This window comes from Klebsiella sp. 2680 (genome assembly GCF_900198535.1).
In the GTDB taxonomy this organism is placed as follows: domain Bacteria; phylum Pseudomonadota; class Gammaproteobacteria; order Enterobacterales; family Enterobacteriaceae; genus Klebsiella; species Klebsiella indica.
Genome location: NZ_FZNJ01000001.1, coordinates 628,030 through 1,550,775 on the forward strand (window position 1 = coordinate 628,030; position 922,746 = coordinate 1,550,775).

Below are 922,746 nucleotides of genomic sequence, written 5' to 3' on the forward strand. Positions count from 1 at the left end.
CTGTTTGAACCCCCGGTTCTCTTCCTTAAGCTCTTCGACTTCGTTTTCTAGATTCACGATCCTATCAGCAGCAATGTTCAAACTAGCTGGACGCGGATTTTTGGGCTCCAGGCCTCTAAGCGCCTCTTTCTTCGTTTGATAGGCAGCCACTATTGCCTCATGTGCATTGAGGGACTGTCTTGAAGGCAATTTTCCGATCAAAGGCTCTGCCGACTCACAGATTGCTAACCAAGTTAGTTTTAGTTCCTGCCCCCCTCGAATCAGGTTCACTATGGTGTTAATATCTTTATTTACCAGATGATTAGCCACAACTATCTCCTAACAAATTTGTCACAGCTTCGTTGCTTTTATTGCCTTTTTGCACAATGGTATCAATATACTTTTATCGGCAACACATCGAAGCTGGCTAAAATCCTTTCCTCGAAGCTTTATCTGGGTACCATTCTCAATGTATGAATTCTCTAAGTTAGCGACTAACTCACGAAGCCGGGTGACAGTTTTCTTGTAGTACTGATACCAGCGATTCGCTCCCATCTCATCACTTTTCACCGAAGCATCAGCAAGCAAAAACAGTCGCTCCGACTTCACGAGACGTTTCTTGATTCGGTCCAACTTCTCACCTGCTCGGTGCAATTCACGCAATCTCGGAACTTCTCGCAGGGACTCATGATGTAATCATGCACAAAGTAGCCACACTCCCTCACATGGACTGCGGCATGCTCTAAGGTATTGAACTCCAGCATAGTCACAGGAAGGTGCTTTAGCACTGTGACCTGTCTGCTGCTAATTAACCCAGTCTCCAGTATAAGGCCCGGTACCCGCTCAAACTTTCTCACATTATTGGTCACCTTTGCGGCGCCGGCGGCAATGACGTGCGCGGCGATCGCCGTGTCGTTGGGGCCGATACTGACTCGAAAGCAAAGCGGAAATCATCAAATCACATGATTCTGGCACAATATTCGTAACCAATAAGTGCATACCCTGAATCACTCAAAAGTGTAACTCTCAGGGCTCGAATAACTACATCAGGCACCGAGCAGACTGCCCTTGTAGATATGATCATTGTAACGATCACCAAATGCACGAGACCGCTCAAATCAGTTTTATATAACCAGCTTCGATTGGTGGTCATTCTGGTGGTCTTGACAGAAAGGGGATTCTGATTTAGCTTACTTATTAGCCAGTTACTGGCGAAGGCGATCCCAGTCAGAGGAGCCAATTTCCTGTTTTCATGCATCTTTGCGAATCCTTATCTGATGTTGATTCAAGAGGTTAGCGTGAAAACTCTTCCCGGTGCATTTTGATTTTACCCTCCGCATCGGGAAAACCTGGTGGTCAGATTTGGGGTCAAGTTGGTTCGATGACGGAGTGCCCCCCAAATGTCTCTTAACGACTCAAAAATCCGCAACTTAAAACCATCCGCAAAACCCTTCAAAGTTTCTGATTCTCACGGTCTGTACCTGCTGGTTAATCCAGGCGGTTCACGTCTCTGGTATCTCAAATATCGTATTAATAGAAAAGAATCTCGTCTCGGCTTGGGTTCCTATCCCGCAGTATCTTTGGCCGATGCTCGACAGCAACGTGACGGTATCCGCAAGATGCTGGCGCTGAACATCAATCCCGCAAAGCAACGTGCCGCTGAACGCGGAGCCTGCACACCGGAGAAGTTGTTTAAAACCGTGGTGCTGGCGTGGCATAAAAGCAATAAGAAATGGTCGCAGAACACTGCCGACCGTCTGCTTGCCAGCCTGAACAGGCATATCTGCCCGTTACGGAGCTTAAACCCCGGCATTTCATTGACCTGCTGAAAGGGATTGAGGAATAAGGCCTGCTTGAAGTTGCGTCCCGCACGCGGCAGCACCTCAGCAATATCATGCGTCATGCAGTTTATCAGGGGTTAATCGACAGCAACCCGGCGGCAAACCTTGACGGTGTGACGGCTCCTCCCGTCAGACGGCATTATCCTGCCCTGCCCCTGGAGCGGCTGCCTGAACTGATTGAACGCATTGAGGCATATCACCAGGGACGGAAACTCACCCGGCTGGCTGTCCTGCTGACGCTGCATCTGTTCATCCGTTCCAGTGAACTGCGCTTTGCCCGCTGGTCAGAGATTGATTTCAGACACCGGCTCTGGACCATACCCGCCACACGTGAAGCTATTACCGGTGTGCGTTATTCCGGGCGTGGTGCCAAAATGCGCACGCCGCATATTGTTCCCCTCTCAGAACAGGCCATCGCCATTCTGAAACGGATTAAGGAAATATCCGATGCTTATGAACTGGTCTTCCCCGGCGACCATAACCCGTACAGGCCGATGAGCGAAAACGCGGTCAATAAAGCACTGCGCCTGATGGGATACAACACGAAACAGGATATCTGCGGTCATGGCTTTCGGGCAATGGCATGCAGTGCCCTGATGGAATCCGGTTTATGGTCGCAGGATGCGGTGGAACGCCAGATGAGTCATCAGGAGCGCAACACCGTGCGTCTGGCTTACATTCATAAGGCTGAGCATCTGGAAGCCCGTAAGGCGATGATGCAGTGGTGGTCAGATTATCTGAATACGTGCTGTGAATATTACGTCCCGCCCTATATTCAGTGCCGGGAAAAGCGCGATACCGCCGCCTGAATTTGTTCTTCGGGATAGCGGTTCTTGTTCATCGGCACCATCTTCGTTCAGAAGAGTCATTATCATGCCGGAATTCTGTTTCTAAATGGAGCAGGATTTCGGGTAAGGGTCAAGCTTATTAGCCAGTTACAGGGAAAGGCTATGCCAGTCAGATGAGCCAAATTTAGAAGAACCTGCTTTTGTAGCAGGTTGCCGCGATGACCGTCTGAATGCGCTCCGCTGACCAGACAGGTGACTCATCTCTGCCCCGGACCAGTGCCGAAGCTTTGTTTCTGTGTATGAAAACCTCTCGTTGCGCCTGGCCGTTTCTGGTGCTATGTATTGAGGGGCAGTTGTTCAATGGGCACAGGACACAAACTAACCGGTATTTCGGTGGCACGGGTCTACTCAGGGCTGAATTCGTCTGATTACAGTCTGCTCCATCAGGCCCTGATATCACATGCAGCCACCCTGACTCCCGTTACAGGCAAATGCAGAATTACGAGGACAGGTATAATGATTAATCAGCTTCGTCTTTATACAATAAACCCGGATTTACGTGATAAATTTCTGGCAAGATTTGAAAAACACGCTGCCAGAATCATGAGAGATAAGTATGGTTTTAATATACTGGCTATGTGGTTATCCGGTGAAAGTGCCAGACTCCGGTTTATATACCTGCTTTCATGGACAGACAAAACAGCCATGAACAACTCATGGGCAGAATTTATGGCAGATGAAGAATGGCGCACGATTAAAAAACAATTCTGGGAAACCACGCCTGAACCCGTGTTATCTATAGAGGATATTGTGCTGGAAGCGGCTGGGTTTTCATCTCCATTATAAACATTAATGAAACAATCTGTACAGTATGAAAATTACTTTCAGACTGATTCAGAGAATGGAAACCCCCATACGTCCGATGAGAAACAGTAATAGTATCAGGAAAAAAACTCTGATAAACCCACTGCCATACCGCAAGGCTAAAAATACGCCCGTAATCGCCCCTGCAACATTACAAATACCGACTATACCTCCGGTTATCCACAACACATTTCCTGACGGCACAAAAAAAAGCAGTGCAGCAGTAAAAGTCCCAAGATTTATTAATTTGGCTGATGCAGAAGCATTCAGAAAATCAAAACCAAAATATTTAACAAAGGCAAACAATAAAAGACTTCCGCTGCCTGCTCCGAATATACCATCATAGAATCCGATAAAAGCGCCTAACACTATCCCCAACAGTATCTCTTTCAGACCAATCCTGATATCAGTATGTAGTCGTCCCAGATCTTTTTTTATGAACGTATAGACTGCCATAATAATAAGGACTACAAAAACCAGATATTCCATAAACTCTCGTGGTATAAGAGAGACAGTGTATGCGCCAGCGAATGAAAAAACAAATGCAGCGCCCATTGTCGGAATAATAAGCTTCCATATAATCTTTACCCTGCGGAGATAACCTGAGACAGAAAATGCGTTCCCGAGCAGAACTGCCAGTTTGTTGGTGCCAAAAATAGTTGCCAGACTGGAGCCAGGTAGCGCATGAATAAGCGCAGGAATTTGAACAAGCCCTCCACCACCAACAGCAGCATCGATCAGACCACCACAGAAAGCGAAGCCTCCCAGAGCAAAAAGAGAAATATCAACATTCATAACTTATTACAGTCCCCCGCAAAAGCAATAAAGACATATTTTAAACTTATTTCTCTTGTAACACCTGAGGCATCATTACCTGCCCCATAACAGGCAACGAACAATAGGATAGCCAGTTCCGTATTTCAGTGAGTCAGAACGTTTTGTAATGCAGAAAAAGCCACGCCAACTCTCCTGTTATAATCAAGCATGACATGTTTAAGTCGTTCTGTATCGAATGACAGCCCCGCGATACGGCCAAAGGCTTGTAACGCGGCCAGCGCATGCAAGCCATGCCTGTTTTCCACCTCCCCGGCATGGCCCATGACATAACCTTTGGCGTTACGCAGAGTTTTAGTGTCCTCATTTAACGACGCATTGAAGGACAATAATTTCCCCTCTATAAACTGAGCAAGAAAATTGTATTCGCGTCCGTTCCAGAGTTCAGAAGCGACAGAGACCATCATGGCATCCATGACAGACTGCAGATATTCAGGAGAACGCATTGCAGACTTATGTTTTGCAATGCCAGTATTGTAGAGGAAATCAGAGAATTCATTACACTCATTGATTTTATATTGATCATCAACCCAGGCTGCGGCCCTGAAAGCATTTGTCATATATTTATACATTCCGTCATGCCCCTTCTGGCCAAGTCCAAAGTCATCTTTTGTTACTTCATGCATATGAGCCAGAACGTTATGATAGATAGCCTGATCTTCATGTGAAATATAAAGTGCATCAGCGGACAGGCGCATGATTATTTTTCCGGATACCAGGCTTGTCGTTTTGTGCGTTTCATTCCAGCCGTTAAAGAAGCTGAGGACACCGGGATCAACTTTATCCTTTTGCAGAAAGGCAAAAGAAGTCCCTTCCGCATAAGCCAGTGCCTCCTGGGTTATCTCATGACAAAGAACTTCATACATCATATTCTGAATGTCTTTGACATGATCAATATGCACGGGCACGGGTGACCTGCGAACATCTCCGGCTATCCAGCGACCAGGAATTTTTAACATTGCGATATGTTCAGGCAAACCATCGATGAATATCTCACCCAGTTCCTGCATAGAATAAGATTTTTTCGATATGTCATCACAGCCTTGCAAAGATAAGGAAGTCATATATTCACCTCTGTTATTCACGGACTGAAAGTATTTAAAGACTCCTGAACCATTCATTGGTAAATGAATGAAAAATTGACTATTTCCGGTTTTCATTACGGCGTTTAAAAAATAATGTCTGATTCCACCTGCTCCTGGCATTGTAGGATGATTGATTAACACACTACAACTGACTTATAGTGAGTTAATTATTCACTTTTAGTGAGGTGTGAAGGGATGGATTTATCTCAGCTGAAAATGTTTAAAACCGTCGCCGAGCAGGGTAGCATTGCCAGAGCATCCGAAATACTGCACTGCGTTCCTTCAAATATCACAAACAGAATCAAGCTCCTGGAAACGGAACTGGGTGTTTCTCTTTTCATCCGCAAGGGGCGCGGCCTGGTCATCACACCTTCGGGAGAAATACTGCTTGAGTACGCCAGCAAAATACTGACTTACTGCCAGGAAGCCCGCCGGGCACTTGAGCCCTCATCAGAACCTGCCGGGATCCTACGGATCGGAGCGATTGAATCTGCCGCAACAGGACGGCTACCAATGGTTCTCTCAAAATTCCACCAGAACTATCCTGCAGTCCAGGTGCAGTTCTGTACAGGGACATGGCAACAGTTAGTCAGTGATGTCGCCGGGCATAAACTCGATTGTGCTGTTATCGCGACAAAAGATGACCATCCGGATATCACTTATGTGAATGCTCACCAGGAATCACTGGTATTCATTGCCTCTCCTTTTACGGGAGAGATCTCTGCCCCTCAGGACCTGAAAGGTAAACGGATTTATATGTGGCCGCACGGGTGTCCTTACCGACAGGCCCTGGAGCGTTGGGTCAATCAGCATCAGGTCACGGTCGATATCACCAGCATTGCAAGCTACGGAACTATTCTTGGATGTGTCAGCTCCGGAGCCGGTGTCTCGCTGGTACCTGCTGGCTTTTTTGAGCAGTTCAAAAGAACAGGTAATATCAGGGGGTATACTTTTAACGAGTTATTTCCCGTACAAAATTACTTTATAAAAAATAGCAGAATAGACCTTCATCACTCACGTAATGCGTTTGAAACGTTATTGCGTGCTGAATTAAACGATGTATGACTTTTTTATGGCCATAATCAGCACATCACACCGCGAGAACGTGGCCGTAGCGTGTTTCGCAGCTCTAAAACACCTGATGGTGTAATACAATAAATTTTAACGAGGATCAATAATCACTGAATATGAACCAGTTAACGTGCCGTACCAGAATCATTTTTTTCCTCAATCAGTCGTCTGTAGTGCCTTATTGTCGCTCGGGAGAGGCTTGTCGCGGTATCCATGATGGCAAAGTTAAAAGAATTCCTCGATATCAGTGGGCTAAGATCTGTACATGCAATAAGAACAGCATCGGCCTGAGTGCTCCCCACCATCGACATTAAATTATGCCATCTGGCCTGAACCTCCGGGTCCCTGAAGCCTTTTGCTTTTACTAACCCAATTAACGATGTGGTTGTGGAACGAAGCTCCTGCGAATCAATCACCTCTCTGCCTGAATCTCTTATCCGTTGCTGATAAAAACCGGCTTCATGCGTTGGCCCGGTGGCAAGTATTGCGACTTTACCTGCTTCTGCTGGCAAGGATTCAAGCGCACTGTCAGTGAAGTGGTCAACAAAGCACATGTTACAGTATCATCGATTGTAAAAAATTCCTGTTTTAGATTTGGTTGCTCAGTTCTCAATTTGCTTCAGGAAAATCCAATTTCTCCGTCAGACAAATCGATAACAGGCTAGCGCTTTCGCTGCTTTCCCGTACAAAGGTGTGCGGCATGGTACTGTCAATGTAGGCGCTATCGCCTTTTTCCAGCGTCAGCGGTGTGTACAGTTGGGTATGCAGGCTGACTTTGCCAGATAACACATAGATAAACTCTTCACCCTCATGCTGCGACCATGCGCTCTGCGGTGGGATCTCTCGGGTGCCGATCTCCATCACCACCGGTGTCATGCCCTTCATCAGCAGCTCAGCTGAATGCACCTCATAATCAAACCAAGGGTTGCTGAACTTCAACCCTTTTCCAGACAGGGTCGAGGTTCGTCGGCCATGGATGGTCGGAATCATCACCGCCTGCCGCTGCGGCGGTAACTCTTCAGCAAACAGCTCCGCCAGAGAATAGTCAAAGGCTCCGGCGATTTTTGCGATGGTATCGAATGAGGCCGATACCTGTCCCTTTTCGATTTTGGAGAGCGTGGAAATCGACACGCTACTCAGCTCTGCTACCTGCTCCAGGGTTAACTCGCGCGTCAGGCGTAACGTTTTTATGCGCTGACCAAAATCCATCTCACTAGTCTGGGCCGCCCCTAGCCCGGTTTTTTCATGTTGTCTTGGCGTTTTCATCAGCGTCTTTTCCCTATTCGCGTGACCTTGAGATGTAGTTTCTCACATGCGATAAAAATTTTCATATAAGAAAAAAATATTAGCGAAAAGCTCTCCTTCATCGCAGTTTAAGAAAAAAGTCGGAGGAATTATGAGCCAGATCACAATCGCCAGCATAACCTTACCCGCTTATTATGATAAAGCTCGCAACCTCAGCAATCTGCTGAAGTGGATGAAACGCGCTGCTGATAGCAGTGCGGATCTGGTGGTATTTCCTGAACAGGTGTTGCAAGGCTATCTGCCCGACACGCTGAGCTGGAATGGTGATGTGGTCAGTTGGCAGATGGCGCAGGCAGAAGTCATCCCTCACGGCGAAAGCGTCCGGGCGCTACTGACAAAGGCACACAGCCTGAATATTCATGTTGTGTTCGGCATGACGGAACATCACCCACAGCATGACGAGGTGCTGTTCAACAGCGCGGTGCTGGCGGGGCCGGATGGTCTGATCGGTGTCTATCGCAAGGTGCATCAGCCTGGGGACGAAAAGCATGTTTATTATCCCGGCAGTGATTTCCCGGTATTTGACACCGCGCTCGGTCGTATCGGCATGCTAATTTGCTACGATAAAGTTTTCCCTGAGAGCACCCGTGAGCTGGCGCTGAAAGGGGCAGACATCATGATTATGCCTACGGCCTGGGGTTATAGCGGCGATGGTAGCCTCGGCGATGCCGATCCCATGGTCGACAGTTACACCCTGTTTGGCCGCATACGTGCACTGGAAAATCAATGCTGGATGATCGAATCCAATCTGTGCGGTCAGCACGGCAATCTGCATTACCATGGTCACAGCCGTATCATCAATCCTCGCGGCAACATCATTGCCGACAGCGGTAGCGAAGAAGGAATGGCCCTCGCCACTGTTGATGTGCGTGCCGACATTCGTGCCGCGCGCAGCACTGATTATCTCGGTTACTTCTTCCTGAAAGATTACGTTCCGGTCAGCGCACCCGCATCGCCGCTGACCGTTTTTAACCGTCACGCTCAGCCTTTGGGAGAGAGCTATGAGTAAAGTGCTGGAAGCGGTGGGAATACATAAAAACTATCCCGCGCCGAACGGGGATGTCACTGTGCTTCGTAACCTCAATTTCCACGCTAATCGTGAAGAGTTTGTGTCCTTTGTCGGGCCGAGCGGCTGCGGCAAGTCGACACTGTTCAATATCATCACCGGACTATTGATGCCAGACAGTGGCAGCATCCTACTGAAAAACCGCGAAACTACCGGTACACCATCGCCGGAATTGGGTTACGTGCTGCAAAAGGATCTGCTATTTCCCTGGCGTACCGTGGTGGACAACGTGATCCTCGGTCTGGAAGTACGTGGCACGCCAAAGGCCCAGGCCCGTGAACGCGCCCGGGTGCTGTTTGACCTTTATCATATGCAAGGTTACGAACAAAAGTACCCGTCTCAGCTCTCCGGCGGCATGCGCCAGCGCGTCGCACTGATGCGCACTATGGTTACCAACCCGGAAATCATCCTGATGGATGAAGCCTACAAAGCGCTCGATTATCCGTTGAAGATCTCGCTGGAGAGTGAACTGCTCGCGGTGGTGAAGCAGCAACATAAGACGGTAATTTTCATTACCCACGATATTGAAGAGGCGGTCACGCTCTCTGACCGGGTATATGTGATGAAAGCCCGTCCAGGCGAGATTGTGCAGGAGATTGAGGTCGATCTTGGTACTGACAGCCTCTCCATTCCTGAGCGCCGACTGTCGCCACGCTTTAACGATTATTACGAGCAGATCTGGCGCAGTATCGGCGCACAACCAACCACTGCAGGAGCAGCATCATGAGCGCCCTCTCCTCTCGTCCTGCGGTCGCCAGCCACGGTGGTCGCACGCCACACGAAGCCTTTTTCCGCACCCTCAATGCGCGGCGCTATACCTTGCTGGCTTTGCAAGTGCTGATTGTTGTTTGTCTGCTGGGTGGCTGGGAACTCGGCGTGCGCAGCGGCGGTATCAACCCTTTCCTGTTCTCCAGCCCGTCACGGGTGTGGGAGGTGCTGGTCACACGTTTCCAGTCGGGTGAAATGCTGAACGACATCCGTGTTACCGCCAGTGAAACGCTGATTGGTTTCGTGGTCGGGGCGGTAGGGGGTTCCGTACTTGGCCTGCTGCTGTGGTATTCGCGTTTTATCTCCGATCTCGCCGCGCCCTTTATCGCCGCCATTGGGGCCATCCCGGTTCTGGCGATTGCACCGATCACCATCATCTGGTTCGGTACCGACATGCTGTCCAAAGTGGTTATCGTCGCGTTCTCCTGCGTGGTGGTTTCGCTGACCACCTCCTATAAAGGCGCGTTGCGTACCGATCCGGATCTGATCAACCTGCTGCGTTCGTTCAACGCTGGTCGCGGCACCATTTTTATCAAGCTGGTGGTGCCCTCTGCAATGCTGTGGGTTCTGTCGGGTTTACGCCTCAACGTTGGCTTTGCGCTGGTAGGCGCGATTGTCGGCGAGTACATCTCTTCGGATAACGGTGTGGGTCATATGATCCTGCTGGGCAGTTCCAACTTCGGTATGAACACTGTACTGGCTGGCATCGTGCTGGTCATGCTGATGATGCTCTGTTTTAACGCTCTGGTTGCCTTTATTGAACGCCTCATTCTCTCCTGGGACAGGAAATAATCATGAAAACTTTTCGTCTTCGCCGTGTATGTGTCGCTCTCTCGTTGTTCACTCTGGCATCATCAGCTTTCGCTGCTGAAACGCCGGTCCGTATCAACCAGGCCTTTCAGTCATTACTTTACCTGCCGCTGTATGTCGCGCAGGAGCAGGGATTCTTTAAAAAACAGGGTGTAAATGTGAAGATCAGCACCGGCGGTGGTGGTGCGCAGTCATGGGCTGCGGTAATTGGCGGCTCGGCAGATTTTTCCATTCAGGATCCTGTGTTTGTGCCGAAATCACGGGAGAATGGTGGTAACGGCGTGGTCGTGGCCGGGGTGCAGAATGCCCCCACAATCTTTGTCTTCGGCAAAGACAGCACCCCGCTCCAGAACAATCTCGCGCATCTGTCAGGAAAACGCGTGGTGACCAGCCCGCAACCTGATACCACCTGGGCGTTTATGAGTTATCTGATCAAACAGCAGAACCTGAAAGACGTGAAGCTGGTACATGTGGCGATTGGTAACGAGATCCCGGCGGTGGCTGCAGGTCGTGCCGATTATGCGCTGGCGGCAGAACCGCAGGTCACTATGGCCGAGCAACAGAACGGCTTGCACGTTGTGTACTCCTTCTCGGCCGCGCAATCCTGGTATCCGTTCGCCTTCTCCAGCCTGACCACCACCCAAGCCTATATCGACAAAAACCCGCAATCAGCGCAAGCGGTAGTGACCGCATTTGAGCAAGCATCTCGCTTTATTTACAAGCATCCAGAAGAAGCGGTGACTATCGCCCATAAATACTTCCCGTCATTGCCAGTTGAAGTGGTGCAGAAAGCGGTACAACGCGAGATTGATGCCAAAGGGTATCCGGAAAACGTTCTGGTTTCTCAGCAGGCATGGGACAACAACATGAACATCGCGCTGTACGCGAAAAACATTAAAGCCTATCCCTCCGATGCCACCTCGTACCAGAACAACGTCAATACGGTGCTGGCAACCAAAGCCAAAGCGGTGGTTGACGCCATGGGCGATCAATAAGGAGCTGGTATGAATGATCCTGTCGCCCTGCGCCTCGCGTTAATTCAACATGCCTGCCCGGTGGAAGCCGGGTCCCTAACCTCATTACTGGAGGATAGTGAAAGGCGAGCGACGAGTGTTTCGGCATTTGCTACCCGGCATTTTACGCCGACCCTGCTGCCCGCAACGGCCTGGGTGTCTCCTCTGCATGCACCTGTCGCCACACTGATAAAAACGGAGGCGCAATGAATCTGCTTGATAACTCGATGCTGATGATCGGTCAACAATTACGTACCCGTCAGCTCAGTGTTCCCGAACTGGTCACCGCCTGCCTGACACGCGAGCGTGCCACCCGGGATCTGAATGCCTTTACCGAGGTGTATGAAGACAAAGCGCTTGCCCTGGCGGAAGCCAGCCAGAAGTTGCTGGATCAAGGATACGATATGGGGCCGTTGCATGGTATTCCGTTGGCAATCAAAGCGAATATTGACCTTGCGGGTGAAGAAATGCACGCCGGCAGCAAAATTCTGAGCGGGTCGATTGCCCAACAGGACGCTGAAGTCGTGGGCCGCCTGAAACAGGCTGGTGCCATCATCATTGGCAGCACCAATATGCATGAATTTGCCTGGGGTGGCACCACTGCAAATCCGCATTACGGTGCGTGCAGTAATCCATGGGATGAATCACGTATTCCGGCAGGCTCCAGCGGCGGATCGGGGGTTGCCGCCGCGGTGCGCAGTGCCATTGGCACGCTCGGAACGGATACTGGCGGCTCGATTCGCCTGCCCTCGTCAATGAACGGCATTACCGGACTTCGGCCAGGTGTGGGGCGCCTCTCCACCCAAGGAATATTTCCGTTGGCTACCAGCCTCGACACCGTCGGACCACTGGCACGTTACGCCGAAGAGTGTGAGCTGATGTTTAATGTGATGCTTGGCGTATCGGCCTCCACGTTGGCACCGCTGCCGCAGTTACGTGGTTTGCGTATTGGACTGTTACCGGAGGGCGAGATTGAAGTTCAACCCGGAGTCGCCAGAGCCTACCAGTCGATGATCCGCTGGCTGACGGATGCGGGTGCCGAGTGCAAAACCATCAATCTGATGGGCCTGGAACAAGCGGTAAATGCGCTGATGCTGATCAACCTTGCGGAACCCGCCGCGTTGCACACCGCCTGGTTGCAGGAGCGTCCGCAGGACTACGGCGATGATGTGCGCAAGCTGTTGCAGGCCGGGCTGGGCATCACGGCAGTAGAGTATCTTCAGGCGCAGCGTTTCCGTACCGGTATCCGACTGCAACTGATGCAACAACTTCAGTATGTTGACATGATCATGGTGCCGACGCTGCCCTTTACGGCACCGCCCAAAGATGTACATGAGGTACAGATTGGCGATCGTCACGACAACGTGCTTACCGGGAATATGCGCTACAACGCGCTCGCCAGTCTCTCCGCGCTGCCTGCCGTCAGTTTACCTGCCGGTTTTGACGAAAGCGGATTGCCGACAGGGATGCAGTTTATCGGCGCTGATGGCAGCGAAACACGTCTGCTGGCGCTGGCACGGCTGTTCCAGCAGCAGCATGACTATCATCTGCAGAAGCCAGCCCGGCTGGCGGAGTGATGGCACCCGGAACACGCGATGTGCTGATCCTGCTGTTGATCGTCTGTGGCTGGGCGTTTAATGTGATAGCCATGAAGTTTGGCCTGATGGAGCTGCCGCCATTGTTTATGCTGGCGCTGCGTTTTCTGTTAGTGGCGCTGTTGCTGGTGCCGTTTCATCCCGTGACGCGGCAGCAACTGCCCTGGCTGGTATTGTTGGCATTCACTTTTGGTTTTATTCACTTCGGATTAATGGTGCTCGGCATGCGCAGCACTGATGCAGGCAGCACCGCCGTGTTGATCCAGATGGGCACACCGTTTGCCATGATTCTTGCTGCGGTGTGGCTAAAAGAAACCCTGACACTGCGGCGCATCTTTGGAGTGTTGCTGGCACTGAGCGGGGTTATTGTCCTTGCAGGTAGTCCTTCTCTGGCATCCTGGCGGAGTGTGTTTCTGCTGCTTATCAGCGCCTCCGGCTGGTCCGTCACCACTATGCTGGTAAAGCTTGCGCCACCAATTAAGCCGATGGCGATGACCGGCTGGTTGTCGCTGTTTGCTTTACCGATGGTGGCACTGGCATCCGCGTTGCTTGAGACCAATCAGTTACCCTTGCTGTTGGCTGCGGGTTGGCGTGGCTGGCTCGGCGTGATTTATAGTGCGCTGGGATCTTCGCTGCTGGCCTATTCCTTATGGTATGGCTTACTGAAACGCTACCCCGCCAGCCAATTGTTGCCGTGGTCACTGCTTAGTCCTGCACTGGCGATGATGATGGGGGTATGGGTATTTAGTGAGCGACTTGATCACGCCAAGCTCGGTGGGGCTGCGCTGATTGTGGGTGGGATATTGTTTGCTATTCTGCCTCAAAGGGCTTTGCGGATTAGGTTGTCTGATAAGCAGCGAGTTTAAATCTGCGCAAACCAACAGTTACTTCAGCTCCCTTGTTCAGATAAATAAAAGCCAATGCGCCAGTGGGTGCGATGTTTGTCGAGGAAAATGTAAAATGACTCAGGTCGTTACCTTATTTTTCCGCCAACGGTGACACGAAGACACAATGCCCCCCTATTTCACCTCAGCCGAGCTTAAAAAGACCTACCGCTTGATAAATCATGGGCCAGCCACACTGGTATCTGCCATCCATGATGGCATTGAAAACGTTATGGCTACATCCTGGTTTTGTGGTCTGGATTTCACACCTGCCAAACTGACAGTAGTGCTGGATAAATCCGCCCATAGCAGTGTGGACAACTTTGCCCGCCATATTCGCCAACATCTTGACCAGCAAGGTTTTCACGATGTAGCAGTGGTGGCGCCGATAAACTGTTTTAAAGCCACGCGTATTGATCCTGACGATCCCCGGGTCGGCTGGAGTCTCGTCTCCATTCGGCGTTCAACTGGAAAGGAAGCCGCAGTGCTGCCAAATTTCGGCGGCAGCTTACCCAATGCCTGCTTTCTTGATACGTTTGATGTGCCCATATTGTGACTACCCCACTCGTATCCGACACGTTCCCAGCATTCACCCGATGAGCATCTGCTCGCCGATATCGCCTGCGAAGCGCTGCAAATCATGACTGGTCTGTATTGGGATCTGGCTGAGCAGGGCCGGAAAGTCATGATCGATCGGCAAGGCTGACATCATGGAGGCCCTGTGCACAACACTGAGATTCACTACTTTATGGCTGTGACCACCAGCTCGTTCAGCGCCGCCAACCAGCAACTGTTTGTCGCCAGTGCCATCTATTACGAAACGGTAAATTTCAGTGCAAACACTTACGCCGGACCTTTTATACGAGGCAATACAGTTTATTACATTTGATGGCGTGTTGTTACACATGCTGTTGCAAAGAAACAGTAATTGGTTTGATAATGATTTCTCTTTTCATTTAAATGCTATTTATCCATTTGCAGCACGGTATATCCGGCAATGAAAATACAGTTAACCAGAGTAGTCCTGTCCGCCTGCTTATTATTTGCAGGAACAACGGAGGCTGCAGATCGTGTGATTCTGACGTTAATGTTAACCAATAATGGCTTTTCCCCCGCGACATTAACGGCAAAACCAGGGCAACGACTCATGATACGGATGACGAATCAAACACAACGTGTAGCTGAACTGGAAAGCTATGACATGAAGTTTGAAAAAATAGCGACCCCCGGCAATACCATCACTGTTTTCGCCGGGCCACTTCAGAGCGGTAAATATAAATTTTTCGATGACTACAGCACCACAGGTGTGAGCGGTTGGTTAACTGTTAGCGGGAATTAATCTTATGCTGGCGACACTTTTAATCGTTTTTCGGGAAGTGCTGGAAGCAGGTTTAGTTATTTCTATTATTCTCGCTGCCTGTAAAGGGGTGACAATTAAAATGCAGATAATAACCGGTATTCTGGCCGGGATCTGCGGAGCTGTGTTGCTGGCATTATTTACTAACCAACTGGAAAACATGCTCTATGGTATTGGGCAGGAAGTTTTTAATGCGGTTATCCTTCTCCTTGCCGTTGTGATGCTTTCCTGGCAAGTATTGTGGATGTCAATTAAAGGGAAGCAACTGGCAAACGAGAGTCGCAGCGAAGCGGAGAAAATTCTGGCGCGCGGAGGCCGTTATTTTGCTATCACGGTTATTGTCGCAATAGCAGTATTACGGGAAGGTTCAGAGATTGTGTTATTTCTTTATAGCCTGTCACTGTCCTCTGGTATTTCTCACACCAGTATGCTGGCGGGTGGCATTGCAGGTATTGTCTGCGGCGCGCTGGTATCATGGGCGCTGTATTCTGGCCTGATACTGATCCCGTTACGTTATATTTTTATGGTGAGTAATTTTGTTCTGGTGATTATTGCCGCAGGCCTCGCCAGCCAGGCCGTGGGAATACTGGCCAGTGTTGACATATTGCCTGATCTGGGCGCTCAGGTCTGGAATAGCGCATTTCTGTTGTCTGATAACAGTTGGGCGGGGAACCTTGCGCGCACTATTTTTGGCTACACTGCCACTCCGATGGGGATCCAGATTTGTTCGTGGGTATTGGTTTTTGTCGTGGTTTACACACTACGTTTTTATTTAAAACGCAAATATTCAGTCACTCAATAAACAGGAGTTAGCGCTATGCAGAAGAAAATTATCGGCTGTGTGATGATAGCCGGGGGCATGATGGCAGGCAGTGCTTATGCAAAAGAGTACCCTGTCGGAGGACCTGTGTATAAAGATGGAATGGAAATAGCTTCCTCTTATCTGCTGAATATTGAAACATCGCCCATGCCGACTTCAATGGTGATGGGGAAAGATGTCGTGCATCTGGAAACAGATGTTCATGCGACTCAGGATAATAAATGGGGATATCCGCCTGATGCATGGATACCTTATTTGACCATCGATTATGTTGTTCAGAAAGTCGGAGACAGTAATTATATGGAATTTGGCCAGATGCTGCCGATGTCTGCTAAAGATGGCTCTCATTATGCGCATTCAGTACAAATGGCTGGTCCAGGGACATATAAAGTCTTTATTAAATACACGCCGCCAGATGAAAAAGGATATGCCCGGCATATTGATAAAGAGACGGGCCTGGGTCCCTGGTTTAAACCCTTTGTTGAGACATTTACTTTTAAATATCCCCAGGCGTAATAACACGGTGTGATTCAGGAGAAAGGTATTCCTGTCAGGCGTCTGCTGCATTAGTCCTGTTTCATGTCCTGTATCGGAAGTATTCGGTATCTGATTATCTACCGTTCATACTTCAGCTTGCAGATGTGTTGGTTTTTCTCGCCCCCCGGCCGCTGACGACAATCGGCTCCCGGGGATTTCTGCATTGCATACGTCCTGCAAGACGCATTATTTGGGGTATATAACGATATTTTCTCTCGAATGAACATACAAATTATGCCTGTTGTGGCAAGGTCTGAAATAAAATGCGCAATAAGAACCTCATTATTTTCATTGTGTCAATTACACCCGCATTGTTAAGTGGGTTTATTAATCTTTTTTTAATACAGGCGCAACATGGGGAGCCTCCTGTTCATTACCTGGTCACGTCTGTATTACCTTTTCTTGGCGCAATCGTCTCCGGCGCATTGCTATTTATCCTGGCCACGCACTGTTTTAACAGCTCTCACCCGCCGCAGACGCTGATCTATTGTGTTTTTATTATCGCGGCAATAACGCCGTTGACAACGCCACCCTGGCTGGTGTTGCTGGCAACCTTCGCCGGGTTTATTTTATCGTGTAAATCAGTCAACATCGGTGGGCTGACGCATTCGATTAATGCGGCAATTGCTGCCCGTTTTATTGTCTTTCTCTGCCATCTGCCACAGACCGATAATACGCTTTGGCAGCAGCATATTGAGGGTTATTCAGGTGCGACGCCGCTCCAGATGCAGCGTATATGTGCATTCTCACACCATCTCTGTCCTGCTGTGTCGCTCAAAACAGTACTACTGGGGACATGGAATGGCGCGCCCGGCGAAACGTCGAAAATTGCGATTCTGGCTGGCGCGCTGTTGTTGTTGTGGTGCGGGTCGCTACGGTTGCGCCCGATTATCTTCGGCCTGCTGGGGTTTACGATGACCTGGTCATTCTTCCGCGCCGATACAAATTTCTGGCAGGTTATCGGCCAACAGATGCTGATGGGAAGTTTTCTGTTTGCATTAATCTTTATGCTGCGCAACCGTTTTCTGAATCAACTGAGTCCTGGGTATCAATATGCGCATGCGTTCATTTTTGGTGTATTGTGCGTGTTGTTCAGACGGTATGGCCCGTTTGCAGAGGGAACCTTGCTGTCATTGATTGCTGCTCAGATAATTATCGCGGTGTGTTATGGTTTGCACCGTCAGTTGCCGGGCCGCAGGGTATCAATTTAGTTCTCAGCATGAGGGAGAATGGCCTCTTGCTTGTTGATCTGCCAGCAGGGTTCTACCTGTCGGGATATCAACTTTCTGGACTGATTAAAATCAATTCGTTATTTAGCCATATACTCTGTTTTCCGGTTTATACCCGTCATACTTTACGTTGCTTATGTGCTGGCAATAACGGGCGCCATTCCCGGACCGCCCCCTTCGTGAACAGCGCAATCGCTGTACAAAACGGTTAACAGTTTTGTTCTGCAACGCGAATTATTTAGGGTATATACTCTTGACGAACCGCAGCAACCGGAGTGAAAGCACGATGCGTAAGCTCATTTTTGCCCTGACCTTTGCGATGGTCATGCCCGTTATGGCGAGGCAGCCGCCAGAAATTGTGGTAGGCTTTTCACCCTCCACTTCTCATGATGCGCAGAACAACGTTTTAAGCATCATTAACAGCGCCCGACACAGCCTTGACGTGGCAGCCTACCTGTTCACCAGCAAACCAATCGCGATAGCACTGCTAAATGCCAGGCAGCGCGGTGTGTCGGTACGAGTTGTGGCGGATAAAAAAGCCAACAGCGATCGGTATACGGCAGCAACATTTCTGGCCAATCACCATATCCCGGTACGTCTTGACGGACATTACGCCACCATGCATAACAAATTTATTGTCGCCGACCGCCGGTCGGTAGAAACCGGCTCCTTTAACTACACCATCAGTGCAGACAAACACAACGCTGAAAATGCTTTGTTGATCCGCAATGCCCCCGAACTGGCGGCAAAATATCAGCAGGAATTTAACCGCCTCTGGAACGAATCCAGACCACTTAACCATCATGACTGATCTTCCCTCAGGGGCGCATTGGCTTGCGGCCATTTATCATCTGCTCATGCCTTTTCCCCGCATCGGGTGGGTTGTTGAATCATCTCTCACGGATGTCTGGTCTGCTTAATGAGGTCCTCAGCAGAAGCTCGCCGTATCAAAATGGAGACGTGGAAGAGCGATATTCACGAAGGAACGGAAGCTGCCCCTGATTCATCGTCCGAAATAGACCTTCGCCAATGGAAGCAGAAACAGGCGATCGTGTAATTGATTGTTTATCGTACAGGTGGGCCTGCCATGACTAAATGTTTATCACTGCGCAAAACGGTACTTACACCGGCCGTGAATCTCTCCTCCTCACCACTGTAAAAAGCTATTTATCTCACGATAAGCATCTGTGGTTTTCATGGCTGACGGTCCAGGTATCAAGCGATAAGAAACCCAACGAGCGGCGACACAATTACAAGCGCGTAGGCGACCATCCCTTTTTCACAAAAACGCCAGCCACTGACAATTTTTGTCATAAATCTTCAAATCACAATGACGTCATTCACAGAGCACGCAGCAGGCGGATTACAGCCGACTCCCTCTCCCTATACTCGCTACTGTTATTACTTACCTGAGCCCTGAAACTTAATGCGGAGTAGTTATGAATAGCAGCACAGCATCATTACAAAAAATAAGGCAATTCGATCTTCCGGTCGCCATACTGCTGGTATTATTGGGTTGCGTACTTTTCTTCTTTTCTTTTGACAGACAAATCGTTTCGATACTGAAAACCACCCTGATGCATCAAATGAATGTCAGCAATACCGATTATTCATTACTGATCACCGCATTTATGATACCTTATACCATCATGTATTTCTTCTCCGGTGTGCTGGTCGACAGATATGGCAGTCGATTTGTTATTACGGGGTTGATGGTATTAATGGCGACCGCCACATTAATTACCGGACTTGCAACTTCACTGACTGGTTTGTTAGCCGGACGGGTATTATTAGGTATTGCTGAATCCGGTGTCGTACCGGCATTAACCCTGGCGGTATTTACCTGGTTTAAAGCAGAACAGCGGGCCTTTGCCTTTCAGTTAACAAATATTATCCAGTCCCTTGGGCTTATTATTGCACCGCCCTTTGTCGCCTGGGTCACCCTTTCTACCGGTTGGCGTTGGGCGTTCTTTATTCCGGCCATCGCCGGGGTGGTTATTGGATTCTTGTGGTTTATGGCCAGTCGTCGCTCACCGGTTGCCGTAGACAATGCACCGGTTAGGCCTGACGAGACCCACATCACAATGGCTCAACGCTACAGGTTGGTACTCACTTCTAAACCTATCTGGGTACTGATTTTCGCCCGTCTGTTGACCGATCCATTCTGGTTTTTCTATCAGTACTGGCAGGTTGGATTTATGCAAGAAAAGCTAGGGCTCTCATTATCCCGTGTGGGGGAATTAATGTGGTTCCCACCGCTTGCCGCCGTATTTGGCGTACTTCTGGTGTGCAAAATTTCAGACCGTCTGGTGGCGCGTGGCATTGAGCCAACACGTGCGCGACTGATTATTATCTGGTCGGTCACCTGTCTTTCTCCACTGGTCTTCCTTTTACCTTCTGTCACCAATGACATTGCCGCAACGGGTATTATGACGGTTATCAATTTTATGTGTACGGCCTGGCTAAGCATGGCAACCATTATGATGGGCGGCCTTGCCCCAAGAATAGCCATTGCCACCGCTATTGGCATTATGAGTGCATTAGGTGGAATCAGTTCCATTATTTTCAATGGGTTTGTAGGGACAATTATTGACCACTTTGGTTATTCCGTACCGATTTATGCCGGCGCACTACTTCATCCCCTGGGAGCCATTATTCTTGCAATCTATTTTTTATCCAAAAAAAACACCTTAGTCCATCAGGAGCGTAGTTTATGAAACAAGATGTTATTCCCTCGCTAATTGGTGAGGCATGTGCAGATTTTACCGTTCTGTACTGTCTGGTTACGCATGAGGAATATTTGTTTGCCGCATGGTATGACCCGTCCCACCGTATAACCATTGGCTGTCGGGCACCGTTCGCTGAAGAATGGGAGACGTTCCAGCCGGAGGGCTTCTGGATTGAGGAGCGACATCGCTTCTCAAATATAACGGATTATGATTCACACAATTATCTGACACTGGCTATTGATGCTGAAGGTTATATTCATTTGGCCGGTAACATGCATGTCGATCCGTTAATTTATTATCGCTCACAAAAGCCGCTGGATATCTGCTCAATACAACCTGTGTTATCAATGGTGGGCGAGCGCGAAAATCGAGCCACCTATCCACTCTTTTTTAAAGACAGCAACGGACGATTGCTGTTTCGCTACCGGGATGGATGCAGCGGCAACGGCGATGATATATACAACCGCTGGGATGACCAGAGTAAAACCTGGGGCCGGTTGCTGGACACGCCGCTACTCAATGGTGACGGGGAACGTAATGGTTATGCCAGACCACCGGTAGTCGGGCCAGATGGTTACTGGCACATGATCTGGATGTGGAGAGAAACGCCCCATTGTGAAACCAACAACAATTTGTCCTATGCCCGCAGTCGGGATCTGCTGCACTGGGAAACCTCTGCTGGCAAGCCACTGACATTACCCATTTCCCGTTCAACAGGAGAAATTGTCGACCCTGCCGCACCGGAAGAGGGTCTGATCAATATGGTTCAGGAAGTGGGATTTGATAATCAGGGGCGTCCTGTGCTGATTTTCCATCGCTACGACGAACAGGGTTATTCCCAGGCCTGGCTCGCAAGGCCTGACGGTAAAGGTACGTGGCTGAAAAAACAAATCAGCCGATGGGATTTCCGCTGGGATTTCAAAGGCCCTGGCTCCATCCCCCCTGATGTGATCCTCTGTCCTCCGCGTCCGGTGGGGCATTCCCGACTGGAAGTTGAATGGCAGACAGCAAACGCTGGCCAGGGGATATGGATAATCGATGAAGAAACACTGCAGGTCATTGCTGATAAAGCAGTTTACCGGGCCATGTGCACTACGCAACGCCAGCCCCGACAGCATATTCACCCTGACGCGGTGGTTCAACTGGTTGCCGCTCTGGACAGCGACGGGCACGAACAACACCGCTACTGGCTACGCTGGGAAACGCTACCCATCTTCCGCGACGTTCCCCACCCTGTTGAAGTGGGTGCTACGCAACTGGAGTTGATTGATACCGGTATTGAGTAAGATGGAAACCCGTCCTTACGACGGGTTACTGACATTGATTCGGCGAAATACCGAACTGCTTACGAAACAGACGGGAAAAATAGCTAATATCCGTAAAACCACAATGTATCGCAACTTCTGAGACGGTCATCTGAGAAAACTGCAGGCAATATTTTGCCTGCAGCAGTTTGAGAAGAGAAAGATATTGCTGTGGGGAAATTCCGGTATATTCGGCAAAACCACGTTGCAGAGTACGACGGGATATCGCAAACATCTGACATAATCCATCAATATTCAGTGGTCGATCCCAGTGGTTATTTAACCAGATGATTATCTGGCTAATACGATCATCACTGGAGCTAAAATCGTGTGTTTTGTATCGCCATTCGCTGAGAATATGCAGCGCCTCAAGAAAAACCATCTCTTTATGACTCTCGGCAAAAAATTTATCCATAAACGCCCCCTCTTGATGAGCTGAAAGACGGCTAATGACATGTTTCATTATCCGCATATCTATTTGCCAGATATTTGTCTCATCCTCTGCGGGAAGTAAATGGTCTATCCCTTTGATAATATTAAACTGATCGCGCCCCAGATACAGGAGATTTACCTGGTTTAAATTATTCATATTCTCAAAGAGATGGTAGTCCTGTCGATTTAGATAGCAAAGTGTCCCAGCGGTCAACAAATACGGTTTTTCATTGATAACATGTACGCCGCTCCCACTCTCTACCAAAAAAAGCTCACAATATTCATGGGTATGTTCACGACTGATACTTTTCTCTGGCTGCCAGAAGTGGAATACCACCTTTTCCATAGGATGGTGGAAATGAGTATCCCTTGGAAGAACAAGTGTCATAACAAACCCTCTTTAGTCCCCGCGTCCCGGGCCTAACAGATAAGAAGTACATTTTATAATCTATGACCTTACGAGGCAGGATAAATTGATTTGCATCACGAATATGAAACATCATTTTATTTCATGGGATAATGCGTTTCTATAACATTATTGATAGTACAATTGACAGTGTACATAAATGCCATCCCCATGCATTTCCTGTCATAATAGTACAAATGGTATTGATATGTTTCACAGTCACATCGCCAGGGCCTTTCCACTATTTTACCCTTCGATAAAATCACACTTCGACAGCAACAGGTAGTATTAACACATTTTGTAAAATTAGTTCTGACAGTCCATCCAATGTTGGCTTAAACGCAACAACGTTGTGTCATGGTGAATTTAAAACACCCCATAACATTAATTCTGGAATAATAGAGATGATAATCAGAAAATTAACCCTGGCGGGCATGATATTCAGCATTTCCTTTCCGTTGTTTGCAGCTGAAATATACAATAAAGACGGTAATCAGCTACAACTTACGGGCGCTGTGCATGCGCGACATTATTTTAGTGATGATACGTCGTTGAACGGAGACAACACGTTTATTCGTTTCGGATTTAAAGGGCAAACACGAATTAATGAATGGTTATCAGGTTATGCCCAGTGGGAAGTTAACGTTCAGGCTAACCATACTGAATCTGGCAGCGATGCTCAAACCGGGAATGCCACGCGTCTGGCATACGCGGGGCTGAATGCGGGCACATTCGGTTCCCTCGATTATGGTCGTAACTGGGGCGTTGATTATGATCTGGCATCCTATACAGACTATGCGCCGATTTTTAACAATCTGACCTTTAGTGCGGGCGATAATTTTATGACCGGCAGGGGGACAGGATTATTGACATGGCGTAATCACGATACATTTGGTCTGATTGACGGTCTTGATTTTGCTGTCCAGTACCAGGGCGCTAACGACAGTTCAGAAACAACAGGCAGTAGTCGTTCAGCCATAAAACAGAACGGAGAAGGGTACGGGATGTCGCTGACATGGCATGCCACAGATGAAATCAGTATCGTTGGTGCTGGCTCATCATCTCGGCGTACGGCGGCTCAACAGGCGCTATCACTGGGTAAAGGCGAGTATGCTGATATGTGGGGGGGCGGTATTAAATACGCCGGTAAACAACTCTATCTGGCGACCATTTATGCGGAAACCCATAATCTGACGCCAATAAAATCACTGGGTTTTGCCAATAAAACCCGCGACTGGGAAGCGGTAGCCGGATATCAATTTAATAACGGAATCAGGCCTCAGGTAGGTTATTTTTGGTCACGTGCGTTTGACATTGAAAACACAGGAAATGTAGATTTAATTCGCTATCTTGATTTAGCCATGATGTATTACTTTAATGACAACATGGTCACTTATGTCGACTACAAAATAAACATGCTCGACAATAACCAACAATTTGGTATCACCAATGATGATGTGATTGGTTTTGGTTTAACGTATCACTTCTGATTGCCCCATTAAAAGCTGAGAAGGATCTTCGGCTTTTTTCACCGTATTGTACGAAAAAGAGGGAATATTCGCTGCGGCGTGATGAACCTTATCAGATTCTCTCCCGCACCAAATGCCCGCTTTGATGGGAGGCCGTTCGGCGTGCCGGGTGACATTCTTCATGCGTCCCGGGCAGGTAGTATTTGCCATCAGAGAATGGCCTCGTCCCTCCCGGGCAACCGTTCATGCCCGGCTGGCCATTTTTTCCGGAGAGTCCGGCCCCACCGTTAGCATCATCTGAGCGCCACAGTCTGTTTGCGCTACTCATGCCCCTCTCACCAGAGTAGCTCAATACTGAGCATACCAGGACAGACAACAGAATAAAATTTACTGCGTTGCCCATACCTTAACCTCTGCCGCGCCGTTTACCTGACGGTCATGGAATCAGCCTGCTGTTCAGTCACTTTCAACGCCGTTCCGGCGATTGCCTCATGGAGCGCCTCACGGATTGTCATCCGACCTTTAACCGGGTTTACCCTCACCGACGCCGTCCGGCTGAGATCCGTCCGGATAAAACACCCGGTTCCGTGCGCCAGCGCCTGGGCGGTTTCATCAAAGCGATAAAAATGGATATCGTAATCCGCCATAGCGTCGCATTTTCCCTGTGGAAAATGAACGTTCGGTGAAGTGCTGCATGCAATAATGAAAAAAGCCATGCTGGTACTTAAAATCTTCCAATAAACGGACCGCAAGGTTGATTCTATTACATTCACTCTGTTGACTCCTTCAGCAACGTCACGTAAAGATAGCGATGACAAAATCGTTAATCTACTATTTCAGCGAACCATTTTTATTTGAAATTTATCTGAAACAGAAAAGTTGTCAGGCCATAAATCATCCATCGTACTGACGACAAGCGGGTCCAGGCCCATGCAAGCCGATAAGACAGGGGAAACAACAGGTAACATTTTATTTTATTTAACAATTAATTATGTTAAGCATTGGCCTATGACGAAAATGCATCAGGAAATCTGGCACCTTTTCCCCATTCTTGCCCCATAATCAAAGGAAGAGGGTTCCCCCTCAAGATGTCGATACGCAATCAGGTTGTTCTCAGTGGATAACGTTCTATCACCATAAGCTGGAAAGTCGCCTTCCGGGCCTGAGTAAATACCCCCGCATTTTTCTACCCCCCAATTTTTTGGCAATGGTGCAACGGTAAAAATTAACATTCACGCTCTCTGCCCCCATCCAGCGTGTTCTGACAAGAGCGCTTCGCGCTTGATCATATTCCAGCGTCCATCACAAATGGTTCCGGGAGAACGCCTTACCAAGATCCGCATACAATCTATCCACTACCACCCGGATCCGGGGGGAGAGATTTCTGGAAACGGGCCATAGTGCCGTAACTGGGGCATCATGTTCGGGAGTCTTAACCGGTATTATCCTCAGTTCTCCTTTAGCGATTTCGTCTCCGGCCAACCAAGTTGACAGAAAGGCAATCCCCATCCCCCTGACCGCCGCATCCCTCAATGCCTCCCCGTGGCTGACAATGTAACGGATAGTGGGTTCAAGCAGGACCATGTGACCATTTTCATCCAGCACTTTCCAGGGCAAGACTCTGCCGTCCCTTGAAAAGCCAAGACAAGCATGTGAAAGCAACTCTTCTGCGCAGCCAGGCAATCCATAGCGATTAATGTATGCTGGCGAAGCACAAATGACAGAGCGCTGAGTGGCGATTTTTCGCCCGGCAAGACTGGCAGAGTTACCTGTATCACCGAGCCGTACAGCAAGATCGATATTTTCCTCGATAAGGTCGACCCGGCGATCGGTAAAAGTGATATCCAGTCTGAGCGCCGGATACTCAGCACACAGTGTAGCAAGGACAGGCATGACACAAATCCGGCCATATGAGACGGGGAGACTGATGCGCAGCGTACCTGAAACCACCTTTTTGCGCGACGCCAGAAGAGATTCTGTTTCATCAAGCTCATCCATAACTCTGAGGCAGCTCCGGTAATACAATTCTCCCTCTTCGGTCAGGCTGATGCTGCGGGTGGTCCGGTTCAGCAGTTTAACACCGAGCCGTTGTTCAAGTCGGGCAACATGTTTACCGGTTGCCGATTTTGATACCCCCATCCGGACTGCGGCAGCGGTAAAGCTACCTGTCTCCACCGTATGCACAAAAGCAGCCATGCTGAGTAACTGCGAATGCAGGATGAATGCCATTCGATTGTCTCCATTTGGGAGGAAATATGATTCATTTATATCGCAATACACGCCGTATTGTTGTCAATAAGATGATTTTCACCACTTACTGGAGAAATCACTATGGCTCAAATGATGAAACGCTGGCAGTTGTCGTCGTTCGGCACTGAAAACCTTCACCTGACTGAAGTCCCTTTACCGAAACCGGGATATAACGAGTTGTTGGTTAAAGTCTCTGCGGTCTCCCTTAACTACCGGGATAAACTGGTGCTGGAGGGGAAACTGTTGCCAGACCTGCCGGAAATGCCTTTCACGCCCGTTTCAGATATGGCGGGTAGGATTGTCGCAACAGGCCCCGGCGTGACCCGTTTCCGTACCGGGGACCGGGTCACCGGAAATTTCTGGACGCAGTGGCTGGATGGTGATGCACCGGATGATATGGTCAGGCACGGCCGATCGCTGGGTGGTCCACTCCCCGGAATGCTGGCTGAATATGTCATACTCGACGAAGATATTGCTGTCGCTTCTCCTGACTCACTGAGTGACGAGGAGGCCTCCACTCTCCCGGTTGCAGCCCTGACGGCCTGGTTCGCGCTTGTAGAAACAGGAAAACTCAAACAGGGGCAGCGAGTGCTGGTCCAGGGAACCGGCGGCGTGGCACTGGCAGGGCTCCAGTTGGCTCAGGCTCTGGGTGCGGAAGTCACCGTCATTTCGCGTAGTGAAGAAAAACTACAGCGCGCAAAGGCGCTCGGGGCATCAGGTCTGGTTAATACCCGCCTGACGCCAGAATGGGCATTGCGGGCTACTGAGTTGTCCGGGGGACGCGGATTTGACCATATCCTGGAGCTTATCGGCGGTGACAACCTGCGCCAGTCTGCAGAAGCCCTTGCACCGGGAGGGAGGATTGCTCAGATTGGTTTTCTTAAAGGTAGTGAGATGATTCTTCCTGCCGTGCCATTGATGCTTAAAAGAGCAAATATTCAGGGGATTACCGTGGGCCACCGACGCGCCCTTGAAGAGCTATGTCAGGCTGTTGACCACCATCAAATCAAACCGGTGATTGATAAAATCTACGATTTCTTCGATGCGAGAGCCGCCTTCACGCATCTGGAGAGAGGGCCGTTCGGGAAAATCGTCATCCGCATCAGTTGATGATTTAGCATATAAATAGAAAAGGCGACTCTCATCTGGCTGGGGGGGACATTGCCCCCTCATTTCCTGATGCTCTTTTAACCCGTTCGCATTCAATAAGAGACATACTGATGACCACTTACCTTACCCTGTCTTCAATTATTACCGCGGCTGAAAGGATTAAAAATGCCGTCATTCGTACCCCTACGGTTTTGTCACCGGGATTATCCGATATGCTGGGAAGAAAGGTGTTTCTCAAACTGGAAAATTTGCAGACTGGCGGCTCTTTTAAACCCCGGGGTGTGCTGAACCTGCTTTCCGCTTTCACCGGCAACCTGAAAGAGGGCTGTTTCGCTACCGTCAGTGGCGGCAACTTTGGTATCGCAGTAGCAGAAGCCGCAAAAGCGCTTGATGTAAATGTGACCGTCATTATGCCCAAAACGGCCCCGGCCTCATCAGTTGAAAAAATACGCCATTCGGGTAGCACAGTGCTTATTGAGGCAGATGTCAGTTCCGCGTTTGAACGGGCCAGGAAACTTGCAGAACAGGGATATCATGTTATCGATGACTGTAGCGACACTCTGGTCGCAGAAGGATATGGAACCCTTGCACTCGAACTTATTGCTGACTGCCCTTCATTAACCGATGTATTTGTTGCGGTGGGCGGTGGAGCCATGCTGGCTGGCATCGCAACGGTACTGAAATCCCGTAATCCTGACATCCGCATATGGGGAGTGGAAACCGAGGGGGCCAGTTCGATGTACCACGCGTTAACGGCAGGAAGGCCAGTAAACGTGGACATCACCTCCACCATTTCAACTCTGGGCGTTCCTCGGATCGATCCTCTGATGCTGGAACACGCTCAACGCTACCTTGAAAAGGTCATCCTTGTGTCGGATAGCGATGCTATACAAGGCATGATTTCTTTTGGCGAGAAAGCCAGACAATGGGTTGAACCTGCAACCGGGACACTTATTCCGGCCGCGCGCGCCGTTATCCCCACACTTCCCCGAAACGCGGTTATTGGACTTATCGTATGCGGGGGGAACGTGACATACCCGGAGATGCAGGTATGGACAAAACACGCAGGTATCAAGTAACAATAAAGATATAAAAATGTCATCGGTGATTTTCCCGGGGCACGAATTGTCAGCAATCAGAGCCGACGTCCCGAACGTCTGCTCTGGATTTTGTCCATGTCATGCCACCAGGCATATCTCAGACCGTGCGCCATCTCCGGGTCAACGGCTTTTCAACTTCCACAATCAGGAACATCATAAAACCGATAATGCGGATCCATCATCCCGGCAATCCCCAGCAAAATAACGCCCTGCTGCAAATCCTGATGGGTGAGTTCCGTTTGCCCGTCAGCGGCCGGTTTCCACGCCGCCACCATTCGTAAATAAACAGCGTTACCCACACTATCCGCAGACACCCTCGCATCGTTTTATCCTCAAAGAAAATCACCCTCTGTCATTCCGTCTGGAAGCAAAAACAGGCTTTGCAAATATCCGCAGGTAAAATTTCCCCATCAGATTCAGCTTATTGCCAGTACAGTTAGTGCCCCCTTCCAGGACAGAGAGATCCCCTGTAACGATTTCATTTCCTCTCCTCCGGGATTATGATGGCGGTAATTATCCTTTCTGTTCGCAGTGATTGAGAAATAGATGGACTTCATCAGCATTATTATGTCGGCGGGAAAAAGCTCCGTCGATGTGGCGCTTTACACGCTGCTGCCAATCATGGTTGTCATGCTCATCGTAATGAAATATCTGGAAGTACGCGGGGTGCTGGACGTCATCGTACGCTGGCTCGCGCCGCTGCTGAAGCCGTTCGGCTTAACCGGGATGAGCGCGTTTGCTCTGATCCAGATGAATTTCGTCAGCTTTGCCGCCCCGCTGGCGACGCTGGCCATTATGGATAAACGCGGTGCGTCGGATCGACAGATGGCGGCTACGCTGGCGATGCTTTTCGCCATGGGGCAAGGTAACGTTTTCTATCCGTTAACGCCATTTGGCCTGCACTGGCTGGCCTCTATTGTCATTTCGATCGCTGGCGGGCTGTGTGCCGCCGCGGTAACCTGGCATATTACCGGTCGCAAGCTGTCTACGATTGAGAATCCCCGGTCAGAAGCGCTCCCCAACGCCGAGCAAAATAATCGGGGGATTATCGCCGTGATCAACAGTGCCGGTTCCGACGCCATTCGACTGGCGCTTGGTGCGGTGCCAATGCTGATTTTGTCGCTGGCTATCGTGGGCGTTATGCAAGCCGCAGGCGTGATTGAGATGCTCCAGCACCTCCTGCTGCCGCTGCTGTTGTGGCTGAATATTCCCGTTAACTTCGTGCTACCGGCGCTGGTCAAGTGTGTTGCCGGGGGAACGGCTTATTTTGGCGTGATTTCTGAACTCATTCAGCAGGGTAAGGTGACCGTGAGCCAGATTAACGCCTCCGCCGGGCTGTTAGTTCAGACGTTCGATCTCCCAGGCATCGGTATCTTCCTGGGCGTCAGCTCGCGTTTCGTACGCCTGTTCCGTTTCGCCGCAACCGGCGCTATTGCCGGAATTATCATCCGCACGATTATGCACCTCACGCTATTCTGATCCTGCAGCCTGCGCACGGAGGCAGGCCACGACGTCAGCCTGAAAGCTACAGGCAATGTGATGGTCAACCCGGGCCATCATCCACGGGAAAAACGGATTGGAGGTGACGCGCATCAGCGTATCCAGCCCGATACTCAGGGTCGATGTTTCCCCGCGCAAAGAAATCGTGCCAATGCTGATCCCGTAGCGATTTTTCTCCGCCGGTTCCCGGCCATAGAGCGAATCGCTCAGCGGGAACGGCACCGCGACGTGCGACAATGAATACATATCCTGCGGCCAGGCAATATGCAGCGGCGTCACGGTTTCCGTCCGCGTGCCGGCAAGCGTTGTGCGGGCCACCGTATCATCGGTGTCAGCCGCGGCATTGGTGATAATCGTCGTTGCATAGGGCCGTGGCGCCGACGGTAGTAAGCTGCTCACCGCCGAATAAAGCGAGGGACGGAATAGCGCACGAAGGTTCGCCGCCTGATTAATATCAAAAATCACCAGTTCGCTGCCGTTATCCGGCAAATAGCGATAAAGCGAATCCACCACCGCGCGGGTGCTTACCGTTGAATCCATCACCGACTGAAAAGTTAACACCGGCGCTAATTCAGCCAGCCGTTTGTTCTGCGACGCTTTCACGATCTGCTGCTGCAACGCCTGAGACAACAGCCACGACTGCCTCGCCGCTTTGACCGGAAACGAATTGTATTTATAGGGATTGAATTCCGGGACAATATTAAGCCATGCGGCGCGGGCAAAGGCCGGAAAAATCGAGGGCAGGCCCGCAATCCCGGCAAAACGGGCAAACGCGGTGACGCCAATCATCGGCGACAGCAAAATTATCTGCTGAGGTCGGCGCAACGATTTATCATCCAGACTATCAAGCGCGTATTTCAGCGCCAGCGCCCCGCCGTTAGAGTAACCAATTACGTGCAATGGCACATCGGGCCCCGTCAGTCGCGTCGCTTCCCGTACCGCCAGACGGGTAGTCGCTATCCACTCATTCCGGTCAACGGCGGTCAGCGCGCCAGGTGCGGTACCGTGCCCCGGCAACCTCGGCACCACGGCAACAAATCCCTGCTGCTGATAACGCTGCGCCAGGTACCGTACGCTGTAAGGCGAATCCGTCAGGCCATGGAGCAGCACCGCCGCGCCGCGCGGCTTGCCCTGCGGCAACAGAATAAAAGAACGATTCCAGTTGGGATGAAACTTATCCGGATAGACCAGGCTTTGCGCATAAAAACGGTTAATCGTCGTTTTTTCATCATCATTCAGCGCATCGGTGATCGTGCTTTTCAGATCGCGGAAAATCGCCCCCTCCCGCGCCAGATATTGCGCAAAGGTGGCATGATCTATCTCGCTGGTCGTCATTTCATCTGCGGTCCAGGTATGCCAACGGTGTAGCGCGGGGCCACGCTGTGACTCGTAAATACGCCCAATAAAAAAGACCACCACCACGACCAGCAGGCCCATGAAACATTTTTTCGCCAAAGAGACCATTCTCACGCCCGACTTATTGAGAATCCGGGTAAAGCGCATCATTGCCATATTTTTGTCCGAACTATCTCTTTTGCACACCCGATTGGCAAATTACGCCGCCCGACGCCGATCCTGCAATTCACTTTTTAAACATAGAATAAACCAACCGTCCGTTGTGACGGTCAGAAAAGGGAACCAACATTCATTCTCTCGGGTGTAACGGATCTGCGCTAAACAAACCGCGCGGCGGGGTTAAAAAGAGACCATCCGCGACAAACACGGCCGCCATGGGCGTCGCTGAGGCGCAGTCATAGCCCTCCCCTGCGCCAACTGATTCTAATTTCAGTACTTTTCCTGTTGAAACGGTGAAATTCTCCACCGTCTTTTCCAGTCTGTGACATACTAAGCACAACGTCGGCAGAGCAAAACAAGGAGTAAGTCATGAACCAAAATGCCGCCAGGCTGACCCCAGAACAAGCCCTTACGCAACTTGAAACGCTGTATGAAAAATCGGTCAATGCGCTGCGTAAAGCCATCGGCGAATATATTACTCATAATACGCTCCCCGATGATAGCGCACGCGCGGAAGGCTTGTTCGTGTATCCGCAACTGTCAGTCACATGGGATGGCGCTGAACATAAAGCGTCAAAAACCCGCGCCTGGGGTCGCTTTACCCACACCGGTTGCTACACCACCACTATCACTAATCCCACACTTTTTCGCGCCTATTTGCTGGAGCAGCTCACCCTGTTGTATCAGGATTATGACGCCTGCATCACCGTCGGATTATCGCAGCATGAAATTCCCTATCCGTATGTCATTGACGGTTCTGAATTAACACTTGATCGTTCCATGAGTGCCGGGTTGACCCGTTTTTTCCCGACCACAGAGCTTTCGCAAATTGGCGATGAGACCGCCGACGGCCTGTTCCATTCGACCGCGTTCTATCCGCTTTCGCACTTCGACGCCCGCCGTGTGGATTTCTCTCTGGCCCGGTTGCGCCACTATACCGGCACCCCGGTTGACCATTTCCAGCCGTACGTGCTGTTTACCAATTACACCCGTTACGTCGATGAGTTCGTACGCTGGGGCTGTAGCCAAATTCTCGATCCCGATAGCCCTTATATTGCCTTATCCTGCGCGGGCGGGATCTGGATCACTGCGGATACAGAAGCCCCGGAAGAAGCCATTTCCGATCTCGCATGGAAGAAGCATCAGATGCCGGCCTGGCACCTGATCACCAAAGATGGTCAGGGGATCACATTGATTAATATCGGCGTAGGGCCTGCGAACGCCAAAAATATCTGCGATCATCTGGCGGTGTTGCGCCCGGACGTCTGGCTGATGATTGGCCACTGCGGCGGTCTGCGAGAAAGCCAGACAATCGGCGACTATGTGCTGGCTCACGCCTATCTGCGCGACGACCATGTGCTGGACGCGGTGCTGCCGCCGGATATCCCGATTCCGAGCATCGCCGAAGTCCAGCGTGCGCTTTATGACGCCACGAAACAGGTCAGCGGCATGCCGGGTGAAGAAGTTAAACAACGGCTACGCACCGGGACAGTGGTCACCACCGACGATCGTAACTGGGAACTGCGCTATTCCGCCTCAGCGCTGCGTTTTAATCTCAGCCGCGCGGTGGCCATCGATATGGAGAGCGCCACCATTGCCGCTCAGGGTTATCGCTTCCGCGTCCCCTACGGCACTCTGCTGTGCGTATCCGATAAACCGCTGCACGGAGAAATTAAACTGCCGGGCCAGGCCAACCGGTTCTATGAAGGGGCCATTTCCGAGCATTTACAGATTGGTATCCGGGCGATTGACCTGCTGCGCGCCGAAGGCGACCATATGCACTCGCGCAAACTGAGAACCTTCAACGAGCCGCCATTTCGCTAATCTCCGGCCCATTTCGCGGCAGATAAAACATCGGGTGCCATCCGGTACCCGAACTCAGCATCGCATGTTTCGTCACTCTGGCCTTGCATGCGGCTTTGGCCGCTGCCGATGGGCTATTGCGTGCGTGCTGCCCATTCAGTTTTCTCACACGACACCGCCCTGAATGCCAGATAATCCTTACCTCTTACTTTATTCTTCTGGCCCTGTTACGCCTCTAAAACCGCAATACGAATAAGAATTTACCGAAACACGAACCGTATTATCATTTCGCCTCGCACCCCTATAACGCCAGTATCGACTGGTCATCATCATTAACCAATAGTGCAATACGAATTTTGATGCCGAAGAAGAAAAAGTGATTTGGGTCACATTAATCACTCTTCCCTGAAATATGACTTTGTATCACCTTCCCGTCTGAGGCGAAGAAATGATACGGATGTCGATACCACGCAATAGGCCCCGTTGCTTTCCCCTCCAGAAAATGAATAAGAAAAATTCCGCCAGCGGAAAGTTGATGTATTTTATGCCAATTAATCAAATACTCTGCTAATTGAGATACGAGCAGTATTGACCATTACCGCATGAGCTTTCGCTTCAGACATCAGAAACGTGACCGGTGAACACCAACGACCAGAATGATCATTTTGCCCTCTCCCTCCGCGAAATTGCTTTTTTTGATAAAAATAAACCCAGAAAGTTGCTATGTTTTTTTTGCAGTACATATAACCCTAATATTATGCAAGCATTCCTTGTTTGCCCGGTAGCCACTGCCGGGCTTTTTTTATCGTATATTGTCCAGATGATTGATAAATTGACAAATTGATGAACGACTTTTTCTGGTAAAAATAATTGTCACAATTGCAATATCTTGACACACAGGATTCTGTAAGCATGCCGTGAATCCATAAGCAGAAAGTAGTGGTTATCTAAATCAATAAAAGGTACAAACAATGGATATTAAAAAAATAGCCGTAGTTATTACTGGGCTTATTATGTCTGGTTCCGCCGTCTCTGCTGAAGTATATAACCAAAACGGAAATAAACTGGACTTTTACGGAAAGGTAAAAGCGCAGCACTATTTCTCGGATGATAAAAACCAGGATGGTGATCAGACCTATGTTCGTATCGGCATTAAAGGTGAAACCCAGATCAACGATCTCATGACCGGGTATGCCCAATGGGAATACCAGTTCCAGGGTAACAATGATGAAGGGACCGGGGCAACCGGCGGGGATAAAACCCGTATGGCTTTTGCCGGGTTGAATTTCTCTGAGTTTGGTTCTGTGGACTATGGTCGTAATTATGGTGTCGCGTATGATATTAGCAGCTGGACGGATATGCTGCCGGAGTTCGGCGCTGATACCTCGACGCAGACAGACGTCTTTATGACTGGCCGTGCTACCGGGGTTGCCACCTATCGAAACAGGGACTTTTTTGGCCTGGTGGATGGGCTTAACTTCGCTTTACAATATCAGGGCAAAGCGGACGACAGCGATCGTTCTGTCCAGAAACAACATGGCGATGGTTTTGGTATTTCTGCTTCGTATGAGTATGCCGGGATTAGTGCCGGTGCATCTTATACCGCTTCAGACAGAAGTAATGAACAGGTCGAAAAAGGGAAAACGTCCGCCTTATACGCTTCCGGGGATAAAGCGGAGTTGTGGAACGTCGGTTTGAAATATGATGCTAATAATATTTACCTGGCTGCCACCTATGCTGAAACCAGGAACATGACCAGTTTTGGTGATGATTATATTGCTGAGAAGACACAAAACTATGAAGTCGTCGCACAATATCAGTTCGATTTTGGCCTCCGTCCGTCAATTGCGTATTTGAAATCTAAAGGCAAAGATTTCAGGAGTTATGGCGACCAGGACTTAGTTGAATATGTGGATGTTGGCACCTATTATTACTTCAACAAAAATATGTCGGCATATGTTGATTATAAAATCAACCTGCTTGACGATAACAACTTCACCAGAACAGCCAACATCAGCACCGATAATATTGTTGGCGTAGGCTTAACATATCTGTTTTAAACTAAGCTAATCGGATTGCCAGTTCCCGTGAACTGGCAATTTTGGAGGCATAATGGAAAATTACAGAGGAGAATGTTTTTGCGGGAGCGTTCATATCTCAATCAAACTCGGTTATCTGAACATATACTCCTGCTACTGCCATGAGTGCCAGAAACATACTGGCGGGGTATTTATGTTTGTTAAGGCAAAAAAACGCCCTGATGTGTATCCCGGTACGGAAAGTCTGAAATCATTTTACACAGCGTCTCATGGATATAGATTTTTCTGCGCCGAATGTGGCGGATTACTATTCATTCAAGGGAATAACGAAGCTGATTTTTTAATTCCTGTCTCTGTTCTGGATTTCACCGCCGAACAAAAATGCCGCATGATGTTGATCGATGAGCTGCAGCATCATTTAAGACCAACATTCTTCCGTTTGTATGGCAGATTTTTGTGATATCCCCGTCATACTTCAAGTTGTATCTGCGCGGACTTTGTTACCAGGCTCATCCATAAGCCTTGCCCTGACGGGTCGCCGCGTGATTCGGCCAACGGACTCATCCCTTGCGGGTTCCGCTCATCGGCTGCATCACCAGGCTCATCGCCGCAGGCAGAACCGTCAGCGTGACCAGCGTCGCCACCAGCAACCCGCCGATAATGGCATACGCCATCGGCCCCCAGAAAACTTCCGTTGAAATCGGGATCATACCCAGTATCGCGGCACAGGCCGTGAGCAAGATTGGCCTGGCCCGGTGTTCTGCCGCAACGATAATCGCCGCCTCGTAGTCCATACCTTTGAGAATATTGCTGTCCACTTCGCTGATCAGAATGACTGCGTTACGAATGATTATGCCTGCCAGCGCAATAATACCCAGTAATGCCACAAATCCCATCGGCGTACCGGTCGGCAGCATCGCCAGCACAATGCCGATGAGCCCAAAGGGTGCCATCAGCAGGGCCAGCAGCATGCGTGAGAAACGCTGCAGCTGTATCATCAACAATACCAGCATGACAAGCAGCGTCACCGGCAGCACGGCGTACACCGAATTGTTGCCTTTATTTGATTCCGCGACCGTACCCCCCTCCTCTATCTGATAACCTGGCGGCAGCGAGGCGCGTATCCGGTCGACGACCGGCTTCAGCTGTTGTGACACCGACTCCGCCCGCATCCCCGGCGCCAGATCGGTCTGCACGGTAATATAGGGCAGCCGTTGACGCCGCCAGATAACCGGGTCATCCACTCCCCATACCAGCGTCGCCACCTGGCTGAGCGGAATTTTCTCTCCCCGGTCATTGGTCAGCAACATATCAGACAGCGTCGAGATATCCTGACGCGCCTTATTATTCCCTCGCAGCACGACATCGATCAGACGGTTACGGTCACGTACCGTGGTTACGGTGGTGCCCGACCAGACAGTATTGAGCATCTGCGAAATACTCTGCGACGAAACACCGGCTGCCCGGGCAGCCGTCTGGTTAACCTTGAGGGTGATAACCCGCTCCGGCTCACCCGCCGTGAGGTTTACCTCGCGCGTGAGCGGACTGTCGCCCAGGGCCGATGCCAGGGAATGGGCTATCGCCTGAACGCGCCCGTAATCCGGTCCGGTGATGCGGTATTTCACCGGCCAGCCAACCGGCGGGCCCAGTTCCAGCGGCGAAACGCGGCTAGTGATGTCGCTAAACTGCCGGGCCAGCAGATCTTCGAGCTGCTTACGGAGACGATCGCGGGCCCGGAGATTTTTCGCCACCACCACCAGTTGGGCCGTATTTTCATTATCCAGCAGAACATCCATCGGCAGATAGAAACGTATTGCTCCGGAGCCGATGTAGCTGGAAAAATGGTCCACATTCGGGTTATGGATTAATGCCTGTTCCAGACGTGCGGTCTGTCGCCCGGTTTCCGTTTGCGAAGCGTTTGCCGGCAATGTCAGGCTGACCAGCAGTTCCGGCCTGTCAGACGTGGGGAAGAATTCCCCCTGCATAAAAGTGGTGCCATAGGCGGACAGCGCCAGCAGGCCAATCGCCGTTCCGAGCGTCAATAGTCGGTGACGCAGCACGGCAAGCAGCAGGCGATGATATCCGCGCCGCAGCCTGCCCGGGCTGCCGTTTACATGGCGGTTGTTCAGTTTTTCCGGCAAGATCCAGACCCCGGTCAGCGGGGAGAACAGGATGGCGACTCCCCATGAACAGAGCAGTGCGATCAGCATCACCGCGAAGAGGGTAAAACAGTATTCACCGGCGCTCGAAGCCGCAAAGCCGACCGGAATAAATCCGGCGATCATCACCAGCGTGCCGGTGAGCATCGGAAAAGCGGTGGTTTCAAAAGCGTACGTCGCCGCCTTCCACCGGGAGTCTCCGGCTTCCAGGCGAGAAACCATCGTTTCCACGGTAATCATCGCATCATCGACCAGTAATCCCAGCGCGATAATCAGTGCCCCCAGTGAAATACGCTGCAGGCCAATACCCGCGAACATCATGCAGGTAAAGGTCATGGCCAGCACCAGTGGTATGGCGGCGGCCACCACCAGACCCGCCCGCATACCCAGTGAGACAAACGACACGGCCAGCACAATAATGATCGCCTCAATCAGCACCCTGACGAATCCGCTGACCGCCTGCGCGACCACGGCGGACTGGTCCGCCACTTTCACCATCTCAATACCGTGCGGCAACTGCTGGCCGATCGCGCCCATACGCTCATTGAGGGCGCGGCCAAAGTCGGTCATATTACCGGTCGCGGCCATGGAGATCGCCAGCCCGATAGCTGGCTCGCCGTTTACCCGGAAGAGCGGCGTCGGCGGCTCCGCCGGTTCGCGCCGGATAGTGGCAATGTCGGTTAGCGGAATATAGCGCCCATTGATATGCAGCGTCACCGCGCGCAGGCTCTCCTCCGAAGTCAGCGCGCCGCTGACCCGCAGAGCCACATTCTCTCTGTCGGTACGCAGAATACCCGACGGCACAACATCGTTTTGTTCCTTCAGCGCGTCACTGACCTGCTGAAGATCAAGTCCCATACCGGCAAGTTTGCGCGGAGAAAAGGCAATGACCATCTGCTCTTCCTGCACGCCGATAAGCGTGATTTTGCCGATGTCCGGCAACGACATCAGACTGCGGCGGATATCCTCCACATGGTCGCGTAGTTCACGGGAAGTAAACCCCTCAGCGGTGAAACCGTAAATGGTACCGTAGGTATCATCAAATTCATCATTCACGGCAGGCCCCTGCACGCCAGAGGGCAGCGAGGATGCAATATCCTGCATTTTTTTACGCACCTGATACCAGATCCCGGCCACCTGACCGGGCGGGGTATCGTCACGCAGATTGACAAAAATTACCGACTGACCGGCGTGCGTGTCACTCTCCACATAATCCAGATAGGGGATTTCCTGCAGTTTTTTCTCCAGCGTATCGGTTACCAGATTAACCGTATCCTGGATGTTAGCGCCGGGCCATTGCGCCGATACCACCGCGGTTTTAATGGTAAAGGCAGGGTCTTCATTACGCGGTAATTGTTCATAACTCATGATGCCGGTGGCCATCACCAGCAGCATAAAGAAAGTCATAAGCTGCTGATGGTTCAGCGCCCAGGCCGACAGATTGAAGGCGTGCTTCAGGGATCCCTGGCTCATTCACGCCCCTCCCCGAAGATCACTTTTTCACCCTGACGAAGTTTGCTGACGCCAGCCGTGACCACCGCCTCTCCCGGATGGACACCTGACGTCACCAGAATGCCGGTTGCGGTATAGCCGCCGAGCGTCACCGGTCGCAGCTGCAATTGCTGACTGGTCCTGTCGACCACGAACACCGCGGGCTTGCCATTCTCCCTGGTCAGGGCCGAGGCCGGAAGCAACATCATGGCCGGTCCGCTGCCGGGTAATTCGACGTTGACGCTGGCGCCCAGCGCCATCGCCGGAGGAGGATTATCAAGGGTGATGCGAACGCGCCACGTCCGCGTCTGCGGATCCGCCTGCGGGCTGATATCGCGGAGGCGGCCGCTGGCGCGGATCGCCGGATCGGCGATTAACGCTACGCTGAATGTACCGCTATTGTGGGAAAACACCTGCGGATCCGCCACGTCTATAATGGCATCTCGTCCGTTGCTGGCCGCCAGCGTCACTACCGTCTGCCCGGCGCTGACCACCTGTCCCGGTTCCGCGCTCACCCCGGTCACGATGCCGGCTGACGGCGCAATCAGATGCGTCCAGTTCAGATTTTCCCTGGCCGTATTCAATGCGGCTTCGGCGCTCTGACGCCGTGAGACTGCCGTCTGCCAGTCCGAGCGGGCCGAATCCAGCTGCACGCGGGCAATGGCCCCGGAAGGCATCAGCGCACTCATTCGCCGTAGATTAAGCGCCGCCAGGCGCTCTGCGGCCCGGGCGCTGTCCAGATCGGCGCGAGCGCTGTCGAGCTGATTCTGAAAAGTGCCACTCTCCAGCGTGCCGAGCGTCTCGCCAGCCGTCACCGGGTCACCCACATCAACCGGGCGCGTCAGCAAACGTCCGTCAAGGCGAAACCCGAGCGTTACCTCATCGTGCGGACGGATTTCACCGGTCTGAGTGAAAATGCTGCTCCGTGAGGGTGGCGGCGCCAGAATAGTTCTGACCGGCCGCGGCGCAGGTGGCGTCTTTTGTGGCTTATCGCCGCAGGCGGTCAAAACCAGGATAACCGGCAGCGCCAACATACCGTAACAGAGCGATGCCGGAAGGTGCGGTGTAGAGAGGAGGCGAAATATCTGTCGCAGGCAGTCGGACAGACCGGGGAAATTTTTCGTCATGACGGCGCTCCTTAACAAAGTCACGGCCATTAAACCGAAACAGTGTCAGGATTGATCCCTGCATTCTGTCAGGAAACTGTCAGGACGCCAGGTTTATTCCCGCGCCTTTCCACCGGGCAGCGTAATAATAATAACCAGCCCGCCGCTTTCTCCCTGTCTGGCTTGAATACCGCCGCCGTGTGCCGCGCAGATCCCTCTGGCTATGGACAACCCCAGGCCGCTGCCGCCAGAGTGCCGCGCCCGCGAAGACTCTCCCCGGGTGAAGCGCTCAAACATCGCCGGCAGAAACTCTGCCGGTACGCCCGGCCCGTGGTCACGGAAAATCATCTCGCATCCTGCCGACGTCTTGCGGGCCACGGCCGTCAGCACGCCCCCCTCTGCCGCATAGCGCAGGGCGTTTTCCATCACAATCGTGACCACCTGTCCCAGCCGAACCGGATCAACCTCGCACAGGCACGGAGCCTGCGAGGCAACGGTGATAACCATACCCACGCTCTGCGCCTGTGGACTCAGCCAGATAGCCCGTTCACGCAGCAGCGCGGTAAGGTCGGTTACCGATTTATGCAGGCTAAGTTGACCGGCGTCGGCCAGCGACAACAAGTGCAGTTCATCCGTTAACTGGCGAAGGAGCTGCAGTTGCTTCATCACCATCGCCAGTTGCTTCGGTTCCGGAAGGAACACGCCGTCCATCATCCCCTGCAGACGACCAATGGCCGCCGTCAACGGCGAGCGAAGCTCATGGGCCATCGCCACGTGGGAAGCCCGCAGTTCCCGCTCGTAGCGGGCCAGTTGCATCATCATGGCATTGAAATCCTGGGTAAACCGCGCCATTTCCAGCGGCGTGTTATCCACTGGCGCCGCCCGGGCGGTAAAATCGCCTTTGGAGACCGACCCGGCAGCCGTAGCCAGGTGGCTGAACTGGACGGACAGCGGCCTGGCGGCGCGCAGCCCCAGCACCACAATGAAAGGAATGATGACCACCACCAGGATGCCCACCGTCAGCCAGTCCGCGGAAGCGATTGAGGGATCGGAATAACTGATCCCCCACCACGCATCGACAATTTCATGAAAGCGGGCCGGATTGGTTTCCGGATGCAGGCGTAACAGCGCAAACTCGGCGCGCAAGGCCGGTGGCATATGGTGCTGTATCCACAAGCTCTCCACGGCGAAACGCAGCCACATGCACAGCGCAATCACCACCACGGAACCGACAGCCAGCGCCAGAATTCGCACGCAAATCCAGCGCCACAGGGTCTGCTGCTGTAATGTCTTCATGGCTGACGGAACCGGTAGCCTACGCCCCGGACGTTCACCAGCACATGATGAATACCGGCCGTTTCCAGTTTTTTACGCAGGTTATAGACGTGAGTGTCGACCGCTCTTTCCAGCGCATCGCTTTCGGGCAGGCAGCGCTCCAGTAGCTCCTGACGTGAAAATGGGCGCACCGGCGCCGCCATCAGCGTCGAAAGCAGGCTGAACTCTGTCGGGGTGAGTTCCAGCGCCTGCCCTTCTCCGTCTGCTGAACGGATCATCGCCGTCATCATCGCCGTGTTGACCTCCAGACCCTGCCAGCGTAAAGCACGAACCTCAGGCTCCTGGGTCGCCCTTCTCAGCACCGCCTGCACCCTTGCCACGACTTCGCCCGGGTTATAGGGTTTGACCACATAATCATCGGCGCCGTAGCGCAGGGCGCCGATTTTATCCGGCGCATCTCCCATCGCTGTCACCATAATAACGGGGATATTGCCTTTGCGCCGTATGGCTGCCAGAACTTCGGTGCCATTCATCCCCGGCAGCATGACGTCAAGAAGAATAAGATCCGGAGTGAGTCGCTGGCTCATTTCCAGGCCTGAAGGACCGTCGCCCGCCACCCACACTTCATAGTTTTCACGTCGCAGATAGGCGTCGAGTACATCCGCCGCATCCGCATCATCTTCAATAATCAGTATTCGTTTTCCTGACATTGCTGGCACCCTGACCGTTTCTTCATAAAGCCCTGACAGTTTACTGACACTGCCTCTCTATACTCACCTGGCATTTACGGCCACCGCGGCTCACGGTCCGTTAACGATTCAGGTGTGGAGGAATGATGATGATAACCAGAAAAATAGTGTTGTACATGGTGTGTTTTACCCTGACCGGCACAGCCACTGTCGTCCAGGCTGATGAGAGCGATCCCGCGCAGCCCACTTTTTCACTGGGGCTGGCCGGACAAAGCCTGCCCCGTTATAGCGGTTCCGATCAGCGCCACTGGCAGGTGGTTCCCCTGATCCAGGGGCGTGACGGCGCATTTTTTGTCGATAGCCAAAAGGGGCTGGGTTACGACCTGCAGAGTGAAAATGGCTTTTACCTGGAACATACGCTGGGTTATAGCCTTGGGCGTGCGGATCGGAATTCGGACTGGCGCGACGGGAGCAACAAACTTAAAGGCATGGGAAACATAAAAGCGACGATCAATACCGCCTTCGCTCTGGGCTGGACGATCGCCCCCTGGTTGACGGTGGAAGGCAAAGCGACGCTCCCCCTGAGCGACAGTCAGGGCGTGAACTATCAGGCTTCCGCCACGCTGATTCCCCTACAGAGTGATACCGATACTGTCGCCCTGAGCGCTGCGGCGCTGTTTGGCGACAATCGCTATATGAACACCTTCTACGGCGTCAGCGCCCGGCAAAGTCGCGGCACAGGCTATGCGCAATATCATGCCGCCGGAGGGTTTTACGGGACAGACACCAGTCTGACCTGGAACCACCAGTTCACTCCTCACTGGAGCGCCCTGGTCAGCGCTGATTACGTCTGGCTGGATAAACATGCAGAAAACAGCCCGATTGTGTTTCGTCGTAACAACACGTCAGCGACCCTCGGCGTGCTCTATACTTTTTGATCCCGTTTGTTAGTCAGCGGCTGGCCTCTTCCACGCCGCAAATATGCTGATTTCCCCCCGGCGCAGCCCGGATACCTGATCTGCGCCGCATTTTCCTTTCGCAAAATAATGAGTTACGATCTCATCGCCGGATAGCGTTGGCGTAACGCGGCGAAGATTCTCGACATTTGCTCGCCGGGCACCTGATTTTGGTTTACTTCCGCCGCCACAGCTTTAAACACCTGATGTTTAAGAAAATGACGCCATCCTGTGGGTGCCTCAGCCAGAAATCGTGTCAGCAATTGGTAGCGTTCCGGGGTCCATACCGCTTCAAATGCCGTTCGCGCCACGCCAAAGTCAAAGTGACTGTCCGCTCGCTGTCTCATCGCTTTGCGTAAGCATGCTGTCCCGACATCATCAATATCCTCGCCATTGATAACCACACCGTACAGTGTGCGGGCAGCATCAACGCTGACAAATCCACAGCGCACATCCTGCAGCACCGCCTGATCACTACGCTCAACGGGCAGGCCATATCCCCCCGCGCCAGGCCCCCGAACCTCAACAATATCGCCTGGCTGGCAGCGAATGACATCGGTGTTACCGTGTTCGATCACCTCACCATCACGCCAGGTACGGAAGTGTGACAAGCCCCCCGCCGCGCCACCCAGCACGCCCGGTGAAGCAAATACCGAGCGATTGCGGTTGCGGGCGGTAACCAGCGTATCCGGCGCAAAAATCTCGAAAACCATTTCCGTGGCCAGGCCGCCGCGATAGCGCCCGGCGCCGGCGCTGTCAGGCACCAGACCATAGCGATGAAACTGAATAGGGACTTCGGCTTCGTTGATTTCAATCGGCGTGTTTTTCAGGAACGCGGATAAGCCGCCGGAACCGTCCGGGCCATCATGGCGCGGCGTACCGCCCGCACCACCGCCTACTGGCCCCAGAGACGCCACCACGCTGCGGTTTGCCGCATCGCTGGTACGAATGTTCATAATGGAGTTTCCCCCTGGCGAATTCGCGGGCAGACGTTCAGGTATCGCCTGCGAAAACACGCCGATAGTGGCTATCTGCGACAGCGCGCAGGTCAGGGAACGCATCCCTACTGCGGCTGGCGCTTCGCAGTTCATGACCGTACCAGGAGGCAGGATAGCGCGCGTAGGCCGTAGCGTACCGGCATTCAGCAGCAGGTTTCGATCCAACGTCGACAGGACATAAGTGACCCCTACCAGCGCCAGCGGGTGCCGTTCACGTCCGCCTGTCGGCATGTTCAGCGAAGAGGTCAGTTGCGGATCGCTTCCGGTGTAATCCAGCTCCAGCGTTTCGCCCTGCACCCGCAGCGTGATGGCTACCCGGCAGGGGAAGCCTCCTTCGCCATCTTCATCCGCAAAGTCGGCATAAAAATATTCGCCGTCGGGAATGGTGGCAATAATGCTACGCGCCTGACGTTCGGCATAATCAAGGATACCGTCGATCCCCTGGCGAAAATCCTCCACGCCAAAGCGGGCAAGAATGTCATGAATTTTACGTTCCCCGACATTCACTGAGGCCAGTTGCGCTTTGAAATCGCCCCAGTTCTGATCCGGAACGCGTACGTTAAGCCGCATAATGCGCGCCACTTCGTCGTTCAGCTCGCCATTGCGCACAATTTTCAGCGGCGGAATGCGTATGCCTTCCTGCACGATATCGGTAAGGGAACGCGAGAGCGATGCCGGTACCGCCCCGCCAACGTCAGTGTTATGAATATGACCAACAACGAAGCAGACGATCTCTCCCTGATGAAACACCGGTTTCCAGATATGAATATCAGGCGTATGGGTCGCCACATTACCGGCATACGAGTCGTTGGTGATACAGATATCCCCTTCATCATACTGGTCGATCAGCGCCAGCACCGGGCCGTAATCAATACCGCTGTACCAGGGTGCCCCAAAGCGACGCGGTGAAGCGAAGGCCAGCCCGTCCGGGCTGACAATCTGGCATGAGAAGTCTTCGGTTTCTTTAACAAACGTCGAGTGTGCGGTTCGCATCAGGGTAAACGCCATCGCATCGGCGGCAGCCGCGCAATAGTTAGCGAGAATTTGCAGGTTACGTCCGTCAATCGCCATCTTGGCTCACCTCCAGCGAAGTAATCAGTAAATTGCCAAATTCATCGACCCTTACCTGCATCTGCGGCGGCACACAGGTGGTGCAGTCGTCCTGGGCAATAATCACCGGGCCGGTCAGTTGATGCCCGGCCCCAAGAGTCGCGCGGGCGACCACATCGACCTGATGCTGCGCACCGTCGATCCAGACGTGGGTCTGTTTCGCCGCCACTACCGGTCCGCTGGCCGCGGGCACACGATTCAATGCGGGCTTCGGTGTGGGCGAGACGATAACCAGACGCAGGTTGATAATCTGCACCGGTGCGCTGACGTCACTGTGACCGAACATTTGTTGATGCTGACGATCAAAAGCGGCGTGCAGGGCATTGACGTTGGCTTGTGTCAACCATGCTTCTTCAAGCGCAACCTCAATTTCAAAGGACTGCCCGCGATAACGCATATCCGCGCTATAGTGCAAAGTGAACGGCATCTCCGCCCCGTGCTGCTCATGCAGCCAGCGCCGGGCTTGCTGATTCAGGGCTTCAGCTTCGGTCGCCAGCGAGTCCGCCAGGTTAGCATCCAGTTCGCCGTAGAGAGTGCGGATAAAGTCATTGCGGATATCCGCCACTAATCCGCCCAGTGCTGACAGCACGCCTGGCGTCGGCGGGACAATCACCCCTTTCATATTCAGTTCGCGCGCCAGGAAACACCCCATCATCGGCCCCGCGCCACCAAATGCAAGGAACCAGAATTCACGCGGATCGAGACCAAAGCGCGACAGCAATCCGTTGGTATCGCCGTACATGCTGGAGATCGCCAGCTCAATGGCGGTTTCCGCCGTCTCTTCTACAGTGATATTGAGGGCATCCGCCAGCGGCTGCCAGGCGGCGCGAGCCGCGCCAACGTCTACCTGCACGGCGTTGTAACCGAGATCGCCGTGACCAATCATTCCGCAGACGGCAAAAGCATCGGTGGCAGTTGGCTGCGTGCCGCCGCGCTGGAAGCAAACCGGTCCCGGCAAAGACCCCGCGCTGTCCGGCCCCATCTGCAATACGCCCTGGTTATCGATCCAGGCCAGCGTTCCGCCGCCTTGCCCGACGGAGGTCACCGCCACCGAAGGAATATAGATAGGGAAATCACCGATGATTTCACCGTTCCCCTGCGCCACCTTACCGTCAATGATCACCGCCACATCGGCGCTGGTGCCACCGATATCGAGGCTGAGAATTTTGTCAAAACCGCAGGTACTGGCGAAAAAACTGGCGCCGATCACTCCGGATGCCGTCCCCGACAGCACCATCTGCACGCATTCGCTTTTCGCCTGCTCAACCCCCATGACTCCCCCATTGGATTTGGTTATCCTCGGCGGTGGCGCAACACCCATGGTTTTTAAGGCGCGTTCAAACGATTCGAGATAATGGATAACCATCGGCTGCACATAGGCGTTGATGGTGGCGGTGATAGTGCGTTCATACTCGCGGATGATTGGCCAGATATCCGCCGAGCACGAGGTCAGTAGCTCAGGCGCCTGTGCATTAATGATCGCCTTGACCCGGGCTTCATTGTGGCGATTGCGATAGCTGTGCAGCAACGCCACCACAATTCCCTGACACCCCGCCGCTCTTGCGCCGGCAATGGCATCCAGCACACTCTGATGATCGACCGCTTGCAGCACGTTGCCGTGGCGATCGGTCCGTTCTTTGATGGCAAAAACCCGGTCACGAGATATCAGCGGGGTGGGTCGGCGTGAAAACAGATCGTGAATATGCGGTATTTTCAGACGCGCCAGTTCCAGCACATCGCAGAATCCTTCCGTCGCAAATAGCGCCAGTTTGACACCTCGTCGCTGGATCACGGCGTTGATACCTACCGTGGTGCCATGCGTGAAGTAGCTGACCTGCTGTGGGGCGATGCCGGCACGCTGCTCCAGTTGTGCCAACCCGGTAAGGATTTCACGCCCTGGCTGGTCCGGCCGCGATAACACTTTCAAAGTGTGGATCTGGTTCGTTTGCTCATCAAGGACGGCAAAATCGGTAAAAGAGCCACCAATATCTACGCCAACACGATACATAGTTTTTTCCGTTGTCAGGAGGAAGGAAATTCCATCAACTTGTGGGGATCCTGCACCACGCGCCAGCCGAGTCGCTGATACAGCTGGTGGGCATCATTGGTAGAAAGCATCCAGCGCTGCACCGTTTGTAATTCCTGATGCGCACGCACACAAGTCGCCAGCCAACGACCAAGACCGTGGCCGCGCCAGTGCTCGTCAATGATGACGTCACATAACCAGCCAAAACGTGTGTAATCGGTCACCAGCCGGGCAAAACCGATCTGCCGCTGCTGCTGGTACAGACCAAAGGGCAGTGACCCGGCGATTGCGCGTTCTGTTTTTTCCCGGGTCTGGCCTTTCGCCCAGTAGGAACACTCCGCCAGTTGATAATGAATCCAGTCGATATCAAGGCGCTGACGTTGGGTGGAGACAGTGAAGCCATTGCGCTGCCACATCTGGTCGGGAATGGTGAAGGCTGTCATAGCAACTCCTTGTAAAGTAATAGAATGAGTGTAACGGCTTCAGCACAAACGTCGCCGTTGAATCCACGGTCTGAACAGCGAAGATAAAGGGAATTTTGGACGACGGAGAAATTTTATGCTGTCCAGATGGAGGGACAGATCGGGGTGGCACGGTTTATCCGCGTAGGCAGAAGGCGGCGACCTCGCTCTTTTTGCGCGAATGCCGCACCGGAATATATCCATCTGCCTTTATGAACGAAATGAGATCCGGGCTGGCAACCCGATTAACGCAGAATCACCCGCCAAAATCAGCCGAATTCTGCTTCATGATCAGCGATCTCAACGGCACGCTACTTTTCATGATCGGCGACTTGATCACGATATAACTGAAATACTTATCAATACCGATTTGCGCATCCAGCAACGTCTCGATCACATCCTGGTAATGCTCAATGCTACGGGTAATAAAGCGCAGCAAATAGTCGTAGCCCCCGGTAATCAAATGACACTCCATCAACTCATCCACATCGCGCATCGCGTTTTCGAATTTCATAAAATCTTCTCGCCGGTGGCCGGAAAGCGTGACTTCGGTGAAAACCGTCACAGAGTTGGTGATTTTGGTCAAATTGATATGGGCTTCATACCCGGAGATAAAACCCGCCTGCTCCAGGCGTTTTACCCGTTGCAGGCAAGGGCTGGGAGAAAGTCCGACGGCATCGGCCAGGTTAACGTTGCTGATACGGCCATCTTTTTGTAGTTGCACCAGAATATTGATATCGATGCGATCTAGTTTCATTAAGCCGTTCATGGCCCCCCTCATTATTGACCAGGTGTGCAGGTTATCCCGATGGTATAGCACGCTTTAATGTGACAGCGCCAGTCCTGACGCAGGCCACATTTTTCGGAATACCTGAAAATAATTTGCTGCAATATCAATGAGGAAGCTGTGATTATTCGAGACGACCGCTTGCACGAGCCAGCGCAATATCAAAGATATGCAATGCTTCTTCCAGCTGCGCGTCAGTGGTGATCAGCGGCGCCAGGAAGCGAATTGTACTGCGGTGCAAACCACATTTAATCAGCAATAACCCTTCCTGGCAGGCGCAGTCGAGAATTTTCTGCGTCATCGCCGCATCAGAACGCCTGGTCTCAAAATCAATGATCTCCACCGCCTGCATAAAGCCGATGCCGCGCACATCGCCGATACACGCGTACTTGTCCGCCAGTTGATGCAGATGGGCATTAAGTTTCTCACCTAACTGGTTACTGCGTATCAGCAGATTTTCGTTTTCAAACAGGTCGAGCACGGCCAGTGCTGCCGCACACCCCAGCGCATTACCGCCATAGGTCCCGCCAAGCCCACCCGGTAATGGCGTATCCATAATGTCCGCTTTCCCCACGACACCGGAAATCGGCAATCCGCCGCCGAGACTTTTTGCCACGGTGATCAGATCCGGAGTAATGTCCGCATGTTGGAAACCAAACATTTTCCCGGTACGACCAAACCCGGTTTGTACTTCATCACAAATCAGCAGAATCCCGTGTTCCTCCGTGATACGGCGCAACGCCTGCAAAAAGTCAGCGCTCGCAGGCAGGAAACCACCATCGCCCTGAACCGGTTCGATGATAATCGCCGCGACGCGTTCCGGCACAATTTGTACCGCAAACAGTTGTTCCAGGGCTTGCAGACAGTCATTATCGCTGATGCCATAAAAGGTATTCGGAAACGGCAGGCGATAGATTTCCCCGGGGAAGGGGCCGAAATTCTGTTTATAAGGCTGGCTCATCCCGGTCAGAGCGCAGCCGAGTAAGGTGCGGCCATGAAATGCCCCGTCAAACGCAATGATGCCGGATCGCTGGGTATGCGCACGGGCAATTTTCACCGCATTTTCTACCGCTTCCGCACCGCTGGTGAAAAATACACTCTTAAACGGCTGGCCGTTACCCACCAGTTTATTCAGGCGCTGCGCCAGTTCAATGTAGCCCGGATAGGCCACGACCTGGAAGCAGGCATGCGACACCAGACCAAGCTGCTGCGTGACGGCATTAACCACCGCCGGGTGATTATGGCCGACATTAAGTACACCAATTCCGCCGACAAAATCGAGGTAGCGATTGCCCTCAACATCCCACACCTCGCTGCCTTTAGCCCGTTCGATCACCAGCGGATGCGCAGTGACCACGCCACGAGGCACCTGCTGCTCGCGCGCATCCAGTAACATACTGTTATCGGAAAATGTGTACTGTCCTACCATGGCATTCTGCATTTTTGCCCTCATCCACATAACGTTAGGTTGACTAAAGTATCGCAACCTGTTGGTTTCTCACGCTGCCGTAATTGCCGGGACAGCAGCATTTCCTGTTAAAATCGGCTGTCTTTCAGCGGGGAAATTCTGTACGCAGAGTATGACGAGCGATGGCCGTCAACGCCTGGATACCATATGGGATCACGGCATCATTAAAGTCATACGCTGAATGGTGCAGCGGCTGGCCAGGCGCCGACCCAATCCACAAATACGCCCCCGGTTTTGCCTGTAACATAAAGGCGAAGTCTTCCGAGGTCAGCGCCGGTTGTCCGGCCTGATTCGCTGTCATCCCCGCCTGTTGTAACGCCTCCAGCGCCAGCAAGGCTTCCGGGCCGCTGTTGATCGTCGCCGGGTAATAACGCAGGTAGTTGACCTCGGCATGCAGACCGTGCGCAGCGCTGATGTGTTGCGCCATTTCACGCATCCGTGATTCGATAATATCCTGCGCCGCCGGGCTGAAGGTGCGTACCGTGCCGGTAATGCTGGCTTCCGCCGGGATCATATTGTGCGAGAAGCCTCCCTGCATACGGGTGACGCTGAGTAACGCGGGTTCGCAAGGATCAAGCGCTCGTGCCACCAGAGCGTTGAGCGCCACCACCAGCTCGCTGGTTGCCAGTAAGGTGTCGCGCGTCAAATGCGGCTGCGCGGCATGACCACCGCCGCCGCGAATAGTGATATCGAAACGATCTGCCGCTGCCATAATGGCCCCAGGGCGCGTCTGTACTTCGCCCAATGGCAGATCCGGCCAGTTATGCAACGCGTAAACGGCATCACAGGGAAAGCGAACAAACAGGCCGTCATCGATCATCGCTTTTGCTCCCGCCAGACCTTCTTCCGCAGGCTGAAAGATAAACACCAGCGTGCCATCAAAATCACCCTGCTGTGCCAGCGTCATCGCGGCCCCAAGCAGCATTACCGTGTGCCCGTCATGCCCACAGCCGTGGCAAATGCCCTTTATGGTGCTTTTCCATGCCTGTGTACCGTTATCTGCCATTGGCAGCGCATCCATATCAGCGCGCAGCCCTATCATCCGGGCGCTGCTTCCGCGTTTCAGTACACCGACCACCCCCGTTCCTCCCAGACCGCGGTGCACCTCAATGCCCTGCTCCTCCAACACGCGCGCCACGATGTCGCTGGTGCGTGTTTCCTTATACCCCAGCTCGGGATGAGCATGCAGATCCCGTCGCAGAGCGACTAATTGTTCCAGTTGCATTTCAGTATCCCCGGTTACGATCGATCATGCCGATCATCGGTTCACCACGCTGATAGCGGCGCAGGTTATCAAGCAGCGCAACCACGGCGCTGCCGGTGTGTGTTTCACTGGCGATATGGGGTGTCAGCCAGATGGCCGGATGGCGCCAGAACGGATGCCCGACTGGCAGCGGTTCGGGAGCGGTGACATCGATTACTGCGGCACTGAGCTGCCCGCTATCCAGCGCCGCCAGGAGATGATCGTCATTAAGCTGTGGCCCGCGTCCAACCTGTACCAGCGCAGCGCCAGAAGGCAGTTGAGCAAAAAGTTCGGCATTCAACAATCCACGCGTATCGTCGGTCAGCGGCAGCAGACACACCAGGATATCGCTGCGTGCGAGAAATACCGCCAGTTGTTCGTCACCATGCCAGCAACGTACGCCGTCGATCTTATGTTGCGTTCGGCTCCAGCCCGCACAATCAAAACCAAGCGCCACCAGTTGTTTCAGACAGGCTTGCCCCAGTTCACCGAGGCCCATTACCCCAATACGACGCTCCCCGGCGGTATGAATTTTGTGGGGGTGCCACTGCTGCTCACGCTGTTGACGCAAGTAACGCGGTATATCACGATGCAAGCCAAGCACCGCGAAGGTGACGTATTCCACCATACCCTGCGTCAGACCCGGCTCAATCATGCGCACCACCGGCAAGTCCGGCGGTATCTCGCTGAGATCGAACTGATCGGCACCCGCGCCAACCGACATCAATGCTTTCAGGTTGGGAAAGGTTGCCAGCAGATTTTCCGGCAGTTGCCAGGCAATCAGCATCTCCACCTGTTCTGTCGGGCCGGTTTCCGGCCAGATATGCAACTGGATATCCGGCGCATGCTCGGCCAGCCAGCGTTGCCAGTGTGCGCCGCGTAGCGGATCAGATTTATAAACAATATGCATCACGCCATCGCCTGGGTCATTAACCCAAACGCCTGCATACCACCGTCCAGCGGCGACCAGACCGTTCCCCGAATCATCGTTACCGGTGCGTCAACCTGCGCCATTCCCAACGTTTCCAGCCATTCCGCCAGCGGCAATGCGCCATCGGTATCAATACGCACAAACTCGCCGCCCAACCCTTGCATCAGCACCGCAACCAGAGGTTGCGCCACCGACAAGGTTTCGGCAATCAACGGTCCAATCGCCCAACCGTGACCGAAACGACGCAAACTCGCGAAACCGTGGATGCGCTGCTGCGCATCTCGCGCTATCACGGTCTGATGCTCGCTAATTAGTTGATTTATCAAGTGTGGACGCCACATCCCATGTGCCTGATGATCGAGCTCGGTCAGCAGGCTGGCATCGCTGACGTCGGCTTTACCCAGCGTCAATTCGGTTGGCAGAGTCACAGCGGGCACGGTCGCCAGCGCGCGGGTCTGGTGCTGCTGGATATGCCCGGTCACGTTAAACCCCAATTTGGCATACAGACCTTTCCCCATTTCCGTAGCATGCAGCCGCACGTTGTAGCCGGGAAATTTTTCCAGTTGCGCCAACATCAGTTGTCTACCGATGCCACGCCCCTGATACTGGTCGTTAACCATCACCAGCCCAATAGTGGCAGCCTGCTCACCCCAACGCCAGCCAATAGCGCACCCGAGGAAAGCGCCCTCTTCTTCCGCCACCACGCCTTCTCCTAAAGATAGCGCCTGGGCCCAGTCTTCACGGCGATGTGGCCATTTCAGATGCTGTGTCATGGCAAACGCCGGTTCGATGTCATCCGTGATCATCGCGCGTAATGTAATATTCATGCGTGCTCCTCACATCATGCCTGGCGCGTCAAGGCCGCTGCCATCAACCAGACGGGAATAGCGATAAGGTGTGGGATCCACAACTGGCGTACTGTCGGTGGCAAGATCCGCCGCCAGGCGACCGGCGCCCGGTCCGATACCAAAGCCGTGCGCGCTAAAGCCTGCGGACAACACCAGCCCCGGCATTTTTTCCACCGTTGATATCACCGGGATCGCATCCGGCGTGCTGTCAATCATCCCTCCCCACGCCTGCGCCAGCTTCAGATTCGCCAACGCCGGATACTCTTTACGCATCGCTGCCAGGCCATCTTCTATGGTGCTGCGATCCGCTACGGGATCGAGAATGCGCACCCGCTCAAACGGCGACTGGCGATCAAACTCCCAGCTTCCCAGCGCCTCCGGGCCAGACAGGAAAGGCCTGATGCCAATATTGAGTTTCAGGTTCTTACGTCGACTTTTGAAAGTCGGATAGAACTGGCGCGCATAACGAAGGCCCTGTGCCCCAGGCTCCAGACGGCCACGGCCTGAAACCGAGACGGTATAGCTACCGTCAAGCTGCGGCCGACAGGCAAAGCCAGGGGTGTATAAGGGTATTGCAATCGCCTGCTCAATTGGCTGAGTACGGAAGGCTGTACCAATTACATTGCCGAGCGGCAGATCGATGCCGTGGCGGCGGCAGAACATCGACGTCCAGGCGCCGGCGGCGCAAATTACCCGGCTGGTTTTGATTAAGCCGCGTTCCGTCCAGACGCCGCTGACCCGCCCGGCTGCGATATCCAGACCACGTACAGCGCACTGCTGGAACACCAGCGCGCCCAGACGTTGTGCTCCGATCACCAGACCGGCAGACGCCAGCCGCGGCTCGGCATGACCGTCGGTGGGCGATGAGACGCCCCCCAGCCACTGAGTCGTGCTGCCCGGCGTCATCGCTTTTGCCTGTTCGGCACTGAGCATATCGCTGCGCACGCCATAGTTTTTCGCCATCTTCCCCCACGCCTCCCAGGCGGCGAGATCGTCCAGATTGCGTGTGGCGTACACCAGCCCGCTACGACGAAATCCCAGCTCTTCACCGGTTTCAGCGTTAAGTTCGCCCCAGCGTTGCAGGGCATGAATGATCAGCGGCAACTCGCGCTCGTCACGGTTTTGTTGGCGGCACCACCCCCAGTTGCGGCTGGACTGTTCGGCACCTACTAACCCTTTCTCTACCAGCACCACCTTTAACCCCTGTTTCGCCAGTTCCCAGATGGCGGCGGAACCGGCAATACCGGCGCCAATCACCACCACATCAGCAGACGCCGGGAAATCAGCACTGTCCTGTACATAACGAATCGGTGCAGGCATAACGTTACTACCTCGATGTTGTAAACATTAAATACCGCGCGGCAAATCGCACCGCAGCGGCGTGTACAATTTTTATTCTGCTTTCAGGATTTCTTCATGCTCATCAAGCCAGCCCTGGCGTAGCTCTGGCACCGCACGCTTCAGCCGCTCAAAATAGAGATCGCTGCCGGGTTTGTCATAGTCCGCACGCGCGATTTGCGTCATGATGCGACCGCTCTTCATCACCACGATATCATCACATACCGAACGCACCGCATGCATGTCATGGCTGATAAACAACACCGACAGGCCAAGTTCACGACGTAGTTCGCTTATCAGATCCAAAACCGCCGCCGCCACCACGGTATCGAGCGCGGAAGTGACCTCATCACACAATATCAAATCCGGTTCTGCGGCCAGCGCGCGAGCCAGATTGACGCGTTGTTTCTGACCACCAGACAGCGCCCCAGGACGCCGCCACAATACGCTGTGCGGCAGTTTGACCAGATCGAGCAACCGGTGCAGGCGCTGCGTGAGCGCCGCCCCCTGCAACCCGTGGAACAGTGCCAGTGGACGAGACAGAATGCGCTCAATGCTGTGTGCCGGGTTAAGCGCGGTGTCTGCCATCTGGAAAACATACTGAATACGACGCAGCTCATCGTCAGGCCGCTTATGCATATCACCGTCAATGTAGTGACCGTTAAACAATATATGGCCCTGACTCGGCGCGTTCAGCCCGGCAATGGCATGTGCAAGCGTCGTTTTTCCGGAACCGGATTCTCCGATAATGCCAATCGCCTGCCCTTTCCACAGCTTCAGGTTGATGTCTTCAAGGATGCGGATTTTCGGTTGTCCTTCTCTGTCCCGTGGACCATAACCGGCACACATATCGCGCACTTCCAGCAGCGGCTGCCGCTCAGCTGTGGCGGGGCACCAGTTACTCAGGCGTTCACTCTGGCGCGCGGCATCCATCAACAACCGGGTGTATTCCGCCTGCGGCGAACCAATCAACCGTTCAGTCGTGCCGTATTCAGCTATTTGGCCACGTAGCAGTACCAGAATGCGATCGGCCATTTGCGCCACCACAGCCAAATCGTGGCTGACGTAAATGGCGGTTACCCCACGCTGCGCCACCACCCGCCGGAAAGCTTTCAACACTTCCACCTGCGTGGTCACATCCAGTGCGGTAGTTGGTTCGTCGAGGATCACAACGTCAGGATCGCCAATCAATGCCATCGCCGTCATCAAACGTTGCAGTTGTCCTCCGGACACCTGATGCGGGAAACGGTCGCCGATGCTTTCCGGATCAGGCAACGCCAGTTCACGAAACAGGGCTATCGCTTTCTTTTTCGCTTCCTTACGCCTCATGGTGCCGTGGATCACCGCAGGCTCAATAACCTGATCGAGAATACGCATGCCAGGGTTAAACGAAGCCGCTGCGCTCTGCGCGATATAAGCCACCTTATTACCGCGAAATTCGCGCAATTGGCCCGGAGAGAGACGGTGCACATCGGTGCCGGCAACATGGATAATGCCATCAGCGATACGACAGCCATGGCGAGCATAGCCCATCAGTGCCATCGCGATGGTGGTTTTGCCAGAGCCGGATTCGCCAATCAGCGCCAACACTTCCCCTTTTTGCACGGTAAAACGTATATCGGAAACCAGATCGATCTCTTCGCCTTTGTCCGTATGCGCCGTAACGCGCAGATTCTCGACGGCGATCACTGGCAACGCGGTGTGTAGAGTCACGTTCATGCCCCCTCCTTCGCAAGGGTCAGCGGTCGCATCATCTGCAGGCTATCAATAAACAGATTGGCACCAACGGTCAGGCTGGCAATTGCCACCGCAGGCATCAGTACCGCTGGCGAGCCATCAAACAACCCCTGAATGTTTTCTCGCACCAGCGTTCCCCAGTCAGCATAAGGTGGCTGCACACCCAGGCCGAGAAAACTCAGGCCACTGAGCAGCAGCACGATATAGACAAAACGCAGACCAAAGTCAGTCAGCATCGGATGCACCATGTTCGGCAGGATATCGTGGACCGCGATATACCAACGGCTCTCGCCACGTAATTTCGATGCCCGCACGTAATCCATATTTCGCAAGCTGCTGGCCATAGCAAAGGCGATTCGAAATGCCCCCGGCCAGTAGGTGAAAACCGCGGTGAGGATCAGAATCGGCAACGAAGAACCAAATACCGCTACGATCATCAGCGACAACACTTTGCCCGGCAGCACCAGCAGCGCATCGTTAACACGCCCCAGCACTTCCTCCAGCCAACGGCCGGCAACGGCTGCCAGCAGAGCCAGCACGGTGCCAATCAGGCTGGCTCCTAGTGCGGCGGTTAACGCCAGGCCGATGGAGAACCTGGCGCCGTACAGAATTCGGCTGAGGATATCGCGCCCGAGATAGTCGGTACCGAGGATGTTATCCGCAGTCATGCCGCCGAGCATCGGACCACCGCCAATATCATCGATGCGGTGCGGTGCCAGTTGCGTACCGAATAGCGCCATCGCAATCCAGAACAGCGAGATCAGCAGGCCGATGCGTCCTGAGACCGATAGCGCCTGGAAAAAGCGCCAGGGAAGAAGCAAGCTATTCATCAGTTCCTCCATTTCGGGTTAAAAGCGATGGTGAGAATGTCGGCCGCCAACAGCAACAGCAGATAGCTTGCGGCAAACAGCATCACGCAGAACTGCACCACGGGCAGGTCACGGTTGCTCACCGCATCCACCATGGCACTGGCGAGGCCGGGATAACTGAAAATCGTTTCGATGATGATCACGCCGCCAAACAGATACGAGAGGCTAAGTGAAATGGAGTTAGCAATCGGCCCGACGGCATTCGGCAGCGCGTGACGCAGTACCGCACGCAATGGCGACACGCCTTTCAACCGCGCCATTTCCAGGTACGGGCTATCGAGCTGATTGATGATGGCAGCGCGCGTCATGCGCGCCATCTGCGCAGCCAGCACGCAGCATAACGTCAGCACCGGCAAGGCGTAAGATTTCAGATAGCTAAGCAAATCCATATCCGAGCTACCGAACGACATGGCCGATACCCAATGCAGCTTCACGGCAAAAATCAGCACCGCCACCGTCGCGACAAGAAATTCCGGAACAGCCACCGTCGCCATAGTGCTAACCACCAGAAATCTGTCGATCAGCGAGCCCCGGTTCATGGCGGCCGCAATACCGCTCACCAGCGCCAGCGGTACGCAGATCAGCGTGGTTATCGCCGCAAGTTCGAATGTGGCCGGAATGCGTCGGGCGACCAACTGCACGACCGGTAAATGGCTGGCAAACGATATCCCAAAATCGCCATGCAACATTCCGCTAAGCCAACTGAAATATCGCACCGGCAGCGACTGATCGAGGCCGAGCTGCTGACGTAACGCCGCCACCGTTTCCGCTGTGGCGTTTTGCCCCAAAATCATTTGCGCCGCATCTCCGGGCAGCAGGCTGGTGATAAAAAACACCACCGCCGAGACGATAAGCAAAGTTAGAATGCCCGCGCCGACGCGACGGGCAATCAGAAACATCATGTATCGGTTCATCGGCGTACTCCTCTATGAGGTTCAGATATCAGGCGGAAAGCCAGGCAAATTCATGGAAGCGGTATCCCATCATCATGCCTGTCGGCCAGGCTTCCACTCCTTTGACCTTCTTACTGTAACCATCGGTTGAGCTGATGAATGTCGGGATAATGGTGCCACAGTGGTCGTAAATCAGAGTCTGCATATCGCCGTACATCTGCTTACGTTTCGCCTGATCGCGTTCGCCCCGGGCTGCCACCACCAGTTGGTCAAACTGTTTATTCTTCCAACCCGACTCGTTATTGGCGCCATTGGAGAGATAGAACTGCGAGAACAACATATCCAGAGTAGGACGCGGGTTGATAGAGCCGTAACCAACCGGATCTTTGGTCCAGTGAGTTGACCAGTAGCCATCGTAAGGGACACGGCCTACCTTAAAATTGACGCCAGTATTGCGCGCGACCTGCTGAATCAATTGACCGCCCTCCACCGCGCCTTCGATATTCGGCGTGGTGATAATTTCGACGTTAGCGCCGACCATCCCCGCTTTCTTGAAGTGAAATTTGGCTTTTTCCACATCCAGCGGACGTGGTTTCAGATCGGCGTTGTACAGCGGATGCCATGGCGGAACTGGAGTATCGTTCGCTACGTCTCCATAGCCCTGAAGCACGGTTTTCACCAGCATCTCTCGCGGTTGCAGATATTTCATACCCAGGACGAAATCTTCGCTGCTGCCCGGTTTCATGTCGGTACGCACTATCAGATTGGTGTACATTCCGGACTTGCTCTCCAGAACGCCAAAATCAGAGGTGGCTTTGATACGTTTGCAATCAGCCGCGCCCAGCGTGGAGACCATGTGCAGATCGCCCGACATCAGTGCATTGACGCGCGCGGCCTGATCGGTCACGCCCAGCAGTTCCACTTCGTCGAGGTGCGGTAATCCGGGTTTGAAGTAGTCAGGGTTCTTCACCCCCACGGAACGCACACCCGGCGTGAATTCTTTCAGTTTGAATGGTCCGGTGCCGATACCTTTACTGAAATCTTTGGTGTTATCCTGCACGATCAGGAAAGGCGCTGTCGCCAGCATATAGGGGATGTCGAAGTTAGCCTGGCTCAGCACCAGTTGTACTTCGTTATCATTGATTGCACTTAAGTTGGAGAACTGTTCCGCCAGTTTAAACGCATTGGAGGCTACCGCCGGATCTTTGTGACGGCTCAGAGAATAAATCACATCTTTCGCGTTGAGCGGTTTACCATCGTGGAAAGTGACGTCTTTACGCAGCTTAATCTGCCAGGTGATACCGTCACTTGATTCAACGGATTCAGCCAGTGCCGGATGTACCTGCATGTTTTTATCCAGCTCAGTCAGGCCACTGTAAAACATAAACTGACGTGTGTAATCGGCACTGTTGTTGCCTTTGGCGGGATCGAGAGTATCGGTTGCCGAGGCATTGGACATCGCCGCACGTAACTTACCTCCCTTAACCGGCGTTTCGGCCGCAAAGCCCATTTCCGGGAAACCGATTACTCCGGTACTCATTACTGCTCCAGCGCACAACAACTTCATCAGGCTACGACGGGACAGCGAACCTTCGGTCAGCACTTGCGTCAGAGCCGGATTTACAGCGTCAGATTGTTTCTTGAATTTACTCATCTGCACACCCTCAATATGAACTGCTGCTATTTAGATAGTCGTTACTGACGCCCTGGCGCGGTCATCATCATGGTTCAATCAATCGCCTTGCGACAATGTCGCGTAACGGTTTGTCACGACACGATTTATCGCGTAACCAGAGCGCAGAAATAATCAGGAGATCCGATCCTTCGCTTTGTAGTACAAACCCGCGAGAGGTAAAAACCAGGGTTTCCCGTGGTAACCGGGCAACGCGGGCCATGCCTCGCGCAGCCAGGGATTTTCATTCCGTTTTTCTGCTATCACATCGGCCATTACCCTGCCCATCCATGTTGACATCTGCGTGCCATGCCCGCTGTAGCCAAGGGAATAGAACACGCCGTCGTGCTCACCGGCATGCGGCAGTCGATCGGCAGTCATATCCACCATGCCTCCCCAGCAGTAATCAATGTCCACATTGCCCAGTTGTGGAAACAGTGCCGTCATCGCGGCCCGTAACACCTGGCCGCTGCGGGTATCTGAGGTTGGATTGCTCACAGCAAAACGGGCGCGTCCGCCAAATACCAGGCGACGATCGGCGGTCGTGCGGAAATAGTTGCCGATATTCAGCGAGGTGACATAGGTGCGATCCCGAGGCAGTATCTGATTCAGCAGGCCATCGTCCAACGGTTCGGTCACTACAATGAAGCTGCCCACCGGCACAATACGACGCTGAAACCACCGGAATGGCCCTTCGTTAGAGACGCCTGTCGCCATCAATACTTTGTCAGCAATAATCTCGCCTTTGCGGGTGGTGATACGATGACGATATCCATCAAGGCGAGTCATATCGCTGACTTTATGGTGGGGGAAGATCTTTGCGCCACTACGCGCGGCAGCCTCCGCCAGACCGATGCCAAATTTTCCCATATGCATCTGACCACCACGTTTTTGCAGCAGGCCGCCGTGAAAAGCATCGCTACCGACTTCACGACGAATCTCGTCTTTGCTGATAAGCTCGATCTCCGGATCGACGGTATCGCGCATCAATTGCCAGGCGCTGCGTAGCCCAGAAAAATGCGTGGCTTTGCTGGCGAGCTTCAGCTTGCCGCACAGACGAAAATCACAATCGATCTGTTCTTCACGGACCAGTTGCTCAACGTAGCTCACCGCATCATCGTACGCGCGATAAAAGCGGCTGGCCTGCTCCAGCCCCTGGCTGGCGACCAGCGAGGCGAAGTTTTGCGCCACGCCGGTGTTGCAGTGGCCACCGTTGCGTGCCGACGCCTGACTCATTATGTCGCCACTCTCCAGCAGCACCACATCAATGCCAGCACGCGCCAGATTAAGCGCAGCCGAGATGCCAGTAAAACCGCCACCAATGACCACCACGGAGGCGGTTCCGGGCAGCGTCTCTCTTGCCGCACCATGAAATTGCGGTGCAGTTGCCTGCCAGAAGGATTCGAGTTTCATTGGGCTGCCCTCCCGGCTCAGAGGCCAACCACTGCGGGCAATCCGCCAATATCTTTAATCTCGGTGTAACCGTAAGCGGGGTTGGCCGGATCGTGACCGCGATTAACCCACACTTTGTGGGTAATCCCCATGTCATGACAGGTCATCAAGTCGTAACGCAGACTGGATGAGACATGCAGGATCTCTTCCGGGCCACAGTCGAGTTTTTCCAGCATGTACTCGAAGCCCTTCATTTGCGGTTTGTATGCCCCAACTTCTTCGGCGGTGATCGCCATATGGATCGGCGCGCCCAGACGAGGAATGTGATGCGACAGCAGGTCAGTCATTGAGTTGGAGAGCAGTACCAACGGAAACGCCTGGGCCACCTTTGCCAGCCCTGCGGGCACATCCGGGTGGGGGCCCCAGGTGGCGCAGTCGGTGTAGATAAAATCGCTGTCTGCCTTGTCCCAGTGGACTCCCCACTTTTTGCAGGTACGCTGTAGCGCATTGCTCACCACCTCGTAATATGGCTTCCATGCGCCCAGCACTTCATCGAGGCGGTAGCGGGCAAAATCGATGATAAAAGACGGCATAACATCCGGCGTCACACGCTCTTTGAAGCAACGCTCAGCTGCACCCGCCATGTCAAAGTTGATTAAGGTGCCGTAGCAATCAAAGGTGATGTATTTTGGTTTACACAATGCCATGACTCGACCTCGTCGTTGTCTGATACGTAAATTAAAAATCGATTAATACGCTTTTCTGGCGCTGACAGGCCTGAAATGCCTGGCGCCCCAGGTCTTTGCCGACACCGGAACCGAGAAAACCGCCGGTAGGGATGATAAAATCGCCGGAGCGACCATAGCGGTTGATCCAGACGGTGCCCGATTCAATGGCGCGCATGGCGCGCATCGCTCGTGGAAGACTCAGGGTGTGCACCCCGGCGCACAGGCCATAAGTTTCATGTGCGGCAAGGTGGAGCCCTTCATCTTCATCATCGAACTCCTGCACGGTGAGCACTGGACCAAAGATCTCCTGCTGCACTGCCGGGTTGTCCGGCGCAACACGGCATAACAGCGTTGGCTGCCAGAACCAGCCTTCGTCGGTGTCGGCAAAACGCTCGCCCCCCACCAGCACCTCCGCGCCCTCGGCTTGCGCCGCGGCAACCACGGACGCCACTTTATGACCCTGACGCTCATCGATCAGTGGTGAATAGCGGCTGTCAGCCCGCCAGGTGAGGCCTGGCCGCGGCTGCTGGCACAGCGCCACCAGTCTGTCGAGTAATGGTCCGGCGATGCCACGCTGTACGATCAGGCGCGTCCCGGCCACACAGGCCTGGCCGCCGTTAGCGGTAAAACCACGCAGAATGCGTTGCGCCACCACCTCGACATCCCCTGCATCATCAAACACGACCTGCGGACTTTTACCGCCCAGCTCAAGAGTCACCGGTTTCATACCATGCTGTGCCGCGTCGCTCATAATGCGCGAACCCGTGACAGTGGATCCCGTGAACGAGACTTTACGCACCAGCGGGTGCTTCACCAGCGCGCTACCGGTGACGGCACCACTACCCTGTACAATATTCAGAATGCCTGCGGGTAAACCGGCCTGTACCGCCAGTTCCGCCATACGCACGGTGGAGAAAGGTGTCAGCTCAGAGGGTTTCAGCACCACCGCATTACCTGCCGCCAGCGCCGGGCCACATTTCCACGACGCCATCGACAACGGGAAATTCCACGGCGTAATAGCGCCAATCACGCCATAGGGCTCGGAGATCAGCATGCCAAGACTGCTCTGCTGGGTGGGGAACAGATCACCACTGTATTTATCCGCACACTCGGCGTAGAAACGAATAGCCTCTGCAGTGAACGGAATTTCATGTTGCACCACGTCGCTGATGGGGCGGGTTGAACCGAGTGCTTCGAGTTGCGCCAGTTGCCGATCGCTCTCAATCAAATCTGCCCAGCGACGCAATACCTTGCCGCGCTCACGCGGTGGACAACTGCGCCAGCCACTGACGGTGAGCGCACGATGAGCGATACTGACGGCACGATCGACATCTGCCGCAGAGGCTTCGCTCAGCGTGGCGTAGACTTTGCCATCCGACGGACGCTTAACCGCAAACTGTACGCCCTGGCTATACTGGTGTTGACCATCGATATAATGCCCGGCGGGTAAAGAAACTTTTTCAGGGTCGAAACTTAACATGAAAAATCCTTATTTTTCACACCCATCATTAGTGTGTTAATTAAAATGCTCATAACCGTCACACTTCAAGTTGCATAAGTATTGGCCGCACTCTTTTCTCACTCCCTTCATATAACTCTCCGGGCTTCCGGGATTCACTTTCTTACTATCGTCCTGTAAAGCGAATTATTTCGGTATGATTACGCAGGATGTATGCTGCTAGTGTTCTAATGCAGAAAGCATGCCAGCACAGAAAAAAATATTAATGCATAAAAACAGCGCAAAAAAAATTTTCTGCCGAATTGGCAAGGGAAATCTCACGGAATTGCCGAGCGATTAAATAGATGATTTTATTAACAAACATGACGCATTACTTTGGTGCGATTTACCGGGATTTTGCACCAGAATGGAGAATTAGCAAAAATGTTTAAGGTTAAGTACAAAGTAAAAAATCGGGGTTACAGGTGGTATTGAGTCCGCCTCACTGGTGCGTACTAAATGCCCTGACAATAGGTCTCCGCCTGTTTTTAAAGATCTAAATCCGCAAAAATAAAGCACTGTTACTGGCCAGCTCGACAGGAGATATTTATGCAGATATAAAAACGCCTGTTACTAAAAGTAACAGGCGTTCGGATGGCTGTTGAGAATTTAATCAGAGATTGCCAATATGGAAAGTTTTTTGCTCCAGGTACTCTTCAATTCCATAACGTGATCCCTCACGTCCTAATCCGGATAATTTAATCCCTCCAAATGGCGCGGCATCCAATGAAATGGCGCCAGTATTAAATCCAACCATACCAAATTCCAGCGCTTCAGCTACACGCCAGGCCCGACGAATATTTTCGGTGAAGAAATAAGCGCCAAGACCGTAAGGTGTATCATTGGCCATTGCCAGCGCCTCGTCTTCTTCATCAAAAATAAATAACGGCACCACAGGGCCAAAAGTTTCTTCATGGGCGATACGCATTTTACTGGTGACATTACCAAGCACAGTTGGCTGGACGAAAGTGCCATTTGACTGGCTGACACCCCCTTTCAGCAAAATTGCGCCCTGACTCAACGCATCGTCAATATGGCTATTGACTTTTTCGACCGCGCGGTCATTGATCAGTGGCCCGATGGTGGTTTGCGCCTCAAAGCCGTCCCCCACTTTCAGGGCATCCACCGCCTCCAGCAAACGCTGGCTGAAACGTTCATAAATACCACGCTGCACCAGAATGCGGTTGGCGCAGACACAGGTCTGACCGGCATTACGGAATTTACTCGCCATGACGCCGGAGACGGCAATATCTAAATCAGCGTCATCAAAGATGATTAACGGCGCGTTGCCGCCCAGTTCCAGGCTCAAACGCTTTACGCTGTCGGCACTTTGTTGCATCAGTAATTGTCCGACCCGCGTAGACCCCGTAAAGGAAATTTTGCGCACCGTGCGGCTAGCCGTCAATGTCTTACCAATCTCGGTAGGCAGTCCGGTCAATATCTGCAGCACGCCACTCGGGAATCCCGCCCGTTCCGCCAGCACCGCCAGCGCCAGTGCAGAGAGCGGTGTCAGCTCAGAGGGCTTAACAATAATTGGACAACCCGCAGCCAGCGCCGGAGCCACTTTGCGGGTGATCATGGCAATCGGGAAATTCCATGGCGTTATCGCCGCTGACACCCCCACAGGTTGCTTCAGTACGATAATACGGCTGCCTTCAGCTGGTGCCGGAATGGTGTCGCCATAGATACGGCGAGCTTCTTCGGCAAACCATTTCACAAAACTGGCCCCGTACAGCACTTCGCCTTTGGCCTCCTGGAGTGGCTTACCCTGCTCGGCGGTCATAATGATCGACAGGTCATCTGCATTATCGAGGATCAACTGATGCCATTTCTCCAGCAGCGCGGCGCGGGTGGCATTCGGGGTTTTACCCCAACGGATACGTACCGATTCGGCATACTCTATCGCCTGTTCTGTTTCATCAGTGCCCAATGCCGGAATGGACGCCAGCATCTCTTTAGTTGCAGGATCAATTACCGTTAACGTCGATTCATCTCGCGCATCCTGCCAACGGCCACCAAATAGCGCCTGTTGGCGCAATAACTCCGGATCTTTCAGTTGAATTCGTGACATGCTCTGCCCCTGTATCTGTGTCACTTTACTTTAACGCGATGACACAGCGCAGGATGTTTTTCTGCGATAACGAAATAACATAGCCAGGTGTTTTGCGGCAGGAAAAGAAATTTTATGCTGTGGGGAGATATGCTGGCATCAAACAGACGCCAGAACAGGATTTACACGAGAAGGTTCTCATGTCGATGAGTCAGGGAGGCGGACGCGGGATCTGCACATCAATCTGTATGCTGTACTGAGGGCCGAACTTACAGTATCGGAATGGAAGATCAGGTAAATGACAATTTACACCGTCACTGCTCCGCCAGCAGTCCAGTTTGATTAAACCGAATAATCACCGGCTGGAAACAGCGAACAATGCAAATACCCGCCTGATTTATTTTCAGTCCACACTGGAGATTGCCGGTCACTGAAAGAGTCATGAGGCTGTTTAACAGATGTGAGTAAGCGTTGGAAAGGGAATAACCCTTTAATAAAAGGCAAAAAACCAGACGTCAGTAGACATCTGGTTTCTTTAAATTGGCTCCTCTGACTGGGATCGCCTTTGCCAGTAACTGGCTGTTTAGTAAGCTAAAGTAAAAATTATGGGTTGTCAAGACCACCAGAATGACCACCTATTTTTTCTGGTTTTTCCTTTCTGTATTTAAGTCGAGTACTATGGTTTGTACACCACCTTATCTATGCTTTCCTTCAAACTCAGATAAAGCGCAAAAAAGCTGCGGTAGATAAGCCAAGGATTGCTACATAACATCAGGAGCCAGATAAATGATGGAAGGTCAACTAATTTTCTGTTCGGATTCGATCCTGCGCTTTCGCTCTGACTATGATGAAACAACAGCACTTCCGTTGCTATCAATCCAGAAAACTATTTCAGATACCGATCCCTTTTTTCTTCTCAGGTTCTTTCGTCATACCGTGATGATTGAAGAAGGAACAACACTGGCGAATATCTTTTTTGCCATTGAGCCTTGGAAGGAACTGCTAACTGCTTATTTGGATCGGGATGTTGGGGCCTATATTGACGAAGTAAGAAAACCATCCAAACCCACCACATGGAATCTGGAGTGGATTGGCATTGATCGCCGAAGCTCTGTTTACCGCGCATATCAGCATCAGGATATGGGAGACGGTGAGGATTTTACAGCTTGGTTCAATCGTGAGCGGATCCCCACCGACGAGTTTGATATAGAAAGTAGCTGCGATGCTTCCGGTTTTATCAAAGGTGATAAAGAACGCTGGAGCCTTAGCGAAAATGTCCACGAAATTAAAAACCTACCTGTAATCCTCTACAACAAGCAAACGCTGATGACCTTGCAGAAGGATGAGTTGCTAAGAGAAAGTGTCTCTGGGGTGAATAGTACCGATCGTAGCCGTTTCGTTTATGGGGATACCTCTTTTTCCTTCTATGAAGTGATGGAAGCCATTTTCATTAGCGGTTTGTTCTTCTATACCCCAAGTGCTGCTACGAGCTGCTTTGACGGATTAAAAAATAGTCTCAATGGACTGGAAAGCGAGGTATCGAAGGAGACTGAATCTAATCTCACTGACGGTGGAGAAGATAAACAGCTAAAAATAGAAGTTGCCGATGGGGCCTTTGATTCCCTGATTACCCACATGGAGTCTGAAACCGAAAACTGGCAACTTATCAAAAAACGATGCCAAAATGAGAGTTCTTTGCCACTCAGGATTGGGGTTATTACACTGGCAGAGCCGCCGGAGTTGCGCTTATGTGGAGTGATTTGCCGGGATAGCAGCGGCGTTTAAGTTGTTATCGATTTCTGTAATGATCTTGAGGCAGAGGTTGAATTTATGTCACTGTTTCAGCGAGAAAAAAGGATCTCCAGCTATTAATCTGATATAACAGCATGGATACTGAACGAGAAAAGCCGAGGTGAGCTTTATCATGGACAATGTCACACCTACACCGCAGCAGTTTACTAGCCCACTAAGCTGCATATTGTTAAAAATCAGTAAATACCAGCCGAATTTGCATCTTACCCCTAATGAGTTTAGTTATCTGGCGGCGATGGCGATGTGGGGTATGGAGGAGTCAGGTGTCGAATCAAATAGTGAGCATTACTTTGTACAATCCGGCTACGATGAGGCCACATGTCACAGCATCATCCGTTACGTTGATGAAAGAATAAATGAGGATCCTAATACCTCCGATGTTCGGGTTAATAACTTTCTGAAACGAGCGCTGGAGCAGGGATTGTTGTCACTGGCCGGAATGTCTGTCGCTGATGTGGGTGGAACATATCGTCTGACTCAGTTAGCGCATGATTTGTTAAAACCTTTCCAACAATCTGATGAATTAGAGGATAAAGAAACATTAAGCCAACGTTATCTGAGAATTGATCAGGAACTGTCCAGTTTAAATGCTGCCAGCGATGGAGAAAAAATTACTGATAGTGAATGGTTGGTGAAGGTAGACCTTTTTTTACCGAGCTTGAAGGATCTGCTGACGGGCGTTTTTAAAAATCAGGAATTCCTTATCTCTAAATTTCATTCAATGCGCTCCGAGATACAAAATGAAATTGGTGTTTCTCTGGAAATGGAAATTCAGCAACTTCTGGAAATAATACGTACGCTGGCTGGTCAGATCAACGATTTGAGAATGTTAGTAATGAACCGTGCCGATGCGGTATTAATACAACTGGAAATTTTGCAAAATACAGTCGTAAAAAAAGGTGGGGCTCAGCGATTAAAAAATACATTATCCTCTTTGTTTGGTTCATTAATGGATGTCCGAGAATTCGCTAATCATTCCTTAAGGGATTTATCCGGATTCTTTAGCAGCGTACTGGACCGTATACGCATCCGTATCGCGTTAGATCCCAATGCTAATCTGGGGTATTTAATCGATCGTACTATCGAGTTGTTTGGTCGGTCATCATGGTCGTTAGCATTACCTTCGACCGTTAAGCTAATGCAATTACGTGAATGGGACACACCGCCGCCTCCGGCGGATAATGCGTTGTTCCTCGATGATAATGATGATGAAGAATTGGTGCGGGAGATGCCTGCGTTTCAGTTAGAGAGTTTCGCAAGGGAGTTTGTTGAAAAGGCATTAAGTGATAATAAACCGGTGAGTAACGTTTCTGTTATCAGAAATATTTTAAGTAAATTCCCATTCAATGAAACGGTTCGCTTTCGCTTGGCACAGTGTACAATAAAAGAACTGATGAAACAGAGTGACAATATCCAGGATGATATTTCCCCGGAATGGGTTTTAATGGATGAGTCAGCAAATTACGAAATCGAAGAGCAATGGCTAATTTCACAAGGTGATCTCAATGACTGAGCTTGAATCCACACAGGGTGATCAATTTAATACATTTCTGGATGTGATGAAATCACCTCTATTCCCCGTTGTAGATTATAAATTACGTAGAGGGGTTAATATATTACCTGCGGATTATATGCTGTATTCATTTGTTAATCAGGCATTTAATCCGCTTTGTGAATATTACGACTGCTTGTCTTTATCTCTATGCTTTTCCAATGAATCTGTTTATTACTTACTGCCTCAGCGCCGTGGGAAAATACCATTAGAGCGATTTAATGAGTTGCAGATGGTCACTGGTTTGATTATTGTTGCAATGGAACTCGAAAAACAGCTTAGCCAAAAAGAGTGGTTCACAACGAATCAACTACTGGAGCGAATGAGTAATCAATTATCTGAAACCAGAATGCTGGAGTTATTCCGCCGTCGTCCTGGGCAACAGACCCAATACGATTTATCTAAAATCCAGGATGAAATCAGAAAGGCGCTTATAGTATTCGATCGCTATGCTTTTATTCAACTCTCTAAGGATCGGCAATCCTTCCAGACAACACCCGCTATTTATCGTTTTATTGAACCGCTGCGAGGATTACAGCAAGAGTCAGAAATTCCACAACGCCTGGCTGAACTGATTCAAGAGGGTTATCTGGTCAATATTGATGAGGCAGCGCGGGATAGTGTAGATGAAGATTTGGCAGAGAGCGATCGTTTCTCTGCCGAAGAAGAAATGGATGCAACGGGTGATTTATTTGCTTCCGGGACTCATGAAGGGGAACAATTGTGAACCATTACCCTCTGATACGTAGCCTTAGTATTGTCAACATTAATGGCATTATGGCCCGAACGTTAAATCTGGTGAATCCTCACGCACTGCGTACATCGCGACAGTATGGTGGCACCGTTTCATTGTTGGGCAATAATGGTGCGGGAAAAACGTCTTTGTTGGGCGCGTTTATGTTCAGCCAGATCCCTGATATTCGCTACATTAGTTTAGGGACTAAGGATGATTTCAAAGTTTCAACATCAATAAAAGACAGCGAAATGTTTCCACGCTTAGGGCAGCCCAGTATTGTTGCTCTGGAGATTGAGGCCCGAGGGACAGGCCACCGGCATCTGTACGTCGTTAGGGCTGAAAAAAAGACAGGAACAACACTAGAAACCCAGCTATTTTGTTTGAAACTTCCCGATAGCGTTAACCCACTGGATTGTTTACTTGATCGTAAGGGACAAGTGGCTCACCCGGTAACAACAGATCAGTTACGCGATAAAGCAGCACTATTAGGATGCGCTATTCAGTCATTTAAAGACCCAAATGCCTACATGTTGGCACTGTTTCAGCATGGCATTTTACCCCGAGCCTGTCAGTCACCCGATGATAAATACCGTCTGGCCCAGATCCTTCATTCGGCAATGGCCGGGCGTCTGGATAAATCGATAGAAAAACATCTCAGCGCTTATTTAATGGCTCATACTCGCGGGAATATACATTCCGTAGTGAATATGGTGCATGAGTCCATGATCAAAGTCAGGCTTACGCAGCAAGACCTGCAAAGTTATCAAAAGGATTATCAATTTTTTAATTCATTACTTACGTTGAGCTTATCATTTTCAGCCAATACGTGGTCAGTTATTGAGAAAACGCTGGCGATGAATGATGAAGAGCGCACTATTATTCAGAAAGAAAAATATCGGATTGAACGTGAGCTGGAAAAAATTGAGGAAAGCCTGAGTTCCCTAAGGCGTAAGGAAGACGCCATAAAATCGGAACAGTCAATAGCGCAACAACAGATGAGTGATATTGAGCCCCGGCTGTTATGTGCTCGTGATGGTAGGATTTACTTTGATCACGAGCAAAGAGCAATTGGTGAACTGAATAAACTTGAACCTCAGTTAGAGAGTGCGGAAGAAACAAGCAAACTCCAGCAAGGCATTGTTGATGAGCTGGAAAGAAAAAAAAGTGAGAATGAAGAAAGCCAGCTACGCACAGCCAAACAGCTGTCTAATGTCGTGTCGCGTTATGACGTTGCTCAGAAAATGGCATCGCAATATAACCACGCAAAACAGCTCTATGATGAGATTAACCAATGGAATATGGCTTTTACGCTGTCTGAATTAACCACATTCATTGAACAGTTAGCGAATCAGGAAAAAGAGGCAGGGAATGCCCTCAACCATGCAGAGCGCCAATTACGATCTCATCAGGAAATCCTGAATGCTTATACTTTCGCCGCAAACAGCGCGCGAAAATTGGGGGATAATATCTCTCCTCCAGACGCTCAGCGCTGGTTTAGGGAAAAATGTGCTCAACTGGAAAAATGGCGTATCGAAGACGCTCAACTTAGTGGGCGACAACAGCATCATAAAACGTTATTGAGCGATCATCAAAAACAGCGGCGTCTCCAGCAGCGGCTTCGCGATGCAGGCATGCTATCGCTGCCATTGAGCGATGAGGATTTTGCGCAGCAACTGGTGATGCAACAAGAGCACGAATTGCGCTTAAATGAACAAAAGGAACAATTAGCGCAACGTCAGACCGAAGTACAGGAACAAATTAAGCAGCTTGATATCGATATTGCACGCTATGAGCAACAGAGTCAGCAGTGGCACCAATATCAGCCATCAGTTAGCTATTTACGTACTATTTTTCCTGATGATGATTTGACACCGCAACGCTGCGAACAACTTATTCTTGACCATGCGTTACGCATTAAATCACTTCGGCAGATAGTCATTGGCTACGAAACGGAAATAAAACAATGCCAGGGGCGTCGTGACAAACTGAGTGGAAGAGAAGCTGGGAGTCTTGAGTATTTACGGACTCTTGCCGCTGACGTATCGGGAATATCGGTTGCTGAACTGTACGCAGATATCGAAGTACAGGACGCCGGGTATTTTGAGGCGGCATTAGGGCCGTTAATGTTCGCTATACTTGTCAATGGTGATGTCGATGATGCCGCCAGACAATTGCTTACACAATACGATGAGCAATGGCCGCTTCCCGATATTTTGTTGATCAGTGTCACCCAGCCTATAGACGTTTTGCGCAACGAACCGTTCGAGTCGGAATTACTTTTTAAAGATATCACCGACCAATATAACACGGAGGAGAGTATCCTCCCGCCCTGGTGTGTTATAGATGAATCGCGTTACCGCCGTATCAGTCAGATACGTTCAGAGCCCGTATTAGGTGATAAAGCCCGCGAGGCGCTTATCCTTCAGTTGGACCAACAGATTCAACTGGCGGAAGAAAAGAGCGAGACGCTGGAACGTGAGATTGAAGACGTTGAACGCCACAACGAACATCTCAAGGCCGTTAGCGCGGCCCCCCCATTTATCTGGGATGACGAACCACCGCTGGAGGATACTCGCCGACAGCGAAGTCATCGTCATACCGCTCTGACAGATATTGAAGAAAAACAGAGAAGCGTGTCCAGTCAGTGGAAAAAAAGCCGGAATCTCTTACTGGCGCTACAGGAATGTGAACCAGAGAGTAAAATCCTGTTTCGGGATTTTCCACAGGAACTGACCGAGATTGGTGATCAGATAAAGCGGGCTGAAGCTGCCGGGCGTGATATTAAACGCTATCAGCCGTTAATTAATCAGATAGAAAAAGAGTATCCGTTACTACGGGAAGAATACCCGGAGAATATAGCGCAAGTACGTCAGCAGGTTGAGCAGAACGAGAAAGTCTGGCAAACCTCTGCAATGCGAGTTCGACTGGTGAAAGAGTTAGACAGTGTGCGTGCTCACCTTAACCAGGAATATGCTAATGCTCAGAAAATACTGGAAGATGAAGCCCAAGCGCAAATCCTCTTATCAGACGATCAAAAACGACTGGAACAGGATGGCGAACGGATTAAACAGGAACTCAGAAATGCAAAAAATGAGTTAGCTGAAAAAAATAAGTTTTATTCAGATATGATATCCGCGATTACTCGCTACCGCCAGAATCGTGATGAGGCTAAAAATGATCTGGATAATTTGCCATTTCCCTACACATTCGGTCTGGAAATTAAACTTGCCTCACAGCTCGCGCATTTACAGAGCCAACTTGAAAAACTGAATAACAATTTAAGAGAGTGCTATACAAAAACGGCTGCGTTGCATCAGCAACGCTCAAAAGAAGAATTAAACCTGACAAATCAAAATAACAAACTTACTGCCCTGACAGAAAAAATTGAACAGATAACTAAGCAGCGCAACGGAATTATAAGTGCATTAAAAGCCGATGGCTCTTATGGTGAGCTGGAACCTGTAATGCGCGAAATGCTGATCAATGGCAAAGTACCATCACCGGGAGCGCTTTTGCTAGTTGATCAATCATTGCTGACTCAACTGACCCGGTTAACTATTGAATATTCTATTTCTTCAGCCGACCCCTTTATGCGGCAATTAGCGTCCTGCGGTCAGGATACATCTGACATCGCTGAAGTCTGTGCCACGCTTTACAGCCGCGCAGTGGCGCTGTTTCGCCGCCGTGCACGGCAGGATATCCAGCGCACTACACAGCCAAGAGAAATGTTGCAGGCGTTATCTAAGGCGGCGAAAGACGCACAGATCATGTTGGTTGAAACCGAGGCTGCGTTCCAGATGCGCCGGGATGAACTGGCCGACGCTCTATCGCGCCGGATTAACGATGAAAAAAGGGCGATAAGCCGGTTAAGCGCTGAACTTACCGGAATTGGCTTTGGGCAGGTTGCCAGTGTGCGTCTGGAAGCCAGGACGGTTAAGCATTTTCAGGATACCCTGAACGCCCTGAAATCAGGCGGATATGGTATGGACGATCTCTTTTCCACGGCAGGAACCGTTACCGAAGCGCTGGCTGGCCTGTATAAAAAAATCAATCAACATGAAATTGATGGTTCACATTTGCTGGATCACCGTAATTATCTGGATGTAAAAACGCTAATACAGCGTCGTGGCGCAGAGCAGTTTGAACCACTGAACGCTTCCAGCCTGTCAACCGGGGAACGAATCGGCTCCGGGCTGGCGGTGCTGATTGCCGTGCTCAGGCACTGGGGACGTAGCTCTCACGGTAACAAAGAGCCTTTCACTTTGCCGCTGGTGATGGACGAGGTTTCCCGTCTGGATGCCGCCTCTCAGGCGACAGTCCATGAACTGGCGGTAAGAACCGGGTGCCAGATGTTGGTTGCGGCCCCGGAAACGTTAGGAAAAATTACCGGAACCGGCTACCAGTTGGTGCGCATAGTCAGGACAGAGGACACGGGAGCCAACGGGCAAAGTGTTACGCACCATCAGGTGAAAATTACCGGTGTCCGCGACGCCCAGCAGTTGCCATTTGACGTTGATAGCTATCTGGCTACAGCAGAGAATGCTGAAAGTGACGAGGTGAAAGCAATTTAATGCATAAGCAACTGTTTCAGTTAGGTTTCCCGGTCAGTGAACTTGGCGATATTCTTCAGCAACTGAAAGAACGGCAAATGATGTTCGAAAATGATAAGGAAAAGTTGCTACGAAATTATCTGGCTGAACTGGGTATTATCATCCCTTTCACGCGCAATCGCTGGCGGCTGGTGGAAAGTGAACGCCTGGAAATCCTGCTGGTGCAGGTGCAGCAACAGATACAACAACAGATCATTGGCAGAAAAGAGCATCGTCCGGCTATCCCACGGCGAATGCAGAGGATCCATCATAAATCAGCGTCGGCATGGCGAGGTAACAGTAAAGCAAGTCTGAGCCAACCCTTAGTCAAAGGGCAGACCGTTACCTATGATGATATCTTACGACTTCGTAGCCAGGGGACGGCGCTGCGGCTAACGTTTACCGGCAATAATAGGGAAAACGTTTTGTTTGCCGATGATGAAAGTCGATGGCGTTCGGAGTGTTGTTTGCCAGAACGAATGCTACTTGATTTACTCTCTGTGGACATGTCATCGGCACAACTGATCATGACCGTTGAAAATTTAGGTGCTTATGTTGATATGCCGCTTGTTGATGGTTTGATACTGATTTTTGCTCCCGGTCTGAATTATCAACCCGCCTGCCGGTGGATTTCGCAATACGGGCAGGATATACCTTGGGTACATTTTCCCGATCTCGATCCGAATGGATTGACGATTGCCCGACAACTATCCCACTCATTGGCCCGAGCCTGCCGGATCTGGTTACCGGACTTTTGGCCGTCAGCACACCAGGTTAATGAGGTGATTGGGGCCGGAAAACATGCCTGGGATACCGCGCCGGATTGTCCTCAACTTACGCAATTAAGGCAGGAACAGCGCTGGATTGAACAGGAGGTGCTGGTTGTGGACTATCGTTTTAATGCAGCGATGCAGAGGTTGGTTAATCATTCTGGTGATGAAATAGTACTTATCGAATCGACGGAAAGCTCAATTGAACAAGATGTGTAGAAAAAAGAAATTAGACTTGTAAAATTCATAAGGGATAATTTAATGATTGACAGATTAGAGCTTACAAAAAATGTCCAGTTCTATGACCTTAAAATTCCTCTCGATAATGAGGAGAGACAAATCACAAATAACGAAACTCTGAGCAACTTTCCGTTCCCTTCAACGCTGCCACGGATTTCACCGTACTGGCAGAACACTGCAAACAGTTCGCCGAAATCCTGATCGAACACGACGATCCCACGCTGAAAATGGCGCTCTGCGGCAGGCTTAACGCCTGTCTGAGGCTGCTCCAGCCCTCGCTGCTCGATCCGATCCCGGATCACATGATGGACAGTCTGACCGTTGATACACTCCCTGCCAGCTCACCGCGTTTCGATCCCGAATGTACCGAACTTTGCCACTACTGCCTTGCCCTGACGCAGGTGCTGACGGGACAGGGGCTATTACCGGAAACCCGAAATTACCTTGGCTGCCTGCTGTACGACCTGATCCACTATTTCTCTGATGAAATCACTGCTCCACGCTGGTTACGTACCGCCGACGGCGTGAAGTTTATTGACGGGGTGGAGGCCAAAGCATGATGCAGTCTGACTGGCATCCTGCCGACATTATCGCGGCCGTAAGAAAAAAGGGAACCTCACTGGCGGCACTTTCTCGTCAGGCGGGTCTGGCCTCTTCCACGCTGGAAAATGCACTCTACCGCCACTGGCCCAAAGGTGAAAAACTGATTGCCGACGCGCTGGGTGTCACGCCGGAACAAAACTGGCTTTCGCGCTACCGCTGATATCCCCCCGGCGCAGCCCGGATACGGAAGCTGCGCCGCATTTTGTTTATCCGATCCGTCATAATCCTTTGAATCGCAAAAACAGTTTCCTATTATCAGCCTTCTTTGTTACCCACTAAGCTCCCGCCTGCACGAAATGCTTCATGACCTGAAAGAAGCGCCTGAGGTATCAGGATGGTTGCCCTTTTACCGGCAATGTCGCCTTTGAAAACTGCCGGATCTGTCCTCTGATGGATTAAGGCTTTCTTCACGCTTTATTACGCTAAGGAAATCACAATGAATCTGATGAATAATTGTGCATCGCCTGCCGTAGATGTTATATTAAAATATAATATCCGGAGGTGCGCTATGTATACCACTCGTCTGAAAAAGGTTGGCGGATCCGTCATGCTGGCGGTTCCTCCCGCCGTGCTAAAAACGCTGGGGCTGTCGACGGACAGCGAAGTGGGCATGATCATTGATAATGGCTGCTTGATTATTGAACCTCAAAAACGTCCCCGCTATTCGCTCGAAGAACTGCTGGCGCAGTGCGATCCGCACGCCGAAATGAGTGAAGAGGATCGGGAATGGATTGATGCGCCTGCGGTGGGCAAGGAGATCCTGTAAATGGACAGAGGGGAAATCTGGCTCGTTTCACTGGATCCGATTGCTGGTCACGAGCAAAGCGGAAAACGTCCGGTGCTTATCGTATCGAAGGCATCGTTTAACAAGCTGACCCGGCTGCCCGTTGTTGTTCCCGTCACCAGCGGTGGAAACTTCGCCCACGCAGCCGGTTTTACCGTCTCACTGGACGGCGCGGGAACAAAAACAACGGGCGTTATTCGCTGCGACCAGCCCAGAACCATTGATATGGGAGCCCGTAACGGTAAGCGGCTGGAACGTATACCCGATGCTGTCGTGAATGAAGTACTGGCCCGACTGGAAGCCATTCTGAGCTGATGCTTTTTATGTAACCTGAACGAGGGCGCTGTCACATACCGCGCCCTCATTTTTTATAACGACAAGTGATTAAAAAATTTTTTGCAGGTAAAAACAGTTTCTCCTTTCCGCGCCAGCGGTACTGGCGTAGCCTCCCCCTTGCTCTATGCTGTCGTTGACAGCGCCACGCTTCACAACCTGAAAGAAGCGCCTGTTATCAGGAAGGTTGATCCGTTTACCGGTGCAGACCTCTGCAAACACCGGGTCGCAGAGCATCGCAACGGAGGCCCGAGTTTTAACACGATACGTCCTTTTACTGCGCCAGCCTGCTGGTCTGAATCTGCACCGCGCCGGAATTCTCCCGACTAACCTGTATCTGCTGACACCCTCAGCGCCTTTTACCTTACGGGCTGTGGCCTGCATTGCCGGAAGGCTTTGCTGCCGCGTGACCGTAAAACTGCACCAGTCTGTGATTTTAAAAACACTGCATCAGTCCAGTGCGTCACTTTAACCGCGCAAAGCGGGAAAGTGACGCACGCAGCCCTTTCGACCTGCACCAGACAACTCAACTGCGCCAGCTCATGGCTGGATTCTGACACTGCCTTTTCAGGCCATTTTACCCAATAAGGAGAACATGAACCGATACCGAGGCGGATCTGGACGATCCGGGGGATAACCCGTGCAAGCGGGCGGCTGCTCAGAGAGCACAACCGAAGCCCCACCACACCTCAACGGCTGCCGCCCCGGCGCTCAGGTATCGTTCGCAGCCCCGACAAAAAACAGGGGCTATCGGCCTGTGCGCCGGGGAAAGCTGTATCAGTGTTGGTTTTTTGGAGATGAGTTTGCGGCAATCATGAAAGGGGGAAAATATGGGGATTCTGGAGCAGGAAATGAAGCGGCTTGCGCAGCAGGCAGGCGGTAGCCATAAGACCGTTCACGACCGCGTTAAGCTGGCGCAGCGGTTTTGTGAACGTCTGGTACTGGCGCAGAATGTGCAAATTCGCCGGGTGGAGCAGCTTAAGGCGCGGCATATAGAGGGTTATATCCGTGAACGACTCGCGCAGGGCATTACAAAACGTTCCCTGCAAAACGAGATGGCGGCGGTGCGCTGCATTCTGGAACAGGCCGGACGTGACAGGCTGGCGCAGAGTGAGCGGCTGAACAACCGTTCTCTTGGTCTGTCTGGCGCATCCCGTAACGGTACAAAGCTGGCTATCACGCCGGAGCACTATCGCGACGTGCTGGAGACGGCCCATGCAAAAGATCCGGGGATAGCGGCAGCGCTGGAACTCTCAAGGCTGATGGGGCTGCGTTCGCAGGAGGCGGTGCAGAGCGTACAGTCGCTGAAAACGTGGCGGCAGGCGCTGGAGCGCTGTGATACCCGGTTAACCGTGGTGTTCGGCACCAAAGGCGGACGACCCCGCGAGACGATTATTCTTGATGCTGATGCTGTCAGAAAAGCGCTGGATAATGCGCTGACCGTGGCAGAAGATCGTCACGGCAGGCTGATCGATAAGCCGGACCTGAAAAGCGCTATGAAATACTGGCACAGTCAGGCGTCACGTCTCGGGTTAACGGGCGCATATTCCCCACATTCACTGCGCTATGCGTGGGCGCAGGATGCCATTCGTCATTATCTGGCGCAGGGATTTTGTGAGAAGGAAGCGCTGGCAATGACGGCGATGGATTTGGGTCACGGCGACGGACGTGGGCGGTATGTGGCGCAGGTTTACGGGCGGGAAGTTGACTGACAAACAATAATAGTTTTTAACTTGTAAAATATGCAGACAAGAGCGATTGATAGTCGTTGTCTTAAAAAATTGGGTGATTAATCGGTTTTCGTACAAAAAATTTCCACCCAGAAATTTTTTGTACGTTTTCCTCTCAATAACGATGATTCTGAACGGTATAGCCTATTATTCGTCTCTGGTGCAGCATCACAGTACTCTTGCTGATGATTGCGCCAGCAAAAGGAAAAGGCCCGGTAAAGGGTGACGAAGGGTAACAGCGCCAGACCGGAAAGGGCCAGGGACTGAAAGGGCTTTAACTGGTGCAGTCCTGATATTAACAGGCTACGGTAGACTGGTGCAGGTAAACGGTGACATTGAACTGGTGCAGTTATGGCGTATCGGTAAATCGGTTTCTGGTACAGATTATCTGGCAGTTATCGCCTGAAATTATTCGACGTGGAATAATTTTGTACGCTTTCTGATTAGTAACTATAAAATTGAAGTCAAATCCTCTCGATGCAAAAAGCAGATCCGGATTCAATCAGGATCTGCTTTTTCATTTTTAACAAATCATACTGCTACTGGCTCAGGCTGCCTCATGCCGCCGGGCATAAATATAGGGCGCAACGTATCCCTCGCGGCTGACATCCAGATAATCCGACCACCATTGCATCATAGCCTTGCGGGCGTCGAGGTGTTCGGCGCGGTGAATATATGCCGCCCGCACGCTGTTACGCTCCTGATGGCTCATCTGACGCTCCACCGCATCCCGCGACCAGAGTTCAGATTCCACCAGTGCGCTACAGGCCATTGCCCGGACGCCATGCCCGCAGATGTCGGTTTTGGTATCGTAGCCCATCAGACGTAACGCCCGGTTGATGGTGTTTTCACTCATCGGTTTGTAAGGATTGTGATCACCGGGGAACACCAGTTCCAGATGACCGGAGATTTCATTTATCTTCTTCAGAATGGCGATAGCTTGATGAGAAAGCGGCACAATATGCGGGGTACGCATTTTTGCGCCACGACCAGAGAAACGGACTTTCTCTATGGTCTCGCGAGTGGCGGGAATGGTCCAGATTTTGTTTCTGAAATCAATCTCGCTCCAGCGGGCAAAGCGCAGTTCGCTGGAACGGATAAACAGATGCAGGGTCAGCGCTACCGCCAGCCTTGTTAACTGCCGTCCCTGCTGATAGTCACCGATACGTTCCAGCAGCTCGGGCAACCGCTCCAGCGACAGGGCGGGATAGTGATTTTTAACCGGCGGCGCGGTGACGCCTTCCAGATGCATCGCCGGATTGTTTTCAGTCAGTCCCTGCTGTACGGCGTAACGCATGATGTTGCAAAGCTGTTGCCGGGTTCGGGACGCGACTTCCAGAAAGCCTTTATCCTCGATAACTTTCAGTAACGCCGTGAAATGCTGCGTTTTCAGCATTGTGGCAGGCACATGACCAATTGCCGGGAAGATATGATTTTTCATACTGGCGAGGATGCGCTCTGCATAGTCAGCCGACCATTTCTTGTTGGTTTTGTGCCATGCCACCGCAACGGCCTCAAAGCATTTTTCCGGTGACGCGGCGGCTTTTTCAGTTATGCGTTGTTGTGCAGGATTGATATTCTGCGCCAGCAGTTTACGGATACCGTCGCGCTGCCGGCGGGCGTCGGAAAGTGAAACCTGCGGATAGGCACCTAAGGCAATGCGGGATTCTTTTCGGTTGAAGCGATATTTAAGATACCAGAGGCGTGAACCGCCCGGATTGACAAGCAGATACAGACCATGAGAATCGGTCAGTTTAAAGGGTTTATCAGAAGGCTTGATACTACGGATTTTCGCGTCGGACAGGGACATATGGTGGTCACTCCATTATCGAACTGAAATGACCCCAAATCAGACCACCAATTTCGCCGGATGCGCAGGGAGAACCAGATACGCATCGGGAAAAATTTTCACGCTAACTTATTGAAACCTAATCGAATAGGGACTTATAAGCACGCATGAAAACAGGAATATGGCTCCTCTGACTGGACTCGAACCAGTGACATACGGATTAACAGTCCGCCGTTCTACCGACTGAACTACAGAGGAATCGTGTGAACGGGGCGCATATTAACGATGACGCCCCACCTTGTCAAAGGCTGATTTCACATTTCAAACCGTTTGCCGACTTTTTCTCCATATTGGACAAAAAGTCGCATTCGCCACCCGTCAGAACCTGGTTTTACTGCTTTAGGTCGCAGCATCCTCTGTGCGTATCTTGTTTCGCGGATACTTCCACAACCAGCGCCCGCTGACCATCCGACAATAAAACAGTACACCACGCACAGCCCAGTCGAGTACCATCCCCAGCCAGACGCCAATTACCCCCATACCGAGCACAATCCCCAGAGTGTAGCCCGCGACCACGCGACAGCCCCACATGCCCAGCATCGACACCCACATGGTATAACGCACATCACGCGCGCCTTTAAAAGCGCAAGGCAGTGTCCAGGCCATCGCCCAAATTGGCATAAAAAAGGCATTTAGCCATAACAGTTCCTTCACCACGACTTTGACATCATTTTCGCTGGTATAGAACGAGGCTATCAGGCCGGCAAATGGTGCGGTTCCCCAGGCAATGATCGTCAAAACGATTGTTGATAGCCAGAAAACGTGCCATGCCTGACGTTCCGCCTGACCAATTTGCCCTTTACCCAGTCGTTTGCCGGTAATAATTGTCGACGCCGATCCGAGCGCGTTCCCCGGCAGGTTGATCAGCGCCGCCACTGAGAAGGCAATAAAGTTACCCGCAATCACGTTCGTCCCCATTCCGGCAACAAACATCTGCGTCAACAATTTACCGCCATTGAACAAGACAGATTCAATACTGGCGGGAATACCAATCCCCATGACTTCCCAGATAATGGCGAAATTAAACGGCCTGAAATAGCTCTTTAGCGAAATCCGCAACGCCGGGTTAAAACCGATCATTAACACCCAGATGGTTGCCAGTGCGCCAATATAGCGGGCAATCGTTAAGCCAAGTCCTGCCCCGACAAATCCCAATCCAGGCCAGGAAAAAATGCCATAAATAAGAATACTGCTGATAATGATATTCAGAATGTTCATTCCACCATTAATCAACAACGGAATTTTAGTGGTTCCTGCCCCACGCAACGCACCGCTACCAATAAGGGCGATTGCCGCAGCCGGGTAACTTAGAGCCGTCAGTTCCAGATAGGTTAATGCCAGATCTTTTACTTGTGTGGTGGCATCTCCGGCAACAAAATCAATGATCTCTTCACCAAAAGCGTGAATTATTGCCGTCAGAACAACAGAAAACAGCGTCATTATTGCCAGCGACTGTCGGGCTGCCGCCCTTGCCCGACGGCGGTCTCGTTTACCGAGGCTAAAGGCCACCACCACCGTGGTTCCAAGATCGATGGCAGCAAAAAAGGACATGATCACCATGTTGAAGCTATCGGCCAGACCTGCTCCCGCCATTGCCTCCTTCCCCAACCAACTGACCAAAAATGTACTCAATACGCCCATCAGCAACACACAGGCGTTTTCCAGCAAAATAGGGACCGCAAGAGGGCTGATTTCACGCCAGTAGAGGACGCTGTAGCTCTTACGTTTTTTGAACCAGGACGTACGTTCGACGGACTGGCGTAATGTGGAAGTGACGTTCAAGGGAGACCTTAGTGAGAAAAGTTGAAACTACATTTCAAATGATGATAGAGAAAAGGTAATCCTGCAAAGCGTTTTTCCCGATAAATTGTTGGTAATAACGACAAATTGTTGATGGATACGCCAGTCAAACACCGGACGGTGAATTGATGTTTGACAAAAGTTTTTTCGCCGCTAAGATACGACTCCACAACGATTCCTCTGTAGTTCAGTCGGTAGAACGGCGGACTGTTAATCCGTATGTCACTGGTTCGAGTCCAGTCAGAGGAGCCAATTTCCTGTTTTCATGCATCTTTGCGAATCCTTATCTGATGTTGATTCAAGAGGTTAGCGTGAAAAGTCTTTCCGATGCATTTTCAGTTTACCCTCCGCATCGGGAGAATTTGGTGGTCAGATTTGGGGTCAAGTTGGTTCGATGACGGAGTGACCCCCAAATGTCCCTGTCCGACGCGAGAATCCGCAACTTAAAACCATCCGCAAAACCTTTTAAAGTCTCCGATTCCCACGGTCTGTATCTGCTAGTCAAGCCTGGTGGTTCCCGTCTCTGGGATCTCAAGTACCGTATAAACGGCAAAAGACCCGTATTGCGCTGGGTGCCTGGCCTGCCGTCTCCCTTTCTGACGCCCGCCAGCAGCGTGAAGGTATCTGTAAAATGCTGGCGCTGAATATTAATCCCCCCGCAACAGCGCTGCGGGATCCCCATAAATCAGCGCTAATAAACCTGCACCATATTTCGGTAGGTTCTGGTGAGGTGATTAAAAACGGTGCTCAACACCGTTCATTTTAAAAAGTGTCGAAGGACATTGTCGCTAATATCAGATATGAGCTAAAAAGCGGGGTCTTCAATTCATTCCTCGAACCAGGGTTCCATAGGGTCGGGATAATGCTGCCACTTTTGAGGCCCTTCCGCCATTTCAGCATCCGTTAACAGGGCGGAAGCCAGTTTGTTGCGCAGTTCTGATTCATTCATATCCATCCCAATAAAAACGAGTTCCTGACGGGCATCACCAATGCCATCTATCCAGTTAGACATGATAAACTTCAATGACTCAGCGTCCTCTGGCCAACGTTCTTTCGGCACACTTGCCCACCACATTCCCCCCAGTCCCTGCCGAGCGATACCGCCAGCCTGCGACCATGAACCAGCGAATTCCGGACGACTGGCCAGCCAGAAGTAACCTTTTGACCTGATAACTCCATCCAGCTTATTTTCCATCACCTGGCAGAAACGGGCTGGATGAAAAGGTCGGCGGGCGCGAAAGACAAAGCTGGTAATCCCATATTCTTCTGTCTCCGGCGTATGTTCGCCCCGGAGTTCTTTAAGCCAGCCAGGCGCCTGAGCGGCTTGCTCGAAATCAAATAGCCCGGTATTAAGTATATTGCCCAGCGGAACCTGTCCAAACTGTGAAACAACGATTCTTGACCGTGGATTAAGCGAACGTAAAACCGCCATCAGTTTTTCTTTTTGCGCTTCACTGATAAGATCAACTTTATTAAGGACCAGCACATCACAGAATTCAATCTGATCGATCAGCAGGTCAACAACGCGCCTTCCATCACCTTCACCTAACGATTCCCCGCGTGACTGAATGCTGTCTTTCGAACCGTAGTCTTTCAGAAAATTGTACGCATCCACCACGGTAACCATGGTATCAAGGCGAGCCACCGTCGAAAGACTCTCACCGTCATCCCCCGCAAAGGTAAACGTTTCAGCAACAGGAAGGGGCTCAGAAATACCTGTAGACTCAATGACTAGCTGATCAAAACGCCCTTCTTTTGCCAGACGATTAACTTCGAGAAGAAGATCTTCACGCAATGTGCAACAAATGCAACCGTTGCTCATTTCCACTAATTTTTCATCCGTACGGGAGAGTTCCGCACCACCTTCCCTCACCAGGGCTGCATCAATATTTACCTCAGACATATCATTCACAATGACGGCAACGCGACGGCCCTCCCGGTTGTTCAGAATATGGTTAAGCAGGGTCGTTTTCCCTGCTCCCAAAAATCCCGAAAGTACAGTAACCGGCAGGCGTTTATCTCCATGAAAACTTGCACTGACTTCAGACATTACCTTACATCTCCTCAAATATTCGTTGTGTCCGGATTAACCTGAATCGTTGCGCACGATGAGTTCTTCTTCTTTAATGGCGTTATCAAAACAACTCTGCTGACTGGTGCGCCACTCTCTGCAGTCAATAAGGTTTCATCAAGGGTCTGTTGATCCATCCAGGCAAGCATTCACACTTCTCTAATGTCTGTCATATTGCTGTGAAATTGCAGCGATCAATCCATGAGAATCCCCGTAGATTGATGCCAGAATATCTTCAAGTTTAAACACTGCACCTGCTTATGCTTTTCCAGTACGAAAACATGACCCTTCATTTTTATTGTTATGTTATAACATAACAACACTGATTTGCCAGTTCTTCTTTCTTACGCGGTACGCTCAAAACATCAGTAAATTTTCCTCGTTTCAGGACGAGAGAAGATACGGGTCTAACTGCCAGGCAATAAGAAAATGAGGGCCAGGCGGCTATGGACGTATGTTCGTGACGCCGGGCCAGCACTGCCAGCGGCAATGTGGTTCCCCGACTCTCCCACCAGACAGAAGAGGTATCCCCGGCAGCCCCATCTACCGGTTTCACCGCTGGGCTACAGATGGATGCATATGCCGGGGTTAATGAGCTATGCCGCAGTGGCCAGATAACAGAGGCGGCCTGCCGGGCACATGCCCGCCGTGAGATACATGATGCGCACATTCGCGGCCAGTTCCCCCTGACAGAAGAAGTACGGGAATGGAGCGGCGGACTGTACACCATTGAGGCGAATGTAAGAGAAATGCTTATGGAGCAGCGCCTTGCTTAACGTCAGCAGAAAACGAAACCGTAAGAGAGAAAAGACATCTGGATATATAGGGTCAAATCCAGCCTCTCACATAACGGAAAATCGCTGAAAGGCAAGGATGCGGTCAGCATAATGGATGCTCTCAGGTGCTGGATAACCGCGTGCCGGCACGGATTCAGACGGATAACAGCAGCGAGTGTATTCCAATAAGTCTGAGTGGCTGAAACGGGAAAAGCGCACACTGAATGACCAACACAAGGCGCCAGCAACATATCCGGCGCCTTTATTCTTGTCAAAAACAGTGAAATGACGGTGTTTTAATCGCCGCCGCTCAGGAAAGAAGTTCCGCCTCGCCGGACAATCCCTGCAGCGGGATGTGGACAAACACCTCGCCTGGTGTCGTATCGCACCTCATGGCAAGCGTTACAGAGCGGGTTCACCTTCATATGCCCGCCGATACAATTCAATGACTTCCTCTTTGGAGGCTTTACGGGGATTAGTCAACTGGCAAACATCCTTTTTAGCGTTATCGGCCATGATGGCGAAATCTTCCGGCCGCACACCAAGGCTCTTCAAATCACGCGGAATACCCACTTGTTTGCTTAATCGTTGGATAGCCACAATAGCTTTAACCGCGGCCTCATCCGTGGAAATGCCGTTGACATGTTCCCCCATTGCTTCGGCAATATCCCTGAACCGATTGAGATTACTCATTAAATTGAACGACTGTACATAGGGAAGCAATATGGCATTACAAACGCCATGAGGAAGATTATAGAAACCACCGAGCTGGTGCGCCATCGCGTGAACATACCCCAGAGAGGCATTATTAAACGCAATGCCGGCCAGATATTGCGCGTAGGCCATGTTGTCCCTTGCTTTCATATACTCGCCGTTGGCCACCGCTTTAGGGAGATATTGCGTGATCATCCTGATGGCTTTTAATGCCGCCGCATCGGTAAGCGGATTAGCCATAGTCGACACATAAGCTTCAATAGCATGCGTCAGCGCATCCATACCGGTTGCGGCGGTCAGCGAAGGCGGCATTCCTACCATCAGTTCCGGGTCGTTAATGGAAATCTGCGGTGTCACGCGCCAGTCAACAATGGCCATTTTCACTTTGCGCTCAGTGTCGGTGATAATACAAAAACGCGTAATTTCAGAAGCCGTCCCGGCGGTGGTATTGATCGCCATTAGCGGGATCATATCATTGCTGGATTTATCAACACCTTCATAGTCTTTGATATTGCCGCCGTTAGCGGCCACCAGACCGATACCTTTGGCACAGTCGTGAGAAGATCCGCCACCAAGTGAAACAATGGCATTACAGCCGTTCTCCCGATAAGAAATGATACCGGCCTCAACGTTTCTGTCCGTGGGGTTGGGTTCTGCCCCACCAAAAATATGGGTCTCTATACCAGCGTCATGGTAGATCCCCGCAACCCTTTCCGCCATACCGTTTTGCGCGAGGAATTTATCGGTCACAATCAATATCTTTTTAACATTTAGCGTCGCTGCCAATTGGCCAGCTTCTTTTACGCTGCCCTCACCGAAAACGTTTCTCGTGGGTAAAAAATAATATGTAGGCATTTTCCCCTCACCTGATTTAAGTAACGACCTGCTGCACCAGATCATCCTCTTGCCAGCGGTAAGCAATAGCCACTCATAGCACCAGTTATGCCTCTGCTGACTTGCGCGCTTGCAGACACCCGCAATTTGGATGATGTGGAATGGATAATTCTGTACGCTTTCCGATACTTTTTATGTAATCGCAAGACGTCTCTTATGCTACGAGAGGCGATAAGCGGCAGGTGTTAAATATTATGAGTATGGAACAGCCACAGGATTGCTGAATTCGTGTTAAATATTATCGAACATATAGAAAAATATTTGCGTTTTACATCACATTTTTTTTGCTATACATCCTATTTTTTTACAAATCAGATCAACAGTGGCAAAAAGAACCAAAAAAACAGCTTGTTACAGGCAGTGACACGTTAACCATGCACCAGCTATTGTTGACGTTTACTGGATCGCAAGCAACGTGTAATAATACCGTTCAATGAATATTTCATTTCAAAATTATTAATCATCATGATAATTCCCGGTTAATTTCTTTTCCGAATGTTGGTCATAGTTACGAATAACTGACGCAATATACAGGTAGAATTTATTCCAGACCTGTAGCTGCAGCAGAATAACGCGGCGGGATGTCTGACACGCCCTTTTCCAGCAGAGAAGAGCTCCATACCGCCGTATTGAGCGATGGAAAACGCTATTTCAGGGGTGAAAACGGTGCGGGAAGCAATGCCGTTGCCTCTACAGAAACGAAATCTGAAAAGTCAAAACCGGCCATGTCGGCCTGAAAGAGTTCACTTGCCATATAGCGCTCGGTAACGTCACCCGCTGACGCCCCTTCCTCATAGCTCACCAGGGCAATAACCCGTCGCGGATCGTCGGGCGCAGAGAAGACGCCATGAGTGGTAACGCCAAAGTGGTGAAGACTTTCTATATGTTTGAGCCAGATCGTCTGATAAGCCATCGCTGCGGCAGCAGACTTCAAGGTATAAGTACGTATTTCGAATGTGCTCATGCATCGGCTCCTCTATTGGCAGGAACAAGTGCCATCACAAGGCAACTCGGATATTGCCCACCTGTATGGATAATATGCCGCCCTGTATTACGGGTCGGAATGTTAAAACCCCCAGGCATACCGGGCAGCGCGTAACCACCAAGCGGCAGTCCGGCGATCTCCAGCCGTAACGTTTCTCCACAATGGATCTTCAGTGCCGTCGGCCAAATCGCGATATCCACAGGCACAATGTCACCGGGAACAAGGCGTTCCTCACGATCATGGCGGTGATGGGGTTGTAATGGCCCGGAAATCGTCTCATCGAGTGCGCGATGGGAAACACGCAGACGCCCCTCTGGCCCGGCATAGCTCAGCATGGCTGGCAAACGCCCATCCCGTTCCAGATGTCGAATGCCGGTCTGCGCTTCTTCGCCAGGGACGCAGATATGATAGCGCTTATGTCCATCAGCGCTGGTTTTGTAAAGCTGAACGAAGAGATCCATATCATCAGCCCCGTCCGACTCAACCCAGAGACGGAGTCGGGAAGATCCCAGTAACTCCATCTCCTCATCGACCGAAAATTCAAAAACCAGCGACTGCTGAATATCGCTGCTGAGGTAGTCGGCACTTGCCGATTCTGCCGCAGGTGTAGTGGTAAATGTTCTTTGCGCAGCATCGAGGAAGAAAGTTTGCGCGACTGCCCTTTCCGGTGGCCAGGCGGTTTCGATCCGCCCGATTTCATCTGTACCGCCCGGATCGAGAACCGACATCCGCACTTTCGGCGTTTCTTCCCAGCCGTTCTCTTCGCCTTTAAGGAAATGATCGAAAAAATGTGCCAGATCCTCAACATTGCGTGGGTCGTAGAGATCGGGCCATTCCATACTGTTATGAATACGTAACCATTTTTCCTGAGAGGCGATGCCGTTGAAGGCCTCCAGCGTACCGCGCGCATGCAGGGGATTAGTGTAGCTCGCGACAACATAGGCGGGTATATCGATAGCGCTAAGCTGCACGCGTTTGTCTGCCCAGTAATCATTCATCAGCGGATAGCGTTCGATCATCGCCGAGGGGTCTTCCATACGATTGAGTCCGTAAAGCCGGGGGTAGATTTCATCACGCTGAAACAGCGGATCAGGAATGCCGCCTTGCGCGAGATTATCCCTGTACATGTCAATCAATCCTTCCCACGGGGCAATCGCAGTCAGATGTGGTGGCCGGACAGCGGCCGTAAACCATTGCATAATCGCCAGTTGCGAATTACCCGACATACCAACTTTGCCCGTGCACCAGTCCTGTACGGCAATCCATTCAACCATATCGTGAGAGTCGGCCGCACCGGCTGCGCCCCACCACAACATATCACCGCCCGATTGCATGGAGCCTGGCGCATCAGCAATAACGACCGCATAGCCACGGTTTACCCAGAAAGCGGGATCGGGCGCTTCAAAACACTGCAATCCTGACACCGCGTTCGCAGGTACGCCAAATTTGGCTGGGGGCAGATTAACCGTCCACCAGCCTCCTGTCTTACCATACGGAGACCACACCAGAATAGCGGGAACCGGTCTGCTATCAACAGGTCGATAGATGTCGACATAAATATCAGCGCCGCTTGTCAGTTTGACCACCGCATCCCGATCCTGACGAATGGCGCATGGCAACGGCATAGCATCCGGTTGATGAACATACCCTTGCGGCAGGATTCGCGAATCCCGATGCAACGGTTCAGCATGAGAATCGGGCGTTTCCGGCGGATTTGCCGGGCGGTAGATAACATCAAGACCAAAACGATGATCGGGCAATATTGTGCTCATAGAACCATCCTGAAGTGTCTGGTTTTCATCAAGGGCCATTTAATATTATACTGATAATAGACTTTAAGAAAAAAATGTAAAGTTTAAGGGGATCGATGACAACCATAACCACCTCTATTTCGGGATCGACTCAAAGTCTCATCCTCGGCCTGCTGGGACTTTATTTGCTCGAACAACCGGCGCCGATTTTTCTTCCGACCCGCTTTTTTCTTGACGCACTGTCTCCAGCCAAGCTACCGGAAATCACCGTGCGCATGACGCTGACCCGCATGGTCGAACGCGGGCTGTTAAACCGTGTTAAACATGGCCGCACTGCCCATTATTCCCTAACCGACATGTGCAGAATGCAGTTGACCCAGGGACGGGATCGGATCTTCTCGACCACTCCCTTCGGTTGTGGCGAAGACATCTGGACCTTTTTGTTCTTCATGGACGCATCCTACAAGGAGACGTCCCGCTATCAGTTTCACACACGACTTGACTGGGCCGGGTTTAGTAAGATTGATCCTCGTTTATGGCTGGCGCCGGGACGGATTGACGCCGTTCGTTTGCTGACCGATATACTTCCTGTGGAAATACTGGACGATATTCAGTTCTTTCATGGCAAAGCGCCGGATGCCGGCCGCTTTTTCGCGCTGGTCCGGCAGACATGGGACATTGAAAGTATCCGGGCAGCACATCTGGATTTCCAGACACGCTGGGATAAGGCACCGCAGCAAAGCGATACGGCACTATTTCGGCTGATTGAACTGGTCAATGACTGGACGCTACTGCTGCGAAACGATCCAGGTCTGCCTGCGTACCCTACAGGGCCGGACCGGGACTCAGACCGTTCCAGAATAATATTCTGGCAATGTTATTCCCTGCTTCGCCCAGTGGCGGACCGGCAGTTTGCAGCACTTGCCTCCGAATGCAGGGTTGAGTCGGTGATAAGCACGCCTGGCCAGCATGACGGTTAATCAATAAAGGAACTATCGTTACAGAAAAAATAACGGTTGATATTCACCATGACGCGATCATTGTCATTCTGTCAGCTTTAATGCAGCGTTAAAACTCATTAATCAACTGGGAGCCTGTCAATTTGATTTACCAGGCATTCATCAAAAGCAGAGCATACCTTTTCATATAAGTCTGGTGAGAACATTAAATTCTGCCATATATTATTATGGCCAGCATCAGGAATAGTCAGAAGTTTTTTCTGTGAGGTGCGGGAGGCTGAAGAAACTAGTCTTTTCGGTATTTCAGATGGAATTATTGTGTCATTTTCGGCGGCAATAACAAGTAAATTCCCCGTGAATTCAGCGGCTATATCCCAGGCATCCGTCTCTTCCCAATTTCGGAACTGGCGTATGATTGCAGAAAAATCAGGACCAAAATTAACCTTATAAGCAGGCATTGAATAGACACCGGGCACCATGAGGATTAGAGATTGTAGTCGAACCTCTTTACTCAGTTGAAGTGCATTATACGCCCCCATACTTACGCCCATACAGCCTGTCAGCGCCAGCCCCTGATAAGCAATCACCGCCTTTGCTTGCATCGTACGACTAAAAAGAGAGGACTCATGCATGTCACCACCAGTCTCACCATGACCTAAAAAATCAAACACAGTCGTTCCAACGCCTAACTCATCCATAAGAACGCGGTACTTGTAGAAAACCTTTCGATCTTTACCGCCGCCATGAAGCATCAAGATATGTCCATTGCGGCCAAATGTACTTTCAGCATAGATAGTTTCACCATTAAAAGGCACCTGAAAAGACTGGATTAAAATCATAAGAGTAGCATCTTTGAATTAATAGTTTCTTTGTTCTGACAGACCAGGTAGCCCCATGCAATGCCAGGAACCCAAGGCATACAAGCTAGCGGAACTGCGAAGCCGTGACCCTCGCCTTTTAAGGGCGTTAACTCCCGTTACCGTTGCGCGACAAGTTTTCGACGGCGCTTATCCGTTCCACCACTACAGCCTCATGATTCCAGCCTTCAGGAATCGGTGTCGGACGCTCAAACAGGCAGTTGTCCAGCCGCAGCCCGGTCACGCCGCTGGCAAACAGCGCCGGCATACCGCCAGGGTAGCGTTCGACGCCGTAAGGCTCACCCGTTAGCGGATTGAGTAAAAAGGCGTTATCCAGACCGCTACCCGTCGGTTGTGCCGGGTTACAGGGAGGCCGGATATCGTAACTGCCCTGTTGCGCGTTTTCACTAAATCGCTGCTGCAGTTGGATCTCGCTGAAATGAATATCGTCGATTTCCCCTGCCGTTTCTGCATGCAGGTTAATCGCCCCCTGGGCATGTCCGCGCAACGCGCTGAAACGCACCTGGCTTATCGCGCCCGGCGCCACAACGGGGTCGCGACGTCGGCTGGAGATAAAAACAGGGTCGGCGCGTCCCCAGTGACAGGCGTTAACGTAGCGGCAGACAAAAGAGATATTGTGAAAATGCAGGCGCCGGAACCACCCGCCATCGCGGCTGATAATGCCAATCGCCCGGTTGCTGTCGATAATCGTGCAATCGCGCAGGGTGATATCTTCAATATCGTCAACGGTCTCAGTACCAATTTTAAACGCCGAGCTGTAAGAGCGCAGCGTGCAGTTCGTTATGGTGACATGGCGGGTCGGGCCGCGCAGGTTGCCAGGTTTGTTGGTGGTTTTCAGGCAAATGCCATCATCAGCGGCGCTAAACAGCGAATCGCTAATGTGCACAAACTGACAGCTGTCAATATCCAGCGCATCGGTGTTAGCCATGGTCATATCATTGTCAATCGTCAACTGGCTGACTACCACATGCTGGCAGCTGACCAGATGCACAGTCCACATCGGGGCGTTAAACAGGCGTATCCCGCGCAGACAAACATGCTGGCAGGACTCCAGCACGATCATCCTCGGGCGCTCCCTGGCCGGCATCCGGTACCCCTGCTCGTCGCGCACCGGAGAGAACCAGAAATCAGCGTTACCGTTGATCGAACCGGCGCCGCTAAGCGTGATATTGCACTGATCGTAAGCATAAATCAGCCCCCGTTGCGACTGCTCCGCTACCGTCAGCGTTTCCCCGGCCTGATAATCGGCATAATCCGGGCTGGCGATCAGTTCAGCCCCGCGCTGCAGGTACAGATGAAAATGCGAGGGCAGAACCAGCGCCCCCGTCACATAGCGGCCTGCGGGAAGGGTCAGCATCCCGCCTCCTGCTGCGGCAATATGATCTATCGCCTGCTGAATCCATGCCGTGACCGGCGCGTCATCGGGAACATCAGGCCGCTCGCTGAGCGTAATATGCATATTATTTCACCGCCCCTTCAGTAACGCCGCTGATAAATTTACGCTGAAAAATCAGGAAAATGACCACCAGCGGTAAAATAACGATCATCGCGCCCGCCATCAGCACAGGAATGTTAATGGTGTTTTTATTTTGAAAGAACATCATACCAATCGGCAGCGTCCGCAGCTCTTCCTGATTGACCAGAATCAGTGGAATAAGAAATTCGTTCCACGTCCAGATAAACAGCAGCAGCGCCAGCGTTGACAGGGTCGGCCAGATAGCCGGCAGCAAAATTTTCCACAAAATACGCTTACGCGGGGTGTTATCCATAATCGCCGCTTCAATCAGCTCCTTCGGCACCTGCTGCAGCGCCGTCGCCACCATCAGGGTGGTAAACGGGATCGACAGCGCGACCTGCGGTAAAATTAACGCAAGGTAGGTATTGGTCAGCCCCATCCAGCGCAATTCATGATACAGCGGGATAATGAACGACTCGGAGGGCAGGATCATTCCCAGCGCCATGAGTAAGGCAAAGAGCGTTTTCCCGGGGATGCGTAGAAATGCAAAGCCAAAGCCCGAAAGCACGCCGAGCAGGATACTCATTATCACAACCGGGAACACCACCAGCACCGAGTTAACAAAATAAATGCGGAAGTGACCATCTTCCCAGGCGGATACATAATTTTTAAAACTAAACGACTGAGGAAGGCTAAAGACCCCCTGAAACAGCTCCATCTGGGTTTTAAAAGAGGTCAGCAGCGCCATCAGGAAAGGGGCGATAGTCAGTAACGCCAGCAGCCAGAGAAAGGCACGCGAGAAAATGGGCGATCGCTGAGGCATTATTTTTTCTCCCGCATAACGATATGCAATATGCCGTTAATACCGAGCACAATGATCAGGCTGACGATAGCCACCGCCGACGCATAGCCAAAATGGCGTAAATCGAACCCTTGTTGATACATATACATATTTGTCACCAGTGTGGAGGTTCCTGGACCACCCTGGGTCATGACATAAACTAGATCGAACGCTTTCAGGCTGGCGATAATCGTAATAATCAGCGCGATACGAATCTCAGGCAACAGCGCAGGCAAGGTAATGCGGCGGAATTTCTGCCAGTGCGATGAGCCGTCCAGCTCCGCCGCTTCATGAATCGAGGGATCCATACGTTGAATGCCTGCCATGAATAAGATCAGACAAAAGCCAAAGAAGTACCAGACCGCCACCATCCCGGTGGCCGGCAGAGCCCAGTCGAAATCCCCCAGCCAGGCGAGAGCCAGATGGGGTAAACCGACAGCACGCAAAAACTGGTTAATTGGCCCCATCGCGGGGTTATACAACCAGCGCCACACCACCCCAAGCACTGCCATCGGCATGATATAGGGAAGGAAAAAGAGTACGCGGAGTACGGTAAGCTCTTTATTGTTGCGTAACTGGCTCAGAAAACTGCACAGTGCCAGGCCCAGGCTCACGGGCAACAACGTGTAGAACAACATGAAGATGACGTTGTTGCCAACCGCCGTCCAGAATTGACCGTCTTTGAAAATCTGCACGAAATTACTCAACCCGATAAACAGCGGTCGGGTACTGCCATCCCAGTCGGTAAAAGCAATCGCCAGCGAGGCGAGCAGCGGGAAAAGCAGAAAAATGGTATAAACCAGTAATGCCGGCAGAATATAGACCGTATTACTCAAACGTGAGCGATTGAGCATGGCGCAGTTTTCACCTCACCGTAATTAGTGTTTTAATGAAGCCAGATATTTTTGGTAGTCCTGATCGGCATTTTCAGTCAGCTGTTTTGGCGTGATTTTGTCAGCCATCAGCAACTGTACGTTCTGGTTCAGGGTGGTTAACATCGTCGGAGTCGCCCAGTCCAGATAATGCCCTAGCGCATCGTTTTTGTTGACGGTCACCCACGTCTGGTAGACATCGGCAAGCAGCGGATTGTCCTTCGGCAGCGTAGCGCTGGCTGAGGAGGTTGCTGGCAGAAAACCGGCTTTCAGCCACTCATTGGCGACGCTATCGGAAACAATATAATCAATGTATTGTGCAGCAGCCGCTTTTTGCTCCGCGGTTTTTGCCGTACTGGTGATGGAGAATGGCAGGTCGGTCCCGCCGACCATCAGCGGTTTATTGACCCCCGGCACCGTCGGCAGCGCGGCAAAATGGATATCTTTATTGGCCTTAAATTGCCCCATATACCAGGTCCCGCTGATAAAGAAGGCGGCCTGGCCACTCTGGAACAGCGTCGCCGCATCGTCATGACCAATCCCCTGGAACCCCTGGAAGAAATACCCCTTATGGTTCCACTCCTGCATCATTCCCGCCGCCTTAGCCAGCGCCGGATCTTTAAAGCTACCACCGACATCATAGATAAGCTTATCCAGAGCCTGACGTTTACTGCTATCGATCTGCACCTCCCATAAGGTGCTGAGCATCTGCTGCCCGGCGTTACCATCGAGTAATCCCAGCATCAGCCCAGGCGTGCCGGCCTGCTTCAGTTTTTCCAGCGCCTGATTAAATTCAGCCATGGTCTTCGGCACCGGGATCCCAGCTTTATCCAGCAAGGCTTTGTTGTAATACAGCCCCACCATCTCCCCCAGACTCGCGACGCCGTAAAGATGGCCGCTGCCAAAGTCCTGTTTCTCCGACCAGCGGTTACGTTTGAGAATGGAATCAGGAAAACGCGTGGTCCACTGGTACTTGGTCGCATACTCATCAAGCGGAGCCAGCAGGTGCTCTTTCACCAGCGCGCCCATATCGCCACCGCCCTGATTGACTTGCGCCACCTGCGGCCCGTCGCCGGAGGAGAGCGCCAGTTTTAGCGGGATGCGGGTATCTTCAAACGCATGTACGGAACGATCGATCTGAATACCGGGATGGGCAGCGGTGAACGTTTTAATCGCATTATCAATGACCGCGCTCTGTTCAGGATAGTTATAAATATCCCACGCAGAGAGCGTCACCGTCGCGGCGATAGCCGGGGACGAGAGCGCAGCGAAAACCAGCGTCGCGAGCGCGGTAATACCTGTCATACGGGAACGGCAAACCTTATATGAATCACACATAGGACTGGACTCTCATGGACACAAACAGGACAAACCTCCCTGCGAATCTGCCTTGAGTACTTCCCGCACTCGGCAACTGGCGATGCACAATTCAACATCACGAATACACTTACTTTATATAAAAAACAAAGTCAAACTCCATTTGCCACGGTTAGATCGCGGTCATAATCTGGTGAAGCCGTACCTTATCCGCTGATAATCAGAATAATAAACTGGTTAAAATTACGTCTTACCATTCCTGATAATCATAGTTGATTGAATAGTGGTTTTTCATGCTACACAAAATAATATTCATTAATCTCAAATAGATGGCATATGAAAATCGTATACTCACTCTCGGATAATGTTCCTGCAAACGGCAGCGGCAGTGGGAAAAGCAATAAATTCAGACAGATTTTACCCCGATCACAATTCGCGTCATAAGTGCGACTTCTCGCTGGTGAAACGGAAAAAATGTTCTACGGTCATTTAACGTCAAATGCCTAATTATTATTTCTTGAAAAAAAAGTGCGCTTTAATTAAGTTGGCGTAAATCTGTTCAACAATGAGCGAGCATCCATGAAGCCAGATCTGCGTGGCGTTATTCGCCCGGTGCGACCCGAAGATCGCGAAGCCCTGAGCCTTATTTGCCTGGAAACGGCCAATGCGGGTAAAAATGCCACCGGTTTATACAGCGACCCAGACTATCCCGGCCTGCTATATGTTGTGCCCTACGCCTTATACGAGCCTGATTTTGCGTTTGTCCTCGAACTGGACGGCGCGGTGGTGGGATATGTCGTGGCAGCACCGGATACGGAGGCGTTCGAAAACAAGCTGGCCAGCGAATGGTGGCCGGTGCTGCAAAAAAAATATGCTCAGCGGGAACCTCTGGCGGATCTGGATATGAAAGTCCTCGGACAGATTCGTCATCCTGCCCGCGCAAGCGAGGAACTTTCGCAATCCTGGCCCGCGCATCTGCATATAAACCTGCTGCCCGTCGCCCAGTCTGGCGGATGGGGACGGCGGCTGATTGCGCATCAGCTCGCCGCGCTGCGCGCGCGAGGAGTTAGCGGCGTTCACCTCGGCGTGAGTTTGCAAAATGAGACGGTGTGCGCGTTTTACGAAAAAATGGGCTTCCGGCATATTTTCCGCCGCAATGCCATCTATATGGGGCAGTTGCTGTAGTTGAGGGGGAAGCGAAATGACCAATCTGGTTCTGAGTAATGTAAAAAAACGCTGGGATCAGTTGACCGTGATCCACGGTCTTGATCTGACCATCAATAGCGGTGAATTTGTGGTCTTCGTTGGGCCTTCAGGGTGCGGTAAATCAACCCTTTTACGCATGATTGCCGGTCTGGAAGAGATTAGTGAGGGGCAATTGCTCATCGCCGGTGCCGACATGACCAGACAGCCGGCATCTGAACGCGGTATCGCGATGGTCTTCCAGTCATACGCTCTGTATCCCAATATGAGCGTGCGCGATAACCTGGCCTACCCGCTGATGATGGCCAGGCGGCCCAGGGAGGAAATCAACCAAAAAGTGGATGACATCGCACAAAAATTACACCTGAAGGAATATCTCTCCCGTCTGCCGCGCGCGCTTTCCGGTGGCCAGCGTCAACGTGTGGCTATCGGGCGCGCTATCATCCGTCAGCCTAATATATTTCTGTTCGACGAACCGCTTTCCAACCTTGATGCCGAGCTGCGTCTTAAGATGCGCATTGAGATTGCCCGTTTACATGAAACACTCGGCAGCACAATGATTTATGTCACCCACGATCAGTTGGAAGCGATGACGCTGGCGGATAAAATTGTGGTGTTACGTCAGGGGCGTATTGAACAGACCGGCTCGCCGCTGGCGATTTATCACGATCCGGATAACATGTTTGTCGCCGGCTTTATCGGCTCGCCTAAAATGAACTTTCTACCGGCGACGGTGAGAGCGGCCCGCGAAGGCGAAGTGCAACTGGAAATTCCGGCACTGAATATGGCGGCATTAGTCTGCCCACTTGGCTCTCAGCCAGCGGAAGGAAGTACGCTATGGGTAGGTATTCGCCCTGAACACGTTCTGCCAGGCCATCTACTGGAGCCACAGAACCGTTTTCACGCACAGGTCTCTTTTATCGAGAAACTGGGCCACACTAACTATATTTATCTGGATATTGGCCGCGAGGAGATGTTGGTCGTCGAACAGCGCCATGGCGAAAATATCGAAACCAGCCAGACGGTGGAGCTAGGGATCCCGCCAGCGCAGGTCCGTATTTTTGATCAGCAGGGCATCCGTATTCGCTAACGCAAAATGCGCCCGTAACGGGCGCATCAGATTGCTGACAAAGTGCGTTTTTCCGGAATTGCCCGGCGGCGCTTCGCTTGCGCGGGCCTACGAAAAATCCATAACATGATGATATTATTGGTTTTACATGCCAGGTAAGGCGATAGCAGCCACCCGGCAGAAATGCGAGCACAATATCTAAATCTAAATCAGGTTTGTCATCAGCCTCATGCGCCCGTAACGGGCGCATCTATTTTATATCAATTAATCAGCCCCGTTTTCGGCTGTTCTGTTCGTTATCATTTTCCTCTTCCATTGACAGCAAATCAATCAGACGATCGACGGCCAGCCCCGCTGCGCCCTGCGCCCACATACGGCTGGAATCGGTTAAAAACTGCAGCGGCGTCAGTTGGGGGGAGAGTTTAAGTCGGTAGGTCTGAAAAACCTGTGTAACTTCATCCAGCAGTATACGCGACGCCATATGCGGCTCCATCGCCAGATAAACGACATCGGGATCAAAGGCGGCGGCCAGATTAGCGAGGGAAACGCCAAGATGCTGCGCGGCATTTTTCAGCACCGCGAGCGTTTCTGGCGATGGACGCTCATCCAGTGCCAGCAGCGTCTTCGCAGCGGTCTGGCCTTTCAGCGCGCGTAAGATAGCTTTCGACGAGGCCACGCTTTCCAGGGTCTCTCCGGAACCGTCGCTCAGCAATACGTTGCCAATCTCTCCGGCAGTACCGTGGCGCCCTCTATACAGCTGCCGATCGAGGATAATACCTGCACCGATGCCTTTACCATAGGTGGCCACGACCGCCGATTTCGCCTGCCCCAGTTGACCGAAAACCTGTGTCGCCAGCGCCAGCGCGTTAGCGTCATTTTCGATAAACACGGGAATTTGAAAACGCGCGGATAACTGCTGTACGACAGGTACATTATCCCAGTTCAGCACGGTAGAACGAATGCAGTAGCCGCTTTGCGGATCCACCAGGCCGGACAGCGCGAGGCCAATCGCCCCGACATGACGGTCGCCCGGCGTTTTCAGGAATTTGGCCAGCGACTGCACCAGCTGCTGTGGCGTCAATTCTCCGGCCGGCATTTGCTGCTCGCCCACCAGGTTGCCCGCCAGATCGGTCATTACGATCAGGTTGCGTTCCGCATTCAGTTGCACGCCAATCACATTGGCATAATCGGGATTCAGCCCGAGCAGCGTTTTCGGCCGCCCCATCGATTCGCGACGCAACCCAAGTTCCTGAATAATCCCTTTCGTTAACAGCCTGTTAGTTGCCTGGGATACCGTAGACATACTTAATCCGCTGCGAACTTTCAGGTCTGACTGGCTCACTGGCGATAATTCAACAATCAGCCGGAGGATGCGGGTGGTTATGGAAGGCGCATTTATCATGACAGTTTTAACCAAAAAAAGACCGACGCAGCCCCATGCTCCACCGGACAGAATGACTAATAATTACGGGCCAGGGCCCATTGCAACGCTCCCGCCAGCGCATTTTGCGCCGGCGGGACAATCTGCCGCTGCACCTCTGGCGCAAGCCAGGGTAATAACGGTTCCGCCAGGCCACCCATCAATGCCACAGGATAATCCCCCTGATGAGTCAGATGGTTAATCAACAGTGTCGTCTCATCGGCACGCGCTTTGACCAGTGCGACACCATTGGAGTCGTTTTCAGCAGCGTGGGCGAAGATTAGCGGCGAGAACTGCCCCCACTGCGCCGGCGACGCACTCGCCGACCAGCTCAGCAATGATTGCGGAGAATGGTCAAACTGCGCCATCAGTGCGTGGGTAAGCGGCGTCATGGGTTGTAGCCCTTCATGCGCCTGCAGCGCCAGACGCAACGCCTGGTGGCCCAGCAGCGAGCCGGAACCGTGGTCAGACAGCAGCAGCCCCCATCCCCCGACGCAGTGAAACCCTGAGCCATCCCAGACCGCCCCCTGGCTCCCGGTACCGATGATCAACACCGCGCCAGGCTGGCCGGAATGGGCCCCCAGACAGGCGGTTTCCACGTCGGAGAAAACGTGCCAGCCGCCAAAATCGTGGGGCCATAACTGCGCCCGCTGCCGCGCAGAAAGCACATTCGCGCCGGCGAGCCCGAGGATCGCCGTGATGGCGGAATAGTGCTCTTTCCCCAGCCCCGCCAGCCGCAGAGTCTCGGCGATCAGTTGCGTCGCCTGCGTCATCGCGCCGGTAAAATCACTCCAGATGTTCGCGGAACCGCCGGTCAGACTTGCCAGGGTCTGGCCCTCTTTATTGATTAATTGCGTACGGCATTGCGTGCCGCCGCCGTCAACGCTGATGAAGTACTCAGAACGCAAGGCTGTCCTCCCGGTCGTGGGTCATCATACCCGTCGTCATACTTCAAATTGCAGGTGCGTTAGCTGTATGAGCCGGCATGCGGCCTTACCCCGGGGCTGGCGCAAGCGCTGTTCAATCACGCCCCGGGGGCAGTTGCCCTGCAACTCGAATGATTGGGGTGTTACCGTCAAATCCCGCTCTAATTCTGAGCGAAAAGATAGGGTAAAAAAACTTAAATCGCAATAACAAATAAATATGGAAAAGATTTAAAACTTAAAACCAATAAAATCAATAAATTAAAAGTTATTAATTTTTTTACCAACTTTTAATATTGACTTTAGTTTTTTTGGCGTAATAAGTTGATGGTGTTAAATTGAACAATGCGCCGTGGGATATCGTTAACCCACTCGCTTTTTCATCGGGCATATTTCTTAAGCAGGCAGGGTTGAACATGAAAGTAGGCATTGTTGGGTTAGGGTTCCGTATGTCCCACGTCGTGAAAGAGTTTAAGAAATCCGATCCGGATTTCACTATTGTGGGGTATGTCGATCCTGCGCCGGCAGGTTTGCCGAACCTAAGCACATTTGGTATTAAGCCGGGCAAAGCCTTTTCTTCACTGGAACAGATGCTGGCAAGCGGCGGCTTTGATTTGCTGATGATCGGTTCGCCGAATTTTATGCACCTACAACATATTGAGGCCGGCCTGCAGGCGGGTTACACCATCTTCACCGAAAAACCGGTGGTGATTGATGAAGCCCAGAGCATGGCGCTGGCACGGTTGATCGCGCGCTACGGCGAAGATAAAGTGATTGTCGGCCTGGTGTTGCGCTATTCACCGCTCTATCAGGATCTGGTCGCCGCAAAATCCAGCGGCCAGTTGGGAGAAATCACGTCTATTGAAGCGACTGAACATATCCCCCCTTATCATGGCGCGTTTTTCATGCGCGACTGGCGGCGCCTGGAGCGTTACGCCGGGCCTTATATTCTGGAAAAATGTTGCCATGATATCGATCTCTATCAGGGGCTGGTCGGCGAGCGTCCACGCCGTGTCGCCAGCTTCGGCGGCAAGAAGTCATTCACCCCGGCCCACACGCCTGACGGTGAGATCACGGCGCAATCGCCGGTTTATCATGAGAAGCCCAGCGGCTGGTCCAGTACCGACCACGTCTTTGACAGCGATGCGGATATTGTCGATTATCAGACGGCCATCGTGGAATATGCCAACGGCGGAACGATGGCGTTTCATGCCAATCTCAACGTACCTGACGAATTTCGCCGCTTTTGCGTGATCGGCACCGATGGCCAGGCAGAAGGGGATTTTGTGCGTAACTACTTCCGGGTTCACGACGCGCGTACGCGTGCCCGGCTTGAAGATAAAACCTATGCCGGAAATGCCTACGATGGCCACTATGGCGCGGATGCTTTGATGGCGGAAGAGATCGTCAAACATCTGAAGCAGGGCACTCCGCTGAAGGTTTCCGTCATTGATGCGCTGGAGGCCGGTCTGACCGCGATTAAAATCGATGAAGCCCGGAAAACCCATAGCGTTATCGATATGAGCAACTGCTGGGCAGAGTTCGATAAAGCACTCGGACGATAGTTATTTGTTCGATCTGAGGGAGCCAGTAACATTTCTGATGTGGTGATTATCTATCGCCACATATAAAGAACCGCTGCAAATAGCCACCAGTGATAAGTTGGATTGCCACATTTTGCTGAAGGAGCGGCAAATGAACCCTTTTCGTGTTCTCTTGCTAATCCTCTCTATATGTAGAGGTTTTACTTTACAACAAATGTAGACCATATCAACTTATGGGTTAAACGACAAAAGCAACAAGGGGTTACCTTTCGATAACCCCTTGTTTTATTTGGCGGAAGCGTAGAGATTCGAACTCTAGAACCCTTTCGGGTCGCCGGTTTTCAAGACCGGTGCCTTCAACCGCTCGGCCACGCTTCCGGTATGGGGCGCACTATAAACACCTCTGTTCAGCCTGTAAAGTACGATTTTGTTCAACCGCCTTAAAAATAAACAAAAATGCGCTATTCGTCTGAAATTCATGCGGTTCGCGCAAAATTTCGACGCAAACCGTCCTCTCCGCATTAGTGTTTTTTGATGTACATATCTTTGGTGTAGTAATACCCCAGCCTGTCAGGCGTGAATCCCCCGACCCACGGCTTCACCAGGTGCGTACGCACATAGTGATAAACTGGAATGGCTGGCACATCTTTGCCCAATATATCCTCCGCCTGCTGATAAAACTTGCCGCGCGTCGCCGTATCAGGCGCTTTCGCCGCATTACGCAACGCGTCATCATAGGCAGGGTTGCTGTACTGACTGGTGTTCTCGCTATCACCGGTACGGAAGTTATTCAGGAAGGTAGAAGCATCATCATAATCGGCAATCCACGCGTAGCGCACGGCATCAAAATTATGCGTATGCATCGTGTCCAGCATGGTCTTCCACTCCTGATTTTGCAGCTTTGCCTCAACGCCAAGGTTCTTTTTCCACATCGAACTGGCGGCTATGGCAATCCGCTGGTGCGATTCCGAAGTGTTATAAAGCAGATTAAACACCAACGGATGAGTATCGCTATATCCCGCCGCGTTCAGCAGTTTTTTCGCCTCGGCGATACGTTTATCGCGCGGCCAACTGGCATAATCCGGATTGTGCAGTTTCACGCCGCCGATATCAGGCTGACTGATAAGCCAGGCCGGGCGCTGCCCCTGCCCCAGCACCTTATCGGCGATAATGTTTTTATCGAGGGCCATATTCAGCGCCTGCCGTACGCGCGGGTCGTTAAACGGCGGCCTGGTGGTATTAAATTCGTAATAATAGGTCGCCAGTTGCGGTGAAACATTCAGTTGATCGCCCATGGTTTTTTTTAACTGAGCGAACTGATTAATCGGCACGGTATAAACTATGTCGATCTCCCCGGCTTTATAGCGGTTGACGTCAGCGGATTCAGAGCTTATCGGCAGATATGTCACCTTGTTGATCACGGTATGTGCATTGTCCCAGTAACGCGGATTACGCTCAGCGACAATGCGTTCATTCACCACCCACTGAGACAGCTTATAAGGCCCGCTGGTCACCATATGCTCCGGTTTGGTCCACTTATCGCCGTAACGGGATATCAACACTTTATCGAGCGGAACCAAAGACGGGTGCGCCAGCATCGAGAGAAACGCCGCATTTGGCTGGTTTAACGTCACTTCAAGGGTCGCGTCGTCAATTGCTTTTACCCCCAGTGTCTCAGGCGCTTTTTTACCCTGTGCGATATCTGCCGCGTTAACAATATGCATATTGCCGGGATAGCTTGCATAAGGAGACGCCGTAAGCGGCGATACCAGACGCTGCCAGCTCCAGACAATATCCTGCGCCGTAATCGCCGTGCCATCTGACCAGGTTATCCCAGGGCGCAGATGGAACGTCCAGACGGTGTTATCTTTATTCTCCCACTTCTCCGCCAGCCGGGGCTGAATCTCCCCAGTCGGTGAAACGCTGACCAGTCCTTCGAAGAGATCGCTGACAATATTGAATTCAACATCGCTTTCCACTTTCTGCGGATCCAGCGACGATGGCTCGCTACCGTTATTTCTGACTAACTCCTGCTTCTCTGCCAGTACCGTTCCCGGTGGCACCTGAGCGGTTAGTGCCGGCGTGGCCATTGAGAACAGGCCGACTGCCAGCAATACGCGTGTGATGTGATTATATTTTTGTGATTTCATGTCCTTGCCTTGATTATGTTTCGTTTGTACCCTATCCAGACTTAATCATACAATGGATATAACGCAATATTTTTCAGTAAGTTATCAGATTTAGATCTGGATTTAAGAAGATGAATGTATAAGCATGCTACTTACGCCATATAATCTGAAATAATATGCTGAATACAATCGCCAGGTTTTGAGTAAAGATGGGTAAAAGCACTATGGCGGCAGCCATGTTTTTTTTATGCTTCATTATTAATTACATCTGTCATAAGAGAGTGACTCATGGATCGTATAATTACATCGTCGCGTGACCGTTCATCGCTGCTCAGCACGCACAAAGTTCTGCGTAACACCTATTTCCTGCTTAGCCTGACGCTGGCATTTTCCGCTATTACTGCCACAGCCAGCACGGTGCTGATGCTGCCCTCTCCGGGTCTGATTCTGACGCTGGTCGGTATGTACGGCCTGATGTTCCTGACCTATAAAACGGCGGATAAACCAACGGGTATCATTTCTGCGTTCGCCTTTACCGGTTTTCTGGGCTATATCCTGGGGCCGATGCTGAATGCCTACCTGTCTGCAGGCATGGGCGATGTGATCGGCCTGGCGCTGGGTGGCACCGCGCTGGTGTTCTTCTGCTGCTCAGCCTACGTGCTGACCACCCGTAAAGATATGTCCTTCCTCGGCGGTATGCTGATGGCGGGCGTAGTGGTGGTGCTGATCGGGATGGTGGCGAACATTTTCCTGCAGCTCCCGGCTCTGCACCTGGCAATCAGCGCGGTATTTATCCTGATTTCTTCAGGCGCGATCCTGTTTGAAACCAGCAACATCATCCACGGCGGTGAAACTAACTACATCCGCGCGACCGTTAGCCTGTACGTCTCGCTGTACAACATCTTCGTCAGCTTGCTGAGCATTCTTGGCTTCGCCAGCAGAGATTAACGTACTTCCCGACTGTTCCGAGGCCCTGCTTATGCAGGGCCTTATTTTTTGCTACACTGCCGCGAGTAGTTTCAGCGGTATATGAAAATTATGTTTATCTTTGAAGGCAATGAAATCAAGACCGATAGCGAAGGTTATCTGAAGGATACGACCCAGTGGAGTGAAGCGATGGCGGCAGTTATCGCTGAACAGGAGGGCATCACTCTGTCCGTTGAGCACTGGGAAGTGGTGCGCTTTGTGCGTAACTTTTATCTGGAATTCAATACGTCGCCGGCCATTCGCATGCTGGTGAAGGCCATGGCGAACACGTTCGGCGAAGAGAAAGGCAACAGCCGTTATCTCTACCGCCTGTTCCCGAAAGGCCCGGCTAAGCAGGCGACAAAAATCGCCGGCCTGCCTAAACCGGTCAAGTGCATCTAATACAGAATGGCGAATTTTTGCCACTCTCTGGTGGGCTGATGGGGTTCAGTGAGAACCTTGTCAACCCGCGCGCTACGGGGCCCGCCTGCTTTCAACCAGGCAATCAGCTGTGCCACTTTCTCCGCCTCGCCACAGGCAAGAACCTCCACACCACCGTCGTCAAGATTGCGCGCGTACCCCGTTAGCCCGAGCTGTAGCGCCTCACGCTGAGTTGAGTAACGAAACCCGACGCCCTGAACAGAGCCGTATACCCACGCCATAGTACAGACAGTCGTCATTCTCACTCTCCTTTCCGGCTAATGACATAATGCTGAGGATAGCAAATACTTTCAGCGTACATGTTTTGGCAATAATCCATAATGCTGACGAAAACGTGCACTAAAGCGCGATCCGGAGAGATAGCCGCTGTTTTGCGCAATTTCGCCGATCGGCCTTGACGTCGACTGCAGTTGTCCCAAAGCATAGGCCATACGCACCTCTTCCACTATCTGGCGGAAACTGCGGGATTCCTGCCGTAAACGGCGGCGAAGGGTTGATTCGCCAACAAACAGCATCTTAGCCACTTTCGCAACACTCCACGACTCGCCGGGTGACAGCATAATAATTTGCCTTACCTGACCGGTTAAATCTTCATGCCGTTCTTTGAGAAGCGGCCATGCGTAACCCGCCTGGTACAGCGCCAATAGCAATCCCATCGCCTGATGATGCTGTAACTCTGCGGAAACCTCTTCACGCACGGCCTGCAAAACACTCTGCCACATAAACGCCAGTTCAGAAGCCAGCGGTGCGCAGAGCGAGGTCAGACGCCCGCCCTGCGGCTCGTTCATATAGCGAGCCTTAAAATCAGCTAACAATTCCGGGGTTAATAACAACAGCTCGGAGCAAAATAGTCCATTCTCCGGCTGGTTAATAACGTCAAGTTCAACCCCTGACGGCAAAATTATTAGCTGCTGCGGCGTAGCCAGCATCTGACTGACTCCCTGCACAATCACCTTACTGCCGCGCGTTACCCGACATAGCGCAGGAGAAAAAAGCGTAACACGGTGCAGCTTATATAAACGCCGGGAGGTAATTTCCGTCGCCGTTAAAGCCTTATGGTGAAAATGAATGTTCCGCATCAGACCGCCTTGTTAATTTATCGTCCAGCAATGGCGGTTAACTGCGCGCTGGCGATTGCATGGCTATGCAACATAAAACCGACTAACGCCCCGCCGGACCCGGTATCAATGGGCAATGTCGCCGTATCAAGCGCCCACACGGTAAAGCGGTAACGATGAGGTTTATCTCCAGCAGGCGGACAAGGGCCGCCAAAACCCGCATAGCCAAAGTCATTACGCCCTTGTACCGCCCCGGCAGGCAGTTTAGCGTTATCTTTGTCCCCGGCGCCAGCGGCTAAACGGGTTACCTGCCTGGCAATATTCACCACCGTCCAGTGCCACCAGCCGCTGCCGGTCGGCGCGTCCGGATCATAAACGGTTACCGCAAAGCTGCGAGTATCAGCGGGCGCGTTTTTCCATGCAATTTGCGGTGAAATATTACCACCGCTACAGCCGAATCCGCTAAACCAGTGCGTCAGGGCCAGAGGCTTGCCATCGCGCATATCCGTGCTGCTGATGCTAAATGGCGCAGCAGTCGCCGTACTGCTTATGATCGCCATCATCGCGACAGCTAATTTCAATCCTGTTTTCATCATATTTCCTCCGTTGGGTGAGAAAATACGGTAAGATCCCGGCGTGATTTTTATTATGCCAAAGCGCCTGCATTTTGTGCCGAAACGCTCACCTGTCAATGCCGATGGAATAGTGCTTGCCTCAGCCACTTGTGCTAACCTACGCGCCATTTTTTCGGTGCCGACATCCGTTACTTAAAGGTAGCTCCATGACAGATTCCATATTCCCCCGCTTAGTGTTAACTAAAGGACGCGAGAAATCCCTGCTGCGTCGCCATCCGTGGATTTTCTCCGGCGCCGTCGCGCGGATGGAAGGCAAAGCCCATGCCGGAGAAACTATCGATATCGTTGATTCTCAAGGGAAATGGCTGGCCCGCGGCGCGTACTCCCCTTCCTCGCAGATCCGCGCCCGCGTCTGGAGTTTTGACCGCAGCGAAGACATTGATAACGCCTTTTTTGAGCGACGCCTGCAGCAGGCGCAAATCTGGCGCCAGTGGCTGGCGACCCGTGACGGCCTTGACAGCTATCGTCTGATCGCCGGTGAATCCGATGGCCTGCCAGGCGTCACCATCGACCGTTTTGGTGACTTTTTTGTTTTGCAGTTACTGAGCGCCGGTGCGGAATACCAGCGTGCGCCGATTATCAGCGCACTACAAAAGCTGTTCCCGAACGGCTCAATCTACGATCGCAGCGATGTCGCCGTGCGTAAAAAAGAGGGGCTGGCGCTGACGCAGGGACCGATAGTCGGCGAACTGCCGCCAGCTTTGCTGCCGATTACCGAACACGGAATGCAGCTGCTGGTGGATATTCAGGGCGGGCACAAAACCGGCTACTACCTCGACCAGCGGGACAGCCGCCTGGCAACTCGCCGCTACGTTGCGGATAAACGCGTGCTGAACTGCTTCTCCTATACCGGCGGTTTTGCCATCTCCGCACTGATGGGCGGCTGCCGCCAGGTTGTGAGTGTCGATACGTCTCAGGAAGCCCTGGACGTCGCAAAACAGAATGTTATGCTGAATAAACTCGATCTGGCAAAAGCAGAGTTCGTCCGCGACGATGTATTCAAGCTACTGCGTAAATATCGCGATTCCGGCGAGAAATTCGACGTTATTGTGATGGACCCACCAAAATTCGTTGAAAACAAAAGCCAACTGATGGGGGCCTGTCGCGGCTATAAAGATATCAATATGCTGGCGATCCAGCTTTTGAACCCTGGCGGCGTGTTGCTGACGTTTTCCTGCTCCGGCCTGATGACCAGTGATTTATTTCAGAAAATCATTGCCGATGCCGCAATTGATGCCGGACGTGATGTACAATTTATAGAACAGTTCCGCCAGGCCGCCGATCATCCGGTGATTGCAACCTACCCGGAAGGGCTGTATCTGAAAGGATTTGCCTGTCGCATCATGTAACTTGAAAAGTGGAGAATCGGCCCGCATATATACCCCAACTGATTCAAGCCGCAGGACAAAACGTTGTTGGCCCTGAAGGGGAGCGCTCAGGGATGAGCCAGGTAATCCTGACCAATACACGTACAGCTTGAAGTATGACAGGTATAGCAGGGAATAATATCTCCCGGGAGGCGCTTATGATAGCCAGCAAATTCGGTATCGGCCAACAAGTTCGCCACACGCTTCTGGGCTACCTGGGCGTGGTAGTTGATGTTGATCCAGAGTACTCGCTCACGGAGCCGGAAGAAGATGAAATCGCCGCTAATGATAAACTGCGCATGGCACCCTGGTATCATGTGGTGATGGAAGATGATCTCGGTCGGCCGGTTCACACATACCTCGCGGAAGCACAGCTAAGCAGCGAATCCCGCGATGAACATCCGGAACAACCCTCAATGGATGAACTGGCAAGAACGATTCGCCAGCAGCTTCTGGCGCCAGCGCTGCGTAATTAATTTTAACAACGCGCGAATAGCCATATCTGGCTGATAAAAAAATCTCCCAACCCTGCATCCATGATGAAATAATGCCGGATGAAACAACCGACCTTCGACATATTAGCTTGCCCGACGGAGTTTTATTGGTCGACTCCGCGACAGTCTCCAGACATATCGGTTCTGGGTAAAAGCGTTGCCCCCAGGCCCGGGCTGATTTTCTCTGAACAAGCAGACGACGCCATAAAGTTATAGCGCCGCAGTTTAAGATGCGATCAACGGTTCCTGAACCGCCCTATATGACGGGATTTAGTCTATTTAGCCAGCCCCAAACGCGGGATCTCAATTGCCGGACAACGATCCATTACCACGTTAAGTCCCGCATCCCGGGCCAGGACAGCAGCCTGTTCATTGATCACCCCCAGTTGTAACCATAGCGTTTTCGCGCCGATAGCCACCGCCTCCTGCGCGACGCCCCATGCGGCTTCTGAATGACGAAAAACATCCACCATGTCGACTTTTTCCTCCACCTCTGCCAGCGTGGCGTAACCCTTTTGCCCCAGCAACGAGGTTCCCGCCACCTTCGGGGAGACGGGAATAACGTGATATCCTTGTTCCAGAAGATACTTCATCACCCGATAGCTTGGGCGATCGGGTTTGTCACTCGCTCCGACCAGGGCGATAGTTTTCGTTGAGGTCAGAATGCCTGCAATATCGTTCTCTTTCATCTTCATCCTCCAGCTATTTAGCCCAAGTGTATGCTAATCCGGATAAACCAGCATGGGTCCTGCCCGGCAGATGCGTCAAATTTTTTCATCCCGACACTTGCAGCAGCAGTCACTTCCAGTAATCTGTCTACAGGCTAAAATGTGGAAAGAAATAATGGAACTCACAACACGAACCTTGCCAGCGCGCAAACATATTGCGCTGGTTGCTCACGATCACTGCAAAGAGATGCTGATGAAATGGGTTGAGCGCCACCAGCAACTACTGGCTCAACATACTCTATCAGCAACGGGAACGACTGGTAATCTGGTTTCACGTGCTACCGGGCTGGAAGTTCGCGCCATGCTGAGCGGCCCAATGGGCGGCGACCAGCAGGTAGGCGCGCTGATATCAGAAGGAAAGATCGATGTATTGATTTTCTTCTGGGATCCGTTAAATGCGGTCCCTCACGACCCGGATGTTAAAGCTCTATTGCGTCTGGCAACGGTATGGAATATTCCGGTTGCCACGAATGCTTCTACAGCCGACTTTATTATCCAGTCTCCGGGCTTCAACGATTCTGTTGATATTTTGATCCCTGATTATCAGCGCTACCTCGCCGAGCGTCTGAAATAACCCACGCTGGCGGCAAAGCCGCCAGTCATTATGGTTTTCTCGCCACAGGCACATCGAGCGCCGCTAACATGTCAACAAACGGTGACGGTTGTTCTTTGTTAAACAATAGCCACACGCGTAAGCGAGCACGAGTGAGAGCAACATATAACAAACGTCGCTCTTCAGCATCGGGAAAATCCTCTGGTTGCGGTAATAATGCCTGCTCCATAATTGACTCCCGTGCCGGTGCCGGAAACCCATCATCCCCATCCTGAAGCCCCAAAATGATGACGTAATCTGCCTGCTGCCCTTTACTGGCATGGATCGTCATAAAATCGAGCTGCAGGTGCGGCCAGCGCGTGGCGGCTTTATCCAACGCCGCCGGTTTCAAATGATGGTAACGAGCCAGCAGTAAAATCCTCTGTTCCTGTTTTACATAACCACTCATCTTATCAAGCAGGTCATCAAGCTTGTTTTCCGCCAGCAGCGTTACCGCTTTTTTATCCCCGGCAACCAGACTGTTTAGCGGTTTCGTCAACTGATGGGGATTTTGCTGGATAAATCCGTTCGCTACCTCGCCTATCCGACGGTTAAATCGGTAGGTGGTATCCAGCGCACAGCAATCCCCTTCGCCAAAATAGTGATTAAAAGCAGTAGTCAGGGAGAGCTGAGCCCCACTAAAACGATAGATAGCCTGCCAGTCATCGCCAACGGCAAATAACGTGGTCTGACTATTTTGTCGGCGTAACGCAGCAAGTAAGGCGGCCCGCAGGGGAGAGATGTCCTGGAACTCGTCAACCAGAATATGCTTCCACGGACTGACAAACCGCCCTTTATCAAGAATATTAATCGCCTGATGAATCAGGCCGGAAAAATCGACGGCATTTTCATCCTTTAACGCCGTTTTCCACGTTTTAAGCAATGGCGCCATCAGCTTCACGCGCTTGCTAAAAAGGTCGCGCACCTCCTCCGGGGCGCCCGCGATCATCTCCGCCTGCGAGCCGCCATGCATACGCATCAGGCTAACCCAACGATCAAGACGACTGGCGATCCTGCGCTGTAGCTTTTGATCCTGCCAGAAAGCGCCTTCCGGGATTTGCCAGTTCATTTCTTCTTCCAGCCACAGACGCCACCCTTTAGCCTGCGCTTTCTTCTCCTGGCATTGCTGCTGCCAGCTCTGTACTAACAGTTTCTGTCGCGCGCCGCTGTCGCTCTCCAGCTTGCTAATTGTCGGAACCTTTTTACTCCCTTGCTGAATAATCTGCAGAGCCAGAGCATGAAACGTCCGCGCGGAAATTTCGTCTGTCCCCAGGCGTTCGCGGATACGTTCATCCATCTCCTGCGCCGCCTGGCGACCAAATGCCAGTAGCATGATCTGCTCAGGAGCCGCTTCTCCCCGCATCAATAGCCAGCCCGCGCGCGCAACTAAAACCGAGGTTTTACCACTTCCGGCACCGGCAAGGACTAACACTGAAGGTTCGCCATTCACTACTGCACGCGCCTGAGCAGGATTCAGCGGCGATGACTCCACACCGGCAAAAAAACCTCGATATTGTTCCAGCATTGATTCGGTAAATGACTGGTTATGAATGAGTCTGGCCTTTTCCGTATCGCTCAACCAACTCTGGCATTGCCGCCACAGCTCCCGACAGTTATCAAAAGTATCAAGGCGGCGTGTCGGCACCGGTAATCCACTGATAGCATGGCGTATTTTACTCTGAATACCTGAAACCTGCTCACGCGTCAGCCATTTACCATCAGCGCTGGAACGCGCCACCTCCGCCAGTTGCTGGCGAAGTACATCAGCGGCAATTTCGCTCATTTCCTTGCTCCACTGCTGCCAGAGCGTATTCATGTGGTGATAAAATCGTTGGGTTTCGTTCCATTCGGTGCCATGCAAACGCACAACTTTATCGTCGGGAAGGACAAATTCCAGCTCGCCCCATACCAGCCCGCGTTTACAATTGACAGACAATAACTGATTGAAAGGTATAAGATACTCATGGTTATCACCGGAAATCTTTACCCCGGCATTAAGCAGTTGCACCCGGTCATAAGGATGCTGCGCCATGCGTTTGCCCAATGTTGTCGCTTTAAGTTCCATATAATGTCGAATTTCAATCAGATTGGATGTTTTTAAGTTTAACCGCCAGCGACCGGGTGCTCCAGCGCAAAAAACGCTACAATGGTCGGGTCTTATTATCCACGGAATGAAACAGAGGGTTTATGCGTACCGTTCTGAATATTTTAAACTTTATCCTTGGCGGTTTCGCCACCACCCTCGGCTGGCTACTGGCAACGCTGGTCAGCATCGTGCTCATCTTTACGCTGCCGCTCACTCGCTCATGCTGGGAAATAACCAAACTTTCCCTGATTCCTTACGGGAATGAAGCCATTCATGTTGATGAACTTGATCCCCAGGGGAAAAATAACCTGCTAAACGCGGGAGGGACGCTGCTGAATATTGTATGGTTTATTTTCTTTGGCTGGTGGCTATGCCTGATGCATATTTTCTGTGGCATCACGCAGTGCCTGACGATCATCGGTATCCCTGTCGGGATCGCGAATTTTAAAATCGCAGCGATTGCTCTGTGGCCTGTGGGTCGCCGCGTGGTCTCTGTTGAAACCGCCCGTGCCGCACGTGAAGCCAATGCCCGTCGTCGATTTCAGTAATTGAATGGAACTCCGAAATGCTTAGCCCCCTGCTACGCCGCTACACCTGGAACAGCGCCTGGTTATATAACATCAGGATCTTTATTGCACTCTGCGGTACGACCGCATTCCCATGGTGGCTTGGCGAAGTAAAACTGACCATCCCTTTAACCCTCGGCGTGGTGGCTGCTGCGCTGACCGACCTTGATGACCGACTGACAGGACGCCTGCGGAATCTGGCTATTACCCTCGTGTGCTTCTTTATTGCTTCAGCGTCCGTGGAGCTTCTCTTTCCCTGGCCCTGGCTATTTGCACCAGGGTTAACGGCTTCAACGATCGGCTTTATTTTGCTTGGCGGACTGGGGCAGCGCTACGCAACAATCGCCTTTGGCGCTTTGTTAATCGCCATCTATACCATGTTGGGAGTGACCCTCTACAGTCAGTGGTACCTTCAGCCGTTGTTTTTGCTGGCGGGCGCAGTCTGGTATAATTTACTCACACTCGCCGGACATCTTATCTTCCCCATCCGTCCCTTGCAGGACAACCTCGCCCGTAGTTATGAGCAACTGGCCCACTATCTGGAACTCAAGTCACGCCTGTTCGATCCCGATATTGAAGATGAAAGCCAGGCTCCGCTATATGATCTGGCGATAGCCAACGGGCAGTTAGTCACCACGCTAAATATGACGAAAACCTCGCTACTGACGCGCCTGCGCGGCGATCGCGGTCAACGAGGAACTCGCCGTACCTTACAGTACTACTTCGTGGCGCAGGATATTCATGAGCGTGCCAGCTCATCGCATATTCAATACCAGACCCTGCGCGATCACTTCCGCTATAGCGATGTCATGTTCCGTTTCCAGCGGATGTTATCCATGCAAGCGCAGGCGTGCCAGAAGCTATCACGCGCTATTCTCTTACGTGAACCTTATCAGCATGATGCTCACTTTGAACGCGCATTTATGCATCTTGATGCCGCTCTCGATCGCGTCCGGGCTAGCGGAGCACCAGAAGAACAAGTCAAGGCTCTGGGCTTTTTGCTCAATAATCTGCGGGCTATTGATGCACAACTGGCAACCATTGAGTCCTCCCAAACGATCGTTCAGCCCGGCGCCAGTACAGAAAATCTGCTGGCAGACGATCAACCTAATGGGTTTAGTGATATCTGGCTGCGGTTACGCAGTAATATGTCCCCGGAGTCTGCCCTGTTTCGTCATGCGGTTCGGATGTCATTCGTGCTGTGCACGGGTTACGCTTTTATCCAGCTTACCGGCCTGAACCATGGCTACTGGATATTATTGACCAGTTTGTTTGTTTGCCAGCCAAACTATAACGCCACTCGCCACCGGCTGGCGCTCAGGATAATCGGTACCCTGATTGGCGTGGCGATAGGCCTGCCAGTACTTCTGCTTGTCCCGTCCATTGAAGGCCAGTTGCTGTTGATTGTTTTGACCGGCGTGCTGTTCTTTGCTTTCCGTAATGTACAATACGCCCACGCGACAATGTTCATCACGCTGCTGGTCCTGCTGTGCTTTAACCTACTGGGGGAAGGCTTTGAAGTTGCCCTACCGCGTATAGTGGACACGCTTATCGGCTGCGCCATCGCCTGGGCGGCCGTCAGCTTCATTTGGCCCGACTGGAAATTCCGCAATTTGCCACGCGTGCTTGAGCAGGCAATTAACGCCAACTGCCGGTATCTGGATGCTATTCTTGAGCAATATCACCAGGGACGGGATAATCGCCTTGCCTATCGTATCGCGCGACGAGCTGCGCACAACCGGGATGGTGAGCTGGCATCGGTAATATCAAATTTATCCACCGAACCGAGAGCGGACGCCGCAATGCGAGAAATCGCCTTTCGTTTATTGTGCCTGAATCATACATTTACCAGTTATATTTCGGCTCTCGGCGCCCATCGAGAAAAACTGACAACGCCAGATATGCTGGCGCTACTGGATGATGCCGTTTGTTATGTTGATGATGCTTTGCATCACACTCCCGCCGATGAGTACCGAGTCCAGCAAGCTTTGGCAAACCTGCAGACTCGGATCCAACATATCGAACCTCGCGCCGACAGCAAAGAACCTTTAGTACTTCAGCAGATCGGTTTACTTCTGGCATTACTGCCTGAAATCTGTCGGCTACGGCATCAGGTCAAAGTACAAACTGAGTAAATATCCCGCTTGCGCTGATGTTTGGTCGCCCACTCCTTAAGCTCCTGTCGACGCTGTACAGGGAGTGCGGCGACATGCACGCCCGCAACCGCGCCTTCTAACGAATAAAGCACTTTAACCGTCAGCGCTTTATTCGTTTTTAGCAGTTTCAGCCAGGCTTCTTTCGCGCCAATCTCACGTAGCGTTTGCTCATCCGTTATACCGACATTAATCAACTGTAGTTCCATATGGAAACTAATATTTGGCAAGTTTTTTAATCTTCCTGAATTGCGCAATTGTTGCTTTTCATTCCGCGCTGTCTGCAATGAAAAAGCCGACAGTTGGTACAGCATTTCTTTATCATCCCAAAGCGCTTCGTTTATATGATAATATTTTAGCGCAGTTAGCCGACCATTCTTCCGGATGACCAAAAGCGGGCTCTTATGTTCAACACGGTACTCTACGCTCTGCTCACAGACCCGAAGATAGATTTCGCCCTCCGTCATCATGGCAAAAACCGTATTATCTATCGACAAACTATAGCCGCCAAATAAAGGCCGACAACTTATTATCCCAAGAGGGGATAAGCACTCCCTGAACTGATGTATCCTTTGAGACGAAGTTTTCTTCATGATTATTCCCTTATTAATCATGTAAATATATATATCCCTTCAAATCGTTTCTTTGTTGTTTGCACCTTACCCGATCACATCCTTATCTGTGCTTCCGAAGAGTGTGTTGCTCGCGGTCACGATGCATCCCGAATGATTCTGCGTATAGCAGTAAAATTTGATTAACGAATCCATTAATCAAGAAAATAAGTGACTTTTCTCTGTGCAGCAACAGGAATCCTGTATTCATCTTAACCAGATTACTTTTTTGCGAGATGCTTTCAGGAAATTTCCTGCTGATGATGCCTCTCTCAGGCAAACGTCGCTCTTTTATTAATATAAATAACAAAAATGAACAGGATATTCAGCAGCAGAATCGAGAATAACATCACTCAACGTACAATATTAGCAACGATGAATTCACATTCAACAACTGTGGACATCACATTGTAACGGGCACTCAGTCGTCACGACATGAAGCGCAAATTTTGCACAGCAGAACAAAAATAAGGTTGATCTTTTCACCATCCGCATATACTGTATATGCATACAGTAACCCACAGGCGGGATAGACTATGTTTACTTCAGCGCACGCAAATCGTTTACCACTGACTTCTACTACCGTATGTCGTCGTTCTCATGACGCTGTCGAACAACCCGCTAACGGGCTGATCAGTGAAATAGTCTATCGCGAAGATCAACCCATGATGACGCAACTACTCTTGCTTCCTTTATTACAGCAGCTTGGGCAACAATCGCGCTGGCAACTCTGGCTAACGCCCCGGCAAAAGCTAAGCCGTGAATGGGTACAGTCCTCCGGTTTGCCGCTATCAAAGGTTATGCAGATCAGCCAACTATCGCCTCATAACGCACTTGAATCCATGATTCGGGCACTGCGTACCGGGAATTACAGTGTGGTCATTGGCTGGTTGTCAGACGAACTTAGCATTGAAGAGCACGAGCAACTGGTTGCCGCTGCAGAAGAAGGGCACGCCATGGGGTTCATCATGCGTCCAGTCAGTAATAACAGCCAGCCGGAGAGACAATTTTCTGGGTTAAAAATTCACTCAAATCTATATCATTAAGTTAATTTAGGATTAATCCTGGAACTTTTTTTATCCTGGCACGAGGCTTGCTTTTTTGATTTACGTTTTTGTTAAAATGCCTGTCTGATGCGGTCTCGCGACACTTTTTGTTTGATTAAATTCAACCTTATTTATTAAACATTACCTACACAACCCTTTTTTTTCATATGCCTGACGGAGTTCACACTTGTAAGTTTCTAACTAAGTTGTAGACTTTACATCGCCAGGGGTGATCGGCTGACGCTGCATGTATTGGCATGTATCAGCATAGTTAACAACAAGTCATGCCCCGGGTGAAGGATTTAACCGTGAGGTCTTTTGTACTTTCATGGCGAATTTTGGATGATAATGAGGCGCAAAAAATGAAAAAGACAGCTATCGCGATTGCAGTGGCACTGGCTGGCTTCGCTACCGTAGCGCAGGCCGCTCCGAAAGATAACACCTGGTATGCAGGTGCTAAGCTGGGCTGGTCCCAGTATCACGACACCGGTTTTTACGGTAACGGTTTCCAGGGCAATAACGGCCCGACCCATAACAGCCAACTGGGTGCTGGTGCGTTTGGTGGTTATCAGGTTAACCCGTACCTCGGTTTCGAAATGGGTTATGACTGGCTGGGCCGCATGGAATACAAAGGCAGCGTTGATAACGGTGCTTTCAAAGCTCAGGGCGTTCAACTGACCGCTAAACTGGGTTACCCGATCACTGACGATCTGGATATCTACACCCGTCTGGGTGGTATGGTCTGGCGCGCTGACGCCAAAGGCAACTACGCGTCTACCGGTGTTTCTCGTAACGAACATGATACTGGCGTTTCCCCGGTATTCGCTGGCGGCTTAGAGTGGGCCGTTACCCGTGATATCGCAACGCGTCTGGAATACCAGTGGGTTAACAACATCGGCGACGCTGGTACCGTTGGTGCCCGTCCTGATAACGGCATGCTGAGCCTCGGCGTTTCCTACCGCTTCGGTCAGGATGATGTTGCTCCGGTCGTAGCTCCGGCTCCGGCTCCAGCGCCTGAAGTAACCACCAAGCACTTCACCCTGAAGTCTGACGTACTGTTCAACTTCAACAAAGCAACGCTGAAACCAGAAGGCCAACAGGCTCTGGATCAGCTGTACACCCAGTTGAGCAACATGGATCCGAAAGACGGTGCTGCAGTGGTTCTGGGTTATACCGACCGTATCGGTTCTGATGCCTACAACCAGAAACTGTCTGAGAAACGTGCTCAGTCCGTTGTTGATTACCTGGTTTCTAAAGGTATCCCGGCTAGCAAAATCTCCGCTCGCGGTATGGGTGAAGCCAATCCAGTTACTGGCAACACCTGTGACAACGTGAAAGCACGTGCAGCGCTGATTGACTGCCTGGCTCCGGATCGTCGTGTAGAGATCGAAGTTAAAGGTTATAAAGAAGTCGTAACTCAGCCGCAGGCTTAAGTTATACTGTCAAAAAAACCCCGCTGATGCGCTGAGGGATCCCCACAAACTCAGCGCTAATAAACCAACACCATACTTCGGTAGGTTTTGGCGAGATGATTAAGAAGGGTGCTCAGCACCATTCGTCTTAAAATTAGCGGGGAGTGTCGCAGGACATTCTCCGCTAATGTCAAATATGAGATAACCCGCCGCGATTTAATACTGTTGGCCTGGTATCTCAGATGTAATCCTTTATTTTCAGCATGATAACCAATAAGCCACAGGACTATTATACTCAGTGTTGCCAGCAGACTCAGCGCAAGAAGACGTCCTGCTGAACGACTGTAACTGGCACGCAAACCGAACCCAAAACGCTCACTTTTCTCATCCCGGAAGTTTTGCTCTATCTGCATACGGCGACTGTATAACTTCATGATTTCCCGTGGCTTAAAGTCACCTGTGCTACTGAATATAAGCCAGGGTTCTTTTGCCGCTTTGCGGGCATCCCGGACCTGCGATTTACGATGAATTCGACACCGGGAATGTTTGTGCTTACGCCCACGAGTTTGTTTTTTGTGAAGATAAAAGTGTCCGTCACAGCGTGCATATTCTGCCCGTCCCAGAGTTCCAGACCCGAGATGTACCGGTCGTATGCCTGCCTTAATTTGTGAATGTTTTTCAGCTTTGATATCAGAGACATCGTGCCAGCATCCACCTGTTTTTTGTAACCTGAACTTTACCTTACCCCGGATACGACCAATGAAATCCCAGCCCAGCGATTTTATATGATTGAACCATGCATTCTGGAAGCCAGCATCAGTGACGATAAGTACCCTGGACTTCGGGTTTACCGCTCCGGCAAGCGCATCAAGGAACGCTTTTTGGATCTTTGCGTTCTGCTGTTTTTCTGAGGGAACGATCCAGCTCAATAACGGGAGCGAACGCCCGTCGCAAATCAGGCTGGCGCGGAGGACATGATATTCCTGAGACGGGTAGCCACTCCAGTCAACAGCAATGACGCACAAGGATAACTGGCGCGTCAGCATCGAAATAATATTATTGAAAATCAAAGGAATATCACGATGAAGTGATTCATTGCCGAGCAGACGATCAACGCGTTTGATTTTATTTTTAACCTGAGCAGGTCCGGGTAAATAACGACCAATACTGGTCAGCGTCAGCGATGCGCCATTAATGAGTGCAACAGTGGCATCCAGCAGGGCATTTTGCCGGTATTTGTGAAACGGAGCTAAGGCATCCTGGAAGAAATTCTGACATACTCGATAAGCAGGCATAGAGGTGATCTCATTGAATTGGTTGCACAATCAGTAGATCACAAAACTCTATGCCTGTCTTTTTTCACCCGCACATTACTGGGGATTCCTCAGCGCTGATGCGGGGTTTTTTTTACGTTAATACCAGTATCAGCGCCAAAGAACAATGAGCCCGGCGCCCGCTCTATAACATCACTCTTTGCCTAACAGCCGTTGCAGATCATGCTTCAGACTGGACATTGTGCTGGCATACTTCTCTTTATGTTCAGCATCTTCAATCAGTTGCACAATTGTTTCCGACAAAGTCTTACCCCGCCTTTGCGCAAGGCCAGCAAGACGCTGCCAGACCATAAACTCCAGGTCTATAGATTTTTTACGCGTATGCTGATGCTCCGCATTAAAATGACGCTTGCGTCGGGCGCGAATGGTCTGCTTCATGCGGTTGACTAACGCAGGACTCATATGCTGCTCAATCCAGGTATTCACCTGCACGGGTTCATTTTCGAGCGTCAGTAATACATCGACCGCAGCTTGTGCAGCGCTGGCTTCAATGTAACGGGTAATAAGTTCACCTTCCCGGTGTTTTTTTACCAGATATGCCCATTTCCAGCCGCTTTCAAGATTTTCCAGTTGTTGATATTTCATTGCGATCTCAATGTGACCGTGTAACTCGTTTCAGGATATCAGCTTTTTCTTGATGTGCTGAGAATAAATCATCTTTCGTGAAGTGGGTAGGTTCGTTATCACCGTGACAATCGTGATCCCCCGTGTGCTCAGGCGCTGCATAATGTATAATCGCCGGTTTTACATCTGACTAAAAACAGCGATTTTGACCATTACGAAACTTACCCGAAAAGACCTTGCACCTGATACGGAAAGTTATCAGGCGCTGTTTGCACAAACCGACCTGGCGCAAGCGGAGACATCCCTCAGCGGTGAACTGCAACCTCGTTTATTCTATGCCCTGGAGCAACTTCTGGTCACTCCAGCCATTTCATCGTTTATGTTGGTTAAAGCCCCGGAAGAGCCAGAATATCTGCAGTGGTTAGTGGACGAAACCCGAACTTTACATCATCCGTCAGACGCACTTTATGGTGTGCGCTATCAGGTTGACGGCGGCAGAATAACACTTACTCCGCCGCAAACGGCGGAAGATAACTTTGCAAGCAGCGGAACGGTCGAATCCGCAGACTGGATTGAATCGGAGCAGCTCTTTGGCTGCGTACGCCAGTTTAACGGTGAAATCACGCTACAACCCGGTCTGGTTCATCGTGCCAATGGCGGTGTATTGATTCTCTCCCTGCGTGCGCTGCTGGCACAGCCGCTGTTATGGATGCGGCTAAAAAATATGATTGCCCGTCAACGCTTTGACTGGCTGTCAAACAATGAATCCCGCCCCCTTCCGGCGAGCATTCCCTCCATGCCGCTTAATCTGAAAGTTATTCTGGTTGGCGAGCGGGAATCACTTGCTGACTTCCAGGAGATGGAACCCGAACTTTCTGCCCAGGCTATCTACAGCGAGTATGAAGACAACCTGCAGATCGACGATGAAGCGATCCTGAAGCAGTGGTGCCAATGGGTCTGGCAAAACGCCCGACATCTCGAACTCCCTGGCCTTGAGGCCGACGCCTGGCCGTTACTGATTCAGGAAGGCGCCCGCTATACAGGGGATCAGGAAAGCCTGCCCCTGTGTCTGCTCTGGGTGGCTCGCCAGCTTCGGGAGGCAGCCGCCTTCTGTGAAGGTAAAACGATCACCGCCGAAGAGATGCAAACCATGCTGGAACGTCGTTTGTGGCGCGAAGGCTATCTCGCACAGCGGATCCAGGACGAGATCCTGCAAGAGCAAATATTGATCGAGACCGAAGGTGAACGCATAGGACAAATCAACGCGCTGTCCGTTATTGAATTCCCTGGCCATCCACGTGCATTTGGCGAGCCTTCGCGTATTAGCTGCGTCGTGCATATCGGTGACGGCGAATTTATTGACGTTGAGCGTAAGGCCGAGCTGGGCGGCAACATCCACGCTAAAGGTATGATGATCATGCAGGCGTTTCTGATGTCCGAACTGGAGCTGGAACAACAGATTCCGTTCACCGCTTCATTGACCTTCGAGCAATCCTACAGCGAGGTGGACGGCGATAGCGCCTCCATGGCGGAACTGTGTGCATTAATCAGCGCCCTGGCCAATGTGCCGATTAACCAGAGTATCGCCATTACCGGCTCAGTCGACCAGTTTGGTCGCGTACAGCCAGTGGGCGGGCTCAATGAAAAAATTGAAGGCTTCTTTGCTATTTGCCAGCAACGTGGGCTGACAGGTAAACAGGGCGTCATTATTCCTTCTGCCAATGTGCGTCATCTCAGCCTGGCGCAGGAGCTGCAGCAAGCCGTAGAAGATGAACAATTCTTCATCTGGGCAGTTGATGATGTGACTGAAGCATTACCCATCCTGACCCAGTTGCTCTGGGACGGTGAAGGACAAACTTTACGGCAAACCATTCAGGAACGTATTGCGCAGGCGACCCAGCAAGAGAATCGTCATCGCTTTCCGTGGCCGCTACGCTGGTTATGCGGTTCAGGTTCGAACTGATCGGACTTGTTCAGCGTACACGTGTTAGCTATCCTGCGTCCCGAACTCAAAATAAGGCTTACTCAAAACATGGTAGATAAACGCGAATCCTATACAAAAGAAGACCTTCTTGCCTCTGGTCGTGGCGAACTGTTTGGGGCAAAAGGCCCGCAGTTGCCAGCGCCAAATATGCTGATGATGGACCGCGTCATCAAAATGACCGAAACCGGCGGCAACTACAACAAAGGTTATGTCGAAGCAGAACTCGATATTAACCCGGATCTGTGGTTCTTCGGTTGCCACTTCATTGGCGACCCGGTAATGCCTGGTTGTCTGGGTCTGGATGCCATGTGGCAACTGGTTGGCTTCTACCTTGGCTGGTTAGGCGGCGAAGGTAAAGGGCGCGCATTAGGCGTGGGAGAAGTGAAATTTACCGGCCAGGTACTGCCGACCGCGAAAAAAGTGACCTATCGTATTCACTTCAAACGGGTGGTAAACCGCCGTCTGATTATGGGTCTGGCGGATGGTGAAGTGCTGGTTGACGATCGTCTGATCTACACGGCAACCGATCTGAAAGTGGGTCTGTTCCAGGATACTTCTGCGTTCTGATTAAGCAGCAATGCGTTATAAAAGGCGAAGCCCCCGCCTGGCGGAGGCTTCATTTTTAAAGAGACAGTCAGGCAATCTGTACCCTGTCCTCCATGGCTTCTCGCCAGCCTCCTAGCCACCAGGACCTTTGGTTCAAGGTCTGATAAGGACACATTTCTTTCGACCTTCCGGCAATACCGGCTTGATATCCACGTTGATGTGCCCGTACCAGGCGATCTCGTTTTTGTCTCTTCATGCCTCGTTTCCCTCATTCTTTGATCTGGTGGAAAAGAAAACAATGGTCACTAAATGCGCAACCACGATTAACGAATATCGCGAATCGGAGAGAGCGTCAATGCGCAAAATTCACGCCATTGTCATATTTGTGAGCTACATGAAAGTTCATTTGTACAAAAAATGTGAACCAGCACAAGTAACAATCTGACGGTACAAACAAAAATGCCGCCGCGATTTTCGTTCTCGCGGCGGCAATTGAGCATTATTAATTCTACTTATGGCAGGCGATTCAGCTCGCTGGCGATTGCGATCGCTTCCTGGCGCCAGGCCTGAGCCAAGGTCTTCACCATCGCATCGTAGCCATCCTGCTGCTGCTTAAGCTCAATATTGAACGGACGCTTAATCAGTTGCCCCTGATGCTTCAGCAGCCACTCACCGCTGACAATCACCCGGCCATCGTAACGACCATGAAAACCGCTGACGGATACATTCAGCGTATCCTGCTCGCTACCCAGCGGTTGCGAGGCAATGACCCAGCCAGGTAGCTGCTGGCTAAGATTCGCCACTAGCGTAGTAAGCAGTTGCTGATCGAGCGGGCTTGCCCACAGGTTGTTATTCGCGATCACGTACTGCACATCGGTGGTTTGATAGACCACGCCGTTGCCGGCCAGATAGTCCGGAATGCTCACCTGCTCAACCCATAGCAATTTTTTACTCTGGTGAGCCGCGCTTTGCGCCCCCCCCTGCACCACCGGAAGCTGGTAGTAGGTTTTGCTCTCACCACCGCTGCTGCATGCCGTCAGCGCACACACCGCCGCCGCTATTAGCCACTTCTTCATTATTTCGCTCCCTTCGGCTGTGGATCTTTTTTATCCCTGGCCTCGAAAACCAGCGCATTGCTCTTATCATTAAGCGTTTTCAATACCGGCTGCAGTTCACGAAGAACCTGATCGAGGCGCTGCATATCCGCAACCATCTTATTGTATGCCGCCGAACCAGGCTGGAAGCCCTGCATACTGCGGTTAAGTTCACGCAACGTATTCTGCATGTCGCCCGGCAACTGCTGCATCGACTGACTTGAGGTTATCTTGTTCAGACTATCCAGCGTCGTTTGCACGTGTTGCATAGTTTTTTCACTTTGCGCCAGCGTACTGGTCGCCTGCTCCAGCAGCGGGTTAATGGGCAGGTTGTTAATCTTATCCAGCGCCTCCATCAGACGCTGCTGGATCTGTGCCAGCCCCCCACTTACGGTCGGGATAATCGGATAGTCGCCGAACTTCTGAATCTTGCCACGTGGAGGCGCATTCTGGTAGAAGTCGAGATCGATATACAGCGCACCGGTCACCAGGTTGCCGGTTTTAAGGGAACCACGCAGACCACGATTGATCAGATCGTCGATATGCCCAGGAACATCCGGATCGCTGCCTAATTGATTGATCAGCCGCTGTGGCTCAATACGCACTTCAACCGGGATACGGTAATCATCATTTAAGCTCTGCTTCAGCCCCGGAATAAAGAATGGCACTTTACCTACCGTCCCGAGACGAATGCCGCGAAACTCAACCGGTGCGCCGGGCTGCAGACCACGAATCGAATCTTTAAAGAACATCACATAATCAATGTGTTGAGTAAAGACAGAATCCTGGATACTTCGCTGATCGTCAAACAGATGATATTCGGTTTTATTGGCCACCGGCTCACCCAGAGGTAATCCTTCCGGCACATCAAAGCTGACCCCACCGCCAAATAGCGTCGACAAGGACCCCATTTCAACGCGCATTCCCGCGGCGGTCAGGTCCACGGCGATGCCGCTGTCTTTCCAGAAGCGCACGTTGTTGGTCACCAGACGATCGTTTGGCGCGCTGATAAACAGCTGATAGGTAATTTTGCGTTTTTGCGCATCAAAGGTACTGGTTTCAACGGAACCTACGCGATAACCGCGGAAAAGCACCGGATCGCCAGGTGACAGCTGACCGGCTTTACTGCTTTCCAGCAAGATACGAATACCTTTTGCATCCGGCGAAGCCAGCGGCGGCGAATCCAGCAGCGGATATTGCGCGGGCGCGGCTCCCTTCGTTCCTGGTTGCAGTTCAATATAGGCACCGGATAATAATGTTCCCAGACCGCTGATCCCTTCACGGCCAACCTGCGGCTTAACCACCCAAAATACTGAATCCTGATGCAACAATTTTTCCATGCCTGAATTCAGCCGGGCTTTTATTTCTACGTGGGTCAGATCGTCGGTCAGCGTGGCGCTTTCAATCACACCAACGTCAACGCTGCGACTCTTAATCCGGGTTTTTCCCCCTTCAATACCTTCAGCATTGGTGGTAATCAGGGTCACTTCCGGCCCCTGATGGCTGTAGTGATAAAAAAGGATCCATGCGCCAATAAGCGCAGTGACTATCGGGAAGATCCACACCGGTGACCAGTTCTTCACCTTTTGCACTTTCGCTTCTCCGCTCTTATTTTCCATGCTGTAGTCTTTCCTCATGGCTTGAATCTGGCTCACGATCCCACAATAAACGAGGGTCAAACGTCATGGCCGAAAACATTGTCATAACAACGACCAGCGCAAACATCACCGCCCCTATCGCCGGATAGATATTCATTAAACCGCCTATCCGCACCAGAGCTGAGAGTACTGCGATGACAAAAACATCAATCATTGACCACCGGCCAACAAATTCGACAACTTCATAAATCAGATGCATGCGCTCTGAATCGCGCTCACCTTTGCCGCTGGCGTTCCAGCACAGCCAGCCGATCGCGATCATTTTTAACGTTGGCACCATAATACTGGCGATAAATATCACCATCGCCACCGGATACGATCCTTCACTCCACAGCAGGATCACCCCAGCCATAATGGTGGAAGGCATCTTATCGCCCAGCAGATCGGTAATCATGATCGGCAGAATATTGGCGGGCATATAGAGGATCAGCGAAGTCACCAACAGCGCCAGCGTCCACTGCAGGCTGTTTTTACGCCGGGCCGTTCCCTTTGTATGACAACGCGGGCATACGGCTTCATCCACGGGCAACACCGCCGTACAGCACGAACATGAACGTAACCCCTGTCGTAAGCCAGAAACGCCAACTTTCAGCGGCTGCTTAATCGGCGGCATTGGTGCAATGTCATCCCAGAGCCAACGGCGGTCCACACACTGAAATGTTCTCAGTTGTAGTATGCAGAACATACACCAGGGAACAAAACTCAGGCCGATACCGATATCGCCGTAGGCCATCAGTTTAACGAAGCTGACCAGCACCCCGGCGAGAAAGATTTCCGCCATTCCCCAGGTTTTAAGATGAAACAGGATCCGCGCCAGAAACGCTTTCAGCCCGGAAGGCATGCGCACCCGGTTTACCAGCAGCAGTATGGTGATCAGACAAAAAGCCGGCACCAACTGCACAAAGAGTAAAAAGAAGGTCCCCAGACTGGCGTAATCCTCGGAAAACAACACATTGGGAATTTCCAGCATCTCTATTTCGCTACTGATCCCGCCAACCTTCATGTAAATAAAGGGAAACAGATTTGCCAGCAGCAGCATAAACAACGCAACCAACGCATAGGCCGTGGGACGCTGCCGGGGCGCATCCCAGGAAGTCGTTAATGTTGTTCCGCAGCGCGGACATGCAGCTTTCTGGCGATGCTCCAGCAGCGGCAGGGCCACCAGCAAATCACATTGTCGACACAGGATATGCCGTGCAGCATGATGATGATCGCACATGAAAACTCCTCTGCTTAAGCGCCGTTTTTTAAACCTTCGAGGTATTCCCAGCGTTCGAAGGCAGCTTCCAGCGCCTGCTCCGCGTCACTTAACTGAGTCAGCACCTGTTGCGTATGGTCATGCGGCTGACCAAAGAAAGAAGGATCGGCCACCTGTTCCTGCAAATTCTGCAAACTGGCTTCCAGCGCTTCCAGCTTTTGCGGCAACTGCTCCAGTTCGCGCTGCAGGTTATAGCTTAATTTGTTAGCGGTACGCTTGACACTTTCTGCTTTCGGTTGCGCTTCAACGGCCTTTTTGGCAACCGGCTGCTTTTGCGCCAGATACTGCGCTTGCTGACCGCGGGCATCATGATAGCCGCCGATATATTGGCCAATTTGCCCGGCGCCCTCGAAGATCCAGCATTCAGTGACGGTGTTATCAACAAACTGACGGTCGTGGCTAACCAGCATCACTGTACCCTGATAACCATCAACGAGCTCTTCCAGCAGTTCCAGGGTTTCAACATCCAGATCGTTTGTCGGTTCATCGAGAATCAACAGGTTGCTGGGTTTAAGGAACAGACGCGCCAGCAGCAGACGGTTACGTTCACCGCCGGAGAGCGCCCGTACCGGCGTCATCGCGCGTTTCGGATGGAACATAAAATCCTGCAGGTAACCCAGAACGTGGCGCGGCTTGCCGTTCACCATCACTTCCTGCTTCCCTTCAGCAAGGTTGTCCATCACCGTTTTATCCGGGTCAAGCTCCGCGCGGTGCTGGTCGAAATAGGCGACTTCCAGCTTCGTGCCCACGTGGATCCGCCCGCTATCCGCCTTTAGTTGCCCAAGCATCAGCTTCAGCAGCGTGGTTTTACCGCAGCCATTCGGGCCAATCAGCGCAATCTTGTCGCCACGCTGGATCTGAGCGGTAAAATCTTTCACCAGCACCTTACCATCAACCTGGTAGTTAACGTTCTCCAGCTCGAAGACAATTTTGCCCGAACGCGCCGCCTCTTCGACCTGCATCTTCGCGCTGCCCATCACTTCACGGCGTTCGTTGCGCTCGCGACGCATCGCTTTAAGGGCGCGCACACGGCCTTCATTACGGGTACGGCGGGCTTTGATCCCCTGACGGATCCACACTTCCTCCTGCGCCAGTTTGCGATCGAACTCCGCATTCTGTAACTCTTCTACGCGCAGCGCTTCTTCTTTATCCAGCAGATACTGATCGTAGTTCCCCGGATAAGTCACCAGCTTACCGCGATCGAGATCGACAATCCGCGTCGCCATATTGCGAATAAAGGAACGGTCATGTGAGATGAAAATAATGGTGCCTTTGAACATCTTCAGGAACCCTTCCAGCCAGTCGATAGTTTCAATATCAAGGTGGTTGGTCGGTTCATCAAGCAGTAGCACGCGCGGCCCGCTAACCAACGCGCGGCCAAGCGCCGCTTTACGCAGCCAGCCGCCGGAAAGCGAGGAGAGTTCGGCGTTGGGATCCAGGCTTAGCTGCTCCAGCACCTCATTAATTCGGCTATCCAGTTGCCACAGTCCTAAATTGTCGAGTTGCTCTTGCAAACGCGCCAGTTCGTTCAGGTTTTTGTCGCTCGGATCAGTCATCACCAGTTGCGAAACATCGTGATAGTCTTTGAGCAAGGCCGCCTGTTCGGCAATACCTTCCGCGACAAAATCATAAACGGTTCCGGTGACATCACGCGGCGGATCCTGCTGCAAACGCGCAACCACCAGATCCTGTTCATAGATGATGCGACCATCATCAAGACCCTGCTCACGGTTAAGGATCTTCATCAAGGTTGATTTGCCCGCGCCGTTACGCCCGACCAGGCACACCCGTTCGTTATCTTCGATATGCAGTTCTGCATTATCCAGCAGCGGCGCATCGCTGAAAGAGAGCCAGGCGCCGTGCATACTAATTAATGACATTATTTATTCCTTCAGGCTGCGGTAATCAGCCAGCAGTTGTGGATCTGACGATTGCGGGCAAAATCCAGAGACAGGGTTTTTTGCGTGATCTCCTGCGCCTTCAGGCCCAGTTGCGCCAGCCCGTCATGATCCATACGGAAACCGCGTTTGTTATTCGAGAACATAATCGTGCCGCCTTTACGCAGCAGACGTTTTAAATCGGTCATCAGACGCAAATGATCCCGTTGCACATCAAACGCGTCGTCCATACGTTTGGAGTTGGAAAAAGTCGGTGGATCGATAAAAATCAGATCAAACTGCTCGGTCGTCTCCCGCAGCCAGCCCAGCACATCAGCCTGCATCAAACGATGCGCGCGTCCGGTTAAACCGTTAAGCCGCAGATTGCGCTCAGCCCACTCAAGGTAAGTGCGTGACATATCAACCGTGGTCGTGGAACGTGCGCCGCCAAGACCCGCGTGAACGCTGGCGCTGCCGGTGTAGGAGAAAAGATTGAGGAAGTCTTTGCCTTTACTCATCTGTCCCAGCGTACGACGGGCAATGCGGTGATCGAGAAACAGTCCGGTATCCAGATAGTCTGTCAGGTTCACCCACAGGCGGGCGTCATACTCCCGGACCGTAATGAATTCTCCCTTCTCAGCCATTTTCTGATACTGGTTTTTCCCTTTCTGTCGTTCGCGGGTTTTCAGCACCAGCTTATTCGGCGCAATACCCAGCACAGCAATAGTGGCGGCGATGATATCAAACAGGCGCTGACGCGCTTTATGCGCATCTACGGTTTTCGGCGGCGCATACTCTTGCACCACCACCCAGTCACCATAACGGTCGATAGCCACGTTATATTCCGGCAGATCGGCATCATACAGGCGATAGCATTCAATCCCTTCCTGACGCGCCCATTTTTCAAATTTTTTCAGATTCTTACGCAGACGGTTAGCGAAATCTTCCGCCATCATCGTCGTTTTTCCACCTTCATTTTCTGCAAGGTGATAGTTTTTCTGCACGCAGTCCAGCGGGCCGTTCTTCGCTTTAAACTGTTTATCCGCCCGTAATTGCAGACAACTCAGCAGATCCGGCGAGGCGCTGAACAGCGACAGATTCCAGCCGCCAAACTGATTTTTCATCGTCCGGCCCAGCAGGCCATGCAGAGCAATCAGCGCCGGTTCACTCTCCAGACGCTCGCCATACGGCGGGTTGCTGATCACAGTACCGTATGGACCTTTCGGCAAAGGATTGCTCAGTTGAGCGACATCTTTAACGTCAAAGGTAATCAGTTCACCAATACCAGCACGGCGGGCGTTACGCTGCGCACGTTCGATAACCCGCGCGTCGACATCAGACCCGTAAAAGCGCGACGCATACCCCGCAAGACCCTGACGGGCGCGAGTTTGCGCGTCGGCTTTCACCTCTTTCCAGATAACCTCATCGTGCTGCGCCCAGCCGCCGAAGCCCCAATGACGACGATGCAAACCTGGCGCCCGATCGGTCGCCAGCATCGCAGCTTCGATCAGTAAAGTACCGGAGCCGCACATCGGATCGAGCAGCGGCGTACCCGCAGCCCAGCCGGAACGCATTACAATCGCCGCGGCAAGGTTTTCTTTGATCGGCGCCATTCCGGTACTATCCCGGTAACCACGCAGGTGCAGGCCCTCACCACTAAGATCCAGTGAAATATGGGCCGTTTCTTTATTCAGCCAGACGTTAATGCGGAGGTCGGGATTATCGCGATCGACATTGGGCCGCGGAAGATTTTTACGCGTGAAACTATCGACGATCGCATCTTTTACCTTTAGCGCGCCATACTGGCTGTTGCGAATTTCGTCGTTCAGCCCACTAAAATGCACGGCAAACGTTGCCCCGGGGTTGAACATCTCCGTCCAGGGTATCGCCTGGACGCCAAGGTAAAGATCCAGATCGCTGTATACATTACACTGGCTCAGCGGCAACATAATCCGTGAAGCCAGCCGACTCCACATCAGGCTTTGATACAGCAAGCGTGTATCCCCCTGAAAATGGACCCCGCCCTGGACCACCTGACACGCCACCGCACCAAGGCCTTCCAGTTCAGATTTTAACAGCTCTTCCAGCCCACGAGCCGTACTGGCAAACAGAGAATTCATATCGTCACTTTTACTAAAAGAAAATTGGTGCGCATTATAGCCAATATGTGCCCTATGTCATAAAGTTAAAGGCTTATTTTTACAGCCTGGGGCAGAGTATGGTAACGCTTTCGCGACTTTTTATTCATCCTGTTAAATCAATGCGAGGACTTGGCCTCAGCCACGCTTATGCTGATATCAGTGGGCTGGCTTTTGATCGCATATTTATGGTGACGGAAACCGATGGCACCTTCATTACTGCCCGTCAGTTCCCGCAAATGGTCAGGTTTACCCCCGCGCTGCGCCATGATGGTCTTCACCTGACCGCGCCAGACGGCAGCAGCGCACTGGTTCGCTTCAGTGACTTTGCTCCGCAACAGGAAGCAACTGAAGTCTGGGGCAACCACTTTACCGCCCTGATTGCGCCATCCCCGATTAATCAATGGCTAAGCGGTTTCTTTAACCGCAGCGTCCAGCTTCGCTGGCTGGGGCCGCAGCTAAGCCGTCGGGTGAAGCACCATGACGCCGTCCCCCTCTCCTTCGCAGACGGTTTTCCCTACCTTCTGGCCAATGAAGCCTCGCTGCGCGACCTGCAAAACCGTTGTCCGGCCAGCGTAAGCATAGAACAATTTCGCCCGAATCTGCTGGTCACCGGTGCAACAGCCTGGGAAGAAGATAGCTGGAAAGTGGTCCGTATCGGCGAGGTTGTTTTTGATGTCGCCAAACCGTGCAGCCGCTGCGTGTTTACGACCGTCAGCCCGGAGCGTGGGCAAAAGCATCCTTCAGGCGAACCGTTAACTACGCTACAAGGGTTTCGCACGGCGCTGGATAGCGGTGATGTCGATTTTGGTCAGAACCTGATCGCGCGTAATAGTGGTGTGGTGCGGGTTGGTGATGAGTTAGAGGTGCTGGTTCACGGCCCGGCTAAAGCTTACGGTGCGGGCGATAGCGATAACCTATTGACGCCCAAAGCCCAACAGAGCGCAACGGTGGCGATTGCATGGCAGGGGCTGAGTTTCACCGGTAACAATCAGCAAATCTTGCTTGAGCAACTGGAACAACAGGGTATTCGCATTCCTTACTCCTGCCGCGCGGGAATTTGCGGTAGCTGTCGTATTCGGCTGGAAGAAGGCGAAGTCAGCGCGCTGAAGAAAAACGCAGTGGCCGCTGATGGTACGATTCTGTGCTGCAGTTGCGTGCCGAAAACTGCCCTGCGGCTGGCGCCTTAAACCGCTTGTCCCAGGCTGTAGCTCACGCCTCCGGGCACCGGTAGCAGACGGTCGTTCATAATTTTAATTACATCGCCGAGCTGCATGACTCGCCCGGCAAGCGTCAGACTTGGCTGTGCTAACAGGCACAGCGCCGCGTTCTCGCCGGGCTCAACGACCAGCAGATTGACCTGCTGACCGGTATCGCTCAGCCAGGCGCTGGCCGCATCACCGGTAGCGGGCTGCCAGCTCTCTGCGTGAGTTGTGAAATGCCAGCTTTTCGGCATTTGCGGTTTAAGAAAGCGAACGGCGACCAGCGCATTAAGGACTAATTCAGCGCGCTGTTCTTTGGATAATTCAAAGTCGCGACATTTCTCTTCAAATGAAAAATAGAGTGCGGCATCATCCACGCAAAATCCGCAAGGGACAAAAGCGTCAGGCGTCAACATTCGGCGCGGGAAGCGCGACCTGAATAACATACCATTAGCCAGGTCAAGCATCATGCGGTCATGTTCTTCGTCGTAATACCAACGCCAGTTATCGTCAGGTTTAATCCGCATTTATCCCCCCGTCCTCTTTCACTTCCATCGCGAATAACATGTAAATTGCTACAGAATATTCCCAAAATTAAGAAAAGACTAAAATGTTTAAATAAGCAACAATGAAAGAATATAAAACAACCAGGGCTATAAATAAAGCCCTGGTGAAGTATCAGTAGAAGAAAAGATTAGATATGAGTAACAATTTCTTTAATCAGCGGCGGGCCTTTAAAAATGAATCCGGAATAAATCTGCAGCAGCGTCGCGCCAGCAGCTATCTTTTCCCGTGCCGCAATCACTGAATCAATACCACCAACGCCAATAATTGGCAGGCGGCCATTTAATTCCGCAGACAGCAGGCGAATAATTTCGGTACTCTTCAATTGCAAAGGACGTCCACTAAGTCCACCGGTTTCATCGCAATGTTTCATACCCTGAACCAGCGATCGATCCAATGTGGTATTGGTGGCAATCACACCATCAATATTATGCCGGACTAAACTGTCGGCAACCTGGATCAATTCTTCGGTGGAAAGATCCGGCGCGATCTTTACCGCCACCGGGACATATTTCTGATGCTTCTCCTGCAGCTCACATTGCTTATTTTTAATCGCCGAAAGCAAATCATCCAGCGCATCGCCGTATTGTAAAGTGCGCAGGCCTGGCGTATTCGGCGAGGAGATATTAATGGCAATATATCCGGCGTAAGCATAGATTTTTTCCATACATATCAGATAATCATCTTTGCCTTGCTCAACCGGGGTATCTTTATTTTTACCGATATTAATTCCCAGAACGCCATCAAAATGCGCCTTTTTTACGTTCTCAACCAGGTTATCAACCCCGTGGTTATTAAAGCCCATGCGGTTGATCAAACCTTCGGCATCGACCAGACGGAAGATCCTTGGCTTATCGTTACCCGGCTGCTGGCGCGGCGTCACGGTACCAATTTCGATTGAACCAAAACCCATTGCTCCGAGCGCATCAATACACTCGCCATTTTTATCCAGCCCGGCAGCCAGACCCAGCGGGTTCTTAAATTTGAGTCCCATACAGGTCACCGGCTTTGCAGGCACTTTTTGCCGCACCAACATTTCCAGTGGGGTTCCCGTAATACGGCGTAATTGTTGAAAGGTCACTTCATGAGCGCGCTCAGGATCGAGCTGAAAAAGGGCTTTACGAACGAAGGGGTAGTACATGAACTCTCCTGGATTCCCGGTGTGCAAACCGGGGGCGTATTATGTGCTATCCATCGCGGAAAGGGAATTGACCTGTGACAAAAAATCACCGGTCTGACGCAAACGTTTACTTTTACCACTTGTGTGACACCAGCAAAACGCACTCAGGCGCTGCTGGCGCGACACTGACGGAATTACCGTTTAACCGCCCGGATAAGGCCAGTGACGCCTTATCCGGGAATTACCCCAGCCTTACGCCAGCGCTTTACTGATTTTCTCGAACAGATCGCCGGAGAGATTCTCCAGCCCCTTCAGTTGCTCCAGCGCCGCACGCATCAGCGCCTGCCGCTTCTCATCATAGCGTTTCAGACGAATCAGCGGCTCAATCAGACGCGAAGCGACCTGCGGGTTACGGCTGTTCAGTTCGGTCAGCATCTCCACCAGGAACTGATAACCGCTACCGTCTTCAGCATGGAATGCCGACGGGTTACTGCTGGCAAAAGCGCCAATCAGGGAACGGACACGGTTCGGGTTACTCATGCTGAACGATCGATGATTCAGCAAACCGCGTACCACCTCCAGCACATTCTCTGCCGGGCTGGTGGACTGCAGGATAAACCATTTATCCATGACCAGACCGTCCTGATGCCATTTATCGTCATATTCCTGCATCAGTGCATCACGACACGGCAGTTGTGCCGCCACGGCAGCCCCCAACGCCGCCAGCGCATCTGTCATATTATCAGCATGATGATATTGTGCGCGCACCAGTTTATCCGCCAGTTCCGCATCACCAAATGCCAGATAGCGCAGGCAGGTGTTACGTAGAGAACGCTTACCGATGTCGGCATGTTCCACGCGATAGCTGGCAAGTTTGTTGGCGTTGTACACCACCAGGAACTCGTCGGCCAGTTCGTTCGCCAGTGTACGAGTGAGCGCGTCACGTACTGCGGCGATAGCGATCGGATCGATAATCTCGAACAGTTCCGCGATTTCATTGGCTGAAGGCAGAGTCAGGATCTCGGCTGCCAGTGCCGGATCAATCGTCTCATCCAGCAGTATTGCGCGGAACGCATCGGCAACATGGATCGGCAGCGACAGCGGTTGTCCCTGCTGGTGACGGTTGACGTTGAGCTTGATGTAGGTCGCCAGCAGGCTCTGCGCCGCATCCCAGCGAGAAAAATCGTTACGGGCGTGACGCATCAGGAAGGTGAGTTGCTGATCGCTCCACTTATATTCCAGTTTCACCGGCGCGGAGAATTCGCAAAGCAACGCCGGTACCGGCTGGAAGTAGACATTGTCAAAAACAAAGGTCTGCTCCGCCTGGGTTACATTCAGCACCTGATGCACCGGATGACCGCCCTTCTGCAACGGAATCACGTTGCCTTCGTTATCGTACAGCTCAATATCGAACGGGATGTGCAGCGGCAACTTCTCCGGCTGTTCCGCAGTCGGCAAAGTACGCTGGCTGATGGTCAGCGTGTACTGTTCCGTTTCCGGGTTATAGTCGTCATGCACGGTGACAATCGGCGTACCGGACTGGCTGTACCAGCGACGGAAGTGGGACAGGTCGACGTTAGAGGCATCCTCCATCGCCTGGACAAAATCGTCGCAGGTGGCGGCGCTACCGTCGTGGCGTTCAAAATAGAGCTGCATCCCTTTCTGGAAATTCTCTTCTCCCAGCAGGGTATGCAACATACGGATCACTTCCGCCCCCTTCTCATACACCGTCAGGGTGTAGAAGTTGTTCATTTCGATGACCTTCTCCGGGCGAATCGGATGCGCCATCGGGCTGGCGTCTTCGGCGAACTGCAGGCCGCGCATAGTACGCACATTGTTGATGCGGTTGACCGCCCGTGAGCCGAGATCGGAACTAAATTCCTGATCGCGGAAAACGGTCAGACCTTCTTTCAGACTGAGCTGGAACCAGTCGCGGCAGGTGACGCGGTTACCTGTCCAGTTATGAAAATATTCGTGTCCAATAACGCGCTCGATATCAAGGTAGTCTTTATCGGTTGCGGTATCGGTACGCGCCAGTACATATTTAGAGTTAAAGACGTTAAGGCCTTTATTCTCCATCGCCCCCATGTTGAAGAAGTCAACGGCGACGATCATATAGATGTCGAGATCATATTCGAGACCAAAGCGCGTTTCGTCCCACTTCATCGAATTTTGCAGCGAGGTCATTGCCCACGGCGCACGGTCAAGGTTGCCGCGGTCAACGTACAGCTCCAGCGCCACTTCACGCCCTGAGCGAGTGATGAATGTGTCGCGCAGGACGTCGAAATCACCGGCCACCAGCGCAAACAGATAGCACGGTTTAGGGAACGGATCCTGCCACTGGATCCAGTGGCGGCCCCCCTCCAGTTCCCCCTGCGCCACACGGTTGCCATTAGAGAGCAGGAACGGATATTTGGCTTTATCGGCAATGATTTTAGTGGTGAAGCGCGCCAGAACATCCGGGCGGTCCAGATACCAGGTAATATGGCGGAAACCTTCCGCTTCACACTGCGTACACAGCGCTTCGCCTGACTGATACAGCCCTTCCAACGCGGTATTGGCCGCCGGGCTAATCTCATTAACAATAGTCAGAGTGAAATGTTCCGGCAATCCGCTAATGACCAGATGGTTATTTTCTTCTTTATAGTCACTCCACGCTTGACCATCAATCCGCAGAGAAATTAACGTCAGGTCTTCGCCATCAAGACGCAATGGCACATCAGACGTAGCCGCATGGCGTGAGACCTTGCTCTCAGCCGTAACAATGGTTTTTGCGGCATCCAGGTCAAAGGTCAAATCGATATCGCTAATCAGATACTCCGGCGCACGATAGTCGTGGCGGTATTTGGCTTGGGGCTGTTGTGTCATAAAAAACCTTTCGCATCTCCTGTAAAGTGTCGACCCAGTCTATTCCTGTTGCGCAATTCTCGCTATGCAGAATCTTCATCTTTTCAATGCTAAACATGAAAATCGCCACATTCTGATAACATTAGTGGCACGAAATGCACTCGACCCGACGCAAAGCTTGTGGTGTTATCCGTGTTCAATATATTAAACTAGACCTCGCAAATGACCGTCAGCGTCGCTATCGACCGTCGCCGCGGGACAGAGTCGGGTAATACAGGTATACTCCGCCTCCTTTTTTACCGCTTTGGTTTTGATGGAAACGCTCCAGTGAGAGGATGCTACTGCGCACCATGACCCAATTCACTTCTCCTGTATTGCACTCGCTGCTTGATACGGATGCCTACAAGCTGCATATGCAACAGGCTGTCTTCCACCGCTACCATAATGTACAGGTTGCGGCGGAGTTCCGTTGCCGTGGGGATGATTTACTCGGCATCTATGCCGATGCGATTCGCAACCAGGTTGAGACGATGCACGACCTGAAGCTACAGGACGATGAATATCACTGGCTATCGTGCCTGCCCTTCTTTTCGCGTGACTATCTCGACTGGCTGCGCGACTTCCGCTACGACCCGCGCCAGGTATCCGTCAGTAATGACAACGGCAAGCTTAACATTCGCCTTTCCGGCCCCTGGCGCGAAGTCATCATGTGGGAAGTCCCGCTGCTGGCCATGATTAGCGAGCTGGTGCATCACTATCGTTCGCCAGAAATCCACGTTGATCTAGCGCTGGAGACCCTTGAGCATAAGCTGGCCGATTTCAACCGTCTTACGGCTGATATAGATATGTCTCGCTTCCGTTTGATGGATTTCGGCACCCGTCGCCGCTTCTCGCGTGACGTGCAGCAGACCATTGTAAAACGCCTCCAGCAGGAGCCGTGGTTCACCGGCACCAGCAACTACGACCTTGCGCGTCGCCTGAATCTGACGCCAATGGGAACCCAGGCGCACGAATGGTTCCAGGCGCATCAGCAGATCAGTCCGAGCCTGGCAGGCAGTCAGCGCGCGGCTCTCGCCGCCTGGCTGGAAGAGTATCCTGATCAGTTAGGCATCGCGCTGACCGACTGCATTACAATGGATGCCTTCCTGCGTGATTTTGGCCCGGAATTTGCCACCCGTTATCAGGGGCTGCGCCACGATTCCGGCGACCCGGTGGAATGGGGCGAGAAGGCTATCGCCCACTACAAAAAACTGGGTATCGACCCGTTAAGCAAGGTTCTGGTGTTTTCCGATAATCTCGATCTGACGAAGGCGGTCGATCTGTATCGCCACTTTTCTTCGCGGGTGAATCTGAGCTTCGGTATCGGGACCCGTTTAACCTGCGATATCCCGCAGGTTAAGCCGCTCAATATCGTCATCAAGCTGGTGGAGTGCAATGGAAAACCTGTGGCGAAGCTGTCTGACAGTCCGGGGAAAACCATCTGCCACGATAAAGCGTTCGTTCGCGCCCTGCGAAAAGCCTTTGATCTGCCGCCAGTTAAAAAAGCCAGCTAGGGCAGCGTCAGGAAAGAGATGACGGTGATGATTAAGCCTCTGTCCCAACAGCCGTAGCTGGCATCGCCAGTTTGCGCACCGCCTGTGCGCGGAAAGCAAAGCGGACACGCAGTACGTAAGGATTATGTGCTTCAGGCCACATGGAAGTGCGTTCAACACGCAACGCGTTTTTTCGGGTACAGTCCGGGGTAAAATGGCTCGTGAAACCATTCTAATGGGACAGGCCCGACATCGCTTTCTTCGATACCCTCAGGGGAAAACGGGCACTCTCGCCACTTTTATTGCTGAAACACCCCCTCTTCATACGAATTCTGCTTGTCTGATGGAAGATGGCAGGTAACATAGATATCCCCCGCTAAAAGGGGTTACAGATTTTTCTATTGGACTAAAAAGAGAGACTATTATGAGCGTTGTGCCTGTAGCCGACGTACTCCAGGGCCGCGTTGCCGTTGACAGCGAAGTCACCGTGCGCGGATGGGTGCGTACCCGCCGAGATTCTAAAGCTGGTTTTTCATTCCTCGCCGTCTATGACGGTTCCTGCTTTGATCCTGTACAGGCCGTTATTAGTAATTCTCTTCCCAATTACAAAGAAGAAGTGCTGCGCCTGACCACCGGTTGCTCGGTGATTGTGACGGGTAAAGTGGTGGCATCTCAGGGTCAGGGCCAGCGCTTTGAAATTCAGGCCAGCCATGTTGACGTCGCTGGCTGGGTGGAAGACCCGGATACCTATCCGATGGCGGCGAAACGCCACAGCATTGAGTACCTGCGTGAGGTCGCCCACCTGCGCCCGCGCACCAACCTGATTGGCGCAGTGGCGCGCGTTCGCCATACGCTGGCGCAGGCGCTGCATCGTTTCTTTGATGAGCAAGGTTTTTTCTGGGTCTCCACCCCGTTGATTACGGCCTCCGACACCGAAGGCGCAGGGGAAATGTTCCGCGTTTCGACGCTGGATCTGGAAAACCTGCCGCGCAATGACCAGGGCAAAGTCGATTTCGATAAAGATTTCTTTGGTAAAGAGTCATTCCTCACCGTTTCAGGCCAGTTAAACGGCGAAACCTACGCCTGTGCGCTGTCGAAAATCTACACTTTCGGCCCGACTTTCCGTGCCGAAAACTCCAATACCAGCCGCCATCTTGCAGAATTCTGGATGCTGGAGCCGGAAGTGGCCTTCGCCGATCTGGAAGACAACGCCCGCCTGGCGGAAGCGATGCTGAAGTATGTCTTTAAGGCGGTACTGGAAGAGCGTGCGGATGACATGCAGTTCTTTGCCGAGCGTGTCGATAAAGACGCTATCGACCGTCTGCAGCGTTTCGTTTCCGCTGATTTCGCGCAGGTGGATTACACTGATGCGGTGAGTATTCTGGAGAACTGCGGTAAGCCGTTTGAAAACCCGGTGTACTGGGGCGTCGATCTCTCTTCTGAGCATGAACGTTATCTTGCGGAAGAACATTTTAAAGCGCCGGTAGTGGTGAAAAACTACCCTAAAGAGATTAAGGCGTTCTATATGCGCCTTAATGAAGACGGCAAAACCGTCGCCGCAATGGACGTGCTGGCGCCGGGTATTGGCGAAATCATCGGCGGCTCCCAGCGCGAAGAGCGTCTGGACGTGCTGGATGCCCGTATGGCGGAAATGGGGCTGAATAAAGAAGACTACTGGTGGTACCGCGACCTGCGCCGCTACGGCACCGTACCGCACGCAGGATTCGGCCTCGGCTTCGAGCGTTTGATCGCTTATGTAACCGGCGTGCAAAACGTACGTGATGTGATTCCATTCCCGCGAACCCCACGTAACGCGACATTCTGATCCTTTTCCCGCAATAAGCACCAGGCCAGCGTGAGCTGGCCTTTTTTATGTCAATTCTCGTTAACAATTCTCAAGAATTCTAAACATCAACTATCAGGATTAACATTAATGTTACGCACTATTTCGTTCCTGACCGAAGATAAAAACCGCACTTTATGCTCATTAATTAGCAAACTCACTGAATAACTTGTTCATTTATTAACCACTCAGCGCACGCATTGCTAAAACAGACATTGAATAAAAAAAGAGCAAAATATTGACGCAAAATGCGCAAATGCTCTTTTAGGCAAATTAATCATAATTAATTCATATAGATATATAAAGCGCAGTAATTTTCACTTCAAACAGGAACGGAAAGTTGATTGAGTTCACAAAGTTCCCTAAAATACACATTTAGTTACATGATATTTCCTCTTGTTACTTATTTTAGACATTGGTAGCATTTTCAGGGTAGCGAAACGTTGTTCTGGATGGAAAGATGCCTCCAGACACCAAACTATCATCAATAGTTCTGTAAATTTTTATTGACAGAATTTATTGGCGGCAGTGGCAAGTGTTGATAAAAAAATATAAATGAGGGTAATAAATAATGATGAAGCGCAAAATTCTGGCAGCGGTAATCCCTGCCTTGTTGGTTGCCGGTGCAGCTAACGCTGCAGAAATCTATAACAAAAACGGTAACAAACTGGACTTTTACGGAAAAATGGTTGGCGAGCACGTTTGGACTACCAACGGCGACACCAGCAGCGAAGACACCACCTACGCACGTATCGGTCTGAAAGGCGAAACCCAGATCAACGATCAGTTGGTCGGTTACGGTCAGTGGGAATACAACATGGATGCGTCCAACGTTGAAGGTTCTCAGACCACCAAAACTCGTCTGGCTTTCGCAGGCTTAAAAGCGGGTGAATACGGTTCATTCGACTACGGCCGTAACTATGGCGCGATCTACGATGTTGAATCCGCAACCGATATGCTGGTTGAATGGGGTGGCGATGGCTGGAACTACACCGACAACTTCATGACTGGCCGTACCAACGGCGTGGCAACCTACCGTAACTCTGATTTCTTCGGTCTGGTTGATGGTCTGAGCTTCGCCCTGCAGTATCAGGGGAAAAATGATGCCAGCACTCGTGATGTACAGAAACAGAACGGCGACGGCTTCAGCACCGCGGCAACCTACGCATTCGAAAACGGCGTTGCGCTGTCCGCTGGCTATGCAAACTCCAATCGTAGCGGCGATCAGAAAGCTGACGGCCAGGGTAAAAAAGCGGAAGCATGGGCAACCTCTGCTAAATATGACGCCAACAACCTGTACGCTGCGGTCATGTACTCCCAGACTTACAACATGACGCCGGAAAACCAGGACACCTACTTCGCGAACAAAACCCAGAACGTAGAAGCTGTAGTTCAGTATCAGTTCGACTTCGGTCTGCGTCCGTCCATCGGTTACGTACAGACTAAAGGTAAAGACCTGCGCTCTCGCACTGGTTTCTCCGGCGGCGATGCTGACCTGGTTAAATACATCGAAGTGGGTAGCTGGTACTACTTCAACAAGAACATGAACGTCTATGCAGCGTACAAATTTAACCTGCTGGACGACAACGATTACACCCGTGCTGCCGGCGTTGCAACCGACGACCAGGCTGCTGTGGGTATCGTTTACCAGTTCTAATCTGCAGTACACCCCTTCGTGATATGCCTAAAAAGCAGGACTTCGGTCCTGCTTTTCTGCATTCCTGAGATAAAAATCGTAACTTTCGAAAACCTTCTCGCTTTTTGTCGCAAACGGTTGGCAATTTGTAGTTCTCCCGTTACCCTGATAGCGGATTTCCCTTCAGTTATCACAATGGAACCTCGTCATGTTTGAGAACATTACTGCCGCCCCTGCTGACCCTATTCTGGGCCTGGCCGATCTATTTCGTGCCGATGACCGCCCGGCAAAAATTAACCTTGGAATTGGTGTTTATAAAGATGAAACAGGTAAGACACCGATCCTGACATGCGTGAAAAAAGCAGAACAATATCTGCTGGAAAATGAAACCACCAAAAATTATTTGGGTATTGATGGTATCCCTGAATTTGGTCGCTGCACGCAGGAACTGCTGTTTGGCAAAGGAAGCGCGATTATTAATGATAAACGCGCTCGTACTGCCCAAACTCCGGGCGGTACCGGTGGTTTGCGCGTTGCGGCAGACTTCCTGGCGAAAAAAACCGACGCCAAACGCATTTGGGTCAGTAACCCGAGCTGGCCGAACCATAAAAGCGTGTTCGAATCAGCTGGGCTGGAAGTTCGCGAATACAGCTACTACGATGCAACCCACCATCAACTCGACTTCGACGGGCTGCTGGCGAGCCTGAATGAAGCGCAGGCGGGCGATGTCGTTCTGTTCCACGGCTGCTGCCATAACCCAACCGGTATCGATCCGACGCTGGAACAGTGGCAGCAGTTGGCTCAGCTTTCCGCCGGGAAAGGCTGGCTACCGCTGTTCGACTTTGCCTATCAGGGATTTGCCCGCGGTCTGGAAGAAGATGCTGAAGGTCTGCGTGCGTTCGCGGCACTGCATAAAGAACTGCTGGTCGCCAGCTCCTATTCGAAAAACTTCGGCCTGTACAACGAGCGCGTCGGCGCCTGTACGTTAGTGGCTGGCGATCAGCAAACCGTTGACCGCGCCTTCAGCCAGATGAAGTCCGTGATCCGCGCTAACTATTCTAACCCACCGGCCCACGGCGCATCGGTGGTGGCGACGGTTCTCAGCAATGATGCACTACGCGCGATCTGGGAGCAGGAACTGACCGATATGCGCCAGCGTATTCAACGCATGCGTCTGCTGTTCGTTAATACTCTGCAGGAAAAAGGCGCCAGCCGTGATTTCTCTTTCATCTCACAGCAAAACGGAATGTTCTCGTTCAGCGGTCTGAGCAAAGAGCAGGTACTGCGTCTGCGTGAAGAGTTCGCGGTTTATGCCGTCGCGTCCGGACGAATTAATGTCGCCGGTATGACCCCAGACAACATGGCTCCGCTGTGCGAAGCAATTGTCGCGGTGCTGTAACCCTCCTGTAGCGGGAAAAAACAAAGGGCCGCATCTGCGGCCCTTTGGCATTCTGTGGCCCATATCAATTATTACCAGACCGGCATTTCATCCTGCAGGAAAGGGTTGTGCAGACGCTCATAACCGAGAGTTGACTCGGGGCCATGACCGGGGATAAACGACACATCATCGCCCAGCGGCAATAATTTACGCTTTATAGCCTCTATCAGTTGGCCATGATTGCCGCGCGGGAAGTCGCTGCGCCCTACTCCGCCTTTAAAAATCACATCGCCAGAAATCAGCAGACGGGAAGTCTCATCAAAGAAGACGACATGTCCAGGCGTATGGCCGGGACAGTGCAGCACCTGTAGAGACACATTGCCCACGCTAACCACATCGCCTTCATTCAGCCAGCGATCCGGCTGCAACGGTGGACAATCTTCCAGACCAAACATCCGGCTTTGCGCGGGCAATCCTTCCAGCCAGAACTCATCTTCTTTTTCCGGACCGATAATCGGCACAGCATAGTGTTGCGCCAGCTCAGCCGCAGCGCCAACATGATCAAGATGACCGTGCGTAAGCAGGATCTGCGTCAGGCAAACGCCCGCTGCGGTAACCGCTTGTTTGATCCGTTCAGCGTCACCACCGGGATCGACCAGCGCCGCCAGCCGGGTTTGTTCACACCAGATTAAGGAACAATTCTGCGCGAACGCGGTAACCGGAATAATACGATAGTTCATGATGCTCCTTTCGTTACCAGTGCCGTACTGGACCAGTATCAATATGCACAAAGTTGCTACGTGGATAGTATCCTACACCACCAGCGCGCATAGATAACGCCGCTTTGCGAACATTGCTTAACGAAATACCTTCAATATGGAAATCCATGGCCTGGCCCTTAGTGTGGTAGCTATGTTTTGCCACACCGCGACTCCGTGCGCGAAGCTCATTATTGGTATCAACAGAACGATAACCAGAAATAAGCTGGACAGGTTTATTGGTGCCAAGTAATCCCTGCAAGCGATAGAGCTGATCGAACAAACCAGGATCGATAGATTTAATCTTATTCGCGCGATAATCGCGGAAAAAGTGGTTAAGTCTTGCTAATTCATCCTGAATATAGCCTCTGCCATCGAAAAACTCTGCCTTGAGTGATTCACCAGTATGCAGGTTATTCAGCGTCAAAATACGCGGTCGGGAGGTCGAGAGGGTGGCAAATGCCGGCGCAGGCAGAATGGCAGCAGCACCGAGGGCAGCACCACCTAACGCCAGCAGTTTGCGGCGATTAGCGTCAAATTTGTCCATGATAATCAGGTCTACAGGTAAATGAATCGTAATATATTTTTCCGCTAACTCCCCCGTTAGCCGCAGGCAGACAATGGTTCCGTTGGTGGCTAATAAATCTCAACCACAGAACATGTTCTGCATACCGCCGCAGCAGTTTGCGGAATGATATATATAGCCGTCATAGATCACGTTGCTGATACGTTAACTACACGCATTCACCCGAATATCTTACCGGAACACCTGCAACGCGAATTATTTTGGCTATATATGCACTTCTGGCGCACGAAAAGCACCTTACCGGGCATTATTGCCAACGTCAAGGCAGCCTCTCCCCAGTAAACACGGGCCTTACAGACAATAAGGCCCGTTTTCACACAGGAATAAGACAACCGAATTCGTTGAACTACTTCATTTATCTGATTAATTGTTCGGCTTTTGCCAGGATTTGTGCGCTGGATCGCGCGGTGAGATCGTAATTGTAAATATCTGTTCGATATTGTGTACGCCCGTCCGCGCCGACAAATGCGGTCAAATAATAGAGATTAACCGGAATGTTCTGACGAATATTAACGTAGCGCGTATTCCCCTGTTTGAGCGCATCTGAAATTCGTGCATCGTTCCAGCCCGCATCCTGCAAAAGCATATTCGCCAGCTCCGAGGCTTTATTTACACGCACACATCCTGAGCTTAACGCCCGTACATCTTTCTGGAACAGGTTATGGTTCGGCGTATCATGTAGATAAATCGCGTCCGAACTTGGCATATTGAATTTATATCGCCCCAGAGAGTTGTGCGCGCCAGGCGCCTGCTGGAAGCGGAACGGCAAATTCGACGCCGTTATCGTCTCCCAGTCAACCTGCCAGGGGTCGATCGCCTCTTTACTATTCCAGCCACGCAACACCGTATAACCGTGCTGTTCAAGATAGCCAGGGTTATTGCGTACCTTTGGCAGGATATCTTTGCGCGCCAGCGTTGGAGGTACATTCCACGGTGGGTTAACCACCACATTATTCAGCGCACTACTCATCATCGGCGTTTTGCGATCCGGACGGCCAACAATAACCCGCGATGCCAGCACCTGACTGCCATTCTGGTAATAAACCAGCGAGAAAGCAGGAATGTTCACCATAATGACGGTTGAAAGATTACCCGGCAGCAGGCGCAAACGCTGAATGTTCAGCGCCAGCACCCCGGCGCGCTGCGCGGGCGAAACGTTAAGCCAGTCGCGAGTAGACTGGCCAATCACGCCATCGACGCCCAATCCCTGCCACGCCTGAAAACGCTTAACGCCTGCAACTAACTGACGATCGTACACGCCACGATCGTTATTCTGCCTCTTTTTCCCGGCAGATGAACTGACCGCCTCGCCGGGCAAAACAATTTTGGCGGCATCATCCAGCATACCGGTGCGCTGTAAAATTTCACGCAGCGCACCGACATCATTGCTCCATTCACCGGGACGTAACGCTCTCTTGCTGATCAGCTGCGGCCATGGGCGGGAATCAGCAACCAGCGCCAGTAGCGCCTGGTGCATAGCGGCGTATTGCGGATGCTGCGGCGCCAGACCGGCAATAAACTGCGGCAACGAACCGTTATCCAGCGCCAGTTGCCACTGGTTAATGACCGACAGCGGCGGCGTCGACATCACGTAGGGTTTTGTACCATACAGCCAACGGTTGCCCTGAGTTGGAATGCCGCTAATAAAATACAGATAGCCCATCATGGCGTCTGATAGCACAATATCACGCGCCATGCCGTTCACCGAAGGATCGGTCAATAACTCGACCCAGGTGGTAAACTGCGGCTGAAATCCGGCGATAGCGACTTCAGCCAGCTGCTGTTGAAACGCCTGTACCGCCTCACGATTATCCCACATCGGCTTCATGCCTCTCGCTGCATACAGCGAGACCAGCGGATTGATAAATACGGGTTGATACCCGGATGGCAGCAGCGCCTGAATCTCGGCGCGGCTTTTTGTCGCCGCATCAGCAGGAAGCGTCTGCTCGCCAGCCATCTTCGCGACCGCCGCCGACTGACTGGCGCTCTGACTCAGCGCGGACGATATCTCGCCAATCGCCGCGGAGCTATCTGCTGGTACAACTTCAGGCTCTTCGGCCTGGACCTTAAACAGTGGAGCAAATGCAAAAACCAGGCTCAGGCTGAGCACTGATAATTGACGACCATACCGTTTCTTTAGCAACATCCCTTGCCCCCTGTTAACACATTGCTGCCCACAAAAATGGAGCTTAAATTCAGTATATGAAGATGAAAACGCGTTTGCCTTCCCAAATGTAAAGAAGTTAAAAGATTATACAATCCTAAAATCGCGTTACCGCTAACAAAAAGGGCGACATCGCGCCGCCCTTGTGTCTGGTCATTGAATAACCTTATGAAGCGTTTGCCGTTCCCGGCAGCGTTTCGGGCAGCTGTGGTGCAAAGCCGCGCAGCCCCACCACATGCACATGCTCGTGATTATTCACCACCTTACGCACCAGTTTATAGGTGGTGCCTTTTTCCGGGCTGATGTTTTCCGGCGCCGCGATAATTAACTGCATCTCCAGACGATCGCACAACTCAAACAGCGTGGCGATAGAGCGGGCATCCAGACGCGCCGCCTCATCAAGAAACAGCAGACGGCAAGGAGAGATATCCTTACCGCGCAGGCGCAGGGATTCATCTTCCCAGCTCTGCACCACCATCACCAGAATCGACATCCCGGTACCGATAGCCTCGCCGGTAGAAAGCGCTCCGGATTCCGCGCGCAGCCAGCCGTCTGAGCCACGGTTAACTTCCACTTCCATTTCCAGATAGTTGCGGTAATCCAGCAGCTCTTCGCCAATGGTTTGCGGCGTACGCTGCCCCATATCAATCTGCGGATTCAGGCGCTGATAAAGTTTCGCCAGCGCTTCCGAGAAGGTCAGACGGTTGCTGTTGAACAGATCCTGATGCTGTTCATGTTGTTCTGACAGCACGTCCAGCAGCATCGCGTGAGTTTCCCGCACGTTGACGTTCAGACGCACGCTGTTGACCTGACCGAAGGAAACGCTCTGTAGCCCCTGGTTGAGCATCCGAATACGGTTCTGCTCGCGCTGGATGGTCTTACGAATGATGTTGGCCACGCTACGGGAGCTGATGGCCAGCTTCTGCTCGCGGTTGGTCAGCTCTTCCGTCAGGCGGCTGAGTTCGATCTCCATCTGCTCAATCGCTTCCACCGGATCGTCGGTACGGATGATATCCTGACGAATACGTTCGCGCAGATGCTGATAAACAGCGACAAAGAACTGAATTTTGCGTTCCGGGCGCTTCGGATCTTCAGAAATACGCAGCACATCGCGCAAATGTTCGTTATCGGCCACCGCCAGACGCAGCGCGCCGAGCGCCTTATCCGACATTGAACGCAGTTCATCAGCGGAGAGGTAAGCCAGCTCGCGACGGTGCAGACGACGCTCCACACCGTTGTCTTTCACCAGCCGCATCACCGCACACCAGCCCGCTTTGGCGCTAACCACCTGTTCGCGCATCTCACAATAATCGCGCTCCAGCTTACGCAGCTTGCGGGTCAGGTTGTCCATTTCCGCTTCGCAGAAGGTTAGCGCTTTTTCTAACTGATTACGCCGCGCACGGTTGTTGCTGAGCTGCGCGTGGAGCTCATCGCGGCGCAGACGGGCACGCTCTTCGGCACCGGCGTCAGCGCGTACGCCGATATCCTGAAGCTCCTTATGCAGATCATTGAGCAGTTCTTTTTTGGTGTCATACGAGCTTTTCAGCGACGCCAGCACCTGATTGTACTGGTTGAGCTGCGTAGCGTGAGTACGCAGCGCTTCACGGGCGCGGGCGCGTTCCGCTTCCGCCTGCTCCAGACGCTGGCGCAGTTTCTCGTTGAGATCGCTATTACCGCTTAGCATCTCTGCAGAGTCAGAATAGCTAAAATGAGCCCGGCGCTGCACCACTTCACTCAGCGCAAACGCCTGTTGGCGCGCATCGCGCTGGGTCTGCTGCGAATACGCATAATCTTCTTTCAGTTGTTCAAACTGTTCCGGATCGCTCTGGAGAACAGAAACCATCGGCTCCAGCTTCGCCAGTTGATTGCCATGCTGCTGCACGAAACGCGCGGCTTCCTGCGCTTCATCAAGGCGCGCCTGAATTTCATCAACGCGCTCGGCCAGCGAGTCATCAGCCAGCAGATTCAGACGCGGCAGCAGGCGGTTCAAAGCGGAAACGCCCTCTTTTGCCTGCTCGTACTGCACGCGGTTCTGCTGATTATCGCTCTCGTGCGCGCTCAGCGCCCGCTCCAGCTCGCCGCGACGGGTATTGAGTTTGCGAATTTCTTCTTCCGGGTCGTCCTCAAAGGCTACCGCCAGATGATTGCCGATAAAACGGCTGAAAGCCTGATGCAGGCGCTGCGTTTTTTGCACATCAAACGACAGCGTCGCAAAACGCTCAGAGAGGCTTTCGCGCTCGGCGTGCAGCGTTTCAACGCGGCTTTCGCGAGCGGCGCGGCCAAACAGCGGCAGCGTCGGAAAACGTGAATAGCGCCACTGACGATCGGCAATTTTAACGACAACCGCTTTTTCCAGCTCATCGACACTGAATACGCTGTCATCAAATGACTGCGGATCTCCTTCGATCAAATAGAGATCTTCAGGACAATCTTCCAGCCCTTCCAGTTGTTCAGCGATGAGTGACAGATCCGGCACCACTATCGCGTGGCGCGACGGGCCATATAACGCGGAGAAGTACGGAGCATCATCGAGGCTAACGTCGTCATAGATTTCTGACAGCAGCACGCCGCCGAAACGTTCCGCAAGGGCATTCAGACGCGGATCTTCCGAACCGCCCGGCTGGCTGAGGCGCTCAATTTCTTCATCGATAGCACGCTTGCGGGCGCCCACGTCGTCACGCTCGACGATGGCCTCCCGTTCGCGCTCCAGCAGTTGCTGAAGATATTCGGTGACGTCCTGGCTTGATTCAAACTGCTCGCCGCTCTGCTCGCACAGCTGATTGAGGCTGTTCTGCGCCGCCAGCCAAATGGGCGCGCGACGCATCAGGGTTTGCGTGCGCGATTGCAGTTGTTCCAGTTCCTGACGCAGGGCCATCCGCCGTTCGCTGGCGGTGGAAACGCTGTCGGAGAGCGAGGCTATGCGGGCTTCCAGCTCCTGGTGCAGGGCTTCCAGTTCGTCAATATCGTAGCGTTTGCCCTGGCGCTTACAAAACTCATTCAGCTGGCGCTCGGCATCCTGCTGTTCACGCAGGCGCTGTTCCAGTTCCGTCAGACGGCTGCGCAGCCCGGAAGCTTGTTCTGCCTGATGCCGTTGATTGACGCCCTCGCGCAGCAGTTCGCGCGCCACGTCCCAGGCTTCATTACGCGCCAACGGACCGTTGATCTCCGCCACCAGTTGGTACGCCTGTTCAAACTGACTGTGCGCGGTCTGCGCCACGCTTATTTTCTGTTCCAGCGACAGCATTTTCTCCGTCGCTTCCTGCTCTTTCGCCTGGAAGGTTTCCAGCCACTGGTCGGCGCTCTCCGGAGTTAAATCCGGCAGGTGACACAGGGCTTTTGCCCGTTCCAGCGCCTGTAGAGCCTGATTGTACTGAATCGCACGGGTCTGCTGCACATCCAGCGCCTGCTGATAGTCGGCAAGCTGGTTTTTCAGCTCATCCACTTCCAGCTCGGCGGCCTCGGCGCGGGCTTCGTTCTCTTCCTGACGATCCGCCGCTTCGGCAACGACTTCATTTTGCTCTTCGAGACGAATTTGCAGTTCGTCAAGATCCGCCTCATAGCGCTCGATTTTTTCCTGCTGACGCAGCGCGGTCTGCACCAGGTTCAGATGGTCACTGGCCGCCTGATAATCGGCTTCCAGATCGCCTTCCGCACCGTTATGCTCCTGTAACTCGCGCGCCATATCAACGTGCTTGTACTGTTCAGCGGCAAGCTGTGACCGGGAGGTAAACAGCTCGCGACGATATTCCAGCGCTTTGTCGAGATGAATGCGTCGCTCATTGGCGTGACGCATATAATCAGCCGCGACATAGTTGGTGGCTTCGCTGATCAGATGTTTGAACAGATCGCGGTCAGACTGCGTGACGCGGATGGCTTCCAGCGTCATGCGGTTTTCACGCAGCGCCGCTTCCATATCCTGGAACGCTTTGCGCACGCCGCTGTTTTCCGGCAGCAGGTAGTCGCGCAACGAGCGGGTAATGGTGCTCGAAATCCCGCCGTACAGAGAAGCTTCAATCAGGCGATAGTATTTGCTACGGTCCGAGGCTGAGCGCAGACGGCGGGCCACCACGCCAAGATCGAACATCAGCGAGTGATACTCGGTAATGGAGTTAAACTGTTTGAACTGCACCCCTTCCATCGCTTCGAGCTTCTCTTTCAGCTCGTTGAGCGTCACCACCCGCGCCTGACGTTCGTTAAGGGTTTCGGTCAGCAACTGAGTTGGCTGAATGGCGGTGGGCAGACCCTGAATAGCAAAAGGCTTGATATCGACCTTGCGATCGCGACCGGCGACCTGCTGCAGACGAACCCCAACCACCACGCGCTGGTGGCGAGAATTAATAACGTCCAGCACCGAATAACAGACCCCGGCACGCAGCTTACCGTGCAGGCCTTTATCGCGCGAACCGCTGGTCGCACCGGCTTCCGTGGTATTGCGGAAGTGCAGCAGCGTCAGATCCGGGATCAGCGCGGTGACGAAAGCCGCCATCGTGGTGGATTTACCGGCACCGTTACCGCCGGAAAGCGTGGTCACTAATTCATCAAGATCAAAGGTACGGGCAAAAAAACCGTTCCAGTTAACCAGCGTCAGCGAGCGAAATTTTCCGCGTTCAATCATTACTCTTCCTCCCCGCTATCCGGCTGATTCTCTTCATTCTCGTCATTGAGCTGCAGGCGATTTTCCAGCGCCATGGCTTCACCATCGCGGATCATCCGCAGCTGCGCTTCGCGCGGATCGTCGCCGACGCGAACGTCAGCGCCGAAGCGGAAGACCGATTCAGTTATGCGGAATTTGCTGCTGTCGTGGCCCATAAACCACACCATGCCGAGACGACGTAAGCGATTGAGCGAGGCGCGCATCTTCTCCTGTAGCTTCTGCCGATCGAGATCGGAACCGGTGGAGCGGTTGTTAACCAGCTTCAGCAATTTGGCTTCATCCGCCAGGGTCAGCAGCTCGTCGTAAAGCTCCTGCTGAGTGAAGATACCTTCGTTAGCCAGACGCTCCGGGCTGAGGTAGAGGTAGCAAAGAATTTTGCCGACCATCATATCCAGCTCTGAAAGCACTGAGCGTGGGATCAGCGTGGTCGAACGCGGGCGCAGATAGAAAAAGCCCTCCGGCGCGCGAATCAGCTCAACGTTGTAGCGAGCATAAAACTCTTCCAGGTAATCCTGAAAATCCATTAAAAATGCGTGATTATCCAGCTCGTCAAGGCCGATATGACGGCCCGAGCGCAGGGCGCTATCCAGCGCCGGAAATAACGGATTAGCCAACGCTTGCGCCAGTTTAACCGGCATCACTTGTTCAATATTTGTCGATGACATGCGCCTGTACCTTGGCTCCGTAATCATTAATCGGCTGCCATTTTGCCGGCAGTCCGGTGAAATCTGCTTGCGCTACGCCCAGACGTACCGCCTGGTCGACAACAATTCGCGCAACATCAAAGTGGCGCGCACGCGGATACTGCGCCAGATATTCGCGAACCACCAGGCCGAGATCCAGCGGCACTCCTTTCTCTTTGTAAACCGCCAGTTGCCCTTCAATAAGCGCCGCAAGCTGTTCGCGAATTTCGTTAAACTCTTCGTACTCCAGATCCGCAGGAAGTTCCCCGGTCACCTCTTCATCGTGCAGCGCCATCTCTTCATCGCGCATATCAAGCAGACGATCGGCATTGGCATGGATTAGCGCCCATGGCGCGTCAAAGTAGGTTTGCACCGACTGACGCAGGCGCTGGGCGAAGACGCGATTTTTATCCATATCAATGGCGGTACGGATAAATTTATGCACATGGCGATCGTAGCCGATCCACAGGTCAATCGCCTGCTGGCCCCAGCTAACGATACGGTCCAGCTTACTTTGCAGATCGAACACCAGACGATCGATAAAATTCAGATCGTCACGCGCCATGGTTGAGTCCTGAATGCGCAGCAGGTTCGCCTGTAATTTATCGCCCGCGGCATCCAGCGTATCCTGCAGTTCACGCAGGGTACCAGACGTTTCAGACAACAGCAGCTCACAGCTGGAAATCGCCGCCCGCCAGTCTTTGTTCAACAACTGGGCAATATCATCTTTCACCAGTTGCTGCTGCTCATCCATGATCCGTTGAGTCAGGTCGATACTGTCAAAGATTTCCGCCACCGAGTATTTCAGCGGAGCGAAAACGTTGCGATGCCAGTGGAATTCATCGCCGCCCTCTTCCGCCGAGTCGGCGGCGCGTTTAAGCTCACCGGCAACGATTGATAGCTGCATCGACAGGCGCAGCGTGGAGAATTCGCGCTGGCGAATATAGTAATCGGTGATCCCGATCCCTAACGGCGTCAGGCGATAAATGGCATTCCCTTCGGTGATTTCGCTGGTAAAGCGGTTCAGCAGACGCTGGCGCACCATATCGTTAATCGCATTATTGGCGCGCTGGCTGATGGTTTCGCTGGTCTGCTCAAACGCATCACTGACGTGGCGGAACGCATCCACCAGTTCTCCCTCGGTCATTTCCCCTTCCATCCGCTCACCGTTCAGGGTGGCAATTGCCAGCAGGAAAGAGAGTCTGTCGACCGGCAGCGCAATAGAAAAATCATTTTTCCTGGCCCAGGCAACCAGTTCGGGGACTGTCTGGGAAAATTCACTCATAGTTTATCCTTGCATCTGCGGCTTAAGCGCGGTGACATGAATATAACGGCCTAAGCTAACATACGGCTCCTGACGACAGTAGCGCGTTTCCAGCTCCAGTAGCGCCGCATACTTGTCGTGCTGTTGGTGTTTTTCACGCAGATAATCATGAAACACCCGCACGCCGGTCTTACCGGTAATATGCCAGCCAATCTCCTCCAGCCAGCGGTAGACCTGCTGCGGATCGCGCGGATAGTCCGGCGACAGCGTGCGTTTTTTCTTTTTCGGCATGCCGATTTGCACATAGTCGAAATTTCCGGCCACCATATTGTGCATCAACAGGCCATTAGCATTGTAGAACATTAGCGACAACGCGCCGCCTGGGCGGAGTCGCGACCACAGCGCACGCAACACCGCCTGCGGCTCAGCCACCCACTCAAGTACCGCATGAAACAGTATCAGATCGACCGGATTTTCCAAATGCCGCGCAATATCCTGAGCCGCGCATTGTACAAAATGCATGTTAGCGATCACACCTTTATCAGCGGCCGCCTGCCGGGCGCGAGTGACCATTTCACCAGAGAGATCGCATAACGTGACATGATGGCCCATTTCCGCCACTTTGATCGCCGTCTGCCCCTGGCCGCCGCCCGCATCAAGAATCTGCAAAGGCCCCGGCCCCATCTGATTCAGCAATGGTTGCAAATCCTGCCAGAGGATTGCCTGCCGCAGCTGGCCTTTGGTGGTGCCGTATATATTGCGCGAAAATTTTTCAGCAATATCATCGAAATTACGATCCTGCACAGGTGACTCCGCAAGCCAACACAAAGTCGCTATTTTGTCATACCCACGCGGAGAATGAAGCGATCTGTTGTAAGATCGGGGCATATCTTTGGTTATATGGTTAAAAAAGGAACCATCTGGCATGCTTTTTACGCTGAAAAAGGTTTTAGGCGGTATGATGCTGCCGCTTCCCTTGCTGCTGCTGCTCATCGCATTCGGCATCGCGCTCCTGTGGTTTAGTCGTTTCCAGCGCACCGGCAAGCTCTGCGTCAGCCTCGGCTGGCTATTGTTGCTGCTGCTGAGCCTGCAACCGGTCGCCGACAGTTTGTTAAAACCAATCGAAGATAAATACCCGACCTGGCGCGGAACCGAGCGCGTGCAGTACGTCGTGGTGCTCGGCGGCGGCTACACCTGGAATCCAGACTGGGCCCCCAGTTCAAATCTTATCAACAACAGTCTGGCGCGACTGACGGAAGGGATCCGTCTGTGGTACGAGAATCCGGGTGCGAAACTCATTTTTACCGGTGCAGCAGCAAAAGCGAACCCGGTCAGCACCGCTGAAGCCGGGGCCAGAGTGGCGGAGAGTCTGGGAATACCGCGCAGCGAAATCATCACGCTGGATAAACCCAAAGATACCGAAGAGGAAGCCGCGGCGGTAAAAGCGGCGATAGGCAGCGCACCTTTTCTGCTGGTAACCTCCGCCTCGCACCTGCCGCGTGCAATGATTTTCTTTCATCACGTCGGGCTGAATCCTTTACCCGCCCCTGCCAACCAGCTGGCGATTACGTCTCCGCTTAACCCATGGGAGCGGGCGATCCCTTCGCCCGTTTGGCTGATGCATAGCGATCGGGTGGGATATGAAACGTTAGGGCGCATCTGGCAATGGTTAAAAGGCGCATCAGGCGAGCCAGGGCAAAATTGATTTTGCCGCCAGATCAAACCGGGTGCGGTCAAAGCGCCCGGTATTCACCAGATTTTCCACTTCATCCCACAACAGATACAGCCAGCGCCGCCAGAGAAACGCTTCCGCCACCGGCGCCCGACGCAGGTAGTGCCACAGCAGTTGTTCCTCCTGGCCACTATCGGCCAGACGGAATAGTTCATATTCCCGCGGCGCCCAAAGCATCATGCCCGGCCCAACCATCGCCAGCAGTTGATCGCTGCGCGGATCTTTCAGCATACTGCGCAACGTGAAGCTGCCGTGCACCAGCACACAGTTATCATTGAACTCTTTAAACAGCTGCGGCAGGCATTCACGAGTACGGAACAGTATACGTTTATCCTGCATTGTCAGGCCGGTATCCTGGTACAGGTTCAGCGTGCTCCAGAGCATCTCTACCCGCTGGCGATACCAGTGCGGCCAGAGATTTTCCTGAGTGCTGTCAACCCTTCCTACGCAGCCGCCGCTATCCTGTCGATGCCATGCCAACAGCGCCTCCACAATCTGTTCCTGCAGTTGTTCCCAGCGTTCTGGTGTGCGGGCAGGCGCTTCAACTGAAACGCCGCGTAGTCGTTCAATCAGCAAAACATCAGGCCCCGGATGCTCTTCGTGCGTCATCACGCCATAGACCACCGGCATACGTACGGTTCCACTGCGCGCAAGGGTCGATATTTTCCATGCCAGCTGACGGGCGACGCCAGGCGTCGTAAAACTCTTCGCCAATAACGGCAGAGGATTTCCCTGAGCATCATACAGCGACCATAGCGCCGTGGAGTTTTTCTCGCTAATGCACTCCACGCGACTTAATTTTTCCCCCAACAGGTGGCTCAATTCGGTACGCAGTTGTTCCATTCTTGATTGCCCCTATGAAAACTATCGGCTTCATAATGAGCGCCGACCGCAAGGTTGTCATCGGGTAAGATCAAAATTGCAACGGAAATAGGGAAAATTGGGCTGAGTGATATCCCCTCCTGATAGAGGGGAGAATAGAATTAACGCAGCTCTGCGCGTACGCGCTGCAGATCTTCCGGCGTATCGACACCGGTGCCAGGAACGACTTCCGCCACCGCGACATGGATTTTTTCGCCGTACCACAGTACGCGCAGTTGCTCCAGCATTTCAATCTGTTCTAGCGGGCTCGGCGCCCAACTGACATAACGGCGGATAAAACCGGCGCGATAGCCGTAGATACCGATATGCCGCAACAGCGAATCCCCGATGGTTGCGCGGGACCCGGCAAAACGATCGCGATCCCAGGGAATCGTCGCGCGGGAGAAATAGAGCGCGTAACCCGCGGCATCCATCACCACCTTTACCGCATTCGGATTAAATGCTTCTTCAGCATCGTGAATTGGCACCGCTAACGTCGCCATACCGCTGTCGCTGTTCGCCAGATTGTCTGCAACCTGACGCACTATCGCTGGCGGGATCATGGGCTCATCGCCCTGAATATTTACGATAATGGTATCGTCGCTAAAGGCGAATTTCTCAACAACCTCAGCAAGGCGTTCAGTACCTGAATGATGATCTTCACGCGTCATACAGACTTCACCACCGGCTGCTTTAACCGCGCGGGCAACATCCTGGTGATCGGTCGCCACAATGATACGCTCAGCGCCAGATTCACGCGCCCGCTCCAGCACATGGACAATCATCGGTTTGCCGTTAATATCCTGCAGCGGTTTGCCTGGCAGACGGGTAGAAGCAAAACGCGCCGGAATGATAACCACAAAACTCATGACTGGCTCTCTTCTGCAGCAAGCGAACGGGCTTCGGTTTCCAGCAACACGGGAATGCCGTCGCGCAGCGGGAAGGCCAGATTATCCAGTTTGCAGATCAGCTCTTGCTTATCCTGGCTGTAATACAGCTTACCGTTACAAACCGGACAGGCGATAATTTCAAGTAAACGATGATCCATGATTCCTCCAGATGGACCGAATAGATTCCGCAGCAGCATATCACAGCCTGGCTCAGGCGGCGTCAATTTCCCACCCCTGTCGTAGCCCGGTAAAGAGATCCGCCGGTCGCTGTCTGCAGACCACCTGTGTCATGTCCTGCCAGCGGGCAAAATCATCAATCGCCCGCTTTAGCCCCCTCTCCAGCCCCGACGTGATCTTCACGCCATTTTCCAGCCACAAAGCGATAATCTCCAGCACACCCGTTTTGCGATGCACTTTGCTATCCATCTTACCCACCAGTTTTCCCTGGTGCAGCAACGGTAAAACAAAATAGCCATACTGACGCTTTGACGCCGGCGTGTAGCACTCCAGGCGATAGTTAAAATTGAACAGCTGTTCTGCCCGTTTACGATCCCATACCACCGGATCGAACGGCGACAGCACGGCGCTATGAGTGGCTGTTAGCCTGCCGCCTGCCGCTGACTCCAGCTGTGACAGCACATCGCGATGAAGCCACATTTCACCCAACGCTTCCACATCCACCGGCACCACCAATCCCTCTTCCCGCCAGCTCGCCAGTTGCGTCGTCAGGGAAGGCTGGCGCAAACGATAATAATCCGCCAGCCATTGCGGACGAAAAATCCCCAGACTACGGGCGCTGTTGCGCAGCATTATCGCTTCAGCCTGCGCCTGCGAAAGTCCGTCCCGTTTATCATCCCAGTGGGGCATTACCCGCTGCGTTAAATCGTAAACCCGTTGAAAATTTCGCCGTTCGATAACCATCACTTTGCCGGCGGTAAACAAGCCTTCAAGATGGCGTTTGTGCGGTTTCCACGCCCACCACCCGCTGGCGCCTTTACGCGGGTGCCCGAAATCTGCCGAGCGGACCGGGCCATTTTCAGCAATATGGTTCAGGAGTTCCTGAATACCTGCAGCATGCTCGATCATCCACTCTTTGGGATACTTCCATCCCATGTTATCCGGCATCAGCATCCGGTGGCGAACAAGGGAAAAGTCGCTTCGCGGTAAAAAGCAGGCTTCATGGGCCCAGTATTCCATTAACTCACCTGCGCGTAATGACTCATCCAGCCAGACTTGCGGGTAATGACCCAGACGGCTAAAAAGTACAAGGTATGGACTACGGGCGACAACGTTGATGGTATCGATTTGCAGCAAAGACATTTGCTGAATAATCCGCAGAATATCTTCGGGCCGCGCACGGCGACGGGGCTTTTTCAGTAGCCCCTGAGCGGCAAGGTGGAGATGGCGGGCTTCTTGTAGCGAGAGGGACAATACCGACATGCAGGTTCTCCGTTAAGGGGCCAGTGCAGCGGTATAACAAAATTAGCGTTGCGCCAGCGTAACTAAGTCCGTGAGCAACCGCTGCGCGCGTTCGTCAGCCATTATGGCGTCAACTGGCAAATACCACCAGTTTGCCTGAGCAAATTTCCGGCATTTTACCGCATCTTTTTCGGTCATCAGCAGCGTTTGCTGCGACGTTGCCAGCGCGGCGACGTCGCGCGGCTGCAATGCCTGATGGTCGGCTAAAGCCACTGCTTTCACCGGCTGTACGCCACAGCTTTCGAGCGTGGCGAAAAAACGCGGGGGATGGCCGATCCCCGCCATTGCCACCACATTTTCCAACCTGGCGACATCCCGTTGTTCAGCAGTCAGCAAATTCACAGCCTGTCCGGGACGAAGCTGCATTGGAATTTCGCCAGAACGCGGGAGACCGCCATTAACGATAACCGCATCGACGCTGTGCAAACGCGAGGCACGTTCACGCATCGGCCCGGCAGGCAGCCACCAGCCGTTGCCAAAACGGCGCACGCCATCAATCACTACGATTTCTTTGTCGCGCGCCAGCCTGTAGTGCTGCAGACCATCATCAGTAATGATGATCTGCAGATCGTTGCCTGCAAGCAAGGCCTGGACCGCATCGCTGCGAGACGGTGAGACGGCCACCGGCGCGCCGGTACGCTGATAAATCAGCACCGGCTCATCACCCGCTTCAGCAGTATCGGTATCCGCATTCAGCAATAACGGATAGCTCGCCGCTTTACCGCCATAACCGCGTGAAACCACGCCGACACGAATACCGCGTTGCCGGAGTTGTTCCACTAACCAGATAACAACCGGCGTTTTGCCATTACCGCCAGCGGTGAGGTTTCCCACCACCACGACCGGTATCGGCGCTCGCCAGGCTTTTCGCCATCCTCGTTTATAGCTAAGCCGTATTAACCCGCTCACCAGGCCATATAGCCAGGAGAGCGGCAGTAACAACCGCCATAAGGGCGACTCACCGGACCAGATGCGAGCAATCATGCGCCAAATTGCATCTTATGCAGTTGGGCATAAACACCCTTGTGCTCAAGCAGATCGGTATGGCTGCCGCGTTCGACGATCTGACCGTCCTCCACAACCACGATTTCATCAGCCTGCTCAATCGTCGACAAGCGGTGAGCAATCACCAGCGAAGTGCGGTTTTTCTGCAGCTCGTCCAGCGCAGCCTGAATGGCGCGCTCGGATTCGGTATCCAGCGCCGAGGTGGCTTCATCGAGAATCAGAATCGGGCTGTTGCGCAGCAGCGCACGCGCAATAGCAATACGCTGGCGCTGACCGCCGGAGAGCATCACGCCGTTTTCGCCGATGATGGTATCAAGTCCATGGTCCATTTTATTGATAAAATCCATGGCATAAGCCATACGCGCCGCTTCTTCAATCTGCTCACGGCTGTACTCTTCAGTGCGCGCATAAGCAATGTTGTTAGCCACGGTATCGTTGAAAAGATGGACGTTTTGCGACACCAGCGCAACCTGATCGCGCAGGGAGCTCAGCGTGTATTCCCGCAGATCGTGGCCATCCAGCGTAATCTGGCCGTCATTAACATCATAGAAACGCGTAATAAGGCTGGCGATAGTCGACTTACCTGAGCCCGAACGGCCAACCAGCGCCACGGTTTTCCCTTCCGGGATAGTCAGATCGATGTTGCGCAGCGCAGCGACTTCGCGCCCCGGGTATTTGAAGGTGACGTTTTTAAATTCGAGGTTGCCCTTCGCACGATCAATCACCAGCGTGCCTTCGTCTTTCTCTTGTTCAGAGTCAAGTATAGCGAACAGCGTCTGACAAGCAGCCATCCCGCGCTGGAACTGAGCGTTAACGTTGGTCAACGATTTCAACGGACGCATCAGCGCAATCATCGAGGAGAAGACAACGGTGATCGTCCCGGCGGTCAACGTCTCCATTACGCTCGGGAAGCTCGCCGCATAGAGAACAAAAGCCAGGGCCAAAGAGGCGATCAGCTGAATAATCGGATCGGAGATTGAAGATGCTGACACCATTTTCATTCCCTGCAGGCGCATTTTGTTGCTGACCTTATCAAAACGTTTAGTTTCGACCGCCTGCCCGCCAAACATCAGCACTTCTTTATGCCCTTTCAGCATTTGCTCCGCGCTGGTGGTCACCTGCCCCATAGTATTCTGCATATTCTTGCTAATATTACGAAAACGCTTCGATACCACACGAATAGCGATCGAGACAATCGGCGCCAGGACGATCAGAATCACCGACAGTTGCCAACTGTAATAGAACATCATCGCGAACAGGCCAATAATCGATGCGCCTTCACGCACGACGGTGATCAGCGCGCTAGATGAGGAGGATGCAACCTGCTCAGAGTCATAGGTAATACGTGATAACAGCGTACCTGTGGACTGTTTGTCAAAGAAGGCGACCGGCATTCCCATCATATGACTAAATAAGCGGCGGCGCATCGTCATCACGACTTTACCGGAAACCCACGAGATACAGTAACTCGAAACGTAGCTGGTAATGCCGCGCAGAACCATTAACCCGATGACCACCAGCGGCATCCATATCAGCACTGAGCGCTCTGTTTTACCAAAACCATCATCCAATAACGGTTTAAGAAGCGATAGCATGAAGGTATCACTAGCCGCGTTAAGCACTAACGCTACCGCCGCAACGATTAGCCCGAGCTTAAACGGCGCTATAATCGGCCAGAGTCGGCGGAAGGTCTGCCACGTGGAAAGATCTTGATCGTTCTGCATTCAATAAACCAGCTTGTGTTGAAATAGCCGCATATTCTACCCGTTCTACGTCTTCCCGCCAAACCACTGATGATACCAACGCGGTAAAACTTGATCCCGTAAGCTATAGATATGCCAGTCGGTTGAAGAAAAAACGACCGTGATTTGCCCTTGATGCGCAGTGTCAAACCATTGATAACCTTGATTCTGGTAACGCTGAATCACTTTCGCTGATGGCATACGCCATGCGTTATAGCGCGAAACGGAAGCAAGCGCCGCCTTCCCGCCAACGCGACGCAACAAGCCCGCTCCCGACGACGTATTACTGCCATGATGCGGAACCTGAATGAGTGTAGACGCAAGATGTTGCCAGTAGCGGCTCATCATTGCCTGCTCCGCAGGCGCTTCAATATCTCCGGTCAGCAGAATACTGTGCTTACCGTCATCAATTCGTACCACGCAGGAGCGATCATTTCCCTGGGTTGTCGTACCAGGCAGCGGCCAGATAACGCGGATAGTTAATCCTCGCCACTGCCAGCTCTCACCGCGCTGACACGCTAAATGGCCTTCCCAACCTAACGGGCTGCGCACCCAGATATTGGGCCATGCTTTTAGTACAGAATTGAGTCCACCGCGGTGATCGAGGTGCTCGTGGCTGAGAACGATCCCCTCCAGTTGCAAATGATGCCAGCGCAGCCAGGGAAGAATAATCTGTTGGCCGCTGTCGCCGCCCGGCCAGGCGAGCCCGGTATCATAGAGCAGCGCCGCACCCTGCCGTTCAATAACCATAGCCAGCCCCTGTCCCACATCCAGCATTGTAACGCGCCATTCATCCGCCGGAATACTGCGCCAGAAAGGCCGGCTTAACAGGACCAGACAACTCAAACAGAGTGCCGGCAATGTACGCCAGACCTGAAAACGCCATGCGATCAACGCCAGCCACGGCAGTATGCTTATCCCCAGCCAACGCGCATCCAGACTCAGCCAGCCGGGTGGTAATTGGCGTAATGACCAGAATAGCGCGGCAAGAATATGGTCGGCTAAATGCCATATCGCCATCTCAATGATCAACGGCCCGCAAAGATGTAATAGCATTGCCGCCAGAATCAGCGGCACGACGACAAAGGTCACAAGGGGTACAGCAATAAGGTTGGCAATCACGGAAGTCAAACTGATGCCGTGAAAGAGCATAATCTGTACAGGGGCAAGCAGAAACATTAATCCGACCTGCAAATGGCCTAATCCGAGACTTTGGCGCAGTAACCAGTGCCTTGCGCAATGCGGCATCGGCGCCAGTTGATACCAGAAAATAAGCGCGGCAACAGCAAATGCCGATAGCCAAAGGCTCTCGGATAAAACCGCCAGCGGATCGGCAAACAGAATTGCGCCAAGACAGCAGCCCCATATTTGCCATGGCGACCAGCGTTTTCCTGACAGGCGTAGCGCGCAGCCAACGGCTAATGCGATGCTGGTGCGCAGGGCGGGAGGCTGCATGCCGGTTAACCAGGCGTAAAATAAAGCGCATGCCAGACCGGTCAGTAACGGTGCTCGCCAGCCAAGCCAGCGGCACGGGAAAAAGAATTGCGCACCTCTGAGCAGCAGCCAGCCCAGAGAAGCCCCTAATGCAATATGTAAGCCGGAAATCGCCATCAGGTGCGATGTACCGGTTTCCTGCATCAGGGCGTTAATCTCGCGGGGCACGGCCAGACGTTCCCCCATACCCAGGCCCAACATTACCGATTGCCACGGTAGCGCAGTTAGCCGCCGTTTTAACGATGCAAGATAGCGTGCCCGCAAACTACAGCGCTTGTCGCGTACTTCAGCGGAGAGAAATCGTCCGGTTAACGGCCGATGCTGTGCCAGTGCATAGCGTTGGCTATCGAACCCGCCGTCGTTAAGCTGCCCATGAACCGGACGCATGCGTAGCCGCATTGCCCATACCTGACCTGCGCAGGGCGGTTCCGGTAAAGCGTTGCCATAAAGGCTTACTCCTGGCGCGGGAAACAATCGCCGTCCATCCAGCCGTATAATCTTGCCCTGATGAGTTGTCTGCCCGTCTGTTGCGGTCAGCTCAATTTCAACCTGCCTGTTTCCGCCGGTTAACGCCTCCGTGGACCACAGGATCTGTCGAGCGCTAAGAATTCCCCAGAGCCAAAATAGCGTTATTAGCACCGCATATTTCGTCGCTTTACAGCGATATTGTGCAATAAGTAAAGCAAGAACAAAGATCCCCCAGATGAGAGATTTTTCCGGTAAGGCAGGCATCCAGAGTAGCGGCAGGATGCCGATAATCACACAGCCAGCAAGTTGTGGTAAACGCATTAACACCTCCCCGTTAGCGGAAGTGTTACTGTAAATAGAGGCGCGCGTCTCTCAGGAGGAAGATAATCTGTATCGTGTTATCCGGAGAATTGACGCCGTTACCGAAAAGCAAACGACATTTTGCGAGGTGAATCATAAAGGCACAAAAAAAGCACCCGCAGGTGCTTTTTTAACGTCTAAGTATGTTGTCGCTGCTCAGCGAAACTTACCCTTCATAAATATTGGCGCGGTCGCGTAATTCTTTGCCTGGCTTAAAATGTGGAACGTATTTACCTTCCAGTTCAACTTTGTCGCCAGTTTTTGGGTTACGCCCGGTGCGGGGTGCTCGATAGTGCAAAGAGAAGCTGCCGAAACCGCGGATTTCAATGCGCTCACCCTGAGCCAGCGTTGAGGCCATATGCTCCAGCATTTCTTTAACAGCATCTTCCACTGCTTTCGCAGGAATATGGGATTGCTGGCTGGCAAGTCTTTCTATCAATTCTGACTTGGTCATTATTCCTCCGGTTTCCTTTCAGGCAAAATTAGCTAACAGCTTAAACAAGGGCGACCGTAGCCGCCCTTTGTCATTGATTACAGGACGAATCCCGCAATCTGTCAAGTAAACTCGTCATAATTCAGGTTGTTGTAACCCGAAAGACTCAGATTACTCGCCTTTAGCTGCTTTGAAAGCTTCAGCCATTGCGTTGTTGGAGAAGTTTGCATCTTCCTGTTTGTTAACAGTTGCGATTGCATCTTTCTCATCAGCTTCATCTTTAGCACGAACAGACAGGCTGATTGCACGGTTTTTACGATCAACGCCAGTGAATTTAGCTTCAACGTTGTCGCCTACACTCAGAACCAGAGTGGCATCTTCAACACGGTCACGGGAAGCTTCAGAAGCGCGCAGGTAGCCTTCAACGCCATCAGCCAGTTCTACGGTTGCGCCTTTAGCGTCAACTGCAGTCACTTTACCGTTAACGATTGCACCTTTCTTGTTCAGCGCAACCCAGTTGTTGAACGGATCTTCTGCGAGCTGTTTAACGCCCAGAGAGATACGCTCACGCTCTGCGTCAACCTGCAGAACAACTGCTGCGATTTCGTCGCCTTTTTTGTATTCACGAACGGCTTCTTCGCCTGCAACGTTCCAGGAGATGTCAGACAGGTGAACCAGGCCATCGATGCCGCCGTCCAGGCCGATGAAGATACCGAAGTCAGTGATAGACTTGATTTTACCTTCAACACGGTCACCCTTGTTGTGGGTTTCCGCGAACTGCTGCCACGGGTTGTTTTTGCACTGTTTCAGGCCGAGGGAGATACGACGACGTTCTTCGTCGATATCCAGAACCATAACTTCCACTACATCGCCAACGTTAACAACTTTGGACGGGTGGATGTTTTTGTTGGTCCAGTCCATTTCGGAAACGTGAACCAGGCCTTCAACGCCTTCTTCGATTTCAACGAAGCAGCCGTAGTCGGTCAGGTTGGTCACGCGACCGGTCAGTTTGGTCCCTTCCGGATAACGTTTAGCGATAGCGACCCACGGATCTTCGCCCAGCTGTTTCAGGCCCAGAGATACACGAGTACGTTCGCGATCGAACTTCAGCACTTTAACAGTGATTTCGTCGCCAACGTTTACGATTTCGCTCGGATGCTTAACGCGTTTCCACGCCATATCAGTGATGTGCAACAGGCCATCAACGCCGCCCAGATCAACGAATGCACCGTAGTCAGTGAGGTTCTTAACGATACCTTTAACTTCCATGCCTTCCTGCAGGTTTTCCAGCAGCTGATCGCGCTCTGCGCTGTTTTCCGATTCGATAACGGCACGACGGGAAACAACAACGTTGTTACGTTTCTGGTCCAGCTTGATGACTTTGAATTCAAGCTCTTTGCCTTCCAGGTGCAGCGTATCGCGCACCGGACGAACGTCTACCAGAGAACCTGGCAGGAACGCACGAATACCATTCAGCTCAACAGTGAAGCCACCTTTAACTTTGCCGTTGATAACACCGACCACAGTTTCAGCATCTTCGTAAGCTTTTTCCAGCGTGATCCAGGCTTCGTGACGTTTAGCTTTTTCACGGGACAGCAGGGTTTCACCGAAGCCGTCTTCTACTGCATCGAGAGCAACGTCAACTTCGTCACCCACCTGGATTTCCAGCTCGCCCTGGGCGTTTTTGAACTGCTCTGCCGGAATGGCGGACTCAGATTTCAGACCGGCGTCAACCAGCACTACGTCTTTGTCGATAGCAACAACAACACCACGAACGATGGAACCCGGACGGGTTTCGATTTCTTTTAAGGATTCTTCAAACAGTTGAGCAAAAGATTCAGTCATGTTTAATCTTCAGGTTAATATTAACGTCCATCTGGCTCCGTGCCGGATGGGGTTGTTCCACATACCCGCCGTCAATCCATTGCAGCGGGGGTACTGCTAAATCGGTCGCACTTAAGCGAGTGCCAGTTTTTGGCGCGCATATTGTAGCGCTTTTTCAATCACTTGCTCGATGTTTAGTTCCGTCGAATCAAGAACTAACGCATCAGCAGCCGGGACAAGCGGGGCGACTGCGCGATTACGATCGCGGTCATCACGCTCTTTTATCTCGGATAAAAGGCGATCAAAGTTAACACTAATGCCCTTTTCCTGCAACTGAAGCATACGGCGGCGCGCACGTTCTTGCGCGGAAGCATCAAGGAAAATTTTCACCGGCGCATCCGGAAATACGACGGTTCCCATATCGCGTCCATCGGCAATCAGGCCGGGCAAGTCACGGAAAGCACGTTGCCGACGCAATAATGCCTCTCGCACCCGAGGGAAAGCCGCCACTTTTGAGGCGGTATTCGCCACTTCCTGCGTGCGAATCTCAGCGCTAACGTCTTCACCTTCAAGGATGACTTCCAGGCTGCCGTCAGTGGAAATAAAGCGAACATCCAGGTGCGCAGCCAGCGGCACCAGCGCGTCTTCAGATTCGATATCAACATGATGATGCAGCGCAGCGAGGGCAAGGACGCGATAAATCGCCCCTGAATCCAGCAAATGCCAGCCCAGCGTTTCCGCCATTGCCTTACACAACGTGCCTTTGCCCGCACCGCCAGGCCCATCAATGGTGATTACCGGAACAGTTGCCGTCATCTTTTTCTCCTTCAGCAAGGCGCGTAACTCTATAAATAAACGCAGCGCATTATACGCATCTATACGACGGAAAGTGAGCATTGCTTGCAAATTACGGACAACAGGAAATCCAGCGCGGAATAATGACTCAATTATAGCGGCTGACAGAACATCAGCCGGAAAGGCGACGAAGTTTTACTTTTCTCAGCAATTATGCGCCCGCAAAGATGGCATGGGGGACCTTTCGTGCTTGTCCCCCATTGCCCCGCTATTGCGCTGACGGGCTGGTGAGCGGTACCGCTTTACTCCAGACTTATCTGGTCGCTGAAGTTCATAAAAAATAATTCAGCGCAATCAGGCCAGCGTACTGATTCGCGCCAGTTGCTCGAAGTAATCAGGGAAAGTTTTCGCCGTACACTTCGGGTCGAGGATAGTTACCGGCGTGTCGGAAAGCGCCACCAGCGAGAAGCACATCGCCATACGGTGGTCGTTATAGGTGCCGATTTCAGCAAACTGCAATTTCGTCGGCGGAGTGATACGGATGTAATCCTCCCCTTCTTCCACTTCCGCGCCCACTTTACGCAGTTCCGTCGCCATCGCAAACAAACGATCGGTTTCTTTGACGCGCCAGTTGTAGATATTGCGCAGCGTGGTAGTGCCTTTGGCAAACAGCGCGGCGGTCGCAATCGTCATCGCCGCATCCGGAATATGGTTCATATCCATATCGACAGCGTTCAGTTCGCCACGCGTGCAGGCAATAAAATCATCGCCCCAGATAACGGTTGCGCCCATTTTCTCCAGCACATCGGCAAAGCGAATATCGCCCTGCATACTGTTACGGCCAATCCCCGTCACTTTCACCGTTCCGCCTTTAATGGCGCCTGCGGCAAGGAAATAAGAAGCAGATGACGCGTCGCCTTCCACCAGATATTGACCCGGTGAACGATACTGCTGCGCGCCTTGCACCACAAAACGCTGATAATTCTGGTTCTCAACCTCAACGCCGAATGTTTTCATCAGGTTCAGCGTGATGTCGATATACGGTTTTGACACCAGGTCGCCTTTAATTGCGATTGTCGTATCCTGCGGCGCCAGCGGCGCCGTCATCAACAGCGCGGTGAGAAACTGGCTGGAAACGCTACCGTCGACTTCAACCTGTCCGCCGCTGAAACCACCGCGCAGGCGCAAAGGCGGATAATTTTCCTGTTCCAGATAATCAATTTTCGCCCCCCCCTGACGCAGCGCATCAACCAGGTGGCCAATCGGTCGCTCTTTCATCCGCGGCTCGCCGGTTAACACAATATCATTGTTCCCAAGACATAGTGCCGCCGCCAGCGGACGCATCGCGGTTCCGGCATTGCCGAGGAACAGTTCTAATGCTTTCCCCGCCTGCAAGGGGCCGCCGTTACCGGTGACTTCGCAGCGAGTGCGATCGGATGACAAATTGTAATGAACTCCCAGAGCGCTAAGGGCATTCAGCATGTGGCGGACGTCGTCGCTGTCCAGCAAATTAGTCAGCACCGTCGTGCCTCCCGCTAATGCCGCCAGCAACAGGGCACGGTTAGAAACACTTTTGGACCCGGGCAGGTTAATCGTGCCATCTACGCGTGCAATGGGTTGTAACGTCAGGGATTCCATTAAACTCAACTCTCAAACAAACAGAATAAAAACCCCGCAGACCGGCTGCGGGGGATGAAAAACGGGGCAGCGATCAACCGTGACGGCGTTCGAAGTCCAGCATAAAGTCAGTCAGCGCCTTCACGCCCGCCAGCGGCATTGCGTTGTAGATGGAGGCGCGCATGCCGCCCACGACGCGGTGGCCTTTCAGCGCATGCAAACCAGCGGCGAAAGACTCTTCGAGGAACAATTTGTCAAGAGCGCCGTCCGCCAACTGGAACGGTATGTTCATGCGCGAGCGGTTTCCGGCGGCGACCTCATTGCGATAGAAATCACTGTTATCAATCACGCCATACAGTAAGTCGGCTTTCTGTTGGTTGATTTTATCCATTGCGGCAACACCGCCCTGCTCTTTCAGCCATTTAAACACCAGACCAGACAGATACCAGGCAAATGTCGGCGGCGTGTTAAACATCGAATCATTCTCAGCCAGAATGGAATAGTCGAGAATCGACGGACAGGCTACGTTAGCTTTACCCAGCAGATCGTCGCGCACGATAACCAGCGTCAAACCTGCGGGACCAATGTTTTTCTGCGCGCCCGCGTAGATCACGCCATAGCGGCTAACGTCAATTTGCCGCGACAAAATAGTCGACGAGAAATCCGCCGTGACAATCACATCGTTGCCAAAATTCGGGGTTTCATCAATAGCAATACCGTCGATGGTTTCATTCGGGCAGTAATGCAGATACGCGGCTCCCGGCGTCAGTTGCCATTCACTCATCGGCTTAACCGCGCGCAGACCGTCAACCGTAGTTTTAGCGTCAATCACGTTCGGATTGCAGTATTTACGCGCTTCTTTTACCGCGCTGGCCGCCCAGTAACCGGCATCAACATAATCTGCAGCGGTTTTATCGCCCAACAGGTTCAGCGGAACGCCAGCAAACTGCCCGCGCCCTCCCCCGTGGCAGAATAATACTTTGTAGTTGGAAGGGATATTAAGCAGGGAGCGAAAATCCTGTTCCGCTTCTTCCGCCACCTTAATGAACTCTTTACTACGGTGGCTAATTTCCATCACCGAAGTTCCCAAACCGTTCCAGTCACACAGTTCTTGCTGAGCCTGTTTGAGTACTTCCGCCGGCAGCATTGCCGGGCCTGAACTGAAGTTATAGACCTGAGCCATTTCCCCTCACCACTTGCTATGTTATTTACCCGCGAACCGTCGCGGGCATAAGTTATTCCTGTGGCTATCGGTTTTATCATTCAGTGACACACACCGCAATGGCTAAAACTGAGACGCAGAGAAATGCAGCCGCCTCCGGACAAAAGAATCTGCCAGCCCGACGTCATAAAACCGACATAATTGCTGTCAGGTAACTCTTTTTGCGCGACTGACCTTTGACCATTCTGCATTTGCGCAGCGTGGACATAATTGTTTATCACAGGCCCGCAGACTAAGAATCGCGCTACAGCGAACACAGGCATACTCGTCATTTCGGGGAATGGTGGTAAAACGTTCGTTAAAACGTGAAGGAAGAATGGAAAGCCCGGCCTTAACATCCTCATCGGCATAATAATAAAGGCTAATTTGGCCGTTGGTTTCCAGAATGGCCAATCTGACCTGTCCCAGTTGTTCAACCCCGCTAATCCGCAGTTCCATAAAAAACTCAAACTCGGTCATGTTTTCTGCCCGCAGTTTTTCCCATGCCAGCTCGCCGTTTTCGACGATCACAATTGGCTTACCTTCGAGTAAATCTTCCAGCGTTTCGCTATGGCCCATCAGCCACATAATCAATCGGTACAATATTGCGAGAGTAATAAAAACCACCAGCACCGGTAGCATGGGGACATCGTCGTAGAACGCGACGTCACCCGCCGCTGATCCAAGAGTCAGAATGATCAATACTTCAAACAGCGACATCTGGCGAACGCCGCGCCGCCCGGTTATTTTCAGGAAAATAAATACCAGTACGAAGGTATAAAGGCTGCGTAACGCCACCTCGGCCAGAAAGTCTACAGGCACTTTATCAAGCGCCATACGATGCCAGTCAAATGTCTTCATGGTTACCGCCTGAGCAGTTGTTAAGTCATCTTAAGCATAGCCAGACGATGGAGATGGCACCTGCCATCTAAAACCCGTATCATTGCGCGCTTTCCGTACGATAAAAGTGACTGCCATGACTCAAACATTTATTCCCGGCAAAGATGCCGCCCTGGAAGATTCCATCGCTCGCTTCCAGCAGAAGTTGCTCGACCTCGGATTTGATATTGAAGAGGCCTCATGGCTCAACCCGGTGCCGCACGTCTGGTCAGTGCATATCCGCGATAAAGAGTGCGCCCTGTGTTTCACTAACGGCAAAGGCGCGACCAAAAAAGCCGCGCTGGCTTCAGCGCTCGGAGAATACTTTGAGCGTCTCTCCACTAACTACTTCTTTGCCGATTTCTGGCTGGGCGACACTATCGCCAACGGCCCTTTTGTTCACTACCCGAATGAAAAATGGTTCCCGTTAACCAATGATGACGCCGTGCCGGAAGGGCTGCTGGATGCCCGCCTGCGCGCGTTCTACGATCCTGACGATCAGTTAACCGCCAGCATGCTGGTCGATTTGCAGTCAGGTAATGACGATCGCGGCGTCTGCGGTCTGCCGTTCACCCGTCAGTCCGATGGCGAGACGGTCTACATTCCGATGAATATCGTTGGCAACCTGTACGTCTCTAACGGGATGTCCGCGGGCAATACCCGCAACGAAGCCCGCGTTCAGGGCCTGTCAGAAGTATTTGAGCGCCATATTAAAAACCGTATTATCGCCGAAAGCATCAGCCTGCCGGAGATTCCGGCAGAAGTGATGGCGCGCTATCCGGGCGTTGTAGAATCGATCAATAAGCTGGAGGCGGAAGGCTTCCCGATTTTCGCCTACGACGGTTCGCTGGGCGGTAAATATCCGGTGATCTGCGTAGTGCTGTTTAACCCAACTAACGGCACCTGCTTCGCCTCCTTCGGCGCGCATCCTGATTTCGGCGTGGCGCTTGAACGTACCGTCACCGAATTGCTGCAGGGCCGCAGCCTGAAAGATCTCGATGTCTTCACGCCTCCCACCTTCGATGATGAAGAAGTGGCTGAACACGCAAACCTTGAAACCCACTTTATCGATTCCAGCGGCCTGATCTCGTGGGATATGTTTAAGCAGGATGCCGACTACCCGTTTGTGGACTGGAGCTTCTCCGGCACCACGGATGAAGAGTTCGCCACCCTGATGGCTATCTTTAAGGAAGAAGATAAAGACGTTTATATCGCCGATTACGAACATCTGGGCGTCTACGCCTGCCGGATCATCGTCCCGGGTATGTCCGATATCTACCCGGCGGAAGATCTCTGGCTGGCAAATAACAATATGGGCGCGCATCTGCGAGAAACCCTTCTTTCCCTGCCGGGAAGCGAGTGGGAAAAAGAAGATTATCTGGCGATTATTGAACAGATAGATGACGAAGGCCTTGATGATTTCACCCGCGTACGTGAACTGCTGGGCCTGGCGACCGGTAAAGACAACGGCTGGTATACGCTGCGCATCGGTGAACTGAAAGCGATGCTGGCGCTGGCGGGCGGCGATATTGAACAGGCATTGATCTGGACCGAGTGGACCATGGAATTCAACGCTTCAATCTTTAGCGCCGAACGCTCCAACTACTACCGCTGCCTGCAAACCTTACTGCTGCTGAGCCTGGAAGAGGAGCGCCAGCCGCTGCAATACCTGAACGCTTTTGTCCGCATGTACGGCGCCGAAACGGTTGAGGCCGCCAGCGCCGCGCTCAGCGGTGAAGCGCCATTCTATGGCTTACAGGCCATTGACGGCGATTTGCGGGCTTTCCCGGCTCATCAGTCATTGCTGAAGGCCTATGAAAAGCTACAGCGCGCAAAAACTACCTTCTGGAGTAAATAAGCATTCATTTGCAGCCCAGAAAACATGCCTTGTGGGGGCGGCGACGCCCCTTTTTTTTAACTTTTCCCACCTGCTCTGCATTATTTGTATCAATAAAGTTAATTAGTGGTGAGAAATAATAAAACAACACGCAAATATTGTTAATTTTAATAAAAATACCCCATTTTAATTAACCGAAAAACGGGAGCAAAATGAAAAAAATCAACATTATTTGTAAATTTTAAAATTTATTTTTTAATTAAAAAACAATAAGTTAATATCATTTACAGCCTATTCCACACACTAAAAAGGCCTATAGTTCCGGCCGGATATGATCTATATCAAATTCCCTTCTATAATGCTTTGTTAGTATCTCACCGCCAACTTACATAAAGAGAGAGTTAGTGTGAAAGCTGACAACCCTTTTGATCTTTTACTTCCTGCCGCAATGGCGAAAGTCGCCGAAGAAGCAGGTGTCTATAAAGCGACAAAACATCCGATAAAGACGTTTTATCTGGCTATCACCGCAGGTGTCTTCATCTCTATCGCTTTTGTTTTCTATATTACAGCAACAACCGGCACTGCCGGGATGCCTTTTGGTGTTGCCAAACTGATTGGGGGTATCTGCTTCTCACTGGGTTTGATTCTTTGCGTTATTTGCGGTGCCGACCTGTTCACCTCAACCGTACTTATCGTTGTCGCGAAAGCCAACGGGAGAATTACGTGGGGTCAACTGGCGAAAAACTGGCTCAATGTCTATGTTGGTAACCTGATTGGCTGCTTACTCTTTGTGTTGCTAATGTGGCTTTCAGGCGAATATATGGTTGCCAACGGTCAGTGGGGACTTAACGTCTTGCAAACCGCCGACCACAAAATGCACCATACTTTTATTGAAGCCGTATGCCTGGGTATCCTGGCAAACCTGATGGTCTGCCTTGCAGTATGGATGAGTTACTCTGGCCGCAGCCTGATGGATAAAGCCATGATTATGGTTTTACCGGTGGCAATGTTTGTTGCCAGCGGATTTGAGCATAGTATCGCGAACATGTTTATGATCCCGATGGGCATCATCACTCGCGACTTTGCGAGTCCGGAGTTCTGGACCGCTGTTGGTTCAACCCCGGAAAATTTCTCTCACCTGACCGTCATGAATTTCATCACTGATAACCTGATTCCGGTAACTATCGGGAACATCATCGGCGGTGGTTTACTGGTTGGGTTGACATACTGGGTGATTTACCTGCGTGGCGATAACCATCACTAAAGGTTGTTTCAGGCAGTAAATAAAAAATCCACTTAAGAAGGTAGGTGTTACATGTCCGAGCTTAATGAAAAGTTAGCCACAGCCTGGGAAGGTTTTGCGAAAGGTGACTGGCAGAACGAAGTCAACGTCCGCGACTTCATCCAGAAAAACTATACCCCGTACGAAGGTGATGAGTCCTTCCTGGCTGGCGCAACTGACGCGACCACCAAGCTATGGGACAGCGTAATGGAAGGCGTTAAACAGGAAAACCGCACTCACGCGCCTGTTGACTTTGACACCTCCGTTGCTTCCACCATCACTGCTCATGACGCTGGCTACATTAATAAGGCGCTTGAGAAAATCGTTGGTCTGCAGACTGAAGCACCGCTGAAACGTGCGATTATCCCGTTTGGCGGTATCAAAATGGTTGAAGGTTCCTGCAAAGCGTACAATCGCGAACTGGACCCGATGCTGAAAAAAATCTTCACTGAATACCGTAAAACACACAACCAGGGCGTGTTCGATGTTTATACGCCGGACATCCTGCGTTGCCGTAAATCCGGTGTTCTCACCGGTCTGCCGGATGCCTATGGCCGCGGCCGTATCATCGGCGACTACCGTCGCGTTGCGCTGTACGGTATCGACTACCTGGCGAAAGACAAATTCGCGCAGTTTACCTCTCTGCAGTCCGATCTGGAGAATGGCGTAAACCTGGAAGCGACTATCCGTCTGCGTGAAGAAATCGCTGAACAGCACCGCGCTCTGGGTCAGATTAAAGAGATGGCGGCTAAATATGGCTGCGATATCTCTGGTCCTGCGACTAACGCTCAGGAAGCAATTCAGTGGACTTACTTCGGCTACCTGGCTGCCGTTAAATCTCAGAACGGCGCGGCCATGTCCTTCGGCCGTACCTCCAGCTTCCTGGATATCTTCATCGAACGTGACCTGAAAGCCGGTAAAATTACCGAGCAAGAAGCTCAGGAAATGATTGACCACCTGGTCATGAAACTGCGTATGGTGCGTTTCCTGCGTACTCCGGAATACGATGAACTGTTCTCCGGCGACCCGATCTGGGCAACTGAATCCATCGGCGGTATGGGCGTTGACGGCCGTACTCTGGTCACCAAAAACAGCTTCCGCTTCCTGAACACCCTGTACACCATGGGGCCGTCTCCGGAGCCGAACATCACCATTCTGTGGTCCGAAAAACTGCCGCTGAACTTCAAGAAATTCGCCGCTAAAGTATCCATCGATACCTCATCTCTGCAGTATGAGAACGATGACCTGATGCGTCCGGACTTCAACAACGACGACTACGCGATCGCTTGCTGCGTAAGCCCAATGATCGTTGGTAAACAAATGCAGTTCTTCGGTGCGCGTGCTAACTTGGCGAAAACCATGCTGTACGCCATCAACGGCGGCGTTGATGAAAAACTGAAAATGCAGGTTGGTCCGAAATCTGCCCCCATCAAAGGCGACGTTCTGAACTTCGACGAAGTGATGGAGCGTATGGATCACTTCATGGACTGGCTGGCGAAACAGTATGTCACCGCGCTGAACGTTATCCACTACATGCACGACAAGTACAGCTACGAAGCCTCTCTGATGGCGCTGCACGACCGTGACGTTATCCGCACCATGGCGTGTGGTATCGCAGGTCTGTCCGTTGCTGCTGACTCCCTGTCCGCCATCAAATATGCGAAAGTTAAACCGATTCGTGACGAAGACGGCCTGGCTGTCGACTTCGAAATCGAAGGCGAATACCCGCAGTTTGGTAACAACGACTCTCGCGTTGATGACATGGCGGTTGACCTGGTGGAACGTTTCATGAAGAAAATTCAGAAACTGACCACTTACCGCGGCGCTATCCCGACTCAGTCTGTTCTGACCATCACCTCTAACGTTGTGTATGGTAAGAAAACCGGTAACACCCCGGATGGTCGTCGCGCTGGCGCGCCGTTCGGACCGGGTGCTAACCCAATGCACGGTCGTGACCAGAAAGGTGCCGTTGCCTCTCTGACCTCCGTTGCAAAACTGCCGTTTGCTTACGCGAAAGATGGTATCTCTTACACCTTCTCTATCGTGCCGAACGCACTGGGTAAAGACGATGAAGTGCGTAAAACCAACCTGGCGGGCCTGATGGATGGTTACTTCCACCATGAAGCGTCCATCGAAGGCGGTCAGCATCTGAACGTCAACGTTATGAACCGTGAAATGCTGCTCGACGCAATGGAAAACCCGGAAAAATATCCGCAGTTGACCATCCGCGTATCCGGTTACGCAGTGCGTTTTAACTCACTGACTAAAGAACAGCAGCAGGACGTTATCACCCGTACCTTCACTCAGACCATGTAATTGGTGTTACCCAATGGATTTCGGGTTGCATCATGGCGGCAAGTGAACAAATCCCGAAGAGCTTACGCCAGTAAGTGATTCGGGTAACTGAATGCAGCCAACAAAGATTCAACGTGAAAGACGAAGGGTATTGACTGAAATCGCACGGTAAAAAGCGTACAATAAAGGCTCCACGTAAGTGGGGCCTTTTTAACACCTAAGTCTCTTTCGGCAGCTATCTATACTCAATGGATGACTGCCAAAACAGACTCGACACAGTTAATAACTGTGCACTAACACGGCCCCGGACGGGCCGAATCTGGAGATATCACCGCAATGTCAACAATTGGCCGTATTCACTCCTTTGAATCCTGTGGCACCGTCGATGGCCCGGGGATCCGCTTCATTACTTTCTTTCAAGGCTGTCTGATGCGTTGTCTCTATTGCCATAATCGTGACACCTGGGATACCCACGCAGGCAGAGAGATAACCGTTGAAGAACTAATGAAAGAGGTCGTCACCTATCGCCATTTTATGAACGCGTCCGGCGGCGGCGTGACGGCATCCGGCGGTGAGGCCATTCTGCAGGCTGAATTTGTTCGCGACTGGTTCCGCGCCTGTAAGAAAGAAGGTATTCATACCTGTCTCGACACCAATGGCTTTGTGCGCCGTTACGATCCGGTGATCGATGAACTGCTGGAAGTCACTGACCTGGTGATGCTCGATCTCAAACAAATGAATGACGAAATCCATCAGAATCTGGTCGGCGTATCCAACCATCGCACGCTGGAGTTTGCCAGATACATCTCCGCAAAGGGAATTAAAACCTGGATTCGCTACGTTGTGGTGCCGGGCTGGTCTGACGATGACGACTCTGCTCATCGCCTCGGCGAATTTACCCGCGATATGGGTAACGTTGAAAAGATCGAACTACTGCCCTATCACGAATTGGGCAAACATAAATGGGTGGCGATGGGTGAAGAGTACAAGCTGGATGGCGTCCATCCGCCGAAAAAAGAGACCATGGAGCGCGTAAAGGGGATTCTCGAACTTTATGGTCATAAAGTCATGTACTAGGCTGTGTGTCCCGCAATAGGGCGGGACAATGCCCTGCACGGCATTCCCGATATACCCTGTGTGGCCAGGAATGCGTATTTTCCAGGGGATGGAGATCAGGACATAAAGTATTCCGACAACTTATTCGCCACGCTCTCAATCGAGAAAATCCGCTTCTGATGCGCTTTACGATATTCAGCATAGCGTTCATCCTGTTCTTCCAGCGCGTTAAGAATCCGATCAGCCACCATCATCGCCCCCGCAATTTCAGCAAATCCGGATTCCCCTTCCCCTTGCAACGCAACCGCCGCCTGAAGGTTCCAGTCGGACAAACGCGCCAATGGCGCAAACGTCCCGCGCGTCAGCGACAATATTTTCACCCCCTGCTGCTTTGCCATGGACAGAGCCTGCATCATATCCGCCGATGCCTGTTCGCTATGTACGACGATAATGCCGGTTTTTTGATTATCTGTTAACAACGGCATGGCGGCCGGATAGGAGCGATCGACAAAACTGGCCGCCTTCCCCATGTTGATTAAATTCATCTGCAGGAATAACGCCACCGGCACCGCGGTACCTACCGCATAAATCGCAATACTGTTCAGGCTATTAAGCCAGTCCGCCGCCGCTTTCAACTCCTGATTATCAACAATGGCATTACTGTCGCGGATGCTTGCCAGCACTGGAGCTATCTCTTCATTACCGCTGTCGTCCGAACGCGCGGCGCCCTGCTCCATCGCCAGCGCGGTTCGGAAATCCGAGAAACCTTTAAAACCAAAGGCCCGACAAAAACGGGTAATGCTCCCCTCACTGGTATCAATGGAATCGGCAAGTTCTGAGATCGTGTGTCGCATCACAAAGTCAGGATTTTCCGTAATGAAACGGCCAACTTTTTCCAGGATCGGGCTTAGTTCAGAAGCTCCGTTTCTTATGTTTATCAACAAATTAGTGTCTATCTGGCTCATATTTTGCCTTATTTGCTCAAAATGCAAACACAGTCACATCTTTCATTTCACCGCAAGGATAATAATTATTATCTCACATAAACAAATAAAAATAATTATTTTTACAAACAGGAGAACATCGAATGAAAGGTCTCATCGTCTGCCGTACCGGTATGGGCAGTTCCTTAATGCTCAAAATAAAAGCGCAAAAAATTATCGACAAACACGGCTGGGATATCGAACTGGAACACGATGTCCTCTCAGGTCTGCGCACCTGGCAAGATATTGATTTCGTCATCACTATGCGCGATCTCACCGAGGAAGTCGAAGCTGCCGGATTCAGGGCGGTCGGCATCACCGATCTGATGAACAGCGAAGAAATGGAATCTGCGCTCACTGACATCGTTCAAAGCAACTAACCTCTCCCGGAGGCAATATGGATTTCCTCAGATTTATTGTATTCGACATTCTGGGTGTAACCCCACTTTTAGTTGGCTTTATTGCATTAATCGGCCTGTTAATTCAACGTAAGCCGATTGAAAAAGTCCTTTCTGGCACCTTCAAAACCATTGTCGGCTTCCTGGTTTTTGCCGGAGGCGCAGGTCTGGCGGTGACCTCTCTGGGTAATTTCCAAACGTTATTCAGCGATGGATTTGGCCTGAAGGGCGTGATGCCACTGGCGGAGGCGTTAACCGGACTGGCACAAACCAAATTCGCAATGTGTGTCTCGCTGATTATGGTGATCGGCTTTGGCTGGAATCTGTTCTTTGCCCGCGTCACCCCCTTTAAATACATTTTTCTTACCGGGCAACATAACCTTTATCTCTCTGCCCTACTTACCGTCACGCTGAAGGCGCTGGGCTATAGCGATATGACCACCATCATTGTCGGCTCGGTTTTGCTGGGTCTCGCTGCCTGCCTTTATCCGGCAATTGCGCAACCATGGATGCGCAAAATTACCGGCAACGACGAGATTGCGATGGGACACTACGTCACGCTGGCCTATGCCGCATCAGGCTGGATTGGGTCAAAAGTTGGCGATCCTAAGCAATCCACCGAAAAACTGAACCTTCCCGGCTGGCTGGGGATCTTTAAAGATTACATCGTCTCGGTATCGATCTCGGTCAGTATTTTCTACTACATTGCCGCGTTTGCAGCCGGAAAAGCGGCGGTTACCGCAGCGGCAGGAGGCATGCACTGGCTGGTTTACCCCCTCTTCCAGTCGCTGACCTTCACCGCGTCGCTGTACATCATTATTACCGGCGTGAGACTGCTGCTGTCCGAAATTGTTCCGGCCTTCCTCGGCATTTCGGAAAAATTTATTCCCAACGCCAAACCCGCCCTCGACTGCCCGGTAGTCTTCCCCTACGCCCCTACTGCCACGGTACTGGGATTTATCTCGTCATTTGTCGGCGGACTGGTCGTTATGGGCTTTCTGGCGATTCTCGGACAAACCGTCATTATCCCGGTGGCGATCCCCTACTTCTTTATCGGCGCGACCGCTGCGATTTTTGGTAACGCCTCTGGCGGCTGGAAAGGCGCAATTGCCGGGAGCTTCATCACCGGGATCCTGATCGGCATCGGCCCCGCGCTGATTTACCCAATTATGGAGTCCGTCGGTCTGTCAGGCACCAGCTTCCCGGAAACCGACTTCGTCGCTCTGGGCCTGGTCGTGTACTACATCGGTAAAATGCTGCCATAAGAAGGAAAGAACATGAACATTGATGAACTGAAGTCCCACGCGCTTGCCGCCCGGCGCGAGATAGTCACTATGATCTATGAATCCGGGATTGGCCATCCGGGCGGAGCGTTGTCAATAATCGACATCCTTACCTGGCTCTACTACCAGGAGGTTGATCTGAGCACCTCCCCTCGCTCACGCGTGGTAATGAGTAAAGGCCACGCCGTCGCCGCGCAGTACGCCATGCTGTATCAAAAAGGCAGGATCGATCGCAGCGAATTTAATACGTTCCGCCAAATCAACTCACGCCTGCAAGGGCACCCCAGCATTAAATCCCTGCCGGAAGTCGATGCCACCACCGGTTTGCTGGGCCAGGGACTATCCATTGCATTCGGCATGGCGGCCGCCAAAAAGCGGCGTGACGATCCCCATCGGGTATTTGCCATTATTGGCGACGGTGAAATGCATGAAGGGCAAATCTGGGAAACCTTACAGCAAGCCGGACATATGAAAATGGATAATCTGGTCGCCATTATCGATTACAACGGCTTCTCTTCCCATGATCCGGTTAATGCCGTGGTTAATCTCGAACCACTGGCGGATAAAATTCGCAGCTTTGGCTGGCATGTGCTTGAACTTCACAACGGCAACGATATGCATCAGGTCGCCGATACCCTGATGTTGTCCCGGCACCTGAAAGGTAAGCCTGTTGCCATTGTCGCGCACACCACGAAAGGCGCTGGCATCAGCTATATGGAAAACAACGGCGACTGGCACTCAAAAACCCCGAGTAAAGAACAATATCAACAGGCCATGGAGGAGTTACAGTGATGAAAGCACCCCGTGATGAGATCGGTAATGCCCTGATTGCCCTGAAAGAAAAAGGCTATCCCGTCGTGGTGATTGACAGCGACCTGGCCAGCTCAACCCGCACTGACCAGTTTCAGGCCATCTATCCGGAAGCCTTTTTCGAAATGGGCATTGCGGAAGGTTCCGCCATGAGCTTCGCTGTCGGTCAGGCGCTGGAGGGTTTTATCCCCTTCTATGTTAACTTTGCGATGTTCGTAACCGGCACCGCCTGGACCCAGTTAAGGCAGGCCTGCTACGCCAAAGCCAACATTAAGCTTGTTGGCAGTCACCCGGGTATGGATGATGGCCCGGACGGCGCCTCCCATCATGCTCTGGAAGATTTAGCCCTGACCCGCGTACTACCTGGGTTAACGATCCTGACGCCAGCAGATGCAGAAGAGATTGCCGGTGCCTTCGAGCAGGCAACGAAAATAAAGGGGCCGGTGTACATCCGCGTCGCCCGGGAGCCGATGCCGGTTCGCGATAAAAGTATCATTCCACAGGTCAGCGATATTGCCGCCATCGCAGACAGCGGCAATGATTTTGCGATTCTGTTTGAAGGAACGGTGCTGGAACAGGCAACCGATGGCTATGAAAAGCTGATCGCCAGCGGTAAAAAAGGCAAACTTATCCATGTTGCTAAGCTCAAACCCTTTAATCAGCAAGAGTTTTATCGGCTGGTCGAAGAGTGCCCACTTATCGCTACGCTGGAAAATCATACCATTAACGGCGGACTTGGCGGATTGATCGCCGAAACCCTGGCGCAAACGGCTCATCCTGCCCGTCTGACGCGCCTGGGGACACAGGATACGTTTACTGAATCAGGTAACAGCAGACAACTAAAAACGAAATATGGCATATCGGGCGACGCGCTATACAACGCCCTTCACTAACCGCTGCGCGAGCCGGTCGCTTTGACGGCCGGCTCCCGAGTAAAGGGAGTTTTTATGGAAAAGACATTATTTTCCGCCTGCCAGTTCACCCGTCACCGTCTGAACTGGCGCAGTGCCATTCAGCTCGCCTGCCGCCCTCTGGAACAGCAAAAGAAAATCACAACAGAATATGTTCAGGCCATCATCCATGCCACGGAACAGGACGGCCCCTGGTACATACTGAGCCCGATGTTTGCGCTACCGCACGCGCGGCCGGAGAATGGGGTATTGAGCAAAAACAGCGTGCTTTCACTACTTTGCTGTCGTGAATACGTTGAGTTTCCCGGGCATCCGGATATTCGGCTGATCGTTGTGCTGGCAGCAGCAAACAGTGAACAACATATTCAGACAATCCAGCGCTTAGTCTGCTGGCTGGATGAGGGAGACAGGCTACAACGATTCACGACGGTGAAAAATAAAACCCAGTTTGCCGAGCTTATAGCTTCTCAGCTATAGCGGAAGGACAAGTCCTCCCGCTATTCTATTACAAAATCAGGCGTGAGCCACCGGCCCAGGATGGTGCCCTGCTTTGCGCAGCAGCGTCAGCAGATAAATGAATGACACGCTGGCGATCATGATAAACAACAAATTATCAGAGAAATTCTGCATCAGCATGGCGGTCAGCGTCGGCCCAAGCAGACTGCCCACGGTATAGCTCATTAACAGCGCCTGATTCATCGCCACCAGCTGGTGACGCTCTACTTTTTCACAGGCCCAGGCCATCGCGACCGGGTAAAGCGTGAACCCGGAGGCGCCAAGCACAAACAGCGCCGGTGCCATTGATGTCGGGCTCAACATCGCAAGGCATCCCAAAATCACCACAAACACCTGGACCCGAAGAACCAGCAGACGCCCGTAGCGATCGGCCAGCCGACCAATCGGCCACTGCCCAACAATACCCGCACTGACCATCACCGCCATCCAGAAACCAATGCCGGAATCGCTAACGCCCTGATGGTTCAGCCACAGCGGCATCAGCCCGTACAGAGAGCCGAGGACAATGCCGGAAATAATACAGCCATTCACGCCGTGGCGAGCCTGGCGTAGCCTTAACATCGGCCAGATACGGACAGCTTTCTGCGTCTCATCGCTCTCGTTAACCAGACGAGCAAACAGTAACGGTAGAATACCCGCCAGGGTCAGCGCCGTCACCCACGGCAGAACGCTCATCAAATTCGTCGGCAACTTGCTTACCATTAGCTGGCCCAGCACGGTGCCGACATAATAAATCATCATATATGCCGCCAGCAGACGACCACGGCTCCGCGAAGTGCCGCTACAGACCAGCGCGCTCTCAACCACCACCCAAATCATCGCGCAGCCTACCCCTGCGACAAAACGCCAGCTAAACCAGCTCCAGAAACCAATAGTGATACCAAGGCCGACACAGCCGACAGCAAAAATAATCGATGCCAGATAATAACTACGGTTAAAACCCAAATGCTTAATTACCCATCCGGCCAGCAAGGTTCCCGTCAGATTACCAGTAAAATAAGAAGACCCTACCATCCCGACCTGCCAGGTCGGCATATTTTCATGGGCAAGCCAAAGCGGGACGAGCGTATTTAAAACCGCTATCGCCAGGGTCAACAAAAGGAGGCCACAGAGCAACATTTGCACTGGCCGGGTGTAGATGGACATGGATATAAACCGTGATGGAGTTCAGATTGCGTGCGCATCATGCCACTGCTGCAAACATTGTCAATCCGGCAAAAATCAGGTGTGATGCGGTTTACGGGCACACGATTGAAGTTTTTTATCCAGCGAATGAGCAACTGAATGGTTATTTATATTATTCCATTGTTTTTATTAATTTATTGAAAAAAGAAGGTGGCAATATCAGTAGAAATATTTCATCAATCAACCGCATTTTTTATCGCGCCAGAATACACTTTTCTGGCGCGATAAATAGCGATCAGCTGACGATTGCCATTCCGACTGTCATATGCAGGCCATAGAAGACGCCGCGGCCAATCATTTCACCGACCAGAACCAGGACAAATGCCAGGCCCAGCAGCGGTAATGCCGGCCGATCGCCCTTAAGCTGCGGGGCGATCCAGCATACCAGCGCCAGCACCAGCGCAACAACGCGCCAGGCCATCAGCGAGCCGTAATCCGGCACCAGCGCCGAAGCCTGCTGAATGGAACTATGGATTGTCGCCAGCTCGCTGCCCTGCATCAGCACCACGATGACGCTCGCCACCAACGCCAGCAGCGAAATGGCGGGCAACAGACGCATCGCCCAACCGTCACCCCCCGCAAAACGCAGCAGCAGGTATCCCAACAACGGACCACCAATAAACATCGTCAGGAAAAAGCTAAACGGCGTCCATACCGTGTACCAGGTAGGCACCGTATCGATGGTGTTATAAACGCGCACCATCATCCAGACGAAGATAACCCCCAGCACCATCGTCAGGAGCAGCCAGAGATTACGCACGCCTGACGGCAGCTTATTGACCACCGCCAGCAGCCAGCCAATACCGCCAATCGCAAAGAACAGCGCCCCGACAGCGATTTCATTGCTAAGCGACGAGGCGCCAATGCGGTTTAACGAATTGAACGCCCGCATCGGCGACCCCAGATGCAAGGTCGAGGCAATAAAGCCCACGCCCATCAGCACCCACAGGCCGAACATGCTCCCTACAACACGCTGCTGCTGTTCGCCCGATAAATCCCCTTTGATTAACGCCAGGGCCAGTACAATAAATCCGCCCACCACGCATTGACCAAAGACCGTGAAAATCATTAAAGGCCATTCATGCCATCCACTGCCCATCTCACACCTCCTTCGGGTTGGCCAGATAGCCGGTGGTATCTCCACACGGGCGACTGTTGGCGTTGGGTTTAATCACAATACTCGGTTTCGTGAAGTGCGCGGATGGCAGCGGCGCAACGGCTGCCAGCTGACCGTATTTTTTACGCAACGCTTCAACAGGACCGAAATCAAGCGCGCGTAACGGACAAGATTCCACACAAATCGGTTTTTTGCCGTCGGCTACGCGTTCATAGCAGCCATCACACTTGGTCATATGCCCTTTCGTCGCATTGTATTGCGGGGCGCCGTACGGGCAAGCCATATGGCAATAGCGACAACCGATACAAACATCTTCATTTACGACAACAAAGCCATCTTCGCGTTTATGCATCGCGCCACTTGGACAGACCTTAACGCAGGCCGGATCTTCACAATGGTTACAGGCGATAGAGAGGTAGTAGGCAAACACGTTTTGCCGCCAGACGCCATTATCCTCCTGCCAGTCGCCGCCAGCGTATTCATAGATACGGCGGAAGCTCACCTCCGGCGTCAGGTTTTTGTAGTCTTTACAAGCCAGTTCGCAGGTTTTACAACCGGTGCAACGGGCGGAATCAATAAAAAATCCATATTGTGTTGTCATCGGTCACTCCTTACAGCTTTTCAACCTGGACGAGATTAGTATGCGATGGATTGCCTTTCGCCAGCGGTGACGGGCGTTGAGTGGTCAGCACGTTAATGCAGCCCGCCTGATCCACGCGACCTGCGTTCGGGTTATACCAGGCCCCTTCCCCCAGAGCGACAACGCCAGGCATCATTCGCGGTGTCACTTTGGCTTCGATATGCACTTCACCGCGATCGTTAAAGATACGAATCCGATCGCCATTCGCGATGCCACGCGTATTTGCATCAAGCGGGTTAATCCACATCTCCTGGCGGCAGGCAGCCTTCAGCACCTCAACGTTGCCGTAGGTCGAGTGCGTGCGAGCCTTATAGTGAAACCCGGTTAGCTGAAGCGGATATTTTTTAGCCAGCGGATCGTTGTAGTTTTCAAATCCAGGACTGTAAATCGGCAGCGGATCGATCACATCCCCGGCTTTTAGCTCCCAGGTTGCCGCGATTTCCGCCAGTTGCGCAGAGTAAATTTCAATTTTCCCTGATGGCGTGGTTAACGGATTGGCTGCTGGATCTTCGCGGAAAGCCTTGTAGGCGACATGATGCCCCTGCGGATCACGCTGTTTGAACATGCCCTGTTTGCGGAATTCATCAAACGGCAATAGTCCGGGAATCGCTTTACGTGACTGCTCATAAAGGTGGCGCAGCCACTCTTCCTGGGTACGCCCTTCGGTGAACCGTTGCTCAACGCCCATACGTTTCGCCAGCGCCGTTGTCATCTCATAAATGGTTTTGCACTCAAAACGGGGCTTAATGGCCTGGTCGGCAAAAATCACGTAAGACATATTGCCGCAGGAGGCATCCAGCGCAAAATCCATCTGCTCGGAGGCCGTACAATCCGGCAGCAGAATATCGGCATATTTCGCCGACGCGGTCATATGACAATCAATGACCACGATCATCTCGCACTTCTTATCGTCCTGCAGGATGTCATGGGTACGGTTGATTTCTGAGTGCTGGTTAATCAGGCAGTTACCGGCATAGTTCCAGACCATTTTGATGGGTACGTCGAGCTTATCTTTGCCTCGCACGCCGTCGCGCAGCGCGGTCATTTCCGTCCCGCGCTCAATCGCATCGGTCCACATAAACATTGAGATACTGGTTGCAACCGGATTATCCAGCGTCGGCATACGCTCAAACGGTAGATCGTAAGAACCTTCGCGCGCGCCGGTGTTCCCGCCGTTGACGCCAACGTTGCCGGTTAAAATCGCCAGCATTGAAATGGCGCGGGAAACCAGTTCACCGTTGGAATGGCGCTGCGGCCCCCAGCCCTGGGAAATAAAGGCAGGCTTAGCGCTGGCAATCTCACGCGCCAGTTGCACAATACGCGCCTGTGGAATTCCGGTAATCACCGATGCCCATTCCGGTGTCTTTGCGATACCATCTTTACCCTGACCAAGGATATAAGCTTTATAGTGGCCGTTGGCTGGCGCACCTTGCGGCAGCGTTTTCTCATCATAGCCTACGCAATATTTATCCAGGAAAGGCTGGTCAACAAGGTTCTCATTAATCATTACCCACGCCAGCGCGGAGACCAGCGCCGCATCCGTCCCCGGACGAATCGGGATCCATTCGTCTTCCCGTCCGGCCCCGGTGTCCGTATAGCGCGGATCGATAATAATCATTCTGGCATTGGATTTTTGCCGCGCCTGTTCCAGGTAGTAGGTCACCCCGCCACCGCTCATTCGGGTTTCCCCGGGGTTGTTGCCAAACAGCACCACCAGCTTGCTGTTTTCGATGTCCGACGGGCTATTACCATCAGCCCAACCGCCATAGGTATAGTTCAGCCCTGCGGCGATTTGCGCGGTGGAATAGTCGCCGTAATGATTGAGATAACCACCACAGCAGTTCATCAGGCGGGCAATCAGGGTTTTTCCTGGTGGCCAGGAGCGCGTGAGCGTACCGCCGAGAGTGCCGGTACCATAATTCAGGTAGATGGATTCGTTACCGTAGTCTTTGATCAGACGCTGCATATTACTGGTGATAGTATCAAATGCCTCTTCCCAGCTAATACGCTCAAACTTACCCTCACCGCGCTTGCCAACGCGCTTCATCGGATATTTCAGGCGATCTGGATTATAGACGCGCCGACGCATTGAGCGCCCACGCAGACAGGCGCGAACCTGATGCATACCGTCATAGTTATCGTCACCGGTATTATCGGTTTCTACATATTTAATCTCACCATCAACCACATGCATACGCAGCGGACAACGGCTACCACAGTTAACCGTACAGGCACTCCAGATAATCTTTTCGCTAGCGGAATTTGGGTTCTCTGCAGCATGGGCAATACGTGTGAAGGGTAAGGTAAATGCGCTGCTGGCCATCGCCAGTCCGCCAATCGCCGTGGTTTTCATCAAACCACGCCGACTCACCTCGGTAGCCAGTAAAGCATCGGGGGTTTTGGTTTTCATAGATACTCACTTTATTGCTCACAATTAACTTAAAATCGTTATATAGTTTTATATATAACGAAATCAGACTTTATTGGTTATTTATGCTGGTTAATCCAAAGAGAGTATCTGCGTATTCACTACGTTGATTATTGCCTGATATCAAGAAGGGGATAAAAAAAGCGCCCGGAGGCGCTTTTGAGAAGAGAGTCGAAAAATCAGCCGATAAATTCAAGGCCACGCATATACGGACGCAGGATTTCAGGGATCTCAATGCGGCCATCGGCCTGCTGGTAGTTCTCCATCAGCGCAACCAGCGTACGCCCGACCGCCAGGCCAGACCCGTTGAGCGTGTGCACCAGACGCGTTTTCTTGTCTGATTTGCTGCGGCAACGCGCCTGCATCCGACGCGCCTGGAAATCCCAGACGTTGGAGCAGGAAGAAATCTCGCGATAGGTGTTCTGCGCCGGTACCCACACTTCCAGATCGTAGGTCTTGCATGCGCTAAAGCCCATATCGCCAGTACACAACGCCACTTTACGATACGGCAGGCCCAGCAGTTGCAGAACTTTCTCCGCATGACCGGTCATCTCTTCCAGCGCCGCCATGGAATCTTCCGGGCGCACAATCTGCACCATTTCAACTTTGTCGAACTGATGCATACGGATCAAGCCACGCGTATCACGACCATAAGATCCCGCTTCAGAACGGAAGCACGGCGTATGGGCGGTCATTTTGATTGGCAGATCGTCTTCGTCGATGATCTCATCGCGAACCAGGTTAGTCAGCGGAACTTCCGCCGTCGGGATCAGCGCGTAGTTGCTGCTGTCCGCTTCTTCTTCCAGCGGACGGGTATGGAACAGGTCGCCTGCGAATTTCGGCAGTTGACCAGTACCGTACAGCGTGTCCTGGTTAACCAGATACGGGACATAGTTTTCGCTGTAACCATGCTGTTCCGTGTGCAGATCCAGCATAAACTGCGCCAGCGCACGGTGCAGGTGTGCCAGTTGGCCTTTCATGACCACAAAGCGAGATCCCGTCAGCTTCACAGCGGCGGCGAAATCCAGCCCGCCGTGCATTTCCCCCAGCGTCACGTGATCGCGCACGTCAAAATCAAACTCCCGCGGCGTACCCCAGCGGCTGACTTCAACGTTATCGTTTTCATCGCGACCAACAGGAACGTCGTCATATGGAATATTGGGGATAGTCAGCGCAATATCGCGAATTTCCGCCAGCAGCGTATCCAGCTCGCGCTTCGCGGCATCCAGTTGCTCGCCAAGTTTATTCACTTCCAGGCGTAATGGCTCGATGTCTTCCCCGCGCGCTTTCGCCTGGCCAATGGATTTCGATCGGGAGTTGCGCTCCGCCTGCAGGTTTTCAGTTTGAACCTGCAGAACTTTACGACGCTCTTCCAGAGCGCGAAGTTTATCTACATCCAGCTTAAAGCCCCGGCGTGCCAGTTTTTCTGCGACTGCGTCTGGCTCGGTACGCAGCAGATTGGGATCGAGCATGCTTATCCTGTGCTTATCGAATTAATAAAGAAAAATGGCCGCAGAGCGCGACCACGGAAATAGTGTGACAACCTTACCGCAACGCCTCAATTAGCGGTAGCGTTTTATCGGGCTATTTTGATCCTGTTCGGCCAACCAGGCGAGCTTTTCGCCTATTTTCCCCTCCAGCCCCCGGTTTGTCGGCTGATAATAGCGCGTTTGCGCCATTTCCTGCGGGAAATACTGCTCTCCGGCGGCGTAAGCGTTGGGCTCATCATGAGCATAACGGTAAGCCTGCCCGTAGCCCATCTCTTTCATCAGCCTGGTCGGCGCATTGCGCAAATGTACCGGAACATCGTAGTCCGGGCGCTCGCGGGCATCGGCCATCGCGGCTTTAAACGCGGTATAGACCGCGTTGCTTTTTGGCGCGCAGGCGAGATAAACAATGGCCTGTGCAATCGCGCGTTCGCCTTCCGCCGGTCCCACGCGGGTAAAGCAATCCCAGGCGGCGATAGCGACCTGCATGGCTCGGGGATCGGCATTACCGACATCTTCCGAGGCTATTGCCAGGCAGCGTCGCGCTACATACAGCGGATCGCCCCCGGCGGTAATTATCCGCGCATACCAGTAGAGCGCGGCGTCCGGCGCGCTCCCGCGAACCGATTTATGCAGCGCGGAGATTAAATCGTAGAAACGATCGCCTTTGTTGTCGAAACGCGCGCTGCGCTCACCGGCAATTTCAGTCAACAGTTCAACGTTCAACACGCGGTTACCGGAGGCATCGTTTTCGGCCATATCGGCCATCATTTCCAGCGTATTAAGCGCCCGGCGCGCATCGCCGTTTACCAGATCGGCGATCGCTTTGCGCGTCTCGTCTGGCAGCACAATGCTTTGCCCGCCGTAGCCGCGAGTTTTGTCGCTCATCGCCTGGTTAAGCACCTGCTCAATATCCTCGCTGGTCAGCGACTTCAGCAGATAGACGCGAGCACGTGAAAGCAGCGCGGAATTGAGTTCAAAAGAGGGATTTTCCGTCGTCGCGCCGATAAAAGTAATCGTCCCATCTTCAATATGCGGCAGAAAAGCGTCCTGCTGACTTTTATTGAAACGGTGAACTTCGTCGACAAACAGAATTGTACGACGACCCGCGTTACGGTTCTGCCGCGCGCGCTCAATCGCCTCACGAATCTCTTTCACGCCTGAAGTGACCGCAGAGATACGTTCGACATCGGCGCTGGCATAGCGCGCAATCACCTCGGCCAGCGTGGTTTTCCCGGTCCCCGGCGGGCCCCACAGGATCATAGAGTGCAGATGTCCGGCTTCAATCGCTCTCGGCAGAGGCTTGCCCGGCGCCAGCAGATGCTGCTGGCCAATGTACTGCGCTAAATTTTCTGGCCGCATGCGGGCGGCCAGTGGTTGAAACGCGTTGTCGGAAAAATCGAGCGACAGATTGCTCACGTTCGCCTCTACTTACGTTGATCGTCCACTGTCACGCCTTTCGGCGGCGTAAAGGTGAACTTAGATGCATCGACGGCGCCATTTTGTTGCGATTTCAGTTGATAGCTGCTGCGTTGATCATCCTGCTCCACGGCGGTGAACTGATGAATCGTGCCATCACGACCCACATTGATGGTGAACTGCTTCAGGTTACCGCTGCCGCTTTTCGGCGTCAGAACGAAATTATCGCCACTCTGTTTAATGTTGTAATTCTGCCAGTCGCTGGCCTGGTTACGAGCAATCAGCATAAACGGCGTGTTGCTGGTCGCATCTTTCAGCCAGGTGGCCGTGACCTGTTCAACAAACGGGTTGTAAAACCACAGCGTTTTACCGTCAGAAACCAGCACGCTTTCATCCGGCTGGGTCATATGCCAGTTGAACAGATTCGGACGCTTAACCCACAGGTCTCCCTGCCCGTCCTGCACAATATTACCGCTACCGTCGGTCACTTTCTGCGTAAAGCTGGAGTGGAAGCTGCTCACTTTATCAAGGCGGCTTTTTAAATCGCTGGCGGCATCCGCCCATACCTGACTTACAACAAAACCGGACAGTAAAGCGCAGGTGATTGCGAGTTTTTTCATTGTCATTCCTTAATGTGCGTCACTCCCGACGCGGGAGCCTGCTCTGCCCTAAATGTAGGACCGCTAAAAACGGTGGAACAGCAGAACAGGCTGATTTTCACTTATTTACCCAACTTGCCGTTACTCGAAGGGAGGCGGTGCCAGCACTTCGCGGTTACCATTGTGACCTTGTTCGCTGACAATACCCTGAGCTTCCATTTGTTCAATGATACGCGCGGCACGGTTATAGCCAATACGGAACTGACGTTGCACTCCGGAAATGGAAGCTTTACGTTTTTCCGTCACAAAGTTGACCGCCTGATCAAAGAGGGGATCAAGCTCTTCGCCGCCATCGTAGCCACCGCTGCCGCCTTCGCCCTCGCTATCGGAGGTGATGCCAGCAACATATTGCGGCCGCCCGCGCGCTTTCCAGTCCTGGACCACGGCATGAACCTCTTCATCGCGCACAAAGGCGCCATGTACGCGCACCGGGATCGTCGAGTTAGGCGCGGAATAGAGCATATCGCCCATCCCCAGCAGCGACTCAGCGCCGCCCTGATCAAGAATGGTACGCGAGTCAATTTTGCTTGATACAGTAAAGGCAATACGCGTCGGGATATTCGCTTTGATAAGGCCGGTAATAACATCCACTGATGGTCGCTGAGTTGCCAGCACCAGGTGGATCCCCGCAGCGCGCGCTTTCTGGGCCAGACGCGCAATCAGCTCTTCCACTTTCTTACCGACGGTCATCATCAGATCGGCGAATTCGTCGACCAGAACCACGATGTAAGGCTCTTTTTTCAGTACCGGATGCGTCGCATCCATGCTGTCGCCAGGCTTCCAGTATGGATCCGGAATTGGCCGCCCCATGCGCGCAGCTTCCGCAATCTTCTCGTTGTAACCCGCGAGATTACGCACGCCCAGCGCAGACATCAGTTTATAGCGGCGCTCCATCTCGTTAACGCTCCAGCGCAACGCATTGGCGGCATCTTTCATATCGGTAACGACTTCCGTTAACAGATGCGGAATCCCCTCATAGACCGACAGCTCGAGCATTTTCGGGTCGATCATAATGAATTTCACATCTTCCGGCTGCGCTTTGTAGAGCATGCTGAGGATCATGGCGTTGACCCCAACGGATTTACCGGAACCGGTAGTACCCGCCACCAACAGATGCGGCATCTTCGCCAAATCGGCGGTAACCGGTTCACCCGCAATATCTTTGCCAAGAACAACGGTAAGCGGTGACGGATTATCGCGAAATTTCACGTTATCCAGCACTTCTCGCAGATAAACGGTCTGACGCTTTTTGTTAGGCAGTTCCAGACCGACGTAAGGTTTGCCCGGAATAACCTCCACCACACGAACCGCTGCGGTGGACAGAGAGCGGGCCAAATCTCGCGACAAATTCGAAATCCGCGCCGCTTTCACCCCCGGTGCCAGATTAAGCTCAAAGCGGGTGATAACCGGGCCTGGCGAGTAGTTCACCACATCAGCCTTAATACGGAAATCGGCCAGACGCGCTTCAACCAGACGCGCCATCTGCTCAAGGGCAAAAGTATCTATCGGTTCGACTTCAGCTGGCGGCGGCGTGAGTAAGTCAAGCGACGGCAGAAGCGTCGTCGGCTTCTGTAACGGCCGACTATCGCCATTGCGCATCAATAGCGGATGAATCAGGCTTTCCTGCGGCTGCGCGGCTGGCTGCGACGGCACCTGCCCATGTGGCGTATGCGGTTGCGGCTGGCTGACAGGCGCCTGTTGCGGAGACGAAGCCGACGGCTGCTGTACGTGTTGAGCGGTGTGGTGCGGCGCATGTTGCGGCTGATGGCCCGCATGCTGATACGACATCGGCTGATGCGCCGACTGCGGCTGCGGGTGATGTGAAGCAGGTTGCTGCACTTCCGGCATCGGCATAAAGACGGGCTCACTCGGCGCATCATCAACTAACGCCTTCATTGGCGAAAATTCATAATCCGCGGCAGAGAACGGATGCGATCCCGGCGGCTGCTCGCTCGCGTAGCGTTGCTGTTGAGAAGCGGCAAACTGGCGGGCAAGCTCAGCTTCAGCGGCAGAATCTTCATCCGCGTTATCTTCTTCCGCCACATAATGTTCACCATAGCGCTGATTTTGCGAAGCGGCGAACTGACGCGCCAGTTCGTGCTGCTCAAGCTCTGCAGCTTCCTCGTCCGTCAGAGACGGATCATTATAATGCTGATGCTCTGCCTTACGCGCACGTTCTTCAGCTAATCGCTGTGAGGGAAGCTTAATACCATAGGACGCCAGTTCACGGCGCGTCGGCACGCGAACGCGGTTAGGTCGCGGCAGCTTCGGACCGATCCCTTCTTTTACCTGCGCACGAGGGCCGCCAGATGCCGGGCGGACGAGCGGCGCGGAACTGGCCGTTGCCGATACAGCGGAAGCCCCGGCAGCATTTGCGGAAACGGCTCCCGTCGCCTGGTGAACGCCAGCGGCCAGCGCGCCTGAAGCAGCGACACCAACCGACGATGAAGGCGGAGGAGAGATCGGTTTTGTCTCAACCGGGCTGACAGGTTCTGGAACAGGTTGATACCAGGCGGCAAGCTGCTCACGTTCACGCGCGCGTTTCTCTTCCACTTCTTCGAAATAGTACATGGGCGGACGCTGGGGTTTCACTTCCTCTTGTGGAACCTCAGGCTCAACGGGAGAAGTGGCAACGGGCTGTTCCGGCTGCTGTACATATTGTTGCGGCTGATACACATCTTCAGTTTGATAAACTGACGGCTGCTGCGGTGGCTGCTCCGGCTGATACTCATGCTGCGGCGGGTACGCAGGTTCAGCCTGATATACTGGCGGCTGCTGCGCTGCCTGCTGCTCCGGCTGATACCCATGCTGCGGCGGATACGCAGGTTCAGCCTGATATACTGGCGGCTGCTGCAGTGCCTGCTCCGGCTGATACCCATGCTGCGGCGGGTACGCAGGTTCAGCCTGATATACTGGCGGCTGCTGCAGTGCCTGCTCCGGCTGATACCCATGCTGCGGCGGGTACGCAGGTTCAGGTGGTTCTTCTGAACGAAACGCTTGCCCGACCTGCGGTTCAGACCAGGCCTGAGGAACGGCGGTATCCTGCGCGGCAGCATCTACAGGATCGGCAATGCGATGGCCATTGAGCAGCGGATCGTACGGGTCAAAATCGCCTGGCCGAGCGGCACGGGTTCCGGAGAATAAAACATCATCGGCATCCGCCGGACGCGCGGCGCTGGAACCGGAAAAAAGCACGTCATCAGCGGCAACAGGCGTACCGCCAGCGCTATACTGAAATGCTTCTTCAGCATCATCCATCCGCTTACCGGAGAACAACGCGGCATCGGTCTTACGCCCCATCGGGTTGGAAAACTTCTCTGCCAGCCGCTGACGGCGCGCTAAAGCACCGCGTAAAATCCGCGCGCGACGTGAACCTTGCGGTTTCGCAGGCGCATCGTCCACATAATCTTCTTCATCCTCTTCGTATTCGTCTTCATCGACCCAGGTATCATCACGACGAGTACGGTTGCTGGCAAAAGTCAGAACAGAAAGAATAATCCCGCCGAGTTTTTCAGCGATGGTAACCCAGGACCAGCCGGTAAACAGCGTCAGCCCTGCCGCCCAGAGACAAAGCAGCGCAATTGTCCCGCCGCTACTGTGCAGCAGCGGTTGCAGCGTGGTGCTCAGCAGGCTGCCAATCACCCCGCCGGAGGCAAAATACCAGATATCATCCGCATTGATAGCCGCCAGCCCACAGGAAGTGAGGATCAGCGCCAGCGCGCCAATCAACCGCAAAGAAACGGCAAAATAGTCGATGTACTCGTCATTTTCCTGATGACGCCAGGCAAACCAGCAGCCGCCGATAATAATCACCGGAATGGTATAGGCCATTACGCCGAAAATAAAAAATAGCGTATCGGCAAGCCAGGCGCCCGGCGCACCGCCGATGTTATGAATAGGCTCATGCCACGCCGTTTGTGACCAGCTAGGATCCGATGGATTAAAGCTGAGTAAGGCTACCATCAACCAGATGGCAAAAAGGGAGCAAAGGATAAGCAACGCCTCAAGGAGCCGGCGCCCGCTACTAAGCTTTGTAAATTTGACTTCTTTGTCTTCAGTATATTCCTGGCTCAAGAAAGGCTCTCCAGGTATCAGGCTGTTTCCTGCCTTCAGCTAAAACGGACAACAGCGCCGAGTCTCCCCGGCACTGTTGCTGTATGGATTAACAGGAGTGTAATCAAACTACGTCGATTTTGCACCTGTTCCGTGTTAGCGCGTCTTGATTACCAGACGATTACTTTGCTTGACTTCTTCCATTACCACGTAGGTACGGGTGTCATTTACGCCCGGCAGGCGCAGCAAGGTCTCGCCCAGTAGCTTACGATACGCGGACATATCCGGTACGCGAGTTTTCAACAAATAATCGAAATCCCCGGACACCAGATGGCACTCTTGAATTTCTTCAAGTTTTTGCACAGCGGAGTTAAATTGCTCAAACACATCCGGCGCGCCACGATTCAGAGTAATCTCAACAAATACCAGAAGTGATGCATCCAGATAATGTGGGTTAAGCAGCGCTGTATAACCCTGAATAAAACCCTGTCTTTCCAGACGACGCACACGCTCAAGGCAAGGCGTCGGAGAAAGTCCCACCCGTTTAGAAAGCTCGACGTTGGAAATACGCCCGTCTTTTTGCAATTCATTCAAAATATTGCGATCAATGCGGTCAAGATCTTTGCCAGGGCGCTTCTTGCTATCTACCATTATTATTGTCTCTCTGTATTCCTTCCCTACTCCTGTTCCGACTCTGAGCCTTCACTGCCAGAGTCCATCCTGTTATTACCCGTACGACATTGGGTAATCCAGGGGTACGTGAGAAGCCCGTTGCCTGACGGCAGCTACCGACATCACGCATGGCGTCTGTCCACACCATGCGTAGATTTCGCTAACCCGGATAAAAATGGCATTTGCGTGCATGAAAATTCGCCGCACACCAAACACTGCTTTTCTTCTTCCATGAATGTTTTCGCAAAAGCACAGGGGATTGTCAAAGCAAAACATCGTTTTTTAGTACAAGATGCCAGATATTCATTATCCTCACCCATTGATTCTCATGTTTTCCTCTTATAATTGTCCCGCTAACAGTAGAATTAGTTATATTCTCCGTTCGTTAAATCGCCAATTAATCGGCAGCCTCTATTGCACATATCGTTAACAAAACCGCCGCGCTCTTTTTTTACGACAACAAATTCCCTACAATCCAGCTCATGTATGCCAATAAATTATGAGGATCTCATGGGCACGGCCAAACACAGTAAACTGCTTATTCTTGGTTCTGGACCTGCGGGATATACCGCTGCGGTCTATGCCGCGCGCGCAAATCTGCAGCCGGTACTGATTACCGGGATGGAAAAAGGCGGTCAACTGACCACCACCACTGAAGTGGAAAACTGGCCAGGCGATCCTAACGATCTGACCGGACCGCTGCTGATGGAGCGTATGCACGAGCATGCCACCAAGTTTGATACCGAAATTATTTTCGATCATATCAACAGCGTCGATCTGCAAAACCGTCCCTTCCGCCTGGTGGGCGACAGCGGTGAATACACCTGTGATGCTCTGATCATCGCCACCGGCGCGTCCGCTCGCTATCTGGGTCTGCCATCGGAAGACGAATTTAAAGGCCGCGGCGTTTCCGCCTGCGCCACCTGCGACGGTTTCTTCTACCGTAACCAGAAAGTCGCCGTGATCGGCGGCGGTAACACGGCGGTGGAAGAAGCGCTGTATCTGTCTAATATTGCTTCCGAAGTGCACCTGATCCACCGCCGCGACAGCTTCCGTGCGGAAAAAATCCTTATCAAGCGCCTGATGGACAAAGTGGAAAGCGGCAATATCGTGCTGCATACCAACCGTACGCTGGAAGAAGTCACCGGCGACCAGATGGGGGTAAGCGGTTTACGCCTGCGTGATACGCAGAATGCTGACAACATTGAATCGCTGGAAGTCGCGGGACTGTTCGTTGCTATCGGCCACAGCCCGAATACGGCCATTTTCGCCGGTCAACTGGCGCTGGAGAACGGCTATATTAAAGTTCAGTCCGGTATCCACGGCAATGCCACCCAGACCAGCATACCGGGCGTCTTTGCTGCGGGCGACGTAATGGATCATATCTACCGTCAGGCCATTACTTCCGCTGGTACAGGCTGCATGGCTGCGCTGGATGCAGAGCGTTATCTGGATGGTTTAGCGGACGCTTGCAAATAATCTTTACAAGTCAGTAACAAAGGTAAATAAGGCGACGAAAAGTCGCCTTTATTTTTGCCTCGTTGTAACATTGTCGTGCCCAAAAAACCCATAACAACACCTGCTAAGCGCGCAATGAACAAAAGCCGTCAACAAGAGTTAACCCGTTGGTTAAAAGATCAAAGCATTATCTCCCGTCGCTGGGTGATGATTTCCCGTCTGTTGGGCGTCGTTAGCGGCTTGCTAATCGTTGCTCAGGCCTGGCTGCTGGCGCGGATCCTCCATCGCATGATCATGGAAAATATCCCCGCAACGGCGCTGCTGCTGCCTTTTACGTTACTGGTCCTGGTCTTTGTGCTTCGTGCCTGGCTCGTGTGGCTGCGTGAACGGGTTGGTTTTCAGGCTGGTCAATATATCCGCACCGAGATTCGCCGTCAGGTCCTCAATCGCCTGCAGCAGGCGGGACCGGCGTGGATACAGGGTAAACCTGCAGGAAGCTGGGCAACGCTGATCCTTGAACAGATCGACGATATGCATGACTACTATGCGCGCTATCTGCCGCAGATGACGCTGGCGGCCTGCGTGCCTTTACTGATTGTCATCACCATTTTCCCTGATAACTGGGCGGCGGCGCTTATCCTGCTGGGTACCGCGCCGCTAATTCCGCTGTTTATGGCGTTGGTCGGAATGGGGGCGGCAGATGCCAACCGACGAAACTTTCTTGCTCTTGCGCGTTTGAGCGGCCATTTTCTCGATCGTCTGCGCGGCATGGAAACGCTGCGAATTTTTCACCGCGGCAACGCGGAAACGGACAATATTCGCCAGGCCTCCGAAGATTTCCGCCAGCGGACGATGGAAGTGCTGCGCCTGGCGTTTCTCTCTTCCGGCGTGCTGGAGTTTTTCACCTCGCTCTCTATTGCGCTGGTCGCCGTTTATTTTGGTTTCTCCTATCTGGGCGAACTCAATTTTGGTCATTACGGCACGGGGGTGACCTTGATGTCCGGTTTTCTGGCCTTGATTCTGGCCCCGGAGTTTTTCCAGCCGCTACGCGACTTAGGGACTTTTTATCATGCCAAAGCTCAGGCTACTGGTGCCGCGGACAGCCTGAAAACCTTTATGGAAACGCCGCTGGCTCAGGCCGAACGTGGTGAAAAGATATTAAGCGATAATGAAATGGTTAGTCTGGAAGCTCGCGACCTGTTGATTAAATCCCCGGAAGGGAAAGTGCTGGCCGGGCCGCTGAATTTTTCATTACGCGCGGGTGAACGCGTCGTGCTGGTTGGGCAAAGCGGCTCGGGCAAAAGCTCGTTACTTAATACGTTAACCGGCTTTCTTCCCTATGATGGCTCGCTCAGCGTTAACGGCGTAGAGTTAAACAGCCTCGATGCCAACCACTGGCGAAGTCTCCTGAGCTGGGTTGGACAAAACCCGCAGTTGCCTGCAGCGACGCTACGCGAAAACGTGCTACTGGCATGCCCTGAAGCTACCGAGGCGCAGTTACAGCTTGCGCTGGATAAAGCCTGGGTCAGCGAATTTATCTCCCAGTTGCCGCAAGGGATCAACACACCGCCCGGCGATCAGGCGGGTCGGCTGTCGGTTGGCCAGGCGCAACGCGTCGCCGTTGCGCGGGCGCTGCTGATGCCGTGTCGCCTGTTACTGCTCGATGAACCCGCAGCCAGCCTGGATGCTCACAGCGAGCAGCGGGTTATGCAGGCGCTCACAGACGCATCAATGCAGCAGACAACATTAATGATCACCCATCAACTGGAAGATCTTGCGCAATGGGATGCCATCTGGGTTATGCAGGATGGCCAAATTGTCGAGCAAGGCAGTTATTCGCAGTTGGCTTCTGCTGGCGGCCCCTTCTCAAGACTGCTCGCTCATCGTCAGGAGGAGATTTAAATGCGCGCATTATTGCCTTACCTGGTGCTATACAAACGGCACAAATGGCTGCTGTTGCTCGGCATCGTGCTGGCTATTGTCACGCTACTGGCCAGTATTAGCTTGTTAACGCTGTCCGGTTGGTTTCTGTCTGCATCCGCCATTGTTGGCGTCGCGGGTCTCTACAGCTTTAACTATATGCTGCCTGCCGCTGGCGTACGCGGCGCGGCAATTATTCGCACCGCTGGCCGCTACTTTGAACGTCTGGTGAGCCACGACGCCACCTTCCGCGTCCTGCAACATCTGCGCGTGTTTACCTTCAGTAAACTGCTGCCGCTCTCCCCTGCCGGGCTGGCGCGCTTTCGTCAGGGCGAGTTGCTGAACAGAGTGGTTGCTGATGTCGATACCCTGGATCATCTCTATCTCCGCGTGATATCGCCGCTGGCAGGCGCTCTGGTGGTGATACTCGTTGTCACTGTCGGTCTGAGCGTACTGGATGTGACTCTGGCCCTGACTCTCGGCGGCATTATGCTGTTCACCCTGCTGGTACTGCCGCCGCTGTTTTATCGCGCGGGCAAGCCGGCAGGTGAAAGCATGACTCAACTTCGCGGGCAATATCGCCAGCAGCTCACCGCCTGGCTACAGGGGCAGGCGGAACTGATGCTGTTCAACGCCAGCGATCGTTATCGGCAGCAGATGGCAAAAACCGAAGTTCGTTGGCAGGATGCACAGCGTCGCCAGGCGGAGCTCACCGCGCTCTCCCAGGCGCTGATGTTACTGATTGGCGGTATTGCGGTTATCACCATGCTGTGGCTCGCCTCTGCGGACGTAGGCGGTAATACTCATCCAGGTGCGCTGATTGCGCTGTTTGTTTTCTGTGCGCTGGCGGCGTTCGAAGCTTTAGCACCGGTCACCGGCGCATTCCAGCATCTGGGTCAGGTGATCGCCTCGGCGCAGCGGATCACGCAAATCACCGAGCAGCAGCCGGAAGTGACCTTTCCCCAGGGAACGACGGCCACGCCGCAGCAGGTGGCATTGATCTTCAATCAAGTCACCTTTCGCTATCCTCAGCAGCCCGCCCCCGCGCTGGAGAATGTATCGTTACAGGTCAAGGCCGGGGAGCATATCGCCATTCTGGGACGAACAGGTTGCGGGAAATCGACCCTGTTGCAGTTGCTGACGCGTGCCTGGGATCCGGCTCACGGCGAAATATTACTCAACGACCAGCCTCTGGCACACCTTACTGAGGCGACGCTACGCCAGACAATGAGCGTCGTGCCGCAGCGCGTGCACCTGTTTAGCGCCACGCTGCGCGATAACCTGCTGCTGGCCTCCCCTCATGCCAACGATGCTCAGCTTTCAGCAACGCTTGAGCGCGTGGGTTTAGAAAAATTGCTTGAGGACAGCGGCCTTAATAGCTGGTTGGGTGAAGGCGGCCGCCAGCTCTCCGGCGGCGAGCTGCGCAGGCTGGCTATCGCCCGCGCCCTGCTTCATGATGCGCCGCTTATGCTGCTTGATGAACCCACCGAAGGACTGGATGCAACAACGGAAAGCCAAATCCTTGATTTACTTGCGCAAGTGATGCGTCAAAAAACCGTATTAATGGTGACGCATCGTCTGCGCGGGCTTGCGCGTTTTAATCAGATAATTGTCATGGACAACGGGAAGATTATTGAGCAAGGTAGTCACGCAGAACTGCTGGCTGAACAGGGGCGTTACTACCAGTTTAAGCAGCGCCTGTAAGTCATTATTGAATCTTTGCCTGTGATGTACTGAGGTAAAAATGCGCCTGGTTCAGCTCTCTCATCATTCCATCGCCTTCCCTTCCCCGGAGGGCGCTTTGCGTGAGCCTAATGGTTTATTAGCGCTGGGAGGCGATCTTAGCCCGGCGCGTTTGCTGATGGCCTATCAGCGCGGTATTTTCCCGTGGTTTTCGCCGGGTGACCCTATTTTATGGTGGTCCCCCGACCCGCGGGCGGTACTATGGCCGGAGAAATTCCATCTCAGCCGCAGTATGAAGCGCTTTCATCAGCGTTCGCCTTATCGTGTCACGTTGAATTACGCCTTTGGCCAGGTCATTGAAGGATGCGCCGATCACCGTGATGAAGGAACATGGATAACGCCGGGTATCGTTCAGGCGTATCACCAGTTGCATGAGTTGGGCCATGCCCATTCTATTGAAGTGTGGCAGGGAGATGAATTAGTCGGCGGCATGTACGGCGTCGCACAGGGCGCGCTATTTTGCGGAGAGTCGATGTTCAGCCGTGCGGCAAACGCCTCTAAAACGGCATTACTGGTCTTTAGCCAGATCTTTATGCAGAACGGAGGAAAATTAATCGATTGTCAGGTTCTCAATAAGCATACCGCCTCTTTAGGCGCGGTAGAAATCTCCCGCCGCGATTATCTCGACTATCTCTCAGTGCTGCGAACCTGGCGTCTGCCGGAGCGATTCTGGGTGCCCAGGTTGCTATTTGCAGGCGATGCATAAATGTTTTCAGCACATTTTTTGCTGGGATGGTATAATTGCGCGGTAGAGTAGCTTCTGCCCGTTGCCCCGTCGCCGTTTGGGAATAATAAGAGTCAGATAACGCCCATCGTTCTGTCACTCCCCTTTACGTTTGCGCCTGTCACCCGGTTTATCCGCGTGAATTGCGGGCAATGCGCCGAAACGACTTCGGCGATTTTACCCTAAATAATTCAAGTTGCGGGACACTGAATCCTCCAACGGCTACAGCAGGCGGCCGGGATAAACGACAATCTGCACGTTGTTCGCCACGAGGGCGATACTCAGGGATATTCCGGGTACATGCTGTCAACGCGCATGCAACTTGAAGGATGGCGGGTATATGTAAAACTTTACTTACTTGCTGAACTTCGGCATTATCTTGCCGGTTCAAAACTACGGTAGTGATACCCCAGAGGACTAGATGGCCAAAGAAGACAATATTGAAATGCAGGGCACCGTACTTGATACGTTGCCTAACACTATGTTCCGCGTAGAACTGGAAAACGGTCACGTGGTAACTGCGCATATTTCCGGTAAAATGCGTAAAAACTACATCCGCATTCTGACGGGCGACAAAGTGACTGTTGAGCTGACCCCGTACGACCTGAGCAAAGGCCGCATTGTCTTCCGTAGTCGCTGATCGTTTTTGCACCTGAGGTGCCAGATGCAGAAGGCCGGGATATCTCCCGGCTTTTTCGTTTATTTCCGATCATCCCGGGCTGATACTTGCCCCAATATTGGCTGCCTGTACGGCAGTGAACCTCATTGGTCTGGTAATACCCGGTGTAACTTTTTTCTAAGCTACCTGTACGGCAATGCATCCAACACGTTCCGCTCTACCATAAAGTTATCGTTAAAATTAACCGACCAATTCTATCGATCCCCCTAATATCCAAGGTTAAAAAACGTCCAGCACAAGGATGTAAAAAAACCGGCCCAAAGGCCGGTTATAGATGCACGACTATAAGATTAATGCGCCGCTTCCGGTTTGTGCTTCTGCGCACTCTGGAAGCCGTAGGTCAGCGCGTTTTTCTCTTTATCCAGTTTAACGGTCACCTGACCGCCATCAACCAGTGAACCAAACAGCAGTTCGTTGGCCAGCGGTTTTTTCAGATTGTCCTGGATCACCCGGGCCATTGGACGTGCGCCCATGGCCCGGTCATAGCCTTTCTCCGCCAGCCAGTCACGCGCTTCCTGGCTAACTTCAAGCGACACGCCTTTCTGATCCAGTTGAACCTGCAGTTCGACGATAAACTTATCCACCACCTGGTGAATAACCGTCGTCGACAGGTGATCGAACCAGATAATGTTATCGAGACGGTTACGGAACTCCGGCGTAAAGATCTTTTTAATCTCATCCATCGCATCCGGACTGTTGTCCTGATGAATAAGACCGATAGATTTACGCTCGGTTTCGCGCACTCCGGCGTTGGTGGTCATCACCAGCACCACGTTGCGGAAATCCGCTTTGCGGCCGTTGTTATCGGTCAGCGTGCCGTTATCCATCACCTGCAGCAGCAGGTTAAAGACGTCCGGGTGCGCTTTTTCAATTTCATCCAGCAGCAGCACCGCGTGCGGATGCTTAATCACCGCATCGGTCAGCAGCCCGCCCTGATCGAAACCAACATAGCCCGGAGGCGCGCCAATTAAACGGCTGACGGTATGACGCTCCATATATTCGGACATATCAAAACGCAGCAGTTCAATACCCAGAGACTTCGCCAGTTGCACGGTGACTTCGGTTTTCCCGACTCCGGTCGGCCCGGCGAACAGGAAAGAACCGACTGGTTTGTGTTCATGACCAAGCCCGGCACGCGCCATCTTGATGGCTTCAGTTAATGCCTCAATCGCCTTATCCTGACCAAAGACCAGCATCTTCAGACGATCGCCGAGGTTTTTCAGCGTATCGCGATCGCTGCGGGAAACGCTCTTTTCAGGAATACGCGCGATCCGTGCCACCACGGACTCAATATCCGCCACGTTAACCGTTTTCTTACGTTTGCTCACCGGAATTAAGCGCGCCCGCGCTCCGGCTTCGTCAATCACGTCAATCGCTTTATCCGGCAGATGACGATCGTTAATATATTTCACCGCCAGCTCCACCGCGGCACGCACCGCTTTGGCGGTATAACGCACGTCGTGGTGCGCTTCGTACTTCGGCTTCAGGCCGTTGATAATCTGCACCGTCTCTTCCACGGAAGGTTCGGTGATATCGATTTTCTGGAAGCGACGCGCCAGCGCACGATCTTTTTCAAAGATATTGCTGAACTCCTGGTAGGTCGTCGAACCGATCACCCGGATCTTGCCGCTGGAGAGCAGCGGTTTAATCAGATTAGCGGCATCGACCTGCCCGCCGGAAGCGGCTCCCGCGCCAATGATGGTGTGGATTTCATCAATGAACAGAATGCTACTGGTGTCCTGTTCCAGTTGCTTGAGCAGCGCCTTGAAGCGTTTTTCAAAATCACCGCGATATTTGGTGCCTGCCAGCAGCGAACCGATATCCAGAGAATAAATCGTACAATCGGCCATGACTTCCGGCACATCGCCCTGCACGATACGCCAGGCAAGCCCTTCGGCAATGGCGGTTTTACCGACGCCGGACTCTCCCACCAGCAGCGGGTTATTTTTGCGGCGACGACAAAGAACCTGAATAGCACGTTCCAGCTCTTTCTCGCGGCCGATCAGCGGATCGATACCGCCAACGCGAGCAAGCTGATTGAGGTTGGTGGTGAAGTTTTCCATACGATCCTCCCCGCCTGCTTGCTCTTCACTGCTGCCAGGCTGGCTGGCGCTGTTATCAGCAGATTGGCCTGGCTCATCTTTACGCGTACCGTGAGAGATGAAATTCACCACATCAAGGCGGCTGACTTCATGTTTACGCAGCAGATATGCCGCCTGGGACTCCTGTTCGCTAAAAATTGCGACCAGGACATTGGCGCCAGTGACTTCGCTACGTCCGGAGGATTGAACGTGGAAAACGGCACGCTGCAGCACGCGCTGGAAGCTCAGCGTCGGCTGAGTGTCACGCTCTTCTTCCGTTGCAGGCAGAACGGGCGTGGTCTGTTCGATGAAGGCTTCAAGTTCCTGACGCAGCGCGACCAGGTCCACTGAACACGCTTCAAGCGCTTCGCGGGCCGAAGGGTTGCTAAGCAGCGCCAGCAACAAGTGCTCGACGGTCATGAACTCATGACGGTGCTCGCGCGCTCTGGCGAAAGCCATGTTTAAACTGAGTTCCAGTTCTTGATTGAGCATAGGCACCTCCCCCAAGTTTTGTTGCCTGTATTCAGGCTTTTTCTAGCGTACACAACAACGGATGCTCGTTCTCCCTCGCGTATTGATTCACCATCGAGACTTTGGTTTCCGCGACTTCTGCGGTAAACACGCCACAAATCGCTTTACCTTGATAATGGACCATTAGCATCAGTTGCGTTGCACGTTCAACATCATAAGAAAAGAATTTTTGTAACACGTCAATAACAAATTCCATTGGCGTGTAGTCATCGTTGACTAATATCACTTTATACATAGATGGCGGTTTAAGCGCATCTTTAACTTCGTCCTCTACGAGCTGCTCGAAGTCCAGCCAGTCTTTCTTACTCATCGTCACTGTTCATCATCGGTTGCTGTAGCCAACAGGCGGTGGCCTGTCAATGACCAAAGGCTATGCACATCACAAATCTACAATAGATCATAGATAATTATCATCTATTACTTCCATCCGCGACGTCTGTCACATTCCCCGGCAATAGCGTTAACTGCTTCAAGTTTTGACGCATTTTTCACCGTCTCCCCACGTCAATCGCTTGACGCATTTCCTGATTTCTCTAAATTGTAGTGGCGAGAGTTGGCGAGCAATTGAACAACTCGTCACTCCACTATCGGTTCATTCCATCTTACTTATATAAGATTTACGAAGGATGTCGAAGTATGGAAATGGGTACTGTTAAGTGGTTCAACAATGCTAAAGGGTTCGGTTTTATTTGCCCTGAGGGCGGCGGCGAAGACATTTTCGCCCATTATTCTACCATCCAGATGGATGGTTACAGAACGCTAAAAGCCGGACAAGCCGTTCGGTTTGATGTTCACCAGGGGCCAAAAGGTAACCACGCCAGCGTGATTGTCCCTGTGGAAGCGGAAACGGCCGCATAACTCTTTTGCTTCATTGTGTACATCCCGCCAGCAAAATGCCAGTCCTTCTGACTGGCATTTTTTATCGTCACTCGCAGGCCCGGCGACATCACCGCCACCGGACCCAGCAACAACTGTAATCTACATGTGGCCCGTTCAGCGGTTTTCAAGGCCAGACCAGACATCACACGCCGCCGGTAAAACAGAGAGTAGCCGCAGAGTAAGCTAATCCGCCCGACCGCGCGCCAGCCACAGCACACGCGAAAACATTTTTTTCAACAGCGCCGGCACCGCATCCACGCCGCGACGGCCTGCCTCCATCGCCACCTCAATCGCCAGGTCCGGTTTTGACGAGCGATGAATCGCCTTGGTAATCACCCGCCGCATGTTCATTGGCAGATTCATTGGCAATTGCGCCACCCGGTGGTAAACATCATCGAACCCCTGACGATACATAAAATGTTCCATATCCATTGCCGGTAGTGCCGTCAGGTGATCGCGTTCCAGCATTTTATCGTCATTCAACAGCCCGCGAACCGTCGCCGCATATTTTTTCCCGGCCTCATCGCCATCGACCAGCACATGCCACTCAATGCCCATACGCCGCGCGAATTTAATAAGCGGTTTTAATCCCGACTGGGCGAACTCAATAACTTTCACCCCTTCCGCATCAAAGTGATGACCGCACTGACGGGCCAGCTCGTTAATAACCCAGGTTTCCGTTTCACCTTCGACCAACAGCCAGCAGCGGGCAAACAGCGATGACGCGCGGTTAAAACGGATATGAAAAGCGATACGCCGACTGTCTTCCGCATTCATCCCGCCGGGCCCGAGCCGCCAGGCTGACACCCGCGATGATTCACGCACCAGTCGGCAAACGTACTCAACGGGCGTCAGCGACAATAATTCACCGGAATTAGTGGTCGTCACTCTCTGTAACGGCAACAAATTGAGCAAATGCCAGGCCACAGACAACATAATAGGATGCAACCGGGTCTCAGGATCCTCAATCAGCAGTAACGGTCGCGCGTCGCGATCGAGCCGGACAGTTCCTTTTGCCTGCAATAGCGTAGCGAATAAACCCAGCAAAATGACCCGATGGCTGCGGCCGCCGGGCTTATCGATCATCCGGTTGATAATATCCAGATAACGCCAGCTACGTTGTTCATCGTGTGAATAGCGGCGCATCAGGCGGTTACGCGATTGCGCGCTGCTCTGCTCGGCAAAATAGTGTTCCAGTAACTGCACCATTGCCGACAGCCCTTGCCGTATCTGGCTATCGGTCAAATTTTGCGGGTGATGCACCAGCTCACGGGAGAGAAAGTCAAGCTGGCGGGCAGTAATCTCAATCTGTGGAGAATGCGGCACGGTACCGTTGTGGATCCGCCGCATAAATCGGGCATCGCGCAATCGCAGAACGGGCATTAATCTCACCAGGTGCCGGGCCAGCTCGTCAATATCCGCCAGTTTCAGGGCCTCCCCTTCGCCATTGATAAAACTACGCAGCGTCATGACGCCATCATCATCGGCAAGCTCTCCCTCCAGGCGATAAAAAATCCGCTGAAAACCATCATCACAGGGTACCCAGCAATGACTAAGGGGCCGATAACGACGCACCCGATAACGACCGGGGTCATTTTCACGGAAGGTCAGGATAATATGCAAATGACGCTCTCGCCCCTGAATATCACCGGGCGGAAACCAAAAATCCTCACGGACAAAATGGTAAAGTTCAGACTCTGGCGATAAGAGTAACGTCAGGGCATCCAGCAGGCTGGATTTACCCCATGCATTTTCGCCAATCAGCACGTTATTTTGCTCCAGCATCAACGATAAACGGTTGATACCGCGGAAGCCTACAATTTCGACGCGCTCAAGATGCATATCCCCTCCGCCCGCTAGCCACTTTATCCTTCAATTACCAGCAGTATATACCCGTCGGACTGCTTGTTGCAGATATACTGGCAATAACCCGGTGCCCCCCTGGTCTTCGCCCTTTCGTGACCAGCGCGAACCACATTCAAAACGGTTAATCGTTTTTGCCCTGCAAGACGAATTATTTAGAGTATATATCATTTAATCCAGATAATAATTCATCATCTATATGTTCATTTTTTAACCACACTTATTCGAAATTAAATAACATCACTTTTTTAGCTGGTCTCCGGATGAAAACATCCATAGAATAACGCTCCTTTATTTTTATCGTCGCATTTGTGCCGATAAATAAAAGCCGAGACGGCAACTTATGTTGGTTTACGTTTTTTATTGAGGTCGTTATGTTCAGAAAATTAGCAGCAGAATGTTTTGGTACATTCTGGCTGGTGTTTGGTGGTTGCGGTAGCGCTGTACTGGCCGCAGCGTTTCCGGAATTAGGCATTGGCTTTGCCGGCGTCGCGTTAGCCTTCGGTTTAACTGTATTAACCATGGCGTATGCCGTGGGCCATATTTCCGGCGGGCATTTTAATCCGGCGGTCACTTTAGGTTTGTGGGCTGGCGGCCGCTTCCCGGCAAAAGAGGTCATTGGCTATATTATCGCTCAGGTTATCGGCGGTATTATTGCCGCCGCTATTTTGTATGTTATTGCCAGCGGTAAAGCAGGTTTTGACGCGGCTGCCAGCGGTTTCGCCTCTAACGGTTATGGCGAGCACTCTCCAGGCGGTTTCTCAATGCTTTCCGCGATTGTGATTGAGATTGTCCTGACCTGCGGCTTTTTGCTGGTTATTCATGGCGCAACCGATAAGAATGCCCCGGCAGGCTTTGCTCCCATTGCCATTGGCCTTGCGCTGACGCTGATTCACCTGATCAGTATCCCGGTCACCAACACCTCGGTGAACCCGGCGCGCAGCACCGCGGTTGCGCTCTTCCAGGGCGGCTGGGCATTACAACAGCTGTGGCTGTTCTGGGTGATGCCGATTATCGGCGGTATTCTGGGTGGCGTGCTGTACCGCACCTTGCTCGAAAAGCGCGATTAATGGATTAAGATCCGGAGTATCGGGTGGCGGCTATGCCTCCCTGGCCTGCGGTCATAGAGCAATATGTAAGCCGGGTAAGCGTTAGCGCCGCCCGGTTTTTTTACACCTTTACCTGACAGCCTTTATTGGGTAGTGTCATTGCGCAGTTTCGCATACAAAGGACCCGGCTGTTCATGTTTTCAGGACTTTTCATCATTTTGGTTCCGCTGATTGTGGGCTATCTTATTCCGCTTCAGCATCAGGCCGCATTAAAACTGATCAACCGGCTGTTAAGCTGGATTGTCTATATCATTCTCTTTTTTATGGGAATTAGCCTGGCCTTTCTCGATAATCTTGCCAGCAATCTACTGGCGATTCTCCATTATTCAGCGGTCAGCATCGTTATTATCCTGCTATGCAATATTGCGGCCCTGATGTGGCTTGAGCAAAAAATACCGTGGCGAAATCATCACCGCCAGGAAAAATTACCTTCCCGTCTCGCAATGGCCATGGAATCTCTCCAGCTATGCGGCGTAGTGCTTATTGGTTTTTTGATTGGGCTGAGCGGCATCCCTTTTTTACAACACGCCACCGAGGCCAGCGAATATACGCTAATTTTCCTTTTGTTACTCATCGGTATGCAACTGCGTAATAATGGCATGACCCTACGGCAAATCATCCTTAATCGCCGTGGAATAATTGTGGCGGTCGTGGTCATGATCAGTTCGTTATTGGCTGGCGTCATCAATGCCTTTATTCTCGATCTGCCGTTAAAAACCGGTCTGGCAATGGCTTCCGGATTTGGCTGGTATTCGTTGTCCGGGATTTTACTGACCGAATCGTACGGGCCGGTTATTGGTAGCGCCGCGTTTTTCAACGATCTTTCCCGGGAACTGCTGGCAATTATGCTTATTCCCGGCCTGGTACGACGCAGCCGTTCAACCGCACTCGGCCTGTGCGGAGCGACATCAATGGACTTTACGCTACCGGTCCTGCAACGTTCAGGCGGCGTGGAAATTGTCCCGGCAGCTATCGTTCATGGCTTCATTTTGAGTCTGCTGGTACCCATTTTGATGGCCTTTTTCTCCGCATAATCCCTTTCTGGCGGTTGTTTTCGACCGCCAATTTTGCGCTAAATCAATCTCCCTGTAAGTTGTATCAGAAATACCTTTTCTCATCTCCCCCGCAGGCATAACCTTAAACATGTATATTAAATATAACTTTAAAAAAGGTGTGACCATGTTTTGTGTGCAATGTGAACAAACCATCCGTACTCCGGCGGGGAACGGCTGCTCCTACGCGCAGGGTATGTGCGGTAAAACAGCGGAAACGTCCGATCTCCAGGATCTGCTGATTGCGTCCCTGCAAGGTCTGTCTGCATGGGCTGTTAAAGCCCGTGAATATGGCATCATCGATCATGACGTTGACAACTTTGCCCCGCGTGCATTTTTCTCCACTCTGACCAACGTTAACTTCGATTCTCCGCGTATCGTCGGCTATGCCCGTGAAGCGATCGCCCTGCGCGAATCACTGAAAGCGCAGTGCCAGAACATCGATGCAAGCGCCACGGTAAACAACCCGATGGCCGACCTGCAACTGGTCAGCGACGATCCGGGCGATTTGCAACGTCAGGCCGCCGAGTTCACCCCGAACAAAGACAAAGCCGCTATTGGCGAGAACATCCTCGGCCTGCGTCTGCTTTGCCTGTATGGCCTGAAAGGTGCGGCAGCGTACATGGAGCACGCCCACGTTCTGGGCCAGTATGACAACGACATCTACGCGCAGTACCACAAAATCATGGCGTGGCTGGGCACCTGGCCTGCCGATATGAACGCTCTGCTGGAATGTTCTATGGAAATCGGCCAGATGAACTTCAAAGTGATGAGCATCCTGGATGCCGGTGAAACCACCAAATACGGCCACCCGACCCCGACTCAGGTTAACGTGAAAGCGGTTGAAGGTAAGTGCATCCTGATCTCCGGTCACGACCTGAAAGATCTGTACAACCTGCTGGAGCAGACCGAAGGGACTGGCGTGAACGTCTATACCCACGGTGAAATGCTGCCTGCGCACGGTTACCCGGAACTGCGTAAATTCAAACACCTGGTCGGTAACTACGGCAGCGGCTGGCAGAACCAGCAGGTTGAATTCGCCCGCTTCCCTGGCCCTATCGTGATGACCTCTAACTGTATCATCGACCCGACCGTTGGCGCGTATGATGACCGTATCTGGACGCGCAGCATCGTCGGTTGGCCGGGCGTGAACCACCTGGAAGGCGAAGATTTCTCTCCGGTTATCGCCCAGGCGCAGCAGATGGCAGGCTTCCCGTACAGCGAAATCCCGCATCTGATCACCGTTGGTTTCGGCCGCCAGACGCTGCTGGGCGCAGCAGACAGCCTGATCGACCTGGTCAGCCGCGAAAAACTGCGTCACATCTTCCTGGTGGGCGGCTGTGACGGCGCGCGTGGCGAACGTAACTACTTCACCGATTTCGCCACCAGCGTACCGGATGACTGCCTGATTCTGACGCTGGCCTGTGGTAAATACCGCTTCAACAAACTGGAATTCGGCGACATCGAAGGTCTGCCGCGTCTGGTTGACGCCGGTCAGTGTAACGACGCTTACTCCGCCATCATTCTGGCCGTCACGCTGGCAGAAAAACTGGGCTGTGGCGTGAACGACCTGCCGCTGTCTCTGGTGCTCTCCTGGTTCGAACAGAAAGCGATCGTCATCCTGCTGACGCTGTTGTCTCTGGGCGTGAAAAACATCGTGACCGGGCCGACTGCGCCAGGTTTCTTCACCCCGGATCTGCTGGCTGTCCTCAACGAGAAATTTGGCCTGCGTCAGGTCACCACCGTTGAAGAAGATATGCAGCAACTGTTGAGCGCGTAAGGAGTTTTAGAATGACGATGCCAACCACTCAGTGTCCGTGGCGAATGCAGGTACATCACATCCATCAGGAAACCCCGGATGTGTGGACTCTCTCATTACTGTGTCACGATCACTATCCGTACCGTGCCGGTCAGTATGCACTGGTGAGCGTTCGCAACGCTGCGGATACGCTGCGGGCCTACACCCTTTCGTCCACGCCGGGCGTCAGCGAGTACATTACGCTGACGATCCGTCGCATTGATGAAGGCGCAGGTTCACAGTGGTTAACCCGCGAGGTGAAACGCGGCGACTCTATCTGGCTGTCCGATGCGATGGGCGACTTTATCTGTGAAGACAAAGCCGAAGACAAGTTCCTGATGCTGGCGGCCGGTTGCGGCGTCACGCCAATTATGTCGATGCGTCGCTGGCTGGCAAAATACCGCCCGCAGGCAGATGTGCAGGTGATCTTCAACGTGCGTTCGCCGCAGGATGTGATTTTCGCTGAGGAATGGCGTCAGTACCCGGTCACGCTGGTGGCGGAGAACAATGCGACCCACGGTTTCGTGGCGGGTCGCCTGACCACTGAATTACTGAAAAACGTGCCGGACCTGGCATCGCGCACCGTCATGACCTGCGGCCCGGCGCCGTATATGGACATGGTTGAGCAGGAAGTGAAAGCGCTCGGCGTAACGCGCTTCTTTAAAGAGAAGTTCTTTACGCCAGTTGCCGAAGCGGCAACCGGGGGCCTGAAGTTCACCAAACTGCAACCGGCGCAGGCGTTTTACGCGCCTGTCGGCACCACGCTGCTGGACGCGCTGGAAAGCAATAAAGTTCCGGTAACCGTGGCATGTCGTGCTGGCGTATGCGGCTGCTGCAAAACCAAAGTGGTTTCCGGTGAATATACGGTCAGCAGCACCATGACGCTGACCGATGCGGAAATCGCCGACGGTTATGTGCTGGCCTGCTCCTGCCATCCGCAGGGCGATTTAGTTCTGGCCTGATTATTCAGCATTACCGATGTTATCCATGCCACCCGGCGGTTTGCCGGGTGGCATTTCTGCTTCTGCGCAACCCCGTCGGCGGTGAATGACAACCCAATATGCCCGTCCTATTCAAAGCGTATTTATACCCGTCATACTTCAAGTTGCATGTGCGTTGGCTTTCCTTGTTCACCCCAGTCACGTACTGGAGTACGCTCCCGGGGATTCACTGCGTCGCCGCCTTCCTGCAACCCAAATAATTTATGGCATAAAAATCAATAACTTAAAATCACCCTTTAAAAAGGGTTAAAGAACGGATAAGCAAACACCCTGGCGTACAGGACCCAACCAGGGTGAGCAGACTGGGTGATAAAAAAACGACATCCGACCTATCGCCAGGGTGAATTACCCGCTAACGAATATTTCCCGGCCCCCATAAAAGCGATCGCCAGCGCACCGACAAAGAAATAGACCAGGCTCTCAATCGCCCAGGCACCTACCGCATCCAGCGCAAAGGTTTTACCTGCGCCGACCATCAGCCAGGCCACAACCATAGTAAAAGCTATCACCAGCGCTGCCGGACGAGTGAGGATCCCCAGAATCAACAGACAAGGCGCAACCACCTCTCCCACCAGCACGCCATAAGCGATAAATCCCGGCAATCCTTTTGCCACCAGCATATTGCTGATACCGCCAACACCATCAAATAGCTTATGCAACCCGTGAAACAGCATCAGCCCGCCGACGGCAAGTCGTAATAAGAGTTTGCCGAAGTCGTCATGAGACAATATTCTATTAACGCTATTTAACAATAATTTAACCATCTGAAATGATTCCTGTTTACCGCTCTGTGAGAAGACAGATTATGCGGAATTTCCGAAGAATAAAACCAGTTGAAAATGAGAGATACGCAAACGTAACAGCCAGTTTCATCTAAGCTTGTAAGCGTTATCACAAAAAGGAGATGGAAAACCATGAAACAGACCGTTGCCGCTTACATTGCAAAAACACTTGAACAGGCTGGCGTGAAACGTATCTGGGGCGTGACGGGCGACTCCCTGAACGGCCTGAGCGACAGCCTGAACCGGATGGGGACGATTGACTGGATGGCCACACGCCATGAAGAGGTCGCCGCCTTCGCCGCTGGCGCTGAAGCACAACTCACCGGTGAACTGGCGGTATGTGCGGGCTCATGCGGGCCGGGTAACCTGCATTTGATTAACGGTCTGTTCGACTGTCACCGTAATCACGTCCCGGTTCTGGCCATTGCTGCCCATATCCCTTCCAGCGAAATCGGCAGCGGCTATTTTCAGGAGACCCACCCACAAGAGCTGTTTCGCGAATGCAGCCACTATTGCGAACTGGTATCCACCCCGGAGCAGATCCCGCAGGTACTGGCGATCGCCATGCGTAAAGCGGTCATCAACCGTGGCGTATCGGTTGTCGTGCTACCAGGCGACGTCGCGCTGAAACCGGCGCCGGAAAGCGCCAGTAGCCACTGGTATCATGCCCCGCAGCCGGTTGTAACTCCGGCTGAGGAAGAGCTGAAAAAACTGGCACAGATCTTACGCTACGCCAGCAATATCGCCCTGATGTGCGGCAGCGGCTGTGCGGGCGCGCATAACGAGCTGGTGGCATTCGCCGCCAAAATTAAAGCGCCCATTGTTCATGCGCTGCGCGGCAAAGAGCATGTGGAGTACGACAACCCTTACGATGTGGGCATGACGGGATTGATCGGCTTCTCTTCAGGCTTCCATACCATGATGAATGCCGATACCCTGATTCTGCTCGGCACTCAGTTCCCCTATCGCGCCTTCTACCCGACTGACGCCAAAATCATTCAGATTGATATCAATCCAGCCAGCATTGGCGCGCACAGTAAAGTCGATATGGCGCTGGTCGGCGATATTAAATCCACCCTCGCCGCGTTATTGCCGATGCTGGAAGCAAAAACCGATCGTAAATTCCTTGATAAGGCGCTGGAGCACTATCGCGACGCGCGTAAAGGACTGGATGATTTAGCGAAACCCAGCGATAAAACCATCCATCCGCAGTATCTGGCGCAGCAAATTAGCCGCTTTGCCGACGATGACGCCATTTTTACCTGCGACGTCGGTACGCCGACCGTCTGGGCCGCACGTTATCTGCAAATGAACGGTAAACGTCGCCTGCTGGGGTCGTTCAACCACGGTTCAATGGCTAACGCCATGCCGCAGGCCATCGGCGCGAAAGCCACCGCCCCGGACAGACAGGTGGTTGCCCTCTGCGGCGACGGCGGCTTTAGCATGCTGATGGGGGATTTTCTTTCGCTGGCGCAGATGAAGCTACCGGTGAAGATTATTATCTTCAATAACAGTATTCTCGGTTTCGTGGCAATGGAGATGAAAGCCGGGGGTTATCTCACCGACGGCACCGAGCTGCATGACACCAACTTTGCCCGCATCGCCGAAGCCTGCGGCATCAAAGGCATTCGGGTAGAGCGCGCAGCGGATGTTGATGACGCGCTGCAAACCGCCTTCAGCAGCGAAGGTCCGGTCCTGGTCGATGTGGTGGTCGCGAAAGAAGAACTGGCGATCCCGCCGCAGATCAAACTGGAACAAGCGAAAGGTTTCAGCCTGTATATGTTACGCGCCATTATCAGCGGCCGCGGTGACGAAGTAATCGAACTGGCGAAAACCAACTGGCTAAGGTAAAACAGACGGTATCCCCCTGAAGCAACTCAAGGAAATGCCGTGATAGATTTACGCAGTGATACCGTCACCCGTCCGGGCCGCGCCATGTTAGAAGCAATGATGGCCGCTCCGGTCGGGGATGATGTTTATGGCGACGACCCTACCGTTAACGCACTCCAGCGCTATGCCGCTGAACGGGCGGGCAAAGAAGCCGCGCTCTTCCTGCCAACGGGCACCCAGGCCAATCTGGTCGCCCTGCTCAGCCACTGTCAGCGCGGCGAAGAGTATATTGTCGGCCAGGGCGCCCATAACTATCTCTACGAAGCTGGCGGCGCGGCGGTACTTGGCAGTATTCAGCCGCAGCCCATTGATGCCGCCGCTGACGGCACGTTGCCGCTGGATAAGGTTGCCGCGAAGATCAAGGCGGATGATATCCATTTTGCCCGCACTCGCTTACTCAGTCTGGAAAACACCCATAACGGCAAAGTGCTGCCACGTGAATATTTAAAACAGGCATGGGAATTTACCCGCGAGCGCGGTCTGGCGCTACACGTTGACGGCGCGCGTATTTTTAACGCCGTCGTGGAATATGGCTGCGAGCTGCGCGACATCACGCAATATTGTGATTCATTTACGATTTGCCTCTCAAAAGGCCTCGGTACGCCAGTGGGGTCGCTACTGGTGGGGAGTGAGGAGTACATTCACCGCGCAATCCGCTGGCGGAAGATGGTCGGCGGCGGGATGCGCCAGGTCGGGATTCTGGCGGCGGCGGGCCTGTATGCGTTACAAAACAACGTCGCGCGCTTAAAAGAGGATCACCAGAATGCGGCGTGGATGGCAGAGCAACTGCGCGCCATTGGCGCTGACGTGACTCGCCATGACACCAATATGCTGTTTGTCCGCGTCGGCGAAGACGATGCCGCCGCGCTGGGCGAATACTTACGCGAACGTGACGTGCTGATCAACGCCTCGCCCGTTGTGCGCCTGGTGACGCATATTGACGTTACCCGTCAGCAGCTTGCCGAAGTGGTTGATCACTGGCAGGCGTTTTTAACGCGTTAAGGAGTCGGCGTGTTGCAACGCATCCTGGTACTCGGCGCCAGCGGTTATATTGGCCAGCATCTGGTGAATCGACTCAGCGAGCAAGGCTTTCCGGTGCTGGCGGCGGCACGCCATATCGACAGGCTGAAAAAACAGCGTCTCCCCGGCGTTGAGTGCTATCAACTTGATTTAAACCAGCCGGACGGGCTGCCCGAACTGCTGGCTCAGGCTGATACCGTTTACTACCTGATACACGGAATGAGCGAAAGCGGCGACTTTGTCCGTCATGAGCGACAGGTCGCCCTCAATATGCGCGATGCATTGCGTAAAGTTCCGGTCCGCGAAGTCATTTTTTTGAGCTCATTGCAGGTCGCGGAGCGAGAACAATCCGACCATCTGCGGGCCCGCCAGATCACCGGCGACCTGCTGCGCGAATCCGGCGTACCGGTAACGGAAATTCGCGCCGGCATTATCGTCGGCGCGGGTTCCGCCGCTTTCGAAGTGATGCGCGATATGGTTTACAACCTGCCGATGCTGACGCCGCCGCGCTGGGTGCGCTCGCGCACCACGCCGATTGCGCTGGAAAACTTACTCTACTATCTGCTGCAGTTACTTAATCACCCCACCAGCAAACACCGTGTTTTCGAAGCCGCCGGGCCGGAGGTTTTAAGCTATCAGCAGCAGTTTATCCGCTTTATGGCGGTCAGCGGCAAACGCCGCCCGCTGATCCCCATCCCTTTTCCCACAAGCTGGATTTCGGTCTGGTTTCTCAACGTCATTACCTCGGTACCGCCAACAACCGCCAAAGCGCTGATCCAGGGACTAAAGCACGATCTTATCGCCGACGATCGCGCCCTGCGGGCCCTGATCCCTCAACCGTTGATCGCGTTCGATGAAGCGGTACGCCGCACGCTAAAGGAAGAAGAGCAACTGGTGAACTCCGGCGACTGGGGCTACGACGCCCAGGCCTTTGCCCGCTGGCGGCCCGAGTATGGCTACTATGCGAAACAGGCCGGTTGTACCGTGAGCACTCACGCCAGCCTCGCCGCGCTGTGGAAAGTCGTCAATCAAATCGGCGGTAAAGCGGGGTACTTCTTCGCTAATATCCTGTGGAAGACTCGCGGGGCGATGGATCTGCTGGTTGGCCACCGGCTGGCAAAGGGCCGCCCACCGCGGGATTACCTGCAAACCGGCGACACTGTGGACAGCTGGAAGGTTATTATCGTCGAGCCGGAGAAACAGCTCACCTTACTGTTCGGCATGAAGGCACCCGGCCTTGGTCGCCTGAGTTTTACTCTGAGCGATAAAGGCGATCGTCGCGAACTGGACGTTCGCGCCTGGTGGCACCCGCACGGTATGCCGGGCCTGCTTTATTGGTTGCTGATGATCCCGGCCCATCTGTTTATTTTTCGCGGCATGGCGCGACGTATCATCCGGCGGGCGGAGCAAATCACCAGCAATTAGAGTATACCAACAGAATTCTTTCCTTATTCTCATTGCATCACAGTCAGAATCACGGAAAAATGCGCACGAAATTCTTTTGTGAAACAGTGGATCGATATGAAGGTACTGGTTACCGGTGCGACCAGCGGATTAGGCCGCAATGCAGTGGAATATCTGCGTAACAAGGGCATTAGCGTCAGAGCGACCGGGCGCAATGAAGCAATGGGCAAGCTTCTGAGCAAAATGGGGGCCGAGTTCGTCCCCGCCGACTTGACCGAACTGGTCTCCTCGCAGGCCAAAGTGATGCTCGCCGGTATCGACACGCTCTGGCATTGTTCCAGTTTCACCTCCCCGTGGGGCACCCAGCAGGCTTTCGATTTAGCCAACGTCCGCGCCACCCGCCGCCTCGGTGAATGGGCCGTCGCCTGGGGAGTACGCAACTTCGTGCACATCTCTTCGCCGTCGCTCTATTTTGATTACCACCACCATCGCGCTATTCAGGAAGATTTTCGCCCGCAACGTTTCGCCAATGAGTTTGCCCGCAGTAAAGCGGCGAGCGAAGAAGTGATCAACCTGCTGGCGCAGGCCAATCCGAACACCCGTTTTACAATTTTACGCCCGCAAAGCCTGTTTGGCCCTCATGATAAAGTCTTTATTCCGCGCCTGGCGCAGATGATGCAGCACTACGGTAGCGTCCTGCTGCCGCGCGGCGGTAGCGCACTGGTGGATATGACCTGCTATGAAAATGCGGTGCACGCGATGTGGCTCGCCAGCCAGCCGCAGTGCGACAATCTGCCCTCTGCCCGCGCTTACAATATCAGCAATGGCGAAGCGCAAACCCTGCGCTGCATTGTGCAGAAACTTATCGATGAGCTGGGGATTAAGTGCCGTATTCGCTCTGTGCCTTACCCGATGCTGGATATCATCGCCCGCAGCATGGAGCACTTTGGCAACAAGTCAGCCAAAGAGCCCGCCTTTACCCACTACGGCGTTTCTAAGCTGAATTTTGATTTTACCCTCGATACCACCCGCGCTCAGCAGGAACTGGGCTACCAGCCGGTGATTTCGCTGGATGAGGGCATTATTCGCACTGCCGCATGGCTGAAAGACCACGGCAAGCTACACCGCTAACCTCGCCCGTACTTCTCCAGCAGCGCCTCGGCAATCGCCAGCGTTTGGGCATCGGCAACGCCGTCCCAGCGCGCGGGGCGGAAGTGCATCTGGAAAGCCATAATCACCCGCTTCTGCTGTTCCGGGGTCATCTCCGGTGTGACCTGATAGCCATAGCGAGACAGCACGTCCAGCAGCTCGGCGGTATCTACCGGCTGGTATGAGGGACGCCCTTGCTGATAAAACGCGACCCGCTCCGCATCCGGCCACGCGCCAATCCCCTGCTCCGCCAGCCTGCGCCACGGAAAGCGCGGCCCCGGATCGTCTTTGCGCTGCGGGGCAATATCCGCGTGCGCGACGACGTTCTGCGGCGCAATGTGGTAGCGGGCGATAATATCTTTCGCCAGCGGGATCAGGGCATCAATCTGCGCCGGATTAAACGGCGTGAAGCGCTTCACGCCCGCCGTTTTTTGCCAGCCGCGGTTCTCCAGTTCAATACCAATTGACGTATCGTTAATGTGCGTACTTCCGCGCCAGTAACTGATCCCCGCATGCCAGGCCAGATCCGCTTCCGGCACCAGTTGCCAGATCCGCGGTTTGCCATGATACCGTGGCGGTTTCTCCGGGATCAGGTAGTGGGCGCTCACCTGATTGTCGGTCAGCGTCGCCAGCGAAACGTCAAAATCATCGGCGGTATAGTGAATAACCAGCACTTTGATGCGCGGATACGCCGCCTGCGCCGGATGGCGCGTATCCAGCTGATAACCATCGCGATCGATAATGCCGTTTTCCGTGGCGCAGCCCGCCAGCAGTAGCGCCAACAAGACGCCCGCCCGGCAAATTTTCATCGCCGGGTCTTCACCGCTGTGCCGCTGACGCTCACCATCAACATGCTGCTGTCCTTGCCGACGGTTTCATAATCAATATCAATCCCGACAACCGCGTCGGCGCCCAGCGCTTTCGCCTGTTCGCTGAGCTCTTCAAAGGCGATTTCACGGGCTTTACGCAGCTCTTTTTCATAGGCGCCGGAACGACCGCCGACAATATCGCGAATACTGGCGAAAAAATCGCGAAAAACGTTAGCCCCGAGAATCGCTTCCCCGGTAACGACGCCGCAGTATTTAATGATCGGCTGGCCTTCCAGAGTCGGTGTGGTTGAAAATTGCATGGTGAAACTCCTCCTTTAACGTTCAATGCGTTAGCTTTGCGGATCAAGCACAATCCCTATTTGATACACTATGCTTTAAAAGATATTCTAACGCAGCGAGCTTATAAGGAAATCATCATGCGCTACAACGTTCTTGCATTTGTCCTCCCCTGCGCGCTGGCGCTCAGCGCCTGTACCACCGTGACACCGGCCTACAAAGACAACGGCACCCGCAGCGGCCCTTGTATTGAGGGCGGCCCGGATGACGTGGCGCAGAAGTTTTACAATTACCAGATACAACATCACAACAGTGATTTGACGGCGCTGCGTCCGTACCTGAGCGATGGTCTGGCGAAACTGCTGAGCGACGCGCGTCACTCCCCGTCAAACCACGCCTTGTTGCAGTCTAATCTGTTCTCCAGCAACGCCACGCCGGCCGACAGCGCCGAAGTCGCCAGCGCTTCGACAATTCCAAACCGCGATGCACGCAACATTCCGCTGCGCGTTACGCTAAAACAGGGGACGCAAAGCTGGAAAGACGAGGTACTGATGATTCAGGAAGGCCAGTGCTGGGCCGTCGATGACGTACGTTACCTCAGCAATAACGCCCATGCGCCGGCAGGCACTCTGCGTCAGAGTCTCGAAAATCGCTAATCAAGGCGTATAACCCGGTAAAATGTCGGTATTTCCTCTGCTAATACCGACATTTACGCCCCCCGCCTTTACGAACCCATATTTTGTGCTAACTTTAACGCTAATCGTGGTTTACATTTAACTTTTAACGCATAAATATTGCATAACTATTCTGCCAAAGGTACTATTTGCGGCCTCAATTGCTATTAGTATCAGACTGCCCAGATGAGTATTAAACTAAACGGCATTAATTGCTTCTACGGCGCACACCAGGCGCTGTTCGACATCACGCTGGATTGCCCGCAGGGGGAAACGCTGGTGCTGCTCGGCCCCAGCGGTGCCGGTAAAAGCTCGTTGCTGCGCGTACTCAACCTGCTGGAGATGCCGCGTTCCGGCACGTTACATATTGCCGGAAATCATTTCGACTTTACCAGAACGCCTTCTGATAAAGCCATTCGCGAACTGCGCCAGAACGTGGGGATGGTTTTCCAGCAGTATAATCTGTGGCCGCACCTGACCGTGCAGCAAAACCTGATTGAAGCCCCCTGCCGTGTGCTCGGATTAAGTAAAGATCAGGCTCTGGCGCGCGCTGAAAAGCTACTTGAACGTTTGCGCCTGAAACCCTACAGCGATCGTTACCCGCTGCATCTTTCCGGCGGTCAGCAGCAGCGCGTCGCCATTGCCCGCGCGCTGATGATGGAACCACAGGTGTTGCTGTTTGATGAACCCACGGCGGCGCTCGATCCAGAAATCACCGCTCAGATCGTCAGTATTATCCGCGAACTGGCTGAAACCGGCATTACGCAGGTCATTGTCACCCACGAAGTGGAAGTGGCGCGTAAAACAGCGAGCCGCGTGGTGTATATGGAAAATGGTCATATCGTTGAACAAGGGGATGCCCGTTGCTTCACGCATCCGCAAACCGACGCGTTTAAAAACTATCTGTCACATTGATGTTTTCGGGGAAATGACGATGAAAAAAGTACTGATTGCCGCTCTTCTTGCGGGCATGAGCCTCTCCGCTACCGCTGCCCAAACTATTCGCTTCGCGACCGAGGCCTCCTACCCGCCGTTTGAATCGATCGACGCCAGTAACAAAATCGTTGGTTTTGACGTCGATCTGGCGAACGCCCTGTGTAAAGAGATTGATGCCACCTGCACCTTTACCAACCAGGCTTTCGATAGCCTGATCCCAAGCCTGAAGTTCCGCCGTTTCGATGCGGTCATGGCCGGGATGGATATCACCACGGAGCGTGAAAAGCAGGTGCTGTTCACGACGCCGTACTATGATAACTCCGCGCTGTTCGTCGCTCAGCAGGGTAAATTCACCAGCATTGATGCGCTGAAAGGCAAAAAAGTCGGCGTGCAGAACGGCACCACCCACCAGAAATTTATCAACGACAAGCACCCGGAAATCACCACCGTTCCTTATGACAGCTACCAGAATGCGAAGCTGGATCTGCAGAATGGTCGTATTGACGCGGTGTTCGGCGATACCGCCGTGGTCACCGAATGGCTGAAGAGCAATCCGAAGCTGGCGGCGGTGGGCGATAAAGTCACCGATAAAGACTACTTCGGTACTGGCCTCGGTATCGCAGTGCGCCAGGGCAATACCGAACTGCAGCAGAAATTTAACGCTGCGCTGGAAAAAGTAAAAAGCGATGGGACTTATCAGTCTATCTACAATAAATGGTTCCAGAAGTAACGCTGAATGAACGAATTTTTTCCCTTAGCAAGCGCCGCCGGGATGACCGTCGGCCTTGCCGTTTGCGCGCTGATCCTCGGCCTGGTGCTGGCGATGCTGTTTGCCGTTCTCGAGTCGGTGAAGCTGCGCCCGGTCGCCTGGCTCGCAACCGGCATTGTCACCCTTTTACGTGGGCTACCGGAAATTCTGGTGGTTCTGTTTATCTATTTCGGTTCCTCTCAGCTCCTGTTAACCCTGTCTGACGGCTTTACTATTCACCTCGGCTTTGCGCAGATCCCCGTACAGGTGCAAATTGAAAACTTCGACGTCAGCCCGTTCCTCTGCGGAGCCGTAGCCCTCTCTCTGCTGTATGCCGCTTACGCATCGCAAACCCTGCGCGGGGCGCTAAAGGCAGTCCCACAGGGGCAATGGGAATCCGGCCAGGCGCTGGGGTTATCGAAATCCGCTATTTTCTTCCGCCTGGTGATGCCGCAAATGTGGCGCCACGCGCTGCCGGGTCTCGGCAACCAGTGGCTGGTGCTGCTGAAGGATACCGCGCTGGTAAGCCTGATCAGCGTCAACGACCTGATGCTGCAAACCAAAAGTATCGCCACCCGTACCCAGGAGCCGTTTAACTGGTACATCATCGCAGCGGCAATCTATCTGGTCATCACCCTGGTGAGTCAGTACATTCTCAAACGTATTGACCAGCGTGCGACACGCTTCGAACGGAGACCTGGCTGATGCTTGATTATTTACCCGAACTGCTGAAAGGGCTGCACACCAGCCTGACGCTGACCGCGGCCTCGATCGTTGTGGCGCTGATTTTATCGCTGATCCTGACCATCATTCTGACCCTTAAAACGCCGGGGCTGGTGTGGTTTGTGCGCGGCTATATTACGCTGTTTACCGGTACACCGCTGCTGGTGCAGATCTTCCTGATTTACTACGGCCCTGGCCAGTTCCCGTCGCTACAGGCGTATCCATTCCTCTGGCATCTGATTTCCGAGCCCTGGCTGTGCGCGCTAATCGCCCTCTCCTTAAACAGCGCCGCTTACACCACGCAGCTGTTTTATGGCGCCATTCGCGCCATTCCGGAAGGCCAGTGGCAATCCTGCGGCGCGCTGGGGATGAGCAAAAAGGATACGCTGGCGATTCTGCTGCCGTATGCCTTTAAGCGCGCCCTCTCCTCCTACTCCAACGAAGTGGTGCTGGTGTTCAAGAGTACATCTCTGGCCTACACCATTACGCTGATGGAAGTGATGGGCCACAGCCAGCTGCTCTACGGCCGCACCTATGATGTGATGGTGTTCGGCGCCGCCGGGATTGTCTATCTTATCGTCAACGGTCTGCTGACGCTGCTTATGCGCCTGGTGGAACATAAAGCGCTGGCTTTTGAGCGACGGAACTAGTCTTTTCTTGTACTAAAAGTGCATAATTAGCAAACACCAGACGGATACGGCCAACAGCCTGTCCGTCTTTTTTATTTATGAAAAAATAATTATCCATATTTATTGAATATAAATTCATTTAGTGGCATTGTTAAACCCAGCCGCAGACACGGCACAACATCATAAGATTGACCGACGGGAGTTCCACCACGATGAAAAAGTTAGTTCTGGCCGCACTGCTTACCTCTTGCGCCTTTGGCGCCGCTGCCGCAGAAAAAATCAGCTTTGGCGTTTCGGCGACTTACCCACCGTTTGAATCGCTGGATGCCAGTAATCAGATCGTCGGCTTCGATATCGATCTGGCGAACGCCCTGTGCAAACAGATGCAGGCGGAATGTACTTTTACTAACCATGCGTTCGACAGTCTGATCCCGGCGCTCAAATTCAAGAAATATGATGCCGTTATTTCCGGCATGGACATTACGCCGGAGCGTAGCAAGCAGGTTGCATTTACCGCCCCGTACTACGCCAACTCCGCGCTGGTCATTTCGAAAAAAGATGCTTTCCACTCTTTCGACGATCTGAAAGGTAAACGTATTGGTATGGAAAACGGTACCACGCACCAGAAATATCTGCAGGATAAACATCCGGAAGTGAAAACCGTGGCTTACGACAGTTACCAGAATGCGTTTCTTGACCTGAAAAATGGCCGTATTGATGGGGTATTTGGCGACACCGCCGTGGTTAACGAGTGGCTGAAAACCAACCCGCAGTTGGGCGCGGCGACGCCGAAAGTGACCGATCCGCAATACTTCGGCACCGGCCTCGGCATTGCGGTGCGCCCGGATAATAAAGCGCTGCTGGAAAAACTGAATGCCGCGCTGAAGGCAATTAAAGCCGACGGCACCTATGAGAAAATCAGCAAACAGTGGTTCCCGGAGTAATCACGCCACAGGCGGCGCGATGCGTCTGTCCGGGCTGCCGGGCGGTGCCGCGCCGTACATCAGAAACCTTACAGCGGCAGGGTAAACTGGAAACAGGCCCCTGCCGGCGCTGCGATCAGGCGAATATCGCCGCCGTGCAGTTGCAGCATCCGCCGCACAATCAGCAGCCCCAGTCCCCCTCTTGATGCGCTTTGCGCACCGGACGCAAGTACCGAAGGCCGTTCAAACAGGGTTGCCCGTTGTTCATCAGCAATTCCCGGCCCGCTGTCCGCGACTTCAACAATCAGCGACCGCCCTGACTGACGCGCCGTCAGGCGAATAAGCCCGCCTTCCGGGGTATGACGAATGGCGTTATCGAGCAAATTGGTCAGCACCCGTTCAATCATCGATAAATCTGCGGTTATCTGCGGTAAACCCACCGCCAGATCCAGCTGTAAACCGATTTTGCGCGTGGCGATCGGCAGATCGAATTTTTGCGCCACATCCTGTACCAGTTCAGCCAGGGAAAATGTCTCCGGCTGCGGCTTGATCGCGCCATGCTCCAGACGGGCCAGTTCAAACAACTGCTGCGAAAGATGGCGCACTTTGTTTCCCTGACGCAGCGCGATATTCAGATACTGTTTGTTCTCTTCCGCCGTCAGCCTGTCGGCTTTAAGCGTTAACGTTTCCAGATATCCCAGCAACGAAGTAAGCGGCGTGCGTAAATCGTGGGAGATATTAGCGATAAATTCACGACGCTGACGCTCGCTATCCGCCAGGCGATCCCATTGCCCGGCAATCTGACGGGCCAGCACGATAAACCGTTTATGCAGTACAGCCACTTCATTACCCGGTTTCGCTTCCGGCGTTTGCGCCGCCAGCGCCTTAATTGCATCAATACTATCCTGCTGCTCCGTCGCCACCAGCGCGGTGAGCTGGCGTACCGGGCGGGTAACCCAATACCAGGCAAGCCAGCCCGCCAGCAGGCCAAGCCCCGTCACCAGTAGCAGGGTCCACAGTAGCAGGCTCGACAGCGTTTTCTGCCAGGCGCTGGCCGCCAGTTCGTTGAAGGTTTCCCCCTGCAAAATAATATACAGATAACCGCGCAACTGGCCGTCCAGCCGCAGCGGCGCTACGCTAAACACTTTTTGCCGATCTGCGCTGCGCGGATCGTCGCCATAGATCGGCCATCCGCCGCCTGAGAGGAAAGTGTGTACCGGCGCCAGGTTAACGCGCTGGCGCTTTATATGGCCCGGCGGCGCGGCATCGGCCAGCAGTTTCCCGTCGGGGGAGATTACGTACAACTCCACGCTGGGATTAAAGGTCATCAGCCGGTCAAAAAGCGGCTTCAGCTTCTGGCGGTCAACCTGTCCCCGGGGATCCAGCAGCGGTTCGCGGGCGGCGATTTGCGCTGCCAGCCCGGCGGAAAGACGCTGGACCATCGCATTGCCATATTGCGCGCTACTGTAGAGTTGGATCAGGCAAACGGCTATCGCACATAACAGGAGTAGTAAGGTGAAAACCAGCGCCAGACGCTGGCTAAGGCTGAGGCGGCGGATCATGGCTGCGCCTCTTTCCGCTCCACGGCAAATTTATAGCCTTTACCCCAGACGGTCAGAATGATGTCCGGCTCCGCCGGGTCGCGCTCAATTTTTCCGCGCAGACGATTAATATGGGTATTGACCGTATGCTCATAGCCGTCGTGCTGATAGCCCCATACCTGATCAAGCAGCGCCAGGCGGGAAAAAACTTCCCCTGGGTGACGGGCAAAGTAGTACAAAAGATCGAACTCACGCGGTGTCAGATCCACCGTCTCGCCGCGCAGCGTCACTTCGCGAGATAAAGGATCAATACTTAAACCATGGCTGGTAATACGCCCGGCATCCATCAGTAAATTCTGGCTCATCGCCTGCTGGCGCCGAAACACCGCTTTGACCCTGGCGGTCAGTTCAAGAATGGAAAACGGTTTGGCGAGGTAATCATCGGCTCCCATCTCCAGCCCCTGCACTCGCTGGGTTTCGCTGGCGCGGGCGCTGATAATAATCACCGGCAAATAGCGAGTTTGCTGACGAATGCGCCGACAGATTTCCAGACCGTCAACATTAGGCAGCATCAGGTCGAGGATCACCGCATCCCAGTTCGCTTTTTCCAGTTGCCGTAGCGCCTGCGCCCCGTCCGCCTCATGGATAATCTGATATCCCTCATCCTGCAGATTCAGGCGCAACAACGCGGCGATATCGTCATCATCTTCAACCAACAGAATTCTCTTTGCCACCGGCACTGCTCCGCTATTGTTAGATTTCGCTTAACCAGGTTTACCCGATCTTCGCCGCCAGAAAAATTCACATTTTATTTATATTTCGCGAACCAGCAGAGTCAACACTTCGTAGTGGGCGGTGTGAGGGAACATATCGAACAACTGAATACGCGCAATTTGATACCCGTCCAGTTGAGCGATATCTTTCGCCATCGTCCGGGCGTTACAACTGGAGTAGATAATATAAGCAGGCGCCATGCGGCTTAACCAGGCGCACAGCTCCTCGCCGATACCGCGTCGCGGTGGATTCACCAGCACCAGTTCGGGAACCTCCCCTTTGCCGGTGGCGAACTGCGTCGAATCAAGCGCCTGGAAATGCAGATTATGCAGCCCGAGTTCCGCTGCCGACTGCTTCGCACAGGCAATGGCCTCGGGAGCGATTTCAATGCCGGTCAGGCGCATTTGCGGCGTGGCGCAGTGCAGGCCAAAGCCTCCTACGCCGCAAAACAGATCCCACATATGCTTAACCGGCAGTTGGCGCACCCAGTCACGGGCGGTGGCATACAGCTGGCTGGCAACCACCGGGTTAGTCTGAAAGAAGCTTTGCGGACGGATCCACAGCGGCACGCCATTAAAATTTTCCGCCAGCGCCTGTTGGTCGGTCAGGAAGATCTCCTGCTCTCCCTCCATGATCGCCATATGTACCGGCTGAATATTGGCGGTGATCACTTTGAGCTGCGGCAGTTGCGCCCGCAGTTCCGGCAGGGCAGCGCGCAACTGGGCGAGTTTGCTCTCTGAACGCAGGACAAAACGCAGCATCATGCCGCCATCCCGCTGGCTTTCGCTAAGCAGAAGATATTTTAGCTCGCCGCGCCTGCGGGCGACGTTATAGGGCGTTAACCCGGCGCGGGCGATAAACGGCTTGAGGGCGGTAAACACCGGGGCGAAGCTCGCGGGGTATAACGGACAATCGGTGAGATCTTCCGCTGTGCCATCACGGTGCAGCATCCCAAGCAGCGGACGCTCAACGCTACCGCTGACCACCATTTTCGCTTTGTTGCGAAACCCGCTTTCCGGGCCGCAGACTGGCGCGCACCAGTGCGCTACCGGCGTATCCGCCAACAGCGTATGCAGGTCGGCCATTTTATCGGCAAGCTGTTGGGATACCGGCAGTTCCAGCCATTGACAGGAGCGACAACGGCCGGCGTCATAAAGTGCGCAGTGCATAACAAAACCTTCAAAAAAACAGGGGCGGGGATTGTATCACCGTTACTGTAAGCGGAAAAAGCGTCGGCACGGCGCAGGAATAAACAGAAGCGCCAGCATCAACAGCTCCGGTGATTTTTGCAGTATCAGCGAACGCAATATTTCGCGCTTCGATTCTCCGGCGATGCTAAACAACTCGGGGTAACCGTAGCCCAGCGATGCCGCCCACAGGTAGCCGATCACCATAACCTGGGTCAACAGATAGATCCAACGCGCCCGGTTGCTCCCTTTCACCAGCGAAAATGCGCACCAGAGCTCAACAAACACCAGCACCAGGCTCGAGAAGAAAACCAGCGTCAACGCCCATGTCTGTACGCTGCGATGGACAAATTCAACGATGCCCTCAACACCTAGCTGATTGAAGATCATCAGTAAATCCACACCACGGATCAGAATAATGGCGAAAGCGACCACCTGCACCAGCACAGGTACGTTAAGACGAGCATGAGATGCTCGCGTTTTAGTAAACAATCCCAACGTAAAGTCTTCCATGAAAACGGCGCCGCAAAGACGGCGCCGATGTTAACTCTACTGCAGATTTTAGGCGGTTCAGCCGCGTCTTGCACGCTGGATATCGCGCACCCGCTGTTTTTCCGCGCGGGCCATCACATACCAGGCGATAAAACCAACAACACCGACGACACCAAGGATGATGGTCGCCAGGGCGTTAATCTCCGGATTGACCCCCATACGTACGCTGGAAAAAACCAGCATCGGCAAGGTTGTCGCCCCCGGCCCGGAAACAAAGCTGGCAATCACCAGGTCGTCCAGCGACAAGGTAAACGCCAGCAGCCAGCCGGAAATCACCGCTGGCATAATCATCGGCAGCGTAATAACGAAAAAAACCTTCAGGGGCGCGGCGCCCAGATCCATCGCCGCCTCTTCAATAGAACGATCCAGTTCGCGCAGACGCGATGAAATCACCACCGCGACGTAAGCGGTGCAGAAGGTGACATGCGCCAGCCAGATGGTGAGCATTCCGCGTTCAGAGGGCCAGCCGATGGCGTGCCCCAGTGAAACAAACAGCAGCAGCAACGACAGGCCGGTGATCACATCGGGCATCACCAGCGGCGCGGTGATCATAAAAGCAAAGCCGTTGGAACCCCGGAAGCGGCCAAAACGCACCATCATCACGGCGGCAATGGTACCGAGGATCACCGCCGCGGTGGCGGCGCACGCGGCAATCGTCAGGCTTAAACCAACCGCGCTGATCATCGCGTCATCATGGAACAGTTCGTAATACCAGCGCGTCGACCACCCGGCCCATACCGTCACCAGCTTTGAACTGTTAAATGAGTAAATGACCAGCATCAGCATCGGCGCATACAGAAAGGTAAAACCAAGCACCAGAATTAAAATTCGCCACGGCGAACGCACTACCGGCAAATGATTCATCCATGTTCTCCCATCTGCTTTTGCTGATGTTTGTGGAACCACATGATCGGTACGATCAGCAGCAATAGCATCACTATCGCCACCGCAGACGCTACCGGCCAGTCGCGGTTGTTAAAGAACTCCTGCCACAGCACGCGGCCAATCATAATGCTGTCCGGCCCACCCAACAGTTCCGGGATAACAAACTCCCCGACCGCCGGAATAAATACCAGCATCGACCCGGCGATAATGCCGCCTTTGGTCAGCGGCACAATCACCTGGAAGAAGGTTTTCAGCGGTCGGGCCCCCAGATCGAGAGACGCCTCGACCAGGGAGTAATCGATGCGGCTGAGCGCGGTATAAATTGGCAGCACCATAAACGGCAGATAGGCGTACACAATCCCGATATAGACCGCCAGATTGGTATGCAGGATCTCCAGCGGCTGATCGATAACCCCCAGCCACAGGAGGAAATTATTCAGCACACCGTTACTTTTCAGTAACCCCATCCAGGCATACACGCGGATCAGAAACGACGTCCACGATGGCAGGATAACCAGCAGTAGCAGGATATTGCGCGTTGACGGCTTACTGTGCGCCACCGCCCATGCCAGCGGGTAGCCCAGCAGTAAACAGCAGAACGTCGAGATCCCCGCCACCTGCAGCGACTGCAGATACGCTTCAAAATAGAGCGGATCGTCGGTGAGCTGCAGGAAATTACCGAGATTTAGCGTCAGCGTCAGTTGACCATCCGCCCACTCCAGAAGATCGGTATACGGTGGGATCGCCCGCGCCATCTCCGCGAGGCTGATTTTAAAAACAATCAGGAACGGCAGCAGGAACAGCAGAATCAACCACACGTAGGGAAGCGCGATAACCAGCTTGCGCCCATGGGCCATCTGCAGACGCGCCAGCCACAGCGCGAAACCGCCCGGTTTTTTCACACCTGACGGGGGTTCTAATGTACTCATCACCCTCTCCTTACACCGTCAGCACGACGCAGCTATCCGCATCCCAGCACAAGCGGACCTCATCCCCCCAGGTCGGCGCCCCTTTACGATAACGATGTTCATTCTGCAACTGCGCGCTGATCATCTGCCCGCTTTTCAGGCGAACATGATAGATAGACAGGTCGCCAAGATAGGCAATATGGATAACCTCGCCCAGCGCAAAGTTGTAGCCATCGGCGGGCGGCGCTTCACAGAGCATGATTTTCTCCGGACGCAGGGCGACCCACACCGGTACGTTATCGACCACGGCAGCGTCCGGATCCACCTTCAACGGATGCGTCAGCCCCGGCGAATCCAGCACCAGACCATCGTCCTGACGTTCTTTCACCAGACCTTCAAAGACATTGACCGAACCGATAAACTCCGCGCTGTAGCGGGTAGTCGGGTGCTCATAAATTTCCTCCGGCTCGCCGATTTGCACAAACTTGCCGCGATTCATAATGGCAATACGCCCTGCCATCGTCATCGCCTCCTCCTGATCGTGGGTAACCATCACGCAGGTCACGCCGACACGCTCAAGAATATCGACCACTTCCAGTTGCATCCGATCGCGCAGCTTTTTATCCAGCGCCCCCATCGGCTCATCAAGTAACAGCAGCTTCGGCCTTTTCGCCAGGCTGCGGGCCAGCGCCACCCGTTGACGCTGGCCGCCGGAGAGCTGATGCGGCTTACGCTTCGCGAACTCCTGCATATGCACCAGCGCCAGCATCTCCTGCACTCTGCTGGTGATTTCGGCTTTCGGCAGCCTGTCCTGTTTAAGCCCAAAAGCGATATTTTGCTCTACCGTCATATGAGGAAACAGCGCGTAGGATTGAAACATCATGTTGATGGGACGCTGATATGGCGGCACCCGTGCCAGATCCACGCCATCCAGCACAATCTGCCCGGCAGTCGGCTGCTCAAATCCCGCCAGCATGCGCAGCAGGGTTGATTTACCGCAGCCGGACGCGCCCAGCAGGGCAAAAATTTCGCCTTTATAAATGGTAAGACTGACATCATCGACGGCATGCTGCCCATCGAAAGACTTGGTTAAATTACGGATTTCCAGTAGCGGGGTCAGCGCTTTAGGGGCCTTCGCCTGCGGGCGAGGGATTGCGTCATTCACGTGAGTGCTCTCCGGCAAAAATCAAAACCACGGCATGGCCCGGTTGCCATACAAAGTGCTTGTTGCTTGTTAGTGCAGTTGCACCATTTAGGGGCGCGCACTCGTCGGGTGCACGGTAATGTTCCCGCTGAGTTGATCCTTTTAGGCCCGGCGAACCGGGCCCTCCAGTCTTATTTTCCGCTTTTTACTTTCGTCCAGGCGCGAGTACGCACCCGGTCGATTTTCGGATCCTGAACTTTTAGCGTAAACAGCTTAGCGAAGACGTCCGCCGGTGGATAAATTGCCGGATTGTCGCGAATCTCTTTACTGACCAGCGGAAGCGAGGCCTTGTTACCGTTGGCATAATAGACGTGATCGCTGATATGAGCGATAACATCCGGGCGCATCAGATAATTGAGGAACTGATAAGCCTCATCTTTATTTTTTGCATCCGCAGGCATCGCGAAAACATCAAAGAACGCCAGCGCCCCCTCTTTCGGAATAAAGTAGGTGACGTTGACCCCGTTCTTCGCTTCTTTCGCCCGGTTCGCCGCCTGCCACACATCGCCCGCCCAGCCGATAGCAACGCAGATGTCGCCGTTGGCCAGGTCGTTAATGTACTGTGAGGAGTGGAAATAGCGGATATTCGGACGCAGCTTCAGCAACAGGTCAGTCGCCGGGCCTGTGTAGTCGCTGGCTTTACTGCTGTTAGGATCTTTACCGAGGTAGTTCAGCACGGTGGCGAAAATCTCTTCCGGTGCATCAAGGAACGAAACGCCGCAGCTTTTCAGTTTTTCCAGATTTTCCGGTTTCAGCACCAGATCCCAGCTGTCCAGAGGCGCATCTTTGCCCAGTACGGCTTTAACTTTATCGATGTTGTAGCCAATCCCGGTGGTCGCCCACAGGTACGGCATTGCGTATTTGTTACCCGGATCATGCTTGGCCACCAGCTTCAGCACATCAGGATCGAGGTTCTTCCAGTTGGGGAGTTTACTTTTGTCCAGAGGCTGAAAAACGCCTGCCGCCAGTTGACGCTCAAGGAAACTCGCCGACGGTACCACCAGGTCAAAACCGGTGCTGCCCGCCATTAATTTGCCCTCCAGCACTTCATTGGAGTCAAAAACGTCATACACCACTTTAATACCGGTCTCTTTTTCAAAATTTGCCACCGTATCCGGCGCAATATAATCAGACCAGTTATAAACATGCAGTGTTTTTTGTTCCGCTGCGAGCGAACCGGCCGAGACGGCCATCAGCGCGCCCGTCACCAGGCCTGTTAACCATTTTTTACCAAAGGCGGTCATATTTATTATTCCTTCTCAATGCCCGTTAGCCAACGGACTTAATATACGCACGTGTCCACATGCAATAATCATGCATGTTTTTATTGCCTAAGAAAAAGGAGAGAGGTTCTCTCCCGGGATGGTTGCCCGCAACGGGAAGCAGCGTCAGAATAACTGTAGCCAGAATAAGAGGCTATAGCCCAGGTAAAAAAACGCCTTTTATCAATTTTTTATGCCATAACGGTCTACGTGATAAACCGAAACTGGCAAGATGGCGGTGAAAAATGCTTTAAAGAAAGGGAATTGGCAGAATAAAAATGGCTAATACGCAGCGGCTATGGCAGCGGCTGCGCTCTATTTCCCGGGGCTTAGTGAAGAAAATGGTACTGAATATTTTCAGTCACCGGTTCGTCTTCCTCACTCTTATACAGCATCTGATTCGCGCTGGCTTCGAGAATAACCATCGAAATTTGCTCCTCACTCTGGCGGAAAAACCAGGCAAACTGATTGAGCGTGACGCCAACACCGACGCTCAACGCCTGGCACACAACCAGTTTAGGCAGATTATCATCCTGAATATCGAGGAAAGCTTTCACGGTTAACGAGCTGGCGTTAATCGCTGAAAGATCGGCAGAGAGCGGCAGTAGCGCGGAGGGTTTAACCTCAGCCAGCGCAGAAAACAGTACCACATTGTCAACCAGGTCAAGTTTGGCATCAAAAATGCCTTCGAAATTTTGCATATGCGGCAGGTGCAATGCCTGGCAGGAATCACACTCAAAAAAGCTGATGCCCAATTCGTCGAGCCATTGACGTAACGTATCAAGACCCGGAACGACCAGTGAATCCATATGACCTGTGACCTCTTACAGTTGAAAATGCGACGCCATAGCTTACGCAAAAAATGCGCCATATACCACGACAGCGTCGAGAAAGGGGATTATCCCCCCATTTTAAGACAAAATCCGGGCCTGGCCTGACGTTCGATCCAGGCGATCATTTTCCCCGCGATATCCACTCCCGTGGTGGTTTCCACCCCCTCCAGACCAGGAGAGGCATTAACCTCCATCACCAGCGGGCCGCGCGTCGCGCGCAGAATATCGACGCCCGCAACATCCAGACCCAATGTTTGCGTCGCTTTAATGGCCATCTCGCGCTCCTGTTCGCTAATGCTCGCCACCGTGGCCTGACCGCCGCGATGCAGATTGGAGCGAAAATCCCCCTCCTTCGCCCGCCGCTCAATCGCCGCCACCACATCATTCCCCACCACCAGACAGCGCACATCCCGGCCTTTCGCCTCAGCGATATACTCCTGCACCAGAATATGTGCGTTCAGGCCGCGAAAAGCATCAATGACGCTCTCTGCCGCCTGACGCGTTTCGGCCAGCACCACGCCGATCCCCTGCGTCCCTTCCACGAGCTTAACCACCAGCGGCGCGCCGCCCACCATCGCGATCAGATCGCTGGTATCGTCCGGCGAATGGGCAATTCCGGTAAGCGGCAGGTCAATCCCCTGACGCGCCAGCAGCTGGAGCGAACGCAGCTTATCCCGCGCACGAGTAATGGCGACCGATTCATTTAACGGATAACTGCCCAGCAGCTCAAACTGGCGCAGCGCGGCAGTGCCGTAATAAGTGATCGCCGAACCGATACGCGGGATAACCGCATCAAAATGCGGGAGCTGGCGTCCTTTGTAGTGAATTGATGACGCTACCGGACTGACGTTCATATAGCAGGAAAGTGGATCGAGGATTTCCACTTTGTGACCACGTTTTTGCGCGGCTTCGCGCAGGCGACGACATGAATAAAGCGTCCCGTCCCGGGATAATATGGCTATTTTCACCCTGCACCTCTGCAAAAAGACCCGCGCTGGCGGGCCCTGGTAGCAAACAACATTATCAATTAGCGCTGACCTGGCGCTATTTCCTTGTGTCAGACGGGACGCAGTTTACACGTAATCAACGCGTCGCCCATCCCTGCTTATGCAGATATTGCAGAATAAACGGACGGCTCTCTTTCACGATAGTCCGGCGGATATGCTCGCTCCAGGTATCGCGACGCGTATTGCTTCCGCGTGAAAGATAATATTGCGCCATCTGCTCGTCATATTCCGCGAGAGCGCTCTCGTCCAGCGGCTGATAGTGATTTTCATGTACCAGCATCGTCGGCGGCATACGCGGTTTCACATCCGGATTATCGGCGGGCCAGCCAAGGCACAGACCAAACAACGGCAGCACATGCAGCGGAAGCGCCAGCAGTTGGCTCACCGCGTCGATATTGTTACGCAATCCGCCGATATAGACCCCGCCTAACCCCAGGGATTCCGCGGCCACCAGCGCATTCTGCGCCAGCATCGCCGTATCGACGCACCCCAGTAGCAGTTGTTCCGCCCGCCCCAGTTGGGCATCCGGACAGATTTGCAGATGGCGATTAAAATCAGCGCAAAAGACCCAAAATTCCGCGGCCTGCGCCACGTGCTGCTGGCCACCGCTCATCGGCACCAGTTGTTGGCGCATCTCAGGATCGGTGATGCGAATAATTGAGGTACATTGTAAAAAACTGGAACTGGATGCGCTCTGCGCGCTGGCAATAATCGCCGCGCGTTGTTCGTCGCTGATCGGCGCGTCGGTAAAATGGCGAATGGAACGGTGGCTACATAGCAGCTCAATGGTTGGCGTCATCTCGTTTTTCTCTGTCAGGCAATGATGAAGGTGTATTTTTCGTTTGCGTCAACTGCGGAGCGATAATTTTCGCCAGCCGCCACGTTAGCGCCACGGCAGCCGGAAGCATCAGCAAAACCCCGGCAAAAATCATCAACAGCGCCGCCGTTGGACTGGCGAGCGGCGCTGGCAGGCTGACGTATTGATTAAGCGAAAGCCAGGCCAGGGTCAACAGCGCTACGCCGATAATCTCAATGACCAGAACACGTTTTGGCAATAGTGCGGGCGATCGCATCATGCTCCTCCGATCCAGATAGTTCGCATTATCACGCGAATACGACGCGCCTGTCGGGCCAGTATAGCGGTTTCATCAGCAAAATATTTATCAAACATAAGCATAAGCCATCAAAGCAAAAGGCAGAACCTTCTTTCCCTCACCGGCATAACACGGCATGATACGCGCCATTCGCCATCAGGCAGAGAATAAAGGAGAGAGACTATGTTTACCGTCATTTTTGGCCGTCCCGGTTGCCCGTATTGCGTTCGCGCCAAAGAGCTGGCAGAAAAACTGAGCAATGAGCGCGATGATTTTAACTATCGTTACATTGATATTCACGCCGAAGGCATCAGCAAAGCCGATCTGGAAAAAACTGTGGGAAAACCGGTTGAAACGGTACCGCAGATTTTTGTCGACCAGAAACACATCGGCGGCTGCACCGATTTTGAAGCCTGGGCGAAGGAGAATCTCGGCCTGTTTGCCTGAGACTCACTCTTCTGACGAGTGCCTGCGTCTGGTACTCAGCCAGGCGCAAATAAACAAGAAACAGAGGGCGCCCAGCGCACACCAGAATACCGCGCTGAACAGCCACGCCAGTTCCTGCCAGACAGAGCGCTGAGTTACAAAGAAAAGCCGCATTACCGTCAGACAGACAGGAACAGCCAGTATCGCCCCGAGCAGCGGGTAAAGTACCCGCTGCCCTGGAGAGAGGCCGCTTGCCACCGCGCCGGGCAGTAAAAAAAACAGCAGCCCGAACTCCGGATTCCCGGTCGTCGGAAAGGCGCCTTTCATATAAAACAGCAATGACAAACAGACCACGATAAATAGAAAGAACCCGCAGATAATACCCGCCCAGGCACGCTCAGCTTTCACCACATCCTCCTGATTTTACCTCTAGCTAACGTCCACTTCGTCCAGTCAGATAAAGATTCTGGCAATTCCTGCCAATATAAGATCCTGTAGATGCAAAAACGATTGTGACTAGCCGCAGTCCCCAGGAAAGATTAAACTAGCGGCTATATTTTACTGGTTATAATTGGGATGCCAGAATAGCGTTCAGGACAACAAGAACACTGGATCAACCTTAGATAAAATAACCATTTTCTTCAATAGCTTACTAGTAAATGAGAAGTTGGCTTTCGTGAATATAAACGTCGCAGATTTGTTAAACGGGAATTACATCCTGTTACTGTTCGTTGTGCTTGCATTAGGTCTCTGCCTCGGGAAACTGCGTCTCGGGCCGGTACAACTTGGTAATTCTATTGGCGTTTTAGTCGTTTCCCTATTATTAGGCCAGCAGCATTTCACAATTAACACTGATGCCCTGAATCTCGGCTTTATGCTGTTTATTTTTTGTGTTGGCGTCGAAGCAGGCCCCAACTTTTTTTCTATTTTTTTTCGCGATGGCAAAAATTACCTGATGCTCGCGCTGGTCATGGTGGGCAGCGCCATGCTGATCGCCATGGGGCTGGGCAAGTTATTTGGCTGGGATATCGGTCTGACGGCCGGCATGCTGGCCGGCGCCATGACCTCAACGCCGGTGCTGGTTGGCGCCGGGGATACGCTACGCCACTTCGGCATGGCCCGCGACCAGCTTGCCGTCTCGCTCGATCATCTCAGCCTCGGCTATGCCCTGACCTATCTGATCGGCCTGGTGAGCCTGATCGTCGGCGCGCGCTATATGCCGAAATTGCAGCATCAGGATTTGCAAACCAGCGCCCAGCAAATCGCCCGTGAGCGTGGTCTTGATACCGACTCCCGGCGCAAGGTCTATCTGCCGGTGATCCGCGCCTATCGCGTCGGCCCGGAACTGGTGGCATGGGCTGATGGTAAAAATCTGCGCGAACTGGGTATTTACCGCCAGACCGGCTGCTATATCGAGCGTATTCGCCGTAACGGCATTCTGGCCAACCCGGACGGCGATGCGGTGCTGCAAATGGGCGATGATATTGCGCTGGTGGGCTATCCGGACGCCCATGCCCGTCTCGATCCCAGCTTTCGTAACGGCAAAGAGGTCTTCGACCGCGACCTGCTGGATATGCGTATCGTCACCGAAGAGATCGTGGTAAAAAACCACAACGCCGTCGGTCGTCGGCTGGCGCAACTGAAGCTCACCGATCACGGTTGCTTCTTAAACCGGGTTATTCGCAGCCAGATCGAAATGCCGATTGACGATAACGTGGTGCTCAATAAGGGCGATGTTTTACAGGTCAGCGGCGATGCCCGTCGCGTTAAAACCGTGGCGGACCGTATCGGCTTTATCTCCATTCACAGCCAGGTGACCGACCTGCTCGCCTTCTGCGCTTTCTTTATCGTTGGCCTGATGATCGGCATGATCACCTTCCAGTTCAGCTCATTTAGCTTCGGTATCGGGAATGCTGCTGGTCTGCTGTTTGCCGGGATTATGCTCGGCTTCCTGCGTGCTAACCACCCGACGTTCGGCTATATCCCTCAGGGCGCGCTGAATATGGTGAAAGAGTTCGGGCTAATGGTGTTTATGGCCGGGGTCGGCCTCAGCGCCGGTGCGGGGATTAACAACGGTCTTGGCGCCGTCGGCGGCCAGATGCTGGCAGCCGGGCTTATCGTCAGTCTGGTGCCGGTCGTGATCTGCTTCCTGTTCGGCGCGTATATTTTGCGAATGAACCGTGCGATGCTCTTCGGCGCAATGATGGGCGCCCGTACCTGCGCTCCGGCGATGGAAATCATCAGCGATACCGCACGCAGCAACATTCCCGCGCTGGGATACGCCGGAACCTATGCCATCGCTAACGTGCTGCTAACCCTGGCGGGTACGCTGATTGTCATCATCTGGCCAGGGTTGCGGTAAATTTTTCAGAAAAAAAACGCACATACGCAGAACTTTTTTTCACGGCATCAGTCATAAGTAGTGCCACTGCTTTTCTTTGATGTCCCCATTTTGTGGAGCCCATCAACCCCGCCAATTTGGTTCAAGGTTGATGGGTTTTTTGTTTTCTGCGCCCCGCTCACTCCCCCGCCAGTCTGCCCACCATCAGGCGAATCGCCTCTTTTGAGAGCGGCGCGCTGTCGGTCACAAAGTGCAGCGTCATCCCCTCGATAAAGGCATCCAGCCCGCGGGCCGTCGCCGGTTCAAACCACTGCTCCAGGGTTTTCTGACTCCGTAGCATCCAGTTCTGCATCACCGCTTTTAACGTTGGCTGGCTGCTGCAAAATGCATAAAGCTGGTACATCAATTTCATATTGCGCGCAGTGGTGACCTGAGCGCTGAAAATCATCCCGGCAATAGCGTCACATGCCTGCTCGCGGGTACTGACAGCGGCAAAAAACTGCTGATACTGCGCCATCATCTGGTCAGTAAACAGACGGAACGCTTCTTCGACCAGTGCCTCAATACCGCTGAAATAGTACGTCAGCGAGCCCAAGGGCACACCGGCGCATGTGGCGATTTTCCGGTGGGTTACCGCATGGATGCCGTGGATAGCGATAGTGTCCAGCGTCGCCTGTAATATGCGCTCCCGGCGCTGCGGATCGTTCGGTCGACGGGCCATCAATTTTCCTCTTTCATGCAAATAAACGCCCAGTCACGCGGCGCGTTTAAAAAATTCCTCAGGGTAAATCAACACGCTACGGTCACGGAAAGACGGTCAGCGGTAAATCAGATTTATGTACAAATGTACACAAATTTGCTACTGTTGTCGCCATCTCTTTACTCACAGGCATTTACGGATGACAGCGCAAACCTCCCGTAGAGCCCTCCAGCTACGGCTGTGGGCGCTATTCACCTTCTTTTTTATTCCCGGATTGTTGATGGCCTCATGGGCAACCCGCACGCCGGCAATTCGCGATCGGCTTGCGCTCTCCACGGCAGAGATGGGCATTGTTCTCTTTGGCCTGTCAATAGGCTCCATGAGCGGCATTCTCTGCTCGGCGTGGCTGGTTAATCGATTTGGCACCCGTAAAGTCATTCGCGCCACGATGTCCTGCGCAGTGGCTGGAATGCTGGTGCTCAGCGCCGCGCTATGGGTCAACTCAGCCGTGCTGTTTGCGGCTGGCTTAGCTATCTTTGGCGCCAGCTTTGGTTCCGTCGAGGTGGCAATTAACGTCGAAGGCGCAGCCGTTGAACGTGAAATGAAGAAAACCGTCCTGCCAATGATGCATGGGTTCTATAGCTTTGGCACGCTGATTGGCGCCGGAATAGGTATGGCGGTGACGGGCTTCGGCCTGCCCGCCACGCTGCATATTCTGCTGGCGGCGCTGGCGGCTATCGCCCCTGTCGCTATCGCGATTCGCGCCATTCCTGATGGTACCGGCAAAAATGCCGCGGAAGCCGCACATCATGAAGGCAAAGGCATGCCGATATGGCGCGATATCCAGTTGCTGTTGATTGGCGTGATCGTGCTGGCGATGGCGTTTGCCGAAGGTTCCGCCAACGACTGGCTACCGCTGCTGATGGTTGACGGCCACGGCTTCAGCCCAACGTCCGGCTCCCTCATTTACGCGGGTTTCACCCTCGGGATGACCATCGGCCGTTTTACCGGCGGCTGGTTTATCGACCGCTACAGCCGGGTCGCGGTTGTCCGCGCCAGCGCCATCATGGGCGCGCTGGGCATTGGCCTGATTATTTTTGTCGATAGTCCGTGGATCGCCGGTCTCTCCGTATTGCTTTGGGGTCTCGGCGCGTCACTGGGTTTCCCGTTGACCATTTCCGCCGCCAGCGATACCGGCCCCAATGCGCCGAAGCGCGTCAGCGTGGTGGCGATTACCGGCTATCTCGCCTTTCTTGTCGGGCCGCCGCTGCTGGGTTTCCTCGGCGAACACTTCGGCCTGCGCAGCGCCATGATGGTGGTGCTGGCATTAGTGCTGATCGCGGCCATCGTCGCCCGGGCGGTGGCTAAGCCACAGCCTGAACCTGTTATCGAAAATGGTTAATCCGCCGCTGAGGGGACAATGCCTGTTGCGATGCCAACATCGCAACAGGTCAACAAGAGGATTACTGCGGCTCGCGAGAATTGCCCGCACGCTTATCCTTCAGGAAATAAGCCGTCATCACCAGCCACAACGCTCCGCTCAGCAGATTTAACAGGCTGAATAGCCCGCTGCCGCCGAATTCCCAGGCGTGTTTGCTGACTTCGATCCCTACGGTAAAAATCAGCATCTGCAGCATACCCATTGCCGCCGACACCGTCCCCTTGCTCATGTCGCTGGCGAAGAGCGTCAGGCGCACCAGCCCGGCGTTCGCCAGACCAATACCGAAGGCATAAACGCTCAGCCCTGCGGTCATCCACAGATAAGCATGCGCCGAAACCACCGTCGCCGCCGCCGAAATCAGCAGCCCGGTGATAATCGGCCAGCCGCCGAGGATAATCAGCGAGCGCACCGTCTTGCGCGATGTCTGGCGCGCCAGAACCAGATTACCGGCAATCAACGCGCCGAAAATCGGCACCTGCAACAGGCCATACTCGTAGCTGGTCGCCTGCTCACCGCTGATAATAATCACCGGCGATTGGGCGATCCATGCCAGCAGCGGCAGGCTGACAAAACCGGTCGCCAGCGCGCCAGCGACAAAGCGTCGGTTTTTCAGCACGTCGCGATAATCACGCCCCAGCGCTTTTACCGATAGCTTTTCGCCCTGCCGTGTGGCGGTTTCCGGCATCGCGCGCTGTAGCCCGACGAACGCGATCGTCGCCAGCACGGCGAACAGGACAAACATCATTTCCCACGGCAGAAAGTGAACCCAGGCGGCGCCTACCAGCGGCCCGAGTAGCGGCGCAATCAGCGCGACGTTCGCCATCAGGGCGGTGATCTTGATGCAAACCGCCTCTTCAAAAGACTCCTGAATTGCCGCATAGCCGACCGCGCCGATGAAACAGAGGCTGATGCCCTGCAAAAAGCGCAATAGCGTGAACTGTTCAATCGTTTGTGCCAGCAGCGTCGCCAGACAGGTCGCAATAAACCATACGACGCCGGTCAGCATCACAGGACGACGGCCAATGCGATCCGAAAGCGGGCCCAGCAGCCACTGTAAGAACATACCGCCCGCCAGATAGGCAGTCATTGAGGTCGGCACCCACTCATTGCCAACGCCAAACGCGTCCACGACCGAGAGCATTCCCGGCTGGATCATGTCGTTGCCGATATAAGTGGAGAATTCATATAACACCAGGCACAGCGGAAAGAGCAGCGCCTGACGTCCGAGGCGTTTGCCCGCAAGCGAATAATTGTGCATGAAATCTCTTATTTAAATAAAACCGCGCAAAGTTTAATGAAAGTCGTGCCCGGGAGATAGCGAATTGTGAGTAGCGATGAAAACTTTTTCCTCCGGGATAACGATGTCCTCTGCAAAGAAAAATTCCGCTGTGTATATTTCGTTTATGTTGCAATTAAATGACACGCTATATACTCCCTTCATCGGTCTGTTGATGAAGCTTACTGGCCGGTTTATGCATAACAGTCTGACAATTAAGACAATACTGCTTTACCTTATCGATACCGTTTTTTAAGGTGAGCGGTTTGTTGCTAACGAATTAAAGAGCCTGGATGTATGCTGGAAAATATTAACTACGCGCTGTTTGCCTTACTTAATGCAACCCCTGCTTCCCCCTGGTGGGCAATTGAAACCGCGACGTTTATCGCCAAAGACCTGATTATTATTATGCCATTATGGGTATTCGGCTTATGGTTCTGGGGGCCAAATCAGCGCCAGTTGGTATGTAAGGTGATAATGGCGCTGGCCGTTAGCCTCACGCTTTCCTGGCTATTTGGCCTTCTTTTTCCCCATCAGCGTCCGTTTGCCGCCGGTATCGGCTATAACTTCCTGCATCATTCGCCGAATAATTCCTTCCCAAGCAATCACGGTACACTCGGCTTTACCTTCGCGCTGGCGTTTATGTTCTGGCATCGGCTGTGGTCAGGCGCATTGCTTATCGGCATGGCCTGCGCGATTGCCTGGTCCAGAGTTTATCTCGGTGTTCACTGGCCGATGGATATGCTGGGCGGGTTACTTACCGCGATGAGTGCCTGTCTGAGCGCCCAGTTATTGTGGCAAAGCGGGGGAAATACGTGTTACCCACATCTGCAACGGCTGTACCACCTGTTATTTTCGCTACCGATTCGTAAAGGCTGGGTACGCGGATAAGCGCCTTTCGGACCAGGCGGTACTTACGGACGGACCCAGCGCCTGCGCGTGACTAACCCTTTTCCGGCAGGTAAAATCGCCGCTGACGCCCTGTCTGTGCAGGGCGCTTTCAGCGTAGAGGGAATATGGAAACTCGTCGTGACGAACGTATCAGTCAGCTTATTCAGGCACTCAAGCGCAGTGATAAACTCCATCTGAAAGAGGCGGCAACCCTGCTTGGTGTGTCGGAAATGACCATTCGTCGCGATCTCAACGGCCACAATGGCCCGGTAGTTTTGCTCGGCGGTTATATCGTGCTGGAACCGCGCAGCGCGACGCACTACCTGCTGAGCGATCAGAAAACGCGACTGGTGGATGAAAAACGCCGCGCCGCCCGCCATGCGGCAAAGCTGCTTAAGGCCCATCAGATGGCTTTTTTCGACTGTGGGACAACCACACCGTGGATAATTGACGCCATTGACAACGCCCTGCCCTTTACCGGGGTATGCTATTCGCTCAACACCTTTCTTTCCTTGCAGGAAAAACCCCAGTGTCGGGCAATTTTATGCGGCGGCGAATTTCACGCCAGCAACGCAATTTTTAAACCACTGAGCCTGCAGGATACGCTAAGCCATCTTTGCCCGGATATCGCGTTCTATTCCGCCGCCGGTATCGACTGCGAGCAGGGAGCAACCTGCTTTAACCTCGAAGAGCTGCCGGTGAAACACTGGGCGATGAAAAACGCCCGCTATCACGTGCTGGTCGTCGATCACAGTAAATTCGCTAAAGTCCGGCCCGCGCGGATGGGGGATTTATCACAGTTTGACGTGATTGCCAGCGATGTTTGCCCGAATGACGATTTGCTCGCGCTGGCGAAAGAAAAACAGATTTCCCTGCTTTACTAATCGCTAACCGCGCCCCGCAGGGCGCGGCCTGCCTGTTACGAGAACCAGCCACCAAACCAGCCGTGCAGTTTCATCAGCACGAAATCAAGCATCCGGCTGAAAAAACCGCCTTCTTTTACCGCTTCCATCACAATCAGCGGCCGCTGCTCAATGGTCTTATCATTGAGTTTGAAGTCAATCGTGCCAACAACCTGCCCTTTAGCCAGCGGCGCTGTCAGCTGCGCGTCATTCAGCGTGTAGCTGGCCTTGAGGTTTTTCAACTGGCCTTTCGGCAACGTAATAGAACCGGCGTCGCCCGCCCCCAGTTTCGCTTCATTGCTGTCGCCGAACCAGACGCGCTGGGTAATAAAGGTCGCATCAGGTTTAATCGGCGTCACGGTCTCATAAAACCGAAAGCCCCAGGTCAACAGCTTTTCCGATTCATTAAAACGGATGCGGTCAGTTTTGGTTCCCAGTACCACGGCAATCAGGCGCATGCCGTTTTGCGTCGCCGAAGAGACCAGGTTATAACCTGCGCCAGCCGTTGTCCCGGTTTTCACGCCATCGACATTGAGGTTAGTACTCCACAGCAGACGATTGCGGTTCGGCTGACGGATTTTATTGAAGGTAAACTCTTTCACTTTGTTAATAGCATACTCTTCCGGAACATCATGAATCATCGCTTTGGTGAGTAACGCCATATCGCGGGCGGTACTGAACTGCCCCGGCGCATCAAGGCCGTGTACGGTCATAAACGTGGTGTTAGTCAGGCCCAGCTTCTTCGCATAGCCGTTCATCAGGCTGATAAACGCATCCTGGCTGCCCGCGACATAATCAGCAATCGCGATACAGGCGTCATTACCGGACTGAACGATCACGCCCTTATTAAGATCGTCCACCGACACCTGCATGCCCGGTTTGAGGAACATCACCGAAGAACCGCGCAGCGCCGGATTTCCTGTTGCCCACGCATCGCGTCCAATCGTCACCATATCGGTAGACTTAATCTTACCCGCCTTTAACGCCTGGCCGACAACGTAGCTGGTCATGATTTTAGTCAGACTTGCCGGGTCCAGTTTTTCATCGGCATTGCCTTCGCTGAGCACTTTTCCGCTGTCATAGTCCATCAGGATCCAGGCGCGGGCATCAATTGATGGGGCATCAGGGAGTTGTTCAGCAGCCTGTAGCGCAGGCGCAGCGAAAAATAAAAGCGCGCAGCCTGTCACCATGCCGCGAAGGGAAAATGCATCATGCTTCATAAGAGCCACCCAAGTATCCATTCCAAACAAAAATATGCCGCCACACTCTTCCGCGCCGCTGCGATCGGTGAGTACAGCGTACAAATGACCTTAAAGAAACAGCGAGTTGCTAAAGTTTACGCAATAATCTCGCCTGTTGCTGCAAACCGAGCAATTTTTTGATCATGATGGCTAATACGCAAAATAATTCAAGTTACCTTACAAAACGGCTATCCGTTTGAACGGCCTCGCCTCGCCAGGATGCGTCATACCGGAACGATACACATATCCGGCGCGTACAACCAGGACGCAGACAGTAATGCCGTTCACTTAAGCAAATCATCGGTGTTGTCTTTTTTTATTTGCCTGTGGCAATCGCATTATCGGTGGTTTAAACGAAAATCTGATTCGGTTGATTCACTTACTGATCTGATACTACGGGCTGAAATATAAAGGATATAACTTTTTTTATGATTTTCAGCCTCTGAAAAGCCCCTGACGAATAACGGACTCACCGCATGGGGGTTGGGCGCATCAAGGAAACCTGGCGGGAACGCAGGCGCGCATCCAGGACTGGCCGCCAGGACGGCGGCCAGAGGGCGGGTCGAGACAGGGACAAAATTGCCGGGAGCAATTTTGAACAGCGCTTGCGCTGGCCCTGGAAGGGCGAGTCCCAGGGATGGGACGAGTAGCGTCGAGTCCCGCCCGGTCCGCCAGATGAAGCCGGAGTGGAGCGGACCGCGCAGCGGCAGGTTTTCAGCGCAATGCCGGGGGTGCAGGGGGACGGGCGAAACGTCCCCCTGCCCGTTCACACGCTGTGGATATAACGAATATCCGCGAATTTATCGTGAACGGAACAGACCACGGAATCTGAATGGGTGAAAACGAAAAATGCGTCATGCTCGCCAGAACCACCGATCGACAGAACCGCTCAGCCAGCCATAAACACAACTGACACCCCTTAACTGACCAGCATCAGGACGCAGGCAGGGCCTGTTCAGGCAGCGAACAAAGATGCAGCTTGAAGTATGATGGGTATATAGATTAACTTTATTGCAACATGAATGCTCACAACGCCGTAATGGCGACTTAATAAAAGGCATGTACCAATATGATTACGCTGTGGGGCAGAAATAACTCGACCAATGTGAAGAAAGTTCGCTGGGTACTGGATGAACTTGATCTCCCGTATCAGCAAATTCTGGCAGGCCTGGAGTTCGGCCTGAATCGTGATCCTGAATATCTGGCCATGAATCCTAATGGTCTGGTGCCGCTGCTGAAAGATGCGTCTACCGGCATTGTGCTCTGGGAATCGAATACCATTATTCGCTACCTGGCCGCGCAATATGGTCAGAATCGACTGTGGCTTGAGTCGCCAGCCGAGCGCGCGCAGGGCGAAAAATGGATGGACTGGGCCAATGGTTCGCTCTCTCCCGCCCATCGGCCGGTTTTAATGGGACTGGTAAGAACGCCGCCGGAAAAGCGCGATCCTGACGCAATCGACGCGGCTATCGCGCACTGCGAGACGCTGTTCGCTATTCTTGATGGCGAACTGGCGCAACATCAATGGCTTTCAGGCGACGCCTTCGGCCTGGGCGACATCGCCGTCGCACCGTTCGTTTATAACCTGCTGGAAACGGTGAAAACCTGGCAACCGCGCCCGCATCTGCAGCGCTGGTATCAGCAAATTAGCGCGCGTCAGTCCTGGCGCGATGTGATCGCGATCCCGGTGACCTGATTTAGCCCGTCGGGCTCACCTTCAGCAGTTCGCCGTTGGATTCGTCGGTTAAGACATACAGATAACCATCGGGTCCAACGCGCACATCGCGGATGCGTTTACCGCGATCGCGCAAAATTCTCGCCTGTTCAGTCACCTTATCGCCATCAACATTCAACACAATCAACGACTCATCCTTCAGCGCGCCGATAAACAGCTTATGTTGCCACTGCGGGAACCTCTGCGCATGATAAAAGGCCATACCGCTCACCGCCGGAGATTTTTCCCAGACAAACAGCGGCGCTTCGGTTCCCGCCACCACCTTGCCTTTCGCCTCCGGGATCGGCAAGCCGCTATAGTTAATGCCATGTGTCGCCAGCGGCCAGCCGTAGTTCTTGCCTTTTTGCGGAATATTAATCTCGTCGCCGCCGCGTGGCCCGTGCTCATTCAGCCATAGCGTATCGCTCCACGGATTCATCGCCATTCCTTGCGGATTGCGGATGCCATAAGCCCAGATCTCCGGCCTGACGCCGGACTGACCGACAAACGGGTTATCCGCCGGAACATTACCCTCCTCCGTCAGGCGCACCACTTTTCCCTGTAGCTTGTCCAGGTCCTGAGCGGTCGAACGCTGATTATTTTCCCCTAACCCGATAAATAAATGGCCATGACCGTCGAACACCAGCCGCCCGCCAAAATGATTTCCGGTTGACAGCTTCGGTTGCTGGCGAAAAACAACCCTGAAGTGTTCCAGGCTCAGGCGATCCTCGCTCAGTCGGCCATAGCCCACGGCGGTCCCGGCTTTCCCCTCGTTACCACCTTCGGCATAGCTTAGCCAGACCCGGCGTGACTGGGGAAAGTCAGGCGCCAGCGCCACATCCAGCAGACCGCCCTGACCGTGGGCCCACACCTGCGGGACGCCGGATAGCGGAGTTGAGAGGCCATTATCCTGCTGCCAGTGTCTGAGTTCTCCTCCACGGAGAGTAATCAGTATTCCCTGGTCATCGGGAAGAAAGGCCAGCGACCACGGGTGTTCAAGCTGGTTCTGCAGCACGTCAACCCGTTCACCGGCAGCAGCGGAAGCGGCGGGAAACAACAGCACGGAAAGAGCAATCAGGGTAACGGTCTGGCGCATGGCATACTCCTCGTGTCAGCGATGCTGATAAGAGTAGCCAGCGTGGGGAAACAGAAATAGATTTTTACATAACATTAATAAGGGGGAGCACGCTCCCCCCGGTTTCAGGCATGGGTAACTGGCGCTAACGCATTCAATTTATGAATATTTAACGTCAATACCGCCAGACAGCGTTCCAGCTTATCTACGTTGATAGCAATGTAAGCCGGGCAGTCATGATGCCCACTCATCAGGCATATGGCCGCAGAAGCAACGGCCTCACACGCAAGTCGCAAGGATTCCCTTTCCTCCGGCGTGACGGCGTACTGCAGGAGCGGTGCGTGTTCACGCATTTCATGACACAATTCAAACAAGTTATCACGCAGATGGTCGTTTTCGCTGACTGACATATAGCCTTTTGCTTTACGCAACTGCAGATAAGCATCAATGTCAATATTGGCGTTAATCAGCTTATTCATCAGGTTACGATATCGTCTGTCAACGGTCATCACAGGCCCTCCTCTGTCATCCTTTACCCTGTTTATAATATGGCTATTTTTTGTACAAAAGGATGCGTGAGATCAATAATCCTCAAGCCATTAACATCATTTACAATGTTGCAACGATGATAAAGCGTGTTTTTCCCGCTCGGTGTCGCGGTCAACGCAAAAAACGGGCCTCGCAAGGAGGTCTGCTATCCGTTGCAAACATTAAGTTGATATTCTTATTCGGGGGCCGATTAAGGAAAATCATCCGCATAAAAAGAAAAACTTATCGCGCGGCGCGAACAAGAAAACTAGTATAAACTTTCTGCCAATCCCGGTAGAATCCCTGCCCTCATCATCCCAATAACTGAACACTTTTTAAGCTATGAGCAATGTCACCCATCAGCCGAAAATCGGCTTTGTCTCTCTGGGCTGCCCGAAAAACCTCGTGGACTCAGAACGTATCCTGACAGAACTGCGCACCGAAGGGTATGACGTCGTTCCGACCTACGAAAACGCCGATATGGTTATCGTTAATACCTGCGGCTTTATCGATAGCGCCGTGCAGGAGTCTCTGGAAGCGATTGGCGAAGCGTTGAAAGAAAACGGCAAAGTGATTGTCACCGGCTGCCTGGGCGCGAAAGAAGATCAGATCCGCGAAGTGCATCCGAAGGTACTGGAAATCACGGGTCCGCACAGCTACGAGCAGGTGCTTGAGCATGTCCATCACTACACGCCGAAGCCGAAGCACAACCCGTTCCTGAGCCTGGTGCCGGAACAGGGGGTTAAGCTGACGCCGCGCCATTACGCCTACCTGAAAATCTCCGAAGGCTGCAACCATCGCTGCACCTTCTGTATTATTCCGTCAATGCGCGGCGACCTTGTCAGCCGTCCGATTGGTGAAGTGCTGGCTGAAGCCAAACGTCTGGCGGATGCCGGAGTAAAAGAGCTGCTGGTGATTTCTCAGGACACCTCTGCTTACGGCGTCGATGTGAAGCATCGCACCGGTTTCCACAACGGCATGCCGGTAAAAACCAGCATGGTGAGCCTGTGCGAAGCGCTGGCAGAACTGGGTATCTGGGTGCGCCTGCACTACGTCTATCCGTACCCGCACGTGGATGACGTCATCCCGTTAATGGCGGAAGGCAAGATTCTGCCATATCTGGACATCCCGTTACAGCACGCCAGCCCGCGAATTCTGAAGCTGATGAAGCGACCCGGCGCCGTTGACCGCCAGCTGGCGCGCATCAAACAGTGGCGTGAAATCTGCCCGCAGCTGACCCTGCGCTCCACCTTTATCGTCGGCTTCCCTGGCGAAACGGAAGAAGACTTCCAGATGCTACTCGACTTCCTGAAAGAAGCCCGTCTGGATCGCGTTGGCTGTTTCAAATACAGCCCGGTAGAAGGCGCGACCGCCAACGAACTGGCGGATCAGGTGCCGGAAGAGGTCAAAGAAGCGCGCTGGAACCGTTTTATGCAGCTTCAGCAGCAGATCTCCGCCGAGCGCCTGCAGGAAAAAATCGGCCGCGAGATTCTGGTCCTGATTGACGAAGTCGATGACGAAGGGGCGATTGGCCGCAGTATGGCTGATGCGCCGGAAATCGACGGCGCGGTGTATCTGAACGGGGAAAACAAACTCAGGCCCGGCGACATTGTGCGGGTAAAAGTGGAACACGCCGACGAATACGACCTGTGGGGCAGCCGGGTTTAATTCCGCTTTCTGAAATTATCCAGGGCGACAAAACGACGCCGCTCCCCAGGCCCGGTAAGCGCCAGTTAGCGCCGCCGGGCATATAAGCCACCGCATCCAGTGGTGGCTTATATCTTATCCGACCTGTGGTTCTGGCCGGGAATAACCCCGACGACAACCGCCCGCCTACTCAGCTTCCCGTTACCCTTTTATCTTCGGATCCAGCGCATCGCGCAGGCCGTCGCCAAGCAGATTAAACGCCAGCACGGTGAGAAAAATGGCAATCGCCGGGAACAGCGCTACGTGCGGCGCCATCACCATATCCGCCCGTGCCTCATTGAGCATCGCCCCCCACTCCGGGGTCGGCGGCTGCGCGCCGAGGCCAAGAAACGAAAGACTGGCGGCAGAGATAATCGATACCCCGATGCGCATAGTGAAATAGACCACAATCGACGATACCGTACCGGGCAGGATGTGATTAAACAGAATATTGGCATCGCTGGCGCCAATACTGCGCGCCGACTCGATAAACGTCTGCTGTTTAAGCACCAGGGTATTGCCGCGCACCAGGCGCGCGAATGCCGGGATCGAAAAGATCGCCACCGCAATGATCACGTTTGACATCCCGCTGCCCATCACCGCCACCACGGCAATGGCCAGCAAAATGCCGGGGAAAGCAAATAGCACATCGCAGATGCGCATAATGATACGATCCCACCAGCCTTCGTAATATCCAGCCAGCAGCCCGAGCACAGTGCCGATCGCTGCGCCAATCAGTACCGCCAGCACGCCAGCGGCCAGCGAGATCCGCGCCCCGACCAGTACCCGGCTAAAAATATCCCGCCCCAGCGAGTCAACGCCGAACCAGTGCGTCATCGACGGTCCATCATTGAGCCGATCGTAGTCAAAATAGTTTTCCGCATCGAACGGCGCAATCCACGGCGCAACGATCGCCACCGCAATCAGCAGCAGAACAAATATCCCCGCCCCCACCGCCACCGGTTGATGGCGGAAACGCCGCCAGAACTCATGCCACGGCGTACGTATCTGTCCAGGTTTCACCCCCGGCATCGCGTCGATAATCGCTTGTCTTCTCCAGTTGAGCAATCGCACCTTACTTATACCTGATAGCCGGATTAATGGCGGCATACAGTACATCCACCACTAAATTGATAAGAATAAATTCCAGAGAAAACAGCAGTACTTCCGCCTGGATCACCGGATAGTCGCGCATCTCCACTGAATCCACCAGCAAACGCCCCAGCCCAGGCCAGTTAAAGACCTTCTCCACCACGATTGAACCGCCGAGCAAAAAACCGAACTGCAGGCCCATCATGGTCACCACCGGGATCATCGCATTACGCAGGCCATGTTTAAGCACCACCAGCGTTTCGCGTACGCCTTTCGCCCTGGCGGTACGCATGTAGTCTTCATGCAGAACATCGACGAACGACGCACGGGTAAAGCGCGCCATCACCGCCGCCACCGCCGCGCCCAGCGTCAACGAAGGCAAAATATAATGCCGCCAGCTATCGGCCCCCACGGTCGGCAACCAGCCCAGTTCGACGGAAAAAACCTGCATCAGCAGCATACCGAGCGCAAACGCCGGAAATGAGATCCCGGTAACCGCCAGCGCCATGCCGAGACGATCCGGCCAGCGATTACGCCAGACCGCCGCCACAATTCCCGTCGCCATACCAAACAAAACCGCCCAGCTCATACTGGCGAGCGTCAGCCAGAGCGTGGGCATAAAACGGCTGGCGATTTCGCTGCTCACCGGACGGCGCGAAGCCATCGAGGTGCCAAAATCCCCTTGCAAAATATTGCTGATATAGTGCCAGAACTGAACATACAGCGGCTGGTCGAGCCCCAGTTGCTGGCGCACCATGCCCACCACCTGCGCATCCGCTTCCGGTCCGGCAATCAACCGCGCCGGGTCACCGGGCAGCATATGCACAAACAAAAACACCAGCACCGCCACAATCAGTAGCGTCGGGATCAGCCCCAGCAGGCGTTTAATTACATAATTGAACATGCTTCTCCTTGCGCAACCTACCCACAGCCTGTGTCAGGGAGCGATGGCTATCCCTGAACAGGTCATACTGCAGAATAGCGGTAAATGCGTAAATCCTGGTCACCAACGTAAGCAAGTGACCAGGACGGGCAACACACCGGCCTGAAACAGGTTTAGACATCCCAGAATGCGGCCCGTACTCATCAATCGACCGTCTATTTGTAGCCAATACATCTGCAATGTGAAATATCACGGGGAGACTACTGCAGATCCGCGTGATCGAAGCTAAATCCCGTATCCGGCTGGATATAGAACCCGGTCAAATTTTTACTGTGCGCCGAGACCAGTTTCTCCACCACCAGCGGCACCCACGGCGACGCTTTCCAGATGATGTCCTGCGCATCCTTATAAAGCCGCGCTTTTTCCTGCGTGTCAGTGGTTTTCAGCGCCTCCTTCAGATCTTTATCAACCTGAGGATTGCTGTAGAACGCGGTATTAAACAGAGTGGGCGGCCAGTTTTGCGAAGCAAACAGCGGCGACAGCGCCCAGTCGGCTTCGCCGGTCGACGCTGACCAGCCGGTATAGAACATCCGTACACCGCTCTCTTTCTGCCCTTTGTCTTCCACTTCCGCCGCGCGTTGCCCTGCGTCCATCGCCGTCAGTTGCGTTTTAATCCCCACCTGCGCCAGCTGCTGCTGGGTGAATTGCAGTACTTTCTGCGCGGTACTGTGGTTATGCGACGACCATAGCGTGGTGCTAAAACCATTCGGATAACCCGCTTCTTTCAGCAGCTCACGCGCTTTCGCCGGATTGTATGGCCAGGCGGGGAAGCTTACAGCATACGCAATCGATGGCGGCACCACGCCGGTCGCCGGGGTGGCATAGCCCGCAAAAGCCACTTTCACCAGCGCCTGACGATTGATCGCGTAATTAATCGCCTCGCGTACTTTCGGATTATCAAACGGCTTCTGCGTCACGTTCATGCTGATATAGCGCTGCATAATGGACGGGCTGGTCACCAGCTCCAGCTTACTGTTCTTCGCCAGCAGCGGGGCCTGCTCATAAGGGATCGGGAAAGCAAACTGCGCTTCGCCGGTCTGCAACATCGCCGCACGGGTGTTGTTATCCACCACCGGACGCCAGGTGATGGAATCCAGTTTTGGTAATCCCGGCTGCCAGTAGCCAGCAAACTTCTTCACTTTAACAAAATCGGTCTGATTCCAGGTGTCGAGCTGATACGGACCGGTGCCGACCGGATGAAAACCAATCTCTTTACCGTATTTCTTCAGTGCCGCCGGAGAAATCATCGCCGTCGCCGGATGGGCCAGGATATTAATAAACGCGGAGAAAGGCTGTTTGAGGGTGATTTTCACCGTTGTCGGGTCAACCGCTTCGGTGCTGGCGATATCTTTATACAGATTATAGCGCTTGAGGTGATTGTCCGGGTTGCTGGCGCGATCGAGATTGATCTTAACCGCTTCGGCATTAAAATCAGTACCGTCCTGGAACTTCACGCCCGAATGCAGCTTGATGGTATAAACCAGCCCGTCCGGGGAAACGGTATAGCTTTCCGCCAGCACGTTTTGCAGTTTCATGTCTTTATCAAGACCGAACAACCCTTGATAAAAGGACTTCGCCACCGCCTGCGATAACGTATCGTTGGCGTCGTACGGGTCGAGGGTCGTAAAGTTAGAACCGACCGCCACCACCACATCTTTTGCGGCAAACGCTGGCGTCGCGACCAGCGCCGAAGCGATGCTTATTGCCAACAGCCATTTACCTGAAACACGTTGAGTCATGTTGTTCTCCTGAAATGCTGCGTTATTGATGTCGTTGTTATCTTGCCAGTACGTCGGCGACAGGTTCTCTGGCCACAAAATGCCCTGGCCCGACCTGCTGTAACGGCGTACCGATCCCCGCTTCCCCTCGTTGGTAGATATTGCCCGGCAGTTCGTCGGAGAGCAGTATGCGCTGCGGATGACGATGCGCCGGATCGGCCACCGGAACGGCGGCCATCAATTTCCGGGTATAAGGGTGTTGCGGCTGTTCAAACACGGCGCGGCGCGGGCCAATCTCAACAATGCGCCCGCGATACATTACCGCCACCCGATGGCTGATTCGCTCAACCACCGCCATATCATGGGAAATAAACAGAAATGCGATGCCCATCTCACGCTGTAAATCGAGCATCAGGTTGATAATTTGCGCGCGAATCGACACATCCAGCGCCGATACCGATTCATCGGCGATAACCACCTTCGGATTGAGCGCCAGCGCGCGGGCAATACAGATGCGCTGCCGCTGGCCGCCAGAAAACTCGTGCGGATAGCGCCACGCGTGCTCCGGCTCCAGCCCGACGCGCTCCAGTAGCCAGGCCACGCGTTCACGGGCTGCATCACCTGCCAGCAGCCGATGCACGCGTAGCGGCTCCATAATCGAATAACCCACCGTTTTCCGCGGATCAAGCGAGGCGTAAGGATCCTGGAAAATAAACTGAATATCGCGGCGCAACGCCTGAAGCTGACTACCTGTCAGGCGATCGATTTGCTGGCCGTTGAAAGTAATACTCCCGCCCTGGGTTTCCACCAGCCGCAGCAGCGCCCGGCCGGTCGTGGATTTACCGCAGCCGGACTCCCCCACCAGGCTTAAGGTTTCGCCAGGCCATAAATCAAAGCTGACTTTTTCAACCGCATGCACCTCACGGGTAATACGATTGAGAATACCGCTGCGCAGCGGGAAGCGCGCCACCAGATCGCGGACTGAAAGAATCGGTTCACCGGCAACGACGGTATTCTGCCCCTCTTCCTCCACACTTTGGTTTGATAACGGAAAACGACGCGGCAGATCGCTGCCATGCATCGCGCCCAGTCGCGGCACAGCCGCCAGCAGCGCCTGAGTATAAGGGTGCTTCGGCGCGCGAAAAATGGCTTCAACGCTACCGGTTTCCACCGCTTCACCACGATGCATCACCAGTACGCGATCGGCGATATCGGCCACCACGCCCATATCATGAGTTATAAAGATAACGCCCATCGCCATCTCTTTTTGCAGGACGGCGATCAGCTGTAAAATCTGCGCCTGGATGGTCACGTCCAGCGCGGTGGTAGGTTCGTCGGCAATCAGCACCGCCGGACGGCACGATAACGCCATGGCGATCATCACCCGCTGACGCATCCCACCGGAGAGCTGATGCGGATAGCGCGAAAGCATCGTTTCCGCTTCTGGTATCCGCACCTGATCGAGCATCTTTTTCGCTTCGCGAAGCGCCTCATCATGCTTTAAGCCTTGATGCAGGCGGATCGACTCGGCAATCTGTTCGCCGATAGTGAACACCGGATTCAGCGACGTCATCGGCTCCTGAAAGATCATTGCCATATCCGCGCCGCGCACTCTGCGCATGGCCGCATCAGACTGTTCGCTGAGCGAAATCACCTGTCGGTTACGACGACGCAGCAACAGCGCATCACTGCGTACTTCGCTGGTCGTCCGATCGAGCAGGCGCATTAATGCCAGCGCGGTGACCGATTTCCCCGAACCAGACTCCCCGACAATCGCCAGCGTCTCGCCTCGCCGCAGAGTGAATGAGAGGTTGCGAACGGCGACAAAAGTCTGCTGCTGGTTAAACGCGACGTTCAGACCGCGCACCTGCAGAACATCATTAGCTTCGATTTCTTGACTCTGCAGCAACGCCCTTTCCTCTTATTCGCGATAAATACCAATCGTGGGCGTATCACCCGCATAACACCAGGCCCGGTACATGCCTTCGCTATTAAACGGCAGCGCAACGTTGCCTTCTCTGTCGATGGCAATCAGGCCGCCGCTACCGCCCAGCGCGGGTAGCTTCTCCATCACTACCCGCTCACACGCCTCCTGCAGACTAAGATGGCTGTACCCCATCAGCGCCGAAATATCGTAAGCCGCCAGCGCGCGTATAAAAACCTCGCCGGTGCCGGTACAGGAAACGGCAACGCTGGCGTTATTGGCGTAACAGCCCGCTCCCGGCAGCGGGCTATCGCCGACGCGCCCCGGTAGCTTATTGGTCATCCCGCCGGTTGAGGTCGCCGCCGCAAGGTTACCCGCCAGATCCAACGCCACCGCGCCGACGGTGCCCATTTTGTGCCGCTCATCCAGCGGAGCGGCGTGATGATCGAGCACGATATCGCCGCCCTCCTGCGCCCGCCGTAGCTGTAACAGGCGATCGGGCGTCGAAAACAGATCGTTTTCCACTCGCGTCATACCGTGGGAAGCGACAAAGTTTTCCGCGCCTTCGCCAATCAGCAACACGTGCGGGCTTTGTTCCAGCACCAGACGCGCCGCCAGCACCGGATTACGTAAATGTTTCACTCCCGCGACGGCTCCCGCCTGTAAACTGTAGCCATCCATCACGCAGGCATCGAGCTCATGAGTGGCATCGCGGGTAAACACTGAACCAATACCGGCGTTAAATAATGGGCACTCCTCCAGTAGTCGAACCGCCTCGGTCACCGTATCCAGCGCACTGGCCCCGGCAGCCAGCATTTTTTGTCCGCTATCGACAATCGCCGACAGCGCCGCCACATACTCCTGTTCGCGTTCCGGCGTCATCTGGGCGCGGGTAATCGCCCCCGCGCCGCCGTGAATTGCTATAACCGCCTTACCCATTGCGCCATTCCTTAACCATAAAGTGTATACACACAATCATTCGAGATGCATCAAAGCGACAAAGGAAGAAATCCCCAGAAGCATAGATAACTATGTAACAGGGAGTTCTGAGCTCAGCCGACAAAGAAGCAGCTTAAAAGATAACGTGTATAAATATCATTATCTTGCTGACAGTCCTATACAATTTTTGAATATAGAAAGAGCAGACATTGATGTAAAGCTTGTACTCAGATGGCATATAGCCCGCCTCTCTTTTCTGCCATAATAGGCGTTTTCGATGTTTGCCCGCAGGAGAAAACCATGGATTTTACCGCCGGACTGATGCCGCTCGACACAGCCCTGACCCAGATGCTCAATCGTATTACGCCGCTGGATGCGACGGAAAACGTACCGCTGTTGCAGGCCTTTTCGCGCGTGACCGCCCATGACATTATTTCACCACTTAACGTTCCCGGTTTTGATAACTCGGCGATGGATGGTTATGCCGTACGCCTGGTGGAACTCACCGACGGCGCGGTGCTGCCGGTGGCGGGCAAAGCCTTCGCGGGTCAGCCTTTTCACGGCGTCTGGCCCGCAAATACCTGTATCCGTATTATGACCGGCGCGTCCGTGCCGGAGGGCTGTGATGCGGTGGTCATGCAGGAGCAGACCGAACAAACCGATACCGGCATTCGCTTTATCGCCCCGGTGAAAAACGGGCAGAACATTCGCCGTCTTGGGGAAGATATTGCCTGCGGTGCGGTCGTTTTCCCTGCCGGAACCCGTCTGACCGTCGCCGAACTGCCGGTATTAGCCTCGCTGGGGATCGCTGAGGTTACCGTGATACGTAAAGTGCGCGTCGCGGTTTTCTCCACCGGCGATGAGCTACAGCTACCGGGGCAGCCGCTCGCCGACGGGCAGATTTACGATACCAACCGTCTGGCAGTGCATCTGATGCTGCAGGCGCTGGGCTGCGAGGTCATTAACCTCGGCATTATTCCCGACGATCCGGCCAAACTGCGCGAAGCCTTTATTCAGGCAGACCAACAGGCAGATGTGGTCATTAGCTCCGGCGGCGTTTCTGTCGGCGAGGCGGACTACACGAAAACGATCCTTGAAGAACTGGGTGAAATCGCCTTCTGGAAGCTGGCGATTAAACCGGGCAAACCTTTCGCTTTCGGCAAACTCAGCCACAGCTGGTTCTGCGGTCTGCCGGGCAACCCGGTTTCCGCCACGCTGACCTTCTATCAACTGGTACAGCCGCTGCTGGCGAAGCTATCCGGCAACATCGGGCAGTCACAAGCGATGCGTCTGCGCGTGCGCGCCGCTTCACCTCTGAAAAAATCGCCGGGGCGCCTCGATTTTCAGCGCGGCGTGCTGCAACGCAACCCGGACGGGGAACTGGTGGTGAACAGCACCGGCCACCAGGGCTCGCATATTTTCAGTTCATTTAGTCTCGGCAACTGTTTTATCGTGCTGGAGCGCGAACGCGGCAACGTTGAAGCGGGTGAATGGGTAGAAGTTGAGCCGTTTAATCATCTGTTCGGAGGAGTGTAATGGGCACAGAGCTGAGCGATGCGGAAATGCTGCGCTATAACCGACAAATCATTCTGCGCGATTTCGATTTTGACGGTCAGGAGCAGTTGAAAGCCTCCAGCATACTGGTTGTTGGCCTGGGCGGGCTCGGCTGCGCTGCCGCGCAATATCTGGCGGCGGCTGGCGTCGGTCAGCTCACCCTGCTCGATTTCGACACCGTGTCGCTCTCCAACCTTCAGCGCCAGATCCTGCACAGCGATGCCGCCATCGGTCAGCCGAAGGTTAACTCAGCCCGCGCGGCGCTGGCGCGAATTAATCCCAACGTTAAGCTCACGACGCTAAACGCATTGCTGGAAGAAGAGGCGCTATCGGCGCAAATCGCCGCCCACGATCTGGTGCTCGACTGTACCGATAATGTTTCTATCCGCAACCAGCTTAACGCCGGATGTTTCCGCCATAAAACGCCGCTGGTTTCCGGGGCTGCGATTCGTATGGAAGGGCAAATCAGCGTCTTTACCTGGGGAGAAAACGAACCCTGCTACCGCTGTCTGAGCCGCCTGTTTGGCGAAAACACCCTTACCTGCGTCGAAGCAGGAGTAATGGCGCCGCTGGTCGGCACCATTGGTTCGTTACAGGCGATGGAAGCCATTAAGATACTGACCCACTACGGCAGCCCCGCTGTCGGCAAAATCGTGATGTATGACGCGATGCGCTGCCAGTTTCGCGAAATGAAGCTGCTGCGGAATCCGCAATGTGAGGTGTGCGGTACGCCTTAGCCCCTCTCCGGCGGTACTTTCCGCCGGATTATTTGTGACCGCCCGCGACTTTTCCCTCCTGCTTTTATCCCTCACCCGGCTTGTTGACTTATATCAATGTAACTTTCATTCGAAAGTCATTTAATCTTCAAATGCAAAATAAAGGGTGAAATATGATCTTCAATATTCAGCGTTACTCAACCCATGATGGCCCGGGGATCCGCACCGTCGTGTTCCTCAAAGGTTGCTCGCTGGGCTGCCGCTGGTGCCAGAACCCTGAAAGCCGCGCCCGCGCGGCGGATTTGTTGTATGACGCTCGTCTTTGCCTTGACGGCTGCGATCTCTGCCAACAGGCCGCGCCGGATGTGATGACCCGCACGCTGGATGGCCTGATTATCCACCGGGAAAAGCTCACCGCTGCGCATATCGGCAAGCTGCGCGACTGCTGCCCGACGACGGCATTAACGGTCTGCGGCGAAGAGAAAAGCGTCGAAGAGATTATGACCACGGTATTGCGGGATAAACCCTTTTACGATCGCAGCGGCGGCGGCGTCACCCTTTCCGGCGGCGAGCCATTTATGAACCCGGAACTGGCCCGCCAGTTGTTTGCCGCCAGCCGCAGCGCGGGGATCCACACCGCGGTCGAAACCTGCCTGCACGTACCGTGGAAATACGTTGAACCTTCCCTGCCTTTTATCGACCTGTTTCTCGCCGACCTGAAGCATGTCAATGAAGCCATTTTCCGTCAGTGGACCGACGGCAGCGCCCACCGGGTGCTGGAAAACCTGCAACGGGTCGCGCAGGCGGGAAAGAAGCTCATCATTCGCGTACCGCTGATTCAGGGTTTTAACGCTAACGAAGCCGATATTACCGCCATTACCGATTTTGCCGCTGACCGTTTAAAGGTCGGGGAAATTCACTTCCTGCCCTATCACACGCTGGGAATGAACAAATATCAATTACTTGGTCAGCCCTATACCGCCCCGGATAAACCCCTTGCCGCCCCTGAACTGCTCACTTTCGCGCAGCATTACGCGCAAAGCAAAGGTTTAACGGCGACTTTACGAGGATAAGCTTATGACAACATTGAAACTGGATACCCTGAGTCCACGCATTCAGGCGCATAAAATGGCGCTGGTGCATATCGTCAAGCCGCCGGTTTGCACCGAGCGCGCCCGCCACTATACCGAAACCTATCAGCAGCATCTGGATAAACCGATTCCGGTGCGCCGCGCGCTGGCGCTGGCTCATCATCTGGCGGAGCGCACAATCTGGATCAAGCATGATGAACTGATTGTCGGCAACCAGGCCAGCGAGGTCCGCGCCGCGCCGATCTTCCCGGAATACACTGTTAGCTGGATAGAAAAAGAAATTGACGATCTGGCGGATCGTCCCGGCGCGGGCTTTGCGGTCAGCGAAGAGAACAAACGCGTGCTGCATGAAGTGTGCCCGTGGTGGCGCGGCCAAACCGTGCAGGATCGCTGCTACGGCATGTTTACCGATGAGCAAAAAGCGCTGCTCGCCACCGGGATCATCAAAGCGGAAGGCAATATGACCTCCGGCGATGCTCACCTTGCGGTCAACTACCCGCTACTGCTGGAAAAAGGCCTCGACGGTATGCGCGTTAAAGTTGCCGAGCGCCGTTCGCGCATTAATCTTACCGTGCTGGAAGATCTGCACGGCGAGCAGTTCCTGAAAGCCATTGATATCGTGCTGGAAGCGGTAAGCGCACACATCCAGCGTTTTGCCGAACTGGCGCGCAGTATGGCCGCCGAGGAGCCCAGAGAATCCCGTCGCGACGAACTGCTGGCGATTGCCGAGAACTGCGACATCATCGCCCATGAGCCGCCGAAAACCTTCTGGCAGGCGCTACAGCTGTGCTATTTCATTCAGCTAATTCTGCAAATCGAATCCAACGGCCACTCGGTCTCTTTTGGTCGTATGGATCAGTACCTCTATCCGTACTATCGTCGCGACGTCGAACTCGAACAGTCTCTGGATCGTGAGCACGCCATTGAACTGCTGCACTGCTGCTGGCTGAAGCTGCTGGAAGTGAACAAAATTCGCTCCGGCTCGCATTCCAAAGCCTCCGCCGGGAGTCCGCTGTATCAGAACGTCACCATCGGCGGCCAGAATCTGGTTGACGGCAACGCGCAGGACGCGGTGAACCCGCTCTCTTACGCAATCCTGGAATCCTGCGGTCGTCTGCGCTCGACTCAGCCAAACCTGAGCGTGCGTTACCATGCCGGCATGAGCAATGACTTCCTCGATGCCTGCGTACAGGTGATTCGCTGCGGTTTCGGTATGCCGGCGTTCAATAACGACGAAATCGTTATTCCGGAATTTATCAGGCTGGGGATTGCGCCGCAGGATGCTTACGATTATGCCGCAATTGGCTGCATCGAAACCGCCGTCGGCGGCAAATGGGGCTATCGCTGCACCGGGATGAGCTTTATCAACTTTGCCCGGGTGATGCTGGCGGCGCTGGAAGGCGGTCGCGATGCCACCAGCGGTCAGATCTTCCTGGCGCAGGAACATGCGCTATCAAAAGGCAATTTCGCCAATTTCGATCAGGTGCTGACGGACTGGGATACGCAGATCCGCTACTACACACGCAAATCCATCGAGATTGAATATGTGGTCGATACCATGCTGGAAGAGAACGTCCACGATATTCTCTGTTCGGCGCTGGTCGATGACTGCATCGAGCGGGCGAAGAGCATCAAACAGGGCGGCGCAAAATATGACTGGGTTTCCGGTCTGCAGGTGGGTATCGCCAATCTCGGCAACAGCCTGGCGGCGGTGAAAAAACTGGTATTCGATCAGGGCGTGATTGGTCAGCAACAGCTGGCGAAAGCGCTGGCTGACGACTTTGCGGGCCTGACCCACGAGCAGTTGCGCCAGCGTTTGATCAACGGTGCGCCGAAATATGGCAACGACGAAGACAGCGTCGATATTCTGCTGACCCGCGCTTACCAGACCTATATCGACGAACTGAAGCAGTATCACAACCCGCGCTATGGCCGTGGCCCGATTGGCGGTAATTACTATGCTGGCACCTCGTCCATTTCCGCGAATGTTCCATTTGGCGCGCAGACCATGGCGACGCCGGATGGCCGTAAAGCGCATTCGCCGCTGGCGGAAGGAGCAAGCCCGGCTTCCGGCACCGACCATCTGGGGCCGACCGCTGTTATCAGCTCAGTGGGTAAACTGCCGACCGGTGCCATTCTTGGCGGCGTGCTGCTCAATCAGAAGCTGAATCCGGCGACCCTGGAGAACGAATCCGATAAACAAAAACTGATGATGCTGCTACGCACCTTCTTCGAAGTGCACAAAGGCTGGCATATTCAGTACAACATCGTGTCGCGCGAAACGCTGCTGGCGGCGAAGAAACACCCGGATCAGTATCGCGATTTAGTGGTCCGGGTCGCCGGGTACTCGGCGTTCTTTACCGCCCTGTCGCCGGATGCCCAGGACGATATTATCGCCCGTACCGAGCATACGCTGTAAGGTGGACAATAAATTCGTCACAAGGAATTGACCAGCCCAAGGCCGTAGAGGCTGCTGACAAATCCGTATCAGTCAGTGGCCCCGTTTACGCCGGGTGGCGGCTAACGCCTTACCCGGCCTACATTTCCTGCAATATCCATCTCCTGTACCTCACTTTTAGACCTGTGCAAGAAAATGGCGTGCCGCCGGGCAGTTCCTGAACAACGCTCGTTGTCAGTAATCTGGTGCGGGACGTGGATATTCCTCATGCATCCTCGGGAGCCAGGCTTCCATAAACGGACGGGATAAGGCAGCGCATCTGCGGTTCAAAAAGCGCTGGATAAACTTTCATTCGAAATAAATTTGTGCTCTCCATCACATTGTAATTAGAATGTTACTGGTCGAAGTTAAGCCAGGAGCACTTGTTATGACCGTTAAAGTTATCGTCACTGATATGGACGGAACTTTTCTCAATGACGCCAAGCAGTATGATCGCCCGCGTTTTCTCGCGCAGTTTGCGCAACTCCAGCAACAGGGTATTGAATTCGTTGTCGCCAGCGGCAACCAATACTACCAGTTGATCTCTTTTTTCCCGGAAATCCGCGAGCAGATCTCCTTCGTCGCCGAAAACGGCGCGCTGGTTTATGAACACGGCCAACAACTGTTCCACGGCGAACTGACCCGTCACGAATCCCAGGTGGTGATTGGTGAATTGCTTAAAGATCCCCAGCTCAACTTCGTCGCCTGTGGCCTCGCAAGCGCTTACGTCAGCGACCGGGCGCCCGATGCCTTTGTCGCGCTAATGTCAAAGCACTACCATCGCCTGCAGCGCATCAGCAACTACCATGATATTGACGACACGCTGTTTAAGTTCTCGCTTAATCTGCCGGATAGCGATATTCCGCAACTGATCGATAAACTGCACGTCTCGCTGGACGGCATTATGAAACCGGTCACCAGTGGCTTTGGTTTCGTCGATTTGATCATCCCCGGCCTGCATAAAGCTAACGGCATCAGCCGCCTGCTTAAACGCTGGAACCTTTCGCCGCAGACCTGCGTCGCCATCGGCGACAGCGCGAACGACACTGAAATGCTAAAACTGGTGAAATACTCCTTCGCGATGGCCAACGCCGTCGAAAGCATCAAGGCGGTGTCCCGTTTTGCGACCGATGACAATAACCATAATGGCGCGCTAAATGTGATTCAGGCAGTACTCGACCACACCGCCCCCTTCAACGATTGATCCCGCGCCGGGGGGCGCATAAGCTACCCCGGTTTTTGTATTTTGTCTCTCCATGCAACCACGACCAAATAATTGCTTGAAACTCATATCCTCTTCGAATGAAGAGATTATGAGAGATTGATAGTTATTAGCTGAACGGGCAAGGCAATCTATTTTATGCACGTTTTGACCTTCCGGTGTCATCGAATGTTTTTTACTGAGAAGGCGTACAGATACATCATGTCAGCGTCATATTGATGGACTGTACGGCTTAGCCGGACATAACGCAGGCACAACATAAATGACTATCATGATAATAAGGGCAATAGGGAGGACGCTTAAAAGTTATACAAATGTGACAATACCATACCAACCCCGCTATTAATTGCAAAAATATAATTATTTGACAAAGATCTCAAAACATCGTTTCAAACTGTGTAAAATAATATTCCATTGAATGGTGTAGTTTTTCACACTAAAACGATTGCTTAATAATAAAGAGTGGATATTACAACGATATACCAGGGGTAATTAAATAATTACTGACAATAAGTAAACTCTGGTGTGATTTAAGAAGTCACTAAAAGCTGCATTAAAGATAATGGTAATATTTCAAAAAATAAAGATGTTGCACTGGATAATGTGGTTTCTAACTCTTACGCCATGACCGTAGGCTATGATTATGCCTTGTCTGACTCATTAATCCTGACACCAAATATCGAAGCACGCTTTTACTCTGGCGGTACCCGTGGCGAGGAACGGAAAACGATCCGGGCGACACGCAAAAAGCAGGTGCCCGTTATACACCAGGCGTAAAATTGAGCTGGCAGGCCAGCGACCTATTTGGAGTATATACCCAATATCGTTATGATTACCGAAAAATCACCCGCTCGCTGGCCAGCGATGATGAACAGAATAAACATCGCCACCGTCTGGAAGGCGGCATCAGTTATACGCCGGTCGATACCTTGACCCTTTCATACAAAGCCTGTTATTACCACGCCGATTATATTCTGGCGAACAACAAAAAACATGATTATCAGCAGGATGTCAATATCGACTGGGCCTTTCTTCCGGACTGGCAAATTAACCTCGGCCTTGAGGACGTCGCCAAAAACAAAACCCGCGGTGGCCGCGAAGCATTACTGAAAGCCGGATTCACTTATCGCTTCTGACCACAACGCTTTTCAGGAGAAATAGATGAACACCCCCATGAAACTACTGGCGCTGCTCTGTACTTTTGCAACGACGGCTCAGGCCAGTACCTTACTGCAAGGCGTCGTGTTAGCTGAGACGCCCTTTCGCGGCGCACAGGTAAATATTGTCGACAGTAATGGAATGAAGCTGTCGACACAAACCGATAATACTGGTCGCTATTCGCTGGTAATTGATAGCCTCCGCCCGCCGCTTGCGTTATCCGCCAAAGCCGCTGGCACCGCAACGGACTGTCTGCACAATGATAAGTTACGCGCCCGTTGTATGGCTTCGCTACTGCTGAGCGTAAAAAAAGACAGCGCCAATACCGCCAATATCACTCCATTCAGCGATCGGTTAGTTTCAGAAGTCGCGGGGGAACTGGGATATATTGGCCCGCAACAATGGATCGAACAGGGCCGTCCCGCCGATCTCCGGCCTGAACTGTTAACCGCTCCGCTGACCAATTTTCGCCGGGGTATGGAGAAGGCGTTTATTTCCCTTGGGACTGAATCAGCACGCATAGATCCCATTAAAACGCCGATTATCCCCGGCGATGCCATGACCACAGTGCTCTCGGTTATTAACCACAATCGCGGCTACGATAACAACAGTGGCGAAGCGGGAACTGCCATACTGACCGACAGCGCTTTCCGGCCGATTGTCGGGCTGAAAAACAGCGGCCCCTGGGAGCCCTTCGATCTCAACCAGGCATTGCAGGATAAAGCCCGTATCGCGACGGCAACAAAACGTATTCTGATTGTCAGTGACTCTACGGCCGCCACGTATGAAGTGAGTCGTCTGCCGCGAATGGGATGGGGACAGGTATTTCAGAACAGATTTCTTGCCGATTCAGGGGTTGTGGTTCTTAATGGCGCACGGGCCGGACGCTCCAGCCGGGATTTTTATAATGAGGGCTGGTATCAGCAAATGGGGCGCTATTTGCAGCCCGGCGATTATGTTTTCATTGCCCACGGTCACAACGATCAAAACTGTAATGGCAATAAGCCTATTCGCGGCGCTGCCGATGTGCGCAATCTCTGTACCTATCCGAATGACGCCAACGGTAAACCACAATATCCACAAGGCCATCCGGAGCTGTCGTTTCAGCACTCACTGGAGCGTTACATTAAGATTGCCCGTGATAAAGGCGCTATCCCGGTCCTTTTCACTCCCACGACGCGGGTAAAAAATGCGGCGGGGAAAACGGCATTCCAGCATGGTCCCCAGGATGTCGTGGTCAGCAGCCACCATACCCGGTCAAACCCCGGCTATTTATTCAGCGGCGACTATATCGCCACTATCAAACAAACCGCTGAGCGAAATCAGGTGCCGTTAATCGACCTGGAACAAGCGACTATCGACTTCGCAAATGCCCATCCCAATGACTGGATGGACTATTGGCTGGCGGTGGATGCCAATGATCCGCGTTATCCCTGGTATAAAACCCAGAAGTCAGGGATCCGCACCCATCCCGACACCACGCACTTTCAGCAAAAAGGGGCGGAGGCCGTGGCGGAAATTGTCGCCCGGCGTATTCGTCAGACACCACAATTGCAAGAGTTAGCCAACAAACTCTATCCCTGAGGCGCAAACAATGAAAAAAATCCTCTTCGCCAGCACCCTCCTGGCCAGCGTTAACGCCTGCGCTCTATCCACACAGGCAACACAATGGAATGCGGTGGTTTCAGCCACGCCGCAAGCTGGTCAATATGCGACCATCGCGCAGGCGCTATCGGCGGCCCCCACGCAAGGCACACCATGGCGCATCCTGATCAAAGATGGCCGCTGGCAGGAACGGCTTGTTATCGACAGACCCGTCACCCTGATCGGCCAGTCACGGGAAAAAACGATAATCGAAGCCGATACGCCAGCGGGATCTCTGGACAGTAACGGCAACAAACTCGGCACCTCGCGCACCAGTACCGTCGAGATTCGGGCCAACGGCGTCACCATGGAGAACCTGACGATTCGCAACAGTTTTGACTTTCCCGCCAATCGGGCATTGCCCGAAGGCGATCCGCGTAAGTTGAAAGATACCCAGGCCGTCGCGCTGATGATTGCGGATAACGTGGATCAAGCACGTTTCCGTCGCGTCAAACTGGAGGGTTACCAGGATACGTTTTATAGCAAAAGCGGCAGCCGGAGCTATTTTACGGACTGCATCGTGACCGGGCATGTTGATTTTATTTTTGGGTCCGGTATCGCCGTCTTCGACCGTTGCGACATTATTGCCCGCAACCGTACCGATGTCTCATCACCGCTGGGGTATATCGCCGCGCCGTCGACGCCATCAACGGCGAAATATGGGCTGATCTTTATTAAAAGCAAAATCAGCAAGGAAGCAGAGGTTCCGGCCAGAAGCTTTGCGCTTGGTCGCCCCTGGCATCCAACAACCCAGTTTAGCGATGGTCGTTACGCCGATCCCAACGCTATTGGGCTGGCGGCATTTATTCACTGCGACATCGATGAGCATATCTACGGCTGGGACAAAATGTCCGGTAAAAATAAAGCCGGAGAAAAAACCTGGTTCTACCCACAAGACAGTCGTTTTTATGAGTTCTCAAACAGCGGCCCGGGCGCGGGTCAGGGAGGAGAGCATTACCAGTTAAGCGCCGTTGATGCGGCACACTACACCATCGAAACCATTTTCTCCGGCTGGCAGCCAGAATTACTCAATTAAGGAGTCATCATGTTTCGTCGTTTCACTTTTAACGCCTGCTTCTGCCTGGTCGCACTGGCTTGTCATAGCGCCTACGCCGACAGTCAGCGTTTACAGGCGGTTAAAACCTTCGCCGACAATGTCCTGGACAAAGCGGGGGATAAATATCATGGCGCCACGCCCTCTCCGCTACTTGCCAGCGGCGTCGATCCGCGTACTGGTAAGCAGATGGAATGGATTTTTCCCGATGGCCGCACCGCCGTGTTATCTAACTTTTCCGCCCAGCAAAATCTGATGCGCGTGCTGGTGGGCCTCAGCAACCTGACCGGCGATGATAAATACCAAAAACGCGCGGAAGAGACCGTTCGTTATTACTTTAACCACTATCAGGATAAAAGCGGCCTGTTGATTTGGGGTGGACATCGTTTTGTCGATCTGAAGACTCTGCAGCCGGAGGGACCCAGTGAAAAAGAGCAAGTTCATGAATTAAAGAACGCTTATCCCTGGTATGAACTGATGTTCGCCGTCGATAAACCCGCCACCGTGCGCTTTATTCACGGCTTCTGGAACGCACACGTTTATGACTGGAAAGTCCTGGAAACCAGCCGTCATGGTCAATATGGCAAAACGCCAGGCAAACTCTGGGCGAACGATTTCACGCAACAGCCGCCCTTTTTTGCCACTAAAGGATTAAGTTTCCTCAATGCGGGCAATGATCTGATCTATTCGGCTTCTCTGTTATACAAATACAATAATGAACCTGGCGCGCTGGTCTGGGCAAAGCGCCTGGCGCAGCAGTATGTCCTGCCGCGGGATCCGAAAACCGGCCTCGGCGTATATCAGTTCACTCAGCCGCTCAAGCGGGCGCAGACTACCGACGACAGCGACACCAATTCTAAATACGGCGATCGCGCCCAGCGTCAGTTTGGCCCGGAATTCGGCACCGATGCACTTGAAGGCAATATGCTGCTGAAAGGCCGAACCAGCACGATTTATTCAGAAAATGCATTGATGCAGCTGGCGTTAGCTAAATCTCTCGGGCCGGATGGCCAGGATATTAAGAAGTGGACACTGGATGGACTGAAAGCATTTGCCCGTTATGCCTATGATCCGAGTAACAATACATTCCGTCCACTACTGGCTAACGGTACCGACCTTTCCAACTACAGGCTCCCGCGTGATGGTTACTATGGGAAAAAAGGTACCGTACTCAAACCTTATCCGGCCGGGAGCGATTTCCTGCTCTCTTATGCCCGCGCTTATACGCTGGAGCAGGATAATGAACTGTGGAAAGTGGCGCGGGGTATCGCGAAAGGCCAGGGATTAGGCGATATTGGCGAGCCAAATGGTAAAAAGAGTCAGATGAATTTAGAAACCAGCAACAGTGATGCTTACGCCATCTTCGCGCTCATCGATCTGTGGCAGGCCACAAAGCAGCAGGCCTATCTCGATGTGGCGCAAAAAGTGGCGGACAACATCCTGGCCACTCATCGCCTGAATGGTTTCTTCGTTAAGGATCAACATGTGCAGTACGCCAGTATTGACAATATTGACCCCTATGCCCTGCTGGCGCTTGAAGCGACGTTACAAAATAAAGCGGACGCCGTAGCGCCATTTCTGAATGGTTCTGGCTTTACCGAAGGGGCTTATCGTCTGCCTGACGGCAGCGTACGCGTTTCGACGAGAGATAACGAACTTTTTGCCTTGAAAACAGGCGAACAGCTGAAACCGAATGGCAAAAAATAGCGTTCATCTAAATTGATATTCCTGGCTTGTCCCGCTTTTGCGTTGCCCACCGTTTCTTTGTGCCGCGCGTAAAGGCTCAATAACCGCCAGCACCGCGCGCACTATTGCGGGACACAGCCGGAATGCTTCGAATGAAGCATCGACACGTTGTAGCCGTGATTTCCGCGCGGAAAAGTCGTTTCACGCGGGACACGTTAAATATCTACGGTAAACGTGCAGAGGATTGTAGATTAATCGTCATACAATCCCTTAGGTTCGACAGAGGTACGGCGGTTACCAGAACGTATCCGCCGTACCGAATCTCGTACCGCCAGCGTACCATGCAAGAGTAACGATCCATGCTGCGCATCAGGACGAAGCAGTTGCCGCTGTAATAAATGTACCGCCTCATCCCCCAATTCATCACGCGGCACATGTACTGCGGTTAGAGGCACATCCTGAATCGCAGACAGGTTAAAACCATCGATGCTCATGACAGAAGTATCCTGTGGAACACGTAAACCTCGCTTTTGTAAAGCAACCATCGTTCCTGCCGCCATAAAATCGCCACCCACCAAAAAAGCCGTTGGTAGCGCGCGATCGTTCCGTTGATCCAGCCAGGCTCCGACCTTTTCTTCTGTCTCCCTGGCGCTGAAATTAGCCACATCGATTAAATCCATACTATCGACAAAACGCAGATTCCGCGCACGCCACGCTTGCTTAATACCCAGTAAACGTAACTCCATGGTATAGCGACGCAGACACATCACGTTTATTACTGACTGGTGCCCCATATCAAACAGATAACGGGCGGCAAATTGACCAATCAATCGGTGATCCGGCGCAACGGAAGATAAACGCATTCCTGAATCGTGGCAGTTGATCATCACACAGGGTTTTCCCAAATCTGCCGCCAGATCGTGAATATGCGGATCATCAATACCCAATAAAATAACAGCCTGCGTTGATGCGTCATGCATACGCTGCAAAAATAAATTCGCATCACTGTCATTCTCCTCCAGCGCGCAGTATCGCAAGTGGACATCGTGCGGCTTGAGTGCATTGTTGATGCTTTGAATAACGCGATAGTAGTAAATGTCCGTTCGCTCGTCGAAGGCCCGTTGAGGAGCAAATACCAGCAAATTGTTGAGCAACATTCTTCCGGCGGCGAGACCGTCCATCACCCCCAACTCGTGAGCGCAATCAAGTACTTTCTGACGAGCCTTTGTACTGGTATTGGATTTCCCTGCTAACACTCGCGATACCGTACTGGGTGACAGCCCGGTACGCAGCGCAATTTCAGTCACTCTGAGCTTTTTATCCATTTTGTGATCGCGCTCCAATTTGTAAATGAAAAAATTTTCATATTAAAAACAGGAATATTTTTAAGTAAATTTCGCGCGAATTACTGCGATATAGCGCGTTTTATGAAAAAAGTTGCAGAAAAATCGCTACTGCGCCCCCCCCTTCTCCCTTAGCCTGAATTGGTCCAACACCTTTGATATTAGTCAACCAAGAGTGGCGGAATATAAACCTTATCAAACAATGAAATACAAAATTTTAGCGACAACTCAGGAAATGGGTTGGTCAATTTTCCCTACTACATGTCTCGTGGAGAGTTCTATGAGCCAAGGCCTCAATAATGATATGGCGGTCAGTAAATCGCGCCGCATAGTAAAGAATCTGCGCTGGTGGATGCTTGTGTTGTTTTTGCTGGGCGTCACCGTCAATTACATCACACGCAATTCACTGGGGATTATCGCCCCGGAATTAAAAACCTCTCTGGGCATTTCTACCGAACAATACTCATGGATAGTCGGCGCTTTTCAACTGGCCTATACCCTTTTCCAGCCGCTCTGTGGTTGGCTTATCGATGTCATTGGCCTCAAGCTCGGCTTTATGATTTGCGCCACGCTGTGGGCTATCGCCTGTATTGCCCATGCTGGCGCCGGAAGCTGGTTGCACCTGGCGATCCTGCGCTTTTTTATGGGCGGCGCTGAAGCGGCGGCGACACCAGCGAATGCCAAAACCCTGGGTGAGTGGTTTCCAAAATCCGAGCGCCCTATCGCCGCGGGCTGGGCAGGGGTCGGTTTTTCTATCGGCGCAATGCTGGCACCGCCGATAATCTATTTCGCGCACGCCTCATTCGGCTGGCAGGGCGCATTCATGTTCACCGGCGCGCTGGCGCTATTATGGGTCGTGCTCTGGTGGGCGTTCTATCATAATCCAGAAAAACATCCGAATCTGGGCAAATCTGAACTGGCGCTGATAAAGCAAGACAATGAAGCGCCACCGCTCAAACAGCCCTTTTTTACCGCGCTAAAAACCGTATCGAAAAACAAACGCTTCTACGGTATCGCTATTCCGGCCTTTATGGCTGAACCCGCCTGGGCGGTATTGAGTTTCTGGGTACCGCTCTATCTGGCGAAAGAGCACGGTATGGATTTAAAGCAAATCGCCATGTTTGCCTGGCTACCGTTTCTGGCAGCCGACCTCGGTAGCGTCGCCAGCGGCTATCTGACCAAACTTTATACCCGCTGGTTCGGCTGCTCGCGGGTGAATTCAGTGATCGCCAGTTCCGTCACCGGCGCCTTTCTGATGATTTCGCTCGCCACCGTTGCGATTACCCGCGATCCGTATATCACCATCGTGCTGATTTCGATAGGCGGTTTCGGCCACCAGATCATTTCCTGCATGCTTAGCGCACTGGTGGTGGAGTCTTTCGATAAAGGACAGATGGCGACTGTTAACGGTATGCGCGGATCCGCCGCATGGATCGCCAGCTTTCTGTTCTCGCTGTTAATCGGAGTCACCGCCGACAAAATCGGCTTCAACCCACTATTTATCGCCATGGGATTCTTTGACCTGATCGGCGCGGTATTCCTGGTGGCATTTATTGCTGAATGTCGCGCAAAGCGCGCCTGAGAGAGTGGATGTAAAAATGAAGACGTTGAAAAACTGGACCTTACGCCAACAACTGGATCACCACGTTGAGTTGACCGTCGATGGCCAGCACATCCTGTGCCTGTATGTCCTGGAAGAGAATATGTTCCGCGTGTTGCTGAAGCGGCACGGTCAGTTGGCGCTGGATCGTACCTGGAGTATCGCCCCACAGCAGGATGTGCCGTGGGAAGGACGCCCGCGCGAGGATTTGAGCGGCTTTAGCCTTCCCGCCTGGCAGCTAACAGAGCGCGACGGCATGCTGAGCATCGCCACCGAGCATCTGCGCGTCACCGTCCACCAGCCGCTGTGGCTGGAATGGTGCTACCGCGATGAAGTCGGCGAGTGGCAGCCGCTCGTTAATGACCGCCCTACCAGCGCCTATCTGGCGAATGCGCACGGCGACGGCGTTGCCCACTACCTTAGCCGCCGTAAAGATGAACGCTTCTATGGTCTTGGTGAGAAGGCTGGCAATTTGCAACGTACCGGCAAACGCTATGAGATGCGTAACCTTGATGCCATGGGTTATAACGCGGTGAGCACCGACCCGCTGTACAAACATATTCCATTTACCATCGCTCAGCGCAGCGATATTAGCTACGGTCTGTTTTACGATAACCTGAGCAACTGCTGGCTGGATCTCGGGAACGAAATCGACAACTATCATACCGCCTATCGCCGCTGGCAAGCGGAAGCAGGCGACATCGATTACTACATCTTTACCGGCAAGCGCGTGCTGGATGTCACCAAAGCCTTTGTGCGCCTGACGGGGAAAACGCTGTTCGGGCCGAAGTGGAGCCTGGGTTACAGCGGCTCAACCATGCATTACACCGACGCGCCGGATGCGCAAAACCAGCTGATGAACTTTATCCGTCTGTGCAATGAACACGCCATTCCATGCGACTCGTTCCAGCTCTCATCCGGCTATACCTCAATTAACGGCAAACGGTACGTCTTTAACTGGAACTATGACAAGGTGCCGCAGCCGAAGGTAATGAGCCAGGCATTCCACGATGCGGGGTTGCGGCTTGCGGCAAACATTAAACCGTGTCTGTTGCAGGATCACCCACGCTACAACGAAGTCGCGGAAAGAGGGTTATTTATCCGTGATTCGGAAACCGACGCGCCGGAACGTTCAAGTTTCTGGGATGACGAAGGCTCTAACCTTGATTTCACCAATCCGCAAACCGTCGCCTGGTGGCAGGAAGGCGTCACCACGCAGTTGCTGAAGATGGGGATCGACGCCACCTGGAACGATAATAACGAGTATGAAGTGTGGGACGGCGAAGCCCGTTGTCACGGATTTGGGCAGGAGATCGCCATCAAACATATTCGCCCGGTCATGCCGCTGTTGATGATGCGCGCCTCGCTGGAAGCGCAGCAGCGCTTTGCGCCGGAAAAACGCCCGTACCTGATCTCCCGTTCCGGCTGCGCCGGGATGCAGCGTTACGTGCAAACCTGGAGCGGCGATAACCGCACCAACTGGGATACCCTGCGCTACAACACCCGCATGGGGCTGGGGATGAGTCTGTCCGGGCTGTATAACGTGGGTCACGACGTCGGCGGTTTCTCTGGCGATAAACCGGATGCGGAGCTGTTCGTGCGCTGGGTACAGAACGGCGTGATGCACCCTCGCTTTACCATCCACTCATGGAATGACGATCATACGGTGAATGAGCCGTGGATGTACCCGGGCGTGACGCCGGCGATTCGTAGCGCGATTGAGCTGCGCTATCGTCTGCTGCCGTACCTCTACACGCTGCTGTGGCAGGCGCACGCCGACGACGAGCCGATGCTGCGCCCCACTTTCCTCGACCACGAACACGACGCGCAAACCTTCGCAGAGTGCGACGACTTCCTGCTTGGCCGCGATATTCTGGTGGCGAGCGTGGTGGAGCCCGGTCAACGTGAACGCCGCGTCTGGCTGCCGGATAACGAAACCGGCTGGTACGATTTCGATAACCACGAATGGTTCTCTGGCGGTCAGTGGATCACCCTGAACGCGCCGCTGGAAAAACTGCCACTGCTGGTACGCGCTGGCGCAGGTGTGCCGCTGAGCGAACGGATCGCTCATGTCAGCCCTGAGCACGACGATACCCGCGAACTGAAACTGTTCCCGGTCAAAGGCGTGGGGACAACATCCGGTCTGCTGTTTGAAGACGATGGCGAAAGCTGGGGTTATCAGACGGGCAATGCCTTGTGGGTGGAATGGGAGATGGTGTGCGATGGGGCGACCGTCAACCTGAAGATCAACGCGCGTGGCGACTATCGTCCGGCATGGAACATGTTGAAGGTATCGTTACCGGTAGGGGAAAAACGTACGCTGCGGGTGAACGGCGTTGAAGGGAGTGAGTGGGTGCTCTGAAAATTGCCGGGTGGCGGCTTCGCCTTACCCGGCCTACAAACTGTAGCGTAGGCCCGGTGAGCGTAGCGCCGCCGGGCATCAGCGTGTTACTCGATCCCTTTACTACGCAGATAATCTTCGTAGTTGCCGCTGAAGTCCACCACGCGCTCAGGCGTAATTTCTATCACCCGGGTCGCCAGCGAGCTGACGAATTCGCGGTCATGGGAGACGAAGATCAGCGTGCCCTGATACATCTCCAGCGCCATGTTCAGCGATTCGATCGATTCCATATCCAGGTGGTTGGTCGGTTCGTCCATCACCAGAATATTCGGTTTTTGCATCATTAGTTTACCGAACAGCATACGGCCCTTTTCACCACCGGAGAGCACTTTTGCAGGCTTCTTGATATCGTCCTGGCTAAACAGCAGACGACCAAGAATGCTGCGCACCGCCTGCTCGTCGTCACCTTCCTGTTTCCATTGGCTCATCCAGTCAAACACCGTCAGGTCATTTTCAAATTCATATTCATGATCCTGCGCGTAATAGCCAATGCGCGCATTTTCTGACCATTTCACGGTGCCGTTATCCGGCGCCAGATCGCCCACCAGCGTTTTCAGCAGCGTCGATTTACCCACGCCGTTGGTACCGAGGACCGCCAGCTTTTCACCCACTTCCAGCAGCAGATTGACGCCTTTAAACAATGGACCGTTATCAAAGCCTTTCGCCAGCGCTTCCACTTCCAGCGCGTTACGGAACAGCTTTTTATCCTGCTCGAAACGGATGAACGGGTTCTGCCGGCTGGAGGCCTTCACCTCATCAAGTTTGATTTTGTCAATCTGGCGAGCGCGGGAGGTGGCCTGGCGAGATTTAGAGGCATTGGCACTAAAGCGGCTAACGAAGGATTGCAGTTCAGCAATTTGCGCCTTTTTCTTGGCGTTATCAGCCAGCAGACGCTCACGGGCCTGCGTCGCTGCGGTCATGTACTCGTCATAATTGCCCGGATAGACACGCAGTTCGCCGTAATCGAGATCCGCCATATGGGTGCAGACCATATTCAGGAAGTGACGGTCGTGCGAAATGATGATCATGGTGCTGTCACGTTCGTTCAGCACCTGCTCCAGCCAGCGAATAGTATCGATATCCAGGTTGTTCGTCGGTTCATCAAGCAGCAGAATATCCGGGTTGGAGAACAACGCCTGAGCCAGCAACACACGCAGCTTCCAGCCGGGGGCAACTTCGCTCATTGGGCCATAATGCTGTTCGATCGGAATACCGACGCCGAGCAGCAGTTCACCAGCGCGCGCTTCGGCGGAATAACCGTCCATCTCGCCATACTGCACTTCGAGATCGGCGACTTTATAGCCATCCTCTTCGCTCATCTCTGCCAGAGAGTAGATGCGATCGCGCTCCTGCTTTACTTGCCACAGTTCAGCATGGCCCATAATGACCGTATCCAGCACGCTGAATTCTTCAAAGGCAAACTGATCCTGACGCAGTTTACCGATACGCTCGTTAGGGTCGAGGGAAACGTTGCCCAGCGTTGGCTCCAGATCGCCGCCGAGGATCTTCATAAAGGTGGACTTACCGCTACCGTTGGCACCAATCAAGCCGTAGCGGTTGCCGCCGCCAAATTTGACGGAAATATTTTCGAACAGCGGCTTACTGCCGAACTGCATGGTGACGTTACTGGATACTAGCACGGGGTTATCCTGACAAATGAGAATGAGAAGTGTGATAAACCAGACATTATGCCAGCAAATGCTTCACTTTTCACGGGCCGTTATAAAATCATCAATGTGGCTTGTGTTAGGGTCAGTGTCATATTGCGCGGTTACACTGTTTATTACTGCGTGATTTTTCCACTTAAACATGGAAGGAACCTATGAAAAGACTCTCCAGCCATCCGGCTTTCTTATCGCTACAGGGCGGTATCAACTTTCGCGATCTGGGCGGCCAGCGTACCGCCGATGGCCGCCGCGTGCGCTCAGGTAAACTGTTCCGCTCCGGCTCGCTGCATATGATGACCGCCGATGACTTAAGCCATCTCGACGCAATCCCCCTTAGTCGGGTGATTGATTATCGCGACCCGGGAGAAGTCAGGCGCAGTCCCGACAAGCTAAACGAACTGGCTCACTACCTTAATGCTCCCGCTAACCCACTCGTTCACCACGTCAACGCAAAAGTGACCGAGTTTAACGCCGCGACGCTTAATGCCGTTGACGGTCAACAGTTTATGCTGGAGCTGTATCGTCAGTTGCCGTTCAACAACCCTGCCTACCGCCAGTTGGTCAAATGGCTGATGGAGCCATTCGACGGCGCGCTGTTACAGCATTGTGCGGTGGGTAAAGACCGTACCGGCATTGGCTGTGCGCTGACGCTGTTGGCGCTCGGCTGCGATCGACATACGGTGATGGAGGAATACCTGCTCACCCAGGGCATGCTGATGCAGGTTGAAGAATTCATGCTCGAATCGCTCGGCGACGCATTGACCGCCCGCGGACGGCAGACCCTGGCGGAAATCATGACGGTTCATGAGTCATATCTTACCGCGGCTCTCGCCCAGATTGATGAACGCTACGCAAGTATTGACGCCTGGCTTGAGCAAGAGTATCAGCTCACGCCGTCGGCGCGCGAAGCCCTTCAGTCGCGGCTTCTGGAGGGGTAACCCCCTCCCGTTTTCACACCGGCAATTGTCCTGATGGTCAGTAACCGCACATGGCATGCATAGCAGCAGGAAAAAAATGTGATTTCGTACACATCTCATTTACCTGTTTGCCAGAATGCACATATAATGCGCTCCCATCGACTTCCTGTTTAAACTGACAAAGGCCAGTGTGGCATTAACATCGCCCACGACATAAAGCATATGAAATTATCAACTCTCATCGCGGCAGCCTTCGCAATCGTGGGCTTTTGCAACACAGCTTCTGCTGTAACCTATCCACTGCCTACTGACGGCAGCCGTCTGATTGGCCAGAATCAGGTCATTACCGTTCCGGAAGATAACAAGCAGCCGCTGGAATATTTTGCCGCTGAATACCAGATGGGTTTGTCCAACATGCTGGAGGCCAACCCTGGCGTGGATACCTTTCTGCCGAAAGGCGGTACCGTGCTGAATATCCCGCAGCAGCTGATCCTGCCGGACACCGTTCATGAAGGGATTGTTATCAACAGCGCGGAAATGCGCCTCTACTACTATCCGAAAGGCACCAACACCGTCATCGTGCTGCCTATCGGTATCGGCCAGTTAGGTAAAGACACGCCGATCAACTGGGTCACCAAAGTTGAGCGCAAAAAAGCAGGCCCGACCTGGACCCCTACCGCGAAAATGCACGCGGAATATATTGCCGCAGGCGAACCGCTGCCAGCCGTTGTCCCGGCCGGCCCTGACAATCCGATGGGGCTGTATGCGCTCTATATTGGCCGCCTGTACGCCATTCATGGCACCAACGCCAACTTCGGTATCGGCCTGCGCGTCAGCCACGGCTGCGTGCGTCTGCGTAACGACGACATCAAATTCCTGTTTGAAAACGTGCCGGTCGGCACACGCGTTGAGTTTATCGATGAGCCGGTGAAAGCCACCACCGAGCCTGACGGCAGCCGTTTCATTGAAGTGCACAACCCGCTGTCTACTACCGAAGAGCAGTTCCAGGGCAATGAAATCGTGCCAATTACCCTGAGCAAGGCGGTACAGGCGGTAACGGGTCAGAGTGATGTTGACCAGAGCGTGCTGGAACAGGCCATTCACAACCGTTCCGGCATGCCGGTGCGCCTGAACTAACGGCACATAATGCACAGCGGCGGGCCAGGGCCCGCCCTTTTTTTATCCGTTATTGACCAGAATAATGCCGCCGTGATCGTAGCGATAGTGGCAATGGGCATACTCCAGCGGCGTACCGTCCTCCAGATAGACGACCTGTTCCACTTCCAGTACCGGATCGCCGGGCTCGCAGTTGAGGTATTCTCTATCCAGTTCTTGCGGTTTCATCGCCCGAACCACACGATATGAACCCATTATTTTTAGCCCCAGCGTCTCCCGCACGTAGCGAAACACCGAGCTTTCCAGATGCGTTTTATTCAGGCCGGGAACCAGCGCCACGGGCATCACGGTCAGATCCAGCGACACGGGTTCATCATTAAGCAGCCGCAGGCGAACAAAATCATAGACTGGCGCATCAGCGTCAATCAGCAGCGAACTTTGCTCTTTTTCTGTCGGAAAGCGCAGCTCAAAACGAATCACCCGGCTTGCCACTTCGCCCAGGTGTTCCCAGGTTTTGGTCGCGCCAAAATAGTCGCTACCGGGCAAATCCCACTGCGAAAGCTGCAGGAAATTTTTGCGCACGAACGTGCCCTGCCCCTTACGGGTATAAATTAGCCCTTCAACGATAAGCTGGCGCATCGCCTGCTGGATCGTCATTCGGCTGGTACTGAACTCCGCTGCTAACGCGAACTGATCCGGTAATGGCGCGCTGGCGGGATACTGCTGACTGATAATTCGCTTTTTAATTTCCCGCGCAATCAAAAGATACTTTGCCGCCATTACCGTTCCTTATTGTTTGTTTATCCCGTTGTTTTTTAAGGCCACTCGCTCAGCAACCTTGAGGAAAGGCAGGTAGAAGAATACACCAAAGATGATGATGATCAACTGTACCACGACCGCCCGCCAGTCTCCCGCCGTCGCCAGCCAGGCGCTGAGTATCGGCGGCGTGGTCCACGGGATCATGACCACGCAGCGCGACATGAGTCCCAGCGTGGTGCAAAGCCAGGCGAAATAGATGCCGATGGCGGGTAGCAGCACAAACGGGATCATCAGCGGCACGTTAAACACGATCGGCAAACCGAAAATCACCGGCTCGTTGATATTAAACAGCCCGGGCGTAATGGCAAGACGCGCCACCTGCTTCGAGGCCCGATGACGCGAAAAGAGAAAAATAGCGATCAGCAAGGAAACGGTGCTGCCGGTGCCACCAATCATGCCGAAGGTCGGCACAAAGATATTGTTAATAATGTGCGGGATCGGCTGGCCGCTGGCGTAGGCCAGCATATTCTCATTGGTATTAATCAGCAGGAACGGCTCCAGCACCACCCCGTTCACCACAGTCTGATGAATACCCAGCGTAAACAAGAAGTTGCCAAAACTGTAGATAAAAAGGGTTCCCGGCAAACTGGTATTAATCAGCCGCAACGGCTGCTGGATAAGCGTGGTAATCAGATGAATCAGATCGGTATGCAGCAGGTTATTCAGCAGGGCGGCAAGCACCGCGAACAGCGACAGCGTCAGAATGGCCGGGATCAGCGAGGAGAACGATTGCCCCACCGCCGGCGGAACGTTCTCTCCAAGATTGATTGTCAGACGCTTGATACTGGCGATGCGCATAAAGATTTCAGTCGCCAGCAGGCCAATAAGCACGCCCGCGAAGATCCCGGTGGAACCAATGTTGGCGAAGGTCAGCACCGAGGTCAGGCTTACCGTCGTTTTCCCGCCGACGGGCACCAGTTCCACCTGAATGGGCATCATAATAATAAAACTGCATAGGGCAATGACGACAGTCGAAACCGGATTAGCGAAATTTTTGTTGCGCGCCAGCGCCCACGCAATCATCGGCGCAATCAGCAGCGCGGCAATATTCAGGGTCCCGTTGATAATCGCCTCGCCCCATACTTTAAAGTGCGCCAGCGTGTCGCCCTGTAATAGCCAGGGAAATACCACATTATTCACCAGCACCGCCAGCCCGGCCAGAATGAAAATGGGCATGACGCCGGCAAATGCATCGCGCAGTGAACGCAAATGTACCTGATTTGCGATCCGCGCGGAAAACTCAACAAAGCGATCGGTCAAAGACTGCATACTGGACGTTGTATTATCAGACATTTTGCAGAATCCTCTTTATCACTTACCCGTACTCCCCTGAATAATTCAGTTTGCAGACAGGGATTCAGCGAATGCATCCCTGCTCGCTTAGCGAAAATCCAACCACCGGGGCAATAAGTCTGCCGAAAACAGATTTATCGCTGTTTTCAGCCCCCGGGATGAGGACGATGGATAAACGCCCCTGCTGCCTGAAATATGACGGGGATAACCTGGCGCGGACTGCGCCGCTACATCTCTTCGCCGTTGCTGTGAATCACCCGTTTCAGCCACGCGTAGCTTTTCTTTGGTACCCGTTTAAGGTCTTTTAAATCATGGTTTTCGCGGTTGACGTAAACCACGCCATAGCGTTTACGCATATCGCCCTGCGAGCTGAGAATGTCGATAAGCCCCCAGCCGAGATAGCCGATCACCTGCGCGCCATCTTCAAAAATCGCCGCTTTCATGGCGTTGAGATGATCGCGGTGATAGGCGATGCGGTAATCGTCAGCAATTTGGTTTTCGCCATCCCAGGACTCAATAACTCCGATGCCGTTTTCAATCGGGAACACCGGCAGTCGCCAGTCGTTGTAGTAGCGGGTAATAATGGTCCTGAAGCCCAGCGGGTCGATCTGCCAGTCCCACTCGGTGGCCTTCAGATACGCATTCTTTTTATTGCCAAATCGCATGTAATCGTTCACCGGCGTGTCCGGCGGAATGAGATCGCTATCGAGAACCTTGCTGGCGTAGTAACTAAAAGCCAGATAGTCGACTTTTATCGTCGCCATCAGCGCCAGATCCTCCTCACGGTAGATATCATCAAAACCTTGTCGGGCGACAAAATGCATCACCTCCGGACTGTAGCCCTCTCCAGCGTAAGCCCGCAGCAGATTCTGATTGAAGAATTCATCCAGTTGTTGGGCGCAAAACATATCGCGCGGTTTGCAGGTCGCCGGATAGACCAGCGCATGGGCCAGCATCCCCCCCATCAGGCACTGTGGCTTAGCCTGATGCAGGTATTGCGTCAGATGAACATGGGCCATCATCACGTGATGCTGGATCTGATACAGCTCGCGGAGCGTTTTCTCTCCCCGCATATAGCCTGAGATCTGAAACGCGTCCGGCATATGATAAAGATTCTGCTCATTGAAGGTCAGCCACCACTTCACCTTGTCGCCAAAGCAGTCGATCATCTTCTTCCCGTAGCGAATAAAAGCGTCCATCACGCGGCGATCGGTGAAACCGTTGTCGCGTTCCGCCAGCGACAGCGGCATATCGAAGTGATACAGGCAGATCATCGGCTCAATATCGCGGGCGATCAGCGCATCAATAAACTGGTGATAAAAGGCGATCCCTTCGTCATTGAACTCACCATCACCTTGCGGGCAGACGCGGCTCCAGGAAATCTGAAAGCGATAGCAGTTCATGCCCAAATCCTGCATAAGGTCGAAATCTTCCCGGTAACGGTGATAAGCGTCGGTGGCCACCTTCCAGTCGGAAGCAAACTCTGCAGGCGGGCGGATATCGTAGACCGACATCCCCTTACCGCCCTCGTTCCACGCCCCTTCGGTTTGCATACTGGAAACTGAATTGCCCCATAAAAAATCGGTCGGCAGTGTTTTTTTCATCACCTTCACCTATATGACTAGTCATTTTAATTTAATGACTAGTCATATAGGTGAGAAACGATCGCAACGCAAAATCTGCGTTCGATTTTTGTGAGCACAATAGATAAAAAAGCCGGATCGCGATATTCACGATCCGGCTTGCGGAGAGAAGATTACTGTTGTGCGAGCTGATTGCGGCGGTATTCCCCCTGGCGCTCCAGCATCCAGCCCGGATACTCTTGCGGCAGCGCGCTAACCTTGTCCAGTTGCTCCAGCTCAGCATCACTCAACGCAATGGTGGTCGCCGCAAGGTTATCGGCCAGTTGCTCCGCACGCTTCGCGCCAATAATCACGCTACTTACCACCGGCTGATGCAGTAGCCAGGCCAGCGCAATTTGCGCGACCGAAACGCCTTTAGCGGCGGCGATGTCACGCATCACATCGATACAATCAAAAGCGCGATCTTTATTCACCGGCGGGAAATCAAATTCCTGACGACGCCCGCCGCTTGCCGACTGCCCGTTACGATCGTACTTACCGCTGAGCAGTCCTCCCGCCAGCGGGCTCCAGACCATCAGGCCCAGCCCTTCGCTCTGCATCATCGGCGCCAGCTCGCGCTCAAGATCGCGTCCGGCAATGGTGTAGTAAGCCTGTAAAGAAGCAAAGCGCGCCAGCCCCAGGCGTTCGGAAATCCCCAGAGCTTTAACGATCTGCCAGGCCGCCCAGTTAGACACGCCGATATAGCGGACATGCCCCTGCTGCACCAGACTATCCAGCGCATACAGCGTCTCTTCAATGGGCGTCGCCGGATCAAAACCGTGCAACTGGTAAAGATCGATATGGTCGAGCTGCAGGCGACGCAGGCTCTCTTTCACGCTGCCGATAATGTGATAGCGCGAACTGCCGCGCGAATTGACACCCGCAGTCCCGGTTTCGCCAAAGACTTTGGTCGCCACGACAACATTTTCACGCGGCACTTTCAGGTTTTTCAGCGCCTGGCCGGTAATCTCTTCCGAACGCCCTTCCGAATAGATGTTAGCGGTGTCGATAAAGTTAATGCCCGCATCCAGCGCGCTGCCCACCAGTTGCTCTGCTTCCGCCTGACGCAACTGGCCCACTTTCCCCCACAGACCACCTTCCCCCCCGAAGGTCATCGTTCCCAGGCACAGTTCTGAGACAAAAAGGCCGGTGTGACCCAGTTTTTGATAACGCATAGGACTCTCCTTAATCAGGATGGTTAACCTCAGAAGAGAGTTATACCCCTGAGTCGGAGTACGCGAATGGGGCGTTTCTGTCTGTTTCTTGCCCAATTCTCTGAAAATCAAATCTGCAGCAGAGCATACCCCACCAGCGCCGCCCACAGCAGCATCGGTACAGAGTAGAGATGGAAACGCCACCAGATACGGCGATCGCCCGCCATTCGCAGCGCGATCAGATTCGCCAGCGAACCGGGCAGCAAGCCAAAGCCGCCCACGTTAACCGCCCACGCCAGCAGTACCGACGGGGGAACATAGTGAAGCAGCAAAATGGTGGCCGGGACATTGCTGATAAACTGCGACAGGCCAATCGTCGTCAGCCACAATCCGCCTGTCGGAAGTTGCGCAACGCCATTGAGCGTATGCTGTAAAACCGGGAGTTGGATCAGCAGGTGCACATCAATAAACATCACTATAAAGACCAGCAGCAGCGTCCAGTCAACGTGGATAATCACCGCCCGCGCCAGCAGCAGAAACCCCAGCGCAACGATTGCCAGCCCCCACAGTTCCTGCTTGATCTCTAGTGCCGCCAAAAAGGCCAGATACAATGCCAGACAGCTCCAGACCAGCGTCGGCTGCCATGAAGGCGCCCTGTCACGACTCTGATAGCTGAGATGCTTAGGGGGAAAACAGAACCAGCACAGCGCCAGCAGGGTAATCATCATCGCCGCGGCCAGAGGCAGCATCTGACCGATAAAAGCCGGAAATGAGAGGCCGGAGCGCCCCCACAGCAGGATATTTTGCGGGTTACCAATAGGGGTTAATAAAGACCCGGCATTCACCGCCAGCGCTTCGAAAATAATCAATCGACTGGTCGGAATCGCACACCACTTTTTGAGTGTTAACGTCAATGGCACGACGATAAACAGCGCCACATCGTTGGTTAAGAAGGTGGAAAGCAGCGCGGCGGCCAGCACCATAAAGATGGCCAGTTGGCGTTCGGTCACAAAGCGGCGCGCCATTTTACGGCCAAGCACATCGAAATAGCCGCTCAGTTCAATGCCTTTGGTCAGTAGCATCAGCCCGCTGAGGGTGATAATGGTATGCCAGTCAATGGCATGCGGCCAACGCCCGGGAGCAAACGGGACAAAGACGCTTAAAACAATGCCGACAATTAGCAGCAGATGTAAAAAGCGGTCGCGCAGCAGCGACTGAACAAAGGCGAGGTTCATTCTCCCTGCGGCCCCTGCCTGAGGGTAAATTGCTTAAACATTTCCAGCGTCTCTTCGCTAACGTGATGCTCCATCCCTTCCGCATCGCGACGGGCAATTTCCGGGCTCACGCCAATCACCAGTAAAAAGTTTTCCACAATCTGGTGACGTTCGCGGCTCTCCTGCGCCAGCTTCTCACCCTCCGGCGTTAAAAAGATCCCCCGCCACGGGATCTGTTCGATCAGCCCGACGCTGGCCAAACGTTTTAACATCTTTGCAACCGTTGGCTGCGACACCCCAAGACGCGCGGCCATATCCACCTGGCGGGCTTCCCCCACCTCCAGAATCAGATCGGAGATCAGTTCGACATAATCATCAATCAGCTCGCGACGATGCGCCTCACGCACCTGGCGAAATCCCTCAACATGTTCTTCAACATTCACTAACTGCGTCACTTTTTTTGTTATTGGCTTACCTGCGCGACGGTTCATTGTGCTTCCTCATTCCTGTGACGCATCAAGCATCATATAAAAGGATCCCCATTGTAATGGATCGCGCACAGAGAACAAAAAATTAACGTTTTAGCCATAGCTATAAGATATAGCCTGTGCTATATCTGTATGTAATACACACATTGCTTCAGGGAGTGAAGGGCGAGTTCACAGGAGGTTGTTATGAACGAATTCAAGAGGTGCTTAAACGTGTTTACTCATTCTCCTTTTCAAGTTCGCTTAATGCTTATCGGTATGCTGTGCGATCTGTTCAACGGTAAAGCCCCGCAGGATAAACCGGGTAACTAACGCGGCGTCGCGGTACGCCGCTTTATTTTTTATCATCCCGTCACGTCAAACTGTCTGATTACTCAGCACTTCAGCGACTTTTTTCAAGTTTTGTAAGCGCCCTCCCAAAACAATCCCTTATGAAGAGTTGATCTTAATATTCGCAGAACCTATCTTTTGTCAGCCCTGCCACTACTGCGGCTCGCAGAGACCCTCTTCACGCATTGTCCAGCAGGTTTCTCCCCCTGATGCCAGGAGATGCACATGGCTCTTTTTGATTGTTTATTATGAATGTCACAATAAAAGAAACGCTGGCCGCTCGCGGGCTGATGCCAAATCCATGGACAGGATTCTACTTTTTACAATCCCTGTTGATTAACCTGGCGTTTGGCTACGACTTTAGCCTGCTCTATACCGTCGCCTCTACCTGCGCCCTGCATCTGCTGTGGCGACGCTTTCCGCGCGCGCAAAAAGTCGCCATCGGCTTCTGGTCGCTGCTGGCGGCCATATACTACCCTTTTGGTCAGGCCTACGGCGCGCCGAATTTCAATACGCTGCTGGCGCTGCATGCCACCAATATTGAAGAGTCCACCGAGATCCTGACCATTTTCCCGTGGTACAACTATCTGCTGGCTGTGTTTATCTTTGCGCTCGGGGTCATTGCCGTGCGCCGTAAACCGGAAATATCAACGCGCTGGGGTAAAATGGATACCCTGGGGCTGCTGTTTTGTATCGGTATTTTCTTCCTGCAGCCTGTGCAAAATCTTGCCTGGGGCGGCGTCTTTAAGGTCATTGATACCGGCTACCCGGCCATACGCTTCATTAAAGATGTGGTGGTCAATAATAATGAAGTGCTGGATGAACAGGCGCGGATGGCGCGACTGGCAAACATGAAAGATAGCTGGCACGTGCTGGCGGTAAAGCCAAAATATCATCTGTATGTTGTGGTTATCGGGGAGAGCGCGCGACGCGATGCGCTCGGCGCTTTCGGCGGCCACTGGGATAACACGCCGTTCGCCAGTTCAGTCAACGGCTATTTGTTCAATGACTACATCGCCGCCAGCGGCTCAACGCAGAAATCTCTCGGTTTAACCCTCAACCGGGTCGTTGATGATAAACCGCAGTATCAGAATAACTTTGTCAGCCTTGCCAACCGCGCGGGTTTTCAGAGCTGGTGGTTTTCCAATCAGGGGCAGATTGGCGAATACGATACCGCGATTGCCAGTATCGCCAGACGTGCGGACGAAGTACAGTTTCTCAAAAACGGGGATTTTGAAGCCAATAAAAATAGTCAGGATACGCAGTTATTAAAGCTAACCGCGCAGGTGCTTGCCGTCCGTCGCCCTCAGCCGCAGTTGATTGTCCTGCATTTGATGGGCTCACACCCCCAGGCCTGCGACCGCACCAAAGGCAAATACACGGCTTTTGTGCAGTCGAAAGAGACATCGTGCTATCTCTTCAGCATCACGCAAACCGATTCGCTGCTCAGCAAACTCTACGACCAGTTGCAAAACTCAGGTGAAACCTTCTCAATGACCTATTTTTCCGATCATGGTCTGGCGTTTAAAGAACGGGGAAAAAAGGTGCAGTACCTGGCGCACGATGATAAGTACCAGCAGAACTTTCAGGTGCCGTTTATGGTGCTCTCCAGTGATGATAAATCCCACAAGATCATTAAAGCGCGACGTTCCGCCAATGACTTTCTCAGCTTCTTCTCACAGTGGACCGGGATTAGCGCAGAGGAAATTAACCCACGCTATCGTTTTATTTCCGAACAGCAGGCCGGACCAACGTACATCACCAACTTCCAGTTGCAAAAAGTGGACTATAACCATCTGGATACCGATGCGTTTACCCTTAACTAAGCCGCCTCAGCCGCGAACAGGCAAAAAAAATCCGCCCAACGAGGCGGATTTTTTCATCACCGATGTGAGGTGATTAGAAGCGGTAACCGACGCCAGCGATCCAGGTGCCAACATCAACGCTACGAATGCGAGACTGCTCATAGGAGAAGTCCAGCGCAACGTTTTCGATCGGGTTGAACTGCAGGCCCGCACCGTAAGAGAAACCGTAGTCGCTCATATCAGATTTATTCGGGTAGCTGTTATCCTGGAATTTACCGTAACCAACGCCCACGACGCCGTAGATGCTTGCCCAGTCATTCAGACGGTAAGCCGGACCTGCGGTGATACCGTAGTACTGGCCTTTTTTGTAAACGCCATCTTCGGTACGATCTTTTTCAGTGTAGGTAAAGGAACCGATAACGCCCAGCGGGTTGTTGTCTTGCTCGTAGCGATATTTCAGGTTGAAGCCCGATGCTTTATTCGCTGCACCCTGCATATCGCTCTGCGCGTAACCACCGGTAACGGTAGACGTTGCAGCGTAAGCAGTGGTGCTTACGGACGCAGCCAGAACAACGGCCAGTGCTGAAAAACGTGCAATTTTATTCATAACCACCTCAAATGTGTTTCCAATAAGTCCTAAGCTTTAAATATAACAAAAACTTCTGGGAAACTCTTTTCACTTTACATTGTCTAAAGCGCTTTTTCCTGTAACTAAAGATTTCCCGGTTTCGATAACAATCTGGAATTTAACTCTTTTTAGCGGATATTTTGCTATTAAACCCCGCTAAACGTCGGACATGCATCCAGATTATTCCTAATCCTTTGGTCAATTTATCTTCGTAATTCCTCGTATTGTACTGCTTTCATCGCCTTATTTTTCAACATTAGCTCAACCGCCGTCGGGTATTTCCATTACACTGGGGTTTTTACTCCATTTGACAAAATCTGACAGGAGAAAGGATGCCCCGCTCGTCTCGTAAAGTACCGGCCTGGTTGCCGATACTGGCTATTTTTATCGCCATGCTCTCTATCCAGAGTGGCGCATCGCTGGCCAAATCCCTGTTTCCGCTCGTCGGTGCGCCTGGCGTCACCGCCCTACGTCTGGCGCTTGGAACCTTAATCCTGGTGACGATCTTCAAACCCTGGCGTCTTCGCTTTGCCCCTGAACAGCGTCTGCCGCTGCTTCTGTACGGCATTGCGCTGGGAGCGATGAACTATCTGTTTTATTTGTCAATTCAACGGATCCCGCTGGGCGTTGCGGTGGCGCTGGAGTTTACCGGGCCGCTGGCGGTGGCGCTCTTTGGCTCTCGTCGCCCGCTCGACTTTGTGTGGGTGGTTCTGGCAGTGCTTGGATTGTGGTTCCTGCTGCCGCTGGGGCAAAACGTGACGCAGATAGATCCGCCTGGCGCGCTGCTGGCGCTCAGCGCAGGCGCCTGTTGGGCGGTTTATATTCTGACCGGACAGCGGGCCGGTGCAGGGCACGGGCCCGCCACGGTATCGATGGGGTCGCTTATCGCTGCGGTCATTTTCGTGCCGATGGGAATGATACAGGCCAGTGATACGCTGTTTCAGTGGGCGTTGTTGTTGCCCGGACTCGGGATCGCTATTTTATCTACCGCGCTTCCTTACTCGCTGGAGATGATTGCCCTTACCCGTTTGCCCAGCAAGACGTTCGGCACCCTGATGAGCATGGAGCCCGCTCTCGCCGCGCTTTCCGGGATGCTGTTTCTTGGCGAAACGTTGACGGCTTCCCAGACGCTGGCGCTGGGCGCGATCATTCTTGCTTCAATGGGTTCCACGCTGACCATGCGCCGGGAAACAAAAATCAAGGCGGTAGATATCAACTCGCCACGAGATCCTCTGTAATAGCTGAAAGCAACGCGGAGCACATAAATGCAATAAACTGATTTATAAATAAAAAATTACATTTTGCAGACTGTCTCTATCGAACTGATAGAGACTACCGCCCCTGCAAAGTTCATATCCGTTGCTATACTTAAACCCGTAAGTTATTGGGATGAGACACTCCGCATAATTCAAATTTGAAGTATGACGAGTACAAATATCAAGAGGATATGACACTATGAGTACCGCAAAACTGGTTAAAACGAAAGCAACGAATCTGCTCTATACCCGTAACGACGTCGCTGATAGTGAGAAGAAAGCGACCGTTGAGCTGCTGAATCGCCAGGTGATCCAGTTCATTGACCTGTCGCTGATCACTAAACAGGCTCACTGGAATATGCGCGGTGCAAACTTTATTGCCGTTCATGAAATGCTGGATGGTTTCCGCACTGCCCTGGTCGATCACCTTGATACCATGGCTGAGCGCGCTGTACAGCTTGGCGGCGTGGCTCTGGGAACCACGCAGGTCATCAACAGTAAAAGTCCGCTCAAAAGCTATCCGCTCGATATCCATAACGTCCAGGATCATCTGAAAGAACTGGCCGACCGCTATGCCATTGTTGCCAATGATGTGCGCAAAGCCATTGAGGAAGCAAAAGATGAGGATACGGCTGACATCTTCACCGCCGCATCCCGTGACCTGGATAAATTCCTGTGGTTCATTGAAGCCAATATTGAGTAATGCCAACTGCCGTCAGCATCGCTGGCGGTTTTTTTATTTCCCCCACCCCGCAATGCACTGTTTTAGTGCCCTCCGACAACCGCAACCGGCGTCAAAGTAAATCAATTGTAATAATAACCTCACACAATCGTTATAATAAGATTGTTTTAACACCATGAATTGCGTTAAAAATAGTCTGATTATGCGAGATTCTTATGACGCACCAAAATAGAGCCCCAGTTTAGTGCAATTACTCTTACGGGTTATCAAAACTGTGCAACAGGATTAATCCTGGTTGTTATAAAACAATAAGTTGTAAAACTGGCATGATTTTTTCATATAAGAGTACTTGTTCTCGCAGGGGATCGTCCCGTGGATAAAAAAGGAAATGCTATGAAGTCTGTATTAAAAGTTTCACTGGCTGCACTGACCCTGGCTTTTGCGGTTACTTCTCACGCCGCTGATAAAAAACTGGTTGTCGCTACCGATACGGCATTTGTGCCGTTCGAATTTAAACAGGGCGATAAATACGTTGGTTTCGACATTGATCTGTGGGCGGCTATCGCCAAAGAACTGAAACTGGATTACACCCTGAAGCCTATGGACTTCAGCGGCATCATCCCGGCGCTGCAGACCAAAAATATCGACCTCGCGCTGGCGGGGATCACCATTACGGACGCACGTAAAAAAGCGATCGACTTTTCTGATGGCTACTACAAAAGCGGCCTGATGGTAATGGTTAACGCTAATAATAACGACATTAAAAGCGTTAACGATCTGAACGGTAAAGTGGTTGCCGTGAAGAGCGGTACAGGCTCCGTTGACTACGCAAAAGCCAATATTAAAACCAAAGATCTGCGTCAGTTCCCGAACATTGACAACGCCTATATGGAACTGGGTACCGGTCGTGCCGATGCTGTCCTCCACGATACCCCGAACATTCTTTATTTCATCAAAACGGCTGGCAACGGCAAGTTCAAAGCGGTAGGTGAATCTCTGGAAGCGCAAAGCTACGGTATCGCCTTCCCGAAAGGCAGCGACGAACTGCGTAACAAAGTGAACGGCGCGCTGAAAACGCTGCGTGAAAACGGCACTTACAACGAAATTTATAAAAAATGGTTTGGTACTGAACCTAAATAATAATCAGCATTTCTCTTCCTGGCCTGCTATGGCCGGGTAGACCTGGAACTTACCGGCGCTACCCGTCAGCAGGCCTGAATAGTTTCCCCAGAGATTTTCTTCTGTTTTCAACACGGTAACAGGAACACATTATGCAGTTTGACTGGAGTGCCATCTGGCCCGCTATTCCTATTCTGCTGGAAGGCGCCAAAATGACGCTGTGGATTTCCATCCTCGGCCTGATCGGCGGTCTGATAATCGGCCTTGTGGCTGGCTTCGCTCGCTGTTTCGGCGGCTGGATAGCTAATCACATCGCCCTGGTGTTTATCGAAATCATTCGCGGTACCCCGATTGTGGTGCAGGTGATGTTTATCTACTTCGCCCTGCCAATGGCGTTTAACGATCTACGCATCGATCCCTTCTCCGCAGCAGTGGTCACCATCATGATCAACTCCGGCGCCTATATTGCGGAAATTACCCGCGGCGCGGTACTGTCGATCCATAAAGGTTTTCGCGAAGCAGGCCTCGCGCTGGGTCTTTCTCGTCGGGAAACCATCCGTTACGTGATCCTGCCGCTGGCGCTACGCCGTATGCTGCCGCCGCTGGGCAACCAGTGGATTATCAGCATCAAAGATACCTCGCTGTTTATTGTCATCGGCGTCGCTGAACTGACCCGTCAGGGGCAGGAGATCATTGCCGGTAACTTTCGCGCGCTGGAGATCTGGAGCGCGGTGGCCGTTATCTATCTGATTATCACTCTGGTGCTGAGCTTTGTTCTGCGTCGTCTTGAAAGAAGGATGAAAATCCTGTGATTGAATTTAAAAACGTTTCCAAACATTTTGGCCCAACTAAAGTGCTGCATGATATCGATCTGAAGATCAACCAGGGTGAAGTGGTGGTGATCATCGGGCCTTCCGGTTCCGGTAAATCGACCCTGCTACGCTGCATTAATAAACTGGAAGAAATTACCAGCGGGGATCTCATCGTCGATGGTCTGAAGGTCAACGATCCGAAAGTCGACGAGCGCCTGATCCGCCAGGAGGCGGGGATGGTGTTCCAGCAGTTTTATCTGTTCCCTCACCTGACGGCATTGGAAAACGTCATGTTCGGCCCGCTGCGGGTTCGCGGCGCGGATAAAGCGGCGGCAGAAAAACTGGCGAAAGACCTGCTGGAGAAAGTGGGCCTCGCGGAACGCGCGCACCACTATCCTTCCGAGCTTTCCGGCGGCCAACAGCAGCGCGTCGCCATTGCCCGCGCGCTGGCGGTAAAACCGAAAATGATGCTGTTTGATGAACCGACTTCCGCGCTGGACCCTGAACTGCGTCACGAAGTTCTGAAAGTGATGCAGGATCTGGCCGAAGAAGGCATGACCATGGTCATCGTCACCCATGAGATCGGCTTTGCCGAAAAAGTGGCTTCGCGTCTGATCTTTATCGATAAAGGGCGCATTGCGGAAGATGGCGATCCGCAGGTGCTGGTCAACAACCCGCCAAGTCCCCGTCTGCGCGAGTTCTTGCAACACGTCGCCTGATGTTCAATGGCTCTCTCCAGTCAGGGGAGAGCCGCTTTCCGTTTCCGGAATCATCTCAGCCCTTTTCTCCAGACATCGTCTTCTATACTTAACGGTTTGAGACACAATGGAGGGGATTGTGGCGCGGATTCTGTTACTGCTCACACTGCTATTCACCCTGCCGCTATCGGCCGCGACGCAGCCAGCGGTTCCGGCAAACACGGCTGACCAGTCCAGCAGTAGCGAACCCGATCTCGCGCAGAAGAAAGCCGCTTACGCCGCGCTGGCCGACGTGCTCGAAAATGCCGACGCCCGACAGGAGCTTATCGACCAGTTACGTAAAGCCGCCGCCACGCCGCCTCCGGCCAGCGCGCCGACGTTAACGCTGCCAGAGGAAGAAGATAAGACCACGGTGCTGGAAAACGTCACCCACATCAGCCGCGAATACGGTGCAGAGATCTCGTCACGCTTCTCGCAGTTGTGGCGCAACATCACCGGCTCTCCGCACAAACCTTTCAATTCACAAACCTTCACCAACGCGGCCTGGCATTTTTTATTGCTGGCCGGACTGGTCTTTGCCTTCTGGTGGCTGGTGCGCCTCGCCGTCCTGCCGCTATACCGCAAAATCGGCCACTGGGGACGACATAAAAATCGCGAACGACGTAACTGGCTCCAGCTCCCCGCCACCATCGCCGGCGCTTTTATCTGTGACTTGCTTCTGCTGGCGGTAACGCTGTTCATTGGTCAGATTTTAAGCGAGCACCTTAATGGTAATAATCCCACCATCGCCTTCCAGCAAAGTTTGTTTCTCAACGCCTTTGCCCTGATTGAGTTTTTCAAAACGCTTCTGCGGGTAATTTTCTGTCCACAGGTCCCGGAACTACGCCCGTTTACTCTCAGCGATGAGACGGCGAAATACTGGAACCTGCGCCTTAGCGCACTAAGCAGCCTGATTGGCTACGGGCTGATCGTCGCCGTGCCGATTATTTCCAATCAGGTCAACGTTCAGTTTGGCGCGCTGGCCAACGTAATTATCATGCTGTGCATTACCCTGTGGGCGCTATACCTGATATTCCATAATAAAAAAGCGATCGCTCAGGAACTTATCCAGCTTGCCAACCGCTCTCTGGCCTTCTTTAGTCTCTTTATCCGCGCCTTTGCCCTGGTCTGGCACTGGCTGGCCTGCGCCTATTTTATCGTGCTGTTTTTCTTTTCTCTCTTCGACCCCGGCAACAGCCTGAAATTTATGATGGGCGCGACGCTGCGCAGTCTGGCAATTATCGGCGCCGCCGCGCTGGTCTCCGGCGTACTCTCGCGCTGGATTGCAAAAACCATCACCTTGTCGCCGGAAACCCAGCGCAACTATCCGGAACTGCAAAAACGGCTTAACGGCTGGCTATCCGCATCGCTGAAAGCCGCACGAATTCTGACGGTCTGCGTGGCGATTATGCTGTTGCTTAGCGCGTGGGGACTCTTCGATTTCTGGCAATGGCTCCATAACGACAGCGGGCAAAAGGCAGTGGACGTTCTTATTCGCATCGCGCTGATCCTGTTCTTCTCGGCGATCGGCTGGACGCTGCTCGCCAGTCTGATTGAAAATCGACTGGCATCAGACATTCATGACCGCCCGCTGCCCAGCGCCCGCTCCCGGACGCTGCTGACGCTCTTACGCAACGCGCTGGCAGTGGTGATCAGCACCATTACGGTGATGATCCTGCTCTCCGAGGTGGGCGTGAATATCGCCCCGCTGCTGGCGGGTGCCGGTGCGCTGGGCCTCGCTATCTCTTTCGGCGCGCAAACCCTGGTCAAAGATATTATTACCGGTATTTTTATCCAGTTTGAAAACGGCATGAATACTGGCGATCTGGTGACGATCGGGCCATTAACCGGAACGGTGGAACGGATGTCGATTCGCTCCGTCGGCGTGCGCCAGGATACTGGCGCTTATCATATTATTCCGTGGTCTTCGATAACCACCTTTGCTAATTTCGTTCGCGGTATTGGCTCAGTGGTCGCCAACTATGACGTCGACCGACAGGAAGATCTGGATAAAGCCAGTCAGGCATTAAAAGAGGCGGTAGCGTGCGTGATGGCCCAGGAAGAGATTCGCGGACTGATCATTGGCGATCCCGCTTTCGCCGGGCTGGTTGGCCTGAGCAATAATGCCTTTACCCTGCGAGTCACCTTTACCACCCTGCCGCTGAAGCAGTGGACGGTACGCTTCGCCCTCGATACCCAGGTGAAAAGGCAATTCGACCGCGCGGGCGTGCGGGCACCGGTACAAACTTACCAGCTACTGCCTGCGCTCACGCCAGACGAGCCGCCGGCCCCCACAGCGCCGACGTTATAAAGTCCGCCGACGTCTGGCGTCGTCCATAAAGCTCCAGGCGATAAAACGGCTTTGCTTATTGCCCTGCGCCATCTCTTTTTTCACCACCTTCACCGCACCGACCTCAGTCAGGGCGCGGTAGAGCGGCGGCAGATTGTCGCCGCGGGAAACCAGCGAAGTAAACCACTTCACCTGTCGGCCAAACTGCTGGCTTTCCCGGATCATCTGGCTAATAAAGGCCACTTCGCCCCCCTCGCACCACAGCTCCTGCTGCTGGCCGCCAAAGTTCATCGCGCCATCTGCGCCCAGGCCCAGATTGCGGCGTTTACGCTCGCCGCCCGCCTGCGCGCTGGCAGCAGAATCATGAAATGGCGGGTTACACAAAGTTGCATCGTAGCGTTCGTTTTTATGGATAATCCCCGTCAGAATCGCTTTTTCATCTTTTTGGCGACGCAGGCGAATCTGGCGAGTCAGCCCAGTATTACCGTTAACGATAGCCTGCGCGCTGGCGAAAGCTTCAGCATTCACTTCGCTACCGGTAAAACGCCAGCCGTATTCGTGCGCGCCAATCAACGGGTAGATGCAGTTTGCGCCAACGCCGATATCAAGAATGCTGGCATTCGCTGGGATCGTTTCGCTATCCAGCGCCAGCAGATCGGCAAGATGATGAATATAGTCCGCCCTGCCCGGCACCGGCGGGCAGAGAAAGCCGTCGGGGATATCCCAGTATTTCACCGCGTAAAAGTGCGCCAGCAGCGCTTTATTCAGCGCCTTTACCGCCAGCGGACTGGCAAAGTCGATGGTCTGCTCTCCCAGAGGATTAAGGATGATAAAGCGCTGTAGCTCAGGGTAAGTCTGGCACAGCGCGGGCAGATCGTAGCGTTGGTGATGACGGTTACGCGGATGTAACCCCGGTTTCTGGGCTTTCATGGCAATCTCCTTTGGACAGCCGCGTAAGATACCCGTTGACGGCGACGCGGTAAATAAGTGAGTCTGGATATCTACTTTTTTGTTGCAGGTGGCGTATGTACTTCTATCAACCTTCGCACGGGCATGGTCTGCCGCACGACCCGCTGAACGCTATCATTGGCCCCCGGCCCATCGGATGGATAGCCTCGCTTGATAGCCACGGCCAACGTAATCTGGCGCCCTACAGCTTTTTCAACTGCTTTAACTATCGGCCGCCGATCATTGGTTTTGCCAGCTGCGGCTGGAAAGATAGCGTGCAGAATATCATCGAGACCAAAGAATTCGTCTGGAACCTGGCAACTCGCCCTCTGGCGGTCGCCATGAACGAAACGTCCGCCAGCATACCGCGTGATGAGGATGAATTTGTCCGTGCCGGGCTGACCCCCGCCCCCAGCCGTATTATCAACGCCCCGCGCGTTGGCGAAAGCCCGGTGAACTTCGAGTGTCGTCTTTCTCAATGCATCCAGTTAACCACCGCAGCAGGCGTGTCGATTGAAAGCTGGCTGGTGCTGGGCGAAGTGGTTGCAGTCCATATTGACGAATCGCTGCTGGAGGAAGGGATTTACCAGACCGCCAAAGCCCAGCCAATTCTGCGTGCCGGCGGCCCCAGCGCCTATTACGGCATTGATGAAAGTTTACGTTTTGACCTTGTTCGTCCCGACACCCGCTAAACGCTTTCCCTGCCCGGTCATCTCTTTCACATCAAGGTCGGGACAACCACGTACCGACCCCAATACATTCCACTTCTCTCCCCTCGCGGTGTCGCCTGCTGTTTATGTAGAAAAAATGCAGTGAATGTAAATAAATGTATTTATTTTTTTATAAATGAGTGATAAAAGATCGCGCGGTGTTTGATAATGATTATCACAATCAATATCAAAAGCATTGCTATTGTTAAAAATCACCTGCAGTGGTCGGGACGAAAACTCACTTCGTCTACGGTCGTTTTGGCCTAATTAAAACGATAAGTCATTTATTGATATGGAAAAAAATAACAATTTACCGTTCAGTAGCTTCAACTCGCTGACTATCTTCACCGGCTTGTGTCTGAGCCTCTCTCCAACGGGTCATCTGCTTGCCGCAGACAGCACAGAGAAAAATACCGGCGAAACGCTGGTGGTCGAAGCGCAGTCTCCATCGTTGTATGCACCGACTCAATCCGCCGATCCTAAGTTTTCTCGCCCGCTCGCCGACACCACGCGAACTGTGACCATCGTCCCCGAACAGGTGATGAAAGATCAGGGCGTCACCAACCTCACCGATGCGCTGAAAAACGTTCCCGGTGTGGGTGCGTTCTTTGCGGGTGAAAATGGCAGCTCAACAACCGGCGACGCCGTCTATATGCGCGGGGTAGATACATCCAACAGCATTTATCTCGATGGCATCCGCGATATCGCCAGCGTCAGTCGCGATACCTTTAACACCGAGCAGGTTGAGGTCATTAAAGGACCGTCAGGCTCCGACTATGGGCGTAGCGCGCCGAGCGGCTCGATCAATATGATCAGCAAACAGCCGCGCCTTGACTCCGGTATCGACGCTTCCGCCAGTATCGGCAGCGCCTGGTTCCGCCGCGGTACGCTGGATATCAACCAGGCGATTGGCGACACCAGCGCCGTTCGCCTGAATCTGATGGGCGAGAAAACCCATGATGCGGGCCGTGACAAGGTGAAAAATGAGCGTTACGGCGTAGCGCCGTCGGCGGCTTTTGGTCTCGGCACCGAGAATCGCCTTTATCTTAACTACCTGCATGTGACTCAGCACAACACGCCAGATGGCGGTATTCCGACCATCGGTCTGCCGGGCTATTCCGCGCCTGATGCCAAAACTTCAGCGCTTAATCACTCCGGCAAGGTTGCCACCAGCAACTTCTACGGCACCAATTCCGATTACGATGATTCTACGACTGACACCGTGACCATGCGTTTTGAGCACGATTTCAACGACACGACCACGATCCGTAACACCACCCGCTGGTCACGCGTGAAACAGGATTATCTGATGACGGCGGTAATGGGCGGGGCGTCAAATATTTCCACAAATAGCTCCGACGACGTCGGCGACTGGACCTGGTCACGGCTGGCAAACACCAAAGACACCAGCAACAAAATCATCACCAACCAGACTAACCTGACCTCGAAGTTCTATACCGGACCTGTTGGTCACGACATCAGCACCGGGGTGGAATTCACCCGCGAAACGCAGACCAACTATGGGGTTAATTCGATCACGGCCCCGGCGGTCAATATTTATCATCCAAATAGCGATATCTCGGTCGGCGGCCTGAACCGCAACGGGGCCAACGCTAACGGGCAGACGGATACCTTCGGCATCTATGCTTTCGATACCCTGCAGATTACTCAGGACTTCGAGCTTAACGGCGGAATTCGTCTGGATAGCTATCAGACTAAATACAACAGCGCAACCGCATGCGGCGGCAGTGGACGCAGCGCTGTCGCCTGTCCGGCTGGCGTGGCGAAGAATACCCCCGTCACCACCATCGATACTTCCACCAGCGGTAACCTGGTGAACTGGAAAGCCGGGGCGCTGTACCACCTGACCGAGAACGGCAATATCTACGTGAACTACGCCGTTTCCCAACAACCGCCGGGAGGCAGCAACTTCACCCTGTCAGCAAGCAGCAACAGCGCCAACAACCCTGACTTTAAACCGCAAAAAGCGAAAACCAGCGAAGTGGGCACCAAATGGCAGCTGATGGACAAACGCCTGCTGCTGAGCGCCGCCCTGTTCCGCACCGATATTGAGAACGAGGTGGAAGCGAACGACGATGGCACCTGGTCACAGTATGGTAAGAAGCGCGTTCAGGGTTACGAGATTTCTCTGGCCGGTAATATCACGCCTGACTGGCAGGTTATCGGCGGATATACGCTGCAGCACGCCAGTATCCGCGAAGGCGCGAATACCGCCCAGGATGGCACCAGCTCGCTGCCGTATACCCCAGAACACGCGTTTACCGTCTGGAGCCAGTATCAGGCCACCGATGCGATCTCAGTGGGTGCTGGCGCACGTTACGTCGGCAGCATGCACCGCGGCAAAGACGGCGCGGTCGGTACGCCATCTTATACCGAAGGCTACTGGGTGGCTGACGCTAAAGTCGGCTATCGCATTAACCGTAATCTCGACCTGCAGCTGAACGTCTACAACCTGTTTGATACCGACTATGTCGCCTCTATCAACAAAAGCGGCTATCGTTATCATCCGGGCGAACCGCGGACCTTCCTGCTCACCGCCAATATGCATTTCTGATCTACAACGGGGCGCTAACGCCCCGTTTTCTCAGGAGACAAAACCATGATGTACCATATTCCCGCCATTCTCAGCCCTGAGGAAGTCGACTACTTTGCCACCCGGCTCCAGCAGGCGGAGTGGGTTGACGGACGCGTCACCACCGGCGATCAGGGGGCCCTGGTCAAAAACAACCAGCAGGTGGATACCCGCAGCAGCCTGTACAATGAACTTCAGGGTAAAGTGCTGGCGGCGCTGAATCGCAGCTCGCTGTTTTTCGCGGCCGCGCTGCCGAAGTCGATTTCCAGCCCGCTGTTCAACCGCTACCAGCAGAGTGAAACATACGGTTTCCACGTTGACGGCGCGGTACGCAGTCAGGCTCAGGGCGGCTGGATGCGTACCGATCTTTCTGCCACGCTCTTTTTATGCGCCCCCGATAGTTACGAAGGCGGTGAACTGGTCGTTAACGACACCTACGGCCAGCACTCGGTTAAGCTCCCGGCCGGAGACCTGGTGCTCTATCCCTCAAGCAGCCTGCATTGCGTCACCCCGGTCACATCGGGCGCCAGGGTTGCCTCATTTTTATGGATCCAGTCAATGATCCGCGACGATAAACGCCGCAGCATGCTGTTTGAGCTGGATGGCAATATCCAGAAACTCAAAAGCCGCCACGGCGAAAGCGAGGAAGTGCTGTCCCTTTTAAACCTGTACCATAATCTGCTCCGCGAATGGTCAGAGATCTGAGCCTTGCCTGAGCCATTTTTCGCCCCATATTCTCTATACTGAACAGCGTTCAGGTTGCGAATAAGCGAGTCACGATGATTCCGCTTATGGCCAGGGCTCGCCACATCGGGACCAAAATGCCGCTGCGGTTTTGCCATATAACCTGCACAAATGAGATGAAAAACAAAAATAGCGGGGTGAACCATCATGGCATCAGGCTGGGCGAATGATGACGCCGTACAGCAGCAAATTGACAGCACGGTTGATGATGCGGTTGCACGGGCGAGAAATGCGCTGCCGTCGGGTAAAAGCAACAAATTTTGTGAAGAATGTGGCGAACCGATCCCGGAAGCGCGTCGACGGGCGGTAGCCGGGGTTAAATACTGCCTTCAATGCCAGCAGAATAAAGATTTACATAACAATACATTTTCAGGATATAATCGCCGTGGCTCTAAAGACAGCCAGCTTCGCTGACCGATATTTACCGTTCATTACCGCATATCCCATTATCTTTTCGAGCACGTTTTTCCGCGATCGGAGTGGCAAAATGTGCCCTTATCGCCGCCCTTACTTCGCCACCGCGTGTTTTGCTTTCGGGGATTAAAATAATTTATTAATATTCAATAAATTATTATTCATTCAAAAAATTCGATGAAGACTGTTAATTTCCTTCGATTTTATCTCTCGCCAAAAGTCGTGATACTTATCACATCGACGGAACATCGTCCCCTGAACAGAACAACCTGCGAGAGATTAACTATGAAAACCATCAAATATACTGCCGCTGCTATCGCCCTTTCCGCACTCTCCTTCGGCGCGTTTGCCGCCCAGCCAGTCACATCGGCTCAGGCAGCAAGCATGACCAAAATCGGTGTTGTCTCTGCAGAAAGAGCAACGACGCTGGATGGACTTGAAGCCAAACTGGCTGCGAAGGCGGATGCCGCTGGCGCGACCGCTTACAGCATCACCTCCGCTAACACCAATAACAAAGTTAGCGGTACCGCGGTTATCTACAAATAATCGCCTGAAATCATTGTAGTAAGACCCTGTAATGCCACTGTTTTAACCCCGAAAGATCCTTTATTACCCTTGTTTTGCCCGCCCACGCCAGTGGACGGGCTTTTTTTTATCGGCTAAATACGGTTATACGATCTCTGCAACCTTCTCCAGCCCCTGTTCCAGCGACACCGCTTCTCCGGTTGCTAACAGACAACAGGCCAGCTGAATTTTCAGCGACTGCGGTAGCGGCTCGCTACCCGCAAGGCAACGCTCAATCCAGCGCGCGGTCACTTCAGGATCTTTTGATTCCGGCAGCAAAACAGCCTGCGCTGTGGCACTATCCTGGCGCTCATTGACAACCCGCGTCGCAGCGGCTGAAATCAGGCTAATCTGTGGACAGCGCTGCGGATTGGCGTAAACTTCGCCTTCAGTACCGTGCAACAGCAATGCCCGCCCGCCGATTTCCGCAAAAAATTGCGCCACCCGCCCGACGTATTCCGGATGCGAAACGCTCGACAAACGCAATGCCGCATCTTCCGCAAACGGCGTTGCCAGCTTGGCCAGCGTGTGCGCGCTGTTGCGCACCCCCATCCGCCAGCGCATCGCCAGTTGTTTTTCCAGCGGCGGGCAAAATGCGCTTATCGGCATATAAACCGGCTGATGGCTATCTAACCGCGCCTGAGCCTGACCCGCATGACGCGTCGCCGGGATCCCCATTAGCTCGAAAATAGTTTCCGTCAGCACCCGGGTTGGATCGTGACTCACACCATGAACAATGACCGGAAAACCAAGCTTGTGCAGCATAACCGCAAGCAGAGGCGTCAGGTTTGCCTGTTTGCGCGCGCCGTTGTAGCTGGGGATCACAACCGGCATTGGCCTTGAGACCGGTGGCGTCAGTTTAATGGTATGAGCCTGCATCGCTTCATAGAAACCCTTCATCTCCGCTTCGCCTTCGCCCTTGATGCGCAGGGCAATAAGAATGCCGCCCAGTTCAAGATCAGGTACCTCGCCGTTAAGCATCCGCGAGTAGAGCGCACGGGCCGTTTCCGCATCCAGGTCGCGGGCATGGTTTTTTCCGCGGCCGACTTCTTTAATGATTTTGCTGTAGTCCATTGCAGGTTCCTCTGAACGTCTCACATCGTCGACATTGCATGGTTAACGTCGTTTGCGACGCGTCTGTTTTGCTTTAGTTTTTACTATAACTTCAGGGACGTCAGGCTGCTCTATCGGAAATACAGGTAATGCATTCAATAAACGCTTACCGTAGTTTTTGCTCAGCAGACGTTTGTCATAAATCACCACTTCTCCCCAGCAGCTATGGCTACGGATCAGGCGACCAACCTGCTGAATAAGATTGAACGATGCGCTGGGGAGACTCTGGACGTCGAACGGATAGCGGTTGAGGCTTTTAAGCCATTCGCCTTCGGTTATCACCACCGGGCTGTCTATCGGCGGAAAAGCGATTTTATGGATATGCACCTGACTTAACAGCTCGCCTTTTAAATCCAGACCTTCGGCAAAGGATTGCAGGCCAACCAGTATGCTGCGCTCCCCCGCAGCAACACGCTTGCGGTGCAGTTCGACCAGCCGGTAGCGCGGCTTATCGCCCTGAACCAGCAGCAGCAGGCGCAGGTCGGTCACCTGTTCGAGAAATCGTTGCATCGCTCTCCCGCTGGCAAATAGCACCAGCATACCGAGATGCTTTCTGCTCTCGACCTGCTGCCGAAAATAAGCCGCCATCTCCGCAATATGTTGCTCTTCATGCTCAATAAGCGGCTCGTAATGCATTTTAGGGATGACGATTTTGCCCTGTTCGACGTGGTTAAAAGGCGAATCCAGCGCCACAAAACGGTCCCCGGCCTGCTCTTTGAGCCCGCTCATCTCCTGCAGACGAGAAAAGCTATTCAGCGAACGTAGCGTGGCTGAAGTCACGACGATATGCGGCACGCTGCGCCAGAGCAGCTTTTCCAGCTGATCGCTGACGCGGATCCCCACGCAGTGGAACCACAGATGTATCTGCCCGTCTCGCAGATCGCGGGTGGCCCATTTGGTCACCGGCGCGCCGGAAGAGTGTGCCAGCGATGCCAGCCGCCACAGTTTGCTTTGGCTTTCCAGCATCCCCAACGCGCGATTCATCTGTAACAGAACCCGGTGCAGGCGCACCACGTCATGGCTGCCGGTTTTATCCGCAAGATCGTTGAGGAACAGTTCCGCCAGGCCACGCAGCATTTCTGTCAATTTGGCCAGCCGCTGGCAAATCTCCATCACTTCCTGAGGCAGTTCCCCCATCGGGAAGCGGTGTTCTGCCGCCTGCCCGGCAGGCATATACAGATTGAGAATATTATTCAGGGAGGAGATATGCTCAAACAACTCTTCGCAATGTGCGTTCAGACGTTCTGGATTCGCCAGCGGCGGCGTGGTTTTAGGGCGAAACTGTTCCATGCAGGTGGCGACCAGCTTAGTAAACAGATCCAGTTGCAGGCGATACCACGGCGCGGTAATTTCCGCGCTCATCTCCAGCGCGTCGCGGGCGACGTCCGGCAAATGATGGCCTTCATCAAGCACCAGCAGTAAATGCTTCGGCTCAGGCAGCACCGCTTCGCTCTCCATCGCCGCCATCACCAGCGCGTGGTTCGCCACCACCACTTCCGCCTCCTGAATTTCCCTCCGGGCGACGAAGAACGGGCATTCCCGGTAATAGTAGCAGTTACGGTTCAGGCAACTGGCTTTATCGGTGCTCAGACGGCTCCATAAAGAATCATCAATATTTTTATCGCTATGATCGCGCAGGCCGTCCCATTTATAGCTATCGAGATCGGTTTTCAGGGTCGCGCACAGCTGCTGTTCCGCCTGGTTATTGGGGGTCAGTTCGTCATCCAGAAAGGCGAGCAGATCCTGCTGCGTCGGCTCACTGCTGGCCAGCGCGGCCAGATTACGCGGGCAGACATAGCGGCCGCGGCCAAAAGCGGCGGTAAAGCGCAGGTCGGGGATAATTTTGCGCAGCAGCGGCAGATCTTTACTGTAGATTTGATCCTGTAGCGCAACGTTGGCGGTGCTGACCACCAGCGTTTTTTGATCTTCACGGGCAATGGCGATGCCGGGAATCAGGTATGACAAGGTTTTGCCGACGCCGGTCGGCGCTTCAATCGCCAGGTGCCGCCCCTCTTCCCCGGCAAGCGTCTTCGCCACATCGGCGATCATCTGCCGCTGCGGCGGACGGGGGATAAAGTCCGGAATCTGTTCCTGAAGCGCCTTATACCAGGCGGCAATTTGCGCTTTTAGCGCAGTGGTCAAAGCCATGAGAAAACCCGAATACTGTATAAACAGCCACTATTGTGCCATTTTTTCGCTAACGGAAGGAATGTCTTTCTGAGGAAACTGGAATTACGATCGAGCGTAGACATGCGAGAAGAACAGAACGTTCCGGGCAAGATCCCTTGCCCGGATAATCAAACCTGTAACGCTGACCGCGGAACCGCCGCGATAGCCACAGGAATGCGCTAATATCGCTACTCAGCAGCGCCAGGTTTGCGCGGGCGGCGACGACGCGGCGGTCTACCGTCCTGGGTACGCGCTTTTGGCGCTTCGCCATCGTTCCGGCGCGGCGCGGACTGCTGAAGGCGCCCCTGACCACCACGCCCTTGACCTCCGCGACCGCCGCCGCGCTGCTGGCGACCGTTCTGAATCGGCTCAGCCTTGATCGACGGGTCCGGCTCATAGCCAGCAAGGGCGATGCGCGGGATCTCTTTTTTCAGCAAACGTTCGATATCCCGCAGCAGTTTATGTTCATCTACGCAGACCAGCGACAGCGCTTCGCCGGTTGCCGCAGCGCGACCGGTACGCCCGATACGGTGCACATAATCTTCCGGAACGTTTGGCAGCTCGTAGTTCACGACGTGCGGGAGTTCTTCAATATCCAGGCCACGCGCGGCGATATCGGTCGCCACCAGCACACGAATACCGCCGGATTTAAAGTCAGCCAGGGCGCGGGTTCGCGCGCCCTGGCTCTTGTTACCGTGAATCGCGGCGCTACGGATGCCATCTTTATTAAGCTGTTCCGCCAGATGGTTTGCGCCGTGCTTGGTACGGGTAAAGACCAGAACCTGCTGCCAGTTGCCTTCGCCTATCATCTGCGACAACAGCTCACGCTTGCGCTTTTTATCGACGAAATGCACCAGTTGACTAACCTGCTCGGACGCGGTGTTGCGGCGAGCCACTTCAATTTCCAGCGGGTTATGCAGCAGTTTTTCCGCCAGCGATTTAATGTCGTCGGAGAAAGTTGCCGAGAACAGCAGATTCTGGCGTTTCGCCGGCAGTTTCGCCAGTACGCGACGAATATCGTGGATAAAGCCCATATCCAGCATTCGGTCAGCCTCATCCAGCACCAGCACTTCAACCTTATCCAGATTGACGGCATTTTGATGCTCAAGATCCAGCAGACGACCCGGCGTCGCCACCAGAATATCAACGCCGCCGCGCAGCTTCATCATTTGCGGGTTAATGCTGACGCCGCCGAAAACCACCAGAGAACGCACGTTGAGATATTTGCTGTAATCCCGCACGTTCTCACCAATCTGGGCCGCCAGTTCACGTGTTGGGGTCAGAATCAGGGCGCGCACCGGGCGGCGGCCTTTAGCATGCGGTTCTTTCTGGATCAGATGCTGAAGCAGCGGCAGCGTAAAGCCCGCCGTTTTACCGGTGCCGGTCTGGGCGCTGGCCATCAGATCGCGCCCCTGTAATACCGCAGGAATCGCCTGCTGCTGAATGGGGGTTGGCTCAACGTAGCCCTGTTCAGCGACTGCGCGCAGGATTTCAGGATTCAGGCCAAGGGAATCAAAAGACATAACAACTCCGAACCGCCCCGGCCCGTCACAGGCGTAGTTTTCAGGGAGATCATTGCGAAAGAGATGGCAAAAACCACAATGCCATGAAGGGGCGCATTCTAGCAGAATTTGTGACGGACCGCATAAAATATCCCACTGGCTTTTATCTGCAAAATAATGCTCGTCTGTTCTGCGACGAATTCAGTCGGGCAGAGGCTGGACAAGGTTACGGATTGGTCATATTCTTAATCAATCGATTGATTAATTTTTTTCAGTACAATGACTTCGACCACCATAACCAGTAAAGGCGAACAGGCGAAGAGCCAGCTTATCGCAGCCGCGCTTGCCCAGTTCGGCGAATACGGCCTGCATGCCACAACCCGCGATATCGCCGCCCTGGCCGGGCAAAATATCGCCGCGATCACCTACTATTTTGGTTCCAAGGACGATCTCTACCTCGCCTGTGCCCAGTGGATTGCCGATTTTATTGAGCGAAATTTCCGCCCTCATCGCCAGTCGGCAGAGGAACTTCTCGCGCAACCTTCGCCGGATAAAGCCGCCATTCGCACCCTGATTCTGCACGCCTGCCAAAATATGATCTTGCTGCTGACCCAGGATAATACGGTGAATTTAAGCAAATTTATCTCCCGCGAACAGTTGTCGCCGACCCCGGCCTACCAGCTTATCCACGATCAGGTAATCGCCCCGCTACACTGCTATCTGACCCGTTTAATCGCCGCGTTCACCGGCCTTGACGCTAACAGCACGCAACTGATTCTTCACACCCACGCGCTACTGGGGGAGGTTCTCGCCTTTCGTCTTGGTCGGGAAACGGTTCTGCGTCGCACCGGTTGGGTGGAGTTCGATCGAGAAAAAACTGAGCAAATTTTTGAGGTTATCGCTTGCCACATTGATTTCGTTCTACAGGGATTAGCGCAAAGGAGTCTGAAGTCATGAAAAAACCCCTCATCATCGTTCTGCTGCTGCTCCTTCTGGCCGCTGTGATTGGCGGTAGCTGGTGGTATCAGAGCCGTCAGCCAAAAGAGCTCACGCTATATGGCAACGTTGATATTCGTACCGTCAATCTGAGCTTCCGCGTGGGCGGTCGGCTGGCGTCGCTGAACGTTGATGAAGGCGATACGATAAAGGCCGGACAAACGCTGGGCGAGCTGGATCGCGCCCCTTATGAAAACGCGCTGCAACAGGCGCAGGCCAATGTTTCTACTGCGCAGGCGCAGTATGATCTGATGATGGCGGGATACCGTTCAGAAGAGATTGCTCAGGCTGCCGCCGCGGTCAATCAGGCGCAGGCGGCGTATGATTACGCACAGAACTTTTACCAGCGCCAGTCCGGGCTGCGTAAAAGCAGCGCCATCTCCGCTAACGATCTGGAAAATGCCCGTTCCTCACGCGATCAGGCCCTGGCCACGCTGAAATCAGCCCAGGATAAACTGCGCCAGTACCGGGCCGGTAACCGCCCGCAAGAAATCGCTCAGGCCAAAGCCAGTCTTGAGCAGACTCTGGCCGCGCTGGCGCAGGCGAAACTCGACCTGCACGATACCATCCTGACCTCCCCTTCCGATGGAACGCTGATGACCCGCGCCGTCGAACCGGGCAGCATGCTCAGCGCAGGCGGCACAGTGCTGACGTTATCGTTAACCCATCCTGTTTGGGTACGCGCTTACATTGATGAAAAAAACCTCGGTCAGGCCCGGCCGGGGCGCGAGGTCCTGCTCTATACCGACAGCAGGCCAAATAAACCTTACCGTGGGAAAATCGGCTTCGTCTCTCCCAGCGCGGAATTTACGCCAAAAACGGTGGAGACGCCCGATCTGCGCACCGATCTGGTTTATCGCCTGCGGATCGTGGTGACTGATGCTGATGATGCGCTACGTCAGGGAATGCCGGTCACCATCACCTTCAGTAACGGAAGCGGACAATGAATGAGGATGTCATCACGCTGAGCGGATTGACCCGACGTTTTCCGGGAATGAATCGTCCGGCCGTTGCGCCGCTGGATTGTACCCTTCGTTCCGGCTATGTAACCGGCCTGGTCGGCCCCGACGGCGCCGGGAAAACAACGCTGATGCGCATGCTTGCCGGGCTGCTGAAGGCCGACGAAGGTCGCGCAAAAGTAATCGGTTTCGATCCTGTTGCCGACGATAGCGCCCTGCACGCGGTGCTTGGCTATATGCCGCAGAAATTTGGCCTGTATGAAGATCTGACGGTCATGGAAAACCTGATCCTCTACGCCGACCTGCGCAGCGTCACCGGCGCAGCACGGGAGAAGACCTTTGCCCGACTGCTGGAGTTTACCTCACTTGGTCCCTTTACCAGCCGACTGGCGGGCAAGCTTTCCGGCGGTATGAAGCAAAAACTCGGTCTGGCCTGTACCCTTGTCGGCGAACCTCAGGTGTTGCTGCTGGACGAACCCGGCGTCGGCGTCGATCCCATCTCGCGTCGTGAATTGTGGCAAATGGTCCACGAACTGGCGGGCGACGGGATGCTGATCCTCTGGAGTACCTCCTATCTTGATGAGGCCGAACAGTGCCGTGACGTGCTGTTGATGAACGAAGGCCAGCTTCTTTACCAGGGCCCGCCAAAAGAGCTGACTCAGACGATGATGGGACGCAGTTTTTTAATCTCCAGCGCTGAGGAAAATAACCGCCGTCTGCTCCAGCGGACGCTGAAATTGCCGCAGGTGAGCGATGGCGTGATTCAGGGGAAATCGGTGCGCCTGATCCTCAAAAAAAATGCCAACATCCGCGACGTACAGAACGCCGCCGATATGCCAACGCTGGATGTGACCGAAACCGCTCCGCGCTTTGAAGACGCCTTTATTGACCTGCTCGGCGGTGCCAATACCGCTGAATCGCCGCTGGGGAAAATCATCCATACTGTTGAAGGCGCTCATGACGAAACGGTGATTGAAGCGCAGGCACTGACGAAGAAATTCGCTGATTTCGCCGCCACCGACCATGTCGATTTCCAGGTTAAGCGCGGCGAAATCTTCGGCCTCCTCGGCCCTAACGGCGCAGGCAAGTCCACCACCTTCAAAATGATGTGCGGACTGCTGGTGCCCACCTCCGGTAAAGCGCTGGTTCTGGGCATGGATCTCAAAATCAGCTCCGGCAAGGCGCGACAGCATCTCGGCTATATGGCGCAGAAATTCTCACTCTATGGCAATCTTACCGTCGAGCAAAATCTGCGCTTCTTCTCCGGCGTTTACGGCCTGCGCGGGCGCCAGCAGGACGCAAAGATCGCCAGCATGAGCGAGGCTTTCGGTCTGAAAAGTATTGCCCGGCAGGCGGCCGATGACCTGCCGCTCGGTTATAAGCAGCGTCTGGCGCTGGCCTGTTCACTGATGCATGAGCCGGATATCCTGTTTCTTGATGAACCCACTTCCGGGGTCGATCCTCTCACCCGCCGCGAGTTCTGGCTGCATATCAACAGCATGGTGGATAAAGGCGTGACGGTAATGGTGACCACCCACTTTATGGATGAAGCGGAATATTGCGATCGCATCGGCCTGGTCTACCACGGCAAACTGATCGCCAGCGGTACACCGGACGACCTGAAAGCCCAGGCGGCGGATGATCAACAGCCAGACCCGACGATGGAACAAGCCTTTATTACCCTCATCCACGACTGGGATAAGGAGAACGCTGGTGAGCGCTAAAATACTATCGTGGCGGCGCGTGCGCGCCTTGTGCGTCAAAGAGACCCGGCAGATAGTCCGCGACCCCAGCAGTTGGTTGATTGCGGTGGTGATCCCGCTACTACTGCTGTTTATTTTTGGCTATGGTATTAATCTTGACTCCAGTAAGCTGCGGGTCGGCGTATTGCTGGAACAGCAGAGTGAAGACGCGCTGGATTTCGTCCACGCCATGACCGGTTCACCCTACATTGACGCTACCATTAGCGACAACCGCCAGCAGTTAATGCAAATGATGCAGGCCGGGCAAATCCGCGCGCTGGTGGTGGTGCCGGTAGATTTCGCGCAGAAGATGGCTCGCCCAGGGGATAGTGCGCCAATCCAGCTTATCACCGATGGCAGCGAACCGAACACCGCGAATTTTGCCCAGAACTACGTCGAGGGTATCTGGCAAATCTGGCAGCAACAGCAAGCGGAAGATCGTGGTGAAACCTTCGAGCCGCTGATTGATGTCAGGGCCCGCTACTGGTTTAATCCGGCGACCATCAGTCAGCACTTTATTATCCCTGGTGCAATCACCATCATTATGACGGTAGTCGGCGCGATTCTGACTTCGCTGGTGGTGGCCCGCGAGTGGGAGCGCGGCACCATGGAGGCACTGCTGTCGACCGAAATTACCCGCGCCGAACTGCTGCTGTGTAAGCTGATCCCCTACTACTTCCTCGGCATGCTGGCGATGCTGCTCTGCATGCTGGTGGCGGTATTTATTCTCGACGTGCCGTTTCGCGGTTCGCTGATGATCCTGTTTTTTATCGCCAGTCTGTTTTTACTGAGTACGCTGGGAATGGGGCTACTGATTTCCACTATTACCCGCAACCAGTTCAACGCCGCCCAGGTCGCGCTAAATGCCGCATTTTTGCCGTCAATTATGTTGTCCGGATTTATTTTTCAGATAGACAGTATGCCAGCGATAATCCGCGCGGTGACCTACGTGATCCCGGCGCGCTATTTTGTCAGCACCCTGCAAAGCCTGTTTCTGGCGGGCAATATTCCGGTGGTGCTGCTGGTAAACGTCATGTTCCTGATCGCTTCAGCGGTGATGTTTATCGGCCTGACGTGGCTGAAAACCCGACGTCGACTGGATTAATCCTGGCCCGCGTATTTTGCCCGGCGGCGCCATGGGTACCGGACCTGCGGGCCATGCAGACCCGGTAAGCGCAGCGCCACCCGACATGAGGACGGTACTATGTTTCATCGCTTATGGACACTGATCCGCAAAGAATTGCAGTCGCTGTTGCGCGAACCGCAAACGCGGGCGATTTTGATTATGCCAGTGCTGATTCAGGTGCTGTTGTTTCCTTTCGCCGCGACGCTGGAAGTCACCAATGCCACCATCGCTGTCTATAGCGAAGACAACGGCCAGCACGCGGTGGAACTGACTCAGCGCTTCGCTCGCGCCAAAGCCTTCCCCCACGTCCTGTTGCTGAAAAGCCCGCAGGAGATAGGGCCAACCATCAATGAACAAAAAGCGCTACTGGTCGTGCGCTTTCCGCCGGATTTCTCGCGCAATCTGGATAGCTGGCAGGCCGCGCCGCTCCAGCTACTGCTGGATGGACGGAATTCGAATAGCGCGCAAATCGCCGCTAACTATCTCCAGCAGATTGTTAAAAACTATCAGCAGGAACTGATGGCGGGAAAAACAACCCTGAACAACAGTGAGCTGGTCGTGCGTAACTGGTATAACCCGAATCTCGATTACAAATGGTTCGTAGTACCGTCGCTGATCGCGATGATCACCACTATCGGCGTGCTGATCGTCACCTCCCTTTCCGTTGCCCGCGAACGCGAACAGGGCACGCTCGATCAGCTGCTGGTCTCGCCGCTGGCGACCTGGCAGATTTTTATCGGCAAAGCGGTACCGGCACTGATTGTCGCCACTCTGCAGGCGACCATCGTACTGGTCGTGGGGATCTGGGGCTATCAGATTCCCTTTGCCGGTTCGCTGCTGCTATTTTACTTCACGATGATTATTTATGGCTTATCGCTGGTAGGATTCGGGCTGCTGATTTCATCGCTGTGCTCCACGCAGCAGCAGGCGTTTATCGGCGTATTCGTCTTTATGATGCCGGCGATTCTGCTCTCGGGCTACGTTTCGCCAGTGGAGAATATGCCGCAATGGTTACAGGACGTCACGTGGATAAACCCTATCCGTCACTTTACCGATATCACCAAGCAGATCTATCTGAAGGATGCGAGTCTGGAAATTGTATGGGGAAGTTTGTGGCCGCTATTGGTCATAGCGGCCACCACTGGCTCAGTTGCGTATGCGATGTTTCGCAGAAAGATTGCCTGATTCCCGCCATCGTTCAAACCACAACGGACAGGCTGTCCTGTTACATAGCTACCTATGCTTCTGGGGATTCACGGCGCTGTCGCCTTGCTGTAGCCCGAAAGCTTTAGGGTAGCGGTTTTTATCTTTCGCCAGCAGCGACACAATCGCCGGACCGGCCAGTATTGCCAGCCCGGCAAGGGCCAACAGCAGATTATTGTGCAGCACGCGCGACAGCAGCCACAGCACGATAATCGCCGCGCCGAAGTACCAGGTGGTGGTGAGTTCCTCAAGGAAATCACCCACATCGCGCCAGCGCTCATCGTGGTGACGCTGCAAAAACAGCATCGCCAGTAGCGTGACGCCATACAGCACACACAAACCTAACCCGACACGTACCAGCGCGCCGCTCATCCAGCCTGCCACCAGTACCGCCACGACCAGTAGATGCAACATAATCTGCCAGCAACTAAGACCCGTTGCGACGCGTACACGTTGTTGCCACTTCATGGCTTCTCTCCTGAAGGATTTTTCTCTGCTACTCAGAGTACCGCACTTTACGGAAAATTCCGTATCGCCGCATCTTTTTGTGACCTCGACTACACTATTTTATTCAGGAAAGCGACATTGACTGGAGAAATATGACCGAGCAAACGCGGCGATTTTCGTTAAACGTGCTGACAATTAACACCCATAAAGGCTTTACCGCGTTTAACCGACGCTTCATTTTGCCCGAATTACGCGAAGCGGTACGCAGCGTCAGAGCCGACATTGTTTGCCTGCAGGAAGTGATGGGCGCGCACGAAATTTATCCGTTGCGGTTCGAAAACTGGCCGGAGACGCCCCACTATGAATTTCTCGCCGACACGATGTGGAACGATTATGCCTATGGGCGCAATGCCGTTTATCCGGAAGGGCATCACGGCAATGCGGTGCTGTCGCGCTTTCCTATCGAACATTATCAAAACCTTGACGTTTCGGTCGGTAATAGCGAAAAACGCGGCCTGCTCTACTGCCGCATCGTGCCGCCCGAAAGCGAAACAACGCTCCATTTGATCTGCGTGCATCTGGGGCTGCGCGCGCATCAGCGTCAGGCCCAGCTCGCAATGCTGGCGTCGTGGGTGAACAGCCTCCCCACGGGGGAGCCGGTTGTGGTAGCGGGGGATTTTAACGACTGGCGGCAACAGGCTAACCGGCAGCTCAAAACGCAGGCCGGTCTGGACGAAATTTTTACCCGCGCCAGGGGACGCCCGGCGCGGACTTTTCCGGTCCGTTTCCCGCTGCTGCGCCTCGATCGCATTTATGTCAAAAATGCACATGCCAGCCGACCTCAAATGCTGGCCTTAAAACAGTGGCGTCATCTGTCCGATCATGCACCGCTTAGCGTGGAGATTTATCTGTGAAATGTCGCTGGCAGGAAGGAAACCGCATTCAGCTCTTAGAAAACGGCGATAACTATTATCCGGCGGTATTTGCCGCTATTGGTCGCGCACGACAGCGGGTGATCCTCGAATCCTTTATCTGGTTTGAAGATGACGTTGGCTGGCAACTCCATGCGGTGCTGCTACGGGCTGCCCGGCGCGGCGTTCGCGTGGAAGTTCTGCTCGACGGCTACGGCTCGCCGGATTTAAGCGACCGTTTTGTCAGCGAGCTCACCGCGGCAGGAGTAATTTTTCGCTACTACGACCCTCGCCCGCGCCTGTTCGGCATGCGTACCAATTTGTTTCGTCGCATGCATCGAAAAATTGTGGTAATTGACGATGTGACCGCCTTTGTCGGCGGCATTAACTACTCCGCCGAGCATATGACCGACTACGGCCCCGAGGCCAAGCAGGATTATGCCGTTCAGGTCGAAGGGCCGGTGGTGCTTGATATCCTGCAATTTGAACTCGACAATCTGCCCAACAGCGAAGCCACACGCCGCTGGTGGCGGCGGCGGCGACATAAGCCCGAAGTTAACCTTCATCCCGGCGAGGCTCAGGCGCTGTTTATCTGGCGTGACAATCAGGAACATCGCGACGATATTGAACGTCACTATCTGAAGATGCTGACCAGCGCACGCCGGGAAGTGATTATCGCCAACGCCTACTTCTTTCCCGGTTACCGGCTGCTGCACGCCATGCGCAACGCCGCCCGCCGCGGCGTGCGCGTCAAGTTAATCGTTCAGGGTGAGCCGGATATCCCGATTGTCAAATTCGGCGCACGCTTGCTCTACCATTACCTGGTCAAAGGCGGGGTACAGATTTTTGAATATCGCCGCCGCCCGCTACATGGCAAAGTCGCGCTGGCGGACGACCACTGGGCGACTGTCGGATCCAGCAACCTCGATCCGCTCAGCCTGTCGCTGAATCTGGAAGCCAACCTGGTTATCCACGACCGCGAGTTTAATCAGACGCTGCGCAACAATCTAAACGGATTGATCGCCAACGACTGCCGCCAGGTTGATAAGCGCATTCTTTCCAGACGCACCGGATGGCGGCTCGGCGTCAGCGTCCTGGCATTTCACTTCCTGCGCCATTTCCCGGCCTGGGTCGGCTGGCTACCGGCGCATACGCCGCGACTGTCGCGCGTCCCGCCGCCGGTACAGCCAGAAATAGAAACTCAGGACCGGGCAGAACCCGAAAACCAGGAGGTAAAACCCTGATGGCAAAATCGCACCCACGCTGGCGCAGGGTGAAAAAAATCCTTACGGCGCTCTTTTTTATCGCCGTGGTCGTGCTGCTGGTGATCTACGCGCAAAAAATTGACTGGCAGGAAGTCTGGAAAGTTATTCGCGACTATAATCGCGCGGCGCTGCTTAGCGCAATCGGCCTGGCTATCGCCAGCTACCTGATTTACGGCTGCTACGATCTGCTTGGGCGCGCATATTGCGGCCACAGGCTGGCAAAGCGGCAGGTGATGCTGGTGTCATTTATCTGCTATGCCTTTAACCTGACGCTCAGCACCTGGGTTGGCGGTATCGGCATGCGCTATCGGCTTTACTCGCGTCTGGGGCTTAGCGGAGGCACCATTACCCGGATCTTCTCCCTGAGCATTACCACCAACTGGCTGGGGTATATCCTGCTCGGCGGCATCATCTTTAGCGCCGGGATGGTGCAGGTCCCGGAACGCTGGTATATCAGCCAGCAGTCGCTACAGATTCTGGGCACCGTTTTACTGCTGGTTTCCACGTGCTATTTATGGGCCTGCGCCTTCGCTAAAAAACGTCACCTGACGATCAAAGGCCAGCGGCTGGTACTGCCTTCCTGGCGATTCGCGCTGCTGCAGATGACGGTTTCCAGCCTCAACTGGATGGCGATGGGAGCGATTATCTGGTTATTGTTGGGGCCGCAGGTCGACTATTTCCTGGTGCTTGGCGTGCTGCTGGTCAGCAGTATCGCTGGCGTCATCGTGCATATTCCTGCCGGTATTGGCGTTCTCGAAGGGGTGTTTATCGCTATGCTGTCCGGAGAGGAGATCTCCCGTGGCGCCATTATTGCCGCCTTGCTCGCGTATCGCACATTGTATTACTTCCTGCCCCTGCTGTTCGCAACCATCGGTTATCTGATTCTGGAGAGTCAGGCAAAACATTTGCGGGAAAAAAATCAGCGCAGGCTGGCGGGAGAGAAGTGAAAATCCCCCGGTCACGAATTATATGACCGGGGACATTACAATACTCAGCGACGGTTGCCGAAGATACGCAGCAACATCAGGAACAGGTTAATAAAGTCCAGATACAGCGTCAGAGCGCCAAGAATTGAGTATTTGCGCAGAGTAGAAGTATCGCGAACGTCTATCTGCTCGCCGATATTTTTCAGCTTCTGGGTGTCATAAGCGGTCAGGCCGACAAACACCAGCACCCCGATATAGGTTACCGCCCACATCAGCGCTTCGCTCTTCAGCCAGAAGTTAACCAGCGACGCCAGCAGGATACCGATCAGCGCCATAAACAGCATATTACCGAAGCCGCTCAGATCCCGCTTAGTGGTATAGCCGTAAAGGCTCATCACGCCAAACATCCCGCCGGAAACCACGAAAGTACTGGCGATGGACGAGTAGGTATAGACGATGAAAATACTGGATAAGGTTAGCCCGGTTAGCGCCGAATAGAGCATAAACAGCGTTGTCGCCATCCCGGCGCTGAGTCGCTGTACCATACCCGAAAGCACGAATACCAACCCCAGTTGGGCAATGATCAGCCCGAAAAAGGTTATTTTACTGGAAAAAACAAACATCATAACGGCCGGAGTATTGGCGGCATACCACGCAATAAACGCGGTGAGCAGCAGCCCGACTGTCATCCAGCCATAAACCTGCGCCATATAGGTTTGTAGTCCGCTACGGCCCTGTACGAAGGTGCCGGAACGAGGGAATCTGTCCATAACTATCTCCTGATGAACGGAATTTATCTTCTAAGCGTATCACACTACCAACGTTCTGCAGCCTGCCGATCGCTATCTCGCGCATCCACCCAGCGCTCGCCTTCCGGCGTCGCCTCGCGCTTCCAGAACGGCGCGCGGGTTTTCAGATAATCCATAATAAACTCCCCGGCGGCAAACGCGCTGCTGCGATGGGCACTGGTGACGCCGACAAAAACAATCTCTTCCCCCGGCCACATCTCGCCGATACGGTGAATCACCGTTATCCGGCCCAGCGGCCAGCGCTGACGGGCGAGATCAACGATCTCCGTCAGCGATTTTTCCGTCATCCCCGGATAGTGTTCCAGCGTTAACGCCTTCACGCTGTCGCCAAGATTATGGTTACGCACCTTACCGGTAAATGTCACCACCGCGCCGTCTTCATCACGCCCGGCAAGCCAGGCATACTCGTCGCCGACCTTAAAGCGGTCATGACTGACGATAATGCGGGTTTGCGTCATCTTATCCCCCGGTAACCGGTGGAAAGAACGCCACTTCATCACCCGCTGCCAGCGGATGATCGAAAGTGGTCAGCGTCTGATTCACTGCCGCCAGCAGTTTGCCCTCTTCCAGCGCCAGCGCCCAGCGACCGCCACGGGCGATCAGCTGCTGGCGAACGGCCTCAACCGTGGGGAGCCCATTTGGATCAAGAGTCAGGGAATCGGTGCCGAGCAGTTCGCGCACCTGAGCAAAAAAAAGTACGTTAATCATGGTTATTCTTCCACTCTGAAATCGCCGGATTTGCCGCCGCTTTTCGCCAGCAGGCGCACCGGGCCAATCACCATATCCTTCTGCACCGCTTTGCACATATCGTAAATCGTCAGCGCGGCGACGGACGCGGCGGTCAGGGCTTCCATCTCCACGCCGGTTTTGCCGGTCAGACGACAGAGCGATTCAATGCGCACCCGGTTGTGTTCGGGCTGCGCCTGCAGATTGACTTCGACTTTGCTCAGCATCAGCGGATGGCACAGCGGGATCAGCTCCCAGGTACGCTTTGCCGCCTGAATCCCGGCAATACGCGCGGTGGCGAAGACATCGCCTTTGTGATGGCTGCCGTCGATGATCATCGCAAGAGTCGTTGGCTGCATGTCGACATAAGCCTCGGCACGCGCTTCGCGAACCGTTTCCGCTTTCGCGGAAACATCGACCATGTGCGCTTCGCCCGCGGCGTTAATGTGGGTCAGTTGCGACATAACTTACTTCTTAATATGAGAGATAAAATTGCACGGACGGATGCGCGCATCGAGCTGCGGCGCAATAATATTGTCCCATGCGGTACGACAGGCTTTGGTTGAGCCGGGCATCGCAAAAATTAGCGTGCGGTTCGCCATCCCGGCAACGGCCCGGGATTGCAGGGTCGAGGTGCCGATCTCTTCAAAAGAGAGCATACGGAACACCTCGCCAAAACCTTCCACTTCGCGGTCAAACAGCGGCAGCAGCGCCTCCGGTGTTTGATCGCCATCGGTAAAACCGGTCCCGCCGGTGATCAACACCACCTGAACCTCTTCGCTGGCAATCCACGCCGACACCTGGGCGCGAATGGCATAGCGGTTTTCTTTGACAATCGCCTTATCGACGACCATATGCCCCGCTTCCTGCGCCGTATCGCGCAGCCAGTGACCGGAGGTGTCGTCCTCTTCGCCACGGCGGCTGGAAACAGTGAGAATAGCAATACGGGTCGGAATAAACTCAGCGCTGACCTGGCTCATTTGATCGCTCCTTAAAATGCATTATCCGCCAATATAGGACAGGTTCTGTGTAATACCGGTGTTGCCCTGGTGCAGGAAATGGGTCTGCTTTTTATGCGTTAACGCCTCGGCAATGCGCGCTTCCAGCTCCGGCTGCTGCTGTTCATCGGTGAGCAGATCGCGCAAATCGACTCCGCCCTCACCAAACAGACACAGATGCAATTTGCCGACGGAAGAGACGCGCAGACGGTTGCAGGTGACGCAGAAATCTTTCTCATACGGCATAATGAGACCAATTTCGCCAACATAATCCGGATGACAAAACACCTGCGCCGGGCCATCGCTACGCTGGCGGATCTGGTGGATCCAGCCGCGGCGCAGCAGCGCGTCGCGCAGCACCATGCCAGAGATATGATGGCGGCGAAACAGCCCGCCGCCTTCGCCAGTTTCCATCAGTTCAATAAAACGCAGTTGAATGCGGCGCGGCTGGATCCATGCCAGAAAGGTGTCGAGCTGGTTGTGATTGACATCGCGCATCAGCACCGTGTTGACCTTAACTTTTTCGAAACCAGCGGCAAAGGCGGCGTCAATACCGTCCATTACCTGGTGAAACTTATCCTGACCGGTAATGGCGTAAAACTGGCGAGCGTCGAGGCTATCCACGCTGACGTTAATCGCCGTCAGCCCGGCGTCGCGCCAGCGTTCCACATCGCGCGCCAGCCGATAGCCGTTGGTGGTCACCGCAATCTGACGAATAGCAGCGTTTTCCCGCACGGCGGCGATAATATCGGTGAAATCCCGACGCAGCGAGGGCTCGCCGCCGGTCAGACGCACCTTCTCCGTGCCCAGGGCCGCAAATGCGCGCGTGACATGACGCACCTCGTCCACGCTGAGAAAGCCTTTGTTGGTGACGGCGCCGGGTTGATACCCGTTGGGCAGACAATAGGTACAACGAAAGTTGCAGACGTCGGTAATTGACAGGCGCAAGTAATAAAACTTACGCGCGAATGCATCGGTAAGCTGTGAAGCCATATACACCTTTCCAAATACGGGAGACGCGGTCATTTCTTTCCACGCCCTGGTGGCAACCGAAGTTGTCACGGCCAAAGCACCATATCTTGCGACACAGGCACAGAGGCTAGAGTGTTAACGGATTATGCCGATAGTAGCGCGTTAATGACAGTTTCGCCATTTCCGATTTCGCTATATAATTATGTACATATCGCCACGATCATGCATTTTCGCTACAGAATAGCGAAAAACTACGCTTTTGCATTGATATCGGTCAGTTTGTCAGGATCCGGCCATCGTCTTTTAGGGGTAGATCGGTTACTGTGTGCCCGTTTAATTGAGATAAGGAATTTTTATGCGCAATCGTACTTTCGCCGATCTTGATCGCGTTGTGGCACTCGGCGGCGGGCACGGACTGGGTCGGGTAATGTCCTCCCTCTCTTCTCTGGGCTCGCGCCTCACCGGTATCGTGACAACAACCGATAACGGCGGCTCCACAGGGCGAATTCGCCGTGCGGAAGGCGGTATCGCCTGGGGCGATATGCGCAACTGTATTAATCAATTAAGTGCCGGGCCCAGCGTAGCCTCCGCGATGTTTGAGTATCGTTTTAGCGGTAATGGTGAACTTTCTGGCCATAACCTTGGAAATCTGATGTTAAAGGCGCTGGATCATCTTAGCGTAAGGCCTCTGGAAGCGATCAACTTAATCAGAAACTTTCTCAAAATCGACGCATTTTTGATCCCGATGTCGGAACAACCTGTCGATCTGATGGCCATTGACCACGAAGGACATGAAGTTTACGGCGAGGTCAATATCGATCTGCTCGCCAGCGTCCCACAGAAATTGATGCTCACCTCGCCGGTTCCCGCCACTCGCGAAGCGATAGAAGCCGTCGCCGAAGCCGATTTGATCCTGATCGGCCCGGGCAGTTTTTATACCAGCCTGATACCTATTCTGCTGCTTGAAGAGATGGCGCAGGCGCTGCGCCGCACGCCGGCGCCAATGGTGTTTATCGATAATCTCGGCAAAGAACACAGCCCGGCGGCCAGCCTGACGCTGGCGGACAGAGTGGCGATTATGGAGCAATATATTGGCAAACGGGTGATTGATGCCCTGGTTATCGGCCCGAAAGCCGATCTCGCGGGGATTGACAACCGGGTGGTCATTCAGACGCCGCTGGATGCCAGCGATGTACCCTACCGCCACGATCGCCAGCTATTACGTCGTGCGCTGGAAAAAGCGATTCAGGAATTAGGTTAATCCCGGACTCACTTTTCAGAGAACGTATTGCCATCAGGCTGAGAATCTTAAGGTTGTCTTAAAATAGAATCGGCAGCATAGCGGACACTCAAGGGAGCGAACTTTTCTCTTAACCGCTATTCCCACGAGTATCGGGCAACAGACGATATTTTAACGCCATGTAGAGAGGCCAGCCGATGAAAGTGTTAGTCATTGAAGATGATGCGCTCCTGTTACAAGGATTAATTCTGGCGATTCAAAGCGAGGGCTATGTTTGCGACGGTGTATCAACCGCTCACGAAGCCGCGCTCTCTCTGGCCGGTAATCACTACAGTCTCCTCGTTCTCGATCTGGGTCTGCCTGATGAGGACGGTCTGCATTTCCTGGCGCGTATACGGCGGGAGAAATTCAGTCAGCCCGTGCTGATTCTCACCGCCCGCGATACCGTTGATGACCGCATCAGCGGCCTGGATACCGGCGCAGATGACTATCTGGTTAAACCCTTTGCCCTGGGAGAGCTGAACGCGCGTATTCGCGCCCTGCTGCGGCGTCATAACAATCACGGCGACAACGAACTGACTATCGGTAATCTGCGGCTGAACCTCACCCGGCGGCTGGTCTGGCTTGACGAGCAATCCCTGGATTTGACCCCTAAGGAGTATGCTCTGCTTTCTCGTCTGATGATGAAAGCGGGTAGCCCGGTGCATCGCGAGATTCTCTATAATGATATTTACAACTGGGATAACGAACCCGCTACCAACGCGCTGGAGGTACATATCCATAATCTACGCGATAAAGTCGGCAAATCACGCATCCGCACGGTTCGTGGATTTGGCTACATGCTGATCAACACCGTTGAAACAGAATAACGCTATGGCTCTGTTTGTCAGTGAAACCTGGACCATGCGCCATCGGCTGCTGCTGACCATTGGCGCGATTCTGGTCGTGTGCCAATTGATTAGCGTGTTCTGGCTGTGGCACGAAAGCAAAGAGCAGATTCAGTTGCTGGTGGCCAGCGCCATTGAAGGGCACAATAACCAAAAACATGTGACGCAAGAAGTCCACGAAGCGGTGGCCAGTCTGTTAATCCCAAGCTTGCTGATCATCGGCCTGGCGCTGTATATCTGCCTGCTGGCGGTGAAGAAAATCACCAAACCGCTTTCCAGCCTGCAGCTTGAACTGGAGAATCGCACGCCGGACAATCTGCAGCCTATCGCTCTGAATGAGTCGGTACCGGAAGTCACCGCGGTGACCACCGCGATTAATCAACTGGTATCACGCCTGAATTCCACGCTCGATCGCGAGCGCCTTTTCACCGCCGATGTCGCCCATGAACTGCGTACGCCGCTGGCCGGGCTGCGTCTGCACCTGGAACTGCTGGAAAAAGTGCATGGCGTTGGCGTAGTGCCGCTGATTCTGCGCCTCGATCAAATGACCAGCAGTATTACCCAGCTACTTCAACTGGCGCGCATTGGTCAGTCGTTCTCCGCCGGAAACTATCAGCAAGTTGCGCTGAAAGAGGATGTTATCGAACCGCTCCAGGAGGAGCTTGAGGCCATGCTGGAGCAGCGGCAACAGAAGCTGGCGCTGCACGACAAGGAGGGCAAGGTCGTTGTTTCAGGCGACGTCACGCTGATGCGGGTTATTCTACGCAATCTGGTGGAAAATGCGCATCGCTACAGCCCGACAGGATCGACAATTACCCTGTCAATAACGCCAGGCCCGTCGCCCGTTCTGGCAGTAGAAGACGAAGGCCCCGGAATTGATGAGGCGAAAAGCGGTGAATTGAGCAAAGCGTTCGTTCGCATGGACAGCCGCTACGGCGGTATTGGCCTGGGGTTAAGTATCGTCACTCGTATCGCCCAGTTGCACGACGCCAGATTCTTTTTGCACAACCGTCGGCCAGGGCCTGGCGTTCGCGCCTGGATACTCTTCCCGAAGGCTTCCCGTCAGAATGTCAGCAGCCATTGATGAAAGAAGGCGACGACGATAACAAAGGCGCAGGAGACGGCCAGATATTCGCAGAAAGTTAATTTTTGCATGACGCTATCCTCATTAAATTGAGGAGAGTTTCGCCAAACAATATTAAGCCAGTATTAAGAGGCGGCGAAAAACAGCCCGACGAAGCAATAATTTTTTTACGGCGACAAAACCACGCAGAAAACTGTGCCCCACTCTGCCAGAAGCCGCGACGCTTATCCGCCAGCAAAATCCACGCAGCCTCCCCCCCCCGGACCACATGAACGAAGCGTGGACAGGGGATTTTTCCACCGGTTACGAAGCCGCAATAAACAGTTCACGCAGTTGATGAAGCTGGTCGCGAATTTGCGCCGCCTCTTCGAACTCCAGATTTTGCGCATGCTGCATCATCTGCGCTTCCAGTTGATGAATTTTCTGCTGCATCGCTTTAGGCGTCAGCGCGACGGTATCCGCCTCAACCGGTGAACGAGACTTACCGCGCCCCTTAACTTTGGTTTTCGCGATATTCTGCCCCAGGGCCAGAATATCCACCACTTTCTTATTGAGGCCCTGTGGCACGATGCCGTGTTCTTCGTTGTACGCCTGCTGCTTCTCACGACGGCGTTCGGTTTCACCGATCGCTTTCGCCATCGACGGAGTGATCTTATCACCGTAAAGAATCGCCTTGCCGCTGATATTACGCGCCGCGCGACCAATAGTCTGAATCAGCGAGCGTTCGGACCGCAGGAAGCCTTCTTTGTCAGCATCGAGGATTGCCACCAGCGAGACTTCCGGCATATCCAGCCCTTCACGCAGCAGGTTGATGCCCACCAGAACGTCAAACTCGCCCAGGCGCAGGTCGCGAATGATTTCCATGCGTTCCACGGTGTCGATATCCGAGTGCAGATAGCGCACCCGCTCGCCGTGCTCTTCCAGATACTCCGTTAAGTCTTCCGCCATACGTTTGGTCAGGGTGGTGACCAGCACGCGTTCGTTGATCGCGGTGCGAATGCGAATTTCCGAGAGCAGGTCATCCACCTGGGTAGCCACCGGGCGCACTTCAATAACCGGGTCAAGCAGCCCTGTCGGGCGCACTACCTGATCGATCACTTCGTCGCCGGATTTATCCAGCTCATAGGCGCCCGGCGTTGCTGAGACATAGATCGTCTGCGGCGCCAGCGCCTCAAACTCTTCAAACCGCAGCGGGCGGTTGTCCAGCGCCGACGGCAGCCGGAAGCCATATTCCACCAGCGTCTCTTTGCGCGCCCGGTCCCCACGGTACATGCCGCCGATTTGCGGGATAGTCACGTGGGATTCATCGATCACCAACAGGCCATCAGCCGGCAGGTAATCGAACAGGGTCGGCGGCGGCTCGCCCGGCCCGCGCCCTGACAGGTAGCGCGAGTAGTTTTCAATCCCCGAGCAATAGCCCAGTTCGTTCATCATTTCGAGATCGAACTGCGTACGCTGGCTCAGCCGCTGCTCTTCCAGCAGCTTGTTGTTCTCCAGCAGCACCTTGCGCCGTGCAGCCAGCTCAACTTTAATCTCTTCCATCGCCTGCACGATGCGCTCGCGCGGCGTGACGTAGTGGGTTTTCGGGTAAACGGTAAAGCGCGGGATCGTCGACTCAACGTGGCCGGTCAGAGGATCGAACAGCGACAGGCGCTCAACCTCGTCATCAAACAGCTCAACGCGCAGGGCGATATCGTCGGATTCCGCCGGAAAGATATCAATGACCTCTCCGCGCACGCGAAAGGTGCCGCGCTGGAAAGCCTGATCGTTACGGGTATATTGCAGTTCAGCCAGGCGACGCAAAATGGCGCGCTGGTCAATCAACATACCGACCGTCAGATGCAGCATCATCTTCAGGTACAGGTCCGGGTCGCCCAGGCCGTAGATAGCGGAGACCGACGCCACCACCACCACATCACGCCGCTCCAGCAACGCTTTGGTTGCAGACAGACGCATCTGTTCAATATGTTCGTTAACGGACGCATCTTTCTCAATAAAGGTGTCGGAGCTTGGCACGTAGGCTTCTGGTTGGTAGTAATCGTAATAGGAGACGAAATACTCCACCGCGTTTTCGGGGAAAAACTCTTTCATCTCGCCATACAGTTGCGCCGCCAGGGTTTTGTTCGGCGCCAGCACCATCGTCGGACGCTGCAGATCGGCAATGACGTTGGCAATGGTGAACGTTTTACCGGAGCCGGTCACGCCGAGCAGCGTCTGATGCGCCAGACCATCCTCCAGCCCCTCTTCCAGACGACGGATCGCTTCCGGCTGGTCACCGGAAGGACGGAAAGCAGAATGCAGCTTGAACGGTTTACTCATCAATCAGGACCTGAAGAAGGGTTGAACGGCAGGTGTTTAATTCTACCTTTCAGTACAATTTTTGCCAATAAAAAATACTGGATATAAAAACAGTGCCATATTATCGTATTCTGGCAAACTGGATTTTTTTATCGTCATTAACGGCGAATCACCACGCTCATACGGGATAATCCACCAGACAGTGGGGTTATCCCCAGAAATTTTTGACATTTAACATTTGTCAAGCAAGCAGATGAATGTTTTATGGCCATCGATGACACTTTTCTGACAGGCATTGATTTTATATAATCAATTGATATTTAAAGAGATTAAATAAAAGATGGCTTTCACATCAATTCAGCCGCAGGCCGCATATTCTCTAGCTTACCGCAAGTTTTCTAACTCTAATACACAAGGTTATCCACAGGAATAGTGGATAACTGTCTCCAGCCCATGACCTGTGCCACCCGGAGAACATTGCTCGCCGCGAGGAAACCCGCGATGAAAAAAAATTATTGAATTTTTTTTGCTGCCTACTGGCTAAAAACAGGCGGATTTTTTATGACTTTTTGCACCACATTTCAGCGTACTGGCACCGGGAAAGTGCAATATCTCGCCTGGCTCTCCCCCTTTTTACCTGGCTACATCTGTATTCACCAGCAAATACCGAAAGTTCTTTTTCCTGGCAAGAGATTTGCAGAATCTTCTCGTCGCCCGCTCGCCCAGGAAAGGAGAAAACGTCTATGTTGAATCTACGAGCCGTGAACCACTATTACGGAAACCAGCACTCGCTGTGGAATGTTGATCTTGAGCTTATGCCCGGTAAGTGCACTTGCGTAATGGGGCGCCAGGGGATGGGGAAAACCACGCTCGTCAACTGTATTACCGGCTATCTGCCCGTTGCCAGCGGCAGCATGACCTGGCAGGACGTGGGAGCGGCACCCTACGATCTGATGCCCCTCTCCGCCCAGTCGCGTAGCGCTATCGGTATTGGCTATGTCCCGCAGGATAAGCGTATCTTTTCGCAGCTGAGCGTAGAAGAAAATCTGCATATCGCCCTCGCGGCCAGCAGAGAGCCTGATTTAGCGGTAGCAGGCGAAATTTACGATCTGTTTCCGGAGCTCTACTCCCTGCGACAAAGCAAGGGCATTACGCTAACCGCTGACGATCAGTACCAGTTAGCCCTGGCGCGAGCGCTGATAACCCGTCCGCGCCTGCTAATCCTCGACGAACCTTCGCGCGGCAGCGGCCAGCGCTTCCTGCATAAGTTGGGCGATTTATTGGTGCGTCTGAATCGCGATATTGGCCTGACGGTGCTGATCGCCGAGCAGCACCTGCCGTTTATTCGCCGGGTAGCGGATCGTTTTTGCCTGCTGCACTGCGGGCGCAGCGTCGCCCAGGGGGACGTTATTCAGCTGGATGAACCGCTGCTGGAGAAATGGATGACCCCCGATCCAGCGCGTTAAGGTCGAGGTACTGTCCGAGGCCTTCGTGCGGTACGGCATCCCCCAGCCACGGTATCTCGCCGAGAAACGGTGCCTTCAGCATCCGTTGTAACGTCACCAGATACTCAGCGTGGCGCTTGCCTGGCGGCTGGATATCGTTGGCTATCCATCCCGCCAGCGGCAGTCCGGCCTGGCGCACCGCCTGCGCGGTAAGCATCGCATGGTTGATACACCCCAGTTTGACCCCCACCACGAGTATCACCGGCAGTTGCTCCTTTTGTACCCAATCAGCGAACGTGAACGTTTCTGAAAGCGGCGTAAACCAGCCGCCCGCCCCTTCAACCAACAGCCAGTCCGCCAGCCCCTCCAGGGCGCGCAAGCCAGCAGAGAGCGCCAAAGCGTCAATCGGCCTGCCTTCGTCAGCACTGACAATGTGCGGCGACGTCGGCTCGGCAAACGTGTAGGGATTCACCTGCTCATAGCGTAGCGCGACCCGGCTGTTGCGCTGCAAAGCCAGCGCATCGTCATTGCGTAGCCCTTCAGCCGTATATGCGCTGCCGGAAGCAACAGGCTTATAGCCAACACTCCTGAAGCCTGCGCGGTTAGCCGCCTGTAGCAGGGCGCAACAGGTCACGGTTTTGCCGACTTCGGTATCGGTCCCGGTGACGAAAAAGCGTTTAATCACGTTCGATAACTCCTGTAAACAGATAATACGTCAGCGGACACTGCCCCTGCTGCTGCGGCCAGGCGATCTGAAGCTGGCGCAGTTTGCCGCGACTGAGCGGCGCGGGAGTGCGCCCCCGATGCAAATGGGTTGCGCCAATACCTTTCAGCGACCGCATCGCGCTGAGCGCATCGGTAAACGACAGAGTGATAACGTGGACGCGGCTGGTGACGCGGCGACCCGCCAGCGCCTGACTCACCGCCCGTTCGCTGAGAAAACGGTTGGAATGCGGCAGGTCGTCAATGGCTCGCCAGGCCTGATTCAGTTCCGGCAAAGAGCCTGCCAGCAGGGTACTGAACGCAACCCGGCCGCCGGGACGCACGACCCGACACAATTCGTTGATAGCGGTAGCGAGATTATCGCACCACTGAACGGCGAGGTTGCTCCACGCCAGGTCAACGCAGCAGTCCGCCAGCGGCATCGATTCAATATCCCCTGCGACGTAGCGATGAGCGCTGTCCCCGCGTCGGGCTTCCGCCAGCATATCGACGGAAAGATCCAGCGCGGTTACCCGACTCCCCGCCTCCCGCCAGGCGCGGCTCATTGTACCGGGACCGCAGCCCGCATCGAGCACGTCAGGAAAGCCGTTTATAGGGAGTTGATCGCGCAGCAGGGAGGCGCTGAGACGCTGTAGCTCGTCATGTTGCGTGTAATGGCCGGCCGCGCGGCCAAATGCCGCCGCCACCGCGCGCTTATTCACCGCCGCCATGCAGCACCTCCAGCAGGCGGACAATATCGGCGGACTCATGCGCCGCCGTCAGGGTCAGGCGCAGGCGCGCGCTACCGGCGGGAACCGTCGGCGGGCGGATTGCCGTGGCCCAGCAGCCCTGCTCGCGCAGGCGCGCCGCCAGCCGCAACGCCCGGGCGTTATCGCCAACGATCAGCGGCTGGATCGCGCTGGCGGATGGCGTCAGTTCGCCGGGATACGTGGCTATTTCACGGCGAAAATCGGCAATATGGCGGGCCAGTTTTTCCCGTCGCTGCTGGCCGTCGCTGCTGCGTATTACGCCCAGCGCGGCGCTCAGCGCTACCGCCTGCGCCGGAGGCATAGCGGTGCTGTAAATCAGATGGCGGGCAAACTGCAACAGATAATCCGCCAGCGCGTCACTGCACAATATCGCCGCCCCGCTGACGCCAAAGGCTTTACCGAAGGTGACGATAAGCAGCTCCGGGCGCACCTGCTGTGCGTGACAACTGCCGCGGCCCTCTTCGCCGACCACGCCGATGCCGTGCGCATCGTCAACCAGCAGAAGCGCCCCGGCGGCCTGAGTCTCCCGCTGGATATCTGCCAGCGGCGCGCTATCACCATCCATGCTGAAGATGCCTTCGGTCACCGCCAGTTGTTGGCCGGATAGCGATTTTTCCAGCAATTGGTTGAGATGCCGGTGGTCATTATGCTGAAAACGACGCAGTTGCGCCGGACTGAGGCTGGCGGCCTCCAGAAGCGAAGCATGGCTGAGCCGATCGGCAACAATGCGGTCTTCTTTACCCGCCAGGGCGGCGATCGCTGCCTGATTTGCGGCGAAGCCGGAGATAAACAGCAGCGCGCGTGGATAGCCCAGCCAGTCGGCCAGTTGCTCCTCCAGGGCGCGATGCGCTTCGCTATAACCGCTAACGTGACCGGAGCCGCCGCTACCGACGCCATAACGTTCCGCTCCCTGCTGCCAGGCTTTGACAATTGCCGGATGCTGGCTGAGGCCAAGATAATCGTTACTGGAGAAATTGAGCCAGCGTCGCCCTTCGCGAATGAGCCAGCGCCCTGCGCCTTGTGTTACTGGCTGACGATGACGCAGGGCGTCCGCCCTCCGCCGCTCTTCCAGCGCCAGCGCGATACGTTGCTGCCAGCTCATAGCGCCGCCGCGTTGTAATATTCCTCAGTATCAGGGGTCATCAACGCCTGCTCCAGACGCTGCTGCTGGGCATTATCGCCTTCCAGCACCGCGGTCTGCTGCGGGTTAATGCCCAGTTTGCGGAACAGCTGCAGATCTTTGTCCTCTTCCGGGTTCGGCGTCGTCAGCAGCTTGCAGCCGTAGAAGATGGAGTTGGCTCCGGCCATAAAACACATCGCCTGGGTCTGTTCATTCATCTGCTCGCGACCGGCGGAGAGGCGCACATACGAACGTGGCATCATGATACGTGCGATGGCGATCGTGCGAATGAAATCAAAAGCATCAACATCGTCGTTATCCGCCAGCGGCGTGCCTTTAACCTTCACCAGCATGTTGATCGGCACGCTTTCCGGCGGCGTTGGCAGGTTAGCCAGTTGCAGCAGCAGTCCGGCGCGGTCTTTCACCGTTTCGCCTAAGCCGACGATACCGCCGGAGCACACTTTAATCCCGGCATCGCGCACTTTGTCGAGGGTATCAAGGCGCTCCTGATAAGTGCGTGTGGTAATAATATTGCCGTAGAACTCCGGCGAGGTATCAAGATTGTGGTTGTAGTAATCCAGTCCGGCGTTAGCAAGGCGTTGCGCCTGACTGTCATTCAGGGTGCCGAGGGTCATGCAGGCTTCGAGCCCCATCGCCTTCACCCCTTTCACCATCTGCTCAAGATAAGGCATGTCCCGGTCATTAGGGTTTTTCCATGCCGCGCCCATGCAGAAACGGGTTGAACCGGCTTTTTTCGCCTGGCGCGCCGACTCCAGCACCTGTTCGACCTCCATCAGGCGTTCAGATTCAAGGCCGGTCTTATAGCGCGCGCTTTGCGGGCAATATTTACAGTCTTCCGGGCAGGCGCCGGTCTTAATCGACAGCAGCGTACTGACCTGAACCTGGCGCGGATCAAAGTGCTGGCGGTGGATCTGCTGGGCTTCAAATAGCAGATCCAGAAAAGGTTTATTAAATAACTCAGTAACTTGCGACATTGTCCAGCGTGGATGGTGAGCCATTAGCCTCTCCAGGGGGTTTCGTTAATTGTCCGTTCATTTTATACTTGTAAACCTAAATGTTTTTAAAATGGTTTACAAGTCGATTATGACAACGGACGATCTGGCCTTCGATCGGCGCCACATCTGGCACCCTTACACTTCAATGACTTCCCCTCTGCCGGTCTATCCGGTGGTGGCCGCCAGCGGCTGCGAGCTTACTCTCGCCAGCGGCGAACACCTGATCGACGGCATGTCGTCGTGGTGGGCAGCCATTCACGGCTACAATCACCCACGGCTTAACGCGGCAATGAAAACGCAGATTGACCAGATGTCGCACGTGATGTTCGGCGGGATCACCCATCCTTCCGCCGTCGCGTTGTGCCGCCAGCTGGTGGCGATGACGCCAACCCGCCTTGAGTGCGTCTTCCTCGCCGACTCCGGTTCCATTGCCGTCGAAGTGGCGATGAAAATGGCGCTCCAGTACTGGCAGGCAAAGGGCGAACCGCGCCAGCGTTTTCTCACCTTCCGCAACGGCTATCACGGCGACACTTTTGGTGCGATGTCGGTCTGCGACCCCGATAATTCAATGCACAGCCTGTGGCAGGGCTACCTGCCGGATAATCTGTTTGCCCCGGCGCCGCAAAGCCGCTTCGATGGCGAATGGGATGAGCGGGATATGGCGCCGTTCGCCCGTCTGATGGCCGCCCATCGCCATGACATCGCGGCAGTCATTCTGGAGCCGATTGTCCAGGGGGCTGGCGGAATGCGGATGTATCATCCGGAGTGGCTCAGACGAATTCGCAAAATGTGCGACCATGAAGGCATTTTGCTGATCGCCGATGAGATTGCCACCGGTTTTGGCCGGACCGGTAAGCTGTTCGCCTGTGAGCACGCGGATATCGCCGCCGACATTCTGTGTCTCGGTAAAGCGCTGACCGGCGGCACCATGACCCTTTCCGCCACGCTGACCACCCGCCAGGTAGCGGACACCATCAGCAACGGTGAAGCCGGTTGTTTTATGCACGGTCCGACATTTATGGGCAACCCGCTGGCCTGCGCGGTGGCCACGGAAAGCCTGCGCCTGCTGGCAAGCGGCGAATGGCGGCAGCAGGTGGCGGCAATTGAGGCGCAGCTTAAAGCCGAACTGGCTCCGACGCGAGGATCCGCGCAGGTTGCCGATGTTCGCGTGCTCGGGGCAATAGGCGTGGTCGAAACCCACCGGCCGGTAAATATGGCCGCCCTGCAGCGCTTTTTCGTCGGGCAAGGCGTGTGGATCCGCCCCTTCGGTCGCCTAATCTACCTGATGCCACCGTATATCATCACGCCAGAGCAGCTGACCCGTCTGACGCAGGCGGTTAACGCCGCAGTGCAGGAAGAAACGTTTTTTTGCGAATAAGAGACGGTAATGCCGCAGCTCACGCGCTACACTTTTTTGCTACTCAGTAGATGAATTTGAGGAGAGGCAATGAAACTCATCAGTCATGATTTACAGGACGGCGAGAAGCTGCCCAGCCGTCATGTTTTCAACGGCATGGGCTACGATGGCGACAATATTTCACCACATCTGGCGTGGGATGATGTCCCGGCAGGAACGAAAAGCTTCGTAGTCACCTGCTACGATCCCGATGCGCCAACCGGCTCCGGCTGGTGGCACTGGATTGTGGCGAATCTGCCTGCTGATACCCGCGTTTTACCGCAGGGTGCGGGTTCCGGTCAGGCAGAATTGCCCAGCGGGGCGATTCAGACCCGTACCGATTTTGGTCAGACCGGATACGGCGGCGCAGCGCCGCCGAAAGGTGAAACCCACCGCTATATCTTTACCGTTCATGCGCTGGACGTGGATAAAATTGATGTCGACGAAGGCGCAAGCGGCGCGATGGTGGGCTTTAACGTCCATTTTCACCGTCTCGGCAGCGCATCAATTAGCGCGTTGTTTAGCTAACGATCCTGAAAGCGGCGTGGCTCACCGCGGGCTGCGGCCCATGCAGTTTGCGGGGTTGTAGACCGGGCATATACATGTATCCTGATAGTTTTATCCGGTGCCAAATAGGTATGCAGGGTAACCGGGAGGAAAACGACCTCCCGGCACGGATGCAAAAAACAGGGAAAGTTCAGGGGGAATCGGAAAGCACGGCGGGCAGCAGCCTCGCCAGATGACGCGTCGCCAGAAGTTCAATAGCGGTTTCAATATCCGGAGCGAAGAAACGGTCTTCGGTATAATGGGCGACCTTTTCGCGCAGCAGGCGACGCGCTGTTTCCAGCAGCGGACTGCTGGTCAGTCCTTCACGCATATCCAGCCCCTGTACGGCGGCCAGCCACTCAACCGCCAGCACTCCGCGGGTATTCTCCGCCATCGCCCACAGACGACGACCAGCGGCCGGGGCCATGGAAACGTGGTCCTCCTGGTTGGCGGAGGTCGGCAGGCTATCCACGCTGTGCGGGTGCGCCAGCGCTTTGTTTTCGCTGGCCAGCGCCGCCGCCGTTACCTGAGCGATCATAAAGCCGGAGTTAACGCCGCCATTTTTCACCAGAAACGGCGGCAGTTGCGACATATGGCTGTCCATCATCAGGGCGATTCGCCGCTCCGACAATGACCCTATTTCGGCAATGGCCAGCGCGATATTATCCGCCGCCATCGCCACCGGCTCGGCGTGGAAGTTACCGCCGGAGATCACATCGTTTTCGCTGGCAAAAACCAGCGGATTGTCGGATACCGCATTGGCTTCAATCAGCAGTACCTCCGCCGCCTGGCGAATCTGGGTCAGGCAGGCCCCCATCACCTGCGGCTGACAGCGCAAGGAGTACGGATCCTGCACCTTGCTGCAGTTATGGTGCGATTGTGAAATGGCGCTGTCGTCGGCCAGCAGATGGCGATAGAGCGCTGCGGCGTCAATTTGCCCGCGCTGACCGCGTGCTTCATGAATGCGCGGGTCAAACGGGCGACGCGAGCCAAGCGCCGCTTCAGTGGTTAATGCCCCGCAAACCACCGCGGAAGCAAACAGATCTTCGGCTTCAAACAGACCGCGCAGCGCAAACGCCGTCGAAACCTGGGTGCCGTTAAGCAGCGCCAGCCCCTCCTTCGCCGCAAGACTGATTGGCACAAGCCCGGCCAGGCGTAACGCGTCCATCGCGGGAAGCCATTCACCGCCCCGCACGCGGGCTTTACCTTCGCCAAGCAGGGCTAAAGACATATGCGCCAGCGGCGCGAGATCGCCGGAGGCCCCGACCGAACCTTTCGCCGGGATCCATGGCGTCACGCCCGCGTTAACCAGATCAATCAACGCCTGAATGACGCTCAGGCGAATCCCGGAGAAGCCGCGCGACAGGCTGTTAATTTTCAGCACCATAATCAGGCGCACCAGGTCATCATCCAGCGGTTCGCCAATTCCCGCCGCGTGGGATAGCACCAGCGAACGCTGGAGATTTTCCAGATCTTCAGTAGAAATGCGCGTTTGCGCCAGCAGGCCAAAACCGGTGTTTATACCATACGCGGTTCGGCCTTCCGCCAGAATCGCATTCACACAAGCAACGCTATCATCAATAGCCGCAATAGCGCGTTCGTCGAGGAGGAGCTTCAGTGGCTGACTGTAGACATCGCGCAGTTGCGACAGGCTAAGCTGGCCCGGAATCAATGTTAACGCGTTCATTTAGCATGCTCCTGGATTGCCGCCGACCTCGGAAGAGGCAAACCTTATTTTACTCCGCACTTGATAGCGACAACGTATCCCGCTTCGGCATGGCGCGCGATGCCTGTTGCCAGAGCGTGGTGCAGAACACGGACAGTATTGATTTTGCGACATCGGGGAAACCTCCTGACAATTTACGTTAGGCATACAGATACACATACTTGTATATACAATAGCATGCAAGCCAGGATTTAACAGAGATGATGCATTTTTGTTATATTGCGTCAGCAATCACATTTTACTGATCGTCATAGAGATCAAGACGTAAAAGCAGACGTACATAGCGCCACTGCAGCGTGACAGCTTGACAAACGGAGAATGTGGGAAAGAATGCCGGGCTCGGATCTTGCCGCTGCTGCAATGCACATCGGTAGCGATGGCGGCAGGAACGCATCGCATCCGCAGTACGATTTAGAGCACATATGTTATTTCTTTGTGATCAATCGGCGCGCCGGGGGCTTGCCACTGTGTAAAGAGCGCAACTTTTTTACGCAACATCTTCCCGTTTCGCTTAACTTGGTATAAAACAGCAGGCTTTAAAGGAGTTATACCCGTCATCGTTCGAGTTGCCTGTAAGCCTGGCTGCACTGGTTCCGCCTGGTGGTCGCGTTATCTGCGTACAGCATGCAGAATGAGAGAGCAGATGTCTCTCAACGCAGGCCTGCGCGCCGTGCAAAGACGCCTGAAGCGTTTTTGTCCTGAAACTTGAATGGGTCAGGGTATATCTATTTGACTGATTTTGCCTGGAGCAACATGAACACACTATCCGTTTCCCGCCTGGCGCTGGCCCTGGCCTTTGGCGCGGCGTTGTCCGCCTGTAGCTCAACGCCCGCCGATCAACAGCCCTCAACGCAGACAGCGCCGGGCACGGCTTCTCGTCCCATTTTAACCGCCGATGAAGCAAAAAACTTTTTACCGGCGAGCTATTTCCAGTCACTGGATCCTAACGCAGCGGTCTGGCGTCCGTCTGCAATCAGCCTCCCGGCAAAACCTGACTTTATCGTCGGGCCCGCGGGAACGCCGGGCGTGACCAATACCAGCATTCAGGCGGCGGTGGATGCCGCAATTACTCGCCATTCCAGCCGTCGTCAGTTTATTGCCATCATGCCGGGTGACTATGCCGGCACAGTGTACATTCCGGCCGCTCCTGGCTCCCTGACGCTTTATGGTACTGGCGAAAAGCCCATTGATGTGAAGATCAGCGAAGCAATCGATTCAGAAATGGATCCCGTTTCCTGGCGTCGCCAGATTAATCCGGGCGGAAAATATATGCCGGGTAAACCCGCCTGGTATATGTTCGACAGTTGCCAGAATAAGCGTACCGCCACCGTTGGCGTGATGTGTTCTGCGGTATTATGGTCGCAGAACAATGGGCTACAACTGCAAAACCTGACCATTGCCAACAACCTCGGCGACAGTGTTGACGCGGGAACCCATCAGGCCGTGGCATTACGTAGCGATGGCGATCAGGTACAAATTAACAATGTGAATATCCTTGGCCGACAGAACACTTTTTTTGTGACCAACAGCGGCGTACAAAACCGCCTGCAGGATAATCGTCAGACCCGTACGCTGGTGAGTAATAGCTACATTGAAGGCGACGTCGATATTGTTGCGGGCCGCGGAGCCGTGGTGTTTGATAATACCGATTTCCGCGTTGTGAACTCCCGCACCCAGAAAGAAGCCTATGTGTTCGCGCCGGCCACGCTCAAGAGCGTGACCTACGGTTTCCTGGCGATAAATAGTCGCTTTACCGCTTCCGGTGATAACGTTGCCCAACTGGGGCGCTCTCTGGACGTTGACGGCAACACCAATGGCCAGGTTGTGATTCGCGACAGCGTGATTAACGGGGGTTTTAATGTAGCCAAGCCCTGGGCTGATGCCGTCGGTTCAAATCGCCCGTTTCGTGGGAATACCGGAACGGTGGATGACAAAGGTAACCTGCAACGTAACCTGAATGACACAAACTTCAACCGCATGTGGGAATACAATAACCGCGGCGTGGGAAGCGTTGTTGTCGCAGAACCGAAGCAGTAATATCGCGAATCTGGGGGAGTGTGACTCCCCCTTAATCCCTCCGCGATAAATCAACCTGGCACAGATTCGCGCACGGCTCACAGTCGTGCCTCGCAAATAAGCGTCTGAAATAAACAATCTCCTGTCGCCAACAGCACGGTAATTTGAAATATGACGGATTTAACGCCACGACTGGAGATATAATGTTGCGCAGGAATTGGGGCCAATTCCCAAATATGGGTACGCGCTTTAGCCTGTGTTCCCGATACCGTTCAGTTCCACACGCGATATTGGCGGAAAACCTCAGGATACCGTGTCTCCCTGGACTATCAGACAGACGAACAGCCATGTATCGCGGCATTCTGTTTTGCACGCAACAGCGCCATGGTTCTCAACCGTCTGTATAATGATGGATCTTGTTGCATAATCAGTTTGCGCACTAAGGAGTTCCGTTCTCTATAAATCAGTTTATCACTCACCCTCAATTCCCGAGAGATCTCTTTAATTGACAAACCTTCCAGTAAATGGAAAACAATTTGTTGTTCTCTCAGAGTAAACAAGAAATAATTGTGATACCTTTTTTTGTTTCCCGTGATAATAGAATGACAATGTATCAAAAACAACTCCATTCGCCCTTTAATAACTGAAAGCTCGTTACGTCCTCCCAGATGTAACATTGACGTTTTATCAGGACTGTACATATCGACAAAAAATAAAACGTTACTGAATACAACTCTTTTATCATCCAGCCATTTAGCAGAAAAAATAATATCATTTTCAAAAGGCTTGCTACGTGTTTTACTGGTATCAACAAATCTTAATGAGAAGGGAATAAAATTTACATATTTATCAATGAGATGAAATGGAATATCCTCTTGTAACTCACGTTTTAGTTCAGATGACAAGAGTAATTCTTCAAAAACCGAATGTACCGCAATACCATCATATACATTTTTTGTCAGATAAATAAACTTATAGCGTAGCAATGATGAGTTAAAGCCCAGCATAGTAATATCTCTCATTATTGTAAATTAACACGCTCCACGCCGTAATCATCAATCCAAATAAAAGACTTTATATTTTCATTCACCGCAACTAATTTCCCAAGAGATATATCCAGCGAAGAAAATGGAGAGATAATGCCATCGGAAGGTAAATTCTTTATCTCTTTACCGCTTTGTAATGTAATTTTCGATAAGGTATAATGAAATGGTGATTTATTCTCTATACGAATACACATTTCATTACCACAGTGTACTTTCAATGTTTTAATTTTTTCAATCTCACGCTCAACATCATATTGCGCCAGGGACTGCGGGCGGTAAAATATTTTAATACGCGTGCGAAAGGCCATTTGCAACATGGCCTTGCCCTCTTGAGCATTCGTTTTCTGCGGGATCTCTAATGCATTCAGCCAAAACAACGATTCTTTATTATCAGGTAACGTATTTTGATTATTAATCAACTGGAGCCGCACGACGCGAGAATTATGACCATTCAGTCGGAATATGGGGGGTAAAATCATGAACGGCATCTTAATTGCCTCCGGTTTGTCCATAATATCACCCCGGTCAGTCCATAGTTGCATCAGAACCGCATTATCACCTTCATTCTCAATTTTAAATGATACGTCATGCTCATTTTCATTCAGAATCAGCCGCGTAAAATTAATATATGTTGCTGAGAATGTCGATGAACAAAAGAATAGCAACAACGCGACAGAAAAAAGCTTTGTAAAAAAAATCATAATGCGGTTCCTGATCACAACTTTTATTTATAAATTAACGTAAACGTGACCGCTCCATTAACATTTCCGGAAGACACACTCTCTTCAGTTTGATATAGCCCTGCCCGTAATGGCACTGTATAGGTTGCATTCTCGAGAGAGGGATCATAATCAGTTAACAAATAGGATGTATTAAATGATATCGGTACATCCTGATCATTCAATAACTGAAGACTGACCCCGCTGGCCGTCGATGTCGCACTGCTGGCAAATACTCCCTGAGAGTTATCGATTATCGACGTTGTTGGTGTAAATTGATAACCGATACTGGCTAAACCTGACGGACACTTGGTAAATACCAGTGAAAAATCGGTCCTTGATGTAGTGTAGCCCACGCCCGTGAAACTTGCACGATTGGCTGGTGGAAGTTCCACATTAACATCAGAGGTTGTGCAGGTGCCGCCAGTCGTCGAAATAACCAATCCCCCGGCACGATACTGCGCAATCATATACGTACCACCACCGACAAAGACTGTGCCGCCATAAGTTTGATAATGGCGCATATACATCGGGTCGAAAATAGGGGTAGAACCTGCGGTTAATGTTGTCGCTGTTTTCACAAAGCGGACCTGTACATCAACACCAATATACCATGAATTAGGGCCATCGTAGCTCGCATTAAATAATTGTGAGGGCGTTTGATAAACGCCATTATTAATAGTCAGCGGGTACCAGTCACTGACCTGACCTTTAACGGTATAGCGCCATCGTGCGACATAACCTAAGCCCGTTTTAACCGTCGTGTTATAAACAGTATACGTTTGGCCATCAATCGACATCGTTCCCCAAATCGTGTATGGAGGATAGCCCTGAACCGCCATTGGTATCGCTTGATCCTGATACGCGGTCCTGTGGTTACAGGTCCATGCCGTAGGATCTGATGACGTCAACCAGGTGCCCAGTAGATCCCCTACCGCCGCATCTTTACCCACCTGCACTGTAGTCGAATCAAAAAGTTGATAGTAACCATTGGTTCTCTGGCAGTCGACCCATGTACCATCAGCCCTGGCAAAACCACTCGCTCCAGCGAAGACAAATAAGTACAAAACTAAACTCCGTACTATTTTTATCATTATGCCCTTCTCCTGTTATTGGCAAACCGCATTGGCTTGTGGCAAACCGGTACCTGTTCCTGCCGCTTTAGCAGGAAGTGCGTAAGTGAATGAACATGTCTGGCTACCGTGGTTTCCCCATTTCACATGGAGTTTCCCTGTTTCATTCTTAACTCTAACAAACGCCTGTCCACCTTGTGTGACATAACCGACAGAGTGGTTATTTTCATCCATAATCTCAGAACCGAACGGTAATTCTTCCGAGGGATGGCTTAACGTCAGAAGTAGAGAATGACCAATATCCGTCTTATATTTCATCAATACAACTGCCCCGGCCGTTGGCACAATATTCTGACTGGTCACATCCAGCGAAACATCATTCGATAATCCTTTCGGATCGAGCTCTATAGTATTCTGACGATACGGCGTTAAATAAGGCACTGCGGCTTTACCATAGCGATTTAAACTCAGGCTACTGTTATTGGTTATTCTTGCTCCGGCGGCATTATCCGCTTCGATAATCGCTATCGTATCCCCCATCACAGGCGTGAGTACGATACCACTTTGCCAGGCGACAACACCGCCAGATAAATTCATACCGTATTGTTGATAACCGCTTCCTGCTGAAATGCTGGCCCCGATATTGCTCCAGGGGGATGTCCAGTTGCCACTGACCCCTCCGGTCGTTTTCGTACCCGATTGCTTGTAGCGATCAACACTGCCAAAAGCACTATAGTTATACTGACGATTATTGCCGGCTGTTCCGGCAATGGAGTTTTGAATTCCCCGGTGATCGCGCTCTTGAATATAGGTAGAGTTGAGGTAAGCCGAACGACCGCTTTCCCCAAGCGGTAAAGAGATACCGATGGCAATCTTATTATCCCATTTATCCTTCACCAAATCGCGAGTTCGGCTGGCATTGATATTCAAATTGAAATACTTAAAGGCATTGGTATACCCAAACTGATATTCGGTATCCTGACCACTTCGGTTCCAGTAATTCTGAGTACTGGCACTGATATTAAAGCTTCCCCAGGTATCATTAATCGTTTGCGTCGCACTAATCTGTAAGCGATTTTTACGGTTCACCGTATCATTAAACCAACTACTGCTGCGCTGTTGACCATCACGTAACATCATTGCATCATCAATGCTGTAATAACCTGAACTGGAATAGCGATAGCTGGCCAGAGTGACGTTGGTATTGACAACCGGCAATATTTTAGCAAAAGAAAAACGAATACTTTGCCCTTCACGTTTAATATCATCGCGAAGCGTACTGCGCGCATGAGTAATATCCGTTGAAATCGCCCCAATTGCGGTATTTAAAGCTATACCACCGGCGACTGACTGGTAATTTTCACCTGCCAATATACCGCTATAGCCTGTAATCAGGTTAGTAAAGCCATGACGTAGGGTTCCCATGATAATATCCGGGTCTTCATCAACTACCGTATTACGATAACGTCCCCCCATTAGGGTGTAACGTGTGGTGCCTGGACGTAAAAGTTCGGCAATAGATGCATAGGTCACGGTGAAGCTATGCTCGCTGCCATCGGCCTCTTTTATGGTTACCAGTAAATCGCCCCCCGTACCGGTGGGATACAGATCATCAATGACAAACGCCCCAGGAGGTACGGTTGTTTCATAGATCCGCATACCTCTCTGGCTGACACGAACCAGCGCGTTGGTGTTGGCAATTCCGGTAATTATCGGCGCGTAACCGCGTTGAGAATCCATGTACATACGATCGTCTGACGACATCATCACGCCGCGGAAGCCAATACTATCGAAAACTTGTCCATCGGTAGACGATTCCCCGACAACCAACTTGCTACGTAATGGGACAATCGCGCGTTCGAGATAGGTATTGGCATTGTTATAATCCCAACCTCTCCCTTCGCTCCAGCTAAATGAACCGCGATAACGCAGACGCCAGACATCCCAGTTAATTCCGCCTCTCAGTCCAAGATATTGAGTGGAAAGAGAGTCAGCTCCTGACATTCTGGAGTGGTAAGTGTTATAATCATATTGCAACGTCGCTGCCGGGATCCCGTTATCCCAGAGTTCAGGGCTAACATAACCCCGGGCATGGCGTAATAAGTAGATCTGTGGCGACTGCATATTAATACGTTGCGTCGCTACATCAAAGTTCGCTACCAGGTCCGGATATATCTCTTCAGCACGTACACAAGCATTATCGGCTTTTAATCTTTGGATAATCTCTGGTTTGATTTTATCCAGATCAATTCCTGACAGTGAAACCAGTTTCAGATTAAAACACGGTCTTGCTATCGTTGTTTGACGATCATCTTTATCGAATTTAACATCAACACGCCCCTTCCATTTATCATTAACATAAAGATCGACGGTATAATTTCCGCTGGCAACGGGATTCCCCCGGGAATAAGCACTGACATCAATAGCTGAGCGTAAAAACTCACTATTGAAAATAACCTCATCACTTTGTGGTGCGGCTGCTGCCTGAGAAACAAAAATTGATACAATGACAAACTGTGCTATCAGCGTTAAACCAATCGAAGAGGGATTTTTTTTATTTACTTTGCAATACCTGCTCATTTTTTGTTTCTCCTCCATAATCATTAATCACACTGTAAAACAGAGTGAGACCATCCAGTCTTTCTGATTTTTTAGTAACTAACTGGAGATTCGTCTCTCCCTTAGGTGCAATCATTCGTTGAGGAAAATTCTCAACGGAAGCAACTATCGCAGACTCCTTTGTTCTCCGAACATCAACACTGCTTAATGTAATAAAATAAGGGGAGTCATTTTTAATATTTAACGTGTTACCTTTTCGGTTAAATTTTAGTTTTTTATAGGATTCCAGCGCGCTGTATTCAAGACCAGCCGGGCGATAGAATAGTTTTATTCGCGTGCGAAATGCCAGTTGCAAAAGATTCGTGCCAGCTTCGATCATTTTTGTCGGTTTTGGCGGCACCTCCAGCATATTAAACCAGTACAATGACTCTCTGTCCTGAGGGAGGGAGGCATCAGTGAACATGATCCTCGCTGCCTGTCCTTTATTCGGATCGATGCGCACAACAGGAGGGGTGATAATAAAGGGGACGGTTACCTCACCGGGTCTGGATTTAGGATTGCCATCATCAATCCATAATTGTAATAGATAAGGGTTCTTACCATTATTTTTTAATTGTACAACCGATTCTTTATCTTTCGCATTGAAAATGATGCGCGTTCCGTTAATCGCAACGTCGGCCACCGTTTCAGCAGAGATGAAAAACGATACAATCAAAATTAAACAGTGGGGAATTTTTTTTAACATCAAAGAACCTCATCATTGACAGGAGTAAAAGCATTCGCTTTTACTCCTGTGAATCTATTACTCGTAAACCATGGTGTAATCAACCTGCGTGGTTACAGCGCCGGCGGTTGCTGCTGCTGTTGCATAATATTGCGCATAATAATTCAGAACACCGCTGCCAGAGCTGATATCAACCGGAATATCATTCTGACCAGTCGCTACTGACGCACCAGCAACAATAGCTTCACTATTGGCATTCAACAGTTGGACCTGTACATTGCCCGCAGCATCGCCAGCGGTAGTATCAATATTCAGACGTCCAGTCTCGCTATCAACATAAGTGCCCGGCTCAAAATAGGTGCTTGCAGTATTTAAAGCCGTCCCAGTACAACCGGAAAGTGAAATATTGAACGGTGTTGCACCCGCAGTCGCTCCTGGTGAAGGCAGAGCGGAAACTGAAACTGTCGGTAACGTTACCGTTGCATCAGCGGCACCGCCATCTACAGAGATAGTGCATGTGGTATCGGTAACCTGCCCATTGATAGTAATGGTTCCATCCACAGCAGAAGCGGAAGTTGCCACGACAGAAGACAATGCCAGAGCCAGTGCTGAAATAGCATATTTATAATTACGCATATATAGTTCCCTATTTGGGTTAAGATGTACAACAACACAAAAATGATATTGAAATAACTAACAGCACTTCCTTAATTCCTCAGAAATAAGAAAGTATCAATATCATCTAATTTTCATAACAATAATATACAGCAATTTATTGATACGCAATAATAGGAAAATTCAACCACATTTATATCCTGATAATTTATTTAGGATAAACCCAGGTATCTTATTTATTTATACGTAATATACAAAAAACACACTTTAATAGTTTTTTACTCTGCCATTTTTTACAAAAAAAAATAAATCACTATAATTTTTATTATTTGATCCAGATCAAATATACGGGTATTTATTAACAAAATCCTAACAATTTAGAAGTATTTTTGTACATTTTATAATCAATAAGAATTCATTTTTAGTACATTTAATGTACTTGTTTACTGTTTATTCTCCTTTCCATCAGAAATAGTAGAAATATCGTAAGTGGGACATTATTCACAAGAGTAAAAATACTTTAAAATACATAGAAATAAAAATTTATAATTCACAACACTCCACTAAGAAAGAAAAATCTTAATTCTTCTTAATCGTTGATAAATTATTCGGCGCTACTTGCTTGTTGCATTTTTCATCAGTTAGATTTATTTTCTTATAAACAGATAAATTTCAGCCAGAATGACTATAAAACGTATCATCAAACAACATTCACATTATAAAATCCCATAAAGACCCTGTTTATCAGGTAGATTCAGTATCTGGACATTTATCTATAGTAGAAAAATCCTGGGAAAGTGAACGTAAATGGTGAAAGACGCCATCTGTTTTCCCGCTTTTTCTGCCTGAGCGCATGCACAGACGCCCATCAGATATTGCGCTTGCCGTATGCCCCCCCGTAAATCGCCCAATTGACGAAAGTACTGTTCCCATCAATGCTCCCGTGTATTAACAGCGTATAAAGTACAGCCGTCCGACGCTAAGGCGATCCATAAATCGGCGCGAAAACGATAAGTCAGGGTTCTTTTACGGCAACACTGGCATCACTCGTCGGTGAAAGGATACGCGATGATCTGGTTCAAAGAAGGCGCCGGTCAGGCATTATTTGGCGGGGTTGAGTGAAACGAAGGTCGATACCGCATCGCGGATGACATGCTGATTTACAGAGATGAACAACTATATACTCGCCATACTTCAGGTTGCATGCGTGGTGGCTTCTGAATGACTCGTCTCATCCATGAGACTTGCCCTTACGGGCCGTCGCTTTACGACGTTCAAATCCGTTCCTGACAGATCTGTCATTCCCCCCTGTCACATCACTATCTATGCTCCGGGGAATTGACTCTCTTGCCGTATGATCCGGCCTCTGCCTCATGCCTTCGGTGCCAGCACATACGCTGTGCAAAACGGTTAACCGTCTTGTCCCGCAACTCGCATGATCTAACGTACAGAGACGATTGCATGGAAAGGGCGTACAGTGAGTCAATCACAAAACATTGTTCCTGCCTCTTTCACTTCCCCATTCCCGGAGGCATCCGGTACTGCAATGAGGTTTATCATCTCGTCACTTAGTAGGCGTTCACGACCACCCACATCGGGCCCTGGCCGACGGCATAGCGCCCTTTCTCCTGCAATAGCCCCTGCTCGCCATGAATCTCATACACCGCGATATGATGCGATTTCTGACCGGCGGCAATCAGGTATTTTCCGCTGTGATCGAGGTTGAAGCCACGTGGCTGGGCTTCGGTATTCTGATAGCCTTCAACAGACAGCACGCTACCATCTTCGGAGACGCTGAAGATGGTAATAATGCTGGCGGTACGATCGCAGGCGTAGAGATGACGACCATCCGGGGTCAGGTGAATATCCGCAGCCCAGCGTACATCGCTGAAATCAGGCGGCATCATATCCAGAGTCTGCACACACTCAATTTTGCCATGCAGATCTTTCAGCGCCCAGACATCAACGGAGCTATTCAGCTCATTTACGCAATAACCGTATTGCTGGTTCGGGTGGAACACCATATGACGCGGACCAGCACCTTCAACAGTGGTCACTTCCGCGGGTTCCTGCGCGCTCAGGAAACCATCCTCGCTCAGGGTAAACAGGCAAATACGATCCTGCTTCAACGCTGGCACCCACAGCGTACGATTATCCGGGGAGATGTTTGCTGAATGGCAGCCCTCCAGCCCTTCAACCACGGTCACCGTTTCCCCTGGCAGCCCCTCCACCAGCGGCGTGACGCTGACGCAGCCCGCATTATAAGAGGCACTAAATAAAAAGCGCCCCTGACGATCGGTGGAAATATGCGTCGGGCTGCCCGGCAATGCCGCCTCACCAGCAAAGGTCAGGGCGCCATTATCAGGCGCAATGCGGTAAGCCAGTACGCGAAACTCCGGACGCACGCCAACGTAGAGATACGCTTTGTTCGGGCTCACCACCATCGGCTGCACCTGACCAAATGCATCAACAACCTGCACCAGGGTCAGCTTTCCCTCAGGATCCAGATCCCAGACATGAATCTGTTGGCTTTCCGGGCTGGCGGTATAAACGGTTTGTTTCATGAATGCTCCTTTCCTCACTGCGCATGGAAAATTTATCTTTCACGGCTATAGCTGCCTGAAAAATACACTATGCAAACACACTCTCATTCAAGATACCTCGCGGTAGCTCAAAGGTTAACGTGTATCGGCTCTTTTGGCGGTAGATACTGAAAAGTTTCCCCGAACAGCACAGCGGTGTACCATCAGGGCAAGAAAACTTTTCATCATCAACCGGAAACAACACATGACCTCACGCGTGATTGCCCTGGATTTAGACGGCACGCTATTGACCAGCAAAAAAACTATCCTCCCCGCGTCGCTCGATGCACTGGATCGCGCTAAAAACGCCGGGTACCAGGTGATCATCGTCACCGGTCGACATCACGTCGCTATCCACCCTTTTTATCAGGCACTGGCTCTGGATACACCTGCAATTTGCTGTAATGGCACTTATTTGTATGATTATCATGCAAAAAAGGTTATTGAGTCCGATCCGATGCCGGTAGACAAGGCCCTGAGCCTGACGGAAATGCTCAACGAGCATGATATCCACGGCCTGATGTACGTCGATGACGCCATGCTATACGAGCAGCTCACCGGCCACGTTATCCGTACCACCAACTGGGCGCAGTCTCTCCCCGTCGGGCAGCGTCCGGTATTTACTCAGGTCGACTCGCTGGCGCAGGCCGCGCGCCAGGTTAATGCCGTATGGAAATTCGCCCTCACCGACGAAGATACCGCGAAACTGCAGCATTTCGCCCGGCACGTCGCTCAGACGCTGGGGCTGGAATGCGAATGGTCGTGGCACGATCAGGTTGATATCGCCCGCGCGGGAAACAGTAAAGGCCAACGCCTGGCCAGGTGGATCGCGGCGCAGGGGCTGTCAATGCAGGACGTGGTGGCCTTCGGCGACAACTACAACGACCTCAGCATGCTGGAAGCGGCCGGTACCGGCGTAGCGATGGGCAACGCGGTGGATGAAGTCAAAGCCCGGGCCAACGTGGTGATTGGTGAAAACGAAACCCCCAGTATCGCCGACTACATCAACCGCTATTTGTTGTAATCAGGCGGCTATCGACACGCTTTTAATTTGCGCATACAACGGCTGCCCGGGGGTAATTTGCAGGTCATCGCGGGCCCAGGGGCTGATACGCGCCCACAACGTACGGCCGCTAATTTCCAGCCTGACCTCGACCTGCCCACTGCTTTCAATGCACTGCACCACCCGTGCGGGCAAAATATTGCGAATACTGGTTTGTTGGTGCCCGGGTTGCAGTACCAGAGAGACATCGGAGGCCTGAATACGGATGCGTACCGTTTCTCCTTGCGGCCGGTCAAGCTGATTGACCCAAAGCCGTTGGTCGCCGAGCGCCAGCGCGGTCATCGCATATTGCTGATGCTGCTCGACAACGGTGACATTCAGGATGGTGCTTTGTTGCTCCTGCGATAACCAGGGATGCATCACGCTGCTGCTCCACACCTCTTCCAGATCGCCCAACGCTTTTACTTTCCCCTCTTCCAGTACCAGTACTTTATCCGCCAGATGCTGGATTTCATCCAGCGAGTGGCTGACGTACAGCATCGGGATATGAATTTCGCGCGCCAGACGTTGCAGATAGGGCAACAGCTCGCGCTTACGCGGAATATCCAGCGATGCCAGCGGTTCATCCAGCAGCAGCAATTCCGGTGCAGTGAGCAATGCCCGGCCAATGGCGACTCGCTGCTTTTCGCCACCGGAGAGATCGCCCGGCAAGCGGTCCAGCAGCGGAGCAATACCGAGCAGCTCCACCAGCTTATCGAACTGATCGGTCATATTCTTCGCCATGCCGTATTTCAGATTGCCCCGTACCTTGTAGTGCGGAAACAGGCGGGCATCCTGAAAGACGTAGCCAATGCGGCGTTTTTCAGGAGCCAGACAGATGCGGTTTTCAACATCATTAAGCACTCTGCCGTTAAGCACAATACGCCCCTGCTGAGGACGCGTCAGGCCGCTAATGGCGTTAATCAGTGATGTTTTTCCCGCACCAGACACGCCAAAAATCGCGGTAATACCGCTGGCGGGAAGTGTCTCGCGGATCTGCAGACAGTGGGTGCCCAGCGTCTGGGTAAAATCGAGTTCGAGCATGCTTATTTCCCCGTCCGCTTACGGCTGAGACGGGCCAGCCATTCAGAAATCATCAGCGATATCAGCGCCAGAACAATCGAAATCAAACATAACCGCGCCGCCGCCCCTTCACCGCCGGGGGTCTGAATCAGGGTATACATCGCCGAAGGGATCGTCCGTGTTTCGCCGGGAATATTGGAAACAAAAGTGATGGTTGCGCCAAATTCGCCCAGCGAGCGGGCGAAAGCGAGTACGGTGCCGACGATAATACCGGGCAGCGTCAACGGTAATGTAATGGTGAAAAATACGCGCCAGCGGCCTGCCCCCAGGGTGCGTGCCGCCTGTTCAAGCCTGACATCGACCCCTTCCAGCGCCAGACGAATGGCCCGTACCATCAGGGGAAAAGACATCACCGACGCCGCCAGTACCGCGCCGCGCCAGCTAAATGCGAAACTCAGACCAAACCAGTCATAAAGCCAGCTACCGATAAACCCGCGTCGCCCCATCGCAACCAGCAACAGATAACCCACGACCACCGGCGGTAACACCAGCGGCAGATGGATAACGCTATCGAGCAGCGCCTTACCCGGGAAATTCCGTCGCACCAGCAGCCAGGAAAAGAAGATCCCAAAAGGTAAGCTAAACACCACCGCCAGGGATGAGACTTTCAGGCTCAGCAGTACCGCCTGCCATTCGGGATCGCTTAAGAACATTAGTGAGTAGTAAACCCGTAACGTTTAAAGATTGCAGAAGCTTGTGGTCCTTTCAGATAATCATAAAAGGCGCTTACCGTCGCATTTTTATGCCCGTCGACTATAGCCAGCGGATATTCTACTTTCTTATGAGAATCTTCAGGGAAGGTTCCGACAACTTTTACGCCTTTGCTGGCAACGGCATCAGAGCCATAAACAATGCCCAGCGGGGCTTCGTTACGCTCAACCAGCGCCAGCGCGCCGCGAACGTCTTCCGCCGGCGCCAGTTTAGGCGACAAGGTTTCCCAGGCCCCCAGTTTTTGTAACGCTTCTTTAGCGTAAATGCCAGCAGGCACGTGCTCCGGGTCGCCGACAGCCAGACGGCCACCTTTCAACAAATGGGTCCAGTCGGTTTTATCATTAATGGTGAAAGCTTCCTGGGGGCTGGCTTTCGGCGCAACGACAACCAGGCTATTGCCCAGTAACGTGGTGCGTGAAGCGGTATCGATCGTTTTTTTCCCGACCGCGTAATCCATCCATTTTTGGTCCGCAGAGATGAACAAATCCGCAGGCGCTCCCGCTTCAATTTGTCGCGCCAGTGTAGATGAAGAGGCAAAGGAAGAGACCACGTCTACGTTTTTCTCTTTCTTATACTCTTTCGCAATATCCTGCATCGCGTTAGTGAGCGATGCCGCGGCAAACACCGTGATTTTACCTTCGTCCGCCAGCGCGTGACCAGCAACAGAGAGCGTTAACGCCGCTCCGGCAAAAAAACGTAACCATTGACCTGTCATCTGAAACTCCTGTGGGCTCGTTATGTAGGAGATAATATAACGACAAGTACAGGATTTTCCCAGAGTAAAATTAGGGATAACCAGAAACAGATCAATTGTTGAGAGAAATAAAAACGCCCGACAAAAGCGGGCGCGGGGGAGAAATCAGTGGTTTTGCGGCCTGCTGTCTTTGCGGCCCGCGCCGGAAAGGAAGTTAAAGACTTCACCCAGCCCGTAAATTAACCCCAGGATGACGGCCATCACCACCGGCACCATGACGACAGCAAAAACCAGACTTTTCAATAGCTCTAACATGGTTGGCTCCAGAAAGTAGGAATAGCGCATTGTAACCAATTCGGCAGGAAAAACACGCCCCATTTGTGCGGCACCTCACTGAGTAGTGCGACAGATGCATCTTGCAAGATAGCCGCTATCGGTCACAATACCCTTTTTCATCAGGATATGATTATGCAGGCTGAAATTCTTCTTACCCTCAAGTTACAGCAGCGCCTGTTCGCCGATCCTCGCCGTATCGCCCTGCTGAAACAGATTGACCAGACCGGTTCCATTAGCCAGGGGGCAAAAAACGCGGGTATCAGCTATAAAAGCGCCTGGGATGCAATTAATGAAATGAATCAACTGAGCGAACAGACTCTGGTCGATCGCGCCACTGGCGGTAAAGGCGGCGGTGGCGCGGTTCTCACCCGCTACGGGCGACGACTGATTCAGCTTTACGACCTGCTGGCACAGATTCAGCAGAAAGCGTTCGATGTGCTGAGCGATGATGACGCCCTGCCTCTCGATAGTCTGCTGGCGGCTATTTCGCGTTTTTCTCTGCAAACCAGCGCCCGCAATCAGTGGTTTGGTACCATTACCGGTCGCGACCACCAGCAGGTGCAGCAGCATGTTGAAGTGCTGCTGGCCGACGGGCAAACCCGTTTTAAAGTCGCCATTACCGCACAAAGCGCCGATCGTCTGGGCCTTAATGAAGGCCAGGAAGTCTTAGTGCTGCTGAAAGCGCCGTGGGTTGGCATGACCCGGGATCCTGCGCGAGCTCAACAGGCGGATAATCAACTAACCGGGCGTATCAGCCATATTGAACATGGGCCAGAACAGTGCGAAGTGCTGATGGCGCTCCCGGATGGTCAGAATCTTTGTGCTACCCTTCCGGTGGAACAAACGCGCGAGCTGGCGGAAGGTGTAGAAGCAATCGCCTATTTCAACGCCGATCGTATCATTCTCGCCACCTTGTGCTAACGGCATTGACATTGTGCTTGTGAAGACGTATCCCTGAAGCTCATCGCTGCAAAAAGTGGGATATAAAATGTCATTGTTGCAAATTTCGCAAGGCACGTTTCGCCTGAGCGACACAAAAACGTTAAATATTGAGCACCTCAGCGTGCATGCGGGCGAAAGCTGGGCTTTCGTCGGCAGCAACGGCAGTGGGAAATCGGCCCTCGCCCGGGCGCTGTCCGGCGAACTGACGCTGCCTGGCGGGCAGCGGCAGTGTAACTTTTCCCGCATCACCCGCCTCTCCTTTGAGCAGTTGCAGAAACTGGTCAGCGATGAGTGGCAACGTAACAACACCGATATGCTGAGCCCCGGCGAAGATGATACCGGGCGCACAACAGCGGAAATCATCCAGGATGAGGTTAAGGACGCTTCCCGCTGCGCCCGGCTCGCGGAACAGTTTGGCATCACCGGCCTGTTACCGCGCCGCTTTAAATATCTCTCCACCGGTGAAACGCGCAAAACCCTGCTGTGCCAGGCGCTGATGGGCAACCCTGATCTGCTGATCCTTGATGAGCCGTTCGACGGCCTTGATGTCGCCTCCCGCCAGCAACTGGCGGCGCTGCTGGCAACCCTGAACAGCGAAGGTATCACCCTTGTGCTGGTACTCAATCGTTTCGACGAGATCCCGACGTTCGTACAGTATGCTGGCGTGCTGGCGGATTGTGTCCTTAGCGAAACCGGTGAAAAGCAGGCCCTGCTGCAACAGGCGCTGATTGCTCAACTGGCGCACAGCGAGAAGCTTGACGGCATGGCGTTACCTGAACCGGATGCCCCGGCCGCGCGGCATACGCTGGACGCCAGCGCGCCGCTCATCGTACTCAAAGAGGGTAGGGTCTCTTATAACGACCGTCCGATCATTAACCACCTGAACTGGACGGTAAATCCTGGCGAACACTGGCAGATAGTCGGCCCCAACGGCGCCGGGAAATCAACGCTGCTCAGCCTGGTTACCGGCGATCATCCACAGGGATACAGTAACGACCTGACGCTGTTTGGCCGCCGTCGCGGCAGCGGAGAAACTATCTGGGATATCAAAAAGCATATTGGTTACGTCAGCAGCAGCCTGCACCTGGAGTATCGCGTCAGCACCAACGTGCGCAACGTTATTCTCTCCGGTTACTTCGACTCCATTGGCATCTACCAGGCCGTTTCCGACAAGCAGCATAAGCTGGCGCAAAAATGGCTGGATATTCTGGGCATCGACAAACGCACCGCCGATGCCCCGTTCCACAGTCTCTCATGGGGGCAGCAGCGGCTGGCGCTGATCGTCCGCGCGCTGGTCAAGCACCCTACCCTGCTGATTCTCGATGAGCCGCTACAGGGGCTGGATCCGCTCAACCGCCAACTGGTGCGCCGCTTTGTCGATGTGTTAATTAGCGAAGGGGCGACGCAACTGCTGTTTGTATCCCACCACGCCGAAGACGCCCCGGATTGTATTACTCACCGTCTGGCGTTTATCAGCAGTGGAGACGGTTACACTTACCAGGTCGGTCCACTGGAAAATTAAGCCTGTACAGGGGTCTGCAGATCCCTGGTTTTTTCGGAATAATATCCACACAATAGAGTATCAATCTGTTTTTAAAAGACAAAAAAGAGAATTTCGCAACGCCGCCTTTGAGTGTAAACGATTCCACCAATTTGCCCTGTGTCACACTTTTCACTTCTTTGATATGCTATCTTCATCTCACACGATAAGCCTATTGGAGCGAATCATGAAAGTACTGGTTACAGGTGGTAGCGGTTACATTGGAAGTCATACCTGCGTTCAACTGCTACAGCAGGGACACGAGGTGATTATTCTCGACAATCTCTGCAACAGTAAGCGCAGCGTATTGCCGGTGATTGAGCGTCTCGGCGGGAAAAGCGCCACCTTTGTTGAAGGCGACATTCGTAATGAAGCGCTGATGACGGAAATCCTCCACGATCATGCGATTGAAGCCGTGATCCATTTCGCCGGCCTGAAGGCCGTCGGGGAGTCCGTCGCTAAGCCGCTGGAATATTATGACAATAACGTAACCGGTACACTGAAATTAGTTTCCGCCATGCGCGCCGCGGGCGTGAAAAACTTTATTTTCAGCTCCTCCGCCACCGTCTACGGCGACCAGCCCAAAATCCCTTATGTCGAAAGTTTCCCGACCGGTACGCCGCAAAGCCCTTACGGCAAAAGCAAACTGATGGTCGAACAGATCCTCACCGATCTGCAAAAAGCTCAGCCGGAGTGGAGCATCGCCCTGCTGCGTTATTTCAACCCGGTCGGCGCGCACCCGTCGGGCGACATGGGTGAAGACCCTCAGGGTATCCCCAACAACCTGATGCCGTACATCGCACAAGTCGCCGTTGGCCGTCGCGAATCGCTGGCGGTGTTTGGTAACGACTATCCGACCAAAGATGGCACCGGCGTGCGTGACTATATTCACGTGATGGATCTGGCCGATGGTCACGTCGTGGCGATGGAAAAACTGGCCGGTAAAGCTGGCGTGCATATCTACAACCTTGGCGCCGGCGTCGGCAACAGCGTGCTCGACGTCGTCAATGCCTTCAGCAAAGCCTGTGGCAAACCGATTAACTACCACTTCGCGCCACGCCGCGATGGCGACCTCCCGGCCTACTGGGCGGACGCTGAAAAGGCCGATCGCGATCTGAACTGGCGCGTGACCCGCAACCTTGACGAAATGGCGCAGGACACCTGGCACTGGCAGTCCCGTCATCCGCAAGGTTATCCAGACTAAGGAACCTTCATGAGCGTATTTAACCCCGTCGACCATCCGCATCGTCGTTATAACCCGTTAACCGGGCAGTGGATTCTGGTTTCTCCGCATCGCGCAAAGCGCCCCTGGCAGGGCGCGCAGGAGACACCAGCAAAACAGACGTTGCCCGCGCACGACCCGGACTGTTTCCTGTGCCCGGGTAATACCCGCGTGACCGGTGACAAAAACCCGAACTACACCGGCACCTTTGTTTTTACCAATGACTTTGCGGCGTTGATGAGCGATACCCCTGACGCTCCGGAAAGCGACGACCCGCTGATGCGTTGTCAGAGTGCCCGTGGCACCAGCCGGGTCATCTGCTTTTCGCCAGACCACAGCAAAACGCTGCCGGAGTTGAGCGTGGAGGCGCTGGAAGGCGTGGTTAAAACGTGGCAGGAACAGACCGCGGACCTCGGGAAAAGCTATCCCTGGGTCCAGGTTTTTGAAAACAAAGGCGCGGCGATGGGCTGCTCCAACCCGCATCCTCATGGTCAGGTGTGGGCAAACAGCTTCCTGCCTAACGAAGCGGAACGTGAAGATCGTCTGCAAAAAGCGTACTTCACCGAGCACGGCGCGCCGATGCTGGTGGATTACGCGCAGCGCGAATTCGCCGACGGTAGCCGCACGGTCGTCGAGACCGCACACTGGCTCGCCGTTGTCCCTTACTGGGCGGCATGGCCATTCGAGACGCTGCTGCTGCCGAAAACACACGTCCGGCGCCTGACTGATTTAACCGACGACCGGCGCAGCGACCTTGCGCTGGCGCTGAAAAAGCTGACCAGCCGTTACGACAACCTGTTCCAGTGCTCGTTCCCCTACTCTATGGGCTGGCACGGCGCGCCGTTTAACGATGAAAACAATGATCACTGGCAGCTGCACGCTCATTTTTATCCGCCGCTGCTGCGTTCCGCCACGGTGCGCAAATTTATGGTCGGCTATGAAATGCTGGCCGAAACTCAGCGTGACCTGACGGCCGAGCAAGCTGCTGAACGTCTGCGCGCTGTGAGCGACGTCCATTTCCGCGAATCCGGAGTATAACCATGAGTCTGAAAGAGAAAACCCAAGCCCTGTTTGCTGAAAAGTTCGGCTATCCCGCCAGCCATGTTATCCAGGCGCCTGGCCGGGTTAACCTGATTGGCGAACACACCGACTATAACGATGGATTCGTGCTGCCCTGCGCGATTGATTATCAGACGGTGATCAGTTGCTCACCGCGCAACGATCGTACCGTGCGGGTGATTGCCGCCGATTACGACAGTCAGAGCGATGAATTCTCCCTCGATTCGCAGATTACCCGCCACGACACCCAGCAGTGGTCGAACTATGTTCGCGGCGTGGTAAAGCATCTTCAGCAGCGCAACAACCACTTCGGCGGAGCGGACCTGGTCATTAGCGGTAACGTGCCACAGGGTGCGGGATTAAGCTCCTCAGCTTCACTGGAAGTCGCCGTCGGCACCGTATTTCAGCAGTTGTATCACCTGCCGCTCGACGGCGCGCAAATCGCGCTCAACGGCCAGGAAGCGGAAAACCAGTTCGTCGGCTGCAACTGCGGCATCATGGATCAGTTAATCTCCGCGCTCGGTAAAAAAGATCACGCGCTGCTGATCGACTGCCGATCATTAGGCACTAAGGCGGTTTCAATGCCGAAAGGCGTCGCGGTGGTGATTATCAACAGTAATTTTAAACGCACTCTGGTGGGCAGCGAATACAACACCCGTCGTGAACAGTGCGAAACCGGCGCCCGCTTCTTCCAGCAGCCCGCCCTGCGCGATGTGACCCTCGACGAGTTCAACGCCGTCGCCCACGAGCTTGACCCGGTGGTCGCCAGACGCGTTCGCCACGTACTGACCGAAAACGCCCGTACCGTAGAGGCCGCTACGGCGCTGGAAAAAGGCGACCTGCAACGAATGGGTGAACTGATGGCGGAATCTCATGCCTCCATGCGCGACGATTTTGAAATCACCGTACCGCAGATTGATACGCTAGTGGATATCGTCAAAGCGGCCATCGGCGACAAAGGCGGCGTCCGCATGACCGGCGGCGGTTTCGGCGGCTGTATTGTCGCGCTGATGCCGGAGGATCTGGTCGAAGGCGTACAGCAGGCCGTTGCCCAGGCATATGAAGCGAAAACCGGGATTAGAGAAACGTTCTATGTGTGCAAACCCTCTCAGGGAGCCGGACAATGCTAAACCAAACAACCGGGCTGGCGCCGGACGGCCTGCCGTGGAATATCCTCACCCTGCGTAATGACGCGGGGATGACGGTCACCGTAATGGATTGGGGCGCGACGCTGCTTTCGGCGCAGGTCGCCCTGGCTGACGGCAGCGTACGCGAAGCGCTGCTCGGCTGCGCGACGCCGAACGACTATACGCATCAGGCCGCTTTTCTCGGCGCGTCCGTTGGCCGTTACGCCAACCGTATCGCCAACAGCCGCTTCCTCCTTGATGGTCGAACCGTCAATCTGACGCCTTCCAACGAGGCTGGACATCAGTTACACGGCGGGCCTGACGGTTTCGATAAGCGCCGCTGGCAAATTGTCAGCGCCGATGATCATCACGCGCTGTTCTCACTCTCATCCGCCAATGGCGATCAGGGGTACCCCGGCAATTTAACGGCAACCGCGCACTACCGCCTGACTGACGATAATCGGATCTCAATTGAGTATCGCGCTACCGTTGACCAGCCCTGCCCGGTGAACCTGACTAACCACGTCTATTTCAACCTGGATGGCATACAGAGCGACGTGCGTAACCATAAGCTGCAAATTTTTGCCGAGGCTTACCTCCCCGTAGAAAGCGACGGTATTCCGGGGGGAAACCTGCAAAGCGTTGCTCTGACCGGCTTTGATTTTCGTACGCCGAAGATGCTGGCGGACGATTTCCTGCGTGATGAAGACCAGCAGAAAGTGAAAGGTTACGACCACGCCTTTCTGCTCCAGGCGCAGGGAGATGCCCAGGTTCCGGCAGCTCACGTCTGGTCCCAGGATGAAAAGCTGCAGATGACGGTGTATACCTCCGCTCCGGCCCTGCAATTCTACTCCGGCAACTACCTGGGCGGCACGCCGTCGCGCAGCGCGCAACCCTACGCTGACTGGCAAGGCCTGGCGCTGGAGAGCGAGTTCCTGCCGGATTCGCCGAACCACCCGGAGTGGCCGCAGCCGGATTGCGTTCTGCTTCCCGGCGAAGAGTACGTCAGCCTGACGGAATATCAGTTTATCGCCAGATAATGCCTCACCCTCCACGCCAGGTGGAGGGCTTTTTTCCCCTTTCGCTGAAAAATTCGTCACTTACAGACAAAAACACAACCTCTGTTTTACAAGTATCTTACACTGGGCCACTATTTTCGCTATGGTTAGGGATAAGCATTGCCGTGAGGTAAATCGTGGCAATATAATGAGAATAGTTATCAATCAATAAATATATACACTACCAATTTCGAGTTGCCTCAAAGCGGCAAATGAGCGAATCCCAGGAACATAGTGAACGATGCGACCGGGGTGAGTGAAAGTAGCCAGCGATGAGGTGACGTGAAAGATGACGTGTATTGAGGAGTAAGTGTATGGCTGTAACTAAGCTGGTACTCGTTCGTCACGGCGAAAGCCAATGGAACAACGAAAACCGTTTCACCGGTTGGTATGACGTTGACCTGTCTGAGAAAGGCGTGGGTGAAGCAAAAGCAGCCGGCAAGCTGCTGAAAGAAGAAGGCTTCAGCTTCGACTTTGCTTATACCTCTGTGCTGAAACGTGCCATCCACACTCTGTGGAACGTGCTGGACGAACTGGATCAGGCCTGGCTGCCGGTTGAGAAATCCTGGAAACTGAATGAGCGCCATTACGGTGCGCTGCAGGGTCTGAACAAAGCGGAAACCGCTGAGAAATATGGTGATGAGCAGGTTAAACAGTGGCGTCGTGGCTTCGCGGTGACTCCGCCGGAGCTGACAAAAGACGACGAGCGTTATCCGGGCCACGATCCGCGCTACGCGAAACTGACGGATAAAGAGCTGCCGGTAACCGAAAGCCTGGCGCTGACCATTGAGCGCGTTGTACCGTACTGGAACGACACCATTCTGCCACGTCTGAAAAGCGGTGAGCGCGTGATTATCGCCGCTCACGGTAACTCCCTGCGCGCGCTGGTGAAATACCTCGACAATATGGGTGAAGACGAGATCCTCGAACTGAACATCCCGACCGGCGTACCGCTGGTGTATGAGTTCGATGAAAACTTCAAGCCGGTTAAACACTACTATCTGGGTAACGCCGACGAGATCGCCGCGAAAGCGGCTGCCGTTGCGAACCAGGGTAAAGCGAAGTAATTAAATATAAAAAACCGGCTAACAAAGCCGGTTTTTTTATTTTTTAGCATGGAAAACGCTTCAGCTAGCCGCGACGCGCTTTTACCGCATCCGCCAGTTGATGCAAAAGCATATCGGTATCTTCCCAGCCGATGCAGGCATCGGTAATGCTCTTGCCGTAGGTCAGCGGCACACCGCTTTCAAGACTCTGATTGCCTTCCACCAGATGGCTTTCAATCATCACGCCCATGATTGATTGCTCACCGCCAGCAATCTGCTGACAAACATCTGCGCCCACATCCATCTGCTTTTTAAACTGCTTGCTGGAATTGGCATGGCTAAAATCGATCATAATCTTCGCGGGCAGACCCGCTTTCGCCAGGCCAACCTTCACGTCGGCAACGTGCTTCGCACTGTAGTTCGGCTCTTTACCGCCGCGCAGGATGATATGACAATCACTGTTGCCGCTGGTGTTGACGATCGCTGAATGACCCCATTTGGTTACCGACAGGAAACAGTGCGGTGCCCCCGCGGCGTTGATAGCATCAATCGCGACTTTTATGGTCCCATCGGTGCCGTTTTTGAAACCCACCGGGCAAGAGAGTCCGGAAGAGAGCTCGCGATGCACCTGAGATTCGGTGGTTCGTGCGCCAATCGCTCCCCAGCTCATCAGATCGGCAAGATACTGCGGCGTGATCATATCGAGGAATTCTCCGGCCGCCGGCAGCCCGCTGTCATTAATATCCAGCAACAGCTTGCGCGCGATACGCAGACCATCATTGATGCGGAAGCTGTTATCCATATGCGGATCGTTGATCAGCCCTTTCCATCCCACGGTGGTGCGCGGCTTCTCAAAATAGACGCGCATCACAATTTCCAGCTCACCTTTTAGCGATTTGCGCAACTTGAGCAGCCGATCGGCATACTCTTTCGCCGCAACAGGATCATGAATGGAACACGGGCCGATGACCACCAGCAAGCGATCGTCATTGCCTTTGAGGATCTGATGGATCGCTTTACGTGCATGCGCAACGGTATTAGCGGCATTCTCGGTAGCGGGGAATTTTTCAAGGAGGGCAACGGGAGGCAGTAATTCGTTGATCTCTTTAATGCGTAAGTCGTCGTTCTGATAATTCATTTTAGTTCCAGCGTTGCCATACTTATCCAGTTAAATGCAATCCCCACAATCTATCTCTTCAGCTAAAAAGTGTAAATATGATTTTACATTACGCGCAGTCCGGAGAGGGGGCATAATGTCGTCGTTGTGTCCACAACTGGGCATCAACCCTGATAATGCAGAGGATAGAACCCCTTCACGCAGGGCTATTGGTCCGCCAGCAGCGGTACTCACATACTATGCGGGGCACTCCTTTTTCATTTTGTTCACCTGAAAGCCCAATCATGTCATAAAGTAATAATCAAAATAATAATGTTAGAGAGAAATCATGGGGCACTCACATTCACATACTCCTGTGCGGCAAACGGACGATCATAATGCCCGGCGACTACTGCTGGCGTTTTGCGTCACTGCCGGATTTATGCTGGTTGAAATCGCAGGTGGGTTGCTTTCAGGTTCTCTGGCGCTGCTGGCCGATGCGGGCCATATGCTCACTGATACAGCAGCGCTCCTGTTCGCCTTGCTGGCGGTTCGCTTCTCCCGCCGCCCACCAAATACCCGTCATACCTTTGGCTGGTTACGTCTGACCACCCTGGCCGCGTTCCTTAATGCCATTGCGCTGGTCATCATTACGATTCTGATCGTCTGGGAAGCCATTCAACGCTTTAATCATCCTCAACCGGTTGCCGGTAAAACCATGATCATCATCGCCGTAGCGGGATTACTGGCGAATATTCTGGCATTCTGGATCCTGCGTCATGGCAATGAAGGTCATAATCTCAATGTACGGGCTGCGGCTCTGCACGTACTGGGGGATTTACTTGGTTCGGTCGGGGCGATAATAGCCGCCATCATTATCCTCGCCACGGGCTGGACGCCTATCGATCCCATTCTGTCAGTGTTGGTTTCGTGCCTGGTTCTGCGTAGCGCCTGGCGTTTGTTGCAGGAGAGTATCAACGAACTCCTGGAAGGCGCCCCGCGCTCCCTTGATGTTGACGCATTAAAGCGCGATTTGCGCCGTTCAGTGCCGGAAGTGCGCGATGTACACCATGTTCATGCCTGGCTGGTAGGAGAGAAAACGGTGATGACGCTGCATGTGCAGGTGGTGCCGCCGCACGATCACGACGGCCTGCTGGAACGTATCCACCTTTTCTTGCAGCACAAGTATCAGATTGCGGACATTACGGTGCAGATGGAGTATCAGCCCTGTCGTGTCCCGGAATGCCATCTGAATATGTCGCCCTCCGGACATGGACACAATCATTAACGGGCAAAAGCGTGAGACCCGCGCTCACGCGCGCTGTTAATCCACATCCGGCTACCGTTAAGGGCGATAAACGTCAGAAGCAGGTATTCCAGCGACATCGCGTAGACACCCTGACGCGCAAAAATAACCACGCTAATTATGTTAATAATCACCCATAGCAGCCAGTTTTCGACATATTTGCGCGTCATCAGAATCATCGCCACAATAGACAGCACCATCATGCAGGCGTCCCAGAACGGGAATGCATCCGGCTGCAGTGTCGGCATTGCTACCTGCAACCCCAGGGTTTGCATCAGCACAACGGCAATGCGCGTCAGGAAGGCAAAAACCGGGTTAATAAACGCCGTCATCAGACCAATCGCCACCACGCAGGCCGCCAGCCAGCCCAGCGCCTTTGTCAGCGGCAGCCAGCGGATTTGCAGTTCAGCCTGATTATCGCTGGTCTGTCGCGACCAGGCGTACCAGCCATAGACGTTCCGCGAAGAAAAAAACCTGTAACAGAAGGCTGGCATAAAGCTGGATCTGGAAGAAGATAATGGCAAACAGAGTGACGTTGATCAGCCCAAAGGCATAGTTACCGATCTTCTCCAGACTCGCCAGCCAGATGCACAACAGGCCAGCGAGGGTGCCAATGGCTTCAATCCACGACAGGTCATATCCACCGGCACCAATGGGTATGTGCACTAATATGTTCTGCGTACTAAAAAAATCCATCTTATCCCCAGAGCGTACAGTGACGCGATAATGCGTTATCTCCGAAGTGTAGCCGCAAAATCGAGCATTCTGTTCAGCGGCACCAGCGCAGCAGCGCGCAACTGCTCATCAACATGAATTTCATGTTCGCGGCCCCCCTGCTCCAGCCCTTCAGCAATCGCCCGCAGGCCATTCATGGCCATCCAGGGGCAGTGCGCGCAGCTCCGACAGGTTGCCCCTTCGCCAGCCGTAGGCGCTTCCAGCAGCTCTTTTCCCGGTACCGCCTGCTGCATTTTGTAGAAAATGCCGCGGTCGGTAGCAACAATTAGCTGATGCTGCGGCAGGGTTTTAGCCGCATTAATTAACTGGCTGGTTGACCCCACGGCATCGGCCATATCAACAATCGCCTGCGGCGATTCCGGGTGCACGAGCACAGCCGCATGCGGATAAAGCGCCTTCATTCTTACCAGCGCTTGCGTTTTGAATTCATCATGAACAATACAGGCTCCCTGCCAGCACAACACATCGGCAGCAGTCTGTTTTTGTACATAGTTGCCCAGATGGCGGTCTGGCGCCCAGATGATTTTTTCGCCCATGCTATCAAGATGCTCAATCAGTTCCACCGCAATGCTGGAGGTCACTACCCAGTCAGCGCGAGCCTTCACCGCCGCCGACGTATTGGCATAAACCACCACGGTGCGGTCCGGATGCGCATCGCAGAAGGCGCCAAATTCGTCTATCGGGCAGCCCAGGTCAAGGGAACATTCCGCGTGTAGCGTGGGCATCAGAATCGTTTTTTCCGGGCTGAGGATTTTTGCCGTTTCGCCCATAAAACGCACCCCGGCAACCAGCAATGTTGAAGCGGCATGCCGTGCGCCAAAGCGCGCCATTTCCAGGGAATCGGCTATGCATCCCCCCGTTTCTTCAGCCAGGTGCTGGATTTCCGGGTCAGTGTAATAATGCGCCACCATAACAGCATCACGCGCTTTCAGGAGACGTTTGATCTTCTCGCGGTAGAATTGCTTTTCATCCACGTTTAGCGGGGCGGGTTTTGGTGGAAACGGATAGACTGCCGCTTCCGGGTCAAACATTACGCTCATCTTGCTGTCTCGTTTTTCTGGCTTAACGAAATAACCGATATAAAGCGTATCTACACCATAATCGGTCAAATTTGTTTTATATGCTAAACAAGATAGCTGATTATGCCAGGAATGTCGTGGAGAATTTAGCGGAAGAGGCCGAGGTCATGTCACTTTTGAATCCTATCTATCGCAGGTAGCAGAAAAACGTCTTTAACGTTAATACTATGCGATTAAACGGTACTCACCAGGGATATGGTCAGCCCGTTATGGCGAGATAGTGCATTTTTTTAGCTGCCCGGCTTACTCACTGCAAATGTGAAGATAGTCGTTATATCTGGTCTGTAAAAGACATGGGGCGTTCCGATCGCCCCAGACCGCGCTGAAACCTGCCGCTGGCGGACACTGAGTTTCTTTTCCCTGCCCTGTAACCTGACGACCGGTGGGTTCAACTGTTACCCGTGGTCGTACCCGACTTTACCACCATACTTCGGCCTGTACGCCCACGCTAAATTGATCATTTTTGTCATCTTCAAAAGAAACTTCAGAGATGTCGTTTTCCAGTGATTTAATATAGGTACCATAAAAACGTATTTCTGGACGAGACCTCAACATGCTGGTACCAACTTTAAAGGCATGATACAACGTGGTTTTATATCCTGATTCGTGGTATTTCTGATTGTTTGCCTCGTTGGTTTGGTTGAAATAGGCCAATTCAACGCCAGTCTGGTTGTAATCATTCCAGATATACGCAGGACGAACCACGGCCCTGAATGTTTCAAAATCAGTATGCGCGCCGGTTTCATAGCTATAGAGATCATTGCCACGGCCATAAACTAAGGCATTCGCCATAATCACGTCCGGACGAAGATAAGTCTCTCCTTGCGAGATCAAACGCAGGCCGGTTCCGTTTGTATGATCGCCATAATAATATCCGTTATATCCATAATCAGGGTTTGAATCTGAAATATGCATAAATCCGCTGGCAATGGCGTTGTTAGCCGCCTGGATGACAAATTCGTTAAACCCACCATTGTCAAAATTCTGTCGCACAAGCCCGGTGATCAGCCATGCATCTTTCATGTCAAAATAGTTGTCAGATTTAGATATGTGATCTTTATTTGGCATATTATACCGACCATAAACGCCTAAGGTTGCCTTATCCCATAATGGAATATCATGGAAACGCATATCGATGGCATTGGTATTCACCTGTGTCGTGCTGGAATAATCCTTTGAATACAGATCCAAATCTTGACGCAACAATGCTATGTCCAGTTTACCCACACCTACATTAATATTCTCCAGCCCAACGGCACCAGCAGAATCTGCTTTATGTGCTTTCCAGTCCAGCATCTGGATTTCATAGTTCTGCAGATAATGTTTCCCTACCCAAAAGTTGGCCTCAGGAAGCGATGGGATAAATCCTGTGGTTGTAATATACATATCTGAGAACTGCAATATATTATCTTTATTGGTATTAAATGATCCATTACTATAAGACTGGCTGACATTGCCGTCCAGCCAAACAACTGCGTTTACCGTTTTGCCATTCTGAGCGTAGACTCGTTTATCCAGAATTAGATCAAACCATCCTCCATATTCATTTCCGAAACGCCCCAATGCGCCAATAGCATAAGATTTGGGAACACCGTGGCTTGATGTCGCCCATCCGGTACGAAAATAGCCGCTATAATTAAAGCCAAGATCATCTTTGACATATTTACTAATATCTGCCAGCGTCATGTCCTGAGCGGATGTAGCGCCGGTCACTTTTGTTGCACTCCCGCCTGCAGTTGCTGCTACAGATGTCGACACGGTTGCTGTCGGCACTGTCTGCGGTTTTTTGTTCAGTTTATCGCGAGCACTGTTAGCAATGCCGGTATCAGCCGTCCCGGTTGTTACCGGTTGCCGATCAAAAAAAACTTTATATTGCTGTAACGCTTTCCTCGTGGATTGTAGTTCCTGTTTATTTTCCGCCAGTTCCTTTTCTAATAATTCCAGCCGTTGCTCAATGGTGAGTTTGGCTGCCATAGCACTATTAGACACAATAGCTGAAGAAATTAGTAATACAATGGATTTCAGCTGAGTGTTTTGGATCATAACAATATCCTTACAGTGTTGTTATTTTTTGCAATAAGAAGAACGCCTGACGTTTTTAATTTACGTCTGGTGTCCTGTAAATAACTTCTGCTCACGCGGTTTCTGCGTGAGCGATTTTTTGCAAACGTTATATTTTCTGTGGCGAAAAATGATGGCGAATAAAATAGCCAGGCGTGCAGCTCCAGGCATGACAGAAACTGTTTATTTGTTGTCCACCGTAGGGGGACGCCAGTGGGTTCTCCGGATCGAACGCTTCCCAAAATGTATCTGCTCCAGCTTTGATCATACCTCCCCAGTAACTTTCCACCAGTTGTCGGGCCGCCTGTGGTAACCCGTTCTGTACCAACGCGTCCACCATGTGGTGATAAAGATAGGGGGTCAAAGGCCGAACCGCGCCATCGTGTTTCATCACCTGTTGCAGCGCAACCGCGTTCTGCGATTCAGGCAGCACCTGAGCCAGAGTCAGCCACACATTCGATGCCCAGGATACCTGCCGCTGTTCACCGCTGACAAATAGCTGCTGCTTCTCGTCGTAAAAATGCGTTCTGGCCGCCGCACACATGCGCGTTATAGCAGTCTCTACTACCGCCAGGTCATCCTGCGGCGCAATCGCGCTCCCCAGTTCCAGCAAACGGCGACAACTGTAAATCAGCACGCCCTGCATCGCCGCCTGTCTCTCCAGACCTTTCAACGCCGCCGACTGATCCTTTCCGGCATCCCAGTCGATAAATACAAAACCTTCCTGCTCCGGCGCATGAAACAGCCCGTCCTCCCCCACATGACGCAACAAGAGTTCGATCTGTTTTTTCGCTACCGGCCACAGTTCATCAACTGTCACCCGGTCCTCACTGGCGCGCAGATAACCAAGCAGCACGTCGCCAAACAGAGCCGAGTAGTCCAGCAGTACCACTTCACCGATACGCGGCTGCGGCTTCTCATACACACAGGCGGTGACGTATCCGTCCGCACGCGACATACCCGCAAACAGATAAAGACAACGACGCACGAGCGCCATATTGCGAAAACTGACGTAGTTGGTTAGTGCCTGCAAGCGCAGATCCCCCAACCAAAGTCGACAATCACGGCGTGGACCATCCTCAAATACCGTCTGCATACATTCATGGAGCGTGCGAATGCCGACTCTATCAATCGCGCCCAGTAGTTCGCTGTCATAGTGCGCTGGACGTCCCGTGTCCTGACCTGCCGACGATACCGCCCTCACGGCGACATCATCCAGCGTAACGCTGAAGTTGTTTGACACCGCCACCACCTCGATACGCACATAGCGGAAAGCATGGCGACGCGCGACATTCACCCTCTGCGGCAGAAAATCTATATTCAGCACCTCGTCCGGTAACCAGGAAGCGCTGACCCAGCCGTTGTAGGGATAAAGTGGTACGGCTACGTCGGTCACCACTTCGCCAAATACCAGCCGTAACCGGGCTGGCGCATCGCACGACACCCCCTGCCAGCCGAGACGGAAACTCAGATAACCTGTGTAATGTTCACCGAAATCGACAATAATCTGTTCACCGGTCCGGAAAGTCTTTCCCGCCAGTTTGTCCGGCGTGTAGAGCGGCGTCATGCGGTAGCCCAGTGGTTGCGCGGCATCTTTCTGCGCCTTCACCGCACCGACGATAGAGTGCACCTCTTCATGCAGTCGGGGTTTGAGCGTTTCCGCGAGTGCAACCCAACGCTGTGGTGACGGTTCTGACGGCACGCCCGGCGGCAACCCCGCACCTTTCTCCACCGCGGGTACTCGGCTCACGCCTTTCTCTGCCACGACTGGCCAGATTTTGACGCTGGCAGCCGCAATGGCCGCCTTGACCAACAATTCTCGTCGATTCATAATTTTTTTATTCCTCTGATACAAGTTTATTCCAGCGCCTTGTTTTTCATTTTTTATTTCAAAAACAGCCCTGACTGAGAGCCTATCCCAGTAGGCGTTATTGGCGCAGACAGTTTGAACACGGCCAGCGCGGAAGAACCGGAGCGTACACGTAGTACGTGAGGATTCTGAGCACTGCCCAGGTTCAAAATAGCAAGCAAAATAGCCCTAATGGGATAGGCTCTTAATCACTTCCGCATAACAATGAATTCTTCTTGTGGCAACGCTTCTGCGCACCGTTGCAGCATAGGGTAATAAAAGTATTACTACTCAAATCTTTGCCAGTGCAATGTCCCAATATAATCGGAAAAAAACACAATAACGTACCGCTGACGGGAAATAGCGCTGCCTGGCTATCACTACTGTCTTTCATCCCGTTATAAAACCGGTGCAATACTAAAAAAACGTTAACACGCCATATGCGGACAGTCTCCCGATTGGGGAGATGACGATACCAGATGCAGTATCAATAAAATCAGAAAGGATAATTCGTTTTCCTTTATACGGGGATTGCACTTCCGGATTATCACTGATTTTATCAACATCGATCGGCACCTGGCATATCTCACCAACCTGATTTCCTGCCAGCACTTGCAATTGCCATCCCGCAAAAAAACATCATTAAATAACGATTTTTATCAAACAATCCCCTATTAACTTTACCGTAATTTTTCAATGTAAAGCGTAGCCATGCCGCACAATGCGCGACACTGCAGACATTATCACGGCCACCTATGCCAGCAGGGTTCTCACTGGCTAATGTTTTATATTTCATGGTCGGTCCTTAATATCAGGCCACTCTTCGCGGAAATCCAGTCGTGAATACTCAGCATAGTTTTAGGGACAAAAAAACAAACCACTTTTCTACGGCGACAGCCATATACACAAGTGGTTTGGGTTTTGCCCGTATGCATAATGCTTAAATACGGTAACAATCCGATTTTTATTACGCCAGAATACAGCGCTGCTATTTACTGACAGGTTCTGTTCAGCACATTACGAATATCTGCCCTTGCTTGCGGCATTTGATGCCTGAGTTGCAATGCTCGATCAAAAAAACATAGATGCTACTCAGGCGTTTTCTTGAGCAGCGATTTTTTGCCTGGCTGGTTATCTTACCCACAGCAGCCACGGCTGCGAATGGGATACCATCTACAACCTTTCTGAGCAGTGAAGATCTGTACCTTCGGCTCTTATTGATGACTGTCTCAACAATATTGTTCAATTTTCTGGCTATCTTCATTTTCTGGGCCCTGAAAACAAAAAAACCAGATGTCCGCTGACATCAGCGAACATCTGGTTTTGCCTGCGGTAACGCAGTAACAATCCAACGGAGATCAGCATACACATCAATAGCACTACCTCAATATAAACGATATTAAAACGTGATAGAGATCGAGATATGTATGCAATATTTCAATCTAAACAGGCAGGGGAATCCCAGGATTTGCAGAAATGGATAAAGAGGACAATCGCCAGAACATTCCTGAGTTGGTGAGATCCCCGGTTGAGCGTGGGTAACCCGGGGCGGTAATAATAGCGCCTCTGACCGGGCAAGAGAGCGCGCGAGGGTGAATCAGGCAGGCAAACCAGGATGTTTATAGTGAAAGCGATAAACCTGTCTTACCGTTGATTCTGATGAGCCATGTCTGGCCCTGTTAGTCGGGCAATGAATGATATTTGTCGGCAGGGTTACCGTCCTGAACTTCTGAGGATGACTCGCTTCGCTCGCCCTTCGGGCAACGCAACGCGTTGTGCAAATTTGTTCCCGACTATTTTGTCAGCCCGAATCTGCCGCAGGTTCGAATCTTATACATCGCAGATAGCAAAAAAGCGCCTTTAGGGCGCCTTTTTACATTGGTGGGTCGTGCAGGATTCGAACCTGCGACCAATTGATTAAAAGTCAACTGCTCTACCAACTGAGCTAACGACCCCTTGCGGGATTTTACTGCTTTAATCATTCAGGATGGTGGGTCGTGCAGGATGACTCGGCTTCGCCTCGCCCTTCGGGCCGCTGCTGACGCAACGTTATCCTTCACGTTCTCTACCAGTAACCACCTTTAAAACTGGTGGGTCGTGCAGGATTCGAACCTGCGACCAATTGATTAAAAGTCAACTGCTCTACCAACTGAGCTAACGACCCATATGGGTGTTACCTGAAAGATTTTACTTGCTACCAATCTAACCCTGGCGGTGGTGCAGGATGACCCGGCTTCGCCTTGCCTTTCGTGCCGTTACTCGCGCAACGTTATTCTTTACGCTTTACTTTCGCGTTCCACCAGAATAATTGGTGGGTCGTGCAGGATTCGAACCTGCGACCAATTGATTAAAAGTCAACTGCTCTACCAACTGAGCTAACGACCCGAGTGGTGGGTGATGACGGGATCGAACCGCCGACCCCCTCCTTGTAAGGGAGGTGCTCTCCCAGCTGAGCTAATCACCCGATACTGCGCTGGATACATCTTTTAGTGGTGAGTCGTGCAGGATGACTCGGCTTCGCCTCGCCCTACGGGCTGTTGCTGACGCAACATTATCCTTTACGTTTTACTCTCGCGTTCCACCAGAACAATTGGTGGGTCGTGCAGGATTCGAACCTGCGACCAATTGATTAAAAGTCAACTGCTCTACCAACTGAGCTAACGACCCACTCTTTTCTGTCGCCTGGGGCTTGTTTGATATCCCCTGGCAACGGCGGCATATATTACTGATTTCAGAATTCAGCGCAACAAGAATTTAGAGAAAGATCACTTAACTGCTTAGGATTCATGCGACAAGACCAGAAATAACGCGATTTCTGGTCATGGCATAATCATCCCAGGGCGTTAAGGCGTTTTTGCGCTTGTTTCGCGCCATCGGTGCCAGGATATTTACTGATCACTTGCTGATAAACCGCCTTCGCTTTTGCAGTATCACCTTTGTCCTGCATAATTACCCCAACTTTAAACATCGCATCGGGTGCCTTCGGGGATTTCGGGTATTTTTTGACCACAGAAGCAAAATAGTACGCCGCGTCATCTTTTTTCCCCTGGTTATAATTCAGCTGACCAAGCCAGTAGTTGGCATTTGGTTGATAAGTTGAATCAGGGTACTTCTTAATGAAATTCTGAAACGCTGCCATCGCATCGTTCTGGCGGGAAGAATCCCTCACCAGGGCGATAGCCGCATTGTAATCGGTATTTGCATCTCCCGTTTGCACCGGAACGCCTGAGGAGGCCGCAGGCGCAGTCTGAGGGGCTGCCGCCCCCTGCGCCGCTGCTGAGGGCTGTCCCCCCGCAGCTGCGCCACCGCTACTCAGTCCGTCAATCTGTTGCAGGATCTGCTTCTGGCGCTCAACAACCTGATTCAGTTGATATTGATTTTCCTGAATTTGACCGCGCAGGGAGTCGATATCGGACTGGTTATCAGAAAGCTGTTGCTGGAGTTGGGTTAAAAGCTGGCTGTGAGCATTAGAAATACGCTCAAGTTGAGTGACGCGGTCTTCGACCGAGCCTGAGCCGACACTACTGATTGGCGCCTGAGCAAAAGCGGCCCAGGGGGCCGCTATGCCAACCAGTAACGACAGACTCAACAGATGATGTCTGAAGTTACTGCTCATGCAATTCTCTTAGTAAACCAGTACGGCGCGACGGTTTTTGGCGTAAGCCGCTTCGTCATGACCCAGTACTGCAGGTTTTTCTTTACCGTAAGAAACGATGGACATCTGGTCAGCAGAGACACCTTTGCCCTGCAGATACATCTTAACGGCGTTAGCACGACGCTCACCCAGAGCGATGTTGTATTCCGGCGTACCACGTTCATCCGCGTGACCTTCAATAGTCACTTTATAGGATGGGTTGCTACGCAGGAAATTAGCATGCGCGTCCAGCATTGCAGCGAAGTCAGAACGGATATCGTATTTATCCAGATCGAAGTAAACGATATTGTTCTGCTGCAGTTGCTGCATCTGCAGACGAGCCTGCTCTTCGGAAGACATGTTGCCGCCGTTAGCGTTACCGTCCATACCAGTGCCGGCACCCAGCATGCCTTCACCGCTCTGGTCGTTGCTGGCGTTCTTATGAGAAGAACATGCCGCGATTGCCATAACCGGCAGAGCGATCAACAGCCCTTTCAGCACTTTGTTCAGTTGCATTTATTTGATTCCTTTAGTAATCAATTATTTATTATCACAGATACGGCGACCAGGCAGGTGATTTAACCTGTCCATCAGTTGCCGGAAGACGCGCCTTGAAACGCCCATCTGTAGAAACCAGATTCAGCACGGAACCCATCCCCTGAGAAGAGCTGTAGATTACCATAGTGCCGTTAGGTGCCAGACTTGGCGTTTCATCCAAAAACGTTGATGTGAGAACCTGCACAGCACCCGTTTCCAGATCTTGTTTAGCAATGTGCTGCTGACCATTGGCCGAGCTTACCATTACCATCGTTTTACCATCAGCGCTCACGTCCGCATCCTGGTTTTGCGACCCTTCCCAGGTAATGCGCTGCGGCGTGCCGCCATTAATATTGACTTTATACACCTGCGGACGACCGGCCTGGTCGGAAGTAAAGGCCAGGTTCTGGCTATCCGGGAACCAGCTTGGCTCGGTGTTATTACTGCGACCATCGGTCACCTGACGAATCTGACCCGAAGCAAGATCCATCACGTACAGGTTCAGGCTACCCGTTTTCGACAGGGCGAAAGCCAGTTTGCTGCCGTCCGGGGAGAACGCGGGCGCGCCGTTATGACGCGGGAACGACGCAACCTGACGAACTGAGCCGTTAGCCAGCGTCTGAATTACCAGCGCCGAACGACCGCTTTCGAAGGTAACGTAAGCCAGTTTGGAGCCATCCGGAGACCAGGCCGGAGACATCAGCGGCTGGCTTGAACGCTTGACAAGAAACTGGTTGTAGCCATCGTAATCGGATACGCGCAGCTCATACGGGAACTGGCCGCCGTTGGTCTGCACAACGTATGCGATACGGGTACGGAAGGCGCCCTTAATGCCGGTCAGCTTCTCAAATACCGCATCGCTGGCAGCATGCGCCGCATAGCGCAGATACTGTTTAGTCACTTTAAATGTGTTCTGCGCCAGCACGGTACCCGGCGCGCCGCCGGTATCAACCAGCTGATATGCCACGTTGTAAGAACCGTCCGGGTTTTGCGTCACCTGGCCGACAACCACGGCGTCAATACCCAGCGCAGACCATGCCGCAGGCTGCACTTCCTGAGCGCTACCCGGCTGCTGAGGCAGGCGAGAGCGATCCAGCGGGTTAAACTTGCCGCTATTGCGCAGGTCAGCCGCCACGATCCCCCCCACATCCGCCGGCGCGGCACCCTGCCCCGCCCACTGGAACGGCACAACGCCGATCGGGCGCGCCGAGTCAACCCCCTGGGTTATCTCGATACGGACTTCTGCGTGCAACACCGCCGCCCACAGCATTAAAAAACCAAATGCTACTCGTAATGCCTGCTTCATCATATCTCCCTTATCCGGGCTGAAAACCCATGATAATTTAGCAGAATGTTAACAAACTCAAATACACAAAACTACCAAAACCCCGTGACGACAGAGATTGGTTTTTCCCCGCCGAAGCGGGGAAGATCACTACAATTTAAAGTCCAGTGTCGCATTTTTTATTTTTTCATAAACAGCCTGACTTGGCGGTTTAGGAATAGTCGCAGTTCTCGCGGCGGTCAACGCAGCCTGGCAAAGCGAAGGATCGCCGCCCTCAGACGTTATGTCCTTTAAAGTGCCGTCGGGTGCAAGGTTTATATGCAATACGCACCGTTTGCCCTGATACAGACTTGCATCATACAGACGACGCTGAATCGCAACCTGAATTTGCCTGGCATAGGCACTTATGTCAGCCCCGTTATCACCGCCGTTTGCGCCAGAAGTTCCTGAATCTTTGGAAGGCAGCCCCTTCCCTTTAGCGCCCCCGCCCGATTTCGGCGCATTCTTACCGGAGCTCAGGTCGCCAAGGAGATCGTCAACGCCAGTGGCTTCTTTCGCCGCAGCGGCTTTCTTCGCGGCGGCGGCTTTAGCTGCAGCGGCTTTAGCCGCTTTCTCAGCAGCGGCCTTCTCTGCCGCAGCCGCTTTAGCAGCGGCGGCTTTCTCAGCGGCGGCTTTTTCGGCGGCAGCTTTCTGCGCGGCGGCTTTTTCTGCTGCCGCTTTTTCTGCTGCAGCCTGTTTAGCCGCTTCCTGTTGAGCTTTTTTCTCCGCCTGTTGCTGCGCTTTCTTCTCGGCTTCCTGCTGAGCTTTCTTCGCCGCCTCAGCTTCGGCTTTCTTCTGCGCATCCGCAGCCGCTTTCGCCGCTTCCGCTTCGGCCTGTTTCTTCGCATCAGCCGCGGCTTTGGCCGCCGCGGCCGCTGCTGCTTTCGCCTGGGCTTCCGCCTTCGCTTTCGCATCCACTGCGGCTTTGGCGGCGGCTTCCTGCGCCGCTTTCGCCTGCGCGTCCGCTTTCGCCTTCGCTTCAGCGGCAGCTTTGGCCGCCGCTTCTTCGGCCTGCTTCTGCTGTTCTTTCGCTTCTTTAGCCGCTTCCTGCGCCTGCAGACGTTCTTGTTCCAGCTGTTTTAGCCGCTCCTGCTCGGCTGCCTGCTTTTCACGTAACTCTTCCGCCTGCTGTTGAGCCTGCTTTTCACGCTGTTCAGCGGCGCGGCGGGCGCTGGCCTGCTGCTGCTGCTCGCGGTTGTAGTTATCCACGACCGCGCCCGGATCAACCATTACCGCGTCAATAGAAGAACCACCGCCGCCGCCGGCTGATGTATCCAGATGCTCGTCAAACGAACTCCAGATCAGTAACGCTATCAATACGATATGCAGCGCGACTGAAACGATGATCGCTCGTTTAAGCTTGTCGTTTTGTTCGGTTGCCTTTGACACTATCGGTTCCCAAAAACTGTTCGCCTGTTCCCGTTATACTATGCCGACCACGAAACGGTTTCGTCCCATAGTCAACATTCTGGCGGGCGTGTATATCCCGAGCGATTAGATCGGCTTAGTCATCAAGCCAACCGATTTAACCCCTGCGCTGTGCAACAGGTTAAGCGCTTTAATAATCTCATCGTAGGGCACCTCTTTGGCGCCACCAATCAGGAACACCGTTTTTTCATTCGCCTCAAGTCGGCGCCTGGCTTCGGCAATCACCTGTTCCGGCGGCAGTTGCGACAGCGTCTCAGCGCCCACTTTCACGCTATACTGCCCAACACCGGAAACTTCAACGATCACTGGCGGATCGTCGTTGCTTTTCACCGTTTGCGATTCCGTTGCGTCCGGCAGGTCGACCTCTACGCTCTGCGTAATGATCGGCGCAGTCGCCATAAAGATCAGCAACAGCACCAACAGAACATCCAGCAGCGGAACGATATTGATCTCGGACTTCAGTTCGCGACGCCCGCGTCCACGTGCTCTGGCCATGGCTTACCCCTTATTGCTTTCGCTGCTGGTAAACGCCTGACGGTGCAGAATGGCGGTGAACTCTTCCATAAAGTTGTCGTAGTTGAGTTCAATTTTGTTCACACGCTGATTCAGGCGGTTATAGGCCATCACCGCCGGAATTGCGGCAAAAAGACCAATTGCCGTGGCGATGAGCGCTTCAGCGATCCCCGGCGCAACCATTTGCAGCGTCGCTTGTTTTACCGCACCCAGCGCGATAAAGGCATGCATGATCCCCCACACGGTGCCAAACAGCCCGATATAAGGGCTGATCGACCCCACCGTGCCGAGGAACGGAATATGCGTCTCCAGGCTTTCCAGTTCGCGATTCATTGAAATACGCATGGCACGCGAGGCGCCTTCAACAATCGCTTCCGGCGCATGGCTGTTCGCACGATGCAGGCGAACAAATTCTTTGAAACCGCTATAGAAGATTTGTTCCGACCCCGTCAAATTATCACGACGTCCCTGGCTCTCCTGATACAGACGAGAAAGTTCAATACCGGACCAGAACTTATCTTCAAATGCCTCCGCTTCACGCGACGCTGAATTGAGAATACGCGTTCTCTGAATAATGATGGCCCAGGAAGCGATAGAAAAACCAATCAAAATCAACATGATAAGTTTAACCAGAAGGCTCGCCTTCAGGAACAAATCAAGGATATTCATGTCAGTCACTGCTTAAACTCCGCGACAATAGACTTGGGAAGCGCACGAGGCTTCATTAAGAGTGGATCAACGCACACGATAAGAACCTCTGCTTCATTCAAAACGACATTCTCGGCGTTGACGATTCGCTGCGTGAATACCAGACAAGCGCCTCGCATTGAGGTGATCTCCGTCTGGATTTCAAGCATGTCGTCGAGTCTGGCGGGCGCAAAATATTCCACAGTCATTTTGCGAACCACAAAGGCAACTCGTTCAGCCAGCAAAACCTGTTGGCTGAAGTGATGGTGGCGCAGCATCTCTGTGCGTGCTCTTTCATAAAAAGCGACATAGCTGGCGTGGTAAACCACACCACCGGCATCGGTGTCTTCGTAATAGACCCGAACCGGCCATCGAAACAGCGTTGTATTCACTTTACATCCCGGTAATGCAACAAAAGGTTAGTGCTTTCAAACTTCGCTACTATACGCGCGGCAATCGTGGTTTGGAATGGGGGAAAGTAAACGACGAGTAAATTTTTATGGGCTTATGCAAGCCCATACAGTTACCAGAAACTTCTTATTCAAAAGAAGAAAAAGAACAGGCCCAAAACGAGCACAATATCAGCGATAAGTGGACAAAAAATTCCCTGCCAGTGAATGGTTCGCGGGCGAAAACCCACGCCGTGGATCACACCCGCACAAACGGCCCACATCAGCAGGAAACCGTGCCAGATCTCCAGCTCGCTGGTTTTTGCCGCAAAACGCGACGGGTCCCAGAAGATGCAGCCCGCTAACAGCAGCGCCATCAATAAGGAAAGCGCCCTTAACGGGCGCTTGTCCATTATCGCATACATATACTTTATCATTCACGACGCCTCTTTGTTGGCTACGTCTGCTTACCCCAGTCACTTACTTGTGTAAGCTCCTGGGGATTCACAGACTTGCCGCCTCGATGCAACCCGAATGATTTCGTATATCGCATCACGATAATACTCATCAGTGTTCTTCTTTACCTGCTTTGGTGGCTTCCACGTGCTCAAGCGCTAGCGCGGTAATCACCCCAAAAGCACAGGCAAGAAGCGTTCCCAAAATCCATGCGAAATACCACATATATAGCTCCTTACCTTAGTACAGCGAATGGGTGTTCTTTTCGATGTCGTCACGCGTGATGCGGCCAAACATTTTCCAGTAACACCAGGTGGTGTAGGCCAGAATAATTGGCACGAAGACAATCGCCACGTATGTCATCAGGTTCAGCGTTCTCTGGCTGGAGGTCGCGTCCCACATGGTCAGGCTCGCGTTCAATTCCGTGCTGGACGGCATGATGAACGGGAACATCGCGATACCGGCAGTCAGAATAATGCAGGCCAGCGTCAATGAAGAGAACAGAAACGCCAGCGCGCCTTTATCTGCCTTAGTGCTAAGGGCAGTCAACAGCGGAAGCACCACGCCCAGAGCCGGAATAATCCACAGCGCAGGTATACGGTTAAAGTTCACCATCCAGGCACCCGCCTCCCGTGTGACCTCTTTGGTCAACGGGTTAGATGGGCCAGTGTGGTCCAGTACGGACTTCACCACATAACCATCAATGCCATAGTAGACCCACACGCCCGCCAGCACGAAGCAGACCAGGGTGACCAGCGCCGCAACCGTTGAGACGGTGCGAGTACGCAGGTGCAGTTCGCCAACGGTACGCATTTGCAGGTAGGTCGCCCCTTGAGTCAGGATCATCGCCACGCTGACAATCCCAGCCAGCAGACCAAACGGGTTGAGCAACTGGAAGAAATTACCGGTGTAATACAGACGCAGGTATTCGTCGATGTGGAACGGTACGCCCTGCAGCAGGTTGCCGAAAGCCACGCCAATCACCAGTGGCGGGACAAAGCTGCCGACAAAGATGCCCCAGTCCCACATATTACGCCAGCGGGTGTCTTCAATCTTCGAGCGATAGTCAAAACCCACCGGACGGAAGAATAAAGACGCCAGCACGAGGATCATCGCCACATAGAAACCGGAAAACGCAGCGGCGTAGACCATCGGCCAGGCGGCGAACAGCGCGCCACCGGCAGTGATCAGCCACACCTGGTTACCGTCCCAGTGCGGGGCGATGGAGTTAATCATAATTCGACGCTCGGTGTCATTACGACCCAGAAAGCGGGTGAGCATGCCCACCCCCATGTCGAAGCCATCGGCGACAGCAAAACCGATTAGCAAAATGCCGATCAGCAGCCACCAGATAAAACGCAATACTTCATAATCGATCATTTGACGACTCCTGTCTTAGCGTGCCGACTGAATAGCCGCGGAGGACTGTTCAAAGTGATAGCGACCGGTTTTCAGGCTGCTTGGTCCTTTACGGGCGAACTTGAACATCAGGAAAAGCTCAGCCACCAGGAACAGGGTATACAGACCGCAGATCAGTACCATGGAGAAGATCAGGTCACCCGCCGTCAGTGACGAATTGGCGACCGCCGTCGGTAATACTTCACCGATAGCCCACGGCTGGCGGCCATATTCAGCAACAAACCATCCTGCTTCAACGGCAATCCATGGCAGTGGCAAAGCGTAGAACGCAGCACGTAACAGCCATTTTTTCTCGCCAATGCGGTTACGAATCACGGTCCAGAAGGACGCGCCGATAATCAACAGCATAAGCACGCCGCACGCCACCATAATACGGAAAGCAAAGTACAGCGGCGCGACGCGAGGAATCGAATCTTTGGTCGCCTGCGCGATCTGCGCTTCCGTAGCTTGAGGAATATTGTCGGTATAGCGTTTCAGCAGCAGACCATAACCGAGGTCTTTTTTCACGTTGTTAAATTCATCGCGAACGGCTGGATCGGTAGACCCCGCACGCAGTTGTTCCAGCAGCGAGTAGGCTTTCATCCCGTTACGGATACGCTGTTGGTGCTGCGCCATCAGATCTTTCAGGCCAGTCACCTGCTTATCCACGGAGCGGGTCGCGATAATACCCAACGCATAAGGGATCTGAATCGAAAAGTGGTTCTCTTGTGCATCCTGATCGGGAATACCAAACAGAGTAAAGGACGCCGGAGCCGGCTGAGTATCCCATTCCGCTTCGATTGCCGCCAGTTTGGTTTTCTGCACATCACCCATTTCATAACCGGATTCATCACCGAGGACGATAACAGAGAGAACTGCCGCCATACCAAAGCTGGCTGCGATGGCGAAGGAACGCTTCGCAAAGGCGAAATCACGGCCTTTGAGCATATACCAGGCACTGATGCCAAGGATGAACATCGCGCCGGTCACATAGCCAGATGCCACGGTGTGAACGAATTTCACCTGAGCCACCGGGTTCAGCACCAGCTCGGAGAAGCTGACCATCTCCATACGCATGGTTTCAAAGTTGAAATCCGACGCGATAGGATTCTGCATCCAGCCGTTAGCGACGAGGATCCACAACGCCGACAGGTTCGACCCCAGCGCCACCAGCCAGGTAACAGCCATGTGCTGAACTTTGCCAAGACGATCCCAACCGAAGAAGAACAGACCGACAAAGGTAGATTCGAGGAAGAAAGCCATCAGACCTTCAATGGCCAGCGGCGCACCGAAGATATCACCGACGTAGTGAGAGTAGTAAGACCAGTTAGTCCCGAACTGGAACTCCATGGTCAGACCGGTTGCCACACCCAGGGCGAAGTTGATACCAAACAACTTGCCCCAGAATTTGGTCATATCTTTATAAATCTGTTTGCCGGAAAGGACGTAAACCGTTTCCATGATGGCCAGCAGGAACGCCATACCCAGCGTCAGCGGCACAAAAAGGAAGTGGTACATCGCGGTCAAGGCAAACTGTAAGCGCGACAGTTCGACTATATCTAACATCATGACTCCTTGCTCATCGCATGAAGACTCCGAGAGTGAACCCCGTTAGAAAGGGTCACACGCATGCCCCAATACAAATGTATTTGCTTCTTTTCTTCACACCCTCTTCTTAGTCAAGAAAACGGCAGTGCTGGAAAGTTACAAACATGTTAACAAAACACCCAAATTGATCCCGTGATTATATTACGCTGCAAAACCCTTACAATAAATAGGTTTTTATTGTGATAAATTTGCAATTTTCGACAGCGATCAATTTATAGCGAAAACACCCTGATTTGGTCAATTTGATCCGCAACAATTTAACTCCATTTCGCATTTATTTCCAAGCTTTAAACATTGATATAAATCAATTTTCACTTTAAATGTTAATTATGTTTACCATGTGCGTCATAGGTAGCACGCTGGTTAACGATATGTTTTTCAAGAGTGTCGTCAGTTACTAAAAATGATAGTCCATCTATTCAATTTCGGAGCGGAATTTAATGGCAGAAAGGGCGGTGAGTTAAATCAGCCATAAACGTAAAAGACTATATAGTTCACAGATTTTTTTTATCAAGTTAACACCATATATTTTTTTGTTTATATTATTTATCATTGCATTCACTTTAAGTTAACACAGCTAAGTAACTATCTCATTATCAAGTAAATGCGCTGCATGACCGCCTTTCTTGCCCCGGTGCCGCGCAACGTTCTGCCTCTGGCCTGCGTTCAGCAAAGCCCTTTTTCCTCATCTGTCGCGATTTGCCCTCCCCCTCCAGGTCACATTGTATTCAGCGCTTATCACCTGAGTAATGGAAGGCGTAGAACAAAAATGGTTTACGATAAATCACTGATGATCCAAATACGCCACAGTCAACGTATCAACAGCTTAAAGTCTAGAGGAAGTTATCAGGAGAAAAAATGATACAGACGATAGTCTATTTATCGCTCGCACTGACCGATAAATACCAATAAGAAACATAACCATATGATATATAATGATTTTAATACTATACAAGCGAACAATCACACGCAGAAAAATAGACTAAAAGAGAAAACTGTTCACTACAATCATGCATGTCAATTAACGGGTCACAATCATCAGCCCAAAATATTCGCCTCTATTTAATCTCATCAACGCGCTAAATAATTATAGGGAGAGATAATCAATCCAGGATATTGTCTGAGTAGGCTACGGTAAACCATAAATTTCCGAACGTGCTGTTATTATCCATAATTTTGCGTAATTAATCTGGCAGGATAAATATATCCCCTAAAGAATTCGTGTTGCATGACAAAACGGTTAACCGTGTTGAACTGCGCTGGCTACGAAGGAGTGAGGTCGCAGGCCTAATCACGCGGCAAAGCAACGGTCCGCATCAATGAGATGAGTCACAGCCCGGCCGACGCACATGCAGCCTGACGTAGAGCAAAAAGCGTGGAGTTTAGTGGTAACTAAATGAATTAAAAACAAAAAAGGCCATCATCAGATGGCCAACCATGTCGAAACTGAACCAGCCCTTGACCATGCAGACAATCAGGGCTGTTTTTTTACTTATGACTTAATGACAGTTTTCAGCGCTTCGCCGATATCCGCCAGGCTACGGACGGTTTTCACGCCTGCAGCTTCCAGCGCGGCGAATTTCTCATCCGCCGTCCCTTTACCACCCGCGATAATCGCGCCTGCGTGACCCATACGCTTGCCTTTCGGCGCGGTAACGCCCGCGATGTAACCAACAACCGGTTTGGTTACGTGATCTTTGATGTAGGCCGCCGCCTCTTCTTCCGCGCTACCGCCGATCTCACCGATCATCACGATCGCTTCAGTCTGCGGATCTTCCTCGAACAGTTTCAGGATATCGATAAAGTTAGAGCCCGGAATCGGGTCGCCGCCGATGCCCACACAGGTGGACTGGCCAAAACCGTAGTCAGTGGTCTGCTTAACCGCTTCATAGGTCAGCGTACCGGAACGGGACACGATACCCACTTTGCCCGGCTGGTGGATGTGGCCCGGCATGATGCCGATTTTGCATTCGCCTGGGGTGATTACACCTGGGCAGTTCGGCCCGATCATGCGCACGCCCGCTTCGTCAAGCTTCACTTTCACCGTCAGCATATCCAGCGTCGGGATACCTTCGGTGATGGTGATAATCAGTTTGATGCCCGCGTCGACAGCTTCCAGAATGGAGTCCTTGCAGAACGGCGCCGGAACGTAGATAACCGTTGCGGTGGCGCCAGTGGCCTCTACCGCTTCACGCACGGTATTGAACACCGGCAGACCCAGATGCGTGGTGCCGCCTTTGCCTGGCGTGACGCCGCCCACCATCTGCGTACCATAAGCAATCGCCTGTTCGGAGTGGAAAGTCCCCTGGCTACCGGTAAAGCCCTGGCAGATAACCTTGGTGTTTTTATCGATTAAAACAGACATTATTTCCCCTCCACTGCGGCAACAACCTGCTGAGCTGCATCCGTCAGACTTTTCGCTGCAATAATATTCAGGCCGCTGTCAGCCAATTTTTTCGCGCCCAGTTCGGCGTTGTTGCCTTCCAGACGGACAACCACCGGTACGTTAACGCCCACTTCAGCAACCGCGCCGATGATACCGTCAGCAATCAGATCGCAACGAACAATACCGCCGAAGATGTTAACCAGAACCGCTTTCACGTTGTCATCGGAGAGGATGATTTTGAACGCTTCGGTCACGCGCTCTTTGGTCGCGCCGCCGCCTACGTCGAGGAAGTTAGCCGGTTCGCCGCCGTGCAGCTTAACGATGTCCATCGTGCCCATCGCCAGACCGGCTCCGTTAACCATGCAGCCGATGTTGCCGTCCAGCGCAACATAGTTCAGTTCCCACTGCGCCGCCTGGGCTTCACGCGGGTCTTCCTGAGACTGGTCGCGCATTTCGCGCAGATCCGGCTGGCGGAACAGCGCGTTGCCGTCAGCGCCCAGTTTGCCGTCAAGACAGATCAGATCGCCCTGTTTAGTGATCACCAGCGGGTTGATTTCGATCAGCGCCAGATCGCGCTCAAGGAAAATGATCGCCAGACCCATAAAGATCTTCGTAAATTGCTGAACCTGCTTGCCTTCCAGACCCAGTTTGAACGCCAGCTCGCGCCCCTGATACGGCATCGGACCCGCCAGCGGATCGAGGGCGATTTTGTGGATCAGGTGCGGGGTCTCTTCCGCCACTTTTTCGATCTCCACGCCGCCTTCGGTGGAAGCCATAAAGACCACCCGACGGGAGCTACGGTCAACAACCGCGCCCAGGTACAGCTCTTTATCGATATCGGTCGCCGCTTCAACCAGAATCTGGTTAACCGGCTGGCCGTTGGCGTCTGTCTGGTAGGTCACCAGACGTTTGCCCAGCCAGTGCTCCGCGAACGCGCGAATCTCTTCTTTACTGTTAACAACCTTCACACCGCCCGCTTTGCCGCGGCCACCTGCGTGAACCTGACATTTAACTACCCACGGGCCCGCGCCGATTTTTGAAGCGGCTTCTTCTGCTTCACGCGGAGTAGCACAGGCATAACCCACCGGCGCCGGTAAGCCATAGCGGGCAAAAAGTTGTTTTGCCTGATATTCATGTAAGTTCATGTGTTCTGTCCATCCTTCAGGGAATAATTATCTTTAAACCTGTAGGCCTGATAAGACGCGCCAGCGTCGCCATCAGGCATCTCATCAACGCCTTATCTGGCCTATGGTAGGTAATACTCTTGCTGACTAAACGTCCAGCAACAGACGCGTCGGATCTTCCAGCAGCTCTTTAATCGCCACCAGGAAACCGACCGATTCGCGTCCGTCGATCAGACGGTGATCATAGGAGAGCGCCAGATACATCATTGGCAGAATTTCTACTTTGCCATTCACCGCCATCGGACGATCTTTAATGGCATGCATACCCAGAATCGCGCTCTGCGGTGGGTTAATGATTGGCGTGGACATCAGAGAACCAAAAACGCCGCCGTTAGTAATGGTGAAGTTACCGCCGGTCAGGTCATCCACGGTCAGCTTGCCGTCACGCCCTTTCACTGCCAGCTCTTTAATTTTCTTCTCAATATCCGCCATACCCAGCAGATCCACATCACGCAGAACCGGGGTAACCAGGCCGCGCGGCGTGGAAACCGCCATGCTGACATCGAAGTAGTTGTGATACACCACGTCGTCGCCATCAATGGAGGCGTTCACTTCCGGGTAGCGTTTCAGCGCTTCAACCACCGCTTTCACGTAGAAGGACATGAAGCCCAGACGGATACCGTGCCGTTTTTCAAACGCTTCACCATACTGCTTGCGCAGATCCATAATCGGCTTCATGTTGACTTCGTTGAACGTCGTCAGCATCGCGGTGGAGTTTTTCGCTTCCAGCAGACGTTCGGCTACGCGCTTGCGCAGACGGGTCATCGGCACGCGTTTTTCAGAACGGTTACCCAGTTGTGTAGCCGGAACCGCCGCTTCTGGCGCTTTCGCTTCTTCTTTTTTCGCCGGCACGCTCGCCAGATATTTTTCAATATCTTCACGGGTGAGACGGCCACCCACGCCGGTACCTTGAATTACCGACGCGTCAAGGCTATGTTCCGCCAGCAGACGACGAATCGCCGGACTCAGCGCATCGTTGTTTTGTTCTTCCAGAGAGGCCTGCTGACGCTGGGCCGGCGTTGATTCTTTGGTATCGGCCTTCGCGTCGGACTCTTTGCCCGCGCTGTTACCTTCGCGCAGGCGCCCCAGAATCTGACGAGAGAGCACGGTGGCGCCTTCATCTTCAATAACTGCATCCAGAATGCCATCCGCTGAAGCCGGTACTTCCAGTACCACTTTGTCAGTTTCGATTTCTACCAGCACTTCGTCACGAACAACCGCATCGCCCGGTTTTTTATGCCAGGTTGCAACCGTTGCATCAGCTACGGACTCAGGCAGGTCGGGAACCAGAATATCTACGCTACTCATTATGTATCCTTTAATTAATCGACGTTCAGCGCGTCATTGACCAGATCTTGTTGCTGTTTCTGGTGAACGGACAAATACCCCACCGCCGGAGAGGCGGAGGCCGGGCGGCCTGCATAACGCAGAGAAGCCCCAAACGGAATCACTTCGCGGAAGTGATGCTGGCTACAGTACCAGGCGCCCTGGTTGAGCGGCTCTTCCTGACACCAGATAAAATCATGCACATGCGCGTAAGGTTTCAGCGCCTCCTGCACCGCCTGATGCGGGAACGGATAAAGCTGTTCAATACGCACAATGGCAACATCTTTCTGCTCATTTTTACGGCGGCGTTCCAGCAGATCGTAATAAACTTTACCCGCACACAGCACAACGCGCTTCACCGCTTTCGGATCGAGATCGTCGATTTCCCCGATTGCGGGCTGGAAAGTCCCGTTGGCCAGTTCCTCCATGCTGGAAACCGCCAGCGGATGACGCAGCAAGGATTTCGGCGACATCACGATCAGCGGACGACGCATACCGCGCAGCGCCTGACGGCGCAGCATATGGTAAACCTGCGCCGGCGTTGACGGCACGCAAACTTGCATGTTCTGCTCAGCGCAAAGTTGCAGATAACGTTCCAGACGCGCGGAGGAGTGCTCCGGCCCCTGCCCTTCGTAGCCGTGCGGCAGCAGCATCACCAGGCCGCACATCCGCCCCCATTTCTGCTCGCCGGAGGAGATGAACTGATCGATCACCACCTGCGCGCCGTTGGCGAAGTCGCCGAACTGCGCTTCCCAGATGGTCAGGGTGCGCGGTTCAGCGGTCGCATAGCCGTATTCGAACGCCAGCACCGCTTCTTCAGACAGGACGGAGTCCCAGACGCGGAAGGTGCCCTGACCGTTATGAATGTGCTGCAACGGCGTATACGTGGAACCATTTGCCTGGTTATGAATCACCGCATGACGGTGGAAGAAGGTGCCGCGACCGGAGTCCTCGCCAGACAGACGCACCGGAATCCCCTCATCAACCAGCGTGGCGTAGGCCAGCGTTTCCGCGCCGCCCCAGTCGAACAGCTTCTCGCCAGCGGCCATCGACTGACGATCGCCGTAAATCTTGGCGACGCGGGACTGCATCTCCACAGCTTCCGGCACGGTACTGATGCGTTTCGCCAGCTCCTGCAAACGTTTAGGTTCGACTTTGTCCGGATAGCTCTCATCCCACTCATGGTTGAGATACGGGGACCAGGTAAAAGAGTGCATGTTCATCGGACGCCACTCTTTGACCACGCATTCACCGGCATCCAGCGCATCGCGGTAGAGGTTGACCATTTCAGTGGCGTCTTCCAGGGTCGCGACCTTTTCCGCTTCCAGCTTATCAGCGTAGATTTTGCGCGGGGTCGGATGTTTTTTGATTTTCTGGTACATCAGCGGCTGAGTTGCGCTCGGCTCATCGGCTTCATTATGGCCATGACGGCGGTAGCACACCAGGTCGATGAAGACATCGCGTTTAAAGGTGTTGCGGAAGTCCAGCGCCACGCGAGTAACGAAAGCCACCGCTTCCGGATCATCGGCGTTAACGTGGAAAATCGGTGCCTGTACCATTTTACCGATATCGGTGCAGTACGGGGTGGAGCGCGCATCCAGCGGGTTGGAGGTGGTAAAACCCACCTGGTTGTTGATAACGATGCGCACGGTGCCGCCCACTTCGTAACCACGCGCCTTAGACATGTTCAGGGTTTCCTGAACCACGCCCTGGCCCGTCACCGCGGCGTCGCCGTGAATGGTAATGGGCAGCACTTTATTGCTGCTCGGCTCATCCAGACGGTCGAGACGGGCGCGCACGGAACCAATCACCACCGGGCTGACGATCTCCAGGTGCGACGGGTTAAACGCCAGCGCCAGGTGCACCAGGCCACCTTCGGTTTCCATATCGGACGAGAAGCCCATATGGTACTTCACATCGCCAGTACCGAGTTGCTCTTTATGTTTACCGGAGAATTCATCAAACAGATCCTGGGGTTTTTTACCCAGCACGTTGACCAGCACGTTCAGACGACCACGGTGCGCCATGCCCAGCACCACTTCGCGGGAACCGCTCTTACCCGCATGGCGGATAATCTCTTTCAGCATCGGGATCAGCGCGTCGCCACCTTCCAGCGAGAAACGTTTTGCACCGGGGAATTTCGCGCCGAGGTAGCGTTCCAGCCCTTCAGCCGCCGTCAGTTCGCTGAGAAAGCGTTTTTTCTCTTCGCCGCTAAAGTTCGCTTTTCCTGCTACCGACTCAATACGCTGCTGGATCCAGCGTTTTTCTTCGGTAGACGTGATGTGCATATATTCCGCACCGATTGAGCCGCAGTAGGTTTGCCTGAGGGCGGAAATCAACTCGCCCAGCTTCATCGTATCTTTACCGATGGCAAAAGATCCGACGTTGTAGCTTTCCTGAAAATCAGCCTCAGTCAGATCGTGGTATGCCGGATCGAGATCCGCCACTCGCTCTTGCTGCCACAGCCCCAGCGGATCGAGATTCGCATGCTGGTGACCACGGAAGCGGTAGGCGTTGATGAGCTGCAGGACTTTCACCTGCTTGACATTGCTGTCAGGGTCGGAAATTGAAGAAGTGTAACGTGAGGCATCCTTCGCCAGGCGGCGGAAATAATCACGCGTTTTGGAATGGAATTGATCCGGTTTGACTCCGGTGCCAGGTAACTGCTGGAACATAGAACGCCAGTTAGCGTCAACAGAGTCAGGATCGGTTAAGAAGTCTTCATAGAGCTGTTCTATCCAGCTCTGGTTCGAGCCAGAGAGGTAAGAAGAGTCCAGCCAGGCTTTCATTGCGCCGTTCTGCATCGTGATCCCTTAAGCATTTATATGCTTACTTCGCCATGGATACTACCACGCACATTGCTGTGCGTGCCGGGGTTCACTTGCGAGCTCTTCTCTGTGTAGCGGCTCGCGAAGGAACCTTTAGAAACTGTCTAAATAATCTTCGTCGTTCCGGCTGCGACTGCGTTGCGGCTTTCACTCACCCCAGTCACATAGTCAACTATGCTCCAGGGAATTCGTTCAACCGCGCCTTGTCTCGCGCTGAACGTCTCGATTATTTACTTATCTGGCAGTTTTTAAAGGTTTCTGCAATTTGCCCGGTGGCGCTACGCTAACCGGGCCTACTGTTACGTAGGCCGGATAAGCGCAGCGCCATCCGGCGTTGTTACTTACGCACTGCGCTGCAACAACATCGACTTAATATGACCGATGGCGCGCGTCGGGTTCAGCCCCTTAGGACATACGCTGACGCAGTTCATGATGCTATGACAGCGGAATACGCTGAATGCATCGTTCAATCCTTCGAGGCGCTCGCTGGTTTCCGTATCGCGGCTGTCGATCAGGAAGCGATACGCGGCCAGCAGGCCCGCCGGACCAATAAACTTGTCCGGGTTCCACCAGAAGGACGGGCACGAAGTTGAACAGCATGCACAAAGGATACACTCATACAGCCCATCAAGCTTTTCACGCTGCTCTGGCATCTGCAAATGCTCGCGAGCGGGTGGATTTTGCCCATTATTCAATAAATAAGGCTTAATCTTCTCATATTGTGCATAGAATTGCCCCATGTCTACCACCAGGTCGCGGATAACCGGTAAACCGGGTAGTGGGCGAATCACAATTTTCTTGCCCGGCTGGTTCAGCGCTGAAATCGGCGTGATGCACGCCAGGCCATTTTTACCGTTCATATTCAGGCCATCTGAACCACACACGCCTTCACGGCATGAACGACGGAAAGAGAGGCTGGGATCTTTTTCTTTAAGCTGAATTAATGCATCCAGCAGCATCATATCGCGCCCTTCTTCGCCCTCCAGGGTGTAATCCTGCATGCGCGGAGCGTCATCAACATCCGGGTTATAGCGATAAATTGAAAACTCGAGTTTCATTGTCCTGTCTCCGCATTAGTAAGTACGAATCTTCGGCGGGAATGCCGGGCGCAGTTTCGGTTCCATATTGACGCTTCGACGCGTCATGGATTCCGTCTCTGGCAGATACAGGGTATGGCACAGCCAGTTTTCATCATCGCGATCCGGGAAGTCGAAGCGGCTATGCGCGCCACGGCTTTCGGTACGGAAGTTGGCGGAGACGGCCGTTGCAAATGCCGTTTCCATCAGGTTGTCCAGCTCCAGGCACTCCACGCGCTGGGTGTTGAATTCACTGGAGGTGTCGTCCAGACGGGCATTTTTCAGACGCTCGCGAATCACCTTCAGTTGCTCAAGCCCTTTCGCCATCGCGTCGCCTTCACGGAACACCGAGAAGTTGTGCTGCATACACTCCTGCAACGCTTTACGGATAGTGACCGGATCTTCGCCGTCACGGTTGTTGTTCCAGCGGTTGAGACGTTCCAGAGAGGCCTCAATGTCAGACTCGCTGGCGTCACGCAGCGCGCCCTGCTCGGCGATGGACTCCTGCAGATGCAGACCGGCCGCACGCCCGAAGACTACCAGGTCAAGCAGCGAGTTGCCGCCCAGGCGGTTAGCGCCGTGTACGGATACGCAGGCAATTTCACCCACCGCGAACAGACCAGGAATCACCACATCTTCGCCCTGCTCGTTCACGGTCAGCGCCTGACCGGTTACTTTGGTCGGGATGCCGCCCATCATATAGTGACAGGTTGGGATCACCGGAATCGGCTCTTTCACCGGGTCAACGTGGGCAAAGGTACGGGACAATTCGAGGATCCCCGGCAGACGGGATTCGAGCACTTCTTTCCCCAGATGGTCGAGCTTCAGTTTGGCATGCGGCCCCCACGGGCCGTCGCAGCCGCGACCTTCGCGGATTTCGATCATAATAGAACGCGCGACCACGTCACGACCGGCCAGGTCCTTCGCGTTCGGGGCATAGCGCTCCATAAAGCGCTCGCCGTGTTTATTCAGCAGATAACCGCCTTCGCCACGGCAGCCTTCTGTCACCAGCACGCCCGCGCCCGCAATACCGGTCGGGTGGAACTGCCACATTTCCATATCCTGCACCGGAACGCCGGCGCGCAACGCCATACCGACGCCGTCGCCGGTGTTGATATGCGCGTTAGTGGTGGACTGGTAAATACGGCCTGCGCCGCCGGTCGCCAGCACGGTTGCGCGCGCTTTGAAGTAAACCACTTCGCCGGTTTCGATACACAGGGCGGTACAACCTACCACTGCGCCGTCGGCATTTTTCACCAGATCCAGCGCATACCATTCAGAAAAAATAGTGGTATGGTTTTTCAAATTCTGTTGATACAACGTATGCAGCAATGCGTGACCGGTACGGTCAGCCGCCGCCGCGGTACGCGCCGCCTGTTCGCCGCCGAAGTTTTTCGACTGGCCGCCGAACGGACGCTGATAGATACGGCCATCGTCAAGACGGGAGAAAGGCAGCCCCATGTGCTCCAGTTCCAGAATCGCTTCCGGGCCGGTTTTGCACATATATTCAATGGCATCCTGGTCACCGATGTAGTCAGACCCTTTTACGGTATCGTACATGTGCCATTCCCAGTTATCTTCATGGGTATTACCGAGCGCCACGGTGATGCCACCTTGTGCGGATACGGTATGGGAACGGGTTGGGAAGACTTTGGAGAGCAGCGCACAGGTCTGGCCGCTTTGGGAAATTTGCAGCGCTGCGCGCATACCTGCGCCGCCTGCGCCAATAACAACAGCATCAAATTCTCTGACTGGCAGTTTCATTACACACCCCACACCACAACAAATCCATAAATGACGTAAACCACCAGCGCAACAACGATAGCAAGTTGCAACACAAGACGCACGGCCAGCGGTTTAACGTAGTCGGTCAATACCTGCCACATGCCAATCCAGGCATGAATCAAGATGGAAAAAAGCGCCAGCAGGGTAAAGACTTTGGTGAATGACGATGAGAAGAAACCGCGCCAGAGTTCAAAAGTGAGTTCGCCGCTTGTGGCGAAGAAACCCACCATATAGATGATATATAACGTCAGAACGATAGCGGTGGCACGGACAAGGATGAAGTCATGTACGCCATTGCGTCCTAATGCGGAGGCGTTGCTTACCATACGAGGACTCCTGCGAGAAGTGAAAGCACGACAGTGATAACAAAAGAGATTTTGGCTGAGCGTTTACCCGCTTCGAATGTTTCTTCCAGATAACCAAAATCCATCATCATGTGACGAATGCCGACCACGACGTGATATGCCAGCGCGGTAAGAATGCCCCACATAATAAATTTAACAATGAAGCTATCCATGATAGCGGACGCTTGCTGGAATCCTTCAGGGGAAGAGAGGCTGGTGCCCAGTAACCACAACAGGATCCCGACCGCCACGAAAGTGATCACACCGGAAACGCGATGGAGAATGGACGCTATCGCCGTGATTGGGAACCGGATCGTTGTCAGATCCAGATTGACAGGTCTTTGTTTTTTCACATTTCTTACCATGAATAACGCCCACATGCTGTTCTTATTGTTTCCTTCCTCCGGTCTGCTTGCGGGTCAGACAGCGTCCTTATCTATAACCTGAAGTCATGTTAAAACTCTTTTTCAGGAGTTAAAACGTGACGAAAATAACGCTGGGTGGCTCGGGATTGCAGGGTATTCCGGAGACCTGGCGGCAGTATAGGCCGTTCACAAAATCATTACAATTAACCTACATATAGTTTGTCGGGTTTTCTCCCGAACAGTGATCAATATCACGATAACAACATATTTTTAAAATTTAATCATCTGATTTGACAAATATTAAACATTATTGTTACAACCATTACCAGATAAATGCGATAATGCACAAAAGTTATCGGGTCATGCTTTTACCTGAGAATAAGTTATGTAACAGTGAGAGAGTATTGACCGATGTAATCAGGACAGTTATTAGTGGTATATAGTTTATAAAATTCGGACTGCTAAAACGCTGATTTGCTGTTGTTTCATCGTAGACAGAAGGCGTACCATCAAGCGCCCTTGCTCTGTACCCTGCCCTGTTCCGCGACGCAGAGCGATGTGCAACATAACAAACTGGTAATGTTATCTGCTACGGGCCGAATGCAAATCCACCACCCGGCAGTCTTAAGCAATAAAGGCGCTAAGGAGACCATAAATGTCTGATGCTAAAGCAAAAATCACCCTGGGTGGTGATACTGCTATCGAACTGGATGTGCTAAAGGGCACGCTCGGTCAGGATGTTATTGATATTCGTAGCCTTGGTTCAAAGGGCGTATTTACTTTTGATCCTGGTTTTACCTCAACCGCATCCTGCGAATCTAAAATCACTTTTATCGATGGCGATGAAGGTATCCTGCTGCATCGCGGTTTCCCGATCGATCAGTTAGCCACCGATTCCAACTATCTGGAAGTGTGTTACATCCTGCTGAACGGTGAAAAGCCGACTCAGGCCCAGTACGACGAATTCAAAACCATCGTTACCCGCCACACCATGATTCACGAACAGATCACCCGTCTGTTCCACGCATTCCGCCGCGACTCTCACCCGATGGCCGTAATGTGCGGTATCACCGGCGCGCTGGCCGCGTTTTACCACGATTCGCTGGATGTAAATAATCCGCGTCACCGCGATATCGCCGCGTTCCGCCTGCTCTCCAAAATGCCGACCATGGCGGCGATGTGTTACAAATATTCGATTGGCCAGCCTTTCGTTTATCCGCGCAACGACCTTTCTTACGCGGGTAATTTCCTGAATATGATGTTCTCCACGCCGTGTGAAAAGTATGAGGTAAACCCGATACTGGAGCGCGCCATGGACCGTATTCTGATCCTTCATGCCGATCACGAACAGAACGCCTCAACCTCCACTGTTCGTACCGCGGGCTCTTCCGGCGCTAACCCGTTTGCCTGTATTGCGGCGGGCATTGCCTCCCTGTGGGGGCCGGCGCACGGCGGCGCCAACGAGGCGGCACTGAAGATGCTGGAAGAGATCAGCTCCGTTCAACACATTCCGGAGTTTGTCCGTCGCGCGAAAGACAAGAACGACTCTTTCCGTCTGATGGGCTTTGGCCACCGCGTGTATAAAAACTACGATCCACGTGCGACCGTTATGCGTGAAACCTGCCACCAGGTGCTCAAAGAACTGGGCACCAAAGACGATCTGCTGGAAGTGGCCATGGAGCTTGAGCACATCGCGCTCAACGACCCGTACTTTATTGAGAAAAAACTCTATCCGAACGTCGATTTTTATTCCGGCATCATCCTGAAAGCGATGGGTATTCCCTCCTCCATGTTCACCGTTATCTTCGCGATGGCGCGTACCGTGGGCTGGATCGCGCACTGGAACGAAATGCACAGCGACGGCATGAAAATCGCTCGCCCACGTCAGCTGTACACCGGCTACGAAAAACGCGATTTCCAGAACGATATCAAGCGGTAAGCCTGATATGACGAAAACGCGCCTTCTGGCGCGTTTTCGCGTGCTGACAAACCCGTATCAGATATTGTGCCCGCATTTCCGCCGGGTGGCGGCTAACGCCTTACCAGGCCTATAACCTATTTAATATCAATAGATTATGTATCACCAGCAGGCCCGCGCAAGCGAAGCGCCGCCGGGCGATTCCGGAAGAGCAAACCGGCCGGCAATCTCACCGGCTAATGCTGGCATCCTGGACACCAGTAAAACGGTCTTGACGACAGCATCGTTCTCTCGATAATCCCGCCGCAGCGCTCACAATTCTCCCCTTCGCGATGAAAAACCTTAAAGCGAAACAGCGCGCCGTGATGCTTATCATCATCAACCAGGCCGCGAGTATTGTAGGACAGCCGCGGAATATCCAGCAGCGCCTGAGCCAGCACATCAAGCTGTTTATTATCAAGTCCGGAAGCCTTGTGCCGCCCGGTTAACCCTGCCTGCCAGAGAATCTCTACGCGTAAATAATTCCCCAGCCCCGCAAGAAACGCCTGATCCAGCAACAGCCCGGAGAACTGACGATTGCGGAATTTCGCCGACAGCAGACGCGCTTTAACTTTCTCAACGGTAAGCGTCATATCGAGCACATCCGGCCCGACCCGCAGCAAAAACGGATGTCGGGCGAGCTGTTCAGGCGTCAGTATTTCAATATCAGAGGCGCTATAGAGCAAAACCGCCTTGCAGGCGGTCTGCAAGCGAACGCGCAAAATACGCGTCGTTTCAGGTTGTTCCCCCGCGTCGACCACTCGCCAGACGCCATACAACTGATTGTGGCTATAAAGCGTTAACCCGCCAGAGAAGTGAGTGAGCAGGGCTTTACCGCGGGTTTCAATACCTGTCACCTGTTGACCAACCAGCTGTGACTGATAAGCGTGTAACTGCGGGAAGGCGAACCACGCCTCAGTCAACGGTTCGCCTTTGATCGCCGCTTCCAGGCTATCCGCCGCACGGCGAATTTCCGGACCTTCCGGCATAATAATGTCCTTGTCTTAATGCGTTGCGCCGCCGACCGCTTTCACATCGCCATCCTGGCGTAAAGCAACGGCAATCGCGATCTCCAGCGCCGCACGTACCGTCTCTGCCGCCATACTCGCTTCGCCGGGATGAGCCGCAGCCTGCTCCGGCAAATAGGGGATATGAATAAATCCCCCCTTCACGCCGCATTTACCCTGTAGCCAATGCAGCAGGCCATACATCACATGGTTACAGACAAATGTTCCCGCCGTCTGCGACACCGACGCCGGGATCCCACGCTCGCGCAGCGCCGCAACGATCGCCTTAATCGGCAGCGTGCTGAAATACGCCGCCGGACCATCGGCAATAATCGGTACGTCGATCGGCTGCAGGCCTTTATTGTCCGGAATTCGCGCATCATCAACGTTAATCGCCACCCGTTCCACGGTGATATCGACGCGCCCGCCCGCCTGACCAATCGCCAGCGTCAAGACGGGCTCCAGCTCGTCCAGCGCCGCGTTGAGTACCGCCAGGGCATCGCCAAATACGCACGGCAGCTGCCGCGCCGTAACGGGCAGCCCGGCGATAATAACCCCATCCAGCTGCTTAACCACTTCCCACGAAGGATTAATCGCCTCGCCGCCAAAGGGTTCAAAACCGGTGATCAATACGCCAGCCATCATCCCTCCTTACAGGAACATCAGGAAATAGAGCAAAAATACGTTCACGGTAAGCAGCAGCACACCGGTCGGTACCTGAGCTTTGATCACCGCGTTTTTATCCGGCAGCTCCAGCAGCGCCGCCGGGACGATATTGAAGTTAGCCGCCATCGGGGTCATCAGAGTGCCGCAATAGCCGGAAAACATACCAATTGCCGCCATTACCGCCGGATTTCCGCCATGCTGCAAGACCAGAATCGGGATCCCGACACCTGCCGTCACAATAGGGAATGCGGCGAAGGCGTTACCCATCACCATCGTCAGCAGAGCCATACCAATGGCATAAACGGCAACGGCAATAAACCGGCTGTCCACCGCCAGGTAATGCTGCGTTAGCCAGGAAATACTGTTACCGACGCCGGCGGCGGTAAACAGCAGGCCGAGAACCGCCAGGATCTGCGGCAAAATAAACGCCCAGCCGACCGAATCCAGAAGACGGCGCGCCTCCTGTAACGGCTGTGCGGCGGTTTCATGGGTCATGCGGATCGCCATCACCAGGCCGAGCAGCGTTCCCGCGGTCATGGAAAACAGGGTAATCAACGTGGCGTGATTGCCCGCGCCAAAGACGGCAACCTGCAACGCTGGCAGATTGTTAAACAGCAACACGCCAGCAACGGTCACCACCGGGATCGCCAGCGCGGGGAAGAACAGTTTGTTGCCCAGACGCGCAGCGCTGGCGGTGCGCTCTTCCTGCGAACGCTGATGATAGCGGCCGAGGCGAACACCGCCAAAACCGGCAATCAGCGCCAGCACGACAACGATGATACCGACGGCAATATTAACGGTCCGCTTATCGCCGACCAGTTGATACGTCCAGTCGCCAAACAGAAACACCACGCCGTAAAGCCCCCAGAACAGACCGGTCGTCAGCCTGCGCGGGTTCGCTTTATCGCGCCATGACATCACCGCCACCACCAGCAGAACGGCGCCCGCCAGCCAGTACAACCAGGTTTGCTGAAAATTCATGCGGCACCGCCTTTCGCCTGCGCGGCGTTAATCTTGTCCAGCTCACGCTGTAGATGACGGTCCAGACGCCACAGACGGGCGGAGTGGATCAGGAAGGCGCATACCGCCGTAGGGATCCCCCACACGGCGATGTGCAGCGGCTCGGTCTGAATGCCGCCTGACTCCAGCATAAAGTTATGCATAAAGATAATCGCGCCAAAGGCGACAAAAATATCTTCGCCGAAGAACAGGCCAACGTTATCGGTGGCGGCCGACATCGCGCGTAAGCGGTAACGGATATCGCCCGGCAGCGCGCCAAAATTCTTCTCCGCCGCGCCTTCCGCCATCGGCGCCAGCAGCGGACGCACCATCTGCGGATGCCCACCCAGACTGGTTAACCCCAGCGCGGCGGTCACTTCACGTACGAACAGATAGACAATGAGCAAACGGCCCGCTGTTGCGCTGCGGATCTTCGCGATCCACGCCTGCGCGCGCTCTTTCAGCCCATGCCGTTCCAGCAGGCCGATGACCGCCAGCGGCAGCAGAAGAATAAACGGCAGATTGCGGGTATTAAGAAACCCTTCCCCCAGCTTTTCCAGAATGGTCGCGACCGGCATATGCGCCGTCAGCCCGGTGATGATCCCGGAAACAATCACCACCAGAACCTGGTTAAAACGTAATAGAAAACCAACCACGATCGCGGCAATGCCGATCAGCGGCCAGAGAGATACTGACTGTTCCATAGTAGCATCCTGTATGTTGTGTATTGTTAATTGCTTAATATTATTATTTTACTCTTCTGTTTCCGTGCTCACCTGTATATTGCGCCCGGCAAACGCCGCGCGCAAACGACGGGCAAAATCCAGCGCGTGCTCACCGTCACCATGCAAACAAACGGTTTCCGCTACCACATGCGCCCATTCACCGGTAATGCTCCGAACCCGATTGTGTTGCACCATTTCCAGCGTCTGCGCCAGCGATTGCTCTTCGCTCTCAATCAGCGCGCCAGGCTGCGTGCGCGGCACCAGGCTGCCATCCGCCAGATAGCCGCGATCGGCAAACACTTCCTGACGGGTAGCCAACTGGTAACGTTGTCCGGCGCGAATCAGCTCGCTGCCCGCCAGCCCAACCAGCACCAGATCAGCATCAATATCGCGCACCGCACGGGCAATCGCATCGGCCAGTTGCGGATCTTTCGCCGCCTGGTTATAGAGCATTCCGTGCGGCTTAACGTGCTGTAATTCGCCGCCTTGCGCGCGCACCATCGCCGCCAGCGCGCCAACCTGGTACAGCGTTTGCGCATAAACGGTTTCCGGCGGCAGTTGCATAGGCGTCCGTCCGAAGTTCTCCCGGTCAGGGAAGCTCGGATGCGCCCCTACCGCAACGCCATATTTCAGCGCGTCGCGGACGCTCTGCAGCATCATCACCGCATCTCCGGCATGGAAACCGCAGGCGATATTGGCGGAAGAAACCAGTTGCAACAGGGCACTGTCATTGGCGCAGCCTTCACCCAGATCGGCATTTAAATCAATCTTCATTATCAAGTCTCCATGCCAGTTGTTCGAAATAACGCTGTCTGTCGTCACGCGCTTTAAGCGCTTCCTCCAGCGTACAGGGAACAAAGTGGATCGGCTGACCCAGCGGAATTTGCGCCAGCTGGTACATATCAGCCTCAATAATACTGGCAATACGCGGATAGCCACCGGTCGTCTGGGCATCATTCATCAGTACGATCGGCTGACCGTTGTGCGGAACCTGCACCACGCCGGGCAGCAGGCCGTGAGAGAGCATCTCGCGATCGGTCGTCCGCTTCAGCGGTTGCCCCTGCAGACGGTACCCCATGCGATTGCTTTGCGGACTCAATTGCCAGGGCGAACGCCAGAAAGACGCCTGCGATGCGCTATCAAATTCCTGATATTCCGGCCCAGGCAGCGCACGGATGCGATTGCCGACAGGCAGTTGCTTCACGCCGCGCGGCCCGCGAAATTGTTTTTCGGATTTACCCAGTTTCAGCCGGTCGCCATCCTGTAAACGCCGTCCTTCCAGTCCGCCAATCCCCACTTTCAGGTCGGTACTGCGCGAGCCCAACACTTTCGGCACCGCAATGCCCCCCGCCACCGCAAGATAACTACGCACGCCGTGCTGGGGATTTTTGAGCACCAGATGCTGGCCCGCCCTGACCGCCGTCCGCCAGCCGACCCACACCGGCTCATCATCCAGCTTCGCCTCACAGGCGGCGCCGGTCAGTGCAAACCAGCCGCTACGTTCAAACTGAATATCCACCTGACCCAGGGTTATCTCCAGCGCCGCGGCGTTGGCGCCGTTACCCACCAGCAAATTGGCGATCACCAGCGCGGGCTTATCCATCGCGCCGCAGCGGCTGATGCCCAACTGACGCAGCCCTTCACGCCCGCCATCCTGTACCGAGGTATACATCCCGGCACGGATTATCTTCAACATACGCCCTCCTTTTGCGGCACAAAACGGACCCGGTCGCCGGAACGCAGCAGCGTCGGCTCCTTGCGCGTCGGATCAAACAGCGCCAGCGGCGTACGCCCCAGTAGCTGCCAGCCTCCCGGCGTCGCCAGCGGGTAGATCCCGGTTTGCGCCCCGCCAATCCCGACCGAACCGGCGGGCACCAGTAGCCGCGGCTCCGCCCGGCGCGGCATCGCCAGTTGTTCCGGCAGGCCGCCAAAATACGGGAACCCAGGCTGGAAGCCAAGAAACCAGACCACGTACTCCACCGAGGCATGCAATTCAACAACCTGCTTTTCGCTCAGGCCGCTATGGCGAGCGACCTCCCCCAGATCCGGGCCGCCTTCGCCACCGTAAACGACCGGGATCGAGACCTGCCGGGATTCCGGTTCGAGCGTATCGCACTCCTCCCACCAGATTTGCAGGCGCTCAATCGCATCCCACGCGGTTTGCTGTGGATTACGCAATATCACGGTAATGTTGTTCATACCGGGAATCGCTTCCACCACCTCAGTATGGCCAATCAGCCGCTGCGCTAACCGCCAAATCCGTTTCTGACTCTCCAGCGTCACCGGTGGCTCCAGCTCCAGCACAACAGCCGTTTCACCTAATAAATAACAACGCGCTCGCTGCACTTTTACCTCCATTTATCAGGCCGGATTCGGGATATCAATAAATGTGACATCCAGTTCGCTGTTTTCCGTCAACCATTCGCTTAACGCACGAATCCCGCCGCGCTCGGTGGCATGGTGACCCGCGGCGTAAAAATGCAATCCCTGCTCACGCGCCGAATGGATGGTTTGTTCCGAAACTTCACCGGTAATAAACGCATCGACGCCAAAACGCGCCGCGCTGTCGATAAAGCTCTGACCGCCCCCGGTACACCACGCCACACGGGCTACTTTGTCCGGCCCGGTATCACCGCACCACAGCGGTTTACGTCCCAGGCGCGCTTCAATCCACGAAGCCAGTTCCAGGCCGGATACCGCCATTGAGAGTTCTCCCCATGGCACCAGCGGTTCGATCTCACCCATCACGTTGATGCCAAGCAGCGAAGCCAGCTGCGCGTTATTCCCCAGTTCCGGGTGGGCATCAAGGGGTAAGTGCCAGCCATAGAGGTTGATATCATTGCTTAGCAACGTCTTGAGACGGTTACGCTTCATACCGCGAATAACCGGCGATTCCCCTTTCCAGAAATAGCCATGATGGACAATCACCGCATCGGCCTCCAGGCGCACGGCTTCGTCAAGCAGCGCCTGGCTGGCGGTCACGCCGGTAACAATTTTTTGCACCGTTTCACGTCCTTCCACCTGCAGACCATTGGGGGCGTAATCACTGATGGCCGCACTATTCAGCTTTTCATTAATCAGTTGTTCCAGTTCACTATTTTTCATTTTCGCTCCATCAGGCGATCGTGTTGTGCAGAGGGATAACATAACGATATCCATGCGATCCGTCGATAGCCTCCCGCCTTTCGCTGACGATTTTGATCATGCGCGAAATCCGGCGCTGTTTTTTCACCTGCTTTGCGCGTCTGCCCGCGGTGTTGTTCAGGCGGGAGCGGTCGGTACCGTCGCTCATTGTGACGACGATTACCGCACCTGGAGGGGATGTTCTGCGACGTCGCGTGGACGTGACGCCGTTCAGTCGTCCGCCGATGGCCTCTTCAGCTCTCTGGCGGCGTCCCAGGCTGCCAGCGTCGCCAGCCGGGCCTGCTTGTGATCAATAATCGGGCGCGGATAATCCAACGTGAGGCCATTTTTCTCCGCCCATATCCACGGTTGATGCAGCGCTTTGTCAGGAACATCGGCCAGCTCAGGTAGCCATTGGCGAATAAACGTCCCGGCTTTATCAAACCGTTCACCCTGCGTCGTCGGGTTAAAAATACGAAAATAGGGTACGGCATCGGTGCCGGTTGAAGCCGCCCACTGCCAGCCGCCATTGTTGGCCGCCAGATCGCCATCAATAAGCTGTTCGATAAAGTAGCGTTCGCCCAGCCGCCAGTCGATACGCAGATCTTTCACCAGGAAACTGGCGACAATCATTCGCAGGCGATTATGCATCCAGCCAGTCGTATTTAGCTGACGCATCGCGGCATCAACAATCGGGAAGCCGGTTTTTCCGCGTTGCCAGGCCTGTAGCGCTAACTCATCATCCCGCCATGCGACATTATCAGTCCAGGCAATAAAGGGGCGTCCTTTACACACTTTCGGATGGTACACCATCAGATGGCGGTAGAATTCGCGCCAGATAAGTTCATTGAGCCACACGGCCCCTGCGTGGCCATTAAGCGCCCGTGGTTGCTCCACCAGCAGGCGATGCAGACACTGACGCGGCGAGAGGACGCCCACCGCCAGACACGGTGACAGCCGGCTGGTTCCCTCAATGGCCGGCAGGTCGCGCAGGTGTTCATAATCGGCAACCTTTTTCTGACAGAACCGGCGAAGCTGCGTAATAGCACTTTTTTCATCAGCGGCGAACAGGGCGCGATCAAAGGGCGTTTGCGGATAGTCTATTTTCACTTCAGACGCCGACACCCTTGCCCCGCTGGCGCGGACTTGCGGCGCGGCAACACACTCAGGCAACGCCTCCTGTAAACGGCGAATAAAAGCATGTTTAAATGGCGTAAACACCTTATACATTTCGCGATTGCCGGTGAGCACGCTGCCGGGCGCCAGCAATACGCTGTCATCAAAACCCTGACAGATCGCCTTTTCTAAGATTTTCTCCACGGCCGCGTCGCGCTGGCGTTCATTAATTTCGTACTGGTAGTTATAAAACAGATGGGTGACCTGCTGCTGCTCGCAGATCCTGGCGAGCAGATTCACACTGGCGGCGAAGTCTTCCGCATGTTCAATGAGCAGCGGGATCCCTCGCGTTGCCAGCGCCGTTTGCAGACTATGAAGGTGGCTGACGATAAATGCCGCCTGGCGTGGCGCCATGCCATGCTGATGCCATTGTCCTGGCGTGGCGATAAATACCCCGAGGACACGGGCATGTGGATCCCGGCAGGCCGCCGCGAGCGCCAGATTATCGTGAATGCGCAAATCCGCGCGAAACCAGACCAGATGGGTGGCCATAACGCTCCTGAAATCCGTGATTTTTTATTCGTTCAGTGTTTCCGGCCAGCCAGTGAAATAGCGTTGTTCAGCGAGGTAAGCATCCGGAAATTCGGTCATATAATGTTTTAGCAACGTTACCGGGGCAAGCAACGGCTCTCTCCCCAAGCGATAGTCATTAATGAGCATCGTCAGCGCCTGCTTCTGTTCAGCGGTCAGGTGTTCACGGAAATAGCCCTGAACATGCATCAGAACGTTGGTATGGTTCTGCCGGGTAGAAGGATGGGCCAGCAGATTCACCAGACGCTCACGATAGGCATCGAAAAAAGCATCCAGCGATGGCCAGTCGGCCATCGCCGCCACAAAAGGCCCTATCTGACGGTACGCTGGCTGCGAATGCGCCAGCAGTATCAACTTGTAGCGGCTATGAAAATCGATCAGTCCGCCGCGGGTCAATCCTTCGCGACGCAAGTTATCCAGTTCACGTAAGGTATACATACGGGTTTTATCATCGTCTTCCAGCCAGGTCTCATTCATTACCGCTCCTTGTCTCATGGAAAGTTGTCAGTGTATACCCGTCATACTTCAAGTTGCATGTGCGTTGGCTTTCCTCATTCACCCCAGTCACGTACTGGAGTACGCTCCCGGGGATTCACTGCATCGCCGCCTTCCTGCAACTCGAATAATTTAGGGTATAAAACACAACTGGCAAAAAAAAACCGCCGGGAAAACCGGCGGCCAGATGACTGATAAAGTGGGTTATTCCTGGAATTGCCCGGCGGCGCTTCGCTTGCGCGGACCGGAGTAAAATTCATAACATGATGATATTACGAGTTTCCCATGAGAAGCCAGGCCTCGATCGCCATCAGGCGGAAATACCCGCACACTATCCGTACGATAAATAATTTGAGACGATCAGTAAAAATCTGCGGCGGCTTTTTCCGCCTGGGCCATCCATACCGGCTGATCGCTGGTTTTGGCCCACACGCGGTGCAACCAGCTGTAAAAACGGGCGCGATCCTTCCAGAACAGCATCACCGGAAAAGCCAGCACGCCAGCCACAACGGCGAAAGCACGGCGCGCGAAGATGACGTAAGCCGGATAGTTTTTGTACAACGTCATAATTTCTCTCCCCTTTGTCAGGCCGGCAATCAACGCCGGTAAAGTGCCAATGTACTCTGGCTAAAATAGTACCGCTTTGACTGTAATTTTACTACTCATCCGACCACTAAAAAGCACTTATTTTCGCCTTTATTTTTATTCATTCGGTAAATTAGTTACATAAAAGTTAAATTAATACTAAACATTAGTTAAATTGTGGTTTTGGCGATTTTTATATTTTTTTTATCCCTCCGGCGCTGATTTTTGCGAAATCTTTGCGCCCAACTTTCTATTCTCCGCGTAAAGCCCAAAAACACCCGGAGGTGGATTGTGACCGCAGGCGTAATCGCTGGCGTAGCGCTGGTGTTCCTGTTGCTGGTTTATCTGGTTTATGCCCTGCTACACGCGGAGGCATTCTGATGGCCGCGCAAGGATTTTTACTCATCACGAGCTTTATTCTGCTGCTGCTCATCCTGGCGCGTCCGCTGGGAAGCGTACTGGCAAGCATGATTAACGATGTACCGTTACCTGGCCTTGCCGGTATCGAACGCAGTTTATGGCGGGTAGCCGGTATTCGTTCGCAGGAGATGAACTGGTATCAATATTTATGCGCTATTTTGCTGTTTAACGCCCTCGGTATACTGGCGTTATTTGTGCTGCTGATGCTTCAGGGTTCACTGCCGCTCAACCCTCAGCATCTGCCCGGCCTGTCATGGGATCTGGCGCTGAATACCGCGGTGAGCTTCGTCAGTAACACCAACTGGCAGGCCTACGCCGGGGAAACCACCATGAGCTATCTGAGCCAGATGGCAGGACTGGCGGTGCAAAATTTCCTCTCTGCCGCCACCGGGATCGCGGTGGTCTTCGCTTTCACCCGTGCGTACGCCCGGCAGAAAGTCAGCACCCTGGGCAACGTCTGGGTCGATCTGATTCGTATCACGCTCTGGTTGTTGCTGCCGATTTCGCTACTGATCGCCCTGTTCTTTATTCAGCAAGGCGTGCCGCAGAATTTCGCTCCCTATCAGAGCATGGTTTCGCTTGAAGGTGTGCGCCAGATGCTGCCGATGGGGCCAGTGGCTTCCCAGGAAGCCATTAAGATGCTTGGCACCAACGGCGGCGGTTTCTTTAACGCCAATTCCGCTCACCCGTTCGAAAACCCCACCGCGCTGACCAATATGGTGCAGATGCTGGCGATCTTTCTGATCCCGGCGGCATTGTGCTTCGCCTTTGGCGAGGTGGTGGGCGATCGCCGCCAGGGTCGCGCGATTCTGTGGGCAATGTTGCTGATCTTTATTGTCTGCGCGGCGGCGGTGATGTGGGCGGAAACTCGCGGCAACCCGCATCTGTTGCACCTCGGGGCCGACAGTAATCTGAATATGGAAGGCAAAGAGAGTCGTTTTGGCATTCTCGCCAGCAGCCTGTTTGCGGTTATCACCACCGCCGCATCCTGCGGAGCGGTGAATGCGATGCATGACTCCTTTACCGCGCTGGGCGGGATGGTGCCCATGTGGCTGATGCAAATCGGCGAAGTGGTTTTTGGCGGCGTCGGGTCGGGTCTGTACGGCATGCTGTTATTCGTGATGCTGGCGGTATTTATCGCCGGGTTAATGATTGGCCGCACGCCGGAATACCTCGGTAAGAAAATCGATGTCCGTGAAATGAAAATGATTGCGCTGGCGATCCTCGTCACGCCGACGCTGGTGCTCCTCGGTACGGCTCTGGCGATGATGACCGGGGCCGGACGCGCCGCAATGCTTAATCCCGGCCCGCACGGATTTAGCGAAGTGCTGTACGCGGTAACTTCGGCGGCCAATAACAACGGCAGCGCCTTCGCGGGCATCAACGCAACGACGCCGTTCTGGAACCTGCTACTGGCGTTCTGCATGCTGGTCGGCCGCTTCGCGGTCATTATTCCGGTAATGGCCATTGCCGGCTCGCTGGTAACGAAGAAAATTCAGCCCGCCAGCAGCGGGACGCTCGCAACCCATGACGCGTTATTTATCGGCCTGCTGATCGGCACCGTTTTGCTGGTCGGTGCCCTGACCTTTATTCCCGCGCTCGCGCTCGGCCCGCTGGCGGAACAATTCTCTTTACTTTAAGCGATTGCGGAGCAACCTGTTATGAGTCGCAAATCATTAGCCCTGCTGGAGCCGACGCTTGTACGCCAGGCGTTGCTTGACGCAGTGAAAAAACTTAGCCCGCAAGTACAGTGGCGTAACCCGGTCATGTTTATCGTCTGGATCGGCAGCCTGCTGACCACTCTGCTCGCCATCGCGATGGCAAGCGGGCAGATCGCGGGAAGCGCCCCGTTTACCGCTGCCGTCAGTATTTGGCTGTGGTTTACCGTGCTGTTCGCCAACTTCGCCGAAGCAATGGCCGAAGGCCGCAGTAAAGCGCAGGCCAGCAGCCTCAAAGGGGTCAAAAAGACCGCATTTGCCCGTAAACTGCGCGCGCCGCAGCACGATGCGCAAATTGACCACATCCCCGCCGATGAACTGCGTAAAGGGGACGTCGTCCTGGTCGAAGCAGGAGATATTATTCCCTGCGATGGCGAAGTTATCGAAGGGGGCGCGTCGGTGGACGAAAGCGCCATCACCGGCGAGTCCGCGCCGGTCATTCGCGAATCCGGCGGCGACTTCGCCTCGGTGACCGGCGGAACGCGAATTCTCTCTGACTGGCTGGTCATCGAATGCAGCGTGAATCCCGGCGAAACCTTCCTTGACCGGATGATCGCCATGGTGGAAGGCGCGCAGCGCCGCAAAACGCCAAACGAAATCGCCCTGACCATTCTGCTGATCGCCCTGACTCTGGTGTTCCTGCTGGCGACCGCCACCATCTGGCCTTTCTCTGCCTGGGGCGGTCACGCCGTCAGCGTAACGGTGCTGGTCGCCCTGCTGGTGTGTCTGATCCCGACGACTATCGGCGGATTACTCTCGGCGATTGGCGTTGCCGGGATGAGCCGGATGCTGGGGGCCAACGTCATCGCCACCAGCGGACGCGCGGTAGAAGCCGCAGGCGATGTGGACGTGCTGCTTCTGGACAAAACCGGCACCATCACCCTCGGTAACCGCCAGGCTTCGGATTTTCTGCCCGCTCAGGGCGTGGATGAAAAGACGCTGGCGGACGCGGCGCAACTCTCCTCGCTGGCCGACGAAACGCCGGAAGGCCGCAGCATCGTCATCCTCGCCAAGCAACGTTTTAACCTGCGGGAACGCGATGTCCAGTCGCTTCATGCCACTTTTGTTCCCTTTACCGCGCAAAGCCGAATGAGCGGTATCAATATCGATAACCGAATGATCCGTAAAGGTTCCGTGGATGCCATTCGTCGCCATGTCGCCGCCAGCGGCGGTCATTTTCCTGCTGACGTGGAACAAAAAGTGGATAGCGTCGCTCGTCTTGGCGCCACGCCGCTGGTGGTGGTGGAAGGTTCCCGCGTGCTGGGCGTTATCGCGCTGAAAGATATTGTCAAAGGCGGGATCAAAGAACGCTTCGCCCAGTTGCGCAAAATGGGCATCAAAACGGTGATGATCACCGGCGATAACCGTCTGACGGCGGCGGCGATTGCCGCCGAAGCCGGTGTGGATGATTTTCTGGCGGAAGCGACGCCGGAAGCCAAGCTGGCGTTGATTCGCCAGTATCAGGCCGAAGGCCGTCTGGTGGCGATGACCGGCGACGGAACCAACGATGCGCCGGCGCTGGCGCAGGCTGATGTGGCGGTGGCGATGAACTCCGGTACTCAGGCGGCGAAAGAAGCCGGCAACATGGTGGATCTCGATTCTAACCCCACTAAGCTGATTGAGGTGGTGCATATCGGCAAACAGATGCTGATGACCCGCGGTTCTTTAACCACCTTTAGCATCGCCAACGACGTAGCAAAATATTTCGCTATTATTCCGGCGGCGTTTGCCGCGACCTATCCACAGTTGAATGTGCTGAACATTATGCGTCTGCATTCGCCGGACTCCGCGATCCTCAGCGCGGTGATCTTCAATGCGCTGGTTATCATTTTTCTGATCCCGCTGGCATTAAAAGGGGTGAGCTATAAGCCGCTTTCAGCCTCTGCCATGCTGCGCCGTAACCTGTGGATCTACGGTCTTGGCGGGCTGGTGATACCGTTTATCGGTATCAAAGCTATCGATCTGTTACTTACCCTGAGCGGGCTGCTGTGAGGAAAAGATCATGTCATTGATTCGCCCCGCCATTGTGCTTTTTATTCTGTTAACGCTTATTACCGGCGGCGTCTATCCGCTGTTGACCACCGCGCTGGGACAGTGGTGGTTCCCGCAACAAGCCAACGGTTCGCTGGTGAGGATTGACGGTGAAGTGCGCGGTTCCCGCCTGATCGGCCAGAACTTTACCTCCGCTGGCTATTTCCAGGGCCGCCCGTCCGCCACGACCGGGATGCCGGACAACCCGCTGGCTTCCGGCGGCAGCAACCTTTCCGTCAGCAATCCGGCGCTGGATAAAACTATCGGCGAACGGATACAGGCGCTGCGCGCCGCCAACCCGGATGCAAGTCCGGCGGTGCCGGTGGAGTTGGTCACCGCCTCGGCGAGCGGACTGGATAACAATCTGACTCCGGCCACCGCCCTATGGCAGGTACCTCGCGTCGCCAGAGCGCGGCAGCTTAGCGTTGAACAGGTCAGCCAGCTGGTCAACGACGCAACGCAAACACCGTTGCTCAGCTTTCTTGGCCAACCTGTGGTAAATATACTGCAGCTAAATATGTCGCTGGATGCGCTGAAGGATAAGTGAAAAATGAGTGATGAGCCGCTGCGCCCGGACCCTGACCACCTTCTGGAACACACCGCCGCGCCGCACCGGGGAAAACTGAAAATCTTCTTTGGCGCCTGCGCGGGCGTCGGGAAAACCTGGGCGATGCTGGCGGAAGCGCAGCGGCTGCGCGGTCAGGGCCTGGATATTTTGATCGGCGTGGTGGAAACCCACGGGCGTAAAGAGACGGCGGCGATGCTTGACGGGCTCAGCGTCCTTCCCCTGCGCCGCCTTTCCCACCGAGGGCGCTACGTTAAAGAGTTTGATCTGGACGGCGCGCTGGCTCGCCGCCCGGCGCTGATCCTCATCGATGAACTGGCGCATAACAACGCGCCCGGCTCACGTCATCCCAAACGCTGGCAGGACGTAGAGGAACTTCTGGAAGCCGGAATTGATGTCTTTACCACCGTCAACGTCCAGCACCTGGAGAGCCTGAATGATGTGGTCAGCGGCATCACCGGCGTTCAGGTCCGCGAAACCGTCCCCGATCCGTTCTTCGATGCCGCCGACGAAGTGGTGCTGGTGGATCTGCCGCCTGACGATCTGCGGGCGCGCCTGAAAGAGGGCAAGGTTTATATTGCCGGTCAGGCCGAACGCGCCATTGAGCATTTCTTTCGTAAAGGTAATCTGATTGCCCTGCGTGAACTGGCGCTGCGCCGCACGGCCGACCGGGTGGACGATCAGATGCGCGCCTGGCGGGGCCATCCTGGCGAAGAGAAAGTATGGCATACCCGCGACGCCATTCTGCTGTGCATCGGACACAACACCGGTAGTGAAAAACTGGTGCGCGCCGCCGCGCGGCTGGCAGCCCGCCTCGGTAGCGTCTGGCACGCGGTGTATGTCGAAACCCCGGCGCTGCATCGTCTGCCGGAAAAGCAGCGACGCGCCATCTTAAGCGCCCTGCGCCTGGCGCAGGAGCTGGGGGCAGAGACCGCCACTCTCTCCGATCCTGCGGCAGAAAAAGCGGTTGTGCATTACGCCCGGGAGCATAATCTCGGCAAAATTGTGCTGGGCCGTCCCACAACGCGGCGCTGGTGGCGCAGCGATTCGTTTGCCGATCGGCTGGCGAAACTGGCCCCGGATCTCGATCAGATAGTGGTGGCGATCGATGACCCGCCAGTTCGCCCGCTTAGCAGCTCATCGGACACCCGAACGTTTAAGGATAAGTGGCGGGTACAAATCCAGGGCTGTCTGGTTGCCATCGCTTTATGTGCGCTGACGACGATCATCGCCATACAGTGGATGGTCGCTTTTGATGCCGCTAACCTGGTGATGCTCTACCTGCTGGGCGTGGTGATTATCGCCCTGTTTTTCGGGCGCTGGCCCTCGGTGGTCGCCACCTTTATTAACGTCGCCAGCTTCGATCTCTTTTTTATCGCGCCTCGCGGTACGCTTGCCGTTTCCAATGTGCAATACCTGTTAACTTTCGCCGTGATGCTGACTGTGGGTCTGGTGATTGGTAACCTGACGGCAGGCGTACGCTATCAGGCACGGGTTGCCCGTTATCGCGAACAACGCACACGCCATCTGTACGAGATGTCCAAAGCGCTGGCGGTAGGGCGAAGCAAGCAGGATATCGCCGCCACCAGCGAACGGTTTATCACCTCCACGTTTCAGGCTCGTAGTCAGGTGTTATTGCCGGACGAAAACGGCACGCTAACGCCGCTGACGCACCAGCAGGGCATCACACCCTGGGATGACGCCATCGCCCGATGGAGTTTTGATAAAGGCCTGCCAGCCGGGGCGGGCACCGATACCCTGCCCGGCGTGCCGTATCAAATCCTGCCGTTAAAAAGCGCCGACAAAACGCACGGGCTGGTGGTGGTGGAGCCGGGTAATCTTCGCCAGTTGATGATCCCGGAGCAACAGCGGTTACTGGAAACATTCACCCTGCTGGTCGCCAGCGCGCTGGAGCGCCTGACGCTGACCGCCAGCGAAGAGCTGGCGCGACTCGCCAGCGAGCGCGAGAGCGTTCGCAACGCCCTGCTCGCCGCCCTCTCCCATGATCTGCGCACGCCGCTGACGGTGCTGTTTGGTCAGGCGGAAATTTTAACCCTTGATTTAGCAAGTGAAGGATCGCCTCACGCTCGCCAGGCCAGCGAAATTCGCCAGCATGTGCTCAACACTACCCGGCTGGTGAATAACCTGCTGGATATGGCGCGAATCCAGTCCGGCGGCTTTAATCTTAAAAAAGAGTGGCTGACGCTTGAAGAGATCGTTGGCAGCGCTCTGCAAATGCTGGAGCCAGGGCTCTCCCGTCCGGTTAACCTGTCGTTGCCTGAGCCGCTGACGCTGGTGTACGTTGACGGCCCGCTGTTCGAGCGGGTTCTGATTAACCTGCTGGAAAACGCCGTCAAGTACGCCGGTTCACAGGCGGAGATCGGCATTAATGCTCATATTGCAGGCCAGTATCTCCAGCTCGAGGTGTGGGATAATGGTCCCGGCATTCCGGACGGGCAGGAGAAAAGCATCTTCGACAAATTTGCCCGCGGGAATAAAGAGTCGGCGGTACCGGGCGTTGGCCTGGGGCTGGCTATTTGCCAGGCAATTGTTGAAGTGCACGGCGGAACGATTTCCGCGCATAATCGTCCGCAAGGCGGAACCTGTTTCCGTGTTACACTCCCGCAGGAAACCGCACCTGAATTTGAAGATTTTCATGAGGATATGTGACCAACGTTCTGATAGTTGAAGATGAACAGGCTATTCGCCGCTTTCTGCGCAGCGCGCTGGAAAGTGACGGGCTGCGCGTGTATGAGGCAGAAACGTTAAATCGCGGCCTGCTGGAAGCTGCCACGCGAAAACCCGATCTCATCATTCTTGATCTTGGCCTGCCTGACGGCGACGGCATCGATTTTATTCGCGATCTGCGGCAGTGGAGCGCAATTCCGTTGATTGTGCTTTCTGCGCGTAGTGAAGAGAGCGACAAAATCGCCGCGCTGGATGCGGGCGCTGACGACTATCTGAGTAAACCCTTCGGCATCGGCGAACTGCAGGCGCGCTTACGCGTGGCGCTGCGACGTCACGCCAGCGGCCCTTCTTCCGAACCCATCGTACAGTTTTCCAGCGTAAAAGTGGATTTAGCCGCACACCTTGTTCGTCGCGATGAAGAGGAGATTCACCTGACGCCGATCGAATTCCGTCTGCTGGCCGTACTGCTCAATAACGCCGGAAAAGTGCTGACTCAGCGCCAACTGTTAAATCAGGTCTGGGGACCGAACGCGGTCGAGCACAGTCACTATTTGCGTATTTATATGGGCCACCTGCGACAGAAGCTGGAGCTGGATCCGGCTCGTCCCCGCCATTTCATTACCGAAACCGGGATTGGCTATCGCTTTATGCCATGAATTCGTGACCTTCCTCGGCTGGACGCTGTATGGACTGGTATCGCCGCGCTTTGAGCTGAAAAACAAACACGGTTAAAAAAAAGCCCGGTAGCGATAACTAACGCTTACCGGGCCCACGATCGTTGTTGTAGGCCGGGCCGCACTACCGCCCGGCACACAAACCGCACTTACGCGTTTTTCAGCACTTCGCTGACAATCTCAACCGCTTCTTTTTCGATCTGCTTGCGGTGTTCCTCGCCGAGGAAGCTTTCGCAATAGATCTTATACGCGTCTTCCGTACCAGAAGGCCGCGCGGCAAACCAGCCGTTGTCGGTCATCACCTTCAGGCCGCCAATTGCCGCGCCGTTACCCGGCGCCGCCGTCAGGCGCGCGGTGATCGGATCGCCCGCCAGCGTGCTGGCGCTGACCATTTCCGGAGAGAGCTTAGACAGCGCCGCTTTCTGCGCGGAGGTCGCGCTCGCCTGCAAACGGTTATAGCTCGGCGCGCCGAAGCGAGCCGCCAGCTCGTTGTAGTGCTCCTGCGGGTTTTTCCCGGTGACGGCCGTGATTTCCGCCGCCAGCAGGCACATGATGATGCCGTCTTTATCGGTAGACCACGGCGTGCCGTCGAAACGCAGGAAAGACGCCCCGGCGCTCTCTTCGCCGCCGAAGCCGAAGCTGCCGTCGAACAGACCGTCGACGAACCATTTAAAGCCGACCGGCACTTCCACCAGTTTACGCCCCAAATCGTTCACTACGCGGTCGATCATCGCGGAAGAGACCAGCGTTTTACCGACCGCCACCTCTTTGCCCCACTGCGGGCGGTGCCGGAACAGATAGTTGATCGCGACCGCCAGATAGTGGTTCGGGTTCATCAGCCCAGCCGGAGTCACGATGCCGTGGCGGTCATAGTCCGGATCGTTGGCGAACGCCAGATCGAACTTATCACGCAGCGCCAGCAGACCCGCCATCGCGCACTCGGAGGAACAGTCCATACGGATTGCGCCGTCTTTGTCGAGATGCATAAAGCGGAACGTCTGATCAACGTGATCGTTAACGATAGTCAGGTTCAGGTTGTAGTGCTTAGCAATACGCTTCCAGTATTCGATACCGGAACCGCCCAGCGGATCGACGCCCAGCGTCAGGCCCGCTTTCTGAATCGCCGCCATATCGACGATATCCGCCAGCCCTTCGATAAACGGCTGCACCAGATCCTGCTCTTTCACATGTCCGGAGGCCAGTGCGGCATCCAGGGAAATGCGCTTCACGCCCTGCAAACCTGCAGCAAGCAGTTCGTTGGCCCGGTTTTCTACCACTTTAGTGACGTTGGTATCTGCCGGGCCGCCATTTGGCGGATTGTATTTGATACCGCCGTCTTCCGGCGGGTTATGAGAGGGAGTAATGACAATCCCGTCAGCCTGTGGCCCGCCGTTTTCATTATGCACCAGAATCGCATTCGAAATCGCTGGTGTCGGAGTAAAACCGTTGTTTTCCTGCACGATGACATCAACACCGTTTGCCGCCAGCACTTCCAGTACGGAAATGAAAGCCGGTTCGGATAATGCGTGGGTGTCCTTCCCGACGTAGCATGGGCCGGTGATCCCGTTCTTCGCGCGGTCTTCGGCAATTGCCTGCGCAATCGCCAGAATATGCTGCTCGTTGAAGTTGTGGCGCGCCGCGCTGCCGCGGTGACCGGAGGTACCAAACTTCACTGCATGTTCCGCGTTGCCTACATCCGGCTTCAGCACATAGTACTGGGCAGTCAGTTGGGCGACGTTAATCAAATCACTCTGTTGCGCAGGTTGACCTGCGCGCTTATCGATTGCCATTGCCTGATCCTTCTGGTGCAAAAGTTAAACAACTAGATCGTACCGCAAACCTTTTCGATCAATTCCGCGGGGAACTGCATTGATTGCATGATATGTTCGATCATGCTGCATTTGCGACCGGTATTGGTATTTGTAATCACCCACCATGGCGTACCCGGAACCTGCTTAGGTTTCGTCTGATTACCGTTTTTCTGTAGCGTCTTCTCATCTTCCGCAAAATAGACGCGGGTACGCCCGTGCAAAGACTCGGTGGCCTCCGCAAACCCTTTGCTGTCTAAAGAATAGAGGGTGGTCAGAATCAGCATGAAACGGTTTACCGCACGCTTTTGTTCAGCGTACTCATCAGACAACAGCAGTTCGCGCATCGCGCGGACTTTATCTTTCAGAGGATTAACGGGTTTCACTTCAACGACAGGCGCTGGCGCGGGAGCCGGAGTAGCTTTCGCTACCGGTGCAGCGGACTGAGGAACGGCGGAAAACTTCAACATGCGCCGTAAAATGTCGGATGCGCTCTCGCCAATATGCTTGGTGTGGCTGGCAATATAGCTATAGAGTTCATCATCAACTTCGATTGTTTTCATCTTAATCCAGTGCGATATCTTTTTCTGAATACAAGTTGTCGGGATTATAGGGGCAAATCCCAACCGCGGATAGCGTCAAACCAGGATGGCGGCAAAACTCGGAAATCTTCCGGTTCTTGCAGCCGAATGGCAGAATGTCCAACATAATACCCTAACCCGACGGAGCGAAAAAAAGAACTTTGCCATGAAATTAAATAGCCGAATACAATCTGCACAGAATCCGCATAATCATCCCCCTGTCGTCCTGGTCCACGGCCTTTTTGGCAGCCTGGATAACCTTGGGATCCTCGCCCGCGATCTGGTCGCCGATCACGATATTTTGCAGGTTGATATGCGAAACCACGGCCTTTCGCCGCGCGCGCCGGAAATGACCTATGCCGCGATGGCGCAGGATCTGCTGGACACCCTCAATGAATGTCAGATAGAAAAAGCGGTCTTTATTGGCCATTCTATGGGCGGCAAGGCGGTCATGGCGCTAAGCGCGCTGGCTCCTGAACGCATTGCAGGTCTGGTGATCATTGATATCGCCCCCGTGAATTATCACGTCCGCCGTCATGATGAAATCTTCGCCGCCATCAATGCTGTAACCGATGCCGGCGCGAGTACCCGCCAACAGGCAGCAGTGATTATGCGCGAGCACCTTCACGAAGAAGGGGTGATTCAGTTTCTGCTGAAGTCTTTTGTCGATAGCCAGTGGCGTTTTAACGTACCGGCTCTGTGGGAGCAGTATGACAATATCGTCGGCTGGCAAACTATCCCGGCCTGGCCTCACCCGGCGCTGTTTATCCCCGGTGGCAACTCCCCTTACGTGACCGATGCTTACCGCGATGCCCTGCTGGCGCAATTTCCCCAGGCCCGGGCGCACGTCATTGCCGGCGCCGGGCATTGGGTGCATGCCGAAAAGCCGGAGGCCGTGATACGGGCAATTCGCCGATATTTGCTCACCCTCGGCGCATAACTGGCTAAAATCTGCCCGACCGCGCGGCAGAATGTCTGCGGTCGTTGGCGCATCGCATTGCCTGATGTATGATGGCGCGCTATCTGCGTCGGCTATACCCGACAGCTTGTTTCCCCCGAAGTCACTCTGAATCATGGCAAAAGAACAAACGGACCGTACGACATTAGATTTGTTCGCAACTGAGCGTCGGCCGGGTAGACCGAAAACCAATCCGCTTTCACGCGATGAACAACTGCGCATCAATAAACGCAATCAGCTTAAACGCGATAAAGTTCGCGGATTGAAGCGCGTTGAGTTAAAACTGAATGCCGATATCGTCGATGAGCTGAATGAGCTGGCCGAAGCCCGTCGTATGACCCGCAGCGATCTGATAGAAGAGATACTGATGAACCAACTGGCGGCCATGCGCAGCCACGATAACGCCTGAAACCTTCAAAAAATAACCTTTCATGTAGCAGAGTGTGCAGTTGGGCGCGATTGCTGTTTCCGCGCCCTTCTCAGTTCTGCTATGATTGCCCTTATCTGCAGGCATTAAGCCATTACCACATCATTAAGTTTCAAGAGGTTATTTTACTCATGGCTATCATCGGCATCTTTTTTGGCAGCGACACCGGCAACACCGAAAATATTGCAAAAATGATTCAAAAGCAGCTTGGTAAAGATGTTGCTGAAGTCCACGACATTGCCAAAAGCAGCAAAGAAGATCTGGAAGGCCACGACATTCTGCTGCTCGGCATCCCGACCTGGTATTACGGTGAAGCCCAATGCGACTGGGATGATTTTTTCCCTACGCTGGAAGAGATAGATTTCAATGGCAAGCTGGTCGCGCTTTTTGGCTGTGGCGATCAGGAAGACTACGCAGAATATTTTTGTGACGCGCTGGGGACTATCCGCGATATCATTGAGCCTCGCGGCGCGACTATCGTGGGTCACTGGCCGACAGCTGGCTACCATTTTGAAGCGTCTAAAGGCCTGGTCGATGATGACCACTTCGTCGGCCTGGCTATCGACGAAGACCGTCAGCCGGAACTGACTAATGAACGTGTCGACAAATGGGTAAAACAGATTTCTGAAGAACTGCATCTTGAAGAAATCAAGAATGCCTGAGTCTGTACCCGTCATACGGTCTGTTGCATCTGCGTTGACAATACTCGCTCATCCCCGGGCCTTGCCCTGCGAGGCCAGCGCAAGCGCTGTTCAAAACGGTTAACCGTTTTGTCCTGCAACTTGAATTAGTGAGGGGATAAACAACATAATCGACAGATTTTTTTGCATTAATAGACAAAAGCAATCAAAGATATAGCTACAAGTTTTTAACTTTTAATCACATATCTGTACAATGTCCTCTGATTTAACGAGGTCACGTAAAGTGCTTTTGCAGCGAATGCCTCGTTTTTGACAGTATACAAGGCCCGATGCTTGCGGTTTTCATTTCGCCATGGCAGTTCTATAATGATACGCATTACATCGGGTTATTCTCTGTATTACTTCCGCTCATGGAAGTAGATCGTTTAGCAACAGGACAGATTCCGCATGACTGACAACAATACCGCATTAAAGAAAGCTGGCCTGAAAGTGACCCTTCCGAGATTAAAAATCCTGGAAGTCCTGCAGGAACCGGATAACCATCATGTCAGCGCGGAAGACTTATATAAACGCCTGATTGATATGGGGGAAGAAATTGGTCTGGCAACCGTTTATCGCGTACTGAACCAGTTTGACGATGCTGGCATCGTTACCCGCCATAATTTCGAAGGCGGTAAATCCGTTTTTGAACTGACGCAGCAACATCACCACGATCACCTGATTTGCCTCGATTGCGGCAAAGTGATCGAATTTAGTGATGATTCCATTGAAGCGCGCCAGCGTGAAATTGCCGCCAAACACGGTATTCGTCTGACTAACCACAGCCTGTACCTGTACGGCCACTGTGCGGAAGGCGATTGCCGCGAAGATGAGCACGCTCACGACACCAAGTAATATGTCGCACTGAAAAGCCAGCCGCATCAGGCTGGCTTTTTTATCTGTTGAACTCGCCCACGCGCTCCCCGCCATCCCTGTGCTAATCTCATGTAAGTTCTGTCTGACCTCTTCCGGAGAATCGAAATGGAGCTTCGCCAGCTACGCTACTTTGTCCGTATTGTGGAAACCGGGAGTATGGGCAGTGCGGCGCTCGATCTTAATATCGGCGTCTCGGCACTCAGCCAGCAGATGACGCGGCTGGAAAACGAACTTGCCATTCGCCTGTTGCAACGCACTTCTCGCGGCGTAACGCCCACCAGTGCCGGACTGGCCTTTTATTCCCAGGCTCAGCTGGCGCTGCGTCATGCTGACGATGCTATTCTCGCCGCGCGGGAAGCGCGTCTCTCAGGACACGTCAGCGTCGGCATGGCCCCCAGCACCGCCTCTGTCCTCGGCATACCTTTTATCCATGCGATGCGGGAAAACTATGCGGATGTGCGTCTGCATGTGGTGGAAAGCCTTTCCGGTAATCTGGAACGGATGATCAATACCCGGCAGATTGATTTAGCCGTGGTGTTCCAGAAAGAGAAAATTCTGCGCTGGAGCGCCAGGCCGATTCTTGAAGAGCGACTGTTTCTGATTGGCGCACATGCTCTGCTGGCTGAAATTTCTGATGAGATCATCACCCCAGCAGAGTTGGCCAGTATTCCCCTGATTATGCCCAGTCCCGGTCATGGTCTGCGTGGCAGACTGGAAGCAATTTGTCAGGAAAATGCGTTTCAGGTTGAAATTACAGCAGAAATTGACGGCCTGACCTTGTTGATGCACGCCGTTCGTAGTGGGCTCGGCGCCACGCTACAGCCAGGCGCCGCAATTTCTCATCTTGATAAAGAGGCGCTCAGAGTGATCGGCATCCACAATCCGATACTGAGTCGCCCCAACTTTTTGGTCAGCCTTTCTGATGATGAGCTTACCCCTGCTGGCCTCGCCGCCCGCGTCATGCTGACGAAGGTCATGCGTCACCTGGTAGATACAGGCGGTTGGCCTGGAGCAACCCTTTACGCTAACTAAAGGACTCTTTAGCAGAGCCTCATAGCGCCCACACAACTTATACGTATACATTTTAATTACAAATTTAACAATTAGTTAAATAGTAATGGAGTATACGATGATTGATGTCCTGGTGATTGGCGGAGGCAACGCCGCATTATGTGCCGCCTTGACCGCCCGTGAGAGCGGAGCCTCCGTGCTGCTGCTTGAAGCGGCCCCCCGGGAGTGGCGCGGCGGAAATTCGCAACACACCCGCAACTTACGCTGCATGCACGATGCGCCGCAGGATGTGCTGGTCGAGAGCTATCCCGAAGAGGAGTTCTGGCAGGATCTCCGCCGCGTTACCGAAGGGAATACCGACGAAGCGCTGGCGCGACTGGTGATCCGTACCTCTTCACAATGTCGCGACTGGATGCGCCAGCACGGCGTTAACTTTCAGCCCCCTCTTTCCGGCGCGCTACATGTAGCACGTACCAATGCCTTCTTTATGGGCGGCGGGAAAGCTCTCGTCAATGCCTATTATCGCAGTGCAGAAAAGCTGGGGGTGCAAATTCGCTACAACATGCCAGTGCAGGCGCTTGAACTGCATAACGGCGAGTTCGTGGCGGCACTGGCGGGAGAGGAACGCATTGAAGCTAAAGCCTGTGTCCTCGCCGCCGGAGGATTTGAATCTAACCGCGAATGGCTGCGGGAAGCGTGGGGTGAAAACGAACGCGGCGAGTGGCCAGCGGATAATTTTCTCATTCGCGGCACCCGCTTTAACCAGGGCGTCCTGCTCAAATTTATGATGGATGCCGGGGCGGACATTATCGGCGATCCCTCCCAGTCACATTGCGTGGCGATCGATGCCAGAGCGCCGCTGTATGACGGCGGGATTTGTACCCGCGTGGACTGCGTATCGCTGGGCGTGGTGGTCAACCGTGACGCTGAGCGTTTTTATGATGAAGGGGAAGATTTCTGGCCAAAACGTTACGCCATCTGGGGGCGTCTGGTCGCCCACCAGCCGGGGCAAATTGGCTATTCCATTATCGACAGCAAAGCGATCGGCCACTTTATGCCGCCGGTCTTCCCCGGCGCGCAGGCCAATACGCTGGCGGAACTGGCGCGCCAGTTAGGGCTGGATGGCGAACGCTTAACCCACACCGTAACGCAATACAATAAAGCCTGCCAGCCCGGGCAATTCGACCATACCACGCTGGATAACTGCGCAACGAAGGCGCTGACGCCGCCAAAAACCCACTGGGCACGACCGCTCGACACGCCGCCTTACTATGGCTATGCCTTGCGACCAGGCATCACCTTCACCTATCTGGGACTGAAAGTGAACGCACGCGCCGCAGTGCACTTTGCCGGACAACCGAGCCGTAATCTGTTTGTCGCCGGCGAAATGATGGCGGGCAACGTGCTGGGCAAAGGCTATACCGCTGGCGTCGGCATGTCCATCGGCACCACCTTTGGTCGTATCGCCGGAAAAGAGGCCGCTCTGGCAGCACAGAAGGAGGCGCGTCATGAAGCAGCTTGAGAAGTTGATCATCGAAGCACACATTCTCACTGAGCCGGAAGCTGAAGTCGGGCGAGTGATGCAGGTGTGTAACGCCTGCCGCTACTGCGAAGGTTTTTGCGCTGTGTTCCCGGCGATGACCCAGCGCCTGGAATTCGGTAAAGCCGATATTAACTATCTGGCGAACCTGTGCCATAACTGCGGCGCTTGTCTGCACGCGTGTCAGTATGCGCCGCCTCATGAATTTGCGATTAACGTGCCGAAAGCGATGGCGGAAGTACGGCTTGAAACCTGGCAGCATTACGCCCTGCCCGCCGCCTTCAGCGCCTTGTACCGTCGGGCGGGCATAACCGTGGCGCTGGCGTTAGTTTTTGGTCTGAGCCTCTTTCTGCTCCTCGCGATAGGGTTGAAAGGCTCGCTATTTCACCCGCCGCTGGCCGGTGATTTTTACCAGATTTTCCCGCATAACCTGCTGGCGTGGATGTTTGGTTCCGTTTTTATTCTGGCGATCGGTTTACTGATGGCGGGCGTAATTCGCTTCTGGCGCGAGATCTCTCCCGGCACGCCGCGTTCCGCTGAAATTGCTGAAGCCTCGCGTAATGCCCTGACGCTGAAATATCTCGACGGCGGTCACGGCAAGGGCTGCAACGAAGCGGATGACGCTTTTACTCTGATGCGCCGTCGTTTCCACCACTTCACTTTTTACGGCTTTATGCTCTGTTTCGCCGCAACGGTAGTGGCGACAGGCTACCACTACTTCGCTGGCCTGGAGGCCCCTTATCCGTTCTTTAGCGCGCCGGTGATCCTCGGCACACTCGGTGGAACTGGTCTGGTCATTGGCCCGGCGGGATTGTTGTGGCTGAATCTCAGGCGCTCACCGCTGCATGGCGACGCGCGGCAAAAGCCGCTGGATCGCGGTTTTATTTTATTGCTACTGCTGACCAGCCTGACGGGCTTAGCACTTCTGGCGGGCAGAGATAGCGCGTGGATGGGCATTTTGCTGGCCATCCATCTTGGGGTGGTCATGGCGTTGTTTTTGACTATTCCTTACGGAAAATTTGCCCATGGATTTTACCGCTGCGCTTCCTTACTCAAGTGGGCGATTGAGAAACGGCGCGGAAAACCGGCGGGGGTCGCAGGCGACTAACCCACACACTCTTACCTCTATAAGAACAAAAGAAAGACAATGGAGAGCAAACCCAATGACTCAACAACTATCGCGCGCCAGCACGTTTGGCGCAATACTCCGGGTGACCAGCGGTAACTTCCTCGAACAGTTCGACTTTTTTCTGTTCGGGTTTTACGCCACCTATATCGCGAAGACATTCTTCCCGGCGGAAAGTGAGTTCGCTTCATTAATGCTGACCTTTGCCGTTTTCGGCTCTGGCTTTTTAATGCGCCCTGTCGGGGCGATTGTGCTGGGTGCCTACATTGACAGAATCGGTCGCCGTAAAGGGCTGATGGTTACCCTGGCGATTATGGGCTGCGGTACGCTGCTGATTGCCCTGGTTCCTGGTTATCACAGTATCGGTCTGCTAGCACCTGTACTGGTATTACTGGGGCGATTATTGCAGGGATTCTCTGCTGGCGTAGAGTTAGGCGGCGTTTCCGTCTATCTTTCTGAAATCGCCACGCCGGGAAATAAAGGCTTCTATACCAGTTGGCAATCCGCCAGCCAGCAGGTCGCGATTGTTGTCGCGGCGCTGATGGGTTACGGCCTGAACGCCATGCTCGACCACGAGCAGATTTCCACATGGGGCTGGCGTATCCCGTTCTTTATCGGTTGCATGATTATTCCGCTGATTTTTGTTCTGCGCCGTTCTCTTCAGGAGACCGAAGAATTTTTACAACGTAAGCACCGCCCCGACACCAGGGAAATTTTTACCACTATCGTCAAAAACTGGCGTCTCATCACCGCCGGCACGCTACTGGTGGCGATGACTACCACCACCTTTTACTTTATCACTGTCTATACCCCGACCTATGGCAGAGCGGTACTAAACCTGAGCGCGCGGGACAGCCTGATTGTCACCATGCTGGTGGGCATTTCTAACTTTATCTGGTTACCGATTGGCGGCGCGATTTCCGACAGGATTGGCCGTCGACCGGTGCTGATGGGGATTACTCTGCTCGCGTTGATCACCACCTGGCCGGTGATGCACTGGCTGACAGCCGCGCCGGATTTCACCCGGATGACGCTGGTGCTGCTCTGGTTTTCGTTCTTCTTTGGAATGTACAACGGCGCAATGGTGGCGGCGCTCACCGAAGTGATGCCGGTGTATGTGCGAACCGTCGGTTTTTCCCTGGCCTTCAGTCTCGCAACCGCAATTTTTGGCGGCCTGACGCCCGCGATATCCACTGCGCTGGTCCAGTGGACCGGAGATAAAAGCGCCCCCGGATGGTGGCTAATGTGTGCGGCGCTCTGTGGACTCGCCGCCACCGCAATGCTGTTTGTCCGTTTAAGCCGTGGTTATCAACCGGTGGAGAATAAGCTCTGAAGTACAAACGGGCGGAGAATGCTCTCCGCCCGTTTGTTTCCGGTCCGTGTCATCTGAATCCAGCATGCGTACACTTTTCTGGTCTACAGACTACTCGCGCTGTTTTTCTTTTTTCCGCTCGTTTTTCTCAACGAGTACGACAGGTGGTCAACCTGTCGTTATCGGCATCAGAAGATAGTGAATGGAGCGATAACCATGAACTTCACGTCGCGCTCATCCTGGAAGATATTGCCATAACCACCGCTCCAGCTTGGGATATCGGAGTGGTTGTCGTATTGCGTAAAGTGGAGTTTAAACAGCGTGCCCTTCGCGCGCCCTTCCTGCACAGTGTACATTGCATCCAGACTATACGCCGACTCTTTCAGACGTTTATCCGGGTTGTAATACGCGTCAGGCGAGGACATTTTCCCAGGTTTAGCATCCCATGCGTAAACGTAGGATGCGCCGAAGGCCCAGCCCGGCATGTTCCAGTTCTTCATGTCATACATCGCCCCGAAGAACAGCGCTTTTTCCCCGTTGGCGTTAAAGTCGGAACGGTTATCCCACCAGATATCCAGACGCCCGTTAGAAGAGGCGTAGGTTGGCGTCATACGCTGCAGGAAATAGCCCTGCTGACCGTCAGCTTTTACCCAGGTTCCTTCCAGCCGCAGGTCCAGAACATCAGCAACCTTATAACCAAAGGTTAATGCCTGCAGCCAGGCAGTACCATCATAGATATCATTTGCCCCACCGTTGCTGACCTTATCGCGAGCGCCGTAGAACTGGTAGCTGGTGGTTAACGGTGTCCCTGCGACGTCAAATTTATAACTGGCTTTAGCAAAGTACTGATCAATATATCCCTGTGCCTGACCAAACGCCGCTTCCAGTACGAGGTCATTTTTAAAATCGTATTTAGCGCCGAGGGAGTGGAGATAATCCACTTTGGTTTTCTTGTCATTCTGGTAAAACTTATCCATTTCGATGTGCCAGGGCGCTTTATATTCGTTAGTCCACATCCAGGAGAAGCTCAGCGCCCCCTCATCGCCGTAATCAAAGTTAGCGCCCGCTTCTGCCCCCTGATAAGTGCCAGGCATAAAGCTCCAGTGCGGAGCCAGCAGGGTTTGCCCGGTTGGCTGAATATAGCCAGCGCGCGCCCACGCCGGACCGAACTTAAATTTTGCAGCTGCTTTATACAAGCTTATCCCGCTCTTATCGCCGGAATAGTCTTCATCGTAGGTTTTATTACGCGAAGAGAAAGCGATTTCGTTCGGGTGACCGCTGCCGTTACTTTCGTTCATTTCAATGGCGGTAAATGCGGCGACATCAATACCAAACATGTCAGCGGCATAACCGGACTGGAAATCCAGATTAGCGTTCCAGGTTGCATGGGAAAGGTTGGTTTTATACTTATCGCCGTCGGTCACATCTTTACGGTCACGCTCGCGCTGCCAGTAATAGATACCGCCGGTTAAGGTGGAGTCGTCAATAAATCCTTCAGCTTTTGCATCCGGCGCCATTGCAAAACCTGACAGCGCTGTTACACCGGCAATAGCCAGCGCCAGCGTACTACGTTTGCCACTAAACGTACGCATATACATATCCTCTTTGACGTTTTAAATGCGCGATGGCCCAGGGCAACGCGCGAAAAATAAATAAGTTCACTAAAAAGCGGTGTGCGAAAAATTGCACAATCACTATGCATAGACTATTTTTCGCGACGCGAATTATCAATCTCTTTCAGAGACCAAAGATAAAGATTATGACAAAGCGCACATATTTTGTGTCTTTATGTTTCAATCAAAGATGTCGTGTCGACAGGGTATAAGCGCTTACAAAAACAGAAAAAATCAATAGAAACGACGGATGGGTACTTTTTTATGCGGGCAAACAGGACACCTTAAAAAGGTATCTTATTACAGTATGCAATCAGGTTAATTTTCATCACGAAAATATCAGAAAGGCATCTCGGATCACGAAATAAAAAAAACGCCGCAATGCGCGGCGCTCTCAATCATGGCAGGGATCGCTTATACGCCGACTTTCGCCCACGTATCGCGTAGCCCGACGGTACGGTTAAACACCAGATGGGTCGGGGTTGCAAGGTGGCTATCAAGGCAAAAGTATCCTTCGCGTTCAAACTGGAAGGCCTTACCCGCAACCGCGTCCTTCAGCGAGGGTTCCGCGAAGCCCTGCGTGATCACCAACGACTCAGGATTCATCGCCGACAGGAAGTCTTCCGCCGCTCCCGGATTCGGCACGCTGAACAGACGATCGTACAGGCGGATTTCCACCGGCAGCGCGTGTGCCGCGCTTACCCAGTGAATAACGCCTTTAACTTTACGCCCATCGGCCGGATCTTTGCTCAGGGTATCCGCATCGTAGGTGCAGAAGATTGTGGTGATATTGCCTTCGGCATCTTTCTCTACACGCTCTGCTTTGATCACGTAAGCGTTGCGCAGACGAACTTCTTTCCCCAGTACCAGACGCTTGTACTGTTTGTTCGCTTCTTCACGGAAGTCGGCACGGTCGATCCAGATTTCGCCGCTGAACGGTACTTCGCGGCTGCCCATCTCCGGTTTGTTCGGATGATTCGGCATGGTCACGCTTTCGCTGCCGCCCTGCGGATAGTTTTCGATAACCAGCTTAACCGGGTCAATAACGGCCATCGCGCGCGGGGCGTTCTCGTTCAAATCCTCACGAATACAGGATTCCAGCGCAGCAATTTCGATAATGTTATCCTGCTTGGTCACACCGATACGTTTACAAAATTCACGGATAGATTCCGCCGTATAGCCACGGCGACGCAGGCCGGAGATGGTCGGCATACGTGGATCATCCCAGCCCTCAACGTGTTTCTCGGTTACCAGTTGGTTCAGCTTACGCTTGGACATCACGGTATATTCGAGATTAAGACGCGAGAATTCGTACTGACGCGGGTGTACGGGGATACTGATGTTATCCAGCACCCAATCATACAGGCGGCGGTTATCCTGGAATTCCAGAGTACACAGAGAGTGGGTAATCCCTTCCAGCGCATCGCTGATGCAGTGGGTAAAGTCGTACATCGGGTAGATGCACCACTTGTTCCCGGTCTGATGGTGTTCAGCAAACTTAATACGATACAGCACCGGGTCACGCATGACGATAAACGGCGAGGCCATATCGATTTTTGCTCGCAGACAGGCTTTACCTTCGGCAAAACCGCCACTACGCATTTTTTCAAACAGGGCCAGGTTTTCATCCACGCTGCGATCGCGGTACGGACTATTTTTACCCGGTTCTTTCAGGGTGCCGCGATATTCCCGGATCTCTTCCGCCGACAGCTCATCCACGTAAGCAAGACCCTTATTAATCAGCTCAACCGCATATTGATGCAGTTGATCGAAATAATCAGATGAGTAGCAAATGTCCCCGGACCAGTGAAAACCTAACCACTGCACGTCGTTTTTAATCGACTCAACGTATTCGATATCTTCCTTCACCGGGTTGGTGTCGTCGAAACGCAGATTACATTGGCCGTGGTAATCCTGAGCGATGCCAAAGTTCAGGCAAATAGACTTCGCATGGCCAATGTGCAGATAACCGTTCGGTTCCGGTGGAAAACGGGTATGAACGGTGGTGTGCTTACCAGTAGCCAGATCTTCATCAATGATCTGGCGAATAAAGTTAGTCGGGCGGGCTTCTGCCTCACTCATCGTGGGTTCCTCAAAGCGTAAACAACGTATAACGGCACATGATCTTACAAGCAGGGCGTGGAGACAACTATTAGTTACGTAAAATACGTATCTGAAGGCGATTATGGGGTGTTGGCGGTAAAAAAAGCGGCGGAGTTTTCCTCCGCCGTTGAGGTATAAACGCTAATCTGGAGACTTACTTGCTTTTAATTTCAAACAGCGGCGTCTGGCCCGCCACAACCTTATCGGTTGCCTGAATAACCAGTGCGCTGTAGTCGTCACTATTGCTGCACACCACCGGGCTGATCATTGAACGCGCGTTGGCATTCAGAAACGCCAGATCCAGTTCCAGAATCGGCTGACCCGCTTTCACTTCTGCGCCCTCTTCCACCAGCCGTTTAAAGCCCTGGCCGTTGAGCGCTACGGTATCAATCCCCATGTGGACAACAATTTCCGCGCCATTTTCCGTTTCCAGGCAGAAAGCATGGTTGGTATTGAAGATCTTCACTACCGTACCCGCCGCTGGCGCAACAACCAGCTTATCCGTCGGCTTTACCGCCACGCCGTCGCCAACGGCTTTGCTGGCAAAGGCTTCATCCGGGACTTGTTCCAGCGCCACAACGTCACCGGTAATCGGCGAAACCAGCGCGGCAACGGTTTTCGCGTTGGCGACGGCCTGTGGTTTGGCAGCCGGAACTGCGCCGGATGCGCCGTGGGTAGAAGCAGCCGTTGCGGCAACCGGGCCACGAGCAACCACTTTCTTCATTTCATCGCCGACGGATTCAGCTTTTGCCCCCACAATAACCTGAATGGTCTGTTTGTTCAGCTTGACCACGCCAGAAGCGCCGAGACGCTTACAGGCGGCATCGTTAACCAGTGCGGAATCCGCAACGGTCAAACGCAGGCGGGTAATGCAAGCATCAATCGCTTTCAGGTTATCGGTACCGCCGATCGCGGCGATATAGCCAGTCGCCAGTTGGGTTAAACCCTCTTCGGTATTACTGTTCGCCTCTTCCGTCACCACGTCATCAACGTTATCTTCACGGCCAGGCGTTTTCAGGTTGAACATGCGGATGATCACGCTGAACAGCAGGAAGTAGATAAAGAAGAACACGACGCCCATCACCAGCAACATCCAGACGTTTTTGCTGGCTGCCGGCAGGCTGTACATCAGAGCATAGTCGATCGCACCGGCTGAGAACGAGAAACCCGCGTGGATACCCAACGCCGTCGCGACAAACAGGCTGATACCGGTCAGGATAGCATGCAGCAGGTACAGCAGCGGAGCCAGGAACATGAACAGGAATTCCAGCGGCTCAGTAACCCCCGTCAGGAACGCGGTAATAGCGACCGACAACAGCATACCGCCGACCATCGGACGACGTTCTTTCGGCGCGGCAAAATACATTGCCAGCGCGGCGCCCGGCAAACCGAACATCATGATCGGGAAGAAACCGGACATAAACATCCCTGCAGTGCCGTCACCCGCATAGAAGCGGTTGATGTCACCGTGGAATACCGCACCGGCAGCATTAGTAAATTCACCGATCTGGAACCAGGCGATAGTATTCAGTACCTGATGCAAACCGGTTGGGATCAGCAGACGGTTGATGAACCCGAAGATACCGGAGCCCAGCGCGCCAGCTGATACAATCCATTCACCACCGGAATGGATAGCGTTCTGCACAGGTGGCCAGACGTAGCCAAAGATGGCGGCCAGCACCAGGCAGAAGAAGCCGGTTGCGATCGGAACAAAACGTTTACCACCGAAGAAGCTCAGGAAGTCAGGCAACTTGATTCCCGCCCAGCGGTTATACACGGCCCCACCGACTAAACCGGTGATGATCCCCGCCAGGACACCCATATTGATGGCCGGGTTGATAGTGACCATGGCTTTAGTCATAACAAAATACCCAACAGCTCCCGCCAGCGCGGCGGCCCCTGCACTGTCTTTCGACCAACTGGATGCCACACCGATAGCGAAAATCAGCGCCAGGTTGTCAAAGATCGCGCCACCCGCTTGTGCGATAAACGATATATTAAGCAGATCTGGTTGCCCGAATCGTAGCAGCAGCGCCGCGACCGGCAGCACGGCGATAGGGAGCTGTAACGCCCTACCGAGCCGCTGAAAAAAACCCAAAATATTCATCTTATTCCCCCTATAAAACCCCGATATAGCTCGCTCAAAGCCACCTTTATTATTGTGAAACCAGTTAGCTTTTACCTTTACCTGTAAAGTGTGTGAGAAATTAATTTGTATCGCAAATTAAACGCGTATTTTTTGTGATATCAATCACCATATATCGTATTATCTTTCGCCTTATACTGGCTAATAACGAAAACTTATTTTATGATTAAAAAAATCAACACCAATTCCTCCTGATCGACGGCGTTGCTGCAATACTCATACTGGTGCGCTGACGCCAACTCGCCAGGTTCTAATTTAACTATAGAGGTGAACAATGAGACTGATCCCCCTGGTAACAGCTGAACAAGTAGGTAAATGGGCTGCCCGCCACATCGTTAACCGTATCAATGCGTTCAAACCCACGGCGGACCGCCCCTTTGTTCTGGGTCTGCCTACCGGCGGCACGCCTCTGACCGCCTACAAAGCATTGGTTGAAATGCACAAAGCAGGCCTGGTCAGCTTTAAGCATGTTGTCACATTCAACATGGATGAATACGTTGGCCTGCCGAAAGAGCATCCGGAAAGCTATCATAGTTTTATGCACCGCAACTTTTTTGACCACGTTGATATTCCGGCGGAAAACATTAACCTGTTGAATGGTAACGCACCAGATATTGATGCAGAATGTCGCCTCTATGAAGAAAAAATCCGCGCCTATGGCAAAATTAATCTGTTTATGGGCGGCGTGGGTAACGATGGTCACATCGCCTTTAATGAACCGGCGTCTTCTCTGGCTTCACGCACCCGTATAAAAACCCTGACCCATGAAACCCGCGTAGCGAACTCTCGCTTCTTCGACGGTGATGTAAACCAGGTGCCTAAATACGCGCTCACCGTTGGCGTAGGGACATTACTTGATGCGGAAGAAGTGATGATTCTGGTACTTGGGCAGCAGAAATCACTGGCGCTGCAGGCGGCGGTCGAAGGCAACGTTAACCACATGTGGACCATTACCTGTCTACAGTTGCATCCGAAAGCGGTAATGGTCTGCGATGAACCGTCTACTATGGAGTTAAAAGTTAAAACGCTGAAATATTTCAAAGAGCTGGAAGCTGAAAACATCAAAGGTTTGTAAGGCAGTTTCGTTCCGCGGTTGCCCCCGCGGGACAACCATTTTTGACAACCGGGGGTCGTAATGTATGCATTAACCCAGGGCCGGATTTACACCGGTCATGAAATTCTGGATGACCATGCGATTGTTATCGCTAATGGCCTTATCGAACGTCTCTGTCCGCAGGCTGAACTGCCGGCAGGCGTTGAACCGCGCTCGGTTGATGGCGCCATTCTTGCCCCCGGCTTTATTGATGTTCAGCTTAACGGCTGTGGCGGTGTACAGTTCAATGACACGCCAGATGCAGTCACCGTTGATACGCTGGAAATTATGCAGAAGGCGAATCAACGTTCTGGCTGCACCAGCTATTTACCGACGCTGATTACCACCAGCGATGATCTCATGAAACAGGGCGTGCGCGTTATGCGCGAGTACCGGCAAAAGCATCCCAACCAGGCGCTCGGTCTGCATCTCGAAGGTCCATGGCTGAATATAGTCAAAAAAGGCACGCATAATCCGAAGTTCGTGCGCAAACCGGATGCCGCGCTGATCGATTTCCTTTGTGACAACGCAGATGTGATTACCAAAATTACGCTCGCACCAGAGTGCGTCGAGCCGGAAGTGATCCGCAAACTGGTGGCTGCCGGTATCATTGTCTCCGCAGGTCATTCCAACGCAACGCTGAAAGAAGCGAAAGTCGGTTTCCGCGCCGGCATCACTTTCGCTACTCATCTGTTTAACGCAATGCCCTATATTACCGGCCGGGAGCCAGGACTCACGGGGGCGATTTTCGACGAACCGGATGTCTACTGCGGTATCATTGCCGACGGTTTACATGTTGATTACGCTAATATCCGCCTCGCTAAACGCCTGAAAGGCGACAAACTGTGTCTCGTTACCGACGCAACGGCCCCTGCAGGTGCCAATATTGAGCAGTTCATTTTTGCCGGTAAAACAATATACTACCGGAACGGATTGTGTGTTGATGAGAACGGTACCCTTAGCGGATCGTCGTTGACCATGATTGAAGGGGTTCATAACCTCGTAGAACATTGCGGCATCGCGCTGGACGAAGCGTTGCGTATGGCAACTCTCTACCCTGCCCGCGCAATTGGCGTAGGTAAACAGTTGGGCTGTATTGCGCCGGGGATGGTCGCAAACCTGACTGCATTCACCCGCGATTATAAAATCACTAAGACCATCGTTAATGGTAACGAGGTCGTCACTGAGTAAATAAAAGTATGACAGCTGGCGGACAAGCTCAAATTGGTAATGTCGATCTGGTAAAACAGCTAAACAGCGCAGCCGTCTATCGGCTCATCGATCAACATGGCCCGATTTCGCGTATACAGGTCGCGGAACAAAGCCAGCTTGCCCCTGCCAGCGTAACCAAAATTACGCGTCAACTTATTGAACGCGGCCTGATCAAAGAAGTCGATCAGCAGGCCTCCACCGGGGGCCGACGCGCCATTTCCATTGTTGCCGAAACCCGTAACTTCCACGCCATCGGCGTACGTCTTGGCCGCTATGACGCAACCCTGACGCTGTACGATTTAAGCAGTAAAACCCTCGAAGAAGAACATTATCCCCTGCCGGAAAGAACCCAGGAAACGCTGGAGCATGCGCTGCTCAATATCATTGCCGACTTTATGGAACGCTGCCAGCGCAAAATCCGTGAGCTGATCGCCATCTCGGTTATCCTTCCTGGCCTTGTCGATCCAGAAAGCGGCGTGATTCGCTATATGCCGCACATTCAGGTTGAAAACTGGGGGCTGGTGGACGCGCTGGAAAAACGGTTTAAAGTGACCTGCTTTGTGGGTCACGATATCCGTAGCCTCGCGCTGGCGGAACACTATTTTGGCGCGAGCCACGACTGTGCAGACTCGATTCTGGTACGTGTACACCGCGGGACCGGTGCCGGTATCATCTCCAACGGGCGAATTTTTATTGGCCGCAATGGCAATGTCGGCGAAATTGGCCATATCCAGGTAGACCCTTTAGGCGAACGCTGCCACTGCGGCAACTTTGGCTGTCTGGAAACCATCGCCGCTAATGCCGCCATAGAACACCGCGTTCGCCACCTGCTGGAGCAGGGGTATCAAAGCAAGCTCACCCTCAATGACTGCACGATAAAAGCTATCTGCAAAGCGGCAAACAAGGGCGATGCGCTGGCCTGCGAGGTCATCGGGCATGTCGGCCGCCATCTTGGCAAAACCATCGCCATTGCTATTAACCTGTTTAATCCGCAAAAAGTGGTGATTGCCGGGGAAATTGTTGAAGCGGAAAAAGTGCTGCTGCCAGCGATTGAAGCCTGCATTAATACCCAGGTGCTGAAGGCATTCCGTAAAAATCTGCCTGTGGTACGGTCCACCCTCGATCATCGTTCGGCAATCGGTGCTTTTGCGCTGGTGAAGCGTGCCATGCTCAATGGGATCCTGCTTCAGCATTTGCTGGAAAGCTAAAGCCGCTTTATAGTTTCGCCTTTCTTTAAAGATGTCGGACTGCCCATGACCATTCAAAATATAATTTGTGATATCGACGGCGTGCTGATGCACGACAATGTGGCTGTGCCGGGCGCCGCTGAGTTCATCAAGCGTATTCTCGAAAAAGAGATGCCGCTGGTGATGCTGACCAACTACCCTTCACAAACCGGCCAGGATCTGGCGAACCGCTTTGCGACTGCGGGAATAGATGTACCCGATACCGCCTTTTATACCTCCGCAATGGCCACCGCGGATTTCCTGCGCCGCCAGGAAGGTAAGAAAGCCTACGTCGTTGGCGAAGGCGCACTGATTCACGAACTGTACAAAGCCGGGTTTACTATCACTGACGTCAACCCTGATTTTGTTATCGTCGGTGAAACCCGCTCTTTTAACTGGGAGATGATGCATAAGGCGGCTTTTTTTGTCGCCAACGGCGCACGTTTTATCGCTACTAACCCGGATACTCACGGTCGCGGCTATTATCCGGCCTGCGGTGCCTTATGCGCTGGTATTGAAAAAATCTCTGGCCGTAAGCCATTCTACGTCGGTAAACCAAGTCCGTGGATCATCCGTTCCGCACTCAATAAAATGCAGGCGCATTCTGAGCAAACCGTCATCGTCGGCGATAATCTGCGCACGGATATTCTGGCAGGCTTCCAGGCCGGGCTGGAAACCATTCTGGTTCTTTCCGGCGTCGCCACGCTCGATGATATCGACGGCATGCCGTTCCGACCGTCGTGGATTTATCCCTCCGTTGCAGAAATTGATATTTTCTGAGCAAAACCACGTCCCCGGACGTGGTTTCTTATTTTTCTGGTCTTCCTGACAGCATTTCATCTAAAAAAAATGCACCAGCATTGAATATTCCTCAATAAAAGCGCTCAAAATATACTCTTTTTTTACTATTCAATAATCACCATTGCATTATTTTCTTTTTCGGCCGTAAAACCCTTGCGCCCTCAGTCCCTTTGCGGCATTTTCTTAAGCATGCATTGAGGCTTCGCGGCAAAATGAAGCCAGCACAACATCAAACAAGACAGGGTAACGGAGAAGGCTATGTGTTCGATTTTTGGCGTACTGGATATTAAAACTGATGCGGGCGAGCTGCGTAAAAAGGCGCTGGAACTTTCCCGTCTGATGCGCCACCGTGGTCCGGACTGGTCCGGCATCTATGCTTGTGATAAAGCGATTCTGGCGCATGAACGCCTCTCTATCGTCGACGTGAACGCCGGCGCGCAGCCGCTGTATAACGCGCAAAAAACTCACGCCCTCGCCGTCAACGGTGAAATCTACAACCACCAGGCACTGCGCGCGGAATATGGTGACCGCTACGCTTTCCAGACCGGTTCCGACTGCGAAGTGATCCTGGCGCTGTACCAGGAGAAAGGCCCGGAGTTTCTGGACGATCTGCAAGGAATGTTTGCCTTCGCTCTCTACGATAGCGAAAAAGATGCTTATCTGATTGGCCGTGACCACATCGGAATTATCCCACTGTATATGGGGCATGACGAACACGGCAACTTCTACGTTGCTTCAGAAATGAAGGCGCTGGTTCCGGTATGCCGCACCATTAAAGAGTTCCCGGCGGGCAGCTACCTGTGGAGCAAAGACGGCGAGATCCGCCAGTATTATCAGCGCGACTGGTTCGAGTATGATGCGGTTAAAGACAACGTCACCGACAAAAACGAACTGCGTCAGGCGCTGGAAGAGTCGGTGAAAAGCCACCTGATGTCCGATGTTCCATACGGGGTTCTGTTGTCCGGCGGCCTGGATTCATCGATTATTTCCGCCATCACCAAAAAATTTGCCGCGCGCCGCGTCGAAGATCAGGAAAAATCAGAAGCCTGGTGGCCTCAGCTACACTCCTTCGCCGTGGGCCTGGAAGGTGCGCCCGATCTGAAAGCGGCGCAAGAAGTCGCTAACCATTTAGGTACCGTGCATCACGAAATCCACTTTACGGTACAGGAAGGCCTGGACGCGATTCGCGATGTTATTTATCACATCGAAACCTACGATGTCACCACCATTCGCGCGTCTACGCCGATGTATTTGATGTCGAGGAAAATCAAAGCGATGGGCATCAAAATGGTGCTGTCCGGAGAAGGTTCTGACGAAGTGTTTGGCGGTTACCTCTATTTCCATAAAGCGCCAAACGCCAAAGAGCTGCACGAAGAGACCGTGCGCAAGCTGCAGGCGCTGCACATGTTTGACTGCGCGCGTGCCAACAAAGCGATGTCCGCATGGGGCGTGGAAGCACGCGTGCCGTTCCTGGATAAGAAATTCCTTGATGTGGCAATGCGTATCAACCCGCAGGATAAAATGTGCGGCAACGGTAAAATGGAAAAACATATCCTGCGTGAATGTTTCGAATCTTACCTGCCAGCAAGCGTCGCCTGGCGCCAGAAAGAGCAGTTCTCTGATGGGGTAGGTTACAGCTGGATCGATACGTTAAAAGACGTTGCCGCACAACAGATCTCCGATCAACAGCTGGAAACGGCGAGCTTCCGCTTCCCGTACAACACGCCATCGTCTAAAGAAGCGTATCTGTACCGCGAGATCTTCGAAGAACTGTTCCCGGTTCCCAGCGCTGCGGAATGCGTACCTGGCGGTCCGTCAGTTGCCTGTTCTTCCGCGAAAGCCATCGAATGGGATGAATCATTCAAAAAAATGAACGATCCATCGGGACGCGCTGTAGGCGTACACCAGTCTGCCTACTGATTAAGGCGTTTTTTCAAACGGGCTCTTCGGGGTCCGTTTTTATTTTTGTGCCTTATTCAAGCCATTAAAAACGATAAATAACCAATAATTGCTGATTATTGCGCCACGCTGTTCGCAACCTAACCAAACAGTTACATTCAATCCATTTTCGATGAAAAAGGGGTTGACGCTTCAGGGCTCAATACGCATAATGCGCCCCGCAACGCCGATAAGGTAGCGCAAAAAAAGATGGCTACGTAGCTCAGCTGGTTAGAGCACATCACTCATAATGATGGGGTCACAGGTTCAAATCCCGTCGTAGCCACCATCTTTTTTGCGGGAGTGGCGAAATTGGTAGACGCACCAGATTTAGGTTCTGGCGCCGCAAGGTGTGCGAGTTCAAGTCTCGCCTCCCGCACCATTTACTCGTTGGCGTTGTAAGTAAAAGATGGTTATTGGGGTATCGCCAAGCGGTAAGGCACCGGTTTTTGATACCGGCATTCCCTGGTTCGAATCCAGGTACCCCAGCCACATTCCTTCGATGTTTGCGGTTAACCGCGACGATATTGGGGTATCGCCAAGCGGTAAGGCACCGGTTTTTGATACCGGCATTCCCTGGTTCGAATCCAGGTACCCCAGCCATCGAAGTAAAGCAGTAAAATCTGGCTACGTAGCTCAGCTGGTTAGAGCACATCACTCATAATGATGGGGTCACAGGTTCAAATCCCGTCGTAGCCACCATATAAAGGAATTATTGATTAGCTTCGATAAATCCAGAAAAATTGTTGGGGTATCGCCAAGCGGTAAGGCACCGGATTCTGATTCCGGCATTCCGAGGTTCGAATCCTCGTACCCCAGCCAATTTTAAAAGTCGCTTTATATATAAGCGCGTCGTTGGCTGAATCGCCGAAGTAAATGCGGGGAAATATTCACCAACAGACAATTGGGGTATCGCCAAGCGGTAAGGCACCGGATTCTGATTCCGGCATTCCGAGGTTCGAATCCTCGTACCCCAGCCAACAGAAAGCAAAAAGCTCGCTCAGGCGAGCTTTTTGCTTTCTGTCATTTAACACGTCAGAGAAGTTTAAACCGGTTCTGCTCTGGCCCGCAAAGCCCCGCCCCAGGAATACACCAGAAAACAGTCGCGAATCCGTCCGCGATCTGAAAGATAACCGGTATCCCCTCTTCTGTAACCCGACCTGATATTTCATCAACCGGGAAAGTCACGGTTACAATCCCAATGCGTATTTCAGGGCCTGCCGTTTCAGTTCGCCAGCGCGCTCAGCCGCCATCAGGCCAATATTGCGCAACATGCGCACCGGCGGCAGATCGTTGCTAAATCCAGCGTAAAACAGATCCATTCCTGACTGCATAAGAAAATTATCCGCTCTGCGTCGCGTCTGGTAACGCTTAAGCACCGGCAGGCTGGCCCACTCTTCACCGTGCGCTCGCGCGCTGCTCAAAATATCCAGCAAGGCGTCAGCATCCCGATAGCCCAGATTCACCCCCTGCCCAGCCAGCGGGTGAATGGTATGCGCCGCATCACCGACCAGCGCCAGCCCCGGCTTCACATATTGCAACGCATGGCGGCGGATCAACGGGAATGCGCCCGCGCTTAGCGGCGTCACCTCTCCCAGCCGTGACGGAAAGTGGCGGGTAATCTCTTGCTGTAACTGGACCATGCTCATTCCCTGTAACTGGCGAACTCTGGCAGGCGTGTCGTACCATACCAGTGAAGCCCAATGGTCAAACAGCGGTAAAAACGCGCGCGGTCCTTCAGGGGTAAACTGCTGCCAGGTGCTATCGCCGGGGGCGTCCGCGCACTGTACGCTAATCAACATGCAGGCCTGTTGATACTGCCATGCATGAACGCCGATACCCGCCAGTTGCCGTACCTGTGAATTAGCGCCATCAGCCCCAATCACCAGCCGTGCTTGATGCTGGCTGCCGTCGGTTAGCGTTAACGATGCCTGCGTCTCCCCACGCTGCATCTCCTGCAGTGACACCCCCACCAGCAGAGAGACTTGATTATGCGCCGCCAGCGCCTGCCACAAAGCGCCCTGCAGGACATTATTTTCCACCATATAGCCCAGTTCAGGCAGCTTCAGTTCGCTGGCATTAAAAACGACATGCGCGCTTTCCCACTCCCAGGTCTCCAGTTGACGATACGCATGCGCGCGCATCCCCTGTACCGCATCCCAGACGCCCAGGCTTTTCAGCAATCCCACCGATGCCGCGCTGATTGCTGAAATACGTATGTCAGGCGTCGAAGACGCGTCAAAAACAGGCGGCGCATTTTTTTCAATCACCGTTACCGTAAAACCGTGCTGCGCCAGCCCAAGCGCCAGGGCGCCGCCAACCATTCCACCGCCGACGATAACGACATCTGTTGCATGAATTGTCATGGCTATTATCCTTAAATTCGAATCACCTGAGTTTACCGGATTTTTATTCGCCTTGTGGTGATTACGGTCGTACTGGTCAGGGCGCGGTCAAAGCATTACAATACGCGCCCTGCAATCCTGGCTTTATACCCGTCACGCTTCACATTGCAGCGTAACGTCCGGTGAAGAAAATGACATTGGGTATACCTAATTAAGCATGAGCAAGTCGATGACCAAAAAACTCCATATTAAAACCTGGGGCTGTCAGATGAACGAATACGATTCATCAAAGATGGCCGATCTGCTGGATGCCACGCACGGGTATCAACTCACTGAAGTGGCGGAAGAGGCAGATGTGCTGCTGCTCAACACCTGCTCAATCCGTGAGAAGGCTCAGGAAAAAGTGTTCCATCAGCTAGGACGCTGGAAGCTGCTGAAAGAGAAAAATCCCGATCTGATCATCGGCGTCGGTGGCTGCGTGGCCTCGCAGGAAGGCGACCACATTCGCCAGCGCGCCCATTACGTCGATATCATTTTTGGCCCGCAAACCCTGCATCGCCTTCCGGAAATGATCAACTCCGTTCGCGGTAACCGCAGCCCGGTCGTCGATATCAGTTTCCCGGAAATCGAGAAATTCGATCGCCTGCCGGAACCACGCGCTGAAGGTCCTTCTGCGTTTGTGTCTATCATGGAAGGCTGCAACAAGTACTGCACCTACTGTGTCGTGCCTTACACCCGCGGTGAGGAAGTCAGCCGCCCGAGCGACGATATCCTGTTTGAAATCGCCCAACTGGCGGCCCAGGGCGTACGTGAAGTCAACCTGCTCGGGCAGAACGTCAACGCATGGCGCGGGGAAAACTACGATGGCACCACCGGTAGCTTCGCCGATCTGCTGCGCCTGGTCGCCGCCATTGACGGTATCGACCGCATTCGCTTTACCACCAGCCATCCGATCGAGTTCACCGATGATATCATTGAGGTTTATCGCGATACGCCCGAACTGGTCAGCTTCCTGCATCTGCCAGTACAGAGCGGTTCTGACCGGGTGTTGAATCTGATGGGCCGCACCCATACCGCTCTGGAATATAAAGCGATTATCCGCAAACTGCGCGCGGCGCGCCCGGATATTCAGATTAGCTCTGATTTCATTGTCGGCTTCCCTGGCGAAACCACCGATGATTTTGAAAAAACCATGAAGCTGATTGCCGATGTCAATTTCGATATGAGCTACAGCTTTATCTTTTCCGCGCGTCCGGGCACCCCGGCGGCGGATATGGTTGATGACGTGCCGGAAGAAGATAAAAAGCAGCGCCTGTATATCCTGCAGGAGCGTATCAACCAGCAGGCGACGGCCTGGAGCCGCCGTATGCTCGGCACCGTGCAGCGTATTCTGGTGGAAGGAACCTCCCGCAAAAGCATTATGGAGCTTTCCGGCCGTACCGAAAATAACCGCGTGGTGAACTTTGAAGGCTCGCCGCAAATGATCGGCAAGTTTGTCGATGTGGAAATTACCGACGTCTGGACCAACTCCCTGCGCGGCAAAGTGGTGCGTACCGAAGACGAAATGGGGTTACGCATCGCGGAAACACCGGAATCAGTGATTGCCCGTACCCGTAAAGAAAACGAGACTGGCGTCGGTTTCTATCAGCCTTAACCCGTTCAGGTCCACCGCGCCGGTGGGCCTTGTATTTCCTCTCCGGGCCCCAATATCTACAGCGATGCTTGCACCCTATTCCGATGACGTGAATAATTTCCTTACTGCCCGGTGAATTTTGCCGCCCGGCAAACGCGTATAAGAGGAACAGTTTGAACATAGAAACCCGTGAAATTACCCTGGAACCCGCGGATAACGCACGCCTGTTGGGGCTGTGCGGCCCGTTTGACGACAACATCAAACAGCTCGAACGGCGGCTGGGTATCGAGATCAATCGCCGCGATAATCGCTTTAAACTGACCGGGCGTGCAATATGCGTTAATGCCGCCGCCGATATTCTGCGTAGTCTGTACGTCGATACCGCCCCGATGCGCGGCGAGATTCAGGATATTGAACCGGAACAGATCCATCTGGCGATCAAAGAAGCCCGCGTGCTGGAACAGAGCGCCGAAAGCGTACCGGACTACGGTAAGGCCATCAATATCAAAACCCGGCGCGGCGTCATCAAGCCACGTACGCCGAATCAGGCACAGTACATCGCCAATATTCTTGATCACGATATTACCTTCGGCGTCGGCCCTGCCGGAACCGGGAAAACCTATCTGGCGGTCGCCGCGGCGGTGGATGCTCTGGAGCGTCAGGAAATTCGCCGTATTCTGCTGACCCGCCCGGCGGTGGAAGCGGGAGAGAAGCTGGGCTTCCTGCCAGGCGATCTGAGCCAAAAAGTCGACCCGTACCTGCGGCCGCTGTACGATGCGCTGTTCGAGATGCTCGGTTTTGAGAAGGTCGAAAAGCTTATTGAGCGCAATGTTATTGAGGTTGCGCCGCTGGCCTATATGCGCGGTCGTACGCTGAACGATGCGTTTATCATCCTTGATGAGAGCCAGAACACCACCATCGAACAGATGAAAATGTTCCTGACCCGTATCGGCTTTAACTCTAAAGCGGTCATTACCGGCGATATCACCCAGATTGACCTGCCGCGTAGCACCAAATCCGGCCTGCGCCACGCGATTGAAGTGCTGGCGGAGGTCGATGAAATTAGCTTCAACTTCTTCCATAGCGAAGATGTGGTGCGCCACCCGGTTGTCGCCCGTATCGTTAACGCCTATGAAGCATGGGAAGAAGCAGACCAAAAACGCAAAGCAGAACTGGCCGCCGAGCGCAAACGCGAAGCCCAGCAACAGGAGCATAAATGAGTCAGGTCATTCTCGATTTACAGCTGGCTTGCAAAGATAACAGCGGAATGCCGGATGAAGCTCAGTTTCAACGCTGGGTTGATGCCGTCATCCCGCAGTTCCAGGAAGAATCGGAAGTCACGATTCGCCTGGTTGACGAAGCGGAAAGCCATGAGCTGAACCTGACTTATCGTGGGAAGGATAAACCGACGAATGTGCTCTCTTTCCCGTTTGAAGCGCCCCCCGGCATTGAAATGCCGCTGCTTGGCGATCTGGTTATCTGCCGTCAGGTCGTCGAACAGGAAGCAAAAGAGCAAGGCAAACCGCTGGAGGCCCACTGGGCGCATATGGTTGTCCACGGTAGCCTGCACCTTTTGGGCTATGACCACATTGTTGACGAAGAAGCAGAAGAGATGGAATCCCTCGAAACAGAGATAATGCTTGCTCTGGGCTATGAGGATCCGTACATTGCCGAGAAGGAATAACCTGCCGCCGGCTTTGCCGGCGACTGGCCGCTATGCCGGGCGCTGAGTATACGCGTGACGAGCGACGATTTAACTAACATGAGAACCCATACGACGCCATGAGCGACGACAATTCACACAGTAGCGACACAGTAAACAGCAAAAAGGGATTTTTCTCCCTCTTACTCAGCCAGCTTTTTCACGGTGAACCCAAGAATCGTGATGAACTGCTGGCGCTGATCCGTGATTCCGGGCAAAACGATCTTATCGACGAAGATACGCGCGATATGCTCGAAGGGGTAATGGACATTGCCGACCAGCGCGTCCGCGATATTATGATCCCCCGCTCACAGATGATCACCCTGAAACGCAATCAGACGCTTGACGAATGCCTCGATGTGATCATCGAATCCGCGCACTCGCGTTTCCCGGTGATCAGCGAAGATAAAGATCACATTGAAGGGATTTTGATGGCCAAAGATCTGCTGCCGTTTATGCGCAGCGATGCCGAAGCCTTCAGCATGGAAAAAGTGTTGCGTCCGGCGGTTGTCGTGCCTGAAAGCAAGCGGGTTGACCGCATGCTGAAAGAGTTCCGCTCCCAGCGTTATCATATGGCTATCGTTATCGATGAGTTCGGCGGCGTCTCAGGCCTGGTAACCATTGAAGACATCCTTGAGCTGATCGTCGGCGAAATAGAAGACGAATACGACGAAGAAGAAGATATCGATTTTCGTCAGTTGAGCCGCCATACCTGGACGGTGCGGGCGCTGGCCTCCATCGAAGACTTCAACGAAGCTTACGGCACCCACTTTAGCGATGAAGAAGTTGATACCATCGGCGGCCTCGTGATGCAGGCGTTTGGTCATCTGCCCGCCCGCGGCGAATCTATCGACATTGATGGTTACCAATTCAAGGTCGCAATGGCTGACAGTCGACGTATTATTCAGGTACATGTAAAGCTTCCTGATGATGCGCCACAGCCGAAACTGGAAGACTAAACCACCGGGACGATTAACCTAAATGGTATTTGCCTCTCTTCTTGAACGCCAGCGCATACGTCTGTTGCTGGCGCTGTTATTCGGAGCCAGCGGAACGCTGGCTTTTTCACCTTATGACGTCTGGCCCGCGGCGATTATTTCGCTAATGGGCCTACAAGGTTTAACCCTTAATCGTCGTCCGCTGCAAAGCGCCTGGATCGGTTATTTCTGGGGACTGGGGCTGTTTGGTTCCGGTATTCACTGGGTCTACGTCAGTATTGCGCAGTTCGGCGGGATGCCGGGGCCGGTCAACGTTTTCCTGGTGGTTCTGCTGGCCGCGTATCTTTCACTTTATACCGGGTTATTCGCCGGGATCCTTTCGCGCCTGTGGCCGAAAACCAGCTGGATACGCGTCGCTGTCGCCGCGCCGGTGGTATGGCAAATTAGCGAATTCCTGCGTGGCTGGGTATTAACCGGTTTTCCGTGGCTGCAGTTTGGCTATAGCCAGATTGACGGCCCGCTAAAAGGTCTCGCCCCGGTGATGGGCGTCGAGGCAATTAGCTTCCTGCTGATGGTGGTCAGCGGCCTGCTGACGCTGGCTATCGTGCAGCGTAACGTGAAAGCGCTGATTACCGCCGCGGTGCTGTTCGCGCTGCCCTTCCCGCTGCGCTACATTCAGTGGTATCAGTTGCTGCCGGCACGGGCAACCGAAGTTTCGCTGGTACAGGGCGATATTCCACAGGCGATGAAATGGGATCCGGATCAGTTAATCAATACGCTGAAAACCTATCTGGATCTCACCCAGCCGCATATGGGTAAATCACAGTTAATCATCTGGCCGGAATCCGCTATTCCCGATCTGGAAATCAATCAGCAGCGTTTTCTGAGCATGATGGACGACCTGATGCGCGCGAAAAACAGTTCGCTGATCACCGGTATCGTCGATTCGCGCCTGAATCAGCACAATCGCTACGATACCTACAACTCCATCATCACGCTGGGTAAAGATAACCCCTACAGCTACGACTCAAAGGATCGCTACAATAAGAACCATCTGGTGCCGTTTGGCGAATTTGTGCCGCTGGAATCTATTCTGCGTCCGCTGGCCCCGTTCTTTGACCTGCCAATGTCCTCCTTCAGCCGCGGGCCTTACCTGCAGCCTCAGTTGGTGGCGCACAATTTGCGTCTGACGGCGGCGATCTGCTATGAAATTATTCTTGGCGAGCAGGTACGGGATAACTTCCGCCCGGATACTGATTTTCTGTTGACCATCTCCAACGATGCCTGGTTCGGGAAATCTATCGGCCCGTGGCAGCACTTCCAGATGGCGCGGATGCGCGCGCTGGAGCTGGCCCGCCCGCTGTTGCGCAGCACAAATAACGGCATTACCGCGGTCATCGGCCCGCGCGGCGAAATTCAGGATATGCTCCCCCAGTTTACCCGCGCCGTCTTGACGACCAAAGTGACGCCCACTTCCGGCCTGACGCCATACGCCCGAACCGGAAACTGGCCGCTGTGGGCGCTCACTGTCCTGTTTGGATTCGGCGCGCTGCTAATGAGCCTGCGCCAGCGCCGTCAATAATTCCCCCTTGTTCTCTGCCACCGCAGCGGCCTGTGTCGCTGCGGTTCCTCCCGTCTTCCCTGCTTTATTGGCATGGACATTGCTTAATAAATCTATGTAGCAACGTGATCCCCGGTGGTACAACCCGGTTGCACCATCAAGAGGCAATGACATGCTCAAGTTTGGTGCAGTGAAGCTTTTTTGCCTTTAAATGGTGCGGCGCACTTCGCAAAAATCAACAATATAAGAGCAAAATCTTTACATTAAGCCAAACTAAATGCTAACAAACACATACAAATGCTGCACGCAAAGACGGCAGCGATAACAGCACACACATTCACAATGGGTATCAATAGCGTCCGGTGACGCTAAGGATAAGGAGTCCGATATGCAATTACGTAAACTGGCCGCAGCAATGCTGGTCATGGGTCTGACCGCCAGTGCGGCACATGCAGAAGATACTGCGCCAGCAGCAGGTCAGAGTACTCTGGATAAAATTGCCAAAAACGGCGTTGTCGTCGTCGGTCATCGTGAATCATCCGTTCCGTTCTCTTACTATGACAACAAGCAGCAGGTCGTAGGCTACTCGCAGGACTACTCCAATGCGATTGTTGATGCCATCAAGAAGAAGCTGAACAAGCCTGACCTTGATGTGAAACTGATCCCCATCACCTCGCAAAACCGCATCCCGCTGTTGCAAAACGGCACCTACGATTTCGAATGCGGCTCCACCACCAATAACCTGGAACGGCAAAAACAAGTCGCCTTCTCCGACACGATTTTCGTCGTCGGCACGCGCCTGTTGGTGAAAAAAGGCGGGCCGATTAAAGACTTCGCCGACCTGAAAGGTAAAGCTGTCGTCGTAACGTCGGGCACCACATCTGAAATTCTGCTGCACAAGCTGAATGACGAGAAAAAAATGAACATGCGCATTATCAGTGCAAAAGATCACGGTGACTCCTTCCGAACCCTCGAAAGCGGTCGCGCGGTGGCTTTTATGATGGATGATGCTCTGCTGGCCGGCGAACGCGCGAAGGCGAAAAAGCCGGATAACTGGGAGATTGTCGGCACACCACAGTCTCAGGAAGCTTACGGCTGTATGCTGCGTAAAGACGATCCGCAGTTCAAAGCGCTGGTTGACGAGACCGTTGCCCACGCCCAGACCTCTGGCGAAGCCGAGAAATGGTTCGATAAGTGGTTCAAAAACCCCATTCCGCCGAAGAACCTGAACATGAACTTCGAACTCTCTTCAGATATGAAAGCGCTGTTCAAATCACCTAACGATAAAGCTCTTAACTAATTACAAAAACAAGGGGCGGGAAAATCCTGCCCTCCCGATCGTTGTTACAGTACGGACAGACTATACGGCGGCTGGTCGTTCCCCAGCCGCCGCGAATACCGAAACAAGCTGAGCAATGATCTTCGAGGGTAGCGCTGCTACCCTTTTTTTCCAGGAGTTATTTATGTCAATAGACTGGAACTGGGGAATATTCCTGCAACAGGCCCCATTCGGCAACACAACCTATTTAGGCTGGCTCTGGAGTGGCTTTCAGGTTACCGTCGCACTGTCGATAACGGCCTGGATTATCGCCTTCTTCGTCGGTTCGTTATTCGGTATTTTACGCACCGTCCCTAATCGCCTGCTATCGATGATCGGTACCTGTTACGTTGAGTTCTTTCGTAATGTCCCGCTTATCGTACAGTTCTTTACCTGGTATCTGGTCGTCCCGGAACTGCTGCCGGAAAACATTGGTATGTGGTTTAAGGCCGAGCTGGACCCGAATATTCAATTCTTCGTCTCTTCCATGCTGTGCCTGGGGTTATTTACCGCGGCACGCGTCTGCGAACAGGTCCGCTCTGGTATCCAATCGCTGCCGCGCGGACAAAAAAATGCCGGTCTGGCAATGGGACTGACGCTGCCGCAAACCTATCGCTACGTCCTGCTGCCCAACGCCTACCGGGTTATCGTCCCGCCGATGACTTCTGAAATGATGAACCTGGTGAAAAACTCGGCCATCGCATCCACGATAGGGCTTGCTGATATGGCCGCGCAGGCCGGTAAACTGCTGGATTACTCGGCCCATGCCTGGGAGTCGTTTACCGCGATCACCCTGGCCTACGTTTTTATCAACGCCGTAATTATGCTGGCTATGTATGTGGTCGAACGTAAGGTCCGCCTGCCGGGCAATATGGGGGGGAAATAATGTACGATTTTGACTGGAGTTCCATTATTCCCTCAATGCCATACCTGCTGGCAGGGCTGGTTATCACCCTAAAAATCACCGTGACGGCGATTATTATCGGCATTGTCTGGGGGACGATTCTGGCGGTTATGCGCCTGTCGAGCTTCCTGCCGCTGGCGTGGTTTGCCAAAACCTATGTCAACGTCTTCCGTTCCATCCCTCTGGTCATGGTATTGCTGTGGTTTTATCTGATTGTGCCCGGCTTTTTGCAAAACGTACTGGGCCTGTCGCCGAAGACCGACATTCGCCTGATTTCGGCGATGGTCGCCTTCTCCATGTTTGAAGCCGCATACTATTCAGAGATTATTCGCGCCGGCATTCAGAGTATCTCTCGCGGTCAGTCCAGCGCGGCGCTGGCACTGGGCATGACCCACTGGCAGTCCATGAAACTGGTGATTCTGCCGCAAGCGTTTCGCGCCATGGTGCCGCTGCTGCTGACGCAGGGCATCGTACTGTTCCAGGATACGTCGCTGGTTTACGTTTTAAGCCTGGCCGACTTCTTCCGCACCGCCACCACCATTGGCGAACGTGACGGAACCCAGGTAGAAATGATCCTGTTCGCAGGTGCCGTTTATTTTGTTATTAGTCTCAGCGCATCGCTGTTGGTCAGCTGGTTGAAGAAAAGGACTGTGTAATGATTACCCTGAAAAACGTTTCAAAATGGTATGGTCACTTTCAGGTGCTGACCGACTGCTCCACGGAAGTGAAAAAAGGCGAAGTGGTGGTGGTCTGCGGGCCTTCAGGCTCCGGTAAATCCACGCTGATTAAAACCGTTAACGGTCTGGAACCAATACAGCAAGGTGACATCATCGTTGACGGCACCACCGTTAACGACAAAAAGACCAACCTTGCTAAACTTCGCTCTCACGTTGGTATGGTGTTCCAGCACTTCGAACTGTTCCCGCATCTGTCTATTATCGACAACCTGACGCTGGCCCAGGTCAAAGTGCTCAATCGCGATAAAGCCTCTTCGCGCGCAAAAGGGTTAAAACTGCTGGAGCGGGTAGGACTGTCTGCCCATGCCAGTAAATATCCGGCACAGCTATCCGGCGGCCAGCAGCAGCGCGTCGCGATTGCTCGTGCGCTCTGTATGGACCCGATCGCCATGCTGTTCGATGAGCCGACCTCAGCACTGGATCCTGAGATGATCAACGAAGTGCTGGACGTGATGGTCGAGCTGGCTAATGAAGGGATGACCATGATGGTGGTCACTCATGAAATGGGCTTCGCGCGCAAAGTGGCCAACCGGGTGATCTTTATGGATGAAGGGAAAATTGTCGAAGACGCCGATAAAGAAGCGTTTTTCGCTAACCCTCAATCTGAACGCGCGAAAGACTTCCTCGCCAAAATTCTGCATTAAGATCGCGACGCGCGTCTAAGCAATAAACAGGCGATACCACGAATTTGTCGTATCGCCTGCCCGGATCAATGCTGGCGCTTCAATGCCCGCCTGTTTAAGGCTCAAATGGCCGACGCTGAAACTGATCGTGGCCGCATTTTGGGCAGCGGGGCAGCACATCCGGCGTATAAATCGGCAGATGATAGTGGCACTTCTCACACACCAGGTTCCCCAGCCCCACCACTTCGCCGCTGTGATAAACGCCGTGGTGACTGAGATCCTGAAATACCTCACGCCACTCAAGCTGCGTTTTATCCGTAATATCCGCCAGCTCCTGCCACAGGCTCTCTTTAATCACGCGCATAAAAACGCTGTCGCTGAGCGCTTCCTGGCCCTCCTCATAACTGAGCGCGAACTCCTCCAGATCCCGCCTGACGGCGCGAATAACATTCTCGATTTCACTCTGCGTTAACTCGCCGGACTGACTGATTTTTGCCCTGGCCTGCTCCACCAGCGCGTCGATATCACGTTCTCCATTGCGTAACCGCTCACTGAGCGTTGACACCAGCTCTCGGTAAAATTGAGCAACCTTGTTCATCTTTTCGCCTCCGGTGTGGTTAACTTCTTCTAAGAATAGACGTTATCCACATGCGGCTCTGCAAGTCACGCCACAGACTCGTGAAATATTCTCCGCCGCTTTCCTCCATGTAAGTGTGTGAAAGGCTGTTTTGACGTTGGCGTTTGGGCTATGCTATGCCGATCTGAAATAACACATCCATTGGCTACATTTTGTAGCTGTTATTGAAAACAGGACCACTGGCTGCCATGCAAGAGCAATACCGCCCGGAAGAGATAGAATCGAAAGTCCAGCTTCACTGGGACGAAAATCGTACATTTGAAGTCACCGAAGACGAGAGCAAAGAGAAGTATTACTGCCTGTCGATGCTTCCATATCCTTCTGGCCGACTACACATGGGCCACGTGCGCAACTACACCATCGGCGACGTTATTTCCCGTTACCAGCGTATGCTGGGTAAAAACGTGCTGCAGCCTATCGGCTGGGATGCGTTTGGTCTGCCTGCGGAAGGCGCGGCGGTGAAGAACAACACCGCCCCTGCTCCGTGGACCTATGACAACATCGCCTACATGAAAAATCAGCTGAAAAAGCTGGGTTTCGGCTATGACTGGAGCCGGGAAGTGGCGACCTGCACCCCGGAATACTATCGCTGGGAGCAGAAGTTCTTCACTGAGCTGTATAAAAAAGGTCTGGTGTATAAAAAGACCTCCGCGGTGAACTGGTGTCCGAACGATCAGACCGTTCTGGCGAATGAGCAGGTTATCGACGGCTGCTGCTGGCGCTGCGATACCAAAGTTGAGCGCAAAGAGATCCCGCAGTGGTTTATCAAAATCACCGCCTATGCAGACGAACTGCTGAACGATCTGGATAATCTGGATCACTGGCCTGATACCGTTAAAACCATGCAGCGCAACTGGATCGGTCGTTCCGAAGGGGTAGAGATCTCCTTCGATGTCAACGAATATGCCGACAAGCTGACCGTATACACCACCCGCCCGGACACCTTCATGGGTTGCACCTACCTGGCCGTCGCGGCGGGCCACCCGCTGGCGCAGCAGGCGGCTGCCGGGAACCCCGCGCTGGCGGCGTTTATCGACGAATGCAAAAATACCAAAGTAGCCGAAGCGGATATGGCGACGATGGAGAAAAAAGGCATTGATACCGGCTACAAAGCGATTCATCCGCTGACGGGCGAAACCATCCCGGTGTGGGCGGCGAACTTCGTCCTGATGGAGTACGGTACCGGTGCGGTAATGGCTGTTCCGGGCCACGATCAGCGCGACTATGAGTTTGCCAGCAAGTACGGACTGAACATCAAGCCGGTTATCCTTGCCGCTGACGGTAGCGAACCGGATCTCTCCGCTCAGGCGATGACCGATAAAGGCGTACTGTTTAACTCTGGCGAGTTCAGCGGTCTGGATCATGAAGCAGGTTTCAACGCCATCGCGGATAAGCTGGCTTCCCTCGGGGTGGGTAAACGTAAAGTCAATTACCGCCTGCGCGACTGGGGCGTTTCCCGTCAGCGCTACTGGGGCGCACCGATCCCGATGGTCACGCTGGAAGACGGTACCGTGCTGCCGACGCCAGAAGATCAACTGCCGGTGATTTTGCCGGAAGATGTCGTGATGGACGGTATCACCAGCCCAATTAAAGCCGATCCTGAGTGGGCGAAAACCACCGTTAACGGCCAGCCTGCGCTGCGCGAAACCGACACCTTCGATACCTTTATGGAATCGTCCTGGTACTACGCGCGCTACACCTGCCCGCAGTATGATCAGGGAATGCTGGACCCGAAAGCGGCGAACTACTGGCTGCCGGTCGACATTTACATTGGCGGTATTGAGCACGCCATTATGCACCTGCTCTACTTCCGCTTCTTCCACAAACTGATGCGCGATGCCGGTATGGTTAACTCCGACGAACCGGCTAAACAGCTGCTGTGCCAGGGGATGGTACTGGCGGATTCCTTCTACTACGTCGGAGAAAACGGCGAGCGTAACTGGGTTTCACCGAAAGACGCGCTCGTTGAGCGCGACGAGAAAGGCCGGATCGTGAAAGCCAAAGACGCCGCAGGCCATGAGCTGGTGTATACCGGCATGAGCAAGATGTCCAAGTCGAAAAATAACGGTATCGATCCGCAGGAGATGGTTGAACGTTACGGCGCGGACACCGTTCGTCTGTTTATGATGTTCGCCTCGCCGGCGGATATGACGCTGGAGTGGCAGGAGTCCGGCGTGGAAGGGGCCAACCGCTTCCTGAAACGCGTATGGAAACTGATCTATGAACACCTTGCCACAGGCGATGTCGTTGCGCTTGATGCAAACGCATTGAGCGAAGATCAAAAAGCGCTGCGTCGCGACGTACACAAAACCATCGCCAAAGTGACCGATGATATTGGTCGCCGTCAGACCTTCAATACCGCGATTGCGGCAATTATGGAGCTGATGAACAAACTGGCGAAAGCGCCGCAGGAAAACGAACAGGATCGTGCGCTGATGCGGGAAGCTCTGCTTGCCGTGGTGCGAATGCTCAACCCGTTCACGCCGCATGCCAGCTTTACCCTGTGGCAGGAGCTGGGCGGTGAAGGCGATATCGACAACGCGCCGTGGCCGGTCGCGGATGAAAGCGCGATGGTTGAGGACACCACGCTGGTCGTGGTCCAGGTCAATGGTAAAGTACGTGGTAAAATTACCGTTGCGGTGGATGCAAGCGAAGAGCAGGTGCGTGAGCGTGCAGCCCAGGAACATCTGGTGGCAAAATATCTCGACGGTGTGACCGTGCGTAAAGTGATTTACGTTCCGGGTAAACTGCTCAATCTGGTCGTTGGCTAAGCGCGGGAGGAAGCGTGCGATATCTGACAACATTGTTGTTATCTCTGGCGGTGTTTATCACTGCGGGTTGCGGCTGGCATCTGCGTAGCACTACGCAGGTGCCGAGTGCCATGCAAACCATGATCTTCCAGTCTAGCGATCCAAATGGTCCACTCAGTCGCGCGGTCCGGAATCAGTTGCGTTTGAATGGCGTCGAGCTGCTCGATGCCAGCACGCTACGCCAGGATGTTCCCTCCCTGCGTCTGGAGTCATCGTCTATTCAGAAAGATACGGCGTCTATTTTCCAGGATGGTCGTACTGCGGAATATCAGATGGTGATGACGGTAAAAGCCAGCGTGCTGATCCCGGGCCATGATATCTATCCCATTACCACTACCGTCTACCGTTCGTTTTTCGATAACCCGCAGGCGGCGTTAGCGAAAGATGCTGAGCAGAGCATGATTATTAAGGAAATGTACGACAAAGCGGCAGAGCAGTTGATCCGTAAGCTGCCGAGCGTACAGGTTGCGGATAGCGAAGCCACAAAAGCGGATGCGAAACCGGTCAAGGCGACCTCAACATCCTCTGCCTCCGGCAACCGTCTCTCCACCCCGTCGGGTAACTGATGATTCGGTTGTACCCGGAACAGCTCCGCGCGCAGCTCACTGAAGGGCTGCGCGCGGCCTATTTGCTGCTTGGCAACGACCCGCTGCTGTTGCAGGAAAGCCAGGACGCTATACGCGAAGCCGCTACCGCTCAGGGCTTTATCGAACACCATACCGCCACGCTTGATGCCAGTACCGACTGGTCTGCCCTTTTCTCGCTCAGTCAGGCAATGAGCCTGTTTTCAAGCCGTCAAACGCTGCTGCTGATATTACCGGAAAACGGTCTCAATGCGGCCATGAACGAACAGCTGGCTACGCTTGTGGGTATGCTGCATGAGGATTTATTGCTGATCGTTCGCGGCAATAAACTGACAAAAGCGCAGGAAAATGCCGCATGGGCGACAGCACTTACCAGCCGGGCGGTGCAGGTCAGCTGTCAGACGCCGGAGTATGCCCAACTGCCGCGCTGGCTCGCCGCGCGCGCGCAGCGTCATGATCTGCAGCTTGATGACGCCGCCAGCCAGCTTCTGTGCTACTGCTATGAAGGTAATCTGCTGGCCCTGGCACAGGCGCTGGAGCGTCTGTCGCTACTGTGGCCGGACGGGAAACTCACCTTACCCCGCGTTGAGCAGGCAGTGAACGATGCGGCGCATTTCACGCCTTACCACTGGGTCGATGCGCTGCTGGCGGGCAAAAGTAAGCGCGTCCTGCACATACTGCAACAGTTGCGTTTAGAAGGCTGCGAACCGGCCATTCTGCTACGGACCCTGCAGCGTGAACTGCTGCTGCTGGTACAGTTGAAACGACAATCGGCCCATACGCCACTGCGCGCGCTGTTTGATAAGCATCGGGTATGGCAAAACCGGCGACCGCTGGTCAGCGACGCGCTCAGCCGCCTCAGCGCCGGCCAGCTACGCCAGGCCGTCACTTTATTGACCCGTGCGGAACTCACCTTCAAGCAGGATTACGGGCACGCCGTCTGGCCCGAACTGGAAAGTCTCTCTTTGTTGCTCTGCCACAAGGCGCTGGCAGACGTTTTTATTGATGGTTGATATGAATCAATTACAGGCGATGTACGGTGGCACCTTCGATCCGGTGCATTACGGTCACCTTAAACCGGTAGAAATTCTGGCCAACCAAATCGGCCTCAATAAAGTCATCATTGTGCCGAATAATGTGCCGCCACACCGTCCGCAGCCCGAAGCCACCAGCGAACAACGTCTACGTATGCTGGCGCTGGCTATTGCCGACAAACCGCTGTTTATTCTGGACGAGCGCGAACTTGAGCGCGATACGCCGTCATACTCCGCGCAAACTCTGCGCGAATGGCGTCAGGAACAGGGGCCGAAGCGGCCGCTGGCTTTTATTATTGGTCAGGATTCGCTGCTTACCTTTACCACCTGGCATGACTACAGCAGCATTCTTGATCATGTTCATTTGATCGTTTGTCGTCGCCCTGGTTACCCGTTAACCATGGCGAACGCGCAGGATCAGCGCTGGCTGGATAAGCATCTCACCTATGACGTCGAAAGGCTGCATAACCGCCCGGCGGGCGTTATCTACCTGGCTGAAACGCCGTGGTTTGATATTTCGGCGACCATTATTCGCCAGCGCCTTGAGAACGGTGAATCCTGCTCAGATATGCTGCCGGAAGCCGTACTTGACTATATCCGTGAGCAAAAACTCTATTGCTAACCCGGAAACAGGAGACGTCGTTCAGACTCCTGTCAAGGAGGTCATCATGAAATTGTGGTTGGTTCGTCATGGAGAAACCGAGGCTAACGTCGCGGGCCTCTATAGCGGACATTCGCCCACATCGTTAACCAAACGTGGTATCAGTCAGGCCAGAACGCTGGGGCAGCGGCTACAGGACGTTCCTTTTCAGCACGTGTTCTACAGTGAACTTGAGCGTACTCAGCATACGGCCAGCCTGCTACTTGGCGAGCGAGATATCCCCTGTCAGGCTTTTCCTGAACTCAATGAGATGTTCTTTGGCGACTGGGAAATGCGTCATCATCGTGATTTACAACGTGAAGATGCGGAAAATTACGCTGCATGGTGTGCAGACTGGCAGCATGCGGCACCAACCAATGGCGAGAGTTTTCAGGCATTTGCCCGGCGAGTTTCCGGTTTTACCGCTACCCTTGCACAATATCGGCAACTTGAGCATCTGCTGATAGTCGGTCATCAGGGGGTTCTTAGCCTGTTAATTGCCCTGTTGCTCGACATGCCGTCGGCGGCTATGTGGCACTTCCCTGTTGAACAAGGCGCATGGAGCCTTGTCGATCTGCAGCCTGATTTCGCTACGCTGCGCGTACTAAATAGCCAGGCCGTCTGGCTGGCGGAAGAAGAATTGCGCGCAGACCATTGACAGAGCAAAGCAGGCTGTTATTCTCCGCAGCCAGGCTGCATCAGCCATTTGAACGTTGCAGAAATTGTTTTACAAAAATGGCGATGCAATCATCGGTGATGGATGGGATGATAGCCGCCTTCACCGCCTGTTTACCGCCATTTAGCCCCGGAAACATTCGTGTTGCATAAAGGCGGCGACAGAACGAAAAACGCGTCGGGAACGGATTTGAACGCAGCCTGCAGCAGCCGATTAAGACGAGGTTCGGGAATGTCCCGGGTCACCGCAACCAGCGCCCATGCTGCATGAAATATGATGGTTATATCCCGACGTTGCCACCCGTTCGGGTATACTAGCGAATTGTTTATTGTTATCACTCTTCACACACCCAGGGGGAACTCTTGCAGGGTAAAGCACTCCAGGATTTTGTTATCGACAAAATTGATGACCTGAAAGGTCAGGACATCGTTGCCATTGACGTACATGGCAAATCCAGCATTACAGATTGCATGGTTATCTGCACCGGCACATCCACGCGCCACGTGATGTCCATCGCCGATCACGTTGTCCAGGAGTCGCGCGCCGCCGGTATGCTGCCGCTGGGCGTTGAAGGCGAAGCCTCTGCGGACTGGATTGTTGTGGATCTTGGCGACGTTATGGTTCACGTCATGCAGGAAGAGAGCCGTCGTCTGTACGAGCTGGAAAAACTCTGGAGTTAATGCGTGAAGCTGCAGCTGGTGGCCGTTGGCACCAAAATGCCGGATTGGGTTCAGACCGGCTTTAGCGAATATCTGCGCCGTTTTCCAAAAGATATTCCGCTCGAACTGGTGGAAATCCCCGCCGGCAAACGCGGCAAAAATGCCGATATCAAGCGCATTCTTGAAAAAGAAGGCGAAATGATGCTGGCGGCCGCAGGCAAAAATCGCATCGTCACCCTGGATATCCCCGGGAAACCGTGGGATACGCCGCAACTGGCGCGTGAACTGGAACGCTGGAAACAGGATGGCCGCGATGTCAGCCTGCTTATCGGCGGCCCGGAAGGTCTTTCACCCGCCTGCAAAGCAGCGGCGGAACAAAGTTGGTCGCTCTCAACGCTCACGTTGCCTCATCCGCTGGTTCGCGTACTGGTGGCTGAGAGTCTCTATCGGGCGTGGAGCATTACCACCAACCACCCATACCACCGTGAGTAATGATGACCATGGCAGACTAAGCAGCGAATGAAATTACAGAATTCTTTCCGCGATTATACGGCTGAATCCTCGCTGTTCATGCGCCGGGCGCTGGTCGCTTTTTTGGGGATTTTACTGCTTACCGGCGTGCTGATCGCCAACCTCTATAACGTGCAAATTGTGCGTTATACCGACTATCAGACACGCTCAAACGAAAACCGCATCAAGCTGGTGCCTATTCCACCGACCCGCGGCATTATCTACGATCGCAACGGCACGCCGCTGGCAATTAATCGTACCATTTACCAACTGGAGATGATGCCGGAAAAGGTCGACAACGTTCAGCAAACGCTGGATGCGCTGCGCGACGTTATCGATTTGACCGATGACGATGTGGCGAACTTTAAAAAAGAGCGCGCGCGCGCCCATCGCTTCACCTCCATTCCGGTGAAAGTCAACCTTAACGAGGTTCAGGTCGCCCGTTTCGCGGTTAACCAGTACCGGTTTCCCGGCGTTGAAGTCAAAGGCTATAAACGTCGCTACTATCCCTATAACTCCGCCCTGACCCACGTTATCGGCTACGTCTCGAAAATTAACGATAAAGACGTCGATCGTCTGGACAAAGAGGGAAAGCTGGCTAACTACGCCTCAACGCACGACATCGGAAAGCTGGGGATTGAGCGCTATTACGAAGATATCCTGCATGGTCAGACAGGTTATGAAGAGGTCGAGGTTAACAACCGCGGTCGCGTGATTCGCCAGCTCAAAGAGGTTCCTCCGCAGGCGGGGCGCGATATCTATTTAACGCTCGACCTGAAACTACAGCAATATATCGAAACGCTGCTCGCCGGTAGCCGCGCGGCCGTGGTCGTGACGGACCCGCGTACCGGCGCCATCCTCGCGCTGGTCTCGACGCCCAGTTACGATCCCAATCTGTTCGTTGATGGCATCTCCAGCAAGGACTATTCCGGGTTACTTAACGATCCAAACACGCCGCTGGTCAACCGCGCCACGCAAGGGGTTTACCCGCCCGCATCGACGGTTAAGCCATACGTCGCCGTGTCGGCGCTCAGCGCCGGCGTCATTACCCGCAATACCAGCCTGTTCGACCCCGGCTGGTGGCAGCTCCCCGGCTCGGAAAAACGCTATCGCGACTGGAAAAAATGGGGCCACGGTCACCTGAACGTCACTAAAGCGCTGGAAGAGTCCGCCGATACCTACTTCTATCAGGTCGCCTATGATATGGGTATCGATCGTCTGTCGGAATGGATGAGCAAATTCGGCTATGGTCACTATACCGGCGTTGATCTGGCAGAAGAGCGTTCCGGCAATATGCCAACCCGGGAATGGAAGCTCAAGCGCTTTAAAAAGCCCTGGTATCAGGGCGATACCATCCCTGTCGGCATCGGTCAGGGCTACTGGACCGCCACCCCCATTCAGATGAACAAAGCGCTGATGATTCTGATTAACGATGGCGTTGTTAAAGTACCGCACCTGCTGCAAAGCACGATAGAAAACGGCAACCCCGTTCCCTGGGTGCAGCCACATGAACCGCCGGTGGGCGATATTCATTCTGGTTTTTGGGAAATCGCTAAAGACGGAATGTTTGGCGTAGCCAACCGTAACAACGGGACCGCGCATAAATATTTCGCCAGCGCGCCATATAAAATTGCCGCCAAATCGGGCACCGCTCAGGTCTTTGGCCTGAAAGCCAATGAAACCTATAACGCGCACAGAATCGCCGAACGCCTGCGCGACCATAAACTGATGACCGCGTTCGCGCCTTATAACAATCCCCAGGTTGCCGTTGCCATTATTCTTGAGAACGGCGGCGCGGGCCCGGCAGTGGGGACCATAATGCGCCAGATTCTCGATCATATTATGCTCGGCGATAACAACACCAATCTGCCGAATGAAAATCCGGCAGTGACGGCTGGAGAGGATCAATAATGACCGATAGTCCGAACAAAAAATCGCTCTGGGATAAAATTCATATCGATCCCACTATGCTGCTTATTCTGCTGGCGCTGCTGACCTACAGCGCACTGGTCATCTGGAGCGCCAGCGGTCAGGATATCGGTATGATGGAGCGTAAAATCGGCCAGATTGCCATGGGTATCGTTATCCTGATCGTCATGGCGCAAATTCCGCCGCGAGTCTATGAAGGTTGGGCACCCTACCTTTATATTTTATGCATTATCCTTCTGGTGGCGGTTGATGCCTTCGGCGCTATCTCCAAAGGGGCGCAACGATGGCTCGATCTGGGGATTGTCCGTTTCCAGCCCTCGGAAATCGCTAAAATTGCCGTCCCCCTGATGGTTGCACGCTTTATTAACCGCGATATTTGTCCGCCGTCGTTAAAGAATACCGCCATCGCACTGGTGCTGATTTTCCTGCCGACGCTGCTGGTGGCTGCCCAGCCCGATCTCGGGACCTCCATTCTGATTGCGCTGTCCGGCCTCTTCGTGCTGTTCCTGGCCGGTCTGAGCTGGCGTCTGATCGGAATTGCCGTCGTGCTGGTGGCTGCCTTTATTCCGATCCTGTGGTTCTTCCTGATGCATGATTATCAGCGACAGCGGGTGATGATGTTACTCGATCCGGAAACCGATCCACTCGGCGCCGGCTACCACATTATTCAGTCGAAAATCGCCATTGGTTCCGGTGGACTGCGCGGTAAAGGCTGGTTACATGGCACTCAGTCGCAGCTGGAGTTCTTGCCAGAACGTCATACGGATTTTATCTTTGCCGTCCTGGCGGAAGAACTGGGGTTGATCGGCGTGCTGGTTCTGCTGGCATTGTATATTTTGCTTATTATGCGCGGTTTATGGATTGCCGCCCAGGCGCAAACCACCTTTGGCCGGGTCATGGCCGGTGGTTTAATGTTGATTTTATTCGTTTATGTCTTCGTAAATATTGGTATGGTGAGTGGTATTTTACCCGTGGTGGGGGTACCTTTGCCGCTGGTGAGCTACGGGGGCTCTGCCCTAATCGTATTGATGGCCGGGTTTGGTATCGTCATGTCGATCCATACTCACAGAAAAATGTTGTCGAAAAGCGTTTAAGGGGTTCGCGATGCGTAAGCAATGGCTGGGGATCTGCATAGCAGCAGGGCTGCTGGCGGCATGTTCGGGTGAAGACGTTCAACAGAAAACGGTCAGTACTCCGCAGCCGGCCGTTTGCAATGGCCCAACGGTGGAAATCGGCGGTGTCGAGCCGCAGTATGAAACGCCCAATGCAACGGCGAATCAGGATTATGAACGCGATGGTAAACGCTATACCATCGTCCGGGATCCGTCTAACTTTACCCAGGCCGGTTTCGCAGCGATCTATGACGCCGAGCCCAACAGCAATCTGACCTCATCCGGCGAGGTTTTTGATCCTACCCAGCTCACTGCCGCCCATCCCACGCTGCCGATCCCAAGCTACGCGCGGATCACCAACCTGGCGAACGGGCGGATGCTTGTGGTTCGTATCAACGATCGCGGGCCTTACGGTACCGATCGCGTCATTTCGCTTTCACGTGCAGCCGCCGATCGGCTGAATACCTCGAATAACACCAAAGTGCGTATCGACCCGATCGTCGTCGCGCCAGACGGCACGCTTTCCGGTCCGGGTACGGCTTGTACCACCGTCGCCAAACAGACTTACGCCCTGCCCGCCCGTCCTAATCTTGATGGCGACGGCAGCGCGGTGAGTAACCCGCCTTCGCAAACGGATGTTCACGCCATCAGCAATGCGACGCTGAAGCCAGTCGACACGACTGGCGCCCCCGTCAACAGCGGCGGATTTCTTGGCGCGCCAACGCCGCTAAATAGTGGCGTGCTGGAAAGCAGTGAACCGGCCATACAAACTGCGCCGATTACCGCACCGGGTTCAGTACAAGGCAGCGTAGCGCCTGCAGCGGCGGCCACCGCCGCAGTGACGCCGACGGCGACAAGCGCCAGCGGCGATGTCGTCGTACAGGTTGGCGCCGTCAGCGATCAGACCCGGGCGCTGCAATATCAGCAGCGCTTGAGTCAGCAGTTCTCCGTTCCAGGACGCGTTACGCAAAACGGCGCGATATGGCGTATTCAGCTAGGCCCATTCAGCAGCAAAGCACAGGCCAGCGCCATTCAACAGCGCCTGCAAAGCGAGGCGCAACTGCAATCATTTATTACTCGCGCCAACTAAATGCGCCGGCGATAGCTATCCTCTTCATTGCGCATGAAAAAGTCATTAACAAAGTCATGCGTAATGTCGGGTGTTGCCCCTCAATGCATTTGCTATAGTAAGGCACTTTTTTAACTTCATCACGGATACCGTTGTACAAACCATGAAGACCTCTTTTACCGCTCGTTTACTTGTTACCGCGCTCTCCGTGGCAGCGCTGTCCTCAGTCGCCCGCGCCGATGATCTGAATATTAAAACCATGATCCCAGGCGCCCCGCAGATTGATGCCGCATCCTGGATCCTTATCGATTACAACTCAGGCAAGGTACTGGCGGAAAACAACGCCGATGCCCGTCGCGATCCCGCAAGTCTGACCAAAATGATGACCAGCTACGTTATTGGTCAGGCCATGAAGGCGGGTAAGTTTAAAGAGTCCGATCTGGTCACCATCGGAAACGATGCGTGGGCGACCGGAAACCCGGTCTTTAAAGGTTCCTCGCTGATGTTTCTTAAGCCTGGCATGCAGGTACCGGTTTCCCAGTTGATTCGCGGTATCAACCTGCAGTCAGGCAACGACGCCTGTGTCGCAATGGCCGATTATGTCGCCGGTAGCCAGGATGCCTTCGTTAACCTGATGAACAACTACGTTAACGCTCTGGGCCTGAAAAATACCCACTTCCAGACCGTTCATGGCCTTGATGCGGATGGCCAGTACAGCTCGGCACGCGATATGGCGCTTATCGGCCAGGCCTTGATCCGCGATGTGCCAAACGAATACGCCATCTACAAAGAAAAAGAGTTTACTTTCAATGGCATTCGCCAGCTCAACCGTAACGGCCTGCTGTGGGATAACAGCCTCAATGTTGACGGTATCAAGACCGGTCATACGGACAGAGCGGGCTATAACCTCGTTGCTTCCGCAACCGAAGGCCAGATGCGCCTGATCTCTGCGGTCATGGGTGGGCGTACCTACAAGGGGCGCGAATCCGAAAGCAAAAAACTGCTGACCTGGGGTTTCCGCTTCTTCGAAACCGTTAATCCACTTAAGGCCGGTAAAGAATTCGCCTCCGAACCCGCCTGGTTTGGCGATAGCGATCGTGCCTCTCTCGGCGTGGATAAAGATGTTTACCTGACAATCCCGCGTGGTCGAATGAAGGACCTGAAAGCGAGCTACGTCCTGAATAATGCCGAACTACACGCCCCACTACAGAAAAATCAGGTGGTCGGCACCATTAATTTCCAGTTAGATGGCAAAACTATCGATCAGCGTCCGCTGGTGGTACTGCAGGAAATTCCGGAAGGGAATTTCTTCAGTAAAATCATTGATTACATTAAATTAATGTTCCATCACTGGTTTGGTTAAAAATCGAACACTTGAAAGTGTGATTTTCGTCGCCATATACTAAGAATCCTGATAACTCCCACATGACATCGTGGGAGTTATTATTTTTTGTCGTAACACCGGAGCTGACATGAAAACCAAACTTAACGAACTGCTTGAATTCCCTACGCCTTTTACTTACAAAGTCATGGGGCAGGCGTTGCCGGAGCTGGTTGACCAGGTGGTTGAAGTGGTACAGCGCCATGCACCAGGTGATTACTCTCCGACGGTAAAACCCAGCAGTAAAGGCAACTACCACTCAGTGTCGATTACTATTAACGCCACGCATATTGAACAGGTAGAAACCCTGTACGAAGAACTGGGTAATATCGACATCGTACGAATGGTGCTGTAAATCTTTTCCCCGACCCGGCCTCCGTGCCGGGTCAATCTCTTTATTTCGCTGTGATATACTCCCCCCTACTCAAGTCATTTTCTCCGCGGAGATGTTGTTTTGCAGCACAATAAAATTCTCATCCGCCAGCTTGGCCTGCAGCCTTACGAACCTGTCTCGCAGGCAATGCATGAGTTTACCGACACCCGCGATAGCGCGACATTGGATGAAATCTGGCTGGTAGAGCATCACCCGGTGTTTACTCAGGGTCAGGCGGGAAAAGCTGAACATGTCCTTGTTCCCGGCGATATTCCGGTCATTCAAAGCGATCGCGGCGGCCAGGTGACCTATCACGGCCCCGGACAACAGGTGATGTACGTTCTGCTGAACCTTAAACGCCGTAAACTCGGCGTACGTGAGTTGGTTACGCTTCTGGAACAAACCGTGGTGAATACGCTGGCGGAATACGCTATTGAATCACACCCGCGCGCCGATGCGCCCGGTGTTTACGTCGGCAATCAAAAAATCTGTTCTCTGGGTCTGCGTATCCGCAAAGGCTGTTCATTCCACGGTCTGGCGCTGAATATTGATATGGATCTGTCACCCTTTCTGAGAATTAATCCATGCGGTTATGCCGGTATGGAAATGACGCAAATGCGTAAGTGGCTGCCGGATGTCCGCCCGGACAACGTTGCCCCGCGGCTGGTGGCCAATCTGCTGGCATTGCTGAATAATCCGCCTTCTGAGTATATTTCTGCTCGCTAGCGATCGCGTCCCGTTGCTGCGGGGCGTCGTATCTTGCTCGCCATCAGTAAACGGCCGCATTGTTGTCTGCACGGTAGATCCTGAACGGTTTTGTTCACGGGAGATAAATCAGGCGCAAAAAAGCATAAAACAACAACTATTTTACAATTTGCCCGGCAAGCAGGCTGATTTATGCCCCGTATCAATGATATACTGCCTGCGCTTAATTCAAAAATAGTTGATAAATACAACATTTACTTGAATTAACGCGCACGTCTTCGTCACTCGCAACTGGAACACGCACGCTATGAGTAAACCCATTGTGATGGAACGCGGTGTTAAATACCGCGATGCCGATAAAATGGCCCTTATCCCGGTGAAAAACGTGGTAACTGAGCGGGAAGCTCTGCTCAGAAAACCGGAATGGATGAAAATCAAACTTCCGGCTGACTCATCCCGTATTCAGGGGATCAAGGCAGCGATGCGTAAGAATGGCCTGCACTCTGTGTGCGAAGAAGCCTCTTGCCCTAACCTCGCGGAATGCTTTAACCACGGAACGGCAACCTTTATGATCCTGGGTGCTATCTGTACCCGTCGTTGCCCGTTTTGCGATGTGGCGCACGGTCGTCCGGTCACACCCGATGCCAGCGAGCCGCAAAAACTGGCGCAAACCATTGCCGATATGGCGTTGCGCTATGTCGTCGTAACCTCCGTCGATCGCGACGACCTGCGTGATGGCGGCGCGCAACATTTCGCTGACTGCATCAAAGCGATTCGTGAGAAGAGCCCGGCCATTAAAATTGAAACGCTGGTGCCAGATTTCCGTGGTCGTATGGATCGGGCGCTGGAAATTCTTCAGGCGACGCCACCGGATGTCTTTAACCATAACCTGGAAAACGTACCGCGTCTGTATCGTCAGGTGCGTCCGGGAGCTGACTACAACTGGTCGCTCAAGCTGCTGGAACGTTTTAAAGAAGCGCATCCCGAGATCCCGACGAAATCAGGTTTGATGGTCGGTTTAGGCGAAACAAATGCCGAAATCATCGAAGTCATGCGCGATCTTCGCCGTCACGGCGTCACCATGTTGACGCTAGGCCAGTACTTGCAGCCAAGCCGTCACCACCTGCCGGTAAAACGTTACGTCAGCCCGGATGAGTTCGAAGAGATGAAAGCCGAAGCGATGGCGATGGGCTTTACCCATGCAGCTTGCGGGCCCTTTGTTCGCTCCTCTTATCACGCTGACCTGCAGGCCAAAGGCATGGAAGTGAAATAATTCGGCCCTGCGCGGTAACAGTTGGTTGCATCTTTTCTGGTATCGCGCACATTAATGACAAAAAGAGGCCGCAACGTTCAACGTAGCGGCCTCTTTGTCGACCGGTTGTACCGCCCGACAATGCGCCCCCCGTAACGGGGAACGCACCATTAATTACTCTTTATGAGAAAGCTTCTGTGCAGGTGCTTCTTCATCTGCGCTGGTCTTCTTCACACTATCATCGTCATCGTTCATGGCTTTTTTAAAGCCCTTGATAGCCGAGCCCAGGTCTCCACCCAGCGTGCGTAATTTTTTGGTACCAAACACTAAGATAATCAGTGCTGCGACTACCAGCAGTTTGGTAATACTAATCTCACCCATAGCTAACCTTCTTCTATAATACAAGCTGCGAATACGCCATCATACACGGATACAATTAACGGCTATTTGACGCGCGGACACAATAGCAATCTGTAACAAGGTGAATCAAGCTTTGTTTAAAAAAACATCATAATAGTTGCGGTGGCGCAAAACGACGGTTCTGTAACACCGGCAAGCTTTTTCGTACCTGCTGAAGATAATCAACCGAAAGCTCGGCAAAAATCAACTGCGGCTGCACGGCAGCTCCGGCAAGAGTCGTTCCCATGGGATCAACAATACGGCTCTGACCAATATTACGCGTTCCGCACTCTCCTGCAGCAATAATATAACAGGTTGTATCCAGTGCGCGCGCTGATAACAACGTTGCCCAATGCTGTTCCTTCATTGCCCCTCTTACCCATGCGACAGGGAGCGCCAGTATTTCAGCCCCGCTGAGCGCCAGCGACAACGCCAGTTCAGGAAAGCGTAAATCGTAACAGGTCATCAGCCCGACGCGCATACCATCGACCTCAATGAGCGGCGGGATCTGTCTTCCGGCATCAACCAGCCGGGACTCCTGAATATTGAACGCATCATACAAATGTAGCTTTTGATATTGCGCAATAATCTTCCCTTGTCGTAAAGCCACCAGCGTATTCGTTGCCCGGCCCTCGCCAGAGGGCACATGGAGGGTCAACAACGTGGTCAACGCGTTATTTTCGCTCTCCGTCAGCAGCAACTGTAAAAAACCGCCATCCAGAGGCTGGGCCGATTTAACCGATAAATCCGCATCATTATCATCCCGCGCCAGTAACGCTTCCGGGAGAACCAGCAGCGCAGCCCCTCGTCCGGCAGCCTGACGCATCATGCCGACGCAGGTCCGCGCATTGACCATCCAGTCCGGCGTAACGGCAAATTGTCCGGCAGCAACAAGCATCTTATCTCTCCCATCCAGTAATCCATAGCCAATATGGTATTTCACGCGCTACACTTGAAAATCAGTATTAATCAATAAACAGAGAACGATCGTGTTGCAACTTCTTTTGGCTGTATTTATTGGCGGCGGCACTGGCAGCGTTCTGCGCTGGTTGTTGAGTATGAAGCTTAACCCCATGCACCATGCTATTCCCCTTGGCACGCTCACCGCTAACCTGCTAGGCGCTTTTATCATCGGTGCCGGACTGGCCTGGTTTAACCGCCTGACGGCGATTGACCCGATGTGGAAACTGCTCATCACCACCGGCTTTTGCGGCGGACTGACGACCTTCTCCACATTTTCCTCTGAAGTTGTCTTTCTGCTACAACAGGGGCGTTTTAGCTGGGCGTTGCTGAACGTTCTCGTCAACTTACTGGGCTCATTCGCCATGACGGCCGCCGCGTTCTGGCTGTTTTCTCATGCCGCCAGTCGCTAAAAACCGGTTGTTAAGGTTGCTGACACCGTGGGTTCTTCCGAGCCTTTCCGGCTGCGCTTCACTTACGCAGGATAAGGTAAAATGCAGAGCATACTGATATTTTGGTTTTCCACGACAAGAAAGGCAGGCATAGCCGTCATATGGCAGAAATACGGACATAATCGCTGATACCGATTTGTCATCCGTTCTGAAACAAAAAAACCCGCTAAGCGCGGGTTTTTATATTCTGCTGACGCGTGGCTTAGATAGGCATTACGTTTGCAGCAGAAGGGCCTTTGGCACCGTTAGTGATTTCAAACTCTACACGCTGTCCTTCAGCCAGAGTTTTGAAACCGTTGGACTGGATTGCAGAGAAGTGTACGAATACATCTTTGCTGCCATCTTCCGGAGTAATGAAACCGAATCCTTTGGATTCATTAAACCACTTAACGTTACCTTTAATCTTAGACATCAAAATTACCTTTATATGAAAAAATGGACACTAATACTGTGTCGCTTACCAGTACACCAATTGTGGTACCTTTTGTCCAGCGCAACTTTTCTAAAAAGTGATAAAAGTCTCTATATTTTTCTACAGAGTCCGTTTAGTTGTTGTTTTTCCACAGGACAGACTGCTTATCTCTTTTATTGCTATACCATCGCGAATTAAAACTGGATACGCGCCCAGGCAAAGTAAACGTTACCGTTGTTATACGTACCTGGTATATAGGTCATCTGGAACGTTGCGGGACCGTAGCCAATAGAAGCCAGAGGCAGCACTACCGGAATCGGGATATAGTTCCAGTTATCACGCGCGGTCACGCCAAGAGTATACCCCAGGCCAAGATGGAAATTATCATCAGCCAAAGGACGCCAGGTTTTCTCCCAGCCATAACCGCCAATAGGTTCCCACTTGTTAAAAGAGTCTTTAAAGGCCATCAGATAAATACCGTGCCAGTTCCCCTGCGCGTCCCAGCGGGAAACGCCGAAACCAGCCCCCCACGGGCGCTCGTTATACTTATCTGTTTTTTCTTTGTCATAGGCGAAGCGGGCATGCCAGGTTATCGCCGGAATGTACAGATCGTAGTGCTCAGGCGCATTCCATGTCTGAGCGACATTATCACTTAGCGTGTTATAACCATCACGAAGCGTGGAACTAAACGATGCGTTAGCAGAAGTGGATGCCACTAACAGGCTGAGACATCCAAGAAAAAAACATGTAAATCGACGTAGCATTAACACTTCTCTATTACCAGTACCATGATTAAAGCGAAACAAGATAGCAAAGATAATCTTAATATTACCTTAACGAAGCACGGCAAGCTCTTGATTTCTCCGGTACAAAACTCTGAAAGTCGCCACCTGGCGCATTTTTGCTGCCTATCTCTTCCGCATCTCTTATCGATATTATCAATCTATTCATTGATTTAAATCAGAAATCTTCGTCCATTTTTTAGGCACATTCGCTCACTAAATTTTTCCTCATCTGCATTCATTAGCAGATTATTTTGGTCAGGAGTAAAAAGAATGCTTACGTTAGTTGAGATCCTGATTGGTATAGTGGTCATTGTGGGCGTCGCTCGCTATATCATTAAAGGCTATTCCGCCACCGGGGTACTGTTCCTCGGCGGTTTAGTATTGCTTATCGCCAGCGCGCTAATGGGGCATAAGATCCTTCCGGACAGTGCAAAGAGTACGGGTTACTCCGCGACGGATATCGTCGAATACGTGAAAATTCTGCTGATGAGCCGCGGCGGCGACCTCGGCATGATGATTATGATGCTGTGCGGTTTCGCAACTTACATGACCCATATCGGCGCCAACGATATGGTGGTGAAACTGGCCTCAAAACCGTTACGCTACATTAATTCCCCGTACCTGCTGATGATCGCTGCTTATTTCGTTGCCTGCCTGATGTCGCTGGCGGTTTCTTCTGCAACCGGTCTCGGGGTACTGCTCATGGCAACCCTGTTCCCGATAATGGTTAACGTGGGTATCAGCCGTGGCGCAGCCGCGGCGATTTGCGCCTCTCCCGCGGCGATCATTCTTTCCCCTACCTCTGGTGATGTGGTGCTGGCCGCCGAAGCAGCCGAAATGCCGCTGATTGACTTTGCCTTTAAAACCACGTTACCTATCTCCATCGTGGCTATTATCAGCATGGCCGTCGCCCACTTTTTCTGGCAACGCTATCTGGACAAAAAAGAAAATGTCGCCCACGAGATGCTCGATGTGAACGAAATCACCACTACCGCCCCTGCTTTTTATGCCATCCTGCCGTTTACGCCAATCATTGGCGTACTCATTTTTGACGGCAAATGGGGGCCGGAACTGCATATTATCGCGATTCTCGTTCTCTGCATGCTGATTACGGCAATACTGGAATTCTGTCGCGGTTTCAATACCCAAAATGTGTTCACCGGGCTGGAGACGGCATATCGCGGCATGGCTGACGCATTTGCCGGCGTCGTCATGCTGTTGGTCGCCGCTGGCGTCTTTGCGCAAGGACTGAGCACAATTGGCTTTATCAGCAGCCTGATCTCTATCGCCACCTCGTTCGGCTCCGCCAGTATTATTCTGATGCTGGTACTGGTTATTCTGACGATGCTGGCGGCGATGACCACCGGTTCCGGTAATGCGCCATTCTACGCCTTTGTGGAGATGATCCCGAAGCTGGCGCACTCTTCCGGCATCAACCCCGCGTACCTCTCTATCCCGATGTTACAGGCCTCTAACCTTGGTCGCACCATTTCTCCGGTTTCGGGCGTTGTGGTCGCTGTCGCAGGGATGGCAAAAATCTCACCGTTCGAGGTCGTTAAACGGACTTCCGTTCCTGTGTTAGTCGGTCTGTTAGTCGTTATCATTGCCACTGAAGTGCTGGTCCCGGTTAGCGTAATCCACTAACGCCGTTCCCCCCGTGAAAAGGTGCCTGCAGGCGTCTTTTTATGCTTTAATTACGCAATATTATTAAAGATCATTTGTCATCAGGAATAAAAATGTTCAGGAAGGATTTCATCGCCATTGCGCTCTTGCTGAGCGCAAGCCAGGTCAGCGCGGAACCGCTGGTCGCAACACAATATGGCGATTTCGACCGCTACGTGCTCGCGCTCTCCTGGCAAACAGGATTCTGCCAAAGCATGCATGACAGAAAACGTAACGAACCGGAAGAGTGTCGTTTACAACAAGAGCGCGACAATAAAGCGGATTTTTTGACCGTACACGGCCTGTGGCCAGGGCTGCCTAAATCTATCGCCGCCCGCGGCGTGGATCAACGCCGATGGATGCGCTTTGGTTGCGCGACACGCCCCATTCCCAACATGCCTGAAGCGCAGGCCGGGAGAAAATGCCAGGCCGCAGAAACCGGGCTGTCGCTGGAAATGGCGAATAAGCTCAACGATGTGATGCCAGGCGCCGGGGGAAGTTCCTGTCTCGAACGCTATGAATATGCCAAGCACGGCGTTTGCTTTGGTTTTAACCCCGACGACTATTTCGCTGCCATGGTTCGCCTGAATGGCGAGGTCAAACACAGCCCTGTGGGGACGTTCCTCGCAAAGCACTATGGGCAAACCGTTAGCCGTGATGATTTTGATGCGGCGGTGGCGCAGGCCTATGGTAAACAGAATGTGAAGGCATTCAAATTAACCTGCCATGGTAACCCCGCCTATCTGACCGAGATGCAAATTTCCATCAAGGCCGCGTCAATCAATACCCCGCTGGCGGTTGATTCATTCTTACCTCAACCACATCCAGGCAACTGCGGTAAGCAATTTGTACTGGATAAAGCGGGGAGCTAACGATATCTCCACTGCGTTATTCCCGTAAAGGCAGCAAATGAGGTGTCATTTGACGCGTCATCATCGATGAATGTGCGTTTAATCACTTCAAACGGCTAACAAGTCTCAGTATGATGGCAGAAGATTAACCCTTGCCCTTTCCGGCGAGGGTTTTCTTTTACGGACAGGTTCCTGGATAACACGGAGTATGCGATGACCAGACCCGCAATCATCATTAATGAACTTGATGCAGAACGCATCGACAGGTTGCTTGAACAACCTGCTTTCGCCAATTCACCGGTGGCGGATACGCTGAACGACGAGCTCGACCGCGCGCAAATGCTGTCTCCGGAAGCCATGCCGCATGATGTTGTCAGTATGAACAGCCGGGTGCGATTTCGTGATTTAACAACCGGTGAAGAACGTATTCGGACACTGGTTTTCCCGGCTCAGGTCACGGACAGCAGCACTCAACTTTCGGTCATGGCGCCGGTCGGCGCAGCCCTGCTGGGTCTCAAAGTCGGGAGCGTCATTCACTGGGAATTACCGGGCGGCACCTCAACGCACCTTGAAGTCCTTGAGCTGCTATACCAACCGGAAGCCGCGGGCGATCTCCATCGTTAATCACTCTGCAGCCTGAGGCGTTTTACGCTTTATCAGAGGATGTATTCACATCCTCTTTCTGCCTGTATCAGGCTATCTGCTTCTTTTGACAACGTTTTAGCTCATCCTTAACCCGTTCTGACAGTTTTGCGACCTGAATGGCACAATATTTTCTTATAATATGCTGATATATATAAATCATTCGGAATACATTGATGCGGCAACGGAGAGGGGTTCCGCGTTTACGCAGGCCATACGACTACCGGGTCAGCAACAGAGGTAAACGCCGCCTGACGCTCCGTAACAGTAAGGCTCAGGAATGGAGCCAGTCAATTCGTGGCCAGCGAAGAAGCCGTGACAAAAATGAAGTCTATCGAAGCAGATGTACAAGGAGGAATGCATATGTATAAAACAATCATTATGCCCGTTGATGTTTTTGAGATGGAGCTAAGCGATAAAGCGGTCCGCCATGCGGAATTTTTAGCCCAGCAGGACGGAATTATCCATCTTCTTCACGTACTCCCCGGTTCCTCAAGCTTCACAATGAGCCGTTTCACCGCTGATCTGCGCCGTTTTGAAGAGCATTTACAGCATGAAGCGGAGAGCCGTCTTCAGACAATGGTCGGGCATTTCAGTATTGATCCCTCGCGTATCAAAATACATGTTCGTTTTGGCAACGTACGCGATATGGTGAATGAACTGGCAAACGAAATTGAAGCAGATGTTGTGGTAATTGGCTCACGCAATCCGTCAATCAGCACTCACCTGCTCGGTTCCAATGCCTCCAGCGTGATCCGCCATGCTCATATTCCAGTCATGGTGGTGAGATAATCTCCTGAGTAAAAAGAGGCTACTCGCGGGTAGCCTCTTTATGACGCAGATGAGATCTGACTTGCTTCTGAATTATGCCGTTTTCGTGCGAATCAGATAATCGAACGCGCTCAGGGAGGCTTTTGCACCTTCGCCCGTGGCGATAATAATCTGTTTGTACGGTACGGTAGTACAGTCTCCCGCCGCGAACACCCCCCTCACGCTGGTTTCACACTTGGCGTCGACGATGATTTCACCCATACGATTACGCTCAATCGTGCCTTCCAGCCAGTTAGTGTTTGGCAGCAGCCCTATCTGAACAAAGATCCCAGCCAGAGCGACATGGTGTTCATCGCCGCTCACACGATCGCGGTACTGCAGTCCTGTGACTTTACTGCCATCGCCGACCACTTCCGTGGTTTGCGCGTTAACAATGATGTCGACGTTCTTCAGGCTACGCACTTTATCCTGCAGTACCTGGTCGGCCTTCAGTTCCGGGGCAAACTCAAGCAAAGTAACGTGTTCAACCACGCCGGCAAGATCGATCGCCGCTTCCACGCCGGAGTTACCGCCGCCGATAACCGCCACACGCTTGCCTTTAAACAGCGGGCCGTCACAATGCGGGCAGTAGGTTACGCCTTTTGTGCGATACTGATCTTCGCCCGGCACGTTCATGTTGCGCCATTTTGCGCCAGTCGCAATGATCACGCTACGCGCTTTCAGTACCGCCCCGGAAGCCGTTTCAATGTGATGCAGGCCGCCTTCCACCGATGCCGGGATCAGTTTTGACGCGCTCTGGGCGTCAATCACATCCACATCATATTCACTGACGTGGGCTTTCAACGCCCCGGCCAGCTTCTGACCTTCGGTTTTCGGTACTGAGATATAGTTTTCAATATCGACCGTATCCAGCACCTGGCCGCCAAAGCGCTCCCCCATCAGGCCGGTACGAATACCTTTACGCGCGGAGTAAACTGCCGCAGCGGCGCCAGAAGGGCCAGAACCGACAATCAGCACATCGTAAGCGTCACGTTTATTCAGCTCTTCCGCCGCACGTTTTTCCGCACCGGTATCCACTTTGGCGACAATCTCAGACAGCGTCATACGACCCTGACCAAATTCCTGACCGTTCAAAAATACCGCCGGTACGCCCATGATGTTACGGTCGGTGATTTCATTCTGGAAAGTCCCGCCGTCAATCGCCGTGTGCTTAATACGCGGATTAAGGATCGCCATCAGGTTCAGCGCCTGAACAACATCCGGACAATTATGGCAGGAGAGCGAATAATAGGTTTCAAACGTGAAATCGCCATCAATTTCGCGGATCTGTTCCAGCAGCGTCTGTGCTTCTTTTGATGGATGACCACCGGTCCACAACAGTGCCAGAACTAAAGAGGTGAATTCATGGCCCAGCGGAGAACCGGCAAAGCGTGGCCCCTGTTGTGAACCAGGATTGGTAATCAGAAACGAAGGCTTGCGTACTGGCAGGCTATTCTCTTCTTTGAACGTGACCTTATCTGACAGTTCAGCAATTTCAGCCAGCAGTTCCCTGATTTCTGCCGATTTAGCGCTGTCATCCAGCGTGGCAATCAGCTCAACGGGTTTGGTCAGTTTCTCAAGATAAGCCTTGAGCTGAGTTTTCATCGTAGTGTCGAGCATTTGTAATCTCCTGGGCTTAAAACCTCATCATGCAAGCGGCCTCGTTCAGGCTGCCTGGATGCGCTTGCATCATGATGCTGGAATAAAACGGGTGCGGTGCACCCGCCTTGAGGATTAATTCGCCGGTATTTCTCGTTACAGGAAGGCGAAATCTTATGAATCCCCGGAAGCTTACATCCGTAAGCAACCGGGGTGAGTAAGCGTCGCCAACACACCTGTCGCGAGAACAGCGTCGCGAATTTTAGATTTTGCCGACCAGGTCCAGAGACGGCGCCAGAGTTGCGTCACCTTCTTTCCATTTTGCCGGGCATACTTCGCCTGGGTGGGAAGCGACATACTGCGCGGCTTTGATTTTACGCAGCAGGTCAGAGGCATCACGGCCGATACCTTCAGCGGTAACTTCGATTGCCTGGATAATACCCTGCGGGTCGACAACGAAAGTTGCGCGGTCAGCCAGGCCTTCACCTTCACGCATATTGTCAAAGTTACGGGTCAGGGCGCCAGTCGGGTCGCCGATCATCGCATATTTGATTTTAGCGATGGTTTCGGAGCTGCTGTGCCATGCTTTGTGGGTAAAGTGAGTATCGGTAGAGACGGAGTAAACGTCTACGCCCAGCTTCTGCAGCTCTTCGTAATGGTCTGCCACATCACCCAGTTCAGTCGGGCAAACGAAGGTGAAGTCAGCCGGGTAGAAGAAGAAGACGCTCCAGCGGCCTTCAGTATCTTTCTCGGTAACTTCAATAAATTCACCGTTTTTGAACGCCTGGTTTTTAAAAGGTTTGATTTTGGTATTAATTAAGGACATCTATACTTCCTCCGTGTTTTCGTTGAGGTCTACGTTAACGAATTTTTACTGACCCGACCAATGCGTTTGCATTATCAAATCAATAAGCGTTATCTAACAACCGGAACAAGACAACCTTGTGAACCCGTTAACGCCGCAGCGGCCTTCCGCGCATTTTCGCGTTATAAGTCGCTGAAACGTAAAAAGGCCACCCTTTCAGGTGGCCCCGTTACCTGAAACACCCGCGGGTAGGTTCAGCGCCAGCTAACTGGCTACGTGTTGCGCTCTACACCTTAATGTAACAGCTTAAGGATTACATCACCCACAGAATCAAAGGACAATCCACTCCGTCGCAGGTCTTGCCTATGATTGTAATAGGTTTCACCGCTATACTGACTTTTTCATCAATCCATATAAGGAATAGCAATGCTAAAACGTCTGATTTTGCTGAGTTTTATACCATTTTTCGGCTATGCCGAGGATCTTCCCGCGCCGGTAAAAGCCATAGAACAGCAGGGCATAACCATCATCAAACCTTTCGAAGCGCCGGGCGGAATGAAAGGCTGGTTAGGCAAATATCAGGACATGGGTGTCGCTATCTACCTGACGCCCGACGGCAAGCATGCGATTTCTGGCTATATGTATGATGAGAAGGGAAACAATCTTAGCGAACAGTTATTTCAAAAAGAGCTGTACACGCCAGCAGGCCAGCAAATGTGGAAAAAACTGGGCGCAGCAGACTGGCTACTTGATGGTAAAAAAGAGGCGCCCATCGTCCTGTATGTCTTTGCCGATCCCTTTTGCCCCTACTGCAAACAGTTCTGGCAACAGGCGCGCCCGTGGGTAGAATCAGGCAAGGTTCAGTTACGTACCTTATTGGTCGGCGTGATCAAACCAGAAAGCCTGACAATGGCCGCGGCCATACTCGCCAGTCAGGATCCGGCAAAAAACTGGAATGACTACGAACTCGCCAACGGAAAAACACAAATATCCGTCCCGACCGCCATCCAGCCAGAACAGATGAAAATACTTAAATCCAATCAGCAATTAATGGATGAACTCGGCGCTGACGTCACTCCCGCTATTTACTACATGAATAATGAAAATGCGCTTCAGCAAGCTATCGGACTACCTGATAAACAAAAGCTGCAAATAATGATGGGTGAAAAGTAAAAATGGCTACCCTCGCGTCATCTGCCGGATGTTACCGTTTGTTCACTCAAGGTTCTTCACCGGACAGGTTCCTGTTTCAGCCCTTGAATTCCACTTAATTTCCTGCCCCGGCCATGCATGTCATACATGATTATGATATATAACTGTCTAAGATGAATGGCAATCCGGAATCAGACAGTGTATCGTTTTCTTGTGGTGTAGCGGCTCACGTCTTACCCGACCGGAAAAATCAGCCATATCATCAAATCAGGTATTCCGCGCAAGCGAAACGCCAACAGGCAATTCCAAAAGAACGCACTTTATCAGCAATCTGCGATATTATATTTCTCTTTTATTTTCGCCAGCTTAACAGGATGTTGACAATGGCTAATCTCTACGCACTTAAAAAATTCGATCTTAATCTTCTGGTGATTTTTGAATGCATTTATCAGCATTTAAGTATCAGTAAAGCAGCTGAAATGCTATTTATTACGCCATCGGCAGTCAGCCAGTCGCTTCAGCGCTTACGCACTCAGCTCAACGATCCGCTGTTTGTTCGCTCTGGCAAAGGCATTATTCCTACAGCGGTCGGTATTAATCTGCACCATCATCTGGAAAAAAATCTTAACCAGATTGAACACACCATCAATATCACCCATCAGCTGCAGTTAAAAAAACGGCTGGTTGTTTATACACCGCAACTTTTTATTACGCAAAAAATAACAAATCTGATTCAGATGTTATTACGTGAATCAAAACTGTGTCTGGAGCATCACGATCTGTTGACATCCGAAGAATCCGTGGAAAATCTGTTAGCCCATCGAAAAGCCGACCTGATATTTAGCCCCGTGCCAGTCTCTTCTCGCGCAATAGTATGCAAGCCCATTCAGACGCTGGAAACGGCTCTCGTGTGTAGCAAAAATCATCCCCGACTGGCATCATTAACCACAACAACAGCCATATGTCGGGAAGGCTTCACGCATCACCTGGCAAATGGTAATGAAAGTAAATTTTTTCAGCGTCTGGCGACGGGGATACATTCTGATATAACAGTATCTTTTAGCAGCGATTCATACATCGCCATCCTTAATGTTATTCAACAAACCGAACTCATTGGTTTTGTACCAACCTGTATTTTACAACAAATAAACTTTAAGAATAAATTTAACATCATCAAGAGCACGTTCAGTATCCCTGACCTCACTATTTATATGATCTACAACCGAATTAAGCTTAATGAACCTATTTTTTCAACGTTTATCAATGACTGCGAAACAAAGCATATTTACTTATAACAAACATAATGTCATTCATCGAACACGTAATAACTTCTCTTCTGGCAGGGAAAAGAATATGACTGATACACAGATCATTCGCAATGCCAGCAAACACAGACAAGCGGCAACGCATTAAGTCTGAACGCCTGGAAGCATTACGCCCGAGCAAATCAGCGGTCCTCGGAGAAAATCCGACGACCGCTAATGCGCTCAGGCGCGATGTGCAGACCCACTACAGGCGGCACAGGCGTTCCGCCGCAGCCAGCAGCGTGGCTGGCTGCTTCGCGAAGCACAGACGTATTAACTTATGTGGGAATGGTCCAGCGCAGAACACCGACAGCGGGATCGCCGCAACGCCGATTTCGGTAGTCAACCAGCGGCAAAAACTCACATCATCCAGATCCGAAATAGCACTATAATCCGCCAGCAAAAAATAAGTCCCTTCACAGGCCAGAACGTTCAGACGACTGTCGCGCAGCGCATCAACAAACAGATCCCGGCGCTCGCGGTAAAACGCCGGCAACTGGCGATAGTGATCCGGTTCGCGACGCAGCATATCGGCAATCGCCAGTTGAGCTGGCGTATTCACCGAAAAAGTCAGGTACTGGTGGACTTTACGCAGTTCGGCGCTAATGGCGGCAGGCGCCACGCAATAACCCACCTTCCAGCCGGTCATATGAAAAGTTTTACCGAACGAAGACACCGCGACCGCGCGCTCACGTAGCTGCGGATGAGCCAGCACGCTGGCATGCCCGTCAGCGGCAAAACAGATATGTTCGTAGACTTCATCGCTAATCACATAAATTTCCCGGTCGGCAATTGCCTGCCACAGGGCGGCGAAATCTTCACGCCGCCACACGGTCGCGGACGGGTTATGCGGAGTATTGAGGATCACCAGCCGGGTTTTGTCGCTAAGCGTCGCGGCGAACTGCTGCCAGTCCACGCGAAAATGGGGTGGCTGAAGAGCAATGCGCTTCAGCACGCCGCCAGACAGTTCAACCGCCGGGGCATAGCTATCATAACTAGGGTCGAAGCAGACAACTTCGTCGCCGGTACGCACCAGCGCGGTGATCGCCGCATACAGCGCTTCTGTCGCTCCTGCGGTCACAGTTACATCGCTGTTGGCATCGGGACGATAGCCGTATAGCTCTTCGGTTTTATCGACAATCGCTTCACGTAATGCGACAACACCGGTCATCGGCGCATACTGGTTCGCGCCCTGTGCGACATGGTAAGCCAGTCGCTCCTGCAAATAGCGTGGACCGTCAAAATCGGGGAACCCCTGCGACAGGTTAATCGCCTGGTGCTGCTGCGCCAGGGCACTCATTTGGGTAAAAATAGTCGTGCCGAGCGAAGGGAGTTTACTCTCAGGAATCAGTGGTTTATTGCTCATTCTTTGTGTACCGTCTGTGATGCTGTTGTTGAAGCCACTATAACACGGTGTTAATATTTGGCAATCAAGACGCTTAGACGTCTAAATGATAATGTTATTTCACTAATGAATGATTGAAAAACAACTATCATCACAACACCATCGTCAGCACGACACACCGCTCACTCTGGAGAACTCATGATCCGCGCTATCGTGACCGATATTGAAGGCACCACCAGCGACATTCGCTTCGTCCACAACATCCTGTTTCCGTACGCCCGCGAACGCCTGGCCCCTTTCGTCACCGCTCAGCAGTTTGTCGAGCCGGTAAAGACCATTCTCGATAACCTGCGCGAAGAGATCGCCGAACCTGCCGCCACGACAGAACGGCTTATTGCTACCCTGTTTGCTTTTATGGATGAAGATCGCAAATCCACTGCCCTGAAGGCGCTGCAGGGCATTATCTGGCGCGAAGGCTATGTCAATGGCGACTTCACCGGACACATTTATCCTGACGTTCTCCCGGCACTGGAAAAGTGGAAATCACAGGGCATTGATTTATATATATATTCATCAGGCTCCGTTGCTGCGCAGAAATTGTTATTTGGCTACAGCGCTGAAGGTGATATGACTCATTTATTCAACGGCTATTTCGATACCCGGGTAGGCGCCAAACGTGACGTGCAGTCCTACCGTAATATTGCTGAACAGCTGGGACATCCTCCTGGCGCCATTCTGTTCCTGTCCGATATCCATCAGGAACTGGATGCCGCAGAAGAGGCTGGTTTCCATACCCTGCAACTGGTACGGGGCGACCGCGATCCAGCCAGCCACCACCCACAGGTTCAGCATTTTGACGACATTCATCCGGAGCAGATCCCAGCATGAGCGCATTAACTATTTTTTCTGTTACAGACCCGCAAAACCACCGCTGGCACAGCAGCGACGCCGCCGAGATCCAGCAGCAGCTCAACGCCAAAGGCGTACGTTTCGAGCGCTGGCAGGCTGACCGCGATTTAGGCCCGGCGCCAACCCCGGAAACGGTGATTGCCGCCTACCAACACGCCATTGATAAACTCGTTGCCGAGAAAGGCTATCAAAGCTGGGACGTGATCAGCCTGCGGGCGGATAACCCGCAGAAAGCGGCGCTACGGGAAAAATTCCTGAATGAACATACCCATGGAGAAGACGAAGTGCGTTTCTTCGTTGAGGGAGCCGGTCTCTTCTGCCTGCATATTGGCGATGAAGTTTTCCAGGTACTGTGCGAAAAGAACGATTTAATTTCCGTTCCCGCCCACACGCCGCACTGGTTTGATATGGGTTCAGAGCCTAACTTCACCGCCATTCGCATCTTCGATAACCCGGAAGGCTGGATCGCCCGGTTTACCGGCGACGACATCGCTAACGCCTACCCGCGTCTGGCGTAACGCCGGGATTCCACCGACGGAATCACTCCGCCGGTGGAGAACAATACCGGCTTATTCACCCGCGTATCTGCGGCGCATCAGCTCACACTCGAACAGGAATTCCAGTCCTTCCAGTTGACGACGGGCCTCGTTGATATCTTTTCCCCAGCAGGTCAGACCATGACCGCGCAGCAGAAAGCCGTAACGCAACGGGTTGGTTTGCGCATAGTCTTCAATGCGCGCCGCCAGCGCGTCGATATCCTGATCGTTATCGAAAATCGCCACCGGTACGGTATCAAGATGACTGTGCTGACCGGTCAGGGTTTTCTGCATTTCGTAGCCCTGTAGCGACAGGGTGGCGCTTTTTTCAATGCGCGACAGTACGGTCGCATTGACGGTATGAACGTGCAACACAAAATTAGCTTCCGGGAACAAACGGTAGACCAGTGTATGCAGGCCCGTTTCAGCGGAGGGTTTTCGCCCGGAAGGGGCTTTATTGCTGGCGATCTCGACCTGAAGGAAATCTGCCGACGTCAGGCTGCCTTTATCGCGCCCGGACTCGCTGAGCCAGCACCAGGTCTCATCCTGACGCGCCGACATATTGCCGCCGGTGGCCGGTGCCCAGCCTTTCGCTCCGATCCAATGACAGGTGGTGACCAGTTGCGCGACTCTTTCTTGCCACATAGCAGTTCCTCAGTTTAGCGATGTTATATTTAGCCATCTAAATGGCTATTCATCCGATACTAACATCGCCGGACCAACGGAACAATATTTCATAAAAAGCACACATTAATAATAGTTATATCAAAAACACATATCAAATTACTGTTTTTCACAGTGAAGTCACCGTGAATTTTCATGACGTCAATATTACCGGCTGCAGACAGGTAAAAAAGCGGGAAATTATGTGGTGGAGAGGACACAAAATGCGCCCGCAGAAACCGGGCGCATAAGTGGTTACAGGGCCGTCGCGGCCATATCAATCACAAAGCGGTATTTCACCTCTCCCTTCAACATCCGGCTGAACGCCGCTTCGACGTCCTCGCCGCGAATCATCTCCACGTCGGCGGTAATGTTGTGCTGGCCGCAGAAATCAAGCATCTCCTGAGTTTCCTGAATGCTGCCGATTGAGGTGCCGGTGATGCTCAGACGGCGGAACACCAGCGGCGTCACGTCCGGCGACGGATGCGGGCTATCGGGGATCCCCACCAGCACCAGACGACCGTTGGTTTTCAGGGTCGCCAGATACGGATCAAGGTCATGTGGCGCAGCGACGCAGTCAAGAATGATATCAAGGCTGGCAACACAGGCCGCCATCTGCTCGCTATCGCGGGAAACCACTACCCTGCTCGCGCCCAGACGCCGCGCGTCTTCGCCTTTTTCCGGCGAGGTCGTAAACAGCGTCACCTCCGCGCCCAGCGCGCTGGCCAACTTAACCGCCATATGCCCCAACCCGCCAAGACCAATTACTCCGACGCAGTCCCCCGGCTTCACACCGAAGTGGCGCAGCGGCGACCAGACGGTAACGCCCGCGCACAGCAGCGGCGCGACGCCAGGCAGATCGAGATTCTCCGGCACGCGCACCACAAAGCGCTGGTCAACCACGATATTCTGCGCGTAGCCGCCGCGAGTCAGCTCACCCGTATAGCGATCTTTACCGTTATACGTTGGCGTAAAGCCCGCGTCGCAATACTGCTCTTCATGCTGTTGGCAGAACGCGCAATGACCGCAGGAGTCGACCATTACGCCAACCCCGACCAGTTGACCCGGCGTAAAGCGCGTTACCGCTTTTCCGCTTTGCCGGACCCGGCCAACGATTTCGTGACCCGGCACCAGCGGATACTGGCTGACGCCCCATTCGTTGCGCGCCATATGCAGGTCGGAGTGGCATACGCCGCAGTAGAGAATATCGATCAGCACATCGTTATCCTGGACATCGCGCAGGGAAATCTCCCCTACCCGCAGCGGCTGGTCGGCGGCGGTCGCCATCATTCCACGAATCTTCATCTTTACCTCAGATCTGGCTATAAAAGGGGCGCACACTATAGACACATGGCTTCCATATTGGTAGTAGTTACCATTTGGTTACCATAAAGAAAGGGAGCGAAAATGCCGGTTATCGTCGATGGCAAACTCTGTTTTTATGCCGATTCCGCCCCGCGACGGCTGATGGATCTTTTTTCCGTAAAATGGTCTTCCATGGTGCTGCACGCCCTGTGGCACTGGCCGAATCATCGCTGCCGCACCGCTGAACTACAGCGCAGCCTGCAGGGCATTTCCAAAAAGATGCTGATCCAGACTCTGCGCGAACTGGAGATGCGCGGGCTGATTAGCCGCCATGTATATCCTGTCGTGCCGCCAAAAGTGGAATATGAGCTGACCGGTTTGGGCAAAACCTTCGCCTGGCCCATCGAGCAGATGTATCAGTGGGGGCTGGAAAACCAGGCCGCGCTTGATGCGATGGAAGAACATTACCGGGCAGCGATGGAGAACGGCACCTCGTCCTGAAAACACGCTCATCTGCGGCTCTCGCCGGGCGATAAGGCGCCTGATGCGGGTCTGAACGGAACGGGCGGCTAATCAAAACCGACGAAGACAAAACCGGGTTCTGTTGCAGATTGCTGACAACGCCTTCTTCTGAAATTGCCCGGCGTCGCGTTTAGCCGCTTTACTGTTATCAATTGCGGCTGTCGATAACCCCGAACAACAACCGCTTCGCGCTTTAATCCCTTCTCAGGCTCTTTCTGGCGCGAACGCCCCGGCCGCCACCTGCTGCGGGGTCACCACGCCGCTATCCAGCACCCAGCCGCTAATCAGCGTCGCAGGCGTGACGTCAAATGCCGGATTGTAGACTTCAGCCTCTTTCGGCGCCCACTGAACCGCGCCGAAACTGCCGGTGACGCCAGTGACTTCCGCTGCGGCTCGCTGTTCAATGGGAATGGCAGCGCCGTTCGGACAATGGCGATCAAGGGTGGTCTGCGGCGCGGCGACGTAAAACGGGATCTGGTGATACTTTGCCAGTACCGCCAGCGAATAGGTGCCGATTTTATTCGCCACATCACCATTGGCGGCGATACGGTCAGCACCGACCCACACCGCGTCAACCTCTCCCCGAGCCATCAGGCTGGCGGCCATCGAATCGGTAATCAGCCGATACGGTACGCCCAGTTCCCCCAGTTCCCAGGCAGTCAGCCGCCCGCCCTGTAACAGAGGCCGGGTTTCATCCACCCACACGTTCGCCACTTTCCCCTGCTGATGCGCCAGCGCTATCACCCCCAGCGCGGTCCCCACTCCCGCCGTCGCCAGACCGCCGGTATTGCAGTGGGTTAACAGGCGGCTGCCCGGTGTCACCAGCGCGCTACCCGCCTCCGCAATGCGGGCGCAAAGTTGTTTATCTTCCTCGATCAGGCGCAGCGCTTCCACTTCCAGCGCCTGAGGATAGTTATCTTCCGCCAGCGTCAGCTTCATGCGGTCAAGATTATTCATCAGGTTCACCGCCGTCGGACGCGCGGCGCGCAGCGTCTCCAGCGCCCCGGACAGCTCGTCGCGGCTCAGCCCACGCTGAGCCAGCAGCGCCAGCAGCAGGCTGGCGGAGAGGCCAATCAGCGGCGCGCCGCGCACCCGCAGCGCAAGAATGTGATCCACCAGAAGGGGAACGCTATCCGCCGCCAGCCAGCGCTTTTCCTGCGGCAGGGCCTGCTGGTCAAGAATAAACAACTGATTTTCGCTCACCCGCAGGCTGGTGGTCTGTAGTCTCTGCATTTAGTTAAATCCCTGTTGCGTTGTTGTATCACATTGTGTCAGGATGGAATCCAGAAGTATAGACGTCTGAATGGCTTAATCAGAATTTTGAGGATCGAGGTAATGTCGCAATACCATACTTTCACAGCCAGCGATGCGGTGGCTTACGCACAACAATTTGGCGGACTCGAGAACCCGTCAGAACTGGTGTCCGCACAGGAAGTGGGCGACGGCAACCTTAACCTGGTGTTTAAAATTTTTGATACGCAGGGCGTTAGCCGGATTATTGTTAAGCAGGCCCTGCCCTACGTGCGCTGCGTGGGGGAATCCTGGCCGCTGACCCTCGACCGCGCCCGTCTTGAGGCGCAAACCCTGGTCGCCCACTATCAGCACTGCCCGCAGCACACGGTGCACATTGTGCATTTTGATCCCGAACTGGCGGTCATGGTGATGGAAGATCTCTCCGATCACCGCATCTGGCGCGGTGAGTTGATTAACAACGTGTACTACCCGCTCGCCGCCAGCCAACTGGGAGAATATCTGGCCCGGGTGTTGTTCCATACCAGCGACTTTTATCTGCATCCGCATCAGAAAAAAGCCCTGGTGGCGCAATTTATCAATCCGGAAATGTGCGAAATCACCGAAGACCTGTTCTTTAACGACCCGTATCAGGTTCACGAGCGCAATAACTATCCGTCCGCGCTGGAAGCCGACGTTGCCGCCCTGCGTGATGACGCGCAGCTCAAACTGGCCGTTGCCGCGCTGAAGCACCGTTTCTTCTCCCATGCCGAAGCGCTGCTGCACGGCGATATTCACAGCGGATCGATTTTCGTCGCCGAGGGCAGCTTTAAAGCTATCGACGCCGAGTTCGGTTATTTCGGCCCCATGGGCTTCGATATCGGCACCGCCATCGGCAATCTGCTGCTCAATTATTGCGGTCTGCCGGGGCATCTGGGCATTCGCGATGCCGCCGCCGCCCGCGAACAGCGCCTCTGCGATATTCAGCAATTCTGGAATACCTTCGCCGAACGTTTCCAGGCGCTGGCGGCGGAGAAAACCCACGACGCAGCGCTGGCTTATCCCGGCTATGCCTCCGCGTTTCTGAAAAACGTGTGGGCCGATGCGATTGGCTTCTGCGGAACCGAGCTGATTCGCCGCAGCGTCGGGCTGTCCCACGTTGCCGATATCGACACGATTCAGGACGAAGCCATGCGCCACGAATGTCTGCGCCACGCCATCGCCCTGGGTAAAACGCTGATTGTGATTGCCGGGCGAATCGACAGTGTCGAAGAGCTGATCGCCCGCATTCGTCAGCACGGTTGACGCGTTATCTGCCGGGCGGCGCCTGACGCCTTGCCCGGCCTACAGTCCGGGCGTTTACCCACCGGGTAATCACTGCGCCGCCCGGCAAAAAGCTACCCCAGATACTCAATCACCGACAGTCCGCCATTATAGTCGGTGCTGTAGATAATCCCCTGCGCATCGACAAACACGTCGCAGGACTGGATCACCCGCGGACGCCCGGGGCGGGTATCCATCATTTTCGCTGGCGCGGCGGGCACCAGCGCCCCGGTTTCCACCGGTCGATAAGGATTGGAAATATCGTAAGCACGCACTCCCGCATTCTGGTAAGTGGCAAAAATCAGCGTTGAGCTAATAAAGCTGCCAGGGCGGTTCTCATGCAGATTATGCGGGCCGAAATGCGCCCCTTTCGCCACATAGTCCGTCTCATCCGGCTGCGGGAAGGTGGAGATACTCACCGGGTTCGCCGGGTCGCGAATATCAAACAACCAGATCAGTTTCTCGCCGTCCTGCTGGTTATCCAGCACCGCCTCATCAAGCACCACCAGCAGATCCCGGTCCGGCAGCGGCAACGCGGTGTGCGTGCCGCCGCCAAACGGCGGGCTCCAGTTACGGTGACTAATCAGCTTCGGCTGAGTGCGATCTTTAATATCAAGCAGCGTCAGACCGCCATCGCGCCAGCTACCGTAGGCGGTATCCCCGGCGATAATCGCGTGGTGCAGCGCGTAGCGCTTACCTTCCGGCCACTGCGGGGTTTCGCCCGCCGCCTGATTCATTCCCGGCAGCCACCAGCGTCCGGCGACTTCCGGCTTGCGTGGGTCGGCCAGATCGATAGTCAGGAAGATGTAGTCGCTAAAACCGTCGATCAGCGCGGAAACGTAGGCCCAGCGTCCGCCGACGTACCAGATCCGATGAATACCGATCCCGTTCAGCGACAGAAAGCTGATTTCGCGCGGTGTATCCGGGGTCGAAATATCAAAAATCCGCAGCCCGGCGCGCCAGCCCCGATCCTGTACATCGCTGACCGTCTCGCCCACCGAGCGGGTGTAGTAAACCTTCTCATCGGCAAAGCGCGTATCGGCAAAAAGATCCCTTGCGTTGATCACCAGCAGTAGATCGTCGTGCGCCTGTAAATGGACGTTCCAGGTACCCGGCGGCGCGGCGATATAATTGACCGTGCGCGGATTTTTAGGATCGCGCACGTCCACCACTGAAAACCCCTGCGACACCATATGGCCAATATAGGCAAAGCCACGGTGCACCATCAACTGAACGCCGTCCGGACGTCCCCCCTGATCGCTGTGCCCAATCAGCCGCATATTACGGCTATATTCGGGACATGGTAATTCAGTCACCTTAAGCTCCTTTTGCCGGATGGCGGCTGCGCCTTATCCGGCCAACAATATCACTGGCCCGGTAAGCGCAGCGCCTGCGGGATTACTTGTTTTTTGCTTCCAGCGTAGCAAACCACGGGGCGACAAAATCTTCAGTCTGGCCCCAGCCCGGAATAATTTTCCCCAGCGAGGCGACGTTGACCGCCCCAGGTTGCGCCGCCAGCAGCGCCTGCGGAATCGCCGCCGCTTTAAAGTCGTAGGTCGCCGGGGTCACTTCACCGGCAATCTTATTGGCGATCAGGCGCACGTTAGTGGCGCCGATAAGCTTCGGATCCACCGCCACGCTCACTTTCCACGGGCTGCCGGGTTCGCGCATCAGTTGCAGATCCTGGTTGGAAATATCAATGCTGTAGAGTTTGATCTCAGTGCGACCATTCTCTTTCAGCGCCTTATAAGCGCCCTGGCTGAAAGCATCCCAGGTTCCCCAGATGGCATCAATTTTGCCTTTCGGGTATTTGGCTAAGATCGCGCCGACTTTGTTGGCGGTATCGCCCTGCACATCGGAAGAGACGGCGCCGATGGATTCCAGCTCCTTAATGCCGGGATTTTGTTTAAGCAGCGTCTGATAAGCGGCCTGACGACGCTCCATCGGCGGGAAACCTGCGACCCACAGTTTGATGATATTGGCTTTGCCGTGGAAATCTTTCACCAGTTGGCCAAACGAGAGTTCCGTCAGGGAAGCATCATCCTGCTGAGTCACGGTCACGCCAGGGATCTCGCCATTGATCGCAGTATCAAAGACCGATACTTTAATCCCGGCATCCACGGCTTTTTTCACCAGCGCGGTAGCATAGGGATCGCGTGCCTGAGAAAGAATAATGCCGTCATATTTCTGGCTGATGGCCTGGTTTACGAAATCCTGAAATTTGGCATCATCGCCATTGCTGAGGAAGGTGCTGATTTTAAAACCGAGCTTTTTCCCCTCCTGAATCGCTCCGGCGACAAACTGAGTGGTGTTATCGTCGGAACCGAGGTTACGGATCACCGCAATACGAATCGGGCCGTGATGTTCGGCAATCGCCGCCGGAACTGGCGCTGGCGTTTCAGCAAAGGCCGCCGCAGAATTAAACAACCCTAATGCGATGAGTGAAAGCGTTATCTTTTTCATAGTGTTTGCCCTGTAAAATGTTAGGTGCGGCGCTGAAAATAAGTCAGTGCAAGCGCGCCAGCCAGCACCAGCCCTTTAATAATGTCCATTGCGTAATACGGCACCGAGAGCATCACCAGACCATTGGAGAGCACGCCCAAAATCACCGCGCCTACCAGCGTCCCGAGGGCGTTCGGCTTACCGCTACCGGCCAGCGAGAAGCCGATCCATGCCGCCGCCACCGCATCCATCAGGTAGCCGCTACCGGCGTTGACCTGCGATGATCCAATGCGCGAGGCCAGAAGAATGCCGCCGAGCCCGGCCAGCAGAGACGCGATCACATAAGCCGCCACTTTGTAACGGGTGATCCGCAGGCCGGAGAGACGCGCCGCTTCCGGGTTGCCGCCAATGGCGTACATCCGCCGCCCGTGGGTAGTGAAAGAGAGCGCTAGCTGGGCGATGACGGTCACCACCAGCATAATGATGACAATCGTCGGCACCTGTCCCAGCAAACCGAACGCGGCTGGAATAGTGCCCTCTGCCATATCCCCGCTCGGCAGTACCATGTTTTCGGTGATCGACCCGCCATAGCTATAGGTCATCGCCACGCCCTGAATCACGAACAGACTGGCAAGCGTCGCCAGCATGTCGGGAATACGCAGGATCACAATCAGAAACGCGTTAAACAGCCCCACAAGAGTACAGAGTGCCAGGGTGACAACAATTGCCTCGGTGGCGCCAAAGCCGTGCCAGACAAAGAGTGAGATGACCAGCGCATTAGCCAGCGAGGCGGTTGAGCCCACCGAAAGATCAAAACCGCCGACCGTCAGCGAGATCGACACGCCGATGGCAATCACCGTCACAATAGCAATGGAGCGCAGGATATTGATAATGTTAAACGGGTCAAGGAAGTTGTCCGATGCCAGGCCAAAAACGGCAATCAGCAACACCACGGTCAGCAGCATGCCCCATTTGTAGAGAAAATCGAAAAATCGCTGACGGCCTGATACCGCCGCGTTAACTGTCAGGGCCTTGCTCACGCTGCTGCTCCTCCGGTGGAGTAATAAAGAATGTTCTCTTCCCGGGCCTCATCGCCCGGAATTTCTGCAACGATGCGCCCGTCCCACAGCACGCAGATGCGATCGCACAGGCCAACCAGTTCGGCGAATTCGCCCGAGGCGTAAATCACCCCTTTGCCTTCCCGCGCCAGACCATCAATCAGATTGAACAAATCCGTTTTCGCTTTCACATCAACGCCTTTGGTCGGCTCATCGAAAATCAGCACATTGGCGTTGCCGCGCAGCCATTTGCCGATCGCCACTTTCTGCTGATTGCCGCCGGAGAGACGTCGCAGGGTCTGCGCCGGTCCGGAAGTGCGGATCCCCACGCGGGCGATCACCTCTTCCGCCCAGTGCCAGGCCTGACGATGACCAAACAGGCTCCAGCGGGAGAAGCTGTTATCGGCGCTGACCGCCAGATTCATCGCCACCGGCTCTTCGATAAAGATCCCCTCTTTGCGCCGCTCTTCCGGCACCAGCGCCAGGCCGCGAGCCACCGAATCCGCTGGATCGCGCGGTCGCCACGGCTGGTTATTGAGTTCCCCGCGCGTCAGGCGACATTTGCTGGCGCCAAACAGCGCCTTACACAGTTCGGTTTTCCCGGCGCCCGCCAGCCCGGCAATGCCGAGAATTTCCCCTTTACGCAGACGCAGCGAGATCCCCTGTAGCAGCTTTTCGTCATGCAGACCGTCGATCTGCAACAGCACCTCATCGCTATGCGGGGGACGCTTCGGCGGGAAGATATCGCGGAGTTCATGGCCGAGCATCTTCTCGACGATCTGTTCGCCGCTCAGTTCAGCCATCGGCCCGCTCTCAACCAGGCAACCATCGCGCAACACCGTCAGGGTGTCGCAAATCGCTTTTAACTCATGAATGCGGTGTGAGATAAACACCACGCCAATACCCTGCTGCTGCAGGCGGCGAACCACCGCAAACAGGCGCTCGCTTTCGTTTTGGTCCAGCGGCGCAGTAGGCTCGTCAAGAATCAGAAAGCGGCAATGGTGAGACAGGGCGCGGGCCAGCAGGATTTGCTGTTTTTCCGCCAGCGAACAGCTCTCGATTGAACGCCGCACGTCAAGGGTGACGTCAAGTTGAGTCAGCGCCTCGCGCGCCAGCTGGCGCAGTCGCCCCCAGCGAAAGGCGATACCCGGCTCCGCCAGCCGGTCGAGCATAATGTTTTCCGCAATGCTCAGACCTGGCACCAGCGCAACATCGACCTCCTGCTGCACCAGATGAATGCCGAGCTGTTTGGCATCGCGCGGCGAACGAATGCTTACCGGATGATTGTTGATAATCACCTCACCTTCATAGTGGGCGTGCGTACCACATAGCACCGCCATCAGCGTGGATTTACCCGCGCCGTTGGCTCCGGTCAGCGCATGTACTGAACCGCCCTTCAGCGTGAAAGAGACGTTACTCAGCGCCCGAAAGCCGGAAAAAGCCAGGCTAATGTTTTGCATCTCAAGGCGATTGCCGGTCATCTCCTGTACCCTGTCGATTAATCTTCTGATTTAACGAATTTTTCATAGCTGCCCTTGACTGACAAATGCATAAAAGGCATAAGATAAAACGAAATATTATTAGCCATCCGGATGTCCAGACATAACATCAGGTTAGCGAAACAGAATAAGGACAACATTTATGTGTCATAGCGATATCCGCGTGGTCCCCGGCCCCGCCAACTACTACTCCCATCCCGGCAGCCTTACCCGATTACATGATTTTTACAGCGCAGAGCAGCTTTCACGCGCGGTGTGGGTTTATGGCGAGCGGGCTATCGCTGGCGCGCAGGCTTTCCTCCCGGATACCTTTAACGCAGTCGGTGCGAAAAAAATCTTATTTAAAGGGCATTGCAGCGAAAGCGATGTCAGCAAACTGGCCTGCGAGGCCGGCGACGATCGCTCAGTGGTAATTGGCGTCGGCGGCGGCGCGCTGCTGGATACCGCCAAAGCGCTGGCCCGCCGCCTCGGTCTGCCGGTGGTGGCGATCCCCACCATCGCCGCCACCTGCGCGGCGTGGACGCCGCTGTCGGTGTGGTACAACGATGCCGGTCAGGCGCTGCAATTCGAAATCTTTGACGACGCCAACTTCCTTGTTCTGGTGGAGCCGCAGATTATCCTCAACGCGCCGGCGGAGTATCTGCTGGCGGGGATCGGCGATACGCTGGCGAAATGGTATGAAGCGGTGGTACTGGCCCCGCAGCCGGAAACGCTGCCGCTCACCGTGCGCCTCGGCATTAATGGCGCGCTGGCAATCCGCGATGTGCTGCTGGAAAGCAGCGAAACCGCGCTGGCCGACCAGCAGCGCGGTGAACTCACGCAGACTTTCCGCGATGTGGTGGATGCGATTATCGCTGGCGGCGGTATGGTCGGCGGCTTAGGCGAGCGCTATACCCGCGTCGCCGCCGCCCATGCGGTGCATAACGGCCTGACGGTACTGCCGCAGACGGAAAAGTATCTCCACGGCACCAAAGTCGCCTACGGCATTCTGGTGCAGAGCGCCCTGCTCGGTCAGGACGAAGTGCTGGCACAGCTGGTGCAGGCGTATCAGCGCTTTAATCTGCCAACTACGCTGGCCGCGCTGGAAGTCGATATCAACAATCGTGAAGATCTGGATAAGGTGATTGCCCATACCCTGCGCCCGGTGGAGTCCATCCATTTTCTGCCGGTTGCGCTGAACGCCGAAACCCTGCGCGCCGCGTTTGAAAAAGTTGAGCGTTTCGCCGGTTAACTGCGTTGTTATACACGCCTCTGCCGCCCGGCGGAGGCGCTCGAATGCCCCCCGTAAAGACAATGCCGTTCACTTAAGCAAATCATCGGCGTTGTCTTCGGTTTTATTTGCCAGCGGCAATCGCATTATCGGTGGTTTAAACGAAAATCTAATTCGGTTGATTCACTAACTGAGCTGATACGGGCTGAAATATAAAGGATATAACTTTTTTTATGATTTTCAGCCTCTGAAAAGCCACTGACGAATAACGGACTCACCGCATGGGGGTTGGGCGCATCAAGGAAACCTGGCGGGAACGCAGGCGCGCATCCAGGACTGGCCGCCAGGACGGCGGCCAGAGGAAGGGTCGAGACAGGGACGTCGAGTCCCGCCCGGTCCGCCAGATGAAGCCGGAGTGGAGCGGACCGCGCAGCGGCAGGTTTTCAGCGCAATGCCGGGGGTGCAGGGGGACGGGCGAAACGTCCCCCTGCCCGTTCACACGCTGTGGATATAACGAATATCCTCGTATTACCCGTGAACGGAACAGGCCGCTGAATCAAATGGGTGAAAACGATGAATACGCCATGTTCGCCATAACCACCGATTAACAGAACCGCTCAGCCAGCCATAAACACAACTGACCGCCCTTAACTGATCCGCATTACCCATAAAGAGGATGTATCCGTCTTCGTGAACGCCGCAAGCGGTCGTTGGGCTGCGCCTTAAGGCGCGAACCGCACAGTCTGACGGGCCCGGATAAGCGGCAAGTCATGCAGAAGCGTGGCCTAACGCTTCCAGCCTAGCAGCACTTCGCGCCGCCTTTTCCACCGTAGCGCGCATCCTGACGTTCGCGGAAAAATTCCTCGTAAGTCATTGGTGTCTGCTCAGGATGTGTCGCACGAATATGTGCGACATAGTTGTCGTAATCCGGCACGCCGATCATCATTTTCGCCGCCTGACCTAAATATTTTCCCGCTTTCGAAAGGGTATCAAACATTTTCAACTCTCATAATCGCCCTCCTTCTCACAAAGAGGGCGATAAAGTCACGCCTTAGTGGGCACGTTTAACCTGAGTCACCAGGTTATCTGCATCAGCAGGCATCGCCTGGTAAGGGGTCTCTTTCGCCGTCGGTTTGTCCTCTTTCAGCGCCGCCAGCGCGGTCTTAATGGAGAACAGCGCCAGCACCACAACCACTACCATAAAGAAGATGGTCAGACCGGCATCCAGACGGTTGTTAAACACCAATTGCGCCAGTTGCGATTCACTGTACTGTGACGGGATATTACCGCTATCGATCATCGCCTGAAACTTATTAGCTATCGCCAGGAACCCGACTTTAGTATCGGGACTGAAGGATTTCTGCCAGCCCGCCGTCAGGGTACAAATCAGCAGCCAGGCGGTCGGCAACAGCGCCACCCACGCATAGCGCTGGCGTTTCATCTTAAACAGTACCACCGCACAGAGCATCAGCGCCATCCCTGCCAGCATCTGGTTGGCGATACCAAACAGCGGCCACAGGGTATTGATACCGCCGAGCGGGTCAACGACGCCCTGATGCAGGAAGTATCCCCACGCCAGCACGCACAGCGCCGTCGCCAGCAGGTTGGCTGGCAGGGAGCTGGTTTGCTTCAATCCGGGGCTGATTACGCCCAGCAGGTCCTGGAGCATAAAGCGCGCCGCCCGCGTTCCCGCATCCACCGCCGTCAGGATAAACAGCGCCTCGAACAGAATCGCGAAGTGATACCAGAACGAGACGTCCATCAGGCCGCCCAACGCACCGTGCAGAATATAGGCCATCCCCACCGCCAGGGTCGGCGCGCCGCCCGCACGGGAAATGATCGACTGTTCACCCACTTCGTTGGCTATCTGGTGGAGCGTATCCGGCGTCACCGTAAAGCCCCAACCGCTTACCACCTGCGCCGCCGATGCCACCACATCGACCACACCTGCCGGCGCCAGCACCGCCATCGGACTGTTCATCGCAAAGTAGACGCCCGGATCAATAACACAGGCCGCCACCAGCGCCATAATCGCCACGAAGGACTCCATCAGCATGCCGCCATAGCCGATAAAGCAGGCTTGCCCTTCATTGGCCAGCATTTTCGGCGTGGTGCCGGAAGAGATCAGGGCATGGAAGCCGGACACCGCGCCGCAGGCAATGGTAATAAACAGGAACGGGAACAGATCGCCGCTCCACACCGGGCCGGTACCGTCGATAAACTTAGTCAGCGCGGGCATGGTCAGGGTCGGGCGCATAATCAGGATACCAATCGCCAGCCCCACGATGGTGCCGATTTTCAGGAAAGTAGAGAGGTAGTCCCGCGGAGCCAGCAGCAGCCACACCGGCAGCACAGCGGCAATAAAGCCGTAACCCACCAGAATCCAGGTTAACTGCACGCCGGTATAATCAAACCACGGCGCCCAGGTGGGGCTTTCCGCCACCCAGCCGCCGGAAATGATGGCGAATACCAGCATCACCAGACCAATCACCGACACCTCGCCAATGCGGCCGGGACGCAGATAGCGAATATAAATACCCATGAAAATCGCCAGCGGAATGGTGAAGGCCACGGTGTAGGTTCCCCACGGGCTGTGGGTCAGCGCTTTCACCACGATCATCGCCAGCACCGCGAGGATAATCACCATAATCATAAAACAGGCCACCAGCGCCAGTACACCAGCGGCCGGGCCCATCTCTTCTTTCACCAGTTCGCCGAGCGAACGCCCGTCGCGACGGGTGGAAACGAACAGCACCATAAAGTCCTGTACCGCCCCGGCCAACACGACGCCGGCGAGAAGCCAGATCATCCCCGGCAGGTAGCCCATTTGCGCCGCCAGCACCGGGCCAACCAGCGGCCCCGCTCCGGCAATAGCCGCAAAATGGTGACCGAACAGCACTTTTTTATCGGTCGGCACATAGTCGAGGCCATCATTGTGACGCACCGCCGGGGTCATCCGCGTCGGGTCGACCGACAGCACATTGTTGGCGATATACAGTCCATAGAAACGATAGGCGATCAGATAAACGCAGACTGCCGCGACGACAATCCATAGCGCGTTGATCTGTTCTCCACGATTTAGCGCGATATAACCAAGGGCAAAGGCTCCGATAACGGAGAGCAGTGTCCAGATGAGGTATTTCCCTGAATTATTCATCATTGTGTTCCACAGGTAGGATAAGCAGGATGTTACAATTTGTTTCTAGAACACAATGCGGATTCTAACAACTCTGAAACGATACAGATGTCGCCTGGCAGCAAGGATTTATCTCACATTGCAAGCGAGATCACTTCTGGCAGGAAAATAAATGAAAATGGTTATCGATAACGCTTCCCGGATCGCGGTTACGTCCCTGAGGCCGCATTACGGTTACGTTCCCCGTCAGGATACGACCTAACGGGGAAAAGGATACCTCAGCCAAGTACCATCGTGCCCAGGCGACAGGTGCAGCAGCGCCTTCCTCTTTCGTCGAAGATGGTGATTTCCCAGCTCTGGCCCTGACGTCCCAGGTGCAGCGGTCGGCATTCGCCGCGGACTTTGCCGCTGGAGACCGCCCGGTGATGGGTGGCGTTGAGTTCGGTTCCCACCACGCACTGGCCCTCTTCGGTCATCAGCCATCCCGCCATGGAACCCAGCGTCTCCGCCAGCGCCGCCGACGCACCGCCGTGCAGCAGGCCAAACGGCTGATGAGTACGCGCATCAACCGGCATTTCCGCCTCCAGCACGCCCTCTTCCAGGCGGGTATAAACGATCCCCAGATGCGCCACCATGGTATTTGCGCTGGTAGCGTTGAGCTCATCCAGCGTCATTTGACGTTTCCAGGCCATTTACGCCCCCAGCGTGGAGCCGCCGTCCACCACGATATCCTGCAGCGTGATATGGCTTGCGTGATCGGAAGCGAGGAACAGGATAGTATCCGCAATCTCCTGCGGGCGGGCAATTTTCCCCAGCGGAATACCCAGCTTAAACTGTTCGCCGAAGCCGCGAATCCGCTGCTGTTCAGCATCTTCGCTGACCCACAGCGTCCGCTGCATATCGGTGTCCGTCGATCCAGGCGAAACCACATTACAGCGCACGCCGCTGCCCGCCAGCTCCAGGCCGACAGTCAGCGCCAGGCTCTTCAGCGCCGCTTTCGATGCGCCGTAAGCGCTCATACCGATGCGCGGGGTATGCGCGGCGTCGGAGGCCACAGTGACGATCGCGCCGCCTTTCTGGCGACGAAACTGCGCCATCGTCTGCTGGAACAGATTAAACGCTCCGCCGACGTTGACCGCGAAAGTCTGCTGCCACTCTTCCAGAGTCAGCGTATCGGTCGCCCCCATCCGCAAAATTCCCGCCGCATTAACCAGTACATCAAGCCGCTCAACGCTCTCCAGCAGACGGCCGCACACCTGCGCCACCTGCTGCGCGTCGGCAACGTTCAGCGTCTCGGTGGCGAACGGATAGCTCTCGCCGTCAAACGCCAGATCAAATCCCGTCACCGTTGCGCCAGCGTCAACAAACGCCAGCGCGGTGGCGTAGCCGATGCCTTTGCCTGCTCCGGTAACCCACACGGTCTGACCGTGAAAATCCAGTCCGGCCATTATTTCACCTCACGAGAAAGCAGCGCCCACCAGGCATCGATGGTCGGGTTTTTCGCCAGCACCACGAAATCGATATCGCCATGAACCTTACGCCAGCGGGCGGCCAGCGCCATCATACGCACCGAATCCAGACCGTAATCGATAAGGTTTTCATCGTCCAGTGGCTCATCGGATTCATCCAGCAGCGGCAGCACCAGCGCGCGCAGCGCGGCTTTAGACGCGGGCAACGGCAGCAGTTCTTCGGTCATCACCACGCGGCCACTACGTCCGGCGACATATTTCAGCGCCATCAGGTGCTCTTCACGGCTAAAGTCGGCCAGCGCATCGGCAACGAAGAACGGTTTAATGTCGCGCATAAACGCATCGGTCGCGGTCGTCATACAGCCAATATGCGCATAAACACCGGTGATGATGAGTTGATCGCGCCCCATATCTTTCAGCATCTCTTCCAGCGGCGAGCGATGGAACGCGCTATAGCGCCACTTCACCAGTACGGTGTCGTGCTCATCCGGTGCAAGAGCGGCGATAACCTGCTGCTGTTCCGGCGAGCGGGTCAGACCCGGCCCCCACATATCGTTGAGCAGCGCGCGATCTTCATCGCTCTGATCTTTCGGCTGCGCGGTGTAAAAGACCGGAATAGCGTTCTGTCTGCAGAAATCGCGCAATGCGGCGATATTGGCCACCACTTTTTCCATCATCGCGCTATTCTCGCCCCAGAAATTGAGGAAATACTCCTGCATATCGTGGATTAACAGCGCGGCGCGGGACGGCTCAAATACCCAGTTCACTTTGTTCGCCGGGATATCGCTGGCTTCCGGCAGCGCGTAAGCCTGTAATTGAGGAATTGCCATTCTGTCTTCTCCTTCAGCCCAGCTTGCGTTCAGCCAGCCACTGACGTAATTGTTTTTTATCGACTTTGCCCACCGGCGTTAGCGGCAGCGCATCAACGCACTCCACGCGGTCGGGAAGTTTAAATTCGGCGACCCCTTGTTCGCGCAGGAAACGGCGTACCGCCACCGCGCGCAGAGGTTCGCTCACTACCAGATACGCACAGCTCTTTTCACCCAGCAGGCTGTCTTCCATGCTCACCAGCGCGGCGTGGATCACCGCAGGATGACGCAGCAGCAGGTTCTCGATCTCTTCCGCTGCGATCTTTTCACCGCCGCGGTTGATCTGATCTTTTTCCCGCCCCTGCACGGTGATATAGCCATCTTCATCGATCGAAATCAGATCGCCAGAACAGTAGAAACCGTTAGCATCAAAGGCTTCGGTATTATGCTGCGGGCTCTTGTAATAGCCGCGGAAGGTGTATGGGCCACGGGTCATCAGACGCCCCACTTCGCCGCGCGGCAGCGGATTACCGTCAGCGTCCGCCACCCACACTTCATCGTCCGGGCACATTGGGCAGCCCTGGGTATTGATAATCCGCTCCAGGCTATCGTTAAGACGGGTGTAGTTCACCAGCCCCTCGGCCATACCAAAGACCTGCTGAAGCTGACAGCCAATTTCCGCCGGGATACGGGCGGCGAGCGTCGCGGACAGGCGCGCTCCGCCAACCTGCAGCAGTTGTAGCGATTGCAACTGAGAGTTGCTGCCCGCGCTATGGATCTCCTGAAGCCACAGGCTTACCGCCGGGGGAACCAGCGAGGTTACGTTGATTTGGTGTTTTTCAATCAGCGGAAAGCATAACGTCGCGCTCGGATCGTGGGCCAGTACCACCACGCCGCCGGCAAGAAACACGCCTAACGACCCCGGCGAACTCATGGCGTAGTTATGCGCAGCGGGAAGCGCATTCAGATAGCGTGTTTCGGCGCTAATCCCGCAAAGTTCATTACTGCGGCGAATGCTGTAGTCGTAATCGTTATGGGTGCGGGGAATAAGCTTCGGCGTACCGGTACTGCCGCCGGAAAGCTGGAAAAACGCCACTTCATCGGCCGGTGTCGGATTGGCGATAAAGTTGTCAGCCGGACGCGCAATGGCCGCCGTCAGGCTCTGCTCTCCGCTGTCGTTCAGCAGCAACACGGCACGTACCGACGCGTGTTGGGCAATGAAAGCGTTAAGAAACGTATCATCCGCAAACAGCGCATGTTGGCGATCGGCAATCAACAAAGCCGGTGCAATCTGCGCGGCGTAGGCGTTCAGCTCGCTACGCTGATGGCTGAACAGCGCGTTAACCGGCGCGACGCCGATACGCAGCAGCGCAAAAAATGTAATGTAGAATTCCGCGACATTCCCCAGATGCACCAGCGCCGTTTCGCCGCGCCGGAGGCCCTGACGCTGTAACGAGGCGCCGAGATTATCCACCAGGCGATTAAATTCACGATAGCTGTAGCGCCTGTCACCATCAATAATGGCGGTGGCGTCGTTTTCCGCATGTCGGGTAATCAGGTTAGTGAGCGGCAAATCCTGCCAGTAGCCTTTTTGCCGGTAGCGGGCCGCGAAATCTTCCGGCCAGCGATTAAATTCGATCATCATAGTCCCTTATTATTGCAAGCCGAATACATTCAGCATGGTGGTCAATTTGACGCCGGTTTCCCGCCATTCGCCCAAAGGTGAAGAGGCAGGAACGATACCGGCGCCCGCAAACAGCCGTAGCGTGCGCTGATGCAGGCGAGCGCAGCGGATCGTCACCACCCACTCTCCGTTGCCTTCGTCATCGCACCAGCCGACGATACCGCCAAACAGCTGGCGTTCGAACGGCTCCAGCTCGCTAATCAGGCGCTTAGCCACCTGATGCGGGAAGCCGCTGAGGGCTGGCGTCGGGTGCAGCAGGCAGGCCAGCGACATGGCATTCTCTTTTCCCTGAGCGGTACCCTGAATCTGCGTTCCCAGATGCCACAAGGTCGGCGTGGAGATCAGTTGCGGAGAATCCGGCAGAGAGAGCGCGCTGCTGCGCGGGGCTAATAGCGTTTTCATCGCCTGAACAACCAGTTCATGCTCATGACGATCTTTTTCTGACGCCATCAGCTTGCCCCCCGCTTCACGATCCAGAACATCATCCGGCTGACGCCTGGCCGAACCGGCCAGCGGCAGAGAGCTAAAATGCGCACCTTCTTTACGCAGCAGCAGTTCCGGACTGGCTCCTAACAGCACACCGCCATCTGATAACGGCACATGGAAGTTAAAACTGGCCGGATTCTGGGCAATCAGGCGCTCCAGCAGTACGCCGCTATCAACCCGTTCCTGAGTGGTGATATCGATCAAACGCGACAGGACCACCTTATCCACTTCCGGCGTCGCGGTCAGCGCTGCCGCGCGTTCAACCATCGCCATAAATGTATCCTGCTCAGGGATCTCCTGGCGCTGAACAATATCCACCATTGGCGCTTGCCCCGACTCAAAACGTGCGGAGCGCTGTTTTTCAGTACGGGAGAATGCCTCCCAACTTGCGGGAATAAACAGCTCGGATGGCTCATTTGTATCAAACGGGATCGCACCGACCATCACGGGTTCAGCGATCCCGTTAGCCCGCGCGGCTTTAAAAGCGGCGGCCATTTTTTGCTGGAATTCGCCGTTGAGATTATCGCCATCAGCGGCAGGATGCGAAAATCGACTAAAGCAGCCAGATGTTCTGAAACTGCGATACGGCGACATAAAGAAGAAGCTTTCCGGCGGCAGGGTCATTTTTTTCTCCCGAACATCCTCAGCCAAAGACGTTTCCATATATACCCGTCATACTCTACGTTGCAGATGCGTTCGCTACGGCGCCCCGGTGCATTATTGAGACTTGCCCTCTTGCAGATACTTACCGGCGTAATTTCCCGGGAATACGGTCTCTCTGCAGGGCGCCATCAGCGGTCGTTCAAATTCGGCTCTGCCGAATTTGTCGCCACGTGACTCGACCTGAAGGATTCTCCCCTTCGGGAGCGCGCAAACGTGGTTTAAAGCGGTTAACCATTGTGCCCTGAAACTCGCATGATTTAGGGTATAACCCTCAAAAAAAATGATAAAAAGGATTACGAATAATTATCATTTATATTTTGGTTCGCTAACCTAAAAGGTATTGCTCTACATGTCAACCTGCAGATAGCATGTTGTGCTGCTTACACAGGGCCCCACACAGCACAACGCTGAAAACCAGCAGCATTTATCACAACTTAATCAGGATGCGAATTCGTGAATTTCTCCACCTTTTGCCGCCATATTCTCCTCGCCAGCGGGCTGGCATTTTTAGGAATTAGTTCAGTGCTGGCTGCGGACTGGCCGCGTCAGATTACCGACAGTCGCGGGACGCATACGCTGGAAAGCCAGCCACTGCGCATTGTCTCCACCAGCGTGACATTAACCGGTTCGCTGCTGGCGATTGACGCGCCGGTAGTCGCCAGTGGCGCCACGACGCCAAATAACCGCGTCGCCGACGATCAGGGGTTTCTGCGTCAGTGGAGCGAAGTGGCAAAAGCGCGCAAGCTATCGCGGCTCTATATTGGCGAGCCAAGCGCCGAAGCGGTCGCCGCCCAAATGCCGGATCTGATTCTGATTAGCGCCACCGGCGGCGACTCAGCGATAGCGCTCTACGATCAACTGTCGACGATTGCCCCGACGCTTATCATCAACTACGACGATAAGAGCTGGCAGGCGCTGCTGACCGAACTGGGGCAGATTACGGGCCATGAAAAACAGGCCGCTGAACGGATTGCTGAATTTGATAAAAAGCTGGCGGCACTTAAAGAGAAGATGACGCTGCCGCCACAACCGGTCACTGCGCTGGTCTACACCGCCGCCGCCCATAGCGCCAATATCTGGACGAAAGAGTCTGCCCAGGGGCAAATGCTCGAACAATTGGGTTTCACGCTCGCAACCCTACCTACGGGGCTGCACGCCAGCCACAGCCAGGGGAAGCGTCATGATATTGTGCAACTGGGCGGTGAGAATTTAGCCGCCGGGCTGAACGGCCAGAGTCTGTTCCTGTTCGCTGGCGATCAAAAAGATGCTGATGCGATTTACGCTAATCCCCTGCTGTCACATCTGCCGGCGGTAGCAGGCAAGCGTGTTTATCCACTGGGGACGGAAACCTTCCGCCTCGACTACTATAGCGCCCTGCTGGTGCTACAGCGTTTGTCGGCGCTTTTCGGTTAACGGGTCATCGGCGTGGTCGGCGGCGGCGTTTGTCAACAGCAATCACTTTTCGGTGATTCTGGCGAAAATGGCATTTTTCGTTTTCACCCATTCAGATTCCGTGGACTATTCCGTTCACGATAAATTCGCGGATATTCGTTATATCCACAGCGTGTGAACGGGCAGGGGGACGTTTCGCCCGTCCCCCTGCCCCCCCGGCATTGCGCTGAAAACCTGCCGCTGCGCGGTCCGCTCCACTCCGGCTTCATCTGGCGGACCGGGCGGGACTCGACGCTACTCGTCCCATCCCTGGGACTCGCCCTTCCAGGGCCAGCGCAAGCGCTGTTCAAAATTGCTCCCGGCAATTTTGTCCCTGTCTCGACCCGCCCTCTGGCCGCCGTCCTGGCGGCCAGTCCTGGATGCGCGCCTGCGTTCTCGCCAGGTTTCCTTGATGCGCCCAACCCCCATGCGGTGAGTCCGTTATTCGTCAGGGGCTTTTCAGAAGCTGAAAATCATAAAAAAAGTTATATCCTTTATATTTCAGCCCGTATCAGCTCAGTAAGCGAACCAACCGAATCAGATTTTCGTTTAAACCACCGATTAACGGAACCGCTCAACAAATCGTAACCCAGGTAAATCCCCCTGAACTGACCACCGCCAGCAACATCAACTAGCTTTCGCTCACCGCATCAGGGCGCTGAAAACGACGCAGTTCGCGCAGCAATCCCACCAGCACGATGCCAACAATCACCAGCGCCCAGCCGCTGACGCTCGCTGAAGCCACCGGCGTCAGAATCGCGCCGAGACCGCCAAGCAGCGCCGCGCCTATCGCATCGCCGGTCACGTTCTGCGCAGTCCACAAACCGTTGATCCGGCCAAGCATATTTTCCGGGGTTTGGGTTTGAATCAACGTATATTGCAGCAGCGAGCTTATCGCGCTCAGCCAGCCGAATAACGCCAGACACAGCGCCCCCAGTTCCCACACCGGCATCAGGCTAAACAGCGCAATCGCGGCAAAAGAACCCACGGTTGTCGCCAGCATCAGCACGCCAGGCTTTGCCGTCTGCGCCAGTTGTCCACTGGTCAACGCCCCCAGCGCCGCGCCCAGAGGAATCGCGGCATACAGCAGGCCAATCTGCGACGCCGACATCTGCCAGCTTCCGGCCAGCGCCGGATAGAGCACGCGAACCGCGCTGGCCATCGTCAACAAACCGCCCAATAGCGCGATGCCGCCAATAAGCGGACTATTGAAGAGGAATCTCAGCCCCGACTGCAATGATTTTAACGGGTGCTCCCGCGGCTGCGGCGGTGGGGCCAGCAGCGGTAAGCGCAGCAGCGTTAAGGTCGTGATAAAGGTGCCGATTGCCGCCAGGCCATAGTTCCAGGCAACGCCGCCGCTCGCCAGCAGCAGGCCGCCAATCATCGGTGAAATCACCGAGCCCAGGCGCACCGTTAGCATGGTGATCGCCCCCGCCTGCATCAGGTTTTCCCGTCCGACCAGCGCCGGGGTCGCCGCCAGCAGCGCGGTCACGCCAATGGATGCAAAAAGGCCGTCCCAGATCCCCAACAGATAGATAGCGATTAGCGACGGCTCCGGCAGCATGGCGTTCAGGCACAGGCCGACAAAGCCAATACCGCAGGTACCCCGCGCCAGCAGGATCAAACGCTTGCGCTCATAGCGATCGGCCAGTACGCCGCCAACCATCAGACCGACAAACATTGAGCCGCCGGTTAAGGTCACTGACAGCCCCACCTGCCAGGTTGAGTGGGTCATCATCTGAATTTGCACCGGAATCGCCACGCCCAGCAGGCCAAGGGACAAAATGGAGATAAAACGAGCGATAAAGACGGCGCGAAAGGCCGGATGAGTTTTCAGCAAGCTGAGGTTCAGCAGCCAGGATTGTCGGTTCATGACAGCGCCTTGTTATTATTTTCCATACCATTTTTAGGGGTGCACATGCTAACATAACCGGATAAAATCGATAACGATAATTGCTATCATTATCAAGTCAGGGATGTATGCCATGCCGTCTTCCACGACTACGGTACGCGCCTTTGCCGTGCCGGGTCTTTTAATCATTTTAATCATTGCGATTGCACTCAGCCTGCTGATTGGCGCCAAACCGCTGCCGTTCAGCGTCGTCGTTGATGCCTTCACCGGAACCTGCCAGAGCGCGGATTGCACCATCGTCCTTGACGCCCGACTGCCGCGAACGCTCGCCGGGCTGCTGGCCGGCGCCGCGCTGGGTCTGGCCGGCGCGCTGATGCAAACACTCACCCGCAATCCGCTGGCGGACCCGGGAATTCTGGGCGTCAACTCTGGTGCAAGTTTCGCTATCGTGCTGGGCGCGGCGCTGTTTGGTATCTCTTCGCCGCAGGAACAACTGCTGATGGCCTTTAGTGGCGCCTTTGCCGCCTCGCTGCTGGTGGCTTTTACCGGTAGCCAGGGCGGCGGCCAGCTGAGCCCGGTTCGCCTGACGCTGGCGGGCGTTGCACTGGCGGCGGTGCTGGAAGGGCTTTCCAGCGGCATCGCGCTGCTGAACCCCGACGTCTACGATCAGTTACGCTTCTGGCAGGCCGGGTCGCTGGATGTGCGCACGCTGCAAACCCTGAAAATCGTGCTGATCCCGGTCATTATCGCTGGTCTGGTCACCTTGCTGCTGAGCCGGGCATTAAATAGCCTGAGCCTCGGCAACGATACCGCAACCGCGCTGGGCAGTCGGGTCGCCCGCACCCAGCTAATCGGTCTGCTGGCGATTACCGTCCTGTGCGGCAGCGCCACGGCGGTGGTCGGGCCGATCGCGTTTATCGGCCTGATGATGCCGCATATGGCCCGCTGGCTGGTCGGCGCCGATCATCGCTGGTCGCTACCGGTTACCCTACTGGCGACGCCTGCCCTGCTACTGTTTGCCGATATACTTGGCCGTCTGCTGGTTCCCGGCGAATTACGGGTATCGGTAGTGAGCGCCTTTATCGGCGCGCCGGTCCTGATCTGGCTGGTGCGCCGCCAGCCGCGTGGAGGTACGATGTGATTGCGCCTTCTCGTCGCCTGATTTTTAGCTGCCTGCTGCTGTTCGTCGCCAGCGTACTGATCTCCTTGTGGGGGCTCGGAACCGGTCTGGTGCCGTTAAGTGTTAACCAGGTCATTTCCGCCCTGCTCGGCGATGCGCCGCGCAATGTCGCCCTTGTCGTTACCCAATGGCGTCTGCCGCGCGTGCTGATGGCGCTGCTTATCGGCGCCGCGCTCGGCGTCAGCGGCGCGATTTTTCAGTCGTTGACCCGCAACCCGTTGGGCAGCCCGGACGTCATGGGTTTTAACACCGGGGCCTGGAGCGGCGTACTGATCGCGATGGTGTTCTTCGGCCAGAACCTGACGGCCATCTCAATGGCGGCAATGATCGGCGGTATCCTCACCGCGCTGGTGGTCTGGCTGCTGGCCTGGCGCAACGGCATTGAGACCTTTCGCCTGATTATTATCGGTATCGGCATTCGCGCCATGCTGGTGGCATTCAATACCTGGCTGCTGTTACGCGCCTCGCTTGAAACCGCGCTCTCCGCCGGATTATGGTATGCCGGTTCCCTTAACGGCCTGACGTGGGGCAAAACCTGGCCCTCCGCGCCGCTGATCCTGCTGATGCTTATCTGCGGCGCGCTGCTGGCGCGACGTATGCGGCTGCTGGAGATGGGCGACGATACCGCCTGCGCGCTGGGCGTGCGGGTTGAGCGTTCACGGCTGCTGATGATGCTGGTTGGGGTGCTGCTTACCGCCGCCGCCACCGCGCTTGCCGGACCGATTTCGTTTATTGCGCTGGTGGCCCCGCATATCGCGCGCCGTCTTAGCGGTACCGCGCGCTGGGGGCTAACCCAGGCGGCGCTGTGCGGCGCCCTGCTGCTGGCGCTATCCGACTACTGTGCTCAGCGTCTGTTTATGCCTTATCAGTTACCGGTAGGGGTAGTGACCGTCAGCCTTGGCGGTATCTACCTTATCGCGTTATTAATTCAGGAGTCCCGCAAAAAATGACCGCTATAGCTTCCCGTTTGCGCGGCGACCAGTTGACGCTGGCGTACGGCAAAAAGACCATCGCTGAATCGCTGAGCGTCACCATTCCTGACGGGCACTTTACCGCCATTATTGGTCCCAACGGCTGCGGTAAATCGACGCTGCTACGAACCCTCAGCCGTCTGATGACGCCAGTCAGCGGTCATGTTTATCTTGATGGTGAGCAGATCCAGCATTACGCCAGTAAAGAGGTCGCCAAACGTATTGGTCTGCTGGCGCAGAACGCCACCACGCCGGGCGATATCACCGTTCAGGAGCTGGTCGCCCGCGGGCGCTATCCGCACCAGCCGCTGTTTACCCGCTGGCGTAAAGAAGATGAAGAGGCGGTCAGCAAGGCAATGAAAGCCACGGGGATCACTGAGCTTGCGCTGCAAAGCGTCGATACCCTCTCCGGCGGCCAGCGCCAGCGGGCGTGGATTGCCATGGTGCTGGCTCAGGAGACAGCGATTATGCTGCTGGATGAGCCGACCACCTGGCTCGATATCAGCCATCAGATCGATCTGCTTGAACTGCTTAGCGAGTTGAATCAGAAAAAAGGATATACCCTGGCCGCAGTCCTGCACGACCTGAACCAGGCCTGCCGCTACGCCACCCATTTGATTGCCCTGCGCGACGGCAAAATTGTCGCCGAAGGCGCGCCGAGGGAGATTGTCAGCGCCGAACTGATCGAGAAGGTTTATGGATTGCGCTGTACGATCATTGACGATCCGGTCGCCCATACGCCGCTGGTGGTGCCGCTGGGGCGACGTTAAACTGGCGTTCACGGACTCGCCCGGTGGCGCTACACTACGCTTACCGGGCCTACGGTTTCCCATAATTTGGTAGATCGGGTAAGCGCTACCCCAGAATCTCCCTGAGCACCGGACCAATCGCTTCAAAAGCCTGCGGGGAGATAATATCCACATGCGCGCAATCCTGGCTAAACACCTCCAGCTCACCGACCCACGGCCCCCAGACCACCAGCGGGTCCATGCCTCGCTGACGGGTTTTCTCCGCCACAAACAGCGTCGCCTTGCCGTCAAACTTCGCGCTGTGAGCGGTGGTTAACAGGCGCACCGCATCGGCGTAGTTGCCTTCAATAACGCTGAACAGCTCGCCGGAAGCCTGCCCCTGCCGGGCAGCAAGAAATGCCTCACGTTCCCGCGCAATCTCCGCCAGCACGTCAGGATCCAGACCGTTAGCCTCTTTTTCCGCCCAGTTCTGCGTTTCCGGCGGCCAGGTATCCAGCAGCCCCAGGAACGCCACCGCTTCCCCGCGCTGGCGTAAGCGGGCGGCAATCCCCTGCGCCAGCGTACCGCCGAGCGAATAACCACACAGATAATAGGGACCATGCGGCTGCTGCTGAAGTAAGGTTTGCAGATGATGTTCGCAGACCGCATCCAGATCCGCCGCCGTCGCCATCGGCCCCTGCGGTCGCGGTGACTGAATGCCGGTAATCGACCAGCGCGGGCTTAAATAGCGCGCCAGCACGCTGAACTGCCAGGCGAAACCGGAAGCCGGATGGAAGCAGAACAGCGTCGGGCCGCTGCTCTCGCGCAGCGGCAGGATCGCGTCGAAGCCCAGACGCTGAGCCTGCTCATCGCTAAGATCGGATGCCAGCAGCGCGCTCAGCTTGCCGACGGTAGAAGCAACCATCACCTGTCCCGGCGTCACCTCCCGCGCCAGCTCGCGGCTCAACAGCGCCGCCAGGCGCATCGCCAGCAGCGAATGGCCGCCAAGCGCGAAGAAATCGGCGTCGATATCATTCACTTCGCAGCCCAGTAACTGGCTGAATGCCGACGCAACGCTGGTTTCTACTCCCGGCTCCGGCGGACGACCGCCGCGTTCACCGTTCAGCGCTGGTAACGGCAGCGCTTTGCGATCCAGCTTACCGTTGGCGCTGAGCGGCAGTTCAGGCAGTTGAATCAGCGCCACCGGCACCATATGCGGCGGCAACTGTTCGCCAAGTCGCGCTTTTAACGCCGCGGTATCCAGCGGCAGGCCCGATTCAGAAACCAGATAACCCACCAGTTGACGGGCATCGCCGCCGGTGGCTGCGGCCTGGTTGAAGATGCAGGCATGCGTCACCGCCTGTTCTACATCCGGCAGCGCCGACATAAGCCGGTCGATTTCACCGAGTTCAATACGCTGACCACGAATTTTCAGTTGGTCGTCGCTGCGCCCAAGATATTCAACCGCGCCATTATCCAGCCAGCGGGCCACGTCACCGGTGCGATACATGCGCTCGCCCGGCGCGTAAGGATCGGCAATAAAGCGGCTGGCGGTTAAATCGGCACGCCCCAGATACCCTTGCGCCAGTTGAATGCCGGTCAGATAGAGATCCCCCGCCACGCCAGGCGGCACCGGGCACAGTGAAGCATCCAGAACCCGCAATCCGGTATTCCACACCGGCCAGCCGATCGGCACGCTGGTACCGGTCACCGCCGCCAGTTCAGGCCCGCAGGCCGGATACCAGCTTACGTCCACCGCCGCTTCCGTCGGGCCGTACAGATTATGCAACGGCGCTCCGGTTAACCTCTCCCATTCCTGGCATAACGCCGTCGGCAGCGCTTCTCCGCTGCAGAATACCCGACGCAGGGTTTTACAGGAGTCGACGTTTTCCGCATCCAGCGAAGCGACGAATGCCGCCAGCATCGATGGTACAAAGTGCGTGGTGGTCACCCCATAGCGGGCAAAAAACCGCTGCATCGCCAGCGGGTCGCGATGGGCTTCCGGCTCGGCCATAACCAGTTGCGCGCCGGCAATAAACGGCCACCAGAACTCCCATACCGAGACATCAAAACTGCACGGCGTTTTCTGCGCCACCACATCGTCAGCGGAGAGCGGATAGTGATCCTGCATCCACAGCAGGCGGTTAACGATGGCGGTTTGCCCGACCATCACCCCTTTCGGCCTCCCGGTAGAGCCGGAAGTGAAGATGATATACGCGGTATGCCGGGGCTGAGAGAGCGCCAGCGGTGCAGCATCGCCCGCCGCCAGCGGCTGCTGATAGCACAGGCTTTGCAGGCCGGGAATATCGCTAAAGCGCGCCAGTTGATCCTCAGAGGTAATCAGTAATGACGGACGGGCGTCTTCCAGCATCATCCTCAGACGATCGTCGGGATAACCGGTATCCAGCGGTAGCCACGCGGCTCCGGCTTCAACAATACCGTGTAGCGCCAGAGTCAGAAACACGGAACGCGGCAGCGCCACCGCCACGCTATCGCCCGGTTTGACGCCACGCGCGCACAGCAATTCAGCCAGCGCCACCACCTGCTGACGCATCTCGCGATAGCTAAACTGCCAGCGGGCGTCCGCCAGCGCAGGCGCATCCGGGGTCTTTTCCGCCTGCTTCGCAACCAGCGCGCTCAGCGTGGTCTCGGGGAGCGCAATAGCGGTATTATTCACCTGCCGCAACCGCGCCGTTTCCTCTGTGGACAGCATATTCGCTTCGCCACAGCGCAGATCCGGGTTCTCCGCAAACTGGCTCAACAACAGGGATAATCTGGCGATATGCCCGCGTAGCGTCGGTTCATCATAACGCTGTTTATTAGCCAGAATCTCCAGCGACAGGCCGCCCGCTTCATCCGGGAATAGCGCCAGCTCAAGGTCATTCACCGGGCCGGTGGCCAGGGTATGCGTCACCGTCTGCACGCCGTCAATGTCGAGCTGGTAGTCAAAGACTTTAATATTGAGCACCGGACCAAACAGCGGTTCATCGCCCGCCGCCTTACCGCTGTCGCGAACGATCTGTTCAGCGTCATAGCGCTGATGACGGCGCATTTTCTTCAGTTGCCCGGCGAGACGCGTTGCCAGTTCCGGCAGCGTGTCCCCGGCGTCAATATTGACCGCCAGCGGCAGGACATTCAGCACCGGCCCCGTGGCGGTTAGCGCCGCCGAGCCCATCCGGCGCATAAAAATAAAGCCCGCGGCGTACGCCATTCGGCTGCATAGCCTCCCCAGCCACAGAGTCGTCAGCGCCAGCGCCAGGTCCGCACGCTGGCACTGCGGCGCGCTCGCCGCCAGGCGGTTGAAGGCGTCAGCATCAACCTCCAGCTTCATTCGCCAGATATCGGTGCTGGTCGCCCGCCCGGCTAAAGGCGCGGCGGAGAGAGAGGCCGGAGGCGGCAGGGCTTTACGCTGCTCCTGCCAGAACTGTTTGTCGCGCTGCCAGGCATCGCTGCCGTAATAGCGCTGATACTCTTCCACCACGTCGGCAAAGGGGGTAAACGGCGAAGCGGGCGTCTCTTCGCCACGTCGCCAGGCACGATAAATCGCGACGATCTGGCGGGTAATCGCCGGAAAACTGAAACCATCGACCAGTAAATGATGATAACGCTGATACCAGTACCAGCGAGTCTCTCCCACCCTCAGCAGTTGATGGCAGACCAGCGGATTACCACCGTCCACGCGCAAGTTCTGCCCGAGGTCGGCCTGCATTCGCGCCAGCGCGGCGGCATGCGGGTCACTCTCCCCACGCAGGTCCTGATACTCCGGTTCGGCAAACTCGCGGCTTTCGTCGACCCACTGCCAGGCTTCGCCATTATCTTCAGTAAAACGCATGCTCAGGGTGTCAGCCTGCGACAACCCGATGACGATCGCCCGTCCGAGCAGAGCCGGATCAATATCGCCGCTCAGCTCGACGTAGTGGGCGACGCTCCAGGCGCCGGGCAGCGTCGAAAGGCGCTCGGCCATCCAGATCCCTGACTGTGCCGCCACCAGCGGTAAACGCGTGCTCATCATTGGCTCCTCAGATCGCATGGTGCGCGGGGGTAAGGGTTGACCAGTTTGCCATCAGCCAGCGGTTACATGCATCGACTGACTGCGGCGGGCACGCCACCGCCCAGCCTTCCGGCAGCGCGCAGTGATGCGGCCACAGGCTGTAGTGCTGCTGGTCATTGCGCAGAATGTAAAACTGCCCTTGCGGATCATCGAAGGGGTTACTGAATTGCATGTCAAATTCCTCGTAAAACGTGCTTCGCTACTCTTCGCGGCATAAAGGTTGCCATAGCTGGATAAGTCCCGCCGTCAGCCCGCCGCGCCAGCAAAGCGCATCATGCCCGCCGTCAACCTGACGCCAGAAAACAGATTGCGGTTCCAGATGCGCAAGAAGCGCCTGGTTCGCGCGAAAGATGATGGGTTCGCGAACACCGGCTTCCAGCCAGATTCGCAACCCTTGAGGATGGAGTTCGCCGCGGCTTAAGCGCTCGATCAGTACTCCCGTCTGCGCGCCGCCGCGATGGGGCCACCAGTAGGAACCGGACTGGCTGAGCACGCAGCCAAAACGTTGCGGCCAGTAGAGCGCGGCGAACATTGCCGCCAGGCCGCCGAAGCTCTGGCCAGCCACCACGGTGCGATCCGCGCGATCGCTAAATGGCGTTGTCTGGCGCACCAGCGGCAGCAACTCTTCCTGAACAGCCAGCCAGAACGCTTCATTGCAGGGAAGCTCCTCGGCACGGTGCTGGTTATCAATCACGTCAATGAGCAGATAAACCGCCTGCGGAAGCCGCTTTTCACGAGTCAGGCCCGCCAGCGGCGACCAGACCGGCATACTTTCAGCCCAGAACTGTCCATCAAGCAGGATCGCCAGCGGGCGCGCTTGCGGGTGTGCTGCGCCAGTGGCGTAAATCCATATTCGTCGCGTATTGCCAAGACGCTGACTCTGCCACTCAATGCAGACCGGCGGCTGATATGATTCATCGCTCAGCGCCCAGCCCGGCTGTTCCGGCGCATCAGGAAGCGCCAGCGCAGAGACGGCATGGCCGCGTCCTCCCTTCCAGCTTTGCGGGTTTAGCGGATCGGCAATCGCCTGCGGCAGCAGCTTGCGCCAGCCTTCGCGCAGCAGCGTGCGGTCCGGACTCTCGCCGTTAAAAAGCTGAGGGGAAAAGTCATCATCACTCTCAGAGGGAACAAAGCAGTAACTGCCGCGCCAGCCGGGAGAAAGCGTTGTTTGCCAGAACCAGGCATCGGTACCTGGAAGGCGCTGTAACGTTTGTGGCGGCGAGTTTTTATGATGGTCAGTGACACCCGTGATATAGATCCACACCTTTTGAGTTGGCGAAGACATTTCGTCGCCTGCCGGATCGCGCCACCAGAACGTCACCCGATACGCGCCATCAATGGCCTCTATTTGCGGACCGGAGAGGCTCTGCCACCAGCCATCGCTTCCTCTCTTATGCATTCACCAACCTTATGTTTATCGTGACATTTATCAACAAACGTATCAATAAACGCAATATTTATTGATAATATTATTGATAACCATTTCCATTTGCAATAGCGTATTAGCGCGCTGTGGGAAGCGCGTCTTTCAAATTAAACATGTCAGAGATGGCTAATTTAGAGCCAGGTCCAGCAGGCATTATTGTTGCCGGCTGTTTGCTCATGGACAGCGCGCAGAGCGCGAGCACAGCCTTGAGTCTAACAGGCCAATAACTATACCTGAGGACCGGGATCTTAGTCAGCGATGGAGTGCCTTTGCCCTCTACTGACGACATTGGCACCACCACACCTCCGGACGGGAAGGATTTTCCGGGGGAGGTGGCGACGAAAAGCAGGATGTACAATGAATAACAGGATCAAATCTCTGGCCTTGCTGGTCAATCTGGGTATCTATGGGGTCGCCTTTCCGCTGAGCGCGGCGGAAGTGACCTCGGATAGCAAAACAACAACCTCTGATGAAACTATGGTGGTTACCGCTGCCGAGCAGAACCTTCAGGCTCCGGGCGTATCAACCATTACCGCCGATGAAATTCGTAAAAATCCGCCTGCCCGTGATATCTCGGAAATAATCCGCACCATGCCGGGCGTCAATCTGACCGGTAACTCCACCAGCGGCCAGCGCGGCAACAATCGCCAGATTGATATTCGCGGTATGGGCCCGGAAAATACCTTGATCCTGGTTGACGGAAAACCGGTTACCAGCCGCAACTCCGTGCGTCTCGGCTGGCGCGGCGAACGCGATACCCGTGGCGATACCGGCTGGGTGCCGCCGGAAATGATCGAGCGTATTGAAGTTATTCGCGGCCCGGCCGCCGCCCGTTACGGTAATGGCGCGGCGGGCGGCGTCGTCAATATTATCACCAAGAAAGGCGGCGATGAGTGGCACGGTTCATGGGATACCTATTTCAACGTTCCGGAACATAAAGACGAAGGCGCCACTAAGCGCACCAACTTTAGCCTTAGCGGCCCGCTGGGCGGCGACTTCAGCTTCCGCCTGTACGGCAACCTCGATAAAACGCAGGCCGACGCCTGGGGTATCAACAAGGGACATCAGTCTGAGCGTACGGGGGATTATGCCAACTACATTCCCGCCGGACGTGAAGGGGTGATTAATAAAGATATTAACGGCACGGTGCGCTGGGACTTCGCCCCGATGCAGTCCATCGAGCTGGAAGCAGGCTATAGCCGCCAGGGCAACCTTTACGCCGGCGATACGCAAAACACCAACAGTAACGATCTGGTGAAAAAGAACTATGGTAAAGAGACTAACCGCCTCTACCGCAACACCTACTCCCTGACCTGGAACGGCGCCTGGGATAACGGCATCACCACCAGTAACTGGGCGCAGTATGAACGTACCCGCAACTCGCGGACGCCTGAAGGTCTGGCAGGTGGTTCCGAAGGGATCTTTGATCCGAAAGCCTCACAAAAATATGTTGATGCCGATCTGAACGATGTCACGCTGCACAGTGAAGTGAGCATACCGTTCGATCTGCTGGTGAACCAGAACCTGACCCTCGGTACAGAATGGGCTCAGCAGCGCTTGAAAGACATGCTCTCCAACTCACAAACCTTTATGGGGGGCGATATTCCTGGCTATAGCGGCACAAATCGCAGCCCCTATTCAAAAGCCGAGATCTTTTCTCTGTTCGTTGAAAACAACATGGAGCTGACCGACAGCACCATGCTCACTCCGGCGCTGCGTTTCGACCACCACAGTATCGTTGGCAACAACTGGAGTCCATCTCTGAATCTGTCACAAGGTCTGGGTGATGACTTTACGCTGAAAATGGGTATTGCCCGAGCCTATAAGGCACCGAGCCTGTACCAGACCAACCCGAACTACATCCTGTACAGTAAAGGCCAGGGCTGCTTTGCCTCCGGCCCTGGCACCGGTATCGGTTGTTATCTGTTGGGTAACGATAATCTAAAAGCAGAAACCAGCATCAACAAAGAGATCGGGCTGGAGTTTAAACGCGACGGCTGGCTGGCCGGCGTGACTTGGTTCCGTAATGATTACCGTAACAAAATCGAAGCAGGCACCGTACCGTTGAGTTCCATTGCTAATGGAAGTACCGATATTTATCAGTGGAAGAACATCTCCAAAGCGGTGGTTGAAGGTCTGGAAGGTACATTAAATGTCCCGGTTAGCGATACCATTAACTGGACCAATAACATTACCTATATGTTGCAGAGCAAGAACAAAGAGGACGGCGAACGTCTGTCGATTATCCCTAAATACACGCTGAACTCGACTCTGAGCTGGCAGGTACATCAGGATGTTTCTCTGCAATCCACCTTCACCTGGTATGGCAAACAGGAGCCGAAAAAGTATAACTATCAGGGGGAACCGGTTACCGGTAGTGAAAAAAATGCCGTCAGCCCCTATAGCATCGTCGGCCTGAGTGCCACCTGGGATGTTACGAAAAACGTCAGCCTGACCGGAGGCGTGGATAATGTCTTTGACAAACGTCTGTGGCGTGAAGGGAATGCGCAAACCGTGATAAATACTAATAGCGGCGATTATATGGCTGGCGCAGGCGCGTACACCTATAACGAACCTGGCCGTACCTGGTATATGAGTGTCAATACCCACTTCTGATTGCTTGTCTGAATCCCCCGCCCTCTTCCCATAGAGGGCGGAAGGGAGAATCTGCTAACATCACCCAATGCAAATCAATCACTCGATCATTCAACTTGCCGGTCACTCGCTTCAGCGGGTAGATTTCGACCCGGCGACCTTTCAGCCAGCGGATTTACTGTGGTTGCCTCATCACGCCCGGTTAACCGACTGCGCCCGTAAACGTCAGACCGAGCATCTTGCCGGGCGCATTGCCGCAGTTTATGCGCTGCGGGAAGTGGGGGAAAAATGTGTCCCGGCGATTGGCGACCGGCGTCAGCCGCTGTGGCCAGCGCCGTGGTACGGAAGCATCAGCCACTGCGAACATAGCGCGCTGGCGGTGGTCTCAGATCAACCGGTCGGTATTGATATCGAACGGATACTCTCGCCCTCTCTGGCAGCCGAACTGGAAAGCAGCATCATCAATGCGGCGGAAAAAAAAGTGCTGGAAGCCAGCGGCCTGCCGCCAGAACTGGCGCTGACGCTGGCGTTTTCGGCGAAAGAAAGTGGGTTTAAGGCGTGGTCATCTCATGCTCTGTCCTTCCCGGGTTTTCATAGCGCCCAGGTAATATCAGCCTCTCCAGCGACACTCCATTTGCAGCTAAATACTGACTTCTCTCCTTTATTAAATAAATTTACTATAAAAATTAATTACTTAAAAATAGATCGCCATATCATTACCTGTACTTTACCCCGTTATAAATCGTGATCTCTTTCTCCTTTTAAAAAATTAACGGTTTAAACCATAGACACTTCCACAACTCAGCTTTATCGTTACTATGAATAATAAATCATTATTGAATAAATATTCAATGTGGAGAAAAACGATGAAAGTTACCTTTGTTAAATCCGTCCTGTTCGCTTCAATGATTGCCGCATCCAGTTCACTGTGTGCCGCCGACAACGGCCTGATTGCCATTATTACCCCCTCTCATGACAACCCATTCTTTAAAGCTGAGGCTGATGGCGCAGCGGAAAAAGCGAAAGAGTTGGGTTACAGCACACTCATTGCCTCCCATGACGATGATGTGAATAAACAAAACCAATTAATTGAAACCGCCATCGCCCGCAAAGCAAAGGCCATTATTCTTGATAATGCCGGCGCTGATGCCACCGTTGGGCCACTGGAAAAAGCAAAGGAGGCTGGCGTTCCGGCATTTCTTATCGATCGCGAAATCAATAAAACGGGTATCGCGGTGGCACAAATCGTTTCGAACAACTATCAAGGTGCGCAAATTGGCGCGGAAAAATTCGCCGCGTTGCTCAACGGTAAAGGTAAATATGTCGAGCTGCTTGGCCGTCAATCGGACACCAATGCCAGCGTTCGCTCTCAGGGCTATCACGACATACTTGATGACTATCCGGATATGAAAATGGTGGCGCAACAAACAGCTAACTGGAGCCAGACGGAAGCTTTTACTCGAATGGAAGCCATATTACAAACCAATCCAGACATCGTTGGCGTGATTTCCGGCAACGACACAATGGCGCTGGGCGCGGAGGCCGCACTGAAAGCCGCCGGCAAGAAAGATGTCATTATTGTTGGCTTTGACGGCAGTGATTATACCCGTGATTCCATTATCAATAAGGGCAATATCAAAGCTACCGTATTGCAACCCGGCTGGAAGCAGGCACAGATGGCCGTTGAACAGGCCGACTTTTTTCTGAAAAACGGCAAAGCGCAAAAAGAAGAAAAACAGTTAATGGATTGCATTCTTATTGATGATTCCAATGCCAGCAAACTGAATAAGTTTAACCTCAGCGAGTAAGGTGAAACGCTATGTCTTTTAAACAATGGGGGGCCGCACTGTTAGGGTGCGCCGCTCTGTTGCTGACGGCCTGCACTGTGGTTGATCTGGATGACAATGGCAAACCGATCTTGCCTGCCGATCCTAATGCGAAACAAAGCTTCGATAATCTGTCACCACAGCAGATCGCACAACAAACCTGGAAAACACGAGTTATTGATACCGCAAGTCAGCATTCCCTGGACATGAATGCACTGGAGAATCAACTGGCGTCATCAAGAAGTACGCCAGCCAGTTTTTTTGTGCGTCTGAACGCTACTGTTCTCGACGTTGATATTAGCAACACGCGTGAACAAAAACTTATTTTCAACATTAACGGACGTCCCCTCGCCATTCAGGTTGGACCGGTAATACGGGGTAATGCTATTCGTGATGCCACTGGCTTCAAATTTGAAGATTTCACTAACCAGGTTCAGTTTGCCCAGCTTTCACGGGCCTATAACCGGGAGGCGGTTAAACAATTACCTAAAATTAATTCTGAATGGGTCGGCAAGAAGATCAGTGTGCTGTTCGCGGTGACATTAAGCAATGGAACAGCTCAGGATGCCGCTGCGCTTGCACTGAAACAGGAGACACCGTAATGAGCGATATTCCTGCTGAAGATATAATTTTGCATACAAAAGGCATTTCAATGCTGTTTCCCGGTACAGTGGCGCTGGACAACGTTGACTACAACGTTTGGCGCGGCAAGGTTAACGTTATTATCGGTGAAAATGGTGCCGGAAAATCAACGCTGATGAAAATCCTTGCTGGCGTACAACAGCCGAGCCTGGGGGAAATAGTGCTCAATGGAAAATCGGTACATTTTTCCAGTACCCGTGAAGCGGCGCTTCACGGTATCGGCATGGTGCATCAGGAATTAAACCTGTTTGAAAATCTGAGCGTAGCCGAGAATATTTTTCTTGGTCGTGAACTGCAAAAAGGTATTGCGCCAATTAACGAAGCAGAGCAGGAAAAGCGTGCCGTCGAGCTATTAAAACGCCTCGATCAACCCATCTCTCCCAAAGAACTGGTCGGAAATCTCAAAGTCGGTCAGCAACAGTTGATAGAGATAGCCAAGGCACTGGCAGAAGATGCAGACATACTGATTCTGGATGAGCCGACATCTGCACTGAGTAAGACCGAAGTCGACATTCTGTTTCGCGTGATCCGTGAACTAACCCGCCAGGGGGTGACAATTATTTATATTTCGCACCGTCTGGAGGAACTGATGACTATCGGCGACGTCATCACTATTCTGCGAGACGGCAAATTCCAGTCAGAAGCAAAAGTCTCTGATATTGACGTCCCATGGATTGTTCGTGAAATGTTAGGCAGCGATCCTGTCAGTAATTTCCTCGAACCTGGACGGACTTTTGGCGCGCCTTTACTCGAAGCTGAGCATATTACCTGTGTTAATGCGGCCGGAAATAAAGTGGTGAATGATGTTAGCTTTAAAGTTCACACAGGCGAAATTGTCGGTATTTATGGCCTCATGGGCGCGGGCCGAACCGAGTTATTTGAATGCATGCTTGGCACCGAACGTAACTATTTCGGCAAATTATGGTTAGACAGTAAACCGGTGCCACAACGCTTAACTCCCGCCGATCGTATACGTATGGGAATGAGCCTGGTACCGGAAGATCGTAAGCGTACCGGCATCTTCCCAGTTTCCTCCGTCGCCAATAATTTGACAATTGCCAGCTTGTGGCGACGGCTGCGGCGGGGACTAACCATCGCAAATAAAGAAGAAGAAACCGTCGTAGCCAGCACCATCGGCAACCTGTCGATTAAAGTTTCTTCACCGGAAGTGGAAATTCAGGCGCTGAGCGGCGGTAACCAGCAGAAAGTGGTTATTGGTCGCTCGCTGTTAACAAACCCCAAAGTCCTGTTCCTCGACGAACCGACTCGCGGCATTGATATCGGTGCGAAAGCAGACGTATTTCGCATGATGGTGCAGCTTTCACAACAAGGCATAGCAGTTGTCTTCTCTACTTCCGATCTCAAAGAAATTATGGCGGTTTCTGACCGTATTTTGGGGCGGCAAGTTAACCGCCGATATTGCCCGCGAACGGGCAGAAGAATCCGCACTGGTTACAGCTAGCGCTCAGGGGTTTTGAGATGAAAACGACACAAACCGCGGCCTTAGCTCCGCGCCGCGGGGCTTCACTGTCCCGCGAAAACATTTTCCTGCTTTTACTTAAACTGCGTACCTTTATCGCACTGTTTTTAATTGTGGGTTTCTTTACCATGACGGTTCCCGGATTTTTATCCGCGGGTAGTATGGTTATCATGATTAAGCATATCGCCATTAATGCTTTCCTGGCACTAGGGATTACTTTCGTCATCATTACCGCAGGTATCGACCTTTCAATCGGCGCAACGCTGGGTTTATGCGGGATGATCGCCGGATGGTTGATTACTAAAGGGATCGTATTGCCGATGTTCGGTATCGCCATTTTCCCCAGCGTGTGGTTGATTGTTCCTGTCGTGTTACTTATTGGGGCATTCATTGGCGCCGTGAATGGCTGGATTATCACCCGCTATAATGTGGCCCCTTTTATCTGCACTCTCGGCACCATGTATGTTCTGCGCGGCGCGGCGATGTTGACATCTGATGGTCAGACTTTTCCCGGTCTGGCGGGCAATCCCCAGCTCGGAAATACAGGCTTTGATGAAATTGGCTCAGGTTCGCTATTTGGTATTCCGTGGGCGATCTGGATGATGATCGTACTGGCGTTAGTTATTGCCTATATCGCACGCCGGTTACCATTTGGTCGCCATGTTTATGCTATTGGCGATAACGAGAGAGCCGCAGAACTCTCTGGGGTAAAAGTCAAACAGGTTAAAGTGCTGGTTTATACTCTCTCCGGTTTTTGCGCCGCTATCGCCGGGATTGTCGTTTCCGCTCAGCTTCTGGCCAGTCATCCAGCTAATGGTACAGCCTTTGAAATGAACGCCATTGCTGCCGTTGTCCTCGGCGGGACATCTCTGGCAGGAGGACGCGGGACCATTCTGGGTACCCTAATCGGTGCCTTTGTTATCGGCTTTCTCGCCGACGGGCTGGTGATGATGGGCGTCAGCGAATTCTGGCAAATGGTGATTAAAGGCATCGTAATTATCGTCGCAGTGATTATCGATCAGATGCAAAACCGTATGCAGCAGAAGGCAGCAGTAGTCGCGCAAAAAGCCGTTATGGAAGGTCAGTAAAACGGCTGACTCAGTCAACGCCCCACCAGCATAACAAGTGGCTTTAACCCGGCCACTTGTTATGCCCGGAACGCAGGACAGGCATAGATTTTGATGATCTCTTTAGCAATATCACCCTTTGAGCAAAGCGCGTGCAGTAGGGTAATCAGTAATCAGTACATCAATATATTCACCCTGCAACGCTCCACGAATGGCATTGCTTTTTTCCACCCCTCCCGCTAACGCAATCACGTGCTGACAACGGCGAATTTGCTCCAGTTCCATACCAATAACCGGGTCCTCATCATGGCTTAGCACCGGCTTACCCGAGGCATCGTAATAATGTAAACAAATATCCCCTACAGCCCCACGAGAAGCCAAAAGCTGAAGCATTTCTTCGTTATAATAGTTGCCCGAGTTTTTCAATAATTGTGATGGTTCAAGCACACCGATCCCAACGATTGCGACGTCAACTGCAGAAAATTTTTCCACAACTGTTGCTACGTCCGGGCTATTCACCAGACGAGAACGCTCTTCAACAGAATGTTCAATACTCTGTGAAGGGAGTAACCATACAGGACATCCGAGATGCGCAGCCAGTTGCTGGGTGAGAATCGTTGCCTGCACGTTACCGTTTGGACCAACGCCGCCTAAAAGCTGAATCACGCCCGCTGCACGAATATTTTGCGGATGCATTTCATCAACCATGCAACGTATTGTCCCACTCCATGAAGAGATACCCACCAGGTCTTCCGCACGTAAACGCGTTTCGACATAATGAGCAGCTGCGCTACCAATGGCGCGCTTTATCTGTCCGCTATCAGCATTTTCACCTGCATCCACCACTATCGCCTGACGGATACCGAAGCGCTGTTCAATAGCCTTTTCCAGTTCAACAAAGATGTTGGTTGGTTGTACAACGGTGATCTTCACCAGCCCTTCTTTCTGACAACGCGTCAGCGCTCGTGAAACAAACGATTGTGACAGATGCAGCAATGAAGCAATTTCAGACTGTTTTTTGTTTTCGCTATAGTAAAGCGTGGCAATTTTCACCAGTAAACGCTGTTCATCCTGTTTCGACATAGCATTCCCCTTGAATTCCTGTCTGTTATTTTTATTCATAGTTGAATAGATAACAAGCTCGCTCAACTTCAACATCTTTCCCGCAAATGTGATCATTTTCTCTTTTTTTAGAAAATAGCCTGTACAAGTCGTAGACAAACCCTTTAACAGGGCATATCTTACACATATGAATAATAAATCAGTTATGAATATATATTCAGAGCAATAAATAATCGTTTGTTTTGCCTGATGTTTAGCTCAATCAAAACATCCTATGCTCTTTTTCATCCTGATTGAATATTTATTCATTATAGAATTTAAATTCAAGAGGTATCCTATGAATCCGTTTTCGCTCTCCATTAAGGAGTTAGAAAAGAAAGCACGATCTATCCGTCGCCGTATCATTGTGTTAAATGCTGAAAGCCCGGCAGGCGGCCATACCGGAGCAGACCTTTCACAGGTTGAGCTACTTACCGCTTTATATTTCCGTATTCTGAACTGCTCTCCTGAACTCAAAGATAGCGAAGAGCGGGACATATATATCCAGTCCAAAGGGCATGCGGCAGGAGGCTACTACTGCGTACTGGCTGAAGCAGGTTTTATCCCGACAGAGTGGCTCGCCACTTATCAGCACGCTGAATCTCACCTTCCTGGCCACCCCGTGCGTCACAAAACGCCCGGTATTGAACTCAATACCGGTGCTCTGGGGCATGGTTTACCCGTCGCTGTCGGCATCGCGCTGGCGGCAAAACGCAATAACAGCCATCGTCGGGTATTCGTCGTAACCGGCGATGGCGAACTGGCCGAAGGCAGCAACTGGGAAGCCGCACTGGTCGCAGCCCACTATCAACTGGATAATCTTTTTATTATTAACGATAAAAATAACCTTCAGTTGGCAGGAGCAACCAGAGACATTATGAATACCGACCCGCTGGACGAAAAATGGCGGGCTTTTGGTATGGAAGTAACGGAATGTAAAGGTAATGACATGGCCGATGTCGTGAGCACGCTGGAAAGCCTTCATCCTCACGGTAAACCGCACGTTATTATTGCGCATACGACCAAAGGCGCAGGAGTTTCCTTTATACAGGGACGCCCGGAGTGGCACCATCGCGTACCTAAAGGCGAAGAAATTGAACTGGCGCTGGAGGAACTGAAAGATGAGTAATAGCGAACATCTCGCCACCGTAATGGTAAATGCCTTTATTGATGCTGTGGATCGCGGCGTGGACCTGACGCCTGTTGTCGCTGATTCGACTTCAACAGCAAAAATTTCACCCTTTATGAAAAGGTTTCCGGGCCGTCTTGTTAACGTGGGCATCGCGGAACAAACGCTGGTTGGCGCAGCCGCTGGCCTGGCGCTGGGCGGAAAAGTCGCCGTCACCTGTAATGCTGCGCCGTTCTTAATCTCTCGCGCCAACGAACAGATTAAAGTCGATATTTGTTACAACAATACCAACGTAAAATTATTTGGCCTCAACGCCGGGGCCAGCTACGGCCCATTAGCCAGTACGCACCACAGTATTGATGACATCTCTGTTATGCGTGGTTTCGGCAACATTGAAATTTATGCACCATCCAGCCCAATTGAGTGTCGGCAAATTATTGATTATGCGTTGGCACATGTCGGTCCGGTGTATATCCGTCTGGATGGTAAAGCTCTGCCGGAATTACATGATGGCAACTATCAGTTCGTGCCCGGAAAAATTAACGTCCTGCGGCAAGGCAGTGATGTCGCGCTGGTGGCAATGGGCTCAACCGTTCATGAAATCGTCGCTGCTGCAGCTCAGTTGGCAGAAAACGGAATCGATGCCACGGTTATCAATGTCCCGTCTATTCGACCTTGCGATACTGTCCAGCTGCTGGAAATCCTTAAACCGCATCAGGCCGTGGTGAGTGTAGAAGAGCATAACATCAACGGAGGTATTGGCAGTCTGGTCGCGGAAGTCCTCGCCGAAGCCGGTTGCTCAATTCCTCTGCGTCGTCTCGGGATCCCGAATGGCGGGTATGCAATTGCTGCCGACCGTACAGCCACACGCGCATATCATGAAATTGATGCCGCCGGCATCGTAAAGAATGCAACAGATCTGTACCTCACACAGACCGACAAAAAATAACAAGACTGAATATCTTACTGGAGAATGAACAATGTCCCGAATTCCGCAGAAACTGACTATGGGCGTCATTATTGGTAACCGGGGCTTTTTCCCGAGTTATCTGGTTGCAGAGGCGCGCCAACACGCAACGGTTCTTTTTGAACGACTGGGCATTAATACAATTATTCTTAATGACACCCAGACAGAATTAGGCGGCGTCGAGACTCGCCAGGATGCCAAAATTTGTGCGGCGTTATTCCGTGCCCATCGCGATGAGATCCATGGCGTTGTCGTACTGCTTCCCAATTTTGGCGACGAAAAAGCAGTGGCAGAATCCTTGCGCCTTTCCGGACTCAATGTTCCTGTTCTGATTCAGGCGGAAGAGGATAATCTCGACAAAATGGGGCTGGCAACCCGCCGTGACAGTTTCTGTGGAAAAATTTCTCTCTGTAATAACCTACGCCAGTACGGTATCCCATTCACTCTGACAAGCCAGCATGTTTGCGCCCTCAGCGGTGAAGTGTTTGAAAAAGACCTTAAACGCTTTGAACAAATTTGCCGTGTAGTAAATAGCATGCGCACAGTACGTGTCGGTGCAATCGGTGCGCGTCCTGCGGGTTTCAATACCGTTCGCTATAGCGAAAAATTGCTGGAACGCCTGGGTATCGCCGTTGAAACTCTGGATTTATCTGAAGTCTTCACCCGCATCAAACTTTTGCGGGATGACGATATTCGCGTTGATGAGAAACGCCGCCTGCTGCTGGATAACGCTGACGCCAGCACAATCTCAGCCGATAAACTGGTTATGATGGCAAAACTTTTCGTCGTTATCAGTGAATGGGTCGTCACCAACGATATCGACACCACCGCCATCCAGTGCTGGACTTCCCTGCAGGAAAACTTAGGTATTAACGTCTGTTCAATAATGAGCGTCATGTCCGGGCAACTGATGCCAAGCGCCTGTGAGGTTGACGTAATGGGGGCGCTGTCGATGTATGCGCTAGCCAGCAGCAATTTGAGTCCTGCTTCTATTGCCGACTGGAACAATAATTTTGGCGACGATCGCGACAAATGCGTCCTGTTCCACTGCGGTAACTTTGCTGCCGCCAGCCTCGAATCGCCACACATGGGTACCGCCGATATTATTGGCACCACGGTGGGTAAAGAGAACACCTGCGGTGCGGTACATGGCCGAATGAAGAGCGGCGCACTGACTTATTTCCGTATGAGTACAGATGATCTGACGGGCGAGATCAAAGCCTATGTTGGTGAAGGTCAGTCAGTTGACGATCCTCTGGATACCGTTGGCTGCCGTGCGGTAATCCAGGTTCCACAGCTTGAAAAACTACTGTCGTGGATTTGCCGCAACGGTTTTGAGCATCATGTGGCAATGAATCATTCAGCGAGCGCGGAAATTCTGCATGAAGCCTTTACCCGCTACCTTGGGGTTAATACCTATTGGCATCAGTGAGGCGAATATGGCCAGCAAAGAGATCATCATCGCCCTTGATGAGGGTACAACCAATGCTAAAGCCGTTGCACTGGATGCGCATGGCAAAGTACTGGCATCGTTCTCCCGAGGGTTGACGATCAGTACTCCCCAGGAAGGATGGGTGGAACAACCTGCAGAATTGTTGATTGACGCCTCTATTGATGTTATATCGCAGGCGATCGCCGCCGTCGGGGCGGATAATGTCGCGGCGCTGGCTATCAGTAACCAACGCGAGACCGTTGTTGGCTGGTATCGCTGCAACGGACGCCCTCTCGCGGCGGCTCTTACCTGGCAGTGTTCACGTACCGCCGCCTTTTGTCAGTCGCTCCGCCAACAGGGTGCAGAGGCGCAAATCAAAGCAGTAACCGGTCTCCCGATTGCGCCTCTGTTCTCTGCCTCTAAAATGCGCTGGTTACTGGAATCTGTCCCAAACGGTTTCGAATTAGCCGAAAAAGGGGAGATCTGTCTGGGAACGGTCGATAGTTGGCTGTTATGGAATCTGAGCGGAGGGCACGCCTTCAACTGTGATTTTTCTAACGCCTCGCGAACCCAACTCTTCAATCTCCATACCGCAGACTGGGATAACGGTATGCTTGCCTTGTTCTCAATCCCGGGCTGTGCGCTTCCTACCATTCGCCCCTCCAGCGGGTTATTCGGCCACACATGCGGATGCCCTGGGATCCCGGATGGTATTCCTCTGATGGCGATGATCGGTGATTCCCATGCGGCTTTGTTTGCCCACGGTCTTGGTTCCGAGGGCTGTGTGAAAGCGACCTACGGTACCGGTTCTTCAGTGATGGCTCCCGTCAACTCTGCGCAATGTGACGTTAATGCCCTGGCGACTACGGTGGCCTGGCACGACGGCGATCGTCTGGTATACGGGCTCGAAGGGAATATCCCGCATACCGGGGATGCCGTCGCCTGGATGGTGGAGAGCACAGGCCTGGATCAGCTATCTTCCGACGACCTGACGCAGCAGTTAAACCTGCTCCCCCGTTCAATTGACTCGACGCTGGGGGTCTATTTTGTTCCTGCGTTAACCGGGCTTGGTGCGCCATGGTGGGATGAAAACGCACGCGGTGTAATTCGTGGGCTCAGTCGTGGCGTTAAACGCGCTCATCTTGTCAGAGCTGCGCTGGAATCTATTGCTTATCAGATTGCAGATGTGACTATGGCGATGCGCCAGCATTCCGATTTTACCCTGAGCGCATTAATGGTAGATGGAGGGCCAACAAAAAATGACTGGCTTATGCAGTATCAGGCGGATCTATTGGGCTGTCCGGTAATGCGCAGCGATGTGGCGGAGCTCTCTGCCATGGGAGCGGCTCTGCTGGCGCGCAAAGCCCTGCTAAACATTGCCACACCGGCGCTCCGGCAGTTTCTCCCGGAACATATCAGCTTCCAGCCCGATATGGTTCGCCACAACAGACTGCAAAAACGCTGGCATGAATGGCAATCCGCGGTTGAAATGGCTCGACAGCAAAAAATTAGCGAATAAAAAAGGTCCCTTAAGGTTCCTTACCCAGCCTGCGGATAAGCGGGGATCGCTCCCCGCATACCGGCTACTTCTTCGTTTCGTAAGCGAGAACCGCCTTAAACTCCATACGACGCTCTTTGATACTCAGCTCACACAGCGAGTTGCGCACCATTAACGTCAACCCCAGCGCAGTCAAACACAACACGATGACCGCCACCAGGGCGTATTTTGTCAGCATCTCGTTGCCTCCATGCGAAGAAGAGGCTACTATCCAGCGTGATGGGTTTGGATTGTAGGCCTCAGGTTGATGGTAACATCTCCTGGGGCTTCGTCTTTCTGAATCCTCACCTAAAGCCTGAACGCAGAAAGCCTCAGGCACCCACCGCCATCATACGCTTCCCTGCGTATCCCACGGTTTATTTAGCCAGTACAGTAGTACTTTCAGAAAACATTTAGCCTACCTACATTCCAGGGAAGGTCACGCTGTTGCCCGGCGCTTCGCGATGCAGGTGGATAAAGTTAAGATGGCGCTCGTACTGGTCAAGAATATCGGTGATCACCTGCTCTTTGCTGTAATCCATCAGATCATTACCCTGGCTCCCCTCCAGCAGGAAAGTCTCCAGACGATAGTAGGTCGACTTCCCGCTGCGCGCCCGGTAGGTGAAGCCCGGAATGGAATACTGTTGCGGCCAGATCTGATAAACAAAGTTCTGCTCATCGCCCATATGCACCAGCAGATCGAGATGGCCGAGATTATCGCCCTCTTCCGGCGGCAGGCTTTTCAGCTCGACGTAAGCGCCGCGCAGCTTAAGTTCCTGCGCCACCTCTTCCATCGCCGGGAAACAGACCGTCTCCATCATCTGTCGGGTATAGCGAGTGCCGGGATAGTTCATCAGGCGCGACAGGCGTTTCTTCCAGCTCAGACGATCCTGCACGCCCAGCGGACGCGGAGCGGTGTCGCGGTTAGCGCTCTCACGGCGATAATCCTCCACCTTCAGCGACTTATACAAACCCGCCATCACAAAGAAGATCACGAAACTAAACGGCAGCCCCATAATCACGGTCGCGTTCTGCAGGGCAGAAATCCCGTTGGTCATCAACATGCCCAGAGTCAGCAAGCCGATGGCCATCGACCAGAAAATCCGCAGCCAGTTTGGCGCATCGCTGTTGATATCCTTCAGCCTGGAAGTGAAATTGCCCAGCACCAGCGCCCCGGAATCGGCGGAAGTGACATAAAACAGCAGACCGGTAATAGTCGCCACCGATGCGCTAAAGGTAAACGCCGGATACTGCGCCAGCAGGTTATAGAAGCCACGCTCCGGATGAGCGATTGCCTCTGCGGCAAAATCCGCATTGCCGTGGATAATTTCATACAGTGCGCTGTTGCCGAACACCGACAGCCACAGCAGGGTAAAGGTGAACGGAATAATCAACGTGCCCATCACAAACTGGCGAATGGTGCGCCCGCGGGAAATACGCGCCAGGAACAGGCCAACAAACGGCGACCACGCCACCCACCACGCCCAGAAGAACAACGTCCAGTTGTTCATCCACTCCACCGGGCGGTCAAAAGCGAAGCTGTTCAGGGTCATGCCCATAAAACGATTCACATAGTCGCCCACGTTAAGGACCAGCGCATTGAGCAAAAACTCGGTATCGCCCATAAACAGAATGAACAGAATCAGCCCCAGCGCCAGCACCACGTTAAGCTCGGAAAGAATACGAATGCCTCTGTCGACCCCGGAGGTCACTGAAATGGTCGCGATAATGACCGACAGCACGATCAGCGCCGCTTTCGCTCCCAGCGAATCCGGAATATCAAACAGCACGTTCAGGCCGTAGTTAAGTTGTACCACGCCAATCCCGAGAGTGGTGGCGATACCAAAAATTGTGCCGATGACGGCGGCGATATCCACGCTGTGACCGACAGGGCCATTAATCTTTTTGCCGAAGATAGGATAGAGCGCGGAGCGAATGGTGAGCGGCAAATTATAACGATAGCTAAAGTATCCCAGCGCCATCCCCATCAGGGCGTACATCGCCCAGCCGGTTAACCCGTAGTGAAACAGCGTCCACACCATCGCCTGGCGCGCCGCTTCCATGGTCTGCCCCGCCCCTTCCGGCGGCTGCATATACTGGGTCACCGGCTCGGCAACGGAGAAAAACATCAGATCGATACCGATACCGGCGGCGAACAGCATCGCCGCCCAGCTTAATACGCTAAACTCCGGCTTTGAGTGCTCCGGCCCAAGTTTCACCGAACCGAAGCGCGAACAGGCGATGCATACGACAAACACAATATACAGCGTCGCGGCCAGCAAGTAGTACCAGCCAAAGGTCTTCGACACCCAGTTTAGGGTACGACTAATCCAGGCCGCGGAAAAATCACTGAAGAAGAGAGTCATCAGGGAAAACAACAAAATCAGTCCAGCGGAAGTGTAAAAAACCACCGGATTGATTTTGTCCTTTTCTCTGCTCGGCGAAAGGTCTGTCATCCATTCTCCTTACTATTTTTGCAACTATTAGAATCAAAATCCGCAACAATTAAGACACATTTTATATTGAACGTCCAATCAAAAACCGCTTTAATAGATAAACAAATCTGATGAATGGAGTCTGAGAAATGCCCAAACTGGGGATGCAACCGATACGGCAGCGGCAATTAATTGACGCCACCCTGGCCGCAATCAATGAAGTGGGTATGCATGATGCCACCATCGCACAGATTGCCCGGCGGGCTGGCGTATCGACCGGCATCATCAGCCACTATTTCAAGGATAAGAACGGGCTACTGGAAGCAACGATGCGTGATATCACCGGTCAGCTACGTCAGGCGGTACTAAGCCGCCTGCGCGCCCTGCCCGACGCCGCCCCCTCTGAACGACTGCGCGCCATCGTGGCCGGCAATTTCGACGACAGCCAGATAAGCGGCGCGGCGATGAAAACCTGGCTTGCCTTCTGGGCCAGCAGCATGCATCAACCGATGCTCTATCGCCTGCAGCAGGTCAGCAGCAGGCGTCTGCTGTCGAACATCGTTTATGAATTTCAGCGCGTTTTGCCGCGCGAAGCGGCACAAGAAGCAGGTTATGGCCTTGCCGCACTGATCGACGGGCTGTGGCTACGCGCGGCGCTGAGCGGTAAACCGCTGGATAAAGCCCGCGCCGAAACGCTCGCCGGACACTTCATCAGCCAATATTTGCCACTGACTTCTCAATAATGGAGGACCCATGTCCCGAATGGCCGAACAGCAGCTTTATATCCATGGTGGTTATGTCTCCGCCACCAGCAGTAAAACCTTCGAGACCATCAACCCCGCCAGCGGGGAAGTTCTGGCAACCGTCCAGGCCGCTGGGCGCGAAGATGTCGATCGGGCGGTAAAAAGCGCCCAAAAAGGGCAAAAAATCTGGGCAGCAATGAGCGCGATGGAACGCTCGCGCATTCTGCGTAAAGCGGTCGATATCCTGCGCGATCGTAACGATGAACTGGCGCGTCTGGAAACCCTCGATACCGGGAAACCGCTGAGCGAAACCGCCGCCGTGGATATCGCCACCGGCGCTGACGTCCTGGAGTATTACGCGGGCCTTATTCCGGCGCTGGAAGGCAGCCAGATCCCGCTGCGCGACAGCGCATTCGTCTACACCCGTCGCGAACCGCTGGGCGTGGTCGCCGGGATCGGCGCCTGGAACTACCCGATCCAGATAGCCTTATGGAAATCAGCCCCGGCGCTGGCGGCCGGTAACGCGATGATCTTTAAGCCGAGCGAAGTCACCCCGCTCAGCGCCCTGAAGCTGGCGGAAATCTACCGCGAAGCCGGACTTCCGGAGGGCGTGTTTAATGTTCTGCCGGGCCACGGCGCCGAAACCGGTCAGTATCTCACCGAACATCCGGATATCGCCAAAATCTCCTTCACCGGCGGCGTCGCCAGCGGCAAAAAAGTAATGGCTAACTCCGCCTCGTCATCATTGAAGGAAGTGACTATGGAGCTGGGCGGCAAATCACCGCTGATCGTTTGTGAAGATGCCGACCTCGACCTCGCCGCCGACATCGCGATGATGGCTAATTTCTACAGCTCAGGTCAGGTCTGCACCAACGGCACCCGCGTGTTTATTCCGGCGCGCTTTAAAGCGGCTTTTGAAGAGAAAATCCAGGCCCGCGTGGCGCGTATTCGCCCCGGCGATCTGTTTGATGAAAACACCAACTTCGGCCCGCTGGTAAGCTTCCCGCATCGCGACAACGTGCTGCGCTATATCGAGAGCGGCAAACAAGAAGGCGCGCGCCTGCTGTGCGGCGGAGATGTGCTGAAAGGCGAAGGATTTGACCACGGCGCGTGGGTCGCGCCGACGGTATTTACCGACTGCCATGACCAGATGACCATCGTCCGTGAAGAGATTTTCGGCCCGGTGATGTCAATTCTGACCTACGACGATGAGGCAGAAGTGATCCGCCGCGCCAACGCCACCGAATATGGTCTTGCCGCCGGTGTCGTCACCCCGGACTTAAACCGCGCCCACCGTCTGATTCATCAGCTTGAAGCCGGGATCTGCTGGATCAACAGCTGGGGCGAATCCCCGGCGGAGATGCCGGTCGGCGGCTACAAACACTCCGGCATAGGCCGCGAGAACGGCGTCCAGACGCTCCACAGCTACACCCAGGTAAAATCCATCCAGGTTGAGATGGGTCAGTTTCAATCCATATTTTAACCAGGAGGCCATTTTTGCAATTTGACTACATCATTATCGGTGCCGGTTCCGCCGGCAACGTACTGGCGACACGATTAACAGAAGATCCCCACACCAGCGTTCTGCTGCTGGAAGCGGGCGGGCCGGATTATCGTTTCGACTTCCGCACCCAGATGCCTGCCGCGCTGGCCTTTCCGCTGCAGGGACGACGCTATAACTGGGCCTACGAGACCGAACCCGAGCCGTATATGAACAACCGCCGCATGGAGTGCGGGCGCGGTAAAGGCCTTGGCGGTTCCTCGTTGATTAACGGCATGTGCTATATCCGCGGCAACGCCATGGATCTCGACAACTGGGCCAGCGCGCCTGGACTGGAGCAGTGGAGCTATCTTGACTGCCTGCCCTACTACCGCAAAGCGGAAACCCGCGATATCGGTGCGAACGACTACCACGGCGGCGATGGCCCGGTGAGCGTCGCCACGCCAAAGCAGGGCAATAACCCGCTGTTCCACGCGATGGTGGAAGCCGGCGTGCAGGCTGGTTATCCACGCACCGATGACCTTAACGGCTATCAGCAGGAGGGGTTTGGTCCGATGGATCGAACCGTGACGCCGCAGGGCCGCCGCGCCAGTACCGCTCGCGGCTACCTCGACCAGGCCCGCAAGCGCCCCAATCTGACCATCCGCACCCACGCGTTGACCGATCATATTATTTTCGACGGCAAGCGCGCAGTGGGCGTGGAGTGGCTGGAGGGCGACAGCGCCGCACCGTCCAAAGCCACCGCCAATAAAGAGGTGCTGCTCTGCGCGGGGGCCATTGCATCGCCGCAGATCCTGCAACGCTCCGGCGTCGGCAACCCGGAACTGCTGCGCCAGTTCGATATTCCGCTGGTTCACGCGCTGCCCGGCGTTGGCGAGAATTTGCAGGATCATCTGGAGATGTATCTGCAGTATGAATGCAAAGAGCCGGTGTCGCTCTACCCGGCGTTACAGTGGTGGAATCAGCCGAAAATCGGCGCCGAATGGCTGTTCGGCGGCACCGGCATCGGCGCCAGCAACCAGTTCGAAGCGGGCGGTTTTATCCGCAGCCGCGAAGAGTTTGCGTGGCCAAATATTCAGTACCACTTCCTGCCGGTGGCGATTAACTACAACGGTTCCAACGCGGTGAAAGAGCACGGTTTCCAGTGCCATGTAGGCTCCATGCGCTCACCGAGCCGCGGCCACGTACGCCTGAAATCGCGCGATCCGCATGAGCATCCGGCCATCCTGTTTAACTACATGTCCTGCGAACAGGACTGGCAGGAGTTCCGCGATGCGATTCGCATTACCCGCGAAATCATCAATCAACCAGCGCTGGATAACTATCGCGGACGGGAGATCAGTCCCGGTCTGGAATGCCAGAGCGATGCCGAACTGGATGAGTTCGTACGTAATCACGCCGAAACCGCTTTCCACCCCTGCGGCACCTGTAAAATGGGCTACGACGAAATGGCGGTGGTCGACGGCGAAGGCCGGGTACATGGTCTGGAAGGCCTGCGCGTGGTCGATGCTTCGATTATGCCGCAAATTATTACCGGCAATCTGAACGCCACCACCATTATGATTGGCGAAAAAATCGCCGATGCCATTCGCGGCCGTCAGCCGCTGCCGAGAAGCACGGCGGCGTATTATGTGGCGAACGGCGCGCCGGTACGGCGTTAAAAGGCTGCCCCCCTCTCCCGGATGGGGAGAGGGCATTATCCCTCTGCGGGTTTGGTAACCCGGGTCAGGCCTGTCATTGGCCCGCCATCGCCATCAGCCATTTCCTACCACCAGCCAGAGACGCCATCGTTGACCTGCTGATCAAATGCATTAATCTCCGGCACACGTCTATCTCCCGCGTGTGTTTTAATTTGTTATCTCAGGCAGCAAGATTCGCCGGAAGACAGCTGGCGCAATTCTCCTTAATAACGTATTGGCCTTGTTTATGCCTTTTATGCATAAATTTATCCGTATTTTGACTTTACGCCTTTGATTAAGCGGCCTAACGTAGCGAAACATCAAGAATCGTAATCACTCTTTTCAGGAAGCGTTCATGACTAAAAAACTGCTGCCGCTGCTGGTACTGACCGCGTTATCAGCCGCCGTCCACGCCGCCACGCCGCCGAATACCCTTGTGGTCGCCCAGGGACTCGATGATATTGTCAGCCTCGATCCGGCGGAGGCCAACGAGCTTTCCAGCATCCAGACAGTACCGAGCCTCTATCAGCGCCTGGTGCAGCCGGATCGCGATAACCCGGAAAAAATCACCCCAATTCTGGCCGAAAGCTGGCAGGCAGATCCGGCAGCGAAAACGCTGACCTTCAGGCTGAAGCCCGACGCTAAGTTTGCCTCCGGCAACCCGCTGCGCCCGGAAGATGTCATTTTCTCATACACCCGGGCGGTGACCCTTAACAAGTCTCCGGCATTTATTCTTAATGTGCTCGGCTGGCAGCCGGATAATATCGCCAGTCAGTTAAAAAAAGTGGATGACCACACCCTGGAGGTACACTGGACCGCCGACGTCAGCCCGGCGGTGGCGCTGAATATTCTCTCCACGCCAATTGCCTCTATTGTGGATGAGAAACGGGTCGCGCCGAACGCTAAAAACAACGACTTCGGCAACGGCTGGCTGAAAATGCACTCTGCGGGCAGCGGCGCTTATAAAATGCGGGTCTATCAGCCGCACCAGGCCATCGTACTGGAAGCCAATGACAGCACGCCGACTGGCGCACCGAAGCTAAAAAGCATCATTATTAAAAATGTGCCCGATCCGGCTTCCCGTCGCCTGCTGATCCAGCAGGGCGATGCCGACGTGGCGCGTGACCTCGGCGCCGATCAGATTGCCGCTCTGCAAGGTAAAGCGGGCGTCAAGGTTCTCAGCATCCCCTCCGCCGAACAGAACTATCTGGTCTTTAACACCGGCAACAGCGCCAACCCGCTGCTAAAAAACCCGGCTTTCTGGCAAGCGGCACGCTGGCTGGTGGATTACGAGGGCATTACCAAAGATCTGCTGAAGGGCCAGTATTTCATCCACCAGAGCTTCCTGCCGGTCGGTCTGCCGGGCGCGCTGGATAATAACCCGTTTAAATTCGACCCGGCGAAAGCCAAAGCGATCCTCGCCAAAGCAGGGATCAAGGATGCGCATTTCACCCTTGACGTCGAGAACAAACCGCCATTTATCACCATCGCACAGTCGATGCAGGCCAGCTTTGCCCAGGGCGGCGTGAAGGTGGATCTGCTCCCGGCGGCCGGTAGCCAGGTGTATGCCCGCGTGCGTGCCAGACAGCATCAGGCGGCGATTCGTCTGTGGATACCGGACTATTTCGACGCTCACTCTAACGCCAGCGCTTTTGCTTACAACGACGGTAAATCCAGCACCGTGGCCGGACTGAACGGCTGGCAGATCCCGGCGCTGAATAAAGAGACCCTGGCGGCAGTTGCCGAACCCGATCCGGCTAAACGCCTGGATCGGTATAAAAAAATGCAGGAAGAGCTACAGCGCAGCTCTCCTTATGTGTTTATTGACCAGGGGAAAACGCAGATTGTGGTCCGGGATAACGTGAAGGGCTATCAGCAAGGCCTTAACGCCGATATGGTCTGGTATGATCGGGTAACCAAGTAGCGACGTACTCTTTTCGTCCTGGCCGAAATACCCCGGATAGCGGCCATCGGTTCGCCGCCATCCGGGGGAACATCCCGGCCACGGAAATTCGGCTTTTTTACCAACGGAATAACCATGTCTGCTGTTTTACCTACCAGAGCAGAGCGGCGCGCAAAACGCTCTCTGCTCGCGTTGTTTCAGGGACTGCTGACGCTGGCGCTGACCCTGCTCGGCCTCCTGCTGGTCACTTTCGCCCTCTCGGCGCTGTCGCCGGTTGACCGGGTGTTGCAAATCGTCGGCGACCACGCCAGCCAGTCCACCTATGACCAGGTGCGCCACCAGCTCGGCCTCGACCAGCCGCTGCCGCTACAGTTCTGGCACTATCTGGTGAATCTCGCCCATGGCGATCTCGGCATCGCCAGTTCCACCGGTCAACCGGTACTCCACGATCTGCTCACCGCCTTCCCTGCCACGTTGGAACTGGCCACCCTGGCGCTAATTATCGGCGCGCTGCTTGGCGTCATCGCGGGCGTCCTGTGCGCCCGCTACGTCGGCTCGCCGTGGGATCTGGCGATGCGGACCTTTACTCTGCTCGGCAATTCGGTGCCAATTTTCTGGCTTGGTCTGCTGATGCTGGCGCTGTTTTACGCCAAATTACAGTGGACGCCAGGACCGGGGCGACTGGACGATATTTATCAGTATACCGTCGAGCCACGTACCGGCTTTGCGCTGATCGATACCTGGCTCTCAGGCGACAAAGCGGCATTCAAAAATGCCGCCGGACACCTGCTGCTACCGGTGCTACTGCTGGCTTATTACTCGCTGGCCAGTATCACTCGCTTAACCCGCTCCGCCTGCCTGAGCGAAATGAACAAAGAATATATCCTGCTGGCGCGCGCCAAAGGGGCCAGCGAGATGACCATCCTGCTGCGCCATGTGCTGCCGAATATACGCGGTACCCTGTTAACGGTGATCGCCCTGGCGTATACCTCGATGCTGGAAGGCGCGGTGCTGACCGAAACCGTCTTCTCCTGGCCGGGAATTGGCCGCTATCTGACCACCGCGTTGTTTGCCGGGGATACTACGGCGATTATGGGCGGCACGCTGCTGATCGGCGCGAGCTTTGTGTTGATTAATAACCTCACCGACCTGCTGGTGCGGTTGACCGACCCGAGGGTGCGCTGATGCCGACTACTCTGTTTTTACACCGTCTGCGCCGCTCGCCTGCCGCCTTTTGCGGCCTGATCATTATTACCTTGCTTCTGCTGGTCGCCCTCTTCGCCCCGTGGCTGGCCCCGCTCGACCCAAACTGGCAGGATGCCGCCGCGCGTCTGCAAGGGCCCGGCGCCCAGCACTGGCTCGGCACCGATAGCTATGGCCGCGACCTGCTTTCAAGGCTGATTTTCGGTGCCCGCCCCGCTCTGGGCCTGGTGGCGCTGGTCACCGTCATTACTCTGCCCGTGGGTCTGCTGGTGGGGATTCTCTCCGGTTATTACGGCGGCTGGCTCGAACGGGTATTGATGCGTTTTACCGATGTTGTCATGTCGATGCCAAGGCTGATTCTGGCTTTCGCCTTTGTCGCCATGCTCGGCCCTGGGCTGGTCAACGGCGCGCTGGCGCTGGCGCTCACCACCTGGCCCGCCTACGCCCGCCAGGCACGCAGCGAAATTCAGCGCCTGCGCCACAGTGATTATCTGGCGGCGGCGGAGATGATGGGCATTCGCGGCTGGCGACTGCTGATCGGCCATATTCTGCCGCTCTGCCTGCCATCGGCTATCGTCCGCCTGGCGCTGGACTTAGCCGGTATTATTCTGGCCGCCGCCGGTCTTGGCTTTCTCGGCCTCGGCGCACGTCCGCCAATGGCGGAATGGGGCGCGATGATTGCCGACGGCATGCAGGTGATTTTCGACCAGTGGTGGATCGCGGCCGCTCCTGGCGCCGTCATTCTGATCGCCAGCCTGGCGTTTAATCTGCTCGGCGATGGCCTGCGCGACGTACTGGAGCCACAACATGACTGATATCCGACTGAACGTTAAGGGACTCGCCATCGACTATCCTGGCGCACGGGTGGTGAACGATTTAAGTTTTACTCTCGGCAACGAGCGGCTGGCGCTGGTCGGCGAATCCGGCTCCGGCAAGTCCATGACCGCCCGGGCGCTGATGGGGCTGGTGCGCAAACCCGGCGTGGTAAGCGCCGATACGCTCAACGTGCTGGGGCGCAACGTCTTAACCCTCAACGATCGCGGCTGGCGCAACCTGCGCGGCAACGATATCGCCATGGTGCTGCAGGACCCGCGCTATGCGCTCAATCCGGTAAAAAGCATTCAGGCCCAACTGGAGGAAGCGCTAACGCTACATCAGCGCCTTAACCGTCGCGGGCGACTGGATGCGGTCAAAGCCGCCGTGGCCGCTGTCGGCCTCGATTTACCGGTACTGAACCGCTATCCGGGAGAGCTCTCCGGCGGCATGGGTCAGCGGGTGATGATCGCCATCGCCTTGCTCAACAATCCGCAAGTGCTGATTGCCGATGAACCCACGTCAGCCCTTGATGCCCGTCTGCGCAATCAGATCCTCGAACTGCTGGTGGAACAATGCGAACAACGGCAGATGGCAATGCTTTTGATTAGCCACGACCTGCCATTGGTGGCGGAACACTGCCATCGGGTGCTGGTGATGTATCAGGGGACAACGGTCGATGAAATGGCGGCGCGGGATCTGCCTGCGGCAACCCATCCCTATACCCGCACGCTGTGGACCTGCCGCCCGGACGCGCAAACCTATGGCCGGATGCTCCCCACGCTCGACAGAACCCTGGACTTTACGGAGGTGGCGCATGGCAATCGTTAATCTTAACGATCTCCAGGTCGTTTTCGCTGAAAAAACGGCGGTGTCTGCCGCCCGTTTTGCCGTTGATGCGGGAGAAACCTTCAGCCTGATCGGCGCATCCGGCTGCGGAAAGTCAACCATTTTACGAGTGTTAGCGGGGCTACAGCGCGACTGGCGCGGCAGCGTCGAACTGTTTGGTCAAGCCATTACGCCCGGCGCGCGTTTTCAGGGCGAACTACGGCGCAACGTGCAGATGGTATTTCAGGATCCCTACGCCTCGCTGCACCCGAATCACACGCTGTGGCGTACGCTGGCGGAGCCGTTGAAAATTCACGGTCTCGACGAGATTGCGCAGCGGGTTAGCACCGCGCTGGAGCAAGTGGGACTCCCCGCCGACGCCGCACGCCGTTATCCGCACCAGCTCTCCGGCGGCCAGCGCCAGCGGGTGGCGATCGCTCGCGCCCTGCTACTGCATCCAAAAATCCTGCTGCTGGATGAGCCGACCTCGGCGCTGGATATGTCGGTTCAGGCGGAAATACTTAATCTGCTCAATCGGTTAAAACAGGAGCATGGGATGACCTATCTGCTGGTCAGCCATGATGCCGATGTGATTGCCCATATGTCGGACCGGGCGGCGTTTATGGCAGAGGGCGTAATTCAGCGCTTCTTTGATCGCAACGCGCTGGTAAATGGCGAACACCGGATGGGCTAACCGGCTCCCCTCACCCTCTCCACAGAGAGAGGGTGAGGCTGATGACAAACCTGATTTAGATATTGTGCTCGCATTTCTGCCGGGTGGCGGCTATCGCTTTATTTGGCATGTAAAACCAATAATATCATCATGTTATGGGTTTTTCGTAGGCCCGCGCAAGCGAAGCGTCGCCGGGTAATTCCGGAAAAACGCACTTTGTCAGCAATCTGACCCTCTCCACAGAGAGAGGGTGCGCTTCTTCCGGGAATCGGGGAACCTGAACAGGTGCGCAGTATTGCCTCCGGCTAAACACCCCGCGCTGACGCCCTACTTCGCCAGGTTCGCGAAACGGGCAAATACCGCGTCAAAAATCGCCAGTCCTTTCGCCACCTGTTCGGCGCTGATAGTGCATGGCGGCACCACGTGAATACGGTTTTCCACCACAAACGCCAGCAGACCAGCTTCAGTTAACGCGCCTTTAATCGCCGCCATATCCGCCGCGGTCAGCGGTGTTTTATCCTGTCGGCTGCTGACCAGTTCCAGCGCCTGGAACAATCCGCGACCGCGCACGTTACCGATAATCGCATGTTTTTCCGCCAGCGCGTCCAGCCCAGGACGTAGCACCTCATTACCGATAGTCGCCGCGTTCTCCACCACTTTCTCGTCTTTCATCGCATCAATGGTGGCGACAATCGCCGCCATCGCCAGCGGATGGCCGGAGTAGGTCAAGCCACCGGCAAAAAAGTGATCATCAAAGTAACGGGCGATCGGCTCACTAATCAGTACCCCGCCAGCCGGAACATAACCGGCGTTAACCCCTTTCGCGAAAGTGACCAGATCCGGCACCACGCCATCCTGCTCAAATGCGAACCAGCTACCGGTACGGCCAAAACCGGCCATCACTTCATCGAGGATCAGTACAATGCCAAACTCATCGGCCAGCGCCCGCACGCCCTGCATATAACCATCCGGCGGCACCAGAATCCCGGCGGTGCCCGGAATGGACTCCAGCAAAATCGCGGCAATCGCGCTCGGACCTTCGCATTCAATCATCCGCCGCAGATGCGCCAGCGCGCGCTGGCACTCCTCCTCTTCCGTCGTGGCGTTAAATTCGCTGCGATAGAGGTAAGGGTTGAAAAAGTGTACATGACCGCGGGAATACTCGTTCGGCACGCGACGCCAGTCGCCGGTGGCGGCAATCGCGCTACCGGTGTTGCCGTGATAGGAACGATAGGCAGAGAGCACTTTATCGCGGCCGGTATACAGCCGCGCCATGCGGATAGCGTTCTCGTTGGCATCCGCGCCGGCGTTGGTGAAAAACACTTTACTAAAGCCTTCAGGCGCCAGTTCGACAATACGCTTCGCCGCTTCGCCACGGGCGAGGTTGGCGGTCGCTGGCGCGATGGTGACCAGTTCTTCCAGCTGCGCCTTCATGGCCGCCAGCACGCGAGGATGCTGATAGCCAATATTGACGTTCACCAGTTGGCTGCTGAAATCAAGATAAGTGTTGCCTTCGTAATCCCACAGCTCACAGCCTTTGGCCCCGGCGATCACCAGCGGATGTAAATTGCCCTGCATCGACCATGAATGAAACACATAGGCGCGATCCAGCTGCCGAACTTCATCATTACTTATCGCGACCTCGTTCTGTATTGCCAGCTTCATACCCTGCCCTCTCTCATGTCGTTGTTGTTGGCTTCATCATTGGCCGCGTCAAAGCAAAACCGATAGAGCCAGTGCGTGGAAAATGATGTGACACGGTGTCACATCTCCACGTCCCGACTGGCCCTGTGCCCTGCAGAGCGGCGTTTTTATAGTGGTCACGACAACCTGCACAGGAGAATGAAATGGCAACAAGTAAAGTAGTATTTATTACCGGGGCGACTTCGGGGTTTGGTGAAGCGGCGGCGCAGGTTTTCGCCGATGCCGGCTGGTCGCTGGTATTAAGCGGGCGCCGTTTCGCGCGGTTAAAAACGTTACAGGATAAACTCTCGTCTCAGGTGCCGGTGCATATCATCGAACTCGATGTGCGTGACAGCAACGCGGTCGCCGCCGCCGTAGCGGCGCTTCCCGCTGAATTCGCCGATATTACCACCCTGATTAATAACGCCGGGCTGGCGTTGTCGCCGCTGCCAGCGCAAAAAGTAGAGCTGGAAGACTGGAAAACGATGATCGACACCAACGTCACCGGTCTGGTCAACGTGACCCACGCCCTGCTGCCGACGCTGATTAACCACGGTGCGGGCGCAAGTATCATCAATATCGGCTCTATCGCCGGACAATGGCCCTATCCGGGCAGCCACGTCTACGGTGCCAGCAAGGCGTTCGTGAAGCAGTTTAGCTACAATCTGCGCTGCGACCTGCTCGGTACCGGCGTGCGGGTCACTGACCTTGCGCCGGGAATTGCCGAAACGGAATTTACCCTGGTGCGCACCAAAGGCGACCAGTCGGCATCGGATAATCTCTATCGCGGTACCACCCCGCTGAGCGCACGGGATATTGCTGAGCAGATGTTTTATATCGCCACGCTACCGGATCATATGAATATCAACCGCGTGGAAGTGATGCCGGTGCGTCAGGCCTGGCAGCCGTTTGCAATCGATCGGGATTAAGGTTCTGTCCGGACAACAAAACCGCAGACCATGCCAATCCGTAGCCCCGGTGCGCAGCGCCACCGGGGAGATCGGCCGCAGAGGATGGGGCCCGGCGTCTTATTACCGGCTACTCTGCAAAAACTGCCTGACACGTTCGGAATCCGGGTTGGTGAAAAACTTCTCCGGCGGCGCTTTCTCAATCAACAAGCCCTTCTCGAGAAACACCACCTCATCCGACACCTGGCGCGCGAAATCCATCTCATGGGTCACCACTACCATGGTATAACCTTCGGCGGCCAGCGCTTTCATTACCCCCAGCACCTCATTTACCAGCTCGGGATCCAGCGCCGATGTCGGTTCATCAAACAGGATCACCTCCGGCGACATCGCCAGCGAACGGGCTATCGCCACCCGCTGCTTCTGGCCGCCAGAGAGCGTAATGGGGTACACGTCCGCTTTATGCGCCATCCCTACTTTTTCCAGTTGCTGCATGGCGATAGCTTTCGCTTCGTCACGTTTCATCCCCTTCACGTGCAGCAGCGCCTCACTGACGTTCTGCTGCACCGTCAGGTGCGGCCACAGGTTAAAGCTCTGAAACACCATTCCTACCCGCTCGCGGATTTTCGACAGCTGACGATGGGACATCGCCCGGCCATTCTGTTCATCAATACCCAGGCGTTGACCGCTAATGTGGATTTCGCCGCGATCCGGCTGTTCCAGCCAGTTCATACAACGCAATAGCGTCGATTTACCCGACCCCGACGAACCAAGGATGCTCACCACGGTTCCCTTTTCCACCGTCAGGTTGATATCACGAAGAACCTCAACGTTATCGAACTGTTTAGAGACGTTTTTGACGCTTACAGCAGTCGTATCATGCATGACTCATTCCTCTTCTGGCTCCCCAGGCGCTCAGGCGTTTAATCAGCAGTTCCAGCAGGATGCTGATCGCCCAATAGAGCCCAATCGCGACGATAAAAGCGTTAAACGGGATAAAATAAGTGGCCTGGACGCTATTGGCCGCGGCGGTGATCTCCTGAACGGTAATAATGCTCAGGAAAGCGGTATCTTTCAGGCAAATAATCAGTTGATTCCCCATTAGCGGTAACGCGGAAGACAGAATATTAGGCAGAATAATGCGACGGAATATTTTATATCGCGAAAAACCCTGCGCGACCGCCGCTTCAATGTAGCCGCCGGAAAATACCCGCCGCTGGCTGCGTAATATTTCGAAAAAATAGGCGCCATGGTAGATAATTAAAGCCAGTAATCCGGCGGTCCAGGGCTCCATACTGATACCGACTTCCGGCAGACCGTAATAGAGCAAATAGGCCAGAATCAAAAATGGAATCGCCCGCATTAAACTGACAAAACCAATAATGATCCTGTTAAGGGTTTTCTTTTGATATTCGGTGAAATAACACAGCACAATGCCGATAATTAATCCGCTAATCGCTGCAATAATAAATAATTCAAGGGTGGCGAATAAACCGGCAATAAAGCTGTCGCGCACCGACCAGATAACGGCCCACTGATTCATAGCTCCTCCTGTTTTTATCGCGCCAGGCGTTTCGCTTTACGTTCCGCCATCCCCTGCAGTTTTAGCAGCAGGCCAATAATCACCACATACAGCAGCCCTGCCGCCAGAATCGGCGAAAGCGGTTCATAGGTGACCGAGGAAATTCGGTTGGTCACACGGGTCAGATCCACGACGCCAATCACCGCAATCGCCGGACTGCCTTTAATCAGGAATGACATTTCGTTAACCAGTGCAGGCAGGCTTTCAATCCACATTTGCGGCAACATGATATAGCGGAAATAGGCCCAACGACGCATCCCCACCGATTCCGCCGCTTCTCGCTGTTCGCGGGGAAAGGTGCGAAAGGCATTGCGCCAGATTTCCGCATTAAACGCGGAAGTATTCAGCGTCAGCGCCACAATCGCCGCGATGTTTTTATCGAGATGAATTCCCATCGTCGGCAAAGAGAGAAACAAAAACAGCACCAGCGTCACTAGCGGCGTGGCGCGGGCAAGGCTGATATAAACCACCAGCAGTTGGTCGATAACCGGTATGCGTAACATCCGTACCAGTGCGATCAGCAGGCCGATCGCCACCCCAAAAGCGATAGCGATGACCGAAATCCAGAGGGTCGTCCATGCGCCTTCAATCAGTAACTGCCAGGAAATTGCATCCATGAAACCCTCCTTCTGCTTAACAGGCGGCGGTTACCCGCCGCGAAACACATTACAGACCCGCTAATTTATGGAACTGTTCCGGACTGGTGATCGGCTCCGTCGGCAGATCGTCATAGGTTTCGCCAAACCACTTTTTCTGTAGTTCCGCAAGCTTGCCGGTCTCCTTCATGTGGTTCATAAATTTGGTCATATAAGCCAGCAGCTGCGGCGAGCTTTTGGGGATTGGCCATGCCATATAGCCCGGCCCGGACACCGCCAGACCTTTGGCGAACACCTTCGGCTTGCTCTTCACCAGATCGTTGACTGAGATAACCACGTTAATCACGTAATCCAGGCGTTTATTGGCGAGGTCGGCATAGGCTTCAGGGTAGGAGGGATACTCCACCACCGGTCCCAGCTTGCCACCGGTTTTCTCCAGCATCGCTTTCAGTTCCGGCAGACGAGCCAACAGCGCGCTGCCCGCCTGAACGCCCACTTTTTTACCGCTGAGTTCGGCAATCGTATTCAGTGAATTATCGCCGGCGCGTTTAACAAAATAGTGCTGGGCGGACGCCCACGGCGGCGTAAAATTAAAGACTTTCAGGCGATCATCGGTAATTACCGCCCCGGTTAAAGCCATATCGTACTGGCCCGTAGAGACCGCCGCTAATAATCCGGTCCACGGCAGAATGCTCTGGTCGACATGGAATTTCGCGTATTTGCGTAATTCATCGAGCATATCTTTGTTAAAGCCATCTGTCTGACCGTTATTCATAAAGTTAAAAGGCGCGTAATCATCTTCGGTCGCGACTTTCAGGGTGCCGGATTTTTCGATTTCCGGGAGATCTGCGGCTACCGCATGATAAGAAAAGGCCATCGCCATAATGGCGCCCAGACAAATTGAACCTAATGATTTTTTCATCAATCCACCCCTAATTAATTCGCCAGACGTGTTCATTCCAGAACATGAAAAGGTTTGCAAAATATGTGCCGACGGAAACTCCGGTCCGCGACTGATGGATGCGTTGTCAAAACCCGCCCATCGCTACAGCCGGTTTGGACACGGACGGCGTAATACACCCAGAATGTACATGCAGTACATGAGGATACGGGCACTGTCCGGGGCCAAAATGGCAAATAAAATAGCCAGATGGGACTGGTTCTTACTGTAGGGAGCGTTTTAAATTTCCGGATAGAGCCAGATCCGTTGCGTGGATGTGTCAGTCATTCTCAAGGTGGTATGGAATTTGCTCCGGTTTATACATCGTGCGTTTGCGTAAGGAGCTAAATATGATCCGCCACCTGTTACATGTTGATTTCGACCCGCGCCGCGGTTTGCAGGAGCAGGTGCGCGAGACGCTGATTAACGCCATTCTGGGCGGTATTTTTTCCGCCGATATGCCGCTCCCCTCCTGCCGTCAGTTGGCCAACCAGTTGCGGGTATCGCGCAACACCACCGCCCTGGTTTTTGAAAGCCTGGTGAACGAGGGATACCTGATCAGCCGCCCGCGTAGCGGCTATTATCTGCATCCGCATTATCAGCATCCGCCTTCCGCCACCGTGGAGGCTGCACCGCAGCGCGAATGTTCTGCACCATGCTGGGGCGCCCGGCTGCAAATCACGCCCAGCCAGCAGGAGTCGATTCTTAAACCGGCTGGCTGGATGAACTACCGTTATCCGTTTATCTACGGCCAACCGGATACCCGTCAGTTTCCGCTGGCGACCTGGCGCTCGGCGGCGAACTGGCTGCACGGCGGCGTGCGCGATCCGGCGTGGGTAGTGGACCATATCGATCAGGATGTCCCGATGCTGATTGAGCAAATCCGCACCCGGGTGCTGCCCAAGCGCGGCATCGTCGCCGCACCGGATGAGATTCTGATTACCCTCGGTTCGCAAAACGCGCTCTATCTGCTGACCCGCCTGCTGATGTCATCGACGACACGGGTCGGTGTGGAAAATCCCTGTTTTCGCGAAGCGATTAATACCTTCCTGCTCGCCGATACCGATATTGTGCCGCATCCGGTGGATGAACAGGGGATCGTCCTTAATGACACGCCCTGCGATTATTACTATGTGACGCCCGGCCACCAGGTTCCCACCGGGGTAGCGATGAGCAAGGCGCGACGCAATCAGTTGCTGGAACATGCCGTTCGCCATGATGCGGTCATTATTGAGGACGATTACGACTCAGAAAGTAACTTTATGCTTAATCCGCTTCCGGCCCTCAAAGCCAGCGATCGCAGCGGCAGAGTGGTCTACGTCAGCAGCCTGTCAAAAGCGCTATCGCCGGGTCTGCGGTTGGGCTTTATGGTTGCCGATCCGGACCTGATCGATGAGGCTCGGGCGCTGCGGCGACTGGCGTACCGCCACCCGCCAACCAATATTCAGTATCAAATGGCCCATTTCCTTGCCCAGGGCCACTATGAAACGCATCTGCGGCGCTACCATTACGACTCTGCCCAGCGCTGGGATCGCCTCAATAACGCTCTGCAGCACCATCTCCCTGAGTGCCGGATCATTCCCGGTAGCGAACATGCCAACGCCTTCTGGCTGGCCACGCCGGCGCAAATCAACACCCAGCAACTCACCTGGCGCGCCGCCCATGCCGGGGTACTGATCGAGCCCGGCGCACGGCATTTTCTCAGCGATGCGCCGCCGGATAACTTCTTCCGGATGGGCTTTCATGCCATTAACCCTGACGCCATTGAACAAGGCGTGGAGGTGCTGCGCGGCCAGCTGGCGCAGATGGGTTAAGAGTCGGGTGCAAACACAATGTTATCAGCGGAATCCTATGCGCCTCCCTTGTGGGCTCCGCTGGTCATCTCCCGGCCAGGCAGGGCTATCGGGGCCTGGGGCCTCGCGGTATCAGAGACGCCCGCCGCAGCCGAGTTAATCGTTTTCTCTCTATGGGGTCACCTGCGGAGTAATAAGGCGATCACGGCTCATTTCGCTCTCCCTGCATAAACGCAGCGGCCAGCTCAACCAGCAGACGATCGCTGCCCCGTGGCCCTAAAAATGAAATCCCCAGCGGCAGTCCCCCCGTCCGGGCGACCGGCAGCGTGACTTGCGGACGGCGGGTCATCACGGAAATTAACAGCAAATCGTGAGAAAGACGGCGCACGGCCTCAATCTCTTCCGCCTGCGCCGTCAGCAGCGGCGCGCCGTCGGGAACGGTCGGCATCACCAGTACCGCCTCTCCCAGTTGCACGTCCCACCAGGCAGTGAAACGCTCGCGCTGCTGACAGGCGGCTTCAAACTGCGCGCGAGTGACCCCTTTGCCCCAAAAAAATCGCTCGCGTACATCCGGCCCCAACTGCAGATCGTAGTGCTCAATGGTTTCCCCCTGCGCCTGCCACGCTTCGTAACCCTGAATCTGGCGGAAGGCGAGATAGATATCATCGCCATCCGGCAGCGGCGCACTCAGCGGCGTTATTGCGCCGAAAACGCGCCCAAGCCGTTGACGGACCGGTAACAGAGCCTGCTGACTGCGCAGCGGCAGGCAGGAAAACAGCCCATCGTGGCTGGCCAGCCGCACCTTTGCGATATCCGGCCGCGCATCATTGAATAAACACGCGGCAACGGCAGAAAAGACCTCCGGTGAGCGCGCAAAGAAGCCGCAGGTATCCATGCTGGCGCACAGCGGCTGGCACCCCTCAAGGGAAAGGCGACCGTGGGTCGGGCGCAGGCCGAACAATCCGCAGTAGCTGGCGGGAGTGCGTACCGAGCCACCAGTATCGGTACCAAGAGCGAAATCACACACCTCGTTCGATACCGCCGACGCCGAACCGGACGACGAGCCGCCGGGAATATGATTCGGCGCAGCGCCGTTGCGCGGCGTGCCATAATGTACGTTGTGCCCGCTCATTGAGTACGCCAGCTCGCTGGTATGGGTTTTGCCAATAAAGCGCGCGCCGTTATCTAATAACGTTTGCACTACCGGCGCGGTGCGATTTTTTATCCCGGACAGCGCCAGCAGATGCGGATTGCCACCGCCGGTCGGGTAGCCCGCCACATCGAACAAATCTTTTACCGCAAAGGTCATGCCGCTCAGCGGGCCGTTTAACGCATGCACCACCGGGTGAGCCGGATACGGCATAAAGGCGCGTAGATCATCCTGCATAGTGGTTTTCTCCTGGCTTCAGGCATAAAGTAAGGTATCCAGTTACGAAGCGGTGAACGCCACGGAGTAATCGGCAATTTTTCCTGCGCCAGTCAGGATCGGCATATGCGAGAGCATATTGCCAATTTGTCCCGCAGCATACTGTGGTGCAGTTTAATTCAGCATCACATTGTCCCTGTTAAATATAAGTCACTATTTAACAGGCAAGATGCATACCAGTTCTGGATTTGTGGGAAATAGAGATAAAACGGCCGATAAAATAAGATAAACTTATTTTATCATCATGATTTAAATAGAAAAATAAATTAAACCTATCTTCTTGCACCACCAGCGGGAATGTTGTTGCACAATTGCACTAACCTATTTCCAACGGTAAAAAAATGATCGTCCGGCGTCATTTTATAAATCAACGTCACCCTGCATGCAACTTATCAGTAATCAATTCATACCTTCTATACTTCAGGGACTGTGCCAAAGAGGGAGTCGCTATGCCTTTACCCGATTTTCGCCGTTCCGAGCCTTTTACCCTCGGTATTGAACTGGAGCTGCAGGTCGTCACCCCGCCGGGCTACGATCTGAGCCAGAACGCCTCCGCGCTGATTAATGATGTGCAAAACACGCTGAAAGCGGGCGAAGCCAAGCATGACATTACCGAAAGCATGCTGGAGATAGCCACGGGGATATGCCGCGATATCCATCAGGCCACGGTACAACTGAGCGCGATTCAACAGGCGGTTCTGCGCGCCGCCGCCCGCCATCATCTGCAAATATGCGGCGGTGGAACGCATCCGTTTCAAACCTGGCAACGCCAGCAAATTAGCGACAACCCACGTTACCAGCAAACCGTCGAGCACTTTGGCTATCTGGCGCAACAGGCGACAATATTTGGCCAGCACGTGCATGTCGGTTGTCAAAACGGGGATGATGCGATTTATCTTCTGCATGGTCTGTCGCGCTTTGTCCCGCATTTTATCGCGTTAAGCGCGGCCTCTCCCTGGCTTGACGGTGCCGATAGCGGTTTTGCCTGCTCGCGGTTAAACCTTTTTGCCGCTTATCCTGATAACGGCCCGATGCCGTGGGTGAATAACTGGCAGGCTTTTCGCGGGCTGTTCCGCCGTCTGAGCTATAGCGGCATGATCGACAGCATGAAGGACCTGCACTGGGATATTCGCCCCAGCCCGCAGTTTGGTACCGTCGAAGTCCGGGTGATGGATACGCCGTTGACGATAAATCAGGCGGTGAATATTGCCGGGTTTATTCAGATTATTGCCTGCTGGCTGCTGACGGAACGTCCGTTTAAACATCAACCCGATGACTATTTACTCTATCCGTTCAATCGTTATCAGGCCTGCCGCTATGGCCTGGACGGTATCAATACCCATGTTCACAGCGGCGAGCAGCGAACATTTCGCGAAGAGATTTTACAACTGACGGAAAAACTGGCGCTCAGCGCCCGTCAACTGAATGCCAGCAATGCGCTGGAAGCGATTGCGCGCCAGGCGAAGCAGTCTCACAGTGAACCACAGCAAATGCGAGAGTTTGTCGCCAACGGCGGTTCATTAATCGGTCTGGTACAAAAGCAGTGTGAGATCTGGGCGACCTAGCGGCGATAAACGATATACTGCAGGCTCTCGTGGTTTGCCTGGAATCCTGACGTCGTGCGCTTTTGCTCCCTCCTGCCGCTGTTGCTTTTATCTCTGCCCGCGTTTGCCAGCGGAAAATGCTCCCTCACCGATCCATCGTTGACGCTGCAAAGCTATACGGTAAATCCGCAGCGGGAGCGTATCGTTATGTACTGGAAAAAAAGGACGGCAAGGCCTCAATGCCGTTCACTTAAGCAAATTATCGGTGTTGTCTTTTGTTTTATTTGCCTGTGGCAAACGCATTATCGGTGGTTTAAACGAAAATCTGATTCGGTTGATTCACTAACTGAGCTGATACGGGCTGAAATATAAAGGATATAACTTTTTTATGATTTTCAGCCTCTGAAAAGCCACTGACGAATAACGGACTCACCGCATGGGGGTTGGGCGCATCAAGGAAACCTGGCGGGAACGCAGGCGCGCATCCAGGACTGGCCGCCAGGACGGCGGCCAGAGGGCGGGTCGAGACAGGGACGTCGAGTCCCGCCCGGTCCGCCAGATGAAGCCGGAGTGGAGCGGACCGCGCAGCGGCAGGTTTTCAGCGCAATGCCGGGGGTGCAGGGGGACGGGCGAAACGTCCCCCTGCCCGTTCACACGCTGTGGATATAACGAATATCCTCGTATTACCCGTGAACGGAACAGGCCACTAAGCCAAACCAGGTGAAAACGAAAAATGTCATTTTCGCCAGAACCACCGATTAACGGAACCGCTCAGCCAGCCATAAACACAACTGACAGCCCTTAACTGACCCGCATTACGGCAAGGCCTGGGGATCGCTACGCTCGCTTCTGGCGGACATCAACCAACGTGGGCGCGTGCAGATGGCGATGAACGGCGGCATTTACGCAAAAAACGACACGCCGCTGGGACTGTATATCGAAAAAGGACGACGGTTGGCTTCGCTTAACCGCGCCTCCGGCAGCGGCAACTTTTTTATTCGTCCTGGCGGGGTATTTTACGTGGCAGGACAAAACGTGGAGATTGTCAGCCTCAATAAATTTAAACCGTCTCCAGCCATAGAGTACGCGGTACAATCCGGACCGGTGCTGATTGAAAACGGTAAGATAAACTGGCGGCTGAAGCCATCCGCCAGCTCGCGCAAACTGCGTAACGGAGTGGGTATTACCAGCGATGGCAAAGTCGTGTTTATGCTCAGCACGCACGAAACCAACTTCTATGATTTCGCCTGCTACGCACAGTCAACGCTCAACATACGCCAGATGCTCTATCTCGATGGCACCCTTTCCAGGATGTATCAGAAAGGCGGCAGCGTGCCGTGGCAGTACCATCCGTTAGTTACCATAATCGCGGTGGAGAGCAGGTAGTCGGCATAACATCGTCTGCGGTTTTGTAGCCTAGCGCGAGCTGGGGAACAAAACCGCAGTGCACCTACATCCGGCGATGCCCCCACTCACGCAGACGCTGGAACAACACGTACAGCGACGGAATAAACAGAATCCCGATCGCCGTAGCGACCAGCATGCCGCTGAATACGGTGGCGCCAATAATCCGTCGACTCTGCGCCCCGGCGCCGGTCGCAAGCATCATCGGCGCAATCCCAATAATGAAGGAGACCGCCGTCATCATCACCGCACGAAAACGGTGAGTCGCGCCTTCACGAGCCGCATCGACTATCGACATCCCCTCTTCGCGCTTCGCCCGCGCAAACTCAACAATCAAAATCGCGTTTTTTGCCGCCAGCGCAATCAGCAATACCAGACCAATCTGCACATAGACATCGTTGGCATAACCGGCCCACCATAGCCACAGCAATGCTCCGCCAATGGCAAACAGCACCGACAGCATCACGCTCGCCGGGAGCGTCCAGCTTTCGTACTGGGCGACAAGGAACAACCACGCCATCACCACCGCCGCCAGCACGATCCACATCGCCTGATTGCCGGTCTGCTGCTCCTGCCACGAAATTCCGCTCCAGGCATAGTCATACCCCTGCGGTAAATGCGATTGTAAAATCTGCTCCATCACCGCCATCGCCGTGCGACTGCTAACGCCTTCGGCGGCTGAACCACTCACCGATACCGACGGGAACTGATTATATTGCTGAATAAATGGCGCGCCGATCGTCGGCGTAATGGTCACCAGGTTGCTCAAACGGACTCGCTCGCCGTTGTCGCTACGCACATACAGTTCGCTAATCTGCTCCGCCCGCTGACGCCACTGCATCTCATTTTGGATAACGACAGGGTAAACGCGGTTATTTATGCTGAAATCCCCGGCGCGGGTGCCGCCAAACGCGGTTTGCAAGTTACTGAAAATCCTTGAAGTCGGTACATTCAGCCGCGCCGCCTGATCGCGGTCAACGTTGAGCGTCAGTTGTGGCACATTGCTGCTCCAGGTCGTAAAGACCCGGCTCAATTGCGGGTGCTGATTGGCCATCCGCAGCACCTGATGCGTCACCTGCTCCAGCGCCGCCGAAGATTGCCCGGCCTGCGCCAGAATACGTAAATTAAACCCCGAAGCATTGCCCAGCCCCGGCAGCGTCGGCGGCGCAAAGGTCATAATCGTCGCTTCCGGCAGCCCCATCAACTGCCCTTGTAGTTTTTCCATCACCGCCTCCAGCGGCGGTCGCTGATGCCAGTCTTTCAGCATCACCGAAATAAAGCCGCCGTTCGAGGCGCTGGTGCCGTTAAGAATATTAAAACCGGACACCTGAATCACATCCGCCACCGCCGGATTCATCAACAGCAACTCCCGCGCCTGGGCCATCACCGCTTCGGTACGCGCCAGCGAGGCGGCTTCAGGCAACTGCACGCTGGCGAAGAAATAGCCCTGATCTTCCTGCGGCAGAAACCCCTTCGGCATGCTGGTGAAGCTCAGAGCCACCAGCCCGGCGGCCATAACTGTTGCGGCCAGCGCCAGCCAGGGATGGCGATTCATTCCGCCAACCAGGCGGCCATAGCCGTCTCGCACGCGCTCCAGCCCGCGGTTAAAACCGCGCCAGATGGCGGCTGGCTGCGCTGGCCGCGGGCGCAACAGCAGCGCGCACAGTGCAGGCGTTAAGGTCAACGCCACAACGCTCGACAGGGTCACCGCCGTCGACAACGTGACGGCAAACTGGCGATACAGTTCGCCGACAATCCCGGACAGCATGGCTACCGGAACAAATACCGCCAGCAGCACGAGGGTCGTGGCAATCACCGGTCCGGCAATTTGCCGCAGGGCTTGCGCGGTGGCCTCCCCGCGCTCCAGCCCCTCCGCCATTTTGCTTTCAACATTTTCCACCACCACGATAGCGTCATCCACGACCATGGTCAGCGCAAGAATAATGGCGAACAGGCTCAGGGTATTGGCGCTATAGCCCAGCGAATAGAGTACGGCGAAAGTACCGATAAGCGAAACCGGGATCGCGAGAGCAACAATCAGCGTCGCCCGCCAGCTTTGCAGAAACAGCGACACCACCACCACCACCGCCAGTAGGGTTAGCATCAGCGAAACGCCGATCTCTTTGATCGTCGCCGTCACAAAGCGGGTGGTATCAAACTTCACTTCCCAGGTGAGATCGGCCGGAAATCGCGTGTGCAGCCGGGTCAACTCGGCGCGCACCGCGCTGGCGACCTGCAGCGCGTTGGCGGTCGGCGTCGGATAGATACCAAGATACGCGGAGTCTTTGCCATTAAGCTGCGCGCCGGAACGGTAGCTGCGCGCGCCCAGCTCAATGGTTGCCACGTCAGACAGACGCACCAGTTGCCCACGCTCGCCGCTTCGAATAATAATCCGTCCGAAACTGGCGGCATCGCTCAATCGACCAATACCGTTGATGGTCAGGGTCTGCTGCTGACCGTTAAATACCGGCGGCGTCCCCACCTGCCCCGCCGCGCCCTGCACGTTTTGTTCGTACAGCGCCCGGGAAATATCATCGGAGGTAATATTAAGCGCATTCATACGGTCGGGCCGCAGCCAGATGCGCATACTGTAGTCGCGGGCACCAAACATCTGTACGTCACCAACGCCCGGCAGACGCGCCAGCGCCTCGCGCACCTGGGTACTGGCGTAGTTGCTGACGAACAACGGCGATAGCGTACCGAGCGGCGAGTAAAGACTCACGCCCATCAGCAGGTTCGTCGCCCGTTTGCGCACCTGCACGCCGTTCTGCTGCACTTCCGCAGGAAGCTGCGCCACCGCCTGCGAAACCCGGTTCTGTACATCAACCGCGGCTAAATCGGCATGGGTACCGGCGGCAAAGGTCAGGCTCAGGCTGTAGGCTCCCTCATCAGAACTGGTGGATTCCATATACAGCATATGGTCAACACCATTGAGTTGGGTCTCCAGCGGTGCGGCAATGGCCTCAGCCACATCCGCCGCGCTGGCCCCCGGCCAACTGGCGCTCACATTAATAACCGGCGGAGTAATCTGCGGATATTGTTCGACCGGGATCAGCTTCAGCGACACCGCGCCGATAAAAGTGATCAACAACGCAATCACCATGGCAAAGCGCGGACGACGGATAAAAAACGTCAGCATCCTTTCTTCCTCATTCATTCAGCCACTGCACAGCGGCGCCGTCACGCAGGCGTTGAGCGCCTTCCGTCACCACACGTTCGCCCGCATGAAGTCCTTCCGTCACTGCCAGTCGCGGCCCCTGCTGGCCGCCAGGAATAATACGCCGCATCGTTACGGTATTGTTTGCCATCAGTATCCAGCAGTAAAAGCCCTGCGCGTCCTGCTGTACCGCAGAAACAGGGATCATCGGTTTTTCCTGACCCGCCAGCGGCCGGAAGAAAATCATCACGTTGCCGCCGGGCAGCAGACGGTGTTGCGGGTTAGCAAATTCGGCGCGCAGCGCCACGCTGGCGGTACGGCTATCAATACGGTTATCGACGGACGTCAGTACGCCATCTTCACGTTGCCCATCAATATCAACCTGCGCCAGCCACGCCTGTTTCAGCGCGCTAATATCGGGATATTGTCCCGCTTTAGCAAAAAATGCCGTCTCATCGAGTGAGAACGCAATGCGAATCGGGTCAAGCTGCACAACATCGACCAGCACGCCGCTGGCGGGATTGACCAGGCTACCGACATGAAACTGGCTATGGCCGACACGGCCGGTAACCGGGGACGTTATGCGGGTATAGCCGAGGGTAATCTTCCGGGCGGTAATCCGCGCCTGTGCCTGGTCCACGGCAGCCGCGGCGACATCGCGTTGCATTCGCACGGTATCAACATCGTTGCGGCTAATCGAATGGTTATTTTTTAATTGCTGATAACGGTTCAGTAGCTGTTGGGCCTGGCGTAATGACGCCTGCGCGCTTTTCAGTTCCGCCTGCGCCAGCGCCAGTTCGGCTTTTGGTTGCGCATCATCAAGCGTAAACAGTACATCGCCTTTTTTTACATACTGCCCGTCCTGAAAATGGCGCAGCACGATTGTCCCTTCGGTGCGGGCGCGAACAGCAACGGCATGAATGGCCTCAACGCGGCCGGAAATTTGCCGCTCATTGACATGCGGCGCGTGTTCAACGGTGGCGATACGGACCGGAATCGCCGGAGCGGCTGCGACCGTTAGCGCAAAACCCGCCAGGCCGCAGGCCAGTAAGGCGGAGCGGATCATCTTGTTCATGGGAAATTCCTTACGATGGCCCGGCCTCCCTCCCCTGGGAGAAGGGAGGCCGGGCGGAGCGGACGAACTAGGCGGCTTTGCGAAAACGACGGGTCAGGCGTTTCTCCACTTCCACCACCAGGAACATCGCCATACCGCTCGCCAGGGTGATAAACCAGTAGCGCAGCGGCAGCCCTTCGGTGCCAAACATCGCCTGCATTACCGGCACGTAGATGATGACCAGTTGCATCAGCAGCAGCACGCCGCTCACCAGCCAGATCCCTTTGTTACGCAGCAGCCCCATGTTCAGCGAGAAGCTGTCGCTGCTACGGCAGTTGATCATGTAGACCCACTGCGCGGTGACCAGCATCTGCAACAGCACGGTGCGGATAAACTCCGGGCTGTGGCCCCGCGGTGCCAGCCAGGCTTCAAGAATAAAGGCGGCGACGGCGATCATCGTGCCGACAAAAGCAACGCGCCAGATAGCGAAAGCATCCATCACATGCTGACCGGTTTTACGCGGCGGACGGTGCATCACATTACGCTCGGCGGCTTCAAATGCGAGGCCGAAGGAGAGCGTGGCGGAGGTCGCCATGTTCATCCACAAAATCAGTACCGGCGTCAGCGGAATAATGTTCCCCGCCAGCAGGGCGATGATAATCAGCAGCCCCTGCGCGAGGTTGGTCGGCATAATGAACAGAATGGTCTTCTTCAGGTTGTCGTAGACCCGACGCCCCTCTTTTACCGAACTGGCGATAGTGGCAAAGTTATCATCGGTGAGCACCATGTCGGCCGCTTCTTTGGTCACCTCAGTCCCTTTGATCCCCATGGCGATACCGACGTCGGCCTGACGCAGCGCCGGTGCATCGTTAACGCCGTCGCCAGTCATACCAACCACTTCACCGTTATCCTGCAGGGCTTTCACCAGGCGCAGCTTATGCTCCGGGCTGGTACGGGCAAAAATATCGTACTCAACGGCGGCTTTCGCCAGTTCGGCATCATCCATGTGCTCCAGCTGGTAGCCGGTCATCGCCTGGCGACTGTTGGCGATCCCCAACATCCCGCCAATGCTCATGGCCGTCTGCGGATGGTCGCCGGTAATCATCTTCACGCGAATCCCTGCATTCTGACAGGCGTGAATCGCGTCAATGGCTTCCGGACGCGGCGGATCCATCATCCCGGCGATGCCGAGGAACACCAGGCCTTCGCGCAGATCGTCATGGGTCAGCGTGGTGCTGCCGACGTTGGCTGGTTTGTATGCGGCGGCGACCATGCGCAGCCCCTGACGGGCAAAGCGCGCCATCTCCTCTTCCCAGTAGTGAGCGTCGAACGCCACCGGCCCCTGTTTGCTCATCTGCTGACGACACAGGGAGAAAATCACGTCCGGCGCGCCGGTAATCAGCACCCGCTCCTCATTGCCGATTTTCTGCCGGGTCGCCATATATTTATACTGCGAATCAAAGGGGATTTTCGCTACCAGTTGGGCGTCAACCGGTTCCAGTTGCGCTTTTGCCGCCAGCACTTTCAGCGCCCCTTCGGTTGGCCCGCCGGTAATGCCCCACAGACCGCGCTCATCCTGGATAATATGGCTGTCGTTACACAGGTCGATAGTGCGCAGGTACGTTTCCAGCACGCTGCCCGCTTTAATCTGCACCGGCGCATCGCTGCCCTCCAGATAGATACCGCCTTTCGGCTCGTAGCTGTCGCCTTCAACGCGATAGCAACAGTCGGCGGTGATAACCGCTTTAACGGTCATCTCGTTCATCGTCAGGGTGCCGGTTTTATCCGAACATACCACGGTCATTGCGCCCAGGGTTTCTACCGTCGGCAGTTTGCGGATAATCGCCCGCTGCCGCGCCATCGCCTGGACGCCAAGAGAGAGAATAATTGAGATAATCGCCGGTAAGCCTTCCGGCACGGCGGCAACCGCCAGGCTAATCAGAGAGAGCAGCAGCTCGCCGAGAGGAATATCGCGCAGCGCAAGGCTGAAGACAAACAGCGCCGCCATCATCGCCAGGATGATGACAAAAATCGCCTTGCCGAGTTTATCCATTTGCACCAACAGCGGTGTGCGATGCTTCTCAATGCCCGCCATCATCTGGTTGATGTGGCCAAGTTCTGTCTCCTGGCCGGTGGCGGTCACCACGCCAACGCCGCTACCGGCGCTGATGGTGGTGCCGGAAAAGAGCATATTGGTGCGGTCGCCCAGCGGCAGTTCCCCGTCCAGCACGTCGGTGGTTTTATCCACTACCGTCGATTCTCCGGTCAAAATCGCTTCTTCAACCCGCAGATTATGGGTTTCAATCAGGCGCATATCGGCCGGCACGCGGTCGCCGGCGCGCAGAATCACGATATCGCCAGGAACCAGGTCGCGCGTCGGGAGGGTTTCATGCTTACCGTTACGCTGTACGCGCGCATCGCTGGAGAGCATATTGCGGATGCTCTCCAGCGATTTTTCAGCGTTGCTCTCCTGGATATGGCCGATCAGGGCGTTGATGACCGTGACGCCAAGAATAACCAAAGTATCAACCCAATGGCCCATCACCGCAGTGAGCGCCGCGGCGACCAGCAGAACATATATCAGAACATCGTTAAAATGGGCGAGAAAACGCCGCCAGGCGGGCTTGCCCTTTTTCTCCGGTAACGCATTCGGGCCGTAAGTCCGCAAACGCTCAGCCGCCTCGGCGGCGCTGAGCCCGCCGGGATGGCTCTGTTTCTGCGCCAGCACCACATCAATCGTCTGCTGATATACCTGCCGTGGCGCAGCATTTCCCGAGGGGGTGGTATTATTTGTATTGAGCATTTTGGTCAAAATATCTCTCCCTTAAAATTCCGTGAGTCGGAAAGCCTGGCGTCATTCCGGGCAGTGAGAAAATTCAAATAAGCGCGAGAAAAATTGAGCAAACGCAATATTTAATCTCTCGCAAAATTCAAAAACTATGCTAAGTTAATTCTATGAAATAACTATTGCAGAATATGAATAAACAGTAATTAAACGAGGTTGACTATGTTTGGAATCTACCGCGGACGCCGTCTGGCGCTGTATATCCTGCTGGCGATTATTATCGCCACGTTAGTGGGATATAGCACCTATACTTTTGTAAAATCGCTGGCTTAATAATGACGCTAATTTACATTTCAGCGCAATTAACTTAATTACAAATAAGCCTCAATTAATTAACAAAGAAATTAACGAAGGGGATCATATATAATATCTTAAGGCGAAATTTAATTTCGTATGAAACAATATTGCATTCATTTCCCTTTTACCGGACAATATGTATTTAACCGATGATTAACAAATAATGAAACATCCGCTAGAAACGCTCCTGAGTGCCGCCGGCATTCTCCTGTTGGCTTTGCTCTCCTGCCTGTTGCTACCGGTGCCGTCCCCGGGACTGACGCTGGCGCAAAAGCTGGTTGAGACGTTCCACCTGATGGATCTCAACCAACTTTATACGCTGATCTTCTGCCTGTGGTTCTTAGCGCTGGGCGTAATTGAATACCTGGTGCTGCGCTGGATCTGGCGCCGCTGGTTTTCCCTTGAGCGCTAAGCCAGTAAAGTCGCGCATGCCGTCCACCAGCGCTTCGCACCAGGCGGCGTAATCGTGGCCGCTGGAAGAGGGATGGAAGCTCACCGCATAGCCTTTATCCTTCAATACCTGCTCAAATTCGCGCGTATTGACATAAATACCGCCATCCGGCCCGTGGGTTTCGAATTTACCCGCCTGTAACCAGAAGCGTACCGGATAGCGTGGCGATTGCTGATACTGTCGCGTCAACCAACTGGCCTCTTCCCCCGTTGGCGCCCACCAGTACGAGCCTGACAGACTCAACACATTGCCAAAATGCCGCGGATAACGCAGTGCCACCCATGATGCGGCCAGGCCGCCATAGCTGGAGCCTGCCACCACCGTTTTATGCCGACTCAGGCGGAGCCCCTGCCGATTCAGCCACGGTAGCAGCTCATGAGCCATAAAATCGGCAAAATGGGGATTCGGCGGCAGCTCTTTCGCCCGACGCGGATGATCGAGGCTATCAATAAACACCACGTTAATCGGCGGCAACTGATGACTGGCAATCAGGCTGTCCAGCACGTTGGCGAAATGATATTCGTCCTGGTAAGTTTTGCCATCGAACAACATCAGGGTCCAGCGTGCAGGCTGGGGCAGACGCGGACGGTAAATCATCACTTCGCGCGTATTCTGCAAAAAGTCGCTGCGCATCTGATGACGGGTTAAGGTTCCGTGGCGCAACGGCCGTGCCATACGCTGCGCCGTGCAGAAACGCACGGGATTAAGCGCCAGCAGCGAGTAGCGATTCCAGCGGTCGTGAGCCGCATTAATGCTATGCGGGTTGAGCGGGTCCGCCTGAGCGCTGACCAGAATCGCTCGCCGCTGCTCATGCCCGCTGCCGGTCACCTGCGGCACATCCGGAGCCAGCTTATACTGCATTAAGGTATCGGCAGGGACAACATAACTACGAAACCAGACATCAGAGTCGCCAAGACGAAACAGCGCATCGTGCTCTCCCGCGGGGGAGCCGAGAATAAACACATTCCGGCTCGCTCCGCGCCACAGGAAAGTAACCCGCTTATGGGTCGCATCAACCGGTTCCACCATCGGCGTGCCTTCCTGCGCGCGTTCCAGCCAGAAACGTGCCGTAGACCCTCCCGACGCCAGCTCGCGCATCAGTTGCTGCAGGCGCGGGCTGGCCGGGTCCTGCATCTGAATTTTCGTCAGCGCGATGGTTTCGCGCATCTGCCACTGAAAGCGCCAGCGCGCCCCCTCTTCGCCATGCAGCACCAGCGAGGAAGCACGGTTCACCGGCAAAGAAAACAGTAAGGTTTGCTCCCCGTCCGGTGGCCCCCCCGCCAATAGTGTGCGCAGACGACGGTTATGTTCATCCAGCAACCGGGCATCGGTGACGCCGGAAATGATCGCCGCGACGTAGTTCTCACCCAGCCTGGGCAGGTCAAAACAGACTTCGCCGCTGGCGTCGAACTTCCCCTGTAGTTCCCCCTGTAACGAAGGAGATTCGCAGTTTATCGCCGCTGCCGGTAAAGCACTCATGCCAATCAGCAGGCCGCTCCACGCCGTCTTCATTGCCCGATAGCTCCCTGTGAGAATTTGCCAATAACGTTAATGCAAATAATAACCATTTACAATGGTGTTACCACTGTAAACAGGCGCCACCGCAGTAATCCCCTCTCAGCGCGCGTTTTTGGCGACAGCCCGGCCAGGAATAGTCATAAGAACATTTCGATAGATGAATCATGGCCATGAATTTCACGGTGTTAACGCTCAACGCAGACTCGTCGCAGCACACCGACGATCCAGACGCCCCGCTAAAAAGAATAGCGGTAACAAAGACGCTATCGGTGACGGAAAACGACGCCCGAGATACCCGCTAAGAGTAAATATCCGCCGACAAAAAGGCCGGCGGAGGGTTTTCAGTGAGTACGACTGTGATTCTCTTTACGATAGGCACCCGGCGGCTGATTAAACGTGCGGGTGAAGATGCGGGTAAAGGTTTGCTGCGAGTCAAAGCCGTATTTCAGGCAAATATCATAGACTCGCTGATCGGTATCGCGCAGATCCCGTGCCGCCAGCAGCAGTTTACGCGCGCGAATGTAGCGCCCCAGACTCTCCCCTTTGTACTGTAAAAACAGTCGTTGCAAATGCCATTTCGAGTAACCGGCATGGCGCGCAATATCGTCAATACGTAGCGGCTGATGCAAATTATCATCAATCCACTCGACGATCGTATCAATAACCTGAGCGGAAATAGTCATATGTCCTCTCTCCTCCAGAACCACTCTCATCGTTACCGCCACCAGGCGTTAAATGATTGCGTTTTATCAGCGACCCAGACCGGCTCACCCAACACTGGCGTCAGCAGCCGCCATGGTCGCCCTGTACTGGCCTCCGCCAGCCTTTTATACGGATCATCCCATGTGTGTTTTGCCAGCACGAAGCGCCCGGCATGGCCCGGCAACACCGCTCGTGCATGAACATCGTCAGCGGCTTGCGCCGTCTCTTCCGGCGTCATATGGATGTACTTCCAGTCCTCGTCATACTGACCATTTTCCATAATGGCGAGGTCCACTTCGCCAAACTGTTCGCCGATAGCGTTAAAGTGCGGCCCGTAGCCGCTATCGCCGCTGTAGTAAATTTTCTGCTGCGAGGTAACCAGCATAAAGCTGGCCCACAAGGTCTGGTTACGTTTCAGGCCGCGGCCGGAAAAGTGGCGCGCAGGTAACACGTACACCGTGAGCTCATCGCTCACCGGCAAAGACTGATTCCAGTCCGCTTCGCTGATAATCGCGCCATTCATTCCCCAGTAGCGCAGGTGCGACCCGACGCCCAGCGGCGTCACCACCCGCTTGATTTTCGGCATCAGCGCCTTGATGGTGGCGTAGTCGAGATGGTCGTAGTGATCGTGCGAAATAATCAGCAGATCGATATCGGGCATCCCTTCAGCGTGCCACGGGTAATCACCAGGAAACGCCTTATTAATAAAAGAGAATGGTGCAGCATAGTGACTAAACACCGGGTCAATCAGAATGCGCTGGCCCGCCAGTTGCAGATACCAGGAGGAGTGTCCCAGCCAGACCAGAACGTCCTGACCTGGCGGCAGGCGGGCCAGGTCAGTTTTCACCAGCGGCAGCGGACCGGCGGGCCTGGCGTTTTCTCGCCTGGCGACAAGAAATGCCCACCACGCGGCCAGCATACTCTTTTTCCCGGTAAACCCCGGCGTTGGCAGCGCGTTATGAAACTGACCGTCATGATAGTGAGGCGACTGTTCCACCAGGCTGAGCTGCTCGCCATGCGGCGCCTGCCCAAATCCGGCACTGAGCGCAAACGGCAAAGTTGTTGCTGACGCTAATAACATGATGGCGACCACGCTAAAGATGACAGGGTTTATATCCTGCCCCCGGGAAACCGTTTTTCTGACGGTTTTCGCGGCAGGACTTGATTATGAGTGAGTAAGCACTCATTATTAGGGCGAAAGCTGAAAGTCGTCAAGACGATTTTCAAATTTTGACAGACACCGTTGCAGTGCCTGTATCAGACATGCTTAGATCGTCGTTTTATAACCTGTGAGGTAAAGTGTAGTGGCTCGTCCTAAGAGTGAAGATAAAAAACAAGCGTTACTGGAGGCTGCAACTGCCGCTTTTGCCCAATCGGGAATCGCCGCGTCGACCTCGGCCATTGCCCGTAGCGCGGGCGTCGCCGAGGGAACGCTGTTTCGTTATTTCGCCACCAAGGACGATCTGCTCAATGAGCTGTACCTGACAATAAAATCCGACCTGGTGAAGTCAATGATTGCCGGTCTCAATCCTGACGAACGTCGGCCAAAAGAGAACACGCGCAATATCTGGAACAGCTATATCGACTGGGGCGTGCGTAATCCGATGGAGCATAAAGCGATTCGGCGGATGGCGCTCAGCGAAAGGATCACCGACGAAACCCGCAACCGCGTCAGAGAGATGTTCCCGGAGCTAAACGAATTGTGCCAGCGTTCAATCAAGACCGTTTTCCAGTCTGACGAGTACCGTACCTTCGGCGACGCGTTATTCCTTTCGCTCGCTGAAACCACCATTGAATATGCCAGCCACGAGCCGAAACGCGCCGTACGTTTTGTTGAACTGGGTTTTGAGGCGATGTGGCAGGCGCTTGCCGAGGACAATCGCTGATGGATCCCCGCTCGCTCCACCGCCATGCGCACCGTATCGCGCTGGCGCTTCCCTTTGCCGATCACTGCTGGCCATTTGGCCCGGAGTACGATGTGTTTAAGGTCGGCGGGCGGATTTTTATGCTGACCATGACGGTACGGGGCCGGGCGCTGGTCAACCTGAAATGCGATCCGCAAAAATCGCTGCTGTATCAGGAGATTTACCGCAGCATTAAGCCCGGCTATCACATGAATAAAAAACACTGGATCACCGTGGTACCCGGCAGTGATATCAGCGAGGACCTGCTGGCTGAGCTTATTGGCGATTCGTGGCATCTGGTGGTCAATAAACTCAGCAAAAAAGAGCAGTTACGATTGCGCCCGGCCTGATTTTCAGCGTAGCGCGATAAGTGTTATCGCATTTTTACCCCTTATCATTTTCCCGGCATCGCTGTACTCTTCCCTCACCAGACGCACCCGCAAGGGGTTGTAAATAGTGAGGAAGAGTATGGATATCATATCAGTTGCCTTAAAGCGCTACTCCACCAAGGCATTTGACGCCACTAAAAAACTGACTGCCGGGCAGGCAGAAAACCTGAAAACGCTGCTTCAGTACAGCCCATCAAGTACCAACTCCCAACCGTGGCACTTTATCGTTGCCAGCACCGATGAAGGCAAAGCGCGCGTCGCCAAAGCGGCCAGCGGCACCTATGTGTTTAACGAACGTAAAATTCTCGACGCGTCCCATGTGGTGGTTTTTTGTGCCAAAACCGCGATGGATGACGCCTGGCTGAATCGCGTCGTTGACCAGGAAGAGGCCGATGGCCGCTTCGCCAATGCGGAAGCCAAAGCGGCAAACCATAAAGGCCGTACGTTCTTTGCTGATATGCACCGCAAAGATCTGCACGATGACGACCAGTGGATGGCAAAGCAGGTCTATCTGAACGTGGGCAACTTCCTGCTTGGCGTCGCGGCGATGGGCCTGGACGCCGTGCCGATTGAAGGCGTCGATTTCGCCATTCTGGACGCCGAATTTGACCTGAAAGCACAGGGCTACACCAGTGTGGTCGTCGTGCCGGTCGGCCACCATAGTGTTGAAGATTTTAACGCCGCCCTGCCAAAATCTCGCCTGCCGCAGGCGACAACCATCACCGAGATTTAATCCTCTCCTTCTGCCCCCGGGCTGCGGCGTGAATGCGTCCCGCCCGGGTTACCGATCCGCTCTCCGGCATGCCAGATACGCTCCGCATATCGGGGACCGCCAGCGCCTGCCACGCCCCCAGCGCGCGCGGAATAATACGCTGTTGCCGACGGGTAACGTTCATCAGCCCGCTTTGTCATTATTGCTTATTCAGCCACGCCAGCGCCTGCTCCCCCGCCGGGTCCATCGGCAAATAGACCAGCAGACGCGAGCCATTACGCGGGGCGGAATACCAGTACATCTGCTGTAAGCTAAATCGCCCAATCTGCGGATGTTTAAAATTTTTAACCTGATTCTCCACGCCGCGCACCTCATAGCGCTGGTGCCACAACGCCTCAAACTCCGCCGACGCGGCGAAAAAACGCGCCAGCTTATTCTCCCACGCCGGGTCACCACGGTGCTCCGCCATTGCCGCACGAAAATAAGACGCAAATGTCGCCAGTACATCGCGATTTTCGATGCGGCTTCGCCAGGTTTCATTGGTCAGATACAGATAAATGCAGTTGCGATCGTCTTCCGGGATCGTCGCGAAATCGATGCCCATCAGGCGGCAAAAGCTGTCGTTCCAGGCGACAATATCAAAGCCCGGCGTCTGAATGCTGGCGGGCTGCGGCATCAGGCTATCCAGCATTCGTCTGGCGCCGGGGCTAATACCTTCGCATACCGTGGTCTCTGTGGATTCCGGCGGCGTCAGCCCGGCCAGCACAAACAGATGCCGGGTTTCCAGTTGACTGCACTGTAGCGCATTCGCCACCCCCGCCAGCACCGTCTCCGACGGATTCACTTCCCGTCCCTGCTCCAGCCAGGTATACCAGGTGACACCGACATCCGCCAGCATCGCCACCTCTTCCCGCCGTAGCCCCGGCGTGCGCCGCCGCCCGACGCGAGGCAGCCCCAGGCGCTGCGGGTCAAGGCTTTCGCGCCGGGCGCGCAAAAATGCCCCGAGCTGTTTACGACTGTCATCGGTGATGAATCCCCCCGATTCACGTTGCGGTATTGTGGCCATAACATCTCCAGCATGGTAGTGCTGATACCAGTATAGACAGGAACTGGTACCCGTTTAATTTATCGGTGATGCTACGACCATCCGCTGAATGACGCAATGGAGAGTCTCCGATGAATTCGTCTGCTGTTTCACCCGGTCACGCCGGTTTATTCCTCCTGTTAACTGGCCTGATGTTGCCACAAATCGATACATCGATAACGAACGTCGCCCTGGATTCCATCACTCAGTCGCTGGCAGCCAGCGCCACGCAGCTGGAACTGATTGTCGCCCTGTACGGCGTCGCCTTCGCCGTGTGTCTGGCAATGGGGAGTAAACTTGGCGATAACTACGGTCGTCGCCGTCTGTTTATGTGGGGCGTGGCGGTTTTTAGCGTAGCCTCGCTGTTGTGCGGGCTGGCCACATCGATGACCACGCTGCTGATCGCCCGAACGTTACAAGGAGCCAGCGCGGCGCTGATCGTGCCGCAAATCCTTGCCACCCTGCACGTCACGCTAAAAGGTACCGCGCATGCCAGGGCCATCAGCTTATATGGCGGTATCGGCGGTATCTCTTTTATCGTCGGGCAAATGTGCGGCGGCTGGCTGGTGTCGGCGGATATTGCCGGCTTAGGCTGGCGAAACGCCTTTTTTATCAATGTGCCAATTGGCCTGCTGGTGCTGGCCTTTAGCCGCCGCTATATCCCGGAAACCCGGCGTGACGAGCATTCGCCAGTTGACTGGCAGGGCACCTTTAGCCTCGCGCTCATCCTCTGTTGCCTGCTGTTTCCGATGGCGCTGGGGCCAGAGCTGCACTGGCCTTTAACCCTGCGTCTCTCCCTCATCGCGGTATTCCCGCTGCTGGCCTGGATGTGCGTTAGCGCTCAGCGTAAACAACAGCGAGGCGAACAACCGCTGCTACCGCCGCGCCTGCTGAAAACGGGCAGTATGCGTTTTGGTATCGCGATTGCCCTGCTCTTTTTCAGCGCCTGGTCGGCGTTTATGTTTTGCATGGCGCTAACCCTGCAATCCGGGCTGGGAATGGCCCCCTGGCAGTCAGGCAATAGCTTTATCGCTCTCGGCATCGCCTATTTCCTCTCTGCGCTTTACGCCCCCAGGCTGATCGCCCGCTACAGCATCGGGCGCATATTACTGACGGGTCTTGCGGTACAGATTATCGGTCTGTTGCTATTGAGCGTCACGTTTTATCGCTTCGGTATCCACACCACGACGCTGTGCCTGATACCGTCGACAGCGCTTATTGGCTACGGGCAGGCGCTGATTGTGAATACGTTTTACCGCATTGGCATGCGCGACATTAGCGCGAATGATGCCGGGGCCGGGAGCGCAATCCTCAGTACTCTGCAACAGGCAACATTTGGCCTCGGGCCAGCACTGCTGGGATCGCTCTTTTTAAGCTTCGCCCGACGCAGCGGAGGAAGTTATCCCCTCGCCTTTATTGATTTTTTAGCGGTAGAGATGGTGATGATGGTGCTGCTGGGGATTATCGCGTTGCGCTTCCGCCGTCACCTTAACGCATGCCCGACGGCGATAACGTCGTAATTCACCTCTGCGTAACCTGAGATTTGCATAATAGACATCCAGCGGTCATCATAAGCGCTGGATGTAAAGGAGACGTTATGCAGGAATTAATCTCGGAAATCGCCGCGTTAGGCATCGAAATAACCCCAACCACCTCACTTATTATTATCTTCGGCATTATTCTTCTGACGGCGGCTGTCGTTCACCTTATTTTGCATAAAGTGGTGCTGCGCACGTTCGAAAAACGGGCGCAGGCCAGTAGCCATTTGTGGCTGCAAATTATTACGCAGAACAAACTTTTTCACCGTCTGGCCTTTACCCTGCAAGGGATAATCGTCAACGTGCAGGCGGTATTATGGCTACAAAAAGGTAGCGAGGCCGCAGAAATACTCACCACCTGCGCACAGCTGTGGGTGATGATATACGCGTTAATGTCCTTCTTTTCGCTGCTGGATGTCGTGCTTAACTTATCGCAAAAATTCGCCTCCGCCTCTCAGCTTCCGCTTAAAGGGATATTCCAGGGAATTAAGCTGGTCTGTGCGATTATTGTCGGCATTTTGGTTATCTCATTATTAATTGGCCAGTCTCCGGCGATCCTGATTAGCGGCCTTGGCGCGATGGCGGCGGTCCTGATGCTGGTGTTCAAAGACCCGATCCTTGGCCTGGTGGCCGGTATTCAGCTCTCCGCCAACGATATGCTAAAACTCGGTGACTGGCTGGAGATGCCGAAATATGGCGCTGACGGCGCGGTGATTGATATCGGCCTGACCACGGTAAAGGTGCGTAACTGGGATAATACCATCACCACCATTCCGACCTGGTCGCTGGTTTCCGATTCGTTTAAAAACTGGAGCGGGATGTCCGCCTCCGGCGGTCGGCGAATCAAGCGCAGCCTGAATATCGATACCACCAGCATTCATTTTCTTGATGAGCAGGAGCAGCAGCGCTTGATTCAGGCCCGACTGTTAAAGCCGTATATGGATTCGCGTCATCAGGAAATCAGCTTGTGGAACCAGCAAAATGCCGCTGACCAATCGATACTGAACCAGCGCAAAATGACCAATATCGGCACCTTCCGTGCCTATTTACAGGAGTATTTACGCAACCATCCCCGCATTCGACAAGATATGACCCTGATGGTGCGTCAACTGGCACCAGACGCCAACGGCCTGCCGCTTGAGATTTACTGCTTCACGAATACTGTGGTGTGGGCGGAATATGAAGGCATCCAGGCGGATATCTTCGACCATGTCTTTGCCGTGGTTGACGAATTTGGCCTGCGGATTCATCAGTCGCCAACCGGCAACGATATTCGTTCACTGCGGGAGAGCTAATCAGGTAGACTGAGATACTGGCGCAGAAATTACGCGCCAGTCCATTTCAGCATCGACCCTTTATCTGGTCAGCACGTCATAATGCAAAAATACGAGCAGGATGCTCAAAATACATCTCTGCTCATTTTTAAAATTAATGATTAGGGATGATATCAACAATGAAATTAAACATAGCAATTATCGCACTCAGTTGCGCTCTTGCCGCGCTCGTCGGCTGCAGTTCATCAAAATCCTCACCGGAACGCCACGCGTACTATTTCGTCTCGCACCGTTCTGATTTTGTCGGTGGTAATTTCGCCACTAACCGTCAGGAAAATTACCGCTTAAACCTGCCAAACTTTACCGGGATCTATGCCAGGGGCCAACAGGACAGAAAGTCAGGCGTAAGCGAAAGCGACGCCCGCCGTATCGCCGACGGCATTAAGCAACAAATGGCGCAGGGCACCAGAATACAGCACACGTTCAACGGTAACGCCAGCGATAAGTGGGAAAACGAGATGGAGAATAAAGATGCCGTGTTACTCGGTAACGAACTGGCTGGCGCCTATCTTGACGGCTATCTTGGGGTGAAATAAATGTTAAAAGGTGCCCTTCATAAAACACACAGGGGAGTGACGTGAAAAACGCACTAACGTCGTCGGATGTCGTAGAGGGAAACGGCCCGGCGCTTCATCGTGGTTTACAGAACCGACATATCCAGCTTATCGCTCTCGGCGGCGCCATCGGAACCGGCCTGTTTCTCGGTATTGGACCGGCAATTCAAATGGCGGGACCGGCAGTCCTGCTCGGCTATGCCATCGCCGGGATCGTCGCCTTTCTGATTATGCGTCAACTGGGCGAAATGGTTGTCGAAGAGCCGGTATCTGGCTCTTTTGCCCATTTTGCGTATAAGTACTGGGGGCCGTTTGCCGGCTTTCTGTCCGGCTGGAACTACTGGGTCATGTTCGTGCTGGTGGGAATGGCGGAGCTGACCGCCGCGGGTATCTATATGCAGTACTGGCTACCGGATGTTCCGACATGGATCTGGGCCGCTGCATTCTTCATCATTATCAACGCCGTTAACCTCGTTAATGTTCGCCTGTACGGTGAAGCGGAATTCTGGTTCGCGCTCATTAAAGTGCTGGCAATTATCGGCATGATTGGCTTTGGTCTGTGGATGCTGTTCAACGGCCACGGCGGCAGGAAGGCGGGGCTCGGTAATCTGTGGGAGTACGGCGGCTTTTTCGCCACCGGCTGGCACGGCCTGATGATGTCGCTGGCGGTGATCATGTTCTCCTTTGGCGGTCTGGAGCTTATCGGCATTACCGCTGCGGAAGCCCACAACCCTGAGAAGAGCATTCCCAAAGCGGTTAACCAGGTAGTGTACCGTATCCTGCTGTTTTATATCGGCTCTCTGGTGGTTCTGCTGGCCCTCTACCCGTGGGTGGAAATCAAGTCCGACAGTAGCCCATTCGTGATGATTTTCCATAATCTTGACAGCAACGCGGTGGCTTCAGCGCTGAACTTCGTGATCCTGGTAGCATCGCTATCGGTCTATAACAGCGGCGTTTATTCCAATAGCCGCATGTTGTTCGGCCTGTCGGTGCAGGGTAATGCGCCGAAGTTCCTTGCCAGCGTCAGCAAGCGTGGCGTGCCGGTAAATTCCCTGCTGCTCTCCGGGGTGATTACCTCGCTGGTGGTGCTGCTTAACTACCTGCTGCCGCAGAAAGCCTTTGGTCTGTTAATGGCGCTGGTGGTGGCGACGCTGCTGTTGAACTGGATTATGATTTGCCTGGCGCACCTGAAATTCCGTGCCGCTCAGCGGCGAGAAGGGCGCGAGCCGAAGTTTAAAGCGCTGCTGTCTCCGGCCAGTAACTATTTATGTATCGCCTTTCTGGGGCTGATTCTGGCGCTGATGTGCACGATTGACGGTATGCGTTCATCGGCGATTCTGCTGCCAATATGGATACTGTTTCTGTTTGTCGCCTTTAAAGCTTTACGCCGCCGGGCGTAGCGCGTGACTGACCCGCCTGGCGAATGGCGCTAAACCCATTAGCATTATCCCATCGCCAGGCTGGCTTTTATTTCGCAGTCAGATCAATACGGACAACGCTGTCCGGTCCTTTCGTCGAGTGATCTTTATTAAACGCCTGTTTAACGGTGACATACAGCGTCTGACCATCGGCAGAAATCAGCAAGCTGTTGGGATTCACCGGCAGATCCCACGTCTTTTTCAGCGCATAGCTGGTGCCATCAAGGCTGATAACCTTGCCTGCTTCACGCCGGGAGATATAAATTTCGTTGCGCTCAGGGTTGAATAGCACCGCCAGCGAATCGCCCACATCCAGTTGCTTAATCACCTTGCCGCTGTGAATATCAAGCACCAGCGTGGTTTTAGCTTTTGAATTGTCGGTGACGAACAAACGACCGGTGGCGCTATCTTCAGCGATATTCAGCAGCAAGGCCGGTTTATCGCCCAGCGGCTTCCAGCGGTGTTCGATGCGGTTATTACGCGGGTTAATCACCAGGATCTCTCCGCTGCCGTTTGCCGCATACAGACGTTGGGTTTGCGCGGAATAGTGCAGGCCGGTCACCCATTTACCCGCGTTTTTGATGCGCGCTTTCAGCTTCAGGTTTTTAGCATCGACCACCCAGATGAGCGCCGGATCGGCAACAGCGCCAACATAAAGGGTGTTATCAACCAGCAGGATCTGCCGTGCGCCGTAGGGGCGACCTTTCTCATTACGCTCGCTAAACAGCAGGCGTTTTTTTACTTTGCCACTCGCGGTGTCAATGGCGCTGATACCGCCATCCAGCGAATTGGTGACGAACAAGGTGCTACCGTCCGGGCTAAGCTGTACAGCAAAGTTTTTCAGATCGGTATGGGTCATACCGGTGGTTTTCAACGTGGTCGGCTCCAGCTTATATACCGCCCCGCCCTGCACATCTTTAAAGCTATCGGCGCTGGCGACGTATAGCGCATCGCCTTTCGGACTCAGCGCCATCTCATACAGCCCGTCCGCCAGCTCGCGCCTGAGTGGCTGTACGGTGGTTTCCGCGCTTTTGGCGGCAACAGGTTGAGAAACGGGAGTGGTGTGGGTGGCGGCACAGCCGCTTAAGATGGCAGAAATAACCAGCGTCAACGCCGGGAGTGTGTGTTTCATAGATCAATCCTGGACAAAATCAATGATCCGATGGTAACTCCGCGGCCGAGATTCTCTTTTCGGTCCTGCGCGAACGAGTCCCACCCTGTGCCTTCGCCGTTTCCCTGTGATCGCGCCACTGAGGCAGGTAGTTCCCTGAAACCCTGCAAACAAAAAGAAGAATGAGAACTATACGCATTACATTGTTATAAGCAAGCCCGGCGTTGTCCCGGACGAAAACATTTTATTTTTCGGGGATAGCCAGTCAGAAGACGGGGATTTGCGGAAAATAATCGGGAAATATCCAATAAAAAATACGAATAAAAAACGCCGGAACCGCGGTGGCCCCGGCATACAGGGTTACGCGCTGGCAATATCCAGTTGCGCCCGTTGTTTACTGTTCAGGCTCAACGTCGCAGCGTGGGCAAAACTTTCTACCTGGGCAATGCTGGTGGCGCTGGCGACAGGCGCCGTCACGCCTTCACGGCTCATCAGCCAGGCTAATGCCACTTCCGCCGGTTTGGCATCCAGTTGTTCCGCCACGTCAACCAGCGTATCAACAATGCGCAACCCACGCGGATTGAGATATTTACCGATACCTGCGCCACGCAGGCTTTGCGCCAGATCGGACTGCTGGCGGTATTTTCCGGTCAGAAAGCCCGACGCGAGACTGTAATACGTCACCACGCCAATATCACGGCTGATGCACAGATCGCCCAGCGCCCCTTCGAAGGCTGAACGATGATAAAGATTATATTCCGGTTGCAGCACCTGCCAGGCCGGCAGGCCGCTTTTACGCGACACCTCCAGAGCGGCGGAAAGCTGTTGCGCATCAAGATTAGACGCCCCCATCGCACGAATCTTCCCTGCCTGCTGTAAGGCGTGGAACGCTTCCAGGGTTTCGGCTACCGGCGTTTCCGGGTCTGGCCAATGAGCAAAGTAAAGATCGATATAATCGGTATTCAGGCGACGCAATGAATCCTCTACCGCCTGCTGGATCCACGCCTTTTTCAGCCCTTTATGACCAGGAAGGCCTAAATCGGCCCCCACTTTGGTGAAGATCTTCACCTTCTCACGCATGCCTGGCCGCGCCTGTAACCAGCGGCCGATAATGGTCTCAGACTCGCCGCCCTGATTACCGTCGGCCCAGCGGGCGTAAACATCCGCCGTGTCGATGGCGTCAAAGCCGTGATCTATAAATGCATCAAGAATGGCAAAGCTGGTTTTTTCATCAATGGTCCAGCCAAAAACGTTGCCGCCAAACACCAGCGGAGCGATGGAAAATCCGGTTTTACCTAAGGGACGTGTCATCATGCCGTTCACTCCTTATTTGCCCGCCACATGTCACGTTGCCTGTGCGTCGACGTTGGTGACCCGGCTAATCCCTGAGCCTCGCCCCTGACGGGGCGCCTGCCGGCAACCTGTCACTCCGCTCCCGGCGAATGTGTCACTCTCTTGTCGGCGCCATTCAACGCAAATATATAGGGAATCGCTTATATTCTGTGTCCTTCTAAATCGATCAAGGGTCAGAAACAATAGTAAGAGAAAAGGAAGCCTGAAGCGGGCTGTCCATGCCCGCCACCTGCATTACAACATTATGTCCCGGAATAGACGTCAAAGCTAAAATATTTCCCTGCTAACTTTTTATAAGTGCCGTCAGCGAGAATTTTGGCAATCGCGCCGTTAATCTCCTGGCGCAGCGCGTCGTCCCCTTTGCGCAGGCCAATCGCCGCCCCCGCGCTGAATAGCGCGTCATCGCGCAATGGCCCGCCAACGAAGGCGAAATCTTTACCCTGCGGCTGCTGCAGGAAGCTGTAGTCGGCCATCATTCCGGAAAGCACCGCGCCATCAATACGCCCGGACTCCAGATCCTGTACCACACGATCGGCGCCCTGATAAGCGACGATATTAATTCCCGCCGGTCGCCAGTGCTGGTTGACGTAAGTTTCCTGCGCCGATCCCTGCTCTACGCCAATGGTTTTGCCCTGCAGTTGCTCAATACTATTGCCGGTGAGGGTATTTTTACGCGCCACGAGGAACACCGGGCCGTTATATAGCTTATCGCTAAAGGCTATCTGCTCTTTTCGCTTCTCGGTCATATACATTCCGGAGAGGATCGCATCGAACTTACGCGCCTTCAGCGCCGGGATAATGCCATCAAAATTACTTTCCACCCACACGCACTTCGCCTGAAGCTGCTGGCAAATCGCATTCCCCAGATCAATATCAAAACCCATCAGCTTGCCCTGCGGATCTTTCCATTCAAACGGCGCGAAAGTCGGATCGACGCCAAAACGAATTTCCTTATTTTCTGCGGCCAGGGCTGAAGTTGAGGCCATCAGCGCGACCCACAGCAGAAGAGATTTTTTCATTATTTACGGACTCCAGAGTTCAACGACAGTGTGTTTCAACTAACCGGGCGAACAACGTCGCACCGGTGGAAATAATGTCATCATTAAAGTCATAGCCGGGGTTGTGCACCATACAGCCGCCCTTCCCGCCTTTTTCACCATTACCCAGCAGGAAATAGCAGCCGGGGCGCTCCCGCAGCATAAAGGCGAAATCTTCGCTGGCGTTCATCGGCGCGACCGACTCCAGCACCCCCTCTTCGCCAAACACCTCCAGCGCCAGCGCTTTGGCGAACGCGGTTTCCTCGAGGCTATTAGTGAGAACAGGATAGGAGTCAAAAACCTCGACGTCGCTACTGGCGCCGTAGCTTTTGGCAGTAAAATCAGCCAGTTCCTTGATGCGTTTTATCAACAAATCGCGGATCGCCGGCTTCATCGCCCGCACGCTGAGCTCCATTACCACCTTCTCCGGGATGACATTAGAGGCAATACCCGCCTGGAAAGTGCCGACACTCACCACCGCGGTTTCTCCCGGTGGCACATTACGCGCGACGATACTCTGCAGATTCATCACCAGCGCCGCGCCGGTCACAATCGGGTCAACGGTGCGCTCAGGGTGGGCGCCATGCCCACCGTAACCGGTAAGGGTGATTTTCACCGTATCCGCCGAGGCCATAAAGTTGCCGGCGTAAAAGCCCAGTTTTCCTACCGGCAGACCGGGCATATTGTGCAGGCCGAAGATCCGTTCGCAGGGGAAGCGCTCAAACAGACCGTCTTTAATCATTAAATCCGCACCGCCAATCGCTTCTTCTGCGGGCTGGAATATCAAATGCACCGTGCCGTTAAACTGACAGGCCGGAGAGGCGATATACTTCGCTGCCGCCAGCAGGATAGTGGTGTGACCGTCATGGCCGCAGGCGTGCATCTTTCCGGCAACGGTGCTGGCCCACGGAAGATCGGTGGCTTCGACAATCGGCAATGCGTCCATATCGGCGCGCAGGCCGATAGTGCGCGGTGAATCGCCCTTGCTCAGCGTTCCCACTACCCCGGTTTTTGCCAGCCCTCGGCTCACCGTATAGCCCCACTCAGTCAGTTTCCCGGCAACCAGTTCGCTGGTATTAAATTCCTCAAGGCTTAATTCAGGATTGGCATGTAAATAATGACGGATCGCAATCATTTCATCTTCAGTGGCCTTGATTTCGGGAATTACAAAGTCGGTCATGCCGGTCTCCGGGAATAGAATTAGGTATTAAGCTTTAATAACTTAACCTGCCAGGGCGTTAATGCAAGCAGGATTTGTTATTCCGGAGGGCGTTTTATCTTATTTATTAATATTGGGTTATCGCGGATAAATTGACATAAAACTGCTATGACCATCACACAATGGCGCTTTTTCTTTTTATTTTGTTTCCTGTGTTAACTATATTGCTTCCACTTAATCAGTCATTAACTTAGAGCCTATCCCACCAGGCGTTATTGGCGCAGCCAGTTTGAACACGGCCAGCGCGGAAGAACCGGAGCGTACAGGTAGTACGTGAGGATTCTGAGCACTGCCCAGGTTCAAAATGACAAGCAAAATAGCCCTAATGGAATAGGCTCTTAATGTCGAGAGTGGAAGATGAAACAACACCACAACAACCTTGCCCTGGGCGTCATGGCGGGCCTGCTAGCGCTGTTCGCACCACTGGCGGTTAACGCGGAGGCAACCATCAGCGAGATGGCCAGTAAAACTCTACCCTATCAGGAAAAGCCGCGGGTCTTCGTGCTGACCGATATCGGCAACGAACCGGACGATCAGATGTCGTTAACCCGTTTTTTGCTCTATGCCAACGAGATGAATATCGAAGGGGTGGTAGCAACAACCTCCACCTGGCAGCGGGAAAAAGTCCATACCGATATGATTGATTTGGTGCTCCGTCATTACGGCGAAGTCCAGCCTAACCTGCTTAAACACGCAGCCGGATTCCCGACGTTCAATCAGCTCAAAGCCGTCGTCGCCCCAGGCCTGGCCAGCTATGGCATGGCGGCAACCGGAGAAGGGAAAAATACCGCCGGGTCCGACCTGCTGCTTAACGCCATTGAAAAAAGCACTGATGCTAACCACCCGCTGTTTATTAATCTGTGGGGCGGCGCCAATACCCTGGCGCAGGCGCTAAAAGACCTGTCGAAAAAACATCCGGCCAGCGTCGTTAAGGCGCTGACGCGCAACCTGGTGGTTTACGCCATCTCCGATCAGGATGATGCCGGGTTCTGGGTACGCGAGCACTATCCGGAAATCACTTATATCGTCGACCCTTCCAGCCAGAACGGCGAAGATTATGCCCGTGCCACATGGACCGGTATCAGCGGCGACCGGTACTATCGCAATGCGCCGGGGGCAGACTTCACCACCGTCTCCCAACATTGGCTGGATCAAAACATCCGCAACGTCGGACCAATGGGCAAAGGTTATCTGCAATATCTGTTTATTATGGAAGGGGACACCCCGGCATTTCTCGGTCTGATCCGCAACGGCCTGGATAGCGAGCAGAACCCGGGCTGGGGCGGTTGGGGCGGGCGCTATATCGTACGCCAGCCGCAGCATGAAACGCGTCCCATCTGGACCAACGGCGGCGATTTTTATCCCGGTAGCCCCAACGCCGCCGATACGGTCACTGGCGTCGACGGCAAGCGCTATACCTCAAATCAGGCCACCATCTGGCGCTGGCGCGAGGCGTTCCAGCACGATTTCGCCGCTCGCATGGCGTGGGGAATCAAAGATTATGCCTCAGCCAACCACAATCCTCAGGTGGTGGTGAACGGCCAACAGGGACAGCAGGTAGTATATCTTGATGCCAAAGTGGGAGAGGTGCTGACATTAAACGCCGCAGGCAGCAAAGATCCTGACGGTAATCAGCTTAGCTATAACTGGTTCCGCTATCCGGAAGCCGGTTCCGCCAGCGCTCAACCGGTGGCGTTCAACGATGTGCAGGGTCGGTTCGGGGAAGATTATTTGCAGGCCCCCGCGATCCTCTCATTAAGCGACAACGGCAAACCAACGGTTAAAGTCAAAACGCTGCGCCACGGCACGGAACATATCATTCTGGCGGTTACCGATAACGGTAAACCATCACTCACCGCTTACCGACGGATTATTGTTTCCGTGAAATAACCGACTTTGATCGGCGCCGGGTGGCTCGCGTTGCCGCCCGACGATGCAACGTGGCGGTATGATGAATGCCTACGTATTCCTGCAGGCAAAGGCGAGACAGCATGGATTACAAACAGCAGATCCTCAATATATTGCATAGCGAAGCGAAATCCCGGACTGAGATAACCAAACGGCTGGGCGTGACTAAAGCGTATATCACTAAGCTGACAGCACGCCTGTTGGATGAACAGCTCATTGAGGAGCGGGAAATCAAAGATCCGACTTTTGGCCGCCCGCAGCAGCTACTGGCAGTGAAAACCGGTCAAGCCTGGAGTGCCAACATTATGCTACGTAAAGGCAGTTTCCAGGCCACGCTCAATGATTACAATACCCAGCCGCCGCCGCTGGCGACCCTGAGTTTTCCCCTGCCAGAGGAAATGACCCCAGATCAACTGATGCGCTTTATTACCGCTGGCGTGGCGCAGTTATGCGAACTGGCCAGACTGCCCCGAACTTCGCTCACCGTTGCCAGCGTTGCGCTGCAGGGCGGGATCGAACATTTCACTGGCATCGTGCGTTATTGCCCGCTTTTTCAGGAAAGCAATGTCAATCTCGCCGCCTTACTTGAGAAAAATCTCCGCCTCCCGACCCGCATCTATAACATTGCACACTGTACCAATTATCTGCTGGCTAAACGCTCACCCGGCGACGCCTACGTGGCGTTTATGCCCGGATTCGGCAGCCTCGGTTACGGTTACTGTACCCACGGTGAACCCGGGCTGGGCGAAAACGGCTTCTACCCGGAAATTGTTCATCTCCCCTGGCCCGGGGGGCTGGAACCGGCATTTAATGTTGCGGAGAACAATAAACCCGCCACCGTGCTTACCACTGCACGCGCACTCTATTTTGCGATTTGCTGTACCGCGCCGATTCATAATATTAAGCGGGTGATTGCTACCGGCGAATTATTCGAAGATTACGGCGAGGATATTCTGCCGCTTGCACAGAAAATGCTGGATGAAAGTCCTAATGCGCATATTCGTGAAATACGCATCCACCATTATAAGACCGGACACAATTACGGATGGAAGGGATTAGTACAGCTCAGTTCAGACAGTATTACCAGACTGCGGGTATAGTGCGAGTATTGCGCTTCTTCCCCAGAGACGCCCGTTAACAAGGCCGGTCCGCACGATGCTGGCTGGATGGACAAACGCCCAATGCCGCCTCCGAAGAGAGGCAGCATTGCGGCGTGTATGGGAAGCCCGGAAAGCATACGCTCCCGGGGCGATAAAGGGTTAGTGGCTCAGCGCGCCGTTGATCAGGATCGAGGTAATAATCCCGGTCGCGGCGGCAATCAGCACATAGTTGCCGTCAATATATGACCAGTGCTGCCCGCTCGGCGGCGGCGGCAGTCCGCGATCGTTCCAGTCATCGACCCGATAATCCTTGCCGCGGAAACGTTGCGGGGCGGGTTGACCTTTACGGAAATCATGCCCGTTCCACGCAAAGTGATCCTGCTCATGGCGTTCCTGATGGCGGTTATCGTGCGATCCTCTGCCGCCGGGACCACCGCGATCCGATCCTCGATTACCGCTATTCCCTTGATGATTGTTGGCCTGCGCGCCGTTACCCGGCCCCTGCTGGCGGTTACCGTCCGGGCCGCCACGTCCAGCATTTTTTTGCCAGATCTGCTGCTGACCCTGGTCGTTGCCGCCAGGGCCATCAGCCCAGGAGACAGAAGTAAACGCGCAAGATAAAATAATCGCCAGTGAAAGAATTTTTTTCATAGTACACCTCCTGATATATTTCTTTTTTAACGTATAAATGTGGAGGAATAGTGAATAGTAAAACATCCAGGACAATTCCTGGCATATCCGTGATGATACGTTTAGAATATTAGCCTGACGCTAAATAAACGCTCCAGACAAAAAAGGCCGCTTTCGCGACCCGTTTGTAGAGAATTGTCAGTGATTATTCAGTGACTTTATTTTTTAATTCTTCGGCACCTTGTTTGGTTTTATCCCAGCCTTCTTTACTGACCTCTTTGGTTTTATTCCAGCCCTTCTCAGCGCCCTCTTTGGTTGCATTCCAGCCTTTCTCCGAGCCTTCTTTGGTTTTATTCCAGGCCTTTTGTGCGTCTTCGCTGACCTTGCTACCTACGCTGTCGCTTTTCCCTTCCGCAGCGTGTTTGGCTTTCAGCTTCTGCTCTTCACCCTGATGCTGGGCTTGATGCAGTTTTTCCTTCGCCGTATTGGCCGTTTCGTGAGCCGCCGCGACGGTATCGTCGGTTGCGTGTGTCGTGGCAGCAAAAACAGGTGCGGCTACCAGAATCGCAGATAATGCAATCATTGCTTTTTTCATATAATGTCCTCTCTCTAACTTACTTCATGTTATGAGTTGCATTCAGCATGGCACAAAATTCTGTTATCTGGCTTTAGGGATTGTTCTTAAAACTGGTTTTCTCCGATTCAATCGCCCTTTTCCCCGCGATACCCCAGTTCGGGCAGCGCGAATAGATGTCAACAAGTTTGTTACATTTTATGTCATTTCCTGCTGATATACTTACCGTTTATGTTTGCACAAGAATAATTCTCAGAATCATTATATTTATACATCCTGACTAATTCGAATTGTATAAAGGCGGCGCGTAAGCGAGCCCCCCGGTGCTTGATTTCCGTCATTAACTGGAATGAGTGGCAAATCTGCCGGGAGCAGATTTGAACGCCGCTTGCGACGGCCCGTGGGAGGGCCGAGTAATCCGCAGCCAACACACATGCAACTTGAAGTATCACGGGTATCAATCAGCAAACGGAACGCATATATTATGGCAAGAAAACCCGCAGCAAATTCACTCCGTCTTATTAGCGCAGCACTACTCTTCGCCCCATTTTTCAGCCATGCCACGCAATATCCACTCACCGTAACCGACCTTGCCGGCCGCAGTATTACGCTCAGCCATGAGCCGCAGCGTATCATCCTGCAGGATGGCCGCGATATTATGGCGTTGGCCCTGCTTGATCGCGATAACCCCTTCAGACGGCTGGTCGCATGGAATAACCTGGCCAAAAGACAGGATATCAACACCTGGAAAATGCTGAAAACGAAGTGGCCTCAGTCGGTTAAAATTCTCGATATGGGCTTTAGCGATAAGGGGAACGTCGACCTTGAAAGCGTGATCTCCCGTCATCCGGATCTGATGATTGCCCAGCTGCGCGCCAAACCGGCGCTGGAAGAAAGCGGTATTATCCACAAACTCAGCGCGCTGAATATTCCGGTGCTGTTCGTCGATTATGAAATCAATCCCGGCAAAGACACGGCGCCGAGCATTGACCTGTTAGGCCACGTTCTCAATCGCGAAGAAAACGCCAAAGCCTATACCGACTACTATCGTCAGCAACTGGATACCATCCGCCAGAAAACCGCGACGATCACGCCGAAAGCCAACGTCTTTGTCGAGGCGCTGGCGGGCAATAGCGATGCCTGCTGCTTTACCCACGGCCACAGCGGTTGGGGCGCACTGGTAGAAACCGTCGGCGCAAACAATATCGGCTCGCAACTGCTCCCCGGCGCATCAGGTTTTGTCTCCCTGGAAAAGGTGATCAGCATGAAACCTGACGTCTATATCATGACGGGCTCCAAACGCGGTAATAGCCAGGTACTGCCGCTGGGTTATCAGGTCAATGCGCAGGCGGTCAATCGCCAGGCGCAGGTGCTGCTGTCACGTACCGGGGTGAACGACATTCCGGCGGTTAAAGCGCAACGCGCGTACGGCATTTACCACCACTTCTACAACCATCCGTGGAATATCGTCGGCATGGAGTATCTGGCGAAGGATATCTATCCGCAAACCTTCCGCAACCTGAATCCTGACGATACCTGGCGCTACATCGTCCATCATTTCACCACCCTGCCTGACCTGCCGTTCGTTTTTTCCTGGCAACAAGGTGAGTAACGCCCCATGAGTTCAACGACTGAACCCGGTATCGGCGCGCACCGCGTCGATAGCCATGGCGTGATGGCCAACTACCGCAGCATCGTTCGTCGTCGTGTCACGATGATACTGCTGCTGGTGCTGCTGATTGCCGCCTCGCTGCTGCTTGACTTCGTCATGGGGCCGGCGGGCCTGTCGCTGCGTACCCTGTGGCAAACGCTCATTGACCCGGCCAACGCCAGTGCCGGAACCCGGGCTATCGTCTGGGATATCCGCATGCCTTATGCCCTGATGGCGATTGTCGTCGGCCTGGCCCTCGGTCTCGCCGGGGCAGAGATGCAGACCATCCTCAATAACCCGCTGGCAAGCCCGTTCACCCTTGGCGTCTCCTCCGCGGCGGCATTCGGCGCCGCGCTGGCTATCGTGCTGGGGATCGGTATTCCTGGCATTCCGGGACAGTGGTTTATCCCGGCCAACGCCTTTATCTTCGCTCTGCTGGCGGCGCTGCTGCTGGATGGCATTACGCGCTGGACGCAGGTCGCCACGTCCGGAGTGATTCTGTTTGGTATCGCGCTGGTATTCACCTTCAATGCGCTGGTATCCATGCTGCAGTTTGTCGCCAACGAAGACACCCTACAGGGGCTGGTATTCTGGACCATGGGCAGTATTGACCGCGCGTCCTGGCAAAAGGTCGCGATTCTGTTCGCCGTACTGGTTGTGGTGATGCCGTTGTCGTTGCTTAGCGCCTGGAAACTGACCGCGTTGCGCCTCGGTGAAGATCGGGCAATCAGTTTTGGCATTGATGTGCGTCGTTTGCGTCTGACCACGCTGCTGCGCATCAGCATTTTATCGGCTCTTTCGGTCGCGTTTGTTGGGCCAATCGGCTTTATCGGCCTGGTTGCGCCACATATCGCCCGCTTGCTTTTCGGTGAAGATCACCGTTTTTATCTTCCGGCCAGCGCGCTTACCGGCGCGCTGGTGCTATCGCTGGCCTCGGTCGCCGCAAAAAATCTGATCCCCGGCGCGATTATTCCGGTTGGCATCGTGACCTCGCTGGTAGGCGTGCCTTTCTTCCTGAGCATTATCTTACGCCGTCGGGGGCATGTATGAGTGACCATTTATCCGGGCTGTCGCTGACCCATTTCAGCGCGGGTTATCCCAGACGACCAGTGATTCGCGATCTCACGGTACCGCGACTGCCCCGCGGCAAAATCACCGCCCTGCTCGGTCCCAACGGCAGCGGCAAATCCACGCTTATGCGAGCGATGGCCGGACTGGGGCCATCCAGCGGCGAGCTGTTGCTGGATGGCGAAAACCTGCTGGCGCTGCCCTTTGCGCGGCGCGCGGAAAAAGTGGTTTATCTGCCGCAGACGCTGCCCGCTGGCGTGCATCTGCACGTGCTGGAGTCGATAATTGTCGCCCAGCGCGCCGCCGGCGGTATGCACAATCCGGAAAACCAGACGCAAGTCATGTCGCTGCTGCGCCAGTTAGGCATTGCGCATCTGGCGCTAAGCTACCTTGACCAGCTTTCTGGCGGACAGAAGCAGCTCGTCGGTCTGGCGCAATCGCTTATCCGCCAGCCAGCCCTGTTACTGCTGGATGAACCGCTCAGCGCGCTGGACCTGAACTATCAGTTCCACGTAATGGATCGGGTACGCCAGGAGACGCAAACGCGCAATATCATTACTCTGGTGGTGGTTCACGATATTAATATCGCCCTGCGTCATGCGGATCATGTGTTGATGCTGAAAGAGGGGCAATTGCTGGGGGATGGTACGCCAGCCGAGGTGATTACCCCGCAGACCTTAGCCGCGGTTTACGGCGTGCGCGGACGCATCGAACCCTGTTCTCAAGGGGTGATGCACGCCATTATTGATGGTCTGGACACGGCGGGTGTTTAAACCTTACGGTTTTTATGTTTCAGCATGGTATAAGCCGCTCGCATATTCTCCCGGGCAGCGGCGCATTGCGCCTTACCCGGCAACAAAACCCGGAACCGCAGCGCACGTTGCTTCAGCAAGCATAGCCAATTCCCGTTTTTTGCCCTGGCTCGCACTTTTCCGCATGTGACATTCCCCTTACCCTGCCGCTATGTTTTAATAAGCTAAACCGGTTTAATTAAGTTTAGCTTTGGAGAAATACCCGCATGAATGCAAAAGTTTGGGTTCTGGGCGACGCGGTGGTCGACCTGCTGCCGGAAAGTGAAGGCCGCCTGTTGCAATGCCCCGGCGGCGCGCCGGCTAACGTGGCGGTAGGCGTCGCCCGCCTGGGCGGCGACAGCGGTTTTATCGGCCGCGTCGGCGACGATCCGTTCGGTCGCTTTCTGCGTCATACCCTGCAGCAGGAACAGGTCGACGTCAGCCATATGTTGCTTGATAGCCAGCATCGTACCTCTACCGTGGTGGTTGATCTTGACGACCAGGGCGAGCGAACCTTTACCTTTATGGTGCGCCCCAGCGCGGATCTGTTCCTGACAGAGGACGATCTGCCCGAGTTTACCGCCAGTCAGTGGCTGCACGTTTGTTCCATCGCGCTCAGCGCCGAACCCAGCCGCAGCACGACTTTTGCGGCAATGGAAAAGATCAAACTCGCCGGTGGTCGGGTCAGCTTTGACCCCAATATCCGCCCGGACCTTTGGCAGGATCAGGAACAGTTGCACGCCTGCCTCGATCGCGCCCTGCGCCTGGCAAACGTGGTAAAACTCTCCGAAGAGGAGCTGGTATTGATCAGCGGCAGCGATGATCTCAGCCAGGGCATCGCCAGCGTAAGCGAGCGCTATCAGCCTGAATTACTGCTGGTGACTCAGGGAAAGGCGGGCGTACTGGCCGCGTTTCAGCAACAGTTTATCCATTTCAGCGCCAGGCCCGTTGTCAGCGTAGACACCACCGGCGCGGGCGACGCCTTTGTCGCCGGACTGCTTGCCAGCCTTGCCGCCAACGGGATGCCGACGGATATCCACGCCCTGGAGCCCACGCTAACCCTGGCGCAAACCTGCGGCGCACTGGCCACCACGGCCAAAGGCGCGATGACCGCGCTCCCCCGGCAGCGCGATCTTAATCGCCAGTTTTGATCCTTCCGGCCGCCCTGCGCGGCCCACTTTGTTGCCTCCATCACAATTATTAAATCGGTTTAGCAATTTATATTCCCTGATGTTAAAGGTCATGTTTAACATAGTGACTAAACCGATTTAGCAAAAACATAGTCTTTTCATTTTACCTTTGGGATGCAACCAGTATGTACAAAAAAAGCACACTCGCGGTTCTTATCGCTTTACTAACCGGCGCCGCCTCAGCCCACGCGCAAACGGATCTCAGTAGTATCGAAGCACGTTTGATAGCGCTGGAAAAACGCCTGCAGGATGCTGAAAACAGAGCGCAAACGGCGGAAAATCGCGCCGAGTCGGCGGAGAAAAAAGTCCAGCAGCTCACCACGCAGCAGCAAAAAACGCAGGCGAATACGCAGGAAGTCGCCCAGCGTACCGCCAGACTTGAGAAGAAAGCCGATGAAAAAAGCGGTTTTGAGTTCCACGGCTACGCGCGCTCCGGCCTGTTAATGAATGACGCGGCTTCCAGCAGTAAAAGTGGTCCTTATTTGACCCCTGCCGGGGAAACCGGCGGCGCAATTGGTCGTTTGGGTAACGAAGCCGATACTTATGTTGAATTGAACCTCGAACATAAACAGACGCTGGATAACGGGGCTACCACTCGCTTCAAAGCCATGCTGGCAGACGGACAAAAAACCTATAACGACTGGTCGGCAGACTCCAGCGACCTGAATATCCGCCAGGCGTTTGCTGAACTCGGCAACTTACCAAGCTTTGAGGGGCCATTTAAAGGCTCCACGCTATGGGCCGGTAAACGTTTTGACCGCGATAACTTTGATATTCACTGGCTCGATTCCGACGTGGTGTTCCTCGCCGGGACCGGCGGCGGTATTTACGACGTAAAGTGGAATGACCGCATTCGCAGCAACTTCTCTCTTTACGGGCGTAACTTCGGCGATCTGGAAGATGTTGATAACAATGTACAAAACTACATTCTGAGCATGAACCACTTTATTGGCCCGCTTCAGGTGATGGTGAGCGGCCTGCGGGCAAAAGATAACGATGATCGTAAAGACGCCAACGGCGATCCCATCCAGACCGATGCCGCCAATCACGGCGTGCATGCGCTGGTTGGCCTGCATAACAACAGTTTTTACGGTCTGCGCGAAGGCAGCAGCAAAACCGCGCTGCTCTATGGCCACGGCCTGGGCGCGGAAGTCAAAGGTATCGGCTCGGATGGCGCATTGCTCTCCGATGCCAACACCTGGCGCTTCGCCAGTTACGGCACCACGCCGCTTAGCGAACGCTGGCACCTCGCCCCGGCGGTACTGGCGCAAAGCAGTAAAGACCGTTATGTCAAAGGCGATAGTTACGAATGGGTCACTTTCAACATGCGGCTGATCCAGGAGATCACTCAGAATTTCGCCCTTGCCTGGGAAGGCAGCTACCAATACATGGATCTGCATCCCGAAGGCTACAAAGATCGCAATGCGGTTAACGGCAGCTTCTATAAACTCACCTTCGCCCCGACGTTTAAAGCGGGCAGCATCGGTGATTTCTTCAACCGTCCTGAACTGCGCCTGTTCGCCACCTGGATGGACTGGAGCAAAAAACTGGATAACTACGCCAGCGATGACGCCTTCGGCAGCAGCGGTTTCAACGCTGGCGGCGAGTGGAACTTCGGTATTCAGATGGAAACCTGGTTCTGACGGTAAAACCTGCCGACGGAAACAGCCGGGGCGATGACGCGCGTTTCATCGCCCCGGACACAATCACGACTCAGAGATTGCGCCCCGCCACCGCGGGAGCAAAACACACGAATTATTACGCATTCAGAGGGTACTATGGATTTTGAACAAATTTCCCGCTCGCTGCTTCCTCTTCTGGGAGGCAAGGAAAATATCGCCAGCGCCGCGCACTGCGCCACCCGCCTGCGCCTGGTTTTAGTGGATGATGCCCTGGCCGACCAGCAGGCCATCGGTAAAATCGAGGGGGTTAAAGGCTGTTTCCGTAACGCCGGGCAGATGCAGATTATTTTTGGTACCGGAGTGGTAAATAAGGTCTATGCCGCCTTTATTCAGGCGGCGGGGATTGGCGAATCCAGCAAATCGGAAGCCGCCGACATCGCAGCGAAAAAGCTTAACCCTTTCCAGAGAATCGCCCGCCTGCTGTCGAATATCTTCGTGCCGATTATCCCGGCTATCGTCGCCTCCGGCCTGCTGATGGGCCTGCTGGGAATGGTCAAAACCTACGGCTGGGTCGACCCGAATAACGCCATCTACATCATGCTGGATATGTGCAGCTCGGCGGCGTTTATTATTCTGCCGATTCTGATTGGCTTTACCGCCGCCCGCGAATTTGGCGGTAACCCCTATCTTGGCGCGACGCTTGGCGGCATTCTGACCCACCCGGCGCTGACTAACGCCTGGGGCGTGGCAGCCGGTTTCCACACCATGAACTTCTTCGGCCTTGAGATTGCCATGATCGGCTATCAGGGCACGGTGTTCCCGGTATTGCTGGCGGTGTGGTTTATGAGCATCGTTGAGAAACAACTGCGCCGCGTGATTCCCGATGCGCTGGATTTGATCCTGACGCCGTTCCTGACGGTGATCATTTCCGGTTTCATCGCCCTGCTGATTATCGGCCCGGCCGGTCGCGCCCTCGGCGACGGTATCTCGTTTGTCCTTAGCACCCTGATTAGCCATGCGGGCTGGCTGGCCGGCCTGCTGTTTGGCGGTCTTTATTCGATAATCGTGATTACCGGTATTCACCACAGCTTTCACGCCATCGAAGCCGGACTGCTGGGTAACCCATCCATCGGCGTCAACTTCCTGCTGCCAATTTGGGCCATGGCCAACGTCGCCCAGGGCGGGGCCTGTCTGGCGGTGTGGTTTAAAACCAAAGATGCAAAAATCAAAGCGATTACCCTGCCATCCGCATTTTCTGCCATGCTGGGGATCACTGAAGCGGCGATCTTTGGTATCAACTTACGCTTTGTGAAACCATTTATCGCAGCGCTGATCGGCGGCGCGGCGGGCGGCGCGTGGGTGGTATCAGTACACGTCTACATGACCGCGGTTGGCCTGACGGCTATTCCCGGCATGGCTATCGTGCAGGCCAGCTCGCTGCTGAACTATATTATCGGCATGGCCATCGCTTTTGGCGTCGCCTTTGCGGTCTCCCTGGTGCTGAAATACAAAACGGACGCTGAATAATGTCACTTCCATCACGCCTGCCTGCGATTTTGCAGGCCGTTATGCAGGGCCAGCCGCGCGCGCTGGCCGACAGCCACTATCCTCGCTGGCACCATGCGCCAGTGACCGGGTTGATGAACGATCCCAACGGTTTTGTTGAATTTGCCGGGCGCTATCACCTGTTCTATCAATGGAACCCGCTTGCCTGCGATCATAAATTTAAGTGCTGGGGACACTGGAGTTCAGCCGATCTGCTGCACTGGCGGCACGAACCCATCGCCCTGATGCCCGACGAAGAGTATGACCGCAGCGGCTGCTACTCCGGCAGCGCGGTGGATAACGACGGTACCCTCACCCTGTGCTATACCGGCAACGTAAAATTCGACGACGGCAGCCGAACCGCGTGGCAGTGTCTGGCAACGGAGAATAGCGACGGCACCTTCAACAAACTGGGCCCGGTCTTGCCCCTGCCGGAGGGGTATACCGGTCATGTGCGCGACCCGAAAGTCTGGCGGTATGAAGGTCGCTGGTACATGGTACTGGGGGCGCAGGATCGGCAAAAACGCGGCAAGGTACTGCTGTTTAGCTCCGCCGATCTCCATCAGTGGCGCAATGAAGGCGAAATCGCTGGCTACGGTATCAATGACCTGCACGACGCGGGCTATATGTGGGAGTGTCCGGACCTGTTTCCGCTCAGCAACCAGCATGTTCTCATTTGCTGCCCGCAGGGGATCGCCCATGAGAAAGAGCGCTACCTGAATACCTACCCGGCGGTGTGGATGGCCGGAACTTTCGATTACGCCAGCGCCGCGTTCAGACACGGTGACCGCCACGAGCTGGACGCCGGGTTCGAGTTTTACGCGCCGCAAACCATGCAGGCCAGCGATGGCCGCCGCATTCTGGTCGGCTGGATGGGCGTGCCGGATGGCGAAGAGATGCGCCAGCCGACGCTGGCCAACGGCTGGATCCATCAGATGACCTGTCTGCGCGAACTGGCATTGATCGACGGTAAACTTTATCAGCGACCGCTGCGTGAACTGAGCGCCCTGCGCGGCGACGCCCACGGCTGGCAGGGAGCCGCCCTGCCGCTGACACCGATGGAAATCGTGCTGGAAACCGCCGCCAATGATACGTTAAACATCGATTTCGGCGGCGCGTTAACCCTGGAGCGCGATACCCGCGGTATCCGCCTGGCGCGGCGTAGCCTGGCCTGCGACGAAACGCACTATCGCTACTGGCGCGGCGAAGTTCGCTCGCTGCGGATTTTCATCGACCAGTCGAGCGTGGAAATTTTCATCAACGAAGGCGAAGGGGTGATGAGCAGCCGCTGTTTCCCGAACTATCCGGCGCAACTGGTTTTCACCGGCACAACGCCAGGCGCATTCTGCTACTGGCCGCTGCGGACATGCATGGTAGAATAAGCGTTTTGATTTCAGGCTCATGGCGTCGTGATGAAAACCAAACGCGTTACCATTAAAGATATCGCCGAACTGGCGGGGGTTTCCAAAGCCACCGCCAGCCTGGTGCTGAACGGACGTGGCAAAGAGCTGCGCGTAGCGCAGGAAACCCGCGAGCGCGTGCAGGCAATTGCCCGCGAGCAGCACTATCAGCCGAGCATCCATGCCCGCTCGCTGCGCGATAACCGCAGTCATACCATCGGGCTGGTGGTGCCGGAGATCACCAACTACGGCTTTGCGGTATTTTCCCATGAGCTTGAGATGCTGTGCCGCGAGGCGGGCGTTCAGCTGCTTATCTCCTGTACCGACGAAAATCCCGCTCAGGAGAGCGTGGTGGTCAGTAATATGATTGCCCGTCAGGTAGACGGGCTGATCGTCGCCTCCTGTATGCATAACGATGCCGATTACCTGAAACTCAGCGAGCAGTTGCCGGTGGTGCTGTTTGACCGCTGCCCCAATGAAAGCGTGCTGCCGCTGGTGATGACCGATTCGGTGGCGCCCACGGCAGAGCTGATTGCCCGCATCGCGCCTCAGCATAGTGACGAATTCTGGTTTTTAGGCGGCCAGCCGCGACTCTCTCCGTCCCGCGATCGTCTGGCGGGATTTACGCAAGGTCTGGCGCAGGCGGGTATTGAACTGCGCCCGGAATGGGTGATCAACGGCAACTACCATCCCAGTTCCGGTTATGAAATGTTTTCCGCGCTCTGCGCCCGTCTTGGTCGGCCGCCGAAGGCGCTGTTTACCGCCGCCTGCGGGTTGCTGGAAGGCGTGCTGCGCTATATGAGTCAGCACCATTTGCTGGATTCGGACATCCATCTGGCAAGCTTCGACGATCACTATCTGTACGATTCGCTGTCGCTGCGTATCGATACCGTCCAGCAGGACAATCGCCAGCTGGCCTGGCACTGCTACGATCTGATAAACCAGCTGATTGATGGCAACACGCCTGAGCCGCTACAGCGCTATCTGCCCGCGACGCTACAGTTTCGACATCGTTGATTCACAAACAGTTTTTAAAATGCCCCACCAGAATGAGATATTGCGCGCAGCTCTGCCGGGTGGCGGCTGATGCCTTACCCGGCCTACAAAACCCATAATATCCCCCAGGCGATGAGTTTTCCGTAGGCCCGCGCAAGCGCAAGCGCCGCCGGGCAATTCCGGAAAAGCGCACTTTGTCAGCCATCTGCGACGACTTTCGTCATGTCATTATCTCTTCTGGCGCGCCTGCAAAAATGAAAAGGATATTTTCCAGGTCATCTGGACCGTTTCGAGATAATGAGTCAACTCAGTCAACCATGTTCCATAAAAGAATAAAAAAGAGCTATTCCCCCCTATTAATAGAACACGGTCACGCATCCAGGCCTGCTATCCGCACCAGATGCACGGTAAGCCACAGTAGCTCGTTACCGCCGAGGGCGATATCGAGCTGGGTTTTAACATAATCGCGGATCCGTTGTGCGCAGCGGTAGGCTTCCGGATACTCCTTGATCACCTGCGCCAGCAGAAAACTGTCCCGCGCACGATCCAGTTCCCCTTCCTGCAAACGCTGGAGGAAGAACTGCATATGGACCAGAAAACGCGAGTAGTTAATCGATTCGGTGTCTATCTCCTGCTTAAAGTGGTACTGCACGAGATTAAAAATATCCTTCAGCATTTTCACCGACTGCATAGCCTGCGCCACGTCGTCGCCCTCACTCTGGCCGTTCACCAGATGAAAAGCGATATTACCGGCTTCCTCTTCCGGCAGTTCGATGCCGTACTGCTGACGAATAATCGTCACCGCCTCGCTGGCGACGCGGAACTGCTGCGGATAAAAGCGCCTGACTTCCGGCAGCAGACGGTTTTGAATAGCGATGCCTTTGCGACTGCGCTCAATGGCAAACGTCAGATGATCGGCGAGGGTAAAGAAAATCTGCTCGCGCACCTTACTGGCAAGCTGCATATTGGCACGGGAAATAATCATGGCGGCCATTTCGATAACTTCATCCGGGATGGCGGAGAGCGCATCAAGATAACCGCTGCGTTTACCGAGCGTCCGGGTTACAAACAGCTTCTCTATCTTCTCCGGGGCAATTTGATCCCCCGGCCTGCTATTGAAGCCAATGCCTTTTCCCATGACGATAACATCCCTGTTATCGTCATCCAGTGAGAGCACCAGACTATTATTAAGCACCTTCTGAACAATCATCTCTAAGACTCATCGTGGTTACCGTTCTGCGCGATGACATCCTTATACCACCAGAAGCTACGTTTGCGGATCCTTTGCAGACTCTTGAGATCATCTTCGCCGCGATCGACATAAATAAAACCGTAGCGCTTGGCGTATCCCTGATGCGTGCTGACAACATCAATCGCCGCCCACGGACAGTAGCCCATCAGCTCGACGCCATCGGCAATCGCCAGGCGCATTTGCTCAATATGCGCCTGCAGGAAGGCAATACGGTAATCATCGTTCACCGTACCGTCTTGCTCCAGCTTATCCGGGGCACCCATGCCGTTTTCACTGATCAGAATCGGCAGGCCGTAGCGCTCGCACACTTTACGCAGCGTCAGGCGCAGACCCACCGGGTCGACCACCCAGCCGTAGGGCGTTTTGCCGACCCACGGATTTTCCGCGGGCCGATACACGCCCTCCTCGCCCAGCATGATTTGCTGGTCGCCCGCACGGGGGGCAACATCCCCGCCATCACCCCGGCTGGCGGCAATAGTCGCGGTCGAGTAGTAGTTGATGGCAATAAAATCCGGTCGTCCCTGCTGCAAAATCAACGCATCCTCTGACTGGACGTCCGGCGCGAGGCCGCGATCCTGCATATAAGCCCATGCCAGGGCGTTGTAGCGGCCATGCACCGCAACATCAAGAAAACTCCAGCAGCGTAGCGTTTCCCAGTTATGCGCGGCGATAGCGTCTTCCGGTTTGCAGCTTTCGGCATACATTGAAGTGGTATTGATCGCCGGGCCGATGCGCAGCCCGGGAAACTCGCGGTGACAGAGCGCAAAAATCCGCGCCTGAGCCAGCATCATATGGTGATTCTGCTGGTACAGCGCCTTCTTATCCGGCAGTTCGCGATCCGCGGGCACGCCAATTGCCCCCGGATGCAGGATCATGGTGTTCTGTTCGTTGATCGTCAGCCATAGCGGGACTTTATCAGCAAACTCGCTGAACAGCAGCCGGGCATAGCGCACGAATGCGTCTCCCGTCTTACGGTTCAGCCAGCCGCCTTTCAGCTCCAGCGCCCAGGGTAAATCAAAGTGATACAGGGTGACAATCGGCGTGATCCGATGGCGAATCAGGGCGTCGATCAGGCGGTGATAAAATGCCAGCCCGCCAGGATTTACCGGACCGTCACCGTCCGGGATCACCCGCGACCAGGCGACCGAGAAGCGATAGGCCTTCAGCCCCATCTGCGCCATCAGGGCGACATCCTCCTCCACGCGATGATAGTGGTCGCTGGCGATACGAAAGTCCGCCGTTCCCGGCGGATGGCTGAGCATATCCACCACCGACGGCCCTTTACCGTCTTCATTCCACGCCCCTTCAACCTGATAGGCCGATGTCGACGCGCCCCACAGAAAATCGTCCGGGAACCGGGCCTGTTGCTGATAGATCATACTTGCGCCTCCTTAACGGATTGCACCATCAGCCGATCGCCGAAATCGACCTGTGCGGCAGCGGTCACACTCAGGGTGTGCTGCTCATCGCCGTTCACCACAACCACCGGCGTAATCAGGTCATAACCCGCCTGCTCAATCGCGGCGATATCAAAGCGAATCAGTTCCTGCCCGCTTTCCACCTTATCGCCCACCTTCAGGGATGAACTAAAGTGCTGACCGTTAAGATTAACGGTGTCGATACCAATATGAATCAACAACTCAAGACCGCTTTCGCTTTGCAGGCCAACGGCGTGGCAGGAAGGCAGGAACATCATCACCGTGCCATTAAAGGGGGCGCGCAAGATCCCTTCCTGCGGACGAATCGCCACGCCCTGTCCAAGCAGACCGCCGGAAAAGACGTCGTCATTCACTTCGCTTAGCGCCACAGTCTCGCCGCGCAGCGGGCTCAGTATTTCAGTGTCACCTTCACTTTTTGGCGTAACGGCGGGCTGCGGAATCTCACTCACCTCTGCTTGATCCTCTGGCGTATCTTTAAAGGCAATAAACCAGGTCAGGATAAAAGTCACCACAATGGAAATCGCGCAGGTCACCAGCGCGTGAACAATGTTCATCGGGTTTTCACCGATAAACGCGGGCAGCGCCGCAAGCCCAGGGGAAACAAACGCGTAGCGCACCAGCCCGCTCACGCCGGCATATACCCCGGCGCAGCCGCCGCCGATCATCGCGGCGATCAGCACGCGACGGTACTTGAGCAGTACCCCGTACAGCGCCGGTTCAGTGATCCCCAGCAGCGCGGTAAAGCCTGATGACGAAGCCAACTGGCGCAGGCTGCTATTTTTAGTCTTCAGCGCCACACAAAGCGTCGCGGCGCCCATCGCCACGTTTGACGCCAGCATGCCCGGCCCGTTAATCATTTCGTAGCCGTTTTTACTCAACTGACCGGTCGCGATGGGCGTCATCGCCCAGGCGGTGCCGGTAATAATCAGGAAGGGTTGCAGGGTGCCCATCAGCATCGGGATTAACCAGCTGGCGTGGCGATCAATAGCGCCTGCGCCCGCCGCCACCAGATCGTTCAGCAAAATACCCGCCGGGCCGACAACCACCAGCGCCAACGGCGCGGTGATCAGCAGAATCAACATCGGCTTAACAAAGAACTTGATAATCGACGGCGAGACCTTTTCGGCAAAGCGCTCAATCCACGACATCAGCCATACGGTCAGAATGATCGGCAGCACCGACCCGGCATAATCGGAAAGCAGAACATGAATACCGACGAAATCGACGGCTTTCCCCGCCGCCAGCATCTGGCCAATTCCCGGATGCAGCAGCACGCCGGCCAGGGTCATCGCCAGAATCGGGTTACATTCAAACTTCAGCGATGCGCCATAGGCCAGCAGAACCGGCAGGAAGAAGAAGGCGGCATCGGCAATAATATTCAGCAGTTGATATGTCGAACTGGTCTCGTTGATCAACCCGGTCAGCTTCAGGATCGCCAGCAGCGCCTTAATCATCCCCGCGCCGGTAATCGCCGGGATAACCGGGGTGAAGGTGGTTGAAATAACGCTGATAATGCGCGCGACGATGCCGTTGGGTTTGGCGTTTTTATCCCCTCCGCCCGGACTTTTTTTCTCCGGCAATGCTTTGTTGAGCAGGCGAAAAACCTGCTGCACCTCATTGCCGATCACAATCTGGAACTGGCCACCTTTCTCCACCACGCTGATCACGCCGGGGATAGTGCCAATCTGCGCATCATTGACCTTCGCGCGATCATTAAACTCCATGCGCAACCGGGTCGCGCAATGGGTGAGCATACGGATATTTTCCGCCCCGCCCACCGAGTGAAGGATTTTGTCTGCTGTTTCGTTATAGTTCATAGTGTTCCCTGGTGTTGGAGCAAAAAAAAAGACCAAAACAGAGACGCTCCCCTTAACGGGAGAGCATTTCTATTTTGGTCTTGCCTGCTTTCGCAGTAGCACGCCATCATAAAAATGGGTTATTTCGGCGAATTATCTTAGCGGCCTTTGACTATTTCAACGGCAGCCGCATAAAAATGTGAGCCAGGTTAAGTAAATTGTCAACAACTACATCGCTGGAGAGCGTCGCCAATGCATCTGATCTCGACGCGACGTCAATCGCTAAATAGCCCACGGCAATTCAGCCCGCGGGCTATTTCACCTTAATGTTTTTTGCGATTACGCCGCATATCGATGGTCACCGCCGCGACGATAATAATGCCTTTGATAATGTCCTGCACGTAGGCGTCAACGCCAACAAAGGTAAAGCCGCTTTTAATCAGGCCGAGGATCATCGCGCCAATTAAGGTTCCGGTAATTCGCCCTACGCCGCCCATCAGACTGCTGCCGCCGATGACCGCCGCGGCGATAGCGTCCAGCTCATAGGACACGCCCATGTTCGACTGTCCGCTGCTGACGCGCGCCGCCAGTACCACGCCCGCAAGACCGGAAAGCCCTCCGGCGATGGTATAGACGATCACCAGATATTTATTGACGTTGATGCCGGATACTTTTGCCGAAGTCATATTGCCGCCGATGGCGTAAACGTATTTACCATAGCGGGTGTGTTTGAGGGTGATATGGAAAATCGCGGCGACAACGAAGAAAATAATGACCGGCATCGCGCCCTGGCCGATAGCCGTAAAGCTGTCGGATAAAAAGCTGACCGGGTTACCCTGCGTGTAGTACTGCGCCAGGCCGCGCGCGGAAACCATCATCCCCAGCGTGGCGATAAACGGTGGGATACCGGTGCGGGTGACCAGAAAACCGTTGGTTAATCCACACAGCAGACCAACGCCGATCCCGGCGCAAATGGGGATTACCGCGGGTAGATTAACCAACGACGGAAACATCGGCGACAGGCTGTCGGAGGTTTGCGCGAGGCTCGCCGCAACCACCGCGGCCAGGGCAATTACCGAGCCCGATGAGAGGTCAATGCCCGTCGTAATAATGACCTGCGTGACCCCAACGGCGATAATACCGATAATCGCCACTTGCAGAACAATTAATACCAGACGATTGGTGTTTAATAAAAAGGACTGGTCGCGCACGTACCAACCGGCGATTTCAAAAATCAGGGCAATCACCAGCATAACGATAAATATCCCGGTATCTTTCGGCAGCTTGTGGCGTAATTGCGCAACGAAATTGGTTTTTTCATTGACCGGGGTCGCTGTTAATTTCATATTACTCATTCTTTGTGCCTCAGTGGGATGCCAACGACAAAATGGTTTCCTGGTCGGCATCCTCTTTATCAAGAATGCCAGTAATACGCCCTTCATGCATGACCATCACCCGATCGCTCATGCCAAGTATTTCAGGTAATTCAGACGAAACCATAATCACCGCCACGCCGCGGTTCGCCAGTTCGCTGATCAAATGATAAATTTCCGCCTTCGCGCCGACGTCAATACCGCGCGTCGGCTCATCGAGAATTAATATTTTTGGCTGAGCTAAAAGCCAGCGAGCAATAAGCACTTTTTGCTGATTACCGCCGCTGAGGTTATTAATAATCTGATCCATCGTTGGCGTTTTAATATTCAGGCGGCGGATCTGCTCCATGCAATCTTCAGCCATTTTCAGGTGCTGAACAAAACCCGTTTTACCAATATATTCCGGCATTTTAACGATACTCATATTCTCCAGTACCGATAACACCAGGAACAGACCGGATTTTTTACGATCCTCGGTCAACAGCGCCATGCCTTTTTCAATCGCCGTTGAGGGAGAATCAATCGTGACCGGGATACCGTCAATCAGCACCTCGCCGCTGTCGACTTTTTCCATTCCAAACAGGCTTTCCATCACTTCACTGCGCCCGGCTCCCACCAGACCCGCGACGCCAAGAATTTCTCCGCGTCGCACGTTAAAGTTGATATCGTGAAACACCCCCTTACGTGACAAATTACGAACGGTTAACACCTCTTCGCCGATGGTGTTATTAAATTTGGGAAATAGCTGGGTCAGCTCCCGTCCGACCATCTGGGTAATAAGCGACTGACGGGTAAATTCCGCGGTCTGTTTACTGCCGACCCCGGTCCCATCGCGAAATACGCTAATTTCATCGGTAATCGTGAAAATTTCATCCATCTTATGGCTGATATAGATGATGGCTTTTCCCTGCTGGCGTAAGTCACGAATAATTGTAAACAGGTGCGCCACTTCGCTTTCGGTTAAAGCTGAAGTCGGTTCATCCATAATCACAATATCGGCGTTCCACGAAACCGCTTTGGCAATTTCCACCATCTGCTGAGAGGCGATGCTTAAATCCCCCACCAGCCGCTCGGCAGATAAACGGATATTCAGTTTATTCAGCAGTTCCTGAGTCTGGCGGTTAAGCTGACGATGATCGACAAAACCGTATTTCATCGGCTCACGACCCAGCCAGATATTTTCCGCGACCGTCATGTGCGGCACCAGGTTAAGTTCCTGGTGAATCATTGAGATCCCGGCTCGCAATGCATCCATCGTATCCTGAAACTGAACCGGTTCCCCTTTAATACGGATCGCCCCTTTATCGGGGCGATAGATCCCGATAAGGCATTTCATTAACGTCGATTTCCCGGCACCGTTTTCGCCCATTAAAGCGTGCACCGTCCCTGGGCGCACGCGTAATGAGACGTTATCGAGCGCTTTCACGCCGGGGAAGAATTTGCTGATACCTTCGGCTTCAAGTGCAAAAGCGTTCATGCATCTACCTCCGTACCACTGAACGATTATTTCTGGTTGCGGTTCACAAACTCAGCCATGTTGTCTTTGGTGATCAGCTGGTAAGGAATATCAATGATTTTTTCCACTTTCTCGCCGTTGGCCAGCTTCACGGCGGCCTCCACTGCGCCTTCGCCCTGCCCTTTCGCATCCTGGAAGATGGTGGCGATCATTTTGCCGTTTTTCAGCATTTGCAGCGCATCGGGGGTACCATCCACCCCGGCGACAAGGATATGATTCGGGTTCCGGCCTAACGCCTGCAGCGCGCCAATCGCCATTTCATCATTGTTGGAGGCGATGGCCTGAATATCTTCGCCGCTGGTCATCCAGTTGCTGACCACGTCAACGGCATCATTACGAATAAATTTGGCCGTCTGTTTTTGCACAATTTTGATACCAGGGTATTTAGCCACCACCTCTTCAACCCCTTTGGTCCGGTCGCGGGTCGATTCATTCGCCAGATCGCCGAGCAGGATGGCGACGTTGCCTTTGCCGTGCATCGCTTTCGCTAACGCTTCCATCTGTAAGCGTCCCGCCAGCACGGAATTGGAGCCGACATAGGCCATTTTGTCGGTCAGTTGCGCCTGGGGACGACGGTTGACAAAGACCAGCGGAACGCCCGCTTTAGTGGCCTGGTCCATAATCGGTTTCACCGCATCGGTGTCTACCGGGTTGACGATAATGGCATCAACGCCCTGGCCAATAAAATTCTGCACCTGCTGTAACTGCTGTGAGACATCGCCTTTGGCATCTTCCACCTGCGATTTAACCCCCTCTTTCTGCATCTCTTTTTGCATTGCGGTACGCAGAATAGTCAGGAAATTGTCATCGAATACCGCCATAGACACACCGATCGAAATATCTTTCGCCATCACAACCGCTGGCAACATGCAGGCCATTAAAGAGACAACAACCGTTTTCTTGATATTCATAGTTGATCCTTTATTCACAGGTACATCGGTTAGGTAAGGTAAAATGAAAATTTAATTTCATTAATATCGTTTTAAACGCCTGTTTTTTCAGCACCACGAAAAAGTTCCCTCGCGGTACAGCGCTCTGTTTTTGACAAAAATCACAAAATAAAGTTATTTTTGAGTAGTTTTTAAAACATCAGTCCATTTGTTATGGATGAAAAATTTCAGATTATTTATTTCATTAATGTCAAACATGAAACTTTTATAATTAAATAACTGAAATGAAAATTTTAAAACTGCGCATTAACAAAATTTTGACACACATCTAACATTGACGCATAAATGCGCAAAAAATGAGAGGCAGACGACGGTTTGAAGGGAGGAGTGCCATTATCAACAACGGTCTAAAAGGGGGAAATTTGACGAATGCCGATCGGTTAAGCGAGTCATCGGTGTTGTCTTCTGTATCATTTGCCTGCGGGGAGCGCTTCTTTCGGGGAAGTCTGGCGATAGCTCTCCAGGCGCTGTCGCCCATAAAACCCGACGATGTTGTCAGGCCTGCAACCACATCAAGCTTTTGCCAAAACCACCGATTAACCGGACCGCTCAACCAGTCACAAAAATGGGTGACGCCGCGTTAACTAATCCGCATCAGGGAATTTGACGCGATAAATTTCAGGGTATCCGCAACGTGGCCCCGAAACGTTCAGTCCACGTTTTCCGCACTATAAAGGATGAATTCGACCTTTCCGTCATGAAAGAGATGCGGTTGATAACCGGTTTCCAGGTGGCGCAGGGCCAGATCCACCGCCAGTTGAGCATGCTGGCGGGGGTTTTGATCGATCGTTAGCGCCAGCCCGCCACGTGCCAGTTGTTCGCGGGTGGTACCATATCGTTCATGGGTAATCCAGCAGCACTCGCCGTAGCGTCGGTGGCGAGCCAGCGCCTGCGCCACCTGCGTATTGCCAAGACCGGTATTGTAGATGCCAGCCACATCGCCGCCACGGTTCAGCGCCGCCTCCAGCAAACGCTCAATTTGCTGCCGGTTGTCCTCCCCCGCCAGTACCTCTCCCGGCTGTAAATGAGGAAAACGCTGGCTGATCACCTCACGAAATCCCTGAATTCGCGAACGATGCGCGCTAAAGTCCTGACGTCCTCTGAGCATTATCACTTCTCCGGGTCGATGCGTCATCAGTCCCATCATCATGCCTGCGGTGCGCCCCGCCTGCCGCTGATCGATCCCTACGTGACAGAGTCTCTGCGCGTCAGGAAGGTCAGTCACCAGGGTAATGACCGGCACATTTGCCTCGCGGCAGTGGCGCAATGCCTCGTAGACCAGCGGATGTTCATTGCCAAATACCACGATCGCATGGCGCGTTTTACTGCTGCGGATAATGCTTTTCGCCAGCTTTTCTGGCTGCGATTCCGCCACCAGCGTGCGGTGCAACGTTAGCCGACGATAACCAAACGTGTCCGCCACCTCGGCGAAATCCTGCGTCAGACGGGAGAAAAAACGCGAGTCGTTACTACTCAGAAAAACTTCAATTTGCCAGGGAAGACGCCGCTCTTCCGGCAAAATTCGCTTCAGCCCCGCCTCACGCGCAGCCTGCAACACCCTGCGCGTGGTTTCCGGCGACACGCCGCCGCGTTCGTTAAGCACCCGATCAACGGTCGCCACGCCGACGCCAATCCGTTTAGCCAACTGTTCCAGCGAAATGCTTTTCATCGTTCCTCTCAGATGATGGAAATCCATCAAAACGCCTGTGTCGGTCAGTGTAGCAAACGGATTACTTTGGCAACGGCAAATCCCTCATTCCGGAGAAGAAAATGCGCTGTATTCGTTTTGCGTTGTTAGGCAGCGGCTTTATCGGCCAGGTTCACGCCGCTAACCTTGCTCACCATGAACAAACCCGTCTGGCTCTGGTCGCGGACATCGATCCCGAGCGAGCGAAAACGCTGGCCTCCCGTTACGGAGCACAAACGGCAACCGTCGCAGAGGCCATCAATTGCGATACCATTGATGCAATACTGATCGCCAGCTCAACACCTTCACATGCAGAGCTGCTGGAGGCCGCCGCCCGCGCCGGGAAAGCCGTCTACTGCGAGAAGCCGATCGATCTTTCCCTGGCCCACGCACGCGATGTCGTCGGCAAAGTGCTGCCGCTTAACGTGCCGGTTACCGTTGGTTTTAACCGCCGCTTTGACGCCAGCCACCAGCAGCTACGCCGCCAGCTTGAGGCGGGCATTATCGGCAAAATCGAGCTGGTACAGATGGTGTGCCGGGCATCGGTGATGCCGCCGCTTGAGTATCTGCGAAGCTGTGGCGGACAGATGCGTGACCAGGCGATTCACTTTTTTGATCTGCTGCGTTTTCTTACCGGCGATGAAGTGACAACCGTCGCCGCCATGGGCGACGCGCTGGCGCAGCCGGAGATCGCTGAGTCTGGCGATGTCGACACCTCAATTTTACTGCTACGGATGCGCGGCGGCACGCTGGCGCAACTGGACAATACCCGGCGCACCGGCCACGGCTATGATGAGCGCATAAGCCTGCTTGGCCCGGATGGCGTGATAGAGTCCGGGAGTCAGACATCCCGCGGCGTGACGCTATGGCAAGGAGAACGCTGCATTCAGCCCGGCCTGTATCCCGACTGGTTCAGCCGCGTCAAAGATTCGTACTATCGGCACCTGGATGCCTTTGTCCGGTCATTACACGGGGAAGCGGTACCCGATCTGCCGGGATTGCTCGACGGTTTGCAGGCGCAGGCTATCGCCGAAGCCGCCGTCATCTCATTGCAAAAGGGGCAATTTGTTAACGTTGAACAACTGGCGTAAAAAATCCCCGTATGCAGTCAGGCATACGGGGATTGCTCTGCGCTGTCAGCGCTCCTCGTTAAATACAACGCCAACCTGCCGTCGCACTTCGTCCATCACGTTAAGATTTTCCAGCACCCTGGATAACGGGCGAATCGGCGAATCCGTCACACCCCTGCCGACGCACCAGGCAAAATGTTCTGCCTGATAAAATAGCTGATCGTAACGGTTCCGCGGCTCCTCCCAACGCAGAACCTGCCCGCCCTGGCTGGCGGCGAGGGTAAAATTCCCCGGCGCATAAAATTGCCCGTCGATGATCAGCGTCGCATCGCGCCCGGCCACCACCGCGCCGCCAGGCGTATTACTGAACAACGTGGTGTTCAGTAAGGCCTGTAAGCCGTTTTCCCAGTTAAATATCATCGAAATCTGTCCGTTAATGCCTCTCTGAGCGGGGCGGCCACGGGCGATAATATCCTGCGGCGTACCACCGACCATCACGCTGAAAGAGGTCAGATAGCTGCCGAGATCCATCATTGGCCCCCCCGCAAGATCGGCATTAAAAATGCGATGATCCGGAGTAAAAAACTCGCCGTGATCGGCGAGCAGCGTATGCAAATCGCCTAACACACCGTCATCCAGCAACTGGCGAATCACGTCATATTTTGGCGCATAATCGCACCACATCGCCTCCATCGCCAGCTTCCTCTGCTTCGCCGCTTCCGCCTTCAGCGCCATCCCTTCCCGCCTGTTCAGCGCGAAAGGTTTTTCAATCAACACATGTTTTCCCGCCTGTAATACCCGCAGCCCATCGGGGAAGTGATGGTTATGCGGCGTGGCAATATAAACCGCATCTATATCCGGGCGCGCCAGCATTTCATCCACCTGAGAATAAGCCTGGGCAATGCCCCACCGTGCGGCAAAACTGTCGGCCTTTTGTTGCGTCCGCGAGGTCACGGCGACGACACGCTGACGACTGTACTCTTTTAGCGACTTCACAAAACGTTCGGCAATCCATCCGGGACCAATAATCCCCCAACGCAGCGAGGGGATCGCCTGCGCGGAATGATGGCGCGGTTTCGGTAACTGTGACGGGAACATAGCGGATCCTTTTTATTTATCTTTACGCAGATACTATAAGCAGGCGCTAAAGAGGAGGAGTAACGAATTTATGATGGAATTCCATCATTGACTTATTGTTTGTCAAAATATGCATCGTTCGGTCGCGAATAGTTCTGATAGCTTGTATTAGCTCAGATCTGATCTGGCACTCTTCCGGCACAGAGCCGGACCCAACCTGACAGTCCGCTCTGTGCCCAAGTTGTGTAAAAACTCGATTCTTGCCATATCTGAGTACTACTTAGTACCAAAAAGTGATCAGCAGTTTTCACACAGCCTGTGCCAGAAGCGGACCTTGTATTAGTGGAGAAGAGACCTGCTCCCTACTCTTTATTTACGATGCCACACATACCAACGTTTTAATTTTTTCTGTGCCCCCTGCTAAACCAGAGCAAAACACCAACACCTCCCAGACTGAACAGAGAAATGCTGTAAAGAGCAGTAAAAGCACCGAAGTTCTGCGCTATCACGCTGGTTATCCCGGTAGAAATAGCAGCGGTCAGAACCTGTCCACGCCATGTAATTGCACTGGCTTTGGCAACCTGAGTTTCTGCAAAGTTTTTAAGCACCCCGAAAGTACCTATAGCAAACACAATATTCGAAGCCATGTGTGCACTGAAAATCATAATAAGCGCGGCGTATGGAAATGCGGCAGAAAGAGGTAATAAAAAATAACCTCCAATGTATCCGCTAAGGCATACCAGCAACATCCAGTTATTAGCGGAATAGCGCTGCAATTTACTAGCATCAAGCATTAGCGGGCCACAGAGTTGTCCGAGGCTACGCGCAAAAAGGAGTGGAAGTGCCAGCCCTGCTGAATCTTCAGCCCTGATTTCCTGCGCAAGAGCAGGTAAAAGCGCCATTGCGGGTGAGCCCACAGCTGCAAGAGCAGGTAAAAGCACCACGCTTCTTTTTTGCAATGGAGATAAACACCGCCAAAATAACTTCTGTGCGACAGCCACTGTTTTTTCAGTTTGCAGTTCTATCACCTGAAAAACAGAGGCTGATGTCAGAAGTAAAACAGTGGAAGCGGCAAAGCTCAGGGCATCAATGGCGAGGAGATTTAAAGGGGAGATCAGGTCGAACAATAAAACGCCCAATCCGGTACCGAGTAAAACCTGTGAGGCAAAAATTATCGTTTCCATGGCGGTTGCTGCAGGTAGTTCGTCATGCCGTAATCCGCGTTTAAACAACAGAGTCAAAGCCGGATAACTCATTCCGCTGAATAGCGCTTCCGAGCATTGCACCGCAAGCAAAGCCGGAACGTTATGATGCAACAAACCATATAACGGAAAAACAAGTGCAAGCAGGCCGAGTAGCTCTGTAAAAATCAGGATTCGGAGTGGTGAAACTTTATTACACAGAGCTTCGCCGCAGATGCTCCCTATAAAACTGGGCAGCATTGACAGCATATAAATTATGGTCAGAGTCGCGGGAGAAGCCTGCCAGTGTAGAAGTTGTCCAAAAACAATCACCTGAGTAAGTCCATTACCCAATGATGACAGGACATAGGCAAAACCAAGGAAGCGCAGCCAATCGTGGCTGCGTAGTGCGCAAATCAGCGCAAACAGTAAAGTATTCATGCAGAAAGATTCTCATCTTAAATAACAGAGGCCCACACAGCCGACAGGCAATGTGGAAAGTAAAAACTGTTAGAAGACAGAATCGCTACATCGGAAAACTTACTCTCACGGAAACGGATACAACACTGTACCACAAAAAGTAGGCAGTATTATCGAAGCCTTAACGTCTGTTTTTCGCTCGAAGCAAATTGTCAGATTTAATTGTGTGCTACAAGTGAAAATGTCAGGTCAAGTTTGAGCTAATACATTTTTGATGTATACAATTTAAAATTGTCTCTTAGACTTAAGCCCCAAAGTTCTTGCAAACAAAGGGGCCAGATTTTCACCGGGACTTACTTCTGCGGACGCATCGCCGGGAACAGGATCACGTCGCGGATAGTGTGACTGTTGGTGAACAACATCACCATACGGTCGATGCCAATGCCCAGCCCCGCCGTTGGCGGCAGACCGTGCTCCAGCGCGGTAACATAGTCTTCGTCGTAGAACATCGCTTCGTCGTCTCCGGCGGCTTTCGCCTTCACCTGATCCTGGAAGCGCTGCGCCTGGTCTTCCGCATCGTTCAGCTCGCTAAAGCCGTTACCGATTTCACGCCCGCCGATGAAGAATTCAAAGCGGTCGGTAATTTCCGGGTTCACGTCATTACGGCGCGCCAGCGGAGAGACTTCTGCCGGATATTCGGTGATGAAGGTCGGCTGAATCAGGTGCGCTTCCGCCACTTCTTCAAAGATCTCGGTCACGATGCGACCCAGACCCCAGCTCTTCTCAACGTGAATGCCAATACTTTCCGCAAGCGCTTTTGCGGAATCGAAGTTATCCAGATCGGCCATATCCGTTTCAGGACGGTACTTCTTGATCGCTTCGCGCATGGTCAGTTTTTCAAACGACTTGCCGAAGTCGAAAACGTCATCGCCGTAAGGCACTTCGGTATGGCCGAGAACATCATGCGCCAGGGTGCGGAACAGGGATTCGGTCAGCTCGATCAGGTCTTTATAGTCCGCATAGGCCATATAGAGTTCCATCATGGTGAACTCTGGGTTATGGCGCACGGAGATACCTTCGTTACGGAAGTTACGGTTGATTTCAAACACGCGCTCGAAGCCGCCAACTACCAGACGCTTCAGGTACAGTTCCGGCGCGATGCGCAGGTACATGTCCAGATCCAGCGCGTTGTGATGGGTGATGAACGGACGGGCGGAAGCGCCACCGGGGATCACCTGCATCATCGGAGTTTCCACTTCCATAAAGCCGCGGCCGACCATGAACTGACGAATGCCCGCCAGGATCTGCGAACGCACTTTAAAGGTATGGCGGGATCCATCGTTAGCGATCAGGTCCAGGTAGCGCTGACGATAGCGCGCTTCCTGATCCTGCAGGCCGTGGAATTTGTCCGGCAGCGGGCGCAGGGCTTTAGTCAGCAGACGCAGTTCGCTACAATGGATGGAGAGTTCACCGGTTTTGGTTTTGAATAGCTTACCGCGCGCCGCGATGATGTCCCCGAGGTCCCATTTTTTGAACTGCTCGTTGTAGACACCTTCCACCAGATCGTCACGGGCGATATACAGCTGAATGCGGCCGCCGACATCCTGTAGCGTCACAAAAGAGGCTTTCCCCATGATACGACAGGACATCATACGGCCAGCAACGGCAACTTCAACGTTCAGCGCTTCCAGCTCTTCGTTTTCTTTCGCATCGAACTCAGCGTGCAGTTGGTCAGAGGTGTGGTCACGACGAAAATCATTCGGGAACGGGATACCCTGCTCACGCAGTGCAGCCAGCTTTTCACGGCGGGCTTTCAGTTCATTATTGAGATCAAGTGCCTCATCGACACCTTGTACTTGTTGTTCAGACATATTGGTTCCTCATAACCCTGCTTGCAAGCTTGTTTCGATAATTGAACCAGTTCACTATCCGGCGAGATCTGTTTCTGGTGCCATTATTACGGAACAATCTTAACGAGACAGGTTTCACTTCTGGCTGATTTCACTCAACCATGGATTTATTATTTTTGTATTAATATTCAATACAATAAGTGATAATTCACGACAGTTCAGACCCCAGTTTTGAGTATTAACGCCTGCATCAGCATCCCGGTACCATGACGCCGTCTCCAGGACATTCCCGGATAGCCGTACCGTGTATACCCACGCGACAAGCAACGACGGTTAACAAAGCGAGAATGAACACGCCGACGCGCTGCTGCTCAGCGGTATCAACCCCCTGAACCGCATATCAGGCCGTCTCAGGAAAGCGATATACCACAGCGCGTGGTTGCAAATATGTTCTCCTTGCCCCTTGAAAAAAGGAAGCGATAAACCACCTTCCTGTTAAACATCAATTATTTATTGTTCTCTTCTTTCAATACTTTGACAGTATATCGGCCATCTGCCTGACGATAGGCACCGTGAATATCAGTTTCGAATCCCGGATAATGAGCACCGATTTCACACAGCATCTGCAGGAATTCCAGTACAGGGCGACTCTCTTCAGTAATCATTTCACCCGGCATAACCAACGGAACACCAGGTGGATACGGCAGGATCATATTCGCGTTGACGCGGCCCACCATCTCTTCGAGATAAACTTCTTCAGTCTGACCGTGCAACTCCTCCTGGAACGCGGCGTATGGCGTAATCATCATAGTTGGCAGTACCTCAAACGCGCGGAACATCAGATCCGGAAGGTTATGATGCGCAACCAGTCGGTGAATACGCTCCGCGAGTTCCTGAACACGTATATTTTCATAGAATTCAGGATCTTCCCGATACAGTGACGGCAACATGTTTTTCACCCGCAGGTTGAGATCGAACGCGCGTTTAAAATCGGTGAGCGCACGTAACAGACTCAGCGCTTTCGTTTTGTCGATACCGATACTGAACAGGAATAACAGGTTATACGGACCGGTTTTTTCCACCACGATGCCATGTTCGTCGAGATATTTCGCCACAATGCTGGCCGGGATCCCGAACGCATCCATAGTGCCATCTTTCTTCATCCCCGGAGTCAGCAGGGTGACTTTGATTGGGTCGAGATACATATGTTCGTTGTCGATGTTTTTAAAACCATGCCATGCGCTATCAGAACGTAACGGCCAACATTCAGGATCATCAATGTGTTCCGGCTGCCAGACGTCAAAGAACCAGCCTTCAGACTCGCCTTTCAGGCGTTTAATCTCTTTGCGGAATTTGATTGAACGCTCTATAGAACCGTTAATCAGGCGCTTACCGGCGTTGCCCTTCATCATTGCCGCAGCGGTTTCCGTGGAAGCCACTACACCATAATGCGGAGACGTGGTGGTATGCATCATGTAAGCTTCATTAAAGGTTTCTTCGTTAACATCACCTTTCACATGAATCATGGAAGCCTGAGAGAATGCCGCCAGCAGTTTGTGCGTGGACTGGGTTTCGTAAATCACTTTCCCTTCGACGCGGTCGCCGCTCATCCCACATTTACCTGCGTAAATTGGCGAGAAGTTGGTGTAAGGCACCCATGCAGAGTCAAAGTGAATAGATTTCACATCCAGGTTTTTTTTGATGTAATCAGTGTTGTACAGCAGGCCATCGTAAGTGGAATTCGTGATCACCGCATATACCGGCCAGGTGGCGTTTGGCGTCTCTTTCACGCGTTTAGCAATAGTCGCGTGCAAGAACTCACTCTGCGGAATGCCGCCAAGAATACCGTAAGCATTACGGGTAGGACGGAAGTAGATTGGCGTAATATCGCTCATCATCATTAGATGGGTCAACGATTTGTGGCAGTTGCGGTCAATCAACACGGTGCTACCCGCTGGCGCAGAGTACATTCCAACAATTTTATTGGCGGTAGAGGTGCCATTGGTCACCATGTAGCTGCGTTCCGCATTAAAAACGCGAGCGATATACTCTTCAGCTTCTTTGTGTGGGCCGCTGTGGTCCAATAAAGAACCCAGTTCGGAAACCGAAATCGAGATATCGGATTTCATGGTATTAGAACCAAAGAAATCGTAGAAAATGCTACCTACCGGGCTTTTCTGGAACGCGGTACCGCCCATATGGCCGGGAGTACAAAAGGTGTATTTGCCTTCACGTACATATTTAAACAGCGCTTTAGTCAGCGGCGGCAGAATTGTATTAATATACTCATCAGTATTTTGTTTTATTTTGCTGGCGATATCTTCCGCTGCACCTAACGCATATTCAAAAAAACGCACCTGCATACGCAAATCATTCAGGCTCACATCCAGCGTAGAGTAAGTATTAGCAAAGGCATACAATGGCATATATTCGTTCATTTTGCTGATGTCTTCACACAACTCAAGATTATATTTATCCCAGTCAAAAATAACGCCACACAGTCGCGCATTGTTTTCAATAAGTTTCAATAAATCATCACGATCATTCGGATAAACAATACGGAAATCAAGGTGTTCAAGCGCGCGATGCAATTCACGGATGGGCTCTTCTTTGAAGTAAACGCCCATGTGATTCATAATAGCAATAACGTTCATAGTCAAATCTCCGGATATAGAATCCCCCTCCCGCCACGTTGTGGCAGATTATGGAAAGGGCCTCAGGAATAGGGTTACTTTACTGATTAATGCGCGCCGGCAGCGTTGTTATCAGTGGAATTGTCGCTACTCTGGCGCTGATGCATTTTGCAACCGTAAAACATCAAGATAATCAGACTGACGATAAAAGTACCCGCCAGCTCAAAGGAACTTGCCCCCATTAGCGCGATAAAACAGAATACACAGCCCAGAATCGAGCAAATCAGGCTGACAAAGTTGCGAATGTTAATACCTTCAAAACGAATCAGATCAACACAGGAATAAAAATAAGGCAGCATGGTCAGTAACACCGCGATGCCGGTCAGCTCCCCGAATAAATCTGACGCTTTACCGCCAGTGGAATTCATCAGCGTAATAAGTACCATCAGCGCAGTCATTTTTACTCCCGCCAGCAGCAAGCCTTTTTTCGGAATACCGTTGCTATCGACTTCACCATATACCGCAGGGAAATTACCATCGTTAGCCGCACGCACGCCGGCCTGACCCACCAGCATCATCCATGAACCCAGAGATGTCAGGCAGGCGAAGGCGGTGAAAGCGGACACCATCGGTGCAGCCCAGCCGCCGAGTATGGTTGAAGCGCTGATGGCAAATGGCGCGCCGGATGCGGCCATCTTAGAGGCAGGATACATACCGACCATAACCTGAGTTGCGGCAATATAGACAATACCGGCCATCGCTGTACCCAGCATCGTAGCCAATGGCACGGTACGTTTCGGATTGCTCACCATGCCGGTACTGACCGCTGCCGATTCCACCCCCACAAAAGCCCACAGGCAGAGCAAGATACTTTTGATAACCGCGTGACTATCCGTAGCGTGAGAGGTATTCCAGTTCTCCTGATAAGTGGCAACATCAAACCAGTGCCAGCCGACAATCGCCGTCATCACAACCGGAATAAGTACCAGTACCAACCCAATCGTCGTCAATCGGCTAACCCATGTTCCGCCGAGCATATTAACAAAAGTAAAAATCCATACGATAGCAATACAGGCAATCCCTGCTGGCACTGGGTTATTTAACACAGGAAAGAATGTCGATAAATAAGAAACGGCGGTAATTCCGATAGCCAGGTTACCAATCCAGTTTGCATGATAATAAAGCACACCAGTTTGAAAACCGAATGCCGGTGATATTTCACCAGCATAAGCAATTGGCCCTCCCTGTTGTGGGTTTTTGGTCGCCAGACGGGCATAAACGTAAGCCAGTGACATTGCGCCAATAGTAGAAATCACCCATCCCCAGATAGAAATACCACCGATACTGGCCAGGTTTGCAGGTAATAGTGCAATACCGCTCCCCATCATATTACCGGCTACTACACCGGTACAAGCAAACAGCCCTATCTTCTTCGCTGAACTCATGTTTTCTTTTCTCCTACGTTTATTTGGAGGCACAGATCATGATGATAAATTTTTATTGATCCGACCAACTCCAAACCAGATTACGTCCGGATGAAAAATAAGTCATAAAGATAAAGTGAAATAATTAAAAACATCAAACAAATGATATATTGACCTTTTTCTCGTAACATATCAGGATGGCAAGTTGACATCATAAAAAGATAAATATTGTTTATTTACAGAAGGTTAAAAACACCATCACCTGTTGCGAAAATGTTGCAATTTCAAAAGATGAGCCAAGAAATAAAACAACCAGGTATATTATAAGAAACACAATATTAACCTCATTATGCTCAAAATAATGACCATGATGAGAATTTACTTATTCTGAAGCGAGAAAGTTATCGAGATAGGGTACTACGCGGGTAACCGAGGTCTGGAATACCGCATTTTCAATCCAGTAAAATGTATTCTCACCTGGACGTAAATTAAATGCTGTCAGATAGGCATCGGCAGCCTCCCGGTTCTGCCCTTTCATTTCATAGACTTTACCTAACAGCACATAGTTCATCCATGACATTTCCAGATCAATCCCGGCATTAATGGCCTGATAGGCTTCATCCACTTTTCCTTTGCTCAACATGTCTACTGTTTTAATTTGATAAAATATGGCCATATTTTTAATTACTGGCATATTCCCTACGCGACTTATTTCACTATAAAGATCAACCAACTGTTTATCGGTCAACGGCTGCTGTGAATGGCGTAATACATCCACCAGCGCTTTTTCCGCCCAGGCATAGGTAAAATCCGGAGACAGTTTATTCACATCATCAAGTAAACTACTGGCTCTTTTCAGTGAATCAACATCTCCGTTCATTAATAGTTGATGTGCCTGATAAAAATAAGTAAGGGCAATGCTCTGCGAAGGTTGAAATTGCCTTAACATCTCCTGCATACGTGTCGGCCACGGCTGCTTCAGCACCTCCGACAAGCTACTCAGCAGATCGTTCTGAATTGACAGTTGATTATCGCTAGTCACGAAATAGCGCTTGTCCATCATCGTCGAACCATCTGCGTTATCCACCACCTTAACCGACATAAAGCACTGCTGGGCGCGATAGTGACGTTGATTCACAAACTCAATGGTCAACGTTTTTCCGGAACTGCTCGGCTCATTAATGTTGTAGTTGGTTTTATCATGCACCATAAAGGTGGAGAAGGTATTTAGCGAAGTGGTAATCAGACTCCCTAACCCAATGGCATACGCGTGTTGAGACGACCAGTTGTTACAGGTATTGCCGGTGAGCAGATGAATATCAATATCACGCGGGTTAAGTAGTAATCGTGCCTTCGCAACGGGTGGACGTGATTCCAGAGTCGATAAAGCTACCAGCGCCACGCAACTCCCGAGCGCTAACAAAAAAAGTACCCAGACAATAAACGCGTTCACACGCGTGCATTTTTCCGATGTCGCATTTGGAATAGCATCTGACGCTGCGTCTACCGGTGGGGTGGAAAGGGACTCTGTTTCTACGGAAAAATTCTGCGTCAATGCTTCTCCGTCTTCCGTACACCAGATGACCGGCACCGTCAGTTTATAGCCGCGTTTAGGTACTGTAGCAATATATTCCAGTTTGCTATCATCACCATCTTTCAACGACTTGCGCAGTTCAGAAATACTCTGCGTCACGACGTGACTGGTGACAACGTTGCGAGTCCAGACATTATCAATAAGCTCATCACGACTCAGCACTTCGCCAGGATGGCGAGCAAAAAAAACCAGAAGGTCGATTAAGCGCGGTTCGAGAGTGAGGTGACGCTCCTTACGGCTGATCTGATTAACAGAGGGAGTAACCAGCCATTCTCCAACGCGAACAACAGGTTGTTGCATAAACAAACGTCCAGGGACGGAAAAGAGTGGCGCGATGATAACACATTCCACCTACGTGATTATGATGGGGGTCATGACCTTGAAGGCGAGATATTGCTCTTCGTTTTTTACAATTCATAGTGATAGTGCTCAGAACATTCCCGGCCCTGGCAAAATAAACGCATTTGTTCCCACGATACGTCATCTCGTCACTGCTTCATGCTCCAATCCACTGATTTCAGGAAATGCTCATCACTCGTAACCGCTACCCTAATACCGCCTGAAATATGCCGTGAACACCACCTTATCTCCTGCGAATTTGTGACCGGGGCAAGGGTTAAGCGCAACAATCATCGCCGTTCTGTGGGGATATGCTATTTTTAAATCGCCTGACAGAGAGCAGGCCGCCGAACAGATAACCGGAAATAGCGCCTCACCCGCAGCGGAAAGGAATGTCGACGATGACCTATAAATTAGTTAAGCAAATTGTGCACGATGACGTTTTGAGAAATAGCTTTATTGACCTCGCAATTAAAACCTTCGATCTCTCCTTTAAAGAGTGGTACCACAAAGGATACTGGACCGACGCCTATATTCCTTATGCCCTGGTGAACAACAATAAAGTGATTGCTAATGCCTCCGCCAATATTATCGATCTTGTCTGGCGGAACGAACCCCGACGTTATATTCAAATCGGTACCGTGATGACCGATGTGGATCATCGGAATAAGGGGCTGGCCGGGCAGCTCATCAGGCAGATTCTGGCGGACTGGCAGAATAAAGCCGACGCTTTTTTCTTGTTCGCCAACCCAACAACCGTTGATTTTTATCCACAATTCGGTTTCAGGCGCACAGATGAGCATCAATATATCCTGCCAGTAATGCCAACGGCGGGTGACTTTCGCAAGCTCGATATGGACCAGCCAGAAGAAGTCGCACTATTGCAGCGCTACTATCAAAAATCGAACCCCTTTTCACAATTGCGAATACAGCATAACTTCGGATTATTAATGTTCTACTGCTCCGCCTTTATGAAACACTTCGTCTATTTTTCTGAAAAGAATCAGGCTATCGCAATAGCGATGCAGCACGGCCCGGCACTTATCTGTTTCGATATTTTTTGCGATAACGGCGGTTCCCTGGCAGGCATTATAAATGAACTCGCCGACGCGCATACCTATCAGGCTATTCTGGGTTTTACCCCAAAAGAAGGGCGGGCTGGCGAATATGAAAAAATAGAAGGTGAAGATATTTTATTTATCTACCCGCACAAAGAAAATATCTTCGCAGAGAATAAGCTAATGTTTCCGCTGTTATCCCACGCCTGACCCATGCCACCGCCGCCTCCTGGCGGCTATACCCTCCTTCTCTGCGCCGACCACCCTGACGATGATTCAGCGCCATTTACACCATGAAAACGCGATATTATTCCGCCGCCAGCCACCGTTCAAACGCCTGTAACGCCAATTCGTTGATCCCATTTTCCGACGGCCTCACCAGACAAAAGCGCTTACTCAACCGATGGGATATCGGCCAGGGCGCCACTAATTGCCCATTTTCAAGTTCATTTTCGACATAAACATGCGGCACCAGCGCAACACCCTGCCCGGCGAGGGCAGCGGCAATCGCCATTTCGTGCAGATCGTAACGGACACCTTGTGCCGGATTATTCAACGTGATCCCACTCTCATCAGCGTAGAGACGCCACGCATCGGGATTCTGCCGTCGGTGAATGCGCGGTAGCGCGCTCAACTGGCTGGCGAAATGGCCTCCGGTGAGTAACGCCGGATGACAGACCGGCACCAACCTTTCCTCAAACAGAAAACGCATACGCATCCCGGCCCACGCGGGATGTTCAAAGTGAACCGCCGCGTCAAAACCACTGCCGGTAATGATAAACGGATCGGTTCTGACCGCGATATTCAGGATAATATCCGGGTGCAGGCGATGAAAATCACCCAGTCGGGGAATTAACCAGCGGCTGGCAAAAGTAGGCGGCGCGGCGATTTCCAGGCTTCGACTGCCGTCCGCCGCCCCCATCAGATACTGAGTATCTCGTTCAAGCCGTTCCAGCGTTTCACGCACATGATGCGCATAACGCGCACCGTTAGGATTCAGTTGCACACGACTCCCCGTCCGCGTGAACAACTTACAGTTCAGCATCGACTCAAGCCGGGCAATCTGCCGGCTGATCGCCCCTTCGCTGAGCGATAATTCTTCCGCCGCACGGGCAAAGTTACCGTGCCGGGCGGCCGCTTCAAAGACCTGAAGCGCAGTACTGCTGGGAAGTTTTTTTCGCATTCTGGCAACCTCTGCCGACATTAACCTTAATGACAAAATATCATTGACCAGTGAAATAATATCGCTTCATACCGCTCAATACGCAACGTAGCATGATCAAACATCAAGTTAACGGCGATTCAAACATACAGAGAGCGATCAATGTTATATCTCGTTGAGTGCACATATGCCGACCGGGAAAGCGAAACCCGCTGGAATGCGTTTTACAACCAACAAAAGCTGCCAGCGCTGGTCTCTGTCAACGGGTTCAGCGCCTCACAACGTTTCAAAGCGCTTTCCTCCGGCTGCCCGGTATATCTTGCCATTCATACCATCAAAGATGCGGATGTGATTACCTGTGAAGAATATCAGCGCAAGGGCGGCGGTAACTTTTCGCACTGGCAACAGCATATTCGTGACTGGCATCGCAATCTGTACCAATACGCAGGCTCTTTTCCTGCCGTCGCTGTGGAAGAGGTTTTGCTGCTGAGCCTTGAGTCAGTTGACTTTATTGACGCAGAGTTGGGATATCGGCCCACAATACTTCAGGCTGCAGGGCTGGATAAAAACCCGCCGCAACGCGTGGCTTACATTCTCCCTCGCCGAGAGGCCTCACTCGTTGCGGCGCGAGAAAAAGCCTGGATATATGAACCCATAACCAGCCAGTTACGCAGTCACGCCGATAAACAATCCCGATCAAGGTAATACATTATTATGCCTCATCCATCTTTTAGTTCCCGCCAGATTGGCGATTTTCTGGTAACGGCCCTCAGTGACGGCAATATGACGGCCAGCCTGACGCTACTGTCCGGCATTGATAGCATCGATGCTGAAGCCATCCAGCGCCGCGCGGGCGTTACCGTCCCCGGCAATATCGACATCAGTGGCTATCTTATCCGCGGGCGGGGGAGGACGATTTTGGTCGATGCCGGTACAGGCGGGCACAATAACGCAGGCGGCGCGCTGACAGCGAGTCTGCGCTTGTCGGGCATCAGGCCTGAAGAGGTTGATACCGTGCTGCTGACTCATACTCACCCGGACCATATTGGCGGGTTGCTCAACGCAGACGGCACACTGGCTTATCCCAACGCCTGCCTGCATCTGCATCCTCTGGAAGCGGAATACTGGCAGAATGATAGAACGCTAAACCAGGCCAGTGAACGGGGGCGGAGAAACATCGCACTCGCCCGCCGAACGCTGGACGCCTGGGCCCACAGACTCCGTTTTCTGAATGATCGCGAAGTGATCGAAGGTATACAGCCGGTATGGCTACCTGGTCATACCCCTGGCCACTGCGGGTTTCGCATCGAGTCCGCCAATGAAAGTCTGCTAATCTGGGGCGATATCGTCCATTTCCCGCCGATCCAGATCGCCTGTCCCGCAGTGGCCATTGCCTTTGATTGCGATCCCACACAGGCCAGAATCACGCGGGAAAAGCTCCTCGCTCAGGTCGCCAGCGAAAACCTGCTGGTTGCCGGTATGCACCTTGGCGGATCGGGGTTTGCGCATATCGTCGCAACTTCACGCGGGTACCGTATAAATTATTCTGCAAAATAAAGGCAATTCCGACCCAAAATATCCCCCAGACTAAAGTGGATTCCGTTAAGGAGTATTTGCGGGCTAACTTATGCCTTATTGTCAGCCGAAGACCGGGTTAACCGGCGGGTGTAGCACAACGGCATCCGGTACAAAAACGGATAAAAACGCCAACGCCGGAATAGCGCATTGCTTAACGTTCTGGAAAGTGTCTCTGAAGGAGAAATAAATATTTAAACGACGCGGCAGAAAACAGTGAAGATATTCATCGTTCTATACGGAAACGGAAAAGGTTACATTACTTTCTCAGGAGGTTCCTTGCCGGATATCCACTGTGCCGGTGAGCGCCGGGATTCATCGCCGCCTGCTGCACTTCTTCATTTATCTTCAATCGTAGATTGGTTGGCAAAAAATGGCGGTGTAGCATCGTACCGGCAAATTTTACCGTCTGTGAGTAAACAATTACCCTCACGCCACACCAGATAAAGCTGGCGATCGGCTGTTCCCTGGGCTGTTCCAGGCTCTCTTCCATACCTCCCCTCCCTGATGTTGTAAACAAAGAAACAGCGTTACTGTAATGCCACATTATGAAGATATTATGTGGTCAACTTGATGCATTTCTCATTTATCGTCAGTCGCAATAAAAACGCCGCTGTTCACTCTCGCTCATGCGGCGAGCGTCTCTTCATTCGGCGTAGCAGCCAGAGCAGTCCCAGCATAATGGCGAGGTAGCCCATAACGTAAATGCCTTGTTGTTTTCGCCCGGAAAGATCCGGGTCAGCGACCCATGCCAGAAATGCAGTGACATCCCTGGCGTACTGCGCCTCCGTTTCCGCTATCTGCGACGCCGGGTGCCATTTTATCTCGCCGTCGGAAAGCGGTTTCGGCATATTCATCACCCCACCTGGAAAATAGCGATTAGCTTTCATTTCAGGATCGTCAGGCAGGTAACCGGTTAATAGCGCAAAGACGTAATCCGCGCCCTGATCCGTATAGGGCAGAAAGGCATCAAACAAGAATTGCGGAAAACCACGATCGTAGGAACGGGCCCGGACGATATAGCTCAGGTCAACGGGTTCCGCGCCGTTATTGAAGTATCGCGCTTCCCGCTCATTGAGATAAGGCGAAATAAAGCTGTCATTTAGCGTCCCGTCCCGCTCCCCCACCTGGCCATCATCCTGAATCTCAGGGAACTGATAGCCGCTGGCGATACTTTTTGCCTCTTCAGGCGTGAGTTCAGGGCCGCCGGGCCGGGTCAGATTGCGAAAAGTAAGGTGTTTCATACCGTGGCAGGCACGACATTTCTCTTCATACACCTGCAGGCCGCGCCGCAGTTGTTGTTTATCATACTGGCCGACAATACCGCTAAAGCTCCAGTCCTTCCGTTCAGGCACCGCCTCTTTCGCACCGGTCGCGCCTGATGCCAAAAGAGATAAGCACAGAATGCTGAATACCAGTCGTTTCATTGTCAATCCTGCTTTTCGAGAAAACGACGACAGGGTAAAAGGATTAAAAACCAGGCAAACCAGATCAGCGTGGCAAGCTGAGATGCCGGGCGGATCCACCCCTCTTCATTACGGAAACCGTCAATCAGATCGGGGCCCACCAGCGCTTTTGACCCCAGCCAGCCTAAAAAACAGGCATTCATGACCCACAGCCAGAAGCCGCACTTCACCAGTTTGCTGTAATGGCGAAACCGCGCCCGGGAGGTATCAAGCCAGGGCAGGAAATAGAAAATCAGTATCGAACCGCACATCGCCGCCAGACCGGCAAATTCATTCGGGAAGCAGCGTAGCATTGAGAAGAAAGGGAGAAAGTACCATTCAGGCGCGACAGTCGCCGGCGTCACCGTTGGATCGGCTGGAATAAAGTTGTCGGCGCTACTCAGGTAGTGCGGAGCAAAAAATAAAAACCAGGCAAAAAGCATCAAAAAAAGGGTGATTTTGATGGCATCGAGGTCGCTGATTTTGTAATCGAATAACAGGCTTCTCGACGCTTTCTCGCTGAACGTCTTTTTCATCGCCTGAGCGAATGCCGATTGCACGGTACGAATATGAAAAATCGTCGCCACAACAATCAGAAAGGGGAAAAGAAAGTGGAAAACAAAAAAACGCCCCAGCATCGGCGTTCCCGGCGTATGGCTTCCGAGCAACCAGGCGTAAAGCGTGCCCCCCACCAGCGGAATAGCCTGGACAAAACGAGTAATGACCGTGGCCGCCCAATAACTTTTTTGCCCCCAGATAAGACTGTAGCCGAGAAATGCGGTCATCATCAGCAGCACGTACAGCGTCACGCTAATCATCCACATGGTCACCCAGGGTTTGCGGTACACGCTGTAGTACATGCCGCGAAAAATATGCAGATAGCAGGCGAAGAATAACAGCGACGCGCCAATTGCGTGCATATTGCGCAACAGCTCGCCGTGGCGAACCGCACGCATAATATGAATAATGGAATCAAAGGCCAGTTCAGCCGTCGGCACGTAAAACATCGCCAGCACGATCCCCGTGAGGATCTGCACGCCAAGCATAACCAGCAGGATAGCGCCGACGGCGAATACCCAGAGTCCGGCGACCGAGCGCGGAAAAGGGATACGCCAGCGCAGCGAATAGACCCGTTCACGCCCCATCTCAGGCTTCCTTCGCACCAATGCGCACGGTCTGGCCGTCGGGATGAAACGCGTAATCCGGGATGGCCAGATTCGCCGTTGCCGGTCCGCGGGTTACGCGCCCGGAAGTATCAAACTCTGAACCGTGGCACGGGCAGACCCAGCCCTGCCCGCCCGGTCTGGCGTTGGGGACGCATCCGGCATGCGGACAGTATCCCTCAATCACCAGCCATTGAGGATAACCGGCAGTCACCCGTTCGCTGTCAGCCTGGGGGGCGAGAAGCGTAGTGGGATCGACATCCCTGGCGGCGGCGATTTCCTCCGCCGTGCGATGATGAATAAGAATCAACTTTCCCTGCCATACCCGCCGGAGGGTTTGCCCGGCGGCAATCCCCGCAAGAGAAACATCGATCGGTTCATTCTCACCGCGCGTTTTTTCATCCGGGCCTAAAGCAGAAACCAGCGGCCAGACGGCGGCGGCAACGCCTGCCGCTCCGACGAATGTTGTCATCCTGCACAGGCATTCCCGACGCTGCTCCTGAATGTCGTCATCTGCATGTTTGTTATCCGCCATCATGCACTCCTCCCTGCATATCGTGGGTTACTGTTTGTCGATACGTGCGTAAATGGCCTGGAAACGCTTATCGGCAATTCCCGGCGCCTTGAAAGCACGATAGCTGTCTGGCAGAGAGGCATCGCCAACCTTAATCAGCATCACCATCCCCTGGGCGTAATGCGGCGTGCATTTGATGCCGTAAAATCCGGCATGGTCATATTTCACTTCGATCTCTTCATCGATTTTGCCGATAAATCCCGGGTAGCCAGCAGGAGACAGTTCTGCGATTGAAGCCGCGTTGTGGCTCTTGTGCTTGCGGATAAACTTCACCGTATCACCGGGTTGGATCTCCAGGTAATCCGGCTCATAGACCATTGGCCCCGCCGCGCCACGATTTTTCATCAACACTTCGTGGGTTTGTGCGAAAGCGGAAGAGGCGATCGCCAGTAAACACAAAACTTTCAGACTCTGTTTGAGGTATTTCATCAGTTCTTCCTTAGCATTCATCTGGTCTCTGATAACGAATAAAGCAGCTTGCGCCATCCGGTTCGCGTTCAATGACGGTATCAATGCCGAACCAGGCGTTAATATTTTCGCGGGTAAAAACGGCGCATGGCGCTCCTTGCATCACCATGCGTCCGGACGTCATAACGAGGATGCGATCGCAAAACATCGCCGCATGATTCAGGTCATGCAGGGCGGCAATCACCGTGAGCTTTTCGCGTTTCACCAGACTCAGCAGGCCAATCTGATGTTGAATATCAAGGTGGTTGGTGGGTTCATCCATCAACAGTAGCTGCGGCTGCTGGGCCAGCGCCCGGGCGATATGCAGACGCTGTTTTTCTCCGCCGGAAAAAGTATGCCAGCAGCGGTGCTGCAACGCCTGAAGCGCGACTTTTTCCAGCATCGTTTGCACGATGTCGTCATCTTTTTGAGACCACGGCGAGAGCAGGCTGAGCCAGGGCGTTCTCCCCAGCGAAACGGCCTGCAACGCGGTAAGACGTTCACTGGTCTCCGCCTGCTGCTCAACCAATGCCACCTTCTGCGCCAGATGACGACGCGAGTACTGTTGCAGTGCCTTTTGCTGCAGAGCAATCTGGCCGGAAGTGGGCTTCAGCAACCCCGCCAGCAATGAAATGAGGGACGTTTTACCCGAACCGTTGGGGCCGATGATACCGACAAACTCGCCTGGCGTGACGCTGAGCGAGACATCATCAACAATCATCTTGCCTTTCACCTGCCAGCGCAGATTGCGCGCTTCGATAACCGCATCAGCAGAGGTCTCAAAAGGGATTACCGCGTTCAGCGTCATTTGGCCCGGCCTCCTCTTATCAGGATGAGTGAAAACGCTGGCGCACCAACCAGCGCGGTGATCACGCCTATTGGTAGCACCTGGCCTGGCAATAAGGTGCGGGAAATAACGTCGGCGATGACAAGGAAAATGGCGCCGGTCAGCGCACTGACCGGCAGCAGCCGATGGTGCTGATTGCCAACCAGCAGACGGGCGGCATGAGGGATCACCAGGCCAACAAAGCCAATCGCGCCGACAATAGAGACCATAATTGCCGTCATGCCGGTGACGGCGGCGATCAGCACCGCGCGGGTACGTTTTACCGGAATTCCCAGCGATGCGGCGGATTCCGCGCCAAAAGAGAAGGCATCAAGATGACGAGCATAAAAAAAGCACAGCACAATGCCGATCAGCGCAGTGGGCACCGCCAGGACGACATCAGGCCAGCGCACGCCGCTGAGATTACCCAGTAACCAGAACATGATGCCGCGGGCCTGCTCGGCGTTTGCCGAGCGGGTGATAATCAGTGAAGTCATCGCATTGAAAAGCTGCGAACTGGCGATCCCGGCCAGAATAATTTTGGTTGTGACGCCACCGCCCTGTCTGCCGCCAGCGGCCATCGCCAGCAGCGCAACGAACAGAAATGCGGTCAGTGCGCCAATGAAAGCCCCCAGGGACATGCTGACGATCCCGGCGCCAAGCCCGGTGAGCGCAATCAGCACCGCGCCAGTAGAGGCGCCCGCGGAAATACCCAGCAGATAAGGTTCGGCAAGCGCATTGCGCAGCAACGACTGAAGCACAACCCCGGATATGGCCAGGCAGGCGCCACAACTGGCAGAGACCAGCGCGCGCGTCAGGCGGTAGTTCCAGATAATTCCCGCATCCAGCGCATCGACAGGATAGCGGGCATCAAACAGACGATTTGCCAGCGTGCTGAGTACGTGCCCCCAGGGAATAAAGGTTTCGCCAATAGAAATCCCTGCCAGCAGGACGCAGCACATGAGCACGCTGACCCAAAGGGTGTGTCCACCGACTCTCACCGCAAGTTGACCGATAGCACGGCGCGTCCTGCGAGAATCACTGATCATTATCTGCATTCCTGATTACCTGAAATACGCGATGACCCGGAGCCTGCCTGACCCATCAGGCGATGTTATTTGCCCGTTTGGTCTTCGACAGCGATAACGCCAAATGCAGTGCCCTCCAGGACGACCCGCAGGGGGAGCGTCGGGAATCATCGGCGCGTACTGCCTGTACGTGCCGGATGTTCCGCTCTGTCCGTATCCAGACTGGCTGCGACAATTTGCGCCGTTAACCGGGCAGTAAGGCAAGACCAGGGGTAAAACGTCGCTTAATGAGCGGCCTGCGGATGCGCTAAGCCGTACTCAACCAGGGCGTCAGCCAGTTTTTCCACCCCATCAATGGTTCTAATCCCGGCGTTCATGGTTTGTACATCAATGACCGGCAGATGGTTTTCCTTCACTGCGGGAAGCAGGCTGGTGACGGGGTCAGATTTCAGGTATTCCATTTTGACTTTCCAGTCATCAGCGGGGAAGCGGCGACGGCTCATTTCACCGAGCACAATGACGGAAGGATTGGCTTTAGCGATAGTTTCCCAGCCTACCGTGGGCCACTCTTCAGCGGAATCAATCACGTTTTTCACGCCCAGCGTTTTCGCGATCCATGCGGCCGGACCAAACTTCCCGGCAACGTAAGGATCGAGCTGCAGGTCGGCACTGGAGAACCAGAAAACGACGGAAACGTTTTTATCCATTGCGGAAATTTTATTTTTGGCTGCCGCTTCCCGCGCCTTAAGGCTGGCAATCAGCGCATCGCCTTTATCCTGAACGTCGAAGATTTTCGCCAGATCGGCGATTTCCTGGTACACCATTGCGATATCAAACATGCTCTTACGTACACCGTCGCCGCCATCTTCGTTATCTTTTGCGCAGTCGGCTGGCGCGGTATAAACAGGCACTTTCAGTTCACTAAACTGCTCGTAAGACGCCACCGTCCCCGCCGGGCCGATTTGCCACTCAAACTGGCTGGCAACCAGATCCGGCTTTTTCGCAATGATCCCTTCGAAACTGGGAATGTTTTGTGCAATAACGGCAATTTTCTCATTTGCCGCTTTATACGCATCCGGTACCGGGCCAAACCAGAGCGAGGTTCCGACCACGCGGTCGGCCAGACCCAGCGAATAAAGAATTTCAGTGCTGTTCTGACCGACCGTTGCCACGCGCGTTGGCGCCTGATTGAAGGTAAGCTCGCGACCACAGTTTTTAATCGTCAGAGGATATTCGGTTTTTGCCGCGCTGGCGAAACCGGCATTCAGAAACAGAACCGCGGCGCCCGTCATTGCCAGAAGCGTTTTTTTCGAAGTAAAAGAGGTAGAATTAGCGTGCATTATCATCGTCCCGTCGATGCCAGAAGGTTAACCTCTGGTCATGGTTATTTCATTCCATATAGCGGGAGGAGACATGAAAATAGATGACATTGAGTCGTGAACGCTTTTGAATGATATTATGTAAAAGATGCAAATATACCCGTTATAGTTCAAGTTGCCTGTATGTTGACTGCGCTCACTTGCCGCGTGATTCACGCCTGCGGCTTCACCTCTACGGGGCCAACGCAAGCGCCGTTCAAAACGGTTAACCGTTTGTCATGCAACTCGAATTATTTAGGGGAATAAGCTTTATTTCGCCAAATATCGTATACATAAATTCATCACAGTTTATGTCAAATAATTCATCCCATGGACCATCCCGTCCACTCAATGGCGTACAACCTGACAGCAGGTCTCCTGACTCGCGGCAATCAGAATATCAGCCTTCCCATAAAGCATACTTTACAGTGACCAGCGGTTAATTAACCGCACAAGGATATTCGCTATCCGCCTACAGTTGCGGGGGCAGTTATGGCATTGAACTGAATCATTCGCACCATATTCCAATTCAAAACATAATCCATCATACTTCAGGCAGCAGGTGTCCCGGATATTCACTCACCTCAGTCACTGACTTGAGTCAGTTCCCTGGGCGCAATCCTCTTACCCTGCCGCGCGAATAATTTAGGCTATAAAAATGTAATGAAGTGCTGTCGACAGCGACTCTAGCGACAATTGTTAATAAGGTCAACCGTATGATAAATAAATAAAAACGTCATACAAACATCATTTTATATATAACTTACAATAAGTTAAAATAGACCGCTCTGGTATATGAGAATCACAATAAAAAGATAAATGAGAATTATATGATTATGATCAATTTAGAAATACTGAGCCGCTTAACTTAAAGGCGGGGTTCAAAGAACGACAAACGTCTCAGGAGAAAATTGCCCTTTAACCGGCAGGTCTGCGCTGAGAAACACATTCGGGATTAAAGATGTCCTGAGCGGCGGGCTGTATTACCCTGCCCACGCTGAAGAACAAATTCCAGGTCCTTAACAAGAAATACCTGAACCACAGGAATATCGATACGCGTCATCTCGCGCAGCGTAACGGGAATCATAATGCGCCAGGCTCAGAGTAGACAAGAATAGGGGAAAGAGATAATAACAACTCAGACGGGAAATACCGCTATCCGGAACGTCCCATTGCTTATGCATTTTCACCGCCCATCCCGGATCCCCCCGACGGCACTTATATGCCTCGTCTCTTTAACATTGCTGAACAGAACGCTTAATCGCATTCAACCTGATTTTGCGCTGGCCGCGAAGGGCTCAGGGGTGAAGCGGATCGCCGTGGCCAACGCGGATATAACGGGAAGTATGCCGGGTATATACCGCAATGTTCTCAGCGATATATACGCCAGCAAGTCGATTAATAGCTCAGCCTGAACGTGTAGGCATATTCCAGCCCAAGCTCAAAATCCCAGGGCAGAGGATGCAGAATAAGCTGCTCCCCCAGGATCTCGAACGGCACTGGGATCGGCTGCCCACGGCACAGTAACTCACAGGTGCCCGGCGTCATTCCTGACAGGATGCGTAAAGCAAAGTTGTGGGTAGGCCAGCGGGTGAGAATCAGGTAATCGTGGGCGCCTGCGCAGGTCAGAAAAGCGTGCTCATCGTCGTGCTGTAAGCGGGTACACATTTCGCTGCCATAAATCGCTTCGCCGTTTACCGCCATCCAACGACCGATGTCCCGTAACCGTTCCTGTTGTATAACCGGGATGCGGCCATCCGCAGTGGGGCCAACGTTTAACAGGAAGTTTCCCCCTTTAGCAACGATCCCGATGAGCTGGAGAATCAGTTGCTGTGATGTGCAATAATCCTCCAGTTGTTCCGCACGGTTATAACCGTAGGATTTGCCGATACCGCGACTCTCCTCCCACGGATGAAGCCTGCCGAAACCATCTTTATCGTTATACTCGGTACTGTAATAATCGCCATGTTCGCCCGGCATCTCTTTACAAAACCGATCGTTCACTACCACTTCGTCTTTATTCGGCGCATCGTTGTACAACCAGCACAGGAATTCTTTAGTCTGGCTATATTCTTCGCTAAAGTCCCACTCTCCGCCATCAGCGAAAATCAGGCTTGGCTGATAGTTGGTAACCAGCTCTTTTAACTGAGGAATAAGGATTTCATCCGGATAACGCGCCTCGGCAATACCAAACTTTTCGCGGTCGCGCTGAGGGATAAAAAAACCGCCTTCAGGGCGATGGCTTGAGTTGGTTTCCCATTCAACGCTGGAATAGTAGATCCCCATTTTTAGCCCGCAGTCACGGACGGCCCGGGTGATATCGCCGAGCAGATCGCGCTGCGGCCCGGTGTCGCCGCTGTTCCACCCTTTCTTATGGCGATTTTCAGTCGGCCACAGGCAGAAGCCGTCATGATGTTTTGTCGTCAGCACCACATATTTCGCCCCGGAGGATTTAAACAGTTCGGCCCAGGCCTCAGGCTCAAAAAGCTCAGCTTTAAAGAGCGGGGCAAAATCACGATAGAGAAAATCCGGGGCATAGTTTCTCTGGTGGAAATCATCATCATTATTGCGATACTGACCATAAACGCTGGCGTAATACCACTCGGCGTAAGATCCGAACAAGGCGTTATTAATTTTTCGCCATGAGGGAACGGAGTAAACCCCCCAGTGGATAAAAATGCCGAACCTGGCCTCGTTATACCACTGAGGTATCTCCCGGCTATCGAGGCTTGCCCAATCGGGCTGATAAGTTTTTTGGGTCATGGGTTGATGTTCCACGTTGTCCTTCGGTTCAGCGCCTGATGAATCAGGCGCTGTCAATATTTATTCCACAGAGACCTGTTCAAAGCGATGACCGCCAACCGGAGAGATCCTGTAACCTTTCACTTTATCGCTGATGGGTTCATACACCGTTGAATGGCCGATCATCACTGCCGGTACCTGCTGCGCCATCAGTTGCTGCGCCTGCTGATACAGTCGAACGCGCTGGTCATGATCCGGCTCGCTGCGCGCGGCATTAATCAGCGCTTCAAAGGATTTATCGCACCACCGCGAATAGTTCGCGCCGCCGTTCACTGCGGCGCAGCTAAAGAGCGGGCTAAAGAAATTATCCGGATCGCCATTATCACCTCCCCAGCCAATGAGTATCGTCTGGTGATCGCCCTGTGAGGCGCGTTTCAGATATTCACCCCATTCATAAGTGACGATTTTTGCCTGTACGCCAATAGCCGCCCAGTCAGCCTGAATCATTTCCGCCATCCGCCGTGCGTTTGGATTATAGGGGCGCTGGACCGGCATCGCCCAAATCTCGGTGCTGAAGCCATTGGCATAGCCCGCCTCGGCAAGCAACTTCCTGGCGTTGAGCGGATCGTAATCATGACTTTCGCGACCCGGCGCGTAGCCCCACATGGATGGCGGCAGCAAACTGTTGGCAATCTGGCCCGTGCCTTCATAAACCGCTTTGATAATATCGGGTTTGTTAATTGCCAGCGCCAGCGCCTGGCGAACTTTCAGGTTATCAAATGGCTTCTTCTCGACATTAAACGACAGATAGCCGGTGTTCAGGCCAGCCTGGCGCAGCAGAGTAATATGCGCCGCTTTACTGATGGCCGGAATATCCGCTGGATTTGGCGAGGTCATGATCTGACACTCATTTTTTTGTAGTTTAGCGAAACGTATCGAAGCATCCGGCGTAATACTGAATACCAGACGATCGATTTTCGTTTTTCCGCCCCAGTAATCGGCAAAGGATTTATACAGAATACGTGAATCCTTCTGATACTGGACGAGCTGAAATGGCCCGGTTCCGATCGGCGCAAGATCGAGTTTCTCCGGTGTCCCCGCGCGCATCATTTTATCGGCATATTCCGCCGAGGTGATCGAGGCAAAACCCATTGCGATATCCGCAAGGAAAGGAACTTCAGGGTGAGCGAGAGTGAAAACCACCCGCCGATCGTCAAGTTTACGGACGCTGACGATCAGTTTATCCAACCCCATTCCCGTAAAATAGGGGTAGTTGCCGCCCGAGACCTTATGCCACTCAGAGGCCGTATCTTTCTGGCGCATAAAACTAAACACCACATCATCGGCATTGAAATCCCGGCTGGGGGTAAAATCCTTATTGCTTTGCCATTTCACATGCTCACGTAGGTAAAATGTGTAGGTTTTGCCATCGGGGCTGATTTCCCAGCGCTCCGCAAGGGAGGGGATCAGATCGGTGGTACCGTATTTAAAATCAATCAGTCGGTTGTATATGGGGTTAGCGCTGGCGTCATTGGTGACGCCGGTAGTATATAACTGCGGATTAAACCCCTCCGGCGACGCTTCAGAACAGTAAACCAGGGTTTTCGCCTGGGCTGCCGGAGTGACGGCGAGTGAAGCTAACAACGCGGGCAACATGAGCAGATAGTTTATTTTCCTCATATATCATCTCTTTTCGTCAGTTTTATAAGCGTCTTTGTGAGGCCGCATCGAATAACATCGCGCGCTGGTGATCCAGGGTAATAAAAATGGTCTCCCCCGCCCGCGCGCCGGATCGCCGGGTGGTAAACAGCATGATGTCATGGCCATATAACGTGCCGTGGATCAGTTCCGATAGCCCGGTAGGCTCCACTAATGACACCCGCAGCGGTAGCGCGTCCGCCCTATCCGCAGTGGCGAGGCTGATATTCTCAGGACGAATACCGTAAATCACCTCTCGCCCACTCTCTTGTACCGCCCACTGTGGATTAAGCGGTAACCGGACGTCGTCGCCGATAGCAACGCCGCTGGCGCACGTCAGGCCGTTAATAAAATTCATGGGGGGCGAACCGATAAAGCTGGCGACAAATTTATTCGCCGGGGTGTCGTACAGCTCCAGCGGTGTGCCCACTTGCTGAATAACGCCATGATTAAGCACCACGATACGATCGGCGAGCGTCATCGCTTCGACCTGATCGTGGGTGACGTAGACAATGGTGTTATTCATCTGCTGATGCAGTTTCTTAATTTCCACCCGCATCTGTCCGCGCAGTTGCGCATCAAGGTTCGACAGCGGTTCATCAAACAGAAACACCTGCGGTTGACGAACAATCGCCCTCCCCATGGCCACGCGCTGCCGCTGACCGCCGGAGAGCTCTTTTGGCCGTCGATCCAGCAAATGGCTGAGGCTGAGAATTTCCGCTGCCCGCCGTACCTTTTCGTCGATTTCGGCCCGCGGCCGCTTCTTAATTTCCAGGCTAAACCCCATATTGCGCGCCACGGTCAGGTGGGGATAAAGCGCATAGCTCTGAAACACCATCGAAATATCGCGATCTTTTGGCGGGACATCATTCATCAGCTTATTACCGATACGGATATCACCGCTGCTTGCCAGCTCCAGGCCAGCAATGGTGCGCAGTAACGTCGATTTTCCGCAGCCGGACGGACCGACCAGCACCACAAACTCACCATCCTGAATGGTGAGATTGATATCGCGTAAAACCTCGACGTTGCCATAGCATTTGTCGATTTGCGCCAGCGTAATTGCGGCCATTATTTACCCCTTAACCGCCCCTGCGGTGAGTCCCTGAACCAAATAGCGTTGAATAAAGGCAAAAAACAGACAGGCCGGGATCAGCGCCAGCACTGCCGCAGCCATCATGTCGCCCCAGGAAACCGCAAACTTAGAGACGAAGCTGAGCAACCCGACGGGGAAGGTCATCACCTCGTTCTTATTGATTAACATCAGAGAGAACAACAGTTCGCTCCAGGCCGCGGTAAAGACAAAACCCAGCGTTGCCGCCATACCCGGCAACGTGAGCGGCATCAGCACACGATACAGCGCCTGAAAGCGGGTACATCCTTCCAGCATCGCCGACTCTTCAAGATCTTTCGGAATAGCATCGAAAAACGACTGCATTAAAAACGTGGCGAAAGGAACATTAAACGCCGTATAGATGAGGATTAAGCCGGACAGGCTATTGGTGAGCCCGAGCGGCGCCATAACGCGATAAATCGGCGCAATAATCATCACCAGCGGGAACATCTGGGTGAACAGCAGCAGCGCGGCGATGATCATTTTGCTGCGAAACTGAAAACGCGAAAACGCATAGCCAGCAGCGGCGGAGATCAACGTGGTCAGCAGCGCTGTCGTCAGCGAAACGATCAGGCTATTGCTGAAAAACGTCGGAAAATCACTCTCCGTGAGCACCTTCCTGAAGTGGCTCAGCGTCAGACCGCTCGGCAGCAGGGTCACTCCCTGACTGAACAACAGTGGGTCCGGGGTGACGGCAATTTTGATGATCCAGTAAAGTGGAAACAGAGCGAACAGCAGATATGCGGCAATGCTGAGGCGATGTCCGATGAGCGGTAACAGGCGCATGATTTCTCCTTACTTCAACAGTTGATGACGAATACGCAGCAATACCAGCGCATAGACGGTCATCAGCAGTAGCAGAAACACAGCCATCGCCGAGGCGTAGCCAAAATCAAGTTTGCGATAGGCAGTGGTAAAGATGTAGCTCGATAAAATGGCGGTGGAGCCCGCAGGTCCGCCATCGGTCATCACGACGATCAGGTCGGCAAAGTTGGCAATCCAGATAGTGCGCAGCATCACGGTGATGGCAATCATCGGCGCGAGGAACGGCAGCGTTACGCGACGAAACTGCTGCCAGCCGCTGGCCCCGTCCATTGCCGCCGCTTCATACAAATCTTGTGGAATAGATTGCAGCGCGGCCAGCAGGGTGATGGCAAAAAATGGAATACCGAACCAGACGTTGGCGATCACTGGCCCCCACATTGCCAGTTGCGGATCGGACAAAATGTTGTAGGGCTGGCTCAGGATGCCTGAATCGCTTAACCACTGCGGCAACGGCCCGACCACCGGATTGAACAACCATGACCATGTCAGCCCGGAGAGAAACGCCGGCACGGCCCAGGGCAAGAACACCAGCGCCTGCACCCAGCGCCGAAAGCGAAACTCGCGATTGAGCAACAGCGCCAGTAGCAGCCCGAAAAAGAACTGCAACAGTAGCGAGCTCAGCGTCCAGTTGAGGGTGTGACCAAGCGCTTTAAAAAAGCGCCGGTCATCGAGCATGGCGGAAAAGTTATCCCAGCCAACCCAACCGTTCTCCATCGGGTTAAGCAAGTTCATGCTCTGAAATGCATAGGAAATACCGATCGCCATAGGGACAAAAATAAATACGGCGATCAGTACCAGCCCCGGCGACAGATAGCACCAGGGCTCCAGCATTCTCGCCCATCGCTGGCGACGAGAACGCATGTTGCTGGCCGGCAATGACGTATCAAGCATCAGCATCGTTCCTCATGAAGGCCATTATTTCTGCGCAGCAAGCCATGCTTTCTGCTCTTTCGTGAGGTATTTCGCCCACGCCTTCACCATCGTTGCGGTGTCGTTCTCTCCCAGCAGAGTCTCCTGCGAGCTTTCTTTGACGATCACCGAGTTGAAATATCCCCAGCCTTTCAGATGGGTAGGCATGGTCAACGGCACATAATTCGGATCGTTCAGTTCTTTAAACCAACCGGAAAACTGGGGGGTTTTATAGAAGGGGTCCTGTTCAGCACCCTGATAAATGGGCAACGTGCCGACAAATTTCGCCCACGCCAGATTGTTCGTTTTATTACTGAGGAAGGCGATCAACGGCCAGGCGAGATCGTTCTGCTTGCCTTGTCTGAACATCGCCCATCCGGTGTAGCCAATCGTCGGGAAGGCTTTGCCCGATGGACCTACCGGCATTGGCGCGACGGCGAAATCATCTGCTGGCATGCTATTTTTGATGGCGATCAGCGCATCGGGATCTTGATCCAGCATGGCGCACTTGCCGGAATAGAAACCGGAGACGATCTCATTGAATCCCCAGTTAATACTGTCTTTTGGCGCCCCGCCTTGCTGATACATATCCACCAGAAGCTGTGCGCCTTTAATCGCCCCAGGCTGCGTTAACGTGCTGTTGCCCTCTTTATCAAAAAACGCCGGCGAGCCGTTCATGGCCGTCATAAACATCATCCAGGCGTTGGTGCCGCCGACGCCGCCGCGCAGACAGTAACCGCTGATGCCGTGACCTAACGCGCTGATCCGTTTCGCATCGCTGGCAAATTCTTCCAGGGTTTTCGGCGGCTCGGTCAGACCCGCCTCTCTGAACAGTTTCTTATTCCAGAACAGCGCCCGCATATAGAAGCCATAAGGGATCATGGTGGCCTTGCCGTTAGCGGCACGCGCCATCGCTAAGGTTTTAGCGGTAAGTTGTCCCGTGCCTTCCCAGCTTTTCATCCGTGGTTCAAGGTCCTCAAGCATGTTGTTGCTGGCGTAGAGGCCCTGCCAGGTATCAGGCATCTCCACCACATCCGGGATCTGACCGCTCTGTAACATCGTCCCGAGTTTCTCGAAAGCCTGCCCCCATGGAAGCGAAATCAATTCGATTTCCGTACCAGGATGTTGCGCCTTATATTCATTGAGCATTTTCTGCAACAGCTCGGTACGCGGTGGGCTGGTGATCACTTCCACCACCGTCAGTTTGGCGGCCATGCTATTCAACGCCATGGTCAGTCCGGTTGCCAGAATCAGCGCTCTCAGCGTGAAGGGATGTGTCATTGCATTCTCTCCAGGGTGGTTTATGCGTGCGTTGCGGCGGTGAGGGCCTGTTGTAGATCGGCCCACAGATCCGCGGTATCTTCGAGACCGACTGAAATGCGGATCAGGCGGGGGGAAACGGCAAAATCAACAGCGGAATTAAACGCGCTGTCCTGATTGATAACGGAAATGGCCGGCATCACCAGGCTCTCAAATCCGCCCCAGCTCACCCCCATATGGAACAGTTGCAGGGCGTTGCACAGTTTCGGGATATCAATAGATTCCGCCACGGCAAATGAAAACAGCCCACTGTAGCCGCTCAGGGATGACCACGACGGCGGTTGCAGTCCGGGGTGATAAACCGCGGTCACCTGCGGGTGGGCCTGGAGATTTTTCGCCAGCGTCAGCGCGCTGCGATGATGTTGCTGCATGCGCAGCGGCAGGGTACGTAATCCGCGCAGTAGCAATGACGCTTCCTGGGCAGACAGTTTTCCCCCGAGATACGGGCTGATGTGGCGACTGATATTGGCGATGTGCTGCCGACTGGAAATCACCAGCCCCGCAACCACATCGCTATGGCCGCTGATGTATTTCGAGGCCGAATGCACCACGATATCGATCCCGCAGGCCAGAGGCTGCTGGAACAGCGGCGAAGCCCAGCTGTTATCAATAATGGTGGTCACCCCGGCGTCACGCGCCAGAGCAGAGAGTTGCTTAAGATTTTGTTCGCTCATCACCCAGCTTGCTGGGCTTTCCAGGTATAACAGACTGGCACCAGGCAACGCCGCGCGTATTGCCTCAGGATCGCCGCCATCAACAAACTCGGTGTCGATTCCAAAACGATGGCAGAAGCCGCGCAGGAAACGGTAAGTGTCAGGATAGACATGATTAATACAAACCACCTTTGCGCCAGGCGAGACAACGCTCAGAATCGCGTTGCTGATGGCCGCCATACCACTGCTAAACGCCAGACAGGCTTCACCGCCCTCCAGCGCCGCCACTTTATCCTGTAGCGCGACTACCGTCGGGTTATCGACGCGGGAGTAGAGTGGTTGATCGTTCTCGCCACGGAAACGCGCGATCATGCTGTCATAATCGCTGAAGGTGAAGAGCGATGATTGGTAAATCGGTGGGGATACAGCCCCTTTTTCATGGCGCAGATCATGGGTAAGCAGGGTTTGCTTCTCAAGCGGTTTAGCGTTTGGCATTAATCACATCCTTCATGTCGCGTTCAGTGATATCAAGAATCTGGTGGCAAATAGCCCGTGCCCCTTCGCTGTCGCGCTGACGAATGGCGTTGAAGAGCTCACGGTGCAGGGGTAAGGAGTCAGCAAACAGCGCCTGTTCAGGCGGCGACTCAAAAAAGGCGTGTAGCGAGTCGTAGACGCCGTTCAGCATCTGAAGCAGTAATGGGTTACCGGAGGCGCGATAAATGCTGGCGTGAAAGGCCCAGTCTTCCGCGCCCGCAGAACCGACCGCCATGTGTACGCGTTCCACCTCATCCAGCCGCCGCTCAATCTCGGCAAGATCCTCTGCGGTGGCGCGCTGAGCCGCCAGCACGCAGGATTCCGATTCGATAATACGGCGCACTTCCAGGGCGTGGAGCATATTGGTCGAGTCGTTTTTAAAGCGCAGTGAGAGAAAGCTATCGTTGATGCCAATATCCACCTGCAGGAAGGTACCGCTGCCTTTTTTGCGCAGGATAATTCCCAGCGCTTCCCAGCGTTTAAGCGCTTCACGTACCGTGTTGCGGCTTACGCCTAATTTCTCCGCCAGAATCCGTTCAGGCGGTAAACGGCTGCCAGTCTGGATGCCAGATTGCGCGATATAACGCGTCAACGCATCGAGAATCAACGTATCGCTCTGCGGTGTGGAAATAGGAGAAAGCGCTGCTGATGTGTTCATCGCCCTGCCTTAATTGGTCCAACATCTCTACCAATAGTTAAAGCAATAAGCAGGCCATATTTTTTATCATTGAATTTAAATGAGTTTTTTTATTCTGGATGATGAGTCTGGTTGTTTGTGGTGCAAATTAATCGGTTTTGCACCAGCGCAGATCCCGGCAAATGAGCGATTAACAGAGAAGCGTATGCCTGGCGCAGGCGACAGGGGAACAAGCGCGGCAATAATGGCCGCAACACGGATTAACGAGGCCGTCACGCGCAAACATCCGCGGGCCTGAGAGTGCACAACGGATGCGGCCTCGTACACCGGAACGGCGGTGCCGGCATATAAACGACCGCCGCTATAAAGATGAGACGGTTTGGTGCTACATGTAATGTTCAAACTGCCATGCAGCAACGGCCACCAGTACGAATAAGACAGCAAGGATAACGCCAGTCATCCGGCGGCGAGTATAGAACGCAATCCAGGCGGAGACGCCAATCAACGTCAAGGTCACCGGCCAACAGGCAATGGCGGTAAGGTAAGCAACTATCAGATAATCCTTAATCAAAACGCGCTCCTTTGATGGTTTTCCCGCCGTTTGGATCGCGGAATATGGTGATGGTACACCATCGCGCTAACGCGTTCCTTTATCTCTCCGTTAAATCAGTGCATCTGTACACCTTCTTGTGTATACCCGTCATACTTCAGAGGGTATGTGCGTTGACAATAACGCGGCCCATTTCTGGATCTCATCCCACAAGGTCCGTCAGGCGCTATTCAAAATGACTCATTGTCTTATTCTGCGACTCGAATTATTTAGGGTATAGATTACCCGTCTTCTCTGTTCATTAAAATAGAACGCGTTTATTTTTATGCTAACGACAGCTACAGGCCTCTTATATATATTGATATCAAATGGTGTTATTGGTGAGGCAGACCAATGATTGTTTAATATTACTCACTCTGGAGAATGAGATGAAAACATATGATAAGTTAACCTATGATTTTGATATCGCGTTAAAAAAACATGCTCCACGGGCTCAGCAGGTCAATATTTGCCTGGCGGAACATCCCGAAATATCGGGTAATGAACAACGTTCGTCAGAAGAACATATTCGTTTTTTAACAACGCTTGGGCTTACGGTTGAAAAAAACTATTGTGATATTCCCTATGCCTATTTCGCACATGTCGTTAAGAAGGCGAATGCTCAATATAAAATGGTAATTATTGCCGAATATGATGCTTTACCGGATATTGGTCATGCCTGCGGACACTGCGCCAGTGGGTCCATTTCATTACTCGCCGCTGCCGGGCTAAAAGAAATTGAGGATGCGTTAGATGTAGATATCGATATCATCGGCACACCTGATGAAGAATACACTGGTCAGAAAGTCCCCATGGTAGCAAAAGGTATTTTCGATAAATACGATTTTGCCATGATGATCCACATGGGCAGCGGCGTTTCAACGGCAAATTATCAGATTGTTTCACTTAGCGCTTTCCGCGTTCGTTATCGTGGAGTCAGTTCTCATGCCGCCGCCGCGCCATTTCTCGGCAAAAATGCCCTTGATGCGGCAACACTGTTGATGACTTCCTGCGGACTCCTCCGCCAGCAACTGCGACCTGGGACGATCATGTCTTATTATGTGGTTAACGGCGGTACCGTCAGCAACTCAATTCCAGACTTTTGCGAACTTGAGTTTATATTACGACACGATCGCAAATCGTATTTACAGGAAATAAAAACAAAAGTTCTTAATTGCATTAAGGGCGCCGCCATAATGACGGATACGCAATATGAAATTGAATTTGTAGGCAATGAATTTGCGGACATGCCGTATTTAAAAACGGGTACTGATACAGTGTGTGAAGTTTTTAATGAACTGGGTATAAAAAACGAACCGACTATCCCGATCACCATCTCTACCGATATTGGTAATGTCGGCTATGCCTGTCCATCCATGCACCCCATTCTGGCCGTTTGTGAGCAAAACTATCCATTACATACCAAAGAACTGGCGGCCGAAATGATTAAACCGACTATCAATACCACTATTGAAAATGGTGGGAAAGTATTAGGGCATACTTTCCTGAAATTTATTACCGAAAAAGAACGTTTCACCACTATTCGTGCTGATTTTACGCTGGCAGTGACCGCCTAAAAGAAGATTGCAGCTAATCAATGGTAGAGACTATTACAATGAAACTTAAAGATATTATTAGGTTAATAGTATTAGGTATGTGTGGCGGAACTATTTATCTCCTGCCCTATATGAAGTATTATTTTTTTAACCAAATGGTAGAAAACACTGGAACATCCGGGCAAGCATTAGGTTATCTTGTCACCATATTTGCTGTAGCCTGCCTTTTCCTGTTACTTCCAGGTGGCATTCTGGCCGATCGTCTATCGAGTAAAAAGTGTATTTTCTGGTCACTTATTAGTACCACGCTATTAACGATAGTTTATGCATTTACCTATCGCTCCTATACATTTTCATTGATCATCTGGTTCCTGCTGGCTTTTAGTTCAATTTTCCTCGCCTGGCCGGCGATCATGAAAACCGTGCGCACGATTGGTGGAGAAAGGACCAGCACGGCATATAGCATTTACTATGCTTCTAATGGTTTGACTGGCGCGCTGGCGGGATATATCACAATCAAGGTTTATGGGATGCTCGCTGCCAGCGATGCAGCAACCGGATTCTTCTGGAGTATTATGGTTTCTGCTATCGCTAATGCCGCAGTAGCCTTCTTGTTGTTATATCTGTTGCGCGATATCAAAGAGACCATTGAGGGTAAAGGCGGCAAGCTACCAACATTACAAGACTCCTATTCAGTCATGAAGATGCCTGTAATCTGGCTAATTGCTATCGTGATGTTTTGTACCTATTCACTTTACGTGGGGATCACGTTCTTTACGCCTTATCTGACATCCGCCTTTGGTATCAGTGATGAAGTTTCCGGCACGCTCTCATTGGTACGCTCTTATATTTTTATGTCGCTCACGCCGCTCACCGGTATTATTGCCGATCGCTGGATGAAATCGACGTTAAAATGGTTCACGATCGCAGGTCCTGTCGCTATTGTTTGCCTGATCGCGGTTATTGCAATCGGTGATGATGCAGGCATGATAGTACCGGTAATGCTGTTGACGATGGTCGCAGCATTTTTCGTTTGTACCTTATATGCATCAATGTTCTCAATTATGTCGGAGTGCAAAATTCCGTTGTCGATCGCCGGTACGGCAATCGGGCTGGTATCGATTTTCTCCTATACACCGGATATCATTATCCAACCGCTCTTTGGCTATTTTGTTGATAATAAACAGTATTCATATATTTTCATTTCCCTTGCGGTGATGGGTATGTTGTCGCTCATGTCCTGTCTTCTGTTGTTGCGTCGCAAATCCCAGGAATTTCCTGAGGTCGTGACTCGCTAATCGCATAAAATAGTGAATAGCTCAGATAGCGCTCTTCCAGGTTGACGTTTATTCCAGAAATACGCGAAAAGCGCTGTCGTCTCAAGGACAAGTGGAGAAGGAAATGAAAACCAACCAGATTCAATATTTCTTAGCCATTATCGATCACGGAGGGATCCGGGCGGCAGCAAGATCATTAGCGATTTCGCAAAGTGCAGTCACAAAAGCGCTCTCAGAGCTTGAAGAAAAATGTGGTAGCCAATTAATCGTACGCCAGACCAGGGGAGGGATTAAATTAACCAATACGGCCAAACGTATTGAGCCCTATTTTCGCTCAATCCAGGCCAATATGAATTGGGCAAAGGCTGCGATTGATAATACCAAAACCGGCGATTATGGGGTATTGCGTGTTGGCGTCACACCCCTTATCGCCACCACGGTGCTCGACGAAGCTTATAAATGGTTTCGTTCGCGCTTTAGTCACGTTCAACTCCAGTTCACCGATGGCCTGCTCAGCAACATCACGCCAGCATTAAAATCCAGCAAAATGGATTACGCCATTGCGCTGCTGATGGAAGACTGGTTCTGGGATCAGGATCAAATAGCCGTTGAAGAACTCTTTAGCCTTCCGCAGGGATTTGTCGCACGAGAAAATCATCCTATATTCCAGTCCCGGGATCCTAAGATGACATTAAGCCATTATGAATGGCTGATAACCATTGACTCCTTCGAAGAAGCCGATAGTTTTATTAGTCAATGTATTGTCAATCAGGGGATTGAAAAACCTCTTTCAGTTATGCTGGTCGATACATTGATATGCTACAAACTATTGCAGAGTACAGATTGTATTGCCGTCGTACCGAAGGCGCTTTTTCAAAACGCCCCGGGATTCGTCCGTATGCGAGCGTTAGATTTATACCAGTCAGCGCCGTGTTTTTCCCTGCCAAACCTAAAACTGGTCCTCCTTCGTTCACCCGCTAAACCCGTAAACCATGCTGGTGAATTTTTAATTCACTGTATTATTTCTACAATAAAGGCGCGTTTTAATCCTGTGTAAATAATGCCGTTGTACTCCACCAGATTGACAGGCAGCACCGGGAAAAATCAGAGAAACCACGCCGATAAACTGACAGCGGCGCAACAAGCCTGACTCTGGCCGCTGTCACAGCAGATTGATAGCATAAGAATTTATCATTTCAACTGGCATTCTTTGCTGATTTCATTCTCAATATCGCGTTCTTTCGAATGTTCCACAAGTCTCTTAAATTTACGTTTAAGCTCAATACCGGACGACGTACAGTTTTTGGCGTCGGCAAGTCGTACAGCAGCACTGTATGCGTTATAGCATTGGTCAACATCTGAAACGTTCTTTTTACATTTACTAAAAATAATAAAAGTACTGTCGGGATGTTGTAACATTTCTTCTATTTCAGTATTAGTTTGCGCCTCACGGAGTATTTGGGGGAGAAACAAAACTGTAGCAATCACTATCAGTACTGCGCCAGTAGCCGCCATTAATTTAAATGCCAAACTGATTCTCCCATTAACGCAATATTTGTTTACGGTTAACCGTCACATGGACGTGTTCGTCACTCAAGCTCTTTCTGGCAAATGGCTATCATCGATGAAATGGCTTTATGCACATCGGGAGCATTGGGGGCATAATAAAAGTTCACACTGGTTTGTTTTCCGCCAAAGGATGAGATATCAACCCACGCCACATCTTCATCGTTAGCGTCCTGTAAATCGTAACGATCCGTTCCACCTGGCAAAGGATCATCCCTCATTAGCGACAGTTTCTGCGAGAGCGCCGCTGAGTACAGGCAATTTTCTACCGAGTGCTTTTGTCCTTTGAAATACACTGTTTTCAATTCCGGATGAATTCCAACGCGACCGGGATCCACGCAGCCACACAACATGATGGCCAGGATGCTTATAACAGCTTTATTCATCTACATAAATCTCCTTTGAATAAATGCCGCTCATACTAAACGCACATTCTTATACGTTACGTCAATAATATCCTGACACGGATTATTTTTTTGAACGGAAATACGACTGCCAGCCAGAGAAAAGCCGCCACCATAGTGGCTGGTGAAGGTTACAGCATTATCCGATAAAACAACCTAAGAGCCTGGCCCATTAGGACTATTTTGCTTGTCATTTTGAACCTGGGCAGTGCTCAGAATCCTCACGTACTACGTGTACGCTCCGGTTCTTCCGCGCTGGCCGTGTTCAAACTGGCTGCGCCAATAACGCCTGGTGGGATAGGCTCTAAACCAGGGTTATTTTTTCCCTCAGGTTGGAAGTGGTGGCTAATTGTCCATCAACGGTAATCACAATAGCGTCCATCCCCTCTATTTTATTGACCGTTTGTAAAATAGTTTTCGCATCCAGGCCAAATAGCTTCGTCGTGTAGACATCACAATCTATTGATTTATCAGAGATAATAGTTAAAGAAGCAATATTATTCTCCACTGGATAGCCGCTGCGGCTGTCAAAAATATGGTGGTATTTATTACCTTCGTGCTCGAAGGTCCTTTCATAGATCCCTGAAGTCACTACCGACTGATTTCTTACCTTGATCTTTGCAACACAGTGGCCTCTTGGCAGAAAGGGATTCTGTATCCCGACATCCCAATAGGAGCTTTTTTTAGGTGATTCTCCATAAACAAGCACATTGCCACCAATATCAATCATGGCGGAAACAGGATCTTTTTCTTTGAAGAAATCCATGATCTTATCGCTGAAATACCCTTTCGCGATGGCCCCCAAATCTATTTCAAGGCCCTCTTTGGCAAAAAACACCGATTTTTGCTCATCATCCAGGATGATATCTGCAGGATCCAGGCGCGTCAGAACCCGGTGGATCTCATGCTGGCTCGGGACGCTTGCTTCAGCAAAGCCAATCCGCCAAAGCTTAACCAGGGGGCCAATCGCAATGTTCAAAAAACTATTGGGTTCCAGACTATGATCTCTCCCTGTCTTGATCAATTCATACAAATCCGGATCCACAACGACCGGCTCTTTGGCCGCTGTGATTTTCAACGCAGACAATTGAGACAATTCGCTGTTGGCGCTAAAGACGTGCTCGTAATGCTTTAACATGTCACACGCCACTGCTAGCCACTTCTCAGCCTGATCCCCCTTAAAATAAAGGTGAATCCGGGTTCCCATAAGACCGATCGCTTTATTGGCCTCTGTCATGCATTCTCCTTCTCACGACGTGAGTATTGGGCGGTATCTTTATAACGCAGAAATGAATCAAGCAGATCCATATCAATCGCCGACAGTTCCCTGTTGCGGTTATGCGCGATGAAGTAATCTATGTTCAACTGGTCAACGGGCAGTTCATAGATATTATATTGTGAGGGGGAGGGTTCTATGGCCACACTTTCAGGGACAAAAGTAAGGCCCATACCGGCCATAGCAAGATTTTTCACCGTGGCTATTTCACTGCTTTCGACAATGATATTGGCCTTTATTTTATAAATACCCAGCAGGTGATCGATCTGCATTCTGATGGCCGATCCCTTAGACGTTAACACAAGCTTCTGTCTCAATAGGTCCTCTATGGCAATACTCCCTTCCGCAAGAGTGGCGGTCTCTTCCTGATAAAGCTCGCTGGAGCTGGGGATCACGGCATAATACCGATGCTTCCCCCAGGAAACGGCGCAAACAGCGGGAGCAAGACGACTTGAGTTTTGTCCAATCCAAAAGTCCACTTCACTCTTTAACAGCCTTTTCTCATTGTTTTCTGGTATATCTTCCACCAGCTCGATTTGACATTCGGGATAGAGGGCCAGAAATTTCGGCAAAAAAAGCGGGATCAGGTAAGTGCCGATACTGGGTAAGATACCGATTTTTATCGTCGTCTTCCCCCTATCCGTTATCACATTGATTTGCCTGCGCATATTGGAGTAAATCGTTTCGAGTGAACCGAGATAGTCATAATAAATCTTACCCTGCTCAGTTAAACGATAAGGCAGTTCATGGCGGTTGATAATCTGACAATTCAGTTCTGCTTCAATCCGTTTAATGACCTGAGTTAAATAAGGTTGGGATATATAGAGGGACTCGGCAGCCTTGCTGTAGTTGCTGAACTTAAGCAAAGCATCTATATAACATAAGGCACTTTGATTCTTATATTTTAACATTTTCTTCCCCTCCGGGCCCTTTACCCCAACATTATAACAAATTACTTATCATGTACTAATGAAGAGTTATTAGATAGCTTTTGTATACTGTGTTAAAACAATACCAGGATATTTTTTATGGTTATTACAGCACAGGAAACCTTTAATATGAACTACTTAGCAATTGTTGGCACCAATTCTAGTGTGTCAACAAACCGCATGTTGCTGCAATTTATGAAAGAACATTTTAAAGAAGAGGCGCGGATAGAACTCTGTGAAATCAAAGATCTTCCGGCATTTTATGAAGCCGAAGATGAGCAGATTCCTCAGGAAGTGGAAGCCTTGTCCGTTAAAATCCGTCAGGCTGATGGTGTGATCATCGCTACCCCCGAGTATGACCATACCATCACCGCAGCCTTAAAGAGCGCATTAGAATGGATCAGTTATACCAGTCAGGCGCTCACGGATAAGCCCGTCTTGATAGTGGGGGCTTCCCATGGCGCTCTCGGCTCGTCCCGCGCTCAGGCCCATCTTCGTCAAATTCTTGATTCCCCTGAATTATCCGCTCGACTTATGCCTGCCAGCGAATTCCTGTTAGGAAAATCACAAAGCGCCTTTGATGCAGGAGGCATTTTAATCAATAAAGCCAAGTTAGCTGAACTCGATGAGATTTTTAGAGAGTTTGTTCTGTTTACCGAACTTATTACAAAATTGTTATCAGACAGGTCAGTAATCAAAAAAGACAAAAAATTCGCCTGGCAAACTCAGGGGGCATAAGAGAAATGAAATTTACTGCAATTGTTGGAACCACGTCGCCAAAGTCCTATAACCGAATGCTGCTTCAGTTTATGAAAGCGCATTTTAAAGACAAAGCTGAAATTGAGCTGTTAGAAATCAACGAAGTCCCGATGTTTAACCAGGACTGCCCGTCTAACAATCCACAGCTCCTGGAGATTAATGAAAAAATAGTGGCAAGCGATGGCGTCATTATTGCCACACCAGAATATAACCACTCCATTCCTTCCAGCCTGAAAAGCGTTCTGGAATGGTTAAGCTACGAACTTCATCCTCTGGATAACAAGCCGGTTATGATTCTGGGCGCGTCGATCGATTATCAAGGCTCTTCTCGCGCTCAGTTGCACCTTCGGCAGATACTCGATGCGCCCGGGGTCAATGCCAATGTGATGCCTGGCTACGAATTCTTGCTGGGTAATGCCAATACGGCCTTTGACGAGAAGGGTCAGTTGAACAACGAAGGAACTATCGACTTTCTGGAAATCTGCTTCCTGAGATTCATGCGTTTTGCCAAAATCTCGAATCAATTAAATGAAGAAGAAGATTTTTCTTTCGTCCCTGGCACCTATGAAGTACATGCATCAGGCCATGGAGGCGCCCTTCCCATGAAGGTTTCCTTCAGTGAAAAGAAAATCGAAAGCATTTATATTGACACCGCCGGTGAGACAGAAGGTCTGGCTGACGTCGTGTTTGTGAGAATTCCTGACAAGATAATCGAGGGTCAGACCCTGAATGTGGATGCGCTCTCTGGCGCATCAGAGACAAGTCACGCGGTAATTGATGGTGTTGCCAAAGCCGTTAAACTGGCCGGTGTGAACCCTGACATCTTAAAGAAACGGCCAAAACCAGCCAGCAGTTTGAACCGTAGCGATGAAGAGTACACCTGTGATGTGGTTGTCGTTGGCGGAGGTGGCGCTGGCTTAAGCGCGGCGGCAACCGTCTTACAACAAGGCAAGCGTGCCATCGTTCTTGAAAAATACCCCGCGGTTGGCGGCAACACGATTCGTAGCGGTGGTCCAGTCAATGCTGCAGACCCTGAGTGGCAGAAGACATTTCAGGAAAATCCGGGCGAAAGACATACTATCGAGGCGCTGTTAAACACCGATGAACGTGATATTCACCAGGAGTATCTGGCTGATTTCAGAGCGCTGAAAGCCGAATTTGCTGCCTACCAGGCGCAATTTGGCGATAACAAAGGCTTTCTGTTTGACTCTCCGCTGCTGCACAGAATGCAGACTTACTTCGGTGGCAAGCGTACTGATCTTCAGGGAAACAGCATCTACGGCCAATACGACCTGGTTAAGATTCTGACCGACAGAGCCTTAGAGAGCGTTAAATGGCTTGAAGATATTGGTGTTGAATATAACAAAGAGATCGTTTTCGCTCCTGTTGGCGCACTATGGCGTCGAGGTCATAAACCGGTCAAAAAATATGGTACCGCCTTTATTCTGGCATTAAGCAAATACATTGAAGAGATGTCTGGCACCATTATTACCGATAGTCCGGCAAAAGAATTTCTCATCGAAAAGGGTGAAATTAAAGGGATTATCGCGACAGGTGTAAACGGACAAAAAATTACCGTTCATGCTAAAGCGGTGATTCTGGCCAGCGGTGGTTTTGGTGCAAATACCAGGATGCTGAAACAGTACAACACCTACTGGAGCCATATTGCTGACGACATCAAGACAACCAATTCCTACGCGATGACAGGTGACGGTATCCTTCTGGGTCAGTCAGTGGGCGCAGCCTTAACCGGCATGGGCTTCACCCAAATGATGCCGGTGGCCGACCCGAATACAGGCGAGCTCTTCAGTGGCCTTCAGGTACCACCAGAGAACTTCGTCATTGTAAATAAAGAGGGGAAACGTTTCATCAATGAATTTGCCGGACGAGATGTTTTAACCAAAGCCGCACTGGCTGAAGGCGGCCTTTTCTATCTGATTGCTGATGATGAGATCAAGAAAACGGCTGCGAATACCAGTCAGGAGAAAATTGATCGCCAGGTTGAAGCCGGTACGCTCTTTAGGGCAGATACGCTGGAAGAACTGGCGCTTAATGTCGGCATGAACCCGGATGTACTCGTGGATACCATCAACAAATACAATCGCTATGTTGAAGCTGGTGAAGATCCTGAATTCCACAAAGATACGTTTAGCTTAAAGGTAGAAAAAGCGCCGTTCTATGCCACACCGAGGCAACCTGCTGTTCACCATACCATGGGCGGCCTGAAGATTGATGCCGCCACCAGGGTTCTGGATGAACACAACCAACCGATTAAGAACCTCTATGCTGCCGGCGAAGTCGCAGGGGGTATCCACGCCGGTAACCGCCTCGGTGGTAATGCACTGACTGACATTTTTACTTTTGGCCGAATTGCAGGCCAGACAGCGCTTGCAGAAATGAACTGACTTAGCGTGGGGTCGTCGTTAACCGGAGAGATTAACCCAATGTGGGTTAATCTCTTTTTAATGCGAAACATGAAAATATCCACCATATAACTGTGGATTTAGCAGACGAGAGTTGATGTGGTGATAATGAAAGAGTGACGATGCAACCCAATCACCTGACAGATCACGTGATGAAAATTGATGCAATTTTGGGAGATAACGACACCACTACGACGCCAGGAGGAAATCAGGCAGGCTTAAAACTTGCCTAATCTATTGATAACAAATGGTACGCCCTACAGGGTTCGAACCTGTGACCTACGGCTTAGAAGGCCGTTGCTCTATCCAGCTGAGCTAAGGGCGCATTGAGAAGTGGCAACTTCATGATATGCAATCGCCGGAATTATACGGTCCACGTCTGGTGAGTCAATGTATTTTGCCGTGAACCCCCGGTTGCCTGCGTAACCTGCCTGATTATACGGCGAAAGGCGTATAAAGTTTGTCCAACTCCATGTTTCTGCACGTTAACTTTAATTCTGTCTTAATGCGCTTTTTTTGTCCCTGTGACGATGCGGATAAAAACATTATTCATCACTCATTATGCCAAAGGAAGATAAAATCTTAAACGAAGACTGACAGCGAGGCTGGCTTCTGACAAAATATCGTCATCCCCCTTTCGTAAAGATACAGATGGAATCCTCTCTCTGATGGCAGCAAAAATTATTGACGGTAAAACGATTGCGCAGCAGGTACGCTCTGAAGTTGCGGAAAAAGTAAAGGCTCGCGTTGCGGCCGGAAAACGCGCACCAGGATTAGCCGTCGTACTGGTCGGCAGCAACCCGGCATCGCAGATTTATGTCGGCAGCAAGCGCAAAGCGTGTGAAGAGGTCGGCTTCGTCTCCCGCTCATACGATCTCCCGGAAACCACCAGTGAAGCAGAGTTACTGGAACTTATTGACACACTGAATGCCGATAACACTATTGATGGCATTCTGGTCCAGCTACCGCTCCCCGCCGGCATTGACAATGTCAAAGTTCTGGAACGCATTTCGCCAGACAAAGACGTCGACGGTTTCCATCCTTATAACGTCGGCCGCCTGTGCCAGCGGGCGCCGCGCCTGCGTCCGTGCACCCCGCGTGGCATCGTCACCCTGCTTGAACGTTACAACATCGATACCTACGGTCTGAACGCGGTGGTCATAGGCGCATCCAACATCGTCGGACGCCCGATGAGTATGGAACTTCTGCTGGCGGGCTGCACCACTACCGTCACCCACCGCTTTACTAAAAACCTGCGTCATCATGTCGAACACGCCGACTTGCTGATCGTCGCCGTGGGCAAACCCGGCTTTATCCCGGGTGAGTGGATCAAAGAAGGCGCGATCGTGGTAGATGTCGGGATTAACCGACTGGAAAACGGCAAAGTGGTTGGCGATGTGGTTTATGAAGACGCCGCCGCACGCGCATCATACATCACGCCGGTCCCCGGCGGCGTTGGTCCGATGACCGTTGCCACTCTCATTCAGAACACGCTGCAGGCGTGCGAAGAGTACCACGATATTCAGGAGGCCTGAGATGGCGAATTTTTCTTTAGGCAAGCACCCGCACGTTGAACTGTGCGATCTGCTGAAGCTGGAAGGCTGGAGCGAAAGCGGAGCGCAGGCGAAAATCGCCATTGCTGACGGTCTGGTCAAAGTCGACGGCGCGGTAGAAACCCGCAAACGCTGTAAAATCATCGCCGGGCAAACGGTCAGTTTTGAAGGTCAGAGCGTTACCGTTACCGCGTAAAAGCACTGGCGCCGCAACCCGGCGCCTTAACAATTATCCCCGTCCGACAAACGGCATTTTGTTCGCCATAATCGTCAGCTCCAGCACATTTGTCGTTGGCGGCAATGCCGCAATCATCTGAATCGCCGCCGCAACGTCAGCCACATCCATCATCGCCTCGGCCGCAATTGTCCCGTCTGCCTGATAAACGCCTTTACGCATTCGTGCAGATAGCTGCGTTTCGGCGTTGCCGACGTTAATCTGCCCACAGGCGATATTAAATTGTCGGCAATCGAGCGCGATGGATTTAGTCAGCCCGGTAATCGCGTGCTTCGAGGCGGTATAGGGTGCGCTGTACAGGCGTGGCGTAGTTGCAGAAATGGAGGCGTTATTAATAATACGTCCGCCCATCGGCTGCTGCTGTTTCATGATCTTGATAGCTTCTTTGGCGCAGAGGAAACTGGCATGCACGTTAAGATTAAATACCCGCTGCCACTCTTCAAACGGGATCTCTTCAATCGATTTAGCAGGGCTATTATTGCCTGCATTATTAAACAGCAGATCCAGACGGCCAAAATGTCGGCTGATACGCTGAAAAAGCGCCTCTACCTGCTGAGGGTCGGTCACATCGGCAACAATTGGCACAAATCGTTCCGCGTCCAGCCCCTGAGCGCACTCAATAAGCGGCTGTTCGTTACGCGCCACCACGACCACCACGTAGTTCATCTGATACAGCGCTTTCGCCGCTGCATAGCCAATACCTTTACTTCCCCCGGTAACCAGCGCCACCTTCTGCATACGTCTTCTCCCTTATGATATTTAGCTTCACGCTAGCGCGTTAGCGGCTTTACGGGAATGGAAGAATGCAAAAATCAGGTGCGAAGATCTGTTCATTTGCCTGAATCGGGGCAAAAAAAGCCGGGGATAGCCCCGGCAAAAAAGAGAGAATACGGTTATTTACGGCGCCAGGTCGTCCCCTGCGGGCCATCTTCCAGCACAATACCCATTTCGTTGAGACGGTCACGTGCGGCATCCGCCGCCGCCCAGTCTTTCGCTTTACGCGCATCCAGACGCTGCTGGATCAGCGACTCAATTTCCGCCACTTCACCGTCATCCGCCTGCGCGCCGCTCTGCAGGAAAGCGTCCGGATCCTGCTCCAGCAGGCCCAGCACCGAAGAGAGCTTACGCATATGCGCCGCCATGGCGTTAGCGGCGGCAACATCTTCAGTTTTCAGACGGTTCACTTCACGCGCCATATCGAACAGCACAGAATACGCTTCCGGGGTGTTGAAATCGTCGTCCATTGCGTCGATAAAGCGCGCTTCAAACGCCTCGCCACCGGCTGGCTCTGCGGTTTTATCGGTTCCGCGCAGCGCGGTATACAGACGCTCCAGCGCGGAGCGCGCCTGCTTTAAGTTCTCTTCGCTGTAGTTCAGCTGGCTGCGGTAGTGGCCGGACATCAGGAAGTAGCGAATGGTTTCCGCATCGTAATACTTCAGCACATCGCGCACGGTAAAGAAGTTGCCCAGCGATTTGGACATTTTCTCGCGATCAACCATCACCATCCCGGAGTGCATCCAGTAATTGACATACTCACCGTCGTGGGCGCAGGTGGACTGCGCGATTTCGTTTTCGTGATGCGGAAACATCAGATCCGAACCGCCGCCGTGAATATCAAAATGGTTGCCCAGTTGTTTGCAGTTCATCGCTGAACACTCAATGTGCCAGCCTGGACGCCCTGCTCCCCACGGCGACGGCCAGCTCGGTTCGCCCTCTTTCGACATTTTCCACAATACGAAGTCCATCGGGTTATGTTTAACATCAACCACATCAACGCGAGCGCCCGCCTGCAACTGGTCGAGATCCTGACGCGACAGTTGACCGTAGTTCGGATCGGTCGGCACATCGAACATCACGTCGCCATTGTCGGCGACGTAAGCGTGGCCTTTAGCGAGCAGTTGCTCGGTGATCTCAATGATTTCCGCAATATGGTGGGTCGCACGCGGCTCCTGATCCGGGCGCAAAATATTCAGCGCGTCGAAGTCTTTATGCATCTCGGCAATCATGCGATCCACCAGAGCGACAAAACTTTCACCGTTTTCATTCGCACGTTTAATGATTTTATCGTCAATATCAGTGATATTACGTACATACTTCAGCTTATAGCCGAGAAAACGCAGGTAACGGGAAACGACATCAAACGAGACGAAGGTACGGCCGTGACCAATATGACAGAGGTCGTAAACGGTAATTCCACACACGTACATGCCGACTTCCCCGGCATGAATAGGTTTAAATTCCTCTTTTTGGCGCGTCAGTGTATTAAAAATTTTTAACATCGAAGATTCCATGTAGACGTGTGTGGATATAAGCCGCGTATTCTAACCTTAATTCAATCCTGAAGCAGCACACATTGCAAGGTGATCCAACTCCGCGGTTATGCTATAACACCCCACTATATCTCACCCGACACCGGGTGCAGGCACCACAATCATCGGAACAGGATGCAAAAATGGTTACTTTCCACACCAATCATGGCGATATCGTAATCAAGACGTTTGACGACAAAGCGCCGGAAACAGTTAAAAACTTCCTGGACTACTGTCGCGAAGGTTTCTACGATAACACCATTTTCCACCGTGTTATCAATGGCTTTATGATTCAGGGTGGCGGTTTTGAGCCGGGTATGAATCAAAAAACCACTAAATCTCCGATTCAGAACGAAGCCAACAACGGTCTGAAAAACACCCGCGGCACTCTGGCAATGGCCCGCACTCAGGCCCCACACTCCGCTACCGCTCAGTTCTTCATCAACGTCGCCGATAACGACTTCCTGAACTTCTCCGGCGAAAGCCTGCAGGGTTGGGGCTACTGCGTATTCGCAGAAGTCGTGGAAGGTATGGATGTTGTCGACAAAATCAAAGCGGTATCGACCGGCCGTAGCGGCATGCACCAGGATGTGCCGAAAGAAGATGTTGTGATCAAAAGCGTCACCGTCAGCGAGTAATTCGTGGCGACACTTTTTATTGCGGACCTGCATCTGCAAACGGAAGAACCGGCGATTACCGCCGGTTTTCTGCGCTTTTTACAGGGGGAAGCCCGCGAGGCGGACGCCCTGTATATCCTCGGCGACCTGTTTGAGGCCTGGATCGGCGATGACGATCCGAACCCGCTGCATCGGCAAATCGCCGCCTCCCTCAAAGCATTAGCCGACTGCGGCGTCCCCTGCTACTTCATCCACGGCAACCGCGATTTTCTCGTCGGCAAGCGATTTGCCCGCGAAAGCGCAATGACCCTGCTGCCGGAAGAACAGCTTCTCGATCTCTACGGGCGGAAAGTGCTGATTATGCACGGCGACACCCTGTGCACCGACGATGCGGGCTATCTGGCCTTTCGCGCAAAAGTCCACAATCCCTGGATCCAGCGCCTGTTTCTGGCTCTGCCGCTGTTTCTCCGCCGCCGTATCGCCGCCAGAATGCGCGCCGACAGCAAAGCGGCCAACAGCAGCAAGTCTCTGGAAATTATGGACGTAAATCCGCAGGCGGTAGTTGATATCATGGAGAAGCATCGCGTTCAGTGGCTGATTCACGGGCATACGCATCGCCCTGCCATTCATCAGTTACAAGCCAACGGCATAACCGCTTATCGTGTGGTGCTCGGCGCCTGGCATCACGAAGGCTCCATGGTCAAAGTGACGCCTGAAGATGTTGAGCTGATTTATTTTCCTTTTCAGGATGCGCCCCTGATTACCGAACCAAATTCCTCTCAAGCGCTGAATCCAGGATAAAAGCACTTGAGAGTGTATACTGATACCGTGAGGCTCTGTCACCTATCTTAGTTTCGTTACCCGACCATCCTCGTGATAACGCAATGGTGAATGCTGACGAACATAATTTTCAAATAAAGCATTCATCGATCCTACACTTTCAATATATCGCGCTTGTTGAATAATATGATAAAGAGAGTCAGCATGTTTAGATTCTTCATAATGCCAGTCAACCAGCGCAAGGGTGTAGTTTTTATTTTTATCAATAACGTTTTCATTAATTAACACATCACCAACTATTCGTTTATTTAATGGTCGTGTCGAGTCATAACTAAAGCGTATTCCCGACACCTGCTGAAAATACGTTTTTAATCCCGCTTCTAATAACGTCAGTAAATCTGCTCCCTTAATTTCAACCTTAACAATATCAAAGTCCTCGGTCAAAATATTAACCAGATCCTTTTTTGTTATTTCTCCGGGCCCCATTGAAGCACTAATTAAGGGGGCAAAAATAATAGCCGTGTCAGTTCCTGCTTTTTCACGAATCATATCACTGAGCATATTTCCCAGATTCGTCTCACGGCTTCTGACATCATAGCGATCGCCATTCAGTTTCTCACTGGCGTTTCCTATCACCTCAGAGTAAGCAGTGTCTATTCGCGCATTGGCTTGTTGAACAATTTTATCAATAGATTGATCCTTTTTAACTAGAGAAGCTAACTGATGATTAATCAGAGCGGCTTGTTTATGATTAAGTTTCCCATCCACAAATTCCAGATTAACAATTCCAAGGTTATGTGTTCTATGACCCGTTTGCGCAATCAACACATCGTTGACAACCTGTCCCTTTTCCAGAGCGGTATGACTATGTCCATCAATAATTACATCAATACCCGCCACTTCCTCCGCTAATTTTTGCGAATGATTACGATCGGCTTTATTTAGCCCGAGATGAGATAGCGCAATAATCACATCTACCTTTTCAGCTTGTAAGCTTTGCACCATTTCTTTGGCGATCGCAACAGGATCAAGTAATTTCACACCCGCAATATTTTCCGGTCTTGCGGTAATCGTTTGGGTTGACACACCAAAAATGCCCACTTTAATGCCATCAATATCTTTAATAATAAAATTCCTGGTAAAATCCTGCCCGTTATCGTACTTAACATTTGCGGCCAGTAGTGGATAATTCAGCTTTTTCATCAATGTTTGCAAGCGGCTTTGGCCATAAATAAATTCATGATTTCCAATTACCGCAGCATCATACCCTACTTCATTCATAATATTGACAATAGTGTCACCCTTATCCATACTACAAATTAACTTCCCCTGAATAAAGTCACCACCATCGACAACCAGTACATTACGATTAATTGTTTTAATCGTATCAACCAATGTTTTAATACGCGCAAAGCCAATGGCATTCTTATCTTCACTGACTCGACAATGTGTGTCATTGGTATGAATTATTGTCATTGTTTTATTGCGTTCACCCGCCCAACAAAAACAAGACGAAAACATTAACAGTAATGATAAAAGCATTCTCATATATTTAATCCTTAGTTTATTACTGACTCTCCCTAAAAAAATCGAGTCGCAGGGAAATGCTTCAGGTATATTCAAGAAATGAATAACACCAGAGACATTCCGCATAATAAAATCCGCCAGATTAATAAATTAACCTAGTCTATATATACGCCCCAATTTATTCAGGATACAAATCCATTATCGTGCATAGTCATTGTATACATTATCAGTCAGAATTTATCGTTGTTAACGACGCGTTGAGAATTCAGTCACGTATCCAGTCATGTAGTTATCTCCTTCGGCTCGCTGACCGTACTGGAGTTTGCGGTTTTATTATCGGGATCTAATTTTACGCGATTTATCTCTGTCTGTACGCGCCATATAAGAAACGCTTTACGCAAATACAAATGCTGATGATGAGCATTCCCATACTTTCCTGGGGCTGGTTTTTACCTTTTTTGCCAGCGCGGCCACCGCTCATAACTGGCGTGTTTCATCAGATACAGATAAGACAAAAGACGGTTATCCGCGCGCACGCAACCGTTTTCCTGACCGCAAGATCATGCTATTCTCTGTGGCCTCTAAAGCAGTGTGAAACACACCCACAGGAGTTTTAAGACGCATGTCTTCCCGCAATAATTCGGCGCGTATCGCCATCGTGATGGGGTCCAAAAGCGACTGGGCTACCATGCAGTTTACCGCAGAAATCCTTGATGCCCTGAACGTTCCGTACCATGTCGAAGTAGTCTCAGCACACCGCACGCCCGATAAACTGTTCAGCTTCGCCGAAAACGCGGAAGAGAACGGTTTCCAGGTCATTATTGCTGGTGCGGGCGGCGCGGCGCATCTGCCGGGCATGATTGCGGCGAAAACGCTGGTGCCGGTTTTAGGCGTACCGGTACAAAGCGCGGCGCTGAGCGGCGTTGACAGCCTTTACTCCATCGTCCAGATGCCGCGCGGTATCCCGGTGGGCACGCTGGCGATCGGTAAAGCCGGCGCCGCCAATGCCGCCCTGCTGGCGGCGCAGATCCTCGCCCGGCATGATGCGGAACTGCACCAGCGCCTCAGCGCCTGGCGCCAGGCGCAAACCGATGAAGTGCTGGATAACCCGGACCCGCGGGGTGCGGCATGAAACAGGTTTGCGTTCTCGGCAATGGCCAGCTAGGCCGGATGCTGCGTCAGGCTGGTGAACCGCTGGGTATCGCGGTCTGGCCGGTCGGTCTCGAAGCCGACCCGGAAGCGGTGCCGGTACAGCAAAGCGTGATTACCGCAGAGATTGAACGCTGGCCGGAAACGGCGCTGACCCGCGAGCTGGCGCGTCATTCCGCCTTCGTCAACCGCGACGTTTTTCCGGTTATCGCCGACCGTCTGACGCAAAAGCAGCTGTTCGATAAGCTGGCGCTCGCTACCGCGCCGTGGCAGCTTCTGGCGGAGAAAAGCGAGTGGCCGGCGGTATTCGCCCGTCTCGGCGAGCTGGCTATCGTTAAGCGCCGCGTCGGCGGCTATGATGGCCGCGGTCAGTGGCGTTTGCGGGAAAATGAAACCGCGCAGCTGCCGGATGATAACTACGGCGAGTGTATCGTTGAGCAGGGGATTAACTTCTCCGGCGAAGTATCGCTGGTCGGCGCACGCGCCCGGGACGGCAGCACGGTCTTCTATCCGCTGACCCGCAACCTGCATCAGGACGGTATTTTACGCGCCAGCGTTGCGTTTCCGCAGGCCAACGCCCGCCAGCAGGCGCAGGCGGAACAGATGCTGTCGGCGATTATGAATGCGCTTAACTACGTTGGCGTGATGGCGATGGAGTGTTTTGTCACCGCTGATGGTCTGCTGATTAACGAACTGGCGCCGCGCGTGCACAATAGCGGCCACTGGACGCAGAACGGCGCGTCCATCAGCCAGTTTGAGCTTCATCTGCGGGCGATTACCGATCTGCCGCTGCCGCCGCCGGTGGTCAACAGCCCGTCGGTGATGATCAACCTGATCGGTACCGATCTCAACTATGACTGGCTGAAGCTACCGCTGGTGCATCTGCACTGGTACGACAAAGAGGTGCGTCCGGGACGTAAAGTCGGCCACCTGAACCTGACCGACAGCGATACCGATCGCCTGAGCGCGACGCTGGAAGCGCTGAAGCCGCTGCTGCCGCCGGAATACGCCAGCGGTGTATTCTGGGCGCAGGCGCAGCTGGCGTAATCTGCGACCATCATCCCGGCTTGCGGCGCGTTGCGCCCTCGCCGGGTTATTCCTGCCCCCGAAAATCCCGACTCCCTGATGCTATTGAGCAATTCATCGTGAAAAATCAATCCGGCCTGCCTCTCACCGCGTACAATAGGCGGGTTATCGCGTCGAGCGACGCGTCTGAATTGATTAATGGCTTGTTTGAATAATGGAATTAGTGCAATCACCACAGAATATTCGACGGATTCTCGCCAGCGATACGCCGCTGATTGACGTACGCGCTCCGGTCGAGTTCCGGCAAAGTGCGATGCCTGCGGCAATCAATCTGCCGCTGATGGACGATGAGGAGCGCGCCGCCGTCGGCACCTGCTATAAACATCAGGGCCCGGAAGCCGCGATCGCGCTGGGTCATCAGTTGGTTAATGGCGAGATTCGCGCCCGCCGCCTTGCTGCCTGGAAAGACGCCTGCGCACGTTATCCGGAAGGCTACCTGTGCTGCGCGCGAGGCGGTCAGCGTTCGCATATCGTGCAGCGGTGGCTGAAGGAAGCGGGCGTTGATTATCCGCTAATCGTCGGCGGCTATAAGGCGCTGCGCCAGGCGGCGATTCAGCTCACCGAAGAGCTGGTACAGCGTCCTGTTGTGCTGATTGGCGGCTGTACCGGTAACGGTAAAACCCAGTTGGTCCGCGCTCAGCCTGACGGCATCGATCTCGAAGGCCATGCTCATCACCGCGGCTCCTCGTTTGGCCGTACCTTACAGGCGCAGTATCAACAGGCAACATTTGAAAACCATCTGGCCATCGCGATGCTCAAAAAGTCAGCGCAGCAGAGGCGATGGGTGCTGGAGGATGAGGGACATATGATCGGTGCCAATCATCTGCCAGAAAGCTTACGTATTCGCATGGATCGGTCGCCGCTGGCGGTAGTGGAAGATCCCTTTGAGATCCGCCTTGAACGTTTGCGCGAAGAGTATTTTACACGTATGCATCACGACTTTATTGCGGCATATGGCGAAGAGCAAGGCTGGCAGGCGTACAGCGACTATCTGCATCATGGCCTGTTTGCCATTCGCCGCCGTCTGGGATTACAGCGTTTTGCCCAGCTCACCGCCCGGCTCGACGAGGCGCTGGTCGAGCAGCAGCGTACCGCCAGCAACGAAGCGCATTTTAGCTGGCTGGTTCCTCTGCTGAACGAGTATTACGATCCGATGTACCGCTATCAGCTCGGCAAAAAAGCGGAGAAGATAGTGTTTCGCGGTAACTGGCGGGAGGTCGCCGCCTGGCTGGCGCAATAATCTCCCCCGTTGCCCTAATGCTGGTTAGTTAAGGGGCTGTCAGCCATTTTGATGGCTGGCTGAGCGGTTCCGTTAATCGGTGGTTTAAGCGAAATCCCGATTCGGTTGCAAAACTCAGGAGATTTTAACCCACAGCCGCAGGGGAGTAACCGTTTCAGCCCAGGCTCACAGCAGGGGGTTGGGCGCATCAAGGAAACCTGGCGGGAACGCAGGCGCGCATCCAGGACTGGCCGCCAGGACGGCGGCCAGAGGGCGGGTCGAGACAGGGACGTCGAGTCCCGCCCGGTCCGCCAGATGAAGCCGGAGTGGAGCGGACCGCGCAGCGGCAGGTTTTCAGCGCAATGCCGGGGGTGCAGGGGGACGGGCGAAACGTCCCCCTGCCCGTTCACACGCAATGAAAATGAATAATATCCTCATACTCAAAGTGAACGGAACAGGCCACTAAGCCAAACCCGGTGAAAACGAAAAATGCCATTTTCGCCAGAACCACCGAAAAAGCGACTCCTGTTACCTGGATTAAGACTCACGCCATACCCCGGCACAATAGCGGCAAATTACACGCAATCCCACTACTGAGTGAACTGGCGAAACAGCGCTTTGCCTTTTAGCAGACGCAATCCCAGCCAGCCGCCGCACAACGACAGCAGTATCGCCCCGCAGAGCGGCAGCATCACCCACAACCGCCAGTCGGGAGACCACGGAAAATCAAAAATTTTGCTTTGCAATAATGCCAGCGCCACTTCTGCGCCAATCGCCGCGACCACGCCGGAAACCACGCCCAGCTGGGCGAACTCTGCCCACAGCGTGGTGCGTAGCAAAGACTTACCGGCCCCCAGCGTACGCCAGACCACCAGTTCCTGATGACGCTGGCGCATCCCGACCTGCACCTGGGCCAGCAACAGCAAAATGCCGCAGGCGGTCACCAGCACAACCATCACCTCCAGGGCGCGGCTTACCTGGGTCAGCACCTGGCCAATCTGCTGCAAAATCGCGCCGATATCCAGCAGGCTGACGGTCGGAAACGCGCGGTTGAGCTGCGTCAGCATCCCGTTACCGTTATCCCAACGGAAGCTGGTTAACCAGCTTTGCGGCTGCCCGTCGAGCGCTCCTGGCGGGAAAATAAAGAAGAAGTTGGGGCGCAGGCTCTCCCAGTCCACTTTGCGCACGCTGGTCACTTTCGCGCTAAAATTCTGGGTATCCCCGGTAAAGGTCAGATTATCGCCGGGCTTCACCCCCAACCGCTGCGCCAGCCCCTCTTCAATCGAGACCTCGCCCGCTTTCGGCGGCCAGCTTCCGGCAACCAGCGGATTATGATCCGGGCGCTCTCGGCTCCAGGTAAGGTTTAACTCCCGGTTCAGCGCTTCGTCTTTATTGCCCTCCGTATCCTGACCATTAATTTGCGTCAGACGGGCGCGAACGACCGGATAAAACTCAGTCGCCCAAGCCTGATGTTCGGCGAGGAAAGTTTTCACCTGCCCCACCTGTTCCGGCGCGATATTGATCAGGAAGTAATTGGGGCTTTCCGGCGGCAATTGCTGCTGCCAGCGGTCGAGCAGATCGCCGCGCAGCACCAGCAGCAGAGCCAGCAGCATAAAAGACAGCGAGAAAGCCGCCAGTTGGCTTAACGTCGACCACGGCTGGCGCAACAGACGATTCACCGCCAGACGCAGCGGCAGCGCGTTTAGCGTCACGCGTTTCAGTAACCACAGGACGCCCCACCCCGCCAGACCGCACAGCAGCGCCAGCACCACAGCGCCCGCCAGTACCGCCCACAATAAGGGACTGCCGCCCATCAGCAGCGCCAGTAGCCCAACGACTACCACGCACACCAGCGGAATATAGAACTTCAGCGGCCAGACATCGGCGACGACATCCTGGCGCAGCACCCGCAGCGGCAGCGTCGCCAGCAGAAGTCGATAAGGGCGCAACCCGACCAGCAGAGAAATCACCACCATCGCGCCAATCGCCCACAACCACGGCCAGCCGCTCGCCGCCGGAAGCGCCGTAGGCAGCACTGGCTTAAGCATCACCAGCAGAATATTTTCCAGCCCGACGCCCATCGCTCCGCCAGCCACCGCCGCCAGCGCCAGCAGCATCAGCCACTGGCCGGCAATCAGCTTACCCAACTGCGCCCGCCCGGCGCCGAGAGTTTTAAGGATCGCCACCCGATCGTAGCGACTGCGGCAGTAATGGCTCATCGCCACCGCTACCGCGGCCACCGCCAGTAGCAGGGTTAACAGCGCCGAAAGCAGCAAAAACTGCTGTGAGCGTTGCAGCGATTTGCCTAACGCGCTGTCGTCCTGCTGCAGGCCGATCCAGCGATGTTCCGGCCCCAGTTTCGGCAACAACCACTTTTCATAGTCCGCCAGTTGCTGCGCGGTTCCGGCATACTTATAGCGCCAGGAGACGCGGCTACCAGGCTGCACCGCGCCGGTTTTCGCCACATCCGCGGTGTTCATCATCAGCCGCGGCGCCATCCGGAAGGGGTTAAATCCGGCATCCGGCTCCTGAATCACCTCCCCGGCAATGCGCAGCGTAGCGTCGCCAACATCAAGGGTATCGCCGGTTTTCAGATTCAGCAACGCCATCAGGCGCGGGGCCAGCAGCACGGTTCCGGCCCGCGGTTTCAAGCCAGGCGGCTGGGTTTGCAACTGACCATACAGCGGATAGGCGTCGTCAACCGCCTTAACCTCTGCCAGTTGCGGCGTATCGCCGGAAAAGGTCATGGTCGCGAAATTCAGCTGTTGATCCACGGTTAAACCAAGGCGGCGGGCTTCGTCAATCCATGCCCCAGGGACTTCGCGCGAACTGCGCAGGGTACGGTCTCCGGCCATAAATTCCCGACTCTGCTGGCTGAGCCCTTTCTCCATACGATCGCTTATCGATCCCAGTGCCAGCACGCAGGCCACCGCCAGACTCAGCGCCAGCCAGACAATCAGCAGCGACGGCGAGCGCCATTCGCGCCAGAACCAGCGGACAATCATGCTTCCTCCCGCAGTTGACCATCCACCAGCCGCAGCCGTCGGTCACAGCGCGCCGCCAGCAGCGGATCGTGCGTCACCAGAATCAGCGTGGTCCCGTGTTCGCGATTGAGCGAAAACAGCAGATCGGCGATTTTATCCCCGGTCTGCCGATCCAGATTACCGGTTGGTTCGTCGGCAAACAGCAGCGCCGGACGACCGTTAAACGCCCGTGCCAACGCAACCCGCTGCTGTTCGCCGCCGGAAAGCTGCACAGGTAAGTGATTCAGGCGTTTTCCCAACCCTAATTGCTCCAGCAATGCCCTGGCGCTGCTGCGGCTGAGTCTATCGCTCTCGCCGCGCAGCAGGGCCGGAAGTTCAACATTTTCCAGCGCATTGAGAGTCGGTATCAGCATAAAAGATTGAAACACAAAGCCAACGTGCTTAGCGCGCAGCTTCGCCCGCGCCTCTTCGTCCATCTGATGCAACGGCTGCCCGAGCAGCGAGACTTCACCGCTACTGCCATCGTCCAGCCCGGCGAGGATCGCCAGCAGCGTCGATTTACCGGAACCTGACTCGCCAATCAGCGCGATGGTCTGCCCTTGTTTGACAACCAGCTCAACTCCGGTAAGGATGGAAAGCAGATGCTCACCCTGACCGACGGACTTCTTAAGATGATGAACTTCAAGTATGTTTTCCGCTGGCATTTGCCTTTCCTGTTTCTGGTCCTGTTTACCTGCCGCGCGATGGCGGCCGATACGCTGTTGGTTCTCGGCGACAGTCTGAGCGCCGGTTATCGCATGGCGGGCAATACCGCCTGGCCTGCGCTGCTTAATGATAAGTGGCAGACCAAAACGTCGGTGATTAACGCCAGCATCAGCGGCGATACGTCGCAGCAGGGGCTGGCAAGGCTTCCGGGGCTACTTAAGCAGCATCAGCCGCGCTGGGTGCTGGTCGAGCTGGGCGGTAACGACGGGCTGCGCGGTTTCCCGCCGCAGCAGACGGAACAGACTCTGCGTACCATTATCCAGAATATCAAAGCGGCAAACGCTCAGCCGCTGCTGATGCAAATTCGCCTGCCCGCCAACTACGGCCGCCGTTATAATGAAGCCTTTAGCGCAATCTATCCGGCGCTGGCCAAAGAGTTCGATATTCCTCTGCTGCCCTTTTTTATGGAAGAGGTTTATCTGAAGCCCCAGTGGATGCAGGACGATGGCATTCACCCTAATCGCGACGCCCAGCCATTTATCGCCGACTGGATGGCGGCGCGTCTGGCTCCTTTAGTTAATCATGACTCCTGATAGCCGGGGGTCGTTTACAGGTAAAGTTATGCAAAAATCGGTTTTAGTTACAGGATGTTCCAGCGGAATAGGTCTTGAAAGCGCCCTTGATTTAAAACGCCAGGGCTTTAATGTGCTGGCAGCCTGCCGCAAAGCAGATGACGTTGCGCGAATGCAGGAGCTTGGCCTGACCGGTGTTTTGCTGGACCTTGACGATCCGCGCAGCGTTGAACGCGCCGCCGAGGAGGTTATCGCCCTGACCGACAATCGCCTGTACGGCCTGTTTAACAACGCGGGCTACGGCGTCTACGGCCCGCTGCCAACCATCAGCCGCCAGCAGATGGAACAGCAGTTTTCCGCTAATTTTTTCGGCGCGCATCAGCTAACGATGCGGCTGCTTCCGGCGATGGCGCCGCACGGTGAGGGGCGGATTGTAATGACGTCATCCGTGATGGGAATTATCTCCAGCCCGGGTCGCGGCGCCTATGCCGCCAGTAAATATGCGCTGGAAGCCTGGTCCGACGCGCTGCGCATGGAACTGCGCCACAGCGGAATTAAAGTCAGCCTGATTGAACCTGGGCCCATCCACACCCGTTTTACCAACAACGTCAACCAGACGCAGGCCGATAAGCCGGTGGAAAATCCCGGTATTGCCGCCCGCTTTACCCTCGGACCGGAAGCGGTGGTGGAAAAAGTGCGCCATGCATTTACCAGTGATAAGCCGAAACTGCGCTATCCGGTAACCCTGGTGACCCACGCGGTCATCCTGCTTAAACGCCTGTTGCCGACTCGCGTGATGGACAAAATTATTCAGGGATGAGTTGAAGCGCCGACCACAGCCCCCATATATTCATAAATACTGACTAAAGAGATTCGTTCATGTCCGCACAGAATATCGTCACTATTACCGAAGCCAACCTGCACCAGACACTGCAGCAGTCGGCCTCCGCACCGGTACTGTTCTATTTCTGGTCCGCGCGTAGCCAGCATTGCGAGAAGCTGACCCCGGTGCTGGAAAGCCTGGCCGCGCAGTACAACGGTCTGTTTACCCTGGCGAAGGTTGACTGCGATGCCGAGCAAATGCTGGCCTCGCAGTTTGGCCTGCGTGCGATTCCTACTGTTTACCTGTTCCAGAACGGCCAGCCGGTGGACGGATTCGAAGGCCCGCAGCCCGAAGACGCGGTCCGCGCGCTGTTGGATAAATACCTGCCGCGTGAAGAGGAACTGAAAGCACAGCAGGCGCAGGCGCTGATGGCGGAAGAGAAATACACCGAAGCGCTGCCGCTGCTGAAAGAAGCCTGGCAATTGTCGAATCAGGAGAGCCAGATTGGCCTTCTGCTGGCGGAAACGCTGATTGCTCTGCAGCGTTCCGATGAAGCGGAAACGGTGTTGAAAACCGTACCATTACAGGATCAGGATACTCATTATCAGGGGCTGGTGGCGCAAATTGAACTGCTCAGGAAAGCAGCCGATACGCCGGAAATTCAGCAGTTGCAGCAGCAGGTGGAGCAGAATCCGGAAGACGCAATGCTGGCTTCCCAACTGGCATTGCAACTGCATCAGGTCGGGCGCAACGAAGAAGCGCTGGCGCTGCTGTTCAGCCACCTGCAAAAAGATTTAGGCGCGGGAAACGGCGAGGTGCGCAAGATGCTCCAGGAGATCCTCTCCGCGCTCGGCACCGGCGACGCGCTGGCGGCGAAGTACCGCCGCCAACTCTATTCCCTGCTGTACTGATCGCGAAAAACGCCGGTTGCGCGCCTTCACCCCAGTCCTCTCCCCTGAAGGGAGAGGAAGAGCTTATAGCCAGGGTAACGCTTACTCGCGTTTTTTCAATGACGTCACAATCAGTTGATGACGCGCATTAAAGAACTTCCGGTAGGTGAGATACCCGGCGATAATCGTCGACAGGCTGGCGGTGGATAAAAGCATAAACGTCACCATAATCTGATATTTTATCGCCTTCACCGGGTCAATTCCGGCAAAAATCAGCCCCGACATCATCCCCGGTAAGCTCACCAGACCAACCGTTTTCGCGGAATCAACCGTCGGAATCAACGCTGCCCGAATGCTATCCCGAATCAGCCTTGCGGAGGCTATTTTCGGCGTCGCGCCCAGACTTAACTTCTCCTGAATCTGCTGCTGCTCACTGCTGAAACGCTGCCCCATATTGTTGTAGCACAACCCCACCGCCACCATCGCGTTTCCGGCCACCATCCCGGCAATCGGGATCACCTGCATGGGCACAAAAGCAATCGACCCGGAAATAACCAGCACCGCCAGCGTTAGCCCAGCGCCAGTGGTTATTGCGATAAACGAAGAGATAAACGCTTTATCGATATATTTACTACGCTTTTTCGCATTCCACGCGGCGTTAAAACAGATAAACAGCACCATCAACAACGTCAGCACCGCGTGATTTACATTAAAGATATATTTCAAAACGTAGCCGACGATAAGCAACTGCAAAATCGCCCGGAAAATACTCCAGATAATATCTTTTTCCAGCGCCAGTTTTTCCCGGTAGCTCACCACAATCGCCACCAGCACCAGTACCATGGATAATGCCAGCGATCCGTTGGTAATATTATGCCCGTTCATTTTTAACCTCGCGCGCGTTCCCGCCAGCAGGCTGTAGCGTCATCACATCATCCGCATGAGCTATCTCATTTTGATCGTGGGTCACCCACAGTACGGCAATATTTTTCTCGCTCGCGTAGCGATGAATAATCTCATTCACATTGTTTTTGTTATTTTCATCCAGTGCGCTGGTTATTTCATCAAGCAGCAGCACCTGCGGTAAAAATTGCAGATTGCGAATCAACGACACGCGCTGCTTTTCCCCGCCCGAAAGTTCAGCGATCGGTTTTTCCAGCAGATTTTCCGCCAGACCAAAGCGCTGTAGATCGGCCACCAGCGCTTTCGGGTCCGGCTGTTTATGACGGATTTGCCACGGAAAGATCAGATTGTCATACACCGAATCGCCGAACAGCGCCGGCGTTTGCGCACAGTAGGAAACCTGCTGGCGATAGGCTTCCGGCGATAGCGTGGTAATGTCTTTACCGGCGAAAAAAATCTTGCCGGAGGTGGGACTAAGCAGTGAAGCGATAACTTTTAATAAGGTGCTTTTCCCACAACCCGATGGCCCGGTAATCAATTTAAATTCCCCTGCCCTGAGCTGAAAATTGATCCCCGTGAAGATAACGGCATCGTCAGCCTGAAACCCCACATCCTCCAGCCGCAAAATAGCGTCACTTTCCGTCATTATTGTTCCTGTTTTTTTCCACAACGGTGCCAGTTTACTCCAGTTTCCTTTCACCGGGATGCGCAGAAAGATATACTCTGATGAGACACATGTCATTCTTTCGGCGCACTTACAGGCAACAAGACAGGAGGTTTTTGATGCTGATTGTTATCCCTATTCTTATTTTTGTTGCGTTAGTTATCGTTGGCGCGGCGGTGAAAATCGTCCCTCAGGGCTACCAGTGGACGGTTGAACGCTTCGGTCGCTATACGCAAACCCTCCAGCCCGGCATGAGCCTGGTGGTGCCGTTTATGGACCGCGTCGGACGCAAAATTAATATGATGGAGCAGGTGCTCGACATTCCTTCCCAGGAAGTGATCTCAAAAGATAACGCCAACGTGGCTATTGATGCCGTTTGTTTTATTCAGGTCATTGACGCGCCGAAAGCGGCGTATGAAGTCAGTAACCTTGAGCTGGCGATCATCAATCTGACGATGACCAACATCCGTACGGTTCTCGGGTCAATGGAGCTCGACGAAATGCTCTCTCAGCGCGACAGTATCAATACCCGCCTGCTACATATCGTCGATGAAGCCACCAATCCGTGGGGCATTAAAATTACCCGCATCGAGATTCGCGATGTTCGTCCACCGGCAGAACTCATTGACGCGATGAACGCCCAGATGAAAGCGGAACGAACCAAACGCGCCTATATTCTGGAAGCTGAAGGGATCCGCCAGGCGGAGATTGTCAAAGCTGAGGGGGAAAAACAGTCAAAAATCCTGAAAGCGGAAGGTGAACGCCAGTCCGCATTCCTGCAGGCGGAAGCGCGTGAACGTTCCGCCGAAGCGGAGGCCCGCGCCACCCAGATGGTTTCCGATGCGATAGCCTCCGGAGATATCCAGGCGGTGAACTACTTCGTCGCCCAGAAATACACTGAAGCGTTGCAGCAGATTGGTTCCGCGAATAACAGCAAAGTGGTCATGATGCCGCTTGACGCCAGCAGTCTGATGGGCTCAATCGCCGGGATTACCGAACTGATTAAGGACAGCGCCAGTGAGCGGAAAAAATCATGATTGAGATGATAATCGCCCATCCGCATATTTTCTGGCTCAGCCTCGGCGGGCTGCTGCTGGCGGCGGAAATGCTCGGCGGCAACGGCTATTTGCTATGGAGCGGTATCGCCGGGGTGATTACCGGCGTGTTGACCTGGATGCTGCCGTTTAGCTGGGAGTGGCAGGGCACGCTGTTCGCCGTGCTGACACTCCTGGCGGCCTGGCTGTGGTCACGCTGGTTGCGTAACCGTGTAAAACGCCAGAAACCGGCAGATGCGCAGCTCAATCAGCGTGGCCAACAGATGCTGGGGCGTCGCTTTACGCTGGAAAGCGCGCTGGTCAACGGTCGTGGGCATGTGCGCGTCGGCGACAGCTCATGGCCAGTCATTGCCGATGACGATCTCATGGCCGGCAGTAAAGTCGAAGTTGTCGCCGTCGAAGGAATTACGTTGCGGGTCAGAGAAATTCCCGTCAAACGCTAAACTTTTACCTTGCGATGACAGCAGCCGGAGAGATTATCGATTATCGGGCAATCCGCGCCGTCATCGCCGGGACAGGCATCCGCCAGCGCCAGTAGCTGAGCGCGCATACCTTGCAACTCGCTGATATGACGTTCAATTTCCGCCACTTTCTCCAGCGTCCGCCGCTTAACGTCGGCGCTGTGCCGCGAGGGATCGTTAAACAGAAATATCAGCTCGCGACACTCTTCCAGGGTAAACCCCACCTGACGCGCCTGCCGTAACAAAGTCAGTTCATCCAGATGCCGCTGGCTGTAGCTACGGTAACCATTTTCACTCCGTCGTGGCGGCGTCACCAGCCCTTTCTCTTCGTAAAAACGAATCGCTTTACTGGTCAGGCCGGTTTTTTTGGCTACATCGCTAATATTCATTTTTCCTCCTTGACCTTCCCCTTGCTGGAAGGTTTAACCTTGATAATACTCGATGAAAGAGTGGATCTGGTCAATCATTAACCGGAAAATTATTCAGGAGTTATTTATGTCTAACACTATCGACCTGGCGCTTGATGGCCTCTCCTGCGGCCACTGCGTCAAACGCGTAAAAGAAAGCCTGGAGCAACGCCCTGACGTTGAGCAGGCAGAGGTAACCATTACCGAAGCCCATGTCACGGGCAGCGCCAGCGCGGAAGCGCTGATTGATACCATTAAACAGGCTGGATACGGCGCGGCACTCAGCCACCCAAAGGCTAAACCGCTGGCAGAATCATCAACCCCGCCGGAAGCGCTGACAGCGGCCGCCCCTGAGCTTCCGGCAGCCCATGCCGAGGATGACAGTCAACAATTGTTAATCAACGGCATGAGTTGCGCCAGCTGTGTCTCCCGGGTACAAAACGCGCTTGCCGCGGTTCCGGGCGTCTCGCAGGCGCGGGTCAACCTGGCGGAACGCACTGCGCTGGTGATGGGCAGCGCGTCCGCCGCAGAATTAGTCCAGGCGGTGGAAAAAGCGGGCTATGGCGCCGAGGCCATCGAAGATGATCTCAAGCGCCGGGAACGTCAGCAGGAAACCGCCGTCGCCACCATGAAACGCTTCCGCTGGCAGGCCATCGTCGCTCTGCTGGTCGGTATCCCGGTGATGGGCTGGGGGATGATCGGCGACAATATGATGGTCAGCGACGCCAACCGTTCACTATGGCTGGTTATCGGCCTTATCACGCTGGCGGTAATGGTGTTTGCTGGCGGCCATTTCTACCGCAGCGCCTGGAAAAGCCTGAAAAACGGCGCCGCGACGATGGATACCCTCGTGGCGCTGGGCACCGGAGTCGCCTGGCTCTACTCAATAAGCGTCAACCTGTGGCCACAGTGGTTCCCGATGGAAGCCCGCCACCTCTATTATGAAGCCAGCGCGATGATTATCGGCCTGATCAACCTCGGCCATATGCTGGAAGCTCGCGCGCGTCAGCGTTCTTCCAAAGCGCTGGAAAAACTCCTCGATTTAACGCCGCCGTCAGCACGGGTCGTCACTGACAACGGTGAAAAAGATCTGCCATTGGCGGAAGTGCAGTCAGGGATGACGCTACGCCTGACCACCGGCGATCGTGTCCCGGTTGACGGCGTGATAAGCCAGGGCGAAGCCTGGTTTGATGAAGCGATGCTCACCGGCGAACCGGTGCCGCAGCAAAAAGGCGATGGCGACACCATTCATGCCGGGACCGTGGTGCAGGACGGCAGCGTGCTGTTTACCGCCGGCGCCGTCGGCAGCCAGACCACCCTGGCGCGGATTATCCGCATGGTGCGCCAGGCGCAAAGCAGTAAGCCGGAAATTGGCCAACTGGCAGACAGAATCTCCGCCGTGTTCGTCCCGGCGGTGGTGGCGATTGCCCTGTTCAGCGCCGCTATCTGGTACTTTTTCGGCCCGGCACCGCAAATCGTTTATACCCTGGTAATCGCCACCACGGTACTGATTATCGCCTGCCCTTGTGCGCTGGGGCTGGCGACGCCAATGTCAATTATCTCCGGCGTCGGTCGCGCGGCGGAATATGGCGTACTGGTTCGCGATGCCGATGCGCTGCAACGTGCCAGTACCCTGGATACGTTAGTTTTTGATAAAACCGGTACGCTGACCGAAGGTAAACCCCAGGTGGTGGCGATAAAAACGTTCACCGCTATCGATGAAACCACCGCGCTGCGTCTGGCCGCGTCTCTGGAACAAGGCTCCAGCCACCCGCTGGCGCGGGCAATCCTCGATAAAGCCGCGGACGATCGACTGCCGACGGTGAATAACTTCCGCACGCTGCGCGGGCTGGGCGTCAGCGGCGAAACCGAAGGTCACAACCTGCTGCTCGGCAACCAGGCACTGCTTAATGAGTACAACGTGGCGAGCGCGGAACTAGAAAGCGAAATGACCGCCCAGGCTTCACAGGGCGCGACGCCGGTACTGCTGGCGATAGATGGTCAGGCGGCGGCGCTGTTCGCCATTCGCGATCCGCTACGGGAAGATAGCGTGGCGGCGTTAGCCAGACTGCATCGTCAGGGCTACCGCCTGGTTATGTTGACCGGGGATAACCCAACCACCGCCAACGCCATCGCCAAAGAAGCAGGCATCGATGAAGTGATTGCCGGGGTTCTGCCCGACGGTAAAGCCGATGCCATTAAGCGCCTGCAAAGCCAGGGGCATCAGGTAGCGATGGTCGGCGACGGTATCAACGATGCACCCGCGCTGGCTCAGGCCGATGTGGGTATCGCCATGGGCGGCGGGAGCGATGTCGCCATTGAAACCGCGGCTATCACGCTGATGCGCCACAGTCTGAACGGGGTCGCCGATGCGCTGGAAATATCAAAAGCGACGCTGCGTAACATGAAGCAGAATCTGATGGGGGCGTTTGTTTACAACTCTTTGGGTATTCCGATTGCCGCCGGGATCCTCTGGCCGCTGACCGGAACGCTACTTAATCCGGTGGTGGCTGGCGCGGCCATGGCGCTCTCCTCAATTACCGTGGTAAGCAACGCCAACCGACTGCTGCGCTTTAAGCCAAAATCATAGCGCTCAGCAGACAGCGATAACCCAGCTTCCCCGGTCAGCGACTGCGCTGCCGGGGCATCCCGTTCTTCAGCCGCGGTCAATAAGTTCTCTTGCGCCTCCGTTCCCTGCGCGCTAGCATGGTTCCCTTACATTACGGAGCACGTATGGGCCTGTTAAATCGAATAAAAATGCTGTGGCGAGCCGTCGCCGGTTCGTCTTATTCCTGGCCCGCGCTGGATATCACCCTTCCCGGCAAGCGCTATCTGCACCTGGTCGGCAGCATTCATATGGGCACCCGCGATATGTCGCCCCCCGTCCGGCTGTTGAAAAAGATCCGCCAGGCCGATGCGCTGATTGTCGAGGCCGATATTACCGGCAATGAGACGCCGTTCAGCAACCTTCCCGCTTATCCACCGCTCGCCGAACGCCTGAGCGAGGCTCAGTTTGCCGAACTGAAAACACGCGCTGAGGAAATGGGCCTGGCCATTACACTGCTCGACAGCCAACCGTTGTGGCAGGTGGCGATGGTATTACAGGCCACTCAGGCGCAAAAACTGGGGCTGAGAGCGCATTACGGTATTGATTATCAGCTGCTGATGGCGGCGCGTGAAAACAATATCAGAGTGATGGAGCTGGAAGGTGCCGATAACCAGATTGCCCTGCTGCGGGATCTGCCCGATGGCGGGCTGGCGCTGCTGGAGGATACCCTGACCCACTGGCGTACCAATGCCCGGCTGCTGCAGGTGATGATCGGCTGGTGGCTGGAACAACCGCCGTCAAACAATGCAACCGCGCTACCAACAACGTTTAGCCAATCGCTGTATGACGTCCTGATGCACCAGCGTAATCTGGCCTGGCGAGAAACGTTGCTGGCGCTGCCGCCGGGACGCTACGTGGTTGCCGTCGGCGCGCTGCATTTGTACGGTGAAGGGAATCTGCCGGATATGTTGACGTAAAAAAATGGCCAATATTTCTATTGGCCCGTCAAAGAGGAATTTCATCATTATTATTATCCCGGGGTTCGCACCCCGGATCGTCCGATTGTCGCTCAAAGTGGCCATCACTGCCAACACTATTGCGCAAGATGATACTATTTTTTCGACCGCCGTCGGGCGTATGCTTATGCCACGTTAAATCGGTTGGTAAGAAGGATAACGATGACTCCCGCCGTAAAATTACTCGAAAAAAACAAAATCGCTTTTAACATCCACAGTTACGATCACGATCCAAACGAAACCAATTTTGGCGATGAGGTGGTACGTAAGCTGGGACTGAACGCCGATCAGGTCTATAAGACCTTGCTGGTAGCCGTCAACGGGGATATGAAACATCTGGCCGTCGCGGTCACCCCGGTGGCTGGCCAGTTAGATTTGAAAAAGGTGGCAAAAGCCCTGGGCGCCAAGAAAGTGGATATGGCAGACCCGATGGTGGCGCAGCGCGTCACCGGCTATCTGGTGGGCGGTATCAGCCCCCTCGGGCAGAAAAAGCGCCTGCCGACGGTCATTGACGCGCCTGCTCAGGAGTTTGCCACCATTTATATTTCCGGCGGCAAACGCGGGCTGGATATTGAACTGGCAGCCAGCGATCTGGCGAAGATCCTTGAGGCAAAATTCGCCGATATCGCACGGCGCGATTAGTCACTGTTTACCCGGCTCACTATCGGCAGAAAATCCCCGGAAATAGAGTATGGGCCCCTGTTCCCCCTTTCTGGAAGGGGGCTGGGGTGAGACATCGTTCCCGGACATCCAGTTTCCCCGGTCAGCGCCGCGCCGCCGGGGAATTCGACAAACATTACTGCCAGCTAACCTCGCCTTTCGGCTCATAGGCCGCCGCATCCAGCGGCGAGTTTTTCTGGATATACTCTTTTAACACCTCAGCATCAATGAAGCCGGTATTCACATAGCCGGGTTTGCTATCGATATGCGGATAACCATCGCCGCCAGTGGCGTTAAAACTCAGCGTCGCCATACGATAAGTTTTTTCCGGATCCACCGGTTCACCTTTAATTTTCAGATCGTCAAGTTTGCCGTTTTTGGCAACAAAACTAACGTTGGAAAACTGCGGATAGGCGCCGGAATCCGGCTTCATCTGCGCCACTGCGGTCAGATACTCCGTCACTTCCTTGCCGCTCATATCGACATACACCAGCACGTTACCGAAAGGTTGCACCTTCAGCACGTCTTTATAGGTAATATCACCCGCGTCAATCGAATCCCGCACCCCGCCGCCGCTCATGACCGCGAAATCGGCGTTACTACGCGCCATTTGCGCCGCCAGCAGCAGGCGCCCCATATTGGTTTGCACAAAGCGCACTTTACTCCGATCGCCTTCCAGATGCCCATTCACACTACCGATTTTCACCTGTAGCTGCGCTTTGCCTTTGTTCTGGAAAGGCGTCAGCAGGGAAAGCATCTGTGGGTTTTCAGCGATTTGCGGAGTATAGAGGACGCGCTCGCTCTCGCCGTTGTCGTAGGTGATCTTTTTCTTCAGGTTGACCGGGATCAGTTGATAGTGCACCAGCTTCATTTCGCCATTGCGGAATTCAAAATCAGCGCGGCCAACATATTTCCCCCACTCATGGGCCTGCACGATCCAGATACCATTTTGCTTGTCTGGCGCGCACGGGCTACCCGGCACATAGTCCACCTGCTTCTTATTCTCAGACGCCATACATACCGGATCCTGAGAATGACCGCCAACAATCATCGCCAGCGAACCTGTCGGCAGACTACGCGCCATCTCAACGTCACCGGGCGCATTTGAACCGTGCTCGCCGTTGTCATAATGGCCCATATGCGTCGCCGCCAGAATGACATCCGGTTTTTCGTTCTGCTGCAGCTCCTGAATGACTAATCTGGCTTCTTCCGCTGGTTTACGAAATTCGATATCCGTAAAATACTCAGGATTACCAATTTTAGCCGTATCGTCCGTGGTCAGGCCGATGACCGCAATATTCAGCCCGCCGCGTTTAAACAGCACCCACGGCTTAAACAAGCGTTCGCCGGTGCTTTTCTGGTAAATATTGGCGGAGATAAACGGAAACTTCGCCCATTTCTCCTGCTGACGCAGTACGCTAAGCGGATTGTCAAACTCGTGATTGCCTACCGCCATCGCATCGTAGCCAATCAGGTTCATCCCGCGAAAATCAGGCTCAGCATCCTGTAAATCGGACTCCGGCACCCCGGTATTAATATCGCCGCCGGATAACAGCAGCACGCTGCCGCCCTCTGCGGCGACCTCTTTACGGATACTGTCCACCAGCGTTTTTTGCGCCGACAGGCCATATTCGCCGTAATCGCTGCGCCAGAAGTGGCCATGATGATCGTTAGTATGCAGGATGGTAATTTTGTAGGTTTTATCCTGCTCATAGGCCTGCGCTGACAGGCTCCCCAGCGATAATGCAGTAACTAGCGCCAGCGCGACGCCCTGCTTCATAAAGTGCATATTTCTCTCCCTGACTTAGTAACAAATGCCGAAAGTATAGCGAGTTAGCCGATTAGACAAATATGTTTTCAGAATTGCGACTTCCTTCAAACCTCAGAGGCAGGTATGTTAGGCAGATAATAATTCCACCTGCATCCTCTATAAAAAACCGTTAAGTGAACCTATGGCCATGAATCAGACCGCACAACCCTTACCCGGCCCTGCCACTGCGCCGCAAAAAGCACGTACTTCGTTTGGCATTCTCAGCGCAATCAGCCTCTCTCATTTGCTAAACGATATGATCCAGTCGTTAATTTTGGCGATCTACCCGCTGCTGCAGGCAGAGTTTTCCTTAACCTTCGTGCAGATCGGGATGATCACACTCACCTTTCAGTTGGCCTCGTCGCTCCTGCAACCCGTCGTCGGCTACCTGACCGACAAACATCCGATGCCGTGGTCGCTACCGGTAGGGATGTGTTTTACGCTGAGCGGTCTGGTGCTGCTGGCGATGTCCGGGAGCTTCGGCATGGTTCTGCTGGCCGCTGCGCTGGTCGGTACCGGCTCGTCGGTCTTCCATCCTGAATCCTCGCGCGTGGCGCGCATGGCTTCAGGCGGACGCCATGGCCTCGCGCAGTCGATATTCCAGGTTGGCGGAAATTTTGGCAGTTCTTTAGGCCCGCTGCTCGCCGCGATTATTATCGCGCCATATGGCAAAGCTAACGTTGGCTGGTTCGTTCTCGCGGCGCTGCTGGCCATCGTGGTGCTGGCGCAAATCAGTCGCTGGTATGCCGCGCAGCATCGTATGAATAAAGGCAAACCAAAGGCGGTGATTGTCAATCCGCTGCCTAGAAACAAAGTAATTCTCGCCGTTTGCGTCCTGCTAATACTTATTTTCTCGAAATATTTCTATCTGGCGAGCATCAGTAGCTATTACACCTTTTATCTGATGCAAAAATTTGGATTATCCGTACAAAATGCCCAGATTCATTTGTTTGCCTTCCTGTTTGCGGTGGCCGCAGGAACGGTGATTGGCGGGCCTGTTGGCGACAAGATTGGCCGTAAATATGTTATTTGGGGCTCTATTCTCGGCGTAGCGCCATTTACCCTTGTTTTACCCTACGCCAGTCTGGAATGGACCGGTATTTTAACGGTGATTATTGGTTTTATCCTCGCGTCGGCCTTTTCCGCTATTCTGGTCTATGCTCAGGAGCTGCTGCCGGGCCGGATTGGCATGGTTTCTGGTCTGTTTTTCGGTTTCGCTTTTGGCATGGGCGGCCTTGGCGCCGCCGTACTGGGGCTTTTAGCTGACCATACGGGTATCGAACTGGTCTATAAAATCTGCGCTTTCCTGCCACTTCTCGGCATCCTGACGATATTTCTCCCTAATAACCATCAAAAGTCATGATTATCCGGCAGCCAAAGTGAAACTTTGGCTGCCACAATCTCTTACTTTACCGGCGTCATCCTGCATAACCTGCTGCCATTTTACGTTCTGTGCTTTTTTTCATGTCAATCCCATTTTTCTATAAAATTCAATAATTATTCATAAACAAAACAATCGGAATTGTCATAAACTATTACTCGGGCTTTTTGGTTTTATACCCTGAATCATTCGAGTCGCAGGGCAACTAACGCGGATAACCGTGTTTGAAGCGGGCAAACGCCACCTCAGAATGGCTGGCACCTCACCGTGGCGCAAAGGTCCTCAGGAGCTTGCTGGATATGGCCAGATCGCATTGGGGAGCCCCAGGAATCGGGCGAGTAATTGCGACATCCATGCCAATTGAAATATGACGGGTATCTATACCGAAAATGGATTAACTCACCACTGCAAGGAGACGGAATGCATCACGCCACCCCGCTTATTACCACCATTGTTGGCGGCCTTGTGCTCGCTTTTATACTCGGCATGATTGCCAATAAACTACGCATTTCTCCTCTGGTGGGATATCTGTTAGCGGGCGTTCTTGCAGGGCCATTCACCCCCGGTTTTGTCGCGGATACCAAACTTGCGCCGGAACTGGCCGAGCTTGGCGTGATCCTGCTGATGTTTGGCGTCGGCCTGCATTTCTCCTTAAAAGATTTGATGGCGGTAAAAGCCATCGCCATTCCTGGCGCAATCGCCCAGATAGCCGTGGCGACACTATTAGGCATGGCGCTCTCTACAATACTGGGCTGGTCGTTGATGATCGGTATCGTTTTTGGCCTCTGTCTTTCCACCGCCAGTACCGTGGTGCTGCTGCGCGCGCTGGAAGAACGTCAGCTTATTGATAGCCAGCGCGGGCAAATCGCTATCGGCTGGCTGATCGTTGAAGATCTGGTGATGGTGCTGACGCTGGTTCTGCTCCCCGCCGTCGCTGGCATGGCGGAGAAAGGCGATGTTGGTCTGGCTTCGCTGGCCGTCGACATGGGTATCACCATCGGTAAAGTCGTCGCTTTTATCGCGATAATGATGCTGGTGGGCCGCCGCCTGGTACCGTGGATTATGTCACGTAGCGCCGCAACCGGCTCTCGCGAGCTGTTTACGCTGTCGGTGCTGGCGCTGGCGCTTGGCATTGCCTTCGGCGCGGTTGAGCTGTTTGATGTCTCCTTCGCCCTGGGCGCCTTCTTCGCCGGCATGGTGCTCAATGAATCCGAACTCAGCCATCGCGCGGCCCACGATACTCTGCCTCTGCGCGATGCGTTCGCTGTGCTGTTCTTTGTTTCTGTGGGCATGTTGTTTGACCCGATGATTCTGGTGGAACAACCGCTGGCGGTACTGGGAACGCTGGCAATCATTATCTTTGGTAAATCAGCCGCCGCTTTCTTTCTGGTGCGAATGTTTGGCCACTCACCGCGTACTGCGCTGACGATCGCCGCCAGCCTGGCGCAAATCGGTGAATTCGCTTTTATCCTCGCGGGGCTGGGGATGATGCTGAATCTGCTGCCGCAGGCCGGGCAGAATCTGGTCCTTGCCGGCGCGATTATCTCAATCATGCTCAACCCGGTGTTATTCACTCTGCTGGAAAAATACCTCGATAAAACCGAAACGCTGGACGACCAGACGCTGGAAGAGGTGCTGGAAGAAGAGAAGCAGATCCCGGTTGATATTTGTAATCACGCGCTGCTGGTGGGTTTTGGTCGCGTTGGCAGCCTGCTCGGTGAAAAACTGATGTCCCAGGGAATACCGCTGGTGGTTATCGAAACATCGCGTACGCGCGTAGATGAGCTTCGCGCCAGGGGAATTCGCGCGGTATTGGGTAATGCCGCCAACGAAGAGATTATGAATCTGGCGCATCTGGACTGCGCCCGCTGGCTGCTGCTAACCATCCCTAATGGCTACGAAGCCGGGGAAATCGTTGCTTCTGCGCGTGATAAGTGCCCGCATATCGAGATCATCGCCCGCGCCCATTATGACGATGAAGTGGAGTACATTGTTGAACGTGGGGCCAACCAGGTGGTGATGGGCGAGCGGGAAATTGCCCGCGCAATGCTGCAACTGCTTGAAACGCCGCCAGCAGGAGAGGTGGTGACGGGGTAAACGTCCCCCCTCCCTGGCCCGGTAAGCGTAACACCGCCGGGCAATACAACTTAACGATCCCAGTAAGCCTCTTCCAGGCTGTCTTCCCGTTCCGGCAGGCCGCGAGTCAGGCGCGGCGAATGCTGATTCAGTACCTGATAGCTTACACGGTTAGCATATTTACACACCTGCGCCAGGGATGAATAGGTCAGCCATTTGCATTTGTGCTTGCTGGAGTTTGGCACGTTATTACGGTGATAGTTGTTGGCGGTGACATCATGCAGCAGCGCCGCCAGCGCGCCGTCGCCCGCGCCGTTGGTATTCATGATCTTCTCCGGCCCGCCCATATACGGGGCAATATGCGAATAAATGCGCAGTGGATTAACGCAATCCTGATAACGCATCGCGCGGCTGAATTCATACTGGTTAAACTCGGCGATAGCCCCGGGCAGCAGCGGATGCTGCGTTTTTCGCTTCGCCTCATCCTCGGTAAAACTCGCCATATAAAGCCCGGCAGGCCCGGCGGTACACAGTACCAGATCCACCCACTCCAGCGCCTTATCGGCAGCCAGCAGTGGATCGGACAAGCCGGTCAGCGCTTCCGCTTCCTCTTCATTCATCGCCAGAATCGACACATGCTCCTTGAGGAACTGCTGCCACCAGTCCGGGTTATCGGCGATAACGTATTTGGTGCCCAGCGTCAGAACCACCGGCACATCGTGCTTTTTCGCATACTCAATGGCTTTCATCGTCGCGTCCGCCATCGGCTCGCCCGGTTTGCAGCGCACAAGATAAGACGTCAGCACCAGCGCGGAAGCGCCGGCGATAACGCTTTCCGGGATGCTGTCCGGGTGCAGTTTATTCATATGGCCAGGACTGATGGCAAAAGTACGCTCACCGGAATCGCTAATCAGCGTAAAACAACGGCCAATCGCCCCATCCACGCCTTGCAGGTAGTTCAGATCGGTACGGCTGGAGGTATTACACAGATAACGGTAAGCATAACCGCCAATTTCAATATTGCGACACATCACGCCAAGCAGAACCGAGCGGTCATCCGCCAGCACCGAGTAGTTGTGCAACGTGTTGCCAATCGTGCCACCGGCAAACTGGTGGGTAATCAGATCATCGCGTACCAGCTCCTGATACAGCGCCTCGGCAACATCATCTTCAATCACCAGGGAGTGTCCGGCGCTCAGGCCGTAGCGTACGATAAACGCTTCATCCACTTTCGCTTCTATATCCACCAACGTTTGATCGATGCCGACGACCCAGGCGACGCTGGATTCATTGTCCGGCTGAATTTGTTTTAGCAGCGGATCGCGAGCGTTGACGGGAAAGTAGTGTTTGGATTTACGTTTACCGGGAAATTTCATAGTGGTGATTTATTGGCAGTGAACAAGCGGGGAATAGTAGCATACTCCCCTCACCACGCGCGATCAGCGATATTTCGCCGTCAGGTTGACCATCATTTCAATATGTGCGGAATCCGCATTAAGTGCCGGAATATATTCATATTTCTGCCCACCGGCGGTAAGAAAAATTTCCCGGTTCTGCACGGCGACCTCCTCCAGCGTTTCCAGACAATCAGCGGCAAATCCAGGACAAATAACCTGAATATGCCGGACCCCCTTCTCACCGAGCATTTTCAGCGTCTGGTCGGTGTAAGGCGTTAACCAGGGCTCCCGACCAAAACGCGACTGAAAGGTCATCATGACCTGTTCATGCGGCAGTCCGAGGGCTGAAACCAGTTCGCGGGTGGTATCACGACAACGCTGAGGATAGCTATCCCCTTGCCGGGCATAACGCTGCGGGATCCCATGATAGGAGAGCAGGAGTATATCCGGCTCACCATGCGCCGCAAACGAAGCGCGAACGCTGGCGGCAAGCGCGTGAATATAATCCATATCATCAGCGTAATCGCGAATAAAAGAGATTCCGGGGATTGACCGTTTTTTGGCGAAAATACGTCCCAGTTCATCCCAAACCGCCGCCACGGTAGAACAGGAGTACTGCGGATAGAGCGGCAGCACCACAATATGGTCAACCCCCTGCTCCAGCAGTTCATCCACTGCGCTTTCCAGCGACGGCGAACCGTAGCTCATCCCCAGCGCAACCGGCGTATCCGGCAGACATGCCGCCAGCGCCTGCTGTTGCTGACGACTGTAGACCATCAGCGGAGAGCCCTCCGCCATCCAGATAGACTGGTACAGCTTAGCCACCCGTGGCGCGCGCAGCGGCAATATCACGCCCCGCAGCAGCGGCCACCACAGCAGACGAGAAGTATCCACCACGCGTTGATCGCTTAAAAATTGCTTCAGATAGCGTTTAACCGCTTCAGGAGTTGGGGCATCGGGAGTGCCAAGGTTAGCCAGCAGGATACCGGTTTTCGTCTGATGCATTACCGCCTCTTATTGATTCAAATTGTTGATAATTGTAGCGGAAAAGCGAGGAAGAAAAACTAATTGCTGCGAGAGGTAAGATGAGAATTTGCCTGATGGCGCTGCGCTTATCAGGCCGACAAGAAAATCGTAGGCCGGATAGGGTGATTACACCGCCATCCGGCATTAACATTAACCGCGCTAAAACTTAACCGAGGATTTTTTCCAGTTCGGCACGTACTTCGGCTACTGCTTTGGTGCCATCGACTTTCGCATACTGCGTGTTGCCCGCTTCGGCTTCTTTCTGGTAGTAACCAATCAGCGGCGCCGTCATCTGATGATACTCAACCAGACGCTTACGCACGGTCTCTTCCTGATCGTCTTTACGGGTGGTCAGCGCTTCGCCGGTCACATCGTCTTTTCCTTCCACTTTCGGCGGATTGAATTTGATATGGTAAACACGACCTGACGCCGCGTGCACGCGACGGCCAACGATACGATCAACGATCAGCTCGTCCGGCACATCGAATTCGAGAACATAATCAACCGCAATGCCCGCTTCTTTCATGGCGTCAGCCTGCGGAATCGTACGCGGGAAGCCATCCAGCAGGAAGCCGTTACGGCAATCTTGCTGAGTAATACGCTCTTTCACCAGGGCAATAACCAGTTCATCGGTTACCAGCTTACCGGCGTCCATGATGTCCTTTGCTTGTTTGCCCAGCTCGGAGCCTGATTTCACCGCGGCACGCAACATGTCGCCTGTGGAGATTTGCGGAATACCGTATTTCTCCATGATGAACTGAGCCTGAGTTCCTTTACCCGCGCCCGGAGCGCCAAGCAGAATGATACGCATTACGAAAATCCCCTTAAAGGTTGTCGATATTTTTTAAAAAAAGCGCTAAACGATACCACCATCACGCAACTCGCTCAAGGAAGGCGCCCGACGCTGAAACGGTTAACGGGATAAGAATAAGAAAAGAGCAGGTTTGAGAGGAATAAAATACCGAATGGCGGGCCTGAACAAACTGTAAAGCCGAACGGGACGCTCACGCGTCGCATCCGGCATCACGACGTCGCTATCAGGATACCAGCAACTGGTTCATACGGCGAATAAACTGGTTCGGATCTTCCAGCGTGCCGCGTTCAGCGAACAGCGCCTGATCTAACAGCAGTTCTACCCACTCTTTGAACTGCGTTTCATCCTGGGTATCCGCCGCGCGTTTCACCAGAACGTGATCCGGGTTGAGTTCGAAAATATATTTCACTTCCGGCACGGTCTGGCCCGCAGCGGCAAACAGTTTCGCCATCTGCGTGCCCATCTCATCCGCATCGGTGGTGACAATAGCCGGCGTATCAGTCAGGCGATGGGTCAGACGAACCTCTTTCACCCGCTCGCCCAGCAGTTTTTTCACCCGCTCAACGAACGGCTCAAGCGCTTTTTCCGCTTCTTTGGCGCTTTCATCAACTTCATCTGTCAGTTTATCCAGCGACTCATCGGCTTTCGCCACTGACTGGAACGGCTTACCGTCGAACTCGGTCAGATAGCTCATCATCCACTCGTCGATGCGATCGGAAAGCAGCAGAACCTCAATGCCTTTCTTACGCAGCAGTTCCAGATGCGGGCTGCTCTTCGCGGCGGCATAGCTGTCGGCCGTGATGTAATAGATCTTCTCCTGCCCTTCTTTCATGCGGGAGATATACTCTTCCAGAGAGACGGTTTGCGCAGAAGAATCCGTATGCGTGGAAGCAAAACGCATCAGCTTAGCGATAGTTTCCCGGTTAGCATGATCTTCCGCCGGGCCTTCTTTCAGCACCAGACCAAACTGCTGCCAGAAAGTCTGGTATTTTTCCGCATCGTCTTTCGCCAGTTTTTCCAGCATCTGCAGCGCGCGTTTGGTCAGTGCGGTGCGCAGGTTGCGGGTAACGGTGCCGTCCTGGAGGATTTCGCGGGAAACGTTCAGCGGCAGATCGTTGGAATCAATCAGACCACGCACGAAGCGCAGGTAGTTCGGCATGAACTGCTCGGCGTCGTCCATGATAAAGACGCGCTGTACGTACAGTTTCAGCCCATGTTTGTGATCGCGGTTCCACATATCCCACGGCGCCTGAGACGGGATGTACAGCAGGCTGGTGTACTCCTGCTTACCTTCCACGCGGTTGTGGCTCCAGGTCAGCGGGTCGGTATAGTCGTGAGCAATGTGTTTGTAAAACTCGTTATACTCGTCGTCTTTAATTTCCGACTTATTGCGAGTCCACAGCGCCTGGGCTTTGTTGATTTTCTCCCAGGAAATGACGGTTTCACCGTCAACCTCTTCGCGCTTTTCAATTTCAACCGGCAGCGCGATATGGTCAGAGTATTTGCTGATGATCGAACGCACGCGCCAGTCGTTGAGGAAATCATCTTCGCCTTCACGCAGATGCAGCGTAATCTCGGTGCCGCGATCGGCTTTGCTGATATCGGCAACGGTGTATTCCCCTTCCCCTGCGGATTCCCAGAATACGCCGTTTTCCGCGCTATCACCCGCCGCACGGGTGCGTACGGTCACTTTATCAGCGACAATAAACGCCGAATAGAAGCCGACGCCAAACTGGCCGATCAACTGGCTGTCTTTCGCCTGGTCAGACCCCATGGACTCAAGGAATGCTTTGGTGCCGGACTTGGCGATAGTACCGAGATGATCAATGACCTCATCACGGTTCATGCCGATACCGTTATCGGCGATGGTCAGGGTGCGGTTGTCTTTATCAAATGAAACACGCACGCGCAGCTCACCATCCCCCTCGTACAGATCCGGCTGGGACAGCGCGCGGAAACGCAGCTTATCGGCCGCATCAGAGGCGTTGGAAATCAGCTCACGCAGGAAAATTTCTTTATTGGAATAAAGAGAATGGATCATCAGGTGCAGAAGCTGTTTTACCTCTGACTGAAAACCACGAGTTTCTTGTCCTTTCATCTAAATCAACCTCAACAATGCCATTGTTAATGGTAAAAAACCGTTGAGGGTGAGATGGGGACAAAAAGGGAAATTTTCAAGCGGAGGCCCCAAAAAGCACCTCCGTTTGGTTAAAAACGAATCTTGTGACGCCCGGCAAGGGAGTGGGACAACGTGGTGCCGTCGACCATTTCCAGCTCACCGCCCACCGGCACACCGTGAGCAATACGGCTGGCCTCCACGCCATATTGCGCGCAAAGCTCGGCAATAAAGTTGGCGGTCGCTTCTCCCTCCACCGTCGGGTTGGTGGCGAGGATCACTTCGCTGAGCGATTCTGACGCCAGACGCTGCTCCAGACGATCGAGACCGATATCATCCGGCCCGATGCCGTCAAGCGGCGACAGATGCCCCATCAGCACGAAGTAGCGCCCGGAATACTGGCCGGTCTGCTCAATGGCGTAGATGTCCGCCGGACTTTCTACCACACAGATCTGGCCATTTTCTTTACGTCGAGGATTACTGCAAATATTGCACACCTCTTGTTCAGTAAAGGTGCGGCAATCGGCGCAGTGACCAATTTCCGACATCGCCCGGGTGAGCGCCTGCGCCAGGCGCATCCCGCCGCTGCGGTCACGCTGCAGCAGGGTAAACGCCATGCGCTGCGCTGACTTCGGGCCAACGCCCGGCAGGCAACGCAGCGCTTCCATAAGCTGAGTTAGCAGCGGACTGGTCTGCATCAGAACGGCATCTTAAAGCCAGGCGGCAGTTGCATACCGGAAGAAACAGACGCCATCTTCTCTTTCTGGGTCTCTTCAATACGACGCGCCGCATCGTTGAACGCCGCAGCGACCAGATCTTCCAGCATCTCTTTGTCATCTTCCAGCAGGCTTGGGTCGATTTCCACGCGACGGCAGTTGTGGGCGCCATTAATGGTCACTTTCACCAGCCCCGCGCCAGACTCGCCGGTGACTTCCAGTCTGGCGATTTCTTCCTGCATCTGCTGCATCTTTTCTTGCATCTGCTGGGCTTGCTTCATCAGGTTACCCAGGCCGCCTTTTCCAAACATAAGCTCTCTCTCTTGATGGTTTACAATCGCAAGCCACGCTTACGATCAAATGGGGCGAATACTCTCTTCATCCAGTTCCGCGTCAAAGAATCGACGTAGCGTCTGAATGTTGTTATCCGCAACAATCGACTCACGCGCCTGCGCGAGTTTCTCTTCATAAATCGCCTGACGCCACTCCAGCGGCGTGCGCACCGCGGGATTATCATCTTCAACGATGGTCAGTTCAACCGTCGAGCCCGTTAGAGCACTCAATGCTTCCGCCAGCTTTTGCTGCGCGCCAGCAGAGTTGAGGTGTCGCTGCGCAGTCCGCAGATGCAGACAAATCGTATTGCCGTTCTCCTCTTTCCAGGCGTTTAACGCCACCTGTTCCACCAGCTTCGGCAGGGAGAGCTGGCTAATTTGCGCCGCCCACGGATCGCGTTCAATCGCTTCCGCGGCCAGTTTCGCCGCCAGTTCCGGCGTTTTCTCATGCTCCAGCGCCTTTTTCAGCGCTTTTGGCGTTGCCGCCTCTTCTTTTACTGCTTCGACAACCGTCGTCGCTTTCCAGCGATAGGCTTCTTTCTTCGTCGGAGCCTGTTCCAGAGCCGCTGCCGCCGGGCGCGCCTGCACGCGCTCGGTAATCGAACTCAGTCGTTCAAGCGCGGCGTTATTCACCGGCCGCGCGCGGGAAGCGGCTGCCGGTTCACTCTTTTTTGAGCGGGGCGCTCCCTGGCTGCGCTGTAGCTGGCTGCGGGCCGCCAGCACCTGGCTGGTGGTCTGCGGCAGATTCTGCGGCGGCTGTCCAACGGGTGCCGGGGCAACCTGCGCGACAGGGGCGGCCGGAGTAACCCGCGCCGGTGGCGTTTCCGGCTCCGGTAGCGGCAGGCGCGGATGAAAGGCCAGCGCGCGTAGCAGCGTCATTTCGACCCCCATTCTCCTGTCCGGCGCATAGGGCAACTCTTTACGGCCAATCAACAACGTTTGATAGTACAGCTGGACATCGCCTGGCGGCACCGTGCGCGCCAGCTCGCGCATCCGCAGTTCCACGACAGCCATATCGGTGCCCAGCGCCGAGGGCGAGAGCTGAACCATGGCAATACGGTGCAACAGGCTAAGCATCTCAACCAGTAAGGCTTCCCACTCCACGCCACGCGCGGCCGCCTCATTGACGCCGGCCATCACGCGCTCGCCGTCGGCGGCAACCAGCGCCTCAATCAGCGAAAGCGCCTGATCGTCGTCAAGAGTGCCAAGCATGGCGCTAACGGACTCGGTCGTCAGACGGCCGTCGCCGCTGGCGATTGCCTGGTCGGTCAGACTTAACGCATCGCGCAGGCTGCCGTCCGCCGCACGTGACAGTAATTGCAGCGCCCGCGGTTCAAAAGCAATCTGCTCCGCGCCGAGAATATGCTCCAGCTGATGGCGAATTTGCTCAACGTCCAGCGCCTTCAGATGGAACTGCAAACACCGGGAAAGAATGGTCACCGGCAGCTTTTGCGGATCGGTGGTCGCCAGCAGGAATTTAACGTGCGCGGGCGGCTCCTCCAGCGTTTTTAACAACGCGTTGAAGCTGTGGCGCGACAGCATGTGGACTTCATCGATCAGATAAACTTTGAAGCGACCGCGGGCTGGCGCGTACTGAACGTTATCCAGCAGGTCGCGGGTATCTTCGACTTTGGTGCGCGAGGCGGCGTCGATCTCAATCAGATCGACAAAGCGCCCCTGCTCGATTTCACGGCAGTTATCACAGACGCCGCACGGCGTGGCGGTAATACCGGTTTCGCAGTTTAGCCCTTTCGCCAGCAGACGGGCGATAGAGGTTTTACCGACGCCGCGGGTACCGGAAAAAAGATACGCGTGATGAATACGCCCTAACGACAAGCCGTTCGCCAGTGCGGTCAACACATGTTCCTGGCCGACAACGTCAGCAAAGGTTTGTGGGCGCCATTTACGGGCCAGGACCTGATAACTCATGGGCTAACTCTGAAACGCTGGAAGGTGGATACATAGGGGGAATGCTAACACAACCTCGCAAATACAGCGAGGTTGCCAGGTTAGATTCAGGCCTTATCGTGGCAGCCAGTCAGGTGACGGACAGCACGCAAAAGCCTGAGCGTACAGGTCATACGTGAGGATTTATTCGCTACGCTCACCCTTTTGGGTATTCAAAACGCAAATACGTTTTGTCAGGCCTGACCGGGGCCGAAATGGCAAATAAGGTAGCCTGAATCAGTGTCCCGGGAAAGGAACCAGACTATAGCTATTAATCTCCTGTTTCTCCAGACGCTGCTCGCCGCCCAGATCGAACAGATTGATAATAAAGGCCGCGTCATGCACTTCACCGCCCAGACGGCGGATCAGCTTCACGGTCGCTTCAATCGTGCCGCCGGTCGCCAGCAGATCGTCAACCACCAACACCTTATCGCCCGGTTTGATGGCATCGACGTGGATTTCCAGCTGGTCGGTGCCGTACTCCAGCTCATAGCTTTCAGCGATAGTTTCACGCGGCAACTTACCCGGCTTGCGTACCGGAACAAAACCGACGCCCAGCGCCAGCGCAACCGGTGCGCCAAACAGGAAACCACGCGCCTCGGTGCCCACCACTTTAGTAATACCCGCGTCTTTATAACGCTCGGACAGCAGATTAATGCTGAGCGCGTAAGCGTTCGGGTCTTCCAGCAAGCTGGTGACATCCCGGAAAAGGATGCCTGGCTTCGGGTAATCCTGGATGCTTTTGATGCTGTTCTTCAGATATTCAAGCTGCTGTGCAGTCGCGGTCATAAGTTTATGCCTGATTAAAACGGTATTACTCACGGGCATATCAGCCTGGCCAAAGAAACATTTGTTTAACCTTTGACCGGGTTTACCCGTACTCGAAAACGCCAGAATTTACTGTCTGTCTGCGTCAATTGCAACCATCATTATTGCGCATCAGTGCTTTTGTTGTTTTGCATCAACCACCGGAATACGCCACATAAATATCAGCAAACAGGCCAGAATAAGCAGCAGTAAAATGCGCACCCATGTAAGATGAACCAGCCACAGGGAAATGGCAAAGGTCAGCAGAATCATCGCCACCGCCCGCGGCTTAGCGCCTGGCGGCATCGCGCGGTATTTTTGCCAGTGACGCAGGTAGCCGCCAAACCATGAGCGATACAAAAGCCAATGGTGAAAGCGCGGCGATGAGCGGGCAAAACACCACGCAGCGAGCAGAATAAACGGCGTCGTTGGCAGTAAAGGTAAAAACAGGCCCAGCGTCCCCAGCACTACCGCCAGCCAGCCAATGATGATTAAAATAATTCGAGGCATAATGCGAATCGTTATCAAGATGATGAGGCTAATGTAGCACAGTTGTTTATCAGAGGAGGGAGACGTTATTTGAAAACGACCCGGCTTTTACATTCGCTGGAACATCAACTGGCGGATCTGGCAACACAGGTTGCGCCGCTGGCCAATCACACGACGCTCAGTCCACGGTTTGATCGCCAGTTGTTCCGTGCCCGTAGCACACAAATGCAGGCTTATCTTGATGAGGCTAAAGCGCACTTTAATGCGCTACAACAGGCGGTCGAGCGTCAGCAGCTACCGCAAGTCGCCTGGCTGTCGGAACGTCTCGTCGCCCAAATATCAGCGATCGGCCGGGAGACAGCCACCTGGTCATTACGCGCCTGGGACAGCGCTTCACCGATGCTTAATCGTTGGCAGCGCAGACGTATACAGCATCAGGAATACGAACGACGATTGCTGGCCATGAGAAACGATCGTCAGCGCCAGCTGACGCAAGCGACGAGTCCGGAAGAGCAGCATCGGCTGGCAAAAGAGGTGGAGATCTACGCCGGACGTTTAGCCCGCTGTCGCGATGCGCTGGAAAAAATTGAAGCCAGGCTGGCCCGCTTAACACGCTAACCGCAGGAGGTGATATGTCGCTGGAAAATGCGCCTGAGGAAGTCAAACTGGCGGTCGATTTAATTATGCTGCTTGAAGAGAATAAGATCCCGGCGCAAACCGTACTCGCCGCGCTGGAGATTGTTCGTCAGGACTATGAAAACAAAATAAAAAGCGCGGAATCCTCCTCGTAATAAACACAGAAGCCGTCAGTGGTCAGCGCATTAAGGGTGTCAATGTCGTTGTCAGGTGATGAGTGTTTTTGCCGGTGTAAACCTGAAAACGCGCAGCCACGCACGCCAACCCGAAGTATGGCTGAGTATAGAGAAGGCGGCGCGTCGGTCGCCCCTCACGACATCATTAGCCAATCACCGGAGAGGCATCGCCATCCTGGCCGTCACGCTTCACTTCTGTCACTTCATCGCCTTTTGCATTACGCAGATGAACCTCCAGTTGGTTGAAGGCGATATCGATATTATTCTCGCGACACAAACGGTCGATAGCGCGGTTAAGCTCATCCACCGCGTAGCTACGGTCGCGCAGTTCACGCACGTACAGGCGTAGTTCATGATCGAGCGTGCTGGCGCCGAAGGTAGTAAAGAAGACCGATGGCGCGGGCTCCTGCATCACTTTCGGATGCTCCTGAGCCGCCTTCAGTAGCACCGCTTTCACCTTATCGAGGTCCGAACCATAGGCCACGCCAAGACGGATCACCACGCGGGTTACGGTGTCGGAAAGCGACCAGTTGATCAAACGCTCCGTAACGAAAGCCTTATTGGGAATAATGACCTCTTTACGGTCAAAATCGGTGATGGTGGTGGCACGGATACGAATCTTACTGACGGTACCGGAAAACGTGCCAATGGTCACCGTATCGCCAATACGCACCGGGCGTTCAAACAAAATAATCAAACCAGAGACAAAGTTACCGAAAATTTCCTGTAAGCCGAAGCCAAGGCCAACCGACAGTGCCGCCGCCAGCCATTGCAATTTATCCCATGAGACGCCGAGTGAACCAAATACCGTCATCGCGCCAATCACAATAATGGCGTAGTTCAGGATAGTGGTAATTGCGTATGACGCCCCCTGGCGCATATTCAGCCGCGAGAGCACCAGCACTTCGAGCAAGCCAGGTAAGTTGCGAATCAGCGCCCAGGCCACCATCAAGGCGACAATGGCAAACAACAAACTGCCCATCGTGACGCTTTTCACGACATTACGCCCGGCCTCGGTCGCGTTGTAGTGCCACAGCGTAATGCTGTCGAGATAGGCGAAAACGGTGATGAGATCGGACCAGATTGCCCAGAACAGCACCGCAAACAGCGCGATCATCACCAGCATCGTAATACGCAGCGTCTGCTGGTTGACCTGCTCCAGAGCAATGGTGGGTTCTTCCTGCGGCTCAGCGCCCTCGGCCCCTTCTTTGACCAGGTGCTGACGGCGCGCCAGCGCGCGTCGCCAGGCAATACGCCGGGCGGCGACGCTCAAACCGCGCAGTACAGTCTGGTAAAGCAGATTCCACAGCATGACCAGATAAACGGTGTCAATCCAGCGGCCCGCAAGGCGCAGAGTGGTGTAGAAATAGCCCGTCGCCGTCAGCACCATAAGCGCGATAGGTACGATCGACAGTACAGTAACGGTGATAAGGCGAAGGTTGTGGGACTCTTTATCGCGCCAGCTTTCGCGACATATCGGTAAGACAAGCACCGCAATCAGCAGCAGATTGAGGAAAATAACGCACTGCCCGATGACATCATCCATCAGATGCAGCGGCGACAGTTCCGACATGACGGACCAGAAGTTTAACGGCAGCAGAGCAAGGCTGACGCGGACAATCTGTCGCCGCCAGTGGCTGGTTAATCGTGACGGCATCGTAAAATGGTTTACCGCCACGCCGTCTTTTTCCAGCACCTTCCAGCACAGGCCAAATACCAGCCAGAAAAATGCCAGCTTTTTACTATAAGCCCAAAGCAAATCGCTGATATTTAGTTGCATTGTCAGCAAAATCAGGCCAATAGCCAGAATCAGCAGCACCACAGGTAATGCTCTGATCAGATCAATCAGAATCGCTTTCGGCGTATGGAGCTGGGTATCATTGCGCAGTTGCCCGACCTGCGACGCCAGTTTCGCCTGATACGCTTTTAGCCACTGCAGACGCCAGCGAATAAGCCCGGCAATCAGCAGCAGCGGCAAACCGGCAAGAAACGCGATAAAGACGGAAGGCCAGGCCTTTTCCCAGTTCACTTTAATTTTCATTGAGTTAAACTGGTCATTCAGCGCTTCAGGGAACGCTTTAATCCATTCCCAGTCCATCGGTCGATTGCTGTTTACCCAAAAAATCTGCTGAGTCAGGATGGCTTTCAGGTTCGTCGAAACGCTGATTAACTGCTGCTGATTCACCTGCAGGTTAATCGCCATCATCAGTTGATTACCCAGCTGTTTGTTCAACTGATCGAGCAGTTCCCGGCGCATATCAACAATTTCCAGAAGCGCATCGTGCACCTCGGGATTCACATCGCTACTATGACCGTCTTCCATCTTCGCGACAAACGCATCGCTCTGGAATAACGCATCACGCTGCTGATTAATCTCAAACTGTTCCAGACGCAGGTCGGCGATACGATTGGTCATATCGCCCAGTTCCTCTGCGGAAGGCAGGGTTTGCTGCTGTTGATAAAGAATACGCGACAGCAACAGGCTGCCTTTCAGCACGGAGATCTGCTCTTTAATATCGCGCTCCGATTGCAGCGCCCGATCGAGCCAGGTTTTCACTTTGATATTACGCTGGACCAGCTGATTACCGTCTTCCGTCGCCGAAATAAGCCTTTCGCTAAGTTGATGGTTTATATCCAGTTCTTGTTTCACCAGCGGGTTAGCCTGAATACGCGCGGTTTCATCCGGCGACGCCGCTTCCTGAGCGGTCTTTTCAGTGAGCGTCAAGCGCTTACTGTTAACCGCTTCCTGCAATAGCTGAAGCTGGTGCTCCAGACGGTTGCTGTTAGCGGTGACATAATCACGCTGTTTTTGCAGGGTATCCTGCAACACAGTGTTGCCCTCCAGGCTTTTGCGCTGTTGGTCTATCTGCGCATTCAGTAACGCCTGCTGCGCCAGCAGCAAATTTTGCTGACTGGGGCGTAACGCCTCCTCCCCTGCAGAGGTACCATTCAGGCGGTTACGGATCTGTTGCAACTGCTGCGACGCTGAATACATCGCATTTTGCACACGCTCCGGCTGCGTCTGCAGGGAGACTAACTGGCTGTTATAAGCCGCCAAATCGTTCTGCGCGTTTTGCAAATCATCCAGCATCTCAGAGACGCGCGACTCCAGCTGGCGCAGCGACAAGGTGCTCAACGTTTTACGCGTGGTTTCATCATCAGGCACATCACTCAATGCATTCAGGCTATTGATAGCCTGATTCATTTTTGCCGGCGCCTGCGCGACCTTCTGACGCAATTGTGCCGTTTCCGACTTTACGTGTTCAATTTTATCGAGGATTTCCAGGGTCTGGGTCAGATCTTGCTGAACCAGCTTGTCCTGCGCGGTCAGCTCTTTTTGCTTGTTCAACGTATTGAGCTGGCTCTGGACTTCAGATCGCTCAGGTAAATCAGCCGCAATCGCTTGATTAATGCGACTCAGGCTGACAAAAAAAATCAGGGTAATAATGAACGCAGACAGGGCGTTTCGCCAACGGATAGTGTGCAGCATAGTGTTAACATGAGTGGTTGCAAAAGCCGGAGAATACCGGGGATCGTCGCAGCGCGCAGAATAGCACTTCTGACACCGCGCGAATAGCGGCAGACAGCAGGAAAAATTCCCCCCCCTGTCTCGCCAGCCGGCTTAATCGCCTGAACCTTCAGGACACCGTAATGAAGGGCAAAATTGATACATTTCAAGCAGCGTGACGACATATTCCCGCGCTTCTTTTTGCAGATCGAATGCATTCGGCGCCAGCAGCCAGTTTTCCATCAGACCGGAAAGGTAGCTACGCATTAAAATCGCCGCCCGGCGGGTGCGCAAATTGTCCGGCAACAGTTTCGCCGCAATGCATTCCTTCAGCGTTTGTTCGATACGCTCGTAATTCTCAAGACATAGACTACGCTGTGCTTGTTGAAGCGTGACCATTTCACCCACGAATTCACATTTATGGAAGAGAATTTCCATCATCAACCGCCGACGTTTCTCTGTCACCGTTGCTTCAAGGATATACACTAAGATCTCGCGGACAACTGACAGTGGATCGTTGGGAAATTTTGCCCGATACTCAACTTCGAGATCATTAATATTTGCTTCTGAAAGTAACCATATTTCATTAAATAAATCTGATTTATTTTTGAAATGCCAGTAGATAGCACCCCTCGTCACCCCGGCGGCTTTTGCAATTGCCGCCAGCGAGGTAGAAGATACCCCTTGCTGCGAAAAGAGATGCAGGGCGGCATCAAGAATTTGTTGCCGGGTCTCAAGCGCCTGTTGTTTGGTTTTTCGTGCCATAGGTCGGTGAGTTTACAGAGGTTACGTTTACATGCATTTGTGAATGTATGTACCATAACGTGACCATAGAAAGCATGTACCATAGCATGACCATAATAGAAACACAGTAGTGGGTTTGTGGTCAGTTGAGCCACTGAACAATTTGAAATTGGACACTCGAGGTTTACATATGAACAAAAACAGAGGGTTTAGGCCTCTGGCGGTCGTTCTGATGCTCTCAGGCAGCTTAGCGCTAACAGGATGTGATGATAAACCGGCGCAGCAAGGAGCCCAGCAAATGCCGGAAGTCGGTGTTGTGACTCTCAAATCTGCTCCTCTACAAATCACTACAGAACTGCCAGGCCGTACCAGCGCCTACCGCGTTGCGGAAGTTCGTCCCCAGGTGAGCGGTATTATTCTCAAGCGTAACTTCATTGAAGGCAGTGATATCAAGGCAGGCGAGTCTCTTTATCAAATTGATCCAGCGACCTATCAGGCCACCTACGAAAGCGCGAAAGGCGATTTAGCAAAAGCGCAGGCAGCGGCGAATATAGACCGATTGACGGTTAAACGTTATCAAAAACTGTTAGGGACTAAATACATTAGCCAGCAGGATTACGATACCGCCGTGGCAACCGCTCAGCAGAGCGATGCCGCCGTCGTCGCCGCCAAGGCCGCAGTAGAAACCGCGCGCATCAATCTGGCGTACACCAAAGTCACCTCTCCGATTAGCGGCCGTATTGGTAAATCGACGGTGACGGAAGGCGCTCTGGTACAAAACGGCCAAACTACCGCGCTGGCGACTGTACAGCAGTTAGATCCTATCTATGTCGACGTGACCCAATCGAGCAATGATTTTCTGCGCCTGAAACAGGAACTGGCCAGCGGCCAGTTGCAGCAGGAAAACGGCAAAGCGAAAGTTGAGCTGGTCACGAGCGACGGCGTGAAATATCCGCAGGTCGGGACGCTGGAGTTCTCCGACGTCACCGTCGACCAGACGACCGGCTCTATTACACTACGCGCGATCTTCCCGAACCCTGATCACACCCTGTTGCCAGGTATGTTCGTCCGCGCACGCCTGGAAGAAGGCGTTAATCCTGATGCATTGCTGGTTCCTCAACAGGGCGTAACCCGAACCCCTCGTGGCGATGCGAGCGCGATGGTTGTTGGTGAAGGCGATAAAGTCGAGGTCCGCCAGATTACAACCACTCAGGCAATTGGCGATAAATGGCTGGTCACCAAAGGATTAAAAACGGGCGATCGCTTAATTGTCACCGGCCTGCAAAAAGTCAAACCAGGCGTACAGGTGAAAGCGCAGGAAGTCGTTTCTGACGATAAACAGCAAGCCGCAGGCAACGCTCAGTCAGAATAAACCAGGTCTTAACTTAAACAGGAGCCGTTAAGACATGCCTAATTTCTTTATCGATCGCCCTATCTTTGCGTGGGTGCTCGCCATCATTATCATGTTGGCAGGGGGGCTTGCGATCCTCAAACTGCCGGTTGCGCAATATCCAACGATTGCGCCGCCGGCGGTGACGATCTCCGCGACCTACCCTGGCGCAGATGCGAAAACCGTACAGGATACGGTAACGCAGGTTATCGAGCAGAACATGAACGGTATCGATAACCTGATGTACATGTCCTCAAACAGTGACTCCACAGGTACCGTGCAAATCACTCTGACATTCGAGTCCGGGACGAATGCCGATATCGCCCAGGTGCAGGTGCAGAACAAACTGCAACTGGCTATGCCGCTGCTGCCTCAGGAAGTTCAACAGCAGGGGGTTAGCGTTGAGAAGTCATCCAGTTCCTTCCTGATGGTCGTGGGCGTCATTAACACCAACGGCACCATGACCCAGGAAGATATCTCTGACTATGTTGCGGCGAACATGAAAGACGCGATCAGCCGTACGCCAGGGGTGGGTGACGTGCAACTGTTTGGTTCACAGTACGCGATGCGTATCTGGATGGACCCCATCAAGCTGAACAACTTCCAGCTTACCCCGGTGGATGTCATTAGCGCGATCACCGCGCAAAACGCTCAGGTCGCCGCCGGCCAACTTGGCGGTACGCCGCCAGTGAAAGGCCAGCAATTGAACGCCTCCATCATCGCGCAAACGCGTCTGACCTCAACGGAAGAGTTCGGTAAAATTCTGCTCAAAGTCAACCAGGATGGTTCTCAGGTTCGCCTGCGTGATGTCGCCAAAATTGAACTGGGCGGTGAAAGCTATGACGTCATTGCGAAATTCAACGGCCAGCCAGCGTCAGGTCTGGGGATCAAACTGGCGACCGGCGCGAACGCGCTGGATACCGCCAGCGCTATTCGGGCACAGTTGAAAAAGATGGAACCGTTCTTCCCCTCAGGGCTGAAGATCGTCTACCCGTATGACACCACGCCATTCGTGAAAATCTCAATTAACGAAGTGGTGAAAACACTGGCAGAAGCCATCATTCTCGTGTTCCTGGTCATGTACTTGTTCCTGCAAAACTTCCGCGCGACGTTAATTCCGACCATCGCCGTGCCGGTGGTGCTGTTAGGGACATTTGCCGTGCTTTCGGTATTCGGCTACTCGATAAACACGTTAACGATGTTCGCGATGGTGCTCGCCATCGGCCTGTTGGTGGATGACGCCATCGTGGTAGTAGAGAACGTCGAGCGTGTCATGTCCGAAGAGGGATTGCCGCCAAAAGAAGCCACGCGAAGATCGATGGGACAGATTCAGGGCGCGCTGGTGGGTATTGCGATGGTGTTGTCCGCGGTATTTATCCCGATGGCCTTCTTCGGCGGTTCTACCGGCGCTATCTATCGTCAGTTCTCCATCACCATTGTTTCCGCAATGGCGCTGTCAGTGCTGGTCGCGTTGATCCTGACCCCGGCCCTGTGCGCGACCATGCTTAAGCCGGTCGCGAAAGGCAGCCACGGCGCAACCAAAGGTTTCTTTGGCTGGTTCAACAACATGTTCGAGAAGAGTACACACCATTACACCGATAGCGTAGGCAATATCCTGCGTAGTACCGGTCGTTATCTGGTGCTGTATCTGATCATCGTTGTCGGGATGGCCTGGCTGTTTGTTCGTCTGCCCAGCTCGTTCCTGCCAGATGAAGATCAGGGGGTCTTTCTGAGCATGGCGCAGTTACCCGCCGGTGCGACCCAGGAGCGGACGCAGAAAGTTCTCGATGAGATGACCAACTACTATCTCACCAAAGAGAAAAACAACGTTAAATCTGTATTCGCCGTTAACGGCTTTGGTTTCGCAGGCCGTGGGCAAAACACCGGTATTGTCTTCGTCTCGTTGAAGGACTGGAGCCAGCGACCAGGTAAAGAGAACAAGGTTGATGCGATTACCGCCCGCGCCATGGGCTACTTCTCGCAGATTAAAGACGCGATGGTGTTCGCCTTTAACCTGCCTGCAATCGTCGAACTGGGTACCGCAACAGGTTTTGACTTCGAGTTAATTGACCAGGCCGGTCTGGGACATGAAAAACTGACCCAGGCGCGTAATCAGCTGTTTGGTATGGTCGCTCAGCATCCTGATGTATTGACCGGGGTGCGTCCGAACGGTATGGAAGATACCCCGCAATTCAAGATCGATATCGACCAGGAAAAAGCGCAGGCGCTGGGTGTTTCTATCAGCGATATTAACACAACGCTGGGCGCTGCATGGGGCGGTAGCTACGTCAACGATTTCATCGACCGCGGTCGTGTGAAAAAAGTTTACGTCATGTCGGAAGCCAAATATCGCATGCTGCCGGAGGATCTCGGTGACTGGTACGTACGCGGCAGCGACGGGCAAATGGTCCCCTTCTCCGCCTTCTCAACCTCTCACTGGGAGTACGGCTCACCGCGTCTGGAACGCTATAACGGTCTTCCTTCAATGGAAATCCTCGGCCAGGCGGCGCCCGGTAAGAGTACCGGTGAAGCGATGAATATGATGGAAGAACTGGCAAGTAAACTGCCTGCAGGTATCGGCTATGACTGGACCGGTATGTCCTATCAGGAACGTTTGTCAGGTAACCAGGCGCCTGCACTGTACGCGATCTCACTGATTGTCGTCTTCTTGTGTCTGGCGGCGCTGTACGAAAGCTGGTCTATTCCATTCTCGGTTATGCTGGTTGTGCCGTTAGGGGTTGTCGGTGCGCTGCTGGCCGCAAGCTCGCGCGGATTGACTAACGACGTTTACTTCCAGGTAGGTCTGCTCACTACCATTGGGCTGTCGGCGAAGAATGCGATCCTGATTGTTGAATTCGCCAAAGACCTGATGGATAAAGAGGGCAAAGGCCTGATTGAAGCGACGCTGGAAGCGGTGCGTATGCGTCTGCGCCCAATCCTGATGACCTCTCTGGCGTTTATCCTGGGGGTCATGCCGCTGGTTATCAGTTCCGGTGCAGGCTCCGGTGCGCAGAATGCCGTTGGTACTGGCGTCATGGGTGGGATGGTGACCGCGACGGTTCTGGCCATTTTCTTCGTGCCGGTATTCTTCGTGGTGGTTCGTCGCCGCTTTAGCAAAAAAAGTGAAGATATTGAGCACAATCATACGATTGAACATCATTAATCTTACGCTAAGGGCTGCATCCGCAGCCCTTTTTTTTGCTGCCCTTTTAAAGCGCACACATTGCCACTATTTATTTAAAAAAAACAATATATAATATTTAATTATATGTTATGTGATTTACACCTTAAATAATTCAAGTTTCTGGACAAAACGGCTAACCGTTTTAAACAGCGCTTACGTAGTAGCCCTGAAGACCGGATCATGCAGCAAGTAAGATAGCCTTATTGAGTTTCCAGTGATTCAAATGACAAACCGCTCAGTAACAGATTTCAACACTGCCTGCAACGGCCCTGTAAGGTGAGTCCCCGGGATAAGCCACATAACGCCCAGACAACACTTAAGCCACCGGCATTAAACAGACATATATGTCATTTTTCTCCAATATCGCTCTCTCTATACTCACCAGGAATATTCTCATTCATTGATACTGAGAATATCGGGTGAAGAGACGGCCAGAGCTTAAACATAAAAAACGCGGCGTTTTGATCTGCATAGCAAGGCTATAATCGTTACACGGTTCCCCAATGACGGTCGCTGTTTATGCCTTCAGGGATCGTAATGCCAGACGCTGGTGCCAGAGAGCACATCCAAAAGATAATCCTATGACCAGAAAGGCATTTATGCCGTACGCAGAACCCTGCGGCCTGATACAGAGAACCTGAATCGCGTCTCTGCCATGCAAAACCATCCGCTTCATACGAACAGTTGAGTTTGATGAAAATTCATCGGTACTTTTCTTAAAAAATAGATAAACTACAACGCGGGCATCCCTCAATAACATTGAAAACTGCCGGCTAACCTGATGAAATATAAGCTCACTCTTCCCTTTCCGCCCAGGTTAATGTCACGATATAATAAAAATCCGGGTGCCGTGATAAATGATAATTGTAATTTTTCGTAATAGCACGATGAAATGTTTTTAGGAGTGGATTATAATTAAAAAGTAAGATTACAATGTATGTGTCAGGTCTGTTAGTCGTGTTCATCCCACAACGGTGTTGATAGTCGTCGTTTAAACCACTTAAAAGGGGATGCGTTATGGACGAATACTCGCCAAAAAGGCATGATATTGCACAACTTAGATTTCTCTGTGAAACCCTGTATCATGATTGTCTTGCAAACCTGGAAGAAAGTAACCACGGTTGGGTTAATGATCCGACTTCGGCTATCAATCTTCAACTAAATGACTTGATCGAGCACATTGCCGCGTTCGCACTTAATTATAAAATTAAGTACGCTGAAGAGAATAAACTGGTAACCCAGCTTGACGAATACCTGGATGATACTTTCGTCCTGTTCAGCAACTACGGCATTAACACGGCCGATCTACAGAAATGGCGTAAATCGGGAAACCGGTTATTCCGTAGCTTTGTGAACGCCTGCCGGGAAAACCCGGTCAGTCTTTCTTGTTAGCATTATTACAATTAAAGGGTGAATTTATGTCCACTAAAACATTAACCAAAATAGACTATTTGATGCGTTTACGACGCTGTCAGACAATTGATACGCTGGAGCGTGTAATTGAAAAAAATAAATATGAACTTTCCGATAATGAACTGGCGGTATTTTACTCAGCGGCCGACCATCGCCTTGCTGAGTTGACGATGAATAAGCTGTACGACAAAATTCCTCCTTCAGTCTGGAAATTTATCCGCTAGTGCATTTCGAATGAAAGTTGAATGACCTTTACCGTAAACATCATCCCCTGATACAGATAATAAATGTGGAGTCATTCATATATGTTAGCCAACTCCGGTAATGAAACCGGTTTCATTATGTGCTGTGGCGGCATACGCAATCCATAAATAAAGCAGCCGCCGTGAAATGAACATCAGATGATCGTCGGTGAGAGCCATCTCGCTGGGGTGTTTTGCTGCGAGCCTTTCGCCTGCCTGCCAGGTGTCTTGTGGTACATTACAGTGATTCAGCCCCCGAAGAAGAAATGTTAAGGGAAACAGGCCCGGCGAGACGATGCGGAGCGCATTTATTGATAGTCCGCAACGATGATAACGACGCGCGTTCCTCAGAAAAATGACGCTCCCCGCCGCAGTCGACGGTAACTGTTATGCTTTTCTACAACCAATCTGTTACTTTCCCCTGTGTTTTGCGCAACATAAAATAACCTCAGGCTGGGCCAGACCAGGGCACATGGATGGGCTACGCCATCCGCGGCCAACGCATATGCAACTTGCAGTGTGACTGGGTATAGCAGAATTTGAGGAATAAGATGACAGAAATACAGCAACTGCTGAAGAACACCATTGATGAGCTTAATATAAAGGAGAAACGCGACAACCGTCCGCGTTTTAGTATTAGCTTTATTCGTCATCACCCGTGGCTGTTTGTTGCCATGTACGCGGCTTTCCTGGCCACACTCGTTGTGATGATGCGTTCAGAAACGCTGGTAGACTCAGTGTGGCTGCTTATCGTCCTGTTCGTTCTGCTAAACGGTTTTTTCTTCTTTGATGTCTATCCCCGCTATCGCTACGAGGATATTGATGTACTGGACTTTCGCGTTTGCTACAACGGCGAATGGTACAACACCCGATTTGTTCCCAACCAGCTGATCGAGCGTATCCTGCAATCCCCCCGCGTCGCCGATAAACAAAAAACGCAGTTGCGGAAAATGATTGATACCAAAGGTGAGCTTTCATTCTACGATGTATTTTCTCTTACCCGCGACGGAACGGCCCAATAAGACGATTCAGCGTCCGCAACGCCGGAATAAAATGCGCGGCGGACGTATTACCGTAGCCCAAAACCAAGCCGCTTCTGGCGTTTTTCGCGTCAAGATAAAAACGGCTTAACGCTGCCAGATGACGGGCAATCGCCTGCCATAGCCTCCGGTTCTCCTTGCGTGTCGCCAGAGCCCAACAATACGCCCCCCTCTTCACGCAATAACTTGTCAAGGAGCCGACGCCAGATAAAAAGCGGGAAATAATTCACCGCAGGCACACCCGGCGTAAAGTGTAACGTTGGCGAGTCATGATGCGTGCCTGTCTATCATGTCTGCAAACGCTCAGAGAGCACGACAATCAGCTCTTCCTCGTTATCCTTTCCCAGTGATTTCAGCGCTGCAACATACGTTTCCTGATGGCTATGCCGCAGATATCCTTCGGTTGCTCCAGGGCGCTGTCGAGAGTATTGCGCGACGACCTCAGCCGCTTCGCCATAGCACGGCAATGGCAACCGAAGCCCAGTGGCTGCTGATGCGTTACGTGTTTGAAACTCTCGGCTATCGCCGCTACGAGTGGAAATGTAATAGCCTGAACGAGCCTTCTCGTCGGGCGGCGCTGCGGCTGGGATTTCAGTACGAGGGGCGCTTTCGGCAGGCGCTGGTGGTAAAAGGCCACAATCGCGATACCGACTGGTTTTCCATTATCGATAGCGAGTGGCCGCGAATTGATAAAGCGATACGGCAATGGCTGGCCGCCGACAATTTCAGCGCCGACGGCCAACAGTTACGCAGACTGGAAAGTTTCCGTTAACGTCTTTTTTTACGTCCCTGCACGGCCTTAAAGCGGGGATTACTTTTGCAAATCACGTACAGCCGCCCTTTGCGCTTAACGATCTGGCAATCCGGGTGGCGCTGTTTAGCGCTGCGTAAGGAATTAAGTACCTGCATTATTTGCTCCTTTTCGCATCAAGAAAGCCACCGAAACGCTGGCGGAAGCGCGCGGTACTGCCTTCATTGTTGAACGTTTTCTGTTTGCCGGTGTAATAAGGATGCGATTTGGACGACACATCAATTGTTACATAGGGATACGTGACGCCTTCCAGTTCAATCTCACGTTCAGTTTTAATCGTTGAACCGACTTTAAAATACTCGTTGGCGCTGGTGTCATGAAAGACCACCGTGCGGTAGTGCGGATGAATATTGGGTTTCATCATGGCCTCAATAATATGTTATAACATAACAACAAAATACGCCAGACCGATACAAAGATCAACCATGACAACTCCGTGGGTAATAGAGAGGCGGCGGCACTGGCCACCCTTCTCCGGATTAAGGATTTAACTGATGCGCCAGCACCCGTAGCTGCTCGGCAATAGACTGCAGGTTTTTACCAGATTCCGTTTTAGGCCCGCTAGAGTGGCGTACCACCAGACGAGCCGGGAGAATAGAAGATGTATGGGATGTCTCGTTATCGCCGCTATCAAGGATGCGACGCACGGCTTCTTTTCCCTGCAGATCAAGATCCAACGATACGGTTGTTAGCGCCGGATAAAAGAAAGAGCTTTCATAAGTATCATCGTAACCAATGACTGACTTTTCTCCCGGGATCGGTACCTGATGCTGATGAAACGCGCTCAGCACGCCAAGCGCCATCTGGTCATTGCCCACCAGAACCGCAGTAAAGTTTGGCGTTTCACGCAGCATTTGTAGCGCCCCCGCATAACCACTCTGCGCATCCCAGTTACCGCGAATCACCGTTACTGGCTGTAGCCCATAACTTTCCAGCGTCTCTATCCAGCTTTTCAAACGTAATCTTGCCGATACCGAGCTTTCAGGCCCGGCCAGTACGGCGATCTCCCGATGACCCATTTCATACAGGTATTTGACGCTGGCCCGGGTACCATCAGCCGGATTAAACGAAACGTTAAACACAGAACTATAGGGATCAACATCCAAAAAAAGACAGACGATATCATCGTTATCAACCGCAATTTTCTGTGCTTTTTCAGTCTCAAGCGGCACATTGATGATAACCTTATCTACCCGCTGGGACTTCAGTTCATTGATCGAATCCTGAATACTTTGGTTGACGCTCTCATCGATCATTGAAATAAGCACCTGATACCCTTCCATATTCGCATAGCGTTTCACCGCCGCAGCAACCTGGGACGGCGCATGCAATGCAAGGGAAGTCGTCACCAGACCCACGGTATGACTCCGCTTACCGACCAGTTGTTGTGCCAGACGATTAGGGACATACCGCAATTCTTTAATGGATTTCTCTACCTTACTGCGCGTGGCTTTGGATACATTAGCAGACTTATTGAGTACCCTGGACACGGTCTGATAGGAGACACCCGCATGGCGGGCAACATCTTCTAAGGTCGCGCTTTTAGACTTCATGGTCCGGTTCCTTATATTGTTATCCCTGGATTGTAACAGGGGCAATTTTAAAAAACGCCCATTGCAGCACTTCCTGAACAACAATTCTCACAAAAAGTATGACGTTCACAATACAACAAAATGTGAATAGACTCACTACCCGTAACAAAACCCGCTTATTTATTTGCAGTTAATCACACTATAGAGATCATCCATTTGCCTGGACTCTGATTTAGGACTTTTATGACACTGGTTATGTGAACGTAATACAAAAAAATAAGAGGAATGACATGAACACTACGCTACGCACACTCTCCGTTGCGTTGGCCGCTGCGCTGATTTCACCATCCGTGTTTGCCGCTTCCGCTACAGTCCCGGGTATCGATTTTCATGGTTATCTGCGCGCCGGAGTTGGGGTCTCCGGTGACGGAAGTGAAGCCGAATGGCAAAAAAATAAACTGGGACGTCTGGGTAATGAATCCGATACCTATGGCGAGCTGGAGTTAGGTTCAGAAGTTTACAAAAAAGACGACGTCAGTTTTTATCTCGACAGCATGGTCAGCATGGTGTCTGATGGCTCTAACGATAACGAAACAACGCTGGATGATGATGCGCAGTTCGGCCTACGTCAGTTGAACCTGCAAATCAAAGGCCTGATTCCCGGCGATCCGAATGCCGTCATTTGGGGCGGTAAACGCTACTATCAGCGCCACGATCTCCACATCATCGACACCAAATACTGGAACATTTCCGGTTCCGGCGCGGGGATTGAAAATTACACATTCGGCCCAGGCGCCGTCTCATTTGCCTGGATCCGCGGAGACGCCAACGACGTTGACTATCGCGTCGATGGCGACAGCAACGTCAACATTAATTACCTCGATCTACGCTACGCAGGCTGGAAGCCCTGGTCCGGTTCATGGACAGAATTTGGTATCGATTATGCGATGCCGAACACCACCAAGAAGCAAGACACCTACGGCGGGCTATATGATGCTGAAAATGGCGTTATGCTGACCGGTGAAATCAGTCAGGATATGCTGGGCGGCTACAACAAGACGGTGTTGCAGTATGCGAATAAAGGGCTGGCGCAAAACATGGTCTCCCAGGGCGGCGGCTGGTATGACATGTGGCACTACGTTAATGACGCCACCGGCTATCGCGTGATCAATACGGGTTTAATCCCGATTACCGACAAATTCTCCGTTAACCATGTACTGACCTGGGGATCGGCGGATAACATTACTGAGTACACGGATAAAACGCGTATGATCTCGCTGGTGGCTCGCGGGCAATATCAGTTCACCGACTACGTGCGTCTGATTGGCGAAGTGGGCGGTTTTTACCAGAAAGATAGCTACAAGAACAATACCGATTACAAACAGGCAGGTGAAAAATACACCATTGCACTGGGTCTGGCGGATGGTCCAGACTTTATGTCACGCCCGGAACTGCGTATTTTCGCATCCTGGCTGAATGATTCTGAGAATGGTAAGCCGTTCGAAGATCAAACAGCCAACAATACGTGGAACTTTGGTGTCCAGGTAGAAGCCTGGTGGTAATGATATTTAAATCTGTTTTATCTCTCACTGTAAGGTCGTTAATTACCCTCCGGTAATCATTATTGCCATTGAATGCTTGCTATATTTTCGGGATAACCCATTATTGGGTTATCCCATTTTTTATTTACGGCTGGCAAAGTGTTCATCAAGTAATTGTCGCAAGGCATCAGACTGCTTCCCGAATATAGCATGTACCTGTTGCCCAAGAATAATTACACCAAGCGCCCCCTGCTGCTGCAAAGACCGGGAATCAATAACCGCCAGATTATTTACCGTAACCCGTAAACGGGTAATACAGGCATCAACATTAATAATGTTGCTCTCACCGCCAAAGGCCTGAATTAAATTTTCAATCTGTTGTTGTTCCGCATGACTCAACGGTTCCATCTTACGGGGTTGAGAAAAATAATTCAGAAAGGATTTCAAACTCACCATAACAGACTCCTGACAGACAGATAAAAAAACGCCTGCTCTCAGGGGCAGGCGCGGGTAAAGAAAAATTACGCGTTACGGCTAAGGACACGACAATCCCATGCATTTAACGTTAACGGCCCATTCAGCGCCGTCGCGGTAAGACTATCCTGATAGCCCTGCAGCAGGGTTACGCTATGCTGCTGTGCGCTGAAGTTTTGCAGGAATACGTACGTGGTTTCACCATCGGTACGCGCGGTCGCCACCACGCCTGGCGGGAATTCGACTTCAACCGCACGCGGCAGCGCCAGTTCTTCGCTGAGAGTGGCAAAGAGATCCCGCTGGAAGGCCAGATCGTTGCGCGAAGCCACATGCCAGGCCTTGCCCTTGCCGAAGTGGTTCACGGTGACCGCCGGTCTTCCTGCGTAAAAATCATCGCGGTAGGTCGCCAGCGGTTGCGCCGTTTCGGTATGAATCAGTTCACACAGATGGCGTACCTGATACGGTCCCTGCAATCCGCCTTCATTGCCAGCCAGCCCCTGCACAAGATTACGTTCACCATCATTCAGACAGTCGATCTCCTCCGCCCAGATACCCAGCAATTTACGTAGCGGGCCAGGGAAACCACCGAGATGGCACAGGTCCGATTCGTTAACAATCCCCGTCCAGTATGTTGTCACTAAATGGCCGCCGTTAGCCACAAACGCCTCGGCACGTTCGGCAAAGCCGTCGCGAACCATATATAACATCGGCGCAATGACCAGTTGATAAGCGCTCAGATCAACGTCAGCATCGATAATATCAACCGCGATACCCTGTTCCCAGAACGGACGGTAGTGCTCGTTGACGGTATTTTCATACTCCATGCCGAGATTACGCGGCCCCTGCGCATCATCCAGCGCCCAGCGGTTTTGCTGGTCGAAAATAATCGCGACTTTAGCCTCTGTTCTGCACCCCACCACGCCCTGGAGCTTGCTTAACATATCACCGAGTTTAGTGACTTCACGGCCCACGCGCGTGTCCAGATGGCCGACATGGTCGATAACCGCACCATGAAACTTCTCCACCGAACCGCGACTCTTGCGCCACTGAAAATACTGCACTGAATCCGCGCCGTGCGCCACCGCCTGCAGGGAAGAGAGAATATGCATTCCCGGCTTCTTCAGCTTACTGGTCGGCTGCCAGTTGGTCGTGCTCGGCGTGGATTCCATCAATACAAACGGTTTCCCCCCTTTCAGGCTGCGCATCATGTCGTGATACATGGCGGTGTAGCAGGCCAGCGTGGTTTCGTCTTTATCACGGTGCCACATGGGATAACTGTCCCATGAGATAAAGTCCAGCGTCTGCGCCAGTTGCCAGTAGTCGTAATCGTAGAAATACTCCATGAAGTTGGTTGTGACCGGCAGGTCGGCATTCGCCGCTTTCAGCGGGGCGATTTCATGACGACAGAAGTCAGTCACCTGCGCGGTATTGAAACGATGCCAGTCAAGGTTGAGGCCATGAATTGAGATCTCCCCCTGCGGAGCCGGAGATTCAATCTGCGACCAGTCGCTATAAGTATGGCTCCAGAAAGTGCTCCACCAGGCATGATTGAGGTTATCCAGCGTTTTGTAGCGCGCTTGCAGCCAGTCGCGGAATCGCTGCTGGCACAGATCACAGTGGCACTCGCCGCCATATTCGTTGGAAATATGCCAGCCCAGTACCGCCGGATGATGAGAATAACGCTCTGCCAGCAGCGTATTGATTTTCAAGGTTTTCTCGCGATAAACCGGCGATGACATACAGTGATTATGACGTCCGCCGTGCAGCGCCGGTACGCGATCGCGGCCTACGCGCAGCACCTGAGGGTACTTTTGCGACATCCACGCCGGGCGCGCACCGCTTGGGGTGGCGAGAAACACATGAATGCCAGCGGCATACAATTTATCAAGAATATTATCCAGCCAGCCAAATTCAAATACGCCTTCCTGAGGTTCCAGTTTCGCCCAGCTAAATATTCCCACCGACATGACATTACATTTTGCCTGCTGCATCATGGCAATATCTTTATCAATAATATCGGGGTAGTTCTCCCACTGCTCCGGATTATAGTCGGCGCCATGCAATAGCGCATTGACCTTCGGGCTCAAAGGCGAAAATTTCTTCATAATAAACATCCTGAAATATAAAGCTGAATAATTAATTAAACACTTTCAATGATGGCAATGCTTTTCCCTGGCAATCAAATAGCGCCTGATTTTCCCGCGCATTACCCTCTTTCCACTCATCGTGGATATATTTCATACCGGCAGGCGTCGCCCAGGTATTTCCCGGTACGGCAATCCACGTCGGCTCCCAATAAAAAATACCTTTGCCCCGATGATCCGGAACATCAGCTACCGCCTGCATTAAGTCATGAATATAATTGTATTGCCCCTGGACGGTAGCAGGGTAACCCCCGGCCTTTTCCTCTTTTGCCTGAAAACTGTTTTCGGCGTTATCGCAGTTCTTCAGGGTATAAGCATACGCGGCTTCGACAACAATCACGTCTTTATGATAGCGCTGACTGATATCATCCATATTGGCTTTCAGCGCGCTAATCGGACCATTCCAGTAGGTGTACATCGACAGGCCGATAATGTCATAAGGCACATTGCGTTTGCTGATTTCATCAAACCACCAGCGGAAGGTGTCATTTTTGGTCCCTTCAGCCAGATGGAGCATGATTTTTACCTTCTCACCGTGAGTAAGATTTTCCTTCAGGCCGCTGATAGCGGCATTAAGCAGCCCTGCCAGACGATCGAACTCACCGCCGCCCTGCCCCCAGCTTTTTCCTTCCGGCCACAGTATGCCGCCATTGATTTCGTTGCCGATCTGCACCATATCCGGCAGTACGCCCTCCTGCTTAAAGCGCGCGATCGTGTCACGGGTATAGTCGTGGATCGCGGTTTTCAGCTGTGGATAATCCATTTTTTCCCAGGCTTTCGGTTTGAACTGTTTGCCTGGATCGGTCCAGAAATCACTGTAGTGAAAATCGAGCAGCAACTTCATCCCCTGGGCTTTTGCGCGCTTCGCCAGCGCCAGCGTCGTCGCCAGATCGTTATCCCCGCCGCCATAACGCTGGCCCTGAGCATCTTTAGGATCAACCCACAACCGCAGGCGAACATAATTCACACCATCAGCCTTCAGAATCGCGATCGGGTCTTCAGGCTGATTATTGTGGTTAAAGAACTTTGCGCCGTATTTTTCAGCATCCAGCAGCGTGGAGATATCCGCGCCTTTAATAAAATCGGCAGGCATGTTGCTAAACGGCCTGGTTTGCAGCGTCTCTTCCGCAAGCGTAGTGGCGGAAAATGAGCATGCCAGAGCAACAGCAAACCATACGGGAGGGAATTTTTTCATGGGATTATCCTTTTGTACTACCGGAGGTCAGACCGGAAACAAAGTATTTTTGGAGCGCCAGATACAAAATCGCGACCGGGACAGCAATCAGCACCGCTCCCGCCGCGTAGGTGGTATAGCTGGCCCCCATCTTCTGCGCGACCAGGTTATACAGGCCAATCGGCAGCGTGTACTTATCCGGCGTACGCAGGATGGTGCTGGAGAGAATGAAATCCCCCAGCGGGCCGGTGAACGAAAACAGCGCAACGACCGCCAGAATCGGCTTCGACAGCGGCATGATAATTTCGATAAAAATACGAAAACTGCTGGCGCCATCCATCCGCGCCGACTCGTCCAGATCTTTTGGGATCGCATCCAGATAACCTTTCATTAGCCAGGTATTCATCGGGATCATGCCGCCAACGTAGATCAGCACCAGCGCCAGGTGGCTGTTGATCAGCCCCAGCAGTTGCGAAAGAACAAAGATCGCAATCAGCGCTGAGAACTGCGGGATCATCTGCAATAGCAAAAACAGCATCAGCCCATTCTGTCGCCCTTTAAAACGAAAGCGGGAGAACGCATAGGCGGTGAAACTGACGCTGATTAACGTCAGCACCATGGTCATGAAACTGATCTTCATCGAATTCCAGTACCAGGTCAGATAATTCACATTACCGTTGAACAAATCCTCATAATGCTGAAACGACAGGTTTTCCGGGATTATTGATGTGCTCAGCAAACTATTCCCGGCGTTCAGCGACGCCCCTACCGTCCAGATCAGCGGATAAATAATGATCGTCGACACCAGGATGACCACCAGCCAGGTAAGTGACAGACGAATCCACTTTTCGCGTTTAATACTCGGTGCTTTAGCCATGTTGCTTCCCTTACGCCATATCGTCATTTTTAAAGGATTTAGTGGCGCGGAACTGCCACAACGCCAGACCGACGACAAAAATCGACAGCAGGATCGTAATGGTGGCCGCGATGGCGTATTGCGAAGACGACATCGTTAATTTGTAGATCCACGACACCAGAATATCCGTGCCGCCGGCATTAGACCCCGCCACCGCCGGGCCGCCGTTGTTGAACAGATAGATAATGTTGAAGTTGTTAAAATTGAAGGTGTATTGCGTGATGATGATCGGCGCAATGGAGTACAGCACCAGCGGCAGCGTAATGGTCCGCAGGCGGGTAAATGCACTGGCGCCATCCATAGTGGCCGCTTCATAGAGATCGTCCGGGATCGCCTGCAGTACGCCGGTGGTCATGGCGAAAACAAACGGGAAGCCAAGCCAGGTCTGCATCATGATCAGCGCAGTCCTGGTCCAGAACGGGTCGGTCAGCCACGCCTTCGGACTGATATCCAGGAACGACAATATCGCGTTATTAATCACCCCGAATGAATCGTTGAACATCCCGGCAAAAACCAGAATCGTGACAAACCCTGGCACTGCCCACGGCAGGATAAAAATCGTGCGAATCATTGGTTTAAAGCGCAGATCTTTCTGGTTGACCAGAATCGCCAGCAGTACACCGACGGTGCATTGCAACGTTGTCGCCAGCAGCGTCCATACGACCGTCCATTGCAGCACGTCAAAGAAGGTTGAGCGCCAGATGGACAGGGTAAAAATATTGATGAAATTTTTGAATCCCACCCAGTCCACCAGCTTCGCTGGCGGCGTGTGATAAAGGTTGTAGTTAGTAAACGCGATCGCGAAACCGAACAGAATCGGGAAAATGACGACAAACACCAGCAAAATAAAGCCAGGCGTGATCATCAGATAAGGAAAACCGTCGCTAAGCAGCATTTGATACTGTTTACGTACGCTATTCAGCGCCAGGCCTTCATCGCGTTTTTTGCCATTTACCCACGCATCACGCAGCGAGAGAAAATAGATAAGCAGACCGAAGGCGATAACCAGTACGCTGATGATCCCTTCCGCCAGCAGAAAAATAGAGTTATCCCGCGGCACCTCTTCACCTAAGGTGTATAACCCCCACAGGCCTTCGCTGAGAAAATCATAAAAAATGCGCATAAAACTGCTCAGCAGCGCCAGGAAGACAATCCCCTTCAGCCACTGGCGGTGATAAAACTGTCCAAAGCCCGGCACGATAGCCAGCAACAGGCCGCACCACGCATGGCGTCCCGCGCCACGCGCCTCGGCAATATTTTCGCTGGGATTGATAATCACACACCACTCCTTCTAAAAACGGGAGGCCCTCCTCCCGTTCTGTTACATCACCTGGTTACTGATTGCTGGCCTGCATCGCTTCGATTTGCATCTTGATCTGCTTCACTGCGCTATCAAGCGCCGCCTTCGGCTCCTGTTTACCGGTCAGGCTCAGCTCCAGCGCGGCATTGGCCGGCCCCCAGACTTCACCCATTTCCGGGATCCCCGGCATTGCCGTTGCCCGCGCAGACTGCACCGCCACCGCGCTGGCCTTTTCATCATTCTTAATCACCGGATCGTCGATCATCGATTTCAACGGCGGGATTTCGCCCGTGGCGATGTAACGCGCTTTCACATACTGCGGCTGGTTGATAAATTCGATGAACTTCTGCGCCAGCGCTTTATCTTTACTCCAGGTCGACACCACATAGCCTTTCACGCCGAGGAAGGAGCTCATTGGCTTGCCATCCGGCAGCATTGGCAGCGGAACAACGCCATAGTTAATCCCTGCCGCTTCATAGGGCTGGAAAGCCCACGGACCATTGATGACCGCCGCCGCTTTCTTCTCGGTAAACAGCGAGTCGATGGCATTCAGCCCGTTATCGCCGAGGATCCCTGCCGGGAAAACCTTATCGGTGTAGAATTTTTTCAGGAAGGTCACCGCTTCCACCGCGCCAGGCTTGTTCAGGCCAATATCCTGCGGGTTGAAACCGCCCTTATCGTTTTTGCCAAAGATATAACCGCCCATTGGGGCGATAACACCCCAGCTGTAGTAGATCTGGTCAAATTTCGCCAACAGGCCGTATTTGCCCGCATCACGCTGTTTTTTCGAATAGTCGAACCACGCCTGCAGGCTATCCAGCGGTTTGTCGATCAGGTCTTTGTTATAAATCAGTACCAGGGTTTCCACCGCTTTCGGCACGCCATAAAGCACGTTATCCATCCGGAAGGCGTTGATTGATGCCGGCGTAAAGGCCGCCTGCTTTGCTTTATCCATCGTCAAAGGAGACAGCAGCCCCTGGACAACCGCGCCACCTAACTGGTCATTAGGGATCACCAACACATCCGGCCCGATCCCTGCCGGTCCATCAAGACGCAGCTTTTCCAACTGCTGGGCGTAGGGCATCTCCTGTACGTTAACCTTGACGTTGAACTGCTTTTCAAAATCGCTCACCGCGGCTTTAATACCATCGGCTTTTTTAATGTCTTCCCAAACGTTTAGCTGTCCGGCCGCGTGCGCCTGCACGCTCGCGAGTTGCCCGGCAGTCAGGGCAGTAAGGATCAGTGCAGCAAGAGTGTTCTTTTTCATTATCAACCTCATGTGAAGGTATAACAATTTAATGGTTTTAATTGTGAAGTGTGACTTCGGTTAATCGCTTAATCAATTGAGAAATAGCGATTCATGAACAACAATCTCGTTATCTTTGATTTGTTATACGCTACGCTTTGAATACCAATAAAACCACTAAAAGCTGCCAGTTGTGTGATCATGATTACAGAAATGAAACTTCAATATAGGGCGCGAAAAATCTGGAAGTTATAGTCAGTGCATGATTTTAGTGTCGTTGAGCATCGTCAGGCTGAGTTGTTATACGTTATACAAAAAACAGTTTACAGTCCAAATCCCAACGGCAAACAACGGCTACTAACCTGGGGAATGTTGATGTCCAATATACGACTGAGGAATGTCACTAAACGGTTCGGCAGTACAGTGACGCTGCATCAGATAAACCTTGATATTGAAGATGGCGAATTTGCGGTATTCGTGGGCCCATCCGGCTGTGGTAAATCCACTCTCCTGCGGATGATCGCCGGGCTGGAAGAGGTCAGCGACGGTGAGGTGCTGATTGGCGATGAGGTGATGAATGACGTCGTTCCGGCACATCGCGGCGTCGCCATGGTATTCCAGTCCTATGCGCTCTATCCGCATATGACGGTGGCGGAAAATATGGGTTATGGTCTGAAGGTCAACAAAGTGCCAAAAGATGACATTCGCCGTCAGGTTGAAATGGTCGCAAAAACGCTGCAACTCTCTCATTTATTAGATCGTAAACCGAAACAACTTTCTGGTGGCCAGCGTCAACGCGTGGCAATTGGTCGCGCCATTGTGCGCAATCCGCGGGTGTTTATGTTTGACGAACCGCTCTCCAACCTTGATGCTGAACTGCGTGTTGAGATGCGTCTGCATATCGCCAAACTCCATCATGAACTCAAGACCACGATGGTTTATGTGACCCACGATCAGGTCGAAGCGATGACCCTGGCCGATAAAATCGTCGTGATGAACTACGGGAAAGTAGAGCAGACGGGTTCACCGATGTCGCTGTATTACAACCCGGTGAATAAGTTCGTCGCCGGATTTATCGGTTCGCCCAAAATGAACTTCCTGCCCGCAACGGTGACCGCCTGGCAACCCGATCAACTTAGCGTGAAGATGGCGCAAGACCACCATCTGACGCTCCATATCACCACATCACCGTTACAACCGGGTGCTTCCGTTACGCTTGGTATTCGTCCTGAACACCTTTCAACGGATGTAAATATTGGTACCGTTGTCGAGTTTCAATGTGAAGTCGTTGAGAGACTGGGCAACAATACCTATCTGTTCGGCCAGTGCTATGGCCACGATAACGTCAAAGTTCTGTTGCCCGGCGACGTTCATTTCCAGCCCTGGCAGAAAATCAGCGTTGCGTTTGACGATCGCTACTGCATGGTGTTCGACGAAAATGATCAACGGATTAGCGCCGATATCGCCGCACCTGATGCCCATTAAACGCAGTGTCTGATTATCGTGACTGCGCTTGAGCACAGGAATATGCGCCACGTATTCACAATACATAGCGACGGTAAGGAAGCACTTAATCTGGCGACCATCGCCGAAGGGAAAAAGCCAAAAACGGCGCAAGCGGCTCCGCGTTGGTCGGGCGCGCCGTCCCCGAAGACGGCTTTGCGATCAAAGACGCCACGCGTCCCGTGGGTTGTCGGATCCGACGCCCCTGAACAACTCCGGACCTGATGCTATTTCAGATAGGATTTTATCACCTGCATCACCACGTCAAGGTCAGCTTCACGCTGGCCTTCTTCCGGCTCTTTAACCACATGGTCTGTTAAATGCCCCTGGATGACCTGCAGCATCATACCGTTAACCGCGCCGCGAATCGCCGCCAGCTGCTGCAAAACCTCTGCACACTCATGCTCCCGATTGAGCATTTTTTCCAGAGCGGTGCTTTGCCCCTGAATTTTCTTCAATCTGGTCAATAACATCTTCTTGTGACGAACGGTATGTGACATGACGCGATCCACGGTTTGATTAATAGGTCATTTTCACTGACAACACAGTATCCAATGAGAACAGCATAACACGCCCTACTCCCCCGGAGTATTTTTCTACTGGGGGGTAGTATTAGCGTACTGGGGGGGAGTAGTATACAGTCACGTTTGTCAAGGAACGCCATATGAACGATTTCACGTTACTGCTGCAACAGGGCAATGCCTGGCTGTTTATCCCCGGAGCGATTCTATTAGGTGCGCTGCATGGCCTTGAGCCCGGACACTCGAAAACCATGATGGCGGCATTTATTGTGGCAGTGCGCGGCACGCTGAAACAGGCTGTACTTCTGGGCTTAGCGGCGACAGTGTCGCATACGGCGGTGGTCTGGCTGGTGGCAATGGCGGGGCTGTGGTTTGGCCGCGGCTGGAATGCGCAAACATCAGAACCCTGGTTTCAGTTGATCTCCGGGATACTCATCGTGTTAATTTCCTGCTGGATGCTGTGGCGTACCTGGCTGGTATCTCACTCGCATGAGCATGAGCATGAGCATGAGCATGAGCATGAGCACCATCATCACGATCATCCGCATGGACACAATCCCCATACTCATCAACATCCGCTGATCGCCGCCGATCGCCAGCAGGATGCTCACCAGCGCGCGCACGCTGAAGAAATTAATCGTCGTTTTAACAGTCAGCGAGCCACCACCGGGCAGATTATGCTGTTCGGGCTAACGGGCGGGCTCATCCCCTGCCCGGCGTCAATTACCGTCCTGCTTATCTGCCTGCAACTGAAAAAATTCTCGCTGGGCGCCACCCTGGTGCTAAGTTTTAGCGTCGGGCTTGCGCTCACCTTAGTGGCCTCTGGAGCGATTGCCGCCCTGAGTCTCAGGCATGTCGCTAATCGTTGGCCCGGTCTGAACGCCCTGTCCCACAAAGCGCCATGGATTTCCGGCACGCTGATTATGGCGCTGGGCTTATATATGCTGTTTTATGGCTGGAATAACCTGTAGTTGCCTTCCCGGCATCAACAGGTTTTCCGGAGATTCGGCAGGTCAGCTTCTGTACCCGCTGACAGCGTAAAATCAGGAAACCGCCTCATCGGGTTTTGCCAGCGCTTTACCCGCTATGGGCTGGCGAAACCACGGCAGGCACAGTTGGATCAGCGGCCCAATCGTTAAAGCATAAAGCACGGTTCCCGGGCCAAAATTACCGCCCATCAGCCAGCCAATCAGCAGGACGGAAACTTCAATTACCGTACGAATGCCGCGCAACGACCAGCCGGTACGCGCATGCAGGCCCGTCATCAGGCCATCACGTGGCCCGGGGCCAAAACCTGCGCCAATATACATCCCCGTCGCCAGCGCATTGAGCACAATAGCCGCTACCAGCAACAGACTGCGTGCCACCAGCGATTCCAGCGGCGGCAACATCGCCAGAGTGGCATTTGCTGCCAGCCCCAGCACAATCACATTGCTCACCGTTCCCAGCCCCGGCATTTGGCGTAGCGGGATCCACAGCAGCAGCACTGCCGCCCCCGTCAGAATCATGACCGTACCGAAATCCAGACGGAACTGCTTGCCAATACCAAGGTGAAACACATCCCACGGATCGGCCCCCAGGCTGGCATGCACAAATAACGCGGTCGATACGCCATACAGAACCAGACCAATATAAAGCTGCAATAAACGACGGATCATTTTTCACCTCAGGACAATTGCGATCATCCACATCATCAGTAAAAATGGATTGATAATTAATGGCCAGTTTTTAAAAAGTGGATCGCTATGTCTGCTCGTCGCTTTGGTTCTCAGTCACTGGTACGCCTGCTCGGCAACTGGCAGGAATCTCACTCTCGTACACCGCTCTGGCGTCAACTGGCGGAAGCGTTACGCCTGCTGATCCTCGATGGCCGTCTGCCGCTGGAAACCCGTCTGCCCGGCGAGCGTGAACTGGCGGCATCCCTGAATATCAGCCGTACCACCGTTGCCAGCGCGCTCGGACAACTACGAGAAGAGGGCTACCTTTACAGCCGCCAGGGAAGCGGTTCGCGTATTGCCCTGCCGGAACGACCGATGGAGACGACAGCGGAAAACCCGGCCCCGTTATCCATCAATTTGGCCGTCGCCGCGCTTAGCGCCGGGCCAGAGATTCATCAGGCCTACCGCCAGGCCCTCAAAATCATGCCGCAGCATTTAGCGAACACCGGTTACGATCAACAGGGGCTACCGCAGCTGCGCGCCGCAATCGCCAGCCGCTATAACCAACGCGGCCTGCCGACACGTAGCGATGAAGTGATGATCGTCAATGGAGCGCTCAGCGGATTCGCGCTGGCGCTGCGTTTATTAACCGGGCCAGGGGATCGCGTCGTGGTGGATGCGCCAACTTACCCCATGGCCATTAGCGCGATTCAGGGGGCGCACTGCCGCCCGGTTGGCGTTGCGTTACCGCAGCAGGGCTGGGACTGCGACGGTTTAGCGGCAACGATTGCGCAAACGTCGCCACGGCTGGCCTGGCTGATGCCGGACTTCCATAACCCCACAGGTCGCTGTATGGACAGCATCACCCGTCAGCGGGTAGCCAATATCGCCGCACAAACCCACACCACGCTGGTGGTGGACGAAACAATGGTTGATTTATGGTATGACGCGCCACCGCCGCCGCCGCTGGCAACGTTCAATGTCGACGCACCGATAATCACTATCGGCTCTGCGGGGAAAAGTTTTTGGGGCGGCCTGCGCATCGGCTGGATCCGCGCCTCTTCGCGAACAATTGCCTCATTAATTCAGGCGCGCGACGCTCTCGATCTCGGCACGCCATTGCTGGAACAGCTAGCCTGCTGCTGGCTACTGGAAAACGAGCATTCCCTGTTGCCATTGCGACGAAACATGCTGGCAGCCCGCCGGGATATGTGCGGTGCGCTAATGGCGGAGTATTTTCCTCACTGGCGCTTCACGCCGCCGGAGGGCGGGCTCTCGTTTTGGGTTGAATTGCCGGAGATGCTGGCAACGATCTTCTCCGCGCGCGCGGAAAGTCACGGCATTCACATTGGGACAGGAACCCGATTTGGTCTGGCTGGCGCCTTTGACCGTTATTTGCGTTTACCTTTTACGCTGTCGGACGAAGAGCTGCGCAGGGCTTTTAATACCCTGCAGCCGATATGGCATAGCCTCACAGAACAGAAAACACATTTCCGCATCAGGAAAATCATCTAATAAAATATCGACGGGCTGGTGCCAGCCCGTCAAAAATCATCATCGATGATACTTGCGAGATGTTTTTATAAAATTGCGTTTCAACCTTGTCATCGAAAAATGTCAGTGCGATGACAAAAGCGAGATAATTCCATTAATGCTGGCGTGGGATTGGAAATCCCTTTAGCGAAATAATAAAGCCGTCTCCATCCTTTTTAATTTTAGCCCCTGTATCACACCAGTCGGAGGCAAGGCGAAAGAACTCATCACTACCAATATTCCAGTTCAAACGCACGTGTTTAACGTACCCGGAACGGAGCATGTCACAGGCTTCGCTATAATTACTGGCTGTAGAGAGTTGTTGTTTCATTTTTTCTTCTTCAGGATTTTGCGTAGTGCCTTGATTTCTTTAGGGGTTAACGGAGAGGTTTCCTCTTCGACATGCTGGTTATCGATATCTTCTTCTGAAACCGCCAGTTCACCTGCTGATTCTGCTACCTGAAAGGCTAACTGCAGCAGTTTTTCCGTGGCCGTTCCTAAGTTTTCGTTATTTTCTTCCGCATACTGACGGAGTTTTTCTTTTAACTCGCTATCAATTTTTACGTTCAGAACTACTGTGGTCATAATCACGCTTCCCGTGAAATAAAATCATCATAGAATTAATACACGAAGTTAACATGCTAATCCAGAGATATATTTTTAGCTTATACCCGACAACATTTTCCCATCAATAATCTGCACGTTATATATGACATTAAGATGACAATAAGATGTCATTTAAATTTCAAATTTATGACACGGGCGTTGTGTGGCCTTTTCTTCGCCAGACACATCCACATGAACAGAAACAGCATGCATGACCGCAACGCTGTTCCCTACATAAAAATACATAACGATATTAAAACAGGCGCCACGTCGGAATAGCCAACAAAATCACAGGCCGCCCCGTGCAGCAAAGGGCAATAACTCACTGACGATGACTGAAGGTGAAGAGATAGCGAGCATTCGTCTGGCGCGCCAACAGGCGCACCAGCGTCAAGCTACTCCACTGTGTCTTTACCTACCAGTACAGTGGTTAACAGGAAAGAAAGCAGCAGCGCGATCGCCACGCCGGAGAGGGCAAAAACAAAATACGGGCCAATATACGCTGGCAGGCTAAAGATACTCGACAAAATATAGCCATACAGCCGGACCCCGAAGAAAGCAATAAATGCAGAGGCCAGCGAGCTTGCTACCGTCGCGGCAATAAACGCTTTTTTATAACGCGTCAGGACGCCAAACAACGCAGGCTCCGTAATGCCCAACAGTGCGGAGATTGCCGCCGATAGCGTCACCGTTTTGTCCTGACGGTTGTTACTTATCCGCCAGATAGCGAACGTCGACCCGGCAATCGCCATATTCGCCATAAACATCATCGGCATCAACATGTCATAGCCCTGCTCGCTAAAGTTTTGCAACGCAATGGGCGTCATTGCGTGATGCATACCGGTAAGAATAGCGATCGGCCGAATCGCCCCCACAACCAGCCCGGCAAAACTGGCTGAAATACCAAATAACCCCTGAATAAACAAGGCCAGCACTTTACCCAACCAGATCCCAATCGGCCCGATAACCACCAGTGCCGCCAGCGCCGCGAGAAACAGCGTCAGCGTCGGCGTGAAGACCGTCTTTAATACGTCCGGCATGATCCTGTCCACCCAGCGGTGAATATAACTCAACGCCAGAATGGAGAAAATCACCGGAATAACGCTTGCGGCATAGTTAAATACCGAAACCGGTATCGCGTTGAGTAACCAGAAGGCGCTCACCGCCCCTTCCTGATGCGACGCCAGCGCCTTTGCAGCATCGATCAGCGATGGATACATCAAACAGGCAGCCACTGCCGCCGCCAGATATTCATTGGTTTTGAAAATTTTCGCCGCCGATACGGCGAGGAAAAATGGCAGAAAATAAAAAACGCCACTGGCTATCAGGTCAATCACCACCACGGTATCGCTTTTCGCCGAGACCACATTCAGAGCAATCAACCCGGCCAGCAGGCCCTTTATCATCCCGGCACCGGCAATCGCTGGCACGATGGGACCAAACACCCCGGAAACCGTATCCATAAACAGCGATACCAGACTTTTGCGCCGTTGAATAGGCGTCTCGTTTTGCGGCGCTTTTCCCAGCACCGTCAGCATTTGCTCATACCAGCTATTTACCTTCGGTCCGATAACAATCTGAAACTGATCGCTTTGCAGTTGCGCGCCAAGCACGCCCGGTAGTGCCTTAATCGCGTGTTGATCAACTTTATTATCATCAACCAGATCAAAGCGTAAGCGCGTCATACAGTGCCAGACATTGTTGATATTATCCTGTCCGCCGACCAGACGAATAATATTAGTAATGGCTTCTTGCGTCCCCATAAATGCTCCTGCAGGAATATTGTCGTTTTAATATCTGCCCAAAAGGGTAGAGAAAGTCGACATTCAAAACAAACCAATAAAACATGAACTCCATCACAAATCACCATCAATAAGCCATAAAAAGCCCGATAAAAATAAAATTGGTATGGTTTTTAATTAAATTAAACAAAAATAACTTACCAAAATTTTTATTAAAAAAAGGTTTACCACAGTACAAAATTAAGGAGATGATAATACCCCTATCGGCACATCACTTCGCTGTAAAGGAGTCTCCCAGTGACGCCAACCATCATTCAAAATATCGAATGCTTTATCACTCGCCCGGACAGACATAACCTGATTACCGTGCGGGTTAGCACCGACAAAGGTCTTACTGGCCACGGCTGCGCAACCTTCCAGCAGCGTCCGCTGGCGGTCAAAACCATGGTTGATGAGTATCTGAAACCGCTGTTGATCGGGCGCGACGCGAATCATATCGAAGATCTCTGGCAGATGATGAACGTTAACGCCTACTGGCGAAACGGTCCGGTGATAAATAATGCGATATCCGGCGTGGATATGGCGCTGTGGGATATTAAAGGCCAACTGGCAGGCATGCCGCTTTATCAGTTGCTTGGCGGGCAATCCCGGGATGCCATTGCCGCCTACAGCCATGCCAGCGGTGAAACGCTGGAAGCGCTCTTTGCCCGCGTAGACCACCTGCGCGAACAAGGCTATCGTCATGTTCGCTGTCAGTTAGGTTTTTACGGCGGGACACCGACGCAACTGCATACTCCGGAAAACCCAACGCCCGGCGCCTGGTTCGATCAGCACGAATATATGGACAATACCGTCGCCATGTTCAGAGCGCTACGGGAAAAGTATGGTTCTGGTCTGCAAATTTTGCATGATGTACACGAACGCCTCTTCCCGCAGCAGGCAATACAACTGGCGAAGCTGCTGGAGCCCTATCAGCCGTATTTTATTGAAGATATTTTGCCGCCGCAGCAGAGTGCCTGGCTTGAGCAAGTGCGTCAGCAAAGCTGTGTTCCGCTGGCGATGGGAGAGCTTTTTAATAACCCGGCGGAATGGCATGAACTGGTGGTAAACAGGCGCATCGATTTTATTCGCTGCCATATTTCGCAAATCGGCGGCATCACTCCGGCACTAAAACTGGCCGTGCTGTGCCAGGCCTTTGGTGTACGCCTTGCCTGGCATGGTCCTGGCGATATGTCTCCCATTGGGGTCGCGGTTAACACGCATCTGAATATTCATCTGCATAACGCGGCGATCCAGGAATACATTCCCTGTTCAGTGGAAACCAACAACGTTTTTCCCGGCGCGCCGGTGGCGAAAGACGGTTTTATCTATGCGCCGCAAACGCCGGGCATCGGCGTAACGTTCAATGCGGAGGAAGGCGCACGCTACCCGGTCGTTTACCGCCCGCACGAGTGGACGCAAAGCCGTCTGCCGGATGGCGCAATCCACACACCGTAATCAGGCCTCGCCCCGGCGGAAGGCGAGGTTTGCCCGGTTATGCGGAATCACATAGGTACAGGTGTAGTGGATATCAATGATATCGCTGATTTCATACACTCTACCCCCTTCCAGAATCCCGCGATTACTGATGTGCATAGCCGGGCTGCCTTTCTTGCAGCCCAGCAGCGCCGCCTGCTCACGACTGACAGCAACCGCACGATAGGTCGTCAGCATGTGCGAAATCTGATATCCCTTTCTCAGGACATACTGCTGCAATGAGCTCTCGATGATTTGCTGATTCAGATCGGCGAAATCCGCGGCAGGCATGCGCGATATTTCAATTTGCACAGCCTCTTCATCCACAAAGCGCAGCCGACAGAATTGCCAGATAAAACTGTCATCCGTCAGTCCAAAGATCTGTTGTTCATCGCGATCGGGACGTTTTTTATGCAGACTGACCAGCCGAAAGCGGATCTGATCGAAGCGTTTTTCAGTGATAGAATTGTAGACCAGCGGATTGTTGCGCGCCTGCTCGTTAATCCAGATCCCAGACCCTTGCACAACCCGCACGACGCCAATGCTGGCCAGCTTTTCAATCGCCTGACGAATGGTAAAACGGGAGACACCATACTCTTCCGCCAGCTGTCTTTCGGGAGGGAGTTTGCGCGGCCCGGATTCACTGCTTTGATAAATTTTGCTTAACAGATCCTGAGTGACAAACTCTTTTTTCTTCATCCTTATTCATTCCTGAACGAAATGCGTGTTATCGCATTTGAAGGTTTGTTTTCCCAGTATCAAACAGAGCAGGCCGTGCCGTAAAGCGCTGTCAACGCCCTGTTGCGCAGCGCGCAGAAAGTAACCAGATAATCCTCTGGATTTGCTATCTTTTAAACAGGCTTACTCATGGAGATAGCGCGATGAAAAAGCAATCCTGGCCCCTGCATGATGTGCGTCACTGGCTGGAACCCGGCCCGGTCGTGCTCGTCAGCAGCCACTGGCAGGGTAAAAACAATATTATGACGCTGGGCTGGCATACTATTCTCGAGTTCACTCCGTCATTGATAGGGTGCATGATCTCAGCCGGTAACCTCAGCTATGAGCGGATCCGCCAGAGCGGTGAGTGCGTGATCAACTTACCCGACGCACAGATGGCAGATATCGTCGCGGGAATTGGTAACTGCAGCGGCGACAGAATCGATAAGTTCGCTGAATTTGGGCTGACGGCGGAAAAAAGCGAGCGGGTTAGCGCCCCGTCCATTGCCGAATGTCACGGCAATTTCGAATGCCGTTTGTACGATGACGCGATGATCGATAGCTACAATTTCTTTATTTTTGAAGTGGTCGCCGCGCGGGTGACCCCCCAGCCGACATGGCCGCAAACCCTGCACTACACCGGAGGTGGTCTGTTTCGCACGGATGGCGACATTATCGACCGCCAGGCATTATTTACCAAAGTATCCTGAGCGTTATTCGTCCGGCAAAGGGGATATTGGGCCACAGCGGCATCACTAAGTTCAGGGACCTGACAGCTTTTGAACTATGCAGGCGTCCGGGAAACGATCGCTATTTTGGTCATTCGCTACCCGCGATTGCCCATAAATGCGTGGGGCCCCTGAACGGTCTTATCATAACTGTTCCCGTCATACCTCTTCTGATAAAGCAGTTTGCGAGCCGAAGTGAGAGTGTTTCGCAAGCCAGAGGTAAATCGATGCCAGATCCAGGTCTGAATAACCATTATCTGCCGCATCGTCCCAGCAATCGGCAATTTTTGTCAGAATGGGGAGCTCGATTTCTCCTGCGGCATCAAGTGCCAGATTCGCATCTTTCAGCGCATGACTGAGCTGCATTTGCGGTGGGAAACGATTTTCCGCGATCATCTCCAGTTTAGCTTTCACATACGGTGCCGCCAGTGGCCCACCATCCAGCGCCTGCCAAAACTCAGCAGGGGTAAAACCTAATTTTGCCGCCAGTAAAGTACTCTCGGCAACGCCCTGCATCATCATAATCAGCCACGTATTGAGGACGAGCTTCATTTTTTGACTACTCCCTACGCCTCCAAACCATTGAGTTCGCCGGGCAATCGCAGAAAACACGCACTCAGCCGCCATACAACGCGTACGAGCGCCGCTGGCGAGCACCAGAATTTGCGCATTTTCTGCCGGTTTTTTAGTACCCGATACGGGGGCGTCGAGATAAGTCAGGGAAGGACGTAGTGATTCCAGCAGGTTTGCCGCCTCTTTGGTTTCCTCTACGCCAATAGTGCCCATTTGACAAAAGATAGCCCCATCCTGACACGCGGGTGCTATCTGTTGGATCACATTTAACGTCGCTTCTGCATTCGTCAGGACGGAAAGGATCACTTCCGCAGACTCGACTGCCTGCTGTGGTGTCGCATGACGGATGAGCCCACTGGCAAGCAAATCCTCACCTCGCGCTGGCGAACGGTTCCAGCCGTGGACGGTAAACCCATTTTTTAGCAAATTACTGGCAAACGCATGCCCCATGGCACCGAGTCCAAGGACGGCAACAACAGGTAAGTTCATGACATTTTCTCCTGCTTACATCAATGTAATTCCGTAGTGTTTCCGGTTATACCCTGATTAACGCTATGTAACTGGATTAGGTGAATACCACCATAACGGAGTGTAACATTATAAGGTATGGCGATTTATGCAAAACTGATTTCCATATTTTGACATATCGAACCTGTTAACAAAATGTATAATCACTTCGCGTTTTTAATGTGAATAACCAATAACGTATCGGGTTATTTACCCTGCTGCAATTCACCCGTATGTATGTGGCTAAAAACAGTATCAACACACTTCGTACCCACTCTCCCTGACGAGGAATGAATAATGAGTGATAACGCTCCCAAACGGTGCAATATCCTTGCGACCATCTTTTATAATTTTCTCAACCCGATACCTTATGGTTTTTTTATTGCCTGTGTCAAAGACAAGGCGCCTTAGTTCCCACGTCGCGCCATTAGGCATGTTGTTTTATACTGGCGGGATGTTGCCGCAAAAATACCAGGGTGGCGTATTCATCAGTGAGCACGGTAGCTGGGACCGTTCGCCGCTTAACGGTTATAACGTCAGTTTCATCGCATTTAAAGAAGGCAAGCCCGTTGGTAAACCTGAAAGTATTATTAGTGGCTTTGTCTCCGAAGATGAAAAAGAACTGTATGGCGCACCCGTGGGGCTCGCACAGGACAATCAGGGCGCATTAATTATCGCCGATGATGTTGGCAATACTGTCTGGCGGGTAACCGCAAAATAATATCCGTTCTTATCATTCGGCTTCTCGCATTCAGGGAAGCCCTTTTTATACATCGCCAGTCACGCCAATAAATATCAGGACAGCCACGGACGAAAAAAATGATGAGCAATAAAGTCAAGTCGATTATTATTAAGCGCCTTCGCCATGAGTGGGTTACTGAACAGGCATTCATCATAAAAGAGACGTAAAATTCGATGAACCATTTAGCTGCAATCAGAACCTTTGTCAGCGCCGCGGACCTTAAAAGCTTTAGTGCTGCGGCCAAAGCATTAAATATCGAAGTATCAACTGCTTCCCGCCATATTTCTGATTTAGAAGAGTACTTACATGTCACGCTATTTAACCGGTCTACTCGTGGGTTAACGTTGACGGAAACAGGGGATTTTTTCTACTCACACGCTCAACAATTGTTACTACAGTGGGAAGAAGCGCGTCATTTAACGACCGCGATGGATAAACACCCTTCCGGCCTGCTACGCATTAGCGTTCCCAGCACATTTGGCCGATTGCATGTTATGCCATTTGTTGATGAGTTTCTTCGCTTACACCCTAACGTTACGCTGGATATCAGCTTCAATGATGAAATACAAGATCTGATTGAATCCCGTATCGACTTAAGCATCCGTATTGGCGTATTGCCTGACTCATCCATTCATGCCCGAAGGCTGGCCTCACAAACGCGTTCAGCCTGGGCCAGCCCACAGTGGATTGCAAAGAACACCCCTTCAGCAACTCCCGGGACCAACAACGACAGGCAAGAAGAGATCGCTACTGTGATGTTTTCGCGACTGCATGGTTCAGGGTGGTTTACGCGTAAAGTCGGCTCAACGGACGCATGGCGACGGATACCTGTACATTATCGTCTCAGCGTCAGCGACAGCGCCGCAATGCTTTATGCCTGCTGCAATCATGCGGGAATTGCCATTTTACCGGACTGGTTGTCCCATGAAGCAGAGAGAAAAGGCGACATTCAACGGGTCTTTCCTGACTGGGAATTCAGTATGTTCCCTGCTGAAACCGCTATCTGGATACTCTATCCGCAGAAGCGAATATTGCCACGTAAGGTCCGAACCTTTATCGACTTTATGGTCGAAAAGGTGGGAATACCGCCCTACTGGGAGCGAAAGTAAGGGTATGACTTATGAGTCTGTTAACCACGTTAACCCAAAAACAGACAAAGGCATTCGTTAACCTGCATAAGAAGGGAAACCCCCGAATATCACGCTGATTTGCGGGAGACAGCAAACGGCATATCACTCGCAAATCAATGCAAAGAGACAAGCGTTTTAACCATTGAGGTGTCGTTAGCACAAATGGGTGGGGGCCCTGCCAGCTACATCCCGGCACACACGTCGTCTGCTCTGGCTGCTTCCTTCCGGACCTGACCTGGTAAACAGAGTAGCGTTGCGGGAGAACCAACAGGGCCCCCATTGAGAGCGCCAGTGACCTGACGCGCTGGCGCATTATCCCTGCTGGCCCGGTGAATTGCAAGCTACCGCCGATTAGCTGCTGGTTTATTGCACAAAGGAGAGAAATGAACACTGTAGAAACCCTTTGTCCGTACGCCCCGATACAGGCAAAGACGCCTTGAGGATATCGCGCGGCCAAAAGCCTGCGGCTTCATCCGCTATCTGTACAGGCGGTCATCTAACGCTTATTCTGAATCTTTCCGGCAACAGGATGTAGCATGAATTCTCACGATACTTTCCCCCAGCGGGTCTGGCAGATAGTGGCCTCGATTCCAGAAGGCTACGTTGCCACCTACGGCGATATTGCGCATCTGGCAGGTTCGCCGCGTGCGGCACGCCAGGTGGGAGGTGTGTTAAAGCGGCTGCCGGAAGGGTCCACGCTTCCCTGGCATCGCGTGGTTAACCGTCATGGCGATATCTCCCTCACCGGCCCCGATCTACAGCGCCAACGCCAGGCGCTGTTGGCGGAGGGCGTACAGGTTTCCGGTAGTGGCCATATCGACCTGCAACACTATCGCTGGATTTATTAAAGGTAAATAAATGCCCCGGAGAGGGGCATGGTCGTGATTATTGCGCGGCAGGCACAGCGTCATTAGCCATTGGTACCGCCGTTTGCTGGACCGGTATCAAATGCAGATCGGCACGATTACCGCCCTGGTTAATCACTGTCTGCACCGTATCAGTGATAAACATCAACTGGCCATTAACGGTAATCGCGGCACTTAACAGAATGCGTGCGTTGGGCTTAATGTCCGCCGGGTTATAAGGCAATACAAAGTTAAACGGCGCCTGCTTTCCTTCCGTCCTGACCGCTTTTTGCGACAGGACGCGCGCGGGCGCATCAGCCAGGGACGCATCCGATAAGGTCACGGTCAATACAGCATCCGGCGGTAATGCCACGCGATGTCGAATGTTGATGGTCCCTGAGACATTAGGTTGTTGCTGCGAGGAGCTTAGAGAGGCAATGCCATAAGGATCGGGTGCCGCCGTCTGGTTCGCTGTATTGCTGCCGTGATTATTCGCACAGGCAGATAACGTCGCCGCCACGGCTAACGCGCTTAGCATATAGGCAATTTTCATTCTTTTCTCCTTTTTATCCCTTATATAACAGGAGCACATCCTGCCAGGATCAGGAACAGGACATGAGCATCGTGAATAAGTGTGGCACAGATCTCAGTTCTCTTCCTGGAAATGAGCCCATATTCAGATTCTTGCACCCATCGGACCACTTACGATTCCAGGTTATACTTTGCCTCAATAACGCGCTGCGCACGGCAGCCACCATTGATTGAGGGTCACTATGAGTCAGGCACTAACCAATCTGCTGGGATTATTAAATCTGGAAAAAATTGAAGAAGGGCTATTCCGCGGGCAGAGCGAGGATCTGGGATTGCGCCAGGTCTTTGGCGGCCAGGTGGTAGGTCAGGCACTCTATGCAGCCAAAGAGACCGTCCCGGCGGAACGTCTGGTTCACTCGTTCCACAGCTACTTTCTGCGTCCCGGGGACAGTCAGAAACCTATCGTCTATGACGTTGAAGTCCTGCGCGACGGTAATAGCTTTAGCGCCCGCCGGGTTGCGGCCATTCAGAACGGCAAGCCTATTTTCTATATGACCGCGTCTTTTCAGGCCCCGGAACCTGGCTACGAACATCAAAAAACGATGCCCACGGTGCCCGCCCCGGACACCTTACCCTCTGAAACGGATATCGCCCGTAAGCTGGCCCACCTCTTGCCACCGCAGGTTAAAGATAAATTTCTCTGCGATAAACCACTGGAAATTCGTCCGGTTGAATTTCATAACCCGCTGAAAGGCCACGTTGCAGAGCCAGCTCGCCAGGTATGGCTCCGCGCCAACGGGGCGGTGCCGGAAGATCGCCGTATTCACCAGTATCTGCTGGGCTACGCTTCTGACTTTAACTTCCTGCCTGTGGCGCTGCAGCCGCATGGCGTCGGTTTTCTGGAGCCAGGAATGCAGGTTGCCACTATCGATCACTCAATGTGGTTCCATCGCCCGTTCGACATCAACGAATGGCTGCTTTACAGCGTTGAAAGCACCTCCGCCTCTAGCGCGCGGGGTTTTGTCCGCGGTGAGTTCTACGCTCAGGATGGCACGCTGGTCGCATCGGCAGTGCAGGAAGGCGTGATACGTAACCGTAACGCATAAAAAAACAGAGCCTCCCTGGGGAGGCTCTGTTGTGCATGGAAATACGTTATTGATCAGGCATTGTAGGCGTTTTCGCCATGGCTGTTCACATCCAGACCTTCGCGTTCCTGGTCTTCCGGTACGCGCAAACCTACGGTCATATCGGCAACTTTGTAACCAATAAAGGCAACAACACCGGACCAGACGATAGTGAGCGCAATACTTTCCAGCTGTACCAGCACCTGATGGCCCATGGTCACACCTTCCGCATAACCCACGCCGCCCAGAGAGGCCGCAGCAAAGATACCGGTCAGGATACAACCGACAATACCGCAAACGCCGTGTACGCCGAACACATCGCACGGATCGTCAACACGCAACCAACGTTTCAGCACGGTTACGCCCCACAGACCCGCCAGGCCCGCCGCGATACCCACAATCAGAGAGGCGCCAACACCGATGTAGCCACACGCTGGAGTGATACCGACCAGGCCCGCAATGGCCCCGGAGCATGCGCCCAGCAGAGACGGTTTACCGCGAGTCGCCCACTCACCGAAGGTCCACGCCAGGATGGCCGCTGCCGTTGCTACTACGGTGTTGACGAAAGCCAGACCGGCAATTTCGTTCGCCGCGCTAGCTGAACCGGCGTTGAAGCCAAACCAGCCAACATAGAGAATAGCGGTACCGGTGAAGACCATCGGCAGATTATGCGGTTTGAACGCTTCTTTGCCAAAGCCAACGCGTTTGCCCATCATGTAGGCACCCACCAGTCCGGCAACCGCGGCGTTGATGTGTACAACCGTACCGCCCGCGAAATCAAGCGCGCCGTGCGTCGCCAGCAAGCCGCCGCCCCATACCATATGCGCAATCGGCACATAAGAGAGGGTCAACCATACCACGACGAAAATCAGCACCGCGGAGAAGCGGATACGTTCAGCCAGCGAACCGACAATCAGGCCGACGGTAATACAGGCGAAAGAGCCCTGGAAAGCAACATGAATATATTGATAGAAGCTGCCCATCAGCGCTTTTAACTCAATATTCTTCAGCAGTACCCAGTCGAAGTTGCCGAAGAAGCTACCGCCTGTGCTGAAAGCCAGGGTATAGCCATAAACCACCCACAACACGCAGACCAGAGCAAAGGTCACAATGACCTGGGTCAGCATAGAAAGAACGTTTTTACTGCGGATCAAGCCACCATAGAACAGCGCAATTCCCGGAATGGTCATAAAAAGCACCAGCGCGGTGCAAATCATCATAAAAGCGTTGTCGGCCTTATCAGCTACTGCCGGAGCGGCCATCGCCAGTCCCGGAAGAAGCGCCAGAGCTCCCAGACCTGTTTTCATTGTTGCTATCTTCATTGTTTCGTTCCCCATCACTGTGTGCTCTGAAATTTACAGTGCCGCTTCGTCAGATTCGCCGGTACGAATGCGAATGACGCGCTGCAGCTCGGCGACAAAGATTTTGCCGTCGCCAATCTTTCCGGTGTAAGCCGCTTTGCTAATGACATCAATGACTTCATCAAGCTGATCGTCAGCAATCGCAACGTCAATCTTCACTTTAGGAAGAAAATTAACGCTGTATTCGGCACCGCGATAAAGCTCCGCGTGGCCTTTCTGACGGCCGAACCCTTTAACTTCAGTGACCGTGAGGCCCTGAATACCCATTGAAGATAATGCTTCACGCACGTCTTCCAGTTTGAATGGTTTGATTACCACGGTAACCAGTTTCATAAGTCCCCTCCAGTCAGAATTCGGTAATGGCCGCAGCTAACACGCAGGGAATAAAGCAAAGGCTATGCCAGAAATGAAAAAGGGCCGCTAAGCGGCCCTTGAATGCGGAGGAAAAAGAGTAACTCTGCTGAAACGAAGCGACAAAACGCCGCCACCAACTAAAATCGCACCATTTCAGTGCGCAATATGTGACATTCTTGCACCAGATTAAACCACAATGCAGAGGCTGCCTGCTTATAGTGCATCAGGCAATAAGCGACGCTTCCTGGGCGCTGGCCGCCAGCTCTTCGCCCGCTAATTGCAACTGATACATCTGCCAGTAACGGCCTTTAGCCGCCAGCAGTTGCTGATGGCTCCCGCGCTCTACGGCCTGACCGCGATGCAATACCAGAATCGTATCAGCCTCGACGATGGTCGATAAGCGGTGCGCAATCACCACCAGCGTCGTGTGCTCACGCACCCGCGCCAGCGCCTGCTGAATCGCTTGCTCGGTCCCGGAGTCAATATTGGCCGTCGCCTCATCAAGGATCAGCACCTGCGGCGTATCGACCAGCACGCGAGCCAGCGCCAGTAACTGCTTCTGACCGACAGAGAGGTTATTCCCCTGCTCGCCCAACTGCGTATAAAGCCCGCCATCCATTTCACGAGCCAGCCCTGCCAGTTGCACCGCTTCCAGCGCGTCCCAGACCTGAGCTTCGCTGATATCGCGGCCAAGCGTGACGTTAGCATAGAAGGTATCCGCCAGCACGACCGGATCCTGCTGCACCATCGCAATCCCCTGGCGTAGTGCACGGTGGCTTAATGAAGGAAGCGGACGACCATCGATACAAATCTCTCCCTGAGTTAACGGATAGTATCCCATCATCAGGCTCGCCAGAGTGCTTTTACCGCTACCGGTGTGGCCGACCAGCGCCACAAAACTGCGCGACGGGATAGTGAGATTGATGTCCTGCAACACCAGGCTATCGTCGCGATAGGCAAAAGAGAGATGTTCGATACTGATCTCTCCACTCCGCAACGGTTCGTTATCCTCGCCCCAGGCCTGGCGCGGTTTGTCCATCAGTTCGAAGACCCGCTCCCCCGCGACGACCGCCTGCTGCAGCATCGACTGCTGAGTTGTCAACTCAATAAGCGGCTCGTTCAGGCGCCCAAGATAGCTAATAAAGGCGTACAGCACCCCGACCTCAATCATTCCGCTGCGACTAAAAGCAAACAGCATCAACAAACCGCAGAGAATTAATGAAGAGAATAAACTCAGCAACGGACGCAACAGGAAGCCATCGAGGCGCAGCGTTTGCATACGCGCCAGATAGTGCGCGTAGCTGGCTTCACGCATCCGCTCGCCGAACCGCGCCTGCTGGCGGAACTGCTGAATAACCCCCATGCCGTTAATCACTTCATTAAAACCGTCGTTAATATCCGCCAGCCAACTGCGGACGCGTCTGACGATTGGCGTGCTGTAGCGCTGATAAATCATCATCACGCTCAGCACCGCGGGGAAGATGGCAATAGCCACCAGCGCCATCCGCCAGTCGAGGCTAAACATCGCCACCAGCATCGCGCCAATCAAAGCAGCGCTACGCAATACGGTAGCCACAACGGTGACGTACAGATCACGAATCACTTCCGTATCGTTAGTCACCCGTGAGATAAGCTGCCCGACCGGCTGGGTATCAAACTCACTAAGCGGCTGACGCAGCGCGGCATCCATCACGTCGCTCCGCAACTGCTGCACCACGCCGACCGCGGCCCGATTAAACAGCAGTGCCTGACAGTAATGCAAAATTGCAGCAAGCATTTGCAAGCCAATGTAGGCGGCGGCGAGGCCGCACACTAACTTCAGCGGCAACGCATGTTTCGCGACCATGTTATCAATAAAGTAACTAATCAACAGCGGACCGCTCACTTCCGCTATCGCCGCAACCCACATGATGATAACCGCGATCATTAACGGTTTGCGCCACGGAGAACCATAAGCCAGCAGGCGCTTTAACGTCGGCCAGAGTTCAGTAAAACTACGCACCAGCGACCTCCTCTGGTTCTTGTGGCACATCATCCAGCGCCGCTTCCAGCTGTTGATAACGGTACATCTCGCGATACCAGCCCGGCTGTGCGCTCAGAGCCTCATGGCGACCACGCTGGGCGACATGCCCATGCTGCATCACGAGGATCTCGCTGGCTTCCGTCAACGCCGACAGGCGATGGGCGCAGATGATCAGCGTCCGCCCCTCCCCCCACTGCGACAAATTATGCAAAATCTGGTGTTCCGTGCGGCCGTCCACCGCCGACAGCGCATCATCAAGAATCAGAATCTCCGCCTCCAGCAGTAGCGCGCGGGCAATGGAAATGCGCTGTTTCTGCCCGCCGGAAAGCATCACGCCGCGCTCACCGACTTCGGTGTTATATCCCTGCGGCAAACGCAGGATATCTTCATGCACGCAGGCAAGCCGCGCGACATGCTCAATTTGCGCCTGCGTCGCCTCCGGTTTGCCGAGCGCAATGTTTCTGGCGACAGTATCGGAAAACAAAAATGGCGTTTGGTTGACCACCGCCAGTCGGGCACGCCAGCTATCCAGTTGTAGCCGGGTCAGAGGAACATTGTGGAAGCGGATGTCACCTTCAGTCACGTCAAAATGACGCTGAAGCAATGCCAGTATAGTGCTCTTGCCGGAACCGGTCGGCCCGCAAATGCCCAGTCTCTGCCCGGGCTGCAGCGTAAAATTGACCTTTTCCAGAGCGGCACGATTGGCCTGTGGATAGATAAATTTATGAACAGCGAAGCTGAGTACACCCCGCCCTTCCGCCGCGGGTTCTCTGCCGTCGTTAACGACCGGCGCCTCTTCCAGCATGGTACGAATCCGCGCATAGGCCGCGCTGCCGCGCTCGACTATGTTAAACATCCACGCCAGCGCCAGCATTGGCCAAATCATCAGGCCGAGATACATCACAAAGCTGGTAAGCTGCCCAAGGGTCATGCTGCCCTGCAAAACCATCCAACTACCGCCGCCGATCGCCAGCAGGTTGGCAGTACCTATGGCGAGATAAATCGTGGGATCAAAGCGGGCGTCAATGCGCGCCACGCGCATATTTTTCGCCCCGGTATCCGCGGCATCGGCGGCAAACTGCGCCGATTGCCGGTCTTCAAGGCCAAAGGCTTTGATCATGCGAATACTGGTCAGGCTCTCCTGAGTACGATCGTTCAGGCTGGAAAATGCCGCCTGCGCCACGCGAAAGCGCTCATGTAACACCTCGCCATTGCGCTTGATCGCCAGCGCCATAATTGGCATCGGCAGCAGCGACAGCAAGGTTAACTGCCAGCTGATCTGCGTCGACATCACAATCAGCACCGCACAGCCCATGACCAGGGAATCCACCAGCGTCAACACCCCTTCGCCGGCAGCAAAAACCACCCGATCAACATCATTTGTTGCGCGGGCAATCAGATCGCCGGTACGGTGGCGCAGATAAAAAGCCGGATGCTGACGACTAAGCTGGCGATAGAAATCCTCGCGTAGCTCTATAGCCAGTTGATAAGAGGCGCCAAACAGCAGAACGCGCCAGACATAGCGCAGCAGATAGACCATCACCGCAATAACGATCAGCAGGACGATCCACATCCATACCTTTTCTGTGGTGTCGTGTTGTTTCGTGACGCCATCAACCACGATGCCCACCACTTTTGGCGGCACCAACTGGAGAATGGCAATGATAATCAGCAGAGTAACGGCTCCGAAATAACGGCGCCACTCCCGGCGAAAATACCAGCTAAGTTGAACAAATAATCGCAAGCGGTTAAATCCTGAATGTGTAATTCGTGGCGGCAGAAGCCGTTAATCAATAGGCAAGGCTGTGGTGTATTTTATCTGTTCCATCGCAAAACTCGAAGTGACATCCGAGAGCCCTGGCACGCTATTCACCAGACGTTTATAAAAATCATCGTAGCTCTTCATATCTGCCACCTGCACCCGCAGCAGATAGTCATACTCTCCCGCCATGCGCCAGAAGCCGAGAACCTCCGCCATCTGCTTGACCTCGCTGACAAAGCGGCAATACCAGTCGCTACTGTGATGCTGCGTCTTAATCAGCACAAAGGCCGTCAGCCCAAGCCCGACTTTTTCCGCATCCAGCAAGGCAACGCGCCCGCGAAGAATACCGTCGTCTTCCAGCCGCTTCAGACGCTTCCAGCAGGGCGTGGTGGTCAGATTAACGGCATCAGCCAGCGCCTGCAAAGAAAGGGTACAGTCATTTTGCAGCAGAGAAAGCAGCTTACGGTCTATTTTATCTAACATTGCGCACCTCGAGAGAAAAATTTACTCCGTTCATTGTAATTGAAAGGTTAAATGGCAACAATTTTTCCTTCTGTTTCCGCTAAGCTGGGCACAAAATGACAAACAGGAAATCAACATGAACAGCGCATGGGTAAAACACGCGATTAGCGAAATTAATGCCGATTATCAGCGTTCTGCCGACACGCATCTTATTCGTCTTGCGTTGCCGGCATTCCCCGGCATCCAGCTTTACCTGAAAGATGAAAGTACCCATCCGACCGGCAGTCTGAAGCATCGCCTGGCCCGCTCCCTGTTTCTCTATGGTTTGTGCAACGGCTGGATTAAAGAAGGAACGACAATTATCGAATCCTCTTCCGGTTCTACTGCTGTCTCTGAAGCATACTTCGCCCGTCTTTTAGGCCTGCCGTTTATCGCCGTTATGCCTTCCTGTACGGCGAGACGTAAAATTGAACAAATTGAGTTTTATGGTGGCCGCTGTCACTTTGTCGACAATGCCTGTGAAATCTATGCGGCTTCCGAAACGCTGGTACGCGAACTGAACGGTCATTATATGGATCAGTTTACCTTTGCCGAACGCGCTACCGACTGGCGTGGAAATAACAATATCGCCGACAGCATCTTCCGCCAGATGAGCCATGAACCTCACCCCCAGCCCTCCTGTATCGTCATGAGCGCAGGCACCGGCGGAACCTCGGCAACCATTGGCCGCTACATCCGCAGTCAGGGTTATGATACCCGGTTAATGGTGGTTGACCCGCAAAACTCGGTTTTTATGGACTACTGGCAGAGCCGCGATACCCGCCTCCGCAGCCCGGTCGGCAGCAAAATTGAGGGTATCGGCCGCCCACGCGTCGAACCTTCATTTATCCCCGATGTGGTCGATGAGATGCTTCGCGTGCCGGATGCCGCCAGCGTCGCCACCGCGCTGTGGCTGGAAACGCTGCTCGGACGTAAGGTCGGGGCATCAACCGGCACCAATATGTGGGGAGTGCTGCACCAGGCCGTTCGTATGCGTGAAGAGGGCAGTACCGGCTCAATTGTTACTCTGCTGTGTGATAGCGGCGAACGCTATCTGGAAAGCTACTACAACCCGCAGTGGGTCGCGGCCAATATTGGCGATGTCTCTCCGTGGCAGGCGCAAATCGCGGAAATGCTGCAGGTAAAATAGTGATCGTCTCCGTGCGGCAAAAGATTCCATCCGCACGCGCACGGTGGGTTTGATTCCACCTGCGCCGTGCTTCCTGGCTGCAACGTCGCGACAGAGCTGGTCGTCGCGTTCATCAGGCGCTACCATACGCCCATCATATTAACAGTCAGGAATTACCATGAAACGCGCCGTAGTTGTCTTCAGCGGAGGACAAGATTCGACGACCTGCCTGGTGCAGGCACTGCAACAGTATGACGAAGTGCATTGCGTCACTTTTGATTATGGCCAACGCCACCGCGCGGAGATTGACGTTGCCCGCGAGCTTGCGCTGAAACTGGGTGCGGTCGCTCACAAAGTGCTGGATGTCACCTTGCTTAATGAACTGGCCGTCAGCAGTCTGACGCGCGACAGCATTCCGGTACCGGACTACAAGCCGGACGCCAGCGGGATCCCCAACACCTTCGTACCCGGACGCAACATCCTGTTTTTAACGCTGACAGCAATTTATGCTTATCAGGTTAAAGCGGAAGCCATTATTACCGGCGTTTGCGAAACCGACTTTTCCGGCTACCCGGACTGCCGTGACGAGTTCGTGAAAGCGCTGCACCATGCGGTCAGCCTCGGAATGGCGAAAGATATTCGCTTTGAGACGCCGCTGATGTGGCTCAACAAAGCCGAGACCTGGGCATTAGCCGATTACTGGGGCCAGTTAGATCTGGTGCGCATCGAAACCCTGACCTGCTATAACGGCATTAAGGGAGACGGCTGTGGTCAATGCGCCGCCTGTAATCTGCGCGCCAACGGTCTGAACCATTATCTGGCGGATAAACCGGCAGTGATGGCGGCAATGAAGCACAAAACCGGGTTAAAGTGATCGTTTTGCCGGATGGCGGTACACGCACCTTATCCGGTCTGGCGACATTCACCCGGGTCAATGTCGCCCGTAGGCCTGATAAGCAAAGCGCCATCAGGCAACTTTCCATTACTTCACCATCTGCTCCAGTTTCTCGCGCAACTCACCTTCCAGCGGCAAGGCTTTCTGCGTTTTCAAATCAATACAGACAAAAGTAATCTGCGCGTCCACCACAACCTGCCCTTCCGGCTCAAGCGTAATGACCTGGCTTAAAATCCCGCTCTTCCCGTTTAACTGCTGCACCTGACTGGTGACGGTCAGCAGATCGCTCAGCACGGCAGGGCGACGGTAGTTAATATTAATATTCACCACCACAAAGGCGATGTTGTGCGCGCTCATCCACTGGAAGCCCGAGCTGTTTTCCAGCCCCTCCCAGCGCGCCTCTTCGAGAAATTCCAGATAGCGCGCATTATTCACGTGCTGATAAACATCCAGATGATAGCCACGAACTTTGATTTGTGTCTGCATAGCGTAAATGCCTTGTCTTTAATTGTTGTATTGAGGTCAGAGGTCACACCACCTATGTGACCTCTTCAGTCTGGCAAATATTTACCACTGTGCAAACATACGCTGAAAAATTACAGCTTCAGGTGTGACAGATTTCTCTCCACCAGCGCGTTGCCCATACCAGGTACCTGTTTTAAATCATCCACGGTTTTAAATGGCCCATATTCTTCCCGGTAACTCACGATGGCCTGTGCCTTCTTCAGGCCAACGCCATTCAAAGCCCGCGACAGCTCTTCAGCGCTGGCACTATTAATACTGACCCGGTTCCCTTCCCGGTTGGTCGCGCTTAACGCCTCAGAAGCCTTCACCGGTGGCGACGGTACACTTTCTTTCGTTATTGACGGTGCCTTGCCAGCGGAAGGTGCCGCCTGTGCTATCTGGCTTCCCGCCGCACAAACCAGTACGGCAGCGGCAATAAGGGTTTTAACTCCTCGTTTCATGCTGTTATCTCCTTGTTTGTAGACAGCAGAGCCACGATATCGACGAGGGGAAAAGAGTACAAAAGGCAAAAAACAGAAATGGAAAAGGCCGCGAAAGCGGCCTTTGAGAATTACATCACGTTACTGGCTTTTACCAAGCAGACACGCAATTATTGTTGCTGATTGATGATGTCACCGAACTTAATTTTCGCGGCTTTACGCAGGTTACTCATCAACGCTTCGAAAGCGATCTGCGCATTATTCTGAGTGATCCCCTGAATCATCGTTTTTTTCTGCTCTTCGGGCATCGTACCCGCTTTCACGTCGTCCAGCGCCAACAGAACCACGTTACCCTGCATATCAGTGCCGACACCATAGCTCGGTTTGCCCGACTGCGGCAGCGGCAGTGCAAAGACAGACTGGCTCAGGACGTCCTGACCGGTGCGTGACAGCGTCTGCGGCGCGCCAAAGGCCAGACCTGCGGCTTTCATCGCGTCGTCGCCTTTGCCCGCTTTCAGGGCCGTCAGCAGCTTATCAGCATCCAGCTTCGCCTGCTGCTCCGCCTTATTGTGCTTAACGATATCGCTTACCTGTGATTTGACGTCCGCCAGCGGTTTTACCGCTTCCGGTTTATGTTCGCTGATGCGCAGAACAAACGCACGGTCACCGTCAACGGTGATGATATCGGAGTTGCTGCCGGGCGCACCATTTTCACCAACCAGACCACCGTTGAAGATAGCGTCAGCAACCGGTTTGAAATTCAGCGCCGACGGCAGGTTATCACGACCAAACCAGCCGGTTTCAACAACTTTCAGGCCTGCAACCTGGGCGGCACTTGCCAGAGATTCGTTATCGTTGCTCGCCGCATCGCTGACTTTCTGCTGCAACGCATAGTAGGCGTCCAGCGCTTTTTCCTGTTTCACCTTCGCCGCGATCTCAGTACGAACCTCAGACAGCGGTTTAACTTTCGCCGCCTGAACGTCATCAAGACGCGCCACCAGGAAGCCAACCGAAGATTTAATGACGCCGGAGATCTGACCTTTTTCTTTCAGACCTGCGTTTTTCAGCTCAGGTACGGTTGCCGCATCGTCCAGCCACCCCATATCACCGCCGTTACGCGCAGAGATAATGTCGGTTGATTTTTCTTTCGCTAAAGTGGCAAAGTCAGCGCCTTTTTTCAGCGCATCAAGCACCGCCTGCGCATCCGCTTCGGTTTTGGTCTGGATGACGCTATAGCGGTTACGCTGCGGCTGAGTGAACTGATCCTGATGCTGGTCATACCATGCCTGAATTTCTTCGTCCGAAACGTTTTCCTGCATGTTCGCGGCATCCATCTCGATGTAACTCACGCGGAACTGCTCAGGCGCCATAAAATGCGCCTGATTCTGCTGGTAATATGCGTTGATTTCATCGTCAGTGGCAGTTTGTTTCGCTGCCAGCGCATTTACGTCGATAGTCGCTTCACGCACCACGCGCTGTTGTGAAACCAGCGCCACCAGTTGGTCAGACTCTCCCGGCAGCATAAAGTCGGTACCGGCAACAGCGTTAATCAGTTGCTGAGTCGTCAACTGATTGCGCAGGGCCTGCGCATACTGGTCCGTGGTCATCCCCATCTGATTAACGATACCGCTAAAGCGCTCGTTATCAAATTTACCGTTCGACTGAAAAGCCTGGGTCTGAAAGATAGCCTGCTTAACCTGCTCGTCACTGATGCTAAGGCCAAGTTTACGGGCATACTGGTCGAGCAGCGCCTCGTCAATCAGACGGTTCAGCACCTGTTGACGCATCGCTTTCATGTAATTTTCATTACCCGCCAGCTCCGAGAAGCGATCGCCAAGCTGCTGCTGCATACGATTACGCTCGCTGGCGACGGCATTTTCAAATTGGGTTCGACCAATTTCCTGGCCGTTCACTTTCGCGGCATAGTTGTTACTACCGCCAATCAGGTAACCACTCACCCCAGTCAAAATGAACGAGACGATAATGATACCGAAAATAATCTTAAGCACGACGCTATTGGCGGCCGTGCGTAGGTTGTCCATCATGGTGTAACAACGCTCCGCTGTAGATGACTTTTGCTCGCGCAGCATAGCATGCGATAGCCGCCGCGCGTGAGGACGTATTTTGACAAGAAAACGGGGTGATTGTCAGCCCACAACTGCGTATAAACTCACATAAAGTCGCATTCTGGCAAATAAAAAAGGCACATCTCGCGATGCGCCCTTGTACTTCGTCACAGACCCCAATGGGGAAATCGATCAGTTTACCGCGTCTTTCAGCGCTTTACCGGCACGGAAACCCGGTACTTTAGCGGCTGCAATAGTGATTTCTTTACCTGTTTGCGGATTGCGACCGGTACGGGCAGCGCGTTCTTTAACAGCAAAAGTACCAAACCCTACCAGCGCAACGTCATCCCCAGCCTGCAGAGATTCAGTAACAGAAGCGATTAAAGCATCTAACGCACGTCCAGCTGCGGCTTTAGAAATGTCCGCGCCGGCAGCAATTTTGTCAATCAGTTGAGATTTATTCACTGTTCTCTTCCTCTCTTTATAATTTATATCGCACCAGAATCCTTCGTGATGCGACCGCGCAGCAGTTATATCAGGACTGTCATGCCCTTACAACAGAGTTGTAATTGACCCCCCTGCCAGCAATCTAAGTTAGCGAGACAAAAAAAGGCTGGCAAGTACGAATTTACTTACCAGCCCTATTTTTCTTAGCGCTCTTTGCGCAAAATCACTATTTAACCGTGACAGCTTCCATACCAAACGGCGCGTTCTGCAACGCAAGTGTCAGAACTTCCTCGATTCGTTTCACCGGATGGATATCTAAATCGGCAATAACGTTTTCCGGAATTTCTTCAAGGTCACGCTTATTTTCATCAGGAATCAGAACAGTCTTAATGCCACCGCGATGTGCGGCAAGCAGTTTTTCCTTCAGACCACCAATAGGCAATACCTGGCCACGCAGGGTAATTTCCCCGGTCATTGCCACATCAGCGCGCACCGGATTGCCGGTCAGACAAGAAACCAGCGCGGTGCACATTGCAATACCGGCGCTTGGACCATCTTTCGGCGTCGCCCCTTCCGGTACGTGAACGTGAATATCACGTTTTTCGTAAAAGTCTGAGTTAATTCCCAGCTTGTCCGCCCGTGAACGCACCACGGTCAGCGCGGCCTGAATCGACTCCTGCATAACCTCGCCCAGTGAACCGGTATAAGTCAGCTTACCTTTACCCGGAACGCAGGCGGTTTCAATGGTCAGCAGATCGCCCCCCACTTCCGTCCATGCCAGGCCAGTGACCTGACCCACGCGGTTTTCGCTATCCGCGCGCCCATAGTCATAGCGCTGTACGCCGAGGTAGTCATGCAGATTGTCACCGTTAATCTCGATGTGTTTCAGCGACTTATCCAGCAGCAGCTGTTTCACCGCTTTGCGGCACAGTTTCGAAATTTCGCGTTCCAGACCACGCACGCCCGCTTCTCGGGTGTAGTAACGAATGATGCTGATAATCGCGCTATCGTCCACCGTCAGTTCACCTTTCTTCAGCGCATTACGCTCAATCTGTTTCGACAGCAGGTGACGTTTAGCGATGTTCAGCTTTTCATCCTCGGTGTAGCCGGAGAGACGAATCACTTCCATACGGTCCAGCAGCGGCGCCGGGATGTTCATGGAGTTGGACGTCGCCACAAACATCACATCGCTGAGATCGTAATCCACTTCCAGATAGTGATCGTTAAAGGCCACGTTCTGTTCCGGATCCAAAACTTCCAGTAGCGCCGAGGCCGGATCGCCGCGCATATCCGACGACATTTTGTCGATCTCATCAAGCAGAAACAGCGGGTTTTTAACCCCCACTTTCGCCATTTTCTGGATCAGTTTGCCCGGCATCGAACCAATATAGGTCCGACGGTGACCGCGGATTTCCGCCTCATCGCGCACGCCGCCCAGCGCCATACGCACATACTTACGCCCGGTTGCTTTGGCGATGGACTGGCCCAGAGAGGTTTTACCCACGCCCGGAGGCCCTACCAGGCACAGAATCGGCCCTTTGAGCTTGTTAACACGACTCTGCACTGCGAGGTATTCAAGGATGCGATCTTTCACACGTTCCAGACCGTAATGGTCAGTATCAAGGATCTCCTGAGCCTGGCGCAGATCTTTTTTCACTTTACTGCGGGCATTCCACGGTACCTGAACCATCCAGTCGATGTAACCGCGAACGACGGTTGCTTCCGCCGACATCGGAGACATCATTTTCAGTTTTTGCAGTTCCGCTTCGGTTTTCTCTTTGGCCTCTTTCGGCATTTTTGCCGCATCGATCTTACGCTTCAGCGCTTCGTTCTCATCCGGCGCGTCATCCATCTCGCCGAGTTCTTTTTGAATGGCTTTCATTTGCTCATTCAGATAGTACTCGCGCTGAGATTTTTCCATCTGCTTTTTCACACGGTTGCGAATGCGCTTCTCAACCTGTAGCAGATCGATTTCTGATTCCATCATCGCCATCAGATATTCCAGACGCTCATTAACGTCGGACATTTCCAGAACGGACTGTTTGTCCGCCAGCTTCAGCGGCATATGTGCAGCGATGGTATCGGCCAGGCGTGCCGGATCGTCAATGCTATTCAGTGAGGTCAGCACTTCCGGCGGAATTTTTTTGTTCAGCTTGATGTAGCCTTCAAACTGGCTGATAGCAGTACGAACCAGCACTTCTTGCTCGCGTTCGTCAATCGTCGGCGATTCAAGATATTCCGCTTTGGCGGAAAAATGTTCGCCATTATCAGACAGCGCTGAAATACGCGCACGCTGCAAGCCTTCCACCAGCACTTTAACAGTACCGTCCGGCAGCTTCAGCATTTGCAAAATAGAGGCCACGGTCCCGACGGTGAAAAGATCGTTTACACCCGGCTCATCCGTCGACGCTTCTTTCTGCGCAACCAGCATGATTTTTTTATCATGGTCCATGGCCGCTTCGAGACAACGGATAGATTTTTCCCGCCCAACAAACAGGGGTATGACCATGTGCGGATAAACCACCACATCGCGCAACGGCAATACGGGGATTTCAATGCGTTCAGAACGCTCAGGATTCATAGAGCTCTCTCTTAGTTTAAAGTCCGCCAGGTAGACGACGACGCAATTCCATCACGCGCCGCCGTTAATATGTAAGCAGTATATGGGGATGTATTCCATACATTCAACGGCGGGAATGCAGGAAAAATAAAAGGGGAGATAAAATCCCCCCTTTTTGTTAACTGCTTGAGCGAACTGGCTAATTATTCACCAGAAGCCTGCTGTGCTTCCGGTTTGCCGTAAATCAGCAGCGGCTTGCTTTGTCCATCAATAACCGAAGCGTCGATGACCACTTTTTCGACATCTTCCATTGACGGCAGATCGTACATGGTATCAAGCAGCGCGGCTTCAACAATAGAACGCAGGCCACGTGCGCCGGTTTTACGCGCCATTGCTTTCTTAGCGATAGCGTCCAGCGCTTCGTCACGGAACTCCAGCTCGACCCCTTCCAGATTAAACAACGCCTGATACTGCTTGGTCAGCGCGTTTTTCGGCTCTTTGAGGATCTGAATCAACGCGTCTTCGCTCAGTTCGTTCAGGGTTGCCACCACCGGCAGACGACCAATAAACTCAGGAATCAAACCAAATTTGATCAGATCCTCCGGCTCAACCTGTGACAGCAGTTCGCCCTCGCTGGCTTTATCGGACTTAGCCTTAACCGTCGCGCCGAAACCAATACCAGAACCGGTTTCGACACGGTGGGAAATGACCTTATCCAGACCGGCAAACGCGCCGCCGCAGATAAACAGGATCTTAGAGGTGTCAACCTGCAGGAACTCCTGCTGCGGATGCTTGCGGCCCCCCTGCGGCGGAACCGCGGCCACGGTGCCTTCAATAAGCTTCAACAACGCCTGCTGGACGCCTTCGCCAGAAACATCGCGGGTGATCGACGGGTTATCCGATTTACGGGAAATTTTGTCAATCTCATCAATATAGACGATACCGCGCTGGGCTTTCTGTACGTCGTAATCACACTTCTGCAGCAGCTTCTGGATGATGTTTTCGACATCCTCACCCACATAACCCGCTTCGGTCAGCGTAGTCGCATCAGCCATGGTGAACGGAACATCCAGCAGACGCGCCAGCGTTTCCGCCAGTAACGTTTTACCGGAGCCGGTCGGCCCGATCAGCAAAATGTTGCTTTTGCCCAGTTCAACACCGTTGCTGGTATCACCGTTACGCAGGCGTTTATAGTGGTTATATACCGCCACTGCCAGCACTTTTTTCGCCGGTTCCTGACCGATAACGTAATCGTCCAGATGATGGCGAATTTCGTGCGGAGTCGGCAATGCGCTGCGCTCACGATGCGGCGCAACTTCTTTAATCTCTTCGCGAATGATGTCGTTACATAAATCAACACATTCGTCGCAGATATACACGGATGGCCCGGCGATTAGCTTACGCACTTCATGCTGGCTCTTGCCGCAAAAAGAGCAGTACAACAGTTTGCCCGAACCATCTTTGCGTTTATCTGTCATGAGTCCAAACCCCTTATTAAGTTCTTTGTGCCGCACACAACGACGCAAATGCCATTCTCAGGCGCAAACCGCGATAAGCGTTGTGCCGCCCTCCTTCAAACAAGTATAGCGGCCCCCTTGCGCCAGGGCATCAATTACGATGAGTCAAAATGGAGTCGACGAGGCCGTATTCCACTGATTCGGAGGCAGACAGGAAACGATCGCGCTCGGTATCACGCTCGATCTGCTCCAGAGATTGACCCGTATGGTGCGCCATCAGTTCATTCATGCGGCCTTTCACCTTCAGGATCTCACGGGCGTGGATTTCGATATCCGTCGCCTGACCCTGATAGCCGCCCAGCGGCTGATGAATCATCACGCGGGAGTTGGGCAGGCAGAAACGCTTACCTTTCGCCCCGGCCGTCAGCAGGAACGCCCCCATAGACGCCGCCTGGCCCATACAAATGGTGCTCACGTCAGGCTTAATGAATTGCATGGTGTCGTAGATTGACATCCCTGCGGTAATCACGCCGCCAGGAGAGTTAATGTACAGATAGATATCTTTTTCCGGGTTCTCCGCTTCCAGAAACAGCATCTGCGCCACGATCAGGTTCGCCATATGGTCTTCGACCTGGCCGGTCAGGAAAATGACGCGCTCCTTAAGCAGACGGGAGTAAATATCAAATGAACGTTCGCCGCGTGAGGTCTGTTCAATGACCATCGGCACCAGGGCCATATGGGGTGCAAAGTTATCTCGTTCGCCACTGTATGACATTTTCCGTCTCCTGGATTAATTTGAAAAAAACCGCTGCACTGATTGTAACCTTACGGACGGATTATCAGCCAGAATTTCTGCTGTCGGGCAGAAGTGCATAGATGCACGCTTCATTACGGCGCATGATTATGCCAATGCAGTTACCTTCCCCGGTTATGGGGATGGCGTTACCATAATTCAAGCATAACAATCTTTTGCTGTAACGCTATCACTGAAATTGCCTTTTCTCGCGCTTCCAGAGGCGATCATTGCCGTAAAAAAACCCGCGGCCTTTCGGCAACGGGTTTTGCTCAGACCTTAAACCTTGAGGCGAAATTACGCCTGCTGGTTCATCAGTTCGCTGAAAGAAGTCGCTTTTTCAGACACGTTAGCTTTCGCCAGCACGGCTTCAACAGCCTGCTCTTCCAGCGCGACATTGCGCATGTTGTCCATCAGCTCTTTGTTCTTGCTGTAGTACTCAACAACTTCTGTCGGATCTTCGTAAGCGGAAGCCATCTCTTCGATCAGACCTTTAACGCGCTCTTCGTCAGCTTTCAGCTCGTGAGTACGAATCACTTCGCCCAGCAGCAGACCAACAACAACGCGGCGTTTAGCCTGCTCTTCGAACAGCTCACGCGGCAGTTCCAGCGCTTGTTTCTCATTACCACCGAAACGCTGAGCAGCCTGACGACGCAGAACGTCGATTTCGCTATCGATCAGCGCCGCCGGAACGTCGATGTCGTTAGCTTTTACCAGACCATCAATAGCCTGGGACTTAACGCGGTTACGCACGGCGCCTTTCAGCTCGCGTTCCATGTTTTTACGCACTTCAGCGCGCAGACCCGCCACGGAACCATCTTCAACGCCGAAACGTTTGATGAATTCTTCGGTCAGTTCAGGCAGTTCGCGTTCTTCCACCTTCTTCAGGTTGATAACGAACTTCGCCGCTTTACCTTTCAGGTTTTCAGCGTGGTACTCTTCCGGGAAGGTCACGTCGATAGTGAACTCTTCGCCCGCTTTGTGACCTTTAATACCGTCTTCAAAGCCTGGGATCATACGCCCCTGGCCCATTGCCAGTACGAAGTCAGACGCTTTGCCGCCTTCGAACTCTTCGCCGTCTACAGAACCGGAGAAATCGATGGTGACCCGGTCTTCCGCGTCAACTTCGCCTTCTTTATCTTTCCAGTTAGCCTGCTGTTTGCGCAGAGTATCCAGCATGGTGTCAACGTCAGCGTCGGTGACTTCAACCAGCGGTTTTTCAACTTCGATCGCTTCCAGACCCTGCAGTTCAACTTCCGGATAAACCTCGAACTCTACCGCGTAGGTAAAATCTTCCCCCAGCTTGTATTCGCCCGGAACATAGTTCGGCGCACCGGCCGGATTAATTTTTTCTTTAATGATCGCGTCAACGAAGTGACGGCTCATCAGGTCACCCAGCACGTCCTGGCGAACAGATGCGCCATAACGCTGAGCAACAATATTCATTGGCACTTTGCCTTTACGGAAGCCATCAATGCGAACTTTTTTCGCTACGTTGACCAGCTCGCTTTTGACAGCATTCTCGATGCTGTCAGCGGCGATAGTAATCGTTACACGGCGCCCTAGGCCCTGAGTGGTTTCAACTGAAACTTGCATCTTGTTACCTCAAAAAAATCACAGTGCTCGGTCAACTCTGGAATCGCGAGAAAGTTGCCTCGCAGAACCGGGATGCCTTCTTCAAATGAGAAACACATTCCCTGTCGTCAGAATCATCCCGAAGACATTCATAATAAAAGACGCGGCATTATAGCGGCATCACTTTGGTGAGTCGAGAACGGTTGTCACCCACTGCTGCGGCTTTTTTCACATTTCCCGCGCAAATTTGCCGGTAAAAATGCGCAATCAGCACATTTTCCAGGCAAAACAAAACGGCCCGCAGGCCGTTTTTGATAAATCTTCACGCAACATACTGGAAAAGCGCCAGCGGATGCAAATGTGATTTCTACGCGATGCTTCCGGCACCCCGACAAGGCGGAGAAGCAAAGACGGTATCCTGCAGTCCTTCCCACTCTTTTATTGTGTAAGTATGCAGCGCCAGGGCGTGCACGGTGCTTGATAGTTCCTCCGTCAACGTCCCATAAATCATACGGTGACGATTAAGAAAACGCTCGCCGAGGAAGCGCTCACTCACCAGCACCACTTTAAAATGACTTTCAGAGCCCGCAGGAACGTTGTGGCGATAGCTCTCATCCACGACTTCAAGATACATCGGGTCGAACGCTGCCCTAAGTTTTGCTTCGATCTGTTCACGTATCATCATGAATTTTCTCCTCCGACAACGCTGTATTGCCGCCATTCCCTTTAAATGTTAGCCGCTTTTACCGCTTCCATTAGGCGAAAACAACAAAAAATTAGCATTTCTCTGATATTTTCCGTCAAACGTATTGGGTTTACTGATTCTGCATCCCGGAAGACCTGCCTGGATCGCGATAATCACTGCGCCAGGGACAGAAAATGCACAAGACGATGAATTTACATACGTTGCTACTTCCCCTTGCCGTTGGCGATGTTATGATGGCGAGAATTTTCCTCAATTACCCCAAATAGTTCGTGCGGCAGGAAGGCAGCAAGAAAGCGCCCGGGAGCTTACTGAAGTCAGTGACCGGGAAAGTAAACGAAGCTAACCGCGCTGTCGCCTGAAGTATGGCGGGTATGACCACTTCATGCGTTGAGACCCTGAACATGTTTAAGAAAATTATTTTTCCTTTGGTCGCGCTGTTTATGCTGGCTGGATGCGCCACTCCACCGACCACCATTGATGTTTCGCCGAAAATCACCCTGCCCCAGCAGGACCCAAGCCTGATGGGCGTGACCGTGAGCATTAACGGCGCCGATCAGCGGCCGGATCAGGCGCTGGCAAAAGTCACTCGCAATGATCAACTGGTTACGTTAACCGCCTCCCGCGATCTGCGTTTCCTGCTACAGGAAGTGCTTGAGAAACAGATGACCGCTCGCGGCTATATGATTGGCCCGAACGGCGCGGTTGACCTGCAGATTATCGTCAACAAACTGTACGCCGATGTTTCTCAGGGCAACTTGCGCTACAACATCGCCACCACAGCCGATATTGCGATTATCGCCACCGCCGCAAACGGTAACAAAATGACCAAAAATTATCGTGCAAACTACTCTGTTGATGGCGCATTCCAGGCCACTAACCAGAATATCGCCAATGCGGTTAATAGCGTCCTGACCGACACCATCGCCGATATGGCGCAGGACACCAGCATTCACGATTTCATCAAGCAAAACGCGCATTAATGAATCACAGACCTGGCCTCTGGCCAGGTCTGTGCGATACGCCATGTCCAATCACTACTTACGTATTTTCACGCAACCCAAATCGGCCATTTTGCTGATCCTCGGTTTCGCGTCCGGCTTACCGCTGGCCCTGACGTCAGGCACGCTGCAGGCATGGATGACCGTGGAAAATATCGATCTGAAAACGATTGGTTTTTTTTCGCTCGTCGGCCAGGCCTACGTCTTTAAGTTCCTCTGGTCGCCGCTGATGGATCGCTATACGCCGCCGTTTTGTGGTCGTCGTCGCGGCTGGCTGTTAGCCACCCAGTTCCTGCTGCTTATCGCGATTGCCGGAATGGGATTCCTCGAACCTGCCTCGCAATTACGCTGGATGGCCGCGCTGGCGGTCATCATCGCTTTCTGCTCCGCTTCTCAGGATATCGTCTTCGATGCGTGGAAAACCGATGTGCTGACAGCCGAAGAGCGCGGCGCCGGCGCGGCAATCAGCGTGCTGGGCTATCGCCTGGGCATGCTGGTTTCCGGCGGACTGGCCCTGTGGCTGGCGGACCGCTGGCTCGGCTGGCAGGGAATGTACTGGCTGATGGCCGCGCTGCTAATCCCCTGCATTATCGCCACCCTGCTGGCCCCGGAACCCAGCGACGTCATTCCGGTACCGAAGACGCTGGAGCAGGCCGTTGCCGCACCGTTGCGCGACTTTTTTGGCCGCAATAACGCCTGGCTCATTCTCTTGCTTATCGTCCTTTATAAGCTTGGCGACGCGTTTGCCATGAGTCTGACCACCACATTCCTGATTCGCGGCGTCGGTTTCGATGCGGGCGAAGTAGGAATGGTGAATAAAACGCTGGGCCTGTTCGCTACGATTGTCGGCGCGCTTTATGGCGGCGTGCTCATGCAGCGCCTGACGCTGTTCCGCGCGCTGTTCATTTTTGGTCTGTTGCAGGGAGTATCCAACGCCGGTTATTGGCTACTGTCGATTACCGATAAGCATCTCATCTCCATGGCAACGGCTGTCTTTTTCGAAAACCTGTGCGGCGGGATGGGCACCGCGGCATTTGTCGCGCTGCTGATGACCCTATGCAATAAATCCTTTTCCGCCACTCAGTTTGCGCTGCTCTCCGCCCTTTCCGCTGTCGGGCGCGTTTACGTTGGCCCAATCGCCGGTTGGTTTGTTGAAGCCTACGGTTGGCCGACCTTCTATCTCTTCTCTGTGATTGCCGCCGTTCCGGGGATTTTGCTGCTGTTAATTTGTCGACGCACGCTGGAGTACACCCAGAAAACTGAAAATTTTATCCCCCGCACCCGCTTTCCCCAGACTTATACGCTGGCTTTACTTATCCTGGCAGTGGGCTGCCTGATGCTGGCGATATGGTTGCTGCTGCTGGTACTGAACGCGCTGAACTACACCGCCTTCGACTTCCTTGCAGGCCTGCTGGAAATCGCCGTACTCACCGCCGTTGGCGGTATTTTACTCGGCGCGCTCCTCGACTATCTGGCACTACGCAGAACGGAACTGATTTAAACCATTGCCCGGGCGTGAATAGACGTTGTAATTACGAAACGTAATTATAACGTCTTATTAACGTTTCAATATTTATCAGCCGTTATTTGTTGTTTTGTGCGCTTTCTATTTCTGGAAATTATTGACAATTTTTATTCGAATCTTTAAATAATTTAAGCGATTCAGCACAAATAATTGTATTTTGCGATTTTATTATGTCTCATGCTTGATAATTAATTGTTAATTATTTGTATTGTTTTTCCCGCAGTTATACTCATTACCTTATAAACCTTTTCTTTCTTATCCCTGTCGTTATCAATCCCGCGGAAATCAAGGTTTGCAAGTTATTATGTCACACTTAGTAACACATGTGACAAACCAGGCAAAAGTAGCTAACACAGTACAGACACTGCTCCAACGATGTTTACAGTAATGCAACCTTCCCGTAAAATGCCCGCACACTTTAAGCGCCACCAGATTCCGTGGAATTGAGGTCGTTCAATGAGACTTAGGAAATACAATAAAAGTTTGGGATGGATGTCATTAATCGCAGGTACTGTATTACTCAGTGGCTGCGATTCTGCACTCCTTGACCCAAAAGGACAGATTGGACTGGAGCAACGCTCTCTGATTCTGACGGCCTTTGGCCTGATGCTGATTGTCGTTATTCCAGCCGTCTTGATGGCAGTAGGATTTGCCTGGAAGTACCGTGCGAGCAATAAAGATGCGAAGTATAGCCCTAACTGGTCACACTCCAACAAAGTTGAAGCGGTGGTCTGGACAGTGCCTATTCTGATCATCCTGTTCCTGGCCGTTCTGACCTGGAAAACCACTCACGCATTAGAGCCGAGCAAACCGCTTGCTAACGATGAAAAACCGATCACCATCGAAGTCGTTTCGATGGACTGGAAATGGTTCTTCATCTATCCGGAGCAAGGTATTGCTACCGTCAACGAAATCGCCTTCCCGGCGAACGTACCGGTACACTTCAAAGTGACCTCCAACTCCGTGATGAACTCGTTCTTTATCCCACGTTTAGGCAGCCAGATTTACGCAATGGCCGGGATGCAGACTCAACTGCACCTCATTGCGAACGAACCTGGTACTTACGACGGCATCTCCGCCAGCTATAGCGGCCCGGGCTTCTCTGGAATGAAGTTCAAAGCTATCGCTACGCCGGATCGTGCAACCTTCGATCAGTGGGTAGCGAAAGCCAAACAGTCTGCGAATGTCATGGATTCCATGGATGCGTTCGACAAACTGGCTGCGCCTAGCGAATACAACAAAGTGGAATACTTCTCTGACGTGAAACCGGATTTGTTTAAAGACGTTATTAACAAATTTATGTCTCACGGTAAGAGCATGGATATGTCCCAACCGGAAGGCGAGCACGCAGCGCATGAAGGGATGGAAGACATGGACATGAGCCACGCGGAAACCGCTCACTAAGGGGCCGAGGAAGAAAACGATGTTCGGAAAACTTACACTGGATGCAGTCCCCTACCATGAACCGATTATTATGGTTACGGTGGCTGCGATTATCATCGGGGGACTGGCGGTTCTCGCTGCCATCACTTACTTCGGTAAGTGGTCCTACCTTTGGAAAGAGTGGCTGACTTCGGTTGACCACAAACGGCTCGGTATCATGTACGTTATCGTCGCAATCGTCATGTTGCTGCGTGGCTTTGCCGATGCCATTATGATGCGTAGCCAGCAGGTGCTGGCCTCGGCCGGAGAAGCTGGCTTCCTGCCGCCTCACCACTACGATCAGATCTTTACCGCCCACGGCGTTATTATGATCTTCTTCGTCGCGATGCCGTTTGTTATCGGCCTGATGAACCTGGTGGTTCCACTGCAGCTCGGCGCGCGCGATGTTGCTTTCCCATTCCTTAACAACCTGAGCTTCTGGTTCACCGTTGTGGGCGTGATTCTGGTTAACCTTTCTCTGGGCGTTGGTGAATTCGCGCAGACCGGTTGGCTGGCCTATCCGCCGCTATCGGGAATCGAGTACAGTCCGGGCGTTGGCGTCGATTACTGGATCTGGGCTATCCAGCTATCCGGTATTGGTACCACGTTAACCGGTATTAACTTCTTTGTGACAATCATCAAGATGCGTGCCCCTGGCATGACGATGTTCAAGATGCCGGTATTTAGCTGGGCATCTCTGTGCGCCAACATCCTGATTATCGCCTCCTTCCCCATTCTGACCGTCACCGTCGCGCTGCTGACCCTGGACCGCTACCTGGGCACCCATTTCTTTACCAACGATATGGGTGGCAACATGATGATGTACATCAACCTGATTTGGGCCTGGGGTCACCCGGAAGTGTACATTCTGGTTCTGCCGGTATTCGGCGTCTTCTCCGAAATCGCGGCGACCTTCTCGCGTAAACGCCTGTTTGGCTATACCTCGCTGGTATGGGCAACAGTATGTATTACCGTGCTGTCGTTTATCGTTTGGCTGCACCACTTCTTTACTATGGGTGCGGGCGCGAACGTCAACGCCTTCTTCGGTATCACCACCATGATTATCGCGATCCCGACCGGGGTTAAGATCTTCAACTGGCTATTCACCATGTACCAGGGCCGCATCGTCTTCAACTCTGCAATGATGTGGACGATTGGCTTTATTGTGACCTTCTCGGTCGGTGGTATGACCGGCGTTCTGCTGGCGGTACCGGGCGCCGACTTCGTGCTGCACAACAGCCTGTTCCTGATCGCGCACTTCCATAACGTCATCATCGGCGGCGTGGTGTTCGGTTGCTTCGCGGGTCTGACCTACTGGTGGCCGAAAGCCTTTGGCTTCACGCTGAACGAGACCTGGGGCAAACGCGCTTTCTGGTTCTGGATTATCGGCTTCTTCGTGGCGTTTATGCCGCTGTATGTGCTGGGCTTTATGGGTATGACCCGTCGCCTGAGCCAGCAGATTGACCCGCAGTTCCACCCGATGCTGGTTGTTGCAGCCTGCGGCGCGGCGCTGATCGCTTGCGGTATCCTTTGCCAGTTGATTCAGTTCTACGTCTCTATCCGCGATCGCGAGCAGAACCGCGATCTGACCGGCGACCCATGGGGCGGCCGTACGCTGGAGTGGGCGACCTCTTCTCCTCCGCCGTTCTACAACTTCGCTATCGTTCCTCAGGTTCACGAGCGTGACGCCTTCTGGGAAATGAAAGAAAAAGGCGAAGCCTATAAAAAACCGGCAGGCTATGAAGAGATTCATATGCCGAAAAACAGCGGCGCGGGCATCGTTATTGCGGCTTTCGCAACGGTGTTTGGTTTCGCAATGATCTGGCACATCTGGTGGATGGCGATTGCAAGCTTCGCCGGAATCCTGGTGACCTGGATTATCAAGAGCTTTGACGAGGACGTGGATTACTACGTACCGGTTGCAGTAGTCGAAAAACTGGAAAATCAGCATTTCGATGAGATTAACAAAGCAGGGCTGAAATAATGGCAACTGATACTCTTGCGCATAATGCCCACGCGCATGAACACGGGCACCATGATACAGGACCGATGAAAGTCTTCGGCTTCTGGATCTACCTGATGAGCGACTGCATTATCTTCGCCTCTCTGTTCGCAACCTATGCCGTTCTGGTGAACGGCACAGCGGGCGGTCCGAGCGGTAAAGATATTTTCGAACTGCCGTTCGTTCTGGTTGAAACCGCACTGCTGCTGTTCAGCTCCATCACCTACGGCATGGCTGCGATTGCCATGTACAAAAACAACAAAAGCCAGGTGGTTTCCTGGCTGGCGCTGACCTTCCTCTTCGGGGCAGGGTTCATCGCGATGGAACTCTATGAATTCCATCACCTGATTGTTGAAGGTATGGGACCGAATCGTAGCGGCTTCCTGTCAGCGTTCTTCGCACTGGTCGGCACCCACGGTCTGCACGTAACCTCCGGTCTGATCTGGATGGCCGTATTGATGGTACAAGTTTCACGCCGTGGCCTGACCAGCACTAACCGCACCCGTATCATGTGCCTGAGCCTGTTCTGGCACTTCCTGGACGTCGTGTGGATCTGCGTGTTCTCGGTTGTTTATCTGATGGGGGCGATGTAATGAGTCATTCTACCGATCATAATGGCGCTTCTCACGGTAGCGTGAAGAGCTACATGACAGGCTTTATCCTGTCGATCATTCTGACGGTTATCCCGTTTGCAATGGTTATGAGTGGCTCCGCATCGCATGCGGCTATTCTGGGAACCATTCTGGTGACTGCGGTTGTGCAGATTATCGTGCACCTGGTGTACTTCCTGCATATGAACAGTAAATCAGACGAAGGTTGGAACCTGACCGCGTTTATCTTCACCGTAATCATCATTGCTATCGTAGTTGTCGGCTCCATCTGGATTATGTGGAACCTGAACTACAATATGATGATGCACTAAGAGCGGCGAGTATGTTTAAGCAATACCTGCAAGTAACGAAACCAGGCATCATTTTTGGCAACCTGATCTCCGTGATCGGCGGTTTCCTGCTGGCCTCCAAAGGGCACATCGACTATCCGCTGTTCATCTGGACGCTCCTCGGAGTATCCCTGGTGGTCGCCTCGGGTTGTGTTTTCAACAACTACATCGACCGTGATATCGATCGTAAGATGGAACGGACGAAAAACCGGGTGCTGGTCAAAGGGCTGATCTCGCCAGAAGCTTCGCTGGTATACGCCACCCTGCTGGGTATTGCTGGCTTCATGCTCCTGTGGTTTGGTGCCAATCCCCTGGCCTGCGGGCTTGGGGTGATGGGGTTCGTGGTTTATGTTGGTCTTTACAGCCTGTACATGAAACGCCACTCCGTCTACGGCACGCTGATTGGTTCTCTCTCTGGCGCTGCGCCGCCAGTGATTGGCTACTGCGCGGTGACCGGCGACTTTGACAGCGGCGCCGCCATTCTGCTGGCGATTTTCAGCCTGTGGCAAATGCCCCACTCCTACGCCATCGCGATTTTCCGCTTTAAGGATTATCAGGCGGCGAATATTCCGGTTCTGCCGGTGGTGAAGGGTATTTCAGTGGCCAAAAACCATATCACCCTCTACATCATCGGCTTCGCCGTCGCGACGCTGATGCTCTCTCTGGGCGGCTACGCCGGATATAAATATCTGGTGGTTGCGGCCGCAGTGAGCGTCTGGTGGCTCGGTATGGCGCTGCGTGGTTACAAAGTGGCGGACGATAAAGTCTGGGCGCGCAAACTGTTCGTCTTTTCTATCGTCGCCATTACCGCGCTGTCGGTAATGATGTCCGTCGATTTTATGGTGCCGGATTCACATAATTTGCTGGCTATGGTCAGATAAAACCGCACTCAGCAATCGCTCAGCAGCCTCCGCTCGCAAGACCGGAGGCTGTTTTTTTATAAAAACGACAGCATAACCAGATAGCGCCGCAGTGAATGTCTGCTCAGCGTCGTAAACAATGCTGCGCGGAGCGGTATACAGGACCGCGTCATCGCCTGCAATATTGCGCCTGATCCGCTCTCTCTTCTCTCCAGGACTACCCCGTCAGCATCGCCTGAGCGCTATAAAGCAAATCGAGATGATCGCGACACAATGCCTCAAGCGAGGTTCTTGATTGATGACTGGTTAAGCTCAGCGCGCCCCAGTAAATCCCGTCTCTGTCCGATAGCGGCACGGCCAGCACCAGCATGCCTATTTCAAACTCCTGCTCAATCGCCGCATATCCCTGGCGGCGAACCTGAGCGATTTTTTCCATTAGCGCGGCAACGTCAGTGACCGTATAGGGCGTGCGCTTTTCACGCCGAATCCGCTGCAGAACGGCTTCACACTCGGCTTCCGGTAGCGAGGCCAGCCAGAGTCGCCCCCCGGCCGTACAGTAAATCGGCACCCGCTCGCCCAGTCGCACTGATGTTGAGTTAAACGGCGTATGTTTACTACGAGCAATATAAACCAGCTCATCATCATCAATCATACCGACCGAAGCATGCTCTTCCGTGCGGCTGGCGATGTACTCCACGATTGGCCGCACCATGCGCGGAAACTGTGCCGAATCAACATACGCCTGCCCCAGGCGTAACGCTTTTGGCGTCAGCCAGTAATAGCGGCCATCAGTCTGCAAATAACGTTCATGCAGCAATGTAAGGAAAAACCGCCGTGCGGCGCTTTGCGTCAGCCCGCTCATTTTCGCCGCCTGCGGTACGGTAAGCCGCGGGAACGTTTTAGAGAAGAGCTGGATCAACGCCAGCCCCTTTTGTAAGCCGACGATCAGATCGCGGGAATGAATCTGGTTTTGCATAGTTGTTCACAGTTTTGCAACAATACAATCAATTTAACGCGATTATCGCAGTACTGGTGCGATTAACAACCAGTATGGCCGAATTCTGCGTTGTCGCTCTCAGCTTCCGCTGAAATACTTTCACAACATTCATTTAACAAATGAGGTTTGAAATGATCAGTGGATTCACTCAGGTCGTCGCCGTTATTGGCCACCCGATTAGCCAGGTTAAATCACCGGAGAACTTCAACCGCTACTTCGCTGAGCAACGGATGGATCGCGTCATGATCCCGGTCGATATCGCCCCGGAAGCCGTTGCCGACTACCTAAATGCGCTGCGAGGGTGGCACAACATGAGCGGCGTGCTGGTCACCGTCCCGCACAAGCAGCGCGCCGCCACGCTGGTCGATGAGTTAACTCCGCGAGCCCGACACCTGAACGCCGTCAATGTGATCCGTAAGCTGGCGGATGGCCGTTTACAGGGCGATATGCTTGATGGCGTCGGTTTTCAGCTTGCCGCAGAGGCGCATGGCTTTCACGCTGCAGGTAAAAAGGCGCTGCTTTCCGGCTGCGGCGGCGTCGGCAGCGCAATGGTGTGGGAGCTCTGCGAAGCGGGTATTAGCCAACTGGCGCTCTACGATCAGAATCCCGCCACTCAGCAGTTATTGCACAACCGGCTGGCAACCCATTTTCCGCATGTTCATCTCACAGACTTGCCCACGACGCTTGAGGATCTGGATTTAGTGATTAATGGTTCCCCGGCGGGAATGTCGGGTTTTGAGCCCTTACCGCTGCCGCAAGCGCTGCTGGAAACGCTACCGCCATCGATTCATGTCGCGGATGTCGTGACCGCGCCGGTGATAACCCCGCTCCTTGCCTTCGCCCGCGATCGTGGCTGCGTGATTCAGACCGGCCCGGAAATGGCGCTGGCACAGATGAAACTGCTGGGACAATTTATTGGCGTCATTCCGCAGGAACAAGGGGCGGCGGCATGAAAAGCTGGGATGTCATCGTTATCGGCAGCGGTGCCGCTGGCTTTGCCGCCGCGGTGACCGCCTGCTGTAAGGGGTTATCGGTACTAATGCTGGAAAAAGCCCCACAGTTTGGCGGCACTTCCGCCATTTCCGGCGGCGCGGTATGGATCCACGATAGCGATCAGGCGCGAAAATCAGCAAAAAGCGGCACCGCGCAGGCGATTGCCAGCTATCTGCGGACGATTATCGGCGAGTCGAACTATCGTCAGGATCTGGTGGATGCCTTTATCACCTCTGGCCGCGAGGCGCTGGCGTTTCTAGAAAAAGAGGGGGCGGTGAAATATAGCCTGCGTCCGCTCTCCCCGGATTATTACCCGGATGAACCCGGCGCCGTCGATGTTGGCCGGGCGCTGGAAGTGGTGGAGTATGACGGACGAGAGCTGGGAGAGCACTTTCGCGACCTGCGCTCTCCCCCGCCGGGGATGCTGCTGTTTGGCGGCATGATGGTTAATCGCGTTGATATCCAGCACTTTCTTGATATGCGCCGTTCACTGCGTTCGTTAGCGCACTGTAGCAAGCTGCTGCTGCGCTACGGCCGCGATCGCCTGAAACACCATCGCGGCACCCGGCTGGCGATGGGCAATGCGCTGATTGCCCGCATGGCGACTCTCGCCTTACGCAAAGGCATGACGCTCAGGCTCAACACCACAGTGCTGTCGCTGACCGAACAGCATGGCGAAGTGACTGGCGTCGAAATTGAGCATGATGGTCAAAAACAGACTCTCGCCGCCCGTTGCGGCGTGGTACTGGCGGCGGGGGGATTCGCCGCTGGCAAGCTGGCCGAACGCTATCGCCCTAAAACCCGCGAACACTATACCATGTCGCCCGTCACCAACGACGGTGCCGCACTGCGGCTTGGCGCAGGGGTCAATGCCTGTGAAGGTGAGGACAGGCCATCTAATTTTTTCTGGGCGCCCGTATCGGTGCTACGTCATCCCGATGGCTCGCAAGAGCGCTTTCCTCACCTCGTGACCGACCGCGCGAAACCCGGCGTTATCGCCGTCAACCAACGGGCAGTCCGCTTTGTTAATGAGTCAAACTCGTATCACCACTTTGCCAGCGCGATGCAAAGTCAGCCAGAAAATGCCCCCTGTTTTCTGATTTGCGATGCCCAGGCCATGAAGCGCTATGGCCTGGGTCTGGCGCGCCCTGCGCCGGTAAATAACGATGCGCTGATCAAGGCGGGCTATCTGCACAAGGCCGCGACCCTCGCCGAACTGGCGCAGCAGCTCGGCCTGGAGCCACAAACCCTCGTTGAGACGGTAAACCGCTATAACCGCACCGCCGCCGAAGGACATGACCCGGCATTCGCCAAAGGCGGCAACAGCTATAACCGCGCAATGGGCGACCCGGGCCACCAGCCGAACCCCTGCAACGCCGCGCTCACCTGCGCCCCGTTTTATGCCGTCACTCTTTATACCGGCGATCTCGGTACGTCGCGCGGGCTGGTCACCACCGCCGATGCGCAGGTCGTTAACCAACAGGGCCAACCCATTAAAGGGCTTTATGCCGTGGGTAACGATATGGACTCCATCATGGCCGGAACCTATCCCGGCCCGGGGATAACCCTCGGCCCGGCGCTGACTTTCGGCTACCTGGCAGCCAGTCATATGGCGCAACAACCCGCACTGTAACAGGAGAACACCATGATTTATGAAAAACGTACTTACACCATCAATCCGCTGAAAATGGCCGACTGGCTGGCGCTGTATAAAAGCGACGCTTACGCCGTTCAGACCGAACATCTCGGTAAACTCATCGGCTTCTTCTTTACCGAAATTGGTGTCGTCAATCAGGTGGTGCATATCTGGGCTTATGAAAGCCTCGACGATCGTCTGGCTCGTCGTGGGCGAATGGCCCAGGACCCACGCTGGCTGACTTTCTCGCGTAAAAATCGCGAACTGGCCGCCGTTGAACGCCTGGAGTCGGTACTTCTGCGCCCCACTGATTTTTCACCACTGCAATAAGGAGCCAGCGATGAGCGGACAGATGAACGTTGATGTTCTGGTGGTCGGCTCCGGCGCGGCGGGGCTCTCCGCCGCCGTTACCGCCGCGCTCGGCGGCGCCAGCGTGCTGGTCGCGGAAAAGGAGTCGGTCATTGGCGGCACCAGCGCCTGGTCCGGCGGCTGGCTGTGGATCCCACATAATCCGTTGGCGCGCGAGGAGGGCATTACCGAAGATCCCGATGCGCCGCTCACCTATCTGCGACATGAAATGGACGGGCAGGAAGCTGACGCGCGCCTGCGCGCCTTTCTGAAGTACGGACCGGAGATGATCGACTTCTTCCGTCGTCACACGGCGGTGCAGTTTCTTTCCGGCAGCAAAATGCCTGATTTTCATAACTCTCCGGGATATGCACAGGGCGGCCGCTCGGTCACGGCCCGGCCTTTTGATGGACGCCTGCTGGGGGAGTGGTTATATCGCCTGCGCCCGCCGCTGGAAACCATCAGCCTCGCGGGAATGGGCATTGCCGGCGGGACGGATATGGCGCACTTTTTCAACGCCACCCGTTCACCGCGCTCGGCGCTGTATGCGACCCGTCGCCTGCTACGTCACGGCTGGCAGCGTCTGCGCGCCGGACGCGGACAGCACCTGGTGAACGGCAATGCGCTGGTCGCCCGCCTGCTACGTTCGGCGCTGGACGCAGGGGTTAACTTTCAGCTTAACGCGCCGGTACAACGCCTGCTCACCGCCGACAACCGCGTTGAAGGGGCGATATTGCACAGCGATGGCGGCGAGATACATGTCCGCTCCGGGGCGGTGATCCTTGCCTGCGGCGGCTTTCCTCACGACAGACAACGGCTGGCGGAAAATGTGCCGCACGCCGCCAGCGGCTATGGACACTTCTCCGCGGCCCCCCCGGGCAATCAGGGCGACGGTATTCGGCTCGGCGAATCGGTCGGCGGCCAGTTTGATACCTCGCTCAGACACCCCATGGCCTGGGCGCCGGTCTCGCGCGTCACCCTCGCCAGCGGGCTGCAACTGGTGTTCCCGCACCTGGTGGAACGCGCGAAACCCGGCTTTATTGCCGTTTTGCCCAACGGCAAACGCTTCACCAATGAAGCCGACTCCTATCACGATTTTATCGCCGCGCTGCTTAAAGCGACGCCACCCGGCGAAACGCCGCAAGCATGGCTGATTGCCGATAGTCGGGCGCTGCGGCGGTATGGATTAGGCCATGCCCGCCCCTTCCCTTTTACCCCGGAGGCCTGGCGACGGACCGGCTATCTGCACACCGGCGAAACGCTGAAAGCCCTGGCGGAAAAATGCGCAATCAATCCGCAACAGCTGGTGGAAACCATCGCCCACTTTAACGGCTTTGCCGACAAGGGCGAAGACACAGACTTTCAGCGCGGCGCATCGGCCTATAACCGCGCCCAGGGCGATGCCAGCCGCTCAGGCCACCCCACGCTGGGAAAACTCAGCGATGCGCCTTTTTATGCCGTGCGCATTCTTCCCGGCTCTTTAGGTTCCTTTAGCGGACTACAAACCGATGACTGCGCCCACGTACTGGATGCCCGGCAACAGCCGATTCCGGGCCTTTACGCCATCGGTAACGATATGTCGAGCGTGATGCGGGGATTCTATCCCAGCGGCGGTATCACGCTTGGGCCAGCGATGACCTTTGGCTATCTGGTCGGAAAAAAATTAACGGAAAGCATTAATAAAACAATGCATTAAAAAGATTTTACCAGGGACGGCGATACACATAACAACAACCACCTGCAACTGTACTGGAGTCCATTATGAACATGCGTACCCTGTCACTCGCTGCGCTTACCCTACTCGACGTCCCTCCGCCGGAACAGGTGCGGATCGCGGCACAAACCGGTTACAGCCACGTAGGCCTGCGCCTGCTCCCCGCAACGCCGTCCGACCCGGATTATGACATGCTCGGCGATACCGCCACCGTCCGTGATACCCTGGCGGCGCTGAAGGAAACCGGTATTGGCGTCTCAGACGTTGAGATCGTCCGCCTGACGCCGGATTTTTCATTGAACGCCCGTCTGCAGCGGTTCTTCGACACCGCTACGTGCCTGGGGGCCAAACAGGTACTGGTCGCCGGAAACGATGAAAATCTCGCGCGCAGCGCGGAAAATCTCGCCCGCCTTGCCGAAGCCGGTCGGGAGTATGACTTAACCATGAACCTGGAACCCATGCCCTGGACTCACCTGCGCACCATCGCCGATGCCCGGGCGCTGATCGACGCCAGCGGCCGCTCAGATATCGGTATTTTGATCGACGCGCTCCACTTCTGGCGGGCGGGCGAATCCCTTTCGACGCTCGCTGAACTGCCCCAAAATAGCCTCAACTATATGCAACTTTGTGATGCCTCGCCGCTCATGCCCGCTGATGAACAGGAACTGATTTACCAGGCCCGCGCCGCACGTAAGGTGCCCGGCGAAGGTGGGCTCGATCTGCATGGCCTGATGGCGGCGCTTCCGCCCATGCTGCCGGTCTCGATCGAGGTTCCACTGAGCGGAGAACGTGGCGCGTTGCCGCCGCTGACTCGCGCGCAACTGCTGTTTAACGCCGCGCAGTCCTATCTGCGCCCTTGCGCATAAGGAGAGGCTAATGACACAGACTCATCGCCTTGACGTTCGGGAGTTAATCAACGCCAATCCGCTCAGCCGATTCCAGAAACTGGTGGTGTTTTTAGGTTTTTGCGTGATCGCGCTGGACGGTTTTGATATCGCCATAATGGGTTTTATCGCCCCGGCGTTAAAACAGGAGTGGGGAGTAAGCAATCACGAACTTGGCTTCGTGATTAGCGCGGCGCTGATCGGCCTCGCGCTGGGCGCCATTTTCTCCGGGCCGCTCGCCGACTGGCTGGGGCGGAAAAAAATTATCATCAACAGCGTCTTTTTCTTCGGCTTCTGGACCATCGCCACTGCGCTTTCACATAATATTGAACAGATGGTGTTCTTTCGCTTTATGACCGGGCTGGGATTAGGCGCCGCGATGCCGAATATCGGCACTCTGGTATCGGAGTACGCCCCCGAGCGCCAGCGTTCGTTTCTGATTACGATTATTTTTTGTGGTTTCACCTTTGGCGCGGCGGCAGGCGGTTTCTCCGCATCATGGCTGATCCCGAAATTTGGCTGGCATTCACTGATGCTGCTCGGCGGTATTCTCCCGCTGTTGTTCGCGCCGCTACTCATCTGGCTGTTGCCCGAATCAGTGCGCTTTCTGGTGGTTAAGCGAGCGCCAGCCGAACGCATTCGCAAGATTTTGCGGCGCCTCTATCCCGGACAAATCGCCGATAACGCCGAATTCAGCCTCCCGGTACAGCCCGCCAGTACCAATGCGATGCGCATCGTGCTCTCCCGCCAGTATCGCTTCGGTTCGCTGATGCTATGGCTGGTTTACTTTATGGGGCTTTTTTTGGTTTATCTCCTCGGTAGCTGGCTACCGACGCTGGTTAAAGAGGTGGGCCTGACGGTCAGCCAGGCGGCGGTGATGACGGCAATGTACCAGGCGGGCGGAACTATTGGTTCGCTGTTCGCTGGCTGGCTGATGGACCGAATCAACCCGCATCGGGCACTTGGGTTTATTTACGCGGTGGGCGGCCTGTTTACGATGGCGATGGGCTATGCGGCGGCAAGCTTTGCGCTCATTTGCCTGCTGGCATTTATCAGCGGTGCCTGTTTAAATGGCGCAAATACGGGTATGAACGCGCTCTCCGCCCGCTATTATCCCACAGAAGCGCGGGCCACAGGCTCCAGTTGGATGCATGGGGTTGGTCGGATGGGAGCCATCCTCAGCGCCTTTGCCGGGGCTGAAATGCTGGCGCTGAACCTCCGCTTCGAAAGCGTTTTCCTGATCCTTGGCATTCCCGCCGCGATCACCGTCGCCGGGCTGGCGGCTAAAGGTATTTTTGCCGCCGATGCGACGAAAAAATCCGCATCCCCGGCGACGGCAATCAGGAGCGCGCCATAAATTAACCGCGCGGAACCAGGACAAAAACCACCGGAGCCCCCGGTGGTTTCAGATTGGGCTGACCCGTTATCCGTCATTCATCCTCGCCGTTGCGTCTGACCCGCATCGGTGCCGCTGGCAGACCGTCCGGCGATTACCGCCTCCCCTCATCATGCAACACTGTCGTAATATCTGTTAAACAAACATTTATTTACGCTTCATGCTACCACCACTACACTAGTCGCAATTTTTATATTGAGGTAGTAATGAACGATAACAAAATGACGCCAGGCGAACTGCGCGCGACCTGGGGTTTGGGGGCCGTATTCTCTCTGCGTATGCTCGGCATGTTTATGGTCCTGCCGGTTCTGACCACCTATGGCATGGCGTTACAAGGCGCCAGTGAAGCGCTCATCGGTCTGGCAATTGGCATTTACGGGCTGGCCCAGGCAATATTTCAGATCCCTTTCGGCCTGCTTTCTGACAGGATCGGGCGCAAACCGCTGATAGTCGGCGGTCTGTTAATCTTTATTCTCGGCAGCGTTATCGCCGCCCTTTCCGACGCTATCTGGGGCATTATTCTGGGCCGTGCGCTGCAAGGCTCCGGGGCGATTGCCGCGGCGGTAATGGCGCTGCTTTCCGATTTAACACGTGAACAGAATCGCACGAAAGCCATGGCCTTTATTGGCGTCAGTTTTGGCATCACCTTTGCTATCGCGATGGTTCTCGGCCCCATAGTGACCCATCAGTTGGGCCTGCATGCGCTCTTCTGGATGATTGCCGCTCTGGCAACGCTCGGCATTCTGCTCACGCTATGGGTGGTGCCAAACAGCCGTCATCACGTACTGAATCGTGAGTCCGGGATGGTAAAAGGCTGCTTCAGTAAAGTGCTTGCTGAACCCAGACTGCTAAGACTCAACTTCGGCATTATGTGTCTGCATACCATGCTGATGTCCACCTTCGTCGCCCTGCCGGGACAGCTTGAGGCCGCCGGTTTTCCCGCCGCCGAACACTGGAAAATCTATCTGGTCACCATGGTGGTCTCCTTCATCGCCGTGGTGCCGTTTATTATCTACGCCGAAGTAAAGCGCAAAATGAAACGCGTTTTCCTGCTGTGCGTTGCGATCCTGCTGATTGCTGAGATCGTGCTCTGGGGTGCCGGGGGCTACTTCTGGGAACTGGTGGCGGGCGTGCAATTGTTCTTCCTCGCGTTTAATCTGCTGGAAGCGCTGTTGCCATCGTTAATCAGTAAAGAATCACCGGCCGGTTACAAAGGCACCGCAATGGGGGTTTACTCCACCAGCCAGTTCCTCGGCGTGGCGATTGGCGGAGCTGTTGGCGGTTGGGTGGATGGCTTCTTTGACGCACAAACCGTGTTCCTGCTTGGCGCGCTGCTGGCGATGCTGTGGCTACTGGTGGCCAGCACCATGAGTGAACCACCGTACGTCAGCAGCCTGCGGGTCGAGATCCCCGATGATGTCGCTGCGGATGTGATATTACAGGAACGTTTACAGGCCAAAGAGGGCGTAAAAGAGGTGCTGGTGATTGCTGAAGAGCGTTCGGTCTACATCAAAATAGACAGTAAGATCACTAACCGCTTTGAGATTGAGCAGGCTATCAAAGGGGTATAAAAAAGGTTCATCGCAGGTTAGCGTGAACCAATAGAAAACGGCAGTCAGCATTTGCAGGCCGGGTCAGGCGTCAGCCGCCACCCGGCATATAAAATCAATAATATCATATATGTTATGGGTTTTTCGTAGGCCCGCGCAAGCGAAGCGCCGCCGGGCAATTCCGGAAAAACGCACTTTGTCAGCAATCTGAAGCGGGGTTAACCCGCTTTTATAGTAATATCAATCCTGCAAAGGCTCCCGCGCGCTTAATCGCGGAAGTTTTTGAACTGGAACGGCTGGCCTAAATCACCGCCGCGCACCAGCGCCATAACCGACTGCAGATCGTCGCGAGACTTACCGGTAACGCGAATTTCTTCCCCTTGAATCTGTGCCTGTACTTTCAGCTTGCTGTCCTTAATAAGCTTGACGATTTTCTTCTGCGTCGCGCTCTCAATCCCTTGCTTCAGCTTTGCATCGACAAACCAGGTTTTACCGCTGTGCACAAACTCATCCGGCACCTCGATTGAGCTGCCTTCAATGCCGCGTTTCAGCAGCTTGGCGCGCAGGATATCCAATAGCTGGTTAACCTGAAAATCAGACTCGCTGAGGACCTTGATGGTCTCGTTTTTTTCGTTCAGTTCAAAGCTCGCTTCAACGTTACGAAAATCAAAACGCGATTCAACCTCACGGCCCGCGTTCTCTACGGCGTTTCGAACTTCCTGAAGATCGACTTCAGAGACAATATCGAAAGATGGCATCTTTTCCTCTCCTTCCGTTTCTTTTGCGTTGCATAATACCTGCAACGCAACATAACTCAACTTGTTATCCCGAGAGGATAACTGATAACGCTATACTTTAGCCATGAACACCTGATGCAGCACTTACAGGTGAGGAGGAATAATGAAAGTAACCGTACTCGGATGCGGTGCACTGGGACAGTTATGGCTAACTGCGCTGTACAAACACGGACATGAAGTCCAGGGCTGGCTACGCGTCCCTCAACCATTCTGCAGCGTTAATGTGATTGAAACCGACGGTAGCGTGTTTAACGAATCCTTCACCGCTAACGATCCTGAATTCCTCGCCAGCAGCGACCTGTTGCTGGTGACGCTAAAAGCCTGGCAGGTTTCTAACGCGGTGAAAAATCTCAGCGCCGCCCTGCCCGCATCATCGCCGGTTCTGTTAATGCATAATGGCATGGGCACTGTGGATGAACTTAAAACCATCAAGCAGCCGTTGCTGATGGCTTCGACAACCCAGGCGGCCCGTCGCGACGGCAACGTCATCATCCATGTCGCCAACGGTACCAGCCATATTGGCCCGGCAAAAAACTATCCGCAGGACTACAGCTATCTCGCCGATGTTCTGCAGCGCGTGTTGCCCGACGTTGCCTGGCATAACAATATCTATCCCGCAATCTGGAGTAAGCTGGCGGTGAACTGCGTGATTAACCCGCTGACGGCGTTGAAAAATTGCCGGAACGGCGAGTTACGCGCATACCCGCAGGAGGTCGCCGCGATTTGTTATGAGGTTGCGGCGGTTATGGAGCGCGAGGGAATGCATACCTCGCCGGAAAACCTGTTATTCTATGTTCATCAGGTTATTGAAAGTACGGCAGAAAATACCTCTTCTATGCTGCAGGATATTCTCGCCCAGCGCCATACGGAAATCGACTATATCACTGGTTTTCTGTTAAAACGCGCTCGCGCCCACGGCATCGCCGTACCGGAAAATACCCGTCTGTTTGAACTGGTAAAGCATAAGGAGAATGAATATGAGCGCGTCGGCACTGATTTGCCTCGCCCCTGGTAGCGAAGAGACCGAAGCAGTCACCACCATTGATTTACTCGTTCGCGGCGGCATCAGGGTCACCACGGCGAGCGTCGCCAGCGATGGCGATCTGACCATCGTCTGCTCACGCGGCGTCAGGCTGCTGGCCGATGCGCCGCTGGTTGACGTGGCCGACGGCGATTTCGATATCATCGTTTTACCCGGCGGCATTAAGGGGGCAGAGTGCTTCCGCGACAGCCCGCTGCTGGTCGAAACCGTTAAGCAGTTCCACCGTTCCGGGCGTATTGTCGCCGCGATTTGTGCAGCGGCCGCCACGGTGCTTGTTCCGCACGCTATCTTCCCCATCGGCAATATGACCGGCTTCCCGGCATTGAAAGACAAAATCCCCGCCGAACAGTGGCTGGATAAACGTGTGGTATGGGACCCTCGCGTAAAACTGCTCACCAGTCAGGGGCCGGGAACAGCAATTGATTTCGCCTTGAAGATAATCGATCTGCTGGTTGGGCGCGAAAAAGCGCACGACGTCGCTTCACAGCTGGTGATGGCGGCGGGTATTTATAACTACTATGAATAGACGCAAAACGGCAACCCAGGATTGCCGTTTTTCATGTTTGCGCCTTGATGCAAAAAACTAAGGGCGATACACCTTCACGTTGTCAAAGCCCTGCTCGCGCAGATACAGCGCCTGCAGACGGCTCATCACGCCGCGCTCGCACCACAACAGCCAGGTTTTACTCTGGTCGAGATCGCCAAATTTGGTGCTCAGCTTATAGAACGGCAGAGAAACCACCTCCACGCCGTCCACCTTCAGCGGCTTATCGTCCTGTTCATCAACAGAACGGATATCGAGGATCATGTCATCGGGGCCGAAACCGCTGACGGTCTCCACTTCCACCACGTCCTGCCCGGTCTGCTGAGCGATATCGCGAATATCAATGTTATTCGCTTCCGCCACCACTTTATCAAGGATACTGAAATCGAAATGCTCTTCTTCCGCCTCGATCCTGGCCTTCACCGCTTTCACCGTCGGACTTTTCGAAATAACGCCGCAATATTCGGGCATGGTGCGGGCAAAATCTTCGGTGCCGATTTCGCGCGCCAGATTAATAATGTGCTCTTTATCGTGCGAAATCAGCGGACGCAGAATCAGCGTATCCGAAACGTTGTCGATCAGGCGCAGGTTGGTCAGCGTCTGACTGGAGACCTGGCCTAAGGCCTCGCCAGTCACCAGCGCCTGCACGCCGTAGCGCTCGGCAACTTTTGACGCCGCGCGGACCATCATACGCTTGAGCACCACGCCCATCTGGCCGTCATCGACTTTCTCAAGAATTTCACCAACCACCGGTTCAAAGTTAATCGCCACAAAACGGACACGATGAGAACTACCGAAGCGATTCCACAGGTAATGCGCCACCTGACGCACGCCGATTTCATGCGCCGCGCCGCCAAGGTTGAAGAAACAGTAATGCACGCGGCAGCCGCGACGCATCAGCATATAGCTGGAGACGCCGGAATCGAAACCGCCGGAAATCAGTGACAGGACATCTTCCTGAGTACCGATCGGGAAACCGCCAATACCTTCGTAGCGCCCTTTCACCAGCAGCAGACGATCGTTTTCGATCTCAAGGTTGACCGTCACATCCGGGTTGGTCAGCTTCACCCGCGCCGTTTCAATATGCTGGTTTAAACCGCCGCCGACGTAGCGTTCTACTTCAATAGAGGTAAACTCATGCTTACCGCGACGCTTAACGCGCACGCAGAAACTTTTGCCTTCCAGCGTTTCACGCCATAGCGGCAGAGTCTGTTCGAAAATGTCGTGCAGGGAAGTAAAAGGAACATCTTCAACTTCCAGAATATGGTGAATACCGGGAATGCGGGTCAGCGCGTCGCGGATAGCCGGGCGCTGATTTTCATCTTTCGCCCGGACTTCGATATGGTCCCAGTGACGAACGACGGCAAGCGTCTCATCATAGTTCTTGAGAACGTTACGAATGTTCCCGGTTAAGATTTTAATGAAGCGCAATCGCACAGATTGGCTTTTGATGGTGATTTCCGGGAACAATTTAATGATAAACTTCATAGCGACAATAGTTCGTTAGCAAGCCCGGTGGGCTTTTAAGCATAAAAAGTTGTACAGGCGCGATCGGCGTCTGCATCCAGGGCGCGGAGTATACCACTATTGGGCGCTTTTCACCTGGCATTGCGCGTTATTTGATTAACCGCGCGACTTCGTTACCATATTGATCGCTATTAAGACATGACAAGAGTCTATATTCACTATGCCAAAGAAAAATGAGGCCCCGGCCAGTTTTGAAACCGCCCTGAGCGAGCTGGAACAGATTGTTAATCGTCTGGAAAGCGGCTCACTGCCGTTAGAAGAAGCGCTCGGGGAATTTGAGCGCGGAATACAGCTGGCGCGCCAGGGGCAGGCCAAACTGCAGCAGGCAGAGCAGCGCGTACAAATTCTGCTGGCGGATAGCGAAGACGCGCCGCTTACATCTTTTACGCCGGACGCTGAATAAATGGACTTTCCCCAACAGCTACAGGCTTGTGTTGAACAAGCCAACGATGCCCTTCGTCGCTTTATCGCGCCTCAGCCTTTTCAGAACACTCCGCTGGTCGAAGCCATGCAATATGGCGCACTCTTGGGCGGCAAACGCCTGCGCCCGTTTCTGGTTTATGCCACCGGCGACATGTTTGGCGTCAGTCGTTCCACGCTGGACGCCCCCGCCGCCGCCGTTGAGTGCATTCATGCTTATTCGCTGATACACGACGATCTGCCGGCGATGGATGATGACGATTTACGCCGCGGCCAGCCGACCTGCCATATTAAATTCGGCGAAGCGAACGCTATTCTTGCCGGAGACGCCCTGCAAACGCTGGCGTTTTCTATACTGAGTGATGCCTCCATGCCGGAAGTGCCGGATCGCGATCGTCTGGCGATGATTTCTGAACTGGCGCAGGCCAGCGGCATCGCCGGTATGTGCGGCGGTCAGGCGCTGGATCTGCAGGCGGAAGGTCAGCAGGTTGATCTGCAGGCGCTGGAGCGTATTCATCGCCACAAGACCGGGGCGCTCATCCGCGCGGCGGTGCGACTGGGAGCATTGAGCGCGGGGGATGCGGGGCGTAAAGCGCTGCCCGCCCTTGACCGCTATGCGGAAAATATCGGTCTGGCTTTCCAGGTCCAGGATGACATTCTTGATGTAGTAGGGGATACTGCGACACTCGGCAAACGTCAGGGAGCCGACCAGCAGTTGGGCAAAAGCACCTACCCCGCCCTTCTGGGACTTGAGCAAGCCCGGAAAAAAGCCCATGATCTGATTACTGATGCTCGCCAGTCGCTAAATGAACTGGCCGCGCAATCTCTGGATATCACGGCGCTGAACGCGCTCGCGAATTACATAATTCAGCGCGATAAATAAACAATAAATGAGTCTCTGATGAGTTTTGATATTGCCAAATACCCGACCCTGGCGCTGGTGGATTCCACCCAGGAGTTGCGTCTGTTGCCAAAAGATAGTCTGCCAAAACTGTGCGATGAACTACGGCGTTATCTGCTGGACAGCGTCAGCCGTTCCAGCGGGCACTTTGCCTCCGGCCTCGGTACAGTAGAGCTCACTGTGGCGCTACATTACGTCTATAACACGCCGTTTGATCGCCTGATCTGGGACGTGGGCCATCAGGCATACCCGCATAAAATTCTGACCGGTCGCCGCGACCAAATCGGCACCATCCGCCAGAAAGGCGGGCTTCATCCTTTCCCGTGGCGCGGAGAAAGCGAGTATGACGTACTGAGCGTTGGTCACTCTTCGACCTCCATCTCCGCCGGGATTGGGATTGCGATCGCCGCGGCCAAAGAAGATAAGCAGCGCCGCGCGGTCTGCGTTATCGGCGATGGGGCAATAACCGCCGGGATGGCATTTGAAGCGATGAACCACGCGGGCGACATCAAACCCGACCTGTTGGTGGTCCTCAATGACAATGAAATGTCGATCTCCGAAAATGTCGGGGCGCTAAACAACCATCTGGCGCAACTGCTCTCCGGCAAGCTTTATTCCACACTGCGTGAAGGCGGCAAAAAGGTCTTTTCAGGCGTACCGCCCATCAAAGAGTTGCTCAAACGCACCGAAGAACATCTCAAAGGCATGGTGGTACCGGGAACGCTGTTTGAAGAGCTGGGCTTTAACTACATTGGGCCGGTGGATGGCCACGATGTTATCGGCCTGGTTAATACGCTGAAGAATATGCGCGATCTGAAAGGACCCCAGTTCCTGCATATTATGACCAAAAAAGGCCGCGGCTATGAGCCCGCCGAAAAAGACCCGATTACCTTCCATGCGGTGCCGAAATTCGACCACACCAGCGGCGTGCTGCCCAAAAGCAGCGGCGGTCTGCCTACTTACTCAAAAATCTTCGGCGACTGGCTGTGCGAAACCGCCGCGAAAGATGACAAATTAATGGCCATCACCCCGGCGATGCGCGAAGGCTCCGGGATGGTCGAGTTCTCGAAAAAATATCCTGACCAGTATTTCGACGTCGCTATCGCCGAGCAGCATGCGGTGACTTTTGCCGCCGGGCTGGCGATTGGCGGCTACAAGCCGGTGGTGGCGATTTACTCCACCTTCCTGCAGCGCGCCTATGACCAGGTGATTCACGATGTCGCGATCCAGAAGCTGCCGGTGCTTTTCGCCATCGACCGTGCGGGGATCGTCGGCGCCGATGGGCAGACCCATCAGGGCGCGTTTGATATCTCCTTCCTGCGCTGTATCCCGGATATGGTTATCATGACCCCGAGCGATGAGAACGAATGTCGCCAGATGCTGTATACCGGCTATCACTACAACGATGGCCCGAGCGCCGTGCGCTACCCGCGCGGTTCAGGTACCGGCGCGGCATTTGAACCGCTGTCTTCGCTGGCTATCGGTAAAGGGGTGGTGAAACGCGAAGGTAAGAAGATCGCCATGCTTAATTTCGGCACGCTGCTGCCGCAAGCCGCAAAAGTAGCGGAAAAGCTTGATGCCACTCTGGTGGATATGCGTTTTGCCAAACCGCTGGATGACGCGCTGATCCTGCAACTGGCCGCCGAACATGAAGCGCTGGTGACCCTTGAAGAGAATGCCGTTATGGGCGGTGCGGGCAGCGGCGTGAATGAGCTGCTGATGTCCCGCCGCCGCATGGTTCCGGTGCTGAATCTTGGCCTGCCTGATTGCTTTATTCCGCAGGGAACGCAAGAAGAGGTTCATGCCGACCTCGGCCTCGATGCCGCCGGTATTGAAGCCAAAATCCACGTCTGGTTAGCATAATTCCCATCACGGCTCCTGCTATGCTTAAACGATATTCTTTATTCGTAGCAGGAGCGCATTATGCACTACATTCCCCTTGGCAATACCGATCTGCGCGTTTCCCGGCTGTGCCTCGGCTGTATGACGTTCGGCGAACCGGATCGCGGTAACCACGCCTGGACCTTACCGGAAGAGAGCAGCCGTCCGCTGATCAAGCATGCCCTTGAAGGCGGCATCAATTTTTTCGACACCTCGAACAACTATTCCGACGGCAGCAGCGAAGAGATCCTCGGTCGCGCGCTGCGTGAGTATGCCCGCCGCGATGCCGTTATCGTCGCCACGAAGGTTTACCATCAGGTGGGCGATCTGCCCCAGGGACTGTCACGGGGGCAAATCCTGCGATCCATTGACGACAGCCTGCGCCGTCTCAACATGGAGTATGTCGATCTGCTGCAAATCCACCGCTGGGATTACGCCACCCCGATTGAAGAGACCCTGGAAGCGCTAAACGATGTCGTTAAGGCGGGTAAAGCGCGCTATATCGGCGCCTCGTCGATGCATGCCCGGCAGTTTGCCCAGGCGCTGGCGTTGCAGGAGCAGAATAACTGGGCGCGCTTCGTCACCATGCAGGACCACTACAATCTGATTTATCGTGAAGAGGAAAACGAGATGTTGCCGCTGTGTAGCCGTAAAGGCGTCGCGGTGATGCCGTGGAGCCCGCTGGCGCGCGGTCGCCTGACTCGCCCGTGGGGGGAAACCACCGCCCGTCTGGTATCGGATGAATTCGGTAAGTCCCTCTACAACACAACGGATGAAAACGATAAACAGGTTGCGGCAAACCTTGCCGAAGTCGCGGAAGAACTTGACGCCGGGCGCGCTCAGGTGGCGCTGGCCTGGCTGTTAAGCAAGCCGACCGTGGCCGCACCGATTATCGGCGCCTCAAGACAGGAACAACTGGATGAGCTGCTTCATGCGGTCGATTTAAGCCTCACGCCGGCGCAGATTGAAAAGCTGGAAGCGCCATATAAACCGCATCCCACAGTGGGATTCAAGTAAACACAACGCCCGGCCTGCTGGCCGGGTTGTCGTCAGAACAGGCCTATCGGCCAGTGATGGCCAATCACGTACAGGACCCCGGCGGAAATCACTCCGGCGACGATATCGTCCACCATAATGCCCATCCCGCCGTGGATATTGCGATCGAACCAGCGGATCGGCCACGGCTTCCACATATCAAAAATACGGAAAATAACAAACCCTGCGGCAACCCACTGCCAGTCCAGCGTCGGCAAAGCCATCAGGGTGATCCACATCCCGACAAACTCGTCCCAGACGATACTGCCGTGATCGTGGGTACCCATATCTTTCGCCGTACGGTGACAGATATACACGCCGATGCAGATGCTCATCATCACCACCAGCGAATAGAGCTGCCAGGGGAGAAAAGTCATCAGATACCAGAATGGAATCGACGCCAGCGATCCCATGGTTCCAGGCACGACAGGACTTAACCCGCTGCCAAAACCGGTCGCCAGCAGATGCCAGGGATTACGCATCTTCAGGCGGCTTTTCGCGACATCTTTACTCCGCACCAAAATGGTCATACCCCTTAAAGTTCAGCGTGACCGCCTTCCCCTCGCGGGTAAAGTGCAGACCTTCGTTTTCCGGCAGGATCTGCCCGATACAGGTAAAACGCGCGCCAAGATGGGCGAGAGCGACATCCAGGGCCCCGCGGTTAAGTTCAGGCACGGTAAAGCACAGCTCGTAATCTTCGCCGCCGGAAAGCGCCCAGCGGAGCGCCTGCTCCGCGTCAACCTGGCGCAGCATCGCATCCGAGAACGGCATCATATCCAGATCAACGCGCGCGCCGCAGCCGCTGGCGTTGAGAATATGCCCCAGATCGGAAATCAGACCGTCGGAAAGATCGATGGCGGAGCTTGCCAGATCGCGCAGCGCCTGGCCCTGCAGAATACGCGGTAGCGGGCGCAGATGGCGCGCCAGCAGATAATCGGCATCGGCCGCGTCTTCAACCTGTAGCCGCGCCTGCAAAATCGCCAGGCCCGCAGCGCTATCCCCCGGCGTCCCGGTGACATAAATCCAGTCGCCCGGCTTCGCTCCGGAGCGCTTCAACGCACGTCCCGGCGGCACGAAGCCGTGAATGCCCAGCGTCATCGACAGCGGCCCGCGAGTGGTATCGCCGCCAATCAGCTGCATATCATAATAGCTAAGCTGAACAAACAGGCTGTCGCTAAAGGCCTCCAGCCACGCTTCGTCCGCTTCCGGCAGGGTCAGAGCCAGCGTTAACCACGCCGGTTCAGCGCCCATTGCCGCAAGGTCGCTCAAATTCACCGCCAGCGCTTTATAAGCCAGGTCGGCAGGGTCGATATCAGGTAAAAAATGGTTTCCCGCCACCAGAGTGTCGGTGCTGATTGCCAGCGTTTTTTTCTCGGGGATATTCAGGAGTGCGCAGTCGTCGCCAATGCCGGTTTCAACATCAAGACGGGCGCTTTTTACACGATCAAAATAACGGGCAATCAGGGAAAATTCGCCGCATGCCATACGTTATGCCTCAGCAAAAGAAAAAAATAAGACCGGATTGCAGAGAGCAGAACTCTGCAAAACCGGCCCTGGCGTTTACTTTTTGTTGGGACGAATTACCGGGGCTGCTTTGTCCAGCACGCCGTTGACAAACTTGTGGCTATCTTCAGCGCCAAAGGTTTTTGCCAGCTCGATGGCTTCGTTAATCGCAACTTTGTACGGTACATCGCTGCGCTTTGCCAGTTCAAACAGCGCGATACGCAGCACTGCCTTTTCCACCTGACCCAGCTCGTCCAGCAGACGAGACAGGTACGGCTTCATCAGGCCGTCGAGATATGCGCTGTTAGTCGCCACTCCGGACAGCAGCTCACGGAAATACAGAATGTCCACATCTTTCACATCCTGTTCCGCCAGGAACTGGTATTCGACATCAGCGATGTCGTTCTGGGACAACTGCCAGGAGTAAAGCGCCTGGACAGCACACTCACGAGCGCGGCGACGAGCAGCAGGTTTCACGGAATTCCCCTTACAAAAATCAGGCCTTAATGGCTTTCAATACGTTAATCATTTCCAGCGCGGTCAGCGCGGCTTCAGCGCCTTTGTTACCGGCTTTGGTACCAGCACGTTCGATGGCTTGTTCAATACTTTCAGTGGTCAGAACACCGAAGGCTACCGGAATGCCGCTATCCTGAGCGACGTGCGCCAGGCCATTGCTTGCTCCGCCAGCCACATATTCAAAGTGCGCAGTGCCGCCCCGAATAACGGTACCCAGCGCAATCACCGCGTCATATTTACCGGTTTTTGCCAGCGCGCCAGCCGCCAGCGGCAGCTCATACGCGCCGGGCACCCAAACAACGGTAATGTTTTCATCTTTTACCTGACCAATGCGTTTCAGGGCGTCAATCGCACCCTCCAGCAGGCTGTCATTGATAAAGTTGTTGAAACGCGCAATGGTGATGGCGACGCGAGCGTCCGGGGTAGCAACGTTAGCTTCAATAATGTTCATACTCTTCCTTCGGGTTCATTTGGCCCCGCAAGGGGGGCGGATTCTATCACAATAATCGGCACACTGCTTTCCCTTTTGACCGGGGAAATCAGGCATTCACTAAATGCAGGCAAATATCCGGGCCTACATGACGTATCTCGTTGAATTTGAAATGGGGCGCCTGGCTAAGTTTCTCAAGCCCCGGCAATACGCACAATCCCCGCGCGTCGTTGCCTAACAGTTTAGGCGCAATATAGACGATAAGCTCATCCACCACCCCGGCCTGTAACAGCGCGCCGGCGAGCGCTGGTCCGGCCTCGACCCAAATCGAGTTAATCTGCTGTTTCCCCAGCAGCATCATCAGCGAAACCAGGTCAAGATGGCCGTTATGCGCCGGCACCAGCAGGCTACGCACGTTCTCCGGCCACTGGCGTTCATCTTCGCGGGTACGGGCAAACAGCGTTTCGCCTGCCTGCTGCACAATACGATGCTGCGGCGTCACGCGATTCTGGCTGTCGATGACGATCCGTAAAGGCTGGCGCAGGTCTTCTTGCGGATACAACGCCTGGGTATCGGCATCCAGTTCCTGCCAGCGCACCGTGAGCGCCGGATCGTCCGCCAGCACCGTGGCGCCGCTGGTGAGGATGGCGTGGCTTTGCGCGCGCAGACGCTGCACGTCGCGTCGCGCCTGCGGTGACGTTATCCACTGGCTCTCGCCGCTGGCCATCGCCGTGCGGCCATCCAGCGACGCGCCCATTTTAAGCTGGACATACGGGAATCCCGTGCGCATCCGCTTCAGAAAGCCTTTATTCAGCGCTTCGGCCTCGTTCATCATCAGCCCGTGGCTGACGTCAACGCCTTCCTGCTGCAGACGGTATAAACCGCGCCCCGCGACCTGCGGATTCGGGTCCTGCATCGCGGCGACCACCCGGGCCACGCCCGCCACAATCAGTGCTTCGCAGCACGGCGGCGTCCGCCCGTGATGACTACAGGGTTCCAGCGTGACGTAAGCCGTCGCCCCTTTTGCTTTTTCGCCCGCCATGCGCAGCGCATGAACTTCCGCGTGCGGTTCGCCAGCGCGATAGTGAAAACCCTCGCCGACAATCTCGCCGTCTTTGACGATCACGCAGCCGACATTCGGGTTGGGATGCGTGGTGAAGCGGCCGCGCGCAGCAAGCTTAAGCGCGCGCGCCATGTACATTTCGTCCTGCATGGCTTAATCCTGTAGACGGGCGATCTCTTCGCCGAACTCTTTAATATCTTCGAAACTACGATAGACGGAAGCAAAACGGATATAGGCGACTTTATCGAGCTTTTTCAGTTGCTCCATCACCAGATTGCCGATCATTTTGCTCGGCACTTCGCGCTCGCCGGTGCCGCGCAGGTGGGTTTTAATGTGGTTTATCGCCATTTCCACGTCATCGGCGCTGACCGGGCGCTTCTCCAGCGCTTTTTGCATCCCGCTGCGCAGTTTGTCCTCATTAAAGGGTTCACGCACATCGTTGCTTTTTACCACCCGAGGCATCACCAGTTCCGCCACCTCAAACGTCGTAAAGCGTTCATTACAGACCAGACACTGGCGACGACGGCGCACGGAAGAGCCCTCGCCCACCAGACGAGAGTCGATAACTTTGGTATCTACGGCGAAACAGAAAGGGCAGTGCATAGCGCGTCCTGACATGTAGTTAAACTGGCGGGTAGTTTACCGCGAAGTGACCCGACAACAAAGAAAGAGCTTTTGAGATAAAGGATCTATGGTGCGCTATCCGGACAGACTACCATTAATCATCCTCTGTTAACGGAATCCCAACGATGACAAGACGTTATTTAAAACTGGCCCTCATGGGCAGCCTTTTCACCCTCAGCGCCTGCGCACAGCAAAGCGAAATCCACCAGATGAACCAGAGCGTGAGTACGCTGAGCAAAGAGATGAGCCAGCTAAATCAGCAAACGATAGAAATCACGCAGCAAAACGCCCTGAATGCGAAATCAAGCAGCGGCGTTTACCTGCTGCCGGGAGCGAAAACGCCTGCCCGGCTCAAAACTCAGATTGGCACCCTGCGTATGTCGCTGCTCAACATCACTCCGGAGGGCGACAGTACCCGACTGACCCTGCGCATCCAGGGAGAATCCAACGATCCGCTACCCGCTTTTAGCGCAACGGTCGCCTTCGGGCAGATCCGCGGTACAACCGACAGCTATCAGGAAGTCAACGTACAAAATCAGCTCATTAACGCGCCAGCCAGCATTCTGGCGCCGAGCGATATCAATATTCCGCTGCGTCTGAACGGCGTCTCCCCGGAGCAACTCGGCTTTGTCCGTATCCACGATATCCAGCCCACAGAGATGCAGTAACCTTGTTTCGCCGGCGGTCACAAACCGCCGGCGCTTTCCCGCCTTACGAATCCATTCACAAATTTCCTGATAGGTTCATTAGAAATTGACAATTCTTATGAATTTTAATGGCATTTCGTCAATCAATGCATAAAAATGTGAACGCAATCGATTGCTTATGTCTTCACCATATGAAAAAACACATATTTTTGTGAGCAATGATTCATATAATATACACCACAGAAATATGAAATATTCAGAAACGCTTCGGCGATTCTTGTAACGCCTTCAGGCTTAATTTAAACAGTGGCATCAATATGAAAAAAACATTACTGGCAGCTGGCGCAACTCTGGCCCTTTCCGCATCTTTCTCCGCCAGCGCGGCAGAAAACGACAAACCGCAATATCTGTCTGACTGGTGGCATCAAAGCGTAAACGTGGTGGGGAGCTACCATACCCGTTTCGGGCCGCAGCTGCGTAACGATACCTACCTGGAATATGAGGCGTTTGCGAAGAAAGACTGGTTCGATTTCTACGGCTATATGGATGCCCCGGTATTCTTCGGCGGTAACACCAATGCGAAGGGGATCTGGAACCACGGTTCTCCCCTGTTTATGGAAATTGAGCCGCGTTTCTCTATCGACAAACTGACCGGAACAGACCTGAGCTTTGGCCCGTTCAAAGAGTGGTATTTCGCCAACAACTACATCTATGATATGGGCCGCAATAAGTCTGGTCGTCAGAGCACCTGGTATATGGGTCTGGGTACCGATATCGACACTGGCCTGCCGATGAGCCTCTCCCTGAACGTCTATGCGAAATATCAGTGGCAGAACTACCTGGCTGATAACGAAAACGAGTGGGATGGCTATCGTTTCAAAGTGAAATACTTTGTGCCGCTGACCGACCTGTGGGGCGGTAACCTGAGCTACATCGGCTTCACTAACTTTGACTGGGGCTCCGATCTGGGCGACTCTCAGTACCGTACCAGCAACTCCATCGCCTCAAGCCACATCCTGGCGCTGAACTACGATCACTGGCACTACTCCATCGTAGCGCGTTATTTCCATAACGGCGGACAGTGGGAAAACGACGCTCAACCGGTATGGCAATCCGAAACGGTTAAGTCTACCGGCTGGGCTGGTTACCTGGTCGTTGGTTATAACTTCTAAGCGGTTTATTTACCGCCCGCCCAACATAAGGCCGGGCATAGAGAAAGCACCGAACGAGCCACTCGCCGGTGCTTTTTTATTTCTTTTTATCCATCATCGCTTTCAAATTAGCGAAGGGATTATGCGTCGCGACGCCGACATCTTTCTGCGCGTCCTCCCCGGCAATCACGGTCGATCCATACTGATCCGCTTCGGTATATTTCGAATGCTCATGATCGTGACAATACAGGCATAGCAGTTCCCAGTTACTGCCGTCTTCCGGGTTATTGGTGTGGTCGTGATCGATATGATGGACCGTCAGCTCGCGCAGGTTGGAGTAAACAAATTCGCGAGAGCATCGCCCGCATACCCACGGGAATAATTTGAGCGCCTTTTCACGATAGCCGTTTTCCAGCCGGGTATAGTTCTTAGGGATAATCGCCATAATGACTCTGTATCTGCGTTAAAGGTAGGGTTAGGGGGAAGTTTAACACTCTGCGCGCGCCATTGCCCGTGGAGGATGCAGAAGCTAGCGTTCACCGCTGGATTTTTATGGCCTGTTTTCACGGCGTACTTTACGTAAAAAATCGCTTAACCCAGGAGCGTTATGATCCAATAGGCACGGACGTAAGTAGCCCCGAATGAGAGAGAAATTCACTGGCATTACGCCATGTCAAAGGCCATTCATCATAAAGCGTAGCGAGGATGTACACTGCTGTAACCATAAAAAATCCCGGCCAGATGGCCGGGATCCCAGTGATAACGTGAACGCGTAATTAAGGCAGAATAGACGGCTGATCCGCCCCTTCTTTCTCCACTTTCTGCTGCAGCATATGCTCGCGCTTCATGCCCAGCTTCAGCGCCAGCGCGGACGCCACGTAAATAGAAGAAGCCGTACCGATAGAGACGCCGATCAACATGGTCAGCGAGAAGCCCTGCAGAATCGGACCGCCAAAGAGATACAGCATCAGGATAACCATCAAAGTGGTCCCGGATGTGATCAAGGTACGGTGCAGCGTCTGTGTTAACGACACGTTAAAGATTTCGTACGGCGTACCGCGGCGAATCTTACGGAAGTTTTCACGAATACGGTCAGATACCACGATACTGTCATTAAGCGAGTAACCGATAACCGACATCAACGATGCCACGATAGTCAGGTCAATCTCAACATGCAGTAGCGACAGTACGCCCATCGTAATCACCACGTCGTGCGCCAGCGCGATAACCACCCCGGCAGCCAGACGCCATTCAAAGCGGAAACCGACGTAAATCAGGATGCATACCAGCGCGGCGATCAGCGCCAGGGCGCCGGTCTGAGCAAGATCTGCTCCGACGCTCGGCCCCACAAACTCAATGCGTTTAACCGTTGCGTTCTGGCTGGTTGAGTCGTTAATCACCTGTACAACTTTGCTGCCCAGCTCCTGGCTACCTTTGGCTTCATGTACCGGCGGCATACGCACCATAATATCGCGACTGCTGCCGAAGTTTTGCAACTGCGGCTCTTCAAAGCCCGCCTTCTGCAGCGACGCGCGCACCTGGTCCATATCGACAGGTTTTTCGAGGGTAATTTCAATCACCGTACCACCGGTGAAATCAAGCCCCCAGTTAAACCCGCGCACGCCCATGATAATGATGGACAGAATCAGCAAAAAACCCGAAATGCCGAAGGCCCAGTAGTCCCAGCGCATAAAGTCCCAGACTTTACGGCCGTGGTTCAATTGTTCAACAGTATATTCCTGTGCCACAACGCACTCCTCAGATAGACAGCTTTTTAACGCGCTTGCCGCCGTACAGCAGGTTCACGATGGCACGGGTGCCGACGATAGCGGTAAACATTGAGGTCGCAATACCGATACCGGTGGTAATCGCAAACCCTTTAATGGCGCCGGTACCGACTGCGTACAGGATGATGACTTTAATCAGCGTGGTGATGTTGGCGTCAAAGATGGAACTGAACGCGCCGCGATAACCTTCGTCAATCGCCTGCTGCACGGTACGCCCGTTACTCAGCTCTTCTTTAATACGCTCGTTAATCAGAACGTTGGCGTCAACCGCCACCGCAAGGGTTAACACGATCCCCGCAATCCCCGGCATGGTCAGCGTCGCCCCCGGAATCAGGGACATAATGCCGACAATCAGCACCAGGTTTGCAATCAGCGCCGAAGTCGCAATCAGGCCGAACTTCTTGTAGAAGAAAATCATAAACAGAATAGAGACCACCAGACCGGCCAGACAAGCCTCCAGGCCCTGCTTGATGTTCTGCATACCCAGAGTTGGGCCAATGGTACGCTCTTCAACAATCTGAATCGGCGCAATCAATGCGCCCGCACGCAGCAGCAGCGAGAGCTGACGCGCTTCGGTGGCATTGCTGATGCCGGTAATACGGAAGCTATTCCCCAGGCGAGACTGGATGTTGGCGATGTTAATCACCTCTTCCTCTTTTGCCAGAATCGCACGACCGCTGGCATCTTTCTTACCGCTGTCTTTATACTCCACAAACAGGGTCGCCATCGGTTTACCGATGTTGTCCTTGGTGAAGTTAGACATGATGTTGCCGCCAGCGCTATCGAGAGAGATATTAACCTGCGGCTGGTTGAACTCATCCATGCTCGACGTCGAGTCGGTGATATGGTCACCAGTGAGGATCACCCGCTTATACAGCACAACCGGCTGGCCTTCACGAGTATATTTCACTTCCGAGTCGCCCGGAACGCGGCCTGCAGCGGCTGCGGCGCTGTCAACGTTGGTGTTAACCAGACGGAATTCCAGCGTCGCGGTTGCGCCCAAAATCTCTTTCGCGCGCGCGGTATCCTGGATACCCGGCAGCTCAACCACAATACGGTCAGACCCCTGACGCTGAACCAGCGGTTCGGCAACGCCCAGTTGGTTTACACGGTTACGCAGGATATTGATGTTCTGCTGAACGGCATATTCGCGGGCTTCTTTCAGGCGATCATCGGTCATCACGGCCTTCAGACCGGTACTGCCCTGGGAGGAAATAACCAGATCGCGGTGACGCGGGCTAAGGTAAGAGATAGCCTGGTCGCGTGCCGCGCTGTCGCGAAAAGCGATGGTCAGGCCGTAGTTATCGGCTTTACGCACGGTGGTGTAAGGAATGCCTTTATCACGCAGCTCGCTGCGCAGGCTGTCGATATTCTGCTCCTGCAGTTTACTCAGCGCGGTATCCATGTCGACTTCCATCAGGAAGTGCACGCCGCCCCGCAGGTCAAGACCCAGCTTCATCGGCTCGGCGTACAGGGCCGCCAGCCAGCGTGGCGTTGCCGGAGCAAGGTTAAGCGCCACGACGTATTTGTCACCCAGCGCGCCCATTAGCGCTTCGCGCGCGCGCAGCTGGATATCGGTGGTGTCGAAGCGCGCGAGAATTGCGCCCTCTTCCAGTGCCACAGACTTCGCGGTAATTTTTTCTTCTTGTAGTGTTTTCTGGACCTGGATCAGCGTTTGCTCACTGGCGGCGACGCCGCGCGCGCCAGTGATTTGAACAGCCGGATCCTCACCATACAGGTTGGGAAGCGCATAGACTAAGCCGACGACAATAACGACGACCAGCATGACGTACTTCCACAAAGGATAACGGTTTAACACGGCAGTTCCCTTAGGGAAAATGAATAATTACAGCGCCTTCATTGTGCCTTTCGGCAGAACGGCAGCTACGAAGTCACGTTTGATAACCACTTCGGTGGTATCGTTCAGCGCGATAGCGATGTATCCGCTTTCAGCAACTTTAGTAACGCGACCAACCAGACCACCGTTGGTCAACACTTCATCCCCCTTGGCGATGGAGTTCATCAGGTTTTTATGTTCCTTGGTGCGTTTCTGTTGTGGACGCAGGATCATGAAGTAAAAAATCAGACCAAACACCACCAGCATCAGAATCAGAGACATCGGGCTGCCCTGCGCCGCGCCGCCAGTTGCCGCTACCGCATCAGAAATAAAAAAGCTCATTGAAATTCCCTCATTATTAAAATTAGTCAACGTTTAAAGGTGGAACAGTTCGCCCCTGACGTTGGTAAAAATCGGTCACGAAGCTCTCTAATTTACCCTCTTCGATAGCCTTGCGTAAACCAGCCATTAAGCGCTGATAATAACGCAGGTTATGAATGGTATTGAGTCGCGCGCCCAATATTTCGTTGCAACGGTCAAGATGATGCAAGTAAGCGCGTGAATAGTTGCGACAGGTATAACAATCGCACTCTGCATCCAGCGGCGAAGTATCGCTCTTATGCTTCGCGTTACGAATTTTCACCACGCCATCGGTGACGAACAGGTGGCCGTTGCGCGCGTTGCGCGTCGGCATGACGCAGTCGAACATATCGATCCCACGGCGCACCCCTTCAACCAGATCTTCCGGTTTACCGACGCCCATCAGGTATCGCGGTTTGTCGGCCGGGATCTGCGGACAGACGTGCTCCAGGATACGGTGCATATCTTCCTTCGGCTCGCCGACAGCCAAACCGCCGACAGCGTAGCCATCAAAGCCAATCTCTACCAGACCTTTAACAGAGATATCGCGTAAATCTTCGTAAACGCTGCCCTGAATAATGCCAAACAGCGCGTTTTTGTTGCCCAGACCGTCAAAACGGTCGCGGCTGCGCTTCGCCCAGCGCAGCGACATTTCCATCGAGCGCTTAGCATAGTCCCATTCCGCCGGGTACGGTGTACATTCGTCGAAGATCATCACGATGTCCGATCCAAGATCGTACTGAATCTCCATCGATTTTTCCGGATCGAGAAAAATCGGATCGCCGTTGATCGGATTGCGGAAGTGTACGCCCTGCTCGGTGATTTTACGAATATCCCCCAGGCTGAAGACCTGGAAACCGCCTGAGTCGGTCAGGATCGGTCCTTTCCACTGCATAAAGTCGTGCAGATCGCCATGTAGCTTCATGATCTCCTGACCCGGACGCAGCCACAGATGGAAAGTATTACCGAGAATAATTTGTGCCCCGGTCGCTTCAACTTCCTCCGGCGTCATTCCTTTTACGGTACCGTAGGTGCCAACAGGCATAAATGCTGGCGTTTCAACGACGCCTCGCTCAAACACAAGACGGCCGCGACGCGCGCGACCATCGGTGGTATCTAACTCAAATTTCATTATCACTCCTGCGTCAGAAAAACAGTCTGACGTTTAAACCTGTGCCGCGAACTTACTTCCCGACACGCTCATTCAAAGCCTGCGGATTGTACGTGATAAACATCGCGTCCCCGTAGCTAAAAAAACGATATTTTTGTTCTACCGCAGCCTTATAGGCATTCATGGTGTGCTGATAACCGGCAAACGCCGAGACCAGCATAATCAACGTCGATTCAGGCAGATGGAAGTTAGTCACCAGCGCGTCGATCACTTTGTACTGATAGCCCGGATAGATAAAAATCTGCGTCTCGTCGAAGAAGGGCTCAATCAGATCATTTTTCGCCGCCTGCGCCGCGCTTTCAAGTGAGCGTACTGACGTTGTCCCTACCGCAATAACCCGGTTGCCGCGGGCTTTTGCCGCCAGCACCGCGTCGACCACTTCCTGCGGCACCTCCGCATATTCAGAGTGCATAATGTGGTCTTCAATAGCGTCAACCCGCACCGGCTGGAATGTACCGGCTCCCACATGCAGCGTGACAAACGCCGTCTCAATGCCTTTTTCACGCAGTTCCGCCAGCAACGGCTCGTCAAAGTGCAGACCGGCGGTCGGCGCGGCGACGGCGCCGGGTTTGCTGCTGTAGACGGTCTGATACAATTCGCGATCCGCGTCTTCATCCGGGCGATCAATATACGGCGGCAACGGCATATGACCGATAGCATTCAGAATATCCAGTACCGGACGCGGGTCGTTGAATTCGACTTCAAACAGCGCGCCGTGACGCGCCAGCATGGTGGCTTTAATACTTTCATCATCGCCAAGCAGCAGTTCCGCGCCGGGTTTCGGCGCTTTAGAGGCGCGAATATGTGCCAGAATACGTTTATCATCAAGCATGCGTTCAACCAGCACCTCGATCTTACCGCCGCTGGCTTTGCGGCCAAACAGACGGGCCGGGATCACGCGGGTATTGTTAAAGACCAGCAGATCGCCTGGATTGAGCTTGTCGAGTAAATCGGTGAAAGTACCGTGCGTCAGCGCGCCCGTCGGCCCATCTAATGACAGCAAGCGGCAACGACTGCGCTCAGGCATGGGATAGTGGGCAATCAGGGATTCGGGTAATTCAAAGGAAAAATCAGCAACGCGCATGACGGTAACTCAGACTTAATAAAGAGGCGGGTAGTCTAGTGCCCGGGCGTTCTCCCTGCAACCTTTACCCCGCCGCAGAGTTAGAATACTCTGAATGATTCGCGTTGCAGGGCAAAACGCCCTGCCGTTTTGAACCGCGCTCGCGCTAGCCTCGTAAGGATGAGGCCGACGGGCCGAATCCCATGGAATCTCATGGATGAAACGCGTCACTCAGAAGCCAACACACCTGCAACTTGAAGCATGGCGAGTATTATGAATTTTCTTGCACATTTACATTTAGCCCATCTCGCTGACAGCTCGCTTTCCGGCAATCTGCTGGCCGATTTTGTCCGGGGAAACCCGGAATCGCACTTTCCGCCAGAGGTCGTGGATGGCATTCTGATGCACCGTCGCATTGATGTCATGACGGATAACCTGCCGGAAGTCCGCGAAGCGCGCGAGTGGTTTCGCCGCGAAACCCGACGTGTCGCGCCGATTACGCTCGACGTCATGTGGGATCATTTTCTGTCACGTCACTGGACGCAACTTTCTCCTGACTTTCCGCTGTCGGCGTTTGTCGGCTACGCCCATACCCAGGTAGCGCAGATCCTGCCCGACTCCCCGCCGCGTTTTGTTAATCTCAATGAATACCTCTGGTCAGAGCGCTGGCTTGAACGCTACCGGGATATGGATTTCATTCAGCGGGTACTAAACGGTATGGCCAGTCGCCGTCCGCGCCTCGCGGCACTCAGCGACTCGTGGCAGGATCTGGATACTCACTACGTTCGGCTTGAACAGCAGTTCTGGCGTTTCTATCCGCAGATGATGGCGCAGGCCAAAATGCGTCAGCTATAAATGAACATTATTGCGCGGCATCGTCTTACCGGTTCATTCGCCATGCTTTTCTGATTGCGCTTTTTGCCAAAAAGACTATTCTGAACGGGTAACATTTAACACTCATCGATAGACAAAAACTATCTCATCAATTGTCAGCGTTACGTTGAGTTTCACCGGCGCTCTTCATATACTTGCCCGCGTTGCGTTCCAATTAACCTTAATATTAACAGGAGAATCATATGGTTCTGGTGACTCGTCAGGCTCCGGATTTCACAGCAGCTGCGGTACTGGGTAGCGGTGAAATTGTTGAAAACTTCAACTTCAAACAGCACACCAGCGGTAAAGCCACCGTTCTGTTCTTCTGGCCGATGGACTTCACTTTCGTTTGCCCGTCTGAACTGATCGCTTTTGACAAACGCTACGAAGAATTCCAGAAGCGCGGCGTAGAAGTGGTTGGCGTTTCTTTTGACTCCGAATTCGTTCACAACGCATGGCGTAACACTCCTGTCGATAAAGGCGGCATCGGTCCGGTTAAATACGCAATGGTTGCTGATGTTAAGCGTGAAATTCAGAAAGCCTACGGCATTGAGCATCCGGAAGCGGGTGTTGCGCTGCGTGGATCTTTCCTGATCGACGCGAACGGTGTTGTTCGCCACCAGGTGGTTAACGATCTGCCACTGGGCCGTAACATCGACGAAATGCTGCGTATGGTTGACGCGCTGCAGTTCCACGAAGAGCACGGCGAAGTTTGCCCGGCACAGTGGGAAAAAGGCAAAGAAGGTATGAACGCCTCTCCGGAAGGCGTCGCTAAGTACCTGACCGAGAACGTTTCCAGCCTGTAATCGGCTCGAATGGAGAAAAGGCTCGCAATGCGGGCCTTTTTTGTTTTTACCGCGTGGTTTTACCACCAGGCCCCTTTCTGCAAAACAGGGGGGCGGCGCATCTGGAAAACATGCGGGAACACAGGAACGCATCCAGAACTGGCCGCCAGAACAGCGACCAGAGGGCAGAACAGGTAATCGCGAGCCTCCCGCTCTGCCAGATGAAGCCGGATCGAACCGCGCCGCGATGGGTTTATTACGCGCTAAAACGCAAAGCAGGAGCAGCCCAGCACGCCCCAGAAAGCCTGCGCATCCGCAAGCGGAATCAACGATTTCCGCGCAATATCATGCCGATGCCCATGAACCCCGCAGCTACCACAGCACTGATGCATCTGGGCTATCGCGCCGATTTTCGCCGCTGCCGGCGGCGCTGAGCGGTAATGACCCGGCACCTGCACCACAGGCGACCATTCTGGCAGCACCGGAATGGGCGGCGGCGCCAGCGGTGTAAAGTGACCAGCGGCATAAACAACGTTACCATCGACAATCGTCATCACCGACTCAATGCCCTTGATCTCCTCTTCCGGCACGCGGAAATAGTCCTTCGACAGCACGACCAGATCAGCAAGCTGATCTGGTGCGATACGCCCTTTCTTACCCTGCTCGCTGGAGAACCACGCGCTGCCCGCGGTCCACAACTCCAGCGCCACATCCCGCGGCAGGCGATTACTGTCGTCGTACATCGCCATCCCGCCAACGGTACGCCCGGAAACCAGCCAGTAGAGCGCGGTCCACGGATTGTAGCTTGCCACGCGGGTGGCATCGGTTCCCAGCCCCACCGGAACGTCCAGCGCAAGCATTTTCGCCACCGGAGGAGTATGTTTGACCGCTTCTTTGCCGTAGCGATCGACAAAATATTCCCCCTGAAAAGCCATCCGGTGTTGCACCGCAATACCGCCGCCCAGCGCCCTGACGCGTTCGATATTGCGTTCGCTGATCGTCTCCGCATGATCGAAAAACCAGTGCAGACCATTGAACGGAATATCGCGGTTCACCTTTTCAAACACATCCAGCATCCGGCTGATAGACTCATCGTAGGTGGCATGCAGGCGAAACGGCCAGCTGTGCTCGACAAGATGGCGCACCACCCGCTCCAGTTCATCTTCCATGCCCTCAGGCAGATCCGGACGCGGCTGCAGAAAATCTTCGAAATCCGCTGCCGAGAAGACCAGCATCTCTCCGGCGCCGTTGGCGCGATAAAAGTCGGTTCCCTGCCCCGGCTTCAGCATATCGGTCCAGCGCTCAAAGTCTTCCAGCTCCTGCTGCGGACGCTGAGTAAACAGGTTATAGGCGATGCGCACGGTCATCTGCGCTTTAGCGTGGAGTTGCTCGATTATCTCGTAATCTTCCGGGTAGTTCTGGAAACCGCCTCCGGCATCAATGGCGCTGGTCAGTCCCAGGCGATTCAGCTCGCGCATAAACTGGCGGGTTGAGTTGATCTGAAATTCCAGCGGCAGCTTCGGGCCTTTCGCCAGCGCCGAGTAGAGGAGCATCGCGTTAGGTTTAGCGATCAGCATCCCGGTTGGATTACCATTACCATCGCGGACGATCTCGCCGCCCGCCGGATCGGGCGTCGCTTTGGTATAGCCCACCGCCTTCAGCGCCGCGCGATTAAGCAATGCGCGATCGTAAAGATGCAGGACAAAAACGGGGGTATCCGGCGCCGCTTCGTTAAGCTCCTCCAGGGTCGGCATCCGCCGTTCGGCAAACTGAAATTCGCTCCAGCCGCCCACCACGCGAACCCACTGCGGCGATGGCGTACGATCGGCCTGATCTTTCAGCATCCGCAGCGCGTCGGCCAGCGAGGGAACCCCCTCCCAACGCAGCTCCAGATTGTAGTTAAGCCCGCCGCGAATCAGATGCAGGTGCGAATCATTCAGGCCAGGGATCACCGTATGACCTTTGAGATCGATAAATTGCGTTCCCTCCCCGGCAAAACTCATGATCCGATCGTTGCTACCGGCGGCGATAATTTTACCCTCAGCGATGGCGACCGCATCGGCCAGTGGATTTTGACGATCGAGAGTATGAATCTGACCATGGGTCAGGATCAGTGTGGCAGTTTGCGACATAACACGCTCCTTCAGGCGTCTGGCTCAGCTTTTCTTTAGCCAGCCAGCAAACAGACGGGTCACGATGGGCATCCAGAGCCAGACCACCAGCGCGACCACACAGGCATCATTGATCAGATGCAACAGCACGCTTCCCCTTAGCGAGGGCAACAGTATCCCGGTCATCCACGGCACCAGATTGGTGCTGGGAAAAATCACCAGCAAAGTGATGAAAAATTGCTTCCAGCGCAGTGGCTGACGCTGATTAGCGACAGGCGGAGTAAACCAGAATGCCGGTTCAGTGCGCACTTCGATCCGATCGCCTTCACTCAGCAACGGCGCGATTTCCGCCACCAACTGACGACGGGTTTCCGACTGTGTCCAGGCATAAAGATGCTCAATGGTGTCAAAGCGAATAATGACGCTCCATAGATTCTGTCCGGCGACCGGACGAATAACGTTTACGCCAAGATGACCGGGAAATTCCGCCGCTATCGGCATAATTTTGCCCAGCCACGCTTCATAACGTTCGCCGTGCTCCGGGTCGAGCACATGACTGATAACCAGAGTCACCGATTTCTGCTGCGCCATTAAGCGTTCCTTACTGAGGGGGAATGGCAATACACAACATCATTCAGGTGGCATCGGAGCGGCAAGATTGTACGTCCCCGGAAGCTTGCGTAAGTTCAGTGACCGGGGCGGGCAAAGGACGCTAACCAAGAGGCCGCCTGAGGATGACGTGTGTTCAGCCCTTGCGCGCCGGCGCGCCGTGTACCATGGTATAAGCGTAATCCACGCCCATCCCATAGGCACCGCCATGTTCGCGGACCAGGTCCATCACCGCGTCATAAGTCTCTTTACGCGACCAGTCGCGCTGATACTCAAGCAGTACCTGCTGCCAGGTCACCGGTATCGCGCCGGCCTGCACCATACGGTCAATTGCGCGCTCATGGGCATCAACCGAGGTACCGCCAGAGGTATCGGTCACGACGTAAACTTCATAGCCTTCATCCAACGCCATAAGAGCCGGAAAGGTCAGGCAGACTTCGGTCCACAAAGCGGAAATAATCAATTTCTTACGCCCGGTCGCTTTTACCGCAGCAACAAAAGCGGCATCTTCCCAGGAGTTCATCGACGTACGTTCAATTGGTATCACTTCCGGATGTACAGCCAGTAATTCTGGCCAGATATAACCGCTGAAGCTTTTCGTTTCTACAGAAGTATAAATCACCGGAACAGCAAATATTTTCCCGGCCCTGGCTAACGCCACCGTATTATTTTTCAGCGTCTGGCGGTCAATGTTCGCCACACCGAATGACATTTGCGGCTGGTGATCGATAAAAATAAGCGCAGAGTTAGAGGGATCGATAAGTTCACGAATAGACATAATATATCCTGTTAATCAATGAGTTAAAAAGATACTGCCATCACCGCGGTATTGTTCAAATCCTGGCTGATAAAAGGCGGTGAGTATAGTCAGTAATTTCTAACAAGTTATTAAGTATTTTTTATGATTTATTTTTAAGACAAACAATCATGGATATTTAATTAACTATTCATAGCATTGTATTTATCGAAATTTTATCGTGAGCTATACTCAGCTATTAACTCGAATTGAATACCGTCTTTCAGTAAAACAGAATCACAATTCTGATACAGGGAGTTGACTTATGCGTTTAAACCTCGATGTTCTGTTAATTCTTGATGCGCTGGATAAACATGGTTCATTTGCCACTGCCGCCGAATCGTTATTTAAGACTCCCGCCGCGCTAAGCTATATGATTCAAAAGCTGGAAAACGATCTGAACATCGCCCTGTTGGATCGCTCCGGTCACCGGGCCAAATTTACCGATACCGGCAGAATGATGCTGGAAAAAGGCCGCTTGCTGCTTAATGCGGCAAGAGATCTGGAAAAACAGGCGGTGCAACTGAGCGCCGGTTGGGAGCGGGATCTGGCTATCGCTCTGGATGACTCCTTCCCTTTTAGCGCGCTGCTGCCGCTGATCGACAAATTCTATTCGCAGCACCCGCAAACCCGGCTTAACTTTTCCCATCATACCCTGGCCGGTGCGTGGGAAGAACTTACGCACAACGGCGCGGATATTATTCTTGGGGCGATCAATGAACCACCGACTTCCGCAGCATGGTCGTGGAAGATGCTCGGCACAATGGACAATATTTTCGTCGTCGCGCCGGGGCATCCGCTGGCGCAAACCACTCAGCCGCTGACCAACAAACAGCTGAGCCTGCATCGCTCGGTAGTGATCAGCGACAGCGCCCGCTACTGTCATCCGTTCAACAGCAATCTGCTCGACGAACAGCAGCAAATTCGCGTTGATGATTTCGCCAGCAAAATCGAGATATTATGCTGCGGACTGGGATGCGGCTTTTTACCGTATCATATCGCCCGACCATTGCTGGAAAGCGGCAAGCTGCTGGAAAAAACCGTCATCTCTTACCGCGAAAAAGATATTGCCTATATGGCCTGGCGCAACGGTAATGACGGGCTGGCTCAGCGCTGGTGGCGCGAGGCCATTCTCAACAACGACCCCCTGAGCCAGTACTATCATTAACGGCTAAACCACACGCTGGCAGAAATAGCAGGCAGTATCAGAACGCCATTATCCCACGTACCGTGCCCCTCTTTCAGTTGCCAGCCTTTAACATTGAGCAAAGGAGAATCCTCGACCACCGTCTCGCAGGCTTCGCCGCGATTTATCGCCACCAGCACGCGCTGTTGCTTATACACGCGCGCAAACACCACGACGTTATCCTCGGCATAAATCACCTGGCAGCCGCCATAGCGTAGCGCCTGACTCGCCTTACGCAGCCGGCTCATGCGTGTATACAGCGCCAGCAGTTGGCGATCCTGCAACGCCGGATCCCACGGGAAGGGCTTACGGCAAAAGGGATCGTTGTTGCCATCGACGCCCACTTCATCGCCGTAATAAATACAGGGTACGCCAGGCCAGCTAAACAGCCACACCACCGCCAACGGCAAACGTGCGACATCCTGACCTAACAGCGATTTAAAACGCGCGGTATCGTGGCTATCGAGCTGATTGAACATCCGCAACTGCTGCTGATGCGACAGCCCGGCGCGATAATTCTCCATCCACGACATGCAGGTTTGCGCATCGATTTTCTGCGGTTCGTAAGAGATATCGGTATTCGCGAGAAATCCCCACAATGGGAAAGTAAAACCGCGATAGTTCATCGCAGAATCTTCAGCATCGGCCTGTAGCCACTGGCGCGCATCGCCAAAATGCTCGCCAACAATATAAGCGTCAGGCTGCGTCTCTTTTGCCGCACGGGTAATTCCGGCGACATGGCGTAAGTTATTGCGCGCCCCTCCGCCTTCCCCCAGCATATGCGCCACGTCCAGCCGCCAGCCGTCCATACTCCACGGCGATTTTAACCAGTGACGTACCACGCTGTCTTCTCCGGCATAGATCTCATTAACCAGACTCGTCGACTGATAATCCAGCTTCGGCAGGCTAGGATATCCCAGCCAGTTGTGGGCAACACCTTCAGGAGAGAAATGATACCAGTCGCGCCACTGCGAGTCGGCATTATGGCAGGCGCCGCCGCTGCCACGCTGATAGCGGTCGAACCAGGGGTGAGAATCGCCGCTGTGGTTGAATACGCCATCCAGGATCAGACGCATACCCTCCTTTTGCGTGTTATGCCGCAGGCGCAGCAGCGCCTCATCGCCGCCAAACTGCGGATCAACATGACGGTAATCTTCAGTATCGTATTTATGCACGCTGGGCGCGACAAATACCGGATTCAGATACAGCGCCGTGACGCCAAGCTGTTTCAGGTACGACAGCTTTTCGCTAATCCCGTCGAGATCGCCGCCGTAAAAGGTGGAGCCGCCCGCCTCGCTGGTTAGCGGTTCATCCCACGCTTTACGCACAATATCGTGACCGGCGGCGTGATGGTAATAAACGTTACCCTGCCCGGCTTCACGGGATCGGCTGCGGGCAAAACGGTCAGGGAAGATTTGATAAAATACCTGATCGGCCACCCACTGCGGCCCGCTGTCCGGGAGATCTATCGCAAACTGCTCCAGCCGGGCCGGAGGAAAGCGATTAAATCCTTGCGGCGTGAACCACATCTGGCGGTCAGCCCACAGCAGCTTGAAGCTATAGCGCCGACGCGGCTGCCCGTGAGCGAGGTTGATTTCCCCTCGCCAGGCCACTACGCCCGGATGCGGCGCCTTGCGCAGGCGATGCATGGGCAACGACAGCTCTTCGTTGTCCTCTTCCGCGCGTAACGTCACCCGCCGCGGAAGATCGTTGCCGCGTAACCATAACGTAATCAACAGTCGTTCCTGCTGCTCCTGAATAAATGGAGCGACAGGGAGGTGCCATGCCTTCAACATCACTCTTCCTCGCTTCGCAGAATGGGCACACCTTGCCACAGCATACAGGCGTCTGGCTCATCATCAGCAGAATTATTGGGGGAGGATGACAGGGGTGGAGAGAGCTTTGCCGGATAACCTGAACGTATCCGGCAAGAGAGGACAAAATGATTACGCCTTCACCCGCTTACCGCCGCGGCGGGTTTTAAACTGCCAGCCAACCAGCAACAGGGCAATCCACGCCAGACCAACATACAGTGAGATGCGGGTATCCGGATGGTAGCCAATCAGCGCAATGATAAAAACGAGGAACAACAGCCCGATAACCGTGGTCGTTACACCACCTGGCACCTTAAACTTCAGCGCCTTCGCCTCTTCCGGCGGCAAACGACGGCGGAAGGCGATCTGCGACAGCAGGATCATAATCCACACCCAGACGGTAGCGAAAGTCGCCAGCGAAGCAATCACCAGGAAGACGTTCTCCGGCATGATGTAGTTCAGATAAACCGCAAACAGCAGCGCAATCGTCATCACCATTACCGTTACCCACGGAATACCGCGACGGGATGTTTTAGCGAACACTTTCGGCGCGCTGCCCTGCTCCGCCATGCCATGCAGCATGCGCCCGACGCCAAAAACGTCGGAGTTAATCGCCGACAGCGAGGCGGTCAGCACCACAAAGTTAAGGATGCTGGCGGCAAAAGTAATGCCGAGATGCTGGAAGGTTAAAACGAACGGGCTACCGTTAGTGCCAACCTGATCCCACGGATAGATAGACATAATCACAAACAGCGTGCCCACGTAGAACACCAGAATACGCATCGGCACTGAGTTAATGGCCCGCGGAATGGATTTCTCCGGGTCCTTCGCTTCACCGGCGGTGATGCCGATGATTTCAATTCCGCCGTAGGCGAACATCACCATCTGCAATGACATCACCATCCCCAGCCAGCCATTGCTGAAGAAGCCGCCGTTGCTCCACAGATTATGAATGCCGGTCGGCTGACCGCCGTTGCCGATACCCCAGATAATAATACCGAAACCGGCCAGGATCATGATGATAATGGTGGCGACTTTGAAGAAGGAGAACCAGAACTCCAGTTCGCCGAAAACCTTGACGCTCATCAGATTAACGGCGCAGATGATCAGCACCACGCTGAGCACCCAGACCCAGTGCGGCACCGCCGGGAACCAGACGCCCATATAGATACCGAAGGCCGTGACGTCAGCGATGGCGACAATCAGAATTTCAAAACAGTAGGTCCAGCCGGTGATATAGCCCGCCAGCGGGCCAAGATAATCCTGCGCATAGCGTGAAAATGAGCTGGCCGCCGGGTTATGCACCGACATCTCGCCCAGCGCGCGCATAATAATGTATGCCGCGACGCCGCCGATAATATAGGCTAACAAAACGCTCGGTCCCGCCATTTTAATCGCATCAGCCGAACCGTAGAAAAGGCCGGTACCGATTGCCGACCCCAGCGCCATAAAACGAATATGCCGGGTACTTAGCCCGCGCTTAAGCTTGTTACTACTTTCCATCGTGTTCCATGTCGTTTATCCCTCCGCCTCCGCGGCAGCAAAGTTCAAGAGGGCATGACCAAAAAACAAAAAACCACGGAACCTGAAATCCCGTGGTTAAACACCGGCGTAAAGCGCCAGTTTAGTGGGCGCTGGACACCACCTGACGCCCTGCCGCGCGATCCCAGATAACCGCCAGAATCACCATCACGGCGGTGGGCATCAGCCAGGCCAGCCCTTGCTCTGCCAGCGGCAAACGTGCGGTCCAGGCGGGCAGAATATCGGCGAACGCCGACGCTTTAATGCCGTCAATGATACCAAACATCAGGCTGATAAACATTGCCGGAGAAATTACGCGAGCCGAATGATGCCACCATCCACGGGTGAAGCTTAATACAACCAGTGCGATACATGGCGGGTAAATCGCCGTCAACACCGGAATGGAAATCTGAATCAGGTGGCTCAATCCAAGGTTGGAGACCGCCATTGAGAACAGACCGAGGATAAAGACCAGCGTACGGTAGGAGAATGGCAGGTACTGGGCGAAGAACTCCGCACAGGCGCAGGTCAGACCTACCGCTGTCACCAGACAGGCGATAAAGATCAGCGCCGCCAGCAGGAAACTCCCCGCGCCGCCAAAGGTGTGCTGTACATAAGCGTGGAGAATCGCCGCGCCGTTAGCGGATTGCTCGACCAGCGTGCCGCTATCCGACCCAAGGCGGAACAGCGCCAGATACAACAGGGTCAGGCCAACGCCAGCCATCAGGCCAGCCCAGACGGTGTAACGGGTCAGCAGACGGGCTTCTGTGACGCCGCGGGAACGCGCGGCGTTGACAATCACAATACCGAAGACCATTGCCCCCAGGGTGTCCATTGTCAGATAACCATTGACGAAGCCATTAGAAAACGGCGCGATACGGTAGGCTTCCATCGCGTGGCTCAGCGGCCCGGCTGGCCAGACGATCGCCGCAACGGCAAGAATAATCAGGGCGATAATTTTCAGCGGCGCAAGGAAATTCCCCACGGTATCCAGCAATTTGCCCGGATAGAGCGAAACAAGGATCACCAGCGCGAAATAGATAACGCTGTAAATCAGCAGCGGCAGCGCGCCGTCGCCGGTCAGCGGGGCAATCCCCACTTCAAATGAGACGGTGGCGGTACGCGGCGTGGCGAACAACGGACCAACGGCCAGATAGCAGATCACGGCCAGCAGAATACCGGCGACTTTACCGATTGGCGTACTCAGGCTTTCTACGCCGCCACCGACTTTCGCCAGCGCCACCACCGTCAGCACCGGGAGACCCACGGCGGTGATAAGGAAGCCAAAGGCAGCGCTCCAGACATGTTCACCAGCCTGTAAACCAACCATTGGAGGAAAGATAATATTGCCTGCGCCAACGAACAGCGCAAAGGTCATAAAGCCCAACGCCATAATGTCGCGAGATTTTAACTGATGGGTCATAAATTCATTACTGCCTGTGGATGTGGTGTTGTAAAAACGGGAAAATACCGCACCTTTCCTCTGGGGATGATACAGCGGCCATTGTCAGCAAACTCAGCGGGATATGCTCCAAAATTGTCGTGGAATAGAATTGTTTTTTGAATTACCACGCAAAAACAGTCTGTCTGCGACTTTAGGGGGGCAATTTAAACGCTTATAACGTTTTAAAGCAAGGCAGGATCGTAAAAGCAGGTTATTATGCTAAGCATATTATTAAACCAAGAATTATTAACCAGATTAATGGAACCAATATGGCTAATCATGCGAACAAAAAAGCAGCTAACGCTCATTAATTATGCGGCACAGATTTGACTGCAAACCTGAGTGACCGGCTCTGATGGGTTTCTGGCAAGTAATGCTGACAGGCGGGGCAAACCACCGAGCGCCGTTCACAAGGTCAGGCGTCCATCCCTCCAACAGAAATCCTGGCACAGGATCTCATGCAGGTTTGTCATCCGTCTCAACACGCGATGAGTCTGAGTGAAAGCGAACCATGTTCTGATGACTCAGGGCAAAAATAGCAGCCCTGAGCGAGAAACAGAAGAATCAGTGAACCGACTGAGCGGTTCACTGGCGAGAAGCGGTTACAACATCATGCTGGCGAGCAGAATAAACAGCAACCCGAACAGAGATAACAATGTTGACATCAGCGTCCAGGATAACAATGTCTCTTTAGTGCTCAGGCCGAAGAAGTCTTTAATCATCCAGAAGCTGGCGTCGTTTACGTGGGAGCAGATACAGGAGCCCGCGCCAGTCGCCAGCGTGATCAATGCCAGGTTAGTGTTGGGATGCACCGCCAGCAACGGGATCACCAGCCCGGCGGTAGAGATCGCCGCAACAGTGGCGGAACCCAGACAAATGCGCAGAAAAGCAGCCACACCCCAGGCCATCAGGATCGGATTGATATCCATGCCAGAGACCAGCGTAGAAATGTACTGACCGACACCAGAATCGATGAGCACCTGCTTGAATGCGCCTCCGCCGCCGATAATCAGTAGCAACCCGGCAATACCGGCAATCGCCTTCCCGCACGAATCCATCAGCTCAGGGATCGTTTTCCCGCGGCCCAGGCCCATGGTATAAATCGCGAACAGCAGTGAAATCAGCATGGCAATTGTCGAGTTTCCTAAGAACAGCAACACGTTGTAGAGCATGCCCGAATCCGCGGCATTTTTGGCATGAGTCATCTGGATAATGGTGACTACCGCCATCAGGATCACCGGCAACATCGCAGTGAGAAAACTGATGCCGAAGCCAGGCATTTCACTTTCGCTGAACCGCCGGGTCGCGCCGAGGGAGGCAATATTGCCCTCTTTTTTAAACGCATCAGGAATAATCCGCTGGCAGAATTTATTCAGTAACGGGCCGCACAGAATAAAGGTTGGAATACCGACAATGATGCCGTATATCAATACCAGTCCCACATCAGCACCATATTCACGGGCGATAACTGTCGGACCAGGGTGCGGTGGTAAAAATCCGTGGGCGACCAGTAAACCGGAAAGCATAGGTACACACATATACATCGGCGATATTTTCGCCTCACGGGCAATAGCGAATAAAATAGGAACCAGAAGAATTAATCCGACTTCGAAAAAAAGTGCAATACCGACAATAAACGCTGAGCAGACCACCGCCCAGTCAAGTTTATTTTTCCCGAAATAATTCAGCATAGTCAGCGCTATTCGCTGCGCACCACCCGCGTCGGCCAGTAAGCGACCGAGCATAACCCCAAAGCCGAATATCAAACCAATATGGCCCAATGTCCCGCCAAGGCCCGATTCAACCGAAGCGACGACTTTATTCAATTCCATCCCACTGGCAATGGCGACGACAATTGAAACAATAATTAAAGAAACAAACGTATTAAGCTTAATTTTTATGGTTAACAGCAGGAGTAAAGCAATCCCTGCCACAACGATAATTAGTGGCATAACGTCCTCTCATATAGGGTAGTGACCCGTCATAATCCAGCTACGCAATTTATCAATGATGCGTAGTCGGATTATTCAGATGTCTGGATGTTCTTATTTTCGCTTTCAGTTCTTATTTATATAATCGCGCAAGGCTGTGCCGATCTTATTCACGTCATAAACACATCCCGTCCATGTCCCACCGCTGACAGCCTGGAGCATTGCCCAAAGCCGGGTATCATCTGGCAGTTCAGGATCAGGAAGTAAATGCTGATGGCTGGCCCTGGCGTTTAATATTGCGGTAGCCTCCTCCCGTGAAGGTAATATTTCATCGTTACGGGTTCCAAGGAAATTGACCTCGCCCTGAAGTTCGCGACAATCAATTTTAATTTCAATAATATCTCCGGTGCGTAATTTACCGATGGGGCCTCCCGCCAGCGCTTCCGGCCCGACATGACCGATACACGCACCGGTGGAAACGCCCGAGAAACGCGCATCGGTGATCAGCGAAACATGCTTACCGTAAGACAGATGTTTTAAGGCGCTGGTGACCTGATAGGTCTCCTCCATCCCGGTACCGGAGGGCCCAACACCGATAATGACCAGAATATCGCCCGCTTTAATCTTGTCGTGCTTGATATCATAAATCGCGTTTTTCTCGGACAGATAAACCTTCGCCTCACCTTTGTGGTAGTAGATACCCTGTTCATCAATGACCGAAGAGTCGATAGCGGTAGATTTGATCACCGATCCTTCCGGTGCAATATTGCCCACCGGGAAAGTAATGGTTGAAGTTAAGCCGCGCTCCTGCGCACGCTGCGGCGACATGATCACCTCATCGGCATCAACCTGCTCTTGTTCGCGCAGAAGCTGTTTGAATCGCAGTCGGCGTTCGGAGTGCTCCCACCAATCCAGGTTTTCCTTCAGTGTGCTGCCGGTTACGGTCATCACGTCTTCATGCAGCAATCCAAGGTTGCGCAGATGTAACATTACTTCCGGCACCCCGCCTGCCATGAAGGCATTAACCGTCGGATGATAAACCGGACCATTGGGTAGCACGCTCACCAGTCTCGGCACCCGCTTATTAATGCGGATCCAGTCATCAACGGTCGGGATATGACAACCGGCCTGATGAGCAATTGCCGGGATGTGCAACAGCAGGTTGGTTGAACCGCCAAACGCCGCATGGACCGTCATCGCATTCTCAATCGCTTTATCGGTGAGAATTTCCCGGGTAGTGATGCCTTTTTTACACAGGTTCAGCGCCGCTCGTGCGGAAGCTCTGGCGATCTTCTGCCACACTGGCTCGCCGGAAGGCGCCAGCGCAGAGTGCGGGATCGCCAGCCCCAGTCCTTCCGCTACCACCTGCGATGTCCCGGCAGTACCCAGAAATTGACAGCCGCCGCCAGAGGAAGCACAAGCCTTGCAACCTGCACGGCGTGCGTCCTGTAACGACAGCTCGCCATTGGCGAATCGCGCGCCGATGGTCTGCACCTTGCCGTTGTCTTCTCCGTCTTTTGCGGGCAGCGTCGCGCCACCGGGCACCAGCACGGTCGCGATATCGTGCTGTGCGGCAAGCGCCATCATGGTGGCCGGAAGCCCCTTGTCACAACTCGCCACCCCAATAACGGCTTTCGCATCGGGCAGAGAGCGGATCAGGCGGCGCATCACCATTGAGGCGTCATTACGATACGGTAGCGAATCAAACATACCCGTCGTGCCCTGAGTACGTCCGTCACAAGGATCGGAAACATACACGGCATAGGGCAGTGCGCGGTTTGCCTTAATAACTTCAGCCGCCGCTTTCATCTGGATATCCAGCTCGTAGTGCCCCTGGTGCAGTGCCAGCGCAACGGGCTTACCGTCTTTACCGCGTAAGCCGCCCAGCGTGCTGAGCAGTAAAATACCGTCCCGATCCAGTTCATTCGGCGCCCAGCCCATGCCGGCATTCATTGTCATACCGAACAAATCCCCACTTGGGCGATTAATCAGCATCTCCGGCGTTAACGGCAGTTCCCCTTCAGGACCATCGGCATGTGTTCTGACCGTATAAATATCAGGACTTTCGTCAACAAAAATATTACCAACAGACATGATCTTCTCCTCAAACCGGTAGAATGCCCTGCTCGACCAGCAGCGAGTGGACTTTATCTTTGGCCTCTTCTGACACCTCAAGAATCGGCGGCAGACACCAGGTTTCCACCGGTAATCCCACGCACTGCATGCCATATTTGATCAACGAGACGAACGGCGTTTCCAGAGCGTAAATCGATGGCAGTTGCAGTAGGTTTTTGTTCAGGGTCGCGGCGGTTGCCAGATCGCCCTCGCGCCATGCGCGATAGATACCCACGGAGAGTTCCGGAGCAAAGTTAGCGCTGGCCGATATAGCGCCATCCCCGCCCAGCAGCAAAGTGTTGAGCAAATGATCGTCATAACCACAAAATACCGAGAATGCCGGACGTACCGACTTGACGGTGTTAATCATCGTGCGCAAATGGCTGACGCTGTCGATGGTGTCTTTGATACCAATGATGTTGTCATTTTGCAGGACCAGACGCTTCACTATCTCCGGGGTTAAGTCCTGCCCCGTCAGATCCGGGAAGTTATACAGGATCACGGGTAACTTCACGCTACGGGCGATCTGCTGGTAATAGTCGTCAAGATTTCGCGACGCAACCTTCCAGTAATAGGGATTGATAGCGACAACACCATCAGCGCCGCAGGCTTCCGCGTGCCGCGCCAGTTTGACCGCCTCATCCGTAGAGGGCGAACCAACGCCAATCAATACCGGAACCCGCCCGCCGACGATAGCCACAGCCTCTTCGGTGAACGCCATACGCTGGTCGGTATTCATCTGGCTGAATTCACCACCTGTGCCCAGGTAAAACAATCCATCAACACCTTTATTAATCAAGAAGTCGGCAACGGCGCGCATTGCCGTTTTATCAATGGTTCCGTCACGGTGAAACGTGCTGGATACGGGTGGAATAATACCGCTGAACTTTTTCATTACCTCAGTTTCCTTTTCGTAAATGCTCATTTTCATTTCTGTATCCCAGACCATATGATATTTGCCCGGCGCATTTGCGGAGCAATTCCAGATAGCCATCGATCTTATTTCCTGAATAGACCACCGGATCTCCAGAAAGCGAGATCGCATAGTTAACCCGGTTATACATATTGAATACCGGCATACTTAAACATACCGCACCATAGGTCGATTCCTCGTTATCTATGGCCCATCCCCGAAGCCGTGTTTTTTGCAGCTCCTCCAGAAATAACTTCTTATCGGTAAACGTATTTTTGGTGTGCGATGTCAGAGTGAGCGCGTCTAAAAAATAATCCAGTTCTTCCCGCGTTTTCCATGCTAATAAGGCCTTACCTAACGCGGTAATATGTAATTCAAGTTTTTTGCCTATCCAGCTTTTGTTCGTCGGCACTGAATCCGGACTTTCAATCTTATCAAGATAGATAGCTGAATAGCTCTCCATGGCGCCCAGGTGGCAGACCAGACCACTTTTCAGCGACAGTTCCTGCATTGGCCGCTTTGTCACCTCAAAGATATTCTGGCGGTGCAGCGCCTGACAGCCCAGCTCATAATTTTTGATGCCCAGCGCATAGTGGCCATTTTTATTTTTAATTAAGAAACCACACTCCACCATTATATTTAATAAATTGAGCAAACTGCTTTTGGGATACTGGAATTCTTTTAATAATTCCATATAACTCGCCACGCCTACCCATGCAATATGGGTTAATATTTTCTCGGCACGAATTAATGAATTACACCCTTTGCGAACCATAATCGTATCCTTTTACTATTGGAATAAATGATATCGACAATGAACAGTAGAAAATACGCCTTGTTCAACATGCTGAACCGTAATTCGGTGATTAAATGTGATCCTGTACGCAGTTTGAATCGTGGGATTATTATACCCAGATCCGGAATGCAATAAGGACACCAGCGAATGTTGTATCGATTATGCATTCGACATACTTCGAAAGAAATATAATCCGCTATTTGACTATATATCCTGGGTATCGGTTAACAAACGTGGAACAGCGACAGGCCCGAATGAAAGCGGCGACCATCACATCGTTCCCGCTCAATAGCTTAACCAGTAAGCGCACTCCCTAAATCCCAACAAAGTGTCATTCTCTGGGGAGAATGATGATATTTCGCACACCGGAGCCCTGATGGCTTATCCGTCAGGCCGCGTAGTGTCATATCTGGACGTTGCCACAATGATATTATCGTTGCGAAACGAAACAGATAACGACAGATATTTATCTTTTTATGTCGCGGACAGCGGATATATCAAGGCAAATATTCTGCACATTGACGATTATTGGGTATACTTCAATGTGCAGATTGCACTGCTTCAGGATTTTGCGGTTATGACGGGTGTATCAAGACGTACATCGTGAATGTTGAAGTGGATTAGAACCCGGGTTATCGGGTCTGATGAAAATGTTCATCGTGAAACAGTAATGGAGATAGGGATAGATGGGATTATTAAGTTTTGTGAAAGAAGCGGGCGAAAAAGTCTGGGATGCCGTATCCGGCGGCAGCAAGGAAGATCAGGCCGATAAGCTGAAAAAACACATTGATAGCCTTAACCTGCCTGGTGCCGAAAAGGTCAATATTGATGTCGCGGACGATGGTACCGCGACGGTGACGGGCGACGTCGGCTCACAGGAAGATAAGGAAAAAATTCTGGTAGCGGTAGGTAACGTCACCGGGATTGGGCAAGTCAATGATAGCGTTACTGTGACGCAAAGCGGGGCGGAAAGCCGTTATTACACGGTGAAATCCGGCGATACCCTGAGCGCCATCTCGAAAGCAATGTATGGCTCCGCCAATGACTACCCGCGTATTTTTGAAGCCAATAAACCGATGCTGACGCATCCTGACAAGATCTATCCGGGTCAGGTACTGATTATCCCGGCGAAGTAAGTCGTGAATTAAAGATTATTAGCAATGTTTGTAGGGAGTCGGCAATGGGATTATTCGATCTAATCGGCGGCATGTCTGGCGGGCAGGCTGGCAAGGCTGAGCAACTTCAGGCGATCATGGCCTGGATTGAACAGCAGGGCGGTATCCAGGGAATTCTGGAAAAATTTCGCAACGGCGGCTTAGGTGAAATCGTCGAGTCGTGGCTTAGCCAGCAGAGCAATATGCCGGTAAATAGCGAGCAGATCGCTTCGGTGTTTGGTTCGCCTGCGCTACAGGAACTCGGCGCGAAACTGGGCATTGATTCGCAAACCGCCTCGGCGCTAATTGCCGAATACTTGCCAAAAATCGTCGATGGTCTGTCACCGCAGGGCGAAGCATCGGCTGAGGGCGATCTAGTCTCTGCAGGGATTAATCTGCTGAAAGGTAAGTTATTTAGTTAGATTTACGTCATTTGAGTATTCACGCGTGGCAAATTACAGGCCTGTATTCAGGCCTGAGACTGATGATAAACCTGTATCAGATATTGTGCCCGCATTTGCGCCGGGCGGCGGCTAACGCCTTGCCCGGCCTACAAAAATCATGATATCAATAGGTTACACATCACCTGTCGGTCCGCGCAAGCGAAACGCCGCCGGGCGATTCCTGAACAATGCACGCGGATGACTGCCCCCTAACTGACCAGCATTATTCTCGCCGCTACCCGTATCCCAGAACCGGCACAACCCGATCGCACCTGAACCACTACAGATCAGGCGCTGAGGATTAATTTTTGGCGATCAAACGTTCCGGTAACAAAAAGCTGAAACACGTGCCTTTACCCGGCGTACTCTCAATTTCCAGACGGCTGTCGTGATGACTAATGGCATGCTTGACGATCGCCAGCCCCAGTCCACTGCCGCCGGTCTGCCGCGAACGCGCTTTATCCACCCGATAAAAACGTTCAGTCAGGCGTGGAATATGTTCCGGCGCGATCCCCGGCCCGTTGTCCTCCACACGGAACAACGCCCCGTGCGGCACACGCTGCCAGCTAACGGTGATTTCCGTTCCCGCCGGGGTATGATTAACCGCGTTATACACCAGATTGGAAATCGCGCTACGCAACTGTTCTTCATTGCCCAGCACTTTTAGCGCCTGATCGACTGAAAAATGCAAAACATGCTTCTGCTGGCTTAGCGTTTGTGCCTCGCGTTCAACGAGCCGCAGCATCATCGGAACATCAATTTTATCGTTCATCGCCAGCACCGGCGCCGCTTCAATTCGCGACAATGTCAGCAACTGTTTCACCAGCCCTTCCATACGCTGCGTTTGCTCGCGCATGGTGTGTAACGCTTTTTCGCGCGTGGCCCCGGCCAGTTCCTGCTCCTGCATCATCTCCAGATACCCCTGCAATACCGTCAGCGGGGTACGTAACTCGTGGCTGACATTGGCGAAAAAATTACGCCGCGCCCCTTCGAGATTGTGCATCTGCGTAACATCGCGCGCCACCATCAACAGCTGATTATCGCTATAGGGCATCACGCGAATTTCCAGATGGCGGGCATTATTCAGCACCAGATTAAGCGGTTTTGAAAAGTCTCTGTATTTCAGATAGTGGGTAAATTCAGGATAACGCAGAAGATTAAGGATATTCTGCCCATTATCATCCGGCCAGCGCAGATTCAGCAGTTGCTGGGCCAGACCGTTGCACCAGAACATGACGCCGTCTTCCGTGGTCAGCACCACCGCATCAGGCAGAGATTCCGCACCGCTGCGAAAACGCTTAATCAGGCTACCCAGTTCGCGTCGACGCTTTTTATTACGCATCTGCATCTGATGCAGACCGTACAACAGCGGTTCCCAACTGCCGCTGCCAGGCGGCGGCGTCATGCTGCGATCAACCCACAGCCACCACGACAGGCGCATAAGATTCCAGAAATGCCAGATAAGAAGCGTTGTCACCGCCGCTAACAGAAACCACGGCAGATGACCCAAAAGCGCCCCGAGGATCAGGGCCGGGATACAACACAAGAAAAGCTCAAGCGCCAGCCTTTTCCATGACAGCCGTTCCAGCACGGGTCACACTCCTGTCAACATTCAGAAACGGGTAGAGAAACGATATCCCGTGCCGCGAACCGTTTGCACCATCCGATCATGGCCGCTATGTTCCAGCGCTTTACGCAGACGACGAATATGCACGTCCACCGTTCGGTCTTCTACATAGACGTTAGTTCCCCAGACATGATTCAGCAACTGTTCGCGGCTATAGACCCGTTCCGGATGTGTCATGAAGAAGTGTAATAATTTAAACTCCGTTGGCCCCATCTCCAGCGGATTTTCGCCGGTCATCACGCGATGTGAAGACGGATCGAGGCTCAGCCCCTGCATCTCAATCACCTCTTCCACCGCCATCGGCGAAATGCGTCGCATCACGGCCTTAATCCGCGCCACCAGCTCTTTCGGTGAGAATGGTTTGGTAATGTAATCATCCGCTCCGGTTTCCAGCCCGCGGACGCGATCTTCCTCTTCGCCACGTGCGGTCAGCATCACCACCGGAATATCGCGGGTCATCGCTTCACGCTTAAGTTGTTTAATAAACTGCAGACCTGACCCACCCGGCAGCATCCAGTCAAGGAGGATCAAATCAGGCCAGGGTTCATTGAGTTGATTAACCGCGCTGTCAAAATCTTCCGCCTCAACCGGCTGAAAGCCGTTTTGCTCCAGCACAAAGCAGACCATTTCACGGATTGGAGCTTCATCTTCAACGACCAGAATTCTTCTCGCCATTATTTACCCTGTATTTTTTAGCCATCAGTATAGAAGTGCGCGGCCATTATGCGTCAGATTTATGACAGATTTATGAAAAATGACGGACTGATGAACACGGATTTTGAATTATGACACGGACTTAACTCACCGCAGAGCGGTGTTATCCGGGGTGCTTAAAGGCGGCACGGAAGCGGGTCTCTGGCGCACAGGTAACGATGTCACCGGGGCGAGCGTAGCCAACACATAAGCAACCAGGAGTATGACAGGTATATAATACCGCTTACGTTTTTTCGCTAAGGGACCACTATGCGCATCCTTCACACGTCAGACTGGCATCTGGGCCAGAATTTTTACAGCAAAAGTCGCGCCGCTGAGCACCAGGCATTTCTCGACTGGCTGCTGTCCCGCGCACAGGAGCATGACGTTGATGCGATTATTGTCGCTGGCGATATTTTTGATACCGGCTCTCCGCCAAGCTACGCGCGCGAGCTGTATAACCGTTTTGTCGTTCAGCTACAGCAAACCGGCTGCCAGCTGGTGGTGCTGGCAGGAAACCACGATTCAGTGGCGACGCTTAATGAATCGCGGGACATTCTCGCCTTCCTGAAAACCACGGTGGTGGCCAACGCGGGTCACGCTCCCTTTATTTTGCCGCGGCGCGACGGTTCACCGGGGGCCATTTTTTGCCCGGTGCCCTTCCTGCGACCGCGTGAACTGGTGACCAGCCAGGCCGGACACTCCAGCGGCGAAAAGCAGCAGCAGCTTCTCAACGCCATCAGCGACTACTACCAGCAGCAATACCAGCAGGCCTGCGCCCTGCGCGGCGACCAACAACTGCCGATTATTGCCAGCGGCCATTTAACCACCGTCGGCGCCAGCAAAAGCGATGCAGTTCGCGAAATCTATATCGGTACTCTCGATGCTTTCCCGGCAAGCCACTTCCCTCCTGCCGATTATATCGCGCTCGGCCATATACACCGGGCGCAGATCGTCGGCGGCTGCGAGCATATTCGCTATAGCGGCTCGCCCATCCCGCTGAGCTTTGATGAAACCGGAAAAAACAAAAGCGTCAATCTGGTGACCTTTCGTGACGGCCGCCTGGCGGAGGTCACGCCCCTTATCGTGCCCATCACCCAGCCGCTGGCGGTCTTAAAAGGCGATTTCGCCAGTATTGGCGAGCAGCTTAATCAATGGCAAAGCGACGATCGGTCACCTGCCGTATGGCTGGATATCGAAATCACCAGTGATGAATATTTACATGATATTCAAAGGAAAATTCAGGAAAAGACCGAAACGTTCCCGGTAGAAGTGCTGCTGGTGCGCCGCAGCCGCGCCCAGCGCGAGCGCATTCTGGCGGGAGAAAGACGGGAAACCCTCAACGAACTACGGGTCGAGGATGTCTTCGCCCGTCGTCTGGCGCTGGAAACCCTGGAAGAGGCGCAGCAGCAACGCCTGGAACACCTGTTTAATGCAACGCTGCATAGCCTGAACGGTGAGGACCGCCTGTGAAAATCCTGAGCTTACGCCTGAAAAATCTCAACTCGTTAAAAGGTGAATGGAAAATCGATTTCACCCGCGAGCCGTTCGCCAGCAACGGACTGTTCGCCATCACCGGGCCAACGGGTGCCGGGAAGACCACGCTGCTGGATGCCATCTGCCTCGCGCTGTATCACGAAACCCCGCGCCTGAGCAGCGTGTCGCAATCGCAAAACGATCTGATGACCCGCGATACCGCCGAGTGCCTGGCGGAAGTGGAATTCGAAGTTAAAGGTACCGCCTACCGCGCCTTCTGGAGCCAGAACCGGGCAAGAAACCAGCCGGACGGTAATCTGCAGGCCCCGCGCGTCGAACTGGCGCGCTGCGACGACGGCAAAATCCTCGCTGATAAAGTCAAAGATAAGCTGGAGATGACCGCCTCGCTCACCGGGCTGGACTACGGCCGCTTCACCCGTTCAATGCTGCTATCGCAGGGGCAATTCGCCGCCTTCCTCAACGCCAAACCCAAAGAGCGTGCCGAATTGTTGGAAGAGCTAACCGGCACCGAAATTTACGGCCAGATTTCCGCTCTGGTCTTTGAAAAACATAAGCTCGCTCGCGTTGAGCTGGAAAAAATACAGGCCCTGGCCTCCGGCGTCCTGTTGCTGAGCGATGAACAGCAGCAGTCACTCCAGAAAAGTTTGCAAGCGCTTACTGATGAAGAAAAACAGCAGATTAGCGAACAGACCCGTCTACAACATGCGTGTCAGTGGCTGGTGCGTCGCGACGAACTGACAGCGGAAGACCGAAAAGCGCAGGCCGCGCTGCGCGAGGCCCGACAGGCTCTCGAACAGGCCCAGCCGCAGTTGACTGCGCTACTCAATGCGCAGCCTGCGGAGCATTTACGCCCGCACTGGACGCGTCAGCAGGAACAAACCGCCGCGCTGGCGCAAATTCGCCGCCATAGAGAAGAAGTAAATGCTCGCTTACATGAGAAATTACGCTTACGGGCTGGCATTCGTCTCGCCGCGCAGCAACAGTCAGAACGCCTGCACGCTCTCCGGCAAACGCTATCCGCATGGCTGAAAGAGCACGAGCGCTATCAACAATGGGAAAATGCGCTGGCGGGCTGGCGGGCGGCGTTTCAACAACAATCACGTGACACCCAGCAGCAATCCGCATTACAACAGCGTCTGGAGGAAGCCAGCCGCAAACTGGCCGAGCTACCGTCCGCCAGCCTGACGCTGGATGCCGAACAGGTCAGCGCGGGACTGTCTCTGCACGCCGCCGCCCGGCCGCTTCGCCAGCAACTCTCTGCTCTGCATAGCCAGTTGCAACCACTGGGCCAACGTCTGGAACAGCTCAATCGCGCCGGGCAGACCAGTAAGCAGGAGCAGACGCAACTGGAAGCCACGCTGGCCCGGCGTCGTCAGGCATATAAAGAAAAAAATCAGCAGTTCAGCGATGTCAAAGCCTTGTGTGAACTGGAAGCGCGTATCGCCAGTCTGGAGGCTGAACGTACCCGCCTGCAGCCCGGCTCGCCCTGCCCGCTCTGTGGCTCTGAACAACACCCGGCCATCGCCGCATATCAGGCGCTGGCTCCTGACGTTAATCAGGCGCGGCGCGATGCGCTTGAGCGTGAAGTCAAACAACTGGCGGAAGCTGGCGCGCTGGTACGTGGCGAGCTGGATGCGTTGCTTAAGCAGCAGCAAAAAGAAGCCGCCGAGAAAGCATCACTTCTTCAGCAGAAGCAAGCGCTTACATTACAGTGGCAAGAGACGATCGCTGGATTGAATATCAACCTGACGCCGCAGGACGATATTCCCGGCTGGCTAAATACGCAGCAAGAGCATGAACAGCGACTGTACCAGCATCAACAGCGTCTGGCCTGGCAGACCCGACAGCAGGAGAGCCAACAGCAGCTACAGCAGCTGCGGCAAGAACACGCGCAGCGTAGCGCCGCGCTGGAGAGTGAACTGGCCGCATTCGCCCTTAGCTTACCCGCCGCGGACCAGGCCGCGGGCTGGCTGGCGCAGCGGGAAGAAGAGAGCCGCAGCTGGCAAGCTAAACAGAACGAATTAACGGCCCTGCAGGAACAGATCCAACGGCTTTCGCCGCTGCTGGAGACCCTGCCGGAAACGGAGCAGCAGGCCGAGCCTGCGTCGATCGAGGGCTGGCGTCAGGTACACGATGACTGCCTGGCGCTCCAGAGCCAGTGGCAAACGCTGGGGCAGCAGGAAAACCAATTACAGGCCCAACTGACAGAGACCGAACAACAGTTCAGCGCCGCGCTGGCCGCCAGCCCGTTTGCCGATCGGCAGGCGTTTCTCGCCGCGCTGCTGGATGAAGAAACGCGCCAGCGGCTCGAAAACCTGAAGCAGACACGGGAAAGCTCGCTACAGCAGAATCAGGCGCTGGCGCTGCGGGCCCGCGCCGCGCTGGATAGCCATAGCCAGCAACCGCCGCAGGAAAGCGATAGTAGCCAGCCGCTTGAGCAGGTGCGGGAAAAGCTCCAGCTGTTGACATCGCAGTTGCGGGAAAACAGCGCTCGCCAGGGCGAAATTCGCCAGCAGTTGAAGCAGAATGCCGAAAATCAGCAGCGTCAACAGACGTTACGCCAGCAGATGGAGCACGCCGCGCAAGAAGTGGATGACTGGGCGTGGCTGAACTCACTTATCGGCTCCAAAGAGGGCGATAAGTTCCGTAAGTTTGCGCAAGGCCTGACGCTGGATAACCTGGTGTGGCTGGCCAACCATCAGCTCAACCGCCTGCATGGCCGTTATCTGCTACAGCGTAAGGCCAGTGAAGCGCTGGAACTGGAAGTGGTAGATACCTGGCAGGCGGACGCGGTACGCGATACGCGGACGCTTTCCGGCGGCGAGAGTTTTCTTGTCAGCCTCGCGCTGGCGCTGGCGCTGTCCGATCTGGTGAGCCATAAAACGCGGATCGATTCGCTGTTTCTTGATGAGGGCTTCGGTACGCTCGATAGCGAAACCCTTGATACCGCGCTGGATGCGCTGGACGCACTGAATGCCAGCGGCAAAATTATCGGCGTGATCAGCCATGTCGAGGCAATGAAAGAACGCATTCCGGTACAGATTAAGGTAAAGAAAATCAATGGGCTGGGCTATAGCCGTCTGGATAAGATCTTCGCGGTGGAGTGAGGCGCGGCTTCCCTGGTGCGCCCGCCCCATTTGGTGAGCCCGCAATCAATCAGCGGCGACCTGAGCGCTGAAAGTCATAATATCCAGAGGCGAAAACACAGCTCGCTTCTGAAATAACACGAGTTACACCGATTTACAGCGGCCACAGCCAGGCCGCTCCGCGCACGCCGCTGGAGTCACCGTGCGCCGCTTTGCGAATCGGCGTCTCGCATTCGCCGCCGAATACCCACGGTTTCAGCAAATTCGGCACCGTCTGATACAATCGGTCAACGTTGCTCATTCCCCCGCCCAGTACAATAACGTCCGGATCGAGGATATTCACGACGTGCGCCAGTGATTTCGCCAGCCGCATCTCATAGCGGCTCAGCGCCAGTTCCGCCAGCGGATCTCGCTCGCCGACGCGCTGCATAATCTCGCTCCCCTTCAGCGAATGACCGCTTAAGCGATGATAATCAGTAGTAAAACCAGTGCCGGAAATAAATGTTTCAATACAGCCCTGCTTGCCACAATAGCAGGGCACCTCTTCCCGATAGCGCAGTTCGTCGTCATCCATCCACGGCAGCGGATTATGCCCCCACTCGCCCGCCGTCCCGTTACCGCCAATATGCGCGCGACCGTTAAGCGCCACGCCAGAACCACAGCCGGTGCCAATAATCACCGCAAATACCGTTTGCGCCCCGGCCGCCGCGCCATCCACCGCTTCCGAAACCGCAAGGCAGTTCGCATCGTTCGCCAGCCGTATTTCCCGTCCCAGGCGCTGACTGAGGTCTTTATCAAACGGCTGACCGTTGAGCCAGGTCGAATTAGCATTTTTAACTACGCCCGTATAGGGCGAAATTGAACCAGGGATGCCGATACCGACCGTACCTTTCTGCCCGCTGGCCTGCTCAGCCATCTCCACCAGCGAGGCTATCGTCTCTATCGTCTGCCGATAATCCTCTCTCGGCGTCGGCAAACGGTGGCGAAATAACTGCTCCCCCTGGTCGCTTAGCGCGATGACTTCCGTTTTTGTTCCACCTAAATCAATCCCAATACGCACTGTTAGTTCCTCACCCCGATTAACAATGCAAGCATAGCGACAATTCGCTATCATGCCCGCTGGATTTAATAAAAAAGCCGTGGAAATTATCATGCTGTGGTTCAAAAATTTAATGGTTTACCGTCTCAGCCGCGACATTTCCCTGCGCGCGGAGGAGATGGAAAAACAGCTTGCCGGTCTGGCGTTTACTCCGTGCGGCAGCCAGGATATGGCCAAAACCGGTTGGGTACCGCCGATGGGTTCGCACAGCGATGCGCTGACGCATACCGCAAATGGCCAGATCGTTATCTGCGCGCGTAAAGAAGAGAAGATTCTGCCATCGCCGGTGATCAAACAAGCGCTGGAAGCGAAGATCCTCAAGCTGGAAGCTGAACAGGGCCGCAAGCTGAAGAAAACCGAAAAAGATTCGCTGAAAGATGAAGTGCTGCACGCCCTGCTGCCGCGCGCCTTCAGCCGCTTTAGCCAGACCATGATGTGGCTCGATACCGTCAACGGATTGATTATGGTGGACTGCGCCAGCGCTAAAAAAGCGGAAGACACGCTGGCGCTGCTGCGTAAAACCCTGGGCTCGCTGCCGGTTGTCCCTCTGGCTATGGAAACCCCGATCGAGCTGACGCTAACCGAGTGGGTACGTTCCGGGACCGTCGCTCAGGGCTTCCAGCTACTGGACGAAGCGGAGCTGAAAGCCATGCTGGAAGATGGCGGTGTGATCCGCGCGAAAAAGCAGGATCTGGTCAGCGACGAGATCGCCGTGCACATTGAAGCCGGTAAAGTCGTGACCAAACTGGCGCTCGACTGGCAGCAGCGTATTCAGTTCCTGATATGCGATGATGGTTCGATTAAACGTCTGAAGTTCTGCGATGAATTGCGCGATCAAAATGAAGATATCGACCGGGAAGATTTCGCTCAACGCTTTGATGCGGACTTTATTCTGATGACCGGCGAACTGGCAGCGTTGATTCAGAATCTGGTGGAAGGATTAGGCGGCGAAGCGCAGCGTTGATATTCTGAACTCCTTCCTGCACCGGCAGGAAGGAGCTCGGACTGCGTCCCGTAACAGATCATGGCACCGTTGTCGCGTCTAAAGCCCGTCATCTGCACTCACACGCTATTGCAAGGCGCAACCTGGCATTACAGATAGCGGCACAAATAAGATGTGGGCTCAGCCACCTGCAAATTAAACTCGCTATTTCCCGGAACGTTGAATACTTCACCGGCGGCGTACACTTTCCACTCAGTCTCGCCCGGAAGAAGCACGTTCAGCGCACCGCTAACCACGGTCATCTCTTCCGGCTGCCCGGTGCCAAAGGTATATTCCCCTTCCGCCATCACGCCAACGCTGGCGCGACCGGTGCTGCTGCTGGTGAAACCAATAGATTTTACTTTTCCGTCAAAGTATTCATTGCTTTGAAGCATAAACTCGCCCTTATGATCTTGTGTTGAAGGCACAATATAGGGGGCGCTCGTTACCCCTGTCACGTAAAATTAACGCACGACGGCAGGTTAAACTAATAGTTCTGCCGCCAACCGCGAAACCAGCACATTTGACAACAGAACCGGGATATCCAGCGCTTTTTGTAACACGTCGCGATGCTTCTGGTGATAGCAAAGACAATCCATCATCAGCACATCCGCCCCCTGCTCGATTAACTCCCTGCCCGCCGCCAGTAAGTCGTCGTCGCTACCGGTAACGGGATTCGCCAACGCATAGTAGGGCGTATTTTTTAACACCCGCCATTTCTCCCGCTGCAACGGCAAAATCTCTTCAACCGGAACAATCACGCCGACCTGATGCCCATCAACAATCGATGCAACGAGCGGCGGGATAATTCTTTGCGGCTCAAGCAGAATCGCATTATTCGCGGTAAAATCGCCGAATGGATGGGTACTCATCAATAAAATAAGATCATAATTTTGTTTGTCGAGCATGGCGATAATGCGACGTAAATCGCGCTCAACCTTGTGCCGGGAGACCGGTATGATTTGCTTATCGCTGAGCAAGATCAGCAGCGTCTCCTCACCAGCTTCAGCGCCATAGTCTTGAATAACCTCTTCGCGCGTCATTTTGCCTGACAGGCTAATGTGGACAATCTGCTCTTCCCTGATATGTTCGGTCAAAAGCGGCAACATCTCCACCACCGGTACCACCCCAATGGTCAAAATAGCCATCAATGCACTACTCATATCATGTACCTTTTACTGCCACTGTTTTAAAACGAGCTTCTATTTACGACTTCTGCCCCCTGTTGGCTGAAAATCAACCGTCAAGAAGCGTAGCAGGTTACAGCTAATATGGAATGTAAAGATTCCAGAAACATCAAAAACGCTCCTGAAAAAACCAGCATCAGATAATCATTAGTACCGCTGATAAATTAAAGATGTGATATATGCCCGGTAACGATCTTTTCAGAACATATCCCGGGCGTGAGGGGGAATTATGATTTGTCAGGATCTTCATAGCGCCGTTTAGCATCCAGCGCTTCCTGTTCAGTGGGGTGTTCACTGATGAGCGAGTTCGGGGCAGGATAGTCAGCACGCAGTTCATACCAGGTTACCGTTTGGCCCTGCGGACCTTTTTCGACCGTAACAATACGCGCTTCTCTTGGATAGGGGGGGCTGGTCGGCATAGCGCTTCCTTTTTTATCTCGTGGATCCTAAAGTATAGGCGTTGCCGATCCGTTGTCCGTAAGCAAATTCTTAACTGGTATAGCTCACACCGCACACTGTCGCCATAATCTGTTCAACCACCTCATCCGGCGTAGCGGTGGCATCAATAATATGGTGCGCAGCCGTACGATACAGGGCTTCCCGTTGCGCCAGTATTTCGCCGACTTCATCACGAACGGGTTTTCCGGTCAGCGTCGGACGTTGCTCCGCTTTCGGATAGGCTTCCAGACGCTCAATCAGCGTCGAAACCGAGGCTTCAAGATAGATCACCACACCATTTTCACGCATAAACTGACGATTGTACTCACTGAGAATAATGCCGCCGCCGGTCGCAATAATCGTCGCTGGCTGCGAGACTCTTTCTAAAGCCTGAGTTTCCAGCGCACGGAAGCGCTCCCAGCCTTCCTGCTGAACGATAGCCGCGACCGTGCGCTGCTCATGTTCCTGCAGCTCATGATCAGTATCCGCAAACTGGTAGTTACGCGCTCGCGCGAGGGCGTGACCAATCGTCGTTTTACCGCAGCCGCGAGGCCCGACAAGAAAAATTAGCTGTGTCATTACCGAAGACCCCTTGGTTCCGCCATTGTGGTGCGGATAAATGAAAGCGAAAAGAGAAGCAATAGTACCGCAAACTTACTCAACACCAACCGTAAAATAAACGTTACACACCATCAATAAAACCTTTCACCTTACTTTACGAAAGGATATTGAATGTAAACTTATCATTGCATGTGGTGTTATGCTAGCTTTACTTTTATGCGAAAGCTATTTTTTGTTCTCAGTCTGGCGTAAACAGTAACACATTTCCGCATAGCTTTACGTAGTAACATATTTACAACACCCGTGTTTCAGAGCGACTCTGACGCCAACCAATCAGTATGACAGAGGAATGTATCATGCAATCTGAAGAGCAACGCCTTATTGATGGACTGTTTTCCCGGCTGAAAGAGGCCGAGACCCGCAGCGCATCACGCGATGCCGACGCCGAGGAGCAGATTGCCCGGCACATCAAAGAGCAGCCTTTCGCCCCTTACTATATGGCGCAAACCATCCTGATTCAGGAAGCGGCAATTAAACAGCTCAATGCCCGTATCCAGGCGCTGGAAAACCAGGTGACGCAACTTCAGGCCGCGAAACCCAGCAGCGGCGGGTTCCTTTCCGGCCTGTTCGGCGGCGGTCAGTCCCGTGGTTCCGCCCCGATTCCCGGCGCAGAGCAGTATGCTCGCCCGCAGACGCCTCCCCAGCCGCAGTACGCCCCACAGGCGCAGCAGCAAAACTATGCGCCTCAGGCGACCCGCAGCGGCGGCGGTTTTATGGCCGGCGCGCTGCAAACAGCAGCCGGCGTCGCCGGCGGCGTGGTGCTGGGGAACATGTTGACTCATATGTTTAGCGGTTCACACCCGCAGGAGATCGTCAACATTATTGAAGAGCAACCGCAGCCGGACCTGAGCCAGCCGCAGGACAGCAATGTCGCGGACGATACGTTCCGCCAGGATGACGGCCAATTCCTTGCCGACAATAATGACTATGATTCCGACTTTGATGCCGGTTTTGGCAACGATGATTTCGGCAGCGGCGACGATGACAGCTGGGTTTAACCCTGCTGACGCCTGACGTCTGACAGCCACTTCTCCAGCGCGGCGGCAAATTGCTGGCGATCGCGCTGAGATAAACTATCCGGACCACCGGTCTGTACGCCGCTGGCACGCATAGTTTCCATGAAATCGCGCATCGTCAGGCGTTCGCGAATGGTCGCCTCGCTGTAACGTTCGCCGCGCGGATTTAACGCCGCGGCGCCTTTTGCCAGAACGTCGGCAGCCAGCGGGATATCCGCGGTAATCACCAGATCGCCTGCGGCGCATAACCGAACGATTTCGTTATCCGCCACATCGAAACCCTGCGCCACACGTAGAGTACGGATAAAACGCGAGGGCGGAACCCGTAGCGGCTGATTGGCCACCAGCGTCAGCGAGGTTTGTGTACGCTCGGCGGCGCGGAACAAAATATCTTTAATCACATTCGGACATGCATCCGCATCAACCCAAATAGCCATTACGGCTCCTGTCGACAAAAAAGAGAAGTCATATTGTCACCTGCTTTTACCTTTCGTGAAAGCGACAAGGTGATAAGCTATGTCTCTAACGATAAAACAAGTAAAGGGGATTGATGATGGAGAAAAAAATCGGCTTTATCGGCTGCGGCAACATGGGGAAGGCCATTCTGGGCGGCCTGATCGCCAGCGGACAGGTACAGCCGGGGCAAATCTGGGTCTATACCCCGTCGCCGGAAAAAGTGGCAGCCCTGCATGACCAGTACGGCATTAATGCGGCGCAAAGCGCACAGGAAGTCGCTCAGGTGGCAGATATCGTTTTCGGCGCTGTAAAGCCGGGGATTATGGTCAAAGTGCTTAGCGATGTGGCTTCCAGCCTGAATAAAGACTCGCTGGTCGTTTCGATTGCCGCTGGTGTGACTCTCGACCAACTGGCGCGCGCGCTGGGCCACGACCGTAAAATCGTCCGCGCAATGCCTAACACCCCTTCACTGGTGAACGCAGGGATGACATCCGTCACGCCAAATGCGCTGGTCAGCCCCGAAGAAACGGCTGATATCCTGACCATCTTCCGTTGCTTCGGCCAGGCGGAAATCATCGCTGAGCCAATGATTCACCCGGTAGTTGGCGTCAGCGGTTCCGCACCGGCTTACGTATTTATGTTTATCGAAGCGATGGCCGATGCCGCTGTGCTCGGTGGGATGCCACGCGCGCAGGCCTACAAATTCGCCGCGCAGGCGGTGATGGGTTCGGCCAAAATGGTGCTCGAAAGCGGCGAACATCCGGGTACGCTGAAAGATATGGTGTGCTCGCCTGGCGGTACCACGATTGAGGCCGTACGCGTACTGGAGGAGAAAGGTTTCCGCTCCGCCGTTATTGAAGCGATGGCGAAATGCATGGAGAAATCAGAGAAACTCAGTCGTTCCTGATTGATCCCCCGGTGCCGGTTGAAAGCGGGTGAGGTTCCCCACCCGTTTGTTGTTATTTTTTCAGGCAAGTGCCCATAAATTTGCTTCGATCATCCCCTTTCAAAGACTGCCGGGTCGCCTGACTGTTGCAGTCGCGCATTTTTTGCTGCTGCGGCGTCAGGGTTTTGCCGTCCTGGGTTGTTGCATTTTTCTTCAGGCAGTTGCTCATAAACGTTTTACGTTCATCCCCTTTCAGCGACTTTGAAGAGGCGGCTTTATTACAGGCGCTCATCTTCTGCTGCTGCGGTGTTAACGTTTTTTCCGCAGCGCTGGCCCCTGTCATAAATACCAGGCCCAAAAGTAGCGTCGCAAGCAAGTTTATTTTCATCGTACATCCTTCTTTGAGTGAATCTTTGTAATTCTGGTCGCTAATGGAAAAAAAACCAGTCGGCAACGAAAATTCGTCGCTGACAGCCAATGCCAGGGCAGAGGGACGAGCGAAACGTCCCCCTGTCCGTTCACAGACAATGAATACGAAGAATATCCTGGTATTCACAGTGAACGGAACAGGTCGCAGACCAAAATCTGAAGGAAATAAGGCACATGCCATTTTTGCCAAAACCACCTGAAAAGCGACATTCAGGCTGACAGGCATTCATCACCGGCAGCGGTCTATCACAGATTCAGCGCCGCTTTCATGGTGTAGAACAGATCGGTCTGGTCCGTTAACCCCACCACATTTGCCGCATATGGGCCGTAAGCAGCAATACGCAGTTGGGTTCCGGTATGCTCCATCGACGCCGCTTCTGAATTGCCGTAGCTTATCACCATCACCGAGCCGTCTTTCGTATTCAGCGCCTGAGTCAGGCCGGGAGCTTTCGTCTCCGCCGGGATAATCTGGCTGGAATGCGCATGATCGGCGGTAACGATAACCAGGGTATTACCGTCTTTTTGCGCAAACGCCAGCGCCTTCTGCACGGCTTCATCCAGATCAACGGTTTCCCCGATCTGACCACAGGGATTCGCCGCATGGTCCTGTTTATCAATCGAAGCGCCTTCCACCTGCAGGAAAAAACCTTTCTCATTGCCGCTCAGCAGATCGATGGCTTTTTCAGTCATCTGCGCCAGCGTCGGTACCGAAGCGTCACGTTTGGGATTTGGGGTACAGGTTACCGCCGCCTGCTCGATATTACCGTGATAAGACGCTTTCGGACCTTGCCAGCGTACCGGCATATTGCCCTGGGAGAAGAGTCCCAACAACGGTTTGTCCTGATTTGCCTGGCTAACGGTAGCCAGAGAACTGGCATCAGTGACAATTTGATAGCCGCGTGCAACAGCCTGATCGTGCAGAGTTTTCCCCTGCCACTCGCCAGCCGTGGCGATTTCAGCGAAGGTTTTCGCCCCGCCGCCAAGCGTCACATCGGCTCGGGCATTCAACAGTTGTTCGGTAATGGAGCCTTTACCGCCCTTTTCCAGCGCATTGCTGGCACATTTTTCACGGGTTACGCTCGGACCATAGCATTTACGTGAAGTGACGTGCGCCACCAACGCGGCTGGCGTCGCATCCTGCAGTTCCGCCGTTGAGACGTTACCGGTCGCTAACCCCGCCGCTTTAGCCAGCTCAAGAATGGTTTGATGAGATTTTTCATGAATGTCGACGCCCAGCGCGCCATTATAGCTTTTCACACCGGTCGTCCACGCGGTCGCGGAGGCGGCTGAGTCCGTGACATAATTCGGCTTACCGGTTTTTTTGTCCAACGAATAATGGGTGTACTGACCAGTCAGCGGCAGCGCGTCAATACCTTTAAAAAAACCGCCGGCCCCTTCAGCATAATTACGCGCGGCGGTAATTTCAGCATCACCCATTCCATCGCCAATCAGCAAAATAATATTTTTAGCTGGCTTATTAATTAACGACGCTCGCAGGGCCTCCGTCCGATCGCTGCTTAAACGCCGCGCGCCGCCCGGCGTAGTAATATCACCCTGAGCGGCCCGACTTTCCAAAAGCGGCATCATTGTTGTTTCTGCGTGAATAACCGGGGCGCCCAACAGAGGTAGCAAAGCAATAAACAGGACACGTAATTTCACTTTTATCATCTCCATGTAATAAATACTTTAAAAAACAACACGAGGGAGACTGTATAAAAGCGATGTGACAGTAAAATGACAGCATCCATACCCTGTCACAACACTAGCTACGAGGATGCTGTAATAGCTTCTTTATATATTGCTGCAATAACTGGGCGTCGCGATCGTCCACCAGCGGACCAGGGCTGGCCTCTTCGATTGCCCGCTCGATATCATTGATTAACGCCTGCCGGCTGTCCTGCGACATATGACGCAGGAGCGATGTGACCACCACTTCCAGCGCTTCAACCTGAGCCGTCAATTCCTTTGACTCTTCTTCCTTTTGTGCCAGTTTCACCAGTAGTTCAGCAATGAGATTCTTCACAACGCGTTATCCTTATGCGAGGTCCGTTTTCTGCTAGTTATGTCATACATTAGCCATCGGTTGCCACAATTATTTTTAGAAAATGGCTTTCCGTATCAATCAAAAATAAACGAAACGTTTTTCTCATTACCTATTTAACCAGGAATTTACTTAACGGCAGGTTAATAACCATATTCAACACCATAAGAATAAAATGGAATATCAGCGTTAATCCATAGCTACAACGTATCACCATAATATATCTGATAGGCCAGATTAACGCGGTCTGCCGCGTCTTTACCGGCCAGCCGCGCAATAAGTATTTCACTCGCCGTTTTACCTATTTCATAACGTGGGGTAATGACGCTGGCTATTTTTTGTAGCCGCGCGCGGCCAATTTCCAGACCATGAAAACCGGCAATAGCCATGTTTTGCGGCACAGCGATTCCCTGGGCCTGGCACGCCAGCAACACACCAACGGCCAGATCGTCGTTGGTACAAAAAATCGCATCAATATCCGGTCGCGACTGCTGCATCTGCAGGAACATCTGTCGGCCAAGCGCAACTGAAGAGATCGTCCGCGGCGCCATGTGATACGCCTTCAGGCCATGCGCCGCCAGCGCCAGTTCGGTGCCGTGAAAACGGCTTAAATCCCGCGGATCGTCCATTGAACCAAAAAAGGCAATCGCCCGCTTGCCGCTTTCAAGGAAAGCGTTGGTCATGTCCCACGCCGCCTTTTCGTTATCGAAACCCACCTGAATATCCAGTTGCTGACCGCCGAAATCCATCAGTTCAGCAACAGGTATGCCGCTGGCACGCACGTACTGCACCATACGATCGCTATGCTGCTTACTGGTCAAAATCAGCCCATCAATATTGTAAGAGAGCAGATTGAGCACTTCACGCTCTTCGCGCTGTGGATCGTATTCGTAGTTGGCAATCAGCGTCTGGTAGTGATGCGCAGAAGTGACCGACTCGATTCCGGCCAGAACATCAGCAAAAATCTGGTTACGAAATGAAGGGATAAGCACGCCTATCGTTTTACTACGCGCGTTAAGCAGGATTTCCGGCGCCCGATTAGGGATATAGTTGTTCTCTTCCATGACCTTTGCAATCAGCTCACGGCTGCGCTGGGAAACCTGGCCGGGGTCGCGCAAATAACGGCTGACCGTCATTTTATTGAGTCCCGCCAGGTTAGCGATATCCTGTAATGTCATCCGGTTGTTTTTCATCAGGTTCTCTACGACATACGACTTATGCGTTCCCAGAGAACCTTATCACAGCAGCCAGGTTTTATGTTAACCCGTCACCTTTTTTGCCGTCACGGACGTTAAAGAAGGCGGGTTATTCGCACGAACGTTATACATCAACACCACAGAAGCCAGCAGCGCAATAGCCATGAAGGTATAAGAGACGCCGGGTCCGCCGGTAATACCGTTCAGATACCCCACCAGCCATGCGCCGAGGAAAGCGCCCAGCGCACCAAAGCTATTAATCAACCCCATCGATACACCTGAGACGTTACGCGGCAGCAGCTCGGGAATGAGCGCGAAGAATGGTCCATAAGGCGCATACATGCAGGCAGCGGCAATGACCAGCAACACATAAGAGAACCAGAATGCCTGGTTCCCCACTATCCACGAACCAAAAAACGCAATAGCGGCAATCAGTAATAATGGCCAGATAAACAGCTTACGGTTCTGGAACTTATCCGACAGCCAGGAGACCGTCAGCATCAGGCAGATCGCCGCAAGATACGGCACCGCCGCCAGCCAGCCTACCGCCACAATATCCATCTGCGCGGCGTTTTTCAGAATCGACGGCATCCACATCATGAAACCATACACCCCGATACTCCACAGCGCATGAACGGCGCAGAGCATAATCACATTGCGCGAGCGCAGCGCTTCACCATAGTTACGCACCGGCTTTATATTGCTCTGCTCGCTGTCCATTGCCTGCTGCAGGACCTGCTTTTCCCGATCGTTGAGCCAGGAAACGTCTGCGGGTTTATCGCGAACCAGAATCCACCAGCAAATCGCCCACAGTACCGCCGGAATACCCTCGATAATAAACATTTCGCGCCAGCCCCAGGCCTGAATCAGGTAGCCGGAAACAATGGACATCCACAGGACGGTCACCGGGTTGCCGAGGATCAGGAAAGTATTGGCTCTCGAACGCTCGGTTTTGGTAAACCAGTTGCTGATATAAATCAGCATCGCTGGCATTACCGCCGCCTCAACTATACCGAGAATAAAGCGAATCGCCATCAGCATCGGGATATTACTGACAAACCCGGTTGCCGCCGCGCAGAATCCCCATAATATCAGACTAAAGAAAATCATTTTCCGTACGCTGCGTTTTACTGCATATATCGCACCAGGCACCTGGAAAAAGAAATAGCCGAGAAAAAATAACGCGCCAATAAGTGAAGCGGTTCCTTTGGTAATACCTAAATCACTTTCAATTCCTGCCGCAGCGGCAAAACCATAATTTGCACGATCGAGATATGCCAGACTGTAGGTAATAAATATAATCGGCATTAAATACCACCAGCGGCGAGCTGGTAATTTCGAGAGCATTTGCATAAGCAATCCTCATATTATGAATAACATCACAGGGGGTTAATTCATTCTGCAGACCCACTCGCCGAGCCAGGGCTTCCGCAACCAACGAGCAGGCAATCTGCAGTGTGCCGGAGATCAGACGGCGGCGAGCATCCCGCCATCCACAAACAGCAGATGACCGTTAACGAAGTTTGCCGCTGGGGAAGCCAGATAGACCGCAGCGCCAATTAACTCTTCCGGTTTTCCCCAGCGCGCCGCTGGAGTCCGCTGATACAACCAGGCGGAAAACGCTTCGTCATTCACCAGAGCGGAAGTCATCTCGGTGGCGAAATATCCCGGTGCAATACCATTAACCTGAATATTATATTCCGCTAATTCAACGCACATTCCGCGGGTCAGCATTTTTACCGCCCCTTTCGACGCGGCATAAGGAGTAATTGTTTTACGTCCCAGTTCACTCTGCATCGAACAAATATTAATTATTTTCCCTGCCCGGCGCGGGATCATATATTTAGCCACCTGCTGCGAAACAAGAAAAACGCCCTTTTGGTTAACTTCAATAACCCGATCCCACTCCTCTTCAGGAAATTCGGTAAAAGGGAATCGACGCTGGATACCGGCATTATTAATTAAAATATCAATTGCTCCGACTTCCTCTTCAATACGGGCAATCGCCTGCTCAACTTCCGCCGCCTGAGTGACATCAAATGCATACCCTACGGCGCGATGGCCCTCGGCAACCAGCACCTGCGCAGCCTGGTCGGCCCGCGCCTGAGTACGGTCATTGATAATGATTTCAGCGCCATACTCTGCAAGTCCACCAGCCAGCAGATTCCCGATCCCCTGGGCAGAACCGGTGATCAGCGCGCGCCTGCCTGACAAATCAAATAAATTTTTCATACAACCTCTTTTTAAATAACTGTTACGCGTAACTGTATACGCGTAACAGTTAATATTGGAAGAGGTCAGGAGATAAAAACGATCGTTTTGTGATCGGTAATACATTTAGAACCAAAGAGACCCAACAACCGGCATTTACCTTGTGAGGTCAATACCGGTTGAGACGAGAGAAAGGTGATTACGCAGCAGTACGGCGGCTACGACGCAACATGATCGCCAGTTGCCAGATATTAACAAGCACGATAATCGCAGTCGCGATAAACACCCAGCGGAAACCGGCCATCGCCGAAACCGAGGCGCCAATCAGTGGCCCCGCCACGTTGCCGAGATACATAAACGACTGGTTATAACCGAAAATTCGCCCGGTCACGCTGTCGCTACAGTACTTCAGCAGTAAAGTTTGTACCGCCGGCAGCATCGCGCCATCGGCAAAGCCGAGCAGAAAACGCAAAACGCCAAGCTGAAATGGCGTCGTGACAAACGACATGGCAAAGAACATCACCACCGCGCAGCACAGCGTGGCCAGCAGAATCCGCGAGGTGCCAATCCGATCGCCGAGTTTCCCCAGACGAGGCGCTGAAATCAGCGCAGAAACCCCCGGCACGGCGGCAATCAGTCCGGCGAGGAAAGCGATATTATTGCTATCCGGCACCATGGATTTAATAAACAGCGCAAGAATCGGGCCGATGGAACCGTTACACAGTTGAATCACCAGGGTGGTGAAAAAGAGGCTGATCACCAGCCCAGGATAAGTTAGCGAAGCAAACACCGCTTTACCGCTCAGCCGCTCCGCTTTGCTAACCTGCGGGCGGGTGCCCTCTTTAATCAGAAACAGCGTCACCAGGAAACTCACCGTCAGCAGGGCGGCGGTGATAATAAACACCACGCGCAAACCAACATGATCGGCGAGAAAACCACCCAGCAGCGGCCCGCCGATCACCCCGCAAATTTGCGCTGTCGAAAGCGTGCTCAATGCCCAGCCGCTGCGCTCCCGCGGAACCTGAGACGCCACCAGCGCCATCGCGTTAGGAATATAGCCGGAAGTCAGCCCCATCACCGCACGCAGGATAAACAACTGCCAGACATTGGTGGCAAAGGCCTGTAATAAAATGGCGATGGCCATACCCAGCGAAGCGCGCAGCAGCATCAGTTTGCGCCCCTTGCGATCCGCAAGGCTTCCCCACATCGGCGAGACAATCGCCGATACCAGGAACGTCACGCTAAAGGTCAACCCTGACCACATGGATAACGCTTCGTGGGAAGTGATGCCCAGTTGGGAAATGTACAGCGGCAAAAAGGGGAGAATTTGGCTGATAGCCAGTCCGGTAAAAAAACAGCCAAACCAGACGGAGATAAGATTAACCTTCCAGGATTCCATAACTACACGTATTCATTAATTTTTCGGCAGTGAGCCACTAGCTTAGCAATTTCCTTTATCCGGCGAAGTACCCGCAATGCCCAGGCGATGAGTTTGGTGCTTTATGTTGCATAATTACGCCATGACAAACAATTCCACAGTAAAAGATACCGTACAAAGCGTGATCTACTTAGAAACAGAAGCGCTGACCGCGCATCCCGAAATGAAAATGACTGGCATGCGCGGCGTTATAGTCCGGTCCTAACGCGTTGCCGTAATAGCGACAACCGCTGGTAAGCAACGCCCGTAGCCAGGGATGATATGTCGCATCATGCCACCCTTTCAGCACGCTGATACGTCGGCCATCGGATAATCGGAAACCGCTGATGTCCAGCGCTTCCGCCGTGGCATGTTCACTGCGCCGCGCGTGCTGACGATGGTAAATATTACGACAGGCAAAACTGCCTAAATGATCGATTTGCCGAAGGTCGTCTCCCAGCATCTGGCGAGCCAGCGGTTTCACCTGCTGTTGCAGATACAGCGCACTGCTCAGCGCCAGCGGACAGCTGGCGAGAAAGCTGCTGCTCAGTTTTACCGTACCAAAGTCGCGTACCCGAACCACGTTTTGCAGAGGGCACGCTCCCTCGCTGTCGGCAACCGGATGGCTGGTGATAAGCTGGCGGTGATTAGCCTCCTCCAGCAGCGTGGCGCATTTTGCGGGCGTTAACCGCCGCAACTTATACTGGCTGATTAATCCCGGCGGGTCCTCCAGACGCAGCGGCGCCAGCGGATTATATTGCGAAGGCAGATAACGGTATCCGTAAAACCCTGCCGCCAGCAGCGCCAACAGCGCGATAAAGCCTTTTTGTTTCACGCCATCTCCCAATGCTTCACCAGATGAATATTATGGCAGCCAGGCGGCGCTTTCACATGTTATGTTATGCCCTTTGATGTCATCAGGATGAAAGTTGAAATGGCTAAGATGAGGGTTGGGATCGTTTTTGGCGGGAAGTCTGCAGAACATGAAGTGTCGCTACAATCAGCGAAAAATATCGTTGAGGCGATTGATAAAACGCGTTTTGACGTGGTTCTGCTGGGGATTGATAAGCAAGGGCAATGGCATATCAACGACGCCAGTAACTATCTGCTGAATCCGCAGGACCCCGCCCACATCGCCCTGCGTCCATCCGATATTACACTGGCGCAGATTCCCGGACGCGAAGCGCAGCAGTTGATTAACGCGGACAGCGGTCAGCCGCTGGCAGCTATCGATGTAATCTTCCCCATCGTTCACGGTACGCTCGGAGAAGATGGCTCCCTGCAAGGCATGCTGCGGATGGCTAACTTACCCTTTGTGGGTTCCGACGTACTCAGTTCTGCCGCCTGCATGGACAAAGATGTCACCAAGCGCCTGTTGCGCGATGCCGGTTTGTCGGTTGCGCCTTTTATCACCCTGACCCGCGCCAACCGCAGCCTGGTAAGCTTTGCCGATGTGCAGGCGCAACTGGGCCTGCCGCTGTTCGTTAAACCGGCGAATCAGGGCTCCTCGGTGGGCGTCAGCAAGGTGAACAGCGCAGAGCAGTATCAGCAGGCCGTCGTTCTGGCCTTTGAATTTGACCATAAAGTGGTGGTTGAACAGGGAATTAAAGGGCGGGAGATCGAGTGCGCGATACTGGGCAACGATCGTCCGCAGGCCAGCACCTGTGGCGAAATCGTTCTCAATAGCGAATTCTACGCCTACGACACCAAATACATTGACGATCAGGGCGCGCAGGTTGTGGTTCCGGCGGCAATCGACAGCGATGTCAATGATAAAATTCGCGATATCGCCGTACGCGCCTATCAGACCCTCGGCTGCAGCGGTATGGCCCGCGTCGATGTTTTTCTGACCGCCGATAACGAAGTGGTGATCAACGAAATCAACACCCTGCCGGGCTTTACCAATATCAGCATGTATCCAAAACTGTGGCAGGCCAGCGGCCTGGACTACACCAGCCTGATTAGCCGACTGATTGATCTGGCGCTGGAGCGCCATGCCGCCGACCGCGCGCTAAAAACATCAATGAATTAATCACGGGCAGCGGGTAGATTTGCCCGGTAAGGCATTCACCGCCGCCGGGCAAAAATATGTGTACGATATTCATTGAGGAACTGATATCAGCTTTGCGCTTCCTCGACCGGACGGCGGCGAATAATAAGCCCGGCAATCCAGAAACTGATCGCCCATGTCACCAGTCCCACCGCGTAAGAGCGCCAGCCTTCGGTTTCACCCCCCAGCAGCCCGATCACGCCATTCAGAATAAAAATCAACCCCAGCGCGACCGCATAGTAGTGCCAGTCACGGCGAATTTTTTCAGTGAGTTTCATAACCACTCCGACAACAAAAAAAGCATCTTCGCATAACCGCCATCACGGATCTGTAGCCGGGTTGAGAATTATCGCGCATTGGGATATCGGTCTATATTTCACGAATGTGTCGCAGGTTCGCAAATGGGTGAAATCAGGAACATTCCTGGACGGAAATTACCAGCAATCTGATACTGCAATCCCTCCGCCATTGCCACAATAGCCGCCATATAGCCGTTATCAAAACGGCAGGAAAGCGAAGTACGGAGGTAAATATGGCAGAGTTCACCTTTGCAAAGACCGTTACTGGCGGCAAAAAAAGGGGCTCTGGCACCGGCAGCAACATCGCTTACGCTCTGTTTGTGCTGTTTTGCTTCTGGGCCGGAGCGCAAATGCTGAGCATGCTGATCCACGCTCCCGGCGTTTTTGAGCATCTGATCCAAATGCAGGATAACCGCTACCCGCGAGTCGAAATAGGCTTCCTGGTCGGGACCCTGTTTGGTCTGATCCCGTTTCTGCTCGGTTGCCTGTTAATTGCACTATGCGGGCTGATTTTCCGCTGGCGCAGCCACCACTAACGGCGCGCCATACAGTTCGCCCGCCGCTCGTCAACGCGTTTAGCGAACCAGGCGGTGGTCAAATTACGGGTGATTTTCGGGCTCTCAAGCCGGATCCCCGGCAGCACCTCTCGCGGTAGCCTTTTACCGGCTTTTTTATCCGCAATCCGGAACACATTTTTGTAGAGATCGCTCTCTTCAAAGGCCAGAGAATCACCCTTTTTCAACTGACGATGGATATCATCATCGCTCATTGCCAACTGTGCGGATAAACGGCGCACCGCCTGTTCGGTGGCGCCAGCCGCGTCGCTATCGTAGCGAATTAAATCGCCATCCAGCGCCAGCTTCACGCCCGTTGCCTTAGAGACCGCATTCTGGAAAGCGGCATTGCGGCTGGCGTACCAACCGGCATTGAAATCGGCAAAGCGATACAGCGGCACGCTATAGTTCGCCGGGTAGTTCAACAGGTGATACGTACCGAACCACAGCCCACCGCGCAGGCTGAATACCTCCTGACGCACGGTACCCTCGATTTTCCACGGATAACCGTCGGTATGCTGCTGAGCGAAAGCGATGCTGACCTGCATCGGGCCGCCGGTATGCACCGGATTCAGCGAGCCAAACAGGGTCTGCCCCATCGGCACCATGCCGATAAAATCATCAAAAATCGCGCTCAGCTGTTTTTCAGTTTTCACGTTATCGAGGCGTTCGCTATAGCTTTTGCCATCAGGCGAACCGATTTTCAGCGCGGTATGCACCAGAAACAGCGGAATATGCATTTTTTCCGCCCGACGATCGATCTCCTGCCAGGCGATTTTACTTAACCCAGGTACCACTGGATCTGACTGATAGTTAGACTCCTGCTGCGCCACCGCCAGTACGGAACAGACGTTCTCTTCCGTCGGCGCCAGCTTCTGGCTGGCAAAGGTTTTGGCGATAGCCTGCGCCCAGGCCTCCCGGTCTTTCACGCTGGCAGGCATTTTCTGCCGCACCACCGCCGCAACATCCACCGCTTTTTCTCCCTCCTTCAGCACCGGCGTCGGCTTGCTGGAACAGGCGCTGAGGACGATACCGGCCAGTAGCGTCAGGGTGAGAGACGTAATTCTGGATTGCGCTACCGGCATAAACCATCCTTGAGTTGATTAACTTAATGTTTGCGTAACGGGCTGCAGCGCTTTGCCATCCAGCTCGCGCTCGAAGCTGCGCAGACGTTTGTAGATGGACATCAGTTCCACCAACGTAGTCCAGGAGCTAATCAGATACTGGAACGAGCCGCGAACCTGGCCAAAAACGTTGGTTATCTGGGTCATCAGGCCCAGCGTAATCGTACCGGCAACAATCGACGGAAACAGCAGGAACAAACCGAAAACGTTATCCACCTGCAGATACAGAATACGCGCGATATTGAAGTACATATAGTGGAAATAGAGACGGAAATAGTTGCGACGCACGGCGCTGAACAGTTCACGTACCGTCGGTGGCGTGGCGCGGGATCCATCATCCTCGCCGTACACCAGCTCTTTACGATAGGCCGCCTCGACACGCTGGTTTTTAAACTCCAGGCCCGGTAGCTTAATCCCCACCACCGCCAGCAGCCCCGTCCCCATCAGCGACCACAGGATAGCCGCAATCACCAGACCGTATGGCAAATGGCCGACAATCGGCAGATCCGGCACATGTTGAGAGAGCGTGACCAGCACTGGCAAAAAGGCAATAAGCGTCATCACCGCATTGATAAAACTCACGCCCATATCTTCCAGCGTTGAGGCAAAGCGCATGGTGTCTTCCTGTACACGCTGCGCGGCGCCTTCGATATGGCGCAGATGCTGCCAGTGCGCCATATAATGCTCGTTCATGGCGGTGCGCCAGCGGAAGACATAATGGCTGACGAAGAAGTTATTCAGCACGCCAATAACGACCGCGATTAAGGCTATGCCGAGAAAAACACCCGTTTCCTGATAAAACTGGTTAATGCTGACTTTATGCGGCGTCGCCAGCGCGCTCTGAATCAGATCGTAGAACGGCGCATACCAGGCGTTAACCGCCACCCCGACTTCAACGAGGAACCAGGTGACAAAAATAATCAGAGACGTGCCGAGAATCGACCAGTATTGCCAGCGGTGCGGACAGTAAATGAACCAGAACAGGGCAAAAACGCCGACGCAAAACGCATAATAGGCGTAAAACACCAGATAGTTGAGCGACCAAAAACGCGCTGCGCTGATGGCGACATTTGACGATGCACCGGCTAACCGCAGCAGCCAGTCGCCGCCTCCCGCCTGCCAAAAGATCACGGCCAACAGCGACCAGATAAAGGCAGAAATAAAAAACGGCCCCGGATTGGGGAAAAAGGATTTAAACATCGTGCTCTCCTGCTAACTTCTTTCTCGTTTTGTTGAGCTATGCACCGCGAAAAGCGCCCGCCGCAGAGCCATCGCGGCAAAGCAAAGTGGGCGCAGTATGAGACCGGATATCAGCGACTTAGTTCGTCTGCCATCCGCTAAGAATTGTTTCTGTGGGTTTCACGTGTAAAGGATTGCCAGGAACTGTCAGCGTACGCCACACTTCGTTGTAGTGGGCAATCAGCGTGGTCGCCTGCGCCGCCGGGCGGTTGGCGGTAGTGTGGGCATCTTCGGCAACGGTAATCGCATAGCCGCGACTGCTGCCGTTTTTGATGGTGGTATCCAGGCAGTAATCCGTCGCACAGCCGCAAATCACAAACTGCCTGATGTTATGGGCGCGCAGCACCTCTTCCAGCCGGGTGTGGTAAAAGGCATCGCAGGCGGTCTTGGTGACGTACAGCGCGTCGGCGGGTTGTTGCAGTTCAGGCAGCAATTCAAAGCCTTCGCTCCCCTCTTCCAGCCCTCCCGCTTCGTTGTGCTGAATGAAGATAACGGTATCCGCAGCATTTATCAGGCGGTTAATTTGCGCAGCGCAGCGCTCGCGCTCAATCCGCGGCGTCGCGAAAACGCCATTTTGCATATCCACTACCATTACGACCCGTTTATCCGCCATCGTCTTTTTCGCCCCATCATTAACCAGGCGATCATCATACCTGCGCGCGGGTAACATCGGCTATCCAAAAGCGTAAAAAAGGTTTTTTACGCCGCGTTACGTTTTTCCGCACAGATTAGCGTGATTCCCGCTTTGTTCGGCAACGCTTCGTAGTATAAATACGCACTATGTTTTTCTTCATCAGGATGGATCTCCCGTTGAAACGTAGTCTGCTCATTTTTGCTGCGCTATGCGTGGCCTCGTGGACATCGGCCCAGGCCGCGCAACCGAGCGTCGACCCGGAATTCGCCGCAGATGTTGTCGACCGTTACGCTAACCATATTTATTACGGCAGCGGCGCGATCGGCATGGCGCTTGTGGTTATTGATGGTAATCAGCGCGTATTCCGCAGCTTCGGCGAGACGCGTCCTGGCAACAATACGCGTCCACAGCTTGATTCTGTGATTCGTATCGCCTCCCTAAGTAAGCTGATGACCAGCGAAATGCTGGTCAAACTGCTTGACCAGGGAATAGTGAAGCTCAACGACCCGCTGAGCAAATACGCCCCGCCTGGGGCCAGGGTGCCGACTTATCATGGCACGCCAATCAGGCTGGTCAATCTGGCGACGCACACCAGCGCCCTGCCGCGCGAACAGCCCGGCGGCGCCGCGCACCGTCCGGTGTTCGTCTGGCCAACGCGCCAACAGCGCTGGAACTGGTTATCAACGGCAACGCTGAAAGCCGCCCCCGGCACCCAGGCCGCCTACTCCAACCTCGCGTTCGACCTACTGGCCGACGCGCTCTCTACCGCCGCAGGCAAACCCTATACTCAGCTATTTGAAGAGCAGATCACCCGTCCATTAGGGATGAAGGACACCACCTTTACGCCTTCACCGGATCAATGCCGACGATTGATGATCCCAGAAAAAGGGGCCAGTCCGTGCAACAACACCCTTGCGGCCATCGGCAGCGGCGGCGTCTATTCCACGCCTGGCGATATGATGCGCTGGATGCAACAGTTCCTCTCCTCCGATTTTTTCACTCGCGGACGGCAGGCGGATCGCATGCAAACGTTGATTTATCAGCGTAGCCAGTTGACGAAAGTCATCGGGATGGATGTACCGGGCAAAGCGGATGCGCTGGGCCTCGGTTGGGTCTATATGAAACCGAAAAACGGCCTGCCGGGAATTATTCAGAAGACTGGTGGCGGCGGCGGATTTATCACCTATATGGCGATGAATCCGCAGGCGAATGTCGGGGCATTTGTGGTGGTCACTCGTTCCTCTTTAACGCGTTTCAATAATATGAGCGACGGCATCAATGCGCTGATCGGCGAATTAAGTGGCGTCCGCCCTGCGTTAGAGACGGCCAGCCAGTAGTCTGGGGGATGTTTTCCGGCGATTGATAAGGATCGTTTTGGTGAAACATCCCGGCCTCAATTCAGGTAAACTTGTTCTTTTCATTTCATTTCACAAAATCAGGCAAACCATGACAGATTTGATCACTCGCCCCCGCCGCCTGCGTAAATCCGCTTCGCTACGCGCCATGTTTGAAGAGACAACACTGAGTTTGAACGACCTGGTGTTGCCGATCTTTGTTGAAGAAGAAATCGACGATTACAAAGCTATTGACGCCATGCCCGGCGTGATGCGTATTCCGGAAAGACACCTGGCACGCGAGATCGAACGCATCGCCAACGCCGGTGTCCGTTCGGTGATGACCTTCGGGATCTCCCATCATACCGATGCCATCGGCAGCGATACCTGGAACGAAAACGGACTGGTGGCGCGCATGTCCCGCATCTGCAAAGACGCGGTGCCGGAGATGATTGTCATGTCCGATACCTGCTTCTGCGAATACACTTCCCACGGGCATTGCGGCGTGTTGTGTGACCACGGTGTCGATAACGATAAAACGCTTGAAAATCTCGGTAAGCAGGCGGTGGTTGCCGCCGCCGCCGGCGCGGATTTTATCGCCCCTTCCGCCGCGATGGACGGTCAGGTGCAGGCGATTCGCCAGGCGCTGGATACCGCCGGATTTACGGATACGGCGATTATGTCCTATTCCACTAAATTTGCGTCATCGTTTTACGGCCCGTTCCGCGAAGCCGCCGGAACCGCGCTGAAAGGCGATCGTAAGACCTATCAAATGAGCCCGATGAACCGCCGCGAAGCGATCCGCGAATCGTTGCTTGATGAAGCCCAGGGCGCCGATTGCCTGATGGTTAAACCGGCCGGTCCGTACCTCGACATTCTGCGCGATCTGCGTGAGCGTACCAACCTGCCGCTGGGGGCGTATCAGGTGAGCGGTGAATACGCGATGATTAAATTCGCCGCTCAGGCCGGCGCCATTGATGAAGAAAAAGTGGTGCTGGAAAGCTTAGGCGCCATCAAACGGGCCGGTGCGGATCTGATCTTCAGCTACTTCGCCCTTGATCTGGCTGAAAAGAACATCCTGCGTTAATTCAGCGATTGTCGTCTCTCCGGTGGCGCAGTGCGCCACCTGGAGCCGCGAAATCTTCATTCAACTGTAATCTGAGCGACATCTGCGCCTTCTACTGTCTGGGCAGGACGAAGGAGGTGCCATCATGTTTAGTCTCGACAATGTACTCGATGACCTGTGGCCTCAGGCTAGGCCTGCGCCCTGGCAAAAAAAGGTGCTGAAAAAGCTCCTGCATGAGGAAGAGTTTCAACAATTTGCCGCGCGTCATCCTCACCTGAAAGGACTGGATACGGTCGAACAGGTACTTGAACATCTCAATATCCGCTGCGCTGTCCCGGCGCACGATCTCGAACAAATCCCCGAACATGGCCCGTTGGTCATTATCGCCAACCATCCCACCGGCACGCTTGACGGTCTGGCGCTGCTCTATGCGGTCTCCCGGGTGCGTCGCGATGTCAAAGTGGTCGCCAACCGTATGCTGACGCATCTTGAGCCGCTGAGCTCGCTGTTTATTCCGGTCGATAACATTCATGGTCGTACCGCCAAAGCGGCGCTACAGCAAATGGATCAGCAGTTGCAAAACGGCGGCGTGCTGATTTTCTTCCCGGCGGGCGAAGTTTCACGCCTGACCTGCCGCGGCATCCGTGATAAAAGATGGCACTGCGGATTTATTAAACTGGCGGCCAAATATCGCGCTCCGCTGCTTCCGGCATGGATCCACGCACGCAACAGCGCGCTGTTTTACGCCAGCACGCTGGTTTCCGCTAACCTCCCGCTACTCCTGCTGATGCCGCAAATGTTCCGCCGCCGCAACAGCAGCCTGCCGGTCAACATCGGCCAACAAATTGCCTGGTCAAGCTGGTTCGATCCTCTGAGATCCTCTCGTGAGTTGACCGAGCGCTGCTATCACCATCTGGAACAGTTTGCAAAAGGGCTTCCTGGCGTATTCAAAACCGAAAGCGCTATCGCCCGCCCGGAAGACCGCGCCCTGCTTAAGCGCGAGCTGAATAAAGCGGAAACACTGGGGCGAACGGCGGATGGAAAAGTGATTTATCTCTGGCAACGTAATGGTCAGGAAGAGGCCCCGGTGCTGCGCGAGCTTGGCCGCCTGCGGGAAATCGCCTTTCGCGCGGTAGGCGAAGGCAGCGGAAAACGTCGCGACATTGACGGCTATGATGACGACTATCTGCATCTGATACTGTGGGATGAAGAAGACCTTGAGATCGTCGGCGCTTACCGTTTTATGCCAACCGCGATGCAGTTGGAAAAGCGCGGTCTGGAAGGCATCTACAGCTACAGTCTGTTCCATTACGACGCGCGTATGGCCGATATTCTTCAGTACGGTATCGAGCTGGGCCGCAGCTTTATCCAGCCACGTTACTGGGGACGCCGCGGGCTGGACTATTTGTGGTCGGGTATCGGCGCTTATCTGGCGCGCTACCCGCACTATCGTTATCTGTTTGGACCGGTTTCCATTTCCGGTGGGCTACCGCCGACAGCGCGCGATCTGCTGGTGGCGTTTTACCGGCTGTGGTTCCCCGCAACGCACCCGCTGGCTAAGTCCCGCCGCCCGTATCCCGCTTCGCTGCCCGATGTGCTGGCGCAGTTTTGCGGTGAGGATTACAACGATGATTTAGTGCGCCTGAAATCTCTGCTCGGCAATCTCGGCTGCGCGATCCCGCCGCTGTATAAGCAATATTCGGAAGTATGCGAACCGGGAGGCGTGCAGTTTATCGATTTCGGCAGCGACCCGGATTTTAATAACTGCGTGGATGGTCTGGTGCTGGTGGATTTAACCTATCTGAAAGCGAATCGCTATCAGCGCTATATTGGCGCGCATCTGGAATCCCGGAAGACGGCATAATCACCGATTTTATCTCTCTCGCTTCCGGAGAGAGGAATGGGGTGACGGTATCACGCACGGGTGAAACGACCACCCGGCGCTGCTTCCGGCTACTGAGCACGATAATAAGGCTTATCTCCCAGAATCGTCGCCCGGTGCATAATGCGCCGCTGCGGCAGGTAATCAGCGTTGGCATAATGCTGGGTGACGCGGTTATCCCAGATGGCTACGTCATCAGGCTGCCAGCGCCAGCGCACCTGAAACTCCGGTTTTGTGATGTGCGCAAACAAGAATCCAAGCAGCGCCTCGCTCTCTTTCGCCGTCACATCGACAATTCGCGTGGTAAAGCCTTCATTCACAAACAGCGCCTGTTTGCCGCTCACCGGATGGGTACGCACCACCGGATGCAGCAAAGGCGGATGTTTTGCTACCGCCTCAAGCCAGCGCTGATGCTCCTCATTAGTTTTGCGGTATTTGTATTCCGGGAACGATTTACGGAAATCATGCTCCGCCCGCAAACCGCTCAGCAACTGGCGAAACGGTTCGGAAAGCGCGTCATATGCGGCAATACCGCTGGTCCATAGCGTATCCCCGCCGGTAGAGGGCAGTTCCTTTGCCGCCAGAATCGCCCCTGCTGGCGGCGTCTCAATAAAGGTCACATCGGTGTGCCAGTTATCGTTATCCGGCGGGTTATCGTTATGGGTATCCAGCACGATAATCTCTTCGACGCCTTCGGCGTGGGGATAGACCGGATGAATATGCAGATCGCCAAAACGCTGTGCCAGCGCGCGCTGTTGCTGCGGCGTGATGGCTTGTTCACGCAGAAAAACCACCTGGTGGCGCAGCACCGCGTGATACAGCTGTTCAAACTGGTTATCGCTCAGCGGACGAGCCAGATCCACGCCGGAAATCCGCGCCCCAATATACGGCCCCAGCGGGCTAATACTCAGACGTTCACTCATTGTATTTCTCCATGCCAGGGCGTCAGGCGGCGCTGAAGCGCACGCAGACCCAGTGCTAAAATAAACGCGTTCACCGCAAATACAGGGTCGTTACGCGTCGATGGCGCTTTTCGCTAACGCCGTGACCATATCCGGGTGTTTTTCCGAGAAGCTACTCATCCAGCGTCGGCAATAAGTACGTTACGCGATGAAATCCCCATTCTTGTCTGCTCCCCTGTCTTGTTATGGGGGCAGTATTTCGTTGCGGCCGAGTTTGATAAAGGAATTAAAAATTCTGGCTAATAGCAAAGCGTTTTTAGAAAAAAAACGGGAATGGTTAGTGTGGAAATGTATTTAGCATTGAGCTGTAGGCCGGATCAGGGGCTTGCGCCACCATCCGGCAATCCATGCCTGATGGCGCTGCGCTTATCAGGCCTACAACACCCTGCAAATTATTGCGATTTTGTTACATTCATTGCATAACCGCAGTTGACTGATTGCCAGCGCAGTGGGGGCAGGCATCATAGAGGCATTATTCGGCAAGAGAGTAAGCATATGATTCGTGTGGTGCTGGTTGATGACCATGTGGTGGTGCGTTCCGGCTTTGCGCAATTGTTAAGTCTTGAAGACGATCTGGAGGTGGCAGGCCAGTTCAGCAGCGCGGCGGAAGCCTGGTCCGCATTATTGCGCGATGACGTTAACGTCGCGGTGCTGGATATCGCGATGCCGGACGAAAACGGGCTAAGCCTGTTAAAGCGCCTGCGCGCGAAAAAACCCGCTTTTCGCGCCATTATCCTCAGTATTTACAACACGCCGGCGTTCGTGCAAAGCGCGCTGGATGCAGGCGCCAGCGGCTATCTCACCAAACGCTGCGGGCCGGAAGAGCTGGTTCAGGCGGTGCGCTCCGTCGGCATGGGCGGCCACTATCTGTGCGCCGATGCGTTGCGGGCATTACGCGGCGGCGAACAGCCGGCGCAGGTGCTGGAGGTATTAACCCCTCGCGAACGCGAAGTCTTTGATTTACTGGTCAAAGGCGACAGTGTGAAAGAGATCGCGTTCAAACTGGACCTCAGCCATAAAACCGTTCATGTCCACCGTGCTAACGTACTGGGTAAATTGCAGTGCCACAGTACCATCGAGCTGGTGCATTTCGCCCTCGACCACCAGTTGCTGACGGGGCACTGATGTCTCGCGGCGTGCGTTACTGGGTGATCTCACTGTTTATCCTGCTGGCCTGGGGAACAGGTTGGCTGATGCTATGGACGCTGGGCTTTTACCTGACCCATAACGGCCAACAGGCGGCGCTCTTTTTGCCGCACGGCGTTTATCTTGCGCTGTTGATTTTACTCTCCCGCCGTTACTGGCCCGCGCTGATACTGCCGCCGGTGCTGATGCCGTTATGGCTCCATAGCGAGCAATTGCTCAGCGGCTACGTCCTGCTGGCGGCGCCGCTGATCTGCCTGATCCCGGCCAGCATCGGACAAAAATTCTGGCACCGTTTTCCTCTGTACTGGCAGCGTCTCACGCTGCTGCTGGCCGCCGTCACGCTGGCCTCGCTGCTGAATACCGCCCTGCTGTCGCCCTTTATAAAAAGCCCGGCGATGCTGACTGGCCTGGCGTCGTTTACCGGCGGCGTGCTGCTCACCCCCTTTGTTTATCTGGTATTTGAATTTTTACGCCAGCAGCACCGTTATCATCTGTTGGGGCTGGATACCAACAACCCGCCGCTGCGCACTTCGCTGATCATCTGGTGCAGCCTGTTCTTTATTATCGGCATCGGCACGCAAATGGTGCTGTCGCCGGAAATTGAACGCCTGCTGCTGATCGTGGTGTTCCTGCCTAACGTGGTGATGGCGTGGAAGTTTGGCTGGCAGGGCGGCGTGCTCTCCGGCCTGCTGGGCAGCATGATGATCACCATCGCCCGCCAGGTCGGCGTCGGGTTTAACAACCTGGTCGAGCTGGAGATTTTTCTCGCTACCCAGGCGCTACTCGGCATAGGGCTGGGGATCGCCATCAGCCGCCAGCAGCATCTGGCGCAAAACCTGCACCACTATCGCCAGCGTCTGGAAGCAGAGCTGGCGGCGCGCCGGGCGCTGACCGAAAAGCTGATCCACACCGAAGAGGATACACGCAAAAACCTGGCGCGCGAGCTGCACGACGAGATCGGCCAGAACATCACCGCCATTCAGATCCAGTCACAGCTGGTGAAACGGGCGCGCGATCCGGTGCAGACGCAGGCCGCCGCCAGCCAGATAAACGATCTCGCCCGCCGTATTCACCACTCTACCCGCCAGCTGTTACGCCAGCTACGTCCCCCCGCGCTGGATGAACTGTCGTTTCAGGAAGCACTGCTTCATCTGGTTAACGAATTCGCCTTCCCCGAGCGAGGGATTCGCTGCCAGTTTGAATATCGCCTTACGCATACCCCGGAAAATGAAACCATCAGGTTTACCCTCTACCGCCTGTTGCAGGAACTGCTGAACAACGTCTGCAAACACGCCGAAGCCAGTGAAGTCTCGATTCTGTTACGCCAGCAGAAACAGACCCTCTATCTGGAAGTACGGGACAACGGCACCGGCATCCAGCCTGAAAACGTACCGGGATTCGGCATTCAAGGGATACGCGAACGGGTTAACGCGTTGGGCGGCGAACTGATGCTCGAATCGCGGCGCGGCACGCGGGTAATTGTTAACCTGCCCACAAATTTGCAACAAACCGCGCACTAGCCAGGAAAAAGTCTTAGTCACTCCAGACTTTCTCCCATCCCCTTTCACTTTCGTTTTCCTATAGTCAGCACAAACGGAGACGGTCATGCCCCCACGCTCAGTCACTGACATCAACCAGCATTACCGCACGCTGCGGCCACACTTGCTGATGTACATGGTCATCGGATACGCCGCGTTTTATCTGACGCGCAAAAGCGTGAATTACGTGCTTCCGGCGCTGCAAACGGATCTGGGACTCGATAAAGGCGATATCGGCCTGTTGGGTTCACTGTTTTACCTGACCTACGGCCTATCGAAGTTTACCGCCGGGCTGTGGCACGACAGCCATGGGCAGCGCTGGTTTATGGGCGTCGGCCTGTTCGCCACCGGTCTGCTGAATGTGGTGTTCGCCTTTGGCGAGTCGCTGACGCTGCTGCTGGCGGTCTGGACGCTGAACGGTTTCTTTCAGGGCTGGGGATGGCCGCCCTGCGCCCGACTGCTGACCCACTGGTATTCTCGCAACGAGCGCGGCTTCTGGTGGGGCTGCTGGAATATGTCGATCAACATCGGCGGGGCGATTATCCCGCTGATTAGCGCTTTCGCCGCCCACTGGTGGGGCTGGCAGGCGGCGATGCTGGCGCCGGGGATCATCAGCATGGCATTAGGTATCTGGCTCACACTACAGCTGAAAGGCACGCCGCAGGAAGAGGGCTTACCGTCAGTAGGTACCTGGCGTAATGACCCGTTAGAGCTACGCCAGGAGCAACAAAGCCCGCCGATGGGACTGTGGCAAATGTTACGCACCACGATGCTGAAAAACCCGATGATCTGGCTACTGGGCGTCTCCTATGTGCTGGTCTACCTGATCCGCATCGCCCTTAACGACTGGGGCAATATCTGGCTCACGGAAAGCCACGGCGTCAATCTGCTCAGCGCCAACGCCACAGTGATGTTGTTTGAAATGGGCGGCCTGCTCGGCGCGTTGTTCGCCGGCTGGGGGTCGGATTTGCTGTTCAGCGGCCAGCGCGCGCCGATGATTTTGCTGTTCACGCTGGGGTTGATGGTGTCCGTCGCCGCGTTGTGGTTAGCGCCGGTACACCATTACGCACTGCTGGCGGTCTGTTTCTTTACGGTGGGCTTTTTCGTTTTTGGCCCGCAAATGTTGATTGGCCTTGCCGCCGTCGAGTGCGGGCACAAAGCGGCGGCCGGTTCCATCACCGGGTTTCTCGGCCTGTTCGCCTATCTGGGAGCAGCGCTGGCGGGCTGGCCTCTGTCGCGGGTCATTGAACGCTACGGCTGGTCGGGCATGTTCAGTCTGCTCTCGATCACTGCCGTACTGATGGGTTTATTGCTGATGCCGCTGTTGATGGCGGGCATCACTACTTCGCTAAGTCAAAGGATAAAACAATGAAACTGACGCTTACCTCTACCCTGATTGCATCCGGCATTGCGCTGGCAACCTTAACCGGCGCCGCGCAGGCCAAAGGCCGCCTGGTGGTTTATTGCAGCGCCACCAACGAAATGTGCGAAGCGGAAACCAAAGCGTTTGGCGACAAATATGACGTCAAAACGTCGTTTATTCGCAACGGCTCCGGCAGTACGCTGGCGAAAGTCGACGCCGAGAAGAAAAACCCGCAGGCGGACGTCTGGTACGGCGGGACGCTGGATCCGCAGTCTCAGGCCGGTGAAATGGGGCTGCTGCAACCCTACAAGTCACCCAATCTTGAGCAGATCATGGAAAAATTCCGCGATCCGGCGAAGCTAAAAGGCAACTACTCCTCGGCGGTGTATGTCGGTATTCTCGGTTTTGGCGTCAACACCCAGCGCCTGAAAGAGAAAAATCTGCCGGTGCCAAAATGCTGGAAGGATCTGACCAAACCGGAATACAAAGGCGAGATCCAGATTGCCGACCCGCAAAGTTCAGGCACCGCGTATACCGCGCTGGCGACCTTCGCCCAGCTATGGGGAGAAGATCAGGCCTTTGATTACCTGAAACAGCTCAACGCCAACGTCTCTCAGTACACCAAATCCGGTATTGCCCCGGCACGTAACGCCGCCCGTGGCGAAACCGCTATCGGCATCGGCTTCCTGCACGACTATTCGCTGGAAAAAGAACAGGGCGCGCCGCTGGAGCTGATCTCTCCGTGCGAAGGCACCGGATATGAAATTGGCGGCGTCAGCATTCTGAAAGGCGCGCGTAATCTTGATAACGCCAAACTGTTCGTGGACTGGGTGCTGTCAAAAGATGCCCAGGAGCTGGCGTGGAAAAAAGGCAAGTCTTATCAGATCCTGACCAATACCACCGCAGAAACGTCACCAAACTCGCTGAAGCTCGACAACCTGAAACTGATCAACTACGACATGGATAAATACGGTTCGACCGATGTCCGTAAGGCGTTGATCAATAAGTGGGTTAGCGAAGTGAAGATGGGTAAATAAGCCCACATTTGCGTTCATTTGCCGGGTGGCGGCGTAAACGCCTTACCCGGCCTACGACACCGGAACCGCTATGTCACACACACTTGCACACCATCCCGTGAAAAAACGGGATGCGATATTCTTTTGGGTTCTGCTGGGCTGGCTGGCGTTTGCCCTGCTGCCGAGCTGGAGCCTGGATTACGGCCTGCTGGAGTCCACGGGCGATGAAATCCTTGAGTCCTACGGCTGGTCACAGCGCAATATCAGTTGGCTGTGGTATCTGCTGCCAAGCCTGCTGCTGATTCGCCCGTTCCATGAAGCCAGGCGCGAACAGCGCAGCCGCCATTACCTTGATGCGGGCTGGGCGCTGTTGTGTATGGCCTTTATCGTCGTCAGCGCCACCGTTGAAGGCCGTGGTTTAGGCTACGCCACTATCGTGCTGTTCGTCGCGCTGGGCGCGATCATGACGCTGGCGTTGACCCGTCTGGAATGGCTGGGCGGCGATCGCTTCGTGATCGGCTCACTCACCGCCATTGTGGCGCTGATCGGCGTCTTTATCGTCTGGCCGAGTATCGCGATTTTCATCCCGATGTTCACCAACGACGCCGGTGAATTTGCCCCGCTGGCGTTTATAGCGGTGCTGTCGCAGGCGCATATTGTCCAGGTGATCCTTAACTCCATCGCCCTGTCGATTGCGGTGGGCGTAGGCTGTACCTTCTTCGGCCTGGTGCTGGCGATTTACACCACCCGCATCGCCAGACGCAGCGCCGTTATTGGCCGCATCTTCTCGATTCTGCCAATCGTCACGCCGCCGTTTGTCGTGGGTTTAGGCGTTACGCTGATGATGGGACGCTCCGGCTACGTCACCGAATTGATGGTCGAGTGGTTCGGGCTAACCAACACCAACTGGCTGTACGGGTTTACCGGCATCTGGCTGGCGCAGGTGCTGGCCTTTACGCCGATGGCGTTTATGATCCTCGACGGGGCAATCAAAACTATCCATCCATCGCTGGAAGAAGCGTCATATACCCTGCGCGCCAGCCGCTGGCAGACCTTTAACGGCGTATTTGTCCCGCTGCTGAAACCCGCGCTGGCCAACGCGTTCTTAATTGTTATCGTCCAGTCGCTGGCCGACTTCAGTAACCCGCTGGTGCTCGGCGGTAACTTCGACGTGCTGGCGACGCAGATCTATTTCTATATCACCGGTTCGCAGCTTGATTATCAGGCCGCCAGTACGCTGGGCGCGTTCCTGCTGCTGTTCTCGCTGCTGGTGTTCTGTGTGCAGTATATGTGGATCGGTAAGCGCTCTTACGTCACGGTCTCCGGGAAATCGTACCGTGGCGACGTCCAGCCGCTGCCGATCACCCTGGTGTGGAGCGTCATCGCCATTCTGGCCGTGTGGATAGCCTTCAACGCCCTGCTCTATGGCAGCATTTTCTACGGTAGCTTCACCGTCAACTGGGGCGTGGATTACACCCTGACGCTGGCGAACTTTATCAAGCTGTTCGGCCAGGGAATGAGCGACGGCGCGTGGCCTTCCCTGCTTGATACGTTGCTCTACGCCGGAATTGCCGCGCCGATCACCGCCATCTTCGGTCTGCTGATCGCCTGGATTGTGGTACGCCAGCAGTTCAAAGGCAAAAAGACTATCGAGTTCACCACCATGCTGTGCTTCGCCGTACCGGGCACCGTGGCGGGCGTGTCGTACATCCTCGCCTTTAACAGCGCCCCGGTGTACCTCACCGGAACGGCGGCGATTGTGATTATTTCGATGGTGATGCGTAACGTGCCGGTTGGGATTCGCGCCGGGATCGCCGGATTAGGCCAGATCGATAAATCGCTGGATGAAGCGTCGCTCAGCCTGCGCGCCGGGAGCTTGCGCACCATCACGCACATCCTGCTGCCGCTGCTGCGCCCGGCGATCCTCTCAGCGCTGATCTACAGCTTTGTGCGCGCCATTACCACCGTCAGCGCCATTGTATTCCTCGTCACGCCAGACACCCGCGTGGCGACGGCCTACATCCTCAACCGCGTGGAAGACGGCGAATACGGCGTGGCGATCGCCTACGGCTCGATTCTGATCGTGGTGATGCTGGCGATTATTTTCATCTTTGACTGGCTGATCGGGGAAGCGCGTATCTCCCGTTCAAAAGCCAAAAACCAGGCGTAATGGAGCGCACTATGAGTCAGAAAAATTTTGTTGAACTGCGCAACGTCACCAAACGATTCGGCAGCAACACGGTTATCGATAATATCAATCTCACCATCCCGCAGGGGCAAATGGTGACGCTGCTCGGCCCTTCCGGCTGCGGCAAAACGACCATTTTGCGTCTGGTGGCCGGGCTGGAAAAACCGAGCGAAGGACAGATTTTCATTGATGGCGAAGACGTCACCCATCGCTCTATTCAGCAGCGTGATATCTGTATGGTCTTTCAGTCTTATGCCCTGTTCCCGCACATGTCGCTGGGGGAAAACGTCGGCTACGGTCTGAAGATGCTTGGCGTGTCGCGCAGCGAAGTGAAAGCCCGTGTGCAAGAGGCGCTGGCGATGGTGGATCTGGAAGGATTCGAAGACCGCTATGTTGATCAGATCTCCGGCGGTCAGCAGCAGCGCGTGGCGCTGGCGCGCGCGCTGATCCTCAAGCCGAAGGTGCTGCTGTTTGATGAGCCGTTAAGTAACCTTGACGCCAACCTGCGTCGCAGCATGCGCGACAAGATCCGCGAACTGCAAAAGCAGTTTGATATCACCTCGCTGTACGTCACCCACGATCAGAGCGAAGCCTTTGCGGTTTCGGATACCGTACTGGTGATGAACAAGGGACATATTATGCAGATCGGTTCGCCGCAGGATCTCTACCGTCAACCTGCCTCACGCTTTATGGCGAGCTTTATGGGCGATGCCAACCTGTTCCCGGCGACGTTCAGTCAGGAGTATGTGGATATCTACGGCTATCGGCTGCCGCGCCCGGCGCACTTTGCCGCCCAGGGTTCCGGCACCGTTGGCGTGCGCCCGGAAGCGATTACCTTGAGCGATCGCGGCGAAGAGAGCCAGCGCTGTGTGATTCAGCATGTCGCCTATATGGGGCCGCAGTATGAGGTGACGGTGGCGTGGCACGGACAGGAGATTTTATTGCAGGTTAACGCCACCCGATTGCAGCCGGACGTGGGGGAAAATTATTACCTCGAAATCCACCCGTACGGGATGTTTGTTTTAGCAGACGCAGTGTAATTGATGCCGGGTGGAGCGACGCTTACCCGGCCTGCGGTTCGTGCACGTTGCAGGCCGGGTAAGGATCAGCCGCCACCCGGCACACACTCAACGTTGCGCGTTCAATTCAGCAATATCCTTCGGCGTCGTCCGGCAACAGCCGCCAATCAGCTTCGCACCCGCCGCCAGCCACTGCGGTAAATACTCCGCCAGCGTGGTGCACGCTTCATCGTGATGATGCCAGGTTTTGCTTACCGCATCGTACCGCTCGCCCGAATTGGGATAAACCACCAGCGGCAGCGCGGTCAGGCTATGCAGATGCTGCAGCGCAGGGAGAGTCTGTTCCAGAGCGATACAGTTAATCCCCACCGCCACCACCTGCGCATCGTTTTCCAGCACGGAAATCACGTCACGCAGCGGCGTACCGTCGCTCAGATGCTCGCTGTCGCGCAGCGTAAACGAAAACCATGCCCGCGCCCGCGGATATTCGGTTAACAACTCGGCCAGCGCTTTAATCTCAATAAAATTCGGCAGCGTTTCGCAGGCCAGCAGGTCAACGCCCGCATCCAGCAGCGCTTCCACACGCGGGCGATGAAAAGCCCGGAACGTTTCGGGAGTACATACGTAATCCCCGCGATATTCCGCACCGTCGGCCAGATACGCGCCATATGGCCCGATGGAACCCGCCACCAGCAGCGTGCCCGCCTGCGGGTTCTCAGCCAGATACGCTTCCCGCGCTTTGCGTGCCAGTTCGACGCTCTTGCCAATCAGCGCTTTCGACTGCGCTTCGTTAAACCCACGGGCGGCAAAGCCCGCCGGGGTTGCCTGGTAGCTGGCGGTAATCGCTACCTGCGCGCCAGCGCGGAAATAGTCGAGGTGGACTTCGCGAATAAGCTCCGGGTTTTCAACCAGGACTTTCGCCGACCACAGGCTGTCGGCTAAATCGCAGCCGCGCGCTTCCAGCTCCGTCGCCATCGCGCCGTCCAGCAGGATAAAGGGCTGTACGTTAAGGATGGCGGTTAACGGATTATTCTGCGACATGTTGAGGCTCCTGGGTGAGTTTCCGTAAACGAGTCAGATAATACGCACCATAACACACTGCCACAAACGGGATCCCACACCACAGCGCAATCCTCTGACTCGGATCAAACGCCAGGCCAATACAGGCCACCAGGCAAAGCACAAATCCCAGAACCGGCACCAACGGATACCAGGGAGCACGATAGTGTAACTCGCTGAGCGCTTTCCCCTGCTGCAGGTGACGACGACGGAACATAAAGTGCGAAGCACAAATGCTCAGCCATACCGCCACCACGGCGAAACCGGAAATGGCCGACAGCGCAACAAACACCGTATCCGGTGCCACCACGCTGGAAAACAGCGCCAGCACACCGCCAAGCATACTCACCGAAATCGCCGTCAGCGGCACGCCATTTTTGGTCAATTTGGTAAAACAGGCCGGTAGCGTTTTTTCATTGGATAGCGACCACAGCATCCGCCCGGAAGCATAAAGCCCGGAGTTCGCCGCCGACAGAATCGCCGTCAGGATCACGAAGTTAAAAATATCCGCCGCGTAAGGAATACCCACCTTCTCAAATACCAGCACAAACGGGCTTTTCTCCACTCCCGCCTGCTCCATCGGGATCAGCGCCGCCAGCACAAATACGGTACCGATAAAGAAGATAATCAACCGCGCGATGGTGGTGCGAATGGCCACCGGTATCACTTTACGCGGATTTTCCGTTTCACCTGCGGCAATACCGATAAGTTCAGTACCGGAGAAGGCGAAATTCACCGCCACCATGGTCATCAGGATCGGCAGGCCGCCGTGCGGGAACCACCCTTGCGCAGTAATATTGCGCAATCCTGGAGCCGGAGAACCATCCTGCATCGGAATAATGCCGAATATCGCCGCGCCGCCGAGAATAATAAAAACGACGATGGTGATCACTTTCACCAGCGAGAACCAGAACTCTCCCTCGGCAAAAAAGCGCGTAGAGATCACGTTCAGACCGAAGATGACCAGGCAGAAAACCACGCACCAGATCCACACCGGGACTTGTGGAAACCAGTACTGCATGCAGAATCCGGCGGCGGTAAAGCTGGAGCCGAGCGCCACGGTCCAGGTCAGCCAGTAAAGCCAGGCCACCGTGTAGCCCGTCGCCGGACCAAGATAACGTGCGGCATAGACGTGAAATGCCCCGGTTTCCGGCATCGCCACGGAGAGTTCGCCCAGACACTGCATCACCAGCCAGACTACCAGCGCGCCGATGAGATAGGCCAGCAGCGTACCGGCCGCCCCGGTGGTGGAGATAATATAGCCGGTATTAAAGAATAACCCTGTACCAATAACGCCGCCCAGAGAGAGCATGACCAGGTGGCGCGTTTTCATGGTACGCTTGAGCTGCTCACCTTGTTGTTGTGTTGTTTGCATATGACCCCATGGGCGTATAGACATCTAAACATCCAAATAAGATATTACCTTATACCGCGCCTGCCGGGAAATTGCAAAAATGCCGCGTTCTCGCTCGCAAGCCACTCCCCAGCCAAAGCACCCACGCTGCAGTACAATGGCTCAGGAACGCAAGCCAGGAAATATTCGCGTCCAGTGCAAAAAGGCGGTACTGATCGACAGTTAATCCCTTTACCGGGATTTGCCCAACGGAAATGCTACATTTGCGGGCAATTGCACCATCATGAACGCCTCTCCACGTGCAATCGGCCCCTTTTTGGATCGTCTGCCAACGAAATACGCATATTTATTGTTGTTATAACCTGGCACTCTCCTTGCACTCATCAGATATCTGAAATGTCAGGCTCATCAGGCGTAATTGTTGTAAGCAGTTTGGGCATGGACAGCACGCAGAAACCGGGGCGTACGCATCGTACATGAGGATTGACTCGCTGATTTTTCCTTACGGATCGCTCACCAGGGCGTTCTTGAGCGCAGCCCGGATATAAACAAACAAATACAAATAAAACAACGTGATGAGCCGGGTTTCTTTATCTGGCGAGGCATCAAATATGACAACACAAACCACAACACTAAAAAGAACGCTCGGCAGTTTCCGCTTATGGGGAATCGCCGTTGGGCTGGTTATTTCCGGGGAGTATTTTGGCTGGAGCTACGGTTGGTCTCAGGCGGGAACACTGGGCTTTATGATCGTCGCGCTGGCGATCGCCGCCATGTACTGCGCCTTTATTTTTAGCTTTACCGAACTGACGACCGCCATCCCGCACGCAGGCGGGCCTTTTGCTTACGCCTACCGCGCCTTTGGCCCGACCGGCGGTTTTATTGCCGGGTTCGCGACCCTGATTGAATTTGTCTTTGCCCCGCCCGCCATTGCCATGGCCATCGGCGCCTACCTTAACGTGCAGTTTCCGGCGCTGGACCCCAAATGGGTCGCCTGCGGCGCCTACATTATCTTTATGACGCTGAATATTCTCGGTGTTGGTATCGCCGCCACCTTTGAGCTGGTGGTCACCCTGCTGGCGATCTTCGAGCTGCTGGTATTTATGGGCGTCGTCGCGCCGGGCTTCTCCTGGAGCCACTTTACCGCTAACGGCTGGGCGGGCGCGGAGAGCTTCAGCGGTCTGGCGTTGCCAGGCATGTTTGCCGCAATCCCGTTTGCGATCTGGTTCTTTCTGGCCATTGAAGGCGCCTCAATGGCCGCCGAAGAAGCCAAAGATCCGCAGCGCACCATTCCCCGCGCGCTGGGCGGCGGTATTCTGACCCTGACCGTACTGGCGATTGGCGTGATGGTCTTTGCCGGCGGCGTCGGCGACTGGAGAACCCTGGCAAATATTAACGACCCGCTGCCGCAGGCGATGAAAATAGTGGTTGGCAACAGCAGCGGCTGGCTGCATATGCTGGTATGGCTGGGACTGTTTGGTCTGGTGGCGTCTTTCCACGGTATTATTATGGGCTACTCGCGGCAGATATACTCCCTGGCGCGCGCGGGCTATCTGCCAGCGAGCCTGGCAACGATTAATCGCCGCACCCGTACTCCGCATCTGGCGATCCTCGCCGGAGGCGTCATTGGTATCGCCGCTATTTTCTCCGATTCATTGATAACCATCAGCGGAATGCCGCTGACCGCCTGCATCGTCACCATGTCGGTATTTGGCGCGATTGTTATGTATATCATCTCAATGGCGGCACTGTTTAAACTGCGCCGCAGCGAACCGAAGCTCATTCGACCGTTCCGCGCGCCGCTCTATCCGTGGGCCCCTGCCTTTGCGCTGGCGATGGCGGTTCTTTGTCTGGTGGCGATGGTCTGGTACAACACCCTGCTGGCGCTGATTTTCGCCGCCATGATGCTCGGCGGCTATCTGTGGTTCCGCAAGACCGCCGCAGCCCGCGAGCGTGCGGCAGCGGACCCGCAGTTACGTACGGTCTCCTGAGGAGTTGAGGCATGTATAAAACCACGCTATCGGGCCAGGTATGGCATTTTGATAGTCTGAAAACATTGCTGGCGAAAGCCTCCCCGGCGCGTTCTGGCGACGCGCTGGCGGGCGTTATCGCCGACTCTGCCGAAGAACGAATGGCGGCCAAAATGGCGCTGGCGGACGTTCCGTTAACGGAAATTCTTGATAATCCGTTGATTCCCTACGAACAGGATGAAGTGACCCGACTGATACTCGATACTCACGACGCCAGCGGTTTTGCGGCGATTCGTCACCTGACGGTAGGCGATTTTCGCGACTGGCTGCTCGACGACGCCACCGACGAGTCGGCACTGGGCCAGGTCGCGAGGGCGATAACGCCGGAGATGGCGGCGGCGGTTAGCAAGCTGATGCGCAATCAGGATTTGATCCTGGCTGCCAGTAAATGCCGGGTTATCACCCGATTTCGCAATACCATCGGCCTGCCGGGGCGCCTCAGCGTGCGCCTGCAGCCAAATCACCCGACCGATGATATGAAAGGCATCGCCGCCAGTATGCTCGACGGACTGTTATACGGCGCCGGAGATGCGGTGATCGGCATCAACCCGGCCAGCGATAGCCTGCCGGTGCTGGCGCAGCTTAACCATATGCTGGACGATATTATCCAACGCTTCGCGATCCCGACCCAGTCATGCATTTTGACTCATGTCACCAATACCTTGCAGTTGATTGAGCGTGACGTCCCGGTGGATCTGGTGTTTCAGTCAGTGGCCGGAACCGAAGCCGCCAACAGCGGTTTCGGCATCAATCTGGCGCTACTTCAGGAAGCCAGAGAAGCCGCCCTCAGCCTTAACCGCGGCACGATCGGCAACAATGTGATGTATTTTGAAACGGGCCAGGGCAGCGCCCTATCCGCCAATGCGCATCACGGCGTTGACCAGCAGACCTGCGAGGCCCGCGCTTACGCCGTCGCCCGCCACTTCGAGCCGCTGCTGGTCAATACGGTGGTTGGCTTTATCGGTCCGGAATATCTGTATGACGGTAAACAAATTATCCGCTCCGGGCTGGAAGATCATTTCTGCGGCAAGCTGATGGGCCTGCCTATCGGTTGCGACGTCTGCTATACCAATCACGCCGAAGCCGATCAGGATGATATGGATACCCTGCTGACGCTGCTGTGCGCCGCCGGGCTAACCTTTCTGATCGGCGTACCGGGGGCTGACGATATTATGCTCAACTATCAAAGCACCTCCTTTCACGATGCGCTATACGCTCGCCGTCTGCTGGGTTTAAAGCACGCGCCTGAGTTCGCCGACTGGCTAACCAGGATGCAAATTATCGATCCGCACGGCGCGCTGCGCCTGACCGACGCGCGTCATCCGCTGCTTTCCGTCCTGCCGCAAGGAGAACCGGTATGAATCCTCTCGACGCATGGAGCCCATTGCGTGAATTTACCGATGCGCGGATTGCGCTGGGCCGTAGCGGCGCCAGTCTGCCAACCCGTGAAGTGCTGAATTTCGGCCTCGCGCACGCCCGCGCGCGCGATGCGATTCACCAGCCCTTCGTCAGTGAACAACTGGAACAACCGCTGGCCGATTTGGGGCTCTCATCGCTGACCGTCCACAGTGCCGCCAGCGATCGTCATGTCTACCTGAATCGCCCGGATCTCGGACGACGTCTGAACGAAAAGAGCCGCGCCGATCTGGCCGCCAGCGGCGTGCGTCCGGCCGATCTGCTGCTGGTGATCGGCGACGGGCTGTCGTCATACGCCGTGCATCGTCAGGCCGTGCCGCTAATCCGCGCCCTGCTTCCTTACCTGAAAACGCTAGGCCTGAGCCTCGCGCCGGTGGTGCTTGCGCACCAGTCGCGGGTGGCGCTGGGCGATGATATTGGCGAAACGCTGAAGGCCAAAGCGGTCGCGATTTTGATTGGCGAACGCCCGGGGCTCTCTTCGCCGGACAGTCTCGGGGTTTATTTAACCTGGCAGCCGCATCGTCAGCGGCTGGAGTCGGAGCGCAACTGTATTTCCAATATTCGCCCGGAAGGGCTGAGCTACGAAGCGGCGGCATTTAAGCTGGCGTGGCTGCTGGAGCAGGCATTCTTACGACGACTGACCGGCGTGCGCCTGAAAGATGAAAGTGATAATCCGGCGCTGCATGGTAAAATAAAGCCGCTGGGCAATATCGATAATAAATAACAAGGAAATGAGAGTTCTGCTTTATTATTAATCAAGACAGATAAAATTTATTTATATTCGTCATACTTCAAATTACAGGTGTATTGGCTTCAGAGTGACTCTGCTCATTCATGAGGCCCGCCCTTAGCGGCCACTACTTTTCAGCGTTCATAACGGATAACCGTTTTGTTCTGGCAATTGAATTAGAGCCTATCCCACCAGGCGTTATTGGCGCAGACAGTTTGAACACGGCCAGCGCGGATGAACCGGAGCGTACACGCAGTACGTGAGGATTCTGAGCACTGCCCAGGTTCAAAATGACAAGCAAAATAGCTCTAATGGGATAGGTTCTTAATTAGGATATAAGAATATTGCATGAGTAAAAGTGAAACAATCGTTGTAAGGTAAAGTTGCGCATTAAATATGCCCGTGATACTTCAGGTTGCATGTGCATTGACTGTGTTCATGCAGTCCAAATTATTGAGAGTATATTTCGTTATCTATTCAAAATAACAGCCAATAATTCGCCAGATTAACTGGAGAATTATTCTCAATGTTATGCAGTCATTGATGGTTACACATAAATAATCGATTGACCGAGGGTGAGGTAGCAATGAAAAAATTTTCCGGAAAAGCATCTTTAATGGCCACATTGGTTGCCGCGTTGATCGGTGCGAGTAGCGCGCAGGCGGCGGAAATTAAAATCGGCGTGGTATTACCGTTAAGCGGCGCGCTGAGCGGTTACGGGCAACCGTCACAAAAAGGACTGGATATCATTCAGGGCATTACCCCAACATTAAAAAATGGCGACACCATCAAGCTTATCGTCATTGACGATAAGAGCGACAAGGTTGAAGCAGCTAACGCCATGCAGCGCCTGGTCTCCAGTGATAAGGTCGATGCGGTGATCGGCGAAGTCACCTCCTCCAATACCCTGGCGATGACTAAAATCGCTGACGACAGTAAAACGCCGCTGGTCTCCTCGACGGCCACTAACGATCGCGTCACCCGCAACCACCCTTACGTCAGCCGGGTCTGCTTTTCCGATAGTTTCCAGGGCGTGGTTGGCGCGAACCTCGCTTCCCGCGACCTGAAAGCCAAAACCGCCGCCATCGTCTTTGATAGCAGCAACGATTACTCCGTCGGCCTGGCGAAAGCCTTCCGCACGCAGTTTCTGAAAAACGGCGGCACCATTCCTATCGAAGTTCAGGCACCGGGCGGCAGCAAAGACTTTAAAGCGCAGTTATCCAGCGTGAAGGCAAAAAACGTCGACATGATTTATATGCCGATTTACTACACCGAAGGGGCGCTGATCGCCGTTCAGGCTAAACAGCTGGGGCTGAAAAAACCGGTGGTCGGCGGCGACGGCCTGGCGGCGGACCCGGTCTTTTTTGAGGTCGGCAAAGATGCGGTCAACGGTTATATGACTACCGATTACTACTCGCCAAATGCCAAAGAACAAACGCCGGAGGGCGAAGCGTTCATCAAAGCCTGGGAAGCCAAATACCACCAGCCGACCCATACCTGGGGCGCGATGGCGGCGGACGCATATAACGTCATTATCAACGCGATGAACCAGTGCAGCGATCCGCACGACCGGGTTTGCGTTAACCAAAAAATTCGCGCCACCAAGGACTACCAGGGCGTGACCGGCACATTAACTTTACAAAACGGCGACGCCATCCGCAGCGCGGTCATCAATGAAGTAAAAGATGGCAAGCTGGTGTTCCGTAGCGTGGTAAATCCGTAAGCCGTTATAAGGGATAACAGATGGACAGTGCCATTTTTCTCCAGCAAGTGGTCAACGGAATGAGCCTCGGGGGCATGTACGCCCTGATTGCCATCGGTTATACGATGGTTTATGGGGTGCTGCGCCTGATCAACTTCGCTCATGCGGACGTGATGATGGTCGGGGCGTTTACCACCCTGTTTTTATTTTCTTCTGTTGGGCTACCCTTCGGGGTAGCTATTTTGCTGACTCTGGCGCTATGCGGCCTGTTCGGGATGCTTATCGACCGGGTGGCCTACCGCCCGCTGCGTCAGGCATCAAAAATCTCTCTGCTGATCACCGCCATCGGCGTCAGCTTCTTCCTTGAGAATCTGTTCAACGTGCTGTTTGGCGGGAGTTCACGCTTCTTTTCATCACCTGATTTTTTCAACAATACCCGCACTTTTGGCCATGTCGTTATCACCAATGTGGCGTGGATCGTGCCGCTGATTACCGTGCTGCTACTGCTGGCGATCCTCTGGCTGTTGTACCGCACCCGCTACGGCATGGCGATCCGCGCGGTGGCATTCGATGTCAATACCGTGCGCCTGATGGGCATTGACGCCAACCGCATTATCTCGCTGGTGTTTGCCCTCGGCAGCAGCCTCGCGGCGCTGGGAGGCGTATTCTACTCTATCAGCTATCCCACCATTGACCCATTGATGGGCGTGCTGATTGGCCTGAAAGCCTTCGCCGCTGCGGTTCTCGGCGGGATAGGCAGCGTCACGGGCGCGGTACTCGGCGGTTTTATTCTCGGCTTTACCGAAGTGGTGGCGGTCGCCCTGTTTCCCGAACTTGGCGGCTACAAAGACGCCTTCGCCTTTATGTTTTTGATTCTGGTCCTCTTGTTCCGCCCGGTTGGCATTATGGGCGATGAACGTCTGGAAAGGAGCCGTTTCTGATGCTCAACGCTACAACTACCGCCGGGGCGCAAATGCGCAACCTGGTCATTATTGTTATCTGCGTCGCGCTGCTGGCCGGGATCAACGTGGTATTCAATGACTACATTATTCGCGTCATCAGCACGATTTTTATCTTTATGATCCTCGCGGTCAGCTACAACCTGATCAACGGCGTGACCGGGCAACTGTCGCTGGAGCCCAACGGATTTGTGGCGGTTGGCGCCTACGTGACGGCCCTGTTGATCCTCTCCGGCGACAGCAAGCTGGATATGTTTGAAATGGCCGCGCCCAGTCCGTGGATCCTCGAACTGCACGCCAGTTTTCTGCCCGCGTTGCTCATTAGCGGCTTGTGCGCCGCCGCGCTGGCGGTATGCCTCGCTTTCCCTGTCTTCCGCGTGCGCGGCGACTATCTGGCGATTGTGACCCTCGGCTTCGGCTTTATCATCAAGATCCTCGCCATTAACAATCCGCAAATCACCAACGGTGCGATTGGTCTCAACGATATTCCTCAACAGCCGCATCTGCTGTTCTGGTGCGGGCTGTTCGCCCTGGTCGCTACCGGGATGATCCTGCAACTGGTGTGGTCGAAATATGGACGGATGATGAAAGCGGTACGCGACGATGAAGATGCCGCTATTGCCATGGGGGTGAATACGTTTCGTATTAAAACCTGCGCTTTCGCCACCAGCGCTTTCTTTGAAGGGATCGGCGGTGGCCTGCTGGCATCGCTGCTGACCACCATCTCCCCAGGTCTGTTCGACTTTATGCTCACCTTCCAGCTGCTGATTATTATCGTGCTCGGCGGGCTGGGCAGCACCACCGGCGCACTGCTCGGTACCGTGCTGGTGGTCGGTAGCGGGGAGTGGCTGCGTTTTCTCGATCAGCCGCTGCAGTTCTTCGGCCATGACTTCGGCTCATATCCGGGCCTGCGAATGGTGGTGTTCTCGCTGCTGCTGCTGATCATCATGCTGTTCGCCCGTGAAGGCCTGCTGGGCAAAAAAGAGATTTGGCAAGTGAGCAAAAGGAGTCGCGACCATGGCGCAAAATAAGGTCATTTTGCAGGTGCAGGACGTCACGATGCAATTCGGCGGATTGCGGGCCATCGACAATGTCAGTTTCCATGTTGACGAAGCGGAAATTTTTGGCCTGATTGGCCCTAACGGCGCGGGCAAAACCACGATGTTCAACGTCATTACCGCTAACTACAAGCCGACCAGCGGCAGCGTGACGCTCGCGGGAAAATCGTTGAAGAAACTAAAGCCGAATCAGGTGGTCAACGCCGGAATTGCCCGTACCTTTCAGAATATCCGCCTGTTCAACTCGATGACGGTATTAGAAAACGTGATGGTCGGCCTCGATAGCGCCAGCCGCTATTCGCTGCTGGAAGCGGCGCTGCATATTGGCCGTTATTTCCCCGCCGAACGGGCGGCGAAAGCCAAAGCGATGGCGATTCTGGAAGATATTGGCATTGCTCATTTTGCCGATATGCAGGCGACCAATCTCAGCTACGGTAACCAGCGTAAGGTGGAGATTGCCCGCGCGCTGGCGACATCACCAAAATTATTGCTGCTGGACGAACCCGCAGCCGGGATGAACCCGAAAGAGACCGAGGATCTGGCGGATCTGATTTTCCGCATGCGTAATGACTACCAGCTCAGCGTACTGTTAATTGAGCATGATATGCCATTCGTTAACAAGCTGTGCGAGCGGGTCATGGTGCTGGAGTACGGCAAACCGCTGTTTAGCGGTCTGATGACCGAGGCCATTCAACATCCTGATGTCATTTCCGCTTATCTGGGGGACGTTCGTTATGCTTAGCGCACGTGAGTTAAAAGTTTTTTACGGCGTGATTCAGGGGCTGAAAGGCATCGATATTGATATTTATGACCGGGAAATCGTCACCTTAATCGGCAGTAATGGCGCGGGGAAAACCTCAACCCTCAACGGTATCGTCAACCTGGTGCGCTCTACAGGACGGGTCAATTTTCTCAACGAGGATATTTCCCGCAGCCAGACGCACCAGATTGTGCGTCGGGGGCTGGCGCTGGTGCCCGAAGGGCGGCGCATCTTCACCAACCTGACCATTGAAGAAAACCTGCGCATGGGCGCCTACAATAATCTCGCCGGGTTTACCCGCCTGCGCGACAGGATGTACAGCCTGTTTCCCCGGCTAAAAGAGCGGCGCAATCAGATGGCGGGCACCATGAGCGGCGGCGAGCAGCAGATGCTGGCGATTGCCAGGGCATTGATGAGCGAACCGGTATTACTGATGCTGGACGAACCGAGCCTCGGTCTGGCGCCGAAAATTGTCGGGGAACTCTTCGCCACCATTAAGCAACTGCGGGAGGAGAATATTACGGTACTGCTGGTGGAGCAGAACGCCACGGCGGCGCTGACTATCGCCGATCGCGCCTATGTGCTGGAAAACGGGAAAATAATGCTCTCAGGCCCGGCACCGGAGGTGCTGGCAAACCCGGAAATTAAACGGATGTATCTCGGCGGATAGGGAAGCGAATGCGCGGTTCGTTTGCCTACATGAAGCTCGTTGTTGGGTTGGTTTTGACGCAATCGCGCATTGTTTCTCCCCCGCTGGCTGGCGACCGCGCTGAAGCGGCGGCATTTATCTCTTACGGACAAACCTCGATGTCGCTTTTAACGGCAGCGGCCGACAGATAAATCCGCTGATGGTCAGACAGGGACATTCAGGAGAGGATGACTAGTGGCGGATCTGCGCCAGATCGTCTTCCGTCAGGCCGGTCATTTTCATGACCGTATTGCGGTCGATGCCGTTCTGCAGCATGGTACGGGCAACTTCGAGTTTGCCTTTTTCAATACCGCGTTGTTCACCCAGTTGGATTCCCTGCTGGATTCCCTTCTCGATGCCCTTCTCGATGCCCTTCTGTTCAAGTTGTTGTGCGATGGTCATGAGAACGTCTCCGTGTTGCGGCACACGCTGTGCCAGTTCGCGAACAAAGGCTTCGGCATCGGATGTTTCGCCTGCCTGTAATATATAGTGTACCAGCGATATCACCTGCGATGAAGAAAGATATCCGGCCAGTAAAATGGGCGCCAGCCGGTCGATCAGTTCAGCCAAGTCCCGCTGATGAATATGTTTCTGAAGCAGAGTCAGGGCGGCCATACTGCGATGGCCTGCAATTTCATCATCCGGAATAACCGTCACATCAACCAGCGGGAAAGCACTGCTGTACAGTTTGCCTGCCAGCGCCGGAGCGTCAAATTCATCCAGCCATCGGGTTGAGTATGGATACGGGCTGCGCTTACCGGTATAGAACAGTATCGGTATTACCAGCGGCAGTTTCTTATGGCCAGCATCAAGATGGCGCTGCATGGCGGCCACCGCATAACGGATCAGGCGAAAGGCCATATGTCTGTCGGGCGTCGACTGGTGTTCCACAAGTACGTGAATGTATCCATCGCCAGATGACGTTTTCAGGCTGTAGAGTACGTCACTGAAGTACTGTCGAAAGTCATCCTCGACGAACGAACCTGATTCCAGCTTCAGCGTGCTGAGATCGCAGATCGCGCGTAGTTCCGCTGGTAAGTGAATTTCCATGAAATCACGGGCCACATCCGGCTGTGTCAGGAACTGCCGGAACGTGGCATCGTGGGGGGTGGGTGTGCTGCTTTTCTTTTTCTTCATCATCATCCCTGGCTCTGAAAAATAACCCGTATGTGTTACCACTGCTGGTGCGGATCAATTGCTACTACGTAAAATCCCGATTGCCCGGCATTACGGTATAAACCGGAGCATTTAGATTCTGATGCCCTAATATGAAGAGTTTTCCGGCCGACAAGGTTTACCCAAACCAATGCTTTTGGGCTCCGGGTCGTGCTCGACTCTGATATCAATGGCGTTTTGCGCCACCGACATCATCAGCTTCAGGCGGTTAAACTGATTGACTTCGCTGGCGCCAGGGTCGTAGTCAATAGCGAAAATATTGGCCGCCGGATACTTCTGCTTCAGGCTTTTGAGCACGCCACGCCCGGTAATGTGGTTTGGCAGGCAGCCGAAGGGCTGAACGCAGACGATATTATTGACCCCGGCGTCCAGAAGCTCCATCATTTCTGCCGTTAGCAGCCAGCCTTCGCCCGCCTGATTGCCCAGTGACACTACCTTTTCCGCCATTGCCGCCAGCTCGGCGATAGCCGGGGGCGCGCTGAAGCGCTGACTGCGGGTTAATGCCTTGTTTACCGACTTGCGCATCCATTGGATGGTGGATGTGGCCACCTGATTGCGCGCCATGCTGAGGAAATTCAGCCCGTACTGGCGGTGGTCGTAGCGCGTGCCATAAGTGCAGGAAAGGAAAAAATCGAGCATATCGGGAACCACCGCCTCGCCGCCTTCCGCTTCAATCTGCGCGACCAGATCGTTATTAGCGCCGGGATGATACTTCACCAGAATTTCGCCAACGACGCCGACTCTCGGTTTTTGCGCCGGGCGCAGCGGGAGTTGGTCAAACCCGGCGACGATTTGCGCCACGTCGGCATTAAACTGCCCCATGCTGCCTTCAGCCGCAAGATTTTGCTTTACCCGCTGATTCCAGTATTCGTAGAGCTTTTGCGCCGAACCGGGATCAGACTCATAGGGGCGCGTTCGCAGCAACGCTTTCATTAGCAGATCGCCGTAGATTATCGACATCACCGCCTTTTTCACCATCCGTAAGCTATAGCGAAAACCGGGATTATCTTCCAGTCCGGCGGCGCTGAGAGAAATGACCGGAACCTGCGGAAAGCCCGCGTCCTCCAGCGCTTTACGAATAAAAGCGATATAGTTGGTGGCCCGGCAGGCGCCGCCGGTCTGAGTGATAATAGCGGCGCTGGTATCCGGATCATACTGCCCGCTGGTCAGCGCGTCGACAATTTGCCCGGTGACCAGCACACAAGGGTAGCAGGTATCGTTATTGACGTATTTTAACCCCTGCTCAATGGCCGATCGGGTCACGGTCGGCAACACCTGCAGGCGATAGCCTTCGGCACGGAAAACAGCCTGAATCAGGTCAAAATGGATGGGGGCCATCTGCGGCGCCAGGATGGTGTGGGTGTCACGCATCGCTTCGGTAAAGGGCGCTCTTTTGGCCTGGTAAGACGTATCCGGGACGGTAACGCCGTGCCGCCGTCGGGCGGTCATCGCCGCCTTAAGCGAGCGAATGCGGATCCTGATCGCGCCCAGATTAGCGCCCTCATCAATTTTTATCAGGGTATACACCTTATTGGCGGCCTTTAACACCTCCTCCACCTGATCGGCAGTCAGGGCGTCAAGGCCGCAGCCGAATGAGGTGAGCTGCACCAGTTCCAGTTGCGGGCTGGCCGCCACGTAAGCCCCGGCAGCGTACAGGCGTGAGTGGTAAGCCCACTGGTCGACGACGCGTAGCGGGCGGCGTAGCAGCGACTCACCCAGATGCGCCACGCTGTCTTCCGTCAGCACCGCCATCCCCTCTTCAACGATGATGCGGTCAATGCCGTGATGAATGCCCGGATCGACGTGATAGGGGCGACCGGCGAGCACAATGCCGGGTCGGTCGTTTTCCACCAGCCACTGAACCACCTCTTTTCCTTTATTGCGGATGTCCTGCCGCATTGCCTGTAGTTCCTGCCAGGCTTTTTGTACCGCCAGTTTGACCGCTTTACGGGTCAGTCCGAGCGCGTTGAATTCGTCAAACAGCACCTTTTCCACCGACGCGAGGTGGTTAAAGTTGATAAACGGGTTATGAAACGCAACCTCTCCCTGACTGATGGCGTCGATATTAGTGCGAATAACTTCCGAATAAGTGCTGACTACCGGGCAGTTGAAGTGATTATCGCCGCCCGGTGTTTCCCGCCATTCATAGGTGACGGACGGGAAGAAGATGCGATCGACTTTACGCTCTATCAGATGCTCTATATGGCCGTGTACCAGTTTGGCCGGATAGCAGGCCGACTCGGAAGGGATCGTTTCGATTCCCTTTAAGTAAAGGCGTTCCGTTGATGGCGGCGACAGCACCACACGAAAGCCCAGTTGAGTGAAAAACGTGTGCCAGAAGGGATAATTTTCGAACTGGTTGAGCACGCGTGGAATACCGACCGTTCCCCGCGCCGCCTGTTCTTCAGGCAGTGCTTTATAGTTGAATACCCGCCTTTCTTTATATTCATACAGATTGGGCAGGCAGTCTGGCGCCACCTCGATCCGGGCGCCTTTTTCACAACGATTGCCTGAAACAAACTCCCGGCCATCTCTGAAGGTATTGATCGTTAGCATGCACTGGTTGTTGCATTTGCGGCAGCGTTCGCTGCTCTGTTCTACGTCGAACAAGGCCAGTTCGTCCGGCTGCAATAATTGGCTGGGGCTGCCGTCGCTGGCGCGGTCCCGCGCGATAAGCGCTGCGCCGTAGGCGCCCATTAGCCCGGCGATATCTACGCGGGTGACGTCTCTTTCGGTGAGGTTTTCAAACGCGCGCAGTACCGCCTCGTTATAGAATGTGCCGCCCTGAACCATGATCTTTTGCGGCAGCATATCGAGCTGTTTAAGCTTAATGACTTTATATAGCGCATTTTTGATAACGGAGTAGGAAAGTCCGGCGGAGATATCGGCGACGCTCGCCCCCTCTTTTTGCGCCTGTTTGACCTTCGAGTTCATAAATACGGTGCAACGGGAGCCTAAATCCACCGGCCGTCCGGCCAGCAGCGCCCGTTGCGAAAACTCGCTGACGGGAATATTCAGCGAACGAGCGAACATCTCAATAAACGAACCGCAGCCAGCAGAACAGGCCTCGTTCAGCAGAATGCTGTTAATGACGCCGTCACGAATATACAGGCACTTCATATCCTGACCGCCGATGTCCAGAATAAACTCTACGCCTGGCAAAAGCTGCTCTGCCGCACGGTAGTGGGCGACGGTTTCTACCTCGCCCACATCGGCGCGGAATGCGGCTTTAATCAGTTGTTCGCCGTAGCCGGTCGTCGCCGACCTGACGAGGGTGACTTCGGCGGGCAACCGACGATAGATGTCGCACAACACTTCGCGCACGACGTTGAGCGGATTGCCCCTGTTGTTGCCGTAGAAGTCATACAGCAACTCGCCCTTCTCGCCGATCAGAACGACTTTGGTGGTGGTTGACCCGGAATCGATGCCCAGCCAGGCCTCTCCCCGATACTCTTCCAGTGCGATGCGCGCCACGTTGGCTCGGGCATGACGTGCGCGGAAGGCGTCAACGTCGGCCTGCGTCTGAAACAGCGGCGGCAGAAGATCGACCTCTTTAACAGTGCTCTTTCTGGCGTCGCGCAGCGTGTTAATTAGCTGGCTTATCGGGACCGCCGCCTCCTGTTTCTCCGCCAGCAGCGCGGCGCCGATGGCGACGAACAACTGAGGATTGTCCGGAAAGATAACCTGATGCTTTTTCAGCCTCAGCGTTTTAATAAACAGCTTTCTTAAATTATCAAGGAAATACAGCGGGCCGCCGAGAAAAGCGACGTTGCCTCTGATGGGCTTGCCGCAGGCCAGGCCGCTGATGGTTTGATTAACGATGGCCTGCAGGATTGATGCGGCGATATCCGACCTTGCCGCCCCCTGATTGATCAGCGGCTGGACATCGGTTTTAGCGAATACGCCGCAGCGCGAGGCGATGGGGTAAAGCGTTTGATAGTCGTTTGCCAGCTGATTCAACCCTGCCGCATCGGTTTCCAGCAGCGAAGCCATCTGGTCGATAAATGCGCCGGTGCCCCCGGCGCAGCTGTTATTCATCCGCTGATCGACGCAATGACGGTCAAAATAGGTGAGTTTGGCGTCTTCCCCGCCCAGTTCGATAGCCACATCGGTTTGCGGAATAAAGGTGGTGATGGTCTTCGAACTGGCGATAACTTCCTGCTCAAACGGGATGGAGAGCAGTTCAGACAGCGCCAGACCGCCCGAGCCGGTAATCACGGGAACAACGGTCAGTGCCGGAAAGGTTTCCTGTAGCTGCCCGAACAGAGCCAAAAGCGTTTGACGGATGTCGGCGTAGTGGCGCTGATAGGCGTGATGAATCAGTTGCCGCTGTCTGTCCAGCAGCACCAGTTTGACGGTGGTTGAACCAACGTCGATTCCTGCAAGATAGTCATTGGGCGCGGATAGCATGTTTATATCAATCCCTTTGAAAAAACATTCCTTATCTCAATATCGCGTTATCCTTCAGGCACATCGGTTCGCAGCGGCCTGAAGCGCACAACGTATAGATATAATGCCGCTCGGTTAAGATTTTTTATATGATTTTGAGTATTTTTCCGGCATGTAAAGCACAGTTCGCTTATCGATAAGCGAGCCGGTGGCGGAAAAGAGGCCAAAAAGCGCCGGGGCAGCAATGAACTGGAGAATGGGGAAACGATGCGCTCAGGGATTGCGCCTGAGGCGCAGGCGAACACGGAAATTAAGCGGATGTATTTTAGCAGGTAAAGAATCCAGGCCATTCAGGGCTGCGGCATCGTTTCCTGCGTTGCCGCAACCGCAAACAGCCTCGCGCTACACAAAGCACACCTCGTTCCAGTAGGCTTCACGCGTCCTGCGCCGCTCAGTATGTTTTATCATGGCGAAACCACCTTGTTTCCACGTTGCCGAGTTCAATTCCGTAAAGACTGGCGACCGGTAATATTGCCTCCATGATTCGTTGGGGATCCTGCTGTCCGGCTTCACCGTCAGATGAAGAAGCCAGCCAGCCCGTTATACGTTGCCACAGCAGCGCGACGTTCATTTTTCTCCTCCGTCAGGAAGCCTCTTTGCTTACGTCTATTTCAACCACAGTTGACGACGGGTGAGAAATATCAATTCCTGATTTGTAATTCTGCCGATTGCATATTACGGCGACCGTTTACCTGCCGGGCCTCTTCACCGGATTGCCGCCTCAATACAGAACCCAACGCCGCATGGCCCCGTAGCCCCGGTAAGCACCTCGCTACCGGAGGAAAAAATCGCGCCGGATGTCAAACGAAAGGGATGCTCCAGCCAACCAATATCCCCATCGTTGTTAAGTTCTTTTTCATTATAGATAAGAACTTTTTCTTCTTTGCCGAAGGTGGTCGATTTATGGGAGCGTGATAGCCACAAAATAAAACAGGGATTCAGGGAGAAATTAATGCGTATCGTAAAAACAAAAATCGCGCTGGCGCTGGGCATTCTGCTGCTCGCCGCACAGGCTCAGGCCGATCAACTGGCAGATATCAAAGCCGCCGGAGTGGTCAAAGTCGCCACCTTTGACGCTAACCCGCCGTTTGGATCGGTCGACCCTAAAACGCACAAAATCGTTGGCTACGACGTGGATTTCGCCGAAGCACTGGCGAAATCCCTCGGCGTGAAACTGGAACTGGTCGCCACCAACCCAGCCAACCGCATACCGCTGCTGCAATCCGGGAAAGCCGACCTGATCGTCGCCGATATCACCATTACACCAGAACGCGCACAGGTTATTGATTTCTCGACACCATATTTCGTTACCGGTCAGCAGTTCCTTGTCCCTGCGAAATCACCGGATAAGCTTGATGACTACAGCAAAGCGCGTATCGGCGCGGTAAAAGGCACCACCGGTGAACAGGCGCTGCATCAGCGTTTCCCGCAGTCGCGCGTGCTCTCTTATGACGATATTCCGCTGGCGCTGACCGCCCTGCGTAACGGTAACGTGCAGGCGATAACCCAGGACAGTACCATCCTTGCCGGGCTGCTGGCGGAAGCGCCGGACAAGGCTAATTTCAAAATCATTCCCGATCTGCTGAGCAAAGAAGAGATTGGCGTCGGCGTGAAAAAAGGCGAGCCGGCTCTGCTGAAAGCGGTAAACGACGAGCTGGTGAATCTGGAGAAATCCGGCGAGGCGAGCAAAATTTACAACGCCTGGTTTGGCCCGGGCACCAAAACTCCACAGCCGCGCGCCTTTACTATCGAAGCTAAATAAGCAGAAAAGAGATTATGTTATCGGCTCTATTTTCACACTCCGCGGCATCCTCCGCGGATTTTTCGCATCTGCAGCGCGCCAGCATTGAATTCCGCGATGTCGCCAAAAGCTACGGCGATCATCAGGTGCTGAGCAGCATTAATTTACAGGTTGATCCCGGCGAAGTGGTAGCGATCCTCGGTCCTTCGGGATCGGGAAAATCAACCCTGATCCGCCTGATCAATCAACTGGAATCCCTGAGCGACGGCGAGATCCTGATTGACGGCAAGCCAACGCGCCAGCTCCCCGCTGGCGCTCTGCGCCAGTTACGCAGCCGGGTCGGCTTTGTCTTTCAGCAGTTTAATCTCTATGCTCACCTGACGGCGCAGGAGAATATCACCCTCGCGCTGGAACGCGTCCATGGCTGGGGGAAAAGCGCCGCCCGCGAGCGGGCTCTGACGTTACTCAGGCAGGTTGGACTCGCCGATAAAGCACAGCAAATGCCCGCTCAGCTGTCCGGCGGCCAGCAGCAACGGGTGGCGATCGCCCGCGCCCTCGCCTCCTCGCCGCAAATCATCCTGTTCGATGAACCGACATCGGCGCTGGACCCGGAGATGATCGGCGAAGTCTTACAGGTTATGAAAGCTCTCGCTCATAGCGGTATTACTATGGTGGTGGTAACGCACGAAATGCAGTTTGCCCGCGAGATTGCCGATCGAGTTGTCTTTATCGACGGTGGAAATATTCTCGAAGTTGCGCCGCCCGCCGAATTTTTCGCCCGGCCTCAGCACGCCCGCGCCCGTCGTTTTCTGCAAAAGGTGCTTGATCCGCTGCACCAGGAGAGTGAGGCGTGATCCCGCATCTCGACTGGCATGGCGTACTAAGCGGGCAAGCATTGCAATGGATAATCTCCGGTTTTCTCACCACCATTTGGGTTAGCACCGCCGGTATCATTCTGGCAACCGTGCTGGCTGTCCTGCTGCTGGCGCTGCGCCTCGGCGGCGGACGGCCCGGCCGTTGGCTGGTAGCCGCCTGGGTTTCGCTGTTCCGCAATACGCCACTGCTGGTCCAGTTGTTGTTCTGGTATTTTGCCGCCTGGAACCTGCTGCCACTGACAGTGAAGAATTTTATCAATGACGATCACAGTTGGTCGATTCTGCCGGGCGGTGTCTGGTGGCTAACGCCGGAATTTCTCTGCTCAATGTGGGGACTCGGGGTTTTTATCTCAGCATTTTTGATTGAAGAGATCGCCGCCGGGCTCCGCGCAGTCGGCAACGGCCAGCAAGAAGCTGCGCTATCGCAGGGATTCACCCCCTGGCAAGAACTACGCCACATTATGCTGCCGCAAGGGTTGGCTAACGCCTGGCAGCCAATCATCGGCCAGTATCTGAATCTGATGAAGCTCTCTTCTCTGGCCAGCGGTATCGGCTTTGCCGAGCTCACCTACCAGGTGCGGCAAATTGAAAGTTATAATGCCCATGCGCTGGAGGCTTTTGCCATCGGTACCGTGCTGTATCTGGCTCTGGGTATCGTAATGGGACTGGTGTTGGCGCGACTGGGTCCGGGACGAAAACAGCAAGGGAGGGCCCGTTATGAACGCTAATCTGGCAGTGATCGTGGATAATCTCGATTATCTGTTGTGGGGACGGCTGGCGGACGGTATCCCCGGCGGCGTGGTATTAACGCTGCTGATGGCGATCGGCGCCGCCGCGCTGGCGTTGCCCGGGGGGATCCTGCTGGCGGGCATGGCCTGGCGCTACAGCGGAATAGTACGGCGGCTGTTATTTCTGTGGGCAGAGATTATTCGCGGTATTCCGCTGATCTTCGTGATTTTCTGGCTCTGGTATCTGCTGCCGATGCTCACCGGCAGCGATCTGCCGGGAGCCGTGACTGTGACGCTCGCGCTGGCCTGGTTTACCGCCGCATCAGTGATGCATTCAGTGCTGGCAGGCCTGCAATCGCTGCCGCGTGGGCAATATGAAGCAGCGCTTATCCAGGGGTTTTCTTCCGGACAAACGTTGCGCCTGATCCTGCTGCCACAGGCTTTACGCAACGTCCAGCCGTCGCTGGTGGGGATATTTCTCGGCCTGTTAAAGGACACTTCACTGGCCTTTATTGTTAACGTGCCGGAACTCACCACCGTCGCCGGACAGGTGAATAACCGGGTACAGATTTACCCGTTGGCAATTTTTGTCTTTACCGGCGCGGTTTACTATCTGCTGTGTTGTTGCCTGAACCTGCTGGCGAATCGTCAGTATGCGAGACGTTCCGTATAAACGTCGCAAATGGCGAAAGATGGCCTAATGCTGATCAGTTAAGGGCTGTCAGTTGCGTTTATGGCTGGCTGAGCGGTTCTGTCAATCGGTGGTTCTGGCGAGCATGACGCATTTTTCGTTTTCACCCATTCAGATTCCGTGGTCTGTTCCGTTCACTATAAACTCGCGGATATTCGTTATATCCACAGCGTGTGAACGGGCAGGGGGACGTTTCGCCCGTCCCCCTGCACCCCCGGCATGGCGCTGAAAACCTGCCGCTGCGCGGTCCGCTCCACTCCGGCTTCATCTGGCGGACCGGGCGGGACTCGACGTCCCTGTCTCGACCCGCCCTCTGGCCGCCGTCCTGGCGGCCAGTCCTGGATGCGCGCCTGCGTTCTCGCCAGGTTTCCTTGATGCGCCCAACCCCCATGCGGTGAGTCCGTTATTCGTCAGTGGCTTTTCAGAGGCTGAAAATCATAAAAAAAGTCATATCCTTTATATTTCAGCCCGTATCAGCTCAGTAAGCGAATCAACCGAATCAGATTTTCGTTTAAACCACCGATAATGCGATTGCCACAGGCAAATAAAACAAAAGACAACACCGATGATTTGCTTAAGTGAACGGCATTGCGAAAAATGGCCCGGCTACTTCACCGGGCAATCTTTGGTCATTTTAATAAATTTATCGTTATAGATGATGTAATGATTGCCAGGCTGGCGCAGTGAAGCCTGGCGGACAACGTCGCCGGGCCGTAAATACCATGCATCCCCTTCTTCTTCCGTGGTATCGCAGCCAGGCTTGATCAGCAGCTTAAACCAGGTATTCCCGGTATTGCTGACGGTGCCCGCCGCGCGGTCATAGGCCCATTTAAACTGGACCTGACGCGGACGTACGACCAGAATGGTCTCCATCACCACCACCGGATCCATACTGATCTGCGTACCGCTGTCAGTGCGCATCACGTAATTACGGGTCGGAATTTCACGAAAGGAAACCCGGTAATAGCGCTCGCGGTTGTCCTTCGGACCGTGGTAGTAAAACTTAAAGTACTCGCTCTCTCCCGCCTGCAACGTAAGCTGACGTGGCGCAAACAGCAGTTCACCGTCCGCCGGGCGAGAGCGCACTTCTTTGCCGCCAGGGCGGTCGATACCGACAATCGAAATCCGGTACAGACGCGCGCTTTTGTTATTGTTCACCACACGCTTCGCGGCAAACTCCGCATCCGCCGCCAGCGAAAAGGTTAAGTTACCGACAGAGATGGCCTGTACCCCTGGCGCTATCCACAGGATCAGCAAGCAGAAGGCCATCCGCCGCCAGTTAATTGATGTTACGCCATGTCGCCTGGACATGAATCTCTCCCGATGCGCTCACTTCACCAAACCAGCCGTTATCTTCTACCGTACGCAGCGATATTGCGTTATCCATGGGGATCGAAAATTTCACCGTTGTTTTGTCCATTTGCCCGACATCGCCGGAAATATCGGTCCACGGGGTGGTTAACCAGAGCGCGTCGGTCATATCGCGCCAGCTGTCATCACACCCGGCGTCATAGGTTCTGGTGGTTCCACTCTGCGTAAGAAATGAGAGCGTCGCCGGGAACGGTACCCGCGTTACCCCGTCTGATGAGCTAAAAATACAGTATGCGCGTCCGCCAATAACCTGCGAGGGGCCGGTCACTTTAATCAGCACTTCATCGGCGGCAGTCTGGCCGCTGGTGGTGACGATATAGCCAAAGTCCAGAGACGGTTCGCCGCTGCCAACGTAACCTTCACGCGTCGGCGCAGTCGTGTATTCATCGGAAATAATGCTGATACTAAAATCACGCGGTTTAATAACCAGCGAGTTGGAGGTGGAAAACTCATACCAGCCCGATTCCGGTGACGTGGTGTTTTGAAAGCGGAAGTTAAACAGATCTTTGGTATTGATATCGCTGATCCCTAACGCCACCATCTGTTTAAAGAAATTACTGGAGAAGAAGACATAGATTGCGTCCGCAGACTTCATATCATTAAATGTATAATAATAGGCCGTGCCGCTCACCGGCCGCCACGAATTTCCATCGAGGCTGAACTGCATATCATAGGCTCCCACCGCTGAGGACAACGACGAGTTGCTAATCGCCGGAAAAATATGAATGGAAGTATTACTCAGACCATTCGTTTGCAAGCTGTAGTTAACCATTTTGCAGCTCAGACCAGCAAGGCTACCAATGGTCTGCGTCCGGCAATCGGCATTACCTTCGCCCAGGGTCGGCACCCCGTCGCTGTTAATAAAAACTTCCGCCAGCGCATGGGTGTTAATTAACTTCAGGTTTGCCGCTTTGGTATGCGTAACGGTACGCACATACCAGTAGCCTGAATCCTGATCTTTACATCGCCCGCCGTTACTGGCGTCATAGCCGATCGACGTCATGCAGGCATTAATGGTCATGGAAAAGCTGCTGCCTACCGACATCTGTTGCAGATATTGATAGAACGCGTCGGACATCATGCCATGCATCCATTTTTGTCCGCCGGGCGTCACCGTCACGCCATAGAAACCATTGGCATCGGTGGTTTGCGGCTGGATCAGGCTGGTGGCCATATCGCAGCCCGAATACCAGTTGATACAGCGCAGACCGAGCAGGGGATGGGACGCCGGCGAGTTATCCAGCCACATATCGAAATACCAGTTGGCGTACAGACCGGTGTTGTAACCGTTATCGATATAACCCAGGCTCTGCTGATAAATCGTACCCGAACCCGTGTATTTCAGCCCGGTCCAGCGGTTAGCGCCTGTCAATCGCGGATCCAGCCCACCTCCGGGGGTGACAAAAAAGTTATCATCGGAGTTGTTTTCAACGAACACGAATGACATGGCGGGCGCATCGCTCAAGACGGTCTTCGTCACCGCCGCATAAGTTCGTGCCACGCACAGCGACACCGTTAACATGATAAAACATGCCAGCCACTTAGCTTTCATTACCTTCTCCTGTCGGCTGTACGCTGGCCCAGGTGGAGAGCCCCGTACAAACCACATCGCCCACCCACACTGCGCCGCGTGCCTGGCTGAGTTCCAGCGCGACTTCACAGCGCTGGTTCTTGCCGTAGCTGAAATCAATGGTCGGATATTTTTTATCGACATCCATCACGAACTCGCCCTTATCGTCGGTACGGGTGCGACCGATATGGTTATTAATGTGCGCGTTGGCCAGCAGCGTGCCGTCTTCAGCGCGGATGCGCCCGGAAACCGTCACCATTTGTTTTACCTCCGGTTCAATCACCGCCACATTCCCCGGATAAAGGGTCAGATGACTCTTGCGACCGGTAACAATGTCGTAGCTGTCAAACGAATTTTTACTGTTCTGCAGTTCCACTTCATAACGACTATACGGCGACAACGGCAGGTAATTACGATTACCGGAGAGCTGGACAATGCGCCCATTAACTCTGGCGCTCAGCTTGCCGTCATCCTCAAGACCGGTATTGAAAATCACCCCGGCGTTGCCATCGGTTCTCCCGCTGGCGGCGATATTTTTCCCCTGCCAGCCAACGCTGCCATTGGCGGTCAGATTGGTATTCACATAGCCGTCCGCGCTGCTGTTCACATTTAGCGTGCCGCTGGAATAGCGGGTATCAAACTGGGCGTAGGCGCCGCCGCTGAGGGTTTTGTCATCCCCGGTATCGCCGGAAATGGCCCGCGAGATATTCGCGCCGATGGTACGAATGCTGCCTTCATCAAACTGCTTACGCGCCGACAGGTTAGCCATGGTATAGCCGTTCTGGTGCGTCATTCCGGCGCTGAACCAGTTACCGAGCGGCAGCGAGAAATCCAGCGCAATATATTTCCCGGTGCTGGCGCTGCTATCGCCATTATTAAAACGCTGGATCCCTGCGCGCATGCCCAACGAGCCCCAGGTGCCGGTGTAGAGCGTCTGGTAGTAATCGGCGGTGTAGTAGTGACTGTTATAACGCCGATCGTCGTTATAACTGACGCTGAATGTGCCCAGTTTAGACCACAGCGCATTCAGGTTCAGCGTACCGCCGATCGCCCGGTTATCAGCATTGCTGCGCCGTATCCGATCGCCAATATGGGTTTTCTCCTGGTTGACCCACAGTGAACTGAACCCACCGGGTAAGGTGACGCTAATGCTGGCAACATTGCTCCAGGAACGGTCGCTGGCCAGCATATTTTGCAGGTTCACGTTGACGGATTCCGTCAGCGGTAACGTCAGTCGCGTCTCAGCAACAGCGTTGTTATCGTAGCCGTAGCCGGTCGCTGACCAGCTCAGCGCGCTAACCGAGCCAGAGGCCGAAGCCCCGGCCAGCCAGCTCTCTTTTGCGGGCTGCGACGTCTTACCGCCTCCGGACCAGCGGTCCATATGAAAACTGCCTCCCCAGAACTGCCAGGCCAACGGCGCGCCGGCCCCGCGCCCGCGGCTGAAGAGCTTGTTGACCCGCTGCGTACGTTTACTGACGACCCGCCCGTTCACAATCACTTCAACGTCAATATCATAGATCCCGTAGGGCAGGCCGCGGGTGTCCACTTCATGGTTACCCATCGCGAAGTTCTGTACGCTCATCAGCCGCCCGTCGCGAGTAAGATGAACTTCCCCGGCTGCGGGTAAAAAAGCCACGACCGGCGTGGCCGACTGGGTATTATCGAACACCGTTGAGCTGGCCTGGTTGCCCCACGAAACACCGTAGATCTTCCCTGCTGAAATGGCGGTCATCGGACCAAGAGACTGCAGGTTCCACGTATCCAGCATCCCACCAGCAAAGCGATGACCGGCAAAATCACGCTCATACATCGCCTTATACACTTCGCTGTCCTGGCGACCGGAACCTATGCCATACAACGATCCATCCAGCACCACATGGTGTTCGCGCAGCGCGGTGACGTTATTCAGCGACAGGTAGCTGGAGGTGTTATTGCCCCCATTACGCATCTGATTGTTATAAATCCCGAGGTTATAGTTCAGGGTACTGCTGAGCGAATGAACGCTGGACTGGCCGATATCTTCACTGCGCGAACGCAGTACAGTGCCCAGGGCCTCTTTTTTCACCACCAGTTGCAGCAGCAGTTGGCGCAGACTGAGCTGCAACTGCGCGTTGTCGGTCAGGTTAATGTTCAGTTCTTTGCTGAAAGCTTCATTGGTTAGCGCTGTCAGCTGTTTGCGGGTCTGCTCGCTGACCGTGGCGTTATTCTCTTTTTCTTCCAGTTGAATCTGCCGTACGCGCAGAACGTCATTATCCAGCCAGATAAAGGCGTTGCCGATCCGCTGATCGTCCTGAGTACCGCGGCTACCTTCGAGGTGAATAAACAGAGGAATGCTCATCCCGTCCTGCAGCGCCTGACTGAAGGCCTGCGGAATCATCACGCCGCCAATTTGTTGTACCTTATCGACAGCGGCGGTGACGCCGGGTGGAACGAACAAAATAACCATGCCCGAGGCAAGGAGCGTTTTTAGTCCTGTGGTAATCCCTGGTAGAGACATAATCGTGGTCCATTAGCACAGATGTCTATTTCACGGGAACAAACTGCTCGCCCTGCCAGAGCGCGACCCGCCCTCTTTTATCCGCCACGTTGACACGCGTAAAGCGACGTTCTTTTCCCGGCATCAGGAAGTAGTTTTCCTTGCACTCTTTCCCCTCAGCCGCCTTCAGGCACGGCCCATAGGCGAGGATACGCAGCGTGGCGTTGCCGGTATTCACCAACTTTCCGTCGGCATACTGGTAGCGGAAATTCACCTTTCTCGGCGCCACCACCAGGATAGTGCCGATACGCGCCGACGCCGTTGCTACCGCGCTGCGGGCGGCGCTGTTGCGCTGAGCGTCACTTAACGCCTGATCGAACCAGACGATGCGGTAATAGCGCTCTTTATCGTCCGCCGGACCTTTATAGAAAAAACGGATCACGTCGTTGGCTTGTGCAGGCAGCAACAGGCTGGCAGGGGTCAGTAAAATTTCATCCGGCTTATCCATCGGGATCACGTTGCCGTCATCAAGCGGTGAGCTGAGGCGCTCCATACGTATATTGACTAAGCGACCGCTGTCGGTTGTATTTCTGATCTCTTTGCTTAACGTACTGCTGTCGCTGTTTATAAATGAGGAGATGTCGCCCACATCCAGCGCCAGGGCTGGCGTCATTCCACTAAGCAACAGGCCGATGGCCAGAATGTGATTTTTCATATGAATTCAGTCCGTGAAATAAGGCCTGGGCTTCCCCCTTGCCTCAAATTGCTGACAAAGTACGTTGTTCTGAAATTGCCCGGTGGCGCTTCGCTTACTCGGGCCTACGAAAAACACATAACATAATGATATTGTTGGTTTTGTAGACCCAACCAGGCATTAGCCGCCACCTGACGGAAATACGAGCACAATATCTGTTCCAGATTTGTCATCAGCCTCAGGCAGGGGCTTCCCCCTGACCGAGGCTATAGTCGGATCAGCTGGTCCAGGTCGCGTCGAACTGGACGCTGACGTCACCACTCCAGATACCTTCCGGCAGCGTGCTGAAATCCGTCACAGCAGTCGTACCATCAGTGGTACCGCTGATGATGGAGAACGTGAAGCCGTCCTGCGCAGTTGTACGGCCAGAAGCGTTATAGCCAGTGGACAGCGCGCTGAGATTACCACCCAGCGTGTTCGTAACCGTATCAATCATGGTGGTGTCACCCGTTTTTTCGACTGCCACGCCGTTATAATCAACGCCGACGCTGAGAGTGGAACCGGAGGTATCCAGTTGAGTCAGGGTATTAGTCAGCAGGCGGGACGTCAGTTTAAACGCGGTGGCGGTGGTATCACCTTCAATAGCCACATCAAACAGACCTTTCTGCGTATTAAATCCTTTAATGCCTTCGGCATACTGGAAAGCCAGGCTGCCCAGCGGCGTCACCACCAGCTTACTGGTGGTATCCTTTTTAGCGGTTGCCGACCAGGTTGCGACTGCCTGAGCAGTCACATCTGCTGCCTGAGCAACCCCCACACCGGCAAACGCAGTGACCAGAGCAATTGCAAGAACCTTTTTTTTCATAGCATTTTCTTCCTGAGTTTAATGAGAGACCCGATGTCCCACTTCTGTGCGCATTTCCCGCCATTATTCAGGGCTCAGGCCATATAAATATTGCCTGTGACCTGAATGACTGGCGGTATAATGACCTTGCGCACATATTTAAAAATTACGTTCACAAAAAAATAATCAGACCGCTAAAGCGCTAATTTATGTATTTTTGAATACAGTTTGGCTTCGGCATTCCGGCGATGGGTATAAACCGTCTTCACGCTGCAATTCTCAATTCTGGCGATAGATTTCGGATGCATTCCTTGCGCCGTCATGCGAATTATTTGCATTTCCCTGTTGGTGATCTTTTCTTTCTTGATATCCTTCCTCAGAAAACGGCCATTAATAACGTAGGCCAGATCCTGACGAATATTATTAGTTAGGTCGACGTAGACTACGCCACGAATTGCGCTATTGTAGTACCAATAATTAGCCAGAGCCTCAGAGCGCCTTGCCGCAATAAGTACAATTTGTTTTCCCTTCATTTCTGCCAGCCACTCATTATCGCGACGAATAAAATAATTCAACGAACTGGCGCTAAGGTTAATAAAAACAAATTCTTTGCACACTTTTTCAAGTGATAAATAAATTAAGCTATCAATATCCAGTATCAGCTCGGAGAGTCCCTTCAAAAAATATTTATCATGCGCCGGCCAGATGCATTTGCTCAGAGAGCATTTACGTTCCATATAAGTCAACCCCATAGTCCTGGAAATCTCGAACATATCACAACACCGCTGACAGTCCTGGCCTGCAAAATATAATTTTGTCAATTCCTCTTTGAAAAAAGGTCACCTGAGGCAAAGAATACTAAAAACATCTGTTTGTTGTGTTTCAGAATTTAGGATTTTTCTCCACGGGTGTCAATAAGTGTGAAAAAGGATAAATGACAATCTACCCAAATGATATCTAAATAATAAAAATAAGAATATTACGTTAAACATAAAAATCATTTACTTTCATGTGGTTATTAGTCGCCTGCACGCTGGTTCTTAAATGATTATTATATTTACCAGGATCTTAGCCATAATCTATTAAGACTATTCTCACAAAAATATTCACTCAAAAAATAAAAATAACAAAAAACATCAACTAAAAAAGAATTTAAAACTATAAAACACAAACAATAAAGAATAAAATAAAGAAATTTAACTTAATTAATAAAATTAAAAACCATAAAAAATAATTAAAAAAGATTAAAATTCCATGAACGATAATAAAAATCAATCGCAACCGTATAATCTATATCCAACATCATGCAAGATACATCACAACAGCATACAACAGCGTCGTTATCAGCGCGTCCCGCTAAAAATCTGAAGCCTGTGATGAAAATTCTTAAAATCCCCTCCTGCACAATTCAAATTGCAGGCATCAGGCGATGTCCCGTATCAGGTTATGGTGTCGTCGTTGCGTCCAAAGCCCGTTAAGACGGCTTTACCTCCTCTACTGACCGTGACGTTCATTGTTAAACAACGTTGAACAACACTGACGCGAATCCTGAGAAGGGAGGCCGTGACGCAAGCCGCATAATATAAGAGGGTGCTCCTTTCACCGGCCACTGGCGAGTTCATTATTTGTTCGTCTTACTGTCATCGGGCCGTCATATAAAACGCCATAAATAGTGTCCAGTTGAATGACAAACCCGGACACGTTTATGAACAGTTCTCTGGCTGCGGTTGTGGAAAGCGACTATCAGCAATTTTTCCCCCCATTGACTCACCGACAACGAAAGGTCCTGAGCGTACAGAATCTGAGTAAATCCTACAGTGCACAACAAACCGTGCTGGATAGCATCAGTTTTGATCTTTATGCCGGCGAGTTAGTTGGCGTAATTGGTCGATCCGGCGCCGGAAAATCGACCCTCTTGCATGTACTGAATGGCACCCATAGGGCCAGCGGCGGCGAGATCCTGAGCTATCCGGAAGTCGGGGCGGCGCAGGAAATCTCAACGCTGTCAGGGCGTGCATTAAACGCCTGGCGTAGCCAGTGCGGAATGATCTTTCAGGACTTCTGTCTGGTCCCGCGCCTTGACGTTTTAACCAATGTGTTGCTGGGACGGCTAAGCCAGACCTCAACTCTGAAATCATTATTCAAAATCTTTTCTGATGCCGACCGGGCCCGCGCTATCTCCCTGCTGGAGTGGATGAATATGCTGCCCCACGCGCTACAACGGGCGGAAAACCTCTCCGGCGGTCAGATGCAGCGCGTCGCTATCTGCCGGGCGCTGATGCAAAGCCCCCGAATTTTACTGGCCGATGAACCGGTCGCCTCTCTGGATCCGAAAAATACCCAGCGCATCATGAATGTTCTTCGCGAAATTAGCGAACAGGGTATCAGCGTGATGGTAAACCTGCATTCGGTGGAGCTGGTGCGTGAATATTGCACCCGGGTTATTGGCGTAGCCAAAGGCAAGATTATTTTTGACGACCATCCCACTCAGCTTAGTCAGGATATTCTGCAACGGCTGTATGGCGATGAAATTAGCCAATTGCATTAAATTTCACTCACACGGACAAAATAATGAAAAAGTACATCACTGGCGCAGTTCGTTTATCCGCAGCGGTTGCAGGCATTATGATGGCGTGGCAGGCAAGCGCCGCTGAACAACCGAAGGAGTTAAATCTGGGTATCCTTGGCGGTCAGAACGCAACGCAGCAAATTGGTGATAACCAGTGCGTTAAACAGTTCCTGGATAAAGCGCTGAACGTCGATACGAAATTACGTAACTCTTCCGACTATTCCGGCGTTATCCAGGGCCTGCTGGGCGGCAAAGTTGACGTGGTATTAAGTATGTCCCCCTCATCGTACGCCTCGGTTTATCTTAATAATCCAAAGGCCGTCGATATTGTGGGGATTGCCGTGGATGATAAAGATCAGTCCCGCGGCTACCACTCGGTGGTGATTGTTAAAGCGGACAGCCCGTATAAAAAGTTAGAAGACCTGAAAGGCAAAGCGTTTGGCTTCGCCGACCCGGATTCCACTTCCGGTTTTTTAATTCCGAACCACGCGTTTAAACAGCAGTTCGGCGGCACCTCGGATAATGAATATAACCACTTTTTCTCCAGCGTGACCTTCTCCGGCGGGCACGAACAGGACATTCTTGGCGTGCTGAACGGCCAGTTTGCCGGCGCGGTAACCTGGACGTCAATGGTGGGCGACTATAATACCGGCTACAGCGTCGGCGCCTTCAACCGTCTGATTCGTATGGATCACCCGGACCTGATGAAGCAAATCCGTATTATCTGGAAATCACCGCTGATCCCAAATGGCCCGATTCTGGTCAGCAACGCCCTGCCAGCGGACTTTAAAGCCAAAGTCATCACCGCGATTAAAAAGCTGGATACTGACGATCACGCCTGTTTCATCAAAGCGATGGGCGGTACGCAACATATCGGCCCGGGCAGCGTGGCTGATTTCCAGCAGATCATTGATATGAAACGCGAACTGGTTAACGCACGTTAACCCCGCCCTGATGCCGCCGCCCGGCACTTATCGCCGGCGGCGACTGGTAGAGACATCGCGACACATGAATAACACTCATACCGAATTTGAACGCTATTATCAGCAGGTTCGCGCGCGGCAAAAGCGCGATACTTTCAGCTGGTCAGTGCTACTGTTGGTGCTCTATTTCGCCGCTGGCAATATGGCGGAATTTAATCTCTTTACGATCTGGCATTCGCTGCCCAACTTTCTCGATTACATGCTTGAAACCTTGCCAACTCTCCATGTTGCCGAACTGTTTGCCGATTCGCACACCAAAGGTTCGCTGGCCTGGTGGGGCTATCGTCTGCCGATACAACTGCCGCTGATCTGGGAGACGCTACAGCTGGCGCTGGCGTCCACGCTGGTGGCTGTGGCAAGCGCCACGGTGCTGGCGTTTGTCGCCGCCAATAACGCCTGGTCCCCGGCCCCGCTGCGCTTTACCGTGCGCGTGCTGGTGGCTTTTCTGCGCACCATGCCGGAACTGGCGTGGGCGGTCATTTTCGTCATGGCCTTTGGCATCGGGGCGATCCCCGGCTTTCTGGCCTTAATGTTGCACACCATCGGCAGCCTGACCAAGCTGTTTTATGAAGCGGTAGAGAGCGCACAGGATAAACCGGTCCGCGGCCTGGCCGCCTGCGGCGCGTCTCGGTTGCAGCGCATCCGTTTCGCTCTGTGGCCTCAGGTGAAACCTATTTTTCTCTCCTACGGTTTTATGCGTCTGGAAATTAACTTCCGCTCCTCAACCATTCTTGGTCTGGTGGGCGCCGGAGGTATCGGCCAGGAGTTGATGACCAATATCAAACTGGATCGTTACGATCAGGTCAGCATTACGCTGTTGTTGATTATTATCGTGGTGTCGCTGCTGGATATTCTGTCCGGCCGTCTGCGGCGCTGGGTTGTGGAGGGGAAACAATGAGTCAGTGGCAGAACCAACCGGATATCGCCGCCAGCCGTCGCCAGCATCAAGATTTGTATCAGGTCCAGGGACGCTATCTGCGCTATGTCGCCCTGCTGACGCTGACCTGCGTGCTCTATTATGTCTGGTTTTTTATGCAATTCGGCATCAGCGGCCAGCAACTCATCACCGGGGTTCAGCAAATCGGTCGCTATCTGCTGCGGATGTTCGTCTGGCATGATTTTTTCAACTGGCCGTTCGGTTATTATTTCACGCAAATCGCCATTACCCTGGCTATCGTTTTTGCCGGCACAATTACCGCAACGGTGATCGCCCTCATGCTCTCATTTCTTGCCGCACGCAACATTATGCGCGGCGTTATTCCGGGGATTATCGCTCTGCTGATGCGCCGATTGTTTGATATCCTGCGCGGGATTGATATGGCGATCTGGGGGTTGATTTTTGTCCGCGCCGTCGGGCTCGGGCCGATGGCCGGGGTACTGGCGATTATCATGCAGGATACCGGTCTGCTGGGTCGTCTGTATGCCGAAGGACATGAGGCGGTTGACCGCGCGCCGGGTCGCGGGCTAACCGCAGTAGGCGCCAACGGTTTACAGAAACATCGCTTTAGCATTTTCACTCAATCTTTCCCGACGTTTCTGGCGCTGAGTCTGTATCAGATTGAATCCAATACCCGTTCAGCCGCGGTACTCGGTTTTGTCGGCGCGGGCGGCATCGGCCTGATTTACGCGGAAAATATGCGCTTATGGAACTGGGATGTCGTGATGTTTATCACCCTGATTCTGGTCGCGGTGGTGATGGTGATGGATACGCTTTCCGCCTGGCTGCGCCGCCGCTATATCGGCGGTAGCGTGGTGCCGTTGTTTAAACCTGATTAGTTGCGCGAGCACAACAACATTCCCGGAGGCGGCGTGCTGCGTCTTCCGGGCTACCTGACCGCACGAACAGGTAACCCGGATAACGCATTTAGCGCCGGGGAAATCACAACCGCCACTCCAGCACCGGCCACTGATACTGCACATTCGCCGCTATCAGCTGCGGGCAAGGGTTGACCAGCCGCACGTGGTCGACATGCAGACACAGCGGCAGGTCGTTAATCGAATCGGTATAGAACGTCGTCTCGCCTGAGTATTCGGGGTGCGCCTGTCGCCACTGCGCCAGACGCACCACCTTCCCCTGCTGATAGCTCGGCGTGCCGGCAATCACGCCGCTATAGCCGCCGTCAACCATCTCCACATCAATCCCCAGCGCCTGTGCAATGCCCAGTTCCTTCGCGACCGCCTGCACCAGCAGGCTAACCGATGCGGAGATAATCAGCATCTGTTCGCCTCGCGCCTGTTGTGTCCGAATAACGTCCCACGCCTGCGAATAAACGCGCGGCACGATCTCTTCGCGAACGCAGCGCGCCAGCAGGCTATCCACTTCCGGCCTGGCTACACCGATCAGCGGCGCCTGAATCAGAGCCACGTAATCGGCGATATTCATTTCGCCGCAATCGTAGTCGGCCATCATCTTCGCTTCACGCGCCAGATAGTCCGGATCGTTCACCCAGCCTTCACGCACCATAAAGCGACTCCACACCGTGCTGCTATCGCCCTTAATTAAGGTGTTATCCAGATCGAAAATTGTCAGTCTTTTACTCATCGTTCGTTTTCCATAATCAGCAGATGGTCTCGCGAGAGTATGCGTCAAGAACAGTGACAAGAGAATGACGCGGGCGAAATGCCCGGATTACGGGCAGCGCGGCGTTCACTTTCGCCGCGCAAAACAGCGACATTATCCCGCAAGTATCGCCAGCATCTCGATGGTCGACCCACAAAGATGATCAAAACCACGCTGACGTAGCGATAAAAACCACTTACAGGCGCCACAACGCAGGATAAAAGGGCGCTATCACCGGATCATGCCAGTGCGCTATTGAGCCAGTCGAATAGACTTTCCACCGAGGCCTGCGCAGGCGCGCGGACTGTCGGTTGCCCCGGTTTTAACAGCAATAGCGTCGGCAATCCTCGAACGCCCAGCTCGCTCGCCAGCGCCTGATGCTGGTCGGCATCCAGATAACGCGTATCAAGCTGAGCGGTCCGCTGGCTAATTTTTTGATTTCCCAGCTGTTGCCAGAGTTTGCGGCAATGCACACAGCGCTCCGCGCCAACAAATAATAGTATTGGCTGACCGCTCTCCAGCTCGCTCGCCGCGCTTATCGGCCTGAACGCGCTTTCCGCAACGCGGAACAGTTTCGGGCTGCGGCGCAACGTGTCATTATCGGTCGCCACACATAACGCATCGGCGCTTTTACTGTATGGTTTTACGCCTGCTACCCGCACCACGCTCTGCGCCGGACCCGCCGCCGCGCCGGGCTGACGCAGGGTACGCACATCCACCGCCACAATCGGCGTTTCCTGGGGCTGTGCGAGCTGCGGTATCCAGGCGTAAGGGATACGGTAAGCGCGATAAACCATATTGTTGTTCAGCGTTTTGCCCCAGAACGGCGAAATATATTCCCAGACGATCTCATGGTCGCGGGTTACTTCAAAAATGCGGCCATTCGAACCTTCGTTAATCAGGGTATTACCGTTTTCCAGACGTTGCATATTGCTGATATAGGGGCTGTAGAAACGGTAAGAGTCGGTTGGCTGCGGCAGAGACGCCTCATAAGGCGAATAGCGCCACTCAATATCGAGAGTCAGTGGATTGATCTCAAGTATTCGGGAGTAGTCGCGCCAGGCGTTTTTCACCCCGTCCGCCGACGCCGGATTTGGCGCGCCGTATCCGGCCCAGCCGCCGTTATCGAAAATCAGGATATTGCCCGCGCCCGGCAGCCCTTGCGGGATCATATGCGCATGGTGCTGGCCGATAATCCAGCCGATATGCTTCAGCTCCGGTTTGCTGTAGTCCGGGCCAAGCTGCCAGACGATCTTGCCGCTCGGCTTATCAATGATGGCGATAATGTTGGATTCGCGGGCGTCCCAGATAATATTATCGGGATGGAAGCGCGCATCACCGGCGTCATACCATTTATTCGGTCCTAACGCCGACATCGAGTTGATATGCATCCAGTCGCCCATTCCGCCGCCGCTGGCACGCATGTTTGGATTATTGTACAGCGCAGTGCGCGCCGCGTCGTCGAATCCCAGTTCGTGAAAATGATCGCTGCAGCGCCACTCCCATACAACATTACCCTGCCAGTCGACTTCAATAATCACGTCATCCAGCAGCAGCTTGTCGGAGATCGCGTCATTAACCAGATTGGTATGGGCGAGGATCAGGGTGTTGCCTCCCTCAACCTGCGGCTCCAGCCCCGGCGCGTAGTAACCCACCGGATTGCCCGCACGCTGATAATCGTGATGCGCGCGCGCCATCCAGCGTGTTTCATTGCCGGGGTCGCTCACCTGCTCGTAACGGTCGAATTTCCAGGTCACGTTACCTTCCCAGTCCACCTGAATCAGGTCGAGCATATCCTGCATACCGTAGCGCGGGTCACGCTCACCGCTGTGACCAAGGATCGTGCCGCCGGGCAGAATTTTATTGGGAAAGCCGTGCAGTTCAGGCCATTCACGCACGATGTGACCGTTCATATCCACCAGTACCGCGCCGTATTCCGTCGCCTGGAAAAGGGTGTAGCCGCTCCAGGCGCGCTGGGGATCGTAAAGCGTGGCGCCAGTCGGATAGACAGAAGGATGTCCCATGTGTTGCTCCTTAATAAAAAAATCAGTCAGAAGTAATCAGATTGCGAATCTGGCGGCAGGCGGCGGTAAACCCGTCATCGTCACGCTGGCGTGGATGCGGCAGTGTTAAACTCACTACTTCGCGTATCCTCCCCGGACGCGGCGTGAGCACCACCACCCGGTCGGCGAGCGCTACCGCCTCTTCAACATCGTGCGTCACCAGCAACGTGGTGGTTCCCGCGCGTTGGTGGATCTGTAAGAGCTCCTGCTGCAGGGTATGGCGCGTCAGGGCATCCAGCGCGCCAAAAGGTTCATCCAGCATCAGGATCTGCGGACGGGCGACCAGACCACGGGCGATGGCGACCCGCTGGGCCATTCCGCCGGAAAGCTGAGCGGGCAACGCACTGGCGAATTCGCTTAACTGCACGCGATCCAGCATTTCCTGCGCCCGCTGGCGTTTCGCCGCCCGACTGAGCTTTTCGTCCGCCAGGCCAAGCATCACGTTGTCGATAACGTTAAGCCACGGAAACAGACGCGGCTCCTGAAATACAATGCCCCGTTCTTTACCCACGCCCGTTACCGGCTCGCCATTAATGCGAATTTCACCCTGAGTCGCCGACTCCAGGCCCACCAGCATCCGCAGCAGCGTCGATTTACCGCAGCCGCTGCTGCCCACCAGCGCCACCAGTTCACCGGCGGCGATATCCAGACTGAAATTGTGTAGCGCCGTTACCTGTTGCCAGGATTTACGTACCTGGCGAAAAGAGACCAGAGTTGAAGAGGTCATAGTTGCTCCTGTTGTCGCCAGCGAGTGGCGCGCATTTCCAGTAAACGCCCGGTTTTATCCAGCACCGCGCCGGTAATACCGACCAGCACCATACCGCAGAGAATGGTCGGCATATCCAGCAACTGCTGAGCATTGATCATCAGGCTGCCGATCCCGACACCGGAGGACATGAAATACTCTGCGCCAATATTGCCAAGCCAGGCGTAAATCAGCGCCAGCCGCAGACCAGCAAAAATCCCCGGCGCGGCGCCGGGAAGAATCAGCCTGCGCAAGCGCGCAATGCCATCCAGGCGCAACACTCTGGCGACTTCATCGAGCTGCGGGCTACGCTGAAACACAGCCTGAAGGGTGCTAAAGAACATGGGAAAGAACGAGGCCAGCGCGATAAAGACAATTTTGCCGCCGTTATCATTGCCGACCCATGCGGTCAGCAATGGCAGCCAGGCAAACAGTGCGATATGGCGCAGTACATTAAACGTAGGGGTAAAGATCTGCCCGGCGCGCGGACGTAGCGCCAGCAGCAGCCCGCATAACAGACCGCTGGCGATCCCCAGCGCGCCGCCAACAACGGCCCGTCCGAGGCTTGCCAGCATCGCAGCGGTCAGCTCTCCGCTTGTGACCCCACGGACAAAACGCTCCGCCACCGCCAGCGGCGAAGAGAATAATGCGCTATCGATCCAGCCCCACTGGCTGGCCAGTTGCCACAGCGCCAACAGTACGAACGGCAGCGGTAGCGCTCGCCAGCTGGCCCGCGGTTTCCAGGCCAGGCGTCCGGCGGCCGGTTGCGGCCAGAACACCAATCGGGAACAGGCCCGGTTCGCCGCCCACTCCATCAGCATGCCGCTAAGGCCCACAACCGCAATGGTGACAAAGACGATATCCAGTTGAAACAGCTGGCGCCCCCAGACCATCAGGTAGCCAATGCCTTCAGAGGAAGCCAGCAGTTCGACAACGATAAGCGATACCCAGGCCTGCGAAAGCGCCAACCGCAGGCCGGTAAACCAGCCCGGCAGACTTGCCGGGATCACCAGCCAGCGCAGCCGCTGCCAGCGAGAGAAATTCATCACGCTTCCGGCTTCGCTCAGGAGCAGCGGCACGCTGGCAACCGCCTGTTGCGTGTTGATGACCATCGGCACAATGGTGGTTTTGACGATAACCGCCAGCTTAAGACCGTTATCAATACCGAACAGCACCATAAAGAGAGGGATCCAGCCCAGCGTCGGGATTTGCGCCAGGGCATAAAACAGCGGCTCCACCCGCTGCGCGACCGCCGGCACCAGGCCAAACAGTGCGCCCAGCAGCGTTCCGACAATGGCGCCCAGCAGCAGACCAAGCGCCAGATGCTGGAGGCTAAATCCCCATTGCGCCAGCAGATCGCCGCTCAGCAGCGACAGCGCGGTATCGGCAACCACCGACGGCGCGGGCAGAATTTGTTCCGGCATCCACCGTTCTCGGGCGGCGACGTACCACAGCAGCAGCAATAACGCGGGTAGCAGCCACGGCCAGCCGTTAAGCCTGAAGTCAGGCCTGCCGGGGGCTTCGGTTCTTAAGATCATCTGCGACATATCGATCCACGTTTCGGGAAGTTATGCCGCTATAAGAACGTGACTCGCGCTGCACCGCCATTGCATTAAGGGAATAATGCCGATGCATCAAATGCATTTCGGCCTGCCGGGCGCGCGACCTCTGATTTAGCTTTTTTTATGCAATGCTTTGCGAATAAAAGCATTTAACAGGTCGCCGGGCTGTTCTTTACGGTGAAGAAAAAAACGTAAGGGAACAACAAATTATGATGAAAGCATTTTTTAGCCGCACCCTTCTGGCGTTAGTTACGATTATCGGCCTGCTGACACATGTCCAGGCCGAGGCGCTACATACGATTCGCATCGGCGTACCGGACCAAAGCGCTGGCAGTAAACCGTTTATTGAGGGACCGGTCGGCATGGCGTTTATCCGCCATCAACTGGAAACGGTATTTAAGCCGCAAGGGGTGGAGATTAAATGGCAATTTTTTAAAGGTGCGGGTCCGGCGGTGAATGAAGCGTTAGCCAACCAGCAGCTTGATTTTGTCTATCTCGGCGACCTGGCGGCGATTATCGGCAAAGCAAGCGGGCTGCCAACGCGCTTGCTGCTGGGCAGCCGCGGTTCGGAATCTTACCTTGCGGCGACCAAAGCCTCGGGGATAAAAACGCTGGCGGATCTGAAAGGAAAACGGGTGGCGGTGTATCGCGGCACGGCAGATCAGTTAGCCTTTGACCGGGCCCTGCAAACTGTCGGGCTTAACGAACGTAATTTGCAGGTCATCAATCTTGACTGGAACGCCGGAAAAGCGGCGCTGGCGGCAGGCCGCGTTGATGCTGTCTGGGGCGGCGTTTCTCTACTGGCATTACGCGGCGATAAGATAGATGTGGTGGCGAAAAGCGGTGATTTCGGTCGTCAGAACACCACCCAGGCGGCCTTCCTCGGGAGCCAGGCGTTTATTGACGCGTGGCCCCAGGCAACCCAGCAGATTATTAATGTACTGGTGAAAAACGCGGCTGAAATCAGCGACCCTGCGAATCGCGATGCCTGGTCCGCCGAGATGGCGAAGCAAAGCCAGATTCCGCAGGCGCTATTTCTGGAAAAATTACAGCCGCAGGATCTGGATTTTGTCACCTCACCGCGCATCGACCCGTTCCTGAGTGATAGCTTTAGCAGCAGCGTCGAACAGGCCCACGCTGGCCGCCTGATCCGCAGCGCTTTTGATGTGAGTCAGTGGGTAGACGGCAAGTTTGTCGAGCAGGCGCTGAAAACCCAGCAACTGGAAAAACACTGGCCGCTGTACGATGCGAAAGGCCAGCCGGTCAGCGCCGGTTAAGTTCTCCCGTTCTGAGCCAACAACTGAAGCGGTGACTGGCGGTCAGTATGGAGAATAATCTCAATCAGCTTCTCCACCAGCGGTGGCAGAACCGCGTGGACCGGGGAAATAATGGCGAACCGGGTCTGCATCAGCCGCCACTCATCGGGCAGATCGCTGAGCTCCAGCCTGACCAGCCGGTGGCTGTGCTGGCAAAGGGCGAAGCCATCTTCGCTGGCGAAACTTATCGCGTCGGTATGGGCCAGAATGGAGAAAAGCGCATAGAGGTGATCGCACTGAATCGCCGGAGTAAAGTCCTGCTGTTGGCTGAGCGTCGCCAGCACTTTCCGCACGCCAGGCGGTAGACAGGGCGCCACAAAGGGATAGCGCAACATCGACTGAATAGAGACCGCACCCTGTTTAGCCAGCGGATGGTCGGCGTGACAGACGAAAAAGCAGCGCCGCGGGCTGAGCGGCTGAACGCGTAGCTGCGGATCCAGCTCAGCCTGCCAGCTATCGGCGACCACAAAGGGATACTGCTGTGTGGTGAGCGCTTGATGCAGGGTAATCCAGTTATCAATATGAAAGCGCACCCTCGCCTGCGGCAGCAGACGATGAAACTCACCGATAGCGCCCGGAATCAGCCCGGCTACGGGCCCCGGACCGCAGCCAAAAGCGACTTCACCGTTCTGCGCATCATCCGCCTCGCGCAACTGGCTGCTGAGTTCAACGTTCAGTTCCTGAAAACGGCGGGCGTAAGGCAGCAGCTTTTGCCCGTGCAGTGTTAGCGTCGGCAGCTTGCCCTGGCGGTCAAATAAAGGATGGCCAATGCTCTGCTCCAGCGCCTGAATGCTGCGGCTGAACGCCGATTGCGACAGACATACCACCTCCGCGGCGCGATTAAAACTGCCGTACTCAACTAACGCCACAAAGTTGCGCAGTTGGCGAAAATCCAAATGCATAGGCTCGTCCCACTCTCTTTTTTATTACACAAAAGTACTGGAGGGCAACCAGGTTGCGCAATGCCGGGATGATGAGGATCTTTCACTTTCACCTTGACCTGAATCTGAATAAGTCAGCCAGCCTCGCCTTTGTGAAATATTGTTTCCCGAAGAAAAAAATTATTAATGATGGATACGCTGTTTTGGCGTAAATAATGGTTGCTGATTCTCACTGCACCACCCGACATATATTATTTACGTAAGGTTTCGTAAATTTTGCGTTTGGTCATTCTGACACAGTAGCGAATCGGCTATAAAAGACCTCGGTCCGTTCCCTTGTGACGAAAAATAATGATATGAAGCCTAAACTTGCTCACGCGCTATTATTGGTTCCTTTTTTGCTTTTGACAGGATGTTCCTCCACATCTAAACCGCATAAAACCGTCGCGCTGCATAGCCATTCGACTATCGACGAAGGTTCAGATGACCTGATCCCGGTGATCGCCGCTCTGCATGACCAGATGCATACCTGGGAAGGCGCGCCCTACGAATGGGGCGGCACGAAACAGAGCGGGGTTGACTGCTCCGGTTTTGTCTGGCGTACGCTAAAGGATCGTTTCAACCTGCCGATGGCGCGCATCACTACGCGCGAACTTCTGCATATGGGGGTCCGCGTTAGCCCGCAGCAGTTACGCCCTGGCGATCTGGTTTTCTTCCGTATTAAAGGCGGTATGCACGTCGGTTTCTACGACACTGACCATAATTTCCTTCATGCTTCCGCCAGCCAGGGCGTTATGCGCTCGTCGCTGGATAATCCGTACTGGAAATCAGTATTCTACCAGGCGCGTCGCCTGCCGAAGGAATATAATACCCAGATCACGATGAATAACGATAATCTGCATCTGGCGAAAAATCGCTAATTACCAATAGCAAAGCCGCCCTGTTATCACGGCGGCTTTACTTTGTCTTAACGTTAAGTTATCAGAACTGGTAGGTCATCCCCACAGCGACGATATCATCATCGTTGATACCCAGTTTGTTATCGCTCTTCAGCTGGTTAATTTTGTAATCAACAAAGGCGTTCATGTTTTTATTGAAGTAATAAGTCATGCCGACATCAATGTAGTTGACCAGGTCTTCATCACCCACCCCCTCAATATCCTTGCCTTTTGACAACACGTAGCCCAGAGACGGACGCAGACCAAAGTCAAACTGGTACTGAGCCACGGCTTCAAAGTTCTGCGCTTTAGTCGCAAAACCGCCGCTGATTGGCGTCATTTTGCGGGTTTCCGAATACATGGTCGCCAGGTAGATATTGTTGGCGTCATATTTCAGCGCCGTCGCCCAGGCCTGCGCTTTTTTACCGGTGCCGCGCGTCAGTTGATTCTGAGCGTCGGTACGGTCGGAGCTGGTGTAAGCCGCGCTGATAGCGAAGTCGCTGCCACCAAAGTCATAGCTTACTGCGGAGCCAAAACCGTCGCCATTCTGCTTGCTGGGGTCACGAGTGCCTTCGTTTTTGCCCTGATATTGCAGGGTCAGGTTCAGCCCATCAACCAGGCCGAAGAAATCGGTATTGCGGTAAGTTGCCAGGCCGCTGGAGCGCTTGGTCATAAAGTTATCCGTCTGCCCGGAGGAGTCGCCGCCAAATTCCGGGAACATATCGGTCCAGGCTTCAACGTCGTACAGCGCGCCGAGGTTACGGCCATAGTCAAATGAACCAACGTTCTTGAATCTCAGGCCAGCGAAGGCCAGGCGCGTTTTCTGGGTAGCGTCGCTTTCCGCTTTGTTGCCGGAGAATTCCGCTTCCCAACGGCCATAGCCAGTCAGTTGGTCATTAATCTGCGTTTCGCCTTTGATCCCGAAACGCACATAAGTCTGGTCGCCATCTTTGCTGTCATAGTCACTCAGATAATGCATCGCCCTGACTTTGCCATAGACGTCCAGTTTATTACCGTCTTTATTATAAACTTCTGCTGCTTGTGTCGCCGAAGTAGCAATAAGACCCATCATCATTAATGCCAGTGAACGCTTTTTCATTATTCAGTCCTGGTAATTTATTTATACGCGCCAATCAATTTCGGGCCGCAGCCCGGTTAAAAACTGCTGTTTTTTTAACGCTCGAATATTAAAAATCTATGACAAGATGGAACTTTTTCTAAAAAAGGGTATTTAATTATTTCCATCATAAAAATGTCATACTCCCCCGCCAGAATGCCCGATCCGCACAAGGAAGTGGCGCATCCATGACGCCAGGTGTTGGCAAGCGGCCTGACTCCTGTTACAACATCAACTCGATATCGAAATTCCTTTTTGAACGGCAGAGAATCATGAGTGACAGCCAGACGCTGGTGGTAAAACTGGGCACCAGTGTTTTAACAGGCGGATCCCGCCGCCTGAACCGCGCCCATATCGTCGAATTAGTGCGCCAGTGCGCACAGCTGCACGGGACGGGTCATCGAATTGTGATAGTGACCTCCGGGGCGATCGCCGCCGGACGTGAGCACCTCGGCTACCCTGAACTGCCCGCGACCATCGCATCCAAACAACTGCTGGCGGCCGTCGGCCAAAGCCGCCTTATTCAGCTGTGGGAACAGCTGTTTTCTATTTACGGTATTCACGTCGGCCAGATGCTGCTGACGCGTGCGGATATGGAAGACCGCGAGCGTTTTCTCAACGCCCGCGATACCCTGCGCGCGCTGCTGGATAACAACATCGTGCCAATCATTAATGAAAATGATGCCGTGGCGACCGCTGAAATTAAAGTTGGCGATAACGATAACCTGTCGGCGCTGGCCGCTATTCTGGCGGGCGCCGATAAACTGCTGCTGCTGACCGATCAGCAGGGACTGTTCACCGCCGATCCGCGCAATAACCCGCAGGCCGAACTAATTAAAGATGTTTACGGTATTGATGACACCCTGCGTGCGGTCGCCGGCGATAGCGTGTCGGGATTAGGTACAGGCGGTATGGGTACTAAACTGCAGGCCGCCGATGTCGCCTGCCGCGCGGGTATCGACACCATTATCGCCGCCGGCAGCCGTCCAGGGGTGATTGGCGACGTTATGGAAGGCGTTTCCGTCGGGACCCGTTTTCACGCGCAGGCGTCGCCGCTGGAAAACCGCAAACGCTGGATTTTCGGCGCGCCGCCGGCCGGTGAGATTACCGTCGACGCCGGTGCGACCCAGGCGATTCTTGAGCGCGGCAGTTCCCTGCTGCCGAAAGGAATTAAGACCGTCGCCGGCAACTTCTCGCGTGGTGAAGTCATCCGTATTCGTAATCTTGACGGCCGTGATATCGCCCACGGCGTCAGCCGTTATAATAGCGATGCTCTGCGCCGTATCGCCGGGCAGCACTCGCAGCAGATCGATGCCATTCTGGGCTATGAATATGGTCCGGTCGCCGTCCATCGTGACGATATGATTATCCGTTAAGGAGCTGAAAATGCTGGAACAAATGGGCATTGCTGCCAAAGCGGCCTCATATAAACTCGCGCAGCTTTCCAGCCGCGAAAAGAATCAGGTGCTGGAAAAGATTGCCGACTATCTTGAAGCGCAGGCCGAAGAGATTCTGTGCGCAAACGCGGAAGATCTGGCAGAAGCACGCGCCAGCGGTTTAAGCGAGGCGCTGCTTGACCGCCTGGCGCTCAACCCGACGCGTCTGAGCGGGATCGCGAATGATGTCCGGCAGGTCTGCAACCTTGCCGATCCGGTTGGTCAGGTGATCGATGGTGGTCTGCTCGACAGCGGCCTGCGTATCGAGCGACGTCGCGTGCCGCTGGGCGTGGTTGGCGTGATTTACGAAGCCCGCCCAAACGTCACCGTTGACGTCGCTTCTTTATGCCTCAAAACCGGCAACGCGGCGATTCTGCGCGGCGGCAAAGAGACCTGGCGCACTAACGCCGCCACGGTGAAAGTCATTCAGCAGGCGCTGCAGGAGTGCGGCCTACCGGCAGCCACCGTCCAGGCGATTGAGAGTCCGGATCGCGCGCTGGTCAGTGAGATGCTGAAGATGGACAAGTATATCGACATGCTGATCCCTCGCGGCGGCGCGGGTCTGCATAAACTGTGCCGCGAGCAGTCAACCATTCCGGTGATCACCGGCGGGATTGGCGTATGCCATATCTTTATCGACGATTCCGCCGATATTACCGAAGCGCTAAAAGTCATCGTTAACGCCAAAGTGCAGCGCCCCAGCGCCTGTAACTCTGTCGAAACGCTGCTGGTGCATCAGGATATCGCCGGGCGCTTCCTGCCTGCATTAAGCCAGCAAATGGCGGAGAGCGGCGTCAGCCTGCATGCCGACGCGAGCGCCCTGCCCTTGCTACAAGGTGGTCCGGCAAGCGTAGAACCAGTGAAAGCGGAACAGTATAACAATGAATATCTGTCGCTGGATCTGAACGTCAAAGTGGTTGCCGATCAGGATGAGGCCGTGGCCCATATTCGCGAGCATGGCACCCAGCATTCAGACGCTATCCTGACGCGCTCGTTAAGCAATGCAAACCGCTTTATTAACGAGGTGGATTCCTCTGCGGTGTATGTTAACGCCTCAACCCGTTTTACCGACGGCGGCCAGTTCGGCCTCGGCGCGGAGGTGGCGGTCAGCACCCAGAAGCTGCACGCACGCGGCCCGATGGGTCTGGAAGCGCTGACGACCTATAAGTGGATTGGTTTCGGCGACGATACTATCCGTGCTTAATTATGGCGAGGGTGATGCAAAATCAGCCACTTGATTCGCAAGGCTATTGACGCATCACCCGGTTAGTTTTAACCTTCTACCCCGTGTTTACGCTCGTAAGCGCATCTTGCAGGGCCGATATAGCTCAGTTGGTAGAGCAGCGCATTCGTAATGCGAAGGTCGTAGGTTCGACTCCTATTATCGGCACCATCTTTTCCAATAAAATCATATAATTACTGTTGCATTGTTTTGCTTTTCTTAACACGAATGTGCATTTTTGCGCGTTGTGAGTGTGGCAAAATTGTGGCAGGTACAGTGAGATTGTTTGTGGCCCAATGCAAGGGTGTGCTTACAGTTTCAGAGCCAGACGGTACTGAGACGACGCTTACAAAAATCCTGCTGTTGCATCTGTATATCGGTCAATGCAACACCGCTCAGGCGATGGTATCCTTACCTTAGCTCCAAATATCCCCAGGAAACGCTAACTGATAAAGAGCTGGCGAGAAAACTGTGTCAGACGTTCATAGCCAGTATCAGTAATCAGAATGGTTTCCGACATACCGAAACCTCGTGCCAACACATAGGTATGAAAGGTCATGCCCGGCACAAAAGTCCAGTCGCAACCGGGGGCGGCTTCCAACGGCTCACCACCGCTTGGTGCGAGCAGGAGTCCCACCGAGTAAAACGTCTTGTTGGTATAACTCTCGCGCAATCCCGCGGAAAGGACTCCGTCGCGGTAGATGGCGTCGGGTACCGATGCGGCCACACCTGGAGCAACCGCCGTCAGAGCCTTATCCTGAATAGCAATCAGTTGCTCAACGACGCGCAGGTCCGTCTCACTCGCCTCGCTTACCCGGATCGGCCGCATAAAACGCGCATGATAATGACGGACATTAGGAGTCGTCTCTATCTGCACAATATCGCCATGCTGTAACACCCGATCGCTGTACCCTCCATGCAGGTGATAAGCCCGCTCACCAGAGGACATCACGCCAGGGCCAGGTAGATCGCTGCCAGCACGGATAATAGCGGCACAGATTTCCGCCGCCATCTCGCGCTCACTGGTACCCGGCAGCGCAGCGTTGATGGCGGCCTGCATTCCAGCCTCGGCCGCCCGAGCTGCAGCGCGCTGATAGGCAACTTCGGCGGTGGATTTGATAAACCGCATCTGCGTCACCAGTAAACCCGCATCAGCAAAACGCGCCTGAGGCAGGCCGTCGCGGATAGCGTTGAATCGCGCTACTGATAATGGCCATGCATCCATCTCTACCACCAAATGCGGCGCATGGCCAAGACGCGTACGAATGGCATCGGTTGCCACTGCCATCTTGTCATCGCTATCACTCCACATGACCCGGTCAGGGTAAACACATGTGCTATCCAAATAGTATGCTTCTACGTCGCGGCAGATCAGCGTCGGCTTGCCGCTGGCCGGAATGATGGCAAATTGAAACGACGAGTAGGCCCGGGTAAAAAAGCCGGTCAACCACGTCACGCTTTCCGGCATAAACGCCAGTAAACCGTCATATCCCTGCTCTACCAGATGGCGTTGCACCCGCTGCAGCCGTTGTTCAAATTCTTCTTTTGCAAACCAATAATTTGTTTTCGCCATCATCTGAACCTTAATTAAACAGTACAAGGAACGGTAGCGGCGGCCCGAGCGTCGCCGCGCCGGGTGTCATTATTGTATCGCGGTGTTATACGCTTCTCTGGCGGCCAGCGAGTGTGCGGCCCACCAGGTAATATCGAGAAACAACGCATTAGCCAACCGATCTGGCGTAGACGGTAGTCGTTCAATTCGAGAAGCGTTAATTAGCGGGATTGATTTGGGAGTGACCGGGCCATACGCGACATATTGGCTGAAACGAGCCTGTACTTCTGGTTTGACGATGTAGTTCAGGAATTTTACCGCCTCAGCCTTGTTGGGTGCCCCTTTGACGATCATAAAATACCCCACCTGAGCAATCGACTGCGCCCAGGACATCGCGATGGGACGACCATCGTCGATACCCGCCTGGAAACGGCCATTCCATCCCAGCGCCATAACAACCTCTCCGCTGGCTAGCGCTTGAACCGGTTGCGCGCCAGCAGACCACCACATAGTGACATAGGGTTTAATCTGGCGGATTTTATTGAGCGCACGCTGCATACCCGCGTCAGTACTCAGCACCTGATAAACATCCTTTGGCGCTACGCCGTCAGCCATCAGCGCTGCTTCCAGTACCGTCTCCGGTTGAGCGGGAAGAGTCCGCTTACCAGGGAATTTTTTTACGTCCCAAAAATCAGCAAAGGTTTTCGGTCCGCCATGGGGAAATGCCTGCGTAGAATAGCCAATGACCGTGGAAAAAATTTCCGACGGTATACCATAGTCATTACGCGCCTCCGGCAAAATATTGCTTTCATCCACCATGTCGGGAGTAATCTTTTCGAACAGGCCGCTCTGTGCTCCTTGCATCAGACTGGAACCGCCAGCGGTCACCACATCCCACTCAATTTTATGGGTATCGACCATGGCTTGAATGCGCGCGATCACCGGGTTCGTGTCTTCTATGACTTTGATCCCCGTCTCTTGACTGAAAGGCTTGATCCAGGCCTCACGGATACCATCCTGATACGCGCCTCCCCAACTGGAAAAAACCATTTCATCGTCGGCACTCGCCGCAAAGGTGAGGAACATCGTTGCCAGTACGCTGGCGGCCTTCCACTTCATAAGCAACTCTCTCATCTGTTTCTCTCCCGTTAAGTACTGCGTCAATGGTCTGGCAGTTCAAGGCCGCTCGCGCTGAGTCTGGACTAAATTAGCGCAGCGAAGTTGGTCAACATGGTTTTAGCCGCCAGCGCCTCGTCAGTGCTGGCAATCAATTGATCAATATCTCCCCCATCCAGCGTCATGCGCTGTCGATTCTGCTCAAACCAAGCCGGAGCTTGCGCCAGAGTAATTTCGGGATGCCCCTGGATCCCCCAAATCGGCCGATCCTTATAACGCCAGATCTGATTCGGGCATTGGTCACTACTGGCCAGCAGCGTCATATGTGGGTGATCGGCCCGGACTTCATCGTTGTGCCAGACGAACATGTAAACGCGGGGAACGATACCGGAGGCGATAGGGTCATCAGCGGCGGCAGGCGTGGCCGTCAGCCACTTATTGCCTATTTCACAGAACGGACGGCGAAAAACCTGATCGCGGCCACATAGCGCCGAAGCGAGGATCTGACTGCCAAAACAGACGCCAAGCATCGGAATACCTTCCTGCGCCGCATCCTGAATCAGCTCATGTTCGCACTGAATGAACGGAATATCCTCATAGGCGCCGTGGGGGCTGCCGGAAAGGAAAATGCCGTCATAGCCACGAAGACTGCCGGGGAATTCATTGTTATAGGCCCAGAAGGAATCAACTTGCAGTCCCCATTGTTCAAAGCGCTGATCCAACTGGGCGATGGTGCTGGTTGTGCGACCGTTATGCAGATAGAGCAAACGTTTGGCTGCCATAAATATCCTCTGATAATAAGTCACTACCAAAAGCGAGTCGTTCTCAACGCAGGCGGTCTTAATCACCGCCGTTCATTAGAACGGAAGCAGTGCGATTCACACTGGCATGCCAATAGTATGCCATTTAACCGTAGGCAATATAAGCGACATCTTCAGCGAATATCGCCAAAAAGCGCCGATCTACGGCAAAAATAAGAAAGTCATATCAAATGGAGACACATCGACATAATCCCCGATAGGCACAGCCAATACTCTGACAGGAGAACTACAACAGTGCGTCGTCCAGCGCATAAGCAAGCCGAAAAAACTGGGCGTGCCAAAGGCCTAACCAGGCAGCGTGGCGACGTGGACCTGCGTCAGCAGATAGTCGGCCACGGCGGCGTCAGGGAGCGTTGCTCCCGCCGGAGTCTTCTGGTCCAACTGCCCACCGCAGCTGACGAACACGTAAAACGCGGCCAGCGGCGTAGCGGCACTCAACCCTGACCTCATTGACAAGCGCTATCACCCAGTCATGGCGTTTGGTCAACGTAGCCAGTCACTGCGGCAGGAAGTCGGCGGGCTGCACCAGCGTGGCGAACGGCGCACCGTCGTAGCACAGCGCTTCGTAGATGTCATCAGCCAGAATCAGCGCCTGTGGCGCCGCCACCAACACGTCCGTTAGCGCGGGCTCGGTCAGCTTCCAGCCTCCCTGCTCGCGGGTCGCACGATCCTCTCCTCGTTACATTTGGTATACCAAACGAATGCAATAAGAATGCCAAATGACAAATCGCCAAATAATACCGTTGGCGCTTGTATTGATAAGCAAATGTTGAATGTTTAACCAGAAGAGAACGAGCCGATAAAACCATTCGTGAACCGGATAATCAACACGCTTAAACAGTATTATCCTCACCAACCGGGAGTAGTTGTCACATCGGGGGAGTTTAAACTGATTATACGGTAGCCCAGTCTGCAACAACTGAAACGCGCCGGGCGTGACACGATTCGTAATTTTCTGAATGCCAGAGGTGGCTGCGTAATAGTCGTTACCGAACAGTGTGTTACAAGTATTGTTAGCGAGATCCCATTAACTACAGACCCGTGTTGAGGCGAATGCTTGAATGGCAACAGCACTGGCGAAACAAATTAAAGTCGTGAATGAAATTGACGAACGAATCGAAACGCTGTTTGGCACAGTACCGGATGCAAATCTGTTCAAATTACTTAATGTGCGAAGTTCGTCCGATAGTCATCTGTGGAATGGACTTCGAAGACGGTCATGCCCGGCTCCATAGTCTGCTGAATAATGGTAATTTTTCCCTGCGGTGTACGACGACACCGCTCGGGTCCCGCTAACACTGCTACCATCTTAAGCGAGACGAAGTGTCTGGTGCTCTAAGGGGCTAATCTAATAGCTTCCTTTACTGGTGTCTGCCTGCGGGCAGTAGAGATCATATAAGGTATTTAACAATCTCATGATACGTTGATCCTCAATGCGGTAAAATACCATTTTACCTTCACGTCTGGTCTCGACAAGTTTTAAACGACGCATAACGCCAAGCTGCTGAGACAGAGTCGGCTGACTAATACCGACAGCAACTTCCAGCTCGGCTACATTCGCTTCCCCCTGACTTAGCTGACACATCAACAATAATCGGTCTCTATTGGCCAGTCCCCGTAATACATCTGCGGCTCCTAAGGCTGCATTTTTCATCTCGGCCTGACGCTTTGTGTCTTCATTCTTAACCATTGCTGATCTCTTACATTATGCATTTTTATATAATATAGTTTAGTATACTAAAAGTGACATAATTTTGCCACGGTGTTCGTCAGGTCTGCAGCGACTTGCTGACCCGAGGAAATGATGATATCCGGCAGGAATTTTTGCCTCGAGTGAACAGAGAGGATTAAATGAAAATAGTTATTGTTGGTGGTGTCGCCGGCGGCGCATCAGCTGCGGCCAGAGCACGTCGGTTGTCAGAAGATGCCAATATTGTTGTATTTGAAAGGGGAAGCGATGTCTCTTTCGCTAACTGTGGATTGCCTTATCATATAGGCGGAAAAATTCCGTTACGGCAGTCACTTATTCTGAAGACCCCAGAGGATTTTAAATCCCGTTTTAATATAGACGTGCGTATATATCATGAAGTGACGTCAGTAGACCCGGCGAATAAAACGGTAACGGTTAAAAACCTGACTTCAGGAGACATCTATACCGAAGAATGGGATCGTTTGCTCCTCAGTACCGGAGCCGCTCCGGTTGTTCCCCCTTTACCCGGGCTACAAGAAGATGGCGTCTTTACGCTTCGCAGTCTTACTGACATGGATGCTATCCAGGCGTGGATTAAGCAACATAACGTGGATCACACCACGCTTGTCGGTGGGGGATTTATCGGACTTGAAGTGATGGAGGCGCTGAGAGAAAGGGGGATCCGTGTGACTTTACTGGAAATGGGGGAACAGGTTATGTCTCCCGTTGATCCTGAAATGGCATCTGCCCTGCATCAGGAAATCAGGAGTCATGGCGTGGATCTGCGTCTCAGAACGGCACTCAACGAAGTACTACGGACAGAAACGGGGCTCCGTGTCGCGCTTTCTGACGGTGAGTTTCTGCAGACTGACATGGTTATCCTGGCCATCGGTGTAAAACCTGAGAATACCCTTGCCAAAAAAGCCGGGCTCGCCATTGGTAATCTCGGAGGCATAAGTGTCAATGCCTGTATGCGGACAAGTAGCCCTGATATATATGCCGTGGGGGATGCCGTTGAAACACCGGCCTTTGTCTTTCAGGAATCCTCTCATATTCCTCTGGCAGGGCCAGCCAACCGCCAGGGACGTATTGCCGCTGATAACATGCTCGGACGCCACAGCCTTTACCAGGGCAGTCAGGGCACATCTATTTGCAAGGTATTTTCACTGAGTATTGGCAGCGTCGGTGCAAATGAAAAACAGTTGAAAGCCCATGGTACCCGCTACGAAAAGATTTACGTCCATGCAGCCGATCATGCCAGTTACTACCCAGGGGCAACAATGATCAGTCTGAAACTGCTGTTCAGCCCTGATACCGGTAAAATTTTGGGGGCTCAGGCGTCAGGCAAAAAAGGGGTTGATAAACGAATCGATGTACTGTCTGTCGCACAGCGCGCAGGGCTTACCGTAAAAGAACTGGAGCATCTTGAACTTACTTATGCTCCCCCTTTTAACAGTGCAAGGGACGTTGTGAACCAGGCTGGAATGGTGGCTGCAAATGTCATCAAAGGGGATACGGCCATATGTCATGTCAGCGATGTGTTACAACGGGAACCGGGTCAGTATTGTTTACTTGATATTCGTTCTCCTGCAGAACTGAAGCAATTTGGCGAATACCCTGATGCATTATCCATTCCTCTTGATTCCCTGCGAATGAATCTTGAAAAATTGCCTAAAGAAAAAGAGATTTTTATAGGCTGTCAGAGCGGTCTGCGGGGGCATGTTGCATACCGTATTCTTCAGGCTCACGGCTTTCGGGCATATAATCTGAGCGGTGGCTTTATCACCTGGCGAGCGGTTATGGACTCGATGAGTAAATAATGTGTATTAAAATAATCGGTATTCGTCGCGACTTGAGCTGACACATGGTCCTGAAAAGTTGAAAGACAGTGCGCATGGCGCTCTCCTCTCAGAACATACTCAGAATGTCGGAAGATCGCTAAACGTGAATGTTCCGGTTTACCGGGATGCTTACATCACAGCCCTGATTGTCTTTGTCAGAATGGTGACCTCTCCGGCTGGAAATCGATGCCGCAGATTACGCCTTATAGCGCATGGAGCATGAACCGATCTCAACATTTACTCTCCGTAACGGCGCGCTTTGCGCTGCCGTTACGGGCATACAGGATTTACGCTGATAACACCCGACTGTTTTCCACATCCCAGTTAAGCGAAACCTGATCGCCAATGGCGCCGGCTGACATACCGCGACTACGCACGATAAAACGTGTACCGCTTTCAAGCGTCACCACCACTCGCGTTTCCGAACCCGCATAGATACGCTCACTGATCCTGCCATGCAATAAAGCCTGATCGGCGGCACAGAGCTGAATATGCTCCGGACGGATCACCAGTGCAGCCTTGCCGCTGAACGCCGTTGTCGGCAACGCAAATGCGCCCTGAGGAGTCATCAGGCTGCCATTTTGTACTTCCCCCTGCAAAATATTCGACAAGCCAATAAATTCAGCGACAAAGGTCGAAGCGGGCTGCTGATAGATCACTTCCGGCGTATCCACCTGAGCGATTTTCCCCTCGTTCATCAGACAAATGCGGTCCGATAACGCCAACGCTTCCTCCTGATCGTGGGTAACGAAAATAATGGTTGCCCCGGACTCACGGTGGATACGCTTAATTTCCATCTGCATGGTTTCACGCAGTTTGCGATCCAACGCGCCAAGCGGTTCATCCATCAGAATCACGCTGGGCTGATACACCAGACAACGCACCAGCGCGACCCGTTGCTGCTGCCCGCCTGATAACGCGCGCGGAAAGCGTTTGGCGGCATGACCCAGTTCGACCATTTCCAGCGCCTCTTTAACCTTTCGCGCAATGACCGCCCCGGGCATCCGCCGCATCCGCAGCGGAAAACCTACGTTCTCTTCCAGCGTCAGGTGCGGGAACAGCGCATAGTTCTGAAATACCACGCCAATATCACGCTGGTGTACAGGCGTCCAGGTCTCGTCGCGGCCATCAATTAGCAAGCGACCAGCCGTCGGCTCCGTCAGACCACTGATAATTTGCAGCAGGGTCGTCTTACCGGAACCGGATGGCCCGAGCAGGGTCAGCAACTCCCCACTCCGCACCGCAAGATCGAGATTTTGCAATACCATCGTCCGACCATAGGCTTTGCCGATCTGTTCAGCCTGTACTTTGGTGGTTGAGGACATATTTTTCTCCTTACAAGGCTTCAGCTTTACGGCGCGAACGTTCAGCAACAATAAACAACAGCGTCACCACAGTGAGAATAAGCACCGATGCGGCCGCCAGCGTAGGGGTAACCGAGAGCAGAACGTCATCCCACATCTGTTTCGGTAGCGTTTGTTTTACGCCACCACCGACAAACAGCGCGACGGTCAACTCTTCAAAAGAATTAAGAAAACCAAAGATAAAGGCTGCCACCATGCTGCTTTTGATCAGCGGCAGAGTGATGCTCCAGATGACCCGTAGTCGGTTAGCGCCAAGCGTGCCAGCCGCCTGATCGAGTCGCCAGTCGTAGTGTTTAAACGTGGTCAGAATGATAATAAACACCACCGGGATCGCCATCACGGTATGACCGAGAATAATGCCGGCATCCGTCCCCACCAGCCCCAGCGTGGCAAATAAATAAAACAGCGCCACCGCGGTCACGATATTCGGCACAATCATTGGCAGCAGGAAAGTCATCACCACCAGGCTGCCGCGTTTCCCCTGATAACGCGCCAGACCAAAAGCAGCTGCAGTCGCAATCAGCACCGCCAGCACCCCTGTAGCCAGCGCAATACCAAAGGATCGCGCGGTCGCACCCATCCAGATGGGCGATTCAAGATACGTTTGCATCCAGCGCAGGGAGAAACCCGGTGGTGGGAATTGCAGAAAACTGGAGCTACTGAACGCCATCGGTAAAAATGACACTACCGGCAGCACCAGCACCGCAATCACCAGTGCGCTAAACAACGTCAGCAACCAGCCGAAACGCGGTTTACCCGGCAGCCGATGCAACAACATCGCAATACCATCAAACAGCCGGGCGACCACGGAAATCACCCCATAACCCAATGCCCGAACCCTGGGGCTGCTGGCATGGCCTTCGCCACCGGCAATCGACGACATGCCAAACAATTTGTCATAGCAAAAGCACACCACTAGCGTCACGACCAGCAACATCATGGCGATAGCACCGGCCAGCCGCCAGTTGAGCAACTGCTGAACCTGAGTAATCAATAACTGCCCGATCACCGAATCTTGTGGGCTCCCCAGTAGCGCCGGGGTAATAAAGAAGCCAAGCGAACTGATAAAAATGAGCAAACAAGCCGCCACTAACCCCGGCATCGACAGCGGAAAGAATATACGCCAGAACGCATTGACTCGTGACGCGCCCAGCGTATGAGAGGCAGGAAGCAGACGACTGTCAATATTGGTCATCGTCGGGAGCATGGTAATGATCGCCAGCGGCAGCATACTGTGCACCATCGCAAACACCACGACGCCACGGGTATACAGCACATTAAGCGGTTGGTCGGCCCCCAGTTCCATCAGGATTTCGGACAAAATGCCGCGGCGGGACAGCAATACCATCCAGGCGAAGTTTTTGAGCAATGCGCTGGTCCAGAATGGCAGCAGAACCAGCCACATCAAACGACGGCGGGTATTTTCACTGCGTTGCGCCAGCCAGTATGCCACCGGATAGCCAATCAGCAGGCAAGTCAGGGTGGTTTGCAAAGCGATGATAAAGGTATTTATCGTCACTTTAACGTATATACCTGCGCCAAACATCTGGCTCCAGATATCAAGTGAGAACAGGCCGTCGCTGTTCTGAAAACTCAGCAGCATCAATTTCAACGTTGGCCAGGCGAGGAAAATGGTCAGAAACAGCAGACCCGGCGCAGTAAGCCACAATGGATGCAGACGCGGACGCTGACGACAGACCTTTTTCTTCGAGGCGGGAGAAGCAAAGTCAGTCAAGAATAATTCCTCCAGAATAAGAGGGCCCGGGGCCCTCTACCGGATCAACTCATTACCCATTTCTCGAAGCGTTCCGTCAGCGCGACCTGATGTTCACCCCAATATTCAGCACCGAGCAGTTGCAATTGCTTAATGTGATCCGGTGCGGTCGGCAGTAACGCAGCTTTCTTTTTATCAATAAATTCATAGGCTTTAATGTTTGTTGGACCGCATGCCAGGTCACTGGTATACAGTGACTGACGCCTGGCATCCATGCAGAACTGAATAAACTGGCGCGCAGCGTCCCGTTTCGGACTACCGTGCGGGATGGTAAAACCGTCGATATTGTACAGTCCCTGATCCCAGGCAATGGCGGCAGGCGCCCCACCGTCGATAGCAGTTTGCGCGCGCGAACTCCAGATACTCAACATATCCAGTTCGCCGCTCTGTAGCAGTTGTGTCGCCTGGGCACCGCTTGTCCACCAGATATCGATGTTCTTGCGGATTTTATCGAGGCTGCGAAAGGCACGATCAACATCGAGCGGATAGAGTTTTTTCGGATCAACCCCATCCGCCATCAGCGCCAATTCCAGCGTGCAGATCGGGCTACGCCACAGACCACGACGGCCCTTGAATTTTGCCGTGTTCCAGAAATCCACCCAGTTCTGCGGGCCATTATTGCTGGAGAAAGTATCAGTCCGGTAGCCAAGCGCCAGCGCGAAGATACTTACGCCGCCAAATTGTTTGGTGATGGAACCCGGTACATAGTCCTGTGGGTCGCTCACTGTCACATTGATATCTTCAAGATACGGTTTTGGTTCTTTGTTCAGCCGCACCAGATGTTCCGGGTTGAGCAGCGCCACATCGAACAGATAATTTTTGGTATCGACCATCATCTGAAACTGCGGCACAGGATCGGGCCCAAGCACGGTATTGATGATTTTGATGCCGGTAGCTTCCTCAAAGGGTTTATAAAATGCTTTACTGAAGCCGGTGCCATAAGCACCACCCACGTCGGCAACCGTCAGCGTTTTCACCTCAGCAGCCCGCGCCGGACGGGTAATGATCAGCGGAGACAGCGACGCAACGGCTGCAGCGCCCAGCCCGAGTTTCAGCGCATCGCGCCGGGTGTACTGGCCTTTTTCTATCATCTTTTTCATTATTACCCTCTGCATGGTTTGTTGTTATTTGTGTGTATCCCCGACGCTGGCATGTTATTCCTGTTCTGCCGCCAGAATGGCTTCGTTCACTTCGGCAATCAGGGCATCCATTGCCTGCGGATCAAAGCGCTGGCGAAAGCGACGATCGAAAGTGGTGACGATACCGACGAACGAATTGGCGCAGTGGTCCAGCATGCGGTCGGCATCCGGTTCAGAAATGTGCAGTTGTTGTTGCAGAAAGCGGTTGAAATAGCCGCGTGCCAGCGGATTCTCCAGAATGAAAATCGGCTGAGTATCCCGGGCAATCAGGCGATAGCGCGCCACGTTGTTAAGTGCGGTGACACAGGCCTGCAACGGCAGATCCCGTGAATGTGAACCGACGCAGAATTGCACCGCGCCTTCCTCCAGAATCCACCGCTGACGGGCGGTGTCATAATAACGCAAATCATCTACCGGCACGGTGAGGCTGATACGGCGTGACTCACCGGGTTGCAACTCAACTTTGCTGAAGGCGCGCAACTCCTGCGCCGGGCGTTTCTGACGAGAGTGCAGATAACGGCTGTAAAGTTGACACACCTCTTTGCCACGGTATTCACCGATATTCGTTAAGGTAAAACTGACCGTGATTTTGTCACCGACCTGAATGCTATCGCGATCAATCGCGATATCGCTGTACGCGAACCGGGTATAGCTCAGCCCAAAGCCAAACGGGAACAAGGGGGTAATGCGGCGTATGTCGTACCAGCGATAGCCCACAAAAACGCCTTCGCTATACAGATGACGGCCATTTTCTCCCGGATAGCTATGCCATCCCGGAATGTCTTCAATTTTTTGCGGAAAGGTGACGGTCAGTTTACCGCTGGGATTAACCACGCCAAACAGCACGTCTGCCAACCCGCCGCCCATCGCCTGACCGGCGTAGAAGGTTTCCAGCACGGCAGCAACATCGTTCAGCCACGGCATCACCACCGCGTCCGGGTTTGCGAGCACGACGATCACCTTGTCATTAACTTCGGCCAGGGCGCTGATTAAAGCATCCTGCCCGGCCTGCAGGTTGAGGGTACGGCGGTCGGAACCTTCACCGTCATAACCATCTTCACTATTGGCAAACACAATGACGCGATCGGCTTCGCGTGCCGCCGCACAGGCCTCATCCCGCAGTGCTACGGCCTGTTGCTCATCCGCCGCCTCGCCCAGGCACCAGCTCAGCGTCACGCCATTCGCCGCGAGTTTTACCATTTCATCCCAGGGAATATCCACCTGGGTCGGCAATGTGGTGGCACACCCCGATCCCTGAATCACCGGCGTTTTGGCGCCGCGGCCGACCACCAGCAGACGCTCTCCGCTACGGTTATCAAGCGGCAATGCCTGATTGTCGTTCTTCAGCAGCACGATGGATTCCGCCACCATACGGCGCGCCAGGGCATGGTGACCGGCATGATCAACCTGAGTGTCGCGTTGCTCGTTATGAACGGCGCGATGAACCATCTCCAGCACGCGCGCAGCAGAGGTTTCCGCCTCGGTTCGCGGCACCCGCTGCTCTGCAATGGCTGTAACCAGGGCGGCTTTACGCGTTTCACTTTCCGGCATATCCAGATCGTTACCAGCCAACAGAGATTGCGGGCGATCTTTCACGCCGTGCCAGTCAGCGACCACCACCCCTTCAAAGCCCCACTCATGACGCAATACATCGGTCAGTAACCAGCGATGTTCGGCGGTCTGGATACCATTCAGTCGGTTATACGAACTCATCACCGTCCAGGGACGTGCCTGTTTGATCGCACGTTCAAAACCGCGCAAATAGATTTCGCGCAGTGCACGCTCATCGACCACCGAGTCCATACTGGTGCGTTCAATTTCAGAGTTGTTACAGGCGAAGTGTTTCAGCGAAGCGCCTACTCCACGTTGTTGCAGTCCTTCGATCACGCCAGTGGCAATTTCACCGGTGATGAGCGGATCTTCCGAATAGTATTCATAGCTACGGCCACCCAGCGGAGTACGACGAATGTTAATACCGGGGCCAAGTAACAGATGAACCCCCATTTGCTGGCACTCTTTACCCAATGCATCGCCCAGAGTCCGGGCCAGTTCGCGATCCCAGCTACAGGCAAAGCTTGAGCCATTCGGGAAACAGGTGGCAGGTTTCATCGTGCCCCACGCCACTTCAACATCTTTGGCCCGCTGGTTAACGACGTTAAGGAAACCGGCAAAATCCTGACCGCCTTTCTCGTCCTGATCAATCTGTTGAATCGAGTAGCGAACGCCGTACGTACCATCTGTCATCACCATGTTGGGGATGCCCAGCCGTTCATTGGCTTCTGTTTTCCACATTCCGTGTCCACTGAGAATATCTCCCAGTTCCGCAGGCGTCATGTCCTGAACAAGGGAGACAAATTCTCCATTTTCGAACCGTTCTGAACGCATTGTGTTATTCCAAGGTTAGAGAAAGGTGACTGGACGTTATCGGATTGTCAGACACTATGGTGGCAGGTGATGGCGCGACGCAATTATTAAATTTGTAGTCTTTAAATTGAAAAAAACTATTCAAGCACAGGAGAAAAATTAACCACGTTGCGCGAAAGGCGTTGCACCATAAGGTGTCAACTGTGCGGGGCTGGATAAAGTCGATCTTTTTGAAGTAACTCTTTGATTATAATAGAGTAATAAATATGAAGATATTGATACGCACCACGATGGTGTGACAAGCACCAGGCTATTGTGCAAAAAGGTGATGAACGGCAATACGCCGGTATGCCAGCAGGGCTGTCGGTGGACGCGCAAAATCCGCCACTGTATACCTATCATGGGCAGGATCTCTGCTGGTCACTGGCGCAACTTCCCTGATTTGTCATGATTGTCGTGCCGTGGTTCCACCGTTATCTGGAGGGTCTGGCGCGCATCATCAATGTATTCATACGATGACCGCCAAAGTACCCTATTCAACTCGAACGTCGGGACTGTCTTTGTCAGGCAATGCGTGCGAGGCCTGATCGGCACCAATTTTGCGTGAAACCTTGCGAAACGGCACGATCCACGAACACATACAAGCGCAAGCGGGCGATAAAAAACCATTATCCCCCACTGAAATTGCTCTTCATGCCATTGTATGTACGTTAGTCTGACTACATTATCTTAAATGGGTATCAGCGATGAATGAACTCAGCATCGTTAGTGGAAAGTTGCAACTGTTATCAATCATTGGTGATCCGATAGCACAGGTCAGTGCTCCACTCATGATTAATGCTGCTCTTCATGCAAAAGGGATCCCCGACACATTGATGGTCCCTCTCCATGTAAATGCTGACGGTCTCCATAATGCTGTCAATGGTCTGAGATACATTCATAACTTCCGTGGTGCCATTATAACCATGCCTCACAAGCAGCATGTTCTTTCCTTGATTGATTCGGCCAGTTATGCAGCTAAAGCAATCGGAGGATGTAATGTCATCAGAAGAGATAACAAAGGATTGTTACATGGCGATATGCTTGATGGTGAAGGGTTTGCATCGAGTCTTTTGAAGCGAGGTATTGGTATTGAAGGCAAAAAAGTTTATCTGGCAGGAACCGGAGGGGCAGGCTGCGCCATTGCTTATGCGATGGCAGCCAGGCAGGTTAAGGAATTAATTATTTATAACCGGACGCCAGATAAATCAGATGAACTGATAAAAAGGTTATTATCACGTTATCCCGAGGTCAATATTCATGCTGGTAAAGATGTGCCTGAACAGGTGGATATAGCGATTAATGCTACATCGGTAGGCATGGGGGGAAACAACAATGTGCCATTCTCTTTAGAAAAACTCGGGAGTAACACAACAGTGTGCGACATTGTCATTTTCCCGGAGAAAACCCCTCTTCTCATCCAGGCAGGACAGCACCATCTCCCCATTCACACAGGAAGAGCCATGCTTGCTGCTCAGATTGAACTGATGCTTGATTTTATGCTTCGTCAGGACAGCTAAATTATCGGAGCCCCTCTGTTGTCGGTAAGAATTCCACGCAGAAGGGAAATAATTTTGTCGATTGCAGTCCATTTTGCTTAGTCCGGTCGACTTATATCACGATCAGTCCATCCAGCCGTACTAATCAAGTTGCGGGACAAAAACGCTGCAGGTGTTTTTGAACAGCGTCTGCACTGGCGCTAAGTGACGAGGTTCGGGGATGGGGCACGTTATTGCCAGCCCACATGTCACCTCTGGCACGATAGATAAAAATAAAAGCAATTATATAAAAGTCCCCCGCGAATCATACGGGGGATAAAAGATCACTTACCGGACCATGACCGAAGCGCGTTCTGACGAGCCTGCAACTGCTCTCCGGCCGACAATTTATAGTATCCGGGAGTCAAGGCGCCTTCCCAGTCACCATACATAGGATTAGGCAGGATGATATAACGAGTACCGAACAACTTCTGGTTATCTTCCGCAAACTGACGCCGTTCTGCTGATGCTTTGTGATAGGTGGCGGACCCAAAATCGTTAAGATTATCGCCGATATAAATGATAACGTTATAACCTTCCGCAGCGATGCTATTGAAGCGGGCCTGCTTGTTTGAACTGTCTGTTTTCAGGAGAACAGTCTTTTCATTCACATCAGGGAACCCCAATTGGCGCATGTTTTCGATGGTTGCGGTAAAGTCCTGCTGAGCTCTGTTCGATACGTAAAAAATGGTCCCGTTATGCCGGGAAATGTAACGGGCGAATTCAACTGCGCCGGGAACGGCCAACGCTTGTCTGGATTGTGTCCACTGTGACCATGTCTTATCGGAATAGGGCTGGTTGTGTTTAATCTGCCAGGCACTGTATGCGCTGTTATCCAGCATGGTTTCGTCCAGATCGACGATTACCGCGTATTTGTCCGTTGGCTTTTTGCTCACCGAGTCCCATTCAAGCCGGGCGCTGTTGAATGCCTGATACGCCAGAGCCCGGTACTCCCCGGAAGTCTGAAGCCAGTTCACCGCCATCACGCTCTGGCTGGTCAGTTCTGCTGTATTATGTTTATGATTTAAATTGGCACAGCCGCTCAGGCTGCTAACGATTAACAGACTAAGCGCAAGTGTGGTCTTTTTTTTATACATTGATCTTTATTTCCCTGTGAAATGACGAACATGTTGCCACCGAAATCAGCACTGAATAACTGATGATATACAAAGTGGACATACAGGAAACGTAACATGAAAAAGAAGTTAATGCATCGCACTGATGTATGGGCGATGACCATTTTATTAGCCGCAAGTTTCTCCGTTCAGGCGCAACGTTGTCAGGAAGTCAGGGCCGGGATTGATATGGGCTCAGGAACCACTAAGCTGTTAGTGGCGGAGGTTGATACCTGCAGACAGCACATCAACAAGGTTCTGTTTGAGGATCAACGTCCGGTGGGTTTTAACCAGAACCTGAGTCAGTCAACGGACAACATGCTCAGCCCGGCAATTCAGTCGCAAGGGAAAGCGGCATTGCAGGGATTGTATGAGGAGGCGCAGCGCTTTCATCCCGTGCGGTTTAATGGTGTGGCAACCGCCGTTTTCCGTAATGCGGCTAATGGTTCACAGGTTATTGCTGCATTTAACCAGGCCGTGCCGGTCAATCTGCGGGTCATTACTCAGCGACAGGAAGCCGAGCTTGGATTTTTATCGGCAAAAAGTATGTTAACTGAGCACGTTAATAACGATCAGATTGTCGTCTGGGACATTGGCGGGGGCTCAATGCAAATGACGACATGGAATCAGCAACATGATAAATGGCAGCCGGAGATTTATCAGGGGAAATTAGCTTCGGTTACCCTGAAGAATTATATTATCGATGTGGCAAAAGGTCGGGATGTCCATCAGGTAACTTCACCTAACCCTATTGGCTCTTATCGGGATGCCGCATTACGTTTTGTGCGCTTCTATGCCACAAATGATATTCCCCCAGGAATAAAACAGGCATTAACCACGCGTAAGGTAATTGGCATTGGCGGCGTACATAATTATTCTGTGGGCAGCCAGCTGCATATGAAAACCTATGACATTAAAAGTCTGCAAAAATTCTCAGCATCTCAGGTATGGAAGGGAGACTCTGAGTTACACGGCGAATATCGTGATACGGATGTCAGCAATCTTCTGTTAGTCCAGGGGTTTATGGAAGCGCTGCATATTCCCGCAGTGACGGTCGTAAAAGCAAATCTCGTACAGGGATTACTGGTGCAGTAGTGAAAAAAGCCCGAATCGTCCAGATTGATATGCGGGCGTAATATGATATGAAACGTTCCGGACAGGCCAACTATCCCGATAACAGATATCCGGAGCGTTTCAGATTTTCCGTTGGCCAGGCAACTAATCGCGACTTCGTCACTGTAAAAAACGTCCAGAAGTGCTAAAGGATTTTTTTAGCGTATCTGGCCCGTAACCGGAAAAACCGACGGTTATGCACCGGTTTTCGGGAGGATTACCCACGCATTGTTATGGCCGCCCGGCGGGCAGGATAAAGCCGGAACCTGAGCAGTCTGGAGCGTTTTCATGGTTTCATCCTTCCCCCGCCTTCTGCCCAATGGCCTTACAAAGGGTTGCGCACGCTGATGCCCGCTCCGTTTCATGCGAGCGGATATACCCACATCCTACTGACACTCGTCTCATCCGTCACATTTTGTGATCTCTTCCATAAAATATACAAAACAAACTATATAACCCAAAATAACGCTTTATAAGCCGTTAAAAAAGGCGATAGTGTAAATAAAACGAGTTTACAGGACATTTTATTGACAAATTAGTTTACTTTAAAAACTAAAAGGAATGAGACTTTGAAGCTGAATCTTCCCAATACATTAAGACAAATGAACGCCTCAGTGGTCCTCAACGTTATCCGCGAGAACTCTCCCCTTTCTCGCGCGCAGATAGCCAAAGTAACCGGAATAACTAAAGCAACGATTTCAGACATCGTTAGCGATCTGCTGGAAGAGAAAATTATCTATGAAAGTGGCGTAAGCGAAGACGGCGGCCTTGGGCGCAAAGGTATCCTGGTTAACTTCGATCCCAACCATGGACTAGGCATTGGCATTGATTTAGGTGGAACGAAAATCACCTTCTCACTCTTTAACCTCAACGCAGAACTGTTGGCCCGGCAGCAGGAATCGACCTATGACGTCGCAACGCGTCGGGAATTTCTCGACCTGTTCAGTGCCAGTATTCAGGCATTTATCGAACAGCAACATATACCTCGTGACAAGCTGAAAGTCATCGGCGTCGCAACACCGGGCATCGTTGACTATCGCAGCGGAACGGTACTCGAAGGTTCCCCTAACCTGCCGGAGTGGGACAACATTCCGCTTGCCGATGAATTAACCGCGCGTCTGAATATCAGGGTCGTACTGGAAAATGATATTCGGGCCGCGTTGATTGGCGAAATGTGGAGAGGAAAATGTCGGCATGTCCATAGCGCCGCGCTTATTGGTATTGGCACCGGCCTGGGCTCAGCGCTACTCATGGATGGAAAAATTATCAGGGGTATCAATAATGCGGCGGGTGAAATTGGCTATATGTTGTTTGAACGTAGCCACCTTAACCAGAACTGGAAAAATAAAGGCTGCTTCGAGAATTACTGCTCCGGTTCCGGGCTCAAGGAAAGAATGTCCGCGCTTAGCGGAAAAAACATGAACGCCCATGAAATACTCACCGCCGCCGCCAAAGGTGAAACTTTGCCAACCATGTTGTTAGAAGAGCTGGCAGATTACTTAACCATCGGCATTCTCAACATGGTGACGATTGCCAACCTTGAAAAGGTCATCCTCACGGGAGGTGTCTCCCAATCCGCAGCACTCTTTATGCCACGGGTACAGGCCAATCTCGACAGGCATTTGTTTGCCAACACCAGGGTATCCGTTGAGCTTTCCGAATTAAACGAAAAAGCACCGTTATATGGAATAGCTATGCTGGCGCTCCATGCGGTCTACCCATCAATTCAATTTATGCCTGACACACAACTTATATAAAGATTAACCCGCAGCCAGAACAAAAGGAGCATTCTATGGCCGGAATCCATCTTCACCCACACGATATTCTTGATGAAGGCGTCGATCCAATACTTGAACGCATTAACAAAATGAACGGCGTCGATCACCTCTTCGTCGAGGTCAATACCATCTTTGAACGCAACCCCTATCCTACTGGCCGGCTGCCGCACAATCCTAAGCATGAGTTTGTGCAAGGTACTGCCACACTGCATGCCAGACTCGACATGCCACCACAGCGTCTGCATCAGCGCGTGGATCCCACTATTCTTGCTGGTTCAGATCCTCTTCAGGATCTGAAGCGGGCAACCGATAACAGCCCGTATAAGGTGATCCCGTGGGTTAACATTCTCAATGGCGACTTTGCCGGACAGATCGAAAACAATCAGGTGATCGATTTTCGCGGCAACCCGGTTGAACACTGGCTATGCCCTAACGGACCGGACGTTATTGAGCTCTGGATAACGACGTTCAGCGCAATCAAAGCACAGTACGGTTATTCAACTTTCCTGATTGACCGCATCCGCTATCCCGACTGGGCAGGTAAGAACGTCAGCCCCAGAGGGTTATTCACCTGCTTCTGCCCGCACTGTCAGAATGAAATGGCCCGGGTCGGTATTAATGTAGATGCAGTACGCGTACGTCTGGAGACGCTGGCGTTTCAAATGCGGTCGGGCCAGTATGACGCCACTGCCGATGCGCTATTAAATGACGAACTGCTGCAACGCTGGATGGCGTTCCGCCAGCATAGCATCTCCCGCTTTGTACAGAACTTGCTGTCCGGAATTATCGACAGAGATACCGGGCGTAACGAGCTATGGCTCGATCTCTGGCCGCCAGCCTACGCCTGGATTTTAGGTCAGGATTATCAGGCCCTCACCCGCTCTGCCAAAGCGCTGAAGCATTTCCCCTACCACAAGCTCGGCGGCGGCGCGGACGTTCAGGGGCTCATTGAATATTTCGCCAAAGATGACGCACAGCATGAAAGCGCCTTCCGCGCCTTTATGCGCCTGTTCAATCTGCCCTACGACATCAGCTATCAACAGTTCAAAACGGAAGGCTTCCCGATCGAATTTGTTAAACAGCAAAACAACCTTGTCCGTGAAAAATCTCAGCCGGGGACCTTTATTTACAGCGGAATTCAGATGTGGAATTTGCCTCCATCGGCACTACTGGAAGCAATTAATGCGGCGGAACAGAGCGATTGCGACGATCTGCTTTATTACTGCTATGGCTGGGCAGAACAGTCACTTTTCGACACCGTAGGCAATCATTACCAATAACCTACTGGCTAACATAGGGAAATCAACGATGGCTAACCAACAAAAATGGAAAGTATTTTTCTTGCTGTTCGTCACCATGTTTCTTCTTGGCGGCATACAGAACACAAAGGGCCTGATACTTGAGCAGGTACAGCACGACATCAATCTGAACATGGGGCAAATAGGAACGCTGATCATGTTTTTCCAGATAGGCTTTCTGGTCGCCAGCCTGCTTACCGGCTACTTTACCGATAAAAAAGGGCTAAAGATCATGATGCTGATTGGTTCGCTGATGATGGCCGTCGGCCTGGTCGGAACCAGTCTGGCATTCAGCGTGCTGCTGTTTTTCGGCTTCTATCTAATTGTCGGTCTGGGCATCGGCTCGATGCTGGTATCAATCATTACCGTCATCCCGACCTTCTATAAAGAGAAATCCGGTATGATGTTCAACGTCTCCAACGCCATGTTCGGTGTTGGTATGATCGCCACTCCGCTGATTTTACAGCAGCTTTTTTCCCATCACATCTCATGGCGCCTGTTCTATGTTGGGATCGCCGTTATTGTCGCCATCATTATTCTGGTGCTCAGTAGCCTGAAGCTGGAAAAAGCGCAGGGTATGGACATGCAGCTCTCTGATTTTATGCATATTCTCGGCCAGAAACGCTTGATGCTGGTGATTGGTTTTATCCTGTTCTACGTCGCTGCCGAAGCCGCTTTCCTTAACTTTTTCCCTATATTCTACAGCTCGCTCGACATTGCTGGCGCTTCCGCGGAAGACAAGATGGTCACGGCGGCTTATGTCATCTCCAGTTTTGCCATGCTGTTCACCATCGGCCGTTTTATTGGCGGATTTATCAACCTTAAGCTCGGCGACCGTAATACTTTAATCCTGTTTTCTCTCTTGTCGCTGGTTGCCATTATTGCCAGCCGCTACTTCGCCAGCCAATTCGTTTATTTGTTTATGGTGTTCGGTTTTGCCATGTCGGTACTGTTCCCTACAGCCTCTGCGGTGGCGACTAAACTCACCGATAAAAGCGGTTCAACCATGGGACTGATTTACGTCGCCTCAGGAATGGGGGGCGCTTTTGCAGGCTGGCTTATTGGCCAGATATCCCAAATGTATGGTGTCTCTCTGGGCTTTAACTTGATTATCGCTTTCGTCGCAGTTTTCTTTATTCTTACCTTGTTTGTCAGAGACAATATAAAAAACTAAGCGCTGTGAGACAGCGATATCCCCCGGCATAATCTTTCCATTTTGCCGGGGGTCTCACATAATTATTCACCATATACCCTAAATAATTCGAGTCACATGACAAAACGGTTAACCATTTTGTCCTATTTGCGAAAATTATTGACATTAATCAAAACATCCACACCGTTTTTTGTTCAGAAAGGAATGAGGAAAAAGCAAAAAGGGAAATAATTATGAATGAACATGTAGAGGTAAAACTCGCTTTTCCTTTATGGAAAGGTATTCTGACAATAATAACAGGGTTATTAATCTGGTTTACCCCGCCACCCGTTGGCCTGGATGCGCTGGCCTGGCATATGTTTGCGATATTTGCCGCCACTATTTTCGCCATCATATTAAAAGTCATGCCGATGGGTGCCGTAACGATGGTAGCGCTGGTTATTTCCACGATAACCGGCCTTACCCCTATTTCAGGAGGTGGAGGTACAGGAAAAGTAACGGCGCTGTCAGGTTTTTCAAATGGTACGATCTGGCTTATTGGTATAGCCATGTTCATTTCCCGCGCGGTAATTAAAACCGGGTTAGGGAGACGGGTAGCGCTGTGGTTCATCTCAAAATGCGGCTATAGCATGCTGGGCGTCGCCTACGGACTGGCTCTTTCCGATCTGGTTCTCGGCCCCGGTATCCCATCAGCCTCCGCCCGTGGCGGCGGTATAATGTATCCGATAACCCAGTCTATCGCCTCCGCTTATAAGTCAGAACCCGGCCCTACCGCCAGGAGAGCGGGGGCTTTTCTGATGATTTGCGTTTCTCAAATAGATGCCATCATCTGCGCAATGTTTCTTACCGCGATGGCTGGTAATCCATTAATAGCCGAGCTGGCTTTCAGTCAGGGTATTCAGATTAACTGGATGACCTGGTTTCTGGGGGCAATCGTCCCTGGTATACTTGCGCTGGTGATAATTCCCCTGTGTCTTTATTTTCTATATCCGCCAGAGTTAAAAAAGACACCAGAAATCCCCGGCATCGCACGTGAAGAATTGCGGAAAATGGGAGCCATGACACTTGCAGAGAAAATCCTGGCATTCGATTTTGTATTGCTAATCCTTCTGTGGACAGCTGGAGATATTCTTTTCAATATTCCCGCCACACTCTCGGCATTTATTGGCCTGGTCATTTTGCTTCTCTCTAATATAATGTCGTGGAAAAATATCATTGAAGAGAAAACGGCCTGGGATACTATGTTCTGGTTTGCCGTATTGGTCATGATGGCAAATGCGCTGAATAAATATGGTATGATAACCTGGATTTCAAAGGGCATCGTCGGCTATGTCGGTCACTTTGACTGGCTGTTAGTATTCATTGTGCTGATACTTGTATACTTTTATACCCGCTATTTCTTTGCTTCCGCAATGGCGCATATTTCTGCAATGTATCTTGCTTTTCTGGCTGTGTCGGTATCCGTTGGCGTCCCTCCACTGCTTGCCGCACTGACGCTGGGATATACTTCCAATCTCTCAATGGGCCTGACTCAGTACTCAGGCGGTCCGGGGCCTGCACTATTTGGCTCGGGATATAATACTACAGGCCAGTGGTGGGGAATAAGCTTCCTGGTTTCCATTGTATCTATTGCGATCTGGCTATTAGCCGGCGGGATGTGGATGAAAATTATTGGCCTCTGGTAGGCAAAAATAAGTTTCCAGGCGTGCGTTATCCCTAAAGGGTGAGGCCAAAGCAAGTAACACGGAACGACAAATCTGTCAGCAACAAATTTGAATCCGGGGAAGCGACCAGCGGAAGGGACGAGTCTCATGGATGAGGCGAGTGACTCAGAAGCCAACACATATGTAACTTGACGTATGACGAGTAGAGATACCCAGGATCCTCTTTTTATGTGCGCGGTATAGCGCCGCCGTACCATATTGGTGCGCCCTGCACTGCCGTAATGCATCGTGAACTTTCCGTTCCCCCACCTATCCGCTGAATAAGCGGATTTAAAAACTGGCATATTCATTGCTTATTTACCCGTACCGCGTCCTGCAGTGCAGGAACAGGCACCGTAGCCTGGTAAGCGGCTTGTGGCTAATTGCCACTTGAATACATCGATTTCAGGCGAAGAAGCCCTGCCGGCAATGCTGTCGGCGGGGCTTTTTTTTGGAGTAAATCTATGAGCAAGTTAAAAGCATGGTTTCAGGGACCACAAGATATCACCGAAGCAGAAGCCGTTGAGGATTATGCGGTTGGCCGTGTACCGTCGCATTATCGCTGGCCTATCCCGGCCATTATTCTGGTATTGCTCGGCAATTCTACCGCCATGTTCTGGTTCAGTCTTGGCGCCGACATGAGTTACCAGGTCGGCTGGCCAATGCTCCTGTTACCGATTGGTTATATGGTCGTGTTCGCCACTTTAATTGGCTCCTGCATTATGAAAATGGCGAGTAAAGAGGGACTCTCTCTCAATCTGATGACGCGCGGACTGGGATTCGGCTATATGGGATCAGCATTTACCTCGCTGATTTACGCCATCAATTTCATCTTCTATTTCCTGTTTGAAGGCACCATCGTTTCTCACGCCATCGCCAACTACGCGGGCGTACCGGTTAACTCATTCACAGGAATTGCCATCTTTGCGCTCATGGGGCTGGCGGCGATCTGGTTCGTCTGGAAAGGGATGTCATCAATGCAGTTTCTGCAAACCTGGGGCGTTCCCATCTTCATCCTGTTGTTCGGATTCTGTATCTGGCAGTTAACGCACCACTATCCGGCGGTCGGCTTTAGCGGCTGGCAGCCAAAAGCGGAAGTCGACAGCAACGCACTATGGCTGGTGATGAATATGGCGAACGGACAGATCGTCTTTCAGGGACTGATGGCTACCGATTACGGTCGTTTTGCCCGCCCGGGCATTAGCCATAAAGGCACCGCCACCATTATGTTGGGTATGCTGATCCCAATTGTGGTCGTGATGCTCTTCGGCGCGTTTATGGCCTACACATTGATGCCACATATTCAAGGGCAAGATATCTGGTCATTGGCGCTCGATCCGGGCTTTGTCTTCCCGCTGATTATCGGCCTGACTGGCGTGTTATTTGCCGTAATCACTCAAATTCGTATTAACGTGCTCAACCTCTACTCCGGTTCGATCGCCCTGTCGAATACGATGGATATGGCGTTTAACTATCGTCCGGGGCGTCAGTGGTGGATGTTACTGGTTTGGCTGCTTGGCGTCGTGTTCTATATCTGCAACATACTGCAGTATACCGGTACTTTCCTGTCAATCACCGGCATCCTCACTAACACCTGGGTGTTTATCATCCTCGCGGATTATTTCATCTGCCGCAAAATGTTGCATCTGGCTCCCTCTGATTTTGTTGAGTTCCGTAAAGAGTATCTCCACATGTGGAATCCGTCAGGCGTGATTGCATTGTGTGTTGCCGTTGCGACGGGTGCTGCTGGCGTGCTTGGTTTTTATCCGATGGTTTACGCCTCGTTTATCGCCATGCTGATTGGCCCGGTACTGCACGTTGCGATCAGCGTTGCCACGCGCGGCTGCTATTACTTCAAAACGTTTCCTGAAGATATGCAAACCAACTGGAAACCCTCGGATGCCTATCAGGGACCGAAACCGGTATTTAATTCGTTACTGAGCAAGGAGGCAGAATAATGAGTATCAAAGTCGCGACTATTCAGTTTGAGCCAACGCAGTTCCGTAAAGATGAGAATGTCACTCGCCTGCTGACACTAGCAACAGATGCAGCACGTGATGGCGCACGTTTAATTGTTATGCCTGAAATGGCCACGACGGGCTACTGCTGGCAGGATCGCGCGGAAGTCGCACCTTATGTCGAAACCGCTGACGGTGCCACCAGCCAGGCTTTTGCCGTTATCGCGCGCGAATTTAACTGTTTCCTGGTGTTCGGTATGCCGGAGCGCGATCCCGTTACCGACCTTTATTATAACAGTGCCGTACTGGTTGGGCCGCAAGGGGTGATCGGTGTGCACCGTAAAACCCATCCCTATATCTCCGAACCCAAATGGGCGGCCAATGGCGATACTGGACATCAGGTATTCCATACCGACATTGGTAGTATTGCGCTATTAATTTGCATGGATATTCACTTTATCGAAACCGCGCGTCTGGCGGCTCTAGGCGGCGCACAGATTATCTGCCACATCAGCAACTGGCTGGCTGAACGCACCCCAGCCCCTTACTGGCTGACTCGCGGTTGGGAGAATGGCTGCGCGCTGATCGAAAGTAATCGCTGGGGCTGGGAGCGAGGCGTGCAGTTCAGCGGCGGCAGTTGTATCGTTGATAATCACGGTAATCTCCTGGCCTGTTGTGATAGCGGCGATCGGATCCTCAGCGCTGAACTGCAGTTGCCAGAGAATAATCCTCAGTTGCGCAAACGGCGACCTGAACTGTATCAACGTTTAATGACCAATACCTGGCTGTGGAATCCTCAGGATTTTTTTGGTTTGTACGGGTTCAATCCCCTGCCTGGCGGCAAAAATTCCCGTATTGCAGTCGCGCAATTTCACCCCGAAAGCGATGTTGAAGCAAATCTGTCGCAGATACGACACTGGGCGCAACGGGCAAAATCGGAGGGCGTGGAGCTGCTGGTATTGCCGGAGCGTTCGCTGACCGGTGGCGATCGCAACAACAATGCGCTGACGACTGGTGATGCATCAATACAGGCGCTTATAACCCTGGCGATGGAGCTGGATATCGCGCTGCTGGCGGGATTTGCCGAACGCGAAGGCGATCGCTTCTACAACAGCGCTGTTCTGGTGAGCAGCGCCGGGCTGAATGCGCATTATCGCCAGCTTCATCTTAGTGAAGAAGATCAGCAATGGGCCAGCGCGGGTAATCAGTGGGTGGCCTGCGATCTGCCATGCGGGCGGGTCGGTATTTTACTTGGTGAAGACCTGCTGGTTCCGGAAGCCGCACGGATTCTGGCTCTGGAAGGCTGCGATATTATCGCCTGCCCGGCAAAACTCAATTCCCCCACGCCAATGGCGCATGCAGGCACGGCAATCCCGCATGTCTGGCCGATCCCTTGTGGAGCGGATCCATACCACTGGCTGCTGCCACGCGTACGCGCAGGTGAGAATAATGTCTGGCTGGCCTTTGCCAACTGGCCTCAGGCTGAAGAAGAAAGTTTTGGTTTAAGCGGCGTGTTTGGCCCGGACACCTTTGCTTTTCCGCGTACAGAATCTAAAGTCATTGGCGAAAAAGGCCTGTCCGTGCTGGATATAACTACCGGCTCAGCGGATTCCACGTATCCTGATCATGTGGTAAGACGTAAAGATCTGGTGCTCATGCGTCAGCCGCATTACTACACTCCGCTGGTGGTTCGCCAGCCGCTATAACCGCAAACGCGGCCTGCGGGCCGCGTTGATTCAGGAGAAAATATGTCCGCAACTCAGCCGTTGCTGCCAAAAAGTATTATTCCAGTCGGTATTCTTTATTCCGTTTCAGGTGATTATGCGGTGATCGGGCGAGAAATGCTCAACGGCATTCTGCTGGCGATTGAAGAGATAAACGCTAACCCCACTTACGGATTTACCCTTGCCCCGGTGGTGCGCGATCCGAGAGGCTCGTTGGATCACTATTATGAGTATTGCCACGACTTACTTTATCGTCACGGCGTTCGCCATGTGATCGGCTGTTACACATCTGCGGCGCGCAAAACAATTCTGCCGCTCATCGAAGGGGCGAATGCGTTGTTGTGGCATTCCGCTCGCTATGAAGGCTTTGAAAGCAGCAACAATGTGATTTACCTGGGCGCAACGCCCAATCAGCATGTTTTGCCACTCTTGAGCTGGCTGTTACAGCAGCGCGAGGCGGAGATCTATCATGTTGGCTCTAATTATGTCTGGTCATGGGAGATGGATCGCATCACGCGTGAAGCCGTCATCCCTGCCGGTGGCAGCGTGATACAGAGCAAACTGCTGCCCCTTGGCGAAGAAAATGTTGATGAGTTAATTGCCGACATTATTGCCTGTCGTCCCAAAGTGATTCTGAATACTATGGTCGGCAAAAGCGCCTACAGTTTTTACCGTGCCTGGCATCGCGCCTGCCAGCAGCAGCCGTGGCTGCAAGATCTGTTGAAAATGAGCCTGACGCTGTGTGAACCGGAAGTCCAGTTGATTGGCGCGGAGGCTTTAGAAGGTTATCTGGTATCTGCAAGCTGGTTTCAGTCTATTGACAGTCCAGCCAATCGTCATTTTCTGAGCAGCTATCGCCAGCGCTTTGGTGAACATGCCTCTCCGTCGGTAGACAGCCTGAGCGCCTGGCTAGCCGGACATTTGCTGGCAAGAGCCATCGCACGCCACGGCAACGCCGAAGTCGACGGCGTACGCAATGCCGCATTACTGGATGAAATGGATTCACCAGCCGGCCAGATTCGTCTTGACGCCGATAATAATCATTGCTGGTTAACCCCGCATCTCGCGCGCTGCCATAACGGCAGGCTGGAGAGCTTCTGGCAGGCCGATGAAGCGGTAAAACCGGATCCCTGGCTGGCCTGGGTGGATCTCGGCAGCCTCGGCCCCCAAGGAGGCAGCGCATGAGTCGAAAAAACGTGCAGATGCGTGGGGTAAAAGTATGCGTGATCGGCTGTTCTGAGCGCGATAATCAGCATCTGGCGCAGCAGTTCGGTCGTATTGGCATACAGGGAACGTTTTGCTCTGCGTTTCCTGACGACACACAGTTGGCTGACCAGCAGTTGCTGATGTTTGACGGAGATAATCCCGCCCTGTTTCATCCCACCAATAAACTGCCCTGGCCCGCGTTGCCCAAAATTGCCCTTACCGCCATTGAAACGCCATCGCGTTTACAGTGGATTGCTGAACAGAATATTGACAGCTATATGCGTAAACCGGTGCGCTTTGATGGGGTCATGACAGCCTTTACGCTGGCGCTTAACAATGCGGCTCGCATTAACCTTCTGGAAGCCCAGCTCAGACGCCAGGAAGAACGACTGCGGGCGCGAAAATTCCTCTTCTCCGCACAGCTACGGGTAATGCATGAGTTACAACTGGGAGAAGATGACGCCTACAACCTGCTGCGCCGCGCGTCCATGTCACAACACATGACGATCGAAAACCTCAGTTGTGAGTTATTGAACGACACGGTGCCCTGGCTAAACCGCTTGAAATCACTGATAGCGGAATAGCATAGCAGGTACGACTTCAAATGCTTTGCTTTTAACCGTAAGAAGCATACCCGCCGTAAGCGTTAATAAACCGTACAATCGTCGTTATTGGGTCACGTTGTCCGGTGAAAAAAGCCAGAATCGGATGTCAACGCTGCTTGCTGCGCCCCACCAGAGAAGGACTCAGGGGCAGTTCAGCGTGGCATCATACACCCGGCTGTATGCACCCGGTTCTGCGTCCGGCGCCGCCACCATGGATATCGATGTGGATTGCCCCTGCTGGATAGTCAGACGCTCTGGCTCTTCCCCGGCATCGTTGAAACGTACAGTCATACCGCTCGTCGCCGCATCAGATACCCGCCGCAGCGTGCCGCTCCCCCCGGAAGGCGGAGGAATCAGTTGTGCTTCCGTTGTTTCGCCTGCGCTAATGGCCGGAAACATGTAGTTAACCCCGGTGTTCCAGGTTGCGGTTGTGATTTCCATCGAAGGTATATCACCAAGGGAGACCGAGAAAACATGTGAATAGGAGTCTTCTATTAATATACGATAAGGCGGGTTAGACGGTACCTGCCTGCTCTCATCAAACTGCAGACGCAGATGAGCCGTTTGTTCAGCAGATCCTCCTGGCTGCAGGTTATTGCTGCGGGTATAGGTTAAATGATGATGCTGATCGTCAAAAAATGCACTTCCTGTAATATGCGCACATCGCAGGTTCGTCGTTTCACTTGTACAAATTTTTGAGTCAGCTGCGATGCGCCAGGCATCCGCAGGCACTGCAGATGATGAGTTATCATAGACAACCGCCCGCAGATAAGCCGTATCGCGCAAGTTCAGCCAAGGAGTATCAGTATCAGTGTATGTCGCGTAAGCCTCTGAGACGCCACTCAGAACAAGCTTACTGCACGCCATATCAGCGAGAGCGTAATGCGGTGTACTCATTAGACACATTAGTAAAATACGGTTCACGGGAAGCCTTTATATCATTTGTTTATTCATAAGGCAGAGAGCGCTTCATCCTGCCCCCCGGCACTGACTGCACTGTCCGGCACTCAGTTATAGTTAAAATTCAACGTCACCTGGGACAAAAAACGCCCCCCGGTCACCGTACCCGGCGCTGTCGCCACATACCCGACCCTGAACGTGTAACTGCCCTTGCCCGAAGACGGGATCACACTGACATTCGTGCTGCCGGATGGCAGCATCGTTGTGCCCGACAGATCCTGCAGACGCAGCGCCACCCCCGTGGAGTCACCCGTGTTGCTGAACAGGGTGTCGTTCTGCTCGTCCGGCGTCCCTGATGGCACTATCTTTACCGACGTCACCCCCGCCCCACAGGTAATACTCACCGGCACATCCTTCAGTTTCTTCACCGCCGTATCCGTGAACTCACGCGTGCCAATGTCATCCAGCACCACCGTTGATGTCACATCATCAAACGTACAAGTCTTATTGACCACCATTCCTGTGAAGGTGACTATCTGAGTGGGATCGGCGGCCACCGCGTCAGTCTGTGATATCAGACTGACCAGCAGGCCTGCTGTCATCACTGACGCCATGTGTGCAGCGATATTCATCATCATTCTGTCTGTCCTCCCTTCTCTCACCGGCAGACGCCACTGGTCCGGATAACCGCATTCGCCCTGTCCGCTTCAGTCAGCTGATACTCAGCGCGGCACTGCTGCCCGGCACCGTCGCCCCAGCGAGCCGTCACTTCACCTTTCTCTTCCAGCCCCGACAGATACACCTGACCGCCGTCTGCCACGATTCCGCTGCTCTCGCCGGCCGTGACCATCGTCCCGAACGGTAACGGTTTTCCGTTGTGGGTCATCGTCATCAGTACGCGGTAGCCCCGACGGGCCTTAAACTCTGCCCGCACCACCGCGCCCTTTGTCGGCACAATCCGGGCGACGCTGTTATCCACATCCGTATGCTCATCCAGTGATTCGGTATCCACCTGTATCCGGTTTTCCCGGTACGCCGACACATAAGGCTTGATGGTGTATCCCCGCCAGTCGGTGAAGACGCCCGGCTCATTTTTCACCCCAACATTCGGGACGCCCGGCGTGGCGATCAGGACAGTGGTGTCCCCCAAAGGCTGGCCAATGGTCAGCCCGTTACGGTGCAGCAGGGCGCCCCCGGCCAGACCATAACTGATCTGCCGCCAGTCACGGCTGTGGCTGTAGCCCAGGTTCCCGTTACCGTAGATCCCCCGGTAATTCAGGCTGACGTTGCCGCTGGTTCCCTGGCTCCGGGAATATCCCTGCGAGACGTTCCAGTCCAGATTACCGTCCCTCAAAAACTTGCCGCTCAGCCCAGACTGCTGACTGACCTGATTGTTGCTGTCACGACGACTGCTGAACGTGGCGTACACCGGGTTTGCAGATTGCCTGCCCAGCAGCCTGTCAAACGGCACCGACAGAGAAAGGCTGATACTGCGGTCCGTATAAGACGGGGCGTTGTCGTTTTTGTAACGGGTGAGGCCGTAGTTCAGCGAGTAGTTCACCGGTCCGAGGCTGTTACTGTAACCGATGCGCAGTGACGCGTTGCCAGCAGAGGTGTTCCAGTAGGTCTGGCGCATCCCGGTCAGCCAGACTGAACCGTAATCCCCCAGAGACTGCGAGATATCCGCCTCAATACGCGCACGTTTGCTGTTGTTCAGGTTGTAATAGTCCGAACGGGTGTCTGTCACCGGGTTACCGTCATTATCCAGTCCCGTATGATCATACAAACGGCCGGACATCGTCTTCAGCGCCGTCTCATCCAGAGTGTGGAATCCCCGCGTGGAGTAGCGGTAACCGGTCAGACGGAAGGTGGTGCCCGTCGGGTTAAAGCCGAAGGCATACAGAAAGCGCAGAGACTGCCCCTGATGCCCGCTGCCGTCAGCCAGGGTGCTGTCTGCGTGGGTGATATCCACAGATACCGCCCCCGTTCGCCCCATATTGACGCCGACGCCGGACTGTACCGCCAGATAGTCTGATGAGAACTGCGCGCCGCCGTAGAGCGTCGTATCATGAGGCAGGCCCCATATCAGGGTGCCCTGGGCAAATGACGGTTTGTCATAATGGTCACTGCTACCGCGATAGTTGCCCGCTGTCAGGCTGTATTTTATCCGTCCTTCACGCTGCAGCGTCGGCAGGGAGGTATACGGCACCGTAAACACCCGGACGCTGCCGCCAGCCTCCCGGATACTTACTTCCAGGTCACCGCTGGAGTTTACCGGGCTGAGGTCGGTTATCTCAAACGCCCCTGGCGCGATGGTGGTGCGGTAGATGATGTATCCATTCTGCCGAATGCTGACTTCCGCATTGCTTTCCGCCACGCCGCGCACTATCGGTGCAAACCCTCGGAGGGTGTCCGGGTACATATTATCGTTGCTGGAAAGCTGCACGCCCGTGAAGCCCAGGGAGTCAAATACCTCACTCCCGGTGGTGCTCTCGCCCAGTACCAGGGTGCTTCTCAACGGTGCAACGGTCCGCTCCGCGTAGGTCCTTATACGCTGCCAGCGATGGCGGTTGCCGTCATTACTGTCATAGTAGTTCCAGTTCCTGTCGTCACGCAGACGCCAGGCCCCCAGATTCAGCCCGCTGCCCAGACTAAGAAAATAACTCCGGTTGTCGCGGCGACTGCCGGAACGGTCGGTGCCGCTGAAACGGTAACTGAGCAGCGCGGCGTTAATCCCCTCGTCCCACTGTTCCGGATCAATATCACCGCGGGCCCGATTACGGGTTGCCCGTTGCGGCACGCTGAGGTCAAGGCGCAGTCGGGAAAAATCGAACTGACTGAAAGCGCCGGGGACATATTCAGCCGGGTTGACGCACTGTTCCTCATCGAGCGCCATCAGCGCCGGGAACATCTCCACCTTTACGCCAGCACTGCCCAGAAACTTTCGGCTCAGGCAGGGCGCCAGACCGGTGTCATCCCGGATGACAGCGTTCGTCTCACCCGGTTTTATCGCATCAAAGCGCACGGACTGGCGTCGGACAAAGGTCTGGTTCAGGTAAATATCAACGTCATACACACCGGGCAACTGGGAGCCGTCCGCCCGGAACTGCGACAAATCAGCAATTCCGTCACCGTCTGCAGAAATCATCTCAGGCGGGAAAAAAAGTTCAGCGCAGGCAGATGAGGTACACAGACCGGACAATAAAAATGCCAGCGGTGTTTTTTTTGGTAATAACATTATTTATCCACTGAATTCACAGAAAAACAGGCAATGACAACCTCATGACGCGCAAGGCTGCGCGGTTAAAAATGCCGGATTTGTTCATCCGTGATGCCGCCAAAGTCATTAATGGTACGAAAACTCAGGGTTCCGGCGCCGCCTGAAGGCAGGGTAAGGCTCGCCGTTCCGAAAGGCGGCGTCATCACCGTCTTTTTCACCGCCTTATTCCCGGCTTTTATTTGCGTGATGGTGATGTAGTAAGGGGTCGGATTGCGGATGACCAGTTGAGCCCCGCTGCGGCTGACTTTCAGTTGCGACGGCGCTTCTGCCGGAGAGGGCTTCAGGCCAGACGGGCGGACAAACAGCTTGATGCGGGTGGATGCAGACAGCATCAGGACGTTTTTGCCGCTGATTTCCGCTTTATCAACGGCCGGAATAGCTTTGGACGTCAGGTAATACAGGGACTCGCGGTCGGTTGGCAGGGTCGGACCGGCATACATCAAACGCAGAGTGTTCTCGCTGCCGGGATTACTGACGTAAAGGGGCGGCGTGACAATAAAATCGGAGGTTTTGTTGCCGTGCTGGTTTTCAGCCCAGGACTGCACCATAAAGCGCGAGGCACTCGAGGTGTTACGCACGGAAATGCTGGCCTCTTTCTGACCAGCCGGGTAGATAATGCGGGTCCCCCCCAGCACAATCCCGCCTGCATGGGCGGTAACAGAGACAAAACAGGCCATCAGTAAAGCTGACGCTGCCAGGGTTCGGGTAAAAAAAGACATTGAAATCTCCTCGCAGGCTGATGATCTCCCCTGACCAGAGTCAGGGGAACGTTTCTGTTACTGATAGCTCACAGTAAAGTTCGCCGTGGCGTTGGCAGAACCAGCCTTCACTTTCTCTCCCATCGCCACATAACGGGCGGCGAATTCCAGTTCATTGGTGCCTTCTGTCAGAGTTTTAACGACTGTACCGCTCAACGACACTGGGACACTGTCGTCCAGGATTTGAACACCGACACCAGTGGTATCAATGTCGTCAGTAGACATCGCCGTATTGCCGAAACCCGCGATATTGCCGGTGAAAGAGATGACCGCGTCATTAGTGCCCAGAGGACAATCTTCCAGAGTAATCGTGAACGGTGCTTCCGTGCTGACGGAACCAGATCCGGTGAACGTGCTGGCCGCCACGTCTCCCAGAATGACGGTCTGGTCTTTGGAGATATCAGCCAGGCTGCAGGTTTGTTCCACGATATTACCGGTGAAATTAATTGTGCTGCCATCACCTTCAGCAGCCAGTACGGAAGACGCCATAAAAAGAGCCGGAACAGCAATAGCCAATAATTTCATTTTCATAAATAGACACTCTCTGTTGATTTACACAAAAATAAGCGCAACGACACGCCTATCTGAACTTCAGGCTCGCCTGAAGCATATTCCATAATTAATCCCCCAATAGTCACCATCATGTAACAAGAGGGTTACGTTGATAGATAGAAAACGTCAACCCTGATTATTTTCAGGCTCCTCCATGACCACTTTCCGCAATCAGGCTCACCACCGGAGAATATTAAGCTACAGCCATTCTCCTAATCGCCATAAAATAACACCAAAGTTATACCCCAGACATTTATCCACGACATAACCAGTTAACAATGAAAGGCCAGACAGAAGCAAAAAAACAAGCCTGTATTTTAAGGCTACAAAAATCTCCTTATTTTTACGCCCAACTTACCCTCCAGTCTCTGCCTGATGTTATATACAGCTTTCGTATCAACGACTAATTCTCTCGATATATCCGACACGCTATAATTACTCAGCGTCAGATAAAGAATTTCTTTTTCACTCTTCGTTAAGGGCCTTGCAGTTTGCCTGACCAGAGGTTGACCAATGAATACTTTTCGTAATGCTGTTTTTAAATTGCTGATATCATCAGAGAGATATATAACCCCCGACACCCTGGGCTCATTCAGGCTGTAATAAGCTGCCAGAGGCGTCATTTTTCTATCTGACAGCAAAATGATCTTCATCTCTGCACAACCCAGATAGTCAATCCATCGTTCATCCATAAAGAAACGGATACTTCTCCACGAAAAATCGACAAAAATAAACCCGGAAACAGGAAAAATAACATCAACAGAGTTGATTAACGATTTTAGTCCTGTTTCAAAAAAGAAGTTAACCGCAGGCCAAATACAAACTTGCCGATTAAGACACTGGGTGGAACTGAATTCTTTTGAGGGGAGTATCTCACACCTTATATTACACCCCAGACAATGCATTTCTCCATATTGCATAGTAAAGTCTCATCATATTACATATTAAAACCCCAGTTCTAAAACATTTCCCGTATAAATTAAGAAATTTCCCATATGATAATGATGTAATGGCTTATTACAACATTTTTTTTAGCCATTTACACTCCACTAAAAAAGAATAAAAATCCTAATAAAAAAATAAACATTAAGTCCTTAATTCGATTATGAATGAGAAAATTATCAGGTAATTAAGAATTTTACTCAGCCATTATCTTCGCAGTGGATTCATTATGCTTATTTTTTAGTAAAAAATAATAAAATTTAGATATATAAACCAATAAAAACAAATATTTCAGTATAATTATCCACTTTACTATTTATTAATGGCATTAAATAATTTAATTTAACGTTAAAATTAGAATTTTTAACCATGAAAAATATCAAAACGCTGTGCCATTTACGCAAAAGGCAATATAAATACGAACTAAAATAACTATTTTCATTATCTATCGATCATACAGTTAACAAATTAGCAAAAAGAATTAATCACGCACCCAATGCGAATACTTCAATCTCAGTAGACTACTGATTCAACATGAGCTTGCCGTTCCGACATCAGCGACATCAGCAATTGGCTATTCCCGGTGTCATAAAAGGGGCTAACGACTTCTGGCATTATTTTGCGATAACGCAGGTGAAAATAGCCACGTGTTAGCCAGCATGCATCCGCGTCAATGGCATTAATATCGACAACAACCCGCGCGATTGCTGAACAATACTGACAGCGGCCCCTTTAAAGCGCGTGGAAAGTCCTTGTACCGCTCTCCCGTCACGCCGTCATGCAAAGCAACTTATGATAATGATTCTCATCTTTATTGTCGTACTGCCCGCGCAATGATAAGGTTGCATAACCCGATGACACCCCATCTCCAGTGCAGAAAACCGCATGAACAAGACGACGACGCAGGATGAACCCGCCCACCCGGCGCTGAGAAAAACATTCTCCGTCCGTGAGTTTATGGATTTTGGTGAACGGTACGGTATCGACTACCATTTTCCCGGGCTGATGAAAACGCAGGAGTCGTCGCACGCTATTCCTGTACTGCTGGGCGAAGTGGAAGAGATGAGGCTACCTTGCGGCATGTGTGTGACGCATTCCGATGTTCATGTGTTACAACCTTATGAGACAACGTCTCGTCATAGCAGCCCCCTGTATATGCTGGTGGTGATGGAAGGTTGCGTCAGCCTGAGCCTGAACGGCAAGCAGTATCTCGTATGCGCCGGAATGGCTTTTACGTCCCGGCTTAGCGAACAGCAGGCGATGTACGCCCGCCACGATGTGGACAGCAGATTACGCACGCTATCCCTGGGCCTCTACCCGGATGGCACATGGCGCAATGGTCTGCTTGATTCATTAATGCACGAATGGGAAAGATGCCAGACGCCAACGCTTATCTGGCAGGTACCGAACTTCCTGCTGGACGGATTACAGTTCGCGCAACAACGCGCGCTCGGGCGAGTGTCCCGGCAATTGATGCTGGAAGGCCTTATCCTGCAATTGTTCGGTCATGGTCTGAGCGTGTGTCAGGATGAAAGCACCAGGCAGGTTGTCCGGGCAAGCGGCGAGCAACAACGACTGGAGAGAGTTCGCCGCCTGCTGGAGCAATTCCCGGAAAATAACTATACCCTCGGTGAACTGGCTCAGAGAGCGGCGATGAGCTCCAGTAGCCTGCGCAGCAAGTTTCGCGACGCTTATGGCTGTTCGGTCTTCGATTATCTGCGTGACTGCCGCCTGACACGGGCGAGACGCTATTTGCTTGAAGGCTATAGCGTGCAGCAGGCGGCCTGGATGTCCGGCTACCAGCACGCGACCAACTTCTCCACCGCCTTTCGTCGGCGCTACGGCATCTCCCCCTGCAACGTGCAAAAATCGGGCTAATCAGATTGCTGACAACGGGCGCTGTTGTGCAATTTCCCGGCGGCGCGTCGCTTGCGCGGGCCTGTGCAAAATAATACCGCTGAGGTTGTAAGCCGGGCCAGACGGTAGCCTCCACCCGACAGAAATACGAGCGTCATGCCTAATACAGGTTTGTCATCAACCTCGTTAATACATTTTTTTCATTTTCGCGAAAAATAGATCGACGCTTTGGCAGCGTGCATACACATCCTGGCATTCTGCATAGCGAGATAAGACATCAAAAAGGTAATAATTCTTATTAACAATTAGAAACACCTTTGGAGATGCTCATGTTTGCGAAAACGCGTCTGGCGCTACTGACAGGATGGGTGACCAGCAGCGTCGCCTTCCCGCTGCTGGCTCAGGAAACAACACAAAACGAAACCATCGTGGTTACTCCACAGATGCAAAGCGGCGCCACCAAAATTGCCACGCCGGATCTGGAAACCCCACAGTCAGTGTCCATTATCACTCGCCAGCAGTTTGAAGAGCAGGGAGCCGTCAACGTCCGCCAGGCGGTTAGCTATACCCCTGGGGTTTATAGTAACCAGATTGGTGCGTCAAACCGTTTCGACTACATCGTCCTGCGTGGATTTTCCGATGGCAGCCTGGATAATGTCTATCTCGACGGTCTGAAGATGATGGGCGATACCAACTCGCACAGTTCTCTGGTGGTCGATCCCTGGTTTCTGGAAAATATCGAAGTCGTTCGCGGCCCGGCCTCGGTCCTGTATGGTCGTTCTTCACCGGGCGGCATCGTCGCCCTCACCTCGCGTAAACCCGCATTCGATCCCGGTGGTGAAATCAAACTCTTCGCCGGTAATAACAATCAGCGCGGCGCGGCATTTGATGTCACTGGCGCACTGGACGATAACGACCGGGTCGCTGGACGGTTAAGCGGGATGACCCGCTACGCGGATTCCCAGTTCGATACGTTGAAAGAGCAACGCTATGCGATTATGCCGAGTCTGACCTGGCGCATCACCGATAGGACACGCCTTGATTTAATGGCTTATCTGCATCGCGATCCGGAGGGCGGTAGCCACTCAGGACTCCCTTATGAAGGCACCGTGGTTCCGCATTATGGCAAGAAAATCGCGAAGACTTTCTTCGAGGGTGAAGATGATTACGATAAGTATGACCGTCGCGAAAATATGGTCGGCTACCATTTCGAACACCTGTTTGATAACGGCTGGTCAGTACGACAGAAACTGCGCTATCTGCATACCAACGTCAAACTGAATCAGGTCTACGCCGCTGGCTGGTTGAACGAAACCGAGCTGAATCGCGGTTATTCCGGCTCAGACGAAAAGATGAACGCTATTACGCTTGATAACCAGCTTGATGGCAGCATTGATACCGGGGCCGTTAACCATCGACTATTGGTGGGGATTGATTACCAGAATCGTAGCAACAATATCACCGGCTACTACGGTTCATTCCCGGCGATTGACGCCTTTAATCCACACTACGGCGCGCAGCCGGATAACATTACCCTGTACAGCCGCGAAAAACATAAGCTACGTCAGACGGGCTACTATCTGCAGGATCAGATGTCCTGGAACCGCTGGCGCTTCACCCTGGGCGGACGTTACGACCAGGTAAGTGTTTCAAATATCGATAAATTCAATAATTCACGCAGCGATCTGGATAAGAATAACTTCAGCTCTCGCGTCGCGCTGCTGTATCTGTTTGATAACGGTTTTGCGCCGTATGTTAGCTACTCTACGGCCTTTACGCCCACCAGCTTCGCCGATGAAAACGGCAACGTGCTGGACCCGATGAAAGGCAAACAGTGGGAAGCCGGGGTAAAGTATGAACCGGAGGGACTGAACAGCCAGTTCAGCGCCTCAGTATTCCGCATCAATCAGACCAATATCGCCACCAAAGAAGAGCCGACCGACCCTTACCGTTCAATTGGCGAGATTGAGTCAAAAGGCGTGGAACTGGAAGCGATCAGCCAGCTTACGGACAGTTTCCGCCTGCAGGCGGCGTATACCTACACCGATATCCGCTATAAAAAAAGCAGCCCGGAAGAACAGGGCAAACGGGCCGTTTATGCCCCGCGTAATCAGGCCAGCGCCTGGCTGAACTACGATGTGAAAAACGGTCCTCTGGATGGCCTGACGCTCGGTTCCGGTGTGCGTTACGTCAACGGTATTGTCAGCGATCGCCTGAATACGCATACCCTGCCATCCTATACGCTAGTGGATATGACCATCGGTTATGATCTGTCTAAAGTGGGAATCAATGGTCTCAGCGCCCAGTTGAACGTGAACAATCTGACCGATAAGCGCTATATTGCCGCCTGTAACTCGCTCTCTTATTGCTACTTTGGCGCGGAACGCAGCATCGTCGGCAGCGTCTCCTGGAGGTTCTGATACTGTTAAAAGTCCCCGGAGCCTTTTGCTCCGGGTAACGGGTTAATCTTCTACTTTATGGGTTTTCCGGGGTGTTATCGTCAAATTGCGCACGGCCAGCTTTCATCATGACTCCGGTACTCTCCTTAATGCTTCACCGCTCAAATAACCCTAAATAATTAACCGTTATGATCATATCAGCCAGCGCCGCACCCGCCTCCCTGAACCGCATTCGTCTACACTAAACAGAGACTGGTGTTTGATGCCGCAGCGTTTGCCGGGTACATCCATAAATTACAGACATGGCCGAATCGCGCGGCAAGCGAGAGAATCCTGAATCATTTACGTAAGTAAGTGATTCGGGCAAACACGCGTAACCCATACACCCGCAACCTGAAGTCTGACGGGTATCAACATTGAGACAGGACGCAACCATGCAACTTAACGATTCCACCCTTTTTCGCCAACAGGCATTGATTAACGGACGCTGGCGCGATGCCAGCAATGGCGAAACACTCGCGGTGACTAACCCCGCAAACGGCCAATTGCTGGGCAACGTACCCAAAATGGGCGCAGAAGAAACCCGCGAAGCTATCGACGCGGCCAGTCGTGCGTTGCCGGCCTGGCGCGCGCTTACCGCCAAAGCGCGCGCCACTCTCCTGCGCCGCTGGTTCGATTTAATGATGGAGCATCAGGACGATTTGGCGCGGCTAATGACCCTGGAACAGGGGAAACCGCTGGCGGAAGCAAAAGGCGAAATCAGCTACGCCGCCTCTTTTCTTGAGTGGTTTGCCGAAGAGGGTAAACGCGTCTATGGCGACACGATCCCCGGTCATCAGGCAGATAAGCGCCTGTTGGTGATTAAACAGCCGATTGGCGTGACTGCCGCCATCACGCCGTGGAATTTTCCCTCGGCGATGATCACCCGCAAAGCAGGCCCGGCGCTGGCCGCAGGCTGCACCATGGTCCTCAAACCCGCCAGCCAGACGCCGTTCTCCGCGCTGGCGCTGGCGGAGCTGGCTAATCGCGCCGGGCTCCCGGAGGGCGTATTTAACGTGGTCACGGGGTCTGCCAGCGCAATCGGCAATGAACTTACCAGCAATCCGCTGGTACGCAAACTCTCCTTTACCGGCTCAACGGAAATTGGTCGCCAGCTAATGGAACAGTGCGCGAAAGATATCAAGAAAGTATCGCTGGAGCTGGGCGGCAACGCGCCGTTTATCGTTTTCGACGACGCTGATTTAGATAAAGCCGTGGAAGGCGCGATGGCCTCCAAGTTTCGTAACGCAGGACAGACCTGCGTCTGCGCCAATCGCTTGTACGTCCAGGATGGTGTCTACGATCGCTTCGCTGAAAAACTTCAACAGGCGGTCAGTAAACTGCAAATCGGTGATGGCCTGCAGCCGAACGTCACCATTGGGCCGCTGATTGACGAGAAAGCGATCGCCAAAGTACAGGAGCATATCGCGGATGCTATTGACAAAGGCGCACGGGCAATGACAGGCGGTAAAACCCACCCGTTGGGCGGTAATTTCTTCCAGCCGACGATTCTGGTGAATGTTCCCGCCAACGCGAAAGTAGCGAAAGAAGAGACCTTTGGCCCCCTCGCCCCGCTGTTCCGCTTCAAAGATGAGGCCGACGTTATTCATCAGGCGAACGACACCGAGTTTGGCCTGGCGGCCTATTTCTACGCTCGCGATCTGAGCCGCGTTTTTCGCGTTGGCGAAGCGCTGGAGTACGGCATTATTGGTATTAACACCGGGATTATTTCTACCGAAGTGGCTCCCTTTGGCGGCGTGAAATCCTCCGGACTGGGCCGTGAAGGGTCGAAGTATGGCATAGAGGATTATTTAGAAATCAAATACATGTGTATTGGGATTTAGCAGATTCAATGCGCAATAATATAATTTAACTATAGGGATGTTGTAACTATAGTATGAATTAAAAAATCCACGCTACTGAGGCGCAATGCCGTTCACTTAAGCAAATCATCGGTGTTGTCTTTTGTTTTATTTGCCTGTGGCAATCGCATTATCGGTGGTTTAAACGAAAATCTGATTCGGTTGATTCACTAACTGAGCTGATACGGGCTGAAATATAAAGGATATAACTTTTTTTATGACTTTCAGCCTCTGAAAAGCCACTGACGAATAACGGACTCACCGCATGGGGGTTGGGCGCATCAAGGAAACCTGGCGGGAACGCAGGCGCGCATCCAGGACTGGCCGCCAGGACGGCGGCCAGAGGCTGAGTCGCGGCAAGGATGCCGCGTCTCAGCCGGTCCGCCAGATGAAGCCGGAGTGGAGCGGACCGCGCAGCGGCAGGTTTTCAGCGCAATGCCGGGGGTGCAGGGGGACGGGCGAAACGTCCCCCTGCCCGTTCACACGCTGTGGATATAACGAATATCCGCGAATTTATCGTGAACGGAACAGACCACGAAATCTGAATGGGTGAAAACGAAAAATGCGTCATGCTCGCCAGAACCACTGATCGACAGAACCGCTCAGCCAGCCATAAACACAACTGACACCCCTTAACTGACCAGCATTACGCTACTGAGGCGTGGATTTATCTACTGGCGATAAAATTGATAATTCAGATTAAGATTAGGCCCGAAGCTTAACCGGTTCGCTAAAATCGTCGGCTGGCTCAAGTTTAAGGCTAAATGTCGCCAGCAGCGCCTCGGCTCGTTCGTGAAAATCGCGTAGCGTCTTTGCGAGTTTTTCACTGACTTCAGGATCGTCGATGGCAACCGGGCGCCATTTCCCCTCTTTATCAAATAAACCAAACTGATAGCTATAAGTGAAACGAGAAGCTTGTGCTTCCATTTCCATCCACCATCCCCAGAACTCACGCTTTTCCGGCACGGGTTTAACATTGACGCAAACTGCCAGGCAATCGAAAAAGAAGCGGTTATCTTCACACTGCTCTTCACGGATATAAGGGCCAAGAGCCGTGAATTTCTTAATCAGCTTACTCTTCAGGTGTCCACTCGGTAACGTCATTGCGATCTCCTTTAGTGATACAATGACGTTATCAAATCAATAGAATTTCGCAATATATTAACTGAATCTATAACTAATCCAGCGAGCAATCTGCCGCAGAGCGTGATCGAAATTACGATAAACCGGATTAAACGGAATCTCCAGTAGCTTGCCATCTGTCGATGAAGAGGTAATTAAACGCGACTCTTCTTCCGGACTAAACGGATCGTCTTTCCAGAAACCTGAAAGCATCGGGGTTGGACAACGGCGCCCCAGCAATCCCTGGATCTTTAACGAATAGCGGTTCAGTTCCACACGCAGCGCCTCGTCAGAGGCATCATGCATTCCCAGACGCGAAGCAAAAACATCAAGATACATTTCCGGCACCCGCCCCTGATGCAGCGGGTCAACCAACAGCTCATGCACCACCGGCCCCAGACAGGCGACGGCCTTCAGACGCCGGGATTCAAGATAGCCCAGCCGTACGGCAATATTCGCCCCAAAGCGGAAACCAAATGCAGCGACTCGTGTATGATCGATCCAGGGGACATTTGACAGATGCTGCAGGACATACTGATGCAGCATACTGGTATCCTGAGTCAGCTTACATTTTGATGAGAAGCCAATTGAGGGCATATCCACGGTCAGCATGGCAATACCCAGTGGCGCAAAGTAGTGCTCATACAGGTTGTAATAATCCGTCTGGAGTGCGTCAAGCCCACCGCACATCAATACCGTCGGGAAAGGCCCCTCGCCAGGAGGCATATGCAAGAACCCCGTGATCGGCGCGCCGCCGGGGATGGAGAATTCCAGCTCGCGCAGCTTGCCCGGCAATCGTTGAGCCGCTTCCTCATATGCCCGGTATGCCAGCACCTGCGCCTGTTCAGCCAGTTCATCGCCTTTAATGTGCGGATAGGCGGCAATACTGTACAGGTTTGCCGCATGCAGCCAGTGACGCCCGCTCATCAGGAGATCCTCTTCCTGACCTGCCTTCTGTTGCCAGTCCATCGCCTGTCGGGACCACTCAAAGATCCAGTTGCCGCCGCGGTAGCCGATCACCGTATCGTAAAGCTCCGGATCGGTGCGTTCCGCATCGCTCATCACGATACGCGCCTGCACATCAAGGATCTCCTGTGGCGTAACGCCACGCCAGATCCACATCAAGCGGTTAATCAACCGATACCAGCGATCAACATTATTACCGCTCAACGCGGACTGGACAGGCTGCTGCAGCCCTGTATTAAACCGACGTACCAGCGTAGAGGTTTCCGGATGTTTGAATCGGGGTTTAAACAGCGTTTCGCTAAGGTTATCCTGGGACATGCGCAGTCTCCATCATGTTGCCACTGAAGCTATTGTAACCTGCACAAAGGTAAAAAAAACCACGCCCGGCAAAACCGGGCGTGGTCATTAGCATGTATTGAAAAATTAACGGCCTGCAATAGGCGGTACAAACACGACGCCCATATCCCACGGCTGTTCAATCCAGGTATCTTGTGGAATATCAACAATATAATCATCAACCAGAGGACGACCCGCCGGTTTTGCAAAGATGGTAACAAAATGCGCTTTAGGGTACATTTCACGGATGGCCACAGCGGTGCCTCCGGTATCGACCAGGTCATCAATAACGATGAAGCCTTCTCCGTCGCCTTCTGCACGTTTCAGTACTTTCAGTTCACGCTGGTTATCATGGTCATAACTTGAAATGCAAACGGTATCAACATGACGAATACCCAGCTCACGCGCCAACAGGGCTCCCGGTACCAGACCTCCACGGCTAACGGCAATAATGCCTTTCCACTGTTCAACCGGCAGCAGACGGGTTGCCAGTTTGCGGGCGTGAATCTGCAACATGTCCCAGGTGACGACGTATTTTTCGCTCATGTGAAGTGTCCCAGCCTGTGTAATACGGCTTAAATAATGTTCGATGGGGAAATGGTTGCGCGAGATTATAGAGATCTGACGCGCTAAAAACCAGCGTTAAGCGGATACGGCAACGCTTTTTACGTGGTTTACGCTACCAGAGTACACGGAAAGTGGTATTCTCAACCGCATCGCGCAAGCCTGAGCTTGTAGTGTATTTAATTGCTAACCCCCGATCTGCAAATGACTTTTGCAGATGATTGTAAGGAGACTTACTCGTGTCTGAACTGTCTCAATTATCCCCACAACCGTTATGGGATATTTTTGCCAAAATATGCTCCATTCCCCACCCTTCCTACCACGAAGAACAGCTTGCTGAGCACATTATGGGCTGGGCAAAAGAAAAAGGCATACACGCGGAACGCGACAAGGTTGGCAACATACTGCTTCGTAAAGGCGCCACTGCCGGTATGGAAAACCGCAAGCCGGTCGTACTGCAGGCGCACCTTGATATGGTGCCGCAAAAAAATAACGATACTGTTCATGACTTTACTAAAGACCCGATTCAACCCTATATCGACGGTGAATGGGTCAAAGCACGCGGCACCACGCTCGGCGCGGATAACGGTATCGGCATGGCGTCCGCGCTGGCGGTACTGGCTGACGACAACGTGGCTCACGGTCCGCTGGAAGTGCTGCTGACCATGACGGAAGAAGCCGGTATGGATGGTGCGTTTGGTCTGCAGGCTAACTGGTTGCAGGCGGATATTCTGATTAATACCGACTCCGAAGAAGAAGGTGAAATCTACATGGGCTGTGCGGGAGGGATCGATTTCACCTCCGATCTGCCGCTGACCCGCGAGGCCATTCCGGCCGGTTTCCAGAGCGTTAAGCTGACGCTAAAAGGCCTGAAGGGTGGCCACTCAGGCGGTGAAATTCATCTCGGTTTAGGTAATGCCAACAAACTGCTGGCACGCTTCCTGGCAGATCATGCTGCGGATCTGGATCTGCGTCTGGTCGATTTCAACGGTGGTACGCTGCGTAACGCGATCCCACGTGAAGCCTTTGCCAGCCTGGCTGTAGCCGCGGATAAAACAGAGGCCCTGAAAGCACGGGTCAATGATTATCAGCAGGTCCTGAAAAACGAACTGGCGGCCAAAGAGAAAAATCTGCTGGTGCAGCTGGAACCGGTCGCTAACGACCAGGCTGCGCTGACGACACAATCCCGCGATAGCTTTGTCCGCCTTCTTAATGCGACGCCGAACGGCGTCATCCGTAACTCTGACGTGGCAAAAGGCGTGGTAGAAACCTCTCTGAACGTCGGCGTCGTCACGATGACCAGCGACAACGTACAGATCCATTGCCTGATTCGTTCGTTGATCGATAGCGGTAAAGATTATGTCGTGAGCATGCTGGATTCTCTGGGCAAGCTGGCTGGGGCGAAAACCGAAGCCAAAGGCGCCTATCCGGGCTGGCAACCGGATGCCAACTCTCCGGTAATGCATCTGGTGCGTGAAACCTATCAGCGTCTGTTCAACAAGACGCCGAACATCCAGATAATCCACGCAGGCCTGGAATGCGGCTTGTTCAAAAAACCGTATCCGGAGATGGATATGGTGTCTATCGGCCCAACCATTACCGGCCCGCACTCCCCGGACGAACAGGTTCATATCGAAAGCGTTGGTCAGTACTGGACGCTGCTGACAGAACTGCTGAAAGCCATTCCGGCTAAGTAAGCGATAATCCGGCGGTTACACGCCGCCGGATCTCTTCCGCGCGAATCTACCGTTCCCGTCCCACATTTTTTCCATACGAAAGTGGGTAATCCATTCACCGCGTAGAAAAATATCGCGCACAGCACCGGGAAATCCTCTTCTGTGTAAAGCCTGATGGTTGGCATCATTACAGTCCCAGCACCAGTTGTCTCTCAAGCTGCGGATCAAGTAACGTCACGTGCAGCCCCACCAGCCTGACTCCTCTCCCTCCCCGCCGCTCATGCCAGGTTTTATAGGCGGTAGCGATCAAATCATCTTTATTTAACCGGGGCCAGACATGTTCCTGCGTGGTGAGCTGGAAATCGTTAAATTTTAGTTTGATCCCTTGACGAGCGATCAGCAAATCGGGTTTTACCTTCGCCAGACGTCGTTCCAGTTCCGGATAGAGACTCTCAATAATCGACTGGCACAGATCCCACTGATGGATATCCTCCGCCAGAGTACGTTCCACACCAATCGATTTACGCTGCCGCTCACTGCTGATTTCTCGTTCATCGATCCCATGGCTGCGCTCCCATAATATCCGACCGAATTTACCAAAACGCTTAAGCAACATCGCCAGATCGCTCTTCTGCACATCTTCGCAGGTTCGTAACCCCATGCTTTCCAGCTTCGCTGCTGAAACTCTACCAACACCCGGGATCTTCGATAACGGCAATGTTTTGACAAACTCTGCGACCTGATGTGGTGCGATGACAAACTGACCGTTGGGTTTGTTCAGATCCGAGGCGATTTTGGCAAGAAATTTTACTGGTGCAACCCCGGCGGAAGCGGTCAAATTTAACTCGCGCTGAATTGTCTCACGGATCTCCTGCGCCATCCGTGTCGCGGATCCCTGGCAATGAACGCTGTCGCTAACATCGAGATAGGCTTCGTCCAGCGATAACGGTTCAATTAACGAGGTATAGCGGGAAAAAATCTCCCGGATATGATTCGATGCCTCTTTGTAAGCGTCAAAACGGCCGGGCAGCAAGGTCAAATGCGGGCAAAGCTTGAGGGCGGTGGCGGTCGGCATGGCGCTGCGCACGCCGTATTTACGCGCCGGATAGTTGGCCGTACTGATGACGCCGCGCTGCACCCGGCTACCGCCAATAGCAACAGGAATATCGCGCAGGGTCGGGTTGTCACGCATTTCAACCGCCGCGAAGAAACAGTCCATATCAACATGGATGATTTTGCGCATAGTTAACCCTCACTCACAACTGTATAAGTATACAGCATAAATCAGGTCATTGAGAAGGGAGGCATTGTAAGAGGCGAGGGATATCATGGGGTGAATAACCCGGCGTCGCTATGACTGACCGGGTTAAGGGAACGGAAGAGACTAGAGAATGCGCTTTTGCTGACGCTGCGACTCAAGAGCAATGCGTTTTTTACGCGCATCACAGGGCTCAGGGCAGTCGCAGACTTTTTCCATCCCCAGCGAGGCGATCCCGCCACAGCTCCCCTGAATGCTCTTGCGCTTGATCAGGTATCCCAGCGACATTCCCAGAATAACCAGCGCAAAAATAACAAAGGTCGCCACAAAAATCGTCAGCATCATCAGCCTCCAAAATCGTCCAGCATGATGTTTTCATCCTCAACGCCCAGATCTTTGAGCATTTTAATCACCGCGGCGTTCATAACCGGTGGGCCACACATATAAAATTCACAGTCTTCCGGCGCAGGATGATCGCGAAGGTAATTTTCATACAGGACGTTATGGATAAAACCGGTATACCCGGTCCAGTTATCTTCCTCCAGCGGATCGGAGAGTGCCACATGGAAGGTAAAATTTGGATTATCCCGCGCCAGCTGTTCAAATTCTTCGCCGTAGAACATCTCGCGCAGGGAGCGCGCACCATACCAGAAACTAATTTTACGCGTGCTGCGCAGTCGTTTGAGCTGATCAAAAATATGTGAGCGCATTGGTGCCATCCCTGCCCCACCGCCGATAAACACCATCTCTGCATTGGTCTCTTTGGCAAAAAATTCGCCAAACGGCCCGGAAATCGTAACTTTATCGCCAGCTTTCAGTGACCAGATATAGGAAGACATAATACCCGGCGGTGCGTCCGGCACTTGCGGCGGCGGCGTCGCAATACGCACGTTGAGCATAATGATGCCTTTCTCTTGCGGATAGTTGGCCATCGAATAGGCGCGCAACGTGGGTTCTTTCACCTCGGAAACGTAGCGGAAAAGATTAAACTTTTCCCAGTCATCCCGGTATTCGTTCGGGATATCAAAATCGGCATACGCCACCTTATGTGACGGACACTCAATCTGAATATAGCCGCCTGCGCGGAATGGCACCTCATCACCGTCCGGAACACGCAGCTTCAGCTCTTTGATAAAAGTGGCTTTGTTATCGTTGGAGATTACCTCGCACTGCCACTTTTTAACCCCAAAAATCTCTTCCGGCAGCTCGATTTTCATATTTTGCTTTACCGCGACCTGGCAAGCCAGGCGGCAACCTTCTCTCGCCTCACGTTTGGAGATATGAGAGAGTTCGGTTGGCAGTATATCGCCGCCGCCTTCTTTCACCATCACCCGACACTGACCGCATGAACCGCCGCCACCGCAGGCTGATGAGACGAAAATACCGTTGCTGGAGAGCGTATTCAGGAGCTTATCCCCCGCAGGAGTACGAATCTGCTTATCCGCTTCGTTGTTGATTTCAATGACCACATCGCCCGCATTCACCAGCTTTGCACGCGCAGCAAGTATCAGCCCCGATAGCACCAGGACGATCAGCGTGAACATCACTACGCCAAGAATAATTTCCATACTTTCCGCCCTTATAGCTGCACACCGGAGAATGACATAAAGCCCAGCGCCATCAGACCCGTGGTAATAAAGGTGATCCCTAACCCACGCAAACCAGCAGGCACGTTCGCGTACTTCATTTTTTCACGGATGCCCGCCATCGCCACAATCGCCAGCATCCAGCCAATGCCTGAGCCGAAGCCGTAAACGATGGATTCAGTGAAGTTATAGTCACGCTGGACCATGAAAGAAACGCCGCCAAAAATCGCACAGTTAACGGCAATTAACGGTAAGAAGATCCCCAACGCGTTATAGAGCGCCGGGAAATACTTATCGAGGATCATCTCCAGGATCTGTACCAGCGCCGCAATAACGCCAATAAAAGTGATAAAGTTAAGGAAACTTAAGTCGACGCCTTCCACCAGTGCGCCGTCGCGCAGCACCAGGTTATACACCAGATTATTAATCGGTACCGACAATCCAAGCACCACGGTAACCGTCAGCCCAAGGCCAAACGCGGTCGAGACCTTTTTCGATACCGCAAGAAACGTACACATTCCCAGAAAGAAGGCCAGAGCCATGTTTTCCACAAACACAGCGCGGACAAACAGGCTAATGTAATGAGCCATAATCGGTTACTCCTTTTCCTGCTGCTCAGGCTTCCAGCTGCGCACGGCCCAGATCAACAAACCGATAATGAAGAACGCGCTCGGCGCCAAAAGAAACAGGCCATTTGGCTGATACCAGCCGCCGTTCTGCACCGTCTCCATAACCGTTATTCCAAACAGCTTGCCAGTACCAATAAGTTCACGCAGGAAACCGACAATCATCAGAATCGCGCCATACCCCAGGCCATTGCCAATACCGTCCAGAAAGCTCGCTAACGGCGGTGACTTCATGGCATAGGCTTCCGCTCGCCCCATCACAATACAGTTAGTGATAATAAGCCCGACAAATACAGACAGTTGTTTGGAGATCTCATAAGCAAAAGCGCGCAGCAACTGGTCAACCACAATGACCAGCGAGGCGATAATCGCCATCTGCACAATAATGCGCACACTATTCGGTATGTGATGACGGATCATCGAGATAAACATGCTGGAAAATGCCGTAACCAGCGTCACCGCGACAGTCATAACGAAAGCAGTTTCCAGTTTGGTGGTCACCGCCAGCGCAGAACAAACGCCAAGAACCTGCAGCGTGATAGGGTTATTCGCGAGAAGCGGCCCCACCAGCACACGCTTCATTTCTTTCGTATCGACCAAATCAGCCATTATTCAGCTCCCCCTCGCGCACTTTATGCAGGAATGGCCCAAAGCCCAGTTCCCCCATCCAGAAATCAAAACTATGCTGTACACCATTCGAGGTGAGTGTTGCGCCTGACAACCCATCAACCGCGTGTATATCGCCAGGGCGCGCCCCGCCTTTTACGATTCTCAGCGCAGGCATACCTTTATCATTGAGTACCTGCTTACCAACAAACTGCTGACGCCAGTTCGGGTTTTCTATTTCTCCCCCCAAACCTGGTGTTTCGCCATGATCGTACCAGGTAACCCCTTTGAGCGTACGTCCATCTGTTTCCAGTGCCACGAAGGCATACATTACCGACCACAGACCGTTACCGTAAATCGGCAGCACTATTTCCTGGATCCGCTGCTTTTCATCGCGCACCAGATAAATTTCGACAATATTACTGCGGCGTTTGATGCCGGCAGGATCCTGGCTGGCCGCCAGTTGGATGCTCTGCTGTGGATCTTTCAGCGCCAGGGACTGATTGAACTTGCCCGGATCTTTATCCAGCAATTCACCGGTGGATAAATCGACTAATCGCGGAGAAATTCGGGCGTTAAAGACGTCAGCAATGTTATCTGCATCCATCCCCGGCGTCATCAGACCAGCAACCGACAGAATATTTCGCTGTTTATCCAGAGCGCGCTGTTCTTGCTGGCGCGATTTCAACCCCACGGCAGAACCGGCAACCACGATGGAGCAGACCAGGCAAAGCACCAGCACCACCAGCAGCGTTTTGCCGATGCTATCGTTACTTTTATGCTCAGCCACGCAACTTCCTCCGCTTAATATTGGCCCGCACCACCAGGTAATCGAATAGCGGCGCAAAGAGGTTGGCGAAAAGGATCGCCAGCATCATCCCTTCCGGATAAGCCGGATTGACCACCCGAATCAGTACGCACATCACGCCAATCAGCAGGCCATAGCTCCATTTACCTTTATCCGTAAACGACGCCGATACCGGATCTGTCGCCATAAACATCATGCCGAAAGCAAAACCGCCGAGCACCAGATGCCAGTACCACGGCATAGCAAACAGCGGATTGGTATCAGAACCAATGAAATTAAACAGCGTCGCGGTAGCAAGCATACCGATCAGGACCCCGGCGACAATGCGCCAGGAAGCCACGCGACCAAAGATAATGATTGCACCGCCAATCAGAATCATCAGCGTCGAAACTTCGCCAATCGAGCCCGGTATATTCCCCAGAAAGGCGTCCATCCAGCTCACCGGCTGACCGGTAGCAGCGTTAACCAGCGATTCACCACCGCCACTCGCCCACTGAGATAGCGGTGTCGCGCCGGAAAAGCCATCAGCAGCGGTCCACACCAGATCGCCGGAAATCTGTGCCGGATAAGCGAAGAACAAAAACGCACGTCCCGCAAGAGCAGGGTTAAGGAAATTACGTCCGGTTCCCCCAAAGATTTCCTTTGCAATGACAACCCCAAATGAAATTCCAAGTGCGGCCTGCCAGAGCGGCAACGATGGCGGAACAATCAGCGCAAACAGAATTGAGGTAACAAAAAAGCCTTCATTGACTTCGTGTTTACGCACGATAGCGAAGAGAACTTCCCAGAATCCGCCGACAACAAACACGGTGATGTAGATAGGCAGGAAGAATATCGCTCCCAGCGCCATCATACTGAGCCAACCGGCATCAGCGGTGAAGCTAACCCCCAGCCACTGCGCAATGCTGTAGTGCCAGTTCCCGGCGATAACCTGCGGTAGTTGTTCGGCGCCATATAGCTTATACAGCGCCGGAATGGTCTGCTGGCCAACGTTATACATTCCCCAGAACATCGCCGGGAACACCGCGAACCAGACCAGAATCATCATCCGCTTCAAATCGATGGCATCTCTGACATGCGCCGCACCGCGCGTCACCTGCCCCGGAGTGTAAAACAACGTCGCCGTCGCTTCGAACAGCGGGTAGTATTTCTCCAGCTTGCCACCCGGCATAAAGTGCGGCTCAAGTTTTTCGAACAGTTTCTTTAAGCCCATCCTTATCCTTCCTGCTCAATTCGGGTTAACACACTGCGCAATACCGGGCCATATTCATACTTGCCGGGGCAGACATAGGTGCAAAGCGCCAGGTCTTCTTCATCCAGCTCCAGACAACCCAGCGCTTGAGCGCTATCGGTATCGCCTGCCAGCAAATCACGCAGCAACATTGTTGGCAGGATATCCAGCGGCATCACGCGCTCATAGTTGCCAATTGGCACCATCGCGCGCTCTCCACCGTGAGTATTGGTCGAGAAGTTGAACAGTTTATGCCTGAGGAAATGGCCAAAGGTGGTGCGGGTGATGGAGAATTTATCTTTCCCCGGCATCACCCAGCCGAACAGCTCCTTCTCACGCCCCTCTTTCACCACGCTGACCTGTAAATGAAAGCGCCCAAGAAAAGCATGAGGCCCACACGCGTGAGTTCCGCTAAGGACTGAACCGGAAATGACGCGGTTTTCATCATTCAGCAATTCATCTACCAGTAGTTCATCAAGGCTGGCGCCTAAGCAGGTTCGCACCAGACGAGGTTCTTTGACCTGTGGGCCGCCGAGAGCGATGATGCGTTCGCTGTACAACTCCCCTTCGAGGAATAATTTCCCAATGGCGATAACATCCTGATAGTTGAGATGCCAGACCTGTTTTTTCAGGCTGACAGGCTCGATAAAATGGATATGCGTCCCCACCAGTCCGGCCGGATGCGGCCCGGCAAACTGGTTGAATGCCACTTGCCCGCTGGGATGCCCGCCAAGCTTGCCGCCGCTGGCCTGACACACATGGACTTTACCGTCAGTCAGCCGCGTCAGCAGAGTCAGACCGGCATCAAAAGCCTCACGCTGCAGCAATATGATTGGCTGAGGTTCGGCCGCCAGTGGGTTCGTATCCATCGCGTTAACGAAAATAGCCGCCGGCACGCTGCCCGGTACGGGGGTTTTACTGAAAGGACGGGTACGGAACGCCGTCCACTGTCCGGACTCCAGCAGTTGTCTCTGCACGCTCTCACGGGTTAATCCAGCAAGTTCGGCTAAGTCAAAACGGGGGAAATGGACGGCATCATCGCCATTTACTTCGATAACCACCGATTGCAGAACCCGCCGCTCGCCGCGATGTATAGCGCTGACGATACCGCTGGCGGGGGCAGTAAAGCGCACCCCAGGTGCCTTTTTATCTTCAAACAGGAGTTGCCCTTTCTGGACCCGATCGCCCTCTTGCACAGCCATAGAGGGACGCATGCCGACATACTCTTCCCCTAACAGAGCAACATGTCTGGCAGCGCTCTTCGAAAAAATTTGCTGTGATGGCATGCCAGCTATGGGCAAATTCAGCCCTTTCGTGATTTTAATCATATCGTTAGCAGGTATCCCGTAACCTAAACTCCGACATCGTGCCAGAGCCAACATCAGTGATGGAAAATAAGAGAAAAAAGAACACCATAGTCCAGGTGATTCATATGACGGGAGAGAAGCATCCCTTCTTACCCTGATGGTTTAGCGGGTCAAGTGTAACATTTTATGAGCGAAGCCTGTAGACAAACTGCCATTAAGTCATTCTAAAATGCGAGCTATTACGCAAAGTTCAGGCTGCGTTTTACCGTGAAATGGGCTGTAACGAAAAACTAAAATGTAAACGTAGCATATCGTGCTTGCGAAAAACTGCCGTGATGCTAATGT

The 922,746-nt window shown here is 53.5% G+C and carries 787 protein-coding genes, 17 tRNA genes, 1 other RNA gene, 19 pseudogenes, 2 riboswitches and 1 other annotated feature (1 of these 827 only partly in view); of the genes and pseudogenes, 384 read left to right on the top strand and 440 right to left on the bottom strand.

Translation table 11 applies throughout. The annotated features are described in order from the left end of the window. Both FN037_RS24330 and FN037_RS03130 read right to left on the bottom strand, forming a co-directional pair. On the bottom strand, positions 1-309 hold the 5' portion of the coding sequence (locus tag FN037_RS24330) for a hypothetical protein (RefSeq protein ID WP_185929216.1). The gene continues 111 nt to the left of window position 1, outside the view; only the first 309 of its 420 coding nucleotides appear in the window; the start codon lies at positions 307-309; its stop codon lies off the left edge, out of view. Between the two features lie 488 nt (positions 310-797). Continuing rightward, a pseudogene (locus tag FN037_RS03130) lies at positions 798-905 on the bottom strand (VapC toxin family PIN domain ribonuclease); the annotation flags it as partial. Between the two features lie 150 nt (positions 906-1,055). Here FN037_RS03130 and FN037_RS03140 point away from each other — a divergent pair. From FN037_RS03140 to FN037_RS03150, 3 genes and pseudogenes are all read left to right on the top strand, one after another. After that, positions 1,056-1,304, top strand: a pseudogene (locus FN037_RS03140) (hypothetical protein). A gap of 75 nt (positions 1,305-1,379) precedes the next feature. Beyond that, positions 1,380-2,629: pseudogene (locus tag FN037_RS03145) on the top strand (tyrosine-type recombinase/integrase). 495 nt (positions 2,630-3,124) lie between these two features. Beyond that, positions 3,125-3,454: an NIPSNAP family protein gene (locus tag FN037_RS03150; protein ID WP_171034891.1), complete on the top strand. Its 330-nt coding sequence runs from the start codon at positions 3,125-3,127 to the stop codon at positions 3,452-3,454. A 48-nt stretch (positions 3,455-3,502) separates the two neighbouring features. Here the strand turns inward: FN037_RS03150 and FN037_RS03155 are convergent, their stop codons facing one another. Together FN037_RS03155 and FN037_RS03160 are read right to left on the bottom strand one after the other, a co-directional pair. After that, positions 3,503-4,267, bottom strand: a complete 765-nt coding sequence (locus tag FN037_RS03155) for a sulfite exporter TauE/SafE family protein (RefSeq protein ID WP_138361516.1) — start codon at positions 4,265-4,267, stop codon at positions 3,503-3,505. A 125-nt stretch (positions 4,268-4,392) separates the two neighbouring features. Then, positions 4,393-5,370, bottom strand: a complete 978-nt coding sequence (locus FN037_RS03160; protein WP_142501524.1) for a hypothetical protein — start codon at positions 5,368-5,370, stop codon at positions 4,393-4,395. 216 nt (positions 5,371-5,586) lie between these two features. Here FN037_RS03160 and FN037_RS03165 point away from each other — a divergent pair, with 216 nt between their 5' ends. Next, positions 5,587-6,456, top strand: a complete 870-nt coding sequence (locus FN037_RS03165; protein WP_138361518.1) for a LysR family transcriptional regulator — start codon at positions 5,587-5,589, stop codon at positions 6,454-6,456. A 131-nt stretch (positions 6,457-6,587) separates the two neighbouring features. Here FN037_RS03165 and FN037_RS03170 read toward each other — a convergent pair whose 3' ends face one another. Both FN037_RS03170 and FN037_RS03175 read right to left on the bottom strand, forming a co-directional pair. Then, a complete protein-coding gene (locus FN037_RS03170) occupies positions 6,588-7,016 on the bottom strand; it encodes an aspartate/glutamate racemase family protein (protein ID WP_138361519.1) in 429 nt (142 codons plus the stop codon). Between the two features lie 55 nt (positions 7,017-7,071). Then, complete coding sequence (locus tag FN037_RS03175) at positions 7,072-7,728, bottom strand: helix-turn-helix domain-containing protein (RefSeq protein WP_138361520.1); 657 nt, start codon at positions 7,726-7,728, stop codon at positions 7,072-7,074. 130 nt (positions 7,729-7,858) lie between these two features. On the opposite strand from FN037_RS03175, the gene FN037_RS03180 reads away from it, so the two are divergent. The 8 genes and pseudogenes from FN037_RS03180 to FN037_RS03215 form a co-directional block, all read left to right on the top strand. Continuing rightward, positions 7,859-8,776, top strand: coding sequence for a carbon-nitrogen hydrolase family protein (locus FN037_RS03180; protein WP_138361521.1), 918 nt, complete (start codon positions 7,859-7,861; stop codon positions 8,774-8,776). Continuing rightward, positions 8,769-9,560, top strand: coding sequence for an ABC transporter ATP-binding protein (locus FN037_RS03185; RefSeq protein WP_138361522.1), 792 nt, complete (start codon positions 8,769-8,771; stop codon positions 9,558-9,560). Before FN037_RS03180 ends, FN037_RS03185 begins: the two co-directional genes overlap by 8 nt. Then, the gene (locus FN037_RS03190) at positions 9,557-10,393 is read left to right on the top strand and encodes an ABC transporter permease (protein WP_142501525.1); all 837 of its coding nucleotides are present in this window, start codon (positions 9,557-9,559) and stop codon (positions 10,391-10,393) included. The genes FN037_RS03185 and FN037_RS03190 overlap by 4 nt, the downstream gene beginning before the upstream one ends. Before the next feature lie 2 nt (positions 10,394-10,395). Further along, on the top strand, positions 10,396-11,406 hold the full coding sequence (locus FN037_RS03195; protein ID WP_142501526.1) for an ABC transporter substrate-binding protein: 1,011 nt from the start codon (positions 10,396-10,398) through the stop codon (positions 11,404-11,406). 9 nt (positions 11,407-11,415) lie between these two features. Beyond that, on the top strand, positions 11,416-11,634 hold the full coding sequence (locus FN037_RS03200) for a hypothetical protein (protein WP_142501527.1): 219 nt from the start codon (positions 11,416-11,418) through the stop codon (positions 11,632-11,634). Further along, positions 11,631-13,001, top strand: coding sequence for an amidase (locus FN037_RS03205; protein WP_142501528.1), 1,371 nt, complete (start codon positions 11,631-11,633; stop codon positions 12,999-13,001). Before FN037_RS03200 ends, FN037_RS03205 begins: the two co-directional genes overlap by 4 nt. Continuing rightward, positions 13,001-13,885 (top strand): DMT family transporter, encoded by an 885-nt coding sequence (locus tag FN037_RS03210; RefSeq protein ID WP_142501529.1) that lies wholly within the window; start codon positions 13,001-13,003, stop codon positions 13,883-13,885. The genes FN037_RS03205 and FN037_RS03210 overlap by 1 nt, the downstream gene beginning before the upstream one ends. A 145-nt stretch (positions 13,886-14,030) precedes the next feature. Further along, a pseudogene (locus FN037_RS03215) lies at positions 14,031-14,205 on the top strand (flavin reductase); the annotation flags it as partial. Positions 14,206-14,492: 287 nt separating this feature from the next. Here the strand turns inward: FN037_RS03215 and FN037_RS24505 are convergent. Beyond that, a complete protein-coding gene (locus FN037_RS24505) occupies positions 14,493-14,615 on the bottom strand; it encodes a hypothetical protein (RefSeq protein ID WP_260607794.1) in 123 nt (40 codons plus the stop codon). A 285-nt stretch (positions 14,616-14,900) separates the two neighbouring features. Here FN037_RS24505 and FN037_RS03225 point away from each other — a divergent pair, with 285 nt between their 5' ends. The 7 genes from FN037_RS03225 to FN037_RS03255 all read left to right on the top strand — a co-directional run bounded on the left by FN037_RS03225 (position 14,901) and on the right by FN037_RS03255 (position 21,861). Beyond that, the gene (locus FN037_RS03225; RefSeq protein WP_138361528.1) at positions 14,901-15,242 is read left to right on the top strand and encodes a cupredoxin domain-containing protein; all 342 of its coding nucleotides are present in this window, start codon (positions 14,901-14,903) and stop codon (positions 15,240-15,242) included. A gap of 4 nt (positions 15,243-15,246) precedes the next feature. Then, positions 15,247-16,062 carry an FTR1 family protein gene (locus FN037_RS03230; RefSeq protein ID WP_142501530.1) on the top strand — a complete coding sequence of 272 codons (816 nt, stop codon included), beginning with the start codon at positions 15,247-15,249 and terminating at the stop codon, positions 16,060-16,062. Between the two features lie 15 nt (positions 16,063-16,077). Next, positions 16,078-16,596 (top strand): iron transporter, encoded by a 519-nt coding sequence (locus tag FN037_RS03235; protein ID WP_138361530.1) that lies wholly within the window; start codon positions 16,078-16,080, stop codon positions 16,594-16,596. A gap of 284 nt (positions 16,597-16,880) precedes the next feature. Then, entirely contained in the window at positions 16,881-17,828 is a 948-nt protein-coding gene (locus FN037_RS03240; protein ID WP_138361531.1) for an RnfABCDGE type electron transport complex subunit D, read from the top strand. Positions 17,829-18,132: 304 nt separating this feature from the next. Further along, positions 18,133-18,657 carry a phospholipase D family protein gene (locus FN037_RS03245; protein WP_142501531.1) on the top strand — a complete coding sequence of 175 codons (525 nt, stop codon included), beginning with the start codon at positions 18,133-18,135 and terminating at the stop codon, positions 18,655-18,657. 628 nt (positions 18,658-19,285) lie between these two features. Next, positions 19,286-20,563 (top strand): MFS transporter, encoded by a 1,278-nt coding sequence (locus FN037_RS03250; protein WP_138361533.1) that lies wholly within the window; start codon positions 19,286-19,288, stop codon positions 20,561-20,563. Further along, the gene (locus tag FN037_RS03255) at positions 20,560-21,861 is read left to right on the top strand and encodes a BNR repeat-containing protein (protein WP_142501532.1); all 1,302 of its coding nucleotides are present in this window, start codon (positions 20,560-20,562) and stop codon (positions 21,859-21,861) included. The genes FN037_RS03250 and FN037_RS03255 overlap by 4 nt, the downstream gene beginning before the upstream one ends. Before the next feature lie 25 nt (positions 21,862-21,886). Here the strand turns inward: FN037_RS03255 and FN037_RS03260 are convergent, their stop codons facing one another. Then, positions 21,887-22,699: a helix-turn-helix domain-containing protein gene (locus FN037_RS03260; protein WP_138361535.1), complete on the bottom strand. Its 813-nt coding sequence runs from the start codon at positions 22,697-22,699 to the stop codon at positions 21,887-21,889. A gap of 422 nt (positions 22,700-23,121) precedes the next feature. Between FN037_RS03260 and FN037_RS03265 the strand changes: the two genes are divergently transcribed. Next, complete coding sequence (locus tag FN037_RS03265; RefSeq protein ID WP_142501533.1) at positions 23,122-24,207, top strand: porin; 1,086 nt, start codon at positions 23,122-23,124, stop codon at positions 24,205-24,207. Positions 24,208-24,611: 404 nt separating this feature from the next. Here the strand turns inward: FN037_RS03265 and FN037_RS03270 are convergent, their stop codons facing one another. Together FN037_RS03270 and FN037_RS03275 are read right to left on the bottom strand one after the other, a co-directional pair. After that, entirely contained in the window at positions 24,612-24,833 is a 222-nt protein-coding gene (locus tag FN037_RS03270; RefSeq protein ID WP_241675631.1) for an STN domain-containing protein, read from the bottom strand. A gap of 655 nt (positions 24,834-25,488) precedes the next feature. Then, positions 25,489-26,415 carry a LysR family transcriptional regulator gene (locus FN037_RS03275; RefSeq protein WP_138361538.1) on the bottom strand — a complete coding sequence of 309 codons (927 nt, stop codon included), beginning with the start codon at positions 26,413-26,415 and terminating at the stop codon, positions 25,489-25,491. 102 nt (positions 26,416-26,517) lie between these two features. Here FN037_RS03275 and FN037_RS03280 point away from each other — a divergent pair, with 102 nt between their 5' ends. Together FN037_RS03280 and FN037_RS03285 are read left to right on the top strand one after the other, a co-directional pair. Further along, entirely contained in the window at positions 26,518-27,546 is a 1,029-nt protein-coding gene (locus FN037_RS03280; RefSeq protein WP_142501534.1) for a zinc-dependent alcohol dehydrogenase family protein, read from the top strand. Positions 27,547-27,656: 110 nt separating this feature from the next. Beyond that, positions 27,657-28,625, top strand: coding sequence for a threonine/serine dehydratase (locus tag FN037_RS03285; protein WP_142501535.1), 969 nt, complete (start codon positions 27,657-27,659; stop codon positions 28,623-28,625). Positions 28,626-28,816: 191 nt separating this feature from the next. Here the strand turns inward: FN037_RS03285 and FN037_RS24735 are convergent. Continuing rightward, positions 28,817-28,927: pseudogene (locus FN037_RS24735) on the bottom strand (hypothetical protein); the annotation flags it as partial. 265 nt (positions 28,928-29,192) lie between these two features. Here FN037_RS24735 and FN037_RS03295 point away from each other — a divergent pair. Then, entirely contained in the window at positions 29,193-30,125 is a 933-nt protein-coding gene (locus FN037_RS03295; RefSeq protein ID WP_138361542.1) for a nucleoside recognition domain-containing protein, read from the top strand. Here the strand turns inward: FN037_RS03295 and FN037_RS03300 are convergent. Next, positions 30,117-31,652, bottom strand: a complete 1,536-nt coding sequence (locus FN037_RS03300; RefSeq protein WP_185929230.1) for an alpha/beta hydrolase — start codon at positions 31,650-31,652, stop codon at positions 30,117-30,119. The two genes, FN037_RS03295 and FN037_RS03300, sit on opposite strands and share 9 nt — an antisense overlap. Positions 31,653-32,030: 378 nt before the next feature. Here FN037_RS03300 and FN037_RS03305 point away from each other — a divergent pair, with 378 nt between their 5' ends. From FN037_RS03305 to FN037_RS03315, 3 genes are all read left to right on the top strand, one after another. Continuing rightward, positions 32,031-33,485 (top strand): AMP nucleosidase, encoded by a 1,455-nt coding sequence (locus FN037_RS03305; protein ID WP_138361544.1) that lies wholly within the window; start codon positions 32,031-32,033, stop codon positions 33,483-33,485. Positions 33,486-34,435: 950 nt separating this feature from the next. Beyond that, positions 34,436-35,524, top strand: coding sequence for a porin OmpC (gene ompC, locus FN037_RS03310; RefSeq protein ID WP_138361551.1), 1,089 nt, complete (start codon positions 34,436-34,438; stop codon positions 35,522-35,524). A gap of 52 nt (positions 35,525-35,576) precedes the next feature. Then, the gene (locus tag FN037_RS03315; protein WP_138361552.1) at positions 35,577-35,963 is read left to right on the top strand and encodes a GFA family protein; all 387 of its coding nucleotides are present in this window, start codon (positions 35,577-35,579) and stop codon (positions 35,961-35,963) included. Positions 35,964-36,063: 100 nt separating this feature from the next. Here FN037_RS03315 and FN037_RS03320 read toward each other — a convergent pair whose 3' ends face one another. From FN037_RS03320 to FN037_RS03335, 4 genes are all read right to left on the bottom strand, one after another. Beyond that, positions 36,064-39,135 carry an efflux RND transporter permease subunit gene (locus FN037_RS03320; protein WP_142501537.1) on the bottom strand — a complete coding sequence of 1,024 codons (3,072 nt, stop codon included), beginning with the start codon at positions 39,133-39,135 and terminating at the stop codon, positions 36,064-36,066. Continuing rightward, a complete protein-coding gene (locus FN037_RS03325) occupies positions 39,132-40,280 on the bottom strand; it encodes an efflux RND transporter periplasmic adaptor subunit (protein ID WP_138361554.1) in 1,149 nt (382 codons plus the stop codon). Before FN037_RS03325 ends, FN037_RS03320 begins: the two co-directional genes overlap by 4 nt. A 93-nt stretch (positions 40,281-40,373) precedes the next feature. Further along, positions 40,374-41,555, bottom strand: a complete 1,182-nt coding sequence (locus tag FN037_RS03330) for a sensor histidine kinase (RefSeq protein ID WP_138361555.1) — start codon at positions 41,553-41,555, stop codon at positions 40,374-40,376. Beyond that, positions 41,552-42,244 carry a response regulator gene (locus FN037_RS03335; protein ID WP_138361556.1) on the bottom strand — a complete coding sequence of 231 codons (693 nt, stop codon included), beginning with the start codon at positions 42,242-42,244 and terminating at the stop codon, positions 41,552-41,554. The genes FN037_RS03330 and FN037_RS03335 overlap by 4 nt, the downstream gene beginning before the upstream one ends. 128 nt (positions 42,245-42,372) lie before the next feature. Between FN037_RS03335 and FN037_RS03340 the strand changes: the two genes are divergently transcribed. After that, positions 42,373-43,161 carry a MipA/OmpV family protein gene (locus FN037_RS03340; protein ID WP_138361580.1) on the top strand — a complete coding sequence of 263 codons (789 nt, stop codon included), beginning with the start codon at positions 42,373-42,375 and terminating at the stop codon, positions 43,159-43,161. A gap of 113 nt (positions 43,162-43,274) precedes the next feature. Here FN037_RS03340 and FN037_RS03345 read toward each other — a convergent pair whose 3' ends face one another. From FN037_RS03345 to FN037_RS03425, 17 genes are all read right to left on the bottom strand, one after another. Next, on the bottom strand, positions 43,275-45,248 hold the full coding sequence (locus FN037_RS03345) for a hydantoinase B/oxoprolinase family protein (RefSeq protein ID WP_142501538.1): 1,974 nt from the start codon (positions 45,246-45,248) through the stop codon (positions 43,275-43,277). After that, on the bottom strand, positions 45,238-47,295 hold the full coding sequence (locus tag FN037_RS03350) for a hydantoinase/oxoprolinase family protein (RefSeq protein WP_142501539.1): 2,058 nt from the start codon (positions 47,293-47,295) through the stop codon (positions 45,238-45,240). The genes FN037_RS03345 and FN037_RS03350 overlap by 11 nt, the downstream gene beginning before the upstream one ends. Positions 47,296-47,309: 14 nt before the next feature. Beyond that, on the bottom strand, positions 47,310-47,756 hold the full coding sequence (locus FN037_RS03355) for a GNAT family N-acetyltransferase (protein WP_142501540.1): 447 nt from the start codon (positions 47,754-47,756) through the stop codon (positions 47,310-47,312). A 274-nt stretch (positions 47,757-48,030) separates the two neighbouring features. Beyond that, on the bottom strand, positions 48,031-48,543 hold the full coding sequence (locus FN037_RS03360) for an Lrp/AsnC family transcriptional regulator (RefSeq protein ID WP_138361560.1): 513 nt from the start codon (positions 48,541-48,543) through the stop codon (positions 48,031-48,033). Between the two features lie 142 nt (positions 48,544-48,685). Next, a complete protein-coding gene (gabT, locus tag FN037_RS03365; RefSeq protein ID WP_138361561.1) occupies positions 48,686-50,002 on the bottom strand; it encodes a 4-aminobutyrate--2-oxoglutarate transaminase in 1,317 nt (438 codons plus the stop codon). A gap of 112 nt (positions 50,003-50,114) precedes the next feature. After that, positions 50,115-51,254, bottom strand: coding sequence for a M20 aminoacylase family protein (locus FN037_RS03370; protein WP_142501541.1), 1,140 nt, complete (start codon positions 51,252-51,254; stop codon positions 50,115-50,117). A 1-nt stretch (position 51,255) separates the two neighbouring features. Next, on the bottom strand, positions 51,256-52,182 hold the full coding sequence (locus tag FN037_RS03375) for a 2-hydroxyacid dehydrogenase (RefSeq protein ID WP_138361581.1): 927 nt from the start codon (positions 52,180-52,182) through the stop codon (positions 51,256-51,258). Beyond that, a complete protein-coding gene (locus tag FN037_RS03380; protein WP_142501542.1) occupies positions 52,182-53,030 on the bottom strand; it encodes a GNAT family N-acetyltransferase in 849 nt (282 codons plus the stop codon). The genes FN037_RS03375 and FN037_RS03380 overlap by 1 nt, the downstream gene beginning before the upstream one ends. Before the next feature lie 9 nt (positions 53,031-53,039). Next, positions 53,040-54,371 (bottom strand): FAD-binding oxidoreductase, encoded by a 1,332-nt coding sequence (locus FN037_RS03385; RefSeq protein ID WP_138361564.1) that lies wholly within the window; start codon positions 54,369-54,371, stop codon positions 53,040-53,042. A gap of 72 nt (positions 54,372-54,443) precedes the next feature. Next, on the bottom strand, positions 54,444-56,108 hold the full coding sequence (locus FN037_RS03390; RefSeq protein ID WP_142501543.1) for an ABC transporter ATP-binding protein: 1,665 nt from the start codon (positions 56,106-56,108) through the stop codon (positions 54,444-54,446). Next, on the bottom strand, positions 56,105-56,956 hold the full coding sequence (locus tag FN037_RS03395) for an ABC transporter permease (protein WP_138361566.1): 852 nt from the start codon (positions 56,954-56,956) through the stop codon (positions 56,105-56,107). Before FN037_RS03395 ends, FN037_RS03390 begins: the two co-directional genes overlap by 4 nt. Beyond that, the gene (locus FN037_RS03400; RefSeq protein ID WP_138361567.1) at positions 56,956-57,909 is read right to left on the bottom strand and encodes an ABC transporter permease; all 954 of its coding nucleotides are present in this window, start codon (positions 57,907-57,909) and stop codon (positions 56,956-56,958) included. Before FN037_RS03400 ends, FN037_RS03395 begins: the two co-directional genes overlap by 1 nt. A gap of 28 nt (positions 57,910-57,937) precedes the next feature. Then, a complete protein-coding gene (locus FN037_RS03405) occupies positions 57,938-59,542 on the bottom strand; it encodes an ABC transporter substrate-binding protein (protein WP_142501544.1) in 1,605 nt (534 codons plus the stop codon). 153 nt (positions 59,543-59,695) lie between these two features. After that, positions 59,696-60,973 carry an NAD(P)/FAD-dependent oxidoreductase gene (locus FN037_RS03410; protein WP_142501545.1) on the bottom strand — a complete coding sequence of 426 codons (1,278 nt, stop codon included), beginning with the start codon at positions 60,971-60,973 and terminating at the stop codon, positions 59,696-59,698. Positions 60,974-60,990: 17 nt separating this feature from the next. Further along, positions 60,991-61,659: a haloacid dehalogenase type II gene (locus FN037_RS03415; RefSeq protein WP_142501546.1), complete on the bottom strand. Its 669-nt coding sequence runs from the start codon at positions 61,657-61,659 to the stop codon at positions 60,991-60,993. A gap of 31 nt (positions 61,660-61,690) precedes the next feature. Beyond that, the gene (locus FN037_RS03420; protein WP_142501547.1) at positions 61,691-63,160 is read right to left on the bottom strand and encodes an aldehyde dehydrogenase family protein; all 1,470 of its coding nucleotides are present in this window, start codon (positions 63,158-63,160) and stop codon (positions 61,691-61,693) included. Between the two features lie 631 nt (positions 63,161-63,791). Then, positions 63,792-65,249, bottom strand: a complete 1,458-nt coding sequence (locus FN037_RS03425; RefSeq protein ID WP_142501548.1) for an NAD-dependent succinate-semialdehyde dehydrogenase — start codon at positions 65,247-65,249, stop codon at positions 63,792-63,794. 768 nt (positions 65,250-66,017) lie between these two features. On the opposite strand from FN037_RS03425, the gene FN037_RS03430 reads away from it, so the two are divergent. From FN037_RS03430 to FN037_RS03490, 10 genes and pseudogenes are all read left to right on the top strand, one after another. After that, entirely contained in the window at positions 66,018-67,013 is a 996-nt protein-coding gene (locus FN037_RS03430) for a hypothetical protein (RefSeq protein ID WP_142501871.1), read from the top strand. Positions 67,014-67,152: 139 nt separating this feature from the next. Further along, positions 67,153-68,553: a hypothetical protein gene (locus FN037_RS03435; RefSeq protein WP_138361573.1), complete on the top strand. Its 1,401-nt coding sequence runs from the start codon at positions 67,153-67,155 to the stop codon at positions 68,551-68,553. After that, the gene (locus tag FN037_RS03440) at positions 68,546-69,319 is read left to right on the top strand and encodes a chromosome partition protein MukE (RefSeq protein ID WP_138361574.1); all 774 of its coding nucleotides are present in this window, start codon (positions 68,546-68,548) and stop codon (positions 69,317-69,319) included. The genes FN037_RS03435 and FN037_RS03440 overlap by 8 nt, the downstream gene beginning before the upstream one ends. After that, complete coding sequence (gene mukB / locus FN037_RS03445) at positions 69,316-73,899, top strand: chromosome partition protein MukB (protein WP_138361575.1); 4,584 nt, start codon at positions 69,316-69,318, stop codon at positions 73,897-73,899. The genes FN037_RS03440 and mukB (FN037_RS03445) overlap by 4 nt, the downstream gene beginning before the upstream one ends. Further along, positions 73,899-74,906 (top strand): Wadjet anti-phage system protein JetD domain-containing protein, encoded by a 1,008-nt coding sequence (locus FN037_RS03450; RefSeq protein WP_138361576.1) that lies wholly within the window; start codon positions 73,899-73,901, stop codon positions 74,904-74,906. The genes mukB (FN037_RS03445) and FN037_RS03450 overlap by 1 nt, the downstream gene beginning before the upstream one ends. Positions 74,907-75,052: 146 nt before the next feature. Further along, a pseudogene (locus tag FN037_RS03460) lies at positions 75,053-75,487 on the top strand (hypothetical protein); the annotation flags it as partial. Then, positions 75,484-75,690: a helix-turn-helix domain-containing protein gene (locus tag FN037_RS03465; protein WP_138363236.1), complete on the top strand. Its 207-nt coding sequence runs from the start codon at positions 75,484-75,486 to the stop codon at positions 75,688-75,690. The pseudogene FN037_RS03460 and the gene FN037_RS03465, both read left to right, overlap by 4 nt. Positions 75,691-76,038: 348 nt before the next feature. Continuing rightward, positions 76,039-76,296, top strand: coding sequence for an AbrB/MazE/SpoVT family DNA-binding domain-containing protein (locus FN037_RS03475; RefSeq protein WP_138363237.1), 258 nt, complete (start codon positions 76,039-76,041; stop codon positions 76,294-76,296). After that, positions 76,297-76,629, top strand: coding sequence for a type II toxin-antitoxin system PemK/MazF family toxin (locus FN037_RS03480; RefSeq protein WP_142501549.1), 333 nt, complete (start codon positions 76,297-76,299; stop codon positions 76,627-76,629). 848 nt (positions 76,630-77,477) lie between these two features. Beyond that, positions 77,478-78,359 (top strand): integrase domain-containing protein, encoded by an 882-nt coding sequence (locus FN037_RS03490; RefSeq protein ID WP_138363238.1) that lies wholly within the window; start codon positions 77,478-77,480, stop codon positions 78,357-78,359. A 565-nt stretch (positions 78,360-78,924) separates the two neighbouring features. On the opposite strand, the gene FN037_RS03495 is transcribed toward FN037_RS03490, so the two are convergent. The 4 genes from FN037_RS03495 to FN037_RS24740 form a co-directional block, all read right to left on the bottom strand. Beyond that, positions 78,925-80,187 (bottom strand): tyrosine-type recombinase/integrase, encoded by a 1,263-nt coding sequence (locus FN037_RS03495; protein ID WP_142501550.1) that lies wholly within the window; start codon positions 80,185-80,187, stop codon positions 78,925-78,927. A 161-nt stretch (positions 80,188-80,348) separates the two neighbouring features. Then, positions 80,349-80,424, bottom strand: a tRNA-Asn gene (locus FN037_RS03500). Between the two features lie 141 nt (positions 80,425-80,565). Then, positions 80,566-82,008: an EmmdR/YeeO family multidrug/toxin efflux MATE transporter gene (locus FN037_RS03505; protein WP_138363240.1), complete on the bottom strand. Its 1,443-nt coding sequence runs from the start codon at positions 82,006-82,008 to the stop codon at positions 80,566-80,568. A gap of 8 nt (positions 82,009-82,016) precedes the next feature. Then, a complete protein-coding gene (locus FN037_RS24740) occupies positions 82,017-82,196 on the bottom strand; it encodes a DUF5951 family protein (protein ID WP_221887618.1) in 180 nt (59 codons plus the stop codon). Positions 82,197-82,202: 6 nt separating this feature from the next. Between FN037_RS24740 and FN037_RS03510 the strand changes: the two genes are divergently transcribed. Together FN037_RS03510 and FN037_RS03515 are read left to right on the top strand one after the other, a co-directional pair. Then, positions 82,203-82,278: transfer RNA gene (locus tag FN037_RS03510), tRNA-Asn, on the top strand. Positions 82,279-82,439: 161 nt separating this feature from the next. Continuing rightward, a pseudogene (locus tag FN037_RS03515) lies at positions 82,440-82,681 on the top strand (Arm DNA-binding domain-containing protein); the annotation flags it as partial. Between the two features lie 171 nt (positions 82,682-82,852). On the opposite strand, the gene zigA reads toward FN037_RS03515, so the two are convergent. Next, positions 82,853-84,076, bottom strand: coding sequence for a zinc metallochaperone GTPase ZigA (zigA, locus tag FN037_RS03520; RefSeq protein WP_138363241.1), 1,224 nt, complete (start codon positions 84,074-84,076; stop codon positions 82,853-82,855). Positions 84,077-84,508: 432 nt separating this feature from the next. On the opposite strand from zigA, the pseudogene FN037_RS24510 reads away from it, so the two are divergent. Then, positions 84,509-84,870, top strand: a pseudogene (locus FN037_RS24510) (transposase); the annotation flags it as partial. 405 nt (positions 84,871-85,275) lie between these two features. Here FN037_RS24510 and FN037_RS03535 read toward each other — a convergent pair. From FN037_RS03535 to FN037_RS03545, 3 genes are all read right to left on the bottom strand, one after another. After that, entirely contained in the window at positions 85,276-86,442 is a 1,167-nt protein-coding gene (locus tag FN037_RS03535) for an iron-containing alcohol dehydrogenase (protein ID WP_142501872.1), read from the bottom strand. 685 nt (positions 86,443-87,127) lie between these two features. Then, on the bottom strand, positions 87,128-87,445 hold the full coding sequence (locus FN037_RS03540; protein WP_138360528.1) for an NIPSNAP family protein: 318 nt from the start codon (positions 87,443-87,445) through the stop codon (positions 87,128-87,130). Then, complete coding sequence (locus tag FN037_RS03545) at positions 87,442-89,238, bottom strand: CocE/NonD family hydrolase (protein WP_185929217.1); 1,797 nt, start codon at positions 89,236-89,238, stop codon at positions 87,442-87,444. Before FN037_RS03545 ends, FN037_RS03540 begins: the two co-directional genes overlap by 4 nt. Before the next feature lie 95 nt (positions 89,239-89,333). Here FN037_RS03545 and FN037_RS03550 point away from each other — a divergent pair, with 95 nt between their 5' ends. Then, positions 89,334-90,197, top strand: coding sequence for a PaaX family transcriptional regulator C-terminal domain-containing protein (locus FN037_RS03550; RefSeq protein ID WP_138360526.1), 864 nt, complete (start codon positions 89,334-89,336; stop codon positions 90,195-90,197). Positions 90,198-90,295: 98 nt separating this feature from the next. Here the strand turns inward: FN037_RS03550 and FN037_RS03555 are convergent, their stop codons facing one another. The 5 genes from FN037_RS03555 to FN037_RS03575 all read right to left on the bottom strand — a co-directional run bounded on the left by FN037_RS03555 (position 90,296) and on the right by FN037_RS03575 (position 95,528). Further along, positions 90,296-91,015, bottom strand: a complete 720-nt coding sequence (locus tag FN037_RS03555; protein ID WP_138360525.1) for an alpha/beta fold hydrolase — start codon at positions 91,013-91,015, stop codon at positions 90,296-90,298. 127 nt (positions 91,016-91,142) lie between these two features. Further along, a complete protein-coding gene (locus FN037_RS03560; RefSeq protein WP_142501553.1) occupies positions 91,143-92,513 on the bottom strand; it encodes a glycoside hydrolase family 28 protein in 1,371 nt (456 codons plus the stop codon). A gap of 1 nt (position 92,514) precedes the next feature. Continuing rightward, positions 92,515-93,333 carry a carbohydrate ABC transporter permease gene (locus tag FN037_RS03565; protein ID WP_138360523.1) on the bottom strand — a complete coding sequence of 273 codons (819 nt, stop codon included), beginning with the start codon at positions 93,331-93,333 and terminating at the stop codon, positions 92,515-92,517. Beyond that, positions 93,333-94,205, bottom strand: a complete 873-nt coding sequence (locus tag FN037_RS03570; protein WP_142501554.1) for a carbohydrate ABC transporter permease — start codon at positions 94,203-94,205, stop codon at positions 93,333-93,335. The genes FN037_RS03565 and FN037_RS03570 overlap by 1 nt, the downstream gene beginning before the upstream one ends. Positions 94,206-94,229: 24 nt before the next feature. Then, positions 94,230-95,528 (bottom strand): extracellular solute-binding protein, encoded by a 1,299-nt coding sequence (locus FN037_RS03575; protein WP_241675622.1) that lies wholly within the window; start codon positions 95,526-95,528, stop codon positions 94,230-94,232. A gap of 591 nt (positions 95,529-96,119) precedes the next feature. Here FN037_RS03575 and FN037_RS03580 point away from each other — a divergent pair. Both FN037_RS03580 and FN037_RS03585 read left to right on the top strand, forming a co-directional pair. Continuing rightward, positions 96,120-96,725, top strand: a complete 606-nt coding sequence (locus FN037_RS03580) for a GNAT family N-acetyltransferase (protein ID WP_138360520.1) — start codon at positions 96,120-96,122, stop codon at positions 96,723-96,725. Between the two features lie 16 nt (positions 96,726-96,741). Continuing rightward, positions 96,742-97,833 carry an ABC transporter ATP-binding protein gene (locus tag FN037_RS03585; RefSeq protein WP_142501555.1) on the top strand — a complete coding sequence of 364 codons (1,092 nt, stop codon included), beginning with the start codon at positions 96,742-96,744 and terminating at the stop codon, positions 97,831-97,833. Positions 97,834-98,080: 247 nt separating this feature from the next. Here the strand turns inward: FN037_RS03585 and FN037_RS03590 are convergent, their stop codons facing one another. Continuing rightward, positions 98,081-99,211 carry an ROK family transcriptional regulator gene (locus FN037_RS03590; RefSeq protein WP_142501873.1) on the bottom strand — a complete coding sequence of 377 codons (1,131 nt, stop codon included), beginning with the start codon at positions 99,209-99,211 and terminating at the stop codon, positions 98,081-98,083. 59 nt (positions 99,212-99,270) lie between these two features. After that, the gene (locus FN037_RS03595; protein ID WP_142501556.1) at positions 99,271-100,140 is read right to left on the bottom strand and encodes a BadF/BadG/BcrA/BcrD ATPase family protein; all 870 of its coding nucleotides are present in this window, start codon (positions 100,138-100,140) and stop codon (positions 99,271-99,273) included. Positions 100,141-100,571: 431 nt separating this feature from the next. On the opposite strand from FN037_RS03595, the gene FN037_RS03600 reads away from it, so the two are divergent. Then, positions 100,572-101,720 (top strand): Gfo/Idh/MocA family protein, encoded by a 1,149-nt coding sequence (locus FN037_RS03600; RefSeq protein ID WP_142501557.1) that lies wholly within the window; start codon positions 100,572-100,574, stop codon positions 101,718-101,720. A gap of 269 nt (positions 101,721-101,989) precedes the next feature. On the opposite strand, the gene FN037_RS03605 is transcribed toward FN037_RS03600, so the two are convergent. Both FN037_RS03605 and FN037_RS03610 read right to left on the bottom strand, forming a co-directional pair. Beyond that, a tRNA-Ser gene (locus FN037_RS03605) sits at positions 101,990-102,077 on the bottom strand. A gap of 143 nt (positions 102,078-102,220) precedes the next feature. Next, the gene (locus FN037_RS03610) at positions 102,221-103,849 is read right to left on the bottom strand and encodes an ABC transporter substrate-binding protein (protein ID WP_142501558.1); all 1,629 of its coding nucleotides are present in this window, start codon (positions 103,847-103,849) and stop codon (positions 102,221-102,223) included. A 267-nt stretch (positions 103,850-104,116) separates the two neighbouring features. Between FN037_RS03610 and yccA the strand changes: the two genes are divergently transcribed. Then, positions 104,117-104,776 (top strand): FtsH protease modulator YccA, encoded by a 660-nt coding sequence (gene yccA / locus FN037_RS03615; protein WP_138360515.1) that lies wholly within the window; start codon positions 104,117-104,119, stop codon positions 104,774-104,776. 90 nt (positions 104,777-104,866) lie between these two features. Beyond that, positions 104,867-105,196, top strand: a complete 330-nt coding sequence (tusE, locus tag FN037_RS03620; protein ID WP_142501559.1) for a sulfurtransferase TusE — start codon at positions 104,867-104,869, stop codon at positions 105,194-105,196. Here the strand turns inward: tusE and yccX are convergent. Genes yccX through FN037_RS03635 form a run of 3 tightly spaced genes read right to left on the bottom strand, consistent with a single transcriptional unit; the run spans position 105,193 to position 106,886 of the window. Further along, complete coding sequence (yccX, locus tag FN037_RS03625; RefSeq protein WP_138360513.1) at positions 105,193-105,474, bottom strand: acylphosphatase; 282 nt, start codon at positions 105,472-105,474, stop codon at positions 105,193-105,195. The two genes, tusE and yccX, sit on opposite strands and share 4 nt — an antisense overlap. Positions 105,475-105,525: 51 nt before the next feature. Then, positions 105,526-106,314, bottom strand: a complete 789-nt coding sequence (locus FN037_RS03630) for a helix-turn-helix transcriptional regulator (RefSeq protein WP_138360512.1) — start codon at positions 106,312-106,314, stop codon at positions 105,526-105,528. Positions 106,315-106,331: 17 nt separating this feature from the next. Then, positions 106,332-106,886 carry a YbhB/YbcL family Raf kinase inhibitor-like protein gene (locus FN037_RS03635; protein ID WP_142501874.1) on the bottom strand — a complete coding sequence of 185 codons (555 nt, stop codon included), beginning with the start codon at positions 106,884-106,886 and terminating at the stop codon, positions 106,332-106,334. 188 nt (positions 106,887-107,074) lie between these two features. Between FN037_RS03635 and rlmI the strand changes: the two genes are divergently transcribed. Together rlmI and hspQ are read left to right on the top strand one after the other, a co-directional pair. Beyond that, a complete protein-coding gene (rlmI, locus tag FN037_RS03640; RefSeq protein ID WP_138360511.1) occupies positions 107,075-108,277 on the top strand; it encodes a 23S rRNA (cytosine(1962)-C(5))-methyltransferase RlmI in 1,203 nt (400 codons plus the stop codon). A 176-nt stretch (positions 108,278-108,453) separates the two neighbouring features. Then, positions 108,454-108,771, top strand: a complete 318-nt coding sequence (hspQ, locus tag FN037_RS03645; RefSeq protein WP_138360510.1) for a heat shock protein HspQ — start codon at positions 108,454-108,456, stop codon at positions 108,769-108,771. A gap of 293 nt (positions 108,772-109,064) precedes the next feature. On the opposite strand, the gene FN037_RS03650 is transcribed toward hspQ, so the two are convergent. Next, positions 109,065-109,478 carry a CoA-binding protein gene (locus tag FN037_RS03650; protein ID WP_138360509.1) on the bottom strand — a complete coding sequence of 138 codons (414 nt, stop codon included), beginning with the start codon at positions 109,476-109,478 and terminating at the stop codon, positions 109,065-109,067. A gap of 154 nt (positions 109,479-109,632) precedes the next feature. Between FN037_RS03650 and mgsA the strand changes: the two genes are divergently transcribed. Continuing rightward, positions 109,633-110,091 carry a methylglyoxal synthase gene (gene mgsA, locus FN037_RS03655; RefSeq protein ID WP_138360508.1) on the top strand — a complete coding sequence of 153 codons (459 nt, stop codon included), beginning with the start codon at positions 109,633-109,635 and terminating at the stop codon, positions 110,089-110,091. 28 nt (positions 110,092-110,119) lie between these two features. Here mgsA and helD read toward each other — a convergent pair whose 3' ends face one another. Beyond that, positions 110,120-112,174, bottom strand: a complete 2,055-nt coding sequence (helD, locus tag FN037_RS03660) for a DNA helicase IV (protein WP_138360507.1) — start codon at positions 112,172-112,174, stop codon at positions 110,120-110,122. A gap of 122 nt (positions 112,175-112,296) precedes the next feature. Between helD and FN037_RS03665 the strand changes: the two genes are divergently transcribed. Beyond that, the gene (locus FN037_RS03665; protein ID WP_142501560.1) at positions 112,297-112,743 is read left to right on the top strand and encodes a YccF domain-containing protein; all 447 of its coding nucleotides are present in this window, start codon (positions 112,297-112,299) and stop codon (positions 112,741-112,743) included. A 17-nt stretch (positions 112,744-112,760) separates the two neighbouring features. Further along, the gene (gene yccS / locus FN037_RS03670; RefSeq protein WP_138360505.1) at positions 112,761-114,896 is read left to right on the top strand and encodes a YccS family putative transporter; all 2,136 of its coding nucleotides are present in this window, start codon (positions 112,761-112,763) and stop codon (positions 114,894-114,896) included. On the opposite strand, the gene FN037_RS03675 is transcribed toward yccS, so the two are convergent. Further along, on the bottom strand, positions 114,872-115,507 hold the full coding sequence (locus FN037_RS03675) for a TfoX/Sxy family DNA transformation protein (RefSeq protein WP_138360504.1): 636 nt from the start codon (positions 115,505-115,507) through the stop codon (positions 114,872-114,874). The two genes, yccS and FN037_RS03675, sit on opposite strands and share 25 nt — an antisense overlap. Before the next feature lie 554 nt (positions 115,508-116,061). Between FN037_RS03675 and sulA the strand changes: the two genes are divergently transcribed. Further along, on the top strand, positions 116,062-116,571 hold the full coding sequence (sulA, locus tag FN037_RS03680; protein WP_138360503.1) for an SOS-induced cell division inhibitor SulA: 510 nt from the start codon (positions 116,062-116,064) through the stop codon (positions 116,569-116,571). A 362-nt stretch (positions 116,572-116,933) separates the two neighbouring features. Next, positions 116,934-118,004, top strand: a complete 1,071-nt coding sequence (gene ompA, locus FN037_RS03685; RefSeq protein ID WP_138360502.1) for a porin OmpA — start codon at positions 116,934-116,936, stop codon at positions 118,002-118,004. Between the two features lie 56 nt (positions 118,005-118,060). On the opposite strand, the gene FN037_RS03690 is transcribed toward ompA, so the two are convergent. Both FN037_RS03690 and matP read right to left on the bottom strand, forming a co-directional pair. Continuing rightward, complete coding sequence (locus FN037_RS03690) at positions 118,061-119,278, bottom strand: IS4 family transposase (RefSeq protein ID WP_142501561.1); 1,218 nt, start codon at positions 119,276-119,278, stop codon at positions 118,061-118,063. A 171-nt stretch (positions 119,279-119,449) separates the two neighbouring features. Beyond that, on the bottom strand, positions 119,450-119,902 hold the full coding sequence (matP, locus tag FN037_RS03695; RefSeq protein ID WP_138360501.1) for a macrodomain Ter protein MatP: 453 nt from the start codon (positions 119,900-119,902) through the stop codon (positions 119,450-119,452). Between the two features lie 184 nt (positions 119,903-120,086). On the opposite strand from matP, the gene FN037_RS03700 reads away from it, so the two are divergent. Beyond that, entirely contained in the window at positions 120,087-121,844 is a 1,758-nt protein-coding gene (locus tag FN037_RS03700; protein WP_142501562.1) for a Lon protease family protein, read from the top strand. A gap of 69 nt (positions 121,845-121,913) precedes the next feature. After that, positions 121,914-122,432, top strand: coding sequence for a bifunctional 3-hydroxydecanoyl-ACP dehydratase/trans-2-decenoyl-ACP isomerase (fabA, locus tag FN037_RS03705; protein WP_138360499.1), 519 nt, complete (start codon positions 121,914-121,916; stop codon positions 122,430-122,432). A gap of 67 nt (positions 122,433-122,499) precedes the next feature. Here fabA and rmf read toward each other — a convergent pair whose 3' ends face one another. From rmf to rlmKL, 6 genes are all read right to left on the bottom strand, one after another. Continuing rightward, positions 122,500-122,667, bottom strand: coding sequence for a ribosome modulation factor (gene rmf, locus FN037_RS03710; RefSeq protein ID WP_138360498.1), 168 nt, complete (start codon positions 122,665-122,667; stop codon positions 122,500-122,502). A 256-nt stretch (positions 122,668-122,923) separates the two neighbouring features. Continuing rightward, complete coding sequence (gene pqiC / locus FN037_RS03715; protein WP_138360497.1) at positions 122,924-123,487, bottom strand: membrane integrity-associated transporter subunit PqiC; 564 nt, start codon at positions 123,485-123,487, stop codon at positions 122,924-122,926. Beyond that, positions 123,487-125,124 carry an intermembrane transport protein PqiB gene (pqiB, locus tag FN037_RS03720; RefSeq protein WP_138360496.1) on the bottom strand — a complete coding sequence of 546 codons (1,638 nt, stop codon included), beginning with the start codon at positions 125,122-125,124 and terminating at the stop codon, positions 123,487-123,489. The genes pqiC and pqiB overlap by 1 nt, the downstream gene beginning before the upstream one ends. Then, the gene (pqiA, locus tag FN037_RS03725) at positions 125,114-126,382 is read right to left on the bottom strand and encodes a membrane integrity-associated transporter subunit PqiA (protein ID WP_138360495.1); all 1,269 of its coding nucleotides are present in this window, start codon (positions 126,380-126,382) and stop codon (positions 125,114-125,116) included. Before pqiA ends, pqiB begins: the two co-directional genes overlap by 11 nt. A 14-nt stretch (positions 126,383-126,396) precedes the next feature. After that, positions 126,397-128,301, bottom strand: coding sequence for an ABC transporter ATP-binding protein (locus tag FN037_RS03730; protein ID WP_138360494.1), 1,905 nt, complete (start codon positions 128,299-128,301; stop codon positions 126,397-126,399). Between the two features lie 11 nt (positions 128,302-128,312). Next, positions 128,313-130,418 (bottom strand): bifunctional 23S rRNA (guanine(2069)-N(7))-methyltransferase RlmK/23S rRNA (guanine(2445)-N(2))-methyltransferase RlmL, encoded by a 2,106-nt coding sequence (rlmKL, locus tag FN037_RS03735; protein WP_142501563.1) that lies wholly within the window; start codon positions 130,416-130,418, stop codon positions 128,313-128,315. Between the two features lie 98 nt (positions 130,419-130,516). Here rlmKL and FN037_RS03740 point away from each other — a divergent pair, with 98 nt between their 5' ends. Next, positions 130,517-131,626: a YcbX family protein gene (locus FN037_RS03740; RefSeq protein ID WP_138360492.1), complete on the top strand. Its 1,110-nt coding sequence runs from the start codon at positions 130,517-130,519 to the stop codon at positions 131,624-131,626. Here FN037_RS03740 and zapC read toward each other — a convergent pair. The 3 genes from zapC to pepN form a co-directional block, all read right to left on the bottom strand. Further along, entirely contained in the window at positions 131,623-132,165 is a 543-nt protein-coding gene (gene zapC / locus FN037_RS03745) for a cell division protein ZapC (RefSeq protein WP_142501564.1), read from the bottom strand. The genes FN037_RS03740 and zapC overlap by 4 nt on opposite strands. Positions 132,166-132,332: 167 nt before the next feature. Further along, positions 132,333-133,343, bottom strand: a complete 1,011-nt coding sequence (gene pyrD / locus FN037_RS03750; RefSeq protein WP_142501565.1) for a quinone-dependent dihydroorotate dehydrogenase — start codon at positions 133,341-133,343, stop codon at positions 132,333-132,335. Between the two features lie 231 nt (positions 133,344-133,574). Continuing rightward, positions 133,575-136,190 carry an aminopeptidase N gene (pepN, locus tag FN037_RS03755; RefSeq protein WP_142501566.1) on the bottom strand — a complete coding sequence of 872 codons (2,616 nt, stop codon included), beginning with the start codon at positions 136,188-136,190 and terminating at the stop codon, positions 133,575-133,577. 329 nt (positions 136,191-136,519) lie between these two features. Between pepN and pncB the strand changes: the two genes are divergently transcribed. The 4 genes from pncB to FN037_RS03775 all read left to right on the top strand — a co-directional run bounded on the left by pncB (position 136,520) and on the right by FN037_RS03775 (position 142,579). Beyond that, entirely contained in the window at positions 136,520-137,722 is a 1,203-nt protein-coding gene (gene pncB / locus FN037_RS03760) for a nicotinate phosphoribosyltransferase (RefSeq protein ID WP_138360488.1), read from the top strand. 403 nt (positions 137,723-138,125) lie between these two features. Continuing rightward, positions 138,126-139,526 carry an asparagine--tRNA ligase gene (gene asnS / locus FN037_RS03765; protein ID WP_138360487.1) on the top strand — a complete coding sequence of 467 codons (1,401 nt, stop codon included), beginning with the start codon at positions 138,126-138,128 and terminating at the stop codon, positions 139,524-139,526. Between the two features lie 589 nt (positions 139,527-140,115). Continuing rightward, on the top strand, positions 140,116-141,201 hold the full coding sequence (locus FN037_RS03770; RefSeq protein ID WP_138360486.1) for a porin: 1,086 nt from the start codon (positions 140,116-140,118) through the stop codon (positions 141,199-141,201). Between the two features lie 187 nt (positions 141,202-141,388). After that, entirely contained in the window at positions 141,389-142,579 is a 1,191-nt protein-coding gene (locus FN037_RS03775) for an amino acid aminotransferase (protein ID WP_138360485.1), read from the top strand. Positions 142,580-142,650: 71 nt separating this feature from the next. Here the strand turns inward: FN037_RS03775 and FN037_RS03780 are convergent, their stop codons facing one another. The 7 genes from FN037_RS03780 to cmoM form a co-directional block, all read right to left on the bottom strand. After that, complete coding sequence (locus FN037_RS03780; RefSeq protein WP_138360484.1) at positions 142,651-143,298, bottom strand: MBL fold metallo-hydrolase; 648 nt, start codon at positions 143,296-143,298, stop codon at positions 142,651-142,653. A gap of 13 nt (positions 143,299-143,311) precedes the next feature. Beyond that, positions 143,312-143,863: a YcbK family protein gene (locus tag FN037_RS03785; RefSeq protein WP_138360483.1), complete on the bottom strand. Its 552-nt coding sequence runs from the start codon at positions 143,861-143,863 to the stop codon at positions 143,312-143,314. Between the two features lie 394 nt (positions 143,864-144,257). Beyond that, positions 144,258-146,048 (bottom strand): L,D-transpeptidase, encoded by a 1,791-nt coding sequence (ldtD, locus tag FN037_RS03790; protein ID WP_142501567.1) that lies wholly within the window; start codon positions 146,046-146,048, stop codon positions 144,258-144,260. 184 nt (positions 146,049-146,232) lie between these two features. Then, positions 146,233-150,681, bottom strand: coding sequence for a chromosome partition protein MukB (gene mukB / locus FN037_RS03795; protein WP_142501568.1), 4,449 nt, complete (start codon positions 150,679-150,681; stop codon positions 146,233-146,235). Then, a complete protein-coding gene (gene mukE / locus FN037_RS03800) occupies positions 150,681-151,385 on the bottom strand; it encodes a chromosome partition protein MukE (protein WP_138360480.1) in 705 nt (234 codons plus the stop codon). The genes mukB (FN037_RS03795) and mukE overlap by 1 nt, the downstream gene beginning before the upstream one ends. After that, on the bottom strand, positions 151,366-152,688 hold the full coding sequence (mukF, locus tag FN037_RS03805) for a chromosome partition protein MukF (RefSeq protein ID WP_138360479.1): 1,323 nt from the start codon (positions 152,686-152,688) through the stop codon (positions 151,366-151,368). The genes mukE and mukF overlap by 20 nt, the downstream gene beginning before the upstream one ends. 3 nt (positions 152,689-152,691) lie before the next feature. Next, the gene (cmoM, locus tag FN037_RS03810; protein ID WP_138360478.1) at positions 152,692-153,471 is read right to left on the bottom strand and encodes a tRNA uridine 5-oxyacetic acid(34) methyltransferase CmoM; all 780 of its coding nucleotides are present in this window, start codon (positions 153,469-153,471) and stop codon (positions 152,692-152,694) included. A gap of 121 nt (positions 153,472-153,592) precedes the next feature. On the opposite strand from cmoM, the gene elyC reads away from it, so the two are divergent. After that, the gene (gene elyC / locus FN037_RS03815) at positions 153,593-154,372 is read left to right on the top strand and encodes an envelope biogenesis factor ElyC (protein WP_142501569.1); all 780 of its coding nucleotides are present in this window, start codon (positions 153,593-153,595) and stop codon (positions 154,370-154,372) included. On the opposite strand, the gene FN037_RS03820 is transcribed toward elyC, so the two are convergent. The 13 genes from FN037_RS03820 to FN037_RS03880 form a co-directional block, all read right to left on the bottom strand. After that, positions 154,349-155,242: a YcbJ family phosphotransferase gene (locus FN037_RS03820; RefSeq protein ID WP_138360476.1), complete on the bottom strand. Its 894-nt coding sequence runs from the start codon at positions 155,240-155,242 to the stop codon at positions 154,349-154,351. The genes elyC and FN037_RS03820 overlap by 24 nt on opposite strands. Positions 155,243-155,382: 140 nt before the next feature. Then, entirely contained in the window at positions 155,383-156,129 is a 747-nt protein-coding gene (gene kdsB / locus FN037_RS03825) for a 3-deoxy-manno-octulosonate cytidylyltransferase (protein ID WP_138360475.1), read from the bottom strand. Next, positions 156,126-156,308, bottom strand: coding sequence for a protein YcaR (gene ycaR, locus FN037_RS03830; RefSeq protein ID WP_138360474.1), 183 nt, complete (start codon positions 156,306-156,308; stop codon positions 156,126-156,128). The genes kdsB and ycaR overlap by 4 nt, the downstream gene beginning before the upstream one ends. 52 nt (positions 156,309-156,360) lie before the next feature. Beyond that, complete coding sequence (locus FN037_RS03835; RefSeq protein WP_142501570.1) at positions 156,361-157,590, bottom strand: winged helix-turn-helix domain-containing protein; 1,230 nt, start codon at positions 157,588-157,590, stop codon at positions 156,361-156,363. Positions 157,591-157,632: 42 nt separating this feature from the next. After that, on the bottom strand, positions 157,633-158,613 hold the full coding sequence (lpxK, locus tag FN037_RS03840) for a tetraacyldisaccharide 4'-kinase (protein WP_138360472.1): 981 nt from the start codon (positions 158,611-158,613) through the stop codon (positions 157,633-157,635). Beyond that, on the bottom strand, positions 158,610-160,358 hold the full coding sequence (msbA, locus tag FN037_RS03845) for a lipid A ABC transporter ATP-binding protein/permease MsbA (protein WP_138360471.1): 1,749 nt from the start codon (positions 160,356-160,358) through the stop codon (positions 158,610-158,612). Before msbA ends, lpxK begins: the two co-directional genes overlap by 4 nt. Positions 160,359-160,403: 45 nt before the next feature. Continuing rightward, on the bottom strand, positions 160,404-162,659 hold the full coding sequence (locus FN037_RS03850; protein WP_142501571.1) for a ComEC family protein: 2,256 nt from the start codon (positions 162,657-162,659) through the stop codon (positions 160,404-160,406). A gap of 205 nt (positions 162,660-162,864) precedes the next feature. After that, positions 162,865-163,152, bottom strand: a complete 288-nt coding sequence (gene ihfB, locus FN037_RS03855; protein ID WP_002898165.1) for an integration host factor subunit beta — start codon at positions 163,150-163,152, stop codon at positions 162,865-162,867. 150 nt (positions 163,153-163,302) lie between these two features. Next, entirely contained in the window at positions 163,303-164,976 is a 1,674-nt protein-coding gene (gene rpsA, locus FN037_RS03860; protein WP_138360469.1) for a 30S ribosomal protein S1, read from the bottom strand. Positions 164,977-165,087: 111 nt separating this feature from the next. Then, positions 165,088-165,771 carry a (d)CMP kinase gene (gene cmk, locus FN037_RS03865; RefSeq protein ID WP_138360468.1) on the bottom strand — a complete coding sequence of 228 codons (684 nt, stop codon included), beginning with the start codon at positions 165,769-165,771 and terminating at the stop codon, positions 165,088-165,090. A 333-nt stretch (positions 165,772-166,104) separates the two neighbouring features. Then, positions 166,105-167,388: a 3-phosphoshikimate 1-carboxyvinyltransferase gene (aroA, locus tag FN037_RS03870; RefSeq protein WP_142501572.1), complete on the bottom strand. Its 1,284-nt coding sequence runs from the start codon at positions 167,386-167,388 to the stop codon at positions 166,105-166,107. Between the two features lie 73 nt (positions 167,389-167,461). Beyond that, positions 167,462-168,550, bottom strand: a complete 1,089-nt coding sequence (gene serC, locus FN037_RS03875) for a 3-phosphoserine/phosphohydroxythreonine transaminase (RefSeq protein WP_142501573.1) — start codon at positions 168,548-168,550, stop codon at positions 167,462-167,464. Between the two features lie 186 nt (positions 168,551-168,736). Further along, positions 168,737-169,429 (bottom strand): DUF421 domain-containing protein, encoded by a 693-nt coding sequence (locus FN037_RS03880; protein ID WP_142501574.1) that lies wholly within the window; start codon positions 169,427-169,429, stop codon positions 168,737-168,739. A 115-nt stretch (positions 169,430-169,544) separates the two neighbouring features. Between FN037_RS03880 and ycaO the strand changes: the two genes are divergently transcribed. From ycaO to pflA, 4 genes are all read left to right on the top strand, one after another. Further along, positions 169,545-171,305, top strand: coding sequence for a 30S ribosomal protein S12 methylthiotransferase accessory factor YcaO (ycaO, locus tag FN037_RS03885; RefSeq protein ID WP_142501575.1), 1,761 nt, complete (start codon positions 169,545-169,547; stop codon positions 171,303-171,305). A gap of 385 nt (positions 171,306-171,690) precedes the next feature. Continuing rightward, positions 171,691-172,548 carry a formate transporter FocA gene (focA, locus tag FN037_RS03890; RefSeq protein WP_138360463.1) on the top strand — a complete coding sequence of 286 codons (858 nt, stop codon included), beginning with the start codon at positions 171,691-171,693 and terminating at the stop codon, positions 172,546-172,548. Between the two features lie 51 nt (positions 172,549-172,599). Beyond that, positions 172,600-174,882, top strand: coding sequence for a formate C-acetyltransferase (gene pflB / locus FN037_RS03895; protein WP_138360462.1), 2,283 nt, complete (start codon positions 172,600-172,602; stop codon positions 174,880-174,882). Between the two features lie 315 nt (positions 174,883-175,197). Beyond that, on the top strand, positions 175,198-175,938 hold the full coding sequence (pflA, locus tag FN037_RS03900; RefSeq protein ID WP_138360461.1) for a pyruvate formate lyase 1-activating protein: 741 nt from the start codon (positions 175,198-175,200) through the stop codon (positions 175,936-175,938). A 95-nt stretch (positions 175,939-176,033) separates the two neighbouring features. On the opposite strand, the gene FN037_RS03905 is transcribed toward pflA, so the two are convergent. Further along, on the bottom strand, positions 176,034-176,882 hold the full coding sequence (locus FN037_RS03905; RefSeq protein WP_138360460.1) for a MurR/RpiR family transcriptional regulator: 849 nt from the start codon (positions 176,880-176,882) through the stop codon (positions 176,034-176,036). A 122-nt stretch (positions 176,883-177,004) separates the two neighbouring features. Here FN037_RS03905 and FN037_RS03910 point away from each other — a divergent pair, with 122 nt between their 5' ends. From FN037_RS03910 to FN037_RS03930, 5 genes are read left to right on the top strand one after another with little or no spacing between them, the layout of a single operon-like run. After that, positions 177,005-177,280 carry a PTS sugar transporter subunit IIB gene (locus FN037_RS03910; protein ID WP_138360459.1) on the top strand — a complete coding sequence of 92 codons (276 nt, stop codon included), beginning with the start codon at positions 177,005-177,007 and terminating at the stop codon, positions 177,278-177,280. A gap of 17 nt (positions 177,281-177,297) precedes the next feature. Then, positions 177,298-178,563, top strand: a complete 1,266-nt coding sequence (locus FN037_RS03915; RefSeq protein WP_138360458.1) for a PTS ascorbate transporter subunit IIC — start codon at positions 177,298-177,300, stop codon at positions 178,561-178,563. Positions 178,564-178,575: 12 nt separating this feature from the next. Beyond that, positions 178,576-179,373, top strand: coding sequence for a transketolase (locus FN037_RS03920; protein ID WP_138360457.1), 798 nt, complete (start codon positions 178,576-178,578; stop codon positions 179,371-179,373). Further along, on the top strand, positions 179,373-180,284 hold the full coding sequence (locus tag FN037_RS03925) for a transketolase family protein (RefSeq protein ID WP_138360456.1): 912 nt from the start codon (positions 179,373-179,375) through the stop codon (positions 180,282-180,284). The genes FN037_RS03920 and FN037_RS03925 overlap by 1 nt, the downstream gene beginning before the upstream one ends. Before the next feature lie 54 nt (positions 180,285-180,338). Beyond that, complete coding sequence (locus FN037_RS03930) at positions 180,339-180,779, top strand: PTS sugar transporter subunit IIA (RefSeq protein ID WP_138360455.1); 441 nt, start codon at positions 180,339-180,341, stop codon at positions 180,777-180,779. A 36-nt stretch (positions 180,780-180,815) separates the two neighbouring features. On the opposite strand, the gene FN037_RS03935 is transcribed toward FN037_RS03930, so the two are convergent. Further along, entirely contained in the window at positions 180,816-181,964 is a 1,149-nt protein-coding gene (locus FN037_RS03935; RefSeq protein ID WP_138360454.1) for an MFS transporter, read from the bottom strand. Positions 181,965-181,975: 11 nt separating this feature from the next. Between FN037_RS03935 and FN037_RS03940 the strand changes: the two genes are divergently transcribed. Continuing rightward, entirely contained in the window at positions 181,976-182,281 is a 306-nt protein-coding gene (locus FN037_RS03940; protein ID WP_142501576.1) for a hypothetical protein, read from the top strand. Here the strand turns inward: FN037_RS03940 and FN037_RS03945 are convergent. The 8 genes from FN037_RS03945 to lrp all read right to left on the bottom strand — a co-directional run bounded on the left by FN037_RS03945 (position 182,239) and on the right by lrp (position 194,457). Further along, a complete protein-coding gene (locus tag FN037_RS03945; RefSeq protein ID WP_142501577.1) occupies positions 182,239-183,102 on the bottom strand; it encodes a dimethyl sulfoxide reductase anchor subunit family protein in 864 nt (287 codons plus the stop codon). The genes FN037_RS03940 and FN037_RS03945 overlap by 43 nt on opposite strands. A gap of 1 nt (position 183,103) precedes the next feature. Beyond that, the gene (locus FN037_RS03950; RefSeq protein ID WP_138360451.1) at positions 183,104-183,721 is read right to left on the bottom strand and encodes a DMSO/selenate family reductase complex B subunit; all 618 of its coding nucleotides are present in this window, start codon (positions 183,719-183,721) and stop codon (positions 183,104-183,106) included. Positions 183,722-183,731: 10 nt separating this feature from the next. Next, complete coding sequence (gene dmsA / locus FN037_RS03955) at positions 183,732-186,170, bottom strand: dimethylsulfoxide reductase subunit A (protein ID WP_142501578.1); 2,439 nt, start codon at positions 186,168-186,170, stop codon at positions 183,732-183,734. Positions 186,171-186,367: 197 nt separating this feature from the next. Beyond that, complete coding sequence (serS, locus tag FN037_RS03960) at positions 186,368-187,660, bottom strand: serine--tRNA ligase (protein ID WP_142501579.1); 1,293 nt, start codon at positions 187,658-187,660, stop codon at positions 186,368-186,370. Positions 187,661-187,750: 90 nt separating this feature from the next. Continuing rightward, on the bottom strand, positions 187,751-189,094 hold the full coding sequence (gene rarA, locus FN037_RS03965; RefSeq protein ID WP_142501580.1) for a replication-associated recombination protein RarA: 1,344 nt from the start codon (positions 189,092-189,094) through the stop codon (positions 187,751-187,753). Positions 189,095-189,102: 8 nt separating this feature from the next. Continuing rightward, positions 189,103-189,714 (bottom strand): outer membrane lipoprotein chaperone LolA, encoded by a 612-nt coding sequence (gene lolA, locus FN037_RS03970; RefSeq protein WP_138360447.1) that lies wholly within the window; start codon positions 189,712-189,714, stop codon positions 189,103-189,105. A 120-nt stretch (positions 189,715-189,834) separates the two neighbouring features. After that, positions 189,835-193,827, bottom strand: a complete 3,993-nt coding sequence (gene ftsK / locus FN037_RS03975; protein WP_142501581.1) for a DNA translocase FtsK — start codon at positions 193,825-193,827, stop codon at positions 189,835-189,837. Positions 193,828-193,962: 135 nt separating this feature from the next. Further along, a complete protein-coding gene (gene lrp, locus FN037_RS03980) occupies positions 193,963-194,457 on the bottom strand; it encodes a leucine-responsive transcriptional regulator Lrp (RefSeq protein WP_002439523.1) in 495 nt (164 codons plus the stop codon). 531 nt (positions 194,458-194,988) lie between these two features. Here lrp and trxB point away from each other — a divergent pair. The 5 genes from trxB (at position 194,989) to infA (ending at position 200,963) form a co-directional block, all read left to right on the top strand. After that, positions 194,989-195,957 (top strand): thioredoxin-disulfide reductase, encoded by a 969-nt coding sequence (gene trxB, locus FN037_RS03985; RefSeq protein WP_138360445.1) that lies wholly within the window; start codon positions 194,989-194,991, stop codon positions 195,955-195,957. Positions 195,958-196,071: 114 nt separating this feature from the next. After that, entirely contained in the window at positions 196,072-197,838 is a 1,767-nt protein-coding gene (cydD, locus tag FN037_RS03990; RefSeq protein ID WP_142501582.1) for a heme ABC transporter permease/ATP-binding protein CydD, read from the top strand. Then, positions 197,839-199,560 carry a heme ABC transporter ATP-binding protein/permease CydC gene (gene cydC / locus FN037_RS03995; protein WP_142501583.1) on the top strand — a complete coding sequence of 574 codons (1,722 nt, stop codon included), beginning with the start codon at positions 197,839-197,841 and terminating at the stop codon, positions 199,558-199,560. Between the two features lie 40 nt (positions 199,561-199,600). Continuing rightward, positions 199,601-200,305 (top strand): leucyl/phenylalanyl-tRNA--protein transferase, encoded by a 705-nt coding sequence (aat, locus tag FN037_RS04000; protein ID WP_138360442.1) that lies wholly within the window; start codon positions 199,601-199,603, stop codon positions 200,303-200,305. A gap of 439 nt (positions 200,306-200,744) precedes the next feature. Further along, positions 200,745-200,963, top strand: coding sequence for a translation initiation factor IF-1 (gene infA, locus FN037_RS04005; protein WP_002211347.1), 219 nt, complete (start codon positions 200,745-200,747; stop codon positions 200,961-200,963). 329 nt (positions 200,964-201,292) lie between these two features. Here the strand turns inward: infA and clpA are convergent, their stop codons facing one another. Both clpA and clpS read right to left on the bottom strand, forming a co-directional pair. Next, a complete protein-coding gene (gene clpA, locus FN037_RS04010) occupies positions 201,293-203,575 on the bottom strand; it encodes an ATP-dependent Clp protease ATP-binding subunit ClpA (protein ID WP_138360441.1) in 2,283 nt (760 codons plus the stop codon). A gap of 31 nt (positions 203,576-203,606) precedes the next feature. Then, complete coding sequence (clpS, locus tag FN037_RS04015) at positions 203,607-203,924, bottom strand: ATP-dependent Clp protease adapter ClpS (RefSeq protein ID WP_138360440.1); 318 nt, start codon at positions 203,922-203,924, stop codon at positions 203,607-203,609. A gap of 326 nt (positions 203,925-204,250) precedes the next feature. Between clpS and cspD the strand changes: the two genes are divergently transcribed. Next, positions 204,251-204,472, top strand: coding sequence for a cold shock-like protein CspD (gene cspD / locus FN037_RS04020; protein WP_002896516.1), 222 nt, complete (start codon positions 204,251-204,253; stop codon positions 204,470-204,472). Between the two features lie 204 nt (positions 204,473-204,676). Here the strand turns inward: cspD and FN037_RS04025 are convergent, their stop codons facing one another. Next, complete coding sequence (locus FN037_RS04025; protein ID WP_142501584.1) at positions 204,677-206,335, bottom strand: ATP-dependent endonuclease; 1,659 nt, start codon at positions 206,333-206,335, stop codon at positions 204,677-204,679. A gap of 395 nt (positions 206,336-206,730) precedes the next feature. On the opposite strand from FN037_RS04025, the gene aqpZ reads away from it, so the two are divergent. From aqpZ to hcr, 4 genes are all read left to right on the top strand, one after another. Continuing rightward, complete coding sequence (gene aqpZ / locus FN037_RS04030) at positions 206,731-207,426, top strand: aquaporin Z (RefSeq protein WP_138360438.1); 696 nt, start codon at positions 206,731-206,733, stop codon at positions 207,424-207,426. Between the two features lie 173 nt (positions 207,427-207,599). Continuing rightward, positions 207,600-208,499 (top strand): lysine exporter LysO family protein, encoded by a 900-nt coding sequence (locus tag FN037_RS04035; RefSeq protein WP_138360437.1) that lies wholly within the window; start codon positions 207,600-207,602, stop codon positions 208,497-208,499. 145 nt (positions 208,500-208,644) lie between these two features. Continuing rightward, positions 208,645-210,297 (top strand): hydroxylamine reductase, encoded by a 1,653-nt coding sequence (gene hcp / locus FN037_RS04040; RefSeq protein WP_142501585.1) that lies wholly within the window; start codon positions 208,645-208,647, stop codon positions 210,295-210,297. An 11-nt stretch (positions 210,298-210,308) separates the two neighbouring features. Then, positions 210,309-211,277 (top strand): NADH oxidoreductase, encoded by a 969-nt coding sequence (gene hcr / locus FN037_RS04045; RefSeq protein WP_142501586.1) that lies wholly within the window; start codon positions 210,309-210,311, stop codon positions 211,275-211,277. A gap of 368 nt (positions 211,278-211,645) precedes the next feature. On the opposite strand, the gene FN037_RS04050 is transcribed toward hcr, so the two are convergent. Further along, the gene (locus FN037_RS04050; protein ID WP_138360434.1) at positions 211,646-212,080 is read right to left on the bottom strand and encodes a DoxX family protein; all 435 of its coding nucleotides are present in this window, start codon (positions 212,078-212,080) and stop codon (positions 211,646-211,648) included. Positions 212,081-212,230: 150 nt separating this feature from the next. Here FN037_RS04050 and poxB point away from each other — a divergent pair, with 150 nt between their 5' ends. The 4 genes from poxB to FN037_RS04070 all read left to right on the top strand — a co-directional run bounded on the left by poxB (position 212,231) and on the right by FN037_RS04070 (position 217,543). Further along, positions 212,231-213,949, top strand: a complete 1,719-nt coding sequence (gene poxB / locus FN037_RS04055; RefSeq protein WP_138360433.1) for a ubiquinone-dependent pyruvate dehydrogenase — start codon at positions 212,231-212,233, stop codon at positions 213,947-213,949. A gap of 39 nt (positions 213,950-213,988) precedes the next feature. Continuing rightward, positions 213,989-214,990, top strand: coding sequence for a low-specificity L-threonine aldolase (gene ltaE, locus FN037_RS04060; protein ID WP_142501587.1), 1,002 nt, complete (start codon positions 213,989-213,991; stop codon positions 214,988-214,990). A 9-nt stretch (positions 214,991-214,999) separates the two neighbouring features. After that, a complete protein-coding gene (locus tag FN037_RS04065; RefSeq protein WP_142501588.1) occupies positions 215,000-216,433 on the top strand; it encodes a DUF2867 domain-containing protein in 1,434 nt (477 codons plus the stop codon). Positions 216,434-216,529: 96 nt separating this feature from the next. After that, positions 216,530-217,543 carry an NAD-dependent epimerase/dehydratase family protein gene (locus tag FN037_RS04070; RefSeq protein ID WP_138360531.1) on the top strand — a complete coding sequence of 338 codons (1,014 nt, stop codon included), beginning with the start codon at positions 216,530-216,532 and terminating at the stop codon, positions 217,541-217,543. Here the strand turns inward: FN037_RS04070 and FN037_RS04075 are convergent. Next, positions 217,540-218,370, bottom strand: a complete 831-nt coding sequence (locus FN037_RS04075; protein ID WP_138360430.1) for an N-acetylmuramoyl-L-alanine amidase — start codon at positions 218,368-218,370, stop codon at positions 217,540-217,542. The two genes, FN037_RS04070 and FN037_RS04075, sit on opposite strands and share 4 nt — an antisense overlap. After that, complete coding sequence (locus FN037_RS04080; RefSeq protein ID WP_138360429.1) at positions 218,367-218,690, bottom strand: heavy metal-binding domain-containing protein; 324 nt, start codon at positions 218,688-218,690, stop codon at positions 218,367-218,369. Before FN037_RS04080 ends, FN037_RS04075 begins: the two co-directional genes overlap by 4 nt. A 117-nt stretch (positions 218,691-218,807) precedes the next feature. Between FN037_RS04080 and FN037_RS04085 the strand changes: the two genes are divergently transcribed. The 6 genes from FN037_RS04085 to artJ all read left to right on the top strand — a co-directional run bounded on the left by FN037_RS04085 (position 218,808) and on the right by artJ (position 223,321). Then, a complete protein-coding gene (locus tag FN037_RS04085) occupies positions 218,808-219,323 on the top strand; it encodes a lipoprotein (protein ID WP_138360428.1) in 516 nt (171 codons plus the stop codon). Positions 219,324-219,527: 204 nt separating this feature from the next. Next, positions 219,528-220,256, top strand: coding sequence for an arginine ABC transporter ATP-binding protein ArtP (gene artP, locus FN037_RS04090; protein WP_138360427.1), 729 nt, complete (start codon positions 219,528-219,530; stop codon positions 220,254-220,256). A gap of 19 nt (positions 220,257-220,275) precedes the next feature. After that, entirely contained in the window at positions 220,276-221,007 is a 732-nt protein-coding gene (artI, locus tag FN037_RS04095; protein ID WP_142501589.1) for an arginine ABC transporter substrate-binding protein ArtI, read from the top strand. Between the two features lie 6 nt (positions 221,008-221,013). Continuing rightward, on the top strand, positions 221,014-221,730 hold the full coding sequence (gene artQ / locus FN037_RS04100) for an arginine ABC transporter permease ArtQ (protein WP_138360425.1): 717 nt from the start codon (positions 221,014-221,016) through the stop codon (positions 221,728-221,730). Continuing rightward, positions 221,730-222,398, top strand: a complete 669-nt coding sequence (gene artM, locus FN037_RS04105) for an arginine ABC transporter permease ArtM (protein ID WP_138360424.1) — start codon at positions 221,730-221,732, stop codon at positions 222,396-222,398. The genes artQ and artM overlap by 1 nt, the downstream gene beginning before the upstream one ends. Positions 222,399-222,589: 191 nt before the next feature. After that, positions 222,590-223,321 carry an arginine ABC transporter substrate-binding protein ArtJ gene (gene artJ / locus FN037_RS04110; RefSeq protein ID WP_138360423.1) on the top strand — a complete coding sequence of 244 codons (732 nt, stop codon included), beginning with the start codon at positions 222,590-222,592 and terminating at the stop codon, positions 223,319-223,321. A 68-nt stretch (positions 223,322-223,389) separates the two neighbouring features. On the opposite strand, the gene FN037_RS04115 is transcribed toward artJ, so the two are convergent. From FN037_RS04115 to FN037_RS04170, 12 genes are all read right to left on the bottom strand, one after another. Continuing rightward, positions 223,390-224,862, bottom strand: a complete 1,473-nt coding sequence (locus FN037_RS04115; RefSeq protein WP_142501590.1) for an ATP-binding protein — start codon at positions 224,860-224,862, stop codon at positions 223,390-223,392. After that, positions 224,859-225,575: a response regulator transcription factor gene (locus tag FN037_RS04120; protein ID WP_138360421.1), complete on the bottom strand. Its 717-nt coding sequence runs from the start codon at positions 225,573-225,575 to the stop codon at positions 224,859-224,861. Before FN037_RS04120 ends, FN037_RS04115 begins: the two co-directional genes overlap by 4 nt. 78 nt (positions 225,576-225,653) lie before the next feature. Further along, the gene (gene rlmC / locus FN037_RS04125; protein ID WP_142501591.1) at positions 225,654-226,784 is read right to left on the bottom strand and encodes a 23S rRNA (uracil(747)-C(5))-methyltransferase RlmC; all 1,131 of its coding nucleotides are present in this window, start codon (positions 226,782-226,784) and stop codon (positions 225,654-225,656) included. Between the two features lie 42 nt (positions 226,785-226,826). Beyond that, positions 226,827-227,315: a YbjO family protein gene (locus FN037_RS04130; protein ID WP_142501592.1), complete on the bottom strand. Its 489-nt coding sequence runs from the start codon at positions 227,313-227,315 to the stop codon at positions 226,827-226,829. Positions 227,316-227,372: 57 nt separating this feature from the next. After that, positions 227,373-228,218, bottom strand: a complete 846-nt coding sequence (potI, locus tag FN037_RS04135; protein ID WP_138360418.1) for a putrescine ABC transporter permease PotI — start codon at positions 228,216-228,218, stop codon at positions 227,373-227,375. Further along, positions 228,215-229,168: a putrescine ABC transporter permease PotH gene (potH, locus tag FN037_RS04140; RefSeq protein WP_138360417.1), complete on the bottom strand. Its 954-nt coding sequence runs from the start codon at positions 229,166-229,168 to the stop codon at positions 228,215-228,217. Before potH ends, potI begins: the two co-directional genes overlap by 4 nt. 10 nt (positions 229,169-229,178) lie before the next feature. Next, positions 229,179-230,312 carry a putrescine ABC transporter ATP-binding subunit PotG gene (gene potG / locus FN037_RS04145; RefSeq protein ID WP_138360416.1) on the bottom strand — a complete coding sequence of 378 codons (1,134 nt, stop codon included), beginning with the start codon at positions 230,310-230,312 and terminating at the stop codon, positions 229,179-229,181. A gap of 170 nt (positions 230,313-230,482) precedes the next feature. Then, entirely contained in the window at positions 230,483-231,595 is a 1,113-nt protein-coding gene (gene potF, locus FN037_RS04150) for a spermidine/putrescine ABC transporter substrate-binding protein PotF (protein WP_138360415.1), read from the bottom strand. 347 nt (positions 231,596-231,942) lie between these two features. Next, positions 231,943-232,422: a YbjN domain-containing protein gene (locus FN037_RS04155; RefSeq protein WP_138360414.1), complete on the bottom strand. Its 480-nt coding sequence runs from the start codon at positions 232,420-232,422 to the stop codon at positions 231,943-231,945. 89 nt (positions 232,423-232,511) lie between these two features. Continuing rightward, positions 232,512-233,414, bottom strand: a complete 903-nt coding sequence (rimK, locus tag FN037_RS04160; RefSeq protein ID WP_138360413.1) for a 30S ribosomal protein S6--L-glutamate ligase — start codon at positions 233,412-233,414, stop codon at positions 232,512-232,514. A 115-nt stretch (positions 233,415-233,529) separates the two neighbouring features. Further along, on the bottom strand, positions 233,530-234,252 hold the full coding sequence (gene nfsA, locus FN037_RS04165; RefSeq protein ID WP_138360412.1) for a nitroreductase NfsA: 723 nt from the start codon (positions 234,250-234,252) through the stop codon (positions 233,530-233,532). Continuing rightward, complete coding sequence (locus tag FN037_RS04170; protein WP_138360530.1) at positions 234,236-234,526, bottom strand: YbjC family protein; 291 nt, start codon at positions 234,524-234,526, stop codon at positions 234,236-234,238. Before FN037_RS04170 ends, nfsA begins: the two co-directional genes overlap by 17 nt. A gap of 204 nt (positions 234,527-234,730) precedes the next feature. On the opposite strand from FN037_RS04170, the gene FN037_RS04175 reads away from it, so the two are divergent. Further along, positions 234,731-234,994 carry a GrxA family glutaredoxin gene (locus FN037_RS04175; RefSeq protein WP_004100567.1) on the top strand — a complete coding sequence of 88 codons (264 nt, stop codon included), beginning with the start codon at positions 234,731-234,733 and terminating at the stop codon, positions 234,992-234,994. A gap of 3 nt (positions 234,995-234,997) precedes the next feature. Here the strand turns inward: FN037_RS04175 and FN037_RS04180 are convergent, their stop codons facing one another. Then, positions 234,998-235,381, bottom strand: coding sequence for an inner membrane protein YbjM (locus FN037_RS04180; protein WP_138360411.1), 384 nt, complete (start codon positions 235,379-235,381; stop codon positions 234,998-235,000). A 268-nt stretch (positions 235,382-235,649) separates the two neighbouring features. Here FN037_RS04180 and FN037_RS04185 point away from each other — a divergent pair, with 268 nt between their 5' ends. Continuing rightward, positions 235,650-237,335 carry an aspartate:alanine antiporter gene (locus FN037_RS04185; protein WP_138360410.1) on the top strand — a complete coding sequence of 562 codons (1,686 nt, stop codon included), beginning with the start codon at positions 235,650-235,652 and terminating at the stop codon, positions 237,333-237,335. Between the two features lie 157 nt (positions 237,336-237,492). On the opposite strand, the gene FN037_RS04190 is transcribed toward FN037_RS04185, so the two are convergent. Beyond that, positions 237,493-238,035, bottom strand: a complete 543-nt coding sequence (locus FN037_RS04190; RefSeq protein ID WP_142501593.1) for a TetR/AcrR family transcriptional regulator — start codon at positions 238,033-238,035, stop codon at positions 237,493-237,495. A gap of 178 nt (positions 238,036-238,213) precedes the next feature. Between FN037_RS04190 and FN037_RS04195 the strand changes: the two genes are divergently transcribed. Continuing rightward, positions 238,214-239,416, top strand: a complete 1,203-nt coding sequence (locus FN037_RS04195) for an MFS transporter (protein WP_138360408.1) — start codon at positions 238,214-238,216, stop codon at positions 239,414-239,416. A 61-nt stretch (positions 239,417-239,477) separates the two neighbouring features. Here the strand turns inward: FN037_RS04195 and FN037_RS04200 are convergent, their stop codons facing one another. After that, on the bottom strand, positions 239,478-240,713 hold the full coding sequence (locus FN037_RS04200) for an MFS transporter (RefSeq protein WP_142501594.1): 1,236 nt from the start codon (positions 240,711-240,713) through the stop codon (positions 239,478-239,480). 315 nt (positions 240,714-241,028) lie between these two features. On the opposite strand from FN037_RS04200, the gene ybjG reads away from it, so the two are divergent. Continuing rightward, positions 241,029-241,622: an undecaprenyl-diphosphate phosphatase gene (ybjG, locus tag FN037_RS04205; protein WP_142501595.1), complete on the top strand. Its 594-nt coding sequence runs from the start codon at positions 241,029-241,031 to the stop codon at positions 241,620-241,622. A gap of 125 nt (positions 241,623-241,747) precedes the next feature. Beyond that, positions 241,748-242,506: a DNA-binding transcriptional repressor DeoR gene (deoR, locus tag FN037_RS04210; RefSeq protein WP_138360405.1), complete on the top strand. Its 759-nt coding sequence runs from the start codon at positions 241,748-241,750 to the stop codon at positions 242,504-242,506. Positions 242,507-242,541: 35 nt separating this feature from the next. Here the strand turns inward: deoR and dacC are convergent, their stop codons facing one another. After that, positions 242,542-243,744 carry a serine-type D-Ala-D-Ala carboxypeptidase gene (dacC, locus tag FN037_RS04215; RefSeq protein ID WP_138360404.1) on the bottom strand — a complete coding sequence of 401 codons (1,203 nt, stop codon included), beginning with the start codon at positions 243,742-243,744 and terminating at the stop codon, positions 242,542-242,544. Positions 243,745-244,834: 1,090 nt separating this feature from the next. On the opposite strand from dacC, the gene FN037_RS04225 reads away from it, so the two are divergent. Beyond that, on the top strand, positions 244,835-245,461 hold the full coding sequence (locus FN037_RS04225; protein ID WP_138360535.1) for a glutathione S-transferase family protein: 627 nt from the start codon (positions 244,835-244,837) through the stop codon (positions 245,459-245,461). A gap of 1 nt (position 245,462) precedes the next feature. On the opposite strand, the gene FN037_RS04230 is transcribed toward FN037_RS04225, so the two are convergent. Together FN037_RS04230 and bssR are read right to left on the bottom strand one after the other, a co-directional pair. Next, a complete protein-coding gene (locus tag FN037_RS04230; RefSeq protein ID WP_142501597.1) occupies positions 245,463-246,575 on the bottom strand; it encodes a PQQ-dependent sugar dehydrogenase in 1,113 nt (370 codons plus the stop codon). 104 nt (positions 246,576-246,679) lie between these two features. Further along, positions 246,680-247,063, bottom strand: coding sequence for a biofilm formation regulator BssR (gene bssR / locus FN037_RS04235; RefSeq protein ID WP_142501875.1), 384 nt, complete (start codon positions 247,061-247,063; stop codon positions 246,680-246,682). A gap of 361 nt (positions 247,064-247,424) precedes the next feature. On the opposite strand from bssR, the gene rimO reads away from it, so the two are divergent. Then, positions 247,425-248,750, top strand: coding sequence for a 30S ribosomal protein S12 methylthiotransferase RimO (gene rimO / locus FN037_RS04240; protein WP_138360537.1), 1,326 nt, complete (start codon positions 247,425-247,427; stop codon positions 248,748-248,750). 180 nt (positions 248,751-248,930) lie between these two features. Here rimO and gsiD read toward each other — a convergent pair whose 3' ends face one another. The 5 genes from gsiD to iaaA form a co-directional block, all read right to left on the bottom strand. Then, positions 248,931-249,842, bottom strand: coding sequence for a glutathione ABC transporter permease GsiD (gene gsiD, locus FN037_RS04245; RefSeq protein ID WP_138360538.1), 912 nt, complete (start codon positions 249,840-249,842; stop codon positions 248,931-248,933). A gap of 1 nt (position 249,843) precedes the next feature. Continuing rightward, entirely contained in the window at positions 249,844-250,764 is a 921-nt protein-coding gene (gene gsiC / locus FN037_RS04250; protein WP_142501598.1) for a glutathione ABC transporter permease GsiC, read from the bottom strand. A 239-nt stretch (positions 250,765-251,003) separates the two neighbouring features. Continuing rightward, on the bottom strand, positions 251,004-252,542 hold the full coding sequence (gene gsiB, locus FN037_RS04255) for a glutathione ABC transporter substrate-binding protein GsiB (protein WP_142501599.1): 1,539 nt from the start codon (positions 252,540-252,542) through the stop codon (positions 251,004-251,006). A gap of 37 nt (positions 252,543-252,579) precedes the next feature. Further along, on the bottom strand, positions 252,580-254,430 hold the full coding sequence (gene gsiA / locus FN037_RS04260; RefSeq protein WP_142501600.1) for a glutathione ABC transporter ATP-binding protein GsiA: 1,851 nt from the start codon (positions 254,428-254,430) through the stop codon (positions 252,580-252,582). A 12-nt stretch (positions 254,431-254,442) separates the two neighbouring features. Beyond that, a complete protein-coding gene (gene iaaA, locus FN037_RS04265; protein ID WP_142501601.1) occupies positions 254,443-255,384 on the bottom strand; it encodes a beta-aspartyl-peptidase in 942 nt (313 codons plus the stop codon). Between the two features lie 300 nt (positions 255,385-255,684). Between iaaA and moeA the strand changes: the two genes are divergently transcribed. From moeA to FN037_RS04310, 9 genes are all read left to right on the top strand, one after another. Continuing rightward, on the top strand, positions 255,685-256,920 hold the full coding sequence (moeA, locus tag FN037_RS04270; protein WP_142501602.1) for a molybdopterin molybdotransferase MoeA: 1,236 nt from the start codon (positions 255,685-255,687) through the stop codon (positions 256,918-256,920). Next, entirely contained in the window at positions 256,920-257,675 is a 756-nt protein-coding gene (gene moeB, locus FN037_RS04275; RefSeq protein WP_142501603.1) for a molybdopterin-synthase adenylyltransferase MoeB, read from the top strand. Before moeA ends, moeB begins: the two co-directional genes overlap by 1 nt. Before the next feature lie 152 nt (positions 257,676-257,827). Beyond that, on the top strand, positions 257,828-258,727 hold the full coding sequence (locus tag FN037_RS04280; protein ID WP_142501604.1) for a glycyl-radical enzyme activating protein: 900 nt from the start codon (positions 257,828-257,830) through the stop codon (positions 258,725-258,727). A 4-nt stretch (positions 258,728-258,731) separates the two neighbouring features. Beyond that, a complete protein-coding gene (locus FN037_RS04285) occupies positions 258,732-261,164 on the top strand; it encodes a formate C-acetyltransferase/glycerol dehydratase family glycyl radical enzyme (RefSeq protein WP_142501605.1) in 2,433 nt (810 codons plus the stop codon). 406 nt (positions 261,165-261,570) lie between these two features. Next, positions 261,571-262,386 (top strand): Cof-type HAD-IIB family hydrolase, encoded by an 816-nt coding sequence (locus FN037_RS04290; RefSeq protein ID WP_142501606.1) that lies wholly within the window; start codon positions 261,571-261,573, stop codon positions 262,384-262,386. 677 nt (positions 262,387-263,063) lie between these two features. Next, positions 263,064-263,540, top strand: a complete 477-nt coding sequence (locus FN037_RS04295; protein WP_142501607.1) for an oligogalacturonate-specific porin KdgM family protein — start codon at positions 263,064-263,066, stop codon at positions 263,538-263,540. 25 nt (positions 263,541-263,565) lie between these two features. Next, on the top strand, positions 263,566-265,146 hold the full coding sequence (locus FN037_RS04300; protein WP_142501608.1) for a rhamnogalacturonan acetylesterase: 1,581 nt from the start codon (positions 263,566-263,568) through the stop codon (positions 265,144-265,146). Between the two features lie 10 nt (positions 265,147-265,156). After that, the gene (locus tag FN037_RS04305; protein ID WP_138360550.1) at positions 265,157-266,242 is read left to right on the top strand and encodes a pectinesterase family protein; all 1,086 of its coding nucleotides are present in this window, start codon (positions 265,157-265,159) and stop codon (positions 266,240-266,242) included. A gap of 9 nt (positions 266,243-266,251) precedes the next feature. Further along, entirely contained in the window at positions 266,252-267,967 is a 1,716-nt protein-coding gene (locus FN037_RS04310) for a pectate lyase (protein WP_142501609.1), read from the top strand. A 230-nt stretch (positions 267,968-268,197) separates the two neighbouring features. Here the strand turns inward: FN037_RS04310 and FN037_RS04315 are convergent, their stop codons facing one another. Beyond that, a complete protein-coding gene (locus FN037_RS04315) occupies positions 268,198-269,271 on the bottom strand; it encodes a LacI family DNA-binding transcriptional regulator (protein ID WP_138360552.1) in 1,074 nt (357 codons plus the stop codon). A 298-nt stretch (positions 269,272-269,569) separates the two neighbouring features. On the opposite strand from FN037_RS04315, the gene FN037_RS04320 reads away from it, so the two are divergent. Next, the gene (locus FN037_RS04320; RefSeq protein WP_142501610.1) at positions 269,570-270,871 is read left to right on the top strand and encodes an MFS transporter; all 1,302 of its coding nucleotides are present in this window, start codon (positions 269,570-269,572) and stop codon (positions 270,869-270,871) included. A 16-nt stretch (positions 270,872-270,887) separates the two neighbouring features. Then, a complete protein-coding gene (locus FN037_RS04325; RefSeq protein ID WP_142501611.1) occupies positions 270,888-273,251 on the top strand; it encodes a TIM-barrel domain-containing protein in 2,364 nt (787 codons plus the stop codon). An 86-nt stretch (positions 273,252-273,337) separates the two neighbouring features. Here FN037_RS04325 and FN037_RS04330 read toward each other — a convergent pair whose 3' ends face one another. After that, the gene (locus tag FN037_RS04330; protein WP_138360555.1) at positions 273,338-274,930 is read right to left on the bottom strand and encodes an ABC-F family ATPase; all 1,593 of its coding nucleotides are present in this window, start codon (positions 274,928-274,930) and stop codon (positions 273,338-273,340) included. Between the two features lie 182 nt (positions 274,931-275,112). Here FN037_RS04330 and FN037_RS04335 point away from each other — a divergent pair, with 182 nt between their 5' ends. Next, positions 275,113-275,895, top strand: coding sequence for a tyrosine-protein phosphatase (locus FN037_RS04335; RefSeq protein ID WP_138360556.1), 783 nt, complete (start codon positions 275,113-275,115; stop codon positions 275,893-275,895). 201 nt (positions 275,896-276,096) lie between these two features. Next, positions 276,097-277,011 carry a L,D-transpeptidase gene (gene ldtB, locus FN037_RS04340; protein WP_138360557.1) on the top strand — a complete coding sequence of 305 codons (915 nt, stop codon included), beginning with the start codon at positions 276,097-276,099 and terminating at the stop codon, positions 277,009-277,011. Positions 277,012-277,053: 42 nt separating this feature from the next. Here the strand turns inward: ldtB and FN037_RS04345 are convergent, their stop codons facing one another. The 6 genes from FN037_RS04345 to mntR all read right to left on the bottom strand — a co-directional run bounded on the left by FN037_RS04345 (position 277,054) and on the right by mntR (position 283,583). Then, complete coding sequence (locus FN037_RS04345; RefSeq protein WP_138360558.1) at positions 277,054-277,770, bottom strand: GntR family transcriptional regulator; 717 nt, start codon at positions 277,768-277,770, stop codon at positions 277,054-277,056. 9 nt (positions 277,771-277,779) lie between these two features. Then, positions 277,780-279,102 (bottom strand): PTS sugar transporter subunit IIC, encoded by a 1,323-nt coding sequence (locus FN037_RS04350; RefSeq protein WP_142501612.1) that lies wholly within the window; start codon positions 279,100-279,102, stop codon positions 277,780-277,782. 227 nt (positions 279,103-279,329) lie between these two features. Continuing rightward, positions 279,330-280,706 carry a glycoside hydrolase family 1 protein gene (locus FN037_RS04355; protein ID WP_142501613.1) on the bottom strand — a complete coding sequence of 459 codons (1,377 nt, stop codon included), beginning with the start codon at positions 280,704-280,706 and terminating at the stop codon, positions 279,330-279,332. A 152-nt stretch (positions 280,707-280,858) separates the two neighbouring features. Beyond that, the gene (locus tag FN037_RS04360) at positions 280,859-281,899 is read right to left on the bottom strand and encodes an aldo/keto reductase (RefSeq protein ID WP_142501614.1); all 1,041 of its coding nucleotides are present in this window, start codon (positions 281,897-281,899) and stop codon (positions 280,859-280,861) included. A gap of 107 nt (positions 281,900-282,006) precedes the next feature. After that, complete coding sequence (locus FN037_RS04365; protein ID WP_138360562.1) at positions 282,007-283,113, bottom strand: SLC13 family permease; 1,107 nt, start codon at positions 283,111-283,113, stop codon at positions 282,007-282,009. Next, complete coding sequence (mntR, locus tag FN037_RS04370) at positions 283,110-283,583, bottom strand: manganese-binding transcriptional regulator MntR (protein ID WP_138360563.1); 474 nt, start codon at positions 283,581-283,583, stop codon at positions 283,110-283,112. The genes FN037_RS04365 and mntR overlap by 4 nt, the downstream gene beginning before the upstream one ends. Positions 283,584-283,766: 183 nt before the next feature. Here mntR and mntS point away from each other — a divergent pair, with 183 nt between their 5' ends. Then, the gene (mntS, locus tag FN037_RS04375) at positions 283,767-283,892 is read left to right on the top strand and encodes a manganase accumulation protein MntS (protein WP_138360564.1); all 126 of its coding nucleotides are present in this window, start codon (positions 283,767-283,769) and stop codon (positions 283,890-283,892) included. Positions 283,893-284,158: 266 nt separating this feature from the next. Further along, positions 284,159-285,736: a phosphoethanolamine transferase gene (locus FN037_RS04380; RefSeq protein WP_142501615.1), complete on the top strand. Its 1,578-nt coding sequence runs from the start codon at positions 284,159-284,161 to the stop codon at positions 285,734-285,736. Positions 285,737-285,809: 73 nt separating this feature from the next. On the opposite strand, the gene ompX is transcribed toward FN037_RS04380, so the two are convergent. Next, entirely contained in the window at positions 285,810-286,322 is a 513-nt protein-coding gene (ompX, locus tag FN037_RS04385; protein WP_138360566.1) for an outer membrane protein OmpX, read from the bottom strand. A gap of 353 nt (positions 286,323-286,675) precedes the next feature. On the opposite strand from ompX, the gene rhtA reads away from it, so the two are divergent. The 6 genes from rhtA (at position 286,676) to ybiO (ending at position 293,260) form a co-directional block, all read left to right on the top strand. Beyond that, positions 286,676-287,581 (top strand): threonine/homoserine exporter RhtA, encoded by a 906-nt coding sequence (rhtA, locus tag FN037_RS04390; RefSeq protein ID WP_138360567.1) that lies wholly within the window; start codon positions 286,676-286,678, stop codon positions 287,579-287,581. Positions 287,582-287,798: 217 nt separating this feature from the next. Further along, positions 287,799-288,302, top strand: coding sequence for a DNA starvation/stationary phase protection protein Dps (gene dps, locus FN037_RS04395; RefSeq protein ID WP_138360568.1), 504 nt, complete (start codon positions 287,799-287,801; stop codon positions 288,300-288,302). Between the two features lie 372 nt (positions 288,303-288,674). Further along, entirely contained in the window at positions 288,675-289,421 is a 747-nt protein-coding gene (glnH, locus tag FN037_RS04400; protein ID WP_138360569.1) for a glutamine ABC transporter substrate-binding protein GlnH, read from the top strand. Between the two features lie 131 nt (positions 289,422-289,552). Continuing rightward, positions 289,553-290,212: a glutamine ABC transporter permease GlnP gene (glnP, locus tag FN037_RS04405; protein WP_138360570.1), complete on the top strand. Its 660-nt coding sequence runs from the start codon at positions 289,553-289,555 to the stop codon at positions 290,210-290,212. Further along, positions 290,209-290,931 carry a glutamine ABC transporter ATP-binding protein GlnQ gene (gene glnQ, locus FN037_RS04410; RefSeq protein WP_138360571.1) on the top strand — a complete coding sequence of 241 codons (723 nt, stop codon included), beginning with the start codon at positions 290,209-290,211 and terminating at the stop codon, positions 290,929-290,931. The genes glnP and glnQ overlap by 4 nt, the downstream gene beginning before the upstream one ends. 106 nt (positions 290,932-291,037) lie before the next feature. Next, the gene (ybiO, locus tag FN037_RS04415; RefSeq protein WP_409513727.1) at positions 291,038-293,260 is read left to right on the top strand and encodes a mechanosensitive channel protein; all 2,223 of its coding nucleotides are present in this window, start codon (positions 291,038-291,040) and stop codon (positions 293,258-293,260) included. On the opposite strand, the gene rlmF is transcribed toward ybiO, so the two are convergent. Further along, positions 293,255-294,169 (bottom strand): 23S rRNA (adenine(1618)-N(6))-methyltransferase RlmF, encoded by a 915-nt coding sequence (gene rlmF / locus FN037_RS04420; protein ID WP_142501617.1) that lies wholly within the window; start codon positions 294,167-294,169, stop codon positions 293,255-293,257. The two genes, ybiO and rlmF, sit on opposite strands and share 6 nt — an antisense overlap. Positions 294,170-294,264: 95 nt before the next feature. On the opposite strand from rlmF, the gene FN037_RS04425 reads away from it, so the two are divergent. The 5 genes from FN037_RS04425 to ybiJ all read left to right on the top strand — a co-directional run bounded on the left by FN037_RS04425 (position 294,265) and on the right by ybiJ (position 299,194). Beyond that, on the top strand, positions 294,265-294,879 hold the full coding sequence (locus FN037_RS04425; RefSeq protein WP_142501618.1) for a flavin reductase family protein: 615 nt from the start codon (positions 294,265-294,267) through the stop codon (positions 294,877-294,879). 310 nt (positions 294,880-295,189) lie between these two features. Beyond that, the gene (locus tag FN037_RS04430) at positions 295,190-297,472 is read left to right on the top strand and encodes a catecholate siderophore receptor Fiu (RefSeq protein ID WP_142501619.1); all 2,283 of its coding nucleotides are present in this window, start codon (positions 295,190-295,192) and stop codon (positions 297,470-297,472) included. Between the two features lie 45 nt (positions 297,473-297,517). Then, positions 297,518-298,195 carry a PKHD-type hydroxylase YbiX gene (gene ybiX, locus FN037_RS04435; protein ID WP_138360576.1) on the top strand — a complete coding sequence of 226 codons (678 nt, stop codon included), beginning with the start codon at positions 297,518-297,520 and terminating at the stop codon, positions 298,193-298,195. A gap of 186 nt (positions 298,196-298,381) precedes the next feature. Beyond that, entirely contained in the window at positions 298,382-298,648 is a 267-nt protein-coding gene (locus FN037_RS04440) for a DksA/TraR family C4-type zinc finger protein (RefSeq protein ID WP_138360577.1), read from the top strand. Between the two features lie 285 nt (positions 298,649-298,933). After that, the gene (gene ybiJ / locus FN037_RS04445; protein WP_138360578.1) at positions 298,934-299,194 is read left to right on the top strand and encodes a DUF1471 family protein YbiJ; all 261 of its coding nucleotides are present in this window, start codon (positions 298,934-298,936) and stop codon (positions 299,192-299,194) included. A 123-nt stretch (positions 299,195-299,317) separates the two neighbouring features. On the opposite strand, the gene ybiB is transcribed toward ybiJ, so the two are convergent. The 3 genes from ybiB to rhlE all read right to left on the bottom strand — a co-directional run bounded on the left by ybiB (position 299,318) and on the right by rhlE (position 304,017). Beyond that, entirely contained in the window at positions 299,318-300,286 is a 969-nt protein-coding gene (ybiB, locus tag FN037_RS04450; RefSeq protein WP_142501620.1) for a DNA-binding protein YbiB, read from the bottom strand. Positions 300,287-300,328: 42 nt separating this feature from the next. Then, a complete protein-coding gene (gene dinG / locus FN037_RS04455) occupies positions 300,329-302,473 on the bottom strand; it encodes an ATP-dependent DNA helicase DinG (protein WP_142501621.1) in 2,145 nt (714 codons plus the stop codon). Positions 302,474-302,682: 209 nt separating this feature from the next. Continuing rightward, positions 302,683-304,017: an ATP-dependent RNA helicase RhlE gene (gene rhlE / locus FN037_RS04460; RefSeq protein WP_142501622.1), complete on the bottom strand. Its 1,335-nt coding sequence runs from the start codon at positions 304,015-304,017 to the stop codon at positions 302,683-302,685. A 258-nt stretch (positions 304,018-304,275) separates the two neighbouring features. Here rhlE and cecR point away from each other — a divergent pair, with 258 nt between their 5' ends. From cecR to FN037_RS04485, 5 genes are all read left to right on the top strand, one after another. Next, complete coding sequence (gene cecR / locus FN037_RS04465; RefSeq protein WP_138360582.1) at positions 304,276-304,953, top strand: transcriptional regulator CecR; 678 nt, start codon at positions 304,276-304,278, stop codon at positions 304,951-304,953. Further along, entirely contained in the window at positions 304,950-305,939 is a 990-nt protein-coding gene (gene hlyD, locus FN037_RS04470; RefSeq protein WP_142501623.1) for a secretion protein HlyD, read from the top strand. The genes cecR and hlyD overlap by 4 nt, the downstream gene beginning before the upstream one ends. Then, a complete protein-coding gene (locus FN037_RS04475) occupies positions 305,936-307,675 on the top strand; it encodes an ATP-binding cassette domain-containing protein (protein WP_142501624.1) in 1,740 nt (579 codons plus the stop codon). Before hlyD ends, FN037_RS04475 begins: the two co-directional genes overlap by 4 nt. Then, positions 307,665-308,798, top strand: coding sequence for an ABC transporter permease (locus FN037_RS04480; RefSeq protein ID WP_138360585.1), 1,134 nt, complete (start codon positions 307,665-307,667; stop codon positions 308,796-308,798). The genes FN037_RS04475 and FN037_RS04480 overlap by 11 nt, the downstream gene beginning before the upstream one ends. Before the next feature lie 99 nt (positions 308,799-308,897). Then, positions 308,898-310,004: an ABC transporter permease gene (locus tag FN037_RS04485; protein WP_142501625.1), complete on the top strand. Its 1,107-nt coding sequence runs from the start codon at positions 308,898-308,900 to the stop codon at positions 310,002-310,004. Between the two features lie 48 nt (positions 310,005-310,052). On the opposite strand, the gene FN037_RS04490 is transcribed toward FN037_RS04485, so the two are convergent. Next, the gene (locus FN037_RS04490) at positions 310,053-310,490 is read right to left on the bottom strand and encodes a YbhQ family protein (protein ID WP_142501626.1); all 438 of its coding nucleotides are present in this window, start codon (positions 310,488-310,490) and stop codon (positions 310,053-310,055) included. A 131-nt stretch (positions 310,491-310,621) separates the two neighbouring features. On the opposite strand from FN037_RS04490, the gene FN037_RS04495 reads away from it, so the two are divergent. Genes FN037_RS04495 through FN037_RS04505 form a run of 3 tightly spaced genes read left to right on the top strand, consistent with a single transcriptional unit; the run spans position 310,622 to position 313,592 of the window. Next, positions 310,622-311,383, top strand: a complete 762-nt coding sequence (locus FN037_RS04495) for an endonuclease/exonuclease/phosphatase family protein (RefSeq protein ID WP_142501627.1) — start codon at positions 310,622-310,624, stop codon at positions 311,381-311,383. Further along, positions 311,380-312,624 carry a cardiolipin synthase ClsB gene (gene clsB / locus FN037_RS04500; protein WP_142501628.1) on the top strand — a complete coding sequence of 415 codons (1,245 nt, stop codon included), beginning with the start codon at positions 311,380-311,382 and terminating at the stop codon, positions 312,622-312,624. Before FN037_RS04495 ends, clsB begins: the two co-directional genes overlap by 4 nt. Beyond that, positions 312,624-313,592: a YbhN family protein gene (locus FN037_RS04505; protein WP_142501629.1), complete on the top strand. Its 969-nt coding sequence runs from the start codon at positions 312,624-312,626 to the stop codon at positions 313,590-313,592. Before clsB ends, FN037_RS04505 begins: the two co-directional genes overlap by 1 nt. Before the next feature lie 44 nt (positions 313,593-313,636). Here FN037_RS04505 and FN037_RS04510 read toward each other — a convergent pair whose 3' ends face one another. From FN037_RS04510 to moaA, 6 genes are all read right to left on the bottom strand, one after another. Next, on the bottom strand, positions 313,637-314,341 hold the full coding sequence (locus FN037_RS04510; protein WP_142501630.1) for a Bax inhibitor-1/YccA family protein: 705 nt from the start codon (positions 314,339-314,341) through the stop codon (positions 313,637-313,639). 44 nt (positions 314,342-314,385) lie between these two features. Continuing rightward, the gene (gene moaE, locus FN037_RS04515) at positions 314,386-314,838 is read right to left on the bottom strand and encodes a molybdopterin synthase catalytic subunit MoaE (protein ID WP_138360592.1); all 453 of its coding nucleotides are present in this window, start codon (positions 314,836-314,838) and stop codon (positions 314,386-314,388) included. Between the two features lies 1 nt (position 314,839). Beyond that, complete coding sequence (gene moaD / locus FN037_RS04520; protein ID WP_138360593.1) at positions 314,840-315,088, bottom strand: molybdopterin synthase sulfur carrier subunit; 249 nt, start codon at positions 315,086-315,088, stop codon at positions 314,840-314,842. Between the two features lie 2 nt (positions 315,089-315,090). Then, entirely contained in the window at positions 315,091-315,570 is a 480-nt protein-coding gene (moaC, locus tag FN037_RS04525; protein ID WP_138360594.1) for a cyclic pyranopterin monophosphate synthase MoaC, read from the bottom strand. 3 nt (positions 315,571-315,573) lie between these two features. Further along, the gene (gene moaB, locus FN037_RS04530; RefSeq protein WP_138360595.1) at positions 315,574-316,086 is read right to left on the bottom strand and encodes a molybdenum cofactor biosynthesis protein B; all 513 of its coding nucleotides are present in this window, start codon (positions 316,084-316,086) and stop codon (positions 315,574-315,576) included. Between the two features lie 21 nt (positions 316,087-316,107). Continuing rightward, complete coding sequence (gene moaA, locus FN037_RS04535; protein WP_142501631.1) at positions 316,108-317,097, bottom strand: GTP 3',8-cyclase MoaA; 990 nt, start codon at positions 317,095-317,097, stop codon at positions 316,108-316,110. Then, positions 317,085-317,223: riboswitch (molybdenum cofactor riboswitch) on the bottom strand. It overlaps the preceding gene by 13 nt. 208 nt (positions 317,224-317,431) lie before the next feature. Here moaA and yvcK point away from each other — a divergent pair. The 3 genes from yvcK to pmrB all read left to right on the top strand — a co-directional run bounded on the left by yvcK (position 317,432) and on the right by pmrB (position 320,287). Beyond that, positions 317,432-318,337: a uridine diphosphate-N-acetylglucosamine-binding protein YvcK gene (gene yvcK / locus FN037_RS04545; RefSeq protein WP_142501632.1), complete on the top strand. Its 906-nt coding sequence runs from the start codon at positions 317,432-317,434 to the stop codon at positions 318,335-318,337. A gap of 176 nt (positions 318,338-318,513) precedes the next feature. Next, positions 318,514-319,185, top strand: coding sequence for a two-component system response regulator PmrA (pmrA, locus tag FN037_RS04550; protein WP_138360599.1), 672 nt, complete (start codon positions 318,514-318,516; stop codon positions 319,183-319,185). A 4-nt stretch (positions 319,186-319,189) separates the two neighbouring features. Continuing rightward, a complete protein-coding gene (gene pmrB / locus FN037_RS04555) occupies positions 319,190-320,287 on the top strand; it encodes a two-component system sensor histidine kinase PmrB (protein WP_138360600.1) in 1,098 nt (365 codons plus the stop codon). Between the two features lie 303 nt (positions 320,288-320,590). Here the strand turns inward: pmrB and uvrB are convergent, their stop codons facing one another. Further along, positions 320,591-322,606: an excinuclease ABC subunit UvrB gene (uvrB, locus tag FN037_RS04565; protein ID WP_142501633.1), complete on the bottom strand. Its 2,016-nt coding sequence runs from the start codon at positions 322,604-322,606 to the stop codon at positions 320,591-320,593. 722 nt (positions 322,607-323,328) lie between these two features. On the opposite strand from uvrB, the gene FN037_RS04570 reads away from it, so the two are divergent. Further along, positions 323,329-324,051 (top strand): ABC transporter ATP-binding protein, encoded by a 723-nt coding sequence (locus FN037_RS04570; RefSeq protein WP_138360603.1) that lies wholly within the window; start codon positions 323,329-323,331, stop codon positions 324,049-324,051. On the opposite strand, the gene bioD is transcribed toward FN037_RS04570, so the two are convergent. The 4 genes from bioD to bioB are packed head-to-tail and all read right to left on the bottom strand — an operon-like array spanning position 323,993 to position 327,641. Further along, entirely contained in the window at positions 323,993-324,715 is a 723-nt protein-coding gene (bioD, locus tag FN037_RS04575; protein WP_142501634.1) for a dethiobiotin synthase, read from the bottom strand. The genes FN037_RS04570 and bioD overlap by 59 nt on opposite strands. After that, entirely contained in the window at positions 324,708-325,463 is a 756-nt protein-coding gene (gene bioC, locus FN037_RS04580; protein WP_138360605.1) for a malonyl-ACP O-methyltransferase BioC, read from the bottom strand. The genes bioD and bioC overlap by 8 nt, the downstream gene beginning before the upstream one ends. Beyond that, positions 325,447-326,604, bottom strand: coding sequence for an 8-amino-7-oxononanoate synthase (bioF, locus tag FN037_RS04585; RefSeq protein ID WP_142501635.1), 1,158 nt, complete (start codon positions 326,602-326,604; stop codon positions 325,447-325,449). The genes bioC and bioF overlap by 17 nt, the downstream gene beginning before the upstream one ends. Continuing rightward, on the bottom strand, positions 326,601-327,641 hold the full coding sequence (bioB, locus tag FN037_RS04590) for a biotin synthase BioB (protein ID WP_142501636.1): 1,041 nt from the start codon (positions 327,639-327,641) through the stop codon (positions 326,601-326,603). Before bioB ends, bioF begins: the two co-directional genes overlap by 4 nt. 85 nt (positions 327,642-327,726) lie before the next feature. Here bioB and bioA point away from each other — a divergent pair, with 85 nt between their 5' ends. Both bioA and FN037_RS04600 read left to right on the top strand, forming a co-directional pair. Continuing rightward, complete coding sequence (gene bioA, locus FN037_RS04595) at positions 327,727-329,016, top strand: adenosylmethionine--8-amino-7-oxononanoate transaminase (protein ID WP_142501876.1); 1,290 nt, start codon at positions 327,727-327,729, stop codon at positions 329,014-329,016. 69 nt (positions 329,017-329,085) lie between these two features. Continuing rightward, positions 329,086-329,562, top strand: a complete 477-nt coding sequence (locus FN037_RS04600) for a kinase inhibitor (RefSeq protein ID WP_138360608.1) — start codon at positions 329,086-329,088, stop codon at positions 329,560-329,562. Between the two features lie 169 nt (positions 329,563-329,731). Here the strand turns inward: FN037_RS04600 and hutH are convergent, their stop codons facing one another. After that, a complete protein-coding gene (gene hutH / locus FN037_RS04605; protein WP_142501637.1) occupies positions 329,732-331,267 on the bottom strand; it encodes a histidine ammonia-lyase in 1,536 nt (511 codons plus the stop codon). Between the two features lie 792 nt (positions 331,268-332,059). Between hutH and FN037_RS04610 the strand changes: the two genes are divergently transcribed. Continuing rightward, positions 332,060-333,343, top strand: a complete 1,284-nt coding sequence (locus tag FN037_RS04610; protein ID WP_142501638.1) for a putative acyl-CoA thioester hydrolase — start codon at positions 332,060-332,062, stop codon at positions 333,341-333,343. Between the two features lie 308 nt (positions 333,344-333,651). On the opposite strand, the gene FN037_RS04615 is transcribed toward FN037_RS04610, so the two are convergent. The 7 genes from FN037_RS04615 to pgl form a co-directional block, all read right to left on the bottom strand. Further along, a complete protein-coding gene (locus FN037_RS04615) occupies positions 333,652-334,329 on the bottom strand; it encodes a hypothetical protein (protein WP_138360614.1) in 678 nt (225 codons plus the stop codon). Positions 334,330-334,343: 14 nt separating this feature from the next. Further along, entirely contained in the window at positions 334,344-335,069 is a 726-nt protein-coding gene (locus FN037_RS04620) for a molecular chaperone (protein WP_138360615.1), read from the bottom strand. 23 nt (positions 335,070-335,092) lie between these two features. Continuing rightward, entirely contained in the window at positions 335,093-336,181 is a 1,089-nt protein-coding gene (locus tag FN037_RS04625; protein ID WP_138360616.1) for a fimbrial protein, read from the bottom strand. Between the two features lie 15 nt (positions 336,182-336,196). After that, positions 336,197-338,740, bottom strand: coding sequence for a fimbria/pilus outer membrane usher protein (locus tag FN037_RS04630; RefSeq protein WP_138360617.1), 2,544 nt, complete (start codon positions 338,738-338,740; stop codon positions 336,197-336,199). Beyond that, on the bottom strand, positions 338,715-339,464 hold the full coding sequence (locus tag FN037_RS04635) for a molecular chaperone (RefSeq protein ID WP_138360618.1): 750 nt from the start codon (positions 339,462-339,464) through the stop codon (positions 338,715-338,717). Before FN037_RS04635 ends, FN037_RS04630 begins: the two co-directional genes overlap by 26 nt. A 57-nt stretch (positions 339,465-339,521) precedes the next feature. Beyond that, complete coding sequence (locus FN037_RS04640; protein ID WP_138360619.1) at positions 339,522-340,079, bottom strand: fimbrial protein; 558 nt, start codon at positions 340,077-340,079, stop codon at positions 339,522-339,524. Between the two features lie 1,547 nt (positions 340,080-341,626). Further along, positions 341,627-342,622, bottom strand: coding sequence for a 6-phosphogluconolactonase (gene pgl / locus FN037_RS04645; RefSeq protein WP_138360620.1), 996 nt, complete (start codon positions 342,620-342,622; stop codon positions 341,627-341,629). 223 nt (positions 342,623-342,845) lie between these two features. Here pgl and FN037_RS04650 point away from each other — a divergent pair, with 223 nt between their 5' ends. Next, a complete protein-coding gene (locus tag FN037_RS04650; protein WP_138360621.1) occupies positions 342,846-343,664 on the top strand; it encodes a pyridoxal phosphatase in 819 nt (272 codons plus the stop codon). Here the strand turns inward: FN037_RS04650 and modC are convergent, their stop codons facing one another. The 4 genes from modC to FN037_RS04670 form a co-directional block, all read right to left on the bottom strand. After that, positions 343,665-344,726 carry a molybdenum ABC transporter ATP-binding protein ModC gene (gene modC / locus FN037_RS04655; RefSeq protein ID WP_142501639.1) on the bottom strand — a complete coding sequence of 354 codons (1,062 nt, stop codon included), beginning with the start codon at positions 344,724-344,726 and terminating at the stop codon, positions 343,665-343,667. Between the two features lie 2 nt (positions 344,727-344,728). After that, a complete protein-coding gene (modB, locus tag FN037_RS04660) occupies positions 344,729-345,418 on the bottom strand; it encodes a molybdate ABC transporter permease subunit (protein ID WP_138360623.1) in 690 nt (229 codons plus the stop codon). Further along, positions 345,418-346,191, bottom strand: coding sequence for a molybdate ABC transporter substrate-binding protein (modA, locus tag FN037_RS04665; RefSeq protein WP_138360624.1), 774 nt, complete (start codon positions 346,189-346,191; stop codon positions 345,418-345,420). Before modA ends, modB begins: the two co-directional genes overlap by 1 nt. A 144-nt stretch (positions 346,192-346,335) precedes the next feature. Then, on the bottom strand, positions 346,336-346,485 hold the full coding sequence (locus FN037_RS04670) for an AcrZ family multidrug efflux pump-associated protein (protein WP_138360625.1): 150 nt from the start codon (positions 346,483-346,485) through the stop codon (positions 346,336-346,338). 153 nt (positions 346,486-346,638) lie between these two features. Here FN037_RS04670 and modE point away from each other — a divergent pair, with 153 nt between their 5' ends. The 7 genes from modE to gpmA all read left to right on the top strand — a co-directional run bounded on the left by modE (position 346,639) and on the right by gpmA (position 354,521). Continuing rightward, positions 346,639-347,427 (top strand): molybdenum-dependent transcriptional regulator, encoded by a 789-nt coding sequence (gene modE / locus FN037_RS04675; protein ID WP_138360626.1) that lies wholly within the window; start codon positions 346,639-346,641, stop codon positions 347,425-347,427. 67 nt (positions 347,428-347,494) lie between these two features. Then, positions 347,495-348,970, top strand: coding sequence for a molybdate ABC transporter ATP-binding protein ModF (modF, locus tag FN037_RS04680; RefSeq protein WP_142501640.1), 1,476 nt, complete (start codon positions 347,495-347,497; stop codon positions 348,968-348,970). Between the two features lie 205 nt (positions 348,971-349,175). Continuing rightward, a complete protein-coding gene (galE, locus tag FN037_RS04685; protein ID WP_142501641.1) occupies positions 349,176-350,192 on the top strand; it encodes a UDP-glucose 4-epimerase GalE in 1,017 nt (338 codons plus the stop codon). Positions 350,193-350,201: 9 nt separating this feature from the next. Continuing rightward, positions 350,202-351,248: a galactose-1-phosphate uridylyltransferase gene (gene galT, locus FN037_RS04690; RefSeq protein WP_138360629.1), complete on the top strand. Its 1,047-nt coding sequence runs from the start codon at positions 350,202-350,204 to the stop codon at positions 351,246-351,248. Positions 351,249-351,250: 2 nt separating this feature from the next. Beyond that, complete coding sequence (gene galK / locus FN037_RS04695) at positions 351,251-352,399, top strand: galactokinase (protein ID WP_142501642.1); 1,149 nt, start codon at positions 351,251-351,253, stop codon at positions 352,397-352,399. Next, positions 352,393-353,436 carry a galactose-1-epimerase gene (galM, locus tag FN037_RS04700; protein ID WP_142501643.1) on the top strand — a complete coding sequence of 348 codons (1,044 nt, stop codon included), beginning with the start codon at positions 352,393-352,395 and terminating at the stop codon, positions 353,434-353,436. The genes galK and galM overlap by 7 nt, the downstream gene beginning before the upstream one ends. Before the next feature lie 332 nt (positions 353,437-353,768). Next, complete coding sequence (gene gpmA / locus FN037_RS04705; protein ID WP_138360632.1) at positions 353,769-354,521, top strand: 2,3-diphosphoglycerate-dependent phosphoglycerate mutase; 753 nt, start codon at positions 353,769-353,771, stop codon at positions 354,519-354,521. A gap of 64 nt (positions 354,522-354,585) precedes the next feature. Here the strand turns inward: gpmA and aroG are convergent, their stop codons facing one another. Then, positions 354,586-355,638, bottom strand: coding sequence for a 3-deoxy-7-phosphoheptulonate synthase AroG (gene aroG / locus FN037_RS04710; protein WP_142501644.1), 1,053 nt, complete (start codon positions 355,636-355,638; stop codon positions 354,586-354,588). Positions 355,639-355,945: 307 nt separating this feature from the next. Between aroG and zitB the strand changes: the two genes are divergently transcribed. Continuing rightward, on the top strand, positions 355,946-356,884 hold the full coding sequence (gene zitB, locus FN037_RS04715) for a CDF family zinc transporter ZitB (RefSeq protein ID WP_142501645.1): 939 nt from the start codon (positions 355,946-355,948) through the stop codon (positions 356,882-356,884). Here zitB and pnuC read toward each other — a convergent pair. The 29 genes and pseudogenes from pnuC to sdhC all read right to left on the bottom strand — a co-directional run bounded on the left by pnuC (position 356,881) and on the right by sdhC (position 385,909). Then, positions 356,881-357,598 (bottom strand): annotated as a pseudogene (pnuC, locus tag FN037_RS04720) (nicotinamide riboside transporter PnuC). The gene zitB and the pseudogene pnuC overlap by 4 nt on opposite strands. A gap of 35 nt (positions 357,599-357,633) precedes the next feature. Next, positions 357,634-358,677: a quinolinate synthase NadA gene (gene nadA / locus FN037_RS04725; protein WP_142501646.1), complete on the bottom strand. Its 1,044-nt coding sequence runs from the start codon at positions 358,675-358,677 to the stop codon at positions 357,634-357,636. Between the two features lie 456 nt (positions 358,678-359,133). Further along, positions 359,134-360,759, bottom strand: a complete 1,626-nt coding sequence (locus FN037_RS04730) for a carbohydrate porin (RefSeq protein ID WP_142501647.1) — start codon at positions 360,757-360,759, stop codon at positions 359,134-359,136. A gap of 127 nt (positions 360,760-360,886) precedes the next feature. Beyond that, positions 360,887-362,608, bottom strand: a complete 1,722-nt coding sequence (locus tag FN037_RS04735) for a sugar hydrolase (RefSeq protein ID WP_221887619.1) — start codon at positions 362,606-362,608, stop codon at positions 360,887-360,889. Between the two features lie 604 nt (positions 362,609-363,212). Further along, positions 363,213-363,422, bottom strand: coding sequence for a PTS transporter subunit EIIB (locus tag FN037_RS04740; protein WP_142501648.1), 210 nt, complete (start codon positions 363,420-363,422; stop codon positions 363,213-363,215). A 1,083-nt stretch (positions 363,423-364,505) separates the two neighbouring features. Then, positions 364,506-364,581 (bottom strand) — tRNA-Lys (locus FN037_RS04745). 133 nt (positions 364,582-364,714) lie between these two features. Further along, positions 364,715-364,790: transfer RNA gene (locus FN037_RS04750), tRNA-Lys, on the bottom strand. 145 nt (positions 364,791-364,935) lie between these two features. Then, positions 364,936-365,011: transfer RNA gene (locus FN037_RS04755), tRNA-Lys, on the bottom strand. A gap of 3 nt (positions 365,012-365,014) precedes the next feature. Then, positions 365,015-365,090, bottom strand: a tRNA-Val gene (locus FN037_RS04760). 127 nt (positions 365,091-365,217) lie between these two features. Then, a tRNA-Lys gene (locus FN037_RS04765) sits at positions 365,218-365,293 on the bottom strand. Between the two features lie 163 nt (positions 365,294-365,456). After that, complete coding sequence (gene cpoB / locus FN037_RS04770; RefSeq protein ID WP_138360640.1) at positions 365,457-366,242, bottom strand: cell division protein CpoB; 786 nt, start codon at positions 366,240-366,242, stop codon at positions 365,457-365,459. Between the two features lie 9 nt (positions 366,243-366,251). Then, positions 366,252-366,776, bottom strand: coding sequence for a peptidoglycan-associated lipoprotein Pal (gene pal / locus FN037_RS04775; RefSeq protein ID WP_138360641.1), 525 nt, complete (start codon positions 366,774-366,776; stop codon positions 366,252-366,254). A 34-nt stretch (positions 366,777-366,810) separates the two neighbouring features. After that, the gene (tolB, locus tag FN037_RS04780) at positions 366,811-368,103 is read right to left on the bottom strand and encodes a Tol-Pal system beta propeller repeat protein TolB (RefSeq protein ID WP_142501649.1); all 1,293 of its coding nucleotides are present in this window, start codon (positions 368,101-368,103) and stop codon (positions 366,811-366,813) included. A gap of 129 nt (positions 368,104-368,232) precedes the next feature. Further along, complete coding sequence (gene tolA / locus FN037_RS04785; RefSeq protein WP_142501650.1) at positions 368,233-369,510, bottom strand: cell envelope integrity protein TolA; 1,278 nt, start codon at positions 369,508-369,510, stop codon at positions 368,233-368,235. Positions 369,511-369,615: 105 nt separating this feature from the next. Further along, a complete protein-coding gene (tolR, locus tag FN037_RS04790) occupies positions 369,616-370,044 on the bottom strand; it encodes a colicin uptake protein TolR (protein WP_138360643.1) in 429 nt (142 codons plus the stop codon). Between the two features lie 3 nt (positions 370,045-370,047). Beyond that, the gene (gene tolQ / locus FN037_RS04795) at positions 370,048-370,740 is read right to left on the bottom strand and encodes a Tol-Pal system protein TolQ (protein WP_138360644.1); all 693 of its coding nucleotides are present in this window, start codon (positions 370,738-370,740) and stop codon (positions 370,048-370,050) included. Continuing rightward, entirely contained in the window at positions 370,737-371,141 is a 405-nt protein-coding gene (gene ybgC, locus FN037_RS04800) for a tol-pal system-associated acyl-CoA thioesterase (protein WP_138360645.1), read from the bottom strand. Before ybgC ends, tolQ begins: the two co-directional genes overlap by 4 nt. Positions 371,142-371,290: 149 nt before the next feature. After that, positions 371,291-371,575, bottom strand: coding sequence for a cyd operon protein YbgE (ybgE, locus tag FN037_RS04805; protein WP_138360646.1), 285 nt, complete (start codon positions 371,573-371,575; stop codon positions 371,291-371,293). A 130-nt stretch (positions 371,576-371,705) separates the two neighbouring features. Continuing rightward, entirely contained in the window at positions 371,706-371,819 is a 114-nt protein-coding gene (gene cydX / locus FN037_RS04810) for a cytochrome bd-I oxidase subunit CydX (RefSeq protein ID WP_004100325.1), read from the bottom strand. Positions 371,820-371,834: 15 nt separating this feature from the next. Continuing rightward, positions 371,835-372,974 carry a cytochrome d ubiquinol oxidase subunit II gene (gene cydB, locus FN037_RS04815; protein ID WP_138360647.1) on the bottom strand — a complete coding sequence of 380 codons (1,140 nt, stop codon included), beginning with the start codon at positions 372,972-372,974 and terminating at the stop codon, positions 371,835-371,837. Positions 372,975-372,989: 15 nt separating this feature from the next. Further along, positions 372,990-374,558 carry a cytochrome ubiquinol oxidase subunit I gene (gene cydA / locus FN037_RS04820; RefSeq protein WP_138360740.1) on the bottom strand — a complete coding sequence of 523 codons (1,569 nt, stop codon included), beginning with the start codon at positions 374,556-374,558 and terminating at the stop codon, positions 372,990-372,992. Between the two features lie 1,534 nt (positions 374,559-376,092). Continuing rightward, positions 376,093-376,965, bottom strand: a complete 873-nt coding sequence (sucD, locus tag FN037_RS04825; RefSeq protein ID WP_138360648.1) for a succinate--CoA ligase subunit alpha — start codon at positions 376,963-376,965, stop codon at positions 376,093-376,095. Next, positions 376,965-378,131, bottom strand: coding sequence for an ADP-forming succinate--CoA ligase subunit beta (gene sucC, locus FN037_RS04830; protein ID WP_142501651.1), 1,167 nt, complete (start codon positions 378,129-378,131; stop codon positions 376,965-376,967). The genes sucD and sucC overlap by 1 nt, the downstream gene beginning before the upstream one ends. 126 nt (positions 378,132-378,257) lie before the next feature. Next, the gene (gene odhB, locus FN037_RS04835; RefSeq protein ID WP_142501652.1) at positions 378,258-379,478 is read right to left on the bottom strand and encodes a 2-oxoglutarate dehydrogenase complex dihydrolipoyllysine-residue succinyltransferase; all 1,221 of its coding nucleotides are present in this window, start codon (positions 379,476-379,478) and stop codon (positions 378,258-378,260) included. A gap of 14 nt (positions 379,479-379,492) precedes the next feature. Then, positions 379,493-382,300 carry a 2-oxoglutarate dehydrogenase E1 component gene (gene sucA / locus FN037_RS04840; RefSeq protein ID WP_142501653.1) on the bottom strand — a complete coding sequence of 936 codons (2,808 nt, stop codon included), beginning with the start codon at positions 382,298-382,300 and terminating at the stop codon, positions 379,493-379,495. A 365-nt stretch (positions 382,301-382,665) separates the two neighbouring features. Beyond that, complete coding sequence (gene sdhB / locus FN037_RS04845; protein WP_138360652.1) at positions 382,666-383,382, bottom strand: succinate dehydrogenase iron-sulfur subunit SdhB; 717 nt, start codon at positions 383,380-383,382, stop codon at positions 382,666-382,668. 15 nt (positions 383,383-383,397) lie between these two features. After that, a complete protein-coding gene (gene sdhA / locus FN037_RS04850) occupies positions 383,398-385,164 on the bottom strand; it encodes a succinate dehydrogenase flavoprotein subunit (protein ID WP_138360653.1) in 1,767 nt (588 codons plus the stop codon). Then, positions 385,164-385,511, bottom strand: a complete 348-nt coding sequence (gene sdhD / locus FN037_RS04855; RefSeq protein WP_138360654.1) for a succinate dehydrogenase membrane anchor subunit — start codon at positions 385,509-385,511, stop codon at positions 385,164-385,166. The genes sdhA and sdhD overlap by 1 nt, the downstream gene beginning before the upstream one ends. Beyond that, complete coding sequence (gene sdhC / locus FN037_RS04860; RefSeq protein ID WP_171034858.1) at positions 385,505-385,909, bottom strand: succinate dehydrogenase cytochrome b556 subunit; 405 nt, start codon at positions 385,907-385,909, stop codon at positions 385,505-385,507. Before sdhC ends, sdhD begins: the two co-directional genes overlap by 7 nt. 640 nt (positions 385,910-386,549) lie before the next feature. Between sdhC and gltA the strand changes: the two genes are divergently transcribed. Beyond that, positions 386,550-387,833 (top strand): citrate synthase, encoded by a 1,284-nt coding sequence (gene gltA / locus FN037_RS04865; protein WP_138360656.1) that lies wholly within the window; start codon positions 386,550-386,552, stop codon positions 387,831-387,833. Positions 387,834-388,048: 215 nt separating this feature from the next. Here the strand turns inward: gltA and nei are convergent, their stop codons facing one another. The 11 genes from nei to FN037_RS04920 all read right to left on the bottom strand — a co-directional run bounded on the left by nei (position 388,049) and on the right by FN037_RS04920 (position 397,140). Continuing rightward, a complete protein-coding gene (gene nei, locus FN037_RS04870; protein ID WP_142501654.1) occupies positions 388,049-388,840 on the bottom strand; it encodes an endonuclease VIII in 792 nt (263 codons plus the stop codon). A 15-nt stretch (positions 388,841-388,855) separates the two neighbouring features. After that, positions 388,856-389,500: a pyroglutamyl-peptidase I gene (pcp, locus tag FN037_RS04875; RefSeq protein ID WP_142501655.1), complete on the bottom strand. Its 645-nt coding sequence runs from the start codon at positions 389,498-389,500 to the stop codon at positions 388,856-388,858. Positions 389,501-389,509: 9 nt separating this feature from the next. Beyond that, positions 389,510-390,505 (bottom strand): DUF979 domain-containing protein, encoded by a 996-nt coding sequence (locus FN037_RS04880; protein ID WP_138360659.1) that lies wholly within the window; start codon positions 390,503-390,505, stop codon positions 389,510-389,512. Then, the gene (locus FN037_RS04885; RefSeq protein ID WP_142501656.1) at positions 390,502-391,227 is read right to left on the bottom strand and encodes a DUF969 domain-containing protein; all 726 of its coding nucleotides are present in this window, start codon (positions 391,225-391,227) and stop codon (positions 390,502-390,504) included. The genes FN037_RS04880 and FN037_RS04885 overlap by 4 nt, the downstream gene beginning before the upstream one ends. A 48-nt stretch (positions 391,228-391,275) precedes the next feature. Further along, complete coding sequence (gene pxpA, locus FN037_RS04890; protein ID WP_138360661.1) at positions 391,276-392,022, bottom strand: 5-oxoprolinase subunit PxpA; 747 nt, start codon at positions 392,020-392,022, stop codon at positions 391,276-391,278. Further along, positions 392,012-392,944 carry a 5-oxoprolinase subunit PxpC gene (gene pxpC / locus FN037_RS04895; RefSeq protein WP_142501657.1) on the bottom strand — a complete coding sequence of 311 codons (933 nt, stop codon included), beginning with the start codon at positions 392,942-392,944 and terminating at the stop codon, positions 392,012-392,014. Before pxpC ends, pxpA begins: the two co-directional genes overlap by 11 nt. After that, complete coding sequence (pxpB, locus tag FN037_RS04900) at positions 392,938-393,594, bottom strand: 5-oxoprolinase subunit PxpB (RefSeq protein WP_138360663.1); 657 nt, start codon at positions 393,592-393,594, stop codon at positions 392,938-392,940. Before pxpB ends, pxpC begins: the two co-directional genes overlap by 7 nt. Before the next feature lie 15 nt (positions 393,595-393,609). Continuing rightward, positions 393,610-394,353, bottom strand: a complete 744-nt coding sequence (locus tag FN037_RS04905) for a type 2 GTP cyclohydrolase I (RefSeq protein WP_138360664.1) — start codon at positions 394,351-394,353, stop codon at positions 393,610-393,612. 249 nt (positions 394,354-394,602) lie between these two features. Continuing rightward, entirely contained in the window at positions 394,603-396,039 is a 1,437-nt protein-coding gene (gene phrB, locus FN037_RS04910; protein WP_142501658.1) for a deoxyribodipyrimidine photo-lyase, read from the bottom strand. Between the two features lie 24 nt (positions 396,040-396,063). Further along, a complete protein-coding gene (locus FN037_RS04915; protein WP_409513728.1) occupies positions 396,064-396,555 on the bottom strand; it encodes a DUF1722 domain-containing protein in 492 nt (163 codons plus the stop codon). Between the two features lie 378 nt (positions 396,556-396,933). Then, positions 396,934-397,140, bottom strand: coding sequence for a YbfA family protein (locus FN037_RS04920; protein ID WP_138360667.1), 207 nt, complete (start codon positions 397,138-397,140; stop codon positions 396,934-396,936). 309 nt (positions 397,141-397,449) lie between these two features. Between FN037_RS04920 and kdpF the strand changes: the two genes are divergently transcribed. From kdpF to FN037_RS24515, 7 genes and pseudogenes are all read left to right on the top strand, one after another. Further along, on the top strand, positions 397,450-397,539 hold the full coding sequence (gene kdpF, locus FN037_RS04925) for a K(+)-transporting ATPase subunit F (RefSeq protein ID WP_138360668.1): 90 nt from the start codon (positions 397,450-397,452) through the stop codon (positions 397,537-397,539). Then, positions 397,539-399,218: a potassium-transporting ATPase subunit KdpA gene (kdpA, locus tag FN037_RS04930; RefSeq protein ID WP_142501659.1), complete on the top strand. Its 1,680-nt coding sequence runs from the start codon at positions 397,539-397,541 to the stop codon at positions 399,216-399,218. Before kdpF ends, kdpA begins: the two co-directional genes overlap by 1 nt. A gap of 21 nt (positions 399,219-399,239) precedes the next feature. Further along, positions 399,240-401,288, top strand: coding sequence for a potassium-transporting ATPase subunit KdpB (gene kdpB, locus FN037_RS04935; RefSeq protein WP_142501660.1), 2,049 nt, complete (start codon positions 399,240-399,242; stop codon positions 401,286-401,288). A 10-nt stretch (positions 401,289-401,298) separates the two neighbouring features. After that, a complete protein-coding gene (kdpC, locus tag FN037_RS04940; protein ID WP_142501661.1) occupies positions 401,299-401,874 on the top strand; it encodes a potassium-transporting ATPase subunit KdpC in 576 nt (191 codons plus the stop codon). Between the two features lie 3 nt (positions 401,875-401,877). Further along, positions 401,878-404,562, top strand: coding sequence for a two-component system sensor histidine kinase KdpD (gene kdpD, locus FN037_RS04945; protein ID WP_142501662.1), 2,685 nt, complete (start codon positions 401,878-401,880; stop codon positions 404,560-404,562). Then, positions 404,559-405,236 carry a two-component system response regulator KdpE gene (gene kdpE, locus FN037_RS04950; RefSeq protein WP_138360673.1) on the top strand — a complete coding sequence of 226 codons (678 nt, stop codon included), beginning with the start codon at positions 404,559-404,561 and terminating at the stop codon, positions 405,234-405,236. The genes kdpD and kdpE overlap by 4 nt, the downstream gene beginning before the upstream one ends. After that, positions 405,235-405,312 (top strand): annotated as a pseudogene (locus FN037_RS24515) (hypothetical protein); the annotation flags it as partial. The gene kdpE and the pseudogene FN037_RS24515, both read left to right, overlap by 2 nt. 91 nt (positions 405,313-405,403) lie before the next feature. Here the strand turns inward: FN037_RS24515 and pgm are convergent. Beyond that, on the bottom strand, positions 405,404-407,044 hold the full coding sequence (gene pgm, locus FN037_RS04960) for a phosphoglucomutase (alpha-D-glucose-1,6-bisphosphate-dependent) (RefSeq protein ID WP_142501663.1): 1,641 nt from the start codon (positions 407,042-407,044) through the stop codon (positions 405,404-405,406). 32 nt (positions 407,045-407,076) lie between these two features. Continuing rightward, complete coding sequence (gene seqA / locus FN037_RS04965) at positions 407,077-407,625, bottom strand: replication initiation negative regulator SeqA (protein ID WP_142501664.1); 549 nt, start codon at positions 407,623-407,625, stop codon at positions 407,077-407,079. Positions 407,626-407,809: 184 nt separating this feature from the next. On the opposite strand from seqA, the gene ybfF reads away from it, so the two are divergent. From ybfF to FN037_RS05005, 8 genes are all read left to right on the top strand, one after another. Then, entirely contained in the window at positions 407,810-408,583 is a 774-nt protein-coding gene (gene ybfF / locus FN037_RS04970; protein WP_138360676.1) for an esterase, read from the top strand. A gap of 133 nt (positions 408,584-408,716) precedes the next feature. Further along, entirely contained in the window at positions 408,717-409,010 is a 294-nt protein-coding gene (ybfE, locus tag FN037_RS04975) for a LexA regulated protein (protein ID WP_142501665.1), read from the top strand. A 149-nt stretch (positions 409,011-409,159) separates the two neighbouring features. Then, complete coding sequence (fldA, locus tag FN037_RS04980) at positions 409,160-409,690, top strand: flavodoxin FldA (RefSeq protein ID WP_171034859.1); 531 nt, start codon at positions 409,160-409,162, stop codon at positions 409,688-409,690. A gap of 426 nt (positions 409,691-410,116) precedes the next feature. Beyond that, complete coding sequence (gene fur, locus FN037_RS04985; RefSeq protein ID WP_138360678.1) at positions 410,117-410,563, top strand: ferric iron uptake transcriptional regulator; 447 nt, start codon at positions 410,117-410,119, stop codon at positions 410,561-410,563. A gap of 126 nt (positions 410,564-410,689) precedes the next feature. After that, entirely contained in the window at positions 410,690-411,616 is a 927-nt protein-coding gene (gene tcuR / locus FN037_RS04990; RefSeq protein WP_142501666.1) for a tricarballylate utilization LysR family transcriptional regulator TcuR, read from the top strand. 97 nt (positions 411,617-411,713) lie between these two features. Next, positions 411,714-413,117 carry an FAD-dependent tricarballylate dehydrogenase TcuA gene (tcuA, locus tag FN037_RS04995; protein ID WP_138360680.1) on the top strand — a complete coding sequence of 468 codons (1,404 nt, stop codon included), beginning with the start codon at positions 411,714-411,716 and terminating at the stop codon, positions 413,115-413,117. Beyond that, positions 413,104-414,243 carry a tricarballylate utilization 4Fe-4S protein TcuB gene (gene tcuB / locus FN037_RS05000; protein ID WP_142501667.1) on the top strand — a complete coding sequence of 380 codons (1,140 nt, stop codon included), beginning with the start codon at positions 413,104-413,106 and terminating at the stop codon, positions 414,241-414,243. Before tcuA ends, tcuB begins: the two co-directional genes overlap by 14 nt. A gap of 55 nt (positions 414,244-414,298) precedes the next feature. Further along, positions 414,299-415,594, top strand: a complete 1,296-nt coding sequence (locus FN037_RS05005; RefSeq protein WP_142501668.1) for an MFS transporter — start codon at positions 414,299-414,301, stop codon at positions 415,592-415,594. A gap of 167 nt (positions 415,595-415,761) precedes the next feature. On the opposite strand, the gene chiP is transcribed toward FN037_RS05005, so the two are convergent. Further along, complete coding sequence (gene chiP, locus FN037_RS05010) at positions 415,762-417,165, bottom strand: chitoporin ChiP (RefSeq protein ID WP_142501669.1); 1,404 nt, start codon at positions 417,163-417,165, stop codon at positions 415,762-415,764. Between the two features lie 104 nt (positions 417,166-417,269). Here chiP and FN037_RS24695 point away from each other — a divergent pair. Then, positions 417,270-417,371: pseudogene (locus FN037_RS24695) on the top strand (methionine synthase); the annotation flags it as partial. A 229-nt stretch (positions 417,372-417,600) separates the two neighbouring features. Here FN037_RS24695 and glnS read toward each other — a convergent pair. Continuing rightward, positions 417,601-419,268, bottom strand: a complete 1,668-nt coding sequence (gene glnS / locus FN037_RS05015) for a glutamine--tRNA ligase (protein WP_138360684.1) — start codon at positions 419,266-419,268, stop codon at positions 417,601-417,603. Positions 419,269-419,443: 175 nt separating this feature from the next. Then, a complete protein-coding gene (gene nagE / locus FN037_RS05020) occupies positions 419,444-421,396 on the bottom strand; it encodes a PTS N-acetyl glucosamine transporter subunit IIABC (RefSeq protein WP_138360685.1) in 1,953 nt (650 codons plus the stop codon). 313 nt (positions 421,397-421,709) lie between these two features. On the opposite strand from nagE, the gene nagB reads away from it, so the two are divergent. From nagB to FN037_RS05080, 12 genes are all read left to right on the top strand, one after another. Then, the gene (gene nagB / locus FN037_RS05025) at positions 421,710-422,510 is read left to right on the top strand and encodes a glucosamine-6-phosphate deaminase (protein ID WP_138360686.1); all 801 of its coding nucleotides are present in this window, start codon (positions 421,710-421,712) and stop codon (positions 422,508-422,510) included. 60 nt (positions 422,511-422,570) lie between these two features. Beyond that, positions 422,571-423,719, top strand: coding sequence for an N-acetylglucosamine-6-phosphate deacetylase (gene nagA / locus FN037_RS05030; RefSeq protein ID WP_142501670.1), 1,149 nt, complete (start codon positions 422,571-422,573; stop codon positions 423,717-423,719). A gap of 8 nt (positions 423,720-423,727) precedes the next feature. After that, entirely contained in the window at positions 423,728-424,948 is a 1,221-nt protein-coding gene (locus FN037_RS05035) for an N-acetylglucosamine repressor (protein ID WP_138360688.1), read from the top strand. Positions 424,949-424,993: 45 nt separating this feature from the next. Then, positions 424,994-425,746 carry an HAD-IIA family hydrolase gene (locus FN037_RS05040; RefSeq protein ID WP_138360689.1) on the top strand — a complete coding sequence of 251 codons (753 nt, stop codon included), beginning with the start codon at positions 424,994-424,996 and terminating at the stop codon, positions 425,744-425,746. A 279-nt stretch (positions 425,747-426,025) separates the two neighbouring features. Continuing rightward, entirely contained in the window at positions 426,026-427,687 is a 1,662-nt protein-coding gene (gene asnB, locus FN037_RS05045; protein ID WP_138360690.1) for an asparagine synthase B, read from the top strand. A 230-nt stretch (positions 427,688-427,917) separates the two neighbouring features. Further along, positions 427,918-427,994: transfer RNA gene (locus tag FN037_RS05050), tRNA-Met, on the top strand. An 8-nt stretch (positions 427,995-428,002) separates the two neighbouring features. Then, positions 428,003-428,087: transfer RNA gene (locus FN037_RS05055), tRNA-Leu, on the top strand. A gap of 35 nt (positions 428,088-428,122) precedes the next feature. Continuing rightward, positions 428,123-428,197: transfer RNA gene (locus FN037_RS05060), tRNA-Gln, on the top strand. A gap of 36 nt (positions 428,198-428,233) precedes the next feature. After that, positions 428,234-428,308 (top strand) — tRNA-Gln (locus FN037_RS05065). A gap of 22 nt (positions 428,309-428,330) precedes the next feature. Further along, positions 428,331-428,407: transfer RNA gene (locus FN037_RS05070), tRNA-Met, on the top strand. A gap of 45 nt (positions 428,408-428,452) precedes the next feature. Continuing rightward, positions 428,453-428,527: transfer RNA gene (locus tag FN037_RS05075), tRNA-Gln, on the top strand. A gap of 83 nt (positions 428,528-428,610) precedes the next feature. Continuing rightward, positions 428,611-428,685: transfer RNA gene (locus FN037_RS05080), tRNA-Gln, on the top strand. A gap of 210 nt (positions 428,686-428,895) precedes the next feature. Here the strand turns inward: FN037_RS05080 and ubiF are convergent. Further along, on the bottom strand, positions 428,896-430,071 hold the full coding sequence (ubiF, locus tag FN037_RS05085) for a 3-demethoxyubiquinol 3-hydroxylase (RefSeq protein ID WP_142501671.1): 1,176 nt from the start codon (positions 430,069-430,071) through the stop codon (positions 428,896-428,898). Between the two features lie 208 nt (positions 430,072-430,279). On the opposite strand from ubiF, the gene miaB reads away from it, so the two are divergent. The 9 genes from miaB to FN037_RS05130 all read left to right on the top strand — a co-directional run bounded on the left by miaB (position 430,280) and on the right by FN037_RS05130 (position 439,487). Beyond that, on the top strand, positions 430,280-431,704 hold the full coding sequence (gene miaB, locus FN037_RS05090) for a tRNA (N6-isopentenyl adenosine(37)-C2)-methylthiotransferase MiaB (protein ID WP_138360692.1): 1,425 nt from the start codon (positions 430,280-430,282) through the stop codon (positions 431,702-431,704). Positions 431,705-431,856: 152 nt separating this feature from the next. Then, the gene (locus FN037_RS05095; RefSeq protein WP_142501672.1) at positions 431,857-432,903 is read left to right on the top strand and encodes a PhoH family protein; all 1,047 of its coding nucleotides are present in this window, start codon (positions 431,857-431,859) and stop codon (positions 432,901-432,903) included. Further along, positions 432,900-433,367, top strand: a complete 468-nt coding sequence (ybeY, locus tag FN037_RS05100) for an rRNA maturation RNase YbeY (protein WP_142501673.1) — start codon at positions 432,900-432,902, stop codon at positions 433,365-433,367. Before FN037_RS05095 ends, ybeY begins: the two co-directional genes overlap by 4 nt. A 98-nt stretch (positions 433,368-433,465) precedes the next feature. Further along, a complete protein-coding gene (corC, locus tag FN037_RS05105; protein WP_004130445.1) occupies positions 433,466-434,344 on the top strand; it encodes a CNNM family magnesium/cobalt transport protein CorC in 879 nt (292 codons plus the stop codon). A 22-nt stretch (positions 434,345-434,366) separates the two neighbouring features. Then, entirely contained in the window at positions 434,367-435,905 is a 1,539-nt protein-coding gene (lnt, locus tag FN037_RS05110; protein WP_138360695.1) for an apolipoprotein N-acyltransferase, read from the top strand. 367 nt (positions 435,906-436,272) lie between these two features. Further along, positions 436,273-437,184, top strand: coding sequence for an amino acid ABC transporter substrate-binding protein (locus FN037_RS05115; protein ID WP_138360696.1), 912 nt, complete (start codon positions 436,273-436,275; stop codon positions 437,182-437,184). Positions 437,185-437,347: 163 nt separating this feature from the next. Beyond that, positions 437,348-438,088, top strand: coding sequence for an amino acid ABC transporter permease (locus FN037_RS05120; protein WP_138360697.1), 741 nt, complete (start codon positions 437,348-437,350; stop codon positions 438,086-438,088). After that, positions 438,088-438,762 carry a glutamate/aspartate ABC transporter permease GltK gene (gene gltK, locus FN037_RS05125; protein WP_138360698.1) on the top strand — a complete coding sequence of 225 codons (675 nt, stop codon included), beginning with the start codon at positions 438,088-438,090 and terminating at the stop codon, positions 438,760-438,762. The genes FN037_RS05120 and gltK overlap by 1 nt, the downstream gene beginning before the upstream one ends. Beyond that, a complete protein-coding gene (locus tag FN037_RS05130; RefSeq protein ID WP_138360699.1) occupies positions 438,762-439,487 on the top strand; it encodes an amino acid ABC transporter ATP-binding protein in 726 nt (241 codons plus the stop codon). Before gltK ends, FN037_RS05130 begins: the two co-directional genes overlap by 1 nt. A gap of 94 nt (positions 439,488-439,581) precedes the next feature. Here the strand turns inward: FN037_RS05130 and FN037_RS05135 are convergent, their stop codons facing one another. After that, positions 439,582-440,064: a zinc ribbon-containing protein gene (locus FN037_RS05135; RefSeq protein ID WP_138360700.1), complete on the bottom strand. Its 483-nt coding sequence runs from the start codon at positions 440,062-440,064 to the stop codon at positions 439,582-439,584. 227 nt (positions 440,065-440,291) lie between these two features. Here FN037_RS05135 and leuS point away from each other — a divergent pair, with 227 nt between their 5' ends. The 14 genes from leuS to lipA all read left to right on the top strand — a co-directional run bounded on the left by leuS (position 440,292) and on the right by lipA (position 454,858). Further along, entirely contained in the window at positions 440,292-442,874 is a 2,583-nt protein-coding gene (gene leuS, locus FN037_RS05140; protein ID WP_138360701.1) for a leucine--tRNA ligase, read from the top strand. 14 nt (positions 442,875-442,888) lie between these two features. Beyond that, positions 442,889-443,479, top strand: coding sequence for an LPS assembly lipoprotein LptE (gene lptE / locus FN037_RS05145; RefSeq protein WP_138360702.1), 591 nt, complete (start codon positions 442,889-442,891; stop codon positions 443,477-443,479). Continuing rightward, positions 443,479-444,510 (top strand): DNA polymerase III subunit delta, encoded by a 1,032-nt coding sequence (gene holA / locus FN037_RS05150; RefSeq protein ID WP_142501674.1) that lies wholly within the window; start codon positions 443,479-443,481, stop codon positions 444,508-444,510. The genes lptE and holA overlap by 1 nt, the downstream gene beginning before the upstream one ends. Continuing rightward, entirely contained in the window at positions 444,503-445,153 is a 651-nt protein-coding gene (nadD, locus tag FN037_RS05155) for a nicotinate-nucleotide adenylyltransferase (RefSeq protein WP_171034860.1), read from the top strand. Before holA ends, nadD begins: the two co-directional genes overlap by 8 nt. A 46-nt stretch (positions 445,154-445,199) precedes the next feature. Beyond that, positions 445,200-445,829, top strand: a complete 630-nt coding sequence (locus FN037_RS05160; protein WP_142501675.1) for an adenosylcobalamin/alpha-ribazole phosphatase — start codon at positions 445,200-445,202, stop codon at positions 445,827-445,829. Positions 445,830-446,209: 380 nt separating this feature from the next. Further along, positions 446,210-446,527: a ribosome silencing factor gene (rsfS, locus tag FN037_RS05165; protein WP_138360706.1), complete on the top strand. Its 318-nt coding sequence runs from the start codon at positions 446,210-446,212 to the stop codon at positions 446,525-446,527. Between the two features lie 3 nt (positions 446,528-446,530). Beyond that, a complete protein-coding gene (rlmH, locus tag FN037_RS05170; RefSeq protein WP_138360707.1) occupies positions 446,531-446,998 on the top strand; it encodes a 23S rRNA (pseudouridine(1915)-N(3))-methyltransferase RlmH in 468 nt (155 codons plus the stop codon). A 27-nt stretch (positions 446,999-447,025) separates the two neighbouring features. Further along, positions 447,026-448,927 (top strand): peptidoglycan DD-transpeptidase MrdA, encoded by a 1,902-nt coding sequence (gene mrdA, locus FN037_RS05175; RefSeq protein WP_142501676.1) that lies wholly within the window; start codon positions 447,026-447,028, stop codon positions 448,925-448,927. After that, positions 448,927-450,039: a peptidoglycan glycosyltransferase MrdB gene (mrdB, locus tag FN037_RS05180; protein WP_138360709.1), complete on the top strand. Its 1,113-nt coding sequence runs from the start codon at positions 448,927-448,929 to the stop codon at positions 450,037-450,039. The genes mrdA and mrdB overlap by 1 nt, the downstream gene beginning before the upstream one ends. Before the next feature lie 10 nt (positions 450,040-450,049). Next, entirely contained in the window at positions 450,050-451,147 is a 1,098-nt protein-coding gene (gene rlpA / locus FN037_RS05185) for an endolytic peptidoglycan transglycosylase RlpA (RefSeq protein WP_142501677.1), read from the top strand. Between the two features lie 142 nt (positions 451,148-451,289). Further along, complete coding sequence (gene dacA, locus FN037_RS05190) at positions 451,290-452,489, top strand: D-alanyl-D-alanine carboxypeptidase DacA (RefSeq protein ID WP_138360711.1); 1,200 nt, start codon at positions 451,290-451,292, stop codon at positions 452,487-452,489. 109 nt (positions 452,490-452,598) lie between these two features. Continuing rightward, a complete protein-coding gene (gene ybeD, locus FN037_RS05195) occupies positions 452,599-452,862 on the top strand; it encodes a DUF493 family protein YbeD (protein ID WP_000850547.1) in 264 nt (87 codons plus the stop codon). A 99-nt stretch (positions 452,863-452,961) separates the two neighbouring features. Continuing rightward, a complete protein-coding gene (lipB, locus tag FN037_RS05200) occupies positions 452,962-453,606 on the top strand; it encodes a lipoyl(octanoyl) transferase LipB (protein ID WP_142501678.1) in 645 nt (214 codons plus the stop codon). A 286-nt stretch (positions 453,607-453,892) separates the two neighbouring features. Continuing rightward, on the top strand, positions 453,893-454,858 hold the full coding sequence (lipA, locus tag FN037_RS05205; RefSeq protein WP_138360713.1) for a lipoyl synthase: 966 nt from the start codon (positions 453,893-453,895) through the stop codon (positions 454,856-454,858). Positions 454,859-455,011: 153 nt separating this feature from the next. Here the strand turns inward: lipA and tatE are convergent, their stop codons facing one another. Beyond that, positions 455,012-455,218: a twin-arginine translocase subunit TatE gene (gene tatE, locus FN037_RS05210; RefSeq protein ID WP_138360714.1), complete on the bottom strand. Its 207-nt coding sequence runs from the start codon at positions 455,216-455,218 to the stop codon at positions 455,012-455,014. Between the two features lie 127 nt (positions 455,219-455,345). Further along, complete coding sequence (locus tag FN037_RS05215) at positions 455,346-456,134, bottom strand: deaminated glutathione amidase (RefSeq protein ID WP_138360742.1); 789 nt, start codon at positions 456,132-456,134, stop codon at positions 455,346-455,348. Positions 456,135-456,225: 91 nt separating this feature from the next. On the opposite strand from FN037_RS05215, the gene crcB reads away from it, so the two are divergent. Beyond that, positions 456,226-456,609 carry a fluoride efflux transporter CrcB gene (gene crcB, locus FN037_RS05220; protein ID WP_138360715.1) on the top strand — a complete coding sequence of 128 codons (384 nt, stop codon included), beginning with the start codon at positions 456,226-456,228 and terminating at the stop codon, positions 456,607-456,609. 241 nt (positions 456,610-456,850) lie between these two features. On the opposite strand, the gene cspE is transcribed toward crcB, so the two are convergent. Both cspE and pagP read right to left on the bottom strand, forming a co-directional pair. Next, positions 456,851-457,060 carry a transcription antiterminator/RNA stability regulator CspE gene (gene cspE, locus FN037_RS05225; RefSeq protein WP_004100146.1) on the bottom strand — a complete coding sequence of 70 codons (210 nt, stop codon included), beginning with the start codon at positions 457,058-457,060 and terminating at the stop codon, positions 456,851-456,853. 194 nt (positions 457,061-457,254) lie between these two features. Continuing rightward, on the bottom strand, positions 457,255-457,830 hold the full coding sequence (pagP, locus tag FN037_RS05230; protein ID WP_171034861.1) for a lipid IV(A) palmitoyltransferase PagP: 576 nt from the start codon (positions 457,828-457,830) through the stop codon (positions 457,255-457,257). Between the two features lie 285 nt (positions 457,831-458,115). Here pagP and dcuC point away from each other — a divergent pair, with 285 nt between their 5' ends. The 4 genes from dcuC to uspG all read left to right on the top strand — a co-directional run bounded on the left by dcuC (position 458,116) and on the right by uspG (position 461,792). Then, on the top strand, positions 458,116-459,489 hold the full coding sequence (gene dcuC, locus FN037_RS05235) for an anaerobic C4-dicarboxylate transporter DcuC (protein WP_142501679.1): 1,374 nt from the start codon (positions 458,116-458,118) through the stop codon (positions 459,487-459,489). A gap of 92 nt (positions 459,490-459,581) precedes the next feature. Further along, positions 459,582-460,379 (top strand): ribonuclease I, encoded by a 798-nt coding sequence (gene rna / locus FN037_RS05240; protein ID WP_138360717.1) that lies wholly within the window; start codon positions 459,582-459,584, stop codon positions 460,377-460,379. Between the two features lie 192 nt (positions 460,380-460,571). Further along, entirely contained in the window at positions 460,572-460,982 is a 411-nt protein-coding gene (rnk, locus tag FN037_RS05245; RefSeq protein ID WP_138360718.1) for a nucleoside diphosphate kinase regulator, read from the top strand. Between the two features lie 381 nt (positions 460,983-461,363). Then, on the top strand, positions 461,364-461,792 hold the full coding sequence (uspG, locus tag FN037_RS05250; RefSeq protein ID WP_138360743.1) for a universal stress protein UspG: 429 nt from the start codon (positions 461,364-461,366) through the stop codon (positions 461,790-461,792). A 72-nt stretch (positions 461,793-461,864) separates the two neighbouring features. On the opposite strand, the gene ahpF is transcribed toward uspG, so the two are convergent. Further along, positions 461,865-463,430 carry an alkyl hydroperoxide reductase subunit F gene (ahpF, locus tag FN037_RS05255; protein ID WP_142501680.1) on the bottom strand — a complete coding sequence of 522 codons (1,566 nt, stop codon included), beginning with the start codon at positions 463,428-463,430 and terminating at the stop codon, positions 461,865-461,867. 241 nt (positions 463,431-463,671) lie between these two features. After that, positions 463,672-464,235, bottom strand: coding sequence for an alkyl hydroperoxide reductase subunit C (gene ahpC, locus FN037_RS05260; RefSeq protein WP_138360720.1), 564 nt, complete (start codon positions 464,233-464,235; stop codon positions 463,672-463,674). Between the two features lie 405 nt (positions 464,236-464,640). Here ahpC and dsbG point away from each other — a divergent pair, with 405 nt between their 5' ends. Beyond that, positions 464,641-465,387 (top strand): thiol:disulfide interchange protein DsbG, encoded by a 747-nt coding sequence (gene dsbG, locus FN037_RS05265; RefSeq protein ID WP_142501681.1) that lies wholly within the window; start codon positions 464,641-464,643, stop codon positions 465,385-465,387. Positions 465,388-465,749: 362 nt separating this feature from the next. Then, positions 465,750-466,661: a DNA-binding transcriptional repressor CitR gene (gene citR / locus FN037_RS05270; protein ID WP_138360722.1), complete on the top strand. Its 912-nt coding sequence runs from the start codon at positions 465,750-465,752 to the stop codon at positions 466,659-466,661. A 214-nt stretch (positions 466,662-466,875) separates the two neighbouring features. Here the strand turns inward: citR and FN037_RS05275 are convergent, their stop codons facing one another. Further along, positions 466,876-468,021 carry a pyridoxal phosphate-dependent aminotransferase gene (locus FN037_RS05275; RefSeq protein WP_171034862.1) on the bottom strand — a complete coding sequence of 382 codons (1,146 nt, stop codon included), beginning with the start codon at positions 468,019-468,021 and terminating at the stop codon, positions 466,876-466,878. A 192-nt stretch (positions 468,022-468,213) separates the two neighbouring features. Here FN037_RS05275 and mtnC point away from each other — a divergent pair, with 192 nt between their 5' ends. Continuing rightward, positions 468,214-468,903, top strand: a complete 690-nt coding sequence (gene mtnC, locus FN037_RS05280) for an acireductone synthase (protein ID WP_138360724.1) — start codon at positions 468,214-468,216, stop codon at positions 468,901-468,903. Then, positions 468,900-469,442 (top strand): acireductone dioxygenase, encoded by a 543-nt coding sequence (locus tag FN037_RS05285; protein WP_138360725.1) that lies wholly within the window; start codon positions 468,900-468,902, stop codon positions 469,440-469,442. The genes mtnC and FN037_RS05285 overlap by 4 nt, the downstream gene beginning before the upstream one ends. 51 nt (positions 469,443-469,493) lie before the next feature. Here the strand turns inward: FN037_RS05285 and FN037_RS05290 are convergent, their stop codons facing one another. Beyond that, positions 469,494-470,105: a methylthioribulose 1-phosphate dehydratase gene (locus FN037_RS05290; protein WP_142501682.1), complete on the bottom strand. Its 612-nt coding sequence runs from the start codon at positions 470,103-470,105 to the stop codon at positions 469,494-469,496. Between the two features lie 273 nt (positions 470,106-470,378). Continuing rightward, positions 470,379-471,428 (bottom strand): NAD(P)-dependent alcohol dehydrogenase, encoded by a 1,050-nt coding sequence (locus tag FN037_RS05295; protein WP_138360727.1) that lies wholly within the window; start codon positions 471,426-471,428, stop codon positions 470,379-470,381. A gap of 102 nt (positions 471,429-471,530) precedes the next feature. Here FN037_RS05295 and FN037_RS05300 point away from each other — a divergent pair, with 102 nt between their 5' ends. Further along, complete coding sequence (locus FN037_RS05300; RefSeq protein ID WP_138360728.1) at positions 471,531-471,929, top strand: winged helix-turn-helix transcriptional regulator; 399 nt, start codon at positions 471,531-471,533, stop codon at positions 471,927-471,929. 225 nt (positions 471,930-472,154) lie between these two features. Here FN037_RS05300 and mtnA read toward each other — a convergent pair whose 3' ends face one another. Then, positions 472,155-473,183 (bottom strand): S-methyl-5-thioribose-1-phosphate isomerase, encoded by a 1,029-nt coding sequence (mtnA, locus tag FN037_RS05305; protein ID WP_142501683.1) that lies wholly within the window; start codon positions 473,181-473,183, stop codon positions 472,155-472,157. Positions 473,184-473,285: 102 nt separating this feature from the next. Here mtnA and mtnK point away from each other — a divergent pair, with 102 nt between their 5' ends. After that, a complete protein-coding gene (gene mtnK, locus FN037_RS05310) occupies positions 473,286-474,485 on the top strand; it encodes an S-methyl-5-thioribose kinase (RefSeq protein WP_142501684.1) in 1,200 nt (399 codons plus the stop codon). A 92-nt stretch (positions 474,486-474,577) separates the two neighbouring features. On the opposite strand, the gene FN037_RS05315 is transcribed toward mtnK, so the two are convergent. The 4 genes from FN037_RS05315 to FN037_RS05330 all read right to left on the bottom strand — a co-directional run bounded on the left by FN037_RS05315 (position 474,578) and on the right by FN037_RS05330 (position 479,484). Continuing rightward, positions 474,578-475,819: an LVIVD repeat-containing protein gene (locus FN037_RS05315; protein WP_142501685.1), complete on the bottom strand. Its 1,242-nt coding sequence runs from the start codon at positions 475,817-475,819 to the stop codon at positions 474,578-474,580. An 82-nt stretch (positions 475,820-475,901) separates the two neighbouring features. Then, on the bottom strand, positions 475,902-476,966 hold the full coding sequence (locus FN037_RS05320; protein ID WP_138360732.1) for a sugar ABC transporter substrate-binding protein: 1,065 nt from the start codon (positions 476,964-476,966) through the stop codon (positions 475,902-475,904). A gap of 20 nt (positions 476,967-476,986) precedes the next feature. Next, positions 476,987-477,985, bottom strand: a complete 999-nt coding sequence (locus tag FN037_RS05325) for an ABC transporter permease (RefSeq protein WP_138360733.1) — start codon at positions 477,983-477,985, stop codon at positions 476,987-476,989. Further along, positions 477,982-479,484 carry a sugar ABC transporter ATP-binding protein gene (locus tag FN037_RS05330; protein WP_142501686.1) on the bottom strand — a complete coding sequence of 501 codons (1,503 nt, stop codon included), beginning with the start codon at positions 479,482-479,484 and terminating at the stop codon, positions 477,982-477,984. The genes FN037_RS05325 and FN037_RS05330 overlap by 4 nt, the downstream gene beginning before the upstream one ends. A gap of 160 nt (positions 479,485-479,644) precedes the next feature. On the opposite strand from FN037_RS05330, the gene FN037_RS05335 reads away from it, so the two are divergent. Then, complete coding sequence (locus FN037_RS05335) at positions 479,645-480,733, top strand: oxidoreductase (RefSeq protein WP_142501687.1); 1,089 nt, start codon at positions 479,645-479,647, stop codon at positions 480,731-480,733. 778 nt (positions 480,734-481,511) lie between these two features. Here the strand turns inward: FN037_RS05335 and FN037_RS05340 are convergent. From FN037_RS05340 to entC, 7 genes are all read right to left on the bottom strand, one after another. Further along, the gene (locus FN037_RS05340; protein WP_138360022.1) at positions 481,512-481,709 is read right to left on the bottom strand and encodes a YbdD/YjiX family protein; all 198 of its coding nucleotides are present in this window, start codon (positions 481,707-481,709) and stop codon (positions 481,512-481,514) included. Positions 481,710-481,763: 54 nt separating this feature from the next. Continuing rightward, a complete protein-coding gene (gene cstA / locus FN037_RS05345) occupies positions 481,764-483,869 on the bottom strand; it encodes a pyruvate/proton symporter CstA (protein WP_142501878.1) in 2,106 nt (701 codons plus the stop codon). A gap of 257 nt (positions 483,870-484,126) precedes the next feature. Then, entirely contained in the window at positions 484,127-484,540 is a 414-nt protein-coding gene (gene entH, locus FN037_RS05350; protein ID WP_138360023.1) for a proofreading thioesterase EntH, read from the bottom strand. Next, complete coding sequence (gene entA / locus FN037_RS05355) at positions 484,541-485,296, bottom strand: 2,3-dihydro-2,3-dihydroxybenzoate dehydrogenase EntA (protein WP_138360024.1); 756 nt, start codon at positions 485,294-485,296, stop codon at positions 484,541-484,543. It abuts the gene before it with no gap. Next, the gene (gene entB, locus FN037_RS05360; protein ID WP_142501688.1) at positions 485,296-486,147 is read right to left on the bottom strand and encodes an enterobactin biosynthesis bifunctional isochorismatase/aryl carrier protein EntB; all 852 of its coding nucleotides are present in this window, start codon (positions 486,145-486,147) and stop codon (positions 485,296-485,298) included. The genes entA and entB overlap by 1 nt, the downstream gene beginning before the upstream one ends. Positions 486,148-486,160: 13 nt before the next feature. Further along, complete coding sequence (gene entE, locus FN037_RS05365) at positions 486,161-487,768, bottom strand: (2,3-dihydroxybenzoyl)adenylate synthase EntE (protein ID WP_142501879.1); 1,608 nt, start codon at positions 487,766-487,768, stop codon at positions 486,161-486,163. Positions 487,769-487,780: 12 nt separating this feature from the next. Continuing rightward, positions 487,781-488,959, bottom strand: coding sequence for an isochorismate synthase EntC (gene entC, locus FN037_RS05370; protein ID WP_138360026.1), 1,179 nt, complete (start codon positions 488,957-488,959; stop codon positions 487,781-487,783). A 453-nt stretch (positions 488,960-489,412) separates the two neighbouring features. On the opposite strand from entC, the gene fepB reads away from it, so the two are divergent. Beyond that, positions 489,413-490,372, top strand: a complete 960-nt coding sequence (gene fepB, locus FN037_RS05375; RefSeq protein WP_138360027.1) for a Fe2+-enterobactin ABC transporter substrate-binding protein — start codon at positions 489,413-489,415, stop codon at positions 490,370-490,372. 649 nt (positions 490,373-491,021) lie between these two features. Here fepB and entS read toward each other — a convergent pair. Next, positions 491,022-492,263, bottom strand: a complete 1,242-nt coding sequence (gene entS, locus FN037_RS05385) for an enterobactin transporter EntS (RefSeq protein WP_138360029.1) — start codon at positions 492,261-492,263, stop codon at positions 491,022-491,024. 112 nt (positions 492,264-492,375) lie between these two features. Here entS and fepD point away from each other — a divergent pair, with 112 nt between their 5' ends. From fepD to fepC, 3 genes are read left to right on the top strand one after another with little or no spacing between them, the layout of a single operon-like run. After that, positions 492,376-493,383 (top strand): Fe(3+)-siderophore ABC transporter permease, encoded by a 1,008-nt coding sequence (gene fepD / locus FN037_RS05390; protein ID WP_138360030.1) that lies wholly within the window; start codon positions 492,376-492,378, stop codon positions 493,381-493,383. Continuing rightward, positions 493,380-494,372, top strand: a complete 993-nt coding sequence (gene fepG / locus FN037_RS05395; RefSeq protein ID WP_171034831.1) for an iron-enterobactin ABC transporter permease — start codon at positions 493,380-493,382, stop codon at positions 494,370-494,372. Before fepD ends, fepG begins: the two co-directional genes overlap by 4 nt. Then, on the top strand, positions 494,369-495,163 hold the full coding sequence (fepC, locus tag FN037_RS05400; RefSeq protein ID WP_138360031.1) for an iron-enterobactin ABC transporter ATP-binding protein: 795 nt from the start codon (positions 494,369-494,371) through the stop codon (positions 495,161-495,163). The genes fepG and fepC overlap by 4 nt, the downstream gene beginning before the upstream one ends. A gap of 85 nt (positions 495,164-495,248) precedes the next feature. Here the strand turns inward: fepC and entF are convergent, their stop codons facing one another. The 3 genes from entF to fes are packed head-to-tail and all read right to left on the bottom strand — an operon-like array spanning position 495,249 to position 500,571. Next, a complete protein-coding gene (entF, locus tag FN037_RS05405) occupies positions 495,249-499,130 on the bottom strand; it encodes an enterobactin non-ribosomal peptide synthetase EntF (RefSeq protein WP_142501690.1) in 3,882 nt (1,293 codons plus the stop codon). Positions 499,131-499,140: 10 nt separating this feature from the next. After that, the gene (locus FN037_RS05410) at positions 499,141-499,344 is read right to left on the bottom strand and encodes an MbtH family protein (protein ID WP_138360033.1); all 204 of its coding nucleotides are present in this window, start codon (positions 499,342-499,344) and stop codon (positions 499,141-499,143) included. A gap of 27 nt (positions 499,345-499,371) precedes the next feature. Continuing rightward, entirely contained in the window at positions 499,372-500,571 is a 1,200-nt protein-coding gene (gene fes / locus FN037_RS05415; protein WP_138360034.1) for an enterochelin esterase, read from the bottom strand. A 384-nt stretch (positions 500,572-500,955) separates the two neighbouring features. On the opposite strand from fes, the gene FN037_RS05420 reads away from it, so the two are divergent. The 6 genes and pseudogenes from FN037_RS05420 (at position 500,956) to FN037_RS05445 (ending at position 508,229) form a co-directional block, all read left to right on the top strand. Next, positions 500,956-503,214, top strand: a complete 2,259-nt coding sequence (locus FN037_RS05420) for a TonB-dependent siderophore receptor (protein WP_142501691.1) — start codon at positions 500,956-500,958, stop codon at positions 503,212-503,214. A 67-nt stretch (positions 503,215-503,281) separates the two neighbouring features. Beyond that, a complete protein-coding gene (gene entD / locus FN037_RS05425) occupies positions 503,282-503,941 on the top strand; it encodes an enterobactin synthase subunit EntD (protein ID WP_138360036.1) in 660 nt (219 codons plus the stop codon). Positions 503,942-504,059: 118 nt separating this feature from the next. Further along, a complete protein-coding gene (locus FN037_RS05430; protein ID WP_138360037.1) occupies positions 504,060-505,001 on the top strand; it encodes a D-ribose ABC transporter substrate-binding protein in 942 nt (313 codons plus the stop codon). 11 nt (positions 505,002-505,012) lie between these two features. After that, on the top strand, positions 505,013-505,621 hold the full coding sequence (locus FN037_RS05435; RefSeq protein ID WP_142501692.1) for a DUF2291 family protein: 609 nt from the start codon (positions 505,013-505,015) through the stop codon (positions 505,619-505,621). Further along, positions 505,621-507,139: pseudogene (locus tag FN037_RS05440) on the top strand (sugar ABC transporter ATP-binding protein). Before FN037_RS05435 ends, FN037_RS05440 begins: the two are co-directional and overlap by 1 nt. Position 507,140: 1 nt before the next feature. Further along, entirely contained in the window at positions 507,141-508,229 is a 1,089-nt protein-coding gene (locus tag FN037_RS05445) for an ABC transporter permease (protein ID WP_138359034.1), read from the top strand. Between the two features lie 111 nt (positions 508,230-508,340). Here FN037_RS05445 and FN037_RS05450 read toward each other — a convergent pair whose 3' ends face one another. Continuing rightward, the gene (locus tag FN037_RS05450; protein WP_138359174.1) at positions 508,341-509,291 is read right to left on the bottom strand and encodes a sugar-binding transcriptional regulator; all 951 of its coding nucleotides are present in this window, start codon (positions 509,289-509,291) and stop codon (positions 508,341-508,343) included. Positions 509,292-509,607: 316 nt separating this feature from the next. Here FN037_RS05450 and FN037_RS05455 point away from each other — a divergent pair, with 316 nt between their 5' ends. From FN037_RS05455 to FN037_RS05470, 4 genes are read left to right on the top strand one after another with little or no spacing between them, the layout of a single operon-like run. Then, positions 509,608-510,438, top strand: a complete 831-nt coding sequence (locus FN037_RS05455; protein WP_138359036.1) for a transketolase — start codon at positions 509,608-509,610, stop codon at positions 510,436-510,438. Next, complete coding sequence (locus FN037_RS05460; protein WP_138359038.1) at positions 510,431-511,387, top strand: transketolase family protein; 957 nt, start codon at positions 510,431-510,433, stop codon at positions 511,385-511,387. The genes FN037_RS05455 and FN037_RS05460 overlap by 8 nt, the downstream gene beginning before the upstream one ends. 31 nt (positions 511,388-511,418) lie before the next feature. Next, entirely contained in the window at positions 511,419-512,837 is a 1,419-nt protein-coding gene (locus FN037_RS05465; protein WP_142501693.1) for an L-fucose/L-arabinose isomerase family protein, read from the top strand. 7 nt (positions 512,838-512,844) lie between these two features. Continuing rightward, positions 512,845-514,356: an FGGY family carbohydrate kinase gene (locus tag FN037_RS05470; protein WP_142501880.1), complete on the top strand. Its 1,512-nt coding sequence runs from the start codon at positions 512,845-512,847 to the stop codon at positions 514,354-514,356. Between the two features lie 64 nt (positions 514,357-514,420). Here the strand turns inward: FN037_RS05470 and FN037_RS05475 are convergent, their stop codons facing one another. Beyond that, positions 514,421-514,573 (bottom strand): Hok/Gef family protein, encoded by a 153-nt coding sequence (locus FN037_RS05475; RefSeq protein WP_142501694.1) that lies wholly within the window; start codon positions 514,571-514,573, stop codon positions 514,421-514,423. A gap of 223 nt (positions 514,574-514,796) precedes the next feature. Then, positions 514,797-516,830 carry a choline transporter gene (locus FN037_RS05480; RefSeq protein WP_142501695.1) on the bottom strand — a complete coding sequence of 678 codons (2,034 nt, stop codon included), beginning with the start codon at positions 516,828-516,830 and terminating at the stop codon, positions 514,797-514,799. 128 nt (positions 516,831-516,958) lie between these two features. On the opposite strand from FN037_RS05480, the gene betI reads away from it, so the two are divergent. The 8 genes from betI to FN037_RS05520 all read left to right on the top strand — a co-directional run bounded on the left by betI (position 516,959) and on the right by FN037_RS05520 (position 526,173). After that, the gene (gene betI, locus FN037_RS05485; protein ID WP_138359046.1) at positions 516,959-517,552 is read left to right on the top strand and encodes a transcriptional regulator BetI; all 594 of its coding nucleotides are present in this window, start codon (positions 516,959-516,961) and stop codon (positions 517,550-517,552) included. A 10-nt stretch (positions 517,553-517,562) separates the two neighbouring features. Further along, the gene (gene betB, locus FN037_RS05490) at positions 517,563-519,035 is read left to right on the top strand and encodes a betaine-aldehyde dehydrogenase (RefSeq protein WP_142501696.1); all 1,473 of its coding nucleotides are present in this window, start codon (positions 517,563-517,565) and stop codon (positions 519,033-519,035) included. A gap of 14 nt (positions 519,036-519,049) precedes the next feature. Next, entirely contained in the window at positions 519,050-520,714 is a 1,665-nt protein-coding gene (betA, locus tag FN037_RS05495) for a choline dehydrogenase (protein WP_138359050.1), read from the top strand. Positions 520,715-521,087: 373 nt separating this feature from the next. Continuing rightward, complete coding sequence (locus FN037_RS05500; RefSeq protein ID WP_142501697.1) at positions 521,088-522,656, top strand: ABC transporter substrate-binding protein; 1,569 nt, start codon at positions 521,088-521,090, stop codon at positions 522,654-522,656. Between the two features lie 114 nt (positions 522,657-522,770). Beyond that, positions 522,771-523,820: an ABC transporter permease gene (locus FN037_RS05505; protein WP_241675606.1), complete on the top strand. Its 1,050-nt coding sequence runs from the start codon at positions 522,771-522,773 to the stop codon at positions 523,818-523,820. Beyond that, positions 523,820-524,653 (top strand): ABC transporter permease, encoded by an 834-nt coding sequence (locus tag FN037_RS05510; protein ID WP_138359054.1) that lies wholly within the window; start codon positions 523,820-523,822, stop codon positions 524,651-524,653. Before FN037_RS05505 ends, FN037_RS05510 begins: the two co-directional genes overlap by 1 nt. Further along, entirely contained in the window at positions 524,646-525,482 is an 837-nt protein-coding gene (locus FN037_RS05515) for an ABC transporter ATP-binding protein (protein WP_142501698.1), read from the top strand. The genes FN037_RS05510 and FN037_RS05515 overlap by 8 nt, the downstream gene beginning before the upstream one ends. Continuing rightward, on the top strand, positions 525,469-526,173 hold the full coding sequence (locus tag FN037_RS05520; protein WP_138359058.1) for an ABC transporter ATP-binding protein: 705 nt from the start codon (positions 525,469-525,471) through the stop codon (positions 526,171-526,173). Before FN037_RS05515 ends, FN037_RS05520 begins: the two co-directional genes overlap by 14 nt. 306 nt (positions 526,174-526,479) lie before the next feature. Here FN037_RS05520 and FN037_RS05525 read toward each other — a convergent pair whose 3' ends face one another. Further along, a complete protein-coding gene (locus FN037_RS05525; RefSeq protein ID WP_138359060.1) occupies positions 526,480-527,817 on the bottom strand; it encodes an aspartate aminotransferase family protein in 1,338 nt (445 codons plus the stop codon). A 182-nt stretch (positions 527,818-527,999) separates the two neighbouring features. Here FN037_RS05525 and FN037_RS05530 point away from each other — a divergent pair, with 182 nt between their 5' ends. After that, positions 528,000-528,764 (top strand): SDR family NAD(P)-dependent oxidoreductase, encoded by a 765-nt coding sequence (locus tag FN037_RS05530; protein ID WP_142501699.1) that lies wholly within the window; start codon positions 528,000-528,002, stop codon positions 528,762-528,764. 102 nt (positions 528,765-528,866) lie between these two features. Here the strand turns inward: FN037_RS05530 and FN037_RS05535 are convergent, their stop codons facing one another. The 4 genes from FN037_RS05535 to FN037_RS05550 are packed head-to-tail and all read right to left on the bottom strand — an operon-like array spanning position 528,867 to position 531,843. After that, on the bottom strand, positions 528,867-529,628 hold the full coding sequence (locus FN037_RS05535) for an amino acid ABC transporter ATP-binding protein (RefSeq protein WP_138359064.1): 762 nt from the start codon (positions 529,626-529,628) through the stop codon (positions 528,867-528,869). Beyond that, a complete protein-coding gene (locus FN037_RS05540; protein WP_138359066.1) occupies positions 529,621-530,286 on the bottom strand; it encodes an amino acid ABC transporter permease in 666 nt (221 codons plus the stop codon). Before FN037_RS05540 ends, FN037_RS05535 begins: the two co-directional genes overlap by 8 nt. 14 nt (positions 530,287-530,300) lie before the next feature. Next, entirely contained in the window at positions 530,301-530,942 is a 642-nt protein-coding gene (locus FN037_RS05545; RefSeq protein ID WP_138359068.1) for an amino acid ABC transporter permease, read from the bottom strand. A gap of 49 nt (positions 530,943-530,991) precedes the next feature. Beyond that, on the bottom strand, positions 530,992-531,843 hold the full coding sequence (locus tag FN037_RS05550; RefSeq protein ID WP_142501700.1) for a transporter substrate-binding domain-containing protein: 852 nt from the start codon (positions 531,841-531,843) through the stop codon (positions 530,992-530,994). A gap of 368 nt (positions 531,844-532,211) precedes the next feature. Between FN037_RS05550 and FN037_RS05555 the strand changes: the two genes are divergently transcribed. Next, positions 532,212-533,675, top strand: a complete 1,464-nt coding sequence (locus FN037_RS05555) for a PLP-dependent aminotransferase family protein (RefSeq protein ID WP_138359072.1) — start codon at positions 532,212-532,214, stop codon at positions 533,673-533,675. A 181-nt stretch (positions 533,676-533,856) separates the two neighbouring features. Here the strand turns inward: FN037_RS05555 and FN037_RS05560 are convergent, their stop codons facing one another. Next, positions 533,857-535,041 (bottom strand): amidase, encoded by a 1,185-nt coding sequence (locus FN037_RS05560; RefSeq protein WP_142501701.1) that lies wholly within the window; start codon positions 535,039-535,041, stop codon positions 533,857-533,859. A gap of 488 nt (positions 535,042-535,529) precedes the next feature. On the opposite strand from FN037_RS05560, the gene FN037_RS05565 reads away from it, so the two are divergent. Both FN037_RS05565 and FN037_RS05575 read left to right on the top strand, forming a co-directional pair. Continuing rightward, a complete protein-coding gene (locus FN037_RS05565; RefSeq protein ID WP_138359086.1) occupies positions 535,530-536,645 on the top strand; it encodes a YbdK family carboxylate-amine ligase in 1,116 nt (371 codons plus the stop codon). A gap of 795 nt (positions 536,646-537,440) precedes the next feature. Next, positions 537,441-538,010: pseudogene (locus FN037_RS05575) on the top strand (phosphodiester glycosidase family protein); the annotation flags it as partial. A 64-nt stretch (positions 538,011-538,074) separates the two neighbouring features. On the opposite strand, the gene FN037_RS05580 reads toward FN037_RS05575, so the two are convergent. From FN037_RS05580 to FN037_RS05590, 3 genes are all read right to left on the bottom strand, one after another. After that, the gene (locus FN037_RS05580; RefSeq protein ID WP_142501704.1) at positions 538,075-541,167 is read right to left on the bottom strand and encodes an efflux RND transporter permease subunit; all 3,093 of its coding nucleotides are present in this window, start codon (positions 541,165-541,167) and stop codon (positions 538,075-538,077) included. Positions 541,168-541,177: 10 nt separating this feature from the next. Further along, the gene (locus tag FN037_RS05585; RefSeq protein ID WP_142501705.1) at positions 541,178-542,260 is read right to left on the bottom strand and encodes an efflux RND transporter periplasmic adaptor subunit; all 1,083 of its coding nucleotides are present in this window, start codon (positions 542,258-542,260) and stop codon (positions 541,178-541,180) included. Between the two features lie 67 nt (positions 542,261-542,327). Further along, positions 542,328-545,051 carry a cation-transporting P-type ATPase gene (locus FN037_RS05590; RefSeq protein WP_171034810.1) on the bottom strand — a complete coding sequence of 908 codons (2,724 nt, stop codon included), beginning with the start codon at positions 545,049-545,051 and terminating at the stop codon, positions 542,328-542,330. Positions 545,052-545,544: 493 nt separating this feature from the next. Here FN037_RS05590 and FN037_RS05595 point away from each other — a divergent pair, with 493 nt between their 5' ends. Next, entirely contained in the window at positions 545,545-545,793 is a 249-nt protein-coding gene (locus FN037_RS05595; RefSeq protein WP_138359096.1) for a DUF1158 domain-containing protein, read from the top strand. Here FN037_RS05595 and FN037_RS05600 read toward each other — a convergent pair. The 3 genes from FN037_RS05600 to FN037_RS05610 form a co-directional block, all read right to left on the bottom strand. Beyond that, positions 545,722-547,344: an alpha/beta hydrolase-fold protein gene (locus FN037_RS05600; protein WP_142501706.1), complete on the bottom strand. Its 1,623-nt coding sequence runs from the start codon at positions 547,342-547,344 to the stop codon at positions 545,722-545,724. The two genes, FN037_RS05595 and FN037_RS05600, sit on opposite strands and share 72 nt — an antisense overlap. A 347-nt stretch (positions 547,345-547,691) precedes the next feature. Then, positions 547,692-548,033: a RamA family antibiotic efflux transcriptional regulator gene (locus FN037_RS05605; RefSeq protein ID WP_138359100.1), complete on the bottom strand. Its 342-nt coding sequence runs from the start codon at positions 548,031-548,033 to the stop codon at positions 547,692-547,694. 32 nt (positions 548,034-548,065) lie between these two features. After that, a complete protein-coding gene (locus tag FN037_RS05610; RefSeq protein WP_142501707.1) occupies positions 548,066-549,133 on the bottom strand; it encodes an MBL fold metallo-hydrolase in 1,068 nt (355 codons plus the stop codon). 223 nt (positions 549,134-549,356) lie between these two features. On the opposite strand from FN037_RS05610, the gene FN037_RS05615 reads away from it, so the two are divergent. From FN037_RS05615 to nfsB, 3 genes are all read left to right on the top strand, one after another. Continuing rightward, positions 549,357-549,938, top strand: coding sequence for a TetR/AcrR family transcriptional regulator (locus tag FN037_RS05615; protein WP_142501708.1), 582 nt, complete (start codon positions 549,357-549,359; stop codon positions 549,936-549,938). After that, positions 549,938-550,306, top strand: a complete 369-nt coding sequence (locus FN037_RS05620) for an MmcQ/YjbR family DNA-binding protein (protein WP_138359106.1) — start codon at positions 549,938-549,940, stop codon at positions 550,304-550,306. Before FN037_RS05615 ends, FN037_RS05620 begins: the two co-directional genes overlap by 1 nt. Positions 550,307-550,424: 118 nt before the next feature. After that, positions 550,425-551,078: an oxygen-insensitive NAD(P)H nitroreductase gene (nfsB, locus tag FN037_RS05625; protein ID WP_138359108.1), complete on the top strand. Its 654-nt coding sequence runs from the start codon at positions 550,425-550,427 to the stop codon at positions 551,076-551,078. On the opposite strand, the gene FN037_RS24335 is transcribed toward nfsB, so the two are convergent. Further along, a complete protein-coding gene (locus tag FN037_RS24335) occupies positions 551,065-551,241 on the bottom strand; it encodes a hypothetical protein (RefSeq protein ID WP_185929219.1) in 177 nt (58 codons plus the stop codon). The genes nfsB and FN037_RS24335 overlap by 14 nt on opposite strands. 15 nt (positions 551,242-551,256) lie before the next feature. Beyond that, on the bottom strand, positions 551,257-552,123 hold the full coding sequence (locus FN037_RS05630) for a helix-turn-helix transcriptional regulator (protein WP_138359110.1): 867 nt from the start codon (positions 552,121-552,123) through the stop codon (positions 551,257-551,259). Between the two features lie 110 nt (positions 552,124-552,233). On the opposite strand from FN037_RS05630, the gene FN037_RS05635 reads away from it, so the two are divergent. The 4 genes from FN037_RS05635 to pheP all read left to right on the top strand — a co-directional run bounded on the left by FN037_RS05635 (position 552,234) and on the right by pheP (position 556,967). Continuing rightward, positions 552,234-553,661: an MFS transporter gene (locus FN037_RS05635; protein WP_138359112.1), complete on the top strand. Its 1,428-nt coding sequence runs from the start codon at positions 552,234-552,236 to the stop codon at positions 553,659-553,661. A gap of 77 nt (positions 553,662-553,738) precedes the next feature. Continuing rightward, on the top strand, positions 553,739-554,974 hold the full coding sequence (locus FN037_RS05640; protein WP_138359114.1) for a mechanosensitive ion channel family protein: 1,236 nt from the start codon (positions 553,739-553,741) through the stop codon (positions 554,972-554,974). Positions 554,975-555,132: 158 nt separating this feature from the next. Continuing rightward, positions 555,133-555,549 (top strand): Exc2 family lipoprotein, encoded by a 417-nt coding sequence (locus tag FN037_RS05645; protein WP_138359116.1) that lies wholly within the window; start codon positions 555,133-555,135, stop codon positions 555,547-555,549. Between the two features lie 41 nt (positions 555,550-555,590). Then, positions 555,591-556,967, top strand: a complete 1,377-nt coding sequence (pheP, locus tag FN037_RS05650; protein ID WP_138359118.1) for a phenylalanine transporter — start codon at positions 555,591-555,593, stop codon at positions 556,965-556,967. 67 nt (positions 556,968-557,034) lie between these two features. Here the strand turns inward: pheP and FN037_RS05655 are convergent, their stop codons facing one another. The 4 genes from FN037_RS05655 to FN037_RS05670 all read right to left on the bottom strand — a co-directional run bounded on the left by FN037_RS05655 (position 557,035) and on the right by FN037_RS05670 (position 561,666). Continuing rightward, entirely contained in the window at positions 557,035-558,117 is a 1,083-nt protein-coding gene (locus FN037_RS05655; protein ID WP_142501709.1) for a YncE family protein, read from the bottom strand. A 339-nt stretch (positions 558,118-558,456) separates the two neighbouring features. Next, positions 558,457-559,410, bottom strand: a complete 954-nt coding sequence (locus FN037_RS05660) for an aldo/keto reductase (protein ID WP_142501710.1) — start codon at positions 559,408-559,410, stop codon at positions 558,457-558,459. A 281-nt stretch (positions 559,411-559,691) separates the two neighbouring features. Beyond that, positions 559,692-560,468 (bottom strand): lysine/arginine/ornithine ABC transporter substrate-binding protein, encoded by a 777-nt coding sequence (locus FN037_RS05665; protein WP_138359124.1) that lies wholly within the window; start codon positions 560,466-560,468, stop codon positions 559,692-559,694. Positions 560,469-560,487: 19 nt separating this feature from the next. After that, positions 560,488-561,666 carry a M20 aminoacylase family protein gene (locus tag FN037_RS05670; protein WP_138359126.1) on the bottom strand — a complete coding sequence of 393 codons (1,179 nt, stop codon included), beginning with the start codon at positions 561,664-561,666 and terminating at the stop codon, positions 560,488-560,490. A 396-nt stretch (positions 561,667-562,062) separates the two neighbouring features. Here FN037_RS05670 and FN037_RS05675 point away from each other — a divergent pair, with 396 nt between their 5' ends. Further along, entirely contained in the window at positions 562,063-563,595 is a 1,533-nt protein-coding gene (locus tag FN037_RS05675) for a DUF1593 domain-containing protein (protein ID WP_142501711.1), read from the top strand. Positions 563,596-563,696: 101 nt separating this feature from the next. Then, the gene (locus FN037_RS05680) at positions 563,697-564,713 is read left to right on the top strand and encodes an ROK family transcriptional regulator (protein WP_142501712.1); all 1,017 of its coding nucleotides are present in this window, start codon (positions 563,697-563,699) and stop codon (positions 564,711-564,713) included. Positions 564,714-564,872: 159 nt separating this feature from the next. Here FN037_RS05680 and FN037_RS05685 read toward each other — a convergent pair whose 3' ends face one another. Both FN037_RS05685 and FN037_RS05690 read right to left on the bottom strand, forming a co-directional pair. Continuing rightward, complete coding sequence (locus FN037_RS05685) at positions 564,873-565,364, bottom strand: RcnB family protein (RefSeq protein ID WP_138359132.1); 492 nt, start codon at positions 565,362-565,364, stop codon at positions 564,873-564,875. A gap of 184 nt (positions 565,365-565,548) precedes the next feature. Beyond that, positions 565,549-565,938: a hypothetical protein gene (locus tag FN037_RS05690; protein WP_138359134.1), complete on the bottom strand. Its 390-nt coding sequence runs from the start codon at positions 565,936-565,938 to the stop codon at positions 565,549-565,551. 463 nt (positions 565,939-566,401) lie between these two features. Here FN037_RS05690 and FN037_RS05700 point away from each other — a divergent pair, with 463 nt between their 5' ends. The 8 genes from FN037_RS05700 to FN037_RS05735 all read left to right on the top strand — a co-directional run bounded on the left by FN037_RS05700 (position 566,402) and on the right by FN037_RS05735 (position 576,201). Further along, complete coding sequence (locus FN037_RS05700) at positions 566,402-567,529, top strand: ABC transporter substrate-binding protein (RefSeq protein ID WP_142501713.1); 1,128 nt, start codon at positions 566,402-566,404, stop codon at positions 567,527-567,529. Positions 567,530-567,589: 60 nt separating this feature from the next. After that, positions 567,590-568,618 (top strand): iron ABC transporter permease, encoded by a 1,029-nt coding sequence (locus tag FN037_RS05705; RefSeq protein WP_171034811.1) that lies wholly within the window; start codon positions 567,590-567,592, stop codon positions 568,616-568,618. After that, the gene (locus tag FN037_RS05710; RefSeq protein ID WP_138359140.1) at positions 568,615-569,409 is read left to right on the top strand and encodes an ABC transporter ATP-binding protein; all 795 of its coding nucleotides are present in this window, start codon (positions 568,615-568,617) and stop codon (positions 569,407-569,409) included. The genes FN037_RS05705 and FN037_RS05710 overlap by 4 nt, the downstream gene beginning before the upstream one ends. Before the next feature lie 245 nt (positions 569,410-569,654). Continuing rightward, positions 569,655-570,578: an aminoimidazole riboside kinase gene (locus tag FN037_RS05715; protein ID WP_142501714.1), complete on the top strand. Its 924-nt coding sequence runs from the start codon at positions 569,655-569,657 to the stop codon at positions 570,576-570,578. Positions 570,579-570,742: 164 nt separating this feature from the next. Next, the gene (locus FN037_RS05720) at positions 570,743-572,260 is read left to right on the top strand and encodes a carbohydrate porin (protein ID WP_142501715.1); all 1,518 of its coding nucleotides are present in this window, start codon (positions 570,743-570,745) and stop codon (positions 572,258-572,260) included. A gap of 135 nt (positions 572,261-572,395) precedes the next feature. Beyond that, positions 572,396-573,766: a sucrose-specific PTS transporter subunit IIBC gene (locus FN037_RS05725; protein ID WP_138359146.1), complete on the top strand. Its 1,371-nt coding sequence runs from the start codon at positions 572,396-572,398 to the stop codon at positions 573,764-573,766. Then, positions 573,766-575,166 (top strand): sucrose-6-phosphate hydrolase, encoded by a 1,401-nt coding sequence (locus FN037_RS05730; RefSeq protein WP_142501716.1) that lies wholly within the window; start codon positions 573,766-573,768, stop codon positions 575,164-575,166. The genes FN037_RS05725 and FN037_RS05730 overlap by 1 nt, the downstream gene beginning before the upstream one ends. Before the next feature lie 30 nt (positions 575,167-575,196). Beyond that, a complete protein-coding gene (locus FN037_RS05735; RefSeq protein ID WP_138359150.1) occupies positions 575,197-576,201 on the top strand; it encodes a LacI family DNA-binding transcriptional regulator in 1,005 nt (334 codons plus the stop codon). 349 nt (positions 576,202-576,550) lie between these two features. Here the strand turns inward: FN037_RS05735 and licT are convergent, their stop codons facing one another. The 7 genes from licT to FN037_RS05770 form a co-directional block, all read right to left on the bottom strand. Further along, positions 576,551-577,390 carry a BglG family transcription antiterminator LicT gene (gene licT, locus FN037_RS05740; protein ID WP_138359152.1) on the bottom strand — a complete coding sequence of 280 codons (840 nt, stop codon included), beginning with the start codon at positions 577,388-577,390 and terminating at the stop codon, positions 576,551-576,553. 2 nt (positions 577,391-577,392) lie between these two features. After that, positions 577,393-578,811, bottom strand: a complete 1,419-nt coding sequence (locus tag FN037_RS05745) for a glycoside hydrolase family 1 protein (protein ID WP_138359154.1) — start codon at positions 578,809-578,811, stop codon at positions 577,393-577,395. Further along, positions 578,808-580,688, bottom strand: a complete 1,881-nt coding sequence (locus FN037_RS05750; protein WP_142501717.1) for a beta-glucoside-specific PTS transporter subunit IIABC — start codon at positions 580,686-580,688, stop codon at positions 578,808-578,810. The genes FN037_RS05745 and FN037_RS05750 overlap by 4 nt, the downstream gene beginning before the upstream one ends. A gap of 302 nt (positions 580,689-580,990) precedes the next feature. After that, the gene (locus FN037_RS05755) at positions 580,991-582,013 is read right to left on the bottom strand and encodes an ABC transporter permease (RefSeq protein ID WP_171034812.1); all 1,023 of its coding nucleotides are present in this window, start codon (positions 582,011-582,013) and stop codon (positions 580,991-580,993) included. A gap of 19 nt (positions 582,014-582,032) precedes the next feature. Next, positions 582,033-583,517, bottom strand: coding sequence for a sugar ABC transporter ATP-binding protein (locus tag FN037_RS05760; RefSeq protein ID WP_138359160.1), 1,485 nt, complete (start codon positions 583,515-583,517; stop codon positions 582,033-582,035). A gap of 26 nt (positions 583,518-583,543) precedes the next feature. Beyond that, positions 583,544-584,467 (bottom strand): sugar ABC transporter substrate-binding protein, encoded by a 924-nt coding sequence (locus tag FN037_RS05765; protein WP_138359162.1) that lies wholly within the window; start codon positions 584,465-584,467, stop codon positions 583,544-583,546. A gap of 688 nt (positions 584,468-585,155) precedes the next feature. Beyond that, positions 585,156-586,175, bottom strand: a complete 1,020-nt coding sequence (locus FN037_RS05770; protein ID WP_142501718.1) for a LacI family DNA-binding transcriptional regulator — start codon at positions 586,173-586,175, stop codon at positions 585,156-585,158. A 101-nt stretch (positions 586,176-586,276) separates the two neighbouring features. Between FN037_RS05770 and FN037_RS05775 the strand changes: the two genes are divergently transcribed. Further along, positions 586,277-587,284, top strand: coding sequence for a Gfo/Idh/MocA family oxidoreductase (locus FN037_RS05775; protein WP_142501719.1), 1,008 nt, complete (start codon positions 586,277-586,279; stop codon positions 587,282-587,284). Positions 587,285-587,329: 45 nt separating this feature from the next. Here FN037_RS05775 and FN037_RS05780 read toward each other — a convergent pair whose 3' ends face one another. From FN037_RS05780 to cadC, 6 genes are all read right to left on the bottom strand, one after another. After that, complete coding sequence (locus FN037_RS05780; protein ID WP_138359168.1) at positions 587,330-588,361, bottom strand: Gfo/Idh/MocA family protein; 1,032 nt, start codon at positions 588,359-588,361, stop codon at positions 587,330-587,332. Between the two features lie 377 nt (positions 588,362-588,738). Further along, positions 588,739-589,962 (bottom strand): MFS transporter, encoded by a 1,224-nt coding sequence (locus tag FN037_RS05785; protein WP_142501720.1) that lies wholly within the window; start codon positions 589,960-589,962, stop codon positions 588,739-588,741. Between the two features lie 332 nt (positions 589,963-590,294). Further along, positions 590,295-591,812, bottom strand: coding sequence for a lysine--tRNA ligase (lysS, locus tag FN037_RS05790; protein WP_142501721.1), 1,518 nt, complete (start codon positions 591,810-591,812; stop codon positions 590,295-590,297). A gap of 485 nt (positions 591,813-592,297) precedes the next feature. Continuing rightward, positions 592,298-594,445 carry a lysine decarboxylase CadA gene (cadA, locus tag FN037_RS05795; RefSeq protein ID WP_138357869.1) on the bottom strand — a complete coding sequence of 716 codons (2,148 nt, stop codon included), beginning with the start codon at positions 594,443-594,445 and terminating at the stop codon, positions 592,298-592,300. A gap of 86 nt (positions 594,446-594,531) precedes the next feature. After that, a complete protein-coding gene (gene cadB / locus FN037_RS05800; RefSeq protein WP_142501722.1) occupies positions 594,532-595,869 on the bottom strand; it encodes a cadaverine/lysine antiporter in 1,338 nt (445 codons plus the stop codon). Positions 595,870-596,230: 361 nt separating this feature from the next. Then, the gene (gene cadC, locus FN037_RS05805; RefSeq protein WP_142501723.1) at positions 596,231-597,742 is read right to left on the bottom strand and encodes a lysine decarboxylation/transport transcriptional activator CadC; all 1,512 of its coding nucleotides are present in this window, start codon (positions 597,740-597,742) and stop codon (positions 596,231-596,233) included. Positions 597,743-598,182: 440 nt separating this feature from the next. On the opposite strand from cadC, the gene FN037_RS05810 reads away from it, so the two are divergent. After that, the gene (locus FN037_RS05810; RefSeq protein WP_142501724.1) at positions 598,183-599,049 is read left to right on the top strand and encodes a GNAT family N-acetyltransferase; all 867 of its coding nucleotides are present in this window, start codon (positions 598,183-598,185) and stop codon (positions 599,047-599,049) included. Between the two features lie 97 nt (positions 599,050-599,146). Here the strand turns inward: FN037_RS05810 and FN037_RS05815 are convergent, their stop codons facing one another. After that, the gene (locus FN037_RS05815; RefSeq protein WP_142501725.1) at positions 599,147-600,022 is read right to left on the bottom strand and encodes a LysR substrate-binding domain-containing protein; all 876 of its coding nucleotides are present in this window, start codon (positions 600,020-600,022) and stop codon (positions 599,147-599,149) included. Between the two features lie 141 nt (positions 600,023-600,163). Between FN037_RS05815 and FN037_RS05820 the strand changes: the two genes are divergently transcribed. Together FN037_RS05820 and FN037_RS05825 are read left to right on the top strand one after the other, a co-directional pair. After that, a complete protein-coding gene (locus FN037_RS05820; RefSeq protein WP_142501726.1) occupies positions 600,164-600,706 on the top strand; it encodes a sugar ABC transporter in 543 nt (180 codons plus the stop codon). Positions 600,707-600,715: 9 nt separating this feature from the next. Then, positions 600,716-601,558, top strand: coding sequence for an MBL fold metallo-hydrolase (locus FN037_RS05825; protein ID WP_142501727.1), 843 nt, complete (start codon positions 600,716-600,718; stop codon positions 601,556-601,558). A gap of 277 nt (positions 601,559-601,835) precedes the next feature. Here FN037_RS05825 and FN037_RS05830 read toward each other — a convergent pair whose 3' ends face one another. From FN037_RS05830 to FN037_RS05910, 17 genes are all read right to left on the bottom strand, one after another. Then, on the bottom strand, positions 601,836-602,069 hold the full coding sequence (locus FN037_RS05830; protein ID WP_138357879.1) for a hypothetical protein: 234 nt from the start codon (positions 602,067-602,069) through the stop codon (positions 601,836-601,838). A gap of 124 nt (positions 602,070-602,193) precedes the next feature. Then, positions 602,194-603,003, bottom strand: a complete 810-nt coding sequence (locus FN037_RS05835; protein WP_142501728.1) for a cytochrome c1 — start codon at positions 603,001-603,003, stop codon at positions 602,194-602,196. A gap of 2 nt (positions 603,004-603,005) precedes the next feature. Then, positions 603,006-604,166, bottom strand: coding sequence for a cytochrome b (locus FN037_RS05840; protein ID WP_142501729.1), 1,161 nt, complete (start codon positions 604,164-604,166; stop codon positions 603,006-603,008). Position 604,167: 1 nt separating this feature from the next. Beyond that, on the bottom strand, positions 604,168-604,719 hold the full coding sequence (gene petA / locus FN037_RS05845; RefSeq protein WP_142501881.1) for a ubiquinol-cytochrome c reductase iron-sulfur subunit: 552 nt from the start codon (positions 604,717-604,719) through the stop codon (positions 604,168-604,170). 27 nt (positions 604,720-604,746) lie between these two features. Continuing rightward, on the bottom strand, positions 604,747-605,187 hold the full coding sequence (locus tag FN037_RS05850; protein ID WP_138357885.1) for a pseudoazurin: 441 nt from the start codon (positions 605,185-605,187) through the stop codon (positions 604,747-604,749). A gap of 10 nt (positions 605,188-605,197) precedes the next feature. Beyond that, complete coding sequence (locus tag FN037_RS05855; RefSeq protein ID WP_138357887.1) at positions 605,198-606,013, bottom strand: ABC transporter ATP-binding protein; 816 nt, start codon at positions 606,011-606,013, stop codon at positions 605,198-605,200. Then, a complete protein-coding gene (locus FN037_RS05860) occupies positions 606,010-607,080 on the bottom strand; it encodes a FecCD family ABC transporter permease (protein ID WP_241675599.1) in 1,071 nt (356 codons plus the stop codon). Before FN037_RS05860 ends, FN037_RS05855 begins: the two co-directional genes overlap by 4 nt. A gap of 263 nt (positions 607,081-607,343) precedes the next feature. Continuing rightward, on the bottom strand, positions 607,344-608,399 hold the full coding sequence (locus tag FN037_RS05865; protein ID WP_138357889.1) for an ABC transporter substrate-binding protein: 1,056 nt from the start codon (positions 608,397-608,399) through the stop codon (positions 607,344-607,346). A gap of 368 nt (positions 608,400-608,767) precedes the next feature. After that, a riboswitch (cobalamin riboswitch) is annotated at positions 608,768-608,986 on the bottom strand. Between the two features lie 829 nt (positions 608,987-609,815). Then, on the bottom strand, positions 609,816-611,180 hold the full coding sequence (locus FN037_RS05870) for an alpha-L-fucosidase (protein WP_142501730.1): 1,365 nt from the start codon (positions 611,178-611,180) through the stop codon (positions 609,816-609,818). A 60-nt stretch (positions 611,181-611,240) separates the two neighbouring features. Then, a complete protein-coding gene (locus FN037_RS05875) occupies positions 611,241-612,839 on the bottom strand; it encodes an ABC transporter substrate-binding protein (protein WP_138357893.1) in 1,599 nt (532 codons plus the stop codon). Between the two features lie 22 nt (positions 612,840-612,861). Further along, positions 612,862-613,929 (bottom strand): ABC transporter ATP-binding protein, encoded by a 1,068-nt coding sequence (locus FN037_RS05880; RefSeq protein ID WP_142501731.1) that lies wholly within the window; start codon positions 613,927-613,929, stop codon positions 612,862-612,864. Positions 613,930-613,932: 3 nt separating this feature from the next. After that, positions 613,933-614,757 (bottom strand): carbohydrate ABC transporter permease, encoded by an 825-nt coding sequence (locus FN037_RS05885; protein WP_142501732.1) that lies wholly within the window; start codon positions 614,755-614,757, stop codon positions 613,933-613,935. A gap of 9 nt (positions 614,758-614,766) precedes the next feature. Beyond that, positions 614,767-615,687: a carbohydrate ABC transporter permease gene (locus FN037_RS05890; RefSeq protein WP_185929220.1), complete on the bottom strand. Its 921-nt coding sequence runs from the start codon at positions 615,685-615,687 to the stop codon at positions 614,767-614,769. A 24-nt stretch (positions 615,688-615,711) separates the two neighbouring features. Beyond that, complete coding sequence (locus FN037_RS05895) at positions 615,712-616,986, bottom strand: ABC transporter substrate-binding protein (RefSeq protein ID WP_142501733.1); 1,275 nt, start codon at positions 616,984-616,986, stop codon at positions 615,712-615,714. Positions 616,987-617,006: 20 nt separating this feature from the next. Beyond that, a complete protein-coding gene (locus FN037_RS05900) occupies positions 617,007-618,173 on the bottom strand; it encodes a PLP-dependent transferase (RefSeq protein ID WP_138357901.1) in 1,167 nt (388 codons plus the stop codon). Next, on the bottom strand, positions 618,160-618,870 hold the full coding sequence (locus tag FN037_RS05905; RefSeq protein WP_138357903.1) for a FadR/GntR family transcriptional regulator: 711 nt from the start codon (positions 618,868-618,870) through the stop codon (positions 618,160-618,162). The genes FN037_RS05900 and FN037_RS05905 overlap by 14 nt, the downstream gene beginning before the upstream one ends. Positions 618,871-619,234: 364 nt before the next feature. Continuing rightward, on the bottom strand, positions 619,235-619,420 hold the full coding sequence (locus tag FN037_RS05910; RefSeq protein ID WP_138357905.1) for a hypothetical protein: 186 nt from the start codon (positions 619,418-619,420) through the stop codon (positions 619,235-619,237). Positions 619,421-619,827: 407 nt separating this feature from the next. On the opposite strand from FN037_RS05910, the gene FN037_RS05915 reads away from it, so the two are divergent. The 3 genes from FN037_RS05915 to FN037_RS05925 all read left to right on the top strand — a co-directional run bounded on the left by FN037_RS05915 (position 619,828) and on the right by FN037_RS05925 (position 623,328). Continuing rightward, positions 619,828-621,015: a M20/M25/M40 family metallo-hydrolase gene (locus FN037_RS05915; protein WP_171034781.1), complete on the top strand. Its 1,188-nt coding sequence runs from the start codon at positions 619,828-619,830 to the stop codon at positions 621,013-621,015. A 38-nt stretch (positions 621,016-621,053) separates the two neighbouring features. Further along, positions 621,054-622,292 carry an MFS transporter gene (locus FN037_RS05920; protein ID WP_171034782.1) on the top strand — a complete coding sequence of 413 codons (1,239 nt, stop codon included), beginning with the start codon at positions 621,054-621,056 and terminating at the stop codon, positions 622,290-622,292. 103 nt (positions 622,293-622,395) lie between these two features. Next, on the top strand, positions 622,396-623,328 hold the full coding sequence (locus FN037_RS05925; protein ID WP_138357911.1) for a LysR family transcriptional regulator: 933 nt from the start codon (positions 622,396-622,398) through the stop codon (positions 623,326-623,328). A 134-nt stretch (positions 623,329-623,462) separates the two neighbouring features. Here FN037_RS05925 and FN037_RS05930 read toward each other — a convergent pair whose 3' ends face one another. From FN037_RS05930 to FN037_RS05950, 4 genes are all read right to left on the bottom strand, one after another. Next, positions 623,463-623,801, bottom strand: a complete 339-nt coding sequence (locus FN037_RS05930) for a hypothetical protein (protein WP_138357913.1) — start codon at positions 623,799-623,801, stop codon at positions 623,463-623,465. Positions 623,802-623,860: 59 nt separating this feature from the next. Then, positions 623,861-624,223, bottom strand: a complete 363-nt coding sequence (locus FN037_RS05935; protein WP_138357915.1) for a hypothetical protein — start codon at positions 624,221-624,223, stop codon at positions 623,861-623,863. A 322-nt stretch (positions 624,224-624,545) separates the two neighbouring features. After that, positions 624,546-625,478 carry an FAD:protein FMN transferase gene (locus FN037_RS05945; RefSeq protein WP_138357919.1) on the bottom strand — a complete coding sequence of 311 codons (933 nt, stop codon included), beginning with the start codon at positions 625,476-625,478 and terminating at the stop codon, positions 624,546-624,548. Then, a complete protein-coding gene (locus FN037_RS05950; RefSeq protein ID WP_138357921.1) occupies positions 625,475-626,428 on the bottom strand; it encodes a LysR family transcriptional regulator in 954 nt (317 codons plus the stop codon). The genes FN037_RS05945 and FN037_RS05950 overlap by 4 nt, the downstream gene beginning before the upstream one ends. 117 nt (positions 626,429-626,545) lie before the next feature. Between FN037_RS05950 and FN037_RS05955 the strand changes: the two genes are divergently transcribed. After that, complete coding sequence (locus FN037_RS05955) at positions 626,546-627,184, top strand: NADPH-dependent FMN reductase (protein ID WP_260607807.1); 639 nt, start codon at positions 626,546-626,548, stop codon at positions 627,182-627,184. A gap of 5 nt (positions 627,185-627,189) precedes the next feature. Continuing rightward, positions 627,190-629,610: a flavocytochrome c gene (locus FN037_RS05960; RefSeq protein WP_142501734.1), complete on the top strand. Its 2,421-nt coding sequence runs from the start codon at positions 627,190-627,192 to the stop codon at positions 629,608-629,610. A gap of 266 nt (positions 629,611-629,876) precedes the next feature. Here the strand turns inward: FN037_RS05960 and FN037_RS05965 are convergent. Further along, a tRNA-Arg gene (locus tag FN037_RS05965) sits at positions 629,877-629,953 on the bottom strand. A 343-nt stretch (positions 629,954-630,296) separates the two neighbouring features. Between FN037_RS05965 and folD the strand changes: the two genes are divergently transcribed. Further along, entirely contained in the window at positions 630,297-631,163 is an 867-nt protein-coding gene (gene folD, locus FN037_RS05970) for a bifunctional methylenetetrahydrofolate dehydrogenase/methenyltetrahydrofolate cyclohydrolase FolD (protein WP_138357927.1), read from the top strand. A gap of 1 nt (position 631,164) precedes the next feature. Further along, a complete protein-coding gene (gene ybcJ / locus FN037_RS05975) occupies positions 631,165-631,377 on the top strand; it encodes a ribosome-associated protein YbcJ (RefSeq protein WP_142501735.1) in 213 nt (70 codons plus the stop codon). Positions 631,378-631,410: 33 nt separating this feature from the next. Here the strand turns inward: ybcJ and FN037_RS05980 are convergent, their stop codons facing one another. Both FN037_RS05980 and cysS read right to left on the bottom strand, forming a co-directional pair. Continuing rightward, entirely contained in the window at positions 631,411-632,154 is a 744-nt protein-coding gene (locus tag FN037_RS05980) for an SDR family oxidoreductase (protein ID WP_142501736.1), read from the bottom strand. A gap of 155 nt (positions 632,155-632,309) precedes the next feature. Then, a complete protein-coding gene (gene cysS / locus FN037_RS05985; protein WP_142501737.1) occupies positions 632,310-633,695 on the bottom strand; it encodes a cysteine--tRNA ligase in 1,386 nt (461 codons plus the stop codon). 173 nt (positions 633,696-633,868) lie between these two features. Between cysS and ppiB the strand changes: the two genes are divergently transcribed. Both ppiB and lpxH read left to right on the top strand, forming a co-directional pair. Continuing rightward, positions 633,869-634,363, top strand: coding sequence for a peptidylprolyl isomerase B (gene ppiB, locus FN037_RS05990; RefSeq protein WP_004130079.1), 495 nt, complete (start codon positions 633,869-633,871; stop codon positions 634,361-634,363). 3 nt (positions 634,364-634,366) lie between these two features. Then, positions 634,367-635,143 (top strand): UDP-2,3-diacylglucosamine diphosphatase, encoded by a 777-nt coding sequence (gene lpxH / locus FN037_RS05995; RefSeq protein WP_138357940.1) that lies wholly within the window; start codon positions 634,367-634,369, stop codon positions 635,141-635,143. 42 nt (positions 635,144-635,185) lie between these two features. Here the strand turns inward: lpxH and FN037_RS06000 are convergent, their stop codons facing one another. Then, a complete protein-coding gene (locus FN037_RS06000) occupies positions 635,186-636,670 on the bottom strand; it encodes a bifunctional UDP-sugar hydrolase/5'-nucleotidase (RefSeq protein WP_171034783.1) in 1,485 nt (494 codons plus the stop codon). A 601-nt stretch (positions 636,671-637,271) separates the two neighbouring features. On the opposite strand from FN037_RS06000, the gene purE reads away from it, so the two are divergent. From purE to mnmH, 3 genes are all read left to right on the top strand, one after another. After that, a complete protein-coding gene (purE, locus tag FN037_RS06010) occupies positions 637,272-637,781 on the top strand; it encodes a 5-(carboxyamino)imidazole ribonucleotide mutase (protein WP_138357946.1) in 510 nt (169 codons plus the stop codon). After that, positions 637,778-638,845, top strand: coding sequence for a 5-(carboxyamino)imidazole ribonucleotide synthase (gene purK, locus FN037_RS06015; RefSeq protein ID WP_142501738.1), 1,068 nt, complete (start codon positions 637,778-637,780; stop codon positions 638,843-638,845). Before purE ends, purK begins: the two co-directional genes overlap by 4 nt. 193 nt (positions 638,846-639,038) lie before the next feature. Next, positions 639,039-640,124 carry a tRNA 2-selenouridine(34) synthase MnmH gene (mnmH, locus tag FN037_RS06020; RefSeq protein WP_185929221.1) on the top strand — a complete coding sequence of 362 codons (1,086 nt, stop codon included), beginning with the start codon at positions 639,039-639,041 and terminating at the stop codon, positions 640,122-640,124. Positions 640,125-640,693: 569 nt separating this feature from the next. Here mnmH and ybbP read toward each other — a convergent pair. Further along, entirely contained in the window at positions 640,694-643,108 is a 2,415-nt protein-coding gene (ybbP, locus tag FN037_RS06025; protein WP_142501739.1) for a putative ABC transporter permease subunit YbbP, read from the bottom strand. After that, positions 643,105-643,791 (bottom strand): putative ABC transporter ATP-binding protein YbbA, encoded by a 687-nt coding sequence (ybbA, locus tag FN037_RS06030; RefSeq protein ID WP_138357955.1) that lies wholly within the window; start codon positions 643,789-643,791, stop codon positions 643,105-643,107. The genes ybbP and ybbA overlap by 4 nt, the downstream gene beginning before the upstream one ends. On the opposite strand from ybbA, the gene tesA reads away from it, so the two are divergent. The 3 genes from tesA to FN037_RS06045 are packed head-to-tail and all read left to right on the top strand — an operon-like array spanning position 643,759 to position 646,098. Next, positions 643,759-644,385 (top strand): multifunctional acyl-CoA thioesterase I/protease I/lysophospholipase L1, encoded by a 627-nt coding sequence (gene tesA, locus FN037_RS06035; RefSeq protein WP_138357958.1) that lies wholly within the window; start codon positions 643,759-643,761, stop codon positions 644,383-644,385. The genes ybbA and tesA overlap by 33 nt on opposite strands. Continuing rightward, positions 644,375-645,184 carry an SDR family oxidoreductase gene (locus FN037_RS06040; protein ID WP_171034785.1) on the top strand — a complete coding sequence of 270 codons (810 nt, stop codon included), beginning with the start codon at positions 644,375-644,377 and terminating at the stop codon, positions 645,182-645,184. Before tesA ends, FN037_RS06040 begins: the two co-directional genes overlap by 11 nt. A 59-nt stretch (positions 645,185-645,243) precedes the next feature. Then, positions 645,244-646,098 (top strand): co-chaperone YbbN, encoded by an 855-nt coding sequence (locus tag FN037_RS06045; RefSeq protein ID WP_138357963.1) that lies wholly within the window; start codon positions 645,244-645,246, stop codon positions 646,096-646,098. Between the two features lie 81 nt (positions 646,099-646,179). Here FN037_RS06045 and fetB read toward each other — a convergent pair whose 3' ends face one another. Together fetB and fetA are read right to left on the bottom strand one after the other, a co-directional pair. After that, positions 646,180-646,962, bottom strand: a complete 783-nt coding sequence (fetB, locus tag FN037_RS06050) for an iron efflux ABC transporter permease subunit FetB (RefSeq protein WP_142501740.1) — start codon at positions 646,960-646,962, stop codon at positions 646,180-646,182. Continuing rightward, positions 646,949-647,626, bottom strand: a complete 678-nt coding sequence (fetA, locus tag FN037_RS06055; RefSeq protein ID WP_138357967.1) for an iron efflux ABC transporter ATP-binding subunit FetA — start codon at positions 647,624-647,626, stop codon at positions 646,949-646,951. Before fetA ends, fetB begins: the two co-directional genes overlap by 14 nt. A 137-nt stretch (positions 647,627-647,763) precedes the next feature. On the opposite strand from fetA, the gene FN037_RS06060 reads away from it, so the two are divergent. After that, complete coding sequence (locus FN037_RS06060) at positions 647,764-648,681, top strand: SPFH domain-containing protein (RefSeq protein WP_138357969.1); 918 nt, start codon at positions 647,764-647,766, stop codon at positions 648,679-648,681. After that, positions 648,678-649,142 (top strand): NfeD family protein, encoded by a 465-nt coding sequence (locus tag FN037_RS06065; protein ID WP_142501741.1) that lies wholly within the window; start codon positions 648,678-648,680, stop codon positions 649,140-649,142. Before FN037_RS06060 ends, FN037_RS06065 begins: the two co-directional genes overlap by 4 nt. Here FN037_RS06065 and cueR read toward each other — a convergent pair. Further along, entirely contained in the window at positions 649,139-649,549 is a 411-nt protein-coding gene (cueR, locus tag FN037_RS06070; protein ID WP_138357973.1) for a Cu(I)-responsive transcriptional regulator, read from the bottom strand. The genes FN037_RS06065 and cueR overlap by 4 nt on opposite strands. A 106-nt stretch (positions 649,550-649,655) precedes the next feature. On the opposite strand from cueR, the gene copA reads away from it, so the two are divergent. The 3 genes from copA to ybaK all read left to right on the top strand — a co-directional run bounded on the left by copA (position 649,656) and on the right by ybaK (position 653,773). Continuing rightward, on the top strand, positions 649,656-652,157 hold the full coding sequence (gene copA, locus FN037_RS06075) for a copper-exporting P-type ATPase CopA (RefSeq protein ID WP_138357975.1): 2,502 nt from the start codon (positions 649,656-649,658) through the stop codon (positions 652,155-652,157). Positions 652,158-652,300: 143 nt separating this feature from the next. Beyond that, the gene (locus tag FN037_RS06080) at positions 652,301-653,092 is read left to right on the top strand and encodes a TraB/GumN family protein (protein WP_138357977.1); all 792 of its coding nucleotides are present in this window, start codon (positions 652,301-652,303) and stop codon (positions 653,090-653,092) included. Between the two features lie 201 nt (positions 653,093-653,293). Beyond that, positions 653,294-653,773 (top strand): Cys-tRNA(Pro)/Cys-tRNA(Cys) deacylase YbaK, encoded by a 480-nt coding sequence (gene ybaK, locus FN037_RS06085; protein WP_138357979.1) that lies wholly within the window; start codon positions 653,294-653,296, stop codon positions 653,771-653,773. A gap of 154 nt (positions 653,774-653,927) precedes the next feature. On the opposite strand, the gene ushA is transcribed toward ybaK, so the two are convergent. Then, positions 653,928-655,580, bottom strand: coding sequence for a bifunctional UDP-sugar hydrolase/5'-nucleotidase UshA (gene ushA, locus FN037_RS06090; protein WP_142501742.1), 1,653 nt, complete (start codon positions 655,578-655,580; stop codon positions 653,928-653,930). A gap of 163 nt (positions 655,581-655,743) precedes the next feature. Between ushA and FN037_RS06095 the strand changes: the two genes are divergently transcribed. Next, entirely contained in the window at positions 655,744-656,964 is a 1,221-nt protein-coding gene (locus tag FN037_RS06095) for an MFS transporter (RefSeq protein ID WP_138357983.1), read from the top strand. Positions 656,965-657,402: 438 nt separating this feature from the next. Then, entirely contained in the window at positions 657,403-659,079 is a 1,677-nt protein-coding gene (gene ybaL / locus FN037_RS06100) for a YbaL family putative K(+) efflux transporter (protein ID WP_138357985.1), read from the top strand. Positions 659,080-659,129: 50 nt separating this feature from the next. Here the strand turns inward: ybaL and FN037_RS06105 are convergent, their stop codons facing one another. From FN037_RS06105 to FN037_RS06150, 9 genes are all read right to left on the bottom strand, one after another. Continuing rightward, entirely contained in the window at positions 659,130-660,434 is a 1,305-nt protein-coding gene (locus FN037_RS06105) for an inosine/guanosine kinase (RefSeq protein ID WP_138357987.1), read from the bottom strand. A 63-nt stretch (positions 660,435-660,497) separates the two neighbouring features. Continuing rightward, positions 660,498-661,460, bottom strand: coding sequence for a ferrochelatase (gene hemH / locus FN037_RS06110; protein WP_142501743.1), 963 nt, complete (start codon positions 661,458-661,460; stop codon positions 660,498-660,500). 187 nt (positions 661,461-661,647) lie between these two features. Further along, on the bottom strand, positions 661,648-662,292 hold the full coding sequence (gene adk / locus FN037_RS06120; RefSeq protein ID WP_138357991.1) for an adenylate kinase: 645 nt from the start codon (positions 662,290-662,292) through the stop codon (positions 661,648-661,650). Positions 662,293-662,518: 226 nt separating this feature from the next. Then, the gene (gene htpG / locus FN037_RS06125) at positions 662,519-664,393 is read right to left on the bottom strand and encodes a molecular chaperone HtpG (protein ID WP_142501744.1); all 1,875 of its coding nucleotides are present in this window, start codon (positions 664,391-664,393) and stop codon (positions 662,519-662,521) included. A gap of 110 nt (positions 664,394-664,503) precedes the next feature. After that, a complete protein-coding gene (gene recR, locus FN037_RS06130; RefSeq protein ID WP_138357995.1) occupies positions 664,504-665,109 on the bottom strand; it encodes a recombination mediator RecR in 606 nt (201 codons plus the stop codon). Continuing rightward, positions 665,109-665,438: a YbaB/EbfC family nucleoid-associated protein gene (locus FN037_RS06135; RefSeq protein ID WP_042324433.1), complete on the bottom strand. Its 330-nt coding sequence runs from the start codon at positions 665,436-665,438 to the stop codon at positions 665,109-665,111. Before FN037_RS06135 ends, recR begins: the two co-directional genes overlap by 1 nt. A 45-nt stretch (positions 665,439-665,483) precedes the next feature. Next, positions 665,484-667,388, bottom strand: coding sequence for a DNA polymerase III subunit gamma/tau (gene dnaX, locus FN037_RS06140; RefSeq protein WP_142501745.1), 1,905 nt, complete (start codon positions 667,386-667,388; stop codon positions 665,484-665,486). Then, positions 666,087-666,151 (bottom strand) — a sequence feature (DnaX frameshifting element). Its footprint overlaps the gene before it by 65 nt. 255 nt (positions 667,389-667,643) lie before the next feature. After that, positions 667,644-668,195 (bottom strand): adenine phosphoribosyltransferase, encoded by a 552-nt coding sequence (apt, locus tag FN037_RS06145; RefSeq protein ID WP_138357999.1) that lies wholly within the window; start codon positions 668,193-668,195, stop codon positions 667,644-667,646. Positions 668,196-668,345: 150 nt separating this feature from the next. Continuing rightward, positions 668,346-668,723 carry a DUF454 family protein gene (locus FN037_RS06150; protein ID WP_142501746.1) on the bottom strand — a complete coding sequence of 126 codons (378 nt, stop codon included), beginning with the start codon at positions 668,721-668,723 and terminating at the stop codon, positions 668,346-668,348. A gap of 69 nt (positions 668,724-668,792) precedes the next feature. Between FN037_RS06150 and priC the strand changes: the two genes are divergently transcribed. Together priC and rsmS are read left to right on the top strand one after the other, a co-directional pair. Then, positions 668,793-669,320 (top strand): primosomal replication protein N'', encoded by a 528-nt coding sequence (priC, locus tag FN037_RS06155; protein WP_138358003.1) that lies wholly within the window; start codon positions 668,793-668,795, stop codon positions 669,318-669,320. Between the two features lie 14 nt (positions 669,321-669,334). Continuing rightward, positions 669,335-669,493: a pleiotropic regulatory protein RsmS gene (gene rsmS, locus FN037_RS06160; RefSeq protein WP_138358005.1), complete on the top strand. Its 159-nt coding sequence runs from the start codon at positions 669,335-669,337 to the stop codon at positions 669,491-669,493. A gap of 166 nt (positions 669,494-669,659) precedes the next feature. Here the strand turns inward: rsmS and mscK are convergent, their stop codons facing one another. Beyond that, positions 669,660-673,004, bottom strand: a complete 3,345-nt coding sequence (gene mscK, locus FN037_RS06165) for a mechanosensitive channel MscK (RefSeq protein WP_142501747.1) — start codon at positions 673,002-673,004, stop codon at positions 669,660-669,662. A gap of 132 nt (positions 673,005-673,136) precedes the next feature. Continuing rightward, positions 673,137-673,787, bottom strand: a complete 651-nt coding sequence (gene acrR, locus FN037_RS06170; protein WP_138358009.1) for a multidrug efflux transporter transcriptional repressor AcrR — start codon at positions 673,785-673,787, stop codon at positions 673,137-673,139. A 169-nt stretch (positions 673,788-673,956) separates the two neighbouring features. On the opposite strand from acrR, the gene acrA reads away from it, so the two are divergent. From acrA to FN037_RS06195, 5 genes are all read left to right on the top strand, one after another. Next, positions 673,957-675,138, top strand: coding sequence for a multidrug efflux RND transporter periplasmic adaptor subunit AcrA (gene acrA / locus FN037_RS06175; protein WP_138358011.1), 1,182 nt, complete (start codon positions 673,957-673,959; stop codon positions 675,136-675,138). A 34-nt stretch (positions 675,139-675,172) separates the two neighbouring features. Continuing rightward, positions 675,173-678,319 (top strand): multidrug efflux RND transporter permease subunit AcrB, encoded by a 3,147-nt coding sequence (gene acrB / locus FN037_RS06180; RefSeq protein WP_142501748.1) that lies wholly within the window; start codon positions 675,173-675,175, stop codon positions 678,317-678,319. Between the two features lie 1,038 nt (positions 678,320-679,357). Beyond that, positions 679,358-679,732 (top strand): Hha toxicity modulator TomB, encoded by a 375-nt coding sequence (gene tomB, locus FN037_RS06185; protein ID WP_138358015.1) that lies wholly within the window; start codon positions 679,358-679,360, stop codon positions 679,730-679,732. Positions 679,733-679,758: 26 nt separating this feature from the next. Beyond that, the gene (locus FN037_RS06190) at positions 679,759-679,977 is read left to right on the top strand and encodes an HHA domain-containing protein (protein WP_138358017.1); all 219 of its coding nucleotides are present in this window, start codon (positions 679,759-679,761) and stop codon (positions 679,975-679,977) included. 569 nt (positions 679,978-680,546) lie between these two features. Further along, entirely contained in the window at positions 680,547-681,017 is a 471-nt protein-coding gene (locus FN037_RS06195) for a YlaC family protein (RefSeq protein WP_138358019.1), read from the top strand. Between the two features lie 100 nt (positions 681,018-681,117). Here the strand turns inward: FN037_RS06195 and FN037_RS24745 are convergent. Further along, a pseudogene (locus tag FN037_RS24745) lies at positions 681,118-681,498 on the bottom strand (PLP-dependent aminotransferase family protein); the annotation flags it as partial. On the opposite strand from FN037_RS24745, the pseudogene FN037_RS06200 reads away from it, so the two are divergent. Next, a pseudogene (locus FN037_RS06200) lies at positions 681,439-681,807 on the top strand (GNAT family N-acetyltransferase); the annotation flags it as partial. The pseudogenes FN037_RS24745 and FN037_RS06200 overlap by 60 nt on opposite strands. On the opposite strand, the gene ykgO reads toward FN037_RS06200, so the two are convergent. The 3 genes from ykgO to FN037_RS06215 form a co-directional block, all read right to left on the bottom strand. Beyond that, positions 681,804-681,944 (bottom strand): type B 50S ribosomal protein L36, encoded by a 141-nt coding sequence (gene ykgO, locus FN037_RS06205; RefSeq protein ID WP_003859006.1) that lies wholly within the window; start codon positions 681,942-681,944, stop codon positions 681,804-681,806. The pseudogene FN037_RS06200 and the gene ykgO overlap by 4 nt on opposite strands. Next, positions 681,944-682,207, bottom strand: a complete 264-nt coding sequence (locus FN037_RS06210; RefSeq protein WP_138358321.1) for a type B 50S ribosomal protein L31 — start codon at positions 682,205-682,207, stop codon at positions 681,944-681,946. Before FN037_RS06210 ends, ykgO begins: the two co-directional genes overlap by 1 nt. 118 nt (positions 682,208-682,325) lie before the next feature. Further along, the gene (locus tag FN037_RS06215) at positions 682,326-683,399 is read right to left on the bottom strand and encodes a LacI family DNA-binding transcriptional regulator (protein WP_138358021.1); all 1,074 of its coding nucleotides are present in this window, start codon (positions 683,397-683,399) and stop codon (positions 682,326-682,328) included. Positions 683,400-683,668: 269 nt separating this feature from the next. Between FN037_RS06215 and FN037_RS06220 the strand changes: the two genes are divergently transcribed. Further along, positions 683,669-684,940 (top strand): maltoporin, encoded by a 1,272-nt coding sequence (locus tag FN037_RS06220; RefSeq protein WP_138358023.1) that lies wholly within the window; start codon positions 683,669-683,671, stop codon positions 684,938-684,940. Between the two features lie 120 nt (positions 684,941-685,060). On the opposite strand, the gene FN037_RS06225 is transcribed toward FN037_RS06220, so the two are convergent. From FN037_RS06225 to FN037_RS06250, 6 genes are all read right to left on the bottom strand, one after another. Then, complete coding sequence (locus FN037_RS06225; protein ID WP_138358025.1) at positions 685,061-685,375, bottom strand: glucose PTS transporter subunit EIIB; 315 nt, start codon at positions 685,373-685,375, stop codon at positions 685,061-685,063. Between the two features lie 65 nt (positions 685,376-685,440). Beyond that, on the bottom strand, positions 685,441-687,498 hold the full coding sequence (locus FN037_RS06230; protein WP_142501749.1) for a beta-galactosidase: 2,058 nt from the start codon (positions 687,496-687,498) through the stop codon (positions 685,441-685,443). Between the two features lie 31 nt (positions 687,499-687,529). Further along, on the bottom strand, positions 687,530-688,732 hold the full coding sequence (locus FN037_RS06235; protein WP_138358029.1) for an arabinogalactan endo-beta-1,4-galactanase: 1,203 nt from the start codon (positions 688,730-688,732) through the stop codon (positions 687,530-687,532). Between the two features lie 4 nt (positions 688,733-688,736). Then, on the bottom strand, positions 688,737-689,588 hold the full coding sequence (locus tag FN037_RS06240) for a sugar ABC transporter permease (RefSeq protein ID WP_138358031.1): 852 nt from the start codon (positions 689,586-689,588) through the stop codon (positions 688,737-688,739). A gap of 10 nt (positions 689,589-689,598) precedes the next feature. Next, complete coding sequence (locus tag FN037_RS06245) at positions 689,599-690,906, bottom strand: carbohydrate ABC transporter permease (RefSeq protein WP_142501750.1); 1,308 nt, start codon at positions 690,904-690,906, stop codon at positions 689,599-689,601. Between the two features lie 55 nt (positions 690,907-690,961). Beyond that, positions 690,962-692,194: a maltodextrin ABC transporter substrate-binding protein gene (locus FN037_RS06250; RefSeq protein ID WP_138358035.1), complete on the bottom strand. Its 1,233-nt coding sequence runs from the start codon at positions 692,192-692,194 to the stop codon at positions 690,962-690,964. A gap of 354 nt (positions 692,195-692,548) precedes the next feature. On the opposite strand from FN037_RS06250, the gene FN037_RS06255 reads away from it, so the two are divergent. Then, positions 692,549-693,658: an ABC transporter ATP-binding protein gene (locus FN037_RS06255; protein WP_138358037.1), complete on the top strand. Its 1,110-nt coding sequence runs from the start codon at positions 692,549-692,551 to the stop codon at positions 693,656-693,658. 245 nt (positions 693,659-693,903) lie between these two features. On the opposite strand, the gene FN037_RS06260 is transcribed toward FN037_RS06255, so the two are convergent. Continuing rightward, positions 693,904-694,176 carry a metal-sensing transcriptional repressor gene (locus FN037_RS06260; protein ID WP_138358039.1) on the bottom strand — a complete coding sequence of 91 codons (273 nt, stop codon included), beginning with the start codon at positions 694,174-694,176 and terminating at the stop codon, positions 693,904-693,906. Positions 694,177-694,340: 164 nt separating this feature from the next. Between FN037_RS06260 and FN037_RS06265 the strand changes: the two genes are divergently transcribed. Next, positions 694,341-695,168: a nickel/cobalt efflux protein RcnA gene (locus FN037_RS06265; RefSeq protein WP_142501751.1), complete on the top strand. Its 828-nt coding sequence runs from the start codon at positions 694,341-694,343 to the stop codon at positions 695,166-695,168. Positions 695,169-695,240: 72 nt separating this feature from the next. On the opposite strand, the gene FN037_RS06270 is transcribed toward FN037_RS06265, so the two are convergent. Further along, positions 695,241-695,855, bottom strand: coding sequence for a YczE/YyaS/YitT family protein (locus FN037_RS06270; RefSeq protein ID WP_138358043.1), 615 nt, complete (start codon positions 695,853-695,855; stop codon positions 695,241-695,243). Positions 695,856-695,942: 87 nt separating this feature from the next. On the opposite strand from FN037_RS06270, the gene FN037_RS06275 reads away from it, so the two are divergent. Then, positions 695,943-697,370: a PLP-dependent aminotransferase family protein gene (locus FN037_RS06275; protein ID WP_142501752.1), complete on the top strand. Its 1,428-nt coding sequence runs from the start codon at positions 695,943-695,945 to the stop codon at positions 697,368-697,370. 133 nt (positions 697,371-697,503) lie between these two features. Here FN037_RS06275 and FN037_RS06280 read toward each other — a convergent pair whose 3' ends face one another. The 3 genes from FN037_RS06280 to FN037_RS06290 form a co-directional block, all read right to left on the bottom strand. Further along, positions 697,504-697,719, bottom strand: a complete 216-nt coding sequence (locus FN037_RS06280; protein WP_138358047.1) for a hypothetical protein — start codon at positions 697,717-697,719, stop codon at positions 697,504-697,506. Then, entirely contained in the window at positions 697,716-697,973 is a 258-nt protein-coding gene (locus FN037_RS06285) for a hypothetical protein (RefSeq protein ID WP_142501753.1), read from the bottom strand. The genes FN037_RS06280 and FN037_RS06285 overlap by 4 nt, the downstream gene beginning before the upstream one ends. Positions 697,974-698,389: 416 nt before the next feature. After that, positions 698,390-699,757: a PTS transporter subunit EIIC gene (locus tag FN037_RS06290; protein WP_142501754.1), complete on the bottom strand. Its 1,368-nt coding sequence runs from the start codon at positions 699,755-699,757 to the stop codon at positions 698,390-698,392. A gap of 276 nt (positions 699,758-700,033) precedes the next feature. Here FN037_RS06290 and FN037_RS06295 point away from each other — a divergent pair, with 276 nt between their 5' ends. After that, positions 700,034-701,233: an enolase C-terminal domain-like protein gene (locus FN037_RS06295; protein ID WP_142501755.1), complete on the top strand. Its 1,200-nt coding sequence runs from the start codon at positions 700,034-700,036 to the stop codon at positions 701,231-701,233. Here the strand turns inward: FN037_RS06295 and FN037_RS06300 are convergent, their stop codons facing one another. Next, a complete protein-coding gene (locus FN037_RS06300; protein WP_138358055.1) occupies positions 701,234-701,950 on the bottom strand; it encodes a GntR family transcriptional regulator in 717 nt (238 codons plus the stop codon). It lies immediately after the preceding gene. Between the two features lie 182 nt (positions 701,951-702,132). Between FN037_RS06300 and FN037_RS06305 the strand changes: the two genes are divergently transcribed. Beyond that, positions 702,133-702,678 carry a flavin reductase family protein gene (locus tag FN037_RS06305; RefSeq protein WP_142501756.1) on the top strand — a complete coding sequence of 182 codons (546 nt, stop codon included), beginning with the start codon at positions 702,133-702,135 and terminating at the stop codon, positions 702,676-702,678. A 177-nt stretch (positions 702,679-702,855) separates the two neighbouring features. On the opposite strand, the gene FN037_RS06310 is transcribed toward FN037_RS06305, so the two are convergent. Next, a complete protein-coding gene (locus FN037_RS06310) occupies positions 702,856-703,758 on the bottom strand; it encodes an NAD(P)-dependent oxidoreductase (protein ID WP_142501757.1) in 903 nt (300 codons plus the stop codon). 424 nt (positions 703,759-704,182) lie between these two features. Between FN037_RS06310 and FN037_RS06315 the strand changes: the two are divergent. Then, positions 704,183-704,497: pseudogene (locus tag FN037_RS06315) on the top strand (sorbosone dehydrogenase family protein); the annotation flags it as partial. A 194-nt stretch (positions 704,498-704,691) separates the two neighbouring features. Then, complete coding sequence (locus FN037_RS06320; protein WP_142501758.1) at positions 704,692-705,627, top strand: LysR family transcriptional regulator; 936 nt, start codon at positions 704,692-704,694, stop codon at positions 705,625-705,627. A 194-nt stretch (positions 705,628-705,821) separates the two neighbouring features. On the opposite strand, the gene ffs is transcribed toward FN037_RS06320, so the two are convergent. Then, positions 705,822-705,918, bottom strand: an RNA gene (gene ffs, locus FN037_RS06325) — signal recognition particle sRNA small type. Positions 705,919-706,184: 266 nt separating this feature from the next. Between ffs and FN037_RS06330 the strand changes: the two genes are divergently transcribed. Continuing rightward, entirely contained in the window at positions 706,185-706,496 is a 312-nt protein-coding gene (locus FN037_RS06330) for an MGMT family protein (RefSeq protein ID WP_142501759.1), read from the top strand. A gap of 37 nt (positions 706,497-706,533) precedes the next feature. Here FN037_RS06330 and FN037_RS06335 read toward each other — a convergent pair whose 3' ends face one another. Further along, positions 706,534-707,046 (bottom strand): YbaY family lipoprotein, encoded by a 513-nt coding sequence (locus FN037_RS06335; protein WP_142501760.1) that lies wholly within the window; start codon positions 707,044-707,046, stop codon positions 706,534-706,536. Positions 707,047-707,266: 220 nt separating this feature from the next. Between FN037_RS06335 and tesB the strand changes: the two genes are divergently transcribed. Beyond that, the gene (tesB, locus tag FN037_RS06340) at positions 707,267-708,130 is read left to right on the top strand and encodes an acyl-CoA thioesterase II (RefSeq protein WP_138358067.1); all 864 of its coding nucleotides are present in this window, start codon (positions 707,267-707,269) and stop codon (positions 708,128-708,130) included. Positions 708,131-708,183: 53 nt separating this feature from the next. Here the strand turns inward: tesB and amtB are convergent, their stop codons facing one another. The 5 genes from amtB to FN037_RS06370 all read right to left on the bottom strand — a co-directional run bounded on the left by amtB (position 708,184) and on the right by FN037_RS06370 (position 714,131). Further along, complete coding sequence (amtB, locus tag FN037_RS06345; protein WP_171034786.1) at positions 708,184-709,470, bottom strand: ammonium transporter AmtB; 1,287 nt, start codon at positions 709,468-709,470, stop codon at positions 708,184-708,186. Positions 709,471-709,503: 33 nt separating this feature from the next. Then, positions 709,504-709,842 carry a P-II family nitrogen regulator gene (glnK, locus tag FN037_RS06350; RefSeq protein WP_008503304.1) on the bottom strand — a complete coding sequence of 113 codons (339 nt, stop codon included), beginning with the start codon at positions 709,840-709,842 and terminating at the stop codon, positions 709,504-709,506. A 244-nt stretch (positions 709,843-710,086) separates the two neighbouring features. Next, on the bottom strand, positions 710,087-711,865 hold the full coding sequence (locus tag FN037_RS06360) for a SmdB family multidrug efflux ABC transporter permease/ATP-binding protein (protein WP_142501761.1): 1,779 nt from the start codon (positions 711,863-711,865) through the stop codon (positions 710,087-710,089). Continuing rightward, positions 711,858-713,630 carry a SmdA family multidrug ABC transporter permease/ATP-binding protein gene (locus tag FN037_RS06365; RefSeq protein WP_142501762.1) on the bottom strand — a complete coding sequence of 591 codons (1,773 nt, stop codon included), beginning with the start codon at positions 713,628-713,630 and terminating at the stop codon, positions 711,858-711,860. The genes FN037_RS06360 and FN037_RS06365 overlap by 8 nt, the downstream gene beginning before the upstream one ends. Positions 713,631-713,672: 42 nt before the next feature. Then, positions 713,673-714,131 (bottom strand): Lrp/AsnC family transcriptional regulator, encoded by a 459-nt coding sequence (locus FN037_RS06370; RefSeq protein ID WP_138358073.1) that lies wholly within the window; start codon positions 714,129-714,131, stop codon positions 713,673-713,675. 115 nt (positions 714,132-714,246) lie between these two features. Between FN037_RS06370 and FN037_RS06375 the strand changes: the two genes are divergently transcribed. Further along, entirely contained in the window at positions 714,247-715,299 is a 1,053-nt protein-coding gene (locus FN037_RS06375; RefSeq protein ID WP_138358075.1) for a PLP-dependent cysteine synthase family protein, read from the top strand. A 157-nt stretch (positions 715,300-715,456) separates the two neighbouring features. Beyond that, positions 715,457-716,152: a 7-cyano-7-deazaguanine synthase QueC gene (gene queC, locus FN037_RS06380; protein WP_142501763.1), complete on the top strand. Its 696-nt coding sequence runs from the start codon at positions 715,457-715,459 to the stop codon at positions 716,150-716,152. 108 nt (positions 716,153-716,260) lie between these two features. On the opposite strand, the gene FN037_RS06385 is transcribed toward queC, so the two are convergent. The 9 genes from FN037_RS06385 to bolA all read right to left on the bottom strand — a co-directional run bounded on the left by FN037_RS06385 (position 716,261) and on the right by bolA (position 726,700). After that, complete coding sequence (locus FN037_RS06385; protein ID WP_142501764.1) at positions 716,261-716,659, bottom strand: YbgC/FadM family acyl-CoA thioesterase; 399 nt, start codon at positions 716,657-716,659, stop codon at positions 716,261-716,263. A gap of 110 nt (positions 716,660-716,769) precedes the next feature. Beyond that, entirely contained in the window at positions 716,770-717,138 is a 369-nt protein-coding gene (locus FN037_RS06390) for a helix-hairpin-helix domain-containing protein (RefSeq protein ID WP_138358081.1), read from the bottom strand. 149 nt (positions 717,139-717,287) lie between these two features. Continuing rightward, positions 717,288-719,162 carry a peptidylprolyl isomerase gene (ppiD, locus tag FN037_RS06395; RefSeq protein ID WP_142501765.1) on the bottom strand — a complete coding sequence of 625 codons (1,875 nt, stop codon included), beginning with the start codon at positions 719,160-719,162 and terminating at the stop codon, positions 717,288-717,290. Between the two features lie 213 nt (positions 719,163-719,375). Then, positions 719,376-719,648 carry a nucleoid-associated protein HU-beta gene (gene hupB / locus FN037_RS06400; protein ID WP_002444653.1) on the bottom strand — a complete coding sequence of 91 codons (273 nt, stop codon included), beginning with the start codon at positions 719,646-719,648 and terminating at the stop codon, positions 719,376-719,378. Between the two features lie 208 nt (positions 719,649-719,856). Then, positions 719,857-722,211, bottom strand: coding sequence for an endopeptidase La (gene lon / locus FN037_RS06405; RefSeq protein ID WP_138358085.1), 2,355 nt, complete (start codon positions 722,209-722,211; stop codon positions 719,857-719,859). A 182-nt stretch (positions 722,212-722,393) separates the two neighbouring features. Further along, positions 722,394-723,668, bottom strand: coding sequence for an ATP-dependent protease ATP-binding subunit ClpX (gene clpX, locus FN037_RS06410; RefSeq protein ID WP_138358087.1), 1,275 nt, complete (start codon positions 723,666-723,668; stop codon positions 722,394-722,396). Between the two features lie 130 nt (positions 723,669-723,798). After that, a complete protein-coding gene (gene clpP, locus FN037_RS06415; protein ID WP_138358089.1) occupies positions 723,799-724,422 on the bottom strand; it encodes an ATP-dependent Clp endopeptidase proteolytic subunit ClpP in 624 nt (207 codons plus the stop codon). A gap of 315 nt (positions 724,423-724,737) precedes the next feature. Further along, a complete protein-coding gene (gene tig, locus FN037_RS06420; protein ID WP_142501766.1) occupies positions 724,738-726,036 on the bottom strand; it encodes a trigger factor in 1,299 nt (432 codons plus the stop codon). Positions 726,037-726,382: 346 nt separating this feature from the next. After that, positions 726,383-726,700 carry a transcriptional regulator BolA gene (gene bolA, locus FN037_RS06430; RefSeq protein ID WP_138358093.1) on the bottom strand — a complete coding sequence of 106 codons (318 nt, stop codon included), beginning with the start codon at positions 726,698-726,700 and terminating at the stop codon, positions 726,383-726,385. Between the two features lie 422 nt (positions 726,701-727,122). On the opposite strand from bolA, the gene FN037_RS06440 reads away from it, so the two are divergent. The 7 genes from FN037_RS06440 (at position 727,123) to cyoE (ending at position 734,489) form a co-directional block, all read left to right on the top strand. Further along, a complete protein-coding gene (locus tag FN037_RS06440) occupies positions 727,123-727,701 on the top strand; it encodes a lipoprotein (protein ID WP_138358095.1) in 579 nt (192 codons plus the stop codon). A gap of 43 nt (positions 727,702-727,744) precedes the next feature. Further along, positions 727,745-729,220: a muropeptide MFS transporter AmpG gene (ampG, locus tag FN037_RS06445; protein ID WP_142501767.1), complete on the top strand. Its 1,476-nt coding sequence runs from the start codon at positions 727,745-727,747 to the stop codon at positions 729,218-729,220. 480 nt (positions 729,221-729,700) lie between these two features. Further along, the gene (gene cyoA / locus FN037_RS06450) at positions 729,701-730,648 is read left to right on the top strand and encodes a cytochrome o ubiquinol oxidase subunit II (RefSeq protein WP_138358099.1); all 948 of its coding nucleotides are present in this window, start codon (positions 729,701-729,703) and stop codon (positions 730,646-730,648) included. A gap of 19 nt (positions 730,649-730,667) precedes the next feature. Beyond that, positions 730,668-732,650 (top strand): cytochrome o ubiquinol oxidase subunit I, encoded by a 1,983-nt coding sequence (gene cyoB / locus FN037_RS06455; RefSeq protein WP_138358101.1) that lies wholly within the window; start codon positions 730,668-730,670, stop codon positions 732,648-732,650. Then, a complete protein-coding gene (locus tag FN037_RS06460; RefSeq protein WP_138358103.1) occupies positions 732,650-733,261 on the top strand; it encodes a cytochrome o ubiquinol oxidase subunit III in 612 nt (203 codons plus the stop codon). The genes cyoB and FN037_RS06460 overlap by 1 nt, the downstream gene beginning before the upstream one ends. Beyond that, positions 733,261-733,590, top strand: coding sequence for a cytochrome o ubiquinol oxidase subunit IV (locus tag FN037_RS06465; RefSeq protein ID WP_138358105.1), 330 nt, complete (start codon positions 733,261-733,263; stop codon positions 733,588-733,590). Before FN037_RS06460 ends, FN037_RS06465 begins: the two co-directional genes overlap by 1 nt. A gap of 11 nt (positions 733,591-733,601) precedes the next feature. Beyond that, complete coding sequence (gene cyoE / locus FN037_RS06470) at positions 733,602-734,489, top strand: heme o synthase (RefSeq protein WP_138358107.1); 888 nt, start codon at positions 733,602-733,604, stop codon at positions 734,487-734,489. Between the two features lie 196 nt (positions 734,490-734,685). Here cyoE and FN037_RS06475 read toward each other — a convergent pair whose 3' ends face one another. Next, on the bottom strand, positions 734,686-735,444 hold the full coding sequence (locus FN037_RS06475; protein WP_138358109.1) for an IclR family transcriptional regulator C-terminal domain-containing protein: 759 nt from the start codon (positions 735,442-735,444) through the stop codon (positions 734,686-734,688). 152 nt (positions 735,445-735,596) lie between these two features. Between FN037_RS06475 and FN037_RS06480 the strand changes: the two genes are divergently transcribed. The 7 genes from FN037_RS06480 to FN037_RS06510 all read left to right on the top strand — a co-directional run bounded on the left by FN037_RS06480 (position 735,597) and on the right by FN037_RS06510 (position 744,007). After that, positions 735,597-736,418, top strand: a complete 822-nt coding sequence (locus tag FN037_RS06480; RefSeq protein ID WP_142501768.1) for a shikimate dehydrogenase family protein — start codon at positions 735,597-735,599, stop codon at positions 736,416-736,418. Continuing rightward, entirely contained in the window at positions 736,415-738,091 is a 1,677-nt protein-coding gene (locus FN037_RS06485) for an FAD-dependent oxidoreductase (protein WP_142501769.1), read from the top strand. Before FN037_RS06480 ends, FN037_RS06485 begins: the two co-directional genes overlap by 4 nt. A 12-nt stretch (positions 738,092-738,103) precedes the next feature. Beyond that, the gene (locus FN037_RS06490) at positions 738,104-738,424 is read left to right on the top strand and encodes an NIPSNAP family protein (RefSeq protein ID WP_138358115.1); all 321 of its coding nucleotides are present in this window, start codon (positions 738,104-738,106) and stop codon (positions 738,422-738,424) included. Positions 738,425-738,434: 10 nt separating this feature from the next. Then, positions 738,435-740,138 carry an FAD-dependent oxidoreductase gene (locus FN037_RS06495; RefSeq protein ID WP_142501770.1) on the top strand — a complete coding sequence of 568 codons (1,704 nt, stop codon included), beginning with the start codon at positions 738,435-738,437 and terminating at the stop codon, positions 740,136-740,138. A gap of 65 nt (positions 740,139-740,203) precedes the next feature. Continuing rightward, a complete protein-coding gene (locus tag FN037_RS06500; RefSeq protein ID WP_142501771.1) occupies positions 740,204-741,022 on the top strand; it encodes a sugar phosphate isomerase/epimerase family protein in 819 nt (272 codons plus the stop codon). A 10-nt stretch (positions 741,023-741,032) separates the two neighbouring features. Next, complete coding sequence (locus tag FN037_RS06505; RefSeq protein WP_138358121.1) at positions 741,033-742,397, top strand: aromatic acid/H+ symport family MFS transporter; 1,365 nt, start codon at positions 741,033-741,035, stop codon at positions 742,395-742,397. Positions 742,398-742,642: 245 nt separating this feature from the next. After that, positions 742,643-744,007 (top strand): MFS transporter, encoded by a 1,365-nt coding sequence (locus tag FN037_RS06510; protein ID WP_142501772.1) that lies wholly within the window; start codon positions 742,643-742,645, stop codon positions 744,005-744,007. A 245-nt stretch (positions 744,008-744,252) separates the two neighbouring features. Here the strand turns inward: FN037_RS06510 and FN037_RS06515 are convergent, their stop codons facing one another. Beyond that, positions 744,253-744,744, bottom strand: a complete 492-nt coding sequence (locus FN037_RS06515) for a YajQ family cyclic di-GMP-binding protein (RefSeq protein WP_138358125.1) — start codon at positions 744,742-744,744, stop codon at positions 744,253-744,255. A gap of 142 nt (positions 744,745-744,886) precedes the next feature. On the opposite strand from FN037_RS06515, the gene panE reads away from it, so the two are divergent. Continuing rightward, complete coding sequence (gene panE, locus FN037_RS06520) at positions 744,887-745,798, top strand: 2-dehydropantoate 2-reductase (RefSeq protein WP_138358127.1); 912 nt, start codon at positions 744,887-744,889, stop codon at positions 745,796-745,798. Further along, the gene (gene yajL / locus FN037_RS06525; protein WP_142501773.1) at positions 745,761-746,351 is read left to right on the top strand and encodes a protein deglycase YajL; all 591 of its coding nucleotides are present in this window, start codon (positions 745,761-745,763) and stop codon (positions 746,349-746,351) included. The genes panE and yajL overlap by 38 nt, the downstream gene beginning before the upstream one ends. A 57-nt stretch (positions 746,352-746,408) precedes the next feature. Here the strand turns inward: yajL and thiI are convergent, their stop codons facing one another. Continuing rightward, positions 746,409-747,857, bottom strand: a complete 1,449-nt coding sequence (gene thiI, locus FN037_RS06530) for a tRNA uracil 4-sulfurtransferase ThiI (RefSeq protein WP_138358131.1) — start codon at positions 747,855-747,857, stop codon at positions 746,409-746,411. Between the two features lie 199 nt (positions 747,858-748,056). Between thiI and xseB the strand changes: the two genes are divergently transcribed. From xseB to FN037_RS06550, 4 genes are read left to right on the top strand one after another with little or no spacing between them, the layout of a single operon-like run. Continuing rightward, positions 748,057-748,299 carry an exodeoxyribonuclease VII small subunit gene (xseB, locus tag FN037_RS06535; RefSeq protein WP_138358133.1) on the top strand — a complete coding sequence of 81 codons (243 nt, stop codon included), beginning with the start codon at positions 748,057-748,059 and terminating at the stop codon, positions 748,297-748,299. Beyond that, positions 748,300-749,199: a (2E,6E)-farnesyl diphosphate synthase gene (gene ispA / locus FN037_RS06540; RefSeq protein ID WP_138358135.1), complete on the top strand. Its 900-nt coding sequence runs from the start codon at positions 748,300-748,302 to the stop codon at positions 749,197-749,199. Between the two features lie 18 nt (positions 749,200-749,217). Further along, positions 749,218-751,080: a 1-deoxy-D-xylulose-5-phosphate synthase gene (gene dxs, locus FN037_RS06545; protein ID WP_142501774.1), complete on the top strand. Its 1,863-nt coding sequence runs from the start codon at positions 749,218-749,220 to the stop codon at positions 751,078-751,080. A 60-nt stretch (positions 751,081-751,140) separates the two neighbouring features. Then, positions 751,141-752,115 carry an aldo/keto reductase gene (locus tag FN037_RS06550; protein WP_138358139.1) on the top strand — a complete coding sequence of 325 codons (975 nt, stop codon included), beginning with the start codon at positions 751,141-751,143 and terminating at the stop codon, positions 752,113-752,115. A gap of 32 nt (positions 752,116-752,147) precedes the next feature. On the opposite strand, the gene pgpA is transcribed toward FN037_RS06550, so the two are convergent. From pgpA to nrdR, 6 genes are all read right to left on the bottom strand, one after another. Then, entirely contained in the window at positions 752,148-752,663 is a 516-nt protein-coding gene (gene pgpA / locus FN037_RS06555) for a phosphatidylglycerophosphatase A (RefSeq protein WP_138358141.1), read from the bottom strand. Next, a complete protein-coding gene (gene thiL, locus FN037_RS06560) occupies positions 752,641-753,618 on the bottom strand; it encodes a thiamine-phosphate kinase (RefSeq protein WP_142501775.1) in 978 nt (325 codons plus the stop codon). The genes pgpA and thiL overlap by 23 nt, the downstream gene beginning before the upstream one ends. 75 nt (positions 753,619-753,693) lie before the next feature. After that, on the bottom strand, positions 753,694-754,113 hold the full coding sequence (nusB, locus tag FN037_RS06565) for a transcription antitermination factor NusB (RefSeq protein WP_138358145.1): 420 nt from the start codon (positions 754,111-754,113) through the stop codon (positions 753,694-753,696). A gap of 19 nt (positions 754,114-754,132) precedes the next feature. Further along, on the bottom strand, positions 754,133-754,603 hold the full coding sequence (ribE, locus tag FN037_RS06570; RefSeq protein ID WP_045440500.1) for a 6,7-dimethyl-8-ribityllumazine synthase: 471 nt from the start codon (positions 754,601-754,603) through the stop codon (positions 754,133-754,135). A gap of 88 nt (positions 754,604-754,691) precedes the next feature. Further along, the gene (gene ribD, locus FN037_RS06575; protein ID WP_138358147.1) at positions 754,692-755,795 is read right to left on the bottom strand and encodes a bifunctional diaminohydroxyphosphoribosylaminopyrimidine deaminase/5-amino-6-(5-phosphoribosylamino)uracil reductase RibD; all 1,104 of its coding nucleotides are present in this window, start codon (positions 755,793-755,795) and stop codon (positions 754,692-754,694) included. Between the two features lie 3 nt (positions 755,796-755,798). Beyond that, a complete protein-coding gene (nrdR, locus tag FN037_RS06580; RefSeq protein WP_138358149.1) occupies positions 755,799-756,248 on the bottom strand; it encodes a transcriptional regulator NrdR in 450 nt (149 codons plus the stop codon). A gap of 146 nt (positions 756,249-756,394) precedes the next feature. Between nrdR and FN037_RS06585 the strand changes: the two genes are divergently transcribed. Then, entirely contained in the window at positions 756,395-756,937 is a 543-nt protein-coding gene (locus FN037_RS06585; protein ID WP_142501776.1) for a DUF3251 domain-containing protein, read from the top strand. A gap of 296 nt (positions 756,938-757,233) precedes the next feature. Next, positions 757,234-758,088, top strand: coding sequence for a nucleoside-specific channel-forming protein Tsx (locus FN037_RS06590; RefSeq protein ID WP_138358153.1), 855 nt, complete (start codon positions 757,234-757,236; stop codon positions 758,086-758,088). Positions 758,089-758,164: 76 nt separating this feature from the next. Here FN037_RS06590 and yajD read toward each other — a convergent pair whose 3' ends face one another. The 6 genes from yajD to queA all read right to left on the bottom strand — a co-directional run bounded on the left by yajD (position 758,165) and on the right by queA (position 764,306). Then, entirely contained in the window at positions 758,165-758,512 is a 348-nt protein-coding gene (yajD, locus tag FN037_RS06595; protein WP_138358163.1) for an HNH nuclease YajD, read from the bottom strand. A 331-nt stretch (positions 758,513-758,843) separates the two neighbouring features. Further along, on the bottom strand, positions 758,844-759,815 hold the full coding sequence (gene secF / locus FN037_RS06600; RefSeq protein ID WP_138358169.1) for a protein translocase subunit SecF: 972 nt from the start codon (positions 759,813-759,815) through the stop codon (positions 758,844-758,846). A gap of 10 nt (positions 759,816-759,825) precedes the next feature. After that, positions 759,826-761,673, bottom strand: coding sequence for a protein translocase subunit SecD (gene secD, locus FN037_RS06605; protein WP_138358171.1), 1,848 nt, complete (start codon positions 761,671-761,673; stop codon positions 759,826-759,828). A 27-nt stretch (positions 761,674-761,700) separates the two neighbouring features. Continuing rightward, positions 761,701-762,033 carry a preprotein translocase subunit YajC gene (gene yajC, locus FN037_RS06610; RefSeq protein ID WP_004099423.1) on the bottom strand — a complete coding sequence of 111 codons (333 nt, stop codon included), beginning with the start codon at positions 762,031-762,033 and terminating at the stop codon, positions 761,701-761,703. A 22-nt stretch (positions 762,034-762,055) separates the two neighbouring features. After that, positions 762,056-763,183, bottom strand: coding sequence for a tRNA guanosine(34) transglycosylase Tgt (gene tgt, locus FN037_RS06615; RefSeq protein WP_138358174.1), 1,128 nt, complete (start codon positions 763,181-763,183; stop codon positions 762,056-762,058). A 52-nt stretch (positions 763,184-763,235) separates the two neighbouring features. Further along, on the bottom strand, positions 763,236-764,306 hold the full coding sequence (gene queA, locus FN037_RS06620; protein WP_142501777.1) for a tRNA preQ1(34) S-adenosylmethionine ribosyltransferase-isomerase QueA: 1,071 nt from the start codon (positions 764,304-764,306) through the stop codon (positions 763,236-763,238). 252 nt (positions 764,307-764,558) lie between these two features. On the opposite strand from queA, the gene acpH reads away from it, so the two are divergent. Together acpH and FN037_RS06630 are read left to right on the top strand one after the other, a co-directional pair. Then, positions 764,559-765,140: an ACP phosphodiesterase gene (gene acpH / locus FN037_RS06625; RefSeq protein ID WP_138358178.1), complete on the top strand. Its 582-nt coding sequence runs from the start codon at positions 764,559-764,561 to the stop codon at positions 765,138-765,140. Positions 765,141-765,361: 221 nt separating this feature from the next. After that, complete coding sequence (locus FN037_RS06630; RefSeq protein ID WP_138358180.1) at positions 765,362-765,964, top strand: peroxiredoxin; 603 nt, start codon at positions 765,362-765,364, stop codon at positions 765,962-765,964. A 242-nt stretch (positions 765,965-766,206) separates the two neighbouring features. On the opposite strand, the gene FN037_RS06635 is transcribed toward FN037_RS06630, so the two are convergent. The 3 genes from FN037_RS06635 to FN037_RS06645 all read right to left on the bottom strand — a co-directional run bounded on the left by FN037_RS06635 (position 766,207) and on the right by FN037_RS06645 (position 769,441). Further along, the gene (locus tag FN037_RS06635) at positions 766,207-768,075 is read right to left on the bottom strand and encodes an amidohydrolase (RefSeq protein ID WP_142501778.1); all 1,869 of its coding nucleotides are present in this window, start codon (positions 768,073-768,075) and stop codon (positions 766,207-766,209) included. Between the two features lie 24 nt (positions 768,076-768,099). Next, complete coding sequence (locus tag FN037_RS06640; RefSeq protein WP_138358184.1) at positions 768,100-768,645, bottom strand: antibiotic biosynthesis monooxygenase; 546 nt, start codon at positions 768,643-768,645, stop codon at positions 768,100-768,102. A gap of 154 nt (positions 768,646-768,799) precedes the next feature. Beyond that, the gene (locus tag FN037_RS06645; protein ID WP_142501779.1) at positions 768,800-769,441 is read right to left on the bottom strand and encodes a hydrolase; all 642 of its coding nucleotides are present in this window, start codon (positions 769,439-769,441) and stop codon (positions 768,800-768,802) included. Between the two features lie 283 nt (positions 769,442-769,724). Between FN037_RS06645 and FN037_RS06650 the strand changes: the two genes are divergently transcribed. After that, entirely contained in the window at positions 769,725-770,627 is a 903-nt protein-coding gene (locus FN037_RS06650) for a LysR family transcriptional regulator (protein ID WP_142501780.1), read from the top strand. Here FN037_RS06650 and malZ read toward each other — a convergent pair. The 7 genes from malZ to FN037_RS06685 form a co-directional block, all read right to left on the bottom strand. Next, positions 770,624-772,441 carry a maltodextrin glucosidase gene (gene malZ, locus FN037_RS06655; RefSeq protein ID WP_185929222.1) on the bottom strand — a complete coding sequence of 606 codons (1,818 nt, stop codon included), beginning with the start codon at positions 772,439-772,441 and terminating at the stop codon, positions 770,624-770,626. The two genes, FN037_RS06650 and malZ, sit on opposite strands and share 4 nt — an antisense overlap. Before the next feature lie 150 nt (positions 772,442-772,591). After that, entirely contained in the window at positions 772,592-773,962 is a 1,371-nt protein-coding gene (gene proY / locus FN037_RS06660; RefSeq protein WP_138358193.1) for a proline-specific permease ProY, read from the bottom strand. A gap of 121 nt (positions 773,963-774,083) precedes the next feature. Continuing rightward, positions 774,084-775,403 (bottom strand): branched-chain amino acid transporter carrier protein BrnQ, encoded by a 1,320-nt coding sequence (gene brnQ / locus FN037_RS06665; RefSeq protein ID WP_138358195.1) that lies wholly within the window; start codon positions 775,401-775,403, stop codon positions 774,084-774,086. 623 nt (positions 775,404-776,026) lie between these two features. Next, complete coding sequence (locus FN037_RS06670) at positions 776,027-777,376, bottom strand: GntP family permease (protein ID WP_142501782.1); 1,350 nt, start codon at positions 777,374-777,376, stop codon at positions 776,027-776,029. A 105-nt stretch (positions 777,377-777,481) separates the two neighbouring features. After that, positions 777,482-779,449: a xylonate dehydratase YjhG gene (yjhG, locus tag FN037_RS06675; RefSeq protein ID WP_142501783.1), complete on the bottom strand. Its 1,968-nt coding sequence runs from the start codon at positions 779,447-779,449 to the stop codon at positions 777,482-777,484. 10 nt (positions 779,450-779,459) lie between these two features. Then, complete coding sequence (locus tag FN037_RS06680; protein WP_138358201.1) at positions 779,460-780,365, bottom strand: dihydrodipicolinate synthase family protein; 906 nt, start codon at positions 780,363-780,365, stop codon at positions 779,460-779,462. A 4-nt stretch (positions 780,366-780,369) separates the two neighbouring features. Then, on the bottom strand, positions 780,370-781,158 hold the full coding sequence (locus tag FN037_RS06685; protein ID WP_138358203.1) for an IclR family transcriptional regulator: 789 nt from the start codon (positions 781,156-781,158) through the stop codon (positions 780,370-780,372). Between the two features lie 707 nt (positions 781,159-781,865). Between FN037_RS06685 and lysM the strand changes: the two genes are divergently transcribed. Beyond that, on the top strand, positions 781,866-782,315 hold the full coding sequence (gene lysM, locus FN037_RS06690) for a peptidoglycan-binding protein LysM (RefSeq protein ID WP_138358205.1): 450 nt from the start codon (positions 781,866-781,868) through the stop codon (positions 782,313-782,315). Positions 782,316-782,359: 44 nt separating this feature from the next. After that, a complete protein-coding gene (locus tag FN037_RS06695) occupies positions 782,360-782,755 on the top strand; it encodes a YidB family protein (RefSeq protein WP_138358207.1) in 396 nt (131 codons plus the stop codon). 322 nt (positions 782,756-783,077) lie between these two features. Here FN037_RS06695 and phoR read toward each other — a convergent pair whose 3' ends face one another. After that, positions 783,078-784,367: a phosphate regulon sensor histidine kinase PhoR gene (gene phoR, locus FN037_RS06700; RefSeq protein WP_138358209.1), complete on the bottom strand. Its 1,290-nt coding sequence runs from the start codon at positions 784,365-784,367 to the stop codon at positions 783,078-783,080. A gap of 21 nt (positions 784,368-784,388) precedes the next feature. Further along, positions 784,389-785,078, bottom strand: coding sequence for a phosphate response regulator transcription factor PhoB (phoB, locus tag FN037_RS06705; protein ID WP_138358211.1), 690 nt, complete (start codon positions 785,076-785,078; stop codon positions 784,389-784,391). A 288-nt stretch (positions 785,079-785,366) separates the two neighbouring features. Between phoB and sbcD the strand changes: the two genes are divergently transcribed. Both sbcD and sbcC read left to right on the top strand, forming a co-directional pair. Next, positions 785,367-786,569, top strand: a complete 1,203-nt coding sequence (gene sbcD, locus FN037_RS06710; RefSeq protein WP_142501784.1) for an exonuclease subunit SbcD — start codon at positions 785,367-785,369, stop codon at positions 786,567-786,569. Then, the gene (gene sbcC / locus FN037_RS06715) at positions 786,566-789,700 is read left to right on the top strand and encodes an exonuclease subunit SbcC (RefSeq protein WP_142501785.1); all 3,135 of its coding nucleotides are present in this window, start codon (positions 786,566-786,568) and stop codon (positions 789,698-789,700) included. Before sbcD ends, sbcC begins: the two co-directional genes overlap by 4 nt. Before the next feature lie 133 nt (positions 789,701-789,833). On the opposite strand, the gene mak is transcribed toward sbcC, so the two are convergent. Then, positions 789,834-790,739 carry a fructokinase gene (gene mak, locus FN037_RS06720; protein ID WP_171034788.1) on the bottom strand — a complete coding sequence of 302 codons (906 nt, stop codon included), beginning with the start codon at positions 790,737-790,739 and terminating at the stop codon, positions 789,834-789,836. A 91-nt stretch (positions 790,740-790,830) separates the two neighbouring features. On the opposite strand from mak, the gene rdgC reads away from it, so the two are divergent. Then, the gene (gene rdgC, locus FN037_RS06725) at positions 790,831-791,742 is read left to right on the top strand and encodes a recombination-associated protein RdgC (RefSeq protein WP_142501786.1); all 912 of its coding nucleotides are present in this window, start codon (positions 790,831-790,833) and stop codon (positions 791,740-791,742) included. Between the two features lie 128 nt (positions 791,743-791,870). On the opposite strand, the gene ppnP is transcribed toward rdgC, so the two are convergent. The 4 genes from ppnP to aroL form a co-directional block, all read right to left on the bottom strand. Then, positions 791,871-792,155, bottom strand: coding sequence for a pyrimidine/purine nucleoside phosphorylase (gene ppnP, locus FN037_RS06730; protein ID WP_112214097.1), 285 nt, complete (start codon positions 792,153-792,155; stop codon positions 791,871-791,873). Positions 792,156-792,242: 87 nt separating this feature from the next. Further along, the gene (locus FN037_RS06735; protein WP_171034789.1) at positions 792,243-792,923 is read right to left on the bottom strand and encodes an AroM family protein; all 681 of its coding nucleotides are present in this window, start codon (positions 792,921-792,923) and stop codon (positions 792,243-792,245) included. A 251-nt stretch (positions 792,924-793,174) separates the two neighbouring features. Then, entirely contained in the window at positions 793,175-793,366 is a 192-nt protein-coding gene (gene yaiA, locus FN037_RS06740) for a protein YaiA (protein WP_142501787.1), read from the bottom strand. 70 nt (positions 793,367-793,436) lie between these two features. Further along, positions 793,437-793,964, bottom strand: coding sequence for a shikimate kinase AroL (aroL, locus tag FN037_RS06745; protein ID WP_138358225.1), 528 nt, complete (start codon positions 793,962-793,964; stop codon positions 793,437-793,439). Between the two features lie 338 nt (positions 793,965-794,302). On the opposite strand from aroL, the gene FN037_RS06750 reads away from it, so the two are divergent. Then, the gene (locus FN037_RS06750; protein WP_138358228.1) at positions 794,303-795,004 is read left to right on the top strand and encodes a DUF2076 domain-containing protein; all 702 of its coding nucleotides are present in this window, start codon (positions 794,303-794,305) and stop codon (positions 795,002-795,004) included. Here the strand turns inward: FN037_RS06750 and FN037_RS06755 are convergent. Further along, positions 795,001-795,459 (bottom strand): YaiI/YqxD family protein, encoded by a 459-nt coding sequence (locus FN037_RS06755; RefSeq protein WP_142501788.1) that lies wholly within the window; start codon positions 795,457-795,459, stop codon positions 795,001-795,003. The two genes, FN037_RS06750 and FN037_RS06755, sit on opposite strands and share 4 nt — an antisense overlap. A gap of 116 nt (positions 795,460-795,575) precedes the next feature. Here FN037_RS06755 and proC point away from each other — a divergent pair, with 116 nt between their 5' ends. After that, entirely contained in the window at positions 795,576-796,385 is an 810-nt protein-coding gene (proC, locus tag FN037_RS06760; protein ID WP_138358327.1) for a pyrroline-5-carboxylate reductase, read from the top strand. A 52-nt stretch (positions 796,386-796,437) separates the two neighbouring features. Here proC and FN037_RS06765 read toward each other — a convergent pair whose 3' ends face one another. The 8 genes from FN037_RS06765 to FN037_RS06800 all read right to left on the bottom strand — a co-directional run bounded on the left by FN037_RS06765 (position 796,438) and on the right by FN037_RS06800 (position 804,493). Continuing rightward, a complete protein-coding gene (locus FN037_RS06765) occupies positions 796,438-796,752 on the bottom strand; it encodes a PsiF family protein (RefSeq protein WP_138358329.1) in 315 nt (104 codons plus the stop codon). Positions 796,753-797,039: 287 nt separating this feature from the next. Continuing rightward, a complete protein-coding gene (gene phoA, locus FN037_RS06770; RefSeq protein ID WP_185929223.1) occupies positions 797,040-798,467 on the bottom strand; it encodes an alkaline phosphatase in 1,428 nt (475 codons plus the stop codon). Between the two features lie 88 nt (positions 798,468-798,555). Further along, positions 798,556-798,816, bottom strand: a complete 261-nt coding sequence (gene iraP, locus FN037_RS06775; protein ID WP_138358239.1) for an anti-adapter protein IraP — start codon at positions 798,814-798,816, stop codon at positions 798,556-798,558. A 218-nt stretch (positions 798,817-799,034) separates the two neighbouring features. Further along, positions 799,035-800,027: a substrate-binding domain-containing protein gene (locus FN037_RS06780; RefSeq protein WP_138358241.1), complete on the bottom strand. Its 993-nt coding sequence runs from the start codon at positions 800,025-800,027 to the stop codon at positions 799,035-799,037. 66 nt (positions 800,028-800,093) lie between these two features. After that, entirely contained in the window at positions 800,094-801,383 is a 1,290-nt protein-coding gene (locus tag FN037_RS06785; RefSeq protein ID WP_142501790.1) for an MFS transporter, read from the bottom strand. Positions 801,384-801,497: 114 nt separating this feature from the next. Further along, positions 801,498-802,262 carry a gluconate 5-dehydrogenase gene (idnO, locus tag FN037_RS06790; protein WP_138358245.1) on the bottom strand — a complete coding sequence of 255 codons (765 nt, stop codon included), beginning with the start codon at positions 802,260-802,262 and terminating at the stop codon, positions 801,498-801,500. 178 nt (positions 802,263-802,440) lie between these two features. Continuing rightward, positions 802,441-803,640: a multidrug efflux MFS transporter gene (locus FN037_RS06795; protein WP_138358247.1), complete on the bottom strand. Its 1,200-nt coding sequence runs from the start codon at positions 803,638-803,640 to the stop codon at positions 802,441-802,443. A gap of 169 nt (positions 803,641-803,809) precedes the next feature. Next, positions 803,810-804,493 (bottom strand): extensin family protein, encoded by a 684-nt coding sequence (locus FN037_RS06800; RefSeq protein ID WP_142501791.1) that lies wholly within the window; start codon positions 804,491-804,493, stop codon positions 803,810-803,812. 99 nt (positions 804,494-804,592) lie between these two features. Between FN037_RS06800 and ddlA the strand changes: the two genes are divergently transcribed. After that, positions 804,593-805,690: a D-alanine--D-alanine ligase gene (ddlA, locus tag FN037_RS06805; protein WP_138358251.1), complete on the top strand. Its 1,098-nt coding sequence runs from the start codon at positions 804,593-804,595 to the stop codon at positions 805,688-805,690. 86 nt (positions 805,691-805,776) lie between these two features. Here ddlA and FN037_RS06810 read toward each other — a convergent pair whose 3' ends face one another. Next, a complete protein-coding gene (locus FN037_RS06810; protein ID WP_138358253.1) occupies positions 805,777-805,986 on the bottom strand; it encodes a DUF2754 family protein in 210 nt (69 codons plus the stop codon). Between the two features lie 254 nt (positions 805,987-806,240). On the opposite strand from FN037_RS06810, the gene FN037_RS06815 reads away from it, so the two are divergent. Further along, positions 806,241-806,543 carry a DUF2755 family protein gene (locus tag FN037_RS06815; RefSeq protein WP_138358255.1) on the top strand — a complete coding sequence of 101 codons (303 nt, stop codon included), beginning with the start codon at positions 806,241-806,243 and terminating at the stop codon, positions 806,541-806,543. Here FN037_RS06815 and FN037_RS06820 read toward each other — a convergent pair. The 3 genes from FN037_RS06820 to FN037_RS06830 all read right to left on the bottom strand — a co-directional run bounded on the left by FN037_RS06820 (position 806,540) and on the right by FN037_RS06830 (position 809,516). After that, complete coding sequence (locus FN037_RS06820; RefSeq protein WP_142501792.1) at positions 806,540-807,646, bottom strand: DUF1615 domain-containing protein; 1,107 nt, start codon at positions 807,644-807,646, stop codon at positions 806,540-806,542. The two genes, FN037_RS06815 and FN037_RS06820, sit on opposite strands and share 4 nt — an antisense overlap. A gap of 18 nt (positions 807,647-807,664) precedes the next feature. Continuing rightward, positions 807,665-808,885 carry a peptide antibiotic transporter SbmA gene (gene sbmA, locus FN037_RS06825; protein ID WP_138358259.1) on the bottom strand — a complete coding sequence of 407 codons (1,221 nt, stop codon included), beginning with the start codon at positions 808,883-808,885 and terminating at the stop codon, positions 807,665-807,667. Between the two features lie 118 nt (positions 808,886-809,003). After that, positions 809,004-809,516, bottom strand: coding sequence for an isochorismatase family protein (locus FN037_RS06830; RefSeq protein ID WP_171034794.1), 513 nt, complete (start codon positions 809,514-809,516; stop codon positions 809,004-809,006). Positions 809,517-809,734: 218 nt separating this feature from the next. On the opposite strand from FN037_RS06830, the gene ampH reads away from it, so the two are divergent. The 3 genes from ampH (at position 809,735) to FN037_RS06845 (ending at position 813,822) form a co-directional block, all read left to right on the top strand. Continuing rightward, positions 809,735-810,895, top strand: a complete 1,161-nt coding sequence (gene ampH / locus FN037_RS06835; protein WP_138358263.1) for a D-alanyl-D-alanine-carboxypeptidase/endopeptidase AmpH — start codon at positions 809,735-809,737, stop codon at positions 810,893-810,895. A 109-nt stretch (positions 810,896-811,004) separates the two neighbouring features. Beyond that, a complete protein-coding gene (gene hemB / locus FN037_RS06840; protein ID WP_138358265.1) occupies positions 811,005-811,979 on the top strand; it encodes a porphobilinogen synthase in 975 nt (324 codons plus the stop codon). A gap of 124 nt (positions 811,980-812,103) precedes the next feature. Then, the gene (locus tag FN037_RS06845) at positions 812,104-813,822 is read left to right on the top strand and encodes a lysophospholipid acyltransferase family protein (RefSeq protein ID WP_142501793.1); all 1,719 of its coding nucleotides are present in this window, start codon (positions 812,104-812,106) and stop codon (positions 813,820-813,822) included. A gap of 89 nt (positions 813,823-813,911) precedes the next feature. Here FN037_RS06845 and tauD read toward each other — a convergent pair whose 3' ends face one another. Both tauD and FN037_RS06855 read right to left on the bottom strand, forming a co-directional pair. Then, positions 813,912-814,763, bottom strand: a complete 852-nt coding sequence (gene tauD / locus FN037_RS06850) for a taurine dioxygenase (RefSeq protein WP_142501794.1) — start codon at positions 814,761-814,763, stop codon at positions 813,912-813,914. Next, positions 814,760-814,846, bottom strand: a pseudogene (locus FN037_RS06855) (taurine transporter subunit); the annotation flags it as partial. The gene tauD and the pseudogene FN037_RS06855, both read right to left, overlap by 4 nt. A 451-nt stretch (positions 814,847-815,297) precedes the next feature. Between FN037_RS06855 and FN037_RS06860 the strand changes: the two are divergent. The 6 genes from FN037_RS06860 to fbpC all read left to right on the top strand — a co-directional run bounded on the left by FN037_RS06860 (position 815,298) and on the right by fbpC (position 823,093). Beyond that, the gene (locus FN037_RS06860; protein WP_138358271.1) at positions 815,298-815,927 is read left to right on the top strand and encodes a response regulator transcription factor; all 630 of its coding nucleotides are present in this window, start codon (positions 815,298-815,300) and stop codon (positions 815,925-815,927) included. Further along, the gene (locus tag FN037_RS06865; protein WP_142501795.1) at positions 815,927-817,468 is read left to right on the top strand and encodes an MASE1 domain-containing protein; all 1,542 of its coding nucleotides are present in this window, start codon (positions 815,927-815,929) and stop codon (positions 817,466-817,468) included. The genes FN037_RS06860 and FN037_RS06865 overlap by 1 nt, the downstream gene beginning before the upstream one ends. An 85-nt stretch (positions 817,469-817,553) precedes the next feature. Next, on the top strand, positions 817,554-818,858 hold the full coding sequence (uhpC, locus tag FN037_RS06870) for an MFS transporter family glucose-6-phosphate receptor UhpC (RefSeq protein WP_142501796.1): 1,305 nt from the start codon (positions 817,554-817,556) through the stop codon (positions 818,856-818,858). Then, positions 818,855-819,886: an ABC transporter substrate-binding protein gene (locus tag FN037_RS06875; protein WP_142501797.1), complete on the top strand. Its 1,032-nt coding sequence runs from the start codon at positions 818,855-818,857 to the stop codon at positions 819,884-819,886. The genes uhpC and FN037_RS06875 overlap by 4 nt, the downstream gene beginning before the upstream one ends. 70 nt (positions 819,887-819,956) lie before the next feature. Next, positions 819,957-822,035, top strand: a complete 2,079-nt coding sequence (locus tag FN037_RS06880; protein ID WP_142501798.1) for an ABC transporter permease — start codon at positions 819,957-819,959, stop codon at positions 822,033-822,035. Between the two features lie 11 nt (positions 822,036-822,046). After that, the gene (gene fbpC, locus FN037_RS06885) at positions 822,047-823,093 is read left to right on the top strand and encodes a ferric ABC transporter ATP-binding protein (protein WP_024130614.1); all 1,047 of its coding nucleotides are present in this window, start codon (positions 822,047-822,049) and stop codon (positions 823,091-823,093) included. An 87-nt stretch (positions 823,094-823,180) separates the two neighbouring features. Here the strand turns inward: fbpC and mmuM are convergent, their stop codons facing one another. Next, entirely contained in the window at positions 823,181-824,113 is a 933-nt protein-coding gene (gene mmuM / locus FN037_RS06890; protein WP_142501799.1) for a homocysteine S-methyltransferase, read from the bottom strand. Continuing rightward, complete coding sequence (gene mmuP, locus FN037_RS06895) at positions 824,100-825,506, bottom strand: S-methylmethionine permease (protein WP_142501800.1); 1,407 nt, start codon at positions 825,504-825,506, stop codon at positions 824,100-824,102. The genes mmuM and mmuP overlap by 14 nt, the downstream gene beginning before the upstream one ends. A gap of 590 nt (positions 825,507-826,096) precedes the next feature. Here mmuP and eat point away from each other — a divergent pair. Genes eat through eutC form a run of 3 tightly spaced genes read left to right on the top strand, consistent with a single transcriptional unit; the run spans position 826,097 to position 829,655 of the window. Continuing rightward, complete coding sequence (eat, locus tag FN037_RS06900) at positions 826,097-827,476, top strand: ethanolamine permease (RefSeq protein ID WP_142501801.1); 1,380 nt, start codon at positions 826,097-826,099, stop codon at positions 827,474-827,476. An 11-nt stretch (positions 827,477-827,487) separates the two neighbouring features. Next, positions 827,488-828,876: an ethanolamine ammonia-lyase subunit EutB gene (locus FN037_RS06905; protein WP_142501802.1), complete on the top strand. Its 1,389-nt coding sequence runs from the start codon at positions 827,488-827,490 to the stop codon at positions 828,874-828,876. Further along, on the top strand, positions 828,873-829,655 hold the full coding sequence (gene eutC, locus FN037_RS06910; protein ID WP_138358285.1) for an ethanolamine ammonia-lyase subunit EutC: 783 nt from the start codon (positions 828,873-828,875) through the stop codon (positions 829,653-829,655). The genes FN037_RS06905 and eutC overlap by 4 nt, the downstream gene beginning before the upstream one ends. Before the next feature lie 483 nt (positions 829,656-830,138). Here the strand turns inward: eutC and FN037_RS24750 are convergent. After that, a pseudogene (locus FN037_RS24750) lies at positions 830,139-830,285 on the bottom strand (hypothetical protein). Between FN037_RS24750 and FN037_RS06915 the strand changes: the two are divergent. The 6 genes from FN037_RS06915 to FN037_RS24340 are packed head-to-tail and all read left to right on the top strand — an operon-like array spanning position 830,278 to position 834,980. Next, positions 830,278-831,384, top strand: coding sequence for an ABC transporter substrate-binding protein (locus FN037_RS06915; RefSeq protein ID WP_171034791.1), 1,107 nt, complete (start codon positions 830,278-830,280; stop codon positions 831,382-831,384). The pseudogene FN037_RS24750 and the gene FN037_RS06915 overlap by 8 nt on opposite strands. A 20-nt stretch (positions 831,385-831,404) precedes the next feature. Next, positions 831,405-832,304, top strand: a complete 900-nt coding sequence (locus tag FN037_RS06920) for a branched-chain amino acid ABC transporter permease (RefSeq protein WP_138358289.1) — start codon at positions 831,405-831,407, stop codon at positions 832,302-832,304. Beyond that, complete coding sequence (locus FN037_RS06925; RefSeq protein WP_138358291.1) at positions 832,304-833,353, top strand: branched-chain amino acid ABC transporter permease; 1,050 nt, start codon at positions 832,304-832,306, stop codon at positions 833,351-833,353. Before FN037_RS06920 ends, FN037_RS06925 begins: the two co-directional genes overlap by 1 nt. Continuing rightward, on the top strand, positions 833,340-834,122 hold the full coding sequence (locus FN037_RS06930; protein WP_138358293.1) for an ABC transporter ATP-binding protein: 783 nt from the start codon (positions 833,340-833,342) through the stop codon (positions 834,120-834,122). The genes FN037_RS06925 and FN037_RS06930 overlap by 14 nt, the downstream gene beginning before the upstream one ends. Then, positions 834,115-834,810: an ABC transporter ATP-binding protein gene (locus FN037_RS06935; protein ID WP_138358295.1), complete on the top strand. Its 696-nt coding sequence runs from the start codon at positions 834,115-834,117 to the stop codon at positions 834,808-834,810. The genes FN037_RS06930 and FN037_RS06935 overlap by 8 nt, the downstream gene beginning before the upstream one ends. An 8-nt stretch (positions 834,811-834,818) precedes the next feature. After that, a complete protein-coding gene (locus tag FN037_RS24340; protein ID WP_171034792.1) occupies positions 834,819-834,980 on the top strand; it encodes a hypothetical protein in 162 nt (53 codons plus the stop codon). A 40-nt stretch (positions 834,981-835,020) separates the two neighbouring features. Here the strand turns inward: FN037_RS24340 and FN037_RS06940 are convergent, their stop codons facing one another. The 3 genes from FN037_RS06940 to FN037_RS06950 form a co-directional block, all read right to left on the bottom strand. After that, on the bottom strand, positions 835,021-835,965 hold the full coding sequence (locus FN037_RS06940; protein WP_142501803.1) for an Rpn family recombination-promoting nuclease/putative transposase: 945 nt from the start codon (positions 835,963-835,965) through the stop codon (positions 835,021-835,023). A 126-nt stretch (positions 835,966-836,091) separates the two neighbouring features. Then, positions 836,092-840,414, bottom strand: a complete 4,323-nt coding sequence (locus tag FN037_RS06945) for a 2-hydroxyacyl-CoA dehydratase (RefSeq protein WP_142501804.1) — start codon at positions 840,412-840,414, stop codon at positions 836,092-836,094. A gap of 430 nt (positions 840,415-840,844) precedes the next feature. After that, positions 840,845-841,024 carry a hypothetical protein gene (locus FN037_RS06950; protein ID WP_142501805.1) on the bottom strand — a complete coding sequence of 60 codons (180 nt, stop codon included), beginning with the start codon at positions 841,022-841,024 and terminating at the stop codon, positions 840,845-840,847. 381 nt (positions 841,025-841,405) lie between these two features. Between FN037_RS06950 and FN037_RS06960 the strand changes: the two genes are divergently transcribed. The 4 genes from FN037_RS06960 to FN037_RS06975 are packed head-to-tail and all read left to right on the top strand — an operon-like array spanning position 841,406 to position 844,470. After that, positions 841,406-842,215 carry an ABC transporter substrate-binding protein gene (locus tag FN037_RS06960; protein ID WP_142501807.1) on the top strand — a complete coding sequence of 270 codons (810 nt, stop codon included), beginning with the start codon at positions 841,406-841,408 and terminating at the stop codon, positions 842,213-842,215. A 14-nt stretch (positions 842,216-842,229) separates the two neighbouring features. After that, positions 842,230-843,048: an amino acid ABC transporter ATP-binding protein gene (locus tag FN037_RS06965; protein WP_138358307.1), complete on the top strand. Its 819-nt coding sequence runs from the start codon at positions 842,230-842,232 to the stop codon at positions 843,046-843,048. After that, positions 843,045-843,797 (top strand): amino acid ABC transporter permease, encoded by a 753-nt coding sequence (locus tag FN037_RS06970; RefSeq protein ID WP_171034793.1) that lies wholly within the window; start codon positions 843,045-843,047, stop codon positions 843,795-843,797. Before FN037_RS06965 ends, FN037_RS06970 begins: the two co-directional genes overlap by 4 nt. Further along, positions 843,787-844,470, top strand: a complete 684-nt coding sequence (locus FN037_RS06975; protein ID WP_142501808.1) for an amino acid ABC transporter permease — start codon at positions 843,787-843,789, stop codon at positions 844,468-844,470. The genes FN037_RS06970 and FN037_RS06975 overlap by 11 nt, the downstream gene beginning before the upstream one ends. 624 nt (positions 844,471-845,094) lie before the next feature. Here FN037_RS06975 and FN037_RS06980 read toward each other — a convergent pair. The 6 genes from FN037_RS06980 to FN037_RS07005 all read right to left on the bottom strand — a co-directional run bounded on the left by FN037_RS06980 (position 845,095) and on the right by FN037_RS07005 (position 852,180). Next, the gene (locus tag FN037_RS06980) at positions 845,095-845,799 is read right to left on the bottom strand and encodes a fimbria/pilus periplasmic chaperone (protein ID WP_142501809.1); all 705 of its coding nucleotides are present in this window, start codon (positions 845,797-845,799) and stop codon (positions 845,095-845,097) included. Continuing rightward, positions 845,768-847,411, bottom strand: coding sequence for a hypothetical protein (locus FN037_RS06985; RefSeq protein ID WP_142501810.1), 1,644 nt, complete (start codon positions 847,409-847,411; stop codon positions 845,768-845,770). Before FN037_RS06985 ends, FN037_RS06980 begins: the two co-directional genes overlap by 32 nt. Further along, the gene (locus tag FN037_RS06990) at positions 847,401-849,926 is read right to left on the bottom strand and encodes a fimbrial biogenesis outer membrane usher protein (RefSeq protein WP_142501811.1); all 2,526 of its coding nucleotides are present in this window, start codon (positions 849,924-849,926) and stop codon (positions 847,401-847,403) included. The genes FN037_RS06985 and FN037_RS06990 overlap by 11 nt, the downstream gene beginning before the upstream one ends. Before the next feature lie 25 nt (positions 849,927-849,951). Continuing rightward, complete coding sequence (locus FN037_RS06995; RefSeq protein WP_138363188.1) at positions 849,952-850,620, bottom strand: hypothetical protein; 669 nt, start codon at positions 850,618-850,620, stop codon at positions 849,952-849,954. A gap of 256 nt (positions 850,621-850,876) precedes the next feature. Next, on the bottom strand, positions 850,877-851,464 hold the full coding sequence (locus FN037_RS07000; RefSeq protein WP_138363189.1) for a common pilus major fimbrillin subunit EcpA: 588 nt from the start codon (positions 851,462-851,464) through the stop codon (positions 850,877-850,879). A 173-nt stretch (positions 851,465-851,637) separates the two neighbouring features. After that, positions 851,638-852,180 carry a helix-turn-helix domain-containing protein gene (locus FN037_RS07005; RefSeq protein WP_138363190.1) on the bottom strand — a complete coding sequence of 181 codons (543 nt, stop codon included), beginning with the start codon at positions 852,178-852,180 and terminating at the stop codon, positions 851,638-851,640. A gap of 968 nt (positions 852,181-853,148) precedes the next feature. Between FN037_RS07005 and phnC the strand changes: the two genes are divergently transcribed. From phnC to phnE (FN037_RS07025), 4 genes are all read left to right on the top strand, one after another. After that, positions 853,149-853,991 carry a phosphonate ABC transporter ATP-binding protein gene (gene phnC / locus FN037_RS07010; protein ID WP_142501812.1) on the top strand — a complete coding sequence of 281 codons (843 nt, stop codon included), beginning with the start codon at positions 853,149-853,151 and terminating at the stop codon, positions 853,989-853,991. Positions 853,992-854,014: 23 nt separating this feature from the next. Further along, complete coding sequence (phnD, locus tag FN037_RS07015; protein WP_138363192.1) at positions 854,015-854,956, top strand: phosphonate ABC transporter substrate-binding protein; 942 nt, start codon at positions 854,015-854,017, stop codon at positions 854,954-854,956. Positions 854,957-855,020: 64 nt separating this feature from the next. After that, the gene (gene phnE / locus FN037_RS07020; protein WP_138363193.1) at positions 855,021-855,893 is read left to right on the top strand and encodes a phosphonate ABC transporter, permease protein PhnE; all 873 of its coding nucleotides are present in this window, start codon (positions 855,021-855,023) and stop codon (positions 855,891-855,893) included. Then, positions 855,890-856,771, top strand: coding sequence for a phosphonate ABC transporter, permease protein PhnE (gene phnE, locus FN037_RS07025; protein ID WP_142501813.1), 882 nt, complete (start codon positions 855,890-855,892; stop codon positions 856,769-856,771). Before phnE (FN037_RS07020) ends, phnE (FN037_RS07025) begins: the two co-directional genes overlap by 4 nt. Before the next feature lie 103 nt (positions 856,772-856,874). Here the strand turns inward: phnE (FN037_RS07025) and FN037_RS07030 are convergent, their stop codons facing one another. From FN037_RS07030 to FN037_RS07045, 4 genes are all read right to left on the bottom strand, one after another. Next, positions 856,875-857,537, bottom strand: coding sequence for an HAD family phosphatase (locus tag FN037_RS07030; RefSeq protein ID WP_142501814.1), 663 nt, complete (start codon positions 857,535-857,537; stop codon positions 856,875-856,877). 257 nt (positions 857,538-857,794) lie between these two features. Then, complete coding sequence (locus FN037_RS07035) at positions 857,795-859,579, bottom strand: aryl-sulfate sulfotransferase (RefSeq protein ID WP_142501815.1); 1,785 nt, start codon at positions 859,577-859,579, stop codon at positions 857,795-857,797. Between the two features lie 22 nt (positions 859,580-859,601). After that, positions 859,602-860,345, bottom strand: a complete 744-nt coding sequence (locus FN037_RS07040; protein WP_138363197.1) for an ABC transporter ATP-binding protein — start codon at positions 860,343-860,345, stop codon at positions 859,602-859,604. Then, positions 860,342-861,910 carry an ABC transporter permease gene (locus FN037_RS07045; RefSeq protein ID WP_142501816.1) on the bottom strand — a complete coding sequence of 523 codons (1,569 nt, stop codon included), beginning with the start codon at positions 861,908-861,910 and terminating at the stop codon, positions 860,342-860,344. The genes FN037_RS07040 and FN037_RS07045 overlap by 4 nt, the downstream gene beginning before the upstream one ends. A 224-nt stretch (positions 861,911-862,134) precedes the next feature. Here FN037_RS07045 and FN037_RS07050 point away from each other — a divergent pair, with 224 nt between their 5' ends. After that, complete coding sequence (locus FN037_RS07050; protein WP_142501817.1) at positions 862,135-863,202, top strand: ABC transporter substrate-binding protein; 1,068 nt, start codon at positions 862,135-862,137, stop codon at positions 863,200-863,202. Here FN037_RS07050 and FN037_RS07055 read toward each other — a convergent pair. Further along, positions 863,199-864,143: a LysR family transcriptional regulator gene (locus FN037_RS07055; RefSeq protein WP_138363200.1), complete on the bottom strand. Its 945-nt coding sequence runs from the start codon at positions 864,141-864,143 to the stop codon at positions 863,199-863,201. The two genes, FN037_RS07050 and FN037_RS07055, sit on opposite strands and share 4 nt — an antisense overlap. A gap of 335 nt (positions 864,144-864,478) precedes the next feature. Here FN037_RS07055 and FN037_RS07060 point away from each other — a divergent pair, with 335 nt between their 5' ends. Continuing rightward, positions 864,479-865,042 (top strand): C40 family peptidase, encoded by a 564-nt coding sequence (locus tag FN037_RS07060; RefSeq protein WP_142501818.1) that lies wholly within the window; start codon positions 864,479-864,481, stop codon positions 865,040-865,042. Positions 865,043-865,103: 61 nt separating this feature from the next. Here the strand turns inward: FN037_RS07060 and phoE are convergent, their stop codons facing one another. Beyond that, positions 865,104-866,159, bottom strand: a complete 1,056-nt coding sequence (gene phoE / locus FN037_RS07065) for a phosphoporin PhoE (RefSeq protein ID WP_142501819.1) — start codon at positions 866,157-866,159, stop codon at positions 865,104-865,106. Between the two features lie 290 nt (positions 866,160-866,449). Between phoE and proB the strand changes: the two genes are divergently transcribed. The 3 genes from proB to FN037_RS07080 all read left to right on the top strand — a co-directional run bounded on the left by proB (position 866,450) and on the right by FN037_RS07080 (position 869,006). Further along, positions 866,450-867,553, top strand: coding sequence for a glutamate 5-kinase (gene proB / locus FN037_RS07070; protein ID WP_138363203.1), 1,104 nt, complete (start codon positions 866,450-866,452; stop codon positions 867,551-867,553). A gap of 10 nt (positions 867,554-867,563) precedes the next feature. After that, positions 867,564-868,817 carry a glutamate-5-semialdehyde dehydrogenase gene (proA, locus tag FN037_RS07075; protein ID WP_138363204.1) on the top strand — a complete coding sequence of 418 codons (1,254 nt, stop codon included), beginning with the start codon at positions 867,564-867,566 and terminating at the stop codon, positions 868,815-868,817. Between the two features lie 113 nt (positions 868,818-868,930). Further along, positions 868,931-869,006, top strand: a tRNA-Thr gene (locus FN037_RS07080). A gap of 271 nt (positions 869,007-869,277) precedes the next feature. Here FN037_RS07080 and FN037_RS07085 read toward each other — a convergent pair. The 4 genes from FN037_RS07085 to FN037_RS24345 form a co-directional block, all read right to left on the bottom strand. Beyond that, positions 869,278-870,408, bottom strand: coding sequence for a M24 family metallopeptidase (locus FN037_RS07085; protein ID WP_142501820.1), 1,131 nt, complete (start codon positions 870,406-870,408; stop codon positions 869,278-869,280). Positions 870,409-870,477: 69 nt separating this feature from the next. Further along, positions 870,478-871,521 carry an ABC transporter substrate-binding protein gene (locus tag FN037_RS07090; RefSeq protein ID WP_142501821.1) on the bottom strand — a complete coding sequence of 348 codons (1,044 nt, stop codon included), beginning with the start codon at positions 871,519-871,521 and terminating at the stop codon, positions 870,478-870,480. A gap of 68 nt (positions 871,522-871,589) precedes the next feature. Continuing rightward, positions 871,590-872,285, bottom strand: a complete 696-nt coding sequence (locus tag FN037_RS07095) for a type 1 glutamine amidotransferase (RefSeq protein ID WP_142501822.1) — start codon at positions 872,283-872,285, stop codon at positions 871,590-871,592. Positions 872,286-872,609: 324 nt separating this feature from the next. Continuing rightward, a complete protein-coding gene (locus FN037_RS24345) occupies positions 872,610-872,774 on the bottom strand; it encodes a hypothetical protein (protein ID WP_185929224.1) in 165 nt (54 codons plus the stop codon). Positions 872,775-873,117: 343 nt separating this feature from the next. Between FN037_RS24345 and FN037_RS24530 the strand changes: the two are divergent. After that, a pseudogene (locus FN037_RS24530) lies at positions 873,118-873,490 on the top strand (IS110 family transposase); the annotation flags it as partial. Between the two features lie 182 nt (positions 873,491-873,672). On the opposite strand, the gene FN037_RS07105 reads toward FN037_RS24530, so the two are convergent. Beyond that, complete coding sequence (locus FN037_RS07105) at positions 873,673-874,014, bottom strand: ArsR/SmtB family transcription factor (RefSeq protein WP_142501823.1); 342 nt, start codon at positions 874,012-874,014, stop codon at positions 873,673-873,675. Between the two features lie 161 nt (positions 874,015-874,175). Between FN037_RS07105 and FN037_RS07110 the strand changes: the two genes are divergently transcribed. Continuing rightward, the gene (locus FN037_RS07110) at positions 874,176-875,834 is read left to right on the top strand and encodes an FAD-dependent oxidoreductase (RefSeq protein WP_142501824.1); all 1,659 of its coding nucleotides are present in this window, start codon (positions 874,176-874,178) and stop codon (positions 875,832-875,834) included. A 308-nt stretch (positions 875,835-876,142) separates the two neighbouring features. Here the strand turns inward: FN037_RS07110 and FN037_RS07115 are convergent, their stop codons facing one another. From FN037_RS07115 to FN037_RS07130, 4 genes are read right to left on the bottom strand one after another with little or no spacing between them, the layout of a single operon-like run. Further along, positions 876,143-877,180, bottom strand: a complete 1,038-nt coding sequence (locus FN037_RS07115) for an ABC transporter ATP-binding protein (protein ID WP_142501825.1) — start codon at positions 877,178-877,180, stop codon at positions 876,143-876,145. 10 nt (positions 877,181-877,190) lie between these two features. Next, positions 877,191-878,954 (bottom strand): ABC transporter permease subunit, encoded by a 1,764-nt coding sequence (locus FN037_RS07120; protein WP_142501826.1) that lies wholly within the window; start codon positions 878,952-878,954, stop codon positions 877,191-877,193. Between the two features lie 44 nt (positions 878,955-878,998). Next, complete coding sequence (locus FN037_RS07125) at positions 878,999-880,093, bottom strand: extracellular solute-binding protein (protein ID WP_142501827.1); 1,095 nt, start codon at positions 880,091-880,093, stop codon at positions 878,999-879,001. 54 nt (positions 880,094-880,147) lie between these two features. Continuing rightward, positions 880,148-882,517 carry a glycoside hydrolase family 3 C-terminal domain-containing protein gene (locus FN037_RS07130; RefSeq protein ID WP_142501828.1) on the bottom strand — a complete coding sequence of 790 codons (2,370 nt, stop codon included), beginning with the start codon at positions 882,515-882,517 and terminating at the stop codon, positions 880,148-880,150. Between the two features lie 294 nt (positions 882,518-882,811). Between FN037_RS07130 and FN037_RS24535 the strand changes: the two genes are divergently transcribed. Further along, entirely contained in the window at positions 882,812-882,937 is a 126-nt protein-coding gene (locus FN037_RS24535) for a hypothetical protein (protein WP_260607810.1), read from the top strand. 305 nt (positions 882,938-883,242) lie between these two features. Then, on the top strand, positions 883,243-884,055 hold the full coding sequence (locus tag FN037_RS07135) for a shikimate dehydrogenase family protein (protein WP_142501829.1): 813 nt from the start codon (positions 883,243-883,245) through the stop codon (positions 884,053-884,055). Positions 884,056-884,357: 302 nt separating this feature from the next. Here the strand turns inward: FN037_RS07135 and FN037_RS07140 are convergent, their stop codons facing one another. Continuing rightward, positions 884,358-885,170, bottom strand: a complete 813-nt coding sequence (locus FN037_RS07140) for a 5'-nucleotidase, lipoprotein e(P4) family (RefSeq protein WP_138363252.1) — start codon at positions 885,168-885,170, stop codon at positions 884,358-884,360. A gap of 96 nt (positions 885,171-885,266) precedes the next feature. Between FN037_RS07140 and FN037_RS07145 the strand changes: the two genes are divergently transcribed. The 9 genes from FN037_RS07145 to FN037_RS07185 all read left to right on the top strand — a co-directional run bounded on the left by FN037_RS07145 (position 885,267) and on the right by FN037_RS07185 (position 897,705). Further along, positions 885,267-886,283: a phosphatase gene (locus FN037_RS07145; RefSeq protein ID WP_308561146.1), complete on the top strand. Its 1,017-nt coding sequence runs from the start codon at positions 885,267-885,269 to the stop codon at positions 886,281-886,283. Positions 886,284-886,870: 587 nt separating this feature from the next. Continuing rightward, the gene (locus FN037_RS07150) at positions 886,871-888,058 is read left to right on the top strand and encodes an ROK family transcriptional regulator (protein WP_260607811.1); all 1,188 of its coding nucleotides are present in this window, start codon (positions 886,871-886,873) and stop codon (positions 888,056-888,058) included. 35 nt (positions 888,059-888,093) lie between these two features. Continuing rightward, the gene (locus FN037_RS07155; protein ID WP_138363253.1) at positions 888,094-889,359 is read left to right on the top strand and encodes a hypothetical protein; all 1,266 of its coding nucleotides are present in this window, start codon (positions 888,094-888,096) and stop codon (positions 889,357-889,359) included. Positions 889,360-889,387: 28 nt separating this feature from the next. Beyond that, the gene (locus FN037_RS07160) at positions 889,388-890,551 is read left to right on the top strand and encodes an MFS transporter (protein WP_142501830.1); all 1,164 of its coding nucleotides are present in this window, start codon (positions 889,388-889,390) and stop codon (positions 890,549-890,551) included. Positions 890,552-890,763: 212 nt separating this feature from the next. Next, positions 890,764-892,215 (top strand): DASS family sodium-coupled anion symporter, encoded by a 1,452-nt coding sequence (locus tag FN037_RS07165; RefSeq protein WP_138363255.1) that lies wholly within the window; start codon positions 890,764-890,766, stop codon positions 892,213-892,215. A 482-nt stretch (positions 892,216-892,697) separates the two neighbouring features. Further along, on the top strand, positions 892,698-894,191 hold the full coding sequence (locus FN037_RS07170) for a cytosine permease (RefSeq protein WP_142501831.1): 1,494 nt from the start codon (positions 892,698-892,700) through the stop codon (positions 894,189-894,191). Further along, positions 894,191-895,897, top strand: coding sequence for a nitrilase-related carbon-nitrogen hydrolase (locus tag FN037_RS07175; protein WP_142501832.1), 1,707 nt, complete (start codon positions 894,191-894,193; stop codon positions 895,895-895,897). Before FN037_RS07170 ends, FN037_RS07175 begins: the two co-directional genes overlap by 1 nt. Before the next feature lie 42 nt (positions 895,898-895,939). Beyond that, the gene (locus tag FN037_RS07180; protein ID WP_142501833.1) at positions 895,940-897,100 is read left to right on the top strand and encodes a transporter substrate-binding domain-containing protein; all 1,161 of its coding nucleotides are present in this window, start codon (positions 895,940-895,942) and stop codon (positions 897,098-897,100) included. Continuing rightward, entirely contained in the window at positions 897,097-897,705 is a 609-nt protein-coding gene (locus FN037_RS07185; RefSeq protein WP_142501834.1) for an ANTAR domain-containing response regulator, read from the top strand. Before FN037_RS07180 ends, FN037_RS07185 begins: the two co-directional genes overlap by 4 nt. Positions 897,706-897,867: 162 nt before the next feature. Here FN037_RS07185 and FN037_RS07190 read toward each other — a convergent pair whose 3' ends face one another. The 6 genes from FN037_RS07190 to FN037_RS07215 form a co-directional block, all read right to left on the bottom strand. Then, complete coding sequence (locus FN037_RS07190) at positions 897,868-898,623, bottom strand: hypothetical protein (protein WP_138363027.1); 756 nt, start codon at positions 898,621-898,623, stop codon at positions 897,868-897,870. A 110-nt stretch (positions 898,624-898,733) separates the two neighbouring features. Continuing rightward, the gene (locus FN037_RS07195) at positions 898,734-899,264 is read right to left on the bottom strand and encodes a fimbrial protein (RefSeq protein WP_142501835.1); all 531 of its coding nucleotides are present in this window, start codon (positions 899,262-899,264) and stop codon (positions 898,734-898,736) included. 20 nt (positions 899,265-899,284) lie between these two features. Then, positions 899,285-901,864 carry a fimbria/pilus outer membrane usher protein gene (locus tag FN037_RS07200; RefSeq protein WP_260607812.1) on the bottom strand — a complete coding sequence of 860 codons (2,580 nt, stop codon included), beginning with the start codon at positions 901,862-901,864 and terminating at the stop codon, positions 899,285-899,287. 65 nt (positions 901,865-901,929) lie between these two features. Continuing rightward, positions 901,930-902,625: a fimbria/pilus periplasmic chaperone gene (locus tag FN037_RS07205; protein ID WP_142501836.1), complete on the bottom strand. Its 696-nt coding sequence runs from the start codon at positions 902,623-902,625 to the stop codon at positions 901,930-901,932. A 57-nt stretch (positions 902,626-902,682) separates the two neighbouring features. After that, complete coding sequence (locus FN037_RS07210; protein WP_138363024.1) at positions 902,683-903,195, bottom strand: fimbrial protein; 513 nt, start codon at positions 903,193-903,195, stop codon at positions 902,683-902,685. A 344-nt stretch (positions 903,196-903,539) separates the two neighbouring features. Continuing rightward, on the bottom strand, positions 903,540-904,136 hold the full coding sequence (locus FN037_RS07215; RefSeq protein ID WP_138363023.1) for a helix-turn-helix transcriptional regulator: 597 nt from the start codon (positions 904,134-904,136) through the stop codon (positions 903,540-903,542). A gap of 907 nt (positions 904,137-905,043) precedes the next feature. Between FN037_RS07215 and FN037_RS07220 the strand changes: the two genes are divergently transcribed. From FN037_RS07220 to gabD, 3 genes are all read left to right on the top strand, one after another. Continuing rightward, a complete protein-coding gene (locus FN037_RS07220) occupies positions 905,044-906,036 on the top strand; it encodes a helix-turn-helix transcriptional regulator (RefSeq protein WP_142501837.1) in 993 nt (330 codons plus the stop codon). Positions 906,037-906,344: 308 nt separating this feature from the next. After that, a complete protein-coding gene (gene foxA, locus FN037_RS07225) occupies positions 906,345-908,435 on the top strand; it encodes a ferrioxamine B receptor FoxA (RefSeq protein ID WP_138363021.1) in 2,091 nt (696 codons plus the stop codon). Between the two features lie 413 nt (positions 908,436-908,848). Next, positions 908,849-910,297 carry an NADP-dependent succinate-semialdehyde dehydrogenase gene (gene gabD / locus FN037_RS07230; RefSeq protein ID WP_142501838.1) on the top strand — a complete coding sequence of 483 codons (1,449 nt, stop codon included), beginning with the start codon at positions 908,849-908,851 and terminating at the stop codon, positions 910,295-910,297. A gap of 723 nt (positions 910,298-911,020) precedes the next feature. Here gabD and crl read toward each other — a convergent pair. From crl to gpt, 3 genes are all read right to left on the bottom strand, one after another. Continuing rightward, positions 911,021-911,419: a sigma factor-binding protein Crl gene (crl, locus tag FN037_RS07235; RefSeq protein ID WP_138363019.1), complete on the bottom strand. Its 399-nt coding sequence runs from the start codon at positions 911,417-911,419 to the stop codon at positions 911,021-911,023. Between the two features lie 57 nt (positions 911,420-911,476). Then, positions 911,477-912,721: an esterase FrsA gene (frsA, locus tag FN037_RS07240; RefSeq protein WP_138363018.1), complete on the bottom strand. Its 1,245-nt coding sequence runs from the start codon at positions 912,719-912,721 to the stop codon at positions 911,477-911,479. 105 nt (positions 912,722-912,826) lie between these two features. Beyond that, positions 912,827-913,285, bottom strand: coding sequence for a xanthine phosphoribosyltransferase (gene gpt / locus FN037_RS07245; protein WP_138363017.1), 459 nt, complete (start codon positions 913,283-913,285; stop codon positions 912,827-912,829). Positions 913,286-913,542: 257 nt separating this feature from the next. Here gpt and pepD point away from each other — a divergent pair, with 257 nt between their 5' ends. After that, entirely contained in the window at positions 913,543-915,000 is a 1,458-nt protein-coding gene (gene pepD, locus FN037_RS07250) for a cytosol nonspecific dipeptidase (RefSeq protein WP_142501839.1), read from the top strand. A 166-nt stretch (positions 915,001-915,166) separates the two neighbouring features. Here pepD and dinB read toward each other — a convergent pair whose 3' ends face one another. The 8 genes from dinB to FN037_RS07290 all read right to left on the bottom strand — a co-directional run bounded on the left by dinB (position 915,167) and on the right by FN037_RS07290 (position 922,422). After that, positions 915,167-916,222 carry a DNA polymerase IV gene (dinB, locus tag FN037_RS07255; RefSeq protein ID WP_138363015.1) on the bottom strand — a complete coding sequence of 352 codons (1,056 nt, stop codon included), beginning with the start codon at positions 916,220-916,222 and terminating at the stop codon, positions 915,167-915,169. A gap of 141 nt (positions 916,223-916,363) precedes the next feature. Continuing rightward, positions 916,364-916,579, bottom strand: coding sequence for a (Na+)-NQR maturation NqrM (gene nqrM / locus FN037_RS07260; RefSeq protein ID WP_171034948.1), 216 nt, complete (start codon positions 916,577-916,579; stop codon positions 916,364-916,366). Between the two features lie 2 nt (positions 916,580-916,581). Beyond that, positions 916,582-917,805: an NADH:ubiquinone reductase (Na(+)-transporting) subunit F gene (nqrF, locus tag FN037_RS07265; RefSeq protein ID WP_138363013.1), complete on the bottom strand. Its 1,224-nt coding sequence runs from the start codon at positions 917,803-917,805 to the stop codon at positions 916,582-916,584. An 11-nt stretch (positions 917,806-917,816) separates the two neighbouring features. Continuing rightward, a complete protein-coding gene (nqrE, locus tag FN037_RS07270; RefSeq protein ID WP_138363012.1) occupies positions 917,817-918,413 on the bottom strand; it encodes an NADH:ubiquinone reductase (Na(+)-transporting) subunit E in 597 nt (198 codons plus the stop codon). Between the two features lie 6 nt (positions 918,414-918,419). Further along, complete coding sequence (locus FN037_RS07275) at positions 918,420-919,058, bottom strand: NADH:ubiquinone reductase (Na(+)-transporting) subunit D (protein ID WP_138363011.1); 639 nt, start codon at positions 919,056-919,058, stop codon at positions 918,420-918,422. Then, on the bottom strand, positions 919,051-919,845 hold the full coding sequence (locus FN037_RS07280) for a Na(+)-translocating NADH-quinone reductase subunit C (RefSeq protein WP_142501840.1): 795 nt from the start codon (positions 919,843-919,845) through the stop codon (positions 919,051-919,053). Before FN037_RS07280 ends, FN037_RS07275 begins: the two co-directional genes overlap by 8 nt. Further along, the gene (locus tag FN037_RS07285) at positions 919,838-921,076 is read right to left on the bottom strand and encodes an NADH:ubiquinone reductase (Na(+)-transporting) subunit B (protein WP_142501841.1); all 1,239 of its coding nucleotides are present in this window, start codon (positions 921,074-921,076) and stop codon (positions 919,838-919,840) included. Before FN037_RS07285 ends, FN037_RS07280 begins: the two co-directional genes overlap by 8 nt. A 2-nt stretch (positions 921,077-921,078) precedes the next feature. Beyond that, positions 921,079-922,422 (bottom strand): Na(+)-translocating NADH-quinone reductase subunit A, encoded by a 1,344-nt coding sequence (locus tag FN037_RS07290; RefSeq protein ID WP_142501842.1) that lies wholly within the window; start codon positions 922,420-922,422, stop codon positions 921,079-921,081. Positions 922,423-922,746 lie beyond the last annotated feature (324 nt).

Coding starts and splice junctions, on each gene's coding strand:
- FN037_RS05880 (WP_142501731.1), bottom strand. CDS start 613,929: ATGGCCGCAATTACGCTGGCGCAAATCGACAAATGCTATGGCAACGTC.
- ybiX (WP_138360576.1), top strand. CDS start 297,518: ATGATGTACCATATTCCCGCCATTCTCAGCCCTGAGGAAGTCGACTAC.
- ldtB (WP_138360557.1), top strand. CDS start 276,097: ATGAAATTATCAACTCTCATCGCGGCAGCCTTCGCAATCGTGGGCTTT.
- FN037_RS07155 (WP_138363253.1), top strand. CDS start 888,094: ATGGCCGGAATCCATCTTCACCCACACGATATTCTTGATGAAGGCGTC.
- artQ (WP_138360425.1), top strand. CDS start 221,014: ATGAACGAATTTTTTCCCTTAGCAAGCGCCGCCGGGATGACCGTCGGC.
- bioB (WP_142501636.1), bottom strand. CDS start 327,641: ATGGCTCACCATCCACGCTGGACAATGTCGCAAGTTACTGAGTTATTT.
- FN037_RS06875 (WP_142501797.1), top strand. CDS start 818,855: ATGAAACTGACGCTTACCTCTACCCTGATTGCATCCGGCATTGCGCTG.
- mmuP (WP_142501800.1), bottom strand. CDS start 825,506: ATGCAAACAACACAACAACAAGGTGAGCAGCTCAAGCGTACCATGAAA.
- purE (WP_138357946.1), top strand. CDS start 637,272: ATGTCTTCCCGCAATAATTCGGCGCGTATCGCCATCGTGATGGGGTCC.
- potI (WP_138360418.1), bottom strand. CDS start 228,218: ATGAATCATTTGCCGGTAGTGCGTTCGCCGTGGCGAATTTTAATTCTG.
- FN037_RS03235 (WP_138361530.1), top strand. CDS start 16,078: ATGCAGAAGAAAATTATCGGCTGTGTGATGATAGCCGGGGGCATGATG.
- FN037_RS04635 (WP_138360618.1), bottom strand. CDS start 339,464: ATGTTAAAAAAAATTCCCCACTGTTTAATTTTGATTGTATCGTTTTTC.
- rlmKL (WP_142501563.1), bottom strand. CDS start 130,418: ATGAATTCTCTGTTTGCCAGTACGGCTCGTGGGCTGGAAGAGCTGTTA.
- rimO (WP_138360537.1), top strand. CDS start 247,425: ATGAGCAATGTCACCCATCAGCCGAAAATCGGCTTTGTCTCTCTGGGC.
- kdsB (WP_138360475.1), bottom strand. CDS start 156,129: ATGAGTTTTGTGGTTATCATTCCGGCGCGTTTTGCTTCTACCCGTCTG.
- FN037_RS04050 (WP_138360434.1), bottom strand. CDS start 212,080: ATGGTTAAATTATTGTTAAATAGCGTTAATAGAATATTGTCTCATGAC.
- cydX (WP_004100325.1), bottom strand. CDS start 371,819: ATGTGGTATTTCGCATGGATTTTGGGAACGCTTCTTGCCTGTGCTTTT.
- FN037_RS03540 (WP_138360528.1), bottom strand. CDS start 87,445: ATGAGCACATTCGAAATACGTACTTATACCTTGAAGTCTGCTGCCGCA.
- FN037_RS06390 (WP_138358081.1), bottom strand. CDS start 717,138: ATGAAACGAGGAGTTAAAACCCTTATTGCCGCTGCCGTACTGGTTTGT.
- queC (WP_142501763.1), top strand. CDS start 715,457: ATGAAACGCGCCGTAGTTGTCTTCAGCGGAGGACAAGATTCGACGACC.
- ubiF (WP_142501671.1), bottom strand. CDS start 430,071: ATGACAATTCATGCAACAGATGTCGTTATCGTCGGCGGTGGAATGGTT.
- FN037_RS07085 (WP_142501820.1), bottom strand. CDS start 870,408: ATGGCGAAAACAAATTATTGGTTTGCAAAAGAAGAATTTGAACAACGG.
- xseB (WP_138358133.1), top strand. CDS start 748,057: ATGCCAAAGAAAAATGAGGCCCCGGCCAGTTTTGAAACCGCCCTGAGC.
- FN037_RS07200 (WP_260607812.1), bottom strand. CDS start 901,864: ATGTTATTACCAAAAAAAACACCGCTGGCATTTTTATTGTCCGGTCTG.
- FN037_RS03330 (WP_138361555.1), bottom strand. CDS start 41,555: ATGAAGACATTACAGCAGCAGACCCTGTGGCGCTGGATTTGCGTGCGA.
- FN037_RS06095 (WP_138357983.1), top strand. CDS start 655,744: ATGGCCATGAATCAGACCGCACAACCCTTACCCGGCCCTGCCACTGCG.
- FN037_RS03420 (WP_142501547.1), bottom strand. CDS start 63,160: ATGTTAAGTTTCGACCCTGAAAAAGTTTCTTTACCCGCCGGGCATTAT.
- cyoA (WP_138358099.1), top strand. CDS start 729,701: ATGAGACTTAGGAAATACAATAAAAGTTTGGGATGGATGTCATTAATC.
- ybgE (WP_138360646.1), bottom strand. CDS start 371,575: ATGATAAAGTATATGTATGCGATAATGGACAAGCGCCCGTTAAGGGCG.
- FN037_RS07105 (WP_142501823.1), bottom strand. CDS start 874,014: ATGGTTAAGAATGAAGACACAAAGCGTCAGGCCGAGATGAAAAATGCA.
- FN037_RS03320 (WP_142501537.1), bottom strand. CDS start 39,135: ATGAGCCAGGGATCCCTGAAGCACGCCTTCAATCTGTCGGCCTGGGCG.
- FN037_RS03415 (WP_142501546.1), bottom strand. CDS start 61,659: ATGGCATTGTGTAAACCAAAATACATCACCTTTGATTGCTACGGCACC.
- FN037_RS03335 (WP_138361556.1), bottom strand. CDS start 42,244: ATGTCAGGAAAACGAATACTGATTATTGAAGATGATGCGGATGCGGCG.
- FN037_RS03785 (WP_138360483.1), bottom strand. CDS start 143,863: ATGGACAAATTTGACGCTAATCGCCGCAAACTGCTGGCGTTAGGTGGT.
- dinB (WP_138363015.1), bottom strand. CDS start 916,222: ATGCGCAAAATCATCCATGTTGATATGGACTGTTTCTTCGCGGCGGTT.
- proY (WP_138358193.1), bottom strand. CDS start 773,962: ATGGAAAGTAGTAACAAGCTTAAGCGCGGGCTAAGTACCCGGCATATT.
- clpS (WP_138360440.1), bottom strand. CDS start 203,924: ATGAGTAAGAAAGACTGGCTGGACTTCGAGCAGCTCGTAGAGGACGAA.
- FN037_RS07205 (WP_142501836.1), bottom strand. CDS start 902,625: ATGTCTTTTTTTACCCGAACCCTGGCAGCGTCAGCTTTACTGATGGCC.
- sucC (WP_142501651.1), bottom strand. CDS start 378,131: ATGAACTTACATGAATATCAGGCAAAACAACTTTTTGCCCGCTATGGC.
- FN037_RS03270 (WP_241675631.1), bottom strand. CDS start 24,833: ATGGCGGATTACGATATCCATTTTTATCGCTTTGATGAAACCGCCCAG.
- crl (WP_138363019.1), bottom strand. CDS start 911,419: ATGACGTTACCGAGTGGACACCTGAAGAGTAAGCTGATTAAGAAATTC.
- bssR (WP_142501875.1), bottom strand. CDS start 247,063: ATGACCGTTGACAGACGATATCGTAACCTGATGAATAAGCTGATTAAC.
- sdhC (WP_171034858.1), bottom strand. CDS start 385,909: ATGTGGGCGTTATTCATGGTAAGAAATGTGAAAAAACAAAGACCTGTC.
- kdpA (WP_142501659.1), top strand. CDS start 397,539: ATGGCCGCGCAAGGATTTTTACTCATCACGAGCTTTATTCTGCTGCTG.
- FN037_RS05905 (WP_138357903.1), bottom strand. CDS start 618,870: ATGAACACATCAGCAGCGCTTTCTCCTATTTCCACACCGCAGAGCGAT.
- FN037_RS07035 (WP_142501815.1), bottom strand. CDS start 859,579: ATGGGACATCCTTCTGTCTATCCGACTGGCGCCACGCTTTACGATCCC.
- phnD (WP_138363192.1), top strand. CDS start 854,015: ATGAAAAAGTACATCACTGGCGCAGTTCGTTTATCCGCAGCGGTTGCA.
- FN037_RS04305 (WP_138360550.1), top strand. CDS start 265,157: ATGAAAAAAATCCTCTTCGCCAGCACCCTCCTGGCCAGCGTTAACGCC.
- FN037_RS06950 (WP_142501805.1), bottom strand. CDS start 841,024: ATGAACGTCGCGCTGCTGTGGCAACGTATAACGGGCTGGCTGGCTTCT.
- acrA (WP_138358011.1), top strand. CDS start 673,957: ATGAACAAAAACAGAGGGTTTAGGCCTCTGGCGGTCGTTCTGATGCTC.
- FN037_RS07145 (WP_308561146.1), top strand. CDS start 885,267: ATGAAAAAGAAGTTAATGCATCGCACTGATGTATGGGCGATGACCATT.
- entD (WP_138360036.1), top strand. CDS start 503,282: ATGCAAATCAATCACTCGATCATTCAACTTGCCGGTCACTCGCTTCAG.
- nqrE (WP_138363012.1), bottom strand. CDS start 918,413: ATGGCTCATTACATTAGCCTGTTTGTCCGCGCTGTGTTTGTGGAAAAC.
- FN037_RS05665 (WP_138359124.1), bottom strand. CDS start 560,468: ATGAAAAAATCTCTTCTGCTGTGGGTCGCGCTGATGGCCTCAACTTCA.
- cspE (WP_004100146.1), bottom strand. CDS start 457,060: ATGTCTAAGATTAAAGGTAACGTTAAGTGGTTTAATGAATCCAAAGGA.
- FN037_RS03375 (WP_138361581.1), bottom strand. CDS start 52,182: ATGCATATTGTTTATAAATCTGATCCGCTACGCGGCGCACACTGGCAA.
- FN037_RS03440 (WP_138361574.1), top strand. CDS start 68,546: ATGACTGAGCTTGAATCCACACAGGGTGATCAATTTAATACATTTCTG.
- FN037_RS05850 (WP_138357885.1), bottom strand. CDS start 605,187: ATGAAATACCTCAAACAGAGTCTGAAAGTTTTGTGTTTACTGGCGATC.
- ppiB (WP_004130079.1), top strand. CDS start 633,869: ATGGTTACTTTCCACACCAATCATGGCGATATCGTAATCAAGACGTTT.
- FN037_RS06670 (WP_142501782.1), bottom strand. CDS start 777,376: ATGCCACTAATTATCGTTGTGGCAGGGATTGCTTTACTCCTGCTGTTA.
- nagE (WP_138360685.1), bottom strand. CDS start 421,396: ATGAATATTTTGGGTTTTTTTCAGCGGCTCGGTAGGGCGTTACAGCTC.
- galK (WP_142501642.1), top strand. CDS start 351,251: ATGAGTCTGAAAGAGAAAACCCAAGCCCTGTTTGCTGAAAAGTTCGGC.
- FN037_RS05295 (WP_138360727.1), bottom strand. CDS start 471,428: ATGAAGATTCGTGGAATGATGGCGACCGCCGCCGACCAGCCGCTGCGG.
- rdgC (WP_142501786.1), top strand. CDS start 790,831: ATGCTGTGGTTCAAAAATTTAATGGTTTACCGTCTCAGCCGCGACATT.
- FN037_RS04740 (WP_142501648.1), bottom strand. CDS start 363,422: ATGAAATATAAAACATTAGCCAGTGAGAACCCTGCTGGCATAGGTGGC.
- FN037_RS04905 (WP_138360664.1), bottom strand. CDS start 394,353: ATGAAAAATAGTGAACTGGAACAACTGATTAATGAAAAGCTGAATAGT.
- FN037_RS04085 (WP_138360428.1), top strand. CDS start 218,808: ATGCGCTACAACGTTCTTGCATTTGTCCTCCCCTGCGCGCTGGCGCTC.
- tolB (WP_142501649.1), bottom strand. CDS start 368,103: ATGAAGCAGGCATTACGAGTAGCATTTGGTTTTTTAATGCTGTGGGCG.
- FN037_RS05935 (WP_138357915.1), bottom strand. CDS start 624,223: ATGAATAAAGCTGTTATAAGCATCCTGGCCATCATGTTGTGTGGCTGC.
- FN037_RS05215 (WP_138360742.1), bottom strand. CDS start 456,134: ATGCTTGTTGCTGCCGGACAATTTGCCGTTACGCCGGACTGGATGGTC.
- FN037_RS05745 (WP_138359154.1), bottom strand. CDS start 578,811: ATGATCTATCAGCAACAGGCCCGGTTCCCGGACGATTTTCTGTGGGGC.
- mukF (WP_138360479.1), bottom strand. CDS start 152,688: ATGAGTGAATTTTCCCAGACAGTCCCCGAACTGGTTGCCTGGGCCAGG.
- FN037_RS04620 (WP_138360615.1), bottom strand. CDS start 335,069: ATGATTTTTTTTACAAAGCTTTTTTCTGTCGCGTTGTTGCTATTCTTT.
- nrdR (WP_138358149.1), bottom strand. CDS start 756,248: ATGCACTGCCCTTTCTGTTTCGCCGTAGATACCAAAGTTATCGACTCT.
- pxpC (WP_142501657.1), bottom strand. CDS start 392,944: ATGTTGAAGATAATCCGTGCCGGGATGTATACCTCGGTACAGGATGGC.
- clpX (WP_138358087.1), bottom strand. CDS start 723,668: ATGACAGATAAACGCAAAGATGGTTCGGGCAAACTGTTGTACTGCTCT.
- FN037_RS03160 (WP_142501524.1), bottom strand. CDS start 5,370: ATGACTTCCTTATCTTTGCAAGGCTGTGATGACATATCGAAAAAATCT.
- FN037_RS06510 (WP_142501772.1), top strand. CDS start 742,643: ATGAACGATAACAAAATGACGCCAGGCGAACTGCGCGCGACCTGGGGT.
- FN037_RS03600 (WP_142501557.1), top strand. CDS start 100,572: ATGAAAGTAGGCATTGTTGGGTTAGGGTTCCGTATGTCCCACGTCGTG.
- FN037_RS05470 (WP_142501880.1), top strand. CDS start 512,845: ATGGCCAGCAAAGAGATCATCATCGCCCTTGATGAGGGTACAACCAAT.
- tgt (WP_138358174.1), bottom strand. CDS start 763,183: ATGAAATTTGAGTTAGATACCACCGATGGTCGCGCGCGTCGCGGCCGT.
- copA (WP_138357975.1), top strand. CDS start 649,656: ATGTCTAACACTATCGACCTGGCGCTTGATGGCCTCTCCTGCGGCCAC.
- FN037_RS06755 (WP_142501788.1), bottom strand. CDS start 795,459: ATGGCTATTTGGGTTGATGCGGATGCATGTCCGAATGTGATTAAAGAT.
- moaE (WP_138360592.1), bottom strand. CDS start 314,838: ATGACGCAAACCCGCATTATCGTCAGTCATGACCGCTTTAAGGTCGGC.
- pgl (WP_138360620.1), bottom strand. CDS start 342,622: ATGAAACAAACCGTTTATACCGCCAGCCCGGAAAGCCAACAGATTCAT.
- fldA (WP_171034859.1), top strand. CDS start 409,160: ATGGCTATCATCGGCATCTTTTTTGGCAGCGACACCGGCAACACCGAA.
- FN037_RS06880 (WP_142501798.1), top strand. CDS start 819,957: ATGTCACACACACTTGCACACCATCCCGTGAAAAAACGGGATGCGATA.
- FN037_RS05460 (WP_138359038.1), top strand. CDS start 510,431: ATGAGTAATAGCGAACATCTCGCCACCGTAATGGTAAATGCCTTTATT.
- ybfF (WP_138360676.1), top strand. CDS start 407,810: ATGAAATTAAATAGCCGAATACAATCTGCACAGAATCCGCATAATCAT.
- kdpD (WP_142501662.1), top strand. CDS start 401,878: ATGAGTGATGAGCCGCTGCGCCCGGACCCTGACCACCTTCTGGAACAC.
- FN037_RS03925 (WP_138360456.1), top strand. CDS start 179,373: ATGAAAGCACCCCGTGATGAGATCGGTAATGCCCTGATTGCCCTGAAA.
- FN037_RS06925 (WP_138358291.1), top strand. CDS start 832,304: ATGCTCAACGCTACAACTACCGCCGGGGCGCAAATGCGCAACCTGGTC.
- FN037_RS06240 (WP_138358031.1), bottom strand. CDS start 689,588: ATGGCTAAAGCACCGAGTATTAAACGCGAAAAGTGGATTCGTCTGTCA.
- FN037_RS06220 (WP_138358023.1), top strand. CDS start 683,669: ATGAACACTACGCTACGCACACTCTCCGTTGCGTTGGCCGCTGCGCTG.
- FN037_RS05135 (WP_138360700.1), bottom strand. CDS start 440,064: ATGAACAAGGTTGCTCAATTTTACCGAGAGCTGGTGTCAACGCTCAGT.
- clpP (WP_138358089.1), bottom strand. CDS start 724,422: ATGTCATACAGTGGCGAACGAGATAACTTTGCACCCCATATGGCCCTG.
- fur (WP_138360678.1), top strand. CDS start 410,117: ATGACTGACAACAATACCGCATTAAAGAAAGCTGGCCTGAAAGTGACC.
- modE (WP_138360626.1), top strand. CDS start 346,639: ATGCAGGCTGAAATTCTTCTTACCCTCAAGTTACAGCAGCGCCTGTTC.
- fepC (WP_138360031.1), top strand. CDS start 494,369: ATGACCGCTATAGCTTCCCGTTTGCGCGGCGACCAGTTGACGCTGGCG.
- brnQ (WP_138358195.1), bottom strand. CDS start 775,403: ATGACCCATCAGTTAAAATCTCGCGACATTATGGCGTTGGGCTTTATG.
- ybbA (WP_138357955.1), bottom strand. CDS start 643,791: ATGCCAGCGGAAAACATACTTGAAGTTCATCATCTTAAGAAGTCCGTC.
- eat (WP_142501801.1), top strand. CDS start 826,097: ATGACAACACAAACCACAACACTAAAAAGAACGCTCGGCAGTTTCCGC.
- FN037_RS06290 (WP_142501754.1), bottom strand. CDS start 699,757: ATGGGGACGCAAGAAGCCATTACTAATATTATTCGTCTGGTCGGCGGA.
- pflB (WP_138360462.1), top strand. CDS start 172,600: ATGTCCGAGCTTAATGAAAAGTTAGCCACAGCCTGGGAAGGTTTTGCG.
- FN037_RS06265 (WP_142501751.1), top strand. CDS start 694,341: ATGAACGATTTCACGTTACTGCTGCAACAGGGCAATGCCTGGCTGTTT.
- ybeY (WP_142501673.1), top strand. CDS start 432,900: ATGAGTCAGGTCATTCTCGATTTACAGCTGGCTTGCAAAGATAACAGC.
- FN037_RS06335 (WP_142501760.1), bottom strand. CDS start 707,046: ATGAAAATTGCCTATATGCTAAGCGCGTTAGCCGTGGCGGCGACGTTA.
- pqiA (WP_138360495.1), bottom strand. CDS start 126,382: ATGTGCGATCATCATCATGCTGCACGGCATATCCTGTGTCGACAATGT.
- FN037_RS05840 (WP_142501729.1), bottom strand. CDS start 604,166: ATGGGGCGTGAACGGGTCTATTCGCTGCGCTGGCGTATCCCTTTTCCG.
- gltK (WP_138360698.1), top strand. CDS start 438,088: ATGTACGATTTTGACTGGAGTTCCATTATTCCCTCAATGCCATACCTG.
- ybiB (WP_142501620.1), bottom strand. CDS start 300,286: ATGGACTACAGCAAAATCATTAAAGAAGTCGGCCGCGGAAAAAACCAT.
- moaA (WP_142501631.1), bottom strand. CDS start 317,097: ATGGCTTCACAGCTTACCGATGCATTCGCGCGTAAGTTTTATTACTTG.
- FN037_RS07040 (WP_138363197.1), bottom strand. CDS start 860,345: ATGACCTCTTCAACTCTGGTCTCTTTTCGCCAGGTACGTAAATCCTGG.
- sdhA (WP_138360653.1), bottom strand. CDS start 385,164: ATGAAACTGCCAGTCAGAGAATTTGATGCTGTTGTTATTGGCGCAGGC.
- FN037_RS05915 (WP_171034781.1), top strand. CDS start 619,828: ATGAAAACATATGATAAGTTAACCTATGATTTTGATATCGCGTTAAAA.
- zigA (WP_138363241.1), bottom strand. CDS start 84,076: ATGTCTGAAGTCAGTGCAAGTTTTCATGGAGATAAACGCCTGCCGGTT.
- FN037_RS03285 (WP_142501535.1), top strand. CDS start 27,657: ATGACCACTTACCTTACCCTGTCTTCAATTATTACCGCGGCTGAAAGG.
- FN037_RS03545 (WP_185929217.1), bottom strand. CDS start 89,238: ATGAGCACAATATTGCCCGATCATCGTTTTGGTCTTGATGTTATCTAC.
- pal (WP_138360641.1), bottom strand. CDS start 366,776: ATGCAACTGAACAAAGTGCTGAAAGGGCTGTTGATCGCTCTGCCGGTT.
- FN037_RS05675 (WP_142501711.1), top strand. CDS start 562,063: ATGAAACAACACCACAACAACCTTGCCCTGGGCGTCATGGCGGGCCTG.
- FN037_RS05890 (WP_185929220.1), bottom strand. CDS start 615,687: ATGCTTGATACGTCATTGCCGGCCAGCAACATGCGTTCTCGTCGCCAG.
- FN037_RS04290 (WP_142501606.1), top strand. CDS start 261,571: ATGACCGTTAAAGTTATCGTCACTGATATGGACGGAACTTTTCTCAAT.
- aroA (WP_142501572.1), bottom strand. CDS start 167,388: ATGGAATCCCTGACGTTACAACCCATTGCACGCGTAGATGGCACGATT.
- FN037_RS04225 (WP_138360535.1), top strand. CDS start 244,835: ATGATTACGCTGTGGGGCAGAAATAACTCGACCAATGTGAAGAAAGTT.
- dacC (WP_138360404.1), bottom strand. CDS start 243,744: ATGAAGCATGATGCATTTTCCCTTCGCGGCATGGTGACAGGCTGCGCG.
- hutH (WP_142501637.1), bottom strand. CDS start 331,267: ATGAACGCGTTAACATTGATTCCGGGCCAGCTTAGCCTGTCGCAACTG.
- galT (WP_138360629.1), top strand. CDS start 350,202: ATGAGCGTATTTAACCCCGTCGACCATCCGCATCGTCGTTATAACCCG.
- FN037_RS06375 (WP_138358075.1), top strand. CDS start 714,247: ATGAACAGCGCATGGGTAAAACACGCGATTAGCGAAATTAATGCCGAT.
- FN037_RS05500 (WP_142501697.1), top strand. CDS start 521,088: ATGACTAAAAAACTGCTGCCGCTGCTGGTACTGACCGCGTTATCAGCC.
- phoE (WP_142501819.1), bottom strand. CDS start 866,159: ATGAAAAAGCGTTCACTGGCATTAATGATGATGGGTCTTATTGCTACT.
- FN037_RS03150 (WP_171034891.1), top strand. CDS start 3,125: ATGATTAATCAGCTTCGTCTTTATACAATAAACCCGGATTTACGTGAT.
- phnE (WP_142501813.1), top strand. CDS start 855,890: ATGAGTCAGTGGCAGAACCAACCGGATATCGCCGCCAGCCGTCGCCAG.
- FN037_RS03820 (WP_138360476.1), bottom strand. CDS start 155,242: ATGGAACAACTGCGTACCGAATTGAGCCACCTGTTGGGGGAAAAATTA.
- FN037_RS05530 (WP_142501699.1), top strand. CDS start 528,000: ATGGCAACAAGTAAAGTAGTATTTATTACCGGGGCGACTTCGGGGTTT.
- FN037_RS06985 (WP_142501810.1), bottom strand. CDS start 847,411: ATGAAAGCTAAGTGGCTGGCATGTTTTATCATGTTAACGGTGTCGCTG.
- galM (WP_142501643.1), top strand. CDS start 352,393: ATGCTAAACCAAACAACCGGGCTGGCGCCGGACGGCCTGCCGTGGAAT.
- mrdA (WP_142501676.1), top strand. CDS start 447,026: ATGAAATTACAGAATTCTTTCCGCGATTATACGGCTGAATCCTCGCTG.
- FN037_RS04625 (WP_138360616.1), bottom strand. CDS start 336,181: ATGATAAAAATAGTACGGAGTTTAGTTTTGTACTTATTTGTCTTCGCT.
- FN037_RS05410 (WP_138360033.1), bottom strand. CDS start 499,344: ATGCAATTCAGTAACCCCTTCGATGATCCGCAAGGGCAGTTTTACATT.
- FN037_RS24345 (WP_185929224.1), bottom strand. CDS start 872,774: ATGAGGTCAGGGTTGAGTGCCGCTACGCCGCTGGCCGCGTTTTACGTG.
- mtnK (WP_142501684.1), top strand. CDS start 473,286: ATGTCGCAATACCATACTTTCACAGCCAGCGATGCGGTGGCTTACGCA.
- nadA (WP_142501646.1), bottom strand. CDS start 358,677: ATGAGCGTAATGTTTGACCCGGAAGCGGCAGTCTATCCGTTTCCACCA.
- FN037_RS04195 (WP_138360408.1), top strand. CDS start 238,214: ATGACAGCGCAAACCTCCCGTAGAGCCCTCCAGCTACGGCTGTGGGCG.
- FN037_RS04350 (WP_142501612.1), bottom strand. CDS start 279,102: ATGTCTGATAATACAACGTCCAGTATGCAGTCTTTGACCGATCGCTTT.
- pyrD (WP_142501565.1), bottom strand. CDS start 133,343: ATGTACTACCCCTTCGTTCGTAAAGCCCTTTTTCAGCTCGATCCTGAG.
- FN037_RS05900 (WP_138357901.1), bottom strand. CDS start 618,173: ATGCCAAACGCTAAACCGCTTGAGAAGCAAACCCTGCTTACCCATGAT.
- dps (WP_138360568.1), top strand. CDS start 287,799: ATGAGTACCGCAAAACTGGTTAAAACGAAAGCAACGAATCTGCTCTAT.
- FN037_RS06975 (WP_142501808.1), top strand. CDS start 843,787: ATGAACGCTAATCTGGCAGTGATCGTGGATAATCTCGATTATCTGTTG.
- tcuR (WP_142501666.1), top strand. CDS start 410,690: ATGGAGCTTCGCCAGCTACGCTACTTTGTCCGTATTGTGGAAACCGGG.
- FN037_RS07180 (WP_142501833.1), top strand. CDS start 895,940: ATGTCCGCAACTCAGCCGTTGCTGCCAAAAAGTATTATTCCAGTCGGT.
- rsmS (WP_138358005.1), top strand. CDS start 669,335: ATGTCGCTGGAAAATGCGCCTGAGGAAGTCAAACTGGCGGTCGATTTA.
- acpH (WP_138358178.1), top strand. CDS start 764,559: ATGAATTTTCTTGCACATTTACATTTAGCCCATCTCGCTGACAGCTCG.
- FN037_RS04650 (WP_138360621.1), top strand. CDS start 342,846: ATGACCTCACGCGTGATTGCCCTGGATTTAGACGGCACGCTATTGACC.
- uvrB (WP_142501633.1), bottom strand. CDS start 322,606: ATGAGTAAACCGTTCAAGCTGCATTCTGCTTTCCGTCCTTCCGGTGAC.
- yjhG (WP_142501783.1), bottom strand. CDS start 779,449: ATGTCTGTTGGTAATATTTTTGTTGACGAAAGTCCTGATATTTATACG.
- cydD (WP_142501582.1), top strand. CDS start 196,072: ATGAACAAAAGCCGTCAACAAGAGTTAACCCGTTGGTTAAAAGATCAA.
- FN037_RS05735 (WP_138359150.1), top strand. CDS start 575,197: ATGAAAACCAAACGCGTTACCATTAAAGATATCGCCGAACTGGCGGGG.
- FN037_RS06320 (WP_142501758.1), top strand. CDS start 704,692: ATGAACCATTTAGCTGCAATCAGAACCTTTGTCAGCGCCGCGGACCTT.
- FN037_RS05160 (WP_142501675.1), top strand. CDS start 445,200: ATGAAATTGTGGTTGGTTCGTCATGGAGAAACCGAGGCTAACGTCGCG.
- FN037_RS04880 (WP_138360659.1), bottom strand. CDS start 390,505: ATGAATTTTCAGCAAACCTGGTTGTACTGGCTGGCGGGCGCCGTTCTG.
- FN037_RS03915 (WP_138360458.1), top strand. CDS start 177,298: ATGGATTTCCTCAGATTTATTGTATTCGACATTCTGGGTGTAACCCCA.
- mgsA (WP_138360508.1), top strand. CDS start 109,633: ATGGAACTCACAACACGAACCTTGCCAGCGCGCAAACATATTGCGCTG.
- FN037_RS05885 (WP_142501732.1), bottom strand. CDS start 614,757: ATGCGCCTGTTACCGCTCATCGGACATCGCCTCAGCATTGCCGCATAT.
- FN037_RS03325 (WP_138361554.1), bottom strand. CDS start 40,280: ATGACGAAAAATTTCCCCGGTCTGTCCGACTGCCTGCGACAGATATTT.
- FN037_RS06685 (WP_138358203.1), bottom strand. CDS start 781,158: ATGGTTCGCAAAGGGTGTAATTCATTAATTCGTGCCGAGAAAATATTA.
- sdhD (WP_138360654.1), bottom strand. CDS start 385,511: ATGGTAAGCAACGCCTCCGCATTAGGACGCAATGGCGTACATGACTTC.
- FN037_RS06905 (WP_142501802.1), top strand. CDS start 827,488: ATGTATAAAACCACGCTATCGGGCCAGGTATGGCATTTTGATAGTCTG.
- FN037_RS03730 (WP_138360494.1), bottom strand. CDS start 128,301: ATGTCATTAATTAGTATGCACGGCGCCTGGCTCTCTTTCAGCGATGCG.
- FN037_RS03650 (WP_138360509.1), bottom strand. CDS start 109,478: ATGAAAGAGAACGATATTGCAGGCATTCTGACCTCAACGAAAACTATC.
- nqrF (WP_138363013.1), bottom strand. CDS start 917,805: ATGGAAATTATTCTTGGCGTAGTGATGTTCACGCTGATCGTCCTGGTG.
- FN037_RS04610 (WP_142501638.1), top strand. CDS start 332,060: ATGAACACACTATCCGTTTCCCGCCTGGCGCTGGCCCTGGCCTTTGGC.
- FN037_RS06465 (WP_138358105.1), top strand. CDS start 733,261: ATGAGTCATTCTACCGATCATAATGGCGCTTCTCACGGTAGCGTGAAG.
- corC (WP_004130445.1), top strand. CDS start 433,466: ATGAGCGACGACAATTCACACAGTAGCGACACAGTAAACAGCAAAAAG.
- FN037_RS03390 (WP_142501543.1), bottom strand. CDS start 56,108: ATGAACGTGACTCTACACACCGCGTTGCCAGTGATCGCCGTCGAGAAT.
- FN037_RS05870 (WP_142501730.1), bottom strand. CDS start 611,180: ATGACCCAAAAAACTTATCAGCCCGATTGGGCAAGCCTCGATAGCCGG.
- thiL (WP_142501775.1), bottom strand. CDS start 753,618: ATGGCATGCGGCGAATTTTCCCTGATTGCCCGTTATTTTGATCGTGTA.
- lipA (WP_138360713.1), top strand. CDS start 453,893: ATGAGTAAACCCATTGTGATGGAACGCGGTGTTAAATACCGCGATGCC.
- FN037_RS06695 (WP_138358207.1), top strand. CDS start 782,360: ATGGGATTATTCGATCTAATCGGCGGCATGTCTGGCGGGCAGGCTGGC.
- leuS (WP_138360701.1), top strand. CDS start 440,292: ATGCAAGAGCAATACCGCCCGGAAGAGATAGAATCGAAAGTCCAGCTT.
- ahpC (WP_138360720.1), bottom strand. CDS start 464,235: ATGTCCTTAATTAATACCAAAATCAAACCTTTTAAAAACCAGGCGTTC.
- FN037_RS04475 (WP_142501624.1), top strand. CDS start 305,936: ATGAATGAGGATGTCATCACGCTGAGCGGATTGACCCGACGTTTTCCG.
- tesB (WP_138358067.1), top strand. CDS start 707,267: ATGAGTCAGGCACTAACCAATCTGCTGGGATTATTAAATCTGGAAAAA.
- seqA (WP_142501664.1), bottom strand. CDS start 407,625: ATGAAAACAATCGAAGTTGATGATGAACTCTATAGCTATATTGCCAGC.
- artP (WP_138360427.1), top strand. CDS start 219,528: ATGAGTATTAAACTAAACGGCATTAATTGCTTCTACGGCGCACACCAG.
- FN037_RS03740 (WP_138360492.1), top strand. CDS start 130,517: ATGGTAACGCTTTCGCGACTTTTTATTCATCCTGTTAAATCAATGCGA.
- mtnC (WP_138360724.1), top strand. CDS start 468,214: ATGATCCGCGCTATCGTGACCGATATTGAAGGCACCACCAGCGACATT.
- FN037_RS06645 (WP_142501779.1), bottom strand. CDS start 769,441: ATGTCTATTCGTGAACTTATCGATCCCTCTAACTCTGCGCTTATTTTT.
- citR (WP_138360722.1), top strand. CDS start 465,750: ATGGCTAATCTCTACGCACTTAAAAAATTCGATCTTAATCTTCTGGTG.
- FN037_RS06750 (WP_138358228.1), top strand. CDS start 794,303: ATGCAATCTGAAGAGCAACGCCTTATTGATGGACTGTTTTCCCGGCTG.
- serC (WP_142501573.1), bottom strand. CDS start 168,550: ATGGCTCAGGTCTATAACTTCAGTTCAGGCCCGGCAATGCTGCCGGCG.
- FN037_RS05640 (WP_138359114.1), top strand. CDS start 553,739: ATGCAGGAATTAATCTCGGAAATCGCCGCGTTAGGCATCGAAATAACC.
- FN037_RS05770 (WP_142501718.1), bottom strand. CDS start 586,175: ATGAAAAGCATTTCGCTGGAACAGTTGGCTAAACGGATTGGCGTCGGC.
- chiP (WP_142501669.1), bottom strand. CDS start 417,165: ATGCGTACGTTTAGTGGCAAACGTAGTACGCTGGCGCTGGCTATTGCC.
- ribE (WP_045440500.1), bottom strand. CDS start 754,603: ATGAACATTATTGAAGCTAACGTTGCTACCCCGGACGCTCGCGTCGCC.
- FN037_RS06475 (WP_138358109.1), bottom strand. CDS start 735,444: ATGCAAAACCAGATTCATTCCCGCGATCTGATCGTCGGCTTACAAAAG.
- FN037_RS05560 (WP_142501701.1), bottom strand. CDS start 535,041: ATGCAGGATGATCTACGCGCCTTTATGCCGTATCCGGCTCACCCGGTG.
- FN037_RS03345 (WP_142501538.1), bottom strand. CDS start 45,248: ATGGCGATTGACGGACGTAACCTGCAAATTCTCGCTAACTATTGCGCG.
- FN037_RS03580 (WP_138360520.1), top strand. CDS start 96,120: ATGAAGCCAGATCTGCGTGGCGTTATTCGCCCGGTGCGACCCGAAGAT.
- aroL (WP_138358225.1), bottom strand. CDS start 793,964: ATGACACAGCTAATTTTTCTTGTCGGGCCTCGCGGCTGCGGTAAAACG.
- matP (WP_138360501.1), bottom strand. CDS start 119,902: ATGAAATATCAACAACTGGAAAATCTTGAAAGCGGCTGGAAATGGGCA.
- FN037_RS04285 (WP_142501605.1), top strand. CDS start 258,732: ATGACAACATTGAAACTGGATACCCTGAGTCCACGCATTCAGGCGCAT.
- FN037_RS06215 (WP_138358021.1), bottom strand. CDS start 683,399: ATGAAGTCTAAAAGCGCGACCTTAGAAGATGTTGCCCGCCATGCGGGT.
- pqiC (WP_138360497.1), bottom strand. CDS start 123,487: ATGAAGAAGTGGCTAATAGCGGCGGCGGTGTGTGCGCTGACGGCATGC.
- elyC (WP_142501569.1), top strand. CDS start 153,593: ATGCTTTTTACGCTGAAAAAGGTTTTAGGCGGTATGATGCTGCCGCTT.
- mtnA (WP_142501683.1), bottom strand. CDS start 473,183: ATGCAGAGACTACAGACCACCAGCCTGCGGGTGAGCGAAAATCAGTTG.
- rlmC (WP_142501591.1), bottom strand. CDS start 226,784: ATGCACTGCGCACTTTATGACGCCGGCCGTTGTCGCTCCTGTCAATGG.
- adk (WP_138357991.1), bottom strand. CDS start 662,292: ATGCGTATCATTCTGCTTGGCGCTCCGGGCGCGGGTAAAGGAACTCAG.
- FN037_RS04230 (WP_142501597.1), bottom strand. CDS start 246,575: ATGCGCCAGACCGTTACCCTGATTGCTCTTTCCGTGCTGTTGTTTCCC.
- FN037_RS05040 (WP_138360689.1), top strand. CDS start 424,994: ATGACCATTCAAAATATAATTTGTGATATCGACGGCGTGCTGATGCAC.
- FN037_RS06640 (WP_138358184.1), bottom strand. CDS start 768,645: ATGGCGCAGCAGAAATCGGTGACTCTGGTTATCAGTCATGTGCTCGAC.
- nfsA (WP_138360412.1), bottom strand. CDS start 234,252: ATGACGCCAACCATTGAGCTGCTATGTAGCCACCGTTCCATTCGCCAT.
- uhpC (WP_142501796.1), top strand. CDS start 817,554: ATGCCCCCACGCTCAGTCACTGACATCAACCAGCATTACCGCACGCTG.
- asnS (WP_138360487.1), top strand. CDS start 138,126: ATGAGCGTTGTGCCTGTAGCCGACGTACTCCAGGGCCGCGTTGCCGTT.
- FN037_RS04200 (WP_142501594.1), bottom strand. CDS start 240,713: ATGCACAATTATTCGCTTGCGGGCAAACGCCTCGGACGTCAGGCGCTG.
- FN037_RS03770 (WP_138360486.1), top strand. CDS start 140,116: ATGATGAAGCGCAAAATTCTGGCAGCGGTAATCCCTGCCTTGTTGGTT.
- FN037_RS03475 (WP_138363237.1), top strand. CDS start 76,039: ATGTATACCACTCGTCTGAAAAAGGTTGGCGGATCCGTCATGCTGGCG.
- FN037_RS03165 (WP_138361518.1), top strand. CDS start 5,587: ATGGATTTATCTCAGCTGAAAATGTTTAAAACCGTCGCCGAGCAGGGT.
- FN037_RS05420 (WP_142501691.1), top strand. CDS start 500,956: ATGAATAACAGGATCAAATCTCTGGCCTTGCTGGTCAATCTGGGTATC.
- FN037_RS03480 (WP_142501549.1), top strand. CDS start 76,297: ATGGACAGAGGGGAAATCTGGCTCGTTTCACTGGATCCGATTGCTGGT.
- FN037_RS04495 (WP_142501627.1), top strand. CDS start 310,622: ATGACCGAGCAAACGCGGCGATTTTCGTTAAACGTGCTGACAATTAAC.
- FN037_RS06440 (WP_138358095.1), top strand. CDS start 727,123: ATGTTTAAGAAAATTATTTTTCCTTTGGTCGCGCTGTTTATGCTGGCT.
- rlmF (WP_142501617.1), bottom strand. CDS start 294,169: ATGAAAGCCCAGAAACCGGGGTTACATCCGCGTAACCGTCATCACCAA.
- FN037_RS06860 (WP_138358271.1), top strand. CDS start 815,298: ATGATTCGTGTGGTGCTGGTTGATGACCATGTGGTGGTGCGTTCCGGC.
- FN037_RS05520 (WP_138359058.1), top strand. CDS start 525,469: ATGGCAATCGTTAATCTTAACGATCTCCAGGTCGTTTTCGCTGAAAAA.
- ppnP (WP_112214097.1), bottom strand. CDS start 792,155: ATGCTTCAAAGCAATGAATACTTTGACGGAAAAGTAAAATCTATTGGT.
- bioF (WP_142501635.1), bottom strand. CDS start 326,604: ATGAGCTGGCAGCAACGTATCGCGCTGGCGCTGGAAGAGCGGCGGAGG.
- cueR (WP_138357973.1), bottom strand. CDS start 649,549: ATGAATATTAGCGATGTAGCCAAAAAAACCGGCCTGACCAGTAAAGCG.
- ykgO (WP_003859006.1), bottom strand. CDS start 681,944: ATGCAGGTACTTAATTCCTTACGCAGCGCTAAACAGCGCCACCCGGAT.
- FN037_RS05815 (WP_142501725.1), bottom strand. CDS start 600,022: ATGCGAAAAAAACTTCCCAGCAGTACTGCGCTTCAGGTCTTTGAAGCG.
- FN037_RS06820 (WP_142501792.1), bottom strand. CDS start 807,646: ATGCCGGTAGCGCAATCCAGAATTACGTCTCTCACCCTGACGCTACTG.
- pepN (WP_142501566.1), bottom strand. CDS start 136,190: ATGACACAACAGCCCCAAGCCAAATACCGCCACGACTATCGTGCGCCG.
- FN037_RS03560 (WP_142501553.1), bottom strand. CDS start 92,513: ATGCATATTACGCTCAGCGAGCGGCCTGATGTTCCCGATGACGCGCCG.
- FN037_RS03190 (WP_142501525.1), top strand. CDS start 9,557: ATGAGCGCCCTCTCCTCTCGTCCTGCGGTCGCCAGCCACGGTGGTCGC.
- cadB (WP_142501722.1), bottom strand. CDS start 595,869: ATGAGTTCAGCGAAGAAGATAGGGCTGTTTGCTTGTACCGGTGTAGTA.
- yajD (WP_138358163.1), bottom strand. CDS start 758,512: ATGGCGATTATCCCTAAGAACTATACCCGGCTGGAAAACGGCTATCGT.
- FN037_RS05035 (WP_138360688.1), top strand. CDS start 423,728: ATGACAGCTGGCGGACAAGCTCAAATTGGTAATGTCGATCTGGTAAAA.
- lnt (WP_138360695.1), top strand. CDS start 434,367: ATGGTATTTGCCTCTCTTCTTGAACGCCAGCGCATACGTCTGTTGCTG.
- mmuM (WP_142501799.1), bottom strand. CDS start 824,113: ATGTCGCAGAATAATCCGTTAACCGCCATCCTTAACGTACAGCCCTTT.
- cadC (WP_142501723.1), bottom strand. CDS start 597,742: ATGCAACAACCTGTTGTTCGCGTTGGAGAATGGCTGGTTACTCCCTCT.
- FN037_RS05540 (WP_138359066.1), bottom strand. CDS start 530,286: ATGAATCAGTGGGCCGTTATCTGGTCGGTGCGCGACAGCTTTATTGCC.
- FN037_RS05620 (WP_138359106.1), top strand. CDS start 549,938: ATGGATCCCCGCTCGCTCCACCGCCATGCGCACCGTATCGCGCTGGCG.
- modB (WP_138360623.1), bottom strand. CDS start 345,418: ATGTTCTTAAGCGATCCCGAATGGCAGGCGGTACTGCTGAGCCTGAAA.
- dinG (WP_142501621.1), bottom strand. CDS start 302,473: ATGGCTTTGACCACTGCGCTAAAAGCGCAAATTGCCGCCTGGTATAAG.
- FN037_RS05755 (WP_171034812.1), bottom strand. CDS start 582,013: ATGAAATTAACAGCGACCCCGGTCAATGAAAAAACCAATTTCGTTGCG.
- FN037_RS05950 (WP_138357921.1), bottom strand. CDS start 626,428: ATGTTAAAATATAAGAATCAAAGTGCCTTATGTTATATAGATGCTTTG.
- mnmH (WP_185929221.1), top strand. CDS start 639,039: ATGGAATTAGTGCAATCACCACAGAATATTCGACGGATTCTCGCCAGC.
- fabA (WP_138360499.1), top strand. CDS start 121,914: ATGGTAGATAAACGCGAATCCTATACAAAAGAAGACCTTCTTGCCTCT.
- FN037_RS06780 (WP_138358241.1), bottom strand. CDS start 800,027: ATGAAAAACAACCGGATGACATTACAGGATATCGCTAACCTGGCGGGA.
- nadD (WP_171034860.1), top strand. CDS start 444,503: ATGGTTGATATGAATCAATTACAGGCGATGTACGGTGGCACCTTCGAT.
- phnC (WP_142501812.1), top strand. CDS start 853,149: ATGAACAGTTCTCTGGCTGCGGTTGTGGAAAGCGACTATCAGCAATTT.
- ycaO (WP_142501575.1), top strand. CDS start 169,545: ATGACTCAAACATTTATTCCCGGCAAAGATGCCGCCCTGGAAGATTCC.
- FN037_RS07055 (WP_138363200.1), bottom strand. CDS start 864,143: ATGCATTTGGATTTTCGCCAACTGCGCAACTTTGTGGCGTTAGTTGAG.
- FN037_RS05655 (WP_142501709.1), bottom strand. CDS start 558,117: ATGAAACACACACTCCCGGCGTTGACGCTGGTTATTTCTGCCATCTTA.
- nagB (WP_138360686.1), top strand. CDS start 421,710: ATGAGACTGATCCCCCTGGTAACAGCTGAACAAGTAGGTAAATGGGCT.
- FN037_RS06190 (WP_138358017.1), top strand. CDS start 679,759: ATGTCCACTAAAACATTAACCAAAATAGACTATTTGATGCGTTTACGA.
- FN037_RS04430 (WP_142501619.1), top strand. CDS start 295,190: ATGGAAAAAAATAACAATTTACCGTTCAGTAGCTTCAACTCGCTGACT.
- serS (WP_142501579.1), bottom strand. CDS start 187,660: ATGCTCGATCCCAATCTGCTGCGTACCGAGCCAGACGCAGTCGCAGAA.
- nei (WP_142501654.1), bottom strand. CDS start 388,840: ATGCCGGAAGGTCCGGAAATTCGCCGTGCGGCGGATAGCCTGGAAGCG.
- zapC (WP_142501564.1), bottom strand. CDS start 132,165: ATGCGGATTAAACCTGACGATAACTGGCGTTGGTATTACGACGAAGAA.
- FN037_RS03425 (WP_142501548.1), bottom strand. CDS start 65,249: ATGTCACGAATTCAACTGAAAGATCCGGAGTTATTGCGCCAACAGGCG.
- FN037_RS06275 (WP_142501752.1), top strand. CDS start 695,943: ATGTCTGCTCGTCGCTTTGGTTCTCAGTCACTGGTACGCCTGCTCGGC.
- htpG (WP_142501744.1), bottom strand. CDS start 664,393: ATGAAAGGACAAGAAACTCGTGGTTTTCAGTCAGAGGTAAAACAGCTT.
- FN037_RS05480 (WP_142501695.1), bottom strand. CDS start 516,830: ATGACAGACCTTTCGCCGAGCAGAGAAAAGGACAAAATCAATCCGGTG.
- FN037_RS03225 (WP_138361528.1), top strand. CDS start 14,901: ATGAAAATACAGTTAACCAGAGTAGTCCTGTCCGCCTGCTTATTATTT.
- queA (WP_142501777.1), bottom strand. CDS start 764,306: ATGCGCGTTGCTGATTTTTCCTTTGAATTACCCGAATCCCTGATTGCC.
- hspQ (WP_138360510.1), top strand. CDS start 108,454: ATGATAGCCAGCAAATTCGGTATCGGCCAACAAGTTCGCCACACGCTT.
- FN037_RS06065 (WP_142501741.1), top strand. CDS start 648,678: ATGATTGAGATGATAATCGCCCATCCGCATATTTTCTGGCTCAGCCTC.
- artI (WP_142501589.1), top strand. CDS start 220,276: ATGAAAAAAGTACTGATTGCCGCTCTTCTTGCGGGCATGAGCCTCTCC.
- entE (WP_142501879.1), bottom strand. CDS start 487,768: ATGATCGAATTTAATCGCTGGCCGGAAGATTTCGCGGCCCGCTACCGG.
- FN037_RS04640 (WP_138360619.1), bottom strand. CDS start 340,079: ATGCGTAATTATAAATATGCTATTTCAGCACTGGCTCTGGCATTGTCT.
- FN037_RS05335 (WP_142501687.1), top strand. CDS start 479,645: ATGTGTCATAGCGATATCCGCGTGGTCCCCGGCCCCGCCAACTACTAC.
- FN037_RS05875 (WP_138357893.1), bottom strand. CDS start 612,839: ATGAGGAAAATAAACTATCTGCTCATGTTGCCCGCGTTGTTAGCTTCA.
- FN037_RS05525 (WP_138359060.1), bottom strand. CDS start 527,817: ATGAAGCTGGCAATACAGAACGAGGTCGCGATAAGTAATGATGAAGTT.
- FN037_RS06000 (WP_171034783.1), bottom strand. CDS start 636,670: ATGAGAATGCTTTTATCATTACTGTTAATGTTTTCGTCTTGTTTTTGT.
- FN037_RS07165 (WP_138363255.1), top strand. CDS start 890,764: ATGAATGAACATGTAGAGGTAAAACTCGCTTTTCCTTTATGGAAAGGT.
- FN037_RS04600 (WP_138360608.1), top strand. CDS start 329,086: ATGAAACTCATCAGTCATGATTTACAGGACGGCGAGAAGCTGCCCAGC.
- ycaR (WP_138360474.1), bottom strand. CDS start 156,308: ATGGATCATCGTTTACTTGAAATTATCGCCTGTCCGGTTTGTAACGGT.
- FN037_RS05925 (WP_138357911.1), top strand. CDS start 622,396: ATGAAAACCAACCAGATTCAATATTTCTTAGCCATTATCGATCACGGA.
- FN037_RS03880 (WP_142501574.1), bottom strand. CDS start 169,429: ATGAAGACATTTGACTGGCATCGTATGGCGCTTGATAAAGTGCCTGTA.
- FN037_RS07160 (WP_142501830.1), top strand. CDS start 889,388: ATGGCTAACCAACAAAAATGGAAAGTATTTTTCTTGCTGTTCGTCACC.
- FN037_RS03495 (WP_142501550.1), bottom strand. CDS start 80,187: ATGTCCCTGTCCGACGCGAAAATCCGTAGTATCAAGCCTTCTGATAAA.
- nfsB (WP_138359108.1), top strand. CDS start 550,425: ATGGATATCATATCAGTTGCCTTAAAGCGCTACTCCACCAAGGCATTT.
- FN037_RS04155 (WP_138360414.1), bottom strand. CDS start 232,422: ATGGATTCACTGGTCGTTCCGGGTCTTGATACGTTACGTCAATGGCTC.
- FN037_RS05605 (WP_138359100.1), bottom strand. CDS start 548,033: ATGACTATTTCCGCTCAGGTTATTGATACGATCGTCGAGTGGATTGAT.
- panE (WP_138358127.1), top strand. CDS start 744,887: ATGAAAGTAACCGTACTCGGATGCGGTGCACTGGGACAGTTATGGCTA.
- ybiO (WP_409513727.1), top strand. CDS start 291,038: ATGGAGGGGATTGTGGCGCGGATTCTGTTACTGCTCACACTGCTATTC.
- FN037_RS06920 (WP_138358289.1), top strand. CDS start 831,405: ATGGACAGTGCCATTTTTCTCCAGCAAGTGGTCAACGGAATGAGCCTC.
- FN037_RS06650 (WP_142501780.1), top strand. CDS start 769,725: ATGCGTTTAAACCTCGATGTTCTGTTAATTCTTGATGCGCTGGATAAA.
- FN037_RS05455 (WP_138359036.1), top strand. CDS start 509,608: ATGAATCCGTTTTCGCTCTCCATTAAGGAGTTAGAAAAGAAAGCACGA.
- cadA (WP_138357869.1), bottom strand. CDS start 594,445: ATGAACGTTATTGCTATTATGAATCACATGGGCGTTTACTTCAAAGAA.
- pxpA (WP_138360661.1), bottom strand. CDS start 392,022: ATGAAGATTGATTTAAATGCCGATCTGGGTGAAGGCTGCGCCAATGAC.
- nqrM (WP_171034948.1), bottom strand. CDS start 916,579: ATGCTGACGATTTTTGTGGCGACCTTTGTTATTTTTGCGCTGGTTATT.
- FN037_RS06370 (WP_138358073.1), bottom strand. CDS start 714,131: ATGTTAGATAAAATAGACCGTAAGCTGCTTTCTCTGCTGCAAAATGAC.
- FN037_RS04170 (WP_138360530.1), bottom strand. CDS start 234,526: ATGCGATCGCCCGCACTATTGCCAAAACGTGTTCTGGTCATTGAGATT.
- lysM (WP_138358205.1), top strand. CDS start 781,866: ATGGGATTATTAAGTTTTGTGAAAGAAGCGGGCGAAAAAGTCTGGGAT.
- FN037_RS06045 (WP_138357963.1), top strand. CDS start 645,244: ATGTCCGCACAGAATATCGTCACTATTACCGAAGCCAACCTGCACCAG.
- tomB (WP_138358015.1), top strand. CDS start 679,358: ATGGACGAATACTCGCCAAAAAGGCATGATATTGCACAACTTAGATTT.
- yccS (WP_138360505.1), top strand. CDS start 112,761: ATGCTTAGCCCCCTGCTACGCCGCTACACCTGGAACAGCGCCTGGTTA.
- FN037_RS07285 (WP_142501841.1), bottom strand. CDS start 921,076: ATGGGCTTAAAGAAACTGTTCGAAAAACTTGAGCCGCACTTTATGCCG.
- aqpZ (WP_138360438.1), top strand. CDS start 206,731: ATGTTCAGAAAATTAGCAGCAGAATGTTTTGGTACATTCTGGCTGGTG.
- FN037_RS04190 (WP_142501593.1), bottom strand. CDS start 238,035: ATGGCCCGTCGACCGAACGATCCGCAGCGCCGGGAGCGCATATTACAG.
- FN037_RS06765 (WP_138358329.1), bottom strand. CDS start 796,752: ATGAAAATAAACTTGCTTGCGACGCTACTTTTGGGCCTGGTATTTATG.
- bolA (WP_138358093.1), bottom strand. CDS start 726,700: ATGATGATACGTGAACAGATCGAAGCAAAACTTAGGGCAGCGTTCGAC.
- hcr (WP_142501586.1), top strand. CDS start 210,309: ATGACGATGCCAACCACTCAGTGTCCGTGGCGAATGCAGGTACATCAC.
- FN037_RS03675 (WP_138360504.1), bottom strand. CDS start 115,507: ATGAAGAAAACTTCGTCTCAAAGGATACATCAGTTCAGGGAGTGCTTA.
- FN037_RS05610 (WP_142501707.1), bottom strand. CDS start 549,133: ATGTTATTAGCGTCAGCAACAACTTTGCCGTTTGCGCTCAGTGCCGGA.
- FN037_RS06255 (WP_138358037.1), top strand. CDS start 692,549: ATGTCCAATATACGACTGAGGAATGTCACTAAACGGTTCGGCAGTACA.
- lpxK (WP_138360472.1), bottom strand. CDS start 158,613: ATGATTGCTCGCATCTGGTCCGGTGAGTCGCCCTTATGGCGGTTGTTA.
- FN037_RS05285 (WP_138360725.1), top strand. CDS start 468,900: ATGAGCGCATTAACTATTTTTTCTGTTACAGACCCGCAAAACCACCGC.
- FN037_RS05550 (WP_142501700.1), bottom strand. CDS start 531,843: ATGAAAAAATCATTAGGTTCAATTTGTCTGGGCGCCATTATGGCGATG.
- FN037_RS06785 (WP_142501790.1), bottom strand. CDS start 801,383: ATGCAAATGCTCTCGAAATTACCAGCTCGCCGCTGGTGGTATTTAATG.
- ushA (WP_142501742.1), bottom strand. CDS start 655,580: ATGCACTTTATGAAGCAGGGCGTCGCGCTGGCGCTAGTTACTGCATTA.
- FN037_RS03250 (WP_138361533.1), top strand. CDS start 19,286: ATGAATAGCAGCACAGCATCATTACAAAAAATAAGGCAATTCGATCTT.
- FN037_RS04320 (WP_142501610.1), top strand. CDS start 269,570: ATGAGCCAAGGCCTCAATAATGATATGGCGGTCAGTAAATCGCGCCGC.
- FN037_RS07005 (WP_138363190.1), bottom strand. CDS start 852,180: ATGGAACGTAAATGCTCTCTGAGCAAATGCATCTGGCCGGCGCATGAT.
- FN037_RS06330 (WP_142501759.1), top strand. CDS start 706,185: ATGAATTCTCACGATACTTTCCCCCAGCGGGTCTGGCAGATAGTGGCC.
- FN037_RS03585 (WP_142501555.1), top strand. CDS start 96,742: ATGACCAATCTGGTTCTGAGTAATGTAAAAAAACGCTGGGATCAGTTG.
- cecR (WP_138360582.1), top strand. CDS start 304,276: ATGACTTCGACCACCATAACCAGTAAAGGCGAACAGGCGAAGAGCCAG.
- aroG (WP_142501644.1), bottom strand. CDS start 355,638: ATGAATTATCAGAACGACGACTTACGCATTAAAGAGATCAACGAATTA.
- kdpB (WP_142501660.1), top strand. CDS start 399,240: ATGAGTCGCAAATCATTAGCCCTGCTGGAGCCGACGCTTGTACGCCAG.
- FN037_RS04670 (WP_138360625.1), bottom strand. CDS start 346,485: ATGTTAGAGCTATTGAAAAGTCTGGTTTTTGCTGTCGTCATGGTGCCG.
- moeB (WP_142501603.1), top strand. CDS start 256,920: ATGGGCACAGAGCTGAGCGATGCGGAAATGCTGCGCTATAACCGACAA.
- FN037_RS03205 (WP_142501528.1), top strand. CDS start 11,631: ATGAATCTGCTTGATAACTCGATGCTGATGATCGGTCAACAATTACGT.
- acrR (WP_138358009.1), bottom strand. CDS start 673,787: ATGGCACGAAAAACCAAACAACAGGCGCTTGAGACCCGGCAACAAATT.
- proB (WP_138363203.1), top strand. CDS start 866,450: ATGAGTGACAGCCAGACGCTGGTGGTAAAACTGGGCACCAGTGTTTTA.
- ompA (WP_138360502.1), top strand. CDS start 116,934: ATGAAAAAGACAGCTATCGCGATTGCAGTGGCACTGGCTGGCTTCGCT.
- fetA (WP_138357967.1), bottom strand. CDS start 647,626: ATGACGGAAAGTGACGCTATTTTGCGGCTGGAGGATGTGGGGTTTCAG.
- FN037_RS03280 (WP_142501534.1), top strand. CDS start 26,518: ATGGCTCAAATGATGAAACGCTGGCAGTTGTCGTCGTTCGGCACTGAA.
- FN037_RS04735 (WP_221887619.1), bottom strand. CDS start 362,608: ATGAATCGACGAGAATTGTTGGTCAAGGCGGCCATTGCGGCTGCCAGC.
- FN037_RS07125 (WP_142501827.1), bottom strand. CDS start 880,093: ATGAAAAAGATGATAGAAAAAGGCCAGTACACCCGGCGCGATGCGCTG.
- pmrB (WP_138360600.1), top strand. CDS start 319,190: ATGGCTCTGTTTGTCAGTGAAACCTGGACCATGCGCCATCGGCTGCTG.
- FN037_RS03570 (WP_142501554.1), bottom strand. CDS start 94,205: ATGCTCAATCGCTCACGTTTGAGTAATACGGTCTATATTCTGCCGGCA.
- moaB (WP_138360595.1), bottom strand. CDS start 316,086: ATGAGCCAGGTCAGCGCTGAGTTTATTCCGACCCGTATTGCTATTCTC.
- folD (WP_138357927.1), top strand. CDS start 630,297: ATGGCAGCAAAAATTATTGACGGTAAAACGATTGCGCAGCAGGTACGC.
- FN037_RS04315 (WP_138360552.1), bottom strand. CDS start 269,271: ATGGATAAAAAGCTCAGAGTGACTGAAATTGCGCTGCGTACCGGGCTG.
- FN037_RS06515 (WP_138358125.1), bottom strand. CDS start 744,744: ATGCCATCTTTCGATATTGTCTCTGAAGTCGATCTTCAGGAAGTTCGA.
- FN037_RS03305 (WP_138361544.1), top strand. CDS start 32,031: ATGAACCAAAATGCCGCCAGGCTGACCCCAGAACAAGCCCTTACGCAA.
- FN037_RS03490 (WP_138363238.1), top strand. CDS start 77,478: ATGGGGATTCTGGAGCAGGAAATGAAGCGGCTTGCGCAGCAGGCAGGC.
- tolR (WP_138360643.1), bottom strand. CDS start 370,044: ATGGCCAGAGCACGTGGACGCGGGCGTCGCGAACTGAAGTCCGAGATC.
- FN037_RS06150 (WP_142501746.1), bottom strand. CDS start 668,723: ATGCCTCGAATTATTTTAATCATCATTGGCTGGCTGGCGGTAGTGCTG.
- FN037_RS04335 (WP_138360556.1), top strand. CDS start 275,113: ATGAAAAGACTCTCCAGCCATCCGGCTTTCTTATCGCTACAGGGCGGT.
- FN037_RS05860 (WP_241675599.1), bottom strand. CDS start 607,080: ATGATCAGTGATTCTCGCAGGACGCGCCGTGCTATCGGTCAACTTGCG.
- FN037_RS06505 (WP_138358121.1), top strand. CDS start 741,033: ATGACACAGACTCATCGCCTTGACGTTCGGGAGTTAATCAACGCCAAT.
- dcuC (WP_142501679.1), top strand. CDS start 458,116: ATGCTTACGTTAGTTGAGATCCTGATTGGTATAGTGGTCATTGTGGGC.
- FN037_RS03690 (WP_142501561.1), bottom strand. CDS start 119,278: ATGCCTGCTTATCGAGTATGTCAGAATTTCTTCCAGGATGCCTTAGCT.
- ybcJ (WP_142501735.1), top strand. CDS start 631,165: ATGGCGAATTTTTCTTTAGGCAAGCACCCGCACGTTGAACTGTGCGAT.
- pgpA (WP_138358141.1), bottom strand. CDS start 752,663: ATGACCATTTTGGTGCGGAGTAAAGATGTCGCGAAAAGCCGCCTGAAG.
- FN037_RS03905 (WP_138360460.1), bottom strand. CDS start 176,882: ATGAGCCAGATAGACACTAATTTGTTGATAAACATAAGAAACGGAGCT.
- pcp (WP_142501655.1), bottom strand. CDS start 389,500: ATGGCTGGCGTATTGATCACCGGTTTTGAACCCTTTGGCGGCGAGGCG.
- FN037_RS03450 (WP_138361576.1), top strand. CDS start 73,899: ATGCATAAGCAACTGTTTCAGTTAGGTTTCCCGGTCAGTGAACTTGGC.
- FN037_RS03300 (WP_185929230.1), bottom strand. CDS start 31,652: ATGATGCGCTTTACCCGGATTCTCAATAAGTCGGGCGTGAGAATGGTC.
- ybaK (WP_138357979.1), top strand. CDS start 653,294: ATGACTCCCGCCGTAAAATTACTCGAAAAAAACAAAATCGCTTTTAAC.
- FN037_RS07095 (WP_142501822.1), bottom strand. CDS start 872,285: ATGGCAGCCAAACGTTTGCTCTATCTGCATAACGGTCGCACAACCAGC.
- FN037_RS06230 (WP_142501749.1), bottom strand. CDS start 687,498: ATGAAGAAATTTTCGCCTTTGAGCCCGAAGGTCAATGCGCTATTGCAT.
- foxA (WP_138363021.1), top strand. CDS start 906,345: ATGTTTGCGAAAACGCGTCTGGCGCTACTGACAGGATGGGTGACCAGC.
- FN037_RS04365 (WP_138360562.1), bottom strand. CDS start 283,113: ATGAACCTCGCCTTTGTTCAGTCGCTGCTGCGCGACCGCTTTTTACAT.
- rna (WP_138360717.1), top strand. CDS start 459,582: ATGTTCAGGAAGGATTTCATCGCCATTGCGCTCTTGCTGAGCGCAAGC.
- rhlE (WP_142501622.1), bottom strand. CDS start 304,017: ATGTCTTTTGATTCCCTTGGCCTGAATCCTGAAATCCTGCGCGCAGTC.
- FN037_RS06225 (WP_138358025.1), bottom strand. CDS start 685,375: ATGGTGAGTTTGAAATCCTTTCTGAATTATTTTTCTCAACCCCGTAAG.
- FN037_RS07130 (WP_142501828.1), bottom strand. CDS start 882,517: ATGCGTTCAGAACGGTTCGAAAATGGAGAATTTGTCTCCCTTGTTCAG.
- FN037_RS05810 (WP_142501724.1), top strand. CDS start 598,183: ATGACCTATAAATTAGTTAAGCAAATTGTGCACGATGACGTTTTGAGA.
- FN037_RS03370 (WP_142501541.1), bottom strand. CDS start 51,254: ATGCAACTGGAACAATTAGTCGCTCTGCGACGGGATCTGCATGCTCAT.
- mntR (WP_138360563.1), bottom strand. CDS start 283,583: ATGAACCGTCGCGCAGGTAAGCCAATAACAAAAAAAGTGACGCAGTTA.
- FN037_RS04885 (WP_142501656.1), bottom strand. CDS start 391,227: ATGGAACAGTCAGTATCTCTCTGGCCGCTGATCGGCATTGCCGCGATC.
- artJ (WP_138360423.1), top strand. CDS start 222,590: ATGAAAAAGTTAGTTCTGGCCGCACTGCTTACCTCTTGCGCCTTTGGC.
- FN037_RS05555 (WP_138359072.1), top strand. CDS start 532,212: ATGATCCGCCACCTGTTACATGTTGATTTCGACCCGCGCCGCGGTTTG.
- FN037_RS04300 (WP_142501608.1), top strand. CDS start 263,566: ATGAACACCCCCATGAAACTACTGGCGCTGCTCTGTACTTTTGCAACG.
- FN037_RS04380 (WP_142501615.1), top strand. CDS start 284,159: ATGAATGTCACAATAAAAGAAACGCTGGCCGCTCGCGGGCTGATGCCA.
- odhB (WP_142501652.1), bottom strand. CDS start 379,478: ATGAGTAGCGTAGATATTCTGGTTCCCGACCTGCCTGAGTCCGTAGCT.
- FN037_RS24340 (WP_171034792.1), top strand. CDS start 834,819: ATGCGCGGTTCGTTTGCCTACATGAAGCTCGTTGTTGGGTTGGTTTTG.
- FN037_RS04440 (WP_138360577.1), top strand. CDS start 298,382: ATGGCATCAGGCTGGGCGAATGATGACGCCGTACAGCAGCAAATTGAC.
- phoB (WP_138358211.1), bottom strand. CDS start 785,078: ATGGCGAGAAGAATTCTGGTCGTTGAAGATGAAGCTCCAATCCGTGAA.
- entF (WP_142501690.1), bottom strand. CDS start 499,130: ATGAGCACGCGTTTACCGCTGGTGGCGGCACAGTCAGGGATCTGGATG.
- FN037_RS04615 (WP_138360614.1), bottom strand. CDS start 334,329: ATGCTGGGCTTTAACTCATCATTGCTACGCTATAAGTTTATTTATCTG.
- holA (WP_142501674.1), top strand. CDS start 443,479: ATGATTCGGTTGTACCCGGAACAGCTCCGCGCGCAGCTCACTGAAGGG.
- iaaA (WP_142501601.1), bottom strand. CDS start 255,384: ATGGGTAAGGCGGTTATAGCAATTCACGGCGGCGCGGGGGCGATTACC.
- entS (WP_138360029.1), bottom strand. CDS start 492,263: ATGAACCGACAATCCTGGCTGCTGAACCTCAGCTTGCTGAAAACTCAT.
- miaB (WP_138360692.1), top strand. CDS start 430,280: ATGACCAAAAAACTCCATATTAAAACCTGGGGCTGTCAGATGAACGAA.
- FN037_RS05515 (WP_142501698.1), top strand. CDS start 524,646: ATGACTGATATCCGACTGAACGTTAAGGGACTCGCCATCGACTATCCT.
- pqiB (WP_138360496.1), bottom strand. CDS start 125,124: ATGGAAAATAAGAGCGGAGAAGCGAAAGTGCAAAAGGTGAAGAACTGG.
- entH (WP_138360023.1), bottom strand. CDS start 484,540: ATGGCCTGGAAACGTCAAATGACGCTGGATGAGCTCAACGCTACCAGC.
- FN037_RS06490 (WP_138358115.1), top strand. CDS start 738,104: ATGATTTATGAAAAACGTACTTACACCATCAATCCGCTGAAAATGGCC.
- FN037_RS05340 (WP_138360022.1), bottom strand. CDS start 481,709: ATGTTTGATACCCTTTCGAAAGCGGGAAAATATTTAGGTCAGGCGGCG.
- tcuB (WP_142501667.1), top strand. CDS start 413,104: ATGAAGCAGCTTGAGAAGTTGATCATCGAAGCACACATTCTCACTGAG.
- ompX (WP_138360566.1), bottom strand. CDS start 286,322: ATGAATAAAATTGCACGTTTTTCAGCACTGGCCGTTGTTCTGGCTGCG.
- FN037_RS24505 (WP_260607794.1), bottom strand. CDS start 14,615: ATGATGTCAGCCTTGCCGATCGATCATGACTTTCCGGCCCTGCTCAGC.
- helD (WP_138360507.1), bottom strand. CDS start 112,174: ATGGAACTTAAAGCGACAACATTGGGCAAACGCATGGCGCAGCATCCT.
- FN037_RS06735 (WP_171034789.1), bottom strand. CDS start 792,923: ATGAGTAGTGCATTGATGGCTATTTTGACCATTGGGGTGGTACCGGTG.
- FN037_RS03550 (WP_138360526.1), top strand. CDS start 89,334: ATGACAACCATAACCACCTCTATTTCGGGATCGACTCAAAGTCTCATC.
- hcp (WP_142501585.1), top strand. CDS start 208,645: ATGTTTTGTGTGCAATGTGAACAAACCATCCGTACTCCGGCGGGGAAC.
- pgm (WP_142501663.1), bottom strand. CDS start 407,044: ATGGCAATCGATAAGCGCGCAGGTCAACCTGCGCAACAGAGTGATTTG.
- FN037_RS03930 (WP_138360455.1), top strand. CDS start 180,339: ATGGAAAAGACATTATTTTCCGCCTGCCAGTTCACCCGTCACCGTCTG.
- FN037_RS03935 (WP_138360454.1), bottom strand. CDS start 181,964: ATGTCCATCTACACCCGGCCAGTGCAAATGTTGCTCTGTGGCCTCCTT.
- FN037_RS05955 (WP_260607807.1), top strand. CDS start 626,546: ATGGTTATTACAGCACAGGAAACCTTTAATATGAACTACTTAGCAATT.
- FN037_RS03170 (WP_138361519.1), bottom strand. CDS start 7,016: ATGTGCTTTGTTGACCACTTCACTGACAGTGCGCTTGAATCCTTGCCA.
- glnP (WP_138360570.1), top strand. CDS start 289,553: ATGCAGTTTGACTGGAGTGCCATCTGGCCCGCTATTCCTATTCTGCTG.
- hemH (WP_142501743.1), bottom strand. CDS start 661,460: ATGCATCAGACGAAAACCGGTATCCTGCTGGCTAACCTTGGCACTCCC.
- recR (WP_138357995.1), bottom strand. CDS start 665,109: ATGCAGACCAGTCCGCTGCTAACTCAGCTTATGGAAGCGCTGCGTTGC.
- tesA (WP_138357958.1), top strand. CDS start 643,759: ATGATGAACTTCAAGTATGTTTTCCGCTGGCATTTGCCTTTCCTGTTT.
- FN037_RS06980 (WP_142501809.1), bottom strand. CDS start 845,799: ATGTCCAGGCGACATGGCGTAACATCAATTAACTGGCGGCGGATGGCC.
- gsiB (WP_142501599.1), bottom strand. CDS start 252,542: ATGACTCAACGTGTTTCAGGTAAATGGCTGTTGGCAATAAGCATCGCT.
- ddlA (WP_138358251.1), top strand. CDS start 804,593: ATGGCTAAGATGAGGGTTGGGATCGTTTTTGGCGGGAAGTCTGCAGAA.
- FN037_RS06260 (WP_138358039.1), bottom strand. CDS start 694,176: ATGTCACATACCGTTCGTCACAAGAAGATGTTATTGACCAGATTGAAG.
- amtB (WP_171034786.1), bottom strand. CDS start 709,470: ATGAAGATAGCAACAATGAAAACAGGTCTGGGAGCTCTGGCGCTTCTT.
- rlmI (WP_138360511.1), top strand. CDS start 107,075: ATGACAGATTCCATATTCCCCCGCTTAGTGTTAACTAAAGGACGCGAG.
- FN037_RS05865 (WP_138357889.1), bottom strand. CDS start 608,399: ATGCACGCTAATTCTACCTCTTTTACTTCGAAAAAAACGCTTCTGGCA.
- FN037_RS06480 (WP_142501768.1), top strand. CDS start 735,597: ATGATCAGTGGATTCACTCAGGTCGTCGCCGTTATTGGCCACCCGATT.
- FN037_RS05565 (WP_138359086.1), top strand. CDS start 535,530: ATGCCTTTACCCGATTTTCGCCGTTCCGAGCCTTTTACCCTCGGTATT.
- cpoB (WP_138360640.1), bottom strand. CDS start 366,242: ATGAGCAGTAACTTCAGACATCATCTGTTGAGTCTGTCGTTACTGGTT.
- ldtD (WP_142501567.1), bottom strand. CDS start 146,048: ATGTTGCTAAAGAAACGGTATGGTCGTCAATTATCAGTGCTCAGCCTG.
- FN037_RS06285 (WP_142501753.1), bottom strand. CDS start 697,973: ATGACCACAGTAGTTCTGAACGTAAAAATTGATAGCGAGTTAAAAGAA.
- FN037_RS07170 (WP_142501831.1), top strand. CDS start 892,698: ATGAGCAAGTTAAAAGCATGGTTTCAGGGACCACAAGATATCACCGAA.
- rmf (WP_138360498.1), bottom strand. CDS start 122,667: ATGAAGAGACAAAAACGAGATCGCCTGGTACGGGCACATCAACGTGGA.
- pflA (WP_138360461.1), top strand. CDS start 175,198: ATGTCAACAATTGGCCGTATTCACTCCTTTGAATCCTGTGGCACCGTC.
- FN037_RS05945 (WP_138357919.1), bottom strand. CDS start 625,478: ATGACAGAGGCCAATAAAGCGATCGGTCTTATGGGAACCCGGATTCAC.
- FN037_RS05005 (WP_142501668.1), top strand. CDS start 414,299: ATGACTCAACAACTATCGCGCGCCAGCACGTTTGGCGCAATACTCCGG.
- dmsA (WP_142501578.1), bottom strand. CDS start 186,170: ATGAAAACCAAAACCCCCGATGCTTTACTGGCTACCGAGGTGAGTCGG.
- poxB (WP_138360433.1), top strand. CDS start 212,231: ATGAAACAGACCGTTGCCGCTTACATTGCAAAAACACTTGAACAGGCT.
- FN037_RS04490 (WP_142501626.1), bottom strand. CDS start 310,490: ATGAAGTGGCAACAACGTGTACGCGTCGCAACGGGTCTTAGTTGCTGG.
- FN037_RS07045 (WP_142501816.1), bottom strand. CDS start 861,910: ATGTCGCAGATGATCTTAAGAACCGAAGCCCCCGGCAGGCCTGACTTC.
- FN037_RS05535 (WP_138359064.1), bottom strand. CDS start 529,628: ATGCATGATACGACTGCTGTAAGCGTCAAAAACGTCTCTAAACAGTTC.
- FN037_RS06965 (WP_138358307.1), top strand. CDS start 842,230: ATGTTATCGGCTCTATTTTCACACTCCGCGGCATCCTCCGCGGATTTT.
- FN037_RS07060 (WP_142501818.1), top strand. CDS start 864,479: ATGAAGCCTAAACTTGCTCACGCGCTATTATTGGTTCCTTTTTTGCTT.
- purK (WP_142501738.1), top strand. CDS start 637,778: ATGAAACAGGTTTGCGTTCTCGGCAATGGCCAGCTAGGCCGGATGCTG.
- FN037_RS07220 (WP_142501837.1), top strand. CDS start 905,044: ATGAACAAGACGACGACGCAGGATGAACCCGCCCACCCGGCGCTGAGA.
- FN037_RS05750 (WP_142501717.1), bottom strand. CDS start 580,688: ATGAACTATAACGAAACAGCAGACAAAATCCTTCACTCGGTGGGCGGG.
- cydA (WP_138360740.1), bottom strand. CDS start 374,558: ATGTTAGATATAGTCGAACTGTCGCGCTTACAGTTTGCCTTGACCGCG.
- yajC (WP_004099423.1), bottom strand. CDS start 762,033: ATGAGCTTTTTTATTTCTGATGCGGTAGCGGCAACTGGCGGCGCGGCG.
- trxB (WP_138360445.1), top strand. CDS start 194,989: ATGGGCACGGCCAAACACAGTAAACTGCTTATTCTTGGTTCTGGACCT.
- phnE (WP_138363193.1), top strand. CDS start 855,021: ATGAATAACACTCATACCGAATTTGAACGCTATTATCAGCAGGTTCGC.
- FN037_RS05545 (WP_138359068.1), bottom strand. CDS start 530,942: ATGGATGCAATTTCCTGGCAGTTACTGATTGAAGGCGCATGGACGACC.
- rlpA (WP_142501677.1), top strand. CDS start 450,050: ATGCGTAAGCAATGGCTGGGGATCTGCATAGCAGCAGGGCTGCTGGCG.
- FN037_RS03465 (WP_138363236.1), top strand. CDS start 75,484: ATGATGCAGTCTGACTGGCATCCTGCCGACATTATCGCGGCCGTAAGA.
- FN037_RS06235 (WP_138358029.1), bottom strand. CDS start 688,732: ATGAAAAAATTCCCTCCCGTATGGTTTGCTGTTGCTCTGGCATGCTCA.
- FN037_RS07000 (WP_138363189.1), bottom strand. CDS start 851,464: ATGAAAAAAAAGGTTCTTGCAATTGCTCTGGTCACTGCGTTTGCCGGT.
- FN037_RS03245 (WP_142501531.1), top strand. CDS start 18,133: ATGCGTAAGCTCATTTTTGCCCTGACCTTTGCGATGGTCATGCCCGTT.
- FN037_RS05680 (WP_142501712.1), top strand. CDS start 563,697: ATGGATTACAAACAGCAGATCCTCAATATATTGCATAGCGAAGCGAAA.
- FN037_RS05600 (WP_142501706.1), bottom strand. CDS start 547,344: ATGAAGACGGCGTGGAGCGGCCTGCTGATTGGCATGAGTGCTTTACCG.
- FN037_RS05430 (WP_138360037.1), top strand. CDS start 504,060: ATGAAAGTTACCTTTGTTAAATCCGTCCTGTTCGCTTCAATGATTGCC.
- ybaL (WP_138357985.1), top strand. CDS start 657,403: ATGCATCACGCCACCCCGCTTATTACCACCATTGTTGGCGGCCTTGTG.
- FN037_RS05780 (WP_138359168.1), bottom strand. CDS start 588,361: ATGTTCCCGTCACAGTTACCGAAACCGCGCCATCATTCCGCGCAGGCG.
- FN037_RS03295 (WP_138361542.1), top strand. CDS start 29,193: ATGGACTTCATCAGCATTATTATGTCGGCGGGAAAAAGCTCCGTCGAT.
- FN037_RS06495 (WP_142501770.1), top strand. CDS start 738,435: ATGAGCGGACAGATGAACGTTGATGTTCTGGTGGTCGGCTCCGGCGCG.
- FN037_RS06385 (WP_142501764.1), bottom strand. CDS start 716,659: ATGCAGACACAAATCAAAGTTCGTGGCTATCATCTGGATGTTTATCAG.
- FN037_RS03175 (WP_138361520.1), bottom strand. CDS start 7,728: ATGAAAACGCCAAGACAACATGAAAAAACCGGGCTAGGGGCGGCCCAG.
- FN037_RS03350 (WP_142501539.1), bottom strand. CDS start 47,295: ATGTATCGTGTTGGCGTAGATATTGGTGGCTCTTTTACCGATTTTGCC.
- FN037_RS03410 (WP_142501545.1), bottom strand. CDS start 60,973: ATGAAACTCGAATCCTTCTGGCAGGCAACTGCACCGCAATTTCATGGT.
- FN037_RS05980 (WP_142501736.1), bottom strand. CDS start 632,154: ATGCAGAAGGTGGCGCTGGTTACCGGGGGAAGTAAAGGTATTGGCTAT.
- FN037_RS06960 (WP_142501807.1), top strand. CDS start 841,406: ATGCGTATCGTAAAAACAAAAATCGCGCTGGCGCTGGGCATTCTGCTG.
- proA (WP_138363204.1), top strand. CDS start 867,564: ATGCTGGAACAAATGGGCATTGCTGCCAAAGCGGCCTCATATAAACTC.
- FN037_RS05895 (WP_142501733.1), bottom strand. CDS start 616,986: ATGACACATCCCTTCACGCTGAGAGCGCTGATTCTGGCAACCGGACTG.
- FN037_RS05660 (WP_142501710.1), bottom strand. CDS start 559,410: ATGATGACACGTCCCTTAGGTAAAACCGGATTTTCCATCGCTCCGCTG.
- FN037_RS05920 (WP_171034782.1), top strand. CDS start 621,054: ATGAAACTTAAAGATATTATTAGGTTAATAGTATTAGGTATGTGTGGC.
- FN037_RS03850 (WP_142501571.1), bottom strand. CDS start 162,659: ATGCGTTTACCACAACTTGCTGGCTGTGTGATTATCGGCATCCTGCCG.
- FN037_RS05765 (WP_138359162.1), bottom strand. CDS start 584,467: ATGAATATCAAGAAAACGGTTGTTGTCTCTTTAATGGCCTGCATGTTG.
- bioA (WP_142501876.1), top strand. CDS start 327,727: ATGACAACGGACGATCTGGCCTTCGATCGGCGCCACATCTGGCACCCT.
- FN037_RS06845 (WP_142501793.1), top strand. CDS start 812,104: ATGTTTAGTCTCGACAATGTACTCGATGACCTGTGGCCTCAGGCTAGG.
- cyoE (WP_138358107.1), top strand. CDS start 733,602: ATGTTTAAGCAATACCTGCAAGTAACGAAACCAGGCATCATTTTTGGC.
- cysS (WP_142501737.1), bottom strand. CDS start 633,695: ATGTTAAAAATTTTTAATACACTGACGCGCCAAAAAGAGGAATTTAAA.
- fbpC (WP_024130614.1), top strand. CDS start 822,047: ATGAGTCAGAAAAATTTTGTTGAACTGCGCAACGTCACCAAACGATTC.
- FN037_RS06250 (WP_138358035.1), bottom strand. CDS start 692,194: ATGAAAAAGAACACTCTTGCTGCACTGATCCTTACTGCCCTGACTGCC.
- modA (WP_138360624.1), bottom strand. CDS start 346,191: ATGACAGGTCAATGGTTACGTTTTTTTGCCGGAGCGGCGTTAACGCTC.
- FN037_RS03910 (WP_138360459.1), top strand. CDS start 177,005: ATGAAAGGTCTCATCGTCTGCCGTACCGGTATGGGCAGTTCCTTAATG.
- FN037_RS06135 (WP_042324433.1), bottom strand. CDS start 665,438: ATGTTTGGAAAAGGCGGCCTGGGTAACCTGATGAAGCAAGCCCAGCAG.
- FN037_RS03430 (WP_142501871.1), top strand. CDS start 66,018: ATGGAAGGTCAACTAATTTTCTGTTCGGATTCGATCCTGCGCTTTCGC.
- FN037_RS06810 (WP_138358253.1), bottom strand. CDS start 805,986: ATGAAACTCACTGAAAAAATTCGCCGTGACTGGCACTACTATGCGGTC.
- rpsA (WP_138360469.1), bottom strand. CDS start 164,976: ATGACTGAATCTTTTGCTCAACTGTTTGAAGAATCCTTAAAAGAAATC.
- FN037_RS06945 (WP_142501804.1), bottom strand. CDS start 840,414: ATGCTATCCGCGCCCAATGACTATCTTGCAGGAATCGACGTTGGTTCA.
- rhtA (WP_138360567.1), top strand. CDS start 286,676: ATGCCCCGCTCGTCTCGTAAAGTACCGGCCTGGTTGCCGATACTGGCT.
- FN037_RS03355 (WP_142501540.1), bottom strand. CDS start 47,756: ATGACAGCCTTCACCATTCCCGACCAGATGTGGCAGCGCAATGGCTTC.
- hlyD (WP_142501623.1), top strand. CDS start 304,950: ATGAAAAAACCCCTCATCATCGTTCTGCTGCTGCTCCTTCTGGCCGCT.
- fes (WP_138360034.1), bottom strand. CDS start 500,571: ATGCATAAGAGAGGAAGCGATGGCTGGTGGCAGAGCCTCTCCGGTCCG.
- FN037_RS03275 (WP_138361538.1), bottom strand. CDS start 26,415: ATGGCATTCATCCTGCATTCGCAGTTACTCAGCATGGCTGCTTTTGTG.
- FN037_RS03610 (WP_142501558.1), bottom strand. CDS start 103,849: ATGAAATCACAAAAATATAATCACATCACACGCGTATTGCTGGCAGTC.
- dsbG (WP_142501681.1), top strand. CDS start 464,641: ATGCTAAAACGTCTGATTTTGCTGAGTTTTATACCATTTTTCGGCTAT.
- FN037_RS06485 (WP_142501769.1), top strand. CDS start 736,415: ATGAAAAGCTGGGATGTCATCGTTATCGGCAGCGGTGCCGCTGGCTTT.
- FN037_RS06550 (WP_138358139.1), top strand. CDS start 751,141: ATGCACTACATTCCCCTTGGCAATACCGATCTGCGCGTTTCCCGGCTG.
- FN037_RS05785 (WP_142501720.1), bottom strand. CDS start 589,962: ATGAATACTTTACTGTTTGCGCTGATTTGCGCACTACGCAGCCACGAT.
- licT (WP_138359152.1), bottom strand. CDS start 577,390: ATGATTGTTCAGAAGGTGCTTAATAATAGTCTGGTGCTCTCACTGGAT.
- FN037_RS05855 (WP_138357887.1), bottom strand. CDS start 606,013: ATGACGCTGAACGCGGTAATCCCTTTTGAGACCTCTGCTGATGCGGTT.
- entA (WP_138360024.1), bottom strand. CDS start 485,296: ATGGCCGGACTGGATTTTCACGGTCAGACCGTGTGGGTTACCGGAGCA.
- zitB (WP_142501645.1), top strand. CDS start 355,946: ATGGGGCACTCACATTCACATACTCCTGTGCGGCAAACGGACGATCAT.
- FN037_RS03920 (WP_138360457.1), top strand. CDS start 178,576: ATGAACATTGATGAACTGAAGTCCCACGCGCTTGCCGCCCGGCGCGAG.
- FN037_RS06995 (WP_138363188.1), bottom strand. CDS start 850,620: ATGAAAAATCACATTCTGGCCATCGGCCTGTTGCTTAGTGGAATGACG.
- FN037_RS06830 (WP_171034794.1), bottom strand. CDS start 809,516: ATGGTAGTGGATATGCAAAATGGCGTTTTCGCGACGCCGCGGATTGAG.
- kdpC (WP_142501661.1), top strand. CDS start 401,299: ATGTCATTGATTCGCCCCGCCATTGTGCTTTTTATTCTGTTAACGCTT.
- FN037_RS03435 (WP_138361573.1), top strand. CDS start 67,153: ATGGACAATGTCACACCTACACCGCAGCAGTTTACTAGCCCACTAAGC.
- FN037_RS05685 (WP_138359132.1), bottom strand. CDS start 565,364: ATGAAAAAAATTCTTTCACTGGCGATTATTTTATCTTGCGCGTTTACT.
- FN037_RS03200 (WP_142501527.1), top strand. CDS start 11,416: ATGAATGATCCTGTCGCCCTGCGCCTCGCGTTAATTCAACATGCCTGC.
- betB (WP_142501696.1), top strand. CDS start 517,563: ATGTCCCGAATGGCCGAACAGCAGCTTTATATCCATGGTGGTTATGTC.
- sbcD (WP_142501784.1), top strand. CDS start 785,367: ATGCGCATCCTTCACACGTCAGACTGGCATCTGGGCCAGAATTTTTAC.
- FN037_RS04035 (WP_138360437.1), top strand. CDS start 207,600: ATGTTTTCAGGACTTTTCATCATTTTGGTTCCGCTGATTGTGGGCTAT.
- FN037_RS05510 (WP_138359054.1), top strand. CDS start 523,820: ATGCCGACTACTCTGTTTTTACACCGTCTGCGCCGCTCGCCTGCCGCC.
- FN037_RS07135 (WP_142501829.1), top strand. CDS start 883,243: ATGAATGAACTCAGCATCGTTAGTGGAAAGTTGCAACTGTTATCAATC.
- FN037_RS03360 (WP_138361560.1), bottom strand. CDS start 48,543: ATGAACGGCTTAATGAAACTAGATCGCATCGATATCAATATTCTGGTG.
- cspD (WP_002896516.1), top strand. CDS start 204,251: ATGGAAATGGGTACTGTTAAGTGGTTCAACAATGCTAAAGGGTTCGGT.
- FN037_RS07215 (WP_138363023.1), bottom strand. CDS start 904,136: ATGCAATATGGAGAAATGCATTGTCTGGGGTGTAATATAAGGTGTGAG.
- lolA (WP_138360447.1), bottom strand. CDS start 189,714: ATGAAAAAACTCGCAATCACCTGCGCTTTACTGTCCGGTTTTGTTGTA.
- FN037_RS06300 (WP_138358055.1), bottom strand. CDS start 701,950: ATGAAGAAAAAAGAGTTTGTCACTCAGGATCTGTTAAGCAAAATTTAT.
- tauD (WP_142501794.1), bottom strand. CDS start 814,763: ATGAGTGAACGTCTGAGTATTAGCCCGCTGGGGCCGTATATTGGGGCG.
- FN037_RS04175 (WP_004100567.1), top strand. CDS start 234,731: ATGTTTACCGTCATTTTTGGCCGTCCCGGTTGCCCGTATTGCGTTCGC.
- FN037_RS05835 (WP_142501728.1), bottom strand. CDS start 603,003: ATGAAACGACTGGTATTCAGCATTCTGTGCTTATCTCTTTTGGCATCA.
- FN037_RS05825 (WP_142501727.1), top strand. CDS start 600,716: ATGCCTCATCCATCTTTTAGTTCCCGCCAGATTGGCGATTTTCTGGTA.
- FN037_RS03180 (WP_138361521.1), top strand. CDS start 7,859: ATGAGCCAGATCACAATCGCCAGCATAACCTTACCCGCTTATTATGAT.
- acrB (WP_142501748.1), top strand. CDS start 675,173: ATGCCTAATTTCTTTATCGATCGCCCTATCTTTGCGTGGGTGCTCGCC.
- FN037_RS06990 (WP_142501811.1), bottom strand. CDS start 849,926: ATGTCTCTACCAGGGATTACCACAGGACTAAAAACGCTCCTTGCCTCG.
- FN037_RS04505 (WP_142501629.1), top strand. CDS start 312,624: ATGGCAAAATCGCACCCACGCTGGCGCAGGGTGAAAAAAATCCTTACG.
- FN037_RS06460 (WP_138358103.1), top strand. CDS start 732,650: ATGGCAACTGATACTCTTGCGCATAATGCCCACGCGCATGAACACGGG.
- FN037_RS05725 (WP_138359146.1), top strand. CDS start 572,396: ATGGATTTTGAACAAATTTCCCGCTCGCTGCTTCCTCTTCTGGGAGGC.
- FN037_RS03380 (WP_142501542.1), bottom strand. CDS start 53,030: ATGAATATTACATTACGCGCGATGATCACGGATGACATCGAACCGGCG.
- FN037_RS06915 (WP_171034791.1), top strand. CDS start 830,278: ATGGCCACATTGGTTGCCGCGTTGATCGGTGCGAGTAGCGCGCAGGCG.
- FN037_RS05710 (WP_138359140.1), top strand. CDS start 568,615: ATGAGTGACCATTTATCCGGGCTGTCGCTGACCCATTTCAGCGCGGGT.
- FN037_RS03575 (WP_241675622.1), bottom strand. CDS start 95,528: ATGACAGGTATTACCGCGCTCGCGACGCTGGTTTTCGCTGCGCTCTCG.
- moaC (WP_138360594.1), bottom strand. CDS start 315,570: ATGTCGCAACTGACCCACATTAACGCCGCGGGCGAAGCGCACATGGTC.
- FN037_RS03230 (WP_142501530.1), top strand. CDS start 15,247: ATGCTGGCGACACTTTTAATCGTTTTTCGGGAAGTGCTGGAAGCAGGT.
- FN037_RS04355 (WP_142501613.1), bottom strand. CDS start 280,706: ATGAAAAAAACACTGCCGACCGATTTTTTATGGGGCAATTCAGTTTCC.
- FN037_RS03255 (WP_142501532.1), top strand. CDS start 20,560: ATGAAACAAGATGTTATTCCCTCGCTAATTGGTGAGGCATGTGCAGAT.
- FN037_RS07185 (WP_142501834.1), top strand. CDS start 897,097: ATGAGTCGAAAAAACGTGCAGATGCGTGGGGTAAAAGTATGCGTGATC.
- hemB (WP_138358265.1), top strand. CDS start 811,005: ATGACAGATTTGATCACTCGCCCCCGCCGCCTGCGTAAATCCGCTTCG.
- FN037_RS03395 (WP_138361566.1), bottom strand. CDS start 56,956: ATGAATAGCTTGCTTCTTCCCTGGCGCTTTTTCCAGGCGCTATCGGTC.
- FN037_RS04325 (WP_142501611.1), top strand. CDS start 270,888: ATGAAGACGTTGAAAAACTGGACCTTACGCCAACAACTGGATCACCAC.
- FN037_RS03260 (WP_138361535.1), bottom strand. CDS start 22,699: ATGACACTTGTTCTTCCAAGGGATACTCATTTCCACCATCCTATGGAA.
- gsiC (WP_142501598.1), bottom strand. CDS start 250,764: ATGTTCAATTATGTAATTAAACGCCTGCTGGGGCTGATCCCGACGCTA.
- uspG (WP_138360743.1), top strand. CDS start 461,364: ATGTATAAAACAATCATTATGCCCGTTGATGTTTTTGAGATGGAGCTA.
- yajL (WP_142501773.1), top strand. CDS start 745,761: ATGAGCGCGTCGGCACTGATTTGCCTCGCCCCTGGTAGCGAAGAGACC.
- FN037_RS03155 (WP_138361516.1), bottom strand. CDS start 4,267: ATGAATGTTGATATTTCTCTTTTTGCTCTGGGAGGCTTCGCTTTCTGT.
- galE (WP_142501641.1), top strand. CDS start 349,176: ATGAAAGTACTGGTTACAGGTGGTAGCGGTTACATTGGAAGTCATACC.
- aat (WP_138360442.1), top strand. CDS start 199,601: ATGCGCCTGGTTCAGCTCTCTCATCATTCCATCGCCTTCCCTTCCCCG.
- gabD (WP_142501838.1), top strand. CDS start 908,849: ATGCAACTTAACGATTCCACCCTTTTTCGCCAACAGGCATTGATTAAC.
- FN037_RS04130 (WP_142501592.1), bottom strand. CDS start 227,315: ATGGAAGACTTTACGTTGGGATTGTTTACTAAAACGCGAGCATCTCAT.
- FN037_RS05775 (WP_142501719.1), top strand. CDS start 586,277: ATGCGCTGTATTCGTTTTGCGTTGTTAGGCAGCGGCTTTATCGGCCAG.
- ybjG (WP_142501595.1), top strand. CDS start 241,029: ATGCTGGAAAATATTAACTACGCGCTGTTTGCCTTACTTAATGCAACC.
- entC (WP_138360026.1), bottom strand. CDS start 488,959: ATGGAAACGTCTTTGGCTGAGGATGTTCGGGAGAAAAAAATGACCCTG.
- FN037_RS04915 (WP_409513728.1), bottom strand. CDS start 396,555: ATGAATGAGACCTGGCTGGAAGACGATGATAAAACCCGTATGTATACC.
- yaiA (WP_142501787.1), bottom strand. CDS start 793,366: ATGCCGACCAGCCCCCCCTATCCAAGAGAAGCGCGTATTGTTACGGTC.
- potH (WP_138360417.1), bottom strand. CDS start 229,168: ATGAGTACATTAGAACCCCCGTCAGGTGTGAAAAAACCGGGCGGTTTC.
- FN037_RS05715 (WP_142501714.1), top strand. CDS start 569,655: ATGAATGCAAAAGTTTGGGTTCTGGGCGACGCGGTGGTCGACCTGCTG.
- FN037_RS06500 (WP_142501771.1), top strand. CDS start 740,204: ATGAACATGCGTACCCTGTCACTCGCTGCGCTTACCCTACTCGACGTC.
- gpt (WP_138363017.1), bottom strand. CDS start 913,285: ATGAGCGAAAAATACGTCGTCACCTGGGACATGTTGCAGATTCACGCC.
- FN037_RS05630 (WP_138359110.1), bottom strand. CDS start 552,123: ATGGCCACAATACCGCAACGTGAATCGGGGGGATTCATCACCGATGAC.
- FN037_RS06305 (WP_142501756.1), top strand. CDS start 702,133: ATGAAAAAGCAATCCTGGCCCCTGCATGATGTGCGTCACTGGCTGGAA.
- FN037_RS06865 (WP_142501795.1), top strand. CDS start 815,927: ATGTCTCGCGGCGTGCGTTACTGGGTGATCTCACTGTTTATCCTGCTG.
- FN037_RS03565 (WP_138360523.1), bottom strand. CDS start 93,333: ATGCCTCAGCGATCGCCCATTTTCTCGCGTGCCTTTCTCTGGCTGCTG.
- FN037_RS06280 (WP_138358047.1), bottom strand. CDS start 697,719: ATGAAACAACAACTCTCTACAGCCAGTAATTATAGCGAAGCCTGTGAC.
- cydB (WP_138360647.1), bottom strand. CDS start 372,974: ATGATCGATTATGAAGTATTGCGTTTTATCTGGTGGCTGCTGATCGGC.
- FN037_RS04630 (WP_138360617.1), bottom strand. CDS start 338,740: ATGAGCAGGTATTGCAAAGTAAATAAAAAAAATCCCTCTTCGATTGGT.
- FN037_RS05290 (WP_142501682.1), bottom strand. CDS start 470,105: ATGTGGCAAGAAAGAGTCGCGCAACTGGTCACCACCTGTCATTGGATC.
- FN037_RS06635 (WP_142501778.1), bottom strand. CDS start 768,075: ATGTCGCAAACTGCCACACTGATCCTGACCCATGGTCAGATTCATACT.
- idnO (WP_138358245.1), bottom strand. CDS start 802,262: ATGAAAAATTTATTTGATTTGTCAGGCAGGCGCGCGCTGATCACCGGT.
- glnK (WP_008503304.1), bottom strand. CDS start 709,842: ATGAAACTGGTTACCGTGGTAATCAAACCATTCAAACTGGAAGACGTG.
- FN037_RS06195 (WP_138358019.1), top strand. CDS start 680,547: ATGACAGAAATACAGCAACTGCTGAAGAACACCATTGATGAGCTTAAT.
- infA (WP_002211347.1), top strand. CDS start 200,745: ATGGCCAAAGAAGACAATATTGAAATGCAGGGCACCGTACTTGATACG.
- glnS (WP_138360684.1), bottom strand. CDS start 419,268: ATGAGTGAGGCAGAAGCCCGCCCGACTAACTTTATTCGCCAGATCATT.
- FN037_RS06585 (WP_142501776.1), top strand. CDS start 756,395: ATGACAAGACGTTATTTAAAACTGGCCCTCATGGGCAGCCTTTTCACC.
- FN037_RS06210 (WP_138358321.1), bottom strand. CDS start 682,207: ATGAAACCCAATATTCATCCGCACTACCGCACGGTGGTCTTTCATGAC.
- ybiJ (WP_138360578.1), top strand. CDS start 298,934: ATGAAAACCATCAAATATACTGCCGCTGCTATCGCCCTTTCCGCACTC.
- FN037_RS03775 (WP_138360485.1), top strand. CDS start 141,389: ATGTTTGAGAACATTACTGCCGCCCCTGCTGACCCTATTCTGGGCCTG.
- mrdB (WP_138360709.1), top strand. CDS start 448,927: ATGACCGATAGTCCGAACAAAAAATCGCTCTGGGATAAAATTCATATC.
- FN037_RS06105 (WP_138357987.1), bottom strand. CDS start 660,434: ATGAAATTTCCCGGTAAACGTAAATCCAAACACTACTTTCCCGTCAAC.
- FN037_RS04310 (WP_142501609.1), top strand. CDS start 266,252: ATGTTTCGTCGTTTCACTTTTAACGCCTGCTTCTGCCTGGTCGCACTG.
- dnaX (WP_142501745.1), bottom strand. CDS start 667,388: ATGAGTTATCAGGTCCTGGCCCGTAAATGGCGCCCACAAACCTTTGCT.
- FN037_RS05730 (WP_142501716.1), top strand. CDS start 573,766: ATGTCACTTCCATCACGCCTGCCTGCGATTTTGCAGGCCGTTATGCAG.
- ampG (WP_142501767.1), top strand. CDS start 727,745: ATGTCCAATCACTACTTACGTATTTTCACGCAACCCAAATCGGCCATT.
- FN037_RS05465 (WP_142501693.1), top strand. CDS start 511,419: ATGTCCCGAATTCCGCAGAAACTGACTATGGGCGTCATTATTGGTAAC.
- FN037_RS05580 (WP_142501704.1), bottom strand. CDS start 541,167: ATGCTGACGTTTTTTATCCGTCGTCCGCGCTTTGCCATGGTGATTGCG.
- FN037_RS03835 (WP_142501570.1), bottom strand. CDS start 157,590: ATGTCGGTATTGTCCCTCTCGCTACAAGAAGCCCGCCATCTCCACCTT.
- sucD (WP_138360648.1), bottom strand. CDS start 376,965: ATGTCTGTTTTAATCGATAAAAACACCAAGGTTATCTGCCAGGGCTTT.
- FN037_RS04485 (WP_142501625.1), top strand. CDS start 308,898: ATGTTTCATCGCTTATGGACACTGATCCGCAAAGAATTGCAGTCGCTG.
- FN037_RS05670 (WP_138359126.1), bottom strand. CDS start 561,666: ATGACCGACTTTGTAATTCCCGAAATCAAGGCCACTGAAGATGAAATG.
- clpA (WP_138360441.1), bottom strand. CDS start 203,575: ATGCTCAATCAAGAACTGGAACTCAGTTTAAACATGGCTTTCGCCAGA.
- FN037_RS07195 (WP_142501835.1), bottom strand. CDS start 899,264: ATGATGATGAATATCGCTGCACACATGGCGTCAGTGATGACAGCAGGC.
- FN037_RS07030 (WP_142501814.1), bottom strand. CDS start 857,537: ATGAGTAAAAGACTGACAATTTTCGATCTGGATAACACCTTAATTAAG.
- FN037_RS04510 (WP_142501630.1), bottom strand. CDS start 314,341: ATGGACAGATTCCCTCGTTCCGGCACCTTCGTACAGGGCCGTAGCGGA.
- FN037_RS07110 (WP_142501824.1), top strand. CDS start 874,176: ATGAAAATAGTTATTGTTGGTGGTGTCGCCGGCGGCGCATCAGCTGCG.
- ribD (WP_138358147.1), bottom strand. CDS start 755,795: ATGCAGGACGAAATGTACATGGCGCGCGCGCTTAAGCTTGCTGCGCGC.
- cyoB (WP_138358101.1), top strand. CDS start 730,668: ATGTTCGGAAAACTTACACTGGATGCAGTCCCCTACCATGAACCGATT.
- FN037_RS05635 (WP_138359112.1), top strand. CDS start 552,234: ATGAATTCGTCTGCTGTTTCACCCGGTCACGCCGGTTTATTCCTCCTG.
- apt (WP_138357999.1), bottom strand. CDS start 668,195: ATGACCGCGACTGCACAGCAGCTTGAATATCTGAAGAACAGCATCAAA.
- tusE (WP_142501559.1), top strand. CDS start 104,867: ATGTTTATCTTTGAAGGCAATGAAATCAAGACCGATAGCGAAGGTTAT.
- FN037_RS05960 (WP_142501734.1), top strand. CDS start 627,190: ATGAAATTTACTGCAATTGTTGGAACCACGTCGCCAAAGTCCTATAAC.
- FN037_RS04075 (WP_138360430.1), bottom strand. CDS start 218,370: ATGAAAATTTGCCGGGCGGGCGTCTTGTTGGCGCTACTGCTGGCGGGC.
- FN037_RS07275 (WP_138363011.1), bottom strand. CDS start 919,058: ATGGCTGATTTGGTCGATACGAAAGAAATGAAGCGTGTGCTGGTGGGG.
- FN037_RS04025 (WP_142501584.1), bottom strand. CDS start 206,335: ATGCATCTTGAGCGCGTCGAAATTGTAGGCTTCCGCGGTATCAACCGT.
- FN037_RS05475 (WP_142501694.1), bottom strand. CDS start 514,573: ATGCTGACAAAATACGCCCTGGTGGCGGTCATCGTGTTGTGTTTGACT.
- ybbP (WP_142501739.1), bottom strand. CDS start 643,108: ATGATTGTCCGCTGGTTCTGGCGCGAATGGCGCTCGCCGTCGCTGCTG.
- FN037_RS05120 (WP_138360697.1), top strand. CDS start 437,348: ATGTCAATAGACTGGAACTGGGGAATATTCCTGCAACAGGCCCCATTC.
- FN037_RS05645 (WP_138359116.1), top strand. CDS start 555,133: ATGAAATTAAACATAGCAATTATCGCACTCAGTTGCGCTCTTGCCGCG.
- FN037_RS04280 (WP_142501604.1), top strand. CDS start 257,828: ATGATCTTCAATATTCAGCGTTACTCAACCCATGATGGCCCGGGGATC.
- FN037_RS03950 (WP_138360451.1), bottom strand. CDS start 183,721: ATGACAACACAATATGGATTTTTTATTGATTCCGCCCGTTGCACCGGT.
- FN037_RS03185 (WP_138361522.1), top strand. CDS start 8,769: ATGAGTAAAGTGCTGGAAGCGGTGGGAATACATAAAAACTATCCCGCG.
- FN037_RS07210 (WP_138363024.1), bottom strand. CDS start 903,195: ATGAAAATGAAATTATTGGCTATTGCTGTTCCGGCTCTTTTTATGGCG.
- entB (WP_142501688.1), bottom strand. CDS start 486,147: ATGGCAATTCCTCAATTACAGGCTTACGCGCTGCCGGAAGCCAGCGAT.
- rnk (WP_138360718.1), top strand. CDS start 460,572: ATGACCAGACCCGCAATCATCATTAATGAACTTGATGCAGAACGCATC.
- ompC (WP_138361551.1), top strand. CDS start 34,436: ATGGATATTAAAAAAATAGCCGTAGTTATTACTGGGCTTATTATGTCT.
- FN037_RS06795 (WP_138358247.1), bottom strand. CDS start 803,640: ATGGAATCCTGGAAGGTTAATCTTATCTCCGTCTGGTTTGGCTGTTTT.
- FN037_RS03555 (WP_138360525.1), bottom strand. CDS start 91,015: ATGATTTTAATCCAGTCTTTTCAGGTGCCTTTTAATGGTGAAACTATC.
- phoA (WP_185929223.1), bottom strand. CDS start 798,467: ATGGAGATGATAAAAGTGAAATTACGTGTCCTGTTTATTGCTTTGCTA.
- pmrA (WP_138360599.1), top strand. CDS start 318,514: ATGAAAGTGTTAGTCATTGAAGATGATGCGCTCCTGTTACAAGGATTA.
- FN037_RS05585 (WP_142501705.1), bottom strand. CDS start 542,260: ATGAACAAGATGATCCGCTCCGCCTTACTGGCCTGCGGCCTGGCGGGT.
- FN037_RS03340 (WP_138361580.1), top strand. CDS start 42,373: ATGATAACCAGAAAAATAGTGTTGTACATGGTGTGTTTTACCCTGACC.
- FN037_RS07190 (WP_138363027.1), bottom strand. CDS start 898,623: ATGAGTACACCGCATTACGCTCTCGCTGATATGGCGTGCAGTAAGCTT.
- frsA (WP_138363018.1), bottom strand. CDS start 912,721: ATGTCCCAGGATAACCTTAGCGAAACGCTGTTTAAACCCCGATTCAAA.
- yvcK (WP_142501632.1), top strand. CDS start 317,432: ATGCGCAATCGTACTTTCGCCGATCTTGATCGCGTTGTGGCACTCGGC.
- fepD (WP_138360030.1), top strand. CDS start 492,376: ATGCCGTCTTCCACGACTACGGTACGCGCCTTTGCCGTGCCGGGTCTT.
- moeA (WP_142501602.1), top strand. CDS start 255,685: ATGGATTTTACCGCCGGACTGATGCCGCTCGACACAGCCCTGACCCAG.
- glnH (WP_138360569.1), top strand. CDS start 288,675: ATGAAGTCTGTATTAAAAGTTTCACTGGCTGCACTGACCCTGGCTTTT.
- FN037_RS04080 (WP_138360429.1), bottom strand. CDS start 218,690: ATGCAATTTTCAACCACACCGACTCTGGAAGGCCAGCCGATCATTAAA.
- lon (WP_138358085.1), bottom strand. CDS start 722,211: ATGAATCCTGAGCGTTCTGAACGCATTGAAATCCCCGTATTGCCGTTG.
- ybeD (WP_000850547.1), top strand. CDS start 452,599: ATGAAAACCAAACTTAACGAACTGCTTGAATTCCCTACGCCTTTTACT.
- FN037_RS05445 (WP_138359034.1), top strand. CDS start 507,141: ATGAAAACGACACAAACCGCGGCCTTAGCTCCGCGCCGCGGGGCTTCA.
- modF (WP_142501640.1), top strand. CDS start 347,495: ATGTCATTGTTGCAAATTTCGCAAGGCACGTTTCGCCTGAGCGACACA.
- yccX (WP_138360513.1), bottom strand. CDS start 105,474: ATGACGACTGTCTGTACTATGGCGTGGGTATACGGCTCTGTTCAGGGC.
- cmk (WP_138360468.1), bottom strand. CDS start 165,771: ATGACGGCAACTGTTCCGGTAATCACCATTGATGGGCCTGGCGGTGCG.
- FN037_RS24335 (WP_185929219.1), bottom strand. CDS start 551,241: ATGAACGTTACCCGTCGGCAACAGCGTATTATTCCGCGCGCGCTGGGG.
- sucA (WP_142501653.1), bottom strand. CDS start 382,300: ATGCAGAACGGCGCAATGAAAGCCTGGCTGGACTCTTCTTACCTCTCT.
- phrB (WP_142501658.1), bottom strand. CDS start 396,039: ATGGCCACCCATCTGGTCTGGTTTCGCGCGGATTTGCGCATTCACGAT.
- FN037_RS06060 (WP_138357969.1), top strand. CDS start 647,764: ATGCTGATTGTTATCCCTATTCTTATTTTTGTTGCGTTAGTTATCGTT.
- FN037_RS03195 (WP_142501526.1), top strand. CDS start 10,396: ATGAAAACTTTTCGTCTTCGCCGTGTATGTGTCGCTCTCTCGTTGTTC.
- FN037_RS03240 (WP_138361531.1), top strand. CDS start 16,881: ATGCGCAATAAGAACCTCATTATTTTCATTGTGTCAATTACACCCGCA.
- FN037_RS05435 (WP_142501692.1), top strand. CDS start 505,013: ATGTCTTTTAAACAATGGGGGGCCGCACTGTTAGGGTGCGCCGCTCTG.
- FN037_RS06270 (WP_138358043.1), bottom strand. CDS start 695,855: ATGATCCGTCGTTTATTGCAGCTTTATATTGGTCTGGTTCTGTATGGC.
- mntS (WP_138360564.1), top strand. CDS start 283,767: ATGAACGAATTCAAGAGGTGCTTAAACGTGTTTACTCATTCTCCTTTT.
- mscK (WP_142501747.1), bottom strand. CDS start 673,004: ATGCTGCACACTATCCGTTGGCGAAACGCCCTGTCTGCGTTCATTATT.
- FN037_RS06940 (WP_142501803.1), bottom strand. CDS start 835,965: ATGAAGAAAAAGAAAAGCAGCACACCCACCCCCCACGATGCCACGTTC.
- FN037_RS06630 (WP_138358180.1), top strand. CDS start 765,362: ATGGTTCTGGTGACTCGTCAGGCTCCGGATTTCACAGCAGCTGCGGTA.
- artM (WP_138360424.1), top strand. CDS start 221,730: ATGCTTGATTATTTACCCGAACTGCTGAAAGGGCTGCACACCAGCCTG.
- FN037_RS03780 (WP_138360484.1), bottom strand. CDS start 143,298: ATGAACTATCGTATTATTCCGGTTACCGCGTTCGCGCAGAATTGTTCC.
- ybfE (WP_142501665.1), top strand. CDS start 408,717: ATGGCAAAAGAACAAACGGACCGTACGACATTAGATTTGTTCGCAACT.
- FN037_RS07115 (WP_142501825.1), bottom strand. CDS start 877,180: ATGTCCTCAACCACCAAAGTACAGGCTGAACAGATCGGCAAAGCCTAT.
- FN037_RS03265 (WP_142501533.1), top strand. CDS start 23,122: ATGATAATCAGAAAATTAACCCTGGCGGGCATGATATTCAGCATTTCC.
- FN037_RS03385 (WP_138361564.1), bottom strand. CDS start 54,371: ATGCCTGCACCGATTCGTTATGTACAGGACAGTGCTGATTTCCCGGCG.
- thiI (WP_138358131.1), bottom strand. CDS start 747,857: ATGAAGTTTATCATTAAATTGTTCCCGGAAATCACCATCAAAAGCCAA.
- FN037_RS07175 (WP_142501832.1), top strand. CDS start 894,191: ATGAGTATCAAAGTCGCGACTATTCAGTTTGAGCCAACGCAGTTCCGT.
- FN037_RS04345 (WP_138360558.1), bottom strand. CDS start 277,770: ATGGCGGCAAAGTATCTTTTGATTGCGCGGGAAATTAAAAAGCGAATT.
- betI (WP_138359046.1), top strand. CDS start 516,959: ATGCCCAAACTGGGGATGCAACCGATACGGCAGCGGCAATTAATTGAC.
- cydC (WP_142501583.1), top strand. CDS start 197,839: ATGCGCGCATTATTGCCTTACCTGGTGCTATACAAACGGCACAAATGG.
- FN037_RS03535 (WP_142501872.1), bottom strand. CDS start 86,442: ATGCCTACATATTATTTTTTACCCACGAGAAACGTTTTCGGTGAGGGC.
- FN037_RS05820 (WP_142501726.1), top strand. CDS start 600,164: ATGTTATATCTCGTTGAGTGCACATATGCCGACCGGGAAAGCGAAACC.
- FN037_RS07050 (WP_142501817.1), top strand. CDS start 862,135: ATGATGAAAGCATTTTTTAGCCGCACCCTTCTGGCGTTAGTTACGATT.
- tatE (WP_138360714.1), bottom strand. CDS start 455,218: ATGGGTGAGATTAGTATTACCAAACTGCTGGTAGTCGCAGCACTGATT.
- FN037_RS05115 (WP_138360696.1), top strand. CDS start 436,273: ATGCAATTACGTAAACTGGCCGCAGCAATGCTGGTCATGGGTCTGACC.
- FN037_RS07290 (WP_142501842.1), bottom strand. CDS start 922,422: ATGATTAAAATCACGAAAGGGCTGAATTTGCCCATAGCTGGCATGCCA.
- FN037_RS03665 (WP_142501560.1), top strand. CDS start 112,297: ATGCGTACCGTTCTGAATATTTTAAACTTTATCCTTGGCGGTTTCGCC.
- malZ (WP_185929222.1), bottom strand. CDS start 772,441: ATGTTGAAGGCATGGCACCTCCCTGTCGCTCCATTTATTCAGGAGCAG.
- gpmA (WP_138360632.1), top strand. CDS start 353,769: ATGGCTGTAACTAAGCTGGTACTCGTTCGTCACGGCGAAAGCCAATGG.
- asnB (WP_138360690.1), top strand. CDS start 426,026: ATGTGTTCGATTTTTGGCGTACTGGATATTAAAACTGATGCGGGCGAG.
- dacA (WP_138360711.1), top strand. CDS start 451,290: ATGAAGACCTCTTTTACCGCTCGTTTACTTGTTACCGCGCTCTCCGTG.
- FN037_RS06930 (WP_138358293.1), top strand. CDS start 833,340: ATGGCGCAAAATAAGGTCATTTTGCAGGTGCAGGACGTCACGATGCAA.
- potF (WP_138360415.1), bottom strand. CDS start 231,595: ATGACCGCCTTTGGTAAAAAATGGTTAACAGGCCTGGTGACGGGCGCG.
- msbA (WP_138360471.1), bottom strand. CDS start 160,358: ATGCAGAACGATCAAGATCTTTCCACGTGGCAGACCTTCCGCCGACTC.
- FN037_RS04115 (WP_142501590.1), bottom strand. CDS start 224,862: ATGATCCGCCGCCTCAGCCTTAGCCAGCGTCTGGCGCTGGTTTTCACC.
- petA (WP_142501881.1), bottom strand. CDS start 604,719: ATGGCGGATAACAAACATGCAGATGACGACATTCAGGAGCAGCGTCGG.
- tcuA (WP_138360680.1), top strand. CDS start 411,714: ATGATTGATGTCCTGGTGATTGGCGGAGGCAACGCCGCATTATGTGCC.
- FN037_RS06590 (WP_138358153.1), top strand. CDS start 757,234: ATGAAAAAAACATTACTGGCAGCTGGCGCAACTCTGGCCCTTTCCGCA.
- FN037_RS05505 (WP_241675606.1), top strand. CDS start 522,771: ATGTCTGCTGTTTTACCTACCAGAGCAGAGCGGCGCGCAAAACGCTCT.
- FN037_RS03405 (WP_142501544.1), bottom strand. CDS start 59,542: ATGAGTAAATTCAAGAAACAATCTGACGCTGTAAATCCGGCTCTGACG.
- FN037_RS05700 (WP_142501713.1), top strand. CDS start 566,402: ATGGCAAGAAAACCCGCAGCAAATTCACTCCGTCTTATTAGCGCAGCA.
- tig (WP_142501766.1), bottom strand. CDS start 726,036: ATGCAAGTTTCAGTTGAAACCACTCAGGGCCTAGGGCGCCGTGTAACG.
- FN037_RS05330 (WP_142501686.1), bottom strand. CDS start 479,484: ATGACCGGCAATCGCCTTGAGATGCAAAACATTAGCCTGGCTTTTTCC.
- fetB (WP_142501740.1), bottom strand. CDS start 646,962: ATGAACGGGCATAATATTACCAACGGATCGCTGGCATTATCCATGGTA.
- FN037_RS04425 (WP_142501618.1), top strand. CDS start 294,265: ATGTACTTCTATCAACCTTCGCACGGGCATGGTCTGCCGCACGACCCG.
- lysS (WP_142501721.1), bottom strand. CDS start 591,812: ATGTCTGAACAACAAGTACAAGGTGTCGATGAGGCACTTGATCTCAAT.
- moaD (WP_138360593.1), bottom strand. CDS start 315,088: ATGATTAACGTACTTTTTTTTGCTCAGGTGCGCGAACTGCTCGGCACC.
- FN037_RS04730 (WP_142501647.1), bottom strand. CDS start 360,759: ATGATCCAAAACACTCAGCTGAAATCCATTGTATTACTAATTTCTTCA.
- FN037_RS03945 (WP_142501577.1), bottom strand. CDS start 183,102: ATGGGCAGTGGATGGCATGAATGGCCTTTAATGATTTTCACGGTCTTT.
- FN037_RS05320 (WP_138360732.1), bottom strand. CDS start 476,966: ATGAAAAAGATAACGCTTTCACTCATCGCATTAGGGTTGTTTAATTCT.
- ihfB (WP_002898165.1), bottom strand. CDS start 163,152: ATGACCAAGTCAGAATTGATAGAAAGACTTGCCAGCCAGCAATCCCAT.
- FN037_RS05690 (WP_138359134.1), bottom strand. CDS start 565,938: ATGAAAAAAGCAATGATTGCATTATCTGCGATTCTGGTAGCCGCACCT.
- FN037_RS05450 (WP_138359174.1), bottom strand. CDS start 509,291: ATGTCGAAACAGGATGAACAGCGTTTACTGGTGAAAATTGCCACGCTT.
- FN037_RS05595 (WP_138359096.1), top strand. CDS start 545,545: ATGAAACATCCGCTAGAAACGCTCCTGAGTGCCGCCGGCATTCTCCTG.
- ppiD (WP_142501765.1), bottom strand. CDS start 719,162: ATGATGGACAACCTACGCACGGCCGCCAATAGCGTCGTGCTTAAGATT.
- FN037_RS04360 (WP_142501614.1), bottom strand. CDS start 281,899: ATGCGTTATCAAAAACTGGGTCACACCGGCCTTTTTGTCTCAGAACTG.
- deoR (WP_138360405.1), top strand. CDS start 241,748: ATGGAAACTCGTCGTGACGAACGTATCAGTCAGCTTATTCAGGCACTC.
- eutC (WP_138358285.1), top strand. CDS start 828,873: ATGAATCCTCTCGACGCATGGAGCCCATTGCGTGAATTTACCGATGCG.
- lrp (WP_002439523.1), bottom strand. CDS start 194,457: ATGGTAGATAGCAAGAAGCGCCCTGGCAAAGATCTTGACCGCATTGAT.
- nagA (WP_142501670.1), top strand. CDS start 422,571: ATGTATGCATTAACCCAGGGCCGGATTTACACCGGTCATGAAATTCTG.
- FN037_RS07140 (WP_138363252.1), bottom strand. CDS start 885,170: ATGTATAAAAAAAAGACCACACTTGCGCTTAGTCTGTTAATCGTTAGC.
- gltA (WP_138360656.1), top strand. CDS start 386,550: ATGTCTGATGCTAAAGCAAAAATCACCCTGGGTGGTGATACTGCTATC.
- mukE (WP_138360480.1), bottom strand. CDS start 151,385: ATGTCATCGACAAATATTGAACAAGTGATGCCGGTTAAACTGGCGCAA.
- FN037_RS05830 (WP_138357879.1), bottom strand. CDS start 602,069: ATGGAAGAGAGCCTGGAACAGCCCAGGGAACAGCCGATCGCCAGCTTT.
- FN037_RS03630 (WP_138360512.1), bottom strand. CDS start 106,314: ATGCGGAACATTCATTTTCACCATAAGGCTTTAACGGCGACGGAAATT.
- sbmA (WP_138358259.1), bottom strand. CDS start 808,885: ATGTTTAAATCCTTTTTCCCCAATCCGGGGCCGTTTTTTATTTCTGCC.
- ispA (WP_138358135.1), top strand. CDS start 748,300: ATGGACTTTCCCCAACAGCTACAGGCTTGTGTTGAACAAGCCAACGAT.
- sdhB (WP_138360652.1), bottom strand. CDS start 383,382: ATGAAACTCGAGTTTTCAATTTATCGCTATAACCCGGATGTTGATGAC.
- FN037_RS06935 (WP_138358295.1), top strand. CDS start 834,115: ATGCTTAGCGCACGTGAGTTAAAAGTTTTTTACGGCGTGATTCAGGGG.
- FN037_RS03315 (WP_138361552.1), top strand. CDS start 35,577: ATGGAAAATTACAGAGGAGAATGTTTTTGCGGGAGCGTTCATATCTCA.
- FN037_RS06310 (WP_142501757.1), bottom strand. CDS start 703,758: ATGAACTTACCTGTTGTTGCCGTCCTTGGACTCGGTGCCATGGGGCAT.
- FN037_RS04920 (WP_138360667.1), bottom strand. CDS start 397,140: ATGACGTTGTACAAAAACTATCCGGCTTACGTCATCTTCGCGCGCCGT.
- modC (WP_142501639.1), bottom strand. CDS start 344,726: ATGCTCGAACTCGATTTTACCCAGACGCTGGGCACCCACTGTCTGCAG.
- FN037_RS06040 (WP_171034785.1), top strand. CDS start 644,375: ATGACTCCTGATAGCCGGGGGTCGTTTACAGGTAAAGTTATGCAAAAA.
- FN037_RS06080 (WP_138357977.1), top strand. CDS start 652,301: ATGGGCCTGTTAAATCGAATAAAAATGCTGTGGCGAGCCGTCGCCGGT.
- FN037_RS06680 (WP_138358201.1), bottom strand. CDS start 780,365: ATGAAAAAGTTCAGCGGTATTATTCCACCCGTATCCAGCACGTTTCAC.
- pncB (WP_138360488.1), top strand. CDS start 136,520: ATGACCCAATTCACTTCTCCTGTATTGCACTCGCTGCTTGATACGGAT.
- FN037_RS04570 (WP_138360603.1), top strand. CDS start 323,329: ATGTTGAATCTACGAGCCGTGAACCACTATTACGGAAACCAGCACTCG.
- FN037_RS05300 (WP_138360728.1), top strand. CDS start 471,531: ATGCCGGTTATCGTCGATGGCAAACTCTGTTTTTATGCCGATTCCGCC.
- FN037_RS03400 (WP_138361567.1), bottom strand. CDS start 57,909: ATGAACCGATACATGATGTTTCTGATTGCCCGTCGCGTCGGCGCGGGC.
- yccA (WP_138360515.1), top strand. CDS start 104,117: ATGGATCGTATAATTACATCGTCGCGTGACCGTTCATCGCTGCTCAGC.
- proC (WP_138358327.1), top strand. CDS start 795,576: ATGGAGAAAAAAATCGGCTTTATCGGCTGCGGCAACATGGGGAAGGCC.
- FN037_RS04070 (WP_138360531.1), top strand. CDS start 216,530: ATGAAGGTACTGGTTACCGGTGCGACCAGCGGATTAGGCCGCAATGCA.
- sulA (WP_138360503.1), top strand. CDS start 116,062: ATGTTTACTTCAGCGCACGCAAATCGTTTACCACTGACTTCTACTACC.
- FN037_RS03210 (WP_142501529.1), top strand. CDS start 13,001: ATGGCACCCGGAACACGCGATGTGCTGATCCTGCTGTTGATCGTCTGT.
- cstA (WP_142501878.1), bottom strand. CDS start 483,869: ATGAATAATTCAGGGAAATACCTCATCTGGACACTGCTCTCCGTTATC.
- FN037_RS05760 (WP_138359160.1), bottom strand. CDS start 583,517: ATGAACGCTTTTGCACTTGAAGCCGAAGGTATCAGCAAATTCTTCCCC.
- dxs (WP_142501774.1), top strand. CDS start 749,218: ATGAGTTTTGATATTGCCAAATACCCGACCCTGGCGCTGGTGGATTCC.
- bioC (WP_138360605.1), bottom strand. CDS start 325,463: ATGGCGGCGGTGAATAAGCGCGCGGTGGCGGCGGCATTTGGCCGCGCG.
- gabT (WP_138361561.1), bottom strand. CDS start 50,002: ATGCAGAATGCCATGGTAGGACAGTACACATTTTCCGATAACAGTATG.
- FN037_RS05130 (WP_138360699.1), top strand. CDS start 438,762: ATGATTACCCTGAAAAACGTTTCAAAATGGTATGGTCACTTTCAGGTG.
- FN037_RS05720 (WP_142501715.1), top strand. CDS start 570,743: ATGTACAAAAAAAGCACACTCGCGGTTCTTATCGCTTTACTAACCGGC.
- ahpF (WP_142501680.1), bottom strand. CDS start 463,430: ATGCTCGACACTACGATGAAAACTCAGCTCAAGGCTTATCTTGAGAAA.
- FN037_RS06815 (WP_138358255.1), top strand. CDS start 806,241: ATGGCAGAGTTCACCTTTGCAAAGACCGTTACTGGCGGCAAAAAAAGG.
- FN037_RS03635 (WP_142501874.1), bottom strand. CDS start 106,886: ATGAAAACAGGATTGAAATTAGCTGTCGCGATGATGGCGATCATAAGC.
- FN037_RS07090 (WP_142501821.1), bottom strand. CDS start 871,521: ATGAGAGAGTTGCTTATGAAGTGGAAGGCCGCCAGCGTACTGGCAACG.
- mukB (WP_142501568.1), bottom strand. CDS start 150,681: ATGATTGAACGCGGAAAATTTCGCTCGCTGACGCTGGTTAACTGGAAC.